Source organism: Nonomuraea sp. NBC_00507 (assembly GCF_036013525.1).
Lineage (GTDB): Bacteria > Actinomycetota > Actinomycetes > Streptosporangiales > Streptosporangiaceae > Nonomuraea.
Window position 1 is genome coordinate 2,465,452 of record NZ_CP107853.1, and the last position, 901,707, is coordinate 3,367,158.

At 68.2% G+C, this 901,707-nt stretch carries 883 protein-coding genes, 4 tRNA genes and 29 pseudogenes (2 of these 916 cut by a window edge); 495 read left to right on the forward strand and 421 right to left on the reverse strand.

The genetic code is table 11. From position 1 onward, the window contains the following. The 3 genes from OHA25_RS12485 to tdh all read right to left on the reverse strand — a co-directional run. On the reverse strand, nt 1-691 hold the 5' portion of the coding sequence (locus tag OHA25_RS12485) for a LysR family transcriptional regulator (protein WP_327587711.1). It extends 212 nt beyond the left edge of the window; 691 of the gene's 903 nt are visible here — the first part of the coding sequence; the start codon lies at nt 689-691; the stop codon falls past the left edge of the window. 92 nt (nt 692-783) lie between these two features. Further along, nucleotides 784-1,953, reverse strand: coding sequence for a glycine C-acetyltransferase (locus OHA25_RS12490; protein ID WP_327587712.1), 1,170 nt, complete (start codon nt 1,951-1,953; stop codon nt 784-786). After that, nucleotides 1,953-3,053 (reverse strand): L-threonine 3-dehydrogenase, encoded by a 1,101-nt coding sequence (tdh, locus tag OHA25_RS12495; protein WP_327587713.1) that lies wholly within the window; start codon nt 3,051-3,053, stop codon nt 1,953-1,955. The genes OHA25_RS12490 and tdh overlap by 1 nt, the downstream gene beginning before the upstream one ends. A 240-nt stretch (nt 3,054-3,293) precedes the next feature. Between tdh and OHA25_RS12500 the strand changes: the two genes are divergently transcribed. From OHA25_RS12500 to OHA25_RS12520, 5 genes are read left to right on the forward strand one after another with little or no spacing between them, the layout of a single operon-like run. Then, nucleotides 3,294-4,463, forward strand: a complete 1,170-nt coding sequence (locus tag OHA25_RS12500; protein WP_327587714.1) for a Gfo/Idh/MocA family protein — start codon at nt 3,294-3,296, stop codon at nt 4,461-4,463. A gap of 45 nt (nt 4,464-4,508) precedes the next feature. Beyond that, a complete protein-coding gene (locus OHA25_RS12505; protein WP_327587715.1) occupies nt 4,509-4,886 on the forward strand; it encodes a hypothetical protein in 378 nt (125 codons plus the stop codon). Nucleotides 4,887-4,888: 2 nt separating this feature from the next. After that, nucleotides 4,889-5,623: a nucleotidyl transferase AbiEii/AbiGii toxin family protein gene (locus OHA25_RS12510; protein WP_327587716.1), complete on the forward strand. Its 735-nt coding sequence runs from the start codon at nt 4,889-4,891 to the stop codon at nt 5,621-5,623. A gap of 12 nt (nt 5,624-5,635) precedes the next feature. Further along, on the forward strand, nt 5,636-6,223 hold the full coding sequence (locus OHA25_RS12515; protein WP_327587717.1) for an RNA polymerase sigma factor: 588 nt from the start codon (nt 5,636-5,638) through the stop codon (nt 6,221-6,223). Beyond that, nucleotides 6,220-6,792: a hypothetical protein gene (locus OHA25_RS12520; protein WP_327587718.1), complete on the forward strand. Its 573-nt coding sequence runs from the start codon at nt 6,220-6,222 to the stop codon at nt 6,790-6,792. Before OHA25_RS12515 ends, OHA25_RS12520 begins: the two co-directional genes overlap by 4 nt. Nucleotides 6,793-6,933: 141 nt before the next feature. Here OHA25_RS12520 and OHA25_RS12525 read toward each other — a convergent pair whose 3' ends face one another. The 7 genes from OHA25_RS12525 to OHA25_RS12555 all read right to left on the reverse strand — a co-directional run bounded on the left by OHA25_RS12525 (nt 6,934) and on the right by OHA25_RS12555 (nt 13,519). After that, on the reverse strand, nt 6,934-8,010 hold the full coding sequence (locus OHA25_RS12525; protein ID WP_305919635.1) for an SPFH domain-containing protein: 1,077 nt from the start codon (nt 8,008-8,010) through the stop codon (nt 6,934-6,936). A gap of 3 nt (nt 8,011-8,013) precedes the next feature. Beyond that, complete coding sequence (locus OHA25_RS12530; protein ID WP_305919634.1) at nt 8,014-8,445, reverse strand: NfeD family protein; 432 nt, start codon at nt 8,443-8,445, stop codon at nt 8,014-8,016. 71 nt (nt 8,446-8,516) lie between these two features. Then, nucleotides 8,517-9,695, reverse strand: a complete 1,179-nt coding sequence (locus tag OHA25_RS12535) for a L,D-transpeptidase (RefSeq protein ID WP_327587719.1) — start codon at nt 9,693-9,695, stop codon at nt 8,517-8,519. Nucleotides 9,696-9,775: 80 nt separating this feature from the next. Beyond that, nucleotides 9,776-10,879 (reverse strand): fumarylacetoacetase, encoded by a 1,104-nt coding sequence (fahA, locus tag OHA25_RS12540; protein ID WP_327587720.1) that lies wholly within the window; start codon nt 10,877-10,879, stop codon nt 9,776-9,778. Then, on the reverse strand, nt 10,876-11,652 hold the full coding sequence (locus tag OHA25_RS12545; RefSeq protein ID WP_327587721.1) for a hypothetical protein: 777 nt from the start codon (nt 11,650-11,652) through the stop codon (nt 10,876-10,878). The genes fahA and OHA25_RS12545 overlap by 4 nt, the downstream gene beginning before the upstream one ends. Further along, nucleotides 11,640-12,809, reverse strand: a complete 1,170-nt coding sequence (locus tag OHA25_RS12550) for a homogentisate 1,2-dioxygenase (protein ID WP_327587722.1) — start codon at nt 12,807-12,809, stop codon at nt 11,640-11,642. The genes OHA25_RS12545 and OHA25_RS12550 overlap by 13 nt, the downstream gene beginning before the upstream one ends. 80 nt (nt 12,810-12,889) lie before the next feature. Next, nucleotides 12,890-13,519 carry a helix-turn-helix domain-containing protein gene (locus OHA25_RS12555; protein ID WP_305919629.1) on the reverse strand — a complete coding sequence of 210 codons (630 nt, stop codon included), beginning with the start codon at nt 13,517-13,519 and terminating at the stop codon, nt 12,890-12,892. Between the two features lie 71 nt (nt 13,520-13,590). Here OHA25_RS12555 and OHA25_RS12560 point away from each other — a divergent pair, with 71 nt between their 5' ends. Beyond that, nucleotides 13,591-14,229, forward strand: a complete 639-nt coding sequence (locus tag OHA25_RS12560) for a hypothetical protein (protein ID WP_327587723.1) — start codon at nt 13,591-13,593, stop codon at nt 14,227-14,229. Between the two features lie 110 nt (nt 14,230-14,339). Further along, nucleotides 14,340-14,819 (forward strand): hypothetical protein, encoded by a 480-nt coding sequence (locus OHA25_RS12565; RefSeq protein ID WP_327587724.1) that lies wholly within the window; start codon nt 14,340-14,342, stop codon nt 14,817-14,819. Here OHA25_RS12565 and OHA25_RS12570 read toward each other — a convergent pair. After that, entirely contained in the window at nt 14,801-16,063 is a 1,263-nt protein-coding gene (locus OHA25_RS12570; RefSeq protein ID WP_327587725.1) for an MFS transporter, read from the reverse strand. The genes OHA25_RS12565 and OHA25_RS12570 overlap by 19 nt on opposite strands. A 211-nt stretch (nt 16,064-16,274) precedes the next feature. Here OHA25_RS12570 and OHA25_RS12575 point away from each other — a divergent pair, with 211 nt between their 5' ends. Continuing rightward, entirely contained in the window at nt 16,275-18,857 is a 2,583-nt protein-coding gene (locus OHA25_RS12575; RefSeq protein ID WP_327587726.1) for an MMPL family transporter, read from the forward strand. An 85-nt stretch (nt 18,858-18,942) separates the two neighbouring features. After that, on the forward strand, nt 18,943-20,226 hold the full coding sequence (locus OHA25_RS12580; protein WP_327587727.1) for a hypothetical protein: 1,284 nt from the start codon (nt 18,943-18,945) through the stop codon (nt 20,224-20,226). A 16-nt stretch (nt 20,227-20,242) separates the two neighbouring features. Here OHA25_RS12580 and OHA25_RS12585 read toward each other — a convergent pair whose 3' ends face one another. The 3 genes from OHA25_RS12585 to OHA25_RS12595 form a co-directional block, all read right to left on the reverse strand. After that, the gene (locus tag OHA25_RS12585; RefSeq protein WP_327587728.1) at nt 20,243-21,430 is read right to left on the reverse strand and encodes a helix-turn-helix domain-containing protein; all 1,188 of its coding nucleotides are present in this window, start codon (nt 21,428-21,430) and stop codon (nt 20,243-20,245) included. Between the two features lie 64 nt (nt 21,431-21,494). After that, on the reverse strand, nt 21,495-21,695 hold the full coding sequence (locus OHA25_RS12590) for an EF-hand domain-containing protein (protein WP_305919622.1): 201 nt from the start codon (nt 21,693-21,695) through the stop codon (nt 21,495-21,497). A 32-nt stretch (nt 21,696-21,727) separates the two neighbouring features. Further along, nucleotides 21,728-22,600, reverse strand: coding sequence for a LysR family transcriptional regulator (locus tag OHA25_RS12595; RefSeq protein WP_327587729.1), 873 nt, complete (start codon nt 22,598-22,600; stop codon nt 21,728-21,730). A gap of 387 nt (nt 22,601-22,987) precedes the next feature. Here OHA25_RS12595 and OHA25_RS12600 point away from each other — a divergent pair, with 387 nt between their 5' ends. Further along, a complete protein-coding gene (locus OHA25_RS12600) occupies nt 22,988-23,968 on the forward strand; it encodes an aldo/keto reductase (RefSeq protein WP_327587730.1) in 981 nt (326 codons plus the stop codon). Here the strand turns inward: OHA25_RS12600 and OHA25_RS12605 are convergent. Then, nucleotides 23,965-24,828, reverse strand: a complete 864-nt coding sequence (locus OHA25_RS12605) for a helix-turn-helix domain-containing protein (protein WP_327587731.1) — start codon at nt 24,826-24,828, stop codon at nt 23,965-23,967. The genes OHA25_RS12600 and OHA25_RS12605 overlap by 4 nt on opposite strands. Before the next feature lie 80 nt (nt 24,829-24,908). Here OHA25_RS12605 and OHA25_RS12610 point away from each other — a divergent pair, with 80 nt between their 5' ends. Next, on the forward strand, nt 24,909-26,309 hold the full coding sequence (locus tag OHA25_RS12610; RefSeq protein ID WP_327587732.1) for an MFS transporter: 1,401 nt from the start codon (nt 24,909-24,911) through the stop codon (nt 26,307-26,309). On the opposite strand, the gene OHA25_RS12615 is transcribed toward OHA25_RS12610, so the two are convergent. Then, nucleotides 26,302-26,772 (reverse strand): SRPBCC domain-containing protein, encoded by a 471-nt coding sequence (locus OHA25_RS12615; RefSeq protein ID WP_327587733.1) that lies wholly within the window; start codon nt 26,770-26,772, stop codon nt 26,302-26,304. The two genes, OHA25_RS12610 and OHA25_RS12615, sit on opposite strands and share 8 nt — an antisense overlap. Nucleotides 26,773-26,805: 33 nt before the next feature. Then, nucleotides 26,806-27,219 carry a PPOX class F420-dependent oxidoreductase gene (locus OHA25_RS12620; protein ID WP_327587734.1) on the reverse strand — a complete coding sequence of 138 codons (414 nt, stop codon included), beginning with the start codon at nt 27,217-27,219 and terminating at the stop codon, nt 26,806-26,808. A 256-nt stretch (nt 27,220-27,475) separates the two neighbouring features. Here OHA25_RS12620 and OHA25_RS12625 point away from each other — a divergent pair, with 256 nt between their 5' ends. The 3 genes from OHA25_RS12625 to OHA25_RS12635 all read left to right on the forward strand — a co-directional run bounded on the left by OHA25_RS12625 (nt 27,476) and on the right by OHA25_RS12635 (nt 28,334). Beyond that, complete coding sequence (locus OHA25_RS12625) at nt 27,476-27,745, forward strand: alpha-amylase family glycosyl hydrolase (RefSeq protein ID WP_327587735.1); 270 nt, start codon at nt 27,476-27,478, stop codon at nt 27,743-27,745. Next, complete coding sequence (locus tag OHA25_RS12630; RefSeq protein ID WP_327587736.1) at nt 27,696-27,902, forward strand: hypothetical protein; 207 nt, start codon at nt 27,696-27,698, stop codon at nt 27,900-27,902. The genes OHA25_RS12625 and OHA25_RS12630 overlap by 50 nt, the downstream gene beginning before the upstream one ends. 111 nt (nt 27,903-28,013) lie before the next feature. Beyond that, on the forward strand, nt 28,014-28,334 hold the full coding sequence (locus OHA25_RS12635; protein ID WP_327587737.1) for a hypothetical protein: 321 nt from the start codon (nt 28,014-28,016) through the stop codon (nt 28,332-28,334). Between the two features lie 2 nt (nt 28,335-28,336). Here OHA25_RS12635 and OHA25_RS12640 read toward each other — a convergent pair whose 3' ends face one another. Then, a complete protein-coding gene (locus tag OHA25_RS12640) occupies nt 28,337-28,933 on the reverse strand; it encodes a TetR/AcrR family transcriptional regulator (RefSeq protein ID WP_327587738.1) in 597 nt (198 codons plus the stop codon). A 65-nt stretch (nt 28,934-28,998) separates the two neighbouring features. Between OHA25_RS12640 and OHA25_RS12645 the strand changes: the two genes are divergently transcribed. Continuing rightward, entirely contained in the window at nt 28,999-29,724 is a 726-nt protein-coding gene (locus OHA25_RS12645; RefSeq protein ID WP_327587739.1) for an SDR family NAD(P)-dependent oxidoreductase, read from the forward strand. A gap of 24 nt (nt 29,725-29,748) precedes the next feature. Here the strand turns inward: OHA25_RS12645 and OHA25_RS12650 are convergent, their stop codons facing one another. The 4 genes from OHA25_RS12650 to OHA25_RS12665 all read right to left on the reverse strand — a co-directional run bounded on the left by OHA25_RS12650 (nt 29,749) and on the right by OHA25_RS12665 (nt 33,648). Further along, the gene (locus OHA25_RS12650; protein ID WP_327587740.1) at nt 29,749-30,498 is read right to left on the reverse strand and encodes a cytochrome d ubiquinol oxidase subunit II; all 750 of its coding nucleotides are present in this window, start codon (nt 30,496-30,498) and stop codon (nt 29,749-29,751) included. A gap of 9 nt (nt 30,499-30,507) precedes the next feature. Beyond that, nucleotides 30,508-31,761 carry a cytochrome ubiquinol oxidase subunit I gene (locus tag OHA25_RS12655; protein ID WP_327587741.1) on the reverse strand — a complete coding sequence of 418 codons (1,254 nt, stop codon included), beginning with the start codon at nt 31,759-31,761 and terminating at the stop codon, nt 30,508-30,510. 97 nt (nt 31,762-31,858) lie between these two features. Next, nucleotides 31,859-32,527 carry a response regulator transcription factor gene (locus OHA25_RS12660; protein WP_327587742.1) on the reverse strand — a complete coding sequence of 223 codons (669 nt, stop codon included), beginning with the start codon at nt 32,525-32,527 and terminating at the stop codon, nt 31,859-31,861. Beyond that, the gene (locus OHA25_RS12665; protein ID WP_327587743.1) at nt 32,524-33,648 is read right to left on the reverse strand and encodes a sensor histidine kinase; all 1,125 of its coding nucleotides are present in this window, start codon (nt 33,646-33,648) and stop codon (nt 32,524-32,526) included. The genes OHA25_RS12660 and OHA25_RS12665 overlap by 4 nt, the downstream gene beginning before the upstream one ends. Nucleotides 33,649-33,679: 31 nt before the next feature. Here OHA25_RS12665 and OHA25_RS12670 point away from each other — a divergent pair, with 31 nt between their 5' ends. Then, nucleotides 33,680-33,898 carry a hypothetical protein gene (locus OHA25_RS12670; RefSeq protein ID WP_305919608.1) on the forward strand — a complete coding sequence of 73 codons (219 nt, stop codon included), beginning with the start codon at nt 33,680-33,682 and terminating at the stop codon, nt 33,896-33,898. 9 nt (nt 33,899-33,907) lie between these two features. Here OHA25_RS12670 and OHA25_RS12675 read toward each other — a convergent pair whose 3' ends face one another. Continuing rightward, nucleotides 33,908-34,924: a fatty acid desaturase family protein gene (locus OHA25_RS12675; RefSeq protein WP_442942103.1), complete on the reverse strand. Its 1,017-nt coding sequence runs from the start codon at nt 34,922-34,924 to the stop codon at nt 33,908-33,910. A 131-nt stretch (nt 34,925-35,055) separates the two neighbouring features. Further along, entirely contained in the window at nt 35,056-36,336 is a 1,281-nt protein-coding gene (locus OHA25_RS12680) for an FAD-dependent oxidoreductase (protein WP_327587744.1), read from the reverse strand. A gap of 64 nt (nt 36,337-36,400) precedes the next feature. On the opposite strand from OHA25_RS12680, the gene OHA25_RS12685 reads away from it, so the two are divergent. The 3 genes from OHA25_RS12685 (at nt 36,401) to OHA25_RS12695 (ending at nt 38,880) form a co-directional block, all read left to right on the forward strand. Continuing rightward, complete coding sequence (locus OHA25_RS12685; RefSeq protein ID WP_327587745.1) at nt 36,401-37,003, forward strand: TetR/AcrR family transcriptional regulator; 603 nt, start codon at nt 36,401-36,403, stop codon at nt 37,001-37,003. A gap of 36 nt (nt 37,004-37,039) precedes the next feature. Next, complete coding sequence (locus OHA25_RS12690; protein WP_327587746.1) at nt 37,040-38,008, forward strand: NAD-dependent epimerase/dehydratase family protein; 969 nt, start codon at nt 37,040-37,042, stop codon at nt 38,006-38,008. A gap of 194 nt (nt 38,009-38,202) precedes the next feature. Beyond that, nucleotides 38,203-38,880, forward strand: a complete 678-nt coding sequence (locus OHA25_RS12695; RefSeq protein ID WP_327587747.1) for a glycosyltransferase family 2 protein — start codon at nt 38,203-38,205, stop codon at nt 38,878-38,880. Here OHA25_RS12695 and OHA25_RS12700 read toward each other — a convergent pair. Continuing rightward, nucleotides 38,850-39,788, reverse strand: a complete 939-nt coding sequence (locus OHA25_RS12700) for a beta-ketoacyl-ACP synthase III (RefSeq protein ID WP_327587748.1) — start codon at nt 39,786-39,788, stop codon at nt 38,850-38,852. The genes OHA25_RS12695 and OHA25_RS12700 overlap by 31 nt on opposite strands. A gap of 47 nt (nt 39,789-39,835) precedes the next feature. Between OHA25_RS12700 and OHA25_RS12705 the strand changes: the two genes are divergently transcribed. After that, entirely contained in the window at nt 39,836-40,435 is a 600-nt protein-coding gene (locus OHA25_RS12705; protein ID WP_327587749.1) for a TetR/AcrR family transcriptional regulator, read from the forward strand. On the opposite strand, the gene OHA25_RS12710 is transcribed toward OHA25_RS12705, so the two are convergent. From OHA25_RS12710 to OHA25_RS12765, 12 genes are all read right to left on the reverse strand, one after another. Next, nucleotides 40,344-41,564: an MFS transporter gene (locus OHA25_RS12710; RefSeq protein WP_327587750.1), complete on the reverse strand. Its 1,221-nt coding sequence runs from the start codon at nt 41,562-41,564 to the stop codon at nt 40,344-40,346. The genes OHA25_RS12705 and OHA25_RS12710 overlap by 92 nt on opposite strands. Nucleotides 41,565-41,651: 87 nt before the next feature. Continuing rightward, nucleotides 41,652-42,317 carry a CGNR zinc finger domain-containing protein gene (locus OHA25_RS12715; RefSeq protein ID WP_327587751.1) on the reverse strand — a complete coding sequence of 222 codons (666 nt, stop codon included), beginning with the start codon at nt 42,315-42,317 and terminating at the stop codon, nt 41,652-41,654. Nucleotides 42,318-42,461: 144 nt separating this feature from the next. Then, nucleotides 42,462-42,674: a hypothetical protein gene (locus tag OHA25_RS12720; RefSeq protein WP_305919599.1), complete on the reverse strand. Its 213-nt coding sequence runs from the start codon at nt 42,672-42,674 to the stop codon at nt 42,462-42,464. A 37-nt stretch (nt 42,675-42,711) separates the two neighbouring features. Further along, the gene (locus OHA25_RS12725; protein WP_305919598.1) at nt 42,712-43,062 is read right to left on the reverse strand and encodes a nuclear transport factor 2 family protein; all 351 of its coding nucleotides are present in this window, start codon (nt 43,060-43,062) and stop codon (nt 42,712-42,714) included. 3 nt (nt 43,063-43,065) lie between these two features. Beyond that, nucleotides 43,066-43,383: a DUF3140 domain-containing protein gene (locus OHA25_RS12730; protein ID WP_327587752.1), complete on the reverse strand. Its 318-nt coding sequence runs from the start codon at nt 43,381-43,383 to the stop codon at nt 43,066-43,068. Nucleotides 43,384-43,412: 29 nt separating this feature from the next. Next, nucleotides 43,413-44,066: a response regulator transcription factor gene (locus OHA25_RS12735; RefSeq protein WP_327587753.1), complete on the reverse strand. Its 654-nt coding sequence runs from the start codon at nt 44,064-44,066 to the stop codon at nt 43,413-43,415. Then, nucleotides 44,063-45,226, reverse strand: a complete 1,164-nt coding sequence (locus OHA25_RS12740; RefSeq protein WP_327587754.1) for a sensor histidine kinase — start codon at nt 45,224-45,226, stop codon at nt 44,063-44,065. The genes OHA25_RS12735 and OHA25_RS12740 overlap by 4 nt, the downstream gene beginning before the upstream one ends. Nucleotides 45,227-45,242: 16 nt before the next feature. Beyond that, nucleotides 45,243-45,827: a hypothetical protein gene (locus OHA25_RS12745; protein WP_327587755.1), complete on the reverse strand. Its 585-nt coding sequence runs from the start codon at nt 45,825-45,827 to the stop codon at nt 45,243-45,245. A gap of 366 nt (nt 45,828-46,193) precedes the next feature. Further along, the gene (locus tag OHA25_RS12750; protein WP_327587756.1) at nt 46,194-46,916 is read right to left on the reverse strand and encodes a CAP domain-containing protein; all 723 of its coding nucleotides are present in this window, start codon (nt 46,914-46,916) and stop codon (nt 46,194-46,196) included. Nucleotides 46,917-47,032: 116 nt separating this feature from the next. After that, nucleotides 47,033-48,055 (reverse strand): LacI family DNA-binding transcriptional regulator, encoded by a 1,023-nt coding sequence (locus OHA25_RS12755; RefSeq protein WP_327587757.1) that lies wholly within the window; start codon nt 48,053-48,055, stop codon nt 47,033-47,035. Between the two features lie 67 nt (nt 48,056-48,122). Continuing rightward, nucleotides 48,123-48,392 (reverse strand): sulfurtransferase TusA family protein, encoded by a 270-nt coding sequence (locus tag OHA25_RS12760; RefSeq protein WP_327587758.1) that lies wholly within the window; start codon nt 48,390-48,392, stop codon nt 48,123-48,125. Nucleotides 48,393-48,456: 64 nt separating this feature from the next. Continuing rightward, on the reverse strand, nt 48,457-49,470 hold the full coding sequence (locus tag OHA25_RS12765) for a LacI family DNA-binding transcriptional regulator (RefSeq protein WP_327587759.1): 1,014 nt from the start codon (nt 49,468-49,470) through the stop codon (nt 48,457-48,459). Nucleotides 49,471-49,581: 111 nt separating this feature from the next. Here OHA25_RS12765 and OHA25_RS12770 point away from each other — a divergent pair, with 111 nt between their 5' ends. The 6 genes from OHA25_RS12770 to OHA25_RS12795 all read left to right on the forward strand — a co-directional run bounded on the left by OHA25_RS12770 (nt 49,582) and on the right by OHA25_RS12795 (nt 60,436). Beyond that, on the forward strand, nt 49,582-50,862 hold the full coding sequence (locus tag OHA25_RS12770) for an ABC transporter substrate-binding protein (protein ID WP_327587760.1): 1,281 nt from the start codon (nt 49,582-49,584) through the stop codon (nt 50,860-50,862). After that, nucleotides 50,859-51,773, forward strand: coding sequence for a carbohydrate ABC transporter permease (locus OHA25_RS12775; protein ID WP_327587761.1), 915 nt, complete (start codon nt 50,859-50,861; stop codon nt 51,771-51,773). Before OHA25_RS12770 ends, OHA25_RS12775 begins: the two co-directional genes overlap by 4 nt. Next, a complete protein-coding gene (locus tag OHA25_RS12780; protein ID WP_305919589.1) occupies nt 51,770-52,534 on the forward strand; it encodes a carbohydrate ABC transporter permease in 765 nt (254 codons plus the stop codon). Before OHA25_RS12775 ends, OHA25_RS12780 begins: the two co-directional genes overlap by 4 nt. Further along, entirely contained in the window at nt 52,527-54,323 is a 1,797-nt protein-coding gene (locus OHA25_RS12785) for a glycoside hydrolase family 127 protein (protein WP_327587762.1), read from the forward strand. The genes OHA25_RS12780 and OHA25_RS12785 overlap by 8 nt, the downstream gene beginning before the upstream one ends. Nucleotides 54,324-54,341: 18 nt before the next feature. Further along, nucleotides 54,342-58,334: a galactose-binding domain-containing protein gene (locus tag OHA25_RS12790; RefSeq protein WP_327587763.1), complete on the forward strand. Its 3,993-nt coding sequence runs from the start codon at nt 54,342-54,344 to the stop codon at nt 58,332-58,334. A 65-nt stretch (nt 58,335-58,399) separates the two neighbouring features. Beyond that, a complete protein-coding gene (locus OHA25_RS12795; RefSeq protein WP_327587764.1) occupies nt 58,400-60,436 on the forward strand; it encodes a sensor histidine kinase in 2,037 nt (678 codons plus the stop codon). A gap of 47 nt (nt 60,437-60,483) precedes the next feature. On the opposite strand, the gene OHA25_RS12800 is transcribed toward OHA25_RS12795, so the two are convergent. Beyond that, entirely contained in the window at nt 60,484-61,125 is a 642-nt protein-coding gene (locus tag OHA25_RS12800) for a TetR/AcrR family transcriptional regulator (protein ID WP_327587765.1), read from the reverse strand. 96 nt (nt 61,126-61,221) lie between these two features. On the opposite strand from OHA25_RS12800, the gene OHA25_RS12805 reads away from it, so the two are divergent. The 3 genes from OHA25_RS12805 to OHA25_RS12815 are packed head-to-tail and all read left to right on the forward strand — an operon-like array spanning nt 61,222 to nt 64,927. Next, a complete protein-coding gene (locus tag OHA25_RS12805; protein WP_327590971.1) occupies nt 61,222-61,686 on the forward strand; it encodes a 2Fe-2S iron-sulfur cluster-binding protein in 465 nt (154 codons plus the stop codon). Further along, nucleotides 61,683-62,672, forward strand: a complete 990-nt coding sequence (locus OHA25_RS12810; protein WP_327587766.1) for an FAD binding domain-containing protein — start codon at nt 61,683-61,685, stop codon at nt 62,670-62,672. The genes OHA25_RS12805 and OHA25_RS12810 overlap by 4 nt, the downstream gene beginning before the upstream one ends. After that, nucleotides 62,669-64,927 (forward strand): xanthine dehydrogenase family protein molybdopterin-binding subunit, encoded by a 2,259-nt coding sequence (locus OHA25_RS12815; protein ID WP_327587767.1) that lies wholly within the window; start codon nt 62,669-62,671, stop codon nt 64,925-64,927. The genes OHA25_RS12810 and OHA25_RS12815 overlap by 4 nt, the downstream gene beginning before the upstream one ends. Here the strand turns inward: OHA25_RS12815 and OHA25_RS12820 are convergent. Continuing rightward, complete coding sequence (locus OHA25_RS12820; protein ID WP_327587768.1) at nt 64,905-65,459, reverse strand: TetR/AcrR family transcriptional regulator; 555 nt, start codon at nt 65,457-65,459, stop codon at nt 64,905-64,907. The genes OHA25_RS12815 and OHA25_RS12820 overlap by 23 nt on opposite strands. A gap of 70 nt (nt 65,460-65,529) precedes the next feature. On the opposite strand from OHA25_RS12820, the gene OHA25_RS12825 reads away from it, so the two are divergent. Further along, nucleotides 65,530-65,979: a nuclear transport factor 2 family protein gene (locus tag OHA25_RS12825; RefSeq protein ID WP_327587769.1), complete on the forward strand. Its 450-nt coding sequence runs from the start codon at nt 65,530-65,532 to the stop codon at nt 65,977-65,979. Here the strand turns inward: OHA25_RS12825 and OHA25_RS12830 are convergent. Beyond that, on the reverse strand, nt 65,972-67,255 hold the full coding sequence (locus OHA25_RS12830; RefSeq protein WP_327587770.1) for an ArsB/NhaD family transporter: 1,284 nt from the start codon (nt 67,253-67,255) through the stop codon (nt 65,972-65,974). The genes OHA25_RS12825 and OHA25_RS12830 overlap by 8 nt on opposite strands. A 384-nt stretch (nt 67,256-67,639) precedes the next feature. Between OHA25_RS12830 and OHA25_RS12835 the strand changes: the two genes are divergently transcribed. The 3 genes from OHA25_RS12835 to OHA25_RS12845 all read left to right on the forward strand — a co-directional run bounded on the left by OHA25_RS12835 (nt 67,640) and on the right by OHA25_RS12845 (nt 71,518). Beyond that, the gene (locus OHA25_RS12835; protein WP_327587771.1) at nt 67,640-69,205 is read left to right on the forward strand and encodes a pectate lyase family protein; all 1,566 of its coding nucleotides are present in this window, start codon (nt 67,640-67,642) and stop codon (nt 69,203-69,205) included. A gap of 10 nt (nt 69,206-69,215) precedes the next feature. After that, a complete protein-coding gene (locus OHA25_RS12840; RefSeq protein WP_327587772.1) occupies nt 69,216-70,163 on the forward strand; it encodes a pectate lyase family protein in 948 nt (315 codons plus the stop codon). 119 nt (nt 70,164-70,282) lie between these two features. Beyond that, a complete protein-coding gene (locus OHA25_RS12845) occupies nt 70,283-71,518 on the forward strand; it encodes an FAD-dependent oxidoreductase (RefSeq protein ID WP_327587773.1) in 1,236 nt (411 codons plus the stop codon). Nucleotides 71,519-71,620: 102 nt separating this feature from the next. Here OHA25_RS12845 and OHA25_RS12850 read toward each other — a convergent pair whose 3' ends face one another. Together OHA25_RS12850 and OHA25_RS12855 are read right to left on the reverse strand one after the other, a co-directional pair. Then, on the reverse strand, nt 71,621-71,857 hold the full coding sequence (locus tag OHA25_RS12850; protein WP_327587774.1) for a hypothetical protein: 237 nt from the start codon (nt 71,855-71,857) through the stop codon (nt 71,621-71,623). A gap of 9 nt (nt 71,858-71,866) precedes the next feature. Continuing rightward, a complete protein-coding gene (locus OHA25_RS12855) occupies nt 71,867-73,012 on the reverse strand; it encodes a sensor histidine kinase (protein ID WP_327587775.1) in 1,146 nt (381 codons plus the stop codon). A 199-nt stretch (nt 73,013-73,211) separates the two neighbouring features. Between OHA25_RS12855 and OHA25_RS12860 the strand changes: the two genes are divergently transcribed. Genes OHA25_RS12860 through OHA25_RS12870 form a run of 3 tightly spaced genes read left to right on the forward strand, consistent with a single transcriptional unit; the run spans nt 73,212 to nt 75,170 of the window. Then, complete coding sequence (locus OHA25_RS12860; protein WP_327587776.1) at nt 73,212-73,616, forward strand: hypothetical protein; 405 nt, start codon at nt 73,212-73,214, stop codon at nt 73,614-73,616. A gap of 51 nt (nt 73,617-73,667) precedes the next feature. Beyond that, nucleotides 73,668-74,381, forward strand: coding sequence for a hypothetical protein (locus tag OHA25_RS12865; protein WP_327587777.1), 714 nt, complete (start codon nt 73,668-73,670; stop codon nt 74,379-74,381). A gap of 48 nt (nt 74,382-74,429) precedes the next feature. Continuing rightward, nucleotides 74,430-75,170, forward strand: a complete 741-nt coding sequence (locus tag OHA25_RS12870; RefSeq protein ID WP_327590972.1) for a class I SAM-dependent DNA methyltransferase — start codon at nt 74,430-74,432, stop codon at nt 75,168-75,170. 6 nt (nt 75,171-75,176) lie between these two features. On the opposite strand, the gene OHA25_RS12875 is transcribed toward OHA25_RS12870, so the two are convergent. Further along, nucleotides 75,177-75,560 carry a nuclear transport factor 2 family protein gene (locus OHA25_RS12875; protein WP_327587778.1) on the reverse strand — a complete coding sequence of 128 codons (384 nt, stop codon included), beginning with the start codon at nt 75,558-75,560 and terminating at the stop codon, nt 75,177-75,179. 124 nt (nt 75,561-75,684) lie between these two features. On the opposite strand from OHA25_RS12875, the gene OHA25_RS12880 reads away from it, so the two are divergent. The 3 genes from OHA25_RS12880 to OHA25_RS12890 all read left to right on the forward strand — a co-directional run bounded on the left by OHA25_RS12880 (nt 75,685) and on the right by OHA25_RS12890 (nt 78,213). Beyond that, on the forward strand, nt 75,685-76,344 hold the full coding sequence (locus OHA25_RS12880; protein ID WP_327587779.1) for a maleylpyruvate isomerase family mycothiol-dependent enzyme: 660 nt from the start codon (nt 75,685-75,687) through the stop codon (nt 76,342-76,344). Nucleotides 76,345-76,415: 71 nt separating this feature from the next. Then, a complete protein-coding gene (locus OHA25_RS12885) occupies nt 76,416-77,216 on the forward strand; it encodes a DUF429 domain-containing protein (protein ID WP_327587780.1) in 801 nt (266 codons plus the stop codon). A gap of 85 nt (nt 77,217-77,301) precedes the next feature. Further along, complete coding sequence (locus OHA25_RS12890) at nt 77,302-78,213, forward strand: hypothetical protein (RefSeq protein ID WP_327587781.1); 912 nt, start codon at nt 77,302-77,304, stop codon at nt 78,211-78,213. 4 nt (nt 78,214-78,217) lie between these two features. Here OHA25_RS12890 and OHA25_RS12895 read toward each other — a convergent pair whose 3' ends face one another. The 8 genes and pseudogenes from OHA25_RS12895 to OHA25_RS61265 all read right to left on the reverse strand — a co-directional run. After that, nucleotides 78,218-79,756, reverse strand: coding sequence for a serine/threonine protein kinase (locus OHA25_RS12895; protein ID WP_327587782.1), 1,539 nt, complete (start codon nt 79,754-79,756; stop codon nt 78,218-78,220). A gap of 100 nt (nt 79,757-79,856) precedes the next feature. Beyond that, nucleotides 79,857-80,381, reverse strand: a complete 525-nt coding sequence (locus OHA25_RS12900) for a hypothetical protein (protein WP_327587783.1) — start codon at nt 80,379-80,381, stop codon at nt 79,857-79,859. 35 nt (nt 80,382-80,416) lie between these two features. Continuing rightward, a complete protein-coding gene (locus tag OHA25_RS12905; protein WP_327587784.1) occupies nt 80,417-81,013 on the reverse strand; it encodes an LGFP repeat-containing protein in 597 nt (198 codons plus the stop codon). A 117-nt stretch (nt 81,014-81,130) separates the two neighbouring features. Beyond that, nucleotides 81,131-82,531 (reverse strand): extracellular solute-binding protein, encoded by a 1,401-nt coding sequence (locus OHA25_RS12910; protein WP_327587785.1) that lies wholly within the window; start codon nt 82,529-82,531, stop codon nt 81,131-81,133. Beyond that, a complete protein-coding gene (locus tag OHA25_RS12915; RefSeq protein ID WP_327587786.1) occupies nt 82,528-84,399 on the reverse strand; it encodes a hypothetical protein in 1,872 nt (623 codons plus the stop codon). Before OHA25_RS12915 ends, OHA25_RS12910 begins: the two co-directional genes overlap by 4 nt. Before the next feature lie 111 nt (nt 84,400-84,510). Continuing rightward, nucleotides 84,511-84,675 (reverse strand): response regulator transcription factor, encoded by a 165-nt coding sequence (locus OHA25_RS61255; RefSeq protein WP_442942182.1) that lies wholly within the window; start codon nt 84,673-84,675, stop codon nt 84,511-84,513. Between the two features lie 77 nt (nt 84,676-84,752). Further along, a pseudogene (locus OHA25_RS61260) lies at nt 84,753-84,809 on the reverse strand (hypothetical protein); the annotation flags it as partial. A gap of 94 nt (nt 84,810-84,903) precedes the next feature. Next, nucleotides 84,904-85,269: pseudogene (locus OHA25_RS61265) on the reverse strand (ATP-binding cassette domain-containing protein); the annotation flags it as partial. A 271-nt stretch (nt 85,270-85,540) separates the two neighbouring features. Between OHA25_RS61265 and OHA25_RS12925 the strand changes: the two are divergent. From OHA25_RS12925 to OHA25_RS12950, 7 genes are all read left to right on the forward strand, one after another. Continuing rightward, complete coding sequence (locus OHA25_RS12925) at nt 85,541-88,252, forward strand: SpoIIE family protein phosphatase (protein WP_327587787.1); 2,712 nt, start codon at nt 85,541-85,543, stop codon at nt 88,250-88,252. Next, a complete protein-coding gene (locus tag OHA25_RS61270; RefSeq protein ID WP_442942104.1) occupies nt 88,245-88,568 on the forward strand; it encodes a type II toxin-antitoxin system VapB family antitoxin in 324 nt (107 codons plus the stop codon). Before OHA25_RS12925 ends, OHA25_RS61270 begins: the two co-directional genes overlap by 8 nt. After that, nucleotides 88,565-88,660 (forward strand): type II toxin-antitoxin system VapC family toxin, encoded by a 96-nt coding sequence (locus tag OHA25_RS12930; protein ID WP_327587788.1) that lies wholly within the window; start codon nt 88,565-88,567, stop codon nt 88,658-88,660. The genes OHA25_RS61270 and OHA25_RS12930 overlap by 4 nt, the downstream gene beginning before the upstream one ends. A gap of 499 nt (nt 88,661-89,159) precedes the next feature. Continuing rightward, entirely contained in the window at nt 89,160-89,792 is a 633-nt protein-coding gene (locus OHA25_RS12935; protein WP_327587789.1) for a hypothetical protein, read from the forward strand. A 23-nt stretch (nt 89,793-89,815) separates the two neighbouring features. Continuing rightward, nucleotides 89,816-91,156, forward strand: a complete 1,341-nt coding sequence (locus OHA25_RS12940; RefSeq protein WP_327587790.1) for a hypothetical protein — start codon at nt 89,816-89,818, stop codon at nt 91,154-91,156. Continuing rightward, nucleotides 91,078-91,869: a sensor histidine kinase gene (locus OHA25_RS12945; RefSeq protein WP_327587791.1), complete on the forward strand. Its 792-nt coding sequence runs from the start codon at nt 91,078-91,080 to the stop codon at nt 91,867-91,869. Before OHA25_RS12940 ends, OHA25_RS12945 begins: the two co-directional genes overlap by 79 nt. Further along, a complete protein-coding gene (locus tag OHA25_RS12950) occupies nt 91,866-92,498 on the forward strand; it encodes a response regulator transcription factor (protein ID WP_327587792.1) in 633 nt (210 codons plus the stop codon). The genes OHA25_RS12945 and OHA25_RS12950 overlap by 4 nt, the downstream gene beginning before the upstream one ends. A gap of 43 nt (nt 92,499-92,541) precedes the next feature. On the opposite strand, the gene OHA25_RS12955 is transcribed toward OHA25_RS12950, so the two are convergent. Next, nucleotides 92,542-92,994 (reverse strand): SgcJ/EcaC family oxidoreductase, encoded by a 453-nt coding sequence (locus tag OHA25_RS12955; protein WP_327587793.1) that lies wholly within the window; start codon nt 92,992-92,994, stop codon nt 92,542-92,544. Nucleotides 92,995-93,086: 92 nt separating this feature from the next. On the opposite strand from OHA25_RS12955, the gene OHA25_RS12960 reads away from it, so the two are divergent. The 4 genes from OHA25_RS12960 to OHA25_RS12975 all read left to right on the forward strand — a co-directional run bounded on the left by OHA25_RS12960 (nt 93,087) and on the right by OHA25_RS12975 (nt 97,871). Beyond that, nucleotides 93,087-93,578, forward strand: a complete 492-nt coding sequence (locus OHA25_RS12960) for a MarR family winged helix-turn-helix transcriptional regulator (RefSeq protein ID WP_327587794.1) — start codon at nt 93,087-93,089, stop codon at nt 93,576-93,578. Nucleotides 93,579-93,651: 73 nt separating this feature from the next. Then, entirely contained in the window at nt 93,652-95,997 is a 2,346-nt protein-coding gene (locus OHA25_RS12965) for a LuxR C-terminal-related transcriptional regulator (protein WP_327587795.1), read from the forward strand. Between the two features lie 99 nt (nt 95,998-96,096). After that, nucleotides 96,097-96,333, forward strand: a complete 237-nt coding sequence (locus OHA25_RS12970) for a hypothetical protein (RefSeq protein WP_327587796.1) — start codon at nt 96,097-96,099, stop codon at nt 96,331-96,333. Next, nucleotides 96,330-97,871 (forward strand): nitrilase-related carbon-nitrogen hydrolase, encoded by a 1,542-nt coding sequence (locus OHA25_RS12975; protein WP_327587797.1) that lies wholly within the window; start codon nt 96,330-96,332, stop codon nt 97,869-97,871. Before OHA25_RS12970 ends, OHA25_RS12975 begins: the two co-directional genes overlap by 4 nt. Here OHA25_RS12975 and OHA25_RS12980 read toward each other — a convergent pair. Beyond that, nucleotides 97,860-98,552, reverse strand: a complete 693-nt coding sequence (locus OHA25_RS12980) for a winged helix-turn-helix transcriptional regulator (RefSeq protein WP_327587798.1) — start codon at nt 98,550-98,552, stop codon at nt 97,860-97,862. The genes OHA25_RS12975 and OHA25_RS12980 overlap by 12 nt on opposite strands. 116 nt (nt 98,553-98,668) lie before the next feature. Between OHA25_RS12980 and OHA25_RS12985 the strand changes: the two genes are divergently transcribed. The 3 genes from OHA25_RS12985 (at nt 98,669) to OHA25_RS12995 (ending at nt 100,398) form a co-directional block, all read left to right on the forward strand. Beyond that, a complete protein-coding gene (locus OHA25_RS12985; protein WP_327587799.1) occupies nt 98,669-99,031 on the forward strand; it encodes a DsrE family protein in 363 nt (120 codons plus the stop codon). A 76-nt stretch (nt 99,032-99,107) separates the two neighbouring features. Next, entirely contained in the window at nt 99,108-99,656 is a 549-nt protein-coding gene (locus OHA25_RS12990) for a hypothetical protein (protein WP_327587800.1), read from the forward strand. 256 nt (nt 99,657-99,912) lie between these two features. Continuing rightward, on the forward strand, nt 99,913-100,398 hold the full coding sequence (locus OHA25_RS12995; RefSeq protein ID WP_327587801.1) for a class I SAM-dependent methyltransferase: 486 nt from the start codon (nt 99,913-99,915) through the stop codon (nt 100,396-100,398). A 31-nt stretch (nt 100,399-100,429) separates the two neighbouring features. Here OHA25_RS12995 and OHA25_RS13000 read toward each other — a convergent pair whose 3' ends face one another. Both OHA25_RS13000 and OHA25_RS13005 read right to left on the reverse strand, forming a co-directional pair. Further along, on the reverse strand, nt 100,430-100,921 hold the full coding sequence (locus OHA25_RS13000) for a cupin domain-containing protein (RefSeq protein WP_327587802.1): 492 nt from the start codon (nt 100,919-100,921) through the stop codon (nt 100,430-100,432). Between the two features lie 15 nt (nt 100,922-100,936). Continuing rightward, complete coding sequence (locus OHA25_RS13005) at nt 100,937-101,227, reverse strand: helix-turn-helix domain-containing protein (RefSeq protein ID WP_327587803.1); 291 nt, start codon at nt 101,225-101,227, stop codon at nt 100,937-100,939. A gap of 107 nt (nt 101,228-101,334) precedes the next feature. Here OHA25_RS13005 and OHA25_RS13010 point away from each other — a divergent pair. The 3 genes from OHA25_RS13010 to OHA25_RS13020 all read left to right on the forward strand — a co-directional run bounded on the left by OHA25_RS13010 (nt 101,335) and on the right by OHA25_RS13020 (nt 102,170). Then, nucleotides 101,335-101,430: transfer RNA gene (locus tag OHA25_RS13010), tRNA-Sec, on the forward strand. 21 nt (nt 101,431-101,451) lie between these two features. After that, the gene (locus OHA25_RS13015) at nt 101,452-101,892 is read left to right on the forward strand and encodes a rhodanese-like domain-containing protein (protein WP_327587804.1); all 441 of its coding nucleotides are present in this window, start codon (nt 101,452-101,454) and stop codon (nt 101,890-101,892) included. After that, nucleotides 101,889-102,170 carry a GTP-binding protein gene (locus tag OHA25_RS13020; protein WP_327587805.1) on the forward strand — a complete coding sequence of 94 codons (282 nt, stop codon included), beginning with the start codon at nt 101,889-101,891 and terminating at the stop codon, nt 102,168-102,170. Before OHA25_RS13015 ends, OHA25_RS13020 begins: the two co-directional genes overlap by 4 nt. 70 nt (nt 102,171-102,240) lie before the next feature. Here OHA25_RS13020 and OHA25_RS13025 read toward each other — a convergent pair whose 3' ends face one another. Beyond that, on the reverse strand, nt 102,241-103,455 hold the full coding sequence (locus tag OHA25_RS13025; RefSeq protein ID WP_327587806.1) for an aminotransferase class V-fold PLP-dependent enzyme: 1,215 nt from the start codon (nt 103,453-103,455) through the stop codon (nt 102,241-102,243). A gap of 22 nt (nt 103,456-103,477) precedes the next feature. Here OHA25_RS13025 and OHA25_RS13030 point away from each other — a divergent pair, with 22 nt between their 5' ends. The 3 genes from OHA25_RS13030 to OHA25_RS13035 all read left to right on the forward strand — a co-directional run bounded on the left by OHA25_RS13030 (nt 103,478) and on the right by OHA25_RS13035 (nt 108,237). Then, a complete protein-coding gene (locus OHA25_RS13030; RefSeq protein ID WP_327587807.1) occupies nt 103,478-104,893 on the forward strand; it encodes an aminotransferase-like domain-containing protein in 1,416 nt (471 codons plus the stop codon). Nucleotides 104,894-104,904: 11 nt separating this feature from the next. Further along, entirely contained in the window at nt 104,905-104,991 is an 87-nt protein-coding gene (locus tag OHA25_RS61275; protein ID WP_442942183.1) for a hypothetical protein, read from the forward strand. A gap of 75 nt (nt 104,992-105,066) precedes the next feature. Then, the gene (locus OHA25_RS13035; protein ID WP_327587808.1) at nt 105,067-108,237 is read left to right on the forward strand and encodes a hypothetical protein; all 3,171 of its coding nucleotides are present in this window, start codon (nt 105,067-105,069) and stop codon (nt 108,235-108,237) included. 218 nt (nt 108,238-108,455) lie between these two features. Here OHA25_RS13035 and OHA25_RS13040 read toward each other — a convergent pair whose 3' ends face one another. Both OHA25_RS13040 and OHA25_RS13045 read right to left on the reverse strand, forming a co-directional pair. Next, nucleotides 108,456-108,902 (reverse strand): hypothetical protein, encoded by a 447-nt coding sequence (locus OHA25_RS13040; protein ID WP_327587809.1) that lies wholly within the window; start codon nt 108,900-108,902, stop codon nt 108,456-108,458. Nucleotides 108,903-109,344: 442 nt separating this feature from the next. Next, nucleotides 109,345-110,532: a pyridoxal phosphate-dependent aminotransferase gene (locus OHA25_RS13045; protein ID WP_327587810.1), complete on the reverse strand. Its 1,188-nt coding sequence runs from the start codon at nt 110,530-110,532 to the stop codon at nt 109,345-109,347. A gap of 58 nt (nt 110,533-110,590) precedes the next feature. Here OHA25_RS13045 and OHA25_RS13050 point away from each other — a divergent pair, with 58 nt between their 5' ends. From OHA25_RS13050 to OHA25_RS13060, 3 genes are all read left to right on the forward strand, one after another. Then, complete coding sequence (locus OHA25_RS13050) at nt 110,591-111,136, forward strand: helix-turn-helix domain-containing protein (RefSeq protein ID WP_327587811.1); 546 nt, start codon at nt 110,591-110,593, stop codon at nt 111,134-111,136. Nucleotides 111,137-111,213: 77 nt separating this feature from the next. Further along, nucleotides 111,214-112,002 (forward strand): SDR family NAD(P)-dependent oxidoreductase, encoded by a 789-nt coding sequence (locus OHA25_RS13055; RefSeq protein ID WP_327587812.1) that lies wholly within the window; start codon nt 111,214-111,216, stop codon nt 112,000-112,002. A 465-nt stretch (nt 112,003-112,467) separates the two neighbouring features. Continuing rightward, nucleotides 112,468-112,953 carry a phospholipase A2 gene (locus tag OHA25_RS13060; protein ID WP_327587813.1) on the forward strand — a complete coding sequence of 162 codons (486 nt, stop codon included), beginning with the start codon at nt 112,468-112,470 and terminating at the stop codon, nt 112,951-112,953. Between the two features lie 99 nt (nt 112,954-113,052). Here OHA25_RS13060 and OHA25_RS13065 read toward each other — a convergent pair whose 3' ends face one another. After that, a complete protein-coding gene (locus OHA25_RS13065; protein WP_327587814.1) occupies nt 113,053-113,340 on the reverse strand; it encodes a DUF4287 domain-containing protein in 288 nt (95 codons plus the stop codon). Between the two features lie 174 nt (nt 113,341-113,514). Between OHA25_RS13065 and OHA25_RS13070 the strand changes: the two genes are divergently transcribed. The 3 genes from OHA25_RS13070 (at nt 113,515) to OHA25_RS13080 (ending at nt 115,468) form a co-directional block, all read left to right on the forward strand. Then, nucleotides 113,515-114,162: a winged helix-turn-helix transcriptional regulator gene (locus OHA25_RS13070; protein WP_327587815.1), complete on the forward strand. Its 648-nt coding sequence runs from the start codon at nt 113,515-113,517 to the stop codon at nt 114,160-114,162. A gap of 106 nt (nt 114,163-114,268) precedes the next feature. Then, a complete protein-coding gene (locus OHA25_RS13075; RefSeq protein ID WP_327587816.1) occupies nt 114,269-115,033 on the forward strand; it encodes a class I SAM-dependent methyltransferase in 765 nt (254 codons plus the stop codon). Between the two features lie 129 nt (nt 115,034-115,162). Continuing rightward, nucleotides 115,163-115,468 carry a hypothetical protein gene (locus OHA25_RS13080; RefSeq protein ID WP_327587817.1) on the forward strand — a complete coding sequence of 102 codons (306 nt, stop codon included), beginning with the start codon at nt 115,163-115,165 and terminating at the stop codon, nt 115,466-115,468. Between the two features lie 127 nt (nt 115,469-115,595). Here the strand turns inward: OHA25_RS13080 and OHA25_RS13085 are convergent, their stop codons facing one another. Together OHA25_RS13085 and OHA25_RS13090 are read right to left on the reverse strand one after the other, a co-directional pair. Next, on the reverse strand, nt 115,596-115,970 hold the full coding sequence (locus OHA25_RS13085; protein WP_327587818.1) for a hypothetical protein: 375 nt from the start codon (nt 115,968-115,970) through the stop codon (nt 115,596-115,598). A gap of 304 nt (nt 115,971-116,274) precedes the next feature. Continuing rightward, the gene (locus OHA25_RS13090) at nt 116,275-116,940 is read right to left on the reverse strand and encodes a TetR/AcrR family transcriptional regulator C-terminal domain-containing protein (RefSeq protein ID WP_327587819.1); all 666 of its coding nucleotides are present in this window, start codon (nt 116,938-116,940) and stop codon (nt 116,275-116,277) included. Nucleotides 116,941-117,124: 184 nt separating this feature from the next. Here OHA25_RS13090 and OHA25_RS13095 point away from each other — a divergent pair, with 184 nt between their 5' ends. From OHA25_RS13095 to OHA25_RS13105, 3 genes are all read left to right on the forward strand, one after another. Next, nucleotides 117,125-117,823, forward strand: coding sequence for a DUF998 domain-containing protein (locus OHA25_RS13095; RefSeq protein ID WP_327587820.1), 699 nt, complete (start codon nt 117,125-117,127; stop codon nt 117,821-117,823). 403 nt (nt 117,824-118,226) lie between these two features. Continuing rightward, a complete protein-coding gene (locus OHA25_RS13100) occupies nt 118,227-119,006 on the forward strand; it encodes a helix-turn-helix transcriptional regulator (protein ID WP_327587821.1) in 780 nt (259 codons plus the stop codon). A gap of 3 nt (nt 119,007-119,009) precedes the next feature. Beyond that, complete coding sequence (locus OHA25_RS13105) at nt 119,010-119,882, forward strand: sterol desaturase family protein (RefSeq protein ID WP_327587822.1); 873 nt, start codon at nt 119,010-119,012, stop codon at nt 119,880-119,882. Between the two features lie 22 nt (nt 119,883-119,904). Here OHA25_RS13105 and OHA25_RS13110 read toward each other — a convergent pair whose 3' ends face one another. Next, nucleotides 119,905-120,363, reverse strand: coding sequence for a hypothetical protein (locus OHA25_RS13110; RefSeq protein WP_327587823.1), 459 nt, complete (start codon nt 120,361-120,363; stop codon nt 119,905-119,907). A 160-nt stretch (nt 120,364-120,523) separates the two neighbouring features. On the opposite strand from OHA25_RS13110, the gene OHA25_RS13115 reads away from it, so the two are divergent. Beyond that, the gene (locus OHA25_RS13115) at nt 120,524-120,949 is read left to right on the forward strand and encodes a spore-associated protein A (RefSeq protein ID WP_327587824.1); all 426 of its coding nucleotides are present in this window, start codon (nt 120,524-120,526) and stop codon (nt 120,947-120,949) included. Between the two features lie 149 nt (nt 120,950-121,098). Then, nucleotides 121,099-121,584: a hypothetical protein gene (locus OHA25_RS13120; protein ID WP_327587825.1), complete on the forward strand. Its 486-nt coding sequence runs from the start codon at nt 121,099-121,101 to the stop codon at nt 121,582-121,584. Nucleotides 121,585-121,604: 20 nt separating this feature from the next. On the opposite strand, the gene OHA25_RS13125 is transcribed toward OHA25_RS13120, so the two are convergent. Then, complete coding sequence (locus tag OHA25_RS13125) at nt 121,605-121,859, reverse strand: hypothetical protein (protein ID WP_327587826.1); 255 nt, start codon at nt 121,857-121,859, stop codon at nt 121,605-121,607. Between the two features lie 398 nt (nt 121,860-122,257). Further along, complete coding sequence (locus tag OHA25_RS13130) at nt 122,258-123,505, reverse strand: FAD-binding oxidoreductase (RefSeq protein ID WP_327587827.1); 1,248 nt, start codon at nt 123,503-123,505, stop codon at nt 122,258-122,260. Nucleotides 123,506-123,772: 267 nt separating this feature from the next. Here OHA25_RS13130 and OHA25_RS13135 point away from each other — a divergent pair, with 267 nt between their 5' ends. The 6 genes from OHA25_RS13135 (at nt 123,773) to OHA25_RS13155 (ending at nt 127,090) form a co-directional block, all read left to right on the forward strand. After that, on the forward strand, nt 123,773-124,309 hold the full coding sequence (locus OHA25_RS13135; RefSeq protein ID WP_327587828.1) for an Lrp/AsnC family transcriptional regulator: 537 nt from the start codon (nt 123,773-123,775) through the stop codon (nt 124,307-124,309). Between the two features lie 94 nt (nt 124,310-124,403). Next, nucleotides 124,404-124,703: a DUF4143 domain-containing protein gene (locus OHA25_RS61280; protein ID WP_442942105.1), complete on the forward strand. Its 300-nt coding sequence runs from the start codon at nt 124,404-124,406 to the stop codon at nt 124,701-124,703. A gap of 101 nt (nt 124,704-124,804) precedes the next feature. Further along, entirely contained in the window at nt 124,805-125,371 is a 567-nt protein-coding gene (locus OHA25_RS13140) for a MauE/DoxX family redox-associated membrane protein (protein WP_327587829.1), read from the forward strand. Then, on the forward strand, nt 125,368-125,922 hold the full coding sequence (locus OHA25_RS13145) for a hypothetical protein (RefSeq protein WP_327587830.1): 555 nt from the start codon (nt 125,368-125,370) through the stop codon (nt 125,920-125,922). Before OHA25_RS13140 ends, OHA25_RS13145 begins: the two co-directional genes overlap by 4 nt. Nucleotides 125,923-126,187: 265 nt before the next feature. Beyond that, nucleotides 126,188-126,310 (forward strand): hypothetical protein, encoded by a 123-nt coding sequence (locus OHA25_RS13150; protein ID WP_327587831.1) that lies wholly within the window; start codon nt 126,188-126,190, stop codon nt 126,308-126,310. A 237-nt stretch (nt 126,311-126,547) separates the two neighbouring features. Further along, nucleotides 126,548-127,090: a hypothetical protein gene (locus OHA25_RS13155; RefSeq protein ID WP_327587832.1), complete on the forward strand. Its 543-nt coding sequence runs from the start codon at nt 126,548-126,550 to the stop codon at nt 127,088-127,090. Between the two features lie 46 nt (nt 127,091-127,136). Here the strand turns inward: OHA25_RS13155 and OHA25_RS13160 are convergent, their stop codons facing one another. Next, nucleotides 127,137-127,721, reverse strand: a complete 585-nt coding sequence (locus tag OHA25_RS13160; protein ID WP_327587833.1) for a hypothetical protein — start codon at nt 127,719-127,721, stop codon at nt 127,137-127,139. Between the two features lie 243 nt (nt 127,722-127,964). Here OHA25_RS13160 and OHA25_RS13165 point away from each other — a divergent pair. The 3 genes from OHA25_RS13165 (at nt 127,965) to OHA25_RS13175 (ending at nt 129,250) form a co-directional block, all read left to right on the forward strand. Beyond that, nucleotides 127,965-128,060: transfer RNA gene (locus OHA25_RS13165), tRNA-Sec, on the forward strand. A gap of 21 nt (nt 128,061-128,081) precedes the next feature. Then, the gene (locus OHA25_RS13170; RefSeq protein WP_327587834.1) at nt 128,082-128,522 is read left to right on the forward strand and encodes a rhodanese-like domain-containing protein; all 441 of its coding nucleotides are present in this window, start codon (nt 128,082-128,084) and stop codon (nt 128,520-128,522) included. A 131-nt stretch (nt 128,523-128,653) separates the two neighbouring features. Beyond that, nucleotides 128,654-129,250: a TIGR03086 family metal-binding protein gene (locus OHA25_RS13175; RefSeq protein WP_327587835.1), complete on the forward strand. Its 597-nt coding sequence runs from the start codon at nt 128,654-128,656 to the stop codon at nt 129,248-129,250. A 359-nt stretch (nt 129,251-129,609) separates the two neighbouring features. On the opposite strand, the gene OHA25_RS13180 is transcribed toward OHA25_RS13175, so the two are convergent. Together OHA25_RS13180 and OHA25_RS13185 are read right to left on the reverse strand one after the other, a co-directional pair. Then, nucleotides 129,610-130,074 (reverse strand): RICIN domain-containing protein, encoded by a 465-nt coding sequence (locus OHA25_RS13180; RefSeq protein ID WP_327587836.1) that lies wholly within the window; start codon nt 130,072-130,074, stop codon nt 129,610-129,612. A gap of 123 nt (nt 130,075-130,197) precedes the next feature. Then, nucleotides 130,198-131,065 (reverse strand): annotated as a pseudogene (locus tag OHA25_RS13185) (transposase family protein). A gap of 88 nt (nt 131,066-131,153) precedes the next feature. On the opposite strand from OHA25_RS13185, the gene OHA25_RS13190 reads away from it, so the two are divergent. Further along, a complete protein-coding gene (locus OHA25_RS13190) occupies nt 131,154-131,621 on the forward strand; it encodes a GNAT family N-acetyltransferase (protein ID WP_327587837.1) in 468 nt (155 codons plus the stop codon). 225 nt (nt 131,622-131,846) lie between these two features. On the opposite strand, the gene OHA25_RS13195 is transcribed toward OHA25_RS13190, so the two are convergent. Together OHA25_RS13195 and OHA25_RS13200 are read right to left on the reverse strand one after the other, a co-directional pair. Next, nucleotides 131,847-133,316 (reverse strand): MFS transporter, encoded by a 1,470-nt coding sequence (locus OHA25_RS13195; protein ID WP_327587838.1) that lies wholly within the window; start codon nt 133,314-133,316, stop codon nt 131,847-131,849. A gap of 80 nt (nt 133,317-133,396) precedes the next feature. Continuing rightward, on the reverse strand, nt 133,397-134,260 hold the full coding sequence (locus tag OHA25_RS13200) for an NmrA family NAD(P)-binding protein (protein WP_327587839.1): 864 nt from the start codon (nt 134,258-134,260) through the stop codon (nt 133,397-133,399). Nucleotides 134,261-134,349: 89 nt separating this feature from the next. Between OHA25_RS13200 and OHA25_RS13205 the strand changes: the two genes are divergently transcribed. After that, a complete protein-coding gene (locus OHA25_RS13205; protein ID WP_327587840.1) occupies nt 134,350-135,306 on the forward strand; it encodes a helix-turn-helix transcriptional regulator in 957 nt (318 codons plus the stop codon). A gap of 137 nt (nt 135,307-135,443) precedes the next feature. Here OHA25_RS13205 and OHA25_RS13210 read toward each other — a convergent pair whose 3' ends face one another. Continuing rightward, complete coding sequence (locus OHA25_RS13210) at nt 135,444-136,013, reverse strand: hypothetical protein (RefSeq protein ID WP_327587841.1); 570 nt, start codon at nt 136,011-136,013, stop codon at nt 135,444-135,446. 60 nt (nt 136,014-136,073) lie between these two features. Between OHA25_RS13210 and OHA25_RS13215 the strand changes: the two genes are divergently transcribed. Further along, a complete protein-coding gene (locus OHA25_RS13215; protein WP_327587842.1) occupies nt 136,074-136,685 on the forward strand; it encodes a TetR/AcrR family transcriptional regulator in 612 nt (203 codons plus the stop codon). A gap of 133 nt (nt 136,686-136,818) precedes the next feature. Here OHA25_RS13215 and OHA25_RS13220 read toward each other — a convergent pair whose 3' ends face one another. After that, on the reverse strand, nt 136,819-138,129 hold the full coding sequence (locus OHA25_RS13220) for an FAD-dependent oxidoreductase (RefSeq protein WP_327587843.1): 1,311 nt from the start codon (nt 138,127-138,129) through the stop codon (nt 136,819-136,821). Nucleotides 138,130-138,239: 110 nt separating this feature from the next. Continuing rightward, nucleotides 138,240-138,599: a DUF4267 domain-containing protein gene (locus tag OHA25_RS13225; RefSeq protein WP_327587844.1), complete on the reverse strand. Its 360-nt coding sequence runs from the start codon at nt 138,597-138,599 to the stop codon at nt 138,240-138,242. Between the two features lie 84 nt (nt 138,600-138,683). Between OHA25_RS13225 and OHA25_RS13230 the strand changes: the two genes are divergently transcribed. Further along, the gene (locus OHA25_RS13230; RefSeq protein WP_327587845.1) at nt 138,684-139,259 is read left to right on the forward strand and encodes a TetR/AcrR family transcriptional regulator; all 576 of its coding nucleotides are present in this window, start codon (nt 138,684-138,686) and stop codon (nt 139,257-139,259) included. Nucleotides 139,260-139,283: 24 nt separating this feature from the next. On the opposite strand, the gene OHA25_RS13235 is transcribed toward OHA25_RS13230, so the two are convergent. Beyond that, nucleotides 139,284-139,409 (reverse strand): hypothetical protein, encoded by a 126-nt coding sequence (locus OHA25_RS13235; RefSeq protein WP_327587846.1) that lies wholly within the window; start codon nt 139,407-139,409, stop codon nt 139,284-139,286. A gap of 310 nt (nt 139,410-139,719) precedes the next feature. On the opposite strand from OHA25_RS13235, the gene OHA25_RS13240 reads away from it, so the two are divergent. Continuing rightward, complete coding sequence (locus OHA25_RS13240) at nt 139,720-140,184, forward strand: hypothetical protein (RefSeq protein WP_327587847.1); 465 nt, start codon at nt 139,720-139,722, stop codon at nt 140,182-140,184. 208 nt (nt 140,185-140,392) lie between these two features. On the opposite strand, the gene OHA25_RS13245 is transcribed toward OHA25_RS13240, so the two are convergent. The 3 genes from OHA25_RS13245 to OHA25_RS13255 are packed head-to-tail and all read right to left on the reverse strand — an operon-like array spanning nt 140,393 to nt 141,137. Next, nucleotides 140,393-140,659 (reverse strand): hypothetical protein, encoded by a 267-nt coding sequence (locus tag OHA25_RS13245; protein ID WP_327587848.1) that lies wholly within the window; start codon nt 140,657-140,659, stop codon nt 140,393-140,395. Between the two features lie 8 nt (nt 140,660-140,667). Further along, nucleotides 140,668-140,958, reverse strand: a complete 291-nt coding sequence (locus OHA25_RS13250) for a hypothetical protein (protein ID WP_327587849.1) — start codon at nt 140,956-140,958, stop codon at nt 140,668-140,670. Further along, complete coding sequence (locus tag OHA25_RS13255; RefSeq protein WP_305919489.1) at nt 140,955-141,137, reverse strand: hypothetical protein; 183 nt, start codon at nt 141,135-141,137, stop codon at nt 140,955-140,957. The genes OHA25_RS13250 and OHA25_RS13255 overlap by 4 nt, the downstream gene beginning before the upstream one ends. 154 nt (nt 141,138-141,291) lie before the next feature. On the opposite strand from OHA25_RS13255, the gene OHA25_RS13260 reads away from it, so the two are divergent. Further along, nucleotides 141,292-141,546: a GntR family transcriptional regulator gene (locus OHA25_RS13260; protein WP_327587850.1), complete on the forward strand. Its 255-nt coding sequence runs from the start codon at nt 141,292-141,294 to the stop codon at nt 141,544-141,546. A 331-nt stretch (nt 141,547-141,877) separates the two neighbouring features. Here the strand turns inward: OHA25_RS13260 and OHA25_RS13265 are convergent, their stop codons facing one another. Continuing rightward, nucleotides 141,878-142,885, reverse strand: coding sequence for an alpha/beta hydrolase family protein (locus OHA25_RS13265; protein ID WP_327587851.1), 1,008 nt, complete (start codon nt 142,883-142,885; stop codon nt 141,878-141,880). A 622-nt stretch (nt 142,886-143,507) separates the two neighbouring features. Between OHA25_RS13265 and OHA25_RS13270 the strand changes: the two genes are divergently transcribed. The 5 genes from OHA25_RS13270 to OHA25_RS13290 all read left to right on the forward strand — a co-directional run bounded on the left by OHA25_RS13270 (nt 143,508) and on the right by OHA25_RS13290 (nt 148,686). Beyond that, entirely contained in the window at nt 143,508-143,837 is a 330-nt protein-coding gene (locus OHA25_RS13270) for a BP74-related protein (RefSeq protein ID WP_442942106.1), read from the forward strand. A 620-nt stretch (nt 143,838-144,457) separates the two neighbouring features. Beyond that, nucleotides 144,458-144,979, forward strand: coding sequence for a SigE family RNA polymerase sigma factor (locus OHA25_RS13275; protein WP_327587853.1), 522 nt, complete (start codon nt 144,458-144,460; stop codon nt 144,977-144,979). Beyond that, entirely contained in the window at nt 144,976-146,157 is a 1,182-nt protein-coding gene (locus tag OHA25_RS13280) for a hypothetical protein (protein WP_327587854.1), read from the forward strand. The genes OHA25_RS13275 and OHA25_RS13280 overlap by 4 nt, the downstream gene beginning before the upstream one ends. Before the next feature lie 499 nt (nt 146,158-146,656). Next, nucleotides 146,657-147,331: a response regulator transcription factor gene (locus OHA25_RS13285; protein WP_305919507.1), complete on the forward strand. Its 675-nt coding sequence runs from the start codon at nt 146,657-146,659 to the stop codon at nt 147,329-147,331. After that, the gene (locus OHA25_RS13290; protein WP_327587855.1) at nt 147,328-148,686 is read left to right on the forward strand and encodes a sensor histidine kinase; all 1,359 of its coding nucleotides are present in this window, start codon (nt 147,328-147,330) and stop codon (nt 148,684-148,686) included. Before OHA25_RS13285 ends, OHA25_RS13290 begins: the two co-directional genes overlap by 4 nt. Here the strand turns inward: OHA25_RS13290 and OHA25_RS13295 are convergent. Then, on the reverse strand, nt 148,649-149,182 hold the full coding sequence (locus OHA25_RS13295; protein ID WP_327587856.1) for an SgcJ/EcaC family oxidoreductase: 534 nt from the start codon (nt 149,180-149,182) through the stop codon (nt 148,649-148,651). The genes OHA25_RS13290 and OHA25_RS13295 overlap by 38 nt on opposite strands. A gap of 371 nt (nt 149,183-149,553) precedes the next feature. Then, the gene (locus tag OHA25_RS13300) at nt 149,554-150,081 is read right to left on the reverse strand and encodes an RICIN domain-containing protein (protein WP_327587857.1); all 528 of its coding nucleotides are present in this window, start codon (nt 150,079-150,081) and stop codon (nt 149,554-149,556) included. 495 nt (nt 150,082-150,576) lie between these two features. Between OHA25_RS13300 and OHA25_RS13305 the strand changes: the two genes are divergently transcribed. Beyond that, a complete protein-coding gene (locus OHA25_RS13305) occupies nt 150,577-151,851 on the forward strand; it encodes an ABC transporter substrate-binding protein (RefSeq protein ID WP_327587858.1) in 1,275 nt (424 codons plus the stop codon). 268 nt (nt 151,852-152,119) lie between these two features. Here OHA25_RS13305 and OHA25_RS13310 read toward each other — a convergent pair whose 3' ends face one another. The 7 genes from OHA25_RS13310 to OHA25_RS13340 all read right to left on the reverse strand — a co-directional run bounded on the left by OHA25_RS13310 (nt 152,120) and on the right by OHA25_RS13340 (nt 157,652). Next, a complete protein-coding gene (locus OHA25_RS13310) occupies nt 152,120-152,872 on the reverse strand; it encodes a class I SAM-dependent methyltransferase (RefSeq protein WP_327587859.1) in 753 nt (250 codons plus the stop codon). Beyond that, nucleotides 152,869-153,087 carry a hypothetical protein gene (locus OHA25_RS13315; RefSeq protein WP_327587860.1) on the reverse strand — a complete coding sequence of 73 codons (219 nt, stop codon included), beginning with the start codon at nt 153,085-153,087 and terminating at the stop codon, nt 152,869-152,871. The genes OHA25_RS13310 and OHA25_RS13315 overlap by 4 nt, the downstream gene beginning before the upstream one ends. A gap of 190 nt (nt 153,088-153,277) precedes the next feature. Next, a complete protein-coding gene (locus OHA25_RS13320) occupies nt 153,278-153,700 on the reverse strand; it encodes a hypothetical protein (RefSeq protein WP_327587861.1) in 423 nt (140 codons plus the stop codon). Nucleotides 153,701-153,824: 124 nt separating this feature from the next. Further along, nucleotides 153,825-154,193 (reverse strand): hypothetical protein, encoded by a 369-nt coding sequence (locus OHA25_RS13325; protein ID WP_327587862.1) that lies wholly within the window; start codon nt 154,191-154,193, stop codon nt 153,825-153,827. A gap of 267 nt (nt 154,194-154,460) precedes the next feature. After that, on the reverse strand, nt 154,461-154,724 hold the full coding sequence (locus tag OHA25_RS13330) for a hypothetical protein (RefSeq protein ID WP_327587863.1): 264 nt from the start codon (nt 154,722-154,724) through the stop codon (nt 154,461-154,463). A gap of 464 nt (nt 154,725-155,188) precedes the next feature. Continuing rightward, complete coding sequence (locus OHA25_RS13335) at nt 155,189-156,649, reverse strand: hypothetical protein (RefSeq protein WP_327587864.1); 1,461 nt, start codon at nt 156,647-156,649, stop codon at nt 155,189-155,191. Between the two features lie 217 nt (nt 156,650-156,866). After that, the gene (locus OHA25_RS13340) at nt 156,867-157,652 is read right to left on the reverse strand and encodes a TetR/AcrR family transcriptional regulator (protein WP_327587865.1); all 786 of its coding nucleotides are present in this window, start codon (nt 157,650-157,652) and stop codon (nt 156,867-156,869) included. A gap of 88 nt (nt 157,653-157,740) precedes the next feature. On the opposite strand from OHA25_RS13340, the gene OHA25_RS13345 reads away from it, so the two are divergent. Then, a complete protein-coding gene (locus tag OHA25_RS13345) occupies nt 157,741-158,982 on the forward strand; it encodes an FAD-dependent oxidoreductase (protein ID WP_327587866.1) in 1,242 nt (413 codons plus the stop codon). 149 nt (nt 158,983-159,131) lie between these two features. On the opposite strand, the gene OHA25_RS13350 is transcribed toward OHA25_RS13345, so the two are convergent. Further along, the gene (locus OHA25_RS13350; RefSeq protein WP_327587867.1) at nt 159,132-159,323 is read right to left on the reverse strand and encodes a hypothetical protein; all 192 of its coding nucleotides are present in this window, start codon (nt 159,321-159,323) and stop codon (nt 159,132-159,134) included. Between the two features lie 240 nt (nt 159,324-159,563). Here OHA25_RS13350 and OHA25_RS13355 point away from each other — a divergent pair, with 240 nt between their 5' ends. After that, on the forward strand, nt 159,564-159,839 hold the full coding sequence (locus OHA25_RS13355; RefSeq protein WP_327587868.1) for a hypothetical protein: 276 nt from the start codon (nt 159,564-159,566) through the stop codon (nt 159,837-159,839). Here OHA25_RS13355 and OHA25_RS13360 read toward each other — a convergent pair. Genes OHA25_RS13360 through OHA25_RS13385 form a run of 6 tightly spaced genes read right to left on the reverse strand, consistent with a single transcriptional unit; the run spans nt 159,832 to nt 164,437 of the window. Beyond that, entirely contained in the window at nt 159,832-160,932 is a 1,101-nt protein-coding gene (locus OHA25_RS13360; RefSeq protein WP_327587869.1) for an ArsO family NAD(P)H-dependent flavin-containing monooxygenase, read from the reverse strand. The two genes, OHA25_RS13355 and OHA25_RS13360, sit on opposite strands and share 8 nt — an antisense overlap. After that, nucleotides 160,929-161,306: a metalloregulator ArsR/SmtB family transcription factor gene (locus OHA25_RS13365; protein ID WP_327587870.1), complete on the reverse strand. Its 378-nt coding sequence runs from the start codon at nt 161,304-161,306 to the stop codon at nt 160,929-160,931. The genes OHA25_RS13360 and OHA25_RS13365 overlap by 4 nt, the downstream gene beginning before the upstream one ends. Nucleotides 161,307-161,337: 31 nt before the next feature. Continuing rightward, nucleotides 161,338-162,630: an MFS transporter gene (locus OHA25_RS13370; protein ID WP_327587871.1), complete on the reverse strand. Its 1,293-nt coding sequence runs from the start codon at nt 162,628-162,630 to the stop codon at nt 161,338-161,340. Further along, the gene (locus tag OHA25_RS13375) at nt 162,573-162,842 is read right to left on the reverse strand and encodes a hypothetical protein (RefSeq protein ID WP_327587872.1); all 270 of its coding nucleotides are present in this window, start codon (nt 162,840-162,842) and stop codon (nt 162,573-162,575) included. The genes OHA25_RS13370 and OHA25_RS13375 overlap by 58 nt, the downstream gene beginning before the upstream one ends. Before the next feature lie 14 nt (nt 162,843-162,856). Beyond that, entirely contained in the window at nt 162,857-164,260 is a 1,404-nt protein-coding gene (locus tag OHA25_RS13380) for an FAD-dependent oxidoreductase (protein ID WP_327587873.1), read from the reverse strand. A 27-nt stretch (nt 164,261-164,287) separates the two neighbouring features. After that, the gene (locus OHA25_RS13385) at nt 164,288-164,437 is read right to left on the reverse strand and encodes a hypothetical protein (protein WP_327587874.1); all 150 of its coding nucleotides are present in this window, start codon (nt 164,435-164,437) and stop codon (nt 164,288-164,290) included. Between the two features lie 311 nt (nt 164,438-164,748). On the opposite strand from OHA25_RS13385, the gene OHA25_RS13390 reads away from it, so the two are divergent. Continuing rightward, nucleotides 164,749-165,084, forward strand: coding sequence for a sigma factor-like helix-turn-helix DNA-binding protein (locus tag OHA25_RS13390; RefSeq protein WP_327587875.1), 336 nt, complete (start codon nt 164,749-164,751; stop codon nt 165,082-165,084). 3 nt (nt 165,085-165,087) lie between these two features. Here the strand turns inward: OHA25_RS13390 and OHA25_RS13395 are convergent, their stop codons facing one another. Further along, nucleotides 165,088-165,426, reverse strand: a complete 339-nt coding sequence (locus tag OHA25_RS13395) for an ArsR/SmtB family transcription factor (RefSeq protein WP_327587876.1) — start codon at nt 165,424-165,426, stop codon at nt 165,088-165,090. 57 nt (nt 165,427-165,483) lie between these two features. On the opposite strand from OHA25_RS13395, the gene OHA25_RS13400 reads away from it, so the two are divergent. Next, the gene (locus tag OHA25_RS13400) at nt 165,484-166,566 is read left to right on the forward strand and encodes a flavin-containing monooxygenase (protein ID WP_327587877.1); all 1,083 of its coding nucleotides are present in this window, start codon (nt 165,484-165,486) and stop codon (nt 166,564-166,566) included. A gap of 17 nt (nt 166,567-166,583) precedes the next feature. Beyond that, the gene (locus tag OHA25_RS13405) at nt 166,584-166,808 is read left to right on the forward strand and encodes a hypothetical protein (protein WP_327587878.1); all 225 of its coding nucleotides are present in this window, start codon (nt 166,584-166,586) and stop codon (nt 166,806-166,808) included. A gap of 47 nt (nt 166,809-166,855) precedes the next feature. On the opposite strand, the gene OHA25_RS13410 is transcribed toward OHA25_RS13405, so the two are convergent. The 3 genes from OHA25_RS13410 to OHA25_RS13420 all read right to left on the reverse strand — a co-directional run bounded on the left by OHA25_RS13410 (nt 166,856) and on the right by OHA25_RS13420 (nt 169,996). After that, a complete protein-coding gene (locus OHA25_RS13410; RefSeq protein WP_327587879.1) occupies nt 166,856-167,290 on the reverse strand; it encodes a DUF3592 domain-containing protein in 435 nt (144 codons plus the stop codon). A 757-nt stretch (nt 167,291-168,047) separates the two neighbouring features. After that, nucleotides 168,048-168,707 carry a response regulator transcription factor gene (locus OHA25_RS13415; RefSeq protein WP_327587880.1) on the reverse strand — a complete coding sequence of 220 codons (660 nt, stop codon included), beginning with the start codon at nt 168,705-168,707 and terminating at the stop codon, nt 168,048-168,050. Then, entirely contained in the window at nt 168,704-169,996 is a 1,293-nt protein-coding gene (locus OHA25_RS13420) for a sensor histidine kinase (RefSeq protein WP_327587881.1), read from the reverse strand. The genes OHA25_RS13415 and OHA25_RS13420 overlap by 4 nt, the downstream gene beginning before the upstream one ends. A 146-nt stretch (nt 169,997-170,142) precedes the next feature. Here OHA25_RS13420 and OHA25_RS13425 point away from each other — a divergent pair, with 146 nt between their 5' ends. The 5 genes from OHA25_RS13425 to OHA25_RS13445 all read left to right on the forward strand — a co-directional run bounded on the left by OHA25_RS13425 (nt 170,143) and on the right by OHA25_RS13445 (nt 175,337). Further along, nucleotides 170,143-171,711 (forward strand): alpha/beta fold hydrolase, encoded by a 1,569-nt coding sequence (locus tag OHA25_RS13425; RefSeq protein ID WP_327587882.1) that lies wholly within the window; start codon nt 170,143-170,145, stop codon nt 171,709-171,711. A gap of 92 nt (nt 171,712-171,803) precedes the next feature. Further along, a complete protein-coding gene (locus OHA25_RS13430) occupies nt 171,804-172,412 on the forward strand; it encodes a hypothetical protein (protein ID WP_327587883.1) in 609 nt (202 codons plus the stop codon). Between the two features lie 5 nt (nt 172,413-172,417). Further along, complete coding sequence (locus OHA25_RS13435) at nt 172,418-173,485, forward strand: peptidoglycan-binding protein (RefSeq protein ID WP_327587884.1); 1,068 nt, start codon at nt 172,418-172,420, stop codon at nt 173,483-173,485. After that, nucleotides 173,482-174,165: an ABC transporter ATP-binding protein gene (locus OHA25_RS13440; RefSeq protein ID WP_327587885.1), complete on the forward strand. Its 684-nt coding sequence runs from the start codon at nt 173,482-173,484 to the stop codon at nt 174,163-174,165. The genes OHA25_RS13435 and OHA25_RS13440 overlap by 4 nt, the downstream gene beginning before the upstream one ends. Further along, nucleotides 174,162-175,337 carry an ABC transporter permease gene (locus tag OHA25_RS13445; protein ID WP_327587886.1) on the forward strand — a complete coding sequence of 392 codons (1,176 nt, stop codon included), beginning with the start codon at nt 174,162-174,164 and terminating at the stop codon, nt 175,335-175,337. The genes OHA25_RS13440 and OHA25_RS13445 overlap by 4 nt, the downstream gene beginning before the upstream one ends. A gap of 77 nt (nt 175,338-175,414) precedes the next feature. Here the strand turns inward: OHA25_RS13445 and OHA25_RS13450 are convergent, their stop codons facing one another. From OHA25_RS13450 to OHA25_RS13460, 3 genes are read right to left on the reverse strand one after another with little or no spacing between them, the layout of a single operon-like run. Further along, entirely contained in the window at nt 175,415-175,675 is a 261-nt protein-coding gene (locus OHA25_RS13450; protein ID WP_327587887.1) for a hypothetical protein, read from the reverse strand. 8 nt (nt 175,676-175,683) lie between these two features. Further along, nucleotides 175,684-175,974 carry a hypothetical protein gene (locus tag OHA25_RS13455; protein WP_327587888.1) on the reverse strand — a complete coding sequence of 97 codons (291 nt, stop codon included), beginning with the start codon at nt 175,972-175,974 and terminating at the stop codon, nt 175,684-175,686. Continuing rightward, nucleotides 175,971-176,153 (reverse strand): hypothetical protein, encoded by a 183-nt coding sequence (locus OHA25_RS13460; protein WP_305919489.1) that lies wholly within the window; start codon nt 176,151-176,153, stop codon nt 175,971-175,973. The genes OHA25_RS13455 and OHA25_RS13460 overlap by 4 nt, the downstream gene beginning before the upstream one ends. Before the next feature lie 326 nt (nt 176,154-176,479). On the opposite strand from OHA25_RS13460, the gene OHA25_RS13465 reads away from it, so the two are divergent. The 4 genes from OHA25_RS13465 to OHA25_RS13480 all read left to right on the forward strand — a co-directional run bounded on the left by OHA25_RS13465 (nt 176,480) and on the right by OHA25_RS13480 (nt 179,989). Beyond that, on the forward strand, nt 176,480-176,746 hold the full coding sequence (locus tag OHA25_RS13465) for a GntR family transcriptional regulator (protein ID WP_327587889.1): 267 nt from the start codon (nt 176,480-176,482) through the stop codon (nt 176,744-176,746). 578 nt (nt 176,747-177,324) lie between these two features. After that, nucleotides 177,325-179,127, forward strand: coding sequence for a hypothetical protein (locus OHA25_RS13470; protein ID WP_327587890.1), 1,803 nt, complete (start codon nt 177,325-177,327; stop codon nt 179,125-179,127). Beyond that, nucleotides 179,124-179,684 (forward strand): hypothetical protein, encoded by a 561-nt coding sequence (locus OHA25_RS13475; protein WP_327587891.1) that lies wholly within the window; start codon nt 179,124-179,126, stop codon nt 179,682-179,684. The genes OHA25_RS13470 and OHA25_RS13475 overlap by 4 nt, the downstream gene beginning before the upstream one ends. A gap of 68 nt (nt 179,685-179,752) precedes the next feature. Continuing rightward, the gene (locus tag OHA25_RS13480; RefSeq protein ID WP_327587892.1) at nt 179,753-179,989 is read left to right on the forward strand and encodes a hypothetical protein; all 237 of its coding nucleotides are present in this window, start codon (nt 179,753-179,755) and stop codon (nt 179,987-179,989) included. An 18-nt stretch (nt 179,990-180,007) separates the two neighbouring features. On the opposite strand, the pseudogene OHA25_RS61285 reads toward OHA25_RS13480, so the two are convergent. The 3 genes and pseudogenes from OHA25_RS61285 to OHA25_RS13490 all read right to left on the reverse strand — a co-directional run. Further along, nucleotides 180,008-180,091: pseudogene (locus OHA25_RS61285) on the reverse strand (hypothetical protein); the annotation flags it as partial. A 118-nt stretch (nt 180,092-180,209) separates the two neighbouring features. Next, entirely contained in the window at nt 180,210-180,485 is a 276-nt protein-coding gene (locus OHA25_RS13485) for a DUF397 domain-containing protein (RefSeq protein WP_327587893.1), read from the reverse strand. Beyond that, on the reverse strand, nt 180,486-181,340 hold the full coding sequence (locus OHA25_RS13490) for a helix-turn-helix domain-containing protein (protein ID WP_327587894.1): 855 nt from the start codon (nt 181,338-181,340) through the stop codon (nt 180,486-180,488). A gap of 252 nt (nt 181,341-181,592) precedes the next feature. Between OHA25_RS13490 and OHA25_RS13495 the strand changes: the two genes are divergently transcribed. Next, entirely contained in the window at nt 181,593-182,045 is a 453-nt protein-coding gene (locus tag OHA25_RS13495; protein WP_327587895.1) for an ATP-binding protein, read from the forward strand. Between the two features lie 17 nt (nt 182,046-182,062). Here the strand turns inward: OHA25_RS13495 and OHA25_RS13500 are convergent, their stop codons facing one another. Continuing rightward, on the reverse strand, nt 182,063-185,128 hold the full coding sequence (locus OHA25_RS13500; protein WP_327587896.1) for a DUF3427 domain-containing protein: 3,066 nt from the start codon (nt 185,126-185,128) through the stop codon (nt 182,063-182,065). A gap of 767 nt (nt 185,129-185,895) precedes the next feature. Here OHA25_RS13500 and OHA25_RS13505 point away from each other — a divergent pair. After that, a complete protein-coding gene (locus OHA25_RS13505; protein ID WP_327587897.1) occupies nt 185,896-186,240 on the forward strand; it encodes an effector-associated constant component EACC1 in 345 nt (114 codons plus the stop codon). Further along, nucleotides 186,237-187,868, forward strand: coding sequence for a caspase, EACC1-associated type (locus tag OHA25_RS13510; RefSeq protein ID WP_327587898.1), 1,632 nt, complete (start codon nt 186,237-186,239; stop codon nt 187,866-187,868). Before OHA25_RS13505 ends, OHA25_RS13510 begins: the two co-directional genes overlap by 4 nt. Before the next feature lie 302 nt (nt 187,869-188,170). Here OHA25_RS13510 and OHA25_RS13515 read toward each other — a convergent pair whose 3' ends face one another. Next, nucleotides 188,171-188,578 carry a hypothetical protein gene (locus OHA25_RS13515; RefSeq protein WP_327587899.1) on the reverse strand — a complete coding sequence of 136 codons (408 nt, stop codon included), beginning with the start codon at nt 188,576-188,578 and terminating at the stop codon, nt 188,171-188,173. Between the two features lie 165 nt (nt 188,579-188,743). On the opposite strand from OHA25_RS13515, the gene OHA25_RS13520 reads away from it, so the two are divergent. Next, on the forward strand, nt 188,744-188,920 hold the full coding sequence (locus OHA25_RS13520) for a hypothetical protein (RefSeq protein ID WP_327587900.1): 177 nt from the start codon (nt 188,744-188,746) through the stop codon (nt 188,918-188,920). Here the strand turns inward: OHA25_RS13520 and OHA25_RS13525 are convergent. Beyond that, nucleotides 188,917-190,428, reverse strand: a complete 1,512-nt coding sequence (locus OHA25_RS13525) for an IS1634 family transposase (RefSeq protein WP_442942107.1) — start codon at nt 190,426-190,428, stop codon at nt 188,917-188,919. The genes OHA25_RS13520 and OHA25_RS13525 overlap by 4 nt on opposite strands. 161 nt (nt 190,429-190,589) lie before the next feature. On the opposite strand from OHA25_RS13525, the gene OHA25_RS13530 reads away from it, so the two are divergent. Continuing rightward, nucleotides 190,590-190,826, forward strand: coding sequence for a hypothetical protein (locus OHA25_RS13530; RefSeq protein ID WP_327587901.1), 237 nt, complete (start codon nt 190,590-190,592; stop codon nt 190,824-190,826). A gap of 145 nt (nt 190,827-190,971) precedes the next feature. On the opposite strand, the gene OHA25_RS13535 is transcribed toward OHA25_RS13530, so the two are convergent. Together OHA25_RS13535 and OHA25_RS13540 are read right to left on the reverse strand one after the other, a co-directional pair. Beyond that, nucleotides 190,972-191,739 (reverse strand): SDR family oxidoreductase, encoded by a 768-nt coding sequence (locus tag OHA25_RS13535; protein WP_327587902.1) that lies wholly within the window; start codon nt 191,737-191,739, stop codon nt 190,972-190,974. Between the two features lie 195 nt (nt 191,740-191,934). Further along, on the reverse strand, nt 191,935-192,222 hold the full coding sequence (locus tag OHA25_RS13540) for a hypothetical protein (protein WP_327587903.1): 288 nt from the start codon (nt 192,220-192,222) through the stop codon (nt 191,935-191,937). Between the two features lie 68 nt (nt 192,223-192,290). Here OHA25_RS13540 and OHA25_RS13545 point away from each other — a divergent pair, with 68 nt between their 5' ends. Both OHA25_RS13545 and OHA25_RS13550 read left to right on the forward strand, forming a co-directional pair. Beyond that, the gene (locus OHA25_RS13545; RefSeq protein WP_327587904.1) at nt 192,291-192,770 is read left to right on the forward strand and encodes a MarR family winged helix-turn-helix transcriptional regulator; all 480 of its coding nucleotides are present in this window, start codon (nt 192,291-192,293) and stop codon (nt 192,768-192,770) included. Nucleotides 192,771-193,264: 494 nt separating this feature from the next. Next, nucleotides 193,265-193,828: a hypothetical protein gene (locus OHA25_RS13550; protein ID WP_327591241.1), complete on the forward strand. Its 564-nt coding sequence runs from the start codon at nt 193,265-193,267 to the stop codon at nt 193,826-193,828. A gap of 84 nt (nt 193,829-193,912) precedes the next feature. Here the strand turns inward: OHA25_RS13550 and OHA25_RS13555 are convergent. Both OHA25_RS13555 and OHA25_RS13560 read right to left on the reverse strand, forming a co-directional pair. Then, nucleotides 193,913-194,050 (reverse strand): annotated as a pseudogene (locus OHA25_RS13555) (asparaginase); the annotation flags it as partial. A 383-nt stretch (nt 194,051-194,433) separates the two neighbouring features. Continuing rightward, the gene (locus OHA25_RS13560; RefSeq protein ID WP_327587905.1) at nt 194,434-195,936 is read right to left on the reverse strand and encodes an MFS transporter; all 1,503 of its coding nucleotides are present in this window, start codon (nt 195,934-195,936) and stop codon (nt 194,434-194,436) included. A 74-nt stretch (nt 195,937-196,010) separates the two neighbouring features. Between OHA25_RS13560 and OHA25_RS13565 the strand changes: the two genes are divergently transcribed. The 14 genes and pseudogenes from OHA25_RS13565 to OHA25_RS13620 all read left to right on the forward strand — a co-directional run bounded on the left by OHA25_RS13565 (nt 196,011) and on the right by OHA25_RS13620 (nt 211,203). Continuing rightward, nucleotides 196,011-196,916, forward strand: a complete 906-nt coding sequence (locus tag OHA25_RS13565; RefSeq protein WP_327587906.1) for a LysR family transcriptional regulator — start codon at nt 196,011-196,013, stop codon at nt 196,914-196,916. A gap of 28 nt (nt 196,917-196,944) precedes the next feature. After that, entirely contained in the window at nt 196,945-197,214 is a 270-nt protein-coding gene (locus OHA25_RS61290) for an SDR family NAD(P)-dependent oxidoreductase (protein WP_442942184.1), read from the forward strand. Beyond that, nucleotides 197,126-197,398, forward strand: a pseudogene (locus OHA25_RS61295) (SDR family oxidoreductase). Before OHA25_RS61290 ends, OHA25_RS61295 begins: the two are co-directional and overlap by 89 nt. A 13-nt stretch (nt 197,399-197,411) precedes the next feature. After that, complete coding sequence (locus tag OHA25_RS13570) at nt 197,412-197,909, forward strand: NUDIX hydrolase (RefSeq protein ID WP_327587907.1); 498 nt, start codon at nt 197,412-197,414, stop codon at nt 197,907-197,909. Between the two features lie 644 nt (nt 197,910-198,553). After that, nucleotides 198,554-198,787, forward strand: a complete 234-nt coding sequence (locus OHA25_RS13575; protein ID WP_327587908.1) for a hypothetical protein — start codon at nt 198,554-198,556, stop codon at nt 198,785-198,787. A 459-nt stretch (nt 198,788-199,246) separates the two neighbouring features. Beyond that, nucleotides 199,247-200,230, forward strand: a complete 984-nt coding sequence (locus OHA25_RS13580) for a LacI family DNA-binding transcriptional regulator (protein ID WP_327587909.1) — start codon at nt 199,247-199,249, stop codon at nt 200,228-200,230. 475 nt (nt 200,231-200,705) lie between these two features. Next, nucleotides 200,706-201,950, forward strand: coding sequence for an extracellular solute-binding protein (locus tag OHA25_RS13585; RefSeq protein ID WP_327587910.1), 1,245 nt, complete (start codon nt 200,706-200,708; stop codon nt 201,948-201,950). Nucleotides 201,951-202,436: 486 nt separating this feature from the next. Further along, the gene (locus tag OHA25_RS13590; protein ID WP_327587911.1) at nt 202,437-203,507 is read left to right on the forward strand and encodes a carbohydrate ABC transporter permease; all 1,071 of its coding nucleotides are present in this window, start codon (nt 202,437-202,439) and stop codon (nt 203,505-203,507) included. Continuing rightward, nucleotides 203,491-204,399: a carbohydrate ABC transporter permease gene (locus tag OHA25_RS13595; protein ID WP_327587912.1), complete on the forward strand. Its 909-nt coding sequence runs from the start codon at nt 203,491-203,493 to the stop codon at nt 204,397-204,399. Before OHA25_RS13590 ends, OHA25_RS13595 begins: the two co-directional genes overlap by 17 nt. A 111-nt stretch (nt 204,400-204,510) precedes the next feature. Continuing rightward, entirely contained in the window at nt 204,511-206,751 is a 2,241-nt protein-coding gene (locus tag OHA25_RS13600) for a glycoside hydrolase family 31 protein (RefSeq protein WP_327587913.1), read from the forward strand. 328 nt (nt 206,752-207,079) lie between these two features. Next, nucleotides 207,080-209,323 (forward strand): glycoside hydrolase family 3 N-terminal domain-containing protein, encoded by a 2,244-nt coding sequence (locus OHA25_RS13605; RefSeq protein ID WP_327587914.1) that lies wholly within the window; start codon nt 207,080-207,082, stop codon nt 209,321-209,323. Between the two features lie 588 nt (nt 209,324-209,911). Beyond that, the gene (locus OHA25_RS13610) at nt 209,912-210,130 is read left to right on the forward strand and encodes a hypothetical protein (protein WP_327587915.1); all 219 of its coding nucleotides are present in this window, start codon (nt 209,912-209,914) and stop codon (nt 210,128-210,130) included. A gap of 59 nt (nt 210,131-210,189) precedes the next feature. Continuing rightward, the gene (locus OHA25_RS13615; RefSeq protein ID WP_327587916.1) at nt 210,190-210,660 is read left to right on the forward strand and encodes a hypothetical protein; all 471 of its coding nucleotides are present in this window, start codon (nt 210,190-210,192) and stop codon (nt 210,658-210,660) included. Between the two features lie 231 nt (nt 210,661-210,891). Further along, on the forward strand, nt 210,892-211,203 hold the full coding sequence (locus OHA25_RS13620) for a trypco2 family protein (protein ID WP_327587917.1): 312 nt from the start codon (nt 210,892-210,894) through the stop codon (nt 211,201-211,203). Nucleotides 211,204-211,285: 82 nt separating this feature from the next. On the opposite strand, the gene OHA25_RS13625 is transcribed toward OHA25_RS13620, so the two are convergent. Further along, entirely contained in the window at nt 211,286-212,185 is a 900-nt protein-coding gene (locus tag OHA25_RS13625; RefSeq protein ID WP_327587918.1) for a hypothetical protein, read from the reverse strand. Between OHA25_RS13625 and OHA25_RS13630 the strand changes: the two genes are divergently transcribed. From OHA25_RS13630 to OHA25_RS13655, 6 genes are all read left to right on the forward strand, one after another. Further along, nucleotides 212,132-215,311, forward strand: a complete 3,180-nt coding sequence (locus OHA25_RS13630; RefSeq protein ID WP_327587919.1) for a hypothetical protein — start codon at nt 212,132-212,134, stop codon at nt 215,309-215,311. The two genes, OHA25_RS13625 and OHA25_RS13630, sit on opposite strands and share 54 nt — an antisense overlap. Before the next feature lie 208 nt (nt 215,312-215,519). Beyond that, a complete protein-coding gene (locus OHA25_RS13635) occupies nt 215,520-215,879 on the forward strand; it encodes an ankyrin repeat domain-containing protein (protein ID WP_327587920.1) in 360 nt (119 codons plus the stop codon). A gap of 141 nt (nt 215,880-216,020) precedes the next feature. After that, the gene (locus tag OHA25_RS13640) at nt 216,021-216,176 is read left to right on the forward strand and encodes a hypothetical protein (protein WP_327587921.1); all 156 of its coding nucleotides are present in this window, start codon (nt 216,021-216,023) and stop codon (nt 216,174-216,176) included. 138 nt (nt 216,177-216,314) lie between these two features. Then, a complete protein-coding gene (locus tag OHA25_RS13645; protein ID WP_327587922.1) occupies nt 216,315-216,662 on the forward strand; it encodes a YciI family protein in 348 nt (115 codons plus the stop codon). After that, on the forward strand, nt 216,656-217,837 hold the full coding sequence (locus OHA25_RS13650; protein WP_327587923.1) for an RNA polymerase sigma factor: 1,182 nt from the start codon (nt 216,656-216,658) through the stop codon (nt 217,835-217,837). The genes OHA25_RS13645 and OHA25_RS13650 overlap by 7 nt, the downstream gene beginning before the upstream one ends. Before the next feature lie 154 nt (nt 217,838-217,991). Then, nucleotides 217,992-218,555, forward strand: coding sequence for a hypothetical protein (locus tag OHA25_RS13655; protein WP_327591241.1), 564 nt, complete (start codon nt 217,992-217,994; stop codon nt 218,553-218,555). A gap of 84 nt (nt 218,556-218,639) precedes the next feature. Here the strand turns inward: OHA25_RS13655 and OHA25_RS13660 are convergent. The 3 genes and pseudogenes from OHA25_RS13660 to OHA25_RS13670 all read right to left on the reverse strand — a co-directional run. Next, nucleotides 218,640-218,777, reverse strand: a pseudogene (locus tag OHA25_RS13660) (asparaginase); the annotation flags it as partial. Between the two features lie 183 nt (nt 218,778-218,960). Next, nucleotides 218,961-219,317, reverse strand: coding sequence for a hypothetical protein (locus tag OHA25_RS13665; protein ID WP_327587924.1), 357 nt, complete (start codon nt 219,315-219,317; stop codon nt 218,961-218,963). A gap of 69 nt (nt 219,318-219,386) precedes the next feature. Further along, nucleotides 219,387-220,808 (reverse strand): hypothetical protein, encoded by a 1,422-nt coding sequence (locus tag OHA25_RS13670; RefSeq protein ID WP_327587925.1) that lies wholly within the window; start codon nt 220,806-220,808, stop codon nt 219,387-219,389. 196 nt (nt 220,809-221,004) lie between these two features. Here OHA25_RS13670 and OHA25_RS13675 point away from each other — a divergent pair, with 196 nt between their 5' ends. Beyond that, entirely contained in the window at nt 221,005-221,778 is a 774-nt protein-coding gene (locus tag OHA25_RS13675; protein ID WP_327587926.1) for a hypothetical protein, read from the forward strand. On the opposite strand, the gene OHA25_RS13680 is transcribed toward OHA25_RS13675, so the two are convergent. From OHA25_RS13680 to OHA25_RS13700, 6 genes are all read right to left on the reverse strand, one after another. Next, nucleotides 221,779-222,195 (reverse strand): phage terminase small subunit, encoded by a 417-nt coding sequence (locus OHA25_RS13680; protein WP_327587927.1) that lies wholly within the window; start codon nt 222,193-222,195, stop codon nt 221,779-221,781. 516 nt (nt 222,196-222,711) lie between these two features. After that, nucleotides 222,712-222,783, reverse strand: a tRNA-Val gene (locus OHA25_RS13685). Between the two features lie 643 nt (nt 222,784-223,426). Next, nucleotides 223,427-223,499, reverse strand: a tRNA-Lys gene (locus OHA25_RS13690). Nucleotides 223,500-223,935: 436 nt separating this feature from the next. Beyond that, complete coding sequence (locus OHA25_RS61300) at nt 223,936-224,301, reverse strand: HNH endonuclease (RefSeq protein WP_442942108.1); 366 nt, start codon at nt 224,299-224,301, stop codon at nt 223,936-223,938. Between the two features lie 275 nt (nt 224,302-224,576). Continuing rightward, nucleotides 224,577-224,954 carry a hypothetical protein gene (locus OHA25_RS13695; protein WP_327587928.1) on the reverse strand — a complete coding sequence of 126 codons (378 nt, stop codon included), beginning with the start codon at nt 224,952-224,954 and terminating at the stop codon, nt 224,577-224,579. A 297-nt stretch (nt 224,955-225,251) separates the two neighbouring features. Further along, a complete protein-coding gene (locus OHA25_RS13700; RefSeq protein WP_327587929.1) occupies nt 225,252-225,611 on the reverse strand; it encodes a VOC family protein in 360 nt (119 codons plus the stop codon). A 514-nt stretch (nt 225,612-226,125) separates the two neighbouring features. Here OHA25_RS13700 and OHA25_RS13705 point away from each other — a divergent pair. From OHA25_RS13705 to OHA25_RS13720, 4 genes are read left to right on the forward strand one after another with little or no spacing between them, the layout of a single operon-like run. Next, nucleotides 226,126-227,112, forward strand: coding sequence for an alpha/beta hydrolase (locus tag OHA25_RS13705; protein WP_327587930.1), 987 nt, complete (start codon nt 226,126-226,128; stop codon nt 227,110-227,112). Next, entirely contained in the window at nt 227,109-228,314 is a 1,206-nt protein-coding gene (locus OHA25_RS13710) for an acyltransferase family protein (RefSeq protein ID WP_327587931.1), read from the forward strand. The genes OHA25_RS13705 and OHA25_RS13710 overlap by 4 nt, the downstream gene beginning before the upstream one ends. Nucleotides 228,315-228,324: 10 nt before the next feature. Next, on the forward strand, nt 228,325-229,566 hold the full coding sequence (locus OHA25_RS13715) for a sensor histidine kinase (protein ID WP_327587932.1): 1,242 nt from the start codon (nt 228,325-228,327) through the stop codon (nt 229,564-229,566). Next, complete coding sequence (locus OHA25_RS13720) at nt 229,563-230,237, forward strand: response regulator transcription factor (RefSeq protein WP_327587933.1); 675 nt, start codon at nt 229,563-229,565, stop codon at nt 230,235-230,237. Before OHA25_RS13715 ends, OHA25_RS13720 begins: the two co-directional genes overlap by 4 nt. A 360-nt stretch (nt 230,238-230,597) precedes the next feature. On the opposite strand, the gene OHA25_RS13725 is transcribed toward OHA25_RS13720, so the two are convergent. Beyond that, the gene (locus tag OHA25_RS13725; RefSeq protein ID WP_327587934.1) at nt 230,598-230,759 is read right to left on the reverse strand and encodes a hypothetical protein; all 162 of its coding nucleotides are present in this window, start codon (nt 230,757-230,759) and stop codon (nt 230,598-230,600) included. Between the two features lie 213 nt (nt 230,760-230,972). Between OHA25_RS13725 and OHA25_RS13730 the strand changes: the two genes are divergently transcribed. Continuing rightward, nucleotides 230,973-231,275 (forward strand): hypothetical protein, encoded by a 303-nt coding sequence (locus tag OHA25_RS13730; RefSeq protein ID WP_327587935.1) that lies wholly within the window; start codon nt 230,973-230,975, stop codon nt 231,273-231,275. A gap of 371 nt (nt 231,276-231,646) precedes the next feature. On the opposite strand, the gene OHA25_RS13735 is transcribed toward OHA25_RS13730, so the two are convergent. Then, nucleotides 231,647-232,231: a helix-turn-helix domain-containing protein gene (locus tag OHA25_RS13735; protein ID WP_327587936.1), complete on the reverse strand. Its 585-nt coding sequence runs from the start codon at nt 232,229-232,231 to the stop codon at nt 231,647-231,649. A gap of 327 nt (nt 232,232-232,558) precedes the next feature. Here OHA25_RS13735 and OHA25_RS13740 point away from each other — a divergent pair, with 327 nt between their 5' ends. The 4 genes from OHA25_RS13740 (at nt 232,559) to OHA25_RS13755 (ending at nt 237,037) form a co-directional block, all read left to right on the forward strand. After that, the gene (locus OHA25_RS13740; protein ID WP_327587937.1) at nt 232,559-233,584 is read left to right on the forward strand and encodes a methyltransferase; all 1,026 of its coding nucleotides are present in this window, start codon (nt 232,559-232,561) and stop codon (nt 233,582-233,584) included. Nucleotides 233,585-233,773: 189 nt separating this feature from the next. Further along, complete coding sequence (locus OHA25_RS13745) at nt 233,774-235,219, forward strand: purine-cytosine permease family protein (RefSeq protein ID WP_327587938.1); 1,446 nt, start codon at nt 233,774-233,776, stop codon at nt 235,217-235,219. Next, on the forward strand, nt 235,216-236,151 hold the full coding sequence (locus OHA25_RS13750; protein WP_327587939.1) for a nitrilase family protein: 936 nt from the start codon (nt 235,216-235,218) through the stop codon (nt 236,149-236,151). Before OHA25_RS13745 ends, OHA25_RS13750 begins: the two co-directional genes overlap by 4 nt. A gap of 241 nt (nt 236,152-236,392) precedes the next feature. After that, the gene (locus OHA25_RS13755; protein ID WP_327587940.1) at nt 236,393-237,037 is read left to right on the forward strand and encodes a dihydrofolate reductase family protein; all 645 of its coding nucleotides are present in this window, start codon (nt 236,393-236,395) and stop codon (nt 237,035-237,037) included. 357 nt (nt 237,038-237,394) lie between these two features. On the opposite strand, the gene OHA25_RS13760 is transcribed toward OHA25_RS13755, so the two are convergent. Then, nucleotides 237,395-238,243 carry a helix-turn-helix transcriptional regulator gene (locus OHA25_RS13760; protein WP_327587941.1) on the reverse strand — a complete coding sequence of 283 codons (849 nt, stop codon included), beginning with the start codon at nt 238,241-238,243 and terminating at the stop codon, nt 237,395-237,397. A gap of 157 nt (nt 238,244-238,400) precedes the next feature. Here OHA25_RS13760 and OHA25_RS13765 point away from each other — a divergent pair, with 157 nt between their 5' ends. From OHA25_RS13765 to OHA25_RS13785, 5 genes are all read left to right on the forward strand, one after another. Continuing rightward, complete coding sequence (locus OHA25_RS13765) at nt 238,401-238,922, forward strand: cupin domain-containing protein (RefSeq protein ID WP_327587942.1); 522 nt, start codon at nt 238,401-238,403, stop codon at nt 238,920-238,922. A gap of 78 nt (nt 238,923-239,000) precedes the next feature. After that, on the forward strand, nt 239,001-239,186 hold the full coding sequence (locus OHA25_RS13770) for a TetR/AcrR family transcriptional regulator (protein ID WP_327587943.1): 186 nt from the start codon (nt 239,001-239,003) through the stop codon (nt 239,184-239,186). After that, nucleotides 239,183-239,458 carry a WHG domain-containing protein gene (locus OHA25_RS13775; protein ID WP_327587944.1) on the forward strand — a complete coding sequence of 92 codons (276 nt, stop codon included), beginning with the start codon at nt 239,183-239,185 and terminating at the stop codon, nt 239,456-239,458. The genes OHA25_RS13770 and OHA25_RS13775 overlap by 4 nt, the downstream gene beginning before the upstream one ends. Further along, the gene (locus OHA25_RS13780; RefSeq protein ID WP_327587945.1) at nt 239,442-239,708 is read left to right on the forward strand and encodes a hypothetical protein; all 267 of its coding nucleotides are present in this window, start codon (nt 239,442-239,444) and stop codon (nt 239,706-239,708) included. Before OHA25_RS13775 ends, OHA25_RS13780 begins: the two co-directional genes overlap by 17 nt. 44 nt (nt 239,709-239,752) lie before the next feature. After that, nucleotides 239,753-239,986 (forward strand): hypothetical protein, encoded by a 234-nt coding sequence (locus OHA25_RS13785; protein ID WP_327587946.1) that lies wholly within the window; start codon nt 239,753-239,755, stop codon nt 239,984-239,986. Nucleotides 239,987-240,056: 70 nt separating this feature from the next. Here the strand turns inward: OHA25_RS13785 and OHA25_RS13790 are convergent, their stop codons facing one another. After that, nucleotides 240,057-240,653 carry a hypothetical protein gene (locus OHA25_RS13790; protein ID WP_327587947.1) on the reverse strand — a complete coding sequence of 199 codons (597 nt, stop codon included), beginning with the start codon at nt 240,651-240,653 and terminating at the stop codon, nt 240,057-240,059. Nucleotides 240,654-241,153: 500 nt separating this feature from the next. Between OHA25_RS13790 and OHA25_RS13795 the strand changes: the two genes are divergently transcribed. The 3 genes from OHA25_RS13795 (at nt 241,154) to OHA25_RS13805 (ending at nt 242,522) form a co-directional block, all read left to right on the forward strand. Continuing rightward, nucleotides 241,154-241,288 carry a hypothetical protein gene (locus OHA25_RS13795; RefSeq protein ID WP_327587948.1) on the forward strand — a complete coding sequence of 45 codons (135 nt, stop codon included), beginning with the start codon at nt 241,154-241,156 and terminating at the stop codon, nt 241,286-241,288. Between the two features lie 124 nt (nt 241,289-241,412). Next, nucleotides 241,413-241,997, forward strand: a complete 585-nt coding sequence (locus tag OHA25_RS13800) for an RICIN domain-containing protein (RefSeq protein ID WP_327587949.1) — start codon at nt 241,413-241,415, stop codon at nt 241,995-241,997. An 18-nt stretch (nt 241,998-242,015) separates the two neighbouring features. Next, nucleotides 242,016-242,522, forward strand: a complete 507-nt coding sequence (locus OHA25_RS13805) for a hypothetical protein (protein WP_327587950.1) — start codon at nt 242,016-242,018, stop codon at nt 242,520-242,522. 241 nt (nt 242,523-242,763) lie between these two features. Here the strand turns inward: OHA25_RS13805 and OHA25_RS13810 are convergent, their stop codons facing one another. The 4 genes from OHA25_RS13810 to OHA25_RS13825 form a co-directional block, all read right to left on the reverse strand. Then, entirely contained in the window at nt 242,764-243,360 is a 597-nt protein-coding gene (locus tag OHA25_RS13810) for a maleylpyruvate isomerase family mycothiol-dependent enzyme (RefSeq protein ID WP_327587951.1), read from the reverse strand. Next, a complete protein-coding gene (locus OHA25_RS13815) occupies nt 243,357-243,797 on the reverse strand; it encodes an SRPBCC family protein (protein ID WP_327587952.1) in 441 nt (146 codons plus the stop codon). Before OHA25_RS13815 ends, OHA25_RS13810 begins: the two co-directional genes overlap by 4 nt. Next, nucleotides 243,794-244,141, reverse strand: coding sequence for an ArsR/SmtB family transcription factor (locus OHA25_RS13820; protein WP_327587953.1), 348 nt, complete (start codon nt 244,139-244,141; stop codon nt 243,794-243,796). Before OHA25_RS13820 ends, OHA25_RS13815 begins: the two co-directional genes overlap by 4 nt. Nucleotides 244,142-244,543: 402 nt before the next feature. After that, nucleotides 244,544-245,509, reverse strand: a complete 966-nt coding sequence (locus tag OHA25_RS13825; protein ID WP_327587954.1) for a phage baseplate protein — start codon at nt 245,507-245,509, stop codon at nt 244,544-244,546. Nucleotides 245,510-245,673: 164 nt separating this feature from the next. Here OHA25_RS13825 and OHA25_RS61305 point away from each other — a divergent pair, with 164 nt between their 5' ends. Then, the gene (locus OHA25_RS61305; RefSeq protein ID WP_442942185.1) at nt 245,674-245,964 is read left to right on the forward strand and encodes a hypothetical protein; all 291 of its coding nucleotides are present in this window, start codon (nt 245,674-245,676) and stop codon (nt 245,962-245,964) included. On the opposite strand, the gene OHA25_RS13830 is transcribed toward OHA25_RS61305, so the two are convergent. After that, a complete protein-coding gene (locus OHA25_RS13830) occupies nt 245,943-246,869 on the reverse strand; it encodes an AraC family transcriptional regulator (protein ID WP_327587955.1) in 927 nt (308 codons plus the stop codon). The genes OHA25_RS61305 and OHA25_RS13830 overlap by 22 nt on opposite strands. 143 nt (nt 246,870-247,012) lie before the next feature. Between OHA25_RS13830 and OHA25_RS13835 the strand changes: the two genes are divergently transcribed. Next, the gene (locus OHA25_RS13835; protein ID WP_327587956.1) at nt 247,013-248,065 is read left to right on the forward strand and encodes a saccharopine dehydrogenase family protein; all 1,053 of its coding nucleotides are present in this window, start codon (nt 247,013-247,015) and stop codon (nt 248,063-248,065) included. A 475-nt stretch (nt 248,066-248,540) separates the two neighbouring features. On the opposite strand, the gene OHA25_RS13840 is transcribed toward OHA25_RS13835, so the two are convergent. Further along, nucleotides 248,541-248,960, reverse strand: coding sequence for a RidA family protein (locus tag OHA25_RS13840; protein ID WP_305919446.1), 420 nt, complete (start codon nt 248,958-248,960; stop codon nt 248,541-248,543). A 186-nt stretch (nt 248,961-249,146) separates the two neighbouring features. Between OHA25_RS13840 and OHA25_RS13845 the strand changes: the two genes are divergently transcribed. From OHA25_RS13845 to OHA25_RS13855, 3 genes are all read left to right on the forward strand, one after another. Beyond that, complete coding sequence (locus OHA25_RS13845; RefSeq protein ID WP_327587957.1) at nt 249,147-249,848, forward strand: hypothetical protein; 702 nt, start codon at nt 249,147-249,149, stop codon at nt 249,846-249,848. A gap of 840 nt (nt 249,849-250,688) precedes the next feature. Then, nucleotides 250,689-251,096: a hypothetical protein gene (locus OHA25_RS13850; protein WP_327587958.1), complete on the forward strand. Its 408-nt coding sequence runs from the start codon at nt 250,689-250,691 to the stop codon at nt 251,094-251,096. A gap of 84 nt (nt 251,097-251,180) precedes the next feature. Next, nucleotides 251,181-251,432 (forward strand): hypothetical protein, encoded by a 252-nt coding sequence (locus tag OHA25_RS13855; RefSeq protein WP_327587959.1) that lies wholly within the window; start codon nt 251,181-251,183, stop codon nt 251,430-251,432. 223 nt (nt 251,433-251,655) lie between these two features. Here the strand turns inward: OHA25_RS13855 and OHA25_RS13860 are convergent, their stop codons facing one another. Next, entirely contained in the window at nt 251,656-251,991 is a 336-nt protein-coding gene (locus tag OHA25_RS13860) for a winged helix-turn-helix transcriptional regulator (protein WP_327587960.1), read from the reverse strand. A gap of 64 nt (nt 251,992-252,055) precedes the next feature. Here OHA25_RS13860 and OHA25_RS13865 point away from each other — a divergent pair, with 64 nt between their 5' ends. The 3 genes and pseudogenes from OHA25_RS13865 to OHA25_RS61310 form a co-directional block, all read left to right on the forward strand. Continuing rightward, entirely contained in the window at nt 252,056-252,898 is an 843-nt protein-coding gene (locus OHA25_RS13865; RefSeq protein WP_327587961.1) for an NmrA family NAD(P)-binding protein, read from the forward strand. A gap of 225 nt (nt 252,899-253,123) precedes the next feature. Next, complete coding sequence (locus OHA25_RS13870; RefSeq protein ID WP_327587962.1) at nt 253,124-253,321, forward strand: hypothetical protein; 198 nt, start codon at nt 253,124-253,126, stop codon at nt 253,319-253,321. 299 nt (nt 253,322-253,620) lie between these two features. After that, nucleotides 253,621-253,686 (forward strand): annotated as a pseudogene (locus tag OHA25_RS61310) (hypothetical protein); the annotation flags it as partial. Here OHA25_RS61310 and OHA25_RS13875 read toward each other — a convergent pair. Beyond that, nucleotides 253,673-254,134: a MerR family transcriptional regulator gene (locus OHA25_RS13875; protein ID WP_327587963.1), complete on the reverse strand. Its 462-nt coding sequence runs from the start codon at nt 254,132-254,134 to the stop codon at nt 253,673-253,675. The pseudogene OHA25_RS61310 and the gene OHA25_RS13875 overlap by 14 nt on opposite strands. 27 nt (nt 254,135-254,161) lie before the next feature. Here OHA25_RS13875 and OHA25_RS13880 point away from each other — a divergent pair, with 27 nt between their 5' ends. Then, nucleotides 254,162-254,914 (forward strand): MBL fold metallo-hydrolase, encoded by a 753-nt coding sequence (locus tag OHA25_RS13880; protein WP_327587964.1) that lies wholly within the window; start codon nt 254,162-254,164, stop codon nt 254,912-254,914. A gap of 78 nt (nt 254,915-254,992) precedes the next feature. On the opposite strand, the gene OHA25_RS13885 is transcribed toward OHA25_RS13880, so the two are convergent. Genes OHA25_RS13885 through OHA25_RS13900 form a run of 4 tightly spaced genes read right to left on the reverse strand, consistent with a single transcriptional unit; the run spans nt 254,993 to nt 258,266 of the window. Next, nucleotides 254,993-255,658, reverse strand: a complete 666-nt coding sequence (locus OHA25_RS13885; protein WP_327587965.1) for an IclR family transcriptional regulator — start codon at nt 255,656-255,658, stop codon at nt 254,993-254,995. Nucleotides 255,659-255,687: 29 nt separating this feature from the next. Beyond that, nucleotides 255,688-256,962 carry a cytochrome P450 gene (locus tag OHA25_RS13890; protein ID WP_327587966.1) on the reverse strand — a complete coding sequence of 425 codons (1,275 nt, stop codon included), beginning with the start codon at nt 256,960-256,962 and terminating at the stop codon, nt 255,688-255,690. A gap of 21 nt (nt 256,963-256,983) precedes the next feature. Further along, a complete protein-coding gene (locus OHA25_RS13895) occupies nt 256,984-257,748 on the reverse strand; it encodes an alpha/beta fold hydrolase (protein ID WP_327587967.1) in 765 nt (254 codons plus the stop codon). Nucleotides 257,749-257,789: 41 nt separating this feature from the next. Next, complete coding sequence (locus OHA25_RS13900) at nt 257,790-258,266, reverse strand: ATP-binding protein (protein WP_327587968.1); 477 nt, start codon at nt 258,264-258,266, stop codon at nt 257,790-257,792. 531 nt (nt 258,267-258,797) lie between these two features. Between OHA25_RS13900 and OHA25_RS13905 the strand changes: the two genes are divergently transcribed. Beyond that, nucleotides 258,798-259,499: a hypothetical protein gene (locus OHA25_RS13905; protein ID WP_327587969.1), complete on the forward strand. Its 702-nt coding sequence runs from the start codon at nt 258,798-258,800 to the stop codon at nt 259,497-259,499. 143 nt (nt 259,500-259,642) lie between these two features. Here OHA25_RS13905 and OHA25_RS13910 read toward each other — a convergent pair whose 3' ends face one another. After that, nucleotides 259,643-259,795 carry a hypothetical protein gene (locus OHA25_RS13910; protein ID WP_327587970.1) on the reverse strand — a complete coding sequence of 51 codons (153 nt, stop codon included), beginning with the start codon at nt 259,793-259,795 and terminating at the stop codon, nt 259,643-259,645. Further along, nucleotides 259,792-260,115 (reverse strand): hypothetical protein, encoded by a 324-nt coding sequence (locus OHA25_RS13915; RefSeq protein WP_327587971.1) that lies wholly within the window; start codon nt 260,113-260,115, stop codon nt 259,792-259,794. The genes OHA25_RS13910 and OHA25_RS13915 overlap by 4 nt, the downstream gene beginning before the upstream one ends. Nucleotides 260,116-260,391: 276 nt before the next feature. On the opposite strand from OHA25_RS13915, the gene OHA25_RS13920 reads away from it, so the two are divergent. The 5 genes from OHA25_RS13920 to OHA25_RS13940 all read left to right on the forward strand — a co-directional run bounded on the left by OHA25_RS13920 (nt 260,392) and on the right by OHA25_RS13940 (nt 263,674). Further along, entirely contained in the window at nt 260,392-260,985 is a 594-nt protein-coding gene (locus tag OHA25_RS13920; protein WP_327587972.1) for a helix-turn-helix domain-containing protein, read from the forward strand. 26 nt (nt 260,986-261,011) lie between these two features. Next, a complete protein-coding gene (locus OHA25_RS13925) occupies nt 261,012-261,434 on the forward strand; it encodes a HEPN domain-containing protein (protein ID WP_327587973.1) in 423 nt (140 codons plus the stop codon). Nucleotides 261,435-261,744: 310 nt separating this feature from the next. Continuing rightward, complete coding sequence (locus OHA25_RS13930) at nt 261,745-262,017, forward strand: hypothetical protein (protein WP_327587974.1); 273 nt, start codon at nt 261,745-261,747, stop codon at nt 262,015-262,017. A gap of 106 nt (nt 262,018-262,123) precedes the next feature. Beyond that, nucleotides 262,124-263,104 carry a trypsin-like serine peptidase gene (locus OHA25_RS13935; RefSeq protein WP_327587975.1) on the forward strand — a complete coding sequence of 327 codons (981 nt, stop codon included), beginning with the start codon at nt 262,124-262,126 and terminating at the stop codon, nt 263,102-263,104. A 69-nt stretch (nt 263,105-263,173) separates the two neighbouring features. Then, a complete protein-coding gene (locus OHA25_RS13940) occupies nt 263,174-263,674 on the forward strand; it encodes a hypothetical protein (RefSeq protein WP_327587976.1) in 501 nt (166 codons plus the stop codon). Between the two features lie 25 nt (nt 263,675-263,699). Here the strand turns inward: OHA25_RS13940 and OHA25_RS13945 are convergent, their stop codons facing one another. The 5 genes from OHA25_RS13945 to OHA25_RS13965 all read right to left on the reverse strand — a co-directional run bounded on the left by OHA25_RS13945 (nt 263,700) and on the right by OHA25_RS13965 (nt 270,265). Then, on the reverse strand, nt 263,700-263,990 hold the full coding sequence (locus tag OHA25_RS13945; RefSeq protein ID WP_327587977.1) for a helix-turn-helix domain-containing protein: 291 nt from the start codon (nt 263,988-263,990) through the stop codon (nt 263,700-263,702). Continuing rightward, nucleotides 263,987-266,830 (reverse strand): helix-turn-helix transcriptional regulator, encoded by a 2,844-nt coding sequence (locus tag OHA25_RS13950; RefSeq protein ID WP_327587978.1) that lies wholly within the window; start codon nt 266,828-266,830, stop codon nt 263,987-263,989. Before OHA25_RS13950 ends, OHA25_RS13945 begins: the two co-directional genes overlap by 4 nt. A 139-nt stretch (nt 266,831-266,969) precedes the next feature. Then, the gene (locus OHA25_RS13955) at nt 266,970-269,633 is read right to left on the reverse strand and encodes an ATP-binding protein (RefSeq protein ID WP_327587979.1); all 2,664 of its coding nucleotides are present in this window, start codon (nt 269,631-269,633) and stop codon (nt 266,970-266,972) included. 231 nt (nt 269,634-269,864) lie between these two features. Next, nucleotides 269,865-270,044 carry a WhiB family transcriptional regulator gene (locus tag OHA25_RS61315; protein ID WP_442942109.1) on the reverse strand — a complete coding sequence of 60 codons (180 nt, stop codon included), beginning with the start codon at nt 270,042-270,044 and terminating at the stop codon, nt 269,865-269,867. Beyond that, on the reverse strand, nt 270,041-270,265 hold the full coding sequence (locus OHA25_RS13965) for a hypothetical protein (RefSeq protein ID WP_327587980.1): 225 nt from the start codon (nt 270,263-270,265) through the stop codon (nt 270,041-270,043). The genes OHA25_RS61315 and OHA25_RS13965 overlap by 4 nt, the downstream gene beginning before the upstream one ends. 512 nt (nt 270,266-270,777) lie before the next feature. Here OHA25_RS13965 and OHA25_RS13970 point away from each other — a divergent pair. Beyond that, nucleotides 270,778-273,516, forward strand: a complete 2,739-nt coding sequence (locus OHA25_RS13970) for a cation-translocating P-type ATPase (protein WP_327587981.1) — start codon at nt 270,778-270,780, stop codon at nt 273,514-273,516. A gap of 143 nt (nt 273,517-273,659) precedes the next feature. On the opposite strand, the gene OHA25_RS13975 is transcribed toward OHA25_RS13970, so the two are convergent. Both OHA25_RS13975 and qcrB read right to left on the reverse strand, forming a co-directional pair. Then, entirely contained in the window at nt 273,660-274,028 is a 369-nt protein-coding gene (locus OHA25_RS13975) for a hypothetical protein (RefSeq protein ID WP_327587982.1), read from the reverse strand. Nucleotides 274,029-274,032: 4 nt separating this feature from the next. Continuing rightward, a complete protein-coding gene (gene qcrB, locus OHA25_RS13980) occupies nt 274,033-275,556 on the reverse strand; it encodes a cytochrome bc1 complex cytochrome b subunit (protein WP_327590974.1) in 1,524 nt (507 codons plus the stop codon). 198 nt (nt 275,557-275,754) lie between these two features. Here qcrB and OHA25_RS13985 point away from each other — a divergent pair, with 198 nt between their 5' ends. From OHA25_RS13985 to OHA25_RS14020, 8 genes are all read left to right on the forward strand, one after another. Next, on the forward strand, nt 275,755-276,246 hold the full coding sequence (locus OHA25_RS13985; protein ID WP_327587983.1) for a hypothetical protein: 492 nt from the start codon (nt 275,755-275,757) through the stop codon (nt 276,244-276,246). A 123-nt stretch (nt 276,247-276,369) separates the two neighbouring features. After that, the gene (locus OHA25_RS13990; RefSeq protein ID WP_327587984.1) at nt 276,370-276,810 is read left to right on the forward strand and encodes a cupin domain-containing protein; all 441 of its coding nucleotides are present in this window, start codon (nt 276,370-276,372) and stop codon (nt 276,808-276,810) included. Nucleotides 276,811-277,077: 267 nt separating this feature from the next. Further along, nucleotides 277,078-278,505, forward strand: coding sequence for an amino acid permease (locus tag OHA25_RS13995; RefSeq protein ID WP_327587985.1), 1,428 nt, complete (start codon nt 277,078-277,080; stop codon nt 278,503-278,505). Further along, nucleotides 278,502-279,773, forward strand: coding sequence for an arginine deiminase (locus OHA25_RS14000; RefSeq protein ID WP_327587986.1), 1,272 nt, complete (start codon nt 278,502-278,504; stop codon nt 279,771-279,773). Before OHA25_RS13995 ends, OHA25_RS14000 begins: the two co-directional genes overlap by 4 nt. Further along, the gene (gene argF / locus OHA25_RS14005; RefSeq protein WP_327587987.1) at nt 279,770-280,771 is read left to right on the forward strand and encodes an ornithine carbamoyltransferase; all 1,002 of its coding nucleotides are present in this window, start codon (nt 279,770-279,772) and stop codon (nt 280,769-280,771) included. Before OHA25_RS14000 ends, argF begins: the two co-directional genes overlap by 4 nt. A gap of 1 nt (nt 280,772) precedes the next feature. Beyond that, nucleotides 280,773-281,735, forward strand: a complete 963-nt coding sequence (locus OHA25_RS14010; protein WP_327587988.1) for a carbamate kinase — start codon at nt 280,773-280,775, stop codon at nt 281,733-281,735. A 111-nt stretch (nt 281,736-281,846) separates the two neighbouring features. Then, entirely contained in the window at nt 281,847-284,603 is a 2,757-nt protein-coding gene (locus tag OHA25_RS14015) for a helix-turn-helix transcriptional regulator (RefSeq protein ID WP_327587989.1), read from the forward strand. Nucleotides 284,604-285,577: 974 nt separating this feature from the next. Next, a complete protein-coding gene (locus OHA25_RS14020; RefSeq protein ID WP_327587990.1) occupies nt 285,578-286,294 on the forward strand; it encodes a sigma factor in 717 nt (238 codons plus the stop codon). Between the two features lie 26 nt (nt 286,295-286,320). Here OHA25_RS14020 and OHA25_RS14025 read toward each other — a convergent pair whose 3' ends face one another. After that, a complete protein-coding gene (locus OHA25_RS14025) occupies nt 286,321-286,746 on the reverse strand; it encodes a hypothetical protein (protein WP_327587991.1) in 426 nt (141 codons plus the stop codon). Nucleotides 286,747-287,276: 530 nt separating this feature from the next. On the opposite strand from OHA25_RS14025, the gene OHA25_RS14030 reads away from it, so the two are divergent. Next, nucleotides 287,277-287,546 carry a hypothetical protein gene (locus OHA25_RS14030; protein WP_327587992.1) on the forward strand — a complete coding sequence of 90 codons (270 nt, stop codon included), beginning with the start codon at nt 287,277-287,279 and terminating at the stop codon, nt 287,544-287,546. A gap of 154 nt (nt 287,547-287,700) precedes the next feature. Here OHA25_RS14030 and OHA25_RS14035 read toward each other — a convergent pair whose 3' ends face one another. From OHA25_RS14035 to OHA25_RS14045, 3 genes are all read right to left on the reverse strand, one after another. After that, a complete protein-coding gene (locus OHA25_RS14035) occupies nt 287,701-288,690 on the reverse strand; it encodes an ArsR/SmtB family transcription factor (RefSeq protein WP_327587993.1) in 990 nt (329 codons plus the stop codon). 848 nt (nt 288,691-289,538) lie between these two features. Beyond that, nucleotides 289,539-291,221 (reverse strand): TROVE domain-containing protein, encoded by a 1,683-nt coding sequence (locus tag OHA25_RS14040; RefSeq protein ID WP_327587994.1) that lies wholly within the window; start codon nt 291,219-291,221, stop codon nt 289,539-289,541. Nucleotides 291,222-292,003: 782 nt separating this feature from the next. Continuing rightward, complete coding sequence (locus tag OHA25_RS14045; RefSeq protein WP_442942110.1) at nt 292,004-293,074, reverse strand: alkene reductase; 1,071 nt, start codon at nt 293,072-293,074, stop codon at nt 292,004-292,006. Between the two features lie 114 nt (nt 293,075-293,188). On the opposite strand from OHA25_RS14045, the gene OHA25_RS14050 reads away from it, so the two are divergent. The 3 genes from OHA25_RS14050 (at nt 293,189) to OHA25_RS14060 (ending at nt 295,686) form a co-directional block, all read left to right on the forward strand. Further along, complete coding sequence (locus OHA25_RS14050) at nt 293,189-293,566, forward strand: MerR family transcriptional regulator (RefSeq protein ID WP_327587996.1); 378 nt, start codon at nt 293,189-293,191, stop codon at nt 293,564-293,566. Nucleotides 293,567-294,054: 488 nt separating this feature from the next. Beyond that, nucleotides 294,055-294,828: an oxidoreductase gene (locus OHA25_RS14055; protein ID WP_327587997.1), complete on the forward strand. Its 774-nt coding sequence runs from the start codon at nt 294,055-294,057 to the stop codon at nt 294,826-294,828. A gap of 114 nt (nt 294,829-294,942) precedes the next feature. Next, nucleotides 294,943-295,686 (forward strand): SDR family oxidoreductase, encoded by a 744-nt coding sequence (locus tag OHA25_RS14060; protein ID WP_327587998.1) that lies wholly within the window; start codon nt 294,943-294,945, stop codon nt 295,684-295,686. On the opposite strand, the gene OHA25_RS14065 is transcribed toward OHA25_RS14060, so the two are convergent. The 3 genes and pseudogenes from OHA25_RS14065 to OHA25_RS14075 all read right to left on the reverse strand — a co-directional run bounded on the left by OHA25_RS14065 (nt 295,673) and on the right by OHA25_RS14075 (nt 298,616). After that, nucleotides 295,673-296,656: a LysR family transcriptional regulator gene (locus OHA25_RS14065; protein ID WP_327587999.1), complete on the reverse strand. Its 984-nt coding sequence runs from the start codon at nt 296,654-296,656 to the stop codon at nt 295,673-295,675. The two genes, OHA25_RS14060 and OHA25_RS14065, sit on opposite strands and share 14 nt — an antisense overlap. Before the next feature lie 318 nt (nt 296,657-296,974). Continuing rightward, nucleotides 296,975-298,201 (reverse strand): RNA polymerase sigma factor, encoded by a 1,227-nt coding sequence (locus OHA25_RS14070; RefSeq protein ID WP_327588000.1) that lies wholly within the window; start codon nt 298,199-298,201, stop codon nt 296,975-296,977. Then, nucleotides 298,201-298,616, reverse strand: a pseudogene (locus tag OHA25_RS14075) (YciI family protein). The gene OHA25_RS14070 and the pseudogene OHA25_RS14075 overlap by 1 nt, the downstream one beginning before the upstream one ends. A gap of 306 nt (nt 298,617-298,922) precedes the next feature. On the opposite strand from OHA25_RS14075, the gene OHA25_RS14080 reads away from it, so the two are divergent. Together OHA25_RS14080 and OHA25_RS14085 are read left to right on the forward strand one after the other, a co-directional pair. Continuing rightward, entirely contained in the window at nt 298,923-299,525 is a 603-nt protein-coding gene (locus OHA25_RS14080) for a TetR/AcrR family transcriptional regulator (RefSeq protein ID WP_327588001.1), read from the forward strand. Nucleotides 299,526-299,602: 77 nt separating this feature from the next. After that, nucleotides 299,603-300,292 carry a type 1 glutamine amidotransferase domain-containing protein gene (locus OHA25_RS14085; RefSeq protein ID WP_327588002.1) on the forward strand — a complete coding sequence of 230 codons (690 nt, stop codon included), beginning with the start codon at nt 299,603-299,605 and terminating at the stop codon, nt 300,290-300,292. A 526-nt stretch (nt 300,293-300,818) separates the two neighbouring features. Here OHA25_RS14085 and OHA25_RS14090 read toward each other — a convergent pair. Both OHA25_RS14090 and OHA25_RS14095 read right to left on the reverse strand, forming a co-directional pair. Then, a complete protein-coding gene (locus OHA25_RS14090) occupies nt 300,819-301,532 on the reverse strand; it encodes an RloB family protein (protein WP_327588003.1) in 714 nt (237 codons plus the stop codon). After that, entirely contained in the window at nt 301,532-302,785 is a 1,254-nt protein-coding gene (locus OHA25_RS14095; RefSeq protein ID WP_327588004.1) for an AAA family ATPase, read from the reverse strand. Before OHA25_RS14095 ends, OHA25_RS14090 begins: the two co-directional genes overlap by 1 nt. A gap of 300 nt (nt 302,786-303,085) precedes the next feature. On the opposite strand from OHA25_RS14095, the gene OHA25_RS14100 reads away from it, so the two are divergent. Then, nucleotides 303,086-304,207, forward strand: a complete 1,122-nt coding sequence (locus OHA25_RS14100; RefSeq protein ID WP_327588005.1) for a DUF1835 domain-containing protein — start codon at nt 303,086-303,088, stop codon at nt 304,205-304,207. 95 nt (nt 304,208-304,302) lie between these two features. Here the strand turns inward: OHA25_RS14100 and OHA25_RS14105 are convergent, their stop codons facing one another. Continuing rightward, entirely contained in the window at nt 304,303-305,241 is a 939-nt protein-coding gene (locus tag OHA25_RS14105) for an AraC family transcriptional regulator (RefSeq protein ID WP_327588006.1), read from the reverse strand. Between the two features lie 101 nt (nt 305,242-305,342). On the opposite strand from OHA25_RS14105, the gene OHA25_RS14110 reads away from it, so the two are divergent. Further along, complete coding sequence (locus OHA25_RS14110; RefSeq protein ID WP_327588007.1) at nt 305,343-306,134, forward strand: phytanoyl-CoA dioxygenase family protein; 792 nt, start codon at nt 305,343-305,345, stop codon at nt 306,132-306,134. A 372-nt stretch (nt 306,135-306,506) separates the two neighbouring features. On the opposite strand, the gene OHA25_RS14115 is transcribed toward OHA25_RS14110, so the two are convergent. The 5 genes from OHA25_RS14115 to OHA25_RS14135 all read right to left on the reverse strand — a co-directional run bounded on the left by OHA25_RS14115 (nt 306,507) and on the right by OHA25_RS14135 (nt 313,280). Next, nucleotides 306,507-309,326 carry an AfsR/SARP family transcriptional regulator gene (locus tag OHA25_RS14115; RefSeq protein ID WP_327588008.1) on the reverse strand — a complete coding sequence of 940 codons (2,820 nt, stop codon included), beginning with the start codon at nt 309,324-309,326 and terminating at the stop codon, nt 306,507-306,509. 288 nt (nt 309,327-309,614) lie between these two features. Next, entirely contained in the window at nt 309,615-310,316 is a 702-nt protein-coding gene (locus OHA25_RS14120; RefSeq protein ID WP_327588009.1) for a hypothetical protein, read from the reverse strand. 109 nt (nt 310,317-310,425) lie between these two features. Next, nucleotides 310,426-311,550 carry a sensor histidine kinase gene (locus OHA25_RS14125; RefSeq protein WP_327588010.1) on the reverse strand — a complete coding sequence of 375 codons (1,125 nt, stop codon included), beginning with the start codon at nt 311,548-311,550 and terminating at the stop codon, nt 310,426-310,428. Nucleotides 311,551-311,621: 71 nt separating this feature from the next. Continuing rightward, a complete protein-coding gene (locus OHA25_RS14130; RefSeq protein WP_327588011.1) occupies nt 311,622-312,278 on the reverse strand; it encodes a response regulator transcription factor in 657 nt (218 codons plus the stop codon). 192 nt (nt 312,279-312,470) lie between these two features. Next, entirely contained in the window at nt 312,471-313,280 is an 810-nt protein-coding gene (locus tag OHA25_RS14135; protein ID WP_327588012.1) for an alpha/beta fold hydrolase, read from the reverse strand. Between the two features lie 524 nt (nt 313,281-313,804). Between OHA25_RS14135 and OHA25_RS14140 the strand changes: the two genes are divergently transcribed. The 5 genes from OHA25_RS14140 to OHA25_RS14160 all read left to right on the forward strand — a co-directional run bounded on the left by OHA25_RS14140 (nt 313,805) and on the right by OHA25_RS14160 (nt 317,421). Further along, entirely contained in the window at nt 313,805-314,404 is a 600-nt protein-coding gene (locus tag OHA25_RS14140; protein ID WP_327588013.1) for a helix-turn-helix domain-containing protein, read from the forward strand. Further along, a complete protein-coding gene (locus tag OHA25_RS14145) occupies nt 314,397-315,719 on the forward strand; it encodes an MFS transporter (RefSeq protein WP_327588014.1) in 1,323 nt (440 codons plus the stop codon). The genes OHA25_RS14140 and OHA25_RS14145 overlap by 8 nt, the downstream gene beginning before the upstream one ends. 206 nt (nt 315,720-315,925) lie before the next feature. Then, on the forward strand, nt 315,926-316,261 hold the full coding sequence (locus OHA25_RS14150; RefSeq protein WP_327588015.1) for a hypothetical protein: 336 nt from the start codon (nt 315,926-315,928) through the stop codon (nt 316,259-316,261). Continuing rightward, nucleotides 316,251-316,832 (forward strand): carboxymuconolactone decarboxylase family protein, encoded by a 582-nt coding sequence (locus tag OHA25_RS14155; protein ID WP_327588016.1) that lies wholly within the window; start codon nt 316,251-316,253, stop codon nt 316,830-316,832. Before OHA25_RS14150 ends, OHA25_RS14155 begins: the two co-directional genes overlap by 11 nt. A 358-nt stretch (nt 316,833-317,190) precedes the next feature. Further along, nucleotides 317,191-317,421 carry a hypothetical protein gene (locus tag OHA25_RS14160; protein ID WP_327588017.1) on the forward strand — a complete coding sequence of 77 codons (231 nt, stop codon included), beginning with the start codon at nt 317,191-317,193 and terminating at the stop codon, nt 317,419-317,421. On the opposite strand, the gene OHA25_RS14165 is transcribed toward OHA25_RS14160, so the two are convergent. Continuing rightward, a complete protein-coding gene (locus OHA25_RS14165) occupies nt 317,418-318,032 on the reverse strand; it encodes a TetR/AcrR family transcriptional regulator (RefSeq protein WP_327588018.1) in 615 nt (204 codons plus the stop codon). The genes OHA25_RS14160 and OHA25_RS14165 overlap by 4 nt on opposite strands. A 40-nt stretch (nt 318,033-318,072) precedes the next feature. On the opposite strand from OHA25_RS14165, the gene OHA25_RS14170 reads away from it, so the two are divergent. The 3 genes from OHA25_RS14170 to OHA25_RS14180 all read left to right on the forward strand — a co-directional run bounded on the left by OHA25_RS14170 (nt 318,073) and on the right by OHA25_RS14180 (nt 320,723). Then, nucleotides 318,073-319,350: an alpha-amylase family glycosyl hydrolase gene (locus OHA25_RS14170; protein WP_327588019.1), complete on the forward strand. Its 1,278-nt coding sequence runs from the start codon at nt 318,073-318,075 to the stop codon at nt 319,348-319,350. A 71-nt stretch (nt 319,351-319,421) separates the two neighbouring features. After that, nucleotides 319,422-320,159 (forward strand): VOC family protein, encoded by a 738-nt coding sequence (locus tag OHA25_RS14175; RefSeq protein WP_327588020.1) that lies wholly within the window; start codon nt 319,422-319,424, stop codon nt 320,157-320,159. 159 nt (nt 320,160-320,318) lie between these two features. Further along, nucleotides 320,319-320,723, forward strand: a complete 405-nt coding sequence (locus OHA25_RS14180) for a hypothetical protein (RefSeq protein WP_327588021.1) — start codon at nt 320,319-320,321, stop codon at nt 320,721-320,723. 143 nt (nt 320,724-320,866) lie between these two features. Here OHA25_RS14180 and OHA25_RS14185 read toward each other — a convergent pair whose 3' ends face one another. Continuing rightward, nucleotides 320,867-321,274, reverse strand: coding sequence for a RidA family protein (locus OHA25_RS14185; RefSeq protein WP_327588022.1), 408 nt, complete (start codon nt 321,272-321,274; stop codon nt 320,867-320,869). Nucleotides 321,275-321,345: 71 nt separating this feature from the next. Between OHA25_RS14185 and OHA25_RS14190 the strand changes: the two genes are divergently transcribed. Beyond that, the gene (locus OHA25_RS14190) at nt 321,346-322,011 is read left to right on the forward strand and encodes a TetR/AcrR family transcriptional regulator (protein ID WP_327588023.1); all 666 of its coding nucleotides are present in this window, start codon (nt 321,346-321,348) and stop codon (nt 322,009-322,011) included. A gap of 9 nt (nt 322,012-322,020) precedes the next feature. Here the strand turns inward: OHA25_RS14190 and OHA25_RS14195 are convergent, their stop codons facing one another. Beyond that, complete coding sequence (locus OHA25_RS14195; RefSeq protein ID WP_327588024.1) at nt 322,021-322,995, reverse strand: helix-turn-helix transcriptional regulator; 975 nt, start codon at nt 322,993-322,995, stop codon at nt 322,021-322,023. A 110-nt stretch (nt 322,996-323,105) separates the two neighbouring features. Here OHA25_RS14195 and OHA25_RS14200 point away from each other — a divergent pair, with 110 nt between their 5' ends. Together OHA25_RS14200 and OHA25_RS14205 are read left to right on the forward strand one after the other, a co-directional pair. After that, the gene (locus OHA25_RS14200) at nt 323,106-323,501 is read left to right on the forward strand and encodes a RidA family protein (RefSeq protein ID WP_327588025.1); all 396 of its coding nucleotides are present in this window, start codon (nt 323,106-323,108) and stop codon (nt 323,499-323,501) included. 81 nt (nt 323,502-323,582) lie between these two features. Beyond that, complete coding sequence (locus OHA25_RS14205) at nt 323,583-324,059, forward strand: DUF488 domain-containing protein (RefSeq protein WP_327590975.1); 477 nt, start codon at nt 323,583-323,585, stop codon at nt 324,057-324,059. 74 nt (nt 324,060-324,133) lie between these two features. On the opposite strand, the gene OHA25_RS14210 is transcribed toward OHA25_RS14205, so the two are convergent. Together OHA25_RS14210 and OHA25_RS14215 are read right to left on the reverse strand one after the other, a co-directional pair. Then, complete coding sequence (locus OHA25_RS14210) at nt 324,134-324,643, reverse strand: helix-turn-helix transcriptional regulator (protein ID WP_327590976.1); 510 nt, start codon at nt 324,641-324,643, stop codon at nt 324,134-324,136. Between the two features lie 181 nt (nt 324,644-324,824). Next, entirely contained in the window at nt 324,825-325,235 is a 411-nt protein-coding gene (locus OHA25_RS14215; RefSeq protein WP_327588026.1) for a VOC family protein, read from the reverse strand. Between the two features lie 148 nt (nt 325,236-325,383). Here OHA25_RS14215 and OHA25_RS14220 point away from each other — a divergent pair, with 148 nt between their 5' ends. The 5 genes from OHA25_RS14220 to OHA25_RS14240 all read left to right on the forward strand — a co-directional run bounded on the left by OHA25_RS14220 (nt 325,384) and on the right by OHA25_RS14240 (nt 329,337). Next, nucleotides 325,384-325,818 (forward strand): GNAT family N-acetyltransferase, encoded by a 435-nt coding sequence (locus OHA25_RS14220; RefSeq protein WP_327588027.1) that lies wholly within the window; start codon nt 325,384-325,386, stop codon nt 325,816-325,818. A gap of 159 nt (nt 325,819-325,977) precedes the next feature. After that, nucleotides 325,978-326,538 carry a hypothetical protein gene (locus OHA25_RS14225; RefSeq protein ID WP_327588028.1) on the forward strand — a complete coding sequence of 187 codons (561 nt, stop codon included), beginning with the start codon at nt 325,978-325,980 and terminating at the stop codon, nt 326,536-326,538. A gap of 64 nt (nt 326,539-326,602) precedes the next feature. Next, a complete protein-coding gene (locus OHA25_RS14230) occupies nt 326,603-327,067 on the forward strand; it encodes a MarR family winged helix-turn-helix transcriptional regulator (protein ID WP_305919391.1) in 465 nt (154 codons plus the stop codon). Nucleotides 327,068-327,151: 84 nt separating this feature from the next. Continuing rightward, nucleotides 327,152-328,255 (forward strand): NAD(P)/FAD-dependent oxidoreductase, encoded by a 1,104-nt coding sequence (locus OHA25_RS14235; protein WP_327588029.1) that lies wholly within the window; start codon nt 327,152-327,154, stop codon nt 328,253-328,255. 176 nt (nt 328,256-328,431) lie between these two features. After that, nucleotides 328,432-329,337: an LLM class flavin-dependent oxidoreductase gene (locus OHA25_RS14240; protein ID WP_327588030.1), complete on the forward strand. Its 906-nt coding sequence runs from the start codon at nt 328,432-328,434 to the stop codon at nt 329,335-329,337. 99 nt (nt 329,338-329,436) lie between these two features. Here the strand turns inward: OHA25_RS14240 and OHA25_RS14245 are convergent, their stop codons facing one another. Both OHA25_RS14245 and OHA25_RS14250 read right to left on the reverse strand, forming a co-directional pair. Next, on the reverse strand, nt 329,437-329,886 hold the full coding sequence (locus OHA25_RS14245; protein ID WP_327588031.1) for a DinB family protein: 450 nt from the start codon (nt 329,884-329,886) through the stop codon (nt 329,437-329,439). Between the two features lie 145 nt (nt 329,887-330,031). Further along, nucleotides 330,032-331,198, reverse strand: coding sequence for an erythromycin esterase family protein (locus OHA25_RS14250; protein ID WP_327588032.1), 1,167 nt, complete (start codon nt 331,196-331,198; stop codon nt 330,032-330,034). A 192-nt stretch (nt 331,199-331,390) separates the two neighbouring features. Here OHA25_RS14250 and OHA25_RS14255 point away from each other — a divergent pair, with 192 nt between their 5' ends. Then, a complete protein-coding gene (locus OHA25_RS14255) occupies nt 331,391-332,116 on the forward strand; it encodes an SMI1/KNR4 family protein (protein ID WP_327588033.1) in 726 nt (241 codons plus the stop codon). Between the two features lie 189 nt (nt 332,117-332,305). Next, entirely contained in the window at nt 332,306-333,100 is a 795-nt protein-coding gene (locus OHA25_RS14260) for a glycoside hydrolase family 12 protein (protein ID WP_327588034.1), read from the forward strand. A gap of 108 nt (nt 333,101-333,208) precedes the next feature. Here the strand turns inward: OHA25_RS14260 and OHA25_RS14265 are convergent, their stop codons facing one another. Both OHA25_RS14265 and OHA25_RS14270 read right to left on the reverse strand, forming a co-directional pair. After that, nucleotides 333,209-334,165, reverse strand: coding sequence for a hypothetical protein (locus OHA25_RS14265; protein WP_327588035.1), 957 nt, complete (start codon nt 334,163-334,165; stop codon nt 333,209-333,211). A gap of 169 nt (nt 334,166-334,334) precedes the next feature. After that, nucleotides 334,335-335,006: a DNA alkylation repair protein gene (locus OHA25_RS14270; RefSeq protein WP_327590977.1), complete on the reverse strand. Its 672-nt coding sequence runs from the start codon at nt 335,004-335,006 to the stop codon at nt 334,335-334,337. Nucleotides 335,007-335,332: 326 nt separating this feature from the next. On the opposite strand from OHA25_RS14270, the gene OHA25_RS14275 reads away from it, so the two are divergent. Beyond that, nucleotides 335,333-335,488 (forward strand): response regulator, encoded by a 156-nt coding sequence (locus OHA25_RS14275; RefSeq protein ID WP_327588036.1) that lies wholly within the window; start codon nt 335,333-335,335, stop codon nt 335,486-335,488. 17 nt (nt 335,489-335,505) lie between these two features. After that, entirely contained in the window at nt 335,506-335,730 is a 225-nt protein-coding gene (locus OHA25_RS14280; RefSeq protein WP_327588037.1) for a response regulator transcription factor, read from the forward strand. On the opposite strand, the gene OHA25_RS14285 is transcribed toward OHA25_RS14280, so the two are convergent. Continuing rightward, on the reverse strand, nt 335,720-336,601 hold the full coding sequence (locus tag OHA25_RS14285) for an alpha/beta hydrolase (RefSeq protein ID WP_327588038.1): 882 nt from the start codon (nt 336,599-336,601) through the stop codon (nt 335,720-335,722). The two genes, OHA25_RS14280 and OHA25_RS14285, sit on opposite strands and share 11 nt — an antisense overlap. Next, complete coding sequence (locus OHA25_RS14290) at nt 336,598-337,512, reverse strand: MBL fold metallo-hydrolase (protein ID WP_327588039.1); 915 nt, start codon at nt 337,510-337,512, stop codon at nt 336,598-336,600. The genes OHA25_RS14285 and OHA25_RS14290 overlap by 4 nt, the downstream gene beginning before the upstream one ends. Before the next feature lie 12 nt (nt 337,513-337,524). Here OHA25_RS14290 and OHA25_RS14295 point away from each other — a divergent pair, with 12 nt between their 5' ends. Together OHA25_RS14295 and OHA25_RS14300 are read left to right on the forward strand one after the other, a co-directional pair. Further along, nucleotides 337,525-337,851, forward strand: a complete 327-nt coding sequence (locus tag OHA25_RS14295; protein ID WP_327588040.1) for a winged helix-turn-helix transcriptional regulator — start codon at nt 337,525-337,527, stop codon at nt 337,849-337,851. A 66-nt stretch (nt 337,852-337,917) separates the two neighbouring features. Beyond that, complete coding sequence (locus OHA25_RS14300) at nt 337,918-338,106, forward strand: hypothetical protein (RefSeq protein WP_327588041.1); 189 nt, start codon at nt 337,918-337,920, stop codon at nt 338,104-338,106. A gap of 277 nt (nt 338,107-338,383) precedes the next feature. Here the strand turns inward: OHA25_RS14300 and OHA25_RS14305 are convergent, their stop codons facing one another. Continuing rightward, nucleotides 338,384-338,650, reverse strand: coding sequence for a hypothetical protein (locus OHA25_RS14305; RefSeq protein ID WP_327588042.1), 267 nt, complete (start codon nt 338,648-338,650; stop codon nt 338,384-338,386). Between the two features lie 384 nt (nt 338,651-339,034). After that, complete coding sequence (locus OHA25_RS14310) at nt 339,035-339,643, reverse strand: TetR/AcrR family transcriptional regulator (protein WP_327588043.1); 609 nt, start codon at nt 339,641-339,643, stop codon at nt 339,035-339,037. A 72-nt stretch (nt 339,644-339,715) separates the two neighbouring features. Between OHA25_RS14310 and OHA25_RS14315 the strand changes: the two genes are divergently transcribed. The 4 genes from OHA25_RS14315 (at nt 339,716) to OHA25_RS14330 (ending at nt 343,782) form a co-directional block, all read left to right on the forward strand. After that, the gene (locus OHA25_RS14315; RefSeq protein WP_327588044.1) at nt 339,716-340,966 is read left to right on the forward strand and encodes an FAD-dependent oxidoreductase; all 1,251 of its coding nucleotides are present in this window, start codon (nt 339,716-339,718) and stop codon (nt 340,964-340,966) included. 218 nt (nt 340,967-341,184) lie between these two features. Next, complete coding sequence (locus OHA25_RS14320) at nt 341,185-342,036, forward strand: hypothetical protein (protein WP_327588045.1); 852 nt, start codon at nt 341,185-341,187, stop codon at nt 342,034-342,036. Between the two features lie 155 nt (nt 342,037-342,191). Then, nucleotides 342,192-343,070: a hypothetical protein gene (locus tag OHA25_RS14325; protein ID WP_327588046.1), complete on the forward strand. Its 879-nt coding sequence runs from the start codon at nt 342,192-342,194 to the stop codon at nt 343,068-343,070. Nucleotides 343,071-343,203: 133 nt separating this feature from the next. Beyond that, nucleotides 343,204-343,782 (forward strand): dihydrofolate reductase family protein, encoded by a 579-nt coding sequence (locus tag OHA25_RS14330; RefSeq protein WP_327588047.1) that lies wholly within the window; start codon nt 343,204-343,206, stop codon nt 343,780-343,782. A gap of 71 nt (nt 343,783-343,853) precedes the next feature. Here the strand turns inward: OHA25_RS14330 and OHA25_RS14335 are convergent, their stop codons facing one another. Next, nucleotides 343,854-344,486 (reverse strand): hypothetical protein, encoded by a 633-nt coding sequence (locus OHA25_RS14335; protein ID WP_327588048.1) that lies wholly within the window; start codon nt 344,484-344,486, stop codon nt 343,854-343,856. Between the two features lie 350 nt (nt 344,487-344,836). After that, entirely contained in the window at nt 344,837-345,265 is a 429-nt protein-coding gene (locus tag OHA25_RS14340; RefSeq protein ID WP_327588049.1) for a winged helix-turn-helix transcriptional regulator, read from the reverse strand. A 113-nt stretch (nt 345,266-345,378) separates the two neighbouring features. Here OHA25_RS14340 and OHA25_RS14345 point away from each other — a divergent pair, with 113 nt between their 5' ends. Continuing rightward, nucleotides 345,379-346,314, forward strand: a complete 936-nt coding sequence (locus OHA25_RS14345) for an NADP-dependent oxidoreductase (RefSeq protein WP_327588050.1) — start codon at nt 345,379-345,381, stop codon at nt 346,312-346,314. A gap of 135 nt (nt 346,315-346,449) precedes the next feature. Here the strand turns inward: OHA25_RS14345 and OHA25_RS14350 are convergent, their stop codons facing one another. Next, nucleotides 346,450-346,989, reverse strand: coding sequence for a 2'-5' RNA ligase family protein (locus OHA25_RS14350; protein ID WP_327588051.1), 540 nt, complete (start codon nt 346,987-346,989; stop codon nt 346,450-346,452). A 221-nt stretch (nt 346,990-347,210) separates the two neighbouring features. Between OHA25_RS14350 and OHA25_RS14355 the strand changes: the two genes are divergently transcribed. Beyond that, the gene (locus OHA25_RS14355) at nt 347,211-347,990 is read left to right on the forward strand and encodes a DinB family protein (RefSeq protein WP_327588052.1); all 780 of its coding nucleotides are present in this window, start codon (nt 347,211-347,213) and stop codon (nt 347,988-347,990) included. A 122-nt stretch (nt 347,991-348,112) separates the two neighbouring features. Then, complete coding sequence (locus OHA25_RS14360; protein WP_327588053.1) at nt 348,113-348,583, forward strand: hypothetical protein; 471 nt, start codon at nt 348,113-348,115, stop codon at nt 348,581-348,583. 52 nt (nt 348,584-348,635) lie between these two features. Here the strand turns inward: OHA25_RS14360 and OHA25_RS14365 are convergent, their stop codons facing one another. Beyond that, on the reverse strand, nt 348,636-349,553 hold the full coding sequence (locus OHA25_RS14365) for a LysR family transcriptional regulator (RefSeq protein ID WP_327588054.1): 918 nt from the start codon (nt 349,551-349,553) through the stop codon (nt 348,636-348,638). A 72-nt stretch (nt 349,554-349,625) separates the two neighbouring features. On the opposite strand from OHA25_RS14365, the gene OHA25_RS14370 reads away from it, so the two are divergent. After that, nucleotides 349,626-350,030, forward strand: coding sequence for a nuclear transport factor 2 family protein (locus tag OHA25_RS14370; protein ID WP_305919362.1), 405 nt, complete (start codon nt 349,626-349,628; stop codon nt 350,028-350,030). Between the two features lie 141 nt (nt 350,031-350,171). Here OHA25_RS14370 and OHA25_RS14375 read toward each other — a convergent pair whose 3' ends face one another. The 4 genes from OHA25_RS14375 to OHA25_RS14390 form a co-directional block, all read right to left on the reverse strand. Beyond that, on the reverse strand, nt 350,172-351,143 hold the full coding sequence (locus OHA25_RS14375) for a polysaccharide lyase (protein ID WP_327588055.1): 972 nt from the start codon (nt 351,141-351,143) through the stop codon (nt 350,172-350,174). A 384-nt stretch (nt 351,144-351,527) separates the two neighbouring features. After that, nucleotides 351,528-351,836: a serine hydrolase gene (locus OHA25_RS14380; protein WP_327588056.1), complete on the reverse strand. Its 309-nt coding sequence runs from the start codon at nt 351,834-351,836 to the stop codon at nt 351,528-351,530. After that, a complete protein-coding gene (locus tag OHA25_RS14385; RefSeq protein ID WP_327588057.1) occupies nt 351,817-353,310 on the reverse strand; it encodes an FAD-dependent monooxygenase in 1,494 nt (497 codons plus the stop codon). Before OHA25_RS14385 ends, OHA25_RS14380 begins: the two co-directional genes overlap by 20 nt. Nucleotides 353,311-353,325: 15 nt before the next feature. Beyond that, the gene (locus tag OHA25_RS14390) at nt 353,326-353,790 is read right to left on the reverse strand and encodes an SAM-dependent methyltransferase (protein ID WP_327588058.1); all 465 of its coding nucleotides are present in this window, start codon (nt 353,788-353,790) and stop codon (nt 353,326-353,328) included. 98 nt (nt 353,791-353,888) lie between these two features. On the opposite strand from OHA25_RS14390, the gene OHA25_RS14395 reads away from it, so the two are divergent. The 5 genes from OHA25_RS14395 (at nt 353,889) to OHA25_RS14415 (ending at nt 362,160) form a co-directional block, all read left to right on the forward strand. Continuing rightward, complete coding sequence (locus OHA25_RS14395) at nt 353,889-356,633, forward strand: helix-turn-helix transcriptional regulator (RefSeq protein ID WP_327588059.1); 2,745 nt, start codon at nt 353,889-353,891, stop codon at nt 356,631-356,633. A gap of 83 nt (nt 356,634-356,716) precedes the next feature. Continuing rightward, nucleotides 356,717-357,556 (forward strand): NmrA family NAD(P)-binding protein, encoded by an 840-nt coding sequence (locus OHA25_RS14400; protein ID WP_327588060.1) that lies wholly within the window; start codon nt 356,717-356,719, stop codon nt 357,554-357,556. 34 nt (nt 357,557-357,590) lie between these two features. Next, complete coding sequence (locus tag OHA25_RS14405) at nt 357,591-358,391, forward strand: aminotransferase class IV family protein (protein ID WP_327588061.1); 801 nt, start codon at nt 357,591-357,593, stop codon at nt 358,389-358,391. Nucleotides 358,392-358,558: 167 nt separating this feature from the next. Beyond that, nucleotides 358,559-360,337, forward strand: coding sequence for an ABC transporter ATP-binding protein (locus tag OHA25_RS14410; protein ID WP_327588062.1), 1,779 nt, complete (start codon nt 358,559-358,561; stop codon nt 360,335-360,337). Further along, a complete protein-coding gene (locus OHA25_RS14415) occupies nt 360,337-362,160 on the forward strand; it encodes an ABC transporter ATP-binding protein (protein WP_327588063.1) in 1,824 nt (607 codons plus the stop codon). The genes OHA25_RS14410 and OHA25_RS14415 overlap by 1 nt, the downstream gene beginning before the upstream one ends. A 79-nt stretch (nt 362,161-362,239) precedes the next feature. Here the strand turns inward: OHA25_RS14415 and OHA25_RS14420 are convergent, their stop codons facing one another. From OHA25_RS14420 to OHA25_RS14430, 3 genes are read right to left on the reverse strand one after another with little or no spacing between them, the layout of a single operon-like run. Continuing rightward, nucleotides 362,240-362,794, reverse strand: a complete 555-nt coding sequence (locus tag OHA25_RS14420; protein ID WP_327588064.1) for a GNAT family N-acetyltransferase — start codon at nt 362,792-362,794, stop codon at nt 362,240-362,242. Nucleotides 362,795-362,805: 11 nt separating this feature from the next. Next, nucleotides 362,806-363,141 carry an ArsR/SmtB family transcription factor gene (locus OHA25_RS14425; protein WP_327588065.1) on the reverse strand — a complete coding sequence of 112 codons (336 nt, stop codon included), beginning with the start codon at nt 363,139-363,141 and terminating at the stop codon, nt 362,806-362,808. Between the two features lie 44 nt (nt 363,142-363,185). Next, on the reverse strand, nt 363,186-366,098 hold the full coding sequence (locus OHA25_RS14430) for an AfsR/SARP family transcriptional regulator (RefSeq protein WP_327588066.1): 2,913 nt from the start codon (nt 366,096-366,098) through the stop codon (nt 363,186-363,188). 279 nt (nt 366,099-366,377) lie between these two features. Here OHA25_RS14430 and OHA25_RS14435 point away from each other — a divergent pair, with 279 nt between their 5' ends. Beyond that, nucleotides 366,378-367,004: an ArsR/SmtB family transcription factor gene (locus OHA25_RS14435; RefSeq protein WP_327588067.1), complete on the forward strand. Its 627-nt coding sequence runs from the start codon at nt 366,378-366,380 to the stop codon at nt 367,002-367,004. 79 nt (nt 367,005-367,083) lie between these two features. After that, on the forward strand, nt 367,084-367,470 hold the full coding sequence (locus tag OHA25_RS14440) for a YciI family protein (protein ID WP_327588068.1): 387 nt from the start codon (nt 367,084-367,086) through the stop codon (nt 367,468-367,470). Between the two features lie 57 nt (nt 367,471-367,527). Here the strand turns inward: OHA25_RS14440 and OHA25_RS14445 are convergent, their stop codons facing one another. Beyond that, nucleotides 367,528-368,955 carry a glycoside hydrolase family 6 protein gene (locus OHA25_RS14445; protein ID WP_327588069.1) on the reverse strand — a complete coding sequence of 476 codons (1,428 nt, stop codon included), beginning with the start codon at nt 368,953-368,955 and terminating at the stop codon, nt 367,528-367,530. Nucleotides 368,956-369,184: 229 nt separating this feature from the next. Here OHA25_RS14445 and OHA25_RS14450 point away from each other — a divergent pair, with 229 nt between their 5' ends. Beyond that, nucleotides 369,185-369,610 carry a DUF6082 family protein gene (locus tag OHA25_RS14450; RefSeq protein ID WP_327590978.1) on the forward strand — a complete coding sequence of 142 codons (426 nt, stop codon included), beginning with the start codon at nt 369,185-369,187 and terminating at the stop codon, nt 369,608-369,610. On the opposite strand, the gene OHA25_RS14455 is transcribed toward OHA25_RS14450, so the two are convergent. Together OHA25_RS14455 and OHA25_RS14460 are read right to left on the reverse strand one after the other, a co-directional pair. Continuing rightward, nucleotides 369,607-370,329 (reverse strand): GbsR/MarR family transcriptional regulator, encoded by a 723-nt coding sequence (locus OHA25_RS14455; RefSeq protein WP_327588070.1) that lies wholly within the window; start codon nt 370,327-370,329, stop codon nt 369,607-369,609. The genes OHA25_RS14450 and OHA25_RS14455 overlap by 4 nt on opposite strands. A gap of 103 nt (nt 370,330-370,432) precedes the next feature. After that, complete coding sequence (locus OHA25_RS14460) at nt 370,433-370,651, reverse strand: hypothetical protein (protein ID WP_327588071.1); 219 nt, start codon at nt 370,649-370,651, stop codon at nt 370,433-370,435. Between OHA25_RS14460 and OHA25_RS14465 the strand changes: the two genes are divergently transcribed. Beyond that, nucleotides 370,650-371,726 carry a DUF418 domain-containing protein gene (locus OHA25_RS14465; RefSeq protein WP_327588072.1) on the forward strand — a complete coding sequence of 359 codons (1,077 nt, stop codon included), beginning with the start codon at nt 370,650-370,652 and terminating at the stop codon, nt 371,724-371,726. The two genes, OHA25_RS14460 and OHA25_RS14465, sit on opposite strands and share 2 nt — an antisense overlap. Here OHA25_RS14465 and ligA read toward each other — a convergent pair. From ligA to OHA25_RS14480, 3 genes are all read right to left on the reverse strand, one after another. Further along, nucleotides 371,710-373,773 (reverse strand): NAD-dependent DNA ligase LigA, encoded by a 2,064-nt coding sequence (ligA, locus tag OHA25_RS14470; protein WP_327588073.1) that lies wholly within the window; start codon nt 373,771-373,773, stop codon nt 371,710-371,712. The genes OHA25_RS14465 and ligA overlap by 17 nt on opposite strands. 173 nt (nt 373,774-373,946) lie before the next feature. After that, nucleotides 373,947-374,297, reverse strand: coding sequence for a hypothetical protein (locus OHA25_RS14475; RefSeq protein WP_327588074.1), 351 nt, complete (start codon nt 374,295-374,297; stop codon nt 373,947-373,949). Between the two features lie 62 nt (nt 374,298-374,359). Continuing rightward, entirely contained in the window at nt 374,360-375,043 is a 684-nt protein-coding gene (locus OHA25_RS14480) for a TetR/AcrR family transcriptional regulator (RefSeq protein ID WP_327588075.1), read from the reverse strand. Nucleotides 375,044-375,133: 90 nt separating this feature from the next. On the opposite strand from OHA25_RS14480, the gene OHA25_RS14485 reads away from it, so the two are divergent. Beyond that, a complete protein-coding gene (locus OHA25_RS14485; protein ID WP_327588076.1) occupies nt 375,134-375,547 on the forward strand; it encodes a DUF4345 domain-containing protein in 414 nt (137 codons plus the stop codon). 220 nt (nt 375,548-375,767) lie between these two features. Here OHA25_RS14485 and OHA25_RS14490 read toward each other — a convergent pair whose 3' ends face one another. Continuing rightward, nucleotides 375,768-377,003 (reverse strand): epoxide hydrolase family protein, encoded by a 1,236-nt coding sequence (locus tag OHA25_RS14490; protein WP_327588077.1) that lies wholly within the window; start codon nt 377,001-377,003, stop codon nt 375,768-375,770. Between the two features lie 547 nt (nt 377,004-377,550). Here OHA25_RS14490 and OHA25_RS14495 point away from each other — a divergent pair. Beyond that, nucleotides 377,551-378,435, forward strand: coding sequence for a DUF2268 domain-containing protein (locus OHA25_RS14495; protein ID WP_327588078.1), 885 nt, complete (start codon nt 377,551-377,553; stop codon nt 378,433-378,435). A 10-nt stretch (nt 378,436-378,445) separates the two neighbouring features. Beyond that, nucleotides 378,446-379,204 carry a MerR family transcriptional regulator gene (locus OHA25_RS14500; protein WP_327588079.1) on the forward strand — a complete coding sequence of 253 codons (759 nt, stop codon included), beginning with the start codon at nt 378,446-378,448 and terminating at the stop codon, nt 379,202-379,204. A 512-nt stretch (nt 379,205-379,716) separates the two neighbouring features. On the opposite strand, the gene OHA25_RS14505 is transcribed toward OHA25_RS14500, so the two are convergent. Further along, entirely contained in the window at nt 379,717-385,197 is a 5,481-nt protein-coding gene (locus tag OHA25_RS14505) for an ATP-binding protein (RefSeq protein WP_327588080.1), read from the reverse strand. 294 nt (nt 385,198-385,491) lie between these two features. Between OHA25_RS14505 and OHA25_RS14510 the strand changes: the two genes are divergently transcribed. Then, entirely contained in the window at nt 385,492-386,937 is a 1,446-nt protein-coding gene (locus OHA25_RS14510; RefSeq protein WP_327588081.1) for an ankyrin repeat domain-containing protein, read from the forward strand. A 216-nt stretch (nt 386,938-387,153) separates the two neighbouring features. Then, complete coding sequence (locus OHA25_RS14515; protein WP_327588082.1) at nt 387,154-387,633, forward strand: hypothetical protein; 480 nt, start codon at nt 387,154-387,156, stop codon at nt 387,631-387,633. A 70-nt stretch (nt 387,634-387,703) separates the two neighbouring features. Here the strand turns inward: OHA25_RS14515 and OHA25_RS14520 are convergent, their stop codons facing one another. Next, a complete protein-coding gene (locus OHA25_RS14520; protein ID WP_327588083.1) occupies nt 387,704-388,432 on the reverse strand; it encodes a class I SAM-dependent methyltransferase in 729 nt (242 codons plus the stop codon). Between the two features lie 133 nt (nt 388,433-388,565). Here OHA25_RS14520 and OHA25_RS14525 point away from each other — a divergent pair, with 133 nt between their 5' ends. From OHA25_RS14525 to OHA25_RS14535, 3 genes are all read left to right on the forward strand, one after another. Beyond that, nucleotides 388,566-389,270, forward strand: a complete 705-nt coding sequence (locus OHA25_RS14525) for a ThuA domain-containing protein (protein ID WP_327588084.1) — start codon at nt 388,566-388,568, stop codon at nt 389,268-389,270. Further along, the gene (locus tag OHA25_RS14530; protein ID WP_327588085.1) at nt 389,255-390,349 is read left to right on the forward strand and encodes a Gfo/Idh/MocA family protein; all 1,095 of its coding nucleotides are present in this window, start codon (nt 389,255-389,257) and stop codon (nt 390,347-390,349) included. The genes OHA25_RS14525 and OHA25_RS14530 overlap by 16 nt, the downstream gene beginning before the upstream one ends. Nucleotides 390,350-390,479: 130 nt before the next feature. Further along, the gene (locus OHA25_RS14535) at nt 390,480-391,730 is read left to right on the forward strand and encodes a serine hydrolase domain-containing protein (protein ID WP_327590979.1); all 1,251 of its coding nucleotides are present in this window, start codon (nt 390,480-390,482) and stop codon (nt 391,728-391,730) included. Nucleotides 391,731-391,797: 67 nt separating this feature from the next. On the opposite strand, the gene OHA25_RS14540 is transcribed toward OHA25_RS14535, so the two are convergent. Next, the gene (locus tag OHA25_RS14540; protein WP_327588086.1) at nt 391,798-394,680 is read right to left on the reverse strand and encodes an AfsR/SARP family transcriptional regulator; all 2,883 of its coding nucleotides are present in this window, start codon (nt 394,678-394,680) and stop codon (nt 391,798-391,800) included. A 137-nt stretch (nt 394,681-394,817) separates the two neighbouring features. On the opposite strand from OHA25_RS14540, the gene OHA25_RS14545 reads away from it, so the two are divergent. The 11 genes and pseudogenes from OHA25_RS14545 to OHA25_RS14590 all read left to right on the forward strand — a co-directional run bounded on the left by OHA25_RS14545 (nt 394,818) and on the right by OHA25_RS14590 (nt 401,202). Next, nucleotides 394,818-395,354: a carboxymuconolactone decarboxylase family protein gene (locus tag OHA25_RS14545; protein WP_327588087.1), complete on the forward strand. Its 537-nt coding sequence runs from the start codon at nt 394,818-394,820 to the stop codon at nt 395,352-395,354. A 41-nt stretch (nt 395,355-395,395) separates the two neighbouring features. Beyond that, a complete protein-coding gene (locus tag OHA25_RS14550; RefSeq protein ID WP_327588088.1) occupies nt 395,396-395,542 on the forward strand; it encodes a hypothetical protein in 147 nt (48 codons plus the stop codon). A 152-nt stretch (nt 395,543-395,694) separates the two neighbouring features. Beyond that, a complete protein-coding gene (locus OHA25_RS14555; RefSeq protein WP_327588089.1) occupies nt 395,695-395,847 on the forward strand; it encodes a thioredoxin family protein in 153 nt (50 codons plus the stop codon). Between the two features lie 15 nt (nt 395,848-395,862). Next, the gene (locus tag OHA25_RS14560) at nt 395,863-396,273 is read left to right on the forward strand and encodes a carboxymuconolactone decarboxylase family protein (RefSeq protein WP_327588090.1); all 411 of its coding nucleotides are present in this window, start codon (nt 395,863-395,865) and stop codon (nt 396,271-396,273) included. A gap of 248 nt (nt 396,274-396,521) precedes the next feature. Then, nucleotides 396,522-397,358 (forward strand): NAD(P)H-binding protein, encoded by an 837-nt coding sequence (locus OHA25_RS14565; protein WP_327588091.1) that lies wholly within the window; start codon nt 396,522-396,524, stop codon nt 397,356-397,358. A gap of 24 nt (nt 397,359-397,382) precedes the next feature. Then, entirely contained in the window at nt 397,383-398,645 is a 1,263-nt protein-coding gene (locus OHA25_RS14570) for an SGNH/GDSL hydrolase family protein (RefSeq protein ID WP_327588092.1), read from the forward strand. A gap of 391 nt (nt 398,646-399,036) precedes the next feature. Further along, nucleotides 399,037-399,288 carry a hypothetical protein gene (locus OHA25_RS14575; RefSeq protein WP_327588093.1) on the forward strand — a complete coding sequence of 84 codons (252 nt, stop codon included), beginning with the start codon at nt 399,037-399,039 and terminating at the stop codon, nt 399,286-399,288. Beyond that, nucleotides 399,210-399,431: pseudogene (locus OHA25_RS61320) on the forward strand (hypothetical protein); the annotation flags it as partial. The gene OHA25_RS14575 and the pseudogene OHA25_RS61320, both read left to right, overlap by 79 nt. 10 nt (nt 399,432-399,441) lie before the next feature. Then, the gene (locus OHA25_RS14580) at nt 399,442-400,251 is read left to right on the forward strand and encodes an SDR family oxidoreductase (protein WP_327588094.1); all 810 of its coding nucleotides are present in this window, start codon (nt 399,442-399,444) and stop codon (nt 400,249-400,251) included. Next, nucleotides 400,248-400,712: a DoxX family protein gene (locus OHA25_RS14585; RefSeq protein WP_327588095.1), complete on the forward strand. Its 465-nt coding sequence runs from the start codon at nt 400,248-400,250 to the stop codon at nt 400,710-400,712. Before OHA25_RS14580 ends, OHA25_RS14585 begins: the two co-directional genes overlap by 4 nt. Before the next feature lie 43 nt (nt 400,713-400,755). Next, complete coding sequence (locus OHA25_RS14590) at nt 400,756-401,202, forward strand: luciferase domain-containing protein (protein ID WP_327588096.1); 447 nt, start codon at nt 400,756-400,758, stop codon at nt 401,200-401,202. Nucleotides 401,203-401,265: 63 nt separating this feature from the next. On the opposite strand, the gene OHA25_RS14595 is transcribed toward OHA25_RS14590, so the two are convergent. Then, the gene (locus OHA25_RS14595) at nt 401,266-401,700 is read right to left on the reverse strand and encodes a PPOX class F420-dependent oxidoreductase (RefSeq protein ID WP_327588097.1); all 435 of its coding nucleotides are present in this window, start codon (nt 401,698-401,700) and stop codon (nt 401,266-401,268) included. Nucleotides 401,701-401,778: 78 nt separating this feature from the next. Here OHA25_RS14595 and OHA25_RS14600 point away from each other — a divergent pair, with 78 nt between their 5' ends. From OHA25_RS14600 to cpt, 4 genes are all read left to right on the forward strand, one after another. Next, on the forward strand, nt 401,779-402,393 hold the full coding sequence (locus OHA25_RS14600) for a TetR/AcrR family transcriptional regulator (RefSeq protein ID WP_327588098.1): 615 nt from the start codon (nt 401,779-401,781) through the stop codon (nt 402,391-402,393). Nucleotides 402,394-402,768: 375 nt separating this feature from the next. Further along, nucleotides 402,769-403,146, forward strand: coding sequence for a hypothetical protein (locus tag OHA25_RS14605; RefSeq protein ID WP_327588099.1), 378 nt, complete (start codon nt 402,769-402,771; stop codon nt 403,144-403,146). A gap of 145 nt (nt 403,147-403,291) precedes the next feature. After that, complete coding sequence (locus OHA25_RS14610) at nt 403,292-403,843, forward strand: hypothetical protein (RefSeq protein ID WP_327588100.1); 552 nt, start codon at nt 403,292-403,294, stop codon at nt 403,841-403,843. Between the two features lie 92 nt (nt 403,844-403,935). After that, entirely contained in the window at nt 403,936-404,466 is a 531-nt protein-coding gene (gene cpt / locus OHA25_RS14615) for a chloramphenicol phosphotransferase CPT (protein ID WP_327588101.1), read from the forward strand. A gap of 72 nt (nt 404,467-404,538) precedes the next feature. On the opposite strand, the gene OHA25_RS14620 is transcribed toward cpt, so the two are convergent. The 3 genes from OHA25_RS14620 to OHA25_RS14630 all read right to left on the reverse strand — a co-directional run bounded on the left by OHA25_RS14620 (nt 404,539) and on the right by OHA25_RS14630 (nt 406,556). Next, nucleotides 404,539-404,922 (reverse strand): VOC family protein, encoded by a 384-nt coding sequence (locus OHA25_RS14620; protein WP_327588102.1) that lies wholly within the window; start codon nt 404,920-404,922, stop codon nt 404,539-404,541. An 81-nt stretch (nt 404,923-405,003) separates the two neighbouring features. Beyond that, nucleotides 405,004-405,483 (reverse strand): hypothetical protein, encoded by a 480-nt coding sequence (locus OHA25_RS14625; RefSeq protein WP_327588103.1) that lies wholly within the window; start codon nt 405,481-405,483, stop codon nt 405,004-405,006. Between the two features lie 86 nt (nt 405,484-405,569). Next, entirely contained in the window at nt 405,570-406,556 is a 987-nt protein-coding gene (locus tag OHA25_RS14630; protein WP_327588104.1) for an ArsR/SmtB family transcription factor, read from the reverse strand. A gap of 48 nt (nt 406,557-406,604) precedes the next feature. Between OHA25_RS14630 and OHA25_RS14635 the strand changes: the two genes are divergently transcribed. The 3 genes from OHA25_RS14635 (at nt 406,605) to OHA25_RS14645 (ending at nt 409,467) form a co-directional block, all read left to right on the forward strand. Continuing rightward, the gene (locus tag OHA25_RS14635; protein ID WP_327588105.1) at nt 406,605-407,915 is read left to right on the forward strand and encodes an MDR family MFS transporter; all 1,311 of its coding nucleotides are present in this window, start codon (nt 406,605-406,607) and stop codon (nt 407,913-407,915) included. Nucleotides 407,916-408,059: 144 nt separating this feature from the next. Further along, a complete protein-coding gene (locus tag OHA25_RS14640) occupies nt 408,060-408,413 on the forward strand; it encodes a hypothetical protein (RefSeq protein WP_327588106.1) in 354 nt (117 codons plus the stop codon). Nucleotides 408,414-408,645: 232 nt separating this feature from the next. Continuing rightward, the gene (locus tag OHA25_RS14645; protein ID WP_327588107.1) at nt 408,646-409,467 is read left to right on the forward strand and encodes a nucleotidyltransferase domain-containing protein; all 822 of its coding nucleotides are present in this window, start codon (nt 408,646-408,648) and stop codon (nt 409,465-409,467) included. Between the two features lie 51 nt (nt 409,468-409,518). On the opposite strand, the gene OHA25_RS14650 is transcribed toward OHA25_RS14645, so the two are convergent. Then, on the reverse strand, nt 409,519-410,070 hold the full coding sequence (locus OHA25_RS14650) for an alpha/beta hydrolase (RefSeq protein WP_327588108.1): 552 nt from the start codon (nt 410,068-410,070) through the stop codon (nt 409,519-409,521). A 146-nt stretch (nt 410,071-410,216) separates the two neighbouring features. Between OHA25_RS14650 and OHA25_RS14655 the strand changes: the two genes are divergently transcribed. The 3 genes from OHA25_RS14655 (at nt 410,217) to OHA25_RS14665 (ending at nt 411,628) form a co-directional block, all read left to right on the forward strand. Beyond that, a complete protein-coding gene (locus tag OHA25_RS14655) occupies nt 410,217-410,627 on the forward strand; it encodes a VOC family protein (RefSeq protein ID WP_327588109.1) in 411 nt (136 codons plus the stop codon). Between the two features lie 186 nt (nt 410,628-410,813). After that, nucleotides 410,814-411,041, forward strand: coding sequence for a hypothetical protein (locus OHA25_RS14660; RefSeq protein ID WP_327588110.1), 228 nt, complete (start codon nt 410,814-410,816; stop codon nt 411,039-411,041). A 68-nt stretch (nt 411,042-411,109) separates the two neighbouring features. Next, complete coding sequence (locus tag OHA25_RS14665) at nt 411,110-411,628, forward strand: pyridoxamine 5'-phosphate oxidase family protein (RefSeq protein ID WP_327588111.1); 519 nt, start codon at nt 411,110-411,112, stop codon at nt 411,626-411,628. Between the two features lie 83 nt (nt 411,629-411,711). Here OHA25_RS14665 and rpoB read toward each other — a convergent pair whose 3' ends face one another. The 3 genes from rpoB to OHA25_RS14680 form a co-directional block, all read right to left on the reverse strand. After that, a complete protein-coding gene (rpoB, locus tag OHA25_RS14670) occupies nt 411,712-415,167 on the reverse strand; it encodes a DNA-directed RNA polymerase subunit beta (RefSeq protein ID WP_327588112.1) in 3,456 nt (1,151 codons plus the stop codon). 276 nt (nt 415,168-415,443) lie between these two features. Then, a complete protein-coding gene (locus OHA25_RS14675; protein WP_327588113.1) occupies nt 415,444-416,349 on the reverse strand; it encodes a class I SAM-dependent methyltransferase in 906 nt (301 codons plus the stop codon). A gap of 507 nt (nt 416,350-416,856) precedes the next feature. Then, nucleotides 416,857-417,624, reverse strand: coding sequence for an SDR family NAD(P)-dependent oxidoreductase (locus OHA25_RS14680; protein WP_327588114.1), 768 nt, complete (start codon nt 417,622-417,624; stop codon nt 416,857-416,859). Nucleotides 417,625-417,678: 54 nt separating this feature from the next. Here OHA25_RS14680 and OHA25_RS14685 point away from each other — a divergent pair, with 54 nt between their 5' ends. Continuing rightward, nucleotides 417,679-418,032: an ArsR/SmtB family transcription factor gene (locus OHA25_RS14685; protein ID WP_327588115.1), complete on the forward strand. Its 354-nt coding sequence runs from the start codon at nt 417,679-417,681 to the stop codon at nt 418,030-418,032. A 153-nt stretch (nt 418,033-418,185) separates the two neighbouring features. After that, nucleotides 418,186-419,397: a low temperature requirement protein A gene (locus OHA25_RS14690; protein ID WP_327588116.1), complete on the forward strand. Its 1,212-nt coding sequence runs from the start codon at nt 418,186-418,188 to the stop codon at nt 419,395-419,397. 15 nt (nt 419,398-419,412) lie between these two features. On the opposite strand, the gene OHA25_RS14695 is transcribed toward OHA25_RS14690, so the two are convergent. The 4 genes from OHA25_RS14695 to OHA25_RS14710 form a co-directional block, all read right to left on the reverse strand. Next, nucleotides 419,413-420,345, reverse strand: coding sequence for an RNA polymerase sigma-70 factor (locus OHA25_RS14695; RefSeq protein ID WP_327588117.1), 933 nt, complete (start codon nt 420,343-420,345; stop codon nt 419,413-419,415). Nucleotides 420,346-420,525: 180 nt separating this feature from the next. Further along, entirely contained in the window at nt 420,526-421,038 is a 513-nt protein-coding gene (locus tag OHA25_RS14700; protein ID WP_327588118.1) for a GNAT family N-acetyltransferase, read from the reverse strand. 41 nt (nt 421,039-421,079) lie between these two features. Continuing rightward, complete coding sequence (locus OHA25_RS14705; protein WP_327588119.1) at nt 421,080-422,843, reverse strand: ABC transporter ATP-binding protein; 1,764 nt, start codon at nt 422,841-422,843, stop codon at nt 421,080-421,082. Further along, nucleotides 422,840-424,522, reverse strand: a complete 1,683-nt coding sequence (locus OHA25_RS14710) for an ABC transporter ATP-binding protein (RefSeq protein ID WP_327588120.1) — start codon at nt 424,520-424,522, stop codon at nt 422,840-422,842. Before OHA25_RS14710 ends, OHA25_RS14705 begins: the two co-directional genes overlap by 4 nt. 126 nt (nt 424,523-424,648) lie before the next feature. Between OHA25_RS14710 and OHA25_RS14715 the strand changes: the two genes are divergently transcribed. Next, the gene (locus OHA25_RS14715; protein ID WP_327588121.1) at nt 424,649-427,462 is read left to right on the forward strand and encodes a SpoIIE family protein phosphatase; all 2,814 of its coding nucleotides are present in this window, start codon (nt 424,649-424,651) and stop codon (nt 427,460-427,462) included. On the opposite strand, the gene OHA25_RS14720 is transcribed toward OHA25_RS14715, so the two are convergent. Both OHA25_RS14720 and OHA25_RS14725 read right to left on the reverse strand, forming a co-directional pair. Beyond that, nucleotides 427,463-428,464 (reverse strand): hypothetical protein, encoded by a 1,002-nt coding sequence (locus OHA25_RS14720; protein WP_327588122.1) that lies wholly within the window; start codon nt 428,462-428,464, stop codon nt 427,463-427,465. Between the two features lie 100 nt (nt 428,465-428,564). Then, complete coding sequence (locus tag OHA25_RS14725; RefSeq protein ID WP_327588123.1) at nt 428,565-429,578, reverse strand: BtrH N-terminal domain-containing protein; 1,014 nt, start codon at nt 429,576-429,578, stop codon at nt 428,565-428,567. Between the two features lie 411 nt (nt 429,579-429,989). Here OHA25_RS14725 and OHA25_RS14730 point away from each other — a divergent pair, with 411 nt between their 5' ends. After that, a complete protein-coding gene (locus tag OHA25_RS14730; protein WP_327588124.1) occupies nt 429,990-432,161 on the forward strand; it encodes a DUF6055 domain-containing protein in 2,172 nt (723 codons plus the stop codon). Here the strand turns inward: OHA25_RS14730 and OHA25_RS14735 are convergent. The 3 genes from OHA25_RS14735 to OHA25_RS14745 all read right to left on the reverse strand — a co-directional run bounded on the left by OHA25_RS14735 (nt 432,158) and on the right by OHA25_RS14745 (nt 434,939). Next, nucleotides 432,158-432,283: a hypothetical protein gene (locus OHA25_RS14735; RefSeq protein ID WP_305924539.1), complete on the reverse strand. Its 126-nt coding sequence runs from the start codon at nt 432,281-432,283 to the stop codon at nt 432,158-432,160. The genes OHA25_RS14730 and OHA25_RS14735 overlap by 4 nt on opposite strands. A gap of 184 nt (nt 432,284-432,467) precedes the next feature. Then, nucleotides 432,468-433,220 carry a hypothetical protein gene (locus OHA25_RS14740; protein ID WP_327588125.1) on the reverse strand — a complete coding sequence of 251 codons (753 nt, stop codon included), beginning with the start codon at nt 433,218-433,220 and terminating at the stop codon, nt 432,468-432,470. Nucleotides 433,221-433,340: 120 nt separating this feature from the next. After that, the gene (locus OHA25_RS14745) at nt 433,341-434,939 is read right to left on the reverse strand and encodes an SLC13 family permease (protein WP_327588126.1); all 1,599 of its coding nucleotides are present in this window, start codon (nt 434,937-434,939) and stop codon (nt 433,341-433,343) included. A gap of 102 nt (nt 434,940-435,041) precedes the next feature. Here OHA25_RS14745 and OHA25_RS14750 point away from each other — a divergent pair, with 102 nt between their 5' ends. Both OHA25_RS14750 and OHA25_RS14755 read left to right on the forward strand, forming a co-directional pair. Beyond that, nucleotides 435,042-435,917: a LysR family transcriptional regulator gene (locus OHA25_RS14750; protein WP_327588127.1), complete on the forward strand. Its 876-nt coding sequence runs from the start codon at nt 435,042-435,044 to the stop codon at nt 435,915-435,917. Between the two features lie 9 nt (nt 435,918-435,926). Next, complete coding sequence (locus OHA25_RS14755) at nt 435,927-436,970, forward strand: tartrate dehydrogenase (protein WP_327588128.1); 1,044 nt, start codon at nt 435,927-435,929, stop codon at nt 436,968-436,970. An 8-nt stretch (nt 436,971-436,978) separates the two neighbouring features. On the opposite strand, the gene OHA25_RS14760 is transcribed toward OHA25_RS14755, so the two are convergent. The 3 genes from OHA25_RS14760 to OHA25_RS14770 form a co-directional block, all read right to left on the reverse strand. Beyond that, complete coding sequence (locus tag OHA25_RS14760; protein ID WP_327588129.1) at nt 436,979-437,419, reverse strand: anthrone oxygenase family protein; 441 nt, start codon at nt 437,417-437,419, stop codon at nt 436,979-436,981. 72 nt (nt 437,420-437,491) lie between these two features. After that, nucleotides 437,492-437,962: a PPOX class F420-dependent oxidoreductase gene (locus OHA25_RS14765; RefSeq protein ID WP_327588130.1), complete on the reverse strand. Its 471-nt coding sequence runs from the start codon at nt 437,960-437,962 to the stop codon at nt 437,492-437,494. A gap of 97 nt (nt 437,963-438,059) precedes the next feature. After that, a complete protein-coding gene (locus tag OHA25_RS14770; RefSeq protein WP_327588131.1) occupies nt 438,060-439,175 on the reverse strand; it encodes a hypothetical protein in 1,116 nt (371 codons plus the stop codon). A gap of 231 nt (nt 439,176-439,406) precedes the next feature. Here OHA25_RS14770 and OHA25_RS14775 point away from each other — a divergent pair, with 231 nt between their 5' ends. Both OHA25_RS14775 and OHA25_RS14780 read left to right on the forward strand, forming a co-directional pair. Beyond that, the gene (locus OHA25_RS14775) at nt 439,407-439,961 is read left to right on the forward strand and encodes a YceI family protein (RefSeq protein WP_327588132.1); all 555 of its coding nucleotides are present in this window, start codon (nt 439,407-439,409) and stop codon (nt 439,959-439,961) included. Between the two features lie 93 nt (nt 439,962-440,054). Further along, nucleotides 440,055-440,192, forward strand: coding sequence for a hypothetical protein (locus OHA25_RS14780; RefSeq protein WP_327588133.1), 138 nt, complete (start codon nt 440,055-440,057; stop codon nt 440,190-440,192). A gap of 195 nt (nt 440,193-440,387) precedes the next feature. Here the strand turns inward: OHA25_RS14780 and OHA25_RS14785 are convergent, their stop codons facing one another. Next, complete coding sequence (locus OHA25_RS14785) at nt 440,388-441,113, reverse strand: phytanoyl-CoA dioxygenase family protein (protein WP_327588134.1); 726 nt, start codon at nt 441,111-441,113, stop codon at nt 440,388-440,390. A gap of 393 nt (nt 441,114-441,506) precedes the next feature. Between OHA25_RS14785 and OHA25_RS14790 the strand changes: the two genes are divergently transcribed. Next, nucleotides 441,507-442,529 (forward strand): hypothetical protein, encoded by a 1,023-nt coding sequence (locus OHA25_RS14790; protein ID WP_327588135.1) that lies wholly within the window; start codon nt 441,507-441,509, stop codon nt 442,527-442,529. A 50-nt stretch (nt 442,530-442,579) separates the two neighbouring features. On the opposite strand, the gene OHA25_RS14795 is transcribed toward OHA25_RS14790, so the two are convergent. Then, nucleotides 442,580-443,809 (reverse strand): MFS transporter, encoded by a 1,230-nt coding sequence (locus OHA25_RS14795; RefSeq protein ID WP_327588136.1) that lies wholly within the window; start codon nt 443,807-443,809, stop codon nt 442,580-442,582. A 268-nt stretch (nt 443,810-444,077) separates the two neighbouring features. On the opposite strand from OHA25_RS14795, the gene OHA25_RS14800 reads away from it, so the two are divergent. The 3 genes from OHA25_RS14800 (at nt 444,078) to OHA25_RS14810 (ending at nt 448,971) form a co-directional block, all read left to right on the forward strand. Beyond that, nucleotides 444,078-446,579: a polysaccharide lyase family 8 super-sandwich domain-containing protein gene (locus OHA25_RS14800; protein ID WP_327588137.1), complete on the forward strand. Its 2,502-nt coding sequence runs from the start codon at nt 444,078-444,080 to the stop codon at nt 446,577-446,579. A gap of 93 nt (nt 446,580-446,672) precedes the next feature. Next, the gene (locus OHA25_RS14805) at nt 446,673-447,947 is read left to right on the forward strand and encodes a serine/threonine-protein kinase (RefSeq protein ID WP_327588138.1); all 1,275 of its coding nucleotides are present in this window, start codon (nt 446,673-446,675) and stop codon (nt 447,945-447,947) included. Nucleotides 447,948-448,011: 64 nt separating this feature from the next. Then, nucleotides 448,012-448,971: an EamA family transporter gene (locus tag OHA25_RS14810; protein ID WP_327588139.1), complete on the forward strand. Its 960-nt coding sequence runs from the start codon at nt 448,012-448,014 to the stop codon at nt 448,969-448,971. A 65-nt stretch (nt 448,972-449,036) separates the two neighbouring features. Here the strand turns inward: OHA25_RS14810 and OHA25_RS14815 are convergent, their stop codons facing one another. Further along, complete coding sequence (locus tag OHA25_RS14815; protein ID WP_327588140.1) at nt 449,037-449,930, reverse strand: hypothetical protein; 894 nt, start codon at nt 449,928-449,930, stop codon at nt 449,037-449,039. Nucleotides 449,931-450,236: 306 nt separating this feature from the next. On the opposite strand from OHA25_RS14815, the gene OHA25_RS14820 reads away from it, so the two are divergent. The 4 genes from OHA25_RS14820 to OHA25_RS14835 all read left to right on the forward strand — a co-directional run bounded on the left by OHA25_RS14820 (nt 450,237) and on the right by OHA25_RS14835 (nt 455,095). Then, complete coding sequence (locus OHA25_RS14820; RefSeq protein ID WP_327588141.1) at nt 450,237-451,757, forward strand: MFS transporter; 1,521 nt, start codon at nt 450,237-450,239, stop codon at nt 451,755-451,757. Between the two features lie 123 nt (nt 451,758-451,880). Then, nucleotides 451,881-452,939, forward strand: coding sequence for a hypothetical protein (locus OHA25_RS14825; protein WP_327588142.1), 1,059 nt, complete (start codon nt 451,881-451,883; stop codon nt 452,937-452,939). 174 nt (nt 452,940-453,113) lie between these two features. After that, nucleotides 453,114-454,328, forward strand: a complete 1,215-nt coding sequence (locus OHA25_RS14830; protein ID WP_327588143.1) for an FAD-dependent monooxygenase — start codon at nt 453,114-453,116, stop codon at nt 454,326-454,328. Between the two features lie 47 nt (nt 454,329-454,375). Beyond that, nucleotides 454,376-455,095 (forward strand): TetR/AcrR family transcriptional regulator, encoded by a 720-nt coding sequence (locus tag OHA25_RS14835; protein WP_327588144.1) that lies wholly within the window; start codon nt 454,376-454,378, stop codon nt 455,093-455,095. Nucleotides 455,096-455,178: 83 nt separating this feature from the next. Here OHA25_RS14835 and OHA25_RS14840 read toward each other — a convergent pair whose 3' ends face one another. Continuing rightward, the gene (locus tag OHA25_RS14840; RefSeq protein WP_327588145.1) at nt 455,179-455,760 is read right to left on the reverse strand and encodes an HD domain-containing protein; all 582 of its coding nucleotides are present in this window, start codon (nt 455,758-455,760) and stop codon (nt 455,179-455,181) included. 173 nt (nt 455,761-455,933) lie between these two features. Here OHA25_RS14840 and OHA25_RS14845 point away from each other — a divergent pair, with 173 nt between their 5' ends. From OHA25_RS14845 to OHA25_RS14860, 4 genes are all read left to right on the forward strand, one after another. Continuing rightward, nucleotides 455,934-456,926: a GlxA family transcriptional regulator gene (locus tag OHA25_RS14845; RefSeq protein ID WP_327588146.1), complete on the forward strand. Its 993-nt coding sequence runs from the start codon at nt 455,934-455,936 to the stop codon at nt 456,924-456,926. Nucleotides 456,927-457,465: 539 nt separating this feature from the next. After that, nucleotides 457,466-458,161: a CTP synthase C-terminal region-related (seleno)protein gene (locus OHA25_RS14850; RefSeq protein WP_327588147.1), complete on the forward strand. Its 696-nt coding sequence runs from the start codon at nt 457,466-457,468 to the stop codon at nt 458,159-458,161. Then, nucleotides 458,158-459,027 (forward strand): LysR family transcriptional regulator, encoded by an 870-nt coding sequence (locus tag OHA25_RS14855; RefSeq protein WP_327588148.1) that lies wholly within the window; start codon nt 458,158-458,160, stop codon nt 459,025-459,027. Before OHA25_RS14850 ends, OHA25_RS14855 begins: the two co-directional genes overlap by 4 nt. Nucleotides 459,028-459,344: 317 nt before the next feature. Then, a complete protein-coding gene (locus tag OHA25_RS14860) occupies nt 459,345-459,905 on the forward strand; it encodes a cysteine hydrolase family protein (RefSeq protein WP_327588149.1) in 561 nt (186 codons plus the stop codon). Between the two features lie 191 nt (nt 459,906-460,096). On the opposite strand, the gene OHA25_RS14865 is transcribed toward OHA25_RS14860, so the two are convergent. Both OHA25_RS14865 and OHA25_RS14870 read right to left on the reverse strand, forming a co-directional pair. Beyond that, nucleotides 460,097-460,963, reverse strand: a complete 867-nt coding sequence (locus OHA25_RS14865) for an acyl-CoA thioester hydrolase/BAAT C-terminal domain-containing protein (RefSeq protein ID WP_327588150.1) — start codon at nt 460,961-460,963, stop codon at nt 460,097-460,099. Between the two features lie 136 nt (nt 460,964-461,099). Continuing rightward, on the reverse strand, nt 461,100-461,756 hold the full coding sequence (locus tag OHA25_RS14870) for a winged helix-turn-helix transcriptional regulator (protein ID WP_327588151.1): 657 nt from the start codon (nt 461,754-461,756) through the stop codon (nt 461,100-461,102). 318 nt (nt 461,757-462,074) lie between these two features. Between OHA25_RS14870 and OHA25_RS14875 the strand changes: the two genes are divergently transcribed. From OHA25_RS14875 to OHA25_RS14905, 7 genes are all read left to right on the forward strand, one after another. Next, the gene (locus OHA25_RS14875) at nt 462,075-462,671 is read left to right on the forward strand and encodes a hypothetical protein (protein ID WP_442942111.1); all 597 of its coding nucleotides are present in this window, start codon (nt 462,075-462,077) and stop codon (nt 462,669-462,671) included. Between the two features lie 158 nt (nt 462,672-462,829). Beyond that, the gene (locus OHA25_RS14880; protein ID WP_327588152.1) at nt 462,830-463,354 is read left to right on the forward strand and encodes an RNA polymerase sigma factor; all 525 of its coding nucleotides are present in this window, start codon (nt 462,830-462,832) and stop codon (nt 463,352-463,354) included. Then, nucleotides 463,351-463,836, forward strand: a complete 486-nt coding sequence (locus OHA25_RS14885; protein ID WP_327588153.1) for a hypothetical protein — start codon at nt 463,351-463,353, stop codon at nt 463,834-463,836. The genes OHA25_RS14880 and OHA25_RS14885 overlap by 4 nt, the downstream gene beginning before the upstream one ends. A gap of 72 nt (nt 463,837-463,908) precedes the next feature. After that, on the forward strand, nt 463,909-464,433 hold the full coding sequence (locus tag OHA25_RS14890; protein ID WP_442942186.1) for an ATP-binding cassette domain-containing protein: 525 nt from the start codon (nt 463,909-463,911) through the stop codon (nt 464,431-464,433). After that, nucleotides 464,420-464,605 (forward strand): hypothetical protein, encoded by a 186-nt coding sequence (locus OHA25_RS14895; RefSeq protein ID WP_327588155.1) that lies wholly within the window; start codon nt 464,420-464,422, stop codon nt 464,603-464,605. The genes OHA25_RS14890 and OHA25_RS14895 overlap by 14 nt, the downstream gene beginning before the upstream one ends. Nucleotides 464,606-464,775: 170 nt before the next feature. Beyond that, nucleotides 464,776-465,678, forward strand: coding sequence for an aminoglycoside phosphotransferase family protein (locus tag OHA25_RS14900; protein WP_327588156.1), 903 nt, complete (start codon nt 464,776-464,778; stop codon nt 465,676-465,678). A 42-nt stretch (nt 465,679-465,720) separates the two neighbouring features. After that, the gene (locus OHA25_RS14905; RefSeq protein ID WP_327588157.1) at nt 465,721-466,062 is read left to right on the forward strand and encodes a hypothetical protein; all 342 of its coding nucleotides are present in this window, start codon (nt 465,721-465,723) and stop codon (nt 466,060-466,062) included. Between the two features lie 45 nt (nt 466,063-466,107). Here OHA25_RS14905 and OHA25_RS14910 read toward each other — a convergent pair whose 3' ends face one another. After that, nucleotides 466,108-466,578, reverse strand: a complete 471-nt coding sequence (locus OHA25_RS14910; RefSeq protein ID WP_327588158.1) for a hypothetical protein — start codon at nt 466,576-466,578, stop codon at nt 466,108-466,110. 122 nt (nt 466,579-466,700) lie between these two features. Then, complete coding sequence (locus tag OHA25_RS14915; RefSeq protein ID WP_327588159.1) at nt 466,701-467,597, reverse strand: S41 family peptidase; 897 nt, start codon at nt 467,595-467,597, stop codon at nt 466,701-466,703. A 423-nt stretch (nt 467,598-468,020) separates the two neighbouring features. Here OHA25_RS14915 and OHA25_RS14920 point away from each other — a divergent pair, with 423 nt between their 5' ends. Continuing rightward, nucleotides 468,021-468,269 carry a hypothetical protein gene (locus OHA25_RS14920; RefSeq protein ID WP_327588160.1) on the forward strand — a complete coding sequence of 83 codons (249 nt, stop codon included), beginning with the start codon at nt 468,021-468,023 and terminating at the stop codon, nt 468,267-468,269. A gap of 389 nt (nt 468,270-468,658) precedes the next feature. Here the strand turns inward: OHA25_RS14920 and OHA25_RS14925 are convergent, their stop codons facing one another. Both OHA25_RS14925 and OHA25_RS14930 read right to left on the reverse strand, forming a co-directional pair. Next, nucleotides 468,659-469,801, reverse strand: coding sequence for a winged helix DNA-binding domain-containing protein (locus OHA25_RS14925; RefSeq protein ID WP_327588161.1), 1,143 nt, complete (start codon nt 469,799-469,801; stop codon nt 468,659-468,661). A gap of 3 nt (nt 469,802-469,804) precedes the next feature. After that, nucleotides 469,805-470,380 carry an ArsR/SmtB family transcription factor gene (locus OHA25_RS14930; RefSeq protein WP_327588162.1) on the reverse strand — a complete coding sequence of 192 codons (576 nt, stop codon included), beginning with the start codon at nt 470,378-470,380 and terminating at the stop codon, nt 469,805-469,807. A 78-nt stretch (nt 470,381-470,458) separates the two neighbouring features. Here OHA25_RS14930 and OHA25_RS14935 point away from each other — a divergent pair, with 78 nt between their 5' ends. Further along, entirely contained in the window at nt 470,459-471,037 is a 579-nt protein-coding gene (locus OHA25_RS14935; RefSeq protein ID WP_327588163.1) for a dienelactone hydrolase family protein, read from the forward strand. Between the two features lie 137 nt (nt 471,038-471,174). On the opposite strand, the gene OHA25_RS14940 is transcribed toward OHA25_RS14935, so the two are convergent. Both OHA25_RS14940 and OHA25_RS14945 read right to left on the reverse strand, forming a co-directional pair. Beyond that, nucleotides 471,175-471,639: a nitroreductase/quinone reductase family protein gene (locus tag OHA25_RS14940; protein WP_327588164.1), complete on the reverse strand. Its 465-nt coding sequence runs from the start codon at nt 471,637-471,639 to the stop codon at nt 471,175-471,177. 351 nt (nt 471,640-471,990) lie between these two features. After that, complete coding sequence (locus OHA25_RS14945) at nt 471,991-472,752, reverse strand: SDR family oxidoreductase (protein WP_327588165.1); 762 nt, start codon at nt 472,750-472,752, stop codon at nt 471,991-471,993. 156 nt (nt 472,753-472,908) lie between these two features. On the opposite strand from OHA25_RS14945, the gene OHA25_RS14950 reads away from it, so the two are divergent. After that, nucleotides 472,909-476,214, forward strand: coding sequence for a BTAD domain-containing putative transcriptional regulator (locus tag OHA25_RS14950; protein ID WP_327588166.1), 3,306 nt, complete (start codon nt 472,909-472,911; stop codon nt 476,212-476,214). A gap of 113 nt (nt 476,215-476,327) precedes the next feature. On the opposite strand, the gene OHA25_RS61325 is transcribed toward OHA25_RS14950, so the two are convergent. From OHA25_RS61325 to OHA25_RS14960, 3 genes are all read right to left on the reverse strand, one after another. Further along, nucleotides 476,328-476,645: an FAD-dependent oxidoreductase gene (locus OHA25_RS61325; protein WP_442942112.1), complete on the reverse strand. Its 318-nt coding sequence runs from the start codon at nt 476,643-476,645 to the stop codon at nt 476,328-476,330. A gap of 235 nt (nt 476,646-476,880) precedes the next feature. Next, a complete protein-coding gene (locus OHA25_RS14955; protein ID WP_327588167.1) occupies nt 476,881-477,687 on the reverse strand; it encodes a GNAT family N-acetyltransferase in 807 nt (268 codons plus the stop codon). Between the two features lie 647 nt (nt 477,688-478,334). Beyond that, entirely contained in the window at nt 478,335-479,276 is a 942-nt protein-coding gene (locus OHA25_RS14960) for a hypothetical protein (protein ID WP_327588168.1), read from the reverse strand. A 338-nt stretch (nt 479,277-479,614) separates the two neighbouring features. Between OHA25_RS14960 and OHA25_RS14965 the strand changes: the two genes are divergently transcribed. From OHA25_RS14965 to OHA25_RS14980, 4 genes are all read left to right on the forward strand, one after another. Next, nucleotides 479,615-480,055, forward strand: coding sequence for an Lrp/AsnC family transcriptional regulator (locus OHA25_RS14965; RefSeq protein ID WP_327588169.1), 441 nt, complete (start codon nt 479,615-479,617; stop codon nt 480,053-480,055). Nucleotides 480,056-480,162: 107 nt separating this feature from the next. Continuing rightward, on the forward strand, nt 480,163-483,141 hold the full coding sequence (locus OHA25_RS14970) for an aminotransferase (RefSeq protein WP_327588170.1): 2,979 nt from the start codon (nt 480,163-480,165) through the stop codon (nt 483,139-483,141). Between the two features lie 300 nt (nt 483,142-483,441). Then, nucleotides 483,442-483,927, forward strand: coding sequence for a hypothetical protein (locus tag OHA25_RS14975; RefSeq protein ID WP_327588171.1), 486 nt, complete (start codon nt 483,442-483,444; stop codon nt 483,925-483,927). A gap of 47 nt (nt 483,928-483,974) precedes the next feature. Then, the gene (locus tag OHA25_RS14980) at nt 483,975-486,596 is read left to right on the forward strand and encodes a tetratricopeptide repeat protein (protein ID WP_327588172.1); all 2,622 of its coding nucleotides are present in this window, start codon (nt 483,975-483,977) and stop codon (nt 486,594-486,596) included. A 145-nt stretch (nt 486,597-486,741) separates the two neighbouring features. Here OHA25_RS14980 and OHA25_RS14985 read toward each other — a convergent pair whose 3' ends face one another. The 3 genes from OHA25_RS14985 to OHA25_RS14995 are packed head-to-tail and all read right to left on the reverse strand — an operon-like array spanning nt 486,742 to nt 488,766. Then, the gene (locus OHA25_RS14985) at nt 486,742-487,473 is read right to left on the reverse strand and encodes a hypothetical protein (protein ID WP_327588173.1); all 732 of its coding nucleotides are present in this window, start codon (nt 487,471-487,473) and stop codon (nt 486,742-486,744) included. A gap of 53 nt (nt 487,474-487,526) precedes the next feature. Next, nucleotides 487,527-488,249 carry a hypothetical protein gene (locus OHA25_RS14990; RefSeq protein ID WP_327588174.1) on the reverse strand — a complete coding sequence of 241 codons (723 nt, stop codon included), beginning with the start codon at nt 488,247-488,249 and terminating at the stop codon, nt 487,527-487,529. A 52-nt stretch (nt 488,250-488,301) separates the two neighbouring features. Then, entirely contained in the window at nt 488,302-488,766 is a 465-nt protein-coding gene (locus tag OHA25_RS14995) for a hypothetical protein (protein ID WP_327588175.1), read from the reverse strand. Nucleotides 488,767-489,073: 307 nt separating this feature from the next. Between OHA25_RS14995 and OHA25_RS15000 the strand changes: the two genes are divergently transcribed. Then, nucleotides 489,074-489,964, forward strand: a complete 891-nt coding sequence (locus OHA25_RS15000; RefSeq protein ID WP_327588176.1) for an NmrA family NAD(P)-binding protein — start codon at nt 489,074-489,076, stop codon at nt 489,962-489,964. A 42-nt stretch (nt 489,965-490,006) separates the two neighbouring features. On the opposite strand, the gene OHA25_RS15005 is transcribed toward OHA25_RS15000, so the two are convergent. Continuing rightward, entirely contained in the window at nt 490,007-490,159 is a 153-nt protein-coding gene (locus OHA25_RS15005; RefSeq protein WP_327588177.1) for a hypothetical protein, read from the reverse strand. 63 nt (nt 490,160-490,222) lie between these two features. On the opposite strand from OHA25_RS15005, the gene OHA25_RS15010 reads away from it, so the two are divergent. Next, on the forward strand, nt 490,223-490,672 hold the full coding sequence (locus tag OHA25_RS15010; RefSeq protein ID WP_327588178.1) for a group II truncated hemoglobin: 450 nt from the start codon (nt 490,223-490,225) through the stop codon (nt 490,670-490,672). A 200-nt stretch (nt 490,673-490,872) separates the two neighbouring features. Here OHA25_RS15010 and OHA25_RS15015 read toward each other — a convergent pair whose 3' ends face one another. Then, nucleotides 490,873-491,469, reverse strand: a complete 597-nt coding sequence (locus tag OHA25_RS15015) for a TetR/AcrR family transcriptional regulator C-terminal domain-containing protein (RefSeq protein ID WP_327588179.1) — start codon at nt 491,467-491,469, stop codon at nt 490,873-490,875. Between the two features lie 27 nt (nt 491,470-491,496). Here OHA25_RS15015 and OHA25_RS15020 point away from each other — a divergent pair. The 5 genes and pseudogenes from OHA25_RS15020 to OHA25_RS15040 all read left to right on the forward strand — a co-directional run. Next, nucleotides 491,497-492,174, forward strand: a pseudogene (locus tag OHA25_RS15020) (MFS transporter); the annotation flags it as partial. A 23-nt stretch (nt 492,175-492,197) separates the two neighbouring features. Next, entirely contained in the window at nt 492,198-492,818 is a 621-nt protein-coding gene (locus OHA25_RS15025; protein ID WP_327588180.1) for a DsbA family oxidoreductase, read from the forward strand. Continuing rightward, nucleotides 492,808-493,395 (forward strand): NADPH-dependent FMN reductase, encoded by a 588-nt coding sequence (locus OHA25_RS15030; protein ID WP_327588181.1) that lies wholly within the window; start codon nt 492,808-492,810, stop codon nt 493,393-493,395. Before OHA25_RS15025 ends, OHA25_RS15030 begins: the two co-directional genes overlap by 11 nt. A gap of 11 nt (nt 493,396-493,406) precedes the next feature. Next, nucleotides 493,407-494,333: an SDR family NAD(P)-dependent oxidoreductase gene (locus OHA25_RS15035; protein ID WP_442942113.1), complete on the forward strand. Its 927-nt coding sequence runs from the start codon at nt 493,407-493,409 to the stop codon at nt 494,331-494,333. Between the two features lie 105 nt (nt 494,334-494,438). Continuing rightward, nucleotides 494,439-495,275 (forward strand): class I SAM-dependent methyltransferase, encoded by an 837-nt coding sequence (locus OHA25_RS15040; RefSeq protein WP_327588182.1) that lies wholly within the window; start codon nt 494,439-494,441, stop codon nt 495,273-495,275. A gap of 87 nt (nt 495,276-495,362) precedes the next feature. On the opposite strand, the gene OHA25_RS15045 is transcribed toward OHA25_RS15040, so the two are convergent. The 5 genes from OHA25_RS15045 to OHA25_RS15065 form a co-directional block, all read right to left on the reverse strand. Beyond that, on the reverse strand, nt 495,363-496,262 hold the full coding sequence (locus tag OHA25_RS15045) for a GIY-YIG nuclease family protein (RefSeq protein ID WP_327588183.1): 900 nt from the start codon (nt 496,260-496,262) through the stop codon (nt 495,363-495,365). Between the two features lie 98 nt (nt 496,263-496,360). Next, nucleotides 496,361-497,500, reverse strand: coding sequence for an FG-GAP repeat domain-containing protein (locus OHA25_RS15050; protein ID WP_327588184.1), 1,140 nt, complete (start codon nt 497,498-497,500; stop codon nt 496,361-496,363). 91 nt (nt 497,501-497,591) lie between these two features. Then, on the reverse strand, nt 497,592-498,209 hold the full coding sequence (locus tag OHA25_RS15055; RefSeq protein ID WP_327588185.1) for a hypothetical protein: 618 nt from the start codon (nt 498,207-498,209) through the stop codon (nt 497,592-497,594). A 105-nt stretch (nt 498,210-498,314) separates the two neighbouring features. After that, entirely contained in the window at nt 498,315-499,295 is a 981-nt protein-coding gene (locus OHA25_RS15060) for an aldo/keto reductase (protein ID WP_327588186.1), read from the reverse strand. Then, complete coding sequence (locus OHA25_RS15065) at nt 499,283-500,209, reverse strand: EamA family transporter (RefSeq protein ID WP_327588187.1); 927 nt, start codon at nt 500,207-500,209, stop codon at nt 499,283-499,285. Before OHA25_RS15065 ends, OHA25_RS15060 begins: the two co-directional genes overlap by 13 nt. A gap of 35 nt (nt 500,210-500,244) precedes the next feature. Here OHA25_RS15065 and OHA25_RS15070 point away from each other — a divergent pair, with 35 nt between their 5' ends. Beyond that, nucleotides 500,245-500,727: an Lrp/AsnC family transcriptional regulator gene (locus tag OHA25_RS15070; protein WP_327588188.1), complete on the forward strand. Its 483-nt coding sequence runs from the start codon at nt 500,245-500,247 to the stop codon at nt 500,725-500,727. A gap of 208 nt (nt 500,728-500,935) precedes the next feature. Here OHA25_RS15070 and OHA25_RS15075 read toward each other — a convergent pair whose 3' ends face one another. Continuing rightward, entirely contained in the window at nt 500,936-501,580 is a 645-nt protein-coding gene (locus OHA25_RS15075; protein ID WP_327588189.1) for an HAD family hydrolase, read from the reverse strand. Nucleotides 501,581-501,721: 141 nt separating this feature from the next. Further along, nucleotides 501,722-502,240, reverse strand: a pseudogene (locus OHA25_RS61330) (hypothetical protein); the annotation flags it as partial. A 26-nt stretch (nt 502,241-502,266) separates the two neighbouring features. Between OHA25_RS61330 and OHA25_RS15080 the strand changes: the two are divergent. After that, nucleotides 502,267-503,256, forward strand: coding sequence for an alpha/beta hydrolase (locus OHA25_RS15080; RefSeq protein ID WP_327588190.1), 990 nt, complete (start codon nt 502,267-502,269; stop codon nt 503,254-503,256). A gap of 219 nt (nt 503,257-503,475) precedes the next feature. On the opposite strand, the gene OHA25_RS15085 is transcribed toward OHA25_RS15080, so the two are convergent. Beyond that, entirely contained in the window at nt 503,476-504,537 is a 1,062-nt protein-coding gene (locus tag OHA25_RS15085) for a Glu/Leu/Phe/Val dehydrogenase dimerization domain-containing protein (RefSeq protein ID WP_327588191.1), read from the reverse strand. A 160-nt stretch (nt 504,538-504,697) separates the two neighbouring features. Between OHA25_RS15085 and OHA25_RS15090 the strand changes: the two genes are divergently transcribed. Then, entirely contained in the window at nt 504,698-505,660 is a 963-nt protein-coding gene (locus OHA25_RS15090; RefSeq protein WP_327588192.1) for a hypothetical protein, read from the forward strand. On the opposite strand, the gene OHA25_RS15095 is transcribed toward OHA25_RS15090, so the two are convergent. After that, nucleotides 505,648-506,157, reverse strand: coding sequence for a hypothetical protein (locus tag OHA25_RS15095; protein ID WP_327588193.1), 510 nt, complete (start codon nt 506,155-506,157; stop codon nt 505,648-505,650). The genes OHA25_RS15090 and OHA25_RS15095 overlap by 13 nt on opposite strands. A 549-nt stretch (nt 506,158-506,706) precedes the next feature. Between OHA25_RS15095 and OHA25_RS15100 the strand changes: the two genes are divergently transcribed. From OHA25_RS15100 to OHA25_RS15115, 4 genes are all read left to right on the forward strand, one after another. Beyond that, nucleotides 506,707-509,631, forward strand: coding sequence for a peroxidase family protein (locus tag OHA25_RS15100; RefSeq protein ID WP_327588194.1), 2,925 nt, complete (start codon nt 506,707-506,709; stop codon nt 509,629-509,631). Nucleotides 509,632-509,644: 13 nt separating this feature from the next. Beyond that, entirely contained in the window at nt 509,645-511,018 is a 1,374-nt protein-coding gene (locus tag OHA25_RS15105; protein ID WP_327588195.1) for a hypothetical protein, read from the forward strand. Nucleotides 511,019-511,153: 135 nt separating this feature from the next. Further along, entirely contained in the window at nt 511,154-512,863 is a 1,710-nt protein-coding gene (locus OHA25_RS15110; RefSeq protein ID WP_327588196.1) for a thiamine pyrophosphate-binding protein, read from the forward strand. 34 nt (nt 512,864-512,897) lie between these two features. Beyond that, nucleotides 512,898-514,607 (forward strand): thiamine pyrophosphate-binding protein, encoded by a 1,710-nt coding sequence (locus OHA25_RS15115; RefSeq protein WP_327588197.1) that lies wholly within the window; start codon nt 512,898-512,900, stop codon nt 514,605-514,607. Nucleotides 514,608-514,622: 15 nt separating this feature from the next. Here the strand turns inward: OHA25_RS15115 and OHA25_RS15120 are convergent, their stop codons facing one another. Further along, nucleotides 514,623-516,416, reverse strand: coding sequence for a DUF2235 domain-containing protein (locus tag OHA25_RS15120; protein ID WP_327588198.1), 1,794 nt, complete (start codon nt 516,414-516,416; stop codon nt 514,623-514,625). Nucleotides 516,417-516,656: 240 nt separating this feature from the next. On the opposite strand from OHA25_RS15120, the gene OHA25_RS15125 reads away from it, so the two are divergent. The 3 genes from OHA25_RS15125 to OHA25_RS15135 all read left to right on the forward strand — a co-directional run bounded on the left by OHA25_RS15125 (nt 516,657) and on the right by OHA25_RS15135 (nt 520,375). Next, on the forward strand, nt 516,657-516,788 hold the full coding sequence (locus OHA25_RS15125) for a hypothetical protein (protein ID WP_327588199.1): 132 nt from the start codon (nt 516,657-516,659) through the stop codon (nt 516,786-516,788). 271 nt (nt 516,789-517,059) lie between these two features. Further along, nucleotides 517,060-518,193, forward strand: coding sequence for a YcaO-like family protein (locus OHA25_RS15130; protein ID WP_327590981.1), 1,134 nt, complete (start codon nt 517,060-517,062; stop codon nt 518,191-518,193). Between the two features lie 226 nt (nt 518,194-518,419). Further along, a complete protein-coding gene (locus tag OHA25_RS15135; RefSeq protein ID WP_327588200.1) occupies nt 518,420-520,375 on the forward strand; it encodes an NACHT domain-containing protein in 1,956 nt (651 codons plus the stop codon). A gap of 115 nt (nt 520,376-520,490) precedes the next feature. Here OHA25_RS15135 and OHA25_RS15140 read toward each other — a convergent pair whose 3' ends face one another. From OHA25_RS15140 to OHA25_RS15155, 4 genes and pseudogenes are all read right to left on the reverse strand, one after another. Further along, entirely contained in the window at nt 520,491-521,030 is a 540-nt protein-coding gene (locus OHA25_RS15140; RefSeq protein WP_327588201.1) for an aldo/keto reductase, read from the reverse strand. Beyond that, nucleotides 521,027-522,217, reverse strand: coding sequence for an N-methyl-L-tryptophan oxidase (gene solA / locus OHA25_RS15145; RefSeq protein ID WP_327590982.1), 1,191 nt, complete (start codon nt 522,215-522,217; stop codon nt 521,027-521,029). The genes OHA25_RS15140 and solA overlap by 4 nt, the downstream gene beginning before the upstream one ends. A 31-nt stretch (nt 522,218-522,248) precedes the next feature. After that, nucleotides 522,249-522,521, reverse strand: a pseudogene (locus tag OHA25_RS15150) (ectoine/hydroxyectoine ABC transporter ATP-binding protein EhuA); the annotation flags it as partial. A 37-nt stretch (nt 522,522-522,558) separates the two neighbouring features. Next, nucleotides 522,559-523,221 (reverse strand): class I SAM-dependent methyltransferase, encoded by a 663-nt coding sequence (locus OHA25_RS15155; protein WP_327588202.1) that lies wholly within the window; start codon nt 523,219-523,221, stop codon nt 522,559-522,561. A 122-nt stretch (nt 523,222-523,343) separates the two neighbouring features. Between OHA25_RS15155 and OHA25_RS15160 the strand changes: the two genes are divergently transcribed. Together OHA25_RS15160 and OHA25_RS15165 are read left to right on the forward strand one after the other, a co-directional pair. Continuing rightward, nucleotides 523,344-523,868 (forward strand): hypothetical protein, encoded by a 525-nt coding sequence (locus OHA25_RS15160; RefSeq protein WP_327588203.1) that lies wholly within the window; start codon nt 523,344-523,346, stop codon nt 523,866-523,868. A 128-nt stretch (nt 523,869-523,996) separates the two neighbouring features. Continuing rightward, nucleotides 523,997-525,491 (forward strand): annotated as a pseudogene (locus OHA25_RS15165) (ISKra4 family transposase). A gap of 50 nt (nt 525,492-525,541) precedes the next feature. Here the strand turns inward: OHA25_RS15165 and OHA25_RS15170 are convergent. Continuing rightward, nucleotides 525,542-526,408, reverse strand: a complete 867-nt coding sequence (locus OHA25_RS15170; RefSeq protein WP_327588204.1) for an alpha/beta fold hydrolase — start codon at nt 526,406-526,408, stop codon at nt 525,542-525,544. Between the two features lie 605 nt (nt 526,409-527,013). Here OHA25_RS15170 and OHA25_RS15175 point away from each other — a divergent pair. Further along, nucleotides 527,014-527,985: an HNH endonuclease gene (locus tag OHA25_RS15175; RefSeq protein ID WP_327588205.1), complete on the forward strand. Its 972-nt coding sequence runs from the start codon at nt 527,014-527,016 to the stop codon at nt 527,983-527,985. A gap of 275 nt (nt 527,986-528,260) precedes the next feature. Next, nucleotides 528,261-528,869 carry an alpha/beta hydrolase family protein gene (locus OHA25_RS15180; protein ID WP_327588206.1) on the forward strand — a complete coding sequence of 203 codons (609 nt, stop codon included), beginning with the start codon at nt 528,261-528,263 and terminating at the stop codon, nt 528,867-528,869. 218 nt (nt 528,870-529,087) lie between these two features. Here the strand turns inward: OHA25_RS15180 and OHA25_RS15185 are convergent, their stop codons facing one another. Together OHA25_RS15185 and OHA25_RS15190 are read right to left on the reverse strand one after the other, a co-directional pair. Then, nucleotides 529,088-529,990 carry an IS3 family transposase gene (locus tag OHA25_RS15185; RefSeq protein ID WP_327581748.1) on the reverse strand — a complete coding sequence of 301 codons (903 nt, stop codon included), beginning with the start codon at nt 529,988-529,990 and terminating at the stop codon, nt 529,088-529,090. 5 nt (nt 529,991-529,995) lie between these two features. After that, a complete protein-coding gene (locus OHA25_RS15190; protein WP_327586164.1) occupies nt 529,996-530,367 on the reverse strand; it encodes a transposase in 372 nt (123 codons plus the stop codon). A 1,157-nt stretch (nt 530,368-531,524) separates the two neighbouring features. Here OHA25_RS15190 and OHA25_RS15195 point away from each other — a divergent pair. Further along, nucleotides 531,525-532,295, forward strand: a complete 771-nt coding sequence (locus OHA25_RS15195; protein ID WP_327588207.1) for a hypothetical protein — start codon at nt 531,525-531,527, stop codon at nt 532,293-532,295. Between the two features lie 872 nt (nt 532,296-533,167). On the opposite strand, the gene OHA25_RS15200 is transcribed toward OHA25_RS15195, so the two are convergent. Beyond that, nucleotides 533,168-533,455 (reverse strand): hypothetical protein, encoded by a 288-nt coding sequence (locus OHA25_RS15200; protein ID WP_327588208.1) that lies wholly within the window; start codon nt 533,453-533,455, stop codon nt 533,168-533,170. 256 nt (nt 533,456-533,711) lie between these two features. Here OHA25_RS15200 and OHA25_RS15205 point away from each other — a divergent pair, with 256 nt between their 5' ends. Beyond that, a complete protein-coding gene (locus OHA25_RS15205; RefSeq protein WP_327588209.1) occupies nt 533,712-534,338 on the forward strand; it encodes a response regulator transcription factor in 627 nt (208 codons plus the stop codon). 18 nt (nt 534,339-534,356) lie between these two features. Here OHA25_RS15205 and OHA25_RS15210 read toward each other — a convergent pair whose 3' ends face one another. Both OHA25_RS15210 and OHA25_RS15215 read right to left on the reverse strand, forming a co-directional pair. Beyond that, nucleotides 534,357-536,966 (reverse strand): hypothetical protein, encoded by a 2,610-nt coding sequence (locus OHA25_RS15210; RefSeq protein WP_327588210.1) that lies wholly within the window; start codon nt 536,964-536,966, stop codon nt 534,357-534,359. Between the two features lie 232 nt (nt 536,967-537,198). Next, complete coding sequence (locus OHA25_RS15215) at nt 537,199-537,375, reverse strand: hypothetical protein (RefSeq protein ID WP_327588211.1); 177 nt, start codon at nt 537,373-537,375, stop codon at nt 537,199-537,201. 361 nt (nt 537,376-537,736) lie between these two features. Between OHA25_RS15215 and OHA25_RS15220 the strand changes: the two genes are divergently transcribed. From OHA25_RS15220 to OHA25_RS15255, 8 genes are all read left to right on the forward strand, one after another. Then, complete coding sequence (locus OHA25_RS15220; protein WP_327588212.1) at nt 537,737-537,922, forward strand: hypothetical protein; 186 nt, start codon at nt 537,737-537,739, stop codon at nt 537,920-537,922. Nucleotides 537,923-538,412: 490 nt separating this feature from the next. Further along, nucleotides 538,413-540,260, forward strand: coding sequence for a discoidin domain-containing protein (locus OHA25_RS15225; protein ID WP_327588213.1), 1,848 nt, complete (start codon nt 538,413-538,415; stop codon nt 540,258-540,260). Then, nucleotides 540,257-542,908, forward strand: a complete 2,652-nt coding sequence (locus OHA25_RS15230; RefSeq protein WP_327588214.1) for a glycoside hydrolase family 2 protein — start codon at nt 540,257-540,259, stop codon at nt 542,906-542,908. Before OHA25_RS15225 ends, OHA25_RS15230 begins: the two co-directional genes overlap by 4 nt. Nucleotides 542,909-543,714: 806 nt before the next feature. After that, nucleotides 543,715-545,025: a helix-turn-helix domain-containing protein gene (locus OHA25_RS15235; protein ID WP_327588215.1), complete on the forward strand. Its 1,311-nt coding sequence runs from the start codon at nt 543,715-543,717 to the stop codon at nt 545,023-545,025. Beyond that, the gene (locus OHA25_RS15240; protein ID WP_327588216.1) at nt 545,025-545,759 is read left to right on the forward strand and encodes a TIR domain-containing protein; all 735 of its coding nucleotides are present in this window, start codon (nt 545,025-545,027) and stop codon (nt 545,757-545,759) included. Before OHA25_RS15235 ends, OHA25_RS15240 begins: the two co-directional genes overlap by 1 nt. Then, entirely contained in the window at nt 545,756-547,666 is a 1,911-nt protein-coding gene (locus OHA25_RS15245; protein ID WP_327588217.1) for a hypothetical protein, read from the forward strand. The genes OHA25_RS15240 and OHA25_RS15245 overlap by 4 nt, the downstream gene beginning before the upstream one ends. 21 nt (nt 547,667-547,687) lie before the next feature. Further along, on the forward strand, nt 547,688-548,761 hold the full coding sequence (locus OHA25_RS15250) for a hypothetical protein (protein ID WP_327588218.1): 1,074 nt from the start codon (nt 547,688-547,690) through the stop codon (nt 548,759-548,761). A 7-nt stretch (nt 548,762-548,768) separates the two neighbouring features. Then, nucleotides 548,769-549,176, forward strand: a complete 408-nt coding sequence (locus tag OHA25_RS15255; RefSeq protein WP_327588219.1) for a hypothetical protein — start codon at nt 548,769-548,771, stop codon at nt 549,174-549,176. Between the two features lie 940 nt (nt 549,177-550,116). Here the strand turns inward: OHA25_RS15255 and OHA25_RS15260 are convergent. The 3 genes from OHA25_RS15260 to OHA25_RS15270 all read right to left on the reverse strand — a co-directional run bounded on the left by OHA25_RS15260 (nt 550,117) and on the right by OHA25_RS15270 (nt 553,427). Then, on the reverse strand, nt 550,117-550,587 hold the full coding sequence (locus tag OHA25_RS15260; RefSeq protein WP_305925567.1) for a lamin tail domain-containing protein: 471 nt from the start codon (nt 550,585-550,587) through the stop codon (nt 550,117-550,119). A 1,229-nt stretch (nt 550,588-551,816) separates the two neighbouring features. Next, a complete protein-coding gene (locus OHA25_RS15265; protein ID WP_327588220.1) occupies nt 551,817-552,701 on the reverse strand; it encodes a helix-turn-helix domain-containing protein in 885 nt (294 codons plus the stop codon). A 36-nt stretch (nt 552,702-552,737) separates the two neighbouring features. After that, complete coding sequence (locus OHA25_RS15270) at nt 552,738-553,427, reverse strand: alpha/beta fold hydrolase (protein WP_327588221.1); 690 nt, start codon at nt 553,425-553,427, stop codon at nt 552,738-552,740. Nucleotides 553,428-554,206: 779 nt separating this feature from the next. Here OHA25_RS15270 and OHA25_RS15275 point away from each other — a divergent pair. From OHA25_RS15275 to OHA25_RS15285, 3 genes are all read left to right on the forward strand, one after another. Then, nucleotides 554,207-556,090, forward strand: a complete 1,884-nt coding sequence (locus OHA25_RS15275) for a DNA/RNA helicase domain-containing protein (RefSeq protein WP_327588222.1) — start codon at nt 554,207-554,209, stop codon at nt 556,088-556,090. A 790-nt stretch (nt 556,091-556,880) separates the two neighbouring features. Continuing rightward, the gene (locus OHA25_RS15280) at nt 556,881-557,210 is read left to right on the forward strand and encodes a CU044_2847 family protein (RefSeq protein ID WP_327588223.1); all 330 of its coding nucleotides are present in this window, start codon (nt 556,881-556,883) and stop codon (nt 557,208-557,210) included. Nucleotide 557,211: 1 nt separating this feature from the next. Next, nucleotides 557,212-559,857, forward strand: a complete 2,646-nt coding sequence (locus OHA25_RS15285; RefSeq protein ID WP_327588224.1) for a trypsin-like peptidase domain-containing protein — start codon at nt 557,212-557,214, stop codon at nt 559,855-559,857. A gap of 81 nt (nt 559,858-559,938) precedes the next feature. On the opposite strand, the gene OHA25_RS15290 is transcribed toward OHA25_RS15285, so the two are convergent. The 6 genes from OHA25_RS15290 to pglW all read right to left on the reverse strand — a co-directional run bounded on the left by OHA25_RS15290 (nt 559,939) and on the right by pglW (nt 577,909). Next, nucleotides 559,939-562,044 (reverse strand): DEAD/DEAH box helicase, encoded by a 2,106-nt coding sequence (locus OHA25_RS15290; protein ID WP_327588225.1) that lies wholly within the window; start codon nt 562,042-562,044, stop codon nt 559,939-559,941. Beyond that, on the reverse strand, nt 562,041-563,348 hold the full coding sequence (brxD, locus tag OHA25_RS15295) for a BREX system ATP-binding protein BrxD (RefSeq protein WP_327588226.1): 1,308 nt from the start codon (nt 563,346-563,348) through the stop codon (nt 562,041-562,043). The genes OHA25_RS15290 and brxD overlap by 4 nt, the downstream gene beginning before the upstream one ends. Continuing rightward, nucleotides 563,339-566,065: a BREX-2 system phosphatase PglZ gene (gene pglZ / locus OHA25_RS15300; protein WP_327588227.1), complete on the reverse strand. Its 2,727-nt coding sequence runs from the start codon at nt 566,063-566,065 to the stop codon at nt 563,339-563,341. The genes brxD and pglZ overlap by 10 nt, the downstream gene beginning before the upstream one ends. Further along, nucleotides 566,058-569,759, reverse strand: a complete 3,702-nt coding sequence (locus OHA25_RS15305; RefSeq protein WP_327588228.1) for a DUF6079 family protein — start codon at nt 569,757-569,759, stop codon at nt 566,058-566,060. Before OHA25_RS15305 ends, pglZ begins: the two co-directional genes overlap by 8 nt. A gap of 4 nt (nt 569,760-569,763) precedes the next feature. Beyond that, on the reverse strand, nt 569,764-573,498 hold the full coding sequence (gene pglX, locus OHA25_RS15310) for a BREX-2 system adenine-specific DNA-methyltransferase PglX (RefSeq protein ID WP_327588229.1): 3,735 nt from the start codon (nt 573,496-573,498) through the stop codon (nt 569,764-569,766). A 244-nt stretch (nt 573,499-573,742) separates the two neighbouring features. Continuing rightward, the gene (gene pglW, locus OHA25_RS15315) at nt 573,743-577,909 is read right to left on the reverse strand and encodes a BREX system serine/threonine kinase PglW (protein ID WP_327588230.1); all 4,167 of its coding nucleotides are present in this window, start codon (nt 577,907-577,909) and stop codon (nt 573,743-573,745) included. Nucleotides 577,910-578,221: 312 nt separating this feature from the next. Here pglW and OHA25_RS15320 point away from each other — a divergent pair, with 312 nt between their 5' ends. After that, the gene (locus OHA25_RS15320; protein WP_327588231.1) at nt 578,222-579,571 is read left to right on the forward strand and encodes an IS1380 family transposase; all 1,350 of its coding nucleotides are present in this window, start codon (nt 578,222-578,224) and stop codon (nt 579,569-579,571) included. Between the two features lie 515 nt (nt 579,572-580,086). Beyond that, nucleotides 580,087-580,845, forward strand: a complete 759-nt coding sequence (locus OHA25_RS15325) for a hypothetical protein (RefSeq protein ID WP_327588232.1) — start codon at nt 580,087-580,089, stop codon at nt 580,843-580,845. Nucleotides 580,846-580,900: 55 nt separating this feature from the next. Here the strand turns inward: OHA25_RS15325 and OHA25_RS15330 are convergent, their stop codons facing one another. The 6 genes and pseudogenes from OHA25_RS15330 to OHA25_RS15350 all read right to left on the reverse strand — a co-directional run bounded on the left by OHA25_RS15330 (nt 580,901) and on the right by OHA25_RS15350 (nt 584,300). Then, complete coding sequence (locus OHA25_RS15330; protein WP_327588233.1) at nt 580,901-581,803, reverse strand: hypothetical protein; 903 nt, start codon at nt 581,801-581,803, stop codon at nt 580,901-580,903. After that, entirely contained in the window at nt 581,804-582,430 is a 627-nt protein-coding gene (locus tag OHA25_RS15335) for a hypothetical protein (RefSeq protein ID WP_327588234.1), read from the reverse strand. Between the two features lie 243 nt (nt 582,431-582,673). Continuing rightward, on the reverse strand, nt 582,674-582,847 hold the full coding sequence (locus tag OHA25_RS15340) for a hypothetical protein (protein WP_327588235.1): 174 nt from the start codon (nt 582,845-582,847) through the stop codon (nt 582,674-582,676). 28 nt (nt 582,848-582,875) lie between these two features. Continuing rightward, nucleotides 582,876-583,256: pseudogene (locus OHA25_RS61335) on the reverse strand (IS630 family transposase); the annotation flags it as partial. 15 nt (nt 583,257-583,271) lie between these two features. Next, complete coding sequence (locus OHA25_RS15345; protein WP_327588236.1) at nt 583,272-583,472, reverse strand: helix-turn-helix domain-containing protein; 201 nt, start codon at nt 583,470-583,472, stop codon at nt 583,272-583,274. A 564-nt stretch (nt 583,473-584,036) separates the two neighbouring features. After that, nucleotides 584,037-584,300, reverse strand: a complete 264-nt coding sequence (locus OHA25_RS15350) for a winged helix-turn-helix domain-containing protein (RefSeq protein WP_327590983.1) — start codon at nt 584,298-584,300, stop codon at nt 584,037-584,039. A 98-nt stretch (nt 584,301-584,398) separates the two neighbouring features. Here OHA25_RS15350 and OHA25_RS15355 point away from each other — a divergent pair, with 98 nt between their 5' ends. After that, nucleotides 584,399-584,617 carry a hypothetical protein gene (locus OHA25_RS15355; protein ID WP_327588237.1) on the forward strand — a complete coding sequence of 73 codons (219 nt, stop codon included), beginning with the start codon at nt 584,399-584,401 and terminating at the stop codon, nt 584,615-584,617. Between the two features lie 38 nt (nt 584,618-584,655). After that, on the forward strand, nt 584,656-584,907 hold the full coding sequence (locus OHA25_RS15360) for a hypothetical protein (protein WP_327588238.1): 252 nt from the start codon (nt 584,656-584,658) through the stop codon (nt 584,905-584,907). A gap of 137 nt (nt 584,908-585,044) precedes the next feature. On the opposite strand, the gene OHA25_RS15365 is transcribed toward OHA25_RS15360, so the two are convergent. The 8 genes from OHA25_RS15365 to OHA25_RS15400 all read right to left on the reverse strand — a co-directional run bounded on the left by OHA25_RS15365 (nt 585,045) and on the right by OHA25_RS15400 (nt 590,418). After that, nucleotides 585,045-585,308: a hypothetical protein gene (locus OHA25_RS15365; protein WP_327588239.1), complete on the reverse strand. Its 264-nt coding sequence runs from the start codon at nt 585,306-585,308 to the stop codon at nt 585,045-585,047. Next, nucleotides 585,305-586,309: a hypothetical protein gene (locus OHA25_RS15370; protein ID WP_327588240.1), complete on the reverse strand. Its 1,005-nt coding sequence runs from the start codon at nt 586,307-586,309 to the stop codon at nt 585,305-585,307. The genes OHA25_RS15365 and OHA25_RS15370 overlap by 4 nt, the downstream gene beginning before the upstream one ends. Before the next feature lie 391 nt (nt 586,310-586,700). Further along, nucleotides 586,701-586,928: a hypothetical protein gene (locus OHA25_RS15375; protein WP_327588241.1), complete on the reverse strand. Its 228-nt coding sequence runs from the start codon at nt 586,926-586,928 to the stop codon at nt 586,701-586,703. Between the two features lie 166 nt (nt 586,929-587,094). Then, entirely contained in the window at nt 587,095-587,508 is a 414-nt protein-coding gene (locus tag OHA25_RS15380; protein WP_327588242.1) for a nuclear transport factor 2 family protein, read from the reverse strand. Nucleotides 587,509-587,514: 6 nt separating this feature from the next. Further along, complete coding sequence (locus tag OHA25_RS15385; RefSeq protein ID WP_327588243.1) at nt 587,515-588,321, reverse strand: MBL fold metallo-hydrolase; 807 nt, start codon at nt 588,319-588,321, stop codon at nt 587,515-587,517. 34 nt (nt 588,322-588,355) lie between these two features. Next, nucleotides 588,356-588,982, reverse strand: a complete 627-nt coding sequence (locus OHA25_RS15390) for a DsbA family protein (RefSeq protein WP_327588244.1) — start codon at nt 588,980-588,982, stop codon at nt 588,356-588,358. 131 nt (nt 588,983-589,113) lie between these two features. Continuing rightward, nucleotides 589,114-589,608, reverse strand: a complete 495-nt coding sequence (locus tag OHA25_RS15395) for a MarR family winged helix-turn-helix transcriptional regulator (protein ID WP_327588245.1) — start codon at nt 589,606-589,608, stop codon at nt 589,114-589,116. A gap of 636 nt (nt 589,609-590,244) precedes the next feature. Beyond that, nucleotides 590,245-590,418, reverse strand: a complete 174-nt coding sequence (locus OHA25_RS15400) for a hypothetical protein (RefSeq protein ID WP_327588246.1) — start codon at nt 590,416-590,418, stop codon at nt 590,245-590,247. A gap of 148 nt (nt 590,419-590,566) precedes the next feature. Between OHA25_RS15400 and OHA25_RS15405 the strand changes: the two genes are divergently transcribed. The 3 genes from OHA25_RS15405 (at nt 590,567) to istB (ending at nt 596,325) form a co-directional block, all read left to right on the forward strand. After that, on the forward strand, nt 590,567-593,488 hold the full coding sequence (locus tag OHA25_RS15405) for a tetratricopeptide repeat protein (RefSeq protein WP_327588247.1): 2,922 nt from the start codon (nt 590,567-590,569) through the stop codon (nt 593,486-593,488). A 375-nt stretch (nt 593,489-593,863) separates the two neighbouring features. Next, a complete protein-coding gene (gene istA / locus OHA25_RS15410; protein WP_327588248.1) occupies nt 593,864-595,525 on the forward strand; it encodes an IS21 family transposase in 1,662 nt (553 codons plus the stop codon). A 2-nt stretch (nt 595,526-595,527) separates the two neighbouring features. After that, the gene (gene istB / locus OHA25_RS15415) at nt 595,528-596,325 is read left to right on the forward strand and encodes an IS21-like element helper ATPase IstB (RefSeq protein WP_327588249.1); all 798 of its coding nucleotides are present in this window, start codon (nt 595,528-595,530) and stop codon (nt 596,323-596,325) included. Nucleotides 596,326-596,859: 534 nt separating this feature from the next. Here istB and OHA25_RS15420 read toward each other — a convergent pair. The 6 genes from OHA25_RS15420 to OHA25_RS15445 form a co-directional block, all read right to left on the reverse strand. Then, nucleotides 596,860-597,288, reverse strand: coding sequence for a hypothetical protein (locus tag OHA25_RS15420; RefSeq protein ID WP_327588250.1), 429 nt, complete (start codon nt 597,286-597,288; stop codon nt 596,860-596,862). 267 nt (nt 597,289-597,555) lie between these two features. Continuing rightward, nucleotides 597,556-597,687: a hypothetical protein gene (locus OHA25_RS15425; RefSeq protein WP_262496186.1), complete on the reverse strand. Its 132-nt coding sequence runs from the start codon at nt 597,685-597,687 to the stop codon at nt 597,556-597,558. 26 nt (nt 597,688-597,713) lie between these two features. After that, nucleotides 597,714-598,199 (reverse strand): phospholipase A2, encoded by a 486-nt coding sequence (locus tag OHA25_RS15430; protein ID WP_327588251.1) that lies wholly within the window; start codon nt 598,197-598,199, stop codon nt 597,714-597,716. A 348-nt stretch (nt 598,200-598,547) separates the two neighbouring features. Continuing rightward, nucleotides 598,548-598,745: a hypothetical protein gene (locus OHA25_RS15435; protein WP_327588252.1), complete on the reverse strand. Its 198-nt coding sequence runs from the start codon at nt 598,743-598,745 to the stop codon at nt 598,548-598,550. Between the two features lie 136 nt (nt 598,746-598,881). After that, nucleotides 598,882-599,505: an NADPH-dependent F420 reductase gene (locus tag OHA25_RS15440; protein ID WP_327586144.1), complete on the reverse strand. Its 624-nt coding sequence runs from the start codon at nt 599,503-599,505 to the stop codon at nt 598,882-598,884. Between the two features lie 33 nt (nt 599,506-599,538). Further along, nucleotides 599,539-600,273: an SDR family NAD(P)-dependent oxidoreductase gene (locus OHA25_RS15445; protein ID WP_327586143.1), complete on the reverse strand. Its 735-nt coding sequence runs from the start codon at nt 600,271-600,273 to the stop codon at nt 599,539-599,541. 143 nt (nt 600,274-600,416) lie between these two features. On the opposite strand from OHA25_RS15445, the gene OHA25_RS15450 reads away from it, so the two are divergent. Further along, entirely contained in the window at nt 600,417-601,058 is a 642-nt protein-coding gene (locus OHA25_RS15450) for a TetR/AcrR family transcriptional regulator (RefSeq protein ID WP_327588253.1), read from the forward strand. Between the two features lie 62 nt (nt 601,059-601,120). Continuing rightward, nucleotides 601,121-601,327: pseudogene (locus tag OHA25_RS15455) on the forward strand (IS5/IS1182 family transposase); the annotation flags it as partial. A gap of 145 nt (nt 601,328-601,472) precedes the next feature. Here OHA25_RS15455 and OHA25_RS15460 read toward each other — a convergent pair. Continuing rightward, nucleotides 601,473-602,384, reverse strand: a complete 912-nt coding sequence (locus OHA25_RS15460; RefSeq protein ID WP_327588254.1) for a LysR family transcriptional regulator — start codon at nt 602,382-602,384, stop codon at nt 601,473-601,475. 291 nt (nt 602,385-602,675) lie between these two features. Here OHA25_RS15460 and OHA25_RS15465 point away from each other — a divergent pair, with 291 nt between their 5' ends. Genes OHA25_RS15465 through OHA25_RS15475 form a run of 3 tightly spaced genes read left to right on the forward strand, consistent with a single transcriptional unit; the run spans nt 602,676 to nt 604,524 of the window. Further along, on the forward strand, nt 602,676-603,299 hold the full coding sequence (locus OHA25_RS15465; protein ID WP_132618468.1) for an NADPH-dependent F420 reductase: 624 nt from the start codon (nt 602,676-602,678) through the stop codon (nt 603,297-603,299). 52 nt (nt 603,300-603,351) lie between these two features. Then, nucleotides 603,352-604,293, forward strand: a complete 942-nt coding sequence (locus OHA25_RS15470; protein WP_327588255.1) for an SDR family oxidoreductase — start codon at nt 603,352-603,354, stop codon at nt 604,291-604,293. Nucleotides 604,294-604,350: 57 nt separating this feature from the next. Next, a complete protein-coding gene (locus tag OHA25_RS15475; protein WP_327588256.1) occupies nt 604,351-604,524 on the forward strand; it encodes an NAD(P)-binding domain-containing protein in 174 nt (57 codons plus the stop codon). Between the two features lie 140 nt (nt 604,525-604,664). On the opposite strand, the gene OHA25_RS15480 is transcribed toward OHA25_RS15475, so the two are convergent. Continuing rightward, entirely contained in the window at nt 604,665-604,886 is a 222-nt protein-coding gene (locus OHA25_RS15480) for a hypothetical protein (RefSeq protein WP_327588257.1), read from the reverse strand. 16 nt (nt 604,887-604,902) lie between these two features. Between OHA25_RS15480 and OHA25_RS15485 the strand changes: the two genes are divergently transcribed. Beyond that, entirely contained in the window at nt 604,903-605,142 is a 240-nt protein-coding gene (locus OHA25_RS15485) for a type II toxin-antitoxin system Phd/YefM family antitoxin (RefSeq protein WP_327588258.1), read from the forward strand. Between the two features lie 313 nt (nt 605,143-605,455). Next, nucleotides 605,456-605,602, forward strand: coding sequence for a hypothetical protein (locus OHA25_RS15490; protein ID WP_327588259.1), 147 nt, complete (start codon nt 605,456-605,458; stop codon nt 605,600-605,602). A 94-nt stretch (nt 605,603-605,696) separates the two neighbouring features. On the opposite strand, the gene OHA25_RS15495 is transcribed toward OHA25_RS15490, so the two are convergent. Further along, nucleotides 605,697-606,263 carry a DUF1707 SHOCT-like domain-containing protein gene (locus OHA25_RS15495; protein ID WP_327588260.1) on the reverse strand — a complete coding sequence of 189 codons (567 nt, stop codon included), beginning with the start codon at nt 606,261-606,263 and terminating at the stop codon, nt 605,697-605,699. A 350-nt stretch (nt 606,264-606,613) separates the two neighbouring features. Between OHA25_RS15495 and OHA25_RS15500 the strand changes: the two genes are divergently transcribed. Next, nucleotides 606,614-606,898 carry a type II toxin-antitoxin system Phd/YefM family antitoxin gene (locus tag OHA25_RS15500; RefSeq protein WP_327588261.1) on the forward strand — a complete coding sequence of 95 codons (285 nt, stop codon included), beginning with the start codon at nt 606,614-606,616 and terminating at the stop codon, nt 606,896-606,898. Continuing rightward, nucleotides 606,895-607,167, forward strand: coding sequence for a type II toxin-antitoxin system RelE family toxin (locus tag OHA25_RS15505; protein WP_327588262.1), 273 nt, complete (start codon nt 606,895-606,897; stop codon nt 607,165-607,167). The genes OHA25_RS15500 and OHA25_RS15505 overlap by 4 nt, the downstream gene beginning before the upstream one ends. A 286-nt stretch (nt 607,168-607,453) precedes the next feature. Here the strand turns inward: OHA25_RS15505 and OHA25_RS61340 are convergent, their stop codons facing one another. Both OHA25_RS61340 and OHA25_RS15510 read right to left on the reverse strand, forming a co-directional pair. Beyond that, complete coding sequence (locus OHA25_RS61340) at nt 607,454-607,768, reverse strand: PfkB family carbohydrate kinase (protein ID WP_442942187.1); 315 nt, start codon at nt 607,766-607,768, stop codon at nt 607,454-607,456. Nucleotides 607,769-607,789: 21 nt separating this feature from the next. Continuing rightward, entirely contained in the window at nt 607,790-609,490 is a 1,701-nt protein-coding gene (locus tag OHA25_RS15510; RefSeq protein WP_327588263.1) for an RICIN domain-containing protein, read from the reverse strand. A 686-nt stretch (nt 609,491-610,176) separates the two neighbouring features. Here OHA25_RS15510 and OHA25_RS15515 point away from each other — a divergent pair. The 3 genes from OHA25_RS15515 (at nt 610,177) to OHA25_RS15525 (ending at nt 620,420) form a co-directional block, all read left to right on the forward strand. Further along, entirely contained in the window at nt 610,177-612,906 is a 2,730-nt protein-coding gene (locus tag OHA25_RS15515; RefSeq protein WP_327588264.1) for a LamG domain-containing protein, read from the forward strand. A 108-nt stretch (nt 612,907-613,014) separates the two neighbouring features. Next, nucleotides 613,015-619,941 carry an RHS repeat-associated core domain-containing protein gene (locus tag OHA25_RS15520; RefSeq protein ID WP_327588265.1) on the forward strand — a complete coding sequence of 2,309 codons (6,927 nt, stop codon included), beginning with the start codon at nt 613,015-613,017 and terminating at the stop codon, nt 619,939-619,941. After that, nucleotides 619,905-620,420, forward strand: coding sequence for a hypothetical protein (locus tag OHA25_RS15525; RefSeq protein ID WP_327588266.1), 516 nt, complete (start codon nt 619,905-619,907; stop codon nt 620,418-620,420). Before OHA25_RS15520 ends, OHA25_RS15525 begins: the two co-directional genes overlap by 37 nt. 338 nt (nt 620,421-620,758) lie before the next feature. Here the strand turns inward: OHA25_RS15525 and OHA25_RS15530 are convergent, their stop codons facing one another. The 6 genes from OHA25_RS15530 to OHA25_RS15555 all read right to left on the reverse strand — a co-directional run bounded on the left by OHA25_RS15530 (nt 620,759) and on the right by OHA25_RS15555 (nt 625,806). After that, nucleotides 620,759-621,928: a sensor histidine kinase gene (locus OHA25_RS15530; RefSeq protein WP_327588267.1), complete on the reverse strand. Its 1,170-nt coding sequence runs from the start codon at nt 621,926-621,928 to the stop codon at nt 620,759-620,761. Between the two features lie 133 nt (nt 621,929-622,061). Next, nucleotides 622,062-622,745: a response regulator transcription factor gene (locus OHA25_RS15535; protein ID WP_327588268.1), complete on the reverse strand. Its 684-nt coding sequence runs from the start codon at nt 622,743-622,745 to the stop codon at nt 622,062-622,064. After that, the gene (locus tag OHA25_RS15540; protein WP_327588269.1) at nt 622,742-623,983 is read right to left on the reverse strand and encodes a sensor histidine kinase; all 1,242 of its coding nucleotides are present in this window, start codon (nt 623,981-623,983) and stop codon (nt 622,742-622,744) included. The genes OHA25_RS15535 and OHA25_RS15540 overlap by 4 nt, the downstream gene beginning before the upstream one ends. Before the next feature lie 246 nt (nt 623,984-624,229). After that, complete coding sequence (locus tag OHA25_RS15545; protein ID WP_327588270.1) at nt 624,230-624,682, reverse strand: iron chaperone; 453 nt, start codon at nt 624,680-624,682, stop codon at nt 624,230-624,232. 75 nt (nt 624,683-624,757) lie between these two features. After that, a complete protein-coding gene (locus OHA25_RS15550; RefSeq protein ID WP_327588271.1) occupies nt 624,758-625,369 on the reverse strand; it encodes a glyoxalase in 612 nt (203 codons plus the stop codon). An 80-nt stretch (nt 625,370-625,449) separates the two neighbouring features. Next, the gene (locus OHA25_RS15555; protein WP_327588272.1) at nt 625,450-625,806 is read right to left on the reverse strand and encodes a VOC family protein; all 357 of its coding nucleotides are present in this window, start codon (nt 625,804-625,806) and stop codon (nt 625,450-625,452) included. A gap of 179 nt (nt 625,807-625,985) precedes the next feature. On the opposite strand from OHA25_RS15555, the gene OHA25_RS15560 reads away from it, so the two are divergent. Beyond that, nucleotides 625,986-628,784 carry an ATP-binding protein gene (locus OHA25_RS15560; protein WP_327588273.1) on the forward strand — a complete coding sequence of 933 codons (2,799 nt, stop codon included), beginning with the start codon at nt 625,986-625,988 and terminating at the stop codon, nt 628,782-628,784. Between the two features lie 26 nt (nt 628,785-628,810). Here OHA25_RS15560 and OHA25_RS15565 read toward each other — a convergent pair whose 3' ends face one another. After that, nucleotides 628,811-629,626, reverse strand: a complete 816-nt coding sequence (locus OHA25_RS15565) for an SAM-dependent methyltransferase (RefSeq protein ID WP_327588274.1) — start codon at nt 629,624-629,626, stop codon at nt 628,811-628,813. Between the two features lie 67 nt (nt 629,627-629,693). Further along, a complete protein-coding gene (locus tag OHA25_RS15570; RefSeq protein ID WP_327588275.1) occupies nt 629,694-630,476 on the reverse strand; it encodes an SDR family NAD(P)-dependent oxidoreductase in 783 nt (260 codons plus the stop codon). Between the two features lie 86 nt (nt 630,477-630,562). Here OHA25_RS15570 and OHA25_RS15575 point away from each other — a divergent pair, with 86 nt between their 5' ends. Beyond that, a complete protein-coding gene (locus tag OHA25_RS15575; protein ID WP_327588276.1) occupies nt 630,563-631,420 on the forward strand; it encodes a helix-turn-helix transcriptional regulator in 858 nt (285 codons plus the stop codon). A 25-nt stretch (nt 631,421-631,445) separates the two neighbouring features. Here the strand turns inward: OHA25_RS15575 and OHA25_RS15580 are convergent, their stop codons facing one another. Together OHA25_RS15580 and OHA25_RS15585 are read right to left on the reverse strand one after the other, a co-directional pair. Beyond that, nucleotides 631,446-632,150: a DUF998 domain-containing protein gene (locus OHA25_RS15580; RefSeq protein WP_327588277.1), complete on the reverse strand. Its 705-nt coding sequence runs from the start codon at nt 632,148-632,150 to the stop codon at nt 631,446-631,448. A 207-nt stretch (nt 632,151-632,357) separates the two neighbouring features. Beyond that, nucleotides 632,358-633,722: an MFS transporter gene (locus tag OHA25_RS15585; protein ID WP_327588278.1), complete on the reverse strand. Its 1,365-nt coding sequence runs from the start codon at nt 633,720-633,722 to the stop codon at nt 632,358-632,360. Between OHA25_RS15585 and OHA25_RS15590 the strand changes: the two genes are divergently transcribed. Further along, nucleotides 633,721-633,873 (forward strand): hypothetical protein, encoded by a 153-nt coding sequence (locus OHA25_RS15590; RefSeq protein ID WP_327588279.1) that lies wholly within the window; start codon nt 633,721-633,723, stop codon nt 633,871-633,873. The genes OHA25_RS15585 and OHA25_RS15590 overlap by 2 nt on opposite strands. A gap of 28 nt (nt 633,874-633,901) precedes the next feature. Continuing rightward, the gene (locus OHA25_RS15595) at nt 633,902-634,888 is read left to right on the forward strand and encodes a helix-turn-helix transcriptional regulator (protein WP_327588280.1); all 987 of its coding nucleotides are present in this window, start codon (nt 633,902-633,904) and stop codon (nt 634,886-634,888) included. A gap of 93 nt (nt 634,889-634,981) precedes the next feature. Here OHA25_RS15595 and OHA25_RS15600 read toward each other — a convergent pair whose 3' ends face one another. Together OHA25_RS15600 and OHA25_RS15605 are read right to left on the reverse strand one after the other, a co-directional pair. Next, nucleotides 634,982-636,202 (reverse strand): MFS transporter, encoded by a 1,221-nt coding sequence (locus tag OHA25_RS15600; protein WP_327588281.1) that lies wholly within the window; start codon nt 636,200-636,202, stop codon nt 634,982-634,984. Next, nucleotides 636,199-636,561: a VOC family protein gene (locus tag OHA25_RS15605; RefSeq protein WP_327588282.1), complete on the reverse strand. Its 363-nt coding sequence runs from the start codon at nt 636,559-636,561 to the stop codon at nt 636,199-636,201. Before OHA25_RS15605 ends, OHA25_RS15600 begins: the two co-directional genes overlap by 4 nt. Nucleotides 636,562-636,601: 40 nt before the next feature. On the opposite strand from OHA25_RS15605, the gene OHA25_RS15610 reads away from it, so the two are divergent. Continuing rightward, complete coding sequence (locus OHA25_RS15610) at nt 636,602-637,066, forward strand: MarR family winged helix-turn-helix transcriptional regulator (protein WP_327588283.1); 465 nt, start codon at nt 636,602-636,604, stop codon at nt 637,064-637,066. A 221-nt stretch (nt 637,067-637,287) separates the two neighbouring features. On the opposite strand, the gene OHA25_RS15615 is transcribed toward OHA25_RS15610, so the two are convergent. After that, entirely contained in the window at nt 637,288-637,890 is a 603-nt protein-coding gene (locus OHA25_RS15615; protein ID WP_327588284.1) for a TetR/AcrR family transcriptional regulator, read from the reverse strand. A 59-nt stretch (nt 637,891-637,949) separates the two neighbouring features. Between OHA25_RS15615 and OHA25_RS15620 the strand changes: the two genes are divergently transcribed. Then, complete coding sequence (locus OHA25_RS15620; RefSeq protein ID WP_327588285.1) at nt 637,950-639,095, forward strand: FAD-dependent monooxygenase; 1,146 nt, start codon at nt 637,950-637,952, stop codon at nt 639,093-639,095. Here OHA25_RS15620 and OHA25_RS15625 read toward each other — a convergent pair whose 3' ends face one another. Next, complete coding sequence (locus tag OHA25_RS15625; protein WP_327588286.1) at nt 639,096-639,242, reverse strand: hypothetical protein; 147 nt, start codon at nt 639,240-639,242, stop codon at nt 639,096-639,098. Continuing rightward, nucleotides 639,242-639,847, reverse strand: coding sequence for a hypothetical protein (locus OHA25_RS15630; RefSeq protein ID WP_327588287.1), 606 nt, complete (start codon nt 639,845-639,847; stop codon nt 639,242-639,244). Before OHA25_RS15630 ends, OHA25_RS15625 begins: the two co-directional genes overlap by 1 nt. 288 nt (nt 639,848-640,135) lie before the next feature. Here OHA25_RS15630 and OHA25_RS15635 point away from each other — a divergent pair, with 288 nt between their 5' ends. The 3 genes from OHA25_RS15635 (at nt 640,136) to OHA25_RS15645 (ending at nt 643,616) form a co-directional block, all read left to right on the forward strand. After that, entirely contained in the window at nt 640,136-642,082 is a 1,947-nt protein-coding gene (locus tag OHA25_RS15635) for a sensor histidine kinase (RefSeq protein WP_327588288.1), read from the forward strand. Further along, nucleotides 642,079-642,720: a response regulator transcription factor gene (locus OHA25_RS15640; protein ID WP_327588289.1), complete on the forward strand. Its 642-nt coding sequence runs from the start codon at nt 642,079-642,081 to the stop codon at nt 642,718-642,720. The genes OHA25_RS15635 and OHA25_RS15640 overlap by 4 nt, the downstream gene beginning before the upstream one ends. 110 nt (nt 642,721-642,830) lie before the next feature. Continuing rightward, nucleotides 642,831-643,616, forward strand: coding sequence for a DUF899 domain-containing protein (locus tag OHA25_RS15645; protein ID WP_327588290.1), 786 nt, complete (start codon nt 642,831-642,833; stop codon nt 643,614-643,616). Nucleotides 643,617-643,734: 118 nt separating this feature from the next. On the opposite strand, the gene OHA25_RS15650 is transcribed toward OHA25_RS15645, so the two are convergent. Beyond that, on the reverse strand, nt 643,735-645,048 hold the full coding sequence (locus OHA25_RS15650) for a family 43 glycosylhydrolase (RefSeq protein ID WP_327588291.1): 1,314 nt from the start codon (nt 645,046-645,048) through the stop codon (nt 643,735-643,737). A gap of 176 nt (nt 645,049-645,224) precedes the next feature. After that, nucleotides 645,225-645,899 carry a hypothetical protein gene (locus OHA25_RS15655; RefSeq protein WP_327588292.1) on the reverse strand — a complete coding sequence of 225 codons (675 nt, stop codon included), beginning with the start codon at nt 645,897-645,899 and terminating at the stop codon, nt 645,225-645,227. Between the two features lie 155 nt (nt 645,900-646,054). Between OHA25_RS15655 and OHA25_RS15660 the strand changes: the two genes are divergently transcribed. The 6 genes from OHA25_RS15660 to OHA25_RS15685 all read left to right on the forward strand — a co-directional run bounded on the left by OHA25_RS15660 (nt 646,055) and on the right by OHA25_RS15685 (nt 653,517). Further along, on the forward strand, nt 646,055-647,446 hold the full coding sequence (locus OHA25_RS15660) for a cytochrome b (RefSeq protein WP_327588293.1): 1,392 nt from the start codon (nt 646,055-646,057) through the stop codon (nt 647,444-647,446). Nucleotides 647,447-647,448: 2 nt separating this feature from the next. Next, the gene (locus OHA25_RS15665) at nt 647,449-648,546 is read left to right on the forward strand and encodes an NAD(P)/FAD-dependent oxidoreductase (RefSeq protein WP_327588294.1); all 1,098 of its coding nucleotides are present in this window, start codon (nt 647,449-647,451) and stop codon (nt 648,544-648,546) included. 159 nt (nt 648,547-648,705) lie between these two features. Continuing rightward, nucleotides 648,706-649,389: a (2Fe-2S)-binding protein gene (locus OHA25_RS15670; RefSeq protein WP_442942114.1), complete on the forward strand. Its 684-nt coding sequence runs from the start codon at nt 648,706-648,708 to the stop codon at nt 649,387-649,389. After that, on the forward strand, nt 649,386-650,369 hold the full coding sequence (locus tag OHA25_RS15675) for an FAD binding domain-containing protein (protein WP_327588295.1): 984 nt from the start codon (nt 649,386-649,388) through the stop codon (nt 650,367-650,369). Before OHA25_RS15670 ends, OHA25_RS15675 begins: the two co-directional genes overlap by 4 nt. Further along, nucleotides 650,366-652,552: a xanthine dehydrogenase family protein molybdopterin-binding subunit gene (locus OHA25_RS15680; RefSeq protein WP_327588296.1), complete on the forward strand. Its 2,187-nt coding sequence runs from the start codon at nt 650,366-650,368 to the stop codon at nt 652,550-652,552. The genes OHA25_RS15675 and OHA25_RS15680 overlap by 4 nt, the downstream gene beginning before the upstream one ends. Nucleotides 652,553-652,677: 125 nt before the next feature. Continuing rightward, entirely contained in the window at nt 652,678-653,517 is an 840-nt protein-coding gene (locus tag OHA25_RS15685; RefSeq protein WP_327588297.1) for an Atu4866 domain-containing protein, read from the forward strand. Here the strand turns inward: OHA25_RS15685 and OHA25_RS15690 are convergent. Then, on the reverse strand, nt 653,475-653,861 hold the full coding sequence (locus OHA25_RS15690) for an Lrp/AsnC ligand binding domain-containing protein (protein WP_327588298.1): 387 nt from the start codon (nt 653,859-653,861) through the stop codon (nt 653,475-653,477). The genes OHA25_RS15685 and OHA25_RS15690 overlap by 43 nt on opposite strands. A gap of 212 nt (nt 653,862-654,073) precedes the next feature. Between OHA25_RS15690 and OHA25_RS15695 the strand changes: the two genes are divergently transcribed. From OHA25_RS15695 to OHA25_RS15715, 5 genes and pseudogenes are all read left to right on the forward strand, one after another. Beyond that, nucleotides 654,074-654,259, forward strand: a complete 186-nt coding sequence (locus OHA25_RS15695) for a DUF2000 family protein (RefSeq protein ID WP_327588299.1) — start codon at nt 654,074-654,076, stop codon at nt 654,257-654,259. Nucleotides 654,260-654,456: 197 nt separating this feature from the next. Next, on the forward strand, nt 654,457-655,194 hold the full coding sequence (locus OHA25_RS15700; RefSeq protein ID WP_327588300.1) for an SDR family oxidoreductase: 738 nt from the start codon (nt 654,457-654,459) through the stop codon (nt 655,192-655,194). A gap of 47 nt (nt 655,195-655,241) precedes the next feature. Beyond that, a pseudogene (locus OHA25_RS61345) lies at nt 655,242-655,898 on the forward strand (PQQ-dependent sugar dehydrogenase); the annotation flags it as partial. A gap of 112 nt (nt 655,899-656,010) precedes the next feature. Further along, complete coding sequence (locus tag OHA25_RS15710) at nt 656,011-656,382, forward strand: PQQ-dependent sugar dehydrogenase (RefSeq protein WP_327588302.1); 372 nt, start codon at nt 656,011-656,013, stop codon at nt 656,380-656,382. 120 nt (nt 656,383-656,502) lie between these two features. Next, on the forward strand, nt 656,503-657,192 hold the full coding sequence (locus OHA25_RS15715; protein WP_327588303.1) for a TetR/AcrR family transcriptional regulator: 690 nt from the start codon (nt 656,503-656,505) through the stop codon (nt 657,190-657,192). 68 nt (nt 657,193-657,260) lie between these two features. Here the strand turns inward: OHA25_RS15715 and OHA25_RS15720 are convergent, their stop codons facing one another. Further along, on the reverse strand, nt 657,261-658,493 hold the full coding sequence (locus OHA25_RS15720) for a cytochrome P450 family protein (protein ID WP_327588304.1): 1,233 nt from the start codon (nt 658,491-658,493) through the stop codon (nt 657,261-657,263). Beyond that, nucleotides 658,490-659,758, reverse strand: coding sequence for a glycosyltransferase (locus tag OHA25_RS15725; RefSeq protein ID WP_327588305.1), 1,269 nt, complete (start codon nt 659,756-659,758; stop codon nt 658,490-658,492). The genes OHA25_RS15720 and OHA25_RS15725 overlap by 4 nt, the downstream gene beginning before the upstream one ends. 189 nt (nt 659,759-659,947) lie before the next feature. On the opposite strand from OHA25_RS15725, the gene OHA25_RS15730 reads away from it, so the two are divergent. The 6 genes from OHA25_RS15730 (at nt 659,948) to OHA25_RS15755 (ending at nt 665,286) form a co-directional block, all read left to right on the forward strand. Then, a complete protein-coding gene (locus OHA25_RS15730) occupies nt 659,948-660,415 on the forward strand; it encodes a GbsR/MarR family transcriptional regulator (RefSeq protein ID WP_327588306.1) in 468 nt (155 codons plus the stop codon). A 157-nt stretch (nt 660,416-660,572) separates the two neighbouring features. Beyond that, entirely contained in the window at nt 660,573-661,361 is a 789-nt protein-coding gene (locus OHA25_RS15735) for a S1C family serine protease (RefSeq protein WP_327588307.1), read from the forward strand. A 20-nt stretch (nt 661,362-661,381) separates the two neighbouring features. Next, the gene (locus OHA25_RS15740) at nt 661,382-662,371 is read left to right on the forward strand and encodes an AAA family ATPase (protein WP_327588308.1); all 990 of its coding nucleotides are present in this window, start codon (nt 661,382-661,384) and stop codon (nt 662,369-662,371) included. 4 nt (nt 662,372-662,375) lie between these two features. Further along, nucleotides 662,376-663,260, forward strand: coding sequence for a DUF58 domain-containing protein (locus OHA25_RS15745; RefSeq protein ID WP_327588309.1), 885 nt, complete (start codon nt 662,376-662,378; stop codon nt 663,258-663,260). A 25-nt stretch (nt 663,261-663,285) separates the two neighbouring features. Continuing rightward, nucleotides 663,286-664,236 (forward strand): VWA domain-containing protein, encoded by a 951-nt coding sequence (locus OHA25_RS15750; RefSeq protein ID WP_327588310.1) that lies wholly within the window; start codon nt 663,286-663,288, stop codon nt 664,234-664,236. Further along, entirely contained in the window at nt 664,237-665,286 is a 1,050-nt protein-coding gene (locus OHA25_RS15755) for a VWA domain-containing protein (protein ID WP_327588311.1), read from the forward strand. Between the two features lie 56 nt (nt 665,287-665,342). Here the strand turns inward: OHA25_RS15755 and OHA25_RS15760 are convergent, their stop codons facing one another. Continuing rightward, nucleotides 665,343-666,071: a hypothetical protein gene (locus OHA25_RS15760; protein WP_327588312.1), complete on the reverse strand. Its 729-nt coding sequence runs from the start codon at nt 666,069-666,071 to the stop codon at nt 665,343-665,345. After that, entirely contained in the window at nt 666,058-666,570 is a 513-nt protein-coding gene (locus OHA25_RS15765) for a SigE family RNA polymerase sigma factor (RefSeq protein ID WP_327588313.1), read from the reverse strand. Before OHA25_RS15765 ends, OHA25_RS15760 begins: the two co-directional genes overlap by 14 nt. 143 nt (nt 666,571-666,713) lie before the next feature. On the opposite strand from OHA25_RS15765, the gene OHA25_RS15770 reads away from it, so the two are divergent. Beyond that, nucleotides 666,714-667,601, forward strand: a complete 888-nt coding sequence (locus tag OHA25_RS15770) for a hypothetical protein (protein WP_327588314.1) — start codon at nt 666,714-666,716, stop codon at nt 667,599-667,601. A 116-nt stretch (nt 667,602-667,717) separates the two neighbouring features. Here the strand turns inward: OHA25_RS15770 and OHA25_RS15775 are convergent, their stop codons facing one another. Then, the gene (locus tag OHA25_RS15775) at nt 667,718-668,194 is read right to left on the reverse strand and encodes a hypothetical protein (protein ID WP_305924828.1); all 477 of its coding nucleotides are present in this window, start codon (nt 668,192-668,194) and stop codon (nt 667,718-667,720) included. A gap of 174 nt (nt 668,195-668,368) precedes the next feature. Then, nucleotides 668,369-669,613, reverse strand: coding sequence for an MFS transporter (locus OHA25_RS15780; RefSeq protein ID WP_327588315.1), 1,245 nt, complete (start codon nt 669,611-669,613; stop codon nt 668,369-668,371). 133 nt (nt 669,614-669,746) lie between these two features. On the opposite strand from OHA25_RS15780, the gene OHA25_RS15785 reads away from it, so the two are divergent. From OHA25_RS15785 to OHA25_RS15800, 4 genes are all read left to right on the forward strand, one after another. Further along, entirely contained in the window at nt 669,747-670,682 is a 936-nt protein-coding gene (locus OHA25_RS15785; protein ID WP_327588316.1) for a LysR family transcriptional regulator, read from the forward strand. Nucleotides 670,683-670,848: 166 nt separating this feature from the next. Further along, on the forward strand, nt 670,849-671,808 hold the full coding sequence (locus OHA25_RS15790; RefSeq protein WP_327588317.1) for an NAD(P)H-dependent flavin oxidoreductase: 960 nt from the start codon (nt 670,849-670,851) through the stop codon (nt 671,806-671,808). Between the two features lie 280 nt (nt 671,809-672,088). Then, entirely contained in the window at nt 672,089-673,279 is a 1,191-nt protein-coding gene (locus tag OHA25_RS15795) for an alpha/beta fold hydrolase (protein ID WP_327588318.1), read from the forward strand. Nucleotides 673,280-673,692: 413 nt separating this feature from the next. Then, a complete protein-coding gene (locus tag OHA25_RS15800; RefSeq protein WP_327588319.1) occupies nt 673,693-674,202 on the forward strand; it encodes a SigE family RNA polymerase sigma factor in 510 nt (169 codons plus the stop codon). 910 nt (nt 674,203-675,112) lie between these two features. Here OHA25_RS15800 and OHA25_RS15805 read toward each other — a convergent pair. From OHA25_RS15805 to OHA25_RS15825, 5 genes are all read right to left on the reverse strand, one after another. Beyond that, entirely contained in the window at nt 675,113-675,325 is a 213-nt protein-coding gene (locus tag OHA25_RS15805; RefSeq protein ID WP_327588320.1) for an ISAzo13-like element transposase-related protein, read from the reverse strand. A 43-nt stretch (nt 675,326-675,368) separates the two neighbouring features. Next, the gene (locus OHA25_RS15810; protein WP_327588321.1) at nt 675,369-676,184 is read right to left on the reverse strand and encodes a CPBP family intramembrane glutamic endopeptidase; all 816 of its coding nucleotides are present in this window, start codon (nt 676,182-676,184) and stop codon (nt 675,369-675,371) included. Nucleotides 676,185-676,404: 220 nt separating this feature from the next. After that, nucleotides 676,405-677,709: a Na+/H+ antiporter NhaA gene (gene nhaA / locus OHA25_RS15815; RefSeq protein WP_327588322.1), complete on the reverse strand. Its 1,305-nt coding sequence runs from the start codon at nt 677,707-677,709 to the stop codon at nt 676,405-676,407. 709 nt (nt 677,710-678,418) lie between these two features. Then, nucleotides 678,419-678,892, reverse strand: coding sequence for a VOC family protein (locus tag OHA25_RS15820; RefSeq protein ID WP_327588323.1), 474 nt, complete (start codon nt 678,890-678,892; stop codon nt 678,419-678,421). 260 nt (nt 678,893-679,152) lie between these two features. Next, a complete protein-coding gene (locus OHA25_RS15825) occupies nt 679,153-679,638 on the reverse strand; it encodes an RrF2 family transcriptional regulator (protein ID WP_327588324.1) in 486 nt (161 codons plus the stop codon). 229 nt (nt 679,639-679,867) lie between these two features. Between OHA25_RS15825 and OHA25_RS15830 the strand changes: the two genes are divergently transcribed. Further along, the gene (locus tag OHA25_RS15830) at nt 679,868-680,785 is read left to right on the forward strand and encodes an NADP-dependent oxidoreductase (RefSeq protein ID WP_327588325.1); all 918 of its coding nucleotides are present in this window, start codon (nt 679,868-679,870) and stop codon (nt 680,783-680,785) included. Here OHA25_RS15830 and OHA25_RS15835 read toward each other — a convergent pair. Continuing rightward, nucleotides 680,782-681,087 (reverse strand): carboxymuconolactone decarboxylase family protein, encoded by a 306-nt coding sequence (locus tag OHA25_RS15835; protein WP_327588326.1) that lies wholly within the window; start codon nt 681,085-681,087, stop codon nt 680,782-680,784. The two genes, OHA25_RS15830 and OHA25_RS15835, sit on opposite strands and share 4 nt — an antisense overlap. A gap of 196 nt (nt 681,088-681,283) precedes the next feature. Here OHA25_RS15835 and OHA25_RS15840 point away from each other — a divergent pair, with 196 nt between their 5' ends. From OHA25_RS15840 to OHA25_RS15850, 3 genes are all read left to right on the forward strand, one after another. Further along, complete coding sequence (locus OHA25_RS15840) at nt 681,284-681,748, forward strand: cupin domain-containing protein (protein WP_327588327.1); 465 nt, start codon at nt 681,284-681,286, stop codon at nt 681,746-681,748. Between the two features lie 24 nt (nt 681,749-681,772). Then, on the forward strand, nt 681,773-682,207 hold the full coding sequence (locus tag OHA25_RS15845) for a cupin domain-containing protein (RefSeq protein ID WP_327588328.1): 435 nt from the start codon (nt 681,773-681,775) through the stop codon (nt 682,205-682,207). An 89-nt stretch (nt 682,208-682,296) separates the two neighbouring features. Next, on the forward strand, nt 682,297-682,692 hold the full coding sequence (locus OHA25_RS15850; RefSeq protein WP_327588329.1) for a hypothetical protein: 396 nt from the start codon (nt 682,297-682,299) through the stop codon (nt 682,690-682,692). Between the two features lie 39 nt (nt 682,693-682,731). Here the strand turns inward: OHA25_RS15850 and OHA25_RS15855 are convergent, their stop codons facing one another. Next, on the reverse strand, nt 682,732-683,163 hold the full coding sequence (locus OHA25_RS15855) for an SRPBCC family protein (RefSeq protein ID WP_327588330.1): 432 nt from the start codon (nt 683,161-683,163) through the stop codon (nt 682,732-682,734). 47 nt (nt 683,164-683,210) lie between these two features. Beyond that, nucleotides 683,211-684,254, reverse strand: a complete 1,044-nt coding sequence (locus tag OHA25_RS15860; RefSeq protein ID WP_327588331.1) for a saccharopine dehydrogenase family protein — start codon at nt 684,252-684,254, stop codon at nt 683,211-683,213. 101 nt (nt 684,255-684,355) lie between these two features. Between OHA25_RS15860 and OHA25_RS15865 the strand changes: the two genes are divergently transcribed. Next, on the forward strand, nt 684,356-685,303 hold the full coding sequence (locus tag OHA25_RS15865; RefSeq protein ID WP_327588332.1) for a helix-turn-helix domain-containing protein: 948 nt from the start codon (nt 684,356-684,358) through the stop codon (nt 685,301-685,303). A gap of 27 nt (nt 685,304-685,330) precedes the next feature. Beyond that, nucleotides 685,331-685,573, forward strand: a complete 243-nt coding sequence (locus OHA25_RS15870; RefSeq protein WP_327588333.1) for a TrmO family methyltransferase domain-containing protein — start codon at nt 685,331-685,333, stop codon at nt 685,571-685,573. A gap of 19 nt (nt 685,574-685,592) precedes the next feature. Here OHA25_RS15870 and OHA25_RS15875 read toward each other — a convergent pair whose 3' ends face one another. The 3 genes from OHA25_RS15875 to OHA25_RS15885 form a co-directional block, all read right to left on the reverse strand. Further along, nucleotides 685,593-686,318 (reverse strand): class I SAM-dependent methyltransferase, encoded by a 726-nt coding sequence (locus tag OHA25_RS15875; protein ID WP_327588334.1) that lies wholly within the window; start codon nt 686,316-686,318, stop codon nt 685,593-685,595. Between the two features lie 90 nt (nt 686,319-686,408). Then, nucleotides 686,409-686,636, reverse strand: a complete 228-nt coding sequence (gene rpsR / locus OHA25_RS15880) for a 30S ribosomal protein S18 (protein WP_327588335.1) — start codon at nt 686,634-686,636, stop codon at nt 686,409-686,411. Beyond that, nucleotides 686,633-687,775, reverse strand: coding sequence for a CobW family GTP-binding protein (locus tag OHA25_RS15885; RefSeq protein WP_327588336.1), 1,143 nt, complete (start codon nt 687,773-687,775; stop codon nt 686,633-686,635). Before OHA25_RS15885 ends, rpsR begins: the two co-directional genes overlap by 4 nt. 73 nt (nt 687,776-687,848) lie before the next feature. On the opposite strand from OHA25_RS15885, the gene rpmG reads away from it, so the two are divergent. The 7 genes from rpmG (at nt 687,849) to OHA25_RS15920 (ending at nt 692,715) form a co-directional block, all read left to right on the forward strand. Beyond that, entirely contained in the window at nt 687,849-688,013 is a 165-nt protein-coding gene (gene rpmG / locus OHA25_RS15890) for a 50S ribosomal protein L33 (RefSeq protein ID WP_327588337.1), read from the forward strand. A 19-nt stretch (nt 688,014-688,032) separates the two neighbouring features. Then, nucleotides 688,033-688,269: a 50S ribosomal protein L28 gene (gene rpmB / locus OHA25_RS15895; protein ID WP_327588338.1), complete on the forward strand. Its 237-nt coding sequence runs from the start codon at nt 688,033-688,035 to the stop codon at nt 688,267-688,269. Next, nucleotides 688,269-688,568 carry a 30S ribosomal protein S14 gene (rpsN, locus tag OHA25_RS15900; RefSeq protein ID WP_327588339.1) on the forward strand — a complete coding sequence of 100 codons (300 nt, stop codon included), beginning with the start codon at nt 688,269-688,271 and terminating at the stop codon, nt 688,566-688,568. The genes rpmB and rpsN overlap by 1 nt, the downstream gene beginning before the upstream one ends. A 2-nt stretch (nt 688,569-688,570) precedes the next feature. After that, nucleotides 688,571-688,738: a 50S ribosomal protein L32 gene (rpmF, locus tag OHA25_RS15905; RefSeq protein WP_327588340.1), complete on the forward strand. Its 168-nt coding sequence runs from the start codon at nt 688,571-688,573 to the stop codon at nt 688,736-688,738. A gap of 316 nt (nt 688,739-689,054) precedes the next feature. Further along, a complete protein-coding gene (locus OHA25_RS15910; RefSeq protein WP_442942188.1) occupies nt 689,055-689,555 on the forward strand; it encodes a (2Fe-2S)-binding protein in 501 nt (166 codons plus the stop codon). After that, nucleotides 689,555-690,535 (forward strand): FAD binding domain-containing protein, encoded by a 981-nt coding sequence (locus OHA25_RS15915; RefSeq protein WP_327588341.1) that lies wholly within the window; start codon nt 689,555-689,557, stop codon nt 690,533-690,535. Before OHA25_RS15910 ends, OHA25_RS15915 begins: the two co-directional genes overlap by 1 nt. Then, nucleotides 690,532-692,715 carry a xanthine dehydrogenase family protein molybdopterin-binding subunit gene (locus OHA25_RS15920; protein WP_327588342.1) on the forward strand — a complete coding sequence of 728 codons (2,184 nt, stop codon included), beginning with the start codon at nt 690,532-690,534 and terminating at the stop codon, nt 692,713-692,715. Before OHA25_RS15915 ends, OHA25_RS15920 begins: the two co-directional genes overlap by 4 nt. Before the next feature lie 127 nt (nt 692,716-692,842). Here the strand turns inward: OHA25_RS15920 and OHA25_RS15925 are convergent, their stop codons facing one another. Together OHA25_RS15925 and OHA25_RS15930 are read right to left on the reverse strand one after the other, a co-directional pair. After that, nucleotides 692,843-693,760, reverse strand: coding sequence for an endonuclease/exonuclease/phosphatase family protein (locus tag OHA25_RS15925; protein WP_327588343.1), 918 nt, complete (start codon nt 693,758-693,760; stop codon nt 692,843-692,845). Between the two features lie 41 nt (nt 693,761-693,801). Beyond that, complete coding sequence (locus OHA25_RS15930) at nt 693,802-694,473, reverse strand: TetR/AcrR family transcriptional regulator (protein ID WP_327588344.1); 672 nt, start codon at nt 694,471-694,473, stop codon at nt 693,802-693,804. 75 nt (nt 694,474-694,548) lie between these two features. Here OHA25_RS15930 and OHA25_RS15935 point away from each other — a divergent pair, with 75 nt between their 5' ends. Then, nucleotides 694,549-695,544, forward strand: a complete 996-nt coding sequence (locus tag OHA25_RS15935) for an MBL fold metallo-hydrolase (RefSeq protein WP_327588345.1) — start codon at nt 694,549-694,551, stop codon at nt 695,542-695,544. 47 nt (nt 695,545-695,591) lie between these two features. Next, nucleotides 695,592-696,377 carry a maleylpyruvate isomerase family mycothiol-dependent enzyme gene (locus OHA25_RS15940; RefSeq protein ID WP_327588346.1) on the forward strand — a complete coding sequence of 262 codons (786 nt, stop codon included), beginning with the start codon at nt 695,592-695,594 and terminating at the stop codon, nt 696,375-696,377. Nucleotides 696,378-696,385: 8 nt separating this feature from the next. On the opposite strand, the gene OHA25_RS15945 is transcribed toward OHA25_RS15940, so the two are convergent. After that, entirely contained in the window at nt 696,386-697,411 is a 1,026-nt protein-coding gene (locus OHA25_RS15945; protein ID WP_327588347.1) for a LacI family DNA-binding transcriptional regulator, read from the reverse strand. 217 nt (nt 697,412-697,628) lie between these two features. Here OHA25_RS15945 and OHA25_RS15950 point away from each other — a divergent pair, with 217 nt between their 5' ends. The 4 genes from OHA25_RS15950 (at nt 697,629) to OHA25_RS15965 (ending at nt 702,726) form a co-directional block, all read left to right on the forward strand. Continuing rightward, entirely contained in the window at nt 697,629-698,951 is a 1,323-nt protein-coding gene (locus tag OHA25_RS15950; RefSeq protein ID WP_327588348.1) for an ABC transporter substrate-binding protein, read from the forward strand. A 93-nt stretch (nt 698,952-699,044) separates the two neighbouring features. Further along, nucleotides 699,045-700,028, forward strand: coding sequence for a carbohydrate ABC transporter permease (locus OHA25_RS15955; protein WP_305922824.1), 984 nt, complete (start codon nt 699,045-699,047; stop codon nt 700,026-700,028). Then, a complete protein-coding gene (locus tag OHA25_RS15960) occupies nt 700,025-700,951 on the forward strand; it encodes a carbohydrate ABC transporter permease (RefSeq protein ID WP_305922825.1) in 927 nt (308 codons plus the stop codon). The genes OHA25_RS15955 and OHA25_RS15960 overlap by 4 nt, the downstream gene beginning before the upstream one ends. Before the next feature lie 50 nt (nt 700,952-701,001). Further along, nucleotides 701,002-702,726, forward strand: coding sequence for a glycoside hydrolase family 13 protein (locus tag OHA25_RS15965; protein WP_327588349.1), 1,725 nt, complete (start codon nt 701,002-701,004; stop codon nt 702,724-702,726). Between the two features lie 6 nt (nt 702,727-702,732). Here OHA25_RS15965 and OHA25_RS15970 read toward each other — a convergent pair whose 3' ends face one another. From OHA25_RS15970 to OHA25_RS15990, 5 genes are all read right to left on the reverse strand, one after another. After that, nucleotides 702,733-703,410, reverse strand: coding sequence for a carboxymuconolactone decarboxylase family protein (locus OHA25_RS15970; protein WP_327588350.1), 678 nt, complete (start codon nt 703,408-703,410; stop codon nt 702,733-702,735). Nucleotides 703,411-703,439: 29 nt separating this feature from the next. Continuing rightward, complete coding sequence (locus OHA25_RS15975; RefSeq protein ID WP_327586450.1) at nt 703,440-704,258, reverse strand: SDR family oxidoreductase; 819 nt, start codon at nt 704,256-704,258, stop codon at nt 703,440-703,442. Between the two features lie 200 nt (nt 704,259-704,458). Further along, a complete protein-coding gene (locus OHA25_RS15980; protein WP_327588351.1) occupies nt 704,459-705,439 on the reverse strand; it encodes an RNA-guided endonuclease InsQ/TnpB family protein in 981 nt (326 codons plus the stop codon). A gap of 299 nt (nt 705,440-705,738) precedes the next feature. Next, on the reverse strand, nt 705,739-706,875 hold the full coding sequence (locus tag OHA25_RS15985) for a sensor histidine kinase (RefSeq protein WP_327588352.1): 1,137 nt from the start codon (nt 706,873-706,875) through the stop codon (nt 705,739-705,741). Between the two features lie 10 nt (nt 706,876-706,885). After that, nucleotides 706,886-707,581 (reverse strand): response regulator transcription factor, encoded by a 696-nt coding sequence (locus OHA25_RS15990; protein ID WP_327588353.1) that lies wholly within the window; start codon nt 707,579-707,581, stop codon nt 706,886-706,888. A gap of 276 nt (nt 707,582-707,857) precedes the next feature. Between OHA25_RS15990 and OHA25_RS15995 the strand changes: the two genes are divergently transcribed. The 8 genes from OHA25_RS15995 (at nt 707,858) to OHA25_RS16030 (ending at nt 714,096) form a co-directional block, all read left to right on the forward strand. Further along, nucleotides 707,858-708,292, forward strand: coding sequence for a M15 family metallopeptidase (locus OHA25_RS15995; RefSeq protein ID WP_327588354.1), 435 nt, complete (start codon nt 707,858-707,860; stop codon nt 708,290-708,292). 168 nt (nt 708,293-708,460) lie between these two features. Further along, a complete protein-coding gene (locus tag OHA25_RS16000) occupies nt 708,461-709,054 on the forward strand; it encodes a TetR/AcrR family transcriptional regulator (RefSeq protein ID WP_327588355.1) in 594 nt (197 codons plus the stop codon). Then, nucleotides 709,051-709,887 carry an alpha/beta fold hydrolase gene (locus tag OHA25_RS16005; protein ID WP_327588356.1) on the forward strand — a complete coding sequence of 279 codons (837 nt, stop codon included), beginning with the start codon at nt 709,051-709,053 and terminating at the stop codon, nt 709,885-709,887. The genes OHA25_RS16000 and OHA25_RS16005 overlap by 4 nt, the downstream gene beginning before the upstream one ends. A 181-nt stretch (nt 709,888-710,068) precedes the next feature. Beyond that, on the forward strand, nt 710,069-711,019 hold the full coding sequence (locus OHA25_RS16010; protein WP_327588357.1) for an SPFH domain-containing protein: 951 nt from the start codon (nt 710,069-710,071) through the stop codon (nt 711,017-711,019). Between the two features lie 5 nt (nt 711,020-711,024). Then, nucleotides 711,025-711,294: a hypothetical protein gene (locus OHA25_RS16015; RefSeq protein WP_442942115.1), complete on the forward strand. Its 270-nt coding sequence runs from the start codon at nt 711,025-711,027 to the stop codon at nt 711,292-711,294. After that, on the forward strand, nt 711,269-711,919 hold the full coding sequence (locus OHA25_RS16020; RefSeq protein WP_327588358.1) for a GPP34 family phosphoprotein: 651 nt from the start codon (nt 711,269-711,271) through the stop codon (nt 711,917-711,919). The genes OHA25_RS16015 and OHA25_RS16020 overlap by 26 nt, the downstream gene beginning before the upstream one ends. Nucleotides 711,920-712,009: 90 nt before the next feature. After that, a complete protein-coding gene (locus OHA25_RS16025) occupies nt 712,010-712,966 on the forward strand; it encodes an aminoglycoside phosphotransferase family protein (RefSeq protein WP_327588359.1) in 957 nt (318 codons plus the stop codon). Then, nucleotides 712,963-714,096 carry a zinc-dependent alcohol dehydrogenase gene (locus tag OHA25_RS16030; protein ID WP_327588360.1) on the forward strand — a complete coding sequence of 378 codons (1,134 nt, stop codon included), beginning with the start codon at nt 712,963-712,965 and terminating at the stop codon, nt 714,094-714,096. The genes OHA25_RS16025 and OHA25_RS16030 overlap by 4 nt, the downstream gene beginning before the upstream one ends. Before the next feature lie 138 nt (nt 714,097-714,234). On the opposite strand, the gene OHA25_RS16035 is transcribed toward OHA25_RS16030, so the two are convergent. After that, nucleotides 714,235-715,734, reverse strand: coding sequence for an MDR family MFS transporter (locus OHA25_RS16035; RefSeq protein WP_327588361.1), 1,500 nt, complete (start codon nt 715,732-715,734; stop codon nt 714,235-714,237). A 310-nt stretch (nt 715,735-716,044) separates the two neighbouring features. Here OHA25_RS16035 and OHA25_RS16040 point away from each other — a divergent pair, with 310 nt between their 5' ends. Continuing rightward, nucleotides 716,045-716,662, forward strand: coding sequence for a TetR/AcrR family transcriptional regulator (locus tag OHA25_RS16040; RefSeq protein ID WP_327588362.1), 618 nt, complete (start codon nt 716,045-716,047; stop codon nt 716,660-716,662). A 64-nt stretch (nt 716,663-716,726) separates the two neighbouring features. On the opposite strand, the gene OHA25_RS16045 is transcribed toward OHA25_RS16040, so the two are convergent. Both OHA25_RS16045 and OHA25_RS16050 read right to left on the reverse strand, forming a co-directional pair. After that, on the reverse strand, nt 716,727-717,224 hold the full coding sequence (locus OHA25_RS16045; protein ID WP_327588363.1) for a nucleoside deaminase: 498 nt from the start codon (nt 717,222-717,224) through the stop codon (nt 716,727-716,729). A 17-nt stretch (nt 717,225-717,241) separates the two neighbouring features. Then, entirely contained in the window at nt 717,242-718,132 is an 891-nt protein-coding gene (locus OHA25_RS16050; protein WP_327588364.1) for a PhzF family phenazine biosynthesis protein, read from the reverse strand. Nucleotides 718,133-718,201: 69 nt separating this feature from the next. Here OHA25_RS16050 and OHA25_RS16055 point away from each other — a divergent pair, with 69 nt between their 5' ends. Then, entirely contained in the window at nt 718,202-718,396 is a 195-nt protein-coding gene (locus tag OHA25_RS16055) for a hypothetical protein (protein WP_327588365.1), read from the forward strand. On the opposite strand, the gene OHA25_RS16060 is transcribed toward OHA25_RS16055, so the two are convergent. Next, nucleotides 718,383-718,826, reverse strand: coding sequence for a hypothetical protein (locus OHA25_RS16060; RefSeq protein ID WP_327588366.1), 444 nt, complete (start codon nt 718,824-718,826; stop codon nt 718,383-718,385). The two genes, OHA25_RS16055 and OHA25_RS16060, sit on opposite strands and share 14 nt — an antisense overlap. 48 nt (nt 718,827-718,874) lie before the next feature. On the opposite strand from OHA25_RS16060, the gene OHA25_RS16065 reads away from it, so the two are divergent. The 3 genes from OHA25_RS16065 (at nt 718,875) to OHA25_RS16075 (ending at nt 719,852) form a co-directional block, all read left to right on the forward strand. Then, nucleotides 718,875-719,120, forward strand: coding sequence for a hypothetical protein (locus OHA25_RS16065; RefSeq protein ID WP_327588367.1), 246 nt, complete (start codon nt 718,875-718,877; stop codon nt 719,118-719,120). Further along, nucleotides 719,117-719,260 (forward strand): hypothetical protein, encoded by a 144-nt coding sequence (locus OHA25_RS16070; protein WP_327588368.1) that lies wholly within the window; start codon nt 719,117-719,119, stop codon nt 719,258-719,260. Before OHA25_RS16065 ends, OHA25_RS16070 begins: the two co-directional genes overlap by 4 nt. 148 nt (nt 719,261-719,408) lie before the next feature. After that, the gene (locus OHA25_RS16075; protein WP_327588369.1) at nt 719,409-719,852 is read left to right on the forward strand and encodes a hypothetical protein; all 444 of its coding nucleotides are present in this window, start codon (nt 719,409-719,411) and stop codon (nt 719,850-719,852) included. Nucleotides 719,853-720,204: 352 nt separating this feature from the next. Here the strand turns inward: OHA25_RS16075 and OHA25_RS16080 are convergent, their stop codons facing one another. After that, nucleotides 720,205-723,435: an AfsR/SARP family transcriptional regulator gene (locus OHA25_RS16080; protein WP_327588370.1), complete on the reverse strand. Its 3,231-nt coding sequence runs from the start codon at nt 723,433-723,435 to the stop codon at nt 720,205-720,207. 605 nt (nt 723,436-724,040) lie between these two features. On the opposite strand from OHA25_RS16080, the gene OHA25_RS16085 reads away from it, so the two are divergent. Continuing rightward, nucleotides 724,041-724,400 carry a hypothetical protein gene (locus OHA25_RS16085; protein WP_327588371.1) on the forward strand — a complete coding sequence of 120 codons (360 nt, stop codon included), beginning with the start codon at nt 724,041-724,043 and terminating at the stop codon, nt 724,398-724,400. Nucleotides 724,401-724,476: 76 nt separating this feature from the next. After that, nucleotides 724,477-724,848, forward strand: a complete 372-nt coding sequence (locus OHA25_RS16090) for a hypothetical protein (protein WP_327588372.1) — start codon at nt 724,477-724,479, stop codon at nt 724,846-724,848. On the opposite strand, the gene OHA25_RS16095 is transcribed toward OHA25_RS16090, so the two are convergent. Then, entirely contained in the window at nt 724,841-725,143 is a 303-nt protein-coding gene (locus OHA25_RS16095; protein ID WP_327588373.1) for a hypothetical protein, read from the reverse strand. The genes OHA25_RS16090 and OHA25_RS16095 overlap by 8 nt on opposite strands. A 929-nt stretch (nt 725,144-726,072) precedes the next feature. Between OHA25_RS16095 and OHA25_RS16100 the strand changes: the two genes are divergently transcribed. The 8 genes from OHA25_RS16100 to OHA25_RS16135 all read left to right on the forward strand — a co-directional run bounded on the left by OHA25_RS16100 (nt 726,073) and on the right by OHA25_RS16135 (nt 734,003). Next, entirely contained in the window at nt 726,073-726,474 is a 402-nt protein-coding gene (locus OHA25_RS16100; RefSeq protein WP_327588374.1) for a VOC family protein, read from the forward strand. After that, entirely contained in the window at nt 726,471-727,346 is an 876-nt protein-coding gene (locus OHA25_RS16105) for a sigma-70 family RNA polymerase sigma factor (protein WP_327588375.1), read from the forward strand. Before OHA25_RS16100 ends, OHA25_RS16105 begins: the two co-directional genes overlap by 4 nt. A 380-nt stretch (nt 727,347-727,726) precedes the next feature. Continuing rightward, nucleotides 727,727-727,969: a hypothetical protein gene (locus OHA25_RS16110; protein ID WP_305922856.1), complete on the forward strand. Its 243-nt coding sequence runs from the start codon at nt 727,727-727,729 to the stop codon at nt 727,967-727,969. Continuing rightward, nucleotides 727,966-728,433 carry an SRPBCC family protein gene (locus OHA25_RS16115; RefSeq protein WP_327588376.1) on the forward strand — a complete coding sequence of 156 codons (468 nt, stop codon included), beginning with the start codon at nt 727,966-727,968 and terminating at the stop codon, nt 728,431-728,433. Before OHA25_RS16110 ends, OHA25_RS16115 begins: the two co-directional genes overlap by 4 nt. 533 nt (nt 728,434-728,966) lie before the next feature. Then, on the forward strand, nt 728,967-730,196 hold the full coding sequence (locus OHA25_RS16120; protein WP_327588377.1) for a cytochrome P450 family protein: 1,230 nt from the start codon (nt 728,967-728,969) through the stop codon (nt 730,194-730,196). Nucleotides 730,197-730,318: 122 nt separating this feature from the next. Beyond that, the gene (locus tag OHA25_RS16125) at nt 730,319-730,756 is read left to right on the forward strand and encodes a cupin domain-containing protein (RefSeq protein ID WP_327588378.1); all 438 of its coding nucleotides are present in this window, start codon (nt 730,319-730,321) and stop codon (nt 730,754-730,756) included. 104 nt (nt 730,757-730,860) lie between these two features. Further along, complete coding sequence (locus OHA25_RS16130) at nt 730,861-731,079, forward strand: hypothetical protein (RefSeq protein WP_327588379.1); 219 nt, start codon at nt 730,861-730,863, stop codon at nt 731,077-731,079. A 161-nt stretch (nt 731,080-731,240) separates the two neighbouring features. After that, entirely contained in the window at nt 731,241-734,003 is a 2,763-nt protein-coding gene (locus OHA25_RS16135) for an AAA family ATPase (RefSeq protein ID WP_327588380.1), read from the forward strand. A 16-nt stretch (nt 734,004-734,019) separates the two neighbouring features. Here the strand turns inward: OHA25_RS16135 and OHA25_RS16140 are convergent, their stop codons facing one another. The 8 genes from OHA25_RS16140 to OHA25_RS16175 form a co-directional block, all read right to left on the reverse strand. Continuing rightward, on the reverse strand, nt 734,020-734,334 hold the full coding sequence (locus tag OHA25_RS16140) for a hypothetical protein (protein ID WP_327588381.1): 315 nt from the start codon (nt 734,332-734,334) through the stop codon (nt 734,020-734,022). 31 nt (nt 734,335-734,365) lie between these two features. Next, the gene (locus OHA25_RS16145; protein ID WP_327588382.1) at nt 734,366-736,075 is read right to left on the reverse strand and encodes a sodium:solute symporter family protein; all 1,710 of its coding nucleotides are present in this window, start codon (nt 736,073-736,075) and stop codon (nt 734,366-734,368) included. Beyond that, complete coding sequence (locus OHA25_RS16150) at nt 736,072-737,136, reverse strand: ferritin-like domain-containing protein (protein ID WP_327588383.1); 1,065 nt, start codon at nt 737,134-737,136, stop codon at nt 736,072-736,074. Before OHA25_RS16150 ends, OHA25_RS16145 begins: the two co-directional genes overlap by 4 nt. Nucleotides 737,137-737,242: 106 nt before the next feature. After that, nucleotides 737,243-737,476, reverse strand: coding sequence for a WhiB family transcriptional regulator (locus tag OHA25_RS16155; protein ID WP_327588384.1), 234 nt, complete (start codon nt 737,474-737,476; stop codon nt 737,243-737,245). A 280-nt stretch (nt 737,477-737,756) separates the two neighbouring features. Continuing rightward, nucleotides 737,757-738,491, reverse strand: coding sequence for an alpha/beta fold hydrolase (locus OHA25_RS16160; protein ID WP_327588385.1), 735 nt, complete (start codon nt 738,489-738,491; stop codon nt 737,757-737,759). Nucleotides 738,492-738,498: 7 nt separating this feature from the next. Then, nucleotides 738,499-739,218, reverse strand: a complete 720-nt coding sequence (locus tag OHA25_RS16165; protein WP_305922867.1) for an alpha/beta fold hydrolase — start codon at nt 739,216-739,218, stop codon at nt 738,499-738,501. Continuing rightward, complete coding sequence (locus OHA25_RS16170; RefSeq protein WP_327588386.1) at nt 739,215-740,177, reverse strand: alpha/beta hydrolase; 963 nt, start codon at nt 740,175-740,177, stop codon at nt 739,215-739,217. The genes OHA25_RS16165 and OHA25_RS16170 overlap by 4 nt, the downstream gene beginning before the upstream one ends. A gap of 132 nt (nt 740,178-740,309) precedes the next feature. Beyond that, complete coding sequence (locus OHA25_RS16175; RefSeq protein WP_327588387.1) at nt 740,310-743,081, reverse strand: helix-turn-helix transcriptional regulator; 2,772 nt, start codon at nt 743,079-743,081, stop codon at nt 740,310-740,312. Between the two features lie 283 nt (nt 743,082-743,364). On the opposite strand from OHA25_RS16175, the gene OHA25_RS16180 reads away from it, so the two are divergent. Both OHA25_RS16180 and OHA25_RS16185 read left to right on the forward strand, forming a co-directional pair. Continuing rightward, nucleotides 743,365-744,024 (forward strand): sigma-70 family RNA polymerase sigma factor, encoded by a 660-nt coding sequence (locus OHA25_RS16180; RefSeq protein ID WP_327590987.1) that lies wholly within the window; start codon nt 743,365-743,367, stop codon nt 744,022-744,024. Between the two features lie 24 nt (nt 744,025-744,048). Further along, nucleotides 744,049-746,355, forward strand: coding sequence for a helix-turn-helix domain-containing protein (locus OHA25_RS16185; protein ID WP_327588388.1), 2,307 nt, complete (start codon nt 744,049-744,051; stop codon nt 746,353-746,355). A 74-nt stretch (nt 746,356-746,429) separates the two neighbouring features. On the opposite strand, the gene OHA25_RS16190 is transcribed toward OHA25_RS16185, so the two are convergent. Further along, nucleotides 746,430-747,926, reverse strand: coding sequence for a tannase/feruloyl esterase family alpha/beta hydrolase (locus OHA25_RS16190; RefSeq protein ID WP_327588389.1), 1,497 nt, complete (start codon nt 747,924-747,926; stop codon nt 746,430-746,432). Between the two features lie 401 nt (nt 747,927-748,327). Here OHA25_RS16190 and OHA25_RS16195 point away from each other — a divergent pair, with 401 nt between their 5' ends. The 7 genes from OHA25_RS16195 (at nt 748,328) to OHA25_RS16225 (ending at nt 757,423) form a co-directional block, all read left to right on the forward strand. Continuing rightward, the gene (locus OHA25_RS16195; RefSeq protein WP_327588390.1) at nt 748,328-751,087 is read left to right on the forward strand and encodes an ATP-binding protein; all 2,760 of its coding nucleotides are present in this window, start codon (nt 748,328-748,330) and stop codon (nt 751,085-751,087) included. 114 nt (nt 751,088-751,201) lie between these two features. Continuing rightward, a complete protein-coding gene (locus tag OHA25_RS16200) occupies nt 751,202-751,819 on the forward strand; it encodes a VOC family protein (protein WP_327588391.1) in 618 nt (205 codons plus the stop codon). 80 nt (nt 751,820-751,899) lie between these two features. Beyond that, nucleotides 751,900-752,667 carry an SDR family NAD(P)-dependent oxidoreductase gene (locus OHA25_RS16205; RefSeq protein ID WP_327588392.1) on the forward strand — a complete coding sequence of 256 codons (768 nt, stop codon included), beginning with the start codon at nt 751,900-751,902 and terminating at the stop codon, nt 752,665-752,667. Between the two features lie 119 nt (nt 752,668-752,786). Continuing rightward, nucleotides 752,787-754,517, forward strand: coding sequence for an L-aspartate oxidase (locus tag OHA25_RS16210; protein WP_327588393.1), 1,731 nt, complete (start codon nt 752,787-752,789; stop codon nt 754,515-754,517). A 47-nt stretch (nt 754,518-754,564) separates the two neighbouring features. Then, on the forward strand, nt 754,565-755,383 hold the full coding sequence (locus OHA25_RS16215; RefSeq protein ID WP_327588394.1) for a universal stress protein: 819 nt from the start codon (nt 754,565-754,567) through the stop codon (nt 755,381-755,383). 80 nt (nt 755,384-755,463) lie between these two features. Beyond that, nucleotides 755,464-755,688 carry a hypothetical protein gene (locus tag OHA25_RS16220; protein ID WP_327588395.1) on the forward strand — a complete coding sequence of 75 codons (225 nt, stop codon included), beginning with the start codon at nt 755,464-755,466 and terminating at the stop codon, nt 755,686-755,688. Further along, nucleotides 755,660-757,423 (forward strand): ferritin-like domain-containing protein, encoded by a 1,764-nt coding sequence (locus OHA25_RS16225; protein WP_327588396.1) that lies wholly within the window; start codon nt 755,660-755,662, stop codon nt 757,421-757,423. The genes OHA25_RS16220 and OHA25_RS16225 overlap by 29 nt, the downstream gene beginning before the upstream one ends. 61 nt (nt 757,424-757,484) lie before the next feature. Here OHA25_RS16225 and OHA25_RS16230 read toward each other — a convergent pair whose 3' ends face one another. Together OHA25_RS16230 and OHA25_RS16235 are read right to left on the reverse strand one after the other, a co-directional pair. After that, complete coding sequence (locus OHA25_RS16230) at nt 757,485-758,273, reverse strand: alpha/beta fold hydrolase (protein WP_327588397.1); 789 nt, start codon at nt 758,271-758,273, stop codon at nt 757,485-757,487. A 204-nt stretch (nt 758,274-758,477) separates the two neighbouring features. Next, the gene (locus OHA25_RS16235; protein WP_327588398.1) at nt 758,478-759,296 is read right to left on the reverse strand and encodes an alpha/beta fold hydrolase; all 819 of its coding nucleotides are present in this window, start codon (nt 759,294-759,296) and stop codon (nt 758,478-758,480) included. A gap of 301 nt (nt 759,297-759,597) precedes the next feature. On the opposite strand from OHA25_RS16235, the gene OHA25_RS16240 reads away from it, so the two are divergent. Further along, on the forward strand, nt 759,598-760,479 hold the full coding sequence (locus tag OHA25_RS16240; RefSeq protein ID WP_442942116.1) for a sigma-70 family RNA polymerase sigma factor: 882 nt from the start codon (nt 759,598-759,600) through the stop codon (nt 760,477-760,479). Nucleotides 760,480-760,849: 370 nt separating this feature from the next. On the opposite strand, the gene OHA25_RS16245 is transcribed toward OHA25_RS16240, so the two are convergent. Continuing rightward, the gene (locus OHA25_RS16245) at nt 760,850-761,674 is read right to left on the reverse strand and encodes an alpha/beta fold hydrolase (protein WP_327588399.1); all 825 of its coding nucleotides are present in this window, start codon (nt 761,672-761,674) and stop codon (nt 760,850-760,852) included. A 31-nt stretch (nt 761,675-761,705) separates the two neighbouring features. After that, nucleotides 761,706-764,561 carry a helix-turn-helix transcriptional regulator gene (locus tag OHA25_RS16250; protein WP_327588400.1) on the reverse strand — a complete coding sequence of 952 codons (2,856 nt, stop codon included), beginning with the start codon at nt 764,559-764,561 and terminating at the stop codon, nt 761,706-761,708. A 179-nt stretch (nt 764,562-764,740) separates the two neighbouring features. On the opposite strand from OHA25_RS16250, the gene OHA25_RS16255 reads away from it, so the two are divergent. Both OHA25_RS16255 and OHA25_RS16260 read left to right on the forward strand, forming a co-directional pair. Further along, complete coding sequence (locus tag OHA25_RS16255) at nt 764,741-767,005, forward strand: ATP-binding protein (protein WP_327588401.1); 2,265 nt, start codon at nt 764,741-764,743, stop codon at nt 767,003-767,005. 115 nt (nt 767,006-767,120) lie between these two features. Then, on the forward strand, nt 767,121-767,921 hold the full coding sequence (locus tag OHA25_RS16260) for an SDR family NAD(P)-dependent oxidoreductase (protein WP_327588402.1): 801 nt from the start codon (nt 767,121-767,123) through the stop codon (nt 767,919-767,921). Nucleotides 767,922-767,990: 69 nt separating this feature from the next. Here the strand turns inward: OHA25_RS16260 and OHA25_RS16265 are convergent, their stop codons facing one another. Continuing rightward, nucleotides 767,991-768,743 (reverse strand): SDR family oxidoreductase, encoded by a 753-nt coding sequence (locus tag OHA25_RS16265; protein ID WP_327588403.1) that lies wholly within the window; start codon nt 768,741-768,743, stop codon nt 767,991-767,993. Between the two features lie 221 nt (nt 768,744-768,964). Here OHA25_RS16265 and OHA25_RS16270 point away from each other — a divergent pair, with 221 nt between their 5' ends. Next, nucleotides 768,965-769,309 (forward strand): UBP-type zinc finger domain-containing protein, encoded by a 345-nt coding sequence (locus OHA25_RS16270; protein WP_327590989.1) that lies wholly within the window; start codon nt 768,965-768,967, stop codon nt 769,307-769,309. 21 nt (nt 769,310-769,330) lie between these two features. Here the strand turns inward: OHA25_RS16270 and OHA25_RS16275 are convergent, their stop codons facing one another. The 3 genes from OHA25_RS16275 to OHA25_RS16285 form a co-directional block, all read right to left on the reverse strand. Continuing rightward, nucleotides 769,331-772,144 (reverse strand): helix-turn-helix transcriptional regulator, encoded by a 2,814-nt coding sequence (locus OHA25_RS16275; protein WP_327588404.1) that lies wholly within the window; start codon nt 772,142-772,144, stop codon nt 769,331-769,333. Next, complete coding sequence (locus OHA25_RS16280) at nt 772,141-772,338, reverse strand: hypothetical protein (protein ID WP_327588405.1); 198 nt, start codon at nt 772,336-772,338, stop codon at nt 772,141-772,143. Before OHA25_RS16280 ends, OHA25_RS16275 begins: the two co-directional genes overlap by 4 nt. Nucleotides 772,339-772,528: 190 nt before the next feature. Further along, nucleotides 772,529-773,176: a TetR/AcrR family transcriptional regulator gene (locus tag OHA25_RS16285; RefSeq protein WP_327588406.1), complete on the reverse strand. Its 648-nt coding sequence runs from the start codon at nt 773,174-773,176 to the stop codon at nt 772,529-772,531. 132 nt (nt 773,177-773,308) lie between these two features. On the opposite strand from OHA25_RS16285, the gene OHA25_RS16290 reads away from it, so the two are divergent. Continuing rightward, entirely contained in the window at nt 773,309-774,046 is a 738-nt protein-coding gene (locus OHA25_RS16290; protein WP_327588407.1) for an SDR family NAD(P)-dependent oxidoreductase, read from the forward strand. Between the two features lie 63 nt (nt 774,047-774,109). On the opposite strand, the gene OHA25_RS16295 is transcribed toward OHA25_RS16290, so the two are convergent. Next, nucleotides 774,110-775,138: a LacI family DNA-binding transcriptional regulator gene (locus tag OHA25_RS16295; protein WP_327588408.1), complete on the reverse strand. Its 1,029-nt coding sequence runs from the start codon at nt 775,136-775,138 to the stop codon at nt 774,110-774,112. A gap of 150 nt (nt 775,139-775,288) precedes the next feature. On the opposite strand from OHA25_RS16295, the gene OHA25_RS16300 reads away from it, so the two are divergent. From OHA25_RS16300 to OHA25_RS16315, 4 genes are all read left to right on the forward strand, one after another. Continuing rightward, entirely contained in the window at nt 775,289-776,071 is a 783-nt protein-coding gene (locus tag OHA25_RS16300; RefSeq protein ID WP_327590990.1) for a TIM barrel protein, read from the forward strand. A 23-nt stretch (nt 776,072-776,094) separates the two neighbouring features. Next, nucleotides 776,095-777,120, forward strand: a complete 1,026-nt coding sequence (locus OHA25_RS16305) for a Gfo/Idh/MocA family oxidoreductase (RefSeq protein WP_327588409.1) — start codon at nt 776,095-776,097, stop codon at nt 777,118-777,120. 145 nt (nt 777,121-777,265) lie between these two features. Next, nucleotides 777,266-777,436 (forward strand): hypothetical protein, encoded by a 171-nt coding sequence (locus OHA25_RS16310; RefSeq protein WP_327588410.1) that lies wholly within the window; start codon nt 777,266-777,268, stop codon nt 777,434-777,436. 66 nt (nt 777,437-777,502) lie between these two features. Continuing rightward, the gene (locus OHA25_RS16315) at nt 777,503-778,702 is read left to right on the forward strand and encodes an acyltransferase family protein (protein ID WP_327588411.1); all 1,200 of its coding nucleotides are present in this window, start codon (nt 777,503-777,505) and stop codon (nt 778,700-778,702) included. Nucleotides 778,703-778,842: 140 nt separating this feature from the next. Here the strand turns inward: OHA25_RS16315 and OHA25_RS16320 are convergent, their stop codons facing one another. Further along, nucleotides 778,843-781,404 (reverse strand): sensor histidine kinase KdpD, encoded by a 2,562-nt coding sequence (locus tag OHA25_RS16320; RefSeq protein WP_327588412.1) that lies wholly within the window; start codon nt 781,402-781,404, stop codon nt 778,843-778,845. 317 nt (nt 781,405-781,721) lie between these two features. On the opposite strand from OHA25_RS16320, the gene OHA25_RS16325 reads away from it, so the two are divergent. Then, entirely contained in the window at nt 781,722-782,057 is a 336-nt protein-coding gene (locus tag OHA25_RS16325; protein ID WP_327588413.1) for a hypothetical protein, read from the forward strand. Nucleotides 782,058-782,181: 124 nt separating this feature from the next. Here the strand turns inward: OHA25_RS16325 and OHA25_RS16330 are convergent, their stop codons facing one another. Together OHA25_RS16330 and OHA25_RS16335 are read right to left on the reverse strand one after the other, a co-directional pair. Continuing rightward, on the reverse strand, nt 782,182-782,901 hold the full coding sequence (locus tag OHA25_RS16330) for a MerR family transcriptional regulator (protein WP_327588414.1): 720 nt from the start codon (nt 782,899-782,901) through the stop codon (nt 782,182-782,184). Nucleotides 782,902-782,926: 25 nt separating this feature from the next. After that, on the reverse strand, nt 782,927-784,351 hold the full coding sequence (locus OHA25_RS16335) for a serine hydrolase domain-containing protein (RefSeq protein WP_327588415.1): 1,425 nt from the start codon (nt 784,349-784,351) through the stop codon (nt 782,927-782,929). Nucleotides 784,352-784,486: 135 nt separating this feature from the next. Here OHA25_RS16335 and OHA25_RS16340 point away from each other — a divergent pair, with 135 nt between their 5' ends. Then, the gene (locus OHA25_RS16340) at nt 784,487-784,786 is read left to right on the forward strand and encodes an NAD-binding protein (protein WP_327588416.1); all 300 of its coding nucleotides are present in this window, start codon (nt 784,487-784,489) and stop codon (nt 784,784-784,786) included. A gap of 117 nt (nt 784,787-784,903) precedes the next feature. Next, nucleotides 784,904-785,569 carry a class I SAM-dependent methyltransferase gene (locus OHA25_RS16345; RefSeq protein WP_327588417.1) on the forward strand — a complete coding sequence of 222 codons (666 nt, stop codon included), beginning with the start codon at nt 784,904-784,906 and terminating at the stop codon, nt 785,567-785,569. Between the two features lie 137 nt (nt 785,570-785,706). Here OHA25_RS16345 and OHA25_RS16350 read toward each other — a convergent pair whose 3' ends face one another. From OHA25_RS16350 to kdpF, 7 genes are read right to left on the reverse strand one after another with little or no spacing between them, the layout of a single operon-like run. Next, nucleotides 785,707-785,874 (reverse strand): hypothetical protein, encoded by a 168-nt coding sequence (locus OHA25_RS16350; protein WP_327588418.1) that lies wholly within the window; start codon nt 785,872-785,874, stop codon nt 785,707-785,709. After that, a complete protein-coding gene (locus OHA25_RS16355) occupies nt 785,871-786,539 on the reverse strand; it encodes a response regulator (RefSeq protein ID WP_327588419.1) in 669 nt (222 codons plus the stop codon). The genes OHA25_RS16350 and OHA25_RS16355 overlap by 4 nt, the downstream gene beginning before the upstream one ends. Continuing rightward, complete coding sequence (locus tag OHA25_RS16360) at nt 786,536-789,073, reverse strand: DUF4118 domain-containing protein (protein WP_327588420.1); 2,538 nt, start codon at nt 789,071-789,073, stop codon at nt 786,536-786,538. The genes OHA25_RS16355 and OHA25_RS16360 overlap by 4 nt, the downstream gene beginning before the upstream one ends. Before the next feature lies 1 nt (nt 789,074). Then, entirely contained in the window at nt 789,075-789,929 is an 855-nt protein-coding gene (locus OHA25_RS16365; RefSeq protein ID WP_327588421.1) for a potassium-transporting ATPase subunit C, read from the reverse strand. Further along, nucleotides 789,930-792,059, reverse strand: coding sequence for a potassium-transporting ATPase subunit KdpB (gene kdpB / locus OHA25_RS16370; RefSeq protein ID WP_327588422.1), 2,130 nt, complete (start codon nt 792,057-792,059; stop codon nt 789,930-789,932). Between the two features lie 2 nt (nt 792,060-792,061). Continuing rightward, nucleotides 792,062-793,723, reverse strand: a complete 1,662-nt coding sequence (kdpA, locus tag OHA25_RS16375) for a potassium-transporting ATPase subunit KdpA (protein ID WP_327588423.1) — start codon at nt 793,721-793,723, stop codon at nt 792,062-792,064. Then, nucleotides 793,723-793,812: a K(+)-transporting ATPase subunit F gene (kdpF, locus tag OHA25_RS16380; protein WP_327588424.1), complete on the reverse strand. Its 90-nt coding sequence runs from the start codon at nt 793,810-793,812 to the stop codon at nt 793,723-793,725. The genes kdpA and kdpF overlap by 1 nt, the downstream gene beginning before the upstream one ends. 765 nt (nt 793,813-794,577) lie before the next feature. Between kdpF and OHA25_RS16385 the strand changes: the two genes are divergently transcribed. Beyond that, nucleotides 794,578-796,488 carry an amino acid transporter gene (locus OHA25_RS16385; RefSeq protein ID WP_327588425.1) on the forward strand — a complete coding sequence of 637 codons (1,911 nt, stop codon included), beginning with the start codon at nt 794,578-794,580 and terminating at the stop codon, nt 796,486-796,488. A gap of 239 nt (nt 796,489-796,727) precedes the next feature. Next, nucleotides 796,728-797,540, forward strand: a complete 813-nt coding sequence (locus tag OHA25_RS16390; protein WP_327588426.1) for an APC family permease — start codon at nt 796,728-796,730, stop codon at nt 797,538-797,540. 72 nt (nt 797,541-797,612) lie between these two features. Here the strand turns inward: OHA25_RS16390 and OHA25_RS16395 are convergent, their stop codons facing one another. Continuing rightward, a complete protein-coding gene (locus OHA25_RS16395; protein WP_327588427.1) occupies nt 797,613-798,206 on the reverse strand; it encodes a TetR/AcrR family transcriptional regulator in 594 nt (197 codons plus the stop codon). Nucleotides 798,207-798,280: 74 nt separating this feature from the next. On the opposite strand from OHA25_RS16395, the gene OHA25_RS16400 reads away from it, so the two are divergent. Further along, the gene (locus OHA25_RS16400; protein WP_327588428.1) at nt 798,281-798,703 is read left to right on the forward strand and encodes a VOC family protein; all 423 of its coding nucleotides are present in this window, start codon (nt 798,281-798,283) and stop codon (nt 798,701-798,703) included. A 72-nt stretch (nt 798,704-798,775) separates the two neighbouring features. On the opposite strand, the gene OHA25_RS16405 is transcribed toward OHA25_RS16400, so the two are convergent. Continuing rightward, nucleotides 798,776-799,504, reverse strand: a complete 729-nt coding sequence (locus tag OHA25_RS16405; protein ID WP_327588429.1) for a GbsR/MarR family transcriptional regulator — start codon at nt 799,502-799,504, stop codon at nt 798,776-798,778. A 288-nt stretch (nt 799,505-799,792) separates the two neighbouring features. On the opposite strand from OHA25_RS16405, the gene OHA25_RS16410 reads away from it, so the two are divergent. Beyond that, nucleotides 799,793-800,908: a serine hydrolase domain-containing protein gene (locus OHA25_RS16410; RefSeq protein WP_327588430.1), complete on the forward strand. Its 1,116-nt coding sequence runs from the start codon at nt 799,793-799,795 to the stop codon at nt 800,906-800,908. A 39-nt stretch (nt 800,909-800,947) separates the two neighbouring features. Beyond that, nucleotides 800,948-802,114 carry a serine hydrolase domain-containing protein gene (locus OHA25_RS16415; RefSeq protein WP_327588431.1) on the forward strand — a complete coding sequence of 389 codons (1,167 nt, stop codon included), beginning with the start codon at nt 800,948-800,950 and terminating at the stop codon, nt 802,112-802,114. Nucleotides 802,115-802,196: 82 nt separating this feature from the next. Here OHA25_RS16415 and OHA25_RS16420 read toward each other — a convergent pair whose 3' ends face one another. The 3 genes from OHA25_RS16420 to OHA25_RS16425 all read right to left on the reverse strand — a co-directional run bounded on the left by OHA25_RS16420 (nt 802,197) and on the right by OHA25_RS16425 (nt 803,150). Beyond that, nucleotides 802,197-802,628 carry an ATP-binding protein gene (locus OHA25_RS16420; RefSeq protein WP_327588432.1) on the reverse strand — a complete coding sequence of 144 codons (432 nt, stop codon included), beginning with the start codon at nt 802,626-802,628 and terminating at the stop codon, nt 802,197-802,199. 118 nt (nt 802,629-802,746) lie between these two features. Then, nucleotides 802,747-802,851 carry a hypothetical protein gene (locus tag OHA25_RS61350; protein WP_442942117.1) on the reverse strand — a complete coding sequence of 35 codons (105 nt, stop codon included), beginning with the start codon at nt 802,849-802,851 and terminating at the stop codon, nt 802,747-802,749. Beyond that, entirely contained in the window at nt 802,848-803,150 is a 303-nt protein-coding gene (locus OHA25_RS16425; RefSeq protein ID WP_327588433.1) for a CPBP family intramembrane glutamic endopeptidase, read from the reverse strand. Before OHA25_RS16425 ends, OHA25_RS61350 begins: the two co-directional genes overlap by 4 nt. Between OHA25_RS16425 and OHA25_RS16430 the strand changes: the two genes are divergently transcribed. The 4 genes from OHA25_RS16430 to OHA25_RS16445 all read left to right on the forward strand — a co-directional run bounded on the left by OHA25_RS16430 (nt 803,128) and on the right by OHA25_RS16445 (nt 805,823). Beyond that, nucleotides 803,128-803,601: a hypothetical protein gene (locus OHA25_RS16430; protein ID WP_327588434.1), complete on the forward strand. Its 474-nt coding sequence runs from the start codon at nt 803,128-803,130 to the stop codon at nt 803,599-803,601. The genes OHA25_RS16425 and OHA25_RS16430 overlap by 23 nt on opposite strands. A 233-nt stretch (nt 803,602-803,834) precedes the next feature. Continuing rightward, nucleotides 803,835-804,197 carry a VOC family protein gene (locus OHA25_RS16435; protein ID WP_327588435.1) on the forward strand — a complete coding sequence of 121 codons (363 nt, stop codon included), beginning with the start codon at nt 803,835-803,837 and terminating at the stop codon, nt 804,195-804,197. Nucleotides 804,198-804,505: 308 nt separating this feature from the next. After that, nucleotides 804,506-804,916, forward strand: coding sequence for a transposase family protein (locus tag OHA25_RS16440; RefSeq protein WP_327588436.1), 411 nt, complete (start codon nt 804,506-804,508; stop codon nt 804,914-804,916). A 118-nt stretch (nt 804,917-805,034) separates the two neighbouring features. Next, nucleotides 805,035-805,823, forward strand: a complete 789-nt coding sequence (locus OHA25_RS16445; RefSeq protein ID WP_327588437.1) for a hypothetical protein — start codon at nt 805,035-805,037, stop codon at nt 805,821-805,823. A 225-nt stretch (nt 805,824-806,048) separates the two neighbouring features. Here the strand turns inward: OHA25_RS16445 and OHA25_RS16450 are convergent, their stop codons facing one another. Next, a complete protein-coding gene (locus OHA25_RS16450) occupies nt 806,049-806,732 on the reverse strand; it encodes a carboxymuconolactone decarboxylase family protein (RefSeq protein WP_327588438.1) in 684 nt (227 codons plus the stop codon). Between the two features lie 75 nt (nt 806,733-806,807). Between OHA25_RS16450 and OHA25_RS16455 the strand changes: the two genes are divergently transcribed. Further along, nucleotides 806,808-807,449, forward strand: a complete 642-nt coding sequence (locus OHA25_RS16455) for a TetR/AcrR family transcriptional regulator (RefSeq protein WP_327588439.1) — start codon at nt 806,808-806,810, stop codon at nt 807,447-807,449. A gap of 231 nt (nt 807,450-807,680) precedes the next feature. Beyond that, a pseudogene (locus OHA25_RS61355) lies at nt 807,681-808,187 on the forward strand (cupin domain-containing protein); the annotation flags it as partial. A 233-nt stretch (nt 808,188-808,420) separates the two neighbouring features. On the opposite strand, the gene OHA25_RS16465 reads toward OHA25_RS61355, so the two are convergent. Continuing rightward, nucleotides 808,421-809,437 carry a methyltransferase gene (locus OHA25_RS16465; protein WP_327588441.1) on the reverse strand — a complete coding sequence of 339 codons (1,017 nt, stop codon included), beginning with the start codon at nt 809,435-809,437 and terminating at the stop codon, nt 808,421-808,423. 216 nt (nt 809,438-809,653) lie between these two features. Between OHA25_RS16465 and OHA25_RS61360 the strand changes: the two genes are divergently transcribed. After that, on the forward strand, nt 809,654-809,791 hold the full coding sequence (locus OHA25_RS61360; RefSeq protein ID WP_442942189.1) for a hypothetical protein: 138 nt from the start codon (nt 809,654-809,656) through the stop codon (nt 809,789-809,791). Between the two features lie 411 nt (nt 809,792-810,202). Here OHA25_RS61360 and OHA25_RS16475 read toward each other — a convergent pair whose 3' ends face one another. The 5 genes from OHA25_RS16475 to OHA25_RS16495 form a co-directional block, all read right to left on the reverse strand. Further along, on the reverse strand, nt 810,203-811,300 hold the full coding sequence (locus OHA25_RS16475) for a HoxN/HupN/NixA family nickel/cobalt transporter (RefSeq protein ID WP_327588443.1): 1,098 nt from the start codon (nt 811,298-811,300) through the stop codon (nt 810,203-810,205). A gap of 153 nt (nt 811,301-811,453) precedes the next feature. Continuing rightward, entirely contained in the window at nt 811,454-811,762 is a 309-nt protein-coding gene (locus OHA25_RS16480) for a nitrile hydratase accessory protein (RefSeq protein WP_327588444.1), read from the reverse strand. A 31-nt stretch (nt 811,763-811,793) separates the two neighbouring features. Next, nucleotides 811,794-812,417 carry a nitrile hydratase subunit alpha gene (gene nthA, locus OHA25_RS16485; protein ID WP_327588445.1) on the reverse strand — a complete coding sequence of 208 codons (624 nt, stop codon included), beginning with the start codon at nt 812,415-812,417 and terminating at the stop codon, nt 811,794-811,796. Beyond that, on the reverse strand, nt 812,414-813,166 hold the full coding sequence (gene nthB, locus OHA25_RS16490) for a nitrile hydratase subunit beta (RefSeq protein WP_327588446.1): 753 nt from the start codon (nt 813,164-813,166) through the stop codon (nt 812,414-812,416). The genes nthA and nthB overlap by 4 nt, the downstream gene beginning before the upstream one ends. Beyond that, a complete protein-coding gene (locus OHA25_RS16495; RefSeq protein WP_327588447.1) occupies nt 813,163-813,681 on the reverse strand; it encodes a DUF1097 domain-containing protein in 519 nt (172 codons plus the stop codon). The genes nthB and OHA25_RS16495 overlap by 4 nt, the downstream gene beginning before the upstream one ends. 689 nt (nt 813,682-814,370) lie before the next feature. Here OHA25_RS16495 and OHA25_RS16500 point away from each other — a divergent pair. Then, on the forward strand, nt 814,371-815,432 hold the full coding sequence (locus tag OHA25_RS16500; protein WP_327588448.1) for a GlxA family transcriptional regulator: 1,062 nt from the start codon (nt 814,371-814,373) through the stop codon (nt 815,430-815,432). A gap of 426 nt (nt 815,433-815,858) precedes the next feature. Then, nucleotides 815,859-816,182 (forward strand): hypothetical protein, encoded by a 324-nt coding sequence (locus OHA25_RS16505; protein WP_327588449.1) that lies wholly within the window; start codon nt 815,859-815,861, stop codon nt 816,180-816,182. A gap of 657 nt (nt 816,183-816,839) precedes the next feature. Here the strand turns inward: OHA25_RS16505 and OHA25_RS16510 are convergent. Continuing rightward, nucleotides 816,840-817,109: a MerR family DNA-binding protein gene (locus tag OHA25_RS16510; RefSeq protein ID WP_327588450.1), complete on the reverse strand. Its 270-nt coding sequence runs from the start codon at nt 817,107-817,109 to the stop codon at nt 816,840-816,842. Nucleotides 817,110-817,200: 91 nt separating this feature from the next. Then, nucleotides 817,201-817,269, reverse strand: a pseudogene (locus OHA25_RS16515) (MerR family DNA-binding transcriptional regulator); the annotation flags it as partial. 46 nt (nt 817,270-817,315) lie between these two features. On the opposite strand from OHA25_RS16515, the gene OHA25_RS16520 reads away from it, so the two are divergent. Further along, complete coding sequence (locus tag OHA25_RS16520; RefSeq protein WP_305922952.1) at nt 817,316-818,023, forward strand: SDR family oxidoreductase; 708 nt, start codon at nt 817,316-817,318, stop codon at nt 818,021-818,023. Between the two features lie 542 nt (nt 818,024-818,565). Beyond that, a complete protein-coding gene (locus tag OHA25_RS16525; RefSeq protein WP_327588451.1) occupies nt 818,566-819,015 on the forward strand; it encodes a group II truncated hemoglobin in 450 nt (149 codons plus the stop codon). 106 nt (nt 819,016-819,121) lie between these two features. Here OHA25_RS16525 and prfH read toward each other — a convergent pair whose 3' ends face one another. From prfH to OHA25_RS16540, 3 genes are all read right to left on the reverse strand, one after another. Continuing rightward, entirely contained in the window at nt 819,122-819,784 is a 663-nt protein-coding gene (gene prfH, locus OHA25_RS16530) for a peptide chain release factor H (RefSeq protein ID WP_327588452.1), read from the reverse strand. Beyond that, entirely contained in the window at nt 819,781-820,941 is a 1,161-nt protein-coding gene (locus OHA25_RS16535; RefSeq protein WP_327588453.1) for an RNA ligase RtcB family protein, read from the reverse strand. Before OHA25_RS16535 ends, prfH begins: the two co-directional genes overlap by 4 nt. A 271-nt stretch (nt 820,942-821,212) precedes the next feature. Beyond that, complete coding sequence (locus OHA25_RS16540) at nt 821,213-821,617, reverse strand: hypothetical protein (protein WP_327588454.1); 405 nt, start codon at nt 821,615-821,617, stop codon at nt 821,213-821,215. Between the two features lie 178 nt (nt 821,618-821,795). On the opposite strand from OHA25_RS16540, the gene OHA25_RS16545 reads away from it, so the two are divergent. Next, the gene (locus OHA25_RS16545; RefSeq protein ID WP_327588455.1) at nt 821,796-821,948 is read left to right on the forward strand and encodes a hypothetical protein; all 153 of its coding nucleotides are present in this window, start codon (nt 821,796-821,798) and stop codon (nt 821,946-821,948) included. A 25-nt stretch (nt 821,949-821,973) separates the two neighbouring features. On the opposite strand, the gene OHA25_RS16550 is transcribed toward OHA25_RS16545, so the two are convergent. Further along, nucleotides 821,974-822,369: a MerR family transcriptional regulator gene (locus OHA25_RS16550; RefSeq protein WP_327588456.1), complete on the reverse strand. Its 396-nt coding sequence runs from the start codon at nt 822,367-822,369 to the stop codon at nt 821,974-821,976. Between the two features lie 49 nt (nt 822,370-822,418). Here OHA25_RS16550 and OHA25_RS16555 point away from each other — a divergent pair, with 49 nt between their 5' ends. Further along, nucleotides 822,419-823,468 carry an aldo/keto reductase gene (locus OHA25_RS16555; RefSeq protein ID WP_327588457.1) on the forward strand — a complete coding sequence of 350 codons (1,050 nt, stop codon included), beginning with the start codon at nt 822,419-822,421 and terminating at the stop codon, nt 823,466-823,468. A 77-nt stretch (nt 823,469-823,545) separates the two neighbouring features. Continuing rightward, nucleotides 823,546-823,716, forward strand: a complete 171-nt coding sequence (locus OHA25_RS16560) for a hypothetical protein (RefSeq protein WP_327588458.1) — start codon at nt 823,546-823,548, stop codon at nt 823,714-823,716. A 17-nt stretch (nt 823,717-823,733) separates the two neighbouring features. On the opposite strand, the pseudogene OHA25_RS61365 reads toward OHA25_RS16560, so the two are convergent. Beyond that, nucleotides 823,734-824,051, reverse strand: a pseudogene (locus tag OHA25_RS61365) (IS200/IS605 family accessory protein TnpB-related protein); the annotation flags it as partial. Between the two features lie 5 nt (nt 824,052-824,056). On the opposite strand from OHA25_RS61365, the gene OHA25_RS16565 reads away from it, so the two are divergent. Continuing rightward, complete coding sequence (locus OHA25_RS16565; RefSeq protein WP_327588459.1) at nt 824,057-824,386, forward strand: hypothetical protein; 330 nt, start codon at nt 824,057-824,059, stop codon at nt 824,384-824,386. Between the two features lie 34 nt (nt 824,387-824,420). Here the strand turns inward: OHA25_RS16565 and OHA25_RS16570 are convergent, their stop codons facing one another. Continuing rightward, nucleotides 824,421-824,954 carry a CAP domain-containing protein gene (locus OHA25_RS16570; protein WP_327588460.1) on the reverse strand — a complete coding sequence of 178 codons (534 nt, stop codon included), beginning with the start codon at nt 824,952-824,954 and terminating at the stop codon, nt 824,421-824,423. 366 nt (nt 824,955-825,320) lie between these two features. Between OHA25_RS16570 and OHA25_RS16575 the strand changes: the two genes are divergently transcribed. Continuing rightward, the gene (locus OHA25_RS16575; RefSeq protein WP_327588461.1) at nt 825,321-826,247 is read left to right on the forward strand and encodes a hypothetical protein; all 927 of its coding nucleotides are present in this window, start codon (nt 825,321-825,323) and stop codon (nt 826,245-826,247) included. Nucleotides 826,248-826,391: 144 nt separating this feature from the next. On the opposite strand, the gene OHA25_RS16580 is transcribed toward OHA25_RS16575, so the two are convergent. Next, nucleotides 826,392-826,730: a hypothetical protein gene (locus OHA25_RS16580; protein ID WP_327588462.1), complete on the reverse strand. Its 339-nt coding sequence runs from the start codon at nt 826,728-826,730 to the stop codon at nt 826,392-826,394. A gap of 564 nt (nt 826,731-827,294) precedes the next feature. Between OHA25_RS16580 and OHA25_RS16585 the strand changes: the two genes are divergently transcribed. From OHA25_RS16585 to OHA25_RS16600, 4 genes are all read left to right on the forward strand, one after another. Beyond that, the gene (locus OHA25_RS16585) at nt 827,295-827,591 is read left to right on the forward strand and encodes a hypothetical protein (RefSeq protein WP_327588463.1); all 297 of its coding nucleotides are present in this window, start codon (nt 827,295-827,297) and stop codon (nt 827,589-827,591) included. 66 nt (nt 827,592-827,657) lie between these two features. After that, entirely contained in the window at nt 827,658-828,035 is a 378-nt protein-coding gene (locus tag OHA25_RS16590; protein WP_327588464.1) for a hypothetical protein, read from the forward strand. A gap of 30 nt (nt 828,036-828,065) precedes the next feature. Next, nucleotides 828,066-828,716, forward strand: coding sequence for a hypothetical protein (locus OHA25_RS16595; RefSeq protein WP_327588465.1), 651 nt, complete (start codon nt 828,066-828,068; stop codon nt 828,714-828,716). 696 nt (nt 828,717-829,412) lie between these two features. Next, nucleotides 829,413-830,639, forward strand: a complete 1,227-nt coding sequence (locus OHA25_RS16600) for a hypothetical protein (RefSeq protein WP_327588466.1) — start codon at nt 829,413-829,415, stop codon at nt 830,637-830,639. Here OHA25_RS16600 and OHA25_RS16605 read toward each other — a convergent pair. Next, nucleotides 830,584-831,564 carry a pentapeptide repeat-containing protein gene (locus tag OHA25_RS16605; protein ID WP_327588467.1) on the reverse strand — a complete coding sequence of 327 codons (981 nt, stop codon included), beginning with the start codon at nt 831,562-831,564 and terminating at the stop codon, nt 830,584-830,586. The genes OHA25_RS16600 and OHA25_RS16605 overlap by 56 nt on opposite strands. Nucleotides 831,565-831,806: 242 nt before the next feature. Between OHA25_RS16605 and OHA25_RS16610 the strand changes: the two genes are divergently transcribed. The 6 genes from OHA25_RS16610 to OHA25_RS16635 all read left to right on the forward strand — a co-directional run bounded on the left by OHA25_RS16610 (nt 831,807) and on the right by OHA25_RS16635 (nt 836,915). Then, the gene (locus OHA25_RS16610) at nt 831,807-831,986 is read left to right on the forward strand and encodes a hypothetical protein (RefSeq protein WP_327588468.1); all 180 of its coding nucleotides are present in this window, start codon (nt 831,807-831,809) and stop codon (nt 831,984-831,986) included. A 137-nt stretch (nt 831,987-832,123) separates the two neighbouring features. Next, nucleotides 832,124-834,322, forward strand: a complete 2,199-nt coding sequence (locus tag OHA25_RS16615) for an RHS repeat-associated core domain-containing protein (RefSeq protein WP_327588469.1) — start codon at nt 832,124-832,126, stop codon at nt 834,320-834,322. 264 nt (nt 834,323-834,586) lie between these two features. Beyond that, on the forward strand, nt 834,587-834,943 hold the full coding sequence (locus tag OHA25_RS16620) for a hypothetical protein (RefSeq protein ID WP_327588470.1): 357 nt from the start codon (nt 834,587-834,589) through the stop codon (nt 834,941-834,943). 200 nt (nt 834,944-835,143) lie between these two features. Then, entirely contained in the window at nt 835,144-835,440 is a 297-nt protein-coding gene (locus tag OHA25_RS16625) for a DUF2637 domain-containing protein (RefSeq protein WP_327588471.1), read from the forward strand. 84 nt (nt 835,441-835,524) lie between these two features. Further along, entirely contained in the window at nt 835,525-836,112 is a 588-nt protein-coding gene (locus OHA25_RS16630; RefSeq protein WP_327588472.1) for a PadR family transcriptional regulator, read from the forward strand. A gap of 68 nt (nt 836,113-836,180) precedes the next feature. Beyond that, on the forward strand, nt 836,181-836,915 hold the full coding sequence (locus OHA25_RS16635) for a VOC family protein (RefSeq protein ID WP_327588473.1): 735 nt from the start codon (nt 836,181-836,183) through the stop codon (nt 836,913-836,915). Between the two features lie 471 nt (nt 836,916-837,386). On the opposite strand, the gene OHA25_RS16640 is transcribed toward OHA25_RS16635, so the two are convergent. Beyond that, the gene (locus OHA25_RS16640) at nt 837,387-837,839 is read right to left on the reverse strand and encodes a TIGR03618 family F420-dependent PPOX class oxidoreductase (RefSeq protein ID WP_327588474.1); all 453 of its coding nucleotides are present in this window, start codon (nt 837,837-837,839) and stop codon (nt 837,387-837,389) included. Between the two features lie 7 nt (nt 837,840-837,846). Then, nucleotides 837,847-838,488: a TetR/AcrR family transcriptional regulator gene (locus tag OHA25_RS16645; RefSeq protein WP_327588475.1), complete on the reverse strand. Its 642-nt coding sequence runs from the start codon at nt 838,486-838,488 to the stop codon at nt 837,847-837,849. 80 nt (nt 838,489-838,568) lie between these two features. Between OHA25_RS16645 and OHA25_RS16650 the strand changes: the two genes are divergently transcribed. The 3 genes and pseudogenes from OHA25_RS16650 (at nt 838,569) to OHA25_RS16655 (ending at nt 839,863) form a co-directional block, all read left to right on the forward strand. Then, the gene (locus OHA25_RS16650; protein WP_327588476.1) at nt 838,569-838,790 is read left to right on the forward strand and encodes a hypothetical protein; all 222 of its coding nucleotides are present in this window, start codon (nt 838,569-838,571) and stop codon (nt 838,788-838,790) included. Further along, nucleotides 838,772-838,873: pseudogene (locus OHA25_RS61370) on the forward strand (hypothetical protein); the annotation flags it as partial. The gene OHA25_RS16650 and the pseudogene OHA25_RS61370, both read left to right, overlap by 19 nt. A gap of 69 nt (nt 838,874-838,942) precedes the next feature. After that, nucleotides 838,943-839,863, forward strand: coding sequence for a hypothetical protein (locus tag OHA25_RS16655; RefSeq protein WP_327588477.1), 921 nt, complete (start codon nt 838,943-838,945; stop codon nt 839,861-839,863). A 195-nt stretch (nt 839,864-840,058) separates the two neighbouring features. Here OHA25_RS16655 and OHA25_RS16660 read toward each other — a convergent pair whose 3' ends face one another. From OHA25_RS16660 to OHA25_RS16685, 6 genes are all read right to left on the reverse strand, one after another. Next, on the reverse strand, nt 840,059-841,135 hold the full coding sequence (locus OHA25_RS16660; protein WP_327588478.1) for a serine hydrolase domain-containing protein: 1,077 nt from the start codon (nt 841,133-841,135) through the stop codon (nt 840,059-840,061). A gap of 78 nt (nt 841,136-841,213) precedes the next feature. Next, nucleotides 841,214-841,858: a response regulator transcription factor gene (locus OHA25_RS16665; protein ID WP_327588479.1), complete on the reverse strand. Its 645-nt coding sequence runs from the start codon at nt 841,856-841,858 to the stop codon at nt 841,214-841,216. Beyond that, nucleotides 841,849-842,934, reverse strand: a complete 1,086-nt coding sequence (locus tag OHA25_RS16670) for a sensor histidine kinase (protein WP_327588480.1) — start codon at nt 842,932-842,934, stop codon at nt 841,849-841,851. The genes OHA25_RS16665 and OHA25_RS16670 overlap by 10 nt, the downstream gene beginning before the upstream one ends. Next, nucleotides 842,918-843,535, reverse strand: coding sequence for a DedA family protein (locus tag OHA25_RS16675; protein WP_327588481.1), 618 nt, complete (start codon nt 843,533-843,535; stop codon nt 842,918-842,920). Before OHA25_RS16675 ends, OHA25_RS16670 begins: the two co-directional genes overlap by 17 nt. Before the next feature lie 53 nt (nt 843,536-843,588). Continuing rightward, nucleotides 843,589-843,798, reverse strand: coding sequence for a hypothetical protein (locus OHA25_RS16680; protein ID WP_327588482.1), 210 nt, complete (start codon nt 843,796-843,798; stop codon nt 843,589-843,591). A gap of 52 nt (nt 843,799-843,850) precedes the next feature. After that, the gene (locus OHA25_RS16685; protein WP_327588483.1) at nt 843,851-845,059 is read right to left on the reverse strand and encodes a L,D-transpeptidase; all 1,209 of its coding nucleotides are present in this window, start codon (nt 845,057-845,059) and stop codon (nt 843,851-843,853) included. A 657-nt stretch (nt 845,060-845,716) separates the two neighbouring features. On the opposite strand from OHA25_RS16685, the gene OHA25_RS16690 reads away from it, so the two are divergent. The 4 genes from OHA25_RS16690 (at nt 845,717) to OHA25_RS61380 (ending at nt 847,503) form a co-directional block, all read left to right on the forward strand. Further along, nucleotides 845,717-845,890, forward strand: coding sequence for a DUF397 domain-containing protein (locus OHA25_RS16690; RefSeq protein WP_327588484.1), 174 nt, complete (start codon nt 845,717-845,719; stop codon nt 845,888-845,890). An 89-nt stretch (nt 845,891-845,979) separates the two neighbouring features. Further along, nucleotides 845,980-846,543, forward strand: coding sequence for a DinB family protein (locus OHA25_RS16695; RefSeq protein WP_327588485.1), 564 nt, complete (start codon nt 845,980-845,982; stop codon nt 846,541-846,543). A 242-nt stretch (nt 846,544-846,785) separates the two neighbouring features. Next, nucleotides 846,786-846,968, forward strand: coding sequence for an IS3 family transposase (locus OHA25_RS61375; RefSeq protein ID WP_442942190.1), 183 nt, complete (start codon nt 846,786-846,788; stop codon nt 846,966-846,968). Continuing rightward, nucleotides 846,946-847,503, forward strand: a complete 558-nt coding sequence (locus tag OHA25_RS61380) for a DDE-type integrase/transposase/recombinase (RefSeq protein WP_442942191.1) — start codon at nt 846,946-846,948, stop codon at nt 847,501-847,503. The genes OHA25_RS61375 and OHA25_RS61380 overlap by 23 nt, the downstream gene beginning before the upstream one ends. On the opposite strand, the pseudogene OHA25_RS16700 reads toward OHA25_RS61380, so the two are convergent. Then, a pseudogene (locus OHA25_RS16700) lies at nt 847,476-847,541 on the reverse strand (Bax inhibitor-1/YccA family membrane protein); the annotation flags it as partial. The gene OHA25_RS61380 and the pseudogene OHA25_RS16700 sit on opposite strands and share 28 nt — an antisense overlap. Nucleotides 847,542-847,758: 217 nt before the next feature. Here OHA25_RS16700 and OHA25_RS16705 point away from each other — a divergent pair. Further along, nucleotides 847,759-847,959: a hypothetical protein gene (locus OHA25_RS16705; protein WP_327588486.1), complete on the forward strand. Its 201-nt coding sequence runs from the start codon at nt 847,759-847,761 to the stop codon at nt 847,957-847,959. Nucleotides 847,960-848,167: 208 nt separating this feature from the next. Here the strand turns inward: OHA25_RS16705 and OHA25_RS16710 are convergent, their stop codons facing one another. After that, the gene (locus tag OHA25_RS16710) at nt 848,168-850,579 is read right to left on the reverse strand and encodes an FG-GAP-like repeat-containing protein (protein ID WP_327588487.1); all 2,412 of its coding nucleotides are present in this window, start codon (nt 850,577-850,579) and stop codon (nt 848,168-848,170) included. A gap of 398 nt (nt 850,580-850,977) precedes the next feature. Here OHA25_RS16710 and OHA25_RS16715 point away from each other — a divergent pair, with 398 nt between their 5' ends. After that, a complete protein-coding gene (locus OHA25_RS16715) occupies nt 850,978-854,850 on the forward strand; it encodes an ALF repeat-containing protein (RefSeq protein ID WP_327588488.1) in 3,873 nt (1,290 codons plus the stop codon). 254 nt (nt 854,851-855,104) lie between these two features. Here OHA25_RS16715 and OHA25_RS16720 read toward each other — a convergent pair whose 3' ends face one another. Then, nucleotides 855,105-856,715 (reverse strand): serine/threonine-protein kinase, encoded by a 1,611-nt coding sequence (locus OHA25_RS16720; RefSeq protein WP_327588489.1) that lies wholly within the window; start codon nt 856,713-856,715, stop codon nt 855,105-855,107. A gap of 478 nt (nt 856,716-857,193) precedes the next feature. Continuing rightward, nucleotides 857,194-857,919: an alpha/beta fold hydrolase gene (locus OHA25_RS16725; RefSeq protein WP_327588490.1), complete on the reverse strand. Its 726-nt coding sequence runs from the start codon at nt 857,917-857,919 to the stop codon at nt 857,194-857,196. Nucleotides 857,920-858,078: 159 nt separating this feature from the next. Here OHA25_RS16725 and OHA25_RS16730 point away from each other — a divergent pair, with 159 nt between their 5' ends. Continuing rightward, nucleotides 858,079-858,900 (forward strand): helix-turn-helix transcriptional regulator, encoded by an 822-nt coding sequence (locus OHA25_RS16730; protein ID WP_327588491.1) that lies wholly within the window; start codon nt 858,079-858,081, stop codon nt 858,898-858,900. Between the two features lie 294 nt (nt 858,901-859,194). On the opposite strand, the gene OHA25_RS16735 is transcribed toward OHA25_RS16730, so the two are convergent. Together OHA25_RS16735 and OHA25_RS16740 are read right to left on the reverse strand one after the other, a co-directional pair. Continuing rightward, complete coding sequence (locus tag OHA25_RS16735) at nt 859,195-859,692, reverse strand: DinB family protein (protein ID WP_327588492.1); 498 nt, start codon at nt 859,690-859,692, stop codon at nt 859,195-859,197. Nucleotides 859,693-859,717: 25 nt separating this feature from the next. Beyond that, nucleotides 859,718-860,356 carry an SAM-dependent methyltransferase gene (locus tag OHA25_RS16740; protein WP_327588493.1) on the reverse strand — a complete coding sequence of 213 codons (639 nt, stop codon included), beginning with the start codon at nt 860,354-860,356 and terminating at the stop codon, nt 859,718-859,720. 97 nt (nt 860,357-860,453) lie between these two features. Here OHA25_RS16740 and OHA25_RS16745 point away from each other — a divergent pair, with 97 nt between their 5' ends. Continuing rightward, nucleotides 860,454-861,032: a helix-turn-helix domain-containing protein gene (locus OHA25_RS16745; RefSeq protein WP_327588494.1), complete on the forward strand. Its 579-nt coding sequence runs from the start codon at nt 860,454-860,456 to the stop codon at nt 861,030-861,032. A gap of 903 nt (nt 861,033-861,935) precedes the next feature. Here OHA25_RS16745 and OHA25_RS16750 read toward each other — a convergent pair. From OHA25_RS16750 to OHA25_RS16765, 4 genes are all read right to left on the reverse strand, one after another. Continuing rightward, nucleotides 861,936-862,331: a hypothetical protein gene (locus tag OHA25_RS16750; protein WP_327588495.1), complete on the reverse strand. Its 396-nt coding sequence runs from the start codon at nt 862,329-862,331 to the stop codon at nt 861,936-861,938. Nucleotides 862,332-862,336: 5 nt separating this feature from the next. Then, nucleotides 862,337-862,954: an LGFP repeat-containing protein gene (locus tag OHA25_RS16755; protein ID WP_327588496.1), complete on the reverse strand. Its 618-nt coding sequence runs from the start codon at nt 862,952-862,954 to the stop codon at nt 862,337-862,339. Nucleotides 862,955-863,061: 107 nt separating this feature from the next. Beyond that, a complete protein-coding gene (locus OHA25_RS16760; protein WP_327588497.1) occupies nt 863,062-863,925 on the reverse strand; it encodes a class I SAM-dependent methyltransferase in 864 nt (287 codons plus the stop codon). Continuing rightward, on the reverse strand, nt 863,925-864,227 hold the full coding sequence (locus tag OHA25_RS16765) for a hypothetical protein (protein ID WP_327588498.1): 303 nt from the start codon (nt 864,225-864,227) through the stop codon (nt 863,925-863,927). Before OHA25_RS16765 ends, OHA25_RS16760 begins: the two co-directional genes overlap by 1 nt. 50 nt (nt 864,228-864,277) lie before the next feature. On the opposite strand from OHA25_RS16765, the gene OHA25_RS16770 reads away from it, so the two are divergent. Continuing rightward, a complete protein-coding gene (locus OHA25_RS16770; RefSeq protein ID WP_327588499.1) occupies nt 864,278-864,922 on the forward strand; it encodes a TetR/AcrR family transcriptional regulator in 645 nt (214 codons plus the stop codon). 505 nt (nt 864,923-865,427) lie between these two features. Here the strand turns inward: OHA25_RS16770 and OHA25_RS16775 are convergent. Next, a complete protein-coding gene (locus OHA25_RS16775; RefSeq protein WP_327588500.1) occupies nt 865,428-865,913 on the reverse strand; it encodes a hypothetical protein in 486 nt (161 codons plus the stop codon). Nucleotides 865,914-866,081: 168 nt separating this feature from the next. On the opposite strand from OHA25_RS16775, the gene OHA25_RS16780 reads away from it, so the two are divergent. After that, nucleotides 866,082-866,642, forward strand: a complete 561-nt coding sequence (locus OHA25_RS16780; RefSeq protein WP_327588501.1) for a hypothetical protein — start codon at nt 866,082-866,084, stop codon at nt 866,640-866,642. 161 nt (nt 866,643-866,803) lie between these two features. Here OHA25_RS16780 and OHA25_RS16785 read toward each other — a convergent pair whose 3' ends face one another. Further along, complete coding sequence (locus tag OHA25_RS16785) at nt 866,804-867,364, reverse strand: helix-turn-helix domain-containing protein (protein ID WP_327588502.1); 561 nt, start codon at nt 867,362-867,364, stop codon at nt 866,804-866,806. A 65-nt stretch (nt 867,365-867,429) separates the two neighbouring features. On the opposite strand from OHA25_RS16785, the gene OHA25_RS16790 reads away from it, so the two are divergent. Then, nucleotides 867,430-868,275, forward strand: coding sequence for an alpha/beta fold hydrolase (locus OHA25_RS16790; protein WP_327588503.1), 846 nt, complete (start codon nt 867,430-867,432; stop codon nt 868,273-868,275). Nucleotides 868,276-868,357: 82 nt separating this feature from the next. On the opposite strand, the pseudogene OHA25_RS61385 reads toward OHA25_RS16790, so the two are convergent. From OHA25_RS61385 to OHA25_RS16825, 7 genes and pseudogenes are all read right to left on the reverse strand, one after another. Beyond that, nucleotides 868,358-869,235: pseudogene (locus OHA25_RS61385) on the reverse strand (DUF6192 family protein). 139 nt (nt 869,236-869,374) lie between these two features. Further along, nucleotides 869,375-870,601 (reverse strand): sensor histidine kinase, encoded by a 1,227-nt coding sequence (locus OHA25_RS16800; RefSeq protein ID WP_327588505.1) that lies wholly within the window; start codon nt 870,599-870,601, stop codon nt 869,375-869,377. Between the two features lie 2 nt (nt 870,602-870,603). Then, entirely contained in the window at nt 870,604-871,260 is a 657-nt protein-coding gene (locus OHA25_RS16805; protein WP_327588506.1) for a response regulator transcription factor, read from the reverse strand. 54 nt (nt 871,261-871,314) lie between these two features. Then, nucleotides 871,315-872,949, reverse strand: coding sequence for a carboxylesterase/lipase family protein (locus OHA25_RS16810; RefSeq protein WP_327588507.1), 1,635 nt, complete (start codon nt 872,947-872,949; stop codon nt 871,315-871,317). A 593-nt stretch (nt 872,950-873,542) separates the two neighbouring features. Next, nucleotides 873,543-873,773 carry an alpha/beta hydrolase domain-containing protein gene (locus tag OHA25_RS16815; protein WP_327588508.1) on the reverse strand — a complete coding sequence of 77 codons (231 nt, stop codon included), beginning with the start codon at nt 873,771-873,773 and terminating at the stop codon, nt 873,543-873,545. A 17-nt stretch (nt 873,774-873,790) separates the two neighbouring features. Continuing rightward, nucleotides 873,791-874,138 (reverse strand): DoxX family protein, encoded by a 348-nt coding sequence (locus tag OHA25_RS16820; RefSeq protein WP_327588509.1) that lies wholly within the window; start codon nt 874,136-874,138, stop codon nt 873,791-873,793. 95 nt (nt 874,139-874,233) lie between these two features. After that, nucleotides 874,234-875,118 carry an RNA polymerase sigma-70 factor gene (locus tag OHA25_RS16825; protein WP_327588510.1) on the reverse strand — a complete coding sequence of 295 codons (885 nt, stop codon included), beginning with the start codon at nt 875,116-875,118 and terminating at the stop codon, nt 874,234-874,236. Between the two features lie 258 nt (nt 875,119-875,376). On the opposite strand from OHA25_RS16825, the gene OHA25_RS16830 reads away from it, so the two are divergent. The 7 genes from OHA25_RS16830 (at nt 875,377) to OHA25_RS16860 (ending at nt 882,039) form a co-directional block, all read left to right on the forward strand. Beyond that, nucleotides 875,377-875,781: a helix-turn-helix domain-containing protein gene (locus OHA25_RS16830; RefSeq protein WP_327588511.1), complete on the forward strand. Its 405-nt coding sequence runs from the start codon at nt 875,377-875,379 to the stop codon at nt 875,779-875,781. After that, nucleotides 875,774-877,888, forward strand: coding sequence for a heavy metal translocating P-type ATPase (locus OHA25_RS16835; RefSeq protein WP_327588512.1), 2,115 nt, complete (start codon nt 875,774-875,776; stop codon nt 877,886-877,888). The genes OHA25_RS16830 and OHA25_RS16835 overlap by 8 nt, the downstream gene beginning before the upstream one ends. A gap of 5 nt (nt 877,889-877,893) precedes the next feature. Then, a complete protein-coding gene (locus OHA25_RS16840; protein WP_327588513.1) occupies nt 877,894-879,042 on the forward strand; it encodes a pentapeptide repeat-containing protein in 1,149 nt (382 codons plus the stop codon). Nucleotides 879,043-879,310: 268 nt separating this feature from the next. Continuing rightward, nucleotides 879,311-879,853 (forward strand): hypothetical protein, encoded by a 543-nt coding sequence (locus tag OHA25_RS16845; RefSeq protein WP_327588514.1) that lies wholly within the window; start codon nt 879,311-879,313, stop codon nt 879,851-879,853. Nucleotides 879,854-880,542: 689 nt separating this feature from the next. Next, complete coding sequence (locus OHA25_RS16850; RefSeq protein ID WP_327588515.1) at nt 880,543-880,686, forward strand: hypothetical protein; 144 nt, start codon at nt 880,543-880,545, stop codon at nt 880,684-880,686. Continuing rightward, a complete protein-coding gene (locus OHA25_RS16855) occupies nt 880,683-881,777 on the forward strand; it encodes a hypothetical protein (RefSeq protein WP_327588516.1) in 1,095 nt (364 codons plus the stop codon). The genes OHA25_RS16850 and OHA25_RS16855 overlap by 4 nt, the downstream gene beginning before the upstream one ends. A gap of 127 nt (nt 881,778-881,904) precedes the next feature. Then, nucleotides 881,905-882,039 carry a hypothetical protein gene (locus tag OHA25_RS16860; protein WP_327588517.1) on the forward strand — a complete coding sequence of 45 codons (135 nt, stop codon included), beginning with the start codon at nt 881,905-881,907 and terminating at the stop codon, nt 882,037-882,039. Nucleotides 882,040-882,449: 410 nt separating this feature from the next. Here OHA25_RS16860 and OHA25_RS16865 read toward each other — a convergent pair whose 3' ends face one another. Further along, nucleotides 882,450-882,839, reverse strand: a complete 390-nt coding sequence (locus OHA25_RS16865) for a hypothetical protein (RefSeq protein WP_327588518.1) — start codon at nt 882,837-882,839, stop codon at nt 882,450-882,452. A 107-nt stretch (nt 882,840-882,946) separates the two neighbouring features. Between OHA25_RS16865 and OHA25_RS16870 the strand changes: the two are divergent. From OHA25_RS16870 to OHA25_RS16885, 5 genes and pseudogenes are all read left to right on the forward strand, one after another. Further along, nucleotides 882,947-883,174, forward strand: a pseudogene (locus tag OHA25_RS16870) (transposase); the annotation flags it as partial. Between the two features lie 89 nt (nt 883,175-883,263). Then, nucleotides 883,264-883,566, forward strand: a pseudogene (locus OHA25_RS61390) (transposase domain-containing protein); the annotation flags it as partial. Nucleotides 883,567-883,622: 56 nt separating this feature from the next. Further along, nucleotides 883,623-884,903, forward strand: coding sequence for a transposase (locus tag OHA25_RS16875; protein WP_327588520.1), 1,281 nt, complete (start codon nt 883,623-883,625; stop codon nt 884,901-884,903). Nucleotides 884,904-884,949: 46 nt separating this feature from the next. Then, nucleotides 884,950-885,234, forward strand: a pseudogene (locus OHA25_RS16880) (IS982 family transposase); the annotation flags it as partial. 92 nt (nt 885,235-885,326) lie between these two features. Beyond that, entirely contained in the window at nt 885,327-886,001 is a 675-nt protein-coding gene (locus tag OHA25_RS16885) for a hypothetical protein (protein ID WP_327588522.1), read from the forward strand. A gap of 261 nt (nt 886,002-886,262) precedes the next feature. On the opposite strand, the gene OHA25_RS16890 is transcribed toward OHA25_RS16885, so the two are convergent. Continuing rightward, entirely contained in the window at nt 886,263-887,138 is an 876-nt protein-coding gene (locus OHA25_RS16890; protein WP_327588523.1) for an alpha/beta hydrolase, read from the reverse strand. A 349-nt stretch (nt 887,139-887,487) separates the two neighbouring features. Between OHA25_RS16890 and OHA25_RS16895 the strand changes: the two genes are divergently transcribed. Next, a complete protein-coding gene (locus OHA25_RS16895) occupies nt 887,488-889,614 on the forward strand; it encodes a hypothetical protein (RefSeq protein ID WP_327588524.1) in 2,127 nt (708 codons plus the stop codon). 252 nt (nt 889,615-889,866) lie between these two features. Here OHA25_RS16895 and OHA25_RS16900 read toward each other — a convergent pair whose 3' ends face one another. After that, nucleotides 889,867-890,250, reverse strand: coding sequence for a carbohydrate kinase family protein (locus OHA25_RS16900; RefSeq protein WP_327588525.1), 384 nt, complete (start codon nt 890,248-890,250; stop codon nt 889,867-889,869). Nucleotides 890,251-890,535: 285 nt separating this feature from the next. Between OHA25_RS16900 and OHA25_RS61395 the strand changes: the two are divergent. The 3 genes and pseudogenes from OHA25_RS61395 to OHA25_RS16910 all read left to right on the forward strand — a co-directional run. Then, nucleotides 890,536-890,670, forward strand: a pseudogene (locus tag OHA25_RS61395) (CBS domain-containing protein); the annotation flags it as partial. 204 nt (nt 890,671-890,874) lie between these two features. Beyond that, nucleotides 890,875-891,348 (forward strand): VOC family protein, encoded by a 474-nt coding sequence (locus OHA25_RS16905; protein WP_327588526.1) that lies wholly within the window; start codon nt 890,875-890,877, stop codon nt 891,346-891,348. 54 nt (nt 891,349-891,402) lie between these two features. After that, nucleotides 891,403-892,317, forward strand: a complete 915-nt coding sequence (locus tag OHA25_RS16910; RefSeq protein WP_327588527.1) for an NmrA family NAD(P)-binding protein — start codon at nt 891,403-891,405, stop codon at nt 892,315-892,317. A gap of 400 nt (nt 892,318-892,717) precedes the next feature. On the opposite strand, the gene OHA25_RS16915 is transcribed toward OHA25_RS16910, so the two are convergent. Both OHA25_RS16915 and OHA25_RS16920 read right to left on the reverse strand, forming a co-directional pair. Then, nucleotides 892,718-894,892 carry a hypothetical protein gene (locus OHA25_RS16915; RefSeq protein WP_327588528.1) on the reverse strand — a complete coding sequence of 725 codons (2,175 nt, stop codon included), beginning with the start codon at nt 894,890-894,892 and terminating at the stop codon, nt 892,718-892,720. Nucleotides 894,893-894,944: 52 nt separating this feature from the next. After that, on the reverse strand, nt 894,945-895,289 hold the full coding sequence (locus tag OHA25_RS16920; RefSeq protein ID WP_327588529.1) for a hypothetical protein: 345 nt from the start codon (nt 895,287-895,289) through the stop codon (nt 894,945-894,947). Here OHA25_RS16920 and OHA25_RS16925 point away from each other — a divergent pair. From OHA25_RS16925 to OHA25_RS16935, 3 genes and pseudogenes are all read left to right on the forward strand, one after another. Continuing rightward, nucleotides 895,285-895,485: pseudogene (locus tag OHA25_RS16925) on the forward strand (transposase); the annotation flags it as partial. The gene OHA25_RS16920 and the pseudogene OHA25_RS16925 sit on opposite strands and share 5 nt — an antisense overlap. 123 nt (nt 895,486-895,608) lie before the next feature. After that, nucleotides 895,609-897,603 carry a hypothetical protein gene (locus OHA25_RS16930; RefSeq protein ID WP_327588530.1) on the forward strand — a complete coding sequence of 665 codons (1,995 nt, stop codon included), beginning with the start codon at nt 895,609-895,611 and terminating at the stop codon, nt 897,601-897,603. Nucleotides 897,604-897,620: 17 nt separating this feature from the next. Then, on the forward strand, nt 897,621-897,863 hold the full coding sequence (locus OHA25_RS16935; RefSeq protein WP_327588531.1) for a hypothetical protein: 243 nt from the start codon (nt 897,621-897,623) through the stop codon (nt 897,861-897,863). 1 nt (nt 897,864) lies between these two features. On the opposite strand, the pseudogene OHA25_RS16940 reads toward OHA25_RS16935, so the two are convergent. Together OHA25_RS16940 and OHA25_RS16945 are read right to left on the reverse strand one after the other, a co-directional pair. After that, a pseudogene (locus OHA25_RS16940) lies at nt 897,865-898,017 on the reverse strand (KH domain-containing protein); the annotation flags it as partial. 149 nt (nt 898,018-898,166) lie between these two features. Further along, nucleotides 898,167-901,707, reverse strand: partial view of a glycoside hydrolase family 2 TIM barrel-domain containing protein gene (locus tag OHA25_RS16945; RefSeq protein ID WP_327588532.1) — the 3' portion only. Its footprint extends 476 nt past the window's final position; only the last 3,541 of its 4,017 coding nucleotides appear in the window; its start codon lies off the right edge, out of view; the stop codon is at nt 898,167-898,169.

Here is a 901,707-nt window from a genome sequence, read left to right on the forward strand (position 1 = left end):
CGGCGCGGAAGTCGTCGGAGCAGTGCGTGACGTTCGGCGTGAAACCCGCCTGCTGGCACGCGAACGTGATCACGTCGTGCACAGGATTGCCCGGATAGGGCCCGATCCAGGTCTCGGCGGCCAAGGACACCAGCGTTGCCGACTCGGCCAGGGGATGGTCGCGTGGGAGCACCAGGTCGAACGGCTCGGCGTACAGCGGAAGGCGGGACAGACGGCGGTCGGAGGCGTCGGGCGCGCCGCGGTACTCGACCGCGATCGCCAGGTCGGCCTCGGAGTCCAGCAGCATGGACAGGCTCTGGTCGCCTTCGGCGTCGAGCACGCGTACCTGGATGCCGGGGGCGGTGTCGCGTAGCACGGTGATGGCGGGGGAGAGCACGGCGCTGATCGCGGTGGCGAAGCAGGCCACGGTGACCTCGCCGACTTCGCCCGCCGAGTAAGCGGCCACCTCCGCCTCGGCGCGTTCGAGCTGAGCGAGGACCTCGTTGGCGTGGGCGAGCATGATCTTGCCCACGGCGGTGAGGTGCACACCGCGCCCGTCCCGCGTGAACAGGCGGTGCCCCACCTCGTGCTCCAGCGCGACGAGTTGCTGGGACACGGCGGACGGGGTGAGGTGCAGGGCGGCCGCCGCGGCGGTGACCGTGCCGTGGTCGGCCACCGCCCGCAGCGTGCGGAGCCGCCGCGTATCTATCACGCAGCGGAGAATACTCACCTGCAAGCCCTGATCGCGCACACAGGCGAACGGTGAGTGCTCCCCATGCTGGGAAGCGAAGCGGGATCGGGTGATCAGCCGCGGGCCTGGATGAACGCCTGGATGGCGCGCTCGACGTCCGCCTCGGAGTGAGCGGCCGACAGCTGGACGCGGATCCTGGCCTGGCCGTGCGGCACCACCGGGTACGAGAAGCCGATCACGTAGATCCCCAGATCGAGCAGGCGGTCGGCCATGGCGGCGGCCTTGGCGGCGTCCCCGATCATCACAGGCACGATCGGGTGGTCACCGGGCAGGATGTCGAACCCAGCCTTGGTCATCTCGCTGCGGAAGCGCGCGGTGTTGGCGCGTAGCCGCTCGCGGGCGTCGTTCGAGGTCTCCAGCAGGTCGAGGATGCGGAGCGAGGCGGAGGCGATGACGGGCGCGAGCGAGTTGGAGAACAGGTACGGCCGGGAGCGCTGGCGCAGCAGCTCGCAGATCTCCTTGCGGGCCGACACGTAGCCGCCGCTGGCCCCGCCCAGTGCCTTGCCGAGCGTGCCGGTGATGATGTCGATCCGGTCGGTGACGCCGTGGAGCTCCGGCGTGCCGCGGCCGGTCGGGCCGACGAAGCCGACGGCGTGGGAGTCGTCGACCATGACCATGGCGTCGTACCGGTCGGCCAGGTCGCAGATTTCCTGCAACGGCGCGACATATCCGTCCATGGAGAACACACCGTCGGTCACGATCAACCGCCGCCGCGCCTCCGCCGCCTCCTTCAGCCTGGCCTCGAGCTCGGCCATGTCGCGGTTGGCGTACCGGAATCGCTGGGCCTTGGAGAGCCTGATGCCGTCGATGATGCTGGCGTGGTTGAGCGCGTCCGAGATCACCGCGTCCTGGGCGTCCAGCAGGGTCTCGAACACGCCGCCGTTCGCGTCGAAACATGAACTGTAGAGAACCGTGTCTTCCATGCCGAGGAAGTCCGACAGGCGCGTTTCGAGCTCCTTGTGCACCTCCTGGGTGCCGCAGATGAACCGCACGGAGGCCATGCCGAACCCCCACCGGTCCAGTGCCTCCTTGGCCGCCTCGATCACCTCAGGGTTGTCGGCCAGGCCCAGGTAGTTGTTGGCGCAGAAGTTCAGCACCTCGCGCCCGGCCACGCTGACCTGGGCGCTCTGCGGGGTGGTGAGCACACGTTCGGGCTTGAGCAGCCCGGCCTCGGTGATCTCGTCGAGCGTTGTACGCAGCTGCTCGCGCACATGAGTGAACATCAACGACTCCTGCTTATGGTCGCGGCCGCTTCGGCCTCCGTTGGCTCGTTCCTTGCTCTCTCCGGCCGAGCTCCTCCGCTCCAGTCCAAGATGACCTTGCCCGTGCGACCGCTGGCGGCCGTGTCGAAGGCGGCGTCGAAGTCTTCGTACGAGAACCGGTCCGTGATCACGGGAGTCAGGTCGAGGCCCTTCTCCAGCAGGACCGACATGTTGTACCAGGTCTCGAACATCTCCCGGCCATAGACCCCCTTGATCGTGATCATCGACGTCACGATGGTGGCCCAGTCGACGGCGAACTCCTCGGCCGGCAGCCCGAGCATGGCGATCTTCCCGCCGTGTGTCATGTGGGCGATCATGTCGCGGACCGCCGCCGGGTTGCCGGACATCTCCAGACCCACGTCGAAGCCCTCGCGCATGTGCAGCTGCCGCATGCCCTCCTCGATGGAGGACCTGGTGACGTTCAGCGCGAGGGAAACGCCGAGTTTGCCCGCCAGATCCAGGCGCTCGTCGCTGACATCGGTGATCATCACGTTGCGCGCGCCCACGTGCGTGGCCACGGCCGCCGCCATCAGCCCGATCGGCCCGGCCCCGGTGATCAGCACGTCCTCGCCGACCAGGGGGAAGGAGAGGGCGGTGTGGACGGCGTTGCCGAACGGGTCGAAGATGGCCGCCACGTCGGGGTGGACGGGGACCCGGTGCACCCAGACGTTGGAGGCGGGCAGCGTGACGTACTCGGCGAAGGCGCCGTTCCTGTTGACGCCGAGGCCGACCGTGTTGCGGCACAGGTGCCGGCGCCCCGCCATGCAGTTACGGCACTTGCCGCAGACCAGGTGCCCTTCGCCGCTGACGAGATCGCCGACCGCGATGTCCTCGGCGCCCGGCGCCACCTCCACCACGTGGCCGGAGAACTCATGCCCGACGATGAGGGGGAGCTTCAGGGTGTGCCGGGCCCAGTCATCAAATTTCCGGATATGCAGGTCGGTGCCGCAGATCCCGGTCCGCAGGACCCGGATCTTCACCTCACCCGGTCCCACCTCCGGCTCGGGCACGTCGACAAGCCACAGGCCAGGCTCGGCCTTCTCCTTGACCAGCGCTTTCATGGCTCCCCATTCCCCCTAGGTCGAACCTAACGCACTGTGCCCTCTCAACTCCGAGCATGTCCATCGAGGGATTCTTAAGTGCCCCCACAGCTCTGCTTTACGCCGCAGCAACCCGGGCCGTGTGTGCTCAAAACTGCTCTATCTCCTCTGGTTATTTGCATAAATACGTACTAGCCTCCACCTCGACTCGTACGGACTGGGCTCTAGGAGCGCGTCGGGGCTGATTCGGAGGGGACAATCGTGGAAGACCTGCGTATCGGAGTCATCGGCCTCGGCCTGCGGGCGAGCCTCGCCTTGGCCGCGCATCGGCCGGGCAAGGGCTCGATCGTGACCGCCTTGTGCGACTCCGACCCGGCGGTGCTCAAGAGGCAGGCGGGGAGATTCGAGGCCAAGTTCCTGGCCGGCGACTACCGGGAGTTACTCGACCGCCGCGACCTCGACGCGGTCATCGTCAACACCCCCGACGACACCCACGAGCGCATCGCCATCGACTGCCTCCAGGCCGGCAAAGCCGTCTACCTGGAGAAGCCGATGGCGATCACCGTGGAGGGCTGCGACAACATCCTGCACGCCGCCCGCGAGACCGGCACGCGCCTGTATGTGGGGCACAACATGCGACATATGGGCGTGGTCCGGCTCATGCGCGACATCATCCTCAAGGGCGTCATCGGCGAGCCGAAGACCGTCTGGGTGCGCCACTTCGTCTCGTACGGCGGGGACTTCTACTTCAAGGATTGGCACGCGGACCGCACCCGCACCACGGGTCTCCTGCTGCAGAAGGCGGCGCACGACCTCGACGTGATCCACTGGCTCGCGGGCGGCTACACCACCCGGGTGAACGCGCTGGGCGACCTCATGCTCTACGGCGACCTGCCGCGCCGCGCACCCGGCACCCCGCGCCCCGACGGCTGGCTCCAGGAGTACGACTGGCCGCCGACCGCGCGCCGCGACCTGCACCACGTCGTCGACGTCGAGGACGTGTCGGTGATGAACATGCGCCTGGACAATGGCGTCATCGCCGCCTACCAGCAGTGCCACTTCTCGCCCGACTACGTGCGCAACTACACGGTCATCGGTACGGAGGGGCGGCTGGAGAACTTCGGCGACGGGCCCGGTGACACGGTCAAGGTGTGGAACACCGGGCCCACGGGCTACAGGGATGACTGCGACATCACGTACAAGGTGCCTCCGGCCACGGGGTCGCACGGGGGCGCGGACGTCGAGATCGTGGCGGAGTTCTGCAGGTTCGCCCGGGACGGGGGAGTGACGGACACCTCTCCGGTGGCGGCCAGGATGAGCGTGGCGGCCGGTTATATGGCCACGATGTCGTTGCGGGATGGGGGGATGCCGTACGACGTGCCGTCCCTGGATCCGGAGCTGGCCGCCTACTTCGATGCCGGGCAGGGTTGACCGGGATACGCTGGGGGGAGAGATATCTCGGGAAGGGGCCGGGCGATGACCACCTTCGAGGATCTGCCCCCTGGGTCACGGGAGTACGCCGAGACCGTCCTTCCGGTGTCCCTCTGTGACCTCCGGGGCCCTGCCCGCGGCATCTTGTCACTGCCGCGACGGGTGGCCTGGTCGGGCCGGACGGACTACGACTTGTCGGTCTATGAGCAGCGTCTCGAGGCATACGCCCGCGTGCTGGAGGCGGGGACGCGGGACGACATCATTGGGCTGCTCAACCACACGCTCCTGATCGGCCACTGGTTCGATCTGTGGTGGCGGCTCGACCCAATCTACCGGGCGGTGTGGGAGATCACGTTTCCCGAGCTCGGCGCCATCTCCGAACTCGCCGAGATCCGCCGCATTCCGGGTCTTATGGCCTCCTGAGAATGCGGATCCCCGACTGGCACGCCCGGGCCATTGAAGACGTGGTGCCTTTCCTGAACCGCCATGGACTACTCCTGGTCGGTGGATACAGCATGCAGGCACACGGCATCGTCGATCGCCCATCCGCCGATCTCGACTTCGCCTACGCGGTGTCTGACGTGCCGTGCGCGCGGCTGGCGGGCATGCTCGCGACGGAATACGAGCAGCACGGCTATACGGCGAAGGTGTCGCCTGGCCCGCTGATCTCGCGGCTGGAGGTCGGCGCCGGTTGGTTCCCCGAGGGCGAGACACTTGACGTCGACGTCATCCAGCGCCCTAGCCACACGCTGGACCTCGCGGGGGCGCCGGTGGAGATCGAGATCAGGCCCGGCAGTCGCGTCCAGACGGTCTCGCGCGAAGACGCCGTTGGGCAGAAGATGGTGGCGGTCCTGTCCCGGTTCGCCCCGCGCGACTACATCGACATCCACGGCGTCGCCGACACTTACTCCTTCGCGGAGCTGGAGGCTCTCGGTGCCGCACGCCTCAAAGATCGCGACACGACCGAGTTGCTGGACCTCCTGGCCACGATCAGGTTGCCACGTGCGGCGCGGCTCGCGACCGCTGACCTTGAACCCTACGGACTCGGGGAGCCCGAGGCTACGGAGCTGCGGGTGTGGATCGCCGCCTGGCGGGACGACCTTGGGCGTCGCCTGGTTATGTCGCAGTCGCGGGAACCCGATAAATCGACCGGACAGTAGATATGTGTGGACATGTCATTACGGGCCCGGATACGGGGCGGGGATAAAGCCGCGTTCGGTGAGCTCTTCGACGAGTGCGCGAAAGCCGTCTACAACCACGCCATCCGCTTGACCGCCAACTGGTCCATGGCCGAGGACGTGACGGCGCTGACGTTCCTGGAAGCGTGGCGGCTGCGAGGCAAGATCGACGCCGAGGGCGGCTCGCTGCGGCCCTGGCTGCTCGGCATCGCCACCAACGTCGCCCGCAACATGCGCCGGGCCGCCCGTCGGCATGACGACGCGCTGGCCCGGCTGCCCAGGGGCGAGGGAGTGCCGGACTTCGCCGAGGAGGTCGTAAGCCGCATCGACGACGCCGAACGGCTGGCGGCGGTGCGGCAGGCGTACGGCAAGCTTCGCCGCGCGGAGCAGGACGTGTTCGCGCTCTGCGTGTGGGCGGGGCTCGACTACGCGCAGGCTGCCGAGGCACTCGGCATCCCGGTAGGCACGGTCAGGTCCAGGCTCTCACGGGCCCGCAAGAAACTCGCCGGCGCCGGGGAACCGCCTCCGGCGAGGGGACAGGTAGTAGGTGACGGAGGCCCCGAGAAGGAGGAGATCCGATGAACTGGCCGGCCGAGCGCGATCTTCCCGAGGGCCGTCACCGACTGCTCAAGGAGTTCGTGATGACCGAGATCGACAAGGCACCGCGGAAGCGCCGCGCCGTCCTGGCAGCCCCTGCCCTGGCCCTGGCGGCCGCCGCCGCGGTGGCCGTACCGCTGCTCTTCGGCGGCCCCCCTGCGTACGCGGTGACCAAGGGTTCCGATGGGCTGATCCACATCACCATCAACGAGGCCAAGGACCCGAAGGGCCTCCAGGCGGAGCTGCAGAGCTTGGGGGCGAACGTGGTCGTGGACTACATCCCCATGGGCAAGAAGTGCAGCCCGCAGCCCCGCGCGGCCGGCTTCTTGGACAAGGAGGAAGCGGATCTTGCCGTCTGGCCCGCGCCGGAGGAGCACTTCGGCAGCTTCACCATCGACCCCAGCGTGATCGGCCCGGGCCAGACGGGGGTTCTGGAGTTCAGCTCGTCGGAGAACAACGGCGGGGTGATCGCCGGCATCTGGGCCAGAGTGGCCGAGGGGCCGATCGCGGAGTGCGTCCTGGTGGACACCACGGAGGCACCGCTGTCGCACTGACCAGGCGAAAGGACGGCGCCTGCCGCACGAGCGTGTGCGGCGGGCGCCGTTGTCGTTAGTGGTCGACCGACCAACCGCCCGACCGAGAACGCGGTCTGGCACGCGCACCATGCGCGTGCCAGACGCTCTTTCATCCGAACCTCAGCGCTCGGTCTCCTTCTTCTCCCGCTCCAGGTCGGGGAACGGGGAAGGTTCCTGGACGCCCTGGGTGAGCTGGCGCGGCCCGTTCGGGCTCTCCGCCTCCTGAGCGTCGGCGACCGCCTCAGCCGCGGCCTCCGCCGCCCTGGCGGCCTCCTCCTCGGCGGCCGAGCTCTCCGGGGCCTCCTCCCGCGTGGCCGCTGACTGCGGCAGCGCCTCGGTGAACGCCTTCGAGACACCCTGCAGCGCCGAGGTGACCTCGCTCGGGATCACCCAGAACGTGTTGCCCGGACCCTGCGCCAGCTGCGGCAGCATCTGCAGGTATTGGTACGCCAGCAGCTTCGGGTCCGGGTCGTTGCGGTGCACGGCCTGGAAGACTTGGTCGATGGCGCGCGACTGGCCCTCGGCCTCCAGGATGGCCGCGGTGCGGCCGCCTTCGGCGCGAAGGATGCGGCTCTGCTTGTCGCCCTCCGCCGTGAGGATCTGCGACTGGCGCTGGCCTTCGGCGTTGAGGATCGCGGCCCGCTTGTCACGCTCGGCCCGCATCTGCTTCTCCATCGCGTCCTTGATGGTCTTGGGCGGGTCGATGGCCTTGATCTCGACCCGGTTGACGCGCAGCCCCCACTTGCCGGTGGCCTCGTCGAGGACGCCGCGAAGCTGGCTGTTGATGGTGTCGCGCGAGGTCAGGGTCTTCTCCAGGTCCATGGAGCCGACGACGTTACGCAGCGTGGTGACGGTGAGCTGCTCGACACCCTGAATGTAGTTGGCGATCTCGTACGCCGCCGCCCGCGGGTCGGTGATCTGGAAGTAGAGGACCGTGTCGATCTCGACGACCAGGTTGTCCTCGGTGATGACCGGCTGCGGACGGAAGGACACGACCTGCTCACGTAGATCGAGCTTGGGATAGACGCGGTCGATGTACGGGATCACGAAGTTGAGGCCGGGCTTGAGCGTGCGATGGTAACGGCCGAGGCGCTCGACGTTGGCCGCCCGGGCCTGTGGGACGATCCGCACGGCTTTGAGCACGGTGACCACGGCGAAGAGGATGACGAACAGTCCGACCAGCAAGAGCGCATCCATGGCTCACTCCCGGGGATATACGAGGGCTGTCGCGCCCTCGATCTCGATGATGTCGACGGTCGCCCCCGCGGGAATCACCAGGGTTTCGTCGTAGGCACGCGCCGACCATTCCTCGCCCCCGACGCGTACCCGTCCGTCGCGGCCGGTTACCTCCGACACGACGTAGGCGGGTTTGCCGACGAGTGCTTCGACGCCGAACCGCTGCAGCTGAGGCTGCCTGATATGACGCATCGCCAGCGGCCTGATCACGATCAGACCGGCTGCTGACGAGGCCGCGAAGAACAGTAACTGCAGGGGAACGGGCAATCCGATGGCGGCGGTCGCGGCGGTGAGGAGAGCCGCGGCGCCGAGGAGTCCCAGCGCGGCCGTGAAGGTGAACAACTCGGCCACGCCGAGCACGACCGCGAGGATTACCCAGATGATCCATTCATCCATGTCGGCCCTCCTCTTGGGACAACGGGCCTGAGTGCGTGGGTGGTTCCCCCTCCTCTACCGTAATCCTGGTTTCAGCGCTGCGGCACCCACCCACCTGCGTCATCGGTGGCATGCAGCGCGCTGCCTTGTATCCATTTCTCCCACGGGAGTTGCCAGAAACCCCATCCGTTGTTCCATACGAGCTCGCGGTCGGTGCCGGTGATCGTGACCGGATCGCCGCGCAGGGAGGTGGCGTAGAACCAGGCGGCCTGGTCGGGCCGCGCATTGATGCAGCCGTGGCTGACGTTTTCCCGGCCCTGGGCCCACACATTGTTCTTGGCGTGCACGTATTCGCCGCTGTTGGAAATGCGCACGGCGTGGTCGATCATCAGATCGTAAAAACCGGGCTCGCCTTTTCGCCGGCCGGGGGAGACCATGCGGACCGGGCTGTCTTTGTCCATGGTCAGGTGCACGCCGCTGGTCGTGGTGTATTCGGGGGTGGTCGCCACGCCGGCGCTGATGGCCATGCGCTGCGCGGGCGCGCCGTCGCGCTCGACGACCATCTGGTGCGTCCTGGTGTCGATCACACTGGCCTGCTCGCGGGCGACGGTGAAGGCGAAGGTGGAGTCGGTGGCGCCGTAGACGCCGCCGGGCAGGCGCAGGCCGGCCAGGTGGGCGGTGACGGTGACCCGCTGCCTGGGGTCCCAGAAGCGGCGGGTGCGGTAGATCACCTGAGTGTCGCTGGTCCACCGCCAGGCGCCTTCGACCGGCTGCTCGCTCTTGACCTCCAGCGCCCGCTCGACGGCCGCCTTGTCCGTCACGGGCGTGTCGAAGTCGATGATGATCGGCATGCCGGTGCCGACGATCTCGCCGGGCAGGGGCGTGGTGGCGACGATCCCGAACGTGCGCTCGGCCGGGCGGGTGTGGATGCGGCCCACCGCCACCGTGGCGGGGCCGCGCGGGCCCGCGGCCGTGGCGGTCACCGTGTATTCGGCCGCGGGCTTGAGCGTCCAGTCGGAGCGCCAGGTCGTGCGGGAACCGTCGAGCCTGCCCGGCACGGGCTCCCCGCCCTCATAGACCTGGACGTTGCTGAGCGTGCCACCGGACGCGCTGATCAGCAGGCCGCGATCGGGCCGCGCCCGCTTGCTGTCGAGCGCCGGTGAGATGTGCACGACCGGCGCCGAGACCGGCGCCTCCGCCGTCACGGGACTGCAGCCGCAGATCAGGAGGAAGGCGACACACATCATCGCGCGAGCTCCGGCACGCCGCATGGGGTGAATCCTGCTTTCTGATGGAGCGGGGAAGCGCTCCAAGAGTAGCGTTCAGTCCGCGAGCAAGCACGCTGAGTCACCTATACGACAGTTCCTGAAACCTCCCCCAATGTCAGGTCGCCGGCCGTGGCCCGGATGGTCACCGTGTCGCCATCCTGCAGGAACGCGCGGACTTCGCCGCTCGCCAGCTTGATCGGATCGGTCCCGTTCCAGGTCAGCTCGATGAGCGAGCCGCGATCGCCGCGCTCGGGGCCCGAGATCGTGCCGCTGGCGAACAGGTCGCCGGTGCGCAACGAAGCCCCGTTCACGGTCATGTGGGCGAGCATCTGGTCGGGTGTCCAATACATGCTCGCGTACGGCGGTCGCGACACGACCTCCCCGTTGAGCAGGACCTCGACGGAGATGTCCAGCCCCCAGTCGCCTTGCCTGCGCAGGTACGCGGCCGGCTCGGGGTTCTGCGGCCGCCCGGGGATCCTGGGCAGCGCCTCCAGCGGGGTGACCCATGGCGAGATCGACGTGGCGAACGACTTGGCCAGGAACGGGCCGAGCGGCCGGTATTCCCACGCCTGCACGTCCCGCGCGCTCCAGTCGTTGACCAGCGTCACTCCGAACACATGGTCCTCGAACGCCCCGGCAGGCGTGCCGAGCTCGGTCGGCACGCCGACCACGAACCCCAGCTCCGCCTCGAAGTCGAGCTTCTCGCACGGACCGAACTTGCCCGGCCCGAGCTGCCCCTGCGGCCGCTTGACCGGCGTGCCGGATACCACGACCGTGCCCGACCTGCCGTGGTATCCGATGGGCAGGTGCCGCCAGTTCGGCAGCAGCGGCTCGGTGTCGGGACGGAAGATCCTGCCGACGTTGCTCGCGTGGTCGATCGAGCAGTAGAAGTCGACGTAGTCGGCCACCTCGAACGGCATGTGCAGCCGCACCTGCTCCAGCGGAATCAGGTGCGGCTCGGTCACCGCCAGGTCGCCGGTGAGCTTGTTCCTGATCAGCGTCCGGGTGTCGTGCCAGGCCGCGCGGCCCCTGGCCAAGAACGGATTGAGCGACGGGGCGGCGAACACCTCGTCGTGCAGCGCGGCGGTCAGGTCGAGCACCCGGTCGCCGTACCGCACTCCCACCCGGGGCGACTCTCCAGGCGAGGAGAAGACCCCGAAGGGCAGATTGTCCACACCCCAACTCACGCATCCTCCTCGATCAGTCCAAGTGCGCGCAGGTCCTCGAGGGGCGTGCTGGTGCTGCACGAGCCGTAGCTCACCAGCAGCCGCCGCGCCCGCTTCGCGGTCTCCTCCGGTACGTCCTGCGCCAGCCGTACGAGATGCCCCACGTCGGTGGCGCGCAGCACGGGCGCCGGATCGCGCCCTTCGACGGCCTCGCACACCGCCAGCGTCAGGTTGAGGAACCCGTGCCGATCCACGCCGAGCGACGGGTCGAAGTGGCGTACGGCGTGGTGCAGCCCGGCCGTGGCCTTGAACGGCACGTCGTGGTCCACGCAGAACCTGATGAACATCGCGAGCTGCTCCACCGCCGGGAAGGCGTCGGCTACCTGGCCGCCGCAGCGCACCTTCAGCCCTGTGCCGTCGGGCACGGTGATGGCCAGCTTGCCCGGGGTGACCTCGGCGAAGAGCCGCACCCCTTCGGGCAGCCCGAGCCGGTCGGCCAGCGCCGCGACCGACGTATCGCGGGGCAGCGGCATCTCGACGATGTCCACCGGCAGGTCGTCGAAGGCGGGCACCTCGGGCGTATCCACGATCAGCCCGATCCGCCGCGGCCGGAAGTCCTTGCCGCGCAGCCGGTCCAACCGGCTGGCCGGGCACAGGAAGCGGTGCGTGAGCACCGGGTTGCCGCGCTCCTGGTCCCGCCGGTGGCGGGCGAGCGCCTCGTCCATGTGCAGGGACGTCGGCGGGAACAGGCCCGCGTCGTCCACCAATGCCGTGTAGAGAATCATCGTGCCCATGTCCACGCGTAGCCGGGATCTTCGCAGGACAGCGCGCCCTGGCCGAGGTCGAGCGGGCGGAAGGTGTCCACCATCACCGCCATCTCGCTCGTGGTCGTGACACCCCGGGCGACCGCGTCGATCACCGCCTCCACCGCGCCCGGCTGCGGCCCGTGCGTGAACCCGGCCGGATGCAGCGAGATCGACCCGACATCGATGCCCGAGCCCGCGCGCGCGGAGTAGTCGCCGCCCACGTAGAACATGAACTCGTCGGAGTCCACGTTGTGGTGGTTGTACGGGATCGGGATGGCCTCGGGGTGGTAGTCGAGCGGCCGCGGGCAGAACGAGCACACCACGAACCCGGGCCCCTCGAACGTCTGGTGCACCGGCGGCGGCGCGTGCGTCTTCTTCACGATCGGCTCGAAGTCGTTGATGTTGAACGCGAACGGATAGAGGTAGCCGTCCCAGCCCACCACGTCGAACGGGTGATTCCGGTAGACGAGCCTGGTCAGCCCGCCGCGCGTGCGCACCAGCACCGGCACCTCCTCGCCGTCCACGAGGAGTGGCGCGATGGGTGCGCGCAGGTCGCGCTCGCAGTATGGTGCGTGCTCCAGGAACTGCCCGTACTGCGACAGGTATCGCTTGGGCGGCCTGATGTGCCCGGACGCCTCGATGGCCAGCACGTTGACCGGGCCCCTCGGCACCCACCGGTGAATCGTCCCGGTCGGGATGACGACGTAGTCGCCCTCCCCGGCCTCGATCACGCCGTAGGTGGACTCGAAAGTCACCTCGCCCCGCTGGACGTACACGCATTCGTCGCCCATCGAGTTGCGGTAGAGCTCGCTCGGCCGGTCGCTGGTGGCGTACGACAATCGGACGTCGCCGTTGCCCGCCAGCAGCATGCGGCCCGTGACCAGGTCGCCGGCGCTGGAAAGCTCCTGGGTGCGGAAATGGCGTGGCGAGAGCGGCAGATTGGGCTCGAGTCGCGTTTCCGTGCCGGGTTCGGCCGCCTCCGCCTTGACGATCGCGGTCGGCAGGTGGCGGTGGTAGAGCAGCGAGGAGTCGGACGAGAAGCCCTCCTCGCCCATCAGCTCCTCGGCGTAGAGACCGCCGTCCGGCCGCCTGAACTGCACGTGCCGCTTACGCGGCACCTCCCCAACGACGCGGTAGTACGGCATCGGCCCCTCCCTTGCCTGTCCGCTTATCGGACGAAGGTGTCCTTTATATGTGACTACCGTCCGCCATGGGTAGGGAGATGTCAACCCAGTGCCGCGGACAGCTCGGCGGCGGCGGCCACCACCCGCGGGCCGGTCGACTCCTCCAGCGGTCCGAACGTCACCACCCCCACAGAGGCCTCCAGCCACGGCAAGCCGGTTACCGGGGCGGCAAGGCCCCGCGCACCCTCCTGCAACTGCCCTTCCGTGACGAAGTAGTCGTCGCGTCCCTCACGCAGCGCCAGGATCGCCTGGCCCGCCGCGCCTTTCGCGAGCGGATGGCGCGCGCCCTCCCGGTAAGCCACGTGCATATCGGTCCAGGAAGGCTCGACCACCGCGACGGCGAGCCCGTCGTCGCCCTCGGCCACGGTCAGGTGCGCGGTCGCGCCCACCTCCTCGGCCAGCCGCCGCAACGTCGGCAGCGCGGCCGCCCGCAGGAGCGGCTGCACGGCCTGGGCCAGCACGAGCACCCCGAACCCGAGATGCACCCGTCCCTCGGCGTCCCGGCGCACGAACCCCTCGTTCATCAGCGTCGTCAGCAGCCGGTAGACCACAGGACGGCTCAGCGACAACTCGCCGCTCAACTCGGTCGGCGTGCGTCCGCCCTTGCCGTCGGCAAGCAGTCGGAGCAGGCGCAGCCCGCGCTCGAGGGTCTGAGCGGATTCAGCGGCCATGCGACTGATTATCTGTGACGCTGCGCAGTCCGGGGGGTACGTAGGGGGATAGGCACAGCCAGGGGGTAACGATGCGGCAAAGGTGGGTGTTCGTGCTCGCCGGCATGGCCGTGTGCGTGCTGACCGCCGCAGTGCCGTCGATCTCCACCATGTCGATCAACACCATGGCGCTCATATCCCAGCAGACCCCCACGGATCCACCTGAACGCCATCTGGTCGAGGACACCATTTACGTCACCGAGGGCATCGAGGTCACCAGCCGGCTGCTCCCCACGGCCAAGGGCCTGGCGTTCCGCGCGAAATACCTCGCCGTCGGGGTTCAGCTCGACCAGGGCGGCCGGCTGTCCGGCACGCCGCGGCGCTCCGGCACGTACGTCGTCCCCGTCCAGCTGTGCGCCGGGCAGACGTGCCGGGAGCAGGAGGTCACCCTCGTGGTGCTCCGCAACGTGCCGTGGGTGCCGCGCCAGCTGACCTTCCCCGGCAAGGTCGGCGTCCCGCTGGACGGCGAGATCGGCATCAGCGGCGGCCCGCCCGGCGTCCTGCCCACCTTCTCCGTGAACGACCACGCCAGGTTGCCCAGGGGCGTGAGCATCGGTCCTGACGGCCACGTGGGCGGCGTGCCCGCCACGCCGGGCATCTCCGAGATCCCGGTGCGGATCTGCGTGGCGGGCAACTGCGCGGGCGTCGTCGTACGGCTGATCATCGTCTGATGCCGGGTAGGGCGCACCCCACCTGAACTGGGGGGACGGCGGGCATGACCGGTGCGGCCCCGCGGCGGAGACTTCGAGGTGCACGTCCCGCACCTATGGAGGTATCCGTCATGAACACTGTCACCGGCCTGCGCAGAAGCGACCCCACGCCGGCCGGACCACCGCCCGTCGTGCACGCGGCCGCCATGCTCTGGTTGTCGGCGGTCGCGCTCGGCGCGTTCGAGGCCGCCCTGATGGTCACCCGAGAGCTGCTCGAAGGCACGTCCGCCCTGGCCGAGCTGCTGCCGGGCGTCGGATTCCGGCTGGCGGTCTTCGCCGGCGCGATCGTCCTGGCGCTGCGGCTGCGGCGCGGCCAGAACTGGGCGCGGTGGACGCTCGCCGGCACGCTGGGCGTGTTCGGCACGTTGTCGCTGGTGATCGAGCCCGCCCGGTGGCTGCTGGAGGGCGGGTCGATCGCCGAGGCCGCCGCCGGCCTGGACGCCGCGGGCTGGGCCTTCGCGGCCAGCCGGATTCTGCACGTGGCGGCCGTGCTCGGGGCGATGGCGCTGATGTTCCAGCCCCGGGCCAACGCCTACTTCGGGTCCGACTGAACCGGCTCGAGCCGCGGGCGAGCGTCGGCGCGCAGGTTACGCACCCCCGGCGCCAGCAGCGCCCCCAGCGTGCTGACCGCGATGAGGACGGCGCAGCCGAGCAGCGACTCCTCCGTGCCGAACACCTCGGCCGCCGGTCCTGCCAGCATCAGCCCGATCGGCCCGAACATCAGCGACCCGAGCATGTCGTACGAGCTGACCCGCGACAGCGACTCGGCCGGGACCTCCCGCTGCATCGTGGTCTGCCACAACACGCCGAACACGTCGAAGCAGACCCCGAGCACGAAGGCGCCGGCCACGATCGCCCAGATCGGCGCGTCGACCCCGAGCAGCACGTAGGGCAGCGCGGTCGGCAGGCAGAGCAGCACCGCCACCAGGATCGGCCGGCTCGGCCGCAGCCGGATCGACACCAGCACCCCGGCGATCATGCCGATGGCCTCGCCCGCGAGGAACGCCGTCCAGACCGCCGGGCCGCCCATACTCTCCTTGGCCCACAGCGGCCCGAGCACCCCGTGCCCGGCCTGGATGGCCATGACCAGCAGCGAGAACTGCGCGACCACCACCCAGATCCACTGCCGCGAGCGGAACTCCCGCCAACCGTCGCGCAGGTCCGCCAGCACCGAGTGCCGCTCACCCGCGGGTCGCGCGCCGGGCTCCAGCCGCAGCAGCGCGATCAGCACGCCTGCCACCGCGAACATGGCGCCGCTGGCCGTCAGCGCCCAGCCACCGCCGAAGAACACCACCGTGCCGCCGCCCAGCACCGTCCCGGCCACCCGGGCGGCGTTCTGGCCCAGGCCGAGCAGCGCGTTGCCGGTCTGCAGCCGGTCCTTCGGCACCACCTCGGGGATGATCCCGCTCAGCGCGGGGAACGTGACCGCCGTGGCCGTCCCGCCCAGCGCCGCCGCCGTGACCAGCGCCGGCAGCGGGGTCCAGCCGACCAGCAGCATGGCCCCCAGCGCGAAGAACGCCGCCGCCATCATGAACTCGCCCGTCATCATGACCCGCTGCCGCGGCAGCCGGTCCGCGATCACGCCACCCACCAGCATGAACACGATCATGGGGAGCGACTCGGCGGTGAGCACGATCGACAGGGTCGTGGCGTCCGCGCCGGGCAGGTTCAGGATGCCGAACGCCAGGGCCACGGGTGCGAACGCGCTGCCCAGGACGGAGATCGTCCTGGCGGTCAGGAGCAGCGTGAACCGGCGATCCCGGAGCAGGCCGAGATCGCGTCCATAACCCAGCACCTGCGTGAACCCCCTAGGAGACCGGCAAACTCCCCCATTTTGCCGTACTTCTTGTCACCCCGTAACAAGACAGAAAGAGGAATGTGCAGGGGTTTGGCAAGAATCCGGCCCTCCTTCTCCCGTAATTTGCTAGGTCCCTGAACGAGGGGACTCGGCATGCAGGAGACGGTGATCGCCCAGGTGGCGGGGCGGGCGTACCTGGAAGGCGCCCTTGTTTGAATCCGCTGGCCGCCTGGTCTATCGCGGCAGGTGGACGCTGCTGGTGCTGAGCCTGGCGGCGGCCGTCCTGGCCGCGCCTCTGGGGCTGGAGCTGTTCGGGCGGATGGCCGACGGCGGCTTCGAGGACCCGCGGGCGGACTCCACGACCGCCGCCCGCTGGACCGGTGACTGGTACGGCCACGCCTCCGACGTGGTCGTTCTCTACCGGCACCCGACAGTCAAGGCGCGGGATCCCCGGTACAAGAAGGCGGTGCACGATTCGCTGCGGGCGCTGCCGAAGGAGCATGTGCGCGGGCTGGCCACGTACTGGACGACCGGGTCGAAGCGGATGGTGTCGGAGGACGGGCGGGCGACGTACGCGCTGGTCACGCTCGAAGGCGACAGGCAGGCTGCCTACGCCGCCGTGGCGGACCGGCTCAGACGCGTCCAGAACCTCCACGTCGAGGTCGGCGGGCCGGTGCCGCTGCTGCAGGAGCTCAACGACCAGACCGCCGCCGACCTGACCCGCGCCGAGGTCATCTCCATGCCGGTGCTGCTGGTGCTGCTCGTCATCGTGTTCGGGAGCCTGGTGGCGGCCGGGCTGCCGCTGCTCGTGGGGCTGTTCGCGGTGCTCGGCGCGCTGGTGTTGCTGCGGCTGCTGACCGAGGTCACCGAGGTCTCGGTCTTCTCGCTGAACGTCGTCACCATGCTCGGGCTCGGCCTGGCCGTCGACTACTCGTTGTTCGTGCTCAAGGCGTTCAGGGAGGAGATCAGGAGCGGCGCGTCGAGCGAGCAGGCCGTGGTGCGGACCATGGCCACGGCCGGGCGCACCGTGGCGTTCTCCGGGCTCACGGTGGCCACGGCGCTGCTGGGGCTGCTGCTGTTCCCCCAGATGTTCCTGCGCTCGATCGGCCTCGGGGCGGCGGCTGTGGTGCTGGTGGCGATGGGGGCCGCGCTGGTCGTGCTGCCCGCCGTGCTCGGCATCCTGGGGCGGCGCGTGGACGCCCTCCGCATCACCCCACAGTTCGGGTACGGGCGGCGCGACGGCGGCATGTGGCACGCCATCGCGTCCAGCGTCATGCGCCGGCCGGTGCTGTACCTGGTCGCCGTGTCCGTCGTGCTGGTGTCGCTGGCTCTGCCATTCCTGCACGCCAGGTTCGGCAATGTGGATCATCGGGTGCTGCCCGCCGCCTCCGAAAGCCGTCGCGTGGCCGAGGCCGTGGAACGGGACTTCCCCAGGAACTCCATGGCGGCGATCGACGTCCACATCCTGGTCGGGCGCTCCTTCACCGAGTCGCCCGTCGTCCCGGGGCCGCTCGGCCAGGGGCATTCGCCGATCAGCTCGGTCACGCCCGTGACACCGTCGGACGTGAAGCCGTTGACCGACCGGCTGCGGCGGCTGCCGAATGTGGCCGGGGTCGATCTGGCGGGGGTGTCGCAGGACAACGGGGCCGTGCGGCTCGCCGTCCGCTACGACTCGGACCCGATGTCGGATGCGGCCCAGGAGCTGGTCAGGTCGATCAGGGACCTGACGCCTGGGCCGAACGTGCGGCAGGTGGTGGTCGGCGGGCCGACCGCCGCCCAGATGGATCTGATGGACAGCCTGGCCGCCACGTTGCCGTGGATGGCGCTGGTGGTGGGCTCGGTGACGGGGGTGCTGCTGTTCGCCGCGTTCGGGTCGGTGGTGCTGCCGGTCAAGGTGTTGCTGATGAACGTGCTGTCCATCGGCGCGTCGTTCGGGGTGATCGTGTGGGCCTTCCAGGACGGGCATCTGGCATCCGCGCTGCGGTTCACCCCCACCGGGTCCATCGACGCCACGGTGATGGTGCTGATCCTGGCCGTGGTGTTCGGGTTGTCCATGGACTATGAGGTGTTCCTGCTGTCGCGGGTGCGGGCGGAATGGCTGCGTACGGGGGACAACGCGGCGGCCGTGGCCGCCGGGCTGCAGCAGACGGGCGGGGTCATCACCAGCGCGGCGCTGTTGCTGCTGGTGGTCATCGGGGCGTTCGCCACGGCCGGGATCACGATCGTGAAGCTGCTCGGGGTGGGGTTGTTCGTGGCGATCGTGGTGGACGCCACGCTCGTGCGGGCGCTGCTGGTGCCGGCGACCATGCATCTGATGGGCGGTGCCAACTGGTGGTCGCCCCGTGCCTTCCACCGGCGCGTGGAGCTGCACGAGCGGCCTGCCGGGAGAGCTCCCGCCGTGCCGCCTCCGCCCGCCGTGCCGCCTCCGCCCGCCGTGCCGCCTCCGCCCGCCGTGCCGCCTCAGGCGGAGGCCGGGGTCCGGCGGTCGGTCGAGCTCGGCCCGGTTGCTCCGGAGCTGCCGCCCGGGCCCGTGGTGACCGTCAACGGGCGGCCCGCCGTCTTCGGCGCGGACACCGATCCAGTGCCGCTGGCGGCCGAGCACGAGCCGCCGGTCGGCGGGCGTGAGCTCGTACAGGCCAGGTCCTTCCGCAAGCACCCCTACTCCACCCCCGAAGCGCCCGCGAAGGAGGAGGACGGTCCCCGGTGGGTGAAGGTCACGGCGGGGCGTACCCGGGTGGTCCGGGCCACTCCCGACGGCCGCGGCTGGACATGGGTGGAGGTGGACTCATGAGCGTGAGCCGTCGATCTCATTGAACGTTGTTGATCGTCCGGATATGGTGCATATGCCCACGATCACCCCCCGGAAGTTAGGTGCCATGCGAAAGCGGCTGCGGCAGCTCCTCGTCATCGGACTCGCCCTCTCGTTCCTGGGCGTCGGCGTTCCCGCGTGGTCGGCGGACGACCCGCGCAGCTGCAACGACCTGCTCGCCGACGACACCCCCGCGTACGTGGTCTGCACCTGGATGGCCACCCCCGAGGAAGCCGCGGACATCGCGAGGTTCTGGCTCGGCAACGACGGCGAGAACCTGAAGGACTCCGGCCCGGTGAACGGCGTCACGATCGACTGCACCGAGCCCGGCAACCAGTGCGCGACCGACGGCGAGGGTGACGGCGAGCCCCGCGACGGCGGCGCCCCGGACGTCGACGGGGCCGAGGACGGCGGCACGCCGGAGTGCCAGAACGGCGAGGAGTGCTACGTCGACCCCGACGGCATCTCCGCCGCCGAGAAGAGCGCCGCCCAGCAGACGCCGGCCGGACAGGCCGCGCAGGCCGCCGCTCAGACGAACATGCGCCTGTGGATCGAGACGGAGCTGGCCGACGACTACAAGGCCGGCACGCTCGCCGAGGCCGCCAAGAAGATCGCCGCCCTGGCCGCCGCACAGCCGGGCGTCGTCGGCATCCGCTTCACCTCGCAGCTCGGCTACAACCAGACCTTCGCCACGGCGGAGGAGCTCGACAAGTTCGTCGCCGAGGCCGCGACCGCGCTGCGTGGCCTGGCCCCGGGCAAGAAGCTGGCCGCGCACACGCTGGTGCCGGTGTTCGGCTGCGGCGCCAACGAGGCCTGCAAGGCCGAGATCGCCAAGAAGTACCCGCTGCTCGACCCCGACCGCATCGGCGTCTGGCTGGCCAAGGGCTACCTCGACCAGCTCGCCCTCGACAGCGGCCACTTCGGCACCGAGTACGCCACCTGGAAGATCGACGCCGCCGAGGCCCAGCGCAACCAGGCCATCCAGGTACGCGGCCGCGCCTGGGACGCCTACGCCCAGATCGCCGTCGAGGACGCGAGCTTCGCCGGCGCCCCGCTGAGCGAGGAACAGGCCACCAAGGCCATCACCGACCGCATCGCCGCCCCGCTCCAGGACGACGCCGCGGAGACGGTCACCCTGTGGACCCGCTGGCAGAACGACCAGGGCCAGGTCAGCCGGGTGTACGGCGAGAAGTGGGCCGCCAACACCACCTGGGACCAGCTCAAGAAGCTCGGCTCGGTCCGCGCCCGCCTGGCCACCATCTACGACCCCGCCAACCCTGAGGTGGACCTGGCCACCGACCTCAAGAACCTGTCCGAGGTGTTCGGTCAGGTGTACCTGCACGCCGCCTGAGGGACGTACGTGGGCCTCAGCGGGACCGGCTCTCGATGACAGCTTGCCGCGCCCGAAGCGCGATCTCCAGCTCGAAACGAATGTCCGGATCGGCCAGCTGATCGCCGTACAGCTCTTCGAGCTGCCGCAGCCGGTACCGGACGGTCTGCGGGTGCACGTGCAGCCGGGCGGCCACCTCGCCCGCGCCTCTGCCGTGCCGCAACCAGGCCAGCAGCGTCTCGGCCAGCCGATCCTGCTGAGCGGGCCGCAGATGGGCGAGGGGCGCGAGACGTACGTCGGCCAGAGCGCTGACCAGTTCCTCGTCCTTGAACACCACCAGCGTCGCCATGTGGTCCTCGCATCGCAGCAGCCCGCGCGGCAACACGCCGCGCCGTGACAGCTCCAGCGCCTCCCGCGCCCAGCGCAGCGACGTCGCCGCGGCGGCCATCGGCACGGCCGGCCCGATCGCGCCCCAGCGTCCACGCAATGCCTGCTCCAGCATCTGCGCCTGGCCGGGCCCACTGGGATCGGGCACCAGCAGGCACGGCACCGGCCGCTCCAGCCCCGCCAGCACGTCAGGCGGCAGCAGGGGCATACGGCAACCCCCAGGCCGAACGTCGAGTGCCACGCAGGCCACCGTCCTCGGCAACCGCCAGCCCGCCGCCTTGGCCAGGTCCGCGATGGCCTCCGGACTGGCGGGCGGGTGGCTCAGCAGCAGGTCGAGGAGGCGGTTACGGCGGCGTTCCATCTCGCCGGCGGCGTGCGTCCTGGCCTCCTCGAAGCCCTCGGCCGCCGCGTCCGCCAGCTGGTCGAGGTAGACGAAGATGGCCTCGCCCAGGTCGTAAAGGGATTGGGGAGACAATCCGAGCGGGTCGGCGAGCTCGGTCAGCCACCGCCACCCGACTCGGGCGCCGAGGCGCATCGCGGTCTGGAGGGGCTCCAGGTTGCGGCCCTCGGCAGCCTCGCCTCTGCCGATCGCGCGGAACGGCTCCGGATCCCACGGGACGGCCGGGTGCTCGATGCGGTCGAGAAAACCCTCGATGGCCTGCTCGACCGCCATCCTGACGACCTTGATGTAGAGCTCGTCGTCCGGCCGGTCGTACTCGGGGATCCGGGCCTGGATCTCCTTGATCACCTCGTCGGAAACCCGGCCGATGCGCGACCTGAGCGTTGTCACGATGTCCGCGGGTGTACGGCTTTCGGTGATGTCACTCTTGATGGCCATCGTCCCTCCTGTCGCCATTGTGACGTAGGCGACAGAGGATGTGTAGCAAATGCTTGCTTTGCTATCACTTCTGTATAAAGGCGCCGAACTCCTCCACGTTGATCAGCCCATCGCCGTCCTTGTCGAGCCTGCGCACCCCTTCCTGCGCGGCCTCCAACGTCACCGGCTGGCCGAGCACGTCCATGAGCCGGACGAGCTCGTCAGCGGAGATACGGCCGTCGTTGTCGGCATCGATGAGGTCGAAGGTGATCGTGTAGTCGCTCATGAAGTCGCCCTTCCGCGGATCCGATGTTCGCGTCAGACCTTAGTGGCGACCTGCCGTAGCGCGTCGATGAATGCCGCGACTTGTGGACTCTTGTCCTCATCTCTCCACGCGATCGCGAGCTCTCCGGGCGGCAGCCCCGCCACGGGCCGGTACACCATCCCGGGCCGGTTGTAGAGCGCCGCGTTCCCCTCGGCCACGAGTACCACGCCGAGCCCGCTGGTCACGGCCTCGAACACCTCCTCCGGCGTGTTGGCGGTGACCCCGACGACCGGCTCGTCGTCCCGCGCGTCGAGCCCGAGCCAGAAGTCGCGCAGCGGCCCCGCCGCCATGGGCAAGGCGATGAACGGCTCGTCGCGTAGCGCCTCGAACGGCACCTCCGCCAGCCCTGCCAGCCGATGATCGGCGGGCAGGGCCACACCTCTGGCTTCGGTGGCCAGCACGTACGTGCTCAGCCCCGCCGGCACCGGCAACCAGATGAACGCCACGTCCGAGGAGCCGTCCAGCAGCCCGCCACTGGGGTCGTCCCAGCCGACCAGCCGCAACGACACCTCCCACCCCGGCATGGCTGTCCTGAACCGCCGCAACGCCGCCTGCTGCAACCCGCGCCCCACGGCCGTCTGCATCCCGATCACCAGTGTCCCGGTGGGAGCGGCCGCCCGAGCGCTCTCCAGCCCCGCCGCCCACCGCTCGAGCAACTCCCGGGCGACCGGCACCAACACCTCACCCTGCCGCGTGAGGACGACGCCGCTGTGCACCCGCTCGAACACCCGGAACCCGAGCTCCCGCTCCAGCACTCTGAGCTGCTTGGACAGAGCCGGCTGCGACACGAACAACCGCTCGGCCGCCCGCGTCACATTGAGCTCCTCGGCCACGACCACGAAGCTGTTGAGCACCTTCAGATCCATGTATCTACCATGGAGCACGCAAGCCGAGGGCTACCCTCCGCAGGTCACGACACGGGAGGACCATCGCTGATGTCGCCGCTGTTGCCTGGGCCTCCGTCCTCCGCGGGCATATGGAGAGACCACTCCAATGTCGCGTCAGCGTTGGCAGAAGCAGGCGAACCTAGCAGGGCAACACTCAGCGCGATGATCGCGAGGCCGCCGACACGTCGGATACTGCGCATGACCTTCTCCTTGGCGGTATGTCCATATGGGACGCGGGTGACTCTAGAGAATCCCGGTATATCGCCGGTATGTCGCCGGTATGGGGCCGCTGACGGAAGTCCATAACCGCTGGTTATCGCAAGGGGACTTGGACACCGGGCACGCGCCCGCTGCAGGATCTGTCCCATGAAGACACGCCGGCTCGGAAATTTGCAGGTCCCTGCCATCGGTTACGGCGCCATGGTGCTGTCGCCGGGGATCTACGGAGACATTGACGACACCCGCGCGGAGGCGGCGCTCAAGGCCGCCCTGGACGGGGGCGCCACCCACGTGGACACCAGCGACGCGTACGGCGTGGACGGCCACAACGAGCGCCTGGTGGGCCGCGCGATCAAGGGGCGCAGGGACGAGTTGGTGGTCGCGACCAAGTTCGGCCTGGCGATCCCGGAGGGGGAGCAGAGCCGGTCGCAGCCGGTCGGGTTCGCGTTCGGCGAGCTACGCGTGAACGCTGAGGCCCGCCTCGTCCGCCGCTACGCGGAGCGCAGCCTGCGCAACCTGGACACCGACGTGATCGACCTCTACTACGCCCACTACCCGGACCCGGGCGTACCGATCGAGGACACGGTCGGCGCCATGGCCGACCTTGTACGCGACGGCTTGATCAAGCACGTCGGCCTGTCCAACGTGACGGCCGCGCAACTACGGGCCGCCCACGCCGTGCACCCGGTGACGGCCGTGCAGAACGAGTGGTCGATGTGGCGCCCTATTGATCCGGACGTCCTGTCGACGGCCCGCGAACTCGGCGTCGGCATCGTGGCCTGGAGCCCGCTGGGCACGGGTTTCCTGACCGGCACGGTCCAGTCCTTGGGCGAGGGCGACTTCCGCCACAACGCCCCCCGCTTCTCCGCGGACAACCTGGCGGCCAACAACGACCGCTACGCCCCCATCCGCAGCCTGGCCGCCCAGTTGGGCATCACCCCGGCCCAGCTCGCCCTGTCCTGGCTCCTGCATCAGGACGAGCACGTGGCCACGATCCCCGGCAGCCGCACCCCGTCACACATCGAGGAGAACCTGTCCGCCGCCGACCTGACCCTCCACCCGGACACCCTGGCCAGGATCGACGAGGCCCTCGCCACATTCGAGGTGACCGGCGGCACGCTCCTCTAGGCCACAGGAGCGCTGGACGGCCGGCGTGTGGTGGTGGCGGCCAGGTGGCGCAGCCTGTCCTCCGACTCCGAGCCCGGCTCGGCGGCGAACAGGTCCATCCCCTGCAGCTCCGGATCGCCCGGAAAGCCGACGAGTTCGGCGGACAGCCGCAACTCGCCCACTACCGGGTGGTCCAGGACATAGTCGCGGTGCGTCGCCGCCGCCACGTGGTGCTCGTTCCACAGGCGGCGGAATTCGGGACTTCGGCTGCAGATCGCGTCCACATGCTCCATGATCTGCGGGTGCTTGGGGTAGCGGGCGGCCAGGAGACGGAGCTGGGCCACGTGCTCCTGCGCGAGGCGCGGCCACCCCTCCCCGTGCATGCGCTTGATCTCCTCATCCAGGAACACCAGGTGGCCGATGGTCCTGCGATCCTCGGGGATGGCGGCGAAGTCGGCGAACACCGCGGCCGCCAGTCTGTTCCAGGCGACCACGTTGGCGTGTCGCCCCAGGACAAAGGCGGGGGTGAGGATCATGGAGTCCAGCAGCCGCTGCAGCCCCGGCCGCACCGGAGTCTGCGGGCAGTCGCGGCATCGATGTGCCGGGTGGGCCAGGGCGTGCAGATAAGTCCGCTCGTCCGCGGTGAGCCGCAGCACGTCGGCGATGGAATCCAGCACTTCAGCCGACACGTTCTGGCTGCGGCCCTGCTCCAACCGGGTGTAGTGGGCGACGCTCACTCCGGCGAGCAGCGCCAGCTCCTCGCGGCGCAGCCCGCGCACCCGCCGCGTCCCGTGGTTCTTGTACGGCACACCGGCGTCCTCCGGCCGCAGCCGCGCCCTGCGGGACTTGAGGAACTCGCTCAGTTCGGTTTCACGATCCACATCGATCCACCCTAAGCAAGGTTTGAGTAGTCAACGCACGGGACTGGCTGGGATCCGGAGCCACGATCAGGCTGTCCGGCATGCGACTTCTGATCCCACTCATGCTCCTGGGCCTGGGCAGCATGATCACTGCCCTGGACTTCACCATCGTCTACGTCGCGCTGCCGCAGATCGCACGCGACGTGGGATTCTCGGCCTACTCGCTGCAGTGGGTGGTCAGCGCTTACGCGGTGCCTTTCGGCGGTTTCCTGCTGCTCGGCGGCCGGCTCTGCGACCTGCTCGGAAGGCGGCGGATGTTCGTCCTGGGCATGCTGCTGTATGGCGTCGGCTCCCTCCTCGGTGGGCTCGCTGGCTCTCCAGGTCTGCTGATCTGCGCGCGGGCGGTGCAGGGGCTCGGGGGCGCCGTCCTGATGCCCGCCACCTTGTCGCTGGTGGTCACCATGTTCGACGAAGGGCCGGCGCGCAATCGGGCGATGACCGTGTGGGCGGTCTGCGGCGCCAGCGGACTCAGCCTCGGCGCGCTGCTCGGCGGCCTGCTGACCGGGGTGTTCGGGTGGCCGGCGGTCTTCTTCGTGAATGTACCGCTGACGGCGGTGGGCGCTGTGGCGGCGTTCGCCGTGCTGACCCCTGACGCCGCCCGGCGGATGAGCGGGTTCGACCTGCCCGGCGCGCTCACCGGCACCGCGGGTGTCACGGGGCTGGTGTTCGCCATCGCGCATGGCGCCGAGCAGGGCTGGTTCTCCGCCGGTGCCGTGGCGTCCTTCGCCGCCGCGGCTGCGCTGCTCGCTGCCTTTCTGGCCATCGAGGCCCGTAGCCGCAATCCGCTGATGCCGCTGCGGCTCCTGGCCAACAGGCACACGAGCGCCGCGGCCGGAGCGATCCTGGTCTACGGCCTGACCCTGCAGTGCGTGCCGTACTTCCTCACCCTGCACTTCCAGGACGTCCTCGGTTACGACGCCCTGCGGTCCGGCCTCGCCTTCCTCGGCCCGACGCTCGGGATCACGGCGGGCAATCTGATCAGCGAGCGGCTGATCCCGCGCCTGGGGCTGCGCGGCACGATGATCCTCAGCGTTCTCGTGGGAGTGGCAGGGACCGTAGTGCTGGGGCTGAGCTTGTCCGTCGGCGGATCGTATTCGGGTCTGCTGGCCGGACTCATCGGCTTCGGCCTGGGCGCGGGACTGTCGTTCAACACCATGTTCATCGTCGCCGCGACCGGCGTGGCCGCGCACGAACAGGGCGCCGTCTCCGGGCTCGCCTCCACCGTCCTGCAGGCGGGCAGCAGCGCGGGCTTGGCCGTCCTGGTGGCCGTGGCCGGCCGTGACACCAATGGCCTGACCGGGGAGGCGGTACGCGCCGCGACCGTCGACGGGCTGCGGTCAGCGCTCCTCGTCGCCGCCGTGATCGCCGTCACCGGCGTGCTGGCCGGGCTGACCCTTCCCCGCGCGCCCCGGCGGTCATTGGAGTCCGAAATGGTCAGGTGAATGCCGGGTTTCCCTCGACCAGCGCGGCCAGGTTCGCCAGGGCCATCCGCGTGCCCGTCTCGTTGTCGGCGGCCGGCACGCTGTCGGGGATCCCATCGTGCACGATGACGACCTCGGTGCCGGGACCGGCGTCGGTGAGCGTCGTCGTCATCGTCATGGTGCCGCGCAGCGCGGGATCGTCGGTCTCGAACTCGAGCACCTCCACCACCCGCTCGTCCGGGACCAGCTCCGCGAAGTGGCCATGGTAGGTGTCGGTGTGCGAGGCCGACTTGCCGGTCGGTCCTGGCGCGTCGTAGGTGAGGGAGATCCGGAACGAGCCGCCTACGCGAGCGTGGAACTCGTGGACGTGGCTGCTCATCCCCGCCGGCACCCGCCATTTCCTGATCGCGTCCGCTTCCACGAGCGCCCGGTAGACGGCTGAACGCGGCGCATTCACGTACTGAGAGACCCGCGTCGAGTACATGCGATCGACCTTAGCGACCGACCCGGACAATTCTCAGTGGTGCACTGCGCGCCGCGTCGCGTACCAGGTCTCTCCGGCTGGCTCGCCCGCCAGGTTCCAGCTCCACGACACGGTCGGCGTGATCCGGCTGTAGAGGCCCGGGCCGACCATCCCGACCCGTTCGACCGGCTGCTCGGCCAGTCCGTAGACCCGCACGCCACGCGCGACGAACGGATCGAGCGACAGCAGGTCGTCGACGACCAGGGCCACCTTGAGGTTCCCCGCCTTCAGGTTGCGGAACTTCCGGGTGTTCAGGACCTGCTCGCCGACACCCCCGACCCAGAAGCCCTTCCCGTCGAACTCGAACGCGACCGGCACCACATCGGGCTGCCCGTCCCCGGACACGGTGGACAGCCGGGCGAGCGGCTGCGACTGCAGGTAGGCGATTTCTTCATCGGTGAACGACATGTCTTCTCCTTTCACCGTCCATACGTACGGGATCCGCCGGAATCGACACAGCCGATCTATAGCATGGGCGAAACCGCAGAGCAGGTAGAACGCATCCGTGGCGGGTAGCGGGAGCGGATGCGACTGACGTATACCTCCGACGTCTGGTGGAAAAACGCCGTCGTCTACTGCCTCGACGTGGAGACGTTCAAGGACGGCAACGGCGACGGCGTGGGCGACTTCCGCGGGTTGACGCAGCAGATCGACTACCGAGTTCATGCGCACCGCCCACGACCGCGGCCTGCGGGTGATCGCGGACCTCGTCGTCACCTCCGACCAGCACCCCTGGTTCGCGCAGGCGCGTCAGAGCAAGGACTCGCCGCTGCGGGACTGGTACGTCTGGTCCGACGCCCCCGAGCCGGACGACCCGAGCCAGGTGGTCTTCCCCGACAAGGAGAGCTCCTTCTGGGAGTACGACGAGGAGTCGGGGCAGTACCGTGCCGTTCCTCATCGAGAACGTCAACCCCAAGCTGGCCACCCCGCATGAGTTCCTGGCCGACCTGCGGGCGTTCATGACCAGGCGCAAGGGCGGGTCGATCCTGCTCGGCGAGCGGGCCCGCGCGGACGCGCGCCCGCTCGCCGCCGCCCTGCGCGAGCGCCCCCCAGCCGCCGAAGGACTGCCAGTGGGCGATGTTCCTGCGTAACCACGACGAGCTCACCCTGGACAAGCTGAGCGAGGAGGAGCGGCAGGAGGTCTTCCGGGCGTTCGGCCCGCGCGAGGACATGCAGATTGCCCGGCACACCCGTGATCTTCTATGGCGAGGAGATCGGCATGGGGGAGAACCTCGACGAGGAGGGCCGCATGGCGGTCCGGGGACACCGGCTCCCTCCTGCGCTGGTTCCAGCTCCTCATCGAGCGGTATCGGGAGTGTCCGGAGCTGGCGTGGGGCGACTACACGGTGCTGGACAACGGCCACCACGCCGTCCTGGCGCACCGCTGCGACGTGGACGGCGCCACGGTCGTGGTCGCGCACAACCTCTGCGACACGGCGGTGGACGTAGAGCTCACGCTGACCGGGCTCGAGGACCAGGAGCTGACGGACCTGCCGGAGGACGCCTCGGTCAAATCCCAGTAGGGTCAATCGCCCGTGGCGGCCGGCCAGGCGGACATCGCCAGCGTGGCGATGCGCAGGAGCTCCTCGTGCCCGGCCCCGTCGCGGGACTGCGCTGACATGCCCTGGATCATCGAAGCGTAGAACCCGGCCAGGCCCGCCGTGTCGGTGTCCGCCGGGATGAGCCGGGCCGCCACGTCGTCGTCGATCCGCCGCTTGACCGCCGCCTTGGCCTGCTCCCTGAACCCGCGCAACAGCTCCTCCACCTCCGCGGACTCGGGCCCGCAGTTCACCGCAGCCGAGATGATCAGGCAGCCTCTCGGGTGCTCCTCGCTCGCGTACTCGGCGGCGGCCTCCCGGAGTACCCGCTCGATCGCCTGCCGCCCGGTCGGCTCCTCGGCCAGGGCACGGGTGGTGAAGGCGCCGTAGGTCTCCTGGTAGCGGCGCACGGCCTCCTCGAACAGCCGCCGTTTGTCGCCGAAGGCGGCGTACAGGCTGGGCGGCCTGATGCCCATCGCGGCGGTGAGCGCGGCGATCGAGGTCGCCTCGTAGCCGTGCCGCCAGAACTCCCGCAGGGCGCTCTCCAGCGCCGTGTCCCGGTCGAATGCCCGTTGTCTGGCCATGCACCCATTCTATAGCGATCGCTATGTTATGGTTCTGTATCGATCGCTAAAGAAAGGTGTTCGTCATGAAGACCGCCCTCGTGACGGGAGCGAGCCGGGGGATCGGCCGCGCCATCGCGTTGCGTCTGGCCTCGGACGGCTTCCGTGTGGCCATCACGTACGCCGCCGATGAGAGCGCGGCCAAGGAGGTGGTGGACCTCCTCGGGAACGGCGCTTTCGCCGTTCAGGCGGACCTGGGCGTGCAGGAGGACGTCCACAGGCTCACCGAGCGCCTCCGGCAGGAGACACCCGTGCTCGATGTGCTGGTCAACAACGCGGGCATCGGCTCGTCGGGACCCATCGGACAGGAGACGCCGCAGGCGTACGACCGGGTGTTCGCCGTCAACGTCAAAGGACTGTTCTTCCTCACCCAGCAGGTGCTGCCGCTGATCCCTGACGGTGGCCGGATCGTCAACATCACCTCGGGCGTGGCGCGCATCGCCTTTCCCGAGGGCATCGCGTACGCGATGACGAAGGGCGCGGTGCAGGTGTTCACGCTGGCGCTGGCCAAGGAGCTGGGACCGCGCGGCATCACGGTCAACAACGTCGCGCCCGGCATCATCGACACCGACGCCAACGCGGCCTGGCTACGCGGCAACCCCGACGCGGAGGCGTACGCGGCGAGCCGCCACGCGCTCGGCCGGGTCGGGCAGGCCGACGAGATCGGGAACGCGGTCGCGTTCGCCGCCTCGGAGCAGGCGAGCTTCGTCACCGGCAGCACCATCGACGCCACCGGCGGCGGCAACCTCTAGGAGCACCACGGAAGGCCTGGACCTTCAGAGGTAGGACGGGCCGGTCACCCGGTGCCGGAAGGTCCACCACACCCACCCCTGCGCCGCCACCAGCAGCGGAATCAGCCCCAGGATCACCGGCACCAGCAGGGACCCGGCCGTGCCGGGGTGCAGCGGCAGCCGCAGCCCCGCGAGCATCCCGACGGCCACCAGCGCGGCGGCGGTCAGCGCGTACGTGCGGCCCTCCACGGGCCCGCCGGATCCGCCGGACAACAGGGCGGCCCGCTCCCGCAACACCCCGCGCAGCCGCAGCGCCGCGAACGTCAGCCCGTGCGTGGCGAACAACGCGGCCACTACGAGGGCGGGCAGCAGGGCGATCGGCCCCTGGATGCCCAGCAGCACATGGCTGAGCAGCAGGCCCCAGCTCAGCGCCAGACCCCAGCTGCCCGCCACGGTCGCGCCGTCCCAGAATCCCGCCCACCGCCGGCCCGGCACCCGCCCGCGCAGCCACAGCCCCATGTCCCGCACGACCCACGCCATCAGCAGCGCCACGACCACCGAATAGTTCCCGCTCAGCAGCTCGCCCTCCAACTCGGGGAAGAGCCCCGCGAGCACACCGGCCGTCGCCACCAGCCACACCTCGTTGCCGAGGAAGAACGGCGCGATCGCGGCGATCACCTCGCGCCGCTCGTCCGCCGAGCGCCCCAGGTACGGCAGCGTCATGCCGACCCCGATGTCGGCCCCGGCCAGCACGAGGTAGCCGAGCGCGAAGAAGGCCAGGATGAAGATCTCCATGATCGGCTCCTAGAAACTGAGAACGGGGGCGGCGGGGGTGTCGAGCGGGCGGTCGCCCAGGGCCACGGCGCCGGGCCCGCGCCGGGCGTGCCTGGCCAGCAGCCAGTAGTTGACCAGGATGAGGACGGAGAACACACCGGTGAAGGCCACGATCGAGAGCCGCATCTGGCCCGCGGTCACCGGCGACATCGCGTCGGACGTCTTCAGCAGCCCGTACACGGCCCAGGGCTGCCGTCCCACCTCACGGAAGATCCAGCCAGAGATCATGGTGACGAACGGCACCGGGATCATCAGCGTCAGCAGCCAGTGCCAGAGCCGGAATCCCCGCACCACCGGCCGGAAGGCCATCAGCAGGAAGCTCAGCAGCGCGACCAGCGTCATCACCACCCACAGCAGCATCATCGTGAGTCCGGCGCCATACACCCAGCCGATCGGCGGCAGGTAGTCGCCGGGCCCGTGCGCGGCGACCATCGCCGCCTGGACCTCGGCCCGCTCGGCGGCCGATCCCGACCAGGCCGCGAGCTTGCTCGGCTGCATGGTCTCGAACCCGAGCCCGCCGAACGTCACCGTGAACATCGTCGCCGGCAGCGCCACCCCGATCCCGAGCCGCAGGGACTTGCGGAAGAAGTCCTGCTCGGCGGTGCGCTTGCGCAGGTGGTACGCGCTCACCCCGGCCATGAAGAACCCGCCGGTGATCATCGCGCCGCCCATCACGTGCCCGAACGCGACCTGTGCCGCCGGGTTGGCCACCATCGCGCCGAAGTCGACCAGCCGCAGCGTGTCGCCGTCCACCACGTGGCCGACCGGGTTCTGCAGGAAGCCGTTCGCGATCATGATCCAGAACGCCGACGCGTAAGCCGTCAGCGTGACGATCCAGATCAGCGCCAGGTGCGCCCACCGATTCAGCTTGTTCCAGCCGAAGATCCACAGGCCCAGGAACGTGGACTCGATGAAGAACGCCACCAGCGTCTCGATCGCCAGCGCCGAGCCGAAGACGTTGCCCGCGTACTCGGTGAGCCCACTCCACGACAGCCCCAGCTGGAACTCCATGACCAGCCCGGTGACGATGCCCATCGCGTAGTTGATGATGTAGAGCTGGCCCCAGAACCGTGTCATCCGCAGGTGGACCGGGCTGCCGGTCAGCGTCGCCCGGGTCTGGATGACGGCCACCAGCGTCGCCAGGCCGAGCGTCAGCGCCACGAAGAGAAAATGCGCGCCCGCGGTGAGCGCGAACTGCAGGCGGGCGAGGTCCACGGTTTCCATGCTCAGAGCATCCGGGCACGGCTATACCCGCCGCGTCCACCTCAGGCGGTCACCTGCGTGCATCCCAGGGATGTATGGAGCCACCCCGGCGTACAACTCAGGGGGTAAGCCAGCCAGGAGTGATCATGCCGGCCTCGTAGGCGAGCACCACGACCTGGGCTCTGTCGCGGACCGACAACTTCGTCATGATGCGGCTGACATGCGTCTTCGCGGTGGCGGGACTGAGCACGAGCCGGGCCGCGATCTCGTCGTTCGACAGGCCCGCGGCCACCAGCGTCATGACCTCGCGCTCGCGCTCGGTGAGCGCGTTGAGCTCGGGTCCCGGCTCGGGGCGCTTGACCCGGCCGGCGAACTCGGCGATCAGCCGCCGGGTGACCGATGGCGAGATCAGCGCGTCGCCCCTGGCCACGACCCGGACCGCGTGGATCAGCTCGGCCGGCTCGGTGTCCTTGACCAGGAAGCCGCTCGCGCCGGCCCGCAGCGCGCCGTAGACGTAGTCGTCCAGGTCGAACGTGGTCAGGATGATCACCTTGACGCCGTCGAGCCGCGGGTCGCCGGCGATCTGGCGGGTGGCCTCCAGGCCGTCGAGCTCGGGCATGCGGATGTCCATCAGCACGACGTCGGGGCGGTGCTCGCGGGCCCCGGTGACGGCCGCCGCCCCGTTGGGGGCCTCGGCGACGACCTCGATGTCGTCCTCGTCGCTGAGTATGGACCGGAACCCGGCCCGGACCAGGGTCTGGTCGTCGGCCAGTAACACGCGGATCATCGCACTCCGTTCAGCGGCAGGCGGGCGACGACGCGGAAGCCGCCCTCGGGGCGGGGGCCCGCCTCCAGGGTGCCGCCGAGCGCGCTCGCCCGTTCGCTCATGCCCTGCAAGCCGAAGCCGCTGCCTCCCTCGTAGGAGGCGCCCGGCCCCTCATCCTCCACGCGGATCATGATATTTCCGGACGTGTTGCTGACGGTCAGCGTGGCCTGGGTCGTACCGGAATGGCGGGAGACGTTCGTCAGCGCCTCCCTGATGATGCGGGTGGCGGCCAGGTCCACCTCGGTCGGCACCGCGTCGAGCGGGCCCGACAGCTCCGTGCGCACCTCCAGGCCGGAGGCGGCGACCAGCGTGTCCAGCCGCGTCAGGCTGTCGGCGGGCGCGGTCGGCGCGTGCTCGTCGACCTGCCGCAGCACCCCGAGCGTGGTGCGCAGCTCGCGCAGCGTCTCCTTGCTGGTGTCCTTGATCGTCCGCAGTGCCGTCTCGGCGTCCTCGGGCCGCTTCTTCAGCCCGTGCAACGCGGCGGCCGCCTGCACATTGATCATCGAGATGTTGTGCCCGAGCACGTCGTGCAACTCGCGGGCGATGCGCAGGCGCTCCTCGCTCTCGCGGCGCATGGCCTCCTCTTCCTTGCTGTGCTCGGCGTCGATCGCGCGCCGCTCGGCCTCCTCCAGGTAGGCGCGCCGGTTGCGGGTGACCCCGCCGAACGCGATGGCCGCCACCACCCAGCCGGCGATCGCGACGAACATGCTGTCGTCCACGTGCCGGGGACCGTCGAGCTCGCCGATCCCCATGCCGAGCAGCAACACCGCGCCCACCGTGATGGCCGCGATGAGGCGGCCCCGGTCGGCGGCGGTGTAGAGGACCAGGAACGCCAGCACGAGCAGCGGCCCGTCGAGCCCCGCCCACGGATAGTAGATGGCGACGGACACGGCCACGACGATCAGCGCCGCCACGGGATAGGCGCGCCGCGCCAGCAGTCCGGCGCAGGCGATGATCGGCAGCACCACATCCAGCCCGTTCGGCTGCCTGGCGCCGCGGAAGGCGTAAGTGATCAACACCCCGGCCAGCACCGCCGCGATCGCCACGAGCGACACGATCGTGCTGGTGGACGGCCTTCGCATGCCTCCCATTCTGTAAGGGTAGAGCCGATGAATGAGCACCAAGGACGAACTCCGGCAGGTCGAAGAGGACCTGGCACGGCTGCGAGCCGAGAACCGGGACATTCGCGAGCAGATGCGCGACATGGGCGTGACCGACCAGATCGAGAAGGCGGCCATCATCAGCCAGGCGGATGAGCAGATCGAGCTGATCGCCGATCTCGAGCTCCGCCGCGACTGGCTGCTCCAGCGGCTGGCCGAGGGAAAGGAGTGATGAGGCGGCTCATCTCCTTAGCGGAGCGCCGACCTCGTGCAGGTGTCGCAACGCCTGCCCGTACGAGTCGAGCAGCCCGGTCTGCAGGTAGCTGACGCCGATCTCCGCGCAGTACTGCTGGACGATGGGTTGCGCCCGGCGCAGGCTCGGGGCCGGCATGTTGGGGAAGAGATGGTGTTCGATCTGGTAGTTGAGCTGGCCGAGCGCCACGTCGGTGAACCAGCCGCCCCTGACATTGCGCGACGTGAGCACCTGCTTACGCAGAAAGTCGAGCTTGTCCTCCTTCGTCAGCACGGGCATCCCCTTATGGTTCGGCGCGAACGTGCTCCCCAGGTACAGCCCGAACAACCCCTGATGCACCACTAGGAACAGCAGCGCCTTGCCGACCGGCAACACCGCGAAGACCGCTCCGAAATACGCCGCGAAATGCACGACCAGCAGCGCCAGCTCTGGTGCGCGCCGCTTGGCCGAGGGCTTGAACAGCGCTTTGACGCTGGCCACGTGAAGGTGCCAGGCCTCGAGGGTGAGTAGCGGGAAAAACCAGTAAGCCTGATATTTCGCGATGAAGCGCGGCAATCCCCGGCTCTTGATGGCCTGATCGGTCGACCAGACGATGACCGCGGGGGAGACGTCCGGGTCGTGGTCCTCATGGTTGGGATTGGCGTGGTGGCGATTGTGCTTGCTGGTCCACCAGCCCCAGCCGAGCCCGACGCCGAGGTTGCCGATCAGCAGCCCCGCCACGTCGCTCGATTGCCGCCTTCTGAAGACCTGCCGGTGCCCGATGTCGTGGGCGACGAACCCGAACTGCGCGAACACCACGGCCAGCGCGGCCGCGACCAGCAACTGCAGCCACGAGTCGCCGAGCCAGGCGAACAGCGTCCAGCAGCCGACGTAGACGACGACGGCGATGGTGATCCGCGTCGCGTAATAAAAGGGACGCCGGTCCAGTAGACCGGCGTCCGCAATGGTGTGGGCTAGTCGGGCGAAGTCGCTTCCCCGAGTGTCGAGCGTGCCAGGGCTGACCACAGGTCTCCTTACCTCGCGGTGCACGTTGCCTCAACCCTGTCGTATCGGGGCGGCGTGCGGTAGCCCGTCTTGTCGCAGGGCTGAGAGCAGTCTCAGCGCCGGCCGCGGGTCCTGGCATGCGGCAGCCCGCGTCAGGAGAAAACCTTGGCCTTGAGCGAGGGGACCCTGTGGACGAGGCGGAGGAAGGACTTGAAGCCCATCCGCGCGATCCGGTTCTCCCCGACGAACTGCTGAGCCGACCGCAGCGAGTCGCGTACGGCGGCGAAGCCGTACTCCCGCATCTCGGCTTCGTACCCGGCGATGGCCTCGATCGGGTCGCTGCCGGCGGTCAGGGCGCGGCACAGCAGGCGGGCGTCGCGCAGGGCGGTGTTCGCGCCGATGCCGCGCATGGGGGTCATGCTGTGGATGGCGTCGCCCAGCAGGGTGATGTTCGTGGCCGGCCAGGGGTCGATCGGGATGGAGGTGCGGATCGGCAGCAGGCTGACGGTGTCGGGATGCGACAGGTCGATCATCCTGCGGAGGTCCGGGTGCCACGACCTGATCATCTGTGCGACGGTGTCCTTGAGCTGCTTGCCCGACATTTCGGAAATGTCGGACGGGAACCGCCCGGCCGCCGCGCCGACCGCCCACAACACGTAACTGCTGGTGTTGTCCATCAGCGCACCCTCCTGCTCGGTCACCCCGATCCCGCCGGCCTGCTCGGTCACCCCGATCTCGTCGGCCGCGGGCGCGAGATCGCTCAGGTCGTGCGGTGCGCAGAACAGCCCGATGCCCTTGGGCGGGATGACGCTGTTCGGCCCGTCCACCAGCCGTGTCGCCAGCAGCTTCCTGGTCTCGTCGGTGAGCGGGAACTTGCCCGCCACGGTCGTGATCCCGGTGTCCACGCGCTCGGCGTGCGGCAGATACTGCCGGCGCACCCGCGAGTTCCCGCCGTCCGCGGCGACCACGATGTCCGCAGTCTCGCTGGTGCCGTCCGCGAAGAACAGCTCCACCCGCCCGTCGGGCAGGCGCTCATACCTCTCGTACGTCTTCCCGAACCGCACGACGTCGTCCAGCCCCGACAGCAGCACCTGCCTGAGCGTGATGCGGCTGACCGAGTGGTGGTCGTCGGCGGGATCGGCGGCCTGGGGCGTCTCGATCAGCGTCAGCAGGTCGAGCTGCTCGGTGAGGAAGCCGAAATCCTGGCCGCCCCGCCCGGTCGTGTCCAGGAAGGACCGCCACAGGTGGTCCGGCAGGCAGTCGCGCAGTGCGCGGGCGCCGTTCGGATCGATGTGCACCCGGTATCCCTGCAGCCGGTCGGCCGGGGTCCGGTCCCGCTCGTAGACGGTCACGTCGCAGCCTGCCTTGCGCAGTCCCTGGGCCAGGCAGAGCCCGCCGATCCCGCCACCGATGATCGCAATGTGGTGTGTCATGGCTCCAACTATCAACCGTTTGGATAATTCTGTCAACCATCCGGTTGGATGATAGAGTTCGGGCATGAGACGAGCACCGGAGGAGAGGCAACGCGATCCCGAGCGCACGAAGGCCCGGATCCTGCAGGCGGCGTTGGAGGAGTTCGCCGCCAAGGGGTTCGCGGGGGCGCGGGTCAACGAGATCGCCGCCAGGGCCGGGGTGAACAAGCAGCTGATCTCGTACTATTTCGGCGGCAAGGAGGGCCTCTACCAGGCGATCACCACCCGCTGGCAGAGTGAGGAGAGCGCGTTCGCCGACCGATCGTCCTCCCTGGGTGCGCTCGTGGCCGGATATGTGCGGGCCAATGCCGAGCGACGGGACTTCGGCAAGCTGCTGGTCTGGCAGGGGCTCACCGACGACGGCCCGCCCGATGCCACGTTCGCCGAGGACGTGCGCCGCGACCTGGAGGGGTTGCGGAAGCGCCAGGAGGCGGGTGAGCTGCCCGCGGATCTCGATCCGGCCGCCGTGCTGGTGGCGTTCTTCGCGATGGCCGCGGCCGGCATCTCGTTCCCGCAGCTGGTCCGGGCCGCCTTCGACCTCGATCCCGCCTCGCCCGAGTTCGCCGGGCACTATGCCGAGCAGCTGGAGAAACTGATCGGGCACCTGGCCGAGGTCACCGATTCGTAAGATCCGCCGGACCCGGGCGGGTGTTGGATCGGCGGCATGCGCGTGCTCCTCACCGGCTCCGCCGGCTTCATCGGCAGCCACGTCGCCGAAGCGCTCGACTGCGAGGTCGTCCCCGCCGACCTGCGTACCGGCGTGGACGTGCGGGACGGCGCGGCCCTGGACCGCCTCCTGCCCGGCGTCGACGCCGTCGTCCACCAGGCCGCCAAGGTCGGTCTCGGCGTCGACGTGGCCGACCTGCCCGACTACGCCTCGGTCAACGCGTACGGCACGGCGACCCTGCTGGCGGCCATGGCCAGGCACGGCGTCGGGCGGCTGGTGCTGGCCTCCTCCATGGTCGTGTACGGGGAAGGCGCCTACGACTGCCCCCGCCACGGCCCCGTTCGCCCCGGGCCGAGGCGGTCCACGGACCTGGAGCAAGGCCTCTTCGACCCGCGCTGCCCTCGGTGCGACAGCGTCCTCTCCCCTTCGGTCGTCGAGGAGGACGCCCCGCTCGACCCCCGCAACGCCTACGCCACGACCAAGCTGGCCCAGGAACATCTGGCCGCCAACTGGGCCCGCGAAACCGGCGGCACCGCCGTGGCCCTGCGCTACCACAACGTTTACGGCCCCCGCATGCCCCGGAACACGCCCTATGCCGGAGTGGCGTCCATCTTCCTGTCGGCTCTGCTGTCCGGGCGGGCGCCCCAGGTCTTCGAGGACGGCGGCCAGCGCCGCGACTTCGTCCACGTGCGTGACGTGGCCAGGGCCAATGTGCTGGCGCTCCGGGCCGGCGAGGCGGGGGCGTTGACGCCGTACAACATCGCCAGCGGCACCCCGCACACAGTCGGCGACCTCGCCACGGCCCTGGCCGTCCACACAGGCGGCCCAGACCCGGTGACCACAGGCGCCTACCGCCTCGGCGACGTCCGCCACATCGTCGCCTCTCCAGCCCGGGCGGTCGCCGGCCTGGGTTTCACGGCCGAGATCTCCTTCGAAGACGGCATGAAGGAGTTCGCCCGGCGTTAGAGGCTGGAGGCCGCCCTTGATGGCAAGCTTCGTGAGCTTCGGTTTCACCTCGACGAGCTCGCCATGCGCATCACCTTTTGGATCGCGCTTGAGCACACCGTCGATGAGGAGGAAGCAGGGGCATGAGCGAGGAGAGCCGGCGACGTCACGGATTCGTAAGGCCTGGGGCCGCAGGCGGGCTCTAGCGTTGGAGCGTGATCGATGTCGTGTTGCCCTGCCTGGACGAGGCGGAGGCGTTGCCGTGGGTGCTGGAGCGCATGCCGCCCGGCTACCGGCCCATCGTGGCCGACAACGGCTCCACCGACGGCTCCGATCAGGTGGCCGCCGCCCACGGCGCCCTGGTCGTACGGGAGCCGCGGCGCGGTTTCGGCGCCGCCTGCCACGCCGGCCTGCTGGCCGCCACCAGCGACGTCGTCTGCTTCATGGACGCCGACGCATCCCTCGACCCCCGGCAGCTCCCGCTGGTCACGGCCCAGGTCGTCGGCGGGGACGCCGATCTGGTGCTGGGCCGGAGGGTGGCCGCGACGGCGGGTGCGTGGCCCGCGCACGCCCGTTGGGCGAACGCCGTCCTGGCGCGCCGGCTGCGGCGCGCGGCCGGGATATCGGTGCACGACCTCGGGCCGATGCGGGCCTGCCGCCGGACCGCGCTGCTCGGCCTGGAGCTGGCCGACCGGCGCTTCGGTTACCCGCTGGAGATGGTGCTGCGGGCCGCCGCCGCGGGGTGGCGGGTCGCGGAGACCGAGGTCGACTACTTGCCGCGCGCCGGGCGTTCCAAGGTGACGGGGACCGTACGGGGCACGGTGCGGGCCATCAAGGACATGCGGGCGGTGCTGTCCGAACATCAGGGGCAGCGGACCACCATGCCCGCATAGGACAGATTGCCCCCGAAGCCGAAGAGCAACATCGGCGCCCCGCGCCGCACCACCCCCTGCTCCAGCAGCTTCGACAGCGCAAGGGGAACGCTCGCGGCCGAGGTGTTCCCCGACTCCACCACGTCACGCGCGACGATCGCGTTGACCGCCCCGAGCTTCTTGGCGATGGGCTCGATGATGCGCAGGTTCGCCTGGTGCAGCACCACGGCCGCCAGGTCCTCGGGGCGCACGCCGCCGCGCTCGCAGGCCCGCCGGGTGATCTCGGGCAGCCGGGTGGTGGCCCACCGGTAGACGGTCTGCCCGTCCTGGGAGAAGCGCGTGGGCGTGCCCTCGATGCGGACGGCGGCGCCCAGCTCAGGCGCCGACCCCCACACGACGGGCCCGACCTCGGCCTCGGCCGCAGCGCTCAGCACGGCGGCCCCGGCGCCGTCGCCGGTCAGCACGCATGTGGTCCGGTCGGTCCAGTCGGTGACCGACGTCATCTTGTCCGCCCCGACGACCAGCGCGTTCGTGGCCGCGCCCGCGCGGATCGTGTGGTCGGCCACCGCCAGGGCGTGCGTGAAGCCCGAGCACGAGACGCCGACGTCCATGAGGGCCGCGGACGGCACGCCGAGCCGGGCCGCGACGCGGGAGGCGATGTTCGGGGCGCGCTCGGTCTGCGTGCAGGTGGCGATCAGCACGAGGTCGATGTCGGCCGGGTCCAGGCCGCTGCCGGCCAGGGCCTTCGCGGCGGCGTGCCCGGCCAGGTCGGCCACGCTCTCGTCGGGACCGGCCACATGCCGGGTACGGATGCCGACCCGCTGTCTGATCCACTCGTCGCTGGTGTCCACCATGCCTGCCAAATCATCATTTGTAAGGATTTGAACAGGCTGGTAGTGGCCTGTGGCGACAAGTCGTGATCCGCTCATACGCCGGGACTATAGCAACCGAACGTTCGGACGCTAAAGTGGCTCGCATGAGCCCGCGTAAGTCCGTCGCCGAAGCCCTCGGCACGCGTTCAGCCATCCTCGACCGCTCGGTCGCCGTCGCCTCCGTCGAAGGGCTGGAAGGGCTCACCATCGGCCGCCTCGCCGCCGAGCTGGGCATGAGCAAGTCCGGCGTGCTCGGGCATTTCGGCTCCAAAGAGGCGCTGCAGCTCGCCGTGCTCGACCGGGCGGCGGACATCTTCCGCGCCGAGGTCTGGGAGCCCGCCCGGCCCGCCGGCCCCGGGCTGCCCAGGCTACGCGCGCTCTGCGAGGCGTGGGTCTCTTACCTGGAACGCGGGGTCTTCCCCGGCGGGTGCTTCTTCGTGGCGGCGGCGCACGAGTTCGACGGCCGTGAGGGGCCGGTCCGGGACGCGGTGGAGGCGCAGTTCGATGCCTGGCGTGGGCGGCTGTGCAAGGAGGCGCGCTGCGCCGCGGCGGCCGGCGACCTGCCGGCGGGCACGGACGCCGCCCAACTGGCGTTCGAGCTGCTCGGCCTCATCATGGCAATGAACCATACGCTCCAGCTGCACCGCGATCCCGATGCCGCGGTCCGGGCCCGCCGCGCCGTGAACGCCCGCCTCGGCGGCTGACCACGAGGGTGAGCGCGGCCAGACTGAGAAGTCCTCCCACGAGCGCGGTGCTGCGTACGCCGAAGCCGGACAGCAGGCCGCTGCCGATGAGCGCTCCGGCGGTGATCCCGACGTTGAATGCGGTCGACGAGCCCGCCCCGGCGAGATCGACACTGCCGGGGGCGACTTGCAACACCCGGCCGGCCAAGGCCGTGGCCAGAGCGGCGAAGGACAGACCGGACAGCGCGACCAGCGCGGCCGCCGCGACCGGCACGCTGCCGAGGACGTACAGCCCGAGGAGCGCCACGGCCTGTGCCGCCACCGGGACGGCGATCGCCGCCCCTGCGTAGCGGTCGACCAGGTGCCCGCTGAGGGCGACGCCCAGGACCGAGGCGATGCCCCGTAAGAGCAGCAGCGGCCCGATCGCCCCGGCGGAGAAGGCACTCACCTCGGTCAGGAACGGGGTGACGTAGGTGAGCGCGGTGAACGTCCCGGCGACCACGAGGGCGGACATCACCAGCAGTCTCCAGTACGCGCGGGCGTCGGGGGCGGTCCCCGTGGTCGCGGGGGCGTCCGCGGCCACGGTGGCCGGCAGCAGCAAAACGATCGCCAGCAGGGCGAGTAAACCGACCGCGCTGAGCGCGACGAAGGATGCCCGCCAGCCGGCCTGCTGGCCGAGCCATGTCCCGGCAGGCACGCCCAGCACTGTGGCGAGATTGCCGCCGGCCAACACCACGGCGATGACACGGCCGTGTACGCGTGGCGGGAACAGACCGGTCGCGGTCGAGATGACGACGGCCCAGAACACCGCTTGGCTGACCGCCATGATCACCCGGGCGCTGAGAAGGACTGCGTAGCTCGTAGCGGCGGCCGAAAGCCAGGCGGCCACGACGAACACGGCGAGCAGGCTCGTCAGCAGGAGGCGGCGCGGCATCCGGTACGTCAGCCGGGTCAGTGGGAGGGTGGTGATGACGACCACGAGCCCGTAGCCGGTCACCAGCAGGCCGACGGCCGAAGGCGAGGTCGACAAATCCGTCGCGATCAATGTCAGCAGCCCGATGGGGAGTGTCTCACTCGTGACGTAGATGAACGTGGACATCGAGAGCGCGGCCAGCGCGCCGATCGACCGTGCAGTGCTCCGCCTGTCCATGCTGCTTCTCCTGTATCCGCTTTTACCGGTAGCAGATCGACGGGTTTCAGGTCTCTGGGCGATGGGCGGGCATCGGCGAAGCAGGCTTCAGGACCCCGCCGTCGCCTGCCGGGCGGCGCGCCGGCGTTCGGTGAGACGGCGCGCCTTGACCTCCGTCCCGCAGTCGGCCATCCGGCACCATCTCCGTGAGGCGTTGCGGCTGCGGTCGAGGAAGATCCAGCCGCAGCCGCCGCTCTCGGTCGGGCAGCGGCGCACGCGCCCGATGTCGGCCGTGCGCAGCAGGTCGAGGGCGGCGTCCACGGCGCGGTCCGGCACCAGGGAGGCGGGGATGACGCCGACCACCAGCCGGGCCGCGGAAGCCCCTCGCGGATCCGGTGTCAACCTGGAGCGGCCCGCCGCGGCGAGCCAACGGCAGTGCAGCAGGTCGAGCGCTGCGCTGGAGGCCGCGACGTCGATCGGCCCCACATCCAGTGCGGCGGTGGCGAGCAGAGTGAGGTGCAGTGACTCCCGGATGTCCCGGCAGGCGGCCAGCGCGGCGTGCGCCGCGTCAGGGTCGCGGTCCCAGGCTTCGGCGACCGCCGGGGCCTCTGTTTCGATGATCAATCCGGCGCGGAGCGCCCACAGCAGCAGCGTGGCCGGTGCCGACACGTAGTCCCGTGGCTCCCAGCCGGGGGCCGGGACCCCCCGTTCCAGGGTGTTGACCAGATCCAGGGCCGGATGGCCGCCCACCAGCGGCAGCTCGGACACGTCCATACAGCAAATGCTACCGATCAACTCAGTTTTGGAGGTAGCACCGGAAGGGATACATTAAGGTCGCCCCAGCCGATCAGTGCTTGGGCGTAGCAGGTCGAAGACCGGCCCGGCAGTGCGAGCGGGCCGGCGCGGTGCCCCGGGCGGTCAGTTCGCGGCGAGCCGGTCGAAGAGCTCCAGCGCGGCCTTGCGCACGTCCTCGGGAGACAGCCCGTCCAGCGTCTTCCTGGCGTGCGTGATGTCGCGCGTGGTGGCCAGTGTGATGGCCACGGACGAGGCGGCAGCGCGGTCGATCGATCCCGTCGGGGCGGCGTCGGCCAACTGCTGGGCGCTCGCGGCGAGGTCGAGGTTGTCTCTCAACGAATCTCCTCGGGTGAAGACGGTGCGGCCCATTGCATCATCTGGCGTCGTGTCTCATCCACCATTCGGTGAATTCCCGGCATCGCCCGTCTGGCACGAATCGGATCACCCAAAGGTTGCTATAGGTTTTGTCGGGATACGTGGTGACCCCTTGAATCACGCCGACGTCCTCCGTGACGCACACCGGATGCCATTCGAACGTGGCCTCGCCTGGCTTGTCCTTCCGGTCCAGCCATTTCACGACGATCTCGTCGCGTCCGTGCCAGGGCACGCTGTAGGGCTCGGTGTAGTAGAGGGCGTCCTCCGTGAACAGGGCGGAGATGTCGTCGGGATCGTTGGAGTTCCACGCTCGCACGTAGCCCTCGATCCACGGCCGCGGCTCGACCATGGCTCATCCTCTCAGCGGATCGTGCCCGACGGTCATAAGCTCGCGCCGCGAGTCGTCGTCCGTCCGGTCGCCCATGGTCTCGACGAGCTCGACGACCTGCCGCATGACGTCCAGGTCATCCTTGGTCAGGTCGCCCTTGCGCTTGCGCAGAACGTGGAGGACGCCCCGCCCCAGTTCGTCGATGCCCAAGTCGGGGTCGGGGGGGAAGCTCTCCTCGTCCGAGGCGTCGGCCAGCAGGTACGCGCGCAGCTCCTCGGAGCTCATGTTGACCACGCGGTGGAACTCTTCCCAGAGCATGTCGTTGTCGAAGCCCTCAGTCATAGGGGCTCGCCTACCCGTTGCTCCTCGCGTTACGCACCCGGCACGGCCAGCCCCGACTCGTACGCGGCGATCACGGCCTGCACCCGATCCCGCAGCCCCAGCTTGCTTAGCACGTTGCTGACGTGCGTCTTCACCGTATGCTCGCTGACCACCATGGCCTCGGCGATCTCCGCGTTGGACAGCCCGCGCGCGATCAGCAGCAGCGTCTCGCGTTCCCGGGCCGTCAGCACCGCCAGCGTCGCCACCGGGTGCTGGGCCGGCGGGCGCTTGGTGAACTCGGCGATCAGCTTGCCGGTGACGGCCGGGGCGAGCAGCGACTCGCCGGCCGCCACCACCCGCACCGCGTTCACCAGCTCGTCGCGCCGCACGTCCTTGAGCAGGAAGCCGCTCGCCCCCGCCCGCAGCGCGTCGAACACGTAGTCGTCCAGGTCGAACGTGGTCAGCATCAACACCCGGCACCCGCTCTCCGCGCACACGATCCTGGCCGCCTCGATGCCGTCCATTCTGGGCATGCGGATGTCGAGCAGCAGTACGTCGGGGGCGTGTTCGCGGACCGCGGCCACGGCCTCGGCCCCGTCGCCCGCCTCGGCGACCACGTCGATGTCCGGCTGGGCGTCCAGGATCATCGCGAACCCGCCCCTGACGAGCTCCTGATCGTCGGCCACGACGACGCGCACGGTCATGACGCCGCCAGCGGCAGCCGTACCGACACCGCGAAGCCCGGACCGTCCTGGCGCGGCCCGGCCGTGGCCGCGCCGCCGCAGGCCGCGGCCCGCTCGCGGATGCCGATCAGCCCGTTCCCGCCGGAGGGGAGTGCCCGTCCCGCGCCCGTCCCGTTGTCGGTGATGTCGATCATCAGGGTGTGGTCCTCCCAGGTGAGCCGGATGTCGGCGCGGTCCGCGCCGGAGTGTTTGACGATGTTGGTGAGCGCCTCCTGGGTGATCCGGTACGCGGCCACCGCGCAGTCGGACGCGAGCGGGCGCGGCTCGCCGGACTCGGTGAAGGCCACGTCCAGGCCTGTGCCGCCGGCCTGTCCGGCCAGCGCGGGCAGGTCACCGATCGTGGGCTGCGGCGCACGCGGGGACACCTCGTTGTCTTTCAGCACGCCCAGCATGCGCCGCAACTGCATCATCGCGTCGCGCCCTGTCGAGGCGATCGCGTCGAACGTGGCCTCCGCCTTGTCCGGGTCGCTCCGGACGACCACAGGCCCGGCCTCGGCCTGCACCACCATGAGGCTGACCGAGTGGGACAGGATGTCGTGCATGTCGCGGGCGATTCTGGCCCGCTCGCGCTCGGCGGCGCGCTCGGCTTCCATCTGGCGTTCCCTTTCCAGCCTGGCGGCACGTTCCTCGAGTGCGGCAGCGTGGGCGCGAGAGGTGGCGGCGGCCCTGCCGATGGCGTACGCGGCGACGACCTGCACCATCCCGCGGAGTGCGGTCTCCCACGACCCGACCGTCAGCAGGCTGCCCGCGGTGGCCACCACGAGCATGGTGATCCTGGGCCCGGCAGAGCTGTAGGCGGCCACTGTGTAGAACCCGACGAGGACGCCGTACCAGATGGGCTGACGGGCGACGTTGTCGGCGAAGTCGTAGAGCGCGCTCGTGCACAGGCTGATCGCCAGTACGGTCACCGGCGCCCGCCGCCGCCACACCAGGGGGAGCGAGGCGCCGATCGCGACCATGTACCCCCACCAGTGCCACGGCCGTCCCGTCGAGCTCGCCGACGAGATCAGCGGCCACAGCTGGACCACCGTGATCGCTGCGGCCAGTGCCCCGTCCACCCACAGACGCGGGAGCGCGTGGAGCCTGCGGCGAGCGACGCCGACCAACGTCAATTCAGACATGGTGTGTCATTTTCCCTCATGCATGGACAAGCGCGTGCCGGGCGACCGGGATGCTGCGGCGAGCCAGCGGCCAGAACGACACCAGCAGGAAGATCGCGCCCACCGGGATCAGATCCTTGTCGATCATCGGGAGCATGAGGTCCACCAGCACCAGGACCGGCGTCCAGATCTTGACCACCTTGACGACCGCGAGGTGAACGACGAGCACGAGCTGCGCCACGTAGAACAGGTACGGGCCGGCGTCGTAGAGCGCAAGTTGCACCCCGGGCACGGCCTGCACCTGGTCGAAGAGCGGCGACATGGCGTCGTGGTCGGCCGCCATGAACCCGATCACGATGTCGATGGCGAACTGTGTGACCAGCGCCGCGATGCCGACCGTGCCGACCACTGCGCTTACGGTGGCCAGGGCGGCGCCTCCGGCCATGTGCCGCAACCGCCAGAAGATCGGGATGAAGAGGAGAAGGGCCGCGATGAACGCGAGATGGCCGGTGGTCCAGGCGATGCCCGGGCCTCGGCTGCCGTCGAGGCCGTCGAGGATGCGGATCACGCCGTAGGCGAGCACGAGCAACGGTGCGGCGATGAAGGCGAAGCGAGAATTCATGAGCTGAATCCTCGGTCCGCGAGGGGACAGCGGGCATCGCCGGTAGGGGCGATCCTTGCACTCCCTCGTAGGAGTGAGTGCGAATCGGTCGCATTGGCGATCCGCCACACACCGCCGTGGACGTGACCCTTCGCGTGATGAGCTCAGGCGAAGCAGCGCCTGGCACGTGATCCAGAAATCAGCTGATTTCGATGAGGGAGGGAGGTACTCAGGCGGTGGTCCGCGCACTCTGTAGAGCATGGAGCCGTGTGGGGGCCGGCTCCCAGGCGTTTGCCGCGAAGGAGGGGACGGCACGTGCCGCGGCTCGGAACGAGCGGTCTGCCAACCGCTGGGCCGATCCGCGGCACGCGCCGGATTCACGTCTGTTCAGCGTGCGGCGAAGACCTGGGTCCAATACGAGCCTGAGGCGACATAGCCGACGCCGATGTGGGTGTAGGAGCAGTCCAGGATGTTGCGTTTGTGGCCCGGGCTGTTCATCCAGTCGTCCATGACGGCGGCCGCCGAACGCTGGCCGTAGGCGATGTTCTCGCCCCACGAGCTGACGGGTGAGAAGCCCGCGGCCGCGATGCGGTCATCGGCCTCTTTCCCGGTGGGTGAGGTGTGGTCGAAGTAGTCCTTGGCGACCATGTCCTGGGAATGGCCGTAGGCGGCCTTGCGGAGCTTGGCGTCGTGCTGGAGGGGCTTGCATCCGGCCTTGGCCCGCTGCGCGTTCGCCAGAGTCACGACCTGGTTCTCGAGTGTCGTGCCGACGGTGGACGGCTTCGACGTCGAGCGGGCGGACGGGGACCGAGTGGTCTTCGAGGGCCTTGGGGTGGCGGTCGGCTTCTTGGGGGCTACGGGCTTGCGGGTGGCGGTGGGCCGAGGGGTGGCCTTCCTGGTCGGGGTCCCGGTGGTCGTGGGTTCGGGGGTGATCTCGACGCCGGCGTAGTGGCCGGGAGCGGCCGGGGTCGAGGCGGACTCGCGCGAGGCGGAGGCCATGTCCTGGGCGGAGGTCTGCACCGAAACGGCGGCGAGCAGCCCTACCCCGACCAGTGCCAGAGACGCCGCACCGACGCCGAGCCCGGTTGCGAGCTTTCTGCTGAACGGCACGACGAACCTCCTCGGTGCCCATCGCCTTCGATCCCACGCAGGGCGAACAGGATGAAACGGGCGCTACTGTAGCATCCGCCGACCTGTTTATGGCTAAATGCGGTGTTTAGCCGGATTTACACCCTTGCCGGCGCGGGCGCGGGTCCCGTGCTGCCGCGCGGCGTCAGCACCGCCGCCTGGTCCTCGTACGGCGGTACGCTCTCGCCCGCGATCAAGGCCAGCAACCGCTGGGCCGCGTGTGCCCCGTAGGCCGGGATGTCGCGGGTGAGCGCCGTCAGCGGCGGCCGTACGACCTGGGCCAGCGGCGAGTCGTCCCAGGCCACGATCGAGAGGTCGTCCGGCACCCGCACCCGCATCTCCTGCGCGACGGACAGGCCCGCCACCGCCATGATGTCGTTGTCGTAGACGATCGCCGTGGGCCGGTCGGGTGAGCTGAGCAGCCGGCGGGTGGCCCGGGCGCCTTCGTCGCCGGTGTAGTCGGTGTGCACGGTGACGTGCTCGGCCGCTCCCTGGCAGGCCTCGGCGAACGCCTGGTCGCGGACGGCGGTGTGGACCAGCTCCGGCAGCCCCGCCACCCGGGCGATGCGGCGGTGGCCGAGCGCCACGAGATAGCCGACGGTCTCGCGGACGGCCTGCCCTTCGTCGGACCAGATGGCCGACAAAGAGCCGGACTGGGAGGGATGGCCGATGACGACGACCGGCATGCCGAGCTGCTCCAGCTCCGTCACGCGGGCGTCCGCATAGTGCAGGTCGACGAGGAAGACGCCGTCGATGCGGCTCTCGCCCCACCAGCGCCGGTAGACCTCGCTCTCCTTCTGGTGGCTGGTGACCACCTGGAGCAGCAGCGCGTACGACCGGTCGGCGAGCACGCCCTCGATGCCGCTGATCAGCTCCATGAAGAACGGCTCGACGCCCAGGATCCTAGCAGGACGGCACAGCGCGAGGCCGACGCAGTTGGCCCGGGCGCCGTTGAGCGCTCGGGCGGCGCTGTTGGGCCGCCAGCCGATCTCGTCGGCGATGGCGATGATCCTGGCCCGCGTCGCCTCCGACACCCCCGGCTGGCCGTTGAGCGCGTAGGACACCGCCACCTTGGAGACGCCAGCCCGGCTGGCGATGTCGGCGATCGTCGGTCGCTTCACGGACTTCCTCTCTGAACCGGGTAATCACTCATACTGTAGGCCACCCCGGATCGGAGGGATTAACCGATTAAGCCACGTGCCAAGGTCTCGCGTCCTCGGTCTCCTGAGCGGCCCCGGCCACGCGCAACGCGTACGTGGGGCGCTCGGCGCCCTCCACCGGCCCCAGATACGTGTGCCCGGTCAGGTGGCACCAGGCCGGCAGGTCCACGGGTGCGGCCGGGTCGATGGCGATCAGGTGGATGACCGCACCGGGACCGGCTCGGCGCACGTGGCCGCGCAGCTCGATGAGCAGCTGAACGCACAGCTTGTCGCCGCCGTCCACAACGAGATCAGGCATATGCCTAGGAAACCACCCCGGCAGAGCGATCCCGCACGCGGTCACCACGCGCTCAAGGTGACGATCAGGAGACGCCGGGCGGGGAGGTGGAGTCACGGATGACCAGCTGGCAGGGCATCTTGTGCACGCCGGGCGTCGCCTTGCCGTCGATGGCCGCGAACAGGTGCTGGGCCGCCGTCCTGCCGAGCAGCTCCAGGTTCATGTCCACGGTCGTCAGCGCCGGCCGGGTCTCGGTGGACAGCACCTCCCAGTTGTCGTAGCCGACCACCGCGATGTCGTCGGGCACCCGCCGCCCCCGCTCCCGCGCCGTCTCCACGAACCCGGCCGCGACCTGGTCGCTGCCGCAGAAGACGGCGTCGATCTCGGGCTCGGCCATGAGCAGCATCTCGGCCGCGTGCCGCCCCCACCGCTGCGACCACGGCCCCGACAACGTCTGGCCGACCTGCTCGAGACCGGCCTCGGCGAGCGCCAGGCGCAGCCCTTCCTCGCGGTCTCGCGCGGCCTTGTAGTGGCTAGGCCCCGTGATGTGCGCGATCTTGCGGCGTCCCAAGGCCAGCAGGTGTTTGACGGCCATGGCCGCGGCCCCCACGTCGTCCGGCACGAACGACACGTCGCCGGGATCCTCGGAGGGCCCGTACGCGTACACGACCGGCACCGGCAGATCCTTGCTCACCGACGGCCGCGGGTTGGTGCTCTCGCCCACCACGATCAGCCCGTCCACCCGGCGCGACAACAGCGCCCGCAGATGATGCTGCTCCCTGATCGCGTCGCCGCGCGCGTCGCACAGCAGCACGGCCATCTCGCCGGCCCCGAACGCGTTCTCCGCGCCGAGCAGCACCGGGATGCCGAACCGGCCGACGCTGTCGGAGGTCAGCAGGCCCACGGTGCGGGTCTGGCCCGACAGCAGTCCCCTGGCCAGAGCGTTCGGCTGGAAGGAGAGCTCCGCCGCGGCGGCCAGCACGCGCTCGCGCGTGGCCGCGCGCACATCCTGGCGCCCGTTGAGCGCCTTGGACGCCGTGGCGATCGACACCCCCGCCAGCGAGGCCACATCACTGATGGTCGCCCGCCTAGTCGCCATTCTTCGAAACCCTTTTCGGTCGCCTGTGAACTGCATAGAACCCTAACACCCATTGACAGTGAGACAGGTTTCTTCTACGTTTCCGAAAACCTTTAAGTCCAGGAGCACATCATGAGACGAAGGCTGGCCGGGATCTCCCTCCTCGGTGTGTTAGCGCTCACAGCAGCGGCCTGCGGCAGCAGCGGCGGAGGCGGCGGTGGTGGGGGCAGCACGCAAGCAGCGGACAGTCCCGTGACGATCACGATGTGGACCCGCGCCGCCACGCAGGCGCAGAGCGAGCGGCTGGTCCAGGAGTACAACAAGACCCACAAGAACCAGGTGAAGCTCACCGTCATCCCCACGGACAACTACCAGCCGCGCATCGCCGCCGCGGCCGGCGCCAAGCAGTTGCCCGACGTGTTCGCGGCCGACGTCATCTTCGTCCCGAACTACACCTCCCAGGGCCTGTTCATGGACATCACGGACAGGGTCTCCGCGCTACCGTACAAGGCCGGGCTCGCACCCTCGCATATGAAGCTCGGCACGCTCGACGGCAAGATGTACACCCTGCCGCACACCCTCGACCTGTCGGTCTGGTTCTGGAACAAGGACCTGTACCAGAAGGCCGGGCTCGACCCCGAGCAGGGCCCGAAGACGCTGAAGGAGTTCGCTCAGCACGCCACCACCATCCAGGAGAAGCTGGGCAAGGACGGCAAGGTCCACGGCACGTTCTTCGGCGGCAACTGCGGCGGCTGCTACGTCTTCACGTTCTGGCCGTCCGTCTGGGCGGCCGGCGGCCAGATCATGAACCCCGACGGCACGCAGTCGCTCAACGACCAGCCCGCGATGACCGACGTCTTCAAGATCTACCGCGAGCTGTACGAGAAGAAGGCCACCGGCCCGACGACCAAGGAGGAGCAGGGCCCGACCTGGACCGGCTTCTTCCCCAAGGGCGAGATCGGCGTCATGCCGATGCCCTCGACCACGCTCGGCCAGATGCCCAAGGACATGAAGATCGGCGTCACCCCGATCGCCGGCCCCGACGGCGGCGAGTCGACGTTCGTCGGCGGCGACTCCATCGGCATCTCCTCCACCAGCAAGAACGCCGACGCCGCGTGGGAGTTCCTGTCCTGGACGGTCTCCGACCAGGCCCAGGTCGAGGTCATGGCCAAGAACAAGGACGTGCTCGCCCGCACCGACCTGGCCGGCAACAAGTACTCGGCCGAGGACCCGCGCGTGGTGATGATCAACTCGCTGGTGGCCAAGGGCCAGACCCCGTTCGCCCTGCGCTTCGGGCAGACGTTCAACGACCCGCAGGGCCCGTGGCTGCGCTTCGCCCGCGAGGCCGTGTTCGGTGACACGTCTAAGCTCCCGCAGCTCAACACCGAGATCACGAAGTCGCTGCAACAATGACCTTGACGATCACGCGATCCGGGCGGCGGCCGGCACACTCCGCGCCGTCCGCCCGGTGGCGGAGCAGGAAAGTCCAGGGCTGGCTGTACGCGGCGCCGACGGCCGTCATCGTGGGCGTGCTCTTCATCGCGCCCCTGGCGCTGGTCGTCTGGATGTCGCTCAACCGCTGGCCCCTGCTCGGCCAGGCCACGTTCAACGCCCCCACGAACTACACCAAGATCGCCGACAATCCGCTCTTCGTGGACGCGGTGCTCTTCACCCTCAAGTACACCGCCATCACCACCGTCCTGCTGTCGGCGGTGGCGCTGGGCCTGGCCCTGCTGGTGCAGGACCGCAAGCCGGGCATCGCGTTCTTCAGGACGGCGTTCTTCCTGCCCGGCGCGGTCGGCTTCGCCGCGGCCGGGCTGCTGTTCTACGGCATGCTGAACAACGACTTCGGCCCCATCGACCCCATGCTCCAGTCGCTGGGCATCACCGACGAGCCCGTGAAGTGGATCGGTACGCCCAACATGGCGCTGTTCTCCACGATCACGCTGGTGATCTGGCGCTTCGCCGGGTTCAACATGCTCATCCTGCTGACCGGCCTGCAGGCCATCCCGACCGAGGTGTACGAGGCCGCGCGCAGCGACGGCGCCAACCGCTGGCAGGTCTTCACCAAGATCACGCTGCCGCTGCTGCGCCCGACGCTGGCGCTGATGCTCATCCTCAGCGTCACGGGCTCGCTGCTGGCCTTCGACCAGTTCTTCGTCTTCACCAACGGCGGCCCGGACAACAGCACGGTGTCCATGGTCATGGTCGTCTACCGAGACGCGTTCTTCCGTTTCGACCTCGGCGGCGCCGCGGCGCTGTCGGTCGTGCTGCTCGTGGCCCTCGTCGGGCTCAACACGGTGATGATGCGGAGGCTGCGATGAGCCGTTACCTCACGCTGTCCGCCCTGGCGGTGCTGTTCCTGTTCCCGCTGGTGTGGAGCGGCTACGCCTCGCTGGAGGAGCCGTCCAACTACCTGGAGATGGCCGGCTTCGGCGAGGGGCTGGGCACGTACTCGACCAACAGCGTGCTGGTCTCCGGCATGACCGTGGCGGGCACGCTGATCGTCTCGGCGCTCGGCGGCTACGGCTTCGCCCGCTTCGACTTTCCTGGCAAGAACCTGCTGTTCCTCGCCACGCTGGCGATCCTCATGGTGCCGTACGCGACGATCCTCATCCCGCTCTACGTGCTGCTCGGCTACATCGGGCTGCAGAACTCGCTGGTCGGGTTGTCGCTGGTATTCGTGATGTTCCAGCTGCCGTTCGCGCTGTTCATGATGCGCAACGCGTTCGAGGCGCTGCCGCGCGAGCTGGAGGAGGCGGCGCTGGTGGACGGGTGCGGCACCTTCCGCGCCTTCACCAGGATCCTGCTGCACGCCGTGCGGCCGGCGCTGATCACGGTGGGCCTGTTCGCGTTCCTCGCCTCGTGGAACGACTTCTTCGCCCCGCTCATCCTGCTCAACGACGGCGCCTCGTTCACCCTGCCGGTGGCCGTGGTCAGCATGACGCAGCAGACGTTCGGCGCGGTCGACTACGGCATGCTCCAGGCCGGCGTCATGGTCATGGCCTTCCCCTGTCTCATCCTCTTCATCGTGTTGCAGCGCCACTACGTGCGCGGATTCATGTCAGGAGCTCTGCGTGGCTAACCCCGTCCTGCCCTCATCGGGCGTTCTGTCCCCTCTAGGCCTCGACGCGGTACGCCTCTCGCCCGGTTTCTGGGGCGACCGGGTGGCGCTCAACCGCGAGGTCACCATCGCCCACTGCCAGGAATGGGAAGAACGCGAAGGCTGGATCGGCAACTTCCGGGGGGAACGTCCCCGGAGGGGCAGGGAGTTCAGCGACTCCGAGATCTACAAGCTCCTGGAGGCCATGGCCTGGGCCGACCACCCGGGGCTGCCCGAGCTGGCCGAGACCGTGGCCCAGGCCCAGGAGGGCGACGGCTACATCAACACCCGCTGGTCCGGCAGCCGGTACACCGACTTCGAGTGGGGGCACGAGCTCTACTGCTACGGCCACCTCATCCAGGCCGGGGTCGCCAGGCTGCGCATGCACGGCGAGGACCGGCTCACGCAGGTGGCGGTGCGGGCCGCCGACCACGTCTGCCGGCGCTTCATGGAGGGCACGGAGACCTGCGGCCACCCCGTGATCGAGATGGCGCTGGTCGAGCTCTACCGCGTGACCGGGACGGAGCGGTATCTGGAAATGGCCAAGCGCTTCGTCGAGCGGCGCGGCCTGCCGGCGCTCGCCGAGGTGCACTTCGGTCGCGGCTACTTCCAGGACGACGTGCCGGTCCGTCAGGCGCAGGTGTTCCGCGGGCATGCTGTGCGGGCGCTCTATCTCGCCTCCGGCGTGGTGGACGTCGCCGTCGAGACCGGCGATGAGGAGTTGCTGAAGGCGGTCGAGGCGCAGTGGGAGCGCACGGTCGCCCGGCGCACGCACCTGACCGGCGGCATGGGCTCGCGGCACATCGACGAGTCGTTCGGCGACGACTACGAGCTGCCGCCGGACCGCGCCTACAACGAGACCTGCGCGAGCATCGCCTCCATCATGCTGGCGCACCGGCTGCTGCTGGCCACCGGCGACGTCCGCTACGCCGACCTGGCCGAGCGGACCCTGTACAACATGCTCGCCACCGGGGTCGCGCTGGACGGCCGGTCGTTCTTCTACGCCAACCCGCTGCAGGTACGGGTGCCCGCCGTGCCGCTCGAAGGCGTCAACCACGCCGCCGAGGGCGGGTTGCGTTCGCCCTGGTTCGACGTGTCTTGCTGCCCGAACAACATCGCCCGCACGCTGGCCTCGCTGCCCGCCTACATGGCCACGACCGCGGCGGACGGTCTGCAGATCCACCACTTCACGCCGTCGGAGATGCGGCACGGCGACCTGGCGGTGCGGGTGGAGACCGGATACCCGTGGGACGGCACGGTGACGGTCCGGGTGCTGGAGGACGGTGACGGGCGCATCAAGCTGCGCGTCCCCGCCTGGGCCTCGGACGCGACGCTCGCGCACGGAGGGACTGTCCGTGCGGTGACCCCGGGATACGCGGTCGCCGACGGGCCGTGGCGGGCGGGTGACGAGCTCCGGCTGGAGCTGGCGATGTCGCCGCGGTGGACCTTCCCCAACAGCAAGATCGACGCGCTTCGGGGGTGCGCGGCGGTCGAGCGGGGGCCGCTCGTTTACTGCGCGGAGTCGGTGGGCGACGAGCCGCCGCTCGCCGATCTGGCCGTGCGGGTCGAGCCGCCCGTGGAGCACGAGACGGACGGCGTGGTCCAGCTGGAGGTCGGGGCATCGCTCGGCGACAGCGACGGCGACGGCTGGCCGTATTCGGCTTCGCAGAACGGCCGCGTGGACGCCTCGGACGCGCGGCTGCGGCTCATCCCTTACCACCGGTGGGGCAACCGGGGTCCCGCGACCATGCGTGTCTGGCTGCCGATCTGAACCCTCTGGAGAATGCCCATGCGTTTCTTGGCCGTGTTAGCGCTCACAGCCTCTCTTGTCGCGTTACCGACCTCGGCGGTCGCGGTGGATGACCTCGGGATGCCGGTGTTCACGGGTGCCGACCCCGTGCCCGACGAGCCGGTCGGCTACCACCCGCGCAAGATGATGGAGGAGATCTACAAGAAGGAGAAGGGCGGCGACTCGTACTGGATCGACCGCATGCTGGCCCGGCCGGGCGACGACCCGGCCGGCCCGTGGTTGATGTCGCGCGGGCGGGCGCTGTTCATGAAGGAGCACGACCCCCGCAAGATCGGGTTCGGCGGGTACGTCGCGTACTGGGAGAGCATCGACAACCGGGACGCGTACACGATCTCGCTCGGCGGCACCCTCACCGAGGACGTGTCGAAGCGGCTGCAGATGCCCAGCCACTGGACCGGCCAGTACACCGGGGACGGGCTGTCGGTCGGCGTGAAGAAGTTCATCACGCACGAGAACGTGGCCGTGACGACCCTGGAGATCACCAACACGGGGTCGGCGGCGAAGTCGGTCCCGATCACGGTGACCTCGCCCTACACCAGGACGGCCGACGGCGATCGCGAGCTGACCGGCGCCGTGTTCGCCAAGAACAGGCTGACCACGATCTTCCCCAGGCTCAGCGGTGACGGGCTCAAGGTCGACGACGGCACGCTCAAGGGCGCCGTCACGGTCGAGCCGGGCAAGACGGTGCGCACCAAGGTCCAGATGGGCTTCGTCACCGAGGAGCTCGCCGGGTCGCGCGCCGAGTACGACGGCTACAAGGGCCGCTCGCCGGAGCAGGCGCTGCGGCGCCAGCTGCAGGACTACAACGCCTGGTGGGCGGACAACGTCCCCTACACCGACGTGCCCGACGAGAACATCAAGAAGTTCATCTACTACCGCTGGTGGCTGATGCGCTTCAACTTCCTCGACGCCGACATCCCCGGGAACGACTACCAGTTCCCGACGTCGGTGGAGGGCGCGCTGGGCTACAACAACGCGATCGTGCTGACCGTGCCGATGTTCGTGCAGGACCTGAAATACCTGCGCAACCCGATCTACTCGTACGGGCCGTGGGTGTCGGCGGGCGAGGTGTCGCGCAACTCCAAGTACACCGACAACCCGGGCGACCCGGAGAACTGGTCGAACAGCTACACGCAGTACATCTCGGCGGCGGCGCTGGAGAGCTACCAGATCCACGGCGGGCAGCCGCAAATCCTGCGGAACCTGGCCCGGTATGCCGAGAAGGACGTCTACGGGCAGCTCAACGCCTACGACTCCAACAAGAACGGCGTCATCGAGTACGACTGGGAGGCCATGACCGGCAACGACGCCGACGCGGTGTCGTTCCACTACTACGACCGGGCGAACGAGCGGCTCGAAGGCGCCTACGTCTACGCCAACGCGATGGCGGCGGCGCAGGCGTACGAGCTGTCGGGCGACCAGGCGAAGGCCACCGAGATGCGCGGCGTGGCCGACAAGGTCAAGAACGGCATCCTCACCCTGCTCTGGGACGAGCAGAACAAGTTGTTCAAGCACCGCGACCTGCAGACCGGCAACCTGATCCCGTGGAAGGAGTCGAACAACTACATCCCGTACGCGACCGGCATGGTGCCCACCGATGATCCGAAATATCGGGAGGCGCTGCGGTTGTGGGCCGACCCGGCGGAGTATCCGATCTTCCCGGCGTACACCGCCAACCAGAAGGACAAGGCCGAGGCGGCCGAGGCGGGGAACCCGGGCTCGAACAACTTCTCGCAGATCAACTCGACCCGTAACTTCGCCTTCTTCGGCAAGGCGCTGCGGGAGTACCAGACGCCGTACATCACGGCCGACCAGTACAAGCAGCTGCTCTACTGGAACGCCTGGTCGCAGTACGTCGGCGGGGACACCCGCTACCCCGACGCCAACGAGTTCTGGGCCGACTGGAACAAGACCACCAAGACCATCGGCTATCGCTCCTGGATCCACCACACGATCCTGGGCAGCAGCAACTGGACGGTGATCGAGGACGTCATGGGCCTGCGCCCGCGCTCGGACGGCAAGGTCGAGTTGTGGCCGGTGGACATCGGCTGGGACCACTTCACCGTCAACGGCATCAACTACCGCGGCAGCGACCTCACCATCGTGTGGGACAAGCCCGGCGACGGCAAGACGCACTACGCCGGCGTGCCCGAGGGGTACTCGATCCTCATCGACGGCAAGCGCAAGGTCACGCTCTCCGGTCTCGCGCACGCGGTGTGGGACCCGGCGACCGGCAAGGTCGAAGGCGGCACCGTGGTGTATGCCGAGAAGGCCGCCTCGATGAAGGCCCCCGCCCAGGTCGAGCTCGAGGGCGACCGGGTCGAGGACCTGTTCCAGAAGGCCGGCGTGGACCTGCGCTCCACCCGCCCGAACCTGGTCAAGTCCGCCACCGCCTCCCACGGCGACCCGGCCGGCGCGGTGGACGGGTTCACGATCAACGAGCCGTACTGGGGCAGCAAGGGCTCCGGCAAGACCCAGGACTGGCTGGAGGTCGACCTCGGCTCGGCCCAGAAGGTCGACCAGGTCAAGCTGTACTTCTCCAACGACCGCAAGGCGGCCGGGTACAGCGAGCCCGCCTTCTACTCGGTGCAGTATCAGGACGGCGACACCTGGAAGGACGTGCCGGGGCAGGCCAGGAAACCGGTCTATCCGCGGGCCAACCTCAACGAGGTCCGCTTCCCGGCCATCACCGCGCAGAAGCTGCGTGTCCTGGTCACCCACCGGCCCGGGTACTCCACCGGCCTGAAGGAGATCCAGGCGTACCAGAGGGGCGCCGACGCGGGGACGGTCACCAACCGGGCCCCGTACGTGGCGGCCGTGGTCGATCCGGCCTTCAGCCGCCCCGGCCAGGTCAGGATCGACGCGGTGGCCAAGGACGACGCGCTGCCGAAGGGCACGCTCACCACGCAGTGGGCCAAGGCCGACGGGCCCGGTGAGGCGTTCTTCACCGACCCGACGGGCACGAGCACGGTCGTGTCGTTCTCCGAGCCGGGCACTTACCGGCTCAAGCTCACCGCCTCGGACGGTGAGAAGAGCGGCTCCGCGACCGTGACCGTCACCGCCACGGCCCAGGCCGCGCAGGTGAACGTGGCGCCCAAGGCCACGCCCACCGCCTCCTACACCTCGCCGTGGGAGCGGATCGCGGCGATCAACGACGGCATCGACCCGCCGCGCTCCAACGACGGCGCCAACCCGCGCTGGGGCACCTGGCCGCAGCAGGGCACGCAGTGGGTGCAGCTCGAATGGCCGTCGCCGGTGCGGGTGAACAAGGCCGACATCTACTTCTTCGACGACGGCGGCGGCGTGCGCCTGCCCGCCTCGTGGAAGATCCAGCAGTGGGACGGTGACTCCTTCGAGGACGTCACCGGCGTCGCCTCCTACCCGACGGCGATCGACGCCTACAACACCGTCTCCTTCGACACCGTCAGCACCTCGAGGCTGCGCGTCCAGCTGGAGGCCGGTGGGGCGTCGCTCGGGTTGCTGGAGGTCAAGGTGTACGAGGTCCCGCCGGACTCCGTACGCCCCGTGCACGTCCCCACCCTGGTCGACACGCTGCCCAAGCTGCCGGCCACCGTGGAGACCCTGTACGCGGACGGCGCCCGCAGCACCGCCGCCGTCACCTGGCAGCAGGTGACGCCCGACCAGGTGAAGACGGGTGGCACCAGCTTCACCGTCTCCGGGCTCGCCGAGGGCGTGCGCCAGCCCGTCCAGGCAACGGTGTACGTCCGCACCACCGCGGCCGTGACCATCACCTCGATCGCGGAGGAAGCGGTCACGACCAAGGCCGGGGTGGCGCCGGCGATGCCGAAGACCGTCGTGGCGACGTACAACGACGGGTCGAAGGACAGCTCGGTCGCCGTCACCTGGGAGGCCATCAGCCCTGACCGGTACGCCCAGCCGGGCACGTTCACCGTGACCGGCCAGGTCCAGGGCACAACCATCACCGCGAAGGCCACCGTCACCGTCCAGTAGCGCCTATTCTGTCCTGGCCCCGCCACATTCGCGGGGCCAGGACAGCGCTTAGGACGGACAAGCCGATGGTCGAATTCGCCGACCTCTCGGGCCGGGGGAAGGCCGCGCGGGTCGTGGCCGTCCTCATGGCGGTCGTGTCTCCCGTCCTCACCGTCGCCGCGGTGGTCATCTGGAGCCGGCTGCCCGCCGAGTGGATCCCGGCCAGGACCGTGTCGCCCCAGTCGGCCGCCGGGCTGACGTTCCCCGCGGTCGGCGCCTTTTTGCTCTTCCACCGCCCCCGGCTGAACATGGCGTGGCTGATGTGCCTGGGCGGCCTCGCGGCCGGGCTCAGCGATGTCTCCGCCGCGCTGATGTTCCGCGCCGCCTCATCCGGCGACCTGCTCACCGCCGGCTACCTGCGCCTTCCCGCGAACATCGGCTGGGCGGTGTGCGGCGTGCTGCTCACGATGGTGCTGCCGCTGTACTCACCGGACGGCCACCTGCCCTCCAAGCGGTGGCGGGTCATCCTGGTGCTCGGCTACGCCTCCATCACCGCCAACTTCGTGCGCACGACGTTCCAGCCGCCCCCGTCCCCCGAGGCCTACCCGTACCCGGCGGTCATCCCCAATCCTCTGCAGATCCCCGCGTTCGCCCCGTACGCGCCGACGATCGCGGTGATCGCCTGGACCGGCATCTACGTCTCCATGGCGCTGGCGGCGTTGTCGCTGGCGTTGCGGATGCGGCATGCGGACCCGATCACCAGGCGGCAGATCGGCTGGCCGCTGCTGGCGTTCACCGGATACATCGTCTTCCTGGTCGCCGCCGCGTTCGACCAGGACCTGATGTGGCCGGCGACCGTCTGGGCCGCGCTCGTCCCGGTCGCGGTCGCGTTCTCGGTGATGCGTTACCGGCTCTACGGCATCGACACGGTGATCAGCCGCGCCTTCGTGGCAGCCGGGCTGGTGGCCGCGGTCAGCGCGGTCTACTTCGCCGCCGGCACGTTGTCCAGCGTGCTGGTCTCCGGCTACGGACAGGTGGCCGGGATCAGCGCCGCGCTCTTCGCCGGAGCGTTCTTCCAGCCGCTGCGGCGGGCGCTCCAGCGGGCCGTGGACCGGCTCCTGTACGGCGCCGTCGGCGACCCCGGCGTGCTCGCCGAGCGCCTCACCCAGGCCGTGCGCCGCGGCGACCCGGCCAAGGCGCTGACCTCGGTGGTGAGCGTGCTGCGTGACGGGCTGGCGGTCGAGGGTGTGGCCATCGAGGTGGCCGAGGGCGAGCCCCGCTACGTCGAGAGCGGCCGGGTGGGCGACAGCCCGCGCGAGGTGCCCCTGGTGTGGCACGGGGAGCGCGTCGGCCGCCTGCTCGTCGGACCGCCGGGGCCGCGCCGCTTTCCCGCCGCGCACAACGAGCGGGTGCTGGCCACGCTCACCCCGTACGCCGCCGACGTCGCCCACGCCGTCCGCATGGCCGCCGACCTGCAACGCTCTCGCGAGCGCATCCTGACCACGAGGGAGGAGGAACGCCGCCGCCTGCGCCGCGACCTGCACGACGGGCTCGGCCAGACCCTCTCCGCCATGGCCATGACCATCAACATGGCCAGGCTCAGCCTGAAGAGATCCCCGGAGGCGGCCGACGAGCTGCTCCAGGACCTGCACACCGGGATGAGCGCGGTCACCCGGGACATCCGCGAGCTCGTCTACGGCCTGCGCCCGCCCGCGCTCGACGACCTGGGCCTGGCCAGGGCCGTCCGCGACCTGGCCGGGCAGTCGTCGCCGGACACGGAGGTCGAGGTGGACGTCGAGGGCAGCCTGCGTGACCTGCCCGCGGCCGTCGAGGTGGCGGTCTACCGGATCGTCCAGGAGGCCCTGACCAACATCCGCAAGCACGCCGAGGCGTCGCTCGCCCGGATCGTGCTGCAGCGGGAGCAGTCGGTGCTGCGCGTGCTGATCAGCGACGACGGCAAAGGGCTGCCCGCGTCGTATCGGGCGGGTGTGGGCCTCGGCTCGATGCGCGAGCGGGCGGCCGAGCTGGGTGGCATCTGCGTGGTCGCCGGCGAGCCCGGCGCGGGCACCCGCGTGGAGGTCATGCTCCCGCTTCTGACCGCGCCGTCCCAAGCGCTGACCTGAGCATGGCGGGTGCCCTTCCCTTGGGGTTAACCGGTTAGGTGAGACTTTCAGCGGAGCGTCGGCAGGCCGGCGGCGAGCGCGCTGAGCATGCGGACGAGCACGGGCACCATCTGGGGGCAGGTGGCGCCGAGCTCGGGGTAACGGGCGTAGACCTCGGCCAGCGTGGGGGAGGGGTTGGCGGCGGGATAGAGCAGGCCGCCCAGGCCGGCGGCGCCCATGACGAGCTCGATCGCCTCGTTGACCGTGAGGTCGGTGATGCCCGCCACCTCGGAGCCCAGCTCGCCGACCACGCCCACCACGGCCCGCTTGAACGTGTACGCCGCCTCGACCGACACGTTGTGCTCCAGGCTGGTGGAGGTGTGGCTGAGCAGGTCGCAGAAGAGCGGCCGCGCGGCCAGCGTCTCCGCCAGCACCGTCACCACCTCGGCTGCGCCGGAGGCATGACGCAACCGCTCGCGCACCGCCTCCGCCCACTGCCCCCACTCCTCGGTGGCGAGGTGGAGGTAGATCTCCTCGCGGGTGCCGAAATAGCGCACGATGTTGGACTTCGCCAGGCCGACGGCCTCCGCGACCGCGCCCAGGCTCACGTTCCGCACACCCGAGGCCATGGCGAGCTCGCGCGCGGCGTCGAGGATCGCCTCGCGCCGCTGCTGCTTGTGCTCCGGCCGCCTGGCCCTGAGGAAAGTCATCGCGGTCTCAGGATAAGGCCCAGGGTTAAAAGAACGTCGTTCTCTTGTTAAGTGGACGATGTTCTGTTAACGTCCCGAGATGTGACCGAGATACGGATGCGAGTGAACGGCACCGAAGAGAAGCTCGATGTCGAGCCATGGGTCAGCCTGCTCGACGCGCTACGCGAGCGCTTGGGCGTGACGGGCCCGAAGAAGGGCTGCGACCAGGGCGCCTGCGGCGCGTGCACGGTCCTCGCCGACGGCGTGCGGATCAACGCCTGCCTGGCCCTGGCCGTCCAATACGCCGACCGGGAGATCACCACCATCGAGGGCGTGACCCCGCACCCCTTGCAGGAGGCGTTCGTCCGCCACGACGGGCTCCAGTGCGGCTACTGCACCTCGGGTCAGATCTGCTCGGCGATCGCCATGCTCGATGAGTATGCGGCGGGCATGCCGAGCGCGGTCTCCGCAGGCGCCCCGGAGCTCACGGAGGCCGAGATCAGGGAGCGGATGAGCGGCAACCTGTGCCGCTGCGGCGCCTACAACGGCATCGTGGACGCGATCAAGGAAGTGGCCGGATGAGACCGTTCGCGTACGTCAAGGCGCCCGACATCGACGCGGCCGTGCAGGCGGTGGCGGCCGACTCCGGCGCCAAGTTCCTCGGCGGTGGCACCAACCTGGTCGACCTCATGCGTGAGGGCATCGAGCGGCCTCTCACCGTCGTGGACGTCACCGGGCTGCCGCTCGACGAGGTGGCCGAGTTGCCCGGCGGCGGCCTGCGGATCGGCGCGCTGGTGCGCAACAGCACTCTGGCCGCCGACCGCCGGGTCCGCACCCGCTATCCGGTGTTGTCGCAGGCGATCCTGGCCGGCGCCTCGGCCCAGCTGCGCAACATGGCGACCGTGGGCGGCAACCTGCTGCAGCGCACCCGCTGCCCCTACTTCTACGACCAGGCGTCGGCCTGCAACAAGCGCGAGCCCGGCGCCGGCTGTGACGCGGTCGGCGGGTTCAACCGCTCCCACGCGATCCTGGGCGTGAGTGACAGTTGCATCGCCACGCATCCGTCGGACATGTCCGTGGCCCTGCTCGCCCTGGACGCCGTCGTCGAGGCCCGGAGCGTGCGCGGCACGCGCCGGATCCCGCTGGCGGACTTCCACCTGCTGCCCGGCGACACGCCGCAGGTCGAGACCGCGCTCGCGGCCGACGAGCTGATCACGGCCGTCGAGGTGCCGCCGATCGCCGCCCCCTCCCGCTACCGCAAGGTCCGCGACCGGGCGTCGTACGCGTTCGCGCTGGTCTCCGTGGCCGCGGCGATGGAGGTGCGGGACGGGACGATCACGGACGTCCGCCTGGCGCTGGGCGGCGTCGCCCCCAAGCCGTGGCGGGCGCGCGAGGCCGAGCAGGCGCTGCTCGGCGGCCCGGCGACCGAGGAGGCGTTCCGCCGGGCGGCCGACGCCGAGCTGGCGGCCGCGACCCCGCAGCCGGGCAACGCGTTCAAGAGCGGTCTGGCCCGCGCCACGATCACGGCCACGCTGCGCGAGCTGACCAACGGAGGGGAAGCGGCATGACCACGACCGAGATCGAGCGCGCGACCGGCACGAAATACGTCGGCCAGCCGATCGACCGGCTCGACGGCCGGGCCAAGGCCACCGGCGAGGCCCGCTACGCGGCCGAGCACCACTACCCGGACCTCGCCTACGCCGCCCTGGTCCACGCGACGATCGCCCGGGGCCGCATCACCGCCATCGACACCGCGGCCGCCCGCGCCGTGCCCGGCGTGATCGAGGTGCTCACCCACGACAACGCCCCCGCCATGAAGCCCTTCAAGGTCAGCCTCCTGGACCCCCTCGGTGCGATGGCCTCCGGGACGTCGGTCAACTACCTGGCCACCGACGAGGTGCACTGGAACGGCCAGCCGGTGGCCGTCGTGGTCGCCGAGACGCACGAGGCCGCGCGGCACGCGGCGTCCCTGGTGCGGCCCTCGTACGAGGAGCTGCCGGCCGTGGTGGACTTCTCGGCCGAGGAGCCGAACGCCACCCCGCAGAAGCGCAGCATGCTGTTGGAGAGCGAGGCCGACAAGGGTGACGCGAAGGCCGCGCTGGCGGCCGCGGCGGTGTCGGTGGACCTGCGGTTCACCACGCCGCCGCACAACCACAACGCCATCGAGCCACACGCCACCACCGCCGCCTGGAACGGCGACCACCTGACCGTGCACGAGGCCACGCAGGGCATCCCGTGGGTGCGCAAGCAGCTCGCGCTGCGGTTCGGCGTGCCGGAGCGGAACATCCGGGTGCTGGCGCCGTTCGTGGGCGGTGGGTTCGGCGGCAAGGGCCCGATCTGGGCGGGCACGCTGCTCGCCGCGCTGGCCGCGCGGGCGACCGGCCGGCCGGTGCGGCTGGCGCTCACCCGGGCGGGCGTCTACCACACGGTCGGCGGCCGTACCGCCAGCACGCAGCGGGTCGCACTGGGCGCCGACAAGGACGGCACGCTCACCGCCCTGATCCACACCAGTGTGGCCAGGACGGGAAGGGTCGGAGGCTGGCAGGAGCAGATCACCTCGGCCTCCCGGCACCTCTACGCCGCCCCCAACATTCACCTGCGCCAGCACCTCGTCCAGCTCGACCTGCTCCCCAACACCCCTATGCGGGCGCCGGGCGAGTCCATCGGCAGCTTCGCCCTGGAGTCGGCCGTGGACGAGCTGGCCTGGGAGCTCGGCATGGACCCGATCGAGCTGCGCATGCGCAACGAGCCGGAGCGCAACCCGGTGGACGGCAAGCGGTTCGCCCGGCGATTCCTGCGGGAGGCGTACGCGCTGGGGGCCGAGCGGTTCGGCTGGAACGAGCGGGACCCGCGGCCCGGCGCCATGCGGGACGGGCGGTGGCTCGTCGGCATGGGCGTCGCCACCGCGTACCACCCCGCGATGCAGATGCCGGTGGGCGCCGCCGTGCGGCTGTCCGCGGACGGCGGGGTCGTGGTGCGCTGCGCCATCGCCGAGATCGGGGTGGGCGCCGCCACGGTGCAGGCGCAGATCGCCGCCGATGAGCTGGGCGTGCCGCTGGAGGCCGTACGCGTCGAGTCCGGCGACTCCGAGCTGCCGCTGGGCGCCATGGCGGGCGGCTCGACGCAGACCGCGAGCGTGGCGTCGAGCGTGCTGGCCGCCTGCCGCAAGCTCAAGGAGTCCGCGCTCGCACTGGCACGCCGGGCCCCGGACTCGCCGTTGCGCGGCCGGCGGCTGCCCGACCTGGAGGCCCGCGACGGCGGCCTCTTCCACGGGGTGAGCGGCGAGACGTACGCGGCCATCCTGACCCGGGCGGGGCGCGATCACCTGGACGCCGCGATCAAGCCGGGCGCGCTCGGCATGGTGGGGACGCTTCGCGAGATGAGGCGCTGGGTGAAGGCGGCGTGCGGGGCGCAGTTCTGCGAGGTGCGGGTGGACCGGGACACCGGTGAGGTGCGGGTGTCGCGCTGGCTCGGCGTGTTCGACGTCGGCAGGGTGATCAACGCCAAGCTGGTGGCCAGTCAGCTTCGCGGTGGCATCGTGATGGGCATCGGCCTGGCGCTGTCGGAGGAGACGCTGGTCGACCCGCGCACCGGACGGATCGTGAACGCGAGCCTGGGCGAATACCACGTGCCCGTGCACGCCGACATCCCCCGCATCGACGTGCACTGGCTGGACGAGCCGGACCCGACCATGCCGCTCGGACTGGTCGGGGTGGGCGAGGTCGGCATCACAGGGGTCGGCGCGGCCGTCGCGAACGCCGTGCGTCACGCCACCGGCAAGCGGATCGTCGACCTGCCCATCACTCTCGACAAGCTGCTGTGACAGCCGCGGCGGCCGCCTGGCCGGCCGCCCGTGCCGCCGTCGCCGCGCCCGGCGGATTCACCATCGCGGTGACGGTGGCCCCGTCGACCAGCACGAGCAGCTGCTCGGCGAGCAGGTCCGGGTCCACCGCCCCCGCCTCGGAGGCCAGCCCGCGCAGGTGGTCGCGAAGTCGCTGCTTGTGCCGCTGCACCACTTCCCGTACGGCCTCGGACGTGCTGCCCAGCTCCCCGTAGGCGTTGACGAACCCGCACCCGCGGAAGTCGTCCTCCGCGAACCACCGCTCCAGCCACGCGAACACAGCGGCGATCTTGTTCTCGCGCTGCTCGACGTATGACGTGAGCGAGGACATCCACCGCTCGTCCCGCCGCTCCAGATAGGCCACGACCAGCGCCTCCTTGGACGGGAAACACTGGTAGAGCCGCTTGAGCGACACCCCGGACGCGGCGCGCACGTCGTCCATGCCCACCGCCCGCAGGCCGCGCCCGTAGAACAGCTCGCCCGCCGCGACGAGGACCCGCTCCGCGTGTTCCATGCCACCTCACTTGCCTGGAGAACGGTCGTTCTCTAGGCTACCGGAGAACGTACGTTCTCCAGGAGGTTCCATGACTCGCCCACCTGTCCCGCCGTTCACCGAGGAGACCGCCCGCATCAAGGTCCAGGCCGCCGAGGACGCCTGGAACACGCGCGACCCGGACCGCGTCGCGCTGGCGTACACCGAGGACTCCGTCTGGCGCAACCGCGGCGAGTTCCTCAAGGGCCGCGACGAGATCAGGGAGTTCCTGCGCCGCAAATGGGACAGGGAGTTGGACTACGCGCTGCGGAAAGAGCTGTGGGCGGTGCTGGGCGACCGCATCGCGGTCCGCTTCCAGTACGAGTCCCGCGACGCCTCCGGGCAGTGGTGGCGCAGCTACGGCAACGAGCAGTGGGAGTTCGACGAGTCCGGGCTGATGCGGCGCAGGGAGGCGAGCATCAACGACGTGCCCATCGACGAGAGCGAGCGCCGCATCTTCGGCCCGCGCCAGGGGGCTGAAGGGCCGTTGCCGCTCAGGTGAGGTAACGCAGCCAGAGGTACGGCGTCGACAGCGCGACGGTCACGAACGTCACCACGATCCCGTATTTGGTGAACTGCCAGAAGCTGATCGGGGTGCCGTTGCGGGCGGCGATGCCGAGGATCACCACGTTGGCCGCCGCGCCGACGGCCGTGGCGTTGCCGCCCAGGTCGGCGCCGATGGCCAGGGCCCACCAGAACACCTGGGCCCCGTCATTCGCCTGGGCCAGGTCGGCGACGATGGGGCTCATGGTGGCGACGTAGGGGATGTTGTCGATGACCGCCGACAGCCCGGTGGAGGCCCAGAGCAGCAGCATGGTCGTGAGCGCCAGCTGACCCTGGGTGGCCTGCGCCGCCGCCTGCGAGATCTGCCGGATCACCCCGGTCTCCACCAGTGCCCCCACCATCACGAACAACCCGGCGAAGAACACCAGGGTCGGCCACTCGACCTCGCGGATGGCCTGCTCGGTCGTCACCTTGGTGGCCGCCACCAGCGCCCCGGCACCGAGCAGCGCCACGACCGACGGCTCGTAGTGCAGCACCGGATGCAGCACGAACGCCGCCATCACCAGCGTCAGCACCGCCAGCGACTGCCAGAGCAGCCGGCGGTCGGCGATGGCCTCCCGCTCGTTCAACGACATGATCTCCGCAGCCAAGTCCGGGTCGTACGTGAACGACTTCCTGAACAACCACCGGCACAACCCGACGAACACCGCGACCAGCACGATGATCAGCGGCGCCATGTGGATGAGGAAGTCGTTGAAGGTCAGCCCGGCACGGCTGGCGATGATGATGTTCGGCGGGTCGCCGATCAGGGTGGCGGCGCCGCCGATGTTGGACGCCATGGCCTCGGCGATGAGGAACGGCGCCACCGACAGGCTGAGCCGCTCGCACACCAGGAACGTCACCGGCGCGATCAGCAGCACCGTCGTCACGTTGTCCAGGAGCGCCGACGCGGACGCGGTGATCACGATCAGCAACGCCATGAGCCGGAATGGCCTGCCCTTGGCCCGCTTGGCCGCCCAGATGGCGAGGAACTCGAAGACGCCGGTCTGCTTGAGCACACCGACGATGACCATCATGCCGAGCAGCAGGAAGATCACATTCCAGTCGATCCCGCTGGCCTCGTCGAAGAACGCGGCGCCGGCGTCGGTGGCGTGGACCAGCAGCATGATCCCGGCCCCGCCGAGCGCCGCCGCCACCCGGTGCACCTTCTCGGTGGCGATCAACGTGTATGCGGCGAGAAAGGCGGCCACTGCCACCCAGGCCGTAACCGTCAAGGCGTCTCCAGGATCAGCGCGCGGACCGCCGATTCGGACTTTCGGCCCACCTGCCGCCAAATCTATCAAGCATCGTCGCATTCCAGCTTCGACAATCGCTTGCACGATCTCTGGCTCCATGCCCAGGGACGCCGCACTTCAGTTGCAGCAAACGATTGCAACAAAACTGCACAGCCTACGCATTGACTGTCTTCACAATCGGCTGCATAAAGGTGTGAAGCTCGCGAGTTTACGCGCAACACCACATCCAGTGAGGGACCCGTTCATGCCGCGACGGGTTCCGGTTTGCCACTGCGATCGGGCGCGTACACCCCTCGCGAGGGTCGAGCGCGCCCGGTCGCCTTCACGACCGGAGGCTCCACGGTGCGCAGAAGCAGACGATCAGTGCTCGCCGCGCTCGCGGCGGGCGTCGCCGCCGCGACGGCGGCGGCAACGGTGTTGCTGGGGGTGCCCAGCGCGTCCGCCGCCACGCTCTTCGGCGACGACTTCGAGGACGGTGACGCCACGGGCTGGTCGAGGTCCGGCGGCAGCTGGTCGGTGGTGACCGACGGCTCCAGGGCGTACCGGCAGTCCGGCACCAGCGCGGACGCCCGCGCGGTGGCCGGCGCCGGATGGGGCGACCAGGCGGTGCAGGCGCGGGTCAAGCCGATCGCGTTCAACGGCTCGGGCCGGCACGTCGCGGTGCTGGCCAGGGCGCAGAGCACCAGCACCTACTACTTCCTCGGCCTGGGGAGCGCCGGCACGGTCGTCCTCGGCAAGCGGACCGGGGGCGCACCGATCACCCTGGCCACGGCCACGGTGTCCGCCGGCGACTGGTACACCCTCCGCCTCGAGGCATTCGGCACGACGTTACGCGGCTTCGTGAACAACGTGCAGGTCGCCACGGCGACGGACGCCTCGATCGGCTCGGGGCGGGCGGGCCTGGCCGGCTACTACGCCAGTGCCTCGTTCGACGACGTGCTGGTGACGGACATCGGCGGCCCGACCGACCCGCCGACCACCCCGACGTTGCCCCCGCCCGGCACGTGCGACACCTCGGGCACGCCCACCGGGTTCGCCGCCGTCAACGCCTGGGGGCAGAACGGCACCACGGGCGGCGCGGGCGGCCCCACGGTCGAGGTGGACACGGCCGGCGAGCTGATCAGCGCGATCGGCCAGAGCGGGCCGCTGAACATCTGCGTCCGAGGGATGATCACAGTGCCGGCCGGCATGCACAACGTCGCCTCCGACAAGACGATCGTCGGCGTCGGCTCCGGGTCCGGCATCACCGGGGGCGGGTTCAACATCGGGCTGCCCGCGGACGACTCGATCACCTCGCCGCCGGCCGACGCCGTCCACAACGTCATCGTCCGCAACCTGGTCTTCAGGAACGCCACCGACGACTCGATCAATGTCCAGATGTTCAGCCATCACATCTGGATCGACCACAACGACCTGGCCGCCGGCTACGACGGGCTGGTCGACATCAAGCGCGGTTCGTCGTACGTCACCGTCTCGTGGAACCACGTGCACGACCACACCAAGACCATGCTGCTCGGCCACGACGACGACAACGACGCGCAGGACGTGGGCCGGTTGAAGGTCACCTATCACCACAACTGGTTCGACCGGACGCCGCAACGTAACCCGCGGGTGCGGTTCGGGGAGCCGGTGCACGTGTTCAACAACTACTACGTCTACAACACCGACGTCGGAGTGGCCTGCCAGGCGAACGCCGGCTGCCTGGTCGAAGGCAATTACTTCGAGCGGGTCGAAGAGCCCGTGAGCAACTCGTACGCGGGCCCCGCCGGTCGATGCGTCGCGCGCAACAACGTCTTCGTCGACGAGTCCGGCACGCCCGACTGCAGCGGCAGCGTGCAGGAGCCCAGCACTTACTACAGCTACACCCTGGACGATCCGAACACGGTGAAGGCGGCGGTCACCGCCGGCTCCGGGACCGGGAAGATCTGAGGAGGCCGCCATGCTGTTCCGATTCGCCGCGGCCGCCGCGCTGCTCGTCGCCCTCTTCCCGGCGCCGGCGAGCGCCGCGGACGGCCCCATCGGATTCGCCTCCGTGAACGCCCTCGGCCAGAACGGCACCACCGGCGGCGCGGGCGGCACCGAGGTCACCATCACCACGGGCGCCCAACTGCAGGATTACGCCGGCCGGACGGGGGCGTACATTCTCCGCATCCAGGGCCGTATCCAGATCAGCGACATGATCACGGTGGTCGCCAACAAGAGCATCATCGGCGTCGGCGCGACCGCCGAGATCACCGGCGGCGGCCTCCAGCTCGGCTCCACGACCCGCCCCGGCAACAACGTGATCATCCGCAACATCAGGTTCACCAACGCCGAGGATGACTCCATCAGCGTCACCAACAAGGCCCACCACGTGTGGATCGACCACAACGATCTGTCCGCCGGGTACGACGGCCTGCTGGACATCAAACGGGAGTCGGACTACGTCACCGTCTCCTGGAACAAGTTCCACCACCACAGCAAGGCGATGTTGCTCGGCCACTCCGACACCTACACGGCCGACATCGGCAAGCTGCGGGTCACCTACCACCACAACTTCTTCGACGGCACCGACCAGCGCCACCCGCGCGCCCGCTTCGGCGAGCCGGTCCACGTGTTCAACAACTACTACAGGAACAACTCCCTGTACGGCATCGCCTCCACACAGAACGCCGGCGTGCTGGTGGAGGGCAACTACTTCGAGAACGTCGCCCACCCGATCCACGTCGGTTACGCGGAGAGCGATCCGGGCCGGGTGGTCGAACGGCGCAACCTCTACGTCAACTCGGGCGCAGCGGAGACGGCGGGCAGCGTCGTCGAGCCCGGCACCTACTACTCCTACACGCTCGACGACCCGGCGACCGTCCCCGCGAAGGTCCAGGCGGGGGCGGGCGTCGGCAAGATCTAGAACGAAGGCCGAGGGCGGCACGGCGCCGCCCTCGAACCTTTTTCATTGCCTGTTGAATTCTTTCGGGTACGGGCGCATGCTAGTGGGCAGGGGGTCCGTGCACGAAAGGGACGGTCATGATGGCTGAAAGCACAGGTGTCCTGGTGTGTGGCGGCGGCCCGGCGGGCATGATGCTGGGCCTCCTGCTGGCCAGGGCAGGCATTGAGGTCACCGTGCTGGAGAAGCACGGCGACTTCCTGCGCGACTTCCGGGGTGACACCGTGCACCCGTCCACGGTCCGGCTCATGGACGAGCTCGGCCTCGGCGAGGCCTTCCGTGCTCTGCCGCAGAGCCGTCTGACCAGGGTGGCGTTCCCCGTCGCCGACGGGAGCATCGTCACCTTGGGAGACTTCGAGTCGCTGCCGGCGCCGTACAACTACATCGCGATGGTGCCCCAGTGGGACCTGCTCTCCTTCCTCGCCAAGGCGGCCGGCGAGGAGCCCGGCTTCGCCCTGCGCATGAACACGGCGGCGACCGGGCTGCTGAGGGAGCGCGGCAAGGTCGTCGGGGTCAGCTATCGCACGGCGGACGGCCGGGAAGGGGAGATCCGCGCCGAGCTGACGGTCGCGTGCGACGGCAGGCACTCCACGCTGCGGCGGGACGCGGGTCTCGTGCCCAAGGAGTTTCACGTGCCCTTCGACGTCTGGTGGTTCCGCCTGCCCAGGTTCGAGCACGAGGCGGGCGTGCCGGCCGGCATCACGCCGGTCGCGCGGGGGGCGGAGGCGCTGATCGCTCTGACCCGCGAGGACTACTACCAGCTGGCGTACCTCACCGCCAAAGGCTCCGACGCGCGGCTGCGGGCCGAGGGCGTGGAGCGGTTCCGCGAGCGCATCGCCCACCTGCGGCCGGACTTCGCCGACCGGGTGGACCGGCTGGAGAGCATGGACGAGGTCTTCGTGCTCGACGTCAAGCTCAACCGGCTCAAGCGCTGGCACCTCGACGGGCTGCTGCTCATCGGCGACGCCGCGCACGCCATGTCGCCCGCCGGCGGGGTAGGCATCAATCTGGCCGTCCAGGACGCGGTGGCCGCCGCTGCCATCCTGGCCGACCCCCTGCGCCGGCACGCGGTCACTCTCAAGGACCTGGCGGCCGTGCAACGGCGCAGGCACCTCCCGACCGTGATCATTCAGGGTCTGCAGCGGCTGGTGCAACGGGGCTTCTTCGAGGCGCAGTTCACCGGCAAACGGTCCGGGCCGCCGAAGTCCCTCCTCTTCCTCATTCGCGCGTTCCCGGGCTTCCGCAAGATTCCTCCCCGGATGGTCGGCTTCGGACCCCGTCCGGAACATGCACCGGCCTTCGCCCGCAGGTCCGGCTGAGCTGAACGGCTCAGGATCGGTCCTGCTCCCCAGGACGGACGAGGCCGCTCTCGTACGCGAAGACGACCGCCTGGACACGAGTGCGACCCTGGGCCAGCAGCTTCAGCACGTCGGTCTCCCGGTTGGTGAGCGCGTGCTGACTGCCTCGACCAGGTGCTCGGGCGGGGCGACCTTCAGCAGGAAGCCGCTGACTCCGGCGCGTAGCGCGACCAGGTCGAGGGCCTCGACGCCGTCGGCCGCCTCGCCGACGACCTCGATGTCGGGTTCGCCGCTGAGCACCAGCCGCAGGCCCACGCGGATCATCGCCTCGTCGTCGACGAGCGCCATGGAGATGGTCATGCGCTTTTCCTACCGTGTGCGGGGGATGGGGAACCGGGCGCGCACCGCGAACCCACCGTCCGGCTCGACACTGGTGTGCAGGCTTCCCTGCACCATCGCGAGCCGTTCACGCATGCCCACCAGGCCGTGGCCACCGCGCCTCGCCGCCTGCGCCGCCCGCCCGGGCTCGTTGCGTACCTCGAGCGTGACGGCCTGGTCGGTGTAGCCGATGGTGACCGCGGTCGGCACCTCGCCGGCGTGCCGCAAGACGTTCGTCAGGGCTTCCTGGAGCACCCGGTAGGCGGTGAGGTCGAGGACCGGCGGAAGTTGCGGCGGCTCGGCGGGGGAGTCCAGAGTCACCTTCAGACCGGCGGCGCGGACATCCGCGATCAGCTCGCCGACGCGGGCCAGTGACGGCACCGGCGCTGGGTGCTCGCCGTCGACGTGCTCGCGCAGGATGCCCACCAGGCCGCGCATCTCCTCCACCGTCTGCCTCCCGAGCCGCTCCAGCCCGGCCACGACCTCCTGCTCGGCCGGGCGGCCGGCGAGCACCCTGCGCAGGCCGCCCAGCTGGAGGGTCATCACGCTGACCGAGTGCGCGACCGCGTCGTGCACCTCCCGGGCGATGCGCGTACGCTCCTGCGCGACCGCCGCCTGGGCGTTCGCCTCGCGTTCGGCGTCGAGAGCGGCGGCCAGCTCGGCGAGCTCGGCCGCCCGCTCCCCGCTGCGCCGGGCGAGCAGCCCCATGCACCAGCCGGGCAGCAGGATCGCCGGAACGAAGAACAACTCCCACAACGACAGGCCGGCGGCCATCGACGCGCTCGTGAAAGCCACGGCCGCGGCGCCGAACGCCGCCAGCGAGCGCTGGGGTGGCTCACGCCAGCCGGCCCACGCCACCACCCCGATCATGCCGATCATCGCCGCGCCACCGACTCCCGGCGCGTCTAAGACGACCACGGGGATCGGCAGGCAGGCGGCCGCCATGACCGTGCCGGCCAGCGGATGCCAGGCCGCGACCACCACCCCAGCACCCAGCAGGACACCCGACACCCACGTGGCGCCGGCGCTGGCGCCGAAGAAGTCGTCCAGCTGGGTCTCCAGCACGGCCAGGAAACCGATCAGCGGCCCGAACACCAGCGGGATGAGGCGGACGTCCCTCAGCCGGGTCATCGTCATGGAAACCGATGGTAACCAGGCACGCCATCGGCCGACTCCCCCAGATGGCGGACCTCCGCAGGCCAGAGCATCCGCCGTTCAGCGGACCCGGCTCGGCCGTGGTCCATCGAAGCGGGGACCGATCACGGTGCGAAACGACTGACGCGCCCGAGGGGGCCGCGGCGGAGGCGGCGCCGCCCTGATCAGCAGCCCGCTGCTGATGTTCGCCGGCATGATGACCTGCCCGCCCCAGGCCTCGGAGTCGGCTGCCGACTACATCACCTCGCTGGCCCGTGACAGCTTCCTGACGGAGCTGTCGGCGATCCTGCTGCACTACGGCCTGATCGCCGGCGCACTCGGCGCGCTCGCGGTGCCCGGACTGGTCCGCGGCCGCAAGGGCCGCTGGCTCACGGTGTTCGGCGTGCTGGCCACCGCGCTGGGCCTCCTGAACGTGTCCGGTGCGGTACGGGACGACTGGTGGCGGATGGTCACCGGGCAGCAACTCCCTCTCGACGCCATCCCGGTCAGCATGACGTACGTGGTGGGCACCGTCTTCGCCCTGCTGTTCCTGCCCCTTGGGGTGGCCGGCGTGCGCATCTTCCAGCGCGCCCGCGCCGCCGCGTGACCCACCCGCTCCTCTAGGCGCAGGGTTCAGCTGTGCGGCAGTCTTGGGTGAGTGATGTCGTTCAAGGACGAGCAGATCGTGAGGCTGGCCGAGTCCGGATGGGCTCGATGCCCGTCGGTCGCCGAAGCGGTGGCGCAGGCCGGGCTGCCGGCGGTGACGCCGGGCTACCTGGCGACGGCCTTCCCCAGCGAGCTGTGGGACGCCGCTGAGGAGGCGGTGCTCGCGCTGCGCGACCACTTCGCCTCGGCGCGCTTCGCCGACGAGACGACGTACGGAATCCTGCTGGTGCCGGACCCGGGCAAGCTGGACACGCGGCGGCCGATGACCGCCGACGTCAGAGCGGACCAACTCGGCACGCCCGTGGATGACGTGTTCGACGACCGGCTACCCGCGGGAGTCCTCGGCGTGCGGAATGGCGCGCCGTGGACCATGGTGGCCACCGTGACCAGCGTCTACGGGCCCTCCCTGGGCAGTCACCACCACATCGTGGCCGGCCCGGCGGCGGCCTTCACGGTCGCCGGCGTCGACACCAGGGCACTGATGATCCGTCAGCTGTGGGGAGCCAGGGTCCTGCAAGGCGGCCGCGACCTGCCGGACTGCGAATCCAACCCAAGGTGGACGTTCACCCTGTTCCCCGGCGAAGGTCTCACTGATGGCCTGGCCGAGTCCGGCACCGTGCTGAAGGGCAAGGTACGTTTCCGGCTCGGCAAGCCGGACCGCGGCATCGGGTCCGCACGTGTGGCCCCCGCCATCGCCGTCGTCTGACCGAAAACCGTTGGACAACGCGTGCACCTCACGACCATCGTGGGCAGCATGCGTCAGGAGGAGATCTGGGACAGCGAGGCCGCTCAGGGCTATGACACTCCGGGGGCCGGCATGTTCGCGCCCGAAGTCCTGGAGCCGACCGTGGATCGTCTCGCCGAGCTCGCGGGCGACGGACGGGCGCTCGAGTTCGCCATCGGGACCGGCCGCGTGGCCGTGCCGCTCGCCGAGCGAGGAGTGCCGGTAACCGGCATCGAGCTGTCATCTCCGATGATCGACCAGCTGCGCACGAAGGTGGACGAAGCGACCATCCCAGTGATCGCCGGTGACATGGCGACCGCCGTCGCCCCGGGGGAATACTCGCTCGTCTACCTCGTCTTCAACACGATCTCCAACCTGCTCACCCAGGCCGAGCAGGTCGCGTGCTTCCGCAACGCCGCCCGCCATCTCACGCCCGGCGGGCGGTTCGTGATCGAGCTCTGGGTGCCTGAGCTGCGTAAACTCCCGCCGGGACAGCAGGCCACGGTCTGGCATTCCGAGCCCGGCTACATCGGCTTGGACACCTACGACGTTCTGCGGCAGCATGTGGTCTCGCACCACTTCAGGTTCGACGAGAGCCGGCAGGCTCGGCTTTTCCGCAGCCCGCACCGCTACATCTGGCCGGCCGAGCTGGACCTCATGGCTGAGCTGGCCGGGTTCGAGCTGGAGAGCAGGCATGCCGACTGGGCCGGAGCCGAGTTCACCGCCGAGTCGCGGTCCCACGTGTCCGTCTACCGCCTTCCGCCGGACTAGAAGGTCTTACCAGCGCTCCACAAGGTGCTCGCGACCAGGCGGCGGATCATACGGCTCCGGCCAGTAGTCAGTGATCCGGCTGATCAGGCCCTGGCCGGAGAGCTCGAACCACACGCACGCATCCTGGTGCTCGGCGCCGACGCGCGCGTCGACCCACGCCGCCGCATGGCGGCCATCGGCGACGACGCGCCGAACCTGAAGGTGCCAATCGCCGGGATATTCCCTGTTGAACTGGAGGTAGGTCGCCTTCCCGCGGATCCGTTCGCGACTCTGGGGCATCTCATAGACCACGTCCTCGGCCAGCAGGGCGCCGAAGCCTTCCCAATCACGCCGCTCGACGCGCTCAAAGTAGGCGTGCACGGCGCTTCGGGTTCTCGATGTCTCGTCCACGCGCCGGACCCTATAACCGAGCACCGACAGTTGATCTCGCTCGCGAGCGACGATTCTGCCCCATGAGGGCCGTCCTACCCGTGAACGATCGATCGTGTGGACCCTTGCCGGGAGGAACCCTGCCATGACGGCCCCGAAATCACCCCTGAGTCGCCGTACCGGCCTCTGGCCGCTGGTCCACGCCGAGCGCGCGGCCTTGGCGGCCGACCTCGCGGATCTGACCGAAGAGCAGTGGACGACGCCCTCCCTGTGCGAAGGGCTGACGGTGCGCGAGGTACTCGCCCACCTCACCGCCGGGGCGCGCCTCAACGGCGTACGGTGGCTGGCGGGTGTCATCCGCTGCCGGTTCGACTTCGACAAACAGGTGGCCATGCGGTTGGCCGAGCAGCTCGGCACGTCCCCGGCCGACACGCTCGACAGGTTCCGCCAGGTCATCACCAGCACCACCAAGCCGCCCCTGCCGACCATGGCGATGCTGGGCGAGACGATCGTGCACGGCGAGGACATCCGCCGACCGCTGGGCATTCGCCGCGCCCATCCGATCGAGACGCTCACCCTGGTGGCCGGCTACTACAGCCGCTCCGACATGGTCGTCGTCGCCAAGGGCCGCATCCGGGGCCTCCACCTCGTCGCGAACGATGGGCCCTTCAGCACCGGCTCCGGCCCGCTCGTCACCGGCAGCACGCTGGCGCTGACGATGGCGATGACGGGGCGCGCGGCATACTGCGGCGAACTCGACGAGCCCGGCGTCACCACCCTGCGCGACCGCTGCGGAACCCCGTGACCAAGAGCGGTGGGGGTGTTCCAGCGGGAAGCTGCTCTCGGGGCCCGGGGGATCCCTCCTAAGGTGGGGGAATGGTGACGGTCGGGATCGATCTCGCCGCGGAGGCGGTGCGGACCGCGGTGGCCTGGCTCGACTGGGCGGCCGGCCGCGCCCGGCTCGCCCGGGTGGAGGTCGGGGCGGACGACGCGCTGATCGTCGACGCGGTGATGGACGCCGGCAAGGCGGGAATCGACTGCCCGCTCGGCTGGCCGGACCGGTTCGTCGAGTTCGTCACCGCGCACCGCAACGGGCACGTTCGAGTCCCGGAAGGGCTGGTCGGCCGAGCCTGGCGGCGGGATCTGGCGCTGCGGGTCACCGACCAGGTGGTGCACGAGCAGACGGGGCTGACGCCGCTGAGCGTGTCGGCCGACCGCATCGGGCACGCCACCATGCGGTGTGCCGCTGTGCTGGCCGAGCTCGCGCGGCGGGGGCGGCCGGTGGATCGGCGAGGTGCTGGGGTGGTGGTGGAGGTGTATCCGGCGGCTTGCCTGAAGCAGTGGGGGTTGCCGTATCGGGGTTACAAACGCGCCGCCAACCTCGGTGAGCTGGGCCGGTTGGTGGATCGGTTGCTGGAGGTGGCGCCGTGGCTGGATCTGGGCGCGTACGAGTCGCTCTGCCGGGCCTCGGACGACGCCACCGACGCCGTCATCTCCGCGCTGGCCGCCCGCGCATCAGCCCTCGGCCTCGTGACCGTGCCGGCAGCGGAGCAGGCCGAAGCGGCCGGTACGGAGGGCTGGATCGCCCTGCCCACCACACCCCTGAACCGCCTCATGACAGAGGAAAGCGCATGTCGATGGGCAAGCACTGCTGAGCCGGATCCCGGGCGGGCCTGAGTAGGGGGTACTCAGGCCCCGGCCTTCCGGAGCGGGGATAGTTGCGGGCAATCGGCTTGAAAGCGCGCTCCGAAGAATGGCTGACATGACGAATCTCCCTGTGGTGCGCCGAGTCGCACCGGGCCGTTACGGCGCTGTCCTCGTTCTCTCACTGGTGGCACTCGCGGGATGCGGTCTCGTCGGCGGTGGGACAAGGGGCGCTGACACCGCTCCCGCGCCCGTAACCAGCAGCGCGACCGCCGCGCCCAGAGAGAGCGCACCCGCTCAGACCGAGAGCGCGCCCGCAACGGCTGACACCGCGCCGGCCCAGGCCGAGACCGGCCAGAACGACCAGGCCCTGGCGGCGGTCGAGCCGGGAGGCGTCCTGGCCGACGGCAGTACGGTCTCGGCCGAGCTGACCCGCGCGGGGCAGAAGGACACGTTCACCCTGGACTTGGGCGATGCCAAGGAGTTCTACGTCACCGACATGCAGGGTGACGACATCCAGTTACAGGTGTTCTCCGAAGTCGACGGCGAGCCGTTGGGCCCGTCGAGCATCGCGCTGAGCTTCGGCACCTCCATCTTCAAGCTGACCAAGGCAGGCGGGCACCGGCTGGAGGTCTGGGGGAATACGAACGTCATAGGGACGTACAGCTTCCGGGTCGCGACCGTCAAGGTCAGGACGTTTCCCGTGGCGATCGGCCTGAAGGTCGGTGAGGGCAGCCCCGCCGGGGCCGGGCGGCTGGACGTCCCCGGACGGATCGACCGCTTCGAGTTCGAGGCGGACGGAGCCACAGCCATCAAGATCCTCGGGGGCGCGGGGGCATGCACGGCCATCCAGCTGGAACTGTACGACGCCGCCGAGAAGAGCGTCGCCAACGCCCGGCAGCCTATCCCGCTGTGCGGCTACGAACTCGACATCCCGCTCTCGGGCGGAGACGGGCGCTATGCGCTGGTCGTCAAGTCGGGCGAGGCGAAGACCGGGGCGTACTCCTTCCAGATCGCGCGCGCCGGCTGAACGGTCAGGAGCGGCGCAGGCTCCCGCGGTATGCCAGCGAGCCCGCGCCCTCCTGCCGCACGAGGTCTAGAGTCCCGGAACCCTTCAGCGTGAGGGTCATGTCCCCGCCCACGCATTGATCCCGCTGAGCCACGGTCATCTCGAGCACGGTGCCGCTCCTGACCCGGGTCAGCGTGGCCTGCTGCTGGCAGTCGCCGTCCGCCCACGTCCCGGTGCTCTGCCCGCCCGTCAGGGTGATCGTGACCTCGACGCCCTTCTTGCGGTCGTCCTCTGAGACGACCCGTCCCGTCCAGGTCCCGTCGAAGGCTTGGGGGATTCCGCCCGTCCCGGCGGGGGGCGCTGCTGTAGTCGATCCAGAGGCCGGCTTCGGGGACGACGTCGAGGTCGCCCCGGAGGTCGGCTCCCGCACCGTCGTCACCCCGTCGCCGGCGGCCGAGCCGCCGATCGTCCCACTCGCGTACAGCACACCGGCCGTCGCGAGCGCCGCCACGGTGATGGCGATCAACGGCACGGCCGGCCGCATCCTCCGCCGGGTGATCGGTTCGCCGTACGGCGGCGCGGAGGAGGTGTCCTGCCCCGAGATGCCGGCGTCGCCAAGAGCCGGCACCGTCGATCCGTCTGCGGGAAGGGGGACCGGGCGGGGTGCAGGCTCGGTCGGGAGCACGTGGGTCGGGCCCGGGGCGGGCCAGTTCGGCGGGACGTACGCGCTGGGGACCGGTCCGACGTCGGGAACCGTGACGGTAGGGGCCCCGGGGTCGACCAGGCGGATCAGGAGCGACCGAGCAGTGGGGCGGGTCCGGGGATCCTTCGACAGGCAGGCGGCCAGGGTCCCGCGCAGGCTCTGCGGAATGCCCGAAAGGTCGGGTTCCTGGCTGAGAATGCGGTGGAAGACGGCGGCAACGGTGTCGCTGCCGAACGGCGCCCGGCCGGTCGCGGCGTAGACCATGGTCGCGGCCCAGGCGAAGACGTCGGCCGCGGGCGATCCGTGCTCTCCCTTGAGCTGCTCGGGCGCCATGTACGGCGGGGTGCCCGACATCGTCGAGGGCGCCGTGGCGGCGTCGAGGGGCCGGGCGATGCCGAAGTCGACCACCCGTGGTCCGTCCGGACCGAGCAGCACGTTGGCGGGTTTGAAGTCCCGATGAACGACCCCGGCGCCGTGGATGGCCGCGAGGGCGCAGGCCGTGCCGACCGCCAGTCGCTCGAGGTCGCCGTCGCGCAGGGGGCCGCCCGCGCGTACCCGCTCCTGCAGCGACGGGCCCGCCACGAACTCGCTCACGACGTACGGAGCCGGCCGGTCGGGCTCGGCTTCGAGCACGCGGGCCGTGCAGAAGGGGGCCACCCGGCGGGCCGACTCCAGCTCTCTGGCCAGCCGGCGGCGGGTGTCAGGATCGGCGCCCCCTTTGAGGACCTTGATCGCAACCCGCTCGCCGGACGGGCTCCGCCCCTCGTAGACGATCCCCTGCCCGCCCTCGCCCAGGCGTGCGACGACCTGGAACGCTCCGAGTACACGGGGGTCTCCTGGCTCCAGCGGGCCAGCGGGCATGAACTCCTCCACGCACGTTGGGGCGGGCTGCCACCGGCACTCCGTGATTCTCCAGGATCATGCCAGATTGTGGTGACAAGTGGTGAGGTCCTCCCGGCTGTTAGTGCGGGGAGATGTAGATGGTCTTCCACGCGGGGTTGCCGGCGGTGCACTGGATGGACGGTCGGGCCGCCCGGCCTTCGGCGCAGACCTTCAGCTCGACCTGGTACACCCGGTGGTGGGTGAAGGAGAACGTCTTCGGCGTGCGGTAGGCGCAGGTGCGGACGTGGTGTTGCTTCCAGCTCACCTTGTTGCCGGCCGAGTTGACGGTGGCGATACCGAAGACCGCCCACCCGCAGGTGGAGCCGCGGGTCATGTCGGAGACCTGGCCGGAGACGGTCAGCGTGGCGGCGGACGGGATGACCGCGTGGTCCTCGCCGGTCGCGGTGATCTTGCCGAGTGCCTTGGCCCGCTTGGCGCCGGGAGAGTAGTACGGGCCCCAGGTGGCCGGCGCGGCGGTGACCGGCCGCGCCTGCTGGGAACCGGCGTCGGACGTGGCGGCCGTGGCGGAGGCGGCGGGTAACGCGGCCATCGTCAGGAGCGCCGCCGCAGTGAGCCCGATCAGGGCACGTGAGCCGTTGTTCATCGAGGTCTCCTTGCTAGAGGTCTGTCAGGCCGGGGTCAGTGAGCGAGGCTGATGGAGGTCGGAATGCTCCACGGGCCGCAGTCGGAGCCGAAGGTGGTCTTGTCGCAGCCCTGGACGATGAAGACGAACTTGTTGACCTCGTGGCCGTTGGTCGTGGTGCCGACGCCGCCCTGGACGTACGGGGCCATCAGGTACTGGCCGCTCCACGGGGTCAGCCGGCCGACCTGGACCTGGGTGGCGTTGCCGCCGTCCTTGCTCCAGCGGACGTTGAAGTAGTCCCAGTCACGGCCCAGGCCGCTCCACTTGAAGACGATGTTCTGGCCCTTCTGGAAGACGCGGACCAGGGTGCCGCCGCCGAGGTTCGGCGACCAGACGATCTTGCCGTTGCGGAAGCGCTGCCAGGAGCCCTTCTTGTCGGCGTAGCCGAACTCCTTGGTGGTCGGGCAGCCGAACACGCTCGTCTCGCCCCCGTTGGAGCGCCACAGGCCGCCGATGAGGCTGCCTTGGGGGGCCACCAGCGACGGGTCGCACGCGCTACTGGCGGATGCGGCCTGCGGGGCGGCCAGACAGACGGCGGCCGTCGCCACGGCCGCGGCCAGACCGGTGAGTGAACGGGAAGCTGTGCGGCCCATGGGGGGGTGTCCTTTTCACGAGAGGCTTTGTGGGACACCACTTGTGTAAGGCAGGCCACTTTCACCCGGGATTCCGGAACTTGACGGCGGCTTGAGAGCCGCCTGCTCATTCAGCGCTCAACAGGGCGGCCGGTCGTCGGGCACTCTGCCGTTCAACGCAGCCTCCAGCGCGCCGACGGAGGAGAAGAACGCCTCCTCCGTCACCCTGTTCTCCCAGACGCCGCGTGCGCAGCGGCGGAAGATCTCGCTGAACTGGGCATAGTAGGGCGACTTCGGCCGCGGGTGAGCCAGTCCGATGGACTTCCTGGTCTCCGAGGCCAGCGTGGCGAGCTCGGGCAGGCTCGCGCTGGTGATGTCCGTGCCGGTCTGGCGCGCGCACGCGGGCCCACGGCCTGCCTCGTACTTCTCGTACACCTCGGTCAGGACGGGGCTGTATCCGCCGCAGGCGAACAGCCGGGCCTGCACCTCCTGGCTGGTGAGCCGGTCGATCAGCCGCTGCGCCGCGCGCAGCTTGTCCGGCTTGATGTGCTGGGAGACGGCCAGCACCGAGCCGCCGAGCACGCCGCCCTCCGCCGTAGGCGCGCGTACGTCGAACAACAGCCTCAGGTCCGATCCACGCATGCGCGGGTCCGACGCCAGCTGATGGAACGCGATCGGCCAGTTGCGCATGTAGGACACCGGCTGCTCGCCGATCCTGCCCTCCTTGAAGGCCACGACGCTGCGATCCTCGTCCATCTGGAGCGATTCGCGCAGAACGGCGACGCTCTCATCCGTACTGGACAACACGTGCTTGGACGGCTTCAGCGCCTCCCAGGTGTCGTCGCGGTCGTCGTCGAGGGCCACCGTGGTCCTGTCGTCGCCGTCGAGCACCTTTCCGCCGCCAAGCTCGATCATTTCCAGGAAGTTGATCGTGCCCATCTCGTTGTCGTCCAGTTGAAGCAGATAACCGCCGGATTGCCGGTCCAGCCGGCGGTACTCCAGGGGCGCGTCGGCGGCGAACGGAACGCCGTACTGCTCCCCGTCGATCTGCCCGGCCTCCAGCGGGCCGGTCAGGAAGCGGTCTCCCTCATCGCTCAGCTCGATCGGCTGGATGTAACCGTGCCTGGCGAACTCGGTCACCCACGCCACGTCGAGCACGAGCACGTCGTACTCGCAGCTGCCGGCCTGGGCCAGCGCCGCCATCTGGGCGCGCCGCACGTCAGTGCTGCCGGAGATCTCCAGCAGCTTGGCCGGCGGGTCTCCGGCAGGCTTGTCCTTGTTGTTCCACTCGTCGAAGATCTCGCGCCGTACGCTGCCCGTGCTGACGTCGTCGCCCGTGGCGACGACCAGCTCGCCGTCGTGGCCGCCGCATTCTTCCTGAGGCGTCGAGGGCACAGGGGGCGGGCTGAGCGCGGCCGACGGCGGGGCCGGCTGCGGCGGTCCGTCCGCGCCGCTGGACTGCCACAGCAGGAGCAGCAGCATCAGCGCGGCCCCGCAGACGAGCGCCAAGAGGCCGTGCTTCCTCAGCGGCGCGGTCATCGCCACCCCCGTACCGTGATGATGGCCCGGGTGATCGCCTGTTGCGCGCCGGCGCCCGCCGTCACGCACTGGTACGGCTTCCGCGTACCCGGCAACGTGGTCACGGCGCACCGATCCTGCCCGAAGACCACCACGTACAGGCCCGACACAGTGGAAGCGTCCTCGAGCGCCCCGGCGATCACCGTAGCCGCCTGGCCGCCGCCCTCGTTGTCGAACAGCCGGCCGTCGGTCAGCAGCACCACGGGCGCGGGCACCGCCTCGTCGCCCGCGCCGAGCTGGGCGAGGCCGGCCGAGGCGGGGGCATCCCACTTGTCGAACGGAGTGTGCTCGATCTTCGCGGCCACGGTGCCGAGGTGCTCAGGGCCGCTCCTGGGGGCGATGCCGGTCACCTCGGCAGGCCCGTTCCTGCTCTGCGCGTGCAGGCCGAACACCTGGAGACGATCGCGTGGCCCGAGCATTCTGCTGTTGGCGCGCAGCGCCTCGGCGGCCTGGACGCGTACCGGACGGTCCGCCGATCCCGAGGTGTCGACGATCAGTCGCAGGTCGAGCTGCGGGCGCAGCTGGTCCAACAGCCGCTTTTTCACGTCCTTGAGCTCTTCTTCGTCGACCGTGCCCTCGGCGGGCACCGGCGCGTTGGGGTAGAGCGGGTGTTTCCCCAGCCAGGCGCCGAAGTCGTCGACCAGCCTCTCCCGTTCGGCCGAGCGCTGGCCGTGCCAGGTCACCTTGACGTACTGATAGTCGAGCTTGCTCAGGTCGCGATGACGCACCGCGATGAGGTGGGTGCTCGCGCCCGTGCCCGCGCAGCCGTCGACGCGGCCGGCGTTGAAGTCCTCCACGCTGTGTCCCGGCACGAGCAGCGCGATCTTGGGGTCGCCCCGCTGCTGCCGGGACTCGTCGGCGAGCTCGCCGAACTCGCACAACAGCGAGGTGACCGTGTCCGCGCCGAGCCCGTTCTCCACGAGCTCCTGCTCGGCCTGAGCGTAGTCGGCGTCGTCCAGGTTGCGGCCGCCGAACACGTCGCTGGTGCCGATCATCGCGGCCATGGAGGTCTCGGGGAAGGGACGCGCGATCGTCATGCCCATCTTCTTGGTCAAGGTGTCCCAGACCTTGTCGAACGGGTATTGGGCCGGATCGTCCATGTGTTTGCCCAGTTCCTCGCGCCGCTGCTCGGTCATCGCCAGGACGAGCTGATCCTGACCCACGCGTACCTCCGACGCGCTGGCGCCCAGCGACTTGAGCCCGCCCATCCTGAGCTCCTCCACTTCGGCCGGCGAGGTGGCGACCCAGGCGTCGGGCTGCAGGGCGTACAGCCGGGCGTACGGCTGGTCGCGGCGGTCCTCCCGCCACTCCCACCCGTTGGTGAAGGCGTCGGCGAGGTGGACGGGAGGCGGCGCGACCGCCACGGTCCACCGGATCGACGGGCAGCCCTCGATCCGGTTCTCCCGCATGTACTGCTGCGTGCGCGTGGTGAGCTCGGTGACGTTCTCCGGTGCGGTGACCAGCCGGAGCTCGGCCGACGCCGGGCACTGGTCGTCCGCGGTGAGCGCGTGGAACACCAGCCAGCCCCCGGTGGCCAATCCCGCCCCGGCCAACACCAACAGGCCCAACCGGATCTGCTTCGCATACCTCTCGTAGATGCCGCGTAACGCCGGAACGTACAGCAGGGCCGCAGTGGCGATCCCGAAGCCCACGGGCAGCCACAACTGCATGTAGAGGGGCAGCGTGCGGAACAGGTTGATCCACGGCAGGAGCACCACGCCCACGATGGCGGTGGCCAGGGCGCTGATCAGCGCCTCCTTCACCGAGGTGCGAATGTTCGGCTGATTCGTCCTCGGCCCGGGTGCCTTGTTGTGATCGGGATCGCTCATGTGAAGGGCTGCCCCCATGTGATCGGGATCACTTTGAGCTTAATTCCCTTCACAGACGGGTGCGGCTGTTAGCCGATAGGTCCGTATCGTCCGCTACTGGTTCGTCACCGGTCACAACCAGCCGCGGGACTCGGCGACGCGGACGGCCTCGGCGCGGTTGCGGGCGCCGGTCTTGCCGATGGCCGAGGACAGGTAGTTGCGTACGGTGCCGTCGGTGAGGAACAGCCGGCCGGCGATGTCGGCCACGGTCGAGCCGTCGGAGGCGGCGCGCAGCACCTCGGCCTCCCGCTCCCGGCCACGCCCGCCTCCAGCGCCCTGTTGAGGTAGCCGGGCCTGCCGAACGTGGTCACGATGATCACCCTTCGGTCGCGCAGACGTTCGGCGACCTCCAGGCCCGACAGGCCCGGCATCTCGATGTCGAGCAGGACGACGTCGGGGTCGTGTTGCCAGAGCGAACCGCACCCGCTGCTGCTGCCCACCCGACAGCCGCCCGACCCGCCGCCCCTCGAGGTCCTGTACGCCCGCGGCCCGCATCACCCGCTCGACCGGCATCGGGTGCGGGTACATCCCGGCCACCGCGGTCACCAGCTCCGCCACCCGCACGTCGTCCAGCAGCCCGGCATCCTGCAGCAACGCCCCGACCTCACCTCGTTGGAGCGCCTCGGTGGGCGGGCGCCCGAACACCCTGGCCGTTCCCTCGCCAGGGGAGAGCAGGCCCAGGGCGATGGACAGCATGGTCGTTTTGCCCGCCCCGTTGGGCCCCAGCACGGCGACCGTCTGCCCTTGTGCTACGTCCAGGTCCACGCCGTCGAGCGCGATGGTGGTGCCGTAGCGCTTGCTGACGGCCTTGAGTTCCAGCGCGATTTCCATGCGTCCAGGCTGGCTGAGGGAGGGCGGCGGCTGTAGTGCCGTGCGTCAGCGTGCCCGATGTGACGAATGTCAGGTGTGTTCCCCGGGGGACGGTATGGCGTCCGGCGCGATGAAGTGTGTGTTCGGGTAGTTGTACTCTGTACATATCCCCCTATACATGCAGATTCCTCCCGGATTAGTGCCGCAGACGCGTCCCGAAGCCCGGGCTCCGCAGGATCGCACTTGCCCCTGACGGAGACCCCGGTGACGTGCTGAAGGGATGGAGATGGGGATGGGCGAACGGCGTGCGCCAGGTCTGCGGATCAGGCGGCCGGACCAGGTTTCCGAGAAGCGGAAACGGTTCCTGGCGGTGGCCGGTGACGAGCTGCGGGGGATCGAGCTCCTGCGGTTCGCGATCCAGCAGGCGGTGGCCGATCTTGCCGGACTGGGCGGCATGGTGCATCTCGGCAGCCCCGGCTACGGCGGCGGACTGCGCCTGGTGGTGTCCAGCGGGCTACCCCCGGCCTTTACCCAAGAGTGGGAGCGCCTTGACGGAAACGGCCCGCTCGCCCCGGCTCGCGCGTTCCGGGACAGCGCGTTCGTGCGGGTGCCCATGGCGAATCTCGAGGGGATGCCCGACCATGGCGCGTCGGCGGGCGGACGCCCGGACAGGGCCGAAGCCGCGGTAAGCACGGCGATGGCGGCCGTCCCGCTGCTCCGCCCCGGCGGGCCGGTCGGCACGCTGTCGGTCGTGACGCTCTCCTCGCGCGGCCCGTCGGCCGGGCAACGAGCCTTCCTCGACACGCTGGGCCGATGGGCCGGCGAACGCCTGAACAGGTGCACCGCACCTCCGCCCGGTTTGACCCTCACGGGGTGGCAGGACCCGCCCACCGGCTCGGATCTCCAGCCGGACCTGCAGGGGGTCGGCACGTGGGATTGGGACATTTGGACGGGTGATGTCATCTTCAACGATGAGATGTTCACTGTGCTCGGCGTCGATCGGGATGGCTTCGATGGCCGCATCGATACCTGGACGGGCGCCATCCACCCCGAGGATCTGCCGTGGGTGCTGTCCGACATCGACGAGGCGATCCGTACGGGGAGAATGCACAGCACCGAATATCGGGTGTGCCGCCCGGACGGGACGACCGGCTGGGTGCGGGTCCGCGGCCAATTGGTGCTCGATGAGAACGGCGAACCGGCACGCATGGCCGGCACCCTGTGGGACGTCACCAAGACCCATGAGACCCTGGAGCTGGTCACCGAACCGCAGACTCATGACGCCGAGCGCGCTTCCGCGGAGCGGGCCTCCCACATCAGGCAGCTGACCAGGGCGCTGGCCGAGGCGGTCACGGTTCGCGACGTGGTGGACGCGGCCGCCAATCACATCCTGCCGTTGTTCGGCGCCACTGGACTGATGCTCGCCTTCCTGGAGGGCGACCACCTGCGGCCGGTTGGGTTCGCCGGGTTTCCGAAGGAGTTCATCGACCAGGTGGCCCGGATGCCGGCCTCCTGGGGACTACCGATCACGGGGGTTCTGCGGGAGCGTACGCCGCTGTTCATCACCTCGGTCGAGGAGTACATCGAGAGTTACCCCACGACGGCCGGCCTTCTGGCGTCGGGAGGCAAGCAAGCGTGGGCCTTCCTGCCGCTGATCGCCTCGGGACGCCCGGTGGGCAGCTGTGTCGTCTCCTTCACCGATCCGCGCCAGTTCACCGACGAGGAGCGCAACCTGCTCACCGCGCTCAGCGGGCTGGTCGCCCAGGCCATGGAGCGCGCCCGCCTGTACGACAGGGAACACAACCGCGCCAAGGAACTGCAACGCGGCCTGCTCCCGCGCGAACTGCCCGACCTGCCGGCAGTCACCTCCGCGGCCCGCTACCTGCCCGCCGGCGCGGAGATGGAGGTGGGTGGCGACTGGTACGACGTGATCCCGCTGTCGGCGAACCGGGTCGCCATTGTCATCGGCGACGTCATGGGGCACGGCGTGTCGGAGGCGGTCACCATGGGCCGCCTGCGCACCGCGGTCCGCACCCTGGCCGACCTGGAGCTGTCTCCCGACGAACTGCTCGCCCACCTCAACGACCTGGTCAGCGACCTCGGCGACGAGTTCTACGCCACCTGCCTGTACATGGTCTACGACCCCACGAACCGGTCCTGTGTCCTGGCCCGCGCCGGCCATCCCCCGCCCGCCGTGGTGCATCCCGACGGCAGCGTGCACTTCCCCGACGCCGACCCGAACTCGCCCCTCGGCGCCGCCACCCCGCCCTTCGACACCGTGGAGCTGGACCTGCCCGACGGCAGTCTGCTGGTGCTGTACACCGACGGCCTGGTCGAGTCGTCCTCCCTCGACATCGACCAGGGCATGGCCAGCCTCTCCAGGGCGCTCAGCAGCACGATCTCAAGAGGTCCGTACGGGCGCCGGGATCACTCCGCCGCGCCGGACACGACGGGGGCTGAATACCTCGAATCCCTGTGCGACACCCTCATCGCTACCCTGCTGCCCGTCAGGCGGGGGACCGCCGACGACGCCGCCCTGCTGGTCGTCCGAACCCACGCGCTGTCGGGCGACGACATGGCCTCCTGGCCGCTGCCCGATCACCCCAAGGCCGCGGGCGAGGCCCGCGAACACGTCCGGACCCAGCTCGGCACGTGGCATCTGGACGACCTGTCGATGACCACCGAACTCCTGGCCAGCGAACTGGTCGGCAACGTCATCCGCCACGCCAAGGGCCCCATCAACCTGCGCCTGCTCCGCAGCAACGTGCTCACCTGCGAGGTCTCCGACGGCAGCCAGACCACCCCCCGCATCCGCCGCGCCGCCGAAACCGACGAGGGCGGACGCGGGCTCCAACTGGTCTCCGCGATCGCTCATCGCTGGGGCACCCGCTTCACCGCCACCGGCAAATGCATCTGGACCGAACAACCTCTCACGTGCCCAACGCCTGACCTGCTCCCCGAAGGGGCCGGCCTGGACCTGTTCGACCTGCTGGACGATGAGTGAGCCACCGCCTTTGCACGTCCAGAGCGCTTCCCCGCGCACCTGTTCCGGATGTAGCCCGAAGGAGTGCGCCGGGCAGGTCGGCCAGGCTTTCGAAGCCTCTTGTACTCGACCCGCAGGTAGCCATACTCGTCCCACCGAGCGGCTCGCCGGGGAAGTGGCCGCGCTGGCGCATGAGAGCAAGACTCACGCGGTGCGCGTGGCGCTGCGGGAACGCAAAGTGCGGCTTCAGGCAGCGCGGCGCGGCCGCCGGGAAGAACGGCTCCGGCGGTTCCTTCACGACCAAGCCTGGCCCCAGGTTGTCAATGGCTGGGCGTGACCGGCCATTGGCAGGTGGCGGTGGACGCCTTCCTGCGCTACGGCAAGGGCCGCCATCCCGCGTCCTTGAACTTCGGCTTGAACTTCGGCTGACTGCCTGAGCTACGCCGTCAGCAAGGTTTCTGGTCTGCCGCTGCTGTGCGAAGGAGACGACTTTCCAGAAACGGACCTAGACCTGGTGCTGAAGCCGGAAGAGCCATCGAGCCGTTGATCGCTTCAGCCGGCTGCGGGCGATCGCGGCTTCGGTGTTGCGCACGACCTCGCGGACCGTTCTGAACCCATGGCAGCGGGACGGCATCGCGCAGGTGGCGTTCCTTGGTGATCGTAGCCCCCCGAAGCCAAGAGGAGCCGCCGCCCCCGCTCGCGTGGCCGTGCGACTGTCCCTCCCGAGGAGGGACACCGGACCCTCACGGCAGGGACAGCCCGCGATGGATTCTCGTTGCCGACACCCGGTGCGACCAGCGCCGGCGGAAGGGAAGAGAATCCGATGCCCCACACCACACTCCCCACATCGACACTGTCCACGTCGACTCGGCCTGGCCACGATGAGCCCACCGCCCATACGGTCCCGGTTTCCCGGCGGCTCGCAGTCGTGGGCCTCGTCGGGGGAGCGCTCCTCAATGGCGCCGAGTCCATCGGGATGCGGCTGCTGCTGCCCGCACAGCCTGCGACAGGCGCGGAGAAGCTGCAGGCGATCGCCGACTCGGGCGTGACCTACCCGGTGCTCGTCATGCTCGGCACGCTCGCGATTCCGTTCATGTGCATCGGCTTCCTGGCCCTGGCCCACCTGCTGGGGCAACGCGCACCGCGCACCGGTCGCCTCGCCGTCGCGTTGCTGTTCACCGGCATGTTCGGCTTCTTCGGCATGCACGTGATGTCCTTGGTGCAGGTGCCGCTGAGCCAGAGCACGGACCTGGTGCGGGCGGGCGCCCTGCTCGATGGGGTCGAGGCGCATCCGCTCCTGGGCCTGACGTTCCTGGCACCCTTCCTGGTCGGCACCGCGCTCGGCCTGCTGGTGTTGATCGTCGGTCTGCTGCTCACCAGGTCCGTACCCCGGTGGATCGCGCTCACCATGCTGGTGTTCCTGGTCGTGGACTTCGGCCTCCGCAACGCCGGTCCCGTCGACGCGCACTGGTTGTGGATCGCGGCCTGCATCGGCGCCGCACGTTCGATCCTGGTGACGTTCGCCCGCCCGTCGGTCGTCAACGGCCGAACCGGACAGTAGGGCGCTCCTATACTTGCCACGCTATGCAGGACGAATACCGGACAGGCCGGGCGGTGCCGGCGGTGGCACGGCTGGTCTCGGCGCTGGCCGTGGCCGCGGCCCTCGCCGCGGTCGCGTTGCCGGTGCTGACCGGTGCCGATTACCTAGAACGGCTGATGGGCACGCCGGAAGCGGTCCTGGCGCCGGCCTATGCCGCCGCGGGCGCCTGGCTGGCCGGGCACGAGCGGGCGCGGCGGATCGGCTTGCTCCTGGTCACGATCAGCGCGTTCGCCGGATGCTATGTCCTTTCTCTGTCGTTCACGGCTTGGAGCGACGCGGCCGGTCTGGACACGCGGCTTCTGGGACTGGACCTGCGGCCGCTGGCCGGCGCCGCGGCGTGGTTGACGACCTGGTGCTGGATCCCGCCGCTCGGCCTGGTCGCGGTGCTCCTGCCCCTGCTGCTGCCAGAAGGCCGGCCGCTGGCTGGGTGGTGGTCGCGGCTGCCGAGGGTCGCCGCCGGGCTCGTCATCGGGGCAACGGTGGTGGCCGCGGTGACACCCCGAGAGCTGGGGTTCGCGTCGGTCCCGGAGAACCCGCTGGGCATCGAGGCGATCGAGCCCGTCGTGCTTCCCGTGGGGCTGGCGCTGCTGGGCGGCTGCGTCGCGTTGATGCTGCTCGGCCTGGCTTCCCTGGTGGTGCGATTCCGGCGCGCCGATGGGGTGGAGCGACGGCAGATCGCATGGATCGGGTACGGCGTCGCGGCCACCGTCGTCGCCACCGCGGTGGCACCGTGGTGGGTGCGTGCGCTCGCCGTCCTGTTGATCCCTTCCTGCATCGTCGTCGCCGCGCTCCGCTATCGGCTCTACGACATCGACGTGCTGGTCAACCGCACCCTCGTGGCCGGAGTGCTGCTGTCCGGGGCGGCTCTGGTCTACGCCGCGGTCGTCGGCTGGGCCGGGATCGTTCTGGGCGAGACGAGCCAAGCCACCTCGTTCACGGCGGCGTTCACGATCGTACTGCTTTTCCATCCGGCTCGGGTCCGGGTTCAGCGCGCCATCGACCGGCTGCTGTACGGCGAACGGGCCGACCCGCATGTCCTGTTTCTCCGGGTGGATGCCGCGGTCCGCGGCGCGGGCTCACCCCGGCCCGCCTTGCGCGACGCCGCCACCGCCGTCGCCCTTGGGCTCCGGTTGCGTGGCGTCGCGGTGAGCGTACGGATGCCTGACGGGTCTGACGTCGAGACCTCTACCGGGCACCTCGACCTCCGCTTCGCCGGCTCCTTCCCCTCGAGCTGCACGGTGAGACCGTGGGAGTCCTGCACGCGATGCCCCGTACCGGCTCGACGATTCTGGACCCGCAGGACCGAGTGGTGCTCGCCGCCCTGACAGGCCCCCTGGCCAGCACCGCGCAGGCGGTGCGCTTGACCCACCACCTCGAACGCAGCCGCGACCGGCTGGTGACCACTCGGGAGGAGGAACGCCGGCGGCTGCGCCGGGACCTCCACGACGGCCTTGGACCGCAGCTGGCCGCGATCGCGATGACCGTCGACACGGCGGGCAGCGTGCTCGGCCGCGGCGACACCGGCAGGACCGCGCGCCTGATCGGCGCGGCGGCCGACCAGACGGCCGAGGCGATCGCGGACGTACGCCGCCTGGTCCGTGGGCTCCGCCCTCCGGCACTCGACGAGCTCGGGTTGGTCGGCGCGCTGACCTCGGGGCTGGCCGCCACCGCCGCTGTCGATACCGATGAGGTACCGTCGATCACCGTGCACGCCGAACTCGGCTCGTCCCTGGAGCTGCCTGCCGCCGTCGAGGTCGCGGCCTACCGGATCGTCCAGGAAGCGGTCAGCAACGCGCTGCGACATGGTGGCCCTCGGCAGGTCACCGTCACCCTCAGGGAGGCGGGCGACGACCTCGCGGTCTCGGTGACCGACGACGGGACCGGCTTCGACCCCACCGTGAACCGGGCAGGCGTCGGGATGGCCAGCATGCGGGAACGGGCCGCCGAGCTCGGCGGGACCGTGCGGCTCGACAGCGCTCCCGGCACGGGTACGACCGTCGCCGCCCTGCTCCCCCTCCGCCCAGGGGACCGCTCATGACAACCGCGGTGCTCGTCGACGATCATCCGGTGTTCAGAAAAGGGCTGGCCGTGCTGCTGGAAGAGCTGAACGTGACCGTCGTCGCGGAAGCCCCGGACGGCGAGGCGGGCGTACAGGAGGCACTGCGGCACCGGCCGGACGTCGTCCTCATGGACATCCAAATGCCCGGCACCGACGGGGTCACCGCGACCCGGCGGATCCTCGAGGAGTGGCCCGACGCCCGGGTGTTGATGCTGACGATGGTCGCCGACGACGAGGCGGTGTTCGCAGCCATCCAGGCCGGCGCCCTCGGCTATCTGCTCAAAGGAGCCGGAAGCGCGGAAATCGGCCGCGCCCTCACGGCGGTGGCGGCAGGCGAGGCCGTTTACGGTCCTCACGTCGCGCGACGGCTGAAGGCGTTCTTCAACGCCGGCGGTGGCGTGGTGGCCAAGCCGTTCCCCGAGTTGTCGGATGGGGAGCGTGAGGTGCTGAGGCTGGTCGCGGCCGGGTTGGGCAACCAGGTCATCGCCCAGCGGCTGCACCTGTCAGACAAGACCGTCCGTAATCGGGTGAGCAGCATCTTCGCCAAGCTCGATGTGGCCAACCGGGCCGAGGCGATTGTCAAGGCACGCCAGGGCGGACTGACCTGAGCCGTCAGGAAGCAGGTTCAGCGGGCTGGCGGCGGGCGGTGGTTCAGGCGTGGGTGGCGGCGGGCTTGCTGGCCGGCTGGAACGCGAAGGAGATGGCCTCCATGACGGCCTGGTGCTTGGTGTTCTGGAAGGCGGCGATCTTCCAGTCGCCGTCGGGCTGGCGGAGCAGGGTGTAGGTCTGGATCTTGTGCAGCTTGCCGGGCTTGCCCTTGTAGGTGTCGCCGCGGGTGATGACCAGGGCGGTATCGGGGCCGGTGAAGCGGATGCTGCGGGTCTGACTGGCCAGGTTGGTGCCCTTGAGGAAACTGTCGAACAGCACTTGGTGGGCGTCTCCGATCTCCTGTGCGCCGATGTAGAGAGTGCCGACATAGGTGATGTAGGTGGCGTCGGCGGTGAACTGTGCGCCGTAGGCGGAGCCGTCGCCGCGGTTCCAAGCGGTGGTCAGACGGTCGAGCACGGCGGTGATGGCGCGGGTGTCAGCGGTGTGAGCGTTCATGGGTGATGCCCTCTCGTGATAACTTCTTAGGAGAAGTTAATGCCTTGAAGATTTCTCTTCTCTAAGGAAGAGATTAGGAGGGAGGCCGGTACGTGTCAACACCCGAGAAGGCCGCAGCGGTCTATCGGCGATATCTCAGCGCCGTGATGTTGCACGGCCACGCCGGCGCCAAGGCCGTCGACCTGGGCGCGACCGACCTGTATGCGCTGAACATCCTGACGCTGACGGGGGCCCTGACCCCTGGCGAGCTCGGCCGCCGTACGGGCTTGACCACCGGCCCCACCACACGGCTGATCGACCGCCTTGAGCAGGCCGGATACGTCCGCCGCGTCCCCGACCCCGGCGACCGCCGCAAGGTCATCGTCGAGCCGGTCGCCGCTCCATCGGGCCTGGACGAGGCCCTGGCCCCGGCCCGCGAGAAAATCGGCGCGATCATCCAGGACTACACCCCCGAGCAGCGCGCCGTACTGTTCGACTACTTCGCCCGCGCCGCCACCGCCTACCAGGAAGCCACCAACGAACTCCGCGACCACGAAGCCATACCCCGACCAGCAGCGGGAGGCCGCCAACGCCGCAACGCCTGACGCTCCGCAGGCAGAGGCCGCGATCGGGTGGCACACTGGGCGACATCACCTGTTCTGGGCGAGCGGAGGCCGGATGGCTCTGCAGGACGAGCGGCCGCCTGCCGCGCCAGGGCTCACGCACCCCCTCATCAACGGCAAACTGCTGGTCCCGCCGGTCCGTCCGGGCACCGTCGGCAGGGGCAGGCTGACCACGCTGCTCGACGACGACTCCCAGCGCCTGGCCGTCGTGGTCGCGCCCGCTGGATGGGGGAAGACCACCCTGCTCGCCGACTGGGCCCGGCGAATCGCCCCCGCGGGCGGCACCACCGTCGCGTGGCTCACGCTGGACGACTCCGACGATGAGCCGCACCGGTTCTGGACCTACCTGATTTCGGCCCTGCGGACGGTGAGCCCGGCGCTGGGCGGCGCGGGGCTGGGCGGTGCGGCGCTGGGCGGTGCAGGGCTGGGCGGTGCGGCGCTGAAGGCCTTACGGGTGACCGAGGTCGACCCGCTCGAGGTGGCCGTGCCCACCCTGCTCAACGACCTCGAAGCGATGACCGGGCGGCACGCTCTCGTCCTCGACGACTACCACGTGCTCCGGGACCGGCGGATCCACGAGGCCGTCGAGTTCTTTCTCAGCTACCTGCCGCCCTCCCTTCGCCTGATCGTCGCCTCCCGGCTGGACCCGGCGCTGCCGCTGGCCCGGCTCAGGGCCGGCGGAGAGCTGGCCGAGATCCGGGCGGCAGGGCTGCGCTTCACCGGCGACGAGGCGACCGGCCTGGTCAGCGGGGTGGCAGGCGACGCCCTCGACACCGATGGGGTCGCTGCCCTGGTCCACAGGACCGAAGGCTGGGCCGCCGGGATCAAGCTGATGGCGCTGGCGATCCGGGCCGCCCCGAGCCCTCCGGCCGGCGTGGACACGCTCGGCGGCGACGACCGGCACGTCATCGACTATCTCACCAGCGAAGTGCTCGACGGCCTGCCCGCCGGGCAGCGCGACTTCCTGCTCCGCACATCCGTGCTCGATCAGCTGTGCGGGCCGCTGTGTGACACCGTCCTGGAACGTGCCGACTCCCAACTGGTGCTGGCCGAGTTGGAACGGGCCGATCTGTTCCTCGTCGCGCTGGACTCCCAGCGGTTCTGGTACCGCTATCACCGGCTGTTCCGCGAAGCTCTCCGGCGCGAGCTGGCCACAGCGGCTCCCGAGGCCGGGCCGCAGCTCCTGAGCCGGGCCGCCCGGTGGCATGCCGACGCCGGAGACCAGGAGCAGGCGATCCGCTACCTGATCGCGGCCGGTGACCAGCACGGTGCGGCGGAGCTGCTGGCCGCCGCCGACGACGACTTCCTTGCCCGCGGCGCGATCGGCGCCTACCTGCGGCTCGGTGACAGCCTCGACGCAGAGGCCGTACGGGCCAATCCGAGGCTGGGCATCTCGCTCGCGTCGGCCGCGGGCTTGACCGGCCGCCTCCACCGCGTGGCCCCGCTGCTCGACACCGCCGAGGCCGCAATGACCGCCGGCACCGCCCCTCCAGCCGGATGGCGGTCGGGGCAGGCGGCGGCGATGACGCTGCGAGCCGTGTACGCCCAGGACGGCTGGACTCCAGAGGAACTGCTCGCCATGGCCCGCCGTTCCGTCGACCTGGAGGTGGACCCGGGGATTCCCGGGTGGGTGATCTCCCGGATCGCTCTCGGGAGCGTCCTGTCCGGCACAGGTCATCACGATGACGCGGCGCGGGTGCTGGCGCAGGCGGTGGAACGGGCGGCGGTGGCCGGCCTGCCCGCGTTCATCCGGCTCCAGGCCACCGGCCTGCTCGCCATCGCTCTGTCGAACGGAGGCGATACTGAGCACGTACGCGTGCTGTTGCGAGGCGTGCTGCCCGAGGTCGCGGCGATCGAGGCCGAGCTCGGGGAGGCCGCCGCGCCGGCGGTGGTCTTCCTGCGGCTGGCCGAGGGCGTCGTCGCCCATCGCGACGGGCAGCTCATCCGGGCGCGGGATCTGCTGCGCCACGCCGTGGACCTGGCCCAGATCACCGGTCATCCCACCCAGGTCGTACGGGCCCTGGTCACCCTGGCGGAGCTGGAACTGGCCTGCGGGGACCGCCGGGCGGCGTCGGCCGCTCTGTCCGAGGCCGACGAGGCGGCGCGGAGCGGGCCGGTGTTCCCCGCGGCGGCCGCCGCCCTCACCGAGACGCGCCTGCGGGTTGGGCGGGGTACAACGGCCATGACCAGCCGGGCCGGCAGGCCGGCGGAACCGCTCACCGACCGGGAGCACTCCATCCTGCGTGCTCTGTGCGGTCCGCTGAGCCAGCGGGAGATCGGCGCGGAGCTCTACCTGTCGATGAACACGGTGAAGGGCTACAGCAAGAGCCTGTACCGCAAACTCGACGTCACCTCCCGCGCCGAAGCCGTCCAACGCGGGCGCGACCTCGGGCTGATCTGACGCGGCTGCGCGCTCCACCCTGGGTGGTCCACCCCCTGGGTGGTGTGCTCTCCCCCCGTTGCCCGCGATGCTTCGCGCCAGACGACGAAAGGGCGCGACATGACGACGAACTACAGGGTGGAGGTCCGCGGGGTTCTCCCGAGCGGCCTCAACGACGAACTACGCCGCCGGTTCAGTGCGGTGGTCGTCCAGTCGGACGGCGACCGCACGGTGATCCCGAGCATGGCCGTCGACCAGGCCGCGCTGCGGGCCGTACTCGATCTGCTGTGGGACGTGGACGGTGAGCTGCTGCTCGTCAAGGCCATCCCGTCAGACGCGGAGCGGAGGAACCCATGAGATCGTGGCTCTGGCTGCTGGCCGGTGCGGCCCTGCTGCCGTTCACCTTTCTGCAGACCACCATTCCGCTGGCCGCGTGGGTGGCGCCGGTGCTGCTGCTGCGTTTCACCCGGACCACCCGGGCCCGATGGGCGCTGCCGGCTCTTGCCGTCGCGATGGCCGTCGGTGCCGCGATCAGCTTCCGGGGAGCCTTGCCAGGTGACCGGATCGCGATCATCGCGGCCGGCGCCGGCGTGCTCGGCGTCGTGCCGTACGCGCTGGACGGGCTGCTCGGCCGCCGGCTGAGCGGGCTGCCCCGCACCCTCGTCTTCCCGGCGGCCGACGTCGCGGTGGGATTTCTATTCAGCACCGGCGATATGGGCACCATGGGGCATCAGGCGGGCACCCAGGTGGGAAACCTGCCGCTGCTGCAGTCGGTGTCGGTGACCGGCCTGTGGGGGCTCGCGTTCCTGATGGCCTGGACCGCACCCGTGTGCAACGAGCTGTGGGAACGCGGCTTCGACCTGCGGGCCGCCGGCCGGAGCGCTGTCATCTGGGTCTCCAGCCTGGCCGCCGTCCTGCTGCTGGGCGGGGCGCGGCTGGCGTTCGACCCACCGACCGGATCGACCGTCCGGGTGGCCGCACTGGCGCCGAACCGGGCAGCCGACGACGCGGCTGCGGCCGCCCGCATCAAGGCTGGGCCGCGTAGCGCGGCGGAACGAGCGGAGCTGCGACGACGCTACTACGCCCCGGCGCTCGACGACCTGCTCGACCGTACGGTGACGGCCGCCCGATCGGGAGCCAGAATCGTCACGTGGTCCGAGGCCGCGGCCTACGACTTCGTCGAGGACGGCGCAGCGGTGGTCGAACGAGCGCAGGCGGTCGCCCGAGCGGAACGGATCTACCTCCAGATCGGCGTGGTCTTCCTGCTGCCCAGAGAGCGGAGCCCCAACGTCGAGATCCGCGCCATCATGATCGACCCCGCGGGCGCGGTCGTCTGGAACTACCTCAAGACGTCCACGCCCCTCAGTGACGGCAATGTGCCCGGCCCCGGGGTGGTGCCCACCATAGACACCCCGTACGGCCGGCTGGCGACCGCCATCTGCTTCGACGCCAACTTCATGCCGCTGATCCGGCAGGCCGGGCAGGCCGGGGCCGACATCCTGCTCCTGCCCTCCAGCGACTGGGCACAGGTCACCGACGCGCTCGCGCAGCAGGCCGTCCTACGCGGCGTGGAGAACGGGATGAGCGTCGTCCGGCCCGCTCGGCGCGGGACCTCCATGGCCGTCGACCATCAGGGCCGGATGATCGGGTACGAGGCGAGCTGGTTCACCGGCGACGCCCGCACCACCGACCACACGATGATGGTCACGGTGCCCATCCACGGACGGCCCACCCCGTACAGCCAGTGGGTGGGCGACGCCGTCGCCTGGCTCTGCCTCACCGGCCTGCTCGCGATGACGGTCGTGGCAGCCGTCCGCCGGTTCCGCCGGCCGGCCACCGCAGAGCCCGACAGGGCCACGGAACCCCGCTCTGCTGGGCTAGTTTCACCGGGGTAATGACACCGCCGCCCGCTCGACGGCAGCGAACGGGCTGACGTCGAGCCACCGCGGCAGCGCCCGGCAGGCGGCGGGGTCACCGCTCAGGTGCAGTGCCGCACCGCGGAGCGCCGCCGACCAGCTCATGTCGCCCATCCAGATGCGGGTGAGGGTCGCTACCTCGGTCTCCAGCCACACGCTGACCGGGAAGCCCGGGTCGGTGTCGCACACGTCGGCGCCGCCGGACCGGGAGAGCACCAGCCACCATCGCTGCTGCCCGGTCGGCGCGTCCCGGAAGTGGAGTTGCACCGTGGCCGCTCGCTCGGGCATGCAGGCCGGCTGCGACTGCCGTTTGATGTCGAGCATCAGCAGGACGGGGTCGAACTCGTCCGGGCGCAGCTCGTGCATCCAGCGCACGCCCCACGCGCCTATCTGCTCCAGCAGCGGCTGCAGCTCCAGCCCGGCCGGGGTGAGCCGGTAGCGGGGCTCGCCGTCGATGAGCTGGCGCTGCACGAGACCGGCCCGCTGCAGCTCGCGTAGCCGCGCCGCGAGCAGCGACGGCGACATCCGGGGGAGGCCGCGGGCGATGGCGTTGAACCGGTCCTCACCCCAAAGCAGCTCGCGGATGACGAGCAGTGTCCAGCGTTCGGCAAGGATCTCGGCGGCCCGGGCGACCGGGCAGTACTGGCCGTAGCGTTTCATGGCTCCACCTCCCGGCGGGGCCCAGCCCTCGCCACTACAAAAAAAGTACTGGGCCGATGGTCTTACGTCACGCAATCTCATTGACGAAGGGGAAAGCACATCCGAGGAGGAGTGATATGTCCGGAAAAGCAGTTATCAGCCTGACCACCGGCCTGGAGGACCCTGAGCGGGTCACCGTGGCGTTCCTGGTCGCGGTCGGCGCGGCCGAGGAAGGCCGGCCGACGCTGATGTTCCTGACCAAGGAGGCGGTCCGGCTGGCGTTGCACGGCGTCGCCACCGGAGTGGCCTGCAACGGCTGCCCGCCGCTGCCCGATCTGCTCCAGCGGTACCAGAATGCGGGTGGAACGTTCCTGGTCTGCCCGGTCTGCTTCAACGCCAAGGGCCTCGACGAGACCCAGCTGATCAAGTCCGCCGAGATCGGCGGCACGGTGCCGATGTGGCGTTGGATCGGCGACGGAGCGACGACGTTCAGCTACTGACCGGGCAGCGCACATCTCCTCGCCATATTCGTAAGGCGGCTTGCGATAATTCCGTAAGGCACCTTACGATCTTCGGATGATCAACGCAGAACGGCCGTCGTACGACCAGCTCGTAGCGCTGCTCGGCGTCCCCTTCTCCGTCGAAGACGCCCGCGCCCGCTGGGGCTCGCTCGTGGAGGAGGCCAAGAACGGCAGAACCATCATGATCACCCGCGAGCGCTGGCAGTGGGCCGGGCTGGTGCCGTTGTCGAAAGTGGGCGGGGTGTGGAGCGGCCTGCCCCTCGTGCCGGTGTCGACGGCGCGGTCCAAGCTCGGCGATCTCATCCGCCAGGTCGCCGACCCCTACGGGGAGCCCGTGCTTCTGGGTCGCCACCGCAACCCGGTCGCCGGCCTGGTCGCGGCCCATGTCCTGCTGGACAAGGCCGCTCCCTCGGACCATCCGGCCGCCGACGCACTGCTGGTCGGCGGCCACACGATTGCGCTCTCCCGCGATCCCGTGGAGGGGCTCGTCCTGGCCGTCGCCCGCGATAAGGACGGCGCCGAGGTCTCGGCCGGGGCCGGGCGCAACGCCCGTGAAGCGCTGCGCGCCCTCGCCGAGCCGCCGCCATGGCGTCAGCCGGGCTGACCCACGGCCGGCCGCCCGTGGCCCCAGGCGAGCCGACTCCCTCGGGCATCGGGAAACTTGACACAAACGTCCAGAAACGCGACCAAAGATCGTCAGGCTGCGACGATGGAACGCGTAACTGACCTGCCCGAGAACATCGCCACAGGGCATCCTGCCTGGGATTCGACCGCAACCCAGCCCGCAGATCCGGACCAGGTGAACGACTACGACGGTTTCGCCGAGGCGTACGCGGCGGAAACATCACGCCAGCGCCGGGATGCTGGCGTTGGCCAGGCGGCGGCTCGGTGACGACGCGGCCCTGCACGTGGTCGACCTGCGTGATCCGCTGCCGTTCGCCGACGCTGCGTTCGACGACGTGGTCGCGTCGCTGGTGCTGCACTACCTGGAGGACTGGGGGCCGACGCTGGCCGAGATGCGGCGAGTGCTCAGGCCCGGCGGCCGACTGATCGCGTCGGTCAACCACCCTTTCGTGGAGCACCTGGCACAGAATCCTCGGCCCAGCTATTTCGCCACCACCAGCTATACCGACGCATGGACGTTCAACGGACAGTCCTACCCGATGACCTTCTGGACCAGGCCGTTGCAGGCGATGACCGACGCCTTCACCACCGCCGGCTTCCGCCTTGCCGTCATCGGCGAGCCGCAGGTCGACCCGGCCGCCCGTGAGCTGTTTCCCGACGACTTCCAGGACTTCGCGGACAAGCTCGCCTTCCTGTGCTTCGTCGTCGAGGTACCGTCTTAGCTGGGCTGGCAGCGCCAGTGTCGCCGAGGAGCTACTCGCCGATGACGCGCAGGTTGTAGGCCGCTTTGAGGTCGGGAATCCAGTCGTCGAAGAAACGGATGCCGTGCGGCTCGCCAAGCCGATTCAGCTCATCGAGCCCGATCGACCCTTGGCTCAACCGGTCTCCGAAGTCCTTGAAGAAGAGCTCGAATCCACCCGGCGTGTACACCTCGATGATGCGTGCCGGCTCGGGTCCCGCGTTCCACATGGTGTGGGGGATCCGGCGCGGCTTCAGCACCCAGCAACCGGGAGTCGCCTTGACGACCTCGTCGCCAACCCGGGCGTGCATTTCCCCCTCGAGCACGTAGAGCCAGACATCGTTCTGGTGCACGTGTGGTGGTAGAAGAAACCCCGGCTCGAACGGCTGCTCGATGATCGAGACGGCCCCGTTCGTCTCTTCGCCGTAAAGCTTGATGACGACCCCGCTGGCGTCGTCGCCCTCGTCCCTGGCGATCAGCGTCTTGCCCTTGATGCGATCAGGCATAGCACACCCCCTTGGCTATCTTGCCGCGGCGGCGTAGCCGCAACCCAGCCGCTCACGGGTGAATGCATCCGCGTCCAGGGCCGCCGCCAGGCGGCGCAGCAGCGCGATGGTCGGAGTGGTGCCGCCTTCCTCGATGCACTCGATCTCATCCTCGGTCATGCCTGCTCGATCGGCGACCTCGGTCACGCTCAGGCCGAGGGCCACGCGCCGGTCGTACAGGGCCTTGCCGAAGGCCAGCGCACCGGCGCGGCGCTGGCAGCCGGCTTCCGCCGGCGGAAGCCTCAGCGCGCGGTCATCCTCCGCCACCCCGGCTGAGTCATCCTGCGACGACGTTGTGGCGCGACCAGAGTCTGTCGATCGTGATATGGCCGAAAACCTCCACCTTCGCGTTCGGGATGACTATGATCACGGCCGGAGGCGTCCAGGTGCTTGGTGGCCCTCCCGGTCTTCAACACCGGTGGCGCCGAGTATCTCGGCGTGGCGGGTTCGATTCCCGTCCGTCTCCGCCAGATCACACCCCCTGGAGCGCCGTGAGCATCGACGAGTTGCTGGCTCGGACACGTGCCGGACTGCGTCGCCTGCTGCCTGTCGAGGCCTGGGCCGTGGCGGGCAGCGCCGATGCCTTCATCGTGGACACGCGGCCGGAGTTTCAGCGTCGAAGCGGTGGCGAAGTGCCCGGCGCCATCGTGATCGAACGCAACCATCTGGAGTGGCGGCTTGATCCGCTCTGCGACGCGCGGATCCCCGAGGCCACCTCCGCGGACATCCAGTGGATCATCCTGTGCGACGAGGGCTACTCCTCCAGCCTCGCCGCGTCGTCCCTCAGGCAGATCGGGCTGGCGAACGCCACTGATGTGATCGGTGGCTTCCAGGCATGGACGGCGGCAGGGCTCCAGGTCATCCGCCTCGCCACCCCCACCCGCCCACGAGGTCCAGGCGAGCCCGCCCGCAGCGAGCTCACACGTGGGTGATCGCGACCGCAGGTCACGTGGATCACGGCAAGTCGACCCTGATCCGGGCACTCACCGGGATGGAGCCCGACCGCTGGGCCGAAGAGCGACGCAGGGGCATGACCGTCGATCTCGGCTTCGCCTGGACCACGCTCGGGTCGGGACGGCAGTTGGCGTTCGTTGACGTTCCTGGGCATGAGCGGTTCGTCTCCAACATGCTCGCCGGTATCGGCCCGGCTCCCGCGGTCATGATCGTGAGCGCGCCACAGTGCCTCGACATCCCCCGGCTCTGGGGCTAAGTCCGGCTAGGTATTGATCTGCAGGACCCAGATCGAAACGTGGCCGGCTCGGTGAGAGGTTCAGCGGCCGTCACGGCTGCCGCGCTGCGATGCTGAGGTCGGCGACCGCCGCGACGACCTGGTCCACTTCCTGTTCGGTGTTGTAGTAGTGCGGCGACAGGCGCAGGCACCAGTCGATGTCCTTGTCGCCGAAGTCGAACTGCGCGAAGTGGCGGAAGCTGAGCGCCGAGTTGATACGGCGTGCGTCCATGGCGGCCTTGAACGGCTCCGGCTGCCAGCCGTCGATGGCGAAGGTGACCAGGGCGCCCAGTTGCCGACCGTGGTCGAGCACGCGGACTCCCGGCAGATCGGCGAGCCTGTCGCGCAGGCCGGCGGCCAGGGCAGGGGTACGGCGGGCGATGGCGTCCATGCCGACCTGGCGGGCGTAGCGTACGGCGGCGGCACAGCCGAGGACGATGGCGTAGGGGAACTCCCAGTCCTCGAATCTGGCTGCCGTCTCGACGGGCTGGTAGCGGCCCGGCTCGACCCAGCGCGCGCCGTACATGTCGATGAACAGCGGCTCGTAGCCGGCGCGCAGGACGCGGTCGGACACGTACAGGAAGCCAGAGCCGCGGGGGCCGCGCAGGAACTTGCGGCAGGTGGCGGTGAGCAGGTCGCAGCCGATCTCCGCGACGTCGATCGGGTACTGGCCGACCGACTGGCAGGCGTCGACCAGGTACAGCAGATCCAGTTCGCGGCAGAGCCGGCCGATGTCGGCGACGGGCTGGACCAGGCCGGAGTTGGTAGGGATGTGGGTGGCGGCCACCAGCCGGGGCCGGTGCTCGCGCATCAGGGCGGCCATCGCCGCCACGTCCACCCCGCCCTCAGGCGCGTCAGGAGCGTGCACCAAACGCACGCCGAACCTCTTGCTCAGCGACAGGAAGGCGATCTGATTGGAGATGAAGTCGTTGCGGGTCGTGAGGATGACATCACCTGCCTCGAACGGGATCGCCGACAGGGCGGTGGAGAACGCGTGGGTGGCGCTACCGGCGAACGCGATGTTCTCGGGAGCGCAGTTGATCAGGGCAGCGGTCTCGGCGTAGAACTCGCGGACCTGCTCGGCGCGGGCGGCCGAGGCCTCGTAGCCACCGATGCTCGCCTCCAGCTGCAGGTGGTCGACCATCGCGGCCAGCACAGGCGCGGCCAGCAGGCCGCAACCGGCGTTGTTGAAGTGCACGACGTCGCCGACGCCGGGGGTGTCCGCGCGCAGGGCCGCGACGTCCAGAAGCGATTCTGGGGAAATCATGGAAGCGCTATTATCGGTTCTCATGTCAGACAGTAGCAGTTCTGCGGAGTTGGCGACCCGGATGCGCGCGGTGGTCGACCGGCTGGCACCGGGCGACCGTCTGCCCAGCAGTCGCGAGCTGATCCGGCGCTACCAGGTCGGCCCCGCCACCGTGTCACAGGCGATCGCCACGCTCGCCGCCGAGGGCTTGGTGGTCACCCGTCCAGGCAGCGGCACGTACGTGGCAGCACGCGCCCAGCGGCGTGCCAAAGTGGCCGACACCGCCTGGCAGACCGTCACCCTCGCCGACCGGACCGTGGACACCCGAATCCTCACCGGCGCCGTCGGTGCGTCACCCGCGGATACGATCATGCTGGACGGCGGCTACCTGCATCGATCGCTCCAGCCCACCCAGATCCTGACCGCGGCGCTGGCCCGCGCCGCACGCCGCCCCGACGCCTGGGACCGCGCCCCCGCCAGCGGCCTGGCGGCCCTGCGCAGCGTGTTCGCCACCATGGTCGGCGGCGGCGTGAGCGCGGACGACATCCTGGTCACGGCCGGCGGGCAGAGCGCCCTGTCCATGGCGTTCCGGGCCATCGCGGCGCCGGGTGACCCCATCCTGATGGAGTCGCCCACCTATCCGGGAGCGATAGCCGCCGCCAGGGCAGCCGGCCTGCGCCCGGTACCGGTGCCGATGGATGCCGACGGCCTGCAACCCGACCTCCTGGCCGACGCCTTCGCCATGACCCGCGCACGCCTGCTGTACTGCCAGCCGGCCTATCACAACCCCACCGGCACCGTGCTGGCGCCACAACGCCGCCGGCAGATCATCGATGCGGCCAGGGCGGCGGGGGCATTCGTGATCGAGGACGACTTCGCGCGGCACCTCGGTCACGGCACGCCGGTGCCGCCGCCCTTGCTGGCCGACGATCGCGACGGCACCGTGGTCTACTTGACCTCGCTCACCAAACCGGCTGCGCCGAGCCTGCGCATCGGTGCCCTGGTGGCCCGAGGCCCGGTGATGGAACGCCTGCGCGCCACCCGCCTGGTCGACGACTTCTTCGTCACGCGCCCGCTCCAGGAAACAGCGCTCGAACTCCTCAGCTCTCCCACGTGGGAACGGCATGTCCGTTCTCTCGCCGCAGCCCTGCGGGAGCGGTGCGGAGCGCTGGCGGCCGCGGTCACGCACGAACTTCCCCACTGGACCCTCACCTGCATCCCCCCAGGCGGACTGCACCTGTGGGTCCGCCTGCCGTACGGCACCGACGACACCGTGATCGCCGACACGGCCCGTCAGCACGGCGTCGCCGTCAGCGCCGGTAACCGCTACTTCGCCACCGAACTCCCGGCGGCCTACCTACGCCTCGGCTTTGCCGCCACCGCCGACCGCACCGAGCTGATCGAAGCCGCACGCCGACTCGTGTCCGCCGACGAGCACGCCGCCGGCATGCGCAGTTGATCGCGAAGGGTTTGAGCAATACGCAGATCGTCACGTCGTTGTTCATCGGCGAGACGACCGTGAAGACGTATCTGAGCTCTCAGTTCCGGCCAGCTTGAGTAGGGGTTACTCATGCGTGAGCGGGATATAAGCCGGACGCTCCTCTGCAGGGCAAACCCTCAGGAGGAACGACCGTGGGCGTCAAACGTGAAGCGAGAACGTGGCAAGGGCGGCTTGCGTCGTGGCGCCGGCTGCTCACGCTCGGGGCGATCGGCGGGCTGCTCGTCGCCCTGATTCCGGTATTAGCCACACCGGCCGCAGCGGCGGCCCCCACCCTGTCGCTGACCTTTTCCATCGACTATCTCCTGCAGGTCGAGGACCCGGACAGCGGGGGCCTGGGAGATGGAGACTACTTCCCGAGAGTCAAGATCGCCGACGGGCCCCTCGAGGTGGGCCCGCGGATCGAGGACGACGAATTCGAGCCTTTTGGCCTGCCCGAGGCGCCCAACGGCTGGCGCTTCACCAAGACGGACCTGCCCGGTGACAAGCCGACCGTGGACATCACCGTCACCCTGTGGGACTGGGACGACGGCCTCAACACCAACGACGACAGGATGGACATCAGTCCCAAAGGCGACGACGTCGAACTGAACCTCGTCTACGACCTCCGCTCCGGCTCCCTGTCGGGTGACGGCATCGTCTTCGGCACGCCCTGCGTCAGTTCCAGCGGCCAGCCGAAGGGCCAGAGCTGCGTCGAGGGCGACGGCGACCACGGCTTCCCCAAGGATAACGACGGCAGGAAGACCAGGATCGGCATCACCGTCTCCACCGTGCTGCCCGACACCGACCACGACGGCATCCCGGACATCATTGAGCTTTCCGGGGTACACGATCGCAGCGGCGCGGTCATCGCCGACCTCCCAGCGCGCGGCGCCGACCCCTGCCGTAAGACGATCATCCTGCAGACCGACTTCATGGCCGACGCCAGGCACTCCCACCGGCCCAAGGACGGCGCGATCACCCTGGTCAGGAACGCCTTCGACGCGGCGCCGGTCAAGGCGGAGAATCCGTGCCCCTACCCGGGGACACACCGGGACGGCGTCGACTTCATCCACATTCTGGGAAGGCAGCTTCCCGAACAAGCGACCATGGGCCTGAACAACAACGAGGACTTCCGTAATGCGCGCACCGCCAACTTCCCCGCGGAGCTGGCCCCGTACGCACATTATGCGATCTTCGCGCATGACATCATGCAAGGCAGCGGAACCTCAAGCACGCCCGACCCGGGGACGTCGGGGCAATGCTGCGAACCCACCAGAGACAACAACAAGGACTTCATCGTCACCCTCGGCTCATGGCGAACCATGTGCGTGGCGGACTTCGGCCGCGACTACGCCGGCGACGACAGGCTGCAGACGACACGGGCCGGCGACGACACGGTGATCGGAACCCAGATCCACGTGGGCCCCGACCGGACCTGCAACACGACCAGCGCGCACCCGACCGACCGGCAGGTGCTCGCCCCCAATACGGGCGCCGACGACGCCTGGGTCGGCACCGAACAGGACCAGGCCGGCACCATCATGCACGAACTCGGGCACGCGCTGAGCCTGCAGCACGGCGGCGACACTGGCGAGAACTGGAAGCCCAACTACATCAGCGTCATGAACTACTTCTTCCAGACGGGGATTCCCAACAGCCCGCCGCCGCTGCTGGTCGATGAGCTGCGGGACTGGAGGAAGGGGGCGGTCCGCCTCGGCTACTCGAGCGGAAAACTTCCCGAGCTGAGGGAGCCCCAGCTGAACGAGGCGGACGGGATCAAGGACGGCACCGACTACACCTTCTGGTGGCATGACAACCTCACCGCGGGCGGGCCCAGACTGTTGCGGTCGGACATCGGCAACGGGCCGCTCAACTGGAACGACAACCGCGACGCCGCCGGCAGGCCGATCATCGACGCGGGCACGGTGGACGTGGACATCAACGACAACAAGGGCAGCCCGCCCCTCAAGGATCACGACGACTGGTCGGCCGTCGAGTTCCGGGCGGCACAGTCCCCCGACGCCGACGGGCTCGCCTGCAGCGGCTACACCACGGGCACTAGTGGCTCGCTCTGCGCCGGCGCGGGCGGCGGGCCGGAAAAGGAGCTCGACTTCGACACGGCGGTACGGCAGGAGCTGTCCTTCTTCAACCAGTACGACCCCGACATCGCCACGACGAAGACCGTCGACCGATCCGACGCCGAGCCTGGCGACACCCTGAACTACCAGGTGAAGCTGGACAATGTCGGCACCGGCGCCGCGACGCCGATCGACCTGACCGACACCCCGCCCGGCGGCGGCACCCAGTCGCGCCAGGTGCCCTACCTGGGCGCGGGACTGTCCAGGACCGAGACGTTCAGCTATGCGATCCCCTGCGACACCACCAACGGGACCGTCCTGCGCAACACGGCCACGGCGACCGCGCGTGACACCAAGGGCGGAGCCGAGGCGAACACGGCCAACAACACCGCGACGGCCACGACCACTGTGCATGCCCCGAAGCTCACCCTGGACAAGAGCGCGCCGCCGACCGTCAACGCCGGCGAGGCGATGACGATCGATCTGAAGGTCACCAACGTGGGCAGCGGCACGGCCACCAACGTGACCCTCACCGACACGCTCCCGTCCGAGGTCCACTACAGTCAGGCCCTCGACCAGGGCACGGGGCTCAAGCCCTCGTCCGTGACCGCCAACCCGGACGGCACGACCACGCTCACCTGGTCGCTCGGATCGCTCGCCGGCGGCGCGAGCTCCGGGATCCAGTTCACCGCCCGGCCCAGCCTGCTGTTCGTCGCCGGCAACGAGATCCCCGACTCCGCCACGACCTCGTACGGGAACGGGAACGGCTGCGTCTACGAGCCGGTGACCGCGACGGCCTCCACCGGCATCACCGAGGTCGCACCCACCCGTAACCCATGGCCACAGCTGTCCTGGCAGCTGCACGCCGACCGGCAGACCACCGAGCTGCTGGCCCGTATCCAGGCGACCGACTCCCGCTTCGACGGAGCCGACGGCTCGGCCCCGGACGGCGTCCTCACCAGGGCCGAGGTGAAGGCGGTCTTCGCCCTGTCCATCAGCCAGTCCGACCTCCTGCGAGCCCAGCTGCTGACCACCTACCTCAACCTGGCCGATCGGCGGATCAATGCCGCGACGAAGATCGTCTCGCTGGTGGCCGCCGCGCTGGAACTGCGGTCCGTGGGTCAGGCCGCCCGCCACGCACAGGCCACCCTGCGGCTGCCGGACAACCTCGCGAACCTGCTCCGGTACGGCAAGGCGACGACCGTACTGACCGAGATCAACCTCAACCTCAGCGAACGCTACTGAGCCCAGGACAGGCCCGCCGCGACCGTCCGCGGCGGGCCACCCTCATGTGACCTAGTGGGAGAAGGATCTGCGGGGCTCTTGGCCGTTCATTCAGGCTGGCGATGCAGCCGTAGTAGCCCAGCGCACCCCATCCTCGTACTGGGCCTGGGACGGTGGCATGACGTCGGCCGTCCACCTGGCCGCCGCGATGGTCCTGGCGGTGCCGACCCTGCCGGCCATCAGGACGATACGGCTGGAGACACGCGTGACCGTCGGATGCTTGGCGAGGTCCTGCTGTACGTAGGTGTCGGCGTCCTTCCGGATGGGGCCACCGCGAACGTCTCCCACGAGTGCGTTTCCTCGCACCCGAACCGCCTGGCCTTCGTATCACCGGAGATGATCATCAGGCCGCCCCAACACTCCGACTCCCGCACGCAGGCCGCTCCGGCGCCGCTCACCTTGGCGGCCGCGCAGTTCTCCGTGTACGTGTCCAGGCCAGTGAGCACCTTGGCCGCCTCTTGCGTGGGCTTTTTCGCGGTGGCCGTGCTGTCGGGCTCGGCCTGCTGCTGGGTTTCGGGCTGCTGGATGATCTGGGTGTAGACGATCGCTCCCGCACCCACGACGATCACCAGGGACAGGGCGGCGGTGATCGAGACCAGGGCCTTGTTGACGCCGCCTGGAAGCACGGTGGTCTGGTGTCCGGCCGGCTGCCCGGCGGCGGGTTGGTGGGGTACCGCCGAAGGACTTGACGTTCTCGGCGCGGGCGCGGCCGGTCATCGGACTCGGCCATCGCAAGATCGGCCCGCCGGAACCGGCGGGTCAGCTGGCCCGCCTGCGGGATGGGTGGAAGCCCCAGCGTTGCGGCCTCTGTCGGCCACACCGTTGCGCGCTCGTTGTCGGTGACGGTGAGTAAGGAACGTGCGAAGAGCCGCCAAACCGCATCTGGGCTGCGAGCTTCGTCCGCTGTGCCACGCCGAGCAGGCCTGGTTCGCCCGGATCGCGGCGTGTCCCGGGTGCCATAAGGGCTGCCGATGGTGTCGCCGGGTGAGTATCGATCAAACGGACGGCTCCTGCCCGTTGCGGGGCGGGAGCCTCCGGCATTGTGTCGGTGATCACGATAAGTCCTTCTTATGGGCGCCTGGGGGCTTCCGGCCTATCATGGATGGCGAGGTGGAAGCGCTCGCTGAGGCTGGTGAGGCGTTCGACGGGCTCGTTGGCAAAGACGATCCGCACGTAATGCCTGCCGCTGGGGCCCCAGCCGTCCATGGGGGTGGCTGCGATCTTCGCCCGGTCGAACAGGCGCTGGGATAGTTCGAGGGCGGTCAGCTCCAGGGGTCTGGTGTCCATGAGGAGCGACCAGCCGCCGTGCGGTCGGATGACCGGGTAGGCGGCGAGCTGGTGCAGGACCATCTCGCAGCGCCGTTGCCATTCGGCGGTGGCGGCGGCGACGTCGGCGTCGGCGTCGGGCGCGTCTAGTGCGGCGGCCACGGCGTCTTGGGCCAGGCCGACCTGGCAGACGACGTTGGTCAAGCCGACGAGGCGGACGTCGGCGATGATGGGGGCAGGGCCGATGACCCAGCCGACGCGCCAGCCGATGAGCCGCAGTTCCTTGGAAGCGGAACCGACGGTGATAGTGCGCCGGGCCAGGCCCTCGTGGGCTGCCGGGTGGCTGGGAGGGCGGCCGTCGAAGCGGATGCGTTCCATGGCCGCGTCGTAGATCAGCCAAGCGTTGTGGCGTTCGCAGGCGTCAGCAAGGGCGGACCAGTGACGATCGTCCAGGACGAGGCCGGTCGGCATCGCCGGTCCCATCATCAGGACTGCCGCCGTGTTGGGTCCGACGGCGTCGGCGAGTCGTTCGGCGTCGATGGTCCAGCCGTCGGCGGTGGGCTGTGCGGGGACGAAGCGGGGGATGCCGCCGGCGAGCCGTACCCGTTTGACCAGGCCGGCGTAGACGGGGTCGCACAGCACAACCTCCTGCCCGGGCTCCACGGTTGCGAGCAGCGTGTTGAGGATGCCGTTGAGCCCGCCGGCCACGCTGACGCATTCGGTGTCGGCGTCATAGCGGCGCCCTGAGATGCGCCCGACGTGCGCCGCGGCGGCCGCGCGTAGGGAGCGATGCCCTTGGAACGGCAGATAGCTGTTGGCCGCGTCATCGTCGATGGCGGCATGCGTGGCGGCGATGGCAACGGCGGGCGGCCGCAGGTCGGTGTCGAGATTCTCCAGTCGCAAGAACTCTGGGTTCCCCACGGCGTCGGCCGCGTCGCCAACGGTGTCCACGCCGATGCCCGGGATGTCACGCAGCCGCGTCACCGTCATGTCGCCTCCAAGCTCGAAACCATTTTGCTGGTACAGACATACCACTATGCTGGTACGCATGGATCTTGCACAAGTAGTAGGGCAGAACGTGCACCGACTGCGCACGGCGGCCGGCATATCGCTGGCCGACCTGGCAGCCGCCAGCGCCATCAGCAAGACCACGCTGCACGGCATCGAACAGGGCCAGGGCAACCCGACCCTGAGCACTCTGTGGGCCTTGGCCACCGCACTGGAGGCATCCCTCGGTGAACTGCTGGAAACGCCAGCCTCGACGGTCGAGGTGGTACGCGTCAGCGATAGGCGACCGCAGGTCGAGGGCGACGCGGTCAGCGCGCGTCTTCTCCACCGCATCAGGCTGCGCGGCACCGTGGAGGTCTACGACATCGCCATCGCCCAGAGCACCCAGCACTCCGACTCCCACCTGCGCGGCGTCGAGGAATGTCTCATTCTCACCCAAGGACACATCACCACCGGCCCCGCCGATTCCCCCACCGACCTGGCCGAAGGCGATTCGATCCGGTTCGATGCCGCTCTCCCGCACCTGTACCGAGGTCACGCCGCGCACAATCGCGCCATCCTTCTCATGGTGCACCCGGAGAGCTGACCAGAGCATCGGCAGGACAAAAGACACAAGAAGAGCCATTTCCGCCGACCCGCCGGCGCACGATGAGGGGTACCGACATGTCTGAACCGACGCTCGCCAGGACCTTTCCCAGCGTCGATCTCACCGACCAGGTGGCTCTGATCACCGGCGGCTCGGCCGGCCTGGGCAAGGCCATCGCGGTCGCCCTGGCCCACGCGGGCTGCACAGTCGTGGTCTGTGGCCGACGCCAGCAGGCCTGCGAGCGGACCGCGGCGGACATCACAGCCACCACCGGCCAACGCGCCCTCGGCATGGCCTGCGACGTCACCGACGAAGATGGCGTTCGCCACTTCTTCGACGCTGTCGTCACCCGCCATGGCCGCCTTGACATTCTGGTCACCAGTGCCGGCATCCAGGCACGCGGCGAAATCGAGGAACTCGACGTGACCACCCTGCGGCGCTGTCTGGAGGTCAACGTCGTCGGCATGTTCCTGACCTGCCAAGCAGCCGTACCAGTGATGCGCGCCGCCGGATACGGTCGCATCGTCACCCTTGCCAGTGCCCTCGGTCTCGTCGGCGCCGCCGGCCGCACCGGCTACGCTGCGAGCAAAGGAGCCGTCGTCCAGTTCACCCGGAGCCTCGCGGTCGAGCTCGCAGGCACCGGCATCTGCGTCAACGCCCTGGCTCCCGGCCCATTCCGCACCCCGCTCAACGACGGGGCCGACGACGATCCGCACGTGCGCGAATTCCTCGAGCACCAAGTGCCCATCCGCCGCTGGGCCGACCCGGCCGAACTCACCGCAGCGGCCCTCCTGCTGGCCAGCCCCGCCGCCTCCTACATCACCGGCGCCATCATGCCGGTCGACGGCGGCTGGACCGCTCACTGAGCGTGGAGCTCTATTCGGGCGATGCCAGTGACTAGATGTCTCGGCTATCTTGTCCAGGCGGTAGGAGGTCGGGCGGGCTCGGGCGTTCGGCCTGCTCGGCGACAAAGCCCAGTTGTCCGGCGCCGGCGCCGACTGGCCCGGCTACCACGCACTGCTCGCCCAGGCCGTCGCCGTCGGCAGCGCCCCCGCCGATCGCCGCGTACCACTTCACCGTATGAGCCTCCTACGCCGGGCCGGCGATGGACTACGACAACGGCACGGTCATCGTCCACGGCTATATAAAGAAATACGGCATCATGTACACCGCGCGGTGGGTTGGCGAGGGCGCACGCCGCGCGGAGGTATGTCGGGGGTATATCCGCACGCTGTTTTCCTGCCGTTTCCTTGTGCTGAGGCGGACGTCACTGCGACTCTTTCCCCGGTCTCGGACAAGAGGCCGTCATTCCCTCACAGGAAAGAGCCTCCATGAAAAGCATGCGGGCGGTCGCAGTGCTCGCCGTCGCCGCCACAGCACTGTTCACCCATTCGGTGGCAGCCGGCGCCGCGTCCCTGGACCTTTCGAAGGCGACCATAACCGCCAAGGCCAAGGCGATCACCAAGAACACGATGGCCAGCTTCGACGAGTGGGCCCTCATGCGGAAGAACAAGAGCCAGACCTGGGTCGTCCAGTACAAGTTCAGCTGGACTACCGACGGTTGTGACTACAGCCCGGACAAGCCAGGGGGTTTCGATTTCAGAACCCCCTGCGCGCGTCACGACTTCGGTTATGCCAACACCAAGCACCTCGTCGGCTCCACCCAGTGGAAGAACACCTACAAGTTGCAGGTGGACAAGGCATTTCTTTTCGACATGAACAACGTGTGCTACAAGGCCTCATCATCCGCGAAGAGGAAGACCTGCCTGACCCTCGCGGGAACATACTACAAAGCCGTCAGAGCGACCAATGCGTAATATCAGCCCCGCCTGTGCCGCCAACGGTCCTTCACCAAAAGCGAACGACAGTAGTACGTAAGCGCGGCGGATGCTGAACGGGACAGCCGGGTCAGCTCGTCAGGGCCGGTTGTTCTTGCCGTCCAACCACAGCGTGTCGGACTCGTCGCGATGGGAGCCCGAGCTGCCGACGTGCTTGGCGTCGATCTTCGGCCCCTTTTTGATCACATGCACCAACGCCATCGCGTGCCCACGCCCAAGGTCGTAGTCCTGCTTCAGCCAGTCGATGATCACTCCCGCTTTCACGGACGGGTCGTCAAAGCCGCGCTCCTTCGCCAGAGCGATGAACTCGCGTGGTGTCAGTCCGGTCTTGTCCTCGATGTTGTCGAGGTATGCCTGGAAGGACATGGCTGCCTCCATTCTGCGGGGGATCCCGCCCCAGTAGCGTCCGATTCCGACGTCACCCGCCCCAGCAGCAAGGTTGTCCGCCACAGGGCCGACCGACGCCGCGGCCCTGTGCGCAGTAAGATTGTCTTTTGCAAGCGAACTTTGTCAACTGAAGCATGAGATAAGTTTTGCACCATGGCGTCCCGGGAGTACGGACAATTCTGCGGCCTGGCCCGCGCGATGGAGATGGTCGGCGAACGGTGGACCATGCTGATCATCCGCAACCTGCTCACCGGGGCCCAGCGCTTCACGGACCTGCGCAAGGGCTTGCCGGCCATCCCGACCAACATCCTGTCGGCCCGCCTCAAACAGCTCGAAGAGGCAGGACTGGCCACCCGTCGCGCGCTGTCGCATCCCGAGCGCGCAGTCGTCTACGAGCTCACCGACTACGGGCGTGATCTCGAACCAGCGTTGATCGCGCTGGGCCGCTGGGGCGCGCGGACGCTGACCGAGCCTCGCCCCGGCGAGGTCGTCACCGCCGAGTCGATCGCCATGTCCTTCCGCACCACGTACCGGCCGGAAGCAGCCCTGGGAGTCACCGTCGGTTACGAGGTCCGCATGGGCGACTTCACGCTCCGCCTGCAGATCACCGATGGGACACTCACGGTCGGCATCGGCCCGCACCCCGCACCCGACCTCATCATCGAACGGCTGACCGGCCATCCGATCCGCGAACTGATGAGTGGCAGCAAGACCCCGAACGACGTACTCCACGATGGCAGCGTGCGCGTGAAAGGCGATCCCGCGCTGCTCAGCAGGTTCGCCGGGATGTTCCGCTTCTGATCAGCAGAGAGGCCATGCCTTTGTCGCGCTTACTGCGATGCATAGACTTGACGCAAGATCGCGGTAGGGGCCGTATGCCTGCGCAACCCGTGACGGGTGGGCCAAAATGGCCCGCATGACGACTATGCCCGAGAACCATGTCAAGACCGCACATTCGTCCGAATGCAACGCCTACGACATGATCGCCGAGGGGTACACGGCTGAGAACGAGACCAGCCTCCTGAACGCGTACTACGAGCGTCCCGCGATGTTGGAGCTCGCCGGGAACGTGACCGGCCGGCGCATCCTCGACGCCGGCTGCGGCTCAGGCCCCCTGTTCGCCGAGCTGCGCGATCGAGGCGCCATCGTCACCGGCATCGACGCGAGCGCCGGGATGCTGGAGATGGCCCGACAGCGGCTGGGCACCGACGCAGACCTGCGGGTCGCCGACCTGGCCGACCCGCTGCCCTTCCCCGACGACACCTTCGACGACGTCATCGCGTCGCTGGTGCTGCACTACCTGGAAGACTGGGGACCGACACTGGCCGAGCTTCGACGCGTGCTGAGGCCTGGCGGCCGACTCCTCGTCTCGGTCGAGCATCCTTTCTCCATCACCCTCTGGCAGCACATGGCCGGGAAAAAGCCCAAGTACTTCGAGACCCGTATCCGGATCGATGAATGGACCATGGGTGGGCAGACCGCCCAGATGAGCTTCTGGGACCGGCCGCTGCACGCGATGACCGAGGCCTTCACCGCGGCTGGCTTTCGCATCAGCGTCATCAGCGAACCGCCGTTTGTGCCGGAAGCCCGCGAACTGTTCCCCGAGGAGTTCCGCGAGATCACCGGCACGAGGTTCCTCAGCTTCCTGTTCTTCGTTCTAGAAGCCGGCTAACGGCGCCTCGCCACGATCGGCTGTGGTGACTCAGCGTTTCAGCGGGGGATCCCGCCAGCTTCAATCTCCCGGCAGGGTGGCTCGCAGATCGGTGAGCGAGATGAAGGCACTATCGGCGCCGAGTTGGTTGTGACCGCCAACCCGGACGGCACGACCACGCTCACCTGGTCGCTTGGATCGGTCGCCGGTGGCGCGAGCTCCGGTGTCCAGTTCACCGCCCGGCCCAGCCTGCTGTTCGTCGCCGGGAACGAGATCCCCGACTCCGCCACGGCCTCGTACGGGAACGGGAACGGCTGCGTCTACGAGCCGGTGACCGCGACGGCCTCCACCGGCATCACCGAGGTCGCCCCCACCCGTAACCCATGGCCACAGCTGTCCTGGCAGCTGCACGCCGACCGGCAGACCACCGCAAGGTTGCCTGTGTGGCCTTCTTGAATGGGCACCGTCGTTAGCATCATCGTCGTTATCGCGGGGATCATCGGCTCGCCTTCACCGTGAGCCGACACCCTCTCGAACATGGGCGGGCCGGCCCGGCGCCGCCGGACCGGCCCGGTTTCCGACCTCAGTACTGGTCGTAGTCGCTGTGACGGTCGTGACCGTACCGGTCTCTGTCTTCGTGCCTCTTGTGGTCACGGGAGAAGTGGCCCCGGTCGTGGTCACGGTCGAAGAGGTGGTGCCGGGCGAAGGCGCGCGACACCAGCTTCCACTTGCCGTCGACCCACACGAAGAAGTGGTGGCCGTCGAACCGGAAGCGCTCGCCGTTGACGAAGAAGACCCGGTCGTGGTGCCGCTCGCCGTAGCTGATGGCGACGGAGTGGCTGTGGCCCCGGTGCTCGTACGTGGCCGCTGAGGCGGCTCCGCTCGCGCCGAGGGTGACGCCGCCCGTTACTGCCACAGTGGCGGTCACAGTCGCCACACGCCTAGTGATCTTGGACATCGTGGTGTGCCTCCTTAGATCCGCACGCCGCGCCGGCGGCTCCAGACGATCAGCGTGCTTCGTTGCGTGTATTGCGCCCGGTATTACGCGCCAGATGTCCCGTATAGCTTCAAATATCGGGCTATGTGACTTTTGTCATGAATATCAGAATTGTGAATCCTTTTTGGGGGTCTCGTTCGTAGCACCGCCGATCGAGAGGTCCCCGCGTCTGTCCCCGCCGTCGCGCTCAACCTGATCCGGCTGGACGCCTGATGGAACGGGCACCTCCTAGACCGGACCCGCACAAGTCACCTCGCCCGGCGGCTCAAGCCTGATGTCTGGCCAAAGCTGCGGCCGAGCCGTCGATCAGCACTCCAACGCCATGCTCGAAGGCTTGTTCGCCGAGTGGACTTCCGCCCTCGCGGATCGCCGCGATCAAGGTGGCCGAGGTGCCGCCGTCAAGCAGCTCGGCCAGCGCCAGGAACTGGTCCGCCGGGGTCCGGGTGTCCTCCTGACGCTCAGCCTGCTCTTGGAGGACGAACCCGGTGACATAGCGGGAGATCGCCGCGATCGTGCGGAGCGCCAGCACCGGGGTGAACCCGCAGCCGACCATGGCGGTCAGCTCCTGATCGAACAGCCTGATCGCAGCGGGCCCCAACCGGGCGTTGGCGACCACGCGGGCCCCGTCGCGGTAGGCCAGCAGCACCCTGCGGTAGTTGCGGGCCCGGCGGGTGAGCCAGTCCTGCCAGGATTCGCCGGCGCGGGGTGGCCCCATCCCGCCGGCCAGCAGGATCGCGTCGGCCATCTGGTCGAGCAGCTCCTGCTTGTTGCGGAAGTGCCAGTAAAGGGCGGGTGACTTCACGCCCAGCTCCGCGGCGAGGCGTCGGGTGGTCAACCCGTCCAGGCCGACCTCGTCGAGCAGCTTCAGCGCGGCGCTGACCACCGTGTGCCGCGTCAGCCCTTGGCGCGGTGCCGGCGTCGTTTCGTCCATTGGTTGACATTTTAGCGCCGCTGGGGCACCTTATCAGCGATAAGGCATTAGCAGTGATAAGGAAATGGTGCGGGCAGCCGGCGCGACACTGCGGACGACAGCGCGAGCGCGCCCGAACACCACCGCGTGCCATACGGCGCCAATGATCGTTGGACCAACAGGCTCGGTTATAGACGGGAGAGAAATGTCCAACCTGCCACAGCAGCAACTGACCAGGGCTCTGCTGGCGTGCGGCATGTTAGCCGGGCCGCTGTTCCTCCTCGCGGTCATCGTTCAGGACTACACCCGCCCTGGCTTCGATCCCCGCGTGCACCCGCTCAGCATGCTGAGCCTGGGCGAGCTGGGGTGGATCCAAATCACCAACTTCGTGGCCACCGGACTGCTGAACGTCGCGTTCGCGGTCGGGCTACGACGGGCTTTGCACCCTGGCCCGGGCGGGACCTGGGGGCCGTTGCTGATCGGCACCTACGGGATCGGCCTGGTCGGCGCCGGAGTCTTCGTCTCCGACCCGGCGTGGGGCTACCCGCCCGGGGCGCCGCAGGGCCTCCCTGAGGATCCAAGTTGGCACTACGTCCTGCACGGCACCGCCTTCATCGTGGTGATGGGCGGGCTGATCGCGGCGTGCTTCGTGTTCGCCCGCCGGTTCGCCGCACAGGGAGCGCGTGGGTGGGCTGCCTACTGCGCCGCCACGGGCGCGGCGCTCCCCATGCTCTACGCACTGGCGGCGGCACTGTCGGACCGCGGCGAGGATCCGCAACCCTTGAGCCTGCTACTGCGCGCCATGGCTTTCCTGGGCTGGGGATGGGCCTCGGTGCTCGCGGTGCGACTGCGCAGCACGCATGGCTCAGCTCGAAAGGACGCACACGCAGGCGCGAGCGCGTGAACTAGAACGACAGAACGAGATTTGGCCGGTAGGAGAAACCCCGGGCTCGAACGGCTGCGCCTAGTCGGTTCGTGACTGTGCGACCTGCCTATGCCGCGCCACAATGACCAACCAGGTAGGCGTGTTGACCCGCGTTGATTACTTAATGTCGGCGTACTGATCGTGTGCGTGAGGTGAGCACGACAGCCCCGGCCCTCGAGAAAATCCCCGCGATCATCCAGGGCTGCGCCCCCGAGCAGCGCGCCGGTCCAGCAGACCGCACCGATGCGCCTGGAGTTGTGAGCCGACGTGGGCTGGAGATCCTGTCAAGATCGTGTACCGATCGGCACGGCTATCCTGCTGCCATGGAGGCCCCGGGATTCGTACGCTGGCGGCTGCTCAACCAGCAAGGGCAGCCGCAGCCGTGACCCTGCCCACGGACACCTGGCGAGGCAGCACCGTGCTGCGACCCGGCTGGCTCGCCTTCACCGGCTCGGCGGGCGCGACGGAGGCCCACGCACACGCCGCGGTGCAGGTCCTTCTCGTCACCGCCGGACGGATCGAGCTGTCCGACGTCCACGGCACCCGCCGACCGGTCCACGCCGCGATCATCCCCACCCGCACCGTCCACTCCCTGTACGGCAACGCCGACGCCACCGCCACCATGCTCTACCTCGACCCGGACAGCGCGCCCGGCCGCCACGTGACGGCCAGGCTCTCCGGCCTCGCGCGTGAAGAGCTCGGCACCTGGGTCGCCGCAGCCCGAGACCTGCTGCCCCCGGATGCGCACACGCGGGCACCATCAGCCCTCGTCGAGGGCTGGGAGCCAGTCGCCGCCCGACGTAACCCGGGTTTGATGGCCGCGGTGGAAGCGCTCCCGCGGATGCTCCACGCCGCGGTCCGGCTCACCGACCTGGCCGCGGCCGTCGGGCTGTCGCCCAGCAGGCTGGGACATCTGTTCACCACCGAACTCGGCCTGTCCTTCCCCACGTACCTGCGCTGGGCGCGCCTGCGCCGGGTCATGGAGCTCGCACGCGACGGCGCCAACCTCACCGAGGCCGCGCACGGCGCCGGGTTCTCCGACAGCTCCCACCTGACCCGGGCCTGCCACGAGATGTTCGGGCTGGCCCCCTCCCGGCTGATCCAGGCCGTGAGGTCAGCGGATCTGTCCAAGTCGCCGGGGGAGGCCTCCCGCGACGCTTGAGGCATGCATCGCACTGTGATCCGGTACGGCTATGCGCCGTTCATGCTTGTCGTCGTCAACGGGACCGCCATCTGGCTGGCCGCCGCGGGCGCGTCCAAACTCTGGCTGCTGGGCCTGCTGCTGCTGGCGATAGCGTGCTCGTTCGCCGCCGAGCGCGCCCTGCCGTACGAGGACTCCTGGAACGAATCCCAGGCGGACGCCGGCCGTGACGCCATCCACAGCTTCGTCAACGAGAGCTTGATCCTGGTCAGCGTGGCGATCATCCCGCTGCTGGCCGCGTTCGTCCCGGCGGCCTCGATATGGCCCCACAGCTGGCCATTCGCCATCCAGGTCGTGCTGGCCGTCCTGGTGGCTGACATCGGGATCACGCTGACCCACTACGCTAGCCACAAGATCGGCGTGCTGTGGCGGTTTCATGCCGTCCATCACTCCGTCAAACGCTTCTACGGCCTCAACGGGCTGATGAAGCACCCGCTGCACCAGACGCTGGAGATGGCCGCCGGTGTCGCTCCGCTGCTGCTGATCGGCATGCCCGTCCAGGTCGCCTCCGCGCTCGCGCTGGCCGTGGCCGTACAACTCCTGCTGCAGCACTCCAACGCCGACTACCGGGTCGGACCGCTCAAGCGCGTGCTCGCGCTCAACGAGGGGCATCGCTTCCACCACCTGAAGTGGGCGGGCATCGGCGACGTCAATTTCGGGCTGTTCACCATGATCTGGGACCACGTGCTCGGCACCTACTCCTACGACCCGGAGCGCCGCTTCACCTCCGAGGTGCTCGGGATGGCGGCCAAGCCCGACTATCCGAGCGCCTACCTGGCCCAGCTGACCGAGCCGTTCAAGCCGTCCGGCGCCTGCTCCGGGGAGAAGGCAGCGTGACCACCGGCAGAGCAAGCGAGCCTTACAGGCCGGAGAGCACCAAAACGACGATCAAAATCAGCAGGAGCGCCAGCCAGCCGCCCGCGATCGCCAGTAGCGCGATCATGCAGCCCTTTCCGTTCCATGGCTGGGGGGCGGGGCCGAGGGCGCCTCGGGAGTAAGCCCACATGGGGGCGCGGTATTCGAGTTCGAGTGCCATCCCGGGCTGGAGCCAGACCGTCAGGTCCGCAGGACCGATCCGTGCGGGGAGGAAATAGGGCAGGTGGACGTGAAGGTGGTACTGGCCGGGAGGAAGCGGGATCGTGTTGAGGCCCCATCGGCCCAGCATCTGGTGGCCATTAAGGATGATCTTGGGTGTGATCATACCCAGCATGAAGCTGAGCCAATGCCGCTTCACCTCGAGGACGAGATGCGCCTGCCCCCCGGCGGGAACGGGTTGCGGCGGCCGGCTCCATGGGGTGTGCGGCGCGGGCGGATGCATGGCGCTCATGCTATTGCCACCAGACCCTCACGATCTTCCGTCAAGCTGTCTGAAACAGGCGGCACAATGTGCGAATCCTCACATCGAGTAAGACTCGTGGGTGGGGGTTCGTGGGCCAGTGGTAGTCATGATCACACCAATGGCGATCGAAAGGATTTTCGTGCGCACACGCAAGCTGACGACCCTCCTGGCCGGTGCGGCCCTGGCTGCCTGTACCACGCTGGTGGCGGGCGCCGCCCCGGCCGGCGCGGCTGGACCCTGCGGCAGCAGTTACTCCCGGGTCGGTGTCTACAGCATCGGCATCGAGAAGTACGGGTACCGTACGGGCATTTTGGAGGTGTACTACAGCTCCAGCACCGGGAAGAACTGCGCCCTGACCTACGGCGACGGCCCCTACGCCAACACCACGAGCTGGAAGGGCGTGGTGATATCCAGAGGCGACGGCAGCGGGAAAGACGCCGACGCGGACAACTACAAGTACTACGCCGGCCCGGTGTACGTCTCCGCGCCCGGCCAGTGTATTGACGTAGAAGGAATCTCACCGTCGTGGACGAGCGTCAAGCTCAACAACGTGCACTGCGGCTGAACCTCTTGTGACCAGACCGGGTGGCCTCCAGGGGGAATGTGGAGGGCACCCCGTCCCACACCAGCACGATCGGCGCGAGTCGTGAAGAGCCTGAACGGGAACCAGTGAACTTCTTGATCGGACACGGTCTCTAATCCGGTGTTCGATCTATGAAGGGAACCCCCGTGCTCATGTCCGCGAAGACGATCGTCGCCGCATCCCTCCTTGCCGCTGGAACGCTCGCCACCGCCGCGCCCGCGCAGGCGGCCACCGAGACGCCGCAGAGCGTTTGCGGCAACGGTTTCCGTGTGGTGAAGGACGGCGTCCGGACGATCAAGGACAGGCAGGGCCGCCAGCTCGGCAAGGTCTTTCTGCTCTACAACAGGAGGACCGGCTACAACTGCGTGGTGACGTTCCGGACCCTGTTCGACGTTGCCTACGCCAAGATCCGGATGGACGCCACGCTGACCGTCCAGACCACGACTCCTCCGCTGACCTCCTCCAAGACGACCTCGGGCGTCTACAGCAGGCACACCAAGCCGGCGAAGCTGTTCGCGCGTGGCCTGTGCGTCAAGTACTCGGGCACCATCCAGAGCTCGGACTCAGCCTGGGTGGGGAAGGGCGGTCGCGACGAGTGGGGTAACTGCGGCAGGTGACCCGGTTCGGGGCGGCGTGCTCACACCGCCCCGAACGACCGGCCATGTGTACGACGATGGCCAGCCGAGGTCGTCGTCGCGCCCGGCCTGGAGCCGCGACCACTGGGCCATCGGACGGCCGTCGTCCAGCTGGAACTGGCCACCTTTGGAACCCCAACGCTGCGGCGGCCGCGCAGCCGATCGTCGTCGACGATGAGCTGCTCGATTTCGCCCTCGACGATGCACAGGCCGCGTGCATCCAGCCGTTCCCGGTCCTCCACCGTCAGCTCAAGCATGTGTGGGAGGAACACGACGTCGTCGCTCCACTGGCGTAGGAGCAGAGCCTGGTGCACCGCCCCCGGATGGGTGCCGAGCATGGCGAGGGGCCGGTCGCGGACCTCGTAGGCATGGCAGTACTCACAGTGCAGCAGATCCTTGCCCCACCGTTCGCGTACGCCGGGGATGCCGGGTAGCTCGTCGCTAGCCCGGTCGCGAGCAGGATCCGGCGGGCCTTGAGTATCGGCCCGCCCACCATACGGACGTAGCAGCCGTGGTCGATCTGCTGCCGGCCGCTCCGGCGCCGACCACCACCACGTCGCGGACCCCATCGTCGCCGGTGCGTCGTGCGCCGACGTTCTGGTGGCTCGGAGCCTTGATCATGGCAAGCACCTGGAGCTCCGTCTCGTGATGTCGATCAGATCGCGTCTCGTGACCCGAGGCCGGGCAGGATCCGGTCAGGGTCGTGGACCGCCTTTACGCGCTCCAATCTCGGGAGGTTGCCGCCCCAGTAGGAGCGTTCGGGGTCGGTGAGGGTGGGGTCGGGGAAGTTCGGGTACACGCCGCCGGTCGACCAGGAGTGGACCGTCTGCCAAGAACGGCGCAGCCACTCGCTTTGCGGGCAGACGGCGTCGGGCAGAGGCGGTCGGACCGTGGCAGCGTGTTTGAGCAGGAATCGCTCGCCCCGATGTGGGAACGCCGTGGCATGCGACGGGACGCGGTTGTAGGCGCCACCCCACGGTGTGAAGTCGAGTTCGCGGGATTCGCCGGCCCGCCGGTCGGCAACCAGCTCATTGACCAGAGCGTCGAGCGCGCCCGGCGGTATGTCCTGCCGGAAGAAGCCGGACTTGCTGAACAGGCGCCCGGCATCGTCGCCGGGCATGCGCGTGGCGAGAGCGGCCTGGGTGCCCATCCAGGACAGCTGCCGGCGCCACCGGCTTTGCGGGCGGGCCCCGACCCTGGCGATGAGATCGTCAAGGAGATCATCGGTGTGTGCAGGCGACAGCCCGACGGCCGCGCCGAACAGGCTCACCCGCGCTCGACCGTGCGGCTCGGCTGGGACGGTGAGCAGCAGGCTTGCGGCGAGCTCGTCGGGCGCATCCGGACTCCATCTCTGCCAGGCGTCAACGACCTGGGCCGCAAGCTGGAAGTCCCACCTGAGCTCCACGGCGGTGCATCGTGGAGAGGGAACCAGCGCGAAGGACAACTCCGTGACGACGCCAACACCCGCGGCGCCACCGCCCCTGAGGGCCCAGAACAGGTCGGCATGCTCGCGCTCGTCGCAGTGCACGAGGCTGCCGTCTACGCGGACGACACGCGCTCCGACGAGCCGGTCACAGGTCAACCCCCAGGTGCGTCCGAGGAAGCCCATGCCGCCGCCGAGGGTCAACCCGGCGATGCCGACAGTAGGACCGCTCCCGGCGGGCAGCGTGTGGGCGTGCTGGTCGAGGCACCGATACACGTCGGCGAGCCGCGTACCTGCGCCGATACGTGCGTACCCGTCGTTCAGGGAAACCCCGGCGAGTTCGCCGAGATCGACGAGCAGTCCGGTGGTCGTGGACCGCCCAGCGAAATCGTGCCCGCCGCTGCGCACCGCCACGGTCAGGCCGTTGTGCTTCGCGAAACCAAGTGCTGCTGCGACATCGGCGGCGGTTCGGCAACGCACCACCGCCTGCGGACGAACCTGACCAAAGCGCTGCCCGGCCGGTCTGAGGGCCGCGTCGTAGCCGGCGGAATCACTGGTCAGTACGACGCCACTGAGCCGCTGTGCCAAAGCCCGCCAAGACCGGGCCGGCAGCGCATCGACGACGCCACTGCCGGCCTGATGTCCGTTCCTGATCACGGGATTCACACTAGGCGGCTATGACCCGACTGGACATGGCCATCGAGGCGCACCTAGGCACCTATTGGATGCAATCGTAAAGTAGACACGGTGAACTCTTCACGATCGGCAAATGACCTCGATGACCTCGACTGGAAGCTCCTCGACGAACTGCAAGCCGACGCCCGGCTGTCCTACAACGAGTTGGCCCGACGGGTACATCTCTCCGCGCCCGCCGTCGCCGACCGGATTCGTCGCCTGGAACGACGCGGCGTGATCGTCGGCTACCAGGCCCAGATCGACCCCGCCGCGGCCGGGTTCCCCATCCAGGCGTACATCCAGCTGCGCTGCGCTCTTGGCTCTTGCCTGCTCAAGAGTTCAGCCGCCGAGGACTACCCGGAGGTGGTCGAAGTCGACAAACTGAGCGGCCAACACTGCTCGATGCTCAAGGTCAGAGCCTCGTCACTGGCGCATCTCGAAGGCGTGCTGGAACAGATCGGAAAGCACGGCCAAATGAATACCCACATCGTCTTGTCCACGCAATACCACGACCCCCGAGTGCGCCGAAATCACCCCGACCGGCCAGTAACCGCCTCCGCGGGTTGGACGCGTCAGCGTGCGGGAGCTTCGGATTCAGCGGACGGCTAATCCGCGATCCGCGGATCCACTAGTGCCACCTCATCCCGCGTGAAGGCACACCAATGCTCTTGCCGCAAGCCCCCGAGCGCTGTTACTTCTGTCGGTGGCCCCCGAAGGGCTGGGAGCGCGCGTCGCACCCGCGCGTGGGGCGCTCGTGGAGACGTTCATCGTCAACGAACTGGCCAAGCGGGCGACGCGGTCCCCCTTCCGGGTAAATCTCTTTCATCGGCGCCTCAGCCAGGGGGCAGAGGTCGATCTGGTGGTCGAGCGAACCAACGGCAGGGTGATGCTGCCCCCAGCCAAGTCGACTTGGCAGGGTGCAGCGGTCGCATGTCCGATGTGCGGGTGCCGAATAATCATCCGTGCACGTTATGGCCCATCGGGCAGTGGGTCGCTGCTTTAGTCGGCGGTCTTCTTACTCGACAAAGATGATCTTGTCAAGATATTGATCATATACGGTCGTTACCATACCTTTCGTTCATCCGACTCTGACGGGAGTGACGGATGGACGTTGATGTGGCAGTCATGGCCGGAGCAGCGGCTCAAGCCATACTCATCATGGTTTTCCTGGTTGCGGCGCTGTCGAAGATCCTCACCCATCGCGAGCTCGGCCAGACCATTGCCCGGCTAGGTCCGGCGGCCCTGGCGAGACAGGGCGCGATCGCCGTCATTGTCGCGGAACTGCTGGCCGTGGCCGGTCTGGCGACGATCCCATCCGCCTCTTGGCCCAGGGTGCTCATCGTGCTGCTGGCACTGGCGTTCGCCGGTGCCGGAATTCGTGCGCTGAGCAGCGGAGAGAAGATCAAGTGCGGTTGCTTCGGGAGTGGCGGCGCCGTCCTCGGCTGGCGGCAGGTGCTGTACCTCCCGCTGTGGCTGGCGCTGGCCGCACTGGCCGAGGCACGCCCGCCGAACTGGACCGGGGAGGAGGGGCTGCTCGGCCTGGCCGTGGCGCTGCTCGCCCTGGCGGTCTGGAAGCTCAGGGCCGAACGGCGGGTCTGGCGCTCGCTGCGGGAGGACCGGCTGGCGATTCCTGAACCGAACCAACCCGAAGCGGAGGTGCCCGCCGCATGACGACCGTGCTGCTCATTGTGATCTGCGTCCTGGCCGTGGTGGTGTTCATCCAGATCGGCGCCCAGGTGGAACTGTTCGAACAGGTAAAGCAGATCCGGGCATACCTCGATTTGGAGGACAAGCCCGACCCGGTGGAGCTGGGAAGTCTGGTGGGCACGCGTCCCAGCAGCTACGGGTTGCCTGCGGTCCTCGACGAATCCGATGCGGCGGTGGTGCTCTTCGTCTCCAACAAGTGCGAGACCTGCCGCAACCTCGCGTCGGCATTGCGTGGTGGCGCGGTGCCGCCATCGATGTGGGTCGTGGTCGTCCCGGTGTCCGGAGACGGCAACGAGTTCATCACCGAGTTCGAGCTGCACGGCGAGCGGGTCCTCCTCGACGAGGAGGAGCGCATCGTCAGCAGTATCGGGCTCGACCTCACGCCCGTCGCCCTCCACGTCACCGACGGGAAGCTGACGCGGGCCCACACGGTGCCGACAGTGAGGCAGATGTACGCGGCCGCTCCTGTCCCCTACAAGATCACTTTGGCCAGAAAGTCCTCTGTACGGCACTGATCCCAGTCCCCCCACGATCAGAGAGGCCACGTATGGACGATCTCAACAAGATGTCGTTAGGGAACCCGTCACACCGGCGAGGGTTCCTCGGCTGGATGGGCAGGGTCGGCGTCGCGGCGATCGGCGCGGTTGCCGGCGTAGCGGCGACGACCAAGACGGCTGAGGCGGCGAACTGGCGCTGCTGCCAGCTTTACAACCCCAACAACTTCTGCAGGACCAATAGCCAAGGGCAGTATGTCTGCCCGTCGGGCTACACCATGAAGACATGGACCTGCTGCAGCGGCTCGGGTTCGACCCGGCGGAGGTACGGCTGTGGCGAGTGCACCAAGGGCAGGGACTGCTGGTCGGGACCGTTCGTCTGTTCGGCCGGCTGGACCGTCAACCCTAACGGCTGCTAACGGCTAAGCGGATGACCGGCCCGGGTGCGAAGCGGCCGGGCCGGTCACCCCAGTTGGAGGATGTCTTGTCTTTCGACACCTGGTTGACCTTCGCGTTGCTCCTGCTCATCGCGAGCGCGGGCTTCGCACAGCTGTTCAGCTTTTGAGGGCTGTCCTTCGTCGGATACCTCCGCCCCCTGGTCCAGGGGAGATCACCCGATGAGACGGCCTGGTATCGGCCGATCCTCATGCTCGCATTCGGCTTCACCCTCTCGGCCCTGTCCATGTACGGCCTGGTCCACCTGCTCGGCTCCACCCTGTTCGGCGAGATGGACGGAACGGGCACCAAGCTGGCCGCGGCGCTGGTGATGCTCGGCTGCATGGTCATCGATTCCGGCCTGTTCGGGCTCAGCACACCCATGTGGCGGCGCCAGACCCCGCGTGACCACTTCTACCGGTTCGGCCCGGTCCGGGGAGCCCTCCTGTGGGGGCTGGACACCGGTCTGGTGGTGACCACGTTCAGGGTCACCTCGCTGTCCTGGGCGGCGCTCGGCGTCACCCTGCTCGGTCTCGTCCCGTGGTGGGCTGGGCTCGCCTACGCGCTCGGCTTCACCGTGCCGAGCTTCGCGATGGTGGCGATCGTGCCGCCGTCAAAGGACCCGGTGGAAATCCCTGAGCCGACCTGGCTCATGGACTGGCTCATGAACCGGGAGAAGCTGGTCAAACGGATGGCGCTGGGCCTGCTCACGGCCGCGTTCGCAGGGGTTGTCGCCTCTGCGTTCCTGAGCTGAGGCGCCGGCCCGCCGGGTTACGGCGGGCGGGGCGCCTCGGCCCAGGTCAGCACTTGCCGTTGAAGAAGGAGATCTCGCGCTGGACGGTGGCCTTCCCCGGCACACTGAACTCCAGCAGGACGCATCTGGGTTCCTTCACAAAGAAGCCACCGACGAAAACCGTGTCATGGCCGGCGCACGCGGTGAAGGTCACCGCGTGGTCGGCCTCGGCCGGAGTGCGGGCGTTTCTGGCTGGTTCGGCGTAGAGCAGCCCTGCGTTGCCGTGGAACTTCGCGGGAATGGACAGCGTGACCGTCCCTCCCTTCCTGACCATCGCGCCGACTTTGAACCTGTGGTTGTTCCCGTACTGTTCGGCGCGTGCGCCTCCCCACGCGAGCAGTCCGGGGATGACCAGCGGCCCCACCGCGAGGTCGTCTGGCCCGACGGCAATCCCGTCCTCCTCGCCCGGCACCTCCACGTTGCGGTTCGCGCAGTTCAGCACGCGCGGATTGCCGAGGCTTCCCTGCCGCCCCGCCTCCTTCCGGGGGCTCGGCCGCGAGTCCGCCTCCCCCACGCCACAGGCGGCCAAGGACGGGAGCAACGCTGCCAGTGCGGTCCAGGTCAGTTTCCTGCGAGCGCCTTTGAAGATCACTACCTAGTTGTACACCGGCTCTTCGCCCAGGAACAGGCGCTCCTCGCGGTTCAGCGGATCATGACGGTGTGGCGATTGCGGGGGATCAGCTCTCCGATCACCGGGCACCCAGTGACGGCCATGCCGTACATGGGCTCCACACCGTTCACACTGTGCCCGCCTGCCAGGTGGCACCCGGTCTGACGATCTTGAGATGGGCGAAAACCCTCCACCTTCGCGTTCGGGATGACTATGATCACGGCCGGAGGCGTCCAGATGCTTGGTGGCCCTCCCGGTCTTCAAGACCGGTGGCGCCGAGTATCTCGGCGCGGTGGGTTCGATTCCCGTCCGTCTCCGCCAGATCACACCCCCTGGAGCGCCGTGAGCATCGACGAGTTGCTGGCTCGGACACGTGCCGGACTACGTCGCCTGCTGCCTGTCGAGGCCTGGGCCGTGGCGGGCAGCGCCGATGCCTTCATCGTGGACACGCGGCCGGAGTTTCAGCGTCGAAGCGGTGGCGAAGTGCCCGGCGCCATCGTGATCGAACGCAACCATTTGGAGTGGCGGCTTGATCCGCTCTGCGACGCGCGGATCCCCGAGGCCACCTCCGCGGACATCCGGTGGATCATCCTGTGCGACGAGGGTTACTCCTCCAGCCTCGCCGCGTCGTCCCTCAGGCAGATCGGGCTGGCGAACGCCACTGATGTGATCGGTGGCTTCCAGGCATGGACGGCGGCCGGGCTCCAGGTCATCCGCCTCGCCACCCCCACCCGCCCACGAGGTCCAGGCGAGCCCGCCCGCGGCGAGCTCACACGTGGCTGATCGCGACCGCACGTTCGCTCCACGGATACCGCCGCGCGGACGGGAGATTGTCGGCGCCAACCGATGACTTCTTCGATCCTGGGGAGTCAGCACGGGTGCAGCGAATGAGGTCCGACGGAGAGGAAACCTCCATGCCTGTGATCGATCTGGAGTCCGCTGCCCGCGAAGTGGTGCGCCTGTTGGATGGCGTGACCGAGGACCAACTGGACGATCCAACGCCGTGCGCTGACACCTCGGTCGCCGCACTGCTCGACCACCTCATGGGCTTGTCGCTGGCGTTCACCTGGGCGGCCCGCAAGACCACCCCGCCCGAAGGCGGACCAGGGCCGAGCGCGAATGCCGAGCGTCTCGATCCGCAGTGGCGCACGCTGCTTCCGCAGCGGCTCGATGAGCTGGTGGAGGCCTGGCGTGACCCGATCGCCTGGGAGGGGATGACCGAGGCCGGCGGTGTGACGATGCCCGCTGAAGAGATGGGCATGGTCGCGCTGGACGAACTAGTCCTGCACGGCTGGGACCTGGCCCGCGCCACCGGCCAGCCGTTCACGTGCAATCCCGCCGACACAGCGGCCGTCCTCGCGTTCACCAGCGCGTCGGCGCAACCGGACCAGGCAGCCAGCCGGGAAGGACTCTTCGGACCGGTGGTCGAGGTCCCCGAGGACGCGCCGGCGTTCGACCGCGCACTCGGCTTCGCCGGCCGCGACCCCGCGTGGACGCCCAAACTGGCGTGACCATCAAGGGTGGGCCGGAAGAACTCACACGTCCCTCGCAACGGCAAGGATCCGTTCATGCCGCGTACTACCGTCTCGACCTGCCCTGGCCCTGGGCCGAGTTGCTGCGGTGGGAGGAAACCGCCAAGCGGACGCACCCGTACTGGGGCAGGCTCGGTATCCCCGGTGAAGGGCCCGCTTGAGCTGAAGCCCCACTGAACCCGCATCGCCGCAGTCCTCATCTGCTACCGCAGAATTCTCCACATGGGACGAACGTCTACAAGGTCAACAAGTCGCTCCGACAACAGAACCGCCCCACAGTCGCGACCTTGACACCATTCAAGAGCGGGGGCGAGCTGCGCACCCCCTGTCCCAAAGGCTCAGGACCACTTCTGGTAGGAGGTGTTGTTGCAGTCTCTGAGTTTGACGCCCAGGGAGACGCTCGCGGCGAGGCACTTACCGTTCTGCAGATTCGGAACAGCGCCCGTCTCGTATATGTACCACCGCTGGTACAAGTTGCCCCTGCAGTCGACGAGTCTGATGCCCTTCTCGACGCTCCCGTCGAGGCACTTGCGGCTCTGCTCGTGAACGATACTTATACCGTTATTCGTCCCGTCCTTGTACCACTGCTGGTAGGTGCTTCCGTTGCAGTCTCTGAGTACGACGCCGATGGAGACGGACGCGGCGAGGCACTTACCGCTCTGCACGTGCTTAATTTCCGGGAACGTGACTTTACCGGACAACTGCGACGATCCAGATTGCGGCTCGGCGGCGGCCGGGGTGGCGGCAGTGGTGATCATAGCTGCCGCCAGAGCTACGGTTCGGATAGTGGCACGGTAATCCATCGTTCTCCTTGGGGATATCGCGGCTGCCGGTTGGGCAGCAAGAAACGTCTGCCACATGCGGGCTGTCGACCCGGCTGACACTAGCGAGGGGCGGTATACCGCGGGTATGTCAATGAGTTGCTCTCAGTAACCGAAGATCACGTTGTGTGATGTCGTCATGGTCCAGTCGTTTTCGCGGTAGAGCAGGACCAGCGCTGCTTGGGTGATCTTCCCGATGCGCCAGGGGCCGAGACTGACCCGGCGCAGGCCTTGAACGTGACGGTGAGCAGGGCGTTGGCACGTTCACCGACTCCGCGCAGGCCGCGCAGGAGCTTGTTGTAGGTGTGCTGATCATCGCTCAGCTTGTGCTGGCCGGCCTTCTTCTTGATCGGGACGTGGATGATGTCGGCGGCGCCTTCGTAGCCCAGGTCGGCCAGGCTCGGCAGGTCTTCGCGGACGGCGGCCAGAGCGGTGACGGTGCCGTGGCGGCGGGCGCAGGTCATGTCGTGTTCGCGGCCGGGGCATACGTCGGAGACCCACAGGGGCCGGCCGTCGGGAGCGGAGACGACCTGGATGTTGCCGCCGTGGTGTTTGTGCTTTCCGGACCACCACAGGTCGGCACCGTTGGGGCCGGGGTGGCGACACGGTCGGTGGCAATGACGATGCCATCGAGGGTGACGTGCGTCAGGCCGGCCTTCTGGGCGGCGTTCAAAGCTTGGTGCAGGTCCGGGGCATGCGCGGCCAGGACATCGATGCCCTCGTGCAGGCAGCGGTAGGCGGTCTTGCCGCCGATGCCATGATCGGCCGCCAGTTGGCGGATGCGGGTGCCGTCGCAAAACCAGCGCAGGATGAGAACGGCCTGGGTGAAGCAGCCGAGCGCCCGGCGGCCGCGCCGGGTGCCTCGGCGGCGGCGTTCGGCGTGCAGCAGGGCGGATAGGAACAGCACGGTCTCCCGGCGGACATCGACCACTCTGAAACCCGTTGGACACGGCCCAGGGCGCTCCGCGATCATCTGCGCTGTGACAGATGAGTTCGGACGCCTGCCCTCAGCCCCTACCGGATTGAAGTTGGTGAGACTTGTTGATCTGACAAGCACGGCCATGACCGCCTTGCTGGATGACGACCTTGCCCGGGCCAGTGTCGAGGCAGGAGTCCAGCTCACGGAGTACTTCCTCACCGATCAGGCGAAGTGGGTCTGGCGGTATCGGATCAATCAGCTGGCCTCGGACCCGGGTAGCGCGGGGTGGCTCACCCGAGCCGTAGTGGCCGAGCCCGAAGGCGTCGTGGTGGGGTATGCCGGTTTCCACGGGCCGCCGGACGAGATGGGCATGGTGGAGATCGGTTATTCGGTGGCTCCCGGCTACCGTCGTCAGGGGTACGCCAGGACGATGTTGACCGAGTTGATGCGTCGGGCCGCAGCCGAACCCGGAGTCAGGACTGCACGGGTGACGATCGGTCCCGAGAACACCGCGTCCCTGGCCACGATTTCCGGATTCGGCTTCGTTGAGGTCGGAGAGCAGTGGGACGAGGTGGACGGCCTCGAGCTCATATTTGAAGTGCCTGTCTGAATGAGCTGCTGCCAGAAAGTGAACCTCCCTCTGGGGAGCCACACACCAACCCGGTGAACGTTTCTGGTCGCAGCAGTTAGACACCGAGAGAGAGCCGAGCCGGGCGGTTCCCGGCGACGATGATCCCCCGCCCGGTCCCGGACGCCGTCGCCGCGCTGGACCGGGTGGGATGCGGCTCGCTGAGCCATATGTGACAGGTAATGCGAGTTCTCTGTCACATCGCGGTCAGGAGGCGGCTTCTGCCTTGCGGGCCTGTCTGGGCAGCAGGAAGCCGGCCAGGAAGGTCAGCATGCTCATCGCGGCGACGATCCACAACGTGTCGGCGACTGCGGTGGGCCCGGCGCTGAGCCCGCTGAAGAACACAGTCCCGAGTACGGCGGTTCCCAGCGCGCCTCCGACCTGCTGCAACGTGGTGAGCGTGCCGGAGGCCGAGCCGGTCTCGTGCGGTTCGACACTGGCCAGCACGATGTCGAAGTAGGGCCCCATGATCAGCCCGGATCCCAGCCCGGTGACGAGCAGGGCGGGAGCGAGCTGCCAGAAACCGGCCTGCGAGCCGAGCATCGGCACCAGGGCCAGGACGCCGGCCGTCATCGTCACGGCTCCGACGTGCAGGACCTTTCGGCCATGACGCATGACCGCCTGGACCACACCCATGCCGGCGACCATGCCGACCGACAGCGGTATGCCCGCCACGGCGGCCCGCAGCGGGCTGAAGCCGAGGCCGAGTTGCAGGTGCAGGTTGAAGACCAGGCCGAACCCGGAAAAGGCGGCGAAGTAGATCGTTCCGGTGGCCATGCCGCCGAGGAAGGCTCGCTTGCGGAACAGGCTGGGCAGGATCAGCGGGTCGCCGCCGCTGCGGCTCTTGCGGACCTCGTGCCATCCGAAGGCGGTGAACACCGCGACGGAGGCCGCCATCATCGCGAAGGTCCAGCCGGGCCAGCCGTGCTCGCGGCCTTGAACCAGCGGAAAGATCATCAGCAGTGCTCCACCAGAGGCGAGGAACGCGCCGGGCAGGTCGAGCCGGACTCCTCGGGCCCGGCGGCCGGCGGGCAGGAACGTGCTCGCGGTGATCAGGACCGCCAGGCCGATGGGCAGGTTGATCAGGAAGATCATGCGCCAGCCGGTGCCGAGGAAATCGGCGTCGACCAGCCACCCCGCCAGGGTGGGGCCGCCCACCGCCGACAGCCCCATGACCGGGCCTATCGCACCGAAGGCCGCCTGCAGTTCCCGGGGCGGGAACATCTCCTTCAGCATGCCGAGCCCCTGGGGGATCATGCAGGCGCCGAACAGGCCCTGCATCGCGCGAGCGGCGATCATCGTCTCCGGCCCGGTCGCGATCGCGCACAGCAGGGAGCCGGCCACGAAGCCGCCGGCGCCGATGAGGAACATGCGTTTGCGGCCGGCGATGTCGCCGAGCCTGCCGCCGACCAGCAGGCCGGCGGTCATGGCCAGGGTGTAGGCCACCCCGAGCCACTGGATCAGGGAGGTGCCGCCACCGAGGTCGGCCCGGATGGTGGGGCCGGCGATGCTGGTGACGGTGGAGTCCAGCATTTCCATCACCGAACCGGTGAGGATCACCGCCAGAGCCGGCCACCGCCACCGGTAGCCCGTGGATGCGGCCGGGGCCGGTGCCGTCGATGGTGCGGTCGATGGTGCGGTCGATGGTGTCGCCGGCAATGTCAGGGCGTCGGTCATTTGATGGATTCCCCTTCCTGTGCGGAGGTGGGGGCGTCCCGTTCGAGCTGGGAGAGGACGCGCAGGCTGGTCGGTGACGGTCAGCGGAAGTCCGCGACATGGTCGCGGGCCCATTCGGCGTAGCTGCGCGGGGGGCGTCCGGTGACCTGCTCCACGTCCGGCCAGACCCGCATCAGCGCTGACCAGTCCTGGTCGGCGTAGCCGTCGGCGCCGGTCGCCGCGTCGCCGCTGTACTCGACGAAGCCCAGCATGAGGTCGGCCGACTCGGCGGCGAACCCTCCTTGCGCCTTCATCAGCTCGCGGGCGCGCTCGCGGCTGACCTCCTCGTAGCGGACGGGCTCGCCGAGCGCGTCGCCGATGGCCGCCACCTGCTCGCGCACAGTGACCAGGCCGGGCCCGGTCAACGTGTACGCCCTGCCGTGATGGCGGTCCTCCAGCAGCGCGGCGACCGCGACGGCGGCGATGTCGGCCTCGTGGATCAGGTTCATCGGCTCGTCCGCGAACGGGTAGCGCACCACCCGCTCAGCCCTGATGGACGGCGCCCAGATCTGCAGCATGTTCGTCATGAATCCGCCCGGCCGCACATGCGTCCATTCCAACCCGGACTCCTCCACCGCCTGCTCCACCGGGTTGACGTGCAGGCCGACGGTCACCGACGCCGCCGACAACACCACGACGCGCCGTACGCCCGCCTGCTTGGCCAGCGCGACGACCTCGCGCGCGGTCTCGTCCACCGGGAACAGGTACATGCGGTCCACGCCGTCCAGCGCGGCGGCCACGCTCGCGGGCTCGGCCAGATCGCCCTGGACGACCTCCACCTGAGGCGGCAGCTTGGCCGACGCGGGATTGCGGGTCAGCGCCCGCACCTCGGTGCCCGCCCGCACGAGCTGGTCCACCACGTGGCGGCCGACGATTCCCGTCGCCCCGGTCACCAGGATTTTCATCTGCGTTCCTTCCGCTGTGTCGTTCGCGAGAGCAACGCTAGAGTGCCTTCCGGTCACTTTCTGACCGGAAGCCGAGGGAACGTGGAATCATGGCGAACACGAGCGCACGCATGCTGCGATTGCTGTCCCTGCTGCAGACCCACCGCCATTGGCCCGGCCTGGAACTGGCCGACCGGCTCGCGGTCAGCGAGCGCACTCTGCGCCGCGACATCGACCGGCTGCGCGAGCTCGGCTACCCGGTCCACTCCGGCCGCGGCTCCGCCGGCGGCTACCAACTCAGGTCCGGCACCGCGATGCCGCCCCTGCTGCTCGACGACGAGGAGGCCGTGGCCATCGCCGTCGGCCTGCGCACCGCCGCCGGCGGCACCGTCGAAGGCATCGAGGAGACCTCGCTGCGCGCCCTGACCAAGGTCGTCCAGGTGATGCCGCCCCGGCTGCGCCGCCGCGTGGACGCCCTGCGCACCTACACGGTCACCGCCCCGACGAGCGGCCCGCAGATCGACGCCGCCACGCTCACGGTCATCGCCCAGGCGTGCCGCGACGACGAACGTCTCACCTTTACCTACGCCACCCCCTCCGGCGAATCGGCCACCCGGCTGGTCGAACCGCATCGGCTCGTCTCGCTTAAACGCCGCTGGTATCTGGTCGCCTGGGACCTCGACCGCGCCGACTGGCGCATCTTCCGCCTCGACCGCCTCACCGGCCCGGCCGCCACCGGAGCCCGCTTCCGCCCGCGCGACCTGCCCGCCGCGGACGCCGCCGCGTTCATCGCCGAACGGCTCGGCTCCCGCCCCACCCGGTACGACATCACCGTCCACCTCCACGCCCCGGCCGGCACGGTGGAGCCGGTCGTCGCCGTCACCGGCGGCCGAGTCGAGCCCGTTGACGACCACTCCTGCCGCCTGCGCCTGCAAGTGGACGCCTTCGACTGGCCGGTGCTCATCCTGGCCGCCGTGGGCGCGGAATTCGACGTCATCAATCCCCCCGAGTTCCGCCACTACCTGCGCGACATCGGCAGGCTCTTCCTCCGCAGCGGCACCGCCTAGCAGGGGCACGGTCACCCAGACCAGGCCCTATGCACGAGGGGGTGTCGGCGTACTTGTTGAGGGCAGAGGCATGTGCAGGTAAACGTGCAGAGTTGGTGGGGCGGGCCGCACGGCGACGACTCCAGCGAGCCGGACGGCTAAGGGGATCCGCCCTCATCCAGTCCCTTACGCGCCCGGTGACGGCGGTGGGCGTAGGCGGCGGTGAGGGCGATGATCAGCGGCCCCCACGCCAGCAGCGGCGCATAACAAAGATTCATGATCGTGCGGGCCGCGCCTTGCGGGAAGTCTGGATTTGTGAGCGGCCCGCTTGGGACCAGGGCCACCCCCACACACAGCAGCGTCACCGCTGTCCCGCCGATCCCGGCTGTGATGATCACAGCCGGTGGCGGGATTCGCCTGCCGCCCAATAGCGGGACCCACTGCGGTACCACCTCACCCCATGGCCGGACCAGCCCGAACGCCAGAAACGCCGCGCATTGGGAGGCGATCGTCAGAATCCACACGTAGGCGATGAACTCCGGTCCGGAGTACATCGCGCCGAGTTCGCCGGTGAAGCCGACGTCGACGCCGAACCCGGCGGCGACCCGCCACAGGCAAGAGGGCAAGGTGCACAGCACGCTCGCCCACGCGGCCCAGACCGTCCACCGTGGCACGGATCGGCGCACAGCGCCACGATCCAGGGCCGCGCGCCCGATCTCGGTCGCCATGACCACTCCGCATCTACGAGACCATCAGTTCCGGAACTGACGGTACCGTATATTGAGGGGATGGGGAACAGTGGACGGCCACGCGATCACCGGGTGGACCAGGCCATCACCGCCGCAACCCGGGAACTGCTGGCCGAGACCGGCTATGCGGGACTGACCATGGACGCCGTGGCCGCCCGCGCCGGCATCGGCAAGGCGGCGATCTATCGGCGCTACTCCTCCAAGCAGGAGATGGTGTTCGCCGCGGCCGTGCACGGGCACGACCTGCAAGCCCCGCCCGACAACGGCTCGCTGCTGGCCGACCTGACCGCCCTGGCGAAGGTGATCGTCGGGCACCTGAGCAACCCGGCCGCCTGCGCCGCACTGCCGGCCCTGATCGGCGAGATCGCCACCAGCCCGCAGCTGGCCGAGCGCTTCACCCAGACCTTCATCGAGCCGGAGCAAGCCGGTAACGCCGAGATCCTCCGCCGCGCGGTACTCCGGGGCGAACTGGACCGCATGCCTGACATCGACCTGTTCCATGCGATGTTCGGCGGCACGATCTTCTCTTGGCTGTTCATCGCCCGCCACGACCCACACGATCTCCCTGACCTACTCGCCCGATTCACCTGCGCCGCGCTGCAAGCCCACCTCAATCAAGACCGCGACAGGCCGCCCACTCCCACAGCCTGATCACTACATCCTGATCAGCAAGATCAGAGGTCCCCGGCCCTCTGACGGTGCTCGCGGCGACATCTGTCACGCGGGTTCGGTGCGGCCCCGCCGCCCCGGTGGGCAGAGGGGCCGTGACCTGCTGGGAACCGATCTATCCGAGCACCGGGTAGTTCGCGCGGAACACGTTGTGCGGGTCACGGGCCCGCTTGATCTCCCGCAGCCGCGCGAGCGCGCTGCCGGAGAAGGACTTCGCCGCCGTCTCACCGGGGGACAACAGGGTGTACGGCTTGCGGCCGCTGATGTAGGCCTCCAGGTCGGCCACGACCTCGGCCTGCTTGGCGCGCGTCGCATCGGCCGCGTGCGGCAGGCCGAGACCCACCAGGCCGAGCAGGTACGGCTCAGCCACCGCGCCGCTCGCACCGGCCCCGCCGCCCGGCTCGGCGAGCGCCCCGCCCAGGTGCCTGATCTGCACGTTGATGAGCGGTTCGACCGGCTTGGCGAGCAGGAGCTCCACCGCGTCCGCGTCCAGGCCGGTGAGCAGCTCCGTACGAGCGATGGATGGGGCCGGATCGGTGGGCTCGGCGGCGATGTCACCCAGGTCGGCAACCGGGACGACGCCGCGGGTGTCGGAGATCGCGCCCTCGATCTTGTCGAGGCGCGCCAGCAGGTCCTTCCCCTGAGCCGCCTCACCTAAGTAGGCCAGATCCAGCGTCACCATCGGTGGCGCGCCGGGTGGCTGGAGCCGGTTGATCCAGACACTGAGTTCACGCGGCGCATCGGCGGTGATCTCCAGGAACGCGTCGTACACCTCCCTGGTCCGGTGCTCCGGCCAGATCACGCGCCCGCCGTACAGGACTGGCGCGGGATACAGCTCGAGTTCGAGTGCGGTCACCACCGCGAAGTCCCCGCCACCGCCGCGCAGCGCCCAGAACAGCTCGGGATCGGACTCGGCGGTCACCCGGCCCGGCTCGCCATCGGCGTCCACGATGTCGATAGCCCGCACGCTGTCGGAGGCGAAGCCGTACTTGCGGCTGAACCAGCCGACCCCACCGCCCAGGGTGTAGCCGGTCACGCTGACCCCCGGTGCGCTGCCGGACAGGCCGGTCAGACCCAGCGGACCGGCCGCCGCCAGCACCTGCCCCCACTTCACGCCCGCGCCCACCCGGACCACGCGCTCCTCCGCGCGTACCTCCACCTCGTTCAGCAGGCCGGTACGCAACAGGATCAGGCCTTCCACATCACCCGAGGCGCCATGCCCGCTCGGCTGCGCGGTCACTGTCATACCCGCCCGCCGCGCATAACGCACGAGCGCCGCCACGTCATCGGCATCCGCGGCCTCCGCCACGGCCGCCACCGGCTGCCTGACGGTGAGATTCCACGCCGTGGCCGCCTGCTCAAAGCCGTCGTCATCGGGCAGGAGCACGCGCCCCTTGAGGACACCGCGCAGATCGTTGATCGTCATTGTCATCTCCCTTTTTCGAGTTCTCAGAAATGCGAAGGAACACCGTGCCGCACTACGGCAAGGACGGCGCCCTGACCAGCCCGGACAAGGATTACGCCCCGAAACCTCGATCACCCCAGGATGAGAATGGCCGCGATCGCCACCATCACCGCGGCGGTGAGGCCGTGGACGCCGAACGCCACCGCCCGCCGACCCCCGTTCCTGAGCACGACGACCATGTCGCCCAGCGGGGCGAACACACTGGCGAGAATCAGCCAACCGAGCATGTGCTGGTCTCCCGTCACGAGGGCCGGGAGCACGACGAGCCCGGCCGTGATGTCCCGTACGCCCTTGACGGTCAGGTACGCGTTCATCGAGACGGGAACCCCGTAGCCCGCCGCCGACGAGACCGGCTGCAGCAGGAAGCGGATGCCGATGAGGATGATCCCGATGGCGACCAGTCCGGCGAGCCAGGTGGCGATGATGACCATGTCGTCTCCTTCGATCGTTGCTAGAAGTATTAGCGACGCTAGCCTAGCGGCGCTCATCTGTCTAGCGGTGCTAGCATCTGGAGGGTGTCCACACAGCAGCGCAGAGAACGCGAACGCGCCCAGCGCCACGACCTGATCGTCAAGACCGCCCGCAAGCTGGCCGAGTCCGAGGGCTGGGACGCCGTTACCACCCGCCGCCTGGCCGACGAGATCGAGTACAGCCAGCCGGTCCTGTACAGTCACTTCGCTGGCAAGGACGCCATCGTCGCGGCGGTGGCGCTGGAGGGCTTCACGGAACTGGCCGTACGCCTGCGCGCCGCGACCCGGACGGGCGAGCCGCGGGCCGTGCTGGAGGGGCTGGCCAGGGCCTACATGGCGTTCGCCGAGGAGAACCCCGCGCTGTACGACGCCATGTTCACGATGGCCGTGGACCTCCCGTTCGGCCAGGACGACACCCCAGAGCCGCTCCGGGACGGCTTCCAGGCGCTTTTGTCCGGGGTCGCGCAGTTCGCCGACGGCCGCGACCCGGCGATCCTGACGGAGGTCGCCTGGAGCGCCCTGCACGGGCTGATCGTCCTGTCCCGCGGCGGCCGACTCCCCGCCTCAGGCCGCGAGGCCCGCCTGACGCTGCTGCTCGACCAGCTCAGCGCCACCCGCTGACCCAGCCGCGTACGGTCAGTCGTTTCACACGGCGGCGACCTGCGACGCGAACTGTTCGCCGAAGTCGCCTGGAGCGCGCCGCCGATACGCCGAGGGCGAGGTGTCCCTGGCCGACCTGGCCACCGAGTACAGCGTCGGACGCTCCACCACGCTGGACGCGCCAGTGAAGGCCCGCTCACCGGTATGCGATCCGTCAGCCGGTGACGATCAAAGTCCGACGTGCCACCAAGCATGATCAGCAGCTGGGGCGGAACACGACATGGACGTCCGGAACTATGACGCCATCAGACGGCCGCGAGCCTTCAGGAACATCTGGCCGCTCCACCGGGGCAGGGGGTTCGACCCACGACATGCTGTGGACATACCACTGCTATACCGCCGGTGTTTAGCATTCTTCGCGGTGCTCTGATCACAGGCGGAGCACCGCGAAGTTCTCGTTAACTGACAAGGATCTGATCTCATGCGGAAGCTCTCCCCCTCGAAGATGCTCGCCACTGTTGTCGGGGTGTCTGCGGCCTTCGCCGTGCTGACGCCGGCCACGACCGCCACGGCCTCCTCCACCACCACCGCCTCCTCGAGCGTCTCTTCGGCCGGCTGCAAGGACAAGTGGAGCAAGCTGAACACGAAGGACGGCTTCGTCAGCTACGTCCTGAAGCTCTGCAGCAACGGCTACGGCGAGGCGCGCGGCAGCGTGACGGACACCAAGAACGACGCCTGGACGACCGTGGTCGAGGTCTCCTTCAAGAAGAGCAACGGCAACGAAATTTACGGCGGGTACAAGGAGGCCGGCCGGAACAAGGGCCACAAGAGCTTCAAATGGTCCACGACCCGCACCAACCTCGACCGGATTACGATCAGGGCCAAGCGCTGCCTCCCGGGTACGATCGTGTGCAACAACACCAAGACCTTCACGCTCTACCCCTGATCTGGGCGTGGCAGTCGGGTCGCCAATGGCTGTCAGTTTCGGCGAGAGATGGCCGAGACCTTCGGAGTTATCGGGCCGCGCGTACCTTCGTGCAGCCGAGTAGCCGCCGCGACCGCCGCAGTAAATACCGGCTCCGCTGCAGCGAGGACAACGCGGTCAGGCGCTGAAGCCTCCGCACCCGCAAGCAGACTGGTGCCGTCCCCAGCACTCAACCTCCTCCATCGGCGCCGTCCACATCGAGGACAGCGGGCCGTAGGTCGTTCCAGCGGTAGTCGCAGTTCTCAGGGGGAAAGCCCTCGAATGTGTGGAGGGCGTCGATTTCCAGGTCACACAATCGCTGCTCTTGCGAAAGCGCGTGGCAGGCCAGGGCCTTGTTCATGGCGCTCGTCACGTCAGGCGCCTCCACGACCCAGGTGTAGGGTGCCTCGCCGTCGAATCGCTCGGTGCCGGCGATGGTCACGGTGAAGGTCGTCATTTCCCTTCTCATCGCGCCTCACCCTGGAGAATCTGATCGAAGGTGTGCCTGGCGGTCGCGATCAGCGTCCAGGCGGTCTCACGGACGGTGCCCTTCTCCCGGTTTGTACGGCGGACGAAGCCCAGGCCGGCGGCGGTGCACAGTTCGTACGTCGTTACCTGGCACTCGCACGTGTGCGAGACCACGCGGATGCGCTGTGCTCGGTTGGCCGGTTCGTACCAGGGGAGGATGACGTGGCCCGGCTTGGGCGGCTCGACGTGCGGGCCGTGGAAGTCGGGGATCTCGTCTCGCCAGGTCACCAGGTCCTCCCTTCGAAGACCTCGACGAGGTTCTTGAGAGCGATGTCGACGCGAGCCATGACGAGTTCGTGGACATGATCGCCCTCGGATGGCACCCGGTAGCCGTGTCTCTCCAGGACGGCCTGGACCTCCGCGGTCAGCAGCGGCGTGAATCGTACGTCTGTGATTGAGTTGCCCATGGGTCGGACCTCCCGTGTCCGATCAAGGGCCCGTCCGGCGCTTGCATCGCTGGACGGGCCCACTCTCTTGCTGAGGAGCTCGTATATCCCGTCTAGCACGTACAACACGTATCCAACGTAACCGCCATGCATGCATGTCCTTAACGTGTTGTCCGTGACGGTTGACCAGCTCGATCCCACGCCGATCTATGAGCAACTGGCGCGGATCATCAGAGAAAAGATCAAGGCCGGCGATCTGGAAGAACGGCAATTGGTGCCTTCCGAGAGCTCGCTGCAGCAAGAGCACGGCGTCGCCCGCGGCTCGGTACGGCGTGCCATGGAGCTTCTACGCAAGGAAGGCTGGGTGGTCACGATTCAGGGCCGGGGAACCTTTGTGGCGCTCAAGGAGAACTGGCCCAAGGAGGGGTAGTCGCAGTCATTCAGCTGACGGCCTTACCCAGTCGGGGAAGTAGGTGGATGCGATCCAGCTCCCCGGCGTAGAACCAGGGTGCCCTTGTCCTGTCTCGTCGAACTTGAGGCATGAGACCTGAACTGCGGTGTCTCAGAATGGATGAGACGAATCGATGAAGTCGCGTCTCATTGATCATGAGGCAGATTTGTGGATGTCTCGGCCCGGAAGCGTTGACGGGCTTGGCTCCGGATCGCTTTGGCGATCCGGAGCCGGTGGCGGCGCGGATCACCTGGATAGGCCTTTAGCCCACATAAGCCCAGAACCCACACTGGTGCAGGGAAGTAGTCGCTCATCCGGCATCTTCCAGGAATCGGGTCAGCGCTGAGATGTCCATCTCGTGCCCCGCCTCGGGCGTGACGATCAGCGAGACTGCATCCTTCGCACCCGCGGCCTCGTAGATGCTCCGCAACTCGTTCACCGATGCGACGACGGATTCGTTGTAGGAGGCCGATTCGTTACCCGGGCCGGGCACGTCGCGCTCGCCGTACTGCAACGCGATGGGACGGGCGGCGTTCAGCCCGGCGATGTCCGAGCGATCCAGCCAGCGCAGGACGTCGGGCACGCAATGTGCGGCGGCGTTGCGGCATCGTGAGAAGATCGGGTCGAAGGAGCCGAGACTGCCGCTGGCGTAGATGCGGCCGACCCGCGTGCTGAACACAGGGTAGGTCAGCGCGAGGTCCCCGCCGTAGGAGATCCCGGCCACGTCGATCTCGCCAGCGCCCAGCGCGGCAGTCAGCCAGTCCTCCCAGCGGAGCAGGTCTTCCACCGTGTCGCCGAGGAGGACGCGCCCCTTTTGCAACCCGTCAGCGATCAACGTGCTCTTCTGCCTGCCATCCGGCCAGTACTCCAGTGTTTCCCCGGGAAGGTCGTAGGCGAGATCGGCGAGGACCCCGAACCCGCGCAGCTCCGGGCACAGTACGGCGTGCCCGGCCTGCGCCAAGGCCAGCGCGAAACGGTGATGATAGTCCTCGGGCACCCCCGGCAGTCCGGCGCATGCCTCCACCTCGCCGTGTCCGTGGATCGCCAGTACGGCACGCCGCCAGGCCATCCGAGGCATCAGTAGGTAGGCGCTCAGCCAGAGCTGGTCATCCACCTCCATCACCAATGCCCGCACGCTCACCCCGTCGACAGTGGCCCGGCGAAGCTCGCGCACCGAGCAGGCCGCGACCGGCACGCGTACCCGCAAAAGCTCGGCAAGTTTGCTCCTCGCCGCCGCCTGCCAGTCCGTGAAGGGCAACGTCGAACGCGCGAAGGCCAGGCAGGGCTCCAGCCGCGGATTTCGATGGCGCAGCCGCAATTCCGAACGGATGATGGGAAAGTCCATGGGATCTCCTCAGTAGTTTCCAGCAGGTTCACCGAGATGCCTAGGTGCAGCGCTTGGCCACCGCGCCATCCTCTGAAGCGTCTCCAGCCTGTCGATACACCGGCCCAATGCGATCAATGCCTCAACAAGATGAGACGGCACGCCGGATGCCTCGGATCAGTGAGACTGCCTCAACCTCAACGAGACAGGACAGCCCTGACCTATGCCGATTTTCGAAGAGGGCCCAATGCTCCCTTCGCGAGGGAAATGATCTCTCGCGAGAGTGACACACAGATAGGAACATAACCTGAATTATGTTCCTATCTTAATGATCTTGAATCCCAGTACAGTTGCCGTCGCCCACGAAGGCTCTGGCGCAGATCAAGAGTCAGCGATGCCTGGCCACTAACTATGTAACCTAGAGTAGTTAGTTTACGACTCTAAGTGCCGAAAGGATTCGGTCTCAACCCACGTACCGGAGGTGTCCATGCCAGGTATCATCCGCAAAATCGGCTTTTCGCTCACCGCGGCAGCGCTCGCCATCCTGACCGCAGCCGCTCCAGCCACAGCAGGTACAGCGACAAGCGCGGCACGGCAAGCTGCGCCAGCGTACTTCGTGATGACGGACATCACTCGCGAGCATTTCGTCATCCAGCTCACCGACCCCGCCAGGATCCAGCACGCCCGGGACCTGATCAGCGGCGCGACGCAGGATCGGCCCCACGTTGTCGGCCGCATCATGAAGCGGTCCGCCCCCTACAACGCCCGCTGGAGCTACCACTACGATCCCAACACCGTCGACTTCTTCGACATGGCCCCCGAAGTGTGCGACGCCACCATCCCCTACGTCGAAGACCACCTGGACGAGGCGGGCGGCGCGTTCCTGCCCGGCCTCGTGTGGTGTCCTTGGACCTCCCGGCTAGTCAGGGAAGTTCCCGCATCCTAGCTGCGATCAACACCGCGGCGCCGGGTCCGGGAGAAGCAACTCAACGCTGATCCAACCCGGCGCTTGGTTCCTCAGTGAGCACCGTCACGGTCACGCCTACGTCCTGAATTATGTTCCTGTCTAAGCGATCACGAACGGTAGCGAACGGAACGTTCGCTACCGCTAATTTCCATTTCCGATGCTCAAAACGCCGCCAATCGACTCTGTTGGCCTGATCGATCAGGCCAACGGGCCCCTGGCCAAGTTCGTCATCACTCTGGTCGCCGTGCATGCCCTCGGCGTCGCGAGATCACTCGGCTGCGGCTTGCCGACCTCGACCCGTCGCGCGGCCGTCTTGTGGTTCGACGCGACACCGGCGTCCACACCCTTTACCTCGACGAGATCACCCATGCCCTGGCCAACGCCTGGCTGCGGGAACGTCACCGTCGCTGGCCGCTGACGACAAACGCGCACCTGCTGATCAGCCAAGTCACCGCCGCCGACACTGACAGCAAGAGACAGTGGCCATCGGCTTGATGTTGTCGACCACTCGTGACGGTGGTCCTTACGGGCACCCCTTCTAGCGCGGATCGAACCTTTCCACTCCTCTCCGGCGTCGGTATCGGTTGAGAGGAGTCGTCTTGGATTGCAATGACAGCTTCCGTGAGTTCGTCGCCGCGCACCAGCAAGCGCTGATGCGCACGGCGTACCTGCTCACGGGAGACGCCCACCAGGCCGAGGACCTGCTGCAGAGCGTCCTGCTGAAGGTGCTGCGGCGCTGGCCCCGGTTATCGCACGTCGAGCGTCCCGAGGCGTACGCGCGTAAGGCGCTGGTGAACCAGCACATCTCGTGGCGGCGGCGCCGGGTCAGGACGGAGTTCCCGACCGCCGAACCGCCCGACCGGCCGTACTCGAGCGAGGACTCCACACTCGTACGGCTCGTCATGCGCAAGGCCCTCATGGGGCTGCCGCCTCGGCAGCGGGCGGTGATCGTGCTGCGTTACTACGAGGACCGGACAGAACGGGAGACCGCTGAGCTGATGAACTGCTCGATCGGGACGGTGAAGAGCCAGACCCACTACGCGCTGGCCCGCCTGCGCGAGCTGGCGCCCGGCCTGGCGCCGAAGCTCGCCGGCCTGGAGACCGAGGAGGCCTACCGATGACCTGGCTGCGAGATGTGCTCGTCGATCTGGCCGACGAGTCACCACAGGTGGACCTGGCCGACCGCACGATCGCCACGCGCGACCACAGGCGGCGTACCGCGATCTCGCTCCTCGCGGCGGCCATGGTCGTGGTCACCGCGCTTGGCGGGACGCTCGCCGTGCGGTTGCTGCCGCAGGCGCCCACCCCGGCCACCTCCGGCAAGGATGACCTGCCCGCGCGTGGGGTGGGGCCGCTGAGCCACGCGTACAAGTCCTTCTGCAAGCCTGTCAGCGGGAAGGCTCCATCACACTGCCAGGACGGGGGCTGGCGAGTGGTCACCCGCAGCGGCAGGACCTACCACGTGCCGGAGGCGCTGCCGAGCCTCAGCCTGCAAGACAGCCCGCTGGCTATCAGCCGGGACGGCCGCAAGATCGCTTACTACAGCGCGAAGGAAGGCACCTTCCAGGTTCGCGATCTGGCCTCGGGCGCGAAGACCACGGCGCCGATGAAGCTGCCCCCGAAGAAGTGGCTGTACAGCATCACGCGGCTGATGTTGTCGGACGACGGGCGGTACCTGGCCTTCAGCAAGGTCCCCGATCTCAAGGATCCCGCGCTGCTCTTCGACATGCACGACAGAGTCGTCCGCGAACTTCCAGCCCGCTGGGTCCCCATCGGCCTGTCACCGGATGGAGCCACCATCACCCTCGCGGAGTACTCGCCCAACTCCCAGCTGCGCACGATCTCCAACCTCTGGCCGCCCACTTCACCGGGCAACTCCACGGCGGTCATCCTGCCGCAGCACTACGCCTTCAGCCCGCTGGCGCCGGACGGCAAGACCGTCGCGGCCGTCGAGGACCACAGCACCGCCGAGAAACCCTGCCAGATGGGCGACCTCGTCCTGCTGGACCCGCTCACCGGCAAGAAGCGGAAGACCGTCCCCATCCGTGGCCTGTCGGCTGACGTCAGTACGATCTACCTGCGTACGTGGCGCAGCGCCGACGAGGTTACGGCCCTGACGACGTCCGTCCGCTGCAGACCGTCATCCGAGGTGCCGGACGACGAGACGGCGCCGCCGCCCTACCGGACCTTCACTGCCTACGCGGTGAACGTCAGGACCGGCGAGGCCAGGAAACTGACCACGTTCAGGGCGCAGGACATCTTCGGTATCGCCATGCCCGGTCCTCCCGGGGCGATATGACCACGACTTTCCTGTTTCACAGCAGGGGTCGTTGCACGATGCCGGCGATGACCGCTGGATGCCCGAGTTCGGCCTGGCCGTCGTGGTGACTACGCGGCGCGTGACCAGCAGCGGGATCATGAAGGGCATCACGGTGCCATGACGAGGGACGGTGTCATGACGTGGGAACACGCACGAAGACGCGGCTCGCCGACGGCACCGGCTACCACGACAAGGCCACCTCGGACCCTCAACGAGAACGGCAGCGCATGGACCGATGCGCCGCCGGAGAGCAGGCACCGTCACGGTGGAGCTCATCTTCAACCGCACCCCAACGCCGGGCACGGTGGTCAGCGTCCGGTCGATGGACGGTAGTGCAGCGAACCATCCGCGGTGAACGCCCGGTCGGCGATCATCAACGTAGGCAGCGCGACATCCCTGCCCACCGGCCCGGATACGCCAGGCAAGGCCATAAACTCCCCTGACATTCGAACCGCGACTGCACTTCCGGGATGCTCTTGTGCGCGTACTGCTGGTGGAAGACGACGAGCCGATCGCTGAATCGCTGCGCCGCGGCTTGACGCGGTACGGGTTCGAGGTGGTCTGGGTCACGACCGGAGCGGCGGCGCTGCAGGCTGAGCCCGCCGATCTGGTCCTGCTGGACCTCGGGCTGCCCGACACGGACGGCCTGGACGTGTGCCGTGCGCTGAGAGCCCGGGGCGAGGTGCCGATCATTGTGATCAGCGCGCGCAGCGACGAGACCGACCGCGTGGTCGGGCTGGAGATCGGCGCCGACGACTACGTGTCCAAGCCGTTCGGGGTACGCGAGGTGATCGCCCGCATCAGGGCGGTGATGCGGCGGGTGAAGCCGCCGCAGGAGAAGGTGGAAGTCGCGCCTGACCGCTACGGCCGGCTGAGCGTCGACCGCAGAGCCGCCCGCGCGTACGTCGACGGCGAGGAGGTGCCGCTCACCCCCAAGGAGTACGAGCTGCTGGCCTTCCTGACCGAGGAGCCAGGGGCGCTGATGACCCGCGAGCAGATCATGGAAGCGGTGTGGGACGCCAACTGGTTCGGCCCCACCAAGACCCTCGACGTGCACGTCGCGGCGCTGCGCCGCAAGTTCGCCGGCGTGCTCGCCATCGAGACGGTGCGGGGTGTCGGCTTCCGGCTCGTCGTCGGCCCCGGATCACCATGAACCGGCAGCTGATCGTCAGCTATGTGCTGCTGGTCGCCGTCGCGCTCGCGGCCTTCACCGTTCCCGTCGCCTTCACGCTGACCACGCAACTGCGCGAGGACATCGAGCTGGGCGTCCGCCGCGAGGCCACCACGATGGCGTTGCTGCTGGCCAATGACGACGCACCCGCCCGGCAGGCCCTGGCTCGCATGGTGGAGGCGTACGGGCAGGAGACACCCGGCAGGGTCGAGGTGATCTCCTTCCGCCGGGGCGCGGTGCCGTCGCTGCCCGCGCCCGCGGCTGCCGGCGACGCGGACTTCACCCGCGCGCTCCAGGGAGCCGTCACCGTCCGCTGGGACTCCTCGCTCTATGTCACGGTGCCGGCGCGGGCCGCCGACCGGCGGATCGTCGGCGCGGTACGGATCGTCTACCCACCCGGCGAGCTCAACGACCGGTTGTGGCAGGTCTGGGGCTTCCGCGCCGTCCTGGCCGCCGCCGTGGTGGCGGTGGCGGCGGTGCTCGGGACGCTCACCGCGCGGCGGCTCACCCGGCCGCTGCGCGAGCTGCACGAGATGGCCAGCAAGTTCGGCGACGGCGACCTCACCGCCCGCTCCCCGGTCACGGGCCCGGCCGAGACGCAGACCCTCGCCAGGACCCTGAACTCCGGCGCTGAACGGCTGGAGACCCTGATCAACGCCCAGCGGGTCTTCGTCGCCGACGCCTCGCACCAGCTGCGCACGCCGCTCACCGCGCTCCGGCTGTCCTTGGACAACATCGCCGACGGCGTCGACGACGAGTACGTACGGGAGGACGTGGAACAGGCGACCGCCGAGGTCGTCCGCATGAGCCGCCTGGTCAACGGCCTGCTGGTGCTGGCCAGGGCCGAGAGCGAGGCCACCGCCGCCGAGCCGCTGCCGCTTGCTGAGATCGTCGAGCAGCGCCTCGGCGTCTGGCGCGTGGCGGGTGAAGAGCGGGGCGTGCGCTTCACGATCGCGTGGCCGCCCGATCCCCGCCCTCTCGTCATGGCCAGCCCCGGCCATCTCGACCAGGTCCTGGACAACGTCCTGTCCAACGCCCTGGAGGTCTCTCCGGACGGCGGCACGATCGCCGTGCGGGTGGAGCCGCGCGGCGACGAAGTCGTGCTCGACGTTTCTGACGAAGGGCCCGGCATGCCGCCGGCTGAGAAGGCCCGGGCCTTCGACCGGTTCTGGCGTGGCCGGGGACTCACCGGACGGGCCGGCTCCGGCCTGGGCCTGGCCATCGTCAAGCAACTGGTGACCGACGACGGTGGGAGCGTCGCCTTGCGCGACGCTCCCGGCGGCGGGCTGTGTGTGCGGATCAGCCTTCGGGCGGCAGCACCGAGGAGTGGTGGTTGACGATCAGCCACTGGCCGCCGCGCTTCTCGTACAGGTACGTGTAGCGTGCGTCGACCGACTGCTTCTTGCCGTCCTTTCCGGTGAGGGTGAAACGGTACAGGCCGGTGTCGATCGCGGTGTTGGCGTCCAGGACCTTGACGATGGTACGGATCTTCTTGCCCGTCGGCTTCTTCTGCAGGAAGTGCTCGAAGTAGTCCACGATCTGCGCGCGGTTGGTGCGGATCTTGGGCGAGGCGGTGGGGAGAAGGACAGCGCCGGGCGCGTACAGGTCGGCGACCTTTCGGGGGTCGCCGCTGGTCAGGGCGGCGTTCCAGGTGATGAAGAGTGCCGCGATCTGCGCCTTGGACGGCTTGGCCGCGGCGGCTGGCTGGGCCGGCCTGGCTGCGGCGGGCGCCGCGTGGGTCTGGGCCGTCGCCTGGCCGCCGCCCGTGGCCGTGACGAGAAGAACGGCTCCTGCGGCGAAGGCTGCACAGGCAGAAACTCGAAGATTCATCATGATCTCCCATGCTCTGGTGCGAATTGGGGGAATGTTCGCAACCACCATGGCGAGCAGCGGGATAAGACCAGTCCAGCGCCAAGGGTGCGTAAGGGAAGCGCCTGGACAAATCACTCAGAGTTACGGAGGCGGGTCGCCGCCTGTATCCGGGACAGGTGGAACCGCTGCTTTCCTCTCCTCCGAGCTGGCGAGGGGCATCGTCGTCTCCACGCATCGGGCGCTTCACGTGCCGTGATCGCCGGTCAGCCATCTGGAGCGGGCTGACCGGCGACGATCCCGGGAGTAGCGATCTTGCTGGGCGCAGCAGCCCCGTACGACGCTGCCCTCGTAAACGCGCGGATCGGCATGAGGAGGTGGTCTCGCCGTTCGGCTCAGATCACGTAAATGGCGTATTCGTCCAGCTCATCCGCGCAATTCCCAACGATGGAATTGCCTGTCGTGTAAGTGCGAAGACAGTTTCCAGGGGTGCCCTGATAATAGGTCCGAATGTAATGCAGATTCGCGCCGGTGACGGATCCCGTTCGCTGCAGGAGCCACCGCTGGTTGGCCGTCCCCAGGCAGGTGTAGAGGTAGACGATGTTGCTCGTGGACGTGTCGAGGGACTTGTCCAGGCACAGGTTCGACCCATACAGCTTGAAGGTGACGACCCACGCGCCCTGGTGCGTAGAGACGACGTTCATCTCCCATAACTGCTCCGAGCCGAGCAGCTGGTTCACCGGATCCCGGGTTTCGGCGAAGCCAAGCACTCCGAGGTGCCGGGTGGGGGAGTGCTTCTGCTTGATGTAGACGATCCTGGGCGCCATGAGACCGGACGATGCCGAGGCTGGCACGACGACCGTCGCCGTCGCGAGGAGAAGGCTTGCTGCGATGACCGCCAAACGGCGCAGCAATCGAGGCATGAGCACGCACCTTTCCACCGAAGGAGGGACCCACATTCTCGTCTATGCAATTGACAAGCGAGATTTCCCGAAACGTGCCGCGATCAGTCGATGGCTTATGTGGCCTCCGCACCCGATGGGTGGCCAAGCGCGCCCCGAGGCTGGCTCATGTTTCCCTTCTGCCAAACCCGCGACTACGAGGCCCTGTCACCCCGCTCCGCATGACGCATTACCTGAACGCGGGATCGGAAAGGACTAAACGCCCATTTGGGTACGGACCGACTTTCTCGGCCTTTTCCTCTATCTGAATAAGTTCCGACAACTTCACTGCCCCCGGTAGCCTTGCAGGATTCTTTGACTCCGGTGGAGAGTCGTCGTGGGCACCGATGCTCGCCATGCCAATCAACGCGCGCTCGGGCTGATCTTCGACCTCTTCCTGGCCGGACGAAGTACCCGATCCATGGTGTGACCACCCCAGGACCGAAGCAGGTCCTCCACCCCCCAGGAGGTAGAGCCGTGGGCTCTGGCAAGAAGATGTGGACGGTAGCGTTGCTGGCCACTGCTGTGCTGGTGATCACTGCGGCCTGCGGCGGCGAAGGCGCCGACGGCAAGATCAAGCTACGCTTCTCCTACTGGGGCACTGACGCTCGGCAGAAGATGACTGAAGAGGCGATCAAGAGGTTCGAGGCGAAGAACCCGGACATCGACGTCGTGGGAGAGTTCTCCGGCTTCGGCGGCTACTACGAGACGCTGGCTACGAAGGTCGCGGGCGAGAATACGCCTGACGTCATCACGATCGAGATCCGCGGCCTGCGGGAGTACGCCGAGCGCGGCACGCTCGCCGACCTCTCCAGCAGGGTCAACACTGCCGACATCGACGGCAAGGTCCTGGCCACCGGCGTGATCGACGGCAAGCAGGTCGCCATCCCCACCGGGGTCAACGCCTGGTCCCTGGTCGTGGACCCGAAGGCGATCGAGAACGCGGGGCAGAAACTACTCGACGACACCACGTGGACCTGGGAAGAATACATCGACTTGGCGGCGAAGATCACCGCAGGGTCCGGCGGCAAGGTCTACGGCACGCAGCAGGCTTTCAACCCGGCCTTCCTGCAGATCTTCGCCGCTCAGCGGGGCGAGCGCTTCTATGACGGCAACAAGATCGGTGTCTCGCCCAATACGCTCAAGGCATGGTGGGCGATCCACAGGAAGCTGGCCAAGACCAAGGGTTCTCCTGACATCCCCAAGAGCATTGAGCTCGGTGCCCAGAACGCGGACCGGTCGCTGTTCGCTACCGGAAACGGCGCGATGGGGATGTGGTGGAGCAACGAGCTCGGCGCGATTAGCAAGGCGTCGGGCGGCAAGGAAATGGAGCTGCTGCGGATGCCGAAGGTACAGGGCGCCTCCGCCGGCGGCATGTTCCTGCAGCCCGCGATGTTCTACACCGCCTCGGCGAAGTCCGAGCACGCGGCCGAGGCCGCCAAGTTCATCGACTTCATGATCAACGACCCGGAGGCGGGCCGGATCATCCTCAGTGACCGCGGCCTTCCGGCCAGCTCCAAGGTACTGGCGGCGGTCCAGGACAAGCTTTCGGAGACTGACAGGAAGACGCTGGCCTTCCTCGACGAGATCAAGGGCGAGCTCACGGATCCGCCTGCCGCCCCGCCGAAGCTCGCAAGCGCCATGGAGGGCATCCTCAAGCGGTATACGGATGAGGTGTTGTTCGGCCGGATGACCCCTGACGACGCCGCACGGAAGTTCATCACGGAGGCCAACGCCTCCATCGCAGGCTGATGCCTGCCAGACACCGGCCGCAATAGCGCTTACGACAAGGTGGCTGGGCCAGGGAAACGCACGCCTGCGCACCTGTACAAGAGGCTCGTCACAGGCGGCGGTTCAAGGGCTTGCCGATGTAACACTGGTCTGGACCGGCCACGGTGGCAGCTTCGTAACCGCCACCCCCGGTACGACGCGGGCTGTAGAAGTGCCTGTCGACGGTGCGGGATGCGTGTCGTTCGCCAGGGCGAACTTAGCTTGACCGAGACTGTGCTCTCGCCGTCAATCAGGCGGACTCGCAGATGCAGAGTTGAAGCGGCGTGTCCACGGCAAATGGCCGGCCGGACCAGTCGCCGAAGCGCTCGACGAGCCGAAGGCCTCCGAGCGAGACGAGCAGCGGCAGCTCCTGCGGGAAGATGCTCCTGATTTCGAGCGGTGCGACGACGAAGTCGGGCTCGGAGTCAGTCGAGAGGTGCCACGTCCCGCGTGTAACTTGCGCGGGCGCATCGTAGATCTCAGCGACATCGACGCTAACGTTGCCACGGTCAGGATCCATGAACGACAACGACTCCCGGGTGCGACGCACGCCATCGGCTTCGGCAAGGAGGCGCACGCTCGGGTTGAATACATCGAAGACGAACCGTGCTCCAGGTGCCAGATGTCTTCGAACCGACCGGAAGCAACTCACCAGATCCTCAGCCTCATGCAGATGCAGCAGGGAGTTGGCTGTGATGAACACGAAGTCGAATGTGCGGCCCAGATCGAAGGCCCGCATGTCGCCCTGCACCCATTCCACCGCCACACCGCGCTCGTCCGCCTTGCGCTGAGCCTCGGCCAGCATGTCTGACGAGAAGTCCAGGCCGACGCACGGATGCCCGTCGGACGCGATGGGGATCAGCTTGTGCCCGGTGCCGCACCCGAGTTCCAATACGCGCCCGCCTTGCCGATTGGCCTCGGCCCGGTAGAAGTCGACTGCGGGCCCGCCGCCCGGGAACATCAGGTCGTACAGCCTCGCGTGGGAGTAGAACGCTTCACTCATGAAGCGCCTGTTCCTTTCCGACTCATCCGCAGTTGGCCGTGGTGGCCTGCTGATTCAAGCGTGTGCGCCACAGCCGCGACAACAGCTTTATCGCCATCCGCGCCAACCTCCGTTTCGCCGCGGTGATGACCCGTCACACCAAGATCAAAAGCTAACAGATCCTGGAGCTCCTCCATCTGGCTGGGAGCGTCCAGCACGAGTGCGAACTGGTTCATGGCGGGGTGGACCAGCGACGAGCCGCCGCCGAGGTCCGGATCGGCGGCGACCGCCTCGGCGAGACCGGGTCATCGCAGGGCTGGAAGGAGGTGCGCCGCAAAGCACATCACCCGAGTTCAGCTGAAGCTGAACTCGGGTGATCGTGAGTTATGCCCAGATTGTCCAGAAGTCTCCGACTTGACGGGTCAATCAGTGATGCTCGTCCGCGGATCTGCAGGTCATGATCGCGTCCAGGGCCATGCCCCCGGTCAGCACGCCTTCTACATACCCACATCCTGCGACGTAGCTACCTCGATAGGCGATCGCGGCAAAGACCGCTCCGGAGAACAACTGCCTGCCGGTGGGATTGGAAATCCGTGGTTGGACGCTACACCTGGTGGTGTTTTCACAGCTCTTCGTCTGGCGCTTGGTAGTCATCGGGATGCTGTGGCGGTTGACGTCTGCCGAGACGATGATGGTGTCCTGGACCCGGTCGCACACGACAACGTACGAGGCGACGACGGCAGAGCCGCTCGTGTAGATGCTGGAGACGTTTCCGCGGCAGTTGTCGCGGTTGGCGGCCTGTGCCGGCAGCGCTCCGACGAGCATGGATCCCGTGGCGACCGTCGCCACGAGGGCGACCCTCATGTATTTGTTCATGGAAACCCTTTGCGGTCAGGGGGACGTGCGAGATATCGCCTCTTGGTGGGGCGTGACGAGGACTGCGATCGATGGTGCGGAGGGCTCTGGCTGAGGGTCAGGTCCCGAATTGGAACGTCCCGCGCAGGACGGTGCCTCGCCCGCTCCAGTAGCTCTCGTAATCGGCCCGGTAGGTGACGTTTTCGAAGGCGCTGAGTGCCTCACAGGTGGCGCCCGGGTGCCGGATGTTGTCATCTCTGATGACAATGGGCCTTCCGATCACACCTGGGCGGGTCAGGGTCACCTCCACCCAGGCCGTCCCTGTGGTGTCATCAGCCCGGACGCACAGCTCGTTGGTGGGGTCGGCGTAGCGGACGATCCCGTCTCCGACATCCCGTTGAAAGCTCGCCGCCAAGGCCGGTGGTGCGAGGATGACGCTCGCCACCGCGGCAGCGACGCCAATGGTGACCGTTTTGAGCGGCTTCATCGTTCCTCTTTCTCTCGGACGGAGATCAGCCCTCCGGAGCGCCTGATGTCAGGGGGATTAAATATGGCCTCTAACGAGGATTCGTCATGCTCGAATCCCTCTGACGAGAGCGCTCTCGGGCCGGCGCTTCACTAGGGTGATCGTTGCACGCGTCGGTAGCACCGTGGAATATGCGGGGAATATGCCTGGTCGCCCGGCTTTTACGTGGCTGAACGGGTGCGGCGTCCCTCCGCGATCATAGAGGGACGCCTTCGCGAAGAGCGTGGGTCAGTACCGCTCGTCCACAGTGAATCCCCAGGACCCGGAAGCCGGAGGGTTGGCCGTGTAGTAGAGGCACCGCCTCGGCGTGGTCCACGACGATTTGTACTTGGGCCGCTCCCGTTCACAGGCGGCCTTCGTCTTGAACGGCCCGACGAAAAAGTCCGCGTGCGCCGGGCCGGCCAAGGTGACCGCACCGATCGCCGCCGTTGCGGCCGCGAGAGCGATCACTCCGGCGCGGCGCAAACCGGGCCGACGGATGACCATCACCATTTGACTCCACTTGGTCGAGGTTCCTGCGGGAGAGCTGAGCACCCGGCGGTATACGGCCGGAATACTCAGGTCATGTACTGGTGTCCCAGCGGCTGAGAAGCGTGACGACAGGGTGGGCTTCTCGTAGCCGGGCCAGCTCCATGGCCGTCAGGGAGGTCGCGCCGGGAAGGTGTCACCCACTTCCCGCCTGGCGTGCAGCACCGCGTCCTCGAGCGCCGCCACGGGATTCTGTGGGCGAGCCAGCTGTGCAGGAACGAGGCGAAAAGTGCGTCTCCCGCCCCCGCGGTGCTCACGACCCCGCGCGGAGCCACCGTCGCGACTCCGGTGGGCGGCATCCACATCGTCGAGTCCACCCGCATGACAGAGGGAACCGCGCTCCTGGTCGCCTTCGGCGGCGTCTCCCCGCACGCGATCGAACACAGCCGCGAATGCGGCCCCCGGCGTGTCCTTGCGATTTAAGGTGATCAAGCTGACTTCTTGAGTGCTGGGTGGCGTGGAGCTGGGGTGCTGGTACGGCCCTTGGGGCGTCCAGGACCGGCCGTGGAGGATTTCGGTGGGGTAGCGGGGGTGCCCAAGGTGATCAGCAGTCGGGGGAAATCCCTGCGGACTCGTCCCGGAGATAGTCTGCGGTGGTGACGCCGTTCCCAAGGGTAGCGTTGATCTTGGGCGTGGTGGCGGGCGAGCAGGAGCTGGGTGTAGGCGGCCAGCAGGGTCCAGGTCCAGCGCATCGCCTGTTCGGGATGGCGCAGCGCCATATGGGTCCAGCCGAGCACGCTCTTGAGGAATTTCAGGTAGTGCTCGATGTCGAACCTGCGGAGATATGATCTCCAGCATCGTTCCAGGTCAGGGATGCCTTGGCCGGACCAGAACAGCCACATCGGCTTAGGGGTGGCACGTCGACCGCCGGGCAGTCGTTCCACCTGGACGCAGATGACCGTGCCGGACAGGATCGGCGTTTCGGCCCGGTGGGCGAAGTGGTCCTTCTTGTCCAGCTTGGGGTGCAGGCCATCCCAGGCGGTGACGGTGACCTGGCCGTAAAGCTCATCGTGGAGGGTCAGTTGGTGGTCGGGCTTGCCATGAGTGTCGGGGCGGGCGCAGGAGAAGGGTTCGCCGTGGCGGCGGGGACGTCCGGCACGGCCGGCGTTGCCTGGCTCGCGCGGCGGTGGGTCGCGATACAGCAGCCGGTCGTTGCGGATGCGGACCAGCAACTCGATGTCGTCGTTGCCGCTGACCGTGTGCACCCCGCACAACCGGTGATGGGTGTCGGCGGGCAGGTCGGTGCAGTGGGCCGTGTGCTCGCCGTTCACATCGGCCTCACCATGCAGCTCGTAGGCCAGCACCGCCAGGTCGTAACCGGCATCGTGGACGAATAGCTTGCGCCCGGCGCGTCCGGCCGCGCGCAGGCGCCCGGCCAGGGCGCGGATCTGCCCGACCGCGGCCAGCGTCTGGGCCGGACCCCCGGTGGCAACCCGGACGGCGTCCATTGGCGCGACCCACGAATCGTGATCAAGGTTGAGCTGGGTGACATGCTGCCAGGCCCAGCCGGGCACCCCGCCATCCATCCCGCCCGGCCCGGACAGGTGATGCCACTCCCGTCCGGGGCTGGTCTCGGCATATGGGCGCGGATGGGTGCTGGCATCGATCGCGAACGTCAACGGCCAATCCCTCGGCCCCGCTGCCACCAGCAACTCCGGCACGCGATCATCATCGATGCGGCCCGCGGCCAGCCCGTCATACAAGCTGCCCCAGCTGCGGCGAAAGACCGGCTCCAGACTCAGATACGGCAGCGAAGTGATCATCGGCGCCGATAACACCGCGTCGGTGAGCTCGAACAACGCGTCCTTGCGGCTGGTCAAGCAGTCGTACCAGCCTGCCCGGAACTCCCGCAGCCTGTCGATCGCCTCGGAACTTCTCGTCGATGCCACTCCCGTACTCAGCGGCGTAACCGTCATACTGGACCCCACGGCCATCGTTTTGGATCTTTGTTTCTTCGCAGAACAGAAGATCGACGATGGCGTCCTCGTGTCACACCGGCGTGCCGCTCCGCCACCCAATCGTGATCAACCTCGAGAGAGCAACCTTAAACGCAAGGCTGTCAAACAGGTTGCGGCCGCGGCATGCGCCGAATCCGGGGGAGACGGTTCATTGCGTGACGGCGCGGAGGAAGGCGGCGGCGAACACGGCGGCGGATTCCTCGATCGGCGGCAGGTCCGGGCCGATAGATGCCTCCAGGACAGGGCGGAGCAGCATGTGCAGGACCAGCGGCCCGATCATCATCTGAATGAGCAGGGCGATGGGAAGATCGCGTAGTCGACCCTCCGCTATCTCGCGGGACAGCAGCGTGCCGACGCCCTGCAGCATGCGCGGTGTCGCTTGTTCGAGGATCTGCCGGGCCGGGCCGGCGGGGCGGGCGAGGACATCGGCGAACAGCGCCGGCATGACCCGTGGCTCCTGGCCGAACGTGGCGATCAACGCTCGGTAGATGCCGCGGATGGTCTCCTCGATGTGCTCGGGCGGGTCCGCGGCCAGCGCCTCCACGTCCAGCACGGGGCTATAGCGGTCGAAGACCGCGGCCAGCAGGCCGTCTCGGCCCTGGAACACCGTGTGCAGGGTGGGCAGGGAGCAGTCGGCCGCGGCGGCGACCGCGTCCAGGGTGAGCGCGCCGAGTCCACGTTCGCCGATCAGGCGGCCTGCGGCCTCGATGGCGCGCTCCCGCACCGGCAGTCGGCCGCCAGGGTCGATGCCCGCTGCGCGCACGGCCTCATCGAGGGTGGCGCGCGAACCGTTCAGTCGCCGCAGCAGGGTGCTACGGGAGACGCCCGCGGCTGCGGCGATAGCGGTCAGTGGCACCTCGGCGACGTCCTGGCCGCGTTGTCTGGCCGCCCGTACGGCCGCCTCTACCAGGTCTTGCAACATGTCCATCGTCATGAAACTTAAGGCTACTAGACATCTGGCACGGTCTCAAATATGGTCTCTGCAACGAGGTCACCCGATCTCCTGGAGAAAGGCCCGAATCATGACCGAAAAGACGACTGTGGTGATCAGTGGAGGCGGCCCTGCCGGCATGGTGCTCGGCCTGCTGCTGGCCCGAGGCGGTATCCAGGTGACAGTGCTGGAAAAGCACGGCGACTTCCTGCGCGACTTCCGCGGTGACACCGTGCACGCCTCCACCGTGCAGCTCATGGATGAGCTGGGTCTGGGCGAGAAGTTCCGGGCGCTGCCGCAGAGCCGGCTGGGAGACCTGGAAGCGCCACTGCCCGACGGCGGCCGGGTGCAGCTGAGCGAGTTCGCCGCGCTGCCCGCGCCCTACAACTACGTCGCGATGATCCCCCAGTGGGACCTGCTCGACTTCCTGGCTGGCGAAGCCGCCAAGGAACCGTCGTTCACGCTGCGGATGAACACCGCCGCCACCGGTTTGATCAAGGAGAATGGCAAGGTGGCCGGCGTGCGCTACCGCACCCGTGACGGCGAGGAAGGCGAGATCCGCGCCGAGCTCACCGTGGCCTGCGACGGCCGCCACTCCACCCTGCGCCAGGAGGCGGGCCTTTCCCCGAAGGAGTACCCCGTCCCCTTCGACACCTGGTGGTTCCGGCTGCCGCGACACGCCGACGAGCAGGACCAGATCGCCAGGCTCGTCGGCGAGTTCAAAGGCGACCAGATCGCGCTCAGCTTCACCCGGGAGGACTTCTACCAGATCGCCTACTTCACCAGAAAGGGCGCCGACCCCCGGCTGCGCGCCGAAGGCGTCGAGCGCTTCCGCCAGAAGATCGCCCAACTGCTGCCCCAGTACGCCGACCGCGTCGAGCACATCCGCAGCATGGATGACCTGCACCTGCTCGACGTCAAGCTCAATCGCCTCCCCCGCTGGCACATTGACGGCCTGCTCCTCATCGGCGACGCCGCGCACGCCATGTCACCCGCCGGCGGCATGGGCATCAACCTGGCCATCCAGGACGCCGTGGCCGCCGCCACCCTCCTGGCCGAGCCCCTCCAGAACGGCACCCTGACGACCGCTGACCTGGCCAAGGTGCAAAAGCGCCGCTGGCGGCCGACCGTCCTGGTCCAGCGCTTCCAACTGCTGCTGCACCGCGTCATGTTCGCCCCCGCCTTCGCCGGCAAGCGGGTCGGCCCGCCCAAGCCGCTCGTGTTCATCGCCCGCCGCTTCCCGGCCTTCCGCCGCATCCCCTCCAAACTGATCGCTTTCGGCCCTCGCCCCGAACACGCCCCCGCCTACGCCCGCCGAGCGAACGCGTTGTGATCGAGCCGCCTGCACGTCCGACACAGACCTAATGGACGCAGTGGTGAGAGGCACCGCATCCGAAAGTTCCCGCCCCGCCCAGCCGCCGGGCCTGCCGGGTGGGGCCGAGGTAGTCCCATGCCCCACGAATAGCGGCAAGGAGATTCGCATCAACAGCGGAAAACCTGTGACAGAACGTGCGGCAGCAGATGATCCTTCAGATCGACGGCGGCGCTCCTGTAACCGGCACGCGCCGCCTCGACGGAGGCGTTGACGTGGCGGATGACCATGCTGCCCAGCGCGATCGGATGTCGACGCAGCAATTCGTGAGCTCGGTAGTCAGCCGGGATTGCATCGAGCAACCTTAAAACGCAAGGTGTCAACGGCGCGCCAGGTTTGGCGTCGTCGAGAGACTCGCCGTTGAAGGCCTGGGTCCTGGGGCTCAGCGAGAATCGACGACGCCGTGAAGCGCCTGGAGGCCGGTGGACTGGCCGTTTGGACCGGGAGAAGCGGCCCTGCCGGGGTGTCGGCGGTGCACCAATCGGCGAACGGGTTACCGTTGCGCGTCGGCTTGTGCGCGGGCGCGTTCGGTCCCCGTTTCGATGCTGTATTTCCTGGCCACGACGCCGCTGACGCTGGTGCAGGTGGGCGCGGCACTGACGACGGCCGGGCTGCTGGCGCTCCCGGCGGGCCCTCTGGTCGGAGGACTGGTCGACCGGTACGGCGCCAAGCCGGTACTGCAGGTGGCAAACCTGGCCCAGGCGCTCGGCTTCGCCGGATATCTCGTCGTGGGCGCCGACCACCCCGACACGCTGGCCAGCCACGCCGAACTCGCCCAGGCTCGGGCCGCCGTCGGCGGCCAGAGGTCGGTCAGATGATGTCCAGCAGCACGGACAAGCGTTCCCGAGTGGTTCGCAGCTGCTCGATGATCGTGACGATCGCCTCTCGTGCCGTGCGGCTGGCGCCGATGAGGGTGGCCGAGGCGGGGCCGGTCCAGTCGCCGTAGCCGAGCAGGTGCAGACGTGGCTCGCCTACGGCTCGGGTGCCTTCGGTCGCGATGAGCCCGTCATGGCCGCGCAGCCGCAGCGGCGCCAGATGGCCCAGGCCAGGGCGAAAGCCGGTGCACCAGATGATGGCGTCGGCATCCAGCGTGGTGCCGTCGCTCCAGGCGACCCCTGTGGGTGTGAGGCGGGCGAACATCGGTTCGGCCTTGAGCGCTCCCCGGTCGCGAGCCTCACGTACGGGTGGGACGGCGACGATGTCGCCCCGGTCACCGATGCCGGGTTCGGCTTCACCGGTCTTGGTTGCTCTGTGACGGCGGGTGGCCAGGTCGAACAAGGCGCGGCCGTCAACCTCGTCAGGCAGCAGGCGGGGCGGGCGCCGGGTGGTCCAGGTGGTGTGCGCGACGGTGGAAAGATCGGCGAGGATCTGGGCGGCGGAGTTGCCGCCGCCCACCACGACCACTCGCTGACCACGGAAGGTCTCCGGGCCTCGGTAGCCGGCGGTGTGGAACTGTCGGCCGCGGAAGTCGCCGATGCCCGGATAGTAGGGGATATAGGGCCGCCACCAGATTCCCGTCGCGCTGATGACGACCTTTGCCTGCCAGACGTCCCTGTCGGTCTCCACGACGAGATGCCCGTCGCCGCGCCGTACGGCATGCGCCGTCGTGGGACGGATGATCGGGAGCTGATAGCGCTGCTCGTAGTCGGTCAGGTAGGAGACGGTGTCCTCGGCGCTCGGGTAGCCGCCGCCGGGAGGCGAGGGCATCATACGGCCGGGCAGCGAGCTGTACTGGGCGGGCGAGAACAGCCGCAGCGAGGGCCAGGCGTACCGCCATGCTCCGCCCGGCTCGCCCTGGGCGTCGAGGATGACGAAGTCCGCCTTGGCGCGGCGCAGGTAGTAGCCGGCGGCTAAGCCCGCCTGGCCACCGCCGATGACCAGGACATCGACCGCGCGGGGTGCGTCGGTCATACGGGGGTGAGCTCCAGCTCACCGGGCCTGCTGGGCGCGGGCTCGGTGAGCGGCGCGAACAGGGCGCCCAGCTTGTTCACCGCTTCGGGGATGATCCGGTAGTAGACCCAGGTGCCGCGCCGCTCGCCGTCGATCAAGCCCGCTGTACGCAGGACCTTGAGGTGGTGCGAGATGGTGGGTGCCGTCAGGTCGAAGGCGTCGGTGAGGTCGCACACGCAGGCCTCGCCTCCGGCGTGGGAGCCGATCATCGACAGCAGGCGCAGCCGTACCGGATCGGCGACGGCCTTGAGCATGACCGCCGCCTCGGCGGCGTCGGTCTCCGACAGCGGCTCTCGCGCGATCGGCGCGCAGCACTGGATCGTGACGGCGGTCATCCGGCACCCCTTACTTCGAAATCTATCGAAATTATACGCGATGGTAGGCGACCAAGGCGAACGCGGCGATCACGCAGGCGGCGGCGACCGCGCCCATCACCCAGACGTAGCCCACCGCTTGGGCGAGCGCGACCGCTCCCAGCGGAGCGAGGGCCTTGTCAGCGACGGAGAAGGCGGCGATGCGGCCGGACAACGAGGCGTAAGCGGCGGTGCCGTACCGGCCGACCAGCAGGTGCGGCAGGGTGATGGAGGCGATGCCGAAGCCCAGCCCGAATCCCAGGACGCAGCCGATGGCGCCCGGCACCGTGTGCCCGACCAGCGGCAGTAGCAGGGCGGAGGCGCCCTGCAGGGCGAAGATCGCAGCGGCGATGAGTGCGGCGGGCAGGCGGCGTTGCAGGCCGGTGGTGAGCAGGCGTCCGGTCACCGACAGCACCCCCAGGAGTCCGGCCAGCGTCGCGGCCAGAACGGGTGAGTGCCCGAGGTGGATGAGGTAGGTGATGAGCAGCACCGCCATTACCGCCGCCGCGCCGCCGTTGGCGGTGAAGGCGAGCACCAGCAGCCAGAACGGCTGCCGACGGGTGGCGGCCTTGACGATGCCGGCCCGCTCTTCCGCGGTGGCGGGCTGGTGCTTGGCGTGGGTGTGGCGGCGCAGGACGAGTGCGTGCAGGGGAATCGCGGCCAGGCCGTAGATCAGCGCCAGGACGACCAGGGCCTGGCGCCAGCCGTACCACTCCACCAGCAGCCCGGTGAGCGGCAGGAAGATCGAGGAGGCGAAGCCGGCCACGACAGTGAGCGCGAGCAGGGCGCCTGCCCGGCCGCCTTCCCGGGCAGGGCCGTCGAACCAGCTGACGATGACGGCGAAGGCCGACTCATACAGCACCATGGCGCAGGCGATGCCCATCGCGGCGAACACCGCGTACAGCTGCCACAGGCTCTCCACTCGTGACCAGGCCAGCACGGCTGTCGTGCCGAGAATCGATCCGGCGGTCATGAGGCCACGGCCGCCGCGGGCATCCAGCCGGCGGCCGACCAGTGGCGCGCACAGCGCGGCGATCAGGATCGACAGGGTGAGCGCCGCGGCGATCTGGGCGTTGGTGGCGTGCAGGTCGCGGGCCATCGGCGCGAGGAAGACGGAGAAGGCGTAGTAGAGCACGCCGTACCCGATGGTCTGGGTGACGGCCAGCGCGGCGACGATCCGCCGGCCGTGGCCGGAACGCGGCCGACCGCCGCCCCTGGTTCCTGGGGCGGCGGTCTCGGTGCTGGAGCTCACTCCGGCCCGCTGGAGCACGAGATCAGGCGGCGGCCGTCCGCGGTCGTCGTCCACTCGTCTCCCGTTTCGGCGATGAAGCCCTGGACCTCCAGCCGCCAGGCCAGGGTGCCGGCCATGCGGGCGATGGCCGGCGCGAAGCCCGGGTTGGTGCTGGATCGCCGGGCGCTGACCAAATGGCGGCCCAGCTCTCGCGTGTGCAACCGGCCGTGGTCACAGATGAGGCGCAAGGCCTCCTTCTGGGCGGCGGTGGGGTATCCGTCTGACATGTCGATCCCTGCTTTCAGCCGCAGCAGCCGCCGCCGTCGTTGGAGGCGCCGACGGTGGCCAGAGGCAACGGAGTGGCCAGCAGGCCACCACTGATACCGGTGGCCAGGCCGACACGCTGCTCCTGCGCTTCGGCGAGGTTGGAGGAGCACACGCCGGTCTCCGGCAGGTCGAGCTGCACGTCGCGGGCCGCCTCCCAGTCGCCGACGATGGCCGCGACGACCGAGCGGACCTGTTCGTAGCCGGTGGCCATCAGGAACGTCGGGGCGCGGCCGTAGCTCTTGACGCCGACGGCGTAGTAGCCCGGTTCGGGGTGGGCCAGCTCATCGACGCCGTGCGCGGGCACGGTGCCACAGGAGTGCTGGTTGGGGTCGATCAGCGGGGCCAGCTGCCGGGTGGAGCCGAGGATCGGGTCCAGGTCCAGACGCAGCTCGGAGGCGATCGAGTGGTCCGGTCGGTAGCCCGTCGCCGCCACGATGCGGTCCACCGTGACCGACTGCTCGACACCGGACGGGTCACGGCTGACCACGCTCACCTGGTCGCCGCGCCGGGTGACGGAGTGGGCGAAGAAGCCGGTCAGCAGCTGAATGCGGCCCGAATCCACGTGCGCGCGCAGGCGAGTGCCGAGCGCGCCACGGGCAGGCAGCGCATCGGCCGCGCCGCCGCCATAAGTACGGCTGGCGCTGCCCGCACGGATCGCCCAGGTGATCTGAGTGTCGTCGAGCTGTGCGAGGGCGAGCAGGGTGGTGGCGGCCGAGTGACCGGCGCCCACGACCAGCGTGTGCCTGCCCTCGTAGGTTTCACGGTCAGCGCCGAGCACGTCGGGCAGGGCATGGTCGACCAGCTCGCCCGCCTCCGCCTCGCCGTAGGCGGGCAGGCCGCCGGCACCCAAGACGTTCGGCGTGAAGTAGGTGCCGGAGGCGTCGATGATCGCGCGGGCCTGCAACTCCTCGCCGCCGTCGAGACGGATCAGGAACGGGACGTCTTCGCGGCCGTTGGTCCGGACCCGGTCATAGCCGAGGCGGCTGATCGCCGTCACCTTGGCGCTGAGCCGTACCTTGTCCCCGAACAGCTTGGCCAGCGGAGCGAGATAGTCGGAGATCAGCTCGGCGCCGGTGGGCAGCCACTCAGGATCCGGCTCGCTCCAGCCGTCGGCCTCCAACAGGCGCTTGGCGGCGGCATCGATGTTGAACCTCCACGGGCTGAACACCCGGACGTGCCCCCACTGCGCGACCGAGGCGGCAACCTGCTCGCCGGCCTCCAAGACCAGGAATTCCAGGCCGCGCTCGGCCAGGTGCGCGGCGGCGGCCAGACCGACCGGGCCCGCGCCGATGACCACGACCGGCAACGCGCTGGGCGCGGCGCGTGCCACGATCTCCTCGATCTCGACGGCGGTGGTGCCGCAGCATCCGTCACTCATGATTGCCTCTCGTGAATTCGTCGGGTCTCAGCGGAAGAGCAGGGAATTGGTGCGGGCGCGGTCCACCAAGGCGCTCGCGTGGCAGCCGGCGTCACAGACCTCACCGCGGGCCTCGTCGAAGGTGACGTCCGCGGCGACATCGGCGGTGGAGCGGAACCGGCGGAGCAGAGCGCGCATCACGCACCTCCTGTTTAGAAGCTTGTCGAAGTAGTTGATAGATTGCCCCATTGATTCGAGGTATGTCAAATTAGATGAGCACCTAACTTGTGAGGTGCATCCATGCCGGCCCGGCCGCGTCTACCCGAATGAATCGTCCGAACCGACATGGAGGCACCCGATGACCAGCCCGTGCTGCACGCCCACCGCACAGGAAACCTGCTGCGCCCCCGAAGCCAAGGCCGCGTGCTGCGGCACCACCGAAAGCGCCGCGCCCGCCGAAGCACCCAGCCGCTGCGGCTGCCAGTAACCACCCGACAGGAATCTCACCCATGACCCAGGCCGACCCCGCCGCCCTCTGGCAGCAAATGCGCGAGCGCCTCGTCGCCTTCGTGGCCCACCGCATCGACCAGCCCGCCGACGCCGAGGACATCGTTCAGGAGGTCTTGCCGGAGCCGTATCGCGAGGCGATCGTCCTCACCGAGTACGAGGGCCTGACCCAGGCCGAGGCCGCTCAGCGGGCCCGCATCTCCGTGCCCGGCATGAAGTCGCGGGTGCAACGCGCGCGCAGGCAACTGGGCGATCTCCTGACCGCGTGCTGCCAGGTCGAGCTCGACGCGCGCAAGGCGGTCCGCTCCGTCGAGAACCGCGGACCCTGCCCCTGCTGAACCTCAGCCACAGCCGCCGCTCGGCCCGCAGTCAGCCGGCGGGCAGCACGCCTGCAGGCTGGCCTGCAGATCGCTCAGCGCCCTGCCGATCCTGGTGGGGTCGGCGCGGTAGTAGACCGTCTTCCACTCCCGCCGCGAGGTCAGCACGCCACCGGCGCGCAGGGTCGCCAGATGGGTGGAGGCGGCCGACTGCGCCAGCGACATGCGCTCGGCCACCTCGTTGACGGTCAGCTCGATCCCACCGGAGAACAGCATGAGGATCTGCTGGCGGGTATCGCTGGCCATGGCTTTGAGGAAGCCGCGCGCCGCGTCGGTCAACTCGATGTCGCTCGCCATCTCCATAGGATGATCCTACTCCATCATATTGTCATTTATAGATTTGACGATACGATGCGCCGCATGGACACCATCGTCATCGGCGGCGGCCAGTCAGGCCTGGCCGCCGCCCGAGCTGTGCTGGACGCCGGCCTGACTCCTGTGCTGCTGGAAGCAACCGATCAGGCCACCGGCTCGTGGCCGCGCTACTACGACAGCCTCACCCTGTTCTCCCCGGCCCGCTACAGCTGTCTGCCCGGTATGGCCTTTCCGGGTGATCCGGACCGCTATCCGCACCGCGACGAGGTCGTGGCCTACCTGGCCCGCTACGCCCGCGACCTCGGCCGCCTGGGCGTGGAAATCCGTACCGGCGCCCGCGTGGTCGCCGTGGAGGCCCATGGGCAGGCCGGTGGGGAGGGCTTCACGGTACGGCTCGCTGACGGCACCACGCTGAGTGCCCCGAGTGCGATCGCCGCTACCGGCTCGTTTGCCAACCCCATCCTGCCCCGGTTGCAAGGTCTGGCGGACTTCACTGGGCAGGTCCTGCACTCCGCCGCCTACACCAGCCCCGAGCCGTACGCGGGCAAGAGGATCATCGTGGTCGGTGCCGGTAACTCCGCCGTGCAGATCGCCTACGAGCTGGCCGAGGTCGCCACGGTGACGTTGGCCAGCCGGGAGCCGGTCCGCTTCCTCGACCAGCGCCCGCTGGGCAAGGATGTGCACTTCTGGTTCAACGTCACCGGCTTCGACCGGCTGCCCGCCCGGCTGGTCAGCACCCCGCCCGCCGGCCCGGTCCTGGACGAGGGCATCTACCGGCAGGCGCTGCGGGACGGCCGCTTCGATCGGCGCCCGATGTTCAGCCGTTTCGACGGCGGCGCGGTGGTGTGGGCCGACGGCAGCCGCGAACCCGTCGATGTGGTGCTGCTGGCCACGGGATACCGGCCGCACCTGGACTACCTGGACGGGCTCGGCGCCCTGGATGACAGCGGCTATCCGCGCCATGACCGGGGGTTGTCCACCACCCATCCGGGACTGGGCTTCCTCGGGTTGGAATGGCAGCGCACCCCCGCCTCCAACAGCCTGCGCGGGGTGGGCCGCGACGCCCGCTACCTGGTCGGCAAACTGAAGAGCCGCCTGGGCGCGCGCCGCCTTCGGGCGGGCGTGTAGCGGTGGACGGTTCACCCGTGGTGACGCTTGGCCTGGTCGTGCTGCTGGTGGCGACGATGCTCACCATCGGCACCGCGCTCACCGCAGAGGGATTCACTGCCTACCACGCCCGCGGCGATCTGGCCCTCGGAGTGAGCTTGCAGGGCGCGCTCGCCGTCCTCGGCCTGCTCGCCGTGCCCACCTGGAGCCTGGCCGCCGGTCAGCCATCTGGGGCGGCTGGCCGGCGCCGATCCCGGGAGTAGCGATCTTGCTGCCTCGCGGCTTCTGAGGGCTGGCCGGGGACGGGGGGTTAGGCCGACCCGATCGCATCGGACAGCCAGACGAAGCCCACGAACAACGCGAACAGTGCCATGGTCGGCACCACCCAGGCCAGCCACTTCGGCGGGTCGAACAGATACGACTCCATGGGGTCGGCTGGATTGTAGTGAACGTGCGGCTGATCGGGCAGCCGGTCGACGAACGCTTGGATCGAGTTCTGCGGACCGTAGGACAAGCCGATCCGTCCGATCTTGTCGTTGGTGTGCTCGACACCGTCGACCGTGTAGGAATATGCCACCAGAGCCCGGAAACGTCTGCCTTCTCCGGTAATCGATTTATGGATGATGCGTCCGGTTATGGTCGGCCAGTCGCGCGTACGCCGATGTGAGGCGGACATGCGGCGAACCTGCCAGAACGCGGTGCCGCTGATCGCGAATGCCAGCAGAGCTAACAGAAGGCTCCCCATCGCTGTGACCCCGTTCCCTTCCTCGACGTACGCCCAAGGAATGATCCTGCTCCTTCACGAAGGGCGAGGGACCGCGATGGGCCCTAGGGCTTAGTGTCCCGGGTATAGCGCGGAGGCCGTCAACGACCTGTGGCTCCTCGTCTGGCGGTAGGAAGCGCGCCCGCTAGATGGACATCTCGCTGGCTGGCCGTGCGCCGCGCTCCCGTGTGCCGACGGTCCTCCGGGCGTCCGTCGGAAGGGAAGCAATGGCCTGGTCACGCGCTCGATCCCGTCTATCCTTGCCAGGGGTTAGAGGTGCGGTGCCCGGGCGCGGGCCAGCCGTCGAGGCTGAAGGGAGGATGGACGCATGCCGGAGCCGACCGATCCGATCAACCACGGATAGAGCGCCACCTCCGCCGGCTCGCCCCCTGACTCCTGCCCCGCCAGGCCCCGCGCCCGTGCTGCTGGCATCATCAGGGTGAACTGGCGCCAGGCCGCAGAGGCGGCCATTCGTCTCATCCGCGAGGCCCAAGCCTCTGGCCTGCAGGGCGACGACATTCGCGACTACGCGGAGGGCCGTCTTGACGACGAGGGTCTCGGCCGCCCGAAGAGCAGGCCATTGTCGCGCTGGCTGTCACCGAAGGGCATCCAGCCCACTGACAGGGTCTGGTCCGACCGCGGCTGGCGTTACCAGGAGGAGCAACACGGTGTGGCGGCCCAGCTCGATCAGGAGGGCGCGGCAGACCGTCGTGCCCCGGTGGGAACTGCTCGACACTGCCTAGGTGGCTCCGGTGCGTACCAGGCCGCTCTCGTAGGCGAAGACCACGGCCTGGACACGGTCACGCAAGCCGAGTTTGGCCAGCACGCGGCTGACGTGGGTTTTGACGGTGCCCTCGGACAGGAAGAGGCACTCGGCGATCTCGGTGTTGGACAGGCCGCGGGCGATGAGGCTCAGCACCTCGCGTTCGCGTTCTGTCAGGACGTCGAGCCCGGCGGCAGGTACGGCCTGGGCGGCGCCGATGCCGACGTATCGTTCGAGGAGTCGGCGGGTCACGCTGGGCGCAACGACCGCATCGCCGCGTGCGACCACGCGGATGGCCGAGAGCAGGTCGGGCGCGAGGGTGTCCTTGAGGAGGAATCCGCTGGCGCCGGCGTGGAGGGCGGCGTAGACGTACTCGTCGAGGTCGAAGGTCGTCAGGATCAGCACCCGAACCTGGCCGGTGCCGGTGCAGATGCGGCGGGTCGCCTCGACGCCGTCGACCTCAGGCATCCGGACGTCCATGAGCACGATGTCGGGCTGGAGTTCGAGGGCCATCTCCGCGGCCTGCGCACCGTCGCCTGCCTCGCCGACGACCTGCATGTCGTGGGCGTTGTCGAGGATCATGCGGAAGCCGGTACGGACGAGGGCCTGGTCGTCGACGAGCAGTACGTGGATCACGTGGTGTGCCCCTGAATCGGGAGCGCTGCCCGTACGGCGAACCCACCTCTGGGCCCTGGGCCTGCGGCGAACGTGCCACCGAGCAGTTTGACGCGCTCGCGCATACCTCGCAGCCCGTTACCTGAGCCGACGTTACCGGTGCCCGTGTCCCCGGTCCGGCCGCGGCCGTTGTCGCTGATCTCGATGCCGATCTCCGCCTCGTGGTAGGTGAGGACGACGCTGGCCGCGACGCCCGTTCCAGCGTGTTTCATGGTGTTGGTCAAGGCTTCCTGCACGATGCGGTAGGCCGACAGATCCATGGTCGCGGGCAGGGTCACGGGTGAGCCCTCGACGCGCAGCCGTACCGGCGTGCCTGCTTTGTTCACCTGCACGAGTAGGGCGGGCAGATGCGCGAGGCCGGGCTGTGGATGCCAGGCGTCGTCCACCTCGCCGACCGCGGCGAGCACGCGTCGCATGTCGGCGAGGGAGTCGCGGCCGGTGGTGACGATCGTTTCCAGCGCGGTCCGGGTGCCGGCCGGGTTGTTGTCGAGTGCGGCGGCGCCGCCTTGGGCCTGGATCACCATGAGGGACAGGCCGTGAGCCACGACGTCGTGCAGTTCCCGGCTGATTCGAGCGCGCTCAGCGGCCACCGCGAGCGCGGCCTGCTGGTCGCGCTCGCGTTCGAGGTCCTGGGCGTGCGCGTGGAGCTCGTCGAGATAGGCGCGGCGGCTGCGGGCGCCGGAGCCGATGGCCCAGGAGGTGAGCAAGACCGAGCCAAATACGGACAGGCCACTCCAGGCATCGGCCGAGGCCTGGCGATGGACCCTCATGACCTCCTTCGGGCCGGATGGGGTGCCCGGGCCGGGGCCCGTGGAGAGCACATCGGATGGGCCAGGTATCGGGCGCTCGCCGTACAGGCTCCATCCGGCGGCCAGAAGTAACAGGCAGGTCAGGGCCGCGAGCGAGACGACCCGCGCATAGCGGGTGGCCACGGTGTAGAGCAGGACCAGCACGCTCAAGTCGATGATCATGAGGGGTGCGGCCTGCGCCACGTGCACCGCGGCGGAGAGCACGCAGACGGCGAGCATTGGCAGCGGCCAGCGCCTGCGGAGCGCGACGCCGGCGGCGGCGAGCGCCGTCGCCGCCCACCACAGGGCGAGCTGCTCGTCCTGTCCCGCGACGGGGGTGCCCGCCGTATTGCCCACGACCGCATTCGGGGCGTTGACCAGCACGCAGATCGCGAGCAGCACCGCGGCCGACGCCGCGTCCTGCAGCATCGGCGAGCGTGACCACGCGCGAAGAGCCGTCATAATCCTGTGAGCTTATGGCCAGGACCGATGCGCCCGCGTCTGCCGCAAGTCTGATCCGGCGGCGCCCGGATACATCTGGCGACAGATGCCCGCGTGTGGCTGAGGGTGGACGCGTGTGCACGACCGCTGCCAGCAAGGTTGGCCGCATGACTCAACGTGGATTTCTGACCGGCCGCGCGGTTGTCGCCGTAGCCGCGAGTGCCGTCACCTTGACCGGGCTGATCGCGGGCTCGCCCGTCGCGGCGGCTGCGAGCGGGCAAGCCCTGGCCTCGGTCACGTGGCGGTCGTGTCCCGCCTACTCCGACGACGTGATCCGTACCCTCGCCGTCACGGACGAGCAACGGCGGAAATTCCGTGCGCTGCTTGGCCGGATGGAGTGCGGAACCGTCAGCGTTCCGCTGGACTACCGCAAACCACGCGGACGGCAGATCACCATCGCGATCACCCGGGTCAGGGCCGTCGACCGCAAGCACCGGCTGGGCAGCCTGGCGCTCAACCCGGGCGGGCCAGGCGCCGCCGGATACCTGTTCCCGCTCCAGATCGCCTCGATGAGCCAGGCGAACGCCAAACTCAACGACCGCTACGACCTGATCGGCTTCGATCCCCGCGGGGTCGGCTACAGCACCAAGGTCGACTGCCCGTCCCCCCAGGGCAAAGGCGGGCCGCCCGAGCCGGGACCGCTGACCAAGGAGACGGCCAAGCTCATCCACGACAGCGGAGTCGCGGCGAACAAGGCGTGCGGTGATTCGAATCCCGCCTTCCTCGGTCAGCTCACCACCCTGAACTCGGCCCGCGACCTGGATCGGGTGCGGATCGCGCTGGGCGAGCGCAAGCTCAGCTTCCTGGGCATCTCCTGGGGCACCTGGCTGGGCGCGGTCTACCGCAGCACGTTCCCGGGCAGCGTCGGACGCATGTTCCTGGACAGCGTGGCGCCGGTGAACTTCCGGCTCGACGACTTCGAGGACGGCCACGCCGCGGGCACCGAGCGCCACTTCGAGCGGATGGCGGCCTGGATCGCCGAGCGCAACGACACCTACGGCCTCGGCACCACTGCGAAGCGGGTGCGGACCGCGGTACTGGCGCTCGGCCGCGCCTACGACGAGACCCCGAGGCATTACAGCGACTGGGAGATGGTCGCCGACGGTGCCACGGTCGCCATGCTGGCCATCCAGAGCACACCGGACTGGCCGCAGGTCGCCCAGGCATTCAAGGAAATGCGGGACGAGAGCGACACCGCGCCGCCTGCCCTGAAGAAACTCCTCGGGCAGGGTGCTCTGCAGCGCCCTGCTGCCGGCGCCCCGGAGCGGTTCAACGCGACCGCCGGCCAGGCGGTCTTCTGCAACGAGGACCCCAGCCGGCTCGGCTTCTCCGACGCCTGGACCACCTACCAGCGACGACTCGCGCGCAACCCGGTCACAGGGCGTGCCGGCAGCTTCTCCGCCCAGTGCGCGGGCTGGCCGCTGCCGGTGCAGAAGATCAAGGTGCAGCGCGGCGGCGGGTCACTGGTGCTGGCCGGACACCGCTACGAAGCGGTCTCGCTGTATGAGTGGACCAAGCAGATGCACGCCGCCATCGGCGGCACCGTCTTCACCGTCGCCGACGACGTGCACGGGTCCGTCCTGCGCGTGCCGGACTGCGCCACCGAGCTCGTGTCGTACTTCACCACGGGCCGCATCGACCGCGGCTGCGACGGCACTGCCGTACCCGGGAAATAGCCGACGCGGTCCCGCCCGGTCGCCGGGTCGGCCACCACACGTGCCGCCTTGGCGACCGGGCCACCTCCAACCTGCACACGATGGAGATCGACATGGAGAATGACATGGACAGCCCCCTCGGCCGGAGCGTGGCCAGGCGGAAGCGCTCACACAGGAGCACCGCGCGGGCCGTCGCTCTGGCTCTCGCACTGGCCGCCGTCGCGCTGGCTGGCGCGGCCTGCGGGAACAGCCAGGAACCCGGCAGGACTGTGGCGTCCATGGCGCCGCAGGCCGGTTCGGCGTCCGCCGCCGCCCCGCAGGGCGGTTCCAAGGCCGATCCGGTGGCCTTCGCCCAGTGCGTGCGAGAGAACGGCGTGCCGAACTTCAAGGACCCGGAGCCGGGCAAGGGCATGGGAGAGGGGATCGACCTCAACTCCCCGGCGTTCAAGAAGGCCGCCGAGGCCTGCGCGGAGTTCATGCCCGCCCCGCCCCCGCAGACCGACCCCAACGCGACGTGGTCCACGGCGGACAAGCTCAAGTACGCCGCGTGCATGCGTGACAACGGCGTGCCGTCGTTCCCCGACCCTGACGCGGGTGGCGGTTTCAAACTCAACGACGACCCGAACACGCCGCAGTTCAAGAAGGCCGAGGAAGCCTGCAAGCAATACCAGCCGCAGAGCATCCGGAACATGACCCCCGACAAGACCGGCGGCGGCAGTTGAGTGCGATGCGCTGGGTGGCCGCGCTGGTGGCGGCCGGCGCGCTGGTGGCCGTTGGTGTCAGGTTCCTGGGCGCCGACCCGTTCGCCGCTCCCGCTGCGAGCACCACCGCCCAGAGCGCAGCCAGGACCGGCGTGGCACAGGTGACCAAGGGCACGCTGTCGGCCCGTACCCTGCAGAACGGCACGCTCGGCTACGCGGGCAACTACCAGATCGTCAACAAGGCCGGTGGCACGGTGACCAAGCTGCCCGCCGTGGGCCAGGTCGTTACCGCGGGCAAAGTGCTCTACCGGGTGGACGGCAAGCCCGTGATGCTGCTCTACGGTGCGGTTCCCATCTACCGATCGCTGTCGTGGGGCACCGACGGCGTGGACGTCCGGCAGCTGAACGCCGCGCTAGTGGCGCTCGGCTACGCCACCAAGGATGAGCTCGACCCTGAATCCGACTACTTCGGCGGGGTCACCTACAACGCGCTTCGGGAACTGCAGGACAAGGTCGGGCTGGAAGAGTCGGGGAACCTTTCGCTCGGCCAGGCGGTGTTCGTGCCGGCCAAGACGATTCGGGTGCTGAAGGTGAATGCGGTCAGCGGCGCGCTGACGGCGGCCGGGACCGTGGTGCTGCAGGCCTCGTCGACGGCCCGGCAGGTCACCGTTGAGTTGAATGCCGGCCAACAGAGCCAGGTGGCCGTCGGCGACAAGGTGATCATCACGCTGCCCGACGGCAAGACCGTGCCGGGCGTGGTCTCCGAGGTCGGCAAGGTCGCCACCACCTCCGACAACGGGACCACCATCGAGGTGAAGATCCGGCCGACCAGGCCGAAGCAGACCGGCAGCCTGGACAAGGCGCCGGTACAGGTCTCGATTGTCACCGGCACCGCCGAGGACGTGCTGTCCGTGCCGGTGAATTCGCTGCTCGCGCTGGCCGGTGGCGGCTACGCGGTCGAGGTCGTGGGCACCGGTGGCGAGCATCGGCTGGTGGGTGTGACGACGGGGCTGTTCGACGACAGCGAGGGCAGGGTCGAGGTCACCGGCGACGGCCTGGCCGAAGGGCAGAGCATCGTGGTGCCGGCGTCATGACGAATGTTCTGGAACTGGACAGGGTGGCCAAGTTCTACCCTGGCGCGACACCGGTCGTGGCGCTGCAAGAGGCCAGCTTCACCGTCGAGGCCGGCGAACTGGTCGCCATCGTGGGGCCGTCCGGGTCGGGCAAATCGACGCTGCTGCAAGTCATGGGTACCCTGGATCGGCCCACCTCGGGCACGGTCCACATCGTCGGCGACGACGTCGCGAGCATGTCCGACCGCGCCCTGGCCAAGCTGCGGGCGATGCGGATCGGATTCGTCTTCCAGCAGTTCTTCCTGGCCCAGCACGCCACTGCTTTGGAGAACGTGGCCGACGGCATGCTGTATACGGGCGTTAAACATCGCGCCAGACTGCAGGCAGCGTCCGAGGCGTTGGAGCGGGTCGGGCTGGGGCATCGCCTGGACCACCGCCCCCCGCAGTTGTCGGGCGGTGAGCGGCAGCGGGTCGCGATCGCCCGGGCGCTGGTCGGCAACCCGGCGATCGTGCTGGCCGACGAGCCCACCGGCAACCTCGACAGCGTCTCCGGAGCCGCGATCTTCACACTGCTGAAGGAGCTCAACGACGAAGGCGCCACCATCATCATGATCACGCACGACCGGGAGTTGGCCGCGAGGCTGCCCCGCCGCATCGAGGTGCTGGACGGGCATATCGTCGCCGATAGGCGGGAGTCATGATGTATCTGGCCGACCTGGCGCGGGTGGCCAGTCTGGGACTGCGGACCCGGCGGATGCGAGCGGCCCTGTCGGCGCTCGGCATTGCCATCGGCGTCGCCGCGATGGTGGCCGTGCTGGGCTTGTCGGCCTCCTCCCAGGCCGGGTTGCTGGCCGAGATCGACAAGCTGGGCACCAACCTGCTCACCGTCACCCCCGGCCAGACCATGGGCGGCGACCATGCGAAGCTGCCCAACGACGCGCCGGGAATGATCTCCAGGATCGGCCCGGTCGAGCAGATCGAACACACCGGCAAAACCAAGGCCAACGCCTTCCGCAACCCCTACATCCCCACCTTCAACACCAACTCGCTGACCGTCAACGCGACCAGCCTGGATCTGCCCGGCGCGGTGCGCACCAGCCTGGCTCAAGGCGCCTACCTCAACGCCGCCACCGCCCGGCAACCGGTCGCCGTCCTCGGCGCCGACGCCGCCCGGCGTCTCGGCATCGCGAAGATCCACCAGGGGATACGCATCTGGGTCGGCGGGCAGTGGTTCTACATCGCCGGAATCCTCAACCCGGCGAAGCTGACACCGGAGATCGACTCCGCGGTACTGGTCGGCTATCCGGCCGCCGAAAAATACCTGCACTTCGACGGCCATCCGACCACGCTCTACGTGCGAGCGACCACCGAACAAGTGACCGACGTGCATAAGGTGCTGGCCGCCACCACCAACCCGCGCAACCCCGGCGAGGTCACCGTCAGCCAGCCCTCCTCCGCCCTGGTCGCCCGCGCGGCCGCCCAATCCGCGCTCAACGGCCTGTTCCTGGGCCTAGGCGCGGTGGCACTGCTCGTCGGCGGCATCGGCGTCGCCAACACCATGGTCATCTCGGTCCTGGAACGCCGCTCCGAGATCGGCCTACGCCGCTCCCTCGGAGCGACCAGAGCAGACATCCGCCTGCAGTTCCTGTCGGAGGCGATCCTGCTGGCCGCGCTCGGCGGCCTCGCCGGCGTGGCCCTCGGCGCCCTGGCCACCACCATCTACACCCACCTCAACAACTGGGCCACCGTGGTACCCCCGCTGGCCTGGGCCGGCGGGTTGGGCGCGGCCGTCGCCATCGGCGCCATCGCCGGGCTGCTCCCCGCCATCCGCGCCGCCCGCATGCAACCCACCGAGGCACTGCGAACCGTCTGACATGCCCGGTACGACGGGCAAACCCGTCGCGCCGGGCTTCAGCATGCCGGGGTGAAGGTGCGTTTCAGCACTCGACCTCATCCATCAGCGCTGTCTGCGTCTAGGGCAGCATGGCGCAGGTCGTTCCAGTGATATCCGCAGTTCTCAGGGGGAAGGCCCTCGAACGTGTGAAGAGGATCGATTTTCAGGTCGCACAATCGCTGCTCTTGCGAAAGTGCGTGGTAGGCCAGGGCCTTGTTCATGGCGCTGGTCACGTCAGGCGCCTCCACGACCCAGGTGTAGGGCGCCTCGCCGTCGAATCGCTCGGTGCCGGCGATGGTGACGGTGAAGGTCGTCATTTCCCTTCTCATCGCGCCTCGCCCTGGAGGATCTGATCGAAGGTGTGCCTGGCGGTCGCGATCAGCGTCCAGGCGGTTTCACGGACGGTGCCCTTCTCCCGGTTTGTACGGCGGACGTAGCCCTGGCCGGCGGCGGTGCACAGTTCGTACGTCGTTACCTTGCATTCGCATGTGTGCGAGATCACGCGGATGCGCTGTGCTCGGTTGGCCGGTTCGTACCAGGGGAGGATGACGTGGCCCGGCTTGGGCGGCTCGACGTGCGGGCCGTGGAAGTCGGGGATCTCGTCTCGCCAGGTCACCAGGTCCTCCCTTCGAAGACCTCGACGAGGTTCTTGAGAGCGATATCGACGCGAGCCATGACGAGCTCGTGGACATGATCGCCCTCGGATGGCACCCGGTAGCCGTGTCTCTCCAGGACGGCCTGGACCTCCGCGGTCAGCAGCGGCGTGAATCGTACGTCTGTGATTGAGTTGCCCATGGGTCGGACCTCCCGTGTCCGATCTGTAAGGGCCCGTCTCAGCGCTTGTCCCGCTGGGCGGGCCCGTAGTTCTCATTCAGGACGGTTGCTGCTCAGCTGGCTCTCGCTTTCGATGCCTTGCCTGGCGCTCAAGCTCATCCCTTCGCCAAGGCAGCACGGCACAGCTCGTTGTCCAGTCCTTAGGGAACGTGGTCAAGGCTGTGCGGCCGCTGCTGGGCGTTGCCTGCATAGTCCGAGACTACGACGACCTACCCAGTCATGCCTAGGGGATCCCCTAGGTACCTCGAGGAAGGAACGGGAGCCTTTGGGTTCCTATCGTTACCTATATGGACTTCAGGCCCGATGAGCTCCGCTGGCAGGCTGTGGCAAACGAGATCCGGCGCAGAATCGCCGAAGGGGTGTACCAACCTGGCATGCCTGTCCCCGGCGAGCCTCGGTTGGCGGACGAGCTGGGTGTATCCAAGGGAACCGCCCGCAAGGCGCTAAACGCCCTGCTCGCCGACGGTACGCTCTATTCGGTCCTGGGTAAGGGCACCTTCGTTAGCCGGCCTAACAATTCCGACACGCCTGAAGATCAAACGCGTCGCGACTGACTTTGACGTTGTTAAGGCAGGCCGCGGCATTAGCGCGGGAGATCAGATCTAACCGAAACGATCAGCTCCGGTCGATTGGTGCTGGCCAACGGTTTACAGTCCCGCCACCAACGTTCTGACGTGCGCATACGCAAACAGGGCGCTCTACCTGGAAACATCGGGAACGACCAAGCGCTGAGACCTATCACTCCTGGGAGCGAACCCGGGGAGCGTGTTTCCCGTACATCCTGGCGACGGCAGATCGCCTAAGCCAGGAATGACCATGCTATTGCGTTATGAGCCCCCGTCGAGGCGTACAGGGATCGGAGATAATGCGGCTATTCGCGTGCCGTTCCGTGCTGGAGACCCGTTATGAGTCACCCAGTACCCGACCCCTCCCCTCCCCGCCGCCGCTGGCCAAGACCGACCAGCCCACCGGGGGCTTCGCCGAGCCAACCCCCACCCCGTTACCCACGCCGGACCGCCTCCCTGACCAACCCACACCGCCACCAGCCAAGACCGTTGATCCGGACCCAGCAAGACCGTCGCTGACCCCCAACCCTCCGAACTGGAACTACTCCGGCATCACGCCCTCGGAAATGGACCGCTTCGAGCGCGCCCTCGGGAGGGTCGAAACCACGCTCGGCGCCAACGAGCCACGCATCCGCCAGGCCCTGAGCCAGCTCCAGCTCGACACCTCCGCCCTGACGGCTCTTCGCGAGATGGGCAACTGGATCAGCTCCAAACGCCCGGAACTGCGCCAGCGCAACGCGACCATCCAGTCGCTGACTACCAAGTGGGGTGCCGATACCGCCGACATGGTCCCCTTCGACGAGGCCCTCTACAACCGGGCCTCCAGTAACCCCGACGTCTACGCCGCCGCAGCCCGGCTGGCCGAAACCGCGAAAACCGGCGAGATCGACGACAAGACCCTTGCCGAGTTGGAGAAACGCATCGGAGATCCGGCCTTCGCCACGATGCTCATGCACGCACTGGGCGCTACCACGTACCGGAAGGTCATGGCCAAGACGGTGCATGGTGACAAGGCGCACCAGCGTCTGCAGGTGGCGCTCAGCAAGGCCCTCGGCACCGCCAGCCCTCGGTTGGACGCCAACTGGCGTAAGGAGTTCACCTCCGGCCTCACAGGGCGGGATCACCAGGCGCTTGCGAAGGCGATCAGACATGGCTCGTTCGACTCGGCCTTTCTCCTGCAGGTGGCCAGGGCCATCGATGCCCACGACGGCAAACTCCCGGCTCAAGGCGGGACGGCCTTCCGCGATCCTCACCAGGACCCGATCGTGGACATGATGACGGCACTGGCCCGCAATCCCGCGGCCGCTCAGGACTTCTTCGCCAAAGATCCCACTGCGCTCAAACGCTTCTTGATCGAACGCCGGACGGCGAACGGCAAGGAGGCGGTGGGCAATGCCGTGGAGGCAGCCACCACAGTCTTCAGGGACCACGACGGCACAGAACAGAATCCGTCCCGCGGTTTCCTGTCCGCCCAACTGGCCTCGGAGTTCGTCAAGTTGCAGGCCGAACGAGCCCTCAAGGGCGCCGAATCCGCCGTCCCGGCCAGCACGACGGCGCTCATCCTCGCCGCCTACATCCCTGACGTCGACCACGCTGCGGCGCGGTCGGGACTCAGCTCGGCCGACGTCCGCAGTACCAGCGGCGCACACTTGCCACCGAACGAGCCCTGGGGTGCGCAGTTCCGCACCGAGGACGTACGCGAGGTCATGAAGGAGGCGTTCGACGAGGATCCCAAGACCGTCTCGACGCTGATGGCAGCACAAACCGTGTGGTCAAGAAGACTGCTCGACCACAATGCCGCAAGCGGTGACCGCGACCACTTCATCGCCGCCGCGAAGGAGACGGGAGCGGGGTTCGGCATGATCACCGATGCGACCGGGCTCGCCAGTATCGCCCAGGGCGAGAAATTGGATGAGGCCCAAGAGCGCAAGGCGAAGGCACTTATGGCGGTGGTCAACACCGGGCTGGCGATTCCGCAACAGGGTGGCTGGCCCATCACGGCCGGCGTCGTGGGCGCCTGGACCGGTTTGATCGAGGACGGTGCCAAGACTGAGATCAACAAGAACAAGGCCACGTACGAAGCCAACATGGCGAAGGCCAGGTCGGAGTTTCTGGCGACTCAGCTCGTGGCCCAGGCCATGTTCGACCACGGGCTCTTCGGCCAGGCCGATCGCCGCTCCTTGAGCTTCCTTAAACCTGACGGGTCCCTGATGACGCTGGGTGAGATGACACCCGAGAACGCTGTCCAGCATCCACACTTCGACGCCTACGAGGATTGGGCGGAGGACGACCACAAGGGCACGATATGGAGGAGAACGAAAAAGGAGCTGCACGATACCTACGAGGGCGCCTTCAGCGAGCACAAATGATGAAAATTACCATCGCTCTCGGCATGGCTCTGGTTCTGGTCGGTTGCACAAGCCCTCAGAAGCCTCCCGTTGACAGGACACCGCTGCCGACGGTCGCCGCGCCGCCCTACATCTGCGACCACATTCCCCTTCGCGCTGTGGAGCTGATGACGGGTGTGCGTAACCCGTCCGCTCTCGGAGACTTCGACCTGAGCTTCGGCGATGGGGTAGGCGTGGGGGGATGCCACATCTACCAGCCGACGGGGGAGAAGAAGAAACTGCTCGACATCGACCTGACACCCAAGGGAGGAGAGGACTGGGTCAAGGACCAGATCGCAGCCGGTGACAAGCCGCTGCCCGAGATCGTCCCTGGCGGAATCGGGTTCTACACGCAAGGTGGAAGGACCGAAAAGACGCAGGCCGGTGCGGTGCTGGTAAGAGGAAAGGCCCAGCTGTTCATCGGGATCTCAAAGGGTGTCGAAGGGCGGAACAACGCGGCCGATGTGATCGCGTTGATGAAGCTGATCGCACCCAAGCTGATCACTGACGCCACCGCTCCCGGCAAGAAGAAGGACTGACAATGGCGGCGATGGTGTCCAATCCGCTACACGAGGCCCTGCGAAACACTCTGCGCATAGTCGGCCCGATGGTTGAGGAGATCGACAGCGGTATCGAGACGCCCTTCCGGCAGTTCCAGAGCGGAACCGTATGGACGGGGCCGACGGCGAAACTGTTCGGAGACCAGTTTGCCCAGTTCCGGTCTCAGGCGCGGGCGTCGGGGGAGAGGATCGTCGGCGAGTTGCGGACGGCGCTGGGTCGCACGCCGGTCGAGGTGACCGAGGAAGAGGCGGTAGCGATCAAGAGGAGATACGGGCTGCCCTGAGGGGGCTGGGAGCGCCGCGCCGGTGGGCGGCGTGTCGGTCAGCGATACGGACGTGGCTGCGCCCGGGCCCTTGTTGACGGTCTTGACTATGTACGTGAGCACATTGCCGGGGGAGCGCCCTCCCTACCGGCCCTCGACCTGGCCATGAACGCCTCGGCCTTCTCAACCGTCTCCTCGGCGGCCACCTGGGGTGCCTGGGCGTTCTGCCAGATTCAGCTGCTCAAGTCAGATCGTCAAACTCTCCGTCCTTGACGCCACCAAAGAATGCTTGAAGTTCAGAACGAGTAAAAGCCAAGACAGGCCCGGTTGGGTTCTCGCTGTCGCGGAAGAGCACCAAGGGCCCTCGATCGGCCTTGTGGGGTGCATCCGCTGGGGCGCCGTCGGAAAGCGCGACCTCTACACAGCCGTTGCCGCCGTCGCTCCGCCGACTCTTCCGCCAGATGAGAGTGGTGGGATCGATTGGACTCGTGTGCATGTCTGGCAGATCCTCTTTCATCTATAGACGGCCAACCACTTCTGAGATCAGCTCTACCGATTCGTGTGGGCTAAGCGCCATTGCGCGCATTTGGTCAAAGGCGAGGCTATAGCGGTGAACCTCCCTATCGTCCTCAATCCAGAGGCTGCTCGTCATGCTCTCGATGTAGACCACGTCAGGGTCGTACACCTCGGGAAACGACAGGATGGAGAACGGGGTGTTGGCCCCGGGATGAGCGCCGACGGAGCTGGCCAGGATCTGGATCGTCACGTTGGGCAGTTCCGACAGTTGGATCAGAGACTCACACTGGGCTCTCATGATGTCCGCACCGCCGATCAGGCGATGAAGGGCGGCTTCATCCAGGACCATCCAAATGCTGAGGGGGCTGTCCAGATGGAGGATCCTCTGCCGCGTCATACGGATCTCGACGCGACGATCAACCTCAGAAGCGGACGTGAACGGGACCAGGGCCGCCTTGATGACCGCCCGTGCATAGTCCTCGGTTTGTAGGAGGCCGTGGATGAGAGTTTGAGAGAAGCACCGGATGGCGGTGGCCTCAGATTCCAGGCTGATGTAGTTCGCGTAGTCAGTTGAGATCGTCTCGTACGTATCCCACCAGCCGCGCTGCATAGCGGTTCGCGCGAGATCCGTGAGAGCGTCGCGCCTGGAGCCCGATACGCCGTAGAGGTCGAGAAGCGCCGTAAGATCGCCGGTCCGTACCCCAACCTGCGCTGTCTCGATGCGGCTGACCTTGCTGACGGACCACCCAAGCCGTTCTCCAGCCTGCTCGCCCGTGAGTCCAGAACGTTCCCGCAAGACGCGGAGCTCTGCTGCGAGCCTGCGGCGCCGGAGCGTGGGACCTCGCCCACCAGCCATTGTCAACCTCCTCTCAGCGTGTGGCCCACCAGTCTTCCGTACGTCGCAGACCTGTGCATCGCATGCAGGCAAGAGAATCGAGTAGCAAATTTGCAGTTCTGCTTGCATTAGCTGTCTGAGTGAGTCAAGCTTCGATTACACGCCGTGACTGCTGTGTCACACCGGGATGTAACCAGGCAATCCACGCCGTTCGATCAACGCGTGGATGCGAATGACCTGTGTGCGACCGGATGATTCTGAGGAGGTGGCGCGATGCGCGAAGTGTTCCTGGCCGAGTTGGTGTTCCCTGGGGTTTCGCGTTCTGTGTCGACAGCCCGGCATTGTGTCGGGCACGTCCTGACGATGGCGGGGCATCTCGACGTGAGCGGTGCTCAGCTAGTGGTCAGCGAGTTGGTCGGGAATGCTGTAATCCATACCATCTCGGGCTTGCCCGGTGGGCTCGTCGCAGTGGACATCACGGCAATCGGTGACGACCTGGCCCGGATCGATGTAATCGACGGCGGCTCGGCTACGGTTCCTCGGATGCGTGAGCCGACCGAGACGGATCCTCGGGGGCGGGGCTTGCGGATTGTCGAAGAGATGGCGGTCAGGTGGGGCGTGCGTGGCGACGCATGCGGAGGGACCGCGGTGTGGGCGGAGGTGCTCACAGTCGAAAGCACACCAGCCGGCGCGGCTGACCTGTCCGTCTGCAATATGGCGTCGTAAGGGTGAGTAGCAAGAACTCAGCCAGCGGTGGCCTTGGCATAGTGGAACACATCTGGTGGGAGCGGGTGGTTCAAGCGCCAAACGAATCGGATCGGCCGCTCACCGGCGTGGCTGACGTAACGCATAGGACCTGCATAGGTGTACGGCGGAGCCCCTAGTCCCTCGTCTCGCTTGGACTCTCGGATCAGCAGGTGAACCGTGGACTCGCCAGTCAGGTATCGACGAGCAGTAGGAGTAGAGGAACGGAGAGTACTCTGCGATTCCCACTGGAACAGCTCTTCGGTTATTGCCCGGTCGTGGTAAAGCGTCGTGGGAGAGTAGTGGTCCTCCGACTTGTCGATCGTGACGAAGAACAGGTCTGCTTGGTGCTCTTCGACGTACTTGACGCCTTCGCGCATGTAGGCCGGCCTGTCGATGCCGAAGGCGGCCAGCACCTCGTTCTTGCTGTAGCGGGCATGGATACGCAGGGGCACGATCGGGTCCAGCGTCGGGGCGACATGGCGGATTCCCGAGTGCAGCACTGCCGCCAGCTCGCGAAGCTCCGCGGCGCGGGCGCCCGTGAGTTGCGCAAGTCGGGCTTCCATGCCGGAGACAGGCTGGGTGCCACCCCACAACATCGCATCCAACATGGCTAGGAGACGTAGCTCACGAGATGACTGCGGAGTTCGCCCATTCAGCACCTCGGTCATGAAGGCGAGGCGCTCGACATCATCGATGTGCAGCATCCGACCGAAAGCACGCCCGAGCCCTTCGTCGGGAGGTGTTGCTTCGATACCCGCGGTGTGTCGCAGGTACGCCCACCCCTGCCGCCGTCGATAAAGGTCCTCCACGTCCAGCCCAGTCTCCTCCAGGAACTTGGACAAACTGACGTCGCCGAGTTCGCGAAGCTCGCCCGCCAGATCTTTCCAATTCAGGTTGAGCGCCTGTCGTACATTCTCAAGCACCAGCCGGCGCACATCACGGTCAAGGTCGATCACGCAGCCGGCGGGCAGAGTCGGAAAGCCTTGCTCGATCTCGCGGGCAATTCCGGTACGACTGGCACCGGTGAGCGCTCGATAACGTCGATCGAACCGGAACTGCTTGTGTTGATGGCCAACGAAGTCCAGCACGGTCAGGCACGGCTTGTCGTCGGCCAACCGCAGGCCCCGGCCGAGCTGTTGCAGGAAAACGGTGGCACTGTCGGTGGGGCGCAGGAAGAGGACGGTATCGATCTCAGGAACGTCGACGCCTTCGTTGAAGAGATCAACGGTGAACACCGCGTTGATCCGGCGTTCTCTCAGATCGCGCAATGCTCGGGAGCGCTCCTCCGACGAGCTGTGCGCGGTGACGGCGATCGAGGGTAGCCCGGCCTGGGTGAAGCGGTCGGCCATGAAGCGAGCGTGGTCAATACTCACGCAGAAGCCGATGGCCCGCATTTTCCCGATGTCGCCAATCTTGCGCTCCAGCGTCTCTAACACAACGGCAACGCGGCGGTCGTTGCCTGTGTAGACGCGGGCCAACTGGTTCGTGTCATAGCCCTGGCCTCGGCGCCAGCCAACCTCGCGCAGGTCGGTGCCATCGTGGACGCCGAAATACTGGAACGGGGCCAGTAGCCCACGCTCCAGCGCCTCCCACAATCGCAGTTCGGCGGCGATGCGACCGCCGAACCAGTGCTTGATGTCTTGTCCATCGGCGCGTTCGGGGGTCGCTGTGAGCCCGAGCAGCACTTTCGGGCGCACAGCGGACAGCAGCCGACGGTACGTCGAAGCTTCAGCGTGGTGGAACTCGTCCACGATCACCATGTCGAACGCGTCAGGCTCTGGCAGCGAGTTGGCGTGGAGCGATTGGATCGAGGCGAACACGTGCCGCCATTGCTCCGGATGGGAACCGCCAACGTACAGCTCGCCGAACGTCTCATCACGCATTACCTGCCGGAAGGTGAGCAGGCTCTGCCGCAAGATCTCCTCACGATGGGCAACGAACAAAAGTGAGTCGGTCTGCCCAGCAGCACGCAGCCGCCGATAGTCCAGGGCGGCGACCATGGTCTTGCCTGTACCCGTGGCCATGACGACCAGGTTCTGCTGTCGATTGTGGATATGGCGTTCGGCAGCAAGCTCGTCGAGTATCTCCCGCTGGTATGAGTATGGGCGGATGTCGACATGGGCGAAGTCGATAACGACGGATCGGTCGCCGGACCGCTCGGCAGACAGCGCGCGATCGAGCCGTTCGGCATCCTGTGCCGGATCATACGGTTCGAAAGATGGATCGGCCCAATAGTCGTCGAATGTGGCGGTGAACGTGTCGATCAGGTGTGGTTGCTCGGCTTGGGCGAGCCGTACGTTCCACTCGAGTCCATGGCTGAGGGCCGTCTTGGACAGATTCGAGGAGCCGACATAGGCCGTGGACAAGCCGCTGGCACGATGGAACAGCCACGCCTTGGCATGCAGCCGGGTCATACGCGTGTCATAGGAGACACGGATCTCGGCGCCCATGGAGGCAAGCCGGTCCAACGCGAGACGGTCCGTGGCGCCAATGTACGTGGTGGTCACCACCCTGAGCCGTCCGCCGTGCGCCAGAAATTCCTCGATCGCCTCCGCCAATACCCGGACACCGTTCCACTTCACGAACGCGCAGAGCAGGTCCACTCGATCGGCAGAAGCCAGTTCGCGCTTGAGTTCATGCCCGATCTCCGGCTGTCCCCGGCCGTTGACCAGCAATGCGCTACCCACAAGCGGGATCACTGGACGTGGAGGGAACCGCACCTGACCAGTCGCGTCCTTACTCCTGGCGATCCCGAGCAGCTCTTCAGCGGCCTCCACGAGATCTTCGGGCGCCGCCGCCTCAGGCACCAGATCACCGATCAAATCTGCGACACGGTTAACGATCTCAACCTGCCGGGCCAGTCGCAGGACATCACTCTCACCCCGTACGGCTCGCAAGGCCCGGCGTGTCAACGCTGCCAGATGCCGGGCCAGCGTTTCGTGGGAGTCGGCGGCATTCAACGAGCGCCGGTCGATCAGCTCGTGGTCGGACACGGTTCGCAGCAGGGCACCCATTTCGCGGGTGATCAGATGCTCGTAGATGCCCGGCTCAAGATTGCTCACGATCGCGACTATAGGGCGCCAAGCGCCGCACCGATGCAAGAACATCGGCGGCCGTCGGCCTTCGTGGCGATAGCGAACGAGCACACAAGCCGCTCCTACTTCCAAGAAATGTGATGTTGCCCCTGCCCGCATAGTCGCGATATGTCGCGAGTGGTGAGCAACTCTAAGGAAACGTGGCGCCCAGCGAACCCCTTGACGCGAAGGTCGGGTCTCGGCTATTAATCAACTCGCCCGCGATACCGCTGGGCCCATCCATGCCAAGGCTGTCAGTTCCAACTGGGCCGTACGACGGCCAGGTTTCCTGCCTTTTCGATAGCGTTCGCCTCCGGCGACTCTCGAATGGTGGCACACATGGATTCGCAGCCGTAGGAGCATTTCTCCACGTCACTGACCAGATCCTACTCATGGAGACGGCGTACGTGGCGGATGTCTTCTTGCTGACAACCTGAGGGCGGCAGCGGGCTGAGGATGGCGAAGTTCGGGGCGATGCCTGACGACAGGCGCCACCCACAGTTCTAGTTCCTCCTCCGGACGAGGACGATGAGGCGCCCATGCTGGCTTCCGCACGCCCAGCAGGGCCGCCCCCGGCCCACTCGCTCTGCTGTGTCCATGGGGCTCCGAGCCCTTGAGGTGAGCACCTCACGGCTGTTTGCTCGTGGCGATGGATCATTGGTCGGATTTCGTCGCTTTCACGGCATCTAGGAGTGTTGTCGATGTACTCTAGTTGCGTTGCACGTGATCAAGAGGACAGAAGTACGGGGTAGCCTTTGAGCATCAACATCCGGATCGCTGGTGACCATGCTGAGCAGGAGTTGAGGTCGTTATATGACTGGTTGCGCGATGAGCCGAACGTTCGCCAGCATGCGGAAATCCGTCTAGTTTCGAAAGAACTCAACTCTGATGAGATGGGCGATACGCTCGATCTCATCAGCCTAATAGTCACCAGCAGCTTGCAGGTGCCTACTCTTGTCGACGTTATATCTGGGTGGATAGGGACGCGGCGAGGGCGACCGAAAGTCACGATCGAGCGAGGTGAGATGCGGGTAGAGGTTTCCGGCACAAGCGCAGAGGAAGTTGTGAAGATTCTGAATGCCATGGAGCCTGACGATTGACTCTGCCTGATATAACCAAGTCGCGTGCAGTGCTCATCGGCACGAGCAAATATATGCACATGCACGAGCTATCAGCCGTTGAGAATAATCTGCAAGCACTACAAGAGTTATTTCAACATAAGACGCTCTGGGGTCTCCCTCCGGAGAATTGCACAGTCATATCGAATCCGCAGTCACCTGCTGAAATGCTCGATCCCGTGCGGGATGCGGTCGCTTCGGCAACGGAGACATTGCTGATCTATTTCGCCGGTCATGGATTGCTTGATTCGACAGGAAATGAACTGTATTTGACGCTGTCCACGTCAGACAAAGATCGACTCTACACTGCGGTACGTTATGAACACCTAAAGAATGAACTACTCGATAGCCAGGCCCGTCATAAAGTCGTCATATTAGACTGCTGTCATAGTGGTCGCGCACTCAGCATTATGAGTGGAGAAGATGATACCGGGCTCGTAGCAGACAGTGCCGCAACTAGTGGCACATACGTAATGGCTGCGGCTATGAAGAATGCCAAAGTAACGGGTATGTATAGCGCGTTTAGTGGTGAGCTGATTGACCTGATTCAGAAGGGTGACCGCGATAAGCCGGAATACCTTACCGTCGACATGCTTTTTACGCATGCGCGAGACATATTAAGAGAAAAAGGCTTGCCGATCCCTCAGAGGCGTGACAGAGATTTCGGCGCTAATCTGAAGATTTTCTATAATATAGAATACAGCAAGCCGCCAGAGCCAACAGAGCCGCATTATGGTCCTATTAATAGCCCAAGACCTCTTCGTATATTTGCGAGCCGTCGTGAGTTGCATGATGCTGGAATTCATAGGCCGCTGCAGGCCGGCATCTGCGGTACCGCGGAGCGTGGCGGTGCCGAGTCTATAGTGGTCTCAGGTGGTTATAAGGATGATCGTGACTACGGGGATGTGATCATTTATACAGGTCACGGTGGACGCGATTCTAATAGCGGTAAGCAGATTGAAGACCAATCGCCTAAACACTTTGGTAACGCTGCCTTAATTAAGAATATCATAACGGGGTTGCCTGTACGCGTTGTTCGGGGCGCTGCTGGCAACCCTGAATATTCGCCAGACTTTGGCTATAGCTATGATGGCCTCTTTAAGGTAACCGACTACTGGACAAAGCGGAGTGTAGACGGCCCACTTGTTCTGCAGTATCGACTTGAAAAGATCTCTGATTGCGTAGATTGGGAAAAAAATAGCACGGCTACCCATGTGCCAGATCTTAATCGCTGGGAGATAATTTCCGCAGGTGTCTATGTCGACATGGCCCTATCCGACAAGCTAAAGCGGCTATACAATTACTCTTGTCAAATTTGCGACGTCGTTCTGGAAGCGCCAGGCGAGCTACGTCTTGCGTACACTGTCCATATTAAAGGACTAGGACTGCCTCACAATGGTCCGGACGCAATGGACAACATGTTGTGCCTGTGTGCCAACCACCGCGATCTTTTCAAGTATGGTGCGATTGTTATCGATGGCGATTACCAAGTCGTGAATCAGGGTGACGAGGAGCCGCTTGGTGTATTGACTGTGAGGCATGAAATCAATAGGGAATATATACGTTACCATCGTGAGCATCACGTGAATCTATATCCCCGCGATAGATAAGGTTGCTGTTCCCCCGGTACGGCAGTTGCGGTTCGCGTTTGAGGATGGGTTGTTCCGTTGCTGATGTGGGGTGGTGGGGTACGGCGGTGTGTCGCCGGGGCGTGGGAACGGCAACCCGGCGAGGATCGCGGATGTGAAACTCGATAACCCTCGGCCCGTGCTCGCCGTACAGGCGAGCCTAGCGGCTGGCGGCGATGTTGACCCGCAGGCGTGGCACATCGGTTTCAAAGAGGCGATTGCCCAGGTTGCCCACTGCTTGTCTCGGAAAGATCTGCGCAGGAATGCTGGGGACTACTGCTGTACTAGACGTCGAAGCTGGCGATCCATTCGTTGATGAACTTCGATGCCTTGACGGCGAGAACGACGTCCTTCCTCGGCGCGGGTCCGAGGCTTTCGACAACCAATTCAGGTGATACGGGTTCCCCTGCAATGACGAGGTAGCACCCTAGGCCGTCACTCATTTGACGTGCCATCGAGGAGACAAACGCGTTGCGGCGGAATCTGTTACAGAGCAACAGTAGGTTCTGCTGTTCTAGTTCTGCTCTTAGCTGTCTCAATGCGTCTTCGAAGTCGATCAACGAATCGACTACGATAGGCGAAGCGTTCGCCCGATTCAGCCGTAGCTCGTACCCATCGCCATCAGTATGTGTTGTCACCTGGCATGGCAGAAGGGATTCGTCGGCGAGATTGACCAATTCGAGATTATGCACTGCTCACCTCGGCACGTAGTTGGGGTTCGGAATCCAGACGTCGTCCGCACTCCCGTAATTGCCTGGCTTCCAGCCTCCTCTGATCTGCGATGGATCGATCCGTTTGAACACCACCTCCTGCTCGTGGAATGGGCCCGGCGGTTCCTGCGCCTCACTCTCAACATTGTGACGAAGCTGCCGGGCCAGACCGGGTTCAAAGTGCTAGCCCGCAGGTGGATCGTCGAAAGGTCGATCGGGTGGATGATGAACGCCCGGCGCAACATGATCGACTACGAGCGACTGCCGCAGCATAGCGAAGCCCACCTGACCTGGGCCGCGATCACCCGAGTTGGCTCAATTTAGTGCGCACCTTCCCGGCCGTGGATCTGGTTGAGCGCGTCGCGTAGGTCGGCGGGCAGGGGGTCGGCGGCGGTGAGGCGGTGGCGGCCGGCTCGGATGTGGACGGTGCGGTAGCGGCGTGCAGTGCGGACGAACTTCTTGATGGACCAGCCGGTTCGGTGTTCGATCCATCGGCTGACGGCCAGGGCGGCGAACACGATGGTCAGGTGGGCGTCGATGGATTCGCGTTTGTGGTGGTAGATCGGCCGGGCCTTGAGGTCGTGCTTACTCATCCTGAAAGACTTTTCGATCTCGAAGAGCCGGTGGTATGCCTCGATCACGAACGCGGGTGTGACGCCGGGCAGGTTGGTGATGTAGCCCTTGAGCCCGGCTAACTCCCGCGCTTTGGCCTCCAGGTCCCGGTTGACGCTCTTGGCCGCTCCGGTGAGTTTGATGAACCTGTTGCGTTTGACCGGCGCTTGGCCGTCGACGGCGCGTTCGGCCTTGGCGACCTGCTCGTCGATCCCGCGCAGGGTGCGCCGGGCCCGGTCGGCCCGGTACTGGTAGTAGATCATCTGGTCCCGGCGGGACTGCGTAGCTGCGGCGGGCCAGGGCTGGATGAAGATGTGCCCGTCGGGAATCTGGGTGTCCGGGTGTTCACGCCGCCACTGCTTGACCACGTAGGGGACCTCGGGGATCTTCATGCCGAGGATGAATGACAGGCCGGCTTCCTCGATCGCCTGCTTGTTCGCCTCGGAGATCATCCCCGCGTCGGCCACGATGGTGACATCGGCGAGCCGGTGGGCGGTCATAAACGCACCGATCACCGGGAGCATGGTGTGCGTCTCAGTCTTGTTGCCCTCGAAGGCCTGCACCATCAGCGGGAACCCGGAGGCATCGGTCAGCAACCCGATCGTGATCTGCGGGTCCAGCCGCCGCTCCTTGGAGAAGCCCGGCTCACGGAACCCGTCCCCGGCGTCGGTCTCGAAATACAGGGTGGAGACGTCGTAGAGCACCAGCGAGGCCGGTCCCAGCCGGGCGTGCGCCGCGCACGCCTCGGCCAGGGCCGTGCGCCAGCGGTCTGCCGCATACAGCGGAAGCCGGCGTTTCACCGTCGCATACGACACCGAGGTGATGCCCGCTTCGTCCAGCACGCGCAGGCTGTCCTGCTTGCTGGTCGGTTCGATCACCCGGGCCAGCACCAGCTGCCGGAACACCTCATCACCCGCGGACGCGGCGTCGAACCCGAGCGCGGCATAGGCGCGGGACAGGGCATCCCACAGGTGCTCCATCCGGGAACTGGCAATCTCCAGCGGACCGCCCGCGGCCGGGCCGTCGTCCAGCCCGAGATCCAGCTCTTCCTGCCCGGCGGCCAGCCGCTGACGCGCGATGGCCTTGAGCATCTCCAGCTCGGCGTCGTCGTGCGCGGATCCGATGTGCTCGATCTCCCGCGACCCGCGGCGCGAGGAGTACACGATCTGCACCGCCCGCGCCCCTGAGGCCGTCTTCACCGTCCGCACGTACGGAGACACGGCCTACAGCGTAGAGACGCCCCCGATTTAGTGCGCACTTTTCGCCATCCTCGACGGCGGATCCCAAGGTCAGCGACCTACGACTCGGATTCGATCTTGAACGTGAGCCAAGTCAGGTCGTGGAATGGGCCCGGCGGTTCCTGCGCCTCACTCTCAACATTGTGACGAAGCTGCCGGGCCAGACCGGGTTCAAAGTGCTAGCCCGCAGGTGGATCGTCGAAAGGTCGATCGGGTGGATGATGAACGCCCGGCGCAACATGATCGACTACGAGCGACTGCCGCAGCATAGCGAAGCCCACCTGACCTGGGCCGCGATCACGCTCATGGCCAGGCGTCTGACCATGAAGAACGCGGCGTCTTGTAGTCAGGTCTGCGAGGTGTCGCCGCAAGCCGCGTGACGGTTCGGCAAAGCTCTGGTGACATCAGTTATCTGACCGCGTGGGTCCTCGGCGACGGCTGATGGGTCTGCCATCAAGGACGCCCTCGCCGAGGGCCTGGCTCACCGGGCGTCTGCACCGTTCGCCCGAGGCGATCTCGGAGCCATCACCAGGGCAGCGGGCCGTCCTCGCTGAAGAACCCGGCGGTGGGCCCATCCGCGCCGACCGTGGCCAGGCGCACCAGGACCGCGGCGCCCTGCGCGGGGGTCAGGTGCCCGGTGTGGTTGTTGCTGTCGGTGTCGACGTAGCCGGGCGCGACGGCGTTGACCAGCACACCGTCCTTGCGCAGTTCGTTGGCGTACTGCACGGTCAGCGCGCTGAGCGCTGACTTGGAGGGGTTGTAGGCGGCCGAGGGCAGCAGGGCGGTGAAGGGCCCGTCCGGGTCGCTGGTGAGGGTCAGCGACGCGGCATGGCTGTTGACGTTGACGACGCGCGGCGCCGGTGACCGCCGCAGCAGCGGCAGCATGGCGTTGGTCACCGTGATCACCCCGAAGACGTTGGTCTCGAAAACCGCTCGGACCATGTCCAGGTCGACGGTGCTGGGGATCTGATCGGTAGCGTCCGCAGGCGAGACCTGCCCGGAGCCGGTAATGCCGGCGTTGTTGATCAGGATGTCGAGGTAGCCGAAGCTCGCCTCGATCTGCTTGGCGGCGGCCCTGACACTGACCTGGTCGGTGACGTCCAGGGGAATCGCGTGCGCGTCGGCGCCGGCCGCGCGCAGCGCTGCAGCGGCCTCCTCACCACGCTGCGGGTCCCGGGCCCCGATCAGGACCATCATGCCCATCGCCGCGAGTTGCTCAGCGGCCGCACGGCCGATCCCCTTGTTCGCTCCGGTGACCAGCGCAATCTTCTGGTGGGTGGTCTGGTTGCTCACAGCTGCTCCATGTAGTGGAAGGTAGGTTCTTTCGAAAACGTGTCTTCGATGCTCGAGCGGAGACGGCTCGGGCGCCTGTGGCCTGGAAGTGGGAAGAGCGGAAAAAGATCGTCTGGTGGCGCCGCCCGGGACACACCCGAGACAGGTTGGTTCACGGTGGGAGGCGACCGAGACGCCGGATGTTTCCGGCGGGAGTCAGCGCACGCTGACCGTGACTTCGCCGCTGTAGGTCTCGCGTGTGTTGACAATCGGTGGCGGCAGTTGCCCGGCCGCTTCTCGCATCCCGCTCATGCCGTCAAGGAAGGCTCGATGCGAGGTCCAGTGCTGGGTCACGACGACTGTTTCCTGGTCTGGGGCCATCACGTCGAACGAGATGAAGCCGCTCTGGTGGCGCAGCATCGCGCCGGTGGCCTCGCCGCGCCGCACCTCCTCGGCGACGTTGGCCGGGGCCAGCTTGAAGATCGCCACTACCTGATAGGCCATCCCATACTCCTTTGGGTAACCGATATGTACGGTAAGCCGAACTATACGGTGAGGCTATCATTCTGTCCATGACCGAGATCCGCCTGCTGCCCGGCCTGCCGCTGATGCATACGCCGGCCGATCCGGCCGAGGAAGCGTGGCTGCTGATCGCCGAGGTGTCGGCACTGCGCACCGGCCGGTGGATGACGACGGCCGCGGAACTCGGCTTGACCGCGGTTCAGGCGCGGGCGCTGGTCGCGGTGGATCCCCATACTCCTGCCCCGATGGGTGTTCTCGGGTCGGCGCTGTGCATCGATCGAGCGTCGTTGACCGAGCTGGTCGATCATCTTGAGCATCGCGGCTACCTGGAGCGGCGAGCATCGCCGCAGGATCGGCGGGTAAAGGTGCTCGCCGTCACTTCGGCGGGCGCAACTGCCCGCGAACGCTTGATCGGGGCGCTCACCACACCTGATGCCACACTAGGCCGTCTGTCCGCCGAACAACTCGACACCATCGCGACGGCACTGCGCCGGGTACTGGCTGAAAGCGTTCCGATGACCGAGAGTTAGTCCTGGCCTGGGGATGTTGCGAAGACTCGTTGCGCCTGGTGAACGCGACTGAGTTGGCCTAGCTCAGGGTGCCCCCATTAAAGGTGAGGTGGTGGCTGACAACATGTTCGAGGTTGGCAGAACAAGATCAATACGGGATTGAAAACACCTTCTAGGGCCTGGTAGCCAGGAACAGAAAAATCCCAGCAGCAGCAAACAGCCCCACTGCCACAACGACCCAATGACGCGCCCGAGACCAGCCGGGCCCACCAGTGCGACCAGGTCAACGCCCGGCCGCGAACTCGCGCAGCACCGGCACCACCGCTTGGGTGGTGAGTGTGTGGTTGCGGCGATCTGCTCCCGCTTCCCTGACGGAAGGCTGCGGCGAGGTTCTCTAGAGCGGGTGGATCATCGTACAGGCGGACCCGCGCTCACCCCGCAGGCGGACGACGGGCGCCACGGTGACGGCGATCATAGATTCCGCTCACTGCAGGCTCTCGTCTAAGGACATGGACATGCTTAAGAAGTCTCTGCTGGCCGCGCTGGCGGCGTCGGCCGTCGCCGCCCTCACCTTGGTCCCCGCCGGCCCCGCCGCGGCCGCCACGATCGAGATCCGTCCCGGGCAGGTCTCGACCCTGAAACAGTCGAACAGCAAGTTCAGCTGCCCGACGAACGAAGTGTTGATCGGCCGCGGGCACCGCGGCGACGAGAACGGCGACACCACGTTCCACTGCGGCCGCATCTACATCGACAACGTCCAGGTCACGGTGCTCAAGTTAGACTTCTGGGGCACCCTGACGGATGAGAACAACCACGATTACCACACTCCGGCGAACCAGGCCATCACCGGGATTCGGCACGACGGGGACGAGAACGGCGACACCATCTACTACAGCGGCGCGCTGTTCTGGCAGGGCAAGGCGGTGCAGATCACCCCGAGGCAACTGGAAGGCTGGGTCAGGGAGAACAACCACGCCTCGATGGGCGGCACCAACCAGGTGATGACCGGCCGTAGGCACACCGGGGACGAGAACGGCTGGACTCAATACGAGTACGGCTGGATCTCGTACAGCGGCTGATCCCGGGAGCCGGGTGGCGAGCCATCCCGCAGGGACGCCGCCGCCCAGCACCTCCACCCGCTCGAACTCCGCCGCCGCGCCCACCTCGCACCCCATCGCCCGCAGCGCGCCCAGCGCGATCGCCGTCGTGGCCCGCGGGCTGCCGTCGATGACCTTCACCGCCGCCGCGTGCCTGGACTCCAGCGCCGCAACCAGCACGCCCTCGGCGCCGCCCTTGACCACGGCGCGGAGGGTGGCACTTGTCTGACGTGCCTTGCGCGCCCTCGAGAACCCCAGATATCAACGTCAGCGGCAGATGTTCCTCGCCGTGAACGAGTACGCCGAAGTGATTCTTTACCACGCGGTCGGTTCGACCATCTTCACCAACGCAGGCGATTCCCGGTTCGAGCTGGTCTGGTGTTCGGCCTAATACCCCTGCGGCGGGTAGGGCGGGTGCTGGATGTGCTGCACCGGCAGATGGCGGGTCAGGGTGTGGCACCACGGGTCATCTTGCGCCCATACAAGGCCGGGGACAGCCGGAGCGTACTTCTGATGGTTGTTGCCGGCCTGGCGGTAGCCGAGTTCCGCGACGCGACCTTGCCAGTCCGCGGCTGTCTGCCGGAGGTCTATGTGGTGTGTGCTTGTCCTCGTCGCGACAGCAGCGACTGCCCCACCACGAGGGCACCGAGGACGAGCACGGTGACGCCGATCACCCGGAGTCCGAGGTCCGCGCCCGAGACGAACGCCGTTACGACGTCGCGGGCGCTGCCGGTTGTGGTGGCGGCGAGTGCCTGGGCCACGGTGTGCGGATCATGATCGGCGCGGATGCCTGGCGGTAGGGCGGCGGCGAACCGGGCGTTGAACACCGTGCCGATGACGGCGACGCCGAGCGCGCTGCCGAACTCGCGGGTGGTGGCCTGCAACCCGGTCCCGACCCCGGCCTGGGTGGGCGGCAGCGACCCCGCGATGACGCCCGACAGCGTCGGCAGTGCCAGCGTCACGCCGACTCCGGTCACCACGAGCCATGCCGCGTAGCCGGCGTACGGCGTCTGCGCGCCGCTGGTGGACAGGCCAAGCAGCCCACCGCCGACGAACACGAACGCCAGCGCGATGGTGGCGTCCACGCCGATGCGCTGCGACAGACGTCCGACATGCCGTCCGCCGAGGATGACCGGGACGGTCAGCGGGATGACCCCGAGACCGGTCCACAGCACGCTGAAGCCCATGGCGTACTGCAGGAAAGACGCGTTGAGGTAGAACAGCGCGAACATGCCGAAGAAGACCGATGCCATGCCGAGGCAGGCGCTGCGCAGGCCCGGGACTCGGAAGACCCGAGGATCCAGCAGCGGGTACTCGACCTTCAGCTCGACGAGCGTCCAAGCCGCGAACAGCACGCCAGCGCCGACGAATCCGGCCACGACGACCGGGCTGCCCCAACCCGCCTCCGGACCCTGGACGATGCCGAGCAGCAGAGCCACCGACGCGCCGACGAGCAACATGGCGCCGAGCAGGTCCAACCGGCGGTCATGGCGCGGCGACACCGGCGCGATGCGTCCCACGAGCGCAGCGAGGATCAGCGAGATCGGTACGGCTGCGGCGAACAGCCAGCGCCATGATCCGCCGGACAGGGTGGCCCCACCGCCGACGTTGCCGACGACTCCGCCGATACCCGTCATCGACGCCCAGATCGCGATCGTCGCGCTCTTGCGTTCGACAGGTACGGCGTGCAGCAGGACGGCGAGCGTGTTGGGCAGCACAGCGGCGGCGCCGACACCGGTGATCGCCCGGCCAGCCAGCAGCAGGGCCACGTCCGGTGCCGTGGCCGACAGCAGCCCGCCCACCGCGAACAGCAGCAGTCCGGCCAGCAGGACACCCTTGCGCCCGAAACGATCGCCCGCGGCTCCCCCGGGGATCACCAGACAGGCGAAGACGATCACATAGATGTCGACGATCCAGACCAGCGCCGACGCCGACGGGTGCAGCGCACTGGCCGCGAGCATCGGAACGGCCAGGTTGACCGCGGCCACCATGCCGACGACGAGCACGACGCAGGCGCACATGACCGATAGCAGGCCGCGTCGGTTCAGCGAGGGTGCGGCGCGATCGCGGCCCAAGATGTTGAGTGCCATGGCCATCACGGTAGGAACGCCGCTATTCTCGCGCCACGCAACTTTCACAATAGCTTTTTACGTACTATGCAACTATGCAGGACCAGCTCGACCTCAATCTGCTGCGGGTGTTCGACGCGCTGCTCCAGGACGGCAGCGTCACGGGCGCGGCCGAGCGCCTTCACCTGTCCATCCCCGCCACCAGCCGGGCGCTCGGCCGGTTGCGGCGGGCGATGGGAGACCCGATCCTGGTACGCGCCGGTCGTGGGATGGTGCCCACCCCGTTCGCGCTGCGGACCGCGCCGCGGGTGCGGTCGCTGCTTGAAGAGGCCTCGGCGCTGATCAGCGCCGACCGCGACGTCACGATCGCCGACCTCAAGCGCACCTTCACGATCCGCATCAACGACGGCGTGGCTGCGACCCTGGCGTCAGCGGCGGTCGAAGCCGCCGCCGCGGTCGCCCCAGGTGTGACTCTGCGGTTCGTCACGGAGGGTAGTGAGAGCATTGAGGCTCTGCGCGATGGATCGGTCGATCTGGACATCGGCGCCGGCGATGTCGCCGCTCCCGACATCCGGACCACCGTGCTTTACCACGAACACGTGGTCGCCATCGTCCGCGCCGACAGCCCACTGGGCCGTCACCGTCGGCCGACGTTGGCGCAGTTGTGCCAGTATCCCCACGTCTCGGCCTCGCGCCGCGGCCTTGCCCGCGGGCCACTCGACGACGCGCTGGAGGCCGCGGGCCTCCAGCGCCACGTCGCAGCCGTCGTCCCCACCTTCGCCGTCGCCTTACTCGTAGTCGCATCCAGCCACTACGTCGGGCTCGTCCCTCAACGCCTCGCCGAGCAGTACGGCCAAGCCCTTGGCATCCGCTGGGTTCCCATCCCCACGGACCTGCCGGAAATCGACGTACGACTGCTCTGGCACGCACGGCTCGACGTCGATCCGGCACAGCGCTGGCTCCGCGACACGATCCGCGACACTTTCTGCTCCCCGTCCTGACGAGCACCCCAGCATCCCTTGGCGCGACCTGGATGAATCCGTGTGGCAGCGTGCTTTGGACGTCAACGTCACCAGCCATTACCGGTGCGCACGCGCGTTCACCGAGACGATGGTTGCGCACCAATATGGCCGCATCATCATCAACATCGGCAGCATCACCGCGCGCTGGCCGCCCCAGTCTGGTCGCATAGGCTGCGGCCTAGGCGGGGCTGCATGGTCTGACTCGATCGTTGGCTCGCGAACTCGGAGCGTACGGCATCTGCGTCAACACCGTCGTGCCCGGCCCGATCGAAGTTGAACGAGAACGTCACCTTCCGCCTGATCAGCGCACGCCCGTCGCTGCACAACTCACCCGGCAATGAGTGCCCCGCTGAGGCCAACCCGCCGACGTGGTCGCTGCGGTAACGTTCCTGGCAGGGCTTGCTGCTGCGTTTATCACGGGGCAGTTCCTGCACGTCGACGGCGGATGGCTGCTGCATTGAAAGGACGTAGCGCGTGAGCGACCGTGTCCGGGCCGTCCTGATCACGCCGGACGACAAGATGCTCACCATCGGGCGAATCCGGCCAGGACATGCGTCCTACTCCGTCCTGCCCGGCGGCGGTGTCGAAGACAGCGACCGCAGCCTCGAGGCGGCGCTACAACGCGAGATCGAGGAAGAACTCGGCGGCCAGGCCGTCATTCACTCCCTCATCCACATCGATGACAGTGTGCCTGGGCAGCGGCAGTACATTTTCCTGGCGCGCATCGACGCCTGGGATATCAGGGCGCGTTCCGGCCCTGAGTTCAACGATCCCGCCCGCGGCCAATACCTGCTGCAGGCCACACCGCTTACGCGCGAGGCCGTCGTTGGCTTGAACCTGCTGCCTGACGTGGTCGCTGTCCTTCTTGCCGATCATGTCCGCGTGCTGTTTGCCATGGCGGATCTTCGTGGGGCGTGTCAAGGGCAGCCAGGTGCAGTTCGGTGTGGGGAACGCCGAGACACGAGCCCTTGATCATCCGCGAGTGCGACAAGGTCAGCGCCCAGCCGCGAACTCGCGCAGTACCGGCACCACCGCTTCGGTGGTGAGTGTGTGGTTGCGGCGATCTGCTCCCACTTGGCCGTTGACAACAAGTTCTTCCAGGCAGGCGGCCATGTCGCTCCTGGTACATGGACATGAAGACATCCAGGCGGACAGTCACCACACGTCCGGTTGGGCGGACACTCGGTTGTCGTCAAGTGATCTCCGCAGTGCTCTGGCGAAGGCCATAACGACTGCGGACCTCGGCGCCCGTCGTACGTGGCTCGAGCTCTCGACGAGCAACTGCCTGGCGATAGCGTGCGGCGCTCCCGTAGGCCTGTGCCTCGCGCCAAGGCGTGCGTGGTGATCCCTCAGCAAGCAGTCCGTACCATCAGCGGCCTCGCCATACCGCTGACGGAGAGCAAGTGGGGCGTCCCCACTACACATGGGGGATGCTCGTTGAGGAACGAGTACACCCGATTTTCCCTCAACTGGTCCGTCCGCGACGGGGGCGAGGCACTGGGCCTCGCCCAGGAGAACTTCGGCAGACGTCGATTGGCCGACCTGCCGGCCGACCTCGGGAAGGGGTTGGTCGCTTACACCGGAGGCGAACCCAGAACGAGTCCCTACGTGGGACCGTGCCACGCGAGGCGTTCGTACTCGACGGCGTCGACCTGACCACCGCCTACGCCGACGACGTGGTCAAGACCAAGTGGGACCCGCACGGCAGGACGGTCAGCTCGATCTCGGCCCCGTGGCTTTCCCTGTCAACTCCGATCGTGTTGCGGAGTCCTCGACGGAGTAACTGTGCGCCGCCGGTCGCCGGGATCACAACGGCGTCGAGTGTCGGCGTACAGGCCCGAGTTGGCTGAACCGCGCACATCGGCCGGGGGTACCGGTGAACCGGTGGCGCGATTCGACCCTCACGCTGAGTCATCGTTCAATTTCTGGCTTCAGGACATAAGCCGTCCTTAGGCTCGGTCCGCTGTCCGGAGGCCATCCAGCGCCCTTGCGGGATCGGTCGCAGACGGGTTGGGGCGGGGTTGGTCATCGGCAACGACCGTCGAGGAAGTGCCCATACGTTCCATGAGTTCCGGCGTCGGAGAGCACTGCGGCTTGTTGGCTCCGTGAAGGCCAGCATCGCTCCAGCATCAGTGCGCGTTGGTCGGACTGGTACGCCACGGGACTCGCGGCGTTCATCCTCTTGACACGTCGGTAACGCGAATGAGACGGTCTGTACTCACAGTTTGAGCGCTCAAACCTAAGTCAGCTGCTCAAGATTTGAGCGCTCAAACTGATGTTGCGGCAGCTCGCAGCCCTTTGGAGGAGATGTGCATCCGCCCACCGTTGAGGATGTCGCCCGGGTTGCTGGGGTGTCGCGGCAGACCGTGTCGAACGTGCTCAACGCGCCGCAGCGGGTGCGTCCGGAGACCCGGGAGCGGGTCGAGGCGGCGATCGCGAAGCTGGGTTATCGGCCGAACCGGATGGCGCAGTCGTTGCAGGCTGCCACGTCCCGCATGATCGGTTACCGGATCAAGCCGGCGGATCCTCATGGGCTCAGCAGTATCCATGACCGGCTTCTGCATGCGATGTCCGAGGCGGGCCGGGCTGCTGATCACCACATGTTGTTGTTCACCGCCAATGACGAGGACGAGGTCGCGAACGTTCAGGCGTTGCACCGTGCCGGGGCGATCGACGGGGTGGTGCTGTACGGCATCGGGATTGACGATCCGCGGCCGCCGGCGCTGCGGCGGCTTCGTATCCCGTTCGCCGCGTTCGGCCGTACCGGGGTCGATTCGGACCACCCGTGGGTGGATATCGACAACGCTGCGGGTACTGCTGCGGCGGTGGAGCATCTGGTGGAGCTCGGTCACCGACGGATCGCGTTCGTGAGCGGCACCGTGGGCGCCGCTGTCGCGGACCGGTGTGCCGAGGGCTGGCGTACCGCGCTGGACAAGCACGGTCTGCTGGACGGCTCCCACGGTCTGAACCTTCGTGGTGAGGACACTATTGCCACGGGTGAGCGGTTCGGGGACGCGTTGCTCGACCACGCCGATCCGCCGACTGCCGTTGTGGGGGCCAACGACACGCTGGCCATTGGCGTGCTGCGGGCCGCACGTCGCCGAGGGGCGCGGTTGGCCGTGGTGGGTTTCGATGACACCCCGGCCGCCGTCGCGATGGACCTGTCGAGCGTCCGGCAGCCCATCGAGGCCGTAGGCCACGCCATCATCCGCGCTCTGCTCAACGAGGGAGGCCCGACCGGTCTCTTGCTCAACCCGGAGCTGGTCGTCCGGGCATCGAGCGCCTTGCCCTGACGGTTTCGACACTGGGAGCGAACCTCATGACCCGAAGATCCTTGCTTGCCCACAGCGGATGCGTTCCCTGAAAGGGCAATCGACGAATGTGGACACCACCGAAACACCATTGAGTCGACGACGTCGCCAACATTTTGGCGCGCTGACCGGGCGAAATACGCCCCGACATGTTTCCTGGTGACGACACCAGGATGGCTGGACTGCAGCGATTTCGCCGAATCCGCGCAGATTGAGTGGTGAGGTCGACCCGGCTGGGCGACTTCCGTGACCCCTTCAAGCATTCGCCTCACGTGGTGAGGACGGTTAATCCTGGGCGCCGATCGGGATCGGCGTCTCTGGGAAGTATGCGATCCCCAGTTCATCACCCATGCCTTGTCGCGCTCGCATGTCCTCGAGAGAGCACGGACTACGCGGGCAAGTCAACTGCACCACCCAAGAGCGCCGGCGTTTGTCGGGCGTAGAGAGGAACGCTGCGATGAAGAAGAGAATCGTTGCCACCGCCATTTTGGGGTCAGTCGCGCTGCTGCTTTCCGCGTGCAGCTCCGCCGAAGGGGAAAAAGCTGGAGGAACGACCACCATTTCGTTCTCGCACTGGGGTAACAACGAGGAGGCCGCCACGCTCAAAAGCATGGTTGCGGCTTTCAAGAAGGGAAACCCCGACGTCGACGTTCAAATCAACTGGGTCCAGAGCGACTACGAGCAGAAGCTGCAGACCACCATCGCCGGTGGTAAGCAGCCCACAGTTGCTCAGATCTCGAACAACACCCTCCCCGGCTTCGCCGCCGCCTTCGCCAAGCAGGATGTTGACTCGTCGGCCTACTACACGGACACGTTCGTGAAGAGCATGACGGTCGCCGGAGAGGTGAAAGCAACCCCGTTCGTCGCGAAGCCCAAGGTCATGGCTGTCAACGCGGCGCTGTTCAAGGCCGCAGGGGTGGACCTGCCGTCCGCCGACACCCCGATGTCGGTCGTCGACTTCATCGCCCTCGCCAAGAAGCTCACCTCGGGCACCGGCAAGAGCAAGAAATTCGGATCTGGCCCGCTGTACTATCCGAACTGGCTCATTACCAACGGCGGCGGCGTCTACAACGCGGCGGGTGACAAGTGCACGCTCGACTCGCCGATCGCGGCGACGGCCGCCGACACCATGATCGCCGCGCGGGCCGCCGACGGTTTCACCCCGACGCCGGCAGATGCCGACGGTCAGGACATGTTCGAGTGGCTGGCAACCGGTCGACTTGCCATGCAGCCCGACTTCGGCCCGTGGGACATCCCCAAGCTGGTCGCCCTGAAAGACCCTGACATCAAGCTCGTTCGCGTGCCCGGTGCCGGTCAGCCGATGGAGGTCACCGGCCTCGGAATCTCCTCCAAGGCCACCGGGGCCGAGAAGACCGCAGCCACCGCTTTCGTCAAGTTCATGAGCACGTCCACTGACGCCCAGAGCCTCCTGACGACAGCGAAAGCGTCCCTCGGCGTTCCCGTGATCAACGGTGCGCTGGACAGCTTCAAGCAGGTCGCGCCTGACCTCAACCTCGCGGCGTTCACTGAAGCGGTCAAGGTAGGCGTGGTCGAGCCGGGCACAGTCAAGGACCCGCAGATTCGAACCGCGATGCTCGAAGCACTCAACAACGACACGGCACTCGGCGCGGGCAAACAAGACCCGGCCAAGGTGCTCGCGGCGTTCAACCAGACCTGCCAGAGCATGCTCGGACAAGGCTGACGGCCCGGCGATGATCTAGCTGGTCGGCGGGATGTCAGGATCGGGGCCGTCGAGTACTCGGCGATGAGCGACGGCCCTGGCTGTGAACCTCGCCGTGTGTGACCGCGCCTGAATGAGCGGCAGTGGCTGCTGCTCGGTGCAGCGCTGCGGCGATCGGGCGCGACGTTGCCGCGTCGGACACGTTCATCTCGATGAACTGGCGGGGGTCGACCGTCGACCGACGATCAGTTCGTCATCGAGACGATCGCCGCGACCACGACCGACACGGGACTGCCCGTTGCCGCGGTTGCGGATACCAGCACCTATTCCACCGGTCCGTGTCGGTGACGCACAGATCAGAGCTGTACCTCCGCGGCGGCACGCGTTTCACGGTGCGTGGAACTACGTCATTCCTCCTGGATATCCATCTCGGAAGACCCTGCAAAACCAGAGAGCCAGTCTCCAACCGGCCAGGTGATTCATCGTCGGCATTAAGGAGTAACAACAGTGGACACCGTCGTCACGACGCTAGAGAGCATGTTCGCCGCGCTGGGACTCGCCAAGGACCTCCGCCCACTCGCCGCGTTCGGGGTCATGGCGGCGGTGGCCTACCTGTTGTTCCTCATCCCCATCTACATCGCCGTCCTGCGCCACCGCATGACCCGCACGGCCGCAGCCTTCTGGATCTTCGTCTCTCCCTGGGTCTTCGGGTTCCTCGTATTCACCGCTGGCCCCATGGTGTATTCCCTCGCCCTGTCGCTTTTCGACTGGGATCTCGTCAACCCTGCGAAGTTCATCGGCATCGACAACTACTCGAGGGCAGCCACCGACCCGAAAGTCGCCAAAGCGATCCAAGTCACTCTGACCTATGCCGTCATCAGCGTCCCGCTGCAGGTCGCTCTTTCCCTGGCCGTTTCGCTCTTGCTCAACATGAAGGTCAAGGGCATCAACGTCTTCCGTACCATCTGGTACCTGCCCAGCCTCGTGACGGGAGTTGCCCAGGTCATCCTCTTCCTGTGGGTCTTCAACCCCAACTACGGACTCCTGAACGGGTTCCTCGGGGTGTTCGGCATCGAAGGCCCCACCTGGTTCCGTGATCCTCACTGGGCACTGCCCGCGGTGATCATCATGAGCCTCTGGACCGTCGGCGGAAACATGGTGATCTACCTCGCCGGGCTTCAGGACGTACCCACGGAGCTTTACGAAGCCGCTGCACTCGACGGAGCCGGACCGCTACGGAAGTTCTGGAACATCACCATTCCCCAGATCAGCCCCGTGATCTTCTTCAACGCGGTCACTGGGCTGATCGGCTCGATGCAGATCTTCACTCAGGGTTTCGTCGTGACGCAGAACGGAGGAGGCCCTCGGGACTCGCTGTTGTTCTTCGTCCTCTACATGTACAACAACGCATTCAAGTTGTTTGAGATGGGATACGCCTCGGCCCTGGCCTGGATTCTGCTCGTCATAATCCTCCTCCTCACCCTGCTGGTGTTCCGGGGAAGCGCGTTCTGGGTCTATTACGAGTCGATGCCGACGAAGGCGAAGAAGAAGGGAAAGAAGAATGTTCGCACCGCCTGAACCCGCTGTCCGCACAACAGCAGCCCCGTCGTCGCGCGAGAAGGAACGACGTCGGCGAGTTTCGCCGACCGAGCCGAGTCGCATCAGCCGACTCATCGCACTTGTCGCCCTGATCATCGGATCGACAGTGTTCGCCTACCCGTTCATTTGGATGATCGCGACCGCTCTCCGCACGAACGAGGGAATCGCCGCCGGCGGGATCAGCATCTGGCCCATCCAGTGGCAGTGGTCGAACTTCTCCGACGGCCTCGGGTCGTTCCCGTTCTGGCTCTACCTCGGCAACAGCGTCATATCAACATTCGTGCCTGTCGTGTTCACTGTGCTGGTTTCGTCCCTCGTGGGTTTCGCCTTCGCAAGGATTCCCGCCCGTGGTTCCGGCGCGCTGTTCGCTGTCGTCTTGGGCACCATGCTGCTGCCCGGCGAAGTGACCCTCGTTCCTCAGTTCATCCTTTTCCGCGCGCTCGACATGATCGACACTCTCTACCCGGTCATTCTTCCGGCAGTGTTCGGATCACCGTTCTACATCTTCCTGTTCCGGCAATTCTATCTCCGCCTGCCACAGTCCCTGACCGAAGCAGCAATCATCGACGGTGCCGGTTGGTTCAGAATTTGGCGCACCATCTATCTGCCCCTGTCGCAGCCGATTATCGTCGCCGCCGCTGTGCTCCAGTTCATGGCATCGTGGAACAACTTCATCGGCCCGGCGATCTACGTGACGACGGAACGATGGAAAACGCTGCCGCTCGCACTCGCCGGCTTCAGCTCGACCAACAGCACGAACACCAGCCTGCTCATGGCAACGGCCATCGTCGTCATCGCCCCGTGCATCGCCATCTTCTTCCTCGCACAGAGGCACATCGTCGGAGGGCTCTCCTTCACCGGAAGCAAATAGGGCGCGCCGCACCGACACGGAGAACTACCGTCTCGCCACGCCGGACCCGACCCCCAGCACAACCAACCCCATCCGACATCTGCGGATCACTCCAACAGACCAGGAGGTCACGTGAGTTTCGACAAGATGAAAGAGCACTTCCGACTCGACACCCGGCCCGTCGCGAACCCGGCGAACATCGTGCAGGGCGACTGCTACCGGATCACGGTCCTGGATGCGGGCCTGGTGCGGCTGGAGTACAGCCAGACCGGCGAGTTCGAGGACCGCGCCTCCCAGACGGTCGTCAATCGCGCCTTCGCGCCGTGCAAGTTCACGGTGTCCGAGGGCGGTGACCGGGACGGCGTCCTGGAGATCAACACTGAGCGGCTGCAACTGACCTATGACGGCGGTGAGTTCACCACGCACGGACTGTCCGTCCAGGCCAAGGGGGGCTTTCACGGCAATGTGTGGCGCTTCGCCATGCCGGTCTCCAACCTCGGGGGCACGGCACGCACCCTCGACGACGTCGACGGCGCGATTGCCCTGGAGGACGGAGTGCTGGCGCGCGGCGGAATCGCCATGATCGACGACTCCGCCACGGTCCTGCTGACCGACGACGGCTGGATCGCACCGCGTCGACCCGGCAACCTCGACCTCTACGTCTTCGCCTACGGCCACGACTACCGGCGCGCCCTGGAGGTGTTCTACCAGCTCACCGGTCCCACGCCGCTGCTGCCGCGCTACGCCCTGGGTAACTGGTGGAGCCGCTACCACCCGTACTCGGCCGAGACGTACCTGGCGCTCATGGACCGATTCGACGACGAGGGCATCCCGTTCTCCGTCGCGGTCATCGACATGGACTGGCACCTGGTCGACATCGACCCGAAGCACGGCAGCGGCTGGACCGGCTACACCTGGAACACCGAGCTGTTTCCCGATCCCGCCGGCTTCCTGCGGGAGTTGCACGCCCGCGGGCTGGCCACCTCGCTGAACCTGCACCCGGCCGACGGTGTGCGCGCCCACGAGGCGGCATACCCGGCCCTGGCCCAGCGCATGGGCATCGACCCGCACTCCGGTGCCCCCGTACAGTTCAACCCCACCGACCCCGGCTTCCTGCAGGCCTACTTCGAGGAACTGCACCACCCGCTCGAAGCCGAGGGGGTCGACTTCTGGTGGTTGGACTGGCAACAAGGCGGGATCACCCGGATGCCCGGGCTGGACCCCCTGTGGCTGCTCAACCACCTCCACTTCCTCGACTCGGGACGCGACGGGCGGCGCCCGCTGACGTTCTCCCGCTACGCCGGGCTCGGCAGCCACCGTTACCCGATCGGATTCTCCGGCGACACCTGCATCACCTGGGAGTCGCTGGACTTCCAGCCGTACTTCACCGCCACTGCCTCGAACGCCGGCTACGGCTGGTGGAGCCACGACATCGGCGGACACTTCAAGGGCTACAAGGACAACGAACTCGCCACCCGGTGGGTGCAACTCGGAGTCTTCTCACCGATCAACCGGCTGCACGCCAACGAGAACCCGTTCAACTCCAAAGAGCCCTGGCAGTTCGGACCTCACGCCCAGCGGGTCATGACCGAGTTCCTCCGCCTGCGCCACCAACTGCTGCCCTACCTCGCCACGATGAACCTCCGCGCCCACCAAGGACAACCCATCGTCGAACCGATGTACTACGAGTACCCCGACGAGCCGGCCGCCTATGCCGTGCCCAACCAGTTCATGTTCGGCACCGAACTGCTCGTCGCACCCATCACCTCGCCCGCCGACCGGCAGACCGGGTTGGGGCGGGTGAAGGCATGGCTCCCCGAGGGCACTTGGGTCGACCTGTTCACCGGAACGCGATACCGAGGCGGCCGCACGCTGTATCTGCACCGCTCCCTCGACTCCATCCCGGTGCTGGCCCGGGCGGGAGCCATCGTGCCGATGGTGCCCGCAGACGACATCGGTGGCGGCACGGACCCCACGAGCCGGATCGAACTACGCGTATTCGCCGGCAGCGATGGCGAGTTCATCCTGGTCGAGGACCGCGACGACCAACGGTGGGCCCGCACCCGGATCACCTACGACGACAGCTCCGGTCAGGTGACGGTGCACGACGTGCAGGGCGAGGCCTCCACCCTGCCGGGCGACCGCACCTACCACCCGGTGATCATCGGCGGCCCCGGCGACAATGGTCCGGACATACTGGACGCGGTGTTCCGCATCCTCGACCGGGCACAGATGGGCTTCGAACTCAAAAACGCGGCGTTCGAGGCGGTACGCACCAGTGCCTCACCCGCCGACGCCGTCATGGCCCTGCAGGCCCTCGACGTGACACCGAGCCTGCTCGGAGCCGTCGCCGAACTCCTCCTAGCCCACTGAACCCAGCCTCCCCAGCCCACCGCCGGCACGCCGCTCCGCCAAGGCACCGAGCGCATCGACGACGGCAAGGCGTACACGGCCCCACTCGACGCGATCTGCGCCATCGACCCGGGCGCGGCCAGGACGGGTGCGCCATGCCGAGTGGAGGGCCACGCGCACGATCGGCGGCGAGCTGATGCCCGGTTCGCCGTCGACCGCCGCAACCGGCGGGACGGTGCTCGCCAATCCCGCCACCTGCCTCCCGCACGTGGCCGAACGCGCTGGCACGAACAGACGCGAGCCACATCTGCTCGTGCCGCCTGCCCCTGCCGAACGAAGGAGAACTGCAATGCATGATGGTCCTGACTACCTGAATCCCGTTCTGCCCGTGGCCGCACGCGTTGCCGACCTTCTCGCACGGATGACCCTGCCCGAGAAGGTCGGACAGATCATGCAGCTCAACGCCCAGGACGACCTGGACGCCCACATCCTCACCAAGCACGTGGGCTCCATCTTGCACACCTCCCCGCAGCGGGTCCGGCGCGCGCACCAGCTGAACGCCAAGACCCGCTTGCGGATCCCGTTGCTGGTGGGCGAGGACTGCATCCACGGTCACTCCTTCAGCTACGGCGCGACGATCTTCCCGACCCAGCTGGGGATGGCGGCCACCTGGGATCCCGGGCTCGTGGAACGGGCTGCCCGGGTGACAGCGGTAGAGGCCGCAGCCACCGGCGTGCACTGGACCTTCTCACCCGTGCTGTGCATCGCGCGCGACCTGCGGTGGGGACGGATCAACGAGACCTTCGGCGAGGATCCCTTCCTCATCGGCGAGCTGGGATCAGCGATGGTGCGCGGCTACCAGGGCAACGGGCTCGCTGATCCGACCGCCATCCTCGCCACCGCCAAACACTTCGCCGGATACTCCGAAACCGTGGGCGGACGCGACGCCACCGAGGCCGACATCTCGCGCCGCAAGTTGCGATCATGGTTCCTGCCCCCGTTCGAGCGCGTCACTCGCGAGGGCGCCGCCACGTTCATGCTGGGCTACCAGACCACCGACGGTGTGCCGATCACCGTCAACGACTGGCTGCTGAACGACGTCCTGCGAGGTGAGTGGGGCTACGCCGGGATGCTGGTCACCGACTGGGACAACGTCGGACGCATGGTATGGGAGCAGCACCTCATGCCCGACCACACCCACGCGGCCGCCGCCGCGATCAAGGCCGGCAACGACATGATCATGACCACTTCCGAATTCTTCGCCGGCGCCCAAGAGGCCGTTGCCCAGGGGCTCCTCGCCGAGAACGACATCGACCGCGCGGTCAGCAGAGTCCTGCGCCTGAAGTTCGAACTCGGCCTGTTCGAGGACCCACGGCACCCCAACGACGAACGTCGACGTGCCGTGCTGGGCGCCCCCGAGCACACCGACCTGAACCTGGAGATCGCCCGCCGGTCAGCAGTGCTGCTACGCAACGACGGGCTACTGCCGCTGGCTGCGACACCCGCCAGACGGATCGCCGTCGTCGGACCCCTGGCCGACGACGCCCAAACCCAACTCGGCGACTGGGCCGGAAGCTCCGGCCAAGCCGACTGGCTGCCCGACGGGCATCCCCGGAAGATGATCACCACCGTGCTGGACGGCCTACGCAACCAATCCGGCGACAGCTCGCAGGTCACCTACGCCCGCGGGGCCGACATCCTGAGCCTTGCCCCCGATCCGCGCGGAGGGTTCCTCCCGGACGGCCAGCCGCGCCCCCAGATCGTCGTCCCGGCCGAACCCGACGAGGCGCTCATCGCGGAGGCGGTCACAGCCGCTCGTGAGGCCGACTACGCCGTCGCGGTCGTCGGTGACCGGATCGAGCTGGTCGGCGAGGGCCGATCGACAGCCACCCTGGACCTGATCGGCGGCCAGAACGCCCTGCTGGAAGCCCTCGCGGGCACCGGCACGCCACTGATCGTGGTACTGATGGCCTCCAAACCCCTCGTGCTGCCCCCCGCCGCGCTCAACGCCTCAGCCCTCGTCTGGGTGGCAAACCCCGGAATGGCGGGCGGGCAGGCGATCGCGGAAATTCTGTTCGGCCACATCGAGCCCAGTGGTCGGCTGCCCATCTCCTTCGCCCGCCACGTCGGCCAGCAGCCCACGTACTACAACCAGATCCGCGGACAACACGGCGACCGGTACGCAGACCTCACCCAGGAACCGGCCTTCACCTTCGGGGAAGGGCTGAGCTACACCACCGTCGAATACGGCGACCTCCGGCTGGAGAAAGACCGACTCGACCGAAGCGACGTTGCCAGGGCCTACATCCGACTGACCAACACCGGACAGCGGCCGGCCAGAGAGACAGTGCAGGCCTACGTGCGCGATGTCATCACCTCCGCCAGCTGGGCCGACAAGGAACTCAAGGCCTACCGCCAGGTTGATCTCGCTCCGGGACAGACACAACAGGTCACCCTGGAGGTGCCGGTGGCTGACTGCACGATCGTTGACGCCCGAGGCGAACGCGTCGTCGAGCCCGGCGCCTTCGACCTGCTGATCGGCCGTTCGTCACGCGATGCCGATCTCCTCAGCGTCCGCTTCGACGTGGCCTGAGCATGTGCGCGGCGGCTGTGCCACACCACTGCATCCGGGGAGCCCACTGCCGGTCGTCCACAGCACCGCCCCGCACCCTCTTCCCAGGTCTTGGCGGTGGGCGTGGTCTCCTTGGTCCTCCGGTCGTAGGTAACGGCTGAGCGGGGTCGGCCGGGTGCGGGGATCGCCGTGATCCGGGTGAACGCGGCGGCGAGTTCGGTGGCCCCGGGCCAGGTGGCCGGGATGCGTAGCCGGCGGCGGCGTTGGCCTTGGGTCAGGCGGGCGGCGGTGTGCAGGATTCGGTAGCGCAGCCGTTTGGGTTCGGCTGCCGCGACGTCGCCGTCGAGGGCGTGTAGTTGGAGCCAGCAGATCAGGGCGCAGGCGATCGCGGCGGCGACGCACCAGGGCCAGGCGACGTGAATTGGTCTGCGCAACGATGTCCCGGTAACCCGGACGGCCGCGGAACCGGCGTCCACGTTGAGAGCGCATCAGGACCTCATGGTTGACGGGATGCCATCAACTCCGATGGGTGTGGATCCTCTTTCTCAGTGAGCGCCTGAGCTGGGCTTTTGTGGTCGTGACTGTTTAGTCCAGGAACCGCCTTCTACTGTGAGTGCAGACGGTGAGGCGGTGGTGACGGTGGGCTCGTTGCTGGAGGAACTGGCACGGCGTGAGGCTGTGGCCCGGCAGCAGATCGCGGAGATCCGCGAGCAGATCGCCGCCTTGGAGTCACGGCTGGAGGATGAGCACGATCGGTTGTCACGGCTGGTGATCACGCGGGAGACGGTGGAGGAGATTCTGGGCGAGGCGGCCGACAACTCGATCTGATCACGGCGGAGGCCGCCCGCCGCGGCATCGGCGTCCACATCGTCATCGACTTCGTTCACGTGCTGGAGAGATTATGGGCTGCCGCCTGGAGTCTGCATCCTCCCGCGGCGCCGGCCGCCGAGGACTGGGTCGCCGTCCACGCTCTGGCCCTGCTGGCCGGGCACACCGGCCACGTCATCACCACGCTGTCCGGCCAGGCCGCCACCACGGCCGCCCACCGCCGCGACGGCATCGACGCGTGCATCCGCTACCTCACCAACAACCTCGAGTATCTGCGCTACGACCAGGCGCTGGAGGCGGGATGGCCGATCGCGACCGGCGTGATCGAAGGCGCCTGCCGCCATCTGATCGCCGACAGATTCGACCTCGCCGGAGCACGCTGGGGCCTGGCCGGAGCCGAAGCCGTCCTGAAACTCCGCGCCCTGATCGCCAACGGTGACCTCGACGAATACTGGCGTTTCCACCGCGCCAGGCAACACGAACGTGTCCACCAGAACGACTACCAGGACGGATACTCCCTCACGGCTTGATCGCTCCAGTCACTGAGGAAGAGCCACACCCGTCTCCATTCGTGCGCCACAGGGCGATGCCGATCTTGCCGTCGTCCTCGGCGATGTATCCGGCGCCCGCCGCAGCGGGCAAGATCTTTGATCGTTACCGCCCTGGACCATCACGGATCATGCGGCCTCCCACCCGTAAGGCATCATCGATATGTGCGCGCGGACCCACACAGTCATATGGATATGCGGAGGCGGGATCTCATGAACGAGCCTGAGTGCGTGCCCTTGGCCGACTACATCCGAGCACTGCGCGACCAGTTGGAAACGGCACAGCAAGAAGGGCGTGCCCGCGGGGTCAAGTTCGCCGTCGGGGCTGTGGAGTTGGAGTTCGAAGTCGCCGTGACCAAGGAAGCGGACGGCAGCGGCGGGCTGAAGCTGTGGGTGTTCGAACTAGGCGCCGCTGGCAAGAGGAGCGGTGCCCAGACCCAGAGGGTCCGGATGACTCTCACGCCCACCGATGAGGAGGGCCGTCCGCTCTCGGTGACCGACCGGCTGTCCGAACTCCCACGCTGAAACGGTGCCTCGGGTGGCCGGCTCGCTCGTCAGACGGTGCGTCGAAGTTCTGGTCCAGCGCGAGGGCGAGACGGGGTACGGCTCAGGCCTGCGGCTCGCGACGTCTTTGGTGGTGACAGCCGGGCATGTCGCCGACGGCGGGAGCCTGATCAAGGTCCGGCTGTTCGGAGGGGCGTCCGACGAGATCACCGTGGATGGGCACACCATATGGAGGGGCGACCACGTAGACATCGCGTTCATCGAACTCAGCCCGGACATCGACCTTGACGAGGTCGCCCCACTGGCCATCGGTGTCGTTTCGGAAGAGGCCGACGGGCGGCTCCCGTTCACCGCGATCGGATATCCACGCCACCAGACCTGGCGGGACACCGACACGGCGACGTGGCGCGACAGCGACCAGATCGACGGCGTGATCCCGTTGGGGTCGAGCGTGAAGCGGGGGCGCTTGGTCCTGCATCGTGCGGATGGGCGCGTTCTCGAGGCACGTGACTGGAGCGGTTTCTCCGGCGCCGCGGTCGTCTGCGGGGGCGCGGCCGTCGGCGTCGTCGTGGAGTCTGCGCACTCCGGCGGGCTGGAGGCCGTACGACTGGCCTCCGCTGTCGGCACGTACGAGCCGCGTGCGGAAGGCGAACGAGAGCCCGATTCGAGCACGGCCGCCGCACGCGCGCTCCTGGCCGGCTTCGGCGTCACACCGAGACCGATCACCGTCCACTCCCCTGAGGAGCGGCGACGTCCGGACTACGACGCCCTGCTGCGCCAGTACGCGGCACGCTGTCCGGAACTGATCGGTCGCGAGCAGGAGCTTGCCGATCTCATGGCGTTCGCGACCGGGCAGGAGCCGTACCTGTTGCTCGTCGCTCCTCCCTGGGCTGGGAAGACATCGCTGGCCACGCACTTCGCCACGGGTTCTCACCCGGAGGTGGACGTGGTGTCGTTCGTCATCTCCCGGCGCGACGGGCAGATGCGTGTACAGCAGTTTCACCGTGCGGTGTGCGAGCAACTGGCGGCCTTGCTCGGCGAGTTTCCGCCCGCCGAACCGGACGCGGCCGTCTTCCTCAGTCTCTGGGAACGCGCGGTGACCGACCACGAGCGGCGCGGACGTTCCCTGGTGTTGATGGTGGACGGTCTGGACGAGAACGACTTCAGGGAACTGGCCGAGCCCAGCATCGCCTCGCAACTGCCGACGGACCTGGGAGCCACCGCGCACGTCCTGGTGACCAGCCGCCACCCAGGCGTGCCCCTGGACGTGGATGAGAGCCACCCTCTGCGTGTCTGTCGCCGTCATGTGCTGGCGCCCTTTCCCGCGGCAAGGAGCCTGCTCCTGCGCGCCCGCCAAGAACTGGACCACGTTCTCACCGAGCCGCTGCAGCGCCGGATCCTGACCACGATGGCGGTGGCCCACGGCGCACTGAGCACCAGGGACATCACCTCCATCACCCACGATGACCACCTGGTCGTCCGCCGGACAGTGGAACGGAGTCTCTCCCGCGTGGTCGAGCTGCGGCCCGGCTCGGTGACCCGGTACACGCTGGCGCACGACACCTTGGCCGCCACCGTACGGGAGGATCTGGAGCAGGAGGAGGTGGCACACATCCGCACCTCCATCGACAAGTGGGCCCTCGGGTTCGCCGAGGCCGGATGGCCTGACGAGACCCCGGACTACCTGACCGAGGCCTATCCGACCCTCCTGCTCACCGAGGGCGCCGGCCGGACGCTGGCCGCGCTGGCCTCCCCCGAACGGCGCGCCCTGCTCCGCCGCCGGTCCGGCGGCGATTTCGCCGCGCTGTCCGAACTATCCAACACGGCCAAGCTGCTCGCGGCGACCCCGGACTGCGACCTCACGACGCTGGCCCGGGTCTCCCTACTGAGGGAGCGCGTCCAAGACGAGACGCGCAATGTGCCCTCTTCATATCCACTGCTTCTGGTACGGCTCGGCCGCCCTGAGGAAGGCGTGCAACTGGCCCGCACGCTCCAGAACTCCTATTCGCGCGCCGACGCCCTGCTGGCGATCGCGGACTGCCTGTTCGACTCCCGACAGATCGAAGCTCGGAACCTCGTCTTCGAGGCGATGGCCGTGCCGGGAAGGCTGGACATGGAGCGGGTGGATCACACGGTGCGAGCGGCCCTCGTACTGGCGCGACGCGGGGAGCCCGATGCCGCTGATATCGCACGTACCACCATCGCCGACCACTTGCAGGGCCTGTACGGGTATCACCGAGTCTGGTCAATCATCACCGTCGTCGACCCATTGGCCGAGATCGACCCGGCACTGGCACGGACCCTGATGGAGGAGGCCATGGAACAAGCCGATGACGAGGACCGCCCCGCCGTGTACGGCAGCCTCGCGCGGGTATGCGGCTTCCTCGGCAAGACCGACCGCCTTCTCCACCACATCGCGAACCTGGACAGAGACGGCAGAAGGGTAGCCCTGCTCCAGGCCTGTGAAGATGATTTCACCAACGGTGGGCGGCGAACCGTGCCGAAGATGCTGATCGCCGAGTTGAACCGTGAATTCTCCGAAGCGGAGCTTGTGGAATCGGCTGCCTACCAGGACGAGGATCGGGCTCTCCGAATGCTGGCGATGCTGTCCCCCGATGATGCTCCCCATCTCTTCTACAACTCGGACACGCTCGTCTACACCGCCCTCGCGGCCCACGGTCGTGACCCGCGGCAGGACGAAGCTCCGTCGGACGAAGACTTCGACGACCTTCTTGCCGCTGCCGCGGAGTCGGCGCAGAACAACGGGCACCTACCTCTGGCGGTCTCCCTGGGACGGGATATCACCAGACCCGCCACCCGAGCGGACACCCTTACGGGGATTTCGCTGACGATCCTCGACACCGGCACCCCACAGGATGCCGATCCCTTGGTGAGAGAAATAGGCGCGGCCCTCAACGAGACCCCGAGCCGGTGGCGCGCCGGCGTACTGGCCGAATTGGCGCTTGCCGCCAGCACCGCCGGACGAGGGGAACTGGCCGAGGCCGCCCTTGAAGCGGCCGTGCGCACAGCGCTGGAAAGCGTGGACGACTTCGAGGCCCAGCAGCAGGCGATGCCCGTGGCGGGCGTGGCGGCACGCCTTGGCCAGGTGGAACACACGCTCGCGATCGCCGCCGCATTCCAGGACGAGATGTACCAGCTCGACACCCTCCTGCACGCCGCCAGGGCCATCAAGACGGACGATCATCGATCATCCGCTCTGAGCATGCTTATCGACCTGCTGATCGAAGGCATAGAGATCTCGGAATACCCGTCCGAGCAAGGATGGCTGTCCCGGGTCATACGCGAACTCATCGAGCTTCTCCTGGATACGGGGCACGTCGACAAGGCGATGCGCCTGACGACGTACCTGGACGAGACCGACCTGCCGGCTCGTGCCCTCATCGTGCGTGCTCAACTGATGTCGAACGACATCTCCCGAACGACCTCGCTGATTCGCGAAACAGCACGTCATGCGCCCGCACGCTCCCCGTCCGAGGTCGTACGTTGGCAGGAACAGGCGGCCGCGATGATCGTCCAGATATGCGATGCCGGTTACCAGGCGCCGGCCCGCGAACTCACGACAGAGCTGCTCAGAACCGCGGACATGAGCCTCACCTCGAACGATGACCGGTGGTCCCGTCCCTGGCTCGCCGCAGCGTGTCAGGCCACGGGCCTGAGCGATGAGTACACCGAGCTGCTGGACACGGCCCAGCACGCCCCTCTTGTGACGGGAGGCTTCTCGGTTACGTCCACCGTGCCGATGGAGGCCGTCATACGGCTGCGCCTGTGGGATCGCTACCGTGACGAAGCCCGCCGGATGAACGAAGTGCTGGCCGAGGGCGCACTCACTGACCTGGTCACGGCGATGCTCACGGCAGACCTCCTGGATGAGGCGGTCCCTCTCATCGATGACCTCACCGAGGACGCGGCCTATTGTTCGGCACTCGCCGCGAACTCCGCCTTGGCGGCCGCCGACCATCAGCTGGCCCGAGACCTGGTCAAACGGTCACTTGCTCATGGCTTCGACGGCGAAGTGATCGCACCGTTGACCGAGCTGGAACCTCGGTGCCTGGACGAGATCGCAACACAGCTTGGGATCAGCGCCTCACCCACGACCATCTCAACTTGAGCGCATGTCACCCGGCTCAACGCGATCAATGACCAGCAGGCTCCACCCGGGACCTGGCGGCGTTCCCGGGCGTTTGGGCGCGGGGCTCGGGGAGGTCAAGATTTCCGGCGTCGAGCTGTCGATTTCCTGGCTCGTCGTTCGTCTTTCTGCGTGACCATCCGGTGGGTTGCTCATGGGTATGAGCGCCCAATCACATGAGGAGTACACAATGAAGTTTGTAGAAGCCGCCGGGGCCGCCGACGAAACGACGATGCAGTCGATGCTGGCCGCCGATCCCGGGCTGCGCGATCGGCACGCGGATCTGGTTACGCGGATGTCCGAGGCGCGCAACTGGTCAGCGGTCCGGCTGCTGGTCGATCTTGGTTTCGGCGTCAATGGCGTCACCTCCGACGGTGCTACTGCCTTGCACCATGCGGCGGCCGCCGGCGAGCTGTCGATCGTGCGCCTGCTGGTCGAGCACGGTGCCGACCACACCGCCCGCGAACCCCAGTTCAACGCGCAGCCGGCGGGCTGGGCGCAATACTTCAAGAAGCGGGAAATCCAGAAATATCTCGAATCCCTGGCCTGATACCGCACTGCCCGGTCACGCGGCATCAGGCCCCCAGCTCGTTGAAATCTTTCCACAGGCGGTGCTGGAACGCGCCCGCAAACGAGGCCGGTCGATGGGATCGCTGGCCAGGGCGTTGGAGGGCTCTTCACCGACCACGGTTTGCCGCTGCTGGCCGACCAGAGCGAGCGGTTGGCCGCCGGTCGACGGCAGCGCCGCATCGACGTGGTCCCCGACGTGTTCGCCTCCTACGAGTACGACCTGGTGTTCAACGACTTCTTGTCAGCATGGTGGCCAGCGCGGCAAACACGCAGGTAGGCTCCGCCCTGACCTGGCGGCGTTCCCGGGCGTTTGGGCGCGCGGCTCGGGGAGGTCAAGATTTCCGTCGTTGAGCTGTCGATTTCCTGGCTCGTCGTTCGTCTTAGTGCGCGACCGTTCGGCGGCAAGGAGGATGCGATGAAGTACGTCATGCTGATCTATCAGGTTGACGCGCAGGAGCGACAGGCTGCGCTGTCCGAGGAGGAGCAGAAGCAGGTTTACGCCGACTACCAAGGGATCAATGAGACGCCGGGCGTCACCTCCGTGCCGCCGATGGGCCATCCCGAGAACGCGACAACGGTCCGCGTCGAGGGAGGCAAGACTCTGACGACCGATGGCCCGTTCGTCGGGATGAAGGAGGCCGTGGGCAGCGTGTTCGTCCTGGAGGCCGACGACCTCGACGCGGCCATCGAGGTTGCCGCCCGCGTCCCAGCGGCACGCTATGGCGGCGCCGTCGAGATCCGCCCCTCTGAGGTGTATTGCTAGCGCTCGAACAGGTCTTCCGTGAGGAGTGGGGCCGCATCCTGGCCACCCTGATCGGCTTCCTCGGCGACTTCGATCTCGCCGAGGAAGCCGCACAGGAGGCCTTTGCGATCGCCGCCGACCGGTGGCCACGCGAGGGCGTCCCCAGCAACCCGCGCGCCTGGCTGATGACGACAGCTCGCAACCGGGCCACGGACCGCATCCGCCGCGATCGGGCCTTCGCGGCCAAGTTCGGCCTGCTCGTTGCTAGCGATCGTGTCGAGGTGCCGATGAACACCAAGTTTCCCGATGAGCGCCTGGAGCTCATCTTCACCTGCTGTCACCCGGCGCTCGCAGTCGAGGCGCAGGTTGCGCTCATCCTGCGCACCCTGGGCGGGCTCACCACCGACGAGATCGCCCGTGCCTTCCTGGTACCGGAGCGCACGATGGCGCAGCGGCTGGTGCGGGCCAAGCGCAAGATCAAAGCCGCGGGGATCCCGTTTCGGGTGCCACCGGATCACCTGCTCCGCGAGCGACTCGACGCTGTTCTCGCCGTCGTCTATCTGATCTTCAACGAGGGCTACGGCGGGCGCGACGAGCTCGCTGCTGAGGCAATCTGGTTGGGACGCGCGCTCGCTGAACTACTACCGGACGACCCCGAAGTTCGCGGGCTGCTGGCGATGATGCTCTTGCACGACTCCCGTCGCGAGGCGCGGTTCCGCGACGGCGAACTCGTGCTACTCGCCGATCAGGACCGGTCACGCTGGAACACCGAGCAGATCGCGGATGGACGCGCCGAACTCGACCGAGCACTCGCCCTCGGCGGCCGCGGGCCGTACGTCCTGCAGGCCGCCATCGCGTCGCTGCACGCCGAGGTGCCATGCGACTGGGCACAGATCGCGGCGCTGTACGGCCAACTCGCCCGCCTGACTGGCTCGCCCGTCGTGGAGCTCAACCGCGCCATCGCCATCGCCGAGACTGAAGGCCCCGAAGCCGGGCTGCGTATCGTCGACCAACTCGGTCTCGATGACTTCCGCTACCTACACTCGACCAGGGCCGAACTCTTGCGGCGCCTCGGGCGCATCGACGAGGCGCGTGACGAATATCGACGTGCCAGACAACTCACCGACGACGGCGCCGAACGGCGCTTCCTCGAACGCCGGCTAACGGAACTGGCAGGTATGACAGGCTCGGGTTAGTTGGGTCATCCTGACGGTCTCTGAGATGAAGCGGCTAGGCGGGTGGATCACCGTACAGGCGGACCCGCGCTCACCCCGCAGGCGGACGACGGGCGCCACGGTGACGGCGATCATAGATTCCGCTCACTGCAGGCTCTCGTCTAAGGACATGGACATGCTTAAGAAGTCTCTGCTGGCCGCGCTGGCGGCGTCGGCCGTCGCCGCCCTCACCTTGGTCCCCGCCGGCCCCGCCGCGGCCGCCACGATCGAGATCCGTCCCGGGCAGGTCTCGACCCTGAAACAGTCGAACAGCAAGTTCAGCTGCCCGACGAACGAAGTGCTGATCGGCCGCGGGCACCGCGGCGACGAGAACGGCGACACCACGTTCCACTGCGGCCGCATCTACATCGACAACGTCCAGGTCACGGTGCTCAAGTTAGACTTCTGGGGCACCCTGACGGATGAGAACAACCACGATTACCACACTCCGGCGAACCAGGCCATCACCGGGATTCGGCACGACGGGGACGAGAACGGCGACACCATCTACTACAGCGGGGCGTTGTTCTGGCAGGGCAAGGCGGTGCAGATCACCCCGAGGCAACTGGAAGGCTGGGTCAGGGAGAACAACCACGCCTCGATGGGCGGCACCAACCAGGTGATGACCGGCCGTAGGCACACCGGGGACGAGAACGGCTGGACTCAATACGAGTACGGCTGGATCTCGTACAGCGGCTGATCCCGGGAGCCGGGTGGCGAGCCATCCCGCAGGGACGCCGCCGCCCAGCACCTCCACCCGCTCGAACTCCGCCGCCGCGCCCACCTCGCACCCCATCGCCCGCAGCGCGCCCAGCGCGATCGCCGTCGTGGCCCGCGGGCTGCCGTCGATGACCTTCACCGCCGCCGCGTGCCTGGACTCCAGCGCCGCAACCAGCACGCCCTCGGCGCCGCCCTTGGCCACGGCGCGGAGGGCAGCACTTGTCTGACGTGCCTTGCACGCCCTCGAGAACCCCAGATATCAACGTCAGCGGCAGATGTTCCTCGCCGTGAACGAGTACGCCGAAGTGATCCTTTACCACGCGATCGGTTCGACCATCTTCACCAACGCAGGCGATTCCCGGTTCGAGCTGGTCTGGTGTTCGGCCTAATACCCCTGCGGCGGGTAGGGCGGATGCTGGACGTGCTGCACCGGCAGATGGCGGGTCACCCTCCAACCGATGAACGACACCGGGATGGCCACGATCAGCCACAGCCCGATGGTGAACAGCGCCAGCCACCAGTGCAGGAACACCCACAGACAGCCATGAATGATCATGGCGATCGGGTTGAAGCCCCACTCCTTCACCGTCGTGTACTGCACTGGCCCGTACTGAGGCCCGCTCGGCACCGGCCCGAACGGCTGGCTGTAGGGCTGCGGCTGGTACGGCTGCGGGTACTGCGGGCCTGACTGGGCACCGGACTGCTGGCCGTACGGGTCGTGCGGCTGGGGCGGGTAACCCATAGAGCGGCTCCAGAGGTAGGGGAACACGACGCTGTGGGACGTTCCAAGCATCCTCCAAGTCGACGAAGATCACGTGTCCAGATCCGGACGCCTCGGAGCACGATCCGAGCGCTGCATGGCAAGGCGTAGGCGAGAGGCGCCGGCGGCAGATGCCAGCGGAAGGCCGGGGTAGCAGCGCGGCGAAGACGTTCTCGTCCAGGCGGTGGCAGCAGCGCTCGGCGTCGTCCCTGTCAGACCTCTCCTGTCGCGGGGTTCGGCCATCGGACGATCACGGTTGGTCGCGAACTCGAAGACAATTTTGTCGCCGTATTCCAGCGCCCAGGCGTTTACTGTCGTCTGCCAGTAATAGGGATCAGCAAACCACATCCACTCGACTCGGAAGCGCTTAAAGGCTTCGTGCACGCGAGCGTCAACCGCAATCGCGTCCACTTCCCAGCCTGGCCGGCTGTCGTCTTCCCAGAGGCCCAGGAGGAACAACTTGCCGTCTCTCAAGCGGCTGGCTACCAAGGCTGTGGCGTCATTTCTGACGCTGCCGTCGAAGCCAAGGGCAATCTGTTCCCGCGGCAGTAGCGGATCATCCTCTTCCGCCAGGCCGTCCCAGACGGCTCGCTCAATCCAGGTATCCGCCGTTTCGCGAATCTGATTCAGATAGAACCGGGCGGCTACGGCCTCGCTCGTGCGAGGGTCCTGAATGGCCACCAGGAGGCCGTGAAGGTCAACCCAATGGCTGTCCCCGTACGCCTCGGTGAGCGCCGCCATGACGGCGTCTGGGTCCTTGAGATCGACATAGCCAACTGCCTCAACACAGTCGTAGAGGAGGCTCGCAGTGCCAGCTAGCGCGGCCTCGTGGGTGCGCTGGGCAATGGACTGCTCGGCAGGGTTGTAGGCGTTGGTCGTCTCAACCAAGCGGCTACCGGCGCCAGAGGTCTTCCGGACGTTACGGTCCAGGACTTCCCAGACGTGAATGCCCTGGTTGGACTCAACCCAGTGGTGGACCTCGTCAGCGATGACGAACGTCGGCCGCGCGCCCTCCAGGCCTCGGGAACTGGCCGTTACGGGCTCGATGCGCCCTGGCCTACCGTCGCGGAATTGGATCAGGCCCTTGCCGATCTCGATCCCGTAGTGCTCTTCAGCGGGGCTCTCCGCGAGCATCCCGCGCACCATGTCGCGCGTGTTCTGGGTCTGGTCGATCGACGTCGCGGCGATCTGAATCAGCGGGAGCGGTACGCGCTTCCCAACCGGCATGCCGTTCTTGTCGAAGTGGCTGAACCGCGCCGGCCCGATGAACTCGATGATCGCAAGGGCCGCTAGAAGCGGTGTCTTGCCCCAGCCCTTCGCCCTTCTCAGGGCGGCTGTGCTGTAGAGCCAGCGTCCCTCGTCGTCGATGGCGTAGAGCCACAACAGGAATCGCTGTTGCTCACGTGTGAAGCGCCACGGCTCGCCAGCGTCGGGGCCGTCAGGCTGGACGATGTAGGTCTCAGCCCATCTCAAGATCCCGTAACCGAGGGATCGTGAGGGGTGAGGGACTCCTGAGGGGAGATTGCCTGTCTGCAACAGGCATCACCCCTTCAGTTATGAATTTGAGCTTGATTCCGACTAGCGCGGTGGGATACGTAAAGCTTGGTTACGATCAGTACCGAGGCTCGACTATTGAGTCGATCGCCAGTCGGCTAACCGGGGGCACATCATGATCGATGAAAACCCTCCACCGGAGGACAGCGAAGAGGACCAGCCAGGGGCCGAAGAGGAATCTGAACCAGCGCCCACCAGAGAAGAGCGCCAGACTCCGAGCGGCTTGCAGCGACTCGGCGTGGGCTTGATCCTAATAACAGTCCTGGGAATTACTGCCGACCTCATGGGGATAGCAAGCTTCGATATCAGCGATGTTTGGTTTCTAAAGGGAGCGCCGTCTCCAGGAAACGCAGAAGGGGGGAGCCCGGCTAGCATTGGCGAATGGTTGCCTAATCTTTGGGCGGGTCTTCTTCAGATACGAGCAGAGGCGCCCGGATGGTTTGTTGGGCTAGCTCTGTCATTCGCCGTACTAACAGCCTTAGGCCCGAGAAGCGTATGGAGAATTCTTCGGGCGCTCGCTCCGCTGGGTGTCCTGCTCAGCCTGGGATGGCTACTTCTGCCCTGGATTGAACGCTGGCCCATTTGGAGCTGGTGGTCAGCCAACTGGCCCAACCTTGAAGGTATAGTCGCATTTGGCGCGCTGCTTTTTGTGGCGCTGCTAGCATTTGCGGCTTTCGGTGCGTCTGTTGGTGCAGACGAGGAAGGCAGCCTTCCCCTTTACCTTGGTGGCGTCGTCCTATGGATTAGTGCCTTTTTGGGCGCCCTCGCCATGGTTGCTTGGTGGGATGGGCTTCCCTGGTATCTGAAAGGTATGCAAGTGGTCGAATGCATTGTGATTGCGATTTTGGGGTACGCATCCATTCGGGGGATTCTAGGAGGAGGGCTTTAATCAAGCTCCTCCCAGCTTGTGATATAGCTCTATGTCGACCACGTTCTCTGGGAGCTGTTCGTCCTCATCGGCCTCGTTCTTGATCTTGTCGAGCTTCATGCGGAGCGACTGACGGTCTCTGATAGTCGCGCCAAGCCTCTCTTCGTTGAGCCTGATCTCTGCCAAGAGCTTGAGATCGCCCTGCCAGTAGCTTTCGACCATCGGAGCGAGCATCTGTAGCCGCTCCCAGTCGGTGTCAAGGAACGCCTCGGCCTGGGGACTGTTCGCCCACGTGTCCCACCACCGTTGGGTGGCTGTGGAGTACTTCGCCCGTTTGAAGAGGGGCGGCGCCTCTGCACCGCGGCCGGATAGCTCTTCGCTGGGCTGCTTGTTGCGGCGAACCGCGTTCGTTTTCGGGGCTGGGCCTCTTCCTGCCACGCTCTCACCTCTCTTCCGTGGGGGAGTACACGAACTTGGCGCGATTAGGCGTCGCCGTTCTCGTGCTGTTCTCCTACGTCGGGTACGTTCTCCGTCGTCGGTGACTGCCAAGTGGTCTAGACCACAGATAATAGATATGTGGCATCTAGACAAAGCGTGCCGGAGACGAGTAGCACGCGTATGGTCACGTTTACCAACGGATGGCGTCAGGTGGCTATCTGTGCTCTCCTGCTTGTTCCCTTGGTGCTCATCATCGTCTTAATGAGCCCGGCTTTCCTCGTACTTCCGTTCCTTGAAAAGGGACGCGAGTTCATTCCCGGCATAGTAGACAAGGGCACAGAATGGGTGCGAATTGTCGTGTCGAAGATTGAGACCAAGTAGCGGGATGGAGGGACTCGAACCCTCACTTCCAGCCTGTTCGGCGGGGGACTACTCCCGCTTAGAGGCTAGAGTGCGCACCTACACCGCATCCCTAGGCGCACCCAACCAGCTAGTCAGGCCAGCGAATGCAACCAGTACCGCCCCGAGGAATCGAACCTCGAACCCTCCGCTTGTAAGGCGGATGCTCTCCCGTTGAGCTAGGGCGGCGTGGCGAGGACTGGATTTGTACAGCAGGCACGAGAACGGGGCCGGAACCGCGCAAAGAGCAAGCCCCCAGTTGGTTATGACGCGATTATGACGGCGATTTGCATACTTGGAGCACGCTAGTCCCTGACAGGGAGAGCCAAGCGAAAGAGACTCCAGAGGGAAGGAATTCGCGTGCGAACACACAGGCTTCGGCAACCTCAGCAAGAAAGCTTAAAGCCAGCGCGACTCGCCTCGCTTCGTCGAGGAGCGCTGATCCGTATCGCTAGCGTTGGTGTGGCGGCAACGGTCGCGACTGCAGGCGCTCTTACCTTCGCTCAGCCAGCTCACGCATGGCCTAACCAGTGCCGGGTACAGAAGATCACAATTAATGGCAAGCTTACAGGCGCCATCAGTAGATGCCGCTCAGGCACAGGCAAGCATCAGGCATGGGCCTTGTGTGCGGATAACAAATTCATCTGGGGGCCGTTGAAGAGTACCGGCACGCACTACTGGAATGAATCGTGGGTTGAATGCTCACATTTCGGGTTCTTTCGCGCGGCGAAAGCGGTCGGACAGTCAGTCACTAGCCGCTAAGACGCGAACTTGCCACACCATGTGAGCCACTCTGGGTCAGGCGGGGGCTGGTGCCAGCCCCCGCCTGCCGTTGGCGCACCAGGGATCGAACCTGGAACCCGCGGGGTAAAAGCCCGCTGCTCTGCCACTTGAGCTACACGCCATGGCGACGGCATCGAGCCGTCTGAGTCTTACGAGAGCCGCCGGGCAGAGACCTCACAGGCCGTGTCGCTCCCGATGAAGGTCTGAGACCCGCTGTCCCGGATCGCCCAGACGCGAACAGAAGAGCACCAGGACTGATTGCCGCTGCGGTTCGTGGCAGACGTGGTCACGTCACACGCTCGGCTCCAGCATCGGGCGACGCCCTGATCCACGGACGACCCATCCATGGTCAGGTCCATCTCGATATAGAGGGACTCGTCACTCGCGACGGAGCTGCACGACACCAGGCCCGCCCCGTACACGGTGGGGCTGCTGTACGTCGGCATGTAAGCCGTGACGGAACAACCGGACGCGGCGTGAGCCGGCGTGGCGACGGTGGCGGCCAGGCCGAGCATGAGGGCAGCGGCGGTAGCAAGCTTCTTCAGCAGGGGGACTCCATTAGTTCGTTAGGGGGCGCCGATCCGCGGCGCTCTTGATCTCGTGGCAGCTCTTGCAGATGGCTGCCAGGTTGCTCATGTCGTGTGTGCCACCACGAGCTACAGGCACGATGTGGTCAACCTCGCCAGCTCCGAGCTGGTGGCAGACGTAGCAGCGGTGACCATCACGGCTAAGGACAAGATGCCTGCGGCGACGCCAGTTACTAGGTCGTGTTCGGTTCCGGGCCGAAACACGGCTCCAAGGCTTCGGCCGATGTCTTGAGCATCGGCCTCCATGAGGAGCTATCTCATGGCAACCAGTCTGGTTGCATATGCGATTGGCCAGACGATCACATCCAAAATTATTTGAAGGTGCTGCGGTACCCACCTACGCGACAGCATCAGCTAGACCCCAAGACACTCGGCTAAAGGGGCGATTGAGCTGGTCTAGCTTCCCGTGACATAAAGAGAGCCGCCTTGAAGGGCGGCTCTTAGTAAGTATCTTTAGTTAGTTGATCATCCAAGGAGACCAGAGCCCCCCTACCCCCCAAGAGGTAGGGAAGCTCTGATACTTGGTATCCAAGTATGACCGTCGCCCCGCCCGTAGGCATCTATAGCTATAGAGGGGTAAGGGACTGGGGGCGACACCGAGGTTGGTAACGATCAGGTTACGGTCAGTTCGAGGCCCTGAGCGAGTCTCTCGATGCGGTCCATGTCTCCCCATTCAATCCTGTAGTCCGGGAAGCCTTTCGTAACGTCGTAGAAGACGCGGACGCCCATCTTGATAAGCAACAGGTTCTTGTTCTCGGTAGAGAGGCTGGCCCAGTGCTCGGCGACCGTTCGACCCGTTGGCCGGAACTCGTACCCGCTCGGCCTGGACGGCAGTTCCAAGAGTGCCGTCCGTCGTTCGACGAGCACCTTGATCCGCTCTAGGTAGCTCTCTTCGTCTCCGTGGAACAGGCCAAGGTCCTTTTCGGTGCGGGCCGTCTTGATGGCGTCCTCGATCTGCCTAAGTTCGTCCGAGTGGTCTTCGCCCGGCACAAAGACTTTCTCCAGCCAAGGCTTGTCGACCCCAGTCGTGAGGTCGCTCGCCTGAGATCGTGGAGATTAGTTCCGCCGGTAGGGTGCCGGTCATGCTGCATGAGTCAGAGAACAATAAGGGTGTCGCGGTGCAGCGGGCGCTGGTGGTTGGCGGGGCAGGAAGCGGTAAGACGACCTTGGCGCGCGCCCTCGCGACTGCGCTTGAGATGCCTCATCATGATCTCGATCGTGTGGCCTATGCCCCGCCGACTGATGGGTTTGCTGTTTCAGTGCACGGAACCTCGTTGGTCGGCACTGTCAATGCCCGGCGAGCTTCTCGGATGGCTGCAACACACAAAACTCGTTATCGTCGGGATCGGTGAGCACATACCAAGCCCAGCCGTCTTCCTCGACGGGGCTGTCGGTGATGCGCCGCCCGCCCAAGGCCACCAGCCTGGCCACCTCCGCCTCCAGGTCAGGCACGCGCAGATCTAAATGCACCCGGTTCTTGGTCACCTTCGGCTCCGGAACCCGCTGCAACAGCAGCTCAACGCCGTTCCCTCCCACCGGTAGCAGGCGCCGATAACGCCCAGTTGAGCTTGACTCGGCGCTGTAACCAAGTGCACCGCACCAGAACGCCGCGGCCCGGTCCAGATCGGCGCAGTCCAGGACTACCACCAGGACAACATCATCTCGCCCGCCAAAGCGAGCCGGCCCCCCAGTCATAGCAGCACGCTACGCCGAACCCGCGACAGCGCCGAGCCTGGACGATCGACGCCTCCAATATGAGACGGCACGCCGGATACCTCAGATCAGTGGGACGGTTGGACGGACACTAGGTTGTCGTCAAGTGATCTCCGGAGTGCTCTGGCGAAGGCCATAGCGATCGCGGACTTCGGCGCCCGTCGTACGTGGCTGGGGCGCTCGATGCCGCAAGGCCCTCCTCGTCGGGCCTCCCGGCATCGAGCAACTGCCTGGCCATAGCGTGCGGCGCTCCCGTAGGCCTGTGCCTCGCGCCAAGGCGTGCCTGGTGGTCAACGCCCGGCCGCGTCTCGGCATCGACGCGGTGGGACCGATACCCGCAGTACCTGAGAGCTACATCCGGAAGTGGGCTCCACAGCGGGACGCTGATTACCTGCGCCTCTTCGTAACTTCCTGACCAGGTCAAAACCTCTGGAAAGGAAGGTACGACATGTGGATCCCAGGCTGCGGTACCCGGCTCTGGCGGGGTGCGCTGGCCGGGCTGGTGATCGCCGCGCTGTCCGCACTGGTTTCGGCCGCGGCCCGGGCGGGCGTCCCGGCCCCCGACCCGGCGATGCTGCCCGTCCTGTCGACCGGCACCCTCGAGACCCGGTACGCGGCCAACCGGGCCAACATCATCCAGGCCGCGCGCATGGCCGAGAAGGGCGGGGACCACCGGCGGGCAGAGGCCTTGCGGGCCATGGCCCGCTCCGCCCGGACGTTCCTGTCCTTCGACGCCCGCGGCGAGGGCCGGGCCGTCGAGGTCCTGGGTGACCTGGCGACCGCCCGGCGGATATCGGTCTTGGTGCCCGGTTCGGACACCACCTTAGACACCTACGACGCCCGTACCCCGAAGCCGCACGCCAGGCTCGGCTGGGCGGCCCGCTCGCTGGAGGAGCAGATCCGCCGCCTGGACCCGGCCGCCAAGGTCGCCGTCGTGGCCTGGCTCGGCTACACACCACCCCGGCTGATCAGCACCGACGCGGTCACGACGGGCCGCGCAGAAGACGGCGCGCGTGCGCTGCGTGCGTTCGTCGTCTCCGTGCGCCGGGCGAACCCGGCCGCGCAGGTCTCGCTGCTGTGCCACTCCTACGGCTCGGTGGTGTGCGGCCGCGCCGCCGCCGACCTGGCCGTCGCCGACATCGCCATGTTCGGCAGCCCCGGCACCGGTGCGGACACGGCGGCGGGATTGGGCACCGCCGCGCGGGTGTGGGCGGGACGGGGAGCGCGGGACTGGATCGGCGGCGTGCCGCACCTGAGCCTGCCCGTTTTCGGCACGGCCATCGGCTTCGGCGCCGATCCGGTCTCGGGCGGCTTCGGCGCCCGGCTGTTCGCCGCAGGCGACGGCGGCCACGGCGACTATTTCGCTCCCGGCTCGGCATCGGTGGCGAACCTGGCGCGTATCGCCCTGGGGCGCGACCGGGAGGTGACCCGGTGACCGCCCAGTCGTATCGTCCCGTCCGAGCCGGTCGCCACCCGATGCCGGGGTTGCGGGGACTGGCGCGGCGCGTCGACGCCCGGACCCCACCTGATCGCGACCGGGCCGTCGATGCTCTGCGAGCCCTGGCGATCCTCGGCGTGATATTCGGCCACTGGCTGGTCAGCGCCGTGGTCGAGGCCGGTCGGGGTTCGCTGCAGGGGGCGAGCCCGCTGCAGTACATGCCCTGGCTCGCCCCGCTCTCCTGGATCTTCCAGACCCTCGCCGTGTTCTTCCTGGTCGGCGGGCACGTCGCCGCTAAGGGCTACCAGGCCGCCCGTCGGCGCGGGGTCGGGTACGGCCGGTGGCTCGGCGGGCGGCTGGCCCGGTTGTTCCGGCCTGTCGTCGTGATCCTCGGTGTGTGGGCGGTGACGGCCGTCGTCATGCTCTTGTCCGGCACACCCCTTGAGACGGTGCGCACGCTGCTGACCCTGGTCCTGTCGCCCCTGTGGTTCCTGCTGGTGTTCGCGCTGCTCACGGCTTTGACCCCGATGGTCTTACGGGTCGGCCCGCTGTGGTCGCTCGCCGTGGTGGCCGCTGTTGACCTGGTCCGCTTCGGTCTTGGGGGTCCGGCCTGGCTCGGCTGGGTGAACGTGGTGGCCGGCTGGCTGGTGCCGTACGCGCTGGGCGCGGCGTGGGCGCGGGGCCGGTTCGAGACCCGCCGCTCGGGTCCGCTGCTGATCATCGGCGGGGTCGCCGCCGCAGGCCTCGTCATCTGGGACGGATACCCGGCGTCCATGGTCGGGGTGCCCGGCGCGCCGGTCTCCAATCTCAACCCGCCCACCCTGGCGGCCGTCGCCTTCGGCCTGGCCCAATGCGGACTGGCTCTGCTGCTGCGCGAGCCGTTGCGCCGGATGATGATCCGGCCGACGGTCTGGGCGGCGGTGGCCGCGGCCAACCTCTCCGCCATGACGATCTTCCTCTGGCACCAGACGGCGATGCTCGCGGTCACCGCCATGGGGCTGTTGTCCGGCCCGCTGCCGGGCCTGCATACCAGGCCGGACGATCTCGGCTGGGTCCTGGCCCGGCTCGGCTGGCTGCCGGTCTTCGCGATCGCGCTGGCCGTATGCCAGGCCGCGTTCGGCGCGGTCGAGCGCGGCCGGGCCGGCCGTCCGTCGAAGGGCGGAGCGCGAAACGCATGGGAAGAGCCGCCCCGTGTCTAGGATCGTCCACGTGGACAGGGCCGACGCGATGGGTGCCGTGCTGCGGGGCGTACGAGCGGATCTGCTCACATCGGCCCCGCAGCCGCTGCCGCCCATGGCCGGGCCGCGGCCGCTGAAATGGCTGCCACACGTTCTGATCGTGCTGGCCGCCGTCCTCCTCGCCGCGACGGCCGAGGGCAGCGCGGCCGCGCCGTTCGCGATCGCCCACGCGCTGATCCTGGTGTCGGCACTGCGCTGGCCGGTGCCGGCGTGGTGGCTGTCGATGGCGTTCCTGGCCGTCACCGCCGCGACGCCCTACTCGCCTACATTCATCGGCGAGCCGTGGCCATGGTTCGTCCATGCCGGGGTGCTGTTCCTGGTGGCGCTGCGCAACCGGCCCCGGGTCGCCGTCGAGACGCTGCTGCTCAGCGGCTTGCTGGCCGGTGGCATGCAATGGCCGGGCGGAGACCTGCTCTGGGAAAACCCGCTGACTCCCGCGATGAATTTCGCGGTCGCCGTGTTCCTCGGCACCTCGGCACGCAGCCTCCGGGAGACACGGCAGCGGCTCCAGGAGCAGCAGGCGGCCACCATCGCGGAGAGGGGGCGCCGGGCCTTACTGGAGGAGCGTGCCCGGATCGCGCGCGAACTGCATGATGTGGTCGCCCACCACATGTCCGTCATCTCCATCCAGGCCGACGCCGCGCCCTACCGCGTCGAGGATCCGCCCGAAGAACTGGTCAACGCCTTCGCCGTCATCCGCCAGAACGCCCTCGAAGCCCTCACCGAGCTGCGCCATGTCCTGGGGGTCCTGCGCGCGGAGACCACCGATGACTCCCCGGCGCCCGGCGGCCCCCAGCCCACCCTGGACCAGCTCGGCAGCGTCGTCGCCAACGTGCGCTCCGCCGGCCTGCGCGTTGAGCTGGACGTCTCGGGTACGGCCCGCCCGCTGCCACCGGGTGTGGAACTGTCGGCCTTCCGCATCGTCCAGGAAGCTCTGAGCAATGCGCTGCGCCACGCGCCCGGCTCCACGGTCCGCGTCGAGATCGTCTACGCGCTCTCCACGCTGCGGCTGCGGGTGCTCAACGGCCCCTCGCGTGACACGACCAAGCCCTCGCCCGGCGCCGGTCACGGCATCATGGGCATGCGTGAACGTGCCGCGATGCTCGGTGGCGAACTGGCCGCCGGTCCCACGCCCGGCGATGGCTATGAGGTCTCCGTCCTGCTCCCGGTGCCCGTGGACACCGCCACGACCGCGAAGGAAGGCCACACGTGACGATCCGCGTGCTCATCGCCGATGACCAGGCCATGGTCCGCGAGGGTTTCTCCGTCCTTCTCAACGCCCAGCCCGGCATCCAGGTCGTGGGCCTGGCCGAGGACGGCGCCGACGCCGTCGCCAAGGCCGCCGACCTGCACCCCGACGTGATCGTGATGGACATCCGGATGCCCGGGCTGAACGGCATCGAGGCCGCTCGCCGCATCACCGCGGATCCCGGCCTCGCCACCAAGGTCCTCATCCTGACGACCTTCGACCTCGACGAATACGTGTACGAGGCGCTGCGGGCGGGCGCCAGCGGATTCCTGCTCAAGGACGCCTCGGGTGTCCAGCTCGCCGAGGCCGTACGCGTCGTGGCCGCGGGCGAGGCCCTGCTCTCCCCGAACATCACCAGGCGACTCATCGCGGAGTTCTCCCGGCTGGGCGGCACCCCGCGGCCCCCGGCCCAGGCCCGCGCCGGGGACCTCACCGAACGCGAGACCGAGGTGGTCGCTCTCATCGCCCACGGCCTGTCGAACGCGGAGATCGCGGGCCGGCTCGTCCTCGCGGAACAGACCGTCAAGACTCACGTGGGCCGCATCCTGAACAAGCTCCAGCTGCGCGACCGCACCCAAGTCGCCGTCTTCGCCTACGAGACGGGCCTGGTCAGACCGGGACACGCAAACGCGTGATCCCAGAGCCGCGTGCGTCGGCGGCATGGAAGAAGCCCGGCCCGCCCGGCCGGGCAGGCCGAGTGCTACAGAGGTTGAAAGGTCAAGGTTCATAGCCTGGCTCCCGGTCACGTTCAGGCCGGTGTGAGTAACGAAGGCGTCCAGCAGGCTGGATCGGTACTGCATCCTTGAGCGCGTCCTGGTCCCGCGCCGTTGCTCCACGGCCGGCCAGGTCTCCTTGATCCAGGTGGCCACCGCATCCTCGTCGCGCTCGGCGAAACCCGTCCGGCCACGGCACGTCGTCAGCGACGCGGCCGGTGCCGGAGACACCGGAAACGTCGTGGTCGCGTTGCGGACAGAAGCGGCGAACATACGTGCCGCTCAAGAGAGTGTGTCGCTTTCGTGCTCACCGGTCAGACCGGCAAGGTTGAGCCATTCGGCCCCGGTCAGCCCGTACGCCGAGGCGGGGATGTGGATGGCCAGGACGGCGGGCACGAGCAGCGCACCGTCCTTGCCCGGGAAGTACGAACAAGACACATCCATCGGCAGGTATCGCAATAAAAGCGGACTTAGTTGGACCAGAATATCAATAACTCTACAAGAAGAGACCAAAGGCGGGAACCTCTCGTTTGCGACATGACTCATTCGGAAACCAAGAAGCATGGGGAGGAAATAGGGATATAAGGATATTTCCCTATTATGCCACAGAATAGCCAACCGGCTCGGGAAACCGAATTTCATCAAGGAGTACGCGTAATGCCCACACCGAAAGGGATTCTCGCTGGCCTGATGCTAGGAAGCGCAATCACCGGTGGCACTCTTGCTTTGTGTGCCACTGCCGCCAGCGCCGACGTTCCGAATAACAACGGCCACGTGCTCTCACGGGCCGTAGAGCAGTCCGCCGCGAACTTCGGCTTGCAAGACGCGGAAGAGACAGCGGAGGTAATCGAACAGCAGGTAAAGCAGGTCGCCGCGAACCTCGGCTTGCTAGACGCGGAGGTAATCGAACAGCGGGTAGAGCAGGTCGCCGCGAACTTCGGCTTGCAAGACGCGGAATAGACAGCGGAGGCAGTCGAACAGCAGGTAGGGGAGTTCGCCGCGAACCTCGGCGTCGACTGACTAGGCGGGCTTCACGGAAACCAGAACCCCCGACCGTCAGGAGGGAACGGCCGGGGGTTCTTAATGTCCTTAGGGCGTCTACAGAGGTTGAAAGGTTGAGGTCTCGCGGCGGGAGCTCGCAAGTATTTGATCGACTTGCGGATGCTCTGCAACGAGGTCAGGTCCTTCTCGCGCAGGTAGGCGATGGACCGGAGTGCGACTACGTCCCTGTAGGAGTACAGGACCGCAAGAGCCGCGCAGATCGCGGCAATCCTGAAGCAGGCTGCCGGGACCGGAGATGACCCAAGTGCCGGGGATATCTGCCTGCCCTGTCAGCTAGAGCCGCTCCAAGCCGCTGGAACGAGGGTCCAGATGATGTCGGCTGAGGTGGAACCCGTGTTGCGCCAATTGTGTGGTTCGCGACCCGAGAAGGTCAGAGTGTCGCCGGCGGCCATGACGACCGTGCGATTCGTGAAGAGTACTTCGAGCTCACCGGCCAGCACGTGCAGCACCTCCACGTCGCAGTTGATCGTGTAGAGGTCGTCGCCTCCGCTGGCGCCGACGTCGAGGAAGGAGCGCAGCACCTGCACGCGCGATTGGCTGCGCGGCGTAAGCATCCGCTCGACGAGGCCACGACCACCCAAGTTGATGCGCGGAGCATCCTCCATGTGCACGACCTCGGTGTCCGGCTCCTCGAACAACGAACCTATCGGCACCGACAGCACCTGGCACAGAGTGACGAGGGTGGCCACGCTGGGGGAGGTCTCGTCTCGCTCGACGCGACTGAGGAATCCCTTGGTCAGGTTGGTCGCCGCCGCCACCTGCTCGATCGTCAGGCCCTGCACCTGGCGGCTCGCCCGCAGACGAGCACCCACGCGCACCGGGGAGCCGGATGGTGTCGGATGCATGGCCCTCATGAAGTCCTCACAGCTCGATGATCGACGCGACAAGCCAGCGCGTTTTCGTCTGGACAGGAAACCGATCAGTGCAAGCAGTTTACCGCAAGCTGTTGCCTTATATGCATCAAAGGGTGCCTAATGGTAATCACGGCGAGCCGCGAACTGCTCGCCATGATCCGTGCACCGCGCTCGGTCGACCTGGTCGGCGCCGACCTCGTCGAAGTCCCACCTGCTCCGTCCACGCTCAGGTAACGGCGATGGCCGCATCCCACGTGGCGTACGTGCTCCTCTCGGCCATGAACGCCGGTCCCACCCGCTGAACCCGAAACTCCGGAAGGAACGATGATGTCCGCCACCGCAGAGGCCACCAGCCGCGACCGTGTGATCGAGCAGCACTCGATCGACTATGCCTCCCACGCCGAACGCCGCTGGGCGGAGCCTCGGGCCACGAGCGACATGACTCCGCAGGTCCTGGCGGGAAACGGCATTCCGTCGTTGACGCCCGGCATGATGAAGGCCATCGAGGAGGAGGAATTACTCCAGGAGTGGGAGAGGCTCCTGGACGTCCAGACCTGGGCGCTGGGGGAGAGTGAAGTCGCCTGGCTCCGGAGCGGGGAATTCGGCGCCGGCCGCGGGGTCCTCGAGGTCGGCAGCGCGGCGGGCGGCTACGGGTGTTTCCTCGCCCGCAACTTTTCCGGCACCCGCATCTTCGGGGTGGAGGCGAACCCGCATCTCGCGGCAAGATTTCGCAGGGGCGAAGCGGCGCCGCCGAACTACAGCATCGAGGTGTCCAAGATCGGCGAGGACCCGATCCCGGAGGCCGTGCGCGGGCGGTTCGACAGGTGCATCCTGCGCTTCGTGCTGCAGCACGTCTCCGATCCCGCACGCGTCTTGAGGGCCGTCCATGACGCGCTTCCGGTGGGCGGCCGGATCTATGTGATCGAGGAAGACCTGTCCTTCCTGACCGCGCGGCCCGACTGGGAACCGTTCCAGGTGACGAGGGATGCCTGGCTGAGGGTCACGGCGGCCGGCGGCACCGACGGCATGATCGGCAGCAAGCTGCCCAGGCTCGCCGAGGAGGCGGGCTTCGCGGTCGATGATCTCAACATTGTGCTGCGGAACAACGTGGAGATGGGTGCCGCGTTCGGTGACTACCTGACGAGCGTCATCACGCTGTTCCAGAAGAACAGCCCGGATCTGGTCACCGAGGACGAGGTCAGAACGGTCGCCGATGGGTTCGAAGCCTCGCGCGATGACCACGCCGGCCATTTCGTCGCCACGTATCCGCAGTTCCTGATGATGGCGACAAAGGTCGCTGACCGCACCCATCGACACCCGCGGCGCCTCGGTCGTGGGGTCGGTGTTCACTGAACCGCCCGGAACCGGGTCATGCGCGTACCAGGACTTCCCGGACACCCGATCCGTTCGGCACGACCGCATACAACGGCGTGGGGGCGTGGGTGGATCTTCATCCGCGCCTCATCCCACCCGGCGTTCGTGGTCCTCTCGGCCATGAACGCCGTCCTATCCGCTGAACCCGAAACTCCGGAAGGAATGATGATGTCCACCACAGCAGAAGCCACCAATCGCGACCCTGTGATCGAGCAGCACTCGATCAACTATGTCCCCAACGCCGAACGCCGCGGAAAGGTCTGGCACCAGGGTCCGTTCTGGTTCGCCGGCAACTTCGTGCTGCCCACGCTCACGACCGGATTCGTCGGCCCCGCGATGGGACTGAACGTCTGGTTCAGCGTGTTCGCCGTGCTGCTCGGCGCGTGCTTCGGCACGTTCTTCATGGCCTTCCACGCCAACCAGGGGCCACGCATGGGGCTGCCACAGATGATCCAGTCGCGCGCTCAGTTCGGCAGCCGCGGCGCTCTCGTGCCATTCGCCGCCACGGTTTTCATCTACGTCGGCTTCCTGGTGTTCGACACGATCCTGGCCACGCAGGGCATCGGCATGTTCGCGGACGTGAAGCTGTTCTGGTATCCGGTGCTCATCGCACTCTCCATTACCATCGCGGTGGTCGGGCATGACCTGTTACACCTGGTGCAGCGCTGGCTGACATACATACTCATCGCGGTGTTCGCCATTGTCACGGTCGTCGCGATCGTGCACTTCTCGACGACACCAGTGGTGCCCGACGCCGCCGCCGCTCAGGCGGGCTGGGACACGACGGCCTTCCTCGTGCAGTTCTCGCTGGCTGCGGGCTACAACATCAGCTACGCCGTTTACGTTTCCGACTACACGCGCTACCTGCCGGCGAAAGTCTCGGCCCCCGGGCTCATCTCCTCGGTGTACGCGGGGGCGGCGGTCTCGGCGGTCTGGCTCATGTCGCTCGGCGCGATCCTGGCCAGCTACATCCCGAACGCGGACCCGATCAGCGCCCTGCGCGAGGTCGGCGACCTGCTGTTCCCCGGCTTCGGCACCATCACCGTGATCGTGTCGGTACTCGCACTCATATCGGTCATGGGCGTCAACGCATACGGCGCCATGCTGACCGGAACGAGCGCCGTCGACGCTTTCAGGCAGGTGAAACCGACGGTGCGCCTGCGAGTGATCGGCCTCGTGATCGTGGGAGTGGCATCCCTCATCATCGCGCTGTTCATCCCCGACAACTATCTCAACAGCTTCACCAGCTTCGTGCTGCTCATGCTGTACTTCCTCGTACCGTGGACGGCCGTGAACCTTGTCGACTTCTACTTGGTACGGCGCGGCAGGTACGCGATCGCCGAGATCCTGAAGCCGAACGGACTGTACGGCCGCTGGCAGTGGCGCGGTGTCGTCGCGTACGTGATCGGAATTCTCGTCATGATCCCGTTCGTCTCGATCAGCTTCTTCGTGGGACCCATCGCCGAGCGCATGGGCGGCGCCGACTTCTCATTCGCAGTCGGACTCGTCGTTTCCGGCGGCCTGTACCTGCTGTTCTCGCGGAACCTCGACATGACCGCCGAAGCAGCGGTGCGAGAGACGAACGAGGTGGAGCTGGAGGGATCACTACAGTGAGCAGCGCCTCGCTCGCTCAACCGCCCCGGCATGTCACCGTCGCATGCTGCCAGCTCGAACCAGTACTCGGCGCCGCGGATCAGACGCGGCGGCGAATCCGCACCGCCGTGCTCGAGGCCGCCGCCCGCGGCGCGCAGATCGTCGTGCTGCCCGAGCTGGCGAACTCCGGCTACATGTTTCACGACCTCGACCAGCTGCGGAGCGCGGCCGAGCCGCTGGACGGCGCGACGATCCGTGAGTTGAGGGCGCTCGCATCCGCGCACGGGCTGGTCGTGGTCAGCGGATTCGCCGAGCTCGACGGCGTGGACGCGTACAACACTGCCCTGCTCATCGACGAGACCGGCCTGCGCGCCACATACCGCAAGGCGCACCTGTGGAATGGCGAGAAGAGCTGCGGTTTCACGCCCGGCTCCGACCGCCCGCCCGTGATCGACACGCCGCACGGGCGTATCGGCATGATGATCTGCTACGACCTCGAGTTCCCGGAGTGGGTGCGGCTCGTCGCACTCGCCGGCGCCGAAATACTGTGCGGGCCGGTCAACTGGCCCCTGTACCCGCGGCCGCAAGGCGAGCGGCCGGGCGAGATCGTACGTGTGCAGGCGAATGCCGCCATCAACCGCATGTTCGTCGCGGTCGCAGACCGCGCGGGCACCGAGCGCGGGCAGAAGTGGCTCGGCGGCAGCGTCATCGTCGACGCGGACGGCTACCCCGTGACGCAGCTGCACCTCGGTGAGGAGGCTCTCATCACGGCGACCGTCGACCTCGCGCAGGCGCGCGACAAATCAATCAGCATGCTCAACGACGTACACGCGGACCGGCGCCCCGAACTGTACGTCGAATCGGAGAAATCAGGACGCAGACCACCGTCGGTGCACCGGACCGTCAGGGAAGGTGCCGCGTCGGGCCACCAGCAGGTAGGGATCGTCGAGTAATTGCCACAGCCAGTCGTTTCTGTCTCTCAAGCGCGACGGGTGCCCTTCGTGATCTGCTGAAGTATGGATGTGTAGTTCTGGAAGGCGTGCCCTCACCCTCGCGTCGCGGTGTGTGATTAGGGGACGGTTGTGCCCAGTGGGGGTATCCATCGACTCGCGGCAGATCCGTGCACGACCGATGAGATCGGCGCCGCGGGCCGGTCGTACCCAACGACGACCCAGCGCGAAGGGAACTGCGACCATGAAACTGACGACCGTCACGAACGTCTCCGTCGACGGAGTGACGCAGGGACATCGACGGATTGACGCAGGGACCCGGCGCGAAGCCGGCGCGCCGGACGAGGATGGCAGCGGCGGATTCGAGCGCTTCGGATGGGCTCCGCCGCTGCTCGACGATGAGGCCTCGACGTTCATCAGCCAGGCCTTCCAGCGAGCCGACGCGTTCCTGTTCGGGCGGCGGACCTACGAGATCTTCGCCGGCTCTTGGGGAGCAGGCATGGATCCGGGAAACCCCGTCGGAGAGGCGTTGAACACGCGGCCCAAGTACGTCGCCTCGACCACGCTCACCGACCCGCAATGGCCGGACACGACGGTCCTGTCCGGCGACATCGCGGGCGCCATCGGCGAGCTGAGAGCCAAGCCGGGCGGTGAGTTGCAAGTGTGGGGCAGCGGCACCCTGATCCGCTGGCTGCTCAACCATCGGCTGGTCGACCAGGTCGTACTGCTCACCTATCCCGTGGTCGTCGGCCAGGGCACGCGGCTCTTCCCTGCCACCGGCCCGGACATAGGACTCGAGCTGGTCGACTTGCAGTCCACCCCGAAGGGGCTGACGATCCAGACCTACCGCACCACCGGTCGCCCGCAGTACGAGAGCGCCACGACCTGAACGAGGGGAGAACCCGGGCGTCCGGACTATCCCCGCACCAGCAGATAGGCCCAGGTCCTGGCGTTGGAGAGACCAAGGGACGGAATCCGACAACCTGTTCATGACGGCCGGTCACTGCGTGGAGCCGAACGGCCTGTCCTTCGGCGACGTCGTCTGGACAAGCTGGAGAGCGGGGGTGGGCACGATGTTCTTCGGCCCGGCGAACACGAGCGTGAAGCACTGGGTCGTCGGTCGTGACCCTGTCCGATCCAAGGTGGGAGACCCGTACTGCGTCGGCGGAGCGACGACGGGGGATTCCTGCTCGTGGAGAGTGGTCCGTGGCGGCTGCAGCAACGTTCCTGGCAGGGGTCTCGCGGCTCACGCGGTCCCGAGCAGCGCGGTGATTCGCCGCAGGGCCGTCTTGCCGACCGGGACCTGCATGACCAGCAGGAGGTCGGGCCGCTCGGCCGGGTGCAGCTGGAAGAGCTCCAGGTCGAGCCGTCCCGCCTCAGGGTGGTCGATCCCGATGATAGCGGGCCGGAAGGAGCGGACGGGATATTCGGTCCACCACTCACGGAACTCCGCGCTCGTCTCGGACAGGGCCCGCGTGATGCTCGCGAAGCGTGGGTCGCCGGGGTGCCGGCCGGCGGCTGCGCGGAACTGGCTGAGCACGGAGCGCGCGGCCGGCTCCCACCGGATCAGACGAGTACGGATTTCCGCGTCGGTGAACATCATCCACAGCAGGTTGCGCCGTTCCCGCGGATACCTGCCCGGGTCGTGGCGGATCAGCGCATAGGGCTTGTTCCAGGCCAGGTAGTCGAAGTTGACGTCGTAGACGGAGGCGACGTTCGGCGCCGCCGCGTCGACCAGCCGCCGTAGCCGAGCCTGCGCGTGGTCGTCGGAGGGCTTGCGCTCCGGAGCGGGCAGGCCCGCCAGGTCGCGCAGGTAGCGGTGCTGGTCGTCGTCGAGCGACAAGGCGCGGGCCAACGCGTCGATCACTTGGGCCGACGTCGAGATGTTCCTGCCCTGCTCCAGCCAGGTGTACCAGGTGACGCTGATGCCGGCCAGCTCGGCGATCTCTTCCCGCCGCAGCCCGGGGGTCCTGCGGCGTGCGGGGGCGGCGCCCTCCGGCAGCCCCACGTCCGAGGGCCGTAACCCGGCCCGCTGCGCGCGCAGGAACGCGGCCAACTCGGCCTGCCTGCCCCGCTGCCTGCCACCGTTCTCCACAGTGCATCGGCTCCCGCCTGAGGGTGACCCCTTGCCCGCAAGCTAGCAGTATCCCTACCAGGATCAGCCGGGCTTTCCGCCCTAACATGATCAATGTCATGGGGTGGCCGCGACCGCCTGGAAGCCCTGACCTGAACCAGCTCGTGAGGAGACGAAGATGACCGATGGACTGCTGTTGCCGCCCGGCGCCGGGCGCGACATCCCGGGCGTCGACATGACGCTCAAGGTGGGCGCGGAACGGTCGAGGCAATGGTCGGTGTTCGAGGCCCGGGTGGCGCCGGGCTTCGATGTCGGGGCGCACCTGCACCACCATGCCGAGGAGATGTTCTACATCCTGGAGGGGGAGTTGGACCTCCTTGCCTTTCACCCGCGTGACGAGGCAGAAGGCGACTGGCGCGCCTGGGAGTCCGATTCGGGCGCGTCGGTGTTCAGGGGCGGTCCGGGGAGCTTCATGCACGTGCCCACGGGCTGCCCGCACGCCTTCTTCAACCCCGGACCCATGCCCGCGCGGATGCTCTTCGTGGTGGCCCCGAGCGGCCACGAGGACTACATGCGGGAAATGGCCGAACTGGTGACGGCCGGCGGCGGGCCGCCCGACCAGGCGGCGATCGCGGCGCTGCGGGCCCGCCACGACATCCACCAGCTCACCTCGTTCGGCCGCCGTCCCTTGCCCGGCTGAGCCGCGTCCCCGTGCGGCTCCACTTCTGGCTCACCGTGAGGTGTACGACGTACACCTTGACGGTTTACTGTGTACACCATGAGTGCTCCGAACACAGCGGAGAGGATCGCCGGGGCGGCGCAGGCCATTCTGGTGAGCGAGGGTGCTGCGGCCGTGACCATGCGGCGGGTGGCCGACATGGTCGGCGTGTCCCCGATGGCCGCCTACAAGCACTATCCGAGTCGCCAGGCGCTGTTTGAGGCGGTGGCCGACCGGACATCATGACCGATCGCCGGGAGCGGGCTCGGCGCTTCCCCGACGACTTCCAAGGCGGAGGGTCGCCGTCGTTCAGCATGCTCGTCGTGCTGGTCGAGGAGGCCATGCGCGAAGGGCTGCTACGCGAGGACGATCCGCTGGAAGTGACGCTGGCGCTGACGTCGTCCATCCAGGGGCTCGTACAGCTCTATCTCGGTGGCCGCATCGGCCTGGAGGAAGACGGGTTCCGCGGGTTGTGCGAGCGCACGGTCAGGAGGGTTTTCGATGGGATCCGGACGTAAGCGGCGACCCCGCCGGCGGTGGATGGCGTGGGATGCGGGTGCGGCGGTCCTCATCATCCTGGTCGCGGCGACGGGGGCCGGGGCCTGGTTCGGCAGCGATCAGGCAATCAAGGTCGTGCGCTACGGCACGAACAACACCAAGGTGCTCGCCGTGCAGGGTGACCTGGTGACGTTGGAGCAGACGCCGCAGACCGGCAAGCCGGGCACGTACTGGCTGGAGTGCAGCGCGGAACCTCGCTGCCCGCCGTAGCGAACAGGACGAGCGCGAAGCCGAGATACAGCCGGAACCAGGACGTGTCCCGGCGCAGGATCAGCGCCGCAGCCGTGGCGCCGGCGACCGTCACGATGACACCGGGCAGGGCCACCATGGCGGCCCATGACTCGGCGGGCACACCCCAGCCGTCGGGCACCAGGCGGCCCTGCGAGGTGGACCACGGGGCGAACGCGATCTCCGGCAGCCGCGCGGCGTCGATGATCCAGATCGCCAGGCCGATGACATACAACGCGAGCACGAGCAGGCGAGGGTGACAACGACGACGCGGCCGGCGCGTAACGCGTCGGCCGCCAGGCGTCTGTCGTGCACCGGTGCAGCCCCTTATTACTTGGCGCGGCCACGCCAGGTGAACCAGGCGAGCGCCACAAGTGATGTCATGAAGACCGCGTGGAGTGCATCGTAGATGATTCCCGAGCCGCCGGCGATCATCGCGACCAGGCTCAGCGGCACCGCGGCGGCGAGCCATCGGGGGACCGCCCGCGAGCGCCACAACGCCGTCCCGAGCACGGCGAAGCCCAGCACCGACAGAAGGAATCCGATCGCCTGGATGCCGAAGACCTGCCCGGAGTTGTCCTGGAAGTAGGAGAAGAGCGCCTGCCCGCCCGCGGCGTCGGCCGTCAGATACCAGTCGACGGCGCCGATGGCGAAGAAGCCGGCGCAATACAGCACTCCTGCCATGCCGGTCAGCACGGCGCCGATCGTCGCGAGGACCGCGCCCTTGTGCCTGATGAGCAAGCAGGCCGACAGCCCCGCGGCGAGGTAGGCGACGGCCGTGCCGATCCCGCCGAGCAGGCCGAACAGCCAGACCGCGTCGCGCTCGGCCCGTAGCGCCGCGTAGGAGCCGAAATCGAGGGCCGGGACGGGCCGCAGCAGCAGGTTCGCCGCGGCCAGGACGGCGCCCATGGTCAAAAGCGCGGACACGACCGCGATCCTGCTCGAGGAGATGGTTCGCGTGGGGGCGAGGGGGTTCACAGGTTCCCCTTTCTCAACGGAACATCAGCGTCCTGCGCCCAGCGTCACCGCCACCAGAGGCGGCAGGTCCCACCCGGCTCTGGGACTTCAGGTCCCATCCGGGACGACTGGCACCCGGTTCGACGAGGACATGGCGCCTCTGGGATCGAGGACGCCGGGAGCGCGAGCCTGAAGGCACCCGCCAGAAGGCAGCCCCTCGTTGCAAAGGAGACCCCTATGGCAGATCAGCCAGGCCGACGGACATCCGCCCATCGGCGGTCGCTGTTGAAGTGGGCCACGCGCAGTACGTCGGCCCGCCGGGCCTCGGTGGTCATGATCGAAATGATCGCCCCTGCCCTCCAGGTGCGGCAACCAGGCCTACCAGGAGCCCGAATTCCGGGAAAACCCGGACCCGATCAGCGGGCCACCACCCGTGAACGACCACCCCCGGCGCGGCCATCGTGGTGGCCATGAGCACACACCACCCGATCCCCGCCACCAGCGCCTCATCCCCCAAGGAACTACTCGACGTGAGCCTCGGTTATCTGGCTTTCACCTCGATGGTCTACCTCGCGGGCTTTGGACTGGTGACGCTCGGCCAGTGAGTGCTCTCCCTGACAGAAGTCCCGTGCTAGCTCGGATGTCCCGCACCCGGTTGTCCGGCCACGATCGATACCACCGACAACCGCCACCCACCTACTGTTCCATCGGTTCACGAAAGAGGTCCTCATGACCAACCCTTCCGTACGACGCATCCTTGTCCTGGCTGCCGCCGCCACCGCGATCCTCATTTCCGGCACCTCGACAGCTGGAGCGGCAGCTGACGATCCGGAGGAGACGGGCACGGCCGAGGGGCCGGGGCTCACCACGTACACCTACGACCAGTTCCAGAACAAGCGCAGCGGCAAATGCCTCCAGGTCGACAACCGCAGCAGGAACGCGGGCGCCTGGGTCGTGCAGCGCACCTGCACCACCGGCGAAAGTAAGCGGTGGCAGCAGTGGCGGATCATTGATCTGGAGAACGGCTACGTGCTCCTGCAGGCCCGTCACAGCGACGACATGTGCCTGGAGGTCAACCAGGCCGGCGGATCCAACGGCAAGAGCAACAACGCCAGGCTCTTGCAGTGGAACTGCCACCGGGGCGCCCAGCAGCAGTGGGACAAGACCGAGCTGGACGCCGGGTTCCTCAAGAACAGGCGCAGCAACAGGTGCGTCGAGCCCGACCAGCGCGCCGGCAAGGGCCGGGCTGAGGGCGGCCCGGTCCTGCAGTGGACGTGCCACCGCGGGCCCCACCAGCGGTGGGAAGAGCGCTGACCCTCAGGAGGATCCTCCATGTCGACCCGAGGCGTCGCCATCGCCGCGGCTGTGATCGCCGCCGGTGCGACGATCACAGCCGCGTTGATCACGTCCGGACAGGTGAACATCAGCCGCGAGGCGGGCGGCCCGGAGATGAAAAGCGGCGAGGTAACCCAGCCTCGACCGGACGGGCCCAGCAAAGGCCCCGGTATCGCGGTGACGCCGAAAGGCCTGGATCTGTGCGCCGGCCAGGACTGTGGGCAAGACGTGCTCATCCTCAGCACGGGCACCACCACGTTGAAGATCGGCGACATCGAGCTGAAAGGCGAGTCGCCTGCGAGCTTTCAGCATGACGGCGCCTGTGAGAACCAAGACCTCGACGTGGATGACGAGTGCGCGCTCAGGGTGTGGTTCGAGCCGGCGACCGCCGGAACGGACGGCTCAGCCGTACTGGTCATCCACCAGAACCTCAAGGGCGACCCCACCTTCGTCAGACTTCGAGGGCGCGCCCCCGAGCAGCCCACGACCGAACCGACCGCGTGAAGCAGCTGAGCGCCGCCTGTCATAGGCGAGAGCCCCGAAGGTAAGGATCATGGGGCCCTCGCCTATGGCTGTCGGAAGTGGGATCGGCGGGGGTCTACACTCCCTCCCCTCCTCGTCCACGCCGCCGTCGGAAGGGGCGGGGCTGTCGGGGACCTCGCGGAGCTGTCCATGTGGAGGCCGTGTTGGACGTTGCAGACGTATGCCCTTGGTCCCCCACGTGAAGACGTGTCGGCCCGGGGTGTCAGCTGTGGGGCAGTGTCCGGCCGTCGGGTAGGGTTCGGCCGCTCAGGAGTGCCACCAGAGAGCCGCTGTCGGCGCGAACGAGCTGGCCGTTTCCCCAGTTCCAGTCGGTGTCGGTGGCCTCGAGCCGGACACCGGTCAGGTCGATGCCGAACCAGGTGCCGTGTGCGGCGGTGAGCTGGTCGAGGACGGCGGTCACAGCCTCTGCCGGTGCGATCGCGGGCCGGTCGAGTGCGATCGTCACATCCAGGGAGTGAATGACGGCATGGCTCAGTGCGCCGGCTGCACCGCCGCCCGGCGGCTGCCACGCGTGCAGTCTGGGCGATCGGAGCTGGGCGAGGAGGTCGGCGACGGGCAGCGCAGCGTCCCGCGTGGCTACGGTGTCGGAAAGTACGGTGAAGTCGCCGCCGGCCGCCGCCATCTCGGCCCCGAACTGCTCTGGGGTCAGCCGCGCCGGCATCGTCACGTGCGCGATCACATGGCGCACCAGCCACTTCTCGCACAGCGACGAGGCGTCCCATGTCTCGACGGTCGCGGCGGCGAGGGAATCGGCGAGCCCTCTGTAGGTCGGCGCCACCCAGGACTGCAGGTCGGTCATGATCGGTTCCCTTGTATGAGGTGAGCGAGGTGTTTCTCGAGCTTGTCGAGGGAGGTGAGAAAGCCGGTGCGGGACTCGGGCGTACGCATTGTCTCGGGCACGTTGCGCTGGTGGATGACGACCGCGGTTCTGCCATCGCCGAGGTCTTCCAGCGTGCTGGTGGTGTGCATCCCGGTCGCCGGCTCGACCCAGGCAAGCCGCTCGGGCGGGACGATCTCGGTAAAGGTGGCAACCATCCGGTGGCTGCCGTACTCGCCGAGCATCAGGGTCTCGAACCGGCCACCGGGGTGAAGTTCGACGACGATGCTGTCGATCGGCGTGGTCATGCCGCTCGGGCCCCAGAAGCGCGCGAGCTCGGCGGGCTCGGTGAGGCACCGCCACACCAGCTCGCGCGGCGCGCGGAAGACCCGCCGGTAGACGAGTTCGTCGGCGTTCACTGGTTCTCACCCTCCTGCAAGCGGGTGAGGTGCGTCTCTAGCCGGTCCATCCGGTCTGACCATGCCCGCCGGCTCTCCTCGATCCATGAGAGCGCGGCCTCGAGCGCCGCAGGTTCGAGCCGACATGGCCGGGTTTGCCGGTGCCGTCCCTGGCTGATCAGCCCGGACCGCTCGAGCACCCGAATGTGATGCGACACGGCCTGCATGCTCATGGCGTACGGCTCCGCCAGCTCCTTGACCGTCGCCTCGCCCGTGCTCAGCCGGGCCACGATGTCTCGCCTGGTGCGGTCGCTGAGCGCCGTGAACAGGGCATCGAGCTGCTCATCCTCGACCATGGTTCCCATGCAGTTACTAAAGCATCTGCTTTATTAAGCGTCAACTTGAGTACTCGCATCAAGCTGCGGTTGGGGCTACGGCGGCTCGGCGTCACAACCGTCCAGGGCACGAAGGGGGAGCGCCGGGACCCCGCGAGCGCTTCCGCCCGTACTCACGGGGGACCGACGGACCGGCGCGGCTGTCACCCGGTCAGGGCGCGCCGGCGTCTGCCGGGCTAAGGTGCCCGTGGTCGGCGTGACCGTCGTAAGGGGTCAGACCTTGCCCCGGCCGGCGCCTTGCTCGCGGCGTTCTGCTGGACTGCTGCCGAGCTGAACGTTGGCAAAGGCAAGTGCGCGAGTCACGTGGAGCTTGCCCTCCGCAGGCTCAACAGAAGGCCATCGCGTCGGTCGAACTCTGGTGGCTTGACCTGATCAGACGAACTCATTCTTGTAGAAGACGGTGGCCTGCCGTACTCCACCGGTGTTCGAATGGAACCCGAAGGCCAGTCGCGGGCCGGTGGAGTGCATCCAGATGGCCATGCCCTGCGGCTCCCGGCCCGGAAGAGATGCACCTGCCGTGGTCTCCCACTTGTTGACCACGGTCGACTGGCCGGTGTCGTTGAGGTCGACGACGGTGATGTACGACGGCCCGTTTGCCCTGCCCTCCAGCAGGTACGCGTAGCGGCCGTAGGCCGTGTAACCCTGGAACGGGTTGCTCTCTCCCCAGGATCCACGCGAGGGTAGAGCACGTTCGACCAGGCGGTTACCGGTGCCAAGCCGGCCCGCGCGGGCGTCGCCGAGGTTGAAGGCAACGATGCGCGGCAGGTCGGCGCCGGTTTTGTAGCGCACCAACAACCGGCCGGTCGAGGGGTCGATCGCTGGTTGAGGATTGATCATGATGTCGCCGATGGAGGGCGTGCGGTCTTGGATTGCGCTGCTGGTCTTCTCCAGAACCCCGCCGTCGACGAACTTGAATCGCCCGATCCTGGTGCCGAATCCGCTGGTGCTCGCCTGCCACTCGGTCCACAGGTATACGGCTCCGTCGTACGGCTCCGCCGCGATCGCCACGCCGTGGCCGAAGCCGTGGAGCTTCATTGAGCCCAGAATCGTCCCCTCCGTATCCGTCTTGGTGATCCAGAGATCGCCTGTCTTCGAACCCGACTCCACCTGGGCGAAGTAGATGTGCTGGTGCGCGTTGTCGTACGCGAAGGACTGCAGCACCCAGTTGTGGCCGAGTGACTTCTTCAGGATCGGATTGCCGCCGGCCCCCGGCAGATCGAAGCGGGCGGAGTCCGGAACGTCTGCATGCGCCGGGCGGGTTCCGAGGAGTGCCCCCGCCGTGATCCCGCAGCCCGCAACCAAGAGGCTCCGGCGGTTGAGGAAAGGTGGTTTGCGCATCGGTTCTCTCCCGTGTGTGGTGGTGGAGATCTGGACCGAAACGTTCTAGCAAGCCCTGCTATGTTCTGGGTATGTTCGCCCTCAGCCAATAGGGCCCAGCGCGGTGCCGTGAGCGTCTTTGACGTAGCAGAGGTATTCGTCGACCGACGGACGTGATCATCGGTGTGGTGGCGGTCTTCTTCGCCGGGATGGGCGTGTACGGCCTGGTTGCGCCGGGGACGCTGGTGGCCCCCTTCGGCATCCGGGTGCCCTCGGCGGGCGGCCGGAATGAGGTGCGGGCGGTGTATGGGGGGTTTGGCTCGCCACGGCGGCGGCGCTGGCACTGGCCGCCTTCGGCATGGGCGCACTGCGTGACGGCGTGCTGGTGGCGGTGGCGCTGGGGATCGTGTCATAGGCCGCCAAACCTCGAAGATCCCTCCGCGGGTGTTGTGCTTCAGCCGGCGTGGTGCCGGTAACTGCCGGGCGGTGACCCGTACTGGCGTTTGAAGGCATGGGTGAAGGTGTACTGCGAGCTGTAGCCGACCTGCTGGGCGATCGTGTTGACGGGGGCGTCGGAGGCGCGCAGGAGCCGGGCGGCGGTAGTCATCCGCCACCATGTCAGGTAGGTGAGCGGTGGCTGGCCGACCAGATGGGTGAACCGCCGGGCGAAGGCGGCGCGCGACAGGCGTGCCTGCGCGCCCAACTCCTCGACGGTCCATGGCCGGCTGGGGTCTCCGTGGATGGCGCGGAGTGCGGCGGCGACGGCGGGGTCGTGCAGGGCCGCGGCCCAGCCGGTGGCGGAGTGGCCGGAGACGCGTTGTTCTTCGAACCACGCGCGCAGGATGTAGAGCAGGAGAAGATCCAGCAGGGTGAGCAGGATGGTGTCGGAGCCTGGGCGGGCGTCGCTGTCCAGTTCCACGCCGAGGAGCTCGACCGCGGCGCGGAGTTCCCTGTGGCGCCCTACCCGCGTCGGTAGGTGGATGACCTCGGGCAGGTCGTTCAGGAGCGGATGTGGCCCGGATCTGTCCAGGAGGTAGGCGCCGCAGAGCATGACCACCGTCGGCGGCCGGTCGGCTGACGTTTCGTCTTTGCGGCCATCATGGACTCCGGTGAGCGTTGTGGGCGGCTCGCTTACCGGGGTGGACGGTTCGTCGGCCAGACCGTGTGCGGATCCGCGCGGCAGGAACGCCACGTCGCCCGGCCCGAGCGCGATCGGCTCACCCTGCGACGGGAGAAGCCAGCACGTTCCCTGGAGAACGATGTGGAACCCAGCGGACGGCACCGGCGGAAACTGCTGGGCGAAGGGAGCGGACCTGGTCACCCGGCCCGAGTGGGGCCGACCGGTACGCGCCGCACTCACCACATCAGACAGGACATCCACGCAGCCAGTATAACCAACGACGATCTCGGCGAAGACGATGACGCAAACTCTAGAGCGGATCACGCATTCAATCGTCTTGTGTCAGCGACTTACTGTGCTGGTGGGGCTGAGCAACCGCGCAGCTCCCACCGTGAGGAGATGACATGAAGATCGCCGTTTATGGCGCGAGTGGATACCAGGGAAAGCTCGTGCTCACCGAACTGGCACGACGCGACATCGAGATGGTCCTGGCCGGACGGGATCTCACGCGCCTGGAGGAGGCCGCCTCGGCGGTCGGCCTCCCCGACGCGGAACGACGCGTGGCCGACACCAGCGACCATGAGGCGCTTGTGAGCGCGTTCCGCGGCTGCGACGGCGTCATCAACTGCGCCGGACCCTTCACCTCGTCAGGTGAGGCCGTGGTCCGCGCCGCGATCGCCGCCGGCTGCCACTACGTCGACACCTCAGGCGAGCAGCTCTACGTCAAGAAGATCTTCGACACCTTCACCACGGAGGCGGAGAACGCCGGCGTCACTGTCGTACCCGCCGCCAACGACGGCTGCGTCCCGGTAGACCTCATGGCCCACATCCTGGCCGACCGCCTTGAACCGGTCGAAGAGATCGTCACCACCCACGTGGTCGTCGGGGGCGGCGGCATGTCGCGCGGCTCGCTGCGTTCGGTGGTCGAAACGATCGACGCCATCAAGGCGGGAGGCATGGCCTACCACGACGGCGACTGGCGTCCCGGCATGCCCGCCCGCCACACCGCGATCAGACTGCCCGGACAGTCGGAGGCGACCCCGGTGATGGCCTTCCCTGTGTCGGAGGTGGTGACCATTCCCCGTCACATCCGCGTCCGGCATGTCGAGGGCCTGACCGAGGCGGCGTTGGGCGACCGGCTGAACACCCCCCTCACACCGCAGATCATCGAAAGCCTGCCTGAAGGACCCGATGAGGACAGCCGCCGCACCCAGCACTTCACCTACGTGGTCGACGCCACCAGTACCGACGGCCGCCGCGCCCGCGGCATCGTCCAGGGCCCTGACACCTACGGCACGACCGCGGTGATCGCCGTCGAAAGCGCCCGCCGTCTCATCGCCGACCCTGCCAAGCCGGGAGTACTCGCACCCGCCCAGGCCTACCACCCGACCGCTTTCCTCGACTTTCTCATCCCGCATGGGATCCAGTGGATCATCGAGGACGCGCCGGCAACCTGACAATGAGCCTTCTCCGGTAACGATCAGCCACGGTGTGTGATTGTCTGAACGGCTCGCTGGATTGGGTCCCAGAACGCTGCGAAGCCCCTGCTAGAAGTGGTCTTGCCTAGAGATCAACTTCATAGAGCAGGGACTTCGCTATCCTCATGCCAAGCGGCCAGACCGCCTGGACACGCCACCTGCCGTCGCCCGATCCCTTGTCGGCTGCTCAACGACAGAGCCACCCACCCCACATTGGCGAGAGCTCTGGCAGCCATTAGGAGCTGGTACCAAAAGTCGTTCGTGAAACCAAGAGGGGACAGCGCCAGGCGATAGAGGAACCGTCTGGATGTCGTGTGTGGCCACCCCGACGTACTGTCCGCCCAACGCCGCGAACGCGCCCGCGTCCGACGCGAGAAGGCATCCGCTGGGGCGGCCGACTACTCAGCCTTGCAGCCTGACGACCACCAACCAGGGATCTTCTCCGATCACAGCCCTAGGCTGGGCGAACGAACCGCTCCAGAGGTATCACGGCGATCGGTACGAGCTCTACCAGGAACTCCGGCAGGACCAGTCCGGGTACCTGGATCAACACGCTGGCGGGGGCGGAGCCAGGTGAGAAATGCCGGGACCGTACTTGCTGGATCGTCGACAGATCCTCACGGCGCAGAAAGTAGATCGTCATCGAGACGATGTCGTCCAGCCGACCGCCGACGGCGGCGAGGATGCGGCGGATGTTGTCAATGCTCTTCTCCATCTGCGCCTCGATGTCACCAGCGCCGATCACCTCGCCGTGCTCGTCCCAGGCGACCTGTCCGGTGACGTGGACAACCTCTCCCGCGCCCTGGATGACGCCCTGTGAGAACGCCCGCCCGTTCGGCGCCCAGATTCCCGAAGGGTTGAAGCCGTCTGCCATGTGACTCCTCGTACTGATGGGACGCATGCCCGACCAGCCCTACTCAATCATGAGCCGCACTTCAGAGAGCGAAATATGAGTAGGGGCTACTCATGTCCCGGCGGTGGGTCGCGGGACAGGATGCGATCGCGGGGGCCGGGTGTGCCCGTCCGCGTTCCGTCCTTTGCTCTCTTCCGGAGGAACAATATGCTCACACGTTCCGGCAGGTTCGCGGCGGTGACAGTATCGGGGTGCCTGGCGTGGTCGCTGCTCGGGGTTACGGGAGCGGGCGCGGAGACCGCGTTCGCCCCCGACACCTGCGCCAGTGGGTACGTCTGGCGTGGCGCGCGGGCCAGCGACCACGTATGTGTGGAGCCGTCCGTACGTGACCGGACGCGGTCGGAGAACGCGTCAGGGGTCTGGCATGCGTGCACGACCGGGTTCGTCTGGCGGGAGGCGTACCCCGGCGACTTCCGGTGTGTGGTCCCCGGCTCCCGCACGCAGGCGCGGCGCGACAACGACAGCGCGGCCCGCAGGCTCGCCTGGGTCATCATGGTGAAGCGCAACCATGCCGGCAACGGGCCTTCCTGTGACGGCGAAACGTGCTCCACCACCAATGAGGGGCCGTATCAGACGGTGGCCGTCCGCGGCTACTATCTGACGCCTGGCACGCAGGTCACCGTCCAGGTCAAGCGTTCCTCGGATGGCCGGGTGCTGTGGCAGGGCCGTGCTGCCGCGCAGTCGGGCGGCAATGGACCGGCGGGCAGCTTCTCGGTCGATACGGGGCGGGTCCTGTGCGGCGGGAGCTCGTTCAAGGCGCCGCTTACCGCGTACGTGGTCGTACGCGGTGACGGCGGACAGTGGTCGCCGCGCGTGCCGATCGCCTGGCGGTCCTGCTCACTGCTGTGATCACGGGCACAGGCCGTCGAGCGTCAGCGTGAGTGCGGGGCCCACCAGAGCTGAGGCGCTGTGCCTACACCTCCGCCGTCTCGAACCCGTATGAAGATCATGTTCATGGCGCCTCGTGCAGGAACGTGCCGAGCATCCACACGGAGCAGTTCCAGTCGATCACACGTGGCTTTCAAGCGCCGGCGCACACAGGGGACAGCATGAGCCGTGTGAGGAAGGCCATGGCCCAGCACCCTCTGGGGGTCGCGGCCAACCGGTCCTCGACGAAGACTTCGGTCCGTAAGAAGGCTCCGGGTCGTATTCCAGCCGTAGCCCCTCCCCAACGTCGTTGGCGTCGGCCGAGTTCGAAGCTAGATCCTCCGAGAATAAGGTCTTCGCTGACCACGTACAACGGCCGGCTCAGCACTTCCGAGAACAGCGGCCAAGTGAGCAGCGAGCGGGACGGTTCGGCCAGACATGCTCTGGCTGCGGCTGGATGCCGAGACCGATGATCCGCATCTCTGGGCCATGACCAGAGGGCTATTCGACCTCAACCCGAGTATTGCGGCGGAGTGGGCTGCGCCCGGTGCGTGAGCAGTACGCGCACGCGGGCGGCCCGGATGAGTACGTCCGGAGTCGAGCGCAACCCCCACGACAAGCTGGTTCCTGGTTTCGGTCAGCGGAGCGTCACGGTCCGGGGCATGGTTCGCGGGCGTGCGCGGTCCTAAGGTGCTACCAGGTCCGTCGCTGGCGGCGGAACTACGTTCAGCGAGGAGTTCGCGCATGAGCGAGTCCCAGCATCCCGTTGCGTCTGCGTCTGCGTCTGCGTCTGCGGGCGGCCCGGTCGGGCCCCTGGGCGTGGTGAGCGCCGCTTACGTGCGCGCCGGCCTGCGCATGGGCGCCCACGCGATCTTGTGGAGCGTGCTGGCGACCCTCGCCGTGGTGGGCTGCCTGTACGCGGTCGCCGACGGCGAAGTCTGGGTGGCCGTCCTGTGGGCCGTGCCGGCCGCGCCCGTGGCGTTCGTCTCGGTCAAGCTGTTCCGCCAGGTAGTCCCACACCTGCTTCCGCACCGGTCGAGGCTGGTACGCGAGCTGGCGGCGGGCGGCGGGCCTGAGATGCGCTTCACGCGGCAGCAGCACTTCGAGGGTGGATTCACCAACGACTATACGGTGACCTTCGCAGATGGCGGAGCCGACAGGATCCGAGCCGGTCTCGGCCAGGCCGACGCGCTCGAACAAGCGCTTCGGGCCCTCGGCGCCCGCCCCTAGATGGTGCCGCGTTGGGGCGGTGGGCATGTCGCGTTGCGTTGTCTTCACGCCGTCCAGCCGGGTGCACTGGCATTTGATCACGGCGTGGCCGCCGTGGTGGCGGCGTACGTGCAGGGGCAGGGTGGCGTAGTGACCACCATCGGTGCGCAGCGCATCAGCGCGGATGTCGGCGGCGCTGACGCGGACGAACAGGATCTCGGCCGGGCGAGCTCGCGTTCGATCCAATCGACGTTGTCGCAGACCGCGGCGGGCTCCCACCCGGTGTCGACGAAGACCATGAGGTCCGAGCGAGAGATCTCGCCGAGGGCGGCCAGCACCGCCAAGGTGGTGGACTGAACGCCAACGCCAACGCCAACGCCGACGTTGAACGCCGTCAAGGTGCAGCGGGCGGAGATGTCGCGCAGCCGCTCGAGCACCCGCAGCGGTGGCAGCCAGCCCGGCCGTCGTCGCCGTCGAGGAGGAACCAGGCCGGGGTCATGTGGGGGCTGCCGTTGGCGCGGACGGCAGAGGCTGGCGTCCTTGGCGTGACCGCGTCCGCACCGCCGGGCGGGGGCGCATGTCAGACGGTGACGTCGGCCTCGGGATCCGGCACCGCCATGGCCCAGGTCCCCATGGCCTCCAGGACGTCGCGCAGCCCCTCGCCGAGAGGGGTGAGCTTGTACACAACGCGCGGCGGGATCTCCGCGTAGGTGGTGCGCGTCACGATGCCGTGCCGCTCGAACTGGCGCAGCCTGCTGGTCAGGGTGTGGGGGCTGATGCCGGGCAGTGCGTCGCGCAGTTCGGTGAAGCGGTGGGGGCCATGCAGCAGTTCGCGCACGATCAAGGTGGCCCACGGGCCGTTGAGCAGGGTGAGGAATCGGGCGACACCGCACTCGGGAAGACAGGGATCAGTCACATTTCTGACCGTATCCCATTAGTGCAGTTGATGTAACTGATGCATTGTATGCACTAATGACGTCATGACCTACGTGATTCACGGCGCCACCGGCGCCCAAGGTGCCCCCGTCGTCGCCGCTCTCGCCGCCGCGGGCAAGTCCGTGACCGCTCTGACCCGCAACCCGGACGCCGTCGTGGACGGCGCGCGTGTCGTGGCCGCCGGATACTCCTCCACGGAGGAACTGACCGAGGCGTACCGGAGTGCCGACGGGGTGTTCGTCCACCTGCCGGTGGTCTCCGAAGAAGACCGCCAGACCTACGCGCGCAACATTGTCGCTGCCGTCCGCGAGGCCCGCCCGGCCCGCGTGGTGTTCTCCACCAGCGGTTACCCGATCGACCCCACCGGCGACGACGCGGTCTCGGCGCTGGTCAGGGACCTGGCTGACAGCGGGGCGTCCCATGCGGTGATCGCGGCCGAGCTGTACCTGGAGAACCTGCTCATGCCGTACGTCATCGACACGGTCCGTGAGCAGGGCGCGCTGCCCTACCCGATCCGGGCGGACTTCCCCGTCTCCTGGGCGTCGCACCTGGACATCGCCGACGTCGCGGTCGCCTTGTTCGAGCGCCCGGACGTCACCGGCGTAGTCTCCGTCGGACAGGACCCGGCGATCACCGGACCGGACCTGGCCGAGGCGTTCGGCGCCCACTTCGGCAAGAACGTGGTCTTCGAGCAGATCACCACCGAGCAGTTCCGCACCTCCGTCGCCCCCCTGATCGGCGAGGGCCCCGCCGCCGACGTGGCCGGGGCTTACGCGGCCATGAGCACGCTCCCGGACCGCTCGATCACGCCTGAGAACTCCGCCCAGAAGCTGCTCGGCGTCACCCCCCGCACCACCGGGCAGTGGCTGATCGACATCGGCCTCTGACCGCAACCACTGTCGGCTACGGCCGAGTTAGGCAGGCAGGACTTGGCAGGCCGCCGTACTCGGTGGGTGGCCTGCCAAGTCCTCGAGAACCGCCGATCGCCCACACCAAGGCCCGCCCGCCCACTTCACCACGCTGAACTTGACAGGGAACCCAGATGGAAGGCCTACGCGCGAGTGGACGGCAGCGACACCACCCTCCTGAAGCCACCGGGTGATCATGTCATCGTGCAGTCGCTGGCCTGGGCCGACGACACGCATCTGATCGCCTGGGCTCAGGACCGCACGACCGGGGACAGCAGCAAGTCCCGCTACCGCCTGGTGCTGGTCGAGGTGACGGGCAAGCAGGAGGTCATCCCGCTCACCGGCTGGACCGGCGCGCTCAGCCGTCCCAACTGGAGGCCCGTCCTCACCACCACACCGTGATCTGTGGCGGCCGGCGGCCGAGCCCCAACGCAGGTCGCCACCGGCGCTGCCGTCGACGGTCACAACGCGGGCGACGGCGAACTCCCGCCGTCCTCGGTCCAACGGTGCAGTTCCGCGGCAATGTCCAGCACGGGGGGCTCCCGTGTCTGCTTGCACGTAGCTGGTCGCCTTTGAGGATGAAATGCCGGCTGCCGAGAGGGGACAGCGCCAGGCGATAGAGGAACCGTTCCAGCACGGGTGAGGTCGTCCGGCAGCGCACACCTGCCCTGCCCCGCCTGGTCGAGGTCGGGGCATGTTCGGTGTTCGTCGCCGCGGTCGGGCGAGTGCTGCCGACGCTGCGGGGGCATGCCTTCACCGCCGAGGAGAAGGCCGCTGTGAAACAGGGCCTGGCCCGGGTAGGAGCGACCGCCGATTGGAGGGAGGAGGAATCCGTGACGCGATCTGGTCGCGAGCATGCCGGCACTCGGCGAAGCTCTGCGGGCAGGCAAGCGCATGCTCGATCAGCTCCTTGGCCGCCTGTGCCTGTGAGATGCGCTGCTCAAGCTCTTCGACGTGGCGGCGCAGCAGGTCCCGGTGGTCCATCGGGCTGGGGGTGGACAGCAGTGCACGCAGCTCTCCCAGCGTGAAACCGGCTTCCTTGCCCATCAGGATCAGCGCCACGTGCTCCAGATCCGCCGATCCGTATGAGCGCTGACCATCGGCACGCCGCGCGGGCTTCAGCAGCCCCATGCTCTCCCAGTGCCGCAGCACGTGCGTGGCCAAGCCGAACCGTTGTGCCAGCTCGCCGATGGCCAGCCCCTCGCTTGACTTCATGTGTACATTAACCGGCACGCTGACGGCATGATCAAGTCATCGATCGCGGTCACCCGCGTGGTCAACTCCTGCGTGCTGCTGGAGCTGGACGGCCGCGCCGTACTCACCGACCCGTGGTTCACCGAACGGTGGTGGCTGCGCCGTGGAGAGCCACTGGGCCTAGGGATCTGCGACCTGCCCCCGCTCGCCGCCATCGTCGTCACCAACCTGGCCACCAACCACTGGGACCTGCGCGGGTTGTGCGCCCTGCCCGCCAAGGACACCACACCCTTGTATGTGCCCACCGCCGGCATGGCGCGCCGCGCGCGGGCACTCGGCTTCCTGCGGGCAGAGCGCCTGAGTTGGGGACAGACCCGCGACATCGCCCCCGGTGTGTCCATGCGGGTGGTGCCCGCGGGACGGACTCTGATGTGGCCCAACAACGCCTATGCGTTCGACACCGCAGGTGGCCGGGTGTTCTTCGGCGGTGAGATCGCCGACGTCGCGCTCTTGGAGCGGTACCGCGCCGAGCAGCCACCGGTAGACCTCGCTCTGCTGCCGGTCAATGGGTTGCGCCCGCTGTTCGGCCCGCGCCTGGTGATGGGTCCGGCACAGGCCGTTGCCGGGTCGTCGATACTTGGCACACGGGTGCTGGTCCCCGTGCACGACGCCCACGGGCGCGACCCGCTCTCGCGGCTGTTCCGCACCAACGGCACCGCCTCGGACGCGGCGCGGCTGGCCGGCCCGGACCTGCTCGTGGCCGACCTGCCGACCGGTGAACGCTGGGAGCTGCCGTGCTGAACGTGTTCCGGCACGGGACTGTGACGCGCATAGAACCGCTGCGATGGGGTGCAGGGCGTGACGGCCTGCCCTGTCACGCTAGAGGAGCCGCGATATCTCGGTCGCGGCGCTGAGCACCAGTGGGACGATCGTGCTCTCATCCCGCACACCGATGGTGACCACGCCCACGCTGGCGTCGGCCGGTCGCCCGGGCGTGGTGATCGGGACGGCGACACCCCACGCCCCGGGCTGCAGCTCACCCGCGGTGACCGAGTAGCCGGTGACGCGGGCCTCGGCTATCGCCGGGCGCTCGCCCGGGCAGGGCGGGCGGCCGGCCAGGATGGCGATCCCCGAGGCGCCGCGGTTCGCGGGATGCCGGGTGCCGGCGCGATAGCTGACGTGGATCTGTGAGGCGCGCGGCTCGGCCACTGCGAGCACGACCGCCTGGCTCTCGTCGATGTCGAGCACCGTGATGAAAGCGGTGGCGTTGCAGGTGTCGGCCAGCACCTGGAGCGCGGAGGCGGCCGCACTGCGGAGCCTGTGCTGCACGGCGGCGTTGAGCTCGACGATGCCCAGGCCGAGGGTGTAGCGAGTGCCGATCCGTGCGACCAGCCGGTGGTTGCCGAGGGCGGCCAGATGGCGCGAGACGGCGTTGCGATGTATCCCGGCCAGCTGCGCGAGTTCGTTGATCGTCAAACCGTCCGTATGGTCCCGGAGGATCTCCAGGAGCCGCAGTCCGGTGTCGATCGTCTTCGAGCCCGCCATGGAGGCGGCCGTCCTGTGTTGCTCCCCGGTCATTGGACGCCAAGGCGAGGCACTGGGGTGTAGCACATGGGCAGGTGCTTGATGCCGCCGATGAAGTTCGACACCAGCCGGACCGGTGGTCCGGCGAGTTCGACGTCGGGCAGCCGCCACAGCAGTTCCCGGTAGAACACGCGGAGTTGCAGCCGGGCGAAACGGGAGCCGAGGCACACGTGCGGGCCGTCCCCGAACGAGATGTGGTCATTGGGTCGGCGTGCGATGTCGAAACGCATCGGGTCAGGGAACTGCCGCTCGTCGAAGTTGGCGGCACCGTGAAAGACGACGACCTTGTCGCCCGCGGCGATGCGCCGCCCGGCCAGGACTGTGTCGCGTACAGCGGTACGCCGGAAGCTGAGGACGGGGGGATGCCAGCGCAGCATCTCCTCGATGGCCGAGTCGAGGAGCTCAGGCTGATCGAGCAGCCGACGATGCTGGTCGGGATGGTCGAGCAAGGCGAGCATCCCGCCGGGCAGGGCCGAACGCACAGTGTCGTTGCCCGCGATGACCAGGACAAAGAAGAACATCGACAGTTCGGGATCGGTGAGACGCTGCCCGTCCACCTCCGCCGTGGCGAGCGCGGTCATGACGTCGCTTGCCGGATTCCGGCGCTTGTAGGCGGCGAGGGTGTGAGCGTACTCGAACATGTCGGTGAGCATGGCCGGGGATCGCGGGTTGGCCGGCTTGCCGTCCGGGCCGTGAACGACTGTCGCGTGCTCAGGGTCCTGGTAGCCGATCACGCGGTTGGTCCACTCCAGGATCTGGCCGCGGTCGGCGGAGGGGATGCCGAGGAGATCCGCGAGGTTGTGGATCGGGTAGTCGTCGGTCACGTCCACCGGCAGGTCGCACTCGCCTCGCTCAGCGATCTCGTCGACGAGCAGACGCGCCCGTGCCGCGATGCCGGTCGTGAGACGCTCGATGCGCCCGGCGGTGAACACGCCGGAGACGATCCGCCGGAGCCGGCCGTGGTCCGGCGGATCGAGGTTGAGCATCGTGCGCCGGATGAACGACAGGTCGGCGGGGTCCGGGTCACGGATCTGGGTGGCGCCGAGCCAGGAGCTGTACTCGGCCGGCGTGCGTAGCACGCGTACGACGTCCGCATGGCGGGCCACCGCCCAGAACCCGGGGCCTGCCGGCCAGTCACCGACCTCGTGCTCCTCCTGCCAGTGCACGGGGTCGTGGTCGCGCAGCCAGCGGTACGTCTCATGCGGGATGCCTTGTGTGTAGATGCGCGGGTCGAACACGTTGACCGTCGTCTTTGTGTCGGTCATGGACATCCCATCTGGAGATCGTCAGGCGGACAGGAAACGTTCGATGGCCGACACCAGGGCCAACGGTGTCTCATCCATCGCGTAGTGGCCGGCGTCTGCGAATGTCAGCAGCTCGGCGTTCGGGTACCACTGCAGCCACGTACCCCGCATGACGTCGGCGGAAAGCGCGGGGTCGCGCTCACCGGCGATGACGAGCACAGGCGTGGCGGCGCCGGCCACCTCGGTGTGGAAGTCGGTGCGCGCCCAGGCGTCCAGGTAGGCCCGGTAGGCGGTCACCGTGGAGTTTCGCAGTGAGTTGTCCACCATCTCATCGAGCCATGTGCCCGGAAGCCGGTTGCCGGTGGTGAGATCGATGATCGCACGACGGTTGGCGGGCTCCTCGGCGGAGCCGGAGAACAGCGCCCACCCGTCGTCGTCGAACGGCACGCCGGAGGCCGGCACCGGAGAGATGCCGACGAGCTTGCGGACCCGGCCGGGCGCGTCCAGCATCACCCGCTGCATCGCCGTGCCGCCCATGGAGTGACCGACCAGGGAGAAGGTCTCCCAGCCCAGCTTGTCGGCGAGTGCTGTCACGTCGGCGGCGATCTCGGCGAGGGTGTACTCGCCGGTGAGGTCGCGGGCCTCGCCGTACCCCCGGTAGTCGGGGAAGGCGTAGGTGAAGGCGTCGCCGTCCAGGTAGGGCTGGATCTTCCTGAAGGAACCGCGGTCTCCGAACCAGCCGTGCAACGCAATGACGCGGTGCGGCCCGGAGCCGTGGACGTCGTGGGGAAGAACGACGGGGGACATGGGGATTCTCCTTCGTGTTCGTGGCGCCGGATGGGGAACGCTCAGCGAATGTCCTGCCAGGCGGGCACCTCGCCCGCCCGTCGGGCGTCGCCGAGGCACTCCAGGCTGAACCAGACGTACTTGCCGGCTTCGTGCGGGACGGCGCCCCACTGGTCGGCCTGCGCCTCCACCAGGAACAGTCCACGCCCGCTTTCGGCGAGGAAGTCAGGGGCTCGCTGCGTGGGGAGGGTCGGATCGGAGTCGCAGACCGCCAGCCAGACCGTGGTGTTCCCCGCCCGCACGTTGATCCTTATGTCGGAGGATCCCCGAGCGGGAGGGGTCGCGTGCTGGACCGCGTTCGTGACCAACTCACTGGTCAGCTCCATGATCGTCGCGTCGGTGGCGGCGCAGAGAGGCAGATCCCAGGAGGCGAGCATCGCCGACACCCAGCGGCGAGCGATTGATGACGCGATCGGGGAGCAGGGCAGATCGCACCAGCCGGAGAGGCGCCTGCTCGTGAGGTCGGTGACGACGGTCATCGCGCGCTCGCTCCGATTGGCGGTGCAGGGCAGGGTGGCGTGCCGTTACGGCACCGCGCGACGCCTCTCTCCTTGGTGGCTCCCGGGCCCGCGTCACTCTCCATGAGGCGCCTTGATAAGGCGGCGGCAGGTCCGACCTCGGGTTTCAGGCAATGCATCGCGAACACGGCGTGAACTTCTCCCCGGGATGCCCAAATATTGGGCATGATGGTCAAAAGATGGGCGCGCAGCGAAGAAAAGCATCGATCGGAATAAGGCTGCTGTCAACGCGAATGGCACAAAATGTGGATCATTCGTGTTGAGGCCGGTATGCCGGAGACATCGCTGTCAGCGTTGGTCCGTGAGGGCGGCAGCGAAACGCGAAGCGAGCGTCGCGACTGCCATGGCGGCCAGACGAGCCGCACTCCAGAGAGCGAAATATGAGTAGGGGCTACTCATGTCCAGGTGGTGGGCCGCGGGACAGGATGCGATCGCCGGGGGCCGGGTGTGCCTGCCCGCGTTCGGTTCTTTGCTCTCTCCCGGAGGAAGAACATGCTCACACGTTCCGGCAGGTTCGCGGCGATGACAGTATCGGGGTGCCTGGTGTGGTCGCTGCTCGGGGTCACGGGAGCCGGAGCCGAGACCGCGTTCGCTCCCGATACCTGCGCCAGTGGGTACGTCTGGCGTGGCGCGCGGGCCAGCGACCATGTATGTGTGGAGCCGTCCGTACGTGACCGGACGCGGTCGGAGAACGCGTCCGGGGTCTGGCATGCGTGCACGACCGGGTTCGTCTGGCGAGAGGCGTACCCCGGCGACTTCCGGTGTGTGGTCCCCGGCTCCCGCACGCAGGCGCGGCGCGACAACGACAGCGCGGCCCGCCGGCTCGCGTGGGTCATCATGGTGAAGCGCAACCATGCCGGCAACGGGCCTTCCTGTGACGGCGGAACGTGCTCCACCACCAATGAGGGGCCGTATCAGACGGTGGCCGTCCGCGGCTACTATCTGACGCCTGGCACTCAGGTCACCGTCCAGGTCAAGCGTTCCTCGGATGGCCGGGTGCTGTGGCAGGGCCGTGCCGCCGCGCAGTCGGGCGGCAATGGACCGGCGGGCAGCTTCTCGGTCGACACGGGGCGGGTCCTGTGCGGCGGGAGCTCGTTCAAAGCGCCGCTTACGGCGTATGTGGTCGTACGCGGTGACGGCGGACAGTGGTCGCCACGCGTGCCGATCGCCTGGCGGTCCTGCTCACTGCTGTAATCATGGGTCGGGGAGTGCCGGTAGAGCGGCGACCCGAAGCTAACACCTGCTATAACACCCTGGAGCTTGACCGCGCCGCCGGTTCAGGGGGCGGTGCGCCCGGGGGACGAGGGGACGGGGGGATACTCAGGCGGGTGGCCGGTTCAGGAGAGCCGTAAGGGCGGCGCTTCGCCGCCAGGGCGAAGCCCTTTGGCACAGAAAAAAGCCACGCTAAAGATCACGCCCAGTGGGCAACCGCCCTCGTTCTCGGACACGTTGAGCCACTGGAACGGGGATAAGGGATCGGTCGTCGTCATGCGGGCCATGGTGGCAAGCCGTCGCCGGGCTCCGCCGCGTTGATCCGCATGTTCAGGAACGCCTTGGCGTACTGCACGGTGATCATGTTGACCGCGGTCTTGGACGCCGGGCAGGCGACGCCCGGGTAGGCGTACGCCGGGGTGTCCGGCGTGGTGACCCGGGTCAGCGAGGCCAGGCTGCTGCTGACGTTGACCACGACGGGGCGGCGGAACGCTGCAGCAGCGGGAGAAGCGCGTGGAGGACGCACACCGTGCCGAAGACGTTTCGTCTCGAACGTGCGCCGCATCAGGTCGGCGGTCACGTCCGCGGCGCCGATCATGGCCTCGAAGCCGAGAGCGCCTGACCTGCCGGTTGAACGACGTCCTGGCGGGCTTCCTCAAGCGCTGACCCCACGCTGGACCGACCTCGAATCTCACGGATCGCTGCTGCCGCTGTCCTGGCGACGCAAGACGCACTGCCTCATCGCCGAACCAGAGTTGCACGAAGCTTGGCGTCGTTGGCACCGTCGTCGCATGACTGCGATCTGGGTACGATTGATGACGGAGCGTCAAAGAACTCTCTGATGCGACGCATAGATGGGTGATATGTTTCGTCTATGCGTAGTGAGTCTCCTCCTTTGTTGCCGATCTTCCGGTCGCGGCATCAGGCGGATCTGCTTACCGTGCTCTATCTGCGACCCGACCGCGAGTTCACGCTGACCGAGCTTGCACAGCGTGTCGGAGTGCCACTGACGACGATGCAACGGGAAGTGGGGCGTCTGCTGGAGGCCGGCTTGTTGAGCGGTCGCAGGGTTGGCAGGGCCCATCTGATCCGGGCGGCTGTGTCCGGCCGCTATGCCCGGCCGCTCACCGAACTCCTGACCTTGGCATTCGGGCCGCATGTTCTCATCGAACAGGAGTTTGTCGCGCTGCGGGACGTGGAGGCGGTGGCAATCTTCGGCTCCTGGGCGAGCCGCTATCTCGGTGAGTCCGGTCCACCTCCGAACGATATTGATGTCATGGTCATAGGCCATCCGTCTCGAACCGATGTGTACGAGGCCGCCGAGCGAGTGGAGCGGACGCTGGGCATCCCCGTCAATCCCGTTCTCGTTACTCGTGGCCGCTGGACACAGGCAGTGGATCGCCTTGTCGAACAAATCCGGTCGTCGCCGCTCGTCTGGGTTAAGGGTCCCCCCGAGGAGGGCGTGTGATGCGCTGGGGTCGAGGCGAGGCAGAGGTGAATCGCCTGCTGGCGGAGGGGCGGCTACAGAAGGTCGTTGGCTCGGCTGCGGATGGCATCGAATGGCTGGAGCGCGCTCAACGCACCTTGCGGACCGCCCGGGCGATCGCGGATGATCCCGACAGCGCTTTCATCCTCGCCTATGACGCCGCTAGGCACGCTTGTACTGCAGTGCTGGCGCACCAAGGCATTCGACCCACCACCGCGGGCGGGCACTATGTCGTCGAGGAAGTGCTGCGAGCCCAGTTCGGTGATGTCTTCAGAGACTTCGGCGCGCTACGCCGCCGCCGTAACGAGATCGAATATCCGACACGTCCCGGTGACGACGTCGAACAGAATGAGGCTGCGATGGCAATCGCAGTAACCGAACGGCTGATCGACGCAGCGCGCAAGCTCGTGCCCAACCTGTCTCTCTTCTGAGCTCCTCGCTCCATGTTCGTGGTGGTGTGGTTCAAACCATGTTCGTTCCCAGCGTTCCAGACTCGGTGGGCGGCCGTGCCGGTGAGGAGGGGGGTCCCCTCCGCTTCTTGCAGTGAGGACGTGAAGGGTCTTGGACGCTGCTGATCGTGGGGATGTTCCGGCGCGGCGCTGGGCGAATAGGTCGAGGTCGAAACGTGAACCATGACCTCCGGGCGGACGGCGCTGGGTGTGGCCTGCGTCCCCTTCACGCGGGCCCACCCCTCCGGAAGGTCCTGCGGTCCAGGGGCGCGCCCGGGGAGCATCGCAGACCGTGGCCGTCCGCGGCTACTACCTGACGCCCGGCACGCAGGTCACCGTCCAGGTCAAGCGTTCCTCGGATGGCCGGGTGCTGTGGCAGGGCCGTGCCGCCGCGCAGTCGGGCGGCAATGGACCGGCGGGCAGCTACTCGGTCGACACGGGGCGGGTCCTGTGCGGCGGGAGCTCGTTCAAAGCGCCGCTCGCCGCGTATGTGGTCGTACGCGGCGACGGCGGACAGTGGTCGCCACGCGTGCCGATCGCCTGGCGGTCCTGCTCACTGCTGTGATCACGGGCACAGGCCACCGGTCGACCACCGGCTCCGCTGCGTCGTAGGCACAGCCTTTGCAGTCAGTTCCAACCCAGGTCCCAGTGATGATCGTTATCACCGTGAGATGAGACATCTCCGCAAGTTCCTGGGCACGTTACTCGTCGCCGGAACGCTGACCGGGCTCCCGGCCCCCGCGAACGCGAGCGGTGAGGCGACAACGGTCGACAGCGTACGGCTCGACACGCCGGAATCGATTCGCGCCTACTGGACCCCGGAACGCATGGCCCAAGCCAAGCCGAAGGACATCGTCCACGGCGGTGCGGACCAGGTCGCGCCCGGCCGGCCGGTCGAGGCGATCGGGCGCGAGGAGACCGTGGCCGGCGCCGTGCCCGCCCGGCTTCCGGCGTCTTCTTCGATCGGCTCGCTGGCGTTCTTCGCGACCCCGACGGTCGGCAAGATCTTCGGCATCGACTCGGCAGGCGTCCTTTTCAGCTGCTCGGCCGGCGCGGTGCCGGGTCCGGCGCGCAATGTCATCGCCACCGCCGGCCACTGCCTCCACGACGGCCCCGGCACCGGCTGGGCCCAGCAGGTGATCTACATGCCCTACTACAACCAACAGCCCGACCCGTGGTACGGCTCGTGGACGGTCGCCTGGATGCACGTCTACAAGGGCTGGAGTCAGGAAGGCAAGGACGGCTACGACTACGCCTTCGCCAGCGTCTGGCCGCGCGGCGACGGCGCCGTGCTCGGTGACGTCACGGGGTTCAACGGCATGTCGTTCAACCGCACCTTCAGCTACCCGGGTTCTCTGTGGGGCTATCCGGGCATCCCGCCGAGTGAGGGCGGCTGGCAGTACAACTGCAGCGACACCGTCGTGGTTGCCTTCGGTCTCAGCCACTACGCGAACGACTGCCCGCAGATCGCGCAGCACGGCGCGAGCGGCGGACCATGGATGTACGACTACCGGAACGACCGCATGTGGGGCTACGTCACGACGGTGACCAGCGAAGGCCGTATCGGTGGAACGGTTTTCGGTCCTTTCTTCGGTGACAACGCCAAACGGCTGTGGGAGACCGCTGGCGAGCGTGGGGCCAACCAGAGCTGAGGCGCTGTGCCTTTCAAGTGCCGGCGCACACAGGCGCCCGCCAAGCCGCCCGAACCTTTCGGAGCCGGGATGACCGTCGGGGTGGTGCTGTGTCTGATCGTTCCGGCGGGCCTGTTCATCTGGCTGATGGCCGGGCTCGTCGAGGTCGTCACGCCGGAGTTGAGGACGGCGTTCGGCCACGCAGGCACACCCGGCACCGCGACGGTCGTGTCCTGCGAGCCCTACACCGTAGGAAGCTGGCGCTCGAGGCAGACTCGGTATGACTGTGAGGCGCGGTTCGTGTTCGACGACCGGTCGAAGCAGCCGATCGTGGTGCACACCGTCCCGGAGGTGAAGGTGGGTGAGGTTTTCCCCGCGGTGCTTACTCCCGAGAGGGACCGGGTACTGCCCGCGGGGGAACGTGGCGTGTGGCGGGCAGCCCTGGTGCCGAGCGGCATCGCATTCGGGCTGGCAGTCATGGCGTTCTTCTGTGCTCTCTTGACGGGTTCGAGGAAGATGATCATCTGGTCGGGCGCGTTGGGGAGTCTCCTTCTCATCGTGATGATCGTCGCTATCGTCGTCGGAACGTGACTGCCCGGGCAGCAAGGAGGACAGTTCAGAGGCCCGATGGCCGGGTGGGCAACGGTTCGATCAGGTCCTCCATGGTGCAGTCCAGGATGTCCAGCAGCGCCATCAACGTACGGAGGCTCAGCCGCTCCGGCCTCTCCGTGACCAGCCGGTACACCTGGCTCGGCGACAGCTCGATGCCACGCTCGGCCAGCAGCGGACGCAAGCCGGTGGTGGAGAACATGCCGCGACCGGCCATGACCTCCCGCAGATGCCACCGGTAGTCCAGCTTGCAGGTCATCTCGTGGGCCTCCCCCGCCGCCGCCCTGTCACCGGTCATGCGATGCCTTGGAGCTGGCTACGAGAGGTGATGCCCAGCTTGGCGAAGACCTTGCCAAGGTGGTATTCGACGGTGCGGGGGCTGACATACATGCGACTGGCGATCTCCTTGTTCGTCAGGCCCTCGCGGGCCAGCCTCACGATCTGCGTTTCCTGCGGCGTGAGCTGGCCGGCGGATTCGACCGTACGCCTGCGGACGGTCTCTCCGGTCGCCGCCAACTCGCGCTCCGCCCGGCCGGCGAATCCCTCCATGCCCATGGCCACGAACAGCTCGTGGGCGGTGCACAACTGCTCGCGGGCGTCGAGCCGGCGCCGCTCGCGGCGCAGCCATTCGCCGTAGACCAAGTGGGAGCGGGCGAGGTCGACGCGCATGCGGGTCCGGCCAAGCCGGTCGATCGCCTCGCGATAGTGGCCGTCGGCCTCCTCGCCTTGGCTGAGCAGCGCCCGCGACCGGGCCTCGACCCCGAGAGCCCAGTCGGTCCCGCTCGCCTGAGTCGTCAGGACGAGGTGCTCGAGCGCACGGGCGGCGAGCTCGCGCTCGCCGCTGTAGACCGCCGCCTCGACGAGCTCGGCCGGCGCCCAATGTGCCGCGGCACCCGGCGAAGGGTGGTACGCGCAGGCGCGTTCGGCGGACACCCGGGCTTCCTCGTACTGGCCGAGGCTGTTGTGGAGTACGGCTCGCAGCCACTGGCTGACCGACACGGTGGATCCCTCGCCGCGGGATGCCGCCTCGCTCATCAGGGCATTGGCCAGTTGTTCCGTCTCGGCCTGCCGTCCCCGCCACGCTGCCAGAGCAAGGGCGCCGCCCACCGGTCCCTGGTAGCCGAAGCCGGCCCGGACACCGGCCGCGGCGACGAGCCTCTGTATCTCCTCGTTCACCGACGCCGCCTCGTCCAGTTCCCCCTCGAAGATGAGCGGTACGAGACGCGTGCTCCACGCCAGGGGCAGCACGGCGAGCGCGCCGGTGTCACGGACCAGACGGACGTGGCGATCCGCCAGTGCGCGAACCGACCTGTCATCCCACAGGGCCACGGCGATGGTCTGGGCGGCCCATAGCCAGCGGGACTCCTCTGCGGCGGAGATGTCCTCGCCCAAGAAGGAGGCCAGGGCCCGCCGCATGGCCGGAGCCGCGCTCCGCGCGTCCTGCGTGAAGTGCCGGGCCAGGGCGTCGAGGAGGCGGTCGGCGACCCGGAGGGTGGCGGGCGCGGGTGGCGCCGCGCGGGTGGCCGCCGCGACTTCTACGAGGCTGCGGCCCTTGTCCGGGACGGCGCCGATCGCGGCGGACAACGCTTGCAGATACGTGTCGCGGGCCAGTCCGGTGTCCAGGGGCTCGACGCGTCTGGCGGCTTCGAGCAGCATCGGCGCGGCGGATCTGCCGTGATTCGAGGTGCTCGCGATCTCTGCGCGCAGGAGTTCCGCATGGGCGAGTCGCAGCTCGTCCAGCGGCCCGGCCTGGGCCGAGGCCAGCAGCGCCAGGGCCGGCTCGGGAGCGCCGGCCAGGTGCTTGGCCCGTGCGGCGGCCAGCGCGCGCTCTGCCCGGCGCCGGGGGTCGGGCGTGAGCTCGGCTGCCCGCGCCAAGAAGGAGCCGACGGCCGCCAGGCCACCGCGCGCCTGCGCACGTCCGGCCGAGCGTTCGAGTTCAGCGGCGACCTCCTCATCCGGCTCGGCGGTGCTGTGCGCACGGTGCCAGGCGCGCCGATCCGGATCGGCGTCGACATCGGTCGCCTCCGCCAGCGCCCGATGCACCCTCCGGCGTTCCTCAGGCAAGGCCGCCCGGTACACCGCCGAACGCATCAGCGGATGCCGGAACCGCACGCGGACACCGATGACGATCATGTCGGTCACGGCGCCGGCCACCGCCATGCCGAGGCCGAGCCGCGCGGCCGCACGCCACAGCAGCGCCGCGTCGCCGAGCGGGTCGGCGGCCGCCAGCAGCAACAGTCGCCGGGTGTGCGCGGGCATGCCTCCCAGTTGTCGCTGGAAGCCGCCCTCGATACGGCCCGAAAGCGTCTGCGCGGCCGGCGGCCCGAACCCGCCCGCCAGTTCGGGGCGGGTGAACTCACCTACCAGCTCCAGCAGCGCCAGCGGGTTGCCACGGGCCTCGGCGACCAGCCGATCCTGTATCTGTTCGTCCAGGGGGCCGGGAACCACCGAGCGCAGCAGAGCCCGGGCATCGCCGGCGGACAGGCCTGGGACGTCCATCACCGGCAGCCCGGACAGCTCGCTGGGGTCGCGTACCGCGAACACGCAGGCCACCGACTCCGCGAAAAGCCGTCGGGCGACGAAGGCGAGCACCTGCGCGGAAGCATGGTCCAGCCACTGGGCATCGTCGATCACGCACACCAGCGGACGCTCGTCGGCCGCCGCCGCGAGCAGGCCGAGGACGGCCAAGCCGAGGAGCAAGCGGTCCGGCGCCGGCCCGGCGCGTAGCCCGAACGCCGCGTCGAGCGCGTCGCGCTGTGGTTCCGGCAGGCCGTCCACCAGGTCCAACATCGGCGCGCAGAGCGAGTACAGCGCCGCGAACGCGACCTCCATCTCCGACTGAACACCCGCGGCGCACACCACCCGGCAACCGGAAGCCCGCTCGGTCAGGTGCTCCAACAGCGCCGACTTTCCCACCCCCGCCTCACCGCGCAGCACCAGCGCCCGGCTCTGGCCGACCCGAACCGCGGCGAGCAACCGATCGAGCGCCTCACACTCGGCCCGCCGGCCCAGCAGGCCGGCGTTTGCACTGGGACGGTGAAACCTGCCGGGCAGGCCGTCGACGCTGCCCCACGTCGAGAGTCCCCTGCCGTGACCGCCCACGTTCCCGTGAAGATCGAGGCTCGACTTGCCAACCACCCCGGAATCACCCCCCCGCCACATCTCTTGAATGTTCAAGAACGTACGGGTGGTTGATGGGGGTCTGCGTACGTAGGAGTACGTAAAGGTGCGAGAGCGTGCCCGGACGCCGTTCCGGCACCGCCGCGGCCTGCCTTCGTCAGAACGGCCGTTCGGCCATCATCGCAGCCAGTTCGCTGCGCGACTTGACCCCGACCTTCGGGTAGATCCGATAGAGGTGGGTGGTGACCGTGCGCGGAGACAAGAACAGCCGTTCGGCGATCTCCCGGTTACTCAGCCCGTCGGCCGCGAGCCGCGCGATCTGCTGCTCCTGCGGGGTCAGCGCGTCGAGGGCGTCCATCGGCTTGCGCCGGGATTCGCCTGTGGCCCGCAGCTCGGCCCGTGCCCGTTCCGCCCACGGCGCCGCCCCGAGCGCGTCGAACGCGGCGGCGGCGGCACGCAGCAGCGGCCGTGACTCCGCCGCCTGTCGCTGCCTGCGCAACCATCCGCCGTACGTGAGCTGCAGGCGGGCCCGCTCGAACGGCCAGTCACGCAGGTCCGCGGCGATCGCGGCCTCGTACGTCGCCGCGTCGTCGGCCAGCACGGCTTCGGCGTGACGCAGTCCCATGATGAGGACGGGCGAGCGGCTCCGCTCGGCGATCGGGGTCAGCTCGGCCACCACGGCGCGGACCTCGTCGAGCGCGCCACAGTGCGCCGCCGCCTCGGTGAGGTGCCCGATGAGGGTGAACCGCAGGTAGGGGTGGTAGGCGACGTCGCCCGGGTCGAACACCCGGTGCAGATGCCCGAACGCCTCCTCGAACCGGCCGGCGGCGATCGCGTTGATGCCGCGGATGCGTTGCGTCAGCGACAGCATCGCATGCATGCCGGCCGTGAACAGCGTCTTCTCGATGACATCCGCGATCTCGGCGGCGATCTCGCCGTTGCCGCGCAGCGCCTCGGCCATGCCGAGTTGCAGCCGGGCCTGCAGCGCCCAGACCGGCTGCCTGGTCTCGGTGGCCAGCGCCACGCACTCCGTCGCGGCGGACACGGCCGTCCGCGCGTCGCCGGCGGTGGCCGCGTTGTAGGCCAGGCTCGTCAGGGCCTGTGTCAGCAGGCCGATCCGCCCCTGCTTCCGCAGCGCGTCCGCGCTGGCCGCCAGGAGCGTGTTCGACAGGGTGTACGCGCCCAGCGCGGACGCCGCGAAGCCGAGGTCATAGCGCTGCCGCGGGGTCAGATCCAGCCGGTGTTGTGCCGCCGTCAGCGCTTCGAGGCAGGCCGCCCCGCGCTCGACGGGCGCGACCTCGGCCAGCGCGCAGACCACTCGGGTGTCGCCCTCCGGTGCGTCGATCAGCTCCGCGACGTCCACGAACCGGAGCCTGGTGGCGTCGTCGGGGTTGGACCAGTAGAACCGCAGGCCGATGCCGGCGAGCGACTCCAGCGTGAGCTCGATGTCGCCGGTGCTCCGCATGGTGTTGATGAGCTCGAGGTAGACGCCCAGCCGCGAGCTGCCGGTCCAGCCGGTGCCGAGCAGCGCCTCCCGGTACCACGACAGCCGCGCCAGGTCCGCCGGGCGCAGCTGGGACTCGTCCACCAGCTCGAGCAGGCGGCGTACGGCTGCGTCGTCGCCCTGCTCGTCCGCCGTCAGCGCGGCCCACAGCAGCCGGCTTCCGCGCTCCTGCGGGTCCTCGCTGAGCTGCGCCGCCCGCTCCATCGCGGCCAGCGCGGTCGCCACGGCCTGGGCGTGGCGGGCTCGCGTGGCCACGGCGGCCAGGTCCGCGGCGAGGGTCTCGTCGGGGCCGGTCGCCGCGGCCGCGCGGTGCCACACCCGCCGATTGTCGCCGGCCACGACCGCCGCGAGGCAGGCATGCGCCCGCCGCCGCTGCGCCGCGCTCGCCGACTGCTGCAAGGCCGAGCGCAACAGCGGGTGCCGGAACCGCAACCGGTATTGCTCGTCCACGCTGACCAGCCGGCTGACCACGGCCGGCTCCATGTCGTCGGCCGTGACCGGCCGGTCTTCGAGCTTGGATGCCGCCGCGAGCATCTCATCGAGGTCGTCGCCATCGTCCAACGCCGCCACGAGCAGCAGCGCACGCGTCGCCGCAGGCAGCTCGCCGACCAGGCCGGCGAACGTCCGCTCCACCCGGGTGCTCAGCGGAAGGCGTGACGGCAGCAGCGCGGCGCCGCCGGAGCGGGCGGCCAGTCCGCCGAGCTCGACCACTCCGAGGGGGTTGCCCGCCGACACGCCGAGCACACGTTCGCGCAGGGCAGGCGAGAGCCCGGGCGCGACCTGGTCGAGCAAGGTCCCTGCATGGTCCGCTTCCAGCGGCTCGAGCCGCAGCTCCGGCAGCGCCGCGGCGGTGAGGAGCCGGTCGACGTCCTCTCCGTCGCGCGCCGTCAGCACGAGCGCGACCGGGTCGGACTCCAGCCGCCGGGCAACGAAGGCCAGCACCTCCCAGCTCGCCCGGTCCAGCCAGTGGGCGTCCTCCACGGCCAGCAGGACCGGCTTGTCCAGGCCGCCGAGCAGGTCGAGCACCTCGACGCCGACCCGGAACGGGGACTCGCCCTCGACCGCGCCGAACTCCGGGCGCAGCCGGCGGAACAGATGCCCGACCCCGGCGTACGGCAGTTGCACCTCGGCCTGCACGCCCACGGTGGTCAGCACTCGCATCCCGCGGACCTCGGCCAGCGCACAGGCTTCGCCCCACAGCGCGGACTTGCCGATCCCGGCCTCTCCCCGCACCACGAGGGCGCTACCACGGTGCTGCGTGGCCTCATCCAGCACGGCGGTCAGCGCCTGGATCTGCGCCGCCCGTCCGACGATCACCCGGGGCCCCCGCCCGGCGCGCGGCGGACCCGTCCCGACGGCCCTTCGACCCCTCTGGCCACGCACGCACCCCTTCCATCTGACGCGAGAATCATTCATCAGATGCAAGGAGCGGTGCAACACGAGCACCCGGCCGACCGCCGTTGCCACGTCGTCACCCGCCATCGACTGGAACCGCACCGGCGCCATGGGCACCTTGCCATCGCCCGCGATGGCGCGGATGACGGATGGTCACGCCGTTGCCTGCAGGCGGTGGGCGCGTAGCCGGCGGCGTTCTGCGGGGGTGGTGCCGCCCCACACGCCGTCCGGCTCGCCGGTGCGCAGGGCCCAGTCGAGGCAGGCCGGCGATCGTGGGTCGCGGTGCCGGTGAGTCTGGTAGAGGGTCATGATCGCCACCTGGTGAACGTTCATGTCCGGAACGGGAAGGAGCCGTTCTCCAGCTCCGTGATCGCGGCCAGAATGCCGCGCAGCCCCACTCGCTCGCGCTCGATGTCGGTCGGATCGAGCAGCCACTCGGTGACCGGCAGATCGTGGGCGTTCTGCGAGTGACTCAGCTCGGCCATGGTCAGTGCGACCGTGACCACGTTTTTGAGCTCGTACAGGAAGGTGTTCTCACCGGTCGGACCGCTCATCTTTCCTCCGAACGTGCTTGCGTGGATGGATCTGCCTCATCGAGTGACCGGGAATGGGATCAAAGGCTCAGGGAGCCGACAGGTGGGCCATCGGCCACGACTTCGTGGCCGCGGCGACCGCGAGAGGCCAGGCGGACGAGCCACGTGCTTGCCGGGTTGGGTCTCCCCGCCCGGTTGCCAGAACGTCTGCCCGGCCCTTAAGACCAGGGAGCCGGTCCTGTTGTGACGCCCTCAGGGCGATCATGGGAAAGCAGCGGCCGATCTGGCGACCTCGGCCGGCGGCGCCGTCTTGTCCACTCCCGCCTCACCGCGCAGCACCAGCGCGCGGCTCTCGCCCCTTCGGACAGCATCTTGCAGCCGGCGAAGGCTGGCGACACCTCGACCCGGCTCCGGTCAGTCGACACGACCCACTGAAGGGACCTGTCACAACGCGCACGGTTGTCCCGGTCTTAGGAGGTGAGCCGACCTTCGCATCCCCCTTCTTCAGGCGCAGCCAACGGAGGACTGACCACATGATGGAACCGGATCAGACGCCGTGGCACGCGCTGCCGGTCGGCGACGTCGCCGTCATGCTCCAAGCGGCGGCCCCGGACCAGGGCTTGTCAACCGGTGAGGCGGCGCGACGACTCGAGCGCTACGGCCCCAACCAACTGCGGGAGGCGGCCCGCGAACCGCGCTGGCGAGTGTTCCTGCGTCAGTTCCAGGACTTGATGATCGTGATCTTGCTGATCGCGGCCGTGGTCAGCCTGCTGATCTCGCGCGAGTGGGAGACCCCGCTCGCGATCTCCGTGGTCGTGCTGCTGAACGCCGCCATCGGCTTCGTTCAGGAATCCCGCGCCGAAGCCTCGCTGGAGGCGCTGCGCAAGATGACCTCCACTGTTGCGACCGTCCGGCGCGACGGCCGGCTCGCCCGCCTGGACGCCAAGGAGCTGGTTCCGGGTGACGTGGTGGTCGTCGAGGCCGGAGACCGAGTGCCGGCGGATGGGCGGCTGCTGTCCGCGGCCTCTCTGGAGGTGCGGGAGGCGGAGCTGACCGGAGAGGCGCAGCCGGTCGCCAAGTCCGCGATCGGCCGCGTCGAGGAGGGGGCGCCGCTGGCCGACCGTACGAATGCGTTGTTCATGAACACCTCGGTCACCCGCGGCCGGGGCGACATGCTCGTCACAGCCACCGGCATGGCGACCGAGACCGGCCGGATCGCCGGCCTGCTCGCCGTGGCCGAACCCGCCCCGACCCCGCTGCAACGGCAGATCAGCTCACTCAGCCGAACCCTGGCGCTCATCTCCGCCGTCGTGGTGGTCATCGTGGTCGTGCTCGGACTGGTACGCGGGCAGGAGTTCGGGGTGCTGTTCGTCACCGCGGTCTCGCTGGCCGTGGCCGCCATCCCCGAGGGGCTGCCGGCGGTGGTGGCGTTCACCCTGGCCATGGGCACCGACCGGCTCGCCCGCCGCGGCGCCATCGTCAAGCGGCTGTCCTCGGTGGAGACCCTCGGCAGCACCTCGCAGATCTGCACCGACAAGACCGGCACGCTGACCCTGAACCAGATGACCGCCCGGGAGCTCATCCTCGCGGGGCGGCGCTTCACCGTCTCCGGTCATGGCTACGCCATCGACGGACGGATCCGCTCCACCGACGGCCGCCCGCCACCGGACACCCTGGACCAGGCGTTGATCGCGATGGCGCTGTGCACCGACGCCGTGCTCCGCGAGGACGAGGAGGTGGTCGGCGACCCCACCGAGGCCGCCCTGGTCGTGCTCGCCGAAAAGGGCGGCGTCGACGTCGCGGCACTGCGCCAACAGCGCCCGCGTCTGGCCGAGATCCCGTTCGACGCGGACTACAAGTTCATGGCCACCTTCCACCACTGGACCGGCGATGACGGCCGGCCGATCGTGCGCTGCTTCATCAAGGGCGCGCCGGACGTCCTGGCCGCACGCGCCACCCACTACCTCGGCCCGGACGGCATTACCGACATCGACCCGCAGGCCCGGCGACGCTACGACGAAGCCAATGCGACCCTGGCCGAACAGGGCCGCCGGGTGCTGGCCATGGCTCGCCAAGACTTCCCCGCCGACGGCTTCGACGCCGGCGGCGATGCGATGAAGCTGCTGGACCGCATCGTCCTCATCGCCCTGGTCGGCATCGTCGACCCGCCGAGGCCGCAGGCACGCCAGGCCATCCAGCAGTGCCATGACGCGGGCATCCGCGTCCGCATGATCACCGGTGATCACGCGGTGACGGCCGCGGCCATCGCCCGCGACCTCGCCATCCCCGGCCAAGCCGTCACCGGCGCCGAACTCGACCAGATCCCCGACGACGCCGAGCTGGCCCGCCGCCTGGACGACATCGGAGTCATCGCCCGGGTCTCACCCGAGCACAAGCTCCGCATCGTCGGCGCCCTGCAGGCCCGCGGCGACGTGGTCGCGATGACCGGCGACGGTGTCAACGACGCCCCCGCGCTACGCAAGGCGGACATGGGCGTCGCCATGGGCCTGACCGGAACGGAGGTGACCAAGGAAGCGGCGACCATGGTGCTCACCGACGACAACTTCGCCACCATCGTGGGAGCCGTACGCGAAGGGCGCGGCGTCTACGACAACATCGTCAAGTTCACCCGCTTCCAGGTCTCCACCGCGCTCGGCTTCGTGCTGACGTTCCTGATCACCTCACTGACCGGCATCGCCGAGGGCGCCCCGTTCACCGCCCTGCAGATCCTCTTCGTCAACCTCGTCATGGACGGCCCGCCGGCGATGTCGCTCGGCGTCGACCCGGTCAGCCCGGACGCGATGAGCCGGCCACCCCGCCCTGCACGCGAACCCATCCTCACCAGGGAGCGCCTCATTCGCATCCTGCTGACCAGTGCCGTCATGGCGACGGGCACCGCCGCCATCCTCGCCTGGGCACCTGGGCCCGCGCCTGCCGTGGGTCAGGCCGGCGTCGCGGGCACGATGGCGCTCGTCACCTTCGTCTTCTTCCAGGCGTTCAACCTGCTCACCGTCCGCCACCCCACCCGCAGCCTGTTCCACCGCGAAACCCTGCACAACGCCAACCCACTGATCGCCGCCCTCGCGGTCGTCTCCCTGCTGCTGCTCATCGTCGAACTGGACGCCCTGCACGGCTTCTTCACCACCACCGATCTCACCTTTGGCCAGTGGCTGATCTGCCTGGCCGTCGGCTCGGTCATCCTGTGGGTCGGCGAACTCGTCAAAGCCCTGCTCCGCGCCCGCGACCGCCGTCAAAGCGCCCACGGCGCGTGAGCCCTCCGACCAGCCTCCGGGTGGCCCTCGCCGCGACGCTGCCTCGGCTGGGCCACCGATCAGGGAGCGTCAGGTCGTAGTCGCGGGGCCGATCTCCGAGTTCGTCAGCTCGCGCCGGGCACGTTCCGCGAACCCTTCGGCCCTCATCTGGCTGAGCATCTCGTACGCGATAGTTGCTCCCGGGCGTCGATGCGGCGGTTCTCCCGGCGCAGCCACTCGCCGTAGAGCAGCCGGGTGCGGGCGAGCGCCATCCGGACTTCGGTGCGGCTGAGCCGCTCGATCGCCTCACAGTACAGAGTCTCGGCGGCCGGTCCGATGCTCACCTGGGCACGCGCGCCCGCCGAGGTGCCGAGGGCCCAGTCGGTGCCACTGGCCTGTGCCATCTCGTCGAGTTGCTGGGCCGCGCTGTGGCCGCCCCCGAGGCCGCCGTGGGTGCCCAGGTACCCGGCTGCCGACCCGTACTGCGGACCGGAACGCCTTGAGTACCCGGCAGCTGGTTGGGCTTCACCCATCCTGTCAGCGGCTGCTCCAGGAGCGGTGGAGCGCCGCTCGGATCCGGTGTTTGGCCGGCGGCGGGACGTCCCCGTTGCTCACGGGCGGCAACGCGGGCGGGCTCTCGGGGGCGGGCGGCGCGAGCTTCGCCTTCGCTTCCTCGGTCGCCGGCCGTTCGACCTCGGTGAAGCCGCCGCCGGGGCCGCGTACGATCATGCCGGTCTCCACGCCGTGCACGACCATGTGTCGGTCCCGCGCTTGCAGCCCCAGGCAGATCCACCGGGTGACCACGTACGCCAGCACCGGCCCTGCCAGGATCGCCACCCGGAAGATCCACGTCGTCGCGTTCAGGGAGATGTGGAAGGTCGAGGCGATCAGGTCGTTGCCCCCGGACATCCACAGCACCCCGTAGTACACGATCCCCGCGACCCCGATCCCGGTCCGCGTCGGTACGTCGCGCGGCCGGTCGAGCAGATTGTGCACGGCCCGGTCACCGGTGACCCACCGCTCCACGAACGGATACAGCGCCAGCCCCGCGAACAGCAGCCCCGGCGCCGCCAGTGCGGGGATCAGCACACTCATGGTCACGGTGTGGCCGAACACGGTGAACTCCCATGGCGGCATGAGCCGCAGCGCGCCCTCCAGGAACCCCATGTACCAGTCGGGCTGGGAGCCCGCGCTGACCGTGCTGGGCACGTACGGCCCGTACAGCCAGATCGGGTTGATCTGGAACACCGTGGCCAGCAGCGCGATCACCCCGGTCACCCACAGGAGGAACGCCGTCGTCTTCGCCAGGAACGCGGGGTAGAACGGGTCCCCGCGCACCAAGTTCTCGTTCAGCCCTTTCGCCCGGAACTGCGTGTGCATCTGCCGCCACGTCAGCACCACCGCGTGCAGCGGCACCAGCACCAGCAGCAGGCCCGGGATGAGCAGCACGTGGAGGCTGTAGAGGCGGGAGATGATGTCATCGCCGGGGAACTCGCCGCCGAACAGGAACGTCGCCAGATACGTGCCCACCAGCGGCACCGACAGCGTGACCCCGTGCAGGATGCGCAGCCCGGCCCCGGACAGCAGGTCGTCGGGCAGCGAGTAGCCGAGCAGCCCGTTGAGCATCACCAGCCCGAACAGGGCCATGCCGATCAGCCAGTTCAGCTCGCGCGGCTTGCGGAAGGCGCCGGTGAAGAAGTTGCGCAGCAGGTGCGCCACGATCCCGCCGATGAAGATCAGCGTGCCCCAGTGGTGCATCTGCCGGACCAGCAGGCCGCCTCGCACGTCGAAGCTGATCTCCAAGGAGGACGCGTACGCCTGGCTCATCGTGACGCCGCGCAGCGGCACATAGGCGCCGTCGTAGACGACCTCCTCCATGGACGGCTTGAAGAAGAACGTGAGGAAGACGCCAGTGACCAGGACGACCACGAAGGCGTACAGGGCGATCTCGCCCAGCAGGAATGTCCAGTGGTTGGCGAAGGCCTTGCGCATCGCCCTGTTCAGGAAACCGGCGCCGCCGACACGATCGTCAAGCGTCTTGGCCAGTGAGCCGACCTTCATCGTCACCCCGCACCCGGCTCGGTTGCATTGTCACAGCCAACGACCGGATGGCCCGGCGATATGTGACACGCGGTGCCAGACATATCCCTGTCACAGCTTGCCGAGCTGTCCTGTCAGAGGGTGGTAACCACCACCATCGGCAAGGAGTGCCTCATGGATGCCCGCTTGAACGGCTCAGGTGAAAGTTGAGATCGCCTGATGCAGGCCTTCCTCCACACGGCGGGAGCATCGGTCGGCTGCGTCCTGGCCCTCGCCCCGGCCCTGCTGCCCTCCGCCCGTCCCACCAGAAGGTGGCCGCACGTCGTCATGGCGCTCGGCATGGCGGCCGGGCATCTGGGGGGTTTGTTCCTCTCCATCGCGGTGCTCGTGCTGCTGACCGCCGGCTGGCTCTGCGGCTCCTCCTCCCGCCGCGCCGAGATCGGGCATCACATCCAGGACTTCGTGGTCATGTCCCTGCTTTTGGTGCTGACGGCGTTCAGCGGGCCGCCTCTGACCGGTGCTTCGTCCGGGCACCTGCATGGGGGCGGTTCGCTCGCCACGGTGGCCCTGGTCATCGGGCTGGGCTGGACCTGCGCTCGGCTCATCCGTGTTCTGCCCGAGCCGAGCGCCGATCGAAGAGTGCTCAGCCAGGATGTGTGCTCGGCCGGAATGGCGGCCAGCATGGCCTTCATGGCCGCATTGGCCCTCTGATGTCGTTTGATGAAGTTTTCCTGCAGGCGAAATGTTCGGGGCGTTGTCACACGTCAGGGGTGCTGTCTTGTCTGAGCTGGTGCACGGCCGGATCGAGCCGGCCACTTCCCGGAAGGAAGCCTGATGAGCACCGATCACGCTCACGCTCACCACCTTGAGAACCCCGACAAGAGCGGGCCGCCGCCGAAGATCGACGTGGTTGCCACCGTGCCGGGGGCGCCGCCTGCGCCGGAGGGGGCCGAGGCGATGACGCTCCTGGTCACGTTGCCGCCGAACAGCCCTGGTGCGCCGCCGCACCGGCACTCCGGGCCGGCGTACGGGTTCGTGGTCAAGGGGGCCATCAACTTCGAGCTCGAAGGCGACCCCGTACGGGTTGTCCGGGCCGGTGAGGCGTTCTGGGAGCCCGGTGGGGACGTGATCCACTACCAGGACGGCAACCACCTCGCTGATGAGGAGTCGGCGTTCGTGGTGACGATGTTCTGCGCGCCTGGGCAGCCGATGTTGATCCCGGTCAGCCCGGAGGAGTTGGAGGCTCGGCGAGACCGTCGCGCGCCGCAGTCATGACCAAGGTCTCGTTGACTGCACTCGTTCGCGATCTGCTGACGCACCTCCTGCACGAGCACCAACGGCCATGGGCGCCAGATGAGCGTTGTCACCGTTCCGAGTCACTGCTTCGCCAGACACGCCTGGGGCGTGCGGTGTCACGAATCTGATGGCCGCCCGGTCCAAGTGGGCGAACCAATCCGATCAGTGGTGAGAGAGGTGGATCATGAGGGCTGCTTGTCACCGGAGACCGGCCTCAGGCGCCGGCATTCCCATGAGGAGCTCGTGATGAGCCATGACATCGGAGCGCCGCGGCAGACGGTCAGCGGCTCGCCGCCTCCGGACGCCAGCCGTCCTTCAGTCTCGGCCGGGCCGCCGACCGGGCGTGAGCCGGGTGAGCGCCGCTTCGGGCTCGGTACGGCGTCGGCGCTGGTGGTCGGCTCGGTCATCGGGACCGGAGTGTTCGCTCTGCCCTCCGCTTTGGCGGTGTTCGGTCCGATCTCGCTGGTGGCGTTCGGGCTCGTCACGATCGGTGCGATCGCGCTGGCGCTGACATTCCGCGATCTCGCGGTGCGCCTGCCCGGCGCGGGTGGCCCCTATGTCTACGCCCGCGACGCGTTCGGCGAGTTCGCCGGATTCCTCATCGCCTGGAGTTACTGGATCACTGCGTGGGCCGGGAACGCCGCGATCGTCGTGGCGTGGGTCGGCTATGTCGAGGTGTTCTGGAACACCGGGCACGAGATCGGGTGGTCGATCGTCATCGCGCTGGTCGGGCTGCTCCTGCCGGCGCTGGTCAACCTGATGGGCTTGCGCAGCTTCGCCGCGTTCCAGGTCGTCACGACTGTTCTGAAGTTCATCCCGCTGTTGTTCATGGCCACCATCGGCCTGCTGTTCATCAACACGGCGAACTTCGGCACATTCAATGCCAGTGGGACCTCCTGGCTCGGCGCGATCAGCGCCGCAGGAGCCATCGCCCTGTTCAGCTACCTGGGCATCGAGACCGCATCGGTCGCCGCGGCCCGGGTCCGGGACCCGAAGCGGAACGTCGGCCGAGCCACCGTGCTGGGCACCCTGGCCTGCGCCGCGGTCTACATCCTCGGCACCGTCACCGTTTTCGGCACCGTGGCGCACGACGACCTCGTCAGCTCCACCGCGCCCTTCACCGACGCGGCCAACGCCATCTTCGGTGGTCAGTGGGCGGGGGCCACGGTCGCCGCGGCAGCCGTCGTGTCCGGCTTCGGGGCGCTGGTCGGCTGGACCCTGATCGTGGCCGAGATGCCGCGGGCAGCGGCGCAGGACGGGTTGTTCCCGACCGCCTTCGCCAGGCAGAACCGTGCCGGCGTTCCCGTGTTCGGGATCGTCATCTCGACCCTGTTGGCCGCGGGACTCACCGTCGTCAGCTACACCAGCTTCGAGCAGGTGTTCACCACCGTGGTGCTCCTGTCGGTCCTCACCTCGGTCGTCCCGTACTTGCTGTCCGCCGCAGCACAGCTGTATTGGCTGCGCACCGGCGGCAAGCGGCTGCGGGTCAGGCATCTGGCTCGCGACGTCGTCGTCTCCGCGCTCGCCCTGGCGTTCGGGTTCTGGGCGCTCGCGGGGAGCGGCTACGCGGCCGTCTACTACGGGACGTTCTGCCTGCTGCTCGGCGTGCCGGTGTACGTGTGGGTCAAGGCCCGCCGCGGCGTGTACGGCGAGACCCCGGCGGTGACGCGATGACCACGAGCCAGGACATCGCGCTGAAGGTCGGCATCCATTCCGAGATCGGCCGGCTGCGGGAGGTCATCGTGCACCGGCCCGGACGGGAACTGGACCGGCTGACCCCGGACAACGCCGCCGGCCTGCTGTTCGACGACGTGCTCTGGGCAGACCGCGCGCGCCGCGAACACGACGAGTTCGTCGAGGTGATGAGAAGCCACGGCGTACGGGTGCACCTGTTCGCCGATCTGCTGGCACAGGCGCTCGCGACGGACGCCGGTCGGCACTTCGCCGTGAATCGCGTGTGCACCGACCAGCAGTTCGGGCCGGCTCTGGCTGCAGAGTTGCGGGCGCTGTTGTTGGACACCGACCCGGTCTCGCTGGCCGACTACCTGATCGGCGGGGTCCTGAAGTCGGACATCGACGTGCCCGGCAGGGCCAGCGTGGCGTGGCAAAGCCTCGGTACCGACGACTTCGTGCTCACCCCGCTGCCCAACACGCTGTTCCAACGCGACAACTCGGCGTGGATCGGACGGAGCGTCGCGGTCAACCCCATGGCCAAGTCGGCTCGGAGCCGTGAGTCGATCAACACCCGCACCGTCTACCGGCACCATCCGCTGTTCACCGACGCCGACTTCGTGACCGTCTACGGCGACGACGACCTCGCTCACGCCCCGGCCACGCTGGAGGGCGGCGACATCCACGTCATCGCCCGGGGCGTCGTCATGGTCGGAATGGGCGAGCGCACCACGCCGATGGGCATGGAGATGCTCGCCCGGCGGCTCTTCTCGGATGGCCACGCCCGCCGCGTCCTGGCCGTCGAGCTGCCCAAAGCCCGCTCGACGATGCACCTGGACACCGTGCTCACGATGGTCGACGTCGCCACCTTCGTGGCCTACCCCTACTTCGACCAGGCCGCGGCCCGGGTCTGGCTGCTCACCCCCGCCCCTGTCGGGAAGGGCGTGAACGTCCAGCACCTGATAGGGCTGACCGCCGGACTGCGCGAGGCGATCGAGGACGACGACGTCCGCGTCCTCACCGCCGTGGGGGACCGACGCGAGGCCGAGCGGGAGCAGTGGAACGACGCCGACAACTTCCTGGCGATCTCTCCCGGAGTGGTACTCGGATACGAGCGCAACACCGCGACCAACGCCATGCTGCGCGACCACGGCCTCGAGGTCATTCCTCTGGCCGGCAGCGAACTCGGCCGCGGACGCGGCGGCGCACGGTGCATGACCTGCCCCATCCTGCGCGACCCCGTACCCCTCTCCTCGAAGGAAACGCCATGACCCGCTCCGCGGCATCCCGCTCGTTGCTCACCGTGACCGACCTCGGCCGCGAGGGTTTCCTCGAGATGCTCGACCGCGCCGCGACGCTCAAGGAAGCCAAGAGGGCCGGACGCGAACGACCCGCATTGACCGGCCGCAACATCGCGCTGGTATTCCAGAAGGACTCCACCCGCACCCGATGCGCGTTCGAGGTGGCCGCGTACGACCAGGGCGCCCACGTCACCTACCTCGGACCGTCCGGGTCACACCTCGGCCGGGAGGAAAGCGTCGCGGACACCGCGCGGGTGCTGGGTGCGCTGTTCGACGGGATCGAGTTCCGGGGGTTCGCCCAGGAGACCGTCGAGGAGCTGGACCGGCACGCCGGCGTGCCGGTCTGGAACGGGCTCACCGACGAGTGGCACCCGACCCAGATGCTCGCCGACGTCCTCACCATGCGCGAACACCAGCCCGGCGGGATCGAGACGATCAGCTACTGCTTCACCGGCGACGGGCGCGGCAACATCGCCCGGTCGCTGCTCGTCACCGGGGCCATGCTCGGCATGGACGTACGGATCGCCGCACCCGACGAGCTGCGCCCTCCGGAACCACTGGTGAAGGAGGCCGAGCGCATGGCGCTGGCCAGCGGCGCCCGGGTGACCGTCACCGACGACCTGGCGACGGCGCTCGACGGCGCCGCCTTCGTCTACACCGACGTGTGGGTCAGCATGGGCGAGGCCGAAGCCGAGTGGGACCGGCGCGTTCCGCTGCTCACGCCCTACCGGGTCACGGCGGAGGTGATGGCCGCCACGGGCCGTCCCGACACGCGGTTCCTCCATTGCCTCCCGGCCGTGCACGACACCACCACCGAGCTCGGCCTGCGGATCCACCAGCGCTACGGACTCGTCGGGGCCGAGGTCACCGACGAGGTGTTCACCTCCGCCGCCTCCGTGGTCTTCCAGCAGGCGGAGAACCGGCTGCACACCATCAAGGCTCTGCTCGTCGCGGCGCTGGGAGAGTGACATGCTGCTTGTCGTCGCGTTGGGCGGGAACGCCCTGCTCGAGCGAGGCGAACGCCCCGATGCGGCGGTGCAACGGCAGCACGTGCGGTCCGCCGCCCGTGCGCTGGCGCCGCTCGCCGCCGAGCACACGCTCGTGCTCTGCCACGGCAACGGGCCGCAGATCGGGATGCTGGCCGTCGAGAGCGAGAACGACCCTGCCCTGGCCCACCCGTTCCCCCTCGACACGCTCGGTGCCCAGACGCAGGGCATGATCGGATACTGGCTGTCGCAGGAACTCGGCAACGCGGGCATGGCCCGGCCAGTTGTCACGATCGTCACGCAGACCGAGGTCGACGCGGATGATCCGGCGTTCCGCACCCCGACGAAGTTCGTCGGTCAAGGTTACCCAGAGCCGGTAGCCCGCAGATTCGCGCTGGAGCATGGGTGGACGGTTGCCCGGGATGGCCGGGCCTGGCGTCGGGTCGTCGCGTCCCCGTCACCCCGCCGGATCGTCGAACTTCCCACCATCCGGCAACTGGTCGCCGGCGGCACGACCGTGATCTGCGGCGGTGGGGGCGGAGTGCCTGTCCTCGCCAGGGACGGCGGGCGATTCGAGGGCGCGCAGGCCGTCGTCGACAAGGACCTCACGGCGGCGCTGCTGGCGATCGAACTGGGAGCCGACCGTCTCGTGGTGCTCACCGACGTCGACGCCGTCCGGCGTGACTTCGGCACCCCTCAGGAGCAACCGCTCTCGACGGTGGACGTCGGCGAGCTACGCGCCATGCGCTTCCCAGCCGGATCGATGGCACCGAAGATCGACGCCTGCATCCGGTTCGTCACCGCGACCGGACGGCCGGCGGCGATCGGAGCGCTGCGGGACGCGTCCGCGGTGCTGGCCGCCACGGCCGGAACCACCATCACGGCATCGACCGGCTCAGCGGGGACTCCGCACGCCGTCTCATCCGGTACGGCCCTGACGACCTGACCGTCGACGAAGCCGCTCGCAGTGGTACGGCGGGCCGGCCCGTGGGTTCCAGACGGCACCTATCGCGCGAAAGGGTCAATGGCTCTAACCTCGTTTCAGGGTGGTGGGGCCATGACAAGTGGTGCGGGGACGCATAAGCTCCGCGATCGGCGTGTGGAGTGCGCGGTCCTGGACCGGCTGCTCGCTGACGTACGCTCCGGTCCAGGGCGAGCCTTGCTGATCCGTGGTGAGGCAGGCGTCGGGAAATCGGCTTTGCTCGATTACCTCGTGGGGCGTTCGACTGAATACAGGGTTGCGCGTGCGGCAGGTGTCGAATCGGAAATGGAGGTGCCCTTCGCGGGTTTGCATCAATTGTGCGCGCCGATGCTGGATCTTCGCGATCGCATACCGGCTCCGCAGAGCGATGCGTTGGCCATCGCGTTCGGCTACAGCGTCGGAAGCCCGCCGGACAGGTTTCTGCTCGGAGTGGCCGTCTTGAGTCTGCTGGCGGTGGTGTCGGAGGACAGGCCGCTCCTCTGCGTCATCGACGATGGACAGTGGCTGGACCAGGCTTCGGTGCAGACATTGACGTTCGTCTCGCGACGGCTGTTCGCCGAGCGAATCGGTGTGGTGTTCTCGGTCCGGGAGCCGGCGGCCGGGCCTGAGTGGCGAGGCTTGCCGGAGTTGACAGTCGGCGGCTTGCCCGAAGACGACGCCCGCGCACTGCTGGACTCGGCCGTTCCCGGGCGGCTCGACGAACGGGTACGGGATCGGATCGTGGCGGAGACGCGGGGCAATCCGCTGGCCCTGCTGGAGTTGCCGCGGGGATTGACGGCGGCGGAGTTGGCCGGTGGGTTCGGGCGGCCGGACGTTCAGCCGTTGGCGAGCCAGATCGAGCACAGCTTCGCCCGGCGGGTGCGGTCGCTGCCGGCGCCGACGCAGAAGATGCTGCTGACGGCGGCGGCCGAGCCGCTCGGTGACATGACGTTGTTGCTCCGCGCGACTCAGCTGCTGGACCTCCCGATGAGCGCGGGGGCGTCGGCGGAGGCAGCCGGGCTGATCGAGCTGGGTTCCCGGGTGCGGTTCCGGCATCCGCTGGTGCGGACGGCGATCTACCGGGCGGCGACGCCTGCCGACCGCCGCACCGTGCATCGAGCTCTCGCCGAGGCGATTGACCCGGCTGTTGACCCCGACCGGCGCGCCTGGCACCGTGCACACGCGGCCGCCGATGCCGACGAAGAGGTCGCCGCCGAACTGGTCAGCTCTGCCGACCGGGCCCAGCGTCGCGGTGGTGTCGCGGCCGTGGCCGAGTTCCTGCGGCGCGCGACCGAGCTGACCCCCGACGCGGCGACGCGCGCGATCCGCGCCTTGTCCGCCGCCGAGGCCGCCCTGCGTTGCGGCGCCTTCGACGTCGCGCTGGCGCTGCTGCTCACGGCAGACGAGGGTCCGGCCGACGAGTTCCACCGGGCACTGGTGAATCTGATGCGGGCACAGATCGCCTTCGCCTCCGGTCACGACATGGCCGCGCCGCGTCTGCTCCTCGAAGCAGGCCGTCGGCTCGAGCCGCTGGACAGTGAGCTCGCCCGGGACACCTACCGCGACGCGATGGGGGCGGCCCTGCTCGCCGATGGTTCCGGTGTACTGGCGGTGGCGCGGGCGGTGCAAGCGGCGCCGAAACCGACGCGGCACCGGCCAGGCGATCTCCTGCTGGACAGCCTCGCCACGCTGTTCACCGACGGATACCCGGCCGCCGTACCGCTGGCGAAGAAGGCTCTGCGGGCGTTCCGCACCGAGGACACGTCCGGCGCGAAGGACCAGCCCTGGTTGTGGCTGGCGGGGGTCACCGCCGCCGACATGTGGGACGACGAGAGCTGGGCGATCCTGACCGAGCGGCACGTACGCGTCGCCCGTGACGTCGGCGATCTCAGCGCTCTTCCCTTCACCCTCAACTCGCTCGTGGTCGTGCGCCTCTTCTCCGGTGATCGCGCGGCGGCCGTCTCGCTGGTCGCGGAGATCCAGGCGATCGGGGAGGCGACCGGGGTCGCGCTGGCGCCGTACGGCGCATTGACGCTGGCAGCCTGGCATGGCGACGAGGCTGCCGCCGCCCCGCTCATCGAGGCGGGCCTGGCCGATGTGGTGGCCCGCGGCGAAGACAGCGGAGTCATGGTCACCCACTGGGCGCAGGCGCTGCTTCTGAACGGACTCGGCCGTTACCAGGACGCCGTCCCGGCGGCCCACGCCGCGACCGAGCATCCGGTGGAATCCGCCGTCGTCTACTGGGCACTGTCGGAGCTGATCGAATCAGCCGTTCGCAGCGGCGAGCCTGAGCTTGCGGCCTCCGCTTACGAGCGCCTCGCCGCGACGGCGCGAGCCAGCGGGACCGAGTGGGCGCTCGGTGTGCTGGCCCGAGCCGGGGCCCTGCTGGCGACCGACCGTACGGCGGAGGCCCTGTACCAGCAGGCGATCGACCACCTCGGCCGGACCCGGATCCGGATGGAGCTGGCCCGCGGCCACCTGCTGTACGGCGAGTGGCTGCGGCGGGAAAACCGGCGCGTGGAGGCCCGCCGCCCGCTCCGCACCGCCTACGACATGTTCACCGCGGCCGGCGCCAACGCGTTCGCGGACCGCGCCCGCTACGAGCTCGCCGCCGTCGGCGAGTCGCTCGCCAAGCGCGCCGCCCGCGCGAGCGACACCCTGACCCCGCAGGAGGCACACATCGCCGGGCTCGCCGCCAGTGGGCTGACCAACGCCGCGATCGGCGCACAGCTGTTCCTCAGCCCGCACACCGTCGAGTGGCACCTGCGCAAGGTCTTCGTCAAGCTGGGCATCACGTCACGCAGGCAGCTTCGCCCGTCGGACGTCGGTACCGGCCGGAAGAGCGCGGGCTAGGCACCGCGCTGCTAGTGAACGCTCGCCCTTGCGGCCCGCTCGATTCCTTTGGTGACGGTCCGCCAGGCGGGGGTTCCGGACGGCTCGTTGAGTGCGCCGATCGTGGCCGGTCGCTGGGAGGCCGCCACGATTGCCTTGTCTTGTGCGCTCAGGCCGGTCGCGAACGAGGCGAAGAAGGTCGGCTTCTTGAGGTAAAGGTCGGTGGCCGGGGTGAGGCGAGAGCGTGATGATCATCTCGCGTACGCGGCGTCGCCGGACAATGATCGCAGGGGATTGGCGACCGCGGCGACTGCGTACCCGTCGTAGTGAAGCCTCGCGACGACTTTGCTCCAGCTCGAGGCGTCTGCCCAGTCTCCGTGCACGAGCACGACCGTGGGGTTCGATGTCCCTGACCGGCTTTCCTGAGCGAGGGCGCTCTGCGCCGGGCTGAGGCTCATCAGGGCGAGGGCGACTGCGGCGAGGCGGATCGCCGCGGCGGCGGGTCGTCTCCCGGTGTGGAGGCTGCGTAAGGGCGGGGAGTCGTCATGATTCTTTCCTGTTCCGTGGGATGGGCCGGTTCCGACGGCCCGCAGGCCCGAAACGGTTCGGGTGGAGGACATGCCCCGTCCACGCGGTAGCCGAGGTCGGAGTCGGAGTCGAGCGCGTGATGGCCGACTCATGTGTAAGACCGGACATCGACCCGCCATGTGACACCCACCGCGGACCGGTGCCGGACATGCGGCGGGGCCGAGCTCCCGGCAGCGCCGTTTCCGCACCATGTGGGCGCACCCCTAGGTGCCGGCGACTGCGGATCAGGGTATCGACCACGGTCTACCCGGGGCGCGATAGAGGGGACCGCAAAGCGACCGTTGTCGCAGTGGCATCACAGGATGCCGTGTGCGAACGGAGCCGAGACCGTGACCATGAACCTCTTGGAGTCGCACAGAGACGACGCCGCGCAGACCAGTCCGACAATCTCCGCACACGATGACCGATTGATCAGCGAGTTGGACGCGGCCGCTTCGGTGTTCGTCACCACACGGCCGCGGCTCTTCGCGATCGCGCTCCGCATCCTCGAAGACGTGGGCGAGGCCGAGGACGTGGTGCAGGAGGCATGGCTCCGGTGGGAACGCGCCGACCGCTCGGTCGTCATCAGTCCGCCCGCGTTTCTTGCGCTGACCACCTCCAGGCTCGCCATCAATGTCACCCAGTCCGCCCGGAGGCGTCGCGAGACGTCCGGGGGCCCATGGCTCCCCGAGACGGTGGATCACAGCGTCAGCCCGGAGACAGCCGCAGAACGACATGAGGCGGTCGATGCGGCGGTCCGGCTGCTGGTGGAGAAGCTGACGCCCACCGAGTGGGCGGCATATCTCCTGCGCAAAGCATTCGACTACCCCTACCGGCGCATCTCCGAGGTTCTTCACCTGAGGGAAGACCAGACGCGGCAACTCGTGCGGCGCGCCCACGAACGCATCGCCACCGGGCAACGCCAGCCGGTGAACGCCGCCGCGCATCGGCGCCTTCTGCGGACGTTCCTCGCTGCGGCGCAGGCCGGGGACGTCGCCGAATTGGAAGAGCTTCTCGCTGCTGACGTTGCCCGCTACAGGTCCGACGACTGCGACTCGAGGGTGAGATCTGCCGCGAGCTGCCAGCGTCGGACCGCTGACCGGTCACATCGCCGGCGGATTCCCCACGGAGCCCATGAGAGCTGAGCGAGCTGGGGCCCCGACGCCGCCCGTCAGTGCTGGGCTTCGGCTCGCTCTCGGATCCCCCGTCCATTCACGGTGTGCATTCGAGTGATCAACCGGGTCTGCCCGCCGTTCAGCGGCATCAGGCGCCAGGCCCAGGTGCGGTTCGGTGAGCGCCACAGGAGCCATGACGGCTGAGTGAAGCCGTCGACGACGAACGCTGTGCGCTCGGAGGAATTCGGGCCCCACGGCAGCCACTGACCGATGCGGAGATCCTGAAGCTCCGGGACGATCTCCCGGATGCTGGGGCGAGCGAAGTCGTCCAGAAGGTCGTCGGCGTCCCAGCCGGCACGGCCGTACCCGACCTGGACCAGCCATGGCCACACGTGCTCCGACGACGCGTCGATGGTGATCGCGCGGGTGCAGCGGTACTGGGCTCGGGGCAGCAGGCCGTCGCCGGGCCTCGGCGCGGTCACTTCCGCAGGGGTGGCCCCCAGGTCAGGTGTCGACGTCGCAGGAACGGAGCGACGAGGAAGCGGGGCAGGTCATCGAGGACATCCCGGACTTGACCGGCCAGATCGGCCAGGGTCGCGCGAGGGCTCTCGGCAGAACCGAAACAGTTCGTCAACGCGAGACTGATCCGCCATAGATTTTGGGCTGGCAGCGCCTGAAAGATGACCCCACGGAGGTGAGAGGTCGGTCATCGGCCTTTTCCAGCGCCGTCTGGGGCTGCGCGAGCACAGGCACGTACAGCAATGTGATCAGGATAACGTGTTGAAAACTGATCCCGGCACCAGGAGTTCGCGGCCCTCATCGCGGATGGTGTTGGTCGCCAAAATTCGCACGACAAGCGTGGAGTTCCGCCTGGACGAGTTCAGCAGTGACCCAGGCATTGTAATTCGCCGGCAGCGGTTCCAGGTATTGATGGACATCGAGACGAATCAACAGATTGCCGCTTCCTGCCCCGCCGAATGTCACGGCCGTTTTAGCGGACACCTTCGGGCCGATGGGTGATCCGATAGAGCACGGCTATCGAAAGATCGGGGACCACTCATACGAAATCAAGGAAGGGCTCGGTGTCTTTCGTCTTAACTTTCCGGGCGATCTCGACCGGCGCACTTTCGAGGCCATCGACTCCGTTGACGAGCAGGTAAAGAGCCGCATCAGCGCCATCCTCATCGGTGGCAGCCCGGTGATCACGCCGGACATCCTGGAAATGATGGTTTCGGTCCCCACCGATGCGCGTACCAAATTCCTCCGTCCTGGAGGCAGCTGAAGAACGCAGGCCCCAAATCAAAACAACGAGCTCATCGATGGAGGGAGCACCGGCACGTGTCTCTGCATCAGCTCGATTTGGCAAGCGGGGCACCATCCCTCCCGGCCTACGCCTGCCAGCACGCTCAGCCCTGTCGTCATGAGGAGCCCGATCACTAACCATTGGTGTCCAACAGCGCACGACCGAGTTCGGTCAGGTGATGCAGTGTCCGGTTGTGGTCGCGATGGCTGGAGATCAAACCGGATTGTCGCAGGACGGTGGTGTGCTCGCTGGCCGTGGCCATGGAGATCCCCAGGTGGCGGGCCAGCGTAGTCGTGCTCGCCCCCTCGCGCGTGCCGATGACATCCAGCACCGCAGCCCGTGTCGATCCGATCAGCGCTCCGAGCGCGGTTGGCATCGTCGAGGCGCGCGACGGCAAGGCGTCCGGCCCGCGCACGACAGGGTAAATCAACACCGGCGGCAGGTCCGGATCGAACATCGTCAGTGGTCCGCTGACGCAGAAGTACGACGGGATGAGCAGTAATCCTCGGCCGTGAAGGTGAAGCTCCTGGTGACGGTGTCCGGGGATGCGAAGTTCGCCGGCTGACCAGGTCATCATCGGGCGCAGGCTGGCCAGCAGTCCTTCCACACCGCCATTGGCCAGGGCGAAGGTACGGATCCGGCGGTCTTTCCCCAGGGCGGCGTCGATGCTGCGTCGGTAGGGCATGACAGTCAGGTCGTAGCAGGCACGCATGGCCTCGGTCAGGTCGGTGAGTACGGCGGGTTCGCCGTCGGCCAGGCGTCGCGCGCTTTCGGGCAGCCGGTGCGTCGCAGCCAGGCGGCGGACGTCCCGCTTGAGCATCGGGATGGGGGTTGTGCGAAGCGCCTCAAGACCGTGATCCAGGCCATGTATCGCCTCGATGGGGTTGAGAAAGTCCGGGAAGTAGCCCACGTTCGGGGTCAAGGCCAGCAGCAGGCCCAGCACCTCTCCGAGCCTTGCGTGCCGTACCGCCTTGCATGACTCGTGGCGCCATGTGGTGAACAGCAGATCGCCTCGCTGTGGCCTGAGCATCTGCAGGCTCAGGACCAGCTCCCACAGCGGGTCCGGCCCGGGGGCGATCCTGGTGCGTGCGATGTCGTCGCTCGTGAAGTAGATCCTGAGCATGACCGGGCCCTCCGCAGTAGGGGGTGCCGAACTCTCTTACTGTTTCGTGTGAAAGTTGCTGTTCATTAGCATTTCTTGATGAAGTTCGCCGTTCAGGCCGCCAGCATCTCTTTTGTGTCCCAGGCCAGCTTTGCAGCGCTGTCGCGCTGGAGCGTTCCTGGCCCTGACCTGCCCTGAGCTGGGTGTTTCGGCCACAACCGAATGACATCGACAAGGGCGTGGCCCCCCGCGGACGATCCCAGAAAGCAACCGGGGGTTCACGATCGATGAGGGGATGACAATGCGTTCGATCATTCGGCTCGTGTTAGCGGCGTGCGTCGCGTTTCCTGTCTTGGGAAGCAGCCCGGCCACCGCATCCAGCGCCGCCGACTCCTGGCACCGGGATCCAATCCCGTACACGCTTCACGCAGGCTACGTGAATGGCGTGTGGCGGAACGTCGCCCGCCTTGGCGAAGGCGAATTGTACTGGACCGACTACGGGGCGAGGGTCACGGTCTCGTTCTGGCTCAAGGACTTCGCCACAGACGGGTACTGCGCGGCAGGCTGGGTCGACGAGTTCAGCTACGAGCCTGTGCAGACGCACACGCGTTTGGAGTGCAACGGCGTGGACAAGTGGGTTTCGGTAAGCCTCCCGTCCACCGGGCAGCGCATCTGTCAGATCACCGTTCGAGTGGGGCGTCAAAAGAGCAGTGGAGCTCTCCCACCCGGAAGCGCCGGACCCGGGTACACGGTAGTGGGTAGCTGGAGCAACCGCGACGGGTGCTGAACACCGATCGGGTGCGACACAATTAAAAAGGCCCGGTCATCTTCCACGCGAAGATGGCCGGGCCTTTTCGTCGTGCTCGGGGTTACGAGCGGATGAATCCGTTCACGATCAGCGGCAGCGACGCGTCCAGGCCCGCCACGTTCAGCACACCCGCGTCGGCAGGGTCGCCGATCGAGTAGCCCGCCGCCGTCATCGCCGCCACGACGACGCGGGCATCTGCGGCCACCGTGCGCCGGTAGGCGTCGAGCTCCTGCGACGGGTGAGACCGCCCGGCCCACGTCTCGTTGTCGGTGAACACCACGAAGCCGTCCACGGCCATCCGCTGGTCGCGCGCCCACCGGAACGGCAGCGACAAGTCGGTGCCGCCGCCGGACGGCCGCCAGCTCTTGATCTCGCGGAGGTTGGTACGCGGCGTCACCTTCGAAGCGTGGACACTGGTGTCCACATCGATGACATGCACGTTCCCCTTCTCGATGCGGGCGAGCATGACGGCCAGAGCGCAGCCGACCTCGTACGGCGAACCGATCGACGAACCGCCGACCACGACGCCGCGGCTGCCGAGCCAGTTACCCGACATCGACCCGGACGAGTCCACCGCGACCAGCAGTCGCCGGCCCGAAGGCTCGACGCTGCCGAACGACAGCTCGTACGTCTCCTCCAATGCGTCGAGGATCGCCGGGACCGGCGTCCACGTCTGCACGTCGGCGCGCGTGTTCGGCTGGGACCGGCCCGAGCCGTAGACGCGCAGCGCGAGGAAGGCGTCCATCGGGTGGATGCGCGCCCGAAGGAGCGCCCCCTGGTCGGTGAGCCGGGCGACCACGCGCCGGGTCGCGTCGTTCATCGGGCGCAGGGTGCCGATGCGGGTCATGCGGGACAGGTTGCGGATGAGCGCGGTCAGGCCGACCGTGTCGATCAGCGCCTCCCACACGCTCGGCTCGCGCAGCATGGCGTCGGGCAGGAACTCCCACGGCACCTTCCGCTCGGTCACGACGCGGATCGCGTCGCGCGGCGTGGTGACGGCCTTGGCGACCAGGAACCGGTCCACCGACTCCAGCACGTCACGCGCTTCGGCATCGGAGACGTTCCCGGCGATCCAGCCGAACAGCCGCGCCCGCTCCGGGCTGTCCGCCTTCGGGTGCGCGATGCGTAGCACGTCGCGCAGGTCGAACGCCTCGCCCTGCGGGATCTTCCGCTGGCGGGCCTTGCACACCTTGAACGCGACGGTGTCCGCGCGGTCCGACAGGAACCAGGAGGCGAGGGCGGTACGCAGCGACCGGCCGACGACCGGCGCGGTGCCGCGAGCGGTCGGCTTGCCGCCCAGGTTCTTGTAGTAGCCGAAGAACTGAGCGAGGTGGTCGGTGGTGCGCGCCACCTCCCGCAGCGCCGGCTTGGCCGCCTGGCGGGTGGCCGCGTCGCCGTTGGCGTAAGCGGCGGCCAGCGCGAACAGCGCCGGGCGCTGCTTCGGGGCGCGCGGCGGGCGGGCGGTCGAGATCTCCGTCAGCAGCTCGACGACGCGCGGGCCGTCCTCGGCGATCGCCTCGAACAACACGCCGGCGTTCTCGGCCGTCAGCTGATCCTGCGACACGTAGTAGGTGCCGCCCGTGGTGCCGAGGATCAGGAAGTCCTCCAGCTTGCGCCACAGGTCCTTGGCGAACACGTAGCCGCCCGCCGCGTTCTTCACCTGGTCGGTGCGTCCGGGCAGAGGCTGGGTCTGCGGGGTGGTGAATGCGGAAACGCTTGCGAGAGGGTCACGGTTGCGGGCCATGAAGGATCTCCAAGGTGTTCGACCCGCCAGGCGGCGGATGTGGGGGAGGACTTCGACCCTCCTCCCATGATTGTCAGCTTTGCCGGTGGCACGGATGTGGGGCTCCTGCCGGGTGCCCAGCCGACCTGGGCATGCCGGCCCATGAGTGGGCCAGAAAGGAGTCGAACCTTTACCCGTGTGGTAACCGACAGAATTCGACCCGTGCTCCCGGTAGGGCTGACGAGTGGATCGGTGTGGTTCGGAGAAGACACGGATGTGGGATGTTCACCGGCGTTTGGTGCTCTGCCATCTGAGCTACCGGAGCGTTGGCCCCGGGCAGGACTCGAACCTGCGACCTCCCCATTAAAAGTGGTAACCGACGAACTTCGACCCGTGCCCTCACCGAACCGCACCGAAGACCGTCGAGCCGGGAGCGGATACGGATATGAGAAGCGGCACCGGATGCGATCTTTTTTCGAGAAAGAGATAACCGACGCCATTCGACCCGTACCCGCTCCGAGCCCGACGGGATAGTGGATTTCGGAGGGGCTTAACTGATCGAAACCGTAGCATGGGAGGCCGATGAGAGCGCAAGTTCTTTTGCTTGCGCGGTCGCGCGGTAAGGCGTAAATACGCAGGTAGCGTCGTTGGTGATTAGTCTGGAGAACGATATCGGCGGGACGCGTTATCCGTAGATGAGGTGGCATGACGCTGGTGGCACGGCATCCTGATCATCGCGACGGGCACGCGGTCCAGACGGTGAGCGGGAACGCGTCGGGGCCGCCGAGGTCGGTAGATAGGCATCAGGCTGTGTACTGATAGGCCGGGTAGGTCAGGTAGCCGGTGTCGCCGCCTTGGTAGTACGTGGCCTCGTCGACGGGTGCGATCGGGAGTCCGTTGCGCAGTCGTTCAACCAGGTCGGGGTTGGCGAGGAAAGCGCGTCCGAAGCTGATGAGGTCAGCCCCCAGCCCGAGCCAGTGGTCGGCGTCGTCCCGTCCGGTCTGCTTGGGTGACATCGGAACCGACGGGTTCATGATGAGGGTGCCGGGCCACGCGCGGCGCAGGCCGACCAGAGTCTCCTCGTCGGTGGTCGCTTCGAGATGGACGTAGGCCAGGCCGAGGCGGGCGAGCTCGGTCAGCAGCGCGGTGTAGAGAGCGGGAGTGTCGGTCTCCCGCAAACCCCCGAACGTCGCGCCAGGGGACAGACGGATGCCGGTCCGGTGCGCGCCGACGGCCTCAACGGTCGCGGCAGTCGCCTCGACGGCGAACCGGATCCGATTGGCCACCGAACCTCCGTAGCGGTCCGTGCGCAGGTTGCCGTTGGAGGAGAGGAACTGCGAGATCAGGTAACCGTTGGCGCCGTGCAGCTCGACGCCGTCGAAGCCGGCGTCGATGGCGCGGCGCGCGGCCTTCGCGTATGCCTGGGCGTGCTCAGGCACTTCGGCCGTCTCCAGAGCACGCGGCGTCGGGGCGGGCTGGGGCCCGGTTGGAGTGAACACATCGCCGGCGGCGGGGATGGCCGAAGGCGCGACCGGGTGCATACCGGTGGTGTCGGGATGCGAGACGCGTCCGCCGTGCATGATCTGGGCGAAGAACCGGCCGCCGTTGGCGTGCACGGCGTCGGTCACCTGGTGCCACGCGGCGGCCTGCTCATCGGTATGCAGGCCCGGCGTACCCGGATTGGACTGCCCGACCAAGCTCGGCTGCACCCCCTCGCTCACGATCAGCCCGGCCGTCGCCCGCTGGGCGTAGTACGCCGCCATCGACGGCGTCGCCAGACCGCCGGCGGCCGCCCGGATCCGCGTCATCGGGGCCATCACCACCCGGTTGGGCAGCGTCAGGTCGCCGAGCTGGTAGCTGTTGAAAAGGGTCATCACAAGGACTCCTCGTTCAGTGGTGCCCAGGTCTCGGGCACGACGGTTACGCTAGAACCTCACATCCATGTCAGAGGCAAGATGTCGTGCCGCAGATCACAGCCGGGAGGCGATGTGCGCATCGGGGAGCTCGCGTCTCGGACCGGAGTCAGCGTCCGGTCCCTGCGCTATTACGAAGAGCAGGGGCTGCTCACCAGCACCCGCAGCCCCAGCGGGCAGCGGCATTACACGGACCACGAGGTTGAGCGGGTCACGTTCATCCAACGGCTGTATGCCGCAGGTCTGTCCAGTCGCACCATCGCCGAACTGCTGCCTTGCGTCGTATCGCCCAGCATGGAGAATTCCGACGCCGCGATGGAGCGGATGGCGCAGGAGCGCGACCGGCTCTCCGAGCACATCACCGACCTCATACGCACGCGCGACGCACTCGATGGGCTGATGGCCGCGAATCGAGCACATCGAGAGAGTCTGCGGACACCAGTGGCCAGCTGAACGAGCCCGGGTCGGTGACGCTTGCGGTCCCCAGACTTGTCTTACGCCACCGAGCGTCCGCCCGTGCCGTTGATCTTCGAGCACCAGGTACGGCTGTCCGCCGCGTGGGTCGTGGCCGCCACGGCGGTTTCTCGTCGTGCTCGCGGAGCATGCGCAGGACAGTCGCAGGTGAGGGATGCCTTGCCTTTGGTACGCGCCGATTGCTGCGAGGTCCCATCGCCTCCTACCGGGCATCCCAGTCCCAGGTGAGACGGCCACCACCACAAAAACAGTCACACCGTGAAAACAACAGTCTTCGCGGCATTGGGGAGCCCCCGACGTCATAGGAATCTCCTATGGCGTCCGCTGACATTTCGTCTTTGCCTCTCGTTCTTTTCCCGACGTACCGTGAATCCGCTCGACGAGGTGCACACCGCAATTTTTCGAAAGATTCACATCGGTCGTGTTACGTCGAGCGAATGAGCACGCAATCGAGAGGAATGGTTGGCATGACCACGTTCGAGGACGGATCTGAGACGCGAGAGCTCAAGGGAAAGCGAGCCCTGGTCACAGGTGGTTCCCGCGGAATCGGAGCGGCCGTCGTGCGCCAGCTGTTGGACGCGGGCGCCGAGGTGTTGGCCACCGCCAGGTCGACCACGTACACGGCGCCGGAGGGGGCCGCCTTCGTGACAGCCGACATCCGGACACAGGCTGGGACGCAGGCGCTGGCCGCGGCCGCGCAGGAGACGCTCGGCGGGGTGGACATCCTGGTCCACAACGCGGGTGGAGCGCGGGCCAACGAGGGCGCCAGCGCCATGACGATCCCTGCCGAGGACTGGCAGGACACGCTGGAGCTGAACCTCCTGGCGGCGGTGCGGCTGAACTCGATGCTGGCACCGGGGATGCGGGAACGGGGATCGGGGGCGATCGTGCACATCTCCACGGCCGCGCTCCTGCCGCCGCTGCCGGCGTTCGCGCACTACCAGGCGGCGAAGGCCGGGCTGGAGAGCTACAGCCGGGCGCTGGCCGCGGAGCTGGCCCCGTTCGGAGTCCGGGTCAACGCCCTGGGCCCCGGCAGGACCTCCACACCCGGCGGCGAGGAGACGCGGAAGCGGTGGGCGAGCGACGACGAGGAATCGGTCGCGACCGCCACACCCCCGCTCGGGCGCGACGGCCAGCCTGACGACATCGCCAACGCGGTGCTGTTCCTCGTGTCCGACCGGGCGAGCTGGCTCACCGGGACCTACTTCTCCGTGGACGGCGGCGAATTCCCCAGGAACTGACGCCGACGGCATTCAGCACTCCGAATTCGACACCAGGAATTCGGCGGCCCGTATTCGGAGCGAGAACCGGGCGCGCCGCCGAGCTGTCACATCAAAGAACGAAGGAATTCTGACGTGGAAAAATACAGCGACAAGAATGTCGTGGTCACCGGTGGCAGCAGCGGCATTGGGCTCGCGATCGCGAAGTTGCTGGCGGACGGCGGAGCCCGCGTGGCGATCACCGGCCGTTCTCAGGCCCCGCTCGACGCGGCGCGCGAGCGGCTCGGCGAGAACGTGGTGGCCTTCCGTGGCGACGTGTCCTCGCTGTCCGACCTGGACGCCCTGGCAGACCGTGTGAAGGCCGAGCTCGGCACGATCGATGCCCTGTTTGTCAACGCGGGCATCACCGTCCTCACGCCTTTCGAGTCGACGACCGAGGAGATGTACGACGAGCTGTTCGCGATCAACGTCAAGGGCGCCTTCTTCACCGTGCAGAAGCTCGCCCCTCTGCTGAGCGGGGGCGCCGGCGTCGTCCTCACCACCTCGGTCGCCGGCACCGTCGGCATGCTGGACACCAGTGTCTACGCGGCCGGCAAGGCGGCGCTGCGCTCCATGGCCCGTAGCTTCTCCCGCGAGCTGCTTCCGCGCACGATTCGCGTCAACGCGATCAGCCCCGGTCCCATCGACACAGGGATTCTGGAGCGCTCAATGACCAAGGAGGCCGCCGAGCAGTTCAAGGCAGAGCGCGTCGCGGACAATCCCATGCGGCGTTTCGGCACCCTCGACGAGATCGCCACTGCGGCCGCGTTCCTCGCCTTCGACGCGACGTACACCGCAGGCATCGAGCTCGCCGTGGACGGCGGAGTCACCCAGCTCTGACTGGCCCGTGAAGCTCACCGGCCCCAGCGCCTGACCGACGAAAGGAGGCGGAGCTGTCCCAGGTCTCCTGACGCAGGAGCTCGAGCAGAGCCGTCGCCGCCGGGCCCGCCTCGGACGGGACCACGGTGATGACAGGCTGGGACACGGCCGGGAACACCGGACGCGCGAGGTGCTCATAACCGCGGGGCACCGCGGAGGCCGGGACGAGCGTCACGCCCAGGCCGTGGGCGGCCCACCGCACAGCTGTCGCCGTCTGGGACACGCGGGCGACCGTGGCCGGGGTCAGCCCGTTGTCCCGCGACACCTCCAGCAGTACGCCGTCGAGTGCGCTGTCGCGGTCGAACCTCACCCACGGCTCCCCCTCCAGCTCGCGCAGCTCGACCCGGTCCGTGGCGAGCTGCCGGTGCCCGGCGTCCAGCACCACGACGAACTCCTCCTCGCCGAGGTGGTGGGCGTCCGCAGGGCTCCGCTGGCACGCCGCCATCAGGGCGAGGTCCACCGCACCCCTGCGGCACAGCCGCTCCAGCTCAGCGGAGCTCGACTCCTCGAAAACGGTGACCTCCAGCCGCGGGAAGCGGCGCCGCAGCACGCTCAGCGCACCCGGCAGCTGCCGCGTGCCGAAGCCCAGCTGCGCCGAGACGACCAGCTCGCCCACCAGGTCATCCGCACCGGCCCGCGCCGTTGCCCTCGCCCGCCGCGCCGCACTCACCGCGACCTGCGCCTCTCGCAGGAACGCCCGGCCGACCGCGGTGGGCACCAGTCCGGCCGGCGTTCGGGCGAACAGCGTCACGCCGAGGTCGCGCTCCAGGTTGCGGATCTGCTGGGACATCGACGGCTGGGCGACGTGCAGCAACTCCGCCGCCGCCGTCACCGAGCCCTCCGCCGCAACCGCCAGGGCGTACTCGAACTGGCGCAGGCTCATCGGCACCCGTTCCCTCCTGGGGTGGAGCGCGGTCCACCCGGTCGTCATCGTGTCCCGGAGTACTCACGTCAGCCGGATTCCACAACCGGAGGTGAACGTTCTTCAGCCCACCCCAATGCCCTCGCCTCAACGCACTCTCATCCCGAACCCTTCCCGGAGGGAGCACCGGCCAGTGACCGCTGCCCCCGAAGACGTCCGGGCAGGGGACGGCGGGGCCCCAGATCGGCCAACGCCGCCGACCATGGGCGAGGTTCTCCCCAGGTTCGCCGCGCTCCCGCCGTCGCATTCGGGGATTCGGCCGTCGGGGCCGATGCGATCGACGGCATCCGGGCCGCGCTTGAGTCCCGGCCGGCCGAGCTGGAGAAGTCAGCTCAGGGCGGCCGCCTTGCGCAGCAGCACTGAGCGTTCGCGCTGGTTGGCGCACAGCCGGGCCGCCAGCTCCAGCTCGGCGCGCGCTTCCGGTCGCCGGCCGAGGCGGGCCAGCAGCTCACCGCGTACGGTCGGAACCACATGCGAACCGGGGAGCCGGTCCAAGGCGATCAGCTCGTCCACGATGGCCAGGGCTTGCGCCGGGCCCGAGGCCATGGCAACGGCGACGGCCCGGTTGAGCTCCACCACCGGCGAGGGTGCGACCCGGCCGAGTGCCTCGTAGAGCACCACGATCCGGTCCCAGTCGGTCGCCTCGACCGAGGGTGCCGATGCGTGGGTGGCGGCGATCGCGGCCTGCAGGCCGTAGGGGCCGAGGCCGCGAGTCGATGCCTTGGCCAGCGCGGCCAGCCCACGGCGGATCGCCGAGAAGTCCCACAGCCGCCGGTCCTGCTCGTCGAGCAGGACCGGCGAACCGTCCGGGCCGGTCCGGGCCGGGAAACGCGCGGCCGTCAGCTCGCACAACGCCAGCAGGCCGTGCACCTCCGGCTCGTCCGGCTGCAGCGCGGCCAGCGTGCGGGCCAGCCGGATCGCCTCGTACGCGACGTCGGGGCGCAGCAGCCGGTCGCCCGACGTGGCCGTCGACCCCTCGGTGAAGATCACGTAGAGGACGCTGAGCACGCCGCCCAGCCGCTCCCGGCGCTCGGCGGCCGGCGGCAGCTCGAACGGCACCCGGGCCGCCGCGATCGTCTTCTTGGCCCGGGTGATGCGGGCCTGCACGGTCGGCACGGGTACGAGGAACGCGCGGGCGATCTCCTCGCTGGACAGGCCGCCGACCACGCGCAGCGTCAGCGCCACCCGGGCCTCGGGGGAGAGCACCGGGTGGCAGCTGACGAACATCAGCGCCAGCACGTCGTCATCGATCTTGTCGGGATCGATTACTTCGTCAACCGCCAAGTCGACCGCCGAGGCGGCCGCCAGCAGGGCGTATCGGTCCTGGAGGGCGGCCCGGCGGCGGATCGCGTCGATCGCCCGCCGCCGCGCCGTGGCCATCAGCCAGCCGGCCGGACTGGCCGGAGGGGCGAGCGGCCACGACACCAGCGCCTCGGCCACCGCCTCCTGGGCCGCGTCCTCGGCCAGCCCGAAATCGCCGGTGAACCGGGTCAGCGCGGCGACGATCCGCGCCGACTCGATCCGCCAGACGGCCTCGACATCGGCCGTACCCATCAGATCCGGCCGTTGCTCTCGCGCCCGGCCCAGTCCTTGAGGATCATTCGCCGACCTGCGGGACCTCGTCGCTCCCGGGCACCCGGCGGACCTCAATCTTGGACCCGGGGGCCGCCGGGACCCGCTTGGCCCACTCGACCGCCTCCTGCTTCGAGGCGACGTCGAGCAGGAAGAAGCCCCCGAACAGTTCCTTGGTCTCGCCGTACGGCCCGTCCGTGACCACCGGGGCCTCGCCGCTGAAGTCGACCACGACGCCCTTGCGCGGATCGTCCAGCCCTTCCGCCGCGAGGAGAACGCCGGCCTTGACCATCTCCTCGATGAAATGGCGGGTCGTGGCCATCATCTCGTCAATGTTGGCCATCATGGCCGCGTTCGACTCGTCGGTGCCCCGCATGATCAGCAGGTATTTCGACATCGCGTTCTCCTCGTCCGGCGGGGCCGCCTCTCGGCCCTCGCACCCACAGGTCGAACGAGCGGCCCGAGGATCGACACGGCCCCGGAGAATCTTTCGCCGCGACGCAGCCGATCCGTCCGACCCGCGTTTCGCCCGTCAGAGCGGCTCCTGAGCGCTGGCTGACGCGGATGCCCCGCTGATCAGAAAGCCTATCGTCGCATCTTTGGAATGCAGCGACGCTCACACGGATCTGGGGGAAAAGCATTCGGGACGCGCCAAGTGACCGCTCCTAGACGACCGGTCTACTCGGATGCTATGGTCGCTGACATGCCGGTCAACACGCGCAGCACCGACACCCGCAGGAGCATCCTCGACGCTGCCCAGCGGATCATGGCCCACAAGGGTTACTCCGCGGTCGGCCTCAGCGAGGTGCTCGCGGAGGCCGGTGTGCCGAAGGGCTCCTTCTACCACTTCTTCTCCTCGAAGGACGCCTTCGGGGAGGCGATGCTGAAGAGCTACTTCGCGGACTACATCGCCGACATGGACCGCATCCTCGCGCGGTCCGACGAGCCGGCCGCCGAACGGTTGATGGCCTACTGGCAGCAGTGGCGGCAGACGCAGAGCGTGGATGAGTGTCAGGGCAAGTGCCTCGCCGTGAAACTCGGCGCCGAGGTGGCCGACCTGTCGGAGTCGATGCGACAGGCTCTGAAGGAGGGCACGGACGCGGTCGTCGACCGCATCGAGCGGACGATCGCCGCCGGCCTTGAGGACGGCTCGCTCTCGATCGACGGTGACCCCCCTGCCGTGGCCCGGGTCCTGTATGAGATGTGGCTCGGCGCGAGCGTCATGGTCAAGATCCACCGCAACCTCGCGCCCATGGACACCACCATGGCGGCGACCCGCCGACTCCTGCACCTGCAGGGTTCCTGAATTTCACGCCCGGCCGGGGGCGTGGAGCACTCTTCTGCCCATCACTAGACGACCGGTCTACTCATCGAAGGAAAGTCATGAAGGTTCTCATCGTTCTCACCTCGCACGACAAGCTGGGGGACACCGGCCGTAGGACCGGATTCTGGCTGGAGGAGCTGGCGGCGCCGTACTACCGCTTCAAGGAGGCCGGCTGGGAGATCGTGCTCGCCTCGCCCCAGGGCGGCCGGCCGCCGCTGGACCCGAAAAGCAACGAACCCGGCTTCCAGACCGACCAGACCCGGCGCTTCGAGGCCGACCCGGAGGCCACCGCGGCGCTGGCGGACACCGTGCGTCTGGACTCGGTCTCGGCCGACGACTTCGACACGGTCTTCTATCCCGGCGGCCACGGCCCGCTCTGGGATCTGGCCGAGGACACCGACTCCGCGCGCCTGATCGAGACGACCCTGCGCTCGGGCAAGCCGCTCGCTCTGGTGTGCCACGCCCCCGGCGTCCTGCGCCACACGGTCAACGAGGACGGCACGCCGCTGGTGCGGGGCAAGCAGGTCACCGGGTTCGCCAACTCCGAGGAGGAAGCGGTCCAGCTCACCGAGGTCGTCCCCTTCCTGGTCGAGGATGAGCTCAAAGACCTGGGAGGCGTCTATTCCAAGGTCGGCGACTGGAACCCCTACGTCGTGCAGGACGGTCTGTTGATCACCGGGCAGAATCCGGCCTCCTCGGCCCCGGCGGCCGACGCCCTCATCAAGCTGGTCACCACGGCCGGCGCGTAAGCGCATACGTGGTCATTCTCCGTGAGCGCCTGATCGCCCCGGCGAGTCGCCTGTGCGGCCCAGGTGGGCCGCCCGGTGACACCGGTTGTCGGATGCCAGGTGATCGAGCCCTGAAAGACGCGGCCTCTGCTGGGCACCGGCTACTCAGCACCATTGCTGCTGGGAGGCGTGATCGTGGCGGCCGCAACTCTGGCCGCGGTAGCGCTCAGAGTCCGATTCCCGCACCAGGTGGGCAACATGACCGAGCCATCCCGCCTGACGCGGGACGCGCCATAGGTCCACGCCCTGCTCTCCGACTGCCTGGACAGTCGCTCATCAGCCGCTGGTATGTCCGGTCGTTCAAGGTCGGCAGCAGAACGCGGCTGACCGGCGCTCCAGGGCTACGCAGTGCCGCCAGATCCTCACCAAGCGCGGGATACAGCTTCAACCTTCCGGCGGATCGGTAGTCAACTCATGCTCATGCCGAGCGACGGGTAACACCAAATCCGATAGGGCCGAGATCGTATGTTCTCGATCTCCGGTTGTATCAGGAGACGATCCCGAGGACCTCGAGGATGCGGTAGACGTCGGTTGAGGGGTCGCGTAGGAGGACGTCGCAGTTGGGAGCGTGGCCAGAAGCACCGGGTTCTGGTGCGGGAGCGCAGCGTCCGCTTGGGCAGTCGGCCACGAGGTGCTGGGCCAGTTTGACGGCTGTCGCCTGCCGACCATCCTTGATCAGCTCCTCGAAATGATGGGGCTCGACGAGTTTTACGAAGTCCGCGAATTCCTTGATCCTTCGAAGCTTCGCCGGGATCACCGTACGGTCCCTGCCGAGTCGGCCAGGTGGGCCTGATGCGAGGTGGAGCCAGAGCCAGAGCTCGAAGTGCGGGTGGGAGAAGGCGACGTTGATCCCGTTCTGGCGGGCAAGGCGAAACGCCTCGTAGATGTCCTCGTTCTCGTCACGGTCGAAGACCGCCCAGAAGACCGTGTTCTTGATCCCTTTCGTGGAATTCTTGAGCCGTATTGCCTCTCGTACCGCTGGGACGGGCTTGTAGCCGTTGAACTGCTGCCCCTCGGTGACTTTGCGTGGTGTGAGCTGGATCTGGAAGTTGTGCTCCGCTCCATAGCGGTGGTTGAGGTGGTGGAAGTAGCTCCGCTCGGTCTGCCCTTCGCAGACTATGAACAGGACTTTGTTCTTTCTGGGGCTGCCCGCACCTGGACGCGGAGGCGTGGCTCCACCGGGTGCCCCGCGCTTGGCCATCAGGCGTGTACCTCCGTTGACGGCTCCGCGAGTGGGCCGGCGAGCGTCTCTGCGATCTCGCCGACGGTCAGCCTGGGCACGCCGCCGTACGCGCCGGCCAGGTAGTTGCGGTCGAGGGCCTCGGTCTTGCGAGGACGGGCGTCGGTCAGCGGATAGATCTCGGAGACGCCGTCCCGGTTCTTGACGGTGATGCGGACCTGGTCTCGTTCCAACGGCTGGAAGAGGTGCGTGCGGCCCAGCAGGGTCGCGTCGTGGACCGTGCACACCAGTTGCGCGTTGTTGGGGTTGGCCGCCGGGTCTTGGAAGAGCCGGAGGACTTCGGCGGCGAAGAGGGGATGCAGGCTGGTGTCGAGTTCGTCGACGAGGAGAGCCGCCCCGTGGTCCAGGGTGGTGAGGAGAGGGCCGAGGAAGGCGAACCAGGATCGGGTGCCCATGGATTCCTGCCGGTCATAGCTCAGCGCGACAGGGCCGTGGGGCCCTTGGTGCACGAGCCGGAGTTCGCCGGTCAGGCTGTCGATCTCGGTTCCCACGACGCCGAGGTCGGCGACTTTGAGAAGTCCGATGATGCGATCCCGCTGCTGCGGGTCATCGAGCATTTTGCGGGTGAAGCTCTGGCGGTCTTCGAAGTCGCGGCCTGGGCTGATCCACCAGAGGTTGTGCCGGAACCAGTCGTGGATCGGCTTGAGATGGGGCTGGTTGAAGGCTGCGGCGACGGTCAGGAACAGCGCGTTGGGACGGGTCTGGGAGACCAGGCTTTCCTTGGGACCCTTCAGCCCTTCACCGGGAAAGGAGAAGGGCTCGGCGGTGTCGGCGTCGCGTTCGAACCAGACCTGCCGACGGCCCTGACCGCCTGGATATGCATGCAGCCATTCGGTCTCGACCTGCTCGTCGGAGACCTCGAAGCCATAGACATACCGGTCACCGCCGAGAACGATGTCGACCTCGAAAAGGGAAGTGTCCGTGCGGGCGGTCGGGTCCAGTTCGTACGGCTCGCGGGGGATGCCGTCAAGGGCAGACCAGCCGTGGACGGAGTTGAGGACGGCCTGCCGCATCCAGCGGATGGCATGCAGGACGTTCGACTTGCCGGACGCGTTCGAGCCGTAGATCGCGGTCGCCGGCAGGTAGGTCAAGTCGGGATCTTCGGCGAGACCGGCAGGGCGCCTTGCCCCTTGGTTGAACTTGCTCGCCGCCAGCCAGACCTCGAACTCGTCGCGAAACGATCTATGGTTCGCCCCTCTGAACCTAAGCAGCATCACATGTCCTCTAATCCATATCCCACATCCATTCTAGATTGATGTGTGCAGATTATCTACGCAAACGCTTGACGAGAAGCGCTGAGGAGTCAGTTAATCGGGAGGGATCGCGCACGTACCGGCCGCCGAGTACCTTGAGAGGTGGCGACCGTCCGCGCCCAACCTCCGGCGACCCGCCCCAGCCGGGTCACCCGACGGAGGCAAAGGGAGACCCATCTCTCGGCCGGGGCGTCATTCGTCGATCGTGCGCCCGCCGCAGCGATCGCTGGGGGATCCGCGGACGGGACGCGGGAGACGATCATGACCAAGCAGGCGGGTTTCAAGCGGCGTGTGCGCGCCCGGATGGCCAAGACCGGCGAATCGTACGCGACCGCCCGCAGCAGGCTCCTCGCTGAGCACCCGGGCACGACGCCGGACGACTCCCCGCTCGACTGGATGCCCGACGCGCTCCACATCAGCAACGGCGACTCCACCAACGTGCCGGGCACCGGGCTCGCACGGCGCGTGGTCTACTGGCGCGACATCCTGCACGAGGGACCGGTGCCCGAGGTCGCGCCGGCTGAGTTGCGCCGGATCAGGGTCGACTACCTCACCGCCTACGAGAGCGCCGAGCGCGCCGAGGTGACGCGCCAGTTCACCGAGCGGGACGAGGCCCTGGAGGCCAACCGCGGTGGGGAATACGTGCTGTGGTTCGAGGCGGACCTGTACGACCAGCTGCAGATCGCTGAGATCCTCGCCCGCCTGGCCGATCTGGGAGTTCCCGCCGAGCGCATCACCTTGATCTGCATAGGCGAACACGCGGGCATCGCCCGCTTCGGCGGCCTCGGGGAGCTGACCGCCGAGCAGTTGCGGGAGCTGCCGCACACGAACGCATGCGCGCGGCTGACCCCGGCGGCGCTCGAGCTGGCCACCCGCGCGTGGGCGGTCTTCCGCGCGCCCACCCCCGAGGGTCTGGGCGCCATCGCCGCCGCGCGGCTGGGCGAGCTGCGGTTCCTGGGCGAGGCGTTCGACCGGCTCAGCCGGGAGTATCCGGCGACACGGGACGGCCTGTCGCTGACCGAGCGGCGGGTGCTGGCCGCCGTCGCCGATGGCGCACCCGACGCCGGGACGGCCTTCGTGCGGGCCGGGGCACGGGAGACGCGGCCGTACATGGGGGACAGCACGTGCTTCGGTCGAATGGAACGGATGGCGGAGGGGCCGCACCCGCTGCTCCGCCTCAACCCACCCGGCCGCCCCGTCGAGGGGACGACGGGCGTGCGCCTGACCGACACCGGGGCACGGGTGCTGGCCGGCAAGGCCGACCAGATCGCCCTCAACGGCATCGACCGGTGGATCGGCGGCGTGCATCTGCAGGGCCACCACGTGCCGTGGCGCTGGGACGACGGGACCGAAACCATCGTCCACCTCCCGGGCAAGACATAGAAGCCCAAGTCTCGCGGCACTGCCCTGAAAGTCTCCGAGTGCCGTGAACGCCTGATCGAAGAGTGCTGCCGCCGCCAGATCGTGGACGCCATCTGCTACGTGGGCAACGGCGGCAAGTGGCGCGACCTGCGCCGCTCGTCCGTCGACTCGGCCGGGGTGCTGAGCTGCGTATGGGCGGTTGATCGGCTACGTCGCCGGTATTCGGTGGGTGTCAGTCCGACCAGTGTCCGGAAGCGGCGGGCGAAGTAGGTCGGGTCGTCCCAGCCGACCGCGGCGCCGACCCTGGCAGCCGGCAGGGTCGAGTGTGCCAGTAACGTGGCGGCGCGCTCGGCCCGCAGCCGGGCCAGGAAGCCCAGCGGCGTCAGCCCGACGTACCGTGCGAACAGCCGGCCGAGGTATGCGGCGTCGAGGTTGACCGCCCGGGCGAGATCATCCAGCCGCCACGGATCCGCAGGCGCTGCCTCGAGCCGGGCGATGGTGGCGGCGACAGCGGGGTGGATGGCGGACTCGGGCGTCTCCCGTTCGGAGTCACGGCCGTCGGCCAGGATGCCGAGCACGGTGATCAGCCGGCCCAGCACGCGGCCCGGCCGGCGCTGGCCGGCTCCGAGGTCCCGTTCGAGCAGGCTGATCTCCGTGATGGCCTCCTCTGCGGCGGCCGGATCGACGGTCGTGACCGCCACGCCGTGTGTGCCGGATGCCACCGGGTCGGTCCACAGTGTCCGGCGCAGCATCGGGATGTCGTACAGTGCCGCCAGTTCGGCTCGCAGGGCATGGGCGGACAGGCAGCAGTTGGCGACGGTCAGGTCAGCGCAGTCCAGGAAGCCGTGCCAGGCGCCGGGGCGGAGCACGATGACCTGCCCGCGCCGCAGGGGGTGCTCGCCCTGGCTGGTCACGTGCCGTCCGTCACCGCTTCCGATGACGGCGATCTCGAGGAAGTCGTGCGCGTGCGGCTCGAGGTCGAGATCCACGTGGTGGACACCTGCCAAGACCGGGCTCCCGGCGAACAGCGCGTGTTCGTGCAGCGTGGCAGGCATGTCGGGATCGTACGACTGTTCGCCGGGATCGGCCTAGCCCTTGACGGCGCGTCTCGTCGACGCTGGGTGTATCCCAGCCGCGAGAACCTTGGAGGTCAGTGATGACGATGACGACGGCCGGGCAGTCCGGCAGCGACGTGGGCACCGACGGCCGGGTGCCGGAGGAGCTTGTGGCGGCCTACCGCGAATACGGTTTCGTCCGAGTGCGGGGCGTTCTCGAGCCGGGTCAGGTCGAGCGCTTCCGGGCCGCCGCCGAGGCGTTCCTGGAGGCGCATCGCGCGGAGAGTCTGGAGAAGCAAGGCATCTTCAGCCAGCTGGTCAACGTCTGGCAACGCGACCGGACGCTGCGTGAGCTCACGTTCGATCCGCGGCTCGGCCGGATCGCCGAACAGCTCGCCGGGTTCCCGCTGCGGCTCTGGCACGACCAGATGCTGGTCAAGGAGCCGCACAACAACGCCGCCACGGAGTTCCACCAGGATCGTCCGTACTGGCCGCATGCGGGCGACCGGCTGCCGCTGTCGGCGTGGATCGCGCTGGTCGACGTGCCGCCGGAGCGGGGGTGCATGACCTTCCTGCCCGGCACCCAGGATCGTACCGGCCTGCGCCCGCAAGACCTCCACCACGAGGAAGACCTGTTCGCGATGGACCCGTCCCTGCGCTGGATCCCCCGGGTCACCGTGCCGCTGCGGGCCGGCGACTGCACCTTCCACAGCGGCTACACCGGCCACATGGCGCTGCCCAACCGCACCGGCCAGGCCCGGCTCGCGCACGTCACCATCTATATGGACGAGGCGACCGCCTACAGCGGGAGCGAACACATCGTGACCGATCCTCTCGGACTCGCCGTGGGCGACCGGTTGGACGGCGACACCTTCCCCCGCCCCTGGGCATAGCGGTGTTTTCGGGATCGATTCGCAGGTGACCTGAACAACATACCGCGGACATACCGGGCATCACTAAAGTTCACTTCATCACTAAGTCCTCGATCCAAGGGGCTTATCGTATTTCTCGTAACGAAAGAGTGGTTCTGTGGTCCGGAGCATTCCTGCGCGTCTGCCCAGGCCGGAACCGTCAGTGCGGCGAAGTGCATACTGTTCCCCGGCAAGGCGAAGAAGGACGGCTACCGGGATGTCGTCGGCGCGGGCTCTGTGTCGAGCGACTGCAAGGGCCGAGTCGAGCTGCGCCTTCAGCGCCAGCGGTCCGACAGTGCGGGCGCCGCCACCGCTGGAAACACGAAGATCAGCTGCTGATTCGCCGTCTGAGGGTCAGAGCATGTTCTTGATCGGCCGGGGTGTTTCGGGCACCGCCTGGGCGAGGATCTCGGTCGCCTCCCCGGGCGTGAGCAGGCGGGCGTCGCGCAGGAGGCGGACGGACTCCTCCCACTGTTCCCGTGCTTCGCCGTGCCGTCCCAGGTCGTGCAGGGTGGTGCCGAGCCACCAGCGTGACATGACTTCCCCGAGGCGGTATCCCGACTCGCGGAGTAGCCGCACGGCCGTCGTGTAGCTCTCCACCGCCTCGGTCAGCCGGCCGGCGCTGCGGTAGACGTCGCCCAGCGAATCGTGTGCCGTGCCCGCACCGGCGAGCGGGTCCGTCTTCGGCCAGACCTCCACCAACTGGCGTGCTTCCGCGAGCGCCTCATCGAAGCGCCCCTGGCGGAAGTAGACGTGCACCCGGTTGTTGCGGATCGCGGCCGCTGCCCCGGGGCGTTCGGTGTCGTCATTGAGCGTTTGAGCGGACTCCAGGTAGCCGAGCGCGTCGTCGAGACGGCCCATGATCGTGTTGATGACACCGAGGTGGCTGAGGGCTCCCACCTTCCTTCGGGGCAGTCCCGCGCGGTCCCAGTCGGTGAGAGCTGTCTTCAGTTCCGCGATCGCGGTGTCGTAGCGGCCCTGGTCTCGGTAAACCCAGCCGAGGAAGTTGCGGAGCTGGGCCTTGTCCTCCCACGCCGCGATGCGATCAGCCACGTCGATGGCCTTCGCGTAGACGTCGGCCAGTTCAGTGTGCCAGGCCTGGTAGCAGAAGGGCCAGTGGAGCCCGATGACCAGGCCGATGGCGGTCGCCGGGTCGGGGCCGTTCAACGCCTGCTGCGCGGTGGCGAGCAGGTTGTCCCGCTCGTCCTGGACCCATCGTCCCGCCTCCGCCCGATCCTTGAAGGCGATGTCGGGCAACTCGACAGGGCATCGCAGTACGGGATCGCTGTTGACCATGGAGCCCGCCATCCAGAGGGTGGTCAGGTAGTGGTGGAGGGCGCGTCGTACGGCGGTGGTGCGTTCCTCCTCGGACAGGGCCTGGTGCGCCCGTTCGCGGGCATAAAGGCCGACCAGGTCGTGGAACTGGTAGCGGTCGGCTCCGGCGGGTTCGAGGAGGCGGGCGTCCTCTAGGCGTTCCAGGGCGGCTTCGGCGCGGTGGAGGGGCCAGCCGGCCAGGGCGGCGGTGGCCGCGGGCGTGTGGGTGGGCAGGTCGAGCAGGCCGAGCAGGGGCAGCAGGTGGGCGGCGTCGCGGCCGGTGGGTTCTTCGTTGAGGTGGTGGTGGCTCACCGCGATGCTGGCGCGGATGGCCAGGTCGGCGTACTCCAGCACGTCCAGGCGGCGGGTGGCGTTGGCCAGCCGTGTTTCCAGGTCGGACAGGGTCCAGTCGGGGCGGGCGGCCAGTCGGGCGCCGACGATCCGCAGGGCGAGGGGGAAGCCACCGCACAGGTGGACGATCCGCTGGGCCGCCTGCGGTTCGGCGCGTACCCGGTCGGGTCCGGCCAGGCGCGACAGGAGCGCGGCGGCGTCGGCGGCATCCAGGGTGCCCAGGTGAAGGTGGCGGGCGTTGTCCAGGGTGGCCAGCGGGTCCCGGCTGGTGATCAGCACCCGGCAGCCTGGGCCGGCGGGGATGAGCGGGCGGATCTGGCGGACGTCGCGGGCGTTGTCCAGGATGACCAGCAGGTTGCCGGTCGCGGTCAGGGAGCGGTAGCGGGCGGCGGCCTCGCCCGCGTCGGCGGGGACGGCCGCGCCGTCCAGGCCGAGGGAACGCAGCAGGTGGCGCAGAGCCTGGGCCGGGGTCAGCGGGTCGAGGCCGGGGGTGGATCCGTGCAGGTTGAGGTAGATGACGCCGTCGGTGTACCGGGCGGCCACGGCGTGGGCGACGTGGACGGTCAGGGCGGATTTGCCGATGCCGCCGGGTCCGTCGATCACGGTGATGGCAGGCCCGTGGGCGGATCCGTCGCCGAGCGCGGTACGCAGGTCCTGGATCTCGGTGGCGCGGGCGGTGAAGGCGCGGGTGTCGGCGGGCAGTTCGGCCGGGATGTACGGCTCGCTGAGCGTGACCTGTTGGGCCGGGACGGTCAGGTCAAGGACGGGGTCCTTGAGCAGGACGGCCTGGTGCAGGCGGCGTAGCTGGGCGCCGGGTTCGATGCCGAGTTCGGAGACCATGATCCGGCGGGTGTCCCGGTAGACGGCGAGCGCCTCGGATGGGCGGCCGGCGCGGTGCAGGGCGAGCATGAGCTGGGCGGCGGGGCGTTCGCGCAGAGGGTGCGCCCGCACGTGTGCGGCCAGGTGGGCGGCTACCGCGTGGTGGTCGCCGGCGGCGAGGCGGAGATCGGCGTGGTCTTCCAGGACGGTGAGGTGTTCTTCTCCCAGGCGGGTGGCTTCGATTCGTGCCCAGGGGGCGGTCAGCTCCGCCAGTGGTTCGCCTCGCCACAGCTGCAGGGCTGTGCGGAACAGGGCGTCCGCGGTGTCCCTGGCTCCCTGCGCTTGGGCGGTGCGGGCGCGTTTGGCCAGGCGGGTGAACCGGTGGGCATCGATGTACTCGGGTTCGAGCGCGAGCTGGTAGCCGCCGGGCATGGTCTGGATGATCTCTTCGGTGGTGTGGGGTCCAAGGGTTTCGCGGAGTTTGGAGATCACGATGTGGAGTTGTTTGGCCATGGTCGCCGTGGAGCTTTCTCCCCATATGTCGGTGAGGATCCGCTCGGTGTGTACGCCCTGCCCGGCGTCAAGGGCGAGTCTGGCGAGCACGCCGATTCGGCGTTGCCCGGCGAGCCGGACCGGTTCGTCACCGGCCAGCACCTGCCACGGGCCGAGGTACCTGATCTCCAGTGCCATAGGGAGCGTGTTTCCCTCCTTCAACGGGGTCCGCATTGTAACGAGATGGCCGGGCTCATTCGCGGCGATGACGGCTGGAACGCCGTCTTCGTGCGGATTTCCGGCGTCTCGGGTCACATGTGCATGTCTAGACGTGCGGGCTTACATGTGACTTGCAGGCTACCGATCATTCAGGAGAGACCAACGGCAGGACTGCCCTATGGCATCCGTACCGTAGTAACGCAGCCGCAGATCGTGGTCAGCGCTTCGTAGTCGCGTGGCCGGCATCACCCCCGGCCAGGTCGCGGGTCACCGGCGCCGGGGGGCGTCGTGTTCCGGATCGGCGTCGGCGTCGCGCGTGCCGGGGTTGGCCCACTCGGTGTCCGTCATCCGGATCATGCGCACTCCGATGGCGCCCGATCCGGCCAGGTACAGCAGCCCTCCGGCCACCGTGCCGACCCAGAAGATGGGCGCGGTGAACATGCCGGCCAGCATGGCGAAGGGGGCCCACCACGGCGCCTGCCGGCCGTAGGCCAAGGCCAGGCCGAGCAGGAACAGCCCGGCCAGTCCTGCGAAGCCTGGGATCTGGAAGCCGAACACGGCACCGGGATCGGCCAAAGCCTGATCGCCCAGGGCGGCGCCGGTGGCGGGGGGCAGCTCACGTTCCAGCCGGGCGTAGAAGAAGTCGCCCAGCATGAGGGCGGAGAAGTTCACCACGCCCAGCAGCGCGAGAGCGCCCGCGATGTGCCCGAGCAGCACCGCGCGCCGCCGTACGAGATGGATCATGCCGATCACGCCCGGCACGAGCAGCACCCAGCTCCAGTGCAGGATCGCCGCGCTCAGCGAAACCTGCTCCAGATGCCGCCCGTAGACGCCGACCGTATCGACGTCACTGCCCAGCCGCAGCGCAGGGTCGGCGAGGACCCCCGCGACGTACATGACCGGCGCGGCGATGAGACACGTTCCGGCGGCCAGACGGCGGAAACGGATCGGATCTGACAGCGGTGACATGGGCATCCTCCTTCATCGGTGGCAAACCTTCGGGGAAGGACGCTATGGCGGGCTGCGCGCGGTGGTCGTCCACCTGCCGGGCGACCTCGTCTCCGCCATGGTGCGAGGCTCAGCCGAGCGGAAGCCTCGCCTGTACCCGATAGCCGCGCCCACTGGGGGCGGGCCCCGCGGTCAGTTCGCCGCCGTACAGGGCCACTCGCTCACGCATCCCGATCAGGCCATGCCCGCCACCCTGGCCGCCGCCGTCGCCGGTGCCGTCATCGAGGACCTCCAGGATCAGCACGCCGGGCGCGTGGGTGACCGTGACGTCGATGCGGCTCGCGCGGGCGTGCTTGAGCGCGTTGGTCAGCGCCTCCTGGACCACCCGGTACGCCGACAGGTTGAGCCCCGGCGGCAGCGGCTGCGGCCGGCCCTCCACAGCTACGCCGACCGCCACGCCCGTGTCCTTGACTTGGGCGACCAGCGTGTCCAGGTGGTCCAGCCCGGCCGGTGATGGCTGGACGCCCGTCCCGCCGGGATCGCGCAGCATGCCGAGCATGAGCCGCAGTTCTTCCACGGCTTCGCGGCCCGCCCGTTCGACGCCGAGCAGCAGGTCGCGCTCGCGCTGCGCCTCCTTGCCCAGCATCGTCCGCACCCCGCCGGCCTGCAGGGTCATCAGGCTTACGTTGTGCGAGACGATGTCGTGCAACTCGCGGGCGATCCTGGTCCGTTCATCGGCCACGGCACGCCTGGCCTGCTCCTCGCGCTCGGCCTCCAGCCGGGCGGTCTGCCTCGCCAGGCGCATCGTCTGGTCGATCTGGCGGCGAAGCAGGATGCCGCTGACGTACGCGACACCGATGAAGATGGCGCTGATCAGCACCTCGGCCAGATCGACGAACTGGAGGGTCTCCAGAAAAAGGTAGGCGAGCAGCACACAGGCGAGGCCGGCCGCCCCGCGTCGGCTGCGCAGCTCCGCCGCGCTGGCTACGGTGTGCACGAGGATGAGCGTGGAGTAGAAATGCCAGGCGGGGTAGTACAAGCCGTCGGTAACCGCCCGTACACCTATGCCGGCGACCACCAGCATCAGCAGTGCGCCCGCCGGGAATCTGCGGCGCACGAGCAGGAGCGCCCCGGCGGCGAGGGCGCCTGCAGCGAGCGGGACGGGGTTGCGGACCTGGCCCGGCTCCAGCCCCTGCCGCCCGAACGACTCGACCTGCCCGGCCACCGCCACGGCGAGAGCGAGCAGCAGGTCCATCCGGCTCGGCCGCCATCCGCCGGGTAGGCCGAACCCGGCCAGAGGGCGTCGACGGCCTCGGCTCCGGGGCATCATGTCGCGCCAGGTCGTACGATGCCGGACTCGTAGGCCAGGACCACCGCCTGCACGCGATCGCGCAGGTCCAGCTTGTGCAGGATCTGGCTCACATGGCTGCGGACCGTGGCCACCCCGACACCGGTCTCGCCGGCGATCTCCCGATTGGACAGCCCACGTGCCAGGAGGAGCAGCACATCGCGCTCGCGCTCGGTGAGCGTGTCCAGCTCCGACGGCGGCGCCAGCACCGGACGCGCGGCGAAGGAAGAGATCACCCGCATGGTCACCGCGGGATCGATGAGGCCGTCGCCGGCCGCCGCGACCCGTATCGCCTCAACGAGATGCTCGGGCGGCGAGCTCTTCAGGAGGAACCCGTTGACGCCAGTACGGAGCGCCTGGTGCAGGTTCTCGTCGCTGCCGAACGTCGTCAGCATCACAATCCTGGGCGGCGCGGGGTCGGCGAGCAACGTGCGGGCGGACTCCAGGCCGTCGACGACCGGCATCGCGAGGTCCAGCAGCAGCACGTCGGGACGCTCGCGCCGGACGACAGCGATGGCCTCTTTCCCATCGGACGCCTCGCCGACCACCTCGATGCCGTCCGCGTTCTCCGCGACCAGCCGCAAGCCCGCTCTGATCATGGTGTGGTCGTCGGCGATGACCAACCTGATGGTCATCGGGGAGTCCGCGTGTTTGCGAGCACGGCCCGACCCTATCCGCCCAGGAAACGCGGCCACCACGGCTGAAACGCGGACTCACCCGCGCCCGGTCTCCGCCGTTCGGCGGAGCCCTCCTCCACCGAGCGGCGGGCGCCGCTGTCGCGGGTGGGGTTGAGTATCAGGCGAGGGTCCTCCGCCTGTGCGGCCAGGTCAGCGCCCAGCCACGAACTCGCGCAGCACCGGCACCACCGCGTCGGCCGTGAGGGTGTGGTCGGCGGTGGGAACCTGTCGCAGCTCGCCCTTGGGCAGCACATCGGCGATCGCGGCCGCAGCCGGTGGCAGGGACGGGAAGGTCTGCTCGCCGACGAGCACGAGCACCGGCGTCGTGACGTCGGCGTAGCGCTGGAGGGCGGCCGGGTCGCCGGCCATCAGCCCTTCCATGATCCGCCCGTCGTAGCGCAGAGTAGGCGCGACCTGGATCGCGGGCTCCCAGGTCGGCATGGCGGTCATGCCACCGAGCCACTCTTCAGGGATGCCGACGGCCTCGACAGTGAACAGCTTCAGCGCCTCCTCTTGGCGGCCCTCGGCGATGAGCGCGTCCAGCCGCGGGAGGTAGTCGGCCGGCACCGGTGGCCGCTGGTCGTCGACGACGAACGGTGGCTCGAACATCACCACGCCGTCGACAGGCAGCCCGGCGCGGGCGGCCTCGAGGGCCAGCACGGCACCCGAAGACTCCCCGAGCAAGGTGGCGCGGCCGCCGGCGTGGGCGATGAGCGCCGCGATGTCCTCGATCTCACGCTGCACGGCGTACGGTTCGGTGTCGCCGCTCTCGCCACGTCCCCGCCGGTCGAAGACGATCACTCGGAGGTCACCGCCGGCGACGTCGGCGATCGCGGCCGGAGAGGGTTGTACTGCGCGGTGTGCGGTGGCGCCGTAAACGTGGACGATCGCCGGCGCGTCGGCCGGGCCGTACTCGTCGAATGCGATCATGGTGCCGTCCTGCGAGCGGACTGTTCCCATCGTGGTTCTCCTCTTCAGCTCACGTCCTGGTGGAACCAGGTCGTGTTCGTTTCGATGGCTCAACTGTGGCGGAGCGCGCTTATGGTTTCCTTCCGCTGGCCTTTACACGGGGGGTGAATGAGGTCGACGGCGATCCAACTAGCGCAGGTTAGGCGGTTGCTGCTTCCTGGCAGTGAGACGGGTACGTGCTAACGACTTCCTCGACTCGGCTTGTGTTCGCCGTGCTGCTTCGTCGGCCACATCGGGGAGGATGCACCGCACCCGCGGCCGCAGCGAGAGATTTCACACCGCCGTTGCTGGCCTCCACGAACACCACATGTGTCAACGGACAACATGCCTGCCGGACCGCTGGATCGCCTTGCAGATCCGAGTCGTAGAGCTGCCCTGGGTGGCACAACCCCCTGCTCCGCCCAGGCAGCCTGATCGGTACGTGCATCTCACGCATCCAACACGCTTTGATTGGTCCGTATCGCATTCCAAAGGTTCCCTTGACATCCGTTCATTGTTGACCAAAGATTCCAAGCATGTCTTTGGAATCCTGGAGGAGGCGGCCACGACGGGTGCTCGACGACCCGGCCGCCATGCGGGCATTTGCCCATCCCGTGCGCCTGGCACTGCACGAGCTGCTGATGCGGGCCGGAGCCACGACCGCCGCGGACGCCGCCCGCGAGGTCGGCATCAGCCAGGCACTGGCCTCCTACCACCTGCGGCAACTCGCCAGGTACGGCTTCGTGGAGCAGGCCGAGGCGCGTGACGAGCGGGAACGGCCATGGAAAGCGACATCACTCACCCAGGAGTGGTCCGACGCCGAGTCGACCCCCGAGGCCTCGGCCGCGCGCGGCCTGCTGGAACAGGTCATCGCCGAACAGGCGCTGTCGCGGCTGGCCGAATGGCAGGAGCGCCGCACGGACGAACCGGACGCGTGGCGGACGGTCGGTGGGATCGGCAACTCCTATCTCTACGTCACACCCGACGAACTCGCCTCCTTCGACGCCGCGTTCACTCGGCTGCTGGAGCCGCTGATGGCGCGGATCGCCGACCCGTCCGAGCGGCCGGAGGGGGCCCGGCCCGTCCTGCTGACCACCCTCCTGGTTCCGCTCCCGACCACCGGCACCGGTGACTGACGCCAGAGACGCCACCCTGCCGGGAGAGGAAGCGGCGGGGGAGGCCACGAGCGCTCCGGCGAAGTCGACAGGTGAGGCGCTGGGCGGGATCCGGGGCCTGGTCGGGGGGAACCGGAACTACCGGCGGCTGCTCTCGGCCGGGCTGATCTCGCAGACCGGTGACTGGGTCATCAGCACCGGCCTTGCGTATCACGTCTACGTACTGACCGGGTCCACACTGTCCAGCGCCGCCATGCTGCTGGCGGGCCGCCTACCGGATGTCCTGCTCGGCTCTCTGGCGGGGGTGCTCGCCGACCGATGGGACCGCCGCAGGCTGCTGGTGATTACGGACGTGCTGCTCGCGATGGGGTTGCTGCCTCTGCTGGCGGTACGCGAGCCGGGTCAGGTGTGGATCGTCTACGCCGTCGCCTTGTGGACGGGCGTGCTCAGCACAGTCCTGTTCCCCGCCCAGAAAGCCCTCGTGCCACAGATCGTGGCCGCCTCGCAGCTAGTCAGGGCCAACGCGTTGCACGGGCAGAGCGGCCAGGCCGCCAGGCTGCTGGGCGCGCTCGCGGGCGGGGTCGCGGTCGGCGCGGGCGGGCTGGCCGCCGTCGTCGGGATCGGCGTGGCCGGCTTCCTGATCTCCGCGCTCCTGCTGGCCCGCCTGGGGACGCCCGCCCGCGCCGCGGTCGCGACGACAATGGGCGGGCAGACGGTGGGCGGGCAGTGGGTCTCTGGGCTACAGCTGGTCAGAACGAACCGCGGCGTGCGCCTGCTGGTGGCGTACATGGTGATCATAGGGCTGGGCGAGGGCATCTTCGGGACGCTCGCCGCACCGTTCGTGGCCGATGTGCTCGGCGGGCATGGGGACGCGTACGGGCTGTTCCTGTCGGCGCAGGCGGTCGGCGGGATCGCCGGCGGCCTGGCGCTCGCCGCCCGCCCGGGAAAGGCCACGCCATGGGTGCTGTTGGGGTGGGGGACGGTCGTTTTCGGCTTGGCCGACCTGGCGCTGTTCACCTATCCGCTCCTGACGCGTGAACTGTGGCCGGCCATCGCGCTGATCGGCCTGGCCGGGATACCGGCCGCGGCAGCGATGGCGGGGCTGACCACATTCGCCCAGACGGTCACCAGCGATGACCGGTTGGGCGCCGTCTTCGGGCTGCTCATCAGCGCCCAGGCCGCCACGTCGCTGCTCGGGATGGCGCTGGCGGGCGTGCTCGGCGAACGGCTCGGCATTGTCCCGACGCTCTGCCTGCACGCCTGTGGGGCGGTCACGGCGGGTCTGCTCGTCGTGGTGAAATCGTGGCCACCGCCGCCAGTGACCAGGCGGCAGTGACCAGGTAGTCGATTCGGGCGCCGGCCGCGGCGGCGATGACGACGCGCGAGCGCCGGCGTCCGGGCGCCTTCACAGCGCGCGGCCAAGGCCCACGCTCGGGCGTTGCTCTGTGGTTGGCCTTCGGCCCGTGTCGTGTTCGGCGGCGCGCCAATCGTCTTATACATGAGGGCAGATAGCCCCAGACTGCAAAGGAGGCGGAGGGCGCCGTGCCGGAAGAAGACAAGAAGCGAGCAGCGCACCGAGCCCTGGTGGATCGCGTCCTGAACAGGGAGGGCCGGGCATCTGCGGAGCAGCGAGCGCGTGCCTTCGGCAACGACGGCCTCACCCCGCCGTTGGACGCGCTGATCGGCAAGGTCGCCGACAGGCCGGCGCAGGTCACTGCGGAGGACTTTGCCGCGGTGAAGGTGTCGGGCTGCACCGAGGACCAGGTTTTCGAGTTGGTGGTATGCGCCGCGGTGGGTCAGTCCGCCCGGCTGTATGAAGCGGGACTGGCCGCCCTGGCCGAAGCGACCGCCAACGGAAGGCCGGATCATGCGCCTTGACATCCTCAACCACGGTTACGGCCCCGGAACCAAGCTGCTCTTCGCGCTCATCCGGCTGTTCTCCGGGCACCCGGTGCCGGACGCCGCCAAGCTGGTCTTCTACCGGCCCGATTTCTACGGCGCCCGGGCCAAGGAGCTCACCCACGAGGCGATGCGCGGGCCGTCCGCCTGGTCGGTAGGCGACCGGGAGTTGATGGCGGCCTACGTGTCCAAGGTGAACGAGTGCGCGTTCTGCGTCGGCGCGCACACCGCGACCGCAAGGCAGGCGTCCCAGGATGGGCCACGGGTCGCGGCGGTGCTGGCCGACCTGGAATCGGCCCCCGTCGAGGAGCCGCTGCGGGCAACGCTGCGGATGCTCGGCAAGCTGACCCGGGAGGGAAAGGTCGGCGCCGAGGACATGCGGGAAGTGCTGGCCGCCGGTGTCTCACCCCAGCAGGTCAAGGACGCGCTGGCGGTCTGTGCCGCCTTCAACACGACCAACCGGCTCGCCGACGCCTTCGGGTTCGAGCTGCTCAGCCCCGAGGGCTTCGAGGCCGGAGCCAAATACCTGCTCAAGCGGGGATACCGGTAGCCGGCGCAGCGCGAGCGGTGCGCACCTCGGCGTACGCGGTCAATGACCGGGGCAGATCGTCGGCGCCTACAGCACCGCCGAGGACGGCCTGGACCAGCACGGGTTCCTACTGGCCCGCGGCGTCGGTGGGCCCTTTACCCGCATCGACTTCCCGCGGGCGCCGGCCACGGTCGCCATGGGTATCAACGACAAGGGCCAGATCGTCGGCGTGTAGGGGGACCCCGCCGCGAGGGCTTCGTCCGGCATGCTCACTTTGACGGTCTGTGTCCTGTGACATCGGACCTTGAGCTCGTGCCATCGTGGTTTGAGGCAAGCACAACGTGGGCTTCCGTACCGTGGAGAAGCCTTTCCCGGACCGGTGGCTCTGCTCGATGAAACCTCCGCCGGCGCCCCGGCCCGCCTCTTATCGGATCTGCGGGCGAAGCTTGGCGACGTAGTCGCGGACTATCCCGTACGACACCTCCACCGCGCTGCGCTGGCGTCGGTGTGGTCCGCGGCGCACAAGTCGTTGTCGCCCCGGCCGTCGCAACTGGATCCGTTCATGGCGTTGATCGATCAGATGCTGCGAACCGACCTGGACGAGGCCTAGACAAGGGTGGATGGGTGGAGGGCGCTGTCGAGGGCCGATAGGGCCTGGTTGGTGAGCAGGCGGCGATGCGAGTCCGGGTAGCCGGCCTTCGACCAGGCAAGGCAGGCGGCGTCCAGGAAGCCTAGATATCCGTGCAGCGCGTAGTCCACCCCTTCCGCGTCGTCCAACTCGAGCACTTCATGAAGGAGGCGGACATACGTCTGCCGGATGCGGAGGCGGATGGCGGCGGCCTCGGCGGGCTCGCCGCTCGGCGCCAGGAACGGGCCGCGCCAGCCGGCACCCCATTCCTTGACCGTGTCCAAATAGACCCGGATGCTCGCCGCGAGCCGGTCCCGGGCCGGCGCGCGGGGACCGAGGGCGGCGTCGGCGGCACGCTGCCGGTCGAGCAGCCGGGCGACCGCGGCCTCGACTACGGCCAGGTAGAGGCTGCTCTTGCTGCCGAAGTAGCGATGCACCAGGGCTTGGGACGCTCCGGCCGCCTCGGCCACCTGGTCCACCGACACCTGGTCGTACCCGGCGCGAGAGAACGCTTCCCCCGCGGCGCGCAGGATGGCCTGCCTGCGTGCATCCTCGCCGAGCCGCTGGCGGGGCCGCCGATCCGTTCGTGGCATGCGTCGACCTTACACCCGCTACTGAGATACGCTCACTAGCGTGACGTCGTGGATCGAGCACGCCATTTGGTGGCATGTCTACCCGCTGGGCTTCGCCGGCGCCGAGCCTGCGGCCCTGCCGCCTGGCGCCCAGGTGCGCCACCGCCTGCTGCGGCTGGAGCCGTGGCTGGATTACGCCATCGAGCTGGGCTGCTCAGGCCTGCTGCTGGGCCCGATCTTCGCGTCCGAGACGCACGGATACGACACGTTGGACCACTTCAGCATCGATGCCCGGCTGGGCGACAACGAGGACTTCGACCGCCTGGTACGCGCCGCCCGCGACCGCGGCCTGCGGATCGTCTTGGACGGTGTGTTCAACCACGTGGGCCGGGGGCACCCGAAGTTCGGCGATCCGCGCTTCGCGCACTGGTTCGTGCCCGAGGGGTCCGGCCACCGCACGTTCGAAGGACACCACGGGCTCGTGACACTCAATCACGACCACCCGGACGTGCTGGACTATGTCGTACGGGTCATGGACCACTGGCTGAGCCGCGGCGCGTCGGGGTGGCGGTTGGACGCCGCGTACGCGATGCCCGCTGTCTTCTGGCGCAAGGCACTGGCGCAACTGCGCCCACTCCACCCCGGCGCCTGGATCGCCGGCGAGATGATCCACGGCGACTACGCAGACTATGTCGCCGAGAGCGGGCTGGACACCGTCACCCAGTACGAGCTGTGGAAGGCGATCTGGAGCTCGCTGAACGATCGCAACTTCTTCGAGCTCGCCTGGGCCCTGGACCGGCACAACGCCTTGCTCGCCTCCTTCGTGCCGCTCACGTTCACCGGCAACCACGACGTGACCAGGCTGGCCACCCGGCTCGACGACGAGCGACATCTCGGTCATGCGCTCGCCGTACTGTTCACCGTGGGTGGGCTGCCCAGCGTCTACTACGGCGACGAGCAGGCCTTCCAAGGGGTGAAGGAGGAGCGGCTGGGTGGCGACGACGAGATCCGGCCCGCCTTCCCGCCCGGTCCCGGCGAGCTGGACCCTGCGGGGTGGCCGGCGTATCGGCTGCACCAGCGCCTGATCGGGCTGCGGCGCCGCCACCCGTGGCTGGTACGGGCCCGCACCACCGTGCGTCATCTGACCAACACGGCCGTCGCGCTCGAAGCCGATGGCGGCGACGGCAGGTTCGTCACGCTGCTCAATGTGGGTACGGAGCCGTACCGATTCCCAGTAGATCCGGCCGGGCTTGCCATCGCCGAAACGTCGGGAGGCGGGCAGCCAGAAGACCCCTGTCTAGTGCCCGCCCACGGATGGACGATTCTCACCGGCGCCTGACTTCCCGGCGCGTGGCTGTTATGAATCGCGCCCCATCAATACAAGTTGTACGGAGGCATAGGGTTGGCGGCATGGCGACGCGGCTCGTTCAGATTGCGATGGATGCTCGGGATGACTCCGCAGTGGGTCGGTTCTGGGCGGAGGCGCTCGGCTGGAGTGTTTCCAGCGAGGGGCCCGGCGTGACCAACGTCGAGCCGGTGGGCCTCGTCTATCCGGACCCCGTCGCCGTCTACATCGACGTCGTTGCCGTTCCGGAACCTAAAACGGTGAAGAACCGCGTGCACCTCGATTTCGCGACCACGTCTGCGGCCCATCAGGCGGACCTGGTCAGCCGCCTGCGGGATCTCGGGGCGACGCCCGCCGACGTGGGTCAGGGCGACGTCCCGTGGACGGTCCTCGCCGACCCGGAGGGCAACGAGTTCTGCGTGCTGGAGCCTCGATCGAAGTATCAGGACACCGGGCCGATTGCTGCGGTGGTGGTCGACTGCGTGGATCCGCGGGCCATGGCAGGGTTCTGGGGCGAGGCGATGGACTGGACTCTGCACGAGGTGACCGACGATCATGCGGTGCTGCGCTCCGCCAAGGGGGTAGGGCCGTATCTGGAGTTCCTCCGGACACCCGGCGTGAAGACGGTGAAGAACCGTATCCATCTCGACCTCCGGCCGTACCTCGGTGACGATCAAGCGGCGGAGGTAGCCCGGCTGCGGGCTCTCGGCGCCACCGACGTCGACCTCGGTCAGGGCGACGTGCCGTGGACGGTCCTCGCCGACCCGGAGGGCAACGAGTTCTGCGTTCTCACCCCGCGCTGATACCTCTTCTCCGTGCGCGGTACCAGGATTCCCGGGCAACCACTTCTCGCCCGTGAAATCACCCGGTCGCCCGCATGTTTCATGTGACTCTCATCCCATCACCATGTGGCTCAAAGGATGCTCCACGACTCTGGTCCCATAGGGGAAAGAGGGGGTGTCATGACCGCGGTGTCGGAATTGGTCAGGAAGCCGTCGCACGTCACGGGCCGCACGTTGCGGGAGTCGGTGGAGGCGTTCGTGGCCGGCTGGAGCAAGCACACGGCGATCCCGGTCGAGGTGTGGGCGCTGCCCAAGCGTGTCGTGCCCGACGAGGTGGCCGGCCTCGCGTTCTCGGTGCTCGTCGACGCGCTCTCCGCCGTGGAGCGGGCCACGTACGTGTCGGTGGCGCTGACCGCCGGGGACACGTTGAGGCTGACCGTGTGCGAGGACGGGTTGGGGCTCGGCTCGCGGGAGGTTCTCGACCGCGGCGAGCTGCGCGCCCGCGCCGCAGCATGGGGAGGGCGGTACGACCTCGCCTCATCAACCGGCGACGGGACGACCATCACGCTGGAGCTGCCGCTGTGAGCCCAGGCCGCATCCCGGCAGCCGGTGCACGAGCTCCGGGGCCTTGAGGCACGCGGTGTACTCGGCGAGCACACCGCAGGAGGGGAGGCGGACACCGCCCGCCGACACGGGAGGTCGGCGGAGGTGTCCCAAGGGTGCCCGATTCAGTCGATGACGGCGGTGGCTTCGACCTCGACCAGCAGATCGGGTTCGCCCAGCGCCGCGACTCCCAGGAGCGTGATCGGCTTGACCGGATCGACCCCCAGCTTCGCGGCTGCCCGCGCGACACCCTCTCCCAGCAGCGGCATCTTGTCGGGTGCCCAGTCGACGACGTAGATGGTCAGCTTGGCCACGTCGTCGAAGGATCCGCCGACCCCGGCCAGCGCGGTGCCGATATTGAGGTAGGCCTGCTCGACCTGAGCGGCCAGATCTCCTTCGCCGACTCGCCGGCCCTCGGCATCGCGGGCCACCTGGCCCGCCAGGAACACCAGTTTGGACCCGGTGGCGATCGACAGTTGGCGATAGACGTCGGGTTTCGGTAGTCCGTCGGGGTTGACCAGCGTCACGGCCATGTCCGCTCCTTGAATCAGCACAGATGGTTGGGCGTTCCCCAAAACATAGCAATGCTATGTATTATGGTGCCATGGTGAGGGTGAAGGACCCGGCTGTGCGCTCCCTGCTGATCGACCGGGCCGCGCAGATGCTCGCCGTCCGGGAGCCGGTCACGCTCCGCTCGCTGGTGGCCGGAACCGGCGTCTCGTCCATGGCCGTTTACACCTATTTCGGCGGCATGGACGGCCTGTGGAAAGCCGTGCGGCAGGAGGGATTCACTCGCCTGGCGGCCCGGCTCGCCGCAGTCTCGCCGTCGGAGGATCCCGTGCGGGATCTGGCCGCCCTCGGCGCCGCGTACCTGTCCAACGCCCTGACCAGTCCCGATCTCTACCGGGTCATGTTCGACGCCGGATTCGAGCTCGAGGACGCCGTGGCCGCAGATGACACGCTGCACTGTCTGGTTCGCGGCGTCGAAAGGGCGACGGCCGCCGGTCGCTTTCGTGACGACATCGACCCGCTGGAGCTGGCTACGCAGAGCTGGACCATCGGTCATGGACTTGCATCGCTGGTCGCGACCGGCCCATTGCCGGGTCAAGCGCTCGCCCACGGCGTGCCGCTGCTGACTGCCCTGTTCACCAGCGCAGGCGACAACCCCGAGCAATGCCACCGGTCAGTCGAACGTGGTTGGCGCCCTCTGACCACCGATCACTGCGCCGAGTTCTCCGACACGGTGCCGGCAGCGATCCCGCCCCAATGATGACAACTCTCAGGATGACACCCCGTAGCGGGTGGCGATCGCGGTTGCGCGGTTGCGCAGGGAGTCGCGCAGCCACTGCGGGGCCAGGGCTTCCGCGTTCGTGCTGAGCTGCCACAGCGCCCATTCGGCGTGTCTCGGATCTTGGAAGGTCACCTCCAGCCGCAGCCAGCCGTCTGAGTCGGCTTCTTCGGCGAGGACGGCCAGAGCGGTGCCCACCAGATCCTCCCGCCGCGCCGGGTTCACCCGTACCAGCACGGTGACCTGGTCGCCGCCGGTCCGAAACCGCGTGCTGCGTTCCTGCCAGGCCCGGTCCAGATCGACCCGGTTCGGTCGCTGTGCGGGTTCGGCGAGTTCCTTGGCGGCCAAGACCCGGGACAGCCGGTAGGTACGGTCCGCGCCGGACCTCGTGGCCAGCAAGTAGCCCCGGTCGCGTACGGTGACCAGGCCGATCGGGTCCACCGTGCGCCACTCCGGGGCCTGGTCCACAGCCGCGTAGTGGATGCGCAGCTTGTGTCCGGCGAACACCGCGCGCAGGACCTCGGCCGCTATGGCGTCAGGCACCTCCTCATCGACCAGCCGACGCGAGAGGAGGTCGGTCTCCGGGTCGATGAGCAATCGCTCGGCCGCGCCGGCCGCGGTGTCCCGATAGCTTTCGGGCAGCGCGTCAACCACCTTGAGCATCGCCGAAGCGAGCGCCGAGCCGAGGCCGAATGCCTGCGCGCCGCGCCGCGATCCGGCGACCAGCAGGGCAAGGGCCTCGTCGTGGTTCAGTCCGGTGAGCTCGGTCCGGAAACCGGGCAACAACGCGAAACCGCCGTGCCGGCCGCGTTCGGCGTAGACCGGGACGCCGGCTGCGGACAGCGCCTCGATGTCGCGCAGCACGGTGCGGGTGGACACCTCCAGCTCGCGGGCCAGCGCGGCCGCGGACAGCCGGCCGTGCCGGCGCAGCAGCAGCACCAGCGAGACCAACCGGTCGGCGCGCATACGAAGAACATTATCGAAATACACGACACAGGATGTCGTGATTTGTTGGGAGGCTCATCAACCGACGGACCTGCGTAAATGTCGACGAATCGAATGGAGCTGACGCGGCAATGGAGCGAACGACGGTCAACCCGTGGGCGTGGTCGGTGGAGCTCGGGTACAACCAGGGTGAGATCGTCTCCGGGCACACCCGGACCCTGTACTGCGCCGGGCAGACCGCGATGAGCGGCGACGGCAAGCCCCAGCATGCCGATGACATGGCGGCGCAGTTGGCGCTGAGCCTCGACAACCTGGAGGCCCTGCTCGGCGAGGCCGGCATGTCCCTGGCGAACCTCGTCCGGCTCAACGTCTACACCACCGACGTCGATCGGCTCTTCGAGCACTACGGCGTGCTGGCGTCGCGGTTGGGCGCCGCCGGGGTGGCACCGTCCACCACGATGCTCGGGGTGACACGGCTGGCGATCCCCGACCTGATGGTCGAGCTTGAGGGGACCGCCGTCGCGTGATGCGACCTCGCCGCCTCCGGCAGTGCTGCCGGAGGCGGGCGGCACGAGCAGGAGGCAGGTGGGTGATTTCCGGTGCTCAGGATGGTGACCATCGGCGTCTATGGTTTCGGCGGCGAGTCCTTCCTGCAACGACTGCGGCACGCGGACGTTCGTCTGCTGATCGACGTACGCCAGCGCCGCGGTGTCCGCGGACCCGAGTACGCCTGGGCGAACTCACGCCGGCTGCAGGCGGCCCTCGCCCATGCTCGGATCGCCTACGAGCACCACCTCGAGCTCGCCCCGACCACCGAGTTACGCCGGCTCCAGTACGCCGAGGATGACCGCCAAGGGGTCGGCAAGCGCTCGCGCCGCGAGCTCGCTGCCGAGTACGCCCGCCGCTACACCACCGAGATCCTCGACCAGGCCGACCTCACGCCGATGGTGTCGGCGCTGCCGAGCAGCGGGACCGCAGCGCTGCTCTGTGTCGAGCGCGACCCCGAGGCCTGCCACCGCTCGTTGATCGCCCAGCGGCTGACCGAGCAGCACCGCGTCACGATCGAGCACCTGCGCCCGTTGTGACGCGTGAATTCCCATGACTTCGGCTGATTTCGGCGCCCTGCTGGGCGGTCTGGATGCCGGTGTTCGCGTTCAGGTCAGGCCATCTCGAGGGTGAGGGATTCGATGGAAGTCATAGCCGGCACGCCAGGTGCGGCTCGATGATCGGCGCTTCTACGATTCCTGACCGGTCGGGTCACCTGTTTCGCCACGCATGACGGCATCCCCGACGCAGCGCCCGCCGCGCGGTGCCGGTAGGCGCTGGGCGGCATGCCGACCAGCTCGGTGAAGCGCGTGCTGAAGGTGCCCAGTGACGAGCAGCCGACCGCGAAACAGACGTCGGTGACGCTGAGGTCGCCACGCCGCAGCAGAGCCATCGCGCGTTCGATGCGCCGCGTCATCAGATAGGAGTACGGCGACTCGCCGTAGGCGAGCCGGAACTGGCGGCTGAGGTGCCCGGCCGATATGTTCACGCCCCGGGCGAGCGCCTCCACGTCCAGCGGCTGCGCGTACTCCCGGTCGATCCGATCGCGGACGCGACGCAGTCGCGCAAGGTCGCTCAGGCGATGTGCCGCGGTAAGTGCGGGTCCCCATGAGGGATGACACATGAGAGAACACCTTTCATCGATGTCCGCGAGCACCTGGGCTGCATGGCGAGGTGCTCGCCGGTGAGGGTGGAGCAGACGGCGGGTGTGCCCTCGAAGACGCCCCGGCCGCCGTCCTGGCCGATGCCAGGACCGAGGTCGATGATCCGGTCCGCGTGAGCCATCACCGCCCCCGCTGAACGGCTCAGCGAACCTCCTGGATGCGGACCAGGTTGCCCGCGGGATCGCGGAAGGCGCAGTCGCGAACCCCGTACGGCTGCTCCGTCGGCTCCTGGACGACCTCGGCGTCGCGGGCCTGCAGCTTCTCGAAGGTGTCGTCGAGGTCCCGGGTGGCCAGCAGGATCCAGCCGTAGGTGCCCTTGGCCATCATCTCGGCGATGGTGCGGCGCTCGTCGTCGGTGATGCCGGGGTCGGCGGCGGGCGGCGCCAGGAGGATGGACGTGCCGGGCTGGCCGACGGGGCCGACGGTGATCCAGCGCATCTTGCCGTGTCCGACATCGGTGCGAACCTCGAAGCCGAGGGTGTCGCGGTAGAAGGCCAGGGAGGCGTCCGGGTCGTCGTGCGGGAGGACGGTCGTGTGAATGGTGATGTCCATGCCGTCACGTTAGCTGCGGCTCGGTGACCGGTGCTTCTCGAAACCTGATCGGTCCGGCCACCAGTTCACCAGGATCTTCTACCTGCGGATCAGTGCCGGGCGGCGGACCATATCTCTCGACACGGAATAGGGCTTTACGCTTGCGTGCATGAAGATCCGCCTCAGAAACCACGAGGACAGGAAAGCATGCGTTGAAGCACTCGCCCAGGTCCAGGCCGCTGACCGCTATCCCGTGGACTGGCCGGACGATCCTTGGGGTTGGCTGACGCCGGCCGACCTGGCATCGGCCTGGATAGCGGTCGAGCGAGGCACCGTACTTGGTCACGTGGGTCTTACCCGAGACGCCGAGATCGTCCGCCTGTTCGTGACCCCGGCAGCACGCGGGCGCGGTCTGGCCGGTCAACTCCTCGACTCCGTCCGCGCCGCTGTGCGGGGGCCGCTGAAGCTGGAGGTTTCCTCTGAGGGCACGGCGGCCATCGCCTTCTACGAACAGTCCGGCTGGCGCCGAGTTCGCAGCAGCCGCGCTGACTGGGTCAACGCAGCCGGTGAGCCCGCCCTGCTCCACCACTACGTGACCCCGTAGCGTCGGCGATCCTGGCCATCAGCTCGTCCAGCATCGCGCGCCCCACTGCTCAGGCGCTACGCTGCCACCGTTCGATCTTCGTTCGTCCCACCAGCACGTGGTGGCCGCGCCCGTGTCACGTGAGACGCCATCGATCCTCTGACCACATGGAGACCGTCTTTGCATGACGTCGCCCAGTTCGAAGCGCTGCTCATCGGAGGTCGTGCCGGGGTCGGCAAGAGCACGGTCGGATGGGAGATCTCCGCGCAACTGCAGGCTGCTCACATCGCCCACTGCCTCATCGAGGGCGACAACCTGGACCAGGCGTTCCCTGCCCCGCCCGGCGACCCGCACCGCACCCACATGACCGAGGCCAACCTCGCCGCCCTCTGGCGCAACTACGCCGCGCTGGGATACCGCAGACTGATCTACACCAACACCGTTTCCGTCCTGGAGTCCGACCTCATCGCCCGCGCCATGGGCGGCACGACCCGCATCACCTCGATACTCCTGACCGCTGACGACGCAACCGCCCGACACCGCCTCGGTGCCCGCGAGATCGGCAGCCAACTGGACGCGCACCTGACCCGCAGCGCCCGTATGGCCCGGCACCTGGAGAGCAACGCGCCCTCGTGGGTCGTGCGGATCCCCACCGACGGCCGCTCCGTTGCCGACATCGCACGCGACGTCATCGCTGCCACCAACTGGTCAACCGAGCAGACAGGCCTAGCGTCATCGTGATGAACCGCCGTAGGGCCATGTCCGGAAGCGGTAGTTCGTTCCACGAATTTGTTACTCTGGGGCAGTGAGCAAGCATGTTGACGGCCAGATGGGGACGGTGGCCGCGCTGGTACGGTCAACGTTCCTGGTGAATGCCGTGTACGCAGATTCCGCCCGCGAGTACGGCCTCACCCAGCAGCAGGGCCAGTTGTTGTGCGTCTTGATGGCCCAGCCGTACGGCATGAGCGAGCTGGGTGCGATGCTCGGCCTGGCCAAGTCGAGCCTGACCGGCATGGTGGACCGCAGCGAGCGCAACGGCCTGGTCCAACGCAAACCCGACCCGCAAGACTCCCGCGCGGTGAGGGTGGCGCTCACCAAGCAGGGCGCCAAGCTCGCCGACGCGTTCTACACCGAGACCTGCCGCCGCATCGATGAACTGACCTCAGGGTTCGCGCCGGCGGAGCGCGACACGCTCGCCGCCCTGCTCGGCCGCGTCGTGACGGACAACAAGGTTCCCTCCGTCTTCATGGAGCCGGATTCCATACGCTGAACCAAGAAGGAGTTGCGGTTCGTACTACGAACTAATATGGTTCGTGACACGAACTGCAGCCCTTTATGTGTTGGAGCGTAAATCATGAGTCGTACAGTCGTGGTCATCGGCGGAGGTTACGGTGGTTCTGCGGTCGCCCAGGCGCTGGACGCCGAGGCCGACGTCGTCCTCATCGACCCCCGTGACGCGTTCATCAACTCGGCCGGCTCCCTGCGGGCGCTGACCCAGCCCGACTGGGCGCACAACATGTTCTTCCCCTACGACCAGTGGCTCAGGCGTGGCACGGTGGTCCGCGACCGCGCGGTCTCGGTGGACCCCGGCGGCGTCACCCTGGCCTCGGGCCGACGGGTCGAGGCCGACTACCTGGTCCTGGCCACCGGCTCCAGCTACGCCTACCCCGCCAAGCCGTCCGCCGACTCCACAGACGAGGTCCTGGACGACCTGCTCCGGACCCACAAGGAGCTGGCCGGCGCCGAGCGGGTGCTGATCCTCGGCGCCGGGCCGGTCGGTCTGGAACTGGCCGGCGAGATCAAGGAAGTCTGGCCGCACAAGCACGTGACCATCATCGACCCCGCCGAGCAGCTGCTGGCCGCCTTCCCCGCGGAGATGCGCGAGGAGCTGCGCCGCCAGCTCAAGGAGCAGGACATCAACCTGCGGCTGGGCACCGGCCTGACCGCGCCTCCGGCGACCGAGCCCGGCCAGGCGGCGACCTTCACCGTCACCACGACCGGCGAGGAGGAGATCACCGCCGACATCTGGTTCCGCGCGCACGGCGTGCACGTCAACAGCGACTACCTCGCCGACGGCCGGCTGACGACACGTACGCCGCAGGGGCAGGTTCCCGTCACCGAAACCCTCAACGTCCACGGGCACGACGCCGTTCACGAGCGCGTCTACGCCATCGGCGACATCACCGACGTCGCCGAGGCCAAGATGGCCGGGTACGCGATGCAGCACGCCGAGGTCGTGGCCCAGAACATCATCGCCCAGCTGCGCGGCGAGCAGCCGGGGGCCACCTACCAGCCGCTGCCCCACCCGATGATCCTGCTGCCCCTCGGCCCGCGCGGGGGTGTCGGCCAGTTGCCGACCCCCGACGGACCCGCCGTCGTCCCGGCCGAGACCGTCTCGGCGTACAAGGGGGCGGACCTGTTCACCGGCCGCTTCACCGAGCAGTTCGGCGCCGCGTGACATGGATGACACGCGGCTGGGCCGCAGCGGCCGCTCCGCGTCCCGGCTCGTCCTGGGCACGATGAACGTCGGGACGGCAACCTTCGAACAGGGCAGCCACGCCATCATGGACCGTGCGCACGAGCACGGAAGCGTACGCCTGGTGAACATCTCCATTTGCACGGAAAGGCAGAACATTGTCCGCACATAACGTCGTCTTCGGTTTTGGCGCGCATTCCGGCATTGATGACATACCCGAGCTGTTGCGCATGACCCAGCAGGCCGACCGGGACGGGCTGGACATCTTCACCTTGTCAGACCATCCCTACATCGGTGAGCGCCTGGACGCCTACGCCGCACTCGGCTTCATCCTGGGGCGTACGCAGCACATCGCCGGTTTCGCCAACGTCACCAACCTGCCGACCCGGCCCGCGCCCATGCTGGCACGAACGGTGACGTCGCTGTCGGCGCTGTCGGACGGCCGGATCGTGCTCGGCATGGGTGCGGGCGGGTTGTGGGATCGCATCGCCGACATGGGAGTGCCCCGGCTGACGCCAGGCGACGCCGTGGACGCCTTCGAGGAGGCGATCGTCCTGGTCAAGCTGCTGTCGGGCGGCGGCCCTCCGGTCACCTACCAGGGCAACCACTACCAGGTCCACCAGATCGAGCCCGCTCCCGTCGCCGCGCCTCCCGTGTGGACCGGATCGGTTGGCCCGAAATCCCTGGCCGCCACCGGCCGGGTGGCCGACGGCTGGATCCCCGGCCACGCGGCCGACTGGCTCAGCGAGCGCTACCGTACCTCGCGGCCGATCATCGACGAGGCGGCGGCGTCGGTCGGCCGCGACCCGAGCGAGATCCGTACGATCTTCAACTTCCCCGGACGCATCACCGACCGGCCGCTGCCCGCCACCCGCGACCGCGACGGCCGCTGGCTCGGCGGCTCCGTCGACCAGTGGGTCGAGGAGCTGACCGGCGCCGTGCTGGAGCACGGCGCCTCGGGCTTCACCCTCTTCTCCGCCGGCCACGGCGCCCCTGACCTCACCCTGCTGGCCCGCTGGGCCCAGGAGGTCGTCCCGTCCGTCCGCGAGGCGATCGCGAAGTAGCGCGACACCGGCGCATGCTGCTCCCGGGCGGCGAGCTCGTGAAGAAAGCGGTGAGCTGACAACTCCGCGGTGCGCGCACGGCAGGGCACGCGAGCCGGATCAACGGCCGGTCTGGCCGTCGATCTGCTCGCGGATGATGTCGGCGTGCCCGGCATGGCGGGCGGTCTCCTCGATCACCGCGAGCAGCACCCACCGAAGATCGCGCGTCTTCCCGTTGCGGGTCACCGGCGCGTCCGCGTCGCCGACCGCGGCGATGATCTCGTTGCTGGCCTCACAGGCGGATCGGTACTCGGCGCGCAGGGTACGCAGCGAGACCGAGGGGTCGACCCGCATCGACCGGTCGCCCCTGGTGGCCTTTCCGCCGGCGACGATCTCCTCGAACCACATCGACTCGACGAAGGTGAGGTGCTGCACCAGCCCGGCCAGGTTGGTGCCCGAATCGACCGTGCTGCGTCGGGCGTCCTCATCGCCGAGTCCGGCCAGCTTCTTGAGAACGCCGACCCGCAGCCCGTCGAGCACCGCGCGAAGTTGTTCGACTTCGGGAGCCATGCCGAGAGCATAACCGCGGCTCCGGCACAATCGACGGGCCACCAGCTGGCGCGCCACGGGATCGAGGTCAGTGGGCGGACGGGAGACAGGGCTCGGACCGGCGGCATCCAGCCGATGGTCAGGCCAGACCGACAGCCATGTGCTGTCAACCCAGCTTTTTCAGCTCGACAGCCTGCTTGAGGAAGACGATGCCGTCGATCATGTCGAGCTGGGCCGGGTCCAGCGGGAAATAGGCGAAATCGTGGGAGATGCGCGGGGCGGGCTTCGTGATGGCCCCGGCCAGGCGGCGGGCGTCGATGAGCGAGCGGTCCCACGGGAGCGTGGACAGGATGCCCTCGACGGTGTCCGGGGGCGGGGTGTTGTCGCCGACCGTGCCGAGGGCTGAGGCCAGGAAGGCGTACCGGTCGCCCAGGTGCGTCGCGGTGATCGCGCCCGCGCTCCACCACTCCAGCAGCTGGTCGCCGAACGGCATCAAGCTCTTGTTCCGCTGCAGGTGGAGGTTGCTGGAGAAGACCAGGGCCGGGCCGTGCTCGGCGACGGCACACAGGTTGGCGGCCATCATCGCGTCCCGCAGGGCCGACAGCCGCGTCCACCGTCCCGGGGACGCGTCGGCCATCCAGTAGTGGTAGCGGAGCAGGCCGGTGGCGGCGCGCCCGTACAGTGCCGCCCGTTTCCTGTCCTCCGCGCTCAGCCGCGGCGCCTGCGTGTCGAGCAGCGCCACCAGGTCGTCGGCGATCAGTCGCAGCCGCTGGGCCTCGGCCGACTGGCCGATCGACTGGGACGGATCCATGGCCGTGGCCTCGTTCGACCACCGGTCGTCCGGGCCCAGCAGCGTGTCGAGGGTTTCCCTGGTCCAGGGGAGCGGGCCGTCGAGGAGGTCGTAGAGGGCGATGAGCGACTGGCGCGGGCTCGCCGCCCAATACTCCAGAGGGCCGTCGAACCCGAAGAACCGGAGCTTTTCGTCATGCTCCTCGTTGTACGCCCGCATCCAGCGTACGAGCTCGCGGTTGGCCCGCGACGCGCCGAAGCCGTGGCTGAAGCCGCGTTCCATGACGTCATCGAGCGTGCCCGCGCCCGTCGTGACGTAGTCGTCCACCACGAGGCCCATGAGACAGTCGCTCTCGATGGCGAACGACCGGTAGCCCTCGTGCTCGACCAGATGCCGGAAGATCTCGTTGCGCACCTCGCCCAGTTCCCCCACGAAGTGCCTGGCCTCGCCCAGGCCGAGCAGCAGGGGCTGGGCGGGCAGCGACCGGAGGAACGCCGAGACGCCCGCGCCGTCGAGCGGATGGGCTGTGTCCTTGATGTCCATAGCCTTAACAGTATCGTTGAACTTCCGGTGTAAACTTTGCCCTCTGCATACCTGCTTTTACCACGATGGACCTTCAATCGGGGATAGATCCATGAGGCCGGTGGGCCTTGATCCGAAAGTAAAGGCGAAGCCGCGTGGGCTCGTAGCGGCAGTCTTGAGGAAGGCGACTCGGGCAGCGATAGCCTCTCGGCCATGACGGCCTTCGAGGTGATTCAGGACTTCCCGGCGGCAATGGCTGACCGAGCCGGAGCGTGGAACTTCATCCGTGGGTTCGCGGCGACATGGAGGTCTCCGCTGGCCGACGGCGATGGCTGGTCCGAAGCGGACTTGGATGCCGCCGAGGCGCGACTCGGCGTGCGCCTTCCCGCAGCGCTGCGGGAGGCCTACCAGCTCTTCGGACGCCGCACCGACCTGACCAGCCTCCAAGATGTGCTGCTCAGCCCGGCGGATCTCGAAGTCAAAGATCAAGCGCTGGTGTTCCGCGTCGAGAACCAGGCTGTTGTCTTCTGGGGCATCCCGATCGCTGAGCTGGACCAGCCCGACCCTCCCGTGGTCCTCCGGATGGACCTGGCGGACAAGGGTGCCGAGAGCTGGGATAGCTGGCTGGACCGGTTCTCGCACGCCTGCCTGGAGCTCGTGTTGTCGGAGTCGCTCTTTTCCTCCGAAGACCTCGGGGACAACCGAGCGCTCGCTGAGGGCGAAGCCAGTGTGCTGGCTCAGCGCTTCACGCGGCTGCCGCTGCCCGACTACCCCACATCCCAGATGGCGGTTCCGGCCGTCCACTGGTTTGCCGACCCGGACCTCATCATCCGGGATGACCAGCGCACCTGGATCTGGGTCCGGGCCCGAACCGCTGAAGCACTCGCTCAGATCCGCACCGAGCTGCCCGGTGACTGGATGATTGACTACTCCTACTGAGCTTGCGAACTCAAGCCCTGCGAGTCTCCGGCATCCGACCCGGAGCTCCCGGCACGGCCACCAGCAGGCGGTGTGAAACTTTCACATCGATCCCGCTGCCGATTGTCGCTTGACCTGCGACAGTGAGGATTTCTTTCTCGCCGCTGTTTCCTCGGGTCGGATGCGGACTTACGGTGACTCCACTTCCCGTTGAACCGGTCTCGGTCGTGTAGGGATTTCGTCGAAGCGCTTCGACACCGGATTCGACAAAGAGGTGCCTGCCATCGGCGCACAACAGCGGAAAGGGAAATCATGCTCAGGATGCTCCGCCTCTTCGTCTCGGCATCCATGCTCGTCGTGCTCATCGGGGTGCTCGCTCAGCCGGTCCAGGCCGCCGTCTGGTATTCGTCGGACCGGTGGGGCACCTGGACCAACGGCGGCTACACCCTTTACAACAACATCTGGGGCAGCGGTGCCGGCCCACAGACGATCTGGGCCAATTCGTACAGTAACTGGGGTGTCTGGGCGAACCACCCCAACACTGGTGGCATCAAGTCCTACCCCAACGCCACGAGGAACGTGAACCGGCGGCTGAGTGCTCTCGGCAGCGTGACCAGCAGCTTCAACGTCACCGTGCCGAACGGTGGTGCTTACACGAGCGCGTACGACATCTGGTGCGATGGCCACACCTACGAGATCATGCTGTGGATGAACAAGTACGGCCCGGTGGGCCCGCTCGGGTCGCGGCAGACCAGCGCCTCGGTGGGCGGCCACAGCTGGGACGTCTACCGCGGCTCCAACGGGTCCAACCAGGTGTTCTCCTTCGTGCGGCAGGGCAATGTCAACTCCGGGACCGTGGACATCAAGGCGATCTTGAATTGGCTCCGGTCCAGGAACTGGTTCGGTGATGTGACGCTCGGCGACGTCCAGTTCGGCTACGAGATCACGTCGTCCAGTGGCGGGATGGACTTCCGTACCAACAGCTTCTCGGTCTCGGCAAGCTGACGTCGGCCGGAGGCGACCGATATACGGTGGGCGGCCGAGTCGATCTCCCCACTCGGCCGCCAGCGTACGTAGCGGATTGTGGTCGATGGGCTGGTGACGTCGAGACCATCACGTGCTCTTCGACGTTCGTGCCAGCCCTGTGGCCTGCGCGGCGATCGCGATGACCAAGAGGACGACGAGGGCGGTCGGGTGCCATGCAGGGCTCTGGTCGAGGTAGCCGGTCTGGTCGTCGTAGTTCATCTCGTTCGACAGCGGCTGGAGCCAGGTGAACAATCCCAGGAACGCCAGATACGGCACGCTGAGCATGTACGTGGGCACCATCATCGCCGGCGTGACCCCCCGTCGCAGCATGCGCCAGCCCAGCCATGAGAGGGGCAGCGCGGTCACCGTCAGCGGGAGCAGCCATCGTCCCAAGAGGCCCGTAGTCTCCTCGGCCCGGCGAACCAGCGAGTCGCGCGAGCTTTCGGTCCACGGCGAGCCGAAGAGGTCCGTAGGAGTCCTCGGCTCAGTCGCCAGTTGGATCGCCAACAGATTGATCATCGCATAGGCGGTGACGGCCAGAAGCGGGCCGAGCAGCAGGAGCGAGCCCCGGCCGGCGAGCCGCCAGTCGCTGGAACGTATAGCCAGAACCAGCGCGACCAACTGGGTGACCGCGGCAGCCAACAGGACGAGGCTCAGTGCGGGGTCATACCAGGGCGGATCGAGCCGCACGAACGGCGGGCTGGAGAATGCCCGGATCGGGAAAGCGGCGATCGGGTTGAACCAGTGAATGCACAGCAGGCCGATCTCGTATAACCCCGTCACCAGGCCGGTGAGCGCCATCACTCCCGGCGAACGCCGGCGTGCGGCCCATGAGAGGTAGATGGCGAAAGTCAGCTGGATCGCGGCGATGGTCAAGGAGCGCTGCAGGCCGAACTCCTCGAGCGCCACAATCGGACCGCCGGGATGGTCGACCTGGACACCGTCGAGGTTGTCGCGGGACTCGGCCACGGCGGCGAGGTTGAGCGCGAGCACGATGATCGCATACGGTCCCGCCGCACGCATAAGAGCCGGCGAGAGGTCCATATGCCTTGGACCTCGCCAGATCGGAAAAGGTTGCAATCGGCGCGAGACCACTGAGCTCGCGTAGTCCGGCGCGTGCCCGAGCTTCGACGACTGGGGGTGGCTCCGGCCCTACGGCTGGCCGTTCCTCATCTGTGGACTGATCATGATCATCGGGTTGATCGCGTCGTTGTTACCGCCGACTCCCCGAAGGAGCCGCCGTCTCATCGTGCTGCCGGCGCACCATTTCGTTGATCCAGATGGGCGCGAACGGAGATGTGCAGCCCGGGGAAGTCGGATAGTCCTTGAGCACCTCCAGGCGCTCACCGATGTCAATGGCACGGGCGCGGTGCTCGGCGTGGTCGATCCCGATCTGAGCCAGGCAATGGTTCATCGCCCACTGCGGGCGATCCGGGGCGCCTTTCATCTGCGCCTCGATGACGTCGAGCAGTCCTGCGAGGTCGAGGCCCTCGGGCTTCTTGGTCACGCGTTCGGTGGTCAGTGCCCAGCCGGCGCTCGCGACCACTGGATCCGGATCGGCGGACCAGGCCAGGCGCAGCTCTTCGGAGTGCGGGCTCTTCTTCACCACGTAGTTCACGAGCCAGTCGTGCACCTTGGGCGTGCGCGCCTCGCGCACCATGACGTCCACCTCGTCACGCTTGAACGCCTTCGGGCGGCAGATCAGCATCGCGAGCAGTCTCGCCGCGGTGTCATTCGTTGCCCAGAGCCGGGACGCGAGCTCCTGCTGCGTCTTCAGGCGCTTCGCGAGCGCGCGCAGCTTGCTGAGGTTCACGCCGTGATCGTCACCGTGTTTCTCGTTCACCGCGCGGATCTTCGGGTCCTCGAGCTCGGCCAGCTCGGCCATCACCTCGGCCACCGTCGTCGCGGTCAGCGTCGTATCGGCCACCTCGGCCTCCTGTCCGTCACCTGCGAGAGGCAGCCTACGACGGACGTCGGCCTCCTGTCGTACACGCCGGCTCGGCGGCAGTCACCGACAGGAATCCCGCGTCTTCGCAAATTGCAGCAGTTCTCGGTACTGACCCGCGCCTTCGCTGCGAGCAGGCGCGTACGGGCCCGGGATCAGCTTGATCTTGCCGTCTTCTGGGGCACGATCACGTCCAGTGGGGTGCCCTCTCCCGCGATGATCAGGGCCGGGCTGCGGGTGATGATCGAGACCAGCCGGACCTGTCCGTGCTCGGCGAGGCGTCCGACGGGGAGCGGGCGGTGGAGCTGGCCCGGAGCCGCCGCCCCGACGTCGTGCTGCTGGATATCGCGATGCCCCGGCTGGACGGCCTGGAGGCGGCCCGCCGCATCCTGCGCCGTCGCCGTCGCCGCCGTCGGGGCTGACGGCGCGGGAGGAGCAGGTGCTGCGCCTGGTGGCCGGCGGCCTGCCCAACTCTGAGATCGCCGACGCCCTGTCCATCACCGAGGCGACCGTGAGCACACACCTCAACCGCCTGCTGGCCAAGCTCTCCCTGTGCGATCGGGCCCAGGTCGTGCGGTACGCGTACGAGTCGGGGATCGTCCGCCCCGGCGACCCGCCCCCGTCCCGGCCCGCGCGCTCATCGTTCCCGGCTGTCAGGGTCTGAGGTTGCGGTGGAGAAAGTCGGCGGTTGCCTGGGCGGCTTGGGATACGTGCGGTTCCACGTCATAGAGGTCGATGTGCTGGTCGGCGTCCAGCCAGAGGATCTCCTTGTCGCCGGGCTTGCGTTCGTAGAACTCCCGAGCCAGCGTCGGCGAGCAGTAGGCGTCAGTCTTTCCGTGGACGATCAGTAGCGGGGTGGCCGCCAGGAGGTCCGCCGCGCCGAGGACGTCGAAGGTCATCAGGGTGTGGAGCGATCCTGTGGTGACCCCGTTGCGCCAGTACGGGGAGGTGGACCGGGCGGTGCCGTAGTAGGCGTACGGCTCATCGCCTGTCATCGCGGCCTCGCCGCCGTCGGGCGCCACGGCGGGTACGTACTCGTCGTACCGGTCCAGGAAGCCGCCGAGTGCGGAACGGTAGGCGTCGATGCCCATGGTCTGGGCGATCCGAGCAGGGCTGTTGTAGGCGCCCGCGATTCCTGCCACCGCCTTCACCCGGGAGTCCGTGGCTGCGGCCCGTACCGCGTAGCCGCCGCCGAGGCAGACGCCAACCACTCCGATCCGGGCCCGGTTCACCTCGGGTCGGCCGGCCAGCACGCCGACTGCGGCCCTCAGGTCGGCAAGTTTTCCCTGACTGTCCTCATGTTGGCGGCGTCCGCCGCTTTCCCCGAGGCCCCGGTGGTCGAAGGCGAGCGTAACGAGTCCAGCCTGAGCGAGTAGCTCGGCGTAGGTACCGAGGACTTGCTCTTTCACCCCGGTGAACGGGCCGGTGAGCGCGATGGCGGGTTGCGGGCCGTCCGCGTCTGGAAGCCGGAGCTCGCCTACTAGCTGGATGCCTTCGCTGCCGAAGGAGATTCGCTCAGCTTTGACAGTGGTCATGAGCCCTCCCTTGCATCGATTGGTGATGAGGTCGCGAGCTCGGCGGCAACGGCGTCCGCGCCCAGGCCAACCAGCCAGTTCAGAGGCGCCCCCGGCAGGAAACGGGTCAGGGTCTGCGTCAACTCCAGCTTCTGCGCTTCGCTCAGACTCGGCGCACCGGCCGCCAAACGTCCCACTGCCTGTCGGTACATGAGCAGGTACTGCCGCTGCCGGATCAGCAGGCCGGTGCCGCCGGGCGCGCCGTGGCCCGGATAAAGCGGCACCCCGGCCAACTCGTCCACCAGTCGATCGAGCGCATCCAGCCACGCACCCGAATGCCCATCCGCCGTATAGGAGTGCACGCCGTCGAAGGCCAGGTCACCGATGAAGGCATTCCGCTTCTCGCCGGCCTCGACGAGGAGGTAGGAGTCAGCGTGACTTTCAGCGGCTCCGAGGTCGTGCACCTGGATGCGCAGCCCGGCGACGTCCAGGGTGCCGCCACCGTCCAGCGGCCGGTCCGGCACCCGGAACCGGTCCGGCCATTCCTCGCCGTAGGTGGGCTGCCACTGCTCCCGCTTGGCGGCCGCGGTCTGTTCGATCGTCTTGGCGACCAGTGCCGTCGCATAGACCGGCACGTCGTCGCCGACCACGTACGGCAGCCCGTTGTAGTGATCCGGGTGTGCATGTGTCACGAACGCCGCCACCAGTGGCTTACGCAACGCCGCGAGCCGTGCGGCCAGCGCCCGCGCGTCGGACACCAGCAGTCCGGCATCGACAAGCACCACGCCGTCCACCGTCTCCAGCAGGTAACTGTTGACGAAGATCCCAGGCTCTGCCGCCGTGTACGAGTGGACCCTAAACTCTGTCATGGCCGAGACACTAGGCGCCCTGATCTTGAACCGGCCAGAAGGCACTTTGAGGTGCCCCTCCACACGGGAGACCCCATGGCACTGGTGATACCCGACGTCCTGGAAGAAAGCTGCGCGACCCGGCAGGCGCTGGAGCGGCTGGCCGCCAAGTGGCGGGTCCTGCTGATCTACGCGCTGCTCGCCGGACCGCAGCGGCACGCCGAGCTGCGCCGCAGGCTCCCCGGTATCACCCAAAAGGTACTGACCGAGACCCTGCGGAGCATGGAAAGTGACGGGCTGGTCGAACGACGGGTGCTCAAGGACACCGCCCCACAGCATGTCGAGTACTCCCTGACCACACTCGGCCAAACCCTGCGGGAGCCGCTGTCCGCCATCTGCGCCTGGGCACTGGAGCACCCCTAGCGGTGGCCGCAACAGCGACGTCCGCTCAGGCGGTCCCTGGTCGCCTTGGCGCCCTCGGCGCGGGAGATGATCAGCGCGGCCTGGGACCTGCCGGGCAAGGCTTTCACCGAGGTGCTGGAGAGGTACGGGGACGCGGAGCTGGATGTGATCGCCGATTACCTGCATCGAGCTGCCGAAGTGGGCGGCGCCCAGGCCGATCGCCTCACCAAGGAAAGCCGAAGGAGCGGCGCTGCCATCGTCGCTGAGAGAGACTGAACTTGGCTACTAAGGTCGGTCCTCATCTCCGTACTGCGTCTGCCGGTTTTCGACACGTTGGAATGACAGGGAGGCCGGCCGTGACGATGGCGGCGTTGTGTAGCCCGAACCCCGGGACGCCACCGCTCGGGCGGCGAACCGCCGGTGAGGCTCCGGCCGGGCGTTCGGCCGGAGCGCCCGGTAGTGTTCCGGACATGCCATGAGTGGGGACCGGTCGTGAGCCGACCCCCACTTCTTACTTGCGTTTGATGATTGCCGAAGAAGGCTCCCTTGCCGGCTATCCATCAGCGATGTCATCGCGGTGTGCGCGCCGGGCCACCGAAGGTGATCGTGCCGAGCGCCTGCTCGCGCGGCGACCCCAAGGCCGGTACATCCCGAGGAGTGCGGTGGCGACCAGCGCCACCAGGATGACCAGCGATCCGGTCACGAGCACGAGGATGGCGTACGCGCCGCCGAGCCAGCTCACCGTGACCAGGACGTGGACGGCGACCAGGAGCCGCCTGGCCCTCACCGAACTCCCCGTGCGGGCTGGCATGAGCGTCATGCCACTGGCTCCGTTCCCGGCGATGGTGTGCGGGTCATGCCACCGGCTCCCTTTCCGGCGTCGGAACGCGTCGTCCTTGTCGGCGAGCGCCCCCGCCACCGGTGCCGCCGCCACCCTGGCCGGAGCCCGCGGCTTCCTGCTGCGAAACGGCGTCGACGGCCCTGTGGCCCCCATCAGCTTCCCGGGCGCGCCCAGGACCCTGGCCATCGGCATCAACGACCGCGGCCAAATCGTCGATGCCTACGAGAACCCCAACGCCGCGCCCAGCTCGATGCCAGTGGCGTCAGCGTTTCATGGTGGCGGTCGCTGTTGGGGTCCCCGGGCACGACCCGCGCTGACGAAGGGGGAACCACCTTCGGAGACTGCCCTGCTCTCCAGTGCTGGTCATTGAGGGGTGGGAGGTGGCTGGCGGTAGCCGGTGACGGTGGCGAGGACCGCGTCGCGCCAGCGGGCCTCCGCCTGGTCGGAGGGGCCGAGGTGGCCTTGGAGCTCGAGGGTGGCCAGCCCGTGCACCAGGCCCCACAGTTGCTGGCCGACCAGCCGCGGGTCGCGGCCGGGCAGCTCCCCGGCGTCGGCGAAGCGCTGGAGTGCCTGCACGACGCGAGCGAGGCTGCGACGGGCCAGCCGCGCGTCGTCCCCGACGGGACGGAAACCGGGCACGCTGCCGCTCATGAACAGGCCGTAGAGGTTGGGCTCTTCCCGGGCGGCGGTCCGGTAGGCGAGCGCCAGTGCGGTGATCTCCACGAGCGGGTCGTCGTGCTCGGGGACGGCCTCGTGGTGGCGGCGCATGGTTTCGGCGGCCTGCTGGTAGAGCGCGCGGAGCAGGCCTTCCTTGTCACCGAACAGGCTGTAGACCGCCCGCGTGGTGGTCTGCGCCTCCTGTGACACCCGCCGGACGCTCACCCCGGCCGATCCCTCGCTCGCCAGCAGGTCGCCGGCCACCGCCAGCAGTGCGCGGCGGGTCTGCTCGTCGTGCTCGCGTGGACGTCCCATGCTGGACAGCCTATCGCGACACTGTTACGTTACGCCGTAACGGAACAGTGTGACGAAACGAGGGAGAGCGTCATGGACTACGACGTCGTCATCGTGGGAGCCAGCGTCAGCGGCTGCACCGCCGCGATCCTGTACGGCCGGGCCGGCTTACGCGTCGCGCTGCTGGAAAAGCACCGCAGCATCGACACCCCCAAGCGGCTGTGCGGCCACTTCCTGCTCGGCCGCGCCCAGACCCCGTTACGGCGGCTCGGCTTATGGGACGACCTGCTGGCCACCGGCGCGGGCACCGGCGACGTCTCGATCCGGACCGCGTACGGCTGGACCGACCGCTCCCGCGGCGGCGTCCCGCCGTTCCTCAGCGTCAGGCGTACCACCCTCGACCCGATCCTGCGCGGCAGCGCCGCCGCCACCGGAGGGGTGGACCTGCTCCTCGGCCGTACGGTCACGGGCCTGCTCACCGAAGGGCACCGGGTGACCGGCGTCCGCGCCCGGCTGCTCGACGGCACCGAGGAAACCCACGCCGGCCGCCTGATCGTGGGTGCCGACGGCTACCGGTCCAAGGTCGCCTCGCTGGCCGGCGTCCCCGAGCGGTTCACGCCCAACGGCCGCGCGTTCTTCTACACCTATTACCGGAATGTACGGCATACGCTGCCCACCCCCGCCGCCCTGTGGTGGCACGAGCGGGACTGGGTGGTGCTCGCCCCCACCGACGGTGGGCTGACCCAGGTGGCGGTCATGCCCGCCAAGGACACCCTGCCCCCGGACCTGACCGACCACGCCGGCTACATCGAGCGCTACGTCGCCTCGCTGCCCGACGCCCCCGACCTGACCCGCGCCGAACGAGCTGCCAAGGTCGTCATCGCCCCCGACTACCCGCTCATCCGCCGTCACCCCACCCCCGTGCCAGGCCTGGCCCTGATCGGTGACGCGGCCCTGACCGCCGACCCGACACCGGCCCCCGGCTGCACCTGGGCGCTGCTGTCGGGTCAGTGGCTCGCCGACGCCACGGCGCCGGCCCTGCTCGCCGGCGACGACCCCGCGTCGGCACTGCGCCGCTACCGGCGGGTCCACCGCGCCCTCGAGCGCGAACACGCCTTCATGCGGGGCGGCGCCGAAGTCGCCCCGCCCAACCCGGTGCAACGCCTGCTCCACGAGGCCGCGGTGCACGACCCGGAGGTGGCCCGTCGCCTGGCGCTGGTCGGGATGCAGGTCGCCCCGACCATGTCCCTGCTCAACCCGGCCCTGGCCGCCCGTGCCCTGCTCGTACGCCACCGCGGCAGACGACGCTCCGCCGGACGCGCAGGCCAGGCGCATGCCGTATGACCCCTTGGCCCGAGCGGACGTGGAGGCTGACGGCGCCCGGTGGACCTGGCTGGTCAATGTCCGCGGTCAAGTAGTCAACGTCGCCACCTGGATGGTCATCGACAGGCCCCGTACGCAGGAGTCGCTGGAAACGTCCGGATGTGGTTCGGCGCTCCCGCGGCTCTCGCTCACGGGTGCCGCTCTCGCCGGAGCACATCCACGCGAGAGGAGAGTCACAGGTGAGATCACCTTCCAAGCTGCGTCGTACGGTGGCCGGGCTGGCAGTGGGCAGCGCCGTCGCCACTGGCGTGTTCGCCATCGATACGACCAGCGCCAGTGCCAGCGCCCCTGACCCGTTCGACGGGTTCGGCTCCAGCGGGTTCTTCGGGTCCGGCGGTTCGAGTGACCCGGGCGGGTTCAACCTGCCCGACTCATTCGGCGGCGGCGGTAACCCCCTCGACGACACCTTCAACGGTCTCGTCGACGACTTCTTCGGCAGCTCCGGGCTGACCGCCCCGCGCACCGGCAGCACGTCGCCGAGCACGTCCGGTGGCGGCTTCGACTTCCCCACCTTCGCCAAGAACACGCTGCAGAAGCTCGGCAGCGAGGCACTGAAGCGGCTGTACGAGAAGAGCACCAAGTCCAAGAACACCTCCCGCAACGGCGGTTCGTTCGCAACGAACGACTGGTACGGCCGGATCCGGCCGGGCCTGCAGGGGCAGAGGTGCCGCCCGCCCGCCTACGTCCGCCTGTACGGGACCACGGTCCGCAGCGGCAGGTTCACCTCCCAGGCCTTCATCGGCGGCAGGAACCTCGGCAAGACGCTGATCGTCGGCCGCAACGCCTTCCTGGCCCCCTTCGGCGACAAGCTCAAGCCGCGGAGCACCGCCAGCTACTTCTTCCTGTCCCGGCGAAACGCCGAGTCCTTCAGCCCGCAGCCCAGGGTCGCCAAGAACACCGTTCTGGAAGACCGCACCCGTTACTCGGCGAACTTCCTGGACCGGGGCGTCACCTACACCGTGCTCGTCAAGTACGTCAACACCTGCAACGAGCAGGTCGTCGACGTGCTGGGCCGCGTCCGGCGCCGCTGACCTGCCGCAAAGGCGTGACCCGCAGCAGTCGCCCGGCGGGAGCCGACACGCTCCCGCCCGGCTCAGCCCCCAAGCCAAGACAGCCCCAAGCCGAGACAGAGCCGAGCCGAGTCGACGCCCGGCCTGTCACCCGACCCATCTGACGAGGTAAACCCATGAATCTGAAGTCCCGATCAACTCGTATACGCCTCGTGGCCGTGGCCGGCGCGCTCGCCGTCCTGGCCGGCGGAGGGCAGCTGGCGATGAGCCACGCCACCGCGGATCCTGACCCGTGCAGCGCGGACGCGAGCGTGGAGTGCACCGACGCGTCCCTGGCCGCGGCGGCCATGTCCGACGACGCGACCGACGCGACCGACGCGACCGACGCGACCGACCCGACCGACGAGACCGACACGGCCGACGCGACCGACCCGACCGACGTGACCGACCCGGCCGACGGCACGACCGAGGAGTCGGCCGGCACCGCCGACGCGCCCATTACCGACGAGACCGAGGACCCCGTCTCCGAGGAGATCACCGTCAAGACGGAGAACTGGGATGCCGTGTCCGAGGCGACTCTGGAGGACGAGACGTCCGCAACGGACGAGGCCACTGACAGCACGCCTACGGAAGAGGAGGAGAGCGGGACCACCGACTCCGACTCCACCGAGGCCGTCCCCGGCTCTCCGCACGAAGGGACGTTCCCCACGGTGCGACCTGGCGGCGCGGCATGCAGCCAGACCCTGGGTGTCAGGACACCCGACCTGGAGCGCAAGAGCTATGTGGTGACCTGGAAGGGCAACTCCTCGGGCGGAGTCCCCGCCTGGCGCCTGGAGTTCTACCACGGGTCGTATCCCATCAACACCAAGATCAACACCGAGAATTGGACGCGGGTGGACGGCAGCGGCGACAGGAACCCCGTCGAGAAATATGCCATCCGTTCCGCCGACCTGGGGCGCGAAGGCCGGCTCAACTGGCGCATGTGCGTCCGTAACCTGGGCGCGAACGATCTGACCGGAGGCTGGCAACTGGACACGACGATCACCGACAAGTAGTGAGACCACCGCCCGGCCCCGGCGATCTCTCTTCACGAGATTTCCCGGGGCCGTGTCGATTCCGGCAGCACGCGATCGACGCGTTGGCAAAAGGACAGGCGAGGCCAAGCCCTCGAAGCACCTGGGAGATGTGATGAGCAAAGTGGTGATGCACAACGTCGTGTCGGTGGACGGCTTCATCGCCGACCCGCAGGATCAGGTCGGCCCTCTGTTCGACTGGTACTCCAACGGCGACGTCGCGCTCGACGAAGCGGGCAGGGCGAAGGTCTCGCGGGTCTCGGCCGAGTACGTCAAGCCGATGTGGGCGGGCATCGGGTCGATGGTGATCGGGCGGCACCTGTTCGACATGACCAATGGCTGGGAAGGGAAGCCGCCGGCGGGGGAGCACGTGGTCGTGGTGTCACGCCGGCCCAAGCCCGACGGGTGGCACCCGGAGGCGTCGTACCACTTCGTGGACGATGTGGCAGAGGCGATCGCGAAGGCGAAGGACCTCGCAGGCGAGCGCACCGTCGCCGTGGCGGCCGGTGCCGCCGGGGGCCAGGCCTTCGCTCTCGGTCTGGTGGACGAGGTGGCGATGGACGTCGTGCCGGTGGTCCTCGGCTCGGGCAAGCGGTACTTCGGGTCGGTGGACGCCCAGCATCTGCTCGAGGACCCGCACGTGGTGGTCCAGGGCGACCGGGTGCTGCACCTGCTCTATCGGGTCCGCCGCTAGGGGGTGCCCGTGCGCTCGATCGGGGCAGTCTTGAAGGGGGTACGGCCCGCCGTACCCCCTTCAAGCGAGCGTCAGCCCACGATCACCTTCTCGCAGCGGTACATGGTGTCCCCCGCGTCGGCCCTGATCTCGTCGGGCCTTTCGAAGACGCCGCGCGCGCCGCAGTCGACGGAGTCGGACTGGCCGTCGCGCACGTCGGCGGTGTCGGCGTTGAGTCCCAGGAGGACCGTGTCGCGCCCGCCGTTGGGCACGACGGAGTCGTTGCCGGAGCCGCTGTCGATCGTGTCGTTGCCGCGGCCCGTGGAGATGGTGTCGTCGCCGATGCCGCCATCGACGACCATCGGGATGGACAGCGTGACGCTGCCCACCATCCGGTCGGCGCCACCGCCCAGCGTGACCTTCAGGCGGCTCACCAGGGCCAGGTCGCAGTGGACCAGGTGGCCGTTGTTGGTCGTGACGCAGTGCGCGAGGCTTTCGGTGAGCAGCGCGGCCTGGTCGGAGAAGGCGATCCTCTCCTGGCCGTTGACGAGGGTCGTCCCGATGGACAGGTTGTTGTCCACGCCGCTGCCGGCGGTGAAGACCAGTGTGGTGTTGTCGGCGGTGATGACGCCGGGGTTGGGAGTGGCTGCGGAAGCGGGGGTGGCCATCGCGAGTGCGGCAAGTGCCGCGGTCGCGAGGGCCACGAACGGTGAGCGGAACTTCATGATCTAACCCCTCCTGGGTGCTGACCCGGGCCCCCTAGACGCATAAGGATGGGTACGTTCCGCCGCCTCGACTGCGGACAACGCCATAGTCAGGGTGTGTCGCCGCATATAGACAGAGGCCGCCCCGTCGCGTGCCAGGCGACTGGCCCAGTGCTCAGCATGTGTGGTCATCCGGCGTCGCGCGTCGGGGTGGTGGCTGACCGCAGGAGGTACGGAGGCAGGCGTCTGCGCTGGTGGGTTCGCCGGGCTCGACGTGCACCTGACCGCCTGCGGTGTGGACGGTCCACGCGCGGGTCGTCGAGTTCGATGCGAGAGCGCCGCCGTCATTGTCTGCCACGTCTTAGCCGATCTTAGGCCCTCTCAGCAAGGGCGTCTGGGCAGGTAGAGCGATTGTCGTAGGTGTCGCGGGCGGCGGCGACTTGTTCGATATGTGTCTCGGCCCAGTCCTTGATGGCCTGCATCACGGGCAGCAGGCTGATGCCTAGTGGGGTGAGAGCGTAATCGACCCGTACCGGGACGGAGGGCGTGACGGAGCGAGAGATCAGGCCGTCGCGTTCCAGGGTGCGCAGAGTCTGGGTGAGCATCTTCTGACTGACGCCGGCGATGGTTCGCGACAGACTGCTATAGCGCTGAGGGCCGCCGGCGAGCGCGGTGAGCAGGAGACTCACCCATTTGTCGCTGATCCGGTCGAGAAGTTGACGCGCTGGGCAGGTCGCGAGGTAGGCGTCATAGGCGATGCGCGCCTGCTCACGCTGCTGAGCGGTGGTGCGGGTGGTCATCGCGCTCCTGTCCGTACGATACGCACTCTGAGGTGCGTACTTCCCACCGGAGAGTAGCTCTCCATACGGTTGTTCTCAAGTCCTGAAACCTTGTGAAACGACGAGGAGACCTCATGCGTGCAGTTGTTGTCCGTTCTTTCGGTGGGCCCGAGGTTCTGCAGATCGCGGACGTGCCGATGCCGGTTGCGGCAGAAGGGCAAGTCCGCATTCGGGTCGAGGCGGCATCGGTCAACCCGGTCGATCTGGCCACTCGGTCCGGTGCGCTCACCGAAGCGGGCCTGCTGCCGGCGCGGGACGTGATCGGCCTTGGGTGGGATGTCGCGGGAACCGTCGAACAAGTGGGCCCAGGGGTCACCGGTATCGTGCGCGGGGACCGGGTGATCGGCCTGTCCGACCGGCTGGACGTGCCGCTCGGCACTCAGGCCGAACACGTCGTACTCGACGCGGATGCGGTCACAGCCGCGCCTGCGGGCGTCTCGCCTGCCCAAGCCGCCACGTTGCCCCTGAACGGTCTCACCGCCACGCAAGCGCTCGACAGCCTCGACCTGAACCACGGGCAGACGCTGCTGGTGACCGGGGCGGCCGGTGCCGTCGGCGGCTTCGCGATCCAACTGGCCGTCGCGCGCGGCCTCCGGGTGGTCGCGGTCGCCGGAGCCGACGATGAACCGCTCGTCCGCGGGCTCGGAGCCGAACTATTCGTACCACGCACGGCACGGCTGGGCGAGGCGGTCCGTTCCCTCGTTCCTGGCGGTGTGCACGCAGCACTGGACACCGCCGTGACCGGAGCGGCCGCCCTCGACGCGGTCCGGTCGAAGGGAGCCTTCGCCGCGCTGGTGGCGGGAGGAGCACCGATGCCGCTGCGCGGCATCCGGGTCTTCAACCACTGGATCCGCGCTGACGGCGCCCTCCTCTCCAAGCTTGCCGCCCTGGTCGAAGCAGGCTCCCTCACCCTGCGCGTAGCCGAGACCATGCCCCTCGACCACGTCGCCGCCGCCCACCGGCGCCTCGCCAAAGGCGGTCTCCGCGGTCGTCTCGTCCTCACTCCTTAAAGATCATTCTGTTAGCCCTCCGTCTGAGCTGCCCCGTTCGCGGTCGTGCGCGCACGCGAGGCCGGAGTGGCGTAGCCGAGGGCTGCGCTGGATGCCACCAGGCGCAGGTATGCCGTTTGGCGAGTTATGCGGGGATTATCCGAGCAGAGGGAACTCGGCCCATCGACGCCAGCGGTCGCCATCGCTGACGAAAAGGCCGACCGACGCGACGTTCGCAGTCACCGGCAGCTGCGCGGTCAGCTCTTCTTCTACCTCGTCGAACACGTGGGTCTGCTGGCCATGGGCGACGGTCAGGTGGGGGATGACCTCGGCGTACAGGCCGCCGTAGGGAGGCGTCTGCGGCCATCGCGCCGCCACGGCCTCGGTCAGCGCGCGAAACGGCTGGTCGGGTGTCGGCGCGAGATAGAGAACGCCAGGGAAGCGCCGGCACCTGTCAAACCGGATGGTGAAGGGGCTGTGCTCGCCGACCACCACTTTGAGATCGTCCACCACTGCATGGTCCAGGTGATCGATATCCAGGAAGGGAAAGAGCACCGTCACATGCGCGGGAACACCGGCCGACGCAGAGGCATCGAAACGCCGCCGCCAGTGCCCGACCAGCGGCTCAACCTCTTCCACAGCGGCCAGCAAAGCTGTCTGGCCTGCTCGATAGCGTCCTGAAGCACCGTTCGACATGGTTGGACGATCTCGAAAGTCCGAGCCGGTTCGCCACCTGTTTTGTGTCGCCGGCTGCGACCCTTCGACGAACAGGCCGCCGGGGCACAAGCTCCGACGGCGTCCGGACGCAGAACGTCCGGAATGGAGTCTACGGTCGCGACATGACCAGCAGCGATTACCGCCGCCCGGACCACACGCTGAGTGGTCGAACTGTCGGTCCGTCGCGTTACGGTTGCGCCATGGCTGACTTCATCGGTGATGAGCTCAGGGGGTCGCGCTTCGAGCGCGTTGATCTCAGCGGCGCGGAATTCCGCGCCAGCGACCTGTCCGGCGCCAGGTTCCGCGGCGTGGGGATGAGCGGTGTCGTGATGCGCGGAGTCGAGCTGGTCAACGTCGACATCCACGGCGAGATCACGAACGTGACGATCAACGGTGTGGACATCGGACCGCTGATCAACGCCGAGCTCGACCGGCGGCACCCCGGCCGGGTCAAGATGCGCCCGACCACGCCCGCCGGCTTCCGAGACGCATGGGACATCGTTGAGCGGCTCTGGGAGGGCACCGTCCAACGGGCTCACCGCCTGGATCCCGCGCTGCTGCACGAGTCCGTCGACGGCGAGTGGTCCTTCGTCGAAACCTTGCGTCACCTCGTGTTCGCCACTGACGCATGGGTCAGAAGGGCCGTTCTCGGCGATCCGGCTCCGTGGGATCCGCTGGATCTGCCGTGGGACGAGATGCCGGACACACCGGGGATACCCCGCGACCGCAAGGTCCGACCGTCGCTGGACACGGTGCTCGAGCTCCGCCGTGACCGGATGTCCACCGTGCGCGAGGTCCTCGACGGCCTCACCGACGAGTCACTGGACGGCCATACCCAACCGATCGAGGTGCCGGGATGGCCACCACCATCGCGGAGCTACCCGGTGCGTGAATGCCTGCTGTGCATTCTCAACGAGGAATGGGAGCATCGGCTCTACGCCGAACGGGATCTTGCCGCTTTGGAGGCGCGCAACCCATAGTGCTTGCTGCACAGGGTGTGCGGGTCTCAATGCGCTCGGCTCGAAAGCGGCGAAGTGGTCTCCCGTTAATGATCGGAAGTGGCTATCGAAACCGGGCCCCGCTGCGCGCCTAATGTCAAGCCATGACGAGTGTTTCCCCGGACTACACGCATGTGCGCAAGCGGCTTTCGGCGGGCGAAGGCATCGGGCTGCCCGGCGTTCGCTTCAAGTGGTACGACCTGCACCGGGAGGACCGCGAGATCGGCGACGACGTACGGAAGGAGGCACGCGAGTTCCTCCGGGCAGAGATCGGCGGGATCAGTCCCAAGGGCGAGCTCGGCTTCGTCATCCTGCACCGCGTCGGGGACGCTTATCTTCTGCTCGTATGCACGTGGCTGAACGACAACGAACTGTGGGAGACGGCCTACCTCAAGGATGCGGCGGGGTTCGAGCTCATCCCGTTCGGGGAGACGGCCAAGGGGACCTACTGCGTGTGGGAGATGGGCGCCATCCTGCATGAGCAGCAGGCCTGGATCCGCTACCTGTTCTCCCCTCGCGACGCCGAGGCCGCCCACGCCTACCTCGCCGATCGGCACCCCGGCGGCCTGATCTGACGTTCGTCGTTGATGCGACTTGATCCGTGCCGCTCTCTGGACGGCTGAGACGCTATCGCAGTCTGTGCCGGAGCTGGGCGGACAGTCCGGCTGAGGCGTCGCGGAGTGCTTCGGTGAAGGTCCGCCGGAGGTGTTCGTCGGGGGCGTCGGAGCGTTGTGCGATCGCTGTGGGTCGCACTGCGGCGGGGTGATCGATGCGTACGAGGGCGATGTTCAGGGGAAGCGCCGGTGCGGCGAGTCCGGGGACCACGGTGACGCCGAGCCCGGCGGCGACGAGACCGAGCTTGGCGACCCAGTCGCGCGCGACGAAGGCGATGTCGGGCTGCCAGGAGGCGTCGCTCCACGTACCCAGGAGTGTTGTGCCGGGCTCGGTGCTTGCGGTGATCCACCGTTCGTCGCGGAGCATCGCGGTTGTGACGCTTGCCCGGCCGGCGAGGGCATGGTCGGGCGGGACCGCGAGGAGCAGGGGGTCGTCCATGAGGGGGATCACCTCGACGTCCTCCGGTGCGTCCTGGGGCCGGGTCACCACCGCCAGGTCCAGGCGTCCGCGCGCGACAGCGGTCAGCAGGCGAGGACTCAGCCCCTCGCGCAACGGCAGCTGTGCGTGGGGTTCCTGCACGGCGAGAGCAGCGATCGCTCGGGGGACCAAGGCCGCCATGGCGGTGGAGAAGGCTCCGACGCGCAATCGGCCGGGCGGCCGCGCGTCGAGGTCGTGGAGCTCCTGGCGGGCGGCGTCGAGTTCGCCGAGGACCGTTTCGGCATGTCGGAGGACGACTCGGCCGGCTGCGGTCGGCTGCACGCCGCGCGCATGGCGTTCGAACAGGGCCCGGCCGGCTGCCTGTTCCATGAGCGCGATCTGGCGGGAGACGGCGGACTGCGTGTAGCCCAGACGCTCGGCCGCCGTCGAGAACGAGCCGTGGCGGGCCGCTTCGCGGACCACGCGCAGGCCGACGATCGTGAACTCACTCATGCGAAATATTCATATCAGACATGCGAGACTCTCGTTTGTCGCATGACTGGTGTCCTGGTTAGCCTCATTCGCATGGGTGCCGCAGAGAACAAGAGGCTTCTTCAGGACGTCTTCGACCAGATGGCGCAGGGAAACACGCGTGCGATGAGCGAGGTGATGGCCGATGATTTTCGGTGGGTGTTTCCGGGGCGCTGGTCATGGTCGGGAAGCTGGGGACCGAGGCAGGTGGCCCTGAACGGGTTGCTGCGACCGCTCATGGCGCAGCTCACCGATTATCGCAGCGAGGCGGACCTCATTCTCGCCGAAGGCGACCGCGTCGTGGTCCAAGCCCGCGGATATGCCACCACCAAGCGTGGGGAGCCGTACCACCAGACTTACTGCTACATCTTTCGAGTCGTCGACGGGCAAATCACCGAAGTGGTCGAGCACTGCGACACGGCCCTGGTCGAACGGGTCCTCGACCGGCCAAACCGATAAGTGACTCAATCCATGTCCAGATACGGTCATGCACGGTGGACATGAGTGATCCGTCGTGGGTGCGTTGCCGCGGAATCGCCAGTGGAGCGGGCGTCGAACGCAACCGGGGCGACGGGGAGATCCAGACGGCCTGGCCGCGGCCTAGTTGACCGCCGGGTTGACCTCGTTGAAGGATTTGCCCACGGCGATGTTGTCGTGGAAGATCGTACGGCTGTCGACGTCGGTCGGTCCGTTGTTCCACGCAGGCTTGTAGAGGCCCCATTTCAGGTAGCCGCTGGTGGACTCGTCGTCGTTGAACGTGTTGGGGCCGGTGGTGCTCAAGACCTTGTGCCACCCAGGATTCTTGTGGGTCTGATACCAGGCGTCGATTTGGCCTTGGCTGCCGTAGCTCCATTCGTACCTGAAGACGAAGTCGTGCCACTGGCCCGGTTTCACATCGGCGAGGTCGAAGCTGGTCTTGCGGACGGAATCCGGCGTGGAGCAGGCCGTGCTGTCGGAGTTGACGCGCAACCGCCACTTTCCTGTGGGCTGCACGCTGAGGAACGCGCTGGGAAACTTGTCGGATTCGCACTTGTCGCGCCAGGCTTTCCACTGGAACACGATGTCTTCTCTTGAATCGCGCTGCCAGGTGCTCGCCAGATAGATGCTGAACCCATAGTAGACGGTGTCGCCAGATCTGAAATGGCTGGCATCGATGTCCATCGTGTGGCTTTCCGCCCTGGTGCCGCCGGCAACCATATGATCGCCGTACTTCAGATAGGAGCGGACCGCGTACTTCCCGGTCCTCGGCAGATCATCGACCTGGATCGAGGGACGGCTGCAACATTCGTTGAATCCCAGTTCCGGGTTGCCGGAGGACCTCGACCCGTCCTCATAGCCGAACCGAAGAACGGCGGCGAATTTACCCCCCGCGGCTGCTGAGACATTCGCGGGGGTCGACGCTGAGGCATCCGCGGTCGCGAGGCTGGTGACGGGGAGGGCAAGCAATGCAGCAGCGAGGACTTTGCGGAAGTCCGGGAAGGTCGAGTTGGCGACGGAAGTCATCACCGCAGAGATCTTTCCATCAACGGGAGAAAGGACCAACTGATTGCCGCGGTGAGGAGCGTCAAACATACCCGCTCTATACCGACGCTCCCTAGAGTCATGCTCTGGGCCGCTCCGCGCCTTCGACGGCGCACGGTTGATTCGGCAACCAGCACGTCGGGCTGGGCCAGCACCCGTGAGGTCGGTTTCGGGTATCTACGCCGCCACCGAATGACTACGTGCACGCGCTTGAGGTCCGTGGCGCCGGACGGTTGCTGTTCGTCGCTGGGACGATGGGCCTGGACCCCGAGGGGAATCCCGCGGCAACCTTGATGAGCAGCTCGAACTCATCTGGGCGAACCTCCGTACGATTCTTGCCTCCGCGGGTATGACGGTCGACAACATTATGAGGCTCACGAGTTACCTGCGAGATGCCGCCTACGCCGAGGCGAACGCGAAGGCTCGCGTAGCGGCTCACGCGTGCACGCCGGCGTCGCCGATCAGCTCGCCACTGTGCCCCCATGCCTCCGCGCCGTAGGGCAGCGGATATTCCTGAAGGCCGAGCCCGTAGCCGAAGCCCGCATCGGTCGCCTGGACCGTGCGCATGGCGGCAAGCGAGGAACTGCTCAGGATTCGCCCGCCGGCCAGCGCGGCCAGGAAACGGTTGAGGTCGCGGCCGGTCGAGATCATCTCACCCGCCGCCCAGTCGAGTGAGGGGTTCATGCGGGTGGCGGCCGACGCAGGCAGGATCGGCAGGTCACCGCTACCGCCGGCGGGATTCACGCAGGCTGGGGGGAGGGCCCGCCCAGGTGGTCAGTGCGGCTTGGAGCGCGGCCTCGGCGTCCGGCTTGTCTGTTGCCCAGCAGAAGTAGCCGTCGGGGCGGACGAGGGCGGTGGTGCGGCGGTCGCCGGTCCAGTGGGCGCGTACGACCTGGTCGGGAATGGGCGCGTCCGCGTGCTGCCCGGCGGGAGTGATCAGCACGAACCTGCCGCCGCGCTGCAGCTCGTTCAGCCGTCCTTCCGCCAGCCGCAGGTCGGGGGCGCGTCGTCCGGTGAGCTTGTGCGTGCCGCGCGGGGCTTTGTAGGCGATGCCGATGCCGGAGATCATGGAGGCTGCCTTGTCGGCGAGCGGGCGGACGTTGCTGAGGATGGTTCCGGCGGTGGCGCGGAGCAGCCGGGCGGCATACCCGTGCAGCAGTGCTGCGCGTACCAGCATTCCGCTCATCCGTAGCACGATCTTGCCGATGGCGTGCCGTTCGGTTTGGTAGGTGTCCAGGAGGTGGTCGTCTGCTCCGTCGCGGAGCACGGCCACGAGTTTCCAGCTGAGGTTGGCGGCGTCTTGCAGGCCGGTGTTCATGCCCATGGCGCCTGCCGGGGAATGCACGTGCGCGGCGTCGCCGGCCAGGAAGACCCGGCCGACGCGGTAGGCGGGCGCCTGCCGTTCGTCGCTGTGGAAGCGAGACTTCCAGCGGACTTCGGTGATGCGGTAGTCGGTGCCGAAGTTGAGCCTCAGCAGTTCCTTGATCTCTTCGACGTCCAGTGGCGCGTCGTCGGGCAGCTGGTGGTGCCGGTTCCATCCGGTGAGCCGGTGGAAGCCGTCGCCCATTTCGGTGAGCAACGCGAACCCGTCGGGGACGGCGTTCACCGTGAACGGCCGATCCGGCGCCTGCTCGAGCTTGAGGTCGGCCAGGATCAGCGAGCTCAGAATGGACTTGCCGGGGAAGGGCAGACCGATCGCCTGCCGGATGGAGCTGTGCACGCCGTCCGTCCCGACGAGGTAGGAGGCGTGGTAGGTGGTGGACGGGCCGTTCGGATCCGCGTCCTTGCCGGGGACCGCGCGGGCCGTGACACCGTTCGGGTCCTGCTCCAAGCCGACGACCTTGGTGTCGTAGGCGAAGGTGACGCCGGCCGCGCGGGCTCGCCGTTCCAGCACCCGCTCGACCTCGTACTGCGGGATGAACAGGACGAACGGGTAGCGGCTGGGGAGGCGGGAGGGGTCGAGCTGACCCCGCTCGAACAGCTGCAGCCGGTTGATGGGGTGCCCGAGCTTGACGACCTCGTCCGCGATCCCGCGGACGTCGAACTGCTCCAGCACGCGGGCGTGGACGACCAAGGCCCGGGACAGGTTGCTGATCTTGTGGGAGCGGGCCTCGAGGAGGGTGACGGACAGGCCTGCTTCGGCGAGGTCGCCGGCGAGCAGCAGCCCGGTCGGGCCTGCGCCCACGACCAGCACATCGGTGGTGTTTTCGGCGAACATATGGGGCCCCTTGTCTCAGTAGTAGTCGCGCATCAACTCGGTCGCCCAAGCCGGCTGCACGACCTCGCCCTGCGGGCCGAACTCGGCCATGTACGGCTTGAGGTCGAGGACCGGGCTGCCGTCGATGGCGTCCAGGCCGCGTACGCGCACGTCGAGGCCGTCGACGGCGAGCAACTGGCAGCGGGAGACGCCCAGCCTGTTCGGGCGGTTCTTGGCTCGCTGCGCGAAGATTCCCACCCGCGGCCACTCCGGATTGCCCCTGGGGCGCCGGGCCGAGGTGTGCACCGAAGCCGGCTCCACGAGGTGAAAGAGGAACACCACCTCCAGGTGCGAGAACGCGGCGAGCCCGGCGAGGGCGTCAGGCTTGAAGCGGGTCTCGTCGAGCCGGATCAACGCCTCGACGGTGTTCCAGTCGTCGTCGAACGCCTCGCTCCGCCCGCCGACGACGGTTCCCACCGGCTGTGTCTCCACGATCTCCATACGACCGACCGTACGAGAGGGCAGCCGCTGCCGAATAGGTCACGATGACTGAAGTCGCACGCAGACCTGGGGAGCCGGTTAGGTAAGGTCGGGGCATCATGATCGGCCGGAATGCGGAGATCGCCTTTCTTCAGAGGATGATCGCTGAGGCCGGCAGCGGCCGGGGCGGTGCTGTTGTCGTGCGGGGAGAGGCGGGCATCGGCAAATCGGCGCTGCTGGAGGAGGCCGCGCGTACGGCCGGAGATGATCTGCTGGTGCTGCGGATCACCGGCGTCGAGGCCGAGGCGGAGCTGCCCTTCGCAGCCCTGCATCTGCTCCTGAGAGCGGTGCGGCACCTCGTCCCGGCACTTCCCGCAGCGCAAAGGGAAGCGCTGCGCGGTGCGTTCGGCGAAGGTGAGGGTGAGGGCGAGGGCGAGGGCGGCGGGCCTGATCGTTTCCTGGTCGGTCTCGCGGTCCTGACCCTGCTCGCCGACCTCGCCGCCGACCGTCCGCTGCTGTGTCTCGTCGACGACGCGCAGTGGGTGGACCGTGCGTCGGTGGACGCGCTGGCGTTCGCGGCGCGCAGGCTGGGGGCCGAGCGGATTGCCATGATCTTGGCCGCTCGGGAGTCCTCCGTTCCCGGCATCCCCGAGCTGGAGCTCGCCGGGCTGGACCGGGAGGACTGCGAGGCGCTCCTCGCAGACGCGGCGGCCGATCTGGTGCCGGAGGTCCGGGACCGCCTGATCGAGGAGGCCGAGGGGAATCCCCTGGCTCTCCTGGAGTTCGCCGGGTCGCTCACGCCTGGGCAGCGTGCGGGGCAGCTCAGCCCGCTGCCTTTGGAACCGCCGCGGCTTCCCCTGGCCGGGCGGCTCGAGCAGTCCTTTCGCGCCGCGATCCGCCGGCTGCCCGAGCCCGCCCAGCTCCTGCTCCTGATCGCCGCAGCCGAGGACTCCGGCAGCCTGGAGCTCGTGTTGAAGGCGGCGGAGGGCTTCGGCGTCGGGCTGCCTGACCTGGAACCGGGCGAACGCGCTCAGCTGGTGCAGGTCTCCGAGGGCCGGCTGCGGTTCCGCCACCCCTTGGTCAAGGCGGCCGCGTACCACGAGGCGCCCGTCGCTCGGCGGGTGGCCGCGCATCGTGCGCTGGCCGGCGCGCTCGACGGTGACGAGCACGCCGACCGCCGGGCCTGGCATCTGTCCGCGGCCACGGTCGGACCCGATGAGGAGACCTCAACCGTGCTGGCGGCCGCCGGGGAGCGCGCCAGGCGGCGCGGCAGCCATGCCTCGGCCGCCACCGCGTACGAGCGCGCGGCGCAGCTCACCGTCGATCCGCGGCAACGGGCTCGCCGGCTGATGGCCGCCGCCGAGGCGGCTCTCGGGGCCGGCCAGCTCGCCCGGGCCGGCGCCGCAGCCGATCGCGGGCGGCGGCTGACCGGCGATGCCGCGGTGCTGGCGCGGCTGGCCGCCGTACGGGCCGCGGTCGACGCGGAACATGGCGCTCCGGCCGCGTCCACGCTGATCGAGGCCGCCTCCGGCATCGCCCGTACTGCGCCGGACGAGGCGGCGTCCCTGCTCGCGACCGCCGCGGGCGACGCCTGGTTCGCCGGCGACCACGACGCCCTCCGGCAGACCGCGGAGCTGCTGGAATCCCTCCGGCCGGGCATCGACCCCCGCCTCGCACCGGTGGCCGCGGCAGTGCGTGGCATGGAACGGGTGGCCGCCGGCGATCCGGCCGCGGGACTACCGCTCCTGCGCGCCGCCATTCCACCGGGCCGCGTCACCGATCCGGTCGTCGGTACGTACGCGGTGTTCAGCGCGCTGATGACCGGCGACGACGACGCGGCTTGTGAGCTGGCCGCCGCGCGCGTCGGCACCTGCCGGGACCAGGGCCTGATCGGTGCACTACCGCACGCTCTGCAGCTCCTCACCCAGGCGCGGATCCTGCGCGGACGGCATGCCGAGGCGGCCGAATCAGGCGCGGAGGCGTGGCAGATCGCGCACGACACCGGGCAGGCGGGACGGCTACGGCACCTGCATGGCATCCTCGCGCGGCTCGCCGCGATCCAAGGCGAGGACGACCGGTGCCTGCGGCTCGCCCAGCAGGCCGAAGGCGCCGCCCAGGAACGCCACGGATCAGGCTGGGGTGGCTGTGCGCTGACCCTGCTCGACCTCGTGCGAGCCCGATACGAGGCGGTGGCCGAGCGGATGGCGCGGGTGCTGGCAGGCCCACTGGGCCACACCGTGATCGTCACCTTCGCCCTACCGGACCATGTCGAGGCCTGTGCCCGCCTGGGCGTCCCGGAGCGGGCGGTTGAGGCGTTCATCCGGTTCGACGCCTGGGCTGCGGCCAGCGGTCGGCCGTGGGCGACCGCGGTCGCGTACCGGTGCCGCGCGCTGCTCGCCTCGCGCGAGGAGGCCGAGGCGCAGTACAAGGCGGCGCTCGACTGGCACGCCCGCGGTGGGCGGGTGTTCGAACAGGCCAGGACGGAGTTGTTGTACGGCGAATGGCTGCGCCGGGCGCGGCGGCGCTCCGACGCCGGGGTGCAGTTGCGTTCCGCGATGAGCCGCTTCGCGGCGATGAGCGCCGTGCCCTGGGCCGAGCGGGCCCGTGCGGAGCTGGCCGCGGCCGGCGCCCGCGCCGACCTGCCGGAGCTCGGCGTCGCGCCGAACCCGCTCGCCACACTCACTCCTCAGGAACTCCAGGTCGTACGGCTTGCCGCGACCGGCGCCACCAACCGGCAGATCGGCGCCCAATTGTTCCTGAGTCCACGGACGGTCGGATCCCACCTTTACAAGGCGTTCCCGAAGCTGGGCGTCTCCTCGCGCGCCGACCTGTCGGGCATCGATTTCGGCAGTGCCCAACCTTAGGAGCGCCGTGGACCGGGGCATCGCGCATCGCGGCCGCGTTGATCTACCCTTGCGGTCGGGTTCGTTGCGGCACGGAGGTTCGTATGATCTTGGTGGCAGGTGCGACAGGGAACGTGGGTTCCGAGCTGGTCGGCGTGCTGACCTCGGCCGGCCGGCAGGTCCGGGCGCTCGTCCGTGACCCGCACGGCCACGCGCTGCCACCCGGCGCCGAGCCCGTGACCGGCGACTTGAACCGGCCCGAAAGCCTGGTCGAAGCGCTCGACGGCGTCGACGGGCTGTTCCTCCTGTCGGGCTACGCGGACATGCCTGGCCTGCTCGCCCGAGCACGTAAGGCCGGGGTGCGCCACGTCGTCCTCCTGAGCGGCGGCTCGGCCGCGCTGGAGGACCTCGGCAACGCCGTCTCCCGTTACATGACGCTCTCGGAGCGGGCCGTGCGGGAGTCGGGTCTGTCCTGGACCATGCTGCGGCCCAGGTCGTTCATGTCGAACGCGCTGCGCTGGCTGCCGCAGCTCGCGGCCGGCGACGTGGTGCGGGTGCCGTTCGCCGAGGTGCCGGTCGCGGTCGTCGACCCGTACGACATCGCGGCCGTCGCGGCCCATGCGCTGATGAGCGACGGCGACGAGGACCGGATCTACGAGCTGACCGGTCCACGCGCGTTGCTGCCCGCCGACCAGGTCGCGGTCCTCGGCCGGGTGCTCGGCCGGGACCTGCGGTGCGAAGGGCTGACGAACAGCGAGGCGCGGGCGGAGATGGAGGCGGGCATGCCGGTCGAGTACGTCGACGCGTTCTTCCAGTTCTTCGTGGACGGCACGCTCGACGAGTCCGAGGTGCACCCGACGGTGCAGGACGTGCTCGGACGGCCACCGCGGACGTTCGAGCAATGGGCGCACGCACACGCCGACGCCTTCCGCACGGCAGGTTGACCTTCATATCGGTGTGAAGCTTTAGCGTCGTCCCATGACATATGTGGTGCACCGCAACGGCCGCGCGGCGACGGCCGAGGAGTTGGGGCCGCTCGCCTTCGCGGGCTACGCGCATTTCACCGCCATGCAGGTGCGTGGAGGCCAGGTGCGGGGCCTGGACCTCCACCTGGAGCGGTTGCGATCCGCTTCCGTCGAGTTGTTCGGCCGGGCGTTGCCGGATGAGCGGGTGCGGGCCTGTCTCCGGGCGGCACTGCAGGCCGGCCCGGCCGACGTGTCGCTGAGGGCCACCGCGTACTCCCCGGCCGGCGAGTTCACCTCGGCAGGGGCTGAGGTGGAGCCCGAGCTGCTGGTTCGTACGGGGCCGGCCGCGTCAGGCCCGCGAGGGCCGCTCGCGCTGGCGGCAGTCGAGCACGAACGGTTCCTCCCGGCTGTGAAGCATGTCGGCGAGGGGGCCAAGACGTACTTTCTCCGGCAGGCCGTCCGCGAGGGGTTCGACGACGCCGCCTTCGTCGACCGCCGGGGCCGGCTCAGCGAGGGCTCGATTTGGAACCTGGCCTTCTGGGACGGCACCGCGGTCGTCTGGCCGGAGGCCGAGATGCTGGGCGGCACCACGATGGCCATCGTGCGCCGGCAGCTCGATCGCCTCGGTGTGCCCCAGCGCGCCCAGCACGTCACGCTGGCCGGCCTGCCCGCGCTGGCCGGGGCTGTGGTCATGAACTCATGGACACCGGGAGTGGCGGTCCATCGGATCGGATCCGTGTCCTTGCCTGAAGCGCCGGCGTTCGTGCAGCTGCTGCACCGGGCCTATCAGGCCGAACCGCTCACCGCGCCGTAACGGCGCTGGTCCCCCTGAGACCCGGGGAAAACCGTTGGGAAACTGTCGGTGGCCGGTGATAGAAAGCGGGGTCGAAGTTTCGCCGAACCGCATCGGGGGCGGTGCCCGTGACCACCAGCACGTCAGAGTTCTCCGTTTCCGGGCCACGATATAGCCGGCGTGGTCCGGTGCGCTGGCTCTGGTCCCATCTGCGGCGTCATCCGCTCTACCTCGTCGGGTTCCTCGGCGGGTCGGTGGTCATGACGGTGCTCAACGCCATGGTGCCGCAGCTCACCGGCGACGCCTTCGACGCCGTGCTGGGGGAGCGGGGCCGGCCGATGGACGCGCTCGGGCTCATCGCGCTGGCATTGCTGGCGATCGTGATCGCCCGAGGGGTGTTCGACCTCGTCGCGCGGATGTCCAGCGAGGTCCTGGCCAAGCGGCTGGAGCGGGACGCACGCGACGAGCTCTACGTGAGCCTGCTGGGCAAGAGCCAGACCTTCCACAACAGGCAGCGGGTCGGGGACCTGATGGCCCGGGCCGCCAACGACATCCGGCAACTGTCCATCATGATCACGCCAGGCGTCGATCTGATCGTGGACTCGGGTCTCACCGGGATCGTGCCGCTGTTCTTCATCGCCGCCATCGACCCGAGGCTGCTGCTGGCGCCGGGCGTCTTCGCGGTCGTCTTCGCGGCCGCGCTCTGGCACTACATGAGGCAGCTCAACCCCGTGGCGACCCGGATGCGGGAGGAGTTCGGAGATCTCAACGCCGGGCTCAACCAGGCGGTGCGGGGCATCGAGGTGATCAAGGTGACCGCGCAGGAAGGGCAGGAGCGGCGGCGCTTCCGTGCCAACGCGCGGCGCTATCGGGACTCGTTCGTACGAAACGGGCTCGTGCAGGCCCGCTACCTGCCCACCTTGCTGTTCTCCTTCGCGATGGCCGGGGCGTTGTGGCACGGGCTCTACCTCCAGGGCATCGGGGCGATCACCCTCGGGGAGCTCGTCGCGTTCATGGGGCTCATGGGGATGCTCGGGTTCCCCACGCAGATGTCGCTCTTCACGTTCTCGTTGATCCAGATCGGGATCGTGTCCTCGCGCAGGATCCTCAGCATCGTCACCGGGGAGAGTGAGATCGAGCAGCGGGTGGACGGACATGCCGCGCCGATCACCGGGGAGATCGTCTTCGAGGACGTCACCTTCGGCTACCAGGAGGACGGCGAGCCCGTGCTGCGTGGGCTCACCTTCACCGTGCGGCCGGGGGAGACGGTGGCGATCGTCGGGGAGACCGGGTCGGGGAAGAGCACGCTGACGAAGCTGGTCCCGCGGATCTACGACGTCACGGGCGGCCGGATTCTGGTCGACGGTGTCGACGTGCGGGACTGGGATCTGGATTCGCTGCGGTCGCAGATCTCCACGATCGAGCAGGACATCGTGCTGTTCTCGCGGTCCGTGTCCGAGAACATCGCCTTCAGCTTGGGGCAGCGGGCCGATCATGACGCGGTGGTCAGGGCGGCGGAGGACGCCCAGGCGGCCGAGTTCATCGGCGAGCTCGACGAGGGATACGACACCGTGATCGGGGAGCGGGGGGTCACCCTGTCGGGTGGGCAGCGTCAGCGGCTGGCCATCGCGCGGGCCCTGCTGACCGATCCGGCGATTCTGGTGCTGGACGACTCCACCAGCGCCATCGACTCGGCGACGGAAGACAAGATTCAGCAGGCCATCGGCCGCATCCTCGAAGGCCGGACGACGCTGCTGATCACTCATCGGCTCTCGCAGATTCGGTGGGCGGACAAGGTGTTGTTGCTCAGGCGGGGCCAGGTCGTCGACTTCGGCACGCATGACGAGCTGATCGCGCGAAGCCGCCTCTACCGGCGGGTCTTCGCCCATTACGACGAGGTCGAGATGGGTGATGAGGTTGCGGAGGCCGAGCCGTCCATGGCCGGCGAGCAGGGAGGGGTGCGCTGATGGGCTTCCTCATGGACGGCCTGGACGCCGAGGACTACGACCGGAAATACAACGACCGTGATCTGCTGCGGCGCATCTTGTCCTACTTCCGGCCGAAGCTGGGGGCGATGGTCCTCGTCGCCACGATGATCGTGCTGATGTCGGCCAGTCAGGCGGCCATACCGGCGTTGGGCAGCCTGGCGGTCGACGCGATCGCGAATGGCACGATCGGCCAGGTGGGATGGATGCTCACGGCGGGGATCCTCGGCACCGGCGCGCTCTCCTGGGTGGTCAACTTCGTGCGGCAGAAATACAGCGCGCAGGTCACCGGGGATGTCGTGCTGCGCCTGCGGGAGGACGCGTTCGACGCGGTGCTGGAGCGGGACCTGTCGTTTTACGACGAGACGCCGTCGGGGAAGATCGTCAGCCGGGTGACGTCCGACACCGACGACTTCGCCGCCGTGTCCACGCTGACGATGGACCTGATCAGCCAGGTGCTGATGGTGGGGTTCGTCACGGTGCTGCTGTTCGTGCGGAGCGTGGAGCTGGCTCTGCTGACGTTGCTGGTGGTGCCGATCGTGGTGGCACTGGCGCTGGTGTTCCGGCGGATGGCCAGGGCCAGCACCCGCAGGGCGCAGCGGTCCCTGAGCCGGGTCAATGCGAACCTCCAGGAGACCATGGGCGGGATCGCAGTGGCCAAGAACTTCCGGCAGGAGCGGCAGGTCTACGAGGAGTTCCGGCCCATCAACCGGCAGAGCTATCAGGTGACGCTCCGGCAGGGGTTCGTCTTCTCCACCATCTTCCCCGTCCTGTTCACAGTGGCTGGGCTCGCGACGGTCGTCCTCGTTCAGCTGGGCGGGGAAAGGGCGCTGGCGGGTGGGTTGTCCGCTGGTGATTGGTACCTGTTCCTGCAGGGGGTCGCGCTCTTCTGGTTCCCGTTGACGTCCATTGCCGCGTTCTGGTCGCAGTTCCAGCAGGGGTTGTCGGCGTCCGAGCGGGTCTTCGCGCTGATCGACGCGCCGCCCAGGGTGGTGCAGAACGATCCGCGGCCGGCCGAGAAGCTGGCGGGGCACATCGAGTTCAAGGGCGTCACGTTCGGCTACGATCCCGGCAATCCCGTGCTGCGTGACTTCGACCTGGTCATCGAGGCCGGGGAGACGGTGGCGCTCGTGGGGCACACCGGAGCGGGCAAGTCGACGCTCAGCAAGCTGATCACGCGCTTCTACGAGTTCCAGGAAGGGCGGCTGCTGATCGACGAGCAGGACATCCGCGGCCTGGAGCTGGGGAGCTATCGCCGGCAGATCGGTGCGGTGCCGCAGGCTCCGTTCCTGTTCAGCGGCACCGTCGCCGACAACATCCGCTATCCGCGGCCGGAGGCCACCGATGAGGAGGTGCGTGCGGCGGCGGCCGCCGTGGGCGGTGGCGACTGGATCGATGCCCTGCCCCATGGGCTGGAGACCGATGTGGGGGAGCACGGGCGGGCTCTGTCCATGGGGCAGCGGCAGCTCGTCGCGCTGGCCCGGCTGCTCATCCAGGACCCGGCGATCGTGGTGCTGGACGAGGCCACCGCCAGTGTGGATCCGCTGACCGAGGCGCAGATCCAGGAAGGGCTGGATCTGGTGCTGGCCGGGCGGACCTCGATCGTCATCGCGCATCGGCTGTCCACGATCGAGCACGTCGACCGGATCATCGTGCTCGATCACGGGCGGATCGTGGAGGAAGGTGATCACGGGACGTTGCTGGCGCGTGGAGGGCGCTACTGCGAGGTCTACAACACCTACTTCCGGCATCAGTCGCCGAACTACCGGGCCGGGACGGGGTTCGTGTCGGTCGGCGGCGACTGAGACGGCGCAGGTCCTGCCGCTCGCCCGCGGGGCTGCGCCTCAGCAGGCGGGCCCGCGCTTCAGCAGGCGGGCCCGCGGCTCAGCAGGCGGGGCTGCGTCGTTCCACGAGGACGACGTCGCGCCAGCGGCCGTGGTGGCGGCCGATGCGCTCGCGGGTGCCCACGACGCGAAAGCCCAGCGCCCGGTGCAACGCGAGGCTGGCCGTGTTCTCCGGGAAGATGCCCGACTGGATGGTCCACACGCCGGCGTCCTCGCAGGCCACGATGAACGTCGTCAGCAACGCTGTGCCGATGCCGTGCGCCTGGCAACCGGGATGCACGTAGACGCTGTGCTCGACCACGCCCGCGTACACCGGCCGCGCCGACACCGCCGAGCCGGCCACCCACCCCACGACCTGGCCGGTTCCGGTGTCGGCCGCCACATACCGCAGGTGCGGCAGCCGCGCCGCGGTGAACCCCTCCCAGCTCGGCGCCGTCGTCTCGAAACTGGCCTGCCCGGTGTCCAGCCCGGCCTGATAGATGGCCAGCACCTGGGCGGCGTCCGCCTCGCGCATGGGCCGGATCTCCAGCCCGGGACCGGCGGCGGCCCGTCCGGCCAGGCTCGAGGAGCGATCGATGATCTCGTCGTGCGCCATCACGGTCCCCTTCACTCGCAGGTGGGCGCGCCCGGCACCGGGTTGCCCATGACCACGTCGGCGGCGGTCGGGAAGCAGCTCACGCAGGCCTCGTTGATCCGGTACAGGCTGGAGGTGCCCTGTCGTTCGACGAGCACGAACCGCACCTCGGCCAGGATCTTCAGGTGATGCGACACCGTGGACTGCCCCACCCCGGAGGCGGCCACGATCTCACCCACGCTCATCGGCGTCCGCCGCCGCGCCAGCAGCGACACGATCTGGATCCGCGTCGCATCCGCCAGCGCCTTGAACCAGCCGGCGTACTCCTCGGCCTCGGCCCGCGCCAAAGGCCCCTCTTGACTATCCATCGATAATCGACGATAGACGATTAAGGGTCGATCCGGAAGGCCGGTCAGAAAACCCGCAGGGACGGGACTCCCGCGTCGACGTCGGAGTCGACGGCGCCGATGGAGGCGAGGAGCTCGCCCAGCCGGGCACGCGCCGCGGCGGCCGCCGTCTCGCAGCCCCGTTCGCTGTGCGCCACGGCCGCCTGGCGCAGGGCGCGGGCCTGCCACAGGGGCGAGTCGATGGACTGCGCCAGCCGCTCGGCCCGCTCGAACCCGTGCAGCGCCGCCTCGTAGTCGCCGCGCGACCTGCTGGCCGCGCCGAGCGCCAGCCACGCCTTGGCCTCGATCAGCGGCGCGTCCACCGCACTCGCCAGCTCGATGGCCTGATGGAGGTAATCCTCGCCCGCGGCGTACCGGCGCCGCTCGAGATGCACATAGCCGAGGCCGTAGCGGGCGAAGGCCTCGCATCGCAGATCCTCGAGCTCGGTGACGGTGGACAGCAGGTCGGTGAACGCCTGCTCCGCCTCGCGCAGCCGCCCCGAGGTGAGGAGCAGCTCGCCGATTCGGTAGCCGACCTCCGGATGGGTGAGCTGGCCGGCGACGACGGTCTCGTCCAGGAACGGGCGGGCGTGGCCGACGTCCAGCAGGAGCTGGCCGAGCAGGCGCAGCACGAGAACCTCCGCGCCCGTGTCAGCGGCCTGGCGGATTGCGTCGAGCGCCTGACCGCACCGTTCGACCGCCTCGGCGTACCGGCCGCGCATGCCTGCCATGAACCCGGCCACCGTGCTCGCCAACCCCCAGCCGTGCCGGTCGCCGCACCGTTCGAAGAGCTCCAGAGCCTCCTCGATGGCCGCGCCGGCCGGCCGGTAGCGATGCCGGTACGCCTCCCGCAGGGCGGTCCCGGTGAGCAGGGCCGCTGAGCCGCGGGTGTTGTCCGCCGCGCGGGTGGCGCTGAGCGCGACCCGGTGCGTCTCCTGCCAGTCGTCGTAGTGCCCTCGGGTCTGGAACAACGACACCGCGCTCAGGGCCAGGTCCCAGCACAGCTCGTCGAGGCCCAGTGCGGCGGCCTGGCGGACGGCGGCGACGATGTTCGGGCGCTCGGTGTCGTACCAGGTCAGGGGATCGCTTTCGACGACGTCCACGCCTGGGGGCTGCCAGCGGGCGGCCGTGCCGTGCAGGGCCGCGTGGTCGCCGTACGCCGTCCGGTGCGCCCGCTCGACCAGCGCCAGCCAGCCGCCGAGCACGCGAGGGACGGACTCGGCCCCGCCGAGCTCGCGGGCGTGGGCCCGGACCAGGTCGTGCAGGCGGTAACGCTGGGGCCCGGCCACGTGCAGGAGCTGGGCGTCGACCAGGCTGTCCACCAGGTCCGGTGTACCGTCCGCAGCCAGGGCGGTCCAGGCGGGGATCTCCGGGGTGTCGGTGTGGGCCAGCGCGGACAGCAGCCGGAGCGCGGCCGGGTCGAGCCCATCGGCGGCCAGCGCGATGGCGCCGCGCACTGCCAGGTCGCCGAGCTCCTCGAGCCGTTGCCGTTCGTCCCTGAGCCGCTTCACCAGGTGGCCGACCTGCCAGTGGGGGTGGCCGGCCAGCGTGGCGCCGGTGATCCTGAGCGCCAGCGGGAGGTTCTCGCACAGCCCGACCAGCTCGTGCGCGGCCTGCGGCTCGGCCGACAGCCGCTGCGCGCCGGCGAGCCTGGCGAGGAAGCGCATGGCCTGGATCGGCTCCAGCTCCTCCAGCTCCAGGCGGCCGGTGCTGGGCAGGATGGCCAGCTTGGATCTGCTGGTAACCAGTACGGCGCACTCCGCGCCGCCCGGGAGGAGGGGACGCACCTGCGCCTCGTTGACCGCGTCGTCCAGCACGATGAGGACCCGCCGGCTCGTCAGGCACTCCCTGAACCTGGCCGCGCGTTCGTTCACGCCGTCGGGGAGGTCGTGGGACGGCTCGCCGAGGGCCCGCAGGAAATGAGCGAGCACCTCACCGGCCGGCACGGGGCGATCGTGAATGGTACGCAGCCGGGCGAACAGCCGGCCGTCGGGGAAACGTTCTCGCAGGCGGTGGGCGACGTGGACGGCAAGGGTGGTCTTGCCCACCCCGGCCCTGCCCGCCACGACGATGACGGGCGTGGCGTGCCCGGGGTCGGGCCGCAGGACCGCTTCCAGCGCGGACCGGGCCTCTTCGCACCCGGCGAAGTCGGGCACGTCCACAGGCAGCTGGTCCGGGCGCATGTCGAAGTCGAGCGCCGGGTCATCGGCGAGTATGGCCTGCTCCAGCCGCTGCAGCCGGCGCCCTGGCTCGAGGCCGAGGTCTTCGATGAAGATCGCCCTGGCGTTCTCGTAGAGCGCCAGCGCCTCCGACTTGGCGCCGCACCGGTAGAGGGCGAGCATCCGCAGCTCCCAGAACCGCTCGAGCAGCGGATGCTCCTTGGTGAGCGCGGCCAGCTCGGGAAGCAGCTCACGGTGCCGGCCGAGCCGCAACTCCAGCTCCAGGCACTCCTCGTGGACGGCCATGCGAGCCTCGCGCATGCGGGCCTTCTCCGCTTCCAGCCCCACGGCGTTGACGTCGGCCAGGAAGGGGCCCCGCCACAGCGCCAGCCCACGGCGCAGCGACATGACGGCCCGCCGATCCATGCCGTAGGCGGCCGCGTGGCGGCCTTCCTTGACGTGCTCGACGTACTCCAGCAGGTCGAGCATGTCCGGTCCGGCTTCGAGGAGGTAGCCGCCCGGCTTGGTCCTGATCACGTCGGGGCAGCCGGCCGCGGTCAGCGTTCGGCGGAGGCGCCCCACGGTGTTCTGGATCAGCCGGCGTGCCGACTCGGGCGCCGGATCCGGGAAGACGGCCTCGACCAGTTGCTCCACGGTGACCGTGTCGTTGGCGCGGAGCAGCATGAGCGCGAGCACCTCCCGCTGCCGGCTCCCCAGGCCGACCACGTGCCCGTCCGCGGTGATCTCCACTTCGCCGAGCACCCGGAACCGTGCGGCCATCTGGTCGCCCCTCACGCCTTCTCAACAGTTTGCCGATAATCGTGTCGCGTCTGTGACAGTGCGTCCACTCTCTGAGACCAAAGCTTAAGAGCTCAGCATGAGGCGACAGAGATGTTGCGTTCACTTCACGAGCGATGATCTCGTCCGGACTCGAATCGTCCCGGCGGCCGACCCGCTGTGGGAGGTCGCGTTGAGCATGCGCCGGTTGGCGGGGCGCAAGGGCCCGACTTCCTCACCCCCGCTGAGGCGGCGCTCGGACTGGACGCCGGAGTGGACGCCGTGCTGAGTACGCTCCGGCCGTTCCTCCGGCAGGAACTCGACAAGCTGGCGGCCTGGCGAGGACGCCGTCATGGGCCTGGGGGCTGGCCGACGGGCGCAAGGACGCCTTCCCGCGAGCTGCGGCACGGCCTGTATGCGTACTTCGAGGCCGCTGTCCGCCCGCACTGGTCGAACATTCAGGGCATGGTGGACGCCGATCGGGCCATGCGCGGGCGCGCCTACCTGGACGGCGGGGTCGAGGCCATGCTGGAGAGCTTCCGGCCGGCCATGCGATGGGAGTCGCCCGTGCTGACGGTGGTGGATCACCGGCGGGATCACCTGCTGGGCGTGCCGAAGGATCCCTCCGGCGACCCGGGCACCCCCGTCGGGCGGTTGCTCGGCTCCACTCGGGCCGGGATCCTGCGCGCCACCGTGAACGGGGCGACGACCGGTGAACTCGCGCGGCTCCACGAGATCTCCGCCTCCGCGGCCAGCCAGCACGCGCAGGTGCTGCGGGAGGCCGGGCTGATCGTCAGCCGGCGAATGGGCCCCAACGTGATCCACACCGCCACGCCGCTGGGCCGGGCCTTGCTGATGGGCGGCTCCCAGGTTCACCAGCGTTTCGGAGGGCGGCGCCCGCGTTCGTGATTTCCGGCGGGACGATGTCGACTCCCGGCCCCAGGCTCCGACCACTGGTCAAAGGCACTACGAACGTGAAGGAACCCACGTGCGTTACCTGCTGATGATCTACACCGCCGCTCAGAACTGTGGCCACCCCGCCGTCCTGCGTACGCTCTCTATGCCGGCAGAAGGGCGAGCCGAACTGACCGCGCAGGTCGAGGCCCTGATCCAGGAGATCGTCGAGTCCGGCGAGCTGATCGGCGGCGAAGCCCTGGCCGACCCGGTGACCAGCAAGACCATCCGGGTACGCGGCGGCGCGCCCGTGGCCACGGACGGCCCGTTCGTCGCGGCCGGAGAGCACCTTGCCGGCTACGTCGTCGTCGACTGCGAGAGCACCGAACGGGCGATGGAGATCGCGGCCCGCTTCCCCGACGCCCGTTTCGCGGCCGTGGAAGTCCGGCCCGTCATGAGCTCCTCCGGGGAGGAAATGTGAGCCCGTGACAGCACGTTCCGCCGGGGACGGTACGGCGGAACGTGCAGTCGGATGTCCTCAGGTGCCGTCGATCAGGCGGATGGCGATGGCCGGGCTGAACTGGCCGGCGGGCGTGTTCGGGGCGATGCCGCAGTTGCCGTCGGAGTCCCCGGGCACCTTCACCCACAACAGCATCTCGGTGCCGCCGCCGCCACCCAGCTGCGTGGGGACGCCGAGCTTGCGTCCGGCCGGGTTGCACCACTCGCCGTTGGAGCCGTTGCCGTTGCGGCTGGTGTCGATCACCCACTTCGCGCCGCCGCCGAGCGAGGAGTTGATCGAGGAGGCGTAGGTGGCCGACTGGGCGGTCGGATAGTAGTTGGAGACGTTCACCGCGAAGCCGCGGATGTTGCCGACGCCCGCGTTCTTCAGCCGCGTCGCCATCGTCCCTGCCGCGACCCAGCCGGCGTTGCCGGCGTCGAGGTAGGCCCAGGTGTTGGGAGCCTTGTCGCGGAACTGCTGGGTGGCGTACGTCAGCATGCGGTTGCGCTCTTGGATGGCGGTGTCGTTCATACAGCCGAAGTCGCCGAGCGAGTCGGGCTCGATGATGACGACCGCCGGACGGTTGCCGATGCCGGACGCGAACGCGGAGATCCACGTCTTGTACGCAGACTCGCTGCCCGCCCCGCCGCCGGAGTGCCCGCCGCAGGCGTCGCGGCCCGGGATGTTGTACGCCACCAGGACCGGGAGCTTGTCGGCGGAGTTCGCCGCCGCTACGTACGTGGACACAGCGGCGCGCACGTCCCCGCTCCAGCCGCCGAACCAGCGGGCCATCGGCTTGGCCGAGATGGACGACTTGATGCGTGCCGCCCTTGCGTCACCGCTGTTGTTCCGTACCCAGATCGCCGGGTTGGAGTCGGGGTCGACGTAGAAGCCGCTGGTCATGGCGAGGGGCCCGGATCCCGGCTTCGGGGAGGTGGTAGCGGTCGGCGTGGGCGACGGCGTGGTCTCGGTCAAGGAGACGTTGTCCACGTGGAAGGTGAAGCCGGCGTTCTTGCCGAGCTGGAACGACACCTGCCCGGTGGACGTGCCCAGGCTGGAGGTGAAGGGAAAGCTGAAGCGCTTGCTCGTCGTGCCGAGCGAGATCGTCTTGGTGAGGGTCCGGGTGTACGGGGAGTCCGCGAGCTGCACGGTGGTGACCGCGCTGACCTGGGCGGAGGCCGCGGCGTCGAACGAGAGCGTGTACGCCGTGCCCTTGGCCAGCGCGATGCCGTTCTGGCCGATCATGGCGTCCCACGGGTTGGCGGTGCCGCCCGTCACGTTGACGCGCAGCCGCCCGGCATCCACGGCCATCGACGTGTTCGCCGACTTCCACCAAGGTGCGGTGCCGGCGGCGAAGGTGCCGTTCACCACCAGCTGGGGCGCCGCGACGGCAGGCACCGCAGCGGCTAGCGATAACGCCGTCACCGCTGAGGCCGTGATCGCCATCACGCGGGTTAACGATCGCACGTTATGCGTCCCTTCTGGGCTTCCGAAACCATCAGGGTGATCCAATATCACAGAGATTCGCGGCTTTCGTGACTATTTACGGAAACCCGGGTGGATGGTCGGGTGCGATCATGACGGCTGACCCAATGGTGTGTTCGGCGGTCTCTTCACTTCTGTGAGGTCTCGGCACGAGCAAGTGGCAGAAGGTCCTCATCGGGTTGGCCGCCACCGCAGCCCTGTGTGTGTGGCGATGGTCGTGCTCCTCCAGATCCCCATGGTTCTCGGCCGTTTCGCCCATGCCGCTCCAGGCTGGGACTGGGCGTTCTTGAGCGACGTCGGCGAGGCGTTCGCCCCCGTGGGTTCGCTGCTCACGGCCCTGTCGCTGCTCGGCGTGGCCTTCTCGCTGTTCACGCAGGGCCGGGCGGTGCGCGTCGCCAACGAGCAGGCTGCGAAGGCGCTGCACTACGAGATTATGCGGCAGGGCATGGATGAGCCGCGGCTCCTACGGGCCTTGGGGACGATTCGCGCGGTTCGCACGACGATCCGTGCATCCGGCACGGCATTTACGTCAACAAGCACTTCGCGTTCTGGCGTTCGATGTTCGAGCTGGGTCAAGGCCTGTGCAGTGGGTGGTGGTCGCCGTCGGCATCGGCATCCTCCTTCGCCGCTGGACTAACGGCTGATCGTCCGCCTTGACATGGAGGTCTGCCGCCAGTGCTCGGCTGCCTGGATCATGTGGCGCCCCACGTGATCGAAGAACTCGCTGACGTCCTTCAGTCGGGCGCCGGCGGGCGTCGTGGCGCCGACGATTTCGGCCCCTTTACGGGCGAGGTCGGCCATCGTGACGTTCCGGCGGGCGCTGACGATCCAGCCTTGGACCCAGGCGTCCGCGTCGATGACGTACCGGTCGCGGCGGCGGCGCGGGTCGCGGTCACGCCGGATCAGCCCCTGCTGCTCGAGCTCGCCGACGGCCTTGGAGATGGACGCCGGGCTGACCTGAAGGTGCTGCACGAGCTCGGCGGCGGTGAGGCTGCCACTGTCGGCGGTGTACATGCAGGTGAGCACCCGAGCGGTCATGCGTGACAACCCGGCCTCGGTCATCGCGCCGGTGAACTGCTCCTCCAGGTCGCGGACCGCGTGCGGGTCACGGCCGGGTGCGTCGGTGGCCGGTGGGCCGGACGACGAGATGGGTCGGCGGCGGCGGGCGCGGCCCGCCGTTGCCTGCTGCGCCTGGTCGGCCCGGTAGCCGCCCGCTCCGCCGTTGCGGGCGACCTCGCGGGTGATGGTCGAGATCGGCCGTTGCAGGCTTCTGGCGATCTCGGTGTACGTGAGCCCCTCGGCCAGGCCCCTGGCGATGTGCCGGCGGTCCTGGTGGGTCAGCCTGCCTCCCGGCATCGGTGGTCGCCTCCCGCCACTCGTCATCCCTGGGAGGGCAGTATTGCGTTCGTGAGCATGTCATTGCAAGTGGTCGTGATTCACCTTGCATTTGTCGACATACTCATTGCAAAATTTTCAGGCGATTCACCTGCGATAACTCGCCATACTGATCGGCGATACTTTGACGAAACAGTGAAGGCAAAGTAGCGTTTTCCCTGCCATGAACACGTACTATCGCGACTTGGTCGCCTGTGGAACTGGAAGGAATCGGCATGACGCTGACAACCCCCACCAGCGTGACCGCGAGATCGCTCGCACCGGATTTAGCACGTGGTGTCATGCTCCTGTTGATCGCCTTGGCGCACGCGCCCGCGTTCGCCGGCGACTGGAACGCCGGGCCGGCCGTGCTCAACACCGCCGCCAAGTTCATCAAGTCCCTCCTGGCGGACAACCAGGCGCGCGACATGTTCGCGTTCCTGTTCGGCTACGGGCTCGGCCAACTGGCCCACCGTCAGGAGGCCCGGGGCAGCGACTGGGTCTCGATCAGGAAGCTGATGCGGCGGCGGGCCTGGTGGCTGATCGCCATCGGCTTCGCGCACACGGTGCTGCTCGTGCCACTCGACATCATCGCGGTCTACGGCATGACGCTGCTGGTGCTCGTCCAGCTCGTCCGAGCGCGGGACTCGGTGCTGCTGTGGGCGGGCGTCCTGTCGCTCATCCCCGCGACGCTGCTGCTGGCCTGGCAGAGCGTGCAGGCTCAGGCGAGGCCGGTCACCATGGCGGAGTTCATGGAGCCCACCTTCGGCGCCCACGTCGTGGCCAACATCCCGACCTGGCCGGTGGAGACGGCCATTTCCATCATCATGGTCGTGCCGGGCATGCTGCTGGGGATCTGGGCCGCCCGGCGCAGGATCCTGGATGAGCCAGAGCGACACGCATCGCTGCTGGCCCGGGTTACCGTGATCTTCATGGCCGTGGCCGTCATCGGCAGGCTCCCCGCCGCCCTGCTGGCGGCCGGCACGTGGACGAGCACCTCGGCCGCCGTCGGCTGGACCGTCGCGATCGCCCACGACCTGACCGGGTACGCCGGCGGCATCGGCCTGGCCGCCGCCATCGGGCTCGTCGCAATCAGGGTCCGGGGTGGCCGGGTCACCACGGCACTCGCCGCGCTGGGACAGCGTTCGATGACCTTCTACCTGTTCCAGTCGGTGGTGTGGGTGACGTTGTTCTACCCGTTCACCCTGGACCTGAGCGACGCCATGAGCGTCACCGCCACCTTCGCGCTGGCCATCGGCGTCTGGTTGTCGTCGATCCTGCTGGCCGAGGTGATGCGGGTGGCGGGCTACCGCGGCCCGGCCGAGGTGCTGCTCCGCAGGCTCTCCTATCGGTCCGGCGCGGTCAGAGAAATGCGCTGACCTCGGCGGCGAACTCTTCCGGGCTCACGATCCGCACCCCCAGCGTCTCCGCCTTGGCCCGCTTCGAGCCCGCTTTCTCGCCGGCCACCAGCAGCGACGTCTTGGCCGACACGCTGGAGGACGCCTTGCCGCCCGCCCGTTCGATCAGCTCGTTGACCTCGTTGCGGGACAACGTCGCCAGCGGGCCGGTCATCGCGCCGGTGACCACTACCGACATCGAGGCCAGCGGCAGCCCGGCCGGCGCCGGCTCCCCCTCGGCGGGTGGTGGGGCGCCTGGCTCGGTCATGTTGACCCCGGCCTGGGCCAGCTTGTCGATGAGCGGGGCGAGCTCGACCAACTCGGCCACCACGACCGGCGCCTTCTCCGGGCCGATGCCTTCGACCTGCTGGATCGCCTCGGCGTCGGCCACGCGGATGGCGTCCATCGTGGCGAAGTGGCGGGCGATGCGGCGGCTCATCGAGCGGCCGGTGCCGCGGACGCCGAGCGCCGCGAACACCCGGCTAAGCGGCCGCGTCTTGGCCTGCTCGAGGGCCGCCAGCAGGTTGTCGGTGCTGGTCTCGCCCATGCGCTCCAGGCCGAGCAGCTGCTCCCGGGTCAGGAAGAACAGGTCGGCGAAGTCACCGATCAAACCGGCGTCGAGCATTTGCTTGATGCGGTTTTCCGCCAAGCCCTCGATGTCGAGCTGGTCGCGGCCGGCCGCGTAGATGATGGACGCGATCGCCTGGCAGTCGCGGCCGCGTACGCACCGCCAGCGCTCCTGCGACCTGTCGATCGCATCCCCGCACACCGGGCAGACCTGCGGGATGTCGATCGGCTGCTCGTCGCCGGTGCGCAGGTGCACGACCGGCGCCTCGACGCGGGGGATCACGTCGCCCGCCTTGTAGACGGTCACGCTGTCGCCGAGCATCAGACCGCGGCGGGTGATGTCGGCGACGTTGTGCAAGGTGGCGTAGGTGACGATGCTGCCGTCCAGCTCGACCGGCTTCAGCACGGCGCGCGGGGCGATGACGCCGGTGCGGCCGGTGTTCCACTCCACGCCGAGCAGCTTGGTGATCTTCTCGGTGGCGGGCAGCTTGTAGGCGATCGCCCAGCGCGGCGCCCGCGAGCTGAACCCGGCCTCCGCCTGGTCGGCCGCCAGATCGCACTTGATCACGATGCCGTCGATGCCGAACGGCAGCTCGGGACGGGCGGCGGCGATCTCCCCGATGCGCTCCTGCACCCGCTCCAGCGTCTCGGCCACGATCCCCGCCACGGGCGTGGCGGCCGTGGTCTGCACCCCCTGACCGGCGACCCAGTCCATGATCTGGCTGTGTGGCCACTCGCGCAGGCCCACGGCCACGTCGGAGTGGTCGTCCGGCGGCGGCACGACGCCGTAGCCGAAGAACGTCAGCTCGCACACGTAGGGCCGCTCCCGCGTGCGCAGCGTGCCCGCGGCCGCGCTGCGCGGGTTGGCGAACGTGGTGCCGTCGTGCGCCTGCCGCTTGGCGCAGGCCTCCTCGAACTGCGAGGCGGTCATCATGACCTCGCCGCGCAGCTCCACCGTGACCGCGTCGGCCAGCCGGTCCGGCAGGCCGACGATGGTGCCGATGGCGTGCGAGACGTCCTCGCCCGCGCTGCCGTCGCCACGCGTGACCAGCTGGGCCAGCCGGCCGTTGCGGTAGCGGGCCGAGATCGCCAGCCCGTCCAGCTTGGGCTCCACACTCCACACCGTGACCGCCCGGCCGAGCCTGCGCTCGAGCGCGGCCGCCCAGTCCGCCAGCTTCTCGGCGCTGAACACGTTGTCCAGGCTGAGCATCGGCACCGTGTGCGGCACGTCGCCCACGACGGCTCCGCCGGCCACCTTGCCCGTGGGCGAGGACGGCAGGACCGACTCGGGGTGCTCCTCCTCGTAGGCCTGGATGCCGCGGACCAGCCGGTCGTAGGCGTCGTCGTCGAGCGTGGAGGTGCCGTCGCCGTAGTAGGCCGCGGCGGAGTCCACGGCCAGCTGCACGGCCTCGGCGTAGGCCGTGTCGTCGGCCAGGACGGTGATGGGGGGCGTCTCGGTCATGACCCCATCATGCCGGGAGCCACCGACATTTCCAGGTCCGGCAAACCGTCCCCTGAACTGCGGCTGGCACCGATTTTTCCGCCCCGCAATCCGTCCCTGAACTGCGGCCGGCACCGACATTTCCGCCCCGCATGTCAGCGTGCGGAGTCCTCTGCGCGGGTGTTCGAAGTCCTCTACACGGGGGTGGCAGTCACCAGCAGCGCTGCGAGCACAATGGGAGCTGCTGTCTGGTATCCGATCCACACCTCACCCCCGGCGCTGCTGCCCCGCCATGCCGTCAGCAGGCCGGCAAGCGCCGCCAACACCCATCCACCGTCGTAGGCAACCATGAGCCGCGTGTAGGTGGGCAGCGGGCGGCTGCGCACATATCTGATCTCGATCCCGCCACCGATCAGCAGGGCCACGCCTGAGATGACCATCAGCCAGGCGGACACGCCGAGCAGATGACCGAGCCGGGCAGCGCCGATGATGAAGGCGGCAGCAAGCAACATCTTGACGACGCCGTCGGCGATGATCCCCGCCACTCGGACTGTCTCTGTCGATGTCACGGCCTGGGTCTGGGTCACTATCTTTCTCGCAGTCACCATTACGGTGCTTGGTGAAGGGACTCGGCGGGGGCCGGGTGACGGTCTGTGTGGGTCGCCGCAACTGCGCCGCACCCTTGTGGCGGCCAGTCGGGGGCGGGGTCCTCGGCGAGCAGCGGCCGGAGGGCGCCGAGAACCGCGCCGATGCAGACGTCGCGCAGCTGGGTGCGGGTACAGGTCTCGTGGGTGAGCCAGTCGACGCAGAGGACCTGGACGAAGACCAGCCAGCTCTTCAGGACGCCAGACATGGCCTCGCGGGCGCTCTCGTCCGCGAGTGGGAGGATGGCCAGCAGTCGCGCACGGAGCGCGTCCAGCTCGTTCGTCATGATCGTCTGGATCACCGGGTCGCCCGCGAGGTCCCGGTTCGCGGCGAGGACGGCGTTGCGGTTCGCCACGAAGTAGTCGAGATGGACGTCCATGCCCTGGATGAGCTGCTTCACCAGGGTGTCGGCGGGGTCGAGCCGCGTCTCGGTGAGCAGCTGGTCCGCCGCCCGCTGGTAGACGGCTGCGAAGAGGGCGTGCTTGCTGGGGAAGTGACGGTAGAGCAGGGCCCGGGAGACACCGGCCTGTTCGGCGACCTCCTCCATCAATACATCGGCGTAGGGGTGTGCGGCGAAGAGCCTTGCGCCGACGGCGAGGAGTTGGGCGCGGCGCTCGGCGGGGGTGAGCCGCTGGCGGGGAGGCATAAATGAAGTTTAGTTGACATGCGTCTACTAGTGCGTCCAATGTAGTAGACGCATGTCAACTAAGCTCCGCCAAGACGGCTTGGAGGGATTATGGCCAGGGTTCTGCGCATACTCACACAACTGATGGGCTGGGCCTGCGTGACGATCGGCCTGTTCCACGTGGCACTCGGCAACGATGCGATCCCCGGCGCCGGTTCCGCCGGCGCGACGGTCGACAGCTGGGGCCGGTTCATGGGGGCCAGCTTCGTCGGCTACGGGCTGGCCTGGCTCTGGGCCGCGCGGCAGCGTCCGATCCCGGCTCGGGCGGTGCGGTGGCTGGCTGGTGTTTTCCTGCTGGGCGGCGTGGGGCGGCTGCTCTCGCTCGCCGTGCACGGCTGGCCGCAGTGGTTCCAGATCGCACTGGCGGTGATCGAGCTCAGTCTGCCGCCGGTCTTGTTCTGGCTGGCCGACGCAGAGGAGCGGGCCCTGCGCAGCGATGTGGGGGCCGTGCCCGCCGGGCGATGAAATCGCCAGAGCTCACGGCGCTGATGGTGAGGCCCACTGACGGAACGGGCGTGACGGTGGGTATGACAGGGCCCCCGGGAGAGGTGGCGGCGAGCGGGGTCCCGCAGGGAGGCCGACTCAGGCAGACGGCGTGGCGGGCGGTGCGGGCCGGTCGGCCGACGCGCACACCCCTGCCAGGCAATGTTCGCCTGGCCCGTCACCAGACAGCCCGCAGGGTCGTTCAGGGCCTGCGGCCGTGAAAGGTGCGACGCAGGTCGCTCACCCAGGCGTCGGGGTTCTCCCAGGGGATGAAGTGGCCGCCATGGTCGTGGGCGTTGACGTTGACGTGGTTGAACCAATCGGCTTGCGGGCCGGTCTTGAATGCCCGGACGCGCTCGTTGGCGGTGTGGATGCCGGGCGGGTTCTCGTACGTGACTAAGGTGAGGCCGACCGGGGCCTGCACGACCGGGGTGCGGTCGTGGGCGGGGGTCCAGGGGTAGCGGTTGGCATTAGCGTAGTAACGCATCGACGTGGCGATGGAGTTGTTCACCCAGTAGATCGTGGCGTGGGTGAGCAAGTCGTCCTTGGTGAAGACGGATTCGACGTCGCCGCCGTTGTCGCTCCAGGCGTTCCAGCGCTCCAGCAGCCAGGCGAGCAGTCCAGCGGGTGAGTCGCTCAGTCCGTGGGCCAGGGTGGCGCCGTCGAGCATGTGCACGGCGAGGTGGCACGCCGAGCGGTGGTCCAGCTCGATGATCCGGGCGCGGATATCGGCGGGCTGGTCGTCGGTGAGGGGCCGATTCCGCGCGAAGTCCCAAGCCCGGGGGCCGGTGAAGAAGTCGAGCGGCAGCCCGGAGCCGATGTGGATGCCGTACAGCTCGTCGGCGTACTTGTGGCCGAGTTGGCTGGAGACGATCCCGCCGATGTCGCAGCCCCCGGCGGCGTACTTCTCGTATCCCAGGGTCTCGGTCATCAGGGTGTGCCAGAGGTCGGAGACCTTCCAGAAGTTGACGTCCGGAAAGCCAGTGAGCGGGCCGGGGAAACCGAAGCCGGGCAGAGACGGCACGATGACGTCGAAGGCGTCGGCGGGGTCACCGCCGAACGCGGCCGGGTCGGCGAGCGGGTCGATCACCTTCGACCAGTGCCAGAACGTCCACGGCCAGCCATGGGTGAGGATCAACGGGATCGGGCGAGGGCCGCAGCCGGGCTTGCGCATGAAGTGCACTGGGACACCGGTGACGCTCACCTGGTAGTGCTCGTAGGCGTTGATGGCGGCCTCGGCCTTGCGCCAGTCGTAGGCGTCCCGCCAGTAGGCGACCAGCTCACGGAGATAGCTGTCCGGGACGCCGTAGGACCAGTCCCCGTTCCCCTCGTCAAGCGGCGGCCGGGTCAATGTGAGACGGGCGCGCAGGTCATCGAGGACCTTGTCGGGCACATGGATCGGGGTGGGCTCCAGGGGGAAGGCGTGCGGGGTGGTCATGGCGTGGTTCCTTACTGGGTCGGGGAAGCGGTGTCGTCGGCCTGTTGGGTGATTGGCGCCGACACCGCGCCATTTCAAGACGTGCGGGCGGCGACGCGGCGAGTGCCTGCCGGTGGTGCGGGTCGGGCTAGCCAACCAGGCGGCCGGGCGACCGATGCGCTCCTTTCGCCGCGACTCGACTACCTTGGCACCGGCGCGGACACTCAACGGCTCTAACGATAGGACGTTTCCACGTCCGCCCCGGGGCGGCGTTGCATAGGTGATCATTATCTTGAGCCGCTGATCTTTGCGGGGCCTCTGACCTGGACGGCCTCGTTGGCGACGGTGTCCGCAACGAGGCCGTGGGTTGTCTGGAAAGCACCGGTCAGCGGGGGCCGATCGTTACCGAAGAGCGGCTGCAGAAGCCGGGGCGGAGGCGGACTTGTCCGGCTCGCGCAGCGGCGAACCACCGGTCGTGACGGGACCGGGTGACGGCATACCGGCCGTATCCCGGTGAAAGAGCCGCTGGTTTGACCTTGACGCTGCGTCAACTCCTAGCATCGGGGCCATGTCGATCACTGTTCTTGACACCTACTCCGCCATGAGGCGGATCCTGCTGGCCCCGGCCGCGGACCGCGTTGACCTGCTGCATTCGATGCTGGAGCCCACCAGGGGCATGTACCGCTACTACCCCGGCGAGGTCGACCTGGTGGCCATGCACCTCGAAGCATCCGGATTCCCCATCGACCGCGACGAGGAGCGTTGCCTCGACGCGCTCGAAACCCTGGCGGCGGCCGGAGCCTGGGAGCGGATGCAACGCGCCCTCGACGACGCTCTCACCGTACAGCTGGAGGCGACGCCGGGGCTGGAGGTCCCGGACATCACCGTGCTGTTCGTCCTCGGCGATCCGGCTGACAAGCACTTCATGGGTCCCTGCCTAGGAGTGACCGGGTTCGGCGGCATCTCGGGCAACATCGCCATCACGTTCTGGCCCTTCCCCGAGAACGTGGAGCGGCTGGAGGCCACCGCCGTGCACGAACTGCACCACAACCTGCGGTGGGGCCCGGGCGGGATCGTGTGGGACCCGATGACCGTCACGGTCGGCGAGCACATCGTCGGCGAGGGCCTGGCCGACGCCTTCGCCCGCCAGCTCTACGGTGACGAGCTCGGCCCCGCCCGCATCGGCGTGCCGCACCTCCACGACGACGAGGTCTTCAGCAAGGTGCTCACCGGGCTCGACGTGACAGGCATGCAGAACTTCACTGCCTGGGTGCACGGTGACCCCGGCGCCGAGCGTTTCGGCCTCACCCCGGTGGGACTGCCGATGGGCGCCGGGTACGCCGCAGGCAACCGGCTGGTCGACGCCTACCTGACGGCGACCGGGCAGACGGCGGCGCAGGCCCTGCACGCCGACAGCTCGGAGATCATCACAACTACGCTCCGCCGCGGGTAACACTGGAACGATGGAGTGGACGATCCAGGAACTCGCGGCGAGGGCCGGCATCACCAGCCGCACCCTGCGTCACTACGACCGCGTCGGGCTCTTGACCCCGTCCCGGGTCGGCGCGACCGGGTACCGCTACTACAACCCCACCGCGGTCGCCCGGCTCCAGCGGATCCTGCTCATGCGCCGGCTCGGCATGGGCTTGCCGGCCATCGCCGAGGTCCTGGCGAACGAGGTGGACACGTGCGACGGGCTCCGCGCCCACATCGCCGCACTGGCGGAGGAACGGGACCGCATCGAACGGCAGATCCGCTCTGTGCGTCACACGCTCGAGGCGCTCCAGGCGGGGGCGGAACCGCGGATGGACGTCATGTTGGCGGGGTTCAACGACCGCTACAAGGACGAGGTGATCTCACGCTGGGGCGAGCGCGCGTTCCAGGTGAGCAATGACTGGTGGCACGGCAAGACCCTTGACCAGCAGCTGGCCTGGAAGCAGGACGTGGAGGACCTCGTCGCCGCATGGGTCGCCGCGGCGAAGGCCGGGGTTTCTCCGACGTCGGAACACGCTCAGTCACTGGCTGCCCGGCACGTCCAGTGGCTGAGCCAGATCCCGGGTACGCCCACGGCCGAGGGCGACCGGGAGTGCTCGATCGAGATGGTGAAAGGCCTGGGGGACATGTACGTCGACGACCCCCGCTTCGCGGGCATGTACGACGACGCCGCGGGGGCGACGTTCGTCCGCGACGCACTGCAAGCGTACGCGCGGACCCGCATGTAGCTCGTGCGGTTCGGAGAAATGGTCATTATCTTGAGCTGCTGATCATTGGAGGGGCTCTGACCTGGGGGCCTCGTTGAAGACGAGTGTCCGCGACGAGGCCGTGGGCAGTTCGGGAACGCTGGTCAACAAGGGCCGATCGTTACCGAAGAGCGGCTCGCAGGAGCCGGGGTCGGAGGCAGCATGCTCCGAGTCGCGTGTGTCGGCCAGCCGACGGTGTCCGAGCGCCGCGCTATGGTTCGAAGCCGCTCGATCTCAGCTCGGACGTCGGGCTGGGTGTAGAGCCAGGAACGGGAGACCGAAGCCCTCTGTGCGACGGTCTGGAAGGTGACCGCCGGTCGCACGCGTCCAGGATCGTCTGCACTTCGACGACTGTGAGCACCCGCGGGAACTTGCGCGGCGCCTTGAGGCTGATCGTTCTGCGCGGCTGGAGCCCGCGAGTACGGAACAAGATGGCGGCACCGTCATTTCCGCTCCCGCAATCCGGGGGCCTGAGCTGCGTCCCGTCCGGCGCGTCACGGTCGGCGCAGGCGGCCCTCGATGGCCTCGATGATGCGTGGGCGCAGTTCGGCGGCCCGGATGACGGCGTCCACGGAGCCGACCTCGACCGCGCGCTGGATGTTGTGCACGCGATCGAACTCCATCGCCACCTCACCGAGCTTCTCCGCGCGAACCGACGAGCGAAGCTCGTCGAGCTCCGCGGTCAACGCGGCGCGGTCGGCGCCGGAGGCGGCCGCGACGCGGGCCTCCATGTCCACCACCCGCGAGTCCGCCGCCGTGCGGGCGTTGACGTCGCCGGCGAACACCACCGCGGCGGCGGGAGCGCCACCGAGCACCGAGGCGAACGAGCCTTCCAGCGCGAGCACGGTCATGTTCGGGTTCAGCGCCTTCGAGAACACCACGAACGCTCCGCCGTGGTAGCGCGAGATGACGCAGAACACGATGGGCCCGCGGAAGTTCACGATCGCGCGGCCGATCTCGGCGCCGTACTCCAGCTGCAGCTTCCGCATCGACTCCGGCGAGCCGTCGAAGCCCGACAGGTTCGCCAGCACCACCAGCGGCCGGTTGCCGCTGGCCGCGTTGATCGCCCGCGCGGCCTTCTTCGACGAGCGCGGGAAGAACGTGCCCGCGGTGTAGGTGTCCGGGCCGTCGGTGGGCGGGAAGCCGCGCCGCGGCACCGCCCGTGACTCGATGCCGAGCAGGCACACCGGCATGCCGCCGAGATGCACGTCCTGCACCACTGCGGTCTCCGCGTCGGCCATGCCCCTCCAGCGTTCCAGCACCGGATGGTCCTGGTCGGACAGAGCCCGCATCACGGTCCGGATGTCGAACGGCTTCTTGCGGTCCGGGTTGGCCGTCGCGGAGAAGATCTCGCCGACGGTGGTGAAGTCGCTGTCCGCCATCGCATGCGGGAAGTCGGAGATGTCGCGGTCGACGGGGTCGCTCGTCGTCGCCCGCCGCGGCCCTTCCTCGCCCGGTGCGACGTACGTGTGGTCGTAGTACGACATCAGCAGGTCGCGCGCGGCGGTCAGGTTCGGCGCCCAGTATTGTGCCTGGCCGTTCGGGCCCATCACCCGGTCGTAGCCGCCGATGCCGAAGTTGTCCTCGGCCGACACGCCGCCGGAGAAGTCGAGCGACTGCTTGCCGGTGAGCACCATCGCCGAGTCGGGCGTCATCACCAGGATGCCCTTGGTATGCATGAGCATCGTGGCCTCGGCGTTCCAGTAAGGCTGCGCGCCGACGTTGATGCCCGCGACCACGATGTTGATCTCGCCGCCGTCCTGGGTGAACTCGACGATCCGCTTGAGCGCCGCGGCCACCCAGTCCATGTTCTCCGTGCCCGACGTCATGGAGATCCGTGCGCCGGCGGACAGCGCGTACCACTCCAGCGGCACTTGCATACGCTCGGCCAGGTCCAGCGCGGCGATCACGCGACGGCATTCGGGCTCCGACAGCGCGCCGAGCGACTTCGTCGGGTCGCCGAGCAGCACGACCCTGGTGAGGCCCTGCGGGTGCCGCCGGGTCCGCGTGGTGACCACGCCCGCGACGAGCGCCGCGGTGTTGTGCCCCTTCGGCCGGTCGACCGGCACCAGCGTGTGGTCGTCGTCGAGGTCGTGCTCGACGAAGTAGCCGAGCAGGCTGGTCAGCTCGTAGGGGTAGACCGTGTTGCGGCTGCTCGCCCGCAGCACCTTCTGCCGGTAGTCGTCGAGCGGCTCGACCGGCTCGTCCGACGGCTCGCCGATGGTCAGCTCGGCTCCGCCGGTGGCGTCGAAGGCGATCCGCACCGCGATCTTGGTGAGCTCGCCGGTCGTCCTGTCGCGCTGCCGCGCGATGAACAGGATCTCCTCCAGGCCGGCGCCCGCGGTCGTCGGCCGCACGCGCCTGGCGATCATCTCCATCTCCGCGCGGGTGAGGTCGCTCGGCGGCCAGACGTAGACCACGATCCGGTTGGTGTTGAAGCGTTTGTTCGCCGGCCGCCGCGACTGCGCGCGGCGGATCGAGTCGAGGCAGGTGGCGATGGTGTCCTCGGCCGCCGGCAGGGCGACCAGCCTGCCGTCGTGCTCGCGCAGCTCCGTCAGGTCGCGCAACTGCGCGAACGCGACCAGGCGGTCGTCCGACGGGTTGTCCCGCGCCACGCACTGGAAGAGGTAGACCTCCTCGTCCGACGACGGCAGCCGGGTGAGGTCGAACTTGTTGAGCCGCTCCAGCTGCATCCGCTGCGCGATGTACGGGTGCAGGCCGCGGATCAGCCGCTCCTCGGTCATCCCGGTGGCCGACGGGCGGAAGGTGAAGTGGTGGTGCATGACCGCGCCGCCGCTGCCCGCGATGGTGGCGGTGAGCCTGCGAATCTGGGGCGGCAGCGGGTGCGCGCTGATGACCTCGTGCAGCGCGGCCGCCATCGCATCGGAGTCCTCCGGCTGGTGCTCCCAGGCGAGATAGATGTCGGCGTCGATGGCGTCCTTGCCGTCGGCCAGGCCCGCGAGCCCGCGCAGCGCGCCGCCGAGCGCTTCGAAGCTCACCGCGGACGAGACCACGCAGGAGCCCGCGCGCTCGGCGACCACGAACCTGCAGCCCGCGACCTCGCTGGTGCGGACGCCGGTGAGACCCTTGTTGCCGTAGTAGCGCCGGGTCAGCACCTCCAGCATGACCGCGTTGTCCAGGTCGTCGCGGGTGAGCCGCTGGCCGAGCAGCCGCACCAGCGGCTCGGTGGTGCGTACCATCTCGGCGATGCGCTCGGCGCGGTCCGGCGCGTCCGGGTGCGCGTCCAGGTGGCGCAGGTGCTTGCGGACGCGGGCGTAGACGCGGGCGCGGTTGCGGCGCAGCAGCGGCTGCGCGAACCAGGCGTACACCACGCCGCGCGCGAGGTCGGAGACCACGGGGAAACGGACCTGCGTCGCGGACAGCAGCCGCTCCAGCGCCAGACCGGCGGGCTCGCGCAGCGTCTCGTCCGGCGGCGGCTCCCGCAGCCACGCGCGCAGCAACGTCGCGATGACCGCGGCGTCGGCGGAGGCGCGTTGCTGGGCGAGGAAGATCCGGAACACCGCGGCCTCGAGCTCGGGGGAGCGCTCCAGCTCGGTGACGCCGTAGTGGCCGAGCGCCTTGGCGAGCTTGGCCTGGAACGACTCCGGCAGCCCGGCCCGCTCGACGTCGAGGCTCTGCAGGTAGGTGTGGAAGTATTCGCGGGCGCTGTGGACGTGCTCGTCACCGCCGCCGTCGCCGCCGCCGTCTGGGCCCGCCGGCCGGTTGCGGCTCAGCTCGGCCAGGTCGGCGAACGCGTCGATGAGCGCGAGCTCCTCGGCCAGCGGCCGGTGACCGTCCTTGCCGGCCTCCTTGCGCGCGGTGAGGTAGTCGTCGAGCACCCGGCGGTCGTCGTGCGGGTCGACGTCGAAGCCCAGCAGCAGGCTGCGCAGGTCCTCGTGGCCGCGCGCGGTGCGCTCGCGCGCCGAGATCCTTCCGGGCGCGGCGGGCAGGTCGAGCTCGACGGACCCGGCGGCCGTGGTGTCCTCGGCTTCGGCGTCGTCGGCGAGCGGCTCCAGCCGCAGCAGCGGTGCGCCGGTCTCCACCTGGGTGCCCACGGACACGGCACATTCCTTCAGCCGTGCCCTGAACGGGGCCCGCAGCACCGTCTCCATCTTCATGCTCTCCAGCACCAGCACCGGTGCGCCCGCCTCGACCTCGGCGCCCACCCCCAGCGGCATGGCGACGACCAGCGCGGGCGCGGGCGAGCGGACGACGCCGCCCTCGTCGCGGCTGACCCGGTGCGTCACGCCGTCCACCTCGACCAGGTGGATCGGCCCGTGCGTGCCGGTGAGCAGGCGGTAACGGGTGCCGTTGACGCTGATCTGCCCGGTGTGCCGGTCGAAGCGGTCGAGCTCGACGTCGGCGGTGCGGACGTCGCCGCCCGCTTCGATGCCGACGCGGAAGCGGTGCGCGCCGACGCGGGCGACGCGCACGCGGTAGCCGGCGCCCCGCAGCTTCAGGTCCAGCGGCCGGCCGCTCTTGTGCTGCACCTGCGGGCGTCCGCCGAACGCCGTGGACAGCAGTCGCTGCCGCTCGACGCGTTCTTCCTCCTCGTACGCCTCGATGGCGGCGGCCGCCAGCGCGACGGCGGAGTGCCGGTGCGAGATGAGCCTGCCCTGGCCGCGGACGCGGTCGATCCAGCCGGTGTCCGCGCTGGCGTCGATCACCTCGGGCTGGTCGAGCAGGTCGAGCACGAAGCTCTTGTTCGTCGCGCCGCCTTCGATGATCACTGTGGTCTGTGCCATCGCCCGGCGCAGCCGGCCGAGAGCCTCGTCGCGGTCGCGGCCGTAGGCGATGATCTTCGCGATCATCGAATCGAAGTCGGCGGGGATGGTGTCGCCCTCGCTGACGCCGGTGTCCACGCGGATGCCCGGCCCGGCAGGCAGGTCCAGCCGCGCGATGCGGCCCGGGGACGGCGCGAAATCGCGGTCGGGGTCTTCGGCGTTGAGCCGGGCCTCGATGGCGTGCCCGCGCTCCACCGGCGGCTCCCCTTCGAGCCTGCTGCCGGATGCCACCCGCAGTTGCGCCTTGACCAGGTCGAACCCGGTGGTGATCTCGGTGATCGGGTGCTCGACCTGCAGGCGGGTGTTGACCTCGAGGAACGCGAACAGCTTGTCGTCGGGGTGGTAGAGGAACTCGACGGTCGCCGCGCCGCGGTAACCGACGGCGACGGCCAGTCGCTCGGCCGACGCCTTGAGCTCGGCCGTCTGCACGGGGCTGAGCACCGGCGACGCCGACTCCTCGATGACCTTCTGGTTGCGCCGCTGCACCGAGCAGTCGCGGACGCCGAGTGCCCACGCGGTGCCCTCGCCGTCGGCGATCACCTGGACCTCGACGTGCCGGGCGCCGGTGACCAGGCGCTCCAGGAACACGATGCCGCTGCCGAACGCCCGTGCGGCCTCCTGGCTGGTGCGCTCATAGGCGTCGGCGAGCTCGGCGTCGTTCGTGATCACCCGGATGCCGCGCCCGCCGCCGCCCGCGGTCGCCTTCAGCATCAGCGGGTAGCCGATCTCGCCCGCCGCCGCCAGGGCGGCGTCCAGGGTCTCGACCGCGCCGCGGCTCCACGGCGCGACCGGCACGCCGACTTCCTCGGCGATCAGCTTCGCGCCGATCTTGTCGCCGAGCTTGCGCATGGCCTCCGGGCTCGGTCCGACGAAGGTGACTCCGATCTTCTCGCACAGCTCCGCGAACGCCGGGTCCTCCGCGACGAAGCCCCAGCCGACCCATGCGGCGTCGGCCCCGGTCTCCACCAGGGCGCGCTCCAGCACCTTCAGGTCGAGGTAGGGGCGCGCGGAGGCGGGACCGAGATCGTAGGACAGGTCCGCTTCCCGGACGAAGGTCGCGGTGCGGTCGACGTCGGTGTGCAGGGCGACGGTCTCGATTCGTGTCCCGGTCTCCGCGGCGAGGTCTCGTACGGCATGGATGAGCCGCATGGCGGCCTCACCACGGTTGACGATGGCGACACGACTGAACACTCGACCGAGCCCTCCTGTAGACAACATGTGCACGCCGCGAGACGGCGCCCCCCTTAGTCTCCACCTTTCCCTCTGCAAGGCCGACGGCGCCATGTCGCAACCGTGAACGCTACGCGGCTCCAATTGTGGGAATACCACCAAAACCCGTTCGGCGTATGCTGGGTTACGTGCGCCCAGGGCGCCACCGGTCCGCGGGAAGGGCGAAGCCCACCTGATGCTCGTCGCACTACCTCGGCCCGACCTCTTTTCCGGCCTGATCATGCGGACGCCAGGCCAGACGGAAAGGAGGCCATTGTGCCTATCCATCGCCTGCCCGACAACCCCAGCATCGAACGGCTCCGCAAGCAGGCCAAAACACTTCTCCAGTACGTGAAGGCGGGAGTTCCCGAGGCGCTCGGACTCGTCGCCGAGTTCCACCCCCGGCCGCCGGAGACGCCCAAGTTGTCCGACGCGCAGCTCGTCACCGCCCGCATGTACGGCTTCACGAGCTGGCCCAGGCTGAAGGAGCACCTCGGCACCGTCGACCGCTACTCCCGATCGCCGCACCGGGTTCCGCCGAGCGAGGAGCTGCCGGAGGAGTTCCTGCGGCTCGCCTGCCTCACCTACGGCTCGGACTACCCGGGCCGGACCGGGGAGGCCGACCTCCTACTGGCCCGGCATGCGCAGCTGCCCACCGCCAACGTCTTCACGATGGCGGCCACCGGCTCGGCCGACGCACTGGCCGATGCGCTGGCCGGCGATCCCGGCCTCGCCCGGGCGCAGGGCGGCCCCTTCGGGTGGGAGCCGCTGCTGTACCTGACCTACGCGCGCCTCCAGACCCCAGGCCGGTCCGTGGCGGCGGCCCGGCTCCTCCTCGAGAGCGGCGCCGATCCGAACGCCGGATTCCTGTGGGACGGGCTGACCTTGCCGTTCACCGCGCTCACCGGCGCGTTCGGCGGAGGAGAGGGCGACCAGCCACCGCATCCGCAGGGACTGGCGCTGGCCAGACTGCTGCTGGAGGCAGGCGCGGACCCCAACGACGCCCAGACCCTGTACAACCGCGGACTCGGCGGCTCGTTCTCCGACGACACCACGCACCTTGAGCTGCTGCTGGAGTTCGGCCTGGGCCGCGGCGAAGGCGGGCCGTGGCATGCCCGGCTGGGCCCGACCGTGCAGTCCCCGCAGCAGCTGATGCGGGAAGAACTCGCCACCGCCGCCCTGCGGGGCGGCCCGCGACGGGCCCGGCTGCTCCTCGCGCACGGCGCGCAGGTGGACGGCCTCGGCGATCATCCGGCGTACGGCGGACGCACCCCGTACGAGCTTGCCCTGCTGAACGGGCACACCGAGGTCGCGGAGCTCCTCGCCGCGGCAGGCGCCTCGACGGTGCTGGATGTGAGGGACGCGTTCACCGCCGCCTGCATGCGTGCCGACGCGGACGCGGTGGCCGCCCTCGGCCCGGAGCCGGCGGCGCGAGCGCTTGCCCGATTCCCGGAGCTGATCAACACCGCGGCCGGGCAGCGCAAGCCCGCGGCGGTGCGGCTGCTCGCCGGTCTCGGCTTCGACGTGAACCACCGGCGCCGCAGCACTCCGCTGCACGAGGCGGCCTGGAACGACGACGTCGAGACGGCCAGGACGCTGATCGAGCTCGGCGCCGACCCGACGATCAAGGACGCCGAGCACGACGCCACCCCGCTCGGCTGGGCCGAGTACGGCGGCAAGCACCGCGTGGCGGCCTACCTGCGAAGCCTGCGACGCGAGTGATGACCAACTTCGACGGTGGTTCCGCACCGGCGGTGATGGTCGGGCAGCGTCGTCCCCCGGCTGAGCGGGAGGACCGAAATATAGGTCGTTGTCGGCCGAAACCAGTCACATCTGATTCTTGTCCGTGAGAGCATGACCGCAATTGGCGATCATGCCAACCTGCTGTCATGACCGCGGTCAGGCTCCCCGGCCGGCCGCTTTGAGAAGGATGAACGCATGCGCAAGTCAGCGAAGGTCCTTGCCGCGGCCACCCTGTTCGCCGCCGGCACGGTCCTCGCCCACCCCGCCCCCGCCATGGCCGCCGCTCCCTACACCCCCGAACGCGCGTGCGCCAAGGAATCCGGGCGTGGTGGATGGACGCACGTGAAGGACAACAAGAGGGCGCTGAAGAACGGGCGATCCACCTGGGGGTACGTCTACCTGATGTGGAACCGTGGCCTGCAGAAGAACTGCGTCACGGTGATCAAGACCACCTACGCCGGGACGCCGACGTACACGCAGGCGATTCTCCACGTGGAGGGCGGCGGCGCCTATCGGGACCCGGGCACCCTCACCAAGAGGAAGTACGGCCACTACGCCGCCGCCATCGGTTACGGCAAGGGTTACTGCGTGGACTTCGAGGGCCACACCACCGACACCCGCAGGGACTTCGGGATCGCCTCGGCCAGGCGGGGCAAGTTCATGAACTGCGGCTGACCCGACGATCGTGCACCCCGGATCGAGCCGCCCGGCGGGTGGCTCGATCCGGGCGGCCCGCTCGTTCGGCTCAGGTCGTGCGCTCGGCTATGAACACGAACTCGCGACCCGGGCGATCAGGCGCTTCGCGCACGTCGAGCGTTCGGTAGCCGTGGTCGCCCAGGCTGGACTCCACCTCGTCGCGGCTCCGGAACCGGAGCGTCGAGTCGGAGGTCACCACCGCGCCGTCCGCCACGAACCTGTAGGTGGAGCGGAAGTAGACGAGCGGAAGACGCACCTCGACGACCTCAAGACGCCGCTCCACCGGCCCGATCCCAGGGACATCAAGGACGAAGGGAGCGGTGTCGGCAGCCCATTCCTCCCAGGCCCGGTACTCCGGGCGCCTGGTCTCGAACACCAGATGCCCCCGGGGGCGAAGAGCGGCGTGGATGCCCCGGAGGGTCGCCGACCACTCGTCGTCGGTGAGGAACACCTGCGCCACATTTCCGGTCATCACCGCCAGATCGGCATGGAGCGTCGGGACTGTCGTGGCGTCGCCATGGATCCAGGTGACCGCCGCGGCCTCGTCCTTCGACCCCGCGACCTGCAGCGAGGCCTCCGCCGGGTCGACACCCACGACGGTGCGGCCGGTCCCGGCGAGCAGGACCGCCAGGGATCCGGTGCCGCAGCCGACATCCAGCACCCGGTCCGCGCCCAACTCATCGGCGATGGCGAGATAGGCCGGCAGGTCGTCGCGCTCTCCGTCGAAGGCGTCGTAAACGGGTGCGAGGCGGGGGTGCGCAAAGATCGCATCGGGCACCCGAGTGACCGTATCCCTGTTCCAACGCTCCGGCGACCGATTTTCCGGGGGGAGTATGCCCCGCTTTGGCTAGCCTCGGCCGGAGATGCGACGATCGGACCCGATGACTCATGAGCGATCGATGGGCGACAGCATGACAGACGACAGGGGCCGCAAGGCTCTCGTGGTGCGGGGCGGCTGGGAAGGGCACGCCCCGGTGGAGGCCACCGACCTCTTCGTCCCCTTCCTCGAAAAGCACGGGTACGACGTGCATCTGGCCGACTCGCCGGCACCGTACGCGGACTCCGCGTTCATGTCCGGCGTCGACCTCATCGTGCAGTGCTACACCATGGGCACGATCAAGCCGGAGGAGCTGCGCGGGCTGGAGGCGGCGATCCGGGCCGGCACGGGAATGGCGGGCTGGCACGGCGGCATCGCCGACTCCTACCGCAACTCTTCGGACTATCTGCACCTCATCGGCGGCCAGTTCGCCTGTCATCCGGGCAAGGACCCGGCCGAGCGGGACGGCTCGCAGGCCGACAACTTCGTGCCGTACACCGTGAACATGCTCCCCGAGGCGAGCGAGCATCCCATCACCGCGGGCATCGAGGACTTCGACCTGGTCACCGAGCAATACTGGGTGCTGACGGACGACTACATCGACGTGCTGGCGACGACGACGCAGAAGATCCGCCCCTGGGACCCCTGGCACCGGGAGGTCACCTCGCCGGCGATCTGGACCCGGCGCTGGGGCAGCGGGCGGATCTTCGTCACCACTCCGGGGCACAGCCTCGACGTCCTGCGGGACGACAGCGTACGCACGATCATCGAGAGGGGAATGTTGTGGGCCAGCCGATGAACGTGGGCGTCGTCGGATGCGGGGCCATCTCGGCCCAATACTTCCCGACCATCGACCGGTTGCCGCAGCTGCGGCTGGTGGCCGTGGCCGATCTGGACCCCGACCGGGCGCGGGAGGCGGTGCGGCCCTACGCGGGCGTCGACGTGCTGAGCGTGGCGGAGCTGATGGCGGACCCGCGGGTGGACGTCGTACTGAACCTCACCGTTCCCGCCGCCCATGCCGAGATCGCGCTGGCCGCGATCGCCGCGGGCAAGCATGTCTACTGCGAGAAGCCCCTCGCCGCGACGGCCGCGGAGGCCGGGCGGATCCTGCAGGCGGCCGACGCCGCCCAGGTACGGGTCGGCTGCGCCCCGGACACGGTGTTAGGGACGGGCACGCAGACGGCGCGCAAGGCCATCGACGACGGCCTGATCGGCAGACCGGTCGCGGCGACCGCGATGATGGTGACGCCCGGACACGAGCGCTGGCACCCGAACCCCGACTTCTACTACGTCCCCGGCGGCGGCCCCCTCCTCGACATGGGCCCCTACTACATCACGAGCCTGGTGACCATGCTCGGACCGGTGACGACGGTCATCGGCGCCGCAAGCCGCACCCGCGCCAAGCGCACGATCGGCTCGGGCCCCCGTCGCGGCGAGGAGATCCCGGTCACCGTCGACACCCACGTCACCGGAGTGCTCGTCCACGCCTCGGGAGCGCTGTCCACCCTGGTGATGAGCTTCGACGCGGCGACGACCAAGGCGCCCCACATCGAAGTGCACGGCGAGAAGGGCTCGCTCGTCGTCCCCAACCCGAACCACTTCGACGGCCTCGTCCAGGTGTTGAGCATCGGCGATGACGGCTGGCGCGACCTGCCCGTGGCGGCCGGCTACCTCGAGGCCGGGCGCGGCGTGGGCCTGGCCGACTTCGCCGCGACCCCGGTGGGCGAGGAGCCGCGTGCGGGCGGGACGCTCGCCTTCCACGTGCTCGACGTCATGGAGTCGCTGCTGGCTTCGGCGCACTCCGGGGCGGCGGTGACCATCACGAGCACGTGTGCGCGGCCGCGGCCGGTGGCCTCGCCAGGAGTCACCCTTTGGTGAGGCACGCCTGGAGGCGCTCGGTGACCAGCTGATCGACGTGCACGAGCCGGTCGAGATCACCTCTGTTGTCCTGACTGTGGTAGTAAAGACGCCTGTTGAGGTTGTTGTGACCATAGGGGGCAAAGTGGCGATGCTCAGCCGGCGACGGCTTCTCCAGGTAAGTGCGGGCGCCGTGCCGGCGATCGCGCTCGGCGCGGGTCCCGTACAGGCCGACTCTGGCGAGCCGCTGACCACGGGCGTTGTGCCGAGCGCGCTGGCCGGTTTCGACAAGGCGATGAAGACGTTCATCACTGAGCGGGACATTTCCTGCGCCCAGCTCGCGGTCGCCAAGAACGGCAAGATCCTGCTCGCGCGCGGCTACGGGCACTACTCCAAGCCCGGCGCCCCCATCGTGCGGGTGCAGCCCACGTCCCTGTTCCGGATCGCGAGCCTGAGCAAGAGCCTCACCGCGGCCGCGATCGTCCGGCTGGTCCAGGACGGCAAGGTGACTCTGGGGACGAAGGTCGCGTCCTTGCTGGGACTGTCGACCGCGGCCGACCCCCGGCTGGCGAACGTCACCCTGTCGCGACTGCTCCAGCACACCGCCGGCTGGGACAGGAGCGTGTCGAAGGACCCGCTGTGGATCGACCACACGATCTCCGCGTCGCTGGACGTGCCCCTGCCGATCGACCACGCCGACATCATGAAGTACGTCACCGCGCGGAAGCTCGACTTCGACCCCGGCACGAAGTACGTCTACAGCAACTACGGCTACATGCTGGCCGGCCGGGTCATCGAGAAGGTCTCGGGCATGAGCTACGAGTCGTACGTGCGGCAGAAGCTGCTCGCCCCCGTCGGGATCACCCGGCCGCGGCTCGGCCGCAGCCTCCGATCCGGGGCCTTCTCCACCGAGGTCGCCTACGAGTCGCAGTACACCAACAAGAGCGTCGTGGACCAATCGGGCACCGTCGTGCCGTTCCCGTACGGCGGTTTCAACATGCCCAACCAGGACGCCAACGGCGGCTGGCTCGCGTCGGCCGTCGACATGGTCAAGTGGGGTTTCGTCTTCAACGGTGCCGGTCCCGTGCTCAACGCCACGTCGATCTCCCGGACATTCGCCAAGCCCGAGACCGGGGTGACCGCCGGCGGCTCGTGGTACGGCCTCGGCTGGAACGTGCGCAACAACAACGCCGGAGGGCTGAACACCTGGCACAACGGCAGCATGCCCGGCACGTTCAGCTTCCTCGCCCGGGTGCAGAACGGTGTCAGCTACTGCGCGATCTTCAACCGCAGGGAGGAGGAAGGGGCGCCCGACTTCGATGCGATCGACCCCATCCTCGGCCAGGCGATCGGCACCGTGAGGACCTGGCCCACCACGGACCTCACCCCGAGGTACTTCTGACGGGGAGCGGGTCCGAGCCGCCGGTCATCTCGATCTCGGGCTCTCCGATTGATCTCCCGGCCGCGGGCTACGGCCGCTGACCGAGGGTGTCCAGGAAGGCGTGGATTTCATCGGCTTCCGGGACGCCGAGGTCGGTGTACAGGTCCAGGGCCTGCTGGGCGTGTGCGCGGGACTCGCCGTGCTCTCCCAGGTCGTGGTGGGCGCGGGCGAGACCATCGTGGGCGCGGGCCTGCTCGTGGTGAACTCCCACCTCCAGGGCGACGGCGAGAGCGGCATCGTGGTCGTCCACGGCCTGGACGAGATCGCCCATGGACCGCGCCGTCTCACCCAGACTGTTGAGGGATTCGGCTTCGTTGGTCCGATAGCCGAGCTCCCGGCACAGGTCCAGGGCGCGCAGAAGCTGCTCGCGGGACTGCTCGTAGCGGCCCAGCCGCTCGTGGACGCTGCCGAGGTTGCCCAGCGCGACGGCTTCGCCGCCCCGGTCGCCGAGTTCGCGATGCAGGTCCAGGGCCTGCTGGTAGTGGTCGCGGGCTTGCTCGTAGCGGTGCAGTCCCTCATAGGCGAGCCCCAGATTGGACAGCGCGACGGCTTCGTTGGCCCGCTCGCCGAGGTCGCGGCACAGCTCCAGGGCTTGCCGGTAGCGGTCGAGCGCCTGGTCGTGGGATCCCTGCCGCCAGCACACGTTGCCGAGGTTGTTCAGCGCCCGTCCTTCGCCAAGCCGGTCGCCGAGCTCAAGGTAGAGGTCCAGGGCCTGCCGGGAGTGCTCGTGCGCCTGCTCGTAGCGGCCTCGCCGGAAATATACGATGCCCAAGTCGATGAGCGCCCGGGCCTGGCAGGCCTTGTCGCCGCCGCGCCGTCCGGCGTCCAGCGCCTTGCCATGCAGGAGAAAGGCGTCGTCGTAATGGGCGTGGTCGTAGAGATACTGGTAAAGGGTCACCGCGAGTCGGCTGACGTAGCCGGGCTGGTCGTCGTCGGCGGTGCAGGCGCCGATGTCGATGAGGTTGGCACGTTCCGTGTCCAGCCACTCGGTCGCCTGTGTCGTGCCGCCAAACCGCACGACCGGCGTGCCCGGCTGGGGAATCCGCGGCCTGTGGTGTTTCCTGTTGGGGAAGACGAGATCGATCGCCTTACTGGCGGTGTACAGGTAGTGGTCGAACAGCCGGGTCAACGCCTCGCGCCGCGACTCAGTGGGTTCGTCGGCTTCCGCGGCGGCGTGGGCATATTGGCGTAGCAGGTCGTGGAGGGTGTAGCGGCCGGGTTGGTGCTGGAGGAGCATGTGGGCGTCGAGGAGGTCTTCTAGGATGGCCTCGGCTTCGTCCAAGGGCAGGTCGGCCAGCGCGGCGGCGGAGTGGGCGTCGAGATCGGCACCCGGGTGCAGGCCCAGGAGGCGGAACAGGCGCTGTTGGCCGAGGTCGAGCTGTTGGTAGGACAGGGCGAAGGCGGCGGCCACTCCGCGTTCGGGGGTGGCAAGCTCGGTCAGGCGGCGGCGCTCGTCGCGCAGGCGGTCGGCCAGGTAGCGGACGGTCCAGCGGGGGCGGTGGCGCAGCCGCGCGGCCGCGATGCGGAAGGCCAGCGGTAGGAAGCCGCACAGCTGTAGCACGTCCAGGACGGCGACCGGTTCAGCCAGGGCGCGGTCGCCGACAATGGTGGTGAACAGCTCGGTGGCCTCCTGGGCGGCGGGCAGGTCCATGGACAGGGCCTGGGCGCCGTCAAGGTCGGTGAGCCGGCGGCGGCTGGTGATCAGCATGAGGCTGGCGGTGGCGCCGGGAAGCAACGGGCGCACCTGGTCGGTACCGGCGACGTTGTCCAGGACGATGAGCGCTTGGCGGCCGGTCAGCTCGGTCCGCCACAGCGCGGCCCGGTCGGTGACCTCGGCGGGGATCTGTTCGGCCGGGAGGCCGAGCTGGCGCAGCAGGGTCTCCAGGGCGGCGGCGGGTTCGACGGGGCTCTGGCCGGGGGTGTGGGCGTGCAGGTCGACGAAGAGTCGCCCGTCGGGGAAGCGGTCGGCCAGCAGGTGAGCGGCGTGGATGACCAGGGTGGTCTTGCCGATGCCGGCCATACCATCGATGGCGGAGATCCCCACGACGCCGCTGTCGGCCGACCATGACCGGATGAGCGTGTCCACTTCGTCCGCACGTCCGGTGAAGTCGGCGATGTCGTAGGGCAGATGGGAGACGCGCTGCGGCTGGTGTCGCTGGGCGGCCTGCTTCGGCTGCTGCTGGGCTGGTTGAGTCAGGTGCGGGTCATCGCGCAAGATGGACTGTTCCAGGGCGGCGAAGGTGCGGCTGGGATCCAGTCCCTGCTGCTCGACCAGGGCGGTGCGGAAGGTCCTGGCGGTCGTCAGCGCTTCGGCTTGGCGCCCGGCCCGGTGCAGGGCAAGCATGAGCTGGCCGACCAGCCGCTCGCGCAGCGGATGCGCCGCGACCTGTGTGGCGAGTTCGTCGACGATCTCGGTGTGGCGTCCCAGGTCCAGCTCCAAGTCCGCCAGGCGTTCCACCGCGCGCATCCGCCGCTCCTCCAGGCGCTGGCGGGCCTCTGGCACGTAGTCGGCTCGGATGCCCGCCAGCGGCTCTCCCGCCCACAGCGCCAGCGCCCCGCGGACTTGCTGGGCTTCGTCGGAGGCGGCCCGCTCGGTGAACTCCTCCAGGTCCAGCTGCCCGGCCTGGACGTAGATCACATAACCGGCGGTGCGGGATTGGAGCGCCTGCTCGGCTCCGGCCTGGCGAAGCGCCCGCCGCACCGTCGCGACCAACGTGTGGATCTGTGATCTGGCCGTGTCCGGCGGGGTCACTCCCCAGATGGCACCGATCAACCGGTCAGTGCTGACCACGGTCCCGGCATGCAGCAGCAAGTACGCCAGAAGGGCGCGGTGCCGTGGCTCCCAGCGGGGCACGTACCCGTCCTGGCCGCGTACCTCTACCGGTCCGAGCAGCGTGAACCGTACGCCCATCCGCGTGTCCCCCCGAGCTCTATCGAGCCTGGTGGGCCCGATGGAAAAAGCATGGGGAATCTATCAACACGGCCTCGCATCATGACCTCAGCCCCGAAACAACAAGGCAACCACCCCAAGAAATCCGAGGTCACACCATGTCCAGACTTCCATTGATCCAGCCGGAATCGGCCACCGGAGCCGCGGCCGAACTGCTGGCCGCCGTGCAGAAGGCGCTGGGGGTGACCCCGAACATGACCAAGGCGATGGCCAACAGCCCGGCCGTGCTCAGTGCCTACCTGGAGTTCTCCGGCGCGCTGGCCGGCGGCAGTCTGCCCGCCGCGGTCCGCGAGCAGATCGCCATCCTGGTGGCCCAGGAGAACGAGTGCGACTACTGCCTCTCGGCCCACTCCTACATCGCCACCAACCTGGCGGGACTGGACGCCGCCGAGGCCGACCATGCCCGGCACGCGCGGGCCACCGACCCCAAGAGCCAGGCGACCCTGGCCTTCGCCGCCACCGTGGTGCGCACCCGGGGCGACATCGCCGACGCCGACCTGAAGTCCGCCCGTGAGGCGGGTCTGTCCGACGGCGAGATCGCCGAGGTCGTCGGCCACGTCGCGCTCAACGTCTTCACCAACTACTTCAACAAGACCGCCGAGACCGACATCGACTGGCCCGTCGTCCGTCACTGACGCACGGCTCGCCCACGAAACCTCGAACGGAGTGCGAAGTAATGATCATCGACGTGCTGCCCGCGGTCCTGTCGTTCCGCTACCAGGGCCGTCACCGCCGCCAAGAAGTAAGGACCGTCCTGCGCTCGGACAGCGGAGACAGCCGTCCGAGCCGCCCGCTGCGACCCCTCACCGCCGCTCAAAAGTGAGGTGGTGGTGCGGGAGGTCGCCCGCCCCACCCAGGAGGTCACCGCCGGACGGCACACCTTCACGATGGACGAGCCAGTCGCGGCCTGCTGGAGATCGCCGGGAAGTGCCCGGTGCACCGCACCCTCCGCTCCGAAGTAGCCATCAAAAGATCTTGAACTTCCCGGGCAAGCCGGGAATCGCGGTGCTCGTCGACTTCTGGGCCGACTGGTGCCACCCCTGCCACATGCTCGCCCCAGTCCTGGAGCAGCTCGCCGACGAAAAGGCCGGCCAACTCGTCGTCGCCAAGGTCGACGTCGAGGCCTAGGCCAACAGCCCCGCCGTGCTCAAGGCCTACCTCGACTTCTCCGGCGCCCTGTCCGGCGGCGCGCTACCCGCGGCGGTGCGTGAGCGGATCGCCTTGGCGGTCGCGCAGGAGAACGCATGCGACTACTGCCTGTCGGCCCACACTTACATCGGCACCAACCTGGCCGGGCTCTCGGCCGAGGAAGCCGACGCCGCCCGCTACGGCAAGGCCTCCGACGCCAAGGCGCAGGCCGCGCTGACCCTGGCCGTCACGCTGGTCCGCACCCGCGGCGACGTCGAGGACGCCGACCTGCAGGCCGCCCGGGAGGCCGGGCTGTCCGACGGTGAGATCGCCGAGGTCGTCGGCCATGTCGCGCTCAACGTCTTCACCAACTACCTCAACAAGACCGCCCAGACCGACATCGACTGGCCGCTCGTCCAGCACTGACTCCATAGGACTCTGGTGCGGCTCACGCGCCCACAGCCGCGGCGCGAGCCGTGCCGGCACCACTCGCGGGTGCTCGCCGGTGCATACGGGCCGCCCATCCGGGAGGCCAGCTTCGTCATCGACAGCGCCTGCGCCGCGCTGGTCACTCACGAGGAGGAGGCAGTGCCTGGTGGCCTTCACATGAAGGCGGAACGGATCATTCCCTTCTGATAGAATGTTTCTGTTGGCACGTCCCTTTAGGAGTTCTCATGTATCTGGTCACCGGTGCCACCGCCCACTTCGGCCGCCAGGCCGTCGAAGCCCTGCACGCCGCGGGCCACCCGGTCCGGGCGCTGACCCGCAACCCCGAGCAGGCCGGACTGCCGCAGGGTGTCGAGCTGGCCCAGGCCGACCTGACCAAACCCGAGACCCTCCCGGCCGCACTCGAAGGCGTGAGCGCGATCCTGCTGGTCCTGCAGTACGGCATGGACCCGGCGACGCTCCTGACCGCGGCCCGCGAGGCCGGTGTCGCCCGGATCGTCTTCCTGTCCTCGGGCGCGGTGGTGGACGGCGCCGACGCGCAGCCGGACGTGATCGCCCAGTACCACGGTGACGTGGAGCGGGCCGTCCGCGACTCCGGGCTGGAGTGGACGGTGCTGCGGCTGCTGTTCCCGGCGATCAACTCGCTGACGTTCGCCATGCAGCTGGCCGGCGGCGACGTCATCCGCGCGCCGTACATCGATGCCGCCTTCAGCGCCATCCACGAGCTGGACGTCGCTGACGTCGCGGTCGCGACCCTGACCGGCCCCGGCCACATCGGCCAGACCTACAGCCTGACCGGGCCCGAGTCGCTCACCCAGGCCGACCAGGTCCGCATCCTCGGCCAGGCGCTCTGCCGCCCGCTCACCGTCGAGGACCTCGACCCGAAGCCGGTGCTCGAGCAGATGAGCGCCTTCATGGACCAGGCCTTCCTGGGCGCGCTGTTCGCCCTGATGGCGGCTACCGTCGGCAAGCCCGCCGAAGTCAACGACACCGTGGAGCGGATCACCGGCCACCCGGCCCGGACCTACGCGCAGTGGGCCGCCGACCACGCCGCCGACTTCTGAAGCCACCACTTAAGGATCTCCCTCATGTCTTTCGCCAAGTCCTTCTTCGTGCTGGCCACCACCGCCGCGATCATGTTGCCTGCCGTCCCGTCCCAGGCTCTTGCCGGGACAGGCGGTCCCCGCTGGACCGGCGGCTGGTCGACCGCGGTGCAGCGACCCTCACCCGGCGGGTTGCCTGGGTCGTCCAACTGGTCAGAGGCGGGCTTCGAGCGCCAGTCGGTGCGCCAGGTGGTCCGGGTCACCGGAGCCGGCGCCGCCATCCGCATCAAGATCTCCAACCTGTACGGCACAGCGCCCCTCACCGTAAGCGGGGCGACAGTGGCCAAAGCCGCCACGGGAGCCGCAGTCCGTGCTGCCACACTGCGCCCGGTGACGTTCGCGCTGCGGCTGGACGCGGTGGTCCAGGCGGGCCAGGAGCTGGTCAGCGACCCGATCGCGCTGCCGGTCGCGGCGCTGGACCGGCTGGCTGTCACCCTGTACTTCCCGGGGGCGACCGGGCCCGCCACCTTCCATGACATCTCCTCGGCCACCAGCTTCCGCGCCTCCGGCGACCACCGGTTCGACCCGCGCGCGACGGCCTTCACCGAAAAGTCGCAGTCGTGGTACTTCCTGAGCGGGGTGGACGTGCTGGGCCGCACCTCGCGTGGGGCGGTGGTGACCTTCGGTGACTCGGTCACCGACGGCACCGGCTCCACCCTGGACGCCGACAACCGCTACCCCGACCAGCTCGCCGAGCGACTCGTCGCGGCCGGCAAGCCGCTGACTGTGCTCAACAGCGGCATCTCCGGCAACCGGGTGCTCAACGACCACCCGCTCTTCGGCGAACGGGCCCTGGCCCGCTTCCAGCAGGACGTGCTGGACAAGCCGGGGGTGCGGACGGTAATCGTGATGGAAGGCATCAACGACATCACCTACCCCGACCCGGTGGTCACCGCTGGACAGATCATCGCGGGGCACCGTGAGCTCATCCGGCTCGCTCACACCCGAGGGATCCGAGCCGTAGGCGGCACGATCATGCCGTTCAAGGGCAACCCCTGGCTCTACCCCGACGGGACCGCCGAGCCGTTCGCACTAGAGCAGATCCGTGACCAGGTGAACACCTGGATCCGGACCAGCGGGGAATATGACGCGGTGGCCGACTTCGAACGAGCTCTGCTCTCCCCGGCCGACCCGGATCGGCTGCGGCCCGAGTTCAACGACCGCGACGGCCAGGAGGGTGACTGGCTCCATCCCAACGACGCGGGCCTGAATGCCATGGCCGAGGCAATCGACCTGAACACCTTGTAGGACGACGCCTTTCCCGGCAGGGCCGGCAGAGGACTCCCGGACCCGAAGATCACCATCGCTGTGCGTCACCCACCAGGCCACCCGCCGCCAAGTCGTGATCACAGGCGAGCTGCGCCGGTACCGGAACGTACGCTAACGACCCTGCACGGGCCCCGTCCGGTACCCGTTGCGACCTGCGGGAAGGCGCTTACCGGACGAAACGGTTCCGTTGCGAAAGCTCCGGTACGGCTCGCGCCCACAGTCGCGGCGCGGGTGGGTTTCCTGCACTACAACACCGCCGAAGAGGTCGACCGGCTGCTGCGACACCTGGACGAGCTCTGATCATCCGCGACAGCTCCTCCATGATTCGGCCGCCAAAATCTGCGCACAACCGCCCAACGACGGGAAATCCATGTACGTCACCACGAACCACGCCCTGGACGACCATCACCTTGACACGATCGCCGACCGTATCGAGGTGATCGACGCGCTCTACCGCTTCGGCCTGGGCCAGGACCTGAAGCCACGTTCACCGGACGCGTCGACACCACCCACGTCGTCACCACCCCCCGAGTCCAACTCGACGGCGACACCGCCCAGCTCACCGCGATCGTGGAGGCCCAGCACCTGCTGTCAGCCGACCATCGCACCCACGCCCTGCTGAAGAACCTCTACGAGGTCGACCTCGTCAGAGACACCCGGCGTTGGGTCATGCGGCACGTCCGCATCGACAACCTCTGGTACACGGCGACCCGGCCGCCATCTTCTCCTGACCAACCCCGGCGCCACCATCCATCTCCCCATTAGGGAACGTTCCATGACGATCTTGATCACCGGTGCGAACGGCGCCGTCTCCAGTGCTCTGCTCAACTCCCTCAAGGGCGAAAAGGTGCGGGCCATGGTCCGCAACCCGGCCAAGGCGCCGCAAGGCCTCGACGTCGTGGTTGGCGACCTGGACGAGCCGTCCACCCTGGAGCAGGCCTTCGCCGGGGTCGACACCCTGTGGCTGCTCACTGCCCTGGGCCCGCAGGCTCCGCATGCCAGCATGAACGCCGTCCACGCCGCCAAGCAGGCCGGCATCAAGCACGTCGTGCGCATGTCGGCCATCGGCGCCGCACACGACGCGCCCACCCGCAACGGCCGCCTGCACGCCCTGTCCGACCACGAACTGCGATCCTCCGGCCTGGACTGGACGATCATCAAGCCCGGTTTCTTCATGCAGAACCTGCTTGGTTCGATCAACGGCGGCACCCTGTACGCGGGGCTCGGCGACGGCCGTCTGGGCATGATCGACGTGCGGGACATCGCCGACTTCGCGGCAGCCGTGCTGACCGACCCCGCCCCGCACGCAGGCCGCACCTACACCATCACTGGCCCGGCCAGCATCTCCCTGGACGAGGCCGCCGCCGCCGCGGGCGCCACCTACCAGCCCGTCACCGACGAGCAGGCCTACGCGGCGATGGTCGGCTACGGCCTGTCCGACTGGGTCTCCGCGGTCCTGCTGGAGTACTTCAGGGCATACGCGGCCGGCTGGGGCGACTACACCACCCCCGACTTCGCCCAGGTCGTCGGCCGCCCAGCCCGGTCCTTCGCCGACTTCGCCCGCGATCACGATCTCGGCTCATGACGGCTTTCGCCGTCCTGTGCGGCGCTCTGTTGGTCTTTAGGGCGCTCGGGATGCTCGGTGTCGCCCGCTTGGCCGCCTGGCGGAGTGCCGCCGCGCACGCCATGGCGATCATGCTGGTGGTCACCGCCAGCGCTCACTTCGTCCCCGAAACCGTGACAGTCATGCCCAACCACGCCGACCTGGTGCGGATCGTCCCACCGTTCGTGCCCATGCCCGACGCCATGGTCTACCTCACCGGCGTGCTGGAACTGCTCGGCGCGGCGGGCCTGGTTCTGACCGCCACCCGGCGCGCCGCCGGGCTCTGCCTGGCCGCGCTCTACGTGGCGCTGCTTCCCGCAAACGTCTACGCCGTCCTGGCTGACGTGCCCTACAACGGCGGCGAGGCGAGCCCGCTGTGGTTGCGCATCCCGCTGCAGGCGATCTACATCACCGTCGCCCTGTGGAGCTCGAAGTCCCGATGAAAGAACGGCACCGATCACCCCCTCTCTGAAAGGGATCATCATCATGCTCGCGCTTCCCCTCCGCCAGGGCACGGCTCCCCAGGTCATGGGCCCCGCCCCGCACGGCCAGCGCTCCCAGATCTCCTCCGTCATGCTCCAGGAAGAGCTGTGGCAGCGGATGCGCGCGCTGCCCAGCCTGTACATGGCGCCAACTCTGGTCTCGGTCTCCCACGCCCGCTCGCTGTTCCTGCCCGAGGGCATCGGCTCCGGCCCTGCTGAGGCGTTCCAGAAGAATCGCGAGTGGGCGCACATCCACCCGCACCACGACGGTTCCTTCCACTTGACGCTGCCCGAAGCGGTGAAGGCCGAGGTCGAGACCGCCGGATGGGGCGTGCGCCATCCGCAGCACCACTCGATCCTCGTGTACGGCCCGCGTAACCAGGAGGAGCTCGAGGTGGTCTGGCGGATCATCCAGGCGTCCTACCGATACGCGCTGGGTGAGCTGCAGTGAGCGGCTGGCTCCCCATTCTCGGCCAGGCGATCGGCACCGTGAAGACCTAGCCCACCACCGACCTCACTCCGAGGTACTTCTGACGTGGAACGGATCCGAGCCGCCGTCGGCCGAGGTGACTTTCAGGAACGTCGGGGTGATGCGCCGGCGTCCGACCAGGAAGTCGCGGATGCGCTGCAGGATGCCGTAACGGCGGAGGAATGCCGCATGGACCGCAGCAGGGACCTTTTGGCCGACGTCCTCGGCCAGCGCCGGGAGATCGGCCCCCCGGGGAGTGCCGCGCGAGGTGGAGGGAGCGATGGTGACCCGGGGGTTGCGCTGGACCCGTCTGACCTTGCCGGTGTGGGCGCCGGTCTTGATGTAGAGGGCGCCGTCGTGGCAGACGAACCAGACGGGGGTCGGCACCGCCTCGCCTGAGGCGCGGTATGTGGTCAGGCGGAGGTGGCGGTGGGGGCGTAGGTCGTCGAAGGGGTGTGACATGCGGGCCCGCCTCGCCATGAGCTGAGCTTGACAGTGACAAGCTCAGCATAGGCATATCAGATTGACAGTGACAAGCTCGCGCGTCATGCTGCGGAAATGCGTAACCCGACCTACTTCGAGGGCGATCTGAGGGCCACCTTGCTGGAGGTGGCCGAAGAGGAGGTGGCCGGTCAGGGGTTCGCGCAGGTGAGCCTGCGGTCGATCGCCAAGCGGGCCGGGGTGAGCCATGCGGCCCCGGCCTACCACTTCCAGGACAAGCGGGGGCTGTTCACCGCCTTGGCGGTGGAGGGGTTCGCGGAGCTGGGGACGCGGATGCGGGGCGCGCTGTCGCGCCTGGGCGTGGCGCCTGCCGCCGAGCGGATCCAGGAGCTGGGGATGGTGTACATCGGGTTCGCGCGGGAGCGGCCGGGCCTGTTCGAGGTGATGTGGCGGCCCGAGTTGCACCACCGCGACGACCCGGCGCTGAAGGCCGGAGCCCAGGCCACCAAGGACACGATGACCGAGCTGATCGTCCAAGCTCAGCAGGAAGGGTGGAGCGCCCGGCCGGACACGCTGCACCTGGTCGTGCTGGGCTGGGCGGCAGTGCACGGGCTCGCGGTGCTCTGGCGTGATGGCCCGCTGGCCGATCAGAACGAGGGCGCGGACCCGTACGAGCTGAGCCGGGCGGTGCTGGGCACACTCGCGGCAGCGCTGCATGCCCGACCCTCGTGAAGGCGTGTGTGCGAGCGACTGCCTCATGTGCTGACGCCAGAGGCTCCACACGGGGGCTCGGCCGGACCGGAACTCCTGTAGAGGTGCTTCCTACTCGACTAGGAAGACCCTTTCTAATCCGGTATCCTCGCTGTTGTGACCGAGGACCTCCCCCACATATGCGCCAGCTCGCCGAGGTCGCAGCGATAGTGGCAGCTGTAGGTTGCGACTGCTGACTGGCTGTACCACCTCAAGGGCGACATGTGTGCGGTGCGCGTGATCAAAGATGGCATCATCTTCGGTTCCCGTCATGATCCCTGCCAACCCGGACCGCGACCCCGAACTATTTCGTGAAGCACTCAAACGCCTCGAGGCGGTCACCGAAAGGATGGGCCGATGAGCAAGACGATCACCTATGTCATCACCTATGAGAACGGGCGCTGGGTGTCTCGTTGCCCAACAGGGGAGACCGAGGGCGTCGGCGTGGCGAGCTCCTTGTCGCAGATGGAGCGTGATCTGGCGGAGATCCACGCCTGGGCTTGGCCTGAAGCCCCTCCCGGCGTGGACTTTGTGTTCGACCTACCCGGAGACGTAGCCGGTTTGGTAGCCGAATACCACCATGAGAAGGAGCTGGCCGAGGCTCACGCCAGGCGTGCCGCGGAGCTGGCCGTCACGGCCGCAAAGGCACTCACGAGCCACTGGTCGGAGCCCGACACTGCACGTGTCATGGGGCTGTCCAAGCAGCGCGTCCATCAGTTGAAGGTCAGCGCCTGATGAATCCCCCACAGCGGGGGCAGTTGTACATGATCTGATCCGGCCGCGCATCATCTGCTGCCGGACGCCCGGTATTCACCGGCAGGTGCCCTTCCAGCACGACGCGCGAGCGGGCGTCGGCGCCGTCCCGATATGATCGACGATCATGCAACGTTTGAGCGGAATGCTGGTGGGTGCCGTGTTCGGGATGGTCTTTGTGGCCATCAATGCCCACGCACCCCTCCCATCTGCGATGGGAACGATCTTTCGTTCGGTTGCCGGCCTCGTGCTCGCGGGTGTGATCGTCATGTGGTTCCTGGCGGGACGGCGGATCCGCGCCACTGCTTCCGCCGATACGCAGGAGAAGCACGCCAGCGGTGCCCGCATGTTCAACCGCAAATACGTGGTGATCGTCGCGCTGGAGGCCGTGGCTCTGTTCGGCGGCATTCAGGTGTTGCGTGCCCTGGAATGGGCACCGCAAGCGGGCGTGGCTTGGACCGCGCTCATCGTTGGGGTGCATTTCATCGCACTCTGGCCGGTATGGCGAGCGGTGAGCATTCTGATCCCTGGTCTCGGACTCACGGTGCTCGGTCTGGTTGGGCTGATCATGGTGTGGACACCGGCCGTTGAGTGGGTGCCGTTCGTGAGCGGCGTGCTGTCAGGGCTGCTTCTCCTGACCGGGTCCGCCTTCTATGCGCAAAGGAGCTTCGCGTCCTGATTTCTTAGGAGCGTGACTGATCCGCTCGACGCCCGCTGGAAAAGCATTTTCGGATCCTGGCCACGGGCTTCTAGTGTGGGCCGGTGACTCAGGTGATCGTTCTGAATGGCGGCTCCAGCTCGGGAAAGTCGGGAATCGCCCGCTGTCTCCAGGCCGTCCTGCCGGATCCATGGCTTGCCTTCGGCGTCGACGCACTGATCGACGCGATGCCCGCCTCCATGCAGGCATCAGCTGCCGGGATCGAGTTCGCGCCGGACGGCGGGGTGAATGTCGGTCCGGAGTTCATGGCGCTGCAAGCGGCGTGGATGGAGGGCATCGCCGCAACGGCCCGGGCGGGCGCGCGGGTGATCGTGGATGACGTCTTCCTCGGTGGAGCAGGGTCCCAGCAACGATGGCAGAAGGTTTTTGCCGGACTGGACGTGCTGTGGGTCGGCGTACGGTGCGAGAGCTCGGTCGCAGAGGGCCGCGAGGTCGCCCGGGGGGACCGGGTCCAGGGAATGGCGGTGTCGCAGGCGGAGCTGGTCCACCAGGGTGTGGTCTATGACGTGGAGGTGGACACCACACATACCGAGGCCCTGGTGTGTGCGCAGAGGATCGCCGCCCACATGCGGTGCCAGGCATAGATTCCTCCGCCCTGCCCGGCTCGTCGGCGCGCCGCAGCGGGGCGACGGTTCAGGCGGCCGGCCAAGCACAGGTCAGACGCCTGGCCTGGCGTGATCGGATTCGCCGCGCAGGACGCAGAACTCATTGCCTTCAGGATCGGTGAGGATGACCCAGCCCAACCCGTCCGGGCCGCGATGGTCGGCGACGAAGCCGGCGCCCAGACCGAGCAACCGCTCGACCTCCTCCTCCCGCGAGGTTTCAGGGCGGAGGCAGAGATGGAGGCGATTCTTGACCGTTTTGGGCTCCGGCACCTGGTTGAAGAACAGCAACGGACCGTGCGGCAGCATCACCTGGGTCTCCTTGTCGCCCGGCCGGTCTTCGGGATGAAGCGGATAGCCTGTCACCTCGCTCCAGAACCGAGCCAGCTCGTAGGCGTCAGCACAGTCGATCGCCACGTTCTGCAGTTGCGAAACCATGGCCACGATCTTGCCTGAACCCGAGCCGGCTCGCCATAGAGGGCCGACCGGCCGGCAGGAGATGAGCGGTCAAGGCGCTAGTTAGATGTCCCCTGTGACCAGGGCGACGGTGCCGACGCCTACCTCGACCTGACTGTCGTGCCCTTCATGCGCGCGCTGGAGCGGCTTGACGACGCCTGCACGCGCCGCCATGAGCAGCCGGCCCTTGCTGTCCCAATCGGCCCAGGCCGCCGCCTCGGGCAGCGGCGTGAGGCTGCCGTCATCCTCTTCGCGCAGGTAATCGACCTGTACGCCCTCGATTCCGTGCCGCTGGAAATCGGTCCCGGTGTGGGCCAGCACCAGTGCGCGGTCGCCGCCCGGCTGGACGCGTCCGATGAGCACGGCTTCGCGTAACCCGGGCGGCATCCGCTTTGCCGCTCCCTCGAGGGGACGCCAACCGCGTTTGTTGTCCCATTGCCGCAGGTGCCACCAGCCGGCAGGCCCGCGGCGCATGATCAGAGCCACGGGTGCGGCGGTGGCGACGAGTACGTGAAGACGGCAGGGCGGAGCAGAGTTGGTCATCAGCCGACTCCCTTAAGATCATGACCGGCGTTCGTCGCCCGGCGTCACCAGCCCGGACTCGTAGGCGTGGACGAGGGAGGTGGGTCTCAGGAGGCGGCGCAGAGCGTGTCGCCCAGCTGGGATCGTTCATAGAAGACCTCGCGACCGCTGCGGCGTCGCGTGATCAGGCCGCTCCGTCGCAGCACCGCCAGGTGCTGGCTGACCGCGCCGGGCGCCATCGCCAGCCGCCGCGCCAGGATGGTCGTTGTGGCCGCGTCGCTGAGAGTGACGAGGATCCGGGCGCGGGTCTTTCCGATGAGGGCGTCCAGCGCATCGGGGGTGGGCACGGCCCCTTGCGACCAGATCGTGCCGACGCCGGGCACGGGATAGACCAGGTTCGGCTGGTACGGCTCGGCCATCACGGTCGTGTCCGGCCAGTGGAAGACGCTCGGGATCAGGATCATGCCGTCGCCGCTGATCGGCCCGCTGCGCCGCCAAGCACGGGTCCGCACGCGAAGGCGGCCCTCGCTCCAGGTGATGTTCTCGTGGAGGTCGTTGAACATCGAACCGGCGCCGTCACGTGCCAGCTGCCGGGAACGGCGCAGCACCTCCGACTCGAACAGCCCGCGGATCTGCGGCCAGAATCTGTCCATCGCCGCGTCCCAGTACAGGCGCAGCTCGGCGACCGCCCGCGCGACACCGGCCGCCGGGTCGTCGAGGAACTCCCGCACGACCGGGCTGTCGGCGCCGTGAAGCCGCCGGGCCTCGGAGGCGGCCTCGTCCAGGTCGGCCGCGCCGACCAGCTCCAGTTCGGCGGCGATGTCCGGCAACGGGGTGGCGGGCGGGGGCGTCAGGAAGTCGGCGAAGTACGGGCCGAGCGGGACCAGCGCGAACAGCAGCCGCAGATCCAGCCCGGCGAGCCGGGGACGGACCGCCCGGATCCACGGCAGGTGCATCGCCTGCCGGCTGGGGTCCTGCAACACGCGCAGGCTCGCGACGGCCTCAGACACCGGCGAGAAGGCGAACCTCACCCTGGCCAGGTCGACAGAGGTGAAGTCGAACTCGGCGAACGAGGATGACGAGGATTCAGCCACGGATTAAACATTTAGGGGTTCCAGGTCCCCGGGTCAACCATGAACGCCATGGCAGTCCTCACCTCGCGGACGTCCCCGGCACCCCCGGGTCCGCTGTCGTTACCGCGCCCGTTCTGGATGCTCTGGCTCGGCACCGTCATCAACCGCACCGGCGCGATCGTGCAGCCGTTCCTGTCGGTGTACCTGGTCCAAGTCCAGGGCTTCACGTTCACGCAGGCCGGGGCCGTCATGACGGCCTTCGGCGCCGGCTCGCTGCTGTCCCATGTGCTCGCCGGCTGGCTGGCCGACCGGTTCGGCCGCCGGATCACGCTCACCGGAGGCATGCTCGCCGCCTCCGCCGCGATGGTCGGGCTCGGCGCCGCGAGCGGGGTCCCCGTCGTGGCGGCGACCGCGTTCCTGCTCGGGCTGACCATCGAGTCGTACCGTCCTGCCTCGCAGGCGATGGTGGCCGACCTCGTCCCGTACGCGCTCCGCCCGAGGGCGTACGGGCTGCTCTTCTGGGCGGTGAACCTCGGCTATTCCGTCGCGATGGTCGTGGGCGGCCGGCTCGCCGATCAGGGCACGCATGCGATCTTCGGTGTGAACGCGGCCGTCGCGGTGGCCTTCGCCGCCGTGGTGTGGCGTACCGTGCCCGAGTCCCGCCCCAGCGCGGGACCCACACCGGCCGCGGGCCTGCGAGCGGTACGGCGGGACCGGCTGATGCTCGCCGTCTGCGCCGTCACCACGGCCTACGGCGTGCTGTACGCCCAGGCGTTCACCACCCTTCCGCTGGCCATGGCCGGGCAGGGCGTCAGCCGTACGCACTTCGGCCTGGCCATGGCGCTCAACGGCATCCTGATCATCGCCGTTCAGCCGCTGACCGGAGCGTGGCTGGCGCGGCGGGATCCCTGCCGCGTCCTGGCCACCGGCACCGCACTCGTGGCGGCGGGTTTCGCACTCACCGCGCTCGTGCACGACGTGCGCGGGCTCGCGCTCACGGTGGCGGTCTGGACCGCCGGGGAGATCGTCATCGCAGGCACCCTCCCCACAATCGTGGCGGCACTCGCACCTCCGGAACAGCAGGGCACCTACGCCGGCGTCTCCGGCATGAGCTGGGCGGCGGGCGCGGTCGTCGCGCCGTTGCTCGGCACCGCGCTGCTCCCGCTGGGGCCGCAGATGTTGTGGAACGTCATCGGCCTCGTCGGCGCGCTCTCGGCCTTGGGCGCGCTCCTCATCGCGGGCCCGATCCGCAGGCGCACCATGTCCGGCACCGGTCAGCTTATTTCCGCACCTCAAGACTTGGAGAAGCCATGTCAGCCTGTCCTCGGTCGCGCTTGCCCAGTCCTCGGCCTCGGCTGGCGCAAAGTCCAGTCACTCTGACGAGAGCACGTCGAGAAGCGCGCGTGGCAAGATCGGGATGACGTGGCGCCCATTGGAGGAGATCGACAATGTCGATGGACCCAGGCGCCACCTTCAACCATCGCGCTGGCGTGGAAACGTTCAGCGAGGAGGAGGAGCGTGACGGTGGCACGAGTACTAGTGGTTGGTCTCGATCCCGCCAAGATCCAGGGCTGGGACCCGGAGCCGGTCCAGGCGGCGATGGCACGCGGTCAGGCCCGTTTCGACGATCACGGTATCGAGGCCGACTGGTGCCTGGTGGCACCCGACGAGAACCCCGAAGGAGCGATCGTGGAGGCGCTGACCCGCAAAGACTACGTCTGCGTGGTGATCGGGGGCGGCATCCGCAAGCACGAGCCGTTGCTCGGACTCTTCGAGAAGGCGGTCAACCTGGTCCGGCAGCACGCGCCCGACGCAGCCATCGCCTTCAACAGCAGCCCGGAGGACTGCGCCGACGCAGCTCTGCGGTGGCTGCGCTAGAAGGCCATAACCGAACGTTGGCCACGCGGCGAGATCAGCAGGGCGCACACGCGTGAGCTCGTTCTAGCTCGGGCAAGTCCCCGCGCGCCACCGGGCTCAGCGGTGGGGCGGTGTACCAGCCGCTCCCTCGCCTATGAAAGGTACAGGACAAGCCCGCCATTGCGCGGCGCGGGTGATCGGTTCAGCCTCGCCGGATGATTCTGGGACCCTGTGTCGCATGCTTCCAGACGCTGTGGCGCGCGCGGTTTCCCGCTACCTGTCGGTGGCCGATCGGCTCCTGCCGGAGCGGATCGGCGATTTCTACGTCGTCGGCTCGGTCGCACTGGGCGCCTGGCGGGAGGGGCGCAGCGATATCGACTTCGTCGCGGTGGTGGACGGCGACCTCGGTGAGCGGGACATGCGCCGACTGGCGCTCCTGCACAAGGTGGGCAACGTTCCGGCGGCCTGGCAGGCCATGGTCCGGGCCCGGCCGAACATCCCGGGCACGTTGAACGGCGTTTTCGTTGCGACGGGGGACCTGGGCAAGCCGGTCACGCAGATTCGTCCGCTCGCTTCGCACAGCGGGCCGCGGTTTCGGCGAGGCCAGGGGTTCGATACGAATCCGGTGGTGTGGAAGGTTCTGCTGGAAAAGGGCGTCACGGTACGGGGTCCGGCTCCCGACGAGCTGGGCTTGGACCCGGAGCCGGGCAGGCTGCGCGAATGGAACCTGCGGCAACTGCACGGGTACTGGGCCACCTGGGCCGACAACGCGCTGTCGGGTAAGCCTCGGCGCAAGCCGCTGCTCCCGGCCCACCGGGTGGCGATAGCCGCCGTGTTGTCTCCTCCCCGGCTGCACCACACGATCGTGACGGGTGAGGTGATCTCGAAGGAGGCCGCGGCCGAGTACGCGCTGGATACCTTCGAGGCACGCTGGCATCCTCTGATCCGTCTGGCGCTGGCCCGCCGTCTCGGGGTGCCGGCGTCCGTCGATGCTTCTGTGAGCGACCCGCGCCGGTTGCCTCGCCTGGTGGGTGAGTTCATCCGCGACGTGATCGCGAGCGCGGACCGGCAGTGATCACCCTTGCTGGTCGGCGGTGCGAGGGCGATCGTCAGGGGCGGACAGGCGTCACTTGGTGGGACAGGTGGTCTCCTCGGCTGGGCGGATGCCGTAGGCGAGGAAGGCGGTGACGGCCCGGTCGCCGCAGGAGTTGCCGTTGGCGAGGTAGACGCCGTGGCCGCCGGAATCGACGGCGACCATCCGGGCGCGATCGCCGAGCGCGCGGCGCAGCTCGAGCGCGCCGTTGTACGGGGTGGAGGGATCGCGCAGGTTCTGGATGAGGAGGATGTTCGACGGGCCCTGCGAGGTGACGCGCGTGGCCGGCTCGGCCGGCTGGTAGTGCCAGAAGGAGCAGGGGCCCATGTCGACGGGCATGCCCGCGGTGAGGGGGTAGGCGGCGCGGTTGCGGCGTACGTCGCGGCGGTGGTGCTCGATCGACCGCGACCAGGTCACATCGTTGCAGATGGTGGCGCCCGCCACGGCGGCGGCGTTCTGGATTACGGCGTCGCCTGGCTGGGGCAGGACGGGCAGCGGCTGCCGGTCCTCGACGACTACCGCGTAGTTCGCCAGCCAGGCGCGTGCCACCCGCCGCGGGTCGGGGTCGTCGTTGCTGTCCAGCACGATGTCGCGGCCAGCGCGGCGGGAACCATGCGGTGGTCGGGCGTCTTGCCGGTACGGACAGCCCCACCACGAGTGGTGAAACAGGTGACCAGACCGATCAGGAATCGAGAAGCGCTGGTCAGCGGGCCGCAGCTAACGTGACGGCCATGGACATCACCATTCACACGACCGTCCTCCCGCACGACGACCCGGACGCCTCCCTGGCCTTCTACCGCGACATCCTCGGCTTCGAGGTACGCACCGATGTCGGACACGGCAAGATGCGCTGGATCACCGTGGGCCCTGTCGGCCAGCCCGGCACGTCCATCCTCCTGGCGCCCCCGGCCGCCGACCCCGGCATCACCGACGACGAGCGCCGCACCATCGCCGAGATGATGGCCAAGGGCACCTACGGCTGGATCCTGCTGGCCACCCGAGACCTCGACGACACCTTCGAGAAGCTGCAGGCCACCGACGCCGACGTCGTTCAGGAGCCGACGGAGCAGCCGTGGGGCGTGCGCGACTGCGCCTTCCGTGATCCCGCGGGCAACCAGGTACGCATCCAGGAGCTTCGCTGACCCGCCCGGCGAGTGCCGATCAGCGCTCACACGTCTCAGCCTCGATCGCGACACCGAGCATCGGCTCACCCACGACAAAGGTCTGGGTGCTGCCGTCGACCATCACCAACGTCTACAACCGGCTGAACGTCCCCACCCGGTAGGTCACTGGGGCCTGGGGTCGCGCGCCTTCAAAGGAGGTTCTCAATGAACGGGAACAAGTGGGTTCGGCAGATACACCGCTGGCTGGCCATTGCCTTTACGGTGACCGTCATCGTCACCACCGTCGCCTTGGTACAGGAGGAGCCCGTCGTCTGGGTGTCCTACGTGCCGCTGCTCCCGCTCGCCCTGCTCCTGTTCACCGGTCTGTACTTGTTCGTGCTGCCGCATGCCGCCAAGTGGCGCAGCAGGCGCGACACCGCTCGCGGGAAATGATCCGGGTGTGCTCGCCAGAAGGCCGCTGTTGATGCCGACGCCGAGGATGGCGTGGCTAAAGTGGCCCGATGCGTGAAACGCCAGAAGAACTCAACGAGCTCCAGGCCCTGCTCGACGCATCCCTGTCCCGCTCCACCACCCACCTCCGCTCGATCATCACCGAGCGCACCCTGACCGCGGATCAGCTCACCCAGATCCTGACCGGCATGTGCACCCTCGCCCTATCCACCGTGACAGCGAAGGGCGAGCCGCGGATCAGCGGCGTGGACGGGCACTTCCTGCACGGCAAGTGGTACTTCGGCACGGCGCGCAGCGCGGCCAAGGCCCGCCACCTCGCCGCCCGCCCCGCCGCCAGCGTCGCGCACATGCGCGGTGAGGACCTGGGCGTGTTCACGCACGGAACGGTGGAGATCCTCAATCCCGAGGATGGCGAGCCGGCCGAGGACTGGCCGGACCTGCTCGCGTACTTCAAGGACTTCTACGGCGAGGATGCCTTCGACTGGGACAACGACGTGGTCTACTACCGGCTGCGCCCGCACTGGATGACCGTCTACGCCTCCGACGTCGCGAAGCTCGCCGCCAAGTGACCGCAGCCTCATGAAACAGGCCTGAATCCCAGCCGTCCCGGCCGGTCGGGTACCGGCCGGGACGGCCTGAAGCTCTAACGCGCTCAGACTTCTTCCACGCTGCTCGGCTCGCGCCGGGACAGATCGATGCCGAGCTCCTCCGCGGCGCGGAAGACGTCCTCGTCGGTGTCGCGCATCTCGATGGACATGCCGTCGCTGGAGAGCACCTCGACGTTCAGGCACAGCGACTGCATTTCCTTGATGAGCACCTTGAAGGACTCCGGAATACCGGGCTCCGGGATGTTCTCGCCCTTGACGATGGCCTCGTAGACCTTCACGCGGCCATGGACGTCGTCGGACTTGATGGTCAGCTGCTCCTGCAGGGCGTAGGCGGCGCCGTACGCCTCCAGCGCCCACACCTCCATCTCACCGAAGCGCTGGCCACCGAACTGGGCCTTACCGCCGAGCGGCTGCTGGGTGATCATGGAGTAGGGGCCGGTCGACCGAGCGTGAATCTTGTCGTCGACCAGGTGCAGCAGCTTGAGGATGTAGATGTAGCCGACCGCGATGGGATAGGGGAACGGCTCGCCGGAGCGGCCGTCGAACAGTTGGGCCTTGCCACTGCGCTGCACCAGCCGATCCCCGTCACGGTTGGGGACAGTGCTGTCGAGCAGCCCGATGATCTCTTCTTCATTGGCGCCGTCGAAGACCGGGGTGGCGACGTTGGTGCGCGGGGCGACCTTCTCGAAGCCCTTGTCACGCAGCCGCTCGGCCCAGGCCTCCTGGATGCCCGAGATGTCCCAGCCGCGGGCGGCGATCCACCCCAGATGGGTCTCCAGCACCTGACCGACGTTCATCCGGCCGGGCACGCCCAGCGGGTTGAGGATGATGTCGACCGGGGTGCCGTCCTCCAGGAATGGCATGTCCTCGACCGGCAGGATCTTGGAGATGACGCCCTTGTTGCCGTGCCGGCCGGCCAGCTTGTCACCGTCGGTGATCTTACGCTTCTGCGCCACATACACGCGCACCAGCTCGTTCACACCCGGAGGCAGCTCGTCGCCCTCCTCACGGGAGAACACCCGCACCCCGATGACCTTGCCCTGCTCGCCGTGCGGCACCTTCAGCGAGGTGTCGCGCACCTCACGCGCCTTCTCACCGAAGATCGCACGCAGCAGCCGCTCCTCCGGCGTCAGCTCGGTCTCACCCTTCGGGGTGACCTTGCCGACCAGGATGTCACCCGGCACGACCTCGGCGCCGATCCGGATGATGCCGCGCTCGTCGAGGTCGGCCAGGACCTCCTCCGACACGTTCGGGATGTCCCGGGTGATCTCTTCGGGGCCGAGCTTGGTGTCCCGGGCGTCGACCTCGTGCTCCTCGATGTGGATCGAGGACAGCACGTCGTCCTGGACCAGCCGCTGAGACAAGATGATGGCGTCTTCGTAGTTGTGGCCCTCCCACGGCATGAACGCCACCAGCAGGTTCTTACCCAGCGCCATCTCGCCCTTGTCGGTGCACGGGCCGTCGGCGATGACCTGGTTGACCTCCACCCGGTCACCCTCGGCGACGATGGGCTTCTGGTTGAAGCTCGTGCCCTGGTTGGAGCGCTTGAACTTGGCCACCCGGTAGGTGGTGCGGGTGCCATCGTCGTTCATCACGGTGATGTAGTCGGCCGAGACCTCCTCCACCACGCCCGCCTTCTCGGCGCTGATGACGTCACCGGCGTCGGTCGCGGCACGGTATTCCATGCCGGTGCCGACCAGCGGCGCCTCGCTCTTGAGCAGCGGCACCGACTGCCGCTGCATGTTCGCGCCCATCAACGCCCGGTTGGCGTCGTCATGCTCGAGGAACGGGATCATCGCCGTGGCCACCGACACCATCTGGCGCGGCGACACGTCCATGTAGTGCACGTCGCCCGAGCGGATGTGCTCGAACTCGCCACCCTTGCGCCGTACGAGCACCCGGTTTTCAGCGAAGCTGCCGTCCTCCGTCAGCGCGGAGTTCGCCTGGGCGATGATATAGCGGTCCTCCTCATCAGCGGTGAGGTAGTCGACCTGGGAGGTCACCTTGCCGTCGACGACCTTGCGGTAAGGCGTCTCGACGAAGCCGAAGGGGTTGAGGCGCCCGAAGCACGCGAGGTAGCCGATGAGGCCGATGTTCGGGCCTTCGGGGGTCTCGATCGGGCACATCCGGCCGTAGTGGGACGGGTGCACGTCACGGACCTCCATGCCCGCCCGCTCACGGGACAGACCACCGGGGCCGAGCGCGTTCAGACGCCTCTTGTGGGTCAGGCCGGCCAGCGGGTTGGTCTGGTCCATGAACTGCGACAGCTGCGAGGTGCCGAAGAACTCCTTCATTGACGCCACGACCGGGCGAATGTTGATCAGGGTCTGCGGCGTGATCGCCTCGACGTCCTGCGTGGTCATGCGCTCACGCACGACGCGCTCCATGCGGGCCAGGCCCAGGCGGACCTGGTTCTGGATCAGCTCGCCGACACTGCGGATGCGGCGGTTGCCGAAGTGGTCGATGTCGTCGATCTCCACGACGACCTCACCCATCGAAGCCTCGCCGGCGTGCAGCCGGACGATGTATTCGATCATCGAGACGATGTCGTCTTCGGTCAGCGTGCCGTGCGTGATCTCCGAGTCGACACCGAGCTTCTTGTTGATCTTGTAGCGGCCCACCTTGGCCAGGTCGTACCGCTTGGGGTTGAAGTAGAGATTCTCCAGCAGAGTCTGCGCCGACTCCTTGGTCGGCGGCTCACCCGGCCGCAGCTTGCGGTAGATGTCCAGCAGCGCGTCATCCTGGCCGGCCGTGTGGTCCTTCTCCAGGGTGGCCCGCATCGACTCGTACTGGCCGAACCGCTCGAGGATCTTGTCGCTGGTCCATCCCAGTGCCTTGAGAAGCACGGTGACGGCCTGCTTGCGCTTACGGTCGATGCGCACACCGACACTGTCACGCTTGTCGATCTCGAACTCGAGCCAGGCACCACGCGACGGGATGACCTTGCAGCCGTACAGATCCTTGTCCGACGTCTTGTCGACATTACGTTCGAAGTAGACGCCGGGCGAACGGACCAGCTGCGAGACCACGACACGCTCGGTGCCGTTGATGATGAACGTGCCCTTCGGCGTCATGAGCGGGAAATCACCCATGAACACCGTCTGGCTCTTGATCTCACCAGTGGTGTTATTGATGAACTCCGCCGTCACGAACATCGGGGCGGAGAAGGTCATGTCCTTGTCTTTGCACTCATCGACTGAGTACTTCGGCGGCTCGAACCGGTGGTCGCGGAACGACAAGGACATGGTCCCCGAGAAGTCCTCGATGGGACTGATCTCTTCGAAGATCTCTTCGAGGCCCGACTGGGTCGGGACGTCCTTGCGCCCGGCCTGACGAGCCGCCTCTACCCGGGCCTTCCACTTCTCGTTTCCGAGCAGCCAATCAAACGACTCGGTCTGCAGAGCGAGAAGGTCAGGAACTTCGAGAGGCTCCTGGATGCGCGCGAAAGAGACGAGACGGGGACCAGCGGGTACGGCGGAGGCGTTGCGCGAGGCTGCCAACAGATGTCCTTCCGAGGGCTCGCGGCGGACTGACTACACGCACGCCAGACAACCTCGCAACGTGAGCAAGCATCGCGGGTCGTCAAAAAAGGGAGCGTGGAAGCCCGAGCGTACTCGCTCTAATAGAATTTGTCCACGCTCACGCAGACCAATCTTCCCGGTCGCATTTTCATAATGGCGTATGCCGCTCCGCTTGTCAATCCCCAATGCCGCTCGTCGGTAGTTCCTCCTGATAGTCGGGATAACGTCGCCGGCCCGGGTAAAGGCGGCGAGAAACTACTTTCGAGGAGTGGAGCGTCGGCGAAGCCAGCCGGCCGCACGATGCGCGACCGGGCCGAGCAGGCTGACCTCTCTGGTGGCCTTCTTCAGCGCCTGAACGGCATTCTGCGACTCCGCCGTGACCTCTTTCAGCTTCGCCGTCGTGCGCCGCAACTCGGTGGTGAGCCGGTCCAGGTCGCTCTCCGGCGACGCGGGCTTCGGCTTCTTGCGCTGGTTGACGCGTACGAGCTCCCGATCCCCGAGGGCATCCGTCGTGTGCCACAGATCGGTACGGGACTTGAGCCATTCGAGCAGGCGCCGCTGGACGGGCAACGGATCGCCCCACGTGGCGTACAGCTTCTGCGTGCTGATGCAGACCGGCGCCAGCCCGAGGCCGGCGACCGCCTCCCAGACCGCGAGCGCGACGCCCGGCGTGTGCTCGCTGCGGTAGTCGTCGAAGACGACGATCCCATCCTCCTTGAGCACGGTCCGCGCCGCCAGGACGTCACCCTTGACGTGTGCGTACAGGTGCGACGCGTCGACGTGAACGAACCTGCAGGTGTCCGCCTTCACATGATCGAGGATGATCGACGTCGGCCCGTGCACGATCTCGGGCAGGGTGTCGTGGACGCTCAGATAGTTCTGCTCGAACTGGTGGCGGGTGAGCGTCGAGTACGACCCCGTGGTCTCGGCGTTGTTGTGCGCGTCCGGCGCGTCCGACTCGAACAGGTCGCAAACGGTGAAGGTCTCTCCCTGCCGCATATGCCCGCCGATCAGGACGGCGCTCTTGCCGAGGTACGTCCCGAGTTCGAGGACGTCGCCCGAGGCGCCACCCGACAGGAACCACTCGAACAGGCGCTGGTCGGTCGGCCAGAACCAGCCGGGAATGCGCTCGAGCGCGGCGGTGAGATCCGGTGTCGACATGCCCGGACGCTAGCAGCCCCGGTTTCCGAGGCAGAAGAGAGTTTGCCGCATGGTCATGGAGAGGTCGCTGGGAGTTCCAACAGCCGGGCGAGCGGATGGCTGAAACGGATTCGGGCACGTATCGATCGCCGCCACCGGCGCGTTACGAGTGATGGTCGCCGCGAGGGGAACCGGAACGCCTGCGGGCTCCTCGCCCGCGGCACACCGCCGGATGTACGCGTTGCGGGCGGCAGGGCCGCCTGTGGCGGGGTTCGGCACCTCGCACACGTTGGTGACCAGCCAGTTGACGAGGGTCATCATCGCCCGACGGACCTCCCGGAACCAGGGCATCGGCATACACCCGGCCCTGAGGATGAGGTCACCTCACTGGCGCCATGCGCAACCGGCCATGCCGCCCGACGGATGACCCCGTGCCCGCCGGACTGCCGCACCACGGCGGCCCGGCCAAGGAGCCAACCGCTGCCGCTGCCCGCGTGGAGGCTGCCCGCGCCCGCGGGAAGAGAGTCTTCAGGTGGTGAGTTCCAGGCCGCCGTCGATGGTGAGGACCTGGCCGGTGATCCAGGTGGCACCGGGGTCGGCGAGGTGCACGATCCAGGCAGCCACTTCCTCGGGAGTGCCGCGGCGACCGAGCGGGATGCGGGCGGTCTCGTCTTGCTTGATCTGCTCGACCACGGTGTCGGGCAGGCCGGCCGCGGTCAGGGCCTCGCTTTCTGTGGGGCCGGGGGCAAGGGCGTTGACGCGGATGCCGTCGGCGGCCAGCTCCAGCGCCCAGCTGCGGGTCAGCTGCTCCAGGGCGGCCTTGGTGGCGGCGTAGTGGGCGGCGCCGGGCAGGGGGCAGTGGCCGTAGGTGCTGGAGATGTTGATGATCGTGCCGCGGTTGGCGCGCAGGTGCGGCAGCGCGGCGTGGGCGAGCAGGCTCGGCGCGGTGACGTTGAGGGACAGGAGGTCGGCGATGCGTGCGGCGTCGGTCTCGGCCAGAGTCATGACGGCGGTGGCGCCGGCGTTGTTGACCAGGACGTCCAGGCGCCCCCAGCGGTCGACGGCCGCCTCGATGATCGCGGGTGGCGCGCCGGCGGAGGTGATGTCGGCGGCCAGGGTGGTGATGTTCGGATGGTGGGCGGCGGTCTGATGCAGGGCTTCGGCGCGGCGTCCGACGCCGAGCACGTGCGCTCCGGCGCGGGCGAGGGCGATCGCGGTGGCGCGGCCGATCCCGGATCCGGCTCCGGTGACGATCGCGACATGGTTTTGCAGGTGCCTGGCGGGTGGGACGGTCATGTCGCCCTCCTTTGTTCGTTGTTCGTGAAACATCGAACAAGCTATCATGGTGGAATGAAGCAGGTGCACCACCCCGAAGTGGGCGAGATCGGGCTGACCGCGGTGATGGCCGCCCTCAGTGATCCCATCCGGGTCGGTCTGGTGCGGGTGCTGGCGGACGGTCGTGAGCGCGGGTGGGGCGAATTGCGGGCGCCGGTGGCCAAGTCGACGCTCAGCCACCATCTGCGAGTCCTGCGTGATGCCGGGCTGACCCGCACCCGTCAGGAGGGCACCCGCTGCTTCGTGGCCTTACGCACACAGGATCTGCAGGCCCGCTTCCCCGGGCTCCTCCAGGTGGTGCTGGCCGCGGCCGAGGATGAGGAAATCGGTCACCAGGTGAGTCTGAAGGACGATCGGCAGCCTGCCTGAAGGCGCTGACGATCGCTCGAGTCCTCAACGTGCTGGGTGCCGCGCTGTCACAATTCGGCATGCTGTCCGGTCTTTCAGACCGACCAGGTGTTGCGGACCGACAGGAGCGAGAGCTTGCCACCAGCCAGCACCACCATCCGGATCCGGGTTCGGATGAGCGCGCGTGCCATCGATGAGCCGCACCGCGCTTCGAGCCAGCTCGAGCTGCTGTTCGATCTCACCTTCGTGGTCGCGGTCGCGGCCGTCACCGCCCAGTTCGCGCACAGCATCGCCGACGGTCATGCCCTCACCGGTCTGGTCCCGTTCCTGCAGGTGTTCTTCGCGATCTGGTGGGCGTGGATGAACTTCACGTGGTTCGCCTCGGCCTACGACACCGACGATGTCGCCTACCGGCTGCTGACCATGGTGCAGATGGCCGGTGTGCTGGTCCTCGCCGCCGGTGTGCCCGCCGCGGCCGAGCACTCCGACTACAGGATCGTCACACTGGGCTACCTCGTCATGAGGATCGGTCTCGTCGCCCAATGGCTGCGAGCCGGCCTCGAAGACCCGGCCGGCCGTCGCACCGCGCTGCGCTACGCCGCCGGCCTCAGCATCCTGCAGCTGGGATGGATTCTTCGCTTCCTCCTCGCGGAAGCGGGTGGCCTGCCCGCATTCGCCGATCTGCCGTCCTACGTCGGCCTGGCCATCCTCGAGCTCGCTGTACCCCGGTGGGCGGGAGGGGCCAGGGCCACCAACTGGCACCCGCACCACATCGCCGAGCGCTACGGCCTGTTCACGATCATTCTGCTCGGTGAGAGCGTCCTGGCCGCGAGCAGGGGAGTGGAAAGAGCGCTCGAAGCGGACGAGATCAGCAGCCCTTTCATCGTCATCGCCGTCTGCGGCCTCGTCCTGTTGTTCGCTCTTTGGTGGCTCTACTTCCTCATAGAGTCGGGGGAAGGTCTCCATGACCGCCGTCATCGGTCATGGCTGTGGGGATACGGCCACTACGGCATCTTCGCGGCCCTGGCGGCCCTCGGCGCCGGGCTCGAAGTGGCGGTGGAGCAGAGCGGGCACGACATCGCGGCGTCACCGCTGGCACTCGGCTACGCCGTCGCCATCCCGGTCGCCGTGTATCTCGCTGCGTTGTGGGCGGTGCACGCCCTCGTCGCAGAGCCCGTCATCCGTCCCGCCGCAGTTGTGGTCTGCGTCACCGGCATCCTGCTGCTGCCGCTCGCCTCACGCCCGATCGGAGTGGCCGGCGTGGTCGCGGCGATCACCGCCGGCTGCGTTCTGCTGGTCGCCGTCACGATCGCGACCACGGCGGTTCGGGCTCGCGCCGGAGTGCGTCGCCCTGAGCCGGAGCCCTCCAGCTCTGGCGTGTCGTGAAGGAGACCACAAGGATCACGCTTGCGCCGGGTCGGAGCCGGTGGACACTGCGGTGAGCTTGGCCGGGTTCACCATCCACAGGACCTGGTCGATGCCCTGCTCCGAGGCGTTGACCGTGATGACCCCGAACACCCGCCCGTCGCGGCTCAGCAGCGCGGAGGGCTGCCCGTTCGTGCTCCCCCAGGCCACCTCTACCCCGGCCCAGAAGCGGGGCGAGAACGCCCTGACGACCTTCGCCAGCCGCGACGCCCCCACCACAGGAAAGCGGGTGGCGCCGCGCACGACGCCGCCGCTGTCGGTGTAGCTGATCACGTCGGCGGCGAAGAGCTCTTCCAGCGCGGTCAGGTCGCCGGCGCGGGCTGCGGCGACGAAGGCCTTCAGCAGCCTGCGTTGTTCGTCCCTGGTCACGGGCGTGCGTCGTTCGACGAGCACGCGCTTGCGGGCTCTGCTGACGAGCTGGCGTACGGCCGGCTCGTTGAGCTGGATGATGTCGGCGATCTGCCGGTAGGGGTACTCGAACGCCTCCCGCAGCACGTACGCCGCCCGTTCCGTGGGTGAGAGCCTCTCCAGCAGAAGCAGGACCGCGAACTCCAGAGCCTCACCCCGCTCCGCGCCGAGGTGTGGATCCGCGCTGGTGTCGACGGGCTCGGGCAGCCACGGGCCGATGTAGGTCTCACGGCGGGAGCGGGCGGACTGAGCGGCGTTGATGGCCAGCCGCGTGATCGTCTTGGCCAGGAACGCGGGCGGGTTGTCCACCGTGGAGCGGTCATAGCGCTGCCAGCGCAGCCAGACCTCCTGCACCAGATCCTCGGCCTCGGTGACGCTGGACAGCATCCGGTACGCGATCCCGAACAGGCGCGGCCGGACACCGGCGAACACCGCCGCAGCCTGTTCGAGATCTTCCGGTTCGCCGGATTCACTCGCCGGCACGGTATCCGCCACAGTCATCACCCCTGCTCCGGCGTCCCCTTTCGCCGGTAGTCCGGGACCTTCCTGGACCGTTATCTGCCGCCCTACCCCTTGAGCGACGGGGCCAGGCCGATGGCGAGTAACAGTCCAGGAAGATCTCTCGGTCACGCCATGCTACGCGGCGATCATCGCCGCCCTGCTAGCAGGTGCGCACCGGGGTCAGACTCCGAACGCCGCCGGGTAGCGGATGGTGCCGGTCGGCACGGGCCGGGTGGGGTCGAAGACCAGCGCCATCATGTATTTGTCCTCGACGTCGAAGGGCGGCCGGATGGAGTATCCGGAGGCCGGTGTGAAGCCGAAACGCGGGTAGTACTCGGCGTGGCCGAGCACGAGCACGAGGTTCTCGCCCTGCTCGCGGGCGGCTCGCAGGGCGGCGTGGATGGCGGCCGAACCGGCACCGCGCCGCTGGTGCTCAGGTTTGACGGCGCACGGGCCCAGGGTGAGCGCTGGAGAGCCGTCGACGAGGCAGCGGGTGAGCAGCGCGAACCCGGCGATGCCGCCGTCGGGAGCCTGGGCGACCCAGGACAGGCCGGGGATCCATGCCTGCGGGTCGGCACGCAGAGCCTCGACGAGGTCGGCCTCGTGAGAGGTGGGGAAGGCGGCGAGGTTGACCTCGCGGATCTGGCCATGGTCGGCGGCGGTTTCGGGGCGGGTGATCCACGAGGTGGTCATAAGAGGTATGAGTCCTTTTCCAACGCCGAACGATCGGCAGCCTAGCAAGAGGAGGAGCCTGCCCGGTCCCCATGCCAGGACCGCCACAGCGCCGCGTACGTCCCCCCGGCGGCCACCAGCTCCTCATGCCCGCCGAGTTCCACCACCCGCCCCTCCTCCATGACGGCAACCCGATCCGCATCACGAGCCGTCTGCAGGCGATGCGCGATGGCGATCACCGTCCGCCCCTCCAGAACGGCGGCCATCGCCCGCTCCGTGTGCCGCGCCGTCCGCGGGTCCAGCAGCGCCGTCGCCTCGTCCAGCACCAAGGTGTGCGGATCGGCCAGCACCACCCGAGCCAGGGCAAGCTGCTGAGCCTGCGCCCCGTCCACCCGGTAAGTCACGGCCCCCACCTCCGTGTCGAGTCCGTCCGGCAACTCGTCGACCCACTCCAAGGCCCCCACGGCGGCGAGGGCCGCCCGCAGGGCGTCGTCGTCGGCCGAGGGGGCCGCGATCAGCAGGTTGTCGCGCAGCGTGCCGAGGAACACATGATGCTCCTGGCTGACGAGGACGATGCGCCGCCGCAGCTCCGAGGGGTCCACGTCACTGATCGGTACGCGGCCCACCGTCACCGATCCGGTCCGCGGCCTGTCGATGCCTGCCAGCAGCCGGCCCAGCGTCGTCTTCCCGGCGCCCGAAGCCCCGACGATCGCGAGCCGTTCCCCGGGCCGCACCACCAGGTCGACCCCGTGCAGCACATCACCGCCACCGCCCTCGTAGGCGTATCGCACCCCGGACACCTCGATCAGATCGCCGTCAGGCTCCCGGCGATCTCCCGGCGAGTCCGCTGACGGCACCGATGCGAGCCCTTCGACCCGGGCGAAGGAGGCGCCGCTGCTCTGTAGCTGGTCGATGCGCAGCAGGATGGTGTCCAGCGGTTGGGAGAGTTGCCGCAGGTACAGCGCCGCGGCGACCACCGCGCCCAGGCTCATCAGCCCGTGCTCGTGCAGCACCGCCCCGACCAGCAGCACGCCCACCACGGGGATGCTGTAGGAGACGTCCACGATCGGAAAGAGCACACTCCGCAGGAACAACGTCCGCAGGCGGGTGCGCCGGCACGTGGCGATCGCGTCCTGGCAGACCGCGATCCGCCGCTCCTGTAGCCCCAGCGCCTCCATCGTGCGAGCCCCCGCGGCGGTGGCCGCCAGCTGCTCCGCGAGCGCCGAGTTGGCCTCCCCTTCAGCCAGGTACGCGGGCAGCGCCCGCCGCAGATACCACCGGACCGCGAACCAGATCCCCAGCAGCCCCACCACCCCGACCCCGCCGAGCAGCGGGTCGAGCACGAAGACCGCCCCCATGATGAACAGCGCCTGCACCCCGGCGATCAGCACGTCGGGCCCGGCATCGCGCACAGTGGTGCCGACCATCGCCACGTCGGTGGTGCCGCGGGTGGTCAGGTCGCCCGTGCCGGCCCGCTCGATCACCGAGGCCGGTACGGCGAGCGCCCGGTCGGCGACCTCCTCCCGAACGCGCGCCAGCGTCCGCTCCCCGAACCGATGCCCGACATAGCTGGCATACCGCGCGAGCAGGAGCTGAATCAGCGCGAAGACCAGGATCCCGAACGCCAGCCGATCCACCGCACCGACCCCGCCACCGGCCTTGACCACATCGATGATGCGGCCCAGCAGCCACGGCCCGACGAGCCCGGCCCCGGCGGCCAGCGCGTTGAGGGTGATCATGGCGGCGAAGGCCCGGCCGTCCCGCCGGATCAGCCGCAGCATGGCGCGGCGCACCTGGGACGGCTCGGCCACCGGCAGGGCCCTCATGAGGCCGCCATCCCGCGCGACACCAGGAGCCGGTAGCCGAGCTGCTCGGCCAGGAGGTCCTGATGGCTGCCGGTCGCCGCGACGACCCCGTCCTCCAGGTAGTAGACCGTGTCCGCCTGGTCGAGCACGAGCGGCGACGTGCTGGTGACGACCGTGGTACGCCCCGAGCGCGCGGCTCGCAGCCGGCCCGCGATCGCCGCCTCCGTGTGCGCGTCCACCGCCGACGTGGGCTCGACGGCCAGCAGCGTTTCCGGATCGGCCAGCAGCGCCCGCGCCAGGCGTACGCGCTGCCGCTGGCCGCCCGACAGGTTGCGGCCCTGCGGATCGATGGCCGAGTCGAGCCCGTCCGGCAGCCCGCGCACGATGTCCTGGGCCACGGCCGCGTGCAGGGCCCGCTCGATGGCCTCGTCGTCCGGATCGCCCCTTCCGGAGACGACGTCGCGCAGCGGGCCGGCGAACAGCTCGGCCTCGTTGTCGGCGACCAGGATCCGCTCGCGTACCCGCGTCAGGTCGATCTCGTCGAGGCGGGTCCCGTCCCATAGCGCGGCCGGCTCGGCGAACCGGCCGAGGCGGTCGATCACCGCCGCCGATTCCGCCGGCCGGGCGCTGACGAGCGCGGTCAGCCTCCCGGGCGTGATCTCGACCCCGGATTCCTGATCACGCAGCACCGCCGCTCCCGGGGGTGCACCGGCGTCCCCGCGGGGGACCGGTGTCAGGGCGAGGAACCGGACGACGCGGCGGGCGGCGACGAGTCCGCGGCTGAGGTCGTACCCGCCCTCGATGAAGAACGAGACCGGCACCACCAGCACGGCGGTGTACCCGTAAACCGCCACCAGCTCGCCGGCCGTGAGGTCGCCCTGGACCGCCATCCGCGCCGCCAGCCAGGTCACGGCCCCGATGAACAGGGTGGGCAGGCCGACGCCGAGCGCCTGGATCCAGCTCGTCACCGCCCCGACCCGATAGCCCTCCGCCTGGAGGTCCTGGGAGCCGCGCCGGTAGCGCTCGGCGTACACCTCCTTGCCGCCGAGGCCGCTGAGCACGCGCAGCCCTCCGGCGATGTCCACGAAGCGAGCGGCGAGCGCGCCCTGCCGCGTCCGGTACGTCGTCTCGGCCGTGCGAAGCCGCCCCATCAGCGGCCCGGCCAGCCCCACGAGCAGCGGTATGCCGGCCAGCACCACCACGGCGAGCAGCGGCGAGACGGTCAGCAGGAGCACGGCCACGACGATGTACGCCAGCACGGCGCCGACGCCCGGGCCGGTGATGGTCAGCGTCTGGGCGATCACCGTGACGTCGGTGAACCCGATCGTGACGACCTCTCCGGCCGAGACCTTGCGCGACAGCGCCGCGCCGAGCCGGGTCGCCTGTGACACCACGGCCTCGACGGTGGCGAAGGCGGCGTGCATGCGCACCCTGGTCATCGTGCGATGCCGCATGATGCCCAGCCAGGCGTTCACCACCCCGACGCCTAACAGCGCGGCCGCCCATCCCGCCAGCGTGGGCCAGCGCCCGGGCGTCAGCCCATCGTCGATGGCGCGTGACAGGAGATACGGCGGCAACGTCAGTCCCACCATCCACGTGCTCCCCAACACCGCCCCGGCGACGCAGCGGCCACGCTGGGTCCGGACCAGCCACCAGAGATACCGTCCTGCGCTACGAAAGTCCGGTTTGCCCGCTTCCATGATCCGCAGTCTAGTGATGGCTCCTCGGCCTCTCGCGGACAGGGAGGCGTCCCCCAACTGGGGAATTGACACCCGTTCGCTACCATGAGATAGGGGCAGATGTCGCGACGCACGGGGGGCGAAGGGATGGCGATAGACGACGCCTTCGCTGCCGCGTCGGAAGAGGAACGCCTGCGGATCCTCGCCGCCGCGTGCGCCGGGCTCAGCGACATTGAAGTCCTGCAGTACGCGCTGGACCAGGCGGTCGCCGACCTGCACGCGCTGAGCGGCATGGTGCATTGGCGCGGCCCCACCGGCAGTCACGAGCTGCGCCTGGTGGTCGCCTCCGGACTGCCTCCGACGGACCTGTCGGCCCGCGGGGACATCCGCCACGCGATCTCCCGCGCGCTGGACGACGGCGTGCTGACGTTCATGCCCGTCACCCTCGACGCCGGCACAGACCACTCCGTGATGCTGACGGCGGTCCCGCTGGACGGCGCCTCCGGCGCCTGGGTAGGCGTCCTGTCCGTGCTGACCGATGGGCCGGCCGCACCGCCGAGCGAGCGGCGGGCGTTCCTCCAAGCACTGGCCTCCTGGCTGGCCGAGCGATGCGGCACCCCGAAACCGGGCAACGGCCCGGCCCGCCTGTGGCAGTCCGACTCCCACCTCCAGCGGGCTTTGGAGGCGGCCAAGGCCGGATCCTGGGAGTGGAACATCCGCACCGGCGAGGTCCACTGGGACGAACCCGCGCAGACGATATTGGGCGTCGACCCCGGCATCGACCAGTACGACATCGACACCTGGGTGAACGTCGTGCACCCCCAGGACCTGCCCAGGGTGATGGCCGCGAAAGACAAGGCCGTCCGCACCAGGAGCCTGTACGAGATCGAATACCGCGTCTGCCGCGCCGACGGCACCACCGGCTGGATGCACGCGCGTGGCCGCCTGGTCCTGGACGAGCAGGGCGAGCCGGTACGCATGATCGGCACGGTCTGGGACACCACCGAGAGCCGCATCGCCAGGGAGTCGGCCGGCCGCGCGCTGCAGTACATGAGCGACGCCTTCCTCGCGGTGGACGGCGACTGGCGGATCGTTTTCGCCAACCTCGACGGCGAACGCCTCCTCGGATCCACCGACCTCCACGGCCGCCTGTTGTGGGACCTGACCGCGGGCGACCTGCCCGACCTCCGGGCCCGGTGCCTCCAAGCCGCCGACGACCGCACGCCCGCCAGCTTCGACATGCAGTGGCCGAGCGACCAGCGGTGGTACCACGTACGGCTGGTCCCGGTGCCGGACGGCCTGACGTTCTACTTCGCCGACGTCACCGAGAAACGCCTGCGCGACGCGGAACGTGCGGCCGCCGAGCGTGCCACCGCCGAGCGGGCCGCCTGGACTCAGGAGATGACCCGTGCGCTCAGCGAGGCAGTGAGCGCCCAGGACGTGGTGCGGATCATCACCGAGCGGGTCCTGCCGACCTTCGCCGCCGCCGGACTGCTGATCGTCACGGTCGATGACGATCGTCTGCGCATTGTCGGAACCGTCGGCCATTCTCCCGATTTTCTCCGCCGGATCGAGCAGCACACGGTCACTGACCGTTCCGTCCTCACCGACGTGATCCAGACCGGTGTGCCGGCCTTCATCGAAAGTCGTGACCAGTGCATGGAGACCGACCTCCTCGAGGCCGACTCGGGCATGAACGCCTGGGCGCTGCTCCCGCTCTTGGTTCCCGGGCACCCCGGCGGCTGCAGCGTGATCTCCTTCGAACGCCCCCGGCGGTTCACCGGGGAGGAACGCCCGCTGGTCACCGCGCTGAGCGGGCTGGTCGGCCAGGCCCTGGCACGGGCCCGCATGTACGACATGGAGCATGCGCGCGCCGAGGAACTGCAGCGTCTGCTCGTCCCCCGCGAGCTGCCGTCGCTACCGGGCGTCACCGCGGCGGTCCGCTACCTGGCGGCGGACGGCGCCCCGGAGCTCGGCGGAGCCTGGTACGACGTCATCCCCCTGTCCTCGGAGCGGGTGGCCCTCGTCATGGGCGACGTCAGAGGGCACGGCGTGCCCCAAGCCGCCACCATAGGCCGCCTGCGCACGGCCGCGCGTACCCTCGCGGACCTCGAGCTGCCGCCCGACGATCTCCTGGTCCACCTCAACGACCTGGTCAAGGAGCTCGGCGAACACGTCCACGTCACGTGCCTGTACGCCGTGTACGACCCCACCAACGGTGAGTGCACCCTGGTCAGCGCCGGGCATCCGCCGCCCGCCGTCGTCCACCCCGACGGCACGGTCCAGGTCCTGGACACCTCACCTGACCTGCGGCTCGGCGCCGCGGAGCCGCCCTTCAACCCGGCCGAGCTGCGCCTGCCCGCAGGCGCGCTCCTCGTGCTCTACACCGACGATCTGATCGAGTCCGCGCACCGGGACATGGACGACGGCATGGCCGAGCTCACCCGGCTCCTGACCGGTGCTCTACCCCGATCCCGCAGCGACCTGGATCGTCTAGCCGACGCCGTCACCCACGGCATGCGCCCCGTACGGCAACAGCCCAGCGACGGCGCCGCCCTGCTCATCGCCCGCACCCTCCGGCTGGCACCCGAGGACGTCGGCTCCTGGTCCTTGCCCGAGAACCCGATCGCGGCCGGCGAGGCCCGCGAGCACGTGCGGGAGCAGCTCGCCGGCTGGCGCCTGGACGACCTGGTGCCGACCACCGAACTGGTGGCCAGCGAACTGGTCGCCAACGTCATCCGCCACGCCAGGGGCCCGATCCGGCTTCGCCTGCTGCGTGGCCGCACCCTCGTGTGCGAGGTCTCCGACGGCAGCCAGACCACACCCAGGATCCGCCGCGCCGCGGACACCGACGAAGGTGGTCGCGGGCTGCAACTCGTCGCCGCCGTCTCCCAGCGCTGGGGGACCCGCTTCACCGCCGACGGCAAATGCATCTGGGCCGAACAGCTCCTGCCCGCCTAGCTACGAGCCGGTGACGCTGACGCTGGTGAACCACTCAGCGGGGACCCGGACCAGACCTGGTGATTTCGGCACGACGGCAAGGTAGATCGCGGCGGTCTTGTGGACCGCCTTGCGTGCAAAGCGCTCGCCGTGGCTCAGCGCAGCGATGTGGCGGGTGGAGAAGCTCATCGTCGTATCGGTGCCGGGACGTGCGACGAAGGTTTCTTGCTGCCTCATGCCGTACCAGATGAGCGCGCCGCCGGAGGACGTCCTGAGCGCGTAGATCTCCGGGGCCGGCTGTGGGCGGATCGTCATGGTCCATTGACCCTGCAACGCCTTGCGATCGGTCACTCTGGCTTTGGCGTTCTGCCTGGTACGGGAATTGGCCGTGAATATCCGCCGGGCACGCTGGTCCTCGCCGAAAGTGCTCTGCAGGCGGGCGTGGGCCTGGACGATCTGCCGCGGCGAGGCGATGAGGCCGTTGCCGTCGTCCGGCGCCACCACCGTGGCAAGGCCGTTCTTGTCGCGGGCGGGGGTGGGCGGCCGGGACTTGGACGTGGTGGCGGAATAGGCGACCGCGCGCCAGCCGGCCGACGTCTTCTTGAAGACCGCCTGCCACCAGCCGGAGACGCCCTTGTAGCTGTACTCGGCCATGAACCACGGCGCGCCGGCGACCTTCCCCGGGATGGCGAACCGCGTTTTGACAATAGGTTTCCTGGACGACGACACGCTCTCGCCGATCATCTTGCGGACCTTGCTCTGGGCCTTGCTGATCTCTGCGGCCAGCTCGGCCTCCGCGGCCGTCCAGTCTGTTCCACCCTGCAGGGCGGCATTCTTGATCGCCTTCTCCCACTGGCCGAAGATGGATTCGGCCTCCGCGACGGTGACGACGCCGCGGGGCGCGGCCGGTGCGGCCGCGCCGGTCGAGGCCGAGCGGCCGAACGCGGCCTGCCCGCCGGGACTGCAGGCGGTGGCCGGCAGGGCCAGGACGGTGAGCATGACAAGTAACGGACGGATGGTCATGACAGGTCTCCGGGGGTGTGATTGCCCCGAAGTACGCGCCCGCCGTTCGCCTGGGTTCAGCCCTCGGCCCGACGATAACGAGAAGGTTGGCCCTGCGTAGTCAGACCTGCCGCAACGCCTCCACGCCGGTCTCCTCGAGGCGTACCGCCTCCGTCACGAGCTCGGCAAGCTCAGGGAACGACGTGCGGGCCGATGCGACGCGCGACCACTGCCTGCCCGCCTCCCGGTAGACGGCCGCCGCCTCGGCGTGCCCGGTCTCGGTCAGGAAGTCGGCGTAGAGCGGCCGGGTGGCGCCGGTCGTGGTGTACTCGACCTCCAGGCAGTCCCGCAGCCGGTCGAGCACCGGCCCGCGATCGTCCCCGAACCGGCGGGTCCAGCCCTGCTTGCCGGTGGTGTCGGCGAGCTGCGCGGCCAGCTTGCGCATGCCCGGCAGCCCGAAGTTGACGTCGAAGCTGTTGCCCAGCACCGGACCGGTCAGCTTGGCGATGGTGTCCTTGATCGCGCCGGTCACGTCGGGCGCCCCGGTCGCGGGCCCGGTGACCTCGATGAGGTGGTGCTTCGACTTTTTGATCGCCGACCAGGCCGCCATGAAGTCGGCCAGCGGCAGCTCGCCGGGCTCGTCGTCGTGCACGTGCACGGTGTCGCCACTGATGCCGGTCACCACGACGTCGACCGGGTCGGGGAACGGCAGGTCCGGCCGCCACGGCAGCTGGTAGCGGCCCACCCGGCAGATCGGCTGCCGGCCGGCGTCGAGCGCGGCCCGCAGGTGCCGTTCGGCGACCTTGGGGGAGCCGGTCTGGCGGCTCTCGTACGGGATGCCGGCCCGGTCCAGGGCCCGCGGGATCATCGGCTCGGGATGTGCCTGGGCCACGATCGTGAGCATCGGGGCGTGGCCGGCGTACTCGAAGACGAAGTACATGAACCCGATGCCGCCGCCGAGCCCCAGCAGCATGGCCTCGGAGTAGCCGCCACCCAGCACGCGCAGCAGCAGCGCCGACTCGTGGTGGTGGCGCTCGGCGCGGGCGGTGACGTGGCGGTGGGCGGTGGTGTAGGACTCGCCGGTCTTGGCCATGCGCTCGCGTACGCGGTGCTTGAGGTGCTTGTGATCGGTCATGATCGCTCCCGAGGCGGTCCCGCGCGAAGGACCCACGCTCCGGCTGCGCGACCCGCCGTCCAAGGAGAACCGACACGATCGAAGGTCTCGCCCCGAGGACATCGATCCCCTCTGCCTTCGCGTGCGCCGCGTGGCGTGGGCACGCGGTCAGAAGGTCCGGCGCAGGACGGCGCCGCGTTCACGCTACCGCACGGGCAGGCCCGACGGCAGGTGTAACTTTCACTCCCCTTCGGCGGCCCCGCACAGCTCACACAGGTGATCATTGACGGGCGGCGCGTCCGAGCCTTGACATCCTCTGTCGCCGTCCCGACACTCGGAGCCGCCCCAATATGTGACATATCTCTAGGCGTTGGCGCCCTGATGTTAGCGCTAACCATGCGCCTGGCCTTCCACAGTCCCGGAGGTTCCGCAGTGAGACGATTGCGGGCGGCGACGATCGCCCTTGTCATGCTCCTCGGCACGTTATTCCTCGCCCCGCCACCGGCGTCGGCGACCAGCGCGCTCCTGGCCAAGACGGTCTACATCCCGTCCCGCTGGCAGAGCACCGGCGAGGTGCCGTGGGTGCAGGCGCGTACGAAGGAGTCGGCCAACTTCATCCTCCTGTGGGGCGACCAGTCGGGCACGGACCCGCGGAACGCGCCCACCCAATACCGCTTCGACCCCGACAACATCCTCGGCCAGCTGGAAAGCCTCTACGGCTTCTATGTGAACACCATGAAGTTCACGCCGGAGACCGGCCTCCTGGCCCAGCACAAGATCATCGTCATCATCACGAGGACCTGGTCGAACGCGCCCCTGGACGCGTGGGCGACCGGTGGCTCGACCGACGGCAGGGTCGGCGTCATCAACATCGCCCCCGGAGCCGCCCAGCCCGGATCCTGGGGCCTGGCCCACGAGCTGGCGCACGTGTTCCAGAACTACACCTTCCTCGGCCGCTCCGGATACGGGTTCACGCACCCGAGCGCGGGGACGTTCTGGGAGGCGAGCGCCGAGTTCATGGCGATGCAGGTCTACCCGAAGACGGCCGCGGGCGACCTCACCAGGTTCATCCGCACGGAGAACCTCGCCTACAGCAGCAGTCGCCACCACTACGGCGCCTGGATGCTCGCGCAGTACATCAAGGACCGCGACGGCCTGGCCATGTTCAACCGCATGTGGAACGAGGCCAGGAACACCGAGCACCCGCTGGAGACCTACCGCCGCATCGGCGGCATCGACCAGGCCGAGCTCAACCGGCGCCTCGGCGAGTACGCCCAGCGCAACGTCACCTGGGACTACTCCAACCGGGCCGACTTCATGCCGTTCATCAACAGCCTCTATCCGTTCGTCACCGCCTACAACGGCGTCAACGTGGAGGCGGTCAACGCCTCAGCCGGGCACTTCCGCATCTCCGACGCCCTCGCGCCCTCCGACTACGGCTACAACAAGATCCGCCTCGTGCCGAGCAGCGACGGCGCCCTCATCCGGATGCGCTTCCGCGGCCACGTCAACGCCGGCGCGCAGTCGGGCTGGTCGTACGGGTTCGTCGCAGTCAGGAACGGCGTCCCGCGCTACGGCCCCATCCACAGCTCCTCCAACGGCGAGGTGACCTTCCAGACCCAGCCGGGTGAGCGGGATGTCTACCTCGTGGTGCTCGGCGCCCCGGCGACCGTGCACAAGTACGCCTTCCTCGACGGCTACCCGAAGAACTACCGCTACCCGTACCAGTTCCGCCTGCAGGGCGCCACGCCGTGGGGCTTCGAGCCTGGCCACGTGAAGCCGCCGGCGCCGGGCAACGGGCACTGGCACTCCAACGGCGGCGGCTGGGTGGACAACCGGGCCAACGTGGCCGCCACCGCCTACGTCGGCCCCCGAGCCGCCGTGTACGGCAACAGCACCGTCAGCGGCAACGCCCGCATCGAGGACCTGGCCTGGGTGAACAGCGGCGCCACGGTCAGCGGCAGCGCCGTGGTCAAGAACAGCGCCCTGGTCCAGGGCGGGGCCAACCTCAGCGGCAGCGTGGTCATCGGCGGCGACGCCGAGCCCGCCACGGCCTGCGGCTCGGGGACGTACCTGATGTTCAACCCCGACCGCCGCTGCGACGGCGGCGCCGGCGAGACGGACGTGAACCCGCCGCACCCGATCTTCAGCGACAACGACCTGGCCTTCGGCACCGGCGGGGGCGACCCCACGCCGACGCCGGTCAACCTGGCGGCGAACGCGACGCCCTCGGCCTCGTACACCTCACCGTGGGAGACCGTCGCGGCGATCAACGACGGCGACGTGCCCAGCCCGCGGTGGGGCACCTGGCCCGAGACCGGGACCCAATGGGCCGAGCTGACCTGGTCCTCCACGCAGACGATCAAGTCGGCGGAGGTCTACTTCTTCGACGATGGGGGCGGGGTGCGGGTGCCCGCGTCGTGGAAGCTGCAGTACTGGAACGGCAGCGCGTACGTGGACGTGGCCAGCCCGAGCGGATACCCGGTCGCGGTCGGGACGTACAACCCGGTCACGTTCACCGCGGTCAGCACCACCCGCCTGCGGGTCGTGCTGCAGAGCGGCCAGGCCTCGGTGGGGCTGCTCGAGGTACGCGCGTTCGGCTAGGCGACCCGGAGGCCGGCGGGGCTCATGATTGCGGCGGCGAGGCTCTGGACGAAACGCATGATCAGAGCTTCGAGGAGCATCAGGGCGGCCTTGGCGAGCAGCGAGGCCAGGAACTCGGACAACTCTCTACCTCACGGGGGTGTGAAACTTCTACTTAAGACATATTTCGGTAGAAAGGTGTACATATGGGTATGATCAACATATCTATTCGGTGAACAGACGGTGACCATTTCGCGCCCGGGGTCGTGGAGAACTGATCACGGCGCGGGCGCGTCCCATGTACGCGCGGCCGTGTGGCGTGCCCCGTCAGCTCTTGCTCGCGGCGGCACGCGAAGCCGACGCGGTCCTGCTCGCGGCGGGCTTGCGCCCACCGGTGGTGCCGCCCCTGCGCCCGCTGGTGGTGCCGGCCTTGCTCGCGCGGGTCGTCGTCTTGCTTGCGCCAGTCGTGGTCGTCTTGCTTGCGCCGGTCGTGGTCGTCTTGCGCGCACCGGTCGGGGCGGTCTTGCTGGTCGTGGCCGTCTTCCGTCCGCCGGTGGTGGCGGTCTTGCTGGTCGTGGTGGTCTTCCGTCCGCCGGTGGTGGCGGTCTTGCCTCCGCCCGTGGTGGTGGCCTTGCCCCGTGTGGTCGTCGTCCCTCGCGTGGAGGTCGTGGCCCGCGTGCTCGGAGCCGGCTTGGCGGCCGTTGTGGTGCTCGGGCGCGGCCGGGCGGACGGCTCCTGGCCCCGCCGCCGCTGCGCGATGATCGTTCCAGCCCCGATGGCGGCCGCGACTGGCCACTCGACGACCCCGAGGGCCGCCATCGCGCCGAGCGCCCCGTAGTAGGCGATCTTCTCAGGCGCCGGAAGGAATGTCCGGGCGATATCGACGTAGTGGCCGAGTTCCTTCCTGCTGATGTGCGGCATCGGCACGTGCGGCATCTCCATGCGTGGCATCGCCGGCACCTCGATGTGCGGCATCCGGAGCTCGGGTTGGCGGACCTCGACGCTGAGCATCGGCAGGTCCAGCGTGAGCAGCCGATGCGCCTTACCGTCGGCACGTGCTCGCGTCTGGGTGGCGTTCATGATTCCTCCTGCACGATGTAGACCTTCCTGTCCTCCTATCCGTCGACTGTCCCCTTATTCCGGATTAGAGAGATTTGGTGATTTCTGTACTCTTGCCAGCCGCGCAGGTCACAGCAGTGGTCAGCCTCCGATGCCGGTCAGGCCGATCAGCAGGGGCAGGAGCACAATGATCAGGATGGCGCCGAGGATGTCGAAGCTGATGCCCGAGCGGATCATCGTGGTGATCGGCACCACGCCCGACCCGTAGGCGATGGCGTTCTGCGGCGTCGAGACCGGCAACATGAACCCGAACGACGCCGCGAACGTCGCCGCCAGCGCGGGCACGAACGGGTTCACCCCGGCGGCGATCGCGATCGGGATGATGATCGGCACCACGACGGCCGCGGAGGCCGTGTTGCTGGTGGTCTCCGAGACCACCACAGCGAGCACCACGGCGAACGCGGTGATACCGAACACGCTGGCCAGCCCCAGCGCCGAGGCCGCGGAGGAGCCGATGGTCTTGGCCAGGCCGGTGTCCTCGAGCAGGGACCCGAAGATGATGCCGGTGCCGAACAACACGATCGTGCCCCAGTCGATGCGGGCGGCGTCGCTCCAGTTGAGCGTGAACTCGCGTTTGCCCCAGTCGGTCGGCAACACGAACAGCAGGGCCGCGCCGAGCACCGCCACGATGCCCTCGTTGAGCCGGCCGCTGATCGTCGTGTAGAGGGCCGACTCCGTGCCGGCGAACAACGCGATCACACCCGGGAAGATCCACAGAAACACGGTGATGCCGAAGGCCACGAGCGTGTTCTTCTCGGCGCGCGACAGCTTGCCCAGGCCGGCCCGCTCGGCGTGCACGTACTCCTCGACGCCCTCGATCCTGCGGATCTCCGGCCGGTTGAGCAGCAGCAGCACGGCCGCGAGCGCGACGAACATGAGCGCGCAGATCGGCAGCGCGGTGATCATCCACTGGGCGAAGGAGATGCGCTGCCCGGTGGCCTCCTCGATGAGGCCGCGGCCGATCAGGTTGGGCGGGGTGCCGACCGGGGTGAGCAGGCCGCCGACGCTGGCCCCGTACGCGAGCATCAGGACGAGCGCGGCGCCGACCCGCAGCCGCAGCGGGTTGAAGTCGGCAGCCACCAGCCCGCGGTCCTGCAGCAGCTTGGCGATGACCGCGAGCATGCCGAGCGCGGTGGGCAGCAACATCGCCACGGTGGCGGTGTTGGAGACGAACGCGGACAGCAGGCATGTGATGACACCGAAGGCGACGACCAGGCGGAACGTCGAGCGGCCCACCCCGGCCATCGACAGGATGCGGAAGGCGAAGCGGCGCGCGAGGCCCTGCTTGAGCATCGCCTGCGCCAGGATGAACGCCCCGATGAACGTGAAGATGGTGGGGGAGCCGAAGGGCGCCAGCGCGTCCGCCGCGGACACCACCCCGAGCAGCACGATCGCGCCGACGCCGATGAGACCGCCGACCGGGATGGGCACCGGCTCGGTGATCCATAACACGATGACGCCGAGCAGGACGGCCGCCAGCGTCTGCTGCTTACCGTCCATGCCGAGGGGCAGCAGCAGGAACACCACCGTGATCAACGGCGCGAGCCACATGCCTGTAGTGCGTCTGGCTTTCTCGAATCTCTCCTCAGGCGCCGACAGTTTCTGCTCGCCGAGGCTGCGGTAGGTGGCGTGGCCCAGCAGGGCCTGGTCGACGTCGGTGCGGGGGCCGCCGGAGTCCATCTCTGCTCCTAACGTTTCCGCCGTCATTGAAGATCTAGGTGGCGCAGAGGTCCAAGACGCGTTAGCTACTAGTGCTATAGGCCTCTCCTATAGGAGCGTTCGATGGACGTCCGGCAGCTCGAGTATTTTCTGGCCGTCGTCGATCACGGCGGCTTCAACAAGGGGGCCAGGGCGCTGTTCATGGCGCAGCCCTCCCTCTCGCAGGCGATCAGGACGCTGGAGAAGGACCTCGGCAGCCAGCTCTTCCACCGCATCGGCCGGCGCGTGGTGCTCACGGACGCGGGCCGGGCCCTCATCGAGCCGGCCAGGCAGGTCGTCCGCAGCCTCGAGGCCGCCCGCGCGAGCGTGGATTCCGTGGAGGGTGTGGTACGCGGCCGGGTCGTGATCGCCTCGATGCCGTCGCCCGCGGTGGAGCCGCTCAGCAGCATGATCAGCCGGTTCTGCGCCCGGCACCCGGGCGTGGAGGTGGTGATCAAGGGCGCGCCGGTGCCCCAGGCGGTGATCGAGCTGGTCCGTACGGGGGTGACGGAGCTGGGCCTGCTGTCGGCCTGGGAGCCGCCCACGGTCGCCGACGTGACGCTGCACCCCGTGGAGGAGCAGCGATTCGTGCTCGTCGCCCCGCCGGACGGCCCGTTCGCGCCGGCGCGGTCGCTGCCGCGTACCCGGCTGGCCGGGCAACGCCTGATCGTGGGTGAGCACGGCACGGGGTTACGCAGGCTGGTGGAGGAGATCCGGGCCTCCGGCGTCGACCTGTCGATCGCGGTCGAGTCGGAGCACAGGGAAGTGGTCCTGCCGCTGGTGCTGAAGGGTGTCGGGATCGGCGTGCTGGCCGAGGCGTGGCGCCCGCTGGCCGAGCGGGCGGGGGCGCTGGTGTTCGAGCTGGATCCGCCCGCGTCGCTGCACCTGGCGCTGGTCAGCAGGAAGGGCTGGCTCACCCCGGCGGCCACCGAGTTCCTGGACCTCGCGCTCTCGTATTGAATCGACAGCATGACGACGCATCACATCGCGGTCATTCCGGGCGACGGCATCGGCCTCGAGGTCACCCCGGCGGCCCTGGAAGTGGCGCAGGCGGTGGGCCGGCGTCACGGCTTCGGCTTCCGGTTCACCGAGTACGACTGGTCGTGCGAACGCCATCGGCGCGAGGGCACCATGATGCCCCCCGACGGCCTGCGACAGCTGCGCGGCCACGACGCCATCTTCCTCGGCGCGGTCGGCGCCCCCGGCGTGCCCGACCACGTCTCGCTCTGGGGTCTGCTCATCCCGATCCGCCGCGCTTTCCGCCAATACGTGAACCTCAGGCCGGTCCGCCTCTTCCAGGGCCTCGACAGCCCCGTGCGCGCGGCGGTCGACCTGGTGATCGTCAGGGAGAACACCGAAGGCGAATACAGCGAGATCGGCGGCCGGATGAACCGCGGCTTCCCCGAGGAGATGGCGGTCCAGGAAGCCGTGTTCACCCGCGCGGGCGTGACCCGCGTGCTGGACTACGCCTTCACCCTCGCCGGCCGCCGCAAGGGCTACCTAACCTCCGCCACCAAGTCCAACGGCATCGTGCACACGATGCCGTTCTGGGACGAGTTGGTCAGGGAACGCGCGGCCGGCCATCCGGACGTGCGCTGGGACCAGGAGCACATCGACGCGCTCTGCGCCAAGCTGGTCCTGGAGCCGGCGCGGTTCGACGTGATCGTCGGCTCGAACCTGTTCGGCGACATCCTCAGCGATCTGGCCGCCGCGGTCGCGGGCAGCATCGGGATCGCCCCGTCCGCCAACGTCAACCCCGAGCGGGACTTCCCGTCGATGTTCGAGCCCGTGCACGGCTCGGCGCCGGACATCGCCGGCCGTGGCGTGGCCAACCCGATCGGCGCCATCTGGTCGGCCGCCATGATGCTGGAGCACCTCGGGCATCCCGAGGCGGCCGAGGAGGTGGTGACGGCCATCGCGGCAGTCCTGGCCAAGGGCGAGGTCCGTACGCGCGACCTCGGTGGCACGGCGAGCACCGAGGAGTTCACCCGCGCGGTGCTGGAGCTCTGCTGAGCCGAACGCTAGAGGCCGCCTGCCAGGCCGATTCCGACCAGGACGAGGCTGATGAAGGACGCCACGGCCCGCAGCGTGTTCCAGGCCGTCCACCGCCGCGAGTAGTCCTTCCACGCCATCGTGCCGGCGTTGACGGCGTTGTTCATCGGCACGTTGATCGCCACCGTGACCAGGAACGAGCCGACGAAGCCCACCGCGGCGGCCGCGAAGAACCACACCGCGGCCGGAGCGCCCGCGAGGAGCCCGGCCGCCAGCGCCGCGAGCGGCGAGCCGAGGAACGGGATGTAGAGCCACGGGTTGAGGATTTTCCGATTGATGCTCCGCATCGCCTCCTCGGCCTGGGCGGGTGCGATGGCGTTCAGGCCCGGCATCACGGACATCGAGAAGGTGTAGAAGAGTCCGGCGAGGGCGCCGTGTAAGACGAGGGTGACCAGAGCGAGTATCAACATGCTCATATGGTGATGCCCAGTGGGTGAGACGGTCCATGCCCAGCCCGCTCACCCGCATACGCAAGCGTCTACTCAGTCCTGGGACACCAGACGCGCCGGGAAACCGCCGGTCGCGATCGGGCCCCAGCGGTCGATGTGGATGCGGATCAGCGACTTGTCCTGGCGCCGCATGGCCTCGCGGTATTCATCCCAGTCCGGGTGCTCGCCGGCGATGCAGCGGTAGTACTCGACGAGCCCGTCAAGGGCCTCGGGCATGTCGAGCACCTCAGCGTGCCCGTCCACCTGGACGTACGGGCCGTTCCAGTCGTCGGACAACACGCAGATCGACACCCGGTCGTCCCGGCGGGCGTTGCGTGCCTTGGCACGGTCGGGATAGGTGGAGACCACGATCCGGCCGCCGTCGTCGACTCCGCAGGAGACCGGCGACAACTGCGGCCGCCCATCCGTGCGGGTGGTCGACAGCAGGCCATGGTGCCTGAGGCGGAGGAACTCGAGGAGTTCGGGCAGTTCGACGCGGCGCGCGGTCGCGATGTTCGGAGCCATCTGGGTGTGCCTCTCGATCAAATCAGGTCAGCTCACGACCCTATCGAGCGAGCCACCGACCAGAGGATCCGGCGGCGCGGCCGGCATCCCAGGGGCGCTAGAGCAGCTGGTCGCGGCGAGCCGCCGCGGCCTGCCGGACGTCGGCGATGAACGCTTCGGTGTGGCGATGTTGCGGCGGATCAACGTCCGCCTCTCTGCCGCTGAAGGTGTCCGCATATTGCGTGTAGAGCACCCAGCAACTGCGGATCCCCGACAGCAGGTTCTCCAGCAGGTCGAGGGCCGGGCGGGCGGGATTGATCGGGCTGATCGACAGATAGACCGAATCGAGGCTGAGGCCGAGCTCGGGGTGGTTGTCGTGGGCCCTGACGATGAGGTCTTCGGCTGCGGAAATGCGCTGCTTGGCCTCGGCCACGCCACGAAAGTGCCCTTCGGCCACGTGCAGGGCGCTGCGGATCATCGGCATGACCACCTGCCAGGGAGAGGAGCCCGCGTTCATCGCGCCGACGATTTCGGCGAGGCTGTCATGCGCGAGGGCCTTGACGCGATCGACCTCCGTGATGATCTGCGCAGGGTGGAGGCGGGTCTGGCCGGCGGTGGTGACGGTCGCGGCGTGGAGCCAGTGAGCGGCGGCGATGGCGGCCGCTGTGGGCTCGACCTGCGTGAACAGCTCCTCGGCGCCGAAGGGATGCCGCTGGAGGACGGTATCGGCATGGGCGACGTGGAGCGGTGAGGCGTCCTCGCGGCTGAGGACAACGGCCTGCTGGGCCCGTGACCTCAGGTTGCCGAGTTCGGCTTGTTCGATGGCGGCCAGCTCGGCGGTGACCTCGGTGGTGATGCGCGCCGTCAGACGGGGCGCGTTGAGCGCCTGCAGACTGCGGCCGGCGCGGTGGGCGATCTCTTCGACCCGGGTGGCCGAGGGGGCGCCGTTGACCGGCCGCTGAGGCCTGGTCAGAGCTGGTACGACAGCGGTGAAGGCATCGCGCTCTTGCTGGCGGTGCCAGCCGATGCTATTGGGTCCATGCTGGTCGGCGGCACTGGCCGGGTGGGTGTAGGAGCGCCAGCAGGCCTGCGACAGCTCGGTCAGGCAGGTGGCGAGGCGGAGCGCGTCCGGTCCTGGGGGAAGCTCGGCCACGGTGGTGGCGACGTCGCCGATGCCGGTGCTCCAGGAGGCGATGAGCGCGTTGCGGACTTGGTCGACGGCGTACCGGGTCACGCGGGCTCCTTATGAAGAGATGGGGGAGCGTGATGCCCATGCTCAGGATGCTTGATCCGCCGTAATTCCGGAGGGTGTTTGACGGTCCTGCGGGTCGCTGATCAGCGGGTTTGTCGGGAAATGTGCAAAACTTTTTACATGCGGAGCGACGCGAGCCGCCGACTGGGCAACCCGAGACGGTCTGGCGCCACCCAACGGCAGGCTCTCCGACATAGTCGTTAGCCTGGAAAGGTGAGCATTACCGCTGGTAGCTACACGTTGGGACCCGACTCCGGCCGGCTCCTCGTCAAGACGACCCGTACCGGGCTGGGCGCGAAGGCAGGCCACGACCTCACTCTCGAGGTCACCCGCTGGCGCGCCGACGCCACGATCGACACCACCGCCCCGGTCCACTCGTCGGTGGCTGTCGAGGTCGACGCCGGCTCGATCGAAGTCCGTGAAGGAACCGGCGGCCTCAAGCCGCTGACGAGCTCCGATCGCAGCGAGATCGAGAGAATCATCCGGGAGAAGATCCTGCACACCGATCGCCACCCGGCGATCACCTTCCGGTCGACGCGGGTCGAGGGAACCGAGGAGTCGTTCCGCCTCGAGGGCGATCTCACCCTCGTCGGCGTCACCCGGCCCGTGATCGTGCAGGGGTCGGTGACCGGGGGGCGCGTACACGGCTCGGCGGTCATCGAGCAGTCCCGATGGGGGATCAAGCCGTACTCGGCGTTGCTCGGCGCACTCAAGCTCAGTGACGACGTCCAGGTGGAGTTCGACCTCGGCCTCGTCGCGAAGCAGTGACGGTACGCTGGGCATACCCCTGTGACCTGCGCAAATGCCTAACTCGGTGCGCAGCGCGCTGGGCGTCCCCGCCGATCCCCGAAGGAAGCCCCCATGAGCGATCACATCCACGTCCGCGTCAACAACGGCCTGGCGGTCACCGAAGCCGGTGAGCTGGTCGAGGAATACCACTGCCGGTGCGGCGCCACCTGGACCCGCGTCCACCGCGCCGACGAGGGCCCAGAAGGGTGAAGCAGGGCGCCGGTTGGGCGGCTCAGTCCGGCTTCGGCGAGCTGAGTGAGACCCTTCGCCCGCATGCCGGCGACGACGACCTGGGCCTGCTCCCCGAGGTCTACTGGCGTGGCCTGCACGGACTGGTCACGCTCATGCGCGGCGGCAGGCTCCCTAGCGCGGCCCACGACCGCCGCTATCGGGCTACGTGCCCGATCAGGCCAGTACGGCGCGCGCCAGGGCGGTGCCCTCGCCCGGCTCGACCGGCGCGGTCAGGAACACCGGCCCCTGGGCCATGAAACGCGGCCGCGTTCCGCGGTGCTCGTCGGCCGCATGCACGGTCAGCGGGTGCACGAGGTAGATGTCACCCGGCTGCCCGGTCGCGTACGCGACCGGCCGGTCCTTGGAGGCCGCATCCAGCAGCGGCCCGGCCTCGAACGGGTCGAGCACCCGCTCGCCCAGCGCCCGCTCGGCGTCACGATGTGAGCCCACCCGGATGCGGGTCGGCGCGTCGTCGTCACCCACGTCCGACAGCAACGTGAGCAACAACATCGTCTCCGGCCGCCCCGACACGGCCCATGAGCCGTCGGGCCTGGCCACGGAGGCGTCGATGTGCCAGCCCCGATCGTCGGCCGGCGCCACGCGGGGGAAGCGGATCGGCATGTTGCCGATCGACCCGCGCGGCACCCACCCGCCGGGCCCGGCCACCTCATCCAGCGCCTGATGCAGTCGCGGGCTGCGGACGAGCTCCCCGAAGGGGCCCTGGCCGGTCAGGTCGGAGGCCCACACGACGGGCTGCTGCCAGCCGGAGGGCTCGTCGGGCGACAGGCCGATCTGCTGCCACACCAGCGCCCTCGCCGCGTCCCCGACCTCACGGGGCACGGCGGCCTCCAGCTTGACGAACCCTTCGGCAACAAACCGATCAATGTCCACGACACCCATACGAGCCACCGTATCGACGCGGTCCACCGGTTTTCCGTACGCCGGGGAAAGGCCGATCCCTGCGGAAGCTTGCGATTATCCACCGCCGCCATCGGATAGGGGACCCCTTGAGGCACCTTCTGCACATCGGAGCGGCGTGATGGCAGGATGCCTCCCATGCGCCGGAATACGACGCCCTTAGGGCGGGCGGTCTCAGGCATGGCGGCGGCCCTCTTGGCGGCCGGATGCTCGCTCGTGACCGGTTCCGGCGCAGCGCACCCGACGCCGAGGCCGCAGGCGAAAGCGTCCCCCGGCTCGGGGAAGACCTCGCCGGGACGCCGCTGCCACCTCGATCCGAGCTCCACTCTGCCGCCCACCCCGCCGCCGCTTCCATCCGGGGAAGGGGTGCGCCTCGTGCACTACAACACCTACCCTTACCGCGACCGCTTCCTCGGCGTGGCCGCACTGCGCGATGGCACGGTCTACGCCGTGGGGGACCGCCAATTCCCCAGGCAGGACAACAACCCTTGCGGTCCGATCAGCCAGCTGTCGTACGCGCTTCGGTGGGACGGCGAGCGCTGGCAGGAGCTGCCGGAACTCGACCAGGTGGTGGAACCGCAGCAGGTCGCAGCCTCCAGCGACGGGGGCCTGTGGGTGTTCGGCCACTGCCCCGCGACCGTGGCGAGCAGCGACCCCGCCGGCTGCGCGGCCCGCTGGGACGGCACGTCGTGGACGCTGTCCGTGCTCGACAACGCCCAGGTGTCGGGGGCCGCGGTGTTCGGCCGTGACGATGTCTGGGCGACCACGTACGACGCGCTGCACCACTGGAACGGCGAGCGCTGGCGGGCCCAGCGGCCACCTTTCGGCGTCCGCGCCCACGCCCTGGCGGGGACCGCGTCGGGTCAGGTGTGGATCGCGGGAGACAAGGACGGGCGGGTGGCGCTGGCCCGCTGGAGCGATCGCCGCTGGAGCCTGCTCCCTCGCCCGCAGATCCCTCGCCTCTACGGGGCCAAGCAGGGGGAGACGAGGGTGCTCGACCTCGCGGTGGGCGAGCAGGGCGAGGTGTGGGTGCTGGGCTCGATGCACTGGGTGTGCGGGGTAGAGACCATGTGCACCCGGCCGGTGCTGATGAGGTGGGGCGGGGGCCGGTGGCTGCTCAAGGTCATGCCCGAACGCTTCACCGTCGGCGGGAGCATCGTCTTCGACGGCGCGGGCGGCCTGTGGATCACCGTCTCCGGCGGCCTGGGCCGCTTCACGGGCGGGAAGTGGAAGACGTACCCGATCACCCGCGGACCGTTCGGCGGCCGTTCGGTGGCGGGCCTCGCCCGGCGTCCCGGGTCGGCGTCGGTGTGGGCGGTCGGTGAGGACCACACCGAGGCTGAGGAAATGCCGTTCACCAACGGCATGATCTGGCGCCTGGACGTCAAACCGGAGTAGCCGGCGACGTCGTCACGCCCAAGCAGACGCCGGGCAACCTGACCGGAAGATCACGCGCGCTCGGGGTAGCGCTGCCGTACGGGCGTGGCCAGCGCGATCAGAGCCAGCAGCAGGCAGGACGCTCCGGCGAAGAAGAAAACCGCGGTCGCGCCGTAGCGCGCGGCGGCCCAGCCGAGTGCGGCCGCGCCCACCGGCCCGAGTGAGAAGTGGATCGTCCAGAAGGCCGACGTCACCCGGCCCAGCAGATGAGCGGGTGTCACCTGCTGGCGCAGCGACATGGAGCAGATCCCCGCCAAGCTGACGCACGCGAGGTAGAGGGCCATGATGGCGGCCACACCCCACACCGAGCCGGCGAGCCCGAGGCCGAGAATGGCCAGCCCCGACACGATCCCCGCCCCGATCCACAGCGGTCCGAACCCGAGGATCCGCCGCATCCGGGCCACCAGCATCGAGCCGACCATCGTGCCGGCCGCCCCGACGCCCAGCACGATACCCACCACGGAGTCCGCCTGGCCGAGGTCGTGCTTGAGCCGGTAGATCACGATGTCCGTCAGCCCGAGCGTCATGAAGATGAAGAACGTCAGCAAAATGGTCATGGTCCGCAGCACCGGCTGCCGGAACAGGAACTCCGCGCCGGCCAGCAGCTCCCGCCATGGCCGTCCCTTGGGAGCGGGCTCGACGGCGTACCGGGAGGAGCGGGTCAGCAGGACGCCGAACGCGGACAGCCCGAAGCTGGCCGCGTTGATGGCGATCGCGGCGGTCGGGCCGAGGTGGCCGCTCACCACCCCGGCGAGGGTGGGGCCGAGGATGCCCGCCGCGGCGGCGGTGGCGTACAGCATGCCGTTGGCCTCGGTGACCCGTTGCTCGCCGGCCAGGCCGCGCACCGCAGACACGTACGTGACCTGGAAGACCATGCCCACGGCCGCGGCCATCGGCAGCACTGTGTACAGGAGCCAGATGTGCTGACCGAACAGCCAGACCACCGGGATCGTCACGTACAGGACGAGCCGGACGAGGTCGCAGGCGATGAGCAGCCGACGCCGGTCGAACCGGTCGGCGAGCACCCCCGCGAACACCCCGGCCGCCACCGACGCCGCCCCGGAGACGCCGGTGAGCAGACCCATCTGGGCGACGGAGCCGGTGACGTTGAGGATGAGGAGGGGCACCGCGATGAGCGCGAACGAGTCGCCCGCCACCGACAGCGTCTGCGCGCACCAGAAGATCAGGAAGTCACGGTCCCGCCACAACGAGCGGGCCGCCGGCCGCGTGTCAGTCTCCATCGGTCACGGCCCGCACGGCGCGGGGCGGTCCGGCCTGGGATGATCGGTGCGCGCCGATACGGGAGAGCTCACGCAGGGAAGGTTATCTTTCCCTATCCGCCCGACGCCGCTCATTTTTCCGCCGCCGCGCCCCCGGCAGGCGACCGCTCGACCGCGCTGCCGCCCTTCAACCGTACTGCCGCCCTGCGAGGCCTGGGCGGGCAAAAGTAGATCATGTAGGGTAAGCGCGGCCCACCCTCGCAACGGCCTGGAGCCCGTCGTGCCGCACATGTCTCGTCGCCAGGTTCTCTCCCTGCTCCCCGCCGCCGGCCTGCTCGCCGTAGCCTCTCCTTCCCGCGCCGCGGCCGGGATCGACCATGCGCGGCTGCTCGCCAACACCGTGGCGATCTTCGCGGGAACCCCGGACGTCAATGCCCGCCCCGAGGTCGCCGGCAAGCTGGCGGCGATCGCCAGGACGGCCAGGCAGCGGCTGACCGCCATGGACCAGGCGGGCGACGGCGAGCTGTTCGCCGGCCTGAAGCTCGGCACCGACGACGTCAACCTGCGACTGGCGTACCAATATCTGTACGAGATCGCGCTGGCGACCCGCACCCCGGGCGGGGAGCTCAACGACGACACCACTGCCCAGCGGCGGGTCGTCGACGGCCTGCAGTGGTTGCACGAGCGCTACTTCGGCGACCAGTCGAAGGGCTACTACGGCAACTGGCACAACTGGGAGATCGCCATCCCCGCCCACGTGAGCAGGACGCTGGCCCTGCTGGCCGAACGGGTGCGGGAGGAACGCCCCGACCTGGTGGCGACGTACATCACCTCGATGGACGCCTACCTGCGCAACGGCAAGGACGGCGACGTCAACCTCGACTCACGCTTCCACACCGGGGCGAACCTGGCCGACATCACCGGCAACCGGATCCTCCAGGGCGCGCTCACCGGCGACGACGCCCGCGTCGGCAAGGCCATCACCGACCAGGCCACCGTGTTCGCCACGATCGACCCGTACAACCTCCAGCACGGCGTCACCGACGGCTACTACCGCGACGGCTCCTTCATCCAGCACCACTCGGTCGCCTACACCGGCTCCTACGGCCGCGCCCTGCTGACCCGCGTCGTGCAGACCCTCAAGACGCTCGAGGGCGCGACGGGCGGCGGCGCCTCCGACGACCTGCCCGGCGTCGTGCACCGCTGGATCACCGACGGCTTCGCCCCGCTCATCTTCGAGGGCTGGATGATGGAGATCGTCAAGGGGCGGGCGGTCTCCCGCACCACCACCGGCTACGCCGACGTCGGAGTGATCGTGGAGGCCATCGCCGACCTGGCCGACCACGTCGAGGACGGGGCCGCCCTCGCCCTGAGGAAGTACGTCAAGTTCCTGCCGGCCGCCGACCCGGCCGCCTTCGTCTCCCCGGTCAGCATCGCCCGTTATGCGGCCATCCGCACCGACTCCGCGATCCCGGCCGCCGACCTCAATCCGCCCGAGCGCTGCCTGGCGTACAACGCCATGGACCGAACCGTCCACCGCCGCCCCGGCTACGCCTTCGCCCTGGCACGGAGCTCGGACCGCATCAGCAAGTACGAGTACATGAACGGCGAGAACCTCATGCCCTGGTTCCAGGGCGACGGCGCCTACTACCTCTACCTCGCCGGGGAGGACCAGCGCGAGGTGTTCGGCGTCGACTACTACACGACCGTCTCGCCGTACCGGCTGGCCGGGATCACCGCGCCCGTGGAGGAACGACGGACGGTGCCCGACCTCTACGGCCGGTTCTGGTACGAGAACCCAGGTCACCCGCTCAACTTCACCTCTTCCTCGGAGTCCCAGAACACTTACGTGTACTTCCCCCGCGCCGGGAACGCCTTCTCCGGCGGCGCGACGCTCGGCGCGTACGGCGCGGCCGGCATGGTCCAGTCGGACGACGCCGCCTACACCGCCAAGCAGGCGGGCACCCTGCCCGACGACTTCGTCGCCTACCAGAACGCCCGCGCCACCAAGTCCTGGTTCATGCTCGACGACGAGATCGTGGTGCTGGCCGCCGGCATCTCGGGACAGAGCGGCCGTGAGGCCGTGACCACCGTGGACAGTCGCATCGCCGCCCCCGGGGACACGATCGAGCTCACCGGCGCGGGCTGGGACGGCGGGCCCTGGCAGGCAGGCGACACCACGCCGCCGCGCTGGCTCCGCTACGCGAACGGCACCCGCCGCACCGCCATCGGCTACGCCTTCCTCACCCGCCAGCCCGTCACGGCCGGGCTGGAGACGGTGACCCGCAGCCGCAGAGTCGTCCGCACCTCCAACCCCGACACCAGCGTGACCAAGAACGTCTTCACCGCCTCGATCACCCACCCCGCCACCGGCGACGTACCCGCCCTCGCCTACGCCCTGGTCCCGAACGCGACCGACACCCGCCTGCGCGGCTACGCGAACGGCCCGCTGACGGTCCTGGCCAACAACCGGCACGTCCAAGCCATCCAGCACAAGACCCTCGGCATCATCGCCGCCAACGTCTTCACCGACGGCCCCCGCCACGCCGACCGCCTGCTCATCGACGGCCCCGCCTCGGTCATCGTCCAGTCGTCCGGCGGTCGTACGGTCGTCGCCCTGTCCGATCCCACGATGAAACGCGACCGCGTCACGGTCGTCCTGCACGGCGCGTCCCTCCGCCTCGACCAGGCCGACGAGGGGGTGACGGTACGGCGCGTGCCCGGAGGCACCCTGATCCAGGCGACGACCCGCCACGCCCACGGCCGCACCTTCACCGCCACCCTCCGCTGAACCGCCCCTGGGGCGTGTGCCCGACCGTATGGCGGGAGTCCTGCCGGGGCGCTCTTCACGCGAGGGGCGTACGTCGTTATGGTCGGAATCCATATGGACGGGGTGCAAGCGTTAACGGAGGCGGATCCCGCGCACCTGGGCGAGTACGCGCTCGTCGGCGTGCTGGGCCGGGGGAGCCAGTCGGTCGTCTACCTGGGCCACTCGGCGAGCGGTCATGTGGCGATCAAGCTGCTGCCCGCGGGTGATGCCGACACGCAGCGCGCGGTGGCCGCGGCGCAGCAGGTCACGGAGCCGACCAGTGCGCGGGTGCTGACGACCGGGATGTACGGTGACCGGCTCTACGTGGTCAGCGAATACGTGCAGGGCGTATCCCTGGCGGAGTGGATCCGCAGGGAAGGCCCACGCGACGCGGGCCAGCTGCACTGGCTGGCGACCAGCACGATGGCCGCGCTGGCGGCGATTCACCGGGCGGGCATCGCCCACCTGGACTTCAAGCCCGCCAGCGTGCTGCTCGGCCCCGAAGGGCCGAAAGTGATCGATGTCGGAATCGCGCGGTGGCCGGATCCGGCGGTCGTGCCGGCCTACCTGTCGCCGGAGCAGGTGGCAGGTCATCCGGCCGGGCAGGCGTCCGACCTGTTCTCCTGGGCCGTGACGATGATCTACGCCGCGACCGGGGTGCCCGCGTTCGGTGAGGACGGCGTTCCGGCCGTGTCCCATCGGGTGCTGTACAACCCGGCGGACCTGTCGCGGCTGCCCCCGCCGCTCCAGCCCATCCTGGACCGGTGCCTGGCCAAGCGGCCTGAATACCGGCCGACCGCGCAGGAGGTGCTGGCGTCCCTGCACGGAGCCGGGCAGGGCGGGCCGGCCTCATCGAAGAGCTCGACCGGCCTGGTGATCGGGCTGTCCGCCGGAATCGTGATCTTGCTCGCGGCGATCGGCGCCGCTGCGGTGTTCCTGGTCAAGTGGCCGCAACAGGACCCGGTCGCGGTCGCCACCCCCAGCGCCGTCGTCACGACTCCGGCACCCGAGCGCGCCTCGGTGGCCGGCCGGTGGACCGGCAGCTACGTGTGCAACCAAGGCAAGACCGCGCTGGAGCTCACCATCAAACAGACGTCGCCGGGCGAGATCGAGGCCGTTTTCGCCTTCGAGGCCGACCCGAGCAATCCCGGCGTACCGTCCGGTTCCTTCGCCATGAGGGGCCGGCTGACCGAGCGGGCCTTGGAGTTGAACGGCGAGCGCTGGATCGACCGGCCGGGCAAGTACGTCATGGTCGACCTCCGCGCGACCCTCACCGAGGACCGCCCCTCTGCCATCAAGGGGACCATCGTGGGCGGAGGCTGCAGCACCTTTACGGTCGAGCGGTCGTGACGTGGAGTCCGGCCTCCGGAAAAATCGTTGGTCAGGATGGTGATCCTGCAGGAACACTGCAGGCGTGGCCGTACTGGAGACCGCGCGGGCGCCGGGCCGGGCCTGGGCGACCGCGCTGAGCCTGAGCTCGTGGGTGCTGTTCGCGAGTTCAGGCCCCCTGGCCAAGGCGGTGATGACGGCGGGCTGGTCCCCGGCCGCGGTGACCTCGGTGCGGATCTCGCTGGCCGCCGTACTGCTGGCGCCGGTGGTCGCGGTGCTGCGGCCGCAGGCACTGCGGTTCCGCCGCGCCGACCTGTGGCTGCTCCTCAGCTACGGCCTGCTCGGCGTCGCCGGGGTGCAGCTGTTCTTCTTCCTGGCCGTGGCCAGGGTTCCGGTCGGGGTGGCGATGGTGCTGGTCAACCTGGCGCCCGCGCTGGTCGCACTGTGGGTGCGGGTGGTCCGGCGCACCCGGCTGCCCGGGCGGGTGTGGCTGGGCATCGGGCTCGCCGTGGCCGGACTGGCCCTGGTCGCGGAGATCTGGCAGGACGCCCGGCTGGACCTGCTCGGCGTCGCCGCCGGACTGGCCGCGGCGATCTGCTCAGCCGGATACTTCCTGCTCGGCGAGCACGGCGCGAGCAGGCACGATTCGTTCGGGCTGACCGCGGCCGGGCTGGCGATCGGCGCGGTGGTGGTGGCGGCGGTCAGCCCGCCGTGGACGCTGCCCGCCGGCCTGCTCACCGCCCCCTCGGCACTCGGCGGCCTGCGGGCCCCGGCGTGGTTGGTGCTGCTGGTGCTGGCCGTGGTCGGCACCGTGCTGCCCTACCTGGCCGGGCTGCGGGCACTGCGTGATCTGCCTTCGGCACTGGCCAGCGTACTGGCGTTGGTGGAGCCGCTGGTCGCCGCCGTGCTGGCCTGGCTGCTCCTCGGCCAGGCGCTCGGCCTGACGCAGCTGGCCGGGGCGGTGATGTTGCTCACTGGCGCGGTGCTGGTGCAACTGGCCGGCCCGAAACCGCTCCCGGACGGCCCCCGCCAGGATCGCCGGTGACCACTCTCGTTACCGCCTTGCTCGGCATGCCCCGTGCCCAGGTGATGTGGCACTGCAGTGGGTATTCACTGCGGCTCTGGGTCGAGGCAGCTTCCGGTCTCATGTACCTGGTCCTTCGGCGGGGGCGCGATGGACACGTCGCTTCCCCAGCCGGTGAAGTCGATCTCGGCCTCGGCTGTCCTGGGTACGCCTTCCTCGGCCAGAGGATCGGCCGTGATGAGACGGACCCGGCGGGGAAGCTGGTCCGGCCCGACCCACAACTGCCACGAGACCTGTGCCGAGCGGGACTGCTTCAGCAGCTGTGCTGCCATAACGGGGTCGTCGCCTGGGGCCAGGATGCTGAATTCCGCCTGCGCGGCACTCCCGGAATGTACGACGGTGGCGACCGCGTCGATGATCCCGCCGGAGGAGGGAGCAGGGGCCGCAAGCTTCTGCAGCACCTTGGGTGACAGGACTGCACGTGCGTCGAGTGCCCCGAGGAGGCGCGCCGCCATCCCGCATTTGGGCCCGCTGTGGTGAAGCCAGGTCTTGCCGGCGGGAACGTCCCTCCGGTCGGCTCGCTGCTCGTAGGTGCCGGAGTCGCCGATCGAGATCGCCCTGGTCGTCATAGAGGACAGATCATCCGGGATGACGTCCTTCAGATCTTCGGGGATGTTGGTTCGGTAATAGGTCGTGGTCAGATCGGAGGCAGCCGCACCGAGCCGCAGGATTCCGGTGGTCCGGCTCTCGCTGTATTCGCCGATGTTGACCAGTACGATGTCGTCGTCGTCCGCCGGAGGGGTGGGTATCGCTTTGCCGTAGTCCAGACGGACGAGCTTGGTGACCTTCACTCCGGTCGAGCCCTTCGCCTGCTGGGCCACCGCCTCAGCGGGCGTCCGCGCCGCCATCGCGCTCTGTCCGCCGCACCCGGCCGTCAGGGTGATCAGGAGCACGGTCGGCGCGATCCTCGATAAATGCACCCGGTGATCATAAGGGCGATGGGGCGCAGTTCACTCTGGCGCCAGCCGGTTGAGCCGCGGAGGCCTGCCCCGGCTCCGTGCGCGCGGCGTCCCGGCAACTCGAAGACCCCGGCAACTTCACGGTTGCCGGGGTCTTCGTGCTTTCACACGGCTTCATCCTGAATGACGCCTGCATCGCCGTTTTGGATGTCCGCGGCGACGTGCACGAGCTCCCGACAGGCCACCACCATCCACTCTTGCGTACGCCATTCATCTCTGAGTACAGTGTTCGCATCGCAAGAACGACGTTCACAAGGAGTTGCCCCCATGGACGCGAGACACCCTCGCCGCTGGCTGATCCTCATCGTGTTGTGCCTCAGCACGCTGGTGCTGGTCGTCGACAACATGGCGCTGACGGTCGCGGTGCCGCCGCTGGCCGCCGACCTGGGCGCGAGCGCGCAGGACATCCAGTGGATCCTGGAGTCCTACATGCTGGTCTTCGCCGGCCTGCTGCTGACCGCCGGCTCGCTGTCCGACCGGTACGGCCGCCGCCGAGTGATGATCATCGGTTTGCTGCTGTTCGGGGCCGCGTCCCTGGCGGCGACCATGGCCACCAGCGCCGGCCTGTTGATCGCGGCCCGGGTGGCGATGGGCGTCGGTGGCGCGCTGGTGATGCCCAGCACCCTGTCGATCCTCATCACCGTCTTCACCGACGAGGGCGAGCGGCGCAAGGCGATGGCCGGCTGGGGTGCGGTCGCCATGCTCGGCCTGGTCGGCGGCCCGGTGCTGGGCGGCGCGCTGATCGCCTCGTTCGGCTGGGAGTCGGTCTTCTGGATCAACGTGCCGATCGCGGCGCTGGCCATCCTCGCCGCCCTGGTGCTGATGCCCGAGTCCAAAGGCCCCTGGGCCAAGCCCGACCCGCTGGGTGCGATCCTGTCGATGATCGGCATGTCCGCGCTGGTGTGGACGATCAACGAGCTCGCCCACGGCATCTCCTGGACCTCGCTGATCATCGCGGTCGTCGCGCTGACCGCGTTCCTGATCTGGGAGCTGCGCACGGCGCACCCGATGGTCCCGCTCAAGCTTTTCCGGGACCGCGACTTCGCCGGCGGCAGCCTCTCCCTCACCCTGGTCCAGGTCGGCAACGGCGGTCTGCTGCTGGTGCTCACCCAGTACCTGCAGTTCGTGCTCGGCTACACGCCCACCGAGGCCGGGCTGGCGTTCATCCCGATGGCCATCGCCTCCCTGCTCTTCAACGGCATCGGCGCCGGACTCGGCGCCAAGCTCGGCAACCGCGCCACCGCCGTGCTCGGCATGGTGGTGATGGCAGCCGGGTTCGGCGTCCTGGCCGTCTCGTCCGACAGCTTCGTGACGCTGGCCATCGCCCAGTTCGTCCTCGGCGCCGGCGGCGGCCTGGCCATGCCCACCGCGATCGCCGCGCTCATGGGAGCCATCCCCACCGAGCAGGCCGGCGTCGGCTCCGCACTCAACGACACCATTCAGCAGGCCGGCGCCGCCCTCGGCGTGGCCCTCCTGGGCAGCATCGCCACCAGCAGCTACACCGCGGCCATGCCTGCCGGCGCACCCGAGGCGGCGCGCCGCTCCATCGCCGTCGCCGTGACCGACCCGGCCTTGGCCGCGGCCGCCCGGGAGGCGTACAACGCGGCGATGTCGGCCACCTTCGTCGGCGCTGCCGCAGGCGTGCTCGGCGCCGCCGTCCTGGCCCTGCTCCTGCTGCGCGGACGCAAGCCCGCCCCTGCCGCGGAAACTGCCGCGGAAACTGCCGCGGAAACTGCCGCGGAAACTGCCGCGGAAACCGATCAGCCCCTCGTCACCGCCGGCCACTGAACACCATCCGGCACCCCATAACCACGCGTACCCAAGATCGCCGACCGGGCTTCATCGCCGCGTCGGTGATCTTGTTGTTGGGCCTCCAGCCGCCGTTGCGCGACCGCGGGCTAGGGTCGCGGCGTGAGAGAAGAGATCGCTCAGGTGCTCGGCGCCTCTGACGCCACAGTGGAATCGTTGACGCACAATGCGATGAACGGCGTGACCGCAGGGATATGGCGGGTTCAAACGCAGGACCGCTCGGCCATCCTCAAGGTGCTGACCAGGCGGAAGAACGCTCACGACGGGTGGGAATCCTCCTCAGACCCGCTGCACTGGAACTATTGGCGCAGGGAAGCCGATGTCTACGCTGACGACCTGCCGGCGCTGTGGTCCGGCACCGGCGTGCGCGCCCCCCGGCTGCTGAAGCTGATCGAACGGGAGGACGGCGACCTGGCGCTGTGGCTCGAGGACGTGACCGGACAACCGGCCACGTCATGGGAGATTGATCGACACGGCCATCTCGGCTACCAAGTGGGCATGGCCCAGGGCAGCGCCGGGCCAGCGGATCGGCCCTGGACGAGCCGGTCGTTCCTGCGGGACTACATCGACTCCAAGCGCGTGCCGTACGAACTGCTGGAGGACGACGACGCTTGGCGGCATCCCCTGATCCGCGAGAACTTCCCGCCCAGCCTGCGCGCCGAGTTGCTGCGGCTGCACCGCGACCGGGAGTGGTTCCTGACGGTCATGGAATCGCTTCCCCGCGCACTGTGCCACCTCGACTTGTGGCCCAGCAACGCGATCGACGCGGACGGCCAGAGCGTGCTCCTCGACTGGGCGTTCGCCGGTGACGGCGCGCTGGGCGAGGACATCGGCAATTACATTCCCGACAGCGTCTTCGACCTCTACCTGCCGGCTGCGCGGCTGCCTGACCTGGACGCGGCCGTGTTCGGCGGCTACCTCCGCGGGCTGCGCGAGGCCGGCTGGCGTGGAGACGAGCGCCAGGTCCGGCTCGCCGTCTGCGCCTCGGCGGTCAAGTACGACTGGCTGGTCCCATGGATGCTGCAGCGCGTCGACCGGCAGCCCCGGGCGTACGGTGGCCAGGCGTCCGTCGACGCGGCCCGTCTCTTCCGGGAACGCGGCACCGCCATGATGTTCCTCGCCGCGTGGGCCGATGAGGCCCGCCGGTTGTCGGACAGGTGAGCTGATCCGAGCCCGATGGTGTGGCACCTGGCCGAGAACTCGAATCCCGGCTTTTGGTGAAAGGGGATACCACACCGAGGAACGGAGCACAGGCTTGATAGCGACTGACCGATAGGACCAATTTGGTCAGTTCGTTGGCTAGAGTGGTCGCGACACGACAGGGAGGGAGCCGTCATGAAGGACGCAGTCAGGCATGGCCGTGCGCTGGTGGTCGGGCTTGGGATCGCGGGCATCGCCACCGCGCTACGGCTACGGCAGGTCGGCTGGGAGCCGGTGCTGGTGGAGAGAGCAGCCGCACGCCGCTCAAGCGGCTACTTCATCATGCTGTTCGGCACCGGCATCGCCTCCGCACGACGGCTGGGCGTGCTGGAGGCGATCCCCGACCGCAGCAGCCCGCAGCTCGCCGCCTTCGAGGTGAACCGGGCCGGGCGCCGCAGCCCCGGCATGAGCCCGGCCAACCTTCCCGGCAAACCCCGGCTGGTGCTGCGCGGCGACATCGAGCAGGCACTGTTCTCCGCCCTCCCGGACGATGTGGAGATCCGCTACTCCACCGTGCCCACCCACATCACCCAGGACGACTCCGCAGCCGAGGTCACCCTGCACGACACCGCCTCCGGCGCCACCGTCACCGAGCGCTTCGACCTGGTGGTGGGCGCCGACGGGATGCGCTCCACCGTGCGCCGGCTGGCCTTCGGCCCCGAGGATCATCTGCATCCGCTGAACTACATGATCGGCGCCACCGTCCTGGACAAGCCGATCGAGGGCTTTCGCCAGGATCAGGGCCTGGTCATGGCCGAGCCGGGACGCTCGGCATGGATCTTCCCCTTCTCCGACCACACTCCGGGCCTGCTGTTCTCCTACCGCACCGACGACATCGACGCCGAGTTCACCCGCCCGCCGATCGAGTCCATCCGCGCCGCCTTCGGCCCGCAGCCGCCCGGAGCCCTGCTGGAGAACCTGTTCACGGCGTTCGAGCAGGCGCCGGACCACCTGTTCGACTCCGTACACCAGGTCAAGATGCCGCGCTGGCACCGCGGCCGGGTCGTCCTGGTCGGCGACGCCGCCTGGTGCGTCACCCTGTACGCGGGCATGGGCGCCTCGAGCGGCATGGCCGGCGGCGAGCTGCTGGGCACCATGCTGCAGCGCCACCCTGGCGACCTGCCCGGTGCGCTACGGTCCTGGGAGGCCCGGATGCGGCCGTTCATCCACACCGAGCAGGACAGCGCACTGTTCATGCGCAGGCTCTTCACGCCCCACGACCGCAAGGAGCAGATCATGCGCAGCGCAATGCTCCGCCTCATGCACGCACCGGTCATCGGAAAGACCATGGGCAGGATGATGAACGGCGCGGACATGAAGAACAAAACCTTCGACGTCGCCGCCGTGTGACCCGACGGTGTGACCCGGCCCCAGCACGAAAGAAGAGGACAGCCCAGGTGAGCCAGCTGATCGAGCGCCACTCGCGCAAAGCCGCCCGCATCCTGGACAGCGCACGCGAGCTGGTGCTCGACCACGGCGTGCGCAAGGTCACCGTCAGCGAGATCGCCCGCGCGGCGGGGGTCGGCAAGGGCACCGTCTACCTTTACTGGCCCGCCAAGGAGGATCTCATCCTCGGGCTGTTCGCCCGCGAACTGCTCACCTTCCTGGATGAGATCATCACCCGCCTCACCGCCGACCCCGCCACCGTGCTGCCGCACCGCCTGGCCCCGCTGCTGATCCGCACCGGGCAGCACCTCCCTCTCGCACGCCGCGCGCAAAGCGGCGACACCGACCTGCTGCGACTGCTCACCCAGCAGACCGGCGACCGCGAGCTGTTCGCCCGCACCACACCCAGCGCGCTGTGCGAGACGGGCCTGCCGATCCTGCACCGCCACGGCCTGATCCGCCATGACCGTCCCCTGCCCGACCTGATCTACACCGTGCACGCCGTGCTCACCGGGTTCGGCGCCGCCCTGTCCGACCCGGCCGCCGCGGCCCTCGGCGTCGACGACCCTGACCAGGTCCTCGCCGACACCGTGGCCCAGCTCCTCGAACCCCCCGTCGCCCCCAGCGAGCCGGCGATCGCCGCAGCCGCCGAGGAGACCCTCGTCGTCCTGCGCGAGATCCAGGAGGCGATGCTGGACCTCATCGACCGCAGCCAGGTCGCCCCCCAATAAGCGATCACAGAATCCGGCCACTGGGTCTCCGCCTGAGTTCTGGTGATGGTGCTCGGCACGGGCCTTCTTGACCAGGCCTCTCGTCAGCCTGGTCCGTCGATCGGGTTGGTGCCGAATCGATCGGAGAGCGTGACGACTCGTTCGAGATGGGCGAAGGCCCCTTCCGGGTGCCGGCGGGCCTCCTCGAGGAAGCGGCTGCGCATGCTCGAGACGAAGTCGAGACGCGGGTAGGCCTTCAAAATGCCGGCGAGATCGTCCGGCACGAGCTCTTCGTAGTCGAGTCCGGCGACGTCCACGGCGGCTCCCGCTTGGATCAGCCGGTACACGGGCACCTCCTCGGCGACGAGGTTGGTGTGCCGCAGGATCGCCTCTTCGACCAGGTGGATGCGGTCCAGATCCCATCCCCGCGAGTCAAGGAAGCGGCACGCGAGGTCGGCCCCGGAGCGCGCGAAGTCGCTCTCGCCCTGGTAGGCGTCGGTGAGACCGAGATCGTGGATCATCGCCGCGACGAAGGCCACCTCCTCGTCGACCTCGGGCTCGGCAACGATGCACCGGCCGAAGAGGTAGGTGCGGTAGCTGTGGTTGAGCAGGTACGCGGGAGCGGCCTCGGCGGCGAGGTCCGCGGCCGCCTGGGCCGTGAGCGACGAGGGAATTGAGGGGATCATCGGATGCTCCATGTGTCACAGGAAGCGGACGAAGACCATCGTTGGCCCGGATGACGAATGTCGGCAAGGACCTAGATATGTCAGATCCGGCCATCGCCTCAGTGCCGGACAAGTCCGGATGTGACATGTGCGTGTCATTGCGGACACCCCAGTGATCCTGCAGAGTTGGTGGCATGACTGCTCACCTCGTCGTGATCGCCGTGTACGACGGCGTCGAGCTGCTCGACGTCGCCGGACCGCTCGAGGTGTTCTCCACCGCCGACCGCCTCGTCAGCAAAGACATGCCTGGCTACGAGACACTGGTCGCCGGTCCGGCGCCCGGCCTCATCCGCTGCGCCGGGGGCACTGTCATCGCCGCCGATGTCTCCTGGGCAGAGCTGGCTCGCGAGATCGGGACACTGATCGTGCCCGGCGGTCTAGAGCTCAGTGCGACTGAAGCGAAGGCGCTACAGGCCCCGTCCCTGGTCGAATGGCTCGCGACCCCCGCCGCTCGCGATACGCCCCGGATCGCGTCGGTCTGCGCCGGGGCTCACATGCTGGCCGCCGCGGGCTTGCTTGACGGGCGACGAGCGACGACCCACTGGGCGACGGCACGACAGCTCGCCGCCGATCATCCCGAGGTGATCGTCGAGCCAGACGCCATCTTCGTACGCGACGAGCACATCTGGACGTCGGCGGGCGTGTCCACGGGCATAGATCTGGCCCTTGCCCTGGTCGCCGACGACCACCATGCCGAGCTGGCCCGCAGAGTCGCCCGGTGGCTCGTCATGTATATGCGACGGCCGGGTGGTCAGAGCCAGTTCAGCGAGCTCCTCGCACCCTCCACGGCCGCCGACGCCGGGATCGCGCGCCTGCAGGCGTGGATCCCGGACCACCTCACCGAGGATCTTTCCAACGAAGCGCTCGCGCGCCGCACCAGCCTCAGCGTTCGTCACTTCTCCCGACTCTTCCGCCAGCAGCTCGGAGTGACACCTGCGCAGTACGTCGAGTCGGTCCGTGTCAACGCGGCGGCCCGGCAGCTCCTCCACACCGGCAACGGGCTCAAGACCATCGCGAACTCGGTCGGTCTCGGTTCGGTCGAGACGCTCCACCGGGTGTTCAGGCAACACTTCGGCGTCACTCCGGCGGCCTATCGGCAGCGTTTCACCACGCCCGCTGTCCCGTGACAGCGAACCTTGAGTTGTGACAACGAAGTTTGAGCGGTCAGCTGTTGGTGGGAGCCTGGCGCCGAGGACGATCGGGTGAGGCCAGCTCCGTTCTCATGCCCGCAAGTTGAGAGTTGGCGGCCTCCAGAGGGTGAGGTCGCTGGTAGCAACGGCGAGGGTGAGGCCTGAAGGCGAGAATCCGGCGGCGCGGAAGGTGGAGTAGTTGGCGTGGAAGATGTGCCACCAGCCTTCTCCCGGCGGATCCTTGCAGATGTCGCAATCCGCAGAAAGCAAGCAGAAAAGCAAAAAAGCGGTCGTTGGGCCATTCGGGGCTGACGACGTCGAGGCCCCAGCCGTCCGGGGTGGTGCAGTGCAGGCCGCCGCCGAAGAGGCCGGCAATGTGCACCCGGGTGCCCGCGATAGGCCCAAGACCGGGGCAGCTTAGGTCCGGGGAGGCATCGGGGGTGCTGGTGTCGGGTCGGGCTGTCATGAGCGTGAGCTCATGACCTCTGCGGGATCAGGTATTGGAACTCATGCCGCCGTCCCCGCATAGTGGGCGCATGAAGCCTTCCTTGAAGGTCGCGGTCATCGGCGACTACGACAAGGCATACACCCCGCACGTGGCCACTGACGATGCGCTGCGCCACGCCGCCGACCACCTCAGGGTCGAGATCGAGGTCCGCTGGCTGGCCACCGAGCCGCTCGAAGCGGACCTGTCCGCCGTGCACGCCGCGGACGTGCTGTGGTGCGCCCCGGGAAGCCCGTACCGCAGCCTGCGCGGCGCGCTGGCCGCGCTTCGGCACGGCCGCGAGCACGGCGTCCCCACCCTGGGGACGTGCGGCGGCTGCCAGCACATCATCATCGAGTACGCCCGCCACGTACTCCGGTTCGAGGACGCGCAGCACGCCGAGTACGACCCCTACGCCTCCAGCCTGTTCGTCACCGAGCTCGCCTGCTCGCTCGCCGGCCGGACCATGCCCGTCACGCTCACGCCCGGCTCCCTAGTGGCCGACGTGTACGGGCGCGACGAGGCCAAGGAGCAGTACTACTGCAACTTCGGCCTCAATCCCGCTTACCAGAGTGCCCTGCACGAGGGCGGGCTGCGGGTGACGGGCGTGGACGACACCGGTGAGGCCCGAGTGCTGGAGATCCCCGACCACCCGTACTACCTAGCCACACTGTTTGTGCCACAGACGAGCTCGTGGCCCGGGCGCCCGCACCCGCTGGCCGTGGGGCTGCTGCGCGCGGCGCTATGACGTTCACGCAGCTCAGGATCCTGCAAGCGGTTGCGCGTACCGGCAACATGACCCGCGCGGCCGAGGAGCTGAACACCACGCAGTCCGCGGTCAGCCATGCGCTGCGCGGCCTGGAGAGCGAACTCGGCCTGGCCCTGCTCGTCAGGGGCAGCCACGGGGTGAGCCTGACCGCCGCCGGGCGAGCCGTCTGCCGCCGCGCCACGCTCATCCTCACCCAGCTCGAAGCCCTGGAGCAGGAGGTGGCCGCGGCGCGCGGGCACGACCGCGGCAGCCTGCGCGTCGGCGCCATCCCCAGCGCCAACGCCCGCCTGCTGCCGCGGATCCTGCGGACGTTCGGCGAGGCGCATCCACACGTGCGGCTCACCGTGATCGAGGGGTCAGACGAGGAGGTACTCGACTGGCTGCAGACCGGGGCCGCCGACATCGGCACCCTGACGGCCGGAGCCGTCTCCGCCAGCGTGCCCGATCTGGTCATGCGCCCGCTGGCCACCGACCAGATGCTGGCCGCCCTACCCAGCGGTCACGACCTGGCCGTACGCCACTCGGTGCCGGTCGCGGACCTGGCCCGGCAGCCGTTCATCATGTCGACCGGCGGATGCGAGCCGCTCATCACGGCGCTCGCGCGGGAAGCAGGCGCGAGCCTGCGCTGCCACTATCGAGTCCGCGACACCAACAGCATCCTCGCCATGGTCGCCGAAGGGCTCGGCGTGAGCATCCTGCCCGAGCTCTCCCTACCCGCTCACCACGCTGGCGTTCACGCCATCCCCCTCGAACCGGCCTCCGTGCGCACCATCCTGCTGGCCCTCCCGGCCGACCCGCTCCCTGCGGCCACCGCGCTCCTCGAGCATGCGCTCGAAAGGGTCTGAAGCACGCCGGCGCTCTGACCGCAAGCCCCCCAGCGCTGTCGCTTCTCAGCGACATCGTCTTCCACCGGAAACGATCGCTATCCGCAAGAGATGTCCTGTGACATCGGACCTCGAGCTCGTGCCATCGTGGTTTGAGCGGATCAGGGGGCTGGTGGTGGGGAGTCCAAGAGTGCGGCCTGCGCCCAAGCCGCCAGCGCCGCAGCCGCTGGCCCTTATGCGAATCTGTCCCACTATCGTCGTACTAGATCGACAACAAAAGCGCCAAGGATACGACCGTGGGGGATGGCCGATGGCGCGCCGTACAGACAAGGAGCCGTATGACCACCACCGCGCTCATCGTCGGTGACCTGCAGGCGGGCATCGTGGACAACTACCCCTTCGCCGCCGACGTGCTCCCCGTCGTGGAAAAGGTTCTCCCCGCGGCCAGAGCCTCCGGAATCCCGGTGATCTTCATCCGTTTCGGGCTCCGGGCCTCAGGCCTTGATGTGGCAGCGGGAAACCAGTTGATCAGCGGCCTGGTCGGGGCGGGGACGCTGTTTCACGAAGAATCGCCCGAGACGCTCGTGCACCCGCGCATCGCGCCGTTGCCGGGCGAGGCCGTCGTCCTGAAGCGCCGCGCCAGCGCCTTCGCGGCGACCGACCTCGATCGGCTCCTGCGCGCCCAGCACATCGACTCGATCGTGCTGACCGGTGTCGCGACCGGGGCGATGATCGCCGCTACCCTCTACGACGCCTCCGACCGCGACTACCACGTGACCGTGCTCGGCGACGCCTGCGCCGACGGGGAACCGGACGTGCACGACTTCCTGATCAACCGCGTCTTCCCGGCCAGGGGCGCTGACGTTCTTACAGGCCACGAGTGGACCGCCCGCCTGTGACCAGCCGTCAGCATTGAAGATCTGAGCCATGCCCGCGATGAGACGGCGCACTTGACCGCTCAGCCTTCGATGACAAGAGCTCAAGGTCCGATGTCCCGGGACACCCGCGGACATGACCGAACCGGGCCGATGCAGTCATGAAATGTCGGTGAGAAATAGCAGCGCTGAAGGCTCTAGATCTGTTGGATCGCTCAGGCGGCGCAGACGGCGGCTGCCATGACGTGTGGCCAGGCGGCAGCGCCAAGCGCCGCACTCGCCTCCGGGGTCCCGCCGTGGTCGAACTTGGTGGATGGAGCCGGAGCCACCTCTCCTGGGAAGACGACCCGATGCCCTGCGTCGGCCTCGGTGATGAGCACTGCCTCCCTCCCGGCTGTTGAGCGCCGGGCCGCGAGTTCGTCGGCGAAGCGCAGGGACGGCCACATCCGGTCGGCGCCGCCCGCTATCAGGACCAGATCGGCGCTGGCCTTCTCCACCGGAATGGCAGCGGCGGGCAACCGGTCCGCATGTATCGCGAGGCTGCGCTCGTACCAACTGAGCACAGAGACCGGTGTGCCTTCCTGCTCCTTCGGCCTCCAGGACTCGTCATAGGGGACAAAGGGCAGCGGCCGCCCCTGCCAGGTCCAGCTGGAGCGGTACGGGTGGTGCCGACCGTCACGACCCGGCCCAACATTGGCCCAGGTGACAGACGTCGGGGCAAGCGCGATCACGGCGTCGGCGCAGTTCGTGAGGGTGGACACGAGCAGGGCTGCCTCAGCGCTCTTGGAGTTACCGAGGATGCTGATGCGCCTGGCGCCACGCTCACGCAGCAGCCCAGTTGCAGCAACGAAGGTCTCCAGCGGGACCTCGCAGATACCAGGCACCTGCCCAGGCCCGCCGAACCACCGAACCGACACCGCGGTCACGCCGGCGCGAGCGAAGAGCCGACACCGTTCGCGCTCGATCCGACCGCTCGATCCGGAAAGCACAAGGACACCCGCGCCGCTGCTGCCCGCAGCCGGTGCGGAGAGAAAGCCCTCCCAGGGCCCGGTCAGCTCATGCTCGACGATCATGGCGTCCATGCCGCCAACCTACTGGAGGCAACTCACTACCTCCGATACGGGACGGGCAGGCAGGTGAATGTCAGCCTGGCGCCGCGCTGAGCTGAGGCTCGGTGAATGTCTTAGTCCGTCCGAAAGGCCTCGTTTGAGGCGGCGGTCATCGGTGCACGGAGCCTTCGACATTGGCGCCTCGGGGGTTGAAGACGGCTCGTACGGCAGCATCATCGCCATCGATCTCGACGAGCCCAAGGGTGTCGTCGAGGGTGAGCACACCCGCTGCCAGCCCGAGCACGATCGAGGCGTCAGCGCGCACGACGGCATCGAGATCGCGACCATCGTGCAGGCTGACCTCTATGCCCGAGGGCGTCGCCTGCACGTGGAGCAGTTGACCGTCGACCGCGATCCCCACCGTCGATGACCGGCGTGCAGCCGGCTTGTCACGGAGCAGGGCGGGGAGGGCGACGACGAGCCATTCGGGGCGGAAGTGGTCGCCGCCTGGTCCGCGGGCCATGAGTGGCGTGGACCAGCGGATGAGGCTCTCGATCGGCTCCCGCAGCTCGGCGCCCCACGGGGTGAGGGCGTACACGATGACGTTGCCCTCCTCGGCCAGCCGCCGCTCGACCACTCCGGCGGTCTCGAGGTCGCGGAGGCGGTCGGCGAGCAGGTTGGTGGCCACGCCAGGGAGACCGTCGAGCAGCTCGCGGTAGCGGGCGGGAGCCATGAGGAGTTGGCGGACGATGAGCAGATTCCACCGGTCGCCCACGACATCGAGTGCCCGGGCGAGACCGCAGTGCTGGCCGTAGCTTCGACTCAATTCCCACCCACACACTTGACAACCTCAAGCCGACTTGACTATCTATACCACAGTCGCCGAAACGAGGGTGGTGCTGACATGGTCCCGGCTGCGACGCACAGTGGTGCGTCCGACACCATGGCCCAGGCTCGTGCGGCATTGCGGGACGTTGTCCCCCGCCTCGTCACCCTTGCGCGGAGCGTCCCTGACGCCAACTCCGCTTCGGTCGGTACGTGGACGGTCGGCGAGGTCGCGGCTCACCTATCTCATGTATTTCGCGTCGACACCGACGCCGTCGCCGGAAGACCGCTCCCGGAAGCCATAGTGACAACGGCGGGAATGGCCGAGGTCAACGCGAAGATGCTGGCCGAGGACGGCGAACGGGACCCAGCCGTACTCGCAGATCGCATCGGCAAGCTGGCAGACGAGTTCGACGACGTCGCGTCGCGTTCACGAGCCGCCGCCGTCGATTGGCTGCAAGGTGTCCGCCTGCCGCCGTCGGCGGTGGCCTGTCACCTGCTCGAGGAATGCCTGGTGCACGGCCATGACATCGCCAGAGCCGCTGGGCGCCCGTGGCCGATCCAGCGTCACCACGCTCTGCTCGCGATCGAGGGCGGCGCGCTTCCGCTTATCGCGGCTCTGTCGCCCACTGCTTTCGTGAACCAGGAGAAGGCCGGATTCTTCCGAGCTCGCTTCGACGTGCGCCTGCGTGGAGGTGGACGCACGTTGCTCGTCTTCGACGGCGGTTCGTTGACGCTCGACGCGGCGGGCGCACGTGACGTTGACGCCCACGTCTCTGCCGACCCCGCGGCTCTCATGCTGATGTTCATCGGCCGACAAGGAATGTGGAAACCGCTTTTGGGAGGAAAACTCGCCGCTTGGGGTCGTCGGCCATGGAAGCTCGCCCGCATGCTCACCGTCATGAGCCCCCCGTAGCCAGTTCGCCGGACGATCGGCCGGCATTGTGCGGCCCCGACCGGCACCTTGATCCCGACCTGCGTTGACCACGGCCGGTCCGCCCGCACGATGATGTGAGCGCCCCGTGAACCTGAACGGTCTCTCGCCCGACTGTGCAAGGTGACGGAAGGGATGAGATGACCGATGAGCTGCTGGTGGTCCGCGCCCAGTTGGGCGATCGGTCTGCCTGGGCCGAGCTGGTGACCCGATGGCGAGTGCCGGTGTGGACCTATGTGCGGCGGATGCTGGATGCCGAGCGGGCCGACGAGGTGACCCAGGAGATCTGGCTGGCTGTGGTCCGTGGCCTGCCCCGGCTGCGGGAACCCGGCCGGTTCGCACCCTGGCTGTTCACGATCGCCCGCCGCTCGGTGACCGACCGCCTGCGCAGTGAGTACGCCAGGGAGAAGGAGAGCTTCACCGCCGACGAGGCGATGGTTGAGGATCCCGTCGAGGCCATGGCGGATCGTGCCGAGCTCGTCGCCGCGTTGGCGGGGCTGCCGGTCTTGGAGCGGGAGATTCTCGTCCTGTTTTACCTGGAGGATCTGTCGGTCGAGGAGTGCGCGCAGGTCTGCGCAGTCCCTACCGGCACGGTCAAGTCCAGGCTCAATCGGGCTCGCCGGCTGCTGCGGGAGCGTCTGGAGGAAAGGGGATACCGGCCGTGATCGAGGAGGAGCCGCGTCTGTCGGCGCAGGAGATGATCGAGCGGCTTGAGCCGTCGCTTTCACCGTGGCGACGGGTTCGCGCCGTGGTGGCGCTGCTGGCCGGGCTGGGCGGCACGGTGTTCGTGGCCGCGCTGTGGTGGAGTGAGCCGGGTCCGCTGCCCGGCCGCACTCACGGGGCGTTCGCGCTGTTCACCGTATTCTGCTTGGCCTGGGCGGGCTACGGCTGCTGGCTGCTGACCCGCAGGGTGCCGTTGTTCGCCACCGACCGAGTGATCGCTGCCTGGATCGCCCTGGTCGCCTCGCTGGTCACGACCGTGGGTGTGGTAGGCATCACCGTGCAGCGCGGTCTCGGCCTGGGTGCCGCGTCGGCAGTGGGGGGCGTGTTCGTCGCGGCGGCATTGGTGCTGCTGGTGCGGGCGCACGCTCGCCGGGCCGAACTGCTGCGCCTCAAGCGCGAGCTGACCGGCGGGGAGCAGGCGTGAACGCGCTGGAGGCCGGCACGCTGGGCAAGCGCTACCGCAACCGCTGGGCGCTCCGGGAGCGCCACCTTCGAGCTGGCCGCCGTGGCTCGGTGCGAGCTGGTCGGGCCGAACGGGGCGGGCAAGACCACGCTGCTCAACCTGGTGACCGGGCTGCTGATAATCACTATCGGCCGGGTGCGCGTCTTCGGCAGGCCGCTGGAGGTGTCCAGGGTGGCGTTCGTGGCGCAGGACAAGCCGCTGTATCGGCGCTGGAGCGTGGTCGACCTCCTGCGCTTCGGCGCCGCCACCAACCCCCGCTGGGACCAGCACACCGCCACCTCGTTCCTGCTCGCGCACGACATCCCCGTCCAGCAGCGGGCAGATCGCCTGTCCGGCGGGGCCGAACTCGACCGCCCATCGCAGCCTGTGTTGCTGCACTTCGACGGCAGGAATTGGACCTTGGAGCGGATGTACGAGGGCCGGCTGGAGGCCCTTGCGGCGATCCCCGGCGGGAAGGACATCTGGGCGGTGGGGCGTCCCGCGGAGTACACCGACTACGGCAGGGAGACCATTCTCAGGCGTGATGGTCAGATCTCGGCCGACCATGCGCGGCCTTGAGTACTACGCGAGACACTGCCGTACCGGCCTGGATCAGCGCGATGGCCTCCTGCACGTCGCGTGGTGGAAGCGGTCGTCGGCCGAGCACATCCGCTCCAAGCTGAAGCGTCTGATCAGCAAGGGCATCCTCGTCGAAACCGAGCCGGGATTGTTCGCTCAGCCGCGTCCGTAGCCCAGAAGTGAGCCCCCTGATCGGCCCGCCTCACCCAACCCCAACGACGAAAGGAACATCAACTCTCGAACCGCCCGGTGAAACCGAATCGGTGATGCCAGAGGAATCACAGCGAGATGTTCCGGAGAGCGAGAGCCGCTCCGCCTGCCGCCTCAGTACTGTGACGTCGCATGACCGACACCGAGATCGAGATCACCGCAGACCTGGTCCGCGACCTGCTGCAGGAGCAACATCCAGACCTTGCAGGGCTGGCCATCCGCGAGGTGGCGGGCGGCTGGGGCAACCAAATGTGGCGCCTCGGGGACGAGTTGGCCGTGCGCATGCAGCGCATGGACCCTACTCCGGAGCTCCAGCTCAAGGAGCGGCGGTGGCTACCTGTGTTGGCTCCGCGCCTGCCGCTCCCGGTGCCGACCCCGGTGCGGTTCGGCGAACCGTCCGAGCGCTTCCCCAGGCACTGGACCGTGATGACGTGGGTTCCCGGCGAGCCGCTGGACCACGGCTCGATCAGCCGCGACGCCCACGCGGCCGACACGCTGGCGGGCTTCCTCAGGGCGCTCCATGTGGAGGCGCCCGCCGAGGCCCCGGCCAGTTCGGACTTCGGCGCTCATCCCAAGAGGTGCACGGGCGGCTTCGAGCAGTTCTTGCAGGCCATTGACCCCGACGCCGTCGGCGATGTCCGCGCCGTCCGGGCCGTCTGGGCCGATGCCGTCGCGGCCCCCGAGTGGGAGGGCCCGCCGGTGTGGGTGCACGGTGACCTCCATCCCGCGAATGTCGTCGTCTCGGACGGGACGCTCTCGGGCGTGATCGATTTCGGTGCCTTGTTCGCCGGCGATCCCGCGTGGGACCTCGGCGCCGCGTGGGTGCTGCTCCCCGCGGGCGCGGCCGCACGGTTCTTCGACGCGTACGCCCACGCGGACGAGGCAACGATCAGGCGCGCCCGCGGGCTGGCCGCTATGAAGAGCCTCTTCCTGATGCTCATGGGGCAGAACGGAGATCGGGGCCTTCCCGGCGGGAAGCCGAACTGGGGACCTGCAGGCCGGGCGGCACTTGATCGTGTTCTGAAGGGCGTTTGATGCACGCTTCTTTGAACTTGTTCTCGATCTTGGTTGAGGGCCATGTGGCAGCCCACCTTCGCGGGTTCATCGATCACCACGCGTGGTGGGGATGCCAAGGTCCACGGCCGTATGCTGCCCGTGGCCTCGATCGAGCTGGATGAGCTTGTCTTGGGCGCCGGCCAGGCTGACGCGGAGCCCTTCTGCCTCGCCGAGCCGGCCTTCGCGTTCGGCTTCGGCGATGCGGGCGATGAGGTTGTCGCGGATCTCCTCCAGCCGGCTGCGTTATGCGGGGTCTGGCCGGAGGAGCGAACATCTGACACATGCTTAACCGAACTGATCTTGGTGGCGAACCCTGAGCCCCCTGCGACCAGCTCGACTCTCTGTAGCCATATTCAGTTCTGAGAAGGAGGCTGTTCGGCGTGTCGCGGTGATGGCCGGGGCTTTCGGTTAGTGGCAGCGCATGTCGGACCCGGCCTCGTGGCCTCCGTCGAAAAATTCCACGATGACGCCCTTGAACCCGTCCCGCCTTGATCCGCTCGGGTTGACATAGACGGTGCCGGAGAGCTCACCGCCCTCGACGCCCTCGACCGTGACGGACTCGTAGTAGCGTGCGATCTCGGCGTCGGGCAGCTTCGTGACCAGGGCCAGATGCACCAGATAGTCGCAATGATTGCCGTTGCCCGACAGAAGGCCCACCACGCTGGCCTCGGCACGCAGATCATGCTCGGTGTCGGGTGGGAGGGAGAGCATGCTCACCCGCTCCTGCAGCCGGGCCAGCTGCTCGTCGTTTCGCCACTGGGGAAGGTCGAACACCAGGGTGTAGGCGACGATCGAAGCAAGGAGCGTGAGACACACGAAGAACGGCCACCTGCTCCGCTGCTTCGGTAACGCCTTCCGGACCGTTTCGGTCAGCACCATGCCATTCTCCAGAACCTCGCCGGATGATCACCATTCAAAAACACGGACCGCCAGGCCGAAGCTCCAGTCGCCTTGATCACGAACGACGTTTGGATACCACACTGTCGATGAGCTGGGCTGCGTCAGCCTGCCAGTCGGGCGAGGGCCAGTTTGTGTGCCTGGTCGAGGGACTCGGCAGCAGCGCAAGGGACGTCGGGCTGGACACCGGTGCCCTCCCAGTTCGCGCCGGAGACGGGGTTGATGGCGCGGCCGGTGGGGACGGTGGCTTCCAAGTGGGGGTGCACAGTCCAGCCCTTGCACGGATGTGCGCCGCCGCGGGTGGGCTCGCCGACGACAACGGCGCGGCCGAGCTGTTGCAGGTCGTAGGCCAGTTCCTCAGCGGCGGAGAAGGTGCTGTCACTGGACAACACGTACAACGGTTTGCTGCCACCAAAACGCGCGCCGGGAACGTGCGGAAGGCTCCAGGACTGCTCGCTGCGCTCGCCGCGGCGCCAGTACATGGTGTTGAGGTGAGTGCGCTCGTCCAGGAGGTAACTGCAGACGAAGGCGACGGTGTCTGGGTCGCCACCCCGGTTGTTGCGAAGGTCCACGATCAGCGCCTGGGCGCGGGAGGCCAGGGTGAGCGCGGCGCTCAGCGGTTCGGCGGCCCACTCCAGCGGGAACAGCATCGGCGCCAGTTCCACCACGGCGACCTCCCCGTCGAGCAACTCCACCCGGGGCGCACCGCCCAGCGAGGTGTCGAAGTCCAGGCGGATGGAGTCCAGAGTGGCCGCGCCTTGCTCGGGGGACACCGGGTCGGCGTGGTGTTTCAGTCTCAGGTGTTTGTCGTTGTTGACGGACTGCAGGTCCGCGGTGACCAGACGGGCGAGCTCTTCGGTACCGTCGACGTCATAGGCGCCCTCGGCGAGGCGTCGTTGGAGCAGGCCGGCGAGTTGCTCGGCTATCTCAGGGAAAACGTAGTGCTCGGTCAGTAGTCGGGCTGTCTCGTCGATGACAGGGGCAGGCTGAAGCGTCGTCACAGGAGTCATGGCAGGGAGTAGAGCACTGCCCTTACGAAAACGTCAAAGACGTTTAGGCACATTCGTTATGCGTGATCAGCCTTCCCACTTGCCACGTCCATGAGATGTTCTGGAGATCGGCGCGCCTGTGCGGTTCGCGGCGCTCGCCCACCCGTCGCGTCAGCGGTTCCTCTTCGCCCTAGGCCACCAGTGACACAGCCCGACCGCCCCGAAACCCCGCCCCCACCTCACCGGCCTTCGGGGCGACGGCCGCTGGGTGGGGGGCGCCAGATCTTGCTGGTGATCAAGATTTGATCGCCGCCGACGGGTGGAGCCAGAATGCGGGATGAGTCCAGGCGTATCTCGCGCTCGGGACTCGGATCTCGGTGGGGAGGTGTGGCCGGGGCGCCTGACCCGACGTGCATACCGCGGCATGCTTGCCTCATGGCGGAAACGACACGGATCACAGTGATGCTGCCGAGTGACCAGGTCGCCGAACTCAGGAAACTCACCGACAACGTCTCCGGCTATGTCGCCGAGGCGGTGGGACGCCAGCTGCGCCACCACCTTCTCGGCGCCGACCTGCTGCGTCACCAGGAGGAGCACGGGGAGTTCACCGAGGAGGAGCTGGCTCAGGCTCATTCCAGGATCTTCGGGGCGGCGGATCCCGGCGGTCCGGCGAGCGCAGCGTGATCGAGCAGGTCGAAACCGTCGTCCTGGCCTCCCAGGGCTCTCCGCCTGGATCGCGCAATACCGCAAGATTCTCGCGATGTTCCAGGTGTTCCATACCGTGGGCGCCGATTTCGCCACCGGGGCCAACACCATCGTGGAAGTCAGCCACACGCGGATGAACATGCCTCGGCTGCAGTGGGTGCTCTCCCACGTCAAGGTCGAGCCGGTGTCCCAGGCAGCGGCGAAGGTGTCTGCGGAACTGCTCAAGGCGGCAGGTCTGCACGGGCACAAGTACGCGATCGACGCGACGGTCGCAGAGGTGGCACTGCGCCAGCCGGGTCCTGTGGTCATGCTGACCTCCGATGTCGACGACATGGCCCGGCGGTGCGGCGATGATCCCTACGCGCTGGTCAGGGCGTCTGTTCGGGGAGGATACGCCCCTCGGCGCCGGGTAGGTCCGACCACCAGCGGTCGTAGCGACGGTAGACCCCGGGCTCGCGGTCGGCCAGCAGCGCCGCGAGCGCTTGCGCCTCGTCGGCCAGTTGGTCCCACGTTTCGCGGGGCAGCGGGTGGAACGCGGTGGCCTCGATCCCTTCCTCGACCGGCCGCCACACGCCGGCGACATGACCGTCGACCAGCAGCGTCGGCAGGACGTCGCCGTTGGACCGGGTCACGAGCTTGCGATAGTCCGGTGGGATGACACGGCTGCGGTCGGCGTAGGCCAGCAGGATGTTGTCCCACATGGGCAGCAGCCGTGGCGGGGCCGGTGTGTCGGCTGCCGGGCGTGGTGCGTCGGGCAGGTCGAACAATTCCGTGCCGTCGGGCCCGGTCAACCGTTCGAGCACTCCGGCCTGGGCGCCCATCGCGCTGCGGACCCTGGACCGGGATACCAGGGCGAACTGTGCGACGTCGGCGACAGATGCCGGGCCGAACCCCTCCAGATAGCGCAGAACCAGCCTCTGCAGGGCCTGGTCGGCCGCTTTCCCCAACGTCGGCGCTATCCCCGCCGCGATGTAGGCCGGCCGCGCGCCGAACGACCAGGGCCCGCCGGTAACGGCGTGCAGCAGCGGCGCGTAGGACCGAAGCGCCCACCACACGCCCTTCGGCGGGACGCCGAGCCGCGCCTCGATCCAGGGCTGAATCTCGGCCGCGGTCCGGGGTTGAGCCGCGAAGGCCAGGAGCTCGCCGATCAGCGCGTCAGCGTCTGCCGCGGTGATGCCGCTGCTGGTGAAGCGCGGATCGCCGAGCCGGGGCGCGCGCAACGAGGGCTGCATCGCCTCGTGAAAGGGCGGGTAGTCCTCGGCGTGGACCGCGTGCAGCGTGATCCGCAGGAGCGTCGCCTTGACGACCTTGCCCTCAGCGAACGCCGCGTCCAGGTCCGCCGGGTCGAACCCGGCGAGCCGGTTCCACAGGGCCAGGTACGGTGAGGCGGCGTGTTGCGCCTGCAGGGCGACCAGGCGGCGCACGGCCTCGACGACATCCAGGGCCTGCCGTCCCAGGAGCAGTTGGCGGGTGAGCGTGGCCCGGTTGAGCTCCCGCGCGGTAAGCCGCATGCGTCAGTCCTTGTCGGCCGGCAGGGTCGGGTAGTCGCTCATGGGATACAGGCCCACGGCGAATCCGTAGGTCGTCTCACCGGAACGGGGCACCTGATCGAACTCCTGCACCAGGTCCTTGATCCGGTGCCAGAACTCCGTGGCCCGCTCCGGCGAGATCCGAGCGTGCCGGATGAACGCCCACAATTGGTGAGCCTGATAGGCCGCGGCGGACTCCCTGGCCGCGACCTCGAAGTCGTTGAAGTCCAGCGGGAGTGGGCCGCCGCCGGGAGATCGGCCGACGCCGACGTAGAACATTCGGGCCGTGCGGCCGTAGTAGCGCTCATCGATCGCCCGCACCCGCCGGGTCCGCACCACGCGCAGCAGCCCGGCCTCGGCCAGGACATTGACGTGGTGCGCGACCGTGCCTTTGGGGCGCGCGACCGCAGCAGCCAGCTCCGTCACGGTGGCAGCGCGCTCGTGCAGCAGACCGAGGATCGTGGTCCGCAGCGGATCGCCGATGGCCCGTACCTGCTCGGGGGTGCTGAGCTCGATCACCTCGGCGAGGTCGTAGTCCGGAACCGAAGGATTGGTCGACATGATTCGATTAGTCTAACATCATCAATCATTCGAGATTTCTCGTTCGTTCAGGAGCGCACGCACGGAAGGGGCCGCCGCATGACCGAGGTCTTGTTGTTCCACCACGCTCAGGGGCAGACAGCCGGATTCCTCGGCTTCGCCGAGACGCTACGCCAGGCCGGGCACACCGTGCACACACCGGACCTCTTCGACGGGCACACGTTCGCCAGCCTGAACGACGGCCAGACCTATGCGGGCAAAGCCGGCTTCGACAACCTCCTGGAGCGTGGTGTGCGCGCCGCCGACGCACTGCCCAGCGAGCTGGTGTACGCCGGCTTCTCACTCGGTGTCATGCCGGCCCAGAAGCTGGCGCAGACCCGGCCAGGCGCGCGTGGCGCGCTGCTCTTCGAGTCCTGCCTGCCTGTCTCGGAGTTCGGGATCTCCTGGCCGGAGAACCTGCCGGTCCAGGTCCACGGCATGGACGCCGACCCGATCTTCGCCGGCGAAGGAGACCTCGACGCCGCCCGCGCCCTCGTCGCCTCGGCGAAACACGCCGAGTTGTTCCTCTACCCCGGCAACCGGCACCTCTTCGCCGACAGCAGCCTGCCGTCGTATGACGCCGACGCCGCCGCACTGCTCACCCGCCGCACCCTCGACTTCCTCGCCACCATCGGCTGAATAGCGAAAGAAGCATCGGCTTCCCAAACTCGGTCACGTTGCCCGCCGTTCACCCCGGTTCGGGTACGGCACGCCGCACCACCACGCTGCAGCATGCAGTCAACCGCGGCGATACCCCGCCAGCCTGCAGCACCGACCTACGTGGTGCGCTCACGCAGACCCGCCGCCCCAAAGGCCCGCTCCAGGACGACCACGGGGATCTGCCTGCGACTCCTGGCCTCGTAGGTCCGGTAGACCGGCGCGAGCTCGGTCATCATGCGCCAGAGCCGCTCTCGCTCCGGCCCCTCGGCGGTACGCGCGCGGGCGGTGAACCGCTCGCCGAGGATCTGCACGCCGACCTCCGGGTTGGCCACCACGTTGAGGTACCACGCGGGGTGCGTATGGGTGATGGCCGAGCCGGACGCCACCAGCACGTAGCGGCCGTCGTCCTCGCCGAAGAACAGTCCCGTGCGCAGCCACCGGCCCGACTTCCTGCCCTTGACGGTGAGGACGAGGTTGGTCACCCCTCCTTCCAGGTAGCCGTCGCGGCCGTCCGTGGCGAGGTAGCGGCGGACGTGCTCGGCGACCGAAGGGTCGGGGCTGTCGGCGGCGTCGTCCCACATCAGTGGTCTCCCGCGGTGATGCCTTGGGCGGACCTGGCATTGACCGCGAGCTCACGCGTGGCCATGCTGCCGACATATCTGCTCCTCAGGACGAGCACGCCAGCCGTGACGTGGGCGGCGGCGGCCTGGGCGATACGACCTGTGAGTGCGCCGACGCCTGTTGAGCTGTCAGGTGCAGCTGTACCTGATGCATTGGGTTCGAAGCGCCAAGCCGCGTGCCACGGAGCGGTGGAGGGTCGAGAAGTCATGTGTGAGTGCCTTTCCGTTGCACAGCTTGAAATCTTCACTGATGACAAGATCCGGCCGCCGCCCCGCACATGGGCCGGGCGGCGGCTGGAAGCGGGGCGTGCCTCAGTGCGCGCTGCTGAGGCCCTGGGCGAACCCGCCGTCGACCGGGAATTCGACGTTGGTGGTGAAGGTCGCTTCGGCGGCCAGGAAGAGCGCGGCTGCGGCGACCTCCTCGACGGTGCCGTTGCGCTTGAGCGGAGTGGTCTCGCTGCCCTGCCGCTCGAACTCGCGGCGTTCTTCCTCGGTCAGCCCGGCGACGCCCATGGTCGGGGTCTTGATGTAGCCGGGGGCGACGGAGTTGACGCGGATCTTGCGAGGTAGGAGCTCGGCTGCGAGGACGTGGGAGATCGCACGCACCGCTTCCTTGGAGCCGGAGTAGGCGCTCAGGCCGGGGAAGATCAGGTCGTTGGCGACGGTGGTGAAGACGATCGCCCCGCCGTCGTTGATCAGCGGTGACAGGCTCTGCACGGTGAAGAAGGCGCCCTTGGCGTTGACGGCGAAGTGCCGGTCCCAGGAGTCCTCGGTGACCTCCTCCAGCGTCTGCACCTCGGCGATGCCGTGGTTGACGAAGAGGTAGTCAATGCGGCCGAGCTTGTCCCGCACGGTGGCGGCGAGGGCACGGATGTCGGCCATGCTCGCCGCGTCGGAGCGTACGACGTGCGCGGAGTCCGGCTTCAGCTCGGTGCGCGCCTGCTCGATCGTCGTCTCGTTGCGGCCCGTGAGGACGACCTCGGCCCCGCCGTTCAGGAGCGCCTTGACCATGGCCAGGCCCATTCCGTGGGTACCCCCTGTGACGACGGCCTTCTTGCCTGCGAACTTGCTCATCATTGACTCCTTGCTCAGACAGCATGCGAGGTACGTGTGGTGCGCCGGTTCCGACCGGCACACAGAGAGTGGGGGCCAGGACTCGCGGTCTTCTGTCGGTCCGCTTGCGGCGCGCTGACACGCCAGGCAAGGACCGCGTGGCCGTACGGTGATTCCATGCGGTTCGGGGTGTTGGGTCCGCTTGCGGTCTGGTCGGCGGACGGTGAGCTCGTGGTGGTGCCGGAGTCGAAGGTGCGCTCACTGCTCGCGGCCTTGCTGACGGCTCCGAGGCAGGTGGTCTCCGCCGACCGGCTCGTGGACGAAGTGTGGGGCGACACGCCGCCGGCGAACCCCACGGGCGCCCTGCAGACCCTGGTGTCGCGGCTGCGGCGGGTGCTCGCCCGGGCCGGGGGGCAGGGCCTGGTGGCGCACCGGGCCCTCGGCTACGTCCTCGACGTGGCGGACGAGGCCGTGGACGCAGGCCGGTTCACCGCGCTCACCACGCGAGCCCGTACCACCGCCGACCCGCGCGAACGTGCCGGCCTGCTCACTGAGGCGCTGGCGTTGTGGCGCGGCCCGGCCTTCGCCGACTTCATCGACGAGGACTTCGCGCGTGCGGCCATCACGCGCTTGGAGGAGCAGCGCCTGCTGGCCATCGAGGAGCAGGCCGAGGCCCGCCTCGAGTTGGGCGAGCACCGCCTTCTCGCCGCGGAGCTCGGCGACCTCACGGACCGGCACCCGCTCCGGGAGCGGCTGCGCGCGGCCCATATGCGGGCCCTGTACGGCGCGGGCCGGGCGAGCGAGGCCCTGGACAGCTATCAGGATCTACGCCGCCGCCTGGACCAGGAGCTGGGCCTTGAGCCGGGTCCCGAACTGGCCGCCCTGCAACAGGAGATCCTGCGGCAGGACCCGGCCCTGCGGGCCGTCCCGGCACCCGCGTCCGCCCCACGCCGCCACACCAACCTGCCCATCCCGCCGACCGCCCTGATCGGGCGGTCGGACGCGTTGGAGCAGGTTCGCGCCCTGATCGCGGCGGGCCGCCTGGTGACGTTGACGGGGCCCGGCGGGGTCGGCAAGACACGCCTGGCAGTGGAGGTGGCGTCCGGCCTGACCGGTTCCTACGCGGACGGCGTATGGCTGGTGGAGCTGGCCGCCCAGGCCTTCTCCACCGAGTCCGGCGCCGCCACCACGGGCGACGAACTGGCCGAGGTGGTGGCCGCCACGCTGGGCATCCGGGACGACGCCAATCCTGGCCCGCTGCCCGACAGGCGGTCGCACACACTGCTCGACCGCCTGTCCGACGCGCTCCGCACCCAGCGCCTGCTCCTGGTCCTGGACAACTGCGAGCACGTCATCGAGGCCGCCGCGAGCCTGGCGGAGACGCTGCTGCGGTACGCCCCTGGCGTACGGATCCTCGCCACCAGCCAGGAACCGCTGAGCATCCCGGGCGAGCAGGTATGGCCGGTGCCCCCGCTCGATCTGCCCCCGCTCGATCTGCCTGGGGGCTCGGCCGACCAGGCGGTGCTGCGCACGTCGAGCGCGGTGCAACTGTTCCTCGAACGGGCTGCGGCAGCCTCGCCCGGCTTCGCCCTCTCCGACGACGACGCCCGCGCGGTCGCCTCCATCTGCCGCCGGCTCGACGGCATCCCGCTGGCCCTGGAGCTGGCCTCGACCCGGGCACGGGTGCTTGGCGTGCGTGAGCTGGCCAGCCGTCTGGACGACCGGTTCCGGCTGCTCACCGGCGGCCACCGGGGTGCCCCGGCGCGGCAGCAGACCCTGCGCGCGATGATCGACTGGAGCTGGGAACTGCTCACCGCAGCCGAACAGGCGGTGCTGCGCCGGCTCGCCGTCCACTCCGACGGCTGCACCCTGGAGGCCGCCGAGGCCGTCTGCGCCGGTGCCGGCGTGAAGCCCGCCGAGGTCCTGGACCTGCTGACCCGGCTGGTCGACCGTTCCCTCGTGCTGGTCGCCCACGAGGCCGACGGCACCCGGTACCGGCTGCTCGAGTCGGTCTCGGCGTACCTCCTGGAGCGGCTGAGGGAAACCGAGCACGAGCGAGTACGGCGCGCCCACGCGCACTACTACGCGGCGTTCGCCGAGCGGGCGGACCCCCTTCTTCGCGGCGCCGATCAGCAGCACTGGCTGCGACGCCTGGACGCCGAGACCGCCAACATCCGCAGCGCCCTCGACAGCGCCGCCGCCGACGGCGACGCTAGCCAGATGCGCCGGCTTGTTCACGCGATGGCCTGGTACTGGTTCCTGCGCGGCCGCCTCACCGAGGCCAACCGCTACCTCACTCTGGCCCTCGCCCAGCCGCAGGATCCTCCCGGACGCGGTGAGGGCGCGGCGGACTCAGCGGTGGGTTCCACGGCCGATCGGGTGCCGGACCGGTCGGGGACCGTGGCCTGGCAGACCGGGATGAGCCTGCTATCAGGCGCCCCGGACGGACTGGCGCGCCACAGCCGCGCCATCCTCGGGGTATACGAGGGCATCCGCGACCCGCACGAGCGGACCAGGGCGGGCTGGCTACTCGGCTACGCGGTCACCCGGTTCGGTGACTTCGCGGTAGGCGAGGAGTTGCTGAACCGGGTGCTGACGGAGTCCCGTGCGTTCGGCGACCGCTGGGCACTCGCCGCGGGGCTCAGCACCAGGGGCATGCAGACGTACGTGTGCGGCGATCTCAAGGCTTCCCGGCGCGACGGCACGGAGAGTCTCGAACTCTTCCACGAGGCCGGTGACCGATGGGGGCAGCTGCAGGCCACGGCCGTGCTCGGACGGCTCGCGGAGATCGAGGGCGACTATCCACAGGCCGCTCACCTGCACCGGGAGGGGCTGCGGATGGCCGAGGATCTGGGGCTGTGGACCGACGCCTCGATGCGCTGGTCCGAGCTCGGCAGGATCACCCTGTTGACGGGCGACTACGCCAGGGCCGAGGAGTTCCACGAGCAGGGCCGACGCCTTGCCGTCGAGCAGGGAGATCAGCCGGCCGAGGAGTTCGCCGAGATCGGGCTCGCCCTGGGGGCGCGCCGGCAGGGTCGGTTCGACCGAGCGGAGTCGTATCTGCGCCGGTGGCTGGAGTGGAACCGGCAGTTCGACGCGGAGTACGGGACGGCGCTGATCCTGGCCGAGCTCGGCTTCCTCGCGGAGCTGCGCGGGAACGCGGAGACGGCATTGGCGCTGCACCTGGAAGGGCTGGCCGCGGCCCGGGACACCGGCGATCCACGGGCGATCGCCCTGGCCTTGGAGGGGCTCGCCGGGGCGTGGGCCCTCGCCGGACACCCTGCGCGGGCCGCGCGCCTGCTCGGTGCGGCGTCCGCGGCCCGCGCCTCGGCAGGCGCCCCGCTGCCGGCGGCCGAGCGCGGTGACGTGGACCGGATCACCGCGGCGCTGCAGGCGGCGCTGGGAGAAGCAGGCTTCGAAGCCGAATTCGAACAGGGCGCAGCCCTGGGCTCAGACGCCGACGCGGAGTGGCTCGACGCGTGATGGAGACGCCGGGACACGTACCCGGAAGTCCCTGGTGCAGGGACGGCTGGACGTGAGCACGGCACTGGAGACCGCATGGCGGTTGTCGCGTGCGCCGCCCGGCTGCGAGCTGATCACTCTGGACGACGCCGGCCACGGCCCGGGGAAGGCGGACCCGCTCGTGGCCGTGTGTTCGGCCGGGCCCACAGCTGTCGGCGCATCAGGGACTCGCGCCCGTCAGCGCCGACGATGAGGTCAGCCTCGTAAGTGCTGCCATCGGTGAAGGCGGCCTCGACGTGCTCGCCGCGGTCTGCAACCCCGCTGCACTCATTGCCGAAGGTCACCGTGCCGGCGGGTAGAGCGTCGAGCAGACGCTTGACCAGCCGCCGCCGTGGGGCGCAGATGGTCGGTGTCTCGAAGCGCCGCCCCACAGCGGCTGTGTCCATCCGCATCAGACGGCGGCCGTCGTGGGTAACTCGACTTTGGCCATCTGCGCGATCTTGAAGCGCGCGGTGGTGGCGGGTTGGGGTCGCGCTCACGAGCTCCGGGTGGCGCTGCAGCTGACTGCGCTGATGGTCAAGACGTGATCATGTTGGACCGGATGCCCTTGGTAGTGCTCTGACATGCGGAAACATCGGCGGTCCTAGAGCCTGTTGTTGCGAAGTGGGCAGGGAGAACGTCGGGGTTTCAGGGCGTGATGTGGTGCTCGGTGAACTGGCCGCAGGAGCGGAAGCCCAGGCGTCGGTAGACGGGTTCGCCGTCCGCGGACGCCTGCAGGACCGCGACGCGGTAGTGCTCACGGCGGGCGAGGTGGAGGGCGGCGAGTGTCATGGCGCCTCCGTAGCCGCGTCGGCGGTGGGTGGCCAGGGTGCAGATGTTGTAGATACCGGCCACGTGTGCGTGGAGGAAGACTTCGGCCGAGCAGACCGGGCGGCCCCCCACATAGCCGACCAGATAGAGGGCCGGGCAGTCGGCGGCCAGCGCCTGGGGGACGGCCCGGTCGAAGAAGCGGCGCACGGTTGCGGCGGGCGGATCCCAGTTCGCGGCGACAACCGTGGCGTAGTCAGAGAGCTGTTCAGGTGTGGTCACCGGGCAGACGTCCAGTCCATCCACAAATGGCTGGGGCACGGGGCCCTCCAGGTCGGCCCACATGGCCGTCTCGTGTTCGGCGGCCAGCAGGCCGACCGCCGACAGGCGGGCGGTCAAGTCCTCCGGGATGGAGGCAGGTCCCACCCACCAGGAGAAGGGGCGACCGGTGGCAGCCAGCGTCCGGATCGTCTCGGTGATCCGTGCCTGGGCGGTGCCGGGGGTGAAGCGGGCCGCAGCAACGATGTTGAACGTGTCGTCGGCGAGACCGCTGTCGGCAACCAGGAGATCGTCGGTCTCCACGACGATCGCGCCTCTCATGCGTCGGTGCAGGTGACAGGCATGTTCGGCCAGGTTCTGCTCCATCCTGGCCAGCAGCTCACTTTCATCACGGGCGGGGCTCTTCATCAGGTTCATGATGATTGATCACAGCATGCCTGTGGGCAACTCGGCTCGTGGTTCTGGACTCGCCTAGTCACACCGTCTCCGGCTGGTGCTGGCCCGACTGATCCCGGTCGCGCTGTCGTCGATCGCCACCACCAGCGGCGCGTCCGGCTCGGCCAGCGTCGCGACGGGGACCACCGACCCGGTGACTCGAGCCGTCCAGAGAGACCTTGTAGCAGCTACCACTCGGACTGCTCGACGATCCGTCTGGTGGCGCTGGAGGCGTACATAGCCAGGACACGGTCGGCTTGCGGCTGTTGCCGGGATAGATGCCGTTGTGCCCGCGTCGGCGCCGACACCGGCAATAACCAGATGCTGGCCACGCCGGCCTGGATGTGGAGCCGGCCCGGGGACCAGAAGGAGGCCGAACAGCTGGCCCGCGACGCCGTCGACACGGCGGTTATCTTGGGTTGTTGAGTATTCAGGCTGGTCAGCGAGTTGATGCTCAGTAAGGCATGTTAGGCGCGTAGGTCATCCTGCGGTCAGCTCGGTGAGCAGGCTGGTGATGTGCTGCCTAACTGCTGCGGGCCGATCTTGTCGATGCCGGAGATTTCGTGATGCACTTGTTGGCGGCCCGAGGACATTCCGTCGAAGAGGCCCTCGACGAGTGGCTATGCGGGGCGTAGAAGCTCCTCGCGCCTGGTCAGCAGTTGGGCGCGCTCGGCCAGCAACTGGGCGTGGCGCGCCTTCAGGTACGCCCCGGTGTCGCGCACCCACTGCGCCAGCTTCTTCACCTCGGCCCTGGTCTTCTCGATGCGCTGATGCTTGAGCACATCGCTGATGATGTTGTCGAAGAAGGCGTCCACAAACCACCGGGTGTCCACCTTGGGCATCACCGGCCGGGCCGCGATCCCGGTGTCGGCCAGCTCGCGGGCGAAGACGTCCAGAGCCCGCTGGGCGTGCCAGGCGGCCTTGTCGGCACTGGTCAGCTTGTCGTGTTCGTAGGCGTCGGCGAGCGGACCGCCGCCGAACACGTCGAAGGTGGAGGCGTTCCTGGCGGAGTCGAGGAAGCGCAGCACGACGCCGAGCGCCTCGTGCGCGCCCTGCCCCGCCTGGCGGGCCTCCTCACACTCGCGCACATCGGCGCTCAACCGGTCGAGCGCGGCGCCGAGGTCGGCCAGCTCACGCGCGCGCGGATCTCCGTTCCGGATGAGCTGCTGCTCCTTCTGGGCCAGCAACTGGGCGTACTCCCGGGACGCGGGGTCGAGCACGGCCAGCTCGGCGGCGGCCGCCGCCGCATCGGCTTCGAGCTGCGCCAGCCGGGCGCGGTGACCGTCCACGCGTTCCCTGGCCACCACCGCCTCGGCGCGCTCGCGCTCCAGCCGCTCCTCGCGGTTGCCCAGCATGCGGGCCAGGACGGCGGACAGACCGCCTTCCAGCCGGGCGACGTCACGCTCCTCCTCGGCCAGCTCGAACTCCAGATCCTCCAGGGTGCTACGGACAACCTCGATCTGTTGCGCGGTGATCTTACGCAGGTGCCGAACGTGCTCGGCGCGGTGCATTCTGGCGGCCGCCTCGCGCAGCCGTTCGTCAAGCCCGGGGGAGAGGGTCACGCAATGACGACGAACGGGCCGGACCGGACGTTCCGCACAGCTCGCCGAGCTTACACAGCGACCGCCGGGCCAACGTGCCTTACGACCCCGAATGAGCGGCGGGCCTCAACGAGCAGGCCGTTCAGCGGCCGCCGTTGTCCAGTTGGCGATCACTGGCCATGGGATCAGCGGCGGCGTGCGGCCGGGTCGCGGCTCTGCCGGGGAGCAGATCAGCGTGCCCGTGATGGGGCACCGACAAGCGATTCATCTTCATGGACTCCGTTTTCGAGCGTTCCAGAGCACTATTGCACGCGATCCAATTGAGTGGTTAGCTCTTTCACGCACAGGAGGTGAACGCCATGGACGACATCGACCGGGCCATCCTGCGGGAACTGCAGGTGGACGGGCGGATCCCGTACAGCGATCTGGGGCCGAAAGTCGGGCTGTCGCCGTCGGCAGCCCGCCAGCGGCTGCAGCGACTGATCGACACGAAGGTGGTGCAGGTCGTCGGGGTCACGGACCCGATGGCCATGGGCGGGCAGACCATGGCCATGCTCGGTCTGCGCGTGGACGGCGATCCCCGCACGGTGGCCGACGAACTCTCACGCCACGACGAGGTCGTTTACGCCGTCCTCGTCTCGGGCACCTTCGACCTCTTCGTGGAGGTCGTCTGCCGTCGCCCGTACGCCCTCCTGGATTTCGTCAACGTCGTCGTGCGTCCCATCGAGGGCGTCGCGGCGGTGGAGAGCTTCCCGTACTTCGGGATCCACACCCACCGCTTTCTGTGGGACGTCGACTGAGCGCTCCTGCCTCACCACCACCGAGGTGGCTGCCGACGCTTTACCCACCGCCCCCTGCCGGTCAGCATCCACCCATCCCTCCACCGAACCGCTCCGAGGTACCCGGCATGACGCACGACCAGCCCCTCACCATCGACTTCTTCACGCACCAGGGCCTGCCGGCCCCACGGCTGACCACCGAAGAGGCCCGCCGGACCGCCGCGGAGCACTTCGGGCTCGCGGTCCGCGCCGAGGCGCTGGGCAGTCAGCAGGACGCCAACTTCCTGCTGACCCACGACGACGGATCGCCCGTGGCCGTCCTCAAAATCGCCAACCCGGCGTTCACCGCGACCGAGATCGACGCGCAGGACACCGCCGCAGACCTGCTCGCCGACGCACAGCCCGGTCTGCGTGTCGCGACCGTCGTGCGCGATGTCGATGGTGTCCGCAGGACTGCCACCATCCCCACCGACAACGGTCCGGTCATCGCCCGCCTGCTGCGGCATCTGCGCGGTGGGACGCTCTCCGGCTCACGTCATCTGGCGCCCCGGACGGTCGCGGCCATGGGGCGTATCGTCGGCCAGGTCAGCACGACCCTGCGGTCCTTCCGTCATCCGGGACTGGAACGGGTCCTGCAGTGGGATCCCCGCCACGCTGACCGCGTGGTCACGCGACTTTCGGACCACGTCGTCGAGGCGGAGCGCAGATCCGCCGTGCTGGCCGCGACCACGGAGGCCTGGGCCGTTCTCCTGGGGGTCGCCGACCGGCTACCGCGCCAGGCCGTGCATCTGGACCTGACCGACGACAATCTCGTCATCTCGCCCGACAGCCCCGTGCCACTGCCCGACGGGATCATCGACTTCGGCGACCTGACGGACAGTTGGGCGGTGTGCGAGCTCGCCGTGACACTGTCCTCGATCCTCCATCACGACGGCATGGAACCGCACCACGTCCTGCCCGCCGTCCGCGCGTTCCACGAGATCAGGCCGCTGTCCAGGGACGAGGCGACGGCTCTGTGGCCCCTGGTGGTGCTCCGGGCGGCCACCTTGGTGGTCAGCGGACGGCACCAGGCTGCCATCGACGGCGACAACGCCTACGTGAACGCCGCGCTCGAGCGCGAGTGGCGCATCTTCGAGCAGGCCCGCGCCGTGCCGACTGCGGTGATGACCGAACTGATCGTCGAGACATTCGGCCTGACCCGCCAACGGGCCACCGCCGCGGTGCCCGCGGTGCCCGTGCTGGCCGGACCGGACCCCGCAGGCATCGCTGTGCTGGACCTGGCCGTCGGGTCCGACACCATGGACCACGGCACCTGGCTGGAGGACGCAGCCATGGACCGTCTCGCGGCCGGCCTGCTCACCGCCGGCGCCACCATCGTCACCACCCGCTACGGTCAGGCGCAACTCACCGCTGCCCCCGCTCTGTCCACCACCTCGCCCGCCACCATCGCCACGGGCGACGACCTGTGGCTCGACGGGCCCGCCGTCCTGCAGGCGCCGGGCGACGGCGAGGTACTGGCAGCGGGGCCCGGCCACGCGGCCGTCACCTTCGGGCCCCACGTGCTGCATCTGTCCTTCCCCGACGCCGCCCACCCGATCCCGCCCACTGGCAGACCCGTGCACGCAGGCGACCAACTGGTCGCCCTGCCCGCCGGCGCTCGCGTCCACGTCTCGCTCCGGCGGCCCGAGGCACCCACGATCCCGGCACTGGTGCGGCCCGAGTACGCCGCCGGCTGGCTCGCGCTCACCGCCGATCCCGCCCCGCTGCTCGGGCTGCCCGCTGTCGGCGGTGCCACCCCGGGGGACGACCTGCTCGCCCGGCGCGACGCGGTATTCGCCCCGGTCCAAGAGCACTACTACGAAAACCCGCCCCGCATCGAACGCGGTTGGCGCCACCACATGGTGTCCGCCGAGGGCCGCTCCTATCTGGACATGGTCAACAACGTCACCCCGCTCGGCCACGCCCATCCTCGCGTCGAGCAGGCGATCTCGCGGCAGCTGCGCAGGCTCAACACCAACTCCCGGTTCCACTACGCCGCCGTCGTGCAGTTCACCGAACGCCTCGCCGCTCTGCTGCCGGCCCCCCTGGACACCGTCTTCCTGGTCAACTCCGGCTCCGAGGCCGTCGACCTGGCGATCCGGCTCGCTATCGGCGCCACCGGACAGCACGACGTCGTCGCCCTGCGCGAGGCATACCACGGCTGGACCTATGCGTCCGACGCCGTGTCCACCTCTCTCCAGGACAACCCCAACGCACTGGCCACCCGCCCCAGCTGGGTCCACACGGTCGACTCACCCAACTCCTACCGGGGGCGTTGGCGCGGCGAACAGGCCGACAACTACGCCCTTGAAGCCGTCCAGGTGATCGATGAGCTGGCCGCCTCCGGCCGCCCGGCGGGCGCCTTCCTCAGCGAGTCGTACTACGGCAACGCCGGCGGCGTCGCTCTGCCCGACGGCTACCTCCAGCAGGTGTACGCGGCGGTGCGTCGGCACGGCGGTCTGGCCATCGCCGACGAGATCCAGGTCGGCTACGGCCGCCTGGGCACCTGGTTCTGGGGCTTCGAGCAGCAGCAGGCCGTCCCTGACATCGTCTGTGTCGCCAAGGCCATGGGCAACGGCCATCCACTCGGCGCCGTCATCACCACCCGGGCCGTCGCCGACCTCTACCGCGACCAGGGCTACTTCTTCTCCTCCACCGGCGGCAGCCCCGTCTCCAGCGTCGCCGGCCTCACCGTCCTCGACACCCTGCGCGACGAGGACCTGCAAGGCAACGCCGTGCGCACCGGCGCCCACCTCAAGGCAAAGCTCCAGGCCCTCGCCGAGCACCATCCCCTCATCGGCGCCGTCCACGGCTCCGGCCTCTACCTCGGCCTCGAACTGGTGCGCGACCGCCACACTCTGGAGCCCGCCACCGAGGAGACGGCCGAACTCTGCGAGCGTATGCTCGACCTCGGCGTCATCGTCCAGCCCACCGGCGACCACCTCAACATCCTCAAGATCAAGCCACCGCTGTGCATCGACCCCGCCGGCGCCGACTTCTTCGCCGACACCCTCGACCGCGCTCTCACCGAACTCGGCCACCGCGGCACGGGCGAACACACCCGCTGAGCGACAACGGCGCTCCTGCTCACAACGTCGATCGGCAGCCCGACTCAGGCCACGCCCTTTGCTCCTCGACATGACGACAGATGCCACCAGCGCCACGTAGCCCGGAAAGCCGCCGCCACTTACCGCTTCGGACATCGACAGACGGGTTTCGGTACGATCGTTCCTGCGGCAAGGCGATTACGGCGCGGCCGCCGCCGCCAACCGTCCCGCAAACGACCGATCCGAGCAGGCGCGATCGCAGGTAACGCGTTCGTCACTATGGGTCCCGCTCGTGCTGGTTCGGTAGCACACTCTGGAGGCATGTCGAAGACGACGCCGGGGGTGGGACGTATGCCGGGTTCGCGGCTGTGGCGGGGTGTGGTGATCGCCGCGGTCGTGGTGCTGGCAGCCTCATTAGGGGCGGGGCTTGTCTGGTTCTTCGCCGATCCGCTGCACCTACCGGAGGACGTGCTGCAGGTGCTGGACCAGCGGGCCAGCGTGGTCGGCATGTTCACCGGCATGCTGGTCGGCGTGGCCGGGCTGGTAGTCGCCGTGGTGGCGTTGCGGGCGCAGGTCCGCGCCGATCGCTGGTCGGCTGCAGGCACCGCGCCTGGCACGCCGGCTGCCGAGCCAGGTGCGCCGCCACGGGCGTCGGCCTCTGGGGAGCGGTCGGTCGCCATCGGCGGCGACAATTCCGGCATCGTCTCCACCGGTGAGGGCGCGCGGAATGTGCAGATGCGGGTGGAGGCTTCGGGGGAGGGCCGGGTGTATCAGGCCGGCGGCGACCAGATCATCACTGAGCGATGACCACGCCTCCAGCGGCTAATTCCCCACAGCGGCAGCCGCTTGTCCAGATGGACGCCACCGCCTCAGGGCAGGGCCGCGTGTATCAGGCGGCCGGTAACCAGATTATCAACCACCACTACCCGCCCCGGCCGGAACCAGGCCAGATCGTCGAGGGCGATATCCCGCAATGCCCGCCCGGCTTCCAGCCGCGTCCGCAGCTCCTGCAGCGGCTGGCCGACCTGCTGGGCGAGCCCGTGCAGGACGGGCAGGGAAGTGCTGGCGGCGGAGCGGTGGTGATCTGCGCGCTGGCCGGCACGCCCGGGGTGGGCAAGACCATGCTGGCCGCCTCCTACGCCTGGGCCTGCCAGGCCGCCCGCTGGCCGGTGGTGGCCTGGATCGCCGCCGAGACCACCGACCAGATCCTGACCGGCCTGGCCGCCCTGGCCGAGCGACTGGGCGAACGCCGCTCCGACGAGGACGCCGCCGCGGCCGCCCGCCGCGCCAAGGCGTGGCTGGCCGCTACCGCGCAGCCGGCGCTGCTGGTCTTCGACAACGCCACCGACGTGGCGGCCATTCGCCGCTGGTGCCCGGCCACCGGCGCGGCCCGGGTGGTCATCACCACCCGCAACCGAGCCTTCGCCCGCGCCTACGCGCCGCTTGAGGTGGAGGTGTTCACCCCCGGGCAGGCCGAGGCCTTCCTGCGGCGGCGCACCGGCCTGACCGACCCCGACGGCGCCGCTGAGCTCGCTCACGAGCTGGGACATCTGCCGCTGGCGCTGGCCCAGGCCGCCGCGGTGATCGTCCGCCTGCGGTTGAGCTGTGCCGGCTACCTGGAGCTGCTGCGCGACTTCCCCGTCGGCGACCAGCTGACCGCCCAGCACGGGGATGCCTACCCGGCCGGCACCGCCGAGGCCATCATGCTGTCGGTCACCCAGGCCGAGTCCGCCCTGCCCTTCGCCCATGACCTGCTGTCGATCCTGGCCGTGCTGTCGCCCTCCGGCGTCCCGCTGCAGGTCCTGTCCGCCCTGAGCGATGCGGGGAGCGGGGGGAGCATCGAGCCGGTACGCCTGCGAGAGATGCTCGCCGACCTGACCGATACCTCGCTGATCACCTTCAGCGAGGATGGGACCACGGTCTTGATGCACCGCCTCATCCAGCGCGTCCTGTGCGACCGGGCCGCCCACCACGGCGACCTCGACGCCGTCCTGGACCAGGCCATCGCCCTGCTCCAGGACTACACCGACACCCTGCCGGACGGCGCCCAGACCTGGGCGGCCCGCGCCGCGGTCGAGATGCTCATCGACCAGAGCGACGCCCTCTACCGGCGAGTCCCCGCCGACGAGCTCCCAGATGATCTCCTGGCACTCCGCATCTGGTGTGGCAGATCTCTGCACGACCTGGCCGAGCTCGCCCGCGCCGTACAGCTGCTCGAGGCCACACTCGCCGACTGCGAGCGGGTGCTCGGCCCCGACCACCCCCATACCCTGATCTCCCGCACCTACCTCGCCTTCGCCTACCGGGAGGCGGGGGACCTGGGCCGGGCCATCCCCTTGTATGAGGCGACGCTCGCCGACTGTGAGCGGGTGCTGGGCGCCGACCACCCCGACACCCTGATGAGCCGTAACAACCTGTCCGGCGCCTACCACGCGGCGGGGGACTGGCGGCGGGCCATCGCGCTGCTCGAGGCCACCCTCGCCGACCTGGAGCGGGTGCTCGGCCTCGACCATCCCGAGACTCTGACCTCCCGCCACAACCTCGCCGTCGCCTACCAGGAGGCGGGGGACCTGAGCCGGGCCATCCGACTGTTCAAAGCCGCCCTCATCGGTCGCGAACACGTGCTCGGCCCTGATCACCCCTCGACCCTGACCACCCGCAACAACCTGGCCAGCGCCCACCAGGCAGCGGGGGACCTGAAGCGGGCCATCCGACTGTTCGAGGCCACCGTCAGCGACTATGAGCGGGTGCTGAGCCCCGACCACCCCGACACCCTGACCTGCCGCACCAACCTGGCCAACGCCTACCAGGCGGCGGGGGACCTGGACCAGGCCATCCCGCTGTATGAGCAGACGCTGGCCGAGCGCGAGCGCGTGCTCGGCTCCGACCACCCCGACACCCTGACGTCCCACATCTACCTCGCCAACGCCTATCAGATGGCGGGGGACCTGGATCGGGCCATCCTGTTGCTCAAGGCCAGCGTCAGCGGCCATGAGCGGGTGCTGGGCGCCGACCATCCCGACACCCTGACCTCCCACACCTACCTCGCCAACGCCTACCGGGCGGCGGGTGATCTGAAGCGGGCCATCCTGTTGCTCAAGGCCAGCGTCAGTGACCATGAGCGGGTGCTGGGCGCCGACCACCCCTCAACCCTGGCCTGCCGCAACAACCTGGCCGACGCCTACGAGGCGGCGGGGAACCTGGGCCGGGCCATCCCGCTGTACGAGGCCACCCTCACCGACCGCGAACGCGTCCTCGGACCCGACCACCCCGAAACCCTGGCCTCCCGCGGCAACCTCGCCGGCGCCTACCGGGCGGCGGGGGGCCTGGGCCCGGCCATCGCGCTGTACACGACCACCCTCACCGATTGTGAGCGAGTGCTGGGGAGTGATCATCCCATGACCCGTGTCGTCAGGGGGAATCTGGTGGTTCTCGCCTCCGAGGCTGCTCTTCGAAAGGCTCGTGGGCGGAGGTAGTTGTTCCGTGAGTTTAGAGACACACCACTTTTGATCTTGTACCTACGACCGACGCGTTGTCTTCATTTAACGATCGTTTTTTGAAGATCTTGAAACCGTGGCTCCTGTGTGACTTTCGGTGGTAAGTGGCGGGGGGCTTTCCGGGCTACGTGGCGCTGATGGCATCTGTGGTCATGTCGGGTGGTTCGGGGAGAGCGGTAAGAGGAGCGAAGGTGGCGTTGATGTGGCTGTCGGTCGTGACTGCGTAGACGTAGCGCGGAGGATCGATGCTTCCGGGGCCGGCAATCCACAGGTAGGAGGGTGAGAGATCAAGGACATACTCGATCTCTTTCGCTGCCGTGTGCGGCAGGTTCATCAGCTTGCCGTGCTTTTCGATCTGTCCAGCCAGGCGTGCGGTCTGTTCAGCGCTCGCCTTGGCTTCGATCTGGAGGTGGACTGCGCCTGATCTGGTGTAGAACTCGGCATCCGTTTCGTAGCTTCCGCCCTGCTTCTTTGAGATCAGGTCTCGGGAGAAGGTCCGGTACAGGGAGAAGGAACTGCGGGCCTTGGTGTAGCCGTAGCGTTCGATGGCCAGCGTGTAGGCCGCGAGGTGCGGGATGTACTCGCGGTTGAGCCAGGCGGTCTCCCCTGTGGGTTTGGAGAACAGATGGCGTGGCGCTCCCGTCGGCGTATCAAAGTGATCAGGTCCTGCCTCGCCCCACTTCCTGCGGCGAAAACAGTCTGGTGGGCACTCGCGGAAACTGATGATTCCTAGGGCGATGGCCTGGAGAAACCACGTGCACTCATCACGGACAAGCGGGGTCCGAATGGGTACGGGTCGATGACCCGGCGCGAGGGATGTGATGATCTGCGTGGCCTCTGATACTGGGTTGTCCATGCGTTCAAGTCCTTCTTCCTCGGCGATTCGCCCCTGCCCAAGATGTCTTGGGGCTATGCGGTGCCGATGACCAGGGGGCTGCGGGCTGCTTGGACGTCGTCGGTGATGGTGGTCAGTTCGTTGATGGCCGTGATCCATTGGATCTGGGCGAACAGCCGCGCAGGAGGCGCATCCAGCCGGTGCCAGCCCTCGCCCAGTCGGCTGGTCACCAGCACCTGCCCGGTCAGGGTCCGCTCCAGCAGCGGTCGCACACCAGCCACGTCGACGACGTTGTCGAGCACCAGCAGCCACCCCACATGAGCAGCCAGCCACGCTGTGGCCCGCTCGACCAGGGCCTTCATCGGCAACACCGTGGCCAGCTCCGGCTGCAATGCCAGCGCCAGACCCGCCAGGCCCGCCTGCACCGCATCGTCGGAATCGGCAGTGATCCACCACACCGGATTCAACCCACCGGCGGCGTCACTCCCTGCTGTACGACGTCCTGTGGCCTGCGCCAGCGCGTATTGCGCGGCCAGCGTGGACTTGCCGACCCCGCCCAGGCCGTGCACCGCGGCCACCACCACCTCACCCCCGCCATGCAGCGCCTCCTCCAACGTGGCCAGCTCATCGCTGCGCCCGACGAACGTGCGCGTGTGCCGGGGCAGATACACCAGCCGCGGCGACGCCGTCACCTCGATGACGCGCCGCAGCGCCGCCTCCGGCAGCACCGTCTCGTTGATGACCTGATCACGCCCGGCCTGATTGATCCGACTGTTTCCAGAGGCCGTAGCCTCCATCTGGCCTGCGGCTGCTGGTGCCCAGAGTCGTCGGCCGACGACGGCGGACCGCTCATCGCTCGTTGATGGTCTGGTCGCGTCCTGCCTGATAGACGCGGCCTGACCCCGAAGCCTCCGCCCGCATCTGCACGTTCGTCGCATGATCGCCACTGGAGGCGATCCCGCTGTTGTCACCGCCGATCGAGATCGAGCGCTCCCCGGAGGCAGAGGCTGACGTGCCGAACGTCGCCACCAGCACCCGCAATTCGGCTTCCGCGGCGGGATCGTCCTCCAGCAGATCGCTCAACCGCAGCCGCCAGGCCGCCTCCTGCTCGACGCGGGCCCGCTCCACCTCAGCGCCGGTCCTGCCGACCAGTTCCTGCCGCGAGCGCTCCAGCCGCTGCACGGCGATCTCCTGCCGCTCGGGTTTGCCCCGCCCCAGCAGCCGGGCGAAGCCTTGCTTGGCCAACGTCCACGCATCGGTGGTCATCGCCTCCACCAGCGCCGTGCCCCCGGACGCCGCTAACGCCTCATTCATCATCTTCGGCCCCTCCCTTGGCCCTTGTGTCCGGCTATCGCCACGAGCACGTTCCGCATTACTGCGATAACCGACGGATCATGACCTGAGGTTCCGAATCTGCTGTCACTGAGCGGCTGTCTATGTTCGGCCGCGAGCTCGACCGCCTTGCCTCCGGCGGATGGCGCGAACGTTATCGCGAGCCGGTCTGCCCGCGTGTCGGGTCCCACCAGGAGCCTTTATCAACGATAGCGAAGACTTGATACCAGCGGTTATTCCAGTGATAACTTAGAAGCGGAATCGCTGGAAGCGTACACGAGGAGACCTCATGATCGTTGTCACCACTCCCACCGGCCAGATCGGCGCCCAGGTCCTGGACAAGGTCCTCACCAGTGACGAGCACATTCGCGTGATCGTGCGCGACCCGTCCCGTGTCGCGGCCAAGGCCCGCGAGCGCGTCGAGGTGGTCCACGGGTCACACGACGACCCCGACGTCGTCACCAAGGCATTCGCCGGTGCCGACACCGTGTTCTGGGCTGTGCCGCCGAACATGCGGGTCCAAAACGTCGTGGACTACTACGAAGACTTCAGCCGCCCGGCGAGCGAGGCGATCAAGGCTCAGGGTGTCAAGCGCGTGGTGGCCGTCTCCAGCCTCGGTCGTGAGTCCGGCGAGGTGGCCAAGCGCGCCGGGCACCTGACGGCGGCGTTCGCGATGGACGACTTGCTCGAGGCCACGGGCGTGAGCTACCGGGCGCTTCGCATGCCGTTCTTCAAGGAGAACCTGCTCGGGCAGGTCAGGGTCATCAAGAGTCAGGGCACGTTCTTCCTGGCCAACACCGCTGACCGTCCGCTCGCGACCTGCGCGACATCGGACGTCGCCGCCGCGGCCACCGCACTGCTGCTCGACGACTCCTGGAGCGGCCAGGGCAGCGTCCCGGTCGCCGGTCCCGACGACCTGTCACCGAACCAGATGGCGCAGGTCATGTCCGAGGCGCTGCAGCGCACGGTCCGTTTCCAGGAGATCAGTACCGACGCCTACCGGACGAGGATGTCGCAGTACGGGATTACCGAGGGGGCGGCGCAGGGCATGGCCGACATGGTGACCGCACAGAACGACGGCATCTACGACCATGAGACCCGGACTCCACCGTTCGCCATCCCCGGCACCAGCTTCCGCCAGTGGTGCCAGGACGTCCTCAAGCCCGCGGTCCTAAGCTGACCACTGCGCGGGTACTCCGTCCAGTTGGCCTCCAAGTGCTGACTACGCGAACTCGCTGGGTTGTGCGAAGAGCGCGGTCAGGAGCGTGAAGAGGGTACGTCGTTCGGTTGACGACAGGGGTCCGAACATCTCGTCTTCCAGCATCGAGATGGTCTGTTCGGTCTTCTCCATCCATGCCGCGCCCTCGACGGTCACACATGGACCATGTCTCTTGGCAGTCTGTGGCCATTGCGCCGCCGCCCCTGGCATTCTCGGGACATGCAGAGCGTGTACGAGGCCGCAGGTGGCAGCACAGGCCTGCTCCGCCTGGCCGAAGCGTGGCATTCCAGGGTGATGGCCGACGACGTGGTCAGCCACCCGTTCAGCCATGGATTCCATCCTCAGCACAGCGAGCGACTGGCGGCGTACTGGGCCGAGGCCCTCGGTGGACCCGCCACCTACTCCGAAACCCATGGAGACGAGACATCGGTCGTGCGGATCCACAGCGGCAACGGCCCGCACGAGGAAATGGACCGCCGGGCGATCGCCTGTTTCGACCAGGCCCTGGAGGATGTGGGGCTGACCGCGGCCGAGCCGCTTCGGCAGGTGCTGCACGACTACTTCGTCTGGGCCACCACGACGACGATGGCGCGTTACCCGACGTCTGCCGACGACGTCCCGGAGGGCCTGACGATTCCGCGATGGTCATGGGACGGACTGCAGCGCTGAGCCGAGTTAGCCCGGAACTCCAAGGCGGCGCGGGTCAGCTCGGTGCGCAGCCGCGAGCGTTCGCAGGCGATCCAGTCGTCGGGCGAGGTGGAGAAGCGGTAGTCGTCGCCTGGGGGTTCAGCTCGTTCTGAGGTACAGCCGACCTCGTGCCGACGACGCGTGAATACTGACGCGCCGTTGACAGGGACCGATTGTCGGCCTCAACGAGGCCAGAATGATGGGATGAGTGCGGCGATGGCGTCGAGGATGCGATCGAGTCCATGCCGGAAGCGTTCCTCGGGGGCGAGGTGGGCGGTGCGGGAGTCGAGAACCGATCGGTTGAACAGGGGGAAGGCGCCGGATTCGACGACCTGGCGGACGTACGGCCCCATGTAGTCCCGCTTCCAGCGCTCGGGGTCCAGGCCGGTGCGGCGGGCCTCCTCCAGCCAGCCGATCTCGCGGCGGATCGCGCTGTGTACGTAGTCGTTCAGCATGCCGACGAAGCCGGTGATGTCGTCGATGTCGAGCCCGAGCCCGTCGAAGGCGCCGAGTGCGAACTCGTGCACGCGCAGCAGGTTGGGGCCTAGCGTGGGCCGGCTGGTGAGCAGCGCGATCAGCCAGGGATGGCGTAGGCCGGCGGCGCGGATCTGCCGGGCCAGCAGGGTCAGGTCGCCGCGCCAGTCACCGGACGGGCCGTCGGGAAGCTCGATCTCGCTCATCGCCAGGTCGATCATGAGGTCGAACAGGTCGTCGCGCCGGGGTACGTAGCGGTAAAGCGACATGGCGCCGGTGCCCAGCTCGCCCGCGATCCGCCGCATGGTCGCGGCCTCCACTCCTTCGGCGTCGGCATGGTGGTCGCAGCCACCTTCCTGCCCCAGTACATGCAGCTGGTCCACAGCGCCTCGCCGATCGCCAGCGGCCTGCTGATCCTGCCCGCGATGCTGGGCATGGTCGCCGTGCTGATCGCCACCGGCCGGCTCATCAGCCGCAACGGCCGCTACCGGATCTACCCGATCCTCGGCGGCGCCATCGTGACGGCCGGCATGCTCGCGCTCCTCATGCTGCGGCCTGGCATCAACCTGGCGCTCGCCTCCGGTCTCACGCTGATCGGCGGCCTTGGTGTGGGCCTGCTGATGCAGTCCACCACGATCATCACCATCAACAGCGCCGAGCCGCGCGACATGGGGGCGGCCAGCGGCTCAGTCACCCTCTGGCACACCATGGGCGCCTCACTGGGCGTGGCCGCCCTGGGCGCCCTGTACACCGCCCGGCTGCAGGACACCCTCATCGACCACCTCGGCGCGGAGACCGCCACCCGGATCGCCTTGACGCCCGAGGCGCTCATCCAGGCCACGCCTGCCGCGCGGGAGGCGGTTCGCCTCGCCATCTCCGACGGCATCCACGCCATGGCCCTCGGCGCGGCCGTGCTGGGCGCCCTCGCCTTCGTGCTGGCCTGGTTCGTCCGCGAGGTCCCCTTGCGTGATGGCGCCCCGTCGGCCGAGCCCGCCACCGCGGCCGCGTAAGGCAGGAACCCATGCCACAGAGTGTGAAAGTCCAGCTCGTGATGGACGTCATCTGCGCGCATTCCTACCTCGGCTACACCCGCTTCGCCCGCGCCGCGAACCGGCTCAGGACCGAGGGCGCGCAGGTAACGGTGGAGTTCCTGCCCTTCGAGCTCGCCCCGGGCGCCCCGGCAGGCGGGCAGCCGCTCCTGGCGGTCCTGGAACAGACCTTCGGCCCGCAAGCAGCCGCGGGCGCGCTCGCCTTCGCCGAACGCGCGGCCCGCGAAGGCCTCCGGTTCGAGTACGCCAAGGCGATCGCCACCGGCACCTTCGACGCCCACCGCCTCATCGCCGACGCCGCGCAGCAGGACAAGGCCGAGCCCATGGCAGAGCGACTCTTTCGCGCCCACTTCACCGACGGGCTGCACATCGGCGACCCCGCCACGCTCGCCCGACTGGCCGCCGAGGTCGGTGTCACCACCGGCCACGTGCCTTCCCGGGAAGTGCGCGCCCGGCTCGACCGCGTGCGCCGCCTCGGCATCACCGGCGTGCCGGTCTTCCTCATCGAGAACCTGCCCCCGCTCACCGGATCCCAGACCGAGACCACACTGCTGGCGGCCCTACGACAGGCCGCGATCACGAAGGGAGAACACCGTGACCACTGACCCGCTCCGGCTGGCCGTCATTGTCGGCAGCGTCCGCGACGGCCGCCTCGGTCCGACCGTGGCCACCTGGTTCGCCGGCCAGGCCACAGCACGCCCGGACCTCGACGTCGACATGATCGACCTGGTCGACGTGCCGATCGGCGGGGCGGCCCCGTCGATGTCCGCGCCTACGCCGGTGCTGCAGGCCCTGAGCGAGCTGACCCCGCGGCTGGCGTCCGCCGACGCGTTCGTGGTGGTGACCCCCGAGTACAACCACAGCTACCCGGCCGGCCTGAAGAACGCCATCAACTGGCACAACCAGCAGTTCCACGCCAAGCCAGTGGCGTTCGTCTCCTACGGCGGCATCTCCGGAGGCCTGCGCGCGGTGGAGCACCTGCGTGCCGTCTTCGCCGAACTGCACGCCGTCACCACTCGCGACACCGTCAGCTTCCACGGCGCCTGGGAGTGCTTCGACGGCAACGGACAGCCGAAGGACCCGACCGGCCCGGCCGCGGCCGCCAAGACCCTGCTGGACCAAGTGACCTGGTGGGCGCGCATCCTGCGCGACGCCAAGACCACTACCCCCTACACCGCATAAAGCAGAAAGGCATGATCATGACGACATTGACCGGCAAGACGGCGCTGGTGACCGGCGCCAGCCGGGGCATCGGCCGCGCGATCGCCACCCGGCTGGCCCGCGAAGGCGCCCGCGTCGCCGTCCACTACGGCGGCAACTACGCCGCCGCCAAGGACACCGTCGCCACCATCGAAGCGTCCGGCGGGCAGGCCTTCGCCGTCCAGGCCGAGCTGGGCGCGCCCGGCGACGCCGAAGCCCTGTGGACCGCCTTCGACGCGCACGCCGACGGGCTGGACGTCCTGGTCAACAACGCGGGCATCCTCGGCGGTCAGACCGAGATCGACGGCGTCACCCGGGAGGGCCTTGAGCGCCTGTTCGCGGTCAACACCACCGCCCCGTTCTTCATCACCCAGCAAGCCCTGCCACGGCTGCCCGACGGCGGGCGGATCATCACTGTGGGCACCATGCTGACCCGCGGGGCGGCCATGCCCAGGGCGATCGACTACGCCATGTCCAAGGCCGCACTCGACGTCATGACCGTCGCGCTGGCCAAGCAGCTCGGACCGCGCGGCATCACCGTCAACCTCGTGCCCCCGGCGTCATCGACACCGACATGCACCAAGGACGCCTGGTCGGCGAGGCCCTGGCCTGGCTGTCGTCACAGACGCCCCTCGGCCGGCTGGGCACGCCGCAGGACGTGGCCGACACCGTCGCCTTCCTGGCCTGCGACGACAGCCGCTACGTCACCGGACACCGGCTCGACGTCTCAGGCGGGACGACCATGTAACCCACGCTACCGGGCGGCCCAACGCTCGCCTGCTCGCTCCGACTCGGCGAGCAGACGAGCGCCTGTCGTGCTGAGCTTGAATAACCGGCACCTGAACGTCGGAGTCCTCTCATCGCCATCGGCACCCAACCCTGATCGCTCCGACCTGAGTGGTGGGCCTCAGAGGTGCTAGCCGGGACTGTACGGTTTTCTGGACAGGCCCTCACCGCGGCGTCGTCGGCGCGATCAACCACGAGTCGGTATGAAGCCGCAGGCCGATGTGTGCCATTCTCGCGACATGACCGAGTTTGAGACGACCACCAGCCGGGACGGACTCGCCCTGAACCGCGCGTTGTGGGATGTGCGAGCCCGCGTGCATGGTTCGACCGCTGCTGACCGGTTCTACGATGTCGACACTTTCCTGGCCGGACGGCAGACGCTGTGTGCACTGGAACGGGAGCTGATCGGCGAAGTGGCAGGGAAGGACCTCCTGCACCTACAGTGCCACTTCGGCCTGGACACGCTCAGCTGGGCACGGCTGGGCGCTCGCGTCACCGGCGTGGACTTCTCTCCGGTAGCGATCGCCCGGGCACGGGAGCTGGCCGAGCGCGCTGGTCTCACGGCCACCTTCGTCGAGGCCGACACCCAGCGGTTGCCCGCTACCTTGGTCGGCAGGTTCGAGGTGGTGGTGGCCACCTACGGGGTGCTGTGCTGGATCGCCGAGCTCGATGCCTGGATGCGTGGGGCGTCCATGGCGCTGCGGCCCGGCGGGAGCCTGATCCTGGTGGACATGCATCCGGCGTACCAGATCCTGGCCACGATCGATCCACTGGTCGCCGACTGGCCGTACGGCGGCGGCGAACCCCGGGTGGAGACGGTCACTGGCACGTACGCCGATGCCGGGTTGCGCCTGCCGGTTCAGCAGACGGTCCAGTACCCGTACTCGCTGGGCGAGATCGTGACCGCCGCCGCGCAGGCTGGGCTTGTCGTGACGCACCTGGGCGAGCACATCGCGACAGACATCGATCCCCGCAACCTCCTGCATCCGGATGAGGACAACCTGTATCGGCTGCGCTTCGGGGACTCTCACCTGCCCATCCTGTACTCGCTGCGCGCGATGTTGCCTCATGTCTGAACTGCGTATCCGCACAGGCAGGGGTGCCCCTTAGAAGGAGCCACACCCGTCGCCTGGGGTCCAGATCAGCGGGCGTGAGGTGCGCCATCAGACCCGGATGAGCGCTGCAGCCAGCTCAGCATTGCGCTGGGCGAACTCGGCCCATTCAGGCGGCGTGACGGCGCTCGCCCGGGCGGCGTCCGAGCGACCACACTCGCGCTGGTCCCATCCATTGAGGCGCCCGCCGCGGATGGTGAACGTGACGGCGAGGCCGTCTGCCCACCCGCATACGTCCTGGTCGCCGCCGCCGTCGACGGTGACGCGCTGCACGCTCGTCACCCATTCGAGCGCAGCGAGCTCGCTGTGGATCCGAGCGGCCAGCTCGAAGTTGAGCGCCGCCGCCGCACGATCGCGCGCCGCTGTCAGCACCTCACGCGCGATCCCGGCGTCCGTCCCATCGAGCGCGGAGATGACGGCCGCGGCCAGCCGCTTTCTGGACTGCGGGCCGATGCCGCGCCGTGTGGCAATGTCGCGTTCGGCGGCTGTCAGCCGGTCACGCGTGTACGACAGCGAGAACGCCCGGTGCAGCCCCGAGACCGCCTGCCGTGTCCTCATTCCGCCGAGGTAGGGACCGAAGCCGACGACCCCATCGAACCGTGCCACGTAGCTCGTCCGCACCCCGGCGGTGTGCGGACGCGTGTCGACCACGATGTAGATCGACGTCTCCTCACCGGCGGTGCGATTCCAGGGCGGCATGTGGGTTTCCAGCAAGTTGCGTTCGAGCCATGCGGCCTCGTGCACCGAGCCGCACGCCACCGCCTCGACTCGGGCGACTTGGGCCACCATCTTCGCCAGGTGCCGGCGATCGCGCAGGTCACCCCAGTAAGACTGCACCCGGCTCCGAAGATCGGTGGCGCGCCCCAGATAAAGGATCCGGCCGTGCCGGTCGCGGAAACGATAGACGCCAGCCTGGTGAGGCAGCCGCGCTGCCGAGGACCTAGCGGACACCAGGCCGAGTCAAACATCGGCCGCCAAGGGGTGTCAATGATCGCAAACGCTGTATCGCCTGCCGCCAGCCACGCGACCATGGGCGAGGTCCGCCCGCCTCATTCAGCCGGCAGGTCGAAACGGCCCAGCGCTCTCCTGCCGTCGGTCACGATGATCTCGACGCTGTTGTCGCCGCCGACGAAGGCGAGCTCGTCGTCCCCGTCGCCGTCGTAATCCCCCGCCGCCAGCGGCTCGGCCCGGCTCACCCCGTCGACCGCGCCGCCGGCACGCAGCCCATCCGGGCCGCCCCACCAGATCCGGACCGGATCGTAGAAGCGGTTCCCCCCGCCGAAGGCGAGGTCGTCGCGGCCGTCCCCGTTGAAGTCGCCGGAGATCGCCGGACCTTGGGTTCCCTTGAATGTCGCGGTACGGCCATCCCCGTAGTAGACGGTCAAGGTCTCGTGTACCGAGGGCGCCTCCGTCTCGTAGCCGGGCTCGTCGTTGCGACTGCCGTCATCGCCGACAGCCACGTCCCTGACGCCGTCGCCGTCGAAGTCGCCGAACGCGGCCGACATTCCCTTGTTGAGCTCGCGCCCAACCTTCGACAGGCCACCGGGCCCGGTGGTGAGCAGCCAGCCGGAGGTCTGCTCGCCGTCGTCGCCCTCGTACACGAGCAGCCCGGTCGCACGCCGTCCGTCGATCCTGTCCGCGGCCATCCGCCAGAACTCCCTGCCGGTCGGCGACGGCTGGACGCTCACGCGGCTCGCAACCCCCTCGCGGCTGAACGGCCCGTACAGGATCGCCAGATCCGTGGCGCTCTGGCCGCCGGCGGGCATGCTGGGCATCGCCACGTCGGCGGCGCCGTCCCCGTTGAAATCACCAGGGACAGCCCGGTACGACCAATCACCGCTCTCCACAGGCCGCAGCACCGGAGTCGGGGGTGTCCTGGCCTGGATGCCGCGAGGGCTGCCCCAGAAGATGTGCGGCCGCGTCGGCTGGTCGTCACCCGGCCGGCCGTATACCAGGATGTCACCGAAGCCGTCGCCATCGAGGTCGGCCCTGATGCCGATGCTGTCGATCAACGACGAATAGAACGCCTCTGACGGGACGATTGTCCGCTTCCGCTGGTCGAGGCCCCGGGACGAGCTGTACACGACCGCCAGGTAGTGCAAGTTCTTGCGGGGCAGGTCGACCTCGACGACCAGGTCGGCGCGGCCGTCACCGTCGACGTCATCGGCGCGCCTCTTGCCCTCGGCCACGCGAGGCGTGGACGTCGGTAGCGCAGCGGATGTGGAGGGCGCCGGCGATCGCGAAGCCGTCTGCGGCTCGGGCCGGGGCTGGGGCCGGGGGTCACCGCCGCATGCCGCGAGCAGGAGAGCCAACGCCACCCAGATCGTCACCCTTCGCGACACAGACACAGAGCCTAGTGCGCCGACCCTTGCGCTGTCTGTGGCGAGCGGCCCGGGCTGCCCATCGAGCGAACGCGGCGCTAAAAGCGCTCTCGGACGCGTACCCCAGCTCGACCGCCAGCGACCCGACGCGGACATCGCCGTCACGAAGAGCGCGCGCTGCGCCAGCAGCATGCGCCAGCGGTTGAGATAGGTCAGCGGTGGTACGCCCGCCACGGTCCGGAAGCGTTCGGCGAACGACGTCCGCGACATCCGGGGGACCTGGCGCCTGCACCAGCGTCGTGATCCGGTCGACGTGGTCGCGCAGGGTCGGGTCGAACAGCGCAACGCAAACGAGCTGGTGGCTGTACTGATCCAACTCAAACGTGGTGTCGGTGACCTGACCCCGCGCACCGACCCCCAAGCGGCCGCCCTCCGGGTCGCGGAAGAACATCGACATGCGGAACACCACGTACGGGTTCGGCGGGTGCCACTCCCACCGCATCGCCTCCAGCCACACCCGCTGCGACCACGTGCTGTATTCGTACTCGCCGACCTTGAGGAAGACGGCTGGCTTCACCCCACGCGCCTGCCTGGGACGGGCGCGGCGCTGTCAGTGGGGCGTTCGGCCCCCGCGGCACGCGCCGAACTCACCGCCGGAGACTGAGCCGCACCATCGCCCCGTTCAAGAGTGCCCGATGATCTGGTGTGGCCGGTAGGGGGCCTCTAGGCGGGCCGTCTCCTCTTCGCTCAGGGACACCTCCACCGCCGCGATCGCGTCGTTCAGATGACCCACCTTGCTCGCCCCGACGATCGGTGCGGTCACCCCAGGCCTGCCGAGAAGCCACGCGAGCGCGAGCTGCGCCGGCGGCAGGCCTCGTTCGCCGACGACCGCACGCACCACGTCGACGACGTCGAAGTCTGCGTCCTCGTACATGCTGTCGGCCAGCCGGTCGCTGCCGGATCGGACCGTGCGCGGCCGGCTGTCGCGGTGGCGGCTCCCGGTGAGCAGTCCGCGTGCCAGTGGGCTCCACGGGATGACGCCCACCCCCTGGTCCAGGCAGAGCGGGATCATCTCTCGTTCCTCCTCCCGGTACACGAGGTTGTAGTGGTTCTGCATCGACACGAACCTGGTCCAGCCGGCCGTCTGAGCAGTGTGCTGCGCTTTGGCGAACTGCCAGGCGTACATGCTGGAGGCCCCGATGTAGCGTGCCTTGCCGGCCCGCACCACGTCGTGCAGGGCCTCCATGGTCTCCTCGATCGGCGTCTCGTGGTCCCAACGGTGGATCTGGTACAGATCGACATAGTCGGTTCCAAGCCTGGTCAGCGAGGCGTCGATGGCGGCCAGCACGTGTTTGCGGGACAGCCCTCGGTCGTTCGGGCCCGGCCCCGTCGGGAAGTAGACCTTCGTGGCGAGAACGTAGTCGTCGCGGCGCGCGAAGAGCTTGCTGAGCAGCCGGCCGGTGATCTCCTCGCTCGTGCCGCCGGAGTACATGTCGGCGGTGTCGAAGAACGTCACGCCGGCCTCGACCGCGCGCCGTACGATCGGCTCGGCCGCGTCCTCGCGCAGCAGCCACTCCCAGGAACTGGGATCGCCGTACGTCATCATGCCCAGGCAGATCCGGGAGACCTGCAGTCCCGACGAGCCCAGCTTCAGGTATCGCATTTCGTCTTATCTTCCTGTGAGAGCGTGGTCTTCACCGCGGCTAGAGGAGGCCGAAGTTCCCGATGGAGCGCGACTGAGAGCACCACGAGCCCGACTCCGGCGAGCTCGGCCAGTGAGGGGAGTTGCCAGAGCACCACGATGCCGATCACCGTTGCCGCGGCCGGAAGCAGCGCCACCAGCAACGCGTACGTGGACCGAGCCATGCGTGCCATGGCGAGTTGATCGCACACGTACGGGATCACCGACGAACAGATCCCCACCCCGATCCCTGCGGCGAGTGTGACGGGGTCGATCACCGCGGGAGCGGCCTGCCAAACACCCACCGGCGCGACGAACACGCAGGCGATGAGCATGGCGGCGGCCAGCCCCTCGATGCCGCTGACGCCGCGCAGCCGCCGAGCCGTACGGTGGGCCAGGACGATATAGGCGGCGAACAGAACCGCGTTGGCGAAGGCGAACACCAACCCCAGCGGCTCCCCGGCCAGCCGGATGCCGGTCAGCACGTAGACACCGCCGACCGCTGCCACGAGTGCCACGAGGTTACGCACCGTACGGGCACCGAGCGCGGCCAGGACGATGACCGGCAGAAACTCGATCGCGGCGACGGTCCCCAGCGGAACGCGGGCGATCGCCAGGTAGAAACAGATGTTCATGGCCGCGAGCACCGCGCCCCAGGCGATGATCGTACGACGCCCCTCGACGTCGAGCCGGGCGAGGGTCCGCCAGGGGCGACGCCAGAGTGCGAAAACAAGTGCGGCGCTCCAGATCCTCAGTGCCGCCACCCCGAGCGGGGCGAGCCTGGCGAACAAGAGCACGGCGAAGGCCGGGCCGAGGTAGTGGAAGACGGCGCTCCCGATGAAGTATGTCCAGGGAGGCGCCGCGGACGGGACAGCGCGAGGGCCGGTGGGCGGCATGACCCCCATCGTCGGCCAACCCGTAATTTAGGAGAATGGCGAATCGAAAGATCAGACCCGAGCGGGCCTACGAACCTAAGGGAATCGACGCCCTCGACCTTCGTATTCTGGCCGAGCTGCAGGTCGACGCCAGAGTGAGCTTCGCCGAGCTGGGCCGCCGGGTCGCCCTGTCGGCCCCGGCGGTGGCCGACAGGGTGCAGCGGCTGGAGGAGACCGGAGTGATCACCGGCTATCGCGCCGAGGTCGACCCGCGGGCCCTGGGCTTTCCGGTCACCGTGATGGTTCGTATCCGCCCGGCGATCCGGGAACTGCACCGTATCTCCAAGATCGCCCAGGAAGTTCCCCAGATCGTCGAGTGCTACAGAATGACCGGCGACGACTGCTTCTACTTCACGATGCACCTGCGGGCGGTCGACGAGCTCGAACCGATCCTCGACCTGTTCACCCCGTACGGTCACACGACCACGTCTCTCATCCACACAGCGCCCGTGCCGCGCCGCCCCCTGCTCCTGGAGTGAGACTCGGGCCCGCCTAACGGACTATCGGCGCGGTCTCCGGTGTGCCGACGGGCGAGACCAGCTCCAGGGATGCGACCGGGCCACGCTCAGCCGCGGCGTCGCCGGGCCGACGAGTCCGGTTTCGTAGGTGATGCAGGCGTCGCCTTTGATCATTGTGCGTGAGAACCCGTTGAGACGACCATGTTGTGAGCACGGCGGCGGGCATTGATCACGAAGCATCGCGGGCGAGGAGGGCGCGACCGAGTGCATATGCCTCGGCCAGATCGTTGCCGCGATAGCTGACGGTCGCCAGTTCAGAAAGGTGATGATCGGCGTTCACCGCGACCGTCTTGGTCAGCCACCGGAACAGCGGAGCATCCGACATCGAATCCCCGTAGGCCACGCACCGTGAGCGCACGAGATCGTACTGCTCGCACATCTCCTCCACAATGCGGACCTTGTCGCGTGGAGTGAGGATTTTGGCCGGATCGAGCGGCTCCAGGAGGGGAAGCGCCGGGAACTGGGAAGCCACCACAGCATCGAAGCCCAGCTCAAGAAGATGCCGTGCGAAGAAGTCAGGCGACATGGTGATCACCACGCATCGCTCACCGCGCTCACGGATGTCCGTGCAGACCTCTCGAATACCGGTCAGCCACGGACTGGCGGCGAACGCCTCGGCGACAGCCGACGGCGTCAAATCTCGCCACAGCTCATGGATAGCGGCCGCGAACCCTCGAGTGTCGATCTCACCGGCCGCGAACCGCGTTTCCAGCTCGACCAACTTCTCCGTAGATCCGAGATGCCGGGCGATCTGCAGGCTGGCCGTCGATCCCTCGAGCAGCGTTCCGTCCATGTCGAAGACGTGCAGAGTCATCACAGCAGGTAAGTGTGGGCGATCGACCGCGTACGACACCAACGGATAATCGTGCGCTCCAAGGCCCAAGTCCCTCCTCACATCGACAAAGGCCCGACGCGGGCAGACCGTTCCATCGCGTACCCGGAATCGGTAGCGCAGCGGTGACTCACCCACCTCCCGTTTGAACGCGGTGCTGAAAGCGCTCTCGGACGCGTACCCCAGCTCGACCGCCAGCGACCCGACGCGGACATCGCCGCGGCCCGCGCCAGCTCCTCCAACCCCCAAGACTTCCCGGGTTCGGCATGCATGATGGTGAGCGCCGGGCGCAACCATTCGTCGGTCAGCAGTCGCAGCTGTCCCTTCCGGATGAAGTTGGCGGCCGGGACGGTTCTGGCCAGCGGCACGACACCTTGGTCCGGACGGTTTCGAGCGGAGTTGTTCAGGCCGGCGGAGTCGAGCTGAGCATCTTCGAGCTGGACGGCGCGGCCATCCCCACAACGGTCGGACCCGTACTGGCCGGATCCTGATCGGTCTCCGTCGGAGGAAGCGGCCAGGGGTGTCGCGCCGCGGGGTTCGGGGTTCCCTGCGACATGTCCAGGAACGGGACAGCTGTTGCGCCTGACGATGAGTCGGGGTGTGGCCGGGGTGCGGCCAGGGGCCGTACCCGATGCTGCGCATGACGGTGGCGGCTGACGCTGTTTTCCATGACTCGCATATGGAGATCCCGCGGCGTCCGGAGGACGGTGTCGATCCTCCTCGCCGCCCTGCTGGCGCTCTGCTCCACCGTCGGGCTCGGGCCGGCCGCGCTCGCCGCGCCGGCCCGCGCGCACGTCGTCGACGAGCAGCGGGTACGGCCCCGCGTCGTCGACCTGACCATCGACTCGCCCGCCCTCGGCAAGACCGCGAAGGTACGGCTTCTCACCCCGGACGGCTGGGAGCGGCGCGGCCCCCGTGACCGCTGGCCGGTGCTCTACCTGCTGCACGGCCTGGGCGACTCGCACGAGACCTGGACCCGTGACAGCGACGTCGAACGGCTCGCCGAGCTGCGCGACGTCCTGGTCGTGATGCCGGAGGCCGGGTTCGCCGGCTACTACACGAACTGGTGGAACGACGGGGCGTACGGGCCACCGGCATGGGAGACGTTCCATCTGACCGAGATGCGCCGCATCCTCGAACGCGACTACGGCGCAGGCAAGCGGCGGGTCGTCGCGGGCCTGTCCATGGGCGGCTACGGGGCTTTGGTCTACGCCGCTCGGCATCCCGGGCTGTTCCGGGCGGTGGCCAGCTACAGCGGGCCCGTCCACCTGCTGCATCCCGAGCACGTGCGCAGGTGGCGGGAGGCGTTCAAGGAGGCGCCGGAGTACCGCGGGCTCTGGGGCGATCCCGTCGCCCAGCGCGCGATCTGGAAACGCCACGACCCGTACGCGCTGGCTCGGCGGCTGCGGCCCGTTCCGGTGTTCCTGAGCTGTGGTGACGGGCGTCCCGGCCCGCTGGACGAGGCCGGAGCGAAGGCCGACGAGATCGAGGCGTTCGACAACGTGCTGAACCGCTCACTGGCCAGGCGGCTGGAGCAGGTCGGGGTGCGCGTGACCACCGACTTCTACGGGCGGGGCACGCATTCGCCGGCGTACTGGGAGCGGGAGCTCCATCGGTCGCTGCCCATGCTGCTGAGCGCGTTGCGGTCGGCGAGATAGCTCAAGAGGGCCGGGGAATCCCATCGATCACGGTCGGGCCCGACAACTCAGCCTGAACACCGACACGAGCGCTGGCCGTACTGACGGATCGCGAACGCCGAACCCATCCGATTGCCCGTCACCTCGTCGAACAGCCGGTCAAGACTGCCGCGCAGGTTGGTCGCCGCAGCAGCCGACGCCCGGACGTGCCCCAGCGGCACACCCGCGCGGTGCGGGGCCTCACCGCCCCGGCTCGGGAGCGAGGGGCGGGCCATCGGGGAGCCCGCCCGAGTCGCGCCAGGTGGCGAGGAACCCCTCCGCCACGGCGCACGAGCCCGCGAACGGGCCGCCGGGGTGCTCCAGCGACGTGGCGGTAAGCCGGCCAACCCGCTGCCCCACCAGGGCCCGCGCCGAGGCGGCGTCGGAGACCTGGCCGGCCCGTTCGGCGAGGTAGCCGATCGTGGCGCCGGCCCCGCAGACGAAGTCCGCCAGCGTCACCACGCCACGCTCCAGCAGCGTACGCAGCCCGGCCGCGGTGTAGGGCACGTTCGCCGCCGGGGCGACCACGCGGGCGCGTACCCGGGCGGCGCGCTCGGCCGTCAGGGCGCCGGTACGCGCGCCGGGCACCAGCACGTCCGCGGCCGCCTCGTACAGTGCCCTGGCCGGGTGCACGGGCAGACCGAGCCGGCCTACACAGGCGTCGCCGTGCTCCGCGCGCAGCCCTTCCAGGGCGGTGACGTCCAGCCCGGAGGGGTCGGCCACGCAACCGTGCAGGGTCGAGAGGGCGACGATGCGCGCGCCCCGCCGCGCGGCCTCCCGCACCACGGCGCCACCCACCTTGCCGAACCCCTCCACCGCGAGCGTTCGCCCGGCCAGACCGCCGAGCGCGGTCTCCGCGGCAACGACCACGCCCAAGCCGGTCACGATGGTGTCCACCAGCTCGCCGCCGACCTCTTGGTGCATCACCGAGTCGGTACGGTAGCCAGGCAGCGGGGCGAAGTCCTGCGTACGCGTGCCCAGATCCGAGGCCGTGAGGAAAACGCCCTTCTCGACCAGCGGGGTGATCTCCTGGCAATAGCGGGCCACCGTGGCCGCCCGGTCCTCGGCCTTGGCCCGCAGCACCGCCTTGGCACCGCCGATCCGCTCGCCGAGCACGGCCAGCTTGTACGTCATCGCCCGCGCCAGCAGCCCGGCTTCGCCGCGGGTGACGTCCGGGGCGAGCCGCGTGCCGCCTGCGCTCGTCGGGCAGTCCAGGTCAAAGGCGATGTACCCGTCCACCGAGGTGAGTTCCATGATCCTCATGCGCGCTCCTCATGTCGTCCGATCGGCGCCTGCCAGCGCGATGACCACGCCTGCCGACCAATCTCGACGCGAACCGGTGCCATGTCCATGGCCGGGAGCGGGGCGCGCCGTACAAACTTGCCGTCTGGGGCGATCCGCCTGGAGGGCTAGGATTCCGCGCATGCAGCGTCCCCTCGCTCACGAGCTGGCCGTCGGTCTGCTCGCCATCCTCTGGCTCGGTCTCATCGGCGGCATCGTGCTCGTCTGGCGGAACGACGCCGCCCCCTTCGAGATCTTCGCGGGGGTGTTCTGGAGCTCGGTCTGGTATTTCTGGCTTGCCCGGGTCTGGCGGGGCGGGCCGATGGCGATCGGGCTGATGCGCAAGGCGCTCTTCGCGATCTGCCCCATCATGATCGGCGGCGCCGCCATAGCCATCGGGATCAGCGGTGGCAAGGTGTACCCGTCGCAGCTGATCGGGATTGCGGCCGCGCTGTGCGGCATCGTCGGCGGGGTGCTGCTCGGTCGCGAGGATGTCAAGCGGTGGAGCCAGTCCACTGTAGAGGCGAAGGTGCTCCGCCAGCCGCCCGACGGAACCGCCTTCGACCTGCGGGCCGCCGCGCTCAGGCAGAACAGGGGGATGTTCGGCTGCCTGATGATCGTCATCGCCGCTGTCGTACTGATCGTGGTCGGCGTCATCGGCGGGATGTTGCCCGAGGACCGGGGGGTGAACGCCCTGGACTACATCGCCTTCATGGTCGGCGTGGTGCTGGTGGCGGCCATCGGCATCGCCGGATATATCCGAATAAATCTGCAGGCCAAGGCCATGGGCGTACTGACCGTCACCGAGCGGGGCATCAACGACCACCCGTGGTCCAGGCTCCGCTCGGCCGCCCTGTCATACGTGGGCGAAGCGGGGATCGTGGCCGGGGTCCGCAGGTACCCGGGCGCGCGGCTCGACCTGTCCCTCTACGACGAGCCGGACGAGCACCACCTCGCCCTGCCCAACGACGCCAACCTGCACGGCGCGATCGCGGCAGCGCTGGCGACGCACTGCCCCGACGGTGTGTTCCTCGGCTGGGTCCAACGGGCGGAAGGACGCCGTCATCGTGTGCATGGCCGATCCCTGCCAGGTCAGCCTTCGTGATTGAGCAGCTCCGCTGCGGCCGTCGGGTCCATGACCGTCGACCAGACCTGTTCGCCGGGGAGGAGCGTACGCGTGGGCAGGGCCATCTCCAAGAACCATCCATCCGGGTCACACCCGGGCATGTTACGCAGGACCACCGCGGTGAGATTGGGAGGCACCGAACCGGTGATGTGAACAGCCGCGTAGGTCCCGTGCCCCTGATCGGCACGCACCAGGATGCCTAGGGTGAAGGTGTCGAACTCGATGACATGCTCATGACCGTCGTTCAGCGACGCACGAACCAGCGAAGAGAGGCCGAATCCGTTGAGGGCGCGGCCGTCTATCTGGGCGAATGCGGCGGGTCGATGATGCTGTTCGAACTCGGCGGATTCAGTTACGCCCGGCAAAACGCCCTCCTCCCCGGAGCTTCGATGACCACCGCATTGACGTGGCCGCGCCGCACCCTGCTCGGCGCTGCGGGACTGGGCCTGCGCGGCACTGCCGCCGAACTCGCACACCGCCGCCTCCGTCCGCTCTCAGGACATGGCCGCCAGTCACCTGCGCGCTTATTTCGCCCAGCCGGTGGAGCGATCTACCGCTGAAGAGATAGGCCAGGAATCATCTCCGGGAAACGAGATGCACCGTGCACCAACCCCGCCCCTGGGGCGAAGAATCAAAGCAGCCATATCAGTTTTTTGCCAATAAGGTAGCATTTCTCGATCGACCATAACCTTATAAGACAATCTTTTGGTGACTTGCCCAGGGCTTTGTTCGATTTCGTTCCTCCCCAGGAATGATTGGGGTTGTCGGCGAAGCAAACTGGACAACAGGCGCTGGCCAGGCCGTATCGGCGATCCAGCACCGCCCCCATGTTCGAGACCGGACCTCTCCTTGCGTTTGTGTACCGGGCCGCACGGTCACGGCTTTCCGCAAGAATGTGAATGTGTGGTTAAGCAGAGGGCCACATTATTGCCAGCACCGGTGAGTTGCGCAATCACGGGAAGAGATTCCTGTGCCGTACCCGAACGCCCTCACAAAATGACGAGGGGCAAGCACCGGAGAGTCGAATGCACGAGATCAAGCGGCACATGCGCCCTGTCGCCGAAGCTCCGCCGGCACCCAAGGCAACCAGGGCCGAGCAGTACGAGCGTTATGTCGGGGGTACTCCCGAAGCCGAGCGGGCGATCTTCGAGAGGCTGGCCCACGACCTCATGCGGGTCCAGTTGAAGCTCAAGAAGCGCAGCGGTGCCGCCGACATCGACCGAACCTTCCACGCAAAGGCGATCCTCGGCGTCGAGAACGCCCGGCTACGGTTCCACCCCGACCTCCCCGAGGACCTGCGTACCGGCTTCGTCCGCCCCGGTGCCGAATATCCGGTCATCGTCCGGCTGTCCAACGCGAGCGGCGTCCGTCAGGCGGATTTCGCACCGGATCTGCGCGGTGCCGCGCTGAGGATTCAGGTGGGGCCCGAGCGGGCTCACGACCTCCTCATGACGAATTTTCCGGTCTCCCATGCGCGGCACGCACGCGAGTTCGTCGCGTTCGCACAGGCCATGGCAGGGGCGAATTCGACGCTGCGCAAGGGGTTCGCGCTGTTCGTCAAGCTGCCGATCGCAGTGGGTTGGTCCGCTTCAGCGCGTATGCGGAGGAACGTGACCTCGGGAACCCGGCGCAAGGTACGCAGCCTCGCGCTGGAGACGTACTGGAGCAGAGGGGCGATCATGTGGGGGAACGCCGGCCCGGTGCGCTACCGGCTCCGTCCCGCCGCGGGCGCACCGATCGCCCCGTCCCCCTCAGAGACCGATCCCGATTACCTGAGGCACGAACTCACCGAACGGCTGGCTCGGTCGGATGCCGTCTTCGAGCTGTGCGTCCAGCGCTACGTGGACCCCAGGCACACCCCCGTCGAAAACGGTGCGGCCGACTGGAAGGACGAAGACGCGCCTGTCGTATCGGTGGCGACGCTGACGATCCCGCGGCAGGATCTCGACACCGCCGAAGCACGTGCCAGCGCGCTGCGCGTCGATCAGCTCGCCTTCGATCCATGGAACACCACGGAGGAGTTCCGGCCTCTCGGCAACCTCAACCGCGCCCGCAGAGCCGCCTATGAGGCCAGCAGCGCCCACCGCCGGGGGTACCGCTTCATCACGCCGCGGCCGAAGCGCAACGTCGTCATCGGTGGGCTGCTGGGCGCCGGCTTCCGAGCCCTGAACCGGTTCGTCCCTTGGCATCGGTTGCCAACCCTGCTCGGTCTCCTCAATCTCGAAACCTTCCGGCAGGTCCTGCGCCGGGACAACCTCATCGACACCGAGATCCGTGAGGCGTTGCCACAGCCGCATCCGGTGCCCCCGCCCGTCGACGAGCAGGTGCGGATCAGACGCAGCTACGACGGCACCTACAACGACCTGTCGGCGCCGAAAATGGGCGCTCTCGGCTCGGCCTTCGGCCGCAACCTCCCACCCGACTACCGTCCCGACCTCTTCGACACGCCCAATCCCGTGGTCGTCAGCAGGGAACTGCTGCACCGCGACACCTTCATTCCAGCGCGGTCGCTGAACGTCATCGCCGCCGCATGGATCCAGTTCCAGGTGCACGACTGGGTCAACCACAAGCGCTACCCGACCGGGACCAAGAGCGTCGAGGTGCCGCTGCCGGCCGATATGACCTGGATCAACAGGCCTGGGGGAGAACCCGAGCGGGTGATGCGGTTCGCCGAGAACGAGGGCGTGCCCACGGCCGGCGGCGCGGGACCGCCGATCCTGTTCGCCAACACCGCGTCCCACTGGTGGGACGGGTCTGAGGTCTACGGCGGGGACGAAACCGTTGCTAAGTTCCTGCGGGAGCCGGACGGCGGCGCGGCGTTGCGCTTGGAGGATGGCCACCTGCCGTCCAGCCCGAACGGCATCCCGCTCACCGGTTTCAACGAGAACTGGTGGCTTGGCCTCAGCATCATGCACACCCTCTTCGCCCGTGAGCACAACAGCGTGTGCGAGGCGCTACGCAGAGCGTACCCGCGGATGGACGAGGAGAGTGTGTATCACACGGCGAGACTCATCGTCTCAGCCCTCATCGCCAAGATCCACACAGTGGAGTGGACGCCCGCGATCCTCGCGACGGAGCTGATCGACGTCGCGTTGCACGCCAACTGGGAGGGGCCGCCGAAGAACTGGTTGACCCAGCTGGGGCTGTGGCTGGTCGACGAGCACGCGCTCAGAGGAATCCCCAAGACGCTGCCCGACCACCACGCCGCGCCCTACTCGCTCACAGAGGACTTCGTCACCGTCTACCGGATGCACCCGCTGATCCCGGACGACTTCGAGATCATCGACCACCGGTCCGGCCAGGCATTGGACACGCTGGGTTTCAACGAGGTACAGGGGGCCGCCACAGAGCCGCTCGTCCGCAAAGTCGGCCTCGCGAATGCGCTGTACTCGCTCGGCGTCGCCCATCCGGGTGCGATCACCCTGTACAACTACCCGCGCGCGCTCCAGGCGTTCGAGCGAGACGGGGAGCTGATCGACCTGTCCGTGGTCGACATCGTACGCACCCGCCGCCGTGGCGTCCCGCGCTACAACGATTTCCGCGCCGGTCTGCACCAGCCGCGCATCCGGCGGTTCGAAGACCTCAGCTCCGATCCGGAGACGGTGGCACGGCTCAAGGACGTCTACCGTACGGTCGACGACATCGACACGATGGTCGGGCTCTACGCGGAGAACCCGCCCGAGGGCTTCGGCTTCAGCGACACCGCCTTCCGCATCTTCATCCTCATGGCCAGCCGGCGGCTGCAGAGCGACAGATTCCTCACGGTCGACTACAGGCCCGAGATCTACACCCCTCTGGGGATCGACTGGATCGAGGGCAACGGCATGAAAAGCATCATCCTGCGGCACTGCCCGGAGCTGGCCGGCTTCCTGCCAAGAACCGCCAGCGCGTTCGCGCCGTGGCGCCTGACCATGCCCGACCAACAGGTTCCCGGCGCTGAGCGCGACTGAGAGCGAGGCTGACATGTCCGTGAAGCCTGAGGTCAGGCAGGAAGGCCTGGAAGATCTCCTGTCCCGGCCACTGCTGGAGACGATCTGGAGGCGGCGCACTCACCGGGTCAGCCGCGGGGCGTCCGTTTCGGCCGGTTCGATGAGCTACCGGTCCCCGCACCAGCCGATGCCGCTGGATGAACTCGAAGAGGCGGTGCTCATCGCTCTCACGGGCTGCTCCGGCCTGACCATGCCGGACCGGCCGTTCGAGGACCCACGCGACGGTAAGCCCATCATGGCCAAGCCGAACCTCAACACCGCCGGACGGACGGCGGGGAGCCCCGACAACGCACAGGGCACCCACTTCTTCATGATCGACGACACGGGGACCTATTACCTGAGAAAACTGCCGCCCGCCCCCGACCTGCCCTTCAGTGCCGACACGCTCATCGAACGGGCGCGCCGGTCCAAGGTGAAGGTGCTGGACCACCGTCTCGACGTCCCCGCGGGAATGCGGGATTTCCCGGCCTACCTGGACTCCAACCGCTTTCTGTCCAACCTCCCAGGCACGACGATCTTCCTGCCTGTGGTCGACCTGTCCCACCAGTACATCAACGCGCTGATGTACCTGCTCACCCAGCCGGAGGGGGCCAGGCCGACACTCGTCGACGACCGCGCCTTCTACCGCCCGGCAGGCGTGCGGAAATGGGTGAAGAGCGGGTTCCTGAACGCCGATATCAAGCTGCCGCTCGGGGCCCTCGGGCCGATGCGCACCCAGGTCGAGGCCGACCTGCTGCTGCAGAACATGATGCTGGTCGCGGACGCCATGGGGCTCGGCGCCTGGATCCACGCCACGATCCACCCGCAGATCATGCTGGGCGACCCGAAATTCTCCCGCGCGTACGGTCGGATGCTGGGCTTCGACTTCGTCACGCCGCGCTTCCGACTCGCCGACGTCCTGCGCTGGCACGTACCGTTGCCGAGGTACGCGGCTCTGCGTTCCCATCCGGTCGGGCTCCGGGTCGGCGGACAGCACCTCATCAAAGCCGCCTGCCCGCCCAACTACCCCTCGATGGAGAAGGCCGTGGACTCCGTCGTGCAGGCGAAGTTCGGGCCTGACGGCATCTACACCGACGTGGAGACCTTCGCCCGCATCTACAAGGGTGACTACGGTCGGCGCTATCTGGCCGAGGCGCACGAGTACGACCAGCGCGTGATCGACTGTGTGCGGGACGTGTGTGTGTACATTCACTCGACGCACGGACGGTTCCCGGCACATGCCGAGGCCATTCACGTACCCGGCATATGGCTGCAGACGCACCATGTCGAGTCGGAGTACTACGAGCGGTTCTTCGCGAAGGGAACGACCGACGCGCACGCGCGGCATGACGCGCAGTGGCACGCGTAGCCGTACCCGGCCTCCAAGGCCTCGGCGTCGGGTCCGCGGGTGCCGCGAGCGTCCGCGAGAAGGAGGCGTCCCACGGCATGACACGCAGGCACGTCCATCACCTCCGGCTCTGCCCGGATGATCGAGGAGAGGACCATGCAGGTCTACGAAGCTCTCGTCAAAGGGCTCGAAAGCGCAGGAGTCGACACCGCGTTCGGCGGTAACGGCGAGAACATCGCCAGTTTGGCGCTGGCGCTCAAGCACTCGCGGAAGATTCGGCCGATCATGACGCGGCACGAGCAGGCCGCGTCGTTCATGGCGTGCGGCTACGCGATGTACACGGACCGGCTGGGTGTCTGCTTCGCGACCGTAGGCCCCGGAGCGTTCAACCTCTTCTCCGGCCTTGCGGTCGCCCTGTCGGACTCCTATCCGGTGCTGGCCATCACCGGCTATGTCTCACTCGATTGGCGCGGACGCGGCGCGGTGAACGACACATCCGGGTTCAACCGCACACCCGACTCGCAGGCGATGTTCGCCGCCACGACCAAGAAGTCATACCTGCTCACCGATGTCGCCGACACGTGCGACGTGCTCGAGGAGGCCGTGAACCTCGCGTTCGAAGGGCGGCCCGGCCCGGTGCACATCCATGTGCCACAGAACCTCACCGACCGCGGGGTGAGCGTGGACAACTACCACGACGTCACCATCGACGTGGAGCCGGTGCGGCCCGACCCACGGGAAGTCGAGGTGATCGCGGACGTGCTGGCCGACGCACTGCGAAACGGGCGCCGGATCGTCGTCCTCGCCGGCTTCGGCGCGATCCGTAGTCACGCGGAAGCGGCCGTGCTGCGCTTCGTCGACCGATTCCAGGTCCCGCTGGTGACCACCCTGGACGGTAAAGGCGTCATAGCCGAAACTCACCCGCTGGCGCTTGGGGTGTCCTCGGAGAGCGGTCACGCGAGCGCCTGGAAGGCGTTCCGCGAGGCCGATGTGGTCGTGGCCGTCGGCAACTCCTTCAACCAGCATGCGACCTTCGGCCTGCGCAAGGACCTGTTCGACGGCAAGGTCCTCATCCAGGTCAACATCGCGGAGAGCGAGATCGGCAAGACCTATGTACCCGAGCACCGGCTCGTCTCCGACGCTCGCCTGGCGATCGAGGCGATAACCGACGCCTTGGAGAAGCGGGTCGGCCCGGTCGAGCCCGCGCACGTCGTCGGCAAGGACTACGAGACGCGACACATCCTGCCTCTTCCCGGCGAGATCCATCCGGGGCAGCTTGCACAGACGATCGGCCGGATGCTGCCGGAGCGCGGCGTCCTCCTCGCCGACGCCGGCGCGCATCTGGCGTGGCTGGGCTACTACGTGGATCTCGAACGCGGCCAGAACTTCCGCAAGACCGGCACCTTCGGGCCGATGGCCGGGCACGTCAACGGCGCGATCGGGGTGAAGCTTGCCCAGCCTGACCGGACGGTGGTCGTCGGCTGCGGCGACGGCTGCTACTCGATGGCCGGATTCGAGCTCATGACCGCCGTGGAGAACGACGTGCCGGTGATCTGGGTGATCTTCAACGACGACGAGTACAAGATCGTGAAGCTCTACCAGCTCGCGACCTACGGCGAAGCGGGCCTGGTCGACGTCAAGAACCCGGACTTCGCCGCCTACGCGCGTGCGTGCGGCGCGGACGGCTACCAGGTGCGGACGATCGAGGAATTCGAGGACGCGTTCCGCGCGGCATTGGGTTCAGGCCGGCCCACGGTGATCGACGCCAAGATAACCCGGTGGGCCCTTCCGCACTACAGCACTTCCCCCCAGGGCGTGATCCACGGCATCTGGGAGACGCTCGAGGAGCGGCTCCGTCACGAGTGACGAAGTCGGCGATTTCTTCACAGGGGGAGGAAACATGAAAGTATACGAGGCCATCGTCAAAGGGCTGGAAGACATCGGGGTGGAGGCGGCTTTCGGCGGTGCCGGGGAGAACGCCGCCAGCCTGATGCTGGCGCTGAAGCATTCGCGACAGATCCGGCCGATCATCACCCGGCACGAGCAGGCCGCGTCCTTCATGGCCTGCGGGTACGCGATGTACACGAACAAACTGGGCTTCTGCTTCGCCACCGCGGGTCCTGGGGCGTTCAACCTGTTCTCCGGGCTGGCCGTGGCGATGTCCGACTCCTACCCAGTCCTCGCCGTCTCGGGATACGCGTCCAGGAAATGGCAGGGGTGGGGTTCGCTCAACGAGACCTCAGGCCTGAACCGGACACCCGACTCGCAGGTCATGTTCGCGGCCACGACGAAGAAGTCCTTTCTGCTCACCGACGCGGCGGAGACGTGCGACGTGCTCGAGGAAGCGGTCAACCTCGCGTTCGAGGGGCGGCCGGGACCGGTCCACATCCACGTTCCCGAGGACCTGACCGAGCGCGGCGTCGAGGTCAGGAATGTCCGACCCATCCGACTTGACGTCTCGCCGGTCCTGCCCGATCCGACACGCGTGGTGGAGATCGCTTCGGTGCTGGCGAACGCCATCGCGAAGGGGAAGCGCATCGTGACACTCGTGGGCTTCGGCGCCATCCGGAGCGGAGCGGGACCGGAGATCAAACGGTTGATCGAGCGGTTCCAATTCCCGCTGCTGACCACACTCGACGGCAAAGGCATCGTGTCCGAGGGACATCCGCTCTCGGTGGGCGTCTTCGCCGACAGCGGCCACACGAGTGCCTGGAAGGCATTCCGCGAGGCCGACGTCGTGCTGTGTATCGGAAACTCCCTCAACCAACACGCCACGTTCAACTACCGCGAAGACCTGTTCAACGGCAAGCTGCTCATTCATGTCAACATCTCCGAGACCGAGTTCCGCAAGGCCTACAAGCCCGACTACGCGCTCCTGTCCGACGCACGCCCGGCGGTGACGGCCCTCATCGACGAGCTGGAGAAGAAGGTCGGCGAGGTCCCGGCCGTCGAGGTCGCCGGCCGGGACTACGAGGCCCGGCACATCGTCCAGCTGACCCGGGAGATCCACCCGGGAAAGCTCGCGCAGACGATCGGCCGGCTGCTGCCGGAGGGCGGCGTCGTCCTCGCCGATGCCGGCGCGCATCTGGCGTGGCTGGGGTACTACGTGGAGTTGGCGGAAGGCCAGAACTTCCGCAAGGCCGGTTCGTTCGGACCGATGGCTGGACACGTCAACGGCGCCATCGGGTTGAAGGTCGCACAACCGTGGCGGACGGTCGTCGTCGGCTGCGGCGACGGATGCTACTCGCTGTCCGGCTTTGAGCTGATGACCGCCGTCGAGCACGACATCCCCATCATCTGGGTCATCTTCGACGACCGGGAATTCAAATTGATCAAGCTCTACCAGTTGGCGACCTATGGGGAGACCGGGCTCGTCGAGTTCCAGAACCCGGACTTTGCCGCCTATGCGCGTGCGTGCGGCGCGGACGGCTATCGAGTGGAGACCCTCGAGGAGTTCGAAGACGCGTTCCGTAATGCTCTGGCCTCCGGTCGTCCCACGGTCATCGACGCCGTCATCACTCGGTGGGCCGTCCCTCACTACAGCCCCTCGCCCGACGGTGTGATCGCTGGTCTGGTCGAGACCATCGAGGCCCGCTTCCGCGGCCGATGACCGGTCTGCCGGTCCTCACTCCTGCCGGGCTTCGCGACGTCGTACTCGGCTGGCACTGGCAGATGCCGCGCGGCGAGCCGCAGAAGGGGCAGACGGCCGCCGAGAGGCTGCGCCTGCGACCTCATCCGCAGATACGGTTCGCCGCTGACCGCTTTCACGCCCGGACGGTGTGGGGACCGTTTCCTGCTGCTCCCGCTCAGCCATCCTGGTCACGGTCAGTTGCACGCTGCCCTGGTTGTTCGCATAGAAGCCCCAGGCGTCATTGGCGAAGGCGTAGAGGTATCCGCCCTGGGTCACCCAGCAGGACGTGCCGGTGCCGATGGCGATGCGCTCATGGTCCTTGTACTCGTTATCGAGCGATACCGCGTCGTTGGCCACGACGCCGACAAGAGACATCCAGGGCAGATCGGCTTCTCTGGGCGCACCGATGAGGTCCGCGACCTTGTTCCGCGTCACGAACCGGAACAGCTTCTCGCCCTGGCCCAGCAGCGTGCCCAGCAGGCGATATCCCTCGGTCAGGGGATTGAAGCGGCGCACACCGGTGGTGCCGTCGGGACCCGATACGATCGTGAGGTCCCGCCACGTACCCTCTGCGGTGAAGCTGTAGTAGCCGGGCTCGAGGTAGAGCCCCGTCTCGTTCCACGGGTTGTGGGCGTACACCTCGATCCCCGTCTTCGTCTGCCCCGGTGCGAGCACCTCGGTGGGCCGGTACAGCCCGCTGGTGACGAGTGGGCTCTCGTATCGGTCATATACCGACTGGTGGAGGCGGCGGGGGTCTCGTGCGTCCGGGGCGATCCGGGGCACGGCGCGCGGCCGCGGCTGCTGGAATATCTCGAGCCAGGGCTTGAGCATTGGGTCGATCAAGGGTTCGAGCACGCCGACCACGCCCCGGTCGTCGTCGTGGATGACGTCGAGCGGATTGGGCGTGATCTGGTCCTCCACGGTCTTGTGGAAGCCGAGACCGATTGTCGTGCCCGCTTCGTCGATCATCCACTGCAACGCGCAGTCGCTCAGGCCTCGCTGAAGATGGCCGCCGCCAACGTCCTTGTGGCTGCCGGGGAACCACACCTGCTTGACCTGATCCTCCGCGTAGGTCCCGGACCACAGTGTGGGCGTGTACGGCCTGCGGCGTTCGTCCATGGCTATGGCGTGGCGACCGTACTTGATGTACGGGTTGAGCCGCAGATCGTGGAAGTCGTGGAGGCGGGCCGGATCTAGGAGATTCAGCCAGCCCATGTAGTTCGGGACGCCGAGCGCACCGACGGTGTCCCATACGCCGATGAAGTCGACCGGGATCCGCTCACAATCATCCGAATCCCATAGGAAACCCAGACCGTCCCGCCATCCTCGGCACTCGGCACGTTCACGTGATCCATGAGGCTCGCGACAGACGGGATTTTGCCGTGTTCGTCGGTAGCCCTGGTTGTACAGGTCTTTGATGTGGGACCAGACCGTTGCCTTGTCCATCTTGCTAGTGTCGATCAGCCCGCACGCCGAGATCATCCCAGCGAGGCTGCGCGCGGTGTAGGCGCCGCGGCTGAAGCCAAACAGGGCGATCCGGTCCCCCGGCTCATATCGCGTGGTGAGCCAGAGGTAGGCGTCCATCACGTTACGAGACAGGCCCAGCCCGAAAGCGCCACCCAGGAGCCTGGTCCGCACGGCGCCCACGCCAGGCTGGTAGTAACGCCATTGGCAGTTGCCGAAGTTGTCCTTCGACGCGAGCGCGTTGTACAGCCGGCACACGTTGGTGACCGACTCGTTCTCCGGAGTGTTCCAGGTTCCGTCGCAGCACACGATGAGACGATTCATGATCCCCCCTACGATCCCGCCCACCCCCTCCTGGAGGGCGCGGCCTGGTGGTGCCCGAGCCCTCCCCAGGGCAAAACTCCGAAACGGTCAATATTGGCGTTTTTTCCGATCGCGAAGGACGCGCCTCCCTGTCAAACACTTTAATATGCAAAATATATGCTCAAATAGTAGCCGGCCCGCTTTATATAAGTTTGCCGTGATGGCGCTATGATGGGGATGAGAATGACGGGGAGATTTGTCATGGGCAATATCGTGGATTACATTACGCCGCCGCCCGAGTTGCTGGAAAGGAGAGCTCAGCACCTGACGCCAGCCGAGCTGGACCGGCTGCACGAATTGCTCTCTGCGCTGATCGAGGATGGCGAGCGGTAAGCCGCATAGGGATCCGGGAATGCTCCCACGGCAGGAGCGCCCGCGTTCTCACCCTCGCCTGGAAGCGCCACACGACGCGGAAGACGCCGACCGCGTGTTCTGTGGAGTGGAGCGGGCGGTTCCGTTGGGTGAGGCCAGGAGACGGGCGGCAGTGGCTCTGGCTGCCCTAGGCGTGCGGGGAGAGTTCGTGGACGCGGGCAAAGGCCGGGATCCGACCGCTTGGTGGTGTGAGCTGCTCGGCGAGGGGAGCGTTTCGCCGCTCGCGTGCGGTATGGGAAAGGGGCGCCCGGAGGAGGCCCGTGTGGGCGCGCTGTTCGAGGCGCTCGAACACTACCTCACCGGTCCGGCCGGGTTCGACCCCGCCACTGTGGAGCCGGCCGCGCCCGCCGGTGTCGCGGCAGGAGTCCTGCGTGAGGACGCCTGCGCGCCGTTGCTGGGCTCGATGCCCGGACGGCGGATGGCGTGCCTGCGCTACCGTGCTCTTGGCGAGGGCCAGGAGACACTGGTGCCGCTGTTCCTGTCCGCCCCCTGGTACGTCGAGACCGGCGCCGCACGCCTGCGCGAACTGGCCAGGGATGACTGCGACTACGTCCACCTGATGCGCTACAGCTGTAACAGCGGCTCGGCCGTCGGCGTCACCGCTGCCGAAGCACTGCTGCACGCGCTTAATGAGGTGATCGAGCGTGACGCCCTGTCCCTGCTCCTCGTACGGGCCTTTCTTGGGCGGGGCAGCTTCCAGCCGAGGCAGATTGACCCGGACACGCTGCTGCCTGGCCTCGCGCGGGCGTACGCGACTGCAGGAGAGCTGACCGGATCATCGGTGTACCTGCTCGATATCACGAGTGACGTCGGGGTGCCGACCATGCTGGCGTACACGGCCCCTACCTCCCGCCATCCGCACCGGCGCGGCGCCGGAACCTCGCTGAGCCCCGCCTACGCCGCCTGGCGCGCCCTCACCGAGCTCATCCAAACCACCCTGGGCGAGAACCTGTCGCGCTCTGGAGCGCTGGCGCGCGATGATCTGTCCGGGCTGGCGGCGCACCCAGCGCTGTACGCATGCGGGCGGTTCGACCTCACCGGCCCGCTGCGCAAGGCGCGTGTGGTTCCCTTCCCTCAGGCCACCGAGGTGGCCGGGGCTCCGGGCGGTCAACTGCGGACAGTGGTCACAAAGCTGGCCGCGCAGGGCCACCAGCCCTTCTGCCGCACGGTACGCGCCCTCCCCGGTGGGGTCATCGCCGTGCACGTGATGGTGCCGGCCTTCGAGCGGTTCATGCTCGTCACGGATGGCAACCTGGTCATCCCCGGTCGCAGGGGGCAGGCCGTAGCGACCGGTCGAGCGGACGCATTCTTCCCGCCGGGAAGAGTTTCCGAGCCGATGCCAGCTGATTGGCGGGCGCATCAATGAGGTGGTGGATTTTTCCGGTTTACCGACCTTGCGATGAAGTTGTCATACTTATTCTCATATGCAATATGAGGATAATAGGTATATGCGCGGACGATATTGGGAGAATCGCAAGGCCAGAGCCTCGGCAGTGCTCGGAGTTTTGCTCCTGACTCTGGCCATCGTGCTCCTGAGCGTTTCGACAAAATTGCAGGGGACCTCGGGGATAGCGGCTGGAGTGGCCCAGATCGTGGCAGCGACGTCGAGCGTCATAGCGGTGGGCAACGGCCTGCTGCAGTTCTTTTCCTGGTGGCACAGGCGTGCCGCGCCCGCAGCCGCACCGACGTCCAACGACATCAACACCGCCAAGGACATCCTCGCCGGCCTGGTGGCCCAGCAGTGGCGTAACGAGACGGTCCTGCGCTCGCTATGCGATCCTCAGCCCATGCCGCTGCCCTGGCGCTCGACGGAGCGTCGCGAGCTCGCCGACCATCCAGAGATCATCGCCAAGGGCACGGTGGCCTTCCCCGGCTTGGCCGTGCACATCGCAGACATGGCGCGCAACTTCCGCGCCCTGCGGTGCCGCCGGCTGGTCATCCTGGGCGGTCCAGGCACCGGGAAGACGACCCTGGCCGTGCAGTTGGCGCTCGAGCTCCTGCGTACGCGGCAGCCGGAGGAGCCCGTACCAGTGCTGCTATCGGCTGCGCGCTGGAATGACCGCGTACACCCGCGACTGCAGGACTGGCTGGCCGCGAGTCTGGCGATGGACTACCCGGCGTTGCGCGCGGAAGGACTCGGCCCTGACATCCCAGAAACGCTGGTGGCCCGCGGACAGGTGCTGCCGGTCATCGACGGGCTGGACGAACTCTCCGGCAGCGCCCGCGCGGACATGCTGACCGCGTTGAACCGTTCGATGTGCGAGACTGACGAGCTCATCCTCACCTGCCGCACGGAGCAGTTCGCCGAGTCCGTCGAGAACATGGGGGACGTCCTCACAGCGACGGCGGTCATCGAGCCGCAACCCATGAGCCCGGCCGCGGCGGCCGACTACCTGCAAGCTTGCCTTCCTCCCGTGCATCACCCCGCCTGGCCCCAGATCCTGCAGGCGCTGCGCGCAGGCGCCGCCCCCGCGCTGTCCGAGGTGACCTCGACGTCTCTGGGGCTCTGGCTGGTCCGCGCCACCTACATCGCGCCCCGGGTGGATCCGACACCGCTGCTGGAGCTCGGGCGCGGCAGCGCGGCGCAGTTGCAGGACCATCTATGCGACCAGCTCATTCCCGCTCTGGTGGGCACGCGCCAACCCACCGACGGCCCGGTCCAGCCGTTCCGGCCGCAGCACACGTGGACCCCGGAACAGGTCGACCGGTGGCTCAGCTATCTGTCCCGCCAGCTGGCGCGTAGCGCGGAGGACCCGCGCGACATGGCGTGGTGGCACCTGGCCCGCTACACGCCCAGTCATCCGGTCCGGGTGTGGGCGGCCCTCGCAATCGGGGTCGTCGTCGGGCTGGCCTTTATCCTGCTGACAGGGATGCCTCTCGTCAGCGCGTTGATCGGCCTGCTGTGCGCGCTCGCGGTCGCAATCATGACTGGATCGTGGTTCACCGAGCCGCCGGGCCACGCCGACTTCCGGTTGCGTGGCAGGCTCTCCGAGCTCCTTCCCGTCCTCAGAGACGGACTGATCATAGGACTCCTAGGGGCTCTTGTTGGCTGGCTCATGGGCAATTCGGTAGGCGGCCCGAAGGCCGGCCTGGAAGGTGCGCGGATCATCGGCCTCCTGTCGGGCATCGGGTTCGTCGTCGTGCTCGGCCTGATCCGCTGGGTCGAACATCCCACCACCGCCGCGACCGCGAGATCCCCGCGGTCGACCTGGCAGGCCGACAGGAACCTGACCGTCATCCGGGTCATCAGCGGGCTCGTGGTCGGACTCATGGCCGGCACCATCGCGTGGCAAGCAAGGCTCAACCCGGACGTGGCGATCGTAGGTGGATTGTTGCTGGGTCTGCTGTTCGGGACCATGCTAGGTCGGCACCATGCCTGGCTCGCCTACAAGCTGACGGTCCCCCGCCTGGCCAGCCAAGGGAGACTGCCCCTGCGAGCCATGGCCTTCCTCGATGACGCGCACCGCCTGGGCCTGCTCCGCACAGAGGGGCCGTACTACCAGTTCCGGCATATCGAACTGCAGCAGCATCTGGCGCGCGAACGATAGATGATGCCCGAGGAGGAAGAACAGCGAAGGATGCGGAGCCCACCAATCATCGGACGAATCGCTTGCGGAGTGCTCCATGGATGTGGGCCCGGCTCACGAAACGGGAACGCGGACCTTAACGCCTGTCCTCATCGGGGCCGATCGTGACCACTGTGTCGGCGTACTTCTCGATGAGGGGAAGGTCGTGGGAGGCGAACACCACGGCTACGCCTCGGTCGCGGCATAGCCGGGCCAGTAGCTCCATCACCGCCACCGCCGTGTCGCCGTCCAGGGCGGAGGTTATCTCGTCGCAGATCAGCACGTCGGGCTCGGCAGCCAAGGCGCGGGCAATCGAGACCCGCTGCCGCTGGCCGCCCGACAGCTCGCGTGGGTACCGGCTCGCGTGCGCCGACAGCCGGATGTCGTTGACCCCAGGCCCCATGGCGCCGTACACCTTCGTGGCCAGCACGATCTCGTCCCGGCGGGAGGGCGTCGCGGCCAGCCACCTGCCGATGATCTCCTCGGTCCGGCCCTTGTCCGGTTCGAGGCCGTAGACCTGCTTGTTGGCGTCGGCTCCGTACACGTCGGCGGTGTCGACGAGGTTGACGCCGCCGTCCACCGCGAGATCCAGGATCCGGCGCGCGCCCTCCTCATCCGTGATCGGGCCGAAGTTCATCGTGCCGAGCGCCAGCCGGCTGACCCGCAGCCCCGACCTGCCCAGCTGTGCGTACTTCGTCGCGCGTCCTCGAAACGGTTGGGAGCGAATTTTCCGATGGCGAATTCGGTACGGCCGTCGAGCGCGAGCTGCGCGCAGATGAGGCCGACCGCCGGCGAGTGCTTGAACCCGTGGCCGGAGAAGCCCCCGGCGAACACCACGCGGCCGCTGCCGCCCACGTGGCCGATGATGAAATCGCCGTCGGGCGTCTTGGAGTTCATGCAGGCCGTGGCATGGGCGACGCGGGGGTCGAGCCCGGGGAAGGCGATGCGGCAGAAGTCCTCCGTGGGCTTCCGGTCCTGCGCCGACGGTGGCTCCCAGTTGTCCTCGGGTCGGTCCAGCCACCTCTTCTGTACGGTGCCGCCGACCCCGACCTTCACCCCTTGACCGTCGACGTCCGGGATCCCCCAACCGTCGAGGTCTCTGCTCTCCCTGACGAACACGGGGAAGCTCTCCGGCCGGTAGTCGCCCTGGTCCTGCCGGGCCTTGAACCAGGCCAGGCACGACCGTTGCGTCCGCAGCGGCAGCTCCACTCCGGGCAGCAGGTCCAGTCCCCACGCTCCGGAGGCGAGCACCACCGTCTTCGCTCTGAGCGTCTCGTCGCCGGTGGCCACCTCGACGTACGCGTCACCGGGGCGCAGGGCCAGGACGGGAGTCTCGACGCGGATCTGCGCGCCTGCTCGGGCCGCCGCTTCGGCCGCCGCCGTGATGCATGCCTCGGGACGCAGAGCCCCGGCGCCCGGCTCGTACACCGCCACGTCGTCGTCGAAGGCCGCGTGCTGCGGGAAGCGGGCCCGTAGCTCGTCCGGTTCGAGCTGCTCGAACTCCACCCCGCCCGCGACCGCGCTGGCGAGCGCGTCCTCGATCAGCGGCCCGCCATGCGTGCCGATCACCAGCCCGCCGGAGCGGGCGAACAACGACGCGCCGCTCTCCCGCTCGAGCTCCCTGACCAGGTCGAGGGAGCGGCGGGCCAGCGGCACGTACTCCTTGCCTTCGAACAGGATCTGCCGGTAGATGCGCGACCCCCCGTGCGAGGACCCGCGCGCGTGGGCCAGCGGGAACCGCTCAATCCCTACGACCGAGGCCCCCCGCGAGGCCGCCTGACACGCCGTCATCGAACCCATGGCGCCGAGCCCGATCACGATCACATCAAGCAACTCGTTGCTCCATCTCTTGAGGTCACAACACCTTAGACAGGAACGCCTGGGTTCTCTGGTGCTGAGGGTTGGCCAGAACATCACGCGGGTGCCCAGACTCGACTATCACGCCGTCGTCCATGAACACGAGCGAGTCCCCGACCTCCCGCGCGAAACCCATCTCGTGCGTGACGACGATCATGGTCATCCCGTCGCCGGCAAGCCGCCGCATCACGTCGAGCACCTCGCCGACCAGCTCGGGGTCCAGCGCCGACGTCGGCTCGTCGAACAACATCAGCTTCGGCCGCATGGCCAGTGGCGCCCGGCCGGTACCGCCGCCAGGTCGCGGTGGGCTAGGACTCGTAGGGCTTGTGGGCCAGGAAGAAGGCTTGCCGGCCCGACCGGGGCTTCTCGCTCTCGTCAGGCTCGCGGATCAGCTGAGCATCCAGGACAAGGCCGGCATTGCTCAGGAGTTCGGCGATGTGCTCAGGGGGCATCCAGTAGATATCGAGCGACAGCTTGTGGCCATAGCCTTGGCTCGCGTGGCGACGCTCATCACCGACCTTGAACGCAATCAGCAGATGACCGCCCGGGGCCAGCACCCGATGAATCTCGGTGAATACCGTTGGCAATACCTCTGGCGGGGTGTGGACGGTCGAGTACCAGGCGACGGCACCACCAACAGCCTCGTCCGCCAGGTTCAAGGCGGTCATCGATCCCTCTTCGAACCGCAGATCCGGATGGTCTCGGCGGGCGACTGCGACCATCTCCGGCGACAGGTCGATGCCGAAAGCGTTCACCCCGAGAGACTGCAGATGGGCAGTGATGCGGCCGGGGCCGCAGCCGAGGTCCGCGACTTCCTTGGCACCGGATGCCTGCACGACTTCGGCGAACGCGGCCAGCATGGCGCGATCGAGCGGCTTGCTCACCAGCTCGTCGCGGAGGAGCTCGGCATAGTCGGCAGCGACGGTGTCGTAGGCCACTTGGGTGGCATGCAGGTAGGTCGACTCAGTCATGGCCAAGGACGATGGGTGTAGCTCTTCCGCAGGGGCCTGCTGAGCTGGGGTTTTGCGGGCTGGTTGTTTGATCGTGAAACCGGCTTCTACCGTGGGTGCAGGCGTGTGAGGCGGTGGTGGCGATGGCTTCGTTGCTGGAGGAGCTGGCGCGGCGGCAGGCGGAGTCCCGGCAGCGGATCGAGGAGCTTGGTGAGCAACTCGCCGAGGTGCGGGCACGGCTGGAGGCCGAGGAGGACCGGCTGTCGCGGTTGAGGATCGCGCAGGAGGTGGTGGAGGAGATCCTGGGCGAGGCGGGCCGACTGGTCGCGGACTCGGTCCTGGAGGGTGAGGATGCCGATGTCGCCGATACGCCACAGGAGGTCGAGGTGGTGCGGCGGGGCGTGGTGACGGTGCCGCCCTGGAGTCAGGACCTGGGGCCTTCTGTGTTGCCCCGGGCGTATCGGGATGTGCTGGAGGTGCTGGCCGATGCCGGGCGGGCGATGCGGGCGGGGAAGATCTCATCAGCGTTGGGGCGGAGTGAGTCGGCCGCGGCGGTGGAGAGCCTGCGGGGCAAGCTGAAGCGGCTGGTGGAGCGGGGTTGGCTGACCCAGGACGAGCCCGGGATGTTCGCCCTGACCGAGCAGGTCCACCAGCAGATCGCCCGATAGCACACCGGCTGGTAGTGCAAGGGGGCAACGGGCAGCGGCTCGTCACCGTGGTGGTGGTTGGCGGTGGCTCTTGCTTGCCGGAGGTTCGAAGGTGCGACCCAATCGAATCGACCGGCAAGGAAGAGCCGATGACACCGTACGACACCACGGTCGGAGCTGACTGCTTTGCAAGCTCGAGAACGTTGTTCGAGCTGTTCGTCGCCGAGCTGGCCGATCCGGTCACGGGCGAGCTGTCCCATGCCGAGTTGGAAGCGCTGTGCGAGGGGCGGGGACGCCAGGTGGTCCGCCAGCTGCTGCAGGATCATCTGGATCTGCGCGCGGCCCGGGAGGAGGCCCACCTGGCGGCCGAGCATCCGCCGGGGCGGCTGGAGAAGGGGCACCACCGGCTGCTGGCCACGGTGGTGGGCACGGTGACGGTGCGCCGCTGCGCGTTGCGTGCCCCGGGCCGGCGCAACCGGTATCCGGCCGATGACCTGCTGGCGTTACCCGCGGGCCGGCACAGCCACGGGCTGGCGCGGCTGGCGGTCATCGAGGCGGTGCGCGGCTCCTTCGACGCCGCCCGCGCCGCGATCATCGACCGGTGCGGGAACGTGATCGGCAAACGGCAGATCGAGGAGGCGGTGGTCGCCGCCGCGGCCGATGTCGACGCCTTCTACGGCGCCCGCGTCCCGCTGCCACGCACCGCCGGGGAGTTGCTGGTGCTCAGCACCGACGGCAAGGGCGTGGTGATGCGGCCCCAAGCGCTGCGCCCGGCCACCCGCAAGGCCGCCGCCCGCCACCGCGGACGGTTCCACACCCGCCTGGCTTCCGGAGAGAAGCCCTACCGAAAACGCATGGCCACCCTGGTGGTGGTCTACGACGCGGTGCCCGCGCCCCGCCGCCCCCACGACGTGGTCAGCCTCGGCGAACGCAGCGGCGACCGGCCGGTGCGCAACGGGCCGGCCGCCACCGGCAAGTGGATCTACGGATCGGTCATCGACTCGGCCGAGCAGGTGATCGCGGTGATGTTCGACCAGGCCGAGGCCCGCGACAGCATCCACGCGCGCACCTGGGTAGTGCTGGCCGACGGCGACCACCACCAGATCCAGCTGCTGCAATCCGAGGCCGAGCGCCGCCGCGTGCCGATCCATATCGTCTGCGATCTGATCCACGTGCTGGAATACCTCTGGCGTGGGGCCCGCTGCCTGCACGCCGCCGATGATCCGGCCGCCGAGCAACGCGTCGCCGGCTGGGCGCTCGGGCTGCTGGCCGGCCGCATCAACGACGTGATCGCCGATCTGAAGGCTCAGGCCGCCTGCCTGCCCGCCGACCGGGCGCGACGGCCTCAAGGCCGCTGTTCGCTACCTGACCAGCCACCGCGACTTCCTCCGCTATGACCAGGCGTTGGAGCAGGGCTGGCCGATCGCCACCGGTGTCGTGGAGGGGACCGCCCGCTATCTGGTCGGCGACCGCCTGGAGATCACCGGAGCCAGGTGGGGACTGGCCGGAGCCGAGGCCATCTTGAAGCTTCGCGCCGTGATCGCCAACAGCGATCTCGATCAGTACTGGGCTTTCCACGTCGGCCGCGAGAACCAGCGCGTTCGCCGCAGCCGTCACCAGGACGGATACACCCTCACAGCCTGATTTGACCAGTCACTGCGGAAGGGCTGCACCCATGGCGGATCGTTGACCCGTCAGCTGGCCCTTGGGGTCTGCCTCTCCACTGCAGCGCGGAGCGCCGCACCGAACTGGTCTGGTGCTTCCAGCCATGGATGGTGTCCCGCGTTCGGGACGATGATGACCTCGCAGTTGAGGCGTGTTCCGAGACGTCGCAGGGCATCAGCGGGGCGGCTATCGCCGGCTCCGCCGATGATCATTGCGCCGGGCGGCAGGTGCTCGCGAAGTTCGTCCACGTGTGATTCGAGCGGGTCGGCCTTCTTCGCTGCGTTGAGCTGGGTGTTCATCGCGTAGTTGATGGGCCGCAGCGTGCGGGCTGATGCCAGCGCCCAATCCCATGCCCGAGCTCGGTCGGCGTGGTCGGTAAGCCACGACAGCGTGAGGTACTCGATCTCCTCGGCGTCTGTGCGCGATTCGATCGCATCGAGTTCATCGAGCCTGGCCTGCTGCTCGTCAGTGCGTCGTGCTCGCTGTGCTGCTCGGTCGGCTTCCCGCCATGGATCCACGAAGGGCCCGGCGATCTGAATCAGTCCGGCCACGCGCTCGGGATGGGCCAGCAAGAAGTAGCTGGCCATATTGGTTCCGAACGAATGCCCCACCAGAACAACCCGGTCGTGTCCCCACGCATCGAGCAACAACGCCAAGTCGTGAACGTGGCGGACGATCGTGTGCTCTCCCTCCCAGGACGACCCGCCGGTGCCGCGCTGGTCGTAGCGGTGGACCAGGCACAGGTCGTCGATGATGCCGGCAACCGGGGCAAGATAGTCGGGGACTCCTGGACCGCCGTGCACCATAACCACGGGAAATCTCTGCGGAGTCACCGAGCCCGCGGTCCAAGTACGTAGCTGTGCACCGTCATCCAACTCGATCATGGCCGCAGTCATGGACGTGAGCGTAATGCGGTCGGGCCCGATAGACGCATCCCTCAACGGACACTCGCCGGGCTGAGTTGCGGCCGTGGACCAGCACGCAAGCCGTCTCAATTAGCCCGGATGGTGATCGTCTCTTGGACGCGGCGAGAGAACGCTTTTAGGACGGGCCCAGCTCAGCAGGTCCCTGCGGAAGAGCTACACCCAAGGACGATAGCCCCGTCGGCAGCAGTCAGTCAGCTGGCGTGGGCTGGTCCACCTGGGCGCGGCCTTGGGCTCACCGAACCCTGAACCTGATACCGGGACTGCAGGCTTTTCGGCATGCGATCGCCATGGCGACCAGGGGCTTGAGCAAGCCCGTGTCGCGATAAATCGGACTATAAGCTTGCGCTGTGGGACTCTCCGATCTTCGTCGTGAAATGATCCTCGCCGCCATGGCGGAGTACGACCGGATGGGCCGGGATGCGTTCCTGGAGACGTACGGGTACGGTCCGGCACGCGGATACTTCCTCGTTCATGAGGGTCGTCGCTACGACTCGAAGGCCATCGCGGGAGTCGCCCACCGCGGAGTCACCGGGCGACCGCTCCTGCCTGAGGAATTCTCCGGCGGTAGGGAGACCGTGGCACGCCAGCTCATCCGCCTGGGATTCGACGTCTCCGCCCCCGGCCTGGCACTCGGCGAGCACACGATCGAGACCTTGCTCCTGAAGATCGATTCGCTTCGCACCGACAGGTCCAAGCTGACCGACCAACCCCGCCGGCATCAACCGCTGACGCTGTTATGGGCGTTAGGCCGAGCCGCACAGACCGAGCCGCCCCTGGAGACCTGGGCGCGGACCAGTGCTGAGATCTCCTCGCTCATCGAAAAGTTCGGCCATGCCGACGACCGGCCGAACCCCGAATTCCCTGTGCTCAGGCTGTTCCACGACGGTCTTTGGGAACTGGACGAGTCCGACGTCCCACCGGCCAGCACGAGCTCTGGCCAGCGATGGATGCGCGACCACGCACCGATGGGCGGCTTGCGACCATGGATCCACACTATCGTGACCAAGCAGCCGGACGTACGCGCCCAGATCGTGCTCCTCCTCCTGACGAAGTACTTCCAGGGCGTCAACCACGACGCGCTGCTCACCACAGTGGGGCTGTCGACCGTTCCGGACGCTGAGGTGCCCTTGAACGAGAGCACCCCGATCCCGCAGCGCCGACCGTCCACCACAATGCGAGTGATCCGCGATTCCGCCCTTGCGCAGCAGATCAAGGACTTACACGGACACCACTGCCAAATCTGCGGTCTACAGCTTCGGCTCCCGAACGGGTCGTACGCCGAGGGCGCCCACATCCGCCCTGTCGGCAAGCCGCACAACGGCCCCGACGAGCCCGGCAACATCCTGTGTCTTTGCCCGAACGATCACGTCCTCTTCGACCGGGGTGGCCTCACCCTCACGGACGATCTGCTTGTTTACGACGAAGTCGCCGACCAGAGGCAGTCTCCGCCTCGCTCCGCAGCACACGATCAAAATCGTGCACGTCGCCTACCACCGCCAGGTAGCCCGCCAGTCCACGGGGCGAACTTCGACTGTGCCGCGCAATGACCGTCCCTGATCACTGGCCAGCAGCTCCAAGCTGTTCTGGCCAGGGCGGCGCTCTGGCACCTCCTTAGGACCTGACTTGGCTCACGATCATGGGCTTCGGCGGCACTCAGGCCGGTGACCAGCGGGTTCTGCTGCTTGTGGTGAGATTGTTGCGCACTAATCCGGGGCCATAGGGTAGCCCGGTGTGGCCTGAGTCATCCCTGGAGGAACGGTGTCGTGATGAAAGGATCGAGATGCAAGTGCTTACGCTGGGTCCCACGAGCCATGAGCGAGTTGTGCTCTTCGCCGCCGGAGCAGGCGGCGATCCGGAGCGTTATCGGCCCTTCCTGGATCATCTAGCAGCCCATGATTGCCAGGTTATCGCGCCCTACTTCGAGCGCCTTGTCGCGCGGGAGGCGACCACGGCTGAGCTGCTCACGCGTCCGGTCGGGCTGGTCGAGGCGCTCCACCGATGGGCTTCTCCGGACGCAGCGGTTGTGGTGGTCGGCCACTCGATCGGCGGTTGGGCTGCCCTCTGCCTCGCCGGTGCGACACCCTGGGGGAGGGACGGCAAGCCGCTGGATGTGCCACGAGAGCCACGCGTCAGCCGTCTCGTCCTGTACGCGCCCGCTGCCGGCTGGTTCGCCGCCCCGGACGCCTTGGATGCGGTCACGGTGCCGATGCTCGTCTATGCGGGTGAACTGGACACCGTCACGCCCGTCGAGCAGGCCATCCACTTGAAGAGCGCACCAGCCAAAGTCGACCTCCGCATCGTGCCGAAAGCCGGTCACTTCAGCTTCATGAATACGCCTCCGCCAGGCACGGCCGACGACGACGCCTTCGACCGTGACCGGTTCCTCACCGACCTCGCACAGACGACCATGGAGTTCACCATCGCGCTCTGATGCGACCGGCGAGGCAGTCGTTCGCACCCGTCACAGCCAGACACCCCTCCTCCCGGGATCCCCCAAACCCCAGCGTCAAGCTGTCAGGGCGACGAGCAGACCAGCGGCCAACTGCGCACTAACTTGAGCCAAGTCGGGAGGTAGCCCGCCAGTCCACGGGGCGAACTTCGACTGTGCCGCGCAATGACTGTCAATCCCCTCAAACCGTGGAGACGGTTCTATGCCACAGCGGCCCTCAGCAGGCCCGTTGACGCTTGCCGCTTCTCGATCATCTGATGCTCGAATGTGACAGGCGGCAGCCCGTCGTTGGCACTGTGCCTGCGCTTGACGTTGTAGAAGTCTGCGATCCAGGTCGCAATCTTCAGCCGGGCCTCCGCCCGGGTGCGGAAGCGGTGCCGGTATACGAACTCGACCTTCAGCGTGCTGTTGAGCGACTCGGCGGCTCCGTTGTCGAGCGCGCACCCGACCCGGCCCATGGACTGCACCACTCTGTGCTTCCGGCATTCGGCCTGGTAGCGGGCAGCGGTGTACTCCGATCCACGATCCGAGTGGAAGATCACCCCGTCCACGTCACCACCGCGCGTGACCACGGCCATCTGCAGTGAGGCGACCGTCAGCGCCGCGTCATGGTGCTCGGACATGGCGTAGCCGAGCAGCCGGCGGGAGAACAGGTCCTCAACCGAGGCCAAGTACAGCGGCCCCTCATCGGTGCGGATCATCGTGACGTCGCCGACCCACAGCACGTCCGCAGCGACCGCGGTGAACTTCCGCCGCACCAGATCCGGCGCGGCCGGCCGCTTGCCCTGACGGGTCAGCGAGCGCGGCTTCTTCGGCCTCCGCCCGGCCAAGCCGAGTTCGGCCATCCGCTTGGCCACGGTGTTCTCCGACAGCTTCCAGCCCTCGGACCTCAGGTCCTGGGTGATGCGCGGCGACCCGTAGGTGCCACCGGAGGCGGCGAAGTGCCGGTTGATCTCCTCGTCCAGATGGACGCGCCGCTCTTCCCGAGCTGTTGGCCTCCGGTTCTTCCATTTGTAGAACCACGAGGGCGATACTCCCAGCGCACGGAAACAGATCGTGTGGGGGACACCAAACTCGGCCCTTTGGGACTCGATGAACTCCACCACAGTTATCGGTTCAGCGAGTCCTTGACCCATAGGACCACGGATCGTTTGAGGACATCACGCTCGTCCTCCAACTCGGCGCGCTCCCTCTCCCAGGCGGCCTTGTCCTTGGCGTGCTGCTTGACCAGCTCGGCTTTCTCCCGCCGCAGTCGCGCCAGTTCCTCCTGCTCGGACTCCTTCAGCTTGCCGCCTCCATTGCCGTCGCGCCCGACCTGCCCTGTTGAGTGCCGGTCCATCTGCACCCAGTTGTACAGCGTGTACTCGTTGATACCCAGATCCCGCGCTATGTGCGCGACGGGTTTGCCGGTCTCCTTGACGATCCTCACCGCCCCAGCCCGGAACTCCGGATCAAAGCGACGCCTCGTGGTTCCTGCCACGACCAAACCTCTCTTGGTTCGGTCTCCACGCTACGAGGGGAAGCCCAGACCGTCCCTGATCACTGGCCAGCAGCTTCAAGCTGTTCTGGCCAGGGCGGCGCTCTGGCACCTCCTTAGGAGAGTGGGGGCTATGCGGCTTGTTCATGCGCCGTGAGCTGCAGGAATGCATCGCGCAGCCCCATAGCTATCAAGATCATCCCGTGTATGCCCCGTACTGCCGAGTTTGATCATCACGTCACTCGATGGCAGCCAGGCCCGAACCGCAGGCCGACCCCAAAGGCCGAGTGCAGGAAGCGGCTTTACAAATTGCGGAGGCTTAATTCGTAATGTGGGCTGCTCCTGCGGACGGGGGCGGCTTGCGTACAAAGATCGTCGGTCAGCTGTCCCGACTCGATCGCCGCCCGAGAGCTCCGCGCGCACGTCTGCGGACCGTGCCTGTCCGGATTTAAACGAACCACAGGCTTGCCGCCGGTACGACGCTGGATAGGTCCATGACGTCGAGGCCAGGCGGCTGGCGGTCGACCGTGAGCGAGAAGGTGCACAAATGGCTGGCGCCGTGCGAGCTCAGGAACGAGTCCCAGCGCAATCGGGTCTCCTCACGCGGCGTTCCGGAGTCGATTGCCCCGTTAACCGACTAATTCGCGATTCCTCCCGAAATGCCTGACCCGAATAGCGGGTCTCGTGCGTACATGTATGACGAGCCATGTACCCGTACTTCTGGTAGTAGTCGCCGGATGGGTGCCGTCGGCACGCGTGGAGCAGAAGCGGAGGGAGGGGGCGGCGCTTTGTTTAGTCAGCAGCCGCGTGTTCCTCGACGTGAACGCGCTGCTGGTGTGGTGCTGGGACAACTTGCGTGTGGCCCCTGGCTGGCCAGCTCGCCGAGTACGCCGCCTGGCTGCGCATCGTCCAGTTACCCACCTACGCGCTCGAGTTGAGTCCCCGTCGAGTGGTGTCTGCCCCTGCCCCGGCGCGACCTACGACTTCAACCTGTGTGTATCTGCCACTTTCAGGTGGAGCTTTGGGGCGAATGTCTGCATGTGCCTGGTGTGCCATACTTTCTGCGGAGTTCAGGGAACTTGTTGGGGAACTGTTCGACATACAGCTCCGTTCACATTTCGTTCCTTCTTGTAAACCATGCGACTCTCCGGAGGACGTGCGTGCCCGACATCGGCTCGATCTTGGATGGCTCGCTGGCCATACCGTTCGGTCTGGGCCATATCCCCACATGGTTGCTTGCGGTGTTGGATCTTCTTGGCCTGGCTGTGATCATCAAGATCGTTTCAGCTTTGGTGCGAGGGTCAAGGGGACGTCACGGCAAGCCGGACCACAACGAACGGGCCGCTCTCGGCAGCATACTCGGTGGCGTCGGTCAAGTTGTGGGCACTGTGGTCGCCATATGTACGCTCATCACGACCGTATGGATCTGGCGAGACCAGGTCGAGCGAGAGGAAAGGAAGCGTCTTGAAGAGATCCAGAGGCAGGCGGAGCAAAGTCAGGAGAGTGCAAGGCTGCGTCTTGAAGAGATCCAGAGGCAGGCCCAGCAAAGTCACGAGAGTGAAAGGCGGGAGCATGCGGCCTTCGCTGCTCGTGTCTCGGTGCTTTCATACGGTGATCCTGCTGGCATGAAGATCGTCATACGCAACGCCAACTCGGCCGGTGTCAGTGTCCTGGTGTTGTCCCTAGTCGGCAAACGAAAGGACCGGCAGAACGTTGAGATCTTCGTGCCTCCATGCAATCAGGCAAGCTTCCTAATTGTGACGCCGACCTCGTGGACGGCTACAGTCCGCAAGGGCGGACAGGATTGGCTTCCCGGTGCCGATCCAGTCCTTATCGCGCGAGAGTGGCTCTTTAACACGTACGGCGCTACAGACGGGAAGATCTATACGGGGCGTGTTCCGGCTACTTTCGAACCTATCGGTATGTGTTGAGCCACCCACGGCATCTGGGCGGCGGACCCACCGCCCGAGCGTCGAGCTGCCGGACGCCGGTTGGACGATGCTGGTCTCGAAGCCTTGGCGATCATGGCGTGTGCTGAAAACCCGGTGACCCCGAATTAGTGCCTGGCTTGGGGAAGCGCCTCTAAGATCATCCCCTATATGTCCCCTGATTATGGTCTTCTGGCTGCATATGAGGGCCCTCAGCGGCCTACCAAGGTCCACCAAGCAAAAGACCTACGGCCAAGAAACCACAGGTCAGAGGCCGAAATGCCGGTGGAGAAGAGTGCCCCCGGCAGGGTTTGAACCTGCGGCACCCGCTTCGGAGAGCTCGAGCCGTACAGAGTCCAGTATGCCCACTAATAGGCGATATACGGCTGTCGTTCGACGTCCATCGCGTCCTCCGCAATAGCCTCTCGTCACCCATCACTTGACTGCTGTATGGCCTGGTCGGAGCGACCTCCGTAGCGAGAGCCTCGCAGGGCGTTCCTGCACTACGGATGCGGGTGTCTTCATGGAATTGGCGTTGCTACAGTCGGCTCGGCCTGGGCGGCCTCCGTTTTAGCCCTAACCAGTCGCCGGCCAAGCCGACGTGGATGCCCCCTCAAGAGTGAGAAGCGGCTTTACCTTATCCGCGCCCCATGCCTTGCCTAGGAAGCCGGCCGGTTGCCATACGTACTTCTCAGTGGCGGCCACGGCCCGTGCCCTTCGCGAGAGAGCAGGACGTTTCGGCGTTTTTGCCCCGCTTGTACATGTCGTTGACTGTCCGTCCAGGCACGCCGGTGATGGGTCCGCAATTGCCGTGCCGGATAACGCGGTCAGGCCGAGCGCCGTGCCGTGAGAAGTCAGATGATCATTGCGCCAATCTATGGGACGGGAACCCTGTCTGTGTTGCCCTCGCCGCTGCGGCCGGTCACTACCTCGATCAGGCGTAGGAGCAGCTCACCCCCGAGCTGGCGGACCATTTCGGGTTCGGACCGCATGAGCTCGTCTCTGATTTGTACCGAAGTCGAGAACTTGTCCGCGATTTCCAGGATGGCCACCCGCTCGCGCTCCAGGATTCGACCGCATGTCTCGGTCGGATGCAACGGCGTAAAGGTGTTCGGGTCGTCGGTGAAGATCATGTAGAACGGTGAGGAGTCACCCCTGTCCATGAAAACCTCCTGGCGTGGTTGGCTTTGACGCTAGGAAGAGTCCGCACCGCAGGTCCATGAACGTTCCCTGGCGGGAACCTGACGGCAGACCGCGGGAACCTGCCCGATCCGCCCTGCGATCCTGGGCACCTGACGATCTCGATATCTAGGCTGGAGCCCGTTTGCATCGGCTGCCCGCTGGTTGCCGCTGTAGTCGTGGAGAAGGGACATCCTGCCACCGGTGGCCGTCCATGTCGTGGTTGTCGACCCTCTGCCCATGTATCGCCAGGGGGTCGCAGCCGTCCTGTCCACGGCGGGCCATGTGGTCGAGTCCCCGGCCGACGTGCTGGCGTGGGTGCGCCAGGAGCAGCGTGGCGTGGTGTTGCTGACCCTCGTACGCGAGCAGGACTGGGAACTGCTCGGGCGGCTACACGACGCGGGCGGCGGGCACGGCGTGATCGCGCTGATCGCGGAGGAGTCCATCGTGCTCGGGACGCGGGCGGTGAGGGCCGGCGCCCGCTCCGTACTGCCGCGCGAGGTGACGGCGGCCGTGCTGCGGCGCACGGTGGAGGCTACGTTCGATGGGCAGGCGGTCCTGCCGGCGGGTGTGCTCACCGCGCTCGCCACCGGGGCGCACCGAGCCGATGTCGGCCCGCAGACGCTCAGCCCGCAACAGCTCTCGTGGCTGAGACAACTCGCCGAAGGCATGACGGTGGCCGAACTGGCTGACCGGGCCGGCTACTCCGAGCGCGCGATGTTCCGGCTGCTCCAGGCGCTCTACCGGGAGATGGGCGTCTCCACGCGCATCCAGGCGATCGTGCGCGCGCAGGAACGGGGCTGGCTCGCAGCCGTGACTGACCTGCTCGAGGACGCGGAGCAGGGGCTCAGGGGCACCCGCCGCTGAGACCGCCCGCCGCCGTGCTCACGATCCGCTGGTACGCACCTGCGCCGCGGCGAGAACGTCGATGACCGGCCGCAGCAGCCCCGGTGGCCGGGCGCAGGCGTCCAGCCGCTCGAGCAGGAAGATCCACTGATCGACCAGGCCGGGCGTCGGCTCCCTGGGCCTAAGGGGGTCCCGGGTCGTGGCGCGGGCCGTCTTGAAGGCCGCGATGGCGTCCCTGAGCTCGCCCTCGCCGTCCAGGAACCGGCCGCAGCCGGCGAACCCCTTGAAGTCCCAGGCCATGACGTCGTGCCGGTCCTGCTTGATGTGGGCTTCGGCCTCGGCCAGCAGGAGCCGGAACAGCTCGCCCGCCCGGCCGCCACGAGTGTCACCACCGAGAGCCGCCGCGACCAGCGCGTGGAGTGCCGGCGCCAGGAGCGAAGCGCCGCGGTGGTGGTATGGCATGGCGGCCTCGATCTGCCGTGCGGCCCTGTCGAGGTCGTTGTCCTTGAGATGGGCCAGGCAGAGGGTGGTGCGCGCCCGCAGCAGGATGGCGGGATCGGTGAATCTTCGCGCGAGTTCCACCGCCCGCCGCGCCGTCCGGATCGCCTCCTTGGGATCGCGCTCGAGCAGCAGGTAGGCGTGCCCGTTGTGGTAGAGGCTCTGCAGCCAGTCCTGGCCGCGCCCGTCCAGCTCCCCCCGGACGATCTCGTCCATTTGGTCGGCGGCCCCCCATTGGCCGAGCTCGGCATGCCATCGGGCCAGCTTCATGCCGATGTCGACGCTCCTGCGCGCGGTGAAGTCCCGCATCTCCGGCTTGTCGGGGTATCCCTCCGACTCCGGTACGGCACGAGCCTTCCTGGCACATCGGATCGCCTCGGTGTACTCGCCCCAGTGCCGATGGCAGTCCGCCAGCCCTCCGAAGATGTTCATCCGCAGCGGCAGCAGGCGGCGGTAGGCCTCCGGGTCGCTCTTGAGCAGCTTGTCGTGGTCGTCGCGGGCCAGCTTGTAGTAGTCGTACGCGGTCTCGACCTCGTAGCACTGCCAGTACGCCCTGGCCCAATTGGCGCGGATCTCCGCCCGGATGGGCAGGTCCCGCAGGGCGTTTGCGTATTCGAGTGCCTTGCCGTACGCGTGGTTGGCCTTGGCGAAGTCGCCCATGGACATGTACAGGACACCGAGCGCGTTGTGGTTGGTCATCTCGCTCATCTCGCTGCGGAGCCTTCCGCGCAGCTTCTCGCGCGCTTCGAGCAGGAGGGGGGCGCGGTTCCGCTTGCGCAGCTCCGGGTCGAGTTCGTCCTGGATCCGGCGGTGGGCGCGATCCCACAGATCGCCCGTCCGCATCAGCGCCCTGAGCTCGGCGAGATGGAGGCGCAGGTCCGCGAGGGTGTGTGGCGAGGTGACTCGCCGGTCGTGGAGCTCGTAACCGGCACGGCGCAGCAGGTGGTACCACTTGCTGTCCACGGGCCCGTCCTCGTCCGGCAGGCCGGCCCACTTCCGTTCGGCCTCCGACAGGGACAGGCGGTATTCGCCGTGGGCCGTCTCCACGGCTACGCGCCTTTCCACCAGCCTTGTCAGCGCGTCCCGCACCTCGTCGGCCGGATGCGGTTCGTGGTGCTCCGCGACGACGAGGGCGCACACCGCGTCGAGGCGGACGGAGGTCCCGTAGGCGTCGAGGGCCTCGAGCGCGCGGCGCTCCAGGGGATTGAGGCCGGCGATGACGTGCTGGATGAGGAAGCCCAGTATGTCATCCTCGCTCTCGAGGCGTCTGAGTTCGGCAGCTAGCCTGGCGGGTGTCTCTCGGGCGGAGCGGAAGGCGGCGCAGGCGAGTTCGCCGCGGCGGGGGTTGCCCCGCAGCTGGCCGTGCAGCCTGGCCACCGCCTTGATCACGGGCCTGTCGTCGCCGGCCACCCGCTGAAGGTACTTGAAGAAGTCTCCGGGCTCGAGCCCCTCGACGGTGATCTGGTCCTGGCGCTCTGGCCAGGTGCCCCGCCCGAGGGCCTTCGGCGGGTGCCGCGTCATCAGGATCAGGGTGACCTGGTGCTGGGTGTCTTTCGCGAGGATCTCGAACGCCTCGTCCAACTCGGGGTCCCGCAACTGTCGCGTGACGGGGTCGAGCAGGTTCTCCACGTGCCTGACGGCGATCACCACGGGGGTGTCCCGGTGGCTGTCCAGGGCGGCCGCTAGCTGGTCGATGGGAGGATTATGGAGGCCGATCGCCTCCCGTAACGCCACGTCGTCCTCGGACAGGTTCTCGATGTCGGCGATCAGTCTGCCGACGTCGATGCCCGCGCCCGGATCCAGGTCCGGGGCGACCTCGCGGCGGACGACCCGTGGCCGGGACCGGCCGGACGGACCGGGAAGCGCGTTCTCCAGCTCCCACAGCGCCTCTTCCACAAGCTCCGTCTTCCCGATCCCTGGGGGACCGGTGACGATGACGATGCCCGACGCGCCGCCGGTCAGTCGCTGCCGCAGAACGGAAAGCTCCTTGGTGCGGTCGATGATGCCCGGGTTCCGGCGCGGAGTGGTCGCGGGCGGGGAGACGGCCTCGTGAGGCCGCTCGCGCTGCGGCTGTTCTTCCGCCCCTGGGGTCTGGACGATCGTCTTCTTGGCGAGCCGGATTTGGTATAGCCCGATGAAGACACTGGTCAAAAGGCTAAGGATGCCAGCGATCTGATTGAGGATTCCCACGTACTTATGGTTCGGATCCTTTGAGTCGACTAGGACGTTCCACCAGTTCAGGGCATTGCCCCAGGCGATCACTGCCACCATAAGCGTGATGCCACCCAGCCACCATAATTTCCGCCTGCTCCCCACCACGTCATCATTGCGCCAGGCTCACGGACGAAAAAGCCAGGTTCATGCCACCGTGCGCGCGCATCCCCTACCTGGCCTGGGCCGACACACGCTCGGCCTCCTCGAAGGGCTGCTCGAAGGCGTGCCTGCTGAGCTCGCCAAGGGCGACATCGACCGCTGGCTGGGCCGCCGGACGCCCGGCGAAGCCAGTGCCGAGCTGCTTCGCCGCCGCCTCCGGCGCACCCGCCGTGGCGAGGCATCGCACTCAGCGTCGCCGACCGGCTCGGACCCCGAGGCGCAGCCCCACATCGCGTTGCCGCCTCCGTCCTGGTGGCTTCCCTCCAACCGTGGGCAACCATTCTGGTTGATCCGAAATATTGCGCCTATTCAGCCTCAAAAGGGTGCAATATCTTGGTCACAGTCACACCGGCAAGTCTTCCTCTCGAACCAAACGGCGGATTAGCTGGAAGCTTAGTTCAATAGTCATTTGGCGTCGAAGGCAAGAGGGGGACAGTATCTAAAGTTCCTTGGGCTATTTTTGGCAGTCGTCATCCGCAAAGCCATCTCATGTCAGCATCAGCGCTCGTTCCCTGTCGTCCGAGCCTATGAAGCCGGCGGATTTCCACATGGATGACATGGAGATAGTGCGCCAGTTCCGGCAGCTGGCGCAGTTGCATTCCGACGGGTCACTTACGGACGAGGAGAAGGCCACGGTCGGCGTGCGAGACGACGCGCCGGCCAATTCCAAAGCGCGTTTCGAGGTCTACGGCGACGGCAACCGGCTCCTCCGAAAGGATCTCTCCTTCGACTAAGCAGATAAGATCGACGTCGATGTGACCCGCGTGCTCCGACTGAGACTCGTGAACACCTGGTTGACCGGGGACTCCGCGTACTCGGTCGTGAGGAGACACCGTCCTGGAGAAATGAGCGGGCTAGTCTAGGACGAGCGATGCCGCATCCGCTTGGCCTCGCGGGTGCGGTAACGCCCGAGCGCACCCAGTCTCGTGCGCATGATCAACAGCACACACGCCGTGCTGAGCGGTTGCAAGGGCTTCGTAGATCTCAGTGTGTCAGCGCATACTTTGCTCTTGGCCTGGGCTTCCCGGTGCTGAGGGCGTCCAACATCGTTGGACGCCATGATCGTTCGTCGCGCGGCCCGAGAACTTCACAGATTCACCATATCCACGTCAGATTCGAACAGGTGGTCTTGCTTTAGGCCTACGCCTGCTGGTTAGCGTTGTAGAAGGAGCGACGGGCGGACCATCTGACGCTGTTATCCGAGGCCTATGGCCTGGAGTTCCAATGGGTGATATCGATATAGTGAGTCAGCTCAGACGGTTGGCGCAGCTGCACTCCGACGGTTGCCTCACAGACGAAGAATTTGCTCTCGCCAAGGAGCGGCTTCTGTCGCGAGCCGCCGACTTTGCCGATTCGGCCAAGGCCGCCGAGAGTTTCGATACCCAGACCACCAGACCCCTATCGCATGGTGGCCACCTCCAAGAACCGAGGGCCAACACACTAAGTTCGAGGACAGGCAAAGGCCTGGCTGCCGTCTCATTTCTCGTCGCAGGAATGTTGACGCTGCTCTTCTTCTTTACGCTACCCATGGGTACTCTGCCCATTCTAGGTTCGTTTACTGCCTCGGATCTGGCTAACATGCCCTCTGAGGAGGCCACACAGAAAGTTCTTTGGCTGGTTCCAGCAGCCGGCGTTGCTATAGCCGGTGCAGGGTTGCGGCTTTGTGGATCGAACGTAACCTCCCACACCCGCAATAATGTATCTACCGTCGTGCTAGCCCTCACGATTCTGGTCGTGCTTATCTATGTCATCGCCCTCGGCTACGCCCTGTACCTCCTCGACCAATCCGGAATATCGGCGCTGGGATACAGCGCTACGGATCTCATCGGAACCGGATTCTGGCTCGTTCTCGGTGCCATGGTCATTGCCGGAGGAGTCGCGGTGGCAGAGCTGATTCAGTCCGCTCTTGGGGCTCGGAAGGATGCCCTAGGCTCTAAGGGGACGACCGACGCGAATACCGGACCAATAACAGCTCGCCAGGTGGGAGCGGAATTGCTTGCGCTGGTCCGCCGTCGCTTCCCGCCCATCAGGCCGCAAGACTTCATCCCGGCTGTACCGCACGACGACACCGACTCGGACGAGCGGTCCCCCGCAAAAAGGCAAACGCATGGATCACAGAGGCGGTTGTCGAATATCTTCGTCTTGAGCGCGACGCTCCTTATCCTATTCACACTGACAGGCATCGTCGTCCTCGTAAATATTAATAGTGATGAACCCACGGACGAAGGCGGGACAGAAACGACTCAAGCTCCGATTGGCAGTCCCGACGCAACATCACAGGCGAATTTCTCATTCGAAGAAACGCGTCTAGTCCCGGCCAATCAGTACTGGATTGATTCGGGCATCAATGTTGAGAGCGGGCGGCTTGAGTTTGTCTCTGACGGAATGGTAAAAACGTCAGAGGCGCTCGATCCAAATATCGATATCTACTCTCCGCAAGGTCAATCTTCTACGATAGCGCCATACGGTCGGAACTTTCCTGGGCCAGGACTTCACCCTTACTCGCTCATTGGCAAGGTCGGCGATGGCGAGGTGTTCGAGGTAGGCCGCGAAGCTTCCGTTCAGATAGCCGAGCCCGGACGACTCTATCTAGGCATAAATGACGATTTCGTTGAGGATAATTCTGGGGAGTGGAGCGTGACGATCAAGTTCAACGGAACCACGGAGACCAAGGCTGCCGAGAGCCTGCTCTCCCTCGCCCGTCCCGCCACGTCGTCGTCGATCGAGAAGGCGGCGCTGGGGCCGGAAAAGGCGTTCGACGGCGACTTCACCACCCGATGGGGATCCCTCGAGTTCACGGACCTCCAGTGGCTCCAGATCGATCTCGGATCGCCCAAGACCATCTCCCGCGTGAGACTTTTCTGGGAGACGGCGTACGGGAAGACCTACCAGATCCAGGTGTCGAACGACGCCGCCGTCTGGACGACCGTCTATGAAACCGCGGCCGGCGATGGCAACGAGGACGATCTGACTGGTCTTTCCGGCACGGGCAGATACGTTCGCATGTACGGGACGGAACGGGGCACCAGGTTCGGGTATTCGCTCTATGAGATGCAGGTCTACGGTAGATGACCGGCCGTCGCTCACGACGTGCGCCGTTCAGCTGGTTGATCATGATCCTGGCGCTGATCGTCGGCTTCGGTGTCGCAGGCACCGGCGGTGTCGTCACCGTCAGCTCCTCCGAACTGACCCGAGGCTGGTCACTCCGATCAGCGGAGGACGTCACCGACACCGGAGCCGCCATCTCCCAGGTCGGCTACGACACCGCGGGATGGCACCCGATCACCCTTCCCTCCACTGTCCTGGCAGGCCTGGTAGCAAACGGCGTCCACCAAAACATCTTCTTCGGGACGAACCTCCAGAAAGTCCCCGACCTAACCCAGCAAGAGTGGTGGTTCCGAGGCGAGTTCCCCGCTGTCCGCACCTCAGCGGGACAGGTGTACTGGCTCCGGTTCAAAGGGATCAGCTACCGCGCGCAGATCTGGCTGAACGGACGGCGACTCGATCCCGACGCCGTCGGCACCATGGTGACCCGCGAGTACAACGTCACCCGGCGCATCCGTCCCGGCACAACCAATGCGCTGGCCATCCGCGTCACCCCACCGGCGCGTGACTGCCACGACCTCTCCTTCTGCACCGTCGACTGGAACCCTGAGGCCCCCGACATGAACGCCGGTCTCTGGGGCAAGACGCTTCTCGACACGACCGGCGCTGTCGCGCTGAGGGATCCGTATGTCAAGACGACCCTCCCCCTGCCCGAGACGGACGCGGCAGACCTGACCGTGTACGTCGACGCGATCAACGCGGCAGACACCCCGGTGACCGCGACCATCAGCGGATCCATCACCAAGGCCGGCCGGCCCACGATCTCCTTCAGCAAGGAGGTGACGCTCGCCCCCGGCCAACGCAGGAATGTCACCTTCGACACGAAGGCCCACTCACAGCTCCACGTCGCCAATCCCGCTCTGTGGTGGCCTCACCAGTTCGGCGAGCCGGAGCTCTACAGTCTTTCCATGACCGCCGCGGTCTCGGGATCGACGTCCGACCGCAAGTCGATCGACTTCGGCGTCCGGCAGTTCACCGGCTACCGCACCACGGTCAACGGGACGTCCTTTGCCGGCTACAAGGTCAACGGCCGTCCCATCCTGTTCCGGGGTGGGGGATACGTCTGGGACCTGCTCCAGCGCTGGGACACCAGAACCAACCAGGCTCACATTGACTACACCAAGAACATGGGCCTCAACACCATCCGTCTGGAGGGCACTCTCGGCAACGAGGAACTCTACGACCTGGCCGACAGGGCCGGGATCATGCTCATGTCCGGCTTCGTCTGCTGCAGCGCCTGGGAGAACGACAGGAGCTGGTCTCCGGAGCAAGAACGAGTGGCCTACGCCTCATTGGACAGCCAGATGAGGGCGCTGCGTCATCACGCCAGCAGCTTCCTGTGGACGTACGGGAGCGACCGGCCCCCCACTGAGGCACGACTGGACGGTTACAAGCGCATCGCCCGCATGCTGCACTGGCAGAATCCCACCTTGGACAGCGTCGCCACCTGGGCAGATCCCAACGCCGGCATGAAGATGGACGGGCCCTACGTATGGGAGCCACCCGTGCTGTGGTGGGACCCCAGCCGATCGGGCAGTGCGTTCGGCACCACCGCCGAGCAAGGCGCACAAGCCCCTCCACCACTGGAAAGCCTGGAACGGTTCATCCCCCCGGACGACCGGTGGCCGATCGGCACAGTCTGGAACTACCACGCGGGCAAGCCGGGCACCCCATTCGACCACATCACCCCGTACACCGACGGAGTCGACAAGAGATACGGCAAAGCCAACGGCGCCGACGACTTTTCCCGGAAATCCGAGCTGCAGAACTACGAGACCACTCGATCGTTCTTCGAAGCCTGGAGCGCACGTCAACACACCCAGACGTTCGGCACCATCTTCTGGATGCTGAACAACGCGTGGCCGTCGCTCCACTGGAACCTCTATGACTACTACTTCAAGCCAGGCGGCGGATATTTCGGCGCCAAGAAGGCCACCGAGCCGATCCACGCAAGCTATGACTACCTCACACGGAACGTGCACGTGGTCAACTCGACCCTCGCAGCTCGCACGGCACTGACCGCGACGGCGAGTGTCTATGACATCCCGTCTCTGACCCGGAAGTACACGGCCACCGCTCAGGTCTCCTCCCCGGCCAATGCCTCGGTGCGGGTGCTGAAAATTCCTCCATTGACCGGCCTGTCGAGGACGTTTTTCCTGCGGCTTCAGCTCCGGGACGCCAACGGCTCGAGTGTCAGCGACAACCTCTACTGGTACTCCACGCGTCCTGACGCGCTCGGCAACGCCGATAACCACTACCAGACGGAGATCGACGGTTTCGCGGACCTGAGCGGCCTCAACAGGCTGGCTCCCAACCGGCACCTTGAGGCCGCGGCAAGCCGTTCCCTGTCCGGCGGCCGAGAGACCGTCACCATCACCCTCACCAATGCCAGCCCAACCAATCTCGCCTTCTTCGTACGGCCCGAAATCACGGCAGGCGACAACGGCAGGGAAGTCCTGCCGGTCATTTACAGCGACAACTACCTCTCGCTCTGGCCCGGCGAATCCACCAGCATCACCGCGACCTACGAGACGGCCGCGCTGCACGGGCAGTTGCCTTACCTGAGGGTACGGGGCTACAACGTATCTACCACGTCGACTCCGGTGCACCGTTAGGTGCTCACTACAGTGCCTTTTCGCCTCGTGCTCCTTATGACCGTCTGCTCTGAGCTCGCTAACCTCGTGGTCCTGAGTGAGCGTGAGGTGCCCGGAGACGAGCAGGGCCGAGGGCGGAAGCACGCGGCGGCCATAACGCCCGCTGTAGGAGACCGGGGGCTAGTCCGGGTGTTCTGGTGGCTTGAGCTGGATAAATCTTCTAAGCAATACGTGAGCTTTTCAAGATCATCCCGCTCATATCCCCGGTGTATGGCGTTGTCGGACGGGCTGTCGGCGGTGACGACCACGTCAGGGATGATGCCGAGCGCGTGTGCGACAACGCCTCCATTGCCGCCGACAACCTTCTTTCCAGCGGCGGTGTCTCGGCTGGTCAGGGGCCCACGTTGACACGTCAGGGTCATCCATCCCACTTCAAGCAGTCTGGATGGCCTGGGCTACGTGATCTCACGTCTAGTGCTGTAGCGAGCTGAATCCGGAAGCCACGCTTCAGGTGCGTATAGAACCTGCGTGGTGCGGCGTTGCACCGCACCACGTGGCCATCCGCTGGCGGTGAACCTGTAGGTCATGGAGGACAGCCGTGATCCGGCGTGGCCGGGGAGATCGCCGATCTCCACCCGGCATGACGCGCCCGAATTATGAGCATCGGCTAATCCATAACGACATCCACCCAGTACACGGTTCTTCGGCAAGCAGCCGCCATTCAGTTGGAAACGGGAAACAAGAAGACCGGCCTTGTCCACCCAGCACCGCTGGCGCACTCTTACAGGCAGTGACTCTCGGTTCCGTGACTGTGCGGGAGGTCCAAGGTGGTCCAAGAGCACGCCTGCTTCGGCCGAGAATTACGTAGGCGACGCCTCGCCGCCAGCCTTACCCTCACTGGCCTGTCCAAGCTCGTCCACTACAGCAAGGCCCAGTTGAGCAAGGTCGAGAGGGGTTTGAAAGCACCCAGCCAGGAGTTGGCCCGCCTGTGTGACACCGCGCTCGGCGCCGCAGGCGATCTCGCTGCCTTGGTCCCCATCCGGCCCACCGCCACGGGCGTCACCGAAGCGAGAAGCAGCGAGGAGGAGGTGTGGCTGATGCAATTGTCCGGCAACGGGCAGAGCTGGTTTCAGCCGTTGAGCCGGCGACAGGTGATGGCCATGGGCGTCGCGTCGGTTGCCAGCATGAGCATCGGTCGCCAGGACATCGCCTTCCCTGCCGAGGACACGACTCTGCTGGGGATGTCCCGTGCCCTGTTCGACCACTACCGTCAGCTTGGTCAGGTGGCCGGCCCGGAGCTGTTGCTACCCGCGCTCATCGCCCAGATCCACTCGCTTCAGGAGCTGTCCTCTCGTACGGGGCCAAGCACCGGGGTCGGGCTCTTGCGGCTCGCCTCGCGGTACGCCGAGTACGCCGGGTGGATGATGCAGGAGATCGGCAACGATCAGGCGGCCTTGTGGTGGACCCGGCGGGCGATCGACCTCGCGGCCGCAGGTGGCGATCGCGACTTGGCCGCGTACGGGCACGTCCGCCACGCACTGGTCACGCTGTATCGCGACGATCCGCCACAGACGATCGAGCTGGCGAAGCGGGCGCAGAGCACCGGGCTGCCGCCCCGCATCCGTGGCTTGGCCGCGCAGCGCGAGGCACAGGGGCACGCCCTCGCGGGTGACTACGACTCGTGCATGCGTAGTCTCGACCAGGCCCGCGCCCTACTGGATCAGCACGTGCCCAACCCGAAGTCACCCGTTATCGGCACGACCAATCTGTCCGACCCGGTCGGCATGATCACGGGCTGGTGCTTACATGATCTAGGCCGACCGCAGGAAGCGGCCGAGGTCATCGGCAGGCAGCTGGCGTTCGTGCCGCCGCAGGCGCTGCGGACCCGCGCTCGCTACGGCATGCGTCATGCTCTCGCCCACGCCATGGCGGGCGAGATCGAGCACGCCTGTCACCTTGCCAGCCAACTGCTTGGCAACGCCATCACCGTGAGCTCGGCCACCATCGCACAGGACATGCGCGCTCTCTCTCGGACGCTCGCTCGTCATCCGAAAAATCCGGCGGCATGCGAGCTGGCGCCGGAACTCGCCTCGGTCTTGCAAGCGGTCAACCCGCACATCCAGAGAAGGAGCATCTAGTGACGTACGAGGTGTTCATCAACTACCGCACAGGGGACGCCGAGAAGATCGCGGCTCTGATCGAGCGGGATCTCTCGCACCGTTTCGGAAATGAGCACGTCTTCCGCGCTTCCAAGTCCATCCCGCCCGGGGCCGCGTATCCTCGCGAGCTGATCAACGCGGTACGCCGCAGCTCCGTCGTGCTCGTCGTCGTGGGCGAGAACTGGTCGAGGCGTCCCGAACTGCACGATGAGAACGACTGGGTACGCAGGGAAATCCTCGAGGCGTTCACCTGCGGCATCGAAGTGATCCCCGTCCTGGACGGCAGGAAGACCGAGCGCCTGAATCCCGCCGATCTGCCCGAGGCGCTGAAGCGGCTCGCCGACGTGCAATCGGTGCGGCTGGACCTCCATGACCTGCAGTCAGGTCTCACTCGCATCGGTGACCTGCTGGCCGCGAAACTGCCCCGGCTCAAGGCCGTGGATCGATCCATCCGCCAGGAACCGAAGGACGGCAGCGTGAGCAACTCGGTCGGCGAAGTCCAAGGGACCGCCATCCAGAGCCGCGATATCACCGGCGACGTCGGCACGGTCATCAAGGGCAATCAAGGACCGGTCCACACCGGCAAGGGTGACCTCTACCACCATTCCCCCCACGTCTCCGGGACCGGCGCGACGTACATCGCTGGCGGCAACCAGGGCGGCATCCGGCATGACTTCGGCGGAGCCCGCCGGAAAGAGGAGGACGAAAGTTGACCGAGGTCTCGGACGTCCACGGGCCTGTGCACACGGGAACTGGAGATCTCTACTACATGGAGGCGGCGCGGGGCCGAGGCCCCCGATTGACCTTCATCGAGGAGCTGGACTGGCTTTGGCGGCGTTTCGTCAACCCGCCCGGCCATGGCCGGGCGAGCGACATCCTCGAGACCTGCCGGACGCTACTCCTGGACGGCGCACCCGGTAGCGGCAGGATCGCCACCGCGAAGGTACTGCTGCGCGAGCTGTCCTCCGGCACCGAACGGTTCCACGAGTTGGCGTGGGAGGAAGAGAACGGGCGATACCGGCTGGAACCGGCCTCCGTTGGCGATGACGACCGCGTGTGGCTGGACCTGTCACGAGCCGACGAGCGGGCCTGGCGCTGTTTCCAGGAGGAATTGTCCTCGTTGCGCAAGATGGTCGTCGATCACACCGCCCTCCTGGTGATCGTCCTGCCGGACAAAGGACGCGAAGGACTCTGGCCCGAGTTCGGCCGGTTCCACTCGAGGATCGGCCGTCCTCCAGCCCAAGAGGTGCTTCGCCGCTACTTGCGGCTGGCAGGCGTACCGGGGGCTGTGAGCATCCCTCCACCCGAGTTCCTGAGGGCCGAGCGGCCCGTCAGGGAGATCGCCAAGTTCGCTGATCTCGTTGTCTCGGCATACAAGAACGCATCTGAAGCCTCATGCTCTGCTTGGTACGAATCCGCGGAAGGCGCCTACGCGGGCCATGGAACGGGGCTGGCTGAGGCCATCAAGGAGCTGCGTCACGGCCCGCAGCGGGCATTGCTCCTGGCCACGGCCATGCTGCACAACGCCCATGTCGACCACATCCATAACGCGGCCGTAGGGCTGCTCGACGTCGTTGGCTATGCCGACGAACGACATTCTTTGGAACGTGCCGATCTTGTCACAAGCCTCGGCGAAATCGATGCAGTCCTAGACGACAACGGTCACGTACGGTTCAAGGAACTCGGGTACGACGCCGCCGTCCGCGCACTCTTCTGGCACCACATGCCGGGGTTACGGGACGGAATTCAGCGATGGGTCGGAAAGATGATCGACGATCCGAGCCTGCCTGACAACGATCGCTACCAGTTGGCGGCGCGCTTCGCGGACCAGTGCCTGCACCCGAGGTACCGGCAGGCCCTGGTCGAGTCAGTTGCCGAGTGGACCAAAGGGCCGATGACCTACCGCAGGCAGATGGCGGCCGACCGAGCGCTGCGCCGCGCGCTCACAGCGGAGGAACACGGCATGTTCTTCCGCAAGCAGATCTACAACTGGGCGCGCGACGCCCACCTCTCCGAGTCGCTGGCTCAAGTGATCATCAGGATGTGCACCGAGGTCATCGCCGTCACCCACCCTGACCAGGCCGTAGTGCGCCTCCACCACCGGGCCCGGCGCGAGAGCCGCAGCACGAATGCCCGTACGGCGCTGCTGGAAATGGTTGCGGGCGACCCATGGCTCCGCCGGCTGCTGCTTGTCCGGCTCACCCGCCTCCCCATGAACGGCAGGGAGTGGCCGATCGACGTCGAACTCCTCATCGACCTCGCCGATCCCGCCACGTTCACCGCCCCTGGCAGCCGCGATCGGCCGCTTGTCGCCGAAGCCGAGGTACGAGCCATGTTGACCGAGGGGTGGAGACGCGTCTTCTGCGAGTGCGCCGAGGCGGCCTGGCAAGGAAGGCTGCGGCAGTGGCTCATCACGGCCCTTCACGATGATCGCCATCGCGACCTGCTCGTCGACATCCTCATCGACGGGAGCGAGCAGCGCGGCGAGGTCCTAGGCCGTCTGTACACCGAGGCTCGCAGCCTGTCCCGCTCCACGGCGGATGACCGGGAACGCTCCGCCACCTTTCTCAACGTCGTCCTACGGAAGATCTGCACCGCCCAAGGTATCCAGGTCAGCTGATCAATCACTGTGGAGGGCACCATGAGTTCGGGCCGCAACACGGTCATGATCTACCTCTACGTCGTCGGCGGGCTCCTACTGGCGGGCCTCATCACCTTCGCTCCCCGCCAGATATGGCTGCCGGCGCTCGCGGCGGCGCTCGTTGCCGGGGCGGCTCCGCCGATCAGAGCCATGATTCGACGCCGGGCAAGTACCCCGACAGAACCGACAACTCTCTACGTGCCCCCACCCCCGCCTCCAGTAGAGCCTCGCCAGCACCGGGTAGAGAACGTACCGTTGCCGAGCGAGGAGGACGATTACGACTTCCTGTTCTCCGCCACCATCCTGTGGTCACCGCTCCAGCGGACATGGGACGACCGACGCGTCAATCCGGAGGCGCTGGCCGTGAATGCCATCCTCAAACGCGCCCAGAAGATCACCGAGCACCGTGAACCGAGCCGGGCCTCGCTCGTCGCGCACGAACTGGGCGGATTCCTGGGCTCGATGGAGCCGGACCCCACCGACTGCGTCCAGGCGATGGCCGAATCCATCCAGGTCACTCTCTCCGCGGAGGACCAGGAGCGCCTGAACAAGCTGGCCGCCGTACGGAAGGACAAGGTGGTCTGGGAACACGGTCGCAAATATGAGCAGAGCAAGCGCGAGTACCTCGGTGAGGACGTGCTCAAAGACACCGGCAGCGCGGTGGTGTGGTGGCTGGTCAAGAACGACGACCATGTGGAGAGGACGGTGAATGACCTCGGCCTGCTTGCCAGGCTCACCTCGGCGGCCAACAACAGAGAGCTGCCTGAGTCGAACGGCTACGCGAGCATGCCTTTCGAGCCGTTCGGCGAGACACCGTCTCCGAATGGGAGCTCGCCGGTGGACCACCTGGCCGCCTTCTTGCGGACCATAGATCTACGGGAGCGGGACCTGTTCACGCACCAGGTAGCTCTGCTGGTCGGCAACTATGGCCAGCCAGATGTAGCCGATGAGCTCCTCCGCAGGTTCGGGCTGTCCGACTCAGAGCCTCCTCGCGATGCGGAGGTTCCGCAGGACGACGACGGCCCGAACGGCCCGGACGGTTCCCAGCCGAACGGGTGGGACGAGGAGATCTGAGGAGATCATGGAAGCAGAGCTCGTGGCGCTGGCAACCTCTGGCGCGACCACGCTGATCACGTTGATGATCTCCGACGCGTGGGCGCAGGCGAAAGAGGGGCTCGCAGGCATGCTTGGCCGGGCGGGAAATGACGATGACGTGCTGCGGGAGTTGGAAACCTCCCGTGCCGACCTGGTGGACGCCCTCACGCGCGGCGACGGTGCGCGCGCGGCCGCGATCGAGGCTGAGTGGCGGACCCGCCTGCTGAGGCTGCTCCAAGAGGTCCCGGACTCGGCCGATGCCCTACGGAGCCTTCCGGCTTCGCCGACGGGCACGGTTTACAACCACATCAGCGGGGTGGTGCGGTCCGGCGTGGTCGTTCAGGCCGGACGGATCGACGGGTCCACTTTCTACGCTCCGCCGGATACGACCTAAGGCAGATCTTGTCAGGTGGAGGAGGGCTGTGTACGGAGCCGGAGTCCATGCAGCCTTTGCTGCGACAAATCGGCCCATAAGCTTTCGCTGTGGGACTCTCCGATCTTCGTCGTGAAATGATCCTCGCCGCCATGGCGGAGTACGACCGGATGGGCCGGGATGCGTTCCTGGAGACGTACGGGTACGGGCCGGCCCGACGACCTGCTCGTTTACGACGAAGTCGCCAGCCGGATCAGAGGCAGTCTCCGCCTCGCTCCGCAACACACGATCAAAATCGCGCATGTCGCCTACCACCGCCAGGTAGCCGGCCAAGCCACAGGGAGAACTTCGGCCGTGCCGCGCAATGACGGTCCCTGATCACTGGCCAGCAGCTCCAAGCACTTCTGTCCTGGGCGGTACTCTGGCACCTTTCTTAGGGGAGTGGAGGTTATTCCTCCTGATTGATCCGCTTGAGCTGGGCAAATGGCCTAACACGGCGCGTGCGCCGAGTAAGATCATCCCGTGCATGTCCCCGATTCCAGCCGCGAGAGCAACCACGTCATCCGGTGGCCGACCCGGAGCGCAGGTTGCCCGGCTCGAGCACCGGAATCGTAGCGGCTCAACGGCCATAACCCGGAGGTACCGGGCAACGTTACGGGTGAGGACGCGTTCGGGCAGCGCCAGGAGCGGTAGTTGAAGCGAGAGGAAGGGCGCCGGCCTCGTCAACGGCGTGATCGATGCCGAAGTTGAGCGCGCTGTGCAGGATAAGACGGTGTCAACAGGTGCCGTCAGATGTAGGGCTATGCCGTGTGACTTTCGAGACGGTCCTGGGTCAGCGATCTGCTGACTTTCACAGACTCCGGCTTCCCAGCGGAGGGGGCAAGTGTCCGCGGTCTGCTGAGGACGATGGAAACGGCCCTCGGTGGCACCTGCCGGGGGCCGTTTGCATGTCCGGTCGAGGTCAGCAGATCTTGTAGTCGTCCCGCGTCGAGTTGTACGAGCAGGAGTCCACCAGCGTGCCAGACGGGTTCCGCAGGTACGCGGTGTCCCTGGCCTGGTTCCAGATGTAGGCGAAGGTCCCCCCGCTCCTGCCCCAGTAGCGCGTGGTGGTGGTGTTCTTACCTTTGCCGGTCCGCACGGTGACCGTCTTCCCGGCTCCGAGGGTGAATGCGCCGAATGTGTAGACGTGATCCGACCGGTTCGTCTTGTCGCGGAGGGTCCACCCCTTGAGGCTGACGGCCTTCTTGGTCGTGTTCTTGATCTGTGCGTACTCGCCGTTCAGGCTGCTGTTCGCGCCGAAGTCTGGCGAGCCGGGCGAGTCGTAGTAGATCTTGGTGATTTGAATGGCCGGGCCCGCCGCGTAGGCGGGCTGGGAGACGACGACCACGCCAGCGGCCAGCATGGCGGCCGTCAGCAGAGATCGGGTACGCACAGGGATGCTCCTGGGGTGGGGGAAATGATCCAAATCAATCATATTGATGGGATTAAGATATCGATGGAACGTTCCTGCATCGGTTTGGTATCCGATAGAGCTTTTGCGTACCGGTCGTTCATGGGGGGATCGGCCTGGTTTGTGCCGCTCGTAGCGGACACGATGTCGGAAAGACCGTCAAACGGGACCATACCGTGACAGTGCAAAACTGCGCAGTTTAAAGATCACGTCCAGAGCTGCGTCTTCCGGAGGCCTGGGAGGAGAGAACGATGAGGGCCGATCTCATTGAGAAATCGGCCCCTGACTAGCATGAGCTCTTCCAATTAAAGCTGCCGCTGCTATTCGAACTACGCAGACGGAGCGCAGATCGCGAAGGCGAGCGCACCGGTTTGGATGGTTTCTCCCTCAGGAATCTTGATTCGGACAGTCCAATCCCTTGTGCTGGGCGTTCCATCGCTCCGTACTGGTTCGTTAACTGTGGTGATAGTGCCAGGAGACGGATGCCACCAGATATGCTGACCACCGCCGATAACTACCTCGCCATCGGCACACTGAAGGGTTGCACCGTAGAACCCTCCGCAGTGGTTCTGGAACTCTGCCCTGATTATGCGCGTGGACCTGATGCCGGGAGCGCCGTCCTTGCCGTCTTTCCCGTCTGCGCCCTTGAGTGAGGCAAGGAATTCAGCTTCGGTTCCGGTGAAGCCGTTTTCTAGGGCGATCTCGTAGGCGCTCTTGCCGTCGTTTCCGGTGGCACCCGCAGGCCCAGTCGAGCCTCGCGGTCCAGGTTCGCCCCTGAGTGAGGAGAGGAACTCGGCCTCGGTTCCGGTGAACCCCTGCTCGACAGCGATCGCGTAAGCGCTTTCGCCGTCAGCGTCATCGGCGCCGTTCGTGCCAGCCGGGCCCTGGGGCCCTTGGATGCCTGTTGGGCGTCACTGGCTATGAGCGCAGAACGTCACTGCCGATGAGTATGAACACGGCGATACGTCCTGACCGATAATTTCCGGCCATGCTCGTGCTGACGCCGTGATGCTCGTCATGGCGGCCAGCGTCTGGAGGAGTCGCGCCCCGTCGTCGGCATCACACTCCTCGCGGCAAGTGCCGGGCAGGAAGTTCTCGAGATGCAGCCGCGACCAGCGAACCTTCCGCGGGGGCCTTGACGAAACTGCCCTGACGCGGCTGGTTTCTCAATCTGCGCAGCGCGTGGCAGCCGCATCGTGTAGGCAAGCTGTTCAGGGAAGGTCGGGGATGCGTTCGCCACGCTTCGCAGGGCGCTGGGTTGGCGATGAAGCCGGCCACGCAACGTCGTCGATCGCAAGCCACGGCGCGACGGCCAGGGCCGTGGGCGTGAGCCCGGCAAACGTCGTGACCTCGCGGTGGAGGTGGGACTGGTCGACGTAGCCGCTCTCGGTGGCAACCCGGACGGCGGCGTGACCCGCCGCGAGAAGGTGGGCGGCGTGGTCGAAGCGCACCAGTCGGGCGGCGCGTTTGGGTGTGATGCCGAGCTGGGACCGGAAGCGGGACCACAGGCGCTTGCGGCTCCAGCCGACCTCGTCCGCCAGGCCGTCGACCCGCACCCGCCCCCGGCTGGTGAGCGTCCGCCGCCAGGTGTAGGCGACCTGCGGATCGACCGGTGGGTGGGCGCCCAGCCGTCGGCCGAGGATGTCCACCGCGGTCGTGAACCGTTCGTCCCACGACGCGGCGGCGCGCAGCCTGCCCTCGGCTTGCCCAGCGTCGTGGCCCCAGACATCCTCAAGGGCTACCACCGTCCCGCTGAGCTCGGTCGATGCGCCGAACAACGCAGCCGCCGCGACCGGCTCCAGCCGGATCTGGAGGCACTCGCCGACTCCCCAGCCAGTTGCCCGAAGATCGCCGGGGAGGAGCCCGACGACGACACTGCCGCGCTCGTGCCGGCCATGGGTTTCGTAGACGACGCCTTCTCCCTCGCTCAGATCGACGAGCAGGGTGACGGACGGGTACGCGACCATGGAGATTTCCACAAAGGCCGGGGCACGATGGCGGAACCCGGCCATGCTGACCCCGGGCAGCCGAACCGACGGGCGTGGGACTGCGACGTCCACCCACGCCCGGTCAGGTGGCGTCCCGGTCGACAACACGTGACCAGTCTAGGCCTCAGGGATCATGGGGGGCTGTCAGCGGCCCGTTGCCGTGAAGCCCAGCAGCAGTTTGCTGGTCGTCTCGGGCGCTTCCAACATGGGTAGGTGCCCGACGCCGGGCAGCAGCTCGACCCGCGCGTTCGGCACCGCGTCGTACTTGTGCGCCGACGATGGCTGCCAACGGGGGTCGGCAGCGCCGAAGATCACCAGCACTGGGACCTCGAGGGCGGCGAGACGCTCGGGCACGCTCCGCTCGGCGATGTACGCGGTGTTCCGGCGCAGCACCGTCCTCATCACGCGGTAGGTGATGCCCCGTACGTCGGCGACCACGTCTTCCGGGAGGTCCACCGGGTGAGCGGCCGTCGCGCTGATCCCCCTGCGGATCATCGCATCCGAACGCCTCGACCACAGGAGCGGGCCCAAAGGCGGGGCCAACAGGACCCGAAGGATGAACGGCTGCTGAAGGAGCGCATCCAGACTTGGGCCGCTACTGATCAGTGCAAGCGAACTCACGAGGTCGGGACGTTGTTCGGCAAGCGCGGTGGCGACGTAGCCGCCGCTGGAGTGCCCGACCGCGGCGACGTGACGAAGGCCGAGGTCGTCCAGCAGCGCCGCCACCTGACCAGCCTGTGCAGGCACGTCGTACGACGGCGCGGGCGGGGACTGGCCGCAGCCCGGGAGGTCGACCCGGATGACGTGATGGTGGCCGGCCAGTGCCGGGACCACCGTGCTCCAGAAGCCGCCCGAGGCCCCGATCCGTGGATGAGCAACAACGGGGGCGCCTGCCGCGGGCCGTCATGGACCACGTGGATCCCATGCGAGTGCTCAATGTCGTACTCACTCATGCGGAGACTATGCACGGGCGGTCGACTATCAGTCTTGGACAAATGTTCCCGCGCAGTTGACGACCGACGGCCCGCCACCATCGTCGCAGTCCCCGGAGGCGGCGCTGTCATGGGCAGATGAGGACGACATCGCCCTTCCAGCACGGGGCACGCTCGATCAGTCAGCACTGCGTGCCCGCGGGCAGGCGAGGGCCACGATGCCGAACACCTCGTCATACTCACGATCGTGTCGCCTATCCCCACAGGGTTTCGGTCCCCAACGTGCTCGATCCCGGCGACGTTTCATGCTCATGCCGAGCGACGGGTAACAGGATGCCCTGAGGGCCAGGTTCGCCCTGCGGGCCCTCTTGCTGCCAGGAGACCCGATTTTTCGAACGCCGGAGCCCCGAGAGACTGCAAGTGGGCAGTGATGCGGCCGGGGCCGCCCCATCCCCAGACAGTCAGCTGGCTTCGGCATGCGCTTGCAGTTCACGGATCTTCCACTCCACCCCAGCGATCCGCCGCGCATCGGAGGCTCTCGATCGGCTGATCGGGACTGGATTTAGTGAAGATCCCGGTAATCTCAGGACGTATCGGTGATGCGGCCCGACGGGCTTCCGCTCTGATGGCGGACACGCCCCCATACCGCACGAGTCTTTCGTGCTGCCTGGGGGTAGATCCGTGGCCGTTTTCCGGCATTCGGCGGAAAGTCTGGTCCAGCTGGTGTCCGAGTCGGTGCCCGAACGCGTCCTCAGCGATGTGATCGCGGACAACCTGCGCGCCACCCAAGGGATCAATCCAGGTAAGGGTGAACGCAAGTCCTGGGACCGAAGCATCCCGATCCTGGCCAGGGATCTGGTCGAAGCCGGACTTGGCGGCGTCGAGATGCTCATCGAGTACCAACTCCCATTAACCAGCAAGCGGGCCGACGTCATCCTCGCCGGGCGCGACCGGCGGACGGGAGCCGACTCCTACCTGATCGTCGAGCTCAAGCAGTGGAGCCAGGCCGAGTTGTACGAGGACGACGCCGATCTTGTCCTGGTGTCGGGCATGGGCGATCGGCCCAAGCTTCACCCGGTCGTGCAGGTACGGGGCTACTGCGAATACCTGGCCGATTTCGTCGGGGCCCTCGATCAGCACAGGAACGCGGTGCGCGGGGTTGCTTACCTGCACAACGCCAGCGATCCGGACATCCACGATCTCTATGACCACGTCGAGGACGAGCGGACCCGGCTCTTCAGCAAGACACGTAGGGGCCAGTTCGTCGACTACCTCAAGTCTCAGTTCGCGCCCGAGTCCGGGGCTGCGTCGGCCGATCGCCTGCTGTCCAGCGCCATCCGGCCCTCCAAGCAGCTGCTGAAGGTCGCCGCGGGCGAGATCAAGAACCGCGACCAGTTCGTCCTGCTGGCCGAGCAGCGTCTGGCCTACGAGATGGTGCTGCACGCGGTGGAGAAGGCACGGGCGGACAACTCGAAGCAGGTAGTGATCATCACGGGAGGACCCGGCTCCGGCAAGAGCGTCATCGCGCTGTCCCTGCTGGGCGAGGTCTCAGATCGCGGCTACTCGGCTCTGCATGCCACCGGTTCGCGCTCCTTCACCGAGACGATGAGGCGCGTTGTCGCCAAGGGGTCGAACCGGATGAAGGCGATGTTCAAGTACTTCAACAACTTCATGACCGCCAAGCCCAACGACCTGGATGTGCTGATCTGCGACGAGGCCCACCGCATTCGCGAGACCTCGGCCAACCGGTTTACCAGGTCGGCCGAGCGGACGGGCCGGCCACAGCTGGACGAGCTGATCGCGGCCGCGCGGGTGCCGGTGTTCCTGCTGGATGAGCATCAGGTGGTACGGCCGGGGGAGATGGGGCGGGTCGCTGACATCACGGCCTACGCCCAGTCTCTCGGCCTTGCCGTACACGAGGTCGATCTGGACGCGCAGTTCCGCTGCGGTGGGAGCCGCAAGTACGAGGAGTGGGTGCTGCGGCTGCTGGGCCTGGACGGCGGCGCTCCGGAGGCGTGGACGGGTGACGATCACTTCACCGTTTCCCTCGCCGAGTCGCCATACGAGTTAGAGGCACTGTTGAGGAGCAGGCTGAAAGCAGGGTATTCGGCGCGGATGACGGCGGGATTCTGCTGGCCCTGGAGTGCTCCGAACGGGGATGACAGCCTGGTCGCGGACGTACGGGTCGGTGACTGGGCGCGACCGTGGAACGTCAAGGGTGACAGGGCTGTGGGGAACGCTCCGGCCAGTGCCTTGTGGGCCTCAGCGCCCGGTGGCTTCGAGCAGGTGGGGTGCGTCTACACCGCGCAGGGCTTCGAGTACGACTGGAATGGCGTGATCTTCGGTCCGGACCTCGTCTATCGCGACGGCAAGCTTGTCACTGTGCGCAGCGCCAGCAAGGACCCAGCGCTGGTGCGCAGGGGAGTCAGCGACGAACAGGCGGACCGGCTGATCCGCAACACCTACAAGGTGCTGCTGACTCGCGGCATGATGGGCACCACGGTGTACTCGGTCGATCCAGCGACGCAGGAGTTCCTCGCGGGGCTGCTGGAGCCTCGTGTATGAGGGGTCGCCTGGCCTTGGCGATACGCGCGAGCATCGCCTCGTCCATGCCGGCCAGAGTACGGTGGTGGTGAAGTCCGACGGCGCCGCCTGATGGGCTCGCAGCCGCTCGGCCTCCAGCACTTTGCGCGTCCCACAGACGATCCCCCTGGCCAGGCTGAGGCCAGGCGCAAGTGACCCCCTCCGCGAGCTGACCATCGACCTCACCCGGACTACCAACCCCAAGGCAAGCCCCAAAACGACGAAACTCGCGACCCTGTAGGTTCGCGGGTTTCCGATGTCCTGAGACATCACAGAGTGCCCCCGGCAGAATTCGAGCCGGCGGCATCTGCTTTAGGAGAGCGAGGGCAGTATTGCGTTCCCACGGGGCGTGACCTGCGAAAACGTCCGGCGCCATGGCGGCGATTCGTATGATCATCCCGCACATGTCTCCCACCCTCTGAAACGCGGCCACTTGTCTCGGTGGCAAGCGGCTGGGGGAGGGCGGTTTGCGTCCGTCTGGCATGCCCCGGCAGCATTCGATGCACGATATGAGATGTGAGCGCCTGCACATGGTGAGCGCTCTGCTGAGACCGGACTTCACCCTCAATGATCAGCTTGCTCGGATATATGCCAGGCTCGTCGGAAGGGCGCGAAGCTGTGTGTACCAGGGCGCAACCTGCCCCTTGGCCTGATATAGCCGCTTAACCACCCAGTTGTCCTGTATAGGGGCCTTGGTTGCAGTGCGCGAATATGAAGGCCCTGAGGCTTACGGTGCGATAATGGCCGCATCCAACCTACCCCTAGGAGTAACATGTCCTCGGAACCGGGCACCGTGATCGTTCCTGTGCGGACCAAAACGGGTGATTTGGTTCATATCTCCGCCACACCCGTCACTGCTTCCATTGACGGCGAGATCGAACTGTCCTCACGTGCCTACAAGCTCAAGGATGCCCTGTCAGAGCTCACTGGATTCGCAGCCGACGTGGTGGAGACCCTTCGTAAATTAGAAACAAACAAGCTGACCGTAGAATTTGGCTGTGAGTTCGCTGTGGAGAGCGGCAAGCTGCTGGCCGTCGTAGGGAAAGGCACCGGCAAGTCGGCTGTCAAGGTGACGATGGAGTGGACACGCCCGGACAACTGACATGGCTCTTACAGACCCTCTGCCTCTCGCTCTCAAGTCGGCCACGGTCTCCCTTTCTTCTCAGGCGGGCGACGGTACTGGCTTCTTCGTCGCGCCCAGAGTGGTGCTGACGTGCGCTCACGTGGTGGATGGTGAGGAGGGAGTGGTGCGCGGCCAGTGGCAGGGCTCCCAGGTGGAGTTTCGGCTCGATAACAGCTATCGCGGCGACGATCCTCCCGATCTGGCGGCGCTGCATCTGGAAACGCCCCTTGATCATCCCTTCGTGGCTCTGGCACCATCCGTCTTACCTGGTGACTACCTGTGGTCCTGGGGATACCCCAGGGGATCGTACTCATCGGGTGACTCGGTCGCGTTGAAGTATGACGGTCCCTCAGAGCGGCATGATGGGGAGCTGATCCGCGCCAGTGGTGCGCGCCCCCGCCCCGGGTTCAGCGGCGCCCCAGTGCTCAACCGACGCACTGGGGGCGTGTGCGGAGTCGTCAGGCTGGGAGATCAAAACGATTCCGTCACCCGCCTCGTCTCGGCTGACAAGATCCTCGAGACGTATCCGGAACTGTCACGCTATCAACGCCCTCCTCACACCAACATCGAGTGGCTGGACCTCCTCACGGACGAACAGTTGCACGCAGGCGCATGGCGGTATCCAAGCCGTCAACTGCTGGCCTATCTGGAGGCAGTGCGTGGTTTTGTGCGGTCCCACCCGTATGCCATCTCGCTGCCCAACACGCCACCACTGTCTACGGTTTACCTTCGCCAGCATGGCGTGAGCTTGCAGCGCGTGACGGAAGAAGATTCGCTCATCAACCTACCGGGACCGGAATCGGTTGGCCGTGAGGTCAGCGGCAAGCAGCAACTGTTCACTAGACACCGGAACACGCTCATCATCGGCCGGCCCGGAGCGGGCAAGTCCAGCCTACTCAGATACGTTGCCGAGATCGCGAGCCGTGACTGGATCTTCGCTAAGGACGGAGCGTTTGTCCCGGCGTACGTACCCGCCAGAGCACTGAGCAGTCGTAACAGCTTCAACGCCGCTCTGGCTGCCACTGTCAACCGGGAGCTGGGAACGTGGCTCGATACAAGCTTGCCTGACGACTGGTTCAGCAGACAGCCCATACCCGGAGTGCCCTGGCTTCTCCTCGTGGACGGCATCGACGAGATCTTCACGGCCGATGGCAGGCGGGAGGTGCTCAACTCGATCATCCACCGGCGCGGTACTGAGAATTATCGATTTCTCATCGCCAGCCGACCTCTACCGTATCTGGAGATCGATCAGCTATTGAGGGCCGGAACGGGAGCGTACGAAATCCTGCCGTTCTCTCCCGATCAGCTGCTGATACTGGCGGAGTTGTGGTTCAAGGCACTAAGTTTCAACCAGCCGCGTGCTCTCGCTGAGCGGTTTCGAGCGGAGCTCGAGCGCAGCAGGACTGCACATCTCGCTCGTGTGCCTCTTCTCGCCACGATGCTTTGTGTCGTCTTTGCTGGAAATCCCGCGCAGGGCATACCCCGCAGCCGCGCCGAACTCTACGAGCGCTTCATCACTTTGCTGATGTCCAAGCAGTACCAGCATGTTGACATCTATGAGCGGCTGGATCGACGAGCCAGGCCGTATGGGCCTGCTGCACGCCAGTCTGTTCGAATTCTGTTGGGTAGAGCCCGGCACTTGATCGAGCGCCTTGCGGCGGCGCGCCATCGCGGTGATCAGCGCCCATTCATCGATCTGGCGCAGATCTGGACCGTGTCGTTGCGGCCGCCGTGTATGCCAGAAGATGAATGGGGCCAGATTCTTCAGGACTTGCTACGGCAGAGTGGTGTCATGACACAGCGAAGGGGGGAGTTTGCTTTCGTCCATATGACCGTGGAGGAGTACCTTGCTGCCCGCTATACCGCATACAACCTCACTCCGGAGGTAGCTAATTACCTGGTTTTCCTCCAGGGTAGGGAGCAGTCGTATCGCCAATTCCTCGCGCACGTATGTGTCAAATCCGGCGTTTCCTTCGAGGTGGGGGCATTACATAGTCTCAGCACTGGCACGCCGGAAGATGTGATGTTTATCGCGTCGTTACTGCGCGATGGTTTAGAACTGGGTGATGTGGTGCGGGCTGCCGCAGTGAGCCGGCTAGGCCGGATGGCGGCCTCCTCCGAACCGGGTGACATCAGTGCCGAGTTGCGTATCGCGGCGGCCTATGAACTCGTCTATCTCTCGCCAGAGAAAGGGCTGGCCCCTCTCAGAGGTATCGCCGAGAATCCACGTATGTCGCGCTTCGACCGGATCCAAGCAGCCAGGCAGCTGGTGGAACTCGACTTTAGGCTCGGTGTTGGGCTGTTAACGGATCTGATTGACGCTTTTACGTCAACCGGTTCGGGAGACTGTCTACGGGCCGCGCGTTATCTCCTCGAATTAGATGTTTCGCTTGGTTTAGAAGCGCTGAAGCGCATCGCCCAAAACCCGTATCTGGACGGTTGGACTTGTTTGGAGGCCGCGGTCGAGATCGAAAGATGGGATAAGAACCTGTCTCGCACCGTACTGAAGGATATCGCTAGAGATTCTCAGGTCGGGCTGCTCTGCCGGTTGGATGCAATTGAACTGCTGGGTGCTGACGCGGACCCAGGATTGGCAGCCTCTCTTTATGATCAGCGGCTGCCATGATTGCGTGGCTAGAAAGATCGTCTGCAGTGAGGCTCAGCCCGAATCCACCGATCGAGATTCGACGGTCGTCACGTGCAAAGCTCATGTCAGCACTGACCATCGTGCACCTTCGGCCAATACCTGCCGGGCACCATCGAGATCGGCAAGGCGGGCAGAGAGGGTGGTGACTGCCAGCCGTTCGGGAAGTGCGGCGCTGAATTTGAGACCATTTACCGCCTTAGGATCCACGTCGGGCATGCAGAGTCGCTCAGCCGCTCCATTTAACGTCTCTCGCCACGTTCGCGCGGTGATCTCGGTACGGAGCCGTACGGAGTCCTCTTCAATCCGCTGACCAGGGATCGCGATCTCCGACAAGGTCGCGGCTAGCGTCGCATTGACCCGTGAGCCGGCCCAGGTCCACCAGCGAACATCCCCGCTCGCATCCCGCGTGATGATGGTTCCGCCGGGATGAACGATCTCCAGACTGTCGGTCCGGACTGTGGCGAGTCGTTCTTGTGCGCGGCGGCTCAGGATGACGGGCGGCTCCTCGCCGAGGAGTACCGAGCGCATGGCCCGGCAGAGAGCGAAGGAAAGAGTGCCCAGGCCGCGCCCGTGCCAGCGTGCCTTACCCTGGCCGTCGGAAGGTTCGGCGAAGCAGCGTCGCCGTCGCCAGTCGACAGATACAACGCGCCAGGTGCGCCCCGCGAGCAAAAGCAGGCGCGGCCCCTCTATCTGCTCGGTGAGCAGCGCCGGATCAGTTCGCCCGATCTCTTTGCGGCCATGCAACACCGTGAACTCGGGCGCCGCCGTGAAGACGGAGGTCATCTCCATGAAATGGCGAAAGCCGAAGCGTCGCTCGGCTTCTGGGCCGATGAACAGCATCCCAGAATCCTCGTCTACGTAGCCGTTCTCCAGCAGATGCCGCACGATCGGCTTCGAACCGCCGTTGAATGGCCAGAGCCCGTTCCACCACTCAGCCCAGATATGATCGCCGACTTGATGTTCCTGCAAGCAGAGCGCCAATACTTGCTGCGCGACGATATGGCGCGGCTCGGGGGGTGGAGTGACCGGCTCCACCCATCCCCGACTCCAGAGCAGCAGCAACGCCGCGGCACGCAGGAGGGATCCCTCGTCGAGCGCGAGGAACAGGCAGTTGCGGACGCTTCCAGGTCGACGACCGGTTCGCCCGATCCGCTGGAGGAAGGACGCGACGGTGAACGGCGCGTTGATCTGGATCACTCGGTCCAAGTCCCCGACGTCGATACCGAGTTCAAGGGTCGAGGTCGCGATGATGACGCAGTCCCGAGCCTGTGCGAAGGCCTCCTCGGATCGTCGGCGTTCGTCCACGGACAGTGAGGCGTGGGAGAGGAATACGGTGACGCCCCGAGTGGCCAGCGCGTGCCCTAGCTCTTCGACCAGCTGTTTGGAATCGCAGAAGACCAGCCTTTTCTCGCCACGATGCAGTGCCGCGATGACCTTCGCCGCATTAGAGACCGAGCCCACGTAATCAAGCTGGACTTCTCCAGATGGCGAGTTCGCTGCCTGACGGGGGACATCTGGTGAGACGATCGACGCCGGATGGGATCCCGCTCCGGAGCCTTGCAACCATCTCAGCAGCTCGGCAGGGTTGCCGACGGTTGCGGACAACCCGATCCGCTGCAGGCGGTGGCCGAGAAGGTAGGTGAGGCGCTCCAGCACGGCAAGTAGGTGCCAGCCGCGGTCGTCGCCGGCGAATGCGTGCACCTCGTCGATCACGACCGCCCGAAGGCCGGATAAGAACTCACGATGGTCAACATTGGCACTGACCAGCATCGCCTCTAGCGACTCGGGTGTGGTCAGCAGCACGTCGGGCTGCTCCCGGAGGGTCTGCTTACGGCGGCTGGAGGTCACATCGCCGTGCCAGAGTGTGGCCCGTCGGCCGAGCCACCCCGTGTAGCTCTCCAACCGTGGCAGCAGGTTGTTCAGTAGCGCCTTCATCGGGCACAGATAGAGCACCGAGGTCCCGTGCCAGCGCTCGGTCACCATCCGTGACAGGAGCGGAAACACCGCGGCCTCGGTCTTTCCGCCCGCAGTGGGTGCCAGCAAGAGTGCGTCCGAGCCCGCCAGTACTGGAGCGATGGCTTCTTCCTGAAGGGGGCGCAGCCCAGGCCAGCCGAGCGTGTTGACGATGTGATGGAGCACGACCGGGTGGAGTTCCGCCGGGCTCACGACAGATCCAGCGGAACGTCGTCCACCGACAATGCGTTCCGTTCCACCTCGGACAGCTCATTCGTGCTCATCGTAAGCCGATAGTGGGCACGGGGATCGAAGTCAGGGAATTGGTCCACTCGATCCAGCACGTCGCCCACTAGTTTCTTTAGGAAGAGCCTGGGCGCGACGCCGGTCTTGCCGCCGAGCGAACCAGCTACCGCGCGGGCCAGGTCAGCGACATAGGCATCGTCCACGACAGCGGGTACCCGGGATGAAGCCCCGGCAGCGTACACGTCGCGGACCCGGGTGCCGAGTTCGAGTAGACCCTCCTGGGTGAATCCGGGAAGCCGGATCTGCACGGCACGCGGATTGTCGAACCGGGCGTCGGTGTCGAAGTCGGTGGCAAGCCTCGCCGCTAGCGGCGCCAACCGCTGTACTCCTTGGGAACCTTCGGAGAAGAAGGCGGGTGTACCGGTGATGAGCACATACAACCCAGGGAACCGGCCGGAGTCGATCTCGTCCACGAGTTGGCGGAGCGAGTTGAGTGCCTTGTCCCGCACGTCGGATCTGATCCGCTGCAAGGTCTCGACCTCGTCAAGGACCAAGAGTAGGCCCGGATGTCCGGAGTCGCGCAGCACGATCAGCAATCCTTGCAGGAAGCCAAGCGCCCCGAAATGGTCGAGATCGCCGCGCACTCCCGCAGCGCGTTTCGCGGTGGCCGCGACGTGTGGCTGCCCGCCCAGCCAGGCCAGAATGGCCTCGGCTGTCGCCGAGTCAGATGCGGCCAACGCCGCACGGTACCCGCGCAGTGCGGCGGCGAAAGCGGGTGCCGACCGGCTCACCTCAGCGAGCCGCTTCTCCAGCAGTGCGGATACAGCCGGATCCAGCTCATCTTCGGGCACCCCGATGGCGAGTGAATCCTCCTCCAGAGTGAACATCCAGGTATCGATGACCGAGCGGAGCGCGCTCGGCACGAACTGAGCAGTTTCGAGGTTCTCACAGAGCCGCCGGTAGACGGTCTCCAGCCGATGCAGTGGTGTCTCGGTTTCGGAGATCTGCACCTCGGCGACGGCCATGCCCGCCTGCTTTGCCCGCTCGGCGAGCCAGCGGGCGAAGAATGTCTTCCCCGAGCCATACTCGCCACGTACCGCCTTGAAGACCGAGCCGCCGCGGGCAGCAGTGGCTAACTCGTCGTCGAGCGCGGCCGCGAACCGGCCGAGCCCGACTGCCAGCAGGTCGAGCCCAGTGGACGGGACGACACCCCGCCGCAAGGCATCGATGACCTCGCGGCGGCGGCGTTCGCTGATATTACCTATCGCCATGTCACCCCGAACTGCTCGGCAAGAATGTTCATATCCAGGATGATGGTGACGCCGTCGCTGTCATAGCTGATCGGGTCATATCCATCCACGCTGAGGACTCGCCGGACGGCGGCAAGCACGCTTCGCAACCGCGCTGCCGGAATTTCCGCGACAGCCGACAGCGTCGTCTCGTGCAGACGGCCACCATTGTCCATCAGGGCTGCGAGCACGCCGCGGAGCCTGGCGTCGTCTGGGGCCGAACGTCCGGCACGTTCCTGCTGTTCAGCGTAGAGCGCCGTGCCGAGCAGTGCGTCGAGGAACTTCTCATGCGTACGTGGCGGCACCGCAGCAGGCTTGGGGGTCGTAGCCGTCGACGGCAGCTCGTCGAAGGAGAGTGTCTCCTGCTCTTCTGGCTGCTTTGGTGGCCTGGATCCCTTTTTGGTCGCCGGGAGCGGGGCGGTCAAAGTGAGCGGCGTGTGCCACCAGGTCGGCTCTTGGGCCGGGGCTGGACGCCATCCGGCGATCTCGTCGACGGGCGCGGCGGTGAAGACTGCGAACGGTATGGCGACCTCGGCCGCGGAGACACCCCCATGATAGCCGGCGCGTTTTCCCGTATACCGCAGTTGCTCCAGCCAAGGTGTGACGATCGTTCCGCCGCCGAGCAGCACTCGGCGGCCTTCAAGGAGAATCTCTCCCTCCCCAGCGGGTGTGCTCGCTGGACGCCAGCGCGCAGAATCGCCACCCTTCACCAAGGTGCTGTCGCGTTCGATCACATGCCCGTGGTCGCTGGTGAGGATCAGTGTGCGCCCAGTGGCCTTTGCGGCTTCGCTGAGCGCGATCAGATGCGTGATCTGGGCTCGGGTCCAGGTGATGCCGCCGGGATCCATCTTGTCCAAAGCGTCGTCAATGGTGTTGAGCACCACGCCGACAATCCGGGCCTGGCCCTCCACTGCAGCCCGGATGTCTGGATCGAGACTGTGACCGCCGGGAGTGCGTAGGTCATCCTTGTGGAAGAGTCGGGCGGCCGGGTCGCCGGTCGCACTGGCGAATGCAGATTTCTCGTCATGTTGCCCGCCGGTTCGCAGCGTTCCCGTGAGGAGGCTTGTGCGGCATACCTCGGTAACGGTGGGGAACGCGGGCAACAGAACCCGGCGGTGCCCAAGGGTCGAGTCGACCAATTCGGTCCAGCGGCTGCCAGCAAGCTCGGCCGCGAGTTCAGCAAGGACACCGGCGGACATTCCGTCCAGCACGATCAGAAGCGCCCGGCCGAGGGGCCGGACCAGAGTGGCGAGCGCAGACTCAATCGGAACAAGCGTGCCAGGCGGTGTATCGGCGGCGGTGGCAGTCGCGAGGTGCCCGGCGAGCACTCGGTCCCGCCCGTCCCGCCGGGCCGCCGCGGCCTCCAACAGTGCCCGGTACGCCTTGCCAACCTGTTGGTCGGGGTCGCCGCCCCAGACGTCGGCGAACGCCCATTCAACATATGCGCCGATTGTTATCTGCTCGTGCAAGGCGTCGGCGAGAGTGGGCGCCGGCCGATCCGGCAGCGCTAGGTGGCGCAGCAGCCGCAACGCCATCTGTGCTACCTCGGCCCGGCGCTCCCTCCCGTTCCCGGCGTGAGCCAACTCGTGCGCGGCCAGCTGCCTGTAAGCCTGTTCGGCCTGGTTCAACGCGGGCCCGTCCGGAGCAGACAGGGCGTCGCGCACGGTTTTCGCGAACTCCCGCAGTCGGATGTCGTACGCCCCAGGAAGCAGGGACGATCGGGCGATCAACGATTCGGCGTTAAACTCGCGTAGCAATTCCTCGGTCCGCTGCAGCAGCGTGTCCGGCTGGGGGAGCTGGGCGATGGCCGCCACCGCGGCCCGCGCCCACGTCTGCGCTTGACCTGTCGGAAGGTCCGCGCCACCAAGGCGGGCACGGAGCAGACCACGCGCCTCACCTACGGATTGGCCAGATGACCTGCTCTCGGGCCAGAGCAGCCCGGCGGCCAAGGCCAGCGGAAGGGCGTCACCGCCGTGCCCGGCCGCGGCAGCGCAGAGCGTCCACTCGCCCGCCGGTCCGGTGACCGTGTTCAGCCACCTGGTGATCCCGGAACGGACGTCAGCGGGAAGCTCGGCGAACCGGCTCATCGCCACCGGGTCGAGCGACCAGCGCAGCAGCCCGGTGGCATCCGGATGCGCGGGGATGAGGTAGGGCTCGCCGTCCTCCGGCCGGGTGCCGAACAGCACCGAGGCAAGATGCCCGAGCGCGTGATCGCGCGTGAGCGCCCCTCCCGGGGCAGGCGGCCAGCCGGAGTCGGCGGGTGTCCACCGGGCCAGTGCGGCGGCGGCCCAATCTTCCGCCAGGAGCAGTGGGTCGATCGTCCGTGCGGCGAACGACTGCTTGAGCAGCTCCCACGGTTTGAGCGAGATGAGCATGCCCCGGGCTAGGTGAGTCAGCAGCCCGAGCCCAAGGTCCGCCTCGTCTACGTCAGTGAGGATGACCAGGTAACCGGGCTTCCCCCGGTGGGTCAGCAGTTCTTCCCGGACAGCTAGTGCTGACGGGCAAGCCCGGACCTCGACGATGATCTCGCCCGCAGGCCCCTCCAGCGGAAACGACGGCTCGCCCGTCCATACGGGCCGGGCGCGCACGCCGATGACTTGTCTCGACAGACTGGATGTGACGATCCGGCTGACAATGCCGCGGATCGCGGAGAGCGTCGCCGTGCCGAGCGGGGCCCCGATTGCGGACGCGTCACTCAAGACTGTCGTTTCCCTTCGAGATCTGCCAGGTGATGACAATCTGCGCTTCGGGGTGCGCGGCGGCGAAGGCTATAACGGACTCCAGAGCACTATTGATCGAAGCCGCGCCTACGACAACCGACCCAGACTCCTCCTGAGGCCTCGGCGCCGGCCCTGGCTGGGGCGGCGGAGGGGGCGGTGGAACGACGAGCGAGGCCAGGAGCTGCTGCGCCTGCCGTCTCGCTTCGGTGAGGGCCGGGCCGAGCGGAGACTGCGTCTCCTGATATCCGGCCACATGCTGGAGATCCGCGACGATGCGCGCTGCCGCCGGATCGTACGGCGAACGGGTCACCATGGCCTGGAACAGGTCCCAGTCCATCTGCTCCAGCGCGGACACGGTCGCCTTGGCCGTCTTCAGCGAGCGGGCCAGCGTCTCGGGCGCCGCTTCGAGCGCGGCGGTCGCAAGCCCAGTCGCGAGGTCATATGCCTCGGATTCGGCGGCGAGCATGGTGACCAGTCTGGCAGCGTTCCTAGCCACTCCGAGTCGGTCGGCGGTTCCGTCAGCCTGGCCCTGTCCCGTGACGGCGAGCTCTTCCCGGTGCGCATCCAGGAGTGAGGCCAGCCGCTGGGCGGACTCCTGCAGCTCTCGAGCCTGCTGACGGGCGGCCGCGGCGAGACGGTTGACCGTGGCGGCGGTCTTCATTCCAGCCGCTGTGATGCCGAAGAGCCGCGCCGCGCGATCGGCGGCCCCTCGCCAGTCGGCATCGTCCGGTAGCTTTGGCAGCCGCAGATTGTACCCTCCGTCGATCTTGTCGACGGGGGGACGAGGGACGGGTCCCTCCTCGCCGCGGAACCACTCTCGGTCCTGAGCGAGCGCAAACGCCGCGATGACCAGTCCTCGACTGGAAGCGTCCAGCCCGCGCGGATGCGGGAGATCAAGCCATGCAATCAGCCTCTGCACGCTGATGATCTTGCTCTGCCTGTCTTGCGCGGCGAGCTGAGCGAAGTGCCTTCGCCACGGGAAAGTGTCGCCGTCGAGCAGGAACGCATTTTCCAAGGCCTGCCCAACCTTCAGCGGGTTGGCCACTTTCCGGAGCACCTCGCGATCCTTGGCGGGGACAGGCACACGTCCCCGTTCGTCGGCCGCGGCAGCCTCCACGTATTCCAGCACGGTCGAGATGTCGCTCCGCCGCACCTCGGACGGGAAGTGCGGATGCGCGGGATACTGCGCCGACAGCATCTGATCCAGCAGATGCGTTAGGCAGTCGGCGAGCCGGGCGCCCACCGGCGCCCCGAGTTCCAGCTGCGGGTTGAGCGACTTGTAAAACGACAGATGCCCGCGGGCGGAGTCGATGTCAGACTCCTCTCGGGGAGCTGCGCCGTACGCCTGCTGGATGACCCGGGCGAGGGTGGCCTCCAAGGTGGTCTTCCGGTTGGTCAGCAGTGCCTTTGCCGCCGGGCGGTCCTGCGGAGACAGATGGTTGGCGTTCTGCTCGAACCGGTCGTCCGAAGCAAGCAGATAGCGTAGGCAGACGAGTTCCCCCAGATCGTCTTCACGTTCCCTGGTGAAGAATGCGGGGATCCAGGCCACAGTGTCGCTGCGCACGCCGCGGCTTTCCAGCTTCTCGATCCTAGCCAGGTCGTCGTTTGGACCGTGGTTCTGCTCGTCAAAGGGGAAATCGATAACGAGCTTCCACCGGCCGCCCTCGGCCATGAGCGCTGGGTCGGGCAGCTCCTCCGTGTTCCGCACATTGCCGTAGACAATGTCCACGGTCCGCCGGCTGCCCCGCCAGACGAACGAGTGCATGTGCGCGCCGCCAATCGTGTCGGCGAGGTTCGGCACTCCGAGGGACTCGAAGATTAGCCGGCGCAGGAGCTGTCGGCGCTCACCTGCGGTGTCCTGGTTGCGGACCCGGTCCAGCACGCTCTCGTAGTCGACCCCGGCGAGCTGGATCGTGATAAGGGGGTTCCGCGGATCGTCGGAGAGGTGGATCTCACTCACCCCCGACTGGCGCAGGGCGCTGAAGAGGGCGAGCACCTTCTCGGTCTCTCCATCGGCCAGCCGGGTCTTGATGGTGCCGTGGTTCAGCGCAGCCAGCTTCTGTGCGGTCAGCGTGCTCAGCGCGGGCACGTTAGGCGCGATGGCGGCCAGTAGGGCAGACTTCACCAGCCGGGCGTCGCTCACGAACGCATGTGTCCGGGGCAGATCGGCCGCCCGCTCCGCCGTGAGGCGGTGCCGCTCCAGCAGCCGGGGCAGCAGTTTCTCCTCGTAAAGCGTTCGCGCGTTGGCAAAGTGCTGAGCGATGTCGTCAGTGAGCGGCACCATGCCTGCGCTCATCAGAACGTCATAGACGTCACCGACCGGGATCAGATCGTCCACGGTCAGTTCATCTCGGCCGCGCCGCAGCAACTCGGCCATGGTTCGGAGGCCAGTACGCTCGCGCTGCAGCAGACTGGACAGGGCGACCATGGTGGAGACCAAGGCCGGAGAGAACGGATACGTGCGACGGAACGATACCTGGTCGGACGAGTCGTCGAGCCCCTCAAGCAGAACGTTCCAAACCTTGGGCTCCCTCGTCACGTGCGCGAATGCCGCGTCCAGTACCGCTCGGCCGCCCGGCTTGGGATTGAGCAGACGGCGTTCCACGATCTTTGGGAGGTTGCCGTCAGTAAGGACGATCTTGTTGAAGCGGTCCTCCCACCAACGGAACGTCTCCCCGGTGGCGTACTTCTCCGCACCGGTGAAGTTGGCGCCCAGGAAGTCCTTGATGTCACGCTGCCGCGCGACGAATGACATCAGCGGCACGGCTCGGCGAGTAGAGGCCGACTCCACCAGCTTGGACAGCTTTGGCCCCTCCCGGTTCACGAACGTGGTGTCGTTGCTGCGCGAGGCGAGCCAGAGGACAAGTTCGTCGATGAACAGCACCACACCCTGGTAGCCGAGGCGGTGCGCGTGGCCGGAGAGCACCTGCAGCCCCTCGTCGAGAGGGATGTATTCGGCGCCCCGGGTGAAGCTGCTGAAGTAAGAGTCAACCAGTGCTGTCACCAGTTTGCTGCGGGACTCGTCACCGATCGGCGCGTTCCTAGCCTGCTCGAAGGACGTGGCATCCCATGGGGTGGCCAGGGTTCCCCAGCCGCTGGATCCGCCACGACGACCGCTGAGCGAGGCGAAGAAGACGTCGTCTCCCTGCCGGGACCGCATCAGGTCAGCGTCGGCGAACAGCCGGTCCGTGGTGTGCACCTCGGGCAGCGCTGCATCTGGGTGGACCTCGGCGATTTGCGCGACATACCCCCCGAGGATCGCCTCCTCGACCGTTGAAGCTCCCATCAGGTGATAGTTCAGGCAGAGAAGTTTCTTGCCTGCCAGCCAGGAATTGTGCCTTTCGAGTACTTCCTCTAAGTCGCGGAGGCCAAGGGCATCGGGGTTGTGTTGAAGGATTGCGTTGAGCACTGCCATGAAATGGCTCTTGCCAGAGCCGAACGAACCGTGCAAAAAGACGGCGTCGCTGACTTGCTTGTCCAGGGTGCCGCGGATGTACCCCAGCGCCTGGTTGAAGCTCTCGGCGAGCTGCGGCGTGACGACGTAGGAATTCAAGGTCGTCTTGATGTGAGAGACGCCGTCGCTCAGCTTGAGCACGAAGTCGTTTGCGCTCAGCGACTCAGGGATTTCGATGACGTCCTTGAGAAGTGTGGATCCGTGCAGATGGGCCGTCATCTGGTCAGTTCCTCATCTCGGTATTCTTGAGGGCGGATGTCTTCTTGCTGGTCTTCTTCGCGCCGCGGGTGGCTGTGGTGGGACGCCAAGCGGCGAGCTGTGCCCGGGTCAGACCGTGCTCAGTGAGTCTGGCCCGTAGCCAGTCGGAGAAGTACTCCGCAGGCACGTCACCGTTGTTCGGGTCATATTCGCCGTGCCATTGGTGCAGCCACGGCTCCAGCTCGGCGAGGCCGGCCAGCAGCGGGACTACCCGTTCGTCGCCGAAGCCGCGGGTGGTGATGATGTTCGCTAGCGCTGTCGCCTGCTGCAGGTGGTCCCAGCCGGCCCACCCGTAGACCGCACTCGTGTCCCCGTCGCGCTCCGCGCCCGGGTACGCGATGAACCGCTCCTTGGGCACGTCGACCTTGCCCCGGTGCCGCCAGAACCCGGCCTTGAAGTCTCCGGAACCGTACTTGGGTGGGATCGGGATCGGCGCAGGCCGTTCGGCGTCCGAGCCCGGCCCTGACCTCGGAATCGGAACTTGCTCCTTCAACCAGCGCTCCTGGTGCGCGGCGTGGGCGGCGAGCCAGGCGTCCTCCTCCCGCTGCAGCGTCCATATGTGCTCCCACTCGGCCCGTTTACGGAGCCCGCTGTCCGTGTACCGGTACGCGGCGAGGAACGGCACTGCATCGGTGGCGAGTAACGCGTCGAGCGGGCCGACAAGGTCGTGATCGGGCGTGCCGACGTACAGGTCGAGGACCTGCCGGAAGTCGTCGTCCAGGCGAAGCAGGTCGGCGAGTTGCGCCACGCTCAGCGCACGGGGGGACCCATCGCGGTGCAACCAGAGGTGTGAAGCTTCGAGCCGGTCTAAAAGCCAGCCGCGCAGCGCATCTGCCCTCACCTTCTCGTACGGCTCCGCCGCCCAGCGCCGCTTGCACTCCGGCCGTTCCACCAGATGGAGTAGTGGCTTGTTCGCGATGAAGTCGATCCGCCGACAGACAAGATCCTTATACGTCTGCGGCCACTCCGCAGGCAAGTCGGTGCGCATGATCGAGCCGTGCCGGTCAAACCAGGTCCTCTCTGCCTCCCCGTCCTCGACCTGTCGGGCTAGCAGGATCTCAAAGGCGCGCTCCCCGAGCGCCAGCCCTGGAAGATCGTCCCCGTCGTAGGTGAGGTCCTCGTCCAAGATTCCGTAGAGCTTGTAGACCTGCCAGTCCAGCTCCTCTTGTACCGAGACCATCTGCGCATGGGCTGCCTCGTAAAGGTCCCGTGCCGCGTTCAACGCCTGCCTACTCGGTATTCCCCCCGCGCATACCGCTTCTGGAGTGACCGTGGCGAGTCTGCGGGCGATCCTGTCGAGCGTCTTCGCGGCCTCGTAGAGGAGGCTGAACTCACGGGGGATGGGGTAATCGCGGACCTTGGTCGAATTGAACTGGTAGAAGTTCTCCCAGGCGATCGTCGTCTGACGGGCTCCCTGGCGATCCACCGAACTACCTTTGTTGTGACATACTTCCTTCAGCCAGAAGCAGGCGGTTGAGGAGTTGAGCAGGCCCAGCAGGGGCAGGTGGTCGTCCTCAGACGCCTCTGCCTTCAGCTTGATTACCGGTGCGGTTTGCTTGAAGACCTTCCCGCCGCGATCCAGCACAAAGTGGTTGTGTGTCGCCACCTCTGCGAAAGTGATCGTCAACGGGGTTGACAGCTTTCCTGTGTACAGCTCCTGCCACTCCCACCAGGTCAGGCCCCGCTGCAGCATGGGTGTGCCGAAGCGTTTTCGGTGCGAGATTGCGGTTCGATAGGTGCGAAGAATCTTGCCAGTGCTGGCGAGGTCGTTGATACCGATGACACCAAACGCCTCGTCGTAAGTCCAGATCGCAGTGATGGAATCGGTGATGGCGAAATCGCGGACAGCGTCACCTTCGACGAGGGGCATGGTGTTGTCGATTCCAAGCCGCCGGGCGGCTCCGGCATTAGGGAGCAGATAGAGCTCATCCTCGCCTGTCACGGCAGTGATACCCACTGCGGCAACTACGTCAATCAGCCGGGACTGCGTGTTCTTGAGCAGCAACTCCATCAGGTCGGGAGCTCCGCCGCCAGACAAAGACCAGGGGTGCTTGGCGAAGTGGGCGCGTTTGAGATCGACCACGGTGACGTAGGGCGTGTCGAAAGGGAGGTCGTTTGGGCCGAGGTCGATGGCCTCGAGGATGCTCCGCCACACCTTGCCCTGGCTGGCGTCGACCGGCTTGCTGGGTTCGCCACGTACCCCGAGGACAGCGCGCACATCAGAGCGCCGGTTCCGGTCGCGGTTCCTCCCCAGCAGAATCACCGTCGGCGTGCCATGATGTGGAATGTACGCCCCGGAGGTGTCGATGACGTGGGTGAGGTCGACCTTGGGGGCAAGGAACTCCTCAATGAGCTTCTTCCCGAACTCGCGCTTCATGAAGTTGTTCGCGGTGATCAAGCCCACGTAACCCGGGTAGGCGGCATCCATGATGGCCAGTCGAAAGAAGAGCTCCATGAAGGGCACCGATAGGGCGTACCGGCCGGAGCAGTAGTCATAGAAGTCGCGATACGCCCTGTTGAGAGTCTTGTTTTTCACCTGAACGTATGGGGGATTGCCTACTACGACGTGGTAGCGGTCGTAGTCGAGGATGCCGGGGATGCTATCGAGGTTCTCCCAGGCGTACTGGTGGTAGCGGAGGGCATCGTCCTCCTCCAGCTCTTTCGAGGACTTCACGGTGTCGATGTTGAGTTCGGTCTGGCGGCCTCGTCTACCTCCATAGAGCAGGGAATCACCAGTTGCGACACTGATCTTAAGAGCGGGGGTGTTCGGGTCGTCCAGGCGATATGTCTTGCAAGCTTCGAGAGAGGCGACCATCAGACGGAATTTGGTGATCGCGGCAGCGGCGGGGTTGAGATCGACACCGAAGATGCTGTCGAGCGCCTTCTGCACCCGGATACGGGGGTCGCTGCCTGGTTCCACGCGTCGCCACTCCTCGAGGAGCCTGGCAAACGCACCAAGTAGGAAGTGCCCGGACCCGCAGGTCGGGTCGATCAGCTTCAGCTCTGTGAGGTTGAACTGCTCCATTGCGGGGGTGAGCGTCTTGTCGAGAATCAGCTCCTCGACGAATACCGGAGTCTGGAAGAGCGCGTACTTATCCCGAATAAAGGCGGAAAGATCCTGATAGAGGTCGCCGAGGAACCGGGTGTCCAGGTCTGCGCTGTAGAAGTAGTCGTGCACAAGACGCTCGCCGTGCTCATCACGGCGGCGGAATGCCTCGAGTAGTGCGTCGGCACGGTCGGCGGAGATGTCCCACCACCAGACGAAGTCCGTGTCAGGGAGTAGGTCTCGTCCGGCCCGGGTGCCGCGGAGCCAGCGGAACGCCTCGCGGAGCCACTCGCGGGCGTTGAGCCGAGGGTTGGTTGTGATCCACGCTTCCTGAGCGTCGGCAGCTTCGCTTGTCGCCCGGCCGCTCGTGTCACGCGAGGCGATCCATCGGCGTGGCCCGGATAGCCCATTATCTTCGCAGAAGCGGATGAAAGCGCAGGCGATTAGCCAGGAACTGGAGGCTCGTTCGCACTGGTCGTCCAGCCAGCTGATCGGGCCGTCCCCAGTCCGCTTTGCAGCTCGGGCCGCGGCGTACATCTCATTGAGCCGTGCCTTGAGCTCTGGAAGGTGCGCGGCCTGGGTGCGCAGGTCATCGACCATAAGCTGAGCCTGGCGCTGGAGATCGCTCTTCAGATCCTCGGAGACGACCGACACCCGACACCCCTCAATGTCTAATTTTGCGGCGCTAGATCATCCCAATATTGTCGGAAAAGTGACAATATGAAATCTATTTCAGTTGCATAACGCTGTATGTTGTCATGCTTGGTTCTCCAATATCTGTTCGCATATATCTTGCCCCGCATCATTGTGACTACTCACAATATGAACCTATTGTGCGCAGCATGCAACGCTTCGCATACAGACAGGTGTGACTCAGCGGGGCCGCGCCGTCTTCCCGTCAGGAGGCGGCGCGCTGCTGGGCGGTGATCCAGGTGGTCGAGAGATGGATCGCAGACAGCGCCCCCGGCGCGGGATGGTTGTCCAGGTGTGCCCGGCCGACCTGATTCGCCGGGAGCAGCAGCCACCGGGCCGCCGGCCGGGCTGAGGTCTGATCGGCTAGATGTTCCAGCACCACGAGCCTGTCGTATCGGGCCAATGGTGCGGCCTCGACGATCAGTAGCGGCTCCCGCGCGTGGCGGAGCTTCTCCTCCAGCTTGACAGCGGCGAGCGCGACGAGCTGGCGAAGGTTGGCTGCGTCCTGCGGTGCAGCGTCCGGTCGGTCCGAGCGGAGGACCAGAGTCCAGTCCACGCCGTGAGTCTGGGCGGTGGCGTGCATGGCGGTGAGAAGCTCGGCGGTGATGTCGATGACCTCGATGGCGAAGCTCTTCTGCAGTGCCTCGATTGCCTGCGGATACCAAGCTTGGTCCACATTGAGCGTGACGAATCCGCATTCGACAAGCGAGACCCTCATCCGGCGTTCGAAGTCGGCTGCGTTCCGGTTGCGGCTGCTGGCGGGACTCCGGGTACCGGGCTGATAACTGGTCGGCGGCAGGAGTGTGCTGGCACTGCCCTGCGGCTGGTACAGGGCACCGGTCCGCACCAGCGGCACCTTTGCCAGCCTGAGCAATGCATCGAGCTCGTCATGGCTCTCCGGAAGCGGCCCGACTGCCGGATAACGGGCAAGGATACGAGCCTTGAGTTGAGCCGCGGTCACACTGTGCCGGATTACGCCCAGCGAGGAAGCGAGAAGCTTCAGCGCCCGGCTTGCTTCCATCCGCCTCGGATAGATCTCGCCGAGGCTGTTGGCTGCTGCCCGATCCGATACCGAGGCCGCTAGGGTGGCCAGCTTCTCCGCGGGAAGCGCTGCCATACCGGGTGCGGTTCTCACCGCTCTCAGAGCGGTCTCCACCTGTGCCGGGGAAAGAAGCGGGTCCGCGTCGGCGAGTCGGTCAGCGGCCTTGCCCAGCCGGGCGGCGTAGTCCAGCAGATCTATCCCCTCGACAGCCTCGGGGTCGGTCGGGTCCTCCACCGCGATCATCGCACCGCCACTGACGCGGCGGTGCAGCAGTCGCGCGGATCCCCTCCGTTCTGACTCGACTTCGACAATGGCGCGGACCAGGCCGAGGGCCCGCTGGCGCCGTGCCGCGCCGGTCGTCGCCGAACCACGAGAGGTAAGCAGAGCCTCAGCGAGCAGGACGGCGGAGTTCACTCCGCCCGAATCCTCGGTCAAGGCAATCAGCTCGTTCCTGACCTGCGAGAGTTTCCTCGTCCATCCCTTACGGGCGTCCGGCACCACCTGGCCAACTCGTCCTGCGCTCACCCCGGCAGCCTTGCCGAGTTCAGCGTTTGAGGCCCAAGGGGTGTCGAGTGGGTCGAGGCCGAGGTAGAGCCGGAGAATCCGGAGCTCCGCGGTGGTCTCCTGCGGGGCCGTCTTGGTGCGCTTCGGCAGTAGCGACTCCAGCAGGGCATCGATGCTGCGTCGGGTATCGCCGTCCACGACGGCGGGTTGATCCTGCTGGAGGCGGGCCCGCCACTGTTTAGCACGCCGCCGGATCTCCTTCTTGGTGAGGTCGGCGATGCCGGATAGGCGGGACAATTCGAAGGCGTTTCGGGCAAGTAGATCCGCGACGGTCCTTACGTCGATCCGGTGGAGCGCGTCGACGGCCCGCGCGGTGAGGCCGGCGGCGGCGATGGTCGTCTCCAGGGTGGCCTCTGCGGCCAAGGCATCGAGTTCCTCGCCCGTGACCGGATTAACGCTGCCCTTGCCGGGGAGCGGCTCAGGCGCGGGGACCGCCGCGATGATCCGCTGCCACGCGGTCCGCATGCTCTCGAGGGAGTCGTGCCGGGACTTCACATCCCGTGCGAGAGCCGTACGGAAGAAGGAGATGAGTCCGTTCCTAGCCGGGCCTGGCTCGAAGACGGACTCATCGATGGTGACATCAGCGTCCACCGTCGCCGGGTGACTGGACCCGGTCCCATAGATGGGGGTCTGCCCGGTCGCCATCTCGTACATTGTGACCGCTGCGGCATAGCGCTCAGCCGCCGAGTCGTACTGGGGACGGTAGCGAGGGTGGAAGAAGGGGTCCAGATATGGTGGAGTTCCGACCTTGGTCTGCTCCAGTGGAGCTTTGGCCAGGGAGAAGTCGAAGAGTGTGAGATGGACTTCGTCGTTCTTGCCGAGCGGCCGGAAGGCTAGATTGTCCGGCTTGATGTCGCGGTGAGTGACTCCGGCGAGTTCTAGGGAGTGCAGGATCTCCAGCAGGTCGGTGCCCCAGCGGAGCAGGAAATCGAGCGACAGTCGGCCGCCACGGCGGATCATGGCGGCGAGGCTCTCTCGTCCCGCGTCCTCGAGCAGGATCGCGGTCCGATTTCCTACTTCTAGTGGCTCAGTGAGGATGCGGGCGATGCGGGCGTCGCGGGCGCTGGGGAGTACGGCGGCCTCGTCGAGCAGACGCTGGCGGGCGGCGTCCTCGTCAAGGGCGATCTTCAGCACGGCTTCGTCGTGAAATGAGTCCTTGACGAGAAGGGCGACGGCAGTTGACCCCTGTCCGAGGCGCTGCAACACCTCGAATCTGGTCGGCTCGTCCTTGGTGCCGAGGATGGCGCCCTGGCTGGCGACCAGTGGGTCGACCTTCGGGGTCACCTCACGCAATTCCGAGATGAGTTCCTCGACCGCCTGGGCGAACTGGTCCACGGACTCAGTACGCAGATCGGCGTCGCCGAGGGTCGCCTCGCGTACCAGATTCACCATCGTCTGCGAGGCTCCCGGCAGCTCCGCCGAGATGTCGAGGCCGCTCTCCCTGGCGATCCGCTGCAGGAGATCCTCGCTGGTTTCCGCAGGGGACTTCCCTGTGAAGATCAAGAAAGTCAAGGCCCCGAGGCCAAACACGTCTGCCGCTACGGCGTCGGAGTCGGAGCTGTGCAGGGTCTCCGGCGCCAGATACCCGTGTGCTGCCCTGTCGGTCAGTGCCTCCAATGTACGGGTCCCGGCTGTAGGCCCAGCCTGACCGGGAAGTATACGGCTCGCCGTATGCCAGTCACGCACACGCGCCCCGTACTTGTTCGGCGCGAGGGTCCGTACGTACACGGATAACGGGCTGAGTCGCCGGTGGACCAGACGCCTGGCATGGGCGTAGCGGAGCGTTCCAGCGAGAGTACGCACCAGTTCGATGCGCTGGTCCATCGAGAGGCGGTCAGCCTGCTGCCGCAGGAAATGATCGAGACGTACCTCGGTCGGGTCGTGCTTGAAGACAACCGCGGGGCCACGTTCATGTTCGTAGAACTCGATTGCCCGTGCGATGCCCGGATACGCAGCGTTCTCAAGGACTGAGTATTCCCGCTTGGCCGCGCGGAGAATCGCAGCCCGCTCCTCCTCTGTAGCGGCCTGATTGACCAGGTAGAAGCGGACTCGGCGGGCTTCTCCCAGAGAAGGGTGGTCGGCCAGGTGATCCTGCCAGCCCGGGCCCTCCGCTATAGGGTCCTCGGATACAAGGAGATTGCCGACCTGGCGGTACTTGATGCTCTTGCGCACTCCCGCCCGGTTGATCAGCCGGGCTAGCTCTGCCGAGCGCCTCCCGTCGATCAAGTCCCTGGTGCTCTGCGGTGCCTTAGCGAGCACGTCCTTGATGAGCTCGTCGAGACCGGCGGGACCCTGACCATCAATCCGGTACACGCCGGCTCGGCCTCGTGTGTCGAGCTGAACCGTGGTCTGGGGGTTGTGTAGCACGACCCCGGCATGGACGAAGGGCAGATTACGACCGCCTGCGTCGGCCAAGAGTTGCTTGAAATGCTTAGCCTTGGAGTCGGCGAGCAATCGCGGATTGTCCGTGGGACGGCGGTTGTGAAACCAGGTCTGGTAGTCCCCGGTGATTCGGCCCGACCAGTGTTTGAGTTCCAAGAGGTAGATGCCGCCACGACCGATAACCAGGAGGTCAACCTCGTACTGACGGTTGGTCTTCGTGGTGAAGGTGAAGTTGCTCCATGCCCTGTACGGATCGCTCTCGCTGAGCAACTCGCGGATCGCGGCCAGCCCGGCCCGTTCGTGGTCATGCTCCGAGGGCGTAACCTCAACCCAGCGTGTGCTTCCGGGTTCCACCGATCCCCCTTGATCTTCAGGTGTCGTCAAGTCTAGGCATGATCGGCGTTCCGTCATAGACGTACCTATGCGACACGGATGGCCCCAGTGAGACTGTCACCGCTGCTGTCCGGCTTCGATGGGGAGCATGAGTTGCCCGGACGGCACACGCCCACGGGATGGCAGCTAACCTCAAGTATTCAGCCGAGGCGGTAGCTGTGTTCTAGATCATGAGAAAAGGTGCCCCTGACCTGCAAGGATTTGGGTGTCGACGCCATATCCGCTGCAGAAGCAGGTGCACCTTTCTGGTGAGTGAGCGTACCGGGTGGACCGGCGGTTGTCTGTCACCGCTGATGGGAAAGGGTGCTGTTGCACAAGATCGCCGACCAGGTCGGGCTGACGGAGGCGCTCGGCGGGCTATGGTCGGGCGGGCAGAGCGCAACCTGGCGAGATCGCGCGCACGTGCTCCTCAGCCTGGCCACGGCGATCGTGTGCGGCGCGCGGAGCGTGCTGGAAGCCGAGCGGCTGCAAGCCCATCAGGCGGCGCTGTTCGGGGTCGTGCCGTCGGACTCCACTACCCGCCGCACGCTGGCCGGCCTGGATGAGGCGATGCTCACGCGCATCGCCAAGGCCAGGGCGAGGGTACGACGACACGTCTGGCAACTGCTGCACCTGCGCCCGAGCGGCTTCCCCTGGCTGACGGTCGCGGGTAAACGGCTGAGGGGATGGATCGTCATCGACATCGACGCCACCATCATCACCTCGGCCTCGGACAAGAGCGGGGCGGCGGTCACGTTCAAGAAGACCTATGGTTTTCACCCGCTGGCCTGCTGGTGCGCCAACACCCAGGAATCGCTGGCGATGCTGCTGCGGGCCGGGAACGCGGGCAGCAACACCGTCGCCGACCACCTGCGCGTACTCACCGACGCACTCGCCCAGATCCCGAACTCCTGCCAGGCCAAGATCCTCGTCCGCGTCGACGGCGCGGGCGCCACCCACGACCTGCTGACCCACCTAGAAGGGCTGAACACCACCCGCCGCACGGTGCGGTATCTGGTCGGCTGGACCATCACCGACGCCGATGAGCAGGCCATCGCCCGCCTGCCCGCCACCGCCTGGCAAGACTCACTCGATCAGGACGGCGACCTGCAGCAGGGCTATCACGTGGCGGAGCTGACCGGCCTGAACCGGCGCGCCGCTTGGCCGGACGGCATGCGACTGCTGGTCCGCCGGGTCCGCCCCTCGGCCCGCCATCGCAAGAACCTCACCGCCTTCGAGATGCGGACCGGCTGGAAGTACTCCATCATCGCCACCAACATCGGCCGCATGTGGGGCATCGCCGGCTCCCACCACCCCCAATGGCTGGACGCGCTGGCCCGCGCACACGCGGTGGTCGAGGACCGGGTCCGCGCCGGCAAGGCGATGGGCCTGCGCAACCTGCCCAGCCAGGACTGGACCGTCAACTCCGGGTGGATACTGGCCGCCAACCTCGGCCACGACCTGGACTGCTGGATCCGCCTGCTGACCCTGCACGACCAGGCCGGCCTGGAACGCGCCGAGCCGGACACCATGCGCTACCGGTTCTACCACCTGCCCGCCCGCCTGGCCGCCCACGCCCGGCACCGTCACCTGCGGATTGAACGCAGCTGGCCCTGGGCCCAGGCATTCGTTCTGGCCTGGCAGCGCCTCACCCAGCTACCGGCCCTCGCCTGAGCGCCGGACCCTCACCTCAACGACCAGGAAGGAGCCCAGCCCCGGGCCCGTGGAACCCGGCGCCCCCGCAGCGACATGCGACGGCCCGCCCCAACCGCGCAGGGGACATAACGGGCAAGACCGCGAACTCGATGAACGTCAACAAGCCCCTGACGAATCGAGGTTAACTTGCCTCTGCCCACCATCGTGTGCTGCCGAACTACGAAGTCGCCCGAGGATGAAGGCCTACTCAACTGCTCCCTTTCATAACTTCTCACTTTCGGTCCGGCCCATCTGATGATCAGGTACCGGGCATCATGATTAGATGGCGGCGATCAGGGAATCTGACCAAGAGGTCGGCTCCACAATACTATTAGAGTCTAACTTCGATACCCTAAAGAATAAGGTGCCTCGTGTTGACTACACTTGCCTTGGCGGGTAGTGCATCTCTCAAAGACTTGATAGTCACCGGATTGGTGACTGGCATTATATCCGTCGCAACCACTCTCATCCTCGCACGGCTTACATTTAAGTTCGTGAAAAAGCCAGAACTGCAGGTAACACTCAACAATAAGTTGAAGGAGTTGGAGCATGCTCACGAATTGAAAAAGGACGAAATTAGTGCAAGCGTAAGAGCTGAGCTGGAAGCGGAGCAAGAGCGACGCAAGGAAGATCGGAGCGAACAGGTGCGGCGACAAGTGGTGGCATTGGCGGGCCCCATGCTTGGATCGGTCCGGGACTTGATTGCTCGGCTTGACAATATTCTCGAACACTCCGGCCACGGCCCCCTTCACCAGGACTGGGATGAGAGGAAGCCGTCCGCGTGGTCTAATACACACGACTATTTTATGAGTTCGACACTGTACGTATTCGGTCGATACTTTGCTTGGGTTCAAGTCCTAAGAGCCCGTCTAGGGCCAGACGAATATGTGCCCCAGCCGGACAAAGACGCTTTGCTTGACTGTGTGCAGAGTGCCGCCAATGCACTTTCGAGTTTTCCGGCTCCATACAATAAGAGCGGCTGTCTCGATAGAGATACTCAGGTGTTCTCCTGGCAACAAGCTGCGATGGGTGAGGTGCTGATTAGGCAAGGTCCGGATCAGGCATCGGTTTGCGGATATTCCAACTTTCTGGATGAAAGGGATAGGATTAGCGTTCACTTCGAACCACTACGGGCATTGCTGCTTGATCTAGGACCGCACCCAGACGGAAACTGCCGTTGGCTCAGGCTAGTCTCAGCAAGAGATGGGCTAATTACAGTACGCGACGAATGTAAACGAATCCTGGAAGTATAGCTTGCTTGCTTCCGGCACCCCAAATGAATCATTTTCCTGAATACAGGGGAACGATCTACGCGTTGGTGGTTCCTCTTCCCATAGTACGCCCGATCATTTCAATAGATATTTCTAGCGGAACACGCTGTAGCTCTGGTAGCCCTTCCACCGCCGTGGTCAGGGTCCGATGCATAAGGTGGGACCCCACTCTGTATGCCGACAGGATGGCGATTGCAGCAATGTCTAGATCGGCGACGTCGACAGGAGATGCAGCGTTGGCCCACAGTCGCCTGTTTGCCATCGCCAGTTCCATTGCACGTGCATAATTGGCCGCCATGGTTGTGAGATGTTGAGTAACAGACGCCGCGGTACCTTGTTGGTCATCGCGCGATAGGAGATTTCGGGCAATCTCCCAGTATGCGCGAATGGGAGTGCCGAGTGCACCCACTGGCACTACACCAACTCGGTTAGGAGATCGCTCGGAGATGGTCCAAAGTGTCTCGACATACCGAGTGCCCCGCTCTCTTGTTGTTGCGGCAGCAGTTAGTAGGAGATAGGCCTGCTGCTGCGGGTTCAGAATAGATTGCGATGGCCTTTCTGATTGGGTATCAGATGACGGCTCTATCCCATTGAATCGCCCGAGTTCATCAATCGATCTGGCCAACTGACTTCGATCCATCTGTTCGGGGGCCAAAGCTGCCAATAGGAACGTCCCGTAGCTATATCCGAGGCCTTGCCAAATGCTCCCTGCTTTCAGAAGAAGCGACAAAGCACGGTTGTAATCGAAAAAGAGAGCCCACTGGCCCGCAAGACGTAGAGAGGAGGCGATGTCGGTCAAGTTAGCGGCGTATAGATCAGGTTCTTGTGATTGATTGCTGTGGTGTTCTTCCACATGAGAGGCGTACGACTCAAAGAAATCAACGGCAACGCGTGCATGCTCTGCGTCAATCTGTAGCCATTCCAGGTGGCGTGCCACCATTTAGATCAACTCCCGAATATTGCTCAGACTTTCTGGTGGCGTGAAGCGCGGATTGAGGTATTGCCACTCCTTTATCAGGTCACGATCAGCGCGATTCCACGTCCATTTCTGGCAATCGCGAATATGATTAGCGGGAAGGTTAATCTTGGCGACTACTTCGCCTTCGGTTTGATAGTCTGAATATCTGCGATATACATTGAGATCGCGGACTTCCTCGCCAACGCTCTCAACCTCGACCGCTGGTCGCGGTGCTACTACTAGCCAGCAGGTGAATAGGTAAGCGGTATCCCTGCTTCCGAACTCCGTTCCGAACCACAACGCTGTGCGGCGAGCCGAATGCATATAATTAGTTTTGGCGATCGCATCCCGCTCTACTGCGCCAGAGGTTAGAGAGATAAAAGGTGTTTCTTCGCAGAAGGGCAGCCCGGTGGTGGGGTCTGGAGCGTCAAAGTGATTGACATGAAAGTCGAGATTGATATCGGTAAGCTTGTTGCATATTTCATTTGGTCGGATAGTACCAACCTTGCGCCACCAATTGCATATCAGGCCATCTCGTGAATCAATGATACGTCGAGCATGTGCGTCGCTCGGTAGCCACATTCCCTTAATGCACCATTGTATGATCACGCAAATACTCCCAAGTCGATTAAGTCGCCCACAACTTAGAAGCCACAATACTCACTTGAGGTAATCGGGTACCTCGAGTCGGAGAAGACCGTATTGATGTTTTGTTAATTTGAGTCACTTAGGGCAAGTAAGTTAGGGCTTTGTTAGCTCTGTCTGGAGCAGGTTTGGGACGACCCATCCCGATCCTATGCAAGTACAAGCGTCTCCGCACGCAGAGTACACAGGTTGAATTCGTAGGGTCGGTCATGGGTTTGCCAGGTTGTCGAGGGTGAGCCCGGTCTGGGTCAGGCAGCCGGTGAGCAGATGGGGCCGGTACTGGATCTTCTTCAGCTTGCGTTTCACGATCCGGACGAGTCCAGGCATGTCCGCGACGACGAAGTTGGCCAGGGCCCGCCGGAGAAGAGACCAGACGCCCACAACGGGATTCAGCTCGGGGCGCGTAAGCAGGCAACTGGACGATACGCGGCCAGTCGGCGTGCTCGGTGGCGACGTGCGCGAGCTGGCCGGCCAGATGCACGTTCAAGTTGTCCCAGCACCACACCAGCGGCGCGCCCAAGTGCTGGTGGGTGGCCACGATCAGGTCCCGGTAGTCGATCCAGGAGAAGGACTTGGGTTCGCCTTTGCGGCCTCGGTAGATGTGCAGGCGGTAGAACAGATGCGGCCGCTCGCCGTCCCGGTAGGCCACGACGCCGGCCATGTTCACCCGGCCCGAGCCCTTGCCGCGTACTGTCACCACTGGCCGGGCACCGACCGGCGCCCAGGTGCGTCCCTTCGGCGGCATCAGCCCCTGCCCGGCCTCGTCTTCGAAGCAGATATAGGCGCCCAGGTCCGCCGCGGTGCTTTACTGCCGGCCACACCTCAGTCTTCCAAGCCGCGATGGCCTCTCGTCCCGTTCCAGGGCCCGCCGGATCGGTACCTGCACCGACCAGCCGTGCCGGTGCAGCAGCTTGCCCACGCCCTCGATGGTGTTACCGATGCGGAACAACCGCCCGATCAAGCCAGGCTTTGCGTGTTCGTCCGCCAGCCGCTGTCCCTCGATCATAGGTTGTCCTGCGGTCACAGCCGGGTTGATACGGAAGAGCCGGTCTGGTGGGCTTGCCTGGGTCGATGACGTGCGAGGTGATCAGGTTCCACCCCAGCCGCTCCACAAGCCCGATCCGTGCGAGGTGATCACCTCGGGCCGGAGATCCCCGCCAGAGACAGGTTCTAACCGTCGCCGGCTGTGGCGAGTTCGGCTCCTGCGTGGAATTTGCCCTGTGATGAGCTTCGATCGTTAGGGCTGTTCTGCATGGCGGCTCAGCGCGTAGGCGGCGCGGGCCGCGACCGGCCGGAGAGCCGCAGCGCGGCCCGCTGGCCGCCCGGACGCGCGGCGGGCCGCAGGCGGCACGCCTTTAAAAACCGTGGAGAAAAGTCTCATCGAGTCGATCTAGCGCATCGATCGAACGTGATCGAACGCGCGATCGAACACCGATCTATCGTGTCTCTGAGCTGCCAAGTGCGCGCTGGCTCGGGCCCGGTGCTTACCGCGAGAGTGCCGCGTCGCACCTGCGCGTGCCGCGGATCCCGTCAGTGGGAGATGCCTTTCGCCCCGTAGGCCTGGTCTGGGCTAGTCGCTGGAAGGATTGTCGCTCGTGGTGCTGGATTCGGTGCGCTGGCCGACGAAGCTGCCCAGATTGGGGATCGTGTAGATGAGCTTTTCGGCGCGCAGTTGCTGCATGGCCTTGCGGAGGGTGCCGCGGGCCACGCCGAACTCCTGCATCAGCCGCACCTCGGACAGTAGGTGTTTGGGCGGGTAGGTGCCGTCGCTGATCCGCTGGCGTAGTGCGTCGGCGATCTGCTCCCACCTGAAGCGATCGGGCTCGAACTCCATCACTCTCTAACCATAGAAATACCTGCACATACGACTCGTTCCAACCCATGTCTTGTCATGGCATGGACAGGGATGGACAGGCTGGCTACAGTGGCGGTATGGCGATACCCAGCTATGACTTGGACGTGCTTCGTGCAGCCTTCCCTGCCTGGTCGCTCTTCCGCAGTGACGCGGGTGTGTTCTACGGGACCCGGCGTGGTGTCCGCCTCCGGGATGCCGACATCGACAAGGGGCTACGGCAGACGGTAAGCGCAGACGACGTCGACACCTTCGTGTCCCTGCTCGTGGATCAAGGCCGAAAGGTGGTGAGCTCGTGAGTTGTCCGCCTTCGCACTTCGAGTATCACAGTCTGCACGTGGCGACCCCTCAGGCACAGCCCGTGCGGGTGAAGTGGTCGCCGAGTGTACCCCGCGCCGATCGGCTACGGATCCGCGAGCACACGTGCGCCTGCACGTATCCGATGTTCGAGCTTTCTACGGCGGCCGGCCTGTGGTTCGTCCGACGCATCTCGGACGAGAACTCCGCGGTCATCGTCGAGAGCCCCTGGATGTCAGCCAGCGCTGCTCGGGACCTGTGGCTGCAGATCGTCACAGGCCAGGCGGAATGAGACGGGGTACGGGCGGACGCGGTTTCCACGGTCGTTCGCCGTCAGCCAACCGCTGTATGGACGTACTCCGGGGGCGACGAGGGAGCGTCGGCATGTTGGCAGCAGTGCTGCTCGCGGTCCTTGCGCGGAGTCCTGCTCTACTCGCCGGACTTCTCGCGGAACCGTTCCATGATCCGCTCCGCTTCGGCTTCGCTGATCTCGACCAGTTCCTCGCTGGACTCGCCGTGTCGCCATTCCCAGATCACATCGCTGTCATGCCATTGCAAGTCCCGCTGGAAGGCCTCATCCACGATCCCGCCCTCTGGAAGGAAGCGCCGCCGGGCCAAGCCGCTGGGGTTCTCGCGGGTATGGCCCCAAAGCAGCAACGCGTAATACGTCACCCGCTCTTTCAACGGAATCATCTGCCCTTCTTCACATAGGGGATCTCGGCAGCTCCTGGCGGCACCGGGACGGACTCGAAGACCTGTTTCTCGTACTTCTCCAGGCGTTCCCGGTCCTTGGGGCCCAGGTTCTGCCTGTACTCGTATACCTCGTGGGTCACCTCCTTCGCCCAGAGGCTCGACGGCGTGTGGATCTGTAACTCGAACAGTTGCCCGTCGGGGCCGCGCCATCGTGTGTTGACACCTTTGTAGCCTGACGGATCGCTCCATGCTGGCTTCTGTAGGACCAGCTCGAATCTCTGCCGTTTCAGGGCGGCCATGGTGTCAGCGACGCCCTTGGCGTACCGATCGTCGCTGAAGGTGAACGTGTAGCGGATCGCATCGTGCATGTCATCGCGAATGATGGTCTCGGGGGCTTTCCCCGGCTCTGCCTTAGCGATCAGCTTCGCAAGTTTCTCCTTGTAGCGGTCCGGGCTCTTGAGGACGTGTTCTGGGAAACCTGCCATGTCCGCGCCAAGCTCTCGAGCTGCCGCCTGAACGCCCGGCGATATTCGCCGCTCTGCCTTCCGCGCCTGGTCCAGGGCCTGATCTGCCAGTGAGTTTGCGTCCGGCCCCAGGGTTTGCCCCTTCCACTCCCATGTCCCTTCAGGAGTGATGCGGGAGGGAGCGGCCTGCGGCCCTGCCCTTGCCTTGGCTACCTTGATCAGGTCTGAGATTTTGCTGACGGCGGTCGCGGCCTTGCTCGCCCCAGACGCCGCGCTGCTTCCGCCCGCCGTGGCGGCGGCCAACAGGATGTCCGGGGTGAGGCGGCCGAAGGCACGCTCGGGGTTGGTGGTCCAGGTGTCCCAGTCCGTGATGGCCTTGAGGAGCTCGGTCGGGTGCCGGATCCCGTAGATCAGGCCGTGCGCGCTGTCCTCGACCTGTCGCTGCCAGCCATCCGGGTCAAGGGTCTTGCGTACCTCGGAGAACTCCCACAGCATCCCCGCGAGCCCGGCCGTGCCCTCGAAGGCGCCCTTGGCCACCTCAGCCGCGGGGTTGCCAGAGTTCTGGTCCAGGTCGAAAAGGGCCTGCGCCTGTTGGGCGAGGCGGTCCCAGAAACCGCCGACCGTGGGGAGCGTTTGCCGGGGGCGAACAGCTCCGAATTGACGAACACCGGCTGGCCCGCCTGTACGGCCGGATCATGCGCCACCAGGCGTTCCAGCAGCACCACGCGCCGGTGGATGTCTGGGATCTGCTGCTCGGCCCAGCCGGCGATTCTCCGTATCGTGTCGGCATGCGTGGTGGCCAGGCCGGCGTGACGCAGCAGGCTCCAGAGCTCGTTCCCGGCGGACTCCAGCGTGGAGTTGGCTCTGCGGAGTTCGTCCTCCAGCGCCCTTACGCCGTCGGGCACCATGCCGTCGATGTCCACCGGGGCTACTCCGGGGTGCGGGCGAGCAAGGTGCGCAGGTCGTCGACCGCCGACGTACACGCACTGATCAAGGCTTGTCTCTGTGCCGCCAGCTCGCTGCCGAAACGGTCGGCTGCCGGGCCTGTCCAGATGCGCTGGCCCATCAGCCCCACCGACCGGTCCAGGCCGGCCCTCGCCTGGCCGGTCAGTTCCTCTGCCCGCCGCAGCGCCTGCGCGATCTGCTCTCGCGTCATGGGACCCGCTCCCTGGCTTATCGGACGCTCCGCTCGTTCTGAACGTGATGCAAGCGCCATTCCAGAGGCATCCCGGAGGGGGCGACAAGCCGGTTCGCAAACTCGGTCTCGTTCCTTGGCCACCCTCGCTACGAAGGTCGGCGGGTCAGAGCGCTGACCCGCTTCGTCAGGGGTGCATGGCGTCGCGGACCTTGGCGGTGTCGACGAACTGCTCGAAGCGCACGATCAGCCCGCCGCGCACCGTGAAGTGGTGGGCCACGCGGACGTCGAGCGGCTTGCCGGTGGCCTTGTTGGTGGCGGTGTAGCGGGCGAGGACGACGACGTCTTCGCCGTCGACGACGTAGGTGTCGTCGTGGACGATCCAATCGGACCACTCGGTGGCGAGCTTCTCCATCACGTTCGAGGTCACACCCTCCGGCGTGCGATAGGTGCCCGCGAGGGGGAAGCCGGCCATCTCCGTCCACTCCACGTCCGGGGCGAGTGCGGCACGCAGGGCCTCGAGGTCACCGGCCGCGGAGGCCAGATACTGGCGGCGTACCACGTCAGCGGGGGCGGCGAGGCCGGTGGTGTGCTCCGTCATGTCGCCTCAGCCCCAGGTCATCTCGCCCGTGGCGACCTTGGCGCCGATCTGCGCCGCGATCAGCATGCCGTGGGCGGGGTGGCGGGCCACCAGCGCCTCGGTCAGCGCGGCGCCGTCCGCGGCCTTGGCCAGCTCCTCCTCGAAGGCGACCAGGTACTCGCGCGTGCCGGCGATGGCACTGGCGTCGGCGGGGGCCGTGGGCAGCCGGTGTCCGGGCACGACGAGCTGTGGCTCGAGCGCGGCCATGTCGTCCAGCAGGGCGATCCAAGCGGCACGCTGCTCGGCCTTCGGGGTGTCGGCGACCCATACGTGCTCCCCGGCGAAGAGCAGCACGCCGCCGAGGATGGCGCGGTGCTCGGCCTGCCACAGGTAGTGGCGGTCCGGCAGTTCGGCGACGCCGCCCTTGAGCTCGAATCGGTGGTCTTCGAAGGTGATGTCGCCGGTCAGCGGGGTGAGGCCGACCAGCCGGGTGGGCAGGTTCGCGCCGGCGGCCGCCCAGGCCTTCAGCTTGCCTTCGTACGAGTGCTGGATGTGTTCGATGACGTGCTCGGTGGCGATGAACTCGGCGCCGGGGAAGGCGTCGGCGATGACTTCGGCGCCGAAGTAGAAGTCCGGGTCGCCGTGGCTGATGAAGACGGTGGTGAGCTGCTTGCCGGAGTCCAGGATTTCGGCGGCCAGCCGGTGGCCGTCGGCCCGGGTGAAGCCGGCGTCGACGAGCAGGGCCTCGTTCTCGCCGATGACCAGGGTGGCCGTCTTGTTCTTGCTGCCGACGGGGAAGTCCAGGTCGAAGATCTTGAATTCGAGCGTGCTCATGGAGTCCTTCTTCAAGGGTGGGGGAGAGGGAGGGTCAGGATGCGTCGCGGGTGGCCAGGGCGGACAGACGCCGGTCCACCTCGTCGGTGGTGGCGTGTCCGCTCGCCAGGACGACGGCGCGGTCGCCGTCAACGGCCAGCAGGGTAGGGAATGCGTCGACGCCGAGCTCGGCCGTGCGGCGGAAGTCGGCCTCGGCGGCAGCCTGCGCCGCCGGGGAGTGGAAGGCGGCGACGACGGCGCCGGCATCGAGCCGGGCCTCCTCGGCGACCTGCCGGTAGGTCGCCGGCTCGGACAGGCTCTGACCATCGACATAGAAGGCGTGCTGGAGGGCCATGGCCAATTCCGCCGCGCGCTCGGGGGCGTTCTGGCGCAGGGCGGCCATGCCGCGGGCGGCGGCCTCGGAGTCCATCACGAAGGAGCCGTCGGCGATCAGCCGCTCATACCCCTCGCCGAACTCCGCGCCGGTCAGCTCGTTGATCTTGGCGTTGGCGCCCTTCACGTAGCCGAACTCCCGGATCGGTATCCGGCGGGCGCCGGTGAACAGGCCACCGGAGAGGACCTCCACCGGCAGGTCCGGATGCTTGGCGGCGACCTCCCGCAGCGTGCGGGAGAACCCGTGCGACCAGCCGCAGTACGCATCGAAGACGTAGACGAGCTTCATGGGGAACCTCTGATTGTCCTTGCGGTGCCCGCACTGCGCGGGCGAACTATCTGAGGAAACAGTATCTGACTCGTCAGGTATTTCGGCGGGCTCACGTGGCTTGTGTCACACAGAAGGACATCGCGCCGGATTCAGCGCATCCGTGGCAGCATGTCTCGCGCCGTATGGCTGAGGATCCGTAGATCCTCGGCGAAGCGCTCGCGATGGGCGGGGGGAAGCGGCTCCAGGAAGTACCGCTTGATGTTCTCCACGTGTACCTGCGCGACCCGGACCGCCGCCTCCTCTCCCCGCGGCGTGAGCCGCACCAGCCGCCCTCGCCGGTCATGGGGATCGTCGGCCCGCTCCACCAGGCCGGCCGCCTCCATCCGGTCCACGAGCCGCGTCGCACCCCCCGTGGTGAGCACTTGTTCCTGTCCGATGGCACTCATCGACAGTCCCGGCGCACCGGCCCGGCCGAGGATCAGCAGCACCTCGAACATCAGATGGCTGATCCCGAACTCCTCCTCGATCGCTCGCCCCAGGATGTACTCCAGCCGGTTGGCCGCCCCCTGCAGCCGTCCGAAGGCCAGAATCAGCTCGTCGTCCGCTGCCTCCTTCGCCGTCGAGATCTCCGCCTCGGCACCCACCGCACCGCCACCCCTTCTGCTTCGTACGAGAAATACGCTCCATCGATCATGGTGACCCGAAGGACGGAAGCGTCTCGTAACAGTGAACCGGCTGCGGCATGTCGCGGTTGCATCGAGGGTGACTTACGGACCCGCGGGGCTTCGCCGCCACCCCCGGGGGCGCCACTTCGATCGCATCGCCCGGCCGGGGCCGCAGGCGCAAGCTCCCGGCTCACGAAGGTCACTTGATCTTTCTGCCCGGTACTTCGGCGTCTTTGAGCTCAGAGAGTTCCAGCGCCTTGTGGTTCTCGCTCGCCTTGAATGGACAAGTAGCCGGAGGTATGGCTGATGTTGAATTCTGTTGGGTCAGGGTGCGGTATCGAGAATCCTCGCTGCGTGTTCGCCGGTCATCCGGCGTTGCTGCCTAATTGCTGGTTGGCGACAGATGTCGCTTATTGCAGGCAACAGTGATAAACCTCCGCTGGTCGTCTGCGATCATCCCGCTGAAGGTCATGTAGGCCCTGAAACGGTCCCGAAACTCAAGAGTTCTGACCAAGATCATTATTGTCTGTCAGTTTCCGAAGTCGAGTGCACGGATGTGCGGAGTGGTCTGCGCGCCCGCGGCGGATGTGCAGACCACTCGGTGGGATGTGTGGCTTAGCGGTGGGTGATCCACCAGAACAGCAGGCCGATGAGGCCGGTGCCGGTGGCATGGGCGGCGCCACGGGCGAAGGCGATACCGATGGTGCGGCGGAAACGGCGGACGCTGGCCGAGCGGCGTCGCGGCGAGGGCGGGATCCTGTAGGGCGCCGGGGTGTTGGTGTGGGTCATGGCTGCATGACATCCAAGATGCCGACGGGGTTGAAGGTATGCCGGATGGGTCCGGATCTGTGGGGCTACGCTGCCGGTGAGCGGGGATCCGGACCGGTCCGTCCCGGATCCGGATAGCGGTCCCTGGCAGGTGAGGAGGCGGGGCGGCGTGGCGGAGTTCCGGCCGGAGGGGTCGACCTCCCAGGTTCTGGCGGAGCTGGCCCGGCTGTGGGACCAGGCCTGCGTCCACAGCCCGGGCCGGGTGAAGCAGAAGGAGCTCGCGAAGGTCTCGGGTGTGCCGCATTCGACGGTGAACGGGTGGGCGACGGGTGCCGCGGAGCCCCGTGATCTGGATCAGCTGGTCCAGGTCGGCGCGGCCTTGGCCAAGTGGGCGAACGAGCCTGCTCTATCGGCGCGTGAGTGGGGTCGGCTGATGGCCGCCGACCGGGCCCGCCCGGCTCCTGCGGCCTCGGCCGATGCCGGCCGGTCCGAGCAGGCCGCCGTGGTCGAGCGGGTCAGGGTGGGGGTGATCCCGCAGCCGGCCGATTGCTTCCAGGATCGCCAGGTCGCCGAACGTGTGCAGGCGGCAGCCGGTACCGGCGAGACGGTGGTGCTGACCCAGGTGCTGGCGGGGATGGGCGGGGTCGGCAAGACCCAGTTGGCCGCCGCCTACGCTCGCCGCGCCTGGCAGCAGGGGGTGCAGGTGCTGGTGTGGGTGAACGCCGCCACCCGCGACGGCATCGTGTCCGCCTACGCCGACACAGCGGCGCGCCTGGGCCTGCCGTCGGCCGATCGCGATGACCCCGAGCAAGCGGTGCAGGAGTTCCTGATCTGGGCCGAGTCCACCGGCCGGTCCTGGCTGGTGGTCTTGGACGATGTGCAACGTCCCAAGGATCTGAGTGGGCTGTGGCCGCCGGCGGCGACGTCGGCGGCGGGCGGCCGGGTGCTGGTCACCACCCGGCTGCGAGAAGCGGCCCTGGCCGGGGCGGACCGGCGCACGGTCGACATCGACACCTTCACCGAAGCCGAGGCCCGTTCCTATCTGACGGCCAAGCTCGCCGGCCAGGACGCGGTCGCCGGTCTGGATGGTCTGGCCGCCGATCTGGGGTTGCTGCCGTTGGCGCTGGCCCAGGCGGCGGCCTACATCATCAACGCCGCGATCTCCTGCGCCACCTACCGGCAGCGGCTGGCCACCCGGCTGCTAGCCCACGCCGTACCGGGCGAGGACTACCTGCCCGACGGCCATCAGCGGATCGTCACCGCCACTTGGGAGCTGTCCATCGACCACGCCGACCAGGTCGCACCCGCCGGGCTCGCCCGCCCGGTGCTGTATCTGGCCAGCGTCCTGGACCCGGCGGGCATCCCGCAAGCGGTGCTGACCAGCCCGCCCGCCCGGGAGTACCTGGCCAGCTACCTGCCCGACCCCGCAGCCGACTCCTCAATCGGGGAGGCGGCAGGGGTCGATGAGGCCATGGTGGACGAGGTGCTGCGGGTGCTGCACCGGCACAGCCTCGTGGACCACGACCGCACCGCCCGCCACCGTGAGATCCGCATCCATCAGCTCATCCAGCGCGCCGCCCGGGAAAATCTCACCGCCCGGCCCGACCTCGGCCCGCACCTGTTCGCCGAAGTCGCCTGCACTGCCGCGGACGCTCTGCTGCACCTGTGGCCGCCGATCGAGCGCGACCATCTCGGTCAGATCCTGCGCGCCAACACCTCCGTTTTACGCCATGCCACCGGGGCTGCTCTCTTCAGCCATCCCGGGATCGGTGTGCATCCTGTGTTGCCTTACGCCGTCGTCAGCCTCGGTAACGCTGGGCAGGTCACCGCCGCCATCGCCGCGAGCAGCGATCTGTACACCGCCTGCCTGCAGCATCTCGGCCCCGACCACCCCGGCACCTTGGCCACCTGCCACAACGTGGCGTACTGGCGGGGCCAGGCGGGGGACGCGGCCGGGGCTGTCGTCGCAGGTGAGGAGCTGCTGGCCGACCAGGAGCGGGTGCTGGGCCCTGATCACTCCGACACCTTGACCACCCGCCACAATCTGGCGCGGTGGCGGGGCCAGGCGGGGGACGCGGCCGGGGCTGTCGCCGCGTTGGAGAAGCTGCTGACCGACCACTTGCGGGTGCTGGGCCCCGACCACCCCAACACCTTGGCCACCCGCGGCAATCTGGCGGACTGGCGGGGTGAGGCGGGGGATGTGACAGGTGCGGTCGCCGCGTTTGAGGAGCTGCTGGCCGACCGCTTGCGGGTGCTGGGCCCGGACCACCCCGACATCCTCACCGCCCGCCATAATCTGGCGCGGTGGCGGGGTGAGGCTGGGGATGTGACAGGTGCGGTCGCCGCGTATGAGGAGCTGCTGGCCGACCGCTTGCGGGTGCTGGGCCCGGACCACCCCCACATCCTGGCTACCCGCCACAATCTGGCGGGGCTGCGGGGCCGGGCAGGAGATGTGACAGGTGCGGTCGCCGCGTTTGAAGAGCTGCTGGCCGACTACGAGCGGGTGCTGAGCCCTGATCACCCCGACACCCTGGCCACCCGCCAAAATCTCGTGCGGTGGCGGGGGGAGGCGGGGGACGCGGCCGGGGCTGTCGCCGCGTATGAGGAGCTGCTGGCCGACTACGAGCGGGTGCTGAGCCCTGATCACCCCGACACCCTGGCCACCCGCCAAAATCTCGTGCGGTGGCGGGGGGAGGCGGGGGACGCGGCCGGGGCTGTCGCCGCGTATGAGGAGCTGCTGGCCGACTACGAGCGGGTGCTGAGCCCTGATCACCCCGAAACCCTGACCATGCGCGGCAATCTGGCGTATTGGCGGGGCCGGGCGGGGGACACGTCGGGTGCGGTCGCCGCGTTTGAGGAGTTGCTGGCCGACCGCTTGCGGGTGCTGGGTCCCGATCACCCCGGCCTCCTGGCCACCCGCCACAATCTGGTGCGGTGGCGGAGTGAGGCTGGGGACGTGGCCGGGGCTGTTGCCGCAGGTGAAGAGCTGCTGAGCGACCAGGAGCGGGTGCTGGGCCCTGAGCACCCCGACACCCTGACCACCCGCCACGATCTGGCGTACTTGCGCGAATGGGCGGCCGGTCAGGAATAGAGCGTTGCTCGTTCTCGGAAATGCGCGAGTACCAGAGACGATCCGCCAGACGGCGTCGGCGTGCCTCGTCTTGGTGTTTCATAGGCGACCACTCGTGCAGGAACGCCAGCAGGTCATCGAGCATCCGCCCCCGCCGGCGCCAGTCCGCGCTGGGGGAGATGTCGTGCTCGTCCTTCGTCCACCCGAGTCCCACGCCGACCTCGAGACGGCCGTCGCTGAGCACGTCGAGTGGCTATGTAGGTGAGGGCGGGTACCAGATGTCGGTCAGGTGAGGCTCCACCCATCTGAGCCGGAAAATGGTGTCGGTGAATTTTGGTACCACGAATGTCCGGCTGCTGAGACGATCGGGGTGCTCCGCATAGCGAGGGGGCACCGATGGCCAACAAGGGGAAGGCCGAACTGTTCGCGGCGATCCGTCGGGACGCCCGGCTGGAAGGCATGTCGGCGCGGGCGCTGGCCCGCAAGTACGGCGTGCATCGGCGCACGGTGGCTCAGGCGCTGGCCTCGCCCTGGCCGCCGGAGCGGAAGAAGCCGCCACCGCGCCGGTCGCGGCTGGATCCCTACAAGCCGGTCATCGATGCGATGCTGCGGGCTGATCTGGACGCGCCGCGCAAGCAGCGGCACACCGTGGTCCGCATCTGGAATCGGCTGGTGGAGGAGCACCAGGCGGTGGAGGTCTCCTACCCGATGGTCCGCGATTACGTGCGGCAGCGGCGGGCGGAGATCCGGATGGAGGAAGGCCGCGGACCGGTGCCCGGCTTCATCGAGCAGTCCCACCGTCCGGGAGCTGAGGCCGAGGTGGATTTCGGCGATGTGTGGATCCGGCTGGCCGGCACGCTGACCCGCTGCTACCTGTTCTCCTTCCGCCTGTCGTGGTCGGGCAAGGCTGTGCATCGGATGTTCCTGACCTGCTCGCAGGAGGCGTTCTTCGAGGGCCACGTCCACGCTCTCACCCTGCTGGGTGGCGTGCCGTACGGCAAGGTGCGCTATGACAACCTGCGGCCCGCGGTGGCCAAGGTGCTCGGCTTCAACCGCTCGCGGGTGGAGAACGAACGCTGGGTCATCTTCCGCTCCTTCTACGGGATCGAGCCGTTCTACTGCCGCCGAGGCAAGGAGGGCGCGCACGAAAAGGGCGGCGTGGAGGGTCAGATTGGCTACTTCCGTCGCAACCATCTGGTGCCCGTCCCTGGTGTGGCCACCATCGATGAGCTCAACGCCATGATCGACCGGTGGGACGTGGAGGACGAGACGCGGCGGATCCGCTCCCGGCCCCAGAGCATCGGTGAGCGGTTCGCGATCGAAGCCCCGTTGCTGCGGCCGCTGCCGACCGAACGGTTCGAGACGGGACGGCTGTTCACCCCGCGGGTGGACCGCTACAGCGTGATCGTGGTGCGCACCAACCGCTACTCGGTGCCCGCCCGGCTGATCGGGCAAGCGGTGCGGGTGATGCTGCACGCCTCACACCTGGTGGTCTACCACAAGGGGCAGGAGGTGGCCCGGCACGAACGGCTGATCGCCAAGGGCGGCTCGCGGCTGGAGCTGGACCACTACCTGGAGATCCTGCTGAAGAAGCCCGGCGCCCTGCCCGGCTCCACCGTGTTGGAGCAGGCGCGCCGCTCGGGCAAGTTCACCCGTGAGCACGAGGCGTGGTGGGCCGCTGCCCGCCGGGCGCACGGCGAGGCCGAGGGCACCCGCGCGCTGATCGAGGTGCTGCTGTTGCACCGCCACATGGCTCACGAGCATGTGGCGGCGGGGATCGCCGCGGCGCTGCGGGTGGGCGCGTGGACCGCGGACGCCGTCGCTTTGGAGACCCGTAAAGTCGCCCAGCTCGACTCCGAGCCCGGCTCGCCGCCGCCCGCACGCTCGCCGGCGCTGGCCTGGCTGGATGAACCGGGGGTGGTGTCGTTGACCGAACGCCGCATGTCCGCGCTGCCACCCGACACCCGGCCGCTGCCCTCGGTGGCCATCTACGACCAGCTGCTGCGCCGACCCGCGGCAGGCAGCCCTTCGCCCCCCGGTGAGGAAGGAAGGCCCTGACCATGACCGTTCCCCGTCATCGCGGTCTGACCGAGCAGGCCGCCGACGCCGCCGTGGACCAGGCCTGCAAGATGCTGCGCCTGCCCACCATCCGGCAGAGCTACGCCGAGACTGCCCAGCGGGCCACCCGCGAGCAGATGTCCTACCTGGGTTTCCTGGCCGACCTGCTGCTGGCCGAATGCGACGACCGCGCCCGCCGTCGCTCCGAACGCCGCATCAAGGCCGCGGGCTTTCCGAGGCAGAAATCGCTGCGCGAGTTCGACTTCGAGGCCAACCCCAATATCGACCCCGCGATGATCCATAGCCTGGCCACCAGCGACTGGGTCCGCAAGGGCCTTCCGCTGTGTCTGATCGGCGACTCGGGCACCGGCAAGTCGCACCTGCTCATCGCGCTGGGCACCGAAGCGGCCATGGCCGGGCACCGGGTCAAGTACACCCTGGCCGCCAAGCTGGTCAACGAGCTGGTCGAGGCCGCCGATGAGAAGATGCTCACCAAGACCATCGCCCGCTACAGCCGGGTCGAGCTGCTCTGCCTTGACGAACTGGGCTACATGGAGTTGGACCGGCGGGGTGCCGAACTGCTCTTCCAAGTGATCACCGAACGGGACGAGCGGGCTTCCATCGCGATCGCCTCAAATGAGTCGTTTTCGGGATGGACCAAGACATTTACCGACCCGCGGTTGTGCGCGGCGATCGTCGATCGGCTCACCTACGGCGGCAACATCATCGAGACCGGAACCGTGTCCTACCGCTATACCCAGACCCAGGCCGTCAAGTCTGCCCAGCAGGCTCCCAGCTGACCTCCGGCGCGCTCTTCCCGATAGCCGCCAAATCCGTCGGCCGCAGGAGCAGGTCAAGGTGGAGCGCCCGCAGCGCAGCGAGGACGACCGACCTTGACCTGCGACGAGGACCGACCATCATTCCGGCGGCGGGAAGCACGCACGGCCAAAGGCCCCGAGCTCCGGGGCTATCTGCCGGGATCTCCAGCGCTGTATGACCGTGGGACGGCCGTGTTGATCGGCTCGGATTGTCAGGCTGAACTCCAAGGGCCCAGCAGACATGCGTCAAGAAACTCGGATGCGGACTCTATTCTGACGCTATTCGCCTGCGGCGTTGGATGCGGGTTGGGGTCTACCCTTGCCGGACAGGCCACGAGCGAGGGGCATTTGCAGGGCGGCGGCCGATGACGCTGTCTGGGCTGGCGGGGGCTGCTTGATCGGCACCGAGGCCTCCGACCACTTCCCCATCGCGGCCGACCTCGAACTCTCCCACCCCTCGCCCTGACCGCTCGGCGCCCGCCGTCTCTCGCGACAGCGGGCGCCGAGCGGTCCGGATCAGATGACGCCGCTCTGCCCGACGCAGCTCGTGACACCCGTCTTACCGGCCAGCTTCACGAAGACCCGATGCGCCATAGGCCGCGTCGCCGGGATGTCCTTGTGGCCGGTATTGCCGGTGATCACGACCGACTTGAACGCGACGTCCGGAAGGCCGCCCCGGTCCTGGACGAGGCTGACCTTGACGTTGGTGGGGCCGCCAGAGGCCGTCCAGAAGACCTTGCGGAAGCGGTGCGCACCCAACCCGTTGACATAGGTGACGGTCACCTTCAGCTTGTAGGACCCCTTCGAACAGGTCGCGACGAGGGCCAAGTCTGCCGACGTGGTCACCGACGCCGCCGGCGCGGACGCCGAGGCCGACGCAGGCGCGCCCATCATGGCCACGGCCCCCATGGCCCCGACGACGACCGCGTTACGCATGATCTTCATATGGTTCCCTCCGTTGATTTCCCGTCGAGGTGAGACCATACGGAGACGCGGTATAGCGGAGGTATGTCCCAATCAGACCACTCGGAGCGCGCTAGTGGGACGCTAGGTTTTCCACGACCAAGCAGCCGACGACCAAAGTCCGCACGGCTGCTGGCCGAACCGCACTGTGTCCAAGGGATCTGTCGCCCTGACTCAACCCTTGATCCATGCTCCTTCTCGGCGGGCACCAGAACCCGCCCGACAGAAGGAGCATCATGAAGAAGCTGCTCAAGACCGCGGTGCGATCATGTGGGCGATGGAGATCGCCTCGTCACCGGTGTTCACCTGGCCGATGTGCTCGTTGATGATCTTGCCGCCCGGCACCGGGATGCGGGTCGGGGCCTCGATCTTTCTCACCACGGAGCTCAGTCTGCCATGTGGCCCTCCTACGTGGCTGCCCTGACCGCGCCGTAGAACGCCGCCGCGGCCACCCGGCAGGACGCCTTCTTCGTGCCGGAGAACTTCACACACACGTTGCCCATGTCGAAGAGGAACGCGTCGTCGACGGGCTTCTTGTAGGTGTTACGCCACTTGCTGGAGCTCACCAGCGCCTTGACGTTGCGGTAGCCGAAGTCGTGACGATCGCAGGGAATCTTGAAGACGCCCTTCCAGTATTCAGAGTTTCCGATCTTCTTGGGCACCGAGCAGCCGTCGGTGTTCCAGTTGAACTTGTACTCCTTGACCTGCGGGGTGTCCTTGTTGATTTTGAACCGGGCCCACGCGTTGTAGCTGGCCTTGGTGTTCTTCGTCAGGGTCAGCGCCATCGCCAGGCGCTGCGCCTTGGTCTTGTCGAGCGCGGTCGCCTGTGCGGGAGCGGCCAGCATGGCACCCGCCGCCAGGACGGCGGCGGACAGGGCCAGTGCCCTTTTCATGGTGACTCTTTTCTCTGGGGAGGAACAGCAGGAAAAGAGTCGCAGCACCGCGTCGGGGGCGCACCAAAACATACCGCCGCGGACCCGGGAACATACCCCGGGCATACCCGGGGCGTGTCACATCGGGCGGGTCTGGCCCGTCCACCTTGTCCCCCGCTTGGCGGGGACGTGAACGGTCTTGAACGCACCGTCTCCCTGCGCGCCACCGCAGATCGCAGTCATGGACCCGTTGACCAGCTCAGGGGGGAGATTCGTTTCCCGTCCGACAACCCTGCTGCTGCTCGCGCCAGCACGAACCCGGCCAACCAGACTGGTACCAAAACTCGCCTTCAGATCATGGGCGGTCGATCACCAAGTGGAGCCAAAAGAGGCCGACGCTTGGTCCCCGAACTCACCGACGAAATCAACGTCGAGCGTGGTCAGCATCCGGGCCAGGTGCGGCGGCTCGTAGTAGAAGGTGCTGAGCGTGCTGGCATTCAGCCGCACCCGGCTGGTCGCCGTCGCGGCGACGGTCCACAGCAGCACCGGGTCGAGGTGACGCTTCATCAGCGGCGGGTACGGCTGCTCCTCGATCCCGCGGCAGAACGCGCTCAGGCCAGCGGCGCTGCTGGTAACCCGACTATGGGAAGTGTGAAACCAAGCTTCATTGGCGAGTCCTTTCGGTGATCCGTCAACCGTTTGCTCAGACGGGAAGTTCGGTGATGCTGAGGGCGAAGTCCAAGTTCCCCACCCCGTGGTTGGCGAGGCCCACCGTGACCACGCCCGCTCCTTCCAGCCAGTGCGCCATTTTCAGGCCGCCGACGTCCAGCGGGCGTAGCCCGAGGCTCTCGATGAACGCCTCCACACTTGCCTTGGCCTGCGCATTATCGCCAGCGATGAAGACGTCGGGCCGGCCCTTCTCCAGGACATGGCGGAAGATGGTGTTGAACGCCTTCACCACGCTGGCGCCGGCCGGGGCCGCCTTGGCGACTTCCTGCGCGATCGAGGTCTCCTCGCGGTGGGCAAGCCCGTCGAACGTGGAGTTGAAGGGATTGCTGATGTCGACGATGACCTTGCCCGCGAGAGCGTCTCCGTACTGGGCGACGACCGGCACGACGCCGTCGTACAACAGGGCCACGATGACGATGTCCCCGGCCGGGGCGGTACCCCATTCTCCCGTCGTGGCGCCGCCGCCGAGAGCCTTGGCCAGGTCAGCGGCCTTGGACTGATCGCGGCCCATGACCTCGACGGTGTTGCCGCCCGCTATCGCCCGCGCTCCGATGGTGCGGGCCATGTTCCCGGTGCCGATGATGCTGATGTTGCTCATGAGATGTCCTGCCCTGGTTGAGTGTTGTTCGGTTTAGATGGCGGTGGTGCCGCCGTCGGCGACGAGTTCCATGCCGTTGACGTAGCTGGAGTCGTCGGAGGCGAGGAAGAGGGCGGCGGTGGCGATTTCGTCGGGGCGGCCCATCTGGCCGCGGGGGATGAGGGACTCGAACTGGCGCTTGGTGGCCTCGTCGAAGAGTTCTTCCTGCTTGGCGGTGGCGACCTGGCCGGGGGTCAGGACGTTGACGCGGATGCGGCGGTCCTTGAGCTCGTTGAGCCAGACGCGGGCCCAGGCCTGCTGGACGGCCTTGCTGCCGGCGTAGACGCTCCAGCCGGGGAAGGCGCCGAGGGAGGCGTTGGAGCCGGTCATGAGGATGGAGCCGCCGTCGTTGAAGAACGGGAGGGCCTTCTGGACGGTGAACAGGGTGCCGCGGGCATTGAGCCCGAACCAGGTGTCGAACTGGGCCTCGGTGATCTCGCCGAGCGGGGCGGGCTCGCCCCCGCCTGCGCTGGCCCACAGCACGTCGAGGCTGCCCTTCTCCCGCTTGACGGTGTCGTACAGGCGGTCCAGGTCGTTCAGGTCGGCGGCGTCGCCCTGGACGCCGGTGACGTTGCGGCCGATCTGCTTCACGGCCTCGTCCAGGGCGTCCTGGCGGCGGCCGGTGATGAAGACGTGCGCTCCCTCGTCGACGAACAGCTTCGCGCCGGCCAGCGCCATGCCGGTGGTGCCGCCGGTGATGACCGCTACCTTGCCGTCAAGCTTTCCCATGTTGCTCCTTTAGGCCGGTGGTGCCGTGCGCACCTGGGATGACGGCGTTATGTACACCGCTCTGTGTGCTTACGGTACGGGGCGCGCGGCCGGGGCGCAAACTATGTACACCGATCGTTACCCAGCTCGGGTACCATGGACCCGTGACGGAGTTGGAGAAGGGCCCCCAGGGCCGCCGCCGCGGCCGGGGCGCCCGCGAGCGCATCCTCAGCGCGTCCCAGCAACTGTTTCGCGAGCAGGGCATCAACCGCACCGGCATGGACCAGCTTTGCGCGGCGGCCCAGGTGTCCAAACGCACGGCCTACCAGCACTTCACCGGCAAGGACGAACTCGTCGCCGAGTACCTGCGCCGGTTCGACCCCTCCGTTCTGTCCGGCGTGTTCGACCGCACCGACCTCACGCCCCGCGAACGGCTCCTCGCCGCCTTCGACATCCCCCCCACCACCCCCCTGTGCCCCTACATCGCCGCCGCCGTCGAACTCCACGACCCCCAGCACCCCGCATCCCAGTACGCACGCGACTACAAGAAAGCCGTCGCCGCGCGGCTCGCCGACACCGCCCGCGAAGCCGGCGCCGCCGACCCTGAACAACTCGGCGAGCAGCTCGCGCTGCTCATCGACGGCGCCGCGGCCCGCACCCGGGTCCTCAACGCCGACGCCTTCCCCGCCGCCGCCGCCATCGCCGCTGTCCTCATCGACAACGCCATCCCCGCGTCATCTCCTCGGCAGCCCAGCGATGACCGCGGAACTACCGGGTCTGCTCCCGTTCCGGTGGGAGGCCAATGACGGCCCGATCACGCCTCGTCGGCCGGAAGACGACGTGGAGTTCGGCGCGGCCGGAGCGGTAGATCACGCCGTACAAGGGCAAGCACAAACCCGACTCGCAGAAGGACGCCAACCGGGCTCATGCCCGGCTTCGCGGGCCCAGCGAACGCGCCAACGCCCAGCTCAAGTACCGGCGCATCCTGCACAAAGTCCGCGTCAGCCCACGCGGGGTCGGTCGACTCGCCAAAGCCATCCACGTGCTACAGAACTACGAAGCAACCGTAGGATGAAAAAGGTTCTTTCATTACTGCAGAGGCTGCCGCGCGGCGATGTCGATTCTCGCTGTACGCGAACGTAGCCTCCGCCGCCGCACTTTAATGCCTTCGCCTTTGCTGTGGCGCCCTCTGTTGGCTCTGATGTTGTCGGTCGAACTGATCAACCGTGTTGTGAAGCGGCACCGCTTGCCAGCTTCCACATTTCATCGTTCCCGCATTCTGCGGTGATCTCGGCCGTCGCGTGAGCTGCGGCGAGGAAGTCGTCGACCACCGGTGAGGTGCGCGATGCCGCCACCGCGAGGCACACCTGGTCGGGCGCCAGATCTGTGACGGGCACATAGCTGACTTCCGGGTGTGAGTAGAACACGGCTGTCGAACGGGCCAGGAACGAGATGCCCCGGCCGGCCGCGACATGTTCGAGCGTCTCGTCCACCCCGCGCACCAGGTATCCGGCGTTGGGGTGCGGGCGCTTGGTGGGCTGTGTGCTTGTGTCGGGATGCCAGAGCAGCGGCTCGCCGGCCAGGTCGGCCTCGGTGATCTGTTCCTTGCTGGCGAATCGGTGGCCGGAGGGCAGCACCGCCACCCGCGGCTCGGTGTACAGCGGGGTGACGCGCAGGCCGGTCTCGTCGATGGGCAGCCGCACATAGCCGACGTCGATGCGGCCGTCGAGCAGCATCGCGGCCTGGTCGTCGGACTCGATCCGCTGCACGTCCACGATCACGTCCGGGTGCCGGATGGCGAACTCCCGCACCGCCGCGGTGGCCGTGATGCCCGCGCGGAAGCCGACCATCAGCCGCTGGCTGCCGCGCGCGGCCACGGTCACCCGGCGGCGGACCGCGTCTGCGGAGGCCAGCAGCGGGCCGGCGTCGGTCAGCAACTGCCTGCCGGCGTCGGTCAGCGCCACGCCGTGGCTGTCCCTGATCAGCAGCGGGGTGCCAAGATCCTGTTCCAGCGCGCGGATCTGCCGGCTGAGCACCGGCTGTGCGATGTGCAGGTCATCGGCGGCGCGGCCGAAGTGCAGCCGGTCGGCGACGGCGACGAAGTAGCGCAACTTGCGCAGGTCCAGATCCATGGAGCCTCCCGGTACGGCGATGCCTTCAGGGTATCGCAATCGCTGAAATAGGTCTTGGACACCCGCTCAGACTAATGAAATCCTCAATAGGTACCCAGTGGGCCGGAGCGAATCCGGAACAAGAATTCGACATCGGGACTTGATAGTAGGTCCCCAGAACTTGAATTAGCACGTCCTGAATTGGTCCAGGCCCGTCGTGTCATTCGATGGTCTCGACGACACAACCGTTAACAACAACGGGGTGGGCGTGGCGTTCTGTCCAGATATTCCACTCCAGAAAGCAGGCACTCCATGAGCAGCATCAGCATTATCGGCCTGGGGGGTATGGGCCGCGCCATTGGCGCCCGCGCGGTCGAGGGCGGCCACGCCGTCGAGGTCGTCGGTCGCGACGCGGCCAAGGCCAAGGACCTGGCCGCCGCGCTCGGCGGCGGCGCCACGGCCGGGACATTCGGCACCGCCCCAGCCGGCGACATCGTCATCCTCGCCGTGCCGAACGCCAGCGCCGTGCCGGTCGTCGCCCAGTACGGGGACGCGCTGGCCGGCAAGGTCATCATCGACATCACCAACCCCATGAAAGCCGACGCCACCGGGCTGACCACCCCTGACGGCACTTCCGCCGCGCAGGAGATCGCCAAGGCCGCCCCGGCGAGCGCGCACGTCGTGAAGGCGTTCAACACCGTCTTCGGCCACGTCCTGGCCCCGGGGCGCCCATTGGACGTGCTCTTCGCCGGCGACGACGCGCGGGCCAAGGCAAGCGTATCGGCGTTCATCGAGAGCCTCGGGTTGCGCCCCCTGGATGCCGGAGGCCTGGAGATGGCGCACTGGCTGGAAGGGACGGGCCTGCTGATGATCAACCTGGCCCGCCACGGCGTGGGCGACTTCAACTTCGCCCTCGGCGTCAGCAATCTCAGCTGAGCACACCCGCACCACCAATTCTCGCGCCACCTCACTCATAAGGAACAGCAGAATGCGCGTTTTCGTCACTGGCGGGACCGGCCATTCCGGTTCGTACATCGTTCCCGAGCTCATCGCCGCCGGGCACGAGGTCACCGGCCTGGCCCGGTCGGACACTGCCGCGGCGGCGCTGTCCGCGCTCGGCGCGAAGGTGCGTCGCGGCGACCTCGGGGATCTCGACGGGCTCAAGGAAGCGGCTGCGGACTCCGACGGCGTCATCCACGTCGCGCACCGGCAAGACCTGCTTTTCTCCGGCGGGATCCACGCCGTGGCCGCCGCCGAGCTCCCGATCATGCTCGCCTACGGCGAGGCACTGGCGGGAACCGGAAAGCCGCTGGTCGCGGCGGGGAGCATCGGCTCGCCCGGGCAGGGATTCCTGGGCCGGACGGCCACCGAGGAGGACCCGGCCCTTCCCAGTGGCGATGAGCACAAGGGCACCCTGCGGGCTCGTAACGTCGTGGAAACCACCGTAATCGGCCTCGCCGAGCAGGGCGTGCGGTCTTCGGTCGTGCGGATCGCCAACATCGCGCACAGCACGACCGATCGTGCCGGCTTCCTCCCGACGCTGATCGCGCTCGCGAAGGAGAAGGGCTTCATCGGCTACCCCGGAGACGGCGCGAACCTGTGGAACGCCGTGCACATCCGCGATGTTGCCTCCTTGTTCCGCCTGGCGCTGGAGAAGGGCCCGGCCGGCAAATACTGGCACGCGGTCGACGACGGGGGCATCCCGGTCCGCGAGATCGCCGAGGCCATCGGCAGCCGTCTGGGCCTGCCCGCCGTGAGCGTTCCCGTGGACGAACTGGTGCTGCCGGGATACTTCGGGTTCCTCGCGAACATCGTCACGCAGAGCTACCCGGCGTCCAACCTCGTCACCCGCCGGACCCTCGGCTGGGAACCCGCTCAGCCCCGCCTGCTCGCCGATCTGGACAACGGCCACTACTTCCCCGCCAGCTGACGGCAAGGACCCGAGTCGCAACGAGTCCGGCACATGACAAGGAGGGCGGCTCAGAATATGACGACTGTGGGATTCATCGGCAGCGGCGCCATCGGCAGCACCATCGCGCGGCTCGCCGTTGAGGCCGGGCATCAGGTCGTGCTCAGCAACTCACGCGGTCCCGAAACGCTCGCGGACATGGCCGCGGAACTGGGGCCGCGGGCGTCCGCGGCGAGCCGCGGCAGCCGGTGACATCGTCGTGATCACGGTGCCGGTCAAGGCCTTCCCCCACGTGCCCGCCGCGCCACTGGCCGGGAAGACGGTCATCGACACGTGCAACTACGGCCCCGAGCGTGACGCCCATCCCCGAGCTCGAGAGCAAGTCGCTCACCTCAAGCGAGCTGCTGCTGCAGGCGGGCTTCTGCGATGCTCGACGCGCGAGTGGTGTTGAGGTGTGTCATCAGTTCTCGATTGGTCGCGCGAGCTGCGTCGAGATCGTCGGTGAGGTCAGAGATCTGACTGCGCAGGCTTTGGACGAGTTCTTCGAGTTCGGCGACCCGGCTGCGGAGGACATGCAGATCCTCGTTCGGCGGAAGCCCGACTTCCTGGGCCACCGCCTGTCCGAAGGTCTTGGAGAGGCGGCTTTCCGAGCACGATCACTTCACTCTCACCCGCAACGGGCGACCTCACGCCGTCATTGTTTCCGTGGCCAAGTGGGAGTCCCCGCAGGAGACCCTGGAGATCCTCGCCGACCCGGAGATACGTGGCGACCTGGTCGAGGCCGCCGCTGGCGTGGAGAGCGTCGACGTGACCACAGAGGAGGAGATGGCCGCCATCATGGCGGCTCGCCTTGGTAAGGCGAGCGCGTGAGTGACCGCTACACGATCCTCCTGGCCCCGCCCGCTCGGCGTGCGCTCACCTCGGGCTTGCCCGAGACTGTGGCGGCCGAGGGCGCCGCCGCTTCGACCACAAGACCGCGCCATCGTCACGATCCACACCGTCGCCGGCCTGTCACCGGACGGATCACCCACGCCCAGATCGCCGCGCTGATACGCGGCCACTGAAACACAGACCCCGGCGGCCTTCAGCTACTCGGTATTACTACATGAGAACGCTTCGGCCCTGACCTCTGCTCTGATCTGGGAAAGACTCTCCGGGAGCCGATCGCCATCGACGCCGAACTGTGTCACCTTGGCCGTGGCTGGCCGGGGCCGACGACCACCGGCCGGACGAGCACGGCGAGGAGCTGCCCGAGCCGGGCGACGCCGACGAGGACGTCCGCACCGAGGTATGGGGCATCGTCGTCACCTGCGACAACGAAGAGGAGTAGACCCGCCTACTCGAGCACCTGGCCGATGAGAGATGGCAGGTCCGCGCGCGCTCATGTGACCCGGGCCCATCGAGCGGCTCCACCCAGGCCCAACTCAATCGTCATCACTAGTGATCTCGCTAGAACGCACCGTCCGGACCAGGACACTCCCGAAAAAGGTATAGGCGAGGACCCGGACCACCGGAGGCGAGTCAGCTGGCTCACCGTCATATACATCGACCTTCCTTCGGCCGAACACGGTGAACCCGGTCAGCTCGACACTGACCCCCTCAGGAACGATGACTTCAATCCCCCCAAAGAGGGAAGCGACCTTGATCTGCTCCGCATCAGCAGGCACGATCGCTTCGCTTACGTCAACCTCCATGCCGAATAGCGGTGAAACGAGGAGCCCTCCTTCGGCACGCTGCAACCCCGCTCCCGCCCATGTGGTGTAGAACCTTCTGGACCGCTTGTCCTGAACCTGCGTGACACTCGACGACCGCTCGGGGAGATCGGCGATCACCTCGGCCAGCTCACCCGGTGTCTGGGAGGCGTAGGCCGCCTCGGTGCGTGTGTTGAGCTCCTCCGGAGTAAGCAACCCCTCAGCCGAAGCCGCCCGCAGACGCTCCACAACCGCGTCCCGGTCGATCTCAGACGCTCGGGTGATCTCTGGGTCGCTCACACCCGTGAGGCTACGTTGAAGCTGTGACCCCATCAATGGGGCTGTGGTCCGTTAGGTGTCCGGGCGGGGCCGGAGCGGGGGCAAGCCGGTTACCAAACTTGGTCTCGCTCGTGGGTTAGCCAGTGGTGGTGGACGAGAGGGCATGGTCCACGTGACACATCGAGCGCATCGCCCGGCTGGGGCCGCAGGCGCGAGCCCTCGGCTCACGAAGGTCACTCGGACTCTCTGCCCGGTTCCTTCGGCGTCTTCGAGCTCAGCGAGTTCCAGCGCCTCGTGGTTCCCGCTCGCCTTGAATGGACGAGTAGCCGGAGCTATGGCCGATATTCAAGCTAGCGAGATATCATCGTCGTATGGAGCTCATTCCCATCAGTGAAGCGAAGGACCGGCTGACCGAGCTGGCCGATCGGGCTGCCCGGGAGCACGATCACTTCACTCTCACCCGCAACGGACGACCCCACGCCGTCATTGTTTCCATGGCCGAGTGGGAGTCCCTGCAGGAGACCCTGGAGATCCTCGCCGACCCGGAGACACGCGCCGACCTGGTCGAGGCCGCCGCCGAGGAGAGCGGCGACGTGACCACAGAGGAGGAGATGGCCGCCATCATGGCGGCGCGCTTTGGTAAGGCGAGCGCGTGAGTGACCGCTACACGATCCTCCTAGCCCCGCCCGCTCGGCGCGCGCTCACCTCGGGCTTGCCCGAGACTGTGGCGGCCGCGGCCTGGGAGTTGATCAGCGGCGCGATCGCGCGTGAGCCGTGGCGCGTCGGCAAACCCCTGCAAGAGCCGTACGAAGGACTACACGTCGCCCGGCGTGGGACTTATCTGGTCGTCTACCGCATCGACGAGGATAAGCACACTGTCACGATTCAGACGATCAAACATCGTCGAGACGCCTACCGCCCGTAACGAGCGGGAAGGCCGGTCGTCGACGGGAGTGGAGCCGAGAACGCGGACGTAGAAGTCTGCGAAGGCGTCGAGGTCTTCGGCGAACACTTCCGTCCGGGGCGCTGCTGGCAAGGGCCCCACACCGCCCAGGCGATCCAGATCAAACGCCGCCACATCGACCACAAGACCGGCAAGACTGCCATCGTCACGATCTACGCCGTCGCCGGCCTCTCACCCGGACGGGTCATCCGCCCAGATCGCCGCACTGATCCGCGGCCACTGGACCACAGATCCCGGCGGCCTTCAGCTACTCGGTCTTACTACATGAGATCGCTTCGGCCCTGACCTCTGCTCTGATCGGGGAAAGACTCTCCAGGAGCCGATCGCCATCGACGCCGAACTGAGTCACCTTGCCCGGGGCCGCGAGGACTGCATATTGGAGAGCCGTAACAGTGTCTACCGCAGCCAGATGTAGCGCCAGAAACACCCCGGCCAGGATCTCACCGGCGTGAGTAGTGTCGACCGCGGCCACCCGGCATGTGGCAACAGGACAAACCTGGCCGTCCTCAACGTACGAGGCTCCCCGGGGCCCATGCTTGACAACGATCGGAACGTCGGGAATTCGTACAGGCTCTAGATCCGGTCACGCCTTCGGGTCGAGATACCAGATCTGCGTGCCGGCGTTCGAGCACGGGGTGACCCGTGCCTCGGCGCCGTCCGCCGTGGAGCCGTTGGCGACGTCCAGGCACAGTGCCTGGTTGTTGCGGGGTTTGAGCACATAAGCGGATCTGCCGACCGCGACCGGCAGCCATTGCTGCGCGCCGGTGCCGTTGCACGTCCACAGGTGCGCCTTGTCGCCGGGATCCACCGAGATGTTGCCGTTGGGCACGTCCAGGCACTTGCCCGATTTCGGGTTGACGAAGGAGAACACGCCGGCGGCCCGGCGCACCGGGCGCCACTGCTGGGCGAGCGCGCCGTTGCAGGTCCACTGCTGGATGCGGGTGCCGTTCTCCGTCGCTCCCGCGTCGACGTCCAGGCAGCGGCGGCTGGCCAGGTTGACGGCTCGGTAGACGGCCGTGGTGGACACGCCGGTGGCGTCGCCGGTGCCGTGCGCCAGACCGGTGGCGACGTACGCCTTGCAGGTGCCGTCGGTCACGTCGGTGGCGATCTCCAGGACCTGGGTGCGGTCCTGGGAGGGCAGCAGCGGTGAGCTGTAGTTTTGGCAAGGCAGGTACAGGTTGGGGTTCGGCGGGGTGAGGTCGACGTCGACCTTGACCGGGGCGTCGATCTCGTACCAGGCGCCCATGCCGCCCGCGGTGTTGACGAGGATGGTCCGGCCGCTCTCCGGGAGGACGGTGGCGTCTCCGCGGTCGCCGCCGGTGCGCACCAGCTTGGCGACCACCAGGATCCGCCCGTCGGGGCCGCCGCCGGGGGCCCAGGCCAGGGTGGGCGCGTGGGCGAGGTGCTTGCCGTCTGCCGTTCGGATGATGGTGCCGCGATCCTCCGGGTTCCCCCAGTTCCAGCCGTCGGGAGAGGTACGCAGGTACACCCGGCAGCCGTGGCCGTTGGCGACCGGCCGGATGTCGCAGTACTCGTACACCATGAGGTAGCTCCCGTTCGGGAGCCGCCTGACCACCGGCATGCCGGGGCTGTCCTCGGCGTTCACGTCGGCGGCGGCGTCCACGGCGACCGTGTTGACCTTGGTGCTCCACGTCCGTCCGCCGTCGTCGGAACGCACGCGCGCCAGCGTCTGACCGTAGCGGGGCTGCTGGGTCTTGTCCGAGAAGTGCATGACGAGCTGTCCCGACGCCTCGGAGAACTCGGGCTCCCACAGACCGTGGCCGGTGGAGCCGGTCACGATGGGGCCGGGGAGTGGCGTCCAGGTGTATCCATGGTCGGTGCTCGTCCAACCGACGATCCGCGCGTTCGGATCAGGTTGATCCTCGCCGCCGCCGACGGCGTTGATCGACGTGGCCCAGATGAGGGTGCCCGCCGCGCCGGCGCCGAGCTGACGAGGGAACTCGAACAGCGCCGAGCAGCACGCGAACTCGCCGGCGGCGAGGTCGGGGCGGATCTCGCTGATGGGACGGAAGGTCAGCCCTCCGTCGGTGCTCTCGTGGATCGTCCCGCCGGCGCCGGTATTGGTGGAGGCGAGAACGCGGCCGTTGTGGGCGGTGTCCGCGTGCTGGAGCCGGATGACCCGCGGATACCAGGCCTGCCCGGGGCTGAGCAACGGCGTACCCTGCTCCACGCTCGCCTCGGCGGGGGCGGCGACGCCTATCCCTGTCCCCAGCAGCAGTGCGAGCAGAACCCGTCTGAGGCGAGTCACACCGGCCGAACGCATCGAACCTCCACCCGTGAACCGTTGCGTCGATGGCAGCCAGGACGTGTGATGCGTCTCTCCCCGCGGCGCACGGCCTCTGCCAGGTGGCCGATGCTAAGAGGGTCCGCAGGCGGAGGCGTCAGCCTGCCGCCGTATTCGCCGTCAACCTTCGCGGTAGCATGCGCTCCCGCGAGCATGCCCTGGCCACTGTCCCGTCGCGGCAACGATCACCCGGGGCAAGGATCACTCGGGGGCCGCTGGTGACGGGGACCCCGATGCCGGGTTTACCACGGCTGGTTGACGTCAGACGTGCGCTACTGCGGTTGGTGGAAGCGATAGTCCACTCAGCGGTTGACGACCGCCAAGTGGCTGACAGATACCTTCGCGTCTGGGCCGAAGATCGGCCTCCCAGGGCGGAAGGGGCTGTCGAGATGGTCTCCTGGCGGAGGCGGGTCAGGGCTGCGGCTCGGTCGGTCGGGGTTGTGGTGGCAGGCGTGTTGCTGGCGTCGGCCCTGTCGGTTCCGGCCGCTGTAGCGGAACCGGGGGACGGGGCGACGTCTCCGTTCGCCCCGCTGCCGGGTTCGGAGGCTGCGGCGGCGCTTGAGGCCCGCAAGAGCGGTGAGCCGGTTGAGGCGACTGCGTTACGGACGGAGACGTCGACGACGTGGGTGAAGCCTGATGGGACGTCCCGGCTTGAGATAACGGCGTTGCCGCAGCGGGTGCGGAAGCCGGACGGTTCGTGGACGGAGATCGACCTGGACCTGGTGAAGCGTGCCGACGGCAAGCTGGCGCCGAAGGCGGGTCCGGCGAACGTGGCGTTTTCCGGAGGTGGAGACACCGCTCTGGCGGCCTACGTCTCCAAGGACACGCGCAGCACGCTGCGCCTGGGTTGGCAGGACAAGCTGCCGACGCCCATGGTCAGCGGTGACACTGCCACCTATCCGTCGGTGTTCCCCGGCGTGGATTTGCAGGTCACTGCCGAGTTGTTCGGCTTCAGCGAGGTGCTGGTCGTCAAGACGGCCGAGGCCGCGAAGAATCCGGCGTTGTCGAAGATCAAATTCACCACTCGCACCGAGGGCGTGACGTTGCGCTCAGACGGCCAGAACGGTGCCGACGCGCTCGACCCGGCGGGGCGGACGGTCTTCCGGGCGAACTCGCCGAAGATGTGGGACTCCAGCGGGAGCCGAGACGAGCAACCCGTCACTGCTTCGGGTCGCGCGCCGGCTGCGGCCCAGGAGGAGCCGCTCCGGCAGGTGGAGATGCCTATGGAGGTCGGCTCGGGCACACTGACGATCACTCCCGACCAGACGATTCTGCAGGACCCGGCGACGCAGTTTCCTGTCTTCATCGATCCCACGATCACCGATGGCCGTACGCACTGGGGCTACATCGACCAAGCCCATCCCAGCCAAGCGTGCTGGGACAACTCCTGCAAGGACGGCGACGGAGACCCTTATCCGCCGCGTGCGGGACGGTACGGCGGCGCAGGCGCGATCCGGTCGATGTTCGCCATGGACACCAGTCAACTGCCGAAGGGTTCCTACGTCGGCGCCGCCCAGTTCAGTATCACCGGCACCTGGACGCCCAATTGGTCGTGCAGCGTGAAGGTGGGCGTGGAGTTGAGGCTCACCTCCGGCATCAATGGCAATGAGACCTGGAACAACTTCAGCGGCAGTGGCCACTGGTCCACGGTTCAGGACACTCAGTCGGCGTCCCTGGGCCATGACGGCTGTGGGGCCAGGAAGCTTGAGTTCAACGTGCTCGACGGCGCGCGGAAGGCCGCTGCGGCGGGGTGGCGGTCTGCGACGTTCGGCCTGAAGGCACTGTCGGGACACGAAGGTGACTCCGATTGGTGGATGCGCTTCAAGCTCGACCCGATGTGGACCATCCACTACAACCAGCGGCCGCGCCAGCCTTCGCAGCTGAAGGTCGGCGGTAAGACCTGTTCTACGACCACCTGGCCGTTGATCGGCAAGATGTCGGGTCGGCAGGCCCCCGTGGTGTCGGCGACGGCAACTGATCCCGATGCCAACAAGGGGCAGAAGATCACCGGTGTCGAGTTCGAGTGGGGCACCTACGATCCGGTGACCAAGACGATGACGCCCAAGGGGAACCCCAGGGACACGCACGACGATGTCTCCGGCAGGACCTGGCAGACCGAGATCCCCCAGAACACCGCCGCCTCGCTGGCCGACGGCACGTACTACGTGAAGGCCCGTGCTTATGACACGTGGAAGGTCAACGAACAAGGCGTCAGCTACTGGAGCAACCCTTGTTACTTCAAGGTCGACGCCACGGTGCCGGACGAGAAGCTCACGATCACTCCGGTGGCGGGTGCGGGGGAGTCGGCGCCGGTCTATTCACCCGACGTCTGGGGCGGTGGGCTCAACAAGGCCGGAACATTCGAGATCAAGGCCCCTACGGTCGGTGCCAGCAACGACATCGCCTTCTACCGCTGGTCGTTCGGCACCAGCGCGCCGACCAACCAGGTGACGGCGGGAACCGACCCCGATCGAACCGCACGTATCACGGCGACGCCGTCGCAGTTCGGTCCGGCCGTGCTCTACGTTCGGGGGTTCGATGCCGCTGGTAACACCGACAGCAATCATTCCTTGTTCTCCATCACCATCCTGGTGAACCCGCCCGACTGTGGTGCCGGCGCCTACCGTCCGTGTCCGGCGATGAGTGCCGGGTTCTGGAGCATGGGCGAAGGCAGTGGGTCGGTGAGCCAGGACCTGTCCGGCAAGAACCACACGTTGATGTTCGGTTCGCCGGCGTATTGGGCAGACGGGCGACCTGGCCTGGGGAAGGCGATCGGCTTCGACGGCGTCAGGGCGTGCGGGAACACCAGCACCACGGTGACAGCCTGCCCGGACAACCCAGGCGCCAAGGTGCCGATCATCCGCACCGACCAGAGCTTCACGGTCTCGGCTTGGGTCAAGCTGCGGAGCTTGCCGAACCGCAACATGGCGGTCGTCACCCAGTCCGGCACCCACGTCGCCGGGTTCTCCCTCTACTACAAGACCGTCAGCGACACCGAGAAGCGGTGGACGTTCCTGATGACCCAAAACGACGTCGCCACATCGGCTCCCAACTACATTGCGCGTCGGTCGATCTCGACGAGTGACTATCCGGCCGAGTTGGACGTGTGGACGCATCTCGTCGGAGTTTACGACTCGGTGAATGGGACGCTCAGCCTCTATGTGAACGGCAACGACGTCGGCGAGACCGACGTGGTCGACACCAACGGGTTCCGTCCCGCCTTCAACTCCACCGGCAGCTTGCAGGTGGGCCGAGCCTGGTTCAACGACAAGTACCTCGATTACCTGGACGGCTCCGTCCAGGACGTGCACATCTACCCGGGCGCGATCGACAAGCAGATGATCCTCGGCGAGTCCAATCCCTACATTCGGCTGCCGGGACCGGCTGCTCCCTGATTCTTCGCAAGCCGCTGATGGTGCGGGCTGTCTGGACGCGCAGCCCACACCGTGGCCGACTGCGTCCTCATCACGTTCTTTGGCGCGAGGGTCCGGTTCGGAGGAAGCGTGCGCGGCTGGTTGAATAACGCCCGGTGGTCGGGCCGGCGGGTGCTGTGGCTCGTGGTGCCCGTGGCGCTCACTTTGATAGCGCAGTTGCTCGCGCCGACCCCGGCGTCGACCGTTGCCAAGCCGCGTGGCGCGGATCGTCCCACGACGCAGCGGCAGCCGTCGGTGAAGACCAGCAAGGTGGCCTTCAGGCCGGGTCACATGAAGGCTTCGGCCGGTGCGCAGCCGAAGCTGGAGGGCAGTTGGCCTGAGCCCGGTGTCGCCGTCGCGGACGTGGGCACGGCCACCGGACAGGTCGCCCAGGGCTCTGCGCCGGCGGCCCAGGCGGGGACGCTGCCGGTGTCGGTCAGAGCGGCGAGCGCAGGCACCGGCGCACCCGCGGACAAGCCGAGTGAGCAGCGGGTTCCCGGCAAGGTCAGGGTGGAACTCCTTGACCAGAAGGCTTCTGCCCAGGCGGGCGTGTACGGCGTCCTGCTCAAGGTAGGTGCGGCGGAGGTGGTTTCGACACCTGGTGCCGTTGCGCCGCCCGCCGGTGGTAAGGCATCGGTGACCTTGGACTATTCGGCGTTCCGCGGCATGGGCGGCGCGGGATGGGCTCAGCGGCTCCGGCTGGTCAGGTTACCGGACTGTGCGCTGACCCGGCCCGGCAGTCCTGACTGCCAGCCGCAGTCTCTCGCCACAAGCCGCAACGACGCGTCGGCCCACACGCTCAGCGCGGACGTCGACCTTCCTCCTGCCGGTGCTCCGCTCATGCTGGCTGCGGTGGCGGGGGCGTCCGGCCCCGCGGGCGATTTCGCGGCGACCTCGCTGTCGCCGTCGGCGACGTGGCAGGTGTCCAACCAGTCGGGCGCGTTCTCCTGGAGCTATCCCGTTCGGACGCCGCCTGCGGTTTCGGGACCGTCGCCGAAGATCGGGCTGTCGTACTCCTCGGGGAGTGTGGACGGGCGCACGTCGTCCACCAACAACCAGACTTCCTGGCTGGGCGAGGGGTTCGACTATTGGCCGGGCTACATCGAGCGCAAGTTCAAGTCGTGTTCTGACGACGGGCAGACCGGTAATCCGCCGCCCGGTGACCAGTGCTGGGGCGGCGAGAACGCGACCATGTCGCTGAACGGCTCGGCGACCGAGCTGGTTCGCGATGACAAGACCGGGGTGTGGCGTCCCAAGGACGACGACGGCTCCACGATCGAGAAGTTGTCCGGTGTCGCCAACGGTGACCAGGGCGACAATGAGAACCTGGGTGAATACTGGCGGGTCACCACCGCTGACGGCACTCAGTACTACTTCGGGATGAACCGGCTGCCCAACTGGGTGTCCGGCAAGCCGGAGACCAAGTCCACGTGGACCGTCCCGGTCGCCGGCAACGACTCCGGTGAGCCGTGCCACAAGTCCACCGGTTTCGGGGACACGTTCTGCAACCAGGCGTGGCGCTGGAACCTGGACTACGTCGTCGACCCCCGCGGTAACGCGATGTCGCTGTGGTACGACACCGAGACCAACTACTACGCCAAGAACAAGGTCGCCAAGCCCGCGACGCCGTACATCCGCGGCGGCTACCTGACCCGCATCGACTACGGCCAGACCAAGAACACCATCTACTCGGCGAAGGCCCCCTACCAGGTCGTGTTCGACGTACGGGAACGGTGCTTCAAGAGCGCCGCGGACTGCGCCGACAACAAGTTCACCGAGGCCAACCGCGCCAACTGGCCCGACATCCCGGTCGATCAGAATTGCAGCAAGGACGCGACCTGCGGCAACAAGTTCTCCCCGACGTTCTGGACGCGCAAGCGGCTGGCCGGGATCACCACCCAGGTCCTCAACGGCACTGCGTACAAGCCGGTCGATTCCTGGGCCTTCGGCCAGACCATCGTCGCGGCCGGTGACACCTCCGACCCGTCACTGCGGCTGAACGGGATCACCCACACCGGCAAGGCCACCGGCTCCAACGTGGTCGGCGGGGATGTGTCGCTGCCGAGCGTCACCTTCGGCTACTCACAGATGCCCAACCGGGTGGACGGCATCGGCGACGGCATGCCCGCGTTCATCAAGTGGCGCCTCACCGGTATCCAGAACGAACACGGCGGCGGCACCAACATCACCTACTCACCCATCGACTGCACCAAATCCTCCCTCCCGTCGCCTGAGAGCAACACCAGGTACTGCTTCCCGCAGCGGGTCGGGCGGCCCGGCGCGACCGATCCCCACGACCTGATCACGGACTGGCTGCACAAGTACGTGGTCACCGAGGTGAACGAGGCCGACTATGTCGGTGACGCCCCCGCCCAGATCACCCAGTACAAGTACCTGGACAAGCCGGCCTGGCGCTTCGCCGACGACGACGCTCTCGTGCCGGCCCGGCTCAAGACCTGGTCGCAGTGGCGCGGACACTCCAAGGTCCAGGTCCTGCACGGCGCTCCGCACGCCCAGCAGACCCGTACCGACTACCTGTACTTCCGTGGCATGGACGGCGACCGTGCCAAGGCCGACGGGTCGCAGCTCAAGCCCCCGGTGAAACTCGTCGACTCCGACGACAACCCGTACGCCGACCACGACCACCGGCAAGGCATGTTGCTCGAGTCGATCCAGTACAACGACAAGACCGGCGACAAGGAGCTGTCCGCCACGATCAACACGCCGTGGGAGTACGGCCCGACCGCTACCCACGGCAGCGTCAAGGCATACAAGACCGATGTCGGTCGCACCCGTACCCGCACCGCGCTGTCGAACGGCTTCAGGCGTACTGAGGTCCTCAAGGAGTTCAACAACGACGGGACGATCAAGCAGCAGTGGGACAAAGGCGACACCGGCTCGGGTGTCGGCGACAGCGACGACCTGTGCACCCAGTACACCTACACCGGCAACGCCACGGCGGGCATCTGGGGGCTGAACAACCGGACGTGGACGGTCTCCAAACCCTGTGGCCAGAGCCCGACCTTGCCCGCCGACGCGGTCTCCGATGTGAAAACCACCTTCGACCTGACCTACGGCGAGCCGACCAAGACCGAGGAAGCCGACGGCTACACCGGCGGCAACCCGACCTATGTCACCACCTCTCGCACGGTTTATGACGGCCTGGGCCGCATCAGTGAGACCTACGACGGGTTGGGCAACAAGACCACCACCGGCTACACCGCTCCGGGCGGCGTCGTCACCGCGAGAACGACCACCAATGCGCTGAACCAAGCCTCCACGCAGACCATGGAGCCGGCGTGGGGGCTGCCGACGGTGACCACCGACACCAACGGCAACACCTCCACCTTGCACTACGACGCGCTGGGGCGGCTGATCAAGGCCTGGGGACCGGGGCGCGCCACCGACAAGGCGCCGACGGGTGAGTTCGCCTATCTGGTCAGCAAGACCGCGGCCACCGCGATCACCAGCAAAGAACTGATGCCCAACGGGCAGCAGCGGGCCACGTACCAGCTGTTCGACGGGCTGCTGCGGCCGCGCCAGGCCCAGGGGCCGAGCAGCGGCACCGGCCGCGTGCTCACCGACGTCTACTACGACGACCGCGGCCTGGCCTGGAAGACCAACCACCCTTACCTGGACACCACCGGGCAGCCCGGTACCACCCTGCTCAAGCCGGTCCAGGACAACTCGGTACCCAGCCAGACCCTGACCACGTACGACGGTGCCGGACGGCCTACCGTCAGCACCCTCTACAGCTTCGCCACCAGGCAGTGGGAGTCCTCCACCAGCTATGGCGGTGACCGCACCACCACCACGCCCCCGCGCGGTGGGGTTCTGGCCACCACCATCACCAACGCCCGCGGCAAGCCCGTCGAGCTGCGCCAGTACAAGAACGGCACCGTCAGCGACGACCCCGCGGACTACGACGCCACCAAGTACACCTACACATCCGCAGGAGAGCTGTCCACGGTCACCGACGCGGTCGGCAATCAGTGGAAGTACACCTACGACCTGCGCGGCAACAAGAAGACCGTCGAGCACCCCGACCGGGGCCTCACCACGATCGACTACAACGCCGCGGGCGGTGTCGCCAAGACCACCGACGCCGAGAACCGGACCCTGAAGTTCAGCTACGACCCGCTCGGCCGCAAGACCTTCGAACACCAGGTCGCCGCCGACGGCACCGAGACCAAGCTGGCCGAGTGGACCTACGACACCGTCGCAGGCGGCAAGGGCATGCCTGCCAAGTCGATCCGCTGGTCCGGTGGCCAGGCCTACACCCAGGAGATCACCAAGTACGACGCGGCCTACCGGCCCCTGGAAAGCCAGGTCACCATCCCCACCACCGAGGGCAACCTCGGCAAGACGTACCAGACGAAGCTCACGTACAAGGCCGACGGGAGCCCCGCGACTTTAGCGATGCCGGCCGCCGGAGACCTCGGCCTCGAAACGGTCAGCTTCGGCTACAACGCTCTTGGTCAGGCCACCACGGTGGCGGGCCTGGACGCCTACGCTCAGGGCGCCTCCTACACCGACTTCGGAGAGCTGTCGCAGCTCTCGCTCGCGACCTTCACCTCCAAATATGTCTTCCTGACCAACTACTACGACGGCGCCACACGCCGCCTCACCCGCTCGCGTACCGACCGTGAAACGATCAACTCCGCTGACGGCGACGTCAACTACACCTACGACCCCGCCGGCAACATCACCAAGATCGCCGACACCCCCAAGGGCGGCATCGCCGACGTCCAATGCTTCAGCCAGGACAAGCTCCAGCGCCTGACCCAGGCCTGGACCGCTACCGACGACTGCGCCCAGGCGCCCACCAAGGACAACGCCGGCCAGGTCATCGGCGGCCCGCAGCCGTACTGGCAGTCCTTCGGCTACGACGCCACCGGCAACCGCACCAAGAGCGTCGACCACGACGTCACCGGTGTCACCACCAAAGACCGCACCAGCACCTACGCCTACGACGGCGACAGGAAGGGCCAGCCGCACACCCTGACCTCCCTCACCACTACGTGGGGCGGTGAGGGCGTCCCGGAAAGCGGCACAGCCACCAGCACCTACACCTACGACAAGACCGGCAACACCACCACCCGCAAGGTCGGCGGCGACGACCAAACCCTCGTCTGGGACGCCGAGGGCCAGCTCAGCCAAGTCACCGAACCCGACGGCAACGGCGGCACCAAGACCAGCACCTACCTGTACGACGCCAACGGCAACCTGCTCATCCGCCGTGACTCCGACGGCACCCGCACCCTCTTCCTCGACGGGCAAGAACTCAAGCTCAACGCCACCGGAACGGTGACGGGGACCAGGTACTACAGCCACAACGGCAACGTCATCGCCGTACGCACCGCCAAGGGCCTGTCCTGGCTCATCCCCAACCGCCAGGGAAGCGCCCAGCTCGCGATCGATGCCAAGACCCAGCAGGTCACCCGGCGCCGCTACATGCCCTTCGGCCGGCTCCGCACCAACCCCGTCGACTGGCCCGGCACCAAGTCCTTCATCGGCGGCACACCCGACCCCAACACGTCGATGATCCATCTGGGCGCCCGCGAATACGACCCGGAAACCGGCCGGTTCGCCTCCGCCGACCCGATCGTCGATCACGGCAGCCCGCAACAGATGAACGGGTACGCCTACGCCAACAACAACCCCGTCACTCTCTCCGACCCCACCGGCCTGTCCCCCTGCCACCGCGACGGCAGCCAGTGCGAAGAACCCGGCAGCCCCGGAAACGGCACAGGCGCGGGCAAGGGCGTCGGCAAGGACCGTCACTCGCTCCGACAAGGCGACTACGACCACGAGTACGGAAACTCCTTCGACACCGGCCGTGGCGGCTCCAGCGACGCCGAAGCCGCCGCGGCCAGGCGTCAGCGTCTGGAGGCCGCAGCCAGGGCCATGCGCGAACGCGTCGCCAAAGCCCAATCCCGCATCGCCAACGCCGCCGCGACCCTGGCCAAGATCGCAGCAGACGAACTCGGCATCACTGCCGGCCTCGACTGCCTCACCAAGGGAGACATAGGCGCCTGCGGCGAAACCGTCGTCAACGTCCTCAGCTCGGCGGTCGGGGGACTGGCTGGCAAGCTCCTCAGCAAATACGCCCTCAGATGGGGCAAGGCCGCCAGCCTCATCAAGAGACTCTGGAGCGCCGTCAAAGACATCGCGGGCGGCATCAAGGACTGGTTCGCCGCTCGCCGCGGCCTGAAAGCCGCCGAAGCGGCCGCACGCTCGGCACGCGCAGCCGAAGCAGCAGCATCGGGGTGCAACAGCTTCACACCAGGCACCAAAGTCCGCCTCGCCAACGGCAAGACCAAACCCATCGAAAAGGTCAAACCCGGCGACAGAGTCCTCGCAACCGATCCCAAGACCGGCAAGACCCAAGCCAAAGCGGTCGTGGCAGCCTTCTCCGGCACCCGCTACAACAACATCGTCGGAATCACCGTCGACACCGACGGTGAGCGTGGTCAGCGGACCGGCGTCATCTACGCCACCGAACACCATCTCTTCTGGAACGCAGGGGCCGGCTCATGGATCAGAGCTGATCAGCTACGCACTGGCACGCTGCTTCGCTCTCCGAACGGAACCACCTCGCCGGTCGTGGGTGTGGCCGACTACGCGGCCGGACGAACCGTTCACGACATCACCGTGGCAGACACGCACACCTTCTATGTTCATGCCGGAGCCGTCGCCGTCCTGGTGCACAACGAGGGACCGTTCTGCGGGCGGCCGATCGGAGGAAGGGTCGGCGACGAACTCGGCGACCAGAACTTCCACGGCTCGGACTACACGCTGAATGAGTTCGTGGAGTTCGTCGCCTCACATGCTGGAGATGACAACCCGGTCATGGGTCGACCTACGCGAGGAGAGGCCGAAGAAGTTCTGCGATTCGCTGGCCCCGTTCGCAAAGGTGACCAGAATGCCTCGGACTTCAAATTCAACGGCATGCGAGCCATTATCAATTGGTCGATGCCGTGGAGGAGTACGATCTACTACATGGGCAGGAGGTGAAAACAGAAGTGCAGAAAGAGCATCGCGAGTGGCCGGTCGGCAACTTGGCGGAGGAGTCCGTGAACCGGCTCCGATCCGTTCAGGTTCAGGTCTCCCAGCACAGAACGCTCGATGTCGTTCATCTCATGAGGGCGTGGCGTGCTCACGTGGAAAAACTGGGACGCGACATGTTGCTTCCTGATACGGACATGTCGGTTTGGGGTGCCTACGATCTCATCGCGGCATACATCATCAGAGATTTCCTGGATTCCGCCCTGGAGAAGCTGCCCGTCGATGAGCGGACGAAAATGAAAGCACTTCTGGCTGAAGTCGACGGAAAATTTATTCGGGAGACGGAGAACGATGGCAACGGTCGCGCCGCCCGTCTGGACGAGCGGAATCTGGCGCGTTGCGGCTGGTGGTGGGCAAGAATACCAATCAGGGGCCCGGTCCGCGACGACCTCATCACGCTCACAGGCGGTCTGGGATCCGCGACCTGAGGGTAGTACGAGATCGTTGTCGGCCTCGCCGCCTACACCCAGGACGCCCCCATCAGCGGCATCCTCGTCGCGGGTAACACGGCCCCCTCCTTCACCTACAACAATCGGCAGTGGATGACCTTCCGCCAGCCGCCGTAGACGAGTTGACCGATCCGTGGATCGGCCGCTGCTGGTCGGCTGGTCCTACGGCGCGCCGCCCAGATGGGCCGGCCAGAGGAATTGGTCGGAGACGCGCTGGGGATGCAGCCGGTCTCCATCGGGTTGCGTGAAGATGAACCCGCTGACTTCCACGCCTCGCCCTAGGCAAGCCTGTGGAGTATGCCCCCGCACGGTAGGCGTCACACCCACGGCAGGGTCACCTCGACCCTGAACCCGCCCTCTGGCAACGGTTCCCCGCGCGCTGTGCCGCCGAGTGCCTCGGCGCGCTCGTGGATGCCGATCAGACCGTGCCCGCCGGCGCCGGCCCGCCCGCGCTCCGTGCCCCCCACGCCGTCGTCGGTGACCTGGATGTGCAGCCCGTCCGCCGTATAGCGCAGCAACACCTCGGCATCGGCGTCCTTCCCGGCGTGCTTGAGCGTGTTGGTCAACGCCTCTTGCACGATCCGGTACGCGGCCAGGCCCATGTCAGGCGGCACCTGACGAGCTGGACCCTCGACGCGTAATCGTACGTCGATGGGCAGCCACTCGGTCATCTCCCGGATCGCCTCGATCCCCGGTTGCGGCAGCGTCGGGCCCTCCCGCAGCACGCCGAGCAGCAGCCGCAACTCCGCCAGAGCGGTACGGCCCACGTGCCCGATCGCCTCGACGGCAGCGCTCATCCCGGCCTTGTCGTCGTTCAGCAGCGCGACGCCCGCGCTCGACGACTGGATCACCATGGCGCTCACGTTGTGCGCCACGATGTCGTGGAGTTCGCGGGCGATGCGGATGCGTTCCTCGGCCAGCGCGGCCTGGGCCTTGCTCTCTTCGGCGCGGGCCGCGGCGCGCGCCACCGCCTCGGCCTCCGATCGCCGCAGCCTGCCCAGCCCCCATGCCGCCGCGCAGGTCACGAACGACACCGCGAACAGGTCGTCCGGAGGCTCCGGGAACACCGGCCCTGCCCACATCCGCGCCACCGTCACGACCGTCGGCAGCAGCGTGCCCGCAAGGAAGACAACCGGCCACCGCGAGGACGTCCACCGGCCTGCGGTGTAGAGCACGAGCATGAGCGCGGTCGGCGTGCTCAACTCCGACCACGAGGCGTTCCACTCCGCCCAGATGTCCCACCGGCCACCGACGAACCACAGCGTCCACACCAGCGCCAGCACCTGCACCGGGTACCTGCGCCGCAGGGCGAGGCTCGCATAGGCCAACAGGTCGCCCCAGAACGTCACGGGCAGGCTGCCAGGACTGGCGATGGAGTGATCGCTGTAGGGCACCTCCACCAGGAGGAACGTACAGGCTGCCACAGCCAGCAGCGCATCGGCGAGCTGAGGATGCTCGCTCCACCAGTCCAGGGCCCGCCGAATCATGATCAAACGCTACGGGTCGGTACGTCACGCGCGCCAGCGTCTTACGCCCATTGCATGTCAGCCGACCGGCTTGTCCCGATCGCTCACGTGGTAGGTGCCCTGTGACTCGCACCGTACGCGCGACACCCCACCGTCAGGTGGGTGACGAGCTTTCCCGGCCAGGGGTGATGAGGCCGGATTCGTACGCCAGTGCCACCACCTGGGCGCGGCTGGTGAGGTTGAGTTTCGTCATGGTGCGGTTGAGGTGGGTTTTGACCGTGGCTTCGCTGACGCAGAGCCGGGTGGCGATCTCGGCGTTGGACAGCGCCCGCCCGACCAGTTTGAGCACCTCGACCTCGCGGGCGGTGAGGAGGTGCAGCGCGGGCGAGAGCACGGCGGGGGACGGGTCCGTCTGACTGGTGTAGGCCTCGATCAGACGCCGGGTGACGCTGGGTGCGAAGAGCATGTCACCCGATGCGACAGTGTGGATGGCGGCGATGAGTCGTTCCGGCGGGGTGTCCTTGAGGAGGAACCCCGAGGCACCGATGCGGAGGGCGTCGTAGACGTACTTGTCCAGGTCGAAGGTGGTCAGAATGAGCACCTGGGGCCGATGGTCGCTATCCGTGGACAGGATGCGCTCGGTCGCCGCTACGCCGTTCATGCCCGGCATTCTGATGTCCATGAGGATGACGTCGGGCCGGGTGGAGGCCGCCTGGTCGATGGCCTCCTCGCCGGTCGCCGCCTCTCCGACGACGTCGAGGTCGGGGGCCGCGCGGAGCAGCGCCGCCAGGCCTGCGCGGACGAGGATCTGATCATCGACGACAAGTACCTTGATCATGTATTCGGCTTACCGTGTGACTGAGGAGGTTGGTCGTCCTGGTGCGAGGACGACAGGGGCAGGGTGACCACGACCTCGAATCCGCCTGACGGCTTCGATCCGGCTGCGACCGTTCCCTTGTAGAGCTTGACGCGTTCGCGCATGACGATCAAGCCGTGGCCGTTCTCCTGCGGGGTGGCGGCCGCCCCACGCCCGTCATCGGTGACGCGCAGTTCCAGCTCGGCGCCGTAATGGAGCGAAACCCACGCCGTGGCCGGGCCCGCGTGTTTCAGCGCATTGGTGAGGGATTCTTGAACGACGCGGTACGCGCACAGGTCGATACCGGGTGCCAGCGGTTGTACCGGGCCGGTGATCGACACCTCGACCGGCAGACCCGCCGAGCGCAGCCGTTCCACCAGTTGGTCGAGCCGTTGCAGGCCGGGTGCGGGGTCATAGCCGTCCGCGTCGTCGTCGTCCATGTCGATGCGCAGGACGGACAGCAGGCGTCTCATCTCCCCCATGGCCTCGCTGCCGGTGTCGGCGATGGTGGTGAGCGCGCTGCGTGCGGTGGCGAGATCGGAGCCGAGGACGTACCGAGCTAGCCCTGCCTGGATCACGATGACCGACATGTGGTGGGCGACCAGGTCATGCAGCTCGCGGGCGATGCGCACCCGTTCCTCGGTCACGGCGCGCCGCGCCTTGTCCTCCTGCTCATGGCGCAGCCGTTCGCTGAGGTGGGCGAGCCGCCTGTTGCGCTCGACCAGCATCCGGGTGCTGTTGCCGAACGTCCATGCGACGGCGACCATGATGCTCGTCTGCGCGAGGTTCGGCCAGGTGAACTCGTCCGGGCCGAGGAACGCCGCGTACCACAAGGAGACGGCCGGGGGCAGAACGCACGGGACGGACACGGCAGGCGATCGCCGGCCGGCCACGGTGTAGAGCGCCAGAAGCGGTGCCACCCCGTTGAGCCTGGCATCGTAACCGGCCGCGTGGAAGACGATCGAGGCGGCGCAGGAGACCATCAGCACAGTGACCGGGGCACGCCGGCGCCAGGTCAGCGCGAGGTTGGCCACAAGAGTCAACGCCACGCCGGCAATCTCCAGCGAGCGCCGCGCATAGCCCGGATCGACCGAGCCGTTGGACGAGACGAGGCCGAACGTCAGGGTGACGCCGGCGACCACGACGCCGAACAGCAGATCGGTGAGGAAGGGGTTCATCATGGCGAGCCGTCTGAGGGACGACAGCACCTTTGCGCGCATCAGCGCATGGTAACCGCGACCGGCCGCGTCACTCATCACTCATGCGGCTGACCGCCGCTACAACCTGGGCGGTATGCGCGCGGCACCGTACCGCAGCCGGTTGACCACTCGAGCGGAGCCGATACGCCGGACGTTTCGGTGGTCTCCGCAGCGCATACCGCCTGCTGTCGTCGGCTTTGGACGGAGGGCCCGGCCCGCAGGACCGAAGGGTTCTCATGTTGTGAGACCGAGCCCGCTGGGCGCGCCTCAGCTCACTGCCTGCTTCACCAGCGCGCTGATCCGCGCCTCCACCTCGGCCGTCACCTCGGCCAGGGCGAAACCGGCAGCCCACATCGTGCCGTCGTCCAGGTTCGCCTGGTCGCTGAACCCGAGCGTCGCGTAGCGCGTCTTGAACTTCGTCGCGGGCTGGAAGTGGCAGACGAGCTTGCCATCCAGCGCGTAGGCGGGCATCCCGTACCAGAGCTTCGGTGCGAGGACCGGGGCGCTGGCGGTGATGACGGCATGGACGCGCTCGGCCATGATCCGGTCCGATTCCTGCATCTCGGCGATCTTCGCGAGTACGTCCCGCAGGTCCTGCGCCGTCTTGTCCGCACGTGAGGCACGGCGCGCTGCCTTCTTCTGGTCCTGGGCGTGGTCCTTCATCGCGGCCCGCTCCTCGGCCGTGAAACCCTCGTACGTGCTGCTTGCGGTGCTGCTCATGGTGATCTCCTTGAGGATCTTGATTTTCGGAATCTTGAGAAGGGACGGCTCGTCGAGGGCGCCCCGCTGCGGGTCTCAGGCGGACGCGGTCTCCCAGACGAACCCGTCCAGGTCGGTGAAGGGTCCGGCGTCGCCGCCGAACACGATCCGGTGCGAGCCGGTGCCCTCCTCGGAGACGCCGGTGTCCTTGGCGAGGGCGCGGCGCGGGTAGAGCGCCAGCGTGACGGCCGACGACGGGGTGTCGAACTCGACGTACTTGCCGCCGAAGCTCTTCCCCACGGCCAGGCCGCGGTCGGCGTAGAAGCGCTTGCTCGCCTTGACGTCCGCCACTCCCAGCAGGAGCGCGACCTGGTCGAGGTGCAGGGCGGCAGGGCCGGTGTCCTTCTTCTTCGAGGTCGCGATCTTGCAGATCGTCCCGTCCGGGGCGCGTACGACGCCGCCGTAGCCCCAGAAGCTCTTCGTGGCCGGCTTCAGCGTCGTGGCGCCGGCGTCGAGGGCGGCGGCGATGAAGGCGTCGACGTTGCCCGGCTGGGACACCACGAGTGATAGGGCGAATCCACGGAAGCCGGTCGTCGGCGCATCCGAGGCGCGTACGTTCACGAAGGCCTCAAGGCCGAAGGCTTTGTAGAAGGCGTCCGCGGCGGTGGGGTCGGGAACTTCCAGGGTGATGGATGCGAAGGAGGTCATGGCAGGTCCTTTGGGTGAAGGGGGGTTTGTCGTCTTGTCGGTGGCCGGTGCGCGGCGGATATGGCAGGGGAGGCCGGCGCTTACCGGTCCTGGATGAGCCCGAGGACGTTGCCATCGGGGTCGGTGACGGTGGCCACCAGACGGCCGCCGCCGACCTCGTGCGCGGCCTCCTTCACGGTGGCGCCCGCGGCGGTCAGCTCGGCCAGCTTCGCCTCGATGTCCAGGACGTGCCAGTAGGCCACCGGCGAGGTCATGCCCTGCGGTCCACCGCCCGGCACCAGGCCGATGTGCTGGCCCTCGGCCTCGAAGCCCACGTAGTAGGGCGAGTCGTGCTGCGGCGCGACACCGAGCAGGGCCGCGTACACTGCCTTGGCCTTCTCCAGGTCGGACACGGGGTGCAGCACGGTCTTGATTCCCTGGGTGGACGAGCCGGTCACGGTCACTCCTGTCGGTCGTGGGTCTCATCGACCCGCTGTCTGCGTACTCACAGCTTTGCTTCCGGACCCACCGACCCACATCCGTGGTGACCACGGAACGGACCACGGATCGATGACACGGATCGCGCACGGTGGCCACTGCGGATGGCGGTGCGGAGGAAATGCGGCAAACTGGGACAGTGTTGGCAGCAGTGGAGATCTCGCCTCGGGAAGCCGAGGTACTGGAACTGGTCGGGGCCCATCTCAGCAACGCTGAGATCGCGGCGCGGCTGTTCATCTCGGTGCGTACCGTGGAGAGTCACGTCTCCTCGCTGCTGCGCAAGCTGGAGCTGCCGGATCGGCGGGCGCTCGCCCAGCGTGCGCCCGAGCCCGTCGGCGCCGGCCCGTCTCAACCGGCACCGGTTCTGCCGGCGCCGCTGACCTCGTTCATCGGGCGGGTGAGCGAGCGGGCCGAGCTGATCGAGATGATCAAGGCGCAGCGCCAGGTGACCGCGATCGGTCCCGGAGGAGTGGGCAAGACCCGGCTCGCGTTGGCAGTGGCCGCGGACGCGGCCGGCTACTACTCCGACGGGGTGTGGTTCGTCGACCTGGTCCCGGTCACCGATCCGGGCATGATCGCGACCGCGGTCGCCGGGGCGCTCGGCCTCGGTGAGCAGCCTGGGCGCGACATGACCGAGTCCGTGATCGCCGCGCTGGCCGACCGTCATGCGCTGCTGGTGCTGGACAACTGCGAGCAAGTGGTGGACGGGGTGGCGCTGTTTCTCGAGCGGGTGCTGGGGACGTGCCCTCGAGTGACGGTGCTGGCGACCAGCCGCGCACGGCTGATGGTGCCGTTCGAACGGGTGTATCCGGTCCCGCCGCTGTCGCTGGCCGTCGATGGGCAGTCGGACGCGGTCGCGTTGTTCATGGATCGGGCGGCGGCGGTCGGCCGCGCGATGGATCCTCCCCTGCGCGACCAGATCGCCTCGATCTGTGCGCGGCTGGATGGGATGGCGCTGGCGATCGAGCTGGCCGCCGCCCGGTATCCCACGCTCGGGCTGGACGGCATCACCGCCGCCCTGTCCCACCCGCTGCGGATGCTCACCGGCGGCTCCCGCGCCGATGAGCGGCATCGTTCGGTACGGGGGGCGCTGGACTGGAGCCATGCTTTGCTGGAGCCGGCCGACCGGGCGCTGCTGCGCCGGGTGTCGGTGTTCGTGGCGTCGTTCACCGCTGCCGCGGCGGCGGAGGCGGCCGGGGACGAGGAAGGCCTGGTCGCCGACGGCCTGGCCCGGCTGGCCGAACAGAGCCTGCTGGTGGTGACGGCGTCCCCGAGCGGGACCAAGTATCGGGCGCTGGAGACCATCCGCCAGTACGGGATGGAGCGGCTGTCCGAGGCCGGTGAGCTGGTCGACACTCGATCGCGCCACGTTCGCTGGTGCTTGGCCAGGGCCGCCGAGCTGGCGGTGGCACGGGCGGACTGGCGGGCCCGGTTCGACGTGGTGGCGGACGACCTGCGCGCCGCCCTGGCGTGGGCGGCCGACCAGCCGGAACAGCGTACGGACGCGTACCGTCTCGCCCGGTGCCTGGCGGAGCTGACCTTCACCCGTCGCCTGATCGGCGAGTCTCAGGGGCGCTTTGAGCAGGCCGCCGCGCTTGCCGACGACCCCGCCGCCTCCGCGTCGATGCTCCGGCAGGCCGCGGCCGTGGCCGGCTGCCGGATGCGTGGTGATGACATGGACCGGTTGCACCGCGCGGCCGCGGACGCCGCCCGCCGGTCAGGCGACGCCGCCGGCGCTGCCTGGCACCTGGCGACCGCCGCCAGCAACGCCTACCGGTTCTCCGGCAAGTTCGTACGGAAGCTGCCGCCGGAAGAGGCGATCGCGCTCATCACCCAGGCGCGGGAACTGGCCGGCGCCGACCCGGCCGCCCAGGCGGCGGTGGCGCTGGCCGAGGCCGGGCGGGCGCTCACCGACGCGTTCGGTGCCGCACAGGGCCGGGACGACGACGCGGTCCCGGTGACGGTCGCGCGCGCCGAACGAGCGGTCGAGCTCGCTCACCGCACGGGTGACCCGCTCGCCGAGTCCGCCGCGCTCGATACGCTCGCCGGCGCCCTGAGCTGGGCCGGTGACACGTTCGCCGTCGCCGCCACGGCCCGGCGCCGGGTCACGCTGCTCTCCACCACACCGGATACACCGGCGGGTACCCACGAGCTGATCGAGGCGCTGGGTGAGGCCACCGAGGCGAGCCTCGGCGTGGGGGACCTGCCGGGTGCCCGCCGGTGGGCACGGCAACTCGCGGATCATCCGTTGCTGGCGGAGGTCGGCCATCGTGCCACGGGCTGGCTCCTTGTGGCCGACACGTTGGCGGGCAACGTCGACGAGGTGCTCACCGGCAGCGTTCGGTTCCTCGACGCGTGGCAGCGGGCCGGGAGCCCTGCCAGGTCCATTCTCGGTCCGCCGACAGCTGCGGTGGCGACGATCCACGGCCTGCGTGATGACCAGGATGCCCGGCGCGAATGGAGCGCGGTGCTGGGTCAGCTCGATTCCTCACCGGGGAATACGTACGGCTACGGGGCGGTCTTCGACGCGATGCTTCTGCTCCACCGTGGGCAGGCGCCGGAGGCGCTGGAGCGGATGGCGCCTGAGCCCGGCGAGGTGTGGCAATGGGTCACCTGGATCTGGCTTCACTGGTATGTGGCGCTGCGCGCCGAGGCCGCCGTGCTCGCCAGGGGTTCCGACGCCGGCGACCGTCTGGCCGAGGCTCGGACCGTCGTGGCCGGTAACCCGGTCGCCGGTGCCCTTGTGGAGCGGACGCAAGCGCTGCTCGACCATGACCAGGAGCGGTTGCTCGCCACGGTATCTGCGTTTGACGCCGCCGGCTGTCGCTATCAGTCGGCGCGGACGCTGGTGCTCGCCGGTGGCGACCATGCCGTCCGCGGCGCGGCCGCGCTGGCCGATCTTGGCTTCGCCCCGATGGCCCTGCCCCGGCACCCATGATGATCTCAGAGACGTCGTGAAGACCGTCAGGGTACGCGGCCGACGCCGCAGATGATGTCGGCGCCGGTCGGACCGGCAAGGGACGGGTCCAGCGCGACGTTCGGGCGCCAATCGCTCGTCGAGACCAGACCCGGCTCCAGCATCTCCAGGCCCTCGAAGAAGCCGGCGATCTGTTCGCGCGTGCGCGGGGTCACGTTGCCCGCGCTGGTCTTGCGGTACACGTCGCGGCCCTCGCCCACCACGTCGCTGTCGAGCTCGCCCACGACCACGTGGGAGATGATCAGGTGGCTTCCGGACGGCAGGGACTCGCGAACGGTGCGGACGATGGTCTGGGCCAGGTCGTCGTCGGGGATGAAGTGCAGCACCGCGACCATGATCACGGCCAGCGGCTGCCCGAAGTCGAGGTGGCGGGCGATGTCCGGGTGGCCGAGGATGGCCTTGGGGTCGCGCATGTCGCCCTCGACCACGATGGTGTCAGCAGTCTCCGCCAGCAGGGCGCGGGCGTGCACCAGGACGATCGGGTCGTTGTCGACGTAGACCACCCGGGACCCGGGGGAGACCCGCCCGGCCACCTGATGCACGTTCTCCTGGGTCGGCAGGCCGGTGCCGATGTCGAGGAACTGGCGGATCCCGTTTTCGGCGACCGCGGCCACGGCTCGCCCCAGGAACGCCCGGTTGGCCCGCGCGACCTCTCTCGCATTGGGGGAGAGCCGGATGATATGAGCGGCGGCCTCACGATCGGCGGGGAAGTTGTCCTTGCCGCCGAGCAGGTAGTCGTACATGCGAGCGACGCTCGGCACCGTGACGTCCACCCCGGCCGGCGCCTGCTCGTGATCCGTCATGCCGTCTCCTCACTTCCGGTTCAGCCAAAAAGATCTTAGTTCATCCGTTTAGCTCCCGGGATGTCTTTCAGGCACCGGCGCCGCCGTCCACCGGCACGATCGCGCCGGTCACCATCGAGGCCCGGTCGCTGAGCAGCCACGCGGCCACCTCGGCGACCTCACGAGGCTCGGCCATCCGACCGAGCGGGATCGCTGCCTTGATGTGCTCGACGACGCCGGGGGTCGCCGCCTCCCACATGTCGATCATCTCCGTGGCGGTGCCGCCGGGGGTGATGCCGTTCACCCGGATGCCGTCATGGGCCCAGCTCACGGCGGCGGTCTCGGTGATGCTGTTGAGTGCGCGCTTCATGGCGCCGTACGCGGGGAGGGCGGGGTTCGCGCGGCGGCTGCCGATGCTCGAGGTGTTGACGATCGCCCCGCCACCGTTGCGTCGCATGAGCGCGGCCTCGGCGGTCATGGCGGTCCAGTGCGAGCGGAAGTTCACTGCGAACTGCTCTTCGACGTCCTCATCGCTCGTCGTGTTGAGCGGGCCGGGCTGCTGGCCCACCCCGCCGTTGTTGAACGCGCCGTCGAGCCGTCCGTGCAGCTCCTCGACGCGGTCGACCGCGGCGCGGATGCTCGTACGGTCGGCGAGGTCCAGGGTGACGGCGTCGGCGACGCCGCCGACGGCGCGGATCTCGGTGACGATCCGCTGGAGGGCGTCGGTGCCGCGGGCGGCGAGCACGACGGCGGCGCCCTCGGAGGCGAAGAGCCGGGCCGCTGCCTCCCCGATGCCGCGGCTGGCGCCGGTGATGAACACCACCTTGCCGGTGAGCAGGCCGATGGGTGCGATGCCAATGTTGTGCGTCATGACGCCAGTGTCAGGCCGGCCTCCAGACCGGATGCAGGCACAAGCTGTACCAGGATCCGTCGCCGCGCAGCGTGCAGACTCGGGGTATGAACAAGCAGGAACTTGGGGCGTTCCTCCGTAGCCGTCGCGAGCGGCTCCGGCCGGAGGACGTCGGCCTTCCCTCAGGCCCGCGACGCCGGACACCGGGCCTGCGCCGCGAGGAGGTGGCGGTTCTCGCGCACATCTCCACGGAGTACTACGTCCGGCTCGAGCAGGGCAGGGCGCCGCGGCCGTCGGGCGAGGTTCTCGCCGGGATCGCAGGCGCGCTGCGGCTCACGGACACCGAGTCCGATCACCTCCACGTCCTGGCGGGCACGGCGCCGAGCCGTACCCGGCTGCATCGACGTGACGTACGCCCGAGCATCCTCGCGCTCCTCGAGCGGCTACCGCAGACGGCAGCTTTCGTGACGTCCGCCGCGTTCGAGGTGCTCGCGTGGAACAACCTCGCGGCCGCGCTCATGGAGGACTTCGCCGAGCTCGCCCCGGAGGACCGCAATCTCGCGCGCCGGGCATTCCTCGGGTCGGCGCGCGCCGATGCGACCATGTACGGGATCTCCGACGCCGCGGAGTTCCGGCTGAACGTCGTCATGGAGCTGCGCTCCACCCTTGCCCGATACCCATCCGACCCCACGGTGACCGGACTCGTCGACGAGCTCCGCAACGGCAGCCCCGACTTCGCCCGGCTCTGGGAGCGGCACGACGTGCAGGCCGCGCCGATGCTCACGAAGACGTTCCGTCACCCGGTTGTCGGGGAGATCACCGTCGACTGCGACGCGCTCACGCTCACGGACCGCGACCAGCGCCTTGTGCTTTACAGCGCGCCGCCAGGATCCTCTGGCGCCGAGGCTCTGGCTCTTCTGAACGTCCTTGGACCCGAGGGCGTCAAGGCGAGCAGGTCGCTCTGAGCCGACACGGCCCTTGCTATGGCGATCATTCTCGTGACCGTCCTGCTCTAGTGCCGCCTCGCAGCAGGCGCACCGCCAGCACGGCGAGCCACGCCCACCCGACGATCACCGCGGTGCGCTGCAGGAGCCCGCCGTAGGCGACCAGCGCGGGATTCTGCGCGAACGCGGCCGAGGCCAGCACCATGGCCACCACGAACGCCACCCCGCTGGCCACCGAGTAAACAGCCCACCCGGCTCCCCCTCTCCGCGCGAGCACCACGCACGCCAAGACGAGTGCGACGAACCCCAGCAGTGAGAAGAGATCGTGGAGTGCGGCCTCCAGACTGCTGTGCTCCGGCAACATCGCGGGGGTGCCCGGCGGATACCCGCTCACCGGATCGCTGGTGAACACTCCGGCGCCGATGAATCCGACCGCCCAGATCCCCACCAGGATCGGACCCCAGAGCGCGCCCCCGAGCGCCCGGCGCAGCCCGAAGGCGAAGGCCAGCGACAGCACGCCGGCGAGGATGAAGTTGGCCGCCTGGACCCAGCCGTACTCGCCGAGCGTGAGCGAGCTGCCCGGGTGGCGCAGCGGGTCGTAGTCGGCGCGGACTGCGCCCTGGAGGAGCAGCGCGAGGACGAACAGCGGCCCGGCGACCGCCCCGCACAGCAGTAAGCGTCTGGTGATCCTGTCATGGGGGTCCGCCTGTGGCGCGTCGTGGCCTGGCGCGGGCGGTGTGATGGTTCGCATATCTGTCAGGCTAGATTGACAGGCATAGTGCCGTCAATCCAGCCTGACAAAATACGCCCTTCCCCGATGAGCCTCGTGCCGACGGGTTCAGCTCGAGGTCTGGCCGCGGCCCGCGCCGCGGTGCTCATGCCGGCCGCCGCGCCGGTGCGAGACCGGGCGCGGAAATGTACCGGTCAGCCGCTCGTGACGTGGGGCGGCATGGGTTCTCTACTCGGCGTGCTCGGCTGCGGCTTTCGGGAGTGCGAGCATCACGAGCGCCGTGATCAGGTAGAGCGCGGCGGAGGCGATCAGGACGATGCTGAGCGCGTGACTGTAGTCGGGCAGCACCGGTGTTCCGGTGGCTGAACCGGTGACGGCGGTGAAGAAGACCGTGCCGAGAACGGCGATGCCGACGGCGCCGCCGATCTGGTTGACGGTGGAGAGCACCCCGCCCGCGGCGCCTGCGTTGCGTCCGGGGACGCCGGCGAGGACGACGTTGACGAGGATGGGTGCGGCGAGACCGAGCCCGAGGCCACCGATGAAGAGTGCGAGGGCAAGGAGCCAGTAGCCGGGATCGCTGCCGTCCTTGACGATGGACCACAGGACGAGCTGGGATGCCGCGATGGTGAGCGAGCCGGTGATCAGGAGCGTTCTGCCCGCCTTGGCGGCCAGAGCGACGCCGAGGCCGGAGGTGATGATCGAGCCGAGCGCGTACGGGAGGATCACCAGGCCGGTCTCCCACGCGGTTCGTCCGGTTCCGTTCTGGAGGTAGACCGAGAGGGTGAGGAAGTACGACCCGATGCCGCCGAAGAAGAGCACCGAAGCGCCCAGGCCGACCGTGAAGGCGCGGATTCTCAGCAGTGCCGGGTCGAAGACGGGTTCGTCTCCGCGTCCGGTGAGGCGGCGCTCGTGGGCGAGGAAGATCGCGAGCACGATGATTCCGGCTGCGAGGAGGGCGTAGCCGGCCCAGGTCCATCCCCATGTCTCGGTCTGGATGATCGGCAGCAGCAGGAGAAGGATGCCCGTGGCCGCGAGGAGCGCGCCGGGCAGGTCCAGTCGCGCGGTCGAGGCGGAGCGGGACTCCGGCAGGACCTTCGCGCCGAGGACGAGCGCCAGGATCGAGACGGGCACGTTGATCCAGAAGATCGTGCGCCAGCCCAGGCCGAACAGGCCGGCGTCGACGAGCAGCCCGCCCAGCAGCGGGCCGGCGACCGAGGCGACGCCCTGAACCGCTCCATAGGCGCCGAACGCCTTGGCGCGCTCACCCGGGGCGAATGACGCCCGGATGATCCCGAACACCTGCGGGACCATGATCCCGGCGGTCAGTCCCTGCCCGGCCCGCATGCCGATGAGCATCCCCGGACCGGCGGCCAGCGCGCACAGCGCCGAGGTGACCATGAACCCGGCCAGCCCGATCATGAACAGCCGCTTGCGGCCGTACTGGTCACCGAGCCGTCCGCCGGTGATCAGGCCCGCTCCCAGGGCGAGGACGTAGGCGGCGATCGTCCACTGGATCTGAGCGTCACCGGCACCCAGGTCCCGGGCTATCGCCGGGGCCGCGACGGTGACGATCGTCGCGTCGAGAAGATCCATGAAGGAACCGAAGAGCACCACCAACATCGCCGCGGTCGCGCCGGCGCCGGCGATGGGTGCGGGTGAAGCCCCAGCTGTGCGGATGCCCTCTCGGGGGCTCGGTGAAGCGGTCATGCCGGCCACCATCACCGGCATAGTTGCCATCGAGTGACCGCTATCGGCGAGAGAATCGGAGAATCATGGCTGCTACTTCCGCACGGACGCTCAAACTGCTGTCGATCTTCGGGATCGGTGCGACCCTGACCGCCGAGGAACTCGCCACCCGCCTCGGAGCGTCGGTGAGAACCGTACGTCGCGATATCGACACGCTCCGGGACCTCGGGTACGAGATCGAGGCCGTCCGCGGAGCGGGCGGAGGGTATCGGCTCGGTCGCGCCAGCCGCCTGCCGCCGGTCGTCTTCGACGAGGACCAGGCCGTCGCCACGGCCGTCGCGCTCCAGACCGTGCCGACGGTCCTGTCCGGCATCCGCGAGAACGCGGCCCGTGCTCTCGCCACGCTGCACCAGGCGATGCCCGCCCGCAGCCGCCTGCACGCCGAAGCGTTCACCATCTCTCCCGCCCGCAACTACTGGGAGTTCCCCGCGTCACCGATCGACGCCGAGATGGTCCGCGCCGTCGGCACCGCGATCAACCGCCGGCACCTCGTTCGTGTGGACTACACCGGCGATGCCGAAACCATCACGCTCACGCTGGAACCACACGACCTCGTGGTCTGGGCCGCACGCTGGTACCTGGTCGCCTTCGACCCTGACGCCGGCCGATGGCGCGCGATGCGCATGGACCGCATCGAACCACACCCGCCCACGCACATCCCCTTCGACCGCCGTGACATCCCGCACGGCGATCCCGTCACCTTCGTCATGACCGCACACGACCGCGGAGACACCGCCGCCGAATGGCCATGCCGCGGCTCAGCCATCCTGGCCCTGCCCGCCTCCACCGTCGCCCGGTTCGCCCCCGGCGGATCAACAGTCCGGTACGGCACCGAAACCACGTGCCGGCTCACACTCGGCGCATGGTCATGGCCAGGACTGGCAGGACTGCTGCTCACGTTCGACGCCGACATCACAGACATCGAACCGGGTGAACTCAGGCAAGCCCTGCATTCCTTGCGCACCCGGATCAGCAAGGGACTCGGCGCGCACCTCTTACGAGACGACTCGTGAGGGGGTACAGGTGTCAACGCGGTGGCGACCGTGCGATACCCGGCGCCGTGCTTGCGTTGTAGCGCACGGTTCGACAGACCCGACCGGGCATCGTCAGCGGCGGTTCTCGGCTGCCCAAAGTGAGGCCTTCACCGTGTCGATTCTCCCCTCGGCGAGGGTGATGGTGGTGGCGAGCAATGCCAGGACGGCGGCGGGAACGCCGAGCACGGTGACCGACAGCCAGTCTTGAGCCAGACCGCCAAGTCCACCGCCCATCGCAACTCCGAGGTAGATCGCGGAGGAGTTGAGGCCAAGGAGAACTGGTGCCGAGGCGGGTGCAAGGATCACCAGCCGGTGTTGCTGCACGACGGAGACCATCCCGTCGGTGGCCCCCCATATCGCGGCCCAGGCGCACGCAACAACCAGGTGGCTGACGGTGAGTGGGCTGATCGCGAGCAGCACCGTGCCGCCGGCGAGTGCCACGACCGCGATCCCGCGTCCCGGAAGGTTGTCGACGAGATGGCCGGCGAGGAAGTTGCCGACCAGGACCCCGACGCCCCAGACGAACAGAATCATGGTGATGGCCTGGGGAAAGGACCCGGTCGTGGCGCCCGCGGTCACGGCTCCGATGTAGGTGTAGACGGTATAGTGCCCGGCCATCACCAGCAGCGTCACGACCAGAATGGTGAGCACCTTGGGCTGGCGCAACGGTGCCAAGCGGGCCGTCAGGCTTGTCGCCGGGAGCGTAACCTTGGGCAACGCTACCGAGATGCCGATCGCGGCAACGACGCCCAGGACCGCGACGGCCCAGAGCGTGAGGCGCCAGTCGACGCCGCCGATCAAGTTGCCCAGAGGCATGCCTAGCGCGGTTGACAAGGTCAGCCCACCGATGACCAGCGCCATGGCACGTCCCCGCCGTTCGGCAGGCATGATCGCGACAGCCGCGCTCGACGCGGTGGCCGTGATGGTGGCCGCCCCGACTGCGGTGAGGATCCGGGCCAGCCACGCCAGCAGGTAGGTCGGGCTGAGTGCGGTCACGACGTTGCCGACGACGAACACGATCAGCGCCAGCTGCAAAGCCTTGCGACGATCCAGTGGGCTCAACAGCCAACTCAGAACCGGCGCAGCGACAGCCAGCGTAAACGCGAACACGGTCACCAGCTGGCCAGCGGCCGGTAGACCTACCTCAAGGTCGGCGGCAATGGCCGGCAGGAGACCGGCTATCACGAACGCGTCGGTGCCGACCGCGAAGGTGGCCAGCGCCAGCGGAAGTAGCGGTCTGAGGAGGTGACCGGACCCCTTCGGTCCTGACCCGGTGGTCTCGGTGCGATTCAATCGTGGTTACCTGCCTGTTGGGACAGGCTGAACTCCACGCCCTGGTCATCGGTGCAGTGGGCGTAGGCACCAGACGGGATATTGACCGGATCTTCTGCTGTGCCTCCGAGTTCGCGTACCCGAGCGACAGCGGCGGTGATGTCGTCGACGGCGAAGAAGATGCGCGGGTGCCGTGACGAATCATCGTGCGGCGATCCGCCCATGGGCTCGGGTCCCTGGATCATCGAGTAACCCGGGAAGTTGCCCTCATAGAACGTCCAGCCGAACAGCGAGCCCCAGAACCGCTGGGTCGCTTCGATGTCCCCGCTCGGCAGCTCAAAGTAGGTGACCTGCCCACTCATGGCCTCTCCCATCTGCATGTCAGTCCTTCTGACATACAAGCTATGTCATACTACTGACATGACGCAAGACGAGGCCGTTGGGGACCTTGACCAGTCGGTGGGCTACGTCCTCAAGCAGGTGCAAGCGTCACTGCACACCGCGATGGATGAGGTGCTGCGTCCACTGGGTCTCACCGTTGCCCAATACGCATGCCTCGAACTGCTCGGCCAGCATCCGGGACTGTCCAACTCCGAACTCGCCCGCCGAGCCTTCGTCACGCGCCAGTCGATGAACGTCGTCCTTCGCCGGCTACAAGAGCGGGGCCTGCTCACCCGGCCTGCTCACGCCGCTCATGGGCGTGCACTGCCAACCGAGCTCACCGGAGCCGGACAATCGACGCTGCACGAGGCCAGTGTCGCCGTGCGCGCCGTCGAACGGCAGATCTTCGCGCCGTTGTCGCAGGAGCGGCAGCGCCGGCTACGCGAGGACCTTGCCTCCTGCGCAGCCTCTGCGGTCGCGAACCAGCCCGTCACACAGCCCTGAGAACCAGAACGTCACGCGGCCTGCCGTCGCGCAGCCGTCTCGGCCAGGGTTTCCCGGCCGAGCGTCTTTCTCGGTCTGGAGTTCAATTCAGCAGCGACGCGTCGAGCTCAACGCGGGTGTGCTGCGCGCAGAGCGCTGTCGGTACCTGAAGGCGCCCGACGCCGCGCCGATCGGCACCGTCGCCGACCGCTTAATGACGGGGCCGGGGTCCGGAAGCTGCGCTAGGTGTGGCGGCCCTGCCGCACCGATTCAGGATTTTCATCGTGTAGGGCACAGCCGTACACGATGACCTGAACCACGCTCTGGACGACGTCCCTGCTGACGCTCCCTGGTGGCGCGGTGACCAGGGTGAACAGCGCACCCCCGTAGAGCGCGATCAGCGCGGGAATCTTCTCGCGTGGGATGGCGAGGCCGAGTTTGTCGTGGTGCCCGGCGGTGATCTGCACCGACATGTCCTGCAGGCCCGCGAGCGCCGAGGCGAGCAGCGGCCGGCGCACGGCCTCCAGTTGAAGTTCGAAGATTGCCAGATAGCGGTTGCGCAGTGTGGTCGCCGCTGTGAGCAGCGATTCCGTCAGCAGGTGGACCAGCGTCGCGGGCTGCCCGGTGGCCCGGTCGGTGTCGGCGTGATGCAGCTCGGCGATGCGCTCCGCGGCGGCCACCAGCAGCGCTTCCCGGCTGCGGAAGTAGTTCGAGGCCGTTCCCGGCGGGAGATCTGCTTCCTTCTCCACCGCGCGGTGGGTCAGTCCATGCACGCCCGACGACGCCAGTAGCTCGATGGCGGCATCGGTTAGGGCTCGGCGACGGGCCGGGTTGGTGGGCGGCATGCGACCATGCTACCAATAGCCGTACTAGTACGATCGTAGTGAATAGGCGAGGAGGTCTCATGAGGATCGTGGTGGTCGGTGCCGGGCTCGGAGGAGTGACGGCCGCGGTGGGGCTGCATCGCCTGGGCCACGAGGTGACACTCTTCGAACGGGGCGCCGAACTCCGGGAAGCGGGCACCGGGATCGTGGTCATGCCCAACGGGCTCCGCGCGCTGGACGCGCTGGGGCTGGCTGAAGACGTTCGCGGGCACATCATGCCTGCCGCCCGCGCGGGATTGCGGGACTGGCGCGGACGCCCGCTGCTGATCACCGATGCGGTCCAGGCGCAGCAGAAGGTCGGGACGCCCGCCATCATCGACCGGGCTGAACTGCACCGGGCGCTACGCGCCCCGCTGCCCGCCGACCTGGTGCGAACCGCGACCCCGGTCGAGCGCCTGGAGCCCGACCCCACCGGGGTAACCGTGATCAGCGACGGCGACCCCGTCGCAAGAGCGGACGCCGTGATCGCGGCCGACGGCATCGGCAGCAAGCTGCGCGAACAGCTCTTTCCCGGCCACCCCGGGCTACGGCGGACCGGCCGGATGGACCTGCGCGGCATGCTGCCCCGCCCTCCCGGCCCGGTAACAGACCTGCTCGCCAGCCAGTTGGTCGACCGCCGCAGCGGGGCGATGTTCGGCCTGTTCCCCGTCGGCGAGCACCGCCTGTACTGGTTCACCGACTCCGTCCTGCACGGCACGCCGCCCGGCGCGGAGGAGGCACGCCGGCAGATGCTGTCCCTGATGGCCGACTGGCACCCCCTCGTCACGGCACTGATCGAGGCCACCCCGCCCGCCGACATCTACGTCGACCCGATCGCTCGCCTGGCCGAACCCCTGCCCTCGTTCACGGTCGGCAGGGTCGCGCTCCTCGGCGACGCCGCGCACGCCATGCCACCCGACCTCGGCCAGGGCGCCAGCCAGGCCTTCGAAGACGCGGCCGCACTAACCCGCCACCTGAGCGGCGCAGAGCCGTCAGACGTCGCCCAGCGGCTCCTGCGCTACGACGCCGAGCGCAGGCCCAGCGCCAACCGCATGATGCGGGCGGCGTCCCGGCAATCGCGGCTGACCTCCCAGACCGGCGTCGCCGCGTGGCTTCGCGACGCGTTGCTGCGCGCGATACCATCCCGGCTGGCCACCCGGCAGCTTGCCGCCCTCTGGCACGCCTAATCAGTGGTCGTAGGCAATCAGCGATCGGGTGATGGGCCGGCCGGTGTGGCGGTTGTGCCAGATGGCGGCGGTCAGGGCCAGGGTTCCCCGCCACACCTCCTCGATCCGGTCGTCGAGATGGCACCGGGTGTGGCGGGACGACGACATCAGGCGTTCACGGGGACGGGCTCGGCGGTCGTACGCGCCGATGCCACGCCCACGGCCAGCAGCCCGAGACCGGCCACAACCGTTGCCGGGATGATCACCAGCCCTTCCACCACGGGCAGGCCCGGACCGACGACCAGCACCAGAGCGGCGACCAGCAGTGCCGCGCCCGCCAGCCGCACCGACCGCCGCGCTCCGCGCCACGCGAGCCCCGCCCCGAACGCCACCAGCGACGCCATCCACATCATCCCGGCCACTGCGTTGACCGCGCCGCCGCCACCGGCCTCCACCTGTTCGGCGACGCCGTGCAGGGGCGCGACGTACGCCTCGAACCAGGCGCCCGGAGCGAGGGCCGCGAATGCGATCGCCAGCATGACCCCGCCGATCGAGGCCAGTTTGGACGGCCGGAGCGCCTGGCTCACGGCGATCAGCAGGGGGAGCCCGGCGGTGATCAGCAGGCCGCCCAGAGCGAAGATGAGGTGTGCCGCCTCCCAGGTCGGGGCGGAGTGGGCGGCTTCGCTGTGCTCCAGGGGGTGCAGGACGTTTCCGAGGGCGAACAGGATGCCGCCGCTGCCCACCAGGCTGCCGGCCAGGATTCGCATGTTCATGGTCTTCTTCTCTCCTTCGGGTTCCGCCGGGCGGTGGGTCCGCTCCGGTGCCGGAGCGGCACGGCGACGACCCCGTCCGGTGACTCGGCGTGTGACCGGGGGCGATGTCGTGTGCATGACCAGCAGTCCACCCGCCCACCGGTCCCACCCGCCTGAGCGGCGGGTCCCCATCGGGTCCCGGTTTGGGGAAGGGCCTCCTCCGGCCTACTGGTGGGGCCCGCGAGGTCCCGGGCGGGGCGGGACTCTGGTCCCATTGCCCTGGATGGGACATGACTGGACGATGCTCCTGTGCGTGTTTCCACCTGGCAGCCCTGGGCGATTCCCGGTGCGGCCGCAGCGGCCGTCCTGATCGGCACCGTTCTCACGGTCAACGTCCCGGTCCAGGACGCCACGTACCTTCTGCTGGACGCCGTCGTAGGGCTGACCTATCCGCTGGTGGGGGCGTTGATCGTGGCGCGGCAACCCCGTAATCCCATCGGGTGGCTGTTCTGCCTGGGCGGCACAGGGCTGGCGTTGCAGGCGCTGGCGGGCGGGTACAGCGTGTACGGCCAAGCCCACGGATGGCCAGGCACCGAGTTCAGCTCCTGGGTGGTCAACTGGGTGTTCTTCACCGGGTTCGGGCCGTTGTTCCTGCTGCCGGCGTTCCTGCCCGACGGGCGGTTGCCGTCGCGGAGGTGGCGGCCGGTCATGGGGGCGCTCATCGCGGCGCTGGCCATCCTGCAGGTCGTGCTCATGTTCAGGGACATGGTGTGGGTCTGGGGGAGTGAGCGGCCCAGCCCGGTGGGGTTCGTGCCGACCGAGATCATCGCAGCCTGTTTCGGGGTGGTGGTGAGCGTGGCGGCCGTCGTGGGGGCGGTCGCGCTGGTCGTGCGGGTGCGGCGGGCTCAGGATCGGCGTCAGCTCATGCCGGTGCTCCCGGCCGCCGTCGCCATCGCGCTGGCGGCGCTCGTCGACTCCGCCCATTCCGGCGGTACGTGGTCCGTCGGGATCTGGCTGCTGGCGCTGACCTTGCCTGCCCTGCCGCTGGCCACCGCCGTGTCGATCTTCCGATACCGGCTGTTCGACATCGAGGTGCTGATCCGGCGTACCGTCGTGTACGTCCTGGTCGCGGCGCTGCTGCTGGGCGCCTACATGGCCACCGTCACCACCCTGAACGGGCTGTTCAGGCAGCAAGGCGGTGTTCTGGAGTCGTTGCTGGCCACCGGCGTCGTGGCGGTGGCGTTCGCGCCGGCGCGCGATGCCGTGCAGCGGGCCGTGAGCCGCCTGCTGTTCGGCAACCGGGGGGAGCCCGCCGCGGCCCTGTCCCATCTCGGGCAGCGGCTGGAGGCGACGGCCGCGCCGACCGAGCTGCTCGACGGCGCGGCCGAGACCGTGGCGCGAACGTTGCGGGTGCCGGCCGTCGCCGTGCTCACCGCCGCCGGGGTTCCCGTCTCGGTCTTCGGTGGCGTTCCCGAGGATGGCGTACGCATCCCGCTGCTGAGCGGTGGGCGGACGGAGGGGGAGCTCCGGGCGGCGCCCCGCTCTCCAGGGGAGCCGCTGAGCAGGGCGGATCGGGCGGTGCTCGACGATCTGGCGCCCCACTTGGCGGTGGCCCTGGCGGCGGTGCGGCTGGCCACGGAGGTCAGGGACTCGCGCGAGCGCCTGGTCAAGGCGCGCGAGGAGGAGCGCCGCCGCCTGCGCCGCGACCTGCACGACGGCCTCGGCGCGGACCTGGCCACGATCGGGGTGAGGTTGTACGTGATCGAGGCCACGGCGCCACCAGAGCTGCGCGAGCAGGTCACCGGCGTCAGGGAGCTGGCCCAGGCGATCGTCGGAGACGTCCGGAGGATTGTCCACGACCTGCGCCCACCGGCCTTGGACGAGCTGGGCCTCTCCGGAGCCCTGGAGGACCTCGCGCTGGACGCCCAGCTGGGCCCGAACGTCGCCGTCACCATCCCCGAACCGCTGCCCGCCCTCCCCGCCGCCGTGGAGGTCGCCGCGTACCGGATCACGCAGGAGGCCCTGTCCAACGCGCTCAAGCACGCCGACGCCGCCAACGTGGAGATCACCGCAACGGCCGTGCCCGACCGGCTGGTGCTGCGGATCCGCGATGACGGGCGCGGCCTGCCGGAGCCGCTGCGCGAGGGCGTAGGATCCGGCAGCATGCGAGAACGCGCCGCCGAAGTGGGCGGTGACCTGCGACGTTCGTCCGAGCCCGGGCGCGGGACTCTCGTGGAGGCGGTGCTTCCCCTATGAACGACCCCATTCGCGTGCTGCTGGTGGACGACCACCCGCTGCTCCGCCACGGCCTCAAGGCGCTGCTTGAACAGATCGGCGGCGCCGAGGTCGTCGGCGAGGCCGGCGACGGCGAGGAGGCCATCGAGCTCGCGCTCTCCCTCGAACCCGACGTCGTCGTGATGGACCTCGTCATGCCCGGCATGTCCGGCACCGAGGCGACCCGGCAGCTCATCGACCGCCGCCCCGACCTCGGCGTGCTCGTGCTCACCATGAGCGAGGACGACGCGTCCGTGTTCGCCGCGCTGCGGGCGGGCGCGCGCGGCTACGTGCTCAAGGGCACCGCCGGTCCCGACTTCCTCGCCGCCGTGTCCGCCGTCGCCAGGGGAGAGGCGGTGTACGGGCCGGGCGTGGCGCGCAGGATCCGCCGCTTCCTGACCAGCGGGCCCGACAGCGGCCCGTTCCCCGAGCTCACCCAGCGGGAGCGGGAGATCCTCGACCTGCTCGCCTCCGGCAAGTCCAACGCGGAGATCGCGCGGGTCCTGTTCCTCAGCCAGAAGACCGTCAAGAACCACCTCACGTCCATCTTCGCCAAGCTCCAGGTGGCCGACCGCGCCCAGGCAGTGGTCCGCGCCCGCCGCGCGGGCTTGGGCGAATGACACGGCTTCCCCTGGCGCGATGAGTTCCGGCCGGGTCGCGGGTCTGTTCTGGTGACCGTCGTAGGGCGTCGTACTACGACGCCCGGCGCCAGACACCACGGGAGGACACCATGACGACCACGCCGAGTGACCCGACCACCGCGCTGCCCGGCCGGCCGCCCATCGTCGACCTGGCCACCTGGCAGGCCGCCCGTGATGAGCTTCTGGTCCGCGAGAAGGCCCACACCCGCGAGGGCGACGCCATCGCCGCGGCCCGCCGCCGGCTACCGATGGTGGAGCTCGACGGGACGGTCGAGGTCGTCGGACCCGATGGTCCGGTCCCGTTCCTGGACCTGTTCCAGGGCCGGGACGAGCTCGTGGTTTACAAGCACATGTGGTACGACGGCGCGCCGCACCAGGGGCAGTGCGAGGGCTGCACGACCACGGCTTGGCACCTGAAGGACGCCGTCTACCTCAACGCCCGCGGCGTCTCGTTCGCCATCCTGACCACGGGCCCGTGGGACGAGGTGGCCTCCTTCGCCGAGTTCATGGGCTACACCCAGCCCTGGTACTCGGTGCGCGACGTGGACGCGCCGATCGGCGGAGAAATGGGTTACCTCACCTGCTTCCTGCGCGACGGCGACCGCGTGTTCCTCACCTACTCCACCACGGGCCGTGGCAACGAGCGGGTCAACGGGTCCCTCGGCCTGCTCGACATGACGCCCTACGGCCGCGGCGAGACGTGGGAGGACAACCCCCAGGGCTGGCCCAACAAGGGGCGCGGCCCGTCCTGGTCCTGGCGCTCGGACGCGGACGGGAACGCCACCTGGGGCCCGACCGGCCGCCCCGTGCCGCAGTGGACCCGCCCCGGCGCGACCCCCGTGGAGACCCTCGGCCGGCGCGGCCACCACCACTGACAGACCTTCGTCGACGGCGCCAGGACGCGATCTTCTACTTGGTCCGCGGTGGGATCGCCTGGGCGCGGGAGCAGCCGCCACGGGTGTACGGCTTGCAGAAGCCGAGGACAGCGCCCGGTCAGCTGATCTCGATGTAGTCCAGCTCGGCCCAGCGCGTCTGGTGTTGGAACCGCAGGGTGTTCCAGCCGGCGGTCAGCGTGAGCTGGGCGGGCACCTGCGTCCAGTTGTCCCAGCCGCGGTTGGGGTAGCTCAGCGCCAACTGCGTCGACCCGTTCACCGTCACCAGGTGCTGCGCGTCGCCGTACCCGGCGGCGTAGGCCACGTACGCGGTGTAGGCCCCGGCGACCGGCGCGAACACCCGGACGTCGACCCAGCTGTCCGCGTAGTCGATCTTGGCGACCACGGCGCCCTGGGACGCGCCCGCCGCGCCGGTGCGGACCTCGGCATGGTTGAGCGTGCCCCGCTCGGCCTCGTAGCGGACCCGGCTGCCGCGGACCACCGGGTAGTCGTCGGCCCAGCCCAGCTCCGCGGTGTACATGTGGCGTGCGTTGCTCACCCAGCCGTGGAAGAACACGCGGTTGCCGAGCACGTCGGTCCCGCCGGGGCCTTGGACGGCCCCGTCGAAGGTGGCGGTCGTCATCAGCGGCCGGTACGCCTTGGTGTAGGGCCCGGTGAGCGACGGGGACACGGCGTAGCTGGTGAAGTAGCCGTTGCCTGTGTAGGAGCCGGCCGAGTAGAAGAGCACGTAGTGGGAGGGCCGCTTGACGAGCACGGGAGCCTCGATCACCCCGGCCTCCTCGGGCCGGTCGTTGCGGATGAGCTCAGTGCGGCCGCCGACGAAGGTGACGCCGTCCGCGCCGACCTGTTGCAGCCACAGGATGGTGGGCCGGCCGACGGCGTTGCCGTCGTTCTTGTAGACCAGGTACCTCTTGCCATCGGTGTCGACGAAGCTCGACGGGTCGATGTCGCCGCCCTCGCTCGCGTTGCAGACGAGCGGTCCGTTACCGGCGGGCTGGAAGGGGCCGAGCGGGTTCGCCGAGGTCGCGGCGCCGATGCACATGCGCCCGGTCGCGGTGCTGGGGGCGGTGAAGTACATCAGGTAGCGGCCGTCGGGGAGACGGGAGACGTCGGGCGCCCAGAAGCCGCCGCTGCCCGCCCAGGACGGCTTGGCGGGCAGCGCGTCCCCGCGTACGGTCCACGGGCCGGTGGCGGACGGCGCGCTCGCGACCGGTATGCGCCCGGCCGAACTGCTGGCGGAGTAGGCGTAGAAGGTGGAGCCGACCTGGATGACGTCCGGATCGGGGAAGTCGGCGCGGATGACGGCCGTCGGGGCCACGGCGGCCCCCGCGGGTCCGGCCGACGCCGCCCCGGCTGCCGGCAACCAGGCCGCGGCGGCGCTGCACACCAGGAAGAGACAGCCGAGCAGCCGCATGGGGGACCTCCGATCATCCGTAATCTCGGGTATAGGCGATTACGGCGCCGCAGGGAAGGGGCTCGCCTGACGGGCGGATCCTGTTCATGCTCGGCGACACGTTCGAGGAGCCCGCGTCGGGGGCGGATGGTGGCGCTCGCCGGTGACTCGCTGCACCTGTCGGTGAGCCATCCGCACTAGGCATCCTTGATGCTGCCCGAGAGACTGCGGCACATCTTGTCGGAGCTGGCCAGCCAGATGACCCTGAACTGGTAGCCCTGGGCCTCCCGGAGCACGGTGTCGGCGCAGAACGTGGCTGTCGGGGGACCCTCCGCCCGCACGCCAAAGCCAGGAATGAATTCCACCTGCTTGGCCAGCAGGCAGACCGCATCCTCCGCCAACGCCTCCACGTCGCCTCGCACCACGGCCACGACGCCCAGCGACCAGCTGTACTCGGGATCCTGGTAGACCGAGATCGCCAGATGGTCGTTCTCGTACGCGCAGTCCACGGCATCCGCCACCAGGACGACCTGCTTGGCGAAGCTCGTCAGCCCCGTGCGGAACCTGCGCAATTCCCTCTTTGCATCCATCTCCTCTTGCGGGATGGCGTCGAGCACGAGGCCGAGGAAGCCGTTCACCCCGAGGCAGGGGTTCGTGGCGATCCGCTCGACGCCCTCGAGCGAGGGCAGCAGCGAGCGGGTGATCGGCCCGGCCTTGGGGCAGAAGCCCTTCTTGGCCGGCGGTGGGTTCTTGGGCTGCGCCTGGGGCGGCTGATCGGCGCCGGCCTGATCGCCCTGGTGCTCGCACCCGGTGAGGAAGCTGAGGGACAGGATCGCGATCAACAGCCCGCTGACGGCGAAGCGACGATTCATGGGATCAAGCGTGTGATCCCGATCGCCGGGTCGTCTTGAGTAGCCCCCTACTCAAACGCGCGCAGTGACGCGGATCACCGTCACCGGCGGCGCATCGCTGTCACAAACCCCCGGCCTGATTGCGTCTTGTGAGTAGGCAAGGTTAGGGGGTTCCAATGCTTTCGTTGTTGGCCAAGCGCCGCTCGTTTCAGTTCTCCCACTGGTCGTTCATGTTCGCGGAAATCGCCGTCTGGTCGTTCGTCGTTCTGGCGGTGACCGGGGCGGTGCTGATGGTGTTCTACGAGCCCAGCATGTCCCAGGTGACCTATGACGGCTCGTACGGCCCGCTGCGCGGTCTCTTCGTCAGCGAGGCCTTCGACTCGACCATGCATCTGAGCCTGGAGGTGCGCGGCGGCCTGCTCATCCGCCAGGCCCACCACTGGGCGGCGCTCATCTTCGTGGCGGCCGTCGTGCTGCAGCTGCTGCGGATGTTCCTCACCGGCGCGTTCCGCCGCCCGCGCACCGGGCAGTGGCTGATCTGGGTGACGCTGCTGGCGCTGGGCATGGCCGCGGGCGAGACCGGCAACGCCCTGCCTGACGACATGCTGTCGGGCGGGAGCCTGTGGCTGATCATGTCGGTCGTGCAGTCCATCCCCGTGGTGGGAACCTGGGCGATGTCGCTGCTGTTCGGCCCGGACTTCCCCGGCGACAGGGTCATTCCGGTCATGTACGGGGGGCACCTGCTGGTCGCGGTCGTCATGGCCGCGCTGCTGATCGCCCGTGAGCTGCTGGTGCGGCGGCACGGCCACTCCCGGTTCATCGCCTCGCTGCCGGCTCGGCGCAACGCACGCCCGATGATGGCGCTCGCCACGATCGGCATGCTGATCATCCTCGGGTTCGGATTCCAGATCGCCCCGATCTGGCTGTACGGCCCCGCCAAGCCGACGCAGATCTCGGCAGGCTCGGTTCCCGACTGGTACATGGGGTTCCTCGACGGCGCCCTCCGGATCATGCCCGCGTGGGAACTCACCCTCGGGGACTACACGCTCAGCCTCGCCGTCCTCGTCCCCACCCTGGTCGTCCCCGGGGTCTTCTTCACCGCCCTGGCCGCGTACCCGATGGTCGAGCGCTTCCTCCGCTCGCGACGCAGCCGCCGTGACGCGCTGGGCCGGCCCAAGACCACGAGCCGCATGGCCCGCGAGAGGCCCGCGCATGACCTGCTCGATCGGCCACGCGAGACGCCGGTGAAGACGGCCATCGCGGCCGCCGGCGTCACGTTCTACGGCCTGCTGTGGGCGGCCGCGGCCAATGACCAGATCGCCCACCAGTTCCACCTCACCGTCGACGCTGTGACGATCTTCTTCAGGTTCGCCGTGGTCATCGGTCCTGTCCTCGCCTTCGTCATCACCCGGTCGATCTGCCTCGCACTTCAGCAGACGGATCACCATGTGGCCGAGCACGGTGTGGAGACCGGGATCATCACGCGGTCCCCGGACGGCGGATTCCACGAGCGGCTGGCGCCGGCGCAGCAAGAGCGCCGCGAGCCGGCGATCACCTCGGGGAGATGACCGTGGCATCGACCAGGCCACAGGTGGTGATCGTCGGAGCCGGGGTCGCCGGATATCAGGCGGCGCGCACCCTGTCGCGCAAGGTGGGAGACGGCGCGGAGATCGTGCTGGTCAACCCGACCGGCGCCGCCCTGCATCCGGAGCTGCTCCCGCAGGTGATGACGGGCGTCCTCAGCCCGGATCGGGTGAGCGTGCCGCTGGCCGAGACGCTGCCGGGCGTGCGGGTGGTGCTCGGCACGGTCACCCACATCGACGCCCACGCCCGCCGCGTGCTTTACGACGGCGGCGTGCTGGACTACGACCGGCTGATCGTCGCGGCGGGAGGCGTGAGCGAAGTCGCCCAGGTCTCCGCGGTCTCGGCGCACAGCGTCGGCTTCCACAACGTCGGCCAGGCCCTCCAGCTGCGCGATCACATCCACCGGCAGCTTTCCCTGGCCGCCGCGAGCACCGATCCCTTCGAACGCGCGGCGCACTGCACGTTCGTCGTGCTCGGCGCGGGATACGCGGGCACGGCGGCGGCCTCGGCCGGGCAGTCGCTGTCCCAGTCGATCGCCTGCCGCGACCCGCGGTTGCGCGAGCAGCCGATCCGCTGGATCCTGGCCGATCCCGCCGAGTGGCTGCTGCCTGACATGCGGCACCGCCTGTCCAGGGCCACGGCACGGATGCTGCGGTCGCGGGGTGTGGAGGTCCGTACGCAGACCTCGCTCGGCCAGGTCACCTCCCGGGGGCTGCGGCTCACCGACGGCGAGTTCATCCCCACCCGCACGATCGTGTGGACCTTCGGGGTACGCCCGGATCCGCTCGTGACCAACCTCGGACTGGCGGCCGAGCAAGGCAGGATCAGGGTGGACGAGCACCTCGCCGTGCCCGGCCATCCCGAGATCCACGTCTGCGGCGACGTGGCCGCCGTCCCCGACCTCACCAGGCCCGGCAAGATCACCCCGATGAGCGGGCAGCATGCCCTGCGCCAAGGCCGGCTGGCGGGCGGCAACGTCGCGGCCTCCATCGGGTACGGCTCGCGCCGACCGTACCAGCACAGGATCCACGACTCCATCGTGGATCTGGTCCGGACGTGGGAGCAGCCGCTGCGGGTGGCATGAATCGTGGTAGCGGAAGTAACAACAATCTAATAGCAGCTTGACCACATCGCCTTTACTCAATACGGTGGTATCACCGCTACCGCGATGTGGGGAGCAGTCCCTGATGCCTGAGCGTCATCGGTACCGAGCATCGTGGTCTGGCTCCGAAAGGTTGCAACCATGGATAGTTCAGACGACGCCGACTTCGTCCACGACGACGGGGAACACGACCCCGAAACCGAGAAACTCCTGCACAGCCGCCGCACGGTCCTCAAATCCATCGCGGTGGCCGCGGCGGGAGCGGCAGCGGCCGGGACGGGCGCGGGGGCAGCGCCGGCCGCCGCCGAAACAGTGCGCACCGCGGCCGGATCGGCGTACGCCGTCGCCGCCGGGGCGTCGGTGGAGGTCGCCTTATCGGTCAACGGGCAGCTGCGCAAGCTCGTCCTGGAGCCGAGAGTGACCCTCCTCGACGCGCTGCGTGAGCGACTCGGCCTGACCGGCACCAAGAAGGGCTGCGACCGGGGTGAGTGCGGGGCGTGCACGGTGCTGGTCGATGGTGAGCGGGTCAAGTCCTGCCTGACCTTGGCGGTGATGCGGGGTGGGGCCGAGGTCACCACAGTGGAGGGGCTGGCGCGGGGCGAGGAGCTGCACCCGGTGCAGGAGGCGTTCATCCGGCACGACGCGTTCCAGTGCGGTGCCTGCACTCCTGGTCAGATCATGTCCGCCGTGGCCTGCATCAACGAGGGGCACACGGGGTCGGAGGCGGAGATCCGCGAGTGGATGAGCGGGAACCTGTGCCGGTGCGCGGCGTACCAGAACATCGTCGCCGCTGTCGCCGACGCCGCGAAGGAGGTGCGGCGGTGAGGGCCTTCGGTTACACGGTCGCCAGCAGCCCGGCCGAGGCGGTACGGATCGCCGCCGGGACACCGAACTCGACGTTCGTGGCGGGCGGCACCGACCTGCTGAACCTGATGCGGGACGGCGCGGAGACCCACGACCACCTCGTTGACGTCAACCGCCTCGGCATCGACGGTGTCGCCTTCGACTCCAGAAGGCTTCGCGTCGGAGCGCTGGCCAGAATGCGGAATGTCGCCGAGCACTCCAGGGTGCGGCGGGAATTCCCCGTGCTGTCGGAGGCACTGCTGGCCTCGGCGTCCCCGCAGGTCCGCAACATGGCCTCGATCGGCGGGAACCTGTTGCAGCGCACCAGGTGCGGGTACTTCCGGGACTCGGCCTCGGCGTGCAACAAGCGGGTCCCGGGCAGCGGTTGCCCGGCGATCACCGGGCACAACCGGGGACACGCGATCCTGGGCGGCAGTGACCACTGCATCGCGACGCACCCCTCGGATCTGGCGGTGGCGCTGATCGCACTGGACGCGACCGTGCACCTGATCGGCCCCGGCGGCGATCGGGCCGTGCCCATCGCTGACTTCTACCTCCTTCCCGGGTCCACACCGGACCGGGAGACCCCGATGCGACCGGGAGAGCTGATCACCTGGGTGGACGTGCCGCGCACCTCCCTGGCCGCGCATACGCGTTACTTGAAGCTGCGTGATCGGGCCACGTTCGAGTTCGCGGTGGTGTCGGTGGCGGCGGCGCTGCGGACCAGCGGCCGCGTGGTGCGGGACGTGCGGCTGGCGTTCGGCGGCGTGGGCACTCGCCCGTGGCGGGACACGCGCGTCGAGGCGGCGCTGCGGGGCCGGCCGCTGACCGCGCAGGCGATCGCCGAGGCGGGCCGGCTTCTGGTCAGGGAAGCCGAGCCGTACGAGGGGAACAGGTTCAAGGTCGAGCTCGTCCAGCGGGCGCTGGTGAGCATCCTCAGCGATCTGGGAGGGCTTCGATGAGCGGGCTGGTGGGGCAGGGCGTGGCGCGGGTGGACGGCCGGGCGAAGGTCACCGGCGCCGCCCGCTACGCCGCGGACAACGAGGTGACCGGCGTGCTGCACGGTTTCCTGGTGATGAGCACGATCGCCCGCGGCGAGGTCGTGGAGATCGACACCAGGGCGGCACTGGCGCATCCCGGCGTCGTCGCGGTCTACACCCACGCCGACATGCCGAGGCTGAATCTGCCGGATTTCCCGTTCAACAGGCGTTTCATCCCCATGCAGGACACGCGGGTGCACCACCACGGGCAGCCGGTCGCGTACGTCCTGGCCCAGACGCTGGAGCAGGCGCAGGAGGCGGCGAACCTGGTGAAGGTGCGCTATCGGGCGGAGGATCCGGTCGCGCGGATGGCGGACGTGCTCGACGAGGCGTTCCTGCCGGAGAAGTTCCGCAACAGGCCCAACGAGTCGGCCCGCGGCGACGCCGCCGCGGCGCTCGAGCAGGCCGAGGTGCGCATCGACCAGACCTACAGCAGCCCGATGCAGCACCACAACCCGATCGAGCCGCACACCACCACCGCCGTCTGGGAGGGCGGCACGCTCACCCTGTACGAGAGCACCCAGGGTGTGGTCTTCGCCCGTAACGCCGTGGCGTTCGCGTTCGGCAAGGAGGATCCCGAGAGCGTTAGAGTCATCTCGCCCTACCTGGGCGGTGGCTTCGGCGCCAAGGGCCCCACCTATCCGCACACGCTGCTCACCGCGGCGGCGGCGCAGCTCGCCGGCCGGCCGGTGAAGCTGGTGCTGTCGCGCGCGCAGATGTACACCTCCAACGGTCACCGCGCCGAATACCGCCACCACCTCCGGCTCGGCGCCACCCGGCAGGGCAACCTGACCGCCATCGTCGACACCTCGACGGCGCAGGTGACCCGCACGGACGAGGGCATCTACAACGGCAGCGACTCCACGCTCCGCCTGTACGCCTGCCCGAACGTCCACGTGCGGCAGCTGGGCGTGCGGCTGGACCTGCCGACGTCAAGCTACATGCGCTCACCGGAGACGACCGCGCACTTCGGCCTCGAGACCGCCATGGACGAGCTGAGCTACGAGCTCGGCATCGACCCGGTAGAACTCCGGATCCGTAACCACACCGAGGTCGACCAGCAGAGCGAGAGCCTCCAGCCCTACGCAGGCAAGCAACTGCTGGAGTGCTACCGGGCCGCGGCCGAGGCGTTCGGCTGGGCCGGGCGCAACCCCAGGCCGGGCACGACCAGGGACGGCGACGAGTACGTCGGCTGGGGCATGGCCACCGAGACCCACACCTACGGCTTCATCCCGTCCCAGGCCCACCTCGCGATCAGCCCTGATGGGCGGGCGACCCTGCGTGCCGCCACCCAGGAGATCGGCACCGGCACGTACACCGTGCTCAGCCAGGTCGTCGCCGAAGGGCTCGGCATGCCGCTCGGCCACGTCACGACGCTGCTCGGCGACACCACGTACCCGCCCGCGTCCTTGTCGGCGGGGTCGTCCACGATGCCCAGCGTGGCCGGCTCGGCGGCCGACGCGGCGCAGCGCGCGCGGAACGCCGTGATCGCGTTCGCCGTCGCCGACCCGCGCTCCCCGCTGCACGGCGTGCCCGCCGAGGAGGTCGTGACCGAGGACGGGCGCCTGTTCGCCCGGGGCGACCGCGACCGCAGGGACACCTACCGCGACGTCGTGACCCGCCACGGCAGCGCCGTCGAGGTGACCGGAAGCCAGGACAACACGCCCGGGCACTCGTTCGGCGCGGTGTTCCTGGAGGTACGGATCCAGCCGAGGCTGGGCAGGTTGCGCGTGACCCGGGTCGTGACCGCGCACGACCTGGGACGCGTGCTCAACCGCCGGACCGCGCGCGGGCAGGTCATCGGCGGCGTGACGTGGGGGATCGGCTTCGCCCTGATGGAGCACACGATGGTGGACCCGAACACGGCGCGGGTCGTCAACCCCAACCTGTCCACCTACCTGGTTCCGGTCTGCGCGGACACGCCGTCGGTGGAGGCGTTGTTCGTGGATCGGTCGGAGCCGGACCCGGACGGCAAGCTGCGCGGGGTCCGCGGCTTCGGCGAGACGCCGGGAACCGGCGTGCCCGCGGCCATCGGCAACGCGATCTACCACGCCATCGGCCGCCGCCTCCGGGACGTTCCCTTCACCCGGGACAAGCTGCTCTGATCAGCGCGGGGGCACCCGGCCCCCGCGCTCCTAGGCCAGGGGCCGATCGACGCGAGCCTGGGTGCGGCACGCCCAGGAGAACCGCGGCCTTCTTCCGCGCCACGATCCCGCCGAGGGTAGGACGCATGAGAGACGCGCCCAAGGTGCTCACCGCCGCACGGACGTCCGGCCGCCGCCTCCTGCCGCCCGTGTTGGCCGTCGTGTTCACCGTCGTCCTCGCGATCCATGCGGTACGTCCGCACCCGGCCCCGACCGGCGATCCCGCGGTCGGCACGGTCTCACGAGGAGCACAGCCGATGCCAGGAAGCGATGCCTCCGATGCCCTGGTGGTCCTCGACGCCACCATCCATGGCACACCGTCACAGACCGTACGCGGAGACCTGTGGGCCGAGGACGGAAGGATCACGCATGTCGGTCCGCGCGAGAAGGAGTCCCCTCCGTCCGAGGCCCGCGTGATCCAGGCGGATGGCGCGTTCGTCGTTCCGCTGCTCGTGGACAGCGCGGTGCACGCCCGTCCCGAGTGCCGGCGCGGCGTCTACGACCTGACCCCCGGCAACCCGGCGACCTTCGCCGTCACCCGAGAGCGTGTGAGCGAGTCCCGGATCGGGCAGATCCTGATCATCCAGCCGCCCGACCTGCTCGCCGTCGTCGTGTCAGGACACCTCGAGGCGTGGCAGGGCGAACCCACCCGTCCGGCCGGGACCGCCGTCCCCGGTGACGAGCTCCGGGGATGGCACGGTGTCTGGGTTGACGAGTCAAGGGCGCTCGAGCAGCACCTGCTCCCCGACGGCCGGTACACCGAGACGCGCAACGGCCGGGCTGATGCTTACACAGGCAGATACTGGGTCCACGACGACCGCATCACCTACCTCGACGACACCGGGTTCTGGGCCTTCGGAGAACTGCTCGACGGAGTGCTTCATCACGCCGGGTTCGTTATGCGCAAGCGACCGATCGCCGGCTGACGGGGCTCTTTCAGGGGGGCGGGGGCGATCTGGTTGTTGCGGATGTGTTCGTAGACGATGGAGGTGCGGACGTCGGCGACTTCGGGGCGTTCGGTGAGCTTGTCGATGACGAAGGCGTACAGGCTGGCGTTGTCGGGGACGGCGACGTGCACGATGAAGTCCTCGGACCCGGTGGTCACGTAGAGGCCGAGTGTGTCGGGCAGCCGGCTGACCCAGTTGCGGAAGCCTTCGATGGTGCGTCGCGACGGCGGGCGTACCCGGATGGCGATGAGGGCCTGGACCGGGCGTCTACTTTCGGCCGCGGGTTGCCAGCCGCACGATGAGGAACACCACGCCGCCGACAACCCCGACGAAGATGAGCAGCATCACAAGCAGCTGGATGAGTTCCGGAAGGCCTAAGTTCATGGTTGTCCTTGTGTCGAGAGGTGACATGAAGGAAACGCGCGAGGCTCAAGCGAGGTTCCTGGGGCTCTACACGTTGTCCAGCTGATGCGTATCGTCGGAGGCAGGCTCCAAGGTAGCCCTTGCTTGGGGCGTCCGCAGGGCTCCGGCGCTGGTGGATCGGGGTCACTGTTTCGTGGCCGACATGCCCGCCGCGGCCCAACACACCCGCGTCTACGCCGACTATCTCGCCACCGTGAAAGAGACCCGAGCCGAGGACATCGACTACTACCCCGTCAGCATCGTCGGACCCCGCAACCGCGTCGACAAGATCGTGGGTCGGCTGCCCCTGATGCCCTGATCGCGGTAGCGCAAGTAACACTGCTCTGATAGCAGCTTGACCACATCGCCTTTACCCAATACATTGGTATCGGCGCTACCGTGATGTGAGGGAGCAGCACTGATGTCTGTCGTCCTCATGACCGGAGCCGCCACCGTGCGCCGAGCTGCTCACCCCGGCGCATTCCTGACCTACTGAAACCAGAGAAGGAGAACACGGTGCCCTCCAACCAGAACCGGGTTGCCGTCGTGACCGGAGGATCCCGCGGGATCGGCCGCGCCGTCGCGCTGAGGCTCGCCGCCGACGGCCAGGACGTGGTCGTCGCCTACGCCGGTAACGAGACGGAGGCGAAATCCACGGTCGCGGCGATCGAGGAGGCCGGCGGCCGGGCCGTAGCCGTCCAGGCGGACGTGGCCGACGAGAACGCGGTCAGGACCCTGTTCGACACCGCCGAGCAGTCGTTCGGCGGCGTGGACGTTGTCGTGAACGCCGCGGGCATCATGATCCTCAAGCCGGTCGCCCAGCTGGACCTCGACGAGTTCGACCGCATGCACCGCACCAACGTCCGCGGCACCTTCGTCGTCGCCCGCGAAGCGGTCGGCCGGCTGCGTGAAGGCGGCGCGATCATCAACTTTTCCACCTCGATCACCCGGCTCAATCTGCCCAGCTACGCCGCGTACGCCGCGAGCAAGGCGGCTGTGGAGGCCCTCGGCCCGATCCTGGCCAAGGAGCTGCGCGGCCGGGATATCACCGTCAACGCCGTAGCTCCTGGACCCACGGCGACGGCGTTGTTCCTCGAGGGCAAGAGCGACGACCTCATCCAGAGCATCGCCAAGCAGAACCCGATGGAACGGCTCGGCCACCCGGACGACATCGCCCAAGTGGTGTCCCTGCTCGCCGGCGACGGCCGGTGGATCAACGGGCAGACCATCTTCGTCAACGGCGGCGCCGCGTGACGAACCGCAGGTCGGACGACAAGGACCTTGTCGAAGGAGGCGGAGCCATGTCACATCGACCCTTTCGACGCGCCGCGACGGGCGTGAGCCTGATCGCCGCGCTCGGCCTGACAGCCTGCTCGACCTTTCAAGAGCCGATCATCAACGCCGGCAACGTGCAGCCGGGCGCCACGCGCAGTGGCGGCCAAGTCGCGACTCTCGGCGTACCCACCGAGATCGTCAACGGCCTCAAGGCGCCGTGGGGGCTGACGTTCCTCCCCGACGGGTCCGCGCTGGTGTCGCAGCGGATCAGCGGTGACATCCTCCGAGTCCCGGCCGGCGGCGGCACACCGCAGACAGTCGGTGCGGTGCCCGGTGTGGTGGCCAGCTCCGAGGGCGGCCTGCTCGGCATCGTCGCCTCACGCGACTTCGCCACCGATCGCACGGTCTACGCCTATGTGTCCGGGGCGCAGGAAAACGCCATCGTCGCCCTGCGCATCGCCGACGATTTCCGATCGCTGCGGCAGGACCGCGTGCTGCTCGACGGCATCCAGACCGCCGACCGCCACCACGGCGGACGCATCGTGATCGGCCCGGACGGCAACCTGTGGATCGGCACCGGCGACGCGTTCGAGCCGCAGAACGCCGCCGACGACGCCGCGCTCAACGGCAAGATCCTGCGGATCCGCCCGGACGGCTCCATCCCGCGAGACAACCCCTCGCCCGACTCGCCGATCTACTCCTCCGGGCATCGCAACGTCCAAGGGATCGCCTTCGGGCCCCGACAGCACGGCGTACGCCTCCGAACTGGGCCACCGCACTTGGGACGAGGTCAATGTGCTCCGGCCCGGCCAGGACTACGGCTGGCCGGAAACCGAGGGCGTGCAAGGCGGCACCGGAGTGCCGCCGATCTTCACCGTGCACCCCGACGACGCCTCACCCTCGGGTGTCGCCTACGCCGCCGGATCACTCTGGATCGGCGCGCTCGGCGGTCAACGTCTGTGGCAACTACCGGTCGCCGGCAACGCCGCGGACGGGGACGCCGTCGAGCATTTCGAGGGCGACTACGGACGTATCCGTACCGTCGAGGTCGCCCCCGACGGGGCGCTGTGGCTGATCACCTCCAACACCGACCGCGCCACCTGGGGCGGAACCGACGCGCGTCCCGGTGACGACCGCATCCTGCGCGTCGACGTGCAACCACGTTGAGCGCGCACAGCCGGTGGTGCCGGTGATGAATCATCCTCACCTGTACGACACACCACGAATCTCGGCGACGGTCCGTGGTTCGCCGACATGAGGAGGACGCGGCCGATGTACATTACGGCTATGCCCGCCAAGGCCCCCCGCGAACGCATCATCGAGGCCACGGCGACGCTCCTCTCCGAAGGCGGCCGCGACGCCGTCTCGACGCGCACCGTCTGCGCAGCGGCCCGAGTGCAAGCACCAGCGATCTACCGGCTGTTCGGCGACATGCAAGGCCTGCTCGACGCCGCCGGCAGTTTCGGCCTCGCCACTTACCTGGCCCAAAAGGCCGCGCTCGAGGACACCGACGACCCCGTCGAGGATCTGCGCGTTGGATGGGACCTCCACGTCGAGTTCGGCCTCGCGCAGCCGGCTTTCTACACCCTCATCTTCGGCGACGTGCGCCCCGGCCACGAATCCCCGGCAGCAGAACAATCCGCCGCCATCCTCGCGCACAAGGTCAACCGTGTCGCCCAGGCCGGCCGGCTTCGCGTCACCGAAGAACGCGCCGCTCAGCTCATCCACTCCACCGGCAAAGGTGTGACGCTCACGCTCATCGCCACACCACCGGAGAAGCGCGACATGACTCTGTCGACGATGGCCCGTGAGTCGATCCTGGCCACCATCACCACCGACCCCGTCACCGCGGCCACCTCCACCGGTCTGCTCAACGCCGCGGTCTCGCTCCAAGCTCACCTCGACGAGGCCACCATCCTCACGGACGGGGAACGCACGTTGCTCGGCGAATGGCTGAGCCGCATCGGCAAGAACTGAGGCGATGCTGTCATTCGACAGCGGCATCGGCTGTTTCTTGGCCGGGTCGAGGAGCGCCCTGGCGGTGTTCATGGACGCACAGGCAGAGCGGTCAGGGAGCGCATCAGGCCGGGCTTCCAGACGATCTGCTCGGCGGGCACCGCCAGCCGCAGCCCGGGCAGCCGAAGGAGCAACGTATGGAGAGCGATCTGGGCCTCGGCGCGAGCGAGTGCGGCGCCCAGACAGTAGTGGATGCCGTGCCCGAAGCCCAGGTGGGCGTTGTCGCCGCGGTCGAGCCGCAGGCTACCGGGGTCGCCGAAGCGACGCGGGTCGCGGTTGGCCAGGGCGTTGACCACCTGAACGGCTTCCCCGGCGGGGATGGTGACGTCACCGACGCGGGTGGGCTCGAGGGTGAAGCGCAGCGGGGCGATCTCGGCCGGGCCGCTGTGGCGCAGCAGTTCCTCGACCGCGACGGCCATCGCGTCCGCGTCGCCGCGCAGCCGGTCGGCCTGGTCGGGATGGGTGAGCAGGAGAAGAGCGCCATGGCTGATCAGGCTGACGGTGGTCTCGTGCCCGGCCATGAGGATGCTGATCGCGACCGAGGTCAGCTCATGTGTACTGAGCCGGTCGCCGTCGTCCTCCTGCGTGCGGACCAGCGCGGACAGCAGGTCGTCGCCGCCGTCGCCGCGCTTGGCCTCGATCAGCTCGGACATGTACGCCACCAGGGCCCTGGCGCCTGCCGCCATCGCCTCCAGGTCGCCGCCGGTCATGGCCTCGCTCCAGACGCGCCAGGTGCCGCGGTCGGCCTGGGGCACGCCGAGAAGCTCGCAGATGACCTGGACGGGCAGCGGGTAGGCGAAACGTTCGATCAAGTCGATCTCGTCGTGCCCGCTGAAGTCGTGCTCGGTGAAGTCGTGCCTGGTGAAGCCGTCGATGAGCTCGTCGACGATCTGCTGGATGCGCGGCCGGAGCCGCTCCACCCGGCGGGAGGTGAACTCGCGCGAAACGAGCCTGCGCAGCCGCGTGTGGTCCGGCGGGTCGTAGGCACCCATGGTGCGCGTCAGGTACGGCCGCACGTCCTCGGGTATCCCGGCGACGGCCGCCACGTTCAGCTTGGTCTGGCGGGCCATGTCGCTGCTGAGCCGGGGGTCGGTCAGCACGGCGAGGCTCTCGTCGTATCCGGTGACCAGCCAGATCGGCGTGCCGTCCAGGTAGCGGCCCCGGGTGACGGGGCCGTGCTCGGCGAGGCCGGCCAGGAAGGCGTCGCGGTCGGGGGCGGTGAACAGTTCGGCGAGGTCGGCGTTCACGTGGTCGGTGGTCATGCGAGGGTCTCCAGGATTCTGACGGCAGTGTGGACGCCGTTCTCGGCGCGGATCCGTGCACCGAGGTTGTCGGCGCGTTCGGCCATGCCCTGGTCGGTGGCGGCGACCGTGATGGCGGCGGCCAGGCTGTGCGGGGTGAGCCCGCGTTGCGGCTGGGGTGTCGGGGCGATGCCCGCCGCGTGCATCCGCGAGGCCCAGAACGGCTGGTCGGCGACGAACGGGCAGATCACCTGCGGGCGTCCGGAGGCCAGGGCGGCGCCGGTGGTGCCGCTGCCGCCGTGGTGCACGATCGCGGCCATGCGCGGGAACAGCCAGTCATGGGGCGCCTGGTTCAGCAGGAGCATGGCGTCGGGCAGGTCGTCGAGGTGGATACCGCCCCAGCCGGAGACCAGGACCGCGCGGACCTCGGCCAGCTTGACGGCCTCGGCGACGATCCGGCCGACGCGGCGCGGGTCGGTGCCCGCCATGCTGCCGAAGCCGATGTAGACCGGCGGCTCTCCGGCCTGAAGGAAGGCGCTCAACTCCGCCGGCGGCGTCCACCCCGGGGCGGCGGGCAGGTACCAGAACCCGGTGGTGTGCACCCAGGACGGATAGTCGAGCCGTGGCGGCAGCACGTGCGTACTGAAGGCCTGCAGCACGGTGACCGGGCTGCCGTCAGGGGCGCGCAGCACGTCGTGCCGTCCCCGCCGCCGGGGCAGGTGCAAGGTATCGCGCCGGAACCGGTCGGCGACGCCGGCGATGGAGGTCCGCAACAGCAGCCTGGTGGGCAGGTACGAGGCCCGGTTCAGCGCCCGGGGTACCGTGACGCCGGCCAGCATCGGGTTGGGGAACGTGCCGGTCGGCACCCACACCGGCTGCATCGCGGCCGGCACGGCGGGCACGCCCAGGCGCTCGGCGATGTGGTGGCAGGGAAAGCCGGGCGGGTGCACGATCACATCCGCGCCGCCGTCGGCTGCGGCGGCCATGTCGGCCAGCACTTGGGCCAGCAGCGGCTTGGTGCGTTTGATGACGGTGAGCGCGGCCTTCTTGCCGCGCAGGCCCCGGTAGTTGGTCTCGATCGCCTCCCGAATGTCCGGGTCGTCGATGAGCCGGTTCGGGCCGTCGTCCAGCGCCGCGAACGGCAGGCTGTACGGTTCGGCCAGGGACGCGGAAGCGGCCGGGGCACCCAGCACCGCCTCGTGTCCGGCCTGGCGCAGGGCGTGGGCAAGCGCGGCGTAGGGTTGCACGTCGCCGCGGGTGCCGTGGGTGAGGATGAGGACCTTCATCGGCGTTTCCTGTCTGCAGGCGGGCCGGCGGCCGCACCTGCTCATCGACGTCACGTGGATCTTGCTCGCCGACCAGGCTTCCCGGCACACCGTCGACCCGCCACAGGGCCGATTCCTCCAACATATCGAAATTTCGGAAATTTCTGAAGACTCACAGCCATTCGCTATCCTGCTGCATGGAGGTGGCGTGTGAGCGACAAGCAGGAGCAGTGGCTGGCGGCCGAACGGCTGGCCCTGGCTCTGACCGAGGGCGGGATGCAGCGCATGTCCGCGCGGACGCTCGCGGTGTTCCTGTTCACCGACACCGAGACGGTCACCATGGGCCAGATCGCCGAGCGGCTCGGCGCGAGCGCGGGCTCGGTCTCCGGCGCGGTCAAGACGCTGCTGTCGGTCGGGCTGATTGAACGCCTGCCCGCTCCCGGCAGCCGGCGTGAGCATTATCGGCTGCGCGACGACGCCTGGCCTCGGCTGTTTTCCACGCAGAACACCGTCGTCCAGGTCATGTTGCAAGCCGCGGACACTGGTATCGCGACCACCGAGCCGGGCGATCCGGCCCACCAGCGGCTGGCGCGGATGCGGGACTTCTACCAGTTCCTGCTGGGCGAGCTGCCATCGCTGCTGCAGCGCTGGCAGCAGCGACAACTGCCGCGTCCCTGATCGAACGCGGCGTGCCGGGGATGGGCTGCTCCACCGGCTGAGGGCGTCGCCGCCCTCGTCTCCGTGCTGCGCGCGTCGTTCTGCGTAAGACCGGTTCTCATGGAGTTCTTAGACGGACTTTATGGCAGTTTTCGCTGAGGTTTATGACGATGGGGCGATGGAGCGCGTGCCGCAGGAGGCTGGTGCGGCCGAGGCTCAGGGAGCCGTGGCCGGGAGGGCTCGGCGGTTCGTCGTCGGGGGTGGCGCACTTGTCGTCGTGGCGGTGCTGGCGTACTGGCTGGGAAGCAGCGGTGGGAACAGCGAAGGGGCCGCGCCCCGTCCGAGCGCGACGCCCACACCCAGTGCGACGCTCGCGGTGTCCGAGGTCTTCAAGAGGGTCGGGCCGTCGGTGGCGGTCATCCAGGCCGGGAAGTCGCTCGGCACCGGGGTGATCGCGGCCGAAGACGGGACGATTCTGACGGCGCACCACGTCGTCAAGGGCACCAAGGACCTCACCGTGACGTTCGCTGACGGCACCAAGACGAAGGCCGTGGTCGTGTCGTCGAACCCCAAGCGTGACGTCGCGACCCTCAAGCCCGCGGAGCTGCCGGAGATCGTCGTCCCGGCGACGCTCGGCGGCGCGGTGGCCGTGGGTGCGCCCGTGGTGGCGATCGGCAATCCGCTGGGCCTGACCTACAGCGTCTCCACCGGTGTCGTGTCGGGGCTGAACCGCAGCGCCGAGGACGGCGACCTGAGCGGGCTCATCCAGTTCGACGCCTCCGTCAACCCGGGCAGCTCCGGCGGTCCCCTCTTGGACGCTCGCGGCCTGGTCATCGGGATCGTCGTCTCGATCGCCGACCCGGGAGGCGACGAGGCGTTCGCCGGCATCGCGTTCGCGGTGCCTATCGGCGTGGCCCTGGGTGGTGGCGATGGCGACGGCCCGCCGGGGGACGGGCCCCTGATTTGACCGACGAGAAGGAACACCATATGACCTCGACCAAGTCCCCCGAGTCGGCTCATCCGCTCGAACATGTGCTGTTCGAGGTCAAACGTACGATCGTCGGGCAGGACGTCCTGCTGGAGCGCATGGCCGTCGCGCTGATCGCCGACGGCCACCTGCTCGTCGAGGGCGTGCCGGGCCTGGCCAAGACGCTCGCGGTGCGGTCGCTGGCCGCCGCGATCGCCGGGAGTTTCCAGCGCGTCCAGTTCACCCCCGACCTGGTGCCCGCCGACCTCGTGGGCACGCGGGTCTACCACCAGCACTCCGGCGAGTTCAAAACCGAGCTCGGCCCGGTGTTCGCGAACCTGCTGCTGGCCGACGAGATCAACCGCGCCCCCGCCAAGGTGCAGAGCGCCCTGCTTGAAGTGATGCAGGAGCATCAGGTGACGATCGGCCGTGAGACGTTCCGGGTGCCCGAGCCGTTCCTTGTCATGGCGACGGAGAACCCGATCGAGTCGGAGGGCACCTACCCGCTGCCGGAAGCGCAGGTCGACCGTTTCATGATGAAGGTGGTCGTCGACTATCCGACGCAGGCCGAAGAGCAGGCGATCGTCGACCGGGCGCTGCGTCCGCCGGAGCCGCCGCAGCCGATGGTGACGGCCGCGGAGCTGATCGCGATGCGGGCCCGCGCTCAGGAGGTGTACGTCGATCCGGCCATCGTCGACTACGCGGTGCGGCTGGTCGCCGTGACGCGTTCCCCCGCGACGGCCGGGCTCGGCGAGCTGGAACGGTACGTCACCTACGGGGCGAGCCCGCGGGCGTCCATCGCGCTCGTCACCGGCGCCCGGGCGCTGGCGTTCCTGCGCGGCCGCGACTACGTCCTGCCGCACGACCTGTCCGAGCTCGCGCTCGACGTGCTGCGCCACCGCCTCGTGCTGTCGTACGAGGCCCTCGCGGACGACGTCGACGCCGACACGATCATCACCAGGGTGCTCGGCGCTGTCCGGGCGCCCGACGTCGTCCTGCAGAACCGCTGAGCCCATGGCCACCGCCCCCGAGAGGCTCCTGCTCCGCCTGGAGTGGAAGGTCGTCCGCAGGCTCGACGGCCGGCTCCAGGGCGCCCACCGCACCGCGCACCGCGGCTCCGGGATCGACTTCACCGGGTTGCGCGCCTACGTCGACGGCGACGACGCCCGGCACATCGACTGGAACGTGACCGCACGGCTGGACGAGCCGCACCTGCGTGTGTTCACCGAGGACCGCGAGCTGACGGTGTGGCTCGTGCTCGACCGGTCGGCGTCGATGGCGGCCGGCCGGCCGGGGCGCGGCAAGCAGGACGTGCTCGCCGAGCTCGCGCTCGTCCTCGCCCGGCTGTTCGGCCGGGGCGGCAACCGCGTCGGCGCCCTGCTGTTCGACACCGGGATGCTGCGCGTCGTGCCGCCCGGCACCTCCCGGCGGCACGCGCTGCGGATCGGCGCCGAGCTGGAACGCAGCTCCGAGGTGCGCGGTGGCGCTACCACCGACCTGGCGGAGATGCTCGATGCGGCCGGACGGCTGGCGCGCCGCCGCGCGCTCATCGTCGTGCTGTCGGACTTCATCGGCGACGGCGACTGGGAGCGCTCGCTTCAGCGCCTGGCCCGACGGCACGAGGTCGTCGTCCTGCGGATCGTGGACACCGCCGACGACGTGTTGCCCGAAGCCGGGCTGATCGTGGTCGAGGACGCCGAGACCGGCGAGCAGCTCGTCGTCGACTCCGCCGACCCGCTGTTGCGGGTCCGCTTCCGCGAGGCCGTCGACGCCCGCGACGCCCGGCTCACGGCGGGCATGCGCCGGGCCGGGGTGCCCGTCCACCGCATCGACACCGACCGCGACCTGGCTGAGGCGCTCGTCGAGGTCGTCGCCCGAACCCGGGACCGGACGCCGTGAGCGAGCTCATCTCATGGGAGGTCTCATGACCCTGTCCTCCCCACTGCTGCTGGCCGTCGCACTGCTCGTCACGGCGGCGCTCGCCTGGGCGGCCGTCGTCTCGGCGCGCCGCCGGACGGCAGCGCTCGCCGCGGCCGGCGTCATGGTGCCGGGCGGGCGCCGGGCGTACCTCGGAGTCGGACTGACGATCGCCGGCGTCGGGATACTCGGGATCGCCACCGCCGGACCGACGGCCATGGTGCCGGTCCCGCGGACGGAGGGCACGGTCATCCTCGCCATCGACGTCTCCAACAGCATGGGCGCCGACGACGTAGCGCCCACCCGGCTGGCGGCCGCGCAGCGGGCCGCCCGCGCGTTCGTGGAGGCGCAGCCTGACAGCGTCGACATCGGAGTCGTCGCGTTCGAACGCGGCGCGCTCACCATCGCACGGCCCGACGCCGACCACTCCATCGCACTCAAGGCCATCGACCGGCTGAAGATCGCCGGCGGCACCTCGCTGGAAACGGCCATCACGGGCTCGCTGTCGGCGATCACCGGCAAGCAGGTGGCCATCGGCCGCGACGGCGCCGCGCCCGACCTCGGCTACTGGCCGTCGGCGACGATCGTGCTGTTCTCCGACGGGCAGAACCGGGGCCCCGACGTCGAACGTGCAGCCACCGTGGCCCAGCAGGCAGGCGTCCACATCCACACCGTCGGCGTCGGCACCACGGCCGGGGCGACGGTGCAGGTCGACGGCTTCCACCTGCAGACCTCGCTCGAGGAGGACACCCTCACCGTGATCGCGGAGACCACCGGCGGCGCGTACCACCCCGCCTCCGACGCCGCGCGGCTCAACGGGATCGCCGACACGATCGACCTGCGGCTCACCGTCTCCGACGAGCCGCTGCCCCTCGCCGGCGGGCTGATCTGGCTCGCCCTCGCGCTGCTCACCGGGGGAGCGGCGCTCACCGTGCTTCGGTCTGGACGGGTGATCTGAATGTCGTTCTCATGGCCGTGGGCGCTGCTGACCGTCCTGATCATCCCGCTGATCTTCGCCATGCGCTGGTGGGCGCGACGCCGCCGCCGGCGGGCCGCCGTGCGCGTCACCTCGATCGCGCTCGTACGCAGCGCCCTGCCCGGCCGTACGCGCTGGACGCGGAAGATCCCCGCGGCGCTGTTCGTAGCCGGGCTCGCGCTGCTCGCGGTCGGCGCCGCGCGGCCACAGGCGTCAGTACCGGTGCCGCAGACGTCGGCGACGATCCTGCTCGCGCTCGACACCTCCGGCTCCATGTGCTCCACGGACGTCGACCCCAACCGCATCACCGCCGCGACGAAGGCCGCCGCGGACTTCATCGAGTCGCAGCGCGGCGGGCCGCGCATCGGCCTGGTCACCTTCGCGGGCAACGCAGGCCTGCTCGTCCCTCCCACCGACGACACCGACGCGTTGATCGCGGCGCTGGACAACCTCACCACGTACCGCGGCACCGCGATCGGGCAGGCCATACTCACCTCGATCGACGCGATCGCGGACGTCGACCCGTCGGTCGCCCCCACCGGCGCGAAACCCACCAGCAGTGGCGAAGGGTACGCCGGTGCCGCGATCGTCGTGCTCACCGACGGCGCCAACACCCAGGGCGTCGACCCCCAGACCGCCGCCCAGGAGGCGGCCCTGCGCCGCGTGCGCGTCTTTCCCATCGGCTTCGGCACCACGAGCCCGGCCCCGATGGTCTGCGGCAACTCCCAGTTCGACGGCGGCTTCGGCGGCTGGGGTGGCGGCCGCGGCGGATTCGACAGGGGCGGCCGCAATATCCGCATGATCGACGAGCCCGCCCTCAAGCAGATCGCCCAGACCACCGGCGGCTCCTACCACCGCGCTGAAAACGCCGGCCAGCTCCAAAGCGCCCTCGACGCCCTCCCCGGCAGCTTCACCGTCATCCGTCAACGGGTCGACACAGCCGCCGCCTTCGCCGCCGGCGGCGCCATCCTCATCACCGCGGCCCTGTCCCTCTCCCTCTGGTGGAACCGCCCCCGAACCCCGGCCCGCTGACGGTACGCCGATGTTCGCCTGCGCGAGGCATCCGTCACGAGAGCGGCCACTCGGCATCACAGGGTGGACGTCAGCCCTTCCGCGATCTTCTTCAGCTCGGCCGTAACGGCCTCGATGCCAGAGAACTCCTTGACATACATGGGGCTGACCATGATCTCGGCCCACTGCCTGTCGCCCATTCTGAGGAAGAGGGTCGGGGTGCCCTTCATGCCGTCCTCACCGACGTCCTGCACGACCAGGTATCCGCTCCGGTCGCCGATGGCCACCTCCTCGCCCTCCCCCTCCTCGCGATATCCCTGGATCCGGTCGTCGACCTCCTGGACGGCCGCCTCCTCGTACATGTAGATCTGGACTCGATAGGAGCCTGTGTCGTCGCCCTCGTAGTTGTACGCCGTCGAGTACCTGTCGCCGAAGTCCACCGACCATTGGGACCACTGGAGCCGCTCAGGCAGATATCCCACCTTGACGTGCCCGAACTCCTTCCCGTCGCCCAGGTTCCCGAGGTCCGGCGGTTCGGACCGCACGGGCGGGGTGTCGTCGATGGCAGGCGGTTCCGGTACTGCGGAGATCGTGGCCTGCTCACCGGTCGTGGCGACTGAACCGGCGGTCAGGTAGGCGACGGGCGCGACGACGACGGCCACGGACGCGGCCACCGCCGCGGCCTTGGCCCTTCTCCTCCTGTTCCGGTGGGAGTGCATCACCCGTGTCAGCAGGTCGGGTGCGGCCTGCAGCCTCGCGGTCTCGTCCGCCATGAGCCGGCGGATCTCGTCCTCAAGCGTGGGCATTCTTGATCACTCCTTCCACTGTTTCCCTGCCGAGCGCCGAGCGGAGCTTGGCCAGGGCTTTCGACGCCTGGCTCTTGACCGTGCCGAGCGCGCATCCGAGCACCTCGGCGGTCTGCGTCTCGCTCAGGTCCTCCCAGTACCGCAGGACGATCACCGCGCGCTGCCGGGGCGGCAGGGCGCGCAGCGCGTCCATGAGCACATGGACCAGGTCGGGGTCGCCGGCGCGGGCCGACGTCTCTGGCGGGCTGTGCATGGGAATGATGCTGAGGATCGCCCGGCGGCGGGCGCGGCTGATGGCGGCGTTGATGATGACGCGGCGCACGTAGGGCTCCGGGCTGTCGTGGCGGACCCGGTCCCAGTTCCTGTAGGTACGTTCGAGCGCCGTCTGCAGCAGGTCCTCGGCCTCCGTCTCGTCGCCACAGGCGAGATAGGCGACCCGCAGGAGGCTCGTGGCACGTGCGGCCACAAAGGCGCCGAAGTCATGCTCCGCGCCGCTCACGGCTGTCTGTCCGATGTCACGCCTCCTAATACGCCTCGGCCTCCCGCGACGGTTGCCCGCTGACGCGAACCCTTTCGCGGGCAACCGTTAGGGCAGACCCAGGCGTATGGATAGGCGTGACTTCGAATCCATGGAGCAAACTGATGAGGTTCGCGACCGGGCCGGCCCGGCGGCTGATCGCTCTCGGCGTCGGCCTGGCCGTGGGCGCCACCGTCCTGAGCGCACCCGCGGCTGCCGCTCCCCCTGAGGGCGCCTACTGGCACACCAGGGCACTGATGACCTCCACCCACCCCTGGCGGTTCGGCACCAAGTCGGACCAGTATTCGCTGGTCCAGCAGCGGATCTCGGAATCGTGGAGCGCCCCCGACGGCAGGAAGTGGTTCGGATACCGGGAACTGGGGACGCAGCCGGCGACCGCGGCGGACAAGAAGGCGTGGCAGCGTGACGGCTCCCCCTCCAAGTGGAGCGAATCGATCGACGGCAAGACCGTGAAGTTGTCCACCGAGCCCTCCAAAGGTCGCATGGTCCCCGTGCGGGAACGGAACCAGTTCCTGCTCGCCGGGCAGTGGCTGACGTACGACGAGGTTCAGCGCCTGCCCGCCGACCCGAACCGTCTGAAGGACTGGCTCACGAAGGCGGGCCAGGTGAGCCGGCTCCAGGACATTTCCATCCCCGGGTGGCTCACGTCGACCCTGCCTCAGCTCCTGCACGCCCTTCCCGCTCCGAAGGAGGTCCGCGCCGCGGCCTACCAGGCTCTGCTGACAATGCCGGGCGTCCGCGCCGACGGCAATGCGAAGGACAACCTGGGCCGATCTGGCGCCGCCGTCGTGATCGACAGATCGAACGGGACGGGAGAGAAGGCGACCTCCGTCCAACTGAGGCTGATCGTCGACACCGGCAGGATGGTGTTGCTGTCACAGGACCAGACGGTCACGCTCAACGGCAAGGCGTTCGCGCAGAAGTCGTTCAACGAGACGCTGGTCGAGGTCGGCTGGACCAACTCCCAGCCTGCCGTGCCGGCTCTACCCTGAGGCGTGTCCGCGCTCACGGGCCCAAATCTGCACCTGCCCCCGTGCCGGTCTGGCCCCGCCGAGCACGGCGCGGACGGCCTGCCCCATCGGGCGCAGGCCGTACCGCACCCTGCCATCTACGCGTCAGCCCGCGTGGACGCGTAGCCCTCCAGCCGCTGTAATGCCTGCCGGGCCGCACTGACCACGAGGATGCTCACCAGCAGGACCGTGAACATCACGAAGTACACCGTGTGTTCCTGAAGCTCGGCCCTGTCCGCGGCCCAGACATCGAGGACCGCGAAGCCTATGAACCAGGCCATCCAACCGAGGACCGAGGTAGCCAGCAGACCGACGTGCCGTCTGGTCAGCGCGATGACGGCGATGACGCCGAGCGCGAGCTCGACGGTCTTGGCCGTCCACAGGGCCGCGGGCACCCACTCGGCCCCCAGGCCGACGGTGGCCTCCAGATAGCGGGTGATCTGGGGGACACGATCTTTCCAGCCGAGCGGCAGTTCGGCGAAGTTGCACACGCCGAACGCCGCGAGGAACACCCCGATGGGAACGAAGATCCGAGGCCAGCCGGCCTCCCTGACGTTGAGCAGTCTTTCGACCATGAGAATTCACCCCGTTTGTGTTGCTTGGACCCCCACTTCCTTGGACGCCCGCCAGGCAACGCCGTCTTCTCGGAGTTGATCTCGAATATCTAACAAATAGCCACATTTGCCACTTCTGCCGCAGGCGTGGCGGCCATCGGCTGCTGAAGCCGACAGGATGTCGTCGCGTCCCCGTCAGGCGCGGCTCGGTGCCGGCTCCGGTTCGGCGAGGGGCGGGGCGGCGCGGCAGGGGAGCAGCAGCGGGGTCGCCAGCAGGAGCACGCCGGCCAGGCCGATGGCCGTACGCGGGCCGAGCAGGCCGCCCAGCACGCCCCAGACGGCCGTCAGGAGCGCGGTCGAGACCTTGGTCGTCACCGCCCAGGCGGACAGCATGCGGGCGACCCGGTCGGTCGCGGTGCGCTCGAGGCGGTAAGTCGCGCAGACGGGGTTGAAGACCCCGCAGCAGAAGATGAGCCCGAGTTCGACGCCCATCACCAGCAGCAGCCCTCCGGTGCCCGGCCCCAGGAAGGCCAGGCCGACGGACCAGAGCGCGCGCAGCGCCCCGGCCACGATGAGGACCTGGTGCTGCCCGAACCAAGTGACAAGCGGTCGGGCCAGCCGCGCACCGATCAGCCCACCGACCGCGGGCGCGGCAAAGGCGAGGCCATACTGCCACGGTGCGAACCCAAGTTGGCCGAGCATCAGGACGGCCAGCAGCGGCCCGGTGGCCATCACCAGGCCGTTAAAGACGGCGGTGTTGAACAACAGCCGACGCAGCGTCGCGTCGGCGAGGATGTACCGCCAGCCGTCGAGCAGGTCCCCGGCCCGCATGCGCGCGGCCTCCCGGCGCTGGGGCTGCGGCTCGCGCCCGCCCATCGCGCCGATGCCCAAGGCCGAGAGCAGGTAACTGACCGCGTCGGCCACCACCGTCGCCACCGGACCGAGGAGCCCGATCGCCGCGCCGCCCAGCGGCGGTCCGATGATCGTGGTCGTCCAGGCCGTGGACTCGAATCGGGCGTTGGCGACCAGCAGGTCCTCGGCCTGCAGCAACGTCTTCAGGTACGCGCCGGAGGCGGCGCGGAAGGTGATGTCGGCCGCCGCGACGACGACCGAGACCAGCAGGAGCTGGAGGAAGGTGAGCACGCCGAGCGCGAACGCGATGGGGATCGTCAGCAGCGCCGCGAACCGCACCAGGTCCATCGCGATCAGCACCGGCCGCTTGCGGCGGAACTCCACCCACGGGCCGAGCGGCACCGCCACGGCCGCGCCCACCACAGCCCCCACGCAGGAGAGCGCGGCGACCTCGGCCGGTCCGGCGTGCAACACCTGGATGGCGATCAGCGGGAACGCGCCGAAGGCCAGCCACGTACCGAGCGCGCTGGTCCCGTACGCTCCCCAGAGCCATCCGAACTGCCGCCCCAGCCGGTGCCCGCTCCCCATGCCCGACGCCCCTCACTGTCCACCCGCACAACCGATCCGCGATCGGAAGCATCAAAGCGCGCGCCATTCCAGGGGATCAAACAACTGCAAGGCTATGGGCCACAACGAACGGTTGTATCCATAAGGTGTGGGCATGGACCTCGACACCGTCCGGACCTTCGTCGCCGCCGCCGACGCGGGGCAGTTTCAGGAGGCCGCCGCCGAGCTGGCGATCACCCAGCAGGCCGTCTCCAAGCGCATCGCCGTGCTGGAGCGCAACCTCGGCGTGCGGCTGTTCACCCGCACCGCGCGCGGCGCGGAGCTCACCATCGATGGGCAGGCGTTCCTGCCCCACGCCCGCGAGCTGCTGCGCGTCGCCGAGCGCGCGGTCGCGTCCGTGCGCGCCGGCAGCCGTCCGCTGCGCGTCGACGTGATCGCCTCGCGCAGCGCGGCGTCGGGCCTGATGCGCGGCTTCCACGGCGCGTACCCCGAGATCGAGCTCGACGTGGTGATGTTGTTCGATATCGAGAAGGCCGTCGCCGCTATTCGGTCCGGTGTGATCGACGCATCCTTCCGCGCCGTCGCCGTGCCCGGCCGGCCCCTTCCTGACGACATCGAGTCCGTCCGCGTGCTCGACGAGCCGCTCCAACTCCTCACCGGCCCCGCCCACGCGCTGTCGTCCGCCCGGTCGGTGACCCTGACCCAGCTCGCCGGGCACCGGATCTGGATGCCCGGCATCGTCCCCGGCACCGAGTGGGCCGCCTACTACGACGACCTTGTCGCCGAGTTCGGCCTCACCATCGAGGCGACCGGCCCCAACTTCGGCTCCGACGCGCTCCTCGACACCATCGCCGACACCCCGGCCCTGGCCACTTTCATGGGCGAGCAGACCCGCCTCGTCTGGCCCGCCGGCCACGGCCTGCGCCGCATCCCGGTCACCGACCCCACGCCCGTCTACCCGCACTCGCTCTTGTGGCACCGCGACAACCCCCACCCGGCGCTGGCCACCCTCCGCGCCCACCTCGCCGCCACATCCCCCGGCCACGAGGCCGCCGGGGCCTGGGCGCCGGGCTGGGTGATTCCGCGCTGAACGCCGCCGCGCCTGCGCATCAGCACATGGTTGCCAAGGAAGTAGCGGCGCTTATCCGGCGGAACCGACGACAGGATGTATCTCGCCGCGCTGCAGGAGCTACTCGGCCTGACTTCGATCACGCGTTTGTGATCCCGCCTGTCGGACGAGACGGCACGATGTGGGCATGACGTTGTCGACGGTGTTCACGGAGATGCTCGGCGTGCGGTACCCGATCGCGTTGGCGCCGATGGGTGGGTCAGCCGGTGGCGCGCTGGCCGCAGCCGTCTCTCGTGGTGGCGGGTTCGGGATTCTGGGCGGCGCGTACGGGGACCCGGAGTGGCTGGCGCGTGAGGTCCCGATCGTCGCGGGCGCCGGAGGGCCGTGGGGTGTCGGATTCCTGACCTGGGGCATCGATCTCGCTGCGGTGGAGTTGGCGCTGAGCTACGGCCCCAGCGCTGTGATGCTGTCCTTCGGCGATCCGAGCCCATACGCGGAGCATGTCCGCCGGGCAGGGGCCCTCTTGATCCTCCAGGTCACCGATCTGGATGAGGCCAAGCGGGCCGTGGACCTGGGCGCCGATGTGATCGTGGCTCAGGGAACCGAGAGCGGCGGGCACGGAGCCGCGCGCGGGCGGTCCACCCTGCCATTCGTGCCCGCGGTGGTGGATCTCGTAGCTCCGGTGCCGGTGCTGGCAGCGGGCGGGATCGCCGATGGGCGCGGTGTGGCGGCGGCTCTCGTGCTGGGTGCTGCCGGAGCGCTCATCGGCACCCGCTTCCAGGCGACCACCGAGGCCCTGGTCCATCCCTCGATCACCAAGGCGATCCTCGAGGGGCGGGGTCAGGACACCGAGCGGAGCACCGTGCTGGACATCGCACGAGGCTCGAAGTGGCCGTCGAAGTACCCCGCCCGCACGCTCGGCCACCCCTACCTCGACCGCTGGCGCGGCCGGGAGGCCGAGCTCGCCGCCGATCCTCAAGCCCTTCAGGACTACCAGGAGGACGTGGCCCGCGGCGCGATCCCCCCGCTGCCGGTTTGGGCGGGCGAGGCCGTCGACCTCATCACCGACCTGCCCTCGGCGGAGGACCTGGTCACCGCGATGGCCACCCAGGCCGAGGACGCACTGAACCGAGCGGGACGCCGCTGATCCACCAATCGTCGGCACCGTTCCGGCTCGTTCGTCACGTGCCGCGATGAAACACCGAGCCAGAGCGGTCACTCGGGCTGTTGAGCCCGTCTATGGTCGTTTGCTGTGCTGCTGCCCCTGACGGCGATACGGGCGCGCCTCCAGGGCCGGGCGTGGCTGAAGTTTGCCCGACGACCATCGACCCAAAGGTAAAAATTTCGGTCTGTCGCTATGCCATGACCCATATGGACCGTTAACGTTGCCGAAACTTTGGACGCCCCTATGACCGAAGTGGGGAGGGATGGGCGAACGCCCTGTCACGATGTTGAATGTCCTGTCGTTGTCCTCAGCGACATCTGCTTTCACCCCCATCACCCGTCTTGGTGCCGACGTGCTCCGGACAGGGACGCAGGTCGTCGGGAAGGTCTGCGACTGGGCGGGCGGGCTGCCGGCTGCGGTGCTGGCGATGCCCGCTGCGGTGCTGGCGATGCCCGCACCGCTGGTCAACCGTGGCAGGACCATTCCGCCTGCGGTTCTCTCCGCTACGGGGTCTCGTGTGGAAGTACGCCCGCCGGGTGTGGCCCCGATGACCGTGGCGTACGAGCGGCGCGGAACCGGTGAGCCGGTGGTCTTGCTGCACGGCCTCGGGTCGAACCGGCAGGCGTGGGACGCGGTGATGCCGTTGCTCACGGTCGAGCGCGACGTGATCACGATAGATCTGCCGGGCTTTGGTGAGTCCCCCGATCTGCCCGACGATCAGCCCCACGACCTGCCCACCGTGGTGGCTGGGCTGGACGTGGTGTTCACTGCGCTCGGGCTGGAGCGGCCGCATGTGGTCGGGCATTCCCTGGGTGGGCTGATCGCGTTGCGGCTAGGCCAGGCAGGTCTCGCCCGCAGTGTGACCGCGGTGGCCCCGGCCGGATTCTGGAGCCACACCGAGCGGTGGTACGCCTTTGCCGTATTGAACGCGGCCCGTCAGATCGCGCGCCTGCCGGAGCCGATCACGGCTTGGCTCTCGCAGACGATCCTGGGGCAGGCGGCCTTGACCGGCACCCTGTACATGCGCGCTGACCAGTCCGCGCCGGAGGCAGTGGCGGCGGCGCTGCGTGCGCTACGCCAGGCGGTCGCGTTCCAGGCCACCATGCGTGCCGGGCGCGCGCGGGACCTGTTCGTCGGGGACATCCCCAACCTCCCGGTGACCATTGCCTGGGGCACAGCCGACCGTGTCCTGCCGGCGCGCCAGGCGGCACGTGCGGCAGCCATGATCCCCATGATGCGGATGGTGTGGCTGCCCGGATGCAGCCATATGCCGATGAACGACGCGCCTCAGCTGGTCGCGCAGGTCATCTTGCAGGCCACCGCCCCGAGTTCCACGGCCGAGCGGAGTGTCGCGGAATCCAGGCCTGAGATTGCCATCCCTCGCCAGTCGACGGGCATTTCCTCATCGGAGCGCCACGTACATTTCGTGTTCGATGGCTGGACAGGGTCATGAATCTGTGGCACTACCTGCGAAAACGTTGAGCTGGAGCGCGGCCGATCGCTCGTTCGGCTCGCGACGCTTCAGGATGCCGAGGGCATGTCGCGTTCTTTGACGCCGGCAACCTCGCGCTATCGGTGCCGGTCAGGGCCGGTTCGTCCGGCTCGCGAACGAACGAGTTCACAGAGCTCACACTGTTGTTGTCGCTGGTTCAGCCGATGTGAGGGCTCTGTGTTGGTTGTCCGTTGCAGTTGAAGCTGTCGGTGCTCGTGTCGGTGTTCAGGTTCTAGTTGTTGGATCACGCCTTCGATGCCGATCTTGGTGGTACGGAATCATCTGGAGAGGAAACTCCGTAGCCGGCCCGTTCCATGCAACCCGCGTCCGGGCTGGCGGCATCTCCTCTGGTGAAGCCATCTATCTGGGAGCCCATGAGCCTTGATGAGGAGTACACCGCCTATGTGACGGGCCGGCTGTCCTGGTTGCGGAAGATCGCTTACCCCTTGTGCCAGGACTGGCGCCGCGCGGACGACCTGGTACAGACAGCGATAGCACGGCTCTACGTCAAATGGCGCCAGGCGCGGGCGGCCGACGACCTCGACGCCTACGTACGGGTGATGCTGATCCGGGTCTTCCTCGCCGAACAGCGAAGAGGCTGGTTTTTGCGGGTCCGGCTGACGTCCGCGATATCCCACCAGCCGCTCGAAAGCGGCGACCGGGACATGGCCATGGACATCCACCGGGCCCTCACCGCCGTCCCTCCGCGCCAGCGCGCCACCCTCGTACTGCGCTTTCATTGCGATCTGAGCGTGGAGCAGACCGCCCACGTGCTGGGCTGCTCCACCGGAACCGTCAAGAGCCAGACCGCCCGCGGCCTCGCCACTCTGCGCGCGATGCTCGGCGAGCCGGAATCCCGTCTAGCACGTGCGGAGGAATGCTGATGGATGTCAAGCAGGTGTTCGACTCGCTGGCTCGCGAGGAGCAGCCGCCTACCGCGGTGGACGTGAACCATGCCATTGCGGCAGGACGCGCCATGCGCAGACGTCATCGTGCGACCGTCGCCGGGATCACGGCGACGGTGACGGTCGCGGCCGTCGTTGCGGCCTGGGGGGTTCGCCCGTGGCCGGGGGCAGCGGGACGGCGTCGCCGTCGCTGTGCCCGCCGCGCCGTCCGCCACAGCCACGCCACGGCCCACCTACAAGGGATTCGCAGAACTGAAGAAGAATTATCCCCCCAAGGGAAAGATCGCCTCCGTGCCACCGCTTGTCGTGTGGGTGAGCGACGCGCCCCGCAAGAACGAGCTCTTCCTTTGCGAGAGCGGACCGAACGGTAGCTCCTGCTCCGGATTTCCTCCACTCGCCGCCAACGAGTTCGCCCGCACGCAGGGCAAGCTTCGCGGTGTAGGCGTCTGGTTCGGTGTGGCCAAGGACCACGTTCACGGGGTGACGGCTGTCACAAAGGATGGGGGGAAGCTTCCAGGGAACCTCACACGAAGTGTCGGAGCAGGGCTCGGGCTATGGGCCGTGGAGTATCCCCCGGGAGCCGACGTGCGGAGGCTCGTCGTCATCGGCGCGAGAGGGGAGATCCTGCAGCGGATCCCAGCCCAGTGACGAGCCTGACGGTCCACCATGGCCCGCCCGGTCATTTCGCGGCTGCCGCGCCCCTGGATCGGGTCTCGATGGTCTACCGACCATCGTGTCCCTCCCGACAACTTCCTCCGGAAGGGACATTGGTCGGCCGCTGATGGCCCAGGCGGTGAGGACCCAACGAGGGGCTTTGACGCGCGTCCGCTAAGGGTTTCCATGCCCTCCAACACCTCGGCGTTGCGCTGCAATGAGTACCCCGCCTCGGTCAGCAGCCGCCGTATGGTGTCGTCACTGGCCGGATGCCCTGGCGGGTGAACTCGGTGGCGAGGGTGTTCATCGACCACGTCGTCCAGCGCGGCGGTGACTCCGGATCGCCCGGAGTGGCCGGCTTCACCAGCGCATCCAGCGCATCCAGGGCCGCGGGCGGCCGGGGGTCGACCTGCTCGGCGCGTTTGCGGCCCGGTCCGGAGTGAGGCATCCGGCCCTCGGCCGGCGGACGGCGCCCTTCGTTTCGGGTGGTCTTACATCGAGTAGGCGCCGGAGGCGAGGGCGATGACGCCGACCACGGTCATCAGCAGCGCCGAGCCGGGGTGCATGGCGATGGAGATGCGGATGTCCTGCTTCTTCCAGGCGAGCCAGACGCCCGGGTAGAGGAAGACGAGCTTCGACAGGACAGTCCAAGGGGCCCAGAAGTGGTACACCGAGAAGAAGAAGGTGTTGAAGAACGGGGCCCACTTGCCGAGCTGCGGGAGGCGGGGCAGCAGGAAGCCGCGGAAGTAGTACTCCTCGAGCAGGGGCAGGGTGAAGCCGGTGAACGGCGCGCAGATGAGCAGCGTGGTGAGCACGAGTTCCTGCGGGTAGCCCTGGAGGTAGGCGGTGCCGTCGGGGCCGGCGCCCTGGTAGTCCACCCAGGTGAAGAACCAGTCGTAGACGATGTTGTCCAGCGGGGTCAGCGAGAGCGAGACCACGCTCATCCACACGAGGCACGCGGCCCCGAGCCAGAAGGCCTTGCCGCGCGCGAGTGGCTTGTCGCGGTAGTGGACGACGCCCTTCATGGTGAAGCGGCCGGTCTGCTTTTTGCCCAGCCACAGCAGGAAGAGCTGGAGCGGGAAGAGCACCACGGCGAGGGCGATGGCCCAGGCCAGGAAGATCGGGAAGTTGATCGCCCGGACCAGGGGGGCGGCGATGAACGCGTACACGGCGACGATGGCCGCGCCGGGCACCAGGTGCAGTGCGATGGACAACGGGACGGAGTGACGGTCGGCGAGGAGCTTGGCGACGAAGCCTTTCGGCTGGGCGCCTTGGGTGTCGGCCGGGGGCCGCGGTGCTGTATCCATGCCGAGAATCGTGGCCCCGCGACCCGACACGGAGCTGACATCGCTCTGATACGGCTTCGAGTCGCCGTGAAAGGCGCAGGTTACGGTGGGTGCGGACCGGGCGGGAGCTATCGGGTCGCTCCCGCGTCGCGGGTTCGACGGGGATCGGAATGATCTCCAGGAGCTGCTGTAGTGCGACGCCGTCCCGGACGCGGCGTGGCGGGCGAAGACTGGAGGGAGACTAGGGCTGCTGGTAGAGGTCGGGGATCCCGTCGTGGTCGGAGTCGGCGGTCTCGGTCTGATGGATCCTCCGGTAGAGGCGGGCACGCAGCCGAAGGATCACTGTGGCCAGCAAGGCCGCGGCCAGGGAGCCGGCCAGGACCGCGATCTTGACCCGCGCGTCGGTCTCGCCCGTACCGAATGCCAGCTCTCCGATCAGCAACGACACGGTGAACCCGATGCCGGCCAGAACGGCCAGCCCGGCCATGTCGATCCAGGCAAGCCCTTCGTCCAGGGTGGCGCGGGTGAAGCGGGCCACCAGCCAGGTGGCGGCGAGGATGCCGACCGGCTTGCCGACCAGCAGCCCTGCGACGATCCCCATCGCCACGGGGTCACTCAGCGTGCCGGCCAGACCGTCGAGGCCGCCGAGGCCGACTCCGGCGGAGAAGAACGCGAAGACGGGTACGGCCACACCGGCGGAGATCGGCCGGAACCGGTGCTCGAAGTGCTCGGCCAGCCCCGGACCGTCCGCGGTGCCATTCCCGGTCGGTGGTGTCCGGGACAGTACGGGGACGGCCAGCGCCAGCAGCACCCCGGCCACAGTGGCGTGCACCCCCGAGGCGTGCACCAGCGCCCAGCAGGCGAATGCCAGCGGCAGCAGCAGCCACCACGCCCGCACCCCGCGCCGCACCAGCACAGCGAAGACCGCCAGCGGCACCATCGCTGCCAGCAGCGGGAGCATCAACAGGTGCGAGGTGTAGAAGGTGGCGATGATGACGATGGCGATCAGGTCGTCCACCACCGCCAGGGTCAGCAGGAAGGTGCGCAGCGCGTCCGGCAGGGAGCGGCCGATCACCGCGAGCACCGCCAGGGCGAAGGCGATGTCGGTGGCTGTCGGGATCGCCCATCCCCTGGCCCCCGCTCCGCCGGCGACCGTCAGGTACACCAGCGCGGGCATCACCACACCGCCGACCGCCGCGGCCACCGGCACCGCGGCCCGGCGCAGGTCACGCAGGTCGCCGGCGACGAATTCCCGTTTGAGCTCCAGGCCGGCCACGAAGAAGAAGATGGCCAGCAGTCCGTCCGCGGCCCAGGTGGCCAGGTCGAGGTTCAGGTGCAGCGCGGCGGGCCCGGCCTCGATCGTCCGCAGGTCCTGGTAGGTCTGCGCCCACGGCGAGTTGGCCCAGATCAGTGCGGCGAGCGCGGCGGCCAGCAGCAGCGCCCCGCCGATGGTCTCCTTGCGCAGGATGTCGGCGATGCGTCGCGCTTCTGGCCACGTACTCCGGTTGAACAGGCGGGCAGTGCGTGTGGCGGTGGTGCCGGGCATGAAACTCCGCTCTGGGGGAGGGGTCGGGTCGCTCACTTGCCGACCAGGCTTCCCGGCACACCCGTCAACAACGTATCAGGACACGCAAAGAGTCACATAACGGGCCGTTCAGCTCCGCATGACTCGCTCACTTGCCGTCGGCAGGTTGCCGGGCGATCTTCTTGTCGGCATCGCCAGGACCATCCCGAGATCCCAGAGCCGCCGATGCCAGGGCTGCCAGGATTCGAGAAGCTCTCCGACGCGGGCGCGAACTAGTGCGTCGGCATCAGAGGGGACGGCGATCGCCACGGACTTCCTCCATAGGTATGTCAGGCTGATGCGTTTGTTTGCGGATAGAGCCGAACGGGGACTATCCTCAGTGCGACTTAGGCAGGGGAGTCGCCCTTAGGGCCGCTCCCCATCGCCTTTTCTTGGGTCCCATTAGGGCATCAGTTTGGCCGATCGAGGTCACCGCTTACCCGTGAATCAGGCAAGTCGCGCCGCCAGTTCATGGACATCGGCGGGCAATTCTGGCCATGTTCTAGCCCGGGCACGGCGGAAGGTTATGGCGGTCCTATGTGCCGTCTTTGTCCAGCAAGCGATCGAGTTTGAGCCGTAGGTGGTTCAAGTGGAGGATCTCCGCCTCTATGTTCAGGCGCCCCTGCCTTTGCGGTCGCCGGGTCCCACTGTCTGCGGGCACATGGTGGCCGTCGCGGTAGCAACGCGAAGGTCAGCGGCCGGGGGCCCGCTTCTTGACCTCCTGGAGCACCCAGCCATTGCCGTCCGGGTCGCTGAAGGTGGCGTAGGAGCCGTAGTCGGCGCGGGCGGGGTGCGGGCCGGCCGCCCGCCCCTGGCCGCCGGTCTGGTGGGTGATCTCTCCGGCATCGTGGCCGTGGTAGAAGAGCCCTCCTGCGTCGTGGAAGATCTCGCTCACCTCGATGCCGCGGCCGACGAGCTCCACGCGGGCCTCCTCGAGGTCGGAGACGACGAGGTAGAGGCCCTGGACCGAGCCAGGCACAGCGGAGGTGATCCCCTTGCCGAATATGATCGAGCACTCGGAGCCGGGCGGCGTGAAGTGCACCGCGCGCCAATCCTCACTGACGGCTTTGTCGAGATCCAGACGGAATCCCGCCGCCTCGTAGAAGGCCTTGGCCCGGTCGACGTCGGACACGGGCAGCGCGATGAGTTCGAGTTTCAGATCCATCTGGGTTCATCTTTCTTGACGTCGGTGAATCGCACGCCGTGCGTCACCGGTTCAGCGGTTGGTTTCCGTCGGCGGCGCGGCACATGCCGCCCGCCGAGCAGGTTTCTCTCTTGATCCACAGCCGTACCGTGTGCACGGCTGTCTGCGTCACGGCGGCCACTCGGCTTCCGCTCCGCTGGTCGACAATCAATAACTTGGATATTTTTTATCCAGGTTCTCCTCCGGAAAGATCGCGCGGTCATGCCGCGCGGGGAAAAGGATCAGTCGCGCCCGAGTGTCTGGCGAACCTGCGCCGCCACGGTGGGAGCATGTGCGTCGGCCGCGGCCTGCACGTCAGCGAGGCTCTGCTCGGCCAGCGCCTGTCGCCAGGCCGCTTCGGCCCGCCCCATGGCGATCTTGACCGCGCACGGCTCGGAGAAGCTGGAATCGGGGCATCGCTCCCCGATGGTGCCGCACTGACGGATCTCGGTACAGCGGAAGAGCGGCGCATCCCCCTCAATGGCAAGGACCACGTCCAGCACCGACACCGCCACCAGGGGGCGGGCCAGGCGAAAGCCACCCCGCGCACCCGGGACGGACTCGAGCAGGCCGGCTTTGACCAGCTGCTGCAGCAGCTTGTTCAGGTAGGACACCGACAGGTCGTGACCGGCGGCCAGCTGCGCGGTGGCCACCGGCTCGCCGCCCCCCGACCATGCCAGATTGAGCAGCGTATGCATCGCCCACTCGACGCCCTTGCCCGTTCGCACAACCTGGACATTAGTTATCCAGGTTCTGTCTGTCAAAAAATGCCTGCTCATCGGCCACGGTACGCCGCCCGGGCGGTGTGGATGGCCTCGAGATGGTGGCGGACTCGGTGGGACGCTGATGGTGGTGGGACCGGAGGACTCGCCGCAGTGAGGTGGAACGGACCAAACCCCCCAACGGGCGGGTACGTTCGTCCTGCTCGATATCTTTCACCACCGGCGAGGACCTGTCATGCAAGCCATCACCGTCCGAGACCGCTCCGCCGGCCTGGCTGGGCTTTCCCTGACGGAGGAGCCATACCCCCACGCCGCCGAGAACGACGTCATCGTATGGGTGCACGCTGCCGGGTTCACCCGCGGAGAGCTCGACTGGCCGGCAACGTGGACTGATCGCGCGGGCCGCGACCGGACGCCAAGTGTGCTCGGGCATGAGGTGTCGGGTGTCGTCGCCGAGTTGGGGTACGGAACCACCGGTCTGTCCATCGGCCAGCGGGTGTTCGGGCTGACCGACTGGGCCCGCAACGGATCGCTGGCTGAGTACGTGGCGGTCGAGGCCCGCAACCTCGCCCCCCTACCGGCCGGCGTCGAACACGCCGTGGCCGCTGCGCTGCCGATCTCAGGGCTGACGGCATGGCAGGGCCTGTTCGACCACGGCCGCCTCGCTGCCGGCCAGACCGTCCTGATCCACGGCGCCGCGGGCGGTGTCGGTTCCATCGCTGTGCAGCTCGCGCACGAGGCAGGAGCCCGGGTGATCGGCACCGGCAGGGGCGCCGCCAGAGACACGGCACTCGGGCTCGGCGTGGACGCCTTCCTGGACCTGCAGGCGGATTGCCTGGAAGATGCCGACCAGGTCGACGTGGTGTTCGACGTGATCGGTGGCGACATCCTGGACCGATCGGCTGCGTTGGTGCGCCCCGGCGGCACGCTCGTCACCATCGTCTCGCCGCCCATGGTCCGGCCTCGAGACGGGCAGGCGATCTTCTTCGTCGTCGAACCCGATCGCGACCGGCTCGCGGATCTGGCCCGGCGGCTGCGGGACGGACGGCTCCGCGTGATCGTCGGGGACGTGCGGACGCTCGCCGAGGCGCCCTCCGCGTTCGCCCAGCGCACTCTCGGCAAGACGATCATCCGGGTCGCGGAAGGCGATTAGCCTGTTGGCACCGCGGCGGTCGCCGCGTAGTCCGCATCGCTCACATGACCGTCCGAGACCCGCGCGATCGCCTCAGCCAGGCGCAGGGCCGCGCGCTCGAACTCGGAGAAGGAGCCGGTCTCCGCCCACGCGGGGAGCACCGCGAGGCGGTCCGTGCTCTCGCCCTTCTCGAGCGCGTCGCGGGTGTGCATGCGCAGACAGAACGCGCAGCCGTTGATCTGGGACGTGCGGATCTTCACCGGCTCGACCAGGAGCGGGCCGAGACCTGCCGCCGCGGCGCTCTCCTCCGCTGCGGTCGACAAGGCGATGAGAGCTTTGTACTCGCTGTTTGGGTGGGGTCGACCTGTGTCTGAGCAGACCATCACCAAGGCTTGAATGCGCCCATGGCAGGTCTTCCACCTGCCGGGGCAGCGTACTCGAGCAACTCCACTCCGCCTGACCGGGACGCCTTGTGGCGGTCCTACGGCTCAAGGGTCCAAGCAGGATGGGAGAGTCATCATGATCCGAGTACGGTGTCCCGGTGGTTTTCTGGCTGCCGGTCTGGTGGCTGCGGCCGCTGCCTGCGCTCCCTCGGCAGAGCGTGCGACGGGCATGGTGCCGGTCGCTGTCACGGTTTCGCAGCCACCGTCCGAGACGCTGTCGCCTCTGTTGGAACAGGCGCTTCCGAATGTCGAGGGCAAGACGTTCACCTCGGCGATCGCCGACTTCCCGCCCGGTGCACGCGCGGTGCCGCATCGGCACGGCAAGGCCTTCGTGTACGCCTACGTGCTCGAGGGCACTCTGCGCAGCCAGATCAGTGGCGAGCCAGTCCGCACTTACCGCCAAGGCGAGAACTGGGTCGAGCCGCCGGGCGCCCACCATGTGCTCACGGAAAACACCAGCCGGACAAAACCGGCGAAACTGCTGGTCATCTTCATCTCCAACACAGGAGACGAGATCAAAGTCGATGATCGGCCAAGGTAGCAACCGCAAAGGACTAAGGAACCCATGAGCACCGATCATTCGCACCACCTCGAGAACCCCAATGCGACCACGCCGCCGCCGAAGATCGAACTCATCTCATCGGTGCCATCGCCGCCACCGATGCCCGACAACGCTGAGGCGATGACAATCCGGGTCATCCTGCCGCCCGGCAGTGAGGGCAACCCGCCGCACCGCCACACCGGTCCCGCGTACGGATACATGATCAGAGGCGAGATGCTCTTTGAGCTGGAAGGTGAACCGGAACGGGTGGTCAAGCCCGGAGAGACGTTCTGGGAGCCGGGCGGCGACCTCATCCACTACCAGGACGCCAATAACCTCGCAGACGCCGAAACCGAATTCGTCGTCACGATGTTCGGTGTGGCCGGGCAGCCGATGCTCATCCCGGTGAGCGCGGAAGAACTCGAAGAGCGGCGAGATCGCCGGGCGCCTCGCCCGTGACGCGCTCGGGCATGTTGAAGACACCGCCCCTCTGACCGGACGGTAAGTCAGGCGGACACTTATGGCCAGCGCATGTTCTGTGGTGGAATATGCCGGATGGGGCGGGCGAGGCAGCTGGTCGGCGAGATGTGCGCGGCGGCCTGTTCGTCCGGCACCTGCACCACAGCTCCTCGGTCCTGCTCGTGCTGGGCTCCGTCGTGTGGGCTCTGCTCGGCCGTTTCCGGTACGCGCCCGCGCTGCTAGGTCTGGGCCTGGTCCTGGTCAGCGGCCTGGCCGGCTACGGCTCCGCCGACGACCTGCTGTCCGGCACCGTCCTGGGCAAGCTCCCCATCGTCCTCTGGTACGGCCTCCATGTGCTGACCGCGCTGGCCCTGGCCGCCACGCTGGTGATCTCTTCGCACCGGGAGGCCGCCCGTCAGCCCAGAACGCCGGCTTTCGTGGCGCTGAGCCTCGCCCTCACCGCGCTGGTGTTCTTCTGGCGCTGACGATCGATGCTGCGGGTCGAACTCGCGAACGGTGGCTCGTCAGCGTTCCAGGCGAGCGCGCAGGCGCCCCAGATCGGCCGCGATGCTCGCGTGGACCTGGCGGGCCAGCAGCGGCGTGGCCCAGCGGAAGAACCGCCCCGGCTCGCCCGAGGCGTGGATCGTGACCAGAGTGCCGTCCGGGTGGTCGGCCAGCTCGTAGCGGATCGTCATCGGGAAAGGCCGCTCCACCGCCAACTCCACCATGCGATCGGGGTCGAGGGCGGTGACGACATAGCCGTAGGTGAAGCTCCGGCCCAGGAACCTGGCGGTCCGCTCCACCTGAGCGCCCGTCCGCAGCGGACCGGGCTGGGCAGGGCGGCTGGCGGTGATGCCGCCGGTCCACTCCAGATCGTGGGCCGGGTCGAACATGTACGCGGCCACCTCGGCTCGCGTCCGCCGCACCACGACGTGCGGGCTCACCTCGACGGGCATGCGTCCATTCTCGTACGCCGATGAGCCGGCGCGCCACGGGTCGCCGGTCAGCCGCGTGTGTCGACCGGGACGTGCAGCGAGAGGTGCGAGGACAGCGCGCGGAGGAAGTCCGGGGCGTCGAAGACCGCGCCCGCGGAGACGACGCCGGTGGTCCTGGTCCGGCCGGTGAGGATGCGGTCGACGGCCTCCACCGCGAGCGGCGCGCTGATGGCGTAGATGTCCTGACCGGCGGCGGACACGCGGCGTTCCGCGCCGCCCGAGCGGACGAGGACGTCGACGACGAAGGTCTGCGCGGAGCGGCCACGCTCGTCGACGGCGGCCGGCGCGAGGGGGTCAGGAGAGGACAGGTCCGCGGCCGCCTTGGCGGTCATGTAGGTGCGCACCTCCGGGACGGCCAGGTGGCTGGGAACCGTGACGACGTCGGCCATGGTGAACTCGCCGATGACGCTCTGGGGGCCGAGCGGAGCGGGGAAGGACCACTCCAGGGTCGGCAGCGCGTCGTCGTGGTACTCCAGCCGTCCGCCGGTGTAGCGGACCCGGCGGCCACCCCGCCGCTGCCCCGAGACCACGCCCGAAGCGAGCGTTCCGGTGGTGGGGTGCCAGCTGCTCAGGCCGTAGGCGATGTGCGCCTCGTCCGCCGCCGTCCAGTCGCCCATCGCGGTGGTGACCAACAGGTCGCCGAGGCCGCCGTAGAAGGCCATCGCCGGGAGCACCACGGTACCCGCGGCGCGGGCGCGCTCCGTGAAGTGCGCGAACGTGTCAACGTTCGCCTCGATCTCGGCCGCCACGTCGACATACGGGATGCCGGCGCGCAGCGCCGCCTCGACCAGCGGGGCGGCGGTCGTGGCGAAGGGCCCGGCGCAGTTGATCACAGCGGCCGCGCCGGTCAGCGCGCGGTCGAGCGAGGCCGGGTCGTCGACCGACGACTGCCGCGCCTCGAGCCCCGGTTGGGCCTGCGCCATCGCCAGCAGCTTGTCCTGGTCACGGCCGAGGAGCAACGGGACGTATCCGCGCTCGTGCAACTCCGCGACCACGAACCGCCCGGTGTGCCCGTAGGCGCCGAACACCGCCACGTTCTGACCCGATCCCATGCCTGCTCCCGCGTGCTTGAAGTGATTCAGTGCGTCAATCCTGTCCCGTTGGCCCATCGGTGCCCAGCGTCCGGAACGACATGACCCGTACAATTTCCGACATGAGTTCTTTCCCGCGCTCCGTCGCGGTCGCCGCCACCGACGGGATGCTGCACTTCGAGCTGGCCTTGGCCGCCGAGGTCTTCGGCTCCGCCCCGGACGCCGTGCCAGGCCCCTGGTACGACGTCAGGGTGTGCGGCACGCACGCCGTCCGGGTCGGGCGGTTCCTGCTGGAGCCGGACTGCGGGCTCGACTGGCTGGCGCACGCCGACACCGTGATCGTTCCCGCCCTGGCGGACGTCGACGAGGACCCGCCGGCCGACCTGGTGGAGGCGGTGCGCGCGGCCCACGAGTCGGGAGCGCGGGTGGTGTCCCTGTGCACGGGCGCGTTCGTACTCGCCGCCGCCGGCCTGCTGGACGGGCTGCGCGCGACCACGCACTGGGCCCACACCGAGGAGCTGGCCGCGCGCTACCCCCGGGTGGAGGTCGACCCGGACGTGCTCTACGTCGACAACGGCAGCGTGCTCACCTCCGCGGGCAAGGCCGCGGCCATGGACCTGTGCCTGCATCTGGTCCGCCGCGACCACGGCTCGGCGATCGCCAACGTGGTCGCCCGCCGCCTGGTCGTGCCGCCCCACCGGGCCGGCGGCCAGGCCCAGTTCGTGTCCACACCGGTGCCCGCCCAGGACGGTCATCCCCTGGCCGAGCTGCTCACCTGGGTGATGCGGCGGCTGGACCAGCCGCTCACCGTGGAGGACCTGGCCCGCCAGGCGAACATGAGCTCGCGCCACCTGGCCCGCCACTTCCGCTCGGCAACCGGCACCACCCCGCTGCAGTGGCTGCTGACGCAGCGGATCCGCCGCGCGCAGGAGCTGCTGGAGACCACGGACGACAGCGTCGACACCATCGCCTCGGCCGCGGGCATGGGCACCGCGACGACACTGCGCCGCCACTTCCACCGCACGATCGGCGTACCGCCGGACGCCTACCGCCGCACGTTCCGGGCGTGAGGCGGGGGTCCTCGGCTGGCGCATCGGGTGGACCTCACGTGGCTGCACCTCGCCGACCGGTCCGTGCTGGCCGTACATCCGCGTGATGATCTGCGGAACCCGCTGACCGGTGTCTTCAGTACGCGTTCCTCCGACCGGCCCAATCCCATCGGTCTGCATCGAGTTCGGGTGCTCGCGATCGATGGGCTTCGGGTGCGGGTAACCGATCTCGAGGCCATCGACGGCACCCCGATCGTTGACGTGAAACCGGTCCTGGATGCAACGCGCTAGACGACGACCACCTCGTACATCACGCGCCTCCTCTGTCGATGACATACATGCCGAGTTCCTCCGGACCGGTGCGGGACGCCACGAGGCCGTGCTCGCTCAGCTCCTCCTTGAGCCGCTGCCCGTCCAGCACCCACCAGGCGTAGTCCACCTGCAGCTCGCCGACGAGCCGGTCGTCGTGGTAGGTCCGGTACGTCATGTGCCAGGTGAGCCGGTCCGGTCCGGCGGGCTCGGCGCGGCCCCATCCTTCGTATCTGCGCCGTCCGAGGCGGACGTCGGTGAATCTCGAGTCCGGCACCGCCATGGCCTGCGTGGGCGGCAGGAGGTTCAGCACCGCCTGGCCGCCGGGGAGCAGCCGCTCGGCGAGGAGCGCCCAGATCTGCCGTCGGCCGGCCGGGTCGAAGTGGCCGATGACGCTCATGGCGACGACGGCGCCGAGCCGGTCCGGCAGTTCGGCCTCCAGCAGCCCCTCCGGCAGCACGGTCACCCGGTCGCGCAGCTCCGCGGACTCGCTCACCCGGGCCAGCAGGACCGATCGCAACCCCGGTGACGGCTCGACGGCCAGGATCTCGGCATCGGCCACCGCCGCGGCGATCACCCGCGTGCCGTGCCCTCCTCCGGCGCCCACGTCCACGATCGGGCCTGACACGCCGCGGAGCGCCTCAGCGAGCGCCGGACTCGTCCCTTCCCAGGACGGCGCGATCATCACGTCGATGAACTCCGCTGATTGTTCGTATTCGTCCGCCACTCGCACCCCTCATGTCGACAAATCGATAATCATTACTATTTTGCGATATGTGGCCTGATCGTCAAGGGCGAAGGGCGCAGGGCCGCCGGTTCATGCGCTGGGACGGGAGGAGCAGGGGAGCAGGGCCATCTCGCGAGCGGTCTTGATGGCCTTGGCGATCCGGCGTTGCTGCTGCACGGTGACACCGGTGACGCGGCGGCTGCGGATCTTGCCCCGGTCGGAGACGAACTTGCGCAGCAGGTTGGTGTCCTTGTAGTCGATGCGGTCGGCGGGCAGGAGCGGGTTGGGTTTGCGGCGCGGGGCGTGGGGCTTCTTCACGCGTTCTCCCTGAGGGTGAGGATGGCGGCGAACGGGTCGTCGTAACCGGTCCAGGCCTCGGGGCCGACGCTCTCCTCCGCCTCGGTGAGCAGGCAGGAGTCGAGCAGTGCGTGGAAGCGGCCGACGTCGAGGTCGGGGCCGGTGAAGACCAGGTGCTGGACGCGGTCACCGCGCACGGGGTCCCAATCGAGGGTCGCGGCCAGCCGGCGGGCGGGGGAGACCAGGTCCCAGGCGGCCTCCGGCAGCGCGGCGAGCCAGGGGCCGGCGTTCTCGGCCGAGACGATCCCGGCCACGGCGTCCCAGGCCAGCAGGTGGTCCGGCTGGGTGGCCAGCCAGAAACGGCCGCGTGAGCGTACCGACTCGACCACCAGCTCGTCCACGGCCTCGAAGAAGCGGCCGGGGTGCAGCGGGCGGCGGCTGCGCCACACCGTGGTGACGATCTCGTCCGTCTGGGCGTCGCAGGGCAGCTGCGCGGTGGCGGGATCGACTCGTTCGGCCAGTTCCGCGGTGCACACGGCGGCACCGGTCACCAGCGGCAGGGTGTGGAGCGTGTGGATCGGGCTGACGGGGGCGAGGTGGGCGAGCACCCGGCGCGACAGGTCTTGGTCGTCTTCGTCGCCGCCATGCAGCACCAGGCCGGTGGCGTACTCCAGCTGCCTGGCCAGGACCTCGGCCAGGTAACGCTGGTCCCCGGCGGCCGCGGGCTTGCCCGCTTCGCTGAGAGGTTCGCCGCGGGTGATGTCGCCGGGCATGGCCGCGGCGTCCAGTGCGGTCAGAACGGCGGTGAGCCGCAGCAGGTCATGGGCTTCGTAGCAGTCGACGGCCTCGGCCACTGAGCGCGGTTCCACTGAATCCCACAGGTCCACGATCAGCAGGCTCGAGCGGGGCGCCAGGGCGACGAGCCGGGGGAGCAGGTCCTCGCGGACGGTGCAGGTGATGCAGCCGTGGGCGAGACGAACCTCGGCGGTTTCCAGCGGACCTGTGGCGTCGCGGACGCTGCGGTGGACGCGGTCCTGGACGATCTCGCGCAGATCGTGGTGGATGGCGATGGATCCCGGATGGTCGGCCAGCAGCCGCTCGACCGCGGCGGTACGGGCCGCGCCGTGCAGTCCCGACACCAGGACGACGGGGGTGGGCACTGAGCCTCCAGTTGCGGTGATGAAAATCGTTGTCGTTATCATGGCACATCGCCGCAAGCAGAAAGGAACCGCTGTGGCCAGAAACGAGCTCCGCCCTGTGATCAAACTCCGATCCACGGCAGGCACCGGCTACACCTACGTGACCAGAAAGAACCGCAGAAACGACCCCGACAGGCTCACCCTGCGCAAGTACGACCCGACCATCCGCCGGCACGTGCTCTTCCGGGAAGAGCGATGAAGATGGGCGGAAGGATCTGATGTCCGCACACTGCCAGCTCACCGGCGTCAAACCGGTCTTCGGCAACAACGTCTCCCACTCCCACCGCCGCACCCGGCGGCGCTGGAACCCCAACATCCAGCGCCGCCGCTACTGGCTGCCCAGCGAGGACCGCTTCGTGCAGCTCACGGTCAGCGCCCGCGCGATCAAGACCATCGACAAGATCGGCATCGAGCAGGCCGTCGCCCGGATCCGGGCCCGAGGAGAGAAGGTCTGATGGCCAAGAAGAGCAAGATCGCCGCCAACGAGCGGCGCAAGGCCGTGGTCCAGCGCTACGCGGAACGGCGGGCCGCGCTGAAGGAGATCATCCGGGCCGGCACCCCGCAGGAACGGGACCAGGCCATGCGCGAGCTCGCCCGCCAGCCCCGCGACGCCAGCGCCACCCGCGTCCGCAACCGCGACTCCGTCGACGGCCGCCCTCGCGGGCACCTCACCAAGTTCGGCCTGTCCCGCGTGCGCTTCCGCGAGATGGCCCATCGCGGGGAACTGCCCGGCATCACGAAGGCGAGCTGGTAGCCGTGGCCGTACCCAAGCGCAAGACGTCGCGCAGCAACACCCGGCACCGCCGCAGCCAGTGGAAGGCCACCGCGCCCGACCTGGTGCCGATCATCGTGAACGGCCGGGAACTACGCGTGCCCCGGCCGCTCGTCCGCGCCTACCAGCGGGGATTGATCAGCGTCGATTGAGATGATTCGGTCACCGGGTGCCGGCAACTCCGGGCTGGTCTTGTCCAGCCCGGAGTTGCGCGATGCCCATGCGCTTGAACACACAGCGTTAACAGGCGGGTTTGGTGAGTAGCGACTCCGGGGCATGCCGACGTGTGAGAACGCCGGTCCTTCGCCGAATCGAGGCGGTGATATGTCTTCCGAACTCCCGGACTCACGTGTTCCGTCCGAGGTGGAGCCCGCGTCGAGGTGGTCTCGGCGTACGTTCATCGCGACGGCGACGGCGACGGCGGCGACTCTCGGCGGTGTGGCCGTGGCGTGCGATCTGGTGCCGGGGCTGTCTCCGCTCGGAACCGAGCCGGCCGAGGCGCCGCCCAGCGGTCGCGTCTCGCTGGTGGTCAACGGTGAAAGGCACAGCGCGACGATCGACAACCGCACCTCGCTGCTGGATCTGCTGCGCGAGCAGCTCGGGCTGACGGGCACCAAGAAGGGCTGCGACGCCGGCGCCTGCGGGGCGTGCACGGTGCTGGTCGACGGCCTGCGGGTCAACGCCTGCCTGACGCTGGCGGTGCGGCTGGAGGGCGCGGCGGTCACCACCGTCGAGGGCCTGGCCGACGGCGGCCGGCTGCACCCTCTGCAGCAGGCGTTCATCGACGAGGACGCCTTCCAGTGCGGCTACTGCACCCCCGGCCAGATCATGTCCGGCATCGGCTGCATCCGAGAGGGCCACACCGGCTCCCCCGAAGAGATCCGGGAGTGGATGAGCGGCAACATCTGCCGCTGCGGCTGCTACGTGAAGATCGTCAGAGCGGTTGAGCAGGCGGCCAGGAGGGCCTGATGCATCCCTTCTCCTACGTCAAGGTCTCCGACGTCGCCGGCGCGCTCGCCGCCGGGCGCCGTGGCGGCCGCTACCTCGCGGGCGGCACCACGCTGGTCGACCTGATGCGCGAGGGTGTCGAGCGTCCCTCCACGCTGGTCGACATCAGCGCCCTTCCCCTGCGCGAGGTCTCCGCCACCGCGCGCGGGGGCCTGCGCATCGGCGCACTCGTACGGATGGCCGAGGCCGCCGCCCACCCCAAAGTGCGCGCCACCTTCCCCGTCATCTCGCAGGCACTGGAGCTGAGCGCCTCCGCCCAGCTGCGCAACATGGCCACCGTCGGCGGCAACCTCATGCAGCGCACCCGGTGCACGTACTTCCGCGACGTGACGGCGGCCTGCAACAAGCGGGAGCCGGGCTCGGGGTGTGCGGCGCTGGGCGGATTCAACCGTACGCACGCGATCCTCGGTGCCTCCGATCACTGCGTGGCCACCCACCCCTCGGACGTCGCCGTGGCGTTCGCGGCGCTGGAGGCGAGCGTCCACCTGCAGGGCCCGGACGGGCAGCGCAGCGTCGCCCTCGCCGACTTCCTGCTGCCGCCGGACGGCACACCCCAGCGGGAACAGGCCGTGCGGCCAGGCGAGTTGGTCACCGCTGTCGAGATTCCGGCCCTTCCACGCCCGCTCGGCTCCGGCTACTTGAAGGTGGCCGACCGGCAGTCGTATCAGTTCGCGCTGACCTCGGCGGCGGTCGCCCTGCACGTGCGCGGCGGTGTCATCCGGGAGGCGAAAGTGGCCGCCGGAGGCGTCGGCACCGTGCCGTGGAAGCTGCCCGCCGTTGAACGTCGCCTCATCGGCGAACGGCCGTCGGAGGCGCTGTGGGCCGAAGCGGCCGAGCAGGCGGCCGACGGAGCTCGCCCGCTCAAACACAACACGTTCAAAATCGAGCTGCTCAAGCGCACCGTCGAACGCCAGCTGCGCATCGTGGGAAACGCCCCATGAGCCGGCATGCCGTCGGGGCGCCGCTGTCCCGGGTGGACGGGCGCCTGAAAGTGACCGGACAAGCGAAGTACGCCGCCGACCACCCCACCGAAGGGGTCGTACACGCCGCCATCGTCGGCAGCACCGTCGGCCGCGGACGCATGACCGGCATCGACACCCGCGCCGCCCTCGCCCACCCCGGCATCCTGACGGTGATCAGCCACCTCAACGCGCCCAAGCTGGCCTACAGGCCCAATCCGAGTTCGAACAACCCGGAAGGCGGCGAGCGGCTGCACGTCTTCCAAGACGACAAGGTCCTCTTCCACGGGCAGCCGGTCGCGGTCGTGGTGGCCACGACGCCGCAGGCGGCTCAGCACGGCGCGAGCCTGGTCGAGGTCCGCTACGACGCCGAGAAGCCGGCAACGGACCTGACCGGCGCCCACGCGCACGAGCCCGTGACCTACGCGCGCGGCGACGCCGACCAGGCCGTGGAGTCCGCCGCGGTGCGGCTGGAAATGACGTACCGCACCGCCCGCAACCACCACAACGCGGTGGAGCCGCACGCGACCATCGCCCGCTGGGACGGCGACCGGCTCACGGTGTGGGACAAGACCCAGTGGGTCGTCGGCACGCAGAGGGAACTCGCCGCCGTGTTCGGCATCGAGCAGGACGCGGTGCGGGTCATCTCGCCGTTCGTGGGCGCGGCGTTCGGCAGCGGCCTGCGGGCCTGGCCGCACGTCACCATCGCGGCCCTCGCCGCGCGCGAGGCAGGCCGTCCGGTCAAGCTCGTCCTCACCCGCAAGCAGTTGTACGCCGGAACGGGTCACCGGCCCGCGTACCAGTATCACCTGCGCCTGGGCAGCGACCGGCGCGGTCGGCTGACCGCGATGGTCCACGACATCACGGCGGAGACCTCGTCGTACGAGAACTTCCGGGAGAACGTCCTGGCGGCGGGGCAGGCGCTCTACACCATGCCCCACGTCCGCCAGTCCTACCGGACCGTGCCGCTGGATGTGAACACTCCGCTGTACATGCGCGGCCCGGGTCACGCCACAGCGGCCTACGTCATCGAGTCGGCGTTGGACGAACTCGCCCACGAGCTCGGCATCGACCCGATCGAGCTGCGCCGGCGCAACGAACCCGCCAAGGACGAGTCGAACGGGATGCCTTTCTCCACCCGGCGGCTGCGCGAGTGCTACACCGTCGGCGCCCGCGCGTTCGGATGGGACCGGCGCGCCCCCAAACCCCGCTCCACCCGCGACGGCGACTGGCTGATCGGCATGGGCATGGCCGCCGCCGCCCACGGCACCCTGCGCAACCCAGCCCAGGCCCGGGTCCTGCTCGACGCACGTGGCGTTGCGCGGGTCGAGGCGGCGACCAGCGACATGGGCCCCGGCACGTACACCTCCATGACCCAGGTCGCCGCCGACGCCCTCGGACTGCCCGCCAGCGCCGTGGATGTCCGGCTCGGCGACTCCACCATGCCGACGACCCCGGCGCACGGCGGCTCGCAGACCACGGCGAGCGTCGGCTCCGCCGTCCAGGACGGCTGCGACAAGCTGCGGCGCCAGGCGATCGAGCTGGCCGTCGGCGACGAGCGATCGCCGCTGCACGGCGTCGACGCCGGCGACATCGCGGTCGGCGACGGGCGGCTGCACGTCAAGAACGACCCGGCGCGCGGGGAGACGTACCAGCAGCTCCTGGCCCGCAACAACCGCACCCGCCTCGAAACGCTCGGCGCCTTCACCCCCGGGGAGCCCCGGTTTTCCACGTACGCCTACGGCGCCACGTTCGCCGAGGTCGCCGTGGACCACCGCCTCGGCCTGGTCCGCGTCCGGCGGATGCTCGGCGTCTACGACGTGGGGCGGATCATCAGCCCCAAGCTCGCCGACAGCCAGGCGCACGGTGGCATGGTGGGCGGCATCGGCATGGCCCTGCTGGAGCACACCGTCACCGACCACCGCGACGGCAGGATCGTCAACAACAACCTCGCCGACTACCTCGTCCCGGTCAACGCCGACGTCTCCGACCTGCGGGCGATCTTTCTCGACGGCGAGGACCGCGAGGCCGACCCCCTCGGCGTCAAGGGCCTCGGCGAGGTGGTGCATATCGGGGTGGCGCCCGCCATCGCCAACGCCGTCTTCCACGCCACCGGCCGCCGGGTCCGTGAGCTCCCCATCACCGCTGAGGCTCTGCTGTGAACACCGGGATACAACGCACCGGGGCGAAAGGCACACACCCGCTCGCCGGGCGATACCGCGGCAAGGAGGAGTTCACCGCTGCGACGTTAGTGCACCGTTCGACAAAGGCCCGGCACCACATTCCGGATCAGAGGCGAATGTGGGCGGCGATCGGTAGGTGGTCGCTGCCCGTCCTGGGGAGCGATCGGAGCTCGGTCACCGTCATCGCGCGGGTCAGGATCTGGTCGATGCGTGCCAGCGGGGCCCGGGCCGGCCAGCTGAAGGCGAAATCGCGAGGTGGGGCGGCCATCAGCGAGAGGACCGGGCGCAACCCACGGTCGTCGGCGGTGCTGTTGAGGTCGCAGAGCAGAAGCATGCGATCAACGGGCTCGGCGGCCAGCAACGCGCCCAGCCGGCGGGCGCTCTCGTCCCGGCGTACGGAGTCGAATCCGTCCAGACCGATGCGCACCGAGGGCAGGTGAGCTACGTAGATCGCGATGTCGCCGTGCGGCGTGCGGGCGACCGCCCGCAGCCCGCGGTTCCAGTCAGGGCCGACGTCCTGCGGACGGATGTCCACCGGGGCCGCCTCGGCGAGGGGGTGGCGGGACCAGAGGCCGACCGTGCCCTGCACGGTCCGATATGGGTAGTCGGCGCGCAGTGCGGCGTCCCAGGTGGGCAGGGTTGCGGGTACGAGCTCCTCCAGGCCGATCAGGTCCGGCCGGGTCGCGACGAGCTTGCGTGCTGTGCCGGCGGGGTCGGTGTTCTCGTCACTGACGTTGTGCTGCACCGCGGCCAGGTGATGGGGCTGCTCCTCTTGAGGCAGCACGTACCCGCCGAACTGGGCAAGCCACGCGATGGCCGGCAGCAGTGCGGCCAGCGCGCTCACCGCGGAGCGCCGCCACCAGGCCAGGGCGAGCAGCACGGGAACGATCAGCACGAGCCACGGCAGGAACGTCTCGACCAGGCTGCCGAGGTGGCCGATCCCATTCGGAACGACCCGGGGGAAGGCCAGGACGGTGGCGGCCAGCGCCGCGAGTGCGAGCAGGACGACACGGAAGATCGGCACAGCGCGATCTTCGCAGGCTTCCGCCCGCCCGGCATCACCGATCACTCGATGCCGGTGCGAGCCAGGCGTTCGGTGTGGGCCGAGTGTGCAGCCGGCCAGCCCGCCGCGGGGGACGTTTCCTGGGCCAGGCCGTTGAGCGCGGAGCGGACCACGCGCTCAGTCTGAAGATCAACCGCTCGGGAGCCCTCGATGTGGACCAGGCCGTCGGCGAGCAGCACGGCCAGTCCGTGGATCGCCGCCCAAAGCACGAACTCGGCTCCCGGGCGCGCGGAGGCGGGCAGGGCGCCGGCCTCCGCGAGCCGGTCGAGCTCCGCGGTGAGCACGTCGTGCGGGTGGGTGGAGATGGACGCATGCGGGCCGGTGGCGCGGCCGCGCAGGACGAGCCGGGCGACGGCCGGGTCTTCGAGAGCCCAGCTCACATAGCCGCGACCCAGGGCGATCAGGCGCTGCTGCGGGTCGTTCCGCTGGTCCGGCGCCTGCTCGCACTCCTGTCTCAGATGTTCCCCGAGCCAGGCGAGCGTCCGCTCGGACAGGGCGCGGACCAGCGCGTCGCGTGAGGCGAAGTGGTGGTAGGCGGCGCTGGGGCTGACGCCGACCTGCGCCGAGGCCTCCCGCAGGGACCAGCCATCGGTCCCGCGCTCGCGTACGAGTGCCTCGGCGGCGTCCAGCAGCGCGCTGTGCAGGTCGCCGTGGTGATATCGCCCTTTAGCCACCACTCGATCTTAACACCGCTCAGATCCCTGCTACGCTCAAAGGGATCTCAACACTGTTCAGATTGGAGCCGGCTTATGTGCCCCACCGATTCGCCGCTGACCCCGGACGCCCCGTTGACCGGCCAGAGTGACGTCCCCGACGTACGGATGAGCCCGCCGCCGATCGTGCGAGGCGAGCCCGTCGAGGTGTCCGACGGCGTGTACGTCATCTCCGACAAGCGGGTCGAGCTCGTCCCGAATGTCGGCATCGTCGTGGGTGAGCACGCCGCGCTGGTCATCGACACCGGCATCGGCCCCCGCAACGGCGCGTACGTCCTGGAGCAGGCCCGGCGCCTGGCCGGCGAGCGGCACCTGTACTTGACCGTCACGCACTTCCACCCCGAGCACGGGTTCGGGGCGCAGGCGTTCAAGGGCGCCGCGACGATCGTCTACAACGCCTCCCAGCGCGCGGAGCTGCACCGCAAGGGCGCCGCCTACATCGACCTGTTCAAGGACCTGAGCCCCGCCGTCGCGGCCGAACTCCAGGACGTCGAACTCGTCGATCCCGACCTGGTCTACGAGGGCGAGGCCGAGATCGACCTGGGTGGACGCAGGGCGGCACTGCGTGCCGTCGGGCCGGCGCACACGGGCTCCGACCAGGTCATCCTGATCGACGACCAGGTGCTGTTCGGCGGCGACCTGTTCGAGACGCGTATCTTCCCGATCGCGCCGTACTTCCCGCCCTACGACGTGGACGTGGACGGCGGGCGCTGGATCGGCGTGCTCGACGAGCTGATCGCCCTCGACGCCGAGATCGTCGTGCCCGGCCACGGCGAAGTGGCCGGCACCTCGCTGATCCGCGACGTTCGCGACTACCTCGACCACGTGCGCGGGGAGGCCGCGCGGCTGCGGGCGGCCGGCGCCTCCGCCGACGAGACGGCGGCGACGATCGACAAGGAGGCCCGTGTCCGCTGGGCCACCTGGGAGCGGCCCGAGTGGATCGGCTTCGCCGCCCGCGCCTTCTACGACAGCGCCGGGGGCGGCTGGGCCGCGAGCACGGGCTCGGCGGCGACGCCCGCACCGCACTCATGACGTGCCATCGGATAGCCTCAAGCGTCGCAACCAGAACCGGAGAACACATGAGCAGCCCCGACCCGGTGATCGCCGCGGTGCGCAGCGAGCACGACCGCCTGGCCGCACTGGTACGCACGTTCGACGAGGCCGCGCTGGCCCGGCCGTCAGGCGCGGCCGAATGGGACATCTCGCAGGTGCTCAGCCACCTGGGCAGCGGAGCCGAGATCACGCGGGCCACCGTCCTGGCCGCCCTCGGCGACGGGCCGAGGCCCGGCCGCGACGAGATGGAGAGCATCTGGCAGACCTGGAACGGCATGACGCGCAGGCAGCGCGCCGACGGGTTCCTCCGGGCCGACGAGGCCCTGGCCGCGCTCTATGAGTCGCTGGACGCGTCCGCCCGCGAGAACCTGCGCATCGACATGGGCTTCCTTCCCGCACCGGCAGACCTGGCGACCGCGGTCCGGCTGCGGCTCAGCGAGCTGGCGCTGCACTCGTGGGACGTACGCGCCGGCTTCGATGAGCGCGCGACGCTGACCGCCGGCACCGCCGAGCAGCTCCTGCACGGAGAACCCGACCTGATCGGCTGGATCGGCAAGCCGTCTGGGGATGCGCACGCAGTGGTCGTGGTCACCACGACCGAGCCCGCGTCGGTCTTCGCGCTCCGCCTGCAGGATCGGATCAGCGTGGACTTCGACGTCCCTGACGCACCCGACGGCACGCTCACGCTGCCCGCCGAGGCGTGGCTGCGGCTCGTGGCGGGGCGGCTCGGGCCGTCGCACACCCCTGAGGGCGTCGTCGCCACGGGCGCCGCCGACCTCGACCTGTTGCGGAAGGTCTTCCCCGGCTACTGATCCGACAGTCAGGCTTCCGCGACCTGCTCTCTGGCGGGCGCGGTGCTCTGCCGCTCGACGAGCACGCCGGGAAGCAGCCGCTGGGCCGGTTGGGCGTTGGGGGCGGCCAGATGGTCGATGAGCGCCTCGACGGCGGCGCTGGCGATCTCCGTCGCGGGTGGGGTCGCCGTCGTCAGCTCCGGGTCGGTCGACTCAGGCTCGCCGTTGGAGCACATGATGAAGGACAGCCGTTCGGGGATCGGCCGGTCGAGGTCGCGTGCCTCGTGCATCGCGCCGAGAGTGGCCTCCCAGTTGTAGCCGATGACGGCCGTCATGTGCGGCGCGTCGTCCAGGAGTTCGCGGAGCGCCGCCCGGCCTGCGCCGACCGTGTGCTCGCTGGTGATGACGGTGCAGTCGACCGCGAGGTCGGCGCAGGATCGCCGGACGGCGTCGGCGAAGCGCACGGCTGCTCCGATCCCTCGTACGCCCTCCTCGTACGGGGCATTGAGCAGGCCGATGGTCCGGTGTCCGAGACCGGCGAGATGCTCGACCGCGACGCGCGCGATCTGATCGAAGTCGGCGTCGACGTAGGGGATGTGGCCGGGCTCGCTGGTGCGGCCGATCAGCCCGACGGGGATGCCGGCCTGTTTGAGGAAATCCACGCGTTTGTCGGTGAGGGTGACCTGCATCAGCAGAAACCCCTGGATGAGCCCGGCTCGAGCCAGCTGGCGCAGCTCGTCCATGTCGTCCTGCCCGGTCGTCCAGAGGACGACGTGGAAGCCCCGCGCGCGAGCGGCGTCGGTGGCGGCCAGGACGTATTCCAGGTCGGAGCCGACGATCGTCCGCGGCTGGGAGGGGAAGACGATCGCGATGATGCGGCTGCGCCCTCCGGCCAGGGCGCTCGCCATGGCGTTGGGGGTGTAGCCGAGCTGCTCCATGGCGTCGAGCACCTTGCGGCGGGTCTCCGGGCGGATCGACCGCGCCCCGGTGAGCACATGCGAGACGGTGCCGGTCGAGACACCGGCGAGGCGAGCGACATCAGCTCTGGTGACCATGCGTGAAGTGTCCTGGGGGTCGGGGGACAGGAACCATGGGTTACCACATGTTACGTAAATGTTACCGGCTGACCAGTTCAGCGTTCCAGGGAATCATACCTATCTTTGACTCGCGTCAATTTCTCGTTGGCGGGCCTGTCTCCCTGCTGTCAGGCTCCTCCACCGGGGAACGCCGGGGCGCCTGCCGGCCCCCGCGCGAATTTCAAGGGAGTCACAGATGCGACGGACCAAACTGATCCAAACGCTCGCGCCGTTGACCGCTCTCGCGCTGCTGTCGAGCGGCTGCCTGAGCGACGGAGGCTCGAAGGCGACCAGCGGAGCCGGCACGGGGAACACCAGCAAGACCGTGGAAATCATGACCGGCATGACGGGCGACGGCCTGAACGCGCTGAAGATGTCGCTGGATCCGTACGCAAAAGAGCAGGGCATCACGATCAAGTGGTCCCCGTCGGACAACTTCAACCAGCTCATCGTCACCCGCGTCCAGGGCAACAACCTGCCGGACATCGCGCTGTTCCCGCAGCCCGGCATCATGAAGGACCTCGCGGCCAAGGGCCGGCTCGCCCCGCTCGACGACGTCCTCGACATGCCGACGCTGAAGAGCAGCATGACGCCCGGGACGCTGGAGGCCGGCAGCAAGGACGGCAAGCTCTACGGGCTCATGGCCAGCATGAACGTCAAGAGCCTGGTCTTCTATCCCAAGCAGGCCTTCGAGTCCGCCGGGTACGAGATTCCGACGTCCATCCCCGAGCTGCTGGCGCTCACCGACAAGATCCGCGCGGAGGGCAAGACCCCCTGGTGCCTCGGCATCGAGTCCGGGCCCGCCACCGGCTGGCCGGCGACGGACTGGATGGAGGAGCTGGTGCTGAAGTACGGCGGCACCGCCAAGTACGACGACTGGATCAACCACAAGATCAAGTTCGACTCGCCGCTGGTCCGCCAGGCCGCCGGCACCTTCGAGAAGATCGCCTTCACCGAGGGCAACGTCCTGGGCGGCCGCAAGTCCATCGCCAGCAACAACTTCGGCACGGCCGGCAACCCCATGTTCCGCAACCCGCCCGGCTGCTTCATGTACAAGCAGGGCAACTTCGTCGCCGCCAAGGGCTTCTTCCCCGACGACGTGGTGACTGACATCGACAACCGCGTCGGCGTCTTCGGCTTCCCGCCCGCCACCGCCGGCGGCGACAACCCCGTCGAAGGCGGCGGCGACCTGGCCGGCCTGTTCAGCAAGGACAACGAGTCCGCCAAGAAGCTCCTGCAGTACATGAGCACCAAGGACTTCGGCGCGGCCGGCGCCAAGACCGGCGCGTGGCTGTCACCCCACAAGGACTTCGACGTCGCCAGCTATCCCACCCAGACGATCCAGAACATCGCGAAGATCGCCTACCAGTCGACCGGCATCGCCTTCGACGGCTCCGACGCGATGCCCGGAGCCGTCGGCTCCGGCAGCTTCTGGAAGGGCATGACGGGGTGGATCAGCAACCAGCAGAGCCTCGACCAGGCACTCAAGGCGATCGACGACAGCTGGCCGGCGAGCTGACGGCATGACGGACCCCCGCGGTGCGCGCGGCGGACGCAGCCGCGCGCACCGTCCCTCAGGCGCAACGGGTACGCCCGGGAAAGGAGCAGCGTCATGCTGATCAAGACGATCAATGCCGTCCTCGCCGTCCTCGCCGGAGTGGGTGGCGCCCTGGTCCTGTTCTGGGTGCTCAACCGGCTGGTGGGGCTGCTGCCCGGCAAGTGGGAGGACCGCCTCAAGCCGTACGTCTACATCGGCCCGGCCTTCCTCGCGATCAGCCTCTACCTGATCTACCCGGCGATCCAGACGATCCACTTCAGCTTCGCCAACGCCGACAGCACCGCCTACGTCGGGCTCGACAACTACACCTCGCTGCTCGGGTCGGCCGGCTTCCGCTCCACCCTGGTCAACACGCTCCTGTGGATCGTCATCGTGCCCGCCGTGACCATCGCGCTGGGGCTCGGCATCGCCGTCTTGTCCGACCGGCTCAGGCCGCGCGCGGAGAAGCTGGCCAAGACGGCCATCTTCATGCCCATGGCGATCTCCGCGGTCGGCGCCGGGACCATCTGGCGCTTCGTCTACGCGACGAACCCGCCCGGAGAGCCGCAGATCGGCGTGCAGAACGCGATCGTCACCGCCCTCGGGTTCGACCCGGTCAACTGGCTGCAGATCACCGACTTCAAGTTCAACAGCCTCGAGCTCATGGTGATGCTGCTGTGGGCCCAGGTCGGCTTCTCCATGGTCCTGCTCTCGGCCGCCATCAAGGGCGTGCCGGCCGACACGCTGGAGGCGGCCAGGATCGACGGGGCGAGGGAACGCCAGATCTTCTTCAAGGTGATCGTTCCGCAGATCCGCGGGACCATCATCACGGTCTTCGTCACGGTGACGATCGGCGTCATGAAGCTGTTCGACATCGTCTACGTCATGACGAACGGCGACTTCGACACCAACGTCATCGGCGTGCAGTTCTTCAACGAGCTCTTCACGAACTTCAACAACGGCCACGCGGCCGCGATCGTGGTCATGCTGATGATCGCCATCATCCCGATCATGATCTACCAGGTGCGCCAGTTCCGTACCGAGGAGGCCGGGCGATGAGCATCACCGAACGACCCGAGACCCGTTCCGCGGGCTCGTCCCCCGCCCACCGGCAGACCGCCCCGCGCCGCCGGACGCGCCACCAGGGAGAAGCCACCCCGGTGGCCAAGGCCACCGTGATCTTCGTCTGCACCCTGTGGGTGATCCCGACGCTGGGGCTGCTGATCACGTCGTTCCGCACCAAGGACGACGCCAACGCGCTCGGCTGGTGGACGATCTTCACCGACCCCGCGTCACTGGGCCGCCTCACGACCCAGGCTTACAGCGAGGTCATCGCGCAGGCGAACCTCGACCAGGCGTTCGTGAACAGCTTCGCGATCGCGCTGCCGGCGACGTTCATCCCGCTGCTCATCGCGGCGTTCGCGGCGTACGCGTTCGCGTTCATGAGGTTCCCCGGGCGCAACACGCTCTTCATCGTGATCGTCAGCCTGCTCGTCGTGCCGAACTACGTGGCGCTGGTGCCGGTCCTGCAGCTCTACGGAGACTTCGGCATCAACGGGACGTTCCCGGCCGCGTGGCTGGCGCACATCGGCTTCGGCATGTCACTGGCGATCTACATCCTGCGCAACTACATGGCGACGCTGCCGCAGGCGGTGCTCGAATCGGCCAGGATCGACGGCGCCAGCCACTTCACCATGTTCTGGCGGCTCATCATGCCCATGTGCGTGCCGGCGCTCGCGTCGTTCGCGATCTTCCAGTTCCTGTGGGTCTGGAACGACCTGCTCATCGCCCTCGTCTTCATCGGGCCGGGCGAGAACGAGCCGATCACGATCGCGGTCAAATCGCTCATGGGTCAGCAGGGCCAGGGCTGGCAACTGGTCACCGCCGGCGGCTTCATCTCGATGGTGGTGCCCATCCTGTTCTTCCTCGCCCTGCAGCGCTTCTTCGTCCGCGGCCTCACCGCCGGGTCCGTCAAAGGCTGACATTCCGCCGTACCCGCAGCTCCTTCCCGCGACCTGAGAGAAAGATCCTTATGCCCACACCACCCGCTGCCCGGCCGCACGAGGAGCCCTGGTGGACCTCGGCCGTCGTCTACCAGGTCTATGTGCGCAGCTTCGCCGACTCCGACGGTGACGGAATCGGCGACCTGCGAGGCTTGCTGAGTAAGGTGGACTACCTGAGCCATCTGGGCATCGACGTCGTCTGGCTGTCCCCGATCTACCCCTCCCCCCAGGACGACGGCGGCTACGACGTCAGCGACTACCAGGGCATCGACCCGCTCTTCGGAACGCTCGCGGACTTCGACGAACTGCTCGCCGCGCTGCACGCCAGAGGCATCAAGCTGATCATCGACCTCGTCGTCAACCACACCTCTGACGAGCACCCGTGGTTCAAAGCCTCCCGATCGGACACCTCCAGCCCCTACCGCGACTGGTACTGGTGGCGTCCGGCACTGCCCGGGAAGGTCCCCGGCAAGCCCGGCTCCGAACCGAACAACTGGCGGTCGGCCTTCTCCGGTTCGGCCTGGGAGTTCGACGAGGACACGCAGGAGTACTACCTGCACCTCTTCTCGCGCCGCCAGCCCGATCTCAACTGGGAGAACCCCCAGGTCCGCCAGGCCGTCCACCAGATGATGCGCTGGTGGCTCGACCGCGGTGTCGACGGCTTCCGGATGGACGTCATCAACATGATCTCCAAGGACGTCCAGCTGCCCGACGGCCCGCCGATCCCGGGCGAGGACTTCGGCGACGGCGGCCCGTTCTACCTCTGCGGTCCGCGCCTGGACGAGTTCCTCCAGGAGATGCGCCAGGAGGTGTTCGCCGGCCGCGGCGATCACGTGCTGACCGTCGGCGAGATGCCGAACATCACGCTGGAGCAGGCCCGCGCGATCACCGATCGCCACTCGCCGCGCCTCGACATGGTCTTCCAGTTCGAACATGTCCAGGTGGACCAGGGGCCGGGAGGGAAGTTCGACCTGCTCCCGCTGCGCCCGGCGGACCTCAAGGCATCCCTCAGCCGGTGGCAGGAGGGGCTGGCCGGCACCGGGTGGAACACCCTCTATCTCGGCAACCACGACCAGCCGCGGCTGGTGTCGAGGTTCGGTGCTGCGGATGAGCTGCGCGTCCCCTCGGCCAAGGCGCTCGCCACGATGCTGCACCTGCACCGCGGCACGCCCTTCATCTTCCAGGGGGACGAGCTCGGCATGACGAACTACCCCTGGCGCGAGGCGAGCGAGTTCCGCGACATCGAGTCGCTCAACCACTACCGCGATCGGGTGGAACGCGGCGAGGATCCCGAGACGGTTCTGCAGACCTTGCGCCGGATGAGCCGGGACAACGCCCGCACGCCGATGCAATGGGACGCCTCGCCGAACGCCGGGTTCAGCACCGGCACCCTATGGCTGAGCGTTCACCCCGATCACGCCGAGGTGAACGTCGCACGGCAGCAGGACGACCCGGATTCCGTGCTGTCCCACTACCGCGGGCTCATCGCGCTGCGGCACGAGGAGCCGGCCGTCTCCAGGGGAGATTTCACCCTGTTGCTGCCGTCGCACGAGCAGGTTTACGCCTTCCTGCGCCGCCATGAGGGGACCGAGGTGCTGGTCGTGACGAACCTCACCGGTGCGGAGGCCAACGCCGGATCGCTGCCCGGCGCTCTCGCCTGGCTGGAGGCCGAGCTCCTGCTCATGAACTATCCGGGCGTGCCCACCTCATGGCGGCTGCGCCCGTACGAGTCCCGGGTCTACCGCCGGTGTTGACGACGTTCATGTCGCGTTATCCGTGCCAGAGCCCCGCTGAGGAAGCAGGGCCTCCGCGGCGGTCCAAGCCCGGGCGAGCCCGAACTCGGCCAGGCCGCGGATGAGGTCGCGGAACGTTTCCTCGGTGGCCCCGTCCGCCTGCGCCAAGGCGGCGTGCAGGCGCATCGACTGGCCCAGCGTCTGGTAGAAGACGTCCACGGTCAGGCAGGCGATGGCTCGCTCGCGGATGCTGAGGTGCGGGCGGGCCCAGCGTTGGGCCAGCTGGTCCTCGGTGAAGGCGGCCAGCCCCGGGTCCACGGCCTCGAGACCGTGGATGGCGCGGGCCAGCGCTCCGGTCAGCGGCACCGGCTTGATCGGGTCGGTGTCCTGCGCCGGGGGCAGGCCGAGTTCGGTCAGGCGCTGGAAGGCTGGGACGAGGATGGGATAGCCCACGTAGGGGGCCAGGTGGCGGTAGAGCTCCCTGATGGCCTCGGGGTCGACGCCGTTGGACAGGGCCATCTGGACGTGCATGGCCAGGGGCAGATCCAGATGCGGGTGGCACAGGTCGGCGGTCAGGCAGACGAAGGCCTTCTCGCGCATGGTCAGGTGGGTCAGGCCCCACAGGTTGTGGCCCGCGCCGACCGCGAGCTGGGCGAAGACGGGGTCGAGCGCGACGAGGGCGTCGGCTCCGGCGAGCTGGGTCATGGGGTGCTCCGTTCAGGACAGGTCGAGGGTCAGGACAGGCCCAGTGCGCGCAGCCGCAGGGCGTCGAGGGTGTATTGGGGGAGGATGCGGCCGAGCGTGCTCATCAGCCGTGATTTCTTGCCGACCGGGTAGCGGGAACGCGGCTTGCGGGCGGTCAGGGCGTGCAGGACGGCGCGGGCGACCACGTCGGGGCTGGAGCCGGAGCGTTCCTCCTTCAGGCCGCTGGTGACCATGGTCTGGTAGGCGGCGCCGTACAGGCGTCTGCCTTCCTCGCCGATGGCGGCCAGGCGGGGTTCGACCTCGCCTTCGAGCTTGTCGACGGCGGCGGTGTGGATGGAGCCGGGTTCGATGAGGACCGCGCGGATGCCCCAGGGCTTGACCTCCATGCGCAGCGCGTCGTTGAGGGAGCGGATGGCGTGTTTGGAGGAGCACAGCGGGCCGCCGAAGGGCAGGGTGATCCAGCTGCCGACCGAGCCGACGGTGACGACGCGGCCTTTCGAGGCGCGCAGCTTCGGCAGCATGGCCTGGGTGACGGCCATCTGGCCGAAGACGTTGACCTCGTACTGCAGGCGCAGCGCGTCCAGGGAGACGAATTCCAGGGGGCCGGTGACGCCGATGCCGGCGTTGTTGACCAGGGCGTCCAGGCGGCCGATCGTCCTGACCGCCTCGGCGATCTGGCCGGGGTCGGTGACGTCCAGCGTGATCGGGGTGACGGTCGGGCCGAGGGCCTGGCCGTCGGCCTCCTTGCGGACTCCGGCGTAGACGGTGAAGCCCTCGCGGGCCAGCAGCAGGGCGGTGGCCCGCCCGATTCCAGTGGAAGCACCGGTCACCAGGACGGTTTTCGACATGAGTGGTCCTTCCGGGTCCAGGTCAGTAGGAGGCGCGCATCAGCTCGGTCGCCCATTCCGGTGGGCGTCCAGACTGATCACGATCGTACGGCCCGCCGGTTCCGGCCGAATCAGTCATGGTGGCTGAAGTCTTGCGAGGCTCCCACCGGCTGGTTAGGTGACGTGCTCCTGCCCATGAATGGGGAGGATCCTCATGGCCGCTACGCCGCCACCCCGTGCGGGGTGGTGCGGGTGGGCCCGCCATGAGGTGCTTGACGCTTCACCAGCCCCAATACGGCAGGGCCTCCACGTCCGGTGACCGCCCGTCCGGCGGCTGAGTGGTACCGATACAACTGGGTGCGGGCGGCGTTGACGTCGGCGTTGCCGATCCACCCGCATGCGGTGTTGTTGCACACGAACCGGGACTGACTCTGGCGGGAGCCTTCGGTGATCGTGTGGCAGGCGTGGCATTCCTGGCTGGTGCCCGGCGCCGGGATGTAGACGACCTTGCCACCCTTGTCGGTGGCCTTGTAGGTGAGGAACTCGGCGGTGCGTCCCCACGCCTGCTCGGCGATGGCCCGGTTCAGGCCGCGTTTTTGGGCGACGTTCCTGCCCGGCTGTTCGGGGGTGCCGGAGGCGCTCGCCATCATGTTCGTGACCTTGAGGTCGTCGAGCACGATGACGCCGAACCGGTCGGTGAGCTTAGCGGTGGTCTGGTGCTGCCAGTCGATGGCCCGGCGCTTGGCTTTGGCGCGCAGGCGGGCGATCTGGCCGTAGGTGTGCTTCAGCCGGTTACTGGCAGGCTGTCCGGGTTTCGCCGCTCGTTTCTGGCGGGCGGCTTTGCGTTCCAGACGGAGCAGCCGCTCCTGCTCCCCGCCGGTCAGCCACTGGTCACGGTGGAAGATCTTCTCCCCGGTGGCCAGCGCGAGCGGTACGGCGATGCCCCGGTCGATCGCGGTGTGCGGCCCCTGGTGCGGGGCCTGGGGTGCCTGCATGGTCTGGGTGCGGAACACGATGTGCCACCCGCCTGCCTCCTTCACTAATCGCGCCCCGGTGATCTTGCCGTCCGGGCCGCCCTTCGTGACCCCGGGCAGGTCTTTGGTCCACCGGAAGCGGACCCGGCCGAGTTTGGGGATGGTGACCGCGCCCCACCGCCGGTTGATCCGGGTGATGTTCAGGTCCCGCGCCTGGGGGACGTCCACGGCCATCCGGGAGCGCAATCGGCTCTTGAACGTAGATGGCGATCACTTTCCTGGACTTCACCGGGCGGGTGTAGCTGAAGGCGATCCACCCGCTCCAGCCCAGCACGCTGGCGACCACGAGGATGATGGCACCTTGGATGGGGAGGGTCAGCAGTGCCCAGGTGCAGAAGGCGGCGGCTAGGATCGCCATCACGGTCGCCGAGTAGGGCTCAGGTCGTTTGGTCATGGCCGAAACCCTAGGAAGATGGTTCTATCGGTCGCCTCTGTCGGATGACTGATCGAGGCCCGGGGCACATCAGTCACCTTGACGGAGGCGATGCCGCACGGGCTCTGTTCGGGAACGACGATGGCCATGACCCGCTCCGCGATCTGGAGGGGTGGTACGCGGGTAGTCGCACCGTGACGCGGAGCCCGCCGGCGGGGCGGGGAGTGAGGGTGAGGGTTCCGTCGTGTGCTTGGGCGATGCTTTTGACGATTGCCAGGCCGAGTCCGACACCGGCGTGGTCGGTGCGTATGCGTTTGGTGCCGCGCTGAAACGGCTCGACAAGCGTGGAAACCAATTGTGGGGCGAGCTTCTCGCCGGTGTTCTCGACAGTGAGCACCACCGCCTTGGGTTGAACGCTGGTCGTGACCCACACGGTGCCCTGTTCAGGCAGGTTGTGAACGATCGCGTTGTGCACGAGGTTCGTCGTCATCTGCAGCAGGAGCTCGTGTGAGCCGATGGTGGGGGTCACGTCGCCGGAGGTCTCGATGGTGAGGCCGCGTTTTTCCGCGAGGGGGAGGAGCGTTTCGGTGGCTTCTTCCGCGATGAGGGACAGGTCGACGTGTAGTCGGGTGAAGGACCGTTTGTCGGCGCGGCTGAGCAGGAGCAATGCTTCAGTGAGGTTGATCGCTCGGGTGTTGACGGTGTGGAGGCGGTCGAGGAGTTCGCCGGTGTCGCGGTTCAGATCGTTGCGGGCCACGTCGAGAAGTGTCTGCGAGATCGCCAGTGGGGTGCGCAGTTCGTGGGAGGCGTTGGCTGCGAATCTCTGCTGTTCGGTGACGTGAGCTTCGAGCCGCATGAGCATGGTGTCGAAGGCGTCGGCGAGTTCGCGGAACTCATCTCTGGGGCCCTGTAGCCGGATTCGGTGGGAGAGTGATCCGTTCGCGGCCATGCGTGTGGCCTGTGTGATGTGAGTCAGAGGGGTGAGCATGCGGCCGGCGAGAATCCACCCTCCCACGAGACCGAACACCAGCAGGAACGCCCAAACTGCGGCTGCCCGCGGAGCGAAAGCGCTCAGGAGGTCGGATTGGTTGGGAACAAAAGGACCGAGGGCCCGGATCGGACCGTCGGGCACATAACGCAGAAGGAACAACCACACCGTCGCGAGCAGCAAGGCTCCTGCAAGCATGACGAACCCGGCATAGCTGAGAGTAAGTTTGAGGCGAACGCTCAAACCAGGCGTCCTATCCACGGCTCACTCCCTCACGTCCGGTGCCGGGTGCTGTGTCGATGCGGTAGCCGACGCCGGCCACGGTGGCGATGATCCCGGGTTCGCCGAGCCGTTTGCGCAGTGCCGAGACAGTGATGCGCACGGCGTTGGTGAAGGGGTCGGCGTTCTCGTCCCACGCTCGCTCCAAGAGTTCTTCGGCGCTGATCACACCGCCTTCGGCGGCGACGAGGACTTCGAGCACGGCGAACTGTTTGCGGGTGAGCGCGACGTAGCGGCCCTCGCGGTAGACCTCGCGGCGGAACGGATCCAGACGCAGGCCTGCGATCTCTCGCACGGGTGGTCTGTTGTGGGCGCGCCTGCGGTCGAGTGCTCTGAGACGGAGCACGAGCTCCCGGAGTGCGAAGGGCTTGGTGAGGTAGTCGTCGGCGCCGAGTTCGAACCCGGAGGCCTTGTCGTCGAGCCGGTCGGCAGCGGTGAGCATGAGGATGGGCATGCCGCTGCCGGAGGCGACGATGCGTTTGGCGATCTCGTCGCCGGAGGGGCCGGGGATATCGCGGTCGAGGACGGCGATGTCGTAGGCGTTGATGCTCAGCAGTTCCAGAGCGGTGTCACCGTCACCGGCGAGGTCGGCGGCGATCGCTTCCAGCCGTAGGCCATCGCGGATGGCTTCTGCCAAATAGGGCTCGTCCTCGACGACCAACACACGCATACTCTCGAGGTTACGAGCCGGAGCATATCGTCGGCATATCGAAAACCTCATACGTGCTGACAACGCCGCGCTGCCTTGACTGCAGGCATGACCTGCAGGGAACCAGCACGAAGAGCAGCCCGCCGTACGCGATCGACCATCCTCGCTGCCCTTGTAGTCATCAGCGCGGCGCTTATCGGGGTCCTCGCTTACCGGACCCTGGCCTCCTCGGCGGCATCACCCATCGACATTCTTCAGGGCGACCGCCAGGGTGCACTTGGCGAGGCAGATGGCGCCGTGCCCGACGGCGTGACGGTCTTCGACGACGAATTTCCGGCCGTGGCCAACCTCGACCACGAGCTGCTCGCCGCCCTGCGCCAAGCTGCGACTGATGCCGCGCACGACGGGGTCGAGTTCTTCGTCAATAGTGGCTGGCGTTCCCCGGCGTACCAGGAACAACTACGCCATGAGGCGGTTTCGGAGTACGGCTCAGAAGAGGAAGCCGCCCGATGGGTGGCCACCGCGGACAAGTCTCTTCACGTGTCGGGGGACGCGGTCGACATCGGGCCCTCCGATGCCACGGCATGGCTGTCCAAGCACGGCGCCGAGTACGGGCTGTGCCAGATCTACCGCAACGAACCCTGGCACTACGAACTGCGCCCCGAAGCCATCGATGACGGCTGCCCGCCCATGTACGCCGACCCCACGCACGATCCAAGGATGCAGCAGTGATCAGCACGCTCGGCATGACGCGTCACCGGCGCGGCGCCGGCCGGTACGGCAGCGTCCACCGGCCGTCACGGCGCACCGAGCCGTGCCGCCTGCGTTAACAAGCCTCCTCTTTGACAGCCTAGGAGTCCTAGGATAAACCTAGGGATCCTAGGAGTGTAGGGAGGATGCATGGCGCGGGCCAGGCTGACAGCGGAGCAGGTGACGATCGCGGGCGCCGAGCTGGCGGACGAGGTGGGGCTCGACCAGGTGACGATCGCGGAGGTGGCGCGGCGGCTCGGTGTGAAGGACGCCAGCCTCTACACCCACGTCCGCAGTCTGGAGGACCTGCGCGGACGGATCGCGCTGCTGGCGGCGGACGAAAAGACCGTCCAGATAGCGGATGCCACCGCGGGCCGGGCGGGCAAGGATGCGCTGGTCGCGTTCGCGAATGCCTGGCGGGAGTACGCCCGTGAGCATCCGGGTCGCTACATGGCGACGCAGACTCCGATCCAGATCGACCCGGAGCTGGCCGCAAAGGCGCCCGGGCCGCGGCGTGCGGTCGAGCTGACCTACAGCATGCTGCGTGCCTACGGACTGGAAGAGCCGGACCTGACCGACGCGGTCCGGGTGCTGCGCAGCACGTTCCACGGGTTTGTCGCCCTGGAGGCGGCGGGCGGGTTCGGGCATGAGCGCTCGCCGCAGGACTCGTGGGTCCGCGCACTCGACGCCCTGCACGTCCTCCTGGAGCACTGGCCCCCGTCCCGTGAAGGAGACCCGAAATGACCGACCCGACCAGCGGCAGCCTGCGCGTGAACGGCGCGACCCTGCACTACGAGGTGCGCGGCGAGGGCCCGCTCCTGCTTCTGATTCCCGGCGGGGCGGGCGATGCGGCCTCCTTCGACGGCGTCGCCGGCGACCTGGCCGCCGAGTACACAGTCGTGACCTACGACCCGCGTGGCATGTCCCGCAGCCCGCTGGACGATCCCGAGGCCGAGCAGCGGGTCGAGAAGCACGCCGACGACGCGTTCCGGATATTGGAGCTGCTGTCGCCCGACGAGCCCGCCCGCGTTTTCGGTGCCAGCTCGGGCGCGATCATCTCTCTGCACCTGCTCACCGCCCATCCCGAGCGCGTCGGACGCGTCGTGGCGCACGAGCCGCCGGTGGTGGAGGTGCTGCCGGATGCCGCCGAACATCGCGCGCTCATCGCGCGGGTGCGGGAGACATTCCGGACCGATGGGCTCATGCCGGCGATGGCCGTGTTCATGGCAGGTCTGAGGAAGGGCGGCGACACCACCGAACCCCCGGCCGAGATCAAGCTTCCGCCCCAGGCGGCGGCGAGGGCGGAGCGGACGATGGCCAACATGCCGTACTTCGTCGGGCGCATCGTGCCGAGCTTCATGTCGTATGCCCCGGACCTCGACCGGCTGGCGGCGCTGTCGGACCGGCTCGTGCTCGCGTGCGGCGAGGACTCGCGCGGCGAGCTCCCCTACCGCCCGGCCGCTTTCCTGGCCGAGCGTTACGGCGTGGAGCTCGTGCACTTCCCGGGCGGGCACACCGGCCTGACCACGCACCCCGCCGAGTTCGGCGAGCTCCTTCGCAAGGTCTTCCGCTCCTAGCCCCGAAGTCGTCACCGCCGCAGCCGGCCGGGCGGACCGAGGCGCGTCACCGCCGCGCCGACACCGGCGGCGGCCCATCGCACCCACCCGAGCAGATTTCACAGAGAACCGGGCTGTCACCGTCCCCGAAAAAGTGATATCAATTTGATAGCAAGATGAAGTCACGGAGAAGGGACGGACGATGGCGAACACATCGGGCGGGGCTGCACTTGAGGCCGCCGTCGTGGACATGCCCGCACCGCGCACGAGCGAGCACCCGGTGCGGGCGGCCAACGGGTTCGTGATGCTGGGGGTGGCGACGGCGCTGGAGCTGGCCGGGATCGCGCTGCTCGTCGTGGGAATCGTCATGCTCGCCTCGGGGGCCGGGCAGGGCGGCATGTGGGTGGTCATCGTGAGCATCCTGATGATCCTGCTCGGGTTCTTCATGTACTTCGGCCTCACCGCGGTGGCGCCGGGCGAGGCCAGGGTGGTGCAGCTGCTCGGCCGGTACGTCGGCACCCTGCGCACCCCCGGCTTCCAGTGGGTCAACCCGATCACGGTGCGCCGGCGGGTGTCCACGAGGATCCGCAACCACGAGACGGACGTGACGAAGGTCAACGACGCGGACGGCAACCCGATTCAGATCGCGACCGTGGTGGTCTGGCAGGTGCAGGACACCGCACAGGCGGTCTTCGAGGTGGACGACTTCGTGGAGTTCGTGGCCATCCAGGCGGAGACGGCCGTGCGGCACATCGCGGGCAGCTATCCGTACGACGCGCACGGCGACCCCAGGCTGTCCCTGCGGGACAACGCCGACGAGATCAACGAGCGGCTGTCCGCGGAGCTCGCGGCCAGGGTGGCCTCCGCCGGGGTGAAGGTCATCGAGTCCCGCATCATCCACCTGGCGTACGCGCCCGAGATCGCCCACGCCATGCTGCGCCGCCAGCAGGCGGGCGCAGTGGTGGCGGCCCGGCAGCGGATCGTCGACGGGGCGGTCGGCATGGTGGAGATGGCCCTGGCCAAGCTCGCCGAGCACAACGTGGTCGAGCTGGACGAGGAGCGCAAGGCGGCCATGGTGAGCAACCTGCTCGTGGTGCTGGTCGGTGACCGCGACACCCAGCCCGTGGTCAACACGGGCACGCTCTACCAGTAATCACCGTGGAGCGGAAGAAGATCCTGCTGCGCCTCGACCCGGTGGTTCACGACGCGCTGGCCAGGTGGGCGTCCGACGAGCTGCGCAGCACGAACTCCCAGATCGAGTTCCTGCTGCGCAGGGCTCTCTCCGAGGCCGGACGCCTGCCCGATGGGGTGGGGCGGATGCGCCCACGCGGACGGCCGAGGAAGGCGCCGGAGGATGACTCAGGGGACGACACAGATCAGGCGGAAGAAGAGGAGCGGGCGGATGGAGACGCAAGTGAAGCAGGGTGAGTCACTGACCCGATCGGCCTTCTTATTGGCCTTTGACCTGCGGAAGGAGAAGCTGACCCAGCGGGGCGAGCTGGGCTACCTGCTGCGCGCGGCCACCCTCGCCGAGCTGCTGCTGGCGGGCAACCTGGCGGACGAGTCGGGCAAGGCGCGAGCTCTCACCGCCCCGGCCGCCGAGCCGGGTTCCCTGCGGGCCGTGGTCTGGGAGCAGATCTCGAACTCGCCGCCCCGCTCGTGGCGGCGGTGGGTGCAGAAGGACAACGGCAAGGCGGTCCGCGTGGTAAGCGACGAGCTGGCGGCCGCCCGGATCATCAGGGTGGAGCGGCGCCGGATCCTGCTGTTCCCGGTTCAGCGGATCACGCTGCGCAAGGCGTACCTGTCGCGCAGGCTGGCCGAGCGCGTGGGCCGGGCCATCCGTGGCGGCCAGCCGGTCGGGCACCTGGACGAGGACGTCCGCGTCCTGGCGGCGCTGGCCACGGCGGCCCGGCTCAAGACGGTGGTTCCCTCCTGGTGGGAGACGCGTCTGCGCCGGGACCGGATCCAGCAGTTGTCCGCGCCCGTCGAGCCGATCGCGACCGCATTGCGCAAGAGCATCGAGGCGGCCAGGGCGGCGAGCGAAGCCGGCTGACACGACGAATCACGGCGGCTCCCACCGCCGGCTCTCGGAGCTCCAGCATCCGGAACGGGTCGGCTCCCCCTCCGGCTAATGTTGCTCCGCATGACGCACACCGAGATCGAGATCACCGCGGAGTTGGTGCGGGATCTGCTGCGTGACCAGCACCCCGACCTGGCCGATCTCCCTGTGAGGCTCGGCGCGCGGGGCTGGGACAACCAGCTGTGGCGGCTCGGCGACGACCTCGCCGTCCGGTTGCCCTGGGCGACGGAGTCCGCAGACGAGCTGCTGCTCAAGGAGCACACCTGGCTACCCACCCTCGCCCCGCGCCTTCCGCTGCCGGTTCCTTTCCCGCAACGCCTCGGCGAGCCCTCCGCGCGGTTTCCGCGACCCTGGATCGTCACCACCTGGGTGCCGGGCGAGCCCGCCGACCGCGCCCCCGTCACGCGCGGCGCCGAGGCGGCCGACGCCTTGGCCGCCTTCCTGACGGCACTGCACCAACCCGCCCCCGAACAGGCACCCGCCGGCCGGGACCGCGGAGGGCCGCTGGCCGATTACTCCGAGGGGTTCGTCAAGGGGCTCGCCTCGGCCACCGAGATGGGGTTGATCCCCGACCCGGACGCCGTCCGCGCGGTCTGGGACGACGCCGTCGCCGCGCCTGACTGGACAGGCCCGGCGCTATGGCTCCACGGTGACCTGCATCCGGCCAACGTCCTCACCACGGACGGCACCATCTGCGGCGTGATCGACTTCGGCGACCTCTTCGCGGGCGATCCGGCCGGCGACCTCGCCGCCGCTTGGAGCCTGCTGCCGGACGGCGCCGCCGACCGCTTTTATGACGCCTATCAGCCGGCCCCGGACGCCGCGACCCTGCGCCGCGCCCGCGGATGGGCGGTACGCCGCGCCCTCGGCGGCATCCATATCGGAGAAGCCGGCGTTCGCGGCCGCCCAGGCGGCAAGCCCACCTGGGGCCCACCCGCCCACGCCGCACTGCGACGCCTCATCGCCCCCGCGCCCGAGCAGGCCCAGGTCCCGTTCCCCAGTCCGCGACAACCGCGATGACGTACGACAGCGTGCGTGAGCTCGTCTTCCTGCGCAGCGGTCGCCTCGCCTGGCGCGAACGTCCGGCACCCCGCCTGGCCGAGCCCGGCGACGCCATCGCCCGCCCGTTCCTCGCCGGCCGCTGCGACGGCGACACCCTCCCGATCCACCGGCCGGTCTCACGAGCGCTCCAAGCCGGGATGGCGCTCGGCCTCGTCGACCCGATCGTCGGCACCATCTGCGGGAAGATCCCCTTCCAGGGGCCTTTCCCGATCGGCCACGAATGCGTCGCCGAAGTCGTCGCCGTCGGCTCCGGCGTGCGACAGATCCGGACCGGGCAGACCGTCGTCGTCCCTTGGGCGGTCTCCTGCGGCACCTGCCCCCGCTGCCTGACCGGCCTCACCTCCAAATGCGCCACCACCACCCGCGCCAGCCTCGCCGCCTACGGCTTCGGTCCCGCCAGCGGCCCGTGGGGCGGCATGGTCACCGACCAGATCCGCGTCCCCCACGCCGACCACATGCTCGTCCCCGTCCCCGACGGCGTTCTGCCGCTGCGCGTCGCCGCGGCCAGCGACAACCTCGCCGACGCCTGGCGAACCGTCGTCCCCCCGCTCACCCGCCGCGAAGGCGCAACGGTGCTCATCCTCGGCGGCGGCGCCAAGAGCATCGGCCTGTACGCCGCCGGCCTGGCCGCGGCCCACGGCGCCGCAACCGTCGACTACCTCGACGACGACCCCGGGCGACGCCAGATCGCCGAATCCCTCGGCGCCCAAGCCCGGCGGCTCACCACCACCACCACCATCGGCGGCGGCTACGACATCGTCGTCGAAGCCACCTCACGCGCGCCAGGCCTGCGCCGAGCGCTCAGCGCAACGGCTCCCGGCGGCGTGTGCACCGCGGTCGGCTACTACCTCGCCACCGGCACCCGCATCCCGCTCATGCACATGTACGCCACCGACATCACCCTCCGGGTAGGCGTCTCCCACGCCCGCGCCACTCTCCCCGACCTCCTGGAGTTCGTCCACCGCACCGGCTTTCCCGCCGAACGCGTCACCACCCTGCTCGCAGACTGGGACGACGCCCCCAGCGCCTACACCGCCAAGACGACCAAAGTGGTCCTCCAACGGGACCGGCTCACCGAGCAGGAGTAGGTCCCGGCACCGCTTCCAGCGCCCATCTGAGTACCGCGCCGTCGCCGCGCACCGGGAGGCCGCTGCGCGAGCATCGAACGAGCCCGGGCACGGCGTTCTCCACCCCGAAGTCGCGCTGACCGTTGGGGGCCGATGGCCTCACCTGCCGGCCCCGACCGGCTCGGCATCGGGACTGGCGGCTGGTGGGGCGGCGCTGCGCAGCGGGACCTGGCGGATGAAGAAGGCCACGACGATGCCGACTGCGGTCACGGCTGCACCCCAGGTGAACAGGGCGGTGATGCCGTCGGTGACGGCCTGCTGGAACAGGTGCCGCGCTGCTTCGGGCAGGGCACGCAGCGCTTGCGGGGTCATCGAGGCGGCGGAGGCGGCCACGCTCTGCGCGGCCGGCCCGGCACCGGCTAGGGAGTCGGCCAGCTGGCTGGTGTAGACGGCGCCGAGCAGGGAGACGCCGAGTGAGCTGCCCATGCTGCGCAGGAAGGTCGACACCCCGGTGCCCGCGCCCATGTCGCGCAGGTCGAGGCTGTTTTGGGCGATGAGGGTGCTCGTCTGCATCAGCGCGCCCATGCCGGCGCCCAGGACCACCATGTACAGGGCCGTCATCGTGGTGGTGGTGCCGAGGTCCATGGTGGCGAACAGCGCCAGGCCGGCGGTGACGAGGATGGTGCCGATGATGGGCCACGATTTGTAGTGCCCCGTCCGGCCGATCAGCGCGCCGCCGGCCAGGCTGACGATCATCGCGGCGATCATCATCGGCATGAGCAGCAGGCCGCTGTTGGTGGCCGAGGCGCCCTGGACGAACTGCTGGAACTGCGGCAGGAAGCCGATGGCGCCGAACATGGCGAAACCCGAGATGAAGGCTACGGCCCCGGCCAGGGAGAAGTTGCGGCTCTTGAAGACTCGCAGCGGCATGATGGGCTCGGCTGTCCGCCGCTGGACGATCACGAAGGCGACGAACCCGGCCACTGCCAGCGCCGCCAGGCCGAGGATCTGCGGCGAGCTCCAGTCGTACTGGGTGCCGCCCCAGCTGGTGATGAGCACCAGCGCGGTGATCCACACCGTCAGCAGCGCGGTGCCCCACCAGTCGATCACGGCCTTGCCGGTGCCCTTGGGCAGCTTGGCCAGGGTGATCCAGCACAGGACTAGGGTGATGACGCCGAGCGGCAGGTTGACGTAGAAGGCCCAGCGCCAGCTGAGGTTGTCGGTGATGAAGCCGCCGACGAGCGGGCCGCCGATCATCGCCACCGGCATGGCGGCCATCATCACGCCCTGGTATTTGCTGCGATCCCGCGGCGGGATCATCTCCCCGATGATCGACAGGACGCCGACCATCAGGCCGCCCGCTCCGAGGCCTTGCAGGGCGCGGAAGCCGATCAGCTGCGCCATGTCCTGCGACATCCCGCACAGGACCGAGCCGACCAGGAAGAGCGCCACGGCGGTGACGAAGGTGATGCGCCGGCCGTACAGGTCGCCGAGCTTGCCCCAGATCGGCGTGGCCACGGTGGAGGCCAGGACATAGCCGGTGGTCACCCAGGCCAGGTGGTTCAGGCCGCCCAGCTCGCCGACGATGGTCGGCAGCGCCGGAGCGACGATCATGTTGTCGAGCATCGCCAGCAGCATGGCGATGACCAGACCGCTCATCGTCACAAGGATCTGGCGATGACTGAACCCCAGTCCGCCTTGCTGCCCCGGCGTCGGGGGACTTGGTGCGTCCTTCGTGCTCTCTTCTGCCATCACGTGTGCTCCAGTCATTCGGATAGAGATACCGGCCGGTCGGTGAGCGTACTTGCTAGTCGACCGGTAAGTGATGGGGGAAAGGGTCTGGCCACGATCACGAGCGTTGTCGCGGCCGCATTGGCCTACCGGTCGGTTAGTAAGATACTTGCTAACCGACCGGTAAGCAACCGGGTGTAGACTTCGGGAGAGCTGAGCTTGGGAGCAAGGAAGAGCGATGACCGAGACGGAACAGGGGACGGCTCCGCGGCGCAAGGGCAGCCAGACGCGGGCCGACATCCAGCAGGCCGCGCTGACGCTGTTCACCGAGCGTGGCTACGACGCCACCTCGATGCGCGAGATCGCCGAGCAGATCGGCATCACCAAGGCAGCGCTCTACTACCATTTCGACAGCAAAGAGGCGATCGTCCTCAGCCTCTTCCAAGAGAACATGCGCGCGCTCGACGACCTGCTGGACTGGGCCGCAGGCCAGCCGCTGACTCCCGAGCTGTCCGCCGAGTTCCTGGGCCGCTGGATCGTCCAGGGCGCCCGGGAGGGACTGCGGACCATGCGGTTCGTCGCCGCCAACCATGCCGCGCTGCGCACGGTGATGCCGCTGCGGCAGGGCGGCCCGCTGGACCGGGTCGACAGGGCGGCACGGCTCCTCCTCGGCCCCGACGCGCCGCTGGATGAGCGCCTGCGCATCCGCATGGCCCTGCTCAGCGTGCACAACGCCGTGATGGCGTCCCGGGGCACCGAGGCCACGGACGACGACATCCTCGCCATCGCCATGCACGCGGCGACTTTGCTGGTCGGCGACCTGTTCCCGGCGCCGCGTTTCCCCGTTTCCGAGTAAGCGCCGCTTGCGACGGCCCGAGCTCCTGCTCGACCACCCGCCTGCCGGCCTGGGTGAGCGGTGCTCAGTCGGGACGTCTGGCTGCCCGGGTGTGCAGGTCCCGCATCTCCTTGTCGAGGGGTGGCACCGGCCCTATGACAGGGATGTCGGGTGCGATCTCAGTGATCGGCAGGCTTCGCACGGGTGAGGCGGGGCGCCCGAGCGCTGTGCGCCACTCGGCGAGCTGTGCGGCGGAGTGGATGTAGATGATCCGGCCCAGCCCGACCCAGGCATGAGCCGCCGAGCACATCGGGCAGTGCTCGCCCGACGTGTATACCGTGGCAGTTGATCGCTGCCGTGGCGTGAGGTTCGCTGCCGCCCACCGGGATAGGGCGATCTCGGGGTGGGCGGTCGGGTCATTGGTGGTGGCCTCGCGGTTGCGGTCCTCAGCCAAGACGGCTCCATCGGCGTCCGTGAGAACGGATCCGAACGGGTCGTCGCCCGCATCGAGGGCTTCGGTGGCGAGCTCGATGCAACGGCGTAGATGCGTGAGGTCAGTGGATGTGAGATTGTCGACGGTCATCGTGGTCCTCCCCGGTTTCATGCAAGCCTGAGTTCTCCGCGACCCGTGACGATCCCGGACCCCGAGATCCGTACCCGGTCGCCGTTGACCTCGACCTGGATCCGGCTGGGCCGCCCGAGCTCATGGCCTTGCTCGATGACGACCAGACCCCCATCGACCCGCTGTGTCCGAGTGAGCAGGGCGGCGAGCGGGCCCGCAGCCGTGCCGGTGGCCGGATCCTCGACGATGCCCACGGTGGGATTGAAGAACCGGCTGTAGGCGTCCGCCTTGGGCTCCCCGGGTGCGATGGTGTAGACGTAGCAGCCTTCGGCGCCCGCCTCGGCCAGGATCGCAGCCAAGGCCCGAGGCTCGACAGCGGTGCCGTCGACAGCCGGGCGATCGACCAGCGGGACGAGCAAGTGGGCCACTCCCGTGGAGCCGACCTGCGCCGGCTGATCAGGTGAAAGGTTCTCGGGCCTGAGTCCGAGTGCGGCAGCGAGGCGACGTGCGTCCTCGACCACGGGCCCGAACACGGGTGCGGACTGCTCCATCACAATCCGGACACCTCCCCCGGGCTGGCGGACGACCTCCACCGGCAGTACGTCCCCGCCGATCTCCTGCATCAGTGTCCGTGATGGTTCATCTCCGGTCAGTCCCTGATCGACGAGCCACAGCCAGGCGCCGAGTGCGTTGTGGCCGGCACCGTCGACTTCGGCGCCGATGGGAGTGAACGACCGCAGCCGCCACGCGGCAGCCGGTTGGGTGGGCTGGAGCAGGAAGGTGGTCTCGGATTGGTTGAACTCGCGGGCGATGGCGCGCATCTGGTCCACGGTCAATCCGTCCGCGTCCGGCACCAGCGCCAGCGGGTTACCGGTCAGCGGGCGCTCAGCGAAGACATCAATGAAGAAGAACGGTGTCCATGTCGTCATGAGGTCAAGGTTAGGGATCTCGAATGGGTGTCACACCCCAAATCACCAGTCGGCAGTCTGCTGGACGACGTGGACCGTGCCCTGATCGCCGCCATCCAGACCGACGGCCGCGCGACCCTGGCCAGCAAGTGCGGGATGTACGTGCGCGTGGCTCAGCGGCGCAGTGACACGATTGAGCGTCCACGGTTCAACGTCGTCATCCGTGGCTACCCGGGCACGGTCGTCGTCTGCTCGGCGGCCGGTGGTCGACTCAGCCATTGGTGAAGTATCGGTCGAAGCAATAGGATTGGTCGCCGCCCTGGACGTAGATGCAGATATGGAACCTCGCTGGGCCGTCCAGCAAACTGACGTTCCAGCTGCGTGATGTCCCGTCATTGACGTAACGGGAGTTCCGAACCGTCCACGTTCCATCCGCCCGCCGGCTCGAGGTCGTTATCAGCACCCCATAGCCGTCACGGTTATCGTGGACAAACACTTCGTTGTTGTCCGTTCCGCCAGAACTCTGGTACCGATCCACGAAGCCCGCGGTTCCGCCATAGGTGCCGCCCGCGGCGGCGGGCTTGTCGTAGTACAGGGTGAAGGTTGAGGCTTGTGCGGGAGTTGCCAAGGCCAGGAGCGTGGCCAAGGCCGCGGCCGATACGGCAAGGATTTGCCGTGTACTCTTCCAATGAGCCTTCTGTTGCGCCTTCGACATCTTTACGGTCCTTTCCGAGCTCGACTAGTACACGTCGCTGGATAACACGTGCTGAGCGAATCACACCTCAGGCGTCACGGACTCCTGGGTGATGACGAGCGCTTCCGTGGCGAGCGCCACGCTCAGCAATTTGCTTCGCGTCCTGGAACCCCTTTCGATGTGGTGGGCCGAATTTACGCGAGCGTAATGGAGGTCGGAATATTTCTGGAATATGGCCGGCCATCCGGCGAGCAGGTGGGGCCGGTATTGGATCTTCTTGAGCTGGCCGCCTCCAAAGCCCGCTCGACCGTGTGACCTTCCTCGACCCCGACGTGGCTGGTGACAAGTCGGTCACCGCCGCGGTCCAGCGGGTGATCGAGCGGTTCGGGCGGATTGACGTGCTGGTCAATGCTGAGCAGAGACGAGGCGCTGAGGGGCTGCCCTTTCGGATTTAGGAGAGGCGAGCCGGTCTCCGGCTGGGATACCTCACGTGTACCGAAGATGTTCTGTGCATATTCCGCCCTACGGCATTGTGGCGGACGGTCACTCGGTTGACCGTGCTGGGCTCCACAGGATGCGACGACACCGGGGATGGGAATGTTCATGCGCAAAGGACAACGGCTCGCGTGGTTCATGGCGTCGGCGATGCTCGCTTTGGGGATAGTGGTCGGAGGCGGCGGGATGTCGACCGCCAGCGCCGACGAGATCAGGCCCTACCTCTACTGGTCGGAGACCAGGGGTCAATGTGGTGGTGTGTGGACGAACTACCTCGGGACGCGGACCTACGACCCGAACACGCACAGCGTCAAGCGGCTGAAGAGGACTGAGACGACGTCGAGCAGCATGACGAAGATCTACAACCAGAACGGCGTACGTCAGGCCAAGGTGTACGACGTTTGCACGCACGGACGCATCATCCGCAAGTTCAATCCGTCGGCTTATAGGCACCGGTCGATCAAGGTGAGCTACGTCTGTTACTCCGGTCGCTGCCGAGTCACCAGCGCCCTCTACGGCAGCTGGCTGAGCGGGACTGGCACCCCGCTGTAGCGAATCATCCGCCCTCTCGCCTCCGCGGGTCAGCGGACGGTGCGGGGGCGGATGGCGCCGGCTTCCTCCCCTCGCCTTAGTGGGCGTTTGATTTGAGTAGATTGCGGCTTATGTTCTATGTATAGGCGGACGTGTTCTCCTGATTTACTACGCGGGCCATGGCATCGTGATCGGCGGCCAGTCCCCATGGCCGGAGTTTGAGCGTTCGTGATCTTGTCTTTGCTGGTCATGTGACTCGTGGTCGGGTCGTTCGGGGGACCGGCGGGTGCGGGGATGGTGCTGCGGGCCACGCGGTAGGTGGTCCTGGGGTTTCACGCGGGGAATGGCACCGCCGACCGTCAGTTGGCGGTCGTCAACGGCGACGTGTCGCCGAAGAGCCAGGCTGCCCTTCACGCGCGAGCCGGTCGTCCAGCGTTCTCGCGTCGTTCTCGTGCGAGATCCCGCGGAACAGTTCGCGGGCTTCGTTCCAAATGTTTGTGGCCGTCTGATGGTCGCCGGCGGCGTCGTGGGCGTCGCCGAGGGCGCAGAGCGTCCGCGCCAGGTAGGGGATCGAGCCGCGGGTCCGCCACATCCGGACCGAGCGTTCGAGGGTGGCGATGGCGGCGGGCAGGTCTCCTTCGGCCAGGTCCAACTGCCCGAGAACGCTGAGCGCGTCGGCGAGATAATGGCCGAAGTTGCCGTCCTCGCTGTAAGCCAGCGTCAGTTCGGCGGTCGCCCTGGCCCGCTCGTCCCCGACCGTGGCGAACAGCTTCGAGAGGTAGAGCAGCGAGAACGTCTCCAGATAGCGGTAGTTCAACCGCCGTGCCATTTCCAGGGACCTCTCCAGCAGTTCCTGGCCGCCCGCGATGTCACCGCAGAACGATTTCGCCGCGCCGAGGAACTGGGTGATCGTCGTGGTGTAGTGAGGGTTGCCGAGCGCCTCGGCGACCTTCGTGGCCTCCTCCAGGACCGAGAGCGCCCCTTGAGGGTCGTCCTCGCCGTGGATGATCGCCATCACGTGATAGGCCCGCGCCTGGCCGCCGAGGTAGTCCGCGTCGGCGGCCGTCCGCAGAGCGCGCTCCGCCAGGGCGAGCGCTTGTGCACCACCGTTCCCGTCGGCCGTCATGCTCCAGGCGAGGGTCGCCAAGGCGTCGGCCATCCCGATCGGATCGTTCAGCATGGTGAACAGGCCGAGGAGCTGCGAAGCGCCGGCCCGCATCCGTGTCATTGCCGGTCCGGGGCCCGGCGGTGAGTTCCAGGTGGTGACCTCCAGGAGGCCGCGCATCAGCACGGCCTCGCCGCGCTTGTCGCCGGTCTCACGGCAGAGCGCGAGCGCCTGCTCGTGCATGCGCTGCCAGCCGTCGTACACGCCGCGCACGTTGAGGTACGTCTCGGTGGACCCCGCGAGGTCCCATGCGAGTTGGGTCAGGCGCGCCTCGCACGCTTGGGCGACCCCGGCCATCAGCGCGGCGTGCTCCGCGCCGAACCAGGCCATCGGGTCGGCCAGCAGCGGGCCGGAGACCGCCGCGGGCAGCCGCCATCGCGGAGCACGGCTGTGCATGCGTGCGTAGCAGGGGCCCGGTACGTGCTCCACCGCGACCTCCGCCAGCGCCAGCCACGCACCCAGGGCCCGCTGGAGCGCGGCCTGGCGCTCGGGTTCCGAATCCTCGCGCTGCGCCCGCTCACGCGCGTACAACCGGATCAGGTCGTGGAACCGATACCTGAGCCTGCCCGTCTCGTCCGTCCCGGTGAGGTTCAGCAGATGAGCGTCGACCAGGGTCTCGATCTCGTGTTCCGCCTGCCGTACCGGCACGTCCAGGAGGGCCGCCACCGCCCAGGAGGCGAAATCGGGCGCGTCGAGCAGTCCGGCCAGCCGGAAGGCCCGCTGCGCGCCCGCGGGAAGCGTCCGGTAGCTCATCTCGAAACCCGCGCGGATGTCGAGGTCGCCCGCCACGAGTTCGTCCAGCCGGTGCCGTTCCTCCCCGAGGACGCCGGCGAGGTGGGACAGACTCCATTGCCTTCTGCCGAGGAGCCTGGCCGCCGAGATGCGGACCGCCAGCGGTACCCGGCCGCACAATCGGGTGATCTCCAGAGCGGCGTCCGGGTCGTCCTGGACGCGTTCGTCGCCGATGATCCTTCTCAGCAGGCCCATGGCCTGGGCCGACGGCAGGACGTCGAGTTCCAGCAGGCGCGCGCCCTCGAGACCGACCAGCCGGACACGTCCGGTGAGGAGCACGGCCGTGCCGGGAGCTCCGGGCAGGAGCGGCCGCACCTGCTCCTCCCCGGCGACATTGTCGAGCAGGATGAGAATTCTGCGTCCGGCCAGGCAGCTCCGGTAGAAGGCCACGCGTTCTTCGAGGGAGCCGGGTATGCCGGTGGTGCTGATGCCCAGTGCGAACAGGAACCGGCTGAGCACGTCCTCTGGGCGGGCAGGGTCGGCGGAGGCGCCGCGCAGGTCCGCGTAGAGCTGGCCGTCGGGAAAGTGACCCGCGATCCGGTGCGCGACGTGCACGGCGAGCGTGGTTTTGCCCAGGCCTCCCAGACCCGCGATGCTGGCCATGGCGACGGTGCCCGGCCGCGGTTTGGTGAGGGCCTCGGTGAGGTCCGCCACCTCGTCGTCTCTGCCCGTGAAATCCGCGATGTCCGGCGGCAACTCGGCGGGGGTGAGGGCCGCCTGAGGGTCAGGCATCGGGGCCGTGGCATGGACGGGACTGTCGGCGGGCAGGGCACGCATGTGGGCGTGCTGTACGTTCTCGCTCGGCTCGATGCCCAGATCATCCGGCACACGCGCGGCAAGGTCACGGTGGGCCCGTGTGGCCTCCGCCGGGGAGCCCGTGATCGTTGCCATGACGCGAGGAACGAGGTCGAGTGAGGGGTCCTGAGTGAGGATTCTCTGATGCATGTCGTGCAACTCTTCGGCCGGGTCCAGACCGGTCTCCTCGACCAGGATCTTGCGGGCACGCGTGTATTCGGCGAGCGCGTCCGCCCGCCGGCCACAGCGGTACAGCGCCAGCATCAGCTGCGCGCGCAGCCGCTCCCGCAGTGGGTACTGCCTGGTGAGCGCGGTCAGCTCGCCTAACAGCCCGGCGTGGCGTCCCAGCCTCAGGTCCACGGCGATCCGCGACTGCAGGACCGACAGGCGGACCTCGTCCAGCCGCGCGGCCTCCGCGGCCAGCATCGGGACATCGGTCATGCCGACGAACGCGGGCCCGCGCCAGAGACTCAGCGCCTCGTGCAGGCGGCGGGTCGCCTCCTCCGGCTCGCCGGTGGCCTCCACCGCCTGCCCTGAGCCGGCCAAGTTCTCGAACCTCGCCGCATCCAGCTCGTCCCGGGCCACCCGTACCAGATAGCCGGGGCCCTGCCGCACGACGCGAGCCCGGTCGCCCAGGTGCCGCCGGAGCCGGTGGACGTAGGTCTGCACATTCTTGGTGGCGCTCTTCGGAGGGGTGTTCCCCCACAGTGCCACGGCCAGTTGATCTTCCGACACCGGGTTACCCGCTTGGCACAGCAGAACCGCTAACAGCACCCGCGCCTTAGGCGTGCCGAGATCGAGCTGCTCACCCTCTCGCCACACCGCCAGCGGACCTAGTATCCCAAACTTCATCGTGCCCCCTCGGCTGGGACGCACTGTAAACCTGGACGGCCTGTTATGTCGGTCCCATGGGTCAAGAAACCATTGCGAACTCTTCCCGCCCGGCCCTCGATCCGCCGACGGCAGCTGCGTCTCAACGGGCTCATCCGCCGGCTCGCCCGCTCCAACCGGTACGTGCTGACCCAGGACGGCGTCCGCATCGCGGTCTTCTCCACCGAGGTCTACAACCGGCTGCTCGTCCCACTCACCGCTGCCAACCAGCCCCAGGCACCGCCCGAACTCCGCGCCGCACTAAGGCCCTCACCCGCCACGTCGATGACTACGCCGCCCGCGCCCGGCTTCCCCGGGAGTCCTGAAACCTTGACACCAACGTCCAGAAGCTCAAGACCGAAGATCGTTAGGCCCCTCGGAAGACCGGAAAAGCCCGGTGACCACGGGATATTCCCGGCGTATTCCAAGCTGCCACCGGCGTACGCAAGGATCCAGCCAGGAGTTGTAAGCAACGGCCGCACGAGCGCCTGTTGTCGCGACGGCCGACATTGCCACTCAAAACTCACAAATCGGCTTAGGTCGATCCTCCAGCAAAAATGATCTGGTTCGGAAGGGACAGAAAGCCCATGAACAAGCTGGCCAAATTCGCCGCGGTAGGCCTTGGCGCCGTGACTGCGAGCGTCGTTCTCGCGCAGCCCGCGTCCGCGGCGGACTACCGCTGGAATGTCGGCGACGGGGTCATCACCTACACCGACAGCTCCAACACGCTCTGTGTGCACGCCTACGACACCGAGGGTCCCCGTCAGGTGACCACGAACCTATTTTGGGACGACAAAAACTACTACTACGGTGACCGCGGCGCCAGTTGCGGGATCGTGGGGGGCCGCGAGGTCCCTGAGGGCACGAGGATCGTCATATACGTCAGGTCCTATTGGGGCGAGCGTGGCACCTGGGTGTCCAGGGGCTCCAAGGCCTTCTACCGCTAATCGCTTTCTTACATGGCCGGGTTTCCCGTGCACCGGGCGGCGTACGAGGAACCTTTCTCTTTCCGGATGAGGCTCAATGAAAAACCTGATCAAAGCGGTCACCATCGGCATTGGCGTTGTGGCGGCGAGCGTTGTTCTCGCACAACCGGCCCTCGCTGTGAATTTCATCCGAGACATCGGCGACGGGACCGTCCGCTACACCGACGACACCAATCAGATGTGCCTCCAGGCGGACAACACCTTTGGGACGGCCTGGGTGGAAGTGGCCGTGTCCCGCCAGGGCGGGAGCGGATTACCCATCGTCATCAGGGACGACAACGTCGGTCATCCGGGCGCCACCTGCAGAGTCCTCAACGTTCCCGAGAACGTCACCTTCCAGGCCGAATACCGGAGCTACTGGGAAGGGCGGGGCACCCCAATACGTGGGGTATTCCACTTCACTACCTGACCGTCCCGGCAAGGCGGACTCCCCGTCCACCACCCGCACGGCATACGGGGAGTCCGCATCCGGCAAGGCACGTCGGCCGGGTCGTGGCCGGGGCGACCAGTTCACCGACCTCGGTCCCGGAGGAGATGAACGCGGGCAGGTGGTCCGCCGCAGTCTGCCTTTGGGACATCAGCGACATGTGCGCGATCGCGCCCTTCGACGTCGCCGTGTCGGCCTGCGCCGTGGCGACGAGGGAAAGGCCGATCGCGGTAGCGGCGACACCAGCGGCAGCCGCCAGGATCAACGGTTTTCTCATGACGAAATCCTCTCTCTGCTGCTGCCGCGACTAGGAGGCAATGCGTGATTGGCAGTTCAGGGGCCTGCTGCCAGTTGAGCCCGCGAGAACCCACTTGCAGCCGCTGCGGCCATAGTCGTAGCGCGGGTGACTGAGAACGACGATTCCGCTCGCGCTGTTGGAGGTGGCGTACAAGCCACCGTCCGCACCGTTGTAGGTGTTCGCATACAGACGGGCGACGCCGCGGTCGAGGCTGGTTCGGCCGCCCTTTCTGGGACCCATCGCCGCGTGGAGGTAGAGGGTTCCTGCCCTGGCCGAACTGTTCTTGTATGTCGTGTAGTGATCGGCGTACGCCGCACCGGGAGTGACGGCTATCGTTGCACCGCTCTGCCGCGTCCTGATTATGAATCTGACTGGCATACTGGCGGCACATTTCTGGTACATGATCTGAGTATTCCAGCCGTGTACCGCCGGGTGCTTAGATCTCCCGCAGGAACCTCGACAAAGTGGAGTCAAATAATGATGGTCATCCGTCGGCCCGGTTTGCGCCGCACCGGAGTGATCGCTCTCGCGGCCGCAACGGCGGCGATCGGTGCGGTTACCTTGGCCGGCCCCGCGCACGCGGACTTTTTCGTCGGAATGTTCAAGACAAAGGCCGCCTGTGAACGGGAGCGACCCAAGTACAAGTCGTCGTGGACCACGCCGAGGCCGTGCTACTACTACACGGCCAACCCTCCGGCTTCCGGGTCCTGGGGATTCTCTGTGGATGAGCGGTACTGACCCACGCTCTTCGGGCACGGGCCTGGACGCGTGCTGCCGAGCCACACCGGCATGCGCCCCGGTAACCGGTCTGGCGGACCGGACCTGTTACCTTCTCCCGTCGGCACTCGTCATAGGTGCGACGACCGAATACGAACGGTCGCCGCACCAACGAGTGAATCGAGAACAGGATGCTGACCAACGTCATGTACGTGACGCTCTACGTCACCGATCAGGACCGCGCGCTGGAGTTCTACACCCAGGGACTCGGCCTGGAAAAGCGGATCGACTTCTCAGGGCCCGACGGCCGGTTCCTCACCGTCGGCGTTCCCGATAGCCCGGTGCAGATCCTCCTGTGGTCGCATGCGGCAGCCGCGGGTCAGCCGGGCGACGTGGGCCAGGATGGCGCGCCCGGTCCGCTGATCCTCGAATCCGATGATTTGCGAAAGGACTTCGAGATCCTGCGCCGGCGCGGCGTCACCTTCGAAGAGTGGGAACCCGTGGACTATCCGTTCGGGGTCCGCATCGAGGCGGTGGACCCGGACGGCAACCGGGTCTCGCTCCGTCAGCAGCGAAAGCCGCGAAAGCCGTGACCACCCACTCGTCCGGCCTCGTGACCGAGGTGTTCGAAGCCCAGCGCGATCGGCTGCGCGCCCTCGCGTACCGCGTGCTGGGCTCGCACGCCGACGCCGAGGACGTGGTCCAGGAAGCGTGGATGCGTCTCGTCCGCCAGGACGAGGCGACCATCGGCAACCTGGCGGGTTGGCTGACCACGGTGGTCGGCCGAATCAGCCTGGACCTCCTGAGATCCCGTCAAGCCCACCCCGAGACCGCCTACGGGCACGAGTTTGCGGACCTCGTGGTGACGCCCGCCGACGACCCCGCGCCGGACGAGCAGGTGGCGCTGGCCGATTCGGTCGGCCTCGCCCTGCTCGTCGTGCTCGACTCGCTCACCCCGAGCGAGCGCCTGGCGTTCGTTCTGCACGACATGTTCGCGGTCCCGTTCCGCGAAATCGGTCAGATCCTGGGCAAATCCGCCGACGCCACCAAGATGATCGCCAGCCGCGCCCGCCGCAAGGTCCAAGCCACGGACCGGCCGGCGGGCCCCGGCCGCGAGCACCAAGAGGTCGTCCAGGCATTCCGCGCCGCCGCGCTCAGCGGCGACTTCGAAGCGCTCCTGCGTGTCCTCGACCCGAACGTGAAGCTGACCGTCGACACCCCGGACGGTATGGTCGTCACCCTCGGCGCCACCGAGGTCGCCGCCGGCGCCCGCATGTTCTCCGGCGAGGTCGCTCGCCAACGACCCGTGCTGGTCAACGGCATCCCCGGCCACATGTCCTGGCGCCCCGACGGAACGCCTCTCTCCGTCATCGCCTTCACGGTCACCGAAGGCCGGATCGCCGGCATCCACATCGTCATCGACCCGGCCAAACTCGCCTCGATCCAGCTGCCCGCCCCGGCCTGAGCCGGTGTCGTCAGGGTCGGCCCGTGCAGGGTGCGACATCCCGGGGCGACCGACCGATGTTGCGCGACCACGGCGAACCCGCAGCGGTATCGACCTTGGACTTCGGCTGCACCAGTGCCCCTCACCCTGAGGGGCACACTCATCGTCTCAGCGCAGGTCGTCTGGACTGGAGTTTGTCAAGGGCGTCGCAGGCGAGCGGGATCTGCCCCGAGAGCGAGCTTTCACACGCAGCAGAGTCGCCGCGTGTCCCGGATGGTTGCGCCGCATGGCCGGCCAGGCCAACCCGCTGGCGGGCCGTTCCATCGCCACGACGTAACGCAGCTCCCAGATGGCCTGGGGTGGAGGGTCAAATCGTGGCCGACCGGCGGTACATTGTTACCATGGTAACAGTCGAACGCACGCAGACAGGCCTGCGGCTCGAGAAGAACGTGCTCAAGGTGCTTAAGGGACTGGCCGAATACCTCGACATCTCGCTCGGCGACCTGGTGGAGGGAATCGCGCTGCACTCCTTCGATGGCAAGGCGCCCTTCACGCCCGTAACCCTGGCCAAGATCGAACAACTCAAGGCTGTGTACGGCTTGACCCTGACATCCGCCGATGCGCACCGGCTGACAGAGCGATGAGCGGCGCGCAGTACACGCTCACCGGACGGCTGGCGGTCGCGCTGCCGCCTGAGGAAGCATTCATGCTGTTCACGCCGCGCGGCGAGGAGCAGTGGGTGGCCGGGTGGCGGCCCCGTTTCCCAGTGAAGACCAGTGACGACTCCGTCCCCGGCACGGTCTTCGAGACCGGCGCGCACGGCGAGCGGACCATCTGGGTGGTGGTCGAGCGCGAGCCTGGACGGCGCGTCTCGTACGCCAGGGTAACGCCCGACTCCCGGGCCGGGACCGTCACTGTCGAGGTGGACGCGGACGGGCAGGGCGGCAGCACGGTACGGGTCACGTACGGCCTGACCGCACTCACGCCAGAGGCCCAGGTGCCTCTGCGCGAGTTTGCCGAGCGCTACCCGGACTTCCTGAGGTCGTGGGAGGAGGAGATCGCCCGCCATCTCGGGTCCCGGCCGCCGAACACGGCCGCCCAGTCGTAAAAGGGCGACCGGCCACGGGCCAGGTGACGGGCGGCCTTGGCGACCAGCAACGGGCCGGCCAGCCGACGGAGGTCGCCGTCGGCTCATCCGTGGGTCTTCGGTGAGCAGCCGCCGTGCCGCGCCGGTCATGCGACGTTGAGCCGGGTGCCGATGTTGACCTTGATGATCCCGGCGTACCACCGCGGCGAGCTTGGCGTCGTCAAGCCTGGAGAACCCGTGCAGCACGAGGGGCACCGGCGCCGCGGCCCGCAGCGCCGCCGCCAGTGACAGGTGGGCCGCGGCATCGCGAGAGGTCATCGCGTGCGATGTGCCGAGCGCCAGGGCGTGATTCCAGGGGATTGACACTGATGATGAGACGCACGTCACAGCGAGCTTCCTGTCACGCATAGCCCGGGCTACCCGGTCAACCGTGTGTATAGCTCTCGCCCAGGCACGGCCTAAGACAGACCGAGCCATTCCGCAGTCAGGGCGATCCAGCGTGCCGTGATGCCCCTTTCCTCCGCTTCGCTGTTGCGACCCTAAGGAGAAGACACATGTCCCAACCTCTCCCGTTCGTCATCGATCCCACGGGCGCCGACCGGCTTGCTGAATACCAGGCTCTGCGGGCTCGCGGTCCGGCCACGCCCGTGGACATCCTCGGTCTGCGCGCCTGGGCAGTCACCGACCCTGCCCTGCTCAAGACTCTGCTCACCAGCCCTGACGTCTCCAAGAACGGCCGTGCTCACTACCCGGCCTTTCAGCAGACGATCAGAACGTGGCCGCTCGCCCTGTGGATCGAGGTGCAGAGCATGCTCACCGCATACGGCGCCGACCACCGCAGGTTACGGCGGATGGTCGCCCCCGCCTTCAGTGCACGCCGCATCGCGGAGCTGAAGCCGACCATCCAATCCCTGGTCACCGAGTTGATCGACGATCTTGCCACGGTGCCCCCCGGCCAGGTGGTGAACCTGCGCGAGCGACTGGCCTTCCCGCTGCCCATCGCCGTGATCGGCCACCTGATGGGCGTACCAGAAGACCAGCGGGACGATTTCCGGCAGATCGTCGACAACGTCTTCGACAGCACGCTCACGCCTGAGCAGGCCCAGGCCAACACCGCACGTCTTTTCGAGGCCACCGACCAGTTGATCGCCACCAAGCGTGGCAACCCCGGCGACGACATGACCTCCCTTCTCATCGCGGCACGCGACGAGGAGTCGGACGGCACCGGCTTCACCGATGTCGAACTGCGCGACACAATGATTCTGATGATCAACGCCGGGTACGAAACGACTGTCAACGTCATCGACCAGGCCGTCTTCGCGCTGCTGACGTCCCCCGACCAGCTCCGCCTCGTCCGCACTGGCCAGGCCACCTGGGAAGACGTGGTGGAAGAAACCCTTCGCGCCGAGCCCGCCATCAAGTACTTGCCGCTGCGCTTCGCCGTCACCGACATCAAGCTGCCCGACGGACAGGTCATCGCCGCGGGAGACCCCATCCTTGCCGCGTATGGGGCCGCCAACCGTCACCCGGACTGGCACGGGCCGGACGCCGACGCCTTCGACGTCACCCGCAAGGTGAAGGACCACCTGGCGTTCGGCTACGGCGTTCACTTCTGCCTCGGCGCTCCGCTGGCCCGCCTCGAAGTCGCAGAAGCCCTGCGTCAGCTCTTCGAGCGTTTCCCCGCCATGTCACTCGCAGTACCGGCCGACGCGTTGCGGCCGGTGCCCACTCTCATCAGCAACGGTCACCAGGAACTCCCGGTGTACCTGCGCGTCGTCGAGTAGCACGGCCCGGCCTCCGGTGTCGGGCGCACTGTTCAGGGCGTTGTCACAGATCGGGGCGCTGCCCGGTCCTAGCTGGTGCACGGCCGGATCCGAGCCGGCCACTGTTTCGCGAAGGAAGCCTGATGAGCACCGATCACGCTCACGCTCACCACCTGGAGAACCCCGACAAGAGCGGGCCGCCGCCGAAGATCGACGTGGTCGCCACCGTGCCGGGGGCGCCGCCTGCGCCGGAGGGGGCCGAGGCGATGACGCTCCTGGTCACGCTGCCGCCGAACAGCCCCGGCGCGCCGCCCCACCGGCACTCCGGGCCCGCGTACGGGTACGTGGTCAAGGGCGCCATCAACTTCGAGCTCGAAGGCGAACCCGTACGGGTTGTCCGGGCCGGTGAGGCGTTCTGGGAGCCTGGCGGGGACGTGATCCACTACCAGGACGGCAACCACCTCGCCGACGAGGAGTCGGCGTTCGTCGTGACGATGTTCTGCGCGCCCGGGCAGCCGATGTTGATCCCGGTCAGCCCGGAGGAGTTGGAGGCTCGACGAGACCGCCGGGTGCAGTCGTGACCAAGGTTTCGTTGACTGCGCAGGTTCGCAATCTTCTCGCGCTTGCCCGTGAGGCGGGCAGTGGTCGCAGTGCCACCACTGTCCACGGCGGACACGATCGTTCGTTGCGGCAGACCGTGATGGCGATGCGGCAGGGCGAGCACATCCACGAACACGAGCATCCTGGCGAGGTCACGGTGCACGTGCTGCACGGGCGGGTGCGGCTGGTCGCCGGGCCTGACACGTGGGACGGGCTGCCGGGTGATCTGCTGGTCATGCCCGAACGCCGCCACCGTGTGGAGGCCGTGGAGGACTGCGCGTTCCTGTTCACCACCGCACGTTAAAAGCAAAGAAGGCGGGAACCGGGTTCGGTTTCCGCCTTCTGCTTTGCCCGAAGGGCATTCGACCGGCTTGCCGCCGGCGGAGACGTCCTCCAGCCAATGTCTCAGATAGGATCTGGCCGCCAAACGCATATATATCGGTAAACCCCAGCGAAGGTGGCCCCGTGACAGAGACCGCGCCACTGCGGGGACGGCAGCGAGAGTTGGCGGAGCTGGACGCGCTGGTGAACCGGGCCGGCGTCGGTCGTAGCGGCGCGCTGGTCGTCTCCGGCGAGGCCGGCATCGGCAAGACCGCGCTCTTGGACCGCATGGAGGCGCACGCCGCGACGGACGTCCGGGTCGAGCGCATCGTCGCGTCGGAGTCCGAGATGGAGCTGGCCTACGCCGGCCTGCAGCAGTTGTGCGGGCACATGATGAGCTCGGCCGGGCGCCTGCCCGCGCCACAGCGTGAGGCGATCGAGGCGGCGTTCGGCCTGCGCCAGGGCTCCGCCCCCAGCCCGTTCCTCGTCGGGCTCGCACTGCTCGGGCTGCTCACCGAGGCCGCGGGCGACCGGGCGCTGCTGTGCATCGTCGACGACGCACAGTGGCTCGACGAGGCATCGGCGCGCGCTGTCGCGTTCGCCGCCCGGCGTCTCGACGCCGAGGGGATCGCCATCGTGCTCGCCATGCGCACGGTCGACGAGGTGTTCGCCGGGCTTCGGCGACTGGTCGTCGAAGGGGTGGGCGACGACGACGCGCGCGAGCTCCTGCGCCTGTCGGCCCCCGGCGGCCTCGACCTGCGGGTACGCGACCAGCTGATCGAGGAGGCGCGCGGCAACCCGCTGGCGCTGCGGGAGCTGCCCCGGTCGCTGAGCCCGGCCGAGATCGCCGGCGGGTTCGCTCTCATCGGCGCGATGCCGCTGGAGAGCCGCATCGAGCAGAGCCTGGTCGCGCAGCTCGAGCCGCTGCCCGAGTCGGCGCGCCTGCTGTTGCTGCTGGCGGCCGCGGACCCGACCGGCGATCCCGGGCTGCTGTGGCGTGCGAGCGCGGCACTGGGACTGAGCCTGAAGGACTTCGACGCTGCCAAGGACGCCCACGCGCTCGTCGTCGGCACGCGCGTCGGCTTTCGCCATCCGCTCGTGCGCTCGGCGGTCTACCGGTCTGCCTCGCCGCAGGACCGGCGGCGCGTCCACGCCGCGCTGGCCGACGTCACCAGCGTCGATCACGACCCGGATCGCCGGGCATGGCATCGCGCCAGCGCGACGCTGCACCCGGACGAGGAGGTCGCCGCCGACCTCGATCGGTCCGCGGTGCGTGCGCGGACCCGCGGCGGCGCGGCCGCCGCTGGTGCGTTTCTGGAGCGGGCGGCGGAGCTGACGCCTGAGCCGGTCCGCCGCGGGCAGCGGCTGATCGCGGCCGCGGAGGCCAAGCACGAGGCGGGCGCGCCCGCAGCCGCCCTGCGCCTGCTCGACGCCGCCCGCGACCACCCCCTCACCGCATTGCAAGAGGCGCTCGTCGCCCGGCTGCGCGCTCGCGCCGGATACGCACTGCGGCGCGACAGCAGCGGTGCGCGGCTCCTCCTCGCCGCGGCGCAGGGTCTCGAAGGGCTCGACCCGGTGCTCGCCCGCGACACCTACATCGAGGCGCTGTCGGCCGCGATCTACGGCGGTCGGCTCGGTGACGCCGAGCAGGTGGCCGCGGTCTCGAACGCGATCCTGGAGGCGACCGCCGATGAGGAGTCCGACCGTGCGCGGGACCTGATCCTGCGCGGCCAAGCGCTGCTCGCCGCCAAAGGGCAGGAGGCCGCGCTCGAGACCCTGCGCCGGGCGCAGCGCGCTTTCCTCGAGCAGGCCCCGGACTCTCTTGAGCTGCACTGGATGTGGTTCGCCTCCCGCGCCGCGCAGGACCTCTGGGACGCCCGCGGGCTCCGTGCGCTCGCCGATCGGCAGGTCGAGCTCGCCCGCGCCGAAGGCGTCGTGACGGTGCTGCCGATCGCCCTGAGCCTGCTGATGGTGGCGCAGACGGTCGACGGCGAGCTGGACGCGGCCGAAGCCTCCTGCGACGAGATCGACGCCATCAAGGACGTCACCGGCCACCCGCTGCCGCAGTACGGGCGGTTCTTCCTCGCGGCATACCGAGGGCAGGCCGACGAGGCGGAGCGCCTGGCGGAGCAGATCCGGCCCGACGCGCAGGCGCGGGGCGAGGGGTACGGGCTGAGTGCGATCAATTTCGGGGAGGCCATCCTCTACAACGGCCTGGGCCGCTTCGCCGAGGCGGTGACCTCCGGTCGCCGTGAGCTGCCGTACACACACGAGCTGAGCCACGCGATGCGCACGCTGCTCGAGCTCGTGGAGGCGGCCACGCACACCGGCGAGCGCACGCTCGCCGAGGAGGCATTCGAGAAACTGGCGAGCGTCACGCGGCCGGTGGGGACCAACTGGGCGTTGGCCGTGCTGACGATGGCAGAAGCGCAGCTGCGTGAAGGCGACGAAGCTGAGGCCCTGTACCGGGATGCGATCGAGCGCTTCGAGTACGAACGGATTCCCATCATGGTGGGGCGCTGTCGCCTGCTGTACGGGGAGGAGCTGAGCCGCCAGGGCCGGCACGCCGATGCGCGCGAGCAGCTCCGGGCCGCGTACGAGCTGTTGTCGGGCATTGGCTTGAACGGCTTCGCCGAGCGCGCCGCACGCGAGCTGAGCGCGAGCGGCGAGACCTTGCGCGTTCGCACGCATGGGTCGGCGGCGCAGCTCACCGACCAGGAGCTCAATGTGGCGCGCCTGGCGCGCGAAGGACTCACGAACCGGGACATCGGCGCGCGGCTGTTCATCAGCGCGCGCACCGCCGAGTACCACCTGCGCAAGGTCTTCATGAAGCTCGGCATCAGGGGGCGCGCCGAGCTGAAGACCGCGCTCGCGGAGCTCGACCACGCGGCGCCGGGCACCGGATAGCCCATGGGCATGGGGTTCACCGAGGCGGCCCAACGGACTCCATCGGTTGTGCGGGGGATTCGATGATGACAGGGCGTAGGCGTACCGAGATCGCGAAGGCGGCGGCGACGGCTGCCATGCCGATGCCGGCCCACAGGTTGGCGTTCACGTCGCCGGTCTTGGCCCGGTTCGCGGCCGAGTCCATGACGAGCCCCATGATGATCAGCACGGTGCCGTAGAAGCCGATCAGTCCGGCGATGACGACGCGGATGTCGAAGGGGCCGGCCTTGCGGGGGCCGGCGTTTTCACTTGCGGCGCCGTGCCGGCTCGTGGCGGGCTGGTCGACGGTCATGTACCGACTCCTTTCCGGGGCAGAAGGATGGTCATCGGAAGATCACGTTGAGGGCGGTGACGAGCACCAGGGAGATGCCCGCGAGCTTCGCCGGCGCCTGGTACCAGGGCAGGCGGCTCGCCGCCGGATCGGTGCGCACCGCCTTGGGCGTCTCGGAGAAGACGAGCCCGCTGAGCTCCCTCGCCGGCTTGGGCGAGGTCATCAGGCTGACCAGGACGCTCACCGCGATGTCCACGACGAACGCCACTCCCGCGGACACGAAGGCCGCTCCCTGTCCGGGCAGGTCGATGACGCCCAGCTCGTTGAGCAACCATACGGTGACCGCGCCCAGCGTCCCGGACACCAGTCCCACCCATCCCGCGGTCGCGGTCATCCGCTTCCAGAGGATGCCGAGGATGAACGTGGCGAACAACGGAGCGTTGAAGAAGCCGAACAGGGTCTGGAGGTAGGTCATCAGGTTGCCGTAGCCGGCGGCGATGAACGCGGTGCCGATGGCCAGGAGCGTCGCGCCGACCGTGGCCCACCGGCCGACCTTCAGGTAGTAGCCGTCGGAGCGGCCCTTCTTCACGTACTGCTGCCACAGGTCGTAGCTGAAGACGGTGTTGAAGGCCGAGATGTTGGCGGCCATGCCGGCCATGAACGCGGCGAGCAGGCCCGTCAGGGCGATGCCTAGCAGCCCGGTGGGGAGCACGTCGCGCATGAGCAGCAGGATCGAGTCGTTGTACGTGATGCCCGCGCTTTGATCGCCGGCCTTGAGCCGCACCACCTCGGGCACCAGCACCCCCGCGATCATCCCGGGGATCACCACGATGAACGGGATGAACATCTTCGGGAACGAGGCGATGATCGGCGTGCTGCGCGCGGCCGACATCGAGCTGGTGGCCATCGCGCGCTGGACCTCGACGAAGTTCGTCGTCCAGTAGCCGAAGGAGAGCACGAAGCCCAGGCCGAAGACGATGCCGATGACGGACAGGACCGAGTTGCCGAACCCGGCCAGTTCGTTGCCCGGCCACGAGTTGAGCTGCTCGGCGCCGCCCCCCACGGCCGTCCGCACCCTGTCGACCAGGCCGCTGACACCCCCGACGCGGTGCAGCCCGATGAGGGTGAGCGGCAGCAGCGCGGCGACGATGACGAAGAACTGCAGGACCTCGTTGTAGATCGCCGCGGACAGCCCGCCGATGGTGATGTAACTGAGGACAATCGCGGCGGCGAGGAGCAGTGCCACCCACAGCGGCCAGCCGAGCAGGCCGTTGACCACCGTGGCCAGCAGGAACAGGTTGATCCCCGCGATGAGCACCTGGGCGAGGGCGAAGGTGATCGCGTTCACCAGGTGTGCGCCCGGACCGAAGCGGCGGCGCATGAACTCGGGGACGCTGCGCACCTTGGACCCGTAGTAGAAGGGCATCATCACGATGCCGAGGAACAGCATGGCCGGGACCGCGCCGATCCAGTAGTAGTGCATGGTCGGCATGCCGTACTCGGCGCCGTTGGCCGACATTCCGATGACCTCGACGGCGCCGAGGTTCGCCGAGATGAAGGCCAGCCCGGTGATCCAGGCCGGCAGCGACCGCCCCGACAGAAAGAAGTCGAGACTGCTGGAGATCCTCCGGCGCGCGGCCACTCCGACCAGCAGGACGACGGCGAAGTAGACGAAGATCAGCACATAGTCGACGAGTTCGGCGCCGATCCTCAGAGGGTTGTCCACGTCGCGCAGGGAGAAGGCGGTGAGCTCGAGGCTCATGAGCGCTGCTCGGGTGGCACGTAGTCGAAAGTGGGGCCGGCCATGGTGCCGTCCTCATCGGGCATCAGCATCAGGGTGTTGGCCTGCCCCTTGAGCGTGTACATGGTGCCGACAGCGGACCCGAGCACTTTCGGGTCGCCGTTGAAGGCCTGCTCCAGCTGGTTCAACAGGGTGCAGTAGGTGCGGTTGAACTCTTCCTGCGCGGTACGGATCGCGCTGCCCGGGGCGTGATCGGACAGCCGCGGGTTGGGCCGCATCGGGCGCACGGCGGCCAGGTTCGTCGAAAGCGGCTCGCCGGTAGGCCCGGACTGCGGGCTGTCGCCGCGCCGGTAGCGCCGGCCGAGTTTGAGCTCCTGAAAGCGGTAGTAGTGGGCGACCTCGTCCCGATCAGGGTGGAAAATGTCCTGGTCGCCGTCCCAGACCTCGCCCCGGGCCGTGCCCTCGCCCTGTTCGACGATCTCCTCCAGCGCCCCCAGCGCCGACTCCAGATCCTCCACCGCGAACAGCGACCCCGCGGTGTGCCGGAAATGGCTGCCGCTCACTTGGCGGGCGGGGTCGCCGCCGAAGACCTCCCGCTCGCCGAGTTCCTTGCACAGGTGGCGCAGCCCTTGTTCGATCGCGTCATAGAACTGCCCGATCGTCTCGTAGCCGTCGCCTTCCGCCGGGGCGCCGGGCGGCGCAGGCTGCTCCAGGCGCAGGAACATCTCCAGGGCCTCCGGGCCGAACGGGAGCAGCGACAGTTCCAAATCGCTGTGGGGCAGCGGCCGGGGATAGGGCGGCAACATCCCCGGCATGTCGAGGCGCGGCCGCCCGCCGACGGCGTTGAGCAGGTTCGCGGCCAGGGCCAGGTGCAGCATCTCCTCGGCGAAGACGCTGCCCACCACCTCCATTGCCTCGGGGTTGCGCTCGGGGTCCAGGGAGTACAACGCGCACAAGTACGGCGGCAAGGTCGCGTGTTCCAGCTCGACCGCCCACTGCAGGTGCTCACGCAGGCTCTCGAGCGTGTCGATGCGTGCTGACCCGGGAACAGCGACAGTCCCCTGCGGTTCCAGATTCTTCATCAGAGTCCTATCTCCATTGTCTGCCTGCTAAGACCGGACAGCCCTCCGCACGCGTGACAGCTGCCGGGAATTTCCTTGACATCCATGAGTTCCGTATCGGCCACCGTCAGGCCGTGGCCAGCCGTTGGCGGGCGCGTATCCGGCGGCGCTCCTCCGGAGTGGTGCCGCCCCACATACCGTCCGCCTCGCCGGTGCGCACGGCCCAATCGAGGCAGGCCGCTCGTACGGGGCAGGTCTGGCAGATGTGCCGTGCCTGCTCCTCGCGTTGACCGGGATGGTCGCCCCACGTGATCGGGAAGAAGAGGCCGGGCTCCGCATCCTGGCAGGCTGCGCTGTCCATCCAGCGCAGAGGGGATCGAGGCTCTCGGTGCTGATGAATCCGATGGACGGTCATGATCTCCACCTCATGAGCGATGGTCGGTGTGGTCATTTCAGATGTGCGCTTGTCTTCGGTGGCGGGCCGGAACAGGGAGCCGTTCACACTCATTCGCCTCACCGGGCGAATGAGTGTGAAGCGCGTGGGGCCGGCAGGCGAGCCCGGGGCCGGATGGGTCTCATCGGCCCGGCTGCCGGCCCAAGGGGGGCGCCGGATCAGGCGCCGGCCCAGGAGAGCCGCCGGATCAGGCGGCTTGGTGGCGCTGCCAGTGCTCTTCGAGGATGGCGGCGACCTGCGCCGGCCGCTGCAGCACCGGCCAGTGGTTGCAGTCGAGCTTGATCACACGTTCCGCCCGGATGGCCCGGCCGAGTTCGTCGGCGAACTCGACCTGACAGGCGGGATCGCGTGCCCCCCAGAACACGAGGCCGGGCGCGGTCATCTTCGCCAGCTCGGGTTCCCACTCGCTGCCCATCCGCACCGCGGAGCGGTAGAGCTTGAGAATGCTGTCCTTCATCGGTGCGTCCACGTGCCGCACCATCTCCTGGGCCAGGTCATCGGGCACCTCGAAGCCGGTGATCAGGTCGTCGGCGAAGCCCTGCGGCGTCAGTTCGGCCATGAAGCGGTCCCCTTCGACCGGGTCCTGCCAGACCTTGGCCAGCGGATGCCAGACGTATCGGGCGCTGATGGGGCCGTTGCCGCCGGCCCAGGTGCGTACCAGGTCGGGGCGCAAGGACGCGACCCGGGCGGTGAGGATGCATCCCCAGTCGTGGCCGACCAGGTCGACCGGCTCGCCGATCCTCTCCAGACGGCCGATCAGCCACTCGGCGTACTCCTCCTTGGTGCTGCCGAAGCCGTCCGGGCGTGGAGCGCCGAAGCCCGGCAGGTCCCAGGCTTCCACGTCCGTGCGCGTCAGGTGCCGGCGGACGCCTGCCCAGACGCGGTGGGTGTCGGGGACGCCGTGAATGAGGATCGCGGGCATGGGGGTGTCACTCCTGCGCGTGGTGGACGGCGTCGAGAATGGCGGCGGTCACGGCGTCGGGCTCGGAGGCGGCGAGCGCGTGTGAGGCGCCGGCGACCTCACGGGTGCCTCGGGAGCCGGCGCGTTCGGCCATGAAGCGCAGAGCCGCGGCCGGGATGTTGAGGTCGCGCTCGCCGTGGACGAACCAGGACGGTGTGGTGCGCCAGGCGGGCTCGTCCGCCGTCAGGGCGTCGGTCAGCGCCTGCTCGGTGACCGGCCGCTGAGTCGCGGCCATCAGCGCGGCCTCGCCGGCCTCGAGGTCGGCGCAGAACTGGTGGTGGAATTTGTCCGCGGCGATGCGGAACTCGTTGCCGCCGGAGGCGACCGGGTAGGCCTCCAGCGCGCCGCCCAGGGTGCTGCCCTCGAACTTGCCGGACAGCAGGAACGCGCTCTCGCCTGGCTCGGGGGCGAAGGCGGCGACGTAGACCAGGGCGCGCACCGCCGGGTTGCCCGCCGCGGCCTGGGTGATCACCAAGCCGCCGTAGGAGTGGCCGACCAGCACGACCGGGCGGCCGATGCCGGAGATCACGTCCCGCACGTACGCGGCATCGCCCTCCACACTGCGCAACGGGTTCGCCACGGCGACAGCGGTGAGCTGGTTGGTGTGCAGGCGCTGGATGACGCGGTTCCAGCTTGCGGACTCGGCGAAGGCGCCGTGGACCAGGACGATGACGGGCTGCTCGCTCACGAGGTGGCCTTTCCGGTGTTCAGGGCGGTCTTGAGGAATTCGATGGCCTGGGCGGTGGCACCGCGGGAGGCCTGGGTGTCGCGCAGCGGGTTGAGCATCATGAAGTCGTGCAGGGTGCCGTTGTAGCGGACGCTGGTGGTGAGGACGCCGGCCGCGGTGAGCTTGCGGGCGTAGGCCTCGCCCTCGTCACGCAGCACGTCGTTCTCGTCGACGATGACGAACGCGGGTGGCAGTCCCGCCAGCTCTTCCAGGCTGGCACGCAGCGGTGAGGCGGTGATCTCCGCCCGCTGGGCGGGGTCGGTGGTGTAGGCGTCCCAGAACCAGGCCATCGCCCCGGCGGTCAGGTACGGGCCGTCGGCGAACTCGCGGTAGCTGTCGGTGTCCTGGGCGGCGTCGGTGACCGGGTAGTACAACGACTGGTGCACGAAGCTCACGTCGCCGCGGCGCTTGGCCAGGATGGTCAGCGCGGCGGTCATGTTGCCGCCGACCGAGTCACCGGCGATCGCCAGCCGGGAGGCGTCCAGGCCCTCTTCGGCGCCGCGCTTCGTGATCCATTGGGCGGTGGCGTAGGCCTGCTCGATCGCGACCGGGTAGCGGGCTTCGGGCGAGCGGTCGTATTCGACGAAGACCACCGCGGCGCCGGCCCCGACGGCGAGCTCGCGTACGAGCCGGTCGTGGGTGCCGGCGTTGCCGAGGACCCACCCGCCGCCGTGCACGTACAGGACGGCGGGCAGCACACCTGTCGTTCCGGCGGGCTTGACGATGCGTACGCGCACGTCGCCGACCTCGGCCGGGACGATGATCCACTTCTCGTCCACCTCGAGCTTGTCGATCGGGGCGGCCTGCAGGTCATCGAGCACCTTGCGGGCGCCGTCGGTCCCCAGCTCGTATAGGAAGGGAGGCTTGGAGGTCGCGTCGGCGAGCTCCTGCGCCGCCGGCTCCAGGACGTAGTCATTCATGCGGAGTTCTCCGTTCCATCTCACTCACCAGAGTTGGGAGTGATTCGCCCACTTAGACAGGGCAGCCCCCTGAATCCGTGACAGCGGGGAATCGAGAAAGATGGAATGGATCGCTCTGGTCGGCGCAGAGCCTCAGGCCATGGCCGCCGTGCCTTCGATCTGCGAAGTGCGGATCTGTTTGCGGGACACGATGCCGAGCTTCGCGAAGACCTTGCGCAAGTGCCATTCGACGGTGTGCGGGCTGATGAAGAGCTGAGCGCCGATCTCGGGGTTCGTCAGCCCGTCACCGGCCAGGCGCGCTATCTGCGCTTCCTGGGCGGTGAGAGTGACGCGCTCGTCTGCGGTGCGCTTGCGTACCGTCTCGCCGGTGGCTTGAAGCTCGCGCCGGGCGCGTTCCCCGAATGCCTCGGCCCCCATCTGGCTGAACATCTCGTAGGCGATGCCCAGTTGCTCGCGTGCGTCGACGCGGCGGTTCTCCCGGCGCAGCCACTCGCCGTAGAGCAGCCGGCTGCGGGCCAGCGTCACCCTGACCTCGGTGCGGCTGAGCCGCTCGATCGCCTCTCGGTAGAGAGTCTCGGCCGCCGGGCCCTCGCTGACCTGGGCACGCACGCACGCCGAGGTGCCGAGGGCCCAGTCGGTGCCACTGGCCTGTGCCATCTCGTCGAGTCGCTGGGCGGCTTCGGCGGCGCGGGCCGGCCTTCCGCTCCGGGCTGCGGCCTCGACGAGCTCGATCAAGGACCTGATGAACGGGCCTCCGAGCTCCTGCGGGTGCTCGGAGCCTCGCTCGGCCGCGGCGTACGCCTCCTCGTAGCGACCAAGGCCGTTGTAGAGCACCGAGCTCGCCCATTGGGTGCCGGTCACCACCTTGCCTTCCCCTTGCAGGGCCGCCTCTCGTGTGAGCGCTTCGATCGCCTGACGTGTCGCGGTTTCCCGGCCCCTCCATGGCTCGAGCACCAGGGCTGCGTATTGGGCAAGGAAGCGGCTGCCCGTCACCTCGCCAATCGTCACCGCCTCAGCGAGCAGCGCATCGGCGGCGGCAAGCTCGCCGGCGAGTGCCCGATTCGACACGAGCATGTGGAGAGCCAACGGCAGCACCGACAGAGCCCCCGTCTCGCGTGCCAGGTCGACCAGCCTCGCCGAGAGCACCGACCAGTTGTCGAAGTCCCAGACGTTATGGGCCATGCGGCACGCGAACGAGAGCCAGCCAAGGCCCTCTTCCTTGGAGACCCCTTCGGCGCGGAAGGCGTTCAGGGCCTGCAGCACCATCGGCACGCCCGCCGCGTAACCCTCAGTGGCCACCACGGCCACGCCTTTCAGGAACAGATCGTTGCGCTCCGGTGGCGGCCCCGGCGGTGCGGCGAGCGTCGCCTTGGCGACGTCCACCAATTGTGCGCCGCTCGGCAGCCGGCCGGCCGTCATCGCCGCGTTCAGTGCGTCACGGTAGGTCTCGCGCGCCAGCCCGGGGTCCAGCGGCTCGAGTTGCTTGCCGGCTCTGAGCAACAGCGGCAAGGCGGCGCCGGCACTCGTGGAGGCGAACACGATCTGACCGCGCAGCAGCTTGGACTGGGCGAGTCCGCGTTCGCCCAGGGGGCTGAGTTCCGCCGCGTCCAGCAGCTGGAGCGCGGCGTCGTACCCGCCGGCCTGATACTTGGCCCGTGCCGCCGCCAACGCTCTGGCTCCGCGGCGTGCGGGATCGGGGGTCAGCTGGGCCGCCCGCTCGAGGAACGCGGCCGCTGCCGCGACTCCGCCGCGTGCCTGCGCCCGATCGGCGGAGCGCTCCAGCTCGGCGGCCACCGTCTCGTCCGGGCCGGCCGTCGCGCCGGCCAGATGCCACGCCCGGCGGTCGGGATCCGACTGGGGATCGGTCGCGTCGGCCAGCGCGCGGTGCACGCTCAGCCGATCCTGTGAGGCCGCCACGCGATAGGCCGCCGAGCGCACGAGGGGATGACGGAAACGCACCCGGGTCCCCATGGTGATCAGCCCCGCCGCTTCAGCAGGCGATGCCGCGGCCACGTCGATTCCCATCAGCTCTGCCGCTCGCGTCAGCACGGTCACATCGCCCACCGGCTCGGCCGCCGCGATCAGCAGCAGCTGCTGCGTCTCGGCCGGTAGCGATTGGATCCGTCGCAGGAAGCTCTGCTCGATCTGGCTGGCCAGCGGCCGCGCGTCGGGCCGCCCGAACCCACCCGCCAGCTCCGCCGGCGTCAATCCCCGGGGCAGCTCGAGCAGGGCCAGCGGGTTTCCCCGCGTCTCGGCGACGATCCGGTCCCGGACCCGCTCGTCGAGTCGTCCAGGAATCACGGAGTCCAGCAGGGCGCGGGCGTCGCTGTCGCTCAACCGTCCCACCTCGAGCCGCGGCAATCCCGTCAACTCGGGTTCGAGGCAGGGCTCGCGCACCGCGAGCACCAGCCCGATCCGCTCCGCGAGCAGGCGTCGGGCGACGAAGGCGAGGGTCTGCGCGGAGACTTTGTCCAGCCACTGGGCGTCATCGACGAGGCAGATCAGCGGCTCCTTCTCGGCCGCGTCGGCGAGCAGGCTGAGCACCGCGAGCCCGACCAGGAAGCGGTCCGGGGGAGTCCCCGCGCTCAGGCCGAACGCCGTCTCCAGCGCGTGGCGCTGCGGCTCCGGCAGGTGATCAAGATGATCCAGAAACGGGGCACACAGCTGATGCAGGCCGCCGAAGGCCAGCTCCATCTCGGACTCGATGCCCGCCGCCCTCGTGATCCGGCAGCCGGACGCGCTGCTCCGCGTGTATTCCAGCAGCGCCGTCTTGCCGATGCCGGCCTCGCCGCGCAGGACGAGGACCGAGCTATGGCCGGCCTGCACCGTCGCCACTAGTTGGTCCAGCGTTTCGCACTCGAGCTGCCGCCCACGAAGCTGCAACCCGGGATCCCTGCTTGCCATGGGCACCGCCCCCCGCCCACCGTCTGCCCGTTAATCGATGACTGCCGAACATAGGAGGCTACCGGCGCCACGTCTTGGATCGACGGGCAGCCTACCGTTCTGATGTTAAGCCGGGCAATTTGCCCTTGACACCGGCCGTGGACGGTACGCACCACGGGACCCCAGTCTCCGGACCAGGGTACCCACCAGGCTCTCCCCAGGGCGCGATAGAGGGGCCAGGGAAACGACCGTGGTCCCAGTTGCATCGCCGGATGCTGGGGGCCGAACGGAGCCGATCGTGACCATGAACGTGTTGGAGTCGTACAGAGACCACGTGGAGCAGACCGATGACCGGTCGATCAGAAGACGCGACGGAGCCACTTCGGTGTTCGTCAGCGCAGCGCCCCGGCTCTTCGCGATCGGTCTGCGCGTCCTGCAGGACGTGGGCGAGGCCGAGGACGTGGTGCAGGAGACGTGGCTGCGATGGGTCCGCGCCGACCGCTCGGTCGTCGTCAGCCCGCCCGCGTTCCTCGCGCTGACCACCACGAGGCTCGCCATCAATGTCGCCCAGTCCGCCCGCTGGCGCCGCGAGACCTCCGCCGGCCCCTGGCTTCCCGAGACGACGGACCGCGCTGTCAGCCCCGAGACGGCAGCCGAACGACGCGAGGCGGTCGACACCGTGATCCGGCTGCTGCTGGAGAGACTGACCCCCGCCGAACGAGCGGTCTATCTCCTACGCATAGCCTTCGAGTACCCGTACCGCCGGATCTCCGAGATCCTCGACCTGGGCGAAGACCACGCGCGGCAGCTCGTGCGACGCGCCCGCGATCACCTCGCCAACGAGCGACGCCACCAGGTGAGCACCGCCGCGCATCGGCGCCTCGTACGGGCGTTCCTCGCCGCCGCGCAGAACGGCGACCTCGCCGACCTGGAAGAACTGCTCGCCGCCGACGCCACCCGCTAGGTTTGCAGGCAGCGAGGAGGATGGATGGTCAACTCGTTCGGCCCGCTCCTGCGGAGCCTGCGCCAGGCCGCGCAATGGACGATCGAAGAGCTTTCCCACGCCTCCGGCGTGAGCGTGCGAGCCATCGGAGACATGGAACGCGGCATCAGCCGCGGCCCACAACGGCGAACAGTGCAGGCGCTGGCCGAAGCGTTGCGGCTCGATGACGAGCAGCGGGCGGAGCTGGCCGAGGCCGCCAGGGCGGGCCGGCCGCGGGCCGGTGGCCCGGGGGCGGAGCGGTCGGAGAACCAGGTGGGGCGGCCGGGGCTGTATGAGCTGCCGCGCGGGCTCGGCGACTTCGTCGGCCGGGTGGCGGAGCTGGAGCTGCTGTGCGAGCAAGGGCGGGCGGCGTCCGCGGACGGCCCCACGCCGGTCGTGGTGGTGCACGGCCAGGCGGGACTGGGCAAGACGGCGTGCGTGGTGCGGGCGGCCGAGTTGTTGCGGGAGGTGTTCCCGGACGGGCAGTTCTACGTGGACTTGCGGGGCATCGACGCGGAGCCGATGCCGGCGGCGGAGGCGCTGCGTCGGCTGCTGCGGGCGCTGGGCCTGGACCCGCGCGCGATCGCCGAGGAGGAGCAGGAGCGGGCCAGCCAGTTGCGGGCGATCCTGGCGGAGCGGCGGTGCCTGCTGGTGCTGGACAACGCCGCCGACGAGGCCCAGGTGCGGCCCCTGCTGCCGGGCCCTGGAGCGGGGATGGTGGTCGTGACCAGCCGCCGCACGCTGGGCGGGTTGGAAGGGGTGACGCGGATCGCGCTCGCGCCGTTCTCGCCGAAGGAGTCGGCGGAGCTGTTGCAGGCCATCGTGCTGGAGGCCGCCGATCGCGCGGCAGCGGAGACGGCGCAGGTGGCGCGGTTGTGCGGACACCTGCCGCTGGCGTTGCGGATCGCCGGCACCCGGCTGGCATCCCGGCCCGGATGGACGATGCGACTCCTGGCGGAGCGGCTGTCGGATGAGGATCGCCGGCTGGCGAACCTGGCGGTGGGCGATCTGGGAGTGGAGGCGGCGTTCGCGTTGTCGTACGCGGTGCTGTCGCCGTGGGCGAAGGTGACCTTCCGGCGGCTGGCGCTTGTTCCTGCTGTGGATTTCGCCGCGCCGATCGCCGCGGTGCTCACCCAGACCGAGTTGTTCGCCGCCGAGGATCAGCTCGATCGGCTGGTCGAGCTGGGCCTGCTGCAGCACGAAGGCGCCGACCGCTACCGCTTCCACGACCTGATCCGGCTGTATGCGAGCCACCGGCTGCGCGACGAGGAACCCGCCGAGGCCAATGCGGCGGCCGAGCAGCGCATGGCCGACTGGCTGCTGGAGACCGCGACCGTGGCCGGGCGATGGTTCGAACCCGACTACGGAGCACCACCGTCCGACTACAAGGGCCTGGTTGTGCTCGCCACGTCGGAGGAGGCTCGGGCCTGGCTTGAGGTCGAAAGGGACACCTGGCTGGCCGCGCTGCGGATGGCGGCCGCCGCCGACCGGCACGAGCAGGTGGCCTCACTTGGTGAGGCTATGCGCTGGTTTGCGGCCCACACGCCGCACTGGTTGAGCGACTGGCTGGAGGTGTTCGGGATGACGCGTGCCGCCGCCGCCCGGCTGTCCGACCGCCGCCGGGAGCTATGGCACATGAACCGCCACGTATGGGCGTTCCTCGTCGCTTACGGACCCCGCGGAGACGCGGCGTTCAGGGAGTGCGTCGAGCGGGCGATGGAGGTCTACCGGCTCGCCGAAAGCCTCGGCGCCGTCAGAGAGCAGGCCGACGCGGTGTGCAACGCGGCCGAGGCCTGGCGGGTCCTCCACGACTTCGATCAGGCGCTGTGGGCGTATACCCGGGGGCGAGAGCTGGCCGAAGCCGCCGGTTACCACCACACCTACTACTGGGCCAGCGGCGGAGCGGCGATCGCGCTCGCCCGTCTCGGCAGGCTGGACGAGGCCATTGAGGCGTACCGCAGCTTGCTGAGGAACATTGACGAACAGCCGGTCGCCTCCGCTGCGGCACAGCACTCACGAATGTTTGCCCTGCAGGGCCTGGCCAGAGCTCTGCTCGCAGCGCAGCGCTGGCAGGAGGCCATCGAGGTGGCGGAGCCGGCCTTGGCCGAGAGCATCGAGCAGGGCAGCATCTGGACCATGAACATGCGCTGGGCGCTGGGCCGGGCATATGCCGGGCTCGGTGTGACCGGCGAAGCCCGCAAGCAGCTGACCCGGGCGATCGAGCTGGCGGATACGTACAGAGTTTGGGGGGCCAGCTCGCTTGATGAGGTGAAAACGGCGCTGGCGGCCCTCGGAATTGATCACAACACGTGACGATTGGCGGCCGCGCGGTGCGGCCGCCCAGTCGTCCCTTCATGTTCGGGAACGATGAATGCGCGTGGGTGGAGTCAGCGGTGCCCTTGGCCCACACACGAGAAGTTCTTGGCCTGGCTGACGTCACCATGGCCTTTGTACTTCGGCCACAGCGGGTATTCGCACAACGGGCGGGTGCGGTTCTTTGTGGCGGGGTTGGCGTCGGTCGCCACTGGGTTGGCCGGAGGGTTGTTTCGGCTCGTCCAGTCGTCCAGAGCTGTGAGAGAGTCCCAGGCCAGGTCGAAGCGTCCGGTCCCGTGGGCGTAGCCTCCCACCACGTAGTAGCGCACGAAGCGGCGGATCGATGGACCGTAGCGTTCGGCCATCCGTTCGTAGTAGGCGTTGGTCAAGGCTTCTGGGACCGCCATGTCGGTGGTGCCCTGGACGATGATGAGCTTGCCCCCGTGGTGTGCGAAACGGTCGATGTCGGGGTTCGTCGCGTTGAGGAGCCCGGACAGTTCCTTGACGCGCTTCTCGTACTGGCGATAGTCGAAATTCACCAAGGAGCCGTCGGCGTTCTGCTGAACGAAGTAACGGATCACCGGAGCGAAGAGCGTGTGGTAGCCGGTGGCTTCACCATTTCCCGCGCTGTCGAGCATCAGGGGGGCGAGATCGGCGCCCCGCAAGACGGGATAGGGGCCTATCCCGGTGACTCCGTTCGCCAGCGAGAACGCGAGGCTGTAGCGGGAGGCCGCTGTCTGCAGGGTTTGGATCTGAGTCTCGGACAGGCAGGTGTCTGAGCTGTCGGTTCCGCCTGGGCAGCGGAGCGACTCGACGGAGAAGGCATCGTCGCAACCCCGGACATTGGCGATCACTCCGTCGACGGCACCGTCGAGTTTGTCGCACGTGCCGTACACGGCGTCGGTGACCAATTGCTGCTTTGCGGGGTTGAGATAGCCGCCGGGACGGCTGTATGCCTGTTGCCATATGTGGTACCAGCTGAGCACCATCGCCTGGTTCTCAATGGCCGGGTAGTAGGCGATGATCCCGTCGTAATCGTCACCGTATCGCTGGGCGGCGATGAGTGCCTCGTGTCCTCCCTTGGAGGCTCCCACGTAGTACTGCTTGCCGGGGTGTTTGCCGTAGTACCTGTTCACGATGGTGATGACGGCATCACGGGTGCGTTTGACGCTCTGTCCGGACCAATTGGCGAGCGCCTCCTTGTTCAAAGCAAAGGACCCCGTGGGGCTGGTGCCCACGGCGGTTCCTCCGTCGCTCCCGAACGTGACGTAGCCACGGTTGATCGGCGGCTGTCCCTGTGCCGGGTCGTTATTGACGAAGCCGGGGGCCACGCCGAGCCCGGTGACGACGACGCCGTTGAAGCCGCTGCCGCCGAACTGCACCGACTTCCTGTTCCAAGAGGTCGGCAGGTTGACCTGGAAGGTGATGTCGGGAGCCGTGGTATCGAAGCTGTGCACCCTGCCCCGGGCCAGGCAGAACTCGGGCCGGCCGGCGGCCGGGTCGGCGCTGTTGAGCGTCGCGGAGTCGACCTCGCCGCCGCGGGTGGGCAGGCCTATGTCCGCAGTGTCCACGCGTAATCCCGTGAGCGACGCGCACCTGGTCACAGCGTCGGTCACGATCGTCCGCGCCGGGTCTGCGGCCGGGGCGGCGGCGGCCGGGGAAGGACCTTGAAGCATTCCGAGACATGCTGCGGTCAGCGCGGTGATGGCGGTTGCGAAGATGTGTCTTTTCATATGTCTTCCGGGGAGTAGGACTTCGCTTCTTCCTGCTGGTGGTCGTGAGCATCCAAACGTATGCGTGTCCTCCCGCGCTCGCTGGGGCCACGGTAGGCAGCATGGCCGAACGCGGCCCGCGGTCAGTCACCGCTGATCTGGCCGAACTCGAGGCATATTTCGTAGTCCGGAAATTTGGCCTGGCGTGTGTCTGGGGTGTATGCAGAGTCATGTAATTGGGGCCAAAAAAGCGGGGGACCGTGGACCAACGTAAGTGGGGCGCCGGGCACGGTGAGAACGTCGGGCTGCTCGGCCGGGGGTCGGAGTGTGCTCTCCTCGATCAGCTGATCGCGGCCGTCCGCATGGGGGAGAGTCGCGTGCTCGTGGTGCACGGCGCGCCGGGAGTCGGAAAGTCAGCGCTGCTGGAGTACGCGGAGAACGCGGCGGCCGGCATGCGGGTGCTGCGTGCGGTCGGTGTCGAGTCCGAGATGGAATTGGCTTTCGCCACATTGCATCAGTTATGTGCGCCGCTGCTGGATCGGCTGGAGAACCTTCCCACGCCGCAGCGCCATGCGCTCGAGACGGTGTTCGGGATGCGAGGGGGGTCGCCGCCCGAACGCTTCCTGGTCGGGCTGGCCGTACTGAGTCTGCTGTCGGACGCCTCGGAGGGGGGTCCCCTGCTCTGTGTGGTCGACGACGCGCAGTGGATGGACCGGGCCTCGGCGCAGGTCCTCGGCTTCGTCGCCCGGCGGCTGCTGGCGGAGTCGGTCGCCCTCGTCTTCGGCTCTCGGCAGCGGTCCAAGGATTTGCTCGGCCTACCAGAGCTGGAGGTCACCGGGCTGAAGGCCGCAGACGCACACGCTCTGCTGAGCTCGGTGACGAGCGTCCGGATCGATCAGCAGATCCGCGATCGGTTCGTGGCCGAGACCAAGGGCAACCCGCTTGCCTTGCTGGAGCTACCGCGTGAGCTGGCCATGGCCCGGATGGCGGGCGGATTCGGCCTCCTGGGCACCGACACGCTGCCGGGCCGGATCGAGCAGAGCTTCCTGGCCCGGATCGAAGGCTTGCCGGAGCAGACCCGGTTGCTCCTGCTGATCGCCGCCGCCGAGCCGGTCGGCGACCCCTCGCTGGTGTGGCGTGCAGCCGAACGGCTCGGCGTCACGCCGGCGACGGCCCTGGCGGGCGGGACGGACGGGCTGCTGGAGTTCAACGTACGGGTGATCTTCCGTCACCCGCTCGTGCGGTCGGCCGTGTACGGGTCTGCGACGGCAGCGAATCGCCGGGCGGTGCATCTGGCGCTGGCGGAGGTCACCGACGCGAGCACCGACCCGGATCGCCGTGCCTGGCACCTCGCGTCCGCCGCGCCCGGACCCGATGAGGCCATCGCCGCCGAACTTGAACGGTCCGCCGACCGGGCGCAGGCGCGCGGTGGGCTGGCCGCCGCGGCGGCGTTCCTGCAGCGATCCGTGGCACTGACCAACGACACCTCGCGGAGCGTTGACCGCGCGCTGGCGGCTGCGGACGCGAGCCTTCAAGCCGGCGACCTCGACGCCGCGCGGCGATTCGCCGACATCGCGGACGGCGGCGCGCAGAGCGAGTACCAGCGCGCTCGATCACATCTGGCACGAAGTATGATCACGTTCGCGGCCGGCCTCAACAAGGAGGCGCCGCCGATGTTGCTGACGGCCGCGCAGCGGCTCGAACCCTTCGACATGGACCTCGCGCGGGAGACCTACCTGACCGCGTGGTGTACGGCGGCATTGGCCACCGCGGATCCGGACAGCGTCACGGCGATCTCCCGGGCGATGCGCGAACTTTCCCCTCCGCACGGTGGTCCGCGTGCCCTCGATCTCGTGATCGAGGGCTACGCGCTGCTCATCACCGACGACCGGAGCGCCGCGCTCCCCCCGTTGCAAAAGGCGATGACCGCGCTCAAGAACCATCCCGTGCAGGACTTCCTGAAGTGGGGCTGGGCGGCCTGCAGCGCGAGCCCGATCCTCTGGGACGACCGGGGCATGCGCGAGCTATTCCTCAGGGTGGTCGCGGAGGTGCGCACGGCCGGCGCCCTGACCGAGCTTCCCCTCTATCTCTCCGGGTTGGGGACCATGACCGTGCTGAACGGCGAATTCGCCGCCGCGGCCGCGATCGTCGCCGAATCCGAAGCCGTCGACGCCGAGACGGGCGTGCCCATGGCGCAGTACACCAAGCTCTTTTTGGCGGCGATGCAGGGAAAGGAGGCCGAGGCCTCGGCGCTGATCGCCGCCGCGATCGAACAGGCAGGCGCGGACGGCCAGTTGAATGCCGTCGCGGGCGCTCAGTGGGCGGCCGCGGTCCTCTACAACGGTCTCGCCCGATATGAGCAAGCGTTGCCGGCGGCCCAGGCCGGCGCCGGGACCGCCAACCTGATTCTCTCCCAGTGGATGCTGCCCGAACTCGTCGAGGCGGCAGCGCGCCTCGGAGACCACACGGCCGCACAGGGTGCGCTCGACGGTATAGCGGACGCGGCAGAGCCGTGCGACACCGACTGGGCACAGGGTTTGCTGGCTCGCTGCCGGGCGCTGCTGAGCGACGCCGCCGCCGCGGACGGCCTCTACCGCGAAGCGATCGAGCGGTTGGAACGGACGCTGCTGCGTCCAGACTTGGCGCGCGCTCACCTGCTGTACGGCGAGTGGTTGCGCAGGAACCGTCAGCGGGCCGAGGCGCGGGCTCACCTGCGTACCGCGTACGAGATGTTCGTGTCGATCGGGATGGAGGCGTTCGCCGAGCGTGCCCGCCGCGAGCTGCTCGCCACGGGCGAGACCGTCCGCAAGCGCAAGAACGGGGCCTCGACGAGTGACGAGTTGACGGCGCAGGAGAAACAGATCGCCCTGCTCGTGCGGGACGGCCTGTCCAACCCGGAGATCGGGGCTCGTCTCTTCCTGAGCCCGCGTACGGTCGAGTGGCACCTCCGCAAGGTCTTCGCCAAGCTCGGGATCAGCTCCAGAAGGGAGCTCGGCGACGCCCTGTCCCGTGGACAGTAGCGATGACGCAGTCCCTGGTCCTGGTTGACCAGTGACACTCCCTGGTGCGATCCGGCAGCCGACTACGCGATTCTCGCGTGTCGGCATTTTCGCCCGAACGCAGGAGGAGCGGTCATGGACATGAAGCTTGAAGTCGTCGTGGTGCCGGTCTCGGACGTCGACCGAGCCAAGAACTTCTACACGGCGCTGGGCTGGCGGCTCGATGTCGACATCACCACCGGCGAGGACTTCCGGGTGGTGCAGGTGACCCCGCCCGGCTCGTCGGCGTCGATCACCTTCGGCACGTCGGTCACGTCTCAGACGCCGGGCACGGCTCAGGGATTGCACCTCGTCGTCAACGACATCCACGCCGCGTACGACGAGCTCAAGCGGCTCGGCGCCGACCCGAGCGAGGTGTTCCACGATGCCGGCGGCGTCTTCCATCACGCCGGGACCGACGCCCGGGTGCCCGGCCCGGCTCCGCAGCGCAGAAGCTATGGCTCGTTCCTGTCGTTCAGCGACCCGGACGGCAACGGCTGGGTGCTGCAGGAGGTGACCACCCGGCGCCCGGGACGGCTGGACCCGTCGGTCACCACGTTCGCCTCGACGTCGGACCTCGCGGCCGCGCTGCGCCGTGCCGCGGCCGCGCACGGCGAGCACGAGAGGCGCACCGGTGCGGAGGACCCGAACTGGCCGGACTGGTACGCCGGCTACATGGCGAGCGAACAGGCCGGAACCGAACTGCCGTCGTGAGCGCGTCCGCCTACTCAGCAAATGATCCGCGCGGCGGCGCCCAGTCCGCGTCGTCCTCGACCCAAGGGAATGAGGCAGACATGTACGATCGGCCGCTGGACGGAGCCGTCGCGCTCGTCACCGGCGCCAGCAGCGGAATCGGCGCCGCGACCGCGCGACGCCTCGCCCGTGAGGGCTCGGCGGTAGCTCTGGTCGCCCGTCGCCGCGACCGCCTGGACCAGGTGGTGTGCGACATCGCGAAGCTGGGCGGAGAGGCGGTCGCGTTGGAGGCCGACATCACCGAGCCCGAACGCGCCGACGACATGGTGCAGGACACGCTGGATCGGTTCGGGCGCCTGGACATCCTGGTCAACAACGCCGGGATCATGCTGCTCAACTCGGCGCTCCACACCACCATCGAGGAGTGGGATCGGATGATCTCGCTCAACGTGGCGGCGTTGTTGCGCGTCACGCACGCCGCCATCCCGCACCTGATCTACGCGGCGTCGACCTCCCCGCGGCAGGTGGCGGATCTGGTGAACGTCAGCTCGACGGCCGGGCGAGTCGCCCGGCCGGGGAGCAGCGTCTATGGCCTCACCAAGTTCGGCCTGAACGCGTTCTCCGAATCGCTTCGCCAGGAACTGCTCAGCGAACGCGTCCGGGTCAGCGTGGTGGAGCCTGGCACCGTGGACACCGAACTGGTGAACCACCTCAGCGACACCACCCAGGACGCGGCCCGCCGCCAGCTCGACGGAATCGAAGCGCTGCGGCCGGAGGACATCGCGGACGCAATCAGCTACATCGTCACGCGAGAGCGGCGGGTCGCCGTCAACGAGATGCTGGTCCGTGCCGGCGACCAAACATGGTAGCCGCGCCTGGCCGGCGTTTCCGCTGACCAGAGGCTCGCATCGGCATGGTTGTCACAAATCACGCTGCTACCCGGTCTTGTTTCCGGAATCGCTTTCTTCGATGTGGCCAAAGGAGCACCATGCACCCGCCAGAGAAACGGATCGCCACGTCGGTCCTGGTCATCGGTACGGGAGGAGCCGGGCTGCGGGCCGCCATCGAACTCGCCGAGCGCGGTGTCGGCGTCCTGGCGGTCGGCAAACGGCCGAAGGCGGACGCGCACACCTCGCTCGCGGCAGGCGGCATCAATGCGGCACTCGCCACGATGGACCCCGAGGACACCTGGCAACAACACGCGGCGGACACTCTCAAGGAGAGCTACTTCCTGGCCAACCCGCAGACCGTGCAAATCGTCACCGAGGGGGCCGCACGGGGCATCGAAGACCTCCAGCGCTGGGGCATGCCGTTCGCCCGCGAGCAGGATGGGCGCATCTCACAGCGCTTCTTCGGCGCCCACACCTATCGGCGCACCGCCTACGCCGGCGACTACACCGGACTCGAGATCCAGCGCACCCTGATCAACCGCGCGGCGCAGCTCGATGTCCCGGTCCTCGACACCGTTTACATCACGCGCATCCTCGTCCGCGACAACGCGGTCTTCGGAGCCTACGGGTTCGACCTGACCGACGGCAGCCGCTATGTCATCCATGCCGACGCCGTGATCCTGGCCGCCGGCGGCCACACCCGGATCTGGCGGCGCACCTCCTCCCGCAGGGACGAGAACACCGGCGACTCCTTCCGCCTCGCCGTCCTGGCCGGCTGCCGCATCCGCGACGCCGAGCTGGTGCAGTTCCACCCGTCCGGGCTCATCGCACCCGAGAACGCGGCCGGCACTCTGGTGTCCGAAGCGGCCCGGGGCGAGGGCGGAATCCTGCGTAACCAGCTCGGCGAGCGGTTCATGTCCCGGTACGACCCCGAGCGCATGGAGTTGTCCACGCGCGACCGCGTCTCGCTGGCCGCGTACACAGAAATCAAACAAGGCCGCGGGACCCCGAACGGCGGCGTCTGGCTGGATGTGTCGCAGCTGCCGCGCGAGACGATCATGACGCGGTTGCCGCGCGTCTACCAGACGCTCTTGGAACTGCAGATGCTCGACATCACCAAGCATCCGATCGAGATCGCACCGACCGCGCACTACTCCATGGGCGGAGTGTGGGTGCGCCCCGAGGACCACGGCACGGGCGTCGACGGCCTGTACGCGATCGGCGAGGCCGCCAGCGGCCTGCACGGCGCCAACCGCCTCGGCGGCAACTCCCTCATCGAACTCCTCGTCTTCGGCCGCATCGTCGGACAGGCGGCGGCCGAGTATTCCGCGGGCCTCGACGCCCAGCGCCGCTCGGCCGAGGCGCTCGACGCGGCACGGGCGGAGGTGGACGAGCTCCTGGCCGCCGACGGCCCCGAGAACGTGCGCTCACTGCAGCGAGCCCTCCGCGACATCATGACCGAGCATGCCGGCGTGGTGCGCGACGAGGGTGGCCTGCGGAAAGGCCTCGCCGAACTCGCCGGGGTAGAGGCGCGCATCGCCGACGTCGGTGTGCATCCGGACCTCGCCGGCTTCCAGGACCTGGCGCATGCCTTCGACCTGAAGTCCGCGGCGCTCGCCGCACGCGCGACGATCGAGACCGCACTCGAGCGTCGCGAGACCCGCGGCTGCCACAACCGCTCCGACTACCCGGACCTCGACCCCGCGCTGCAGGTCAACCTCGTGTGGTCCGGTCCCGGATCGGTGGAGCGGGAGGCCATCCCGCCGATTCCCGGCGAGATCGCGGCGCTCATGCGCGAGGTATCCACCGTCGGAAAGCTCGTCGAGTAGCCGGCAACCAGCAACGGACGCGGCCTCTTCTCGAAAGGACGACACTGATGAGCGCTGTAGTCGTAGGCGTGGACGACTCCGAGAACAGCCTGCGGGCTGTGGAGTGGGCCGCCGGCGAGGCCGGACGCCGCCGGCAGCCGCTGCAGATCCTCCACGCCTTCATCTGGCCCCTCCTCGGAGTCCCCCTCGGACGGGCGCCAGGAGCGCCACCCGAAGGCGGCCTCCGGCACGCCGCCGAACGCATCCTGGCCACCGCACTGGCGCGTGCGCACGCGGTTGCGCCCGACGTCGAGGTGACCACCAGCCTGCCGGAGGGCGAACCCGTCACCGCACTGCTGCACCGTTCCCACCAAGCGGGGCTTCTCGTCGTGGGCAGCCGCGGGCTCGGCGAAGTCGGCGGTCTGCTGCTGGGCTCGGTGGGCGCCCGGCTCGGGGCAGAGGCGGTCTGCCCGGTCGTGGTCGTGCGCGGGCCCGTCACGCCACGCGGACCTGTCGTGGTGGGCATCGACGACCGCGGCGAGAGCGAGGCGGTGCTCGCCTTCGCCTTCGCGCATGCCGCCCGGACCACGAATGCCCTGATAGTGGCGCATGCCGGCGCCGAAGGATCAGCCAGTGGGAGTCGCCCGCCCCTGCCCGAGCACGACCTGGCCCGATGGCAGGAGCGCTTCCCCACGGTCACGATCGACCAGGAAACTCTCACCGGCCGGCCGGACAAGGCACTGATGCACGCCGCGTCCCAGGCATCCCTGCTCGTCGTCGGCTCTCACCACCGCCACGAGCTCAGCGCACTCATGCACGGCTCGGTCAGCCAGGCCGTCCTGCATCACGCCACCTGCCCGGTGGCGATCATCCAGGTCCACCCATAGGGACACAGATCGCCCGTGCGGCTGATCCACGCAGTCAGCCGGCCTGCCGGACATCCACTCAAACCACGTATGGAGGAAACATGAGCGTCCCAAGCGGCGAGAACGAGTTCCTGATCGAGCTCGAGGCCGAGGTCGAGGTCGAACTGACCGAGGTCGAGGCAAGGCAGCCGGAGGAAGGACTGCCGGTCACCGACTGGCTGTTCGATCCGACGGACGCCGAGCGCGAGGAGATCGGCCTGCGGGGTCTGCGCGACGCGATCGAGGTGCTGGAGGACGATGCCCGGCCTGGCGGCGACGTTGCTTGAGACGCGGATCGCCACGCTGGACAGTCTGCGTGAGCACCTGCAGTGGGCGGTCGAACTGGAGCACGCGACCTTGCCGCCGTACTTGTGCGCGCTGTACTCGCTGGACCCCGAGCGCAACCCGGAAGCCGTCCAGGTGGTGGGCAGCGTCTTCGCCGAGGAGATGCTGCACCTTGCCCTGGCCGCGAATCTGCTCAACGCCGTCGGCGGCCGGCCGCGCCTGGATACTCCGCGGATGCTGCCGGAGCATCCCCGGACCCTGCCGCACGGCGACCGCTCCCTGGAATTGTCCCTGGTTCCCTTCGGCGCGGAAGCGCTCGAGATGTTCCTGCGGATCGAACAACCCGCGCCGCCCAGCGCTCCGGCGGAGGGCGACGCATACGAGACGATCGGGCAGTTCTACGCCGCGATCGAACAGGGACTGCGCCACCTGTGCGACCGCCTCGGCGAACAGGCGGTCTTCTGCGGTGATCCGGCCCGCCAGGTGAGCACCGCCCATTTCCGGCGCACCGCCGGCCGGCTGATCGCCGTCGACGGTCTGGCCTCCGCGCTGGCAGCGCTGGAGGAGATCGTCGAGCAGGGTGAGGGGACCGCCCGCGGCGAGGTCTGGGACGGGGACCAGGACGTCTTCCACCCCGAACGGGACGAGGTCGCGCACTACTACCGCTTCCAGGAGCTCAAGCTCGGCCGGCGTTATCGGCGTGGCGACACCCCGCAGTCCGGACCCACCGGGGAAAAGATCGCCATGGATCTGGCCGGCGTCCTTCCGATGAGGCGCAACCCGCGACCCGCAGACCCGGGCAGTGCGATCGGCGCAGCGCAGGAGGAGTTCAACCACACCTACTGCGCCATCCTGCACCTGCTGGAGCAGGCATTCAACGGCAACCCTAAGCTGCTCGCGGTCGCCACCGGCACCATGTACGCGCTCAAAGCCCAAGCCCAGGCCTTGATGCGGATGCCCGACGGCGAGGGCACCACGGCCGGCCCCACCTTCGAATACGTCGCACCCGAACGGCGCCGGTGGAGCGTCGGCGACCACCAGCGGATCGTCGTGCTCCGCGACGGCCCCTACGTCGTGTACGGCGGCGTCCCTCTCCGGCGCAAACGCAAGATCGTCTCTGCCGAGAACAACGCGCTGACCTGGAAGACCGGCGAGCCGCTGGAGACCGAGGACACCTACGCGCTGTGTCGCTGCGGCCATTCGGGGTCCAAGCCGTTCTGCGACGGAACCCACGCCGTGATCGGCTTCGACGGCACGGAGAGCACGGAAATGCGGCCGTACAAGGAGCTGCAGCATGTGCACGACGGGGTGGGCATCTCGGCCCAGCGGGTGGGCGAGCTGTGCATCCACGCCGCCTTCTGCCTCGGACGCACGAGGCCGATCGCCGCGATGCTCGCCGACACCGCCGACAGCGACGTGCGCTCCACCATCATGGGCCGCATCGACCACTGCCCGTCCGGTTCCTACAGCTACGCCCTCGAACGCGGCGGCGAGACGATCGAGCCCGACCTTCCCTTGGCCATCTCGGTCCTGGAGGAGGAGGACGGACTGGCCAGCGCGCTGTGGGTCACCGGTGGAGTGCCGGTCCTGCGAGCGGACGGGCGGCCGCTGGAGACCCGCAACCGGATGACGCTGTGCCGCTGCGGCCACTCCGGCAACAAACCGCTGTGCGACGGCACCCATCGGGAGATCGGCTTCCGGGAGGAAGCCCCAGGCCACGAACAAAGAAGGCCATGACCGGACGCCTGGCACGGATTGGCCAGCCCTCGTCGAACGGGGGCTGGCCATGGAGAAATGATCAGTCGGTTGCGCGGGCGGCGGTCTCAATGAGACGGGTTACCGCGCCGGGATCGATGATCAGTGCGGCGTGCGAGGCCGGCACCTCGACCGTGTGGGACTTGGCGCGGGCGGTCATGAAGCGCTGCGCCTGCACTGGGATGGCTTGGTCGTCGCGGGAGATCAGCGCCCAGGACGGGACGGTCTTCCAGGCGGGCGTGCCGGAGGGATCGTTCAGCGCGCTGAAGGTGATCGGCCGCTGGGTGACGGCGAGGAGCGCGCTGGTGGAGCGGGGCAGGTCGGCGGAGAAGATGTCGGCGAAGTTGTCGGTCTTGAGGTAGACGTCGGCGTCGCCGGAGGCCAAGGGCACGGTCTTGATCGTGTCGTTGTTGATCTTGCTGCCCTCGTACCTGCCGGCCAGGCCGAAGACGCTCTCACCCTGGTCGGGGATGATGGCTGAGACGTACACGAGGGCCTTGACGTCGGGGTCGGCGTTGGCGGCGTTGGTCACGACCGAGCCGCCGTACGAGTGGCCGACTAGGACGAGGGGCCCGTCCACGGTGGCGAGCAGGCTGTTGAGGTACGCGACGTCGGAGGCCAGGCCGCGCAGCGGGTTGGCCGGGGCGATCACCGGATAGCCATCGCGCCTGAGCTGGGAGACGACTCCGTTCCAGCCCGAGGCGTCGGCCCAGGCGCCGTGAACGAGGACGACAGTGGGCTTGGCGCCGGTCGCGTCCGCCGGCTGCGCCACCAGGGCGCCGCTCAGGGCGACCAGTAAGGCGGCGAAGGTGGTCTTCTGGCGTCGGGACATTGTGGGAGTCCTTCTCTTCGTCGTGGCGGGGGTGAGGGTGGCGCCGTCCCCCTCCGAACGGCGCCACGAAGGGGGCCAGGTATCGCATGAATGCCTGAGATGGATTTCGCCGTCACGCCTGGGCGCTCGTCGGGTGTGGTGCGCCCAGGTGAGCGGGACCGGCACGCCCATGGCGACAGGCGGGCCGGTCCTGCTTCCGGGGTGTCAGCGCGTACGGCGGTCGGCCTCGACGACGGTGTCGACGATGGCGACCGGGTGGCTGACCGAGATGGCGTGCGAGGACTTCACCTCGATGACGTGAGCCTTGGCGCGCCTGGCCATCCACCGCTGCCCGGCAGGCGAGATGGCCTTGTCTTGGGTGCTGATGACGGCCCAGGCCGGGATCTTCTTCCATGCCGGGGCGCCCGAAGGGCCGGAGTAGGCGGCCACGGCGAAGGGACGCTGGGCGGCGGCCATGCGGCGGGCCTTGGCGATGGGCAGGTCGGCGGCGAACACCTTGGGGAAGCTCGACTGCTTGATGTACAGGTCCACGCCCTTGCCCGCCGTGTCGGTGTACGGGCGCTGCTCCAGGGTGGCCGGGCCGAGCAGGCTGCCCGGGTACTTCTTCGGGTCCAGTACGGTCTGGGTGCTCTCGCCCTTGTCCGGCAGGAACGCCGCCACGTACACCAGGGCCTTGACGTTGGTGGCGTGGCGGGCGGCATTGGTGATCACGGTGCCACCGTAGGAATGGCCGACCAGGACCACCTTGCCGCGGATGCCCTTGACGACGCTCGCGATGTAGGCGGCGTCTCCCGACAGGCTGCGCAGCGGATTGGCGGGGGCGATCACCGGGTAGCCGCGCCGCTGCAACTGGGCGATGACCCCGTCCCAGCTGCTGGCGTCGGCGAAGGCGCCGTGGACCAGCACCACTGTGGGCAGGGTGCGCGCGGTGGTGCCGGCCATGGCGGGGGTGGTGGACATCGTGATGGCGCCCAGACCAAGTGCGACGGCGGCGCCCCGCCAAGCGGATGGCAAGTGAAGCATGACAAAGCCCTTCGGTTCGGGAGGAAGCGGAGCCCGGTGGGGAGCCGCCTGCGGCTGCCTCAACCGGTGCGTGCTCCACCGTTCCAGCGGCGACGGCAGAGGACATCACACGAAGACTTGAGATCACAGCGCCGGCTCGCGGCTCGGACCGGACCCGGTCGGCCCGGCGGTCTGCTCGCCGACTACCGGCTGACCTGCCATGTCCCCGCCGGGGATGTCACGTATCCGTGCGATGTCGGCCGATTCCATCTCGCGTTGGCTGGGTTCATCGACCGCGCTGATCACTCATCTGGAGGCGACGATGATTCCCGTCCGCCATCTCACCGGGGACGTCAACGGCCTGACCGTCGTCCACCGCGACGCGCCCGTGATTGTGCTGTCGCACGGCCGCGGCCCTCGATCGTCTTCCCGACGCTCATCTTCACGGGACACCACCGCCGCCTGGGCAGCCACAACCGTGGACCCCGGTACCGATCCCGCGACGCGGACCAGCCCGACGGTCTCCGCAGCTGATGACCAGTTGATCAGCGAGTTGGACGCGGCCGCTACGGTGTTCACCGCCACACGGCCCCGGCTCTACGCGATCGCGCGTAGTGTCCTCGGAGACGTGGGCGAGGCCGAGGACGTGGTGCAGGAGGCGTGGCTCCGGTGGGAACGCGCCGACCGCTCGGTCGTCATCAGCCCGCCCGCGTTCCTAGCGATGACCACCACCAGGCTCGCCATCAACGTCGTCCAGTCCGCCCGGAGGCGTCGAGAGACGTCCGTCAATCCTTGGCTCGTCGAAACGGTGGATCGCAGCGTCGGCCTTGAGACCGCGGCTGAACGGCACGAGGCTGTCGACGTGGCGGTCCGGCTGCTGTTGGAGAAACTGTCGCCCGCCGAACGGGCGGTATATCTCCTCCGCACAGCATTCGACTACCCCTACCGGCGCATCTCCGAAGTCCTTCATCTGGGCGCAGACCATGCGCGGCAGCTCATGCGGCGCGCCCACGAACACATCGCCACCGAGCGACGTCAACCGGTGGACGCCGCGGCACATCGGCGTCTCGTGCGGGTCTTCCTCGCTGCGGCGCAGAACGGCGATCTCGCCGAATTGGAGGAACTTCTCGCCGCTGACGTGTCCGCGAGGCTCGGCGACTCGAGGGTGAAGCCTGCTTCGAGCCGCCCGTCGTCGGACCGCTGACAGGTAACGTCGTCAACGGATTTCCACGGAGCCGCATTAGTCGTCTGGATGTGCCGGCTCCACGGTCGGTGCGATCTGCAGTGGTGTCGCGGCCCCGCCGGCGATCTCGCGCCCTTGATTCAGCGTGTAGTCAAGCTGCCTGGCCAGGTTTGGGAGGGTCGCCGGAGGTAGATACGCATCAGCGCCGGCGTCAAGTAGTCGTCGGACCGGGCCGTGGTGCTGAACGCCGAGTTCGTGGTCCTCGATTTCGGTGACGATGACGCGAGCTTTCGGCTGGAGATCGTCGCGATCGACGCGCCGTCACGCGTGAGGACCACGTTCTCACCAGGCTCGAGGGCGTCGATGAGCGCCCTTGGCCAGACTGCGCCTATCAGGCGTTCGCCAGGAATGGGAGCAGAGTGCGGTTGAACCGCAAGGGGTGTGTGGCGTGGCAGCCGTGCGGCGCGCCCTGGATGACCTCCACGGCGCTGCCCTTGATCTGCTCGCCCGTGGCAGGGAACGGCGTGATGTCGTCGTGTTCCCCATGAATGACCAGCGTCGGCAGAGGAATCGCGATTTCGCTGCGCAGATCGCTGCGCGCCAAAGTGGTCAGACCGGCGTTGAGCGCCTGCGGCGACGCGGCCACGCCCTGGTCACGGTAGTGGTCACGGTGCAGGTCACTCAGCAGCACGCGCCCGTCGACCTGGAACATCCGGGTGGCGTACGTGTCGAGCATGGCGAATCTGTCCGTGTTCAGCCGCGCCTCGAGGTGGTCGAACTGCTCGGGGGTCCAAGAGCCCTGCGGGTTGTCGTAGGAGCGGTACAGGTACGGCAACGCCGCGGCCACCAGGACGACTCTCCTGACCGCGGTGGTCCCGTACCGGGTGAGATAACGTACGATTTCCGCCGCGCCCATCCCGGCTCCCACCAGGGTCACTTCGCTCAGCGTCAACTGCTCGATCACCGTGTGCAGGTCGGTCGCCAGGCTGTCGTAGTCGTAGCCGTCCCACGGACGGGAGGAGCCGCCGAAACCGCGGCGATCGTAGGCGATGACGCGGTAACCGGCCTCCACCAGCGCGGGAAGCTGAGCCTCCCACATACGACTGGACAGGGGCCAGTCATGGAGCAGGACAACAGGACGACCGTGACCGTAGTCCTCGTAGTAGAGCTCGACCGGGGTACGGCCGTGGTCGACGCCGACTGGCAGGTAGGCCATGTAGCCGTCGCTTCCTTTCCGATGAATCTGATCAGCCGTCGTGCTCGACGACCAGGCGCGTCAGCTCGACCCTCGAGTTGACGTCCAGCTTGGTGTAGGCATGGCGCAGGTGAGTGTTGACGGTGTGCGGCGACAGGAACAGCCGCTCGGCCACCTGCCGGTTCGTGGCGCCTTGGGCCACCAGCCGAACCACCTGCAACTCCGAGGCGGTCAGCCCGTCCCAGCCATGAGTGGCGCCGGAAGCCGAGCTCCGGCGGCCACGGCGCCGTATCCCGGCATCGCGCAAGCGCCGCCGCACCCGCGCCGCGTCCCTCAACGCGCCGGCCTGCACGTACAGCTCCAGCGCTGTGTCCAGATGGTCGACCGCCGCCTTCCGGTCGGTCGCCGTCAAGGTGCGGCCTGCGTCCTCCAACGCCGACGCGCGTACGATCGGCCGGGAGAAGTCCGCGAGCTGCTCGGCAGCCCGTACGAGCAACGCCGGGTCGTCGTCCAGCAACCCGCGGGCGTGCGCCGCGATGGCGGCCAGGAACGGAAAGCCCGGGTTGCGCTCGGCGCGGTCCTCGACCACCTGCACCATGTCCGCGGCGACTCCTCGTTCGCCGGCACGCAAGGCCATGCGGACGAACACCACGTCATCGGCCGGGTCCAACGGCGTGGCCGCGGGGCGGCCGCCGGGGCCGGCCGCGACCGCCGCCGCCGCGTACTTCATGGTGTGTGCCGGATCGTTCTCGCCGTCGGCTGCCAGGGCGAGCATCCAGGCGCCCGTCCTGGCGACGAAGCGCGCCTCGTCGCGCATCATCCAACGGCCGTCGGCGACGAAGCGTGCGATGCCCTGCCGGTCACCTGAGTACAACGCCGCTCGGCCGAGTGTGGAGAGGGCGGTCACGTCGGCGGCGCTCCCCGCTCCCCGGTCCTCGACCATGGCGAGCACCGCCTCGGCCTGGGCGTGGGCGTCGGCCAGCCGGCCGGCGTCGAGCAGGATGCGGGCGCGGTGCATCGACCACACGTCCACGGCGTTCGCTTGTCCGCGCGATCGCGCCTCGCGGAGTCCGGCGTCGACTTCTTCGAGTCCGCGCAGCGACTCGCCGGCGGAGCTCCACAGAGAGCTCTTCCAGCAGGATTCGGGAACCCACAGTGAGTGAAGGATGCCCGCGTCGGTCGCCAGCCGCACCGCTTCGTCCTGCCGGTCGATGGCACGCTGCCAGTCCATGCGGTGGAAGGCGACGGTGGCCTCCACCGCGATCGCCGTGGCCTCGATGGCGCGATTGCCGCACGAGGCTGCGGCTCGCAACGCGGACTCGACCGCGCGACCGGTCTCCTCCACGTCGTCGGTCATGACCATTGCGAGGGCCTGCAGGGTGAGCAGCTTCGCCCGGGTCGCCGGTGACAGCCCCGGCAGGGCCAGCGCCAGGCGGCACTGCCGGACTGCCTCGGTGGAGGAACGCTGGCTCGACATCCGGGCCAGGCTGTAGCGCACCTGCGCTTCGGCTTCCGGCTCCAGCAGACCGGCCAGGGCGTTGTCGGCCATCGTCCGCGCTTCGACGTCGTGTCCGTTCAACCACAGCAGGATGATGGTCTCGGCGACCAATGCCGGGCGGTCGGCGTGGTCCGCCGGAGCCAGTTCCAGGGCGCGGCTGTTCAGGGCGACCGCGGTGGCCGGGGAGGTGGGCGCGAAGTCGGTGGCAGCCCGGCGCAGCAGCGAGACGGCCTCGTGGTCACCCGGCTGGGCGACCTCCGCCAGATCGGCGGCCACCTCCATGACGGCCGCGCCACGCCGCAGACGTACATCGACGGCCTGGCGGCGTACGAGGTTCTTGACAGCCGCCGGCACGCCCACCTGGACGGCCTCGCGGATCAAGTCATGACGAAGAGTGAGTCGTCCGTCGGCGTCGGTCAGCAGGTCAGCGTGGAGCGCCTCCTGCAAGGGGGCCATGAGTTCGACGGGCGAGCATCGCAGCAGTTCGGCGAGCACCTCGACGTCGATGTCGCGGCCGAGCATGGCCGCGAAGCGCACGCTGTCGCGGGCCAGTGGAGAGAGCTGGTCGAGCCGGTGCCGGACGGAGGAACGAAAACGCATCGGGATGCGCCCGGCGGCTCTCAGGTGCGCCATTCCTTTCTTGATGGTGATGGCGCCTTCCTCGCGCATCCCGTTGAGCAGTTCGACCAGGAACAGCGGGCGGCCGTCGGCCTTGCCGGCGAGTTCCAGCAGCGCGGGCTCGGCCACGGCCTGCAGGACGTCCTGGGCCAAGAGCGCGACGGCAGCTGTGGACAGAGGCCGCAGGACGATTTTGTCCATCGGCCATGCGCGCGCCCGACCGGTATGGGGGTGCTCGCGGGTGGCCATCACCCACAGGATGGGCCGGCCGGACAGGCGGGTCTGCAGCGTACGCAGCGCGCTGTGGGTGGCTTCGTCGCACCACTGCAGGTCGTCCATGACGATCACTACAGGAGCGGCTGACGCGGCTTGCTCCAGCTCGTGCTGGAGCTCCTGCAACAGCCAGAAACGCTGATCCGCCGCTTCGCTCAAGGTCAGGAGCCGATCGCGGGCCATGAGCGGGGCGGAGCCGGACAGCAACGCGTCCAGCAGAGGGGCGAAGGGGACGGCGTGGCCGCCCGGCACGCCCGCACCCGCATGGACGCGTAGACCGGCGGCCATGGCGAGGGTGGAAACCTCTGCGAGCAGCCGCGACTTGCCCGCTCCCGGCGGTCCTTCGATCAGGACAGCCCCGCCCTGCCCTTGTGTCAGGGTGCGTAGCCGGTCACGCAGGAGCAGCATCTCGGCTTCCCGGCCGCGCAGCGGCAGTGTGGGCGCGGCGTCTGTGGTCCGGTGCCGCATGTACGCGGAAGGCGCGGAGAAGGCCGTCGCGGCCGTTCCGTTGCAGCTCATGTGCTCATCCCTTCCGTGGATTGCCGCTCGGCGGATGACAGGGAAGACGTCATGGCTTCCTGATCCGCTTGGGTGCACAGGACAATGGAAGCAAGCGTGGTGGCGCTGGGGCGAGGCAGAACAACAGGCAGAAGTAGCCGGCAGATTCCGCCTCTCGCCGGGATGAGGAGGACAAGGGGTTGAGCGACGAAGCGTCCTTCGGAGCGCTGCTGAGAGCCCACCGGCAGGCGGCGGACCTGACGATCGAGGAGCTTTCGCATGCCTCCGGGGTGAGCGTGCGGGCGATCGGCGACATGGAGCGAGGCGTCAGCCGCGGCCCGCAACGCCGTACCGTCGCCGCGCTGGCCGAGGTGTTGCGTCTGCCACCGCATGACCACGACGCCCTCATCGCCGCCGCCCGGGCCGGACGGCCGCGCCCTGCCCCCTCCACCGCCGGGGTCTGTGAGCTGCCCCGGGGCATCGGCGACTTCACCGGCCGCGAGCATGAGCTCGGCCTGTTGCGCGAGCTGGCCGCCCGGCACACCGGTGACGACGGTCCAGCCGTCACCGCGACCCTCTGGGGGACGGCGGGGATGGGCAAGACCGCGCTGGCCGTACACGCCGCCGGCCGGCTGGCCGACCTGTTCCCCGACGGCCGGTTCTTCCTCGACCTGCGCGGCATGGACGCCACACCACTGGAGAGCGGGAACGGTCTGGCACGGCTGCTGAAGGCGCTGGGCGTGCCCGAGCCGAGCATCCCCGCCGACGAGCAGGAACGCGCCGGGCACTACCGGGCCCTGCTGAATGAGCGGCGCTGCCTCATCGTGCTCGACAATGCGGCCAGCGAAAGCCAGGTACGCCCCCTGCTGCCAGGCGGCGGACCCAGCATGACCTTGATCACCAGCCGTCGCCCGCTGGCCGGGCTGGAGGGCGTTCACCAGGTCCCGCTCGCCCAGCTCGCCGACGTGGAGGCCGCCGATCTGTTGCGGGCCATCGTGGACGACGCCCGCTCGGTGGTCGAGCCAGACGCGGTCGATGAACTCGCCCGGTTGTGCGGCCATCTGCCGCTGGCCATGCGCATCGCCGGCAACCGGCTGCAGAGCCGGCCGGGCTGGACGATCAAGCAGCTCGCCGGACGGCTCAGCGACGAGGAGCGCCGCCTGGACAACCTGGCCGCCGGGGACCTGCACGTCGCCGCCGCGTTCGCGCTGTCGTACGACCAGCTCACCCCGACCGCCCGGCAGACCTTCCGCTGGCTCGCGCTGTCCGCCGCGCCGGACTTCGGTGCGCCCTTGGCCGCGGTGCTCACCCAGCTCGACCTGGACGACGCCGAGGACGCGCTGGAGGAACTGGTCGAGCTCGGCCTGCTCCAGTCCCCGTACCCTGCGCGCTATCGCTTCCACGACCTGGTCCGGCTGTATGCGCGCGCCCAGCTGTCGAAGGAGGAGCCGGTCGAGGCGCAGCACGGGGCACGCCGGCGAATGGAGGCCTGGCTGCTGGAGGTGGCGATTGTCGCCGGGCGCTGGTTCGAGCCGGGCTATGGCGCACCCCCGCCGGAGTGGCGTTCCCTGGTCACGCTCGACAGTCAGCAGGAAGCCGGCGAGTGGCTGCAGGCGGAGGGCACGGCGTGGCTGGAGGCGCTGCGCTCAGCGGCCCAGCGCGGAGAGCACGCGACCGTGGTCGAGGTGGCCGAGTCCATGAACTGGTTTTCTGATCAGTGGATCCGGTGGGGGCACTGGCGCGAGGTGTTCGATCTGTCCTCCAGCGCGGCGCGGGCCATGGGCGACCGGCTCCAGGAGGCGGCGCATCTCAACCACCTGTCCTGGGCGCTGTCTCAGTGTGAAGGCCGTATGGAGGAGGGCGAGGCGACCGCGTTGCGGGCACTGGAGCTGGCCCGCGAGGTCGGCGACATACGCCAGCAGGGATGGGCGCTGGTTTCTGCCAGCTGGACCATCCGGGGCGATCCGGCGAACCTGGAGCGCGAGCTGGACTACACCCGGCGAGCCGCTGATCTCCTCCTGCAGGCCCGGGACCGGGAGTTCTATCCCGCGGCCGTGTCGGCCTACATCTACGGCCTGCGGCGCGCGGGCCGAATAGAGGAGGCATTGGAGCACAGCCTGGCGCTGGTGGCCACGCTGCGTGACCCCTCCTACGGCGGCTCCCCGACCCTCGTCGGCTACGGTCTCGGGAGCGCCCTGGGCCATCTCGGCACCGCCTACCTCGCCCTCGAACGCTGGGATGAGGCGGTGGACGCCTACCAGAAGGCGCTGGCCGAGCTGCGCGCCCGCCCGATCGCCTTGGCCTTGGGACTTACCCACCGCAGGCTGGGCACCGCGCTGCGGCGCTTAGGCCGGGTCGAGGAGGCTCGCCACGCGTTGACGGAGGCGGTACGGCTGTTCGAGGCATCCGGTGACACCGAGCCGGCCGCCGAGGCGCGCCGGGAGCTTGAGGCACTGACGAGCTGACGACGCGAGCCGCTGACGAAACATCGCAGATTCGTGCGATGTGGTCTGTCGCGCCCGCTGACACCGTGTCCTCACCGTCTCCCAGCAGGGGAGGCCGACATCGGGGCGGGTATGCATGGCTGTCTGGTTCGTCACGGGCGCGGCACGAGGCATCGGGCACCGTGTCGCCCGTGAAGCGCTGCGGCGAGGACACCGGGTGGTCGCCACCGGCCGCGACCTGGCCGCGGTCACGGACGCCTTCGCCGGGGTCGGCGGCGAAGTGCTGCCCTTGGAGCTGGATCTGCTGGTGCCGGAGGCGCCGGCGGCGGCGGTCGAGCAGGCGATGCGCCGCTTCGGCCGGATCGACGTGCTGGTCCACGCCGCGGTCAGGACCGTCCGCGGCCCCCTTCGGGAGGCGACCCACGCGCAGGCGCGGGCGCTGTTCGACGTCAACGTCCTCGGGATGCTCGAGGTAACCCGCGCGGTGCTGCCGGTACTGACCGCGCAGCAGGCCGGGCGGGTCATCGCCGTCGGCTCGGCCGCCGGCTTCTCTGCCCCGGCCGGTTCGGGTCTGTACGGCGCGTCCATGGCGGCCGTCGAGGCCCTGTGCGAGACGCTCCGCGCTGAACTGGACGAGATCGGCGTCTGCGTGACCGTCGTCGAGCTCGGCCGCTTCGCCACCTTGCCGACAGCCTTCGATCGCGGCCCCTTCCTGCCAGGGGATCCTGGCAAGGCAGCCGCCGCGATCCTCGACCTCCTGGCCGTCGACGATCCTCCGCTGCGGTTGCAGCTCGGCGCCGACGCCGTCGCCCATGTCGAAGCCAACCTCGAGCACGTGGCCCAGGAGCTCGACCTGTGGCGGCCGGTCTCGCTCAGCACCGCCTCCGACCACGACCTGCCAGGGCAGAACGGTCACCGGCCGCCAGGCGGCACGTGATTCCGGGTCCCGGGCAGGTCCGGCTGGCATCGCGTGCCGGGGCCGCGACGACCACGGTCATCGCGTGGGCTACTTCCCGGCGTTCTGGGCGGCCCAGTCGCGGTAGCGGATCGTGCCGAGGGCGGCGCCGTCATTCGGCACGAGCGACCGCTCCAGCAGCTCTTGCCCGAAGTAGAGCGCGCGCGGGTCGGTGACCACTTCGCGCGGATCGCCCCAGGAGGCCAGCGTGTCGCGGAAGAACTCGTCCATCCGGAACTGCTCGGGTCCGCCGACCTCGATGCGGCCGTTCAACGGCGTGCCCACCGAGACCCGGCCGACCGCCTGCGCCACGTCGTCGCCCGCCATGGGCTGGAACAGCACGGGCGCCATCCGCACCTTGTCGCCTTCGGTGGCCTCGTCGGCGATGCGCCGGACGAACTCGAAGAACTGGGTGGCGTGCACAAGGGAGAACGGGATCGACGAGTTCTCGATCAGCTTCTCCTGGGCGATCTTCGCGCGGAAGTAGGGGTTGCCGGGCGGGCGCTCCGTACCCACCACCGACAGCGCGACGTGGTGACCGACACCGGCCGCGGCTTCGGCGGCGAGCAGGTTGCGGGTGGAGGTCTCGAAGAACTCCAGCACGGCCTTCTCCTCGAAGGACGGGGAGTTCGACACGTCGATCACCACCGACGCGCCTTTCAGCACATCGGCCAGTCCTTCACCGGTGAGGGTGTTCACGCCGGTGTCAGGCGCCGCCGCCACCGCCTCGTGACCGTGCTCGCCCAGCTTCGTCACCAGCTTCGAACCGATCAGCCCGGTCCCGCCGACTACCACAATCCTCATGGCCAACCCTCTCTGTCCACCGGGGCACGTGCTGCTACCCGGACGTAGCTAAGACAAGACAGCCCTCCAGACTCGTGACAGCTACCGCGAAATTCTTTTGAGACCACCCAGGCAGCGGTCGGCAGGCACAGAACTCACGCCTTCGTGCGATGTGCGCGGCGATGCGGCAAGAGAGCGTTTCATCCGCAGGGCCGAACTTCGTGGAAAGGCGCAACATGATCATGGAGCTCCCAGGTTCGTGTCCCCATGTGCAGGGGACACGTCCGCCCGTTCCGGCCGGTCATGCCGACGGCTGTGAGGAGTGCCTGCAGACGGGGGGCCAATGGGTGGAACTGCGTGAATGCCTGACCTGCGGCCATGTCGGCTGTTGCGATACCTCGCCCGGCCGACACGCCGCCGCGCACTGGGCGACCACCGCCCATCCGGCAACCGCTTCCTTGGAGCCCGGCGACCTGTGGGGATGGTGTTATGCCGACCTGCGCTATCTCGGGTCCGTTCGGCAGGGCAGGGCACCGCGGCGGAGAAGAACCCGGATCGCAGGGGCTTCCGGCAGTTCCCGATCTTAGGCACAGCCGGCAGCGGTCCGATCACTGCATGGCCGCGTCGTGTTCGAGGACGAGCCGGGTCAGCTCGACGCGTGAGCTGATCCCGAGCTTGGTGAAGGCATGCCACAGATGTGTGCTGACCGTGTGAGGGGACAGAAAGAGCTGGTCGGCGACCTGCTTGTTGGTCGCTCCGCCGGCGACCAGCCTGACGATCTGCAGCTCAGAGGCGGTGAGACTGCCCCAGCCCTCGGTCGGCCTGCTGGAAACGGCGCGTGATCGGCGCTCACCCATGCCTTTGAGACGATCGCGTACGCGGACCGCGTCGCGTTCGGCCTCTGACTGCTCGTACAACCGCAGTGCCGTGTCCAGATGGGGGATCGTGCCAGTGTCCTCCAGGGCTCCCGCCAGAGCCAGTGGCCGGGGGATGTCCTGATACAGCTCAACGGCGCGAGCCAGCAGGCCGGCGTCGCCGTCCACCAGGGCACGTGCGTGCAAGGCCGTGGCCGCGTAGATCGGGATGTCGGGGTTGTGGTGGTGACGCGTCTCGGCGAACTCAGTGACCAGGGTGGCGCGGGCGCGGTCTCCGGCCCGCAACGCCATCCGGACGAGGACAGGCTCGTCGGCTGGGTCGGCAGGGTGGGACAGTGCCGAGGTGGGCCGATAGTAGGAACGGCCGCCCTCGGCGGTCAGCTCCATGGCCCGGGCGTGGTCGCCGTCGGCGGCGGCGGCCTGGGCGGCCAGCCACGCTCCTGCTCGCCGGGTCTGCCCGGCTTCGACCCGCATGAGGGCGTCGGCGAATTCACGGCCGCGCGCCAGTTCCCGCGGGTCGCCGGTGTGCAGGGCGACGCGGCCGAGCACGTATCGGACCGTTGCGTCGTCGAACGAACGGGGACCGAGTTCGTCGGACATGGCCATAACCGCTTCGGCCTCGGCTCGGGCGTCGGCCAGCCGGCCGGCGTCCAGATACACCCGGCAGCGCGCGATGCCCCACAGCCGCAGCAGGTTGGCCTGGCCGTGATGCTGGGCCTTACGTACGCCGTCATCCGCCTCGGCCAGCGCCTCCTCCACGCGCCCCAGCATGCTGAGCAAGCCGGCCTTCCAGACGCCGGGCATCCAGAGCACGTCGGTGTGGGGGACGTCGCGCAACGCGGCGCCCGCCTGGTCGGCGAGGTCGAGCGCACGGCGGACGTCGAGCCGATGGTTGGCGATGATCGAGCCCACACTCAGCAGAGTGGCACGCGAAGCCTGGTCGTCTGCCTGATCAGCGGTGGCCAGCGCGGCCGGGAGCAGGGTTTCGGCCTCGACGATCTCCTCAGCGCCGACGAGGGCGAGGTTGAAGGCCAGCATGGCCATCAACTGAGCGCGGATGCGGAGCGGCAGGCCGGGCAGTGCGACTCCGGCGCGGCTCTGCCGTATGGCCTCGGTGAGGGAATACTGGTTGGCCGCGAGCGTCAGCCCCAGCCTGATGCCTGCCTCGACATCGACCGGCAGCGGCCGGCGCAGTGCGGTCTCGGCCAGTGCAAGGCCTTCGCCGGCGCGGCCCGTCTGGCTGAACAGAGGCAGGGCCTCGGCGATGAAGCCGGCTTGCCGCAGCGGGTCAAGGGCGGCAAGTTCGATCGCGCGGCGGCTCATCTCCACGGCGGCCGACGGCGCGGTGACCGCCAGGTCGCGGGCGGCCTGGCGAAGCAGTGCGATGGCCGTGTCGTCGCCGGGCTCGGCGGTCTCCGCGAGGTCGGCGGCGATCTGCGTGACCGGGATGCCGTGCGCCAGCCGCAGGTCCACGGCCTGGCGGCGGAGCGCCTTGCGGAGCGTCGCCGGCAAAGCCGCCTGGATGGCCTCGCGGATCAGGTCGTGGCTGAACAGCAGCGTGCCGTCGCGCTCGGTCAGGAGGTCGGCCGACAGCAGTTCCTCCAGCGGCTCGAGCAGCGTGACAGCGGACTCTCCGGTGAGCTCGGCGAGCTGCTCGAGGGAGACGGTCCGGCCCAGAACCGACGCGATCTGCGCGGCCTTCTTGGCCAGCGGGGAGATCTGTTCCAGGCGGTGCTGGACGGAGACATGGAAACGCAGGGGCAGACGCCGCTGAGTCAACCGCGCGACGCCGTCGGAGATGGTGACCACCCCCGCATCGAGCATGCCGTTGATGAGTTCGGTGAGCAGGAGCGGGCGTCCCTCTGCTCGCTGCGCCAGGTGGAGGATGCCGGGCTCCGGGGTGGCCGCCAGCAGGTCGCCGGTCATCGCCTCGACCGCCTTGTCCGATAAGGGGGCCAAGGTGAGCAGGTGACCGCCCGGCAGACTCAGTGCGGAGATCGTGGTGCGTACGTCCGGGGTGAGCGGGCCCGTTCGTGCGGCGAGAATCCAGGTGATGGGATGCAGGGACAGGCGCTGCGGCAGGGTTCGCAGTGCCAGGAGGGTGCCCTCGTCGCACCATTGGAGATCGTCGATGGCGATCACCAGCGGTGCGGTCAGGGCAGCGCGTTCCAGGTGCTCGTGGAGTTCCTGCAGCAACCAGTAGCGTTTTGCGGTCGCCTGCGTGGCCTGGACCTCGTCGGCCGGGAGAATCGGGTCGAGGTTAGAGTGCAGGGCCCCGAGCAGCGCGCCGAAGGGGATCATCTGCCCGTCCGGGTCACCTCCGCCGTACATCACGCGGAGTCCTGTCTCCTCGGCCATGTGGCGCGCCTCGGTGAGCATGCGGGTCTTGCCGATGCCGGGACTGCCCTGGATGAGCACCGTCGCGCCCCTGCCAGAGGACAGCGCGGCCAAGTGGGTCCGCAGAGTGGCGACCTCGGGCTGTCGTCCGCGCAGCCTGTAACGGCCGAACGCGGCGGCGGCGTCGACCTCCGTTTCCCGCGCGTTCATGCCGCCCTCCGATCCTCGGCCTCAATCGCTTCTCCGAGGACGCGGTACGCGTTACCGCCAAGAGCTGGGGCCGTGGTGACGAGCACCGAAGCGGCCATGTCAAACTCGCTGATCAATGGGTCAACGGCTGCGGAGACCGTCGGACTGGTCTGCGCCGCGTCGTCTCTGTGCGGCTCCAACACCTTCGTGGTCACTCGCGACTCCATGCGCACACGGCATCCCGGCTGATGCCACTGCGATCACAGTCGCTTTCTAGGCCTGTCCATCGCGCCCTGGGGAGACCCTAGTCCGTACCCTGGTCCCCGGTTGCGGCTGCCCACGATCTTGGGGGGTGGGGCCCAGCACGCAGGAGCCGAACCCGACGCGGGCGCTTGATCCAGCTGATCAGCGCCCCCCACCGGGCTCTGGGTTCGCGAGAGGCAGGCGGTGTGGCGGAGGATGCGGAAGGCTTCGCCCCGTTGAGGTGGTGATGCCGTCGAGGATCAGCTCCAGGTAGCGGCGCCACGCCTGCGGCTCGGTGGTCAGCAGCGGCGCCGCCGTGTGCTGGATGCCGGCCAGCAGGAGGGCGACATCGGTGCCGGTGAGGTCAGGGCGCACGACACCCTGCTGGCGGGCGCGATCGGTGAGCGCTTCCGCGGCCTCGCACAGGCGATCGATCGCGTCACGTACCTGTACGTTCTGCAGGGACGGGCGCCCGATGACCTCGCAGAACGCCCGATCTCTGACGAAGGTCTCCACGCCGGCGGTCATGAACTCACGCAGCGCCAGGCCGGGATCGTCGGCCGTGAGCAGCGCGGTTGCGGTGTCCACAAGCTCGTCGAGCATACCGAGCATGATCGCCGCCAGTAGATCCTCCTTGGAGGAGAAGTGGCGGAAGACCGTCCCCTTCCCCACCCCGGCACGTTGCGCGATCTCCCCGATGGACACCTCGGCTCCGCACTCGGCGAACGCTTCGGCCGCGGCGTCCAGCAGCAGCCGACGATTGCGCACCGCGTCACTGCGCGACGGGACAGCGGACGTCGTTCCAGTCATGCCTCTCCCTCCCATCCATCCAGTGTACTTCCTAACATGACCAGCCGGTCCGGTTTGGTGCTAAGCTAAAGGTGACCGGCTGGTCCGCTTAGCGGGCTGCGGAGCCGGTGAGCTTCTTCGGAAAGGAAGAACATGAACACCACGTTGGCCGGAAAGGTCGCCCTCGTCACTGGAGCGTCGTCGGGCATCGGCGAGGCCACTGCGCTGGCCCTCTCAGCGGAAGGGGCCCTAGTCGCAGTCGGGGCCCGGCGTGCCGACCGGCTGGAGACCCTGGTGCACAAGGCGGTCGGCGAGATGCTGGCCCTCGAACTCGACGTGACCGACCAGGAATCGGTGCGGGCCGCGGTCGCGAAGACCGTCGAGCGCTTCGGCGCCCTGGACGTCCTGGTGAACAACGCCGGGGTGATGCTCGCCGGCTCGATCGCGGGAGCGGACACCACGGAATGGACGCGCATGGTCGAGACCAACCTGCTCGGGTCGATGTACACGGTCCACGCGGCATTGCCGCACCTGCTGGAGCGCAAGGGCGCCGTCGTGCAGGTCTCCTCGACCTCGGGCCGGATCGCGTCGGCCGCCAGTGGCGTCTACGCGGCGACGAAGTTCGGCATCACCGCCTTCTCCGAGGCGCTGCGACAGGAGGTCACCGCCCAGGGCGTGCGCGTCGTGGTCGTCGAGCCCGGCTTCGTCGCCACCGAACTGGCCGACCACATCACCGACCCCACGATGCGGGCCGCCGCGCAGCAGATGGCCACCTCTATGCGCACCCTGCAGCCCGAGGACATCGCCAATGCTGTCGTGTACGCGGTCACCCAGTCGCAGCACGTCGCGGTCAACGAGATCCTCATCCGCCCCACCGACCAGACCCGGTAGGCGCTGTCGAGGAGAATGGATGGCCGGCTCGTTCGGCCTGCTCCTGCGGAGTTTGCGGCGCGGTTATGCGGGAGCGGCGGCTGTGGTGCCGCGGATGATGAGATGCGGCGCGATGACGATCTCCTTCTCGGCCACCGGCTTGCCCTCCAGCCGTGCGATGGCTCGCTCCACCGCCAGGCGCGCCAGGCGCGGGATGTCCTGCCCGACGGTGGTGAGGCCGATGTGGGCCAGGCGGGCCAGGTGGCTGTTGTCGAAGCCCACGACCGAGATCTCGCCAGGAACGGCCAGGCCGGCGCGCAGGAACGTGTCCAGGACGCCAGTGGCGCAGCGGTCGTTGAAGACCAGGATGGCGGTCGGCCGGGGATCGCCGCTGAGGAGGACGCGCGCGGCCGCCGCCCCATCGTCCTCGGTCAGCCCACCGGGCACGATCCGGATATAGCGGTTCAAACCGTGCCGGCTCATGGCGGTGCGATAGCCCCGGCGCCGGTCCGCGGCGCCCGGCGCCCGGCCGCCGTCGATGTGGGCGATGTCGCGATGGCCGGCCGCCACCAGGTGGTCGACGGCCTGGCGGGCGCCTTCGTCGTCGGCGGTCCGTACGACGTCCACCCCGGCCGTCGTCCCGCGCAGCCGGCGGGCCACGGAGACGACCGGCAACTGGGTCGCGAGCTCGGCCAGCTGGGCGGCCGGGGCCTGCGGGCCGAGCAGGATCAGGGCCTCGCACCGATCGGCGAGCAGGGTCTCGACGGCGTGCCGCTCGCTGCGGCCGGCCGTGACGGCGCTGAGGGCGACCTGGTAGCCGGCCGGCTCGGCCGCGGTGTAGATGCCCTCCACCAGATCGGTGTGGAAGGGATGCTGGAGCCCGAACTGCACCCCGAGTAGCCGTGAGCGGCTGCTGCGCAGCAGGCGCGCCCGAGCGTCCGGCCGGTAGCCGATCTCCTTCGCGGCCTGCTGCACCCGCTCACGTGTGTCGGCACTGGCGCCCTTGGCCCCTCGCATGACGATGGAGACCAGCGCCGTGGACACGCCCGCCCGTGCCGCGACGTCGGCCAGGGTCGGTCGTCTCCCCTCCGAGCCCGCGGGGGTTCGTGGCACTTGCTGCCCTCCTCGATGGAACCGTCCTGTGAAGACGCTGCTCCACCATACTGCAACGTTCTAGTCACTGGCACTGCGAACCCTTGACAAGGCCGTCCGCCTGCTGGCCTACTGCTAAAAGACTAGAACGTTATAGACAGATGGGTGACGATGTACACGTTGGCGGTCTGCGCCGAGATGGTCTTCACGGACGTGTCGATCCAGGAGCGGGCGCGGCGCATCCATGACGCCGGGTTCCAGGTCGAGATCTGGGACTGGAGCCGGCACGACCTGGCCGCGCTGGCGCGCACGGGGGCCGTCTTCTCCTCGATGACCGGCTACCTGCGCGGCAGTCTTACCGATGAGGAGGGGGCGGCGGAGCTGTTGCGCACCGCCGAGGAGTCGGTCAAGGCCGCTGAGCAGTTGGGCTGCCCCCGGCTCAACCTGCACGGCACCGGCCTCGACGACAAAGGCCTGCCGGTGACGCCGGTGACCGGCGAGGCCACCGGACCGATGTGGATGGCCGCCCACCGCACGCTCACCCGCCTCGCCGAGCTGGGCGAACGGGCCGGTGTGATCTTCACCCTGGAAAACCTCAACACCGCCGTCGACCACCCCGGCGTGCCGTTCGCCACGGCCGCCGACACCCTGGCCCTGGTCGCCGCCGTGGACAGGCCAAGCCTGCGGATGAACCTCGACCTCTACCACGCGCAGATCGGCGAGGGAAACCTGATCGAGCTGGTCCGCCGGGCCCATGCCGCGGGCCTGATCGGTGAGATCCAGGTGGCCGACGTACCCGGCCGCCACGAGCCGGGGACGGGGGAGATCAACTACCCGGCCGTCGCCCGTGCTCTGGCCGACCTCGGCTATGACGGCACGGTCGCGATGGAGGCGTGGGCCTCCCGCGACAGCGCCCTGGCCCTGGAGCGTTTCCGCTCCGCTTTCACCCTCTGAAACCCGACATACGGAGACCGCGCATGACCACCCAGCAGCCCCTCGCCGTCGGCCTTGCCGGAGCCGGACGGATGGGCGCCCTCCATGCCGAGACCCTGGCCCGCCGCCTTCCCGGTGTCCGGCTCGCCGCGCTGGCCGACCCGGTCCCCGGCGCCGCGCAGCGCCTGGCCGATCGGCTCGGCTGCCCCAAGGTGACGACCGACGTCGGCGAGTTGCTCGACGATCCGGACATCGACGCCGTGGTGATCGTCACCCCGGCGCGCACCCACGCCGACCTCGTCGAAGCGGCCGCCCAAGCGGGCAAGGCCGTCTATTGCGAGAAGCCCATGGCCGTCACGCTCGCCGAGGCCGACCGCGCCATCACCGCCGCCGCCAAAGCGGGCGTGCCTCTCCAGGTGGGCTTCAACCGGCGGTACGACACCGGCTTCCGCGCCGCCCACGACAAGATCGCCGCCGGCGCCATCGGCACACCCCAACTCCTGCGCTCCCTCACCCGCGACCCGAAACTGGCCGACCCGGCTCGCGTGCCGCCGTGGACGATTTTCCTGGAGACCCTCATCCACGACTTCGACACCCTGCGTTACCTCAACCCCGGCGCCGAAGCCGTCGAGGTCTTCGCCATGGCCGACGCCCTGGTCCGCCCCGACTTCAAAGCCGGCGGCCTGCTCGACACCGCTGTGGTCACCGTCCGCTTCGACAACGGCGCCATCGCCACGGCCGAGGCCAGCTTCCAGGCCGTCTACGGCTACGACGTACGCGGCGAGGTCTTCGGCTCGGCCGGCATGCTCACCATGGGCGACCTCCGCAGGACCCACCTCACCGCGTACGGCCCGGACGGCGTCGCCGCCGAGTGCGTCACCTACGACCAGGACCTCTTCCACGACGCCTACGTGGCCGAGCTGGCCGACTTCGCCGACTGCGTCCGCACCGGCCGCACTCCCGCGGTCACCGGCGAGGACGCCCGCGCCGCCCTGACCATCGCCCTCGCAGCCATCGAGTCGATCACCACCGGCGGCCCCGTCCGCGTCGGCGATCGCGAACACCTGTGACCTCACCGCGGCAGCCGATCACCCACGGTCTCCCACTGACGATCCCGCACTGGGGGTGCGAGCAGGCCTACCGCCAGGCGTTCCCGGACGCCTCAGCCGAGCCGCTGGCGGTGTCTTCGGCGCCTGCCACAGCCTGGACCTGCCCTTGCTGTTCGGCACCCCTCACCCGATGCTGCTGGGCCCCGAGCCCTCGCCCGAAGCCCAGACGCTGTCGGCCCGCTTCCGCACGGTCTGGACCGCCTTCGCCGCCACCGGCGACCCCGGCTGGCCTCCGTACGATCCCCAGCGGGGTGTTGTCCCTGGGAACGCTGCGTAATGTCGATACTTGCCCCCAGTGGTCGATGTGTCCGCCTTCGGATCACCGCTCCGATACGTTGGGCATATGGCGACCGCCCACCTTCAAGCCCCCCAAACCGTGCAGGCGGCGCCTTCCAGGCTCGCGTGGCTGGATGCGCTGCGCGGCATCGGTGCGCTCGCGGTCGTCGGCGAACACCTGACGACCTGGGCCATGCCCTGGCTGCGGCCCACCGCGTTCAACCTGGGCATGTACGGCGTGCTGGTGTTCTTCCTGGTCAGCGGATACATCATCCCGACCTCGCTGGAACGACACGGCGACGTGCGGGCCTTCTGGGTCGGCCGCCTTTTTCGCCTCTACCCGCTCTACCTCACGGTCATCGGCTTGGTTCTGGCCCTGGCGTGGTGGATCCCGATCCGTCCGGAGGTGGCCCGCGACGCTTCTTCGGTGGCCGCGCACGCCACGATGCTGATGGACGCGGTAGGAGCGGCCGGTGTGCTGAACACCATGTGGACGCTGTCGTACGAGATGCTCTTCTATCTGCTGGTCGTCGCGCTGTTCGTGACCGGCTGGCGCGACAGACGCGGTGCGCTCCCGGTTCTGTTCGCCTTGATCGCTCTCATCGCAGGCCTCGTGCTATCCGGGCCGCCACTGTCGGGCACCTGGCTGGCCTGGCTGTCGATGGCCACGTTTGTCATCGGCGTGACCTGTGTGATCTCGGGGCGCGCGGGTACCGCCGGAGCCTGTGTCCTGGGCGTCATGGCGCTGACATTGATCCTGAGCAGTCGCGTGCCATGGTTCGCCGCGGCGATGCTCGCCATCATGTTCACCGGCACCGCGATCCGCCGGTGGGAGCATGGCCAGGGCCGGCTGTGGCCGGTGGCCATCGCCGCCTTACTCGTGACGTCGACGCCTGTCTGGGCGACCAACGCCGGCTGGTGGTGGGTCCAGCCGGACGTGTGGGGCCTGACCATCGTCCTGGCCGGCACCACCTTCGCCGGCGCGATGGCCTGGCGGGGCCGCCGCGTTCCCGCCTTCCTCGCCTGGCTCGGCACTATCAGCTACTCCCTCTACCTGGTACACCTGCCGATCCTCCTCATCGTCATGCAGCTGACGGGAGAGATGCGCTGGTCACCCATGCCCCTGCAGATCGGCATCAGCGTCGCCTTCCTCAGCGTGCTCCTGCCGAGCAGTTGGCTGACCCATCGATTGGTCGAGAAGCCCTTGCAGCGCGTCGGCCGCCGCCTGGCCGACCGGCGCGCCGGCGCCGCCCGCGCGACGGCATGACAAACGCCATCTAGTGCCGGACGACGGGCGCGGTGTGCTGGTCCAGCTCACCCCCCGCCGGAAGGAACGCCGCCGAGCAACTGGCCAAGGCCAGAGCGGCGCGTATCCCGCTGCCGCTCTTCTCGGCGAGTTGGGCCTCGTCATGAGCTTTCCTGGGCCGATGTGGTGTGCGCGAGTGAGGCGATCGGCATAGCAAGGATCATGGTGAGCCCGCCTCCGGGAGTTTCGTCGGGGGTCAGAGTGCCGCCCATGGCTTCGGCCAGGCCGCGGGACAGGGCCAGGCCGAGACCGACCCCGTTGTGTGTGTTCCGATCGCCGAGGCGCTGGAAGGGCTGAAAGACGCGGTCGTGGGCCTCGCGAGGGATGCCGGGGCCGCGGTCGATGATGCGGATCTCGACGTGTTCGCCGTGCCAGCTCGCGGTGATGAGGACCTTTTCCTGGGGCGGGCTGTAGCGGATGGCGTTGGAAGTGAGGTTGACCAGGATGCGCTCGAGCAGGGCGCCGTCGGCCATGATCTCGGGGAGCTCGATGTTGATGTCGGCGGCGATGCGGTGGCGAAGGGGGCCGAGGTCGTTCAGCGCGCGAGGGATGATCTCTTCCAGGGCGATGGGGTGGAGGGAGAGGCCGAGCACGCCGGCTTGCAGGCGGCTCATGTCGAGGAGGTTGTCCACCAGGCGAGACAGTTTGGCCAGGGATTCGTCGGCGGTGGCCAGCAGCTCGTCGCGGTCCTCGTCCGACCAGTCGAGGTCGGTGGTGCGCAGGCTTTCCACGGCGGCCTTGGCGGAGGCGAGCGGGGTACGCAGATCGTGGCTGACGGCGGCCAGCAGCGCGGTGCGCATCTTGTCGGCCTCGGCCAGGGGTTTGGCGCGTTCGGCCTGCTCGCGCAGACGTTCCTGGCGTAACGCGACGGCGGCCTCGGCGGCGAAGGCCTCCAGCACGCGCCGGTCGGCCGCATCCAGGAGGCGGCCGCAGGTGGCAAGGCTCAGCTGTTCGTCGATCACCACCATGGTGTCGGCCGCATCTGGGCTGGTGCAGGGCACCCCTCCGGCGGTGGCCACGATCCGCCAAACGTCAGGTTGGGACTGGTCGTCGGGGCCGGGTGCGCGGCTGAGCTCCAGAAGGGTGACGGAGGTCAGCCCGTACGTCTCTCGCAGGCGCGCCAGCAGGGAGGACAGGGCGGCCTCGCCGCGCAGGACGTGTCCGGCCAGGGTGGACAGCACTTCGGCGTCCGTGCCGGCGCGGGAGGCCTCCCTGGTACGCCGGGCGGCCAGGTCGACGATCGCGCTGACGGCGAGTGCGACGAGGACGAAGACCACCAGCGCGAGTAGCACCTCCGGGTCGGAGATGATCAGAGTGCGGTAGGGGCGGGTGAAGAAGTAGTTGAGCAGCAGGAACCCGGCGATGGCTGCGGTGATCGCGGGCCACAGGCCGCCGAGCAGCGCGGCGCAGATCACGCAGACGAGGAAGAGCAGGATCTGGGAGGGCAGGGTCAGCACGTCGCGCAGGCTGTACAGGATCGCGGTCAGGGACGGTAATCCGGCCAGGGTGAGGGACCATCCGGCCAGGCGGCGGCTGCGGGTCAGCGCGGCGGGGGAGCCGGTGCGGTGGCGCGGCGGGCGGGCCCGTTCGTGGGTGACCAGGTGCACATCGATAGGTCCGGACAATGCGGTGGTCTCCACGCCCACGCCCCGGGAGAACAGCTGCGCGAAGCGGCCGCGCCGGGAGGCGCCGAGGACGAGCTGGGTGGCGTTGACGCTGCGGGCGAAGTCGAGCAGCGCCCGGGGGATGTCATCGCCGACGACCTGGTGGTAGCTGCCACCGAGGTCCTCCACCAGGCTGCGGTGGCGGGCCAGGCCGGCCGGGTCGGCGCCGCGTAACCCGTCGGTCGTGGTGACGTGTACAGCCAGTAGGTCGGCGCCCTTGGTCCGGGCCGCGATGTGGGCGGCCCGGCGGATGAGAGTGTCGCCCTCCGGGCCGCCGGTCAGGGCGACCACGACGCGTTCGCGGGCTTCCCACGTGCCCGCGATGTGGTGGTCGGCGCGGTAGCGGTCGAGCTGCTGGTCGACCTTGCCGGCCACCCACAGCAGGGCCAGTTCGCGCAGGGCGGTGAGGTTGCCGACGCGGAAGTAGTTGGCCAGGGCCGCGTCCACTTTCTCCGGGGCGTAGATGTTGCCGTGGGCCATGCGGCGGCGCAGTGCCTCGGGGGACATGTCGACGAGCTCGATCTGGTCGGCGCGGCGGACGACCTCGTCGGGGACGGTCTCGCGCTGGGGTGCGCCGGTGATCTGCTGGACGACGTCGTTGACCGACTCCAGGTGCTGGATGTTGACGGTGGAGATCACGGTGATGCCGGCGTCCAGGATCTCCTCGATGTCCTGCCAGCGCTTGACGTTCTTCGAGCCTGGCACGTTGGTGTGGGCCAGTTCGTCGATGAGCACGATCTTGGGGTTGCGGGCCAGGACGGCGTCCACGTCGAGTTCGGTGAAGGTCGCGCCCCGGTAGGTCATCGTCTTGCGAGGGATGACCTCCATGCCGTCGAGCAGGGCGGCGGTGCGGGGGCGGTCGTGGGTTGCGACGTAGCCGACGACCACGTCCCGGCCGCGTTCGAGCCCACGGCGGCCCTCGCCGAGCATCGCGTAGGTCTTGCCCACCCCGGGCGCCGCGCCCAGGTAGACCCGCAGCCGACCACGCGTTGTCTTCATCGGTCACTCCAGCAGACGGTACGTTTTCACAAGTCTGACTATGACCGGTGATACCCAATGCCTGGCCTTCCAGGACCCACGATGGAACCGCGTGTCGCCTTGGGACGACACCACGGCTAGGGCGATCGAGGCGACCGGGCTGGAGCGCTCGTCCTGCTGGGCTGGCCGCACGGCGCCACCCTGGCGGTCCGCTACGCCACCGAGCACCCGGACCGCGTCGCCGGGCTGGTGCTCATCGACGGCGCCTTCCCGATCAGCATGTTCGCCAGGCCGGGCAGGAGGCCGTCCGCGCCCAGTTCCGCAAGCTGGGCTGGATCATGTGGCTGCTGGCGCGCTTCGGCCTGTCGGCCCGGATGAGCCCGGGGCAATGCGCCGAGGTCGTGATCGAGATGGACGCCGCCAACGCCGAGCTCGACTTCGCGGCTCTGACGGTGCCGACGATGTTCGTCGTGGGCACCGGCGCCCACCCCGGTGCCGGCGAGGAGGAGGTCCGCACCATGCGGGCGGCCACCTCCGTCGCCATCGCGCGCAACGAGCTGGTCTCCGTCTTCGCGACCTCACCGGCCAACCATGTCCGTCTCCTGGCCAAGGACACCGACACCGTGGTGGCGGCCATCGAAGCCGTCACCACGGCCTGCCGCGCTCGGACGTGATCAGTACGGGCCGGCCCCAGCATCCAAGATCCTTCCCGCCGAACCATCACGTTCGGCCGGTCAGACCGAGATCAGATTCACCGGAGATCAGACACTTCCAGCCGAGCAGGACAAACAATCGAGGCTAGCTTTTCATGAGTTGGGCGAGGCGGTCCCAAGCTGGGGATGAGGCTCCGGGCTGGGATTGCGCGGCCAACCGGGCGATGGCCGGGTTGTGGACGGGCCGGGTCTCGGCTCGGCTCTGGTGGTTGGTGAACCAGTTCCGGGTACGCTCCGCGAGGGCTGGGAGGCGGGGATCGTCCGGCGACCAGTCGTAGGCGGCGTCGTGATCGAGGTAGAGAGCGCGGAACTCGGGATCGGTTATGAGCTCGCGTTTTTCAGCGATCCACAGGGAGGCGTCCTCAGGTGAGGCTGTCTGCATGAGGATCCAGCCGTCGCGTTCCAGGTGGATCGCGCGCTCGCTGACGCCGAGTTCGCGCAGGTCGTCGAGATAGTCGGCGACCTCGGGGGAGACGAAGAGCCGGTCGCCGCCGCGCAGCTGGGCGAGCTGGTCGCGGGTTCGCTGCAGCTGCGCGATGCGGTCCTCAAGGTCGTGATCGATCTCGGCGATGGCCGCCGTGAGCGTGTCCGGGTCGGCGTCGAGAAGGTCCCTGATGCGGGCCAGTGGCACGCCCGCATGGGCCAGGGTTCTGATCTTGACGAGGGTGATGGCGTCTTCGGCGGTGTAGCGCCGGTAGCCGGAGGAGTCGCGGTCGGGCTCGGCGAGCAGACCGCGCTCGTGATAGTGGCGGATGGCCTTGATGGTCACTCCGGCGTAGTCCGCGAGCTGGCCAATCGTGAGCATGCCGGACATCCTCCCACTCCGGTGATCAGGCTCGCCGGGTCAGGCGGCCGCCGCCGTTGCGGAAGCGCGCTTGGCCGTCGCGGACGTCGTGGTAGGAGACGAGCAGCAGGCGGAGATATCCGTCGAACGTCTCCAGCGGGTATCCGGCGGGCGCGAAGAGGCCGGGCCGGATCGGCACGTAGCGCTGCGGCGGGGCGGAGGTCATGCCGCCGGCGAACGCGGTGAAGATCCGCTCCTGTGATTCGTCCGCCGGTTCGTAGGTCATCCGCTCCTCGAGCTGGCCGTCGACGATGCTGACGTCGATGCGGAGCTGGTTGGAGCGGTAGGTGCCCACGTAGGGGGTGAGGTCGACGTCCTGCTCCATCTCGGTGACCAGCTTGGGGATCTGGACGCCGAGGTGCTCGCTCAGGAGCCACTGCAGGATCTGGTCCTGCAGCATGATGGCCCCCGGGTTGTTGCCGAAGGCGGTGAAGACCAGGTCGTGGTCGGGGACGACGCACAGGATGGACACGCCGCCGGGCGAGGCGCCCGACATGGCCAGCACGGTCGTGTCGCCGAACGGGTACAGCACCCAGCCCAGGCCGATCGGCGGGGTGTTGGGGCTCTCCATGTCGTGCGAGACCTGCTGCATCAGCGCGGTCGACTCGGCCGACAGGACGCGCGTGCCGGAAGGGGACACGCCCTCCGCGAGGTGGGTGCGTCCGAAGGCGAGCAGGTCGGCGACGGTGCCGATCGGCGTGCCGCCGGCCGGCCCCCAGGTGTCGGGGAGCGTGAACATGCTGGTGGGTTTGGCCGCCATGGTCTCGGGGTCCAGGAAGTGGCCGATGGCCGTGCTGCGCAGGATGGCCTGCTCGGCTGAGGTGCAGGAGTCGGGCATGCCGACCGGGGCGTAGATCTCGCGCGCCAGCAGGTCGGGGAAGGGCAGGCCGGTCACCACTTCCAGCAGGCGGCCCGCGACGATCATGCCGCCGTTGGAGTAGCTGAGCTGCTCGCCGGGTTCGAACAGCGCGCCGCAGCTGCTCGCCAGGCCCTTGACGTAGGCCTTCAGGGCGTCGCGACCCTTGTCATCGGGGAAGTACAGGTCCGCGTCGATGCCATTGGTGTGCCCGATCAGGTGCCGGACCAGGATCTTGTCCGCGGCGCCCGGCACGGCCAGCGCGAAGTCGGGAAGGTACTTCACGACCGGCGAGTCGAGGTCCAGCAGCCCGCGGTCGACCTGCTGGAGGACCAGGGTGGTGGTCAGGACCTTGGTGACGGAACCGAAGAGGAATCCGGTGTCCTGCAGCATCGGGGCGCCGGTGGCGACGTTCGCGGTGCCGTGGGCGACGATGATCTGCTCGCCGGCGTGGTAGACGCCGGCGACGAACCCGGGGACGTTGTTGGACTCGCAGTAGGCGGCGGCCTGCTCGCGGATCTGTGCTTCGACGGTGTGCAGTGCGTTGTTGTTCATGCAGAGCATCGTCGAGCCTTGACCTAGGGGCAAGGTCAAGCCGGGAAGACGGAAATCGGTGAGCTTTTTGCCCCAGCCGCGTCATGCTGGAAGTGGACGGCGTGAAAGGGTTGCGCGTCCGGGGTCGTACGCTCATTGGCCGATCACCTCCATCGGGTTGCGGTGGCGGATGCGACGGACCTGGAGACGTTGCGGCGACTTGGGATCGGCGAGGTCGAGCAGACGGTGGTGGCCATCGGCCAGGACGTCGTGGCCAGTACCCTGACCACCTCCCTGCTTGCCGAGCTCGACGTCCAGGAGATCTGGGCGAGGGCGGTGACCTACCGTCACGCGCGAATCCTTGAACGGATGGGTGCTCACCGCGTGGTCCTGCCACAGCAGGACATGGGGAAAATGCTGGCCGGATTGCTCAGCTCCGGCGGTCCGGCGGCATGACGCCGCCCTGCATCAAGAACGCGTATGAATTACGGCCGAACCCGTCAGAATTGCGTAGAAATGGCGCTCATCTGGAGTCGCGCGCTTGATAGTGGAGGTGCGCTCTCAGGAGGAGTCATGGCAGCGGACACCGGCGATCTCATCGATTCGTCAGATACCGAGCGATATCTCATCGGCGGCATGGAGCAATTCCATCATCCGCGACGGGTGCGCGCCGCCCGCAGGGACGGGTCGGTGCCCACTCCGCAGCGGCGGCAGCTCATGGCAGGTCTGAGCGGGCGCGTTCTGGAGTTCGGGGCGGGCGACGGGGTGAAGCTCAGCTGCTACCCGGCGAGCGTGGCGGAAATCCTCCTGGTGGAGCGGGACCTGTTCCTGCGGGCGGCAGCCAAGGGCGTCGCCGCGCGCCTCCCGACTCCCGTCCAGATCCTCGACGGGGACTTACGAAGTCTGCCGGTCGCCGACGGCTCCTGCGAGGCCGTGGTGTGCTCGCTGGTGCTGTGCTGCGCTGGGCGGGTGCAGGAGACGCTGCGGGAGGTGCGACGGGTCCTGGCCCCCTGCGGCGAATTGCGCTTTTACGAGCACCAGCGCTCTGGCAATCCGGTGGTGACGTTGGCGGAGAGCCTGGCGACTCCACTCTGGTCGCGCATGTCCGGGGGATGCCACCCTGCGCGGGACACCGTGGCTGCTATCCGGCAGGCGGGATTCGTCATCGAGAGCCTGGACCGGTTCGCCTTCCGCCACTTCAATCATGTTCTCGGTGTCGCCAGACCCAGCGCCGGATAGAACCAAAGGCGGTCGGCCGCACCTTCCGCGCGCCACCAGCGCGGTCGTGGTTGCCGCCGATCTTGACGGGGATCAGCCCGATAGACCCCGTAGGCCACAGTTCTCCTGACGTGCGTTGACGCGAACACATCGCCCGTTCACTGACGGGCTCGCCATCTGCCGTAGCAGGTTCCGGCGACTGCGGCGGTCACGAGCAGGGCCACGACGAACACCCGGGCCTCGGCCGTCTCGGCCAGGACGGTCGAGACGCCGCAGCTCACCGCGGACACGACGAGGCCGACACCGAGCCGCTGCCCAAGCGTCATGGGGTGTAGCGGTAGCCCATGCCGGGTTCGGTGATGAGGTGGACTGGGCGGGCGGGGTCGCGTTCGAGTTTCTTGCGGAGCTGGGCCATGTACTGGCGCAGGTAGTGGGTTTCCTTGGCATGTTTGCTGCCCCACACCTCGGTCAGCAGGTAGCGCTGGGGGATGAGTTTGCCGGGGTTGCGGAGCAGGATCTCCAGGATGTGCCATTCGGTCGGGGTGAGCCGCAGGCCTCCGGATATGGTCTTGCGGGTCAGGTCCACGGTGTGGTCGCCGAGCTGGATGCGGGCGAGCTCGGCTTCCTGGATCGCGGAGCGCCGGGAGACGGCGCGGATGCGGGCGAGGAACTCCTCGATGCTGAAGGGTTTGGTGACGTAGTCGTCGGCGCCGGCATCCAGGGCGTCGATCTTGTCCTGGTTCCCGGCCCGGCCGGACAGCACGACGATGGGGATCCGGGTCCAGCCGCGCAGGCCGTGGATGACGTCCACTCCGTCGATGTCGGGCAGCCCGAGATCCAGCACGACCAGGTCAGGGTGCCATTCGGCGGCTTCGCGCAGGGCGGAGGCCCCGTCGGCGGCGACGGCGACCTCGTACTGGCGGGCGGCGAGGTTGATGCGGAGGGCGCGGAGGATCTGCGGTTCGTCGTCGACGACGAGGATCTTGGTCATGATGCCACCGCCCGGGAGTGAATCGGCATGCTGATGATCATGGTGAGGCCTCCTCCTGGTGTCTCCTCCGGGATGAGCGTGCCGCCCATGGCTTCGGTCAGCCCGCGCGAGAGCGCGAGTCCCAGGCCGACGCCAGTGCCGTTGCCGCGGTCGCCGAGCCGCTGGAAGGGCAGGAACACCCGCTCCTGCGCTTCGCGCGGGATGCCGGGGCCACGGTCGATGACACGGATCTCGACCTGGTCGTCGTGCCAGCTCGCGGTGACCAGCACCATCTGATCAGCAGGACTGTGCCGGACGGCGTTGGCCATCAGGTTGACCAGCACGCGTTCCAGCAGTGCCGGGTCGGCGACGATCTCCGGCAGATCGAAGGAGATGTCGCCTTCGACGCGGTCGCGCAGCGGCCCAAGGTCATCGATGGCGTGAGGGACAACCTCTTCCAGAGCAACGGGCTGGAGTGTGAGGCCAAGCACGCCGGCCTGCAGGCGGCTCATGTCGAGCAGGTTCTCCACGAGCCGGTCGAGCCGGTCAAGGGATTCGTCGGCGGTTTCCAGGAGTTCTTCGCGGTCCTCGGCGGTCCAGGTGACGTCGTGGCTGCGCAGGCTCTGGACGGCGGCTTTGGCGGCCGATAGCGGGGTGCGCAGGTCATGGCTGACGGCCGCGAGTAGCGCGGTGCGCATCTTGTCGGCCTCGGCCAGAGGTTTGGCCTGTTCGGCCGCCTCTTGGAGGCGTTCTTGGCGGAGGGCGACGGCGGCTTCGGCGGCGAAGGCCTCCAGCACCCGCCGGTCGCTGGCGTCCAGCAGCCGGCCGCGGGCGGCGAGCACCAGCTCATCACTGATCTGCACGTCGGTATCGGCTACGGCGGGCGCGGTGCAAGGCGCGCTGCCGGAGGTGGCGATGATCCGCCAGGCGGTGGGTTCGGCCTGGTCGTCGGGGGTGGGCTCGCCGATGCGTTCGAGGAGTGTGACCGAGTCGAGTCCGAACGTCTCGCGCAGGCGGCCGAGCAGCGTGGGCAGTGCGGCCTCGCCCCGGAGCACGTGCCCGGCCAGCGTGGACAGGGCCTCGGCGTCGGCGCGGGCGCGGGCGGCCTCCCTGGTGCGGCGGGCGGCCACATCGACGATCGTGCTGACCGCGGCGGCGACCAGCACGAACACGATCAACGCCAGCAGGTTCTCCGGGTCGGCGATGGTGAGCTGCCCGACGGGCGGGGTGAAGAACCAGTTGAGCAGCAGCGAGCCGCCCACAGCCGCGACGATCGCCGGCCACATCCCGCCGATGAGGGCTACGCCGATGACCAGGCACAGGAACAGCAGGATCTCGCTGGGCAGCGAGATCACGTCCCGGAACGGCGCCAGCGCCGCCGTCAGCAGCGGCATGCCCGCCGCCGCGACGGCCCAGCCGATCAGCCTGCGCTTCCTGGTGAGCGCGGCCCGGGAGCGTTCGGGCCTGCGGCGGCCCTGCTTGGCCTCCTCGTGGGTGACCAGGTGGACGTCGATGGGGCCGGACAGGGCGGTTGTCTCCACCCCGACGCCGCGGGAGAGGACCTGCGCGAAGCGGCCGCGCCGGGAGGCTCCGAGGACGAGCTGGGTGGCGTTGACGCCGCGGGCGAAGTCGAGCAGCGCCCGCGGAACGTCGTCGCCGACCACCTGGTGATAGCTGCCGCCCATGCTCTCCACGAGCGAGCGCTGGCGGGCCAGATTGGCCGGGTCGCCGCCGGACAGGCCGTCGGCGCTGGTGACGTGGACGGCCAGCAGGTCGGCGCCCTTGCTGCGGGCGGCGATGCGAGCGGCCCGGCGTACCAGCGTGTCGCCTTCCGGGCCGCCGGTCAGCGCCACCACCACCCGCTCGCGGGCCTCCCACGTGCCGGCGATGCCGTGGTCGGCGCGGTAGCGGTCGAGCTGCTCGTCGACCTTGCCCGCGACCCACAGCAGCGCCAGTTCCCGCAGCGCGGTGAGGTTGCCGACCCGGAAGTAGTTCGACAGCGCCGCGTCGACCTTCTCGGGGCCGTAGACGTTGCCGTGCGCCATGCGGCGGCGCAGCGCCTCGGGGGACATGTCGACCAGCTCGATCTGGTTGGCCCGCCGCACCACCTCGTCGGGGACGGTCTCGCGCTGCGGGATGCCGGTGATCTGCTGGACGACGTCGTTGACCGACTCCAGGTGCTGGATGTTGACGGTGGAGACGACGTCGATGCCGGCGTCGAGAATCTCGTCGATGTCCTGCCAGCGCTTGACGTTCTTCGAGCCGGGCACGTTGGTGTGCGCCAGCTCGTCGACCAGCGCCACCTTCGGCTTGCGCGCGATGACCGCCTCGACGTCCAGCTCGGTGAAGGTGGCCCCCCGGTAGGTCAGCGTCTTGCGGGGGATGATCTCCATGCCGTCCAGCAGAGCGGCGGTACGGGGACGGCCGTGGGTCTCGACGAACCCCACGACCACGTCCCGGCCCCGCTCGCAACCCCGGCGGCCCTCGCCGAGCATCGCGTACGTCTTGCCCACTCCAGGCGCCGCGCCCAGGTAGACCCGCAGCCGCCCCCGCATCTCAGGCTCCGTCGAGCGCGAGGTTGAGCTCGAGCACATTCACCGCCGGCTCACCCATGAAACCTAGCGCCCGGCCGCTCGTGTGCTCGTCGATCAGGGCTTTCACCTGCTCCAGTGACAGCCCCCGCTCCTTGGCCACGCGCGGCGCCTGGAGCTCGGCGTAGGCCACGGAGACGTGCGGGTCCAGGCCGGAGCCGCTGGCCGTCACCGCGTCCGCCGGCACCTGCACCGTGGTCACGTTTCCGCGGATCGGCACGGTCTTGCCGGCCGCGTAGTCCTGCCCGGGCTGGGCGCACCCGACCTTCAGCCCTTCGTAGGTGGCGATGAACGGGGTGGCCGGGCAGGCCTGGTTGACGCTGACGGCCCGGTCGGGGAAGACCTTCAGCACCGCGCCGACCCCGTCCGTGGTGCAGTACGGGCGGGCGCCGCTGACGCCCTCCAGCTCGCCGACCGCTTTGGAGCGGGCGCAGACCTGGGTGAGCAGCGACTGCTTGCCTTCCTTGGCGGCCTCATCGGCGCCGCCGGGGTTCGGCAGCGTGTCGATGACGTCCTCGGGGCCGAGGTTGCTGGCCGCGGTGGAGGTCGGGTCGTAGCCGTCGCCGGCGGCCGACGGGCGGGACTGGAAGTACGTCCTGACCGGGTTGCCGTCGGCGTCAGTGAAGGACTGGCCGATGAGCGCGCTGCCGACGGTCTTGCCGTCCTTCTGGACGAGCGAACCGTTGGCGTTGTCGTTGAACAGCGCCTGGGCCACTCCGGTGGCCAACAGCGGATAGATGATGCCGGTGATCACCGTGAGCACGAGCAGCGCCCGTAGCGCGGCGAGGTGCTGGCGGACCCAGCTGGGCATGCGGTCCATTTATGACATCCCCGGAAGGAACTGGATGAGCAGATCGATGAGCTTGATGCCGATGAACGGGACGATGATCCCGCCGAGGCCGTAGACGTACAGGTTGCGCGAGAGCAGCTTGGAGGCGCTGGAGGGGCGATACCGCACACCCCGCAGGGCGAGCGGGATCAGCGCGATGATCACCAGTGCGTTGAAGATCACCGCCGACAGGACCGCGGACTGCGGGCTGGCCAGGCGCATGATGTTGAGCGCGTCCAGGCCTGGATAGACCACCGCGAACATCGCCGGGATGATCGCGAAGTATTTGGCGATGTCGTTGGCGATGGAGAACGTCGTCAGCGCGCCCCGCGTGATGAGCAGCTGTTTGCCGATCTCGACGATCTCGATGAGCTTGGTCGGGTTGGAGTCCAGGTCGACCATGTTCCCGGCTTCCTTGGCGGCGCTGGTGCCGGTGTTCATGGCCACGCCGACGTCGGATTGGGCCAGGGCGGGCGCGTCGTTGGTGCCGTCGCCGGTCATCGCCACCAGGCGGCCGCCCTCCTGCTCCTTCTTGATGAGCGCGAGCTTGTCCTCGGGCGTGGCCTCGGCCAGGAAGTCGTCCACGCCGGCCTCGTCGGCGATGGCCTTGGCGGTCAGCGGGTTGTCGCCGGTGATCATGACGGTGCGGATGCCCATGCGGCGCATCTCGTCGAAGCGTTCCCGCATGCCCTCCTTGACCACGTCCTTGAGATGGATCACGCCCAGCACGCGGCTCTTCTCGGCCACCACCAGCGGGGTGCCGCCGCTGCCGGAGATTCCGTCCACGATGTGCCCGACCTGGTCGGTGGGGTGGCCGCCGTGATCGCGTACCCACTTCATCACCGCTGTCGCGGCGCCCTTGCGCACCTCGCGGCCGTCCAGGTTCACCCCCGACATGCGGGTCTGGGCGGTGAACGGCACCCATTCGGCGTGGGCCAGCTCGCCGGGCTGACGCTCGCGCAGGCCGTACGCCCGCTTGGCGTACACCACGATGGAGCGCCCCTCCGGGGTCTCGTCGGCCAGGCTTGACAGCTGCGCGGCCGCGGCCAGCTCGGCCTCGCTCACTCCCTCGACCGGGACGAACTCCGACGCCTGCCGGTTGCCCAGGGTGATCGTGCCAGTCTTGTCCAGCAGCAGCGTGGACACGTCCCCGGCGGCCTCGACCGCGCGGCCGGACATGGCCAGGACGTTGCGCTGGACGAGCCGGTCCATGCCGGCGATGCCGATGGCCGACAGCAGCGCCCCGATGGTGGTCGGGATCAGGCAGACGATCAGCGACACCAGCACGATCCCCGACACGCCGTCGGCGTTCAGCGCGAGCGAGTCTGGCACGCCGGGGTTGATGGACTTGGAGTAGATCGCCAGCGGCTGCATGGTCGCGGTGGCCACCAGGAAGATGATGGTCAGCGCGGCGAGCAGGATGTTGAGCGCGACCTCGTTCGGGGTCTTCTGCCGGTTGGCGCCCTCCACCAGGGCGATCATCCGGTCGATGAAGCTCTCGCCGGGCTTCTGGGTGATCTGCACGATGATCTTGTCGGAGAGCACCTTGGTGCCGCCGGTCACCGCCGAGCGGTCGCCGCCGGACTCGCGGATCACGGGGGCGGACTCGCCGGTGATGGCCGACTCGTCCACCGAGGCGATGCCGTCGATGACGTCGCCGTCACCGGGGATGATCTCGCCGGCTTCAACGATGACGTAGTCACCCTGCCGCAGTTCGGTCGCGCCGATCACGTCCCACTGGGTGTGGTCGTCGCGGTTCTTGAGCCGGCGGGCGGTGGTGTCGCGCTTGGCCGCGCGCAGCGTGGCGGCCTGGGCCTTGCCGCGGCCCTCGGCCACCGCCTCGGCGAGGTTGGCGAACACGACGGTCAGCCACAGCCACACCACGATCGCCCAGGCGAACCAGGACGGGTCGAGGATCGCCAGCACGGTGGTGAAGACCGCGCCGATCTCGACGATGAACATCACCGGGTTGCGCCACAGGGTCGCCGGGTTGAGCTTCTTCAGCGCGTCCGGCAACGACTTGATCATCTGCTTGGGATCGAGCAGGCCGCCGCCGACCCGGCTGTTCTTGTTCTTCGGTGTCGGCGCTTTGCCCGGCGATTCGAGCACATGCGTTGACATGGTCAGAGAAGTCCTTCTGCGAGAGGTCCGAGCGCCAGTGCCGGGAGGAACGTGAGCGCCACCAGGATGATCGTCACGCCGACCACCATGCCGACGAACTGCGGCCGGTGGGTGGGCAGGGTGCCGGCGGAGGCGGGCACCGGGGCCTGCTGGGCCAGCGACCCGGCCAGCGCCAGGGCCAGGACGATCGGCAGGAACCGGCCGAAGGCCATGCACAGGCCGAGCGTGGTGTTGTGGAAGGTGGTGTTGACGCTGACCCCGGCGAACGCCGAGCCGTTGTTGTTGGAGGCGCTGGTGTAGGCGTACAGAATCTCCGACAGGCCGTGCGGGCCGCTGTTCAGCATCGCCGAGCGGCCGACCTCGGTGGCCATCGCCACCGCCGTGCCGATCAGCACCAGCATCGGAGTGACCAGGAAGTACAGCGACGCGAGCTTGATCTCTCGGGCGCCGATCTTCTTGCCCAGGTACTCGGGGGTGCGGCCGACCATCAGGCCGGCCACGAAGACCGTGATCACGGCCAGGATCAGGATGCCGTACAGACCGGCGCCGACGCCTCCGGGCGCGACCTCGCCGAGCAGCATGTTGAAGATCAGCATGCCGCCGCCAAGCGCGGTGTAGGAGTCGTGGAAGGAGTTCACCGAACCGGTGCTCGTCAGCGTGGTGGAGCTGGCGAACATGGCCGAGTTCGAGGTGCCGAAGCGCGTCTCGCGGCCTTCCATTGCCGCTGCGATGGCCTGCGGCACGGTGCCGCCTGCGGACAGCTCGGCCCACTGGGTCGCGCCGATGCTGATGATGGCGATGATGGCCATCACGCTCACGATCGCGTAGCCCTGCCGGTTGTCGCCCACCATGCGGCCGAACGTGCGCGGCAGGCTGAACGCGATGACCAGGAGCAGGAAGATCTCCACCCAGTTCGTCCACGACGTGGGGTTCTCGAACGGGTGGGCCGAGTTGACGTTGAAGATGCCGCCGCCGTTCGTGCCCAGGTCCTTGATCGCCTCCTGCGAGGCGACCGCGCCCGGTGTGAACGTCTGCTCGCCGCCGGTCAGCGTCGACCACACATGGTGGTCACCGAGGGTCTGGATCGCTCCACCGGCCACCAGCACCAGCGCCGCCACGAAGGAGATCGGCAACAGGATGCGGACAGTGCCGCGGACCAGGTCGACCCAGAAGTTGCCCAGCGTGTCGGTCTTGCTGCGGGCGAACCCGCGGACCAGGGCGATGGCCACCGCCATGCCGACGGCGGCGGAGACGAAGTTCTGTACGGCCAGACCCGCGGTCTGCACCACGTGCCCCATCGTCGACTCGCCCGAATAGGCCTGCCAGTTGGTGTTGGTGACGAAGCTGACCGCGGTGTTCCAGGCCAGCGCCGGCTCCACCGGCTCCATGCCCAGGGACAGGAACAGATGGCTCTGCAGCCGCTGCAGGCCGTACAGGAACAGGATCGAGATCACCGAGAACGCCAGCACGCTGCGGGCGTAGACGCCCCAGCGCTGCTCGCTGCCGGGCTGCACGCCGACCAGGCGGTAGATCACCCGTTCGACGGCGTTGTGCCTGGTGGCGGTGTAGACGCGGTACATGTAGTCGCCCAGCGGCTTGTAGCACAGCGCGAGCGCGAGCAGCAGAGACGCGATGAACAGGATCCCGGCCAGAGTCGGGGACATCAGAATCGCTCCGGAAACAGTAGGGCCGCGACCATGAAGATCACCAGGCCGGCGACCACGACCAGACCGGCAGCGTTAACGGCGCTCATAGGACCGACTCCGTCGGTCCTATGAGCGCCAGGCAGCTGTGTCCGATGGTTCGCTCGCTGCGCTCGCTCACAGCCGCTCCACCGCCTTCACGACCAGCCCCATGATCACAAAGATCGCGATCGTCAGGGCGACGAAGATGACGTCCGTCATCCCCACTCCTCAACTCGGTGATTAGGTGTTGCAGTCGCCGTTATCCGGACGTCTGCAAGGCCAGCAAACCCTGAGAATTGGGGGGTTTTGTCGTTCTTGACGGGTTCCATACGGCTCCACCCGGAATATTGACGCTATTTCTACGCTCTGGCTTCGTGGCCTTCCTGCGGGGTGCCCGATCTGAGATCCGCCGCCACCCTTCCCGTACGCCGTTGGCCCGGTGCGCCGGGAAGTCTGGTCGGCAGACCCCGATCGGCGAGATCGGCGGCCGGCATCTGGCCGACATGATGCTGGGTGTTCGTACCGAAGTGACCGTCGCCATGGCGGTCGAAACATCAGGACCTGCCGTTCTACCAGGGGATCGAGTTCTATCCCCCGCGCATCTCGCCGGCGCCATCCACGAGGTCGAGCCGGCTTTCGTCCTGGCTCATCACGCCGTGGAAGCAATCGCGGGCACGAGCAAAGCTAGTGCGATCACGGATGCGCCCTGCCAAGAGTCGCCTCGGCTGGCTACGGATACATACGTTTTCTTGACGCCCTCTCCTCATCAATCACTCTTCTGACCTGGGTAGAGTGCGGTGCGACTTTGCGCCGTTTGATGAAGGGTGACCGAAATGGTGCTGGCGAAACGGCCAGCTGCCACGGAAGGGACGCTGCGCTCCTGGCTGCTCCAGGGCCTGCAGACCGACCGTAAGCAGATCGAACACGGTCCCCACGTCAAGCACCCGTGGTGGCGGGTGATGTGCCTGACCGGCGTGGACTACTTCTCCACGCTGGGCTACCAGCCGGGCATCGCCGCGTTGGCGGCCGGGCTGCTCTCGCCGCTGGCCACGCTGTTCCTGGTGGCGCTGACGCTGCTGGGCGCGCTGCCGGTCTACCGGCGGGTCGCGGCCGAGAGCCCGTACGGGCAGGGCTCGATCGCGATGCTGGAGAAGCTGGCCCCGCAGTGGTGGGGCAAGCTGTTCGTGCTGGCGCTGCTCGGCTTCGCGGCCACCGACTTCGTGATCACGATGACGTTGTCGGCGGCCGACGCGACCGCGCACATCCTGGAGAACCCGTTCTGGCCCGAGGCCCTGGCCGGGCAGCGGGTGATCGTCACGCTCGTGCTGCTGGCCCTGCTCGGCGGGGTGTTCCTGCTGGGCTTCAGCGAGGCGATCGGCATCGCCGTGCTGCTGGTGTTCGTCTACCTGGCGCTGAACGCGGTCGTGGTGGCGGTCTCGATCGTGCAGGTGCTCCAGGCGCCGCAGGTCGTGGTGGACTGGCAGCGGGCGCTGAGCCTGGACTTCTCCAGTCCGCTGGCCATGATCGGGTTGTCGTTGCTGGTGATGCCGAAGCTGGCGCTGGGCATGTCCGGGTTCGAGACCGGCGTGGCGGTGATGCCGGTGGTCAAGGGCGACATCCCGGCGCGGATCGCGGGCACCCGGCGGCTGCTCACGGTCGCGGCGCTGATCATGAGCGTGTTCCTGATCTTCTCCAGCTTCGTCACCACGGTGCTCATCCCGCACCAGGAGTTCGAGGAGGGCGGCAAGGCCAACGGGCGGGCGCTGGCCTACCTGGCGCACAATTTCCTGGGCGACTGGTTCGGCACCGCCTACGACGTCTCCACGATCGCGATCCTGTGGTTCGCCGGCGCCTCGGCGATGGCCGGGCTGATCAACCTGGTGCCGCGGTATCTGCCGCGCTACGGCATGGCGCCGGAGTGGACCGGCGCGGTGCGGCCGCTGGTGATCGTGTTCTCGCTGATCGCGTTCGCCATCACGATCATCTTCGACGCCGACGTGGACGCCCAGGGCGGCGCGTACGCCACCGGCGTGCTGGTGCTGATGCTCTCGGCCGCCGTCGCGGTGACGCTGTCGGCCCGCAGGAAACGCCAGCACAAGGCGGCGGCCGCGTACGCGGCGATCACGGCGGTGCTGGCGTACACGCTGGTGGACAACGTGATCGAGCGGCCGGACGGCGTCAAGATCGCCTCGTTCTTCATCGCCGCCATCATCGTCACCTCGCTGATTTCCCGCGCCACCCGCTCCACCGAGCTGCGGGTCACCGAGGTGCACCTGGACGCGCTGGCCGAACAGTTCGTCAACGACGCCTGCGGCGAGGTGCACGTGATCGCCAACGAGCCGCACACCCGCGACCAGACCGAGTACACCGACAAGCTGCGCGAGACCTGGCTGAACCACCGGCTGCGCAGCTCCGAGCCGACGCTGTTCGTCGAGGTGACGGTGCCGGACGCCTCGGAGTTCGAGACCGAGCTGCACGTCAAGGGCGAGGAACGGTACGGCCACAAGATCCTCACCATCGAAAGCTCGGCCGTCCCCAACACGCTGGCCGCGCTCCTGCTGTTCCTGCGTGATCGCACCGGCTCGGTGCCGCACATCTACTTCCACTGGACCGAGGGCAACCCGGTCGTGGCGATGCTGCGTTACCTGGTCTTCGGCGGCGGCGACGTGCCGCCGCTGACCCGGGAGGTGCTCCGCCAGGCCGAGCCGGACCTGGAACGCCGGCCACACGTCCACGTCGGCTGACAGTTCACCCAACATAGGGCCGGCGGCTGCCGCGGCCGCTGACCTCGAGGCGCTGGAACAGCTGAACTCGCATGACCGTCTCCCGGTTGGTCGGGGCCCTCCAAATCGGCTGAGCGAGGCAGCCGTCATTTTCTTGTAGTTATTTGCGCTGTCGGCATCAGGAATGCGTAGGGAAGGGCAGAGGCGGGCTCGCAGTAGGGGCAGTATGTGGACGAATCCCTCATTCAGGAGCATTCTCCATGTCCCTTGTGAAATCTCCCGCCACGTCCAAGGAGCCTCCGGATAGCGTCGGTGAGCGGCACCGGCTGACCGTCGTCGGCGGGCTGGCCGCGCTCTCGCTGGATGCGATGGCGTCGGTGGCGTACGGCCCCGAAGCGATCGTCATCGTGCTCGCTGTCGCGGGCGGTGCGGGGCTCGGGTTCACCATCCCGGTCACGCTCACCATCGCCGCCCTGCTGGGGGTGCTGACCTTCTCCTACCGGCAGGTCATCGCGGCCTTCCCGGAGGGCGGCGGCGCGTATGGGGTGGCCAAGACCTATCTCGGGCGGCGGGCCAGCCTGGTCGCCGGGGCGTCGCTGGTCGTCGACTACGTGCTCAACGTGGCGGTCTCGGTGGCCGCCGGCGTGGCCGCGCTGACGTCCGCGTTCCCGGAGCTGCTGCCGTATACGGTGTGGCTGTGCCTGGCGGTGCTGGCGCTGGTGACCGCGATCAACCTGCGGGGCATCGCGCACAGCGCCCGCGCCTTCATCGCCCCCACCGTGGTCTATGTCGGTGCGATCCTGCTCGTCATCGTGGCCGGGCTGATCAGGAGTGAGCCCGCGGTCACGGTCGGGCACCAGGTGAGCAGCCTGGAGACGGTCGGGGTGCTGCTGTTGTTGAAGGCGTTCGCCAACGGCTGCGCGTCCCTGACGGGCGTGGAGGCGATCGCCAACGCCGTCCCAAGCTTCAAGAAGCCCCGGGTACGGCGCTACATGGCGAGCTTGGCCTCGTGGCTGTCGGCGCGGCAACTCATCGGACAGCGGGCTGCCGGCAGACCATCGCGCGCCAGGTAATCGCAGCGCGTTCTCGTCCCGAGCGGAAGTACAGGACCGCAGTGCCGGCTCGGCCGTTCGGCGCCGGCCGCCTCATCTGATGCGTAGTGCGTCCAACAGCTGAGCCAGGGCGGCCTGCGTGGCCGGCAAATCGGCGGGGTCGTCAGACTCGGCGAGCCACAGCGCCGCCTCGTTCATCGCGCCCGACAGCAGGTGGGTCAGTGGTGCGACCGGCTGGGGCGCGATCGTCCCCTGTTTGATCAGGACGGTGAGCACGTCGGCCAGGTGGCGGGCCGAGGCGGCCTCGTCCATCGCGCGCCATTCGTTCCAGCCGAGTACGGCGGGGCCGTCAATGAGCATGATCCGCTGAATGCCGGGGGCGGTACTGGCGGTCAGGAACGCCTGGCAGCCGGCGGTCAGACGCGTCCAGAGGTCGTCGTGGACGTCGGCGGTCTGCGCCACAGTCTGGGCCACCTCTTGCTGCACCTGCTCCAGGACTGCACGGAACAACGCGGCCTTGCTGTCGAAGAGATGGTAAAGCGCGCCCTTGGTCACCCCGGCCTCGGCGACGATCTCTGACAGGCTCACCGCGCCATACCCCCGGGCTGCGAAAAGGCGCCTGCTTTCCCGCAGGAGGGCCTGCCTGGTCTGCTCCCGCTGCTGTGCTCTGACGCCGCGCGTCTCCATGCTTCCCTCCCTTGACATACCGATGGTACGTCAAATACATATTGGCGTACCGATGGTACGCGAAAGGGGTTCATGTGGAACTGACCAGCTTCTATCCGGTGATCTGCACCACCCGGATCGAGGAGTCCCGCGACTTCTACACCGGGCTGCTGGGGTTCGAGACGACATTCGAAGCCGACTGGTACGTCAGCCTGCGGCGTCCGGGGACACCGCCCTATGAGCTCGCGCTGCTCGACCACGCCCACCCGACGCTGCCCGAGGCGTATCGCCTCCCTGTGCGCGGGCTGCTGCTGAACTTCGAGGTGGAGGATGTGGACGCCGAATGGGAGCGGCTCGTCGTCGGCGCGGGACTGACCGCCGAACTCGAACTGCGCAGCGAGGACTTCGGACAGCGGCACTTCATCGTGGCCGATCCCAACGGGGTCCTGATCGACGTCATCACCCCCATCGCACCGTCGGCGGAGTACGCCGACCAGTACGTCGATTCCCGTCGATGAATCGTGCTCTCGTGACGGACTTTGACCCATCCGGCTCGAAGAAGCTCTGCCCCGGCGCCTCACGCGCCGGGCTTACCCGTGCTCGCTCGTCTTTGGGGTGGCGTAGACCTGGCGCCAGTGCTCGGCCGAGCGGACCAGGTCCTCGCCCACGCTGGTGAGGAACTGGCTCATGTTCTCCAGCCGGACGCCGGCGGGGGTGGTCGGGCCGAGGGTGCGGGCGCTTTGCCGGGCGGTGTCGGCGAGCAGAGCATTGGCGCGGGCACTGGCCAACATGGCCTGGTACCAGACGTCGTCGTCGATGACGTACCGCTCGGCCCGGCTGCGGGGGTCGCGTTCGCGGCGGATGAGCTCCTGTGCTTCGAGGTAGCCGATGGCTTTGGAGATCGAGGCGGGGCTGACCTGCAGGCGCTGGACGAGTTCGGCGGAGGTGAGGCTGCCGCTGTCGATGGTGTACAACGCCCCTAGCACTTTGGCCATCATCTGCGGAATACCTCCCTGCACCAGCAGGTCGGTGAGCTGGTCGGCCACCTCGCGCACGGTTTGCAGGTCGCGCTCGCCTGCGTTGGCATCGCCGCGTGCGGCCGCGGGGGTGGTGGTCCTGCGGCGGTGGACGCGCCGGTCTGCGGCGCGCTGGGCTTGGTCGGGGCGGTAGGCGCCGGGGCCGCCGTTGCGCATCACCTCGCGCGTGACGGTCGAGGTGGGCCGTTTGAGGCGGCGGGCGATCTCGGCGTAGGTGAGACCGCCGGCCAGCCCGTCGGCGATCTGACGGCGGTCCTGCTGGGTGAGCCTGTCTCCGGGCACGGCGTCCGCCTCCTGCTCGCTCGACCGCCCGCGCGCGGCCGAGGGGATCTCGGTTGACGCACAGTGTGCATCCGACGGCGACGACATGCAACTCGCGATGACCCACATTGCATTAATCGGCAATCGTCATGCAACGATTGTGGGCAGTTGAGCTGCTAAAACTCTGTTGCTTCGCGTATTCGTGATTAACGATCTCTCGTATGCAACGTAGGTTTTCCTTCGTCGCGAAGATCGACGATCGAACGGGGGGTCAGCCCGACCAGCCCCCACAAGCCCGAAGGAGACCCCATGAACAGCCAGGCCACCACCCCCGCGAACCGGATCGTCCCCGGCCAGGCCGAGGTTGAGCGCCTGCTGGACGCCGCCGTGACCGAACAGGGCTACCCCGGCATGATCACTGAGATCCGCAACGGCACACAGCAGTGGTTCGGTTCAGCGGGCGTGGCCGACACCGCCACCGGCCGCCCGCGCACGCCGCAGGAGCAGTTCCGCGTCGGCAGCATCACCAAGACCTTCACCGCCACCCTGGTCCTGCAACTGGCCGCCGAATACCGGCTGAGCCTGGACGACACCGTGGAGCAGTGGCTGCCCGGCCTCGTCCAGGGCAACGGCCACGACGGCAGCAAGATCACCATCCGGCAGCTGCTCAACCACACCAGCGGCATCTTCGCCTACACCCTGGATGAGGGCATGCTCGAGAGCTACTGGACGCCCAAGCTGATGGAGCACCGCTTCGACAAGCTGACCCCCGAGGACCTGGTGAAGATCGCCGTATCCCACCCGGCCGACTTCGAGCCGGGCCAGGACTGGGGCTACTCCAACACCAACTTCGTCCTCGCCGCCATGATCATCGAAAAGGCGGCCGGCATGTCGTACGCCGACGCCGTCGCCTACCGCATCGCCCGCCCGCTCAAGCTGACCGGCACCTACGCTCCCGGCAGCGAGACCGGCTTCCGCGGCCCGCACACCAGCAGCTACTCCAAGCTCATGCTGCCTGAGGCCGACGCGCCGGCCCATGACGTCACCGAACTGAGCCCGTCATACGCCTTCGGGGTCGGCGAGATCATCTCCACCGCCGCCGACCTGGGCACCTTCCTGGGCGCGCTCCTGAAGGGTTGGCTGCTCCCGCCCGCCCAGCAGACCGAGATGTTCACCATGACCCCGGTCCCCGACGGCAAATGGCTGGACGGCTACAGCTACGGCCTGGGCATCTCCTCGGTCACCCTGCCCTGCGGCACCACCGTGTACGGTCACGGCGGCATGATCACCGGCACCTGGTCGTACCTGTACGGCACGCGCGACGGCAAGCGCATCGTCACCCAGAACGTCAACGGCGACTGGGGCATGCCGCCCATGGACCTGTTCATCGACGTCCTCGATGCCGTCTTCCGCCCCGCCGCCTGACCCTCCCTTGACACCCCTTTCGATCAGCAGGAGTTTCTGATGCCCTCTTTGATGACCTTGCGAACGCTCGTGGCCGCGGTGACGGTGGTGGGAGCCACCACCGTGGCGGCCGCCCCGGCGAGCGCCGTGACCCGTCCGGCGGTCCAGGCCGTGCTCGAGCAGACGGTGGCCGCCGGGATTCCGGGCATGGTCGCCGAGGTGCGCAACAGCGGCAGGCGTACGTTCGCCGCGGCGGGAGTGGCCGACACCGCCACCGGTCGCCGGCGCATGCCGGCCGAACGTTTCCGCGTCGGCAGCATCACCAAGGCGTTCACCGCCACGTTGGTGCTGCAACTGGCGGCCGAGCGCAAGCTGAGCCTGGACGACACGGTGGACGATTGGCTGCCCGGCCTGGTCACGGGCAACGGCAACGACGGCAGCAAGATCACCATCCGGCAGCTGCTCAACCAGACCAGCGGGCTCTACAACATGTATCTGGACAAGAAGATGCTCTACAAGTACTCCGGGCCAGGCTTCCTTGAGCATCGCTTCGACAAGGTCAAGCCGGAAGAGTTGATCGAGATCGCGATGGCGTACCCGCCCTACTTCGAGCCCGGCACCGCCTTCCGCTACTCCAACGCCAACTACGACCTCGCGGGAATGATCATCGAGAAGGCAACCGGCCAAACCTACGCCGAGCAGCTCGCCCGGCGGATCGCCCGCCCGCTCGGCCTATCCGGGACGTACCTGCCGGGCAAGGAGACCAGGATCCGCGGACCGCACCCGCGGCACTACTCCAAGCTGTGGTCAGCCGACCCCGACGCCAAGACCTACGACGTCACCGAGCAGAACGCCTCCTACGCCTGGGCGGCCGGCGGCGTCGTCTCCACCACCGGGGACCTGAGCCGCTTCCTGACCGCGCTGCACGACGGCACGCTGCTGCCACCGGCCCAGCAGAAGGAGATCTGGAACACCAGCATCTCGACCGAGGGGTCGGGCTGGATCCCCGGCACCCGGTACGGCATGGGCACCTGGCAGCAGCAACTGTCCTGCGGTGAAACCGTCTGGGGCATGGGCGGCGCCATCAACGGCTCCTACACCTACGCCATGGGCAACCGCGGCGGCAAGCACACTATCGTCACCAACATGAACGGCGACTGGAACAACCCGATCGCCGCCCTCACCAAGGCGGTCGAGGCCGAATTCTGCAAGTCCACAACCCGCTGACACCGCTGACGCCACACAACGACCCCAACCGAAGCCCCGGCCGAACAACTTCGGCCGGGCAAAACGATGCGTCGCCTCGCCCTCACACCGGCAAGCGACGATCACCGTTTCGCCGGACTCGATAGTGAAAACGCAGGTGCAAACGGGTGATGCCGTCGCTGCCGTCGAGACTGATCTCGTCACACAACTGGCGCATCAGCCAGAACGCCACTCCCCGGCCGGCGAGCGGATCCGGATCGGGATCGACGGTCAGATACGCCATGGTCAACACGCCGGTCGCGTCCACGATCTCCAAGCTCACCCCGCCGGGGTCACTCCAGGCGATCAAAAAGCCATGTCCGCCGTGTTCCAGCACCTTGGCGGCGGCCTCACTCGCCGCGATCACCAGATCCGTCAGCCGCCGGTCGGCCAGACCGGCACCAGTGCCGAACGCCCGCACAGCCGCTCGCAACGTGACGAGGTCCTCCGTGATCGGCCATTCCAACCGGAATCCCGAGGCCACGTCGATCGCCACCTTTCGCCGCCAGCGCGCCGTCGTTGGGAATAGCCCTGCCCCGCTGGCGAACCTGGTACACATGCGCAGCACGTGACCCGTGGCATAAGCCGCAATCTACTCGAATCAAACAACCCCCTCAGATACCGTCGAACAGCAGGTCCCCATAGACCAGGTTGGTCACCACATGAATCAGGATGGGAATCCAGATGTTGCGGTAGCGGGCCCAGACGTAGCCGGTCATGAGGCCGAACACGCCTTGGACGGCGACGATCGAGGCGAGCCCGGGGACGGGATCGGTGAGGTGACTCGGCCGGCGTGCATGGCGGCGAACAACAGCGCCGAGAAGGTTATCGCCGGCCACCGGCCGTGGAGGACTTCCAGCCGGGTCTGGAGCCAGCCGCCGTAGAAGATCTCCTCGAGGACGCTCGCCGTCAGCAGGGTCGCCAGGGAGGTGATGGCGAGGGTCCCCGGATCGGGCAGCGCCTGGGTCAGGGGCGGGTCGAACGGCCCGATCTCGGTGAGCGCGAACCACGCCGCCACGGCGGACGGTTCGACTCCCACCCAGGCGACGGCCAAGGTCTTCGCCTTCGACGTCGCCTCGGGCAGCAAGCTGTGGGAGGCGGAGCCGATTCCCGGCGAGCGGGCCATCAGCGGGCTCACCGTGGACGCCGAGGGGCATCTGTGGGGCATCACCGCCGGCAAGCTCTTCGAACTCGACCCAGCGACGCGGGAAACGGTGCGGACGCACGAAATCGCCCCGTTCGACTGGTCGAGCGTCAGCGAATGGAACCCGCTGGCGACGAAGGTCCGCTTCGACGCGAGCGACGGGCAGTTGTACGTGACGGCGCGAGGGCGCTTCCACCGGCTCGACCCCCAGGCCTTCACGGACACCGCCCCGCCGGGTACCGCGGGCGCGCAGCTCGTCTCGCACCCCAACGGGGACAAGTACTGGATCAGCGGGCAGCGCCTGTACCGGTCCCGCTGGTACTGACCGCCTCATGAGAAACGTGGCCGCCAATGAGCTGGTCTGCGGCCAGTGGCAGCGGACCAGGGCTGAAGCGTTCTCGTATGGGCTCGTGGTTCGTCCGACGCGATGCGCCACGATGATCCCTAACGGGTCGCCATTCCGGAAGTAAAACGTCCGAAACTGGCTGTACCGTGTCCCCGCGACCAACATCGACGCTTACGTGGGAAGGTGCACCGGTGCGATCTCGAACGGGGGGCATGTGGTGGGGAACCGCTATCGAGGCGCCCGATCCCGGCGCTTTGGCGAGGTTCTACTCTGAGCTGCTCGGGTGGCCCATTGGCCATGAGGAGCCAGGAACGACGATTCTCGCGGCTCCTGAGGGATCCATCTATGTCGTGTTCCAGCAGGCGACCGGTTACCAAGCACCCGTCTGGCCGCCTGTCGATGGGCAGCAACGTCCGATGATGCACTTCGACTTCCAGGTCGGAGACCTGGACTCCGCGGTCGCCGAGGCTGTGGCCCTCGGAGCTTCGGTCGCCGCGGAACAGCCGCGAGACAATGTCCGGGTGCTCTTCGACCCGGCTGGTCACCCCTTCTGCTTGTGTCGCGACGACGACTGATCGTGCGACCGTTCATCGGCAGAAGCGGACATGCCAGCCGGTGGATGTGATCTGATCGTCGCGACGGCACGCACTGGTGTCGTGGACTTGCCGCGTTCGCTCGTAAGCGGTTGGGGCGTCGGATTTGTTTGCGCTCATCGCATCGTCTGCCAGCAGGACGCTGTGCGCGTTCCGTTGTATGCGGCTTTGCACCCTGCGCTGTGCGTGCTCCGTGCTGAAATGACAAACGCGGCCCCCGATGATCGTCGGTGTCTAGCCGGTCGATCAAGAACAGGGGCCGCATTCGCGTGCCATCATCCCCGATCGACGTGCTCGCCCGCCACCTGGAGCACGTCGATGCCTCCGACCTGCTGATAGACCCGGACGACCTGCCTGCGCTGGCCGAGGTCCTGGATACCGTACCCGACCCACGCAGCCGCCGCGGACGCCGCTACCGGATCGGCTCGTTGCTGGCCTTAACCCTGCTCGCCGTGCTCGGCGGGGCGACTTCCCTGGCGAAGATCACCCGGTTCATCACCGGATGCGATCCCGAACTGCGTGTCCGATTGGGCCTGCCCGGCGCGGCACGGCTGGCTGCCAGCACCCTGGGGCGCCTGCTGGCCCGCCTGGATGGCGACGCCTTCGGCTCAGCTGTCAATGAATTCGTGCCGTGGAGGGGGCCGGATATACCCGCCGCATACCGCACACTCGCCGAGCACGAAATGCAGCAGGTCAAGTGAAAGAAGCTGCCTCAACGCCGCCCGAACACCGCTCGGCCGAGAGTGAGACGGCTCCGCAGGAGGCTTCTGTTGTGTAGTCTCGCCCGGGACTTGATCACCTTAAGGGCAAAGGGCGCCGATGTTCCGTCTCCTGGCCATACTGGCGGCTGCGGCACCAGCGGTCTTATCGGTCCTGATCCCCGGCGAGAGTTGTGGTTACTTCGGTTACCGGCTCCCGGAGCCCGGCTTGCTGGAGACGGTGGTCTGGCAGAGCGCCTCCTGGGGCATGACACTCCTGCCCGTGGCGCTGGCGCTGCTGGCCCTGTGGGTGCCGAGGCGGTTTCCGGTGCTCGGCGCATTCGTCGCGATCGCGGTGTTCGTGCTCACCGCGCTGACCATCGCTGTTCCGTACACCAGCATCTGTGGCCAGCGGCGGGGCGATGGGCTGCTGTCGGCCTGCATGGCGGTCGTGGTGATTGCCCTCTTGCTCGCCCGCAGAGAGAGGCCCCTGTCGGTGCCCCGAGTGAGCGCGGCCGTGTGGACCGTCGTCCTACTCATCGTCCTGGGCCGCATGCTGATAGCCACCATGCCGGTCTCCTCGAGCGACGACCCGTTCTGCGGAGCGCATCTGCGGGAGACGTGGGCGCTGGCGCAGATGCACCTCTACACGGGCGAGGCTGTCGGGATATGGGTTGCCGTAGCGGCGATCGGTGCTGTGCTCGGCGGAAGCGGGGCTGCACTGGCCGCCGGTCTGGTGCTGCTCATTCCTGCGGTCTTCGAGCCCGTGGCGTGGTTCGTGTCGTCCGCGCCACACGACTGTTCCGGCATCCTGGAACTGATCACCTGGCCGTATCTCGTCGCCGCAGTCTTGGGAGTGACCGCCGAGGTCGTTTCCCGGCGTGGGGAGTCACGCAAGAGCGGTCCATGAACGTGCCAGTGACCTGGGGAAATGCCCTCAAGCCCATCCCTCGGATGTCCCCAGATCATGGTCCTGCACCAGCATATGGCCGACCGGCCCGGTCGGCGAGGGAGCTTGTCACCTGAAGAGTGATACCTCCTCGAGCACCGGCAGAAGGTGAGCTGGGCGAGCTTGGTGCACCTTGCCGAGCAGCTTCGCCAGGACGCCAAGGCTCGCGAGCGTTTCCCTCCCGGGTCAGACCCGGGCGGCGCCGAGTTCGGTGAGCAGGGCGTCGAGTACGTGCATGGCGCGCCATGCCTTGGTCATGCCGAACTGCGCGGAGAACCGTACGACGGCACGGGCCTCCTCCGGTGTGGCACCGGTGCCAAGGGCACGCGTCAGGTGGGCGCGGAAGCTCTCCTGCAGGGTCTGGAAGAGCACGTCGACGGTCATCGTGATGAACGCGCGCTCACGGACCGACAGCAGTCGCATGTCGGCGCGCATCCGGGACTGCAGGTCCATGTAGATGCCGAACGGTGCGTCGAGGGCTGCCACGGTCTGCCGCATCGGCTCGGGGATCGGACTGCCTGTGCCGTTGGCGTTCACCTCGTGGCCCTGGCCGGTGGGAGCGGGGAGGGAGTGCTCCCGTTCCAGGCCGGTCAGGCGGGCGAGCGCCGCCAGAGCGGCGGGGTAGCCGCTGTCGTAGGCGACGAAGCGGAGCAGCTCGCGCAGGTCGTCGGCCGACAAGCCGCAGTCGGCCGCCATCGTCACGTGCTGTTGGAAGGGCAGGCCGAGGGTCTGCTGGCAGACGTCGGCGGTGAGGCACAGCAGGACCTTCTCGCGCGTGGTGAGCTCCGGAATCTCTTCCCAGAGCCGGCGGTCGGTGGCGGCGCTCATCTCGGCGAACACCGAGTCCAGCGCCTTCACGTGGTTCTCCATGGGCACTCCTCTTTATGTGAACGGCTGTAGTGCTACGACTGTAGTGCAACGGTCGTTCGCCTACAATGGGCCACCATGGACAAGACCTCCTCCGCCCCGGCCCGCCCTCGCGGCGACAGGCGGGGCCGCAACCCGCGCGGCCAGGGCGAGCGGCTACGCGAGGACATCGTGGACACCGCCCTGCGGCTGCTGGACGAACTCGGCGACGACCAGGCCCTGTCCATGCGCGCGGTGGCCCGGGAGGTCGGCGTCGCGGCGACCTCGATGTACATCCACTTCGCCGACCGGGACGCGCTCGTACTGGCCGCCCTGGAGAGGTTCCATCGCGAACTTGTGGAGGCCGTCGATCAGGCCGAGAACGGTGCCGCCGATCCGGCGGGGAAGTTGCGTGCCCGCGTCCTGCTCCTGGGCAGATGGGTCCAAGAGCACCCCGGCCTGTACAAAGTCCTGCACGAGAGCACGCTCAACCAGCGGGTGGCCATGTCGTTCAAGCAGGAGCTGGCCGAGCGCACCACTACCGCGGTGCAGCGGTGCATCGACGCCGGGCTCGCCCCGGCCGACGACGCCGCAAAGGTCTCACTGGACCTGAGGGCGGCGGTTCACGGGGCCGTGTCGATGCGGATCAATCAGCCCGACTTGCCATGGCCGCCACTGGAGGAGCAGGTCGATCGGTTCCTGACCAAGCTCGTCGGCCTCACACCTGCCGTCGGCCGCTGACCGAAACGACCACGACCGAACCTAGAACGTCGAGCAGGGGCTGCTCGGCGGGCGTTCGCCGCCGTCTCCTCCGCCATGGGATGCTGGCGGACGTCCACCTAGCCGGCGATCACGCATGAGTCGTAGGACAGCCGAACGAACAGGTCAAAGACCGGCCATTGCCCACAGATGCCGTGCATACCCATCCAAAGAACTCGCGTGAGCAGGAGGCTCGGTGGTAGCAAGAGAACAATGAAGGTGTGGCGAGCCAGCGATCAGCCTCAAGCTGCCCGGCTGGAGTACTTCCGGCACGCACTCGCCGACTCGATCGTGCCAGTCGATCTGCTCCCTGAGGACAAAACCCGCTTCTGGTGGGAGATCCGCACAGCGGAGCTGGGCGCGCTGCGGGTTGTCGACTTCACCGCCCCGACGGGCCAGGTGGTGCGCGGGACGAAGTTGATCCGCAAGTCGGATCCGGAGCTTTGCGTCATCCGGCTGCAGCTGAGCGGGCACCCGGTGGTCGAGCAGAACGACCGTCAGGTCCTGGCGCGCCCCGGCGAACTCGTCCTAGTCGACCTGTCGCAGCCCGTCCGCGTCGCCGGGGTGGCCCACCATCAAGTCTCCGTGGCGGTCCCGCGTGCGCTGCTGCCGCCGACCCGCCGGGATACCCGGGATCTGGCCGCAGTTTCCCTGTCCGGGCGGCACGGCGCGCTTGTGGCCGGGCTGGTCCGTCAGATAGCCGCCGACCTCGACGGATACGCCGGGGTGGGCGCGTCTCGCATCGGCGACGCCATCCTGGACCTGACCGCCGCCGCCCTGGCCGACCGGGCGGGCCGCGAGGCGTTGACATCCGAGCAACGCGAGCGCGTTCTCATGCTGCGGGTCGAGTCCTTCGTCGAGCAGCGGCTCGGCGACCCCGATCTGACGCCCGCCGCCGTCGCCGCGGCTCACCACATTCGGCACGATCGCGATCGCCGAACGTGCTGCCGATCTCATTCGGGCAACGGCCGGCCCTCCACGATGCTGAAGGTGCCGCGGTCACCGTGGACGCCGGTCAGGTGCAGGCCCGCCCGCTCGAACAGCAGCGTGTACTCGCTCGCCGTACGCTGCCGTGCACCCCTGGCCATCACCAGCATCTCCAGGTCGATCAGCGTGGTGGGGGATGGCTCGCGGGGCGCGTCGGGGATGACGGATTCGCACAACAGCACCCGTCCGGTGTCCTTCATGGCGGCCCGGCAGTTGGCGAGGATGCGCACCGCGTCGTCGTCACCCCAGTCGTGAATGATGTTCGACAGCAGGTAGGCATCACCCCCGGACGGCACCGACTCGAAGAAGTCCCCGCCCACGAGCTCACACCGGTCCTTCACCCTGGCCATCGCGAGTGGCTCTCCGGCGCCCTGGATGACGTGGGGCAGGTCGAAGAGCACTCCCCTGCTCTTGGGGTGTTCGGACAGGACCGCCGCCAGGAGCGCGCCGTGTCCCCCGCCCACGTCCACGATTGTCTGGAATGGGCTGAAGTCGTAGGCCAACACCGAAGGCGCCACGAGGGCACCGGAGACCGCGGTCATGCCCTCGTTGAGTATCCGCCCGTCGTCCGGGTGGTCGCGGAAATGGTCGAAGCCGAAGCCGAACAGCCGCTCGAAGGCCGATTCTCCGGTGCGCACGCTCTCGACCAGGTCGGTCCACGCGCGGCGGTGGAAGGGCGCGCCGATCAGCTTGGCCATCCCGGCCAGGGAGCCGGGCCGGTCGGTACGCAGCAGCTCGCCCACCTCCGTCAGCGCGAACCGTTGATCGTCGAGCTCTTGGAAGAGGCCGAGATCGGTGAGTGCACGCAGCAGCCGGTACAGGGCATCGGCGTCCGCGCCCACCGCCTGGGCGAGCTCCTCCACCTGGTGGGGTCCCCGGGCCAGTTCGTCGGCCACCCCGAGCGTGGCCGCAACGCTGATCGCCTGCGAGACCCATGCGCCGGTGATGTACTGCATCATCTGAACGGTCGGATCTGGTCGCATGCCCGCATCCTGGCGAGAGGCCGGTGGCTGCGTCATTGGCGGCCAGAGCACGCCCATTGACTACCCGTGCACGAAGGGATCCATCGCTGGGGCTGCTTTGGGGTCGAGGTATGAAGTGAGCGCTGATGCTGGGCGGGACGTGGTTCCTGGGTCGCCGAGCGCGCTGGTCTCACGGCCGCCTTCGTCGAGGCCGACACCCAGCGGTTGCCCGCTACCTTGGCCGGCAGGTTCGAGGTGGTGGCCACCTACGGGGTGCTGTGCTGGATCGCCGAGCTCGATGCCTGGATGCGTGGGGTGTCCATGGCGCTGCGGCCCGGTGGGAGCTTGATCCTGGTGGACATGCATCCGGCGTAGCAGATCCTGGCCGCGATGCTCCGCGAGCACATCTCCACGTACGGCACCGCCAAGGACGGCAGGATCTTCAGCACGGGCACCGGTGGCTCCTACTCCCGCTCGGCTGTGCTCCTACGTTTGGCAGGAGGCCCGTAAACTCGCGCTCACGCCGGAGCAAGCGTCCTCGTTGCTGGCCGCCTTGGGTGCATAGCTTACGCTTGTCCACCTTCGGCCTCGGATCTACCGGGCCGATTCACTTCGCACCACTCGTCACGCCGCGTCGTTCCCGCCAAACGCCGCCACGCTGCGCCACCCTGGCATGCACGCGCAGCGAGAGAGGAGGAGCATGGACGAAGACCACGACCACCCCGACCCGCCACAGCGATCGGGATCGCCTAACTAGTGTCCTGAGTCAGTAATTCGCGCCAGAACTCAGGATCGCTGGGCTACTTCGTCGGCGGCACCTTGCCGGTCGCCGTACTTCTCGGCGAGTCCGCGGTAGCGCCAGATGGCGGCGGCGGAGAGCCAGGAGGCCGCGAAGACGGCGACGACGACGTAGCCGAGCAGTTCGAATTGGTCGGCCAGGGAAGCGTAGGCGGTGAGGAGTCCCCCGGCTCCGGTGGCGTCGGCGACGAGCCCCGCGACGTAGACACTGGCGATGAACGCGGCGACGGCCACGGTCATGCCGGTCATGGCGATGTTGTAGTAGAGCCTGCGGGCGGGGCTGCGGTACGCCCACGAGTACAGGCGTGTCATCAGCATGCTGTCGGCGGTGTCGAAGGCACTCATTCCCGCGGCGAAGAGCAGCGGGAGGGAGAGGACAGCGAGGGTGGGCAGGCCGGACCCGTGGACGGCGGTGCTGGCGGACAGGGTGAGCAGGGTGATCTCACTGGCGGTCTCCAGGCCGAGGCCGAAGAGGATGCCGACCGGGTACATGTGCCATGAGGAACGGATCAGCGAGCGGGCGCGGCGGCCGAGGAGGCGGTTCATCAGGCCTCGGTTGAGCAGGTGCCGCTCGAGCTCGTCCTGGTCCAGCCGGCCCTGCGTCATACGCCGCCACAGGCTGACGATGCCGGTCAGCACCATGAGGTTGAGCACGGCGACGAGCAGCAGGAACAGTACGGCCACGATCTGCGAGACCAGGCCGCCCACCTGGCGGAAGGAGCCTATGCCCGAGCCGGCGTGACCCGCGGCGAGCGCGACGACGAAGGCGAGGGCGAGGACCACGGTGGAGTGGCCCATGGCGAAGAAGAAGCCCACGCCGACGGGTCTGCGTCCGCGTTGCATCATCAGTCTGGTGGTGTCGTCGATGGCGGCGATGTGGTCGGCGTCGAAGGCGTGCCGCATCCCGAGTGTGTAGGCAAGGGTTCCGGCTCCGGCGAAGGCCCCGGCGCCGGCCGGGCCGCTGGCGTAGAAGAGGTACAGGCTCCATCCGATGACGTGCAGGGCGGCGATGACGCCGACGATGCCCGTAATGCGCAGCCGTTCGGCGCGGGTCCATCGGCCGGCGGTGATGGTCGTTGTGGTCACACATACATCCTTGGCAGGGGGCACCGCGCGGTGCCGTCGTCAGCATCGAGAGGGGGCGGGCCGCACCCGCTGGTGGGGGAGCCACTCGCGGGTGCGGCGGCCCTGGCGGACGGGCCGGAACGGACGTCCTGGTGATCCGGGCCTTGGAACGGGTTACGCCCCGAGCAGGGCACCCATCTCGTTCTCTCCAACCAGACCGTGATCGACCAGTACGTGTTCGAGCGCCGCGAGCCAGTGCTCGTAGTACTGCCAGCTGCCCTGCTCGGCCGCGGGGGCGGACTCCCATGCGCCGATGGCGGCGATGAGCCGCTGCTGGAATGCGTCCCAGGGGTAGTGGCCGAACTCCGACAGGGCGACGGCGACGCCGAACGCCCGGCGCTGCCAGTCGGCGTCGAAGGTGGGCGCGTTCATGTCGGTGACGCAGGTTTCGTGCAGGGGCGCGGTGGTGGCGGTGGCCTCCATGGATTCCCTTTCTCTGGTGTCCGGGTGCTGCTCAGGCAGCGGGTGAAGGAACCTCGGCGATGCCGATCATCGATTCGGTGGTGACCAGGGCGGCGAGTTCCTCCTCGGTCATGCCGTCGGTTCCGGCGGGCCGCTGCGGAACGACGAACCAGCGAGAATGACCGCTGCTGTCCCACACCCGCAGTTCGACGGACGGGTCGAGGTCCAGGCCGATCTCCTTGAGCACCACACGGGGCTCCCGGGCCGCGCGGGCGCGGAAGGTCGGGTCCTTGTACCAGTACGGCGGAAGTCCGAGCACAGGCCAGGGGAAGCAGGAGCACAAGGTGCAGATGACCAGGTTGTGCACGCCGGGGGTGTTGGCCACGGCTTGCAGGTGCTCGCCTTCGGCGCCGTCCATGCCGACGGGGAGGTCCAGTTCCGCGACGGCGGCCGGCGTGTCCTTGACGAGCCGTTCGCCGAACTCCGGGTCGGTCCAGGCACGGGCGACGATCTTGGCTCCGTTGAGCGGCGTCATGTCGGCCTCGAAGTAGCCGAGCACCTTGTCGACGGTCGCGCCGGTGATCACGCCCTTCTCGATGAGCAGGGCCTCCAGCGCCCGGACGCGGGCGGCGCTGCGGGCTTCGCGGTCTTCGGGGTAGCCGAACTGTACGGTCACTGCTGTTCCTCCGTGGCGGGGGTGAGGTAGGCCTGGTAGAGCTCGCCGTAGAGCACGGCACCGGGTTCGGCGAGCTCTCCCCAGATGTCGGTGGGTTCGAAGCGGACGGCGTAGACGGGCATGGGCTCTCCGATGCCGTCGGGGCCGGTGGAGCAGAAGTAGCCGTAGTTGCCCTCGAAGACGCGCTCCACGGTGCCGGTACGGCCGCGCAGATTGCCTGGCAGCCGGGTGTGTTCGGTGGGCGGCACGTCCTTGACGGTCACCCGGTCGCCGACGGTGAAGGCCGGGGACCCAGCCGGACCCTGGCGGGGGGAGTCGCCCTCGCGCAGGTAGCGGATGACCTGGTCGTCGATGCGTTCGTCTCCGCCCTCAGGCAGTGCCGGTCCCAGATCCTGGAGGTACTCCGCGGCCTTCGCCTCCAGCTCCTCCGCGGTGATGTAGCCCTGGGAGACGAAGAACCCGCTGATGCCGCCGAGCCACTTCTCGTAGTAGCGGTACTGGAAGTAGGCGAAAGGGTGCATCGCCTCGGCGCCCTTGCGCAGGTCCGCCCAGGTCCAGACGGAGGAGAAGGCAGTGGGCACGTCTTCCATCGGGTACTGGGGCACGGCGTCGCCAAGGTGGGCGCTCAGGCCCATCATCGCGACGTGGATGCCGAAGATGCGCTGCTCCCAGTCCTCGACGAAGACGCGCGGTTCGTAATTGACGGGGCCGAGGTTTTCCAGGCCTCCCAGGTGGTGCTGTAGTTTCATGACTGTCCTTCCGGGATCGGCTCGGCGGCCGGGCGTGCGGTCATCGCGGCTCCCCAGTACTCCGAGGCGATGCCGAACACCGCGCCGAGGACCATGGACAACGCCGCGACGAGCGCCGGGTTGCTGATGGATGCGGTGGTGATGCCGTGGCCGGTGGCGGCCACCGTGCCCACCGTGGAGGCGAAGCCCCACACGATGGCCGGGATCTTCGAGAGCAGGGGGATCTTCGACGCCTGCACCATGGCGGCGCTGCCGACACCCACGGCGACGGCGGCGATGGCGATGCCACCGCCCAGCGCATGGATGACCAGCAGTGTCAGCGAGGCGATGACGATGCCGGTCAGGTTCGAGGCGATCGACCTCACCATGCCGTCGGTGCCGGCTCCGAGGATGAAGAAGGAGGCCCAGGCGATGAAGATGACCCAGACCGGAACGGTCAGGACGGTTGCGGTCATCAGCGTGGCGACTCCTCCGAGTACGCCGATGCTGATCGACAAAGCATCTAGCTGGCGCATGACCAAACACTCCTCTGACGCCGAGTTCTGACGGCTCGGCGGAATTCGTGCCCGAACACGGGCAGGCGACAATTGGCATGCTGAGGCGCGGAAGAGAATTGGGTGCCCTGTCGTGAAAGGCTTTCTAAAGGCTCGATCGGCGATGTCGAATCCGGTAGTTCGAGTGCTTCGATCGAACGCGGATTTTCACGCTTATTCGGCTCCTGCCGCCGCGTGGATCCCGGTGGGGAACGTGGCCGCAGCTGCCTTCGGTGCCGATCGTGTTGGCTCTGAGGTGGGAAGACACCAATAGGTTCCAGCTACTTTGTTTCATGTGAGTTAAAGATGCTTGAACAAGCGATTTCCGGTATTGACTTCCGCTGTCTTGTGACATAAGGGCAGGAAAAGCCGCCCAAGCCTGCCGGTGAGGCTATGGGCGGCTGCGAGGTCGATATGGGCACTGGACCGATCAGGTCTTCATGCGGTTAATATTCCTCCCCAGAGGGTCGCCGGAAGTGCGGCGCTTTTACTGAGAGCTCGAAGCGATCGGTACCATCTATTCCAGGAACTCGGATCCCGGATTCCCCGGGCGGATTACGGCTTCCACGTTCCCTCCTGGAGGGACAGGAGCCAAGAGCTGCAACCGACACACGAGCCACGATTTCGGACACGAGGGGTAGCCCGCACTCCCCCGAGAGGAGGCCGGAACCATGAACCGGAGCATCGAGGCCGCGGACAGCGGCACCGAACGGACGATGGTCTTCGTGCTGTACGACAAGGTGACGCTGCAGGACGTGGCCGCGCCGCTGGAGATCTTCGCCCGGGCCAACGACTTCGGGGCCCGCTACCGAGTGCTGCTGGTCTCGCCCACGGGGCAGCCGGTCGGAACGACCGCGTTCACCCGGCTGAGCGCGGACATTCCCGTGGCCGACGCCCCCGACTCCATCGACACCCTCCTGGTGCCGGGAGGTGTGCCGGCCGACTTCACCTTCGCCCCGGGCACGCACGACATACCGGAGGAGCTGACCCCGGACACGGTCCCCGAGGCGCTCGCGGCGGTCCGCGAACTGGCGCCCCGGGCGTCGCGGATCGCCTCCGTCTGCACCGGCGCCTTCGTGCTGGCCGCCCTCGGGATGCTGGACGGACGCCGAGCGACGACCCACTGGGCACACTGCGCGCGGCTCGCCCTGGAGTACCCCCGCGTCATGGTGGATCCGGACGCCCTCTTCGTCCAGGACGGCCGCTTCGTCACTGGCGCCGGGATCAGCGCGGGCACCGACCTGGCCCTGGCCATCGTCGAGGACGATTACGGCACCGACGTCGCCCGCAGGGTCGCCAGGTGGATGGTCGTCTTCCTCCAACGTCCGGGCGGCCAGGCGCAGTTCAGCGTCTGGTCCAAGGCGGGCGTCCCCACCACGCGCGGCCTGCGCCAGGTCCTGGACGCTGTGGTCCTCGAACCCGCCGCGGACCACTCGACTGCCGCGATGGCCGCCCGCGCCGCGGTGAGCGAGCGCCACCTGGCGCGGATGTTCCGTGACGAGGTGGGCATGACACCGGCCCGCTATGTGGAGCAGACCCGGCTGGAGGCGGCCAAGCTTCTCCTGGTGACCGGCGACGAAAGCCAGGAGTCCGTCGCACGGCGTGCCGGCTTCGGCTCCCCGGAGACGATGAGACGGATCTTCCGCCGCAACCTCGGAGTCTCGCCGGGCAGCTACCGCATCCGGTTCCGTACCACCGGCATCGACCCGGGACCCGGAGTCCAGTCGGCATGACTGAGCCGGCGCTCACGGTGCAAGAGCTGGTTCGGGGTGGTGGTGCTGGTGCTCGTGCAAATCCTGGCCAGCCCTTCGGCCGAGAAACGGGAGCTACATCTGTCCACTTTGTGCACCGAGTCACATGCGGGCGCAGCCGGCGGTGGTCCGTGGCCGCGAGGACACCCTCCTGGACGCGGTCCATGATCTGTCCCAGCGACGTATCTTCGGCCCCAGCCGGCATGCGCTCCTGGCCACCGAGCTGCCGCAGAGTGACAAGCAGGCGGAGGAGGAATGGGAAGCCCGCCGCCGACGAGTTCACCCGCCGGCTGCGTACACGGTTCTCGGAGTGGGAGGCGGAACGTCTCACCATGGTCCAGGAACTAGCCGAGACCGGGCCACCCACCCGCCCGAGACCACCAGACCGACCTGCTCCACAAGATCCCCATGTCGCAGACGCGAATCGCTGAGCTGCCAGAAGATCTCCAACGCAAGCTCTTTGGGGTCTTCCACCTGGAGATCCGTTACAACGACAGCGTGGGAGTCGCGCTGATCAGGGTCACGCTTGACCACGACACCATAGAAGGCGGTGTGCACCGGGGCGGCTGGGCGCGGCTCCTGGACCGCCCGGACATCGGACAGCAAGAGCGCGGGGCCGTCCACGGGCAGCACCACGGCCGCGTGCCCCTGCGCCCGCCACCGCCCGGGGGCGTCAGGGACGAACGGCTGGTGCTGGTAGAAGCCCGTGAGTTGACCTGCACCTCGCCCTGAAGGGACGAGGATTCCCGTGCCGCCTTCGGCGGCAACCCACGGCGTTGGACGCCATGGGTTATGGAACGGGGTGCTTGACGCTTCGCAGACCGGGCAACCCCGAAGTCTCCACGTCCTGAGACGACCAGCCCGGCCGCCTTGTTCCATAAAAGCGATCTCCCGTGTGGCTTGATTATCGCTCACTCGTTCGACCATCAGCGACTGTAGACCCGGCCACGTCACTACTGCAAGTGATTTCGTCAAGGTTCTGGGGTCCGCGCTGTGCGCTCCGGTCTGCCCCGCCTTCGGCGGGCCATCCCCTGGCGGGGACGCATTCATCCACGGCCTGAAGGCCGATGGCTTTCTGCGGCTCTTGGTAATAGACGTCGGCGTAATGGTCCTGCGCCGATCCGCCTCTCGACCAGGCCACGACCCCTTGGAACCCGGCTCGCGCGGCCAGGCGCCGCATCGCGATTTGCCGCTGCTCGTACTCTTCGCCACCGACCCCCAGCACACTGGATCCTTGCCCAGCAGCGCGGCACCGTCACGCGGACCAGCACCCTAGTGGCCCTCGCCCTGCGGCAGCAGGACGGCGACCACCGGGTGGTCCTTGTCGATCTTCCCGCTTCGCGGCTGGCCGCGCTCAACCGCTCAACGAACACAGGGGTTATTTCCGACCTAGCCGTCGCGATCACGGCTCGCGAAGTGGCTCGCCTGCGCGGGGACGTGCGGGTCCGCGATCCACGTGCAGCCGCTGTCCGGGCTTCCGGAGAAGGCGATGACCGCGTCCAGGCGGTCACGGGTACGGGTCAACGCGGCAATCTGGGCGTCGATGCGATCGCGCTCGGCGGCCAGCCGGGCCCGTGACTCCGGAGTGCTGACCTTGGCCTCGACGCAGGGCAACAGCTCGGCGATGGTCCGGCTGGACAGCCCGGCCGCGTAAAGCATCTGGATCAGCTGAACCCGGTCGACCGCCGATTCGGGGTAGTGGCTGCCCGGAGTCGCTCCGGTTCGCCTCCAGCAGTCCTTGCTCCTCGTAGTAGCGCAAGGCCCGCACGCTGACGCCCGACCGCGCCGCCAATTCGCCGATACGCACCGTGACCTCCATCACAAGACTTGCCTCTGACGTCAACGTCAGGTTTTAGCCTATCCGCATGCAGATCAACGGAGCTCACGTGCTGGTCACCGGCGCCAACCGCGGCCTGGGCCGGCAGTTTGTCCTTTCCCTTCTCGATCGCGGTGCCGGCAGGGTGTACGCCACCGCCCGCCGCCCCGACCTCATCGACGTGCCCGGGGTCGTCCCGCTGCGCCTCGACATCACCGATCCGGCATCGATCGCCGCCGCTGCGGCAGCGGCACCCGATGTCAAGATTGTCATCAACAATGCGGGAATCTCGACCGGGGCGAACCTGGTCACCGGGGACCTGGACACGATTCGCCGCGAGATGGACACCCACTTCTATGGCACCCTCAACGTGATCCGCGCCTTTGCGCCCCAGTTGGACGACGGCGCGATCCTCAACGTGCTGTCGGCGATCTCGTGGCTCGCCTACGACGGCGCCGGCGCCTACCACGCGGCCAAGGCCGCCGAGTGGGCGCTGACCAACAACGTACGCTTGGAGCTGGCCCACCAGCGCACTCTGGTGACGGGCCTGCACCTGGGCGCTGCGGACACCGACATGATGGCCTGGTACGACGGCGACAAGACCGCCCCCGAGGTGATCGTCGCGGCGGCCCTGGACGGCATCGAGGCGCACCAGCCCGAAGTGCTCGCCGACGCCTGGAGCCGCCAGGTGAAGGCATGGCTGGCGGAGGACCCGAGCGTCATCTACCGGGAAGCGGCGGCCGCCCTCACCGCCTGACCTGCTGATCCTGAAAAGTCACGGCACCCGCGGCCGTGACTTCGGGCCGCAGTTTCGCCAGTTGCAGCTCGCCGTGGATCAGGGCCTTGACACGCTGCTCTGAACGACACGCTGCTCTGAACCACTCCGGCTTTGTTGGAGGCCTAGGTGTGCCCTGACGAGCTCCGCGAGCGCGCGCCCCCTGGGCCGCTGCTCCGAGCCGGTCGTCCGGTGCGGAGCAGCGACCTCACCGGTGAGCTCGGCGCGACACCGCAGTTAACAGATTCCCGCACCGGGATCGCGCCGCGACCACCGTTCCCTCCCGCACCGGTTCGGGCGGTTCAACGGGCCGCTCAGGAGAGGCGCCGTACAGAGTCGGTGACCTTGCCGTCCTTCATCTCGGCGGTGGAACTCATTCACGCTTTGACGCGATCTTCCGCGCGGGAGTTCTCTGTGCGGCGGGGTTCTCCTGCCTGCTCTTTCCTGACGACATGTTCCTCATCCAGCGGCTCCTGACCAAGGCGGGCCTGTGGATTGTCTGCCGGCCCTGGCATTCTCGGTGCATGGAGACCGTGTATACGGCCGTGGGCGGCAGCAAGGGCCTGCTCCGCCTTGCCGAAGCGTGGCATGCTCGCGTGATGGCGGACGAGGTGGTCGGTCATGCCTTCAGCCAGGGCTTCCACCCTCAGCACACCGAGCGGCTGGCCGCGTACTGGGCCGAGGCACTTGGTGGACCGACCCTCTACTCCGATGAGTACGGCGACGAGACGTCCGTCGTGCGCATGCACAGCGGCAACGGCCCGCACGAGGAGATGGATCGCCGCGCGATCGCCTGCTTCGACCAGGCTCTCGAGGACGTGGGGCTGACCACGCGGGAGCCGCTCCGGCAGGTGTTGCACGACTACTTCGCCTGGGCCACTACCACGGCCATGGCCCGCTATCCGGAGTCCGCGAACGACGTACCGGAGGGCCAGAGCATCCCCCGGTGGTCATGGGACGGCCTGCAACGCTGAGTCGCCTGCGTTCTCACACCGGATCGGGGTACATCCGCCGGTTGGGCCGGGAGACCGACCGTCGCGGCATTTCCTCACGGGCCTGCACTTACGCAAGGGCCGCGACTCACCGCCGTCGCCGGCGCGTCGGCACCTGTGAAGTCTGGTCCTGTTCCGGTGCCTCGGGGCGTTCGACGCGGGTGGGGTTGCCGCGTACGAGCTCGTCATGGATGCCCCGGCGGGCGGCGGTGACGGCGCGCTCCGCCACCTCGTCGCCGTGTTCGATGCGCTCTCGCAGCAGCCGCAGGGCGATGCGGCGGTTGAGGTTGAACTGCCGTTCGGTGTCGACCACGACGACGATCCCGGTGGGCCGGTGGGTCGCCCGTACCGCCGTGCTGGCCTTGTTGCGATGCTGACCGCCGGGGCCGCCGGTGCGGCAGCCGACGATGTCGACGTCCGCTTCCGTGAACGTCGTGCGCGGGATGTCGACCTGGCACGGCTGGGCGATGACGTACCAGTTCTTTCGGCCGGTGCCGGCCCGGTAGGGGCTGGGGGCCTGCCAGCACAGGGTTCCGGTCCACGAGGCGGCGAACGCCTCGGCGGCGTCTCCTGCGATTCGGATGAGGACCGATCGGTAGGTGCCGGGCCGGTCACCGGGAACAGTGTGGGCCCGGTGGGTCTCCAGGTCCTGCCGGGTGGCGTCGGCTTCCAGGCGGCGCAGCAGCCGGGCCAGGGCCCAGGCGCACTCCTGCGGGCCGCGCCCGGCGGACAGGAGCAGGTGGACGCTCACGACCGCCCCCGCTTACGGCGATGCTCCCGGTGGTCTCTCTGGTCAGCCGTCTTGTACGTGACCAGCGGGATCGTGGTGGCCACGGGCGTGGCCAGGTCGTGGTGGACGAGGTCGTCGATCACCTGCTCGATGCGCTTGTACGCCGACGGCGCCTCCTCGAACAGCAACTGCCGGTCGCCACACACCACCAGCGACCCCATGGGCGTGCGGCGCAGCTCTTCAACCGTGTGCTTGGCCTTCCCCCGGCGCAGCGCGTCCGCACGGGACATCTTGCGGCCCGCGCCGTGGGCCACGGAATGGCCGGCGTCCGGCCCGGCGCGGCCTGCCACGAGATAGGAAGGGGTGCCTCGCGTACCGGCGATGAGCACGTCACGGCCGTCACCCGGCGCCGCCCCCTTGCGGTGCAGGTAGATGCCGTCGCGGACCTCGACCAGGTTGTGGCACTGGTCGACGATCGGCTCGGTGGGCTCGGCCCCCAGGGCATGGGCGACCCGGGCGGCCAGCAGCCGCCGGTTGAGCGACCCCCAGCGTACGGCCTCGTCATGCATCGCCAAGTAGGCACCGGGATCAGGAGCGGGGCCCGCGCCGTGGACCTCGGTGTGCGCCCGCAGGATCCGCTCGCCCAGCCCTCGGGAACCGCTGTGGACGATGAGCACCAGGTCGCCGGTGGCGAGTCCGAGCCGGCTCGCGTGCTCCGGCTCGAAGATGCTCCCGATCCGCGCCAGCTCCACGAAGTGGTTGCCCCGGCCTACCGTCCCGAGACCCTCGACGTGACCTGCGGGGATGTCGCCTTTCACCACGGCCCAGGCGGGATCGTCAGCATCCTGCTCAGGGTCGAGCGCGCGATCGAGGTCGGGGAACCGCGCGGCGAGCTTCTCGGGTACGGCGCGCTTGAGCTTGATGGGGAAAACGGCGATGCCGCAACCGATGTCGGAGCCCACCAGGAACGGGTACAGGACAGTCGACGTCATGGCGGCGCCGATGGGGGCGCCCTTGCCGGGGTGCAGGTCGGGCATGGCGGCGACGTGCATCATGCCGTCGAGGGCGGCCACCTGACGGCACTGCGCGACGGCATCGGACTCGATCCAGCTCGTGGGGGAGGCGAACACGGTGACCGTGGCCGCAGCGGCCGGAGGCAGGGAGTGTTGCTGAGACAAAGACGCTCTCTTCGCTGAACAGGATGTGGGCATGCGGCATCACGGCGGCGAGTGAGCGCCGTGGCATCTCGAAATGGCGGTGCTGTCCGTCAGAGCCTCATGGACACCACATTCCCCGAGCCCACCACGCGAGGCAAACGATTTTCGGCCGGACCCCGATCGCAGAGCCGAACACCGACCGCGTGAATGGGCCGTCCTGTCAGGATCGTGCGCACGCCGTCGTGTCACAGGGGTTCGAAGCGGACCCCTGTGACACGAGGCTGACATCGCATCAGGCGGCGTCGAGGGCTGCGGTGATCTTGCGGGCCATCTCGGCCATGGTGGGGCTGGGCTCGCTCTTCTGGCCGTGGCCGGCGGCCTCGATGGTGACGAGAACGGTGCGGCGGAAGTTGTCGGCCTCGGCGGCGTCCAGCTGCTGGAGCAGGGTCATGGACGCGGTCAGGGCGGGCAGCACCTTGTCAGCGAGGGCGGCGGTGGTCTTGCTGCTGTACAGGCCCTTGGGCGCCTTGGTGAGCACGTGCCCGACGACGCCGGTGGCGGAGGTCAGGGCGATGGAGGCCTGGGTGGCGGCCTTGTGCGGGGAGCCGGCGGCGCCGGCGGCGGTGATCAGGGAGACGGCGCCCCAGGCGGCGATGCGGAGGGTGTGCTGGTCCTGCTCGGAGAGGGTGATGGCCATGATGGTGTGTTCCTTTGTGAGAGGTGGGTTCTTGCTGGTGCCCGGTGGCCCCGGCCTGGTGGCCGTGACCGCCGCGCCGTTCATGGCCTTTACGATCGCCGACCCCTCTGATAGCGGGCCGTCGCCGTGCTGACGCGGCCGCTGACACGGCACGTATGGCCGGCGCTGGAAACCCACCGTGCCGACGTCAGACCTGGCCGCCGCCGTGGATTTCTGGACCCGCGGGCTCGGTTTCATCGACCTGTTCACGGTCCCCGGCCAGGTCACGCGCCTTCGACGGTGGGCGTTCCAGGACGCCAGGCTCGTTCCCGGCCGGTCTCGCCAGCGGTGAGCATCGAAGCAATCCCCGAAGAGGCTTAGGGCGCACAATCTGGGACGTTGTCCCGCAAACCCAGACGGCTCTCGTAGACGGCCACCTTGTGGGTGATCAGCTTGAGGCACTCGTTGAGTTCATGCATCTGGGAGAGCACCCGTTCCCGATGTTCGCGCAACACCTCCAGCCGTTCCACCTCGTTGCCTTGGCCCGCCCTGACGAGCTCGGTGTAGCGTCGGATGTCGGTCAGGGGCATGCCGGAGGCCCGCAGCCGGATGCACACGCCCAGCCAGTCGACGTCATCCTCGCTGTAGACCCGGTGCCCTGCGGCTCCCCGCCGTACCGGCTGGGCCAGCAGCCCCTCCCGCTCGTAGAACCGGAGTGTGTGCACGCTGAGCCCGGTGCGCTCGGCGACCTGGCCGATGCTCAAAGCCGACATGCGGCCCAGTTTGACCTAGAGTCGGCTCTAGATTCTACGGTTCAGAAGCATGAGATATCGCATCCTCGGCGGCACTGGTATCGAGGTCAGCACCCACTGCCTCGGCACCATGATGTTCGGCTCGGCCGGCAACCCCGACCACGATGACAGCATCCGCATCATCCACACCGCCCTCGACCACGGGATCAACTTCGTCGACACCGCTGACATGTACTCGGCGGGCGAATCCGAGGAGATCGTGGGCAAGGCGCTGCAGGGCCGGCGAGACGAGGTGGTGCTGGCGACGAAGGTGCACTTCCAGATGGGGGAGGGGCCCAACCGCAGCGGGAACTCGCGGCGTTGGATCATGCGCGAGGTCGAGGCGAGTCTCAAGCGGCTGCGCACCGACTGGATCGACCTCTACCAGATCCACCGCCCCGACCACCGGACCGACATCGAGGAGACCCTCTCGGCACTGACCGATCTGGTCCGGCAGGGCAAAATCCGGGCCTTCGGCAGCTCGGCGTTCCCGGCGCACGAGACGGTCGAGGCCTACCACGTGGCCCGGCAGCGCGGCTTGTACCGGTTCCGCACCGAGCAGCCGCCGTACAACATCCTGGCCCGCGGCATCGAGGGCGACGTCCTTCCCACGGCGCAGCGGCTCGGTATGGGCGTGCTCACCTACAGCCCGCTGGGCTGGGGGTTCCTGACCGGTCGTTACCGCAAGGGGCAGCAGGTCGACCTGTCGCGGGGCCGCGCCGCGCTCGCGCCAGAACGGTTCGACCCGTCTACCTCGGTCAACGCAGCCAAGCTGGAGGTCGTCGAGGAACTGGTGAAACTGGCGGACGAGCTCGGCTGCACCCTGCCGGCGCTGGCCGTCGGCTTCGTTGCGTCACACCCGGCGGTCACCTCGGTCATCCTCGGCCCGCGCACGATGGAGCAGCTGGATGGCTTGCTGAAGGGCGCCTCGCTGGTGCTCGACGACACCGTGCTCGACCGGATCGACGAGCTCGTGCCGCCCGGCACCAACGTCTACCACCCTGTCGGCCTCTGGAGCCCCGCGCCCCTGACCGACCCCGCCTTGCGCCGCCGCCCGCTCGGCGACCGCGCCGCGAGCTGACCCAGAAGTCAACTACCACCGGCCGAAGCCGGTGGCTTGCTCTCACGGTCCCGTCTGGCTGAAGGGAGGCCGGTAGCGTGCGGCTGGTTGACAGCAGCCCAGCCCGCATCACCGCGTACGGCGACGTTGCGGGCCGCGACGTGGTCGGCGTGCCCAGCGAGGCCACAGCCGGTGCAGAGGAACCGGCCCCGGGCGGGCCGGTTCGCTCTGGAGACGCACCCGCAGTCGGGCAGGCCTGGGAGGTGTAGGCGGGGTCGACCAGCATGAAGGCGATCCCGGCCCGCGCGGCCTTGTAGCGGGTGAAGTCGATCAGCTGGGCGAAGGCCCAGCCGTGCAGGGTGCGCCGCTGGAGCCGGTGAGCCCTTGCCCGGCCGCGGATGCCCCGGAGGTCCTCCAGGGCGATGCCGCGGCCGGTGCGTTCGGCTTCGCGCACCACGTGTTTGCTGATTTGGTGGTTGATGTCGGTCATCATCCGGTGCTCGCGCCCGGACAGGCGGCGCAGCACCCGCCGCGCCGCAGGAGTGCCCTTCTTCTGCAAACGCCGGCGCTGCCCGATGCCTGCGCTCCCGCAGGCCGCGCACATGTCCGTTGCCGTGGATCGGCCCGGGCAGCGCCGGGCCGAGCAGCACCGCGCCGTCGTTGGTGACGGCCAGGTTCGCCAGCCCTTGGTCCACCCCGAGGACGCCGTTGACCGGCTCGCGCACCGCCGGTTTGGGCAGGGTGACGGCGACCTGCAGCAGCCACACCCCGCGCCCCAACCCCGACCCCGACCCGGAGGAGCAGGAGGAAGGGGACGATGGCGGCTGGTCGCTGCCGTCGCTGGCGGTGTTCGCGGAGCAGATCGGCGCTCGCGGCGGGTGGGTGATCCCGGCGACGGTGGAGATCACGCGGTTGTTGGGTCGGGCGGCGCGGTGCTGACCTTGCGCTCAGTCCGTTTCCCCTGGTCCACGCCTCAGCCGCCGAAGTCATGGGTGAGGTAGGTCCAGCCGGTTGTGGCGTTGTAGTAGACACCTACGCCGTGGTTGGTGAGGGCACAGTTGTTCAGGTTGGCGAGGTGGGTGGGGCTGGTGCTCCAGAACTGCCAGGCGGGGCCGATGGCATCGGCGGGTTTGCCCTGGTACCAGTAAGCGTTCTCAGCCTGGGTGTTGAAGCCGAGCGCCTTCTTGATTCTGCCGTCCTGGCCCCATGGCAAGGTATCGTCTGAGCCGATGTGGCCTCGGCGGTTGTCGTTCTCGCCGTACTTGTCGATCGGCGCGGCGTGGTGCTCCGCCAGGTCCCTACTGTGCGCTCGTGCCAGGTCGCGAAGGCCGGTGTTCGCCTGCTGCGTCGAACAGTGCCGCCCCAAGCGGTGGTTCAGGTAGTGAATCCCCACCGCCGTCTCCTGCGTTTCGTAGTACCCCGATGACGGCCCGGATGGTCCCGGCGCCGGATCGCAGCTCTCCGCCGAGCTACCGACAACTGCCAGCACCACCAGCGACGCGGTCATTCGCCTGCCCATATCCGGTCCCCTCTGCCGATGCCTCCGACAGCCAGGGTTCATCGCCCGACGACAGACCGCATGAGTAGCCCCTACTCATACGCAGTGTTCGTGGGTTGTGACAGGCGTCGCTGACGTGGCTGGCCGGCTTCCTGCGGGGTCCATGCGTCCGCTAGGGGGACGGATTGATCGCCGCGGGTGTGTGGAGCACCGGTCAGAGCAGACCAGTGCGCGCATGTACGTCTACCGGGCGGCGGAGGAGGTGGCCACCGGCGGGTTGTTCGCCCTGATCGGCCCTACCGGCGTCGTGTCGAAGGCGTGGATGTTCCCGGGTGGCGTCATCGACATCTACACCGGGTCCGCAGGGTGCACGTCGTGGGCAGTTCGCTGGTCGTCCCGGTCGGGCAGTGGGCGCGCGTCGAGTGGCGGTACACGATCAACGGGGCCGGTAACGGCACCGTCGAAATGTGGATCTACCTGTCCGCCGACTCCGCCGTTCATGACGACTACGTGATCTCTTCCACCGTCGCGTGGCCGGGTGGTAAGCCTCGGGACGCCGAGTTCCACATCCATTGTGACTCCGCCAGCCAGCGGTACATCGACGACATCGCCGTATCCGACGTCAAGCTCGGGTCGGCGCTGTCGCAGATCGTCGCGCCTGTCGGCAGGGTCACCGAGTCCGATGTGGCGCGGCCCGTCACGGCTCGCAAGGTCAGGCTGGTCGGCCCGGCCGCCAGCACGGATGCGGCGCTGCCGATCCGGGCGGTCAAGGTGCTGCCGGTCGGCCAGGTCGTCGAAGCCGACGCTGCGAGCTTGGTTGCGAGGCGGAAGGTCCGGACGGTGGGCCGGGCCGGCGAAACGGGCTCGGCCGCTCAGGTCAGGCCCGCGCACCGCCGGATCATCGGGCAGGTGACGGAGGCCGACACTGCGGCAGCGGTCACAGGCGACGCCGGTGCCGCGCTCGGCCGCGTCGTCGAGACTGATCTCGCGCTGCCGATCCGGCCCGTCAAGCTGCGGCTCCTCGGGCAGGCGCTCGACGTGAGTGCGGCAGTCGCGGTCCGGCCCGCCCACGCCCGCACGATCGGCCAGGCCAGCGAGTCCGGCCTGGCGCATGCGGTCGGCCGCCGCAAGATCCGCCTCGTCGGGCGGAGCGTCGAAACCGATCAGGCCCGGCCGCTCAGGCAGCTCGGCCGCGACATCACCAGCGTGGACGGGCCGCGCCGCATGTGGAGCGCCACCCCGACGCGGCGGCAGTGGAGCGCTGACCCGCCTCGCCGTACCTGGTCCGCCTCCCGCGCGTAAAAACATGGTTTTGGACGCTGAGTCGATCATTTTTTATCTTGCGGTCGCAGCCACTCCACCGGGACGTCGGCTGCCTACAGCGGCCTGTCGTGGTCGTGAGTGAGTGGAGTAGGTGGATCCACTAGCGGCTCCGGAGCGCGGAACTCAGCAGCTCTTCACTTTGTCCAGCCACCACCCGTTATAGTCGATGATCTTCCATCCGTAGGCGGGTACGGTCACGCATTTGTCCGGCCCCACCTTGATGACGAGCTTGACCCTGGCCGGACGTGAGCAGTAGATGTTGTCGAGGTGGATGTCCTTGAGTAGCCGATCGTCTCTTATATATAGGCATCCGTAGTAGCCTCCGTCCTCCCATCCCGCCTGCCGCGTGGGCCCGAGGCTGTTGGCCCCGCTGCGGTCGGCTTGAGCCGACGCCGTCGTCATGCACAGGAGGGTGGCGGTCGCGGCGACAGTCGCGGTGCCCGCCCGCACCAAGCCGCGCATGCGATGCGTTCCTTTGTCGTTCATCTGTCCTCCGAAATCTGCAGGGATCGAATAGCAGATCGCACTAAGCCCTACCTGCACGCAGAGCAGAGGTTGAGGCTCAGGGCGCTCAGCAGAAAGCGGGTCCTTGTCCGAGACCGCTTGCCCGCCGTGCCTATGCCGCCAGGATCGTGGCGGCGAGATTGTTTGGCAGCCCTCATCGGGCAGGCAAACAATGTGTTTCTTGGAGAACCGGCCCTCCATGTCTCACCAACCCGGTGGCCGCGCGGCATGGACGCCTCGACAGGTGATGGTGACCGTTGGGCGCGGCAGGGCGTGGTCGTCGTTGACCATGGTCCGGCATGGCGTTGAGGTTGGAACAGCGGGGCGTGGGGCGGTGTAGTCGACCAGCAACTGCTCGCAGCTGGTGGGAAGCGAGGTGTGACGGGCACCGTGTCGCTTCGGCTGTATACCTTCCGCGTCCGCCTGGGTGTTCTCAGAAGTTATCTCGGGGGTCCTGATCCGGCCTGGATGTGACTCTTGGCGGCAAACCGCCGCGGCATCGTTGTTGCTTAAGGAGTCCCAGTGGAGACGATCTCGTCGCTATCGCTGGAGTGGCTGCCGTTCTGGGTGCACGGCGCGGCCGGAACGGAGCAGGTGGAGGTCGCGTTCACCGTGCCCGGCGTCGAACCGGTGCCCGGCGACTGGAAGCCGGCCGAGTGGAAGCCGGACTCGGCCAGCGCGCGGGGCGCGGTCGCGCAGATCCTGTTTGGCCCTGGCGGCACCGTTGCCAAGCCGGACGGCACCTGGCAGGCGTGGGTGCGCGTGACCGCGCCGCCTCAGCTTCCGGTGCTGCCAGCTGGGCTGATCGACGTCATCTGACCCCCGCGCGCTTCCGGCCGCCGCCGACACACGTTGCGACCCTTCGAGAACAGAGTGAGGGCGATCATGCCGCTGCCTGACCATGACCAGGAGTGGCCGCCGCCGCACATCCGGCGCGAGATGCGGCTGTATGAGGAGTGGGGAGCCTGGTACGCGGGCGACCCTGACCAGCTCGCGCAGGTGTACGGCGCGTCCGGGATGATGCACGGCATCGGCCTGGACCCCAAGGGCTGGGACCGGCCAAGTAAGGGCTTCACCGGCTGGATCCAGCGTGCGGCCCGCTATTTCTGGGGCACTCCGGTGCCGCTCGGGCAGGTCCGCTCGACGAAGCTGCATGTGCCGATCGCGGGCGACCGCGGCCGGTCGTGGCGGTGGCTGCGCGGCCGGATCGCGGGGCTGCTGGAGCGAGCGCCGCCACCAGGCCGATCGCGCCCTGCGCGGTAGTCGCCCGCTTCCTTCCGCGCATCCCGGACCTTGCAGTGGGCGCCGGATGTGCTGCTGGCCGCGCTCCTGGGGGTGCGGCACCGGCTCATGAGCCTCCGCTACCAGGCAGGGAGCATCGTCCGCGTCGCCGACGTGACCGTCATCGCCGCCTCCGAGCCTGAGCTGTGGGTCGGCGCCGCCCGCGCCCGCCTGACCGTCGTCGTCGAAGTCCCCGCGGTGTACTGGCGGGACGAGACGGTCACCACCTGGGAAGGCTCGGCGAACGCCAACGGCCAGACGATCACCACCCTGGCCGGGAGCACCGCGCCCATCACCGACTCGCTGATCCGCGTCACCGGCCAGGCCACCAGCATCACCATCCGGGACGTGGCCAAACAGGGCGCGGTCGGCCTGCTCACCGGCGGCTCCAACAGCATCACCGCGTCCGAGCGGCTGCTGATCGACGCCGCCGCGATGCGCGCCGCCGTCGTCACCACCGACACCTGGGACCTCGCGACAGGCACCGACCGGACCGGCGTCATCTCCGTGTTCGGACCCGGCAGCGCGTCACGGTGGATCCACCTCACCCCCGCCGTCGCGGTCGGCGACCCGTTCTCCCGCGCCGTGCTCATCAACTGCACCGCCTCCGGCACGACCGCCGCATCCCGGCTGGAGGTCCGGGCGCGGCGCGCGTACCTGTGATTGAGGCCGTCGTTTGTCCTCCCGGACTGCGACATTGCCCTCCAGTCAGCGTCCACCGAGTGCCGCAACCTGTGTGCAAACGGCGTGCATACTGGAGCACGACTTAAGGGCGGGAATCAGAGGGTGACGCAGGGCAACCCTCTGCTCTGCACCCCTCCGGGCACGTGGGCCCATCCTTCGGCGCAGACCTTGCCAGGACTGAAGGTGACATACCTGGTCCACTGCCAGCAGTAGTGGATGAGCTCGCTGTTAACGCTCTTGCCCCCCGGTCCCCAGATACGGAAGTGATACGGTGCGCTCTCGCAGACGTTGGGTCCACCGGGGCGTTTCGTTGCCCGGGCGTAGACCACGTTGGCCACAGTACGGAACGCCTCGATACAGGTGTAGAGACTGCAGCCACTCTCCGAGGCAACGACGGCCGACCCCGCCACGCTGCCCGTCGTTACCGCTGCTGCGCCCGAAGGCGCTGCGGCGGTCAGTCCTGCGACGAGCGTGGCTCCGGCCATTGCTGTGAGCAACTTGTTCCGGATCAAAGTAGAACTCCTTTCTCTTACCAAGAGACGATCGATCACGAGGAGGAACAAAACCAGGCCAGCAACCGGGCATTGACCGGACATAAACGTCCAGCTTGGCCACGCCCGCACGTCGGAGAACAGGCGCTACTCCCGTCGTAGCGCTGCAATCTGGGGAGGGGCGGTGCCGTTCGACATCCGCCTCGTCGCTTACGCCCCCAACGGCGCACGACTCGGCATCCTCCCGCACCCCCTGGACATCCAGGTCGCCTGGCCTCTCAACGACGTGCCGAGCTTGAAGTTCGCCTACAGCGCGCACGCAGTCGGAGCCGAACTCGTCGCCGCACCGTGCGAAATAGGCGTCAAGTGGTCAGCGGACGGCAACGTCTGGACAGAGAAGGGCGACGGCCGGTTCCTCCGCGCCCGCCGCGAAGGCGACCAGCTCGACCTGTCCGGCGTGTGGCGCTTCGACTGCCCCAGCTACCTGTGGGTGCTGAAGAAGGCCGTCACGTACGCGCACGCCTCCATCGCCCCCGTCAACGGCCAGCGCATGTACGGCTCGCCGACCCCCAACGCCACCGCCGGGTTCATCATGAACTCGCTGCCGACCGAAGCGCAGGCGCGCGGCGCACTGTCGGGGTTCGCGTGGACGTTCACCGGGTCGCTGGACTCGGCGTCGCTGACGTGGAACCAGACGTTCGGCCTGGGCATCCCGCTCGGCACCGACGTGCTCGCGGTCCTGCTCACGCTCGTGGACGCCGGGCTCATCGACATCCGCATGACCAGCCCTCGCATTCTGTCAGCGTGGCGGCCCAGCACCGCGATCTTCCGCGACCTCACCACCGGAGCCACCCCGGTGGCGCTCGCCGGCGGCAGGGACATCCGCGCCGCGCCCGACGTCGGCACGCTGGAGGACATGGCCAGCGCGGCGTACGTCGTCGGCGACAGCTCATTCCGCGTCGAGCGGGTCAACGTCGGTACGCCGCTGCCGTGGGGGCGGTGGGAGGTCGGCGTCCGCCAGGTTGGCGTGACCGAGGCGACGCCGCGAACCTCGTCGGCGACTCGCTGCTCGTGCGCGGCGCGGTCGAGCGGGTACAGCGCACCCGCGAGCTGCTGTTCGCGAACAACACGCGCTGGCTTCCCTTGCGGGACTACGTGCCCGGCGACCGCATCTACGCGCCCGGCGAGGCGGGGCAGCGTGTCGCGCTGCGGGTACGGCAGATCACGCTCACCCGCACCGACCGCGGGGTCGTCGGCGGGAACCTCGTCCTCGATGACCGGCTCGCCGACCAGGAGATCCGGCTGCGACGACGGATCGCTGGCATGTCGATCAGACCCTAGGCGCCCAGATGCGATCAGAATTTCGTGGTCTCATCAACCCGGGTCTCTTTCCGTATTTCGTCCACTGTGACTCCCCGTACATGCCTCAGGTCCGCGCCGCGCAGGTCCGCGCCAACCAGGTACGTGCCGCCCAGGTCCACGCCGGCCAGGTCGGCGCCGCGCAGGTCCGCGTAGGCAAGGTCCACGTCAACCAGGTTCGTGCCGCGCAGCTTCGCGCCAGCCAGGTTCGCGCCCGTCAGGTCCGCGTTAAGCAGCTTCGCGCCCGTCAGATTCGCACCGTTCAAGTTCGCGCTGCGCAGGTCCGCGGCAGCAAGGTCCGTGTCATAAAGGTCCGCGCCGGCCAGATTCAATTGGCGCAGGTCCGCCCTAGCAATACGGGACTGGACCAGGTTGGGTCCACGCGTATCTAGGGTGACGTCTCGACGGCCGATGACGGTCAATGCGGCTTGCGCGTCAGTGGCGAGTGCCCCCGGCACACGGACGCCGGGCTTGAGCTTGTGGTCGTGCTCGCGAACGAACGCGGCCAGCACCTCGTACACGGTCTGGTGGTCGCGCGGGGAGTCTTTCGCGAGCCGTTCCAGGGCGTAGATGCCGCCCAGGCGAACGTCCATCTTGGTGGAGCCGAGTTGTTCCACGGCCTTGATGTACCGGTCGGTGATCTGCCCCTGCTCGGCGGTCCGCTGGGCCTGGCGGGAGGCGTCGAGGGACTGCGCGGTGTACCACAAGCCCTGCGCGGTGAAGACGACACCGCCGATGACGACCAGCCCGGTGGCGGCCTGGATCAGGGTGTGGCGGGCAGCGTTGACGGCCTCCACACGTTCTGTGGCGGTCATCTGCTGGCGCTCGGCCTGAGTTAAGGGGTGCTGTTCTCCGGCCAGGCGGCGAGCGGCTGGCCCGATGAGTGCGGCAATGCCGAGTGTGGAGATCCCGGCCAGGGCGGTACCGGCCAGGATCCAGCGGCCCCAGTCCGGGATGCCCTCGATGGTCGCTGCCACTCCGGCCCCCACGATCCCCGCCAGCAGAGGTAAGAGCCAGAGCAATCGCCGTAACCATCGTCGTCTCGCCTGAGCTGGCACCGGTGCTGGGGATGGCGGGATCAGAGTTGCGGCATTGGCCATGCGACGGGCTTTGGCCGTGGTCGCGGCGGCGATGATCTGCCGGGCTGAGGGCGTCGGCTCGCGGGCTCGCATGGCTCTATTGGATCACGCCGACGATCACAACCGTTCCTGGAGGACTCGTGCAGGTCATCATCCCCGGCACGCCCGAGCCGTACGCGTTGCGCCTGGTCGCGCACGCCCCCAACGACGCCAGGTTGGGGACGCTGCCGCATCACCTCGGGTTCGAGGCTGGCCTGCCGCTCAACGACGTTCCCAGCCTGAAGGTCACGTATCCGGCGGCTGGGGCGGGCGCGGACTGACAGCCGTCTGGCTACCCGGCCGGGATCGTGCGCAGGGCGCCGACACGACCTTCACCTACCTGATCCGCGCCAACGCGCCGTCGGCGATCACCTCCAGGAAGCTGCTGCCGACCGGCACCAACAAGTACCTGACCTCGGTGACCCTTTTCGACGGCCTGCTCCGCGAGCGGCAGAACCAGACCCAGGCGGTCGGCGGCGGGCGGCTGATCACCGACACCGTTCGCGACTCCCGGGGCCTGGTCGCCTGGACCTCGGCTCCGTACTACCACGACGGCAGCGCGCCGGTCACCACGCTGGTCACTCCGACGACGGCGATCCCGTCGGTGACCGAGAACCATTACGACGGGTCCGGGCGGATCATGGAGACCGTGCTCAAGGCCAACGGCGTCCCCCGATGGAAAACTGTCACCACCCACGGCGGCGACCGCACCACCGTGGTGCCCCCGGCCGGGGGCACCAAGACCGAAAGCCTCCTCGACGCCCGTGGGCGCACAACACAACTGCGGCAGTACCGGACGGGAACGGCCTTCGACGCCACCGACTACACCTACACCGACGGCGGCGCCCTCGCCTCCGTGACCGACGCCGCCGGCAACGTCTGGCGCTACACCTACGACCAGCGCGGCCGGAAGATCAAGACCGCGGACCCGGACAAGGGCGTCTCCGAGTCCACCTACGACGCCGCTGGTCAGCTCGTCACCGTCACGGACGCCAGGAAAATCACCCTCGCGTACACCTATGACGCGCTGGGCCGCAAAACCTCCCTGCGTGACGCGGCCGGCAACCCACTCGCGGAATGGATCTACGACACCGCCGCCAACGGCGTGGGCAAACCGGCCAAATCCATCCGCCACGACGGGGCCAACCTCTATATCTCCGAGGTCACCGCCTACGACCCGGGCGGTCGCCCCACCGACACGAAGATCACAATCCCGGCGGCCGAGGGGGCGCTGGCCGGGTCGTACGCCTTCAGAACCACCTACAACCAGGACGGCCAAATCGACTCCACCACCTCACCCGCCGCCGGCGGCTTGCCCGCCGAGACGCTCACCTTCGGCTACAACGCCGTCGGCGCGCCGACCTACCTGAGCGCCGGATCGCAAATCTACGTCAACGACGTGATCTACAATCAGCGTGGTCAGGCGATCCAGCGCATCCTCGGCCAGGACGGCAAGCGCGTCTGGCAGACCAGCACCATCGATGAGCCGACCGGCCGCACCACGAACTTCTCGGTGGTCCCAGAATTCAAGAGCGAAGTCGTCGACTTCGGCTACGCCCACGACGACGCCGGCAACGTGACCCGCATCGCGGACACCCCCAACGGCGGCCAGCCCGCCGACTACCAGTGCTACACCACTGACTACCTCCGCCGCCTCGTCGAAGCCTGGACACCGTCCACCGGTGACTGCGCCGCCGCGCGATCGCTGACCGGTCTGGGTGGCCCGGCGAGCTACTGGCACTCTTACAGCTACAGCCTCACCGGCGGGCGCGACGTCGAGACCTGGCATGCCGCCACGAACACGGTCCGGGACTACGCGCAGCCTCCCCAGGGCGGCGCCGCCGGCAGCAAACCGCACGCCGTCACCCGTATCGACAAGTCCGGCGCGGCGACCGGCTCGGACACCTTCGCCTACGATGCGGCGGGGAACACCACCAGTCGCACGGTCGGCGGCGTCACCACCACCCTGGCATGGGACAAGGAAGGCCATCTCGCGAGCTCCACCCAGGGCGGCCTGACCACCACCAACCTCTACGACGTCGACGGCACCCGGATGCTGCGCCGCGACCCCGGCGGCGCCACCCTCTATCTGCCCGGCGGTCTCGAATTACGCCGGACCGGCAGCACGGTGACCGGCACCCGCCACTACTCCCATCTGGGTACGGCCATCGCGGTCCGCACCCCGAGCGCCCTGTCATGGACCGCCCAAGACCACCACAACACTACCGAGGCCCTCATCAAGGCCACCGACCTGAGCGTTTCCCGCCGCCGTACCCTTCCCTTCGGCGGAGTTCGCGGTACGGCTCCCGCCGCGTGGGCCGGCGACAAGGGCTTCGTCGACGGGACGAACGATCCGAACGGCCTCACCCACATCGGGGCGCGCGAATACGACCCCGCGCTCGGTGCCTTCATCAGCGTCGATCCCATCATCGACGTCAACGATCCCCAGCAGATGCATGGCTACGCGTACAGCAACAACAACCCCGTCACCATGACCGATCCGACCGGTCTGCGAGCGTGCGCCGACGACGTGTGCGGGTCCGGCGGTGCCGCCCCGGTGCCGGTCACGCAGGGTTCGGCGGACCGGTACGCCGACAAGGCGGGCCTGAACTGGTGAGACTCCGCATGTGCGCGCAAGCGGATAGAGACGTCCCGGGCCGCGGACGCCCAGCGGCACCAGCAGTACACCCGGTACTTCGACGCCTGCTCACCGTCCGGGCTGGTCTCTGGCTGCTACCCGCCTTATGAGGGGGTCGAGCACACCGGCCAATGGAGCGAAGTCGGGGTCGACCAGGGCATCGCGATCAATCCGATCTCCATCACGGAGAACACCACCGCAATCGCGATAAACACGAATGTCAGCGAGGCGACCGCGAAGTCGGTGCGGAACTCCATCGAGCTTCGCGGCAAGCTCGAGAAGTTCGACATCGCGTATGTCCGTACGTGGGGCGAGGACACGACGACAACCGAAGGGGTTGCGGCCATCCAGACCGAAGAGGTGGAACCCGGCGCGAGGGTCGCCTATCTGGCCCCCGTGATCGCGGTTCGCTGGGTGCAGACCGACTACTACGCTCGCACCTATGACCCCAACAACGGAAACTACAAACGCGGCGAGTTCGTGAATTCGTCGTTCCGGATGGAGGTCAGCGTCATCCGCTACCGCCCGGTGCAGGCCAACCAGCAACCGCTGGGGGACGATCGGGACATCATCTCGAGGACCAGCGGCCCGCAGTGGTAGATCCGCTCGCCTAGCGCGGATTTCCGCAGCCGCGCCTCGTCCCCGACCACCGGGCCGAGGCAAGCGGACCCTCCTCCGGACCGGTCAGCTCGACTACGGGTCCGGTCGAGTCCCTGGCGGCGCACCCTCACGTGAAACCGCCCAGCTCTCGCTGGGCGGTTTCGCTACAGGCGGCGCGCTCTCTCGGCAGGGAAATTGTGGTGTCGTTCCGGCACATGCGCGAGTTGGCCTTGGCGCAGGGTGAGGATGAGCTGGCTGCTGCGCTCATCCCGCTGGCGGTGGATGGCACGATCGTGGCGGCGTCGATGACGCTGCTGCGGGCCAGCCGCTATGGGGCGCGTGGGGGTGTGCTGCCCTGGGGTTTGTTGATCATCAGTAGCCTCGCCAGCATCGGAGCCAACGTGGTGGTGGCGGAGCCGACAGGTATCGCCCGCATGCCGGAGAAGTCGCGGTCACAACATCCGCAGGGAGAGCAGGAACCCTTGGGTCCTGACTAGCTAAATTTGGCTAGTGGGGGAGGCGGCGGTATTCTTCTTGATCGAGCTAGGCAAATTTGGCTAGCGCAGGCCGAGAGGAGCTCGATGAAGTCCGTACGGCTGCTGGTGCTGGGAGCGCTGCGCAGACGCGGACGCGCACACGGCTACCAGGTCCGCGTTGATCTGGAGTCGTGGGGCGCGCACGAGTGGTCCACCGCCACGTCGGGCTCGGTGTACCACGCGCTCAAGAGCATGGCCGCCCAGGGCCTGCTGGTGACGCACGAGACAGTCCCCTCCGAAGCCGGGGGCCCGCCGCGGATCGAGTACGAGCTGACCGACAAAGGCGAACAGGAATACTTCACCCTCCTCAGCCGCGCCCTCGCCGACCGCGAGCCGAGCCTGGACGTACTGGGCGCCGCCGTCGGCCTGATCGAGGACCTTCCCCGGGAGCGTGCCCTGCAGATGCTGCGCGAGCGAGCCCGCGCGATGCACGAGTGGCGTACAAGCATCACCTCGCACCTGCCCGCGGACACCGATCTGGACGCCTGGGGGCCGGTAGGCGAGGTCCTGTCCCTGTGGCTGACCACCGCCGACACCGGCGCCCAATGGACCCACCGGCTGATCCGCCGCCTGGAAGAGGGCGCGTTCACCATGGCCGGCGAGGCACCCGCAGCCGCGCAGCAAGCCGAATAGCAGTCCCGCCCTACCGCGTCCGGGACCCGCCGACCACAGCAGTACCCGTCATCGGAACGGAGACACCCATGGCCCACGAGATCGCTATACCGCTGCTTCCCTGCCGGGACATCGACGAGATCGTCGAGTTCTACACCATGCTGGGCTTCACCCGGACCTACTACCAGGTCCGCCCGAACCCGTACGTGTCGCTCAAACGCGAAGACCTCCAGCTCGGCTTCTTTGGCATGCCGGAGGGCTTCAAGCCCGAGGACTCCTACGGGACCTGCGTGGTCATCGTGCCCGACACCGCAGAGCTCTTCGAGGCGTTCGCCGCCGGCATGCGCCAGGCCCACGGCAAACTCCTGGTCTCCGGGATCCCCCGGATGACCCGGCCCCGCAAGCGCAAGAACGCCGAGAACCATTCCGGATTCGCCGTCATCGACCCCGGCGGGAACTGGATCAGGATCACGGCCGCCAAACCCGTGCCTGAGGAGAAGGAGGCGGTCTCCGGCAAGCTCACCACGACTTTGCACAGGGCGGTCGTGATGGGCGACTCCCACGGCAAGCACGTACGGGCGGCCCAGATCCTGGACACGGCCCTTGAGCGGGACAAGGACACCGCGACGGCGGCCGAGCTGCTCGAAGCGCTGGCCTACCGCGCCGAACTCGCACTCCGCGCCGAGGACCCCGTCGCCGCCGGCGACGCCCTCGCCCGGGCCCGCGCGCTCACCCTCTCCGAAGCCGAGCGCGACAAGCTTGCCGAGACCCTGGCCGCACTCGACGACATGGAGGCCGTTCTCCGGCCCGCACAGCAGGCCTGACCCACACCCGGCACCGGACCGCCACGGGCAAGAGGCAGGACCCCGGCGCTGATCACAACCGTGATCTGTGCCTGGACAACATGCCATGACGCGCACAAGCTCGGGAAGATCGACAAGGACCACCCGCTGGTGGCCGCCCTGCCGCCGCACGGCGCCGGGAGTTCTCGCGCCGAAGTTGACCAGAACCAAGTCCTTCGCCTTGCGCGGCCCATCGGCGGACAACCGCCCGAGCATCAGTGTGATCTTTCGTCTGGCAGGCTGGGGCCAGTCCACCGGCACGCGGAGCACTTCATGCCGAGACCGCCATCGGCACCCGGGCACGGGCTCCAGTCGAGGGCGCCGTGAGTTGACGCGAGGGCCTGCTGGGGCGCCAGCGTGGCGAGCAGGCAGAGAGCCATGACCGGCATCGCCGTACGACGTTATGCCGGGGGCGGACTCATCGGCGAGGGCGGGGTCGCACGTCGACTCGCGTCATGAGGTCTGCGGATTGGTGTAGACGCGGCGGGGAGCGATGAGGACGGCGGCTCGTCGCTCTTCGGCCATGACCCGGTCGTAGGTGTCGTAGTCGTCGTGCGTGCCACCGGCGGCTTTGAAGATGTCCCGTAGCAACAGCCGCAGTGCTTCGCTGTTGACGTCGGGGTGCGGGTCGTCGGGGCCGATGATCTCGGCGTCTCCCTCGACGGTTACCCATCGCCAGCCGGCGCGGGCGACGATCGTGGCGCGGGGGTCGGCACGCAGATGGTGCAGCTTGCGGGAGCCGCCGGTGGCGACGAGCCCGACGACCGGCTCTCCCCGGAGTGGATGTTCCAGCACTCCGGCGTTGACCACAGAGGACTGGACACTGCCATCGCGGCGCAGCGTGTTGAGCACGCACAAGCCGTGATCGAGAGGTGTCAGTTCGGCGAAGGCGGTTAGATCGGTCACGCTGGGGTCAGCCTTTCTCTCCAATGTGTCTTCCGGTCGGGTCTGTTGATGTTGCCAGCGTGTCGATCCATCGTTTGAGCCGTCGTGCCTGGCGGGCCATCAGTTCAGGTTGTCCGAGCGCGTTGCTGAGCACGGCGCTGCCCTGGTAGGAGGCAACCAGTTCGACTGCCAGGTCATGCGCGTCGCGTCGTCCCATGGCACGGAACTGCTGCTCGGCCCAGTCGAGCGGGATCCGCATCAGCAGGGCGGCGAGTGGATCTGGTCCTTCGGCTCGTTTGGCCAGCTCCGAGCCCAGCGTCCCGTACCGGCAGCCATAGTGGGCGATCGACTCCCGCCGCTCGGCGAGCACACCCACGAGCGCCTTCAGGCGGGCCTTGGGGCTGCGATGCCGGCCCTCCAGCTCGGTGAGGGCTGAGGTGAGCTGGTGTGCGTGCGTGTCCACGATGGCGGCGACGATGTCGTCTTTCGTCTTGAAGTAGTAGTACAGGTTGCCTACCAGCATGTCCGCAGCCTGGGCGATGTCCGCCAGCGTGGTATGCGCCACGCCTTGGCGATGCACCAGCTCGCACGCTGCGGCAACCAGCCGCTCGCGCTTGCCCGGCTGCGGGACCGAGGCTGCCTCGCCAAGTGTCGTTGAGTCAGTCACCACACTCCCAGCATAGACACCACGTAACCGGGCGCGTAGGTTGGTTAACCAACCAAATCCGGCAACCCAAGGGATCGACCTGCGTGGCGTCGGACGGGATCTACCGCCTGGCCGCGGAGCCGACCGACGTGACATACAGGGAGAAGGCCGCGGCTGGTTTGCCGGCGATCTGGGCGAACCCTGTGGATTGTGACACCAATCGGGTGCTGGTCTACTTCCACGGCGGCGGAATCGTCAGCGGCTCGAAGACAGCCACCGGAAAGTCGCCGCGCATCTTGCCAAGGCAGCCGGCTGTCGCGCTCTGATCCCGGACTACCGATTGGCTCCCGAGCAGTCGCCGATCAACTCGGCCCGATCTCGTGGGGGTCGCGCGCTTGGTCGTGGCTAACTGTCGGGACCCAACACTGCGGCTCAGGCGACATCCGGCGCGTTCGGGTGCCTATGGCACAGTTTCACTGTGCCGTTTGACGATCTGCCGGACTGGCTACCGGCGTGGTGCCTGGACCATCTCGGGGACCAACCCGCCGACGTGCTGTTCCGACAACAATCGATGTCGACGGTGTTCGGTCTCCGGTTGGCCGGCGGTACGGACGTCGTGGTCAAGGCCCGCGACGACGACGGCCGGGCGGGGTCATGTGTTACAGCACAGGCCCGGCTGGCCGAGAACGGGTTCCCTTGCGCCCGCCCACTCACGCCGGTCGTCGGTGTCGGTCCCCTGGCCGTGCACGCGGAGGAATTCCGCCCTGGAGGAGAGGTGTTGCGCGGAGACGCGCCGGACATCGCTGTGCGCTACGCAGAGGTCTTCACCCGGCTGATGACCGCACTGATGGACCTCGCCGTCACGCCGCCGCTGCCGAATCCGCGCTGGGTGCGGTGGGATCACACGGATCCCGGGCTGTGGCCGTCGATCGAGTCACTCGACGAAAAGGACCAGAGTCTCGTACCCACCTACGTCGTGGACACAGCCGACAGGGCCCGTCGGCGACTGCTGGCCGCTGACCTGCCCTGCGTGCTGGGCCACGCCGACTTCGAGGCACATAACCTCCGGTGGCACGACCAACAGGTGTGGACGGTGCACGACTGGGACAGCCTGGCATGGCAACCGGAAGCTGCCCTGGTGGGGGCCGCGAGTGCAGTCTTCCCCAAGATGGGACCGGCCACCCTGCCGCCGATCGAAAGTACCGAGGCGTTCCTGGCCGCCTATCAGGACTCTCGGGCCCGCTTGTTCACCGCCGAAGAGCAGCAGATCGCGTGGGCGGCTAGCCTGTGGCCGGCAGCCCACGACATCCGATGGGAAGCACTCCACGGCTACACCGCAGTCTCCGGCAAAGCGTTCTGGACACAAGCAGCCGAACGTCTCCGCCGAGCGAACGCCTGAAACCATCACCCAACCCTGCGCCACCGCCCGGGCTACCGGTGTTTGCGATTTACCGTGCCTGCGGAACGGTGTCGTTACGCAGGCCGGGACCGCCGCGCAGCGCCCGGACGGGTCCGCGCCGCGCTCCGCCAGACGATCTGGGAGGCAGCGCATGCCCTGGCGCAGGTCGCCGCCTGCCCGTCGCCGGTGGCACCATCAGCTGCGCTGCTGGTCCGCCGTCCCGCAGAACACCTTGACGGCCATGCCCATAACCTCCTCGGTGGACGGGTTGCGGGTCGAGGGGTTGATCGACAGGGTCATCGACTTGCCGGAGTCCGAGCGGAACGCGAACGTCAGATAGCCGATCAGCTCCCCGCTGTGCCCCCACACGGTCCCGCACGGCAGCCTGTAGGCCTGCAGCCCTAGCCCGTAGCCGAACCCGGCCCCCGTCTCGACCGTCGTACGCATCGCCTGCAATGACTTCTTGCTGATCAGCTTGCCGCCGAGCAGCGCCGACATGAACCGCTCCAGGTCGGCCGTCGTTGAGATCATTTCGCCCGCGGCCCAGTCCAGCGAGGGGTTCATGCGCGTGGCGTCCACCAGCTCGGGCAGCGGCTCGTATCCCTTGGCGTGCGGGGACGGCAGCCCTGCCCGGTTGCCCGGCACCAGCGTGTGGCGCAGCTTCAGCGGGTGCAGGATGCGGCGCTCGACCTCCTCACCGTAGGGGTTGCCGGTCAGCTTCTCCACTAGCAGCCCGAGCACCACGTAGTTGGTGTTGGAGTAGTGCCATGTGCCGTCGTCGGGCAGCTTCTTGGTGAAGGCCACCTTGAGCAGCTCGCGCGGCTGGTAAGAGCGGAACCGGGCGTCGCCGCGCCAGCGGTTGGTCGAGTATCCGGGCTCGCTCATGTAGTCGTACAGGTGGCTGATGTGGTTGAGGAGCTGACGGACCGTGATCTGCTCGCCGCCCGGCACCAGGCCGGGTAGGTGCGCCTCGATGGGGTCGTCGAGCCGCACCTTGCCCTCGTCCACGAGTTGGAGCACCACGGTCGCGACGAAGGTCTTGGTGACGCTGCCGATCCGGAAGTAGCCGTGGGGCGAAGGCCGTCCCCCGCGCTCGATGTCGCGTACGCCCGCAGCGCCCGTCCAGGTGCGCTCGCCGTCGGAGACCCTCGCCAGAGCCGCCGTCGCTCCGCCGCCCGCCACGATCTTCTCCAGGTCGCCACGCACGTCCACGCCCTGACCGCCCGCCGCCACGGCCGCCGCTACCAGCACGTTCATCATCGTCTGCATCATGGGCTCAACGCTACGGAGATCGACTTCGCCGCAGAATGAGGTGCGCCACCGACCCCACCTGCGGAAAACCGCAGCAGCTCAGGAGCCGAGGTAGCGCAGCACCGCCAGGACGCGGCGGCTGTAGCCGGTGGTGTGCGACAGCGCGAGCTTGTCGAACAGGGCGTTGACGTGCTTTTCCACCGCGCTCTGCGACACGTGCAGGGATTGGGCTATCGAGGCGTTGGTCAGGCCCTGGGCCATGAGCTCCAGCACCTGGCGCTCGCGTGCGGTGAGCTGGGCCAGCGGGTCGGCGTGGCTGGTGCGCGCGAGCAACTGGCGCACCACCTCGGGGTCGAACGCCGTCCCGCCCGCGCCCACCCGCTCCAGCGCGTCCAGGAAGTCGCCGACCTGGGCCACCCGGTCCTTGAGCAGGTAGCCGACGCCGTCGATGCTGCCGCTCATCAGCTCGGTGGCGTACTTCTTCTCGACGTACTGCGACAGCACCAGCACCTTGACCTCCGGCCAGCGCCGCCGGATCTCCAGGGCGGCGCGCAGGCCCTCGTCGGTGTGGGTGGGCGGCATCCGTACGTCGACCACCACCGCGTCGGGTCTCTCGCCGGTCACCGCCTCCAGGAGCGCGTCGGCGTCGCCCACTGCGGCCAGGACGTCGTGGCCTTCCTCCTTCAGCAGCCGCACCAAGCCCTCCCGCAACAGGGCCGAGTCCTCGGCCAGCATCACGCGCACGGCAACCCCGCTTCGACCACGGTCGGCCCTCCGGACGGGCTGGTCAGGGTGAGCCGGCCGTCCAACGCGGCCACCCGCTGCGCCAGCCCGGTCAGCCCGCCGCCGGTGGCGTCGGCTCCGCCCGTTCCGTCATCTTCCACTCGCACGATCACCATGGTGCCTTCCTGACGTACCTCGATGGTGACCAGGGTGGCCCCCGAGTGTTTCGCGGCGTTCGTCACCGCCTCGCTGGCCACGAAGTAGGCGGCGGTCTCCACCGCCGCCGGAAGCCGCTCCGGCAACTCGCATGTCACCTTGACCGCGACCGAGGCCCGCTCGGCCACCCCGGCCAGCGCCTCCGCCAGCCCGTGCGCGTCCAGCCCCGACGGGTAGACTCGCCAGGCCACCTCACGCAGCTCCCCCAGCGTCTGCTGGGCCTGCTCGTGCAGCTGTTCGAGCAGCTCGGGACGGCCCCGGCGGGCGCGTCCTGCGAGCATGGACAGCGCCACCAGCCGCTGCTGCACCCCGTCGTGGAGGTCACGCTCGATGCGGCGCCGTTCGGCGTCGACGGCCGCGACAACTCCGGCGCGGCTCACGGTCAGCTCGTCGATCCGCCGCCGGAGCGCCTCAGTCGGATCGGGAGCGAGCAGCCGTACGGCCAGCCTCCGCTCCAGCGCCTCCACCCCCACCAGACCGCACACCTCCAAAAACAGCAGAACGGAGCCCGCCAGCAACGCGTAGGCCAGCAGCGGCGGGGTGGGCAGCATGCCGTCCATCGCTTCCCCGCGCCCCCACGACCACGCCAGCATGATCGCCGCGCCAAGGCCGACCACGAGCAGCAGCATCACCATGCCGCCCAGCAGGCCCACGAGCGTCCGGGCGGCCAGGTAACGCAGCTCGCCGTCCTCGTTTCTGCCGGGAAGGTCCAGGCGCAGCCGGCGCAGCTCGAGCCGGGTCAGCCAGCCGACCGCCGTCCGTACGGCGGGACGGTCGGCGAACGGCGCCGCCAGCAGGACGAACAGCAACCCCACGAGGGCGGTTACCGCGCCGGCCGCCACCGCCCCGACGAGCCTCAGTCCTCTAGCCGCCAAGCGCATGCCGCCCCTTGCGCCGATCAACCAGCCGCACGCCCACGAAGACCAGCACCGCCAGCGCCACCGTGGCGATGACCGTGTTGGTGCCCACGCCGACGTAGGCCTCCACCAGCGACCAGTTCTCGCCCAACGTCCAGCCTGCCAGCACGAAGACGGTGTTCCAGAGCAGGCTCCCGGCCGTGGTCAGGAGCGTGAAGACGCCCAGTGGCATGCGCTCCACCCCGGCGGGGACGGAGATGAGGCTGCGGAAGATTGGGATCATCCGCCCGAAGAACACCGTCTTGCGCCCGTGCTTGAGGAACCACGCCTCGGTCTTGGCGATGTCGGAGGCCTTCAGCAGCGGGATCCGGGCGGCGAGGGCCAGCGTGCGCTCGCGGCCGAGCAGTGCGCCCACCCAGTACAGCGCCAGCGCCCCGATCACCGAACCGGCGGTGGTCCACAGCAGTACGGCGAGCAGGTTCATCTCTCCCTGGGAGGCGGTGAAACCGGCCAGCGGCAGGATCACCTCGCTGGGCAGGGGCGGGAAGAGGTTCTCCAGCGCGATCGCGATGCCGGCTCCCGGCGCGCCGAGCATTTCCATCAGGTCAATCAGCCAATCCGTCATGCGTCTGAGGCTACGAATGATCAGGGTATGGCCACCATGAGGCAGATGGCCGTTCAAGGGTGCGGGAAACCACAGTTGCCGAGGCCCACCTGGCTGAGCCTCACCTTGGGCCGCCTTGTCTTGCGGGCACGGGCGATGAGGTCCGGGCTGTGGCCGAAGTCTGCCGGGGACACCCCGAGCGGGCACAGCGGCGGCGCGACATGCAGGCGCACCGACTTGGCAACTGCGGTGACGTTGGCGGGCAGGCGCTGTTGCAGGATCACCGTCGGGCCGGTAGATCTGGTGTCTGCTAGACCTACCGGCGGTGTGCGGGTATCAGAAGCTGATCGTGGGGCCGGCCTTCAGGGAGCTCCACTTCAGCCATTGTTTCCAGTTCTCCTGCCAGTGGCCCCAGCCGTTTGTGGGCTCGAGCTTGCGCGGCGAGCCGGTGATGATGATCGGGTCGCCGATCAATGTGTTCTTGATGAACCAGACGGCATTGTCGGGGCTGATGTTGACGCATCCGTGGCTGACGTTCGAGTTGCCCTGCGAGCCGACCGACCAGGGCGCGCTGTGCACGTACTCGCCGCTGTTGGAGATGCGCACGGTGTTGTAGACCGTCAGCTGGTAGTAGCCGGGCTGGCCGGGCCCGATCCCGGGCGAGGTCATGACGGTGACGGGCTCGCGCGACATCGCCAGGTGGATGCCCGAGGTCGTGTAGTACTTCCACTGCCCGCCCTGGCCGGCGCTCATCGGCATGGTGCGGACCTTCTTGCCGTCGCGGCGGACCGTGAGCACGTGCTCGTCGGTGCTCCCCTTGGTGATCTGCGATCGGCCGATCTTGAAGTTGAGCGTGACGTCACGTTTGCCGTACATGCCGGGCCCGCCGCGGACGCCCGCGAGCCGCGCCTCCACCCGCACCTTCGTATGCGCGGGCCAGTACTTCTGCGGCCGGAAGTCGACGTGCTGGTCGTCGAACCAGTGCCAGGCCCCCTCCACCGGCTTGGAGCTGCGGACGATGAGGTTGCGTTCGACCGATACCCGGTCGGTGACCGGCTTGTCGAAGGCGATCATGATGGGCATGCCGACGCCCACGGTCAACCCCGTGTCGTCCTTGTTCGGGGTGATCGTCTCGATGTCGAACGTCTCCTTGCCCTTGACCGTTGTGAACGTGCTGGTGCTCGTGCTCTGCTTGCCCGCGGCGTCCTCGGTGACGGCGGTGACCGTGTAGGCGGTGCCGGGGCGGGCGGTGCCGATGCTGCGCCAGCGGGTGCCGTCACCGCTCAGCACGCCCTTGAGGGAGGCGGACTTGCCGCCGTCCACCCGTACGCTCGTGAGCCTGCCCCCGTGGACGGCCACGACCATGGGCTGTTCGGTGGGCACATTGGATGTCTTGTCCTGCGGCGAGAACGACACGGAGGCCCCGCGGGCCCCTCCACCGGCCATGGCGACCCCGTCCCTGCCGCTCCCGGCAGGGACGTCCGAGCATGCCGTCAGCAGCGCCAAGGCCAGCAGGCCGGCCGATCCATACGGTATCCGCTCCACGAGCGACTCCCTTCGTCCGAGGGTGACCGCTTTGTCGCTTTTATTGCCCTTAGTGGTGAATGGTCACATTCGGGAGCTGGCAAAGATCGTCAAAAGTGGCTGTCCCGAGCGGGGTGCCGACTTCGAGGTGGCGCCATCAACGCGAGACCTGGAGAGCTCGGCACGCTTGCGGCGAACTTCTTCACCCGAGATGCGCCCCGTGAGCGGCTCCGGCGACGTGTGGATGTGGCCCATGTCGTCTGGCTCTCAGCCTGACCGGCGAATCGCGAGCCCGACTGACCAACCATCCGTGGCCGACCTCGCCCAGCGGTACCACATCTGCGGCCACCGGCCCCGTATGCGTGGCATCTCTTGGGAATACATGCGGATGCCAGCCCTCGAAGAGCGCCTGACCATGGTGTACGTCGAACCTATCGGCACCGCGAATGGCGCCTTCATCGCCGCTTACCACGCCATATACCGCGTTCACCCCGAAGCACGCCCACCACCCAGGGCTGCCCGGTGTACTGGCCGCGTTCGGGGAGATGCCCGGCATCTGCAACGACGAGCAGACCGGGACGATAGCCAAGGGCGTACTGACAGCGAGGTCCGAGATCTGATCTGGGCTGCCTTTCAGCACTTCGACAGGATGCCGACCAATCAAGGAGGTCACAGCACATGATCGATCCGAACTGGCGCACCAGCTCGTACACGAAGACCGACAACTGCGTCGAGGTGGCCGACAACGACCCCGCGGCCGTTTTGGTACGGGACTCCAAGAACAGGGGTGGAGCGGTCCTACGGTTCGAGCCGGAGCAGTGGGCCTACTTTCTGGAGGAGATCAAACGCTGAGCGCTTGGGATACGCAGGTCGCGGCCCACGGCCGTCGACGGCGTCCGGGAGGGTCGCAGCCAGGTCTTCGTCGTCTGTAGGGTGCGGAAATGACAAGAAGCGAGCGGCTCGCGGAGCAGCTGGACCGGCACTGGCGCAAGAACCTCCGGCCGCGGCTGGACGGTCTTACCGATGAGGAGTACTTCTGGGAGCCGGTGCGCGGCTGCTGGAGCATCCGGCCACGTGGCACGTCGGCCGCACCGATGTCGGCAGGTTCGGGGGAGTGGACGATGGACTTCGCGTCCCCTGACCCGGTGCCGGCGCCGGTGACCACGATTGCCTGGCGGCTGGCGCACATCATCGTCTCGTGCCTGGGCTATCGGGTCGAATGGCACTTCGGCGGCCAGGACGTCGACTTCCAGACGTTCGCCTACGCGGGGACCGCTGACGAGGCGCTAAAACAGCTCGATGAGATGTATGGGAGATGGAACGCGGGGGTCCGCGAGCTCTCGGACGCTGACCTGGACAATCCGCCCACGGTGGGGCCCGAGCGGTTTCCCATGGAGGGCATCGTCCTGCACGTCAACAGGGAGCTGATCCATCACGGTGCCGAGATTTCTCTGCTGCGCGACCTCTACCGCTGGCAGGACGGAGCCGTACCGCGCCGAATATGACTTTTCGGTAACCGGCGATCGAGCTTCGGAAACTTACTGGACTCCGTGACGCTCCATGGCTGCTGCCGCCGCGAGGCTTCACGATCTTTAACCGCCCTTCTACTTGCATGTTCGAAGTTGGCGAAGCTTCAGCATGGCCTTGTGGGTGAAGTAGCTGAGGCGGACCCGGCCGCCGTGGTCGGGGCGATCAGCGACTGCAAGGCAACCGCGCCCCGACCGAGCGTGAGCAGCGGCGCCAGCGGCTGGCGGAGGAGATCGAGAAGATCTACCGCCGGTCCGGCGGCACCTATGGCTCGCCGCGCATCTTCATCGAGCTCGTCCGCGCGGGCTGGCGGATCTCGGTGAACACCGTCGCGCAGCTGATGGTCGAGCTGGGCCTGGTCGCCCGGGTGGTGCGGCGATATCACCGAGATCAACACGGGTGAGGGCAAGCTGTATCTGGCCCAGGTGCTGGATCTGTTCTCGCGCCGTGTGCTGGGCTATGCGATGGGCGCCCACCATGACGCGTCGCTGGTGGTGGCCGCGCTGCACATGGCCGCGGCGACCCGCGGCGGCGACCTGGCCGGGGTCATCATGCACAGCGGCTACACAGCGTGTGCGACTTCAAGAGCCCGATCGACTACGAACACGAATGCGGGGCAAGCTCGGCGTTCTCACGGCTCCCGGTCAGGGCAGGCTCTGAGCCTGGCCGGCTGGAGTTCGCCCGCGATCAGCTTCCCGCAACTGCCGGATGGCGAACTGCGGAAGCCCGGAGTGCCGTCGGGATCATGCGAGGAGAGGTACGAGAAGACGGCGCTGGACCTGAAACGCTCTCGAAAGTGTTCAGTCCAGAACTGGGTCCTTCGTCGTGGAGAGACCGGGAAGGCGAACGCGACGCGAAAACCGTCCTCGTCCGCCAGTCATCCGTGTGATCAGTTGTCGCTCCTGAAGATCGTCAATACCTGCAGTACCTCCAGGTAGAGCCACACCAGCGTCGTGGTGAGACCGAACGCGGCAAGCCAGGCCGCCTTCTACGGAGCACCGTTGGCGATGGCATCCTCGACCTGCGCTCTTCCTGGGGACGAGGGTGCTCGGTTTCAAGGATGCACCGGACCCTGCCACCACGGCGACCAGGCACGCTCGCCCGTGCCGGGGTCGCCGGCTGCGGCTACGCCGCCCTGATCGGTTGGCTCCCGTTCGTGGGGATCGGCCCGCTGATCGAACAGCGACCGCGAGTTGTCCCGGCGCTACACCGTCAGCGCCGTCCGCGCGCTGAACCGGGCCGCGTCCTCCGACGATGCGGTCCTGCGCACGATGGCCAACGCCGGCTTCATCTGGCTGAATCGGGGCCGGATCGACGGGGCGAGGGACACGACAGGGCGCATCCTGCACTACTGCACTCTCACGCTGGCGGAGGGGCAAGCCAACCCGGCATAGAACCGGCGTGCGGTGACGACACGACGCGACCCCACACTCCGGCACTGCCACGACACATACTCGAAGTGGAGGGGCAAAGTGGCTCTGCAGACCGGGGCGCCCGGCTCGATGCACTGTGGTCTGGCCTTGACGACGTCCGGGAGTTGCTCGGGCCGTACAACAGATCGGTGGGCTGTACGCCGACGTCCAGCCCACCGAATTGCGCGTGTCAGCCGATGGCGGTGACGGTCCAGCCGACCCCGATCTGGGAGCGGCTGCCGAAGCGACCGCTGCCATTGCCGGGATAGACCCACAGATTGCCACTGCCGTCGAGGGCGACCAGGTCAGTCTTGCCGTCACCGCTCAGATCCATGGCCGCGACCTTGAAATTGCTCCAGCCGGTCCCGGATTGGGTACGGCCGGCAAGAGTGACACCGTTCTGGCTCGTGTTGGCATAGAACCAGAGCTCGCCCGAGGGGTCGATCGCCATGACATCGGCGCGGTTGTCGCCGCTGAAATCGGCGGGGAAGATGCGGAAGTCGGTCCAGCCGCTGGTGCCGATCTGGGTCTTGCCACCCCCGTCGGGGTAGTAATACAGCGCGCCGTTGCTCTTGTTGATGCCGAACAGGTCGGCGTGCGGAGTGCTGTTGGCGTTGCCTGCGGCGTGGACGTAGTTGGCCCAGCCGGTGCCGATCTGCTTCTTGCCGCTGGAGGACAGAGATCCGCCCTGGTTGGGATACATCCACAGAACGCCGTCGGAGCCTGACATGACGACGTCGGCAAGGCCGTCGGCGTCCCAGTCAGTGACGACCCATCTCAGGGAACCCCACCCGCTGCCGATCTTTACCCTGTTGCTGACGCTGACGGTGGTCAGTCCCGAGCCGCCCTGGTTCGGATACATCCACAGGTCACCGGCTCCGTCGGTGATGATGACATCGTTACGACCGTCCCCGTCGAAGTCGTGCTTGTTCAGCGCGGGCGTGAGTGAAAGCCGGTTCCAGGTCTGGAGAGTGGACAGGACGCCCTTGAAGTGGCCGCCGAGGCTTGCGGCGCCGGTCTTGTGCGCGCCTGCGCGCAGTGCGCCGGCGGCTTTCCACTTCACCGTGTGCCTCACGCTGGCGACGTTCCGTCCGTTGACCCAGAGGATCGCGACGCCGGTGGCGGCCTTGTAGGTCACGGCGACCTGTGACCAGACACCTGCCGGAGCACTGCCCGCGGGTGCGATGGCGGTGTCCCAGACGGGACTGGCCACGTCGGATCGGCTCATGGCGAAGCGCCAGGATCCGTTCTCAGCCCAGAGTTTGAAGCCGGCGGTGTTGACGCCGTCCTGGGACAGAACGGTGCCACCGGCGGCGGGTTTGGCCCAGGCGCTGAGGCTGAAGTCGGCGTCGGTGACGACGGCGGGCCCCCTGGCTGAAAGGGTTCCGGTGGTGCCGTTGAGTTCGACGGCCGGGCTGAAGGTGTCGCCGGTCTTCCAGGTCGCGCCGGCGGTGGCGGTCAGCGGGAGGCCGGTTCCGGTGAAGGCGCTGTCGGCGCTGGCGCTGACGGCGGTGCCCGGAGTGGCTGTGGCGGGCAGGTCGGCCAGGGTCCAGGTGTGGTCGGCCACGGCGGTGGTGATGGCGTTGACCCAGGTCGCGAGATCGTCAGTGCGGGCGGCGGTGAGGGCGCTGTCGCTCCCGGCGGTGTCAGGGCATCCGGCCTGGCCCGCCTGACTGAGAACGGCTGCGATCTTGCCGCCGTTGAGGACAGGGGCACCGGCCATCCCACTGCACACCAGCGGTCCGGCCGCGGTGGATAGTGTCGTGGCGGTGGCGCCGGTGAAGGTGACCTGCGCGCTGCGCTGTTGGTCGGTCGTCCAGTCTGTGGCCGTCATGCCGGCGCGGCTGTAGCCGACGGTGGACAGCTCGACACCGGTGGGAGCGGCGGTGGCCACCGGGATCGGGGTGATCCCTTCGACCGGGGTGGTCAGCCGGGCCAGGACCACGTCGCGGCCGGCACGCGGGCTCAGCCAGTCGACCTTGACACCGGCCTTTCCGGGGAACGCGACATAGGTAGCGCTGGCCGGCGCGCCTTCGGTGAGCTGGGGCTGGTTCGGATCGGTGGCCAGGCAGCTTGCGGCGCCGAGCGCCCAGCGTGGTGCGACCAGCGTCGCGGTGCACTCGCGGCCGACGGTGGCGAGCTTGCCGACCGCCGTGTGCTCGCCGGTGCCCGGCGCGGGGCCGGTGCCGGCACGTAGGTGCAGCAGCATGGTCGGCGACGCATCCGGGTCTGCGCCCAGACCCACTTGAGTGCTGCCGTCCGGATCCACGTCGACGGTGAGCTGTTCGCCGTCGTCGCTGCGCAGCTTCGCGGTCACCTGGTGACCGGTGCCTTCACGCTGGCCGTCGCCGCGGATCTCGAACACGCCCGGAACTTCGAGGTTCAGTACGCCGGAGGATGCGGTCACCTTGAAGCAGACCCGGCCGATTCCGTCAGCGCCGATGGCCTCGTCAGTGGTCCAGACCTTCAGCAGGCCGATGTCGCCCTGTGCCGGCGTGGCGCAGTCGGCTAACAGGATGTGGCCGTCGCCGGAGATCAGCCTGACGTTCTGCGCCGCCAGGATCTCCGCCGCCCCAGGGTAGGGGTAGATGCCGTTGTCCACCAGCGATGGAGGCGAGATCGCAGATGCGCTGGCTGGCGCTGGGCCGACAGCTACCGATAAGCACGCTGTCATCGCCGCGGCGACGCCCAGCGTCACCCAGCGCGGTGATAAACCCATGATCAAAACCTCCGGTGATGAGCTGTCGCGGAAGCTTCCGATAGGCCGCTGAGGCCGACCGTGACGGTTGAAGGGGTTCACGACCCGTTCACCTTGCTTGCGCCTCTGCGGGTACGAAATGAGGCTAGTGAAGCCCGGTATGTTCCTGGTATATCCGCCGATGTCTGGTATTGCCTGGCATCTGAGCATCGTGTGACACTCCGCAGAGCTGAACGGACGGTGACCAGACTCGCTCCTTCAGCGCTCCCAGTGTGCGAGTTCGAGCGGTGACGGAGGCTGCAGTGCAGCTGAATGTGCGTGCGCGGATGTCGATACGTCGGCAGGCGGTGATCGCGGCAATCGTGGTCCTGGCTTTGCTGGCCAACCTGCTGCAGGTGATGCCGGCATATGCGGAGGTGTCGGTCGCGGCCAATCGCTCCCTCGTGGTGTCGGCCTGGCAAGAGGGCGGCCCGCAGGTTCGATTAGCGGCCGAGGCGGCGCTGCTGGGCACGGACGCTCAGGTCAGCGCGTTCCTGGCCGAGGGATGGAACCATGCCCAGCGCCTCGACCAGCGGGACAGCCTTGCGAGCATCATCAGTGACGGTGGTCCGGCGTTGCGCGCGAAGGCTCGGGCCGCCTCGGACGCGGACGCTGCGGGCGACCAGAACGCGATCCCCACCTTCCTGAACAGCGGATGGCAGGGCCCGTCGGACATCGATACGCGGGTGTCGGTGAACCAGTTGATGGCCGCCGGCGGCGATCAGGTCAAGCAGGCGGCTCAGGCCGTACTGGACTCCGGGACCACCCAGGAGCTGCAGGAGTTCCTGGCGTCCGGCTGGCAGGCGCAGTGGAACACCGACCAGCGGCTGCGGATCAACCAGGCCATGGCCACCGGTGGCCCGCAGGTCCGCGCCGCGGCCCAGAAGGCGCTCGACGCGGGCACGCCAGAAGCACAGGAGGCATTCCTCACCTACGGCTGGGCGGTGGCATCGGCGCGGGACGACGAGATCGCGACGCTGCAAGACCTGCTCGGCCAAGCGCAGGCGGCCGGCGCGCTGGCGGCGCAGGAGACCGCCAACGCCGTTGCCGAGGGTGGCCGCGCCAAGGACGCCGCAGCAGCGGCGCGCCGGTCCGCGGAGGAGGCCGCTGCCGCGACCGAGGCTGCGCGCAACAACATGGCTGAAGCGAAGGCGCAGGCCAAGCGGGCGGCGACTGCAGCGCAGAAGGCGGCTGACGCTGCTCAGGTGGCCGTTGAGGCTGCTGCGGCGGCGGTCCGGGCGGCGCGAGCAGCCGCCCATGCAGCGGCGCTGGCTGCGCAGATGGCAACGAAGGCCAATCAGTATGCCACCGCAGCTTTTCTCAAGGCTAATGAGGCGGTCCTAGATGCCTCGAAGGCGGAAGACGCACGACATGCGGCGCAGGCAGCCACCGCGATCGCGAAGGACACGAAGAGCTTCGTAGCAGTAGCAGAACAGGCAGCCAAGGCGTTCGAGGCCATGTACGGTGCTGTCGCATCCGCTACGAGCGCGGCCGAGAATGCCATGGCGGCAGCGTCCGCCAATGAGCAGGCGGTCCGGTTCGCCAACGCGGCGGGCTGGGCTGCCGAGGAGGCTGTCGAGGCGGCGGCGAGAGCGCGAGCCAACGCCGAGCGGGCCGTCCGGGCGGCACGGGCGGCGGAGAACTATCTCAGGGTAGCCGTCGATGCCGCGTACAAGGCGCGAGATGCCGCCAACCGGGCAGCAGCCAACGCCGAGGCCGCGGCAGCCGCGGCTCTTGATGCCGCGGAGCACGCCGGTGAGGCCGCAGAGGCGGCGAAACGGGCCACCGACTATGCCAACGCCGCCACCGCGGCAGCGCAACAAGCACTGGACACCGCAGCCGAGGCGGCCGCGCTGTTCGATGCGGCGCGGACCGCCGACGCCGAGCGCTTGGCGGTGGCCCGTGATGAGGGATTGGAGAACGCCCGGGCAGCCAACGTCGCGTATGAGGCGCACCGGCGCGTCGCCGACTGGGACATCGACCAAGCCGCCAAACGCGACGCCGAAACCAACAGTCTCATGGCCGTGGCGATCAACCCGACGACCGAGCGCGGCGCCGCGGTGGCGGCGGCCCGCAAGGTTGCGCTCAACTTGGCCAGCGGCCAGGGCGCCTGGACCAAGCAGGCGGCGCTTGCCGCGCTGGGCGGGGCTGACGATCTCGTGCTGGAGTTCGTCCGCACTGGCATCGCCGGTGCCGCGGCACAGGACAACCGCCTCGCGGTGATGAACCTGGCGGTGAACGAGAACGCCGCTTTGGCAGCAGCGGCCAATACGGCGCTGGCCGGCAGCGACCAGACGGTCGCGACCTTCCTGCGTACGCAGAACTATCCCGGCCGCTACAGCGCGGACCGGACGAAGGTCAACCAGATCCTGACCGCGGCCAAGGCGGCCGGTGACGTCGTGCTGGCGCAGCGGGCCCAGCAAGCCCTCGACGTCGACACGCTGCAGGCGTTGCGTGACTTCCTCGACACCGGCCAGTACACCGCGGCGACCATCGGTGAACGGGTGCTGGTCAACCAGATCCTGGCCAACCCGGACAGCGGGCCGGAATTGAAGGCGGCCGCGCAGATCGCCTTGGAGGGACCGGCCCCAGGCCTGCGGCAGTTCCTCAGCACCGGCCGGTTCACCGCAGCCGAGCGGGACTACGAAAGCGCGACTCACCTTGCTGTGGTCGCAGGTCTGCACCAAAAGATCAGTCAGGTCGCCGAGACGGCAGCGCAGGATGCTCTGAAAGCGCAGAGCGTAGCCGCCCGAGCCCGCAACGATGCCGCTCAGGCTGCGTCCTACGCTCAGCAGGCGCTCGACTCGGCGAGCCGGGCTGCCGGCTACGCGCAGAAGGCAAGCACTTATGCCAGCCAAGCTGCGGCCTCGGTGGACAAGGCCGCAGCCGCGGTCAAGACCGCCCGCGCGGCGGCCACCCGGGCCACGACCTCAGCTCGCAGCGCCATCCGGTCGGCCACTTGGGCGATCCACTCCTACCAGGTCGCCGTCAACGCCGCCAATGCGGCCTTCAAAGCGGCCAGCGTCGCCTACGAGGCAGCCCGTCGAGCCGGCGGGGATGCCGCCGGTGCCATCTCGGCGGGCAAGGAGGCTTACTCCGCCTATGAGGACGCCTATGGCGCGGCCATCTTCCAATGCGAAGTCGATTACGGTGGCGAAGAACTCGCTGGGTGGGAGGACTTGCTCGACCCCGAGGGCGAGTGGCACGAAACCTGTATCCGCAACATTATTGCGGACCCGGAAGAGCTGATCCCGCGGGCATACCTCAACTCCGGCTTCTGCGAGCTGTTGTATGCGCCAACCACCCAACTTTACGAGAACTGCATTCAGTCCGTCCTGGATCCCGCGTTCCGAGGAATGCAAAATCTCACTTATGCCGCTGAGCTGAGCGGGGCATTGATGGAATCCTGGGGATTTATACAGGGCGCGGCCCTCGCTATGTATACCTGGAGGATTCCGAATTCAAAATTCGGGAACGGCCTGAGGGACGTTCTCAAAATCGGGCTCGGAGTTTACCATCTCATCAACGGTGATAGATCGCTGGCCGAGGTGCTGTCTGACATTAGCCCGATTCCTTTCTCCCGCGAGATGATCGATCAGCTCAGCGTCGGCTCCCAGGCGCTCAAGACGGCTTACGCGGCTGCTGGAATGGGCGCGGGGGCGGTCTACCAAGTCCAAATAACGCTGAGCCGAGTCAAGGCGGTTGCCGCCGTTCCGACTGCTCAGGCGATGCTCGCCGGTGACTACTCCACCGCCATGAACACTGCTTTCTTCTGGTCGGGCCGCACCGCGACATCGTCTGGCGGGTACGTGGCGGCAGGACCTGATGCTGCCGCTGAGATAGCGCGAGGCATGGGCGGCACTACGCTCGAAGCTCTCATGGGCAGCCGCGGAATTCCGCAGGCGGAGCGGGGCTCCATTCACCCCTTGCTGGTCGAGGTATGGCAGAAGGTGATCGCCGCCTATGCCCGAGGTGTCTCAGGAGAGGTCAGAGTGGTTCTTGGAGAAGACCTGGGTCCGGGCAGCGTCTGGAAGAACATCGAGTGTCCCGCGCTCATGTCCAATCCCAACGTCACCAAGGTGACCGCGATCGACCTGACCACACGGGCGACGAGGGTGATCTCGAACTGTGATTGATTCTTAAGCGGAGTCGATCCAAAAGTCCGCACCGGCATCCTGGTCGGGGTGCCGGTGCGGAGCCGGGCGCACCCATAGTGAGCCGCCGGGACCATTCACCCCATCCTCGCGCGCTTCGAGAACATCGACCCCAGCCAGCCCGGGCGGCGCGCGATCGGCCGTTCCTTCGCCCGGCGGCTCGCCGCGGGCACCGGCCCGGGACCACGCTCCAGACCCGTTCTGCCCTTCGCCTGAGACGTCAGGAGAGGGCCGGGTCAGTCGAAGCCGTTAGGGCAGAGGAAGGTTTTGATCTTGCCCGGCGCGCTCGCGAGGAGCGTCGGCTGGTTCTCCCGCGAGCAGAAGTAACTGCCGATCGCACCGTCCACGAATCGGGTCGCGTTCCGCTTCGCGATCAGGTCGATTCCGCCGACGCTTGGGGAGTCGAGCTCGGCCGCGACCCAGTTGCCCGAGCACATCTTGCGCGCGACCACGGCGTCGTCCGGCAGGCTGCCGCCGTTCAGCGCGGCGGCCTGCCGGAGTATCGAGTCGTTGGATGCGCACGGTACGCCGGTGGCCGAGCGGGGTGCGCTTGGGCTGGCGCTCGTCTTCTTCGGTGTGGTGGGCGTCTCCTCGGCCGTCGCCCTCGCGCTGGGCGTCTCCTCGGGGGTCTCGCCCGCTGTCGTCGCCTCGTCCGGGTTCTCGCTCGTGTCCGGCTCCAGGCTCTCGGCAGGCGAGGACGAGGGAGGGGCGCTCGGGCTCTGAAGTGCTTGCGGCGAGTCACCCCGGTTCACCGCGAACACCGCGCCGACGGCCACGACCGCCGCCATGACGGCGACGGCCGGCAACAGCGGCACCATCAGGCGCTTGTCGCGTGCCGGCATCTGCATGGGGGTTGTGCCTGCCTTGAGCGCGGTGACCCGGGCAAGCAACTCGTGCGCGGCGGGCCGGGCCGCCCGATTCTTGGCGAGCGCGCTTCGTACGAGGTCGCGGACCTGGGCGGGGACCCCGGACAGGTCGGGGTCGACGCTCATGACGCGGTAGGCGAGGACGTCGGGGGCGCCGATGCCGAACGGCGGGCGCCCCGTCGCGGCGTACGCCATCAGCGCGCCCCAGGCGAAGACGTCGGCGGCTGCGTCCGCCTGGTCGCCCCGATACTGCTCGGGACTGATCCAGCCGGGCGTCCCGATCAACGCGCCAGTGCCCGTGAGGCCGCTCTCGTCGAAGGCCCGGGCGATGCCGAAGTCCAGTACCTTCGCGCCGGAGGTGGAGAGGATCACGTTCCCGGGTTTGAGGTCGCGGTGCACGATGCCGGCCCCGTGGATGTCGGTCAGCGCCTCGGCGATGTCCACACCGAACGAGAGCAGCTCATGCGGCCGCAGCGGCGCGTTGTCCTGCACGTACGTGCTGAGCGTCGGGCCGGGGACGAACTCCGTCGCCAGCCAGGGAGGAATCGCGGCGGTGTCGGAGGCCAGCACCGAGACCGTGCAACGTCCACGCACCCGCGACAGCAGATCGACCTCACGGACGAAGCGGGCGCGGAAGTGCGGGTCGGCTGATAATCCCGGATGGATCTCCTTGACCGCGACCCGCGTGCCGTCGGCCGCGATTCCCGCGTAGACCACCCCCATACCGCCGGCCCCCATCCGGCCCACGATCCGGTAGGGACCGATCGTCTCGCGCTCGTCCACCGTCAGCGGGCCGAAGCCGCCGGGGTCGCTCATCGGGGCTCCCGATCGCCGGATCATCACAACAGCAACGATCTTATTGACCGGTCCTTCAACGCGCTCGCCCTCGAGACACGGGACGGCCTGCTCGCCATCAATGCCCGGCCCATCGACGGTCGGCCGGCAATCGGCATCCGACGGCCTGGCCACGTTCCGCTTCACCACCGAAGACCACGGCGAAACGGTGTTGCAGCGGCGCATTCTCGGCGACGCCTAAGGCCCCCAGGTGTCCATCCTGACCGACACAAAGCTCACAGCAAGGAAGCTGACGACCAGCCGGCAGCGATCGATGCCGCGAAATCCCGAACCCACGTCATCCTGCTGGTCAACGACCTGCACGTCCGCGTCGTCAACGCCGTGACCAGAGAACTCTTGCGCGAGCTGACCATCGATCCCACCCGGGACTACCAACCCCAGACAAACCAGGCGAGCAGGTGGAGGGTGGCGGTGGTGATGACCGCGACGACCACGCTGATCGATCCAATCAGAGCCCACCGCAGATCACGCTTGCCGTGTTGTCACAGCAACCCTTGGATCTGATGGTGCGTGCCGAATGTAGACCTTCGGCCGAACTGTTTCGGGGCCCCGCGACCGAGCCGCGGGGCTGCCGGAAGCGGCCCGCGCGGCTCGGGTGGGCGGGTCAGCCGAGCTTGAGCAGCAGTTCGGTGAGTTCGGCCGGCATGGTGATCATGCAGTCGTGGCCCGTCTCCAGTTCCCACACCTGTGCCGGGTTGCCGTTGGGCTGTATCGGTGGGACGGGCCGCCGCTTGATGCCCTCCGGTACGCCGGCGACGCAGTGAATGTGCGTCCGCGGAATCGTGAGCACGGCCGGGTTGTCCAGCCGGACCGGTTGCCGAAGGCAGAGCACCGGCTGATCCGACAACATCGTCCTCAGCCACGCCACGTCCGCCGGGTCGGTGACCCCGAACAGGCCCAGGGGCGGCGGCAACTCCGGCATCGGCGGGATCCTCCAGCCGACCTCGGACTCCGCGGCGCGGTCGATGAGGGCTTGGGTCATGGGCTGCACGTCCACCGCGCTCTCGCCGTCCTCCGGGACCATCGCGTCGAGATAGACCAGATGGGCGATCCGATCCGGGATCCGGTTGGCGGCGGACGAGATGACCAGCCCGGCGTAGCTATGGCCCACCAGGATCACGTCGGCGAGGTCCTCCTCGCTGATCAGCCTGACGATGTCGTCGACGTGCGTGTCCAGCCCTACCTCGGGGCCGAGCAGATGCGCCTTGTCGCCGTAGCCGGTCAGCGACGGGGCGGCGACCCGATGCCCGGCCGATGCCAGCAACGGGACCACCCGCTCCCAGCATTGCCCGCTGTGCCAGGCCCCGTGTACCAACAAATATGTTGACATGGTGTAGCTCCTTGCTCACGAGGGACCATCGGCCGATTTCGCCGGCGTTCGTCCCGAAAGCGAGGTTTCCGCTCACGCGCTGACGGAGCCAGAGCCCCCGCGATCCTGGGGGTGACAGGACCCAGGCACGCACGAAGGTGCCCGAATTACAGTGGGGACATGAGCGACGAATTCAACCTTCTGGGCGATTACGTACGCGCCCGCCGGGAGCTCGTCACTCCTCAACAGGCCGGCATCCCCTCCGTGGGCGTACGGCGCGTGCCAGGCCTGCGCCGGGAGGAGGTCGCGATGCTCGCCGGCATCAGCGCCGACTACTACCTGCGCCTGGAGCAGGGCCGCGACCGCAATCCCTCCGAGCAGGTCCTGGAGTCCCTCGCCCGCGTGCTGCTGCTCGACGACGACGCCACGGCGTACCTGCTACGCCTCGGGGCGGGAAAACCCCGGCGACGAAGGCGGCGGCCCCGGAAGGAGACCGTCCCTCCGGGCGTCGCCAAGCTCATCGTCACGCTGCCGCTCCCCGCGTACGTGGAGGGCCGCTACTTCGACGTCCTCGCCGCCAACGCGCTGGCGACCGCTCTGTCGCCGCGACTCGTGGCGGGCGGCAACCGCCTGCGGGACGTGTTCCTCGACCCCGCCGAGCAGGCCCTCTACCCGGACTGGGAGGACGCCGCCCAGGGCATGGTCGCCGGCTTCCGCGAGTCCGTCGGCACCGACACGGACGACCCCCGATTCATCGAACTCGTTGGCGAGCTCTCCCTCGCCAGCCCCCGCTTCAGCAGGCTCTGGGCCCGCCACGACGTGAACACGTGCGAAGGCACACCCAAGCACATCGACCACCCCCAGGTCGGTGGCCTGTGGCTGAACCGGGAGAGACTGGGCGTCAGCGGCGCGACAGGCCAGACGCTCGTCGTCCTCCACCCGGACCCCGGCACCGACAGTGCCGACAAGCTGGCGCTCCTCGCGTCCGTCATGCGGACATGACCCCGCCCATGTTCAGCCACTCGGCCGGGTGCCCAGCCCGAGGAGATCGCAGAGGTGCTCTGCTTCCTGCGTTATCAACGCCGCGGCTGCGACCATCGCGAGGTGGTGTTGTCGCTTGTCCACCGCCGCCGGCTGGCGGAGGAGTCCCTGGTCACCCTGGCGACCGATGAGCGGCGTCCCAGGCGGAACGAGTGCCTACGCGGCCCGGCTTACGAGCGGTACGCCGCGCTACCGCGTACTCGTTCTTGATCGTTGGCCGGTTCGACCCGGTGCGCTGCTGCAGGGGCGGCTGGGTCAGCGGCCGGTCGAGCCGTCGATCAGTTCACGGAGAATGTCGGCGTGCCCGGCGTGGCGGCCGGTCTCCTCGATCATGTGGGCCAGCGTCCAGCGCATCGAGGGTGGGCGGCCGGCGGGGGAGGGGCGGGCCACCGGCGCCGTCAGGTCGGTACAGGCGTCGATGACCGCGTTCGCCCGGTCGACGGCATCGCGGTAGTCGGCCAGGACAGAGGTGACGGTCTCCTCGGGTCGCGGCTGGAATGTGCCCGGCCAGTCGGCCACCTCCTCGCCGAGGAAGTAATACCGCTCGACGTGCGCGAGATGGCGGACCAGTCCCAGCAGCGACGTGCCCGAGGGGACACCAGGGGTACGGACCTGCGGTTCCGGGATGTCCTGGGCCTTGGCGGCCACCGCGGTGCGCAGGTGGTCGAGGAAGCCGCGCAGTACGTCCTTCTCGCCGGGGCCGGTGCGCGGGGGTGGGGTGTCTCGTCGGCGGCGGGTGCGTGGGGAGGTCATGGTGGTCCTTTGATGGGTGGTGGGGTCAGCCGGTCCGGCGGATCAGCAGGACGTGATCGACGACCTCGGCGGTGCGCCCACCAGGTCCGGTGGTCACCCGGCGGGGCGCGTCCGCACGCTCGACGCTCCAGCGTTCGGGGTCGAGGTCGAGGCCCGCCGCGATCTCCATCGGGGGCGGAAAGCGGGTGTCCGGGTCCTGGTTCCATGACCAGGGTGCAACGGAGCCGTGGTCGACGACCAGCAGTCGCCCGCCGGGAGACAGCGCGTGTGCGGCGGTCCGCAGGACGCGCTCGCGCGGCAGGTCGAAGGAAGTGTGCAGGTAGTGCGCGGACACGAGGTCGAACCGGCCGGCGGGAAAGCTCTGCGCCAGGTCGTGGCGCTCCGCGGTGATGTGCGCGTCGAGCCCGAGGGAGTGTGCGCGGTCGGCCAGCCGGGCGATCGCGACGGCGGAGATGTCGATGGCCGTGACCCGCCACCCGCGGCGGGCGAGCCACAGGGCATCACCGCCGGCCCCGCAGCCCAGGTCGAGAGCCTCGCCCGGGGTCAGGTCGGCGGTGATCTCCGCAAGCCGGGTGTTCGCCTGGGGGTCGATGGGCGGAGTGTGTCGCCGGTAATGGTCATCCCAGAAGTGGGCGGATTCGTCGCGACGGTCGGTGGTGGACATGGATTCGGGGTGCTCCTCGTGATGTGCCGGGTAGGGCCAGCGTTGCCCCAATCGCGGGAACTGGCATCCTTTCCTGCGGTTCCGGCAAGATGACGGGGTGAGCGATGACCTCGAGGACGTGCTGCACGCGGTCGGGCCTCGGCTACGGGCCCTGCGCCGGAACCGCGGAATGACGCTGGCCGACCTCGCTGTGACGACCGGGGTGTCGGAGAGCACGCTGTCCCGGCTGGAGAGCGGGCAGCGGCGGGCCAGCCTGGAGTTGCTGCTGCCGCTGGCCCGCGCATACGACGTCCCGCTGGACGATCTCGTCGGCGCTCCCCGCACCGGCGATCCGCGGATCCATCTGGCTCCGATCCACCGGTTCGGCATGACGTTTGTGCCGCTGTCTCGACGGGCGGGTGGTGTGCAGGCCTACAAGATGATCATTCCGGGCAGGGAAGGGCACGTCGAGCCGGACCGGAAGACCCACGATGGCTTCGAATGGCTCTACGTTCTTAATGGACATCTGCGGTTGGTGCTCGGGGAGCGCGACCTCGTGCTCCCGCCAGGCGAGGCGGCCGAATTCGACACCACGCTCCCGCACTGGCTCGGCAGCGCCGACGGCCGCGCCGTCGAACTGCTCATCCTGTTCGGGCAGCAGGGACAGCGATCACACCTTCGGGTTCGAACGAGCTGATCGGCCGCCGTACCGTCAAATCCACCGACATCGGCTCGCCCCGGACCCGAGCCGACCACCGACCTTCACTGCCGCAGGAGGGCAGACCTCGGCCTGACAACCGGATAGGCGGGAAGGCGGACGCTCAAGGACGCAGCGCAGCGACGGTCGAGCTGCTCGTGCACCGCGATGCCGGTTTTCCCTCACTCGAATGATCCGCGGCTCGGCTCGTCAAAGTCTGCGGACCCTTCACCCCGCCTGCCGTCAGGGCAATCGAACGCGCTTTTCCGGCAAGGTCATGAATGTGGCGAGGGCCAGGTGGATTGTACGGTGGGTGGCCGGTGTCGCCGGCCCGCGGCGACGACGCGTCACTGGAGAATGAGAGATGCCGGGATTCGAGGTCAATGCACATTCCGCTGCAAGGGCTCACGTCGTTTTCACGCTGCTCGCCACGGGCGCGACCTGGCCGACCTGGTCACCGATCGACACGGCCGAAATTCTGAATGATGAGGGAGACGCTGAAGGTTGAGACCGGTCACCGACAGCGCACGCTCTGGCTGTCGGTGATGCGGAGTGTTGCGGTGCTGATCTGCACTGTTAAAGCCAATACACACATCTCCAGACCAGGCGCGCGGTCGGAGGGAAGTCATGTCCTCGCCTGGTCATATTGGCGCCGTGCCGTTGCAGGAGCAAGCGCCGGACCGCCGACAAGCATGCCAGCGGCCAGGCTTGCCAGGTCAGCGGCAGGAGAGTGTAGTCCGGGGCTATGTGTCGCGGGATGGGAAGGCCGGCGCGGCCAGGCCGCCGCCTCCGTTTGGCAGTCGGCGGTACCCCTGATGCACCTTTACTCGGCTGGCGCTCGAGCGTCCGGTTCGTACCATTGCCTGGCGCCCGTCCAAAGCCTCCACCAGGGCGTGGGGCGATTCAGGGCTGTGCCAGGCACGTGGCGCCGGCGATTCCCACGGAGAGTTCCTTGCCGGATCTGCTCTGCACGCTGATGGAGTTGGTGTCGCCGGAGTAGGCCACCTCGGCTGCTGCGTCGCAGATCTTCTTGGCGGTGTTTGACTCCTCGTCGCCAAGGGTGGTCTCGATCGAGACCAGCGTGCACTGGCCCTGCATGGTGACCGAGCGGATGTCGGGCTGCTGCGCGTGCTGCTTGACCTTGTCGGCGGTGTCGCCGCAGGAGTCCTGGGCGGGTGCCGAGGTTGCGCTCTGGCCGTCCCCGGGTGGTGGGCTCGGCGAGGACGGGCCGGCTCCGGCCTGGCCGCAGCCGGAGGAGATGAGCAGAGCGATGGCCAGCAGGGCGGTCCTGGAGATCATGGCCATCAGGCGGTCACCGAGAGGGTCCAGCCCTGTTTGCAGCTGGAGCTGAAGGTTCCGTTGTCGCAGCCTTCGACGATGAAGCGGTAGCCGCTGGTGGTCATCACGCGGACCCGCATCCGGCCGCTGGTGCCTCCGCCGATGTCTCGCTGTGTTCCGGCTCTGTCCGCGGCGCTGGTCCAGCGGACGAGGAAGCGGTCGTAGGAGCGGGGGGCGGTCGTGCGCCAGTCGACGTAGGCGTATCCGCCGATCGACCAGGCCGACACCACCAGCTTGGGCCCTTGCCGGGGTGACCAGACCATCTGCCCGCGCAGGAAGTTCTGTCGGCGTCCGGCCCAGACGCCGTCCAGGTAGACGTCCACCTCGGAGGTGCGCGGGCAGCCCAGCGCGCTGTTCTCGCCGCCGAGTTCGCTCCACCGCGCGCCGATCAGGCCATAGGGCTGGATGCGGCAGGCGCTTGTGGCGGCCGCCCGGGCGGTCGCCGTTGCGGTCGCCTTTGCGGTGCCGGCATGGGCCGGGAGCCCGGCGCCCAGCGTCGCGGCCAGCGCGAGAGAGGTGCCGACCGAAAGCGCGCGACATAAGGCCATTGCTGTGGAGGTACGGCTGCTGCCAACACTTGCCATGATGCGATCGTCTCGATTCTGGTGGTGTGGTGAGGTCTCTTCAGGGCGCGCCGAGCGCGCGGCACCTCGTGACCGTCCGCCGGAGCGCGCTGTCCGGCCGTCCGCGATCATGGTGCGGCCACGGCGGTGACCAGCCAAACCCCGGCAGGGAACCGGTAGCCGACGCCGGCCTCGCGGAACCGTTCGAACAGCCGGGCGGCCCCCGCGCGTGCCGCGGCCCGGCCCGGTGGCGCGCTGGCGCGGTAGGCCGCGCCAGCCGGGCCCATCTCGATGAGCCACTCCGCCACCACTTCGCCTTCGTCGGGGGCGTTCAGGGTGACGTCGTGTGGCTGGACCGTGATGGCGTCGAAGCCGGCGGCGGTCAGGATGCGCTTCACCCTGTCCGGATCGGCGAACGCGAACGGGCCCGGCTCATCGCCCATCGGCAGCGGCGGCAGCGGCCCGACATGAGGCGCGGCGCCGAGCGTGGCCGCGGCCAGCCACGAATTGGCTCCCCCGTCACGGAACACGGTCGCGGCCAGGCGGCCTCCCCGGCGTAGCGAACGCCGAATCGTCGTGCACCCCGCAACCGGGTCGGCCAGCAACATCAGCGCCATGCGCGAGAACACCGCGTCGAACGGCGCGCCCGTCACGGCCTCGACCGTCTCGATGTCCGCCGTGACGAACCGCAGGCCGGGATGACGTTCGCGCGGGAACCGCTGCCTGGCGGCGGCCAGCATCGGCTCGGCCAGATCCACCCCGACCGCTCCACCGCCCGGCCCGGCCGCCGCCGCCAACTCTGCCGTGGTGCCGCCACAGCCGCAGCCCACGTCGAGGATCCGCTCGCCGGGCTTCGGCCGCAGCCAGTCCATTGCCGCCGCGCCCAAGGGCCGGCCGGACTCGTCCTGTCGGTCGGCATGACGGATCCAACCGGGCGCGGCCTGTGTCCAGAACGCGTGGTTGCGGGCCCGCAGGGTGTCGGTGTCGGGCATCAGAACGGCATCTCGGTGCCGTCGACGGTCACCGAACGGAACCCAGCGGCCTTGCCGGGATCGAAGCCCTCGTCCTGGGCGGCCAGGCCGGCCGCGCGGATCAGCCGCTCCGACTGGAACCGGCGGAACGCCTCCTCGCTCTCCCAGATATTGATGATCCGCCAACCGCCCTCGGCCGGACCGGCCACGTGGGCGAGCAGACCGGGGGGACGATCCGGGCCCAGGTGCTTCTCCACCTGCCGGTACTCCTCCTCGCTGACGTCGGGCATCTCCTGGAGCACTCCGAACGGCACCGTACCCACCCCCTTTTGATAGAGTGAAACTCTATCTAATAGAGCACTACACTCAGGGTATGGCTGTCAAGAGGCGATATCAGTCGGCACGCAGGCAGGATCAGGCCCGCCAGACCCGCCAGGCCATCCTGGAGGCCGCGGGCAAGCTGTTCGTCGACCCCGGCTACGCCGCCACACCGCTGACCGCTGTCGCCGCCGAAGCCGGGGTCGCGATCCAAACGGTGTATGCGGTGTTCGGCAGCAAGCGCCAGCTACTGTCCGAGCTGATCGACGTCACCATCGCGGGCGACGACGACCCGCGCAGCCTGCCCGACCGGTCCTTCGTCGCCGAGATCCGCGCCCTGGCCGACCCCCGCGACAAGCTCGCCCGCTACGCCCGCCACCTCACCGAGACCCACACCCGCCAAGTAGAGGTGATGCTCGCACTGGCCGGCGCCGCGACCGCCGACCCCGACGCCGCCGCCATCTGGCACAAAAACCTTCAAGACCGTCGGCGCGGCATGGAAATGCTCGCCGCCGACCTCGCCGCCACCGGCCGCCTACGGTCCGACCACGACATCGACAGCGCCGCCGACGTCCTCTGGCTGGCCATGGACGTCCACAACTACGACTGGCTCGTACGGCAACGCGGTTGGCCGCCAGAGCGATACCAACGCTGGTATGTCGACACCGTGGCCGCCGCGATCCTCGACAGCTCAACCTGAGTGGGCGTCAGGAGAATCACGCGGCTCCCAACGGCTGACGTTGCTCGAAGAGGGCTGAGCTGCCGAGCTGGGCACCCTCAGTCGAGGACTTCGAGTCTTCCAGTCAAGCGCCGTCCACTGAGAGGGCGTTTGATTTGAGTAGTTTGCGGCTTATGTTCTAGTAGGTGCCTCGCCAGGTTGGGGTGGTCTCGTCCGTTATGCGCTTGGTGAGGTTGTTGATTGAAGCGATGTGGATCATGGGCATCGGATATGTCGCTGGGGTACGGCTTCCGCTTGCTCATGGCGGGACTTTTACCCGAAGCATGTGATCGGTAGTGGCCTCTCGACTGGTCAGGAGTTGCTGCTACGTTTCCAGACCAGACGCAATTTGAGTATCATTGGATAATCAAACGGGCGCGCTCATCGGCGATGAGGACGACTCGAATCTACACCTATAAGGCGAAGGGCCCAAAAGTCTGCGACCGCAGAGTGGGCATCTGCTCACCAACCATACCTAAACGCCCACTCAGTTCACGCAGTCCTGGTTCTTGAGGGCGAGGCCGAGTTGCTCGACCCTGTCCCGTCGGTTGACACCGAAGTAGTAGTACGCCTTGTGGTTGCCGGGCACGGTGACGTAGTAGCCGCTCGGCTCCTCTTTGACGCCGGGATAGGCCTTCTTGACCTGGCGGAGGGTGGAGCCTGCGCCGATGCCCTTGGGGGTGCGCACCCCTGCCGGCGCGAAGATGACGGCGACGCCGCGCTTTTTGGAGATGTAGAGCCCTACCTCGTTGCGAGCGTTGCGGTGGGCCTTGTAGTCCCAGCCGGAGCAGTAGTCGCGCCACTTGAGCACGATCTTGCCGGTGGCCTTGGCCTGCTTGGCGGTCATCCCCAGCTTGATGCCGCCGTAGCCGTACGGGCCGAAGGAGCCCGGCGCGGCGGCGACGGCGCCTGCCGGGCTCGCGATCACCAGCGTCGCGCTGGCGACCGCCAGCGCCGCTACCAGTCGAGTCATGTTCATCCCCATCGCCCCGTTTCTCCAGCAGTTTGTTGATATGCCCCTCTCTGTGACGCCGCCCACCGGTGGTTAGTTCGCTGCCAGCCGACCTCGGCGGCTGAGCAGGTCCCACATCCCCTTGGTGATCACGGCGAATGGGCCCTGGCCACGGCCCTGCGCTCGCTGGTGGCCCGCGAAGCCGTGGAAATCCGCACTATCGAGGAACTGGACGCCGTTTTGCAGGGAGCATCAGAGGCGCAGGCCGACATGCACCTTCGGATGGAGATCGATCTCGCTCTGACCCTCCGTCGTACCGCGGATCGTGCGCTCGCCGTCAAACAGCAGAGCGCCGCTGGCTCAGCCTTCGGCTATGTGCACGTCCACGCCACTGACCTTCTGCTCGTGGAGCGCATCACCGCAGGAGGCATGCACCTGTTCACACTGGCAGGCAAGGTGCAGGACGCGGTGACTCTCGTTCAGCCGCCTCTGTGCGATCCACCCGGACCCATGATGACGACGTACGCCACGGACGGTGCGGTGTGGTTGCAGGTACCGGACCACGCTGCCGTGCCGTTGCGTCACTGCGTCTTCCGCCGTTACATGCCCGCATCATCTCGCACAGAGCACAGCTTACGCAGCGGATCATTGACAGTCGTGTGCTCACACTTTCGCACTCGGCAAGTTATCCACAGCCCCACCGACCAGCACCAACACCAACACCAGACGATCAAGCTTCATTGCCCATGAACTGCGGAACTCGAGATCATCAAAATCCGTCGTGGGCATCCCCACCGACGTGGAAGTCGCCGAAACCCTCAAAACACTTCTTAGAAGGTGTGTTCAATCACCGACTGGTGATCTTGGTGTAAGGCACACGAGTGGGTTTCCGTGCCTTCGAGACGACTCGCTCACCCCCGCTGACGATCAGTTCCGTGCGGAGGCGGTTGCTCGGCAGGGAACAAGATCGCACTGAGGAGGTACGGTGTGCGGCCTGGTGTGGGAGTGTTGGCCAGCCGGTCGCGCAGTACCGCGAGGAGGTCGGCCGTCATTGCGGTGAGCTCGTCTGGGCTGAGCCACAGGGTGCCCTGCCGATAGGAGACCGAGTCGGCTGCCGGGTTGGCGCCGTCGCGGTTCAGGTAAGCGTTGAACTCGGCGATCAGGACGGCCATGGCCGCGGCGAATCCCCGGCGGTGGTCGTCGAGCGACATCGCGGCGGCCGCGCCGGCGTCGATCGTGGGCCGGTCTTGCCGCAGTCGGTAGCGGCGCTCGATGGCGCCGCGTACCCGCTGCTCGCCGTCCACGTCCAGGAACCCTCCCTCGGTCAGCTGTGCGACCTGGCGGTACATCGTGATCTTCGGTACCTCGGGCATGCGGGCGCACATCTGCGCGATCGTCAGCGTGCCTGCTGCGGACAGGGCGTGCACGATGCGCAGCCGCACCGGGTGCAACAGCTGCTCGACAGGGTCCATAGCCCAACGATTTCATATGCGATACCGTTATCCAAAATGAAAACGTAGCGGCTGTAGGAGGCGGCATGCGGGAGGTGTCGGGGCGGGTCGTGCCGGTGAACGGCCGGTATGTCTATGTCGAGGAGTCCGGCCAGGGGCAGGTCTGGGTGGTCTTCGAGGCGGGCGGAGGCTGCGGCCGGACCTGCTGGGACCCGGTGCTGCCGCCGCTGGCCGACAAGGCGCGGCTGGTGGCCTACGACCGCGCCGGACGCGCGCTCAGCAGCGGCATCACCCGGCAGCTCGGCGTCGATGACATGGCCGCCGACCTGGTCGCGATGACCGAGGCCGTCGTTCCGGGCGCGTTCGTGCTCGTCGCGCACAGCATGGGCGGGCTGGTCGCCCGCCGCGCCGCTGAGCGCCTGGGATCCCGGCTGCGAGGCCTGCTGCTGGTCGACCCCCTACCGGAGACCTCACCGGTGTACGACACCTGGGACCAGACCACCAAGAAGATCGACCGCATGCTGGCCGTGACGCAAACGCTCAGCCGTATCCCTCCCCTGGCGCGGCTGTTCAGCGGCAACGTCCGACGCTTGTTCTCCGCCGACACCTACCAGACCATGCTCGCCGAGGACTTCACCCCCGCCGGGATCTCCCAGACCCGCAAGGAGATGCAGACGGTGGCCGCCGCCATCCCACAGTTCCGCGCCCGGCCGCCCCAGCTCCCGAAATGCCCGACGATCGTGCTGTCCGCGGCCCACGCTGCCAAAGGTCGGGAGCGCCAGAACGCCGCCACCCGCGAGCACCAGCGCCGCTACGCCCAGATCCTGCCCGACGGGCGCCACGAGGACGTCGCCTCGGGGCACTTCATCCAGGCCGAGCAACCACATCTTGTCGCCGACCGGATACACCAGCTCCTCAGCCTCAACTCCTGATCACCAGGCCGCCACATGGGACAACTCACCTGGTCGCCACACACGTTGGCCGCCAGGCCCCGTGACCTCGGGGGCATGGGTCTTACTCGCCTTGCAGCAGCCGGGCCAAGCCCTCGTCGATGCTGACCTCACCGGACTCCACGGCCGATTCGATCCAGTCGGCCGTCGCCCGCACCCGGGCGACGTTGCGCGCCACCGCGGCGCGCTCGTCGGTGGTGAACTGGTGGCCGTGGAGACCGGGGACGACGCGGCCGATGGCGGAGACGAAGGCCGCGCAGGCGCCGATCAGCTCCAGGAAGTCGCGGCTGTGCTCGATGCAGGGCAGGGCCGGGGTGCGCTGTCGCGCCACGTGGCCGGCCTGGTGGGCGTGGTCGACCTGGGCGCGGTTGACCATGTGCTTGGCCGTGTCATCGAGCATCGTCCGCGAGGCCACCTGGGGTCGGCGCAGCAGGTCGGTGGCGACCCGGACGGCGACCGCCTCATCGCGGGCCAGGTCGTGGATGCGCTCGATCTTCTTTGCACTGAGGCGGTGTTGACGAGCTTCTGGTCCGCGGCCTGCTTGGCGGCGGTGTCGGTCCATCGGTGGGTTCCGGTGCGGTTATCCAGCGGGGGCTTGGCGATGCGCGCCCACCGCTCCTCACCGTCGCGTATGGAGGCCAGCGTCTTGTGAATGTAGTACGGGACCCCGGCCTTACGGCGCTGGGCCACCCAGCGGTAGGTCTCCAGCGTCTTTACCGGGATGGCCATGTCGTCGGCGGACAGCTGCAGCGATTCCAAGACGCCGAACAGCGCCTCGCCCGGGTTCGGGTGCGCACCGCCGTGCGGCTGCATCGGTTCGATCTCCAGCGCCAGATCGCCTAGCTCGAACTGGGAACGGGTCTGGAGCTCGACCAGCTCCCGGCCGCGGGTGACGATCTGGTCGTAACGCTCCTGGGTGACGTGCCCGATCATGGTCGGCATGGTCCGCTCTCCCCTCGCACGAGACGTACGGGACAACGGCGGGATGCGGACTACCAACACATAGCATGCGCTTGATCACGAGACGTGACAATCCCTGGCAGGCAAGGTCTTTTCGCCTCGCTCGGAGCACGATCCAAGATCACATACGAGGATCGAAAACACCCTCATAGGGTTTGGCGGCGGGGATGCTCGCCGTGACCGTGAAGCCCCCGTCCCCGTCCCCGCCCCAGCTAAAGACGCCGCCGAGCAGGCTGACCCGGCGGCCGAGGCCGATCAGGCCCATTCCGGAGCCGGCGCTCGTCAGGGTGGGGTCGGCGGTGCGCGGGGGCGGCGCGTTGCGCACCTCGACGTCCACCCGGTCGCCGGGATAGGCGATCGTGATGGTTACCGGTGCGCCTGGGGCGTGTTTGCGGGCGTTGGTCAGCGACTCCTGCACCACCCGATAGACCGTACGCGCGACGACCGCGGGCACCGTGCCGGGATCACCCGTGACCTCCAGCGTGGCCCGGTCGGCCGACGCCAATTCGGCGAGGTCGCCGCCGGTGTCGTCGTCGGGGCGCTCGGCGGGCGTTGTCCGGATCCCGTTGGTGACCACGCGCATGAGGTCGCGCAGCTCGGTGAGGGTGCGCGTGCCAGCGTGCCTGATCTGCTCCGCCGCCGCGCGGGCGTCATCGTCACGTGTGGTGACCCGCAGGGCGTCGGCATGCAGCACGATCTCGGTGACGTGGTGGGTGACGATGTCGTGCAGCTCGGCGGCGAGGCGTTGCCGTTCGGCGCTCTCGGCCCGCTCGGCGAGCAGGCGGCGCTCGGCGTCGGCAAGTTCGGCCCTCCGGCGCAGCGATCGCAGCAGCTCGCCGCGTACTTTGAGGTAGAGCGCCACCAGCGCGGGCAGCGCGGTGGCCGACAGGGCCATGTACAGCGCCGTCCAAGTTGGAGCCCAGATCGGGATCGCCAGCAGCGCCAGAGCCGCGGCGAAGGCGAACGCCTGCCGCCAGGGCAGCAGGTAGACCAGGAAGGACACCACCAGTGGAGCCGCGAGCGGTGTCACGGCCAGGTCGCCGGGGGAGCCCCACGTCAGCATGCCCGGGGCCAGGCTCATGCCCACCGCGAACACCGCCGTAACCAGGATCGCCAGTGCCCCTACCGTCCGCGGGAGTCTGACCACCGCCGGCAGGGCCAGATCGACGAGCAGGTTCAGGGCCAGCTCGACGACCGGGCCGCTGCCGCCGGTCGTGCTCGCCCTCGCGGCGAACAGGGCGACCTGCGCGACGGCGCACAGGGCGGCCGTGCCGGTGGCGATCGCGAAGACCGTTCGGCGCGCGGTGGGAGAGCCGGAGGTCGCGGGTGGCCGGTCGTCGCGGGTCACGCTCAGCCGGGTTCGTCGATCAGGCCGGCCTGGTGGGCGAGCAGGGCGGCCTGGGTGCGGTGGGTGAGGTCGAGTTTGGCCATGAGCCGCGAGACGTAGCTCCTGACGGTCGTCTCCGACAGGAACAGCCTCTGCGCGATCTCCGGGTTGGTGAGTCCTTCGCCGAGGCAGGCGAGCACCTCGCGCTCACGCTCGGACAGCTGCGCAACCCGGGCCCGCGCGGTCTCGCGTCTTACGTCGCCTCTCGTGGACTGGGCGACCAGCCTGTGCGCGGCTTCTGGTGACATCACCACATGCCCATCCGCCGCCACTTTGAGCAGGTTGACCAGGTCTTCGACGGGGGTCGTCTTCAGCAGGAAGCCTCCGGCCCCGGCCTCCAGGGCGCTGAGCACATGCGCGTCGGAGTCGAACGTCGTCAGCGCGATCACCGCAGGTGGCGACGCCATCGTGGTGATCTCCTTCGTCGCGGTGACCCCGTCCACGCCCGGCATCCTGAGATCCATCAGCACCACGTCGGGCTGGTTGCGCAGGACCTCCTCGACCGCCTCGGCCCCGTCGCGGGCCTCGCCCACGACTTCGACCTCGGCGCTGGAGCCGAGAATGGTCCGAAGATGGCGGCGGACCATAGGATCGTCGTCGACGAGCAGAATCCTGATCACACCTTCCGAGTCTGTCACATGGCGCTCGTCCATCACGCTGGAGCGGATCACTGATCAGCTGGAGAGCCTGCTCCAGAAGGCGCAACGGTGCTCGCTGCTGTAGTCGGCGGGACCGATGCCGCCCTGATCGGCAGGTTTGAGGCTGAGGACGGTGCCGCGGGACTTGGTGAAAGCGGGCCAGGCGGGCGCGCCGGCGACCTTGGGGGTGCCGGTGTGGGCGAAGGCGGTCCAGTAGCCGACCATCTGCCCGGCCAGGCGCCACTGCTCGGGCGTGAGGCTCCACCACGGACGGCCGCCCAGGTCGAACAGGTAGGGCAGCTCGCTGGCGTGCTGCGCGCCAGGGGGGAAGTCCGCGGGGATGTTGCTGATGTTCGGGGCCTTCTCGTCGGCGAACTCGTACGCGTACACCCTGGTACGGGCGGCCATCGCCTTGTCGCCGGCCAGGGTCGGGCAGGCCCACGCGCGGTCGCTGCCCACCCTCGCCCACGCCAGGCCCGGCGACGCGTAGTCCGACAGCGGATATTCCTTCATCACCGCGTCGGCGTCCGCGCCGAAAGCGCCTTCCATCAGCTTCGGGTAGCTCTCGGCGGTCACCGGGAAGCCGGCCTGGGCGGCGCCGGAGATGAACCCGTTGCTCTCGTCCTTGGTGCCGCCGGACATCACCGGCACCCGCAGGAACCTGCCCTCGCGCAGCGCCTGGGACGGGTTGAGGGGCAACAGCGGCGTGCCGTACGCGAGATTGCTGGCGAAGCTGTCGTTGACTTTCATCAACTCGGAGACCGGCTTGGCCCGGAGGCATTCCAGCTCGTTGCCCGCAGCGCAGCCCAGGGTCTCGGCCGCGTCGTGGCCGGTGGCCTGGCTCGCCTGCAACGAGCTGTACGGCGTGAACGACGGCATGCCCGGGATCGGGAGGTACGTGCCGCTCACCCAATCCAGCATGCAGGACCCCGACTGGATAATGGCCTTGTCGATCAGCCCGCGCGCGGCCGGGGAGGTCAGCAGCGCGCAGGTGCTCATCCCGCCGGCCGACTGACCGAACAGCGTCACGTTCCGCGGGTCGCCTCCGAAGGCAGCGGCGTTGCGCTGGACCCACCTCAGCGCTTCGAGCTGGTCGGCCAGCCCGAAGGTGCCAGAGCCGGCCAACCCTTTCAACGCGAGGTAGCCGAACGCTCCGAGCCGGTAGTTGGGCGTGACCACCACCACGTCGCCCTCGTCGGCCAGCCGCCGGGCGTCGTAGGCGCTGCCCGCGCCTGTGGTGTAACCGCCCCCGTACAGCCACACCATCACCGGCAACGCCGTGCGCGTCGGCTTGGCCGGCGCGTTGACGTCGAGGAAAAGGCAGTCCTCCCCGCCGATCTGCTTGCCCGCCTCCATCTGTGTGCACTGCCGGGCGGGCTTCGTGGCGTCCGCCACTCCCTTCCACGGCTTGGCCGCGACCGGATCCTTCCACCGCAGCTCGCCCACCGGCGGCTGCGCGAAGCGAATCCCTGAGTACGTCCTGACCGTGCCGTCGTCCTGACCCCGGATCCGGCCCGAATCGAGGCGTACGATCGACGGCCGCGGCGTGGCCGCAGACTGCGCCCCCTCCGCTGCCTGGACCTGGGCCGCCCCCGCCTGCGCGACACAGGCGGTCACGGACAGGAAGCCCGCGGCCATCAAGGTGGACAACCGGCGAAACGACAACCCCATGAGAACTCCTTCTCCCCTGACGGGGCGATGGCCTGGTGGAACTCGGTCTTGCCGAGTACGTGGCCAGCTTTGCGCGAGCCCTGGACGCAGCGGGTCCGGCAAACGTTGCGGACCTGCGACCGGTTGTTGCGAACCTCAGGATTTCGGCGGCGCGGTGTGGTCGCTCTTGACCATGGCGTATAGCCACTGATGTCTTTGGAGGATTCTTTTGAGCCTGACCAGTGTCGGTGTGACCGTGTTTGAGGAGGAGGAGGAGGAGGAGTATCGAGCGCTGCTGCGTGGGTGTGTGGTGGATGGTGACCCGGACGTGGTGCGGGTGGCGATCGTACGGCTGGTGGCGTTTGATCAGGCGCCGAATGCGGGAGGCGAACGAGAGTTGCGTCGAATCTGCGCTGCGTGGGAGGCACTGCAGACGCGGCGCCCTCGGCCGAGGGACCTGAACGCGACACGTTGACAGGGCCCTGGGACTCCCCGGGGCCCTTTGTCATGTGCGCCTTGTGGAGTGCGCGTCGGCGGCGACCACCGTCAACCTGATGGCCGACGGCGGCGCCACACCCGCCGAGCGCCGCTTCACGGACTCACGCTTCACGGACTCAACGGCCCACATCGGAGTCGGCGGCCTCACGGATGATCGTGTTGGCATCCGCGGGCAGCAGGAAGCCCGCATCCCGCACTGTTGCCGCCGCCGCGGAGACCTGGTCCACGTAGTGGCCGTGGTTACCGTAGCGCTGCCGTAGTTCCTCCTGCTCGTAGGGACGATGATGTCCCGCCAGCGTGCAGAAGCCAGGGCACGCGCAGCGAGAGGACTCCCGCCGTCGAGGCATGCCTCCGCTCGGCGGACTCAGCGGCACGTCAGATTCGCGGCAAGGGCGGCCACCGCCAGGCAGAAGAAGAGGCTCCAGGGGGCGAAGTGGCGGTCGCCAACCCGTAGGTGCGCTGTGAAGGCGCCGAGGAAGTACAGTACGAGGCCGCTGGCGGCGAGCGTGCCCAGGACCGGTACGGCGATCCCGGCCAGGAGCCCCAGCGCCCCGGCGGCCAGCAGCGCCCCCAACGGGCGCATCCAGGACCGGGGCACGCCCAACTTGTCCGCCTGGCTCTTGGGATAGTCGTGGCCGATGAAGTTGGCGATGGCTGCCATGCCGTTGAGGGTCGCAGCGAGGAGCGTGATCGTGAGATAAACGGCGAACATCGAGGTTCCCCTTTTCCATGAGAACGATCGGCTGGTTGATCGCCACACGGACGAGACGGCTGCCCCAGAAGTGACAGACCATCTTGTGATCTGTCTCACAGGACGACGCCGGTCAGCTTCTCGGGATTGCTGACCACATGGATCGCCTCGATCGTCCCCTTCACCAGGTGGAAGGTGACCGCCAGCACCGGCGTGCGCCCCGAGTGGACGATGATTCCCGGGCCGCCGTTGACCTGGAATACCCGCGTCCGCGATCCGTGCGGCCGGCGTGTCGACAGGATGACCACAGCGCGGGCCACACGCTCGCGACCGCGGATCGCGATGCGAGGGGCGCCGGTGAATCCGCCACCATCGCTCACCATCGTCACATCCGGCGCCAATACTTCCATCAGGGCCTCCAGATCGCCGCCGAGACAGGCCGCCAGAAACCGCTCGGTGACCTGTCGCCTGGTCTCCTGATCGGTGTCATAGCGGCGGTGCCGCGTCTCCACCGCCTTCCTGGCGCGGAGCGCTATCTGGCGCACCGTCGCATGTTTGCGCCCGACGAAGTGCGCTATCTCGTGGTGGCCGTACCCGAATGCCTCGCTGAGCACGAATACTGCTCGTTCCACCGGAGAGAGCGTCTCCAGCACCAGCAGCATCGCAGTCGACACCGACTCCTTGAGCAGCACGTTCTGCGCGGCATCCGAATCGGTCAGAATCGGCTCGGGCAGCCACGATCCCACATAGGACTCCCGCCGCACGCGTGCACTGCGCAGCCGGTCGATCGCCAGCCGGGTGGCCACCCGGATCAGATAGCCCTCGGCGTCCGCGACGGTCGCCACATCGACTCGGCTCCAGCGCAACCAAGCGTCCTGCACCACGTCTTCGGCTTCGGTGACGCTGCCGAGGACCCGGTAGGCCACAGCGTGCAGCAGCGCGCGGTGCTCGGCGAACGCCCGCTCGATTGCCGGCTGGCCCACCCCTGGACGGCCATGCATCTCACTCCTTCCTTCGCCGCCTTCCCCTGGAGGTCTCGGAGCCGGCCATCGGCGGAGCGCCCCGCGTGAGTGGCGTAGGCGGTGCACGCCCGGCTGCCGACTGCGGCCGATACGGCTCTGCCGTCAGGGCGGACCTCGATCTGCTTGGCGGCAGTCCAAGCGGCCCACCGCCGAGGCCGACACCGCCCAGGGTCAACGATACAGCCGATCCTGAATCAACTGTTGGCTTGATTCAGGATCGGCTGTATCGTTGGAGGCATGGAGAGCCCTAACCCTCATGCCCTCGCCGTGGCCGTCAACGCCGAGGCCCTGGCCCGCGTCGGCACCGCGCTGGCGGATGAGAATCGGCGCCGGTTGCTGCTGGAGCTGCTGAACGAGCCCGCCTACCCCGCCGACCTGGCCGAACGGTTGGGCATGACCCGCGGGAACGTGTCGAACCACCTGGCCTGCCTACGCGGCTGCGGGCTGGTGCGCACCGTGCCGGTGGGGCGCCGGGTCCGCTACGAGCTGGCCGACGCCAAGCTCGCGCACGCCTTGGCCGAGCTGGCCTCCCTAGTGCTGCTCGTCGACCAGGGCGAGACCGCCCCCGCCGACGAGGCTTGCACGCCCGGCGACTACGCCTGGACCACCCAGGACGTCCGCGAGGAGACGGATCATGTCTGACGCGTGCTGCGCCCCCGACGCCGCCGGCGACACGCATCAGGACGCGCCCGCTACGGCGCCTTCGGCGATCTGGCAGGTGCGCGAACTGCAGGCGGCCACGGCCTCTGGGGCGCTGCTGCTGGCCTCCCTCCTGGCGCCGGGCATCTGGGGGACGGTGCTGGAGCTGGCGGCGCTGGTGATCGGTGCGGCCACCTTCGTCCCCGGCGCGCTACGCGCCCTGCTGCGCGGCCGGCTCGGCGTCGGCCTGCTGATGACCATCGCCGCCGCTGGCGCGGTGGCCCTGGGCGAGTACGGCGAGGCCGCCACGCTGGCGTTCCTGTTCGCCATCGCCGAAGGACTCGAAGGCTACGCCGTAGCCCGCACCCAGCACGGGCTGCGCGCCCTGCTGGACCTGGTGCCCCCGACCGCGCGCGTGCTACGGCCCGGCGGCACCGAGTCCGAGGTCGGGGTCGCCGACCTGCGCGTCGGCGACGTCCTGCTCGTACGGCCGGGCGAGAAGATCGCCACCGACGGCGTCGTCACCTCCGGCCGCAGCGCGCTCGACACCTCGGTCGTCACCGGCGAATCGGTGCCCGTCGAGGTCGGCCCCGGCGCGGAGGTCTTCGCCGGGACGGTCAACGGCGCCGGAGCGCTGGAGATCACCGTCACCGCCACCGCACGCGACAACTCACTCGCCCGGCTGGTCCACATCGTCCAGGAGGCCCAGGAGCGCAAGGGCGCCAGCCAGCGCCTGGCCGAGCGTTTCGCCCGCCCGCTGGTGCCCGGCGTGCTGGTGCTGGCCGCGCTGGTCGCCGTCGCCGGCAGCCTGCTGGGCGATCCCAGCGTGTGGATCGAGCGCGCCCTGGTGGTGCTGGTGGCCGCTGCGCCGTGTGCGTTCGCCCTGTCCGTGCCGGTCGCCGTGGTCGCCGCGATCGGCGCTGCATCCAAGGCAGGCGTGCTCATCAAGGGCGGAGCCGCGGTCGAGGCGCTGGGCAAGGTCACGATCGTGGCGCTGGACAAGACCGGCACCCTGACCCGCAACGAGCCCGCCGTCATCGACGTCGTGTCCGCACCCGGCACCGACCGCGACCACGTCCTGACCGTGGCCGCCGCGCTGGAGGCGCGCAGCGAGCACCCGCTCGCCGCCGCGATCCTGGCCGCCCGGCCCGACCCCGAACCGGCCGGCGAAGTGGAGGCCGTACCCGGCAGCGGGCTGCGCGGCACCATCGGCGGGCGTCCCGCCCGGCTGGGCAAGCCCGGTTTCATCGCCCCCGGCTCGCTCGCCACAGAGGTGACCGGGCTGCAGGACGCGGGCGCCACTGTGGTCCTCGTCGAGCACGACGGCACCCTGCTCGGCGCGATCGCCGTCCGCGACGAGGTCCGCCCCGAGGCCGCCGAGGCCGTCGCCCAGCTCAAGCGGCAGGGTATCGAGGTGGTCATGCTCACCGGCGACAACGCCCGCACCGCCGCCGCGATCGCCGCCGACGCCGGCATCACCGACGTACGCGCCGAGCTGCTGCCCGCCGACAAGGCGCGTATCGTCACCGAGCTGAAGGCCCGCGGACCGGTGGCCATGGTCGGCGACGGCATCAACGACGCCCCGGCGCTGGCCACGGCCGAGGCCGGCATCGCCATGGGCGCCATGGGCAGCGACGTGGCCATCGAGGCAGCCGACATCGCCCTCATGGGCGAGGACCTGCGCCGACTGCCCGACGCAATCGCCCACACCCGCGCCGCCCGCGCCATCTTCACCCAGAACCTGCTATTGTCCGGCAGCATCCTCATCACCCTCGTCCCTCTGGCCGCCACCGGCGTGCTCGGCCTGGCCACCGTGGTCGCGACCCACGAACTGGCCGAGGTCCTGGTCATCGCCAACGGCATCCGCGCCGGCCGCCGCACCCGCCTACCCCACCACGCCGCGCTCCGCGCCGCCGCCCGGGCCCACACCGCCCGCACAGTCCCACAACCGGCCGGCAGGAGGACACTCCTGCCCATCGCGACCGGCGCCAACGGGCCTGGCAGCGACCAGACCGGCGCGTGCACCGACGGCCGCTGCCCGCCTAAACGTGCTGGCGAGCCCTCCTCGCACCTTCACCAACCGCACGCAGGCGCAATGCCTAGATACTGACGGCTATGGTCATCGTCGAAGTCGTCCTGGAGACCTGCGATGCGGTGGACTTCACGGCCTGGCCGATCGCGGAGCCGTCGAGCGACCGCCTTCTCGCCCTCTCCGGCCGGATGTTTCCCGCCGACGTCGGGACGGCCATGGCAGTCATCTTCAGCTACAACGGCATCCCCGTCACCCACGCCGCCGACCTGACCAAGGCGCATCTGGAACAGCATCTCGCCGAAGCTGAAGGACTGATCGCTCCGGGCGGGCTGCGCTTCCGCGACACCACCACCAACGTCAGCGTCTCGCCCGGTTGCTGCTTCGGCTTGGAGAACTGGCGGGACTGGTGGAACGTGGCTCGCGGGCAAGGAGCTTGGCTCGGCCATGACCCCACGCCACACATCACACATGTGGGTCACGTCATCCAGCTCCGGCAGCACGATGAGGACTCTCCGTCCATCGAGATCTCTCGCGACGAGCTCTCCAGCCTGCTCACCACAGCCCAACAGCACTTCTCCGGGTTCCTCCACGTCGCCGGACGATGGGCGGCGATCACTACCCCGGGGCTGGCCGACCGGCTCATCTCAGCCCTCGACCAATACTTCATGATCAGTGAAACCCCAGGTCAGGTGCTCCGCCTCGACCGCGTGGTCCTGCCCAAGGCCAACCTCGCCTCCGCCCGGCTCCGCGATGTGGATCTCCACTTCAGCGATCTGACCGAAGCCTCCTTCGTCGGAGCTGACCTGACTCGTGCGGACCTCACCGGAGTGCGGCTAGCGGGGGCGATCCTTGCTGACGCGATCCTCTACCAAGCCGACCTACGTGACGCCGTCCTGACCGGAGCCATCGCCGAGGGCATGGACCTCCGGGGCACCGATCTGAGCAAGGCTGATCTGCGAAACACCAACCTGCGCGGCGCTCGCCTGGACTACAGCGATCTCCGCGGCGCCACGCTGAGCGGCGCCGTATTGACCGGTGCCTCGCTGAAACGGGTGGTCTTCGACGAGACCACCGCATGGCCTGACGGCTTCGATACCTCCCTGATCAAACCAGCACGGCCGCGATCGCTCCCACCCATCCGTCCCAGGACCTACGACGAGTTCGCCGTCACGGCGACGACCACGGAGAACACCTCGCCGGCAGAAGTTGAGTTGCACACTGATCGACATTGAGGCCGCCTACTTAGGCAGGATGGTCCTGTGGGGGCGAAGAGAGTCAGAGCCGGTATGAATCCTTCCTGGAGGGCCGTCTCGGCGGCCAGAGTGACGCATGAACCTACGCGTGACCTGGGGAAACGGCCTAAGATCATCCCGCGTATATCACGTGATCATGGTCCTACGACCGCCTACGGGCAGCAGCGTGCCCAGGGCGGGGGAATCCCGGAGCCCGTGGAGGGAGTAAGCCGCATCGCTTCGCGCGTAGCGGGTTAGGGTCCGGCGTGTGGGTGTTTACCTCAGCGAAGTCACGTTCGAGAGGTGGAACAGCGAGCGGTTCCTCAAGCTCGGATCAGCGCTGGACTTCGCGCTCGCCGATCGCGGCCTGGCGCCGTTCATGCCCGAGCCGCGCACCGCTGAGCGGACGTTCGAAGAGAAGCTGATCTGGTCCATGGACGGCTTCGGAGAACTGTGTGAGCGTGAGCTGAGCCAGGAGGACATCAATGCGGTGCTCGACTGGAACATCCTCATTCCCGTCGAGTTCGACGGTCCTATCACCCTGCCCGTGCCATCGATGTACAGCGACACCACGACCGTCCGCAGTGCACATCGTGCCCAGGAGGTGATGCGGCTCTTGGCTGCGAGGGTCGATCTTCCGCCCAGTGTGCCCATCGATTCCACCGGTCTTGCTCTCACCGCCTGGTTCGATCCAGCCCAATCCCTCGACAGCCACCGACGGGACGATCCCACTGTCGTCTTCTACACGGCCTTGTTTCTTCGCGCCGCCGAGTACAGCCTCCGGCACACCTGCGCTATCAGCGAAGCTTGATTGTGATCTCAGGCTGTATGGCACATCTGATAGCGACGGCTTTGGCGATGTCGAGCTGTCGGAGGCCGGCGCGATGGCTCTGGTCCCGCGGTTCGGGCGGTTGTGGGGGATTGCTGGAGACCCAGATGGCCCGAATCAGTTCCTGACCTGAGGAAACGTCATCAAGATCATCCCGCATATCCCGTGATCATGGTCCTACGGGTGTGCTCGGTGACCTATCAAGGGTCTGGAAAGCAAAAGACCTGCGGCCGAGAAACCGCAGGATGTCAGTGGCCGAATGCACGCTCTATCTGCGCCTTTTTGCGCGTTCGCTCGCGCGGCCGGGGCGCGCGCAGGCCCTAGCGAAGATCAATTTACTGATGGTTCGGGTTCAATGACACTTTCTGGCAGCAGTTCCAGGAGATGCGAAGTGGACTGTCGCCAGCTCGCCATCCCAGAACCCGCCGGCAGGGTCTTGCTCGCCAGATCGACGGTCTGCCACCCTCTCCAGCATGATGAGACACGGTGATCAAGGCGGCTGGGCCGCGGGCGACACGGGCGGTTGGGCACCTCGGAGCGTGGGCGGCGGCGTCCGCCACATGGGCGGCATGCGGCACTTGGGCGACTGGTAGCCCGGTAGATGTGGTGAAGGGCTCAAACCTTGGCCTTTTCGATCGGACGGCGCCGACCTCGCACGGCCGGGCGAGGTGATGATCCTGCACTACGACGGTGCGTGGACGCGCGAGTACGTGCGCGCCGGTGACTCCTGCGGATTGGAGCTGGCCGTGGTGGACGGCGTGCCGTGGATCGCGGGCGGCGTACAGCGGTCCTTCGTGATGAGGAGAAGCCGGTGAGGGCGCGGCCGCTGGTCGTCCTGATCTGCCTGATGACGCTGGGCTGCACCGCGGAGCCAACGCCGGCCCCCACGTCGGTGACCGCCTCGTCGGCGAGCACGCCCGTGGTCACGATCAGCCCTGGGCCACCGCTGGAGGAGATCCCCCTGTCCACGAAGTGGCAGCGCGTCCCCGGGCTGCCCCACGACGACCGGTGGGAAAGAGGACTGCACGACGTCGCCGCCGCGGGCCCTGGCGCGGCCTGGGCCGTGGGCTACCACGGCTGGGAGGACAACGTGAAGGGGACGCTGCGCGGGTGGGACGGTTCCCGCTGGCGCAACGTCGTCCCCGAACGGCTGGGCAGCCTGCATGGAGTGGACGCCGACGGCCCCCGCAACGTCTGGGCGGTGGGAAGCTCCGCGTACGATCCCCTCGCCCTGCAGTGGGATGGGCGTGCCTGGCGCCGTCACAAGCCGCCCCAGGCAGGGCGGGACGTCGCGGTGGACGGGAGCCGGGCGGTCATCATCTCCTACTCGGGCGCCATCCTGTGGGACGGCGCCCGCTTCACCAAGGTGCTCGACCTGGACGAGCAGACTACCGAGTTGACGGCGGTCGACGGGGGCTCCGGCCACACGTGGATCGCCGGGCGGCGGAACGAGCGGCTGATGATCTGGCACGGCAGGAACGGCCGGTTCCAGGAGGCGAAGGTGCCCGCCGTACCCGAAAGCACGCTCAACGCGATCTGGCAGAACAGCCCTTCCGACGTGTGGGCGGTGGGCAAGGCCGGCGCGAACCCCCTCGTGCTGCGCTGGGATGGCGGCTCCTGGCAGCGCGTCACCCTCCCGGCGGGTTTTGGCGGGGAGCTGCACAGCGTGACCGCGTTCGGCCCCGACGACGTGTGGATCGCCGGCTGGGACGAGGTCCGCCGGCCCAGCTACGTCGCGATCCTGCACTGGAACGGCCGTACCTGGAGGAGCGAGCTGCCTCCCTCGCCCGGCGTGGTGACCCGTGCCGAGATCGAGCGCATCCCGGGTACGTCACAGATCTGGCTGATGACGTCGGTCGTGAACGGCGACTCCGAGTCGATCGTGACCTTCCGCCGCCAGGGCTGAACGGCGCTCCGCAGGGCAGCATCACCGTTGTTCTCGGTCAACGCCTCCTGAGCAGCGGCACATCCTCGACCTTTGGGAAGTACCCCAGCCGCTGGTAGGACTTCAACCACACCACCAGGGCCAGTAGATGCTGCTGATCCTGCGTCTTGTCCGCGCCCACTCCACCTCGGCATCCGTCGGCGTGAACGCCTCGGACAGCTCCCGCCTCGATGGCCAGCAAGAGCACATCAACGGCAAGATCAATAACGCTCTGGATCCATAGCTCACGCGCCGCCCGTCGACCGGATAGCGGCACAGGCGCCCACCGGCCGCGTCTCAGCCCCCCGTCCCGCGCTGGTGGCTCCGGCCTCCTCCCTCACCGGCATGCTGCCCCGCCCGAGCGCCCTCATCGACCTGACTTTCTCCTCCGGCGCTTAATCTTCGACGTCCCTTCGATGATCTGCCGGCTGTGGTGACACCCGCTGGCCGAGCTGCACACGGGGGCTTCGACGCCCCTGAGCACCGGCTCGCGCGCACGGGGGGACCTGCTGGCTCGGGCCCACGCCGTGTGACGCTCGGCTACAGCAACCAGCGAACCAGCCGCATCGTCTCTGACGCCGGAAGCCCATGGAGCCGCTTCGCTCTAGATGATCAATTCCAAGGGGTGCCTGCGGAGGGTGTGGGGGTGGGCGGTCAGGCGTCGGGGTCGACTTGGGGGTGCGTGAACCGTACGGGCTTGCCCAGCGACCGGGCGTAGGCGATTTCGGCTCGGGTGCTGTCTCCGATGTAGTCGCCGACTACGAGCACCTCATCAGCGAGCCGGATCTTCGCTCGGTGCAGATCGTCGAGTCGAACCTTCAGCGTCTCGGCCTCGACAGGATCGGACCAAAGTTCGTGCGGCGACTTCATGTCGCAACCCGGCTTGACGACAATCTTTCCGGCTTTGGTCTCCCGCAGATCGGCCTCGGTCATCTCGGTCATGAAACGGGTGGAGCCGCAGATCACGACGATACGCGGGAGGCTCAGCTGCTTCTTCGCGTCGGCGAGTTTCTCCTCGGGGGTGAGCTGTTGCGGGTATGACACTGGTTCCTCCTGATGGTGTGGTCCAAGGGGTGCCTGCGGAGACGAGAACGAGGGTGTCCAAGATCGTCTTATGGCGAACGACGTGGACACCCTCGCGACCGCACTCTATGCGAGGCTGGGCCGAATACGGCTACTGCGCCAGCCACAGGCGCTTCTTCTGGGGCCTGCGCCTGCACCTGGTCTGCACCCTTCAGGGCCTGCCCATCGCCTTCGCCCTGACCGGGGCCAAGGCCAACGAACGCGAGACCCTCCCCGACCTCCTGGCCGCCGAATGCGAGCTCCTGCGAGAGCGCCACGGACAGACTCTCATCGGCGACAAGAACTACTTCGGCCGTGGTTTGGGTCTTGCCCCAAGGCCAGGTAGTTAAGAGGATTTGGTTCTTGTCAATCGGCTGAGACGGGTAACGGGACTCCTGTAGATCAGATGTTCGGCGAAGATCATCTGAAGAGTGGAGTCCCGTTGCGGGATCAGTCTGTCATTTCCCGGGTGGTGCGGGTGGCCGCGGGGGTGTTCGCACCGGGGCATCTGGGAGAGCTCACGCAGGTTGTGCCGTTCGAGTTGGTGGATGCGGTGCTGGCGGAAACGGGCCGGGTGCAGCGCCGGATCCGAGAGCTTCCCTCGCGGGTCGGCGTGTATTTCCTGCTGGCGATGTGCCTGTTTCCGGAGGTCGGCTACCTGCTTGTCTGGGACAAGATGACCGGCGCTCTGGCCGGACTGCCCACTGTTGTCTCACCGACCGCAAAGCGTTACGCGACCTGCGCCGCCGGGTGGGCGGAGCGCCGATGCAGGTGCTGTTCGAGGTTTTGTGCGGCCCGCTGGCACGGCCGACGACGCCCGGGGTGCGGTTCGGCCGCTACCGGACGGTCTCCTTCGACGGCTGCAGCTCCCTCAAGGTCCCCGATACCAGCCGCAACCGGGCCTGGCTCGATCGGCTGGCCCATGGCGGTTATCCCCAGCTGGAGCTGATGACCCTGGTGGAGACCGGCACCCGGGCGATGATCGGCGCGGTCTTCGGGCCAACCGCCACGGGCGAGACCGCATACGCCAAGCGGCTGCTGCACCTGCTGAGGCCGGACATGCTCGTGCTGTGGGACAAGGGATTCGATGGCAACGACTTCCTCGCCGCGGTGACGGGCACCGGAGCTCAGGTCGTCGGCCGCCTGCGCAGCAACCGCCGCGTCCCGGTCCTGTCCCGCCTGGCAGACGGCTCCTACCTGTCGGTGATCGGCTCGGTCCTGGTGCGGATCGTCGACGCCCAGATCACCGTGACCTGCACTGACGGCACCGTCTTCGACGCCTCCTACCGGCTGGTCACCACGCTGACCAACGCCCGCCGCCACCCGGCCGGCGCCCTGGTCTCCTTGTATCACCAGCGCTGGGAACACGAATCGGCTTACTACGCGCTCCGGCACACGATCCTGCGCGGCCGCGTGCTGAGGTCGGGCGACCCGGTCGGCGTCGAGCAGGAGATGTGGGCGCTGCTCACGCTCTACCAACTGCTGCGCACCGTCATGGTCGACGCAGCGCAGTCCCGCCCTGGAACCGATCCCGATCGATGCGGGTTCACCATCGCCTTCCACGCTGCCCGTGACCTGGTGATCCAAGCCGAAGGCGTCTTGCCGGAAGCTCCCGACCCCATCGGAACGATCGGACGCCGGGTGCTGGCCAGGCTGCTCCCGCCACGACGCCCACGAATCAGCACCCGCAAGGTCAAATCACCGATCTCCCGCTACGGCGAACGGCTGGACGACGGCCGCCCCGACACCAGCCGCGCCATCACCCGCCTCGACATCACCCTCCTGCCGCCCCCGCCCGCACTGCCTACCGCATCCCGAGACGAGCGACCCATCGCCTCGGCCGACCGCCGCAGAAAACAACGGGTCCTGGCCCTCCTCCACCAAGACCCCGACCGCCCCTGGCCGGCCCGCGACATCGCTCGCCACCTCGGCGACATCACCCTGAACACCATGTATCGGCAACTGTCCCGATGGTCCGCAACCGGACTCATCCGCAAGATCAGCCCGGGCCTCTACACCGCCGTGCCCACCCTGCCACCTCCTTGACAGGCACCCGAAAACGCTAACTACCTGGCCTTGGGGCAACTCCAGTTTCGAACGCGAACTGTCCGAGCGTGGAGTCCAGTTGCTGCGGTCGGCCCGTAAAGGTGAACGGGAACGGCCTGGTGCAGCCCTGTTCAAGCCGCTGCGGCAGGTCATCGAATCGATCAACGAGACCTTCAAGGGACAGCTTGACCTCGAACGGCACCGAGGGCGCACACCCGGAGGGGTCATAGCCCGCGTCATGCAACGCATCCTCGCGCTGACCGCCGCGATCTGGCACAACGACGCCACCGGACAAACCGTCCTACGTTCACTGATCGCCTACGCTCACTAACCCCTTGGGATAGATCATCTAGGCGACCACCACATCCGGTGACGCTCATACGGCAGGCGCCAATGATGCGTCTCACCCTGGCGAGGACAAGAATGATCGCCATGCCGACATCCTCCGGGCAACGCTCCTCGACCGAGATCCGCACCTACCTCATAGAGCAGCTCAACCAGGCACTTCGCCGTCCTGGCATGTTCGGTGGCGAGATGGCCCTGCGCCTGCTACTCGATCACCTGGCCTACGCGGAAGGCGAGGATGAGGCATGGGCGGAGGAACTGCGAACGCTGCAATCCCGGGGCGCCGCCAACTCGCTCGGTGTCACCGGAGCGTTCCGGACTGTCGTGCCTGGTAACAACTACGAATACGGCGTCGCCTCGATCTATGCGGAGTTCGCCCGCAATCTCGGCTGGTTGGACGTCGACAGAACGCTGACGGCCGAGGACTATGCATCCATGCGTCAGGAACTACCCGCCTGGGCCGCTCAAGATCGCACGCTCACCGACGTACGTGAGACCTTCGGCCCGCCCTCCGTACTCTTCGGCGGCAGCAATCCCTACTACGGCAAGACCCTTGCCTACGTGTCCGAACGGCTGACGGAACCGATGATCTCCTTCCATCTCTGGAACGAGATCTCCCGAGAGAGCGGGTGGACCTTGTCGTCGATCTACAGTGAGCCCATCCTCCTGGCCGTCCGCTGCGGAACGGCGTCCTTCAGGGAAACGTTTCGCTTCACACCGGAAGGAAGCGTGCGCCGTCCCGACACGGCGTGACCCACCACATCCTCTGTCACAGATTACATACCGTGACAATGGCAGGCTCACGCTATGGATCCGACCTGGGTCGAGTTCCTGGGTGTGGTGTAACCGTTGAGCTTGCGAGTCGACTTGGCTGGTGCTGTGTTCAGTTGACGTTTGCCCTGTAGTCGGTGGCGCGTTGGCCGGAATCGCTGCGCCGTAGGCGTGACCGCGGCTAGCGGCGGAAGTGGGCATGGCACTGGCGGCGGACCGTGCGTCGGCGTGGCGCCGGTGGTGTCAGGAGCTGCTCGCGGTGCGAGGGCTACCCAGGTGCCGGGCGAAGAATCGGATCGAGCTGTCGATTTCGAAGGACGGGACTCGAAAGTGGCTGCCGGGGTTGGCGTGCAGGGTCTTCTCGGCGGAGCCGAGTGCGTCGAACAGTTTCATGACTGAGTCCCGCGGATTGCCTTCGTCGTCCCACTGCAGCACGAACTCGACCGGGATCGTGATCCGCGCCGCGGTGTCGGTGAGCCAGTCGCTTCCGATGAGGCCGAGGACGGCAGCTGTGATCCGAGGTTCGGCCGCGATGAGGCGGATGCCCATCTCACCGGCCTGGGACAGGCCGTAGTACCCGACGGGCTGGCTGTCGCCGACGGAGTCCAGTTTCTGGAGCGCGTCGAGGGTGGTCTGCCAGTCGGGTATGAGCTGCGCCGCCACGGTTTCGTTGAGGGCGGGCCACGCCGGGCCGAAGGGCTCGCCCGCGGCCTCTCGTTCCTGGATGAGCGCGACGAGCCGCCGGATTTCCGGGTGCTCCGGCCTGTCGCCGGTACCTGGGGCGTCGATCGCGGCGACCGCGAAGCCGCAGGAGGTGACGTAGGGGAAGGCCCGGGAGACGACCTCCCATCCCTTCTTGTGCTGGCCGCCGCCGTGCCCGATCAAGACCAGCGGACGGGGACCGGAGCCCTCGGCGGGCGTCCAGAGCACCCCGGGGATGTCTCCGATAGTGAAGAGCTGTTCGCGGATGCCGTCAGCGAACGTTTCTGAGGTGATGCGCATGGCGGGATTACATCGGCATTCCCGCTGACGCGGCGAGTCAATTATCCGGACGGCCGGGCCGGCGACGGTGATGCCCGCCGCCGGTTGATCTCCCGCCGCCCGGCCACGATCGGCCATGCCGCCAGGCTGTCCATGGTCACGCCTGCGGCGCACCGATTCCGGCGACGCTCCAGCGCCGACATCCCCCTGGTGGTCTCGGTCCGGCGAGCCTTGTAGAGAGTGACGAAGGGGACCAATGATCGCGGCTGACGAGTTTGAAGGGCCTTCGAGATCATCCGCATAAGTTCGTAATGGTCCTACGGGCGCGTATGTCTGCGATGGAGCCTGCGCCTGCATCCGGCTCAGTGGGGGAGCTCTTCCAGCGAAATCATGCAGGACTCATAATCTGACCATGCCGAGATGGTGGCCTTGGGTAGTCGTGATGCTCTGCAGCCTCGCTCTGGCAGTGGCGGTCACAGTGGCCTTGGTGCTGCGGGGGCTGGAGTACACGGCGTGGCTGACCGGCGTCCTCGCTCTGCTGCCTTTCGCCCCCGCACTGGTGGGGTGGGCCAAGCGACGCACCCAGGCAGCCGATATGGACCGGCTCGGCTACACGTTCGTAGGCCCCAACGATCGGCTGCCGCGCGTTCGCGACGTAGAACGGGTGGCGCCGCTGGACCACCGGGACGGTCGCGCCGAAGGCCCAGCCGACGAGGTCCCCTTTATCCGGCGTGATGCCAGCCGGGACATCGAGCAGGCTCTGAGTGCAGGTGGATTCGTGCTCGTCATCGGAGACTCCACAGCCGGCAAGACGAGGGCCGCCTTCGAGGCGATGCGCGCGTCCCTACCTGACCACTTCCTGATCGCGCCGTACCTGTCCGAGAACATCCACCAGGCGGTCGCCCTCGCCCGTCGGCACCGCCCGAGCGTCCTGTGGCTTGACGATGTCGAACGCTATTTGGGCAGCGCGCGGCTGACCGTCGGCATGGTTGACGACCTGCTCCAACAGCAAGCGGTCGTTATCTTGGGCACGATCGGTACGGGCCAGCTGGAGAAGTTCGGTTCGCGGGCCGACGAGGCGGGCGGCGACGAGCGGGAGACCGAGTACCGCCGGATGGGCCGTCAGGTGCTGGGGCGGGCCAAGCGGATTTCCCTTCCTCTCCACTGGAGCGAGCGGGAGGTGGCCAGAGCGAGAAAGGCAGAGGGCAACAGCAAAATCGCCGACGCGCTGGCGCACGCGGACGAGTTCGGCGTAGCGGAATACATCGCCGCGGGCCCTCAACTCCTGAAAGACTGGGATGCCGCGCGATCCCTATCGAGCGCCCATATACGCGGCGCGGCCCTGGTCGCCGCAGCGGTCGACGTGCGACGCGCCGGCTACACCGAAGGCGTGACACGGGACTTTCTCCGCTCTCTTCACGAGCACTATCTGCGGGCGGCACCGGGCGGCGTGGTGCTGCGGCCCGAGCCGTGGGAGAACGCCCTGGAGTGGGCCGTACATAGCTCATACGCCACGACCAGCATGCTCATACCGCAAGGGGACGGCCTGTATCGGGCCTTTGACTACCTCGTCGACGCCGCGGACCGCGCCACGGAGCCCGAGGCGCCGCGGCCGGAGGTATGGGACGCTCTCGCCGATTACCTCGGCGATGAAGACCTCGCAGCCTTGTCGGACGTGGGCAGCACCGCCTATGACTACGGCCAGTTCGGCGCAGCCGAGCGCGCGCTGCGCCGGGTGGTTGAGAAGGGCGGGGACGAGCTGAGCGCGTCGGCAAGGGCCACGCTCGGGCTGGTCCTCGAATCCCTGGCGGACGCGGGCGAGCTCCCTTATGCGGCAGCGCGCGGAGAGTACGAGCTGGCCGCCGCGTCGGGCTGGCCGGAGGCCGTTGCGCACGCACAGATGCGGCTGGGAGTCCTACTGGCCAAACTGGACGAGCGGGAGGAGTCGGTGGTCTGGTTCAAGCGGGCCAGGGATTCCGGCCATCCCTGGTACGGGGGCAGGGCCAGCCGTCATTTGGGCTACTGGCTGGAGTCATGGGGGGACGTTGAGCAGGCGCGCGAGGCGTTCCAGCACACCATCGGCCACGGCCATCCGCGGCAGGCCATCAAGGCGATGATCGCGATGGGCGACCTACTCTCCGACCACGACCCCGAATCCGCTGCCGATGCCTACCGCCAGGCTATGGATGCCGGGGACCCGGAGCTCGCCACAGCCGCCGCCCTCTGTCTCGGTGTCCACCTGGACAAGACCGGCGACCGGCAGGGGGCGTATGAAGCGATGGGACGGGCGACAACGTGGAGTGACGAGAACGGCGAGCCATGGCTCATTGCGTCCTTCGAGTTCCGGCTGGACGATTATGCGAGCGCAGGCACGATGGCGCGGCTGGGCGTACGGGCGGCCAAATCGTTACAGCACCTGGAGCGGATCACCGCCGTTGGCCATCCGGAGGTGACACCCCTTGCCCTCGTCTATCTCGGATACCTCCGCCGCGAGGAAGGGGACGAGGCTGGCGCCCGCGAAGCCTGGATGCGAGCGCGGTCGCGCGGTCATCAGCTTGCGCGTGAGCTGGCTGATGAACTGCTCGCGGACCTCAACGAGGTCGAGAACGACTGAATAGTGGCCCCTCGCCGGTTGACGGCCAGGACCGGGACGCGGACGCCTACGTGCTGGCGCGTTACTGCCTGTGAGCTGGCAAGAACCGTTCGTGTAGGAAGCCTCGGTGGACGCACCTTCGCAGAATGTCAGCCATGACTTGGTCGTCGATCTCGATGGCCACGCGATCCTCATGCCGTAATCGACGCCAACGAGGGTGGTTCCTCGTGTAGGTGCGGCTCCACGATAGAGATCGCTTGGGCGTCAGCTCCCCTAATCTTCTGGGCTAGCTCGTCCGACCTGATCGTCGGCTTCCGCATCTGGTGGCGAATCTGATCTCCGCCTGGTGCTCCCGGCCTGGGGTATCTGAAGTGTGGTTGGCATGGACGATCTCATCTGGACGGTTGTGGCGGCCCAGGCGAGCCCGAGATGCACCCCTTCGGCCAAGGTCTTCCCGTTGCTGACCTCCCAAAGCAGGCCTGCGGCGAAGGCATCACCCGCACCGGTCGCGTCCACTACATCTACTGAGATGGCTGGGTAATGATCGCTTTTGCCTGACGAGTAGACGGTTAGGCCGTTGGCGCCTTCCGTCACGACACTGGTGGTTTTCGTGGGGACAGGGGCGAAGTCGTTGCGGGATCCGATCAGATACTGCATGGCGGGGATCGTGCCTGGCGGAACACTCGTGACCAGCGCTCCTGCGGCGGCCATGGCTTGGGCTGCGGCGGTGAAAGCGTCGTACCAGGCTGCGAAGTAGACGATATCTCCCGACGCTACGGCTTGTGCGGGGATCGTGATGGTGTGCAGCAGGTCGTCCCGGGATCGGCCAGGGACAGCGCGCCAAATATCGATGAAGGGTCTTTAGATGTGGCTTGAGGGAGTCCGGGGGAGGAAGCAAGACGCCCAGGAAATGAGGCGAAAATAGGCACAGCGCGCGATCTGATGAGAGCTGTCAGCGAGTCTGTGAGCGAGGACGACACAGTCCTCGACGCCGCTCGCAAGCTTCGGAATGTCCACATGGAGGCGCTTCCGGTGGCCCGGAGGGACGGTCCGCTTGAGGGTGTCCTTACCTACCGTGACGCGGCTCGGTCCGAGCTCATCGACCGCGGGGCCGATGTGGGGGGCTCTGGGCCTGCTCGCCGACCGCGACCACCAGGTGCTCGTCGGCGCCTGGGCCTTCGCCCCGCAGGTCGGGGAGTGGATCCACCAGGCGGCTCTGGCCATCCGCGCCCGCATCCCGCCAACGCCACCTCAGCAACGTCAAGAACGCAAGGACACCACATGGACCTCAAACTCGAATTCATCGTGCTGCCCGTCTCCGACGTCGATCGGGCCAAGAGTTTCTACGAGGCTGCGGGATTCCGGTTGGACGTCGACCAAACTTTCAGTGAGGACTTCCGGCTCGTGCACTTCACGCCACCCGGCTCAGAGTGCTCGATCATGTTCGGCAAGGGCCTCACCTCCGCCGCGCCCGGCTCCGCCCAGGGCCTGTACCTCGTCGTCGACGACATCGAAAAAGCCCGTGCAGAGCTCGTCGGCCGCGGCGTCGAGGTGAGCGAGATCTTCCACGACGGCGGAGGGCTCCTCCACCACGGCCATGACGCCGACGGGGTCGTCCACCGTGGCCAGGGCCAGGAGCGGCTGGCCGGCCCACACCCCGACCGTGCCTCCTACGCCTCCTACGTCACCTTCCGTGACCCGGACGGGAACGGCTGGGGACTCCAGGAGGTGAAGCAGCGGGCCCCCGGACGGTGACAGCACGTTGATCACACCTCCACTCAGCTACTCAGCTACTCAGGAGAGTGACCGATGGTTGCCAGCAACCTTGTTCTCATCGCTGGCGCCGGTGGCACGGGCCGCACGGTGCTCGACCAACTGCGCGCGCAGAACGTGCCGGTGCGCGCGATGGTCCGCCGCGACGACGAGCGTGCGGCCGAGTTGCGTGCCCTCGGCGCGGAGGTCGTCGTCGGCGACCTGACCCGGCCGGAGAGTGTGGCGGCGGCGTTGGAGGGTGTGGGGCGGATGTACTTCACGATGCCCGTGTCGCCGGACCATCTGCTGGCGACGACCGTGGTGGCCACCGTGGCGCGGGAACGCGGGGAGCTGGACGCTCTGGTGGGCATGTCACAGATGGCGGTGTCGGAGATGACCTCCACCAGCACTGGCACTGCGGAGTCGCACCAGCACCGGCTGCACTGGCTGGCGGAGCAGGTACTCGACTGGTCAGGCCTGCCAGTGGTACACATCCGGCCGACAGTCTTCCTGGAAAATCCGCTGTTCACCACACTGGCGGCCCGGTCGATCCGGGAGAACGGCACGATCGCGCTGCCGTTCGGCACCGGGCGCACGGCGCCGGTCGCCGTGGACGACGTCGCCCGGGTGGTCGCCACCGTGCTCCGCGACCCGGCTCCGCACGTCGGGCACGCCTACGAGCTGGCCGGGCCACGCATGGTCGACATGACCGAGATGGCCGAGGAGTTCTCACGGGCATTGGATCGTCCGGTGTCCTATGTGGACGTGCCGCTGGACCGGTGGCGGGCCGAGGTGCTCGCCAAAGCGGGCCTGCCGCCGCACGTTGAACAGCACCTCGCCACCATCTTGATCCGACTGCACCAAGAGAACCGCTACGACGCCGCGTCCGACGCCGTGGAACGCGTGACGGGCGTACCTGCGCAAACGATCGAGGCGTTCGTGGCCGCTCGCAGGGACTTCTACCTGGGCTGAGCCGGGTGTGAGACACGTCGGCCACGCAATGGAGGATTTCGATGCACGTACCCGATCGGCAGCTGCACCATCGGCGTCCTCCTGTTCCGGAGAGCGGACAGGGCCCCGCCGGCACCGCGCAGTGTAAGGCCCGGGCCGGAGGGCGAGCGCCGGAGGCCGGGTCGGGCGGCCCGGGGGCGGCGTGAGGGCGGGGCGGCGTGGGGTCGGGCGGCGGGGTCTGGGGCCGGGTGGGGTCGGGGGTTTCCGGGTGGGGTTCCGGGGTGGCCAGCTGTCGGGTGACCGCCACCCGATGACGACCAACCGCCGGTGACCGCCACCCGATGACGGCCAGCGGGGCGGCGGCCAGCGGGTGACGGTCAGCGGGTGGCTGGTGTCGAGGTGGCTGGTGTCGAGGTGGCGGCTAGCGGACTGCTGCGATGATCCGCCCCGCCTCCCGAGCCGTGATCAGCCCAGAAGCCGCCAGCTCCGCACTCTTCCTGGCCACATGGGTAACCAGCTGCCCACCGGAATACTTCTCGTCCTCGATGAGATCCTCGACCGTGCACCCATCGGCCCGGTACCGGTTGGCGACCCCGCTGTCCCGATCCTTGATCGTGACCGTCGGCGACAAGTCCGAACGCGGACAGGCATCGACAGGCGGCGTGTAACGCAGCAGCCGAGCACCACCCTGGATGACACCGTCGGCGTCCTTCGTGCCACTGCGGAACCAGACGTTACCGGCCCCGTCCTGCGCACTCCGGTGAACGCCCGACTCCACCGCCACCGTGACCTCCTTCGACAGCGGGTCGATCCGCAGCAGCTTCCCGTCCAGCGCGGCGTAGACGTGCTCGTCCGCGTTGAGGTGCAGCTCGTCGGGCACGCTGCCCGAGCCGGTGCTCAGCTTCACCCGTCGTACCACCTCACCGGTGGCCGGGTCGGCGAGGAAGAGCGTGCCGTCGGCCAGGCCCCACAGCAGGCCGTCCGGCCCCTCGATCAGCGAGGTGATCGTCCGCGCGCCCGGGACGGGGGTGTACTCAGAGCGCTTGGCGCCGGTGGCCAGATCGTAGGTGAACAGCTTAGCCTCGGTCGCCCTCGGTGTGGTGCCGCCGCCGCCGTTGATCGACGTGCCGCCCCACAGCGTGCCGCCCAGGACGACCAGGGACGTGACGCCCTGGTCGGTGACGGGCGCGCGCAGGACGGTGTGGGTGCGGGTGGTCTCGTCGTAGACGGTGAGCGCGCCGCCCCACAGGCCGTAGTCGGGGGTGCTGCCGATGTAGACCTTGCTGCCGGAGGAGGCGAACGCCACGGGGCGGTTCTGGCCGTCGCCGATCAGGCGGAACAGCTCGCGCGGGTTCGTGCCCGACACGAAGGGCTGCGCCGGGTCGTAGTGCATGATCGAGCCGTTGGGGTAGACGCCGAGGTAGAGCTTGCCGTCCTTCCAGAACCACCCGTCGGTCTGCCCGGTCCGGCCGAGCTGGGTGACCGTGCCGGTGGCTGGATCCAGGACGGCGAGGTTGCCGTTGATGAACAGGTTGGTGTAGATCCTGCCGTCCGGCCCCGCCGTGATGTTGGCGATGTCGATGGGCTGGTGCGGGAAGGGCAGCTTGAAGCGCTCGGCGGCGCCGGTGGCCGGGTCGTAGGAGAAGGCGTCGCCGCCATAGTTGCCGATCGCGGCGTAGAGCTTGCCGTCGACGAAGCCCCAGCCGACCGCGGGGCCGCCCGCGTTCACCGGGCCGGGCACCGGCTCGGGCCGGTCGGCGGCCAGGTCGTAACGCCACAGCGCGCCGCTGGAGGTGAAGTAGACGTAGCCGCCGGCGGCGGTCTTGGTGGTGCCGCGCGAGTTCATGGTGAACCCGTCGGCCAGCACGGCCCCGGTGTCCGGGTCGAGCACGAGCGCCTGGTTCTTGCTGCGTTTGACGAAGAGCTTGCCGGCCACGAGGTTGATGTCGTAGGGGTAGCTGGCGTCGCCGCGCAGGGCCTCGGGCCAGATGTCGCGCTTCTCGCCGGTGGCCAGGTCCAGCCTGATCAGGTGGCCAGCCGAGCCGATGGCCGCCCACAGCAGGTGCCGGTCGGTGTCGACGGCGACGTCCACGGTGTACTGCTGGCCGGGGAACATCGCGCCCAGGTCGCGGAAGCCGGCCGACGGCGAGTAGGAGAAGGCGTGCGCCCCGGGGTAGGTGCCGCCGTAGACGGTGCCGTCCGCCCCGGCCTGCAGGCCGTAGGCGTACGTCTCGCCGGGCACCACCTGGCCGAGGTCGGTCGCGACGTCGGCGCCGGGCTTGAAGGAGTAGAGGTGGCCGTTGGGATAGGTGCCAGCGTAGACGGTGCCGTCGGCGGTCTGGGTGATGCCCCAGCCGCCCGACGAGCCGGGCAGGGGCACGGTGTCACGCAGCTCGCGGGTCACCGGGTCCACCTCGGCCACGACGCCGGGGGTGCCCATCTGGATGGCGAAGACCGCGGGCCGGCCGTCCTGGCCGGTGCCGAAGTGGCCCTCGTGGACGGTGAGCGCGGCGGACTGGACGCCGAAGTCGGTGACGGTCCCCTGGACCGGCGAGGCGGCTAAGAAGGTGGACAGCACGACGGAGAGGATGCGCATAGCTAGGGCATAACGGGCCGGACCGTAATTGTCAACGGTCCGGCCCGCCGTTCTACGAAATGCTCCTCCCCTCCACCGCGTCCAGCAGCAGCGGCGCGGGCCCGGCGTCGCCGCGTACGCCGAAGCCGTACCGGTAACCGGCGCGCACGTCTGGGTCGGTGAGGTCGGGCAGGTGCTGCAGCGTGGCGGCGGTGACGAGCCGCCACCCCGAGCCGGCGTCGGCGTACATCGCGGCCCGGTTGCCCACCAGCGACAGCGCGAAGCGGCCGCCGTCGGGGATGCTCACGCCCTGCTTGACGCCGAACACCGCCAGCCCGCCCGGCACCTGCGGCCCGCGCACCTCGAACCCGGCGAACTTCTGGGTGTTGACGTAGAAGGCCACGACGTCGGTCGGCATCAAGCCCATCATCGCCCGGCGTGGCACCCCACACGGCTCCGGCCTGGGCGTTCATCGGTGGGTGGTCGAGAGGACGATCGCGCTCCTGCACTGGTTCCGCCGCCTGCGCATCCGCTGGGAGATCCGCGACGACATCCACGAAGCCTTCATGACTCTCGCCGCAGCGATCATCTGCCGGCGACGCCTCGTCCGCTGATCTTTCTGTTAGGACCTCTTGGGGGCATTGACGTACTTTCGGTCCATACCGATATTCTCATGAGTGCCACAGATCTCCTGCCAGCGGGCCTTTCGGTCCCGGCCGAAGATGGAGGACCCCGCTATGCTCACCCGCCGCAGCCTGTTAGCCGCCGCGATCCTGGCGCCGGGCGCCGCCCTCATCCCGACCCCGGCACGCGCCGTGTCCGTCACGCCGCTCGGCTCCCCGCTCAAGGACGTCACGCTGGTCGGCGGCGCCATGGCGCCCGGCCCGCACGGCAAAAAGGTCCTGTGGTCGGTCGCCACCGGCGAACCGGCCAAGCTCAACGCCGTGGACCCCGCCACCGCCAAGACGGTGCTCACCCAGCCGCTGACCGGGTCGCCGGGCGCGTACGCGGTCGTCGCCACCCGCGACGGCACCCTCTACGTCGGCACCTACGACACCGGCTCCCTCTACCGCCGCAAGCCGGGTCCGGACAGCACGCCGGAGAACCTCGGCCGCCCGCTCCCCTCCGAGCACTACATCTGGCGCCTGGCCATCGACGATGAGGACTGCCTTTACGGCGGCACCTATCCCGGCGGCCGCGTCTTCCGCTACGACCACCGCACCGGCCGGGTCCGTGACTACGGCCAGCTCCTGCCCGGCCTCCAGTACGTCCGCAGCATCGCCGTCTGGGGGTCCTACATCTACGCCGGGACCCTCCCGGACGCCCACGTCATCGCCATCCACAAGGACACCGGCGCCAAGCGCGAGCTCCCCCTCCCCGAGGGGCTCGGCGACGGGACCGGGCAACTCGTCAACGACCTCAACGCCTACGCCGGAAAGCTCTACGCCCGCTTCGGCACCGCGATCAACGGCAAGCTCGGCGTCTACGACATCTCGGCCGGCAAGTGGATCGACCTCATCGACGGCGTCGCCGGCCTCGACGTCTCCTCGCCCGGCCGGCACGGCGAGGTCTACTTCACCCGGAACAACCGCCTCACCCGCTACCAGCCGCGTACCGGGAAACTCACCGCGGTCGGCCCCGACATCATGGGCCGGGTCGCCAACAACCGCGGCATCGGATGGGCCGACCTCGGCACGCGCGACTGGCCCGGCGAGACGGTCACCGGGCTCCTGTGGCGCGGCGCGCTCTTCCGGCACAACCCGATCACCGGCCGCGGCGAGCTCGTCCAGACCGACGTGCCCGGCGATCCGGTCCTCATCCTCACGCTGCACGCCGGTCAGAGCGGGACCGTGTACGCCGGCGGGTTCCTCAGCGGCTTCGCCGAGATCGATCCCGGCACCGGACAGGCGGACTATCACAGCTTCGGGCAGATCGAGAGCATCCGCGAGATCGGCGGCGCCGTCTGGATCGGCGGGTACCCGGACTCCCGGCTGTACCGCTACGACCCGTCCCTGCCCTGGTCGAGCCCCGAGTACGCGCCCGGCCCGCCGGGGACGGCCGACAACCCGGTGAAGATCACCGATCTGAAGGCGCAGCACCAGGTACGCATCCGCGCGATGACCGACGCGGGCACCGACCTGGCCTACGGCACCATGCCGGACGGGACCACGCTGAACGGCGCCCTCGTCATCGTCGACAAGACCACCCTGGCGGCAGCCGTCCACCTGCCGGTAGTCACCGACCAGTCCATCGTCAGCCTGGCCTACCAGGACGGCACGATCGTCGGCGGGACGTCGATTCACGGCGGCTACTCGACGCCCACGCCGACCCAGCCCGAGGCCCGCCTGTTCGGCTGGACCGTCTCGGCCGGCAAGACCTTCGAGATGACGCCGGTCCCCGGAGCCCCGGCCATCCCGGCGCTCCTCCAGGACTCCACCGGCCTGTTGTGGGGACTCGCCGACGGGCAGCTCTTCGCCTTCGACGTGGCCTCCCGGCAGGTGGTGCACCGCCTGCAGCTGGCCCCGGACACGGGTTCGACCGCGGGCGAGCTCGCCCGTCCGGCCGCGGACGGCCGGATCTACGCCCTGGTCCAGCGGCACCTGCTGTTCGAGATCGACCTGGCCGGCCGTACCGGCAAGCTGCTGCTCGACCGGCCGGCGCAGAACCTGGCGGTCCACCCCGACGGGCGGATCTTCCTGGCCGAGGACACCATCCTGACGCGCGTCGAGTGACCACCACGATGTCGATCATGGACAAGCTGGACCCCCGGCGTACCGCGCTCATCCTCATCGACCTGATGACGCGCATCGTCGAGCAGCCCACGGCGCCGCATGCCGGTCCCGCCGTGGTGGCCCGCTCCCTCGACCTGGCCGAGGCGGTGCGCCTTCCACGACACCGGGCTGGAGGAGGCGCGGGCCCACGAGTTCGCCTTCGACTACATCTTCCCGCGCATCGCCACCGTCTCCACGACCGCGGAGGTGGTGGCGGCTGACTCAGTCGTAGAAGCCCAGCCGCCGCAGTTGCTTCGGGTCGCGTTGCCAATCCTTGGCCACGCTGATGCGCAGGTCCAGGTATACCCGTGTCCCCAGCAGCGCCTCGATCTGCTTGCGGGCCCGCGAGCCCACGTCGCGCAGCCGTTCCCCCTGGTGGCAGGATCGCGGCGGACGACTTCGACGTCGATGCCAGGGGCGGCGCCGCCCCTCCTGCGAACGATCGCGAGGTGATCGCCGTACCGAGCCGCACCGGGCCGCACCGGGAGCGGCCCTGGTGACGGTCATGGTCGCCGGCCCCTTTCTCAGCCGGGGTCGCTGCGGCCTTCGAGGCGGCCGATCGCCTGGGGGCCGGCGTTGCCGCGCAGGCCCACGGCGTAGTGCCAGCCATCCAGCGCGCCGGGCCTGGTGAAGTCGATGCGGCCCTGGGTCGTGCCCGTCATGGTCTGGGACCAGCCCCAGCCACCCCCGCGGTCGACCCAGGTGCTGATCGAGTTGCCGTCGAGGACGAACGCCCAGCGGTCGCCGGGCTCCAGCACCCCCGTGGCGCCGGAGGCGGCGGTGAGCCTGCCGTCGATCCTGATGTCGATGCCGTGCTGGCCCTTGATCCCGGTCCAAGCCATGACGTAGTTGCGCTCGTCCTTGACCAGGCCGTTGAACAGAGCGTCCTGCCCCTTCCCGGTGCCGGCCCACCGGTCATGGTCGACGATCACGACAGCCCGGGAGCTCTTCGGCCCGGAGCCGTGGGAGACCAGGCCGTAGTAAGCGCCCGGTCCCTGCGCCTGCAGCGTTCCCGTGCCGAAGGTCAGCTGCGGCAACGCCTCGGTCGCCGACGGCTTGTGGACCGTGTAGGCGGCGCTGGAATCGGTGTCGAAGGTGTCGTCCACGCCGACCTCGGGGTAGGCCTCGGGGGCGAAGGTCACCGTCGTTCTGCTGATCGCTTGGATCGCGTGCCCGTCCCAGCTCGCGGTGGCGGTGAAGTCCGCGGTCTGGCCGGTCAACACGGTCGATTCCGCCCGTACGGTGAACGCGACGTGACGGGCCTCGCCGGGCTTCAGCGAGCTGATCACGTCCGGCTCGGCGGCGGTCGCGGTCCAGCCCTTGGGGGCCGACAGCCGTACGCGAACGTTCCGCGCCGTCTTGGCGGTGTCGTTGACGACCGAGACAATCCCCGTCCCGGCGCCGGTCGCGGTGGAGATCGCGGCCGGCGCCTGGTACACCGAGAGCCGGGAGTCGACCGCCCGGAAGCGGGGACGCTCCTCGGGCACGGAGACCCGGCCGCTGACCAGCGTGGGCGGTGCGCCGTGGCGGCCCGAGCGGACGCCGAAGACGGACAGCCCGCCGCCGTTGGAGGCGAAGCGCAGTGTGACGGTGTCCCCGTCGCCGAGTTGGCGTGCGGTGATCGGGACGGCGATTCGGTAGCCGTAGCGGTTGCCGAAGTCGGCCACGAGGGAGCCCCGTGATCGACCGGCCAGCGCCGTCGGACCGTGGGGATCGTCGGGCAGCTCGATCAGCGGCAGCGCGGTGCCGTTGACCGACACGGTGAGGCGGGCGGGGTAGCGGCGCGCGGTGGTCACGTTGTTGGGGTCGTACCAGCCGCGGGGCTGGGCGGCCGCGATCTCCGCGATCAGGGTGGCTCCGCGCGCCCGGCCCGTGCGGACCTCCTCGGGCAACTGGACCTCGTACTCGAAGTGGCCGCGGCCGTAACCGGTGACCCAGTCGGACCCGCCGGTGGTCCTGGCCTGGGCTCCGCCGGTCCATTCCTGCGCGGTCACTGCGCCGGGGGAGAAGCCGCCGTCGGGGGCGGGGGTGTCGAAGGTCAGGTAGTTCTCGGCGACGGTCCGGCCGCCGGTGTCGAGCCAGATCCACACGTACCCGTTGCGCAACTTGGCCGGCGCGGTGACCGACACGGTGCCGGCGTCGGTCACGGTGTAGCGTTCCGGGGTGAACGGCCGCGAACCGCCGCCGCCCGCGTCGGCGACCCAGCGGCCTTCGTCGTCGTAGCCGCCGATCTTCCACCGGAGCGTGGCCCGGGACAGGTCGGTGTCACCGAAGTGGCTGACCTTGACCGGCACCTCGATGGCGCCGCCGCGTTCGACGGTCCGCGCCGACGTGCCCATCAGCGAGATCGCGTCGTCACCCTGGAACAGGTCGATGCCGCGCGGTCTGCCGTGATGGTCCACGAACTCCGGCTGGTTCGGCTGCCGGTCGAACGTGACCGGGCTCTGCACCTCCTGCTCGGTCTCGGCGAGCTGGACGCCGACGTACCCGTTGAGCTTGGGATAGGCGCGGAACAGGCCGAACGTGTGCGGCGCCTGCCCGGACCTGATGGCGAACTCGGAGTTCAGCCACGGCTGCCCGCTCTGGGCGCCGTCGTTGAAGTTCCAGGTGGAACCCGGCTTGACCTGGGCGTCGAACCCGTCCAGCAGCTTCTTCCACTCGTCGTAGCCGGCCAGGTAGTAGTGGAAGTCGTTGAGGTCGGTGTCGAGGTGGCCGTTCCGGCAGCAGGCGGAGTTGTCCACGATCAGCCGCGACGGGTCGGTGTCGCGGGCGACCTCGACCATCCTGCGGACGTACGGGAACGCCTCCGCCGGGATCGGCTGCTGCCACGGCTCCTTGCCGAGCCCCCACGCCTCGTTGAAGATCGTCCAGATCACGATCGACGGATGGTTGTGGTCCCGCTTGAGCGTGGCGCGCAGCAGCCCCTCGAACAGCCGCTCGGCCTCCGCGCCCAGGGAGTGCCAGCCCGCGTTGGGCATGTCGTACCAGATCATCAGCCCGAGCCGGTCCGCCCAGTGGTAGTAGGCGGGTTCGTTGACCTTGAGGTGGTTCCTGACCACGTTGAAGCCGAGCTTCTTGGCGTTCTTCAGGTCGAGCAGGATCGAGCCGCGGCCCGGCTCGTTCTCGGTCCCGGTACGCAGGTCGGGCCCGGCGGTGACCCCGGTGTAGGTGTACAGGCCCCACGGGTTGTAGCCCTGGTCGAGCACGCCCCTCAGGTAGACCGGCCGGTTGTTGAGGTACACGTACTGGTACTCGTTCTGGTGTCCGGGCGCCCATTTCCGCTCGATCGTCCGCAGACCGAACGTCGTCCGGACGCCGTCGTCGTTCCCGAGACGGAAGTCGGCGGTGTACAGGGCCGGATCGTCCGGCTCCCACAGGCGCGGCCGCGCGATCGGGATCCGCGCCGTCCCGCGCCCGTCCTCGAGCGGTACGTCCGCGCTGCCGACCACCTTGCCATCGGGGCCCCTCACCTCCACGGTGGCGCGCTGCCCGCCGTCGGCCGCGACGTCGATCCGCGCGGCCGCCACGGACGGCGTGCGCGCGTCCCCTTCGAAGGTCAGCTCGGGTGTCACCCGCGTGTCGGTGAGCCGCGCGCCCGCGTAGGGCTCTATCCACACCGACTGCCAGATCCCGCCGACGTCGCTGAACCAGCCGGTGTCCGCCCCGTTGGGCTCGCCCGTCTGCTTGCCCATCGGGTACGGAGACTCGGGCGTCGTCGGCGGCGCCACCACCCGGATCGTCACCGTGTGCGTCGAACCGGGAGCCAGCGCGCCCAGCCCGGCGCTGATCTCGGTGAACCCGTCCCCGGTGTACGGCAGCACCGGCTCACCGTCGAGCCAAACCGCCGCGCCCCAGTCGGCGGCCCCGACGCGCAGCCGTACCTGCTGCTTGGGGAAGTCCCTGGGCACGGTGAACGACCGCTGGTACCAGACCGTCCCCCGGTAACCGGCGAAGGCGCTGCGGAAGATCTCCTTGGTCGCCAGCTCCTCCTCGCCCCACGCGGCCAGCGACTGGTACGCGAACGGCACCCGGATCGCCTTGCCGAACGCGTGCCCAGGGGCGTAC

What these genes read in the sequence shown, in the direction of transcription:
- OHA25_RS15645 (WP_327588290.1), top strand. Translation starts at nt 642,831, where the DNA reads ATGACGACCACGCCGAGTGACCCGACCACCGCGCTGCCCGGCCGGCCG.
- OHA25_RS15950 (WP_327588348.1), top strand. Translation starts at nt 697,629, where the DNA reads ATGCGACGGACCAAACTGATCCAAACGCTCGCGCCGTTGACCGCTCTC.
- OHA25_RS13595 (WP_327587912.1), top strand. Translation starts at nt 203,491, where the DNA reads ATGTTCGCACCGCCTGAACCCGCTGTCCGCACAACAGCAGCCCCGTCG.
- OHA25_RS12760 (WP_327587758.1), bottom strand. Translation starts at nt 48,392, where the DNA reads ATGCCTGATCTCGTTGTGGACGGCGGCGACAAGCTGTGCGTTCAGCTG.
- OHA25_RS15615 (WP_327588284.1), bottom strand. Translation starts at nt 637,890, where the DNA reads ATGCCGCCCACCAACCCGGCCCGTCGCCGAGCCCTAACCGATGCCGCC.
- OHA25_RS14660 (WP_327588110.1), top strand. Translation starts at nt 410,814, where the DNA reads ATGAACGGGAACAAGTGGGTTCGGCAGATACACCGCTGGCTGGCCATT.
- OHA25_RS15100 (WP_327588194.1), top strand. Translation starts at nt 506,707, where the DNA reads ATGCACGAGATCAAGCGGCACATGCGCCCTGTCGCCGAAGCTCCGCCG.
- OHA25_RS14245 (WP_327588031.1), bottom strand. Translation starts at nt 329,886, where the DNA reads ATGGCTCCCGAAGTCGAACAACTTCGCGCGGTGCTCGACGGGCTGCGG.
- OHA25_RS13865 (WP_327587961.1), top strand. Translation starts at nt 252,056, where the DNA reads ATGACCTACGTGATTCACGGCGCCACCGGCGCCCAAGGTGCCCCCGTC.
- OHA25_RS15935 (WP_327588345.1), top strand. Translation starts at nt 694,549, where the DNA reads ATGTGCCCCACCGATTCGCCGCTGACCCCGGACGCCCCGTTGACCGGC.
- OHA25_RS14395 (WP_327588059.1), top strand. Translation starts at nt 353,889, where the DNA reads ATGATCGGCCGGAATGCGGAGATCGCCTTTCTTCAGAGGATGATCGCT.
- OHA25_RS16050 (WP_327588364.1), bottom strand. Translation starts at nt 718,132, where the DNA reads ATGACGACATGGACACCGTTCTTCTTCATTGATGTCTTCGCTGAGCGC.
- OHA25_RS15565 (WP_327588274.1), bottom strand. Translation starts at nt 629,626, where the DNA reads ATGACGGATCACGAGCAGGCGCCGGCCGGGGTGGACGTCACGGTGCCG.
- OHA25_RS16675 (WP_327588481.1), bottom strand. Translation starts at nt 843,535, where the DNA reads ATGACGGATTGGCTGATTGACCTGATGGAAATGCTCGGCGCGCCGGGA.
- OHA25_RS14115 (WP_327588008.1), bottom strand. Translation starts at nt 309,326, where the DNA reads ATGGCACTGGAGATCAGGTACCTCGGCCCGTGGCAGGTGCTGGCCGGT.
- OHA25_RS16840 (WP_327588513.1), top strand. Translation starts at nt 877,894, where the DNA reads ATGGTCATCGTCGAAGTCGTCCTGGAGACCTGCGATGCGGTGGACTTC.
- OHA25_RS16550 (WP_327588456.1), bottom strand. Translation starts at nt 822,369, where the DNA reads ATGTCGGCTTTGAGCATCGGCCAGGTCGCCGAGCGCACCGGGCTCAGC.
- OHA25_RS16120 (WP_327588377.1), top strand. Translation starts at nt 728,967, where the DNA reads ATGTCCCAACCTCTCCCGTTCGTCATCGATCCCACGGGCGCCGACCGG.
- OHA25_RS15725 (WP_327588305.1), bottom strand. Translation starts at nt 659,758, where the DNA reads ATGAAGGTCCTCATCCTCACCCACGGCACCCGCGGCGACGTGCAACCC.
- OHA25_RS14045 (WP_442942110.1), bottom strand. Translation starts at nt 293,074, where the DNA reads ATGACCCTTTTCAACAGCTACCAGCTCGGCGACCTGACGCTGCCCAAC.
- OHA25_RS14720 (WP_327588122.1), bottom strand. Translation starts at nt 428,464, where the DNA reads ATGACCATCCGTCCGTTACTTGTCATGCTCACCGTCCTGGCCCTGCCG.
- OHA25_RS16415 (WP_327588431.1), top strand. Translation starts at nt 800,948, where the DNA reads ATGCCCTCTTTGATGACCTTGCGAACGCTCGTGGCCGCGGTGACGGTG.
- OHA25_RS14945 (WP_327588165.1), bottom strand. Translation starts at nt 472,752, where the DNA reads ATGAGCAAGTTCGCAGGCAAGAAGGCCGTCGTCACAGGGGGTACCCAC.
- OHA25_RS13445 (WP_327587886.1), top strand. Translation starts at nt 174,162, where the DNA reads ATGATGTATCTGGCCGACCTGGCGCGGGTGGCCAGTCTGGGACTGCGG.
- OHA25_RS16090 (WP_327588372.1), top strand. Translation starts at nt 724,477, where the DNA reads ATGAAAAACCTGATCAAAGCGGTCACCATCGGCATTGGCGTTGTGGCG.
- OHA25_RS12795 (WP_327587764.1), top strand. Translation starts at nt 58,400, where the DNA reads ATGGTCGAATTCGCCGACCTCTCGGGCCGGGGGAAGGCCGCGCGGGTC.
- OHA25_RS12685 (WP_327587745.1), top strand. Translation starts at nt 36,401, where the DNA reads ATGAGACGAGCACCGGAGGAGAGGCAACGCGATCCCGAGCGCACGAAG.
- OHA25_RS12855 (WP_327587775.1), bottom strand. Translation starts at nt 73,012, where the DNA reads ATGACGATGACCCGGCTGAGGGACGTCCGCCTCATCCCGCTGGTGTTC.
- OHA25_RS15445 (WP_327586143.1), bottom strand. Translation starts at nt 600,273, where the DNA reads ATGGGAAAGCTTGACGGCAAGGTAGCGGTCATCACCGGCGGCACCACC.
- OHA25_RS16260 (WP_327588402.1), top strand. Translation starts at nt 767,121, where the DNA reads ATGGCTGTCTGGTTCGTCACGGGCGCGGCACGAGGCATCGGGCACCGT.
- OHA25_RS14680 (WP_327588114.1), bottom strand. Translation starts at nt 417,624, where the DNA reads ATGACCGTCCCACCCGCCAGGCACCTGCAAAACCATGTCGCGATCGTC.
- OHA25_RS16355 (WP_327588419.1), bottom strand. Translation starts at nt 786,539, where the DNA reads ATGACCAAGATCCTCGTCGTCGACGACGAACCGCAGATCCTCCGCGCC.
- OHA25_RS16825 (WP_327588510.1), bottom strand. Translation starts at nt 875,118, where the DNA reads ATGCATGGCCGTCCAGGGGTGGGCCAGCCGGCAATCGAGCGGGCGTTC.
- OHA25_RS15230 (WP_327588214.1), top strand. Translation starts at nt 540,257, where the DNA reads ATGACCGGCCGTCGCTCACGACGTGCGCCGTTCAGCTGGTTGATCATG.
- OHA25_RS16100 (WP_327588374.1), top strand. Translation starts at nt 726,073, where the DNA reads ATGCTGACCAACGTCATGTACGTGACGCTCTACGTCACCGATCAGGAC.
- OHA25_RS16900 (WP_327588525.1), bottom strand. Translation starts at nt 890,250, where the DNA reads ATGCAGTATCTGATCGGATCCCGCAACGACTTCGCCCCTGTCCCCACG.
- OHA25_RS16455 (WP_327588439.1), top strand. Translation starts at nt 806,808, where the DNA reads ATGGACAAGACCTCCTCCGCCCCGGCCCGCCCTCGCGGCGACAGGCGG.
- OHA25_RS14935 (WP_327588163.1), top strand. Translation starts at nt 470,459, where the DNA reads ATGACCGAGGTCTTGTTGTTCCACCACGCTCAGGGGCAGACAGCCGGA.
- OHA25_RS13420 (WP_327587881.1), bottom strand. Translation starts at nt 169,996, where the DNA reads ATGACGGCTCTTCGCGCGTGGTCACGCTCGCCGATGCTGCAGGACGCG.
- OHA25_RS12890 (WP_327587781.1), top strand. Translation starts at nt 77,302, where the DNA reads ATGACGAATCTCCCTGTGGTGCGCCGAGTCGCACCGGGCCGTTACGGC.
- OHA25_RS16835 (WP_327588512.1), top strand. Translation starts at nt 875,774, where the DNA reads ATGTCTGACGCGTGCTGCGCCCCCGACGCCGCCGGCGACACGCATCAG.
- OHA25_RS14390 (WP_327588058.1), bottom strand. Translation starts at nt 353,790, where the DNA reads ATGGAGATCGTGGAGACACAGCCGGTGGGAACCGTCGTCGGCGGGCGG.
- OHA25_RS15285 (WP_327588224.1), top strand. Translation starts at nt 557,212, where the DNA reads ATGGCTCTTACAGACCCTCTGCCTCTCGCTCTCAAGTCGGCCACGGTC.
- OHA25_RS13620 (WP_327587917.1), top strand. Translation starts at nt 210,892, where the DNA reads ATGAACGAGCCTGAGTGCGTGCCCTTGGCCGACTACATCCGAGCACTG.
- OHA25_RS15385 (WP_327588243.1), bottom strand. Translation starts at nt 588,321, where the DNA reads ATGAGCACGCTCGAATTCAAGATCTTCGACCTGGACTTCCCCGTCGGC.
- OHA25_RS15540 (WP_327588269.1), bottom strand. Translation starts at nt 623,983, where the DNA reads ATGCGCGCAAAGGTGCTGTCGTCCCTCAGACGGCTCGCCATGATGAAC.
- OHA25_RS15160 (WP_327588203.1), top strand. Translation starts at nt 523,344, where the DNA reads ATGGCTTCGTTGCTGGAGGAGCTGGCGCGGCGGCAGGCGGAGTCCCGG.
- OHA25_RS16935 (WP_327588531.1), top strand. Translation starts at nt 897,621, where the DNA reads ATGGACAAGCTGGACCCCCGGCGTACCGCGCTCATCCTCATCGACCTG.
- OHA25_RS14950 (WP_327588166.1), top strand. Translation starts at nt 472,909, where the DNA reads ATGCGGTTCGGGGTGTTGGGTCCGCTTGCGGTCTGGTCGGCGGACGGT.
- brxD (WP_327588226.1), bottom strand. Translation starts at nt 563,348, where the DNA reads ATGGCGATAGGTAATATCAGCGAACGCCGCCGCCGCGAGGTCATCGAT.
- OHA25_RS14515 (WP_327588082.1), top strand. Translation starts at nt 387,154, where the DNA reads ATGCGCAAGTCAGCGAAGGTCCTTGCCGCGGCCACCCTGTTCGCCGCC.
- OHA25_RS12820 (WP_327587768.1), bottom strand. Translation starts at nt 65,459, where the DNA reads ATGGAACACGCGGAGCGGGTCCTCGTCGCGGCGGGCGAGCTGTTCTAC.
- OHA25_RS12910 (WP_327587785.1), bottom strand. Translation starts at nt 82,531, where the DNA reads ATGACCGCGCCGCTGAGGAAGCACGGCCTCTTGGCGCTCGTCTGCGGG.
- tdh (WP_327587713.1), bottom strand. Translation starts at nt 3,053, where the DNA reads ATGAAAGCGCTGGTCAAGGAGAAGGCCGAGCCTGGCCTGTGGCTTGTC.
- ligA (WP_327588073.1), bottom strand. Translation starts at nt 373,773, where the DNA reads ATGACCGAGACGCCCCCCATCACCGTCCTGGCCGACGACACGGCCTAC.
- OHA25_RS16410 (WP_327588430.1), top strand. Translation starts at nt 799,793, where the DNA reads ATGAACAGCCAGGCCACCACCCCCGCGAACCGGATCGTCCCCGGCCAG.
- OHA25_RS16810 (WP_327588507.1), bottom strand. Translation starts at nt 872,949, where the DNA reads ATGGGGTTGTCGTTTCGCCGGTTGTCCACCTTGATGGCCGCGGGCTTC.
- OHA25_RS15375 (WP_327588241.1), bottom strand. Translation starts at nt 586,928, where the DNA reads ATGACGCGAGAGCAGATCGCGCAGGCGCTGCGGCGGGCAGAGGAACTG.
- OHA25_RS12775 (WP_327587761.1), top strand. Translation starts at nt 50,859, where the DNA reads ATGACCTTGACGATCACGCGATCCGGGCGGCGGCCGGCACACTCCGCG.
- OHA25_RS16300 (WP_327590990.1), top strand. Translation starts at nt 775,289, where the DNA reads ATGTACACGTTGGCGGTCTGCGCCGAGATGGTCTTCACGGACGTGTCG.
- OHA25_RS12550 (WP_327587722.1), bottom strand. Translation starts at nt 12,809, where the DNA reads ATGCCGTACTACCGCGTCGTTGGGGAGGTGCCGCGTAAGCGGCACGTG.
- OHA25_RS14830 (WP_327588143.1), top strand. Translation starts at nt 453,114, where the DNA reads ATGAAGGACGCAGTCAGGCATGGCCGTGCGCTGGTGGTCGGGCTTGGG.
- OHA25_RS16690 (WP_327588484.1), top strand. Translation starts at nt 845,717, where the DNA reads ATGATCGATCCGAACTGGCGCACCAGCTCGTACACGAAGACCGACAAC.
- OHA25_RS13360 (WP_327587869.1), bottom strand. Translation starts at nt 160,932, where the DNA reads ATGACCGACGCACCCCGCGCGGTCGATGTCCTGGTCATCGGCGGTGGC.
- OHA25_RS13900 (WP_327587968.1), bottom strand. Translation starts at nt 258,266, where the DNA reads ATGACCGTCGTCACCGACCTCACGAGCAGGCGCCTCTCCGGCTGGTGC.
- OHA25_RS13085 (WP_327587818.1), bottom strand. Translation starts at nt 115,970, where the DNA reads ATGTCCAAGATCACTAGGCGTGTGGCGACTGTGACCGCCACTGTGGCA.
- OHA25_RS16385 (WP_327588425.1), top strand. Translation starts at nt 794,578, where the DNA reads ATGGTGCTGGCGAAACGGCCAGCTGCCACGGAAGGGACGCTGCGCTCC.
- OHA25_RS14620 (WP_327588102.1), bottom strand. Translation starts at nt 404,922, where the DNA reads ATGGTTTCGCAACTGCAGAACGTGGCGATCGACTGTGCTGACGCCTAC.
- OHA25_RS13905 (WP_327587969.1), top strand. Translation starts at nt 258,798, where the DNA reads ATGCTCACACGTTCCGGCAGGTTCGCGGCGATGACAGTATCGGGGTGC.
- OHA25_RS16275 (WP_327588404.1), bottom strand. Translation starts at nt 772,144, where the DNA reads ATGAACGCGCGGGAAACGGAGGTCGACGCCGCCGCCGCGTTCGGCCGT.
- OHA25_RS13075 (WP_327587816.1), top strand. Translation starts at nt 114,269, where the DNA reads ATGGCCCGCATGACGACTATGCCCGAGAACCATGTCAAGACCGCACAT.
- OHA25_RS16185 (WP_327588388.1), top strand. Translation starts at nt 744,049, where the DNA reads ATGGTCAACTCGTTCGGCCCGCTCCTGCGGAGCCTGCGCCAGGCCGCG.
- OHA25_RS13915 (WP_327587971.1), bottom strand. Translation starts at nt 260,115, where the DNA reads ATGATCGGCGCCGCGGACGTGACCGCCGACCTGATGCGGCGCACGTTC.
- OHA25_RS16395 (WP_327588427.1), bottom strand. Translation starts at nt 798,206, where the DNA reads ATGGAGACGCGCGGCGTCAGAGCACAGCAGCGGGAGCAGACCAGGCAG.
- OHA25_RS15720 (WP_327588304.1), bottom strand. Translation starts at nt 658,493, where the DNA reads ATGACCACCGACCACGTGAACGCCGACCTCGCCGAACTGTTCACCGCC.
- OHA25_RS14305 (WP_327588042.1), bottom strand. Translation starts at nt 338,650, where the DNA reads ATGACGCTCATGCCAGCCCGCACGGGGAGTTCGGTGAGGGCCAGGCGG.
- OHA25_RS16005 (WP_327588356.1), top strand. Translation starts at nt 709,051, where the DNA reads ATGACCGACCCGACCAGCGGCAGCCTGCGCGTGAACGGCGCGACCCTG.
- OHA25_RS12840 (WP_327587772.1), top strand. Translation starts at nt 69,216, where the DNA reads ATGCTGTTCCGATTCGCCGCGGCCGCCGCGCTGCTCGTCGCCCTCTTC.
- OHA25_RS12640 (WP_327587738.1), bottom strand. Translation starts at nt 28,933, where the DNA reads ATGGCCAGACAACGGGCATTCGACCGGGACACGGCGCTGGAGAGCGCC.
- OHA25_RS14185 (WP_327588022.1), bottom strand. Translation starts at nt 321,274, where the DNA reads ATGGCCGTGACGCTGGTCAACCCCGACGGACTACCGAAACCCGACGTC.
- OHA25_RS13290 (WP_327587855.1), top strand. Translation starts at nt 147,328, where the DNA reads ATGAACCGGCAGCTGATCGTCAGCTATGTGCTGCTGGTCGCCGTCGCG.
- OHA25_RS16815 (WP_327588508.1), bottom strand. Translation starts at nt 873,773, where the DNA reads ATGCCTCGACGGCGGGAGTCCTCTCGCTGCGCGTGCCCTGGCTTCTGC.
- OHA25_RS14665 (WP_327588111.1), top strand. Translation starts at nt 411,110, where the DNA reads ATGCGTGAAACGCCAGAAGAACTCAACGAGCTCCAGGCCCTGCTCGAC.
- OHA25_RS14055 (WP_327587997.1), top strand. Translation starts at nt 294,055, where the DNA reads ATGACCACGTTCGAGGACGGATCTGAGACGCGAGAGCTCAAGGGAAAG.
- OHA25_RS14310 (WP_327588043.1), bottom strand. Translation starts at nt 339,643, where the DNA reads ATGGGACGTCCACGCGAGCACGACGAGCAGACCCGCCGCGCACTGCTG.
- OHA25_RS13365 (WP_327587870.1), bottom strand. Translation starts at nt 161,306, where the DNA reads ATGACCGCCGTCACGATCCAGTGCTGCGCGCCGATCGCGCGAGAGCCG.
- OHA25_RS14485 (WP_327588076.1), top strand. Translation starts at nt 375,134, where the DNA reads ATGGCCAGGGTTCTGCGCATACTCACACAACTGATGGGCTGGGCCTGC.
- OHA25_RS14030 (WP_327587992.1), top strand. Translation starts at nt 287,277, where the DNA reads ATGGGTGATCCGATAGAGCACGGCTATCGAAAGATCGGGGACCACTCA.
- OHA25_RS15680 (WP_327588296.1), top strand. Translation starts at nt 650,366, where the DNA reads ATGAGCGGGCTGGTGGGGCAGGGCGTGGCGCGGGTGGACGGCCGGGCG.
- OHA25_RS12645 (WP_327587739.1), top strand. Translation starts at nt 28,999, where the DNA reads ATGAAGACCGCCCTCGTGACGGGAGCGAGCCGGGGGATCGGCCGCGCC.
- OHA25_RS15620 (WP_327588285.1), top strand. Translation starts at nt 637,950, where the DNA reads ATGAGGATCGTGGTGGTCGGTGCCGGGCTCGGAGGAGTGACGGCCGCG.
- OHA25_RS15625 (WP_327588286.1), bottom strand. Translation starts at nt 639,242, where the DNA reads ATGTCGTCGTCCCGCCACACCCGGTGCCATCTCGACGACCGGATCGAG.
- OHA25_RS13820 (WP_327587953.1), bottom strand. Translation starts at nt 244,141, where the DNA reads ATGGGAACCATGGTCGAGGATGAGCAGCTCGATGCCCTGTTCACGGCG.
- OHA25_RS15350 (WP_327590983.1), bottom strand. Translation starts at nt 584,300, where the DNA reads ATGGAGTTCGAGCCCGATCGCTTCAGGTGGGAGCAGATCGCCGACGCA.
- OHA25_RS14340 (WP_327588049.1), bottom strand. Translation starts at nt 345,265, where the DNA reads ATGACCACCCGCACCACCGCTCAGCAGCGTGAGCAGGCGCGCATCGCC.
- OHA25_RS12765 (WP_327587759.1), bottom strand. Translation starts at nt 49,470, where the DNA reads ATGGCGACTAGGCGGGCGACCATCAGTGATGTGGCCTCGCTGGCGGGG.
- kdpA (WP_327588423.1), bottom strand. Translation starts at nt 793,723, where the DNA reads ATGTCCCCGACTCTGGCCGGGATCCTGTTCATCGCGTCTCTGCTGCTC.
- OHA25_RS15590 (WP_327588279.1), top strand. Translation starts at nt 633,721, where the DNA reads ATGAAGGAACCGAAGAGCACCACCAACATCGCCGCGGTCGCGCCGGCG.
- OHA25_RS13550 (WP_327591241.1), top strand. Translation starts at nt 193,265, where the DNA reads ATGCTTAAGAAGTCTCTGCTGGCCGCGCTGGCGGCGTCGGCCGTCGCC.
- OHA25_RS14415 (WP_327588063.1), top strand. Translation starts at nt 360,337, where the DNA reads ATGGGCTTCCTCATGGACGGCCTGGACGCCGAGGACTACGACCGGAAA.
- OHA25_RS16170 (WP_327588386.1), bottom strand. Translation starts at nt 740,177, where the DNA reads ATGAATGACTACGTCCTGGAGCCGGCGGCGCAGGAGCTCGCCGACGCG.
- OHA25_RS16020 (WP_327588358.1), top strand. Translation starts at nt 711,269, where the DNA reads ATGGAGACGCAAGTGAAGCAGGGTGAGTCACTGACCCGATCGGCCTTC.
- OHA25_RS12650 (WP_327587740.1), bottom strand. Translation starts at nt 30,498, where the DNA reads ATGGAGATCTTCATCCTGGCCTTCTTCGCGCTCGGCTACCTCGTGCTG.
- OHA25_RS16785 (WP_327588502.1), bottom strand. Translation starts at nt 867,364, where the DNA reads ATGGACCCTGTCGAGCAGCTGTTGCACCCGGTGCGGCTGCGCATCGTG.
- OHA25_RS14805 (WP_327588138.1), top strand. Translation starts at nt 446,673, where the DNA reads ATGGACGGGGTGCAAGCGTTAACGGAGGCGGATCCCGCGCACCTGGGC.
- OHA25_RS15570 (WP_327588275.1), bottom strand. Translation starts at nt 630,476, where the DNA reads ATGACGCACAACATTGGCATCGCACCCATCGGCCTGCTCACCGGCAAG.
- OHA25_RS14905 (WP_327588157.1), top strand. Translation starts at nt 465,721, where the DNA reads ATGTGGCAGCCCACCTTCGCGGGTTCATCGATCACCACGCGTGGTGGG.
- istB (WP_327588249.1), top strand. Translation starts at nt 595,528, where the DNA reads ATGACCGTTCCCCGTCATCGCGGTCTGACCGAGCAGGCCGCCGACGCC.
- OHA25_RS13495 (WP_327587895.1), top strand. Translation starts at nt 181,593, where the DNA reads ATGCGCGAAGTGTTCCTGGCCGAGTTGGTGTTCCCTGGGGTTTCGCGT.
- OHA25_RS14860 (WP_327588149.1), top strand. Translation starts at nt 459,345, where the DNA reads ATGACCACCACCGCGCTCATCGTCGGTGACCTGCAGGCGGGCATCGTG.
- OHA25_RS15585 (WP_327588278.1), bottom strand. Translation starts at nt 633,722, where the DNA reads ATGGATCTTCTCGACGCGACGATCGTCACCGTCGCGGCCCCGGCGATA.
- OHA25_RS16225 (WP_327588396.1), top strand. Translation starts at nt 755,660, where the DNA reads ATGCCCGGCCTGGCGGCGACGTTGCTTGAGACGCGGATCGCCACGCTG.
- OHA25_RS16025 (WP_327588359.1), top strand. Translation starts at nt 712,010, where the DNA reads ATGACGCACACCGAGATCGAGATCACCGCGGAGTTGGTGCGGGATCTG.
- OHA25_RS14490 (WP_327588077.1), bottom strand. Translation starts at nt 377,003, where the DNA reads ATGACCACCCCGCACGCCTTCCCCCTGGAGCCCACCCCGATCCATGTG.
- OHA25_RS12740 (WP_327587754.1), bottom strand. Translation starts at nt 45,226, where the DNA reads ATGTCTGAATTGACGTTGGTCGGCGTCGCTCGCCGCAGGCTCCACGCG.
- OHA25_RS14495 (WP_327588078.1), top strand. Translation starts at nt 377,551, where the DNA reads ATGTCGATCACTGTTCTTGACACCTACTCCGCCATGAGGCGGATCCTG.
- OHA25_RS16150 (WP_327588383.1), bottom strand. Translation starts at nt 737,136, where the DNA reads ATGAAGAATCTGGAACCGCAGGGGACTGTCGCTGTTCCCGGGTCAGCA.
- OHA25_RS14750 (WP_327588127.1), top strand. Translation starts at nt 435,042, where the DNA reads ATGGACGTCCGGCAGCTCGAGTATTTTCTGGCCGTCGTCGATCACGGC.
- OHA25_RS13030 (WP_327587807.1), top strand. Translation starts at nt 103,478, where the DNA reads ATGTCAGACAGTAGCAGTTCTGCGGAGTTGGCGACCCGGATGCGCGCG.
- OHA25_RS13665 (WP_327587924.1), bottom strand. Translation starts at nt 219,317, where the DNA reads ATGGGTTACCCGCCCCAGCCGCACGACCCGTACGGCCAGCAGTCCGGT.
- OHA25_RS15820 (WP_327588323.1), bottom strand. Translation starts at nt 678,892, where the DNA reads ATGGATCTGAAACTCGAACTCATCGCGCTGCCCGTGTCCGACGTCGAC.
- OHA25_RS13910 (WP_327587970.1), bottom strand. Translation starts at nt 259,795, where the DNA reads ATGACGACGACCGATCCCTTATCCCCGTTCCAGTGGCTCAACGTGTCC.
- OHA25_RS16205 (WP_327588392.1), top strand. Translation starts at nt 751,900, where the DNA reads ATGTACGATCGGCCGCTGGACGGAGCCGTCGCGCTCGTCACCGGCGCC.
- OHA25_RS15865 (WP_327588332.1), top strand. Translation starts at nt 684,356, where the DNA reads ATGAGTTCTTTCCCGCGCTCCGTCGCGGTCGCCGCCACCGACGGGATG.
- OHA25_RS15015 (WP_327588179.1), bottom strand. Translation starts at nt 491,469, where the DNA reads ATGCGGCGGATCGCGGGCGAGCTGGGCACCGGCGCCATGTCGCTTTAC.
- OHA25_RS15945 (WP_327588347.1), bottom strand. Translation starts at nt 697,411, where the DNA reads ATGGTCACCAGAGCTGATGTCGCTCGCCTCGCCGGTGTCTCGACCGGC.
- OHA25_RS16725 (WP_327588490.1), bottom strand. Translation starts at nt 857,919, where the DNA reads ATGTCAACATATTTGTTGGTACACGGGGCCTGGCACAGCGGGCAATGC.
- OHA25_RS12515 (WP_327587717.1), top strand. Translation starts at nt 5,636, where the DNA reads ATGTCATTACGGGCCCGGATACGGGGCGGGGATAAAGCCGCGTTCGGT.
- OHA25_RS13545 (WP_327587904.1), top strand. Translation starts at nt 192,291, where the DNA reads ATGACCGAGATCCGCCTGCTGCCCGGCCTGCCGCTGATGCATACGCCG.
- OHA25_RS14575 (WP_327588093.1), top strand. Translation starts at nt 399,037, where the DNA reads ATGTACGTCACCACGAACCACGCCCTGGACGACCATCACCTTGACACG.
- OHA25_RS15755 (WP_327588311.1), top strand. Translation starts at nt 664,237, where the DNA reads ATGTCGTTCTCATGGCCGTGGGCGCTGCTGACCGTCCTGATCATCCCG.
- OHA25_RS12715 (WP_327587751.1), bottom strand. Translation starts at nt 42,317, where the DNA reads ATGGACGTGTCCGAGCTGCCGCTGGTGGGCGGCCATCCGGCCCTGGAT.
- OHA25_RS12770 (WP_327587760.1), top strand. Translation starts at nt 49,582, where the DNA reads ATGAGACGAAGGCTGGCCGGGATCTCCCTCCTCGGTGTGTTAGCGCTC.
- OHA25_RS16750 (WP_327588495.1), bottom strand. Translation starts at nt 862,331, where the DNA reads ATGATCTCCAGGACCGCCCTGCTGGCCATCGCTCTGCTCATCTCCTCC.
- OHA25_RS13050 (WP_327587811.1), top strand. Translation starts at nt 110,591, where the DNA reads ATGGATCTTGCACAAGTAGTAGGGCAGAACGTGCACCGACTGCGCACG.
- OHA25_RS12610 (WP_327587732.1), top strand. Translation starts at nt 24,909, where the DNA reads ATGCGACTTCTGATCCCACTCATGCTCCTGGGCCTGGGCAGCATGATC.
- OHA25_RS14500 (WP_327588079.1), top strand. Translation starts at nt 378,446, where the DNA reads ATGGAGTGGACGATCCAGGAACTCGCGGCGAGGGCCGGCATCACCAGC.
- OHA25_RS16930 (WP_327588530.1), top strand. Translation starts at nt 895,609, where the DNA reads ATGCTCACCCGCCGCAGCCTGTTAGCCGCCGCGATCCTGGCGCCGGGC.
- OHA25_RS12510 (WP_327587716.1), top strand. Translation starts at nt 4,889, where the DNA reads ATGCGGATCCCCGACTGGCACGCCCGGGCCATTGAAGACGTGGTGCCT.
- OHA25_RS13890 (WP_327587966.1), bottom strand. Translation starts at nt 256,962, where the DNA reads ATGACCGACACAAAGACGACGGTCAACGTGTTCGACCCGCGCATCTAC.
- OHA25_RS13480 (WP_327587892.1), top strand. Translation starts at nt 179,753, where the DNA reads ATGGTTGAGGAGATCGACAGCGGTATCGAGACGCCCTTCCGGCAGTTC.
- OHA25_RS12620 (WP_327587734.1), bottom strand. Translation starts at nt 27,219, where the DNA reads ATGTCGTTCACCGATGAAGAAATCGCCTACCTGCAGTCGCAGCCGCTC.
- OHA25_RS12815 (WP_327587767.1), top strand. Translation starts at nt 62,669, where the DNA reads ATGACCACGACCGAGATCGAGCGCGCGACCGGCACGAAATACGTCGGC.
- OHA25_RS13195 (WP_327587838.1), bottom strand. Translation starts at nt 133,316, where the DNA reads ATGACCGACGCCCTGACATTGCCGGCGACACCATCGACCGCACCATCG.
- OHA25_RS14965 (WP_327588169.1), top strand. Translation starts at nt 479,615, where the DNA reads ATGGACGACATCGACCGGGCCATCCTGCGGGAACTGCAGGTGGACGGG.
- OHA25_RS13090 (WP_327587819.1), bottom strand. Translation starts at nt 116,940, where the DNA reads ATGGACGAAACGACGCCGGCACCGCGCCAAGGGCTGACGCGGCACACG.
- OHA25_RS13245 (WP_327587848.1), bottom strand. Translation starts at nt 140,659, where the DNA reads ATGACGACCTTCACCGTGACCATCGCCGGCACCGAGCGATTCGACGGC.
- OHA25_RS16770 (WP_327588499.1), top strand. Translation starts at nt 864,278, where the DNA reads ATGGCTGTCAAGAGGCGATATCAGTCGGCACGCAGGCAGGATCAGGCC.
- OHA25_RS15650 (WP_327588291.1), bottom strand. Translation starts at nt 645,048, where the DNA reads ATGCGGCTGCTCGGCTGTCTCTTCCTGGTGTGCAGCGCCGCCGCGGCC.
- OHA25_RS14595 (WP_327588097.1), bottom strand. Translation starts at nt 401,700, where the DNA reads ATGGCGAGGCGGGCCCGCATGTCACACCCCTTCGACGACCTACGCCCC.
- OHA25_RS14765 (WP_327588130.1), bottom strand. Translation starts at nt 437,962, where the DNA reads ATGGCTCCGAACATCGCGACCGCGCGCCGCGTCGAACTGCCCGAACTC.
- OHA25_RS16510 (WP_327588450.1), bottom strand. Translation starts at nt 817,109, where the DNA reads ATGCTTTACGCGGCCGGGCTGTCCAGCCGGACCATCGCCGAGCTGTTG.
- OHA25_RS12915 (WP_327587786.1), bottom strand. Translation starts at nt 84,399, where the DNA reads ATGAGCGATCCCGATCACAACAAGGCACCCGGGCCGAGGACGAATCAG.
- OHA25_RS15250 (WP_327588218.1), top strand. Translation starts at nt 547,688, where the DNA reads ATGAGTTCGGGCCGCAACACGGTCATGATCTACCTCTACGTCGTCGGC.
- OHA25_RS13145 (WP_327587830.1), top strand. Translation starts at nt 125,368, where the DNA reads ATGACGACCGTGCTGCTCATTGTGATCTGCGTCCTGGCCGTGGTGGTG.
- kdpB (WP_327588422.1), bottom strand. Translation starts at nt 792,059, where the DNA reads ATGTCAACGCATGTGCTCGAATCGCCGGGCAAAGCGCCGACACCGAAG.
- OHA25_RS61270 (WP_442942104.1), top strand. Translation starts at nt 88,245, where the DNA reads ATGAGTGAGCCACCGCCTTTGCACGTCCAGAGCGCTTCCCCGCGCACC.
- OHA25_RS13540 (WP_327587903.1), bottom strand. Translation starts at nt 192,222, where the DNA reads ATGGCCTATCAGGTAGTGGCGATCTTCAAGCTGGCCCCGGCCAACGTC.
- OHA25_RS16920 (WP_327588529.1), bottom strand. Translation starts at nt 895,289, where the DNA reads ATGCCGACCGACGTCGTGGCCTTCTACGTCAACACCCAGAAGTTCGCC.
- OHA25_RS12955 (WP_327587793.1), bottom strand. Translation starts at nt 92,994, where the DNA reads ATGAACGCTCACACCGCTGACACCCGCGCCATCACCGCCGTGCTCGAC.
- OHA25_RS15075 (WP_327588189.1), bottom strand. Translation starts at nt 501,580, where the DNA reads ATGACTCTGCACGTCTTCGACATGGACGGAACGCTGCTCGAGGGATCG.
- OHA25_RS14570 (WP_327588092.1), top strand. Translation starts at nt 397,383, where the DNA reads ATGTCTTTCGCCAAGTCCTTCTTCGTGCTGGCCACCACCGCCGCGATC.
- OHA25_RS13940 (WP_327587976.1), top strand. Translation starts at nt 263,174, where the DNA reads ATGACCGTCGGGGTGGTGCTGTGTCTGATCGTTCCGGCGGGCCTGTTC.
- OHA25_RS14110 (WP_327588007.1), top strand. Translation starts at nt 305,343, where the DNA reads ATGACGATGACGACGGCCGGGCAGTCCGGCAGCGACGTGGGCACCGAC.
- OHA25_RS13110 (WP_327587823.1), bottom strand. Translation starts at nt 120,363, where the DNA reads ATGCATCCGCCCGCGCCGCACACCCCATGGAGCCGGCCGCCGCAACCC.
- OHA25_RS13770 (WP_327587943.1), top strand. Translation starts at nt 239,001, where the DNA reads ATGAGTGCTCCGAACACAGCGGAGAGGATCGCCGGGGCGGCGCAGGCC.
- OHA25_RS13060 (WP_327587813.1), top strand. Translation starts at nt 112,468, where the DNA reads ATGAAAAGCATGCGGGCGGTCGCAGTGCTCGCCGTCGCCGCCACAGCA.
- OHA25_RS16270 (WP_327590989.1), top strand. Translation starts at nt 768,965, where the DNA reads ATGGAGCTCCCAGGTTCGTGTCCCCATGTGCAGGGGACACGTCCGCCC.
- OHA25_RS13995 (WP_327587985.1), top strand. Translation starts at nt 277,078, where the DNA reads ATGAGCCATGACATCGGAGCGCCGCGGCAGACGGTCAGCGGCTCGCCG.
- OHA25_RS14925 (WP_327588161.1), bottom strand. Translation starts at nt 469,801, where the DNA reads ATGCGGCTTACCGCGCGGGAGCTCAACCGGGCCACGCTCACCCGCCAA.
- OHA25_RS14345 (WP_327588050.1), top strand. Translation starts at nt 345,379, where the DNA reads ATGCGTGCAGTTGTTGTCCGTTCTTTCGGTGGGCCCGAGGTTCTGCAG.
- OHA25_RS15810 (WP_327588321.1), bottom strand. Translation starts at nt 676,184, where the DNA reads ATGGATACAGCACCGCGGCCCCCGGCCGACACCCAAGGCGCCCAGCCG.
- OHA25_RS13800 (WP_327587949.1), top strand. Translation starts at nt 241,413, where the DNA reads ATGACCAACCCTTCCGTACGACGCATCCTTGTCCTGGCTGCCGCCGCC.
- OHA25_RS15545 (WP_327588270.1), bottom strand. Translation starts at nt 624,682, where the DNA reads ATGAGCAGCACCGCAAGCAGCACGTACGAGGGTTTCACGGCCGAGGAG.
- OHA25_RS16285 (WP_327588406.1), bottom strand. Translation starts at nt 773,176, where the DNA reads ATGACTGGAACGACGTCCGCTGTCCCGTCGCGCAGTGACGCGGTGCGC.
- OHA25_RS15345 (WP_327588236.1), bottom strand. Translation starts at nt 583,472, where the DNA reads ATGATCGAGGGACAGCGGCTGGCGGACGAACACGCAAAGCCTGGCTTG.
- OHA25_RS15770 (WP_327588314.1), top strand. Translation starts at nt 666,714, where the DNA reads ATGAGGTTCGCGACCGGGCCGGCCCGGCGGCTGATCGCTCTCGGCGTC.
- OHA25_RS14820 (WP_327588141.1), top strand. Translation starts at nt 450,237, where the DNA reads ATGGACGCGAGACACCCTCGCCGCTGGCTGATCCTCATCGTGTTGTGC.
- OHA25_RS13295 (WP_327587856.1), bottom strand. Translation starts at nt 149,182, where the DNA reads ATGATGAATCTTCGAGTTTCTGCCTGTGCAGCCTTCGCCGCAGGAGCC.
- OHA25_RS15130 (WP_327590981.1), top strand. Translation starts at nt 517,060, where the DNA reads ATGGGAAAGGGGCGCCCGGAGGAGGCCCGTGTGGGCGCGCTGTTCGAG.
- OHA25_RS13140 (WP_327587829.1), top strand. Translation starts at nt 124,805, where the DNA reads ATGGACGTTGATGTGGCAGTCATGGCCGGAGCAGCGGCTCAAGCCATA.
- OHA25_RS13825 (WP_327587954.1), bottom strand. Translation starts at nt 245,509, where the DNA reads ATGCGCAAACCACCTTTCCTCAACCGCCGGAGCCTCTTGGTTGCGGGC.
- OHA25_RS14465 (WP_327588072.1), top strand. Translation starts at nt 370,650, where the DNA reads ATGCTCCTGTTGATCGCCTTGGCGCACGCGCCCGCGTTCGCCGGCGAC.
- OHA25_RS16905 (WP_327588526.1), top strand. Translation starts at nt 890,875, where the DNA reads ATGGACCTCAAACTCGAATTCATCGTGCTGCCCGTCTCCGACGTCGAT.
- OHA25_RS13450 (WP_327587887.1), bottom strand. Translation starts at nt 175,675, where the DNA reads ATGACGACCTTCACCGTCACCATCGCCGGCACCGAGCGATTCGACGGC.
- OHA25_RS12965 (WP_327587795.1), top strand. Translation starts at nt 93,652, where the DNA reads ATGGCTCTGCAGGACGAGCGGCCGCCTGCCGCGCCAGGGCTCACGCAC.
- OHA25_RS14715 (WP_327588121.1), top strand. Translation starts at nt 424,649, where the DNA reads ATGGCGATAGACGACGCCTTCGCTGCCGCGTCGGAAGAGGAACGCCTG.
- OHA25_RS15330 (WP_327588233.1), bottom strand. Translation starts at nt 581,803, where the DNA reads ATGGTGGCACGCCACCTGGAATGGCTACAGATTGACGCAGAGCATGCA.
- OHA25_RS14690 (WP_327588116.1), top strand. Translation starts at nt 418,186, where the DNA reads ATGAGCGCGCGTGCCATCGATGAGCCGCACCGCGCTTCGAGCCAGCTC.
- OHA25_RS15065 (WP_327588187.1), bottom strand. Translation starts at nt 500,209, where the DNA reads ATGCCGCCCACCGGCCCTCGCGCTGTCCCGTCCGCGGCGCCTCCCTGG.
- OHA25_RS16010 (WP_327588357.1), top strand. Translation starts at nt 710,069, where the DNA reads ATGGCGAACACATCGGGCGGGGCTGCACTTGAGGCCGCCGTCGTGGAC.
- OHA25_RS16525 (WP_327588451.1), top strand. Translation starts at nt 818,566, where the DNA reads ATGGAGACCGTGTATACGGCCGTGGGCGGCAGCAAGGGCCTGCTCCGC.
- OHA25_RS15110 (WP_327588196.1), top strand. Translation starts at nt 511,154, where the DNA reads ATGCAGGTCTACGAAGCTCTCGTCAAAGGGCTCGAAAGCGCAGGAGTC.
- OHA25_RS13120 (WP_327587825.1), top strand. Translation starts at nt 121,099, where the DNA reads ATGAAGGGAACCCCCGTGCTCATGTCCGCGAAGACGATCGTCGCCGCA.
- OHA25_RS12805 (WP_327590971.1), top strand. Translation starts at nt 61,222, where the DNA reads ATGCGAGTGAACGGCACCGAAGAGAAGCTCGATGTCGAGCCATGGGTC.
- OHA25_RS16210 (WP_327588393.1), top strand. Translation starts at nt 752,787, where the DNA reads ATGCACCCGCCAGAGAAACGGATCGCCACGTCGGTCCTGGTCATCGGT.
- OHA25_RS14355 (WP_327588052.1), top strand. Translation starts at nt 347,211, where the DNA reads ATGGCTGACTTCATCGGTGATGAGCTCAGGGGGTCGCGCTTCGAGCGC.
- OHA25_RS13425 (WP_327587882.1), top strand. Translation starts at nt 170,143, where the DNA reads ATGACTCAACGTGGATTTCTGACCGGCCGCGCGGTTGTCGCCGTAGCC.
- OHA25_RS15085 (WP_327588191.1), bottom strand. Translation starts at nt 504,537, where the DNA reads ATGAGGATCATGGAACTCACCTCGGTGGACGGGTACATCGCCTTTGAC.
- OHA25_RS16555 (WP_327588457.1), top strand. Translation starts at nt 822,419, where the DNA reads ATGAGATATCGCATCCTCGGCGGCACTGGTATCGAGGTCAGCACCCAC.
- OHA25_RS15000 (WP_327588176.1), top strand. Translation starts at nt 489,074, where the DNA reads ATGATCGTTGTCACCACTCCCACCGGCCAGATCGGCGCCCAGGTCCTG.
- OHA25_RS16755 (WP_327588496.1), bottom strand. Translation starts at nt 862,954, where the DNA reads ATGGCAAGTGTTGGCAGCAGCCGTACCTCCACAGCAATGGCCTTATGT.
- OHA25_RS12670 (WP_305919608.1), top strand. Translation starts at nt 33,680, where the DNA reads ATGAGCACCAAGGACGAACTCCGGCAGGTCGAAGAGGACCTGGCACGG.
- OHA25_RS16670 (WP_327588480.1), bottom strand. Translation starts at nt 842,934, where the DNA reads ATGCGCTTGGCGGCTAGAGGACTGAGGCTCGTCGGGGCGGTGGCGGCC.
- OHA25_RS14175 (WP_327588020.1), top strand. Translation starts at nt 319,422, where the DNA reads ATGGCGACGCGGCTCGTTCAGATTGCGATGGATGCTCGGGATGACTCC.
- OHA25_RS14755 (WP_327588128.1), top strand. Translation starts at nt 435,927, where the DNA reads ATGACGACGCATCACATCGCGGTCATTCCGGGCGACGGCATCGGCCTC.
- OHA25_RS16495 (WP_327588447.1), bottom strand. Translation starts at nt 813,681, where the DNA reads ATGCGCCAGCTAGATGCTTTGTCGATCAGCATCGGCGTACTCGGAGGA.
- OHA25_RS16155 (WP_327588384.1), bottom strand. Translation starts at nt 737,476, where the DNA reads ATGGACAGCGCAGCCTGCCAGGATGCGGAGCCCGGCCTCTTCTTCCCG.
- OHA25_RS14655 (WP_327588109.1), top strand. Translation starts at nt 410,217, where the DNA reads ATGGACATCACCATTCACACGACCGTCCTCCCGCACGACGACCCGGAC.
- OHA25_RS13155 (WP_327587832.1), top strand. Translation starts at nt 126,548, where the DNA reads ATGCTCGCATTCGGCTTCACCCTCTCGGCCCTGTCCATGTACGGCCTG.
- OHA25_RS15500 (WP_327588261.1), top strand. Translation starts at nt 606,614, where the DNA reads ATGGAGCTCATTCCCATCAGTGAAGCGAAGGACCGGCTGACCGAGCTG.
- OHA25_RS13945 (WP_327587977.1), bottom strand. Translation starts at nt 263,990, where the DNA reads ATGACCGGTGACAGGGCGGCGGCGGGGGAGGCCCACGAGATGACCTGC.
- OHA25_RS15795 (WP_327588318.1), top strand. Translation starts at nt 672,089, where the DNA reads ATGGGCGAACGCCCTGTCACGATGTTGAATGTCCTGTCGTTGTCCTCA.
- OHA25_RS12560 (WP_327587723.1), top strand. Translation starts at nt 13,591, where the DNA reads ATGCGGCAAAGGTGGGTGTTCGTGCTCGCCGGCATGGCCGTGTGCGTG.
- OHA25_RS16580 (WP_327588462.1), bottom strand. Translation starts at nt 826,730, where the DNA reads ATGCGCGGCTTGGTGCGGGCGGGCACCGCGACTGTCGCCGCGACCGCC.
- OHA25_RS14525 (WP_327588084.1), top strand. Translation starts at nt 388,566, where the DNA reads ATGACAGACGACAGGGGCCGCAAGGCTCTCGTGGTGCGGGGCGGCTGG.
- OHA25_RS16505 (WP_327588449.1), top strand. Translation starts at nt 815,859, where the DNA reads ATGTCGCAGACGCGAATCGCTGAGCTGCCAGAAGATCTCCAACGCAAG.
- OHA25_RS16735 (WP_327588492.1), bottom strand. Translation starts at nt 859,692, where the DNA reads ATGACCTCCCCACGCACCCGCCGCCGACGAGACACCCCACCCCCGCGC.
- OHA25_RS13255 (WP_305919489.1), bottom strand. Translation starts at nt 141,137, where the DNA reads ATGGGCAACTCAATCACAGACGTACGATTCACGCCGCTGCTGACCGCG.
- OHA25_RS15070 (WP_327588188.1), top strand. Translation starts at nt 500,245, where the DNA reads ATGGCGAATCGAAAGATCAGACCCGAGCGGGCCTACGAACCTAAGGGA.
- OHA25_RS12565 (WP_327587724.1), top strand. Translation starts at nt 14,340, where the DNA reads ATGAACACTGTCACCGGCCTGCGCAGAAGCGACCCCACGCCGGCCGGA.
- OHA25_RS13560 (WP_327587905.1), bottom strand. Translation starts at nt 195,936, where the DNA reads ATGGCACTCAACATCTTGGGCCGCGATCGCGCCGCACCCTCGCTGAAC.
- OHA25_RS13435 (WP_327587884.1), top strand. Translation starts at nt 172,418, where the DNA reads ATGCGCTGGGTGGCCGCGCTGGTGGCGGCCGGCGCGCTGGTGGCCGTT.
- OHA25_RS13180 (WP_327587836.1), bottom strand. Translation starts at nt 130,074, where the DNA reads ATGGATTACCGTGCCACTATCCGAACCGTAGCTCTGGCGGCAGCTATG.
- OHA25_RS12870 (WP_327590972.1), top strand. Translation starts at nt 74,430, where the DNA reads ATGCGTCAGGAGGAGATCTGGGACAGCGAGGCCGCTCAGGGCTATGAC.
- OHA25_RS15750 (WP_327588310.1), top strand. Translation starts at nt 663,286, where the DNA reads ATGACCCTGTCCTCCCCACTGCTGCTGGCCGTCGCACTGCTCGTCACG.
- OHA25_RS14780 (WP_327588133.1), top strand. Translation starts at nt 440,055, where the DNA reads ATGAGCGATCACATCCACGTCCGCGTCAACAACGGCCTGGCGGTCACC.
- OHA25_RS15035 (WP_442942113.1), top strand. Translation starts at nt 493,407, where the DNA reads ATGATCATGACGACATTGACCGGCAAGACGGCGCTGGTGACCGGCGCC.
- OHA25_RS13735 (WP_327587936.1), bottom strand. Translation starts at nt 232,231, where the DNA reads ATGAGGGCCATGCATCCGACACCATCCGGCTCCCCGGTGCGCGTGGGT.
- OHA25_RS15760 (WP_327588312.1), bottom strand. Translation starts at nt 666,071, where the DNA reads ATGCCCACGCTTGAGGACGAGATCCGCCGGCTCATGGCGGACGAGACC.
- OHA25_RS16320 (WP_327588412.1), bottom strand. Translation starts at nt 781,404, where the DNA reads ATGAAGACAACGCGTGGTCGGCTGCGGGTCTACCTGGGCGCGGCGCCC.
- OHA25_RS14165 (WP_327588018.1), bottom strand. Translation starts at nt 318,032, where the DNA reads ATGCCACGAACGGATCGGCGGCCCCGCCAGCGGCTCGGCGAGGATGCA.
- OHA25_RS16250 (WP_327588400.1), bottom strand. Translation starts at nt 764,561, where the DNA reads ATGAGCTGCAACGGAACGGCCGCGACGGCCTTCTCCGCGCCTTCCGCG.
- OHA25_RS13200 (WP_327587839.1), bottom strand. Translation starts at nt 134,260, where the DNA reads ATGAAAATCCTGGTGACCGGGGCGACGGGAATCGTCGGCCGCCACGTG.
- OHA25_RS14540 (WP_327588086.1), bottom strand. Translation starts at nt 394,680, where the DNA reads ATGGGCGTACGGTTCACGCTGCTCGGACCGGTAGAGGTACGCGGCCAG.
- OHA25_RS16740 (WP_327588493.1), bottom strand. Translation starts at nt 860,356, where the DNA reads ATGTCCACCACCGACCGTCGCGACGAATCCGCCCACTTCTGGGATGAC.
- OHA25_RS12625 (WP_327587735.1), top strand. Translation starts at nt 27,476, where the DNA reads ATGCGCACCGCCCACGACCGCGGCCTGCGGGTGATCGCGGACCTCGTC.
- OHA25_RS16885 (WP_327588522.1), top strand. Translation starts at nt 885,327, where the DNA reads ATGATCGCCATGCCGACATCCTCCGGGCAACGCTCCTCGACCGAGATC.
- OHA25_RS12615 (WP_327587733.1), bottom strand. Translation starts at nt 26,772, where the DNA reads ATGTACTCGACGCGGGTCTCTCAGTACGTGAATGCGCCGCGTTCAGCC.
- OHA25_RS15715 (WP_327588303.1), top strand. Translation starts at nt 656,503, where the DNA reads ATGCCCGCCAAGGCCCCCCGCGAACGCATCATCGAGGCCACGGCGACG.
- OHA25_RS12885 (WP_327587780.1), top strand. Translation starts at nt 76,416, where the DNA reads ATGGTGACGGTCGGGATCGATCTCGCCGCGGAGGCGGTGCGGACCGCG.
- OHA25_RS16760 (WP_327588497.1), bottom strand. Translation starts at nt 863,925, where the DNA reads ATGCCCGACACCGACACCCTGCGGGCCCGCAACCACGCGTTCTGGACA.
- OHA25_RS12810 (WP_327587766.1), top strand. Translation starts at nt 61,683, where the DNA reads ATGAGACCGTTCGCGTACGTCAAGGCGCCCGACATCGACGCGGCCGTG.
- OHA25_RS14850 (WP_327588147.1), top strand. Translation starts at nt 457,466, where the DNA reads ATGAAGCCTTCCTTGAAGGTCGCGGTCATCGGCGACTACGACAAGGCA.
- OHA25_RS13300 (WP_327587857.1), bottom strand. Translation starts at nt 150,081, where the DNA reads ATGCCTCGATTGCTGCGCCGTTTGGCGGTCATCGCAGCAAGCCTTCTC.
- OHA25_RS13345 (WP_327587866.1), top strand. Translation starts at nt 157,741, where the DNA reads ATGACCGAAAAGACGACTGTGGTGATCAGTGGAGGCGGCCCTGCCGGC.
- OHA25_RS15805 (WP_327588320.1), bottom strand. Translation starts at nt 675,325, where the DNA reads ATGCCTCACTCCGGACCGGGCCGCAAACGCGCCGAGCAGGTCGACCCC.
- OHA25_RS12600 (WP_327587730.1), top strand. Translation starts at nt 22,988, where the DNA reads ATGAAGACACGCCGGCTCGGAAATTTGCAGGTCCCTGCCATCGGTTAC.
- OHA25_RS14195 (WP_327588024.1), bottom strand. Translation starts at nt 322,995, where the DNA reads ATGCGCGCCGACCGGTTGGTCTCGCTGGTGCTGCTGCTGCGCCGGCAC.
- rpsN (WP_327588339.1), top strand. Translation starts at nt 688,269, where the DNA reads ATGGCCAAGAAGAGCAAGATCGCCGCCAACGAGCGGCGCAAGGCCGTG.
- OHA25_RS13215 (WP_327587842.1), top strand. Translation starts at nt 136,074, where the DNA reads ATGGGGAACAGTGGACGGCCACGCGATCACCGGGTGGACCAGGCCATC.
- OHA25_RS16520 (WP_305922952.1), top strand. Translation starts at nt 817,316, where the DNA reads ATGCAGATCAACGGAGCTCACGTGCTGGTCACCGGCGCCAACCGCGGC.
- OHA25_RS13205 (WP_327587840.1), top strand. Translation starts at nt 134,350, where the DNA reads ATGGCGAACACGAGCGCACGCATGCTGCGATTGCTGTCCCTGCTGCAG.
- OHA25_RS16175 (WP_327588387.1), bottom strand. Translation starts at nt 743,081, where the DNA reads ATGGCAAGCAGGGATCCCGGGTTGCAGCTTCGTGGGCGGCAGCTCGAG.
- OHA25_RS15940 (WP_327588346.1), top strand. Translation starts at nt 695,592, where the DNA reads ATGAGCAGCCCCGACCCGGTGATCGCCGCGGTGCGCAGCGAGCACGAC.
- OHA25_RS13645 (WP_327587922.1), top strand. Translation starts at nt 216,315, where the DNA reads ATGAAGTACGTCATGCTGATCTATCAGGTTGACGCGCAGGAGCGACAG.
- OHA25_RS14625 (WP_327588103.1), bottom strand. Translation starts at nt 405,483, where the DNA reads ATGACCAACTCTGCTCCGCCCTGCCGTCTTCACGTACTCGTCGCCACC.
- OHA25_RS13150 (WP_327587831.1), top strand. Translation starts at nt 126,188, where the DNA reads ATGGACCTGCTGCAGCGGCTCGGGTTCGACCCGGCGGAGGTACGGCTG.
- OHA25_RS15970 (WP_327588350.1), bottom strand. Translation starts at nt 703,410, where the DNA reads ATGACCCAGCTCGCCGGAGCCGACGCCCTCGTCGCGCTCGACCCCGTC.
- OHA25_RS14135 (WP_327588012.1), bottom strand. Translation starts at nt 313,280, where the DNA reads ATGGGAACAGTCCGCTCGCAGGACGGCACCATGATCGCATTCGACGAG.
- OHA25_RS12635 (WP_327587737.1), top strand. Translation starts at nt 28,014, where the DNA reads ATGGCGAGGAGATCGGCATGGGGGAGAACCTCGACGAGGAGGGCCGCA.
- OHA25_RS15225 (WP_327588213.1), top strand. Translation starts at nt 538,413, where the DNA reads ATGGGTGATATCGATATAGTGAGTCAGCTCAGACGGTTGGCGCAGCTG.
- OHA25_RS14695 (WP_327588117.1), bottom strand. Translation starts at nt 420,345, where the DNA reads ATGACTGTGGCGGATACCGTGCCGGCGAGTGAATCCGGCGAACCGGAA.
- OHA25_RS15380 (WP_327588242.1), bottom strand. Translation starts at nt 587,508, where the DNA reads ATGACGGAGCACACCACCGGCCTCGCCGCCCCCGCTGACGTGGTACGC.
- OHA25_RS16730 (WP_327588491.1), top strand. Translation starts at nt 858,079, where the DNA reads ATGAGCGACGAATTCAACCTTCTGGGCGATTACGTACGCGCCCGCCGG.
- OHA25_RS12970 (WP_327587796.1), top strand. Translation starts at nt 96,097, where the DNA reads ATGACGACGAACTACAGGGTGGAGGTCCGCGGGGTTCTCCCGAGCGGC.
- OHA25_RS16240 (WP_442942116.1), top strand. Translation starts at nt 759,598, where the DNA reads ATGATTCCCGTCCGCCATCTCACCGGGGACGTCAACGGCCTGACCGTC.
- OHA25_RS12800 (WP_327587765.1), bottom strand. Translation starts at nt 61,125, where the DNA reads ATGACTTTCCTCAGGGCCAGGCGGCCGGAGCACAAGCAGCAGCGGCGC.
- rpmB (WP_327588338.1), top strand. Translation starts at nt 688,033, where the DNA reads ATGTCCGCACACTGCCAGCTCACCGGCGTCAAACCGGTCTTCGGCAAC.
- OHA25_RS13280 (WP_327587854.1), top strand. Translation starts at nt 144,976, where the DNA reads ATGACCTGGCTGCGAGATGTGCTCGTCGATCTGGCCGACGAGTCACCA.
- OHA25_RS12590 (WP_305919622.1), bottom strand. Translation starts at nt 21,695, where the DNA reads ATGAGCGACTACACGATCACCTTCGACCTCATCGATGCCGACAACGAC.
- OHA25_RS15860 (WP_327588331.1), bottom strand. Translation starts at nt 684,254, where the DNA reads ATGGGATCGGGTCAGAACGTGGCGGTGTTCGGCGCCTACGGGCACACC.
- OHA25_RS15200 (WP_327588208.1), bottom strand. Translation starts at nt 533,455, where the DNA reads ATGGACAGGGGTGACTCCTCACCGTTCTACATGATCTTCACCGACGAC.
- OHA25_RS13315 (WP_327587860.1), bottom strand. Translation starts at nt 153,087, where the DNA reads ATGAACCAGTTCGCACTCGTGCTGGACGCTCCCAGCCAGATGGAGGAG.
- OHA25_RS16365 (WP_327588421.1), bottom strand. Translation starts at nt 789,929, where the DNA reads ATGGACCGCATGCCCAGCTGGGTCCGCCAGCACCTCGCCGCGCTACGG.
- OHA25_RS15855 (WP_327588330.1), bottom strand. Translation starts at nt 683,163, where the DNA reads ATGCCCGTCGAGGTGAGCCCGCACGTCGTGGTGCGGCGGACGCGAGCC.
- OHA25_RS14215 (WP_327588026.1), bottom strand. Translation starts at nt 325,235, where the DNA reads ATGGACATCACCATTCACACGACCGTCCTCCCGCACGACGACCCGGAC.
- OHA25_RS12520 (WP_327587718.1), top strand. Translation starts at nt 6,220, where the DNA reads ATGAACTGGCCGGCCGAGCGCGATCTTCCCGAGGGCCGTCACCGACTG.
- OHA25_RS14065 (WP_327587999.1), bottom strand. Translation starts at nt 296,656, where the DNA reads ATGACGACCGGGTGGACCGCGCTCCACCCCAGGAGGGAACGGGTGCCG.
- OHA25_RS13920 (WP_327587972.1), top strand. Translation starts at nt 260,392, where the DNA reads ATGCGTAGTGAGTCTCCTCCTTTGTTGCCGATCTTCCGGTCGCGGCAT.
- OHA25_RS13810 (WP_327587951.1), bottom strand. Translation starts at nt 243,360, where the DNA reads ATGACCGACCTGCAGTCCTGGGTGGCGCCGACCTACAGAGGGCTCGCC.
- OHA25_RS16115 (WP_327588376.1), top strand. Translation starts at nt 727,966, where the DNA reads ATGAGCGGCGCGCAGTACACGCTCACCGGACGGCTGGCGGTCGCGCTG.
- OHA25_RS16875 (WP_327588520.1), top strand. Translation starts at nt 883,623, where the DNA reads ATGCAGGTGCTGTTCGAGGTTTTGTGCGGCCCGCTGGCACGGCCGACG.
- OHA25_RS13895 (WP_327587967.1), bottom strand. Translation starts at nt 257,748, where the DNA reads ATGTCCCCCGTCGTTCTTCCCCACGACGTCCACGGCTCCGGGCCGCAC.
- OHA25_RS12580 (WP_327587727.1), top strand. Translation starts at nt 18,943, where the DNA reads ATGCGAAAGCGGCTGCGGCAGCTCCTCGTCATCGGACTCGCCCTCTCG.
- OHA25_RS14330 (WP_327588047.1), top strand. Translation starts at nt 343,204, where the DNA reads ATGAGCAAAGTGGTGATGCACAACGTCGTGTCGGTGGACGGCTTCATC.
- OHA25_RS16450 (WP_327588438.1), bottom strand. Translation starts at nt 806,732, where the DNA reads ATGGAGAACCACGTGAAGGCGCTGGACTCGGTGTTCGCCGAGATGAGC.
- OHA25_RS14840 (WP_327588145.1), bottom strand. Translation starts at nt 455,760, where the DNA reads ATGATCCCCTCAATTCCCTCGTCGCTCACGGCCCAGGCGGCCGCGGAC.
- OHA25_RS15465 (WP_132618468.1), top strand. Translation starts at nt 602,676, where the DNA reads ATGAGCAGCATCAGCATTATCGGCCTGGGGGGTATGGGCCGCGCCATT.
- OHA25_RS15965 (WP_327588349.1), top strand. Translation starts at nt 701,002, where the DNA reads ATGCCCACACCACCCGCTGCCCGGCCGCACGAGGAGCCCTGGTGGACC.
- OHA25_RS61315 (WP_442942109.1), bottom strand. Translation starts at nt 270,044, where the DNA reads ATGAACGTTCACCAGGTGGCGATCATGACCCTCTACCAGACTCACCGG.
- OHA25_RS15355 (WP_327588237.1), top strand. Translation starts at nt 584,399, where the DNA reads ATGGCGATACCCAGCTATGACTTGGACGTGCTTCGTGCAGCCTTCCCT.
- OHA25_RS16350 (WP_327588418.1), bottom strand. Translation starts at nt 785,874, where the DNA reads ATGACGCTTGGGCAGCGGCTCGGTGTCGGCCTCGTCGTGTCCGCGGTG.
- OHA25_RS14270 (WP_327590977.1), bottom strand. Translation starts at nt 335,006, where the DNA reads ATGGCCGAGCTGGCCGAGCTCGAGGACCCGAAGATCCGCGCGGTGAAC.
- OHA25_RS15670 (WP_442942114.1), top strand. Translation starts at nt 648,706, where the DNA reads ATGGATAGTTCAGACGACGCCGACTTCGTCCACGACGACGGGGAACAC.
- OHA25_RS15220 (WP_327588212.1), top strand. Translation starts at nt 537,737, where the DNA reads ATGGATGACATGGAGATAGTGCGCCAGTTCCGGCAGCTGGCGCAGTTG.
- OHA25_RS12900 (WP_327587783.1), bottom strand. Translation starts at nt 80,381, where the DNA reads ATGAACAACGGCTCACGTGCCCTGATCGGGCTCACTGCGGCGGCGCTC.
- OHA25_RS16075 (WP_327588369.1), top strand. Translation starts at nt 719,409, where the DNA reads ATGCGCAAAGGACAACGGCTCGCGTGGTTCATGGCGTCGGCGATGCTC.
- OHA25_RS14285 (WP_327588038.1), bottom strand. Translation starts at nt 336,601, where the DNA reads ATGACCACTGTCAAAGCTGAGCGAATCTCCTTCGGCAGCGAAGGCATC.
- OHA25_RS14760 (WP_327588129.1), bottom strand. Translation starts at nt 437,419, where the DNA reads ATGTTGATACTCGCTCTGGTCACCCTCGTCTTACACGGCGCCCTCGCC.
- OHA25_RS15115 (WP_327588197.1), top strand. Translation starts at nt 512,898, where the DNA reads ATGAAAGTATACGAGGCCATCGTCAAAGGGCTGGAAGACATCGGGGTG.
- OHA25_RS14350 (WP_327588051.1), bottom strand. Translation starts at nt 346,989, where the DNA reads ATGTCGAACGGTGCTTCAGGACGCTATCGAGCAGGCCAGACAGCTTTG.
- OHA25_RS13385 (WP_327587874.1), bottom strand. Translation starts at nt 164,437, where the DNA reads ATGCGCGCTCTGCTCCGCCGGTTCCGCTCCACCGCCGATGTCGCCGCG.
- OHA25_RS12745 (WP_327587755.1), bottom strand. Translation starts at nt 45,827, where the DNA reads ATGAATTCTCGCTTCGCCTTCATCGCCGCACCGTTGCTCGTGCTCGCC.
- OHA25_RS13765 (WP_327587942.1), top strand. Translation starts at nt 238,401, where the DNA reads ATGACCGATGGACTGCTGTTGCCGCCCGGCGCCGGGCGCGACATCCCG.
- OHA25_RS13190 (WP_327587837.1), top strand. Translation starts at nt 131,154, where the DNA reads ATGACCGCCTTGCTGGATGACGACCTTGCCCGGGCCAGTGTCGAGGCA.
- OHA25_RS13390 (WP_327587875.1), top strand. Translation starts at nt 164,749, where the DNA reads ATGACCCAGGCCGACCCCGCCGCCCTCTGGCAGCAAATGCGCGAGCGC.
- OHA25_RS14745 (WP_327588126.1), bottom strand. Translation starts at nt 434,939, where the DNA reads ATGGACTCCGGCGGCCCCCGCACCGACGTCGACCAGGCCCTGCTGGGC.
- OHA25_RS16215 (WP_327588394.1), top strand. Translation starts at nt 754,565, where the DNA reads ATGAGCGCTGTAGTCGTAGGCGTGGACGACTCCGAGAACAGCCTGCGG.
- OHA25_RS15580 (WP_327588277.1), bottom strand. Translation starts at nt 632,150, where the DNA reads ATGCGAACCATCACACCGCCCGCGCCAGGCCACGACGCGCCACAGGCG.
- OHA25_RS16145 (WP_327588382.1), bottom strand. Translation starts at nt 736,075, where the DNA reads ATGAGCCTCGAGCTCACCGCCTTCTCCCTGCGCGACGTGGACAACCCT.
- OHA25_RS13675 (WP_327587926.1), top strand. Translation starts at nt 221,005, where the DNA reads ATGATCGATGAAAACCCTCCACCGGAGGACAGCGAAGAGGACCAGCCA.
- OHA25_RS15800 (WP_327588319.1), top strand. Translation starts at nt 673,693, where the DNA reads ATGAGCCTTGATGAGGAGTACACCGCCTATGTGACGGGCCGGCTGTCC.
- OHA25_RS16000 (WP_327588355.1), top strand. Translation starts at nt 708,461, where the DNA reads ATGGCGCGGGCCAGGCTGACAGCGGAGCAGGTGACGATCGCGGGCGCC.
- OHA25_RS15550 (WP_327588271.1), bottom strand. Translation starts at nt 625,369, where the DNA reads ATGACCTCCTTCGCATCCATCACCCTGGAAGTTCCCGACCCCACCGCC.
- OHA25_RS15530 (WP_327588267.1), bottom strand. Translation starts at nt 621,928, where the DNA reads ATGATTCGGCGGGCCCTGGACTGGTGGAGCGAGCATCCTCAGCTCGCC.
- istA (WP_327588248.1), top strand. Translation starts at nt 593,864, where the DNA reads ATGGCCAACAAGGGGAAGGCCGAACTGTTCGCGGCGATCCGTCGGGAC.
- OHA25_RS16080 (WP_327588370.1), bottom strand. Translation starts at nt 723,435, where the DNA reads ATGAAGTTTGGGATACTAGGTCCGCTGGCGGTGTGGCGAGAGGGTGAG.
- OHA25_RS12490 (WP_327587712.1), bottom strand. Translation starts at nt 1,953, where the DNA reads ATGTTCACTCATGTGCGCGAGCAGCTGCGTACAACGCTCGACGAGATC.
- OHA25_RS15040 (WP_327588182.1), top strand. Translation starts at nt 494,439, where the DNA reads ATGACCGAGTTTGAGACGACCACCAGCCGGGACGGACTCGCCCTGAAC.
- OHA25_RS14725 (WP_327588123.1), bottom strand. Translation starts at nt 429,578, where the DNA reads ATGACCGATCACAAGCACCTCAAGCACCGCGTACGCGAGCGCATGGCC.
- OHA25_RS14090 (WP_327588003.1), bottom strand. Translation starts at nt 301,532, where the DNA reads ATGGCCAAGCGCGGGGCACCCGGTGGAGCCACGCCTCCGCGTCCAGGT.
- OHA25_RS14700 (WP_327588118.1), bottom strand. Translation starts at nt 421,038, where the DNA reads ATGACCACCTCGTGGATCACCCGCCCCGAAACCGCCGCCGACCATGGC.
- OHA25_RS12595 (WP_327587729.1), bottom strand. Translation starts at nt 22,600, where the DNA reads ATGGATCTGAAGGTGCTCAACAGCTTCGTGGTCGTGGCCGAGGAGCTC.
- OHA25_RS15440 (WP_327586144.1), bottom strand. Translation starts at nt 599,505, where the DNA reads ATGAGCAACATCAGCATCATCGGCACCGGGAACATGGCCCGCACCATC.
- OHA25_RS15125 (WP_327588199.1), top strand. Translation starts at nt 516,657, where the DNA reads ATGGGCAATATCGTGGATTACATTACGCCGCCGCCCGAGTTGCTGGAA.
- OHA25_RS16245 (WP_327588399.1), bottom strand. Translation starts at nt 761,674, where the DNA reads ATGGCCTACCTGCCAGTCGGCGTCGACCACGGCCGTACCCCGGTCGAG.
- OHA25_RS15205 (WP_327588209.1), top strand. Translation starts at nt 533,712, where the DNA reads ATGTATCGCCAGGGGGTCGCAGCCGTCCTGTCCACGGCGGGCCATGTG.
- OHA25_RS12545 (WP_327587721.1), bottom strand. Translation starts at nt 11,652, where the DNA reads ATGGGCACGATGATTCTCTACACGGCATTGGTGGACGACGCGGGCCTG.
- OHA25_RS12975 (WP_327587797.1), top strand. Translation starts at nt 96,330, where the DNA reads ATGAGATCGTGGCTCTGGCTGCTGGCCGGTGCGGCCCTGCTGCCGTTC.
- OHA25_RS14675 (WP_327588113.1), bottom strand. Translation starts at nt 416,349, where the DNA reads ATGTCGACACCGGATCTCACCGCCGCGCTCGAGCGCATTCCCGGCTGG.
- OHA25_RS16030 (WP_327588360.1), top strand. Translation starts at nt 712,963, where the DNA reads ATGACGTACGACAGCGTGCGTGAGCTCGTCTTCCTGCGCAGCGGTCGC.
- OHA25_RS13475 (WP_327587891.1), top strand. Translation starts at nt 179,124, where the DNA reads ATGATGAAAATTACCATCGCTCTCGGCATGGCTCTGGTTCTGGTCGGT.
- OHA25_RS15960 (WP_305922825.1), top strand. Translation starts at nt 700,025, where the DNA reads ATGAGCATCACCGAACGACCCGAGACCCGTTCCGCGGGCTCGTCCCCC.
- OHA25_RS16695 (WP_327588485.1), top strand. Translation starts at nt 845,980, where the DNA reads ATGACAAGAAGCGAGCGGCTCGCGGAGCAGCTGGACCGGCACTGGCGC.
- OHA25_RS14180 (WP_327588021.1), top strand. Translation starts at nt 320,319, where the DNA reads ATGACCGCGGTGTCGGAATTGGTCAGGAAGCCGTCGCACGTCACGGGC.
- OHA25_RS12995 (WP_327587801.1), top strand. Translation starts at nt 99,913, where the DNA reads ATGCTGGCGTTGGCCAGGCGGCGGCTCGGTGACGACGCGGCCCTGCAC.
- OHA25_RS12525 (WP_305919635.1), bottom strand. Translation starts at nt 8,010, where the DNA reads ATGGATGCGCTCTTGCTGGTCGGACTGTTCGTCATCCTCTTCGCCGTG.
- OHA25_RS16635 (WP_327588473.1), top strand. Translation starts at nt 836,181, where the DNA reads ATGGCCCACGAGATCGCTATACCGCTGCTTCCCTGCCGGGACATCGAC.
- OHA25_RS13840 (WP_305919446.1), bottom strand. Translation starts at nt 248,960, where the DNA reads ATGGCAGACGGCTTCAACCCTTCGGGAATCTGGGCGCCGAACGGGCGG.
- OHA25_RS15475 (WP_327588256.1), top strand. Translation starts at nt 604,351, where the DNA reads ATGACGACTGTGGGATTCATCGGCAGCGGCGCCATCGGCAGCACCATC.
- OHA25_RS13755 (WP_327587940.1), top strand. Translation starts at nt 236,393, where the DNA reads ATGAAACTGACGACCGTCACGAACGTCTCCGTCGACGGAGTGACGCAG.
- OHA25_RS14205 (WP_327590975.1), top strand. Translation starts at nt 323,583, where the DNA reads ATGGTGACCATCGGCGTCTATGGTTTCGGCGGCGAGTCCTTCCTGCAA.
- OHA25_RS16305 (WP_327588409.1), top strand. Translation starts at nt 776,095, where the DNA reads ATGACCACCCAGCAGCCCCTCGCCGTCGGCCTTGCCGGAGCCGGACGG.
- OHA25_RS15990 (WP_327588353.1), bottom strand. Translation starts at nt 707,581, where the DNA reads ATGCGTGTGTTGGTCGTCGAGGACGAGCCCTATTTGGCAGAAGCCATC.
- OHA25_RS15170 (WP_327588204.1), bottom strand. Translation starts at nt 526,408, where the DNA reads ATGACTGCGGCCATGATCGAGTTGGATGACGGTGCACAGCTACGTACT.
- OHA25_RS14335 (WP_327588048.1), bottom strand. Translation starts at nt 344,486, where the DNA reads ATGAAGTTCCGCTCACCGTTCGTGGCCCTCGCGACCGCGGCACTTGCC.
- OHA25_RS15845 (WP_327588328.1), top strand. Translation starts at nt 681,773, where the DNA reads ATGAGCACCGATCATTCGCACCACCTCGAGAACCCCAATGCGACCACG.
- OHA25_RS15640 (WP_327588289.1), top strand. Translation starts at nt 642,079, where the DNA reads ATGAACGACCCCATTCGCGTGCTGCTGGTGGACGACCACCCGCTGCTC.
- OHA25_RS14985 (WP_327588173.1), bottom strand. Translation starts at nt 487,473, where the DNA reads ATGGACAACCCAGTATCAGAGGCCACGCAGATCATCACATCCCTCGCG.
- OHA25_RS13055 (WP_327587812.1), top strand. Translation starts at nt 111,214, where the DNA reads ATGTCTGAACCGACGCTCGCCAGGACCTTTCCCAGCGTCGATCTCACC.
- OHA25_RS13460 (WP_305919489.1), bottom strand. Translation starts at nt 176,153, where the DNA reads ATGGGCAACTCAATCACAGACGTACGATTCACGCCGCTGCTGACCGCG.
- OHA25_RS13485 (WP_327587893.1), bottom strand. Translation starts at nt 180,485, where the DNA reads ATGAAAGAGGATCTGCCAGACATGCACACGAGTCCAATCGATCCCACC.
- OHA25_RS12905 (WP_327587784.1), bottom strand. Translation starts at nt 81,013, where the DNA reads ATGGGCCGCACAGCTTCCCGTTCACTCACCGGTCTGGCCGCGGCCGTG.
- OHA25_RS16110 (WP_305922856.1), top strand. Translation starts at nt 727,727, where the DNA reads ATGGTAACAGTCGAACGCACGCAGACAGGCCTGCGGCTCGAGAAGAAC.
- OHA25_RS16220 (WP_327588395.1), top strand. Translation starts at nt 755,464, where the DNA reads ATGAGCGTCCCAAGCGGCGAGAACGAGTTCCTGATCGAGCTCGAGGCC.
- OHA25_RS13970 (WP_327587981.1), top strand. Translation starts at nt 270,778, where the DNA reads ATGATGGAACCGGATCAGACGCCGTGGCACGCGCTGCCGGTCGGCGAC.
- OHA25_RS12895 (WP_327587782.1), bottom strand. Translation starts at nt 79,756, where the DNA reads ATGCCCGCTGGCCCGCTGGAGCCAGGAGACCCCCGTGTACTCGGAGCG.
- OHA25_RS12710 (WP_327587750.1), bottom strand. Translation starts at nt 41,564, where the DNA reads ATGGACAGGCGGAGCACTGCACGGTCGATCGGCGCGCTGGCCGCGCTC.
- OHA25_RS13045 (WP_327587810.1), bottom strand. Translation starts at nt 110,532, where the DNA reads ATGACGGTGACGCGGCTGCGTGACATCCCGGGCATCGGCGTGGACACC.
- argF (WP_327587987.1), top strand. Translation starts at nt 279,770, where the DNA reads ATGACCCGCTCCGCGGCATCCCGCTCGTTGCTCACCGTGACCGACCTC.
- OHA25_RS13210 (WP_327587841.1), bottom strand. Translation starts at nt 136,013, where the DNA reads ATGGCGACCGAGATCGGGCGCGCGGCCCTGGATCGTGGCGCTGTGCGC.
- OHA25_RS14300 (WP_327588041.1), top strand. Translation starts at nt 337,918, where the DNA reads ATGATCAGCGCGGCCTGGGACCTGCCGGGCAAGGCTTTCACCGAGGTG.
- OHA25_RS14955 (WP_327588167.1), bottom strand. Translation starts at nt 477,687, where the DNA reads ATGAAGAGCCCCGCCCGTGATGAAAGTGAGCTGCTGGCCAGGATGGAG.
- OHA25_RS16790 (WP_327588503.1), top strand. Translation starts at nt 867,430, where the DNA reads ATGCGGGAGGTGTCGGGGCGGGTCGTGCCGGTGAACGGCCGGTATGTC.
- OHA25_RS13935 (WP_327587975.1), top strand. Translation starts at nt 262,124, where the DNA reads ATGAGACATCTCCGCAAGTTCCTGGGCACGTTACTCGTCGCCGGAACG.
- OHA25_RS14880 (WP_327588152.1), top strand. Translation starts at nt 462,830, where the DNA reads ATGACCGATGAGCTGCTGGTGGTCCGCGCCCAGTTGGGCGATCGGTCT.
- OHA25_RS16335 (WP_327588415.1), bottom strand. Translation starts at nt 784,351, where the DNA reads ATGAACAACAACGCACTGCACACCGTCGAAGCACAGATCCGCGAGCAG.
- OHA25_RS15305 (WP_327588228.1), bottom strand. Translation starts at nt 569,759, where the DNA reads ATGACGGCCCATCTGCACGGATCCACACTTCTCAAGGACGTCATCGAA.
- OHA25_RS12585 (WP_327587728.1), bottom strand. Translation starts at nt 21,430, where the DNA reads ATGGCCATCAAGAGTGACATCACCGAAAGCCGTACACCCGCGGACATC.
- OHA25_RS12735 (WP_327587753.1), bottom strand. Translation starts at nt 44,066, where the DNA reads ATGACCGTGCGCGTCGTCGTGGCCGACGATCAGGAGCTCGTCAGGGGC.
- OHA25_RS13775 (WP_327587944.1), top strand. Translation starts at nt 239,183, where the DNA reads ATGACCGATCGCCGGGAGCGGGCTCGGCGCTTCCCCGACGACTTCCAA.
- OHA25_RS16830 (WP_327588511.1), top strand. Translation starts at nt 875,377, where the DNA reads ATGGAGAGCCCTAACCCTCATGCCCTCGCCGTGGCCGTCAACGCCGAG.
- OHA25_RS15010 (WP_327588178.1), top strand. Translation starts at nt 490,223, where the DNA reads ATGCAGAGCGTGTACGAGGCCGCAGGTGGCAGCACAGGCCTGCTCCGC.
- OHA25_RS12950 (WP_327587792.1), top strand. Translation starts at nt 91,866, where the DNA reads ATGACAACCGCGGTGCTCGTCGACGATCATCCGGTGTTCAGAAAAGGG.
- OHA25_RS15155 (WP_327588202.1), bottom strand. Translation starts at nt 523,221, where the DNA reads ATGACTGAGTCGACCTACCTGCATGCCACCCAAGTGGCCTACGACACC.
- OHA25_RS14565 (WP_327588091.1), top strand. Translation starts at nt 396,522, where the DNA reads ATGTATCTGGTCACCGGTGCCACCGCCCACTTCGGCCGCCAGGCCGTC.
- OHA25_RS14545 (WP_327588087.1), top strand. Translation starts at nt 394,818, where the DNA reads ATGTCCAGACTTCCATTGATCCAGCCGGAATCGGCCACCGGAGCCGCG.
- OHA25_RS14800 (WP_327588137.1), top strand. Translation starts at nt 444,078, where the DNA reads ATGTCTCGTCGCCAGGTTCTCTCCCTGCTCCCCGCCGCCGGCCTGCTC.
- OHA25_RS15460 (WP_327588254.1), bottom strand. Translation starts at nt 602,384, where the DNA reads ATGGATCTGGACCTGCGCAAGTTGCGCTACTTCGTCGCCGTCGCCGAC.
- OHA25_RS14420 (WP_327588064.1), bottom strand. Translation starts at nt 362,794, where the DNA reads ATGGCGCACGACGAGATCATCGATCGCTCCTCGAGCCTGGCCGGACGG.
- OHA25_RS12850 (WP_327587774.1), bottom strand. Translation starts at nt 71,857, where the DNA reads ATGACCATCTCCATGGCGCTCGTCGACGACGAGGCGATGATCCGCGTG.
- OHA25_RS15365 (WP_327588239.1), bottom strand. Translation starts at nt 585,308, where the DNA reads ATGATTCCGTTGAAAGAGCGGGTGACGTATTACGCGTTGCTGCTTTGG.
- OHA25_RS13070 (WP_327587815.1), top strand. Translation starts at nt 113,515, where the DNA reads ATGGCGTCCCGGGAGTACGGACAATTCTGCGGCCTGGCCCGCGCGATG.
- OHA25_RS15510 (WP_327588263.1), bottom strand. Translation starts at nt 609,490, where the DNA reads ATGCGTTCGGCCGGTGTGACTCGCCTCAGACGGGTTCTGCTCGCACTG.
- OHA25_RS12790 (WP_327587763.1), top strand. Translation starts at nt 54,342, where the DNA reads ATGCGTTTCTTGGCCGTGTTAGCGCTCACAGCCTCTCTTGTCGCGTTA.
- OHA25_RS14855 (WP_327588148.1), top strand. Translation starts at nt 458,158, where the DNA reads ATGACGTTCACGCAGCTCAGGATCCTGCAAGCGGTTGCGCGTACCGGC.
- OHA25_RS13095 (WP_327587820.1), top strand. Translation starts at nt 117,125, where the DNA reads ATGTCCAACCTGCCACAGCAGCAACTGACCAGGGCTCTGCTGGCGTGC.
- OHA25_RS13225 (WP_327587844.1), bottom strand. Translation starts at nt 138,599, where the DNA reads ATGGTCATCATCGCCACCTGGCTCGCCGGACTGGTCGCCATCGGGATC.
- OHA25_RS14130 (WP_327588011.1), bottom strand. Translation starts at nt 312,278, where the DNA reads ATGACCATCAGGTTGGTCATCGCCGACGACCACACCATGATCAGAGCG.
- OHA25_RS12825 (WP_327587769.1), top strand. Translation starts at nt 65,530, where the DNA reads ATGACTCGCCCACCTGTCCCGCCGTTCACCGAGGAGACCGCCCGCATC.
- OHA25_RS16660 (WP_327588478.1), bottom strand. Translation starts at nt 841,135, where the DNA reads ATGATGCAGACGATGATGAACGTGCTGGTAGCGGCGGCCGTGGCGGCG.
- OHA25_RS15080 (WP_327588190.1), top strand. Translation starts at nt 502,267, where the DNA reads ATGACTCGCATATGGAGATCCCGCGGCGTCCGGAGGACGGTGTCGATC.
- OHA25_RS13835 (WP_327587956.1), top strand. Translation starts at nt 247,013, where the DNA reads ATGAAGATCGCCGTTTATGGCGCGAGTGGATACCAGGGAAAGCTCGTG.
- OHA25_RS14235 (WP_327588029.1), top strand. Translation starts at nt 327,152, where the DNA reads ATGAGTCGTACAGTCGTGGTCATCGGCGGAGGTTACGGTGGTTCTGCG.
- OHA25_RS12980 (WP_327587798.1), bottom strand. Translation starts at nt 98,552, where the DNA reads ATGAAACGCTACGGCCAGTACTGCCCGGTCGCCCGGGCCGCCGAGATC.
- OHA25_RS12925 (WP_327587787.1), top strand. Translation starts at nt 85,541, where the DNA reads ATGGGCGAACGGCGTGCGCCAGGTCTGCGGATCAGGCGGCCGGACCAG.
- OHA25_RS14400 (WP_327588060.1), top strand. Translation starts at nt 356,717, where the DNA reads ATGATCTTGGTGGCAGGTGCGACAGGGAACGTGGGTTCCGAGCTGGTC.
- OHA25_RS16095 (WP_327588373.1), bottom strand. Translation starts at nt 725,143, where the DNA reads ATGAGAAAACCGTTGATCCTGGCGGCTGCCGCTGGTGTCGCCGCTACC.
- OHA25_RS15630 (WP_327588287.1), bottom strand. Translation starts at nt 639,847, where the DNA reads ATGAACATGCGAATCCTGGCCGGCAGCCTGGTGGGCAGCGGCGGCATC.
- OHA25_RS12535 (WP_327587719.1), bottom strand. Translation starts at nt 9,695, where the DNA reads ATGCGGCGTGCCGGAGCTCGCGCGATGATGTGTGTCGCCTTCCTCCTG.
- OHA25_RS12860 (WP_327587776.1), top strand. Translation starts at nt 73,212, where the DNA reads ATGTTCGCCGGCATGATGACCTGCCCGCCCCAGGCCTCGGAGTCGGCT.
- OHA25_RS15850 (WP_327588329.1), top strand. Translation starts at nt 682,297, where the DNA reads ATGCCGGATGGGGCGGGCGAGGCAGCTGGTCGGCGAGATGTGCGCGGC.
- OHA25_RS15790 (WP_327588317.1), top strand. Translation starts at nt 670,849, where the DNA reads ATGACGTTGTCGACGGTGTTCACGGAGATGCTCGGCGTGCGGTACCCG.
- OHA25_RS14845 (WP_327588146.1), top strand. Translation starts at nt 455,934, where the DNA reads ATGACTGCTCACCTCGTCGTGATCGCCGTGTACGACGGCGTCGAGCTG.
- OHA25_RS12990 (WP_327587800.1), top strand. Translation starts at nt 99,108, where the DNA reads ATGATCAACGCAGAACGGCCGTCGTACGACCAGCTCGTAGCGCTGCTC.
- OHA25_RS13875 (WP_327587963.1), bottom strand. Translation starts at nt 254,134, where the DNA reads ATGAAGTCAAGCGAGGGGCTGGCCATCGGCGAGCTGGCACAACGGTTC.
- OHA25_RS15400 (WP_327588246.1), bottom strand. Translation starts at nt 590,418, where the DNA reads ATGACCCACACCAACACCCCGGCGCCCTACAGGATCCCGCCCTCGCCG.
- OHA25_RS14015 (WP_327587989.1), top strand. Translation starts at nt 281,847, where the DNA reads ATGACAAGTGGTGCGGGGACGCATAAGCTCCGCGATCGGCGTGTGGAG.
- OHA25_RS14085 (WP_327588002.1), top strand. Translation starts at nt 299,603, where the DNA reads ATGAAGGTTCTCATCGTTCTCACCTCGCACGACAAGCTGGGGGACACC.
- OHA25_RS13605 (WP_327587914.1), top strand. Translation starts at nt 207,080, where the DNA reads ATGCATGATGGTCCTGACTACCTGAATCCCGTTCTGCCCGTGGCCGCA.
- OHA25_RS14480 (WP_327588075.1), bottom strand. Translation starts at nt 375,043, where the DNA reads ATGCCTCCCCGCCAGCGGCTCACCCCCGCCGAGCGCCGCGCCCAACTC.
- OHA25_RS16140 (WP_327588381.1), bottom strand. Translation starts at nt 734,334, where the DNA reads ATGACCGTCGACCAGCCCGCCACGAGCCGGCACGGCGCCGCAAGTGAA.
- OHA25_RS16265 (WP_327588403.1), bottom strand. Translation starts at nt 768,743, where the DNA reads ATGAGGATTGTGGTAGTCGGCGGGACCGGGCTGATCGGTTCGAAGCTG.
- OHA25_RS13240 (WP_327587847.1), top strand. Translation starts at nt 139,720, where the DNA reads ATGCGGAAGCTCTCCCCCTCGAAGATGCTCGCCACTGTTGTCGGGGTG.
- OHA25_RS16180 (WP_327590987.1), top strand. Translation starts at nt 743,365, where the DNA reads ATGAACGTGTTGGAGTCGTACAGAGACCACGTGGAGCAGACCGATGAC.
- OHA25_RS13490 (WP_327587894.1), bottom strand. Translation starts at nt 181,340, where the DNA reads ATGGCTGGTGGGCGAGGTCCCACGCTCCGGCGCCGCAGGCTCGCAGCA.
- OHA25_RS15975 (WP_327586450.1), bottom strand. Translation starts at nt 704,258, where the DNA reads ATGTCGAAAACCGTCCTGGTGACCGGTGCTTCCACTGGAATCGGGCGG.
- OHA25_RS16040 (WP_327588362.1), top strand. Translation starts at nt 716,045, where the DNA reads ATGACCGAGACGGAACAGGGGACGGCTCCGCGGCGCAAGGGCAGCCAG.
- OHA25_RS14940 (WP_327588164.1), bottom strand. Translation starts at nt 471,639, where the DNA reads ATGTGGGACGACGCCGCCGACAGCCCCGACCCTTCGGTCGCCGAGCAC.
- OHA25_RS16860 (WP_327588517.1), top strand. Translation starts at nt 881,905, where the DNA reads ATGCTGCTGATCCTGCGTCTTGTCCGCGCCCACTCCACCTCGGCATCC.
- OHA25_RS14970 (WP_327588170.1), top strand. Translation starts at nt 480,163, where the DNA reads ATGACGCACGACCAGCCCCTCACCATCGACTTCTTCACGCACCAGGGC.
- OHA25_RS13025 (WP_327587806.1), bottom strand. Translation starts at nt 103,455, where the DNA reads ATGATTTCCCCAGAATCGCTTCTGGACGTCGCGGCCCTGCGCGCGGAC.
- OHA25_RS16125 (WP_327588378.1), top strand. Translation starts at nt 730,319, where the DNA reads ATGAGCACCGATCACGCTCACGCTCACCACCTGGAGAACCCCGACAAG.
- OHA25_RS15610 (WP_327588283.1), top strand. Translation starts at nt 636,602, where the DNA reads ATGACGCAAGACGAGGCCGTTGGGGACCTTGACCAGTCGGTGGGCTAC.
- OHA25_RS14685 (WP_327588115.1), top strand. Translation starts at nt 417,679, where the DNA reads ATGAAGCAGGTGCACCACCCCGAAGTGGGCGAGATCGGGCTGACCGCG.
- OHA25_RS14105 (WP_327588006.1), bottom strand. Translation starts at nt 305,241, where the DNA reads ATGCCTGCCACGCTGCACGAACACGCGCTGTTCGCCGGGAGCCCGGTC.
- OHA25_RS14710 (WP_327588120.1), bottom strand. Translation starts at nt 424,522, where the DNA reads ATGGAAGCGGGCAAACCGGACTTTCGTAGCGCAGGACGGTATCTCTGG.
- OHA25_RS15105 (WP_327588195.1), top strand. Translation starts at nt 509,645, where the DNA reads ATGTCCGTGAAGCCTGAGGTCAGGCAGGAAGGCCTGGAAGATCTCCTG.
- OHA25_RS14010 (WP_327587988.1), top strand. Translation starts at nt 280,773, where the DNA reads ATGCTGCTTGTCGTCGCGTTGGGCGGGAACGCCCTGCTCGAGCGAGGC.
- OHA25_RS14315 (WP_327588044.1), top strand. Translation starts at nt 339,716, where the DNA reads ATGGACTACGACGTCGTCATCGTGGGAGCCAGCGTCAGCGGCTGCACC.
- OHA25_RS13355 (WP_327587868.1), top strand. Translation starts at nt 159,564, where the DNA reads ATGCTGTATTTCCTGGCCACGACGCCGCTGACGCTGGTGCAGGTGGGC.
- OHA25_RS12880 (WP_327587779.1), top strand. Translation starts at nt 75,685, where the DNA reads ATGACGGCCCCGAAATCACCCCTGAGTCGCCGTACCGGCCTCTGGCCG.
- OHA25_RS14635 (WP_327588105.1), top strand. Translation starts at nt 406,605, where the DNA reads ATGGCAGTCCTCACCTCGCGGACGTCCCCGGCACCCCCGGGTCCGCTG.
- OHA25_RS16590 (WP_327588464.1), top strand. Translation starts at nt 827,658, where the DNA reads ATGCCGCTGCCTGACCATGACCAGGAGTGGCCGCCGCCGCACATCCGG.
- OHA25_RS16345 (WP_327588417.1), top strand. Translation starts at nt 784,904, where the DNA reads ATGGCAGCGGACACCGGCGATCTCATCGATTCGTCAGATACCGAGCGA.
- OHA25_RS14705 (WP_327588119.1), bottom strand. Translation starts at nt 422,843, where the DNA reads ATGAGGGCCCTGCCGGTGGCCGAGCCGTCCCAGGTGCGCCGCGCCATG.
- OHA25_RS16060 (WP_327588366.1), bottom strand. Translation starts at nt 718,826, where the DNA reads ATGTCGAAGGCGCAACAGAAGGCTCATTGGAAGAGTACACGGCAAATC.
- OHA25_RS16330 (WP_327588414.1), bottom strand. Translation starts at nt 782,901, where the DNA reads ATGCTCACGATTGGCCAGCTCGCGGACTACGCCGGAGTGACCATCAAG.
- OHA25_RS13400 (WP_327587877.1), top strand. Translation starts at nt 165,484, where the DNA reads ATGGACACCATCGTCATCGGCGGCGGCCAGTCAGGCCTGGCCGCCGCC.
- OHA25_RS15785 (WP_327588316.1), top strand. Translation starts at nt 669,747, where the DNA reads ATGGACCTCGACACCGTCCGGACCTTCGTCGCCGCCGCCGACGCGGGG.
- OHA25_RS16390 (WP_327588426.1), top strand. Translation starts at nt 796,728, where the DNA reads ATGTCCCTTGTGAAATCTCCCGCCACGTCCAAGGAGCCTCCGGATAGC.
- OHA25_RS14265 (WP_327588035.1), bottom strand. Translation starts at nt 334,165, where the DNA reads ATGGACCTCTCGCCGGCTCTTATGCGTGCGGCGGGACCGTATGCGATC.
- OHA25_RS16850 (WP_327588515.1), top strand. Translation starts at nt 880,543, where the DNA reads ATGATCCTGCACTACGACGGTGCGTGGACGCGCGAGTACGTGCGCGCC.
- OHA25_RS12505 (WP_327587715.1), top strand. Translation starts at nt 4,509, where the DNA reads ATGACCACCTTCGAGGATCTGCCCCCTGGGTCACGGGAGTACGCCGAG.
- OHA25_RS14585 (WP_327588095.1), top strand. Translation starts at nt 400,248, where the DNA reads ATGACGGCTTTCGCCGTCCTGTGCGGCGCTCTGTTGGTCTTTAGGGCG.
- OHA25_RS14255 (WP_327588033.1), top strand. Translation starts at nt 331,391, where the DNA reads ATGACGGCCTTCGAGGTGATTCAGGACTTCCCGGCGGCAATGGCTGAC.
- OHA25_RS14600 (WP_327588098.1), top strand. Translation starts at nt 401,779, where the DNA reads ATGCGTAACCCGACCTACTTCGAGGGCGATCTGAGGGCCACCTTGCTG.
- OHA25_RS14975 (WP_327588171.1), top strand. Translation starts at nt 483,442, where the DNA reads ATGTCGAAGACGACGCCGGGGGTGGGACGTATGCCGGGTTCGCGGCTG.
- OHA25_RS14040 (WP_327587994.1), bottom strand. Translation starts at nt 291,221, where the DNA reads ATGGCCCGCAACCGTGACCCTCTCGCAAGCGTTTCCGCATTCACCACC.
- OHA25_RS14785 (WP_327588134.1), bottom strand. Translation starts at nt 441,113, where the DNA reads ATGGGTGTCGTGGACATTGATCGGTTTGTTGCCGAAGGGTTCGTCAAG.
- OHA25_RS15840 (WP_327588327.1), top strand. Translation starts at nt 681,284, where the DNA reads ATGATCCGAGTACGGTGTCCCGGTGGTTTTCTGGCTGCCGGTCTGGTG.
- OHA25_RS16540 (WP_327588454.1), bottom strand. Translation starts at nt 821,617, where the DNA reads ATGGCCATCACCCTCTCCGAGCAGGACCAGCACACCCTCCGCATCGCC.
- OHA25_RS12555 (WP_305919629.1), bottom strand. Translation starts at nt 13,519, where the DNA reads ATGGCCGCTGAATCCGCTCAGACCCTCGAGCGCGGGCTGCGCCTGCTC.
- OHA25_RS16445 (WP_327588437.1), top strand. Translation starts at nt 805,035, where the DNA reads ATGTTCCGTCTCCTGGCCATACTGGCGGCTGCGGCACCAGCGGTCTTA.
- OHA25_RS14000 (WP_327587986.1), top strand. Translation starts at nt 278,502, where the DNA reads ATGACCACGAGCCAGGACATCGCGCTGAAGGTCGGCATCCATTCCGAG.
- OHA25_RS16915 (WP_327588528.1), bottom strand. Translation starts at nt 894,892, where the DNA reads ATGCGCATCCTCTCCGTCGTGCTGTCCACCTTCTTAGCCGCCTCGCCG.
- OHA25_RS16435 (WP_327588435.1), top strand. Translation starts at nt 803,835, where the DNA reads ATGTGGTGGGGAACCGCTATCGAGGCGCCCGATCCCGGCGCTTTGGCG.
- OHA25_RS14220 (WP_327588027.1), top strand. Translation starts at nt 325,384, where the DNA reads ATGAAGATCCGCCTCAGAAACCACGAGGACAGGAAAGCATGCGTTGAA.
- OHA25_RS14360 (WP_327588053.1), top strand. Translation starts at nt 348,113, where the DNA reads ATGACGAGTGTTTCCCCGGACTACACGCATGTGCGCAAGCGGCTTTCG.
- OHA25_RS13740 (WP_327587937.1), top strand. Translation starts at nt 232,559, where the DNA reads ATGTCCGCCACCGCAGAGGCCACCAGCCGCGACCGTGTGATCGAGCAG.
- OHA25_RS14405 (WP_327588061.1), top strand. Translation starts at nt 357,591, where the DNA reads ATGACATATGTGGTGCACCGCAACGGCCGCGCGGCGACGGCCGAGGAG.
- OHA25_RS13330 (WP_327587863.1), bottom strand. Translation starts at nt 154,724, where the DNA reads ATGGTGATGGTCATCCGTCGGCCCGGTTTGCGCCGCGCCGGAGTGATC.
- OHA25_RS16630 (WP_327588472.1), top strand. Translation starts at nt 835,525, where the DNA reads ATGAAGTCCGTACGGCTGCTGGTGCTGGGAGCGCTGCGCAGACGCGGA.
- OHA25_RS13000 (WP_327587802.1), bottom strand. Translation starts at nt 100,921, where the DNA reads ATGCCTGATCGCATCAAGGGCAAGACGCTGATCGCCAGGGACGAGGGC.
- OHA25_RS14125 (WP_327588010.1), bottom strand. Translation starts at nt 311,550, where the DNA reads ATGGACCTGCTGCTCGCTCTCGCCGTGGCGGTGGCCGGGCAGGTCGAG.
- OHA25_RS15655 (WP_327588292.1), bottom strand. Translation starts at nt 645,899, where the DNA reads ATGAATCGTCGCTTCGCCGTCAGCGGGCTGTTGATCGCGATCCTGTCC.
- OHA25_RS13965 (WP_327587980.1), bottom strand. Translation starts at nt 270,265, where the DNA reads ATGAGCGGTCCGACCGGTGAGAACACCTTCCTGTACGAGCTCAAAAAC.
- OHA25_RS14385 (WP_327588057.1), bottom strand. Translation starts at nt 353,310, where the DNA reads ATGTTCGCCGAAAACACCACCGATGTGCTGGTCGTGGGCGCAGGCCCG.
- OHA25_RS13585 (WP_327587910.1), top strand. Translation starts at nt 200,706, where the DNA reads ATGAAGAAGAGAATCGTTGCCACCGCCATTTTGGGGTCAGTCGCGCTG.
- OHA25_RS15390 (WP_327588244.1), bottom strand. Translation starts at nt 588,982, where the DNA reads ATGAAGCTCGTCTACGTCTTCGATGCGTACTGCGGCTGGTCGCACGGG.
- OHA25_RS14375 (WP_327588055.1), bottom strand. Translation starts at nt 351,143, where the DNA reads ATGTTTGACGCTCCTCACCGCGGCAATCAGTTGGTCCTTTCTCCCGTT.
- OHA25_RS14895 (WP_327588155.1), top strand. Translation starts at nt 464,420, where the DNA reads ATGCGCGGCCTTGAGTACTACGCGAGACACTGCCGTACCGGCCTGGAT.
- OHA25_RS14070 (WP_327588000.1), bottom strand. Translation starts at nt 298,201, where the DNA reads ATGGGTACGGCCGATGTCGAGGCCGTCTGGCGGATCGAGTCGGCGCGG.
- OHA25_RS13635 (WP_327587920.1), top strand. Translation starts at nt 215,520, where the DNA reads ATGAAGTTTGTAGAAGCCGCCGGGGCCGCCGACGAAACGACGATGCAG.
- OHA25_RS13440 (WP_327587885.1), top strand. Translation starts at nt 173,482, where the DNA reads ATGACGAATGTTCTGGAACTGGACAGGGTGGCCAAGTTCTACCCTGGC.
- OHA25_RS14095 (WP_327588004.1), bottom strand. Translation starts at nt 302,785, where the DNA reads ATGCTGCTTAGGTTCAGAGGGGCGAACCATAGATCGTTTCGCGACGAG.
- OHA25_RS13325 (WP_327587862.1), bottom strand. Translation starts at nt 154,193, where the DNA reads ATGAAGCCGCTCAAAACGGTCACCATTGGCGTCGCTGCCGCGGTGGCG.
- OHA25_RS15735 (WP_327588307.1), top strand. Translation starts at nt 660,573, where the DNA reads ATGGAGCGCGTGCCGCAGGAGGCTGGTGCGGCCGAGGCTCAGGGAGCC.
- OHA25_RS16325 (WP_327588413.1), top strand. Translation starts at nt 781,722, where the DNA reads ATGTGGCTGCTGGCGCGCTTCGGCCTGTCGGCCCGGATGAGCCCGGGG.
- OHA25_RS16820 (WP_327588509.1), bottom strand. Translation starts at nt 874,138, where the DNA reads ATGTTCGCCGTTTATCTCACGATCACGCTCCTCGCTGCGACCCTCAAC.
- OHA25_RS12690 (WP_327587746.1), top strand. Translation starts at nt 37,040, where the DNA reads ATGCGCGTGCTCCTCACCGGCTCCGCCGGCTTCATCGGCAGCCACGTC.
- OHA25_RS14080 (WP_327588001.1), top strand. Translation starts at nt 298,923, where the DNA reads ATGCCGGTCAACACGCGCAGCACCGACACCCGCAGGAGCATCCTCGAC.
- OHA25_RS15740 (WP_327588308.1), top strand. Translation starts at nt 661,382, where the DNA reads ATGACCTCGACCAAGTCCCCCGAGTCGGCTCATCCGCTCGAACATGTG.
- OHA25_RS15920 (WP_327588342.1), top strand. Translation starts at nt 690,532, where the DNA reads ATGAGCCGGCATGCCGTCGGGGCGCCGCTGTCCCGGGTGGACGGGCGC.
- OHA25_RS13175 (WP_327587835.1), top strand. Translation starts at nt 128,654, where the DNA reads ATGCCTGTGATCGATCTGGAGTCCGCTGCCCGCGAAGTGGTGCGCCTG.
- OHA25_RS13430 (WP_327587883.1), top strand. Translation starts at nt 171,804, where the DNA reads ATGGAGAATGACATGGACAGCCCCCTCGGCCGGAGCGTGGCCAGGCGG.
- OHA25_RS15575 (WP_327588276.1), top strand. Translation starts at nt 630,563, where the DNA reads ATGAACAAGCAGGAACTTGGGGCGTTCCTCCGTAGCCGTCGCGAGCGG.
- OHA25_RS16045 (WP_327588363.1), bottom strand. Translation starts at nt 717,224, where the DNA reads ATGACCGTCGACAATCTCACATCCACTGACCTCACGCATCTACGCCGT.
- OHA25_RS15605 (WP_327588282.1), bottom strand. Translation starts at nt 636,561, where the DNA reads ATGCAGATGGGAGAGGCCATGAGTGGGCAGGTCACCTACTTTGAGCTG.
- OHA25_RS13655 (WP_327591241.1), top strand. Translation starts at nt 217,992, where the DNA reads ATGCTTAAGAAGTCTCTGCTGGCCGCGCTGGCGGCGTCGGCCGTCGCC.
- OHA25_RS14865 (WP_327588150.1), bottom strand. Translation starts at nt 460,963, where the DNA reads ATGGACGCCATGATCGTCGAGCATGAGCTGACCGGGCCCTGGGAGGGC.
- OHA25_RS15830 (WP_327588325.1), top strand. Translation starts at nt 679,868, where the DNA reads ATGCAAGCCATCACCGTCCGAGACCGCTCCGCCGGCCTGGCTGGGCTT.
- OHA25_RS13795 (WP_327587948.1), top strand. Translation starts at nt 241,154, where the DNA reads ATGAGCACACACCACCCGATCCCCGCCACCAGCGCCTCATCCCCCAAG.
- OHA25_RS15915 (WP_327588341.1), top strand. Translation starts at nt 689,555, where the DNA reads ATGCATCCCTTCTCCTACGTCAAGGTCTCCGACGTCGCCGGCGCGCTC.
- OHA25_RS16160 (WP_327588385.1), bottom strand. Translation starts at nt 738,491, where the DNA reads ATGCCCGCGATCCTCATTCACGGCGTCCCCGACACCCACCGCGTCTGG.
- OHA25_RS14910 (WP_327588158.1), bottom strand. Translation starts at nt 466,578, where the DNA reads ATGGTGCTGACCGAAACGGTCCGGAAGGCGTTACCGAAGCAGCGGAGC.
- OHA25_RS14325 (WP_327588046.1), top strand. Translation starts at nt 342,192, where the DNA reads ATGAATCTGAAGTCCCGATCAACTCGTATACGCCTCGTGGCCGTGGCC.
- OHA25_RS14430 (WP_327588066.1), bottom strand. Translation starts at nt 366,098, where the DNA reads ATGGCCGCACGGTTCCGGGTGCTCGGCGAAGTGGAGATCACCGCGGAC.
- OHA25_RS13880 (WP_327587964.1), top strand. Translation starts at nt 254,162, where the DNA reads ATGATCAAGTCATCGATCGCGGTCACCCGCGTGGTCAACTCCTGCGTG.
- OHA25_RS12700 (WP_327587748.1), bottom strand. Translation starts at nt 39,788, where the DNA reads ATGAGCGGATCACGACTTGTCGCCACAGGCCACTACCAGCCTGTTCAA.
- OHA25_RS14425 (WP_327588065.1), bottom strand. Translation starts at nt 363,141, where the DNA reads ATGGATAGTCAAGAGGGGCCTTTGGCGCGGGCCGAGGCCGAGGAGTAC.
- OHA25_RS14100 (WP_327588005.1), top strand. Translation starts at nt 303,086, where the DNA reads ATGACCAAGCAGGCGGGTTTCAAGCGGCGTGTGCGCGCCCGGATGGCC.
- OHA25_RS14920 (WP_327588160.1), top strand. Translation starts at nt 468,021, where the DNA reads ATGGCGGAAACGACACGGATCACAGTGATGCTGCCGAGTGACCAGGTC.
- OHA25_RS13380 (WP_327587873.1), bottom strand. Translation starts at nt 164,260, where the DNA reads ATGAGTGACGGATGCTGCGGCACCACCGCCGTCGAGATCGAGGAGATC.
- OHA25_RS14190 (WP_327588023.1), top strand. Translation starts at nt 321,346, where the DNA reads ATGGTGAGGGTGAAGGACCCGGCTGTGCGCTCCCTGCTGATCGACCGG.
- OHA25_RS15140 (WP_327588201.1), bottom strand. Translation starts at nt 521,030, where the DNA reads ATGAACTTCGGCCCGATCACGGATGAGGAGGGCGCGCGCCGGATCCTG.
- OHA25_RS16910 (WP_327588527.1), top strand. Translation starts at nt 891,403, where the DNA reads ATGGTTGCCAGCAACCTTGTTCTCATCGCTGGCGCCGGTGGCACGGGC.
- OHA25_RS13465 (WP_327587889.1), top strand. Translation starts at nt 176,480, where the DNA reads ATGGACTTCAGGCCCGATGAGCTCCGCTGGCAGGCTGTGGCAAACGAG.
- OHA25_RS12985 (WP_327587799.1), top strand. Translation starts at nt 98,669, where the DNA reads ATGTCCGGAAAAGCAGTTATCAGCCTGACCACCGGCCTGGAGGACCCT.
- OHA25_RS13220 (WP_327587843.1), bottom strand. Translation starts at nt 138,129, where the DNA reads ATGACGATCAACGATCTGCGCGGTGTCCTCAAGGGGCGCGTGCTCCTG.
- OHA25_RS14295 (WP_327588040.1), top strand. Translation starts at nt 337,525, where the DNA reads ATGGCACTGGTGATACCCGACGTCCTGGAAGAAAGCTGCGCGACCCGG.
- OHA25_RS16570 (WP_327588460.1), bottom strand. Translation starts at nt 824,954, where the DNA reads ATGACCGCGTCGCTGGTGGTGCTGGCAGTTGTCGGTAGCTCGGCGGAG.
- OHA25_RS13310 (WP_327587859.1), bottom strand. Translation starts at nt 152,872, where the DNA reads ATGAGTGAAGCGTTCTACTCCCACGCGAGGCTGTACGACCTGATGTTC.
- OHA25_RS61325 (WP_442942112.1), bottom strand. Translation starts at nt 476,645, where the DNA reads ATGCGGATGGACACAGCCGCTGTGGGGCGGCGCTTCGAGACACCGACC.
- OHA25_RS16200 (WP_327588391.1), top strand. Translation starts at nt 751,202, where the DNA reads ATGGACATGAAGCTTGAAGTCGTCGTGGTGCCGGTCTCGGACGTCGAC.
- OHA25_RS15420 (WP_327588250.1), bottom strand. Translation starts at nt 597,288, where the DNA reads ATGAAGATCATGCGTAACGCGGTCGTCGTCGGGGCCATGGGGGCCGTG.
- OHA25_RS14995 (WP_327588175.1), bottom strand. Translation starts at nt 488,766, where the DNA reads ATGAATGAGGCGTTAGCGGCGTCCGGGGGCACGGCGCTGGTGGAGGCG.
- OHA25_RS13105 (WP_327587822.1), top strand. Translation starts at nt 119,010, where the DNA reads ATGCATCGCACTGTGATCCGGTACGGCTATGCGCCGTTCATGCTTGTC.
- OHA25_RS13885 (WP_327587965.1), bottom strand. Translation starts at nt 255,658, where the DNA reads ATGGCGGGCTCGAAGACGATCGACACCGGACTGCGGCTCCTGGAGATC.
- OHA25_RS13730 (WP_327587935.1), top strand. Translation starts at nt 230,973, where the DNA reads ATGCCCACACCGAAAGGGATTCTCGCTGGCCTGATGCTAGGAAGCGCA.
- nthB (WP_327588446.1), bottom strand. Translation starts at nt 813,166, where the DNA reads ATGAAACTACAGCACCACCTGGGAGGCCTGGAAAACCTCGGCCCCGTC.
- OHA25_RS15660 (WP_327588293.1), top strand. Translation starts at nt 646,055, where the DNA reads ATGCTTTCGTTGTTGGCCAAGCGCCGCTCGTTTCAGTTCTCCCACTGG.
- OHA25_RS13565 (WP_327587906.1), top strand. Translation starts at nt 196,011, where the DNA reads ATGCAGGACCAGCTCGACCTCAATCTGCTGCGGGTGTTCGACGCGCTG.
- OHA25_RS12940 (WP_327587790.1), top strand. Translation starts at nt 89,816, where the DNA reads ATGCAGGACGAATACCGGACAGGCCGGGCGGTGCCGGCGGTGGCACGG.
- OHA25_RS13705 (WP_327587930.1), top strand. Translation starts at nt 226,126, where the DNA reads ATGTGGATCCCAGGCTGCGGTACCCGGCTCTGGCGGGGTGCGCTGGCC.
- OHA25_RS13375 (WP_327587872.1), bottom strand. Translation starts at nt 162,842, where the DNA reads ATGTCAGACGGATACCCCACCGCCGCCCAGAAGGAGGCCTTGCGCCTC.
- OHA25_RS14610 (WP_327588100.1), top strand. Translation starts at nt 403,292, where the DNA reads ATGCAACGTTTGAGCGGAATGCTGGTGGGTGCCGTGTTCGGGATGGTC.
- OHA25_RS12780 (WP_305919589.1), top strand. Translation starts at nt 51,770, where the DNA reads ATGAGCCGTTACCTCACGCTGTCCGCCCTGGCGGTGCTGTTCCTGTTC.
- OHA25_RS16230 (WP_327588397.1), bottom strand. Translation starts at nt 758,273, where the DNA reads ATGTCCCGACGCCAGAAGACCACCTTCGCCGCCTTACTGGTCGCCCTG.
- OHA25_RS14550 (WP_327588088.1), top strand. Translation starts at nt 395,396, where the DNA reads ATGATCATCGACGTGCTGCCCGCGGTCCTGTCGTTCCGCTACCAGGGC.
- OHA25_RS15955 (WP_305922824.1), top strand. Translation starts at nt 699,045, where the DNA reads ATGCTGATCAAGACGATCAATGCCGTCCTCGCCGTCCTCGCCGGAGTG.
- OHA25_RS13725 (WP_327587934.1), bottom strand. Translation starts at nt 230,759, where the DNA reads ATGGATGTGTCTTGTTCGTACTTCCCGGGCAAGGACGGTGCGCTGCTC.
- OHA25_RS16775 (WP_327588500.1), bottom strand. Translation starts at nt 865,913, where the DNA reads ATGACTCGACTGGTAGCGGCGCTGGCGGTCGCCAGCGCGACGCTGGTG.
- OHA25_RS14990 (WP_327588174.1), bottom strand. Translation starts at nt 488,249, where the DNA reads ATGGAGGCTACGGCCTCTGGAAACAGTCGGATCAATCAGGCCGGGCGT.
- OHA25_RS16465 (WP_327588441.1), bottom strand. Translation starts at nt 809,437, where the DNA reads ATGCGACCAGATCCGACCGTTCAGATGATGCAGTACATCACCGGCGCA.
- OHA25_RS14580 (WP_327588094.1), top strand. Translation starts at nt 399,442, where the DNA reads ATGACGATCTTGATCACCGGTGCGAACGGCGCCGTCTCCAGTGCTCTG.
- OHA25_RS13975 (WP_327587982.1), bottom strand. Translation starts at nt 274,028, where the DNA reads ATGGGTGAAGCCCAACCAGCTGCCGGGTACTCAAGGCGTTCCGGTCCG.
- OHA25_RS12845 (WP_327587773.1), top strand. Translation starts at nt 70,283, where the DNA reads ATGGCTGAAAGCACAGGTGTCCTGGTGTGTGGCGGCGGCCCGGCGGGC.
- OHA25_RS16500 (WP_327588448.1), top strand. Translation starts at nt 814,371, where the DNA reads ATGAACCGGAGCATCGAGGCCGCGGACAGCGGCACCGAACGGACGATG.
- OHA25_RS14875 (WP_442942111.1), top strand. Translation starts at nt 462,075, where the DNA reads ATGGCCGAGGTCAACGCGAAGATGCTGGCCGAGGACGGCGAACGGGAC.
- OHA25_RS16360 (WP_327588420.1), bottom strand. Translation starts at nt 789,073, where the DNA reads ATGCGGGGGCGGCTGCGGGTCTACCTGGGCGCGGCGCCTGGAGTGGGC.
- OHA25_RS14155 (WP_327588016.1), top strand. Translation starts at nt 316,251, where the DNA reads ATGCGCCTTGACATCCTCAACCACGGTTACGGCCCCGGAACCAAGCTG.
- OHA25_RS14250 (WP_327588032.1), bottom strand. Translation starts at nt 331,198, where the DNA reads ATGGACATCAAGGACACAGCCCATCCGCTCGACGGCGCGGGCGTCTCG.
- OHA25_RS12680 (WP_327587744.1), bottom strand. Translation starts at nt 36,336, where the DNA reads ATGACACACCACATTGCGATCATCGGTGGCGGGATCGGCGGGCTCTGC.
- OHA25_RS14605 (WP_327588099.1), top strand. Translation starts at nt 402,769, where the DNA reads ATGAGCAAGACGATCACCTATGTCATCACCTATGAGAACGGGCGCTGG.
- OHA25_RS15780 (WP_327588315.1), bottom strand. Translation starts at nt 669,613, where the DNA reads ATGGGGAGCGGGCACCGGCTGGGGCGGCAGTTCGGATGGCTCTGGGGA.
- OHA25_RS15685 (WP_327588297.1), top strand. Translation starts at nt 652,678, where the DNA reads ATGAGAGACGCGCCCAAGGTGCTCACCGCCGCACGGACGTCCGGCCGC.
- OHA25_RS13990 (WP_327587984.1), top strand. Translation starts at nt 276,370, where the DNA reads ATGAGCACCGATCACGCTCACGCTCACCACCTTGAGAACCCCGACAAG.
- OHA25_RS14200 (WP_327588025.1), top strand. Translation starts at nt 323,106, where the DNA reads ATGGAGCGAACGACGGTCAACCCGTGGGCGTGGTCGGTGGAGCTCGGG.
- OHA25_RS14450 (WP_327590978.1), top strand. Translation starts at nt 369,185, where the DNA reads ATGGTCGTGCTCCTCCAGATCCCCATGGTTCTCGGCCGTTTCGCCCAT.
- OHA25_RS61350 (WP_442942117.1), bottom strand. Translation starts at nt 802,851, where the DNA reads ATGACCGGCTACGTCTGGGCCCGCTACCGCAACATCTGGATTCCCATC.
- OHA25_RS15090 (WP_327588192.1), top strand. Translation starts at nt 504,698, where the DNA reads ATGCAGCGTCCCCTCGCTCACGAGCTGGCCGTCGGTCTGCTCGCCATC.
- OHA25_RS15430 (WP_327588251.1), bottom strand. Translation starts at nt 598,199, where the DNA reads ATGAAAAGGGCACTGGCCCTGTCCGCCGCCGTCCTGGCGGCGGGTGCC.
- OHA25_RS13845 (WP_327587957.1), top strand. Translation starts at nt 249,147, where the DNA reads ATGCTCACACGTTCCGGCAGGTTCGCGGCGGTGACAGTATCGGGGTGC.
- OHA25_RS15775 (WP_305924828.1), bottom strand. Translation starts at nt 668,194, where the DNA reads ATGGTCGAAAGACTGCTCAACGTCAGGGAGGCCGGCTGGCCTCGGATC.
- OHA25_RS12725 (WP_305919598.1), bottom strand. Translation starts at nt 43,062, where the DNA reads ATGGTCGAGCCGCGGCCGTGGATCGAGGGCTACGTGCGAGCGTGGAAC.
- OHA25_RS14460 (WP_327588071.1), bottom strand. Translation starts at nt 370,651, where the DNA reads ATGACACCACGTGCTAAATCCGGTGCGAGCGATCTCGCGGTCACGCTG.
- OHA25_RS14535 (WP_327590979.1), top strand. Translation starts at nt 390,480, where the DNA reads ATGCTCAGCCGGCGACGGCTTCTCCAGGTAAGTGCGGGCGCCGTGCCG.
- OHA25_RS15470 (WP_327588255.1), top strand. Translation starts at nt 603,352, where the DNA reads ATGCGCGTTTTCGTCACTGGCGGGACCGGCCATTCCGGTTCGTACATC.
- OHA25_RS15120 (WP_327588198.1), bottom strand. Translation starts at nt 516,416, where the DNA reads ATGAATCGTCTCATCGTGTGCTGCGACGGAACCTGGAACACTCCGGAG.
- OHA25_RS12705 (WP_327587749.1), top strand. Translation starts at nt 39,836, where the DNA reads ATGAGCCCGCGTAAGTCCGTCGCCGAAGCCCTCGGCACGCGTTCAGCC.
- OHA25_RS14120 (WP_327588009.1), bottom strand. Translation starts at nt 310,316, where the DNA reads ATGTCACCGCTGTCAGATCCGATCCGTTTCCGCCGTCTGGCCGCCGGA.
- OHA25_RS13985 (WP_327587983.1), top strand. Translation starts at nt 275,755, where the DNA reads ATGCAGGCCTTCCTCCACACGGCGGGAGCATCGGTCGGCTGCGTCCTG.
- OHA25_RS13125 (WP_327587826.1), bottom strand. Translation starts at nt 121,859, where the DNA reads ATGCTTGAGCTGACGGTGGAGGACCGGGAACGGCTGGATGCACGCGGC.
- OHA25_RS15435 (WP_327588252.1), bottom strand. Translation starts at nt 598,745, where the DNA reads ATGAAGCGTCACCTCGACCCGGTGCTGCTGTGGACCGTCGCCGCGACG.
- OHA25_RS16290 (WP_327588407.1), top strand. Translation starts at nt 773,309, where the DNA reads ATGAACACCACGTTGGCCGGAAAGGTCGCCCTCGTCACTGGAGCGTCG.
- OHA25_RS14930 (WP_327588162.1), bottom strand. Translation starts at nt 470,380, where the DNA reads ATGTCGACCAATCCTTCGGTTCCGGACTACGACCTCGCCGAGGTGATC.
- OHA25_RS12660 (WP_327587742.1), bottom strand. Translation starts at nt 32,527, where the DNA reads ATGATCCGCGTGTTACTGGCCGACGACCAGACCCTGGTCCGGGCCGGG.
- OHA25_RS14740 (WP_327588125.1), bottom strand. Translation starts at nt 433,220, where the DNA reads ATGAACGCCACCCAGACGCGAGCACGTGCCGACGGTAAGGCGCATCGG.
- OHA25_RS12530 (WP_305919634.1), bottom strand. Translation starts at nt 8,445, where the DNA reads ATGGATGAATGGATCATCTGGGTAATCCTCGCGGTCGTGCTCGGCGTG.
- OHA25_RS14365 (WP_327588054.1), bottom strand. Translation starts at nt 349,553, where the DNA reads ATGAGTGAGTTCACGATCGTCGGCCTGCGCGTGGTCCGCGAAGCGGCC.
- OHA25_RS14370 (WP_305919362.1), top strand. Translation starts at nt 349,626, where the DNA reads ATGGGTGCCGCAGAGAACAAGAGGCTTCTTCAGGACGTCTTCGACCAG.
- OHA25_RS14590 (WP_327588096.1), top strand. Translation starts at nt 400,756, where the DNA reads ATGCTCGCGCTTCCCCTCCGCCAGGGCACGGCTCCCCAGGTCATGGGC.
- OHA25_RS15745 (WP_327588309.1), top strand. Translation starts at nt 662,376, where the DNA reads ATGGCCACCGCCCCCGAGAGGCTCCTGCTCCGCCTGGAGTGGAAGGTC.
- qcrB (WP_327590974.1), bottom strand. Translation starts at nt 275,556, where the DNA reads ATGAAGGTCGGCTCACTGGCCAAGACGCTTGACGATCGTGTCGGCGGC.
- OHA25_RS15535 (WP_327588268.1), bottom strand. Translation starts at nt 622,745, where the DNA reads ATGATCAAGGTACTTGTCGTCGATGATCAGATCCTCGTCCGCGCAGGC.
- nhaA (WP_327588322.1), bottom strand. Translation starts at nt 677,709, where the DNA reads ATGCCCGGCACCACCGCCACACGCACTGCCCGCCTGTTCAACCGGAGT.
- OHA25_RS13805 (WP_327587950.1), top strand. Translation starts at nt 242,016, where the DNA reads ATGTCGACCCGAGGCGTCGCCATCGCCGCGGCTGTGATCGCCGCCGGT.
- OHA25_RS12655 (WP_327587741.1), bottom strand. Translation starts at nt 31,761, where the DNA reads ATGGAAACCGTGGACCTCGCCCGCCTGCAGTTCGCGCTCACCGCGGGC.
- OHA25_RS14140 (WP_327588013.1), top strand. Translation starts at nt 313,805, where the DNA reads ATGTCTTTGGAATCCTGGAGGAGGCGGCCACGACGGGTGCTCGACGAC.
- OHA25_RS12665 (WP_327587743.1), bottom strand. Translation starts at nt 33,648, where the DNA reads ATGCGAAGGCCGTCCACCAGCACGATCGTGTCGCTCGTGGCGATCGCG.
- OHA25_RS12730 (WP_327587752.1), bottom strand. Translation starts at nt 43,383, where the DNA reads ATGACTGAGGGCTTCGACAACGACATGCTCTGGGAAGAGTTCCACCGC.
- OHA25_RS15255 (WP_327588219.1), top strand. Translation starts at nt 548,769, where the DNA reads ATGGAAGCAGAGCTCGTGGCGCTGGCAACCTCTGGCGCGACCACGCTG.
- OHA25_RS14980 (WP_327588172.1), top strand. Translation starts at nt 483,975, where the DNA reads ATGGACGCCACCGCCTCAGGGCAGGGCCGCGTGTATCAGGCGGCCGGT.
- OHA25_RS16480 (WP_327588444.1), bottom strand. Translation starts at nt 811,762, where the DNA reads ATGGAGGCCACCGCCACCACCGCGCCCCTGCACGAAACCTGCGTCACC.
- OHA25_RS16035 (WP_327588361.1), bottom strand. Translation starts at nt 715,734, where the DNA reads ATGAGCGGTCTGGTCATCGCCATGCTGCTGGCGATGCTCGACAACATG.
- OHA25_RS13745 (WP_327587938.1), top strand. Translation starts at nt 233,774, where the DNA reads ATGTCCACCACAGCAGAAGCCACCAATCGCGACCCTGTGATCGAGCAG.
- OHA25_RS13340 (WP_327587865.1), bottom strand. Translation starts at nt 157,652, where the DNA reads ATGACGATGGACATGTTGCAAGACCTGGTAGAGGCGGCCGTACGGGCG.
- OHA25_RS16085 (WP_327588371.1), top strand. Translation starts at nt 724,041, where the DNA reads ATGAACAAGCTGGCCAAATTCGCCGCGGTAGGCCTTGGCGCCGTGACT.
- OHA25_RS14455 (WP_327588070.1), bottom strand. Translation starts at nt 370,329, where the DNA reads ATGCCGGGAGGCAGGCTGACCCACCAGGACCGCCGGCACATCGCCAGG.
- OHA25_RS16890 (WP_327588523.1), bottom strand. Translation starts at nt 887,138, where the DNA reads ATGGCCGATCGTGGCCGGGCGGCGGGAGATCAACCGGCGGCGGGCATC.
- OHA25_RS15595 (WP_327588280.1), top strand. Translation starts at nt 633,902, where the DNA reads ATGGCTGCTACTTCCGCACGGACGCTCAAACTGCTGTCGATCTTCGGG.
- OHA25_RS16235 (WP_327588398.1), bottom strand. Translation starts at nt 759,296, where the DNA reads ATGCTTCACTTGCCATCCGCTTGGCGGGGCGCCGCCGTCGCACTTGGT.
- OHA25_RS16315 (WP_327588411.1), top strand. Translation starts at nt 777,503, where the DNA reads ATGGCGACCGCCCACCTTCAAGCCCCCCAAACCGTGCAGGCGGCGCCT.
- OHA25_RS13410 (WP_327587879.1), bottom strand. Translation starts at nt 167,290, where the DNA reads ATGGGGAGCCTTCTGTTAGCTCTGCTGGCATTCGCGATCAGCGGCACC.
- kdpF (WP_327588424.1), bottom strand. Translation starts at nt 793,812, where the DNA reads ATGAGCGCCGTTAACGCTGCCGGTCTGGTCGTGGTCGCCGGCCTGGTG.
- OHA25_RS14035 (WP_327587993.1), bottom strand. Translation starts at nt 288,690, where the DNA reads ATGCTCAGGATCTACTTCACGAGCGACGACATCGCACGCACCAGGATC.
- OHA25_RS13470 (WP_327587890.1), top strand. Translation starts at nt 177,325, where the DNA reads ATGGACCGCTTCGAGCGCGCCCTCGGGAGGGTCGAAACCACGCTCGGC.
- OHA25_RS14210 (WP_327590976.1), bottom strand. Translation starts at nt 324,643, where the DNA reads ATGTGTCATCCCTCATGGGGACCCGCACTTACCGCGGCACATCGCCTG.
- OHA25_RS15280 (WP_327588223.1), top strand. Translation starts at nt 556,881, where the DNA reads ATGTCCTCGGAACCGGGCACCGTGATCGTTCCTGTGCGGACCAAAACG.
- OHA25_RS15060 (WP_327588186.1), bottom strand. Translation starts at nt 499,295, where the DNA reads ATGCGATACCTGAAGCTGGGCTCGTCGGGACTGCAGGTCTCCCGGATC.
- OHA25_RS13065 (WP_327587814.1), bottom strand. Translation starts at nt 113,340, where the DNA reads ATGTCCTTCCAGGCATACCTCGACAACATCGAGGACAAGACCGGACTG.
- OHA25_RS14900 (WP_327588156.1), top strand. Translation starts at nt 464,776, where the DNA reads ATGACCGACACCGAGATCGAGATCACCGCAGACCTGGTCCGCGACCTG.
- OHA25_RS14795 (WP_327588136.1), bottom strand. Translation starts at nt 443,809, where the DNA reads ATGGAGACTGACACGCGGCCGGCGGCCCGCTCGTTGTGGCGGGACCGT.
- OHA25_RS13780 (WP_327587945.1), top strand. Translation starts at nt 239,442, where the DNA reads ATGGGATCCGGACGTAAGCGGCGACCCCGCCGGCGGTGGATGGCGTGG.
- OHA25_RS13395 (WP_327587876.1), bottom strand. Translation starts at nt 165,426, where the DNA reads ATGGAGATGGCGAGCGACATCGAGTTGACCGACGCGGCGCGCGGCTTC.